This is a genomic window from Herbaspirillum frisingense (assembly GCF_047325095.1).
Taxonomy (GTDB): domain Bacteria; phylum Pseudomonadota; class Gammaproteobacteria; order Burkholderiales; family Burkholderiaceae_D; genus Herbaspirillum; species Herbaspirillum frisingense.
In genome coordinates, this window is the sequence record NZ_CP168558.1 from 3,692,422 (window position 1) to 4,608,910 (window position 916,489).

General features: G+C 63.9%; 800 protein-coding genes, 4 tRNA genes, 1 other RNA gene, 8 pseudogenes and 1 riboswitch (2 of these 814 running past the window's edge). Of the genes and pseudogenes, 332 read left to right on the forward strand and 481 right to left on the reverse strand.

Translation table 11 applies throughout. The features are described 5' to 3' along the window. The 9 genes from ACEOAC_RS17040 to ACEOAC_RS17080 form a co-directional block, all read right to left on the reverse strand. On the reverse strand, positions 1-169 hold the 5' end (the start) of the coding sequence (locus ACEOAC_RS17040; protein WP_413445091.1) for an RBBP9/YdeN family alpha/beta hydrolase. It extends 410 nt beyond the left edge of the window; only the first 169 of its 579 coding nucleotides appear in the window; the start codon lies at positions 167-169; its stop codon lies off the left edge, out of view. Positions 170-209: 40 nt separating this feature from the next. Next, complete coding sequence (locus ACEOAC_RS17045) at positions 210-1,055, reverse strand: EAL domain-containing protein (RefSeq protein WP_006464492.1); 846 nt, start codon at positions 1,053-1,055, stop codon at positions 210-212. 63 nt (positions 1,056-1,118) lie between these two features. Further along, complete coding sequence (locus tag ACEOAC_RS17050; protein ID WP_006464491.1) at positions 1,119-1,334, reverse strand: TOBE domain-containing protein; 216 nt, start codon at positions 1,332-1,334, stop codon at positions 1,119-1,121. Positions 1,335-1,426: 92 nt separating this feature from the next. Next, positions 1,427-2,278, reverse strand: a complete 852-nt coding sequence (locus ACEOAC_RS17055) for an ATP-binding cassette domain-containing protein (RefSeq protein ID WP_413445090.1) — start codon at positions 2,276-2,278, stop codon at positions 1,427-1,429. Between the two features lie 20 nt (positions 2,279-2,298). Further along, positions 2,299-3,162, reverse strand: coding sequence for an aliphatic sulfonate ABC transporter permease SsuC (ssuC, locus tag ACEOAC_RS17060; RefSeq protein ID WP_413628470.1), 864 nt, complete (start codon positions 3,160-3,162; stop codon positions 2,299-2,301). 7 nt (positions 3,163-3,169) lie between these two features. Beyond that, a complete protein-coding gene (ssuD, locus tag ACEOAC_RS17065; protein ID WP_413628471.1) occupies positions 3,170-4,336 on the reverse strand; it encodes an FMNH2-dependent alkanesulfonate monooxygenase in 1,167 nt (388 codons plus the stop codon). 34 nt (positions 4,337-4,370) lie between these two features. Then, positions 4,371-5,354: a sulfonate ABC transporter substrate-binding protein gene (locus ACEOAC_RS17070; RefSeq protein WP_413445152.1), complete on the reverse strand. Its 984-nt coding sequence runs from the start codon at positions 5,352-5,354 to the stop codon at positions 4,371-4,373. Between the two features lie 143 nt (positions 5,355-5,497). Next, positions 5,498-6,094 carry an NADPH-dependent FMN reductase gene (ssuE, locus tag ACEOAC_RS17075; protein ID WP_413445151.1) on the reverse strand — a complete coding sequence of 199 codons (597 nt, stop codon included), beginning with the start codon at positions 6,092-6,094 and terminating at the stop codon, positions 5,498-5,500. 73 nt (positions 6,095-6,167) lie between these two features. Further along, positions 6,168-7,181 carry a sulfate ABC transporter substrate-binding protein gene (locus tag ACEOAC_RS17080; RefSeq protein ID WP_102661492.1) on the reverse strand — a complete coding sequence of 338 codons (1,014 nt, stop codon included), beginning with the start codon at positions 7,179-7,181 and terminating at the stop codon, positions 6,168-6,170. Between the two features lie 344 nt (positions 7,182-7,525). Between ACEOAC_RS17080 and ACEOAC_RS17085 the strand changes: the two genes are divergently transcribed. Further along, positions 7,526-8,311: an IclR family transcriptional regulator gene (locus tag ACEOAC_RS17085; protein ID WP_006464484.1), complete on the forward strand. Its 786-nt coding sequence runs from the start codon at positions 7,526-7,528 to the stop codon at positions 8,309-8,311. 99 nt (positions 8,312-8,410) lie between these two features. On the opposite strand, the gene pbpG is transcribed toward ACEOAC_RS17085, so the two are convergent. Together pbpG and ACEOAC_RS17095 are read right to left on the reverse strand one after the other, a co-directional pair. Further along, a complete protein-coding gene (gene pbpG, locus ACEOAC_RS17090) occupies positions 8,411-9,514 on the reverse strand; it encodes a D-alanyl-D-alanine endopeptidase (protein WP_413445150.1) in 1,104 nt (367 codons plus the stop codon). 426 nt (positions 9,515-9,940) lie between these two features. Then, the gene (locus tag ACEOAC_RS17095) at positions 9,941-10,702 is read right to left on the reverse strand and encodes a class I SAM-dependent methyltransferase (protein ID WP_006465634.1); all 762 of its coding nucleotides are present in this window, start codon (positions 10,700-10,702) and stop codon (positions 9,941-9,943) included. A gap of 156 nt (positions 10,703-10,858) precedes the next feature. On the opposite strand from ACEOAC_RS17095, the gene ACEOAC_RS17100 reads away from it, so the two are divergent. Then, positions 10,859-11,665 carry a helix-turn-helix transcriptional regulator gene (locus tag ACEOAC_RS17100; RefSeq protein WP_413628472.1) on the forward strand — a complete coding sequence of 269 codons (807 nt, stop codon included), beginning with the start codon at positions 10,859-10,861 and terminating at the stop codon, positions 11,663-11,665. A gap of 3 nt (positions 11,666-11,668) precedes the next feature. On the opposite strand, the gene ACEOAC_RS17105 is transcribed toward ACEOAC_RS17100, so the two are convergent. Both ACEOAC_RS17105 and ACEOAC_RS17110 read right to left on the reverse strand, forming a co-directional pair. Beyond that, positions 11,669-12,568: a DMT family transporter gene (locus tag ACEOAC_RS17105; RefSeq protein WP_006465632.1), complete on the reverse strand. Its 900-nt coding sequence runs from the start codon at positions 12,566-12,568 to the stop codon at positions 11,669-11,671. A gap of 59 nt (positions 12,569-12,627) precedes the next feature. Next, positions 12,628-13,476: a histone deacetylase gene (locus ACEOAC_RS17110; RefSeq protein WP_413628915.1), complete on the reverse strand. Its 849-nt coding sequence runs from the start codon at positions 13,474-13,476 to the stop codon at positions 12,628-12,630. Between the two features lie 435 nt (positions 13,477-13,911). Here ACEOAC_RS17110 and ACEOAC_RS17115 point away from each other — a divergent pair, with 435 nt between their 5' ends. Further along, positions 13,912-14,475 carry a phasin family protein gene (locus ACEOAC_RS17115; RefSeq protein ID WP_077235090.1) on the forward strand — a complete coding sequence of 188 codons (564 nt, stop codon included), beginning with the start codon at positions 13,912-13,914 and terminating at the stop codon, positions 14,473-14,475. 88 nt (positions 14,476-14,563) lie between these two features. On the opposite strand, the gene ACEOAC_RS17120 is transcribed toward ACEOAC_RS17115, so the two are convergent. The 5 genes from ACEOAC_RS17120 to ACEOAC_RS17140 all read right to left on the reverse strand — a co-directional run bounded on the left by ACEOAC_RS17120 (position 14,564) and on the right by ACEOAC_RS17140 (position 19,291). Next, positions 14,564-15,370 (reverse strand): competence/damage-inducible protein A, encoded by an 807-nt coding sequence (locus ACEOAC_RS17120; protein ID WP_413444614.1) that lies wholly within the window; start codon positions 15,368-15,370, stop codon positions 14,564-14,566. A 154-nt stretch (positions 15,371-15,524) separates the two neighbouring features. Continuing rightward, positions 15,525-16,370 (reverse strand): EI24 domain-containing protein, encoded by an 846-nt coding sequence (locus ACEOAC_RS17125; RefSeq protein ID WP_102661483.1) that lies wholly within the window; start codon positions 16,368-16,370, stop codon positions 15,525-15,527. Beyond that, positions 16,370-17,356, reverse strand: a complete 987-nt coding sequence (locus tag ACEOAC_RS17130; RefSeq protein WP_039877229.1) for a sterol desaturase family protein — start codon at positions 17,354-17,356, stop codon at positions 16,370-16,372. Before ACEOAC_RS17130 ends, ACEOAC_RS17125 begins: the two co-directional genes overlap by 1 nt. 107 nt (positions 17,357-17,463) lie before the next feature. After that, positions 17,464-18,285: a polysaccharide deacetylase family protein gene (locus ACEOAC_RS17135; RefSeq protein ID WP_413444613.1), complete on the reverse strand. Its 822-nt coding sequence runs from the start codon at positions 18,283-18,285 to the stop codon at positions 17,464-17,466. A gap of 22 nt (positions 18,286-18,307) precedes the next feature. Beyond that, positions 18,308-19,291: a beta-propeller fold lactonase family protein gene (locus tag ACEOAC_RS17140; RefSeq protein ID WP_077235080.1), complete on the reverse strand. Its 984-nt coding sequence runs from the start codon at positions 19,289-19,291 to the stop codon at positions 18,308-18,310. Between the two features lie 312 nt (positions 19,292-19,603). Here ACEOAC_RS17140 and ACEOAC_RS17145 point away from each other — a divergent pair, with 312 nt between their 5' ends. Next, a complete protein-coding gene (locus tag ACEOAC_RS17145; RefSeq protein ID WP_006465622.1) occupies positions 19,604-19,960 on the forward strand; it encodes an FKBP-type peptidyl-prolyl cis-trans isomerase in 357 nt (118 codons plus the stop codon). Positions 19,961-19,980: 20 nt separating this feature from the next. Continuing rightward, entirely contained in the window at positions 19,981-20,238 is a 258-nt protein-coding gene (locus ACEOAC_RS17150) for an acyl-CoA-binding protein (RefSeq protein ID WP_034340818.1), read from the forward strand. Positions 20,239-20,362: 124 nt separating this feature from the next. Here ACEOAC_RS17150 and ACEOAC_RS17155 read toward each other — a convergent pair whose 3' ends face one another. The 4 genes from ACEOAC_RS17155 to ACEOAC_RS17170 all read right to left on the reverse strand — a co-directional run bounded on the left by ACEOAC_RS17155 (position 20,363) and on the right by ACEOAC_RS17170 (position 25,593). Then, positions 20,363-21,343, reverse strand: a complete 981-nt coding sequence (locus ACEOAC_RS17155) for a 2-hydroxyacid dehydrogenase (protein WP_413444612.1) — start codon at positions 21,341-21,343, stop codon at positions 20,363-20,365. 71 nt (positions 21,344-21,414) lie between these two features. Continuing rightward, positions 21,415-22,818, reverse strand: a complete 1,404-nt coding sequence (locus ACEOAC_RS17160; protein ID WP_413444611.1) for a sodium:proton antiporter — start codon at positions 22,816-22,818, stop codon at positions 21,415-21,417. A 160-nt stretch (positions 22,819-22,978) separates the two neighbouring features. Further along, positions 22,979-24,154: a nicotinate phosphoribosyltransferase gene (gene pncB / locus ACEOAC_RS17165; RefSeq protein ID WP_006465388.1), complete on the reverse strand. Its 1,176-nt coding sequence runs from the start codon at positions 24,152-24,154 to the stop codon at positions 22,979-22,981. Positions 24,155-24,339: 185 nt separating this feature from the next. Then, positions 24,340-25,593: an ABC transporter substrate-binding protein gene (locus ACEOAC_RS17170; protein WP_413628473.1), complete on the reverse strand. Its 1,254-nt coding sequence runs from the start codon at positions 25,591-25,593 to the stop codon at positions 24,340-24,342. On the opposite strand from ACEOAC_RS17170, the gene ACEOAC_RS17175 reads away from it, so the two are divergent. The 6 genes from ACEOAC_RS17175 (at position 25,577) to nth (ending at position 30,801) form a co-directional block, all read left to right on the forward strand. Next, positions 25,577-25,960, forward strand: coding sequence for a hypothetical protein (locus tag ACEOAC_RS17175; RefSeq protein ID WP_152486741.1), 384 nt, complete (start codon positions 25,577-25,579; stop codon positions 25,958-25,960). The genes ACEOAC_RS17170 and ACEOAC_RS17175 overlap by 17 nt on opposite strands. A gap of 7 nt (positions 25,961-25,967) precedes the next feature. Beyond that, a complete protein-coding gene (gene fdxA, locus ACEOAC_RS17180) occupies positions 25,968-26,291 on the forward strand; it encodes a ferredoxin FdxA (RefSeq protein ID WP_006465386.1) in 324 nt (107 codons plus the stop codon). Between the two features lie 303 nt (positions 26,292-26,594). Beyond that, a complete protein-coding gene (locus tag ACEOAC_RS17185) occupies positions 26,595-27,668 on the forward strand; it encodes an NAD(P)/FAD-dependent oxidoreductase (protein ID WP_006465385.1) in 1,074 nt (357 codons plus the stop codon). 312 nt (positions 27,669-27,980) lie between these two features. Further along, positions 27,981-29,216, forward strand: a complete 1,236-nt coding sequence (locus ACEOAC_RS17190; RefSeq protein ID WP_413444965.1) for a polyhydroxyalkanoate depolymerase — start codon at positions 27,981-27,983, stop codon at positions 29,214-29,216. 194 nt (positions 29,217-29,410) lie between these two features. Further along, positions 29,411-30,154, forward strand: a complete 744-nt coding sequence (gene rsxB / locus ACEOAC_RS17195; RefSeq protein WP_413444966.1) for an electron transport complex subunit RsxB — start codon at positions 29,411-29,413, stop codon at positions 30,152-30,154. Next, positions 30,151-30,801, forward strand: a complete 651-nt coding sequence (gene nth / locus ACEOAC_RS17200) for an endonuclease III (RefSeq protein ID WP_006465382.1) — start codon at positions 30,151-30,153, stop codon at positions 30,799-30,801. Before rsxB ends, nth begins: the two co-directional genes overlap by 4 nt. Positions 30,802-30,848: 47 nt before the next feature. Here nth and ACEOAC_RS17205 read toward each other — a convergent pair whose 3' ends face one another. Continuing rightward, on the reverse strand, positions 30,849-32,003 hold the full coding sequence (locus ACEOAC_RS17205) for a branched-chain amino acid ABC transporter substrate-binding protein (protein WP_413444967.1): 1,155 nt from the start codon (positions 32,001-32,003) through the stop codon (positions 30,849-30,851). 337 nt (positions 32,004-32,340) lie between these two features. Between ACEOAC_RS17205 and ACEOAC_RS17210 the strand changes: the two genes are divergently transcribed. After that, complete coding sequence (locus ACEOAC_RS17210; protein WP_241812873.1) at positions 32,341-32,772, forward strand: DUF1841 family protein; 432 nt, start codon at positions 32,341-32,343, stop codon at positions 32,770-32,772. Between the two features lie 22 nt (positions 32,773-32,794). On the opposite strand, the gene ACEOAC_RS17215 is transcribed toward ACEOAC_RS17210, so the two are convergent. The 3 genes from ACEOAC_RS17215 to ACEOAC_RS17225 form a co-directional block, all read right to left on the reverse strand. Beyond that, a complete protein-coding gene (locus ACEOAC_RS17215) occupies positions 32,795-33,148 on the reverse strand; it encodes a c-type cytochrome (protein ID WP_006465377.1) in 354 nt (117 codons plus the stop codon). A gap of 14 nt (positions 33,149-33,162) precedes the next feature. Further along, positions 33,163-33,483 (reverse strand): c-type cytochrome, encoded by a 321-nt coding sequence (locus tag ACEOAC_RS17220; RefSeq protein ID WP_039877055.1) that lies wholly within the window; start codon positions 33,481-33,483, stop codon positions 33,163-33,165. A gap of 366 nt (positions 33,484-33,849) precedes the next feature. Further along, positions 33,850-36,087 (reverse strand): preprotein translocase subunit TatB, encoded by a 2,238-nt coding sequence (locus ACEOAC_RS17225; RefSeq protein WP_077235063.1) that lies wholly within the window; start codon positions 36,085-36,087, stop codon positions 33,850-33,852. 237 nt (positions 36,088-36,324) lie between these two features. Between ACEOAC_RS17225 and ACEOAC_RS17230 the strand changes: the two genes are divergently transcribed. Genes ACEOAC_RS17230 through ACEOAC_RS17240 form a run of 3 tightly spaced genes read left to right on the forward strand, consistent with a single transcriptional unit; the run spans position 36,325 to position 39,015 of the window. Further along, a complete protein-coding gene (locus ACEOAC_RS17230; RefSeq protein WP_182994448.1) occupies positions 36,325-37,206 on the forward strand; it encodes an AAA family ATPase in 882 nt (293 codons plus the stop codon). Positions 37,207-37,245: 39 nt separating this feature from the next. Further along, positions 37,246-37,833 (forward strand): GNAT family N-acetyltransferase, encoded by a 588-nt coding sequence (locus ACEOAC_RS17235; protein WP_102661470.1) that lies wholly within the window; start codon positions 37,246-37,248, stop codon positions 37,831-37,833. 12 nt (positions 37,834-37,845) lie between these two features. After that, positions 37,846-39,015 (forward strand): vWA domain-containing protein, encoded by a 1,170-nt coding sequence (locus ACEOAC_RS17240; RefSeq protein WP_413445473.1) that lies wholly within the window; start codon positions 37,846-37,848, stop codon positions 39,013-39,015. 22 nt (positions 39,016-39,037) lie between these two features. Here the strand turns inward: ACEOAC_RS17240 and ACEOAC_RS17245 are convergent, their stop codons facing one another. After that, entirely contained in the window at positions 39,038-39,244 is a 207-nt protein-coding gene (locus tag ACEOAC_RS17245) for a heavy-metal-associated domain-containing protein (RefSeq protein WP_413445472.1), read from the reverse strand. 164 nt (positions 39,245-39,408) lie between these two features. On the opposite strand from ACEOAC_RS17245, the gene ACEOAC_RS17250 reads away from it, so the two are divergent. From ACEOAC_RS17250 to ACEOAC_RS17265, 4 genes are all read left to right on the forward strand, one after another. Beyond that, positions 39,409-41,682 (forward strand): heavy metal translocating P-type ATPase, encoded by a 2,274-nt coding sequence (locus ACEOAC_RS17250; RefSeq protein WP_413628474.1) that lies wholly within the window; start codon positions 39,409-39,411, stop codon positions 41,680-41,682. Next, the gene (gene cueR, locus ACEOAC_RS17255) at positions 41,679-42,101 is read left to right on the forward strand and encodes a Cu(I)-responsive transcriptional regulator (RefSeq protein WP_006465369.1); all 423 of its coding nucleotides are present in this window, start codon (positions 41,679-41,681) and stop codon (positions 42,099-42,101) included. The genes ACEOAC_RS17250 and cueR overlap by 4 nt, the downstream gene beginning before the upstream one ends. Then, on the forward strand, positions 42,098-43,069 hold the full coding sequence (locus tag ACEOAC_RS17260; RefSeq protein ID WP_413628475.1) for a Gfo/Idh/MocA family protein: 972 nt from the start codon (positions 42,098-42,100) through the stop codon (positions 43,067-43,069). The genes cueR and ACEOAC_RS17260 overlap by 4 nt, the downstream gene beginning before the upstream one ends. A 138-nt stretch (positions 43,070-43,207) precedes the next feature. Then, positions 43,208-44,110, forward strand: coding sequence for an alpha/beta fold hydrolase (locus ACEOAC_RS17265; RefSeq protein ID WP_413628476.1), 903 nt, complete (start codon positions 43,208-43,210; stop codon positions 44,108-44,110). Positions 44,111-44,119: 9 nt separating this feature from the next. On the opposite strand, the gene cadR is transcribed toward ACEOAC_RS17265, so the two are convergent. Then, positions 44,120-44,572: a Cd(II)/Pb(II)-responsive transcriptional regulator gene (gene cadR, locus ACEOAC_RS17270; RefSeq protein ID WP_077235054.1), complete on the reverse strand. Its 453-nt coding sequence runs from the start codon at positions 44,570-44,572 to the stop codon at positions 44,120-44,122. An 80-nt stretch (positions 44,573-44,652) separates the two neighbouring features. Here cadR and ACEOAC_RS17275 point away from each other — a divergent pair, with 80 nt between their 5' ends. The 6 genes from ACEOAC_RS17275 to ACEOAC_RS17300 all read left to right on the forward strand — a co-directional run bounded on the left by ACEOAC_RS17275 (position 44,653) and on the right by ACEOAC_RS17300 (position 52,511). After that, positions 44,653-46,995, forward strand: coding sequence for a heavy metal translocating P-type ATPase (locus ACEOAC_RS17275; RefSeq protein ID WP_413628477.1), 2,343 nt, complete (start codon positions 44,653-44,655; stop codon positions 46,993-46,995). Between the two features lie 33 nt (positions 46,996-47,028). Beyond that, a complete protein-coding gene (locus ACEOAC_RS17280; RefSeq protein ID WP_413445884.1) occupies positions 47,029-47,475 on the forward strand; it encodes a hypothetical protein in 447 nt (148 codons plus the stop codon). 102 nt (positions 47,476-47,577) lie between these two features. Further along, positions 47,578-48,972: a TolC family protein gene (locus ACEOAC_RS17285; protein ID WP_413628478.1), complete on the forward strand. Its 1,395-nt coding sequence runs from the start codon at positions 47,578-47,580 to the stop codon at positions 48,970-48,972. Beyond that, on the forward strand, positions 48,969-50,363 hold the full coding sequence (locus ACEOAC_RS17290; protein WP_413628479.1) for a multicopper oxidase family protein: 1,395 nt from the start codon (positions 48,969-48,971) through the stop codon (positions 50,361-50,363). Before ACEOAC_RS17285 ends, ACEOAC_RS17290 begins: the two co-directional genes overlap by 4 nt. A gap of 62 nt (positions 50,364-50,425) precedes the next feature. Next, entirely contained in the window at positions 50,426-50,716 is a 291-nt protein-coding gene (locus ACEOAC_RS17295; protein ID WP_413445195.1) for a copper-binding protein, read from the forward strand. Between the two features lie 151 nt (positions 50,717-50,867). Then, positions 50,868-52,511, forward strand: a complete 1,644-nt coding sequence (locus ACEOAC_RS17300) for a fatty acid--CoA ligase (RefSeq protein WP_413445196.1) — start codon at positions 50,868-50,870, stop codon at positions 52,509-52,511. Positions 52,512-53,003: 492 nt separating this feature from the next. Here ACEOAC_RS17300 and purU read toward each other — a convergent pair whose 3' ends face one another. Next, complete coding sequence (purU, locus tag ACEOAC_RS17305; protein ID WP_077235047.1) at positions 53,004-53,873, reverse strand: formyltetrahydrofolate deformylase; 870 nt, start codon at positions 53,871-53,873, stop codon at positions 53,004-53,006. A gap of 332 nt (positions 53,874-54,205) precedes the next feature. Further along, the gene (locus tag ACEOAC_RS17310; RefSeq protein WP_182994438.1) at positions 54,206-54,739 is read right to left on the reverse strand and encodes a bactofilin family protein; all 534 of its coding nucleotides are present in this window, start codon (positions 54,737-54,739) and stop codon (positions 54,206-54,208) included. A gap of 223 nt (positions 54,740-54,962) precedes the next feature. Here ACEOAC_RS17310 and ACEOAC_RS17315 point away from each other — a divergent pair, with 223 nt between their 5' ends. From ACEOAC_RS17315 to ACEOAC_RS17330, 4 genes are all read left to right on the forward strand, one after another. Further along, on the forward strand, positions 54,963-55,274 hold the full coding sequence (locus tag ACEOAC_RS17315) for a hypothetical protein (protein WP_413445197.1): 312 nt from the start codon (positions 54,963-54,965) through the stop codon (positions 55,272-55,274). A gap of 291 nt (positions 55,275-55,565) precedes the next feature. Continuing rightward, positions 55,566-56,282 (forward strand): Pr6Pr family membrane protein, encoded by a 717-nt coding sequence (locus ACEOAC_RS17320; protein WP_413445198.1) that lies wholly within the window; start codon positions 55,566-55,568, stop codon positions 56,280-56,282. Positions 56,283-56,719: 437 nt separating this feature from the next. Then, positions 56,720-58,438 (forward strand): acid phosphatase, encoded by a 1,719-nt coding sequence (locus tag ACEOAC_RS17325; protein WP_241812893.1) that lies wholly within the window; start codon positions 56,720-56,722, stop codon positions 58,436-58,438. Positions 58,439-58,693: 255 nt separating this feature from the next. After that, a complete protein-coding gene (locus tag ACEOAC_RS17330) occupies positions 58,694-60,409 on the forward strand; it encodes a chloride channel protein (protein WP_413628480.1) in 1,716 nt (571 codons plus the stop codon). A gap of 12 nt (positions 60,410-60,421) precedes the next feature. Here ACEOAC_RS17330 and ACEOAC_RS17335 read toward each other — a convergent pair whose 3' ends face one another. Together ACEOAC_RS17335 and ACEOAC_RS17340 are read right to left on the reverse strand one after the other, a co-directional pair. Continuing rightward, entirely contained in the window at positions 60,422-60,802 is a 381-nt protein-coding gene (locus ACEOAC_RS17335; RefSeq protein ID WP_139347024.1) for a hypothetical protein, read from the reverse strand. Between the two features lie 177 nt (positions 60,803-60,979). Then, positions 60,980-61,480: a spore coat U domain-containing protein gene (locus ACEOAC_RS17340; RefSeq protein WP_006462503.1), complete on the reverse strand. Its 501-nt coding sequence runs from the start codon at positions 61,478-61,480 to the stop codon at positions 60,980-60,982. Positions 61,481-62,007: 527 nt separating this feature from the next. Here ACEOAC_RS17340 and epsC point away from each other — a divergent pair. After that, entirely contained in the window at positions 62,008-62,943 is a 936-nt protein-coding gene (epsC, locus tag ACEOAC_RS17345; protein WP_199181511.1) for a serine O-acetyltransferase EpsC, read from the forward strand. Between the two features lie 19 nt (positions 62,944-62,962). On the opposite strand, the gene ACEOAC_RS17350 is transcribed toward epsC, so the two are convergent. Beyond that, positions 62,963-63,118 (reverse strand): hypothetical protein, encoded by a 156-nt coding sequence (locus tag ACEOAC_RS17350; RefSeq protein WP_241813913.1) that lies wholly within the window; start codon positions 63,116-63,118, stop codon positions 62,963-62,965. A gap of 142 nt (positions 63,119-63,260) precedes the next feature. Continuing rightward, positions 63,261-64,412, reverse strand: coding sequence for an MFS transporter (locus ACEOAC_RS17355; RefSeq protein ID WP_413628481.1), 1,152 nt, complete (start codon positions 64,410-64,412; stop codon positions 63,261-63,263). A gap of 75 nt (positions 64,413-64,487) precedes the next feature. Here ACEOAC_RS17355 and ACEOAC_RS17360 point away from each other — a divergent pair, with 75 nt between their 5' ends. Continuing rightward, positions 64,488-65,384: a LysR substrate-binding domain-containing protein gene (locus tag ACEOAC_RS17360; protein ID WP_413445760.1), complete on the forward strand. Its 897-nt coding sequence runs from the start codon at positions 64,488-64,490 to the stop codon at positions 65,382-65,384. Positions 65,385-66,250: 866 nt separating this feature from the next. On the opposite strand, the gene gcvH is transcribed toward ACEOAC_RS17360, so the two are convergent. From gcvH to ACEOAC_RS17415, 11 genes are all read right to left on the reverse strand, one after another. Next, complete coding sequence (gene gcvH, locus ACEOAC_RS17365) at positions 66,251-66,628, reverse strand: glycine cleavage system protein GcvH (protein WP_413445761.1); 378 nt, start codon at positions 66,626-66,628, stop codon at positions 66,251-66,253. A gap of 28 nt (positions 66,629-66,656) precedes the next feature. Beyond that, positions 66,657-67,259 carry a peroxidase-related enzyme gene (locus tag ACEOAC_RS17370; RefSeq protein WP_077235038.1) on the reverse strand — a complete coding sequence of 201 codons (603 nt, stop codon included), beginning with the start codon at positions 67,257-67,259 and terminating at the stop codon, positions 66,657-66,659. An 11-nt stretch (positions 67,260-67,270) separates the two neighbouring features. After that, a complete protein-coding gene (locus ACEOAC_RS17375) occupies positions 67,271-67,792 on the reverse strand; it encodes a CMD domain protein (protein WP_241811854.1) in 522 nt (173 codons plus the stop codon). Next, the gene (locus ACEOAC_RS17380; protein ID WP_413628482.1) at positions 67,789-69,120 is read right to left on the reverse strand and encodes an acyl-CoA thioester hydrolase/BAAT C-terminal domain-containing protein; all 1,332 of its coding nucleotides are present in this window, start codon (positions 69,118-69,120) and stop codon (positions 67,789-67,791) included. Before ACEOAC_RS17380 ends, ACEOAC_RS17375 begins: the two co-directional genes overlap by 4 nt. 4 nt (positions 69,121-69,124) lie before the next feature. Continuing rightward, positions 69,125-70,711: an ABC transporter substrate-binding protein gene (locus ACEOAC_RS17385; RefSeq protein WP_413445315.1), complete on the reverse strand. Its 1,587-nt coding sequence runs from the start codon at positions 70,709-70,711 to the stop codon at positions 69,125-69,127. A 215-nt stretch (positions 70,712-70,926) separates the two neighbouring features. Further along, a complete protein-coding gene (locus ACEOAC_RS17390; protein ID WP_413445316.1) occupies positions 70,927-71,934 on the reverse strand; it encodes an ABC transporter ATP-binding protein in 1,008 nt (335 codons plus the stop codon). Beyond that, complete coding sequence (locus ACEOAC_RS17395; RefSeq protein ID WP_413445317.1) at positions 71,927-72,919, reverse strand: ABC transporter ATP-binding protein; 993 nt, start codon at positions 72,917-72,919, stop codon at positions 71,927-71,929. The genes ACEOAC_RS17390 and ACEOAC_RS17395 overlap by 8 nt, the downstream gene beginning before the upstream one ends. Continuing rightward, positions 72,916-73,860 (reverse strand): ABC transporter permease, encoded by a 945-nt coding sequence (locus tag ACEOAC_RS17400; protein WP_411910015.1) that lies wholly within the window; start codon positions 73,858-73,860, stop codon positions 72,916-72,918. The genes ACEOAC_RS17395 and ACEOAC_RS17400 overlap by 4 nt, the downstream gene beginning before the upstream one ends. A 17-nt stretch (positions 73,861-73,877) precedes the next feature. Beyond that, positions 73,878-74,852, reverse strand: a complete 975-nt coding sequence (locus tag ACEOAC_RS17405) for an ABC transporter permease (RefSeq protein WP_006462491.1) — start codon at positions 74,850-74,852, stop codon at positions 73,878-73,880. Further along, the gene (locus tag ACEOAC_RS17410; protein WP_413628483.1) at positions 74,849-76,321 is read right to left on the reverse strand and encodes an NAD(P)-binding domain-containing protein; all 1,473 of its coding nucleotides are present in this window, start codon (positions 76,319-76,321) and stop codon (positions 74,849-74,851) included. Before ACEOAC_RS17410 ends, ACEOAC_RS17405 begins: the two co-directional genes overlap by 4 nt. A gap of 163 nt (positions 76,322-76,484) precedes the next feature. Further along, positions 76,485-77,423, reverse strand: a complete 939-nt coding sequence (locus ACEOAC_RS17415; protein WP_077235030.1) for a LysR family transcriptional regulator — start codon at positions 77,421-77,423, stop codon at positions 76,485-76,487. Positions 77,424-77,768: 345 nt separating this feature from the next. On the opposite strand from ACEOAC_RS17415, the gene ACEOAC_RS17420 reads away from it, so the two are divergent. Both ACEOAC_RS17420 and ACEOAC_RS17425 read left to right on the forward strand, forming a co-directional pair. Beyond that, positions 77,769-78,968 (forward strand): aminotransferase class V-fold PLP-dependent enzyme, encoded by a 1,200-nt coding sequence (locus ACEOAC_RS17420; RefSeq protein ID WP_413628484.1) that lies wholly within the window; start codon positions 77,769-77,771, stop codon positions 78,966-78,968. Between the two features lie 285 nt (positions 78,969-79,253). Continuing rightward, positions 79,254-80,333, forward strand: a complete 1,080-nt coding sequence (locus ACEOAC_RS17425; RefSeq protein ID WP_413445295.1) for a YjhT family mutarotase — start codon at positions 79,254-79,256, stop codon at positions 80,331-80,333. 28 nt (positions 80,334-80,361) lie between these two features. Here the strand turns inward: ACEOAC_RS17425 and ACEOAC_RS17430 are convergent, their stop codons facing one another. The 9 genes from ACEOAC_RS17430 to ACEOAC_RS17470 all read right to left on the reverse strand — a co-directional run bounded on the left by ACEOAC_RS17430 (position 80,362) and on the right by ACEOAC_RS17470 (position 88,467). After that, on the reverse strand, positions 80,362-81,000 hold the full coding sequence (locus ACEOAC_RS17430) for an SCO family protein (protein ID WP_241811863.1): 639 nt from the start codon (positions 80,998-81,000) through the stop codon (positions 80,362-80,364). Further along, positions 80,997-81,791, reverse strand: coding sequence for a formylglycine-generating enzyme family protein (locus ACEOAC_RS17435; protein WP_241812065.1), 795 nt, complete (start codon positions 81,789-81,791; stop codon positions 80,997-80,999). Before ACEOAC_RS17435 ends, ACEOAC_RS17430 begins: the two co-directional genes overlap by 4 nt. 32 nt (positions 81,792-81,823) lie before the next feature. Further along, the gene (gene nirK, locus ACEOAC_RS17440; protein WP_413444928.1) at positions 81,824-83,320 is read right to left on the reverse strand and encodes a copper-containing nitrite reductase; all 1,497 of its coding nucleotides are present in this window, start codon (positions 83,318-83,320) and stop codon (positions 81,824-81,826) included. Positions 83,321-83,461: 141 nt separating this feature from the next. Then, positions 83,462-84,604, reverse strand: coding sequence for a hypothetical protein (locus ACEOAC_RS17445; protein ID WP_241811866.1), 1,143 nt, complete (start codon positions 84,602-84,604; stop codon positions 83,462-83,464). Between the two features lies 1 nt (position 84,605). Continuing rightward, a complete protein-coding gene (locus ACEOAC_RS17450) occupies positions 84,606-84,953 on the reverse strand; it encodes a metal-sulfur cluster assembly factor (RefSeq protein WP_006462482.1) in 348 nt (115 codons plus the stop codon). 34 nt (positions 84,954-84,987) lie between these two features. After that, positions 84,988-85,437 (reverse strand): RrF2 family transcriptional regulator, encoded by a 450-nt coding sequence (locus ACEOAC_RS17455; RefSeq protein WP_006462481.1) that lies wholly within the window; start codon positions 85,435-85,437, stop codon positions 84,988-84,990. A gap of 22 nt (positions 85,438-85,459) precedes the next feature. Beyond that, positions 85,460-87,760 carry a nitric-oxide reductase large subunit gene (locus ACEOAC_RS17460; protein ID WP_241811867.1) on the reverse strand — a complete coding sequence of 767 codons (2,301 nt, stop codon included), beginning with the start codon at positions 87,758-87,760 and terminating at the stop codon, positions 85,460-85,462. A 113-nt stretch (positions 87,761-87,873) separates the two neighbouring features. Continuing rightward, the gene (locus tag ACEOAC_RS17465; protein WP_006462479.1) at positions 87,874-88,179 is read right to left on the reverse strand and encodes a HigA family addiction module antitoxin; all 306 of its coding nucleotides are present in this window, start codon (positions 88,177-88,179) and stop codon (positions 87,874-87,876) included. 9 nt (positions 88,180-88,188) lie between these two features. Continuing rightward, on the reverse strand, positions 88,189-88,467 hold the full coding sequence (locus ACEOAC_RS17470; RefSeq protein WP_152486647.1) for a type II toxin-antitoxin system RelE/ParE family toxin: 279 nt from the start codon (positions 88,465-88,467) through the stop codon (positions 88,189-88,191). Positions 88,468-88,864: 397 nt separating this feature from the next. Here ACEOAC_RS17470 and ACEOAC_RS17475 point away from each other — a divergent pair, with 397 nt between their 5' ends. Continuing rightward, on the forward strand, positions 88,865-89,662 hold the full coding sequence (locus ACEOAC_RS17475) for a transporter substrate-binding domain-containing protein (protein ID WP_241811868.1): 798 nt from the start codon (positions 88,865-88,867) through the stop codon (positions 89,660-89,662). 106 nt (positions 89,663-89,768) lie between these two features. Here ACEOAC_RS17475 and ACEOAC_RS17480 read toward each other — a convergent pair whose 3' ends face one another. Beyond that, a complete protein-coding gene (locus tag ACEOAC_RS17480; RefSeq protein WP_413628485.1) occupies positions 89,769-91,430 on the reverse strand; it encodes a methyl-accepting chemotaxis protein in 1,662 nt (553 codons plus the stop codon). 232 nt (positions 91,431-91,662) lie between these two features. Next, positions 91,663-92,460: a transporter substrate-binding domain-containing protein gene (locus tag ACEOAC_RS17485; protein ID WP_241812066.1), complete on the reverse strand. Its 798-nt coding sequence runs from the start codon at positions 92,458-92,460 to the stop codon at positions 91,663-91,665. Positions 92,461-93,112: 652 nt separating this feature from the next. On the opposite strand from ACEOAC_RS17485, the gene ACEOAC_RS17490 reads away from it, so the two are divergent. Then, on the forward strand, positions 93,113-93,331 hold the full coding sequence (locus tag ACEOAC_RS17490) for a hypothetical protein (RefSeq protein WP_006462471.1): 219 nt from the start codon (positions 93,113-93,115) through the stop codon (positions 93,329-93,331). A gap of 232 nt (positions 93,332-93,563) precedes the next feature. Here ACEOAC_RS17490 and ACEOAC_RS17495 read toward each other — a convergent pair whose 3' ends face one another. Beyond that, positions 93,564-95,135, reverse strand: coding sequence for a methyl-accepting chemotaxis protein (locus ACEOAC_RS17495; RefSeq protein ID WP_241811870.1), 1,572 nt, complete (start codon positions 95,133-95,135; stop codon positions 93,564-93,566). Positions 95,136-95,686: 551 nt separating this feature from the next. Between ACEOAC_RS17495 and ACEOAC_RS17500 the strand changes: the two genes are divergently transcribed. The 4 genes from ACEOAC_RS17500 to ACEOAC_RS17515 all read left to right on the forward strand — a co-directional run bounded on the left by ACEOAC_RS17500 (position 95,687) and on the right by ACEOAC_RS17515 (position 98,062). Continuing rightward, entirely contained in the window at positions 95,687-96,088 is a 402-nt protein-coding gene (locus ACEOAC_RS17500; protein ID WP_102661434.1) for a response regulator, read from the forward strand. An 8-nt stretch (positions 96,089-96,096) separates the two neighbouring features. Beyond that, complete coding sequence (locus ACEOAC_RS17505) at positions 96,097-96,327, forward strand: hypothetical protein (protein ID WP_077235017.1); 231 nt, start codon at positions 96,097-96,099, stop codon at positions 96,325-96,327. A gap of 543 nt (positions 96,328-96,870) precedes the next feature. Then, positions 96,871-97,410: a response regulator transcription factor gene (locus ACEOAC_RS17510; RefSeq protein ID WP_006462467.1), complete on the forward strand. Its 540-nt coding sequence runs from the start codon at positions 96,871-96,873 to the stop codon at positions 97,408-97,410. Then, a complete protein-coding gene (locus ACEOAC_RS17515) occupies positions 97,394-98,062 on the forward strand; it encodes a GGDEF domain-containing protein (protein WP_006462466.1) in 669 nt (222 codons plus the stop codon). The genes ACEOAC_RS17510 and ACEOAC_RS17515 overlap by 17 nt, the downstream gene beginning before the upstream one ends. Here ACEOAC_RS17515 and ACEOAC_RS17520 read toward each other — a convergent pair. Next, the gene (locus ACEOAC_RS17520; protein ID WP_413444479.1) at positions 98,047-99,681 is read right to left on the reverse strand and encodes an FAD-dependent oxidoreductase; all 1,635 of its coding nucleotides are present in this window, start codon (positions 99,679-99,681) and stop codon (positions 98,047-98,049) included. The two genes, ACEOAC_RS17515 and ACEOAC_RS17520, sit on opposite strands and share 16 nt — an antisense overlap. A 39-nt stretch (positions 99,682-99,720) precedes the next feature. Next, a complete protein-coding gene (locus tag ACEOAC_RS17525) occupies positions 99,721-100,266 on the reverse strand; it encodes a VOC family protein (protein WP_006462464.1) in 546 nt (181 codons plus the stop codon). Positions 100,267-100,442: 176 nt separating this feature from the next. On the opposite strand from ACEOAC_RS17525, the gene ACEOAC_RS17530 reads away from it, so the two are divergent. Next, positions 100,443-100,883 (forward strand): MarR family winged helix-turn-helix transcriptional regulator, encoded by a 441-nt coding sequence (locus ACEOAC_RS17530; RefSeq protein WP_077235013.1) that lies wholly within the window; start codon positions 100,443-100,445, stop codon positions 100,881-100,883. Between the two features lie 108 nt (positions 100,884-100,991). Further along, positions 100,992-101,237 carry a hypothetical protein gene (locus ACEOAC_RS17535; protein WP_241811874.1) on the forward strand — a complete coding sequence of 82 codons (246 nt, stop codon included), beginning with the start codon at positions 100,992-100,994 and terminating at the stop codon, positions 101,235-101,237. Positions 101,238-101,326: 89 nt separating this feature from the next. Here the strand turns inward: ACEOAC_RS17535 and ACEOAC_RS17540 are convergent, their stop codons facing one another. Beyond that, a complete protein-coding gene (locus tag ACEOAC_RS17540) occupies positions 101,327-101,749 on the reverse strand; it encodes an EamA family transporter (RefSeq protein WP_182994414.1) in 423 nt (140 codons plus the stop codon). Positions 101,750-102,023: 274 nt separating this feature from the next. Here ACEOAC_RS17540 and dinB point away from each other — a divergent pair, with 274 nt between their 5' ends. After that, positions 102,024-103,169, forward strand: coding sequence for a DNA polymerase IV (gene dinB / locus ACEOAC_RS17545; protein WP_413444478.1), 1,146 nt, complete (start codon positions 102,024-102,026; stop codon positions 103,167-103,169). Positions 103,170-103,340: 171 nt separating this feature from the next. Here dinB and ACEOAC_RS17550 read toward each other — a convergent pair whose 3' ends face one another. After that, positions 103,341-103,487, reverse strand: a complete 147-nt coding sequence (locus ACEOAC_RS17550) for a hypothetical protein (RefSeq protein ID WP_158243267.1) — start codon at positions 103,485-103,487, stop codon at positions 103,341-103,343. Between the two features lie 388 nt (positions 103,488-103,875). Continuing rightward, complete coding sequence (locus ACEOAC_RS17555) at positions 103,876-105,435, reverse strand: diguanylate cyclase (protein WP_413443916.1); 1,560 nt, start codon at positions 105,433-105,435, stop codon at positions 103,876-103,878. A gap of 181 nt (positions 105,436-105,616) precedes the next feature. Here ACEOAC_RS17555 and ACEOAC_RS17560 point away from each other — a divergent pair, with 181 nt between their 5' ends. Both ACEOAC_RS17560 and ACEOAC_RS17565 read left to right on the forward strand, forming a co-directional pair. Next, entirely contained in the window at positions 105,617-105,976 is a 360-nt protein-coding gene (locus ACEOAC_RS17560) for a hypothetical protein (protein WP_254426888.1), read from the forward strand. Between the two features lie 87 nt (positions 105,977-106,063). Then, positions 106,064-106,477, forward strand: coding sequence for a response regulator (locus ACEOAC_RS17565; RefSeq protein WP_413443915.1), 414 nt, complete (start codon positions 106,064-106,066; stop codon positions 106,475-106,477). Positions 106,478-106,563: 86 nt separating this feature from the next. Here ACEOAC_RS17565 and ACEOAC_RS17570 read toward each other — a convergent pair whose 3' ends face one another. Together ACEOAC_RS17570 and ACEOAC_RS17575 are read right to left on the reverse strand one after the other, a co-directional pair. Next, on the reverse strand, positions 106,564-107,931 hold the full coding sequence (locus ACEOAC_RS17570) for an NAD(P)H-dependent oxidoreductase (RefSeq protein ID WP_077235009.1): 1,368 nt from the start codon (positions 107,929-107,931) through the stop codon (positions 106,564-106,566). A gap of 31 nt (positions 107,932-107,962) precedes the next feature. Next, positions 107,963-109,321 (reverse strand): gluconate:H+ symporter, encoded by a 1,359-nt coding sequence (locus ACEOAC_RS17575; RefSeq protein WP_413443914.1) that lies wholly within the window; start codon positions 109,319-109,321, stop codon positions 107,963-107,965. A gap of 427 nt (positions 109,322-109,748) precedes the next feature. Between ACEOAC_RS17575 and ACEOAC_RS17580 the strand changes: the two genes are divergently transcribed. After that, on the forward strand, positions 109,749-110,438 hold the full coding sequence (locus tag ACEOAC_RS17580; RefSeq protein WP_413443913.1) for a GntR family transcriptional regulator: 690 nt from the start codon (positions 109,749-109,751) through the stop codon (positions 110,436-110,438). Between the two features lie 102 nt (positions 110,439-110,540). On the opposite strand, the gene ACEOAC_RS17585 is transcribed toward ACEOAC_RS17580, so the two are convergent. Continuing rightward, on the reverse strand, positions 110,541-110,819 hold the full coding sequence (locus ACEOAC_RS17585; RefSeq protein WP_413443912.1) for a hypothetical protein: 279 nt from the start codon (positions 110,817-110,819) through the stop codon (positions 110,541-110,543). Between the two features lie 345 nt (positions 110,820-111,164). Here ACEOAC_RS17585 and ACEOAC_RS17590 point away from each other — a divergent pair, with 345 nt between their 5' ends. From ACEOAC_RS17590 to ACEOAC_RS17605, 4 genes are all read left to right on the forward strand, one after another. After that, complete coding sequence (locus tag ACEOAC_RS17590; RefSeq protein WP_006462456.1) at positions 111,165-111,851, forward strand: GntR family transcriptional regulator; 687 nt, start codon at positions 111,165-111,167, stop codon at positions 111,849-111,851. Positions 111,852-111,933: 82 nt separating this feature from the next. Continuing rightward, on the forward strand, positions 111,934-112,728 hold the full coding sequence (locus tag ACEOAC_RS17595; protein WP_077235004.1) for a phytanoyl-CoA dioxygenase family protein: 795 nt from the start codon (positions 111,934-111,936) through the stop codon (positions 112,726-112,728). Between the two features lie 109 nt (positions 112,729-112,837). After that, the gene (locus ACEOAC_RS17600) at positions 112,838-113,635 is read left to right on the forward strand and encodes an SDR family NAD(P)-dependent oxidoreductase (protein WP_413443911.1); all 798 of its coding nucleotides are present in this window, start codon (positions 112,838-112,840) and stop codon (positions 113,633-113,635) included. A gap of 37 nt (positions 113,636-113,672) precedes the next feature. Continuing rightward, the gene (locus ACEOAC_RS17605; RefSeq protein ID WP_413443910.1) at positions 113,673-114,683 is read left to right on the forward strand and encodes a TRAP transporter substrate-binding protein; all 1,011 of its coding nucleotides are present in this window, start codon (positions 113,673-113,675) and stop codon (positions 114,681-114,683) included. Between the two features lie 145 nt (positions 114,684-114,828). Here ACEOAC_RS17605 and ACEOAC_RS17610 read toward each other — a convergent pair whose 3' ends face one another. Beyond that, positions 114,829-115,539, reverse strand: a complete 711-nt coding sequence (locus tag ACEOAC_RS17610; protein WP_413443909.1) for a GntR family transcriptional regulator — start codon at positions 115,537-115,539, stop codon at positions 114,829-114,831. A gap of 418 nt (positions 115,540-115,957) precedes the next feature. Here ACEOAC_RS17610 and ACEOAC_RS17615 point away from each other — a divergent pair, with 418 nt between their 5' ends. Further along, positions 115,958-116,629: a hypothetical protein gene (locus ACEOAC_RS17615; RefSeq protein ID WP_413443908.1), complete on the forward strand. Its 672-nt coding sequence runs from the start codon at positions 115,958-115,960 to the stop codon at positions 116,627-116,629. Positions 116,630-117,277: 648 nt separating this feature from the next. On the opposite strand, the gene ACEOAC_RS17620 is transcribed toward ACEOAC_RS17615, so the two are convergent. Together ACEOAC_RS17620 and acs are read right to left on the reverse strand one after the other, a co-directional pair. Next, positions 117,278-117,368: transfer RNA gene (locus ACEOAC_RS17620), tRNA-Ser, on the reverse strand. 186 nt (positions 117,369-117,554) lie between these two features. Continuing rightward, a complete protein-coding gene (acs, locus tag ACEOAC_RS17625; RefSeq protein WP_006462450.1) occupies positions 117,555-119,537 on the reverse strand; it encodes an acetate--CoA ligase in 1,983 nt (660 codons plus the stop codon). 445 nt (positions 119,538-119,982) lie between these two features. Here acs and ACEOAC_RS17630 point away from each other — a divergent pair, with 445 nt between their 5' ends. From ACEOAC_RS17630 to ACEOAC_RS17645, 4 genes are all read left to right on the forward strand, one after another. After that, positions 119,983-120,603 carry a YqhA family protein gene (locus ACEOAC_RS17630; RefSeq protein ID WP_006462449.1) on the forward strand — a complete coding sequence of 207 codons (621 nt, stop codon included), beginning with the start codon at positions 119,983-119,985 and terminating at the stop codon, positions 120,601-120,603. Between the two features lie 32 nt (positions 120,604-120,635). Then, positions 120,636-122,177: a fumarate hydratase gene (locus tag ACEOAC_RS17635; RefSeq protein ID WP_077237926.1), complete on the forward strand. Its 1,542-nt coding sequence runs from the start codon at positions 120,636-120,638 to the stop codon at positions 122,175-122,177. Between the two features lie 37 nt (positions 122,178-122,214). Continuing rightward, positions 122,215-123,108, forward strand: coding sequence for a glutamate racemase (murI, locus tag ACEOAC_RS17640; RefSeq protein ID WP_413443907.1), 894 nt, complete (start codon positions 122,215-122,217; stop codon positions 123,106-123,108). A 128-nt stretch (positions 123,109-123,236) separates the two neighbouring features. Then, positions 123,237-123,312: transfer RNA gene (locus ACEOAC_RS17645), tRNA-His, on the forward strand. A gap of 150 nt (positions 123,313-123,462) precedes the next feature. Here the strand turns inward: ACEOAC_RS17645 and ACEOAC_RS17650 are convergent. Together ACEOAC_RS17650 and ACEOAC_RS17655 are read right to left on the reverse strand one after the other, a co-directional pair. After that, the gene (locus ACEOAC_RS17650; RefSeq protein ID WP_006462446.1) at positions 123,463-124,128 is read right to left on the reverse strand and encodes a response regulator transcription factor; all 666 of its coding nucleotides are present in this window, start codon (positions 124,126-124,128) and stop codon (positions 123,463-123,465) included. A 398-nt stretch (positions 124,129-124,526) separates the two neighbouring features. Further along, positions 124,527-125,336 (reverse strand): ferredoxin--NADP reductase, encoded by an 810-nt coding sequence (locus ACEOAC_RS17655; protein WP_413443906.1) that lies wholly within the window; start codon positions 125,334-125,336, stop codon positions 124,527-124,529. A gap of 356 nt (positions 125,337-125,692) precedes the next feature. Between ACEOAC_RS17655 and ACEOAC_RS17660 the strand changes: the two genes are divergently transcribed. The 6 genes from ACEOAC_RS17660 (at position 125,693) to ACEOAC_RS17685 (ending at position 137,570) form a co-directional block, all read left to right on the forward strand. Beyond that, positions 125,693-127,468, forward strand: a complete 1,776-nt coding sequence (locus ACEOAC_RS17660) for an autotransporter assembly complex protein TamA (RefSeq protein ID WP_413628486.1) — start codon at positions 125,693-125,695, stop codon at positions 127,466-127,468. A gap of 54 nt (positions 127,469-127,522) precedes the next feature. Then, positions 127,523-131,578 carry a translocation/assembly module TamB domain-containing protein gene (locus tag ACEOAC_RS17665; protein WP_413628487.1) on the forward strand — a complete coding sequence of 1,352 codons (4,056 nt, stop codon included), beginning with the start codon at positions 127,523-127,525 and terminating at the stop codon, positions 131,576-131,578. A gap of 201 nt (positions 131,579-131,779) precedes the next feature. Beyond that, positions 131,780-133,339: a diguanylate cyclase gene (locus tag ACEOAC_RS17670; protein ID WP_413444852.1), complete on the forward strand. Its 1,560-nt coding sequence runs from the start codon at positions 131,780-131,782 to the stop codon at positions 133,337-133,339. A 3-nt stretch (positions 133,340-133,342) separates the two neighbouring features. Then, complete coding sequence (locus ACEOAC_RS17675) at positions 133,343-133,684, forward strand: hypothetical protein (protein ID WP_077237920.1); 342 nt, start codon at positions 133,343-133,345, stop codon at positions 133,682-133,684. 199 nt (positions 133,685-133,883) lie between these two features. After that, positions 133,884-136,061: a TonB-dependent receptor gene (locus ACEOAC_RS17680; protein ID WP_413628488.1), complete on the forward strand. Its 2,178-nt coding sequence runs from the start codon at positions 133,884-133,886 to the stop codon at positions 136,059-136,061. Positions 136,062-136,064: 3 nt separating this feature from the next. Further along, positions 136,065-137,570: a PepSY domain-containing protein gene (locus ACEOAC_RS17685; RefSeq protein ID WP_413444853.1), complete on the forward strand. Its 1,506-nt coding sequence runs from the start codon at positions 136,065-136,067 to the stop codon at positions 137,568-137,570. A 3-nt stretch (positions 137,571-137,573) separates the two neighbouring features. Here ACEOAC_RS17685 and ACEOAC_RS17690 read toward each other — a convergent pair whose 3' ends face one another. From ACEOAC_RS17690 to ACEOAC_RS17725, 8 genes are all read right to left on the reverse strand, one after another. After that, complete coding sequence (locus tag ACEOAC_RS17690) at positions 137,574-139,031, reverse strand: ABC transporter ATP-binding protein (protein WP_413628489.1); 1,458 nt, start codon at positions 139,029-139,031, stop codon at positions 137,574-137,576. After that, positions 139,028-139,861, reverse strand: a complete 834-nt coding sequence (locus tag ACEOAC_RS17695) for an ABC transporter permease (RefSeq protein WP_241811890.1) — start codon at positions 139,859-139,861, stop codon at positions 139,028-139,030. Before ACEOAC_RS17695 ends, ACEOAC_RS17690 begins: the two co-directional genes overlap by 4 nt. Next, positions 139,858-140,832, reverse strand: a complete 975-nt coding sequence (locus tag ACEOAC_RS17700; protein WP_413628490.1) for an ABC transporter permease — start codon at positions 140,830-140,832, stop codon at positions 139,858-139,860. The genes ACEOAC_RS17695 and ACEOAC_RS17700 overlap by 4 nt, the downstream gene beginning before the upstream one ends. Beyond that, entirely contained in the window at positions 140,823-142,415 is a 1,593-nt protein-coding gene (locus ACEOAC_RS17705) for an ABC transporter substrate-binding protein (RefSeq protein ID WP_413628491.1), read from the reverse strand. The genes ACEOAC_RS17700 and ACEOAC_RS17705 overlap by 10 nt, the downstream gene beginning before the upstream one ends. 10 nt (positions 142,416-142,425) lie before the next feature. Next, the gene (locus ACEOAC_RS17710) at positions 142,426-144,570 is read right to left on the reverse strand and encodes a TonB-dependent siderophore receptor (RefSeq protein WP_413445239.1); all 2,145 of its coding nucleotides are present in this window, start codon (positions 144,568-144,570) and stop codon (positions 142,426-142,428) included. 317 nt (positions 144,571-144,887) lie between these two features. Continuing rightward, a complete protein-coding gene (locus tag ACEOAC_RS17715) occupies positions 144,888-145,874 on the reverse strand; it encodes a magnesium and cobalt transport protein CorA (RefSeq protein WP_006462433.1) in 987 nt (328 codons plus the stop codon). Positions 145,875-145,936: 62 nt separating this feature from the next. Beyond that, entirely contained in the window at positions 145,937-146,839 is a 903-nt protein-coding gene (locus ACEOAC_RS17720; RefSeq protein ID WP_413445238.1) for a DMT family transporter, read from the reverse strand. A 25-nt stretch (positions 146,840-146,864) separates the two neighbouring features. Further along, on the reverse strand, positions 146,865-148,268 hold the full coding sequence (locus ACEOAC_RS17725; protein WP_006462431.1) for a DHA2 family efflux MFS transporter permease subunit: 1,404 nt from the start codon (positions 148,266-148,268) through the stop codon (positions 146,865-146,867). A gap of 128 nt (positions 148,269-148,396) precedes the next feature. On the opposite strand from ACEOAC_RS17725, the gene pabB reads away from it, so the two are divergent. Continuing rightward, a complete protein-coding gene (gene pabB, locus ACEOAC_RS17730) occupies positions 148,397-150,253 on the forward strand; it encodes an aminodeoxychorismate synthase component I (RefSeq protein ID WP_413628492.1) in 1,857 nt (618 codons plus the stop codon). Here the strand turns inward: pabB and ACEOAC_RS17735 are convergent. The 5 genes and pseudogenes from ACEOAC_RS17735 to ACEOAC_RS17755 form a co-directional block, all read right to left on the reverse strand. Beyond that, positions 150,250-151,788 (reverse strand): efflux transporter outer membrane subunit, encoded by a 1,539-nt coding sequence (locus ACEOAC_RS17735; protein ID WP_413628493.1) that lies wholly within the window; start codon positions 151,786-151,788, stop codon positions 150,250-150,252. The genes pabB and ACEOAC_RS17735 overlap by 4 nt on opposite strands. 22 nt (positions 151,789-151,810) lie before the next feature. After that, a complete protein-coding gene (locus tag ACEOAC_RS17740; protein ID WP_413628494.1) occupies positions 151,811-155,047 on the reverse strand; it encodes an efflux RND transporter permease subunit in 3,237 nt (1,078 codons plus the stop codon). A 12-nt stretch (positions 155,048-155,059) separates the two neighbouring features. Further along, a complete protein-coding gene (locus ACEOAC_RS17745) occupies positions 155,060-158,215 on the reverse strand; it encodes an MdtB/MuxB family multidrug efflux RND transporter permease subunit (protein ID WP_241811898.1) in 3,156 nt (1,051 codons plus the stop codon). A 15-nt stretch (positions 158,216-158,230) separates the two neighbouring features. Continuing rightward, a pseudogene (locus ACEOAC_RS17750) lies at positions 158,231-159,841 on the reverse strand (MdtA/MuxA family multidrug efflux RND transporter periplasmic adaptor subunit). A 351-nt stretch (positions 159,842-160,192) separates the two neighbouring features. Further along, positions 160,193-160,729: a Spy/CpxP family protein refolding chaperone gene (locus tag ACEOAC_RS17755; protein WP_413445691.1), complete on the reverse strand. Its 537-nt coding sequence runs from the start codon at positions 160,727-160,729 to the stop codon at positions 160,193-160,195. A gap of 259 nt (positions 160,730-160,988) precedes the next feature. Between ACEOAC_RS17755 and ACEOAC_RS17760 the strand changes: the two genes are divergently transcribed. Then, positions 160,989-161,726 (forward strand): response regulator, encoded by a 738-nt coding sequence (locus ACEOAC_RS17760; RefSeq protein WP_006462419.1) that lies wholly within the window; start codon positions 160,989-160,991, stop codon positions 161,724-161,726. Continuing rightward, entirely contained in the window at positions 161,723-163,099 is a 1,377-nt protein-coding gene (locus tag ACEOAC_RS17765) for an ATP-binding protein (protein ID WP_413628495.1), read from the forward strand. The genes ACEOAC_RS17760 and ACEOAC_RS17765 overlap by 4 nt, the downstream gene beginning before the upstream one ends. Before the next feature lie 84 nt (positions 163,100-163,183). Here ACEOAC_RS17765 and trpS read toward each other — a convergent pair whose 3' ends face one another. The 11 genes from trpS to rpsP all read right to left on the reverse strand — a co-directional run bounded on the left by trpS (position 163,184) and on the right by rpsP (position 172,381). Then, the gene (gene trpS, locus ACEOAC_RS17770) at positions 163,184-164,233 is read right to left on the reverse strand and encodes a tryptophan--tRNA ligase (protein WP_006462417.1); all 1,050 of its coding nucleotides are present in this window, start codon (positions 164,231-164,233) and stop codon (positions 163,184-163,186) included. Between the two features lie 261 nt (positions 164,234-164,494). Continuing rightward, positions 164,495-165,055, reverse strand: a complete 561-nt coding sequence (locus ACEOAC_RS17775; protein WP_006462416.1) for a glycine zipper family protein — start codon at positions 165,053-165,055, stop codon at positions 164,495-164,497. Positions 165,056-165,131: 76 nt separating this feature from the next. Beyond that, positions 165,132-165,458, reverse strand: a complete 327-nt coding sequence (locus tag ACEOAC_RS17780) for a hypothetical protein (protein ID WP_077237976.1) — start codon at positions 165,456-165,458, stop codon at positions 165,132-165,134. A gap of 378 nt (positions 165,459-165,836) precedes the next feature. Further along, positions 165,837-167,225, reverse strand: coding sequence for a class II fumarate hydratase (gene fumC, locus ACEOAC_RS17785; protein WP_413444912.1), 1,389 nt, complete (start codon positions 167,223-167,225; stop codon positions 165,837-165,839). A gap of 194 nt (positions 167,226-167,419) precedes the next feature. Further along, the gene (locus ACEOAC_RS17790) at positions 167,420-167,770 is read right to left on the reverse strand and encodes a DUF3579 domain-containing protein (RefSeq protein WP_006462412.1); all 351 of its coding nucleotides are present in this window, start codon (positions 167,768-167,770) and stop codon (positions 167,420-167,422) included. 333 nt (positions 167,771-168,103) lie between these two features. Then, on the reverse strand, positions 168,104-169,063 hold the full coding sequence (locus ACEOAC_RS17795) for a CobD/CbiB family protein (protein ID WP_413444911.1): 960 nt from the start codon (positions 169,061-169,063) through the stop codon (positions 168,104-168,106). A 180-nt stretch (positions 169,064-169,243) separates the two neighbouring features. Further along, complete coding sequence (locus tag ACEOAC_RS17800; RefSeq protein WP_006462409.1) at positions 169,244-169,915, reverse strand: CoA pyrophosphatase; 672 nt, start codon at positions 169,913-169,915, stop codon at positions 169,244-169,246. A 123-nt stretch (positions 169,916-170,038) separates the two neighbouring features. Further along, a complete protein-coding gene (rplS, locus tag ACEOAC_RS17805; RefSeq protein ID WP_413444910.1) occupies positions 170,039-170,422 on the reverse strand; it encodes a 50S ribosomal protein L19 in 384 nt (127 codons plus the stop codon). Positions 170,423-170,598: 176 nt separating this feature from the next. Next, a complete protein-coding gene (trmD, locus tag ACEOAC_RS17810; RefSeq protein ID WP_102661397.1) occupies positions 170,599-171,354 on the reverse strand; it encodes a tRNA (guanosine(37)-N1)-methyltransferase TrmD in 756 nt (251 codons plus the stop codon). Between the two features lie 84 nt (positions 171,355-171,438). After that, positions 171,439-172,053: a ribosome maturation factor RimM gene (gene rimM, locus ACEOAC_RS17815; RefSeq protein ID WP_413444909.1), complete on the reverse strand. Its 615-nt coding sequence runs from the start codon at positions 172,051-172,053 to the stop codon at positions 171,439-171,441. A 73-nt stretch (positions 172,054-172,126) separates the two neighbouring features. Further along, the gene (gene rpsP, locus ACEOAC_RS17820; protein WP_006462405.1) at positions 172,127-172,381 is read right to left on the reverse strand and encodes a 30S ribosomal protein S16; all 255 of its coding nucleotides are present in this window, start codon (positions 172,379-172,381) and stop codon (positions 172,127-172,129) included. A 313-nt stretch (positions 172,382-172,694) separates the two neighbouring features. On the opposite strand from rpsP, the gene ACEOAC_RS17825 reads away from it, so the two are divergent. Then, positions 172,695-173,117: a TM2 domain-containing protein gene (locus tag ACEOAC_RS17825; protein WP_102661395.1), complete on the forward strand. Its 423-nt coding sequence runs from the start codon at positions 172,695-172,697 to the stop codon at positions 173,115-173,117. An 82-nt stretch (positions 173,118-173,199) separates the two neighbouring features. Here the strand turns inward: ACEOAC_RS17825 and ACEOAC_RS17830 are convergent, their stop codons facing one another. The 11 genes from ACEOAC_RS17830 to ACEOAC_RS17880 form a co-directional block, all read right to left on the reverse strand. Continuing rightward, positions 173,200-174,984 (reverse strand): acyl-CoA dehydrogenase, encoded by a 1,785-nt coding sequence (locus ACEOAC_RS17830; protein ID WP_006462403.1) that lies wholly within the window; start codon positions 174,982-174,984, stop codon positions 173,200-173,202. 94 nt (positions 174,985-175,078) lie between these two features. Beyond that, complete coding sequence (locus tag ACEOAC_RS17835; protein ID WP_413443867.1) at positions 175,079-176,008, reverse strand: electron transfer flavoprotein subunit alpha/FixB family protein; 930 nt, start codon at positions 176,006-176,008, stop codon at positions 175,079-175,081. 2 nt (positions 176,009-176,010) lie between these two features. Then, positions 176,011-176,766, reverse strand: coding sequence for an electron transfer flavoprotein subunit beta/FixA family protein (locus ACEOAC_RS17840; RefSeq protein ID WP_006462401.1), 756 nt, complete (start codon positions 176,764-176,766; stop codon positions 176,011-176,013). Positions 176,767-176,986: 220 nt separating this feature from the next. Further along, positions 176,987-177,946, reverse strand: a complete 960-nt coding sequence (locus ACEOAC_RS17845) for a 2-hydroxyacid dehydrogenase (RefSeq protein WP_413443868.1) — start codon at positions 177,944-177,946, stop codon at positions 176,987-176,989. A 37-nt stretch (positions 177,947-177,983) separates the two neighbouring features. Then, positions 177,984-178,928: a sugar kinase gene (locus tag ACEOAC_RS17850; protein ID WP_274620064.1), complete on the reverse strand. Its 945-nt coding sequence runs from the start codon at positions 178,926-178,928 to the stop codon at positions 177,984-177,986. A gap of 11 nt (positions 178,929-178,939) precedes the next feature. Then, a complete protein-coding gene (locus tag ACEOAC_RS17855) occupies positions 178,940-179,683 on the reverse strand; it encodes a sugar phosphate isomerase/epimerase family protein (protein WP_413443869.1) in 744 nt (247 codons plus the stop codon). Then, positions 179,680-180,414 carry an amino acid ABC transporter ATP-binding protein gene (locus tag ACEOAC_RS17860; RefSeq protein ID WP_006462397.1) on the reverse strand — a complete coding sequence of 245 codons (735 nt, stop codon included), beginning with the start codon at positions 180,412-180,414 and terminating at the stop codon, positions 179,680-179,682. Before ACEOAC_RS17860 ends, ACEOAC_RS17855 begins: the two co-directional genes overlap by 4 nt. Further along, positions 180,401-181,051 (reverse strand): amino acid ABC transporter permease, encoded by a 651-nt coding sequence (locus ACEOAC_RS17865; RefSeq protein WP_006462396.1) that lies wholly within the window; start codon positions 181,049-181,051, stop codon positions 180,401-180,403. Before ACEOAC_RS17865 ends, ACEOAC_RS17860 begins: the two co-directional genes overlap by 14 nt. Next, a complete protein-coding gene (locus ACEOAC_RS17870) occupies positions 181,051-181,746 on the reverse strand; it encodes an amino acid ABC transporter permease (protein ID WP_006462395.1) in 696 nt (231 codons plus the stop codon). The genes ACEOAC_RS17865 and ACEOAC_RS17870 overlap by 1 nt, the downstream gene beginning before the upstream one ends. 150 nt (positions 181,747-181,896) lie before the next feature. Continuing rightward, positions 181,897-182,700, reverse strand: a complete 804-nt coding sequence (locus ACEOAC_RS17875; protein ID WP_006462394.1) for a transporter substrate-binding domain-containing protein — start codon at positions 182,698-182,700, stop codon at positions 181,897-181,899. A 258-nt stretch (positions 182,701-182,958) separates the two neighbouring features. Further along, positions 182,959-184,086, reverse strand: coding sequence for a LacI family DNA-binding transcriptional regulator (locus ACEOAC_RS17880; protein ID WP_241811903.1), 1,128 nt, complete (start codon positions 184,084-184,086; stop codon positions 182,959-182,961). Between the two features lie 374 nt (positions 184,087-184,460). Here ACEOAC_RS17880 and ACEOAC_RS17885 point away from each other — a divergent pair, with 374 nt between their 5' ends. The 8 genes from ACEOAC_RS17885 to ACEOAC_RS17920 all read left to right on the forward strand — a co-directional run bounded on the left by ACEOAC_RS17885 (position 184,461) and on the right by ACEOAC_RS17920 (position 193,131). After that, complete coding sequence (locus tag ACEOAC_RS17885; RefSeq protein WP_413443870.1) at positions 184,461-186,581, forward strand: TonB-dependent siderophore receptor; 2,121 nt, start codon at positions 184,461-184,463, stop codon at positions 186,579-186,581. Between the two features lie 182 nt (positions 186,582-186,763). After that, entirely contained in the window at positions 186,764-187,204 is a 441-nt protein-coding gene (mchS3, locus tag ACEOAC_RS17890; protein ID WP_241811905.1) for an MchS3 family protein, read from the forward strand. Between the two features lie 497 nt (positions 187,205-187,701). After that, the gene (locus ACEOAC_RS17895; protein WP_006462390.1) at positions 187,702-188,889 is read left to right on the forward strand and encodes an acyl-CoA dehydrogenase family protein; all 1,188 of its coding nucleotides are present in this window, start codon (positions 187,702-187,704) and stop codon (positions 188,887-188,889) included. A gap of 133 nt (positions 188,890-189,022) precedes the next feature. Next, positions 189,023-189,982, forward strand: a complete 960-nt coding sequence (locus ACEOAC_RS17900; RefSeq protein WP_006462389.1) for an ABC transporter substrate-binding protein — start codon at positions 189,023-189,025, stop codon at positions 189,980-189,982. A 3-nt stretch (positions 189,983-189,985) separates the two neighbouring features. Continuing rightward, positions 189,986-190,783 (forward strand): ABC transporter ATP-binding protein, encoded by a 798-nt coding sequence (locus ACEOAC_RS17905; RefSeq protein WP_077237888.1) that lies wholly within the window; start codon positions 189,986-189,988, stop codon positions 190,781-190,783. Continuing rightward, positions 190,780-191,598, forward strand: a complete 819-nt coding sequence (locus tag ACEOAC_RS17910; RefSeq protein WP_006462387.1) for an ABC transporter permease — start codon at positions 190,780-190,782, stop codon at positions 191,596-191,598. The genes ACEOAC_RS17905 and ACEOAC_RS17910 overlap by 4 nt, the downstream gene beginning before the upstream one ends. A 115-nt stretch (positions 191,599-191,713) precedes the next feature. Further along, positions 191,714-192,277, forward strand: a complete 564-nt coding sequence (locus ACEOAC_RS17915; protein WP_006462386.1) for a nuclear transport factor 2 family protein — start codon at positions 191,714-191,716, stop codon at positions 192,275-192,277. Positions 192,278-192,318: 41 nt separating this feature from the next. Then, entirely contained in the window at positions 192,319-193,131 is an 813-nt protein-coding gene (locus tag ACEOAC_RS17920) for an alpha/beta fold hydrolase (protein WP_413443871.1), read from the forward strand. A 5-nt stretch (positions 193,132-193,136) separates the two neighbouring features. Here ACEOAC_RS17920 and ACEOAC_RS17925 read toward each other — a convergent pair whose 3' ends face one another. The 3 genes from ACEOAC_RS17925 to ACEOAC_RS17935 all read right to left on the reverse strand — a co-directional run bounded on the left by ACEOAC_RS17925 (position 193,137) and on the right by ACEOAC_RS17935 (position 195,570). After that, complete coding sequence (locus ACEOAC_RS17925) at positions 193,137-193,460, reverse strand: antibiotic biosynthesis monooxygenase family protein (RefSeq protein WP_102661382.1); 324 nt, start codon at positions 193,458-193,460, stop codon at positions 193,137-193,139. Between the two features lie 123 nt (positions 193,461-193,583). Continuing rightward, the gene (locus ACEOAC_RS17930) at positions 193,584-194,513 is read right to left on the reverse strand and encodes an NADP-dependent oxidoreductase (protein ID WP_413443872.1); all 930 of its coding nucleotides are present in this window, start codon (positions 194,511-194,513) and stop codon (positions 193,584-193,586) included. A 130-nt stretch (positions 194,514-194,643) separates the two neighbouring features. Then, on the reverse strand, positions 194,644-195,570 hold the full coding sequence (locus tag ACEOAC_RS17935; protein WP_039874714.1) for a LysR family transcriptional regulator: 927 nt from the start codon (positions 195,568-195,570) through the stop codon (positions 194,644-194,646). A 194-nt stretch (positions 195,571-195,764) separates the two neighbouring features. On the opposite strand from ACEOAC_RS17935, the gene ACEOAC_RS17940 reads away from it, so the two are divergent. Next, entirely contained in the window at positions 195,765-196,274 is a 510-nt protein-coding gene (locus ACEOAC_RS17940; protein ID WP_413443873.1) for a flavin reductase, read from the forward strand. A gap of 100 nt (positions 196,275-196,374) precedes the next feature. On the opposite strand, the gene ACEOAC_RS17945 is transcribed toward ACEOAC_RS17940, so the two are convergent. The 6 genes from ACEOAC_RS17945 to ACEOAC_RS17970 all read right to left on the reverse strand — a co-directional run bounded on the left by ACEOAC_RS17945 (position 196,375) and on the right by ACEOAC_RS17970 (position 204,908). Beyond that, a complete protein-coding gene (locus ACEOAC_RS17945; RefSeq protein WP_102661379.1) occupies positions 196,375-196,602 on the reverse strand; it encodes a formate dehydrogenase subunit delta in 228 nt (75 codons plus the stop codon). A 62-nt stretch (positions 196,603-196,664) separates the two neighbouring features. Continuing rightward, a complete protein-coding gene (gene fdhD / locus ACEOAC_RS17950) occupies positions 196,665-197,516 on the reverse strand; it encodes a formate dehydrogenase accessory sulfurtransferase FdhD (RefSeq protein WP_234295936.1) in 852 nt (283 codons plus the stop codon). Positions 197,517-197,865: 349 nt separating this feature from the next. Beyond that, positions 197,866-200,751: a formate dehydrogenase subunit alpha gene (gene fdhF / locus ACEOAC_RS17955; RefSeq protein WP_413444946.1), complete on the reverse strand. Its 2,886-nt coding sequence runs from the start codon at positions 200,749-200,751 to the stop codon at positions 197,866-197,868. A gap of 30 nt (positions 200,752-200,781) precedes the next feature. Further along, positions 200,782-202,344 (reverse strand): formate dehydrogenase beta subunit, encoded by a 1,563-nt coding sequence (locus tag ACEOAC_RS17960; RefSeq protein WP_413444945.1) that lies wholly within the window; start codon positions 202,342-202,344, stop codon positions 200,782-200,784. Next, positions 202,344-202,820, reverse strand: coding sequence for a formate dehydrogenase subunit gamma (locus ACEOAC_RS17965; protein WP_077237880.1), 477 nt, complete (start codon positions 202,818-202,820; stop codon positions 202,344-202,346). Before ACEOAC_RS17965 ends, ACEOAC_RS17960 begins: the two co-directional genes overlap by 1 nt. Before the next feature lie 441 nt (positions 202,821-203,261). Beyond that, positions 203,262-204,908, reverse strand: coding sequence for an OFA family MFS transporter (locus tag ACEOAC_RS17970; RefSeq protein ID WP_241811909.1), 1,647 nt, complete (start codon positions 204,906-204,908; stop codon positions 203,262-203,264). A 228-nt stretch (positions 204,909-205,136) separates the two neighbouring features. Between ACEOAC_RS17970 and ACEOAC_RS17975 the strand changes: the two genes are divergently transcribed. Next, entirely contained in the window at positions 205,137-206,204 is a 1,068-nt protein-coding gene (locus ACEOAC_RS17975) for a substrate-binding domain-containing protein (RefSeq protein ID WP_102661374.1), read from the forward strand. Positions 206,205-206,310: 106 nt separating this feature from the next. Next, positions 206,311-207,264, forward strand: coding sequence for a LysR family transcriptional regulator (locus ACEOAC_RS17980; RefSeq protein ID WP_077237878.1), 954 nt, complete (start codon positions 206,311-206,313; stop codon positions 207,262-207,264). A 62-nt stretch (positions 207,265-207,326) separates the two neighbouring features. Here the strand turns inward: ACEOAC_RS17980 and ACEOAC_RS17985 are convergent, their stop codons facing one another. Then, positions 207,327-208,241, reverse strand: coding sequence for a LysR family transcriptional regulator (locus tag ACEOAC_RS17985; protein ID WP_234295932.1), 915 nt, complete (start codon positions 208,239-208,241; stop codon positions 207,327-207,329). Between the two features lie 183 nt (positions 208,242-208,424). Between ACEOAC_RS17985 and ACEOAC_RS17990 the strand changes: the two genes are divergently transcribed. From ACEOAC_RS17990 to ACEOAC_RS18020, 7 genes and pseudogenes are all read left to right on the forward strand, one after another. Beyond that, positions 208,425-209,363, forward strand: a complete 939-nt coding sequence (locus ACEOAC_RS17990) for a D-hexose-6-phosphate mutarotase (RefSeq protein WP_182994343.1) — start codon at positions 208,425-208,427, stop codon at positions 209,361-209,363. Between the two features lie 188 nt (positions 209,364-209,551). Further along, complete coding sequence (locus tag ACEOAC_RS17995) at positions 209,552-210,631, forward strand: tartrate dehydrogenase (RefSeq protein WP_077237875.1); 1,080 nt, start codon at positions 209,552-209,554, stop codon at positions 210,629-210,631. 274 nt (positions 210,632-210,905) lie between these two features. Then, positions 210,906-211,358, forward strand: coding sequence for a surface-adhesin E family protein (locus ACEOAC_RS18000; protein WP_413445385.1), 453 nt, complete (start codon positions 210,906-210,908; stop codon positions 211,356-211,358). Positions 211,359-211,436: 78 nt separating this feature from the next. Beyond that, a tRNA-Leu gene (locus ACEOAC_RS18005) sits at positions 211,437-211,521 on the forward strand. 402 nt (positions 211,522-211,923) lie between these two features. Beyond that, entirely contained in the window at positions 211,924-212,319 is a 396-nt protein-coding gene (locus tag ACEOAC_RS18010; RefSeq protein WP_413445386.1) for a hypothetical protein, read from the forward strand. Positions 212,320-212,419: 100 nt separating this feature from the next. Beyond that, positions 212,420-212,557, forward strand: a pseudogene (locus tag ACEOAC_RS18015) (winged helix-turn-helix transcriptional regulator); the annotation flags it as partial. A gap of 54 nt (positions 212,558-212,611) precedes the next feature. Then, on the forward strand, positions 212,612-212,977 hold the full coding sequence (locus ACEOAC_RS18020) for a winged helix-turn-helix transcriptional regulator (RefSeq protein ID WP_413628916.1): 366 nt from the start codon (positions 212,612-212,614) through the stop codon (positions 212,975-212,977). A gap of 556 nt (positions 212,978-213,533) precedes the next feature. Here the strand turns inward: ACEOAC_RS18020 and ACEOAC_RS18025 are convergent. After that, on the reverse strand, positions 213,534-214,460 hold the full coding sequence (locus ACEOAC_RS18025) for a LysR family transcriptional regulator (RefSeq protein WP_413444185.1): 927 nt from the start codon (positions 214,458-214,460) through the stop codon (positions 213,534-213,536). A gap of 107 nt (positions 214,461-214,567) precedes the next feature. Here ACEOAC_RS18025 and ACEOAC_RS18030 point away from each other — a divergent pair, with 107 nt between their 5' ends. Continuing rightward, positions 214,568-215,356, forward strand: a complete 789-nt coding sequence (locus ACEOAC_RS18030) for a substrate-binding domain-containing protein (protein ID WP_413444184.1) — start codon at positions 214,568-214,570, stop codon at positions 215,354-215,356. A 48-nt stretch (positions 215,357-215,404) separates the two neighbouring features. Further along, positions 215,405-216,718, forward strand: coding sequence for an MFS transporter (locus ACEOAC_RS18035; protein WP_413444183.1), 1,314 nt, complete (start codon positions 215,405-215,407; stop codon positions 216,716-216,718). Here the strand turns inward: ACEOAC_RS18035 and ACEOAC_RS18040 are convergent. The 24 genes from ACEOAC_RS18040 to gshA form a co-directional block, all read right to left on the reverse strand. After that, positions 216,616-218,283, reverse strand: coding sequence for a methyl-accepting chemotaxis protein (locus ACEOAC_RS18040; protein ID WP_413444182.1), 1,668 nt, complete (start codon positions 218,281-218,283; stop codon positions 216,616-216,618). The two genes, ACEOAC_RS18035 and ACEOAC_RS18040, sit on opposite strands and share 103 nt — an antisense overlap. Positions 218,284-218,484: 201 nt before the next feature. Beyond that, positions 218,485-219,558 carry a porin gene (locus tag ACEOAC_RS18045; protein WP_006462362.1) on the reverse strand — a complete coding sequence of 358 codons (1,074 nt, stop codon included), beginning with the start codon at positions 219,556-219,558 and terminating at the stop codon, positions 218,485-218,487. 301 nt (positions 219,559-219,859) lie between these two features. Further along, entirely contained in the window at positions 219,860-220,807 is a 948-nt protein-coding gene (locus ACEOAC_RS18050) for a PDR/VanB family oxidoreductase (protein ID WP_241811917.1), read from the reverse strand. 90 nt (positions 220,808-220,897) lie between these two features. Continuing rightward, positions 220,898-221,329 (reverse strand): RidA family protein, encoded by a 432-nt coding sequence (locus ACEOAC_RS18055; protein WP_006462360.1) that lies wholly within the window; start codon positions 221,327-221,329, stop codon positions 220,898-220,900. After that, positions 221,326-222,375, reverse strand: a complete 1,050-nt coding sequence (locus tag ACEOAC_RS18060) for an aromatic ring-hydroxylating oxygenase subunit alpha (protein WP_006462359.1) — start codon at positions 222,373-222,375, stop codon at positions 221,326-221,328. Before ACEOAC_RS18060 ends, ACEOAC_RS18055 begins: the two co-directional genes overlap by 4 nt. A gap of 40 nt (positions 222,376-222,415) precedes the next feature. After that, complete coding sequence (locus ACEOAC_RS18065) at positions 222,416-222,649, reverse strand: recombinase-like helix-turn-helix domain-containing protein (protein WP_006462358.1); 234 nt, start codon at positions 222,647-222,649, stop codon at positions 222,416-222,418. Further along, positions 222,649-222,981: a hypothetical protein gene (locus tag ACEOAC_RS18070; RefSeq protein ID WP_006462357.1), complete on the reverse strand. Its 333-nt coding sequence runs from the start codon at positions 222,979-222,981 to the stop codon at positions 222,649-222,651. The genes ACEOAC_RS18065 and ACEOAC_RS18070 overlap by 1 nt, the downstream gene beginning before the upstream one ends. Before the next feature lie 7 nt (positions 222,982-222,988). After that, positions 222,989-224,149 (reverse strand): FAD-dependent monooxygenase, encoded by a 1,161-nt coding sequence (locus ACEOAC_RS18075; protein ID WP_077237865.1) that lies wholly within the window; start codon positions 224,147-224,149, stop codon positions 222,989-222,991. Between the two features lie 35 nt (positions 224,150-224,184). After that, positions 224,185-225,156, reverse strand: coding sequence for a VOC family protein (locus ACEOAC_RS18080; protein WP_413444181.1), 972 nt, complete (start codon positions 225,154-225,156; stop codon positions 224,185-224,187). A 36-nt stretch (positions 225,157-225,192) separates the two neighbouring features. Next, positions 225,193-226,668, reverse strand: a complete 1,476-nt coding sequence (locus ACEOAC_RS18085) for an aldehyde dehydrogenase (RefSeq protein WP_413444186.1) — start codon at positions 226,666-226,668, stop codon at positions 225,193-225,195. Between the two features lie 49 nt (positions 226,669-226,717). Beyond that, positions 226,718-227,518 carry an aspartate dehydrogenase gene (locus tag ACEOAC_RS18090; protein WP_006462353.1) on the reverse strand — a complete coding sequence of 267 codons (801 nt, stop codon included), beginning with the start codon at positions 227,516-227,518 and terminating at the stop codon, positions 226,718-226,720. Positions 227,519-227,528: 10 nt separating this feature from the next. Beyond that, complete coding sequence (locus ACEOAC_RS18095) at positions 227,529-229,268, reverse strand: thiamine pyrophosphate-binding protein (RefSeq protein WP_413444180.1); 1,740 nt, start codon at positions 229,266-229,268, stop codon at positions 227,529-227,531. Then, positions 229,261-230,085, reverse strand: a complete 825-nt coding sequence (locus ACEOAC_RS18100) for an SDR family oxidoreductase (RefSeq protein ID WP_413444179.1) — start codon at positions 230,083-230,085, stop codon at positions 229,261-229,263. The genes ACEOAC_RS18095 and ACEOAC_RS18100 overlap by 8 nt, the downstream gene beginning before the upstream one ends. Before the next feature lies 1 nt (position 230,086). Next, complete coding sequence (locus tag ACEOAC_RS18105; RefSeq protein WP_006462350.1) at positions 230,087-230,920, reverse strand: IclR family transcriptional regulator; 834 nt, start codon at positions 230,918-230,920, stop codon at positions 230,087-230,089. Positions 230,921-230,934: 14 nt separating this feature from the next. Further along, entirely contained in the window at positions 230,935-231,828 is an 894-nt protein-coding gene (locus ACEOAC_RS18110) for an alpha/beta fold hydrolase (protein ID WP_413628496.1), read from the reverse strand. 17 nt (positions 231,829-231,845) lie between these two features. Beyond that, on the reverse strand, positions 231,846-232,382 hold the full coding sequence (locus tag ACEOAC_RS18115) for a cupin domain-containing protein (protein ID WP_039874638.1): 537 nt from the start codon (positions 232,380-232,382) through the stop codon (positions 231,846-231,848). A gap of 58 nt (positions 232,383-232,440) precedes the next feature. Beyond that, complete coding sequence (locus ACEOAC_RS18120) at positions 232,441-233,211, reverse strand: SDR family oxidoreductase (RefSeq protein WP_413445240.1); 771 nt, start codon at positions 233,209-233,211, stop codon at positions 232,441-232,443. 36 nt (positions 233,212-233,247) lie between these two features. Continuing rightward, on the reverse strand, positions 233,248-234,117 hold the full coding sequence (locus tag ACEOAC_RS18125; protein WP_006462346.1) for an ABC transporter permease: 870 nt from the start codon (positions 234,115-234,117) through the stop codon (positions 233,248-233,250). A gap of 2 nt (positions 234,118-234,119) precedes the next feature. Further along, entirely contained in the window at positions 234,120-235,115 is a 996-nt protein-coding gene (locus ACEOAC_RS18130; RefSeq protein WP_413445241.1) for an ABC transporter substrate-binding protein, read from the reverse strand. Between the two features lie 56 nt (positions 235,116-235,171). Continuing rightward, positions 235,172-235,957 (reverse strand): ABC transporter ATP-binding protein, encoded by a 786-nt coding sequence (locus tag ACEOAC_RS18135; RefSeq protein ID WP_180670733.1) that lies wholly within the window; start codon positions 235,955-235,957, stop codon positions 235,172-235,174. A 508-nt stretch (positions 235,958-236,465) separates the two neighbouring features. After that, positions 236,466-238,262 (reverse strand): dihydrolipoyl dehydrogenase, encoded by a 1,797-nt coding sequence (gene lpdA, locus ACEOAC_RS18140; RefSeq protein WP_413628497.1) that lies wholly within the window; start codon positions 238,260-238,262, stop codon positions 236,466-236,468. A gap of 41 nt (positions 238,263-238,303) precedes the next feature. Beyond that, on the reverse strand, positions 238,304-239,959 hold the full coding sequence (aceF, locus tag ACEOAC_RS18145; RefSeq protein ID WP_413628498.1) for a dihydrolipoyllysine-residue acetyltransferase: 1,656 nt from the start codon (positions 239,957-239,959) through the stop codon (positions 238,304-238,306). A 190-nt stretch (positions 239,960-240,149) separates the two neighbouring features. Further along, on the reverse strand, positions 240,150-242,846 hold the full coding sequence (aceE, locus tag ACEOAC_RS18150; RefSeq protein ID WP_006465305.1) for a pyruvate dehydrogenase (acetyl-transferring), homodimeric type: 2,697 nt from the start codon (positions 242,844-242,846) through the stop codon (positions 240,150-240,152). Between the two features lie 524 nt (positions 242,847-243,370). After that, entirely contained in the window at positions 243,371-244,966 is a 1,596-nt protein-coding gene (gene gshA / locus ACEOAC_RS18155) for a glutamate--cysteine ligase (RefSeq protein WP_102661329.1), read from the reverse strand. 294 nt (positions 244,967-245,260) lie between these two features. Here gshA and folD point away from each other — a divergent pair, with 294 nt between their 5' ends. From folD to ACEOAC_RS18215, 12 genes are all read left to right on the forward strand, one after another. Then, positions 245,261-246,106: a bifunctional methylenetetrahydrofolate dehydrogenase/methenyltetrahydrofolate cyclohydrolase FolD gene (gene folD, locus ACEOAC_RS18160; RefSeq protein WP_077237849.1), complete on the forward strand. Its 846-nt coding sequence runs from the start codon at positions 245,261-245,263 to the stop codon at positions 246,104-246,106. Positions 246,107-246,165: 59 nt separating this feature from the next. Then, positions 246,166-248,241 (forward strand): M3 family metallopeptidase, encoded by a 2,076-nt coding sequence (locus tag ACEOAC_RS18165; RefSeq protein WP_413444090.1) that lies wholly within the window; start codon positions 246,166-246,168, stop codon positions 248,239-248,241. A 121-nt stretch (positions 248,242-248,362) separates the two neighbouring features. Beyond that, positions 248,363-248,782, forward strand: coding sequence for a DNA polymerase III subunit chi (locus ACEOAC_RS18170; protein ID WP_241811930.1), 420 nt, complete (start codon positions 248,363-248,365; stop codon positions 248,780-248,782). Positions 248,783-248,798: 16 nt separating this feature from the next. Continuing rightward, complete coding sequence (locus tag ACEOAC_RS18175) at positions 248,799-249,236, forward strand: hypothetical protein (protein WP_241811931.1); 438 nt, start codon at positions 248,799-248,801, stop codon at positions 249,234-249,236. Positions 249,237-249,427: 191 nt separating this feature from the next. Then, positions 249,428-250,738, forward strand: coding sequence for a D-amino acid dehydrogenase (locus ACEOAC_RS18180; RefSeq protein ID WP_006465311.1), 1,311 nt, complete (start codon positions 249,428-249,430; stop codon positions 250,736-250,738). 346 nt (positions 250,739-251,084) lie between these two features. Next, entirely contained in the window at positions 251,085-251,984 is a 900-nt protein-coding gene (lpxO, locus tag ACEOAC_RS18185) for a lipid A hydroxylase LpxO (RefSeq protein WP_006465312.1), read from the forward strand. Positions 251,985-252,534: 550 nt separating this feature from the next. Next, positions 252,535-253,602: a GGDEF domain-containing protein gene (locus ACEOAC_RS18190; RefSeq protein ID WP_006465313.1), complete on the forward strand. Its 1,068-nt coding sequence runs from the start codon at positions 252,535-252,537 to the stop codon at positions 253,600-253,602. A 275-nt stretch (positions 253,603-253,877) separates the two neighbouring features. Next, positions 253,878-254,948 (forward strand): asparaginase, encoded by a 1,071-nt coding sequence (locus tag ACEOAC_RS18195; RefSeq protein ID WP_077237844.1) that lies wholly within the window; start codon positions 253,878-253,880, stop codon positions 254,946-254,948. Positions 254,949-255,362: 414 nt separating this feature from the next. Continuing rightward, positions 255,363-256,073, forward strand: a complete 711-nt coding sequence (locus ACEOAC_RS18200; protein WP_006465315.1) for an SDR family NAD(P)-dependent oxidoreductase — start codon at positions 255,363-255,365, stop codon at positions 256,071-256,073. A 116-nt stretch (positions 256,074-256,189) separates the two neighbouring features. Next, entirely contained in the window at positions 256,190-256,594 is a 405-nt protein-coding gene (locus ACEOAC_RS18205; RefSeq protein WP_006465316.1) for a nuclear transport factor 2 family protein, read from the forward strand. A gap of 5 nt (positions 256,595-256,599) precedes the next feature. Beyond that, on the forward strand, positions 256,600-257,319 hold the full coding sequence (locus ACEOAC_RS18210) for a carboxymuconolactone decarboxylase family protein (RefSeq protein ID WP_413444089.1): 720 nt from the start codon (positions 256,600-256,602) through the stop codon (positions 257,317-257,319). Positions 257,320-257,380: 61 nt separating this feature from the next. Continuing rightward, positions 257,381-258,088, forward strand: coding sequence for an SDR family NAD(P)-dependent oxidoreductase (locus ACEOAC_RS18215; protein WP_413444088.1), 708 nt, complete (start codon positions 257,381-257,383; stop codon positions 258,086-258,088). Between the two features lie 55 nt (positions 258,089-258,143). On the opposite strand, the gene ACEOAC_RS18220 is transcribed toward ACEOAC_RS18215, so the two are convergent. From ACEOAC_RS18220 to ACEOAC_RS18235, 4 genes are all read right to left on the reverse strand, one after another. Beyond that, positions 258,144-259,079 carry a LysR substrate-binding domain-containing protein gene (locus ACEOAC_RS18220; RefSeq protein ID WP_413444087.1) on the reverse strand — a complete coding sequence of 312 codons (936 nt, stop codon included), beginning with the start codon at positions 259,077-259,079 and terminating at the stop codon, positions 258,144-258,146. Positions 259,080-259,243: 164 nt separating this feature from the next. Next, positions 259,244-259,576 (reverse strand): helix-turn-helix domain-containing protein, encoded by a 333-nt coding sequence (locus ACEOAC_RS18225; RefSeq protein ID WP_241811936.1) that lies wholly within the window; start codon positions 259,574-259,576, stop codon positions 259,244-259,246. Next, on the reverse strand, positions 259,560-259,814 hold the full coding sequence (locus ACEOAC_RS18230) for a type II toxin-antitoxin system RelE family toxin (RefSeq protein WP_413444086.1): 255 nt from the start codon (positions 259,812-259,814) through the stop codon (positions 259,560-259,562). The genes ACEOAC_RS18225 and ACEOAC_RS18230 overlap by 17 nt, the downstream gene beginning before the upstream one ends. Before the next feature lie 155 nt (positions 259,815-259,969). Beyond that, a complete protein-coding gene (locus tag ACEOAC_RS18235; RefSeq protein ID WP_102661321.1) occupies positions 259,970-262,291 on the reverse strand; it encodes an FdhF/YdeP family oxidoreductase in 2,322 nt (773 codons plus the stop codon). A 316-nt stretch (positions 262,292-262,607) separates the two neighbouring features. Between ACEOAC_RS18235 and ACEOAC_RS18240 the strand changes: the two genes are divergently transcribed. The 4 genes from ACEOAC_RS18240 (at position 262,608) to ACEOAC_RS18255 (ending at position 265,808) form a co-directional block, all read left to right on the forward strand. Further along, a complete protein-coding gene (locus tag ACEOAC_RS18240; protein ID WP_413628499.1) occupies positions 262,608-263,669 on the forward strand; it encodes an acyl-CoA dehydrogenase in 1,062 nt (353 codons plus the stop codon). Next, positions 263,657-264,451, forward strand: coding sequence for a PIG-L deacetylase family protein (locus tag ACEOAC_RS18245; RefSeq protein WP_413445660.1), 795 nt, complete (start codon positions 263,657-263,659; stop codon positions 264,449-264,451). Before ACEOAC_RS18240 ends, ACEOAC_RS18245 begins: the two co-directional genes overlap by 13 nt. Then, positions 264,448-265,032, forward strand: coding sequence for a class I SAM-dependent methyltransferase (locus ACEOAC_RS18250; RefSeq protein ID WP_241811940.1), 585 nt, complete (start codon positions 264,448-264,450; stop codon positions 265,030-265,032). Before ACEOAC_RS18245 ends, ACEOAC_RS18250 begins: the two co-directional genes overlap by 4 nt. A 62-nt stretch (positions 265,033-265,094) precedes the next feature. After that, complete coding sequence (locus ACEOAC_RS18255) at positions 265,095-265,808, forward strand: glycosyltransferase (protein ID WP_413445661.1); 714 nt, start codon at positions 265,095-265,097, stop codon at positions 265,806-265,808. Here the strand turns inward: ACEOAC_RS18255 and ACEOAC_RS18260 are convergent. After that, positions 265,772-267,280: a YihY/virulence factor BrkB family protein gene (locus ACEOAC_RS18260; protein WP_413628500.1), complete on the reverse strand. Its 1,509-nt coding sequence runs from the start codon at positions 267,278-267,280 to the stop codon at positions 265,772-265,774. The genes ACEOAC_RS18255 and ACEOAC_RS18260 overlap by 37 nt on opposite strands. Positions 267,281-267,603: 323 nt before the next feature. On the opposite strand from ACEOAC_RS18260, the gene ACEOAC_RS18265 reads away from it, so the two are divergent. Continuing rightward, positions 267,604-269,037, forward strand: coding sequence for an NAD-dependent succinate-semialdehyde dehydrogenase (locus tag ACEOAC_RS18265; RefSeq protein WP_241811943.1), 1,434 nt, complete (start codon positions 267,604-267,606; stop codon positions 269,035-269,037). Between the two features lie 128 nt (positions 269,038-269,165). On the opposite strand, the gene ACEOAC_RS18270 is transcribed toward ACEOAC_RS18265, so the two are convergent. From ACEOAC_RS18270 to ACEOAC_RS18280, 3 genes are all read right to left on the reverse strand, one after another. After that, positions 269,166-272,156: a DNA translocase FtsK gene (locus tag ACEOAC_RS18270; protein ID WP_413628501.1), complete on the reverse strand. Its 2,991-nt coding sequence runs from the start codon at positions 272,154-272,156 to the stop codon at positions 269,166-269,168. A 160-nt stretch (positions 272,157-272,316) separates the two neighbouring features. Next, on the reverse strand, positions 272,317-272,886 hold the full coding sequence (locus ACEOAC_RS18275; protein ID WP_413444918.1) for a DNA-3-methyladenine glycosylase I: 570 nt from the start codon (positions 272,884-272,886) through the stop codon (positions 272,317-272,319). A gap of 42 nt (positions 272,887-272,928) precedes the next feature. Beyond that, on the reverse strand, positions 272,929-273,948 hold the full coding sequence (locus ACEOAC_RS18280; protein ID WP_413444917.1) for a serine/threonine protein kinase: 1,020 nt from the start codon (positions 273,946-273,948) through the stop codon (positions 272,929-272,931). A 135-nt stretch (positions 273,949-274,083) separates the two neighbouring features. On the opposite strand from ACEOAC_RS18280, the gene ACEOAC_RS18285 reads away from it, so the two are divergent. After that, the gene (locus ACEOAC_RS18285; protein ID WP_077237830.1) at positions 274,084-274,791 is read left to right on the forward strand and encodes a UPF0149 family protein; all 708 of its coding nucleotides are present in this window, start codon (positions 274,084-274,086) and stop codon (positions 274,789-274,791) included. Between the two features lie 107 nt (positions 274,792-274,898). Here ACEOAC_RS18285 and orn read toward each other — a convergent pair whose 3' ends face one another. Next, complete coding sequence (orn, locus tag ACEOAC_RS18290) at positions 274,899-275,468, reverse strand: oligoribonuclease (protein ID WP_413444916.1); 570 nt, start codon at positions 275,466-275,468, stop codon at positions 274,899-274,901. Beyond that, positions 275,426-275,707, reverse strand: coding sequence for a hypothetical protein (locus ACEOAC_RS18295; protein WP_413444915.1), 282 nt, complete (start codon positions 275,705-275,707; stop codon positions 275,426-275,428). The genes orn and ACEOAC_RS18295 overlap by 43 nt, the downstream gene beginning before the upstream one ends. Here ACEOAC_RS18295 and ACEOAC_RS18300 point away from each other — a divergent pair. From ACEOAC_RS18300 to rsgA, 3 genes are read left to right on the forward strand one after another with little or no spacing between them, the layout of a single operon-like run. Continuing rightward, entirely contained in the window at positions 275,676-276,965 is a 1,290-nt protein-coding gene (locus tag ACEOAC_RS18300) for a M48 family metallopeptidase (protein WP_039877235.1), read from the forward strand. The genes ACEOAC_RS18295 and ACEOAC_RS18300 overlap by 32 nt on opposite strands. 57 nt (positions 276,966-277,022) lie before the next feature. Further along, complete coding sequence (locus ACEOAC_RS18305) at positions 277,023-277,379, forward strand: 4a-hydroxytetrahydrobiopterin dehydratase (RefSeq protein ID WP_077237828.1); 357 nt, start codon at positions 277,023-277,025, stop codon at positions 277,377-277,379. Further along, positions 277,379-278,320 (forward strand): ribosome small subunit-dependent GTPase A, encoded by a 942-nt coding sequence (gene rsgA, locus ACEOAC_RS18310; protein WP_077237827.1) that lies wholly within the window; start codon positions 277,379-277,381, stop codon positions 278,318-278,320. The genes ACEOAC_RS18305 and rsgA overlap by 1 nt, the downstream gene beginning before the upstream one ends. A gap of 26 nt (positions 278,321-278,346) precedes the next feature. Here the strand turns inward: rsgA and ACEOAC_RS18315 are convergent, their stop codons facing one another. The 4 genes from ACEOAC_RS18315 to ACEOAC_RS18330 all read right to left on the reverse strand — a co-directional run bounded on the left by ACEOAC_RS18315 (position 278,347) and on the right by ACEOAC_RS18330 (position 282,486). Then, positions 278,347-279,093, reverse strand: a complete 747-nt coding sequence (locus ACEOAC_RS18315) for a 3-oxoacyl-ACP reductase family protein (protein WP_006465644.1) — start codon at positions 279,091-279,093, stop codon at positions 278,347-278,349. 40 nt (positions 279,094-279,133) lie between these two features. Continuing rightward, positions 279,134-280,201 carry an alpha/beta fold hydrolase gene (locus ACEOAC_RS18320; protein WP_413444914.1) on the reverse strand — a complete coding sequence of 356 codons (1,068 nt, stop codon included), beginning with the start codon at positions 280,199-280,201 and terminating at the stop codon, positions 279,134-279,136. A gap of 189 nt (positions 280,202-280,390) precedes the next feature. Then, positions 280,391-281,701 (reverse strand): ATP-binding protein, encoded by a 1,311-nt coding sequence (locus tag ACEOAC_RS18325; protein WP_413628502.1) that lies wholly within the window; start codon positions 281,699-281,701, stop codon positions 280,391-280,393. A 44-nt stretch (positions 281,702-281,745) separates the two neighbouring features. Then, on the reverse strand, positions 281,746-282,486 hold the full coding sequence (locus ACEOAC_RS18330) for a response regulator (protein WP_234295891.1): 741 nt from the start codon (positions 282,484-282,486) through the stop codon (positions 281,746-281,748). A 392-nt stretch (positions 282,487-282,878) separates the two neighbouring features. Between ACEOAC_RS18330 and ACEOAC_RS18335 the strand changes: the two genes are divergently transcribed. From ACEOAC_RS18335 to maiA (ACEOAC_RS18345), 3 genes are read left to right on the forward strand one after another with little or no spacing between them, the layout of a single operon-like run. Beyond that, a complete protein-coding gene (locus tag ACEOAC_RS18335; RefSeq protein WP_413628503.1) occupies positions 282,879-284,654 on the forward strand; it encodes a cytochrome c biogenesis protein DipZ in 1,776 nt (591 codons plus the stop codon). 53 nt (positions 284,655-284,707) lie between these two features. Continuing rightward, positions 284,708-284,869: a hypothetical protein gene (locus ACEOAC_RS18340; protein ID WP_413444694.1), complete on the forward strand. Its 162-nt coding sequence runs from the start codon at positions 284,708-284,710 to the stop codon at positions 284,867-284,869. A gap of 51 nt (positions 284,870-284,920) precedes the next feature. Then, positions 284,921-285,556, forward strand: a complete 636-nt coding sequence (gene maiA, locus ACEOAC_RS18345) for a maleylacetoacetate isomerase (protein WP_413444695.1) — start codon at positions 284,921-284,923, stop codon at positions 285,554-285,556. A 36-nt stretch (positions 285,557-285,592) separates the two neighbouring features. Here the strand turns inward: maiA (ACEOAC_RS18345) and ACEOAC_RS18350 are convergent, their stop codons facing one another. Further along, entirely contained in the window at positions 285,593-287,764 is a 2,172-nt protein-coding gene (locus ACEOAC_RS18350) for a TonB-dependent receptor (RefSeq protein ID WP_413444696.1), read from the reverse strand. A 341-nt stretch (positions 287,765-288,105) separates the two neighbouring features. Between ACEOAC_RS18350 and argF the strand changes: the two genes are divergently transcribed. The 3 genes from argF to ACEOAC_RS18365 all read left to right on the forward strand — a co-directional run bounded on the left by argF (position 288,106) and on the right by ACEOAC_RS18365 (position 290,787). Next, positions 288,106-289,023 carry an ornithine carbamoyltransferase gene (gene argF / locus ACEOAC_RS18355; RefSeq protein WP_413444697.1) on the forward strand — a complete coding sequence of 306 codons (918 nt, stop codon included), beginning with the start codon at positions 288,106-288,108 and terminating at the stop codon, positions 289,021-289,023. A gap of 70 nt (positions 289,024-289,093) precedes the next feature. Further along, positions 289,094-290,428, forward strand: a complete 1,335-nt coding sequence (argG, locus tag ACEOAC_RS18360) for an argininosuccinate synthase (RefSeq protein ID WP_241811952.1) — start codon at positions 289,094-289,096, stop codon at positions 290,426-290,428. A gap of 44 nt (positions 290,429-290,472) precedes the next feature. Continuing rightward, positions 290,473-290,787, forward strand: a complete 315-nt coding sequence (locus ACEOAC_RS18365) for a pyrimidine/purine nucleoside phosphorylase (RefSeq protein ID WP_006463128.1) — start codon at positions 290,473-290,475, stop codon at positions 290,785-290,787. 74 nt (positions 290,788-290,861) lie between these two features. Here the strand turns inward: ACEOAC_RS18365 and murB are convergent, their stop codons facing one another. Continuing rightward, positions 290,862-291,893, reverse strand: a complete 1,032-nt coding sequence (gene murB / locus ACEOAC_RS18370) for a UDP-N-acetylmuramate dehydrogenase (RefSeq protein ID WP_413444698.1) — start codon at positions 291,891-291,893, stop codon at positions 290,862-290,864. Positions 291,894-292,029: 136 nt separating this feature from the next. Here murB and ACEOAC_RS18375 point away from each other — a divergent pair, with 136 nt between their 5' ends. Then, complete coding sequence (locus ACEOAC_RS18375) at positions 292,030-292,515, forward strand: YajQ family cyclic di-GMP-binding protein (protein WP_006463130.1); 486 nt, start codon at positions 292,030-292,032, stop codon at positions 292,513-292,515. Positions 292,516-292,608: 93 nt separating this feature from the next. Here ACEOAC_RS18375 and aroG read toward each other — a convergent pair whose 3' ends face one another. The 4 genes from aroG to ACEOAC_RS18395 all read right to left on the reverse strand — a co-directional run bounded on the left by aroG (position 292,609) and on the right by ACEOAC_RS18395 (position 301,018). Next, entirely contained in the window at positions 292,609-293,682 is a 1,074-nt protein-coding gene (gene aroG / locus ACEOAC_RS18380; RefSeq protein WP_102661303.1) for a 3-deoxy-7-phosphoheptulonate synthase AroG, read from the reverse strand. Positions 293,683-294,253: 571 nt separating this feature from the next. After that, entirely contained in the window at positions 294,254-295,714 is a 1,461-nt protein-coding gene (gene tldD, locus ACEOAC_RS18385) for a metalloprotease TldD (protein ID WP_102661302.1), read from the reverse strand. Positions 295,715-295,740: 26 nt separating this feature from the next. Then, positions 295,741-296,547, reverse strand: coding sequence for a carbon-nitrogen hydrolase family protein (locus ACEOAC_RS18390; protein ID WP_241811954.1), 807 nt, complete (start codon positions 296,545-296,547; stop codon positions 295,741-295,743). 130 nt (positions 296,548-296,677) lie between these two features. Then, positions 296,678-301,018, reverse strand: a complete 4,341-nt coding sequence (locus ACEOAC_RS18395; RefSeq protein WP_241811955.1) for a YhdP family protein — start codon at positions 301,016-301,018, stop codon at positions 296,678-296,680. A 296-nt stretch (positions 301,019-301,314) separates the two neighbouring features. On the opposite strand from ACEOAC_RS18395, the gene glnE reads away from it, so the two are divergent. Further along, the gene (gene glnE / locus ACEOAC_RS18400; RefSeq protein WP_413628504.1) at positions 301,315-304,032 is read left to right on the forward strand and encodes a bifunctional [glutamate--ammonia ligase]-adenylyl-L-tyrosine phosphorylase/[glutamate--ammonia-ligase] adenylyltransferase; all 2,718 of its coding nucleotides are present in this window, start codon (positions 301,315-301,317) and stop codon (positions 304,030-304,032) included. Between the two features lie 91 nt (positions 304,033-304,123). On the opposite strand, the gene ACEOAC_RS18405 is transcribed toward glnE, so the two are convergent. The 4 genes from ACEOAC_RS18405 to tkt form a co-directional block, all read right to left on the reverse strand. After that, positions 304,124-304,642 carry a hypothetical protein gene (locus ACEOAC_RS18405; protein ID WP_039875190.1) on the reverse strand — a complete coding sequence of 173 codons (519 nt, stop codon included), beginning with the start codon at positions 304,640-304,642 and terminating at the stop codon, positions 304,124-304,126. A 234-nt stretch (positions 304,643-304,876) separates the two neighbouring features. After that, complete coding sequence (gene gap / locus ACEOAC_RS18410; protein ID WP_077237813.1) at positions 304,877-305,890, reverse strand: type I glyceraldehyde-3-phosphate dehydrogenase; 1,014 nt, start codon at positions 305,888-305,890, stop codon at positions 304,877-304,879. A 149-nt stretch (positions 305,891-306,039) separates the two neighbouring features. Then, the gene (locus tag ACEOAC_RS18415; RefSeq protein ID WP_006463139.1) at positions 306,040-306,567 is read right to left on the reverse strand and encodes a GNAT family N-acetyltransferase; all 528 of its coding nucleotides are present in this window, start codon (positions 306,565-306,567) and stop codon (positions 306,040-306,042) included. 14 nt (positions 306,568-306,581) lie between these two features. Continuing rightward, positions 306,582-308,582, reverse strand: a complete 2,001-nt coding sequence (gene tkt / locus ACEOAC_RS18420; RefSeq protein WP_413445109.1) for a transketolase — start codon at positions 308,580-308,582, stop codon at positions 306,582-306,584. Positions 308,583-308,797: 215 nt separating this feature from the next. Between tkt and ACEOAC_RS18425 the strand changes: the two genes are divergently transcribed. From ACEOAC_RS18425 to coaBC, 17 genes and pseudogenes are all read left to right on the forward strand, one after another. Next, complete coding sequence (locus ACEOAC_RS18425; RefSeq protein WP_006463141.1) at positions 308,798-309,523, forward strand: 16S rRNA (uracil(1498)-N(3))-methyltransferase; 726 nt, start codon at positions 308,798-308,800, stop codon at positions 309,521-309,523. 269 nt (positions 309,524-309,792) lie between these two features. Beyond that, a pseudogene (gene atzF, locus ACEOAC_RS18430) lies at positions 309,793-311,646 on the forward strand (allophanate hydrolase); the annotation flags it as partial. A 42-nt stretch (positions 311,647-311,688) separates the two neighbouring features. After that, on the forward strand, positions 311,689-312,702 hold the full coding sequence (locus tag ACEOAC_RS18435) for an ABC transporter substrate-binding protein (RefSeq protein WP_413628917.1): 1,014 nt from the start codon (positions 311,689-311,691) through the stop codon (positions 312,700-312,702). Positions 312,703-312,709: 7 nt separating this feature from the next. Further along, positions 312,710-313,555, forward strand: coding sequence for an ABC transporter permease (locus ACEOAC_RS18440; protein ID WP_006463144.1), 846 nt, complete (start codon positions 312,710-312,712; stop codon positions 313,553-313,555). Then, positions 313,552-314,409, forward strand: a complete 858-nt coding sequence (locus ACEOAC_RS18445) for an ABC transporter ATP-binding protein (protein WP_413445571.1) — start codon at positions 313,552-313,554, stop codon at positions 314,407-314,409. The genes ACEOAC_RS18440 and ACEOAC_RS18445 overlap by 4 nt, the downstream gene beginning before the upstream one ends. Before the next feature lie 102 nt (positions 314,410-314,511). Further along, positions 314,512-315,609, forward strand: coding sequence for a BMP family ABC transporter substrate-binding protein (locus ACEOAC_RS18450; protein WP_006463146.1), 1,098 nt, complete (start codon positions 314,512-314,514; stop codon positions 315,607-315,609). A gap of 22 nt (positions 315,610-315,631) precedes the next feature. After that, a pseudogene (locus ACEOAC_RS18455) lies at positions 315,632-316,788 on the forward strand (ABC transporter permease). After that, on the forward strand, positions 316,781-317,701 hold the full coding sequence (locus ACEOAC_RS18460; RefSeq protein WP_006463148.1) for an ABC transporter permease: 921 nt from the start codon (positions 316,781-316,783) through the stop codon (positions 317,699-317,701). The pseudogene ACEOAC_RS18455 and the gene ACEOAC_RS18460 overlap by 8 nt, the downstream one beginning before the upstream one ends. A gap of 17 nt (positions 317,702-317,718) precedes the next feature. Next, entirely contained in the window at positions 317,719-318,414 is a 696-nt protein-coding gene (locus ACEOAC_RS18465; RefSeq protein WP_241811961.1) for a cysteine hydrolase family protein, read from the forward strand. Between the two features lie 2 nt (positions 318,415-318,416). Then, positions 318,417-320,012, forward strand: a complete 1,596-nt coding sequence (locus ACEOAC_RS18470) for an ABC transporter ATP-binding protein (protein ID WP_413444618.1) — start codon at positions 318,417-318,419, stop codon at positions 320,010-320,012. Further along, entirely contained in the window at positions 320,009-320,692 is a 684-nt protein-coding gene (locus tag ACEOAC_RS18475; protein WP_241811963.1) for a cysteine hydrolase family protein, read from the forward strand. The genes ACEOAC_RS18470 and ACEOAC_RS18475 overlap by 4 nt, the downstream gene beginning before the upstream one ends. Then, positions 320,689-321,066, forward strand: coding sequence for an oxalurate catabolism protein HpxZ (gene hpxZ / locus ACEOAC_RS18480; RefSeq protein ID WP_006463152.1), 378 nt, complete (start codon positions 320,689-320,691; stop codon positions 321,064-321,066). The genes ACEOAC_RS18475 and hpxZ overlap by 4 nt, the downstream gene beginning before the upstream one ends. Before the next feature lie 34 nt (positions 321,067-321,100). After that, on the forward strand, positions 321,101-321,805 hold the full coding sequence (locus ACEOAC_RS18485) for a GntR family transcriptional regulator (RefSeq protein WP_234295873.1): 705 nt from the start codon (positions 321,101-321,103) through the stop codon (positions 321,803-321,805). A gap of 192 nt (positions 321,806-321,997) precedes the next feature. Next, positions 321,998-322,975: a bifunctional riboflavin kinase/FAD synthetase gene (locus ACEOAC_RS18490; protein ID WP_241811964.1), complete on the forward strand. Its 978-nt coding sequence runs from the start codon at positions 321,998-322,000 to the stop codon at positions 322,973-322,975. 122 nt (positions 322,976-323,097) lie between these two features. Further along, positions 323,098-325,992 (forward strand): isoleucine--tRNA ligase, encoded by a 2,895-nt coding sequence (gene ileS / locus ACEOAC_RS18495; RefSeq protein WP_413444617.1) that lies wholly within the window; start codon positions 323,098-323,100, stop codon positions 325,990-325,992. 97 nt (positions 325,993-326,089) lie between these two features. Further along, positions 326,090-326,605 carry a signal peptidase II gene (gene lspA / locus ACEOAC_RS18500; protein ID WP_006463156.1) on the forward strand — a complete coding sequence of 172 codons (516 nt, stop codon included), beginning with the start codon at positions 326,090-326,092 and terminating at the stop codon, positions 326,603-326,605. Between the two features lie 57 nt (positions 326,606-326,662). Continuing rightward, positions 326,663-327,859 carry a bifunctional phosphopantothenoylcysteine decarboxylase/phosphopantothenate--cysteine ligase CoaBC gene (coaBC, locus tag ACEOAC_RS18505; RefSeq protein WP_413444616.1) on the forward strand — a complete coding sequence of 399 codons (1,197 nt, stop codon included), beginning with the start codon at positions 326,663-326,665 and terminating at the stop codon, positions 327,857-327,859. A 5-nt stretch (positions 327,860-327,864) separates the two neighbouring features. On the opposite strand, the gene ACEOAC_RS18510 is transcribed toward coaBC, so the two are convergent. The 5 genes from ACEOAC_RS18510 to ACEOAC_RS18530 all read right to left on the reverse strand — a co-directional run bounded on the left by ACEOAC_RS18510 (position 327,865) and on the right by ACEOAC_RS18530 (position 332,644). Then, positions 327,865-328,530, reverse strand: a complete 666-nt coding sequence (locus ACEOAC_RS18510; protein WP_006463158.1) for a GntR family transcriptional regulator — start codon at positions 328,528-328,530, stop codon at positions 327,865-327,867. Between the two features lie 123 nt (positions 328,531-328,653). Continuing rightward, a complete protein-coding gene (locus ACEOAC_RS18515) occupies positions 328,654-329,955 on the reverse strand; it encodes an amidase (protein ID WP_413628505.1) in 1,302 nt (433 codons plus the stop codon). A 145-nt stretch (positions 329,956-330,100) separates the two neighbouring features. Continuing rightward, positions 330,101-331,072 (reverse strand): ABC transporter substrate-binding protein, encoded by a 972-nt coding sequence (locus tag ACEOAC_RS18520; RefSeq protein ID WP_233207486.1) that lies wholly within the window; start codon positions 331,070-331,072, stop codon positions 330,101-330,103. Next, positions 331,069-331,833, reverse strand: a complete 765-nt coding sequence (locus ACEOAC_RS18525) for an ABC transporter permease (protein WP_006463161.1) — start codon at positions 331,831-331,833, stop codon at positions 331,069-331,071. The genes ACEOAC_RS18520 and ACEOAC_RS18525 overlap by 4 nt, the downstream gene beginning before the upstream one ends. Before the next feature lie 10 nt (positions 331,834-331,843). After that, the gene (locus ACEOAC_RS18530) at positions 331,844-332,644 is read right to left on the reverse strand and encodes an ABC transporter ATP-binding protein (protein ID WP_006463162.1); all 801 of its coding nucleotides are present in this window, start codon (positions 332,642-332,644) and stop codon (positions 331,844-331,846) included. Between the two features lie 447 nt (positions 332,645-333,091). Between ACEOAC_RS18530 and dut the strand changes: the two genes are divergently transcribed. Together dut and ACEOAC_RS18540 are read left to right on the forward strand one after the other, a co-directional pair. After that, complete coding sequence (gene dut / locus ACEOAC_RS18535; protein WP_006463163.1) at positions 333,092-333,553, forward strand: dUTP diphosphatase; 462 nt, start codon at positions 333,092-333,094, stop codon at positions 333,551-333,553. Between the two features lie 143 nt (positions 333,554-333,696). Further along, positions 333,697-334,788 carry a M48 family metallopeptidase gene (locus ACEOAC_RS18540; RefSeq protein ID WP_006463164.1) on the forward strand — a complete coding sequence of 364 codons (1,092 nt, stop codon included), beginning with the start codon at positions 333,697-333,699 and terminating at the stop codon, positions 334,786-334,788. Positions 334,789-334,974: 186 nt separating this feature from the next. On the opposite strand, the gene clpA is transcribed toward ACEOAC_RS18540, so the two are convergent. Together clpA and clpS are read right to left on the reverse strand one after the other, a co-directional pair. Beyond that, a complete protein-coding gene (gene clpA, locus ACEOAC_RS18545; RefSeq protein ID WP_006463167.1) occupies positions 334,975-337,278 on the reverse strand; it encodes an ATP-dependent Clp protease ATP-binding subunit ClpA in 2,304 nt (767 codons plus the stop codon). Next, the gene (gene clpS / locus ACEOAC_RS18550; RefSeq protein ID WP_006463168.1) at positions 337,275-337,589 is read right to left on the reverse strand and encodes an ATP-dependent Clp protease adapter ClpS; all 315 of its coding nucleotides are present in this window, start codon (positions 337,587-337,589) and stop codon (positions 337,275-337,277) included. The genes clpA and clpS overlap by 4 nt, the downstream gene beginning before the upstream one ends. 339 nt (positions 337,590-337,928) lie before the next feature. Here clpS and ACEOAC_RS18555 point away from each other — a divergent pair, with 339 nt between their 5' ends. After that, complete coding sequence (locus ACEOAC_RS18555; RefSeq protein WP_006463169.1) at positions 337,929-338,135, forward strand: cold-shock protein; 207 nt, start codon at positions 337,929-337,931, stop codon at positions 338,133-338,135. A 187-nt stretch (positions 338,136-338,322) separates the two neighbouring features. On the opposite strand, the gene icd is transcribed toward ACEOAC_RS18555, so the two are convergent. After that, the gene (gene icd / locus ACEOAC_RS18560; RefSeq protein ID WP_006463170.1) at positions 338,323-339,579 is read right to left on the reverse strand and encodes an NADP-dependent isocitrate dehydrogenase; all 1,257 of its coding nucleotides are present in this window, start codon (positions 339,577-339,579) and stop codon (positions 338,323-338,325) included. 249 nt (positions 339,580-339,828) lie between these two features. Between icd and ACEOAC_RS18565 the strand changes: the two genes are divergently transcribed. The 3 genes from ACEOAC_RS18565 to ACEOAC_RS18575 all read left to right on the forward strand — a co-directional run bounded on the left by ACEOAC_RS18565 (position 339,829) and on the right by ACEOAC_RS18575 (position 341,385). Continuing rightward, positions 339,829-340,395 carry a pseudouridine synthase gene (locus tag ACEOAC_RS18565; RefSeq protein ID WP_413444109.1) on the forward strand — a complete coding sequence of 189 codons (567 nt, stop codon included), beginning with the start codon at positions 339,829-339,831 and terminating at the stop codon, positions 340,393-340,395. 192 nt (positions 340,396-340,587) lie between these two features. Then, complete coding sequence (locus tag ACEOAC_RS18570) at positions 340,588-340,758, forward strand: hypothetical protein (protein WP_006463172.1); 171 nt, start codon at positions 340,588-340,590, stop codon at positions 340,756-340,758. A 153-nt stretch (positions 340,759-340,911) separates the two neighbouring features. Further along, complete coding sequence (locus ACEOAC_RS18575) at positions 340,912-341,385, forward strand: DUF192 domain-containing protein (protein ID WP_413444110.1); 474 nt, start codon at positions 340,912-340,914, stop codon at positions 341,383-341,385. Positions 341,386-341,573: 188 nt separating this feature from the next. Here the strand turns inward: ACEOAC_RS18575 and rpsT are convergent, their stop codons facing one another. Continuing rightward, positions 341,574-341,840: a 30S ribosomal protein S20 gene (gene rpsT / locus ACEOAC_RS18580; RefSeq protein ID WP_006463174.1), complete on the reverse strand. Its 267-nt coding sequence runs from the start codon at positions 341,838-341,840 to the stop codon at positions 341,574-341,576. A gap of 341 nt (positions 341,841-342,181) precedes the next feature. Here rpsT and murJ point away from each other — a divergent pair, with 341 nt between their 5' ends. Together murJ and ACEOAC_RS18590 are read left to right on the forward strand one after the other, a co-directional pair. Continuing rightward, positions 342,182-343,735, forward strand: a complete 1,554-nt coding sequence (gene murJ / locus ACEOAC_RS18585) for a murein biosynthesis integral membrane protein MurJ (protein ID WP_241811972.1) — start codon at positions 342,182-342,184, stop codon at positions 343,733-343,735. 119 nt (positions 343,736-343,854) lie between these two features. Continuing rightward, complete coding sequence (locus ACEOAC_RS18590; protein WP_006463177.1) at positions 343,855-344,703, forward strand: SirB1 family protein; 849 nt, start codon at positions 343,855-343,857, stop codon at positions 344,701-344,703. Between the two features lie 24 nt (positions 344,704-344,727). On the opposite strand, the gene ACEOAC_RS18595 is transcribed toward ACEOAC_RS18590, so the two are convergent. Beyond that, complete coding sequence (locus ACEOAC_RS18595) at positions 344,728-346,656, reverse strand: ATP-binding cassette domain-containing protein (protein WP_413444111.1); 1,929 nt, start codon at positions 346,654-346,656, stop codon at positions 344,728-344,730. A gap of 375 nt (positions 346,657-347,031) precedes the next feature. Here ACEOAC_RS18595 and ACEOAC_RS18600 point away from each other — a divergent pair, with 375 nt between their 5' ends. From ACEOAC_RS18600 to ACEOAC_RS18610, 3 genes are all read left to right on the forward strand, one after another. After that, positions 347,032-349,509 carry a penicillin-binding protein 1A gene (locus tag ACEOAC_RS18600; protein ID WP_413628506.1) on the forward strand — a complete coding sequence of 826 codons (2,478 nt, stop codon included), beginning with the start codon at positions 347,032-347,034 and terminating at the stop codon, positions 349,507-349,509. 588 nt (positions 349,510-350,097) lie between these two features. Continuing rightward, complete coding sequence (locus ACEOAC_RS18605; protein ID WP_413628507.1) at positions 350,098-350,793, forward strand: c-type cytochrome; 696 nt, start codon at positions 350,098-350,100, stop codon at positions 350,791-350,793. Continuing rightward, a complete protein-coding gene (locus tag ACEOAC_RS18610) occupies positions 350,790-352,097 on the forward strand; it encodes a c-type cytochrome (RefSeq protein ID WP_413444120.1) in 1,308 nt (435 codons plus the stop codon). Before ACEOAC_RS18605 ends, ACEOAC_RS18610 begins: the two co-directional genes overlap by 4 nt. Positions 352,098-352,193: 96 nt before the next feature. Here the strand turns inward: ACEOAC_RS18610 and ACEOAC_RS18615 are convergent, their stop codons facing one another. The 5 genes from ACEOAC_RS18615 to ACEOAC_RS18635 all read right to left on the reverse strand — a co-directional run bounded on the left by ACEOAC_RS18615 (position 352,194) and on the right by ACEOAC_RS18635 (position 358,391). Further along, positions 352,194-352,886 (reverse strand): winged helix-turn-helix domain-containing protein, encoded by a 693-nt coding sequence (locus ACEOAC_RS18615; RefSeq protein ID WP_077237791.1) that lies wholly within the window; start codon positions 352,884-352,886, stop codon positions 352,194-352,196. Positions 352,887-352,912: 26 nt separating this feature from the next. Further along, positions 352,913-354,247, reverse strand: a complete 1,335-nt coding sequence (gene glmM, locus ACEOAC_RS18620) for a phosphoglucosamine mutase (protein ID WP_006463183.1) — start codon at positions 354,245-354,247, stop codon at positions 352,913-352,915. A gap of 138 nt (positions 354,248-354,385) precedes the next feature. Then, positions 354,386-355,234 carry a dihydropteroate synthase gene (gene folP / locus ACEOAC_RS18625; RefSeq protein ID WP_413444113.1) on the reverse strand — a complete coding sequence of 283 codons (849 nt, stop codon included), beginning with the start codon at positions 355,232-355,234 and terminating at the stop codon, positions 354,386-354,388. A 236-nt stretch (positions 355,235-355,470) separates the two neighbouring features. Further along, complete coding sequence (gene ftsH, locus ACEOAC_RS18630) at positions 355,471-357,360, reverse strand: ATP-dependent zinc metalloprotease FtsH (protein ID WP_039875206.1); 1,890 nt, start codon at positions 357,358-357,360, stop codon at positions 355,471-355,473. 383 nt (positions 357,361-357,743) lie between these two features. Continuing rightward, a complete protein-coding gene (locus ACEOAC_RS18635) occupies positions 357,744-358,391 on the reverse strand; it encodes an RlmE family RNA methyltransferase (protein ID WP_413444114.1) in 648 nt (215 codons plus the stop codon). A gap of 76 nt (positions 358,392-358,467) precedes the next feature. Here ACEOAC_RS18635 and yhbY point away from each other — a divergent pair, with 76 nt between their 5' ends. Beyond that, entirely contained in the window at positions 358,468-358,926 is a 459-nt protein-coding gene (gene yhbY / locus ACEOAC_RS18640; protein WP_413444115.1) for a ribosome assembly RNA-binding protein YhbY, read from the forward strand. Positions 358,927-359,133: 207 nt separating this feature from the next. On the opposite strand, the gene greA is transcribed toward yhbY, so the two are convergent. The 4 genes from greA to ACEOAC_RS18660 form a co-directional block, all read right to left on the reverse strand. Beyond that, positions 359,134-359,610 (reverse strand): transcription elongation factor GreA, encoded by a 477-nt coding sequence (greA, locus tag ACEOAC_RS18645; RefSeq protein ID WP_006463194.1) that lies wholly within the window; start codon positions 359,608-359,610, stop codon positions 359,134-359,136. 399 nt (positions 359,611-360,009) lie between these two features. Then, positions 360,010-363,243 (reverse strand): carbamoyl-phosphate synthase large subunit, encoded by a 3,234-nt coding sequence (carB, locus tag ACEOAC_RS18650; RefSeq protein WP_413444116.1) that lies wholly within the window; start codon positions 363,241-363,243, stop codon positions 360,010-360,012. Further along, positions 363,236-364,399 (reverse strand): glutamine-hydrolyzing carbamoyl-phosphate synthase small subunit, encoded by a 1,164-nt coding sequence (gene carA / locus ACEOAC_RS18655; RefSeq protein ID WP_006463196.1) that lies wholly within the window; start codon positions 364,397-364,399, stop codon positions 363,236-363,238. Before carA ends, carB begins: the two co-directional genes overlap by 8 nt. Before the next feature lie 300 nt (positions 364,400-364,699). Then, on the reverse strand, positions 364,700-365,107 hold the full coding sequence (locus ACEOAC_RS18660) for a GlcG/HbpS family heme-binding protein (protein WP_034338629.1): 408 nt from the start codon (positions 365,105-365,107) through the stop codon (positions 364,700-364,702). Positions 365,108-365,476: 369 nt separating this feature from the next. Between ACEOAC_RS18660 and ACEOAC_RS18665 the strand changes: the two genes are divergently transcribed. Continuing rightward, positions 365,477-366,079, forward strand: a complete 603-nt coding sequence (locus ACEOAC_RS18665; protein WP_039875208.1) for a C40 family peptidase — start codon at positions 365,477-365,479, stop codon at positions 366,077-366,079. Between the two features lie 101 nt (positions 366,080-366,180). On the opposite strand, the gene ACEOAC_RS18670 is transcribed toward ACEOAC_RS18665, so the two are convergent. Then, on the reverse strand, positions 366,181-367,152 hold the full coding sequence (locus ACEOAC_RS18670; RefSeq protein WP_413444117.1) for a patatin-like phospholipase family protein: 972 nt from the start codon (positions 367,150-367,152) through the stop codon (positions 366,181-366,183). Positions 367,153-367,284: 132 nt separating this feature from the next. Here ACEOAC_RS18670 and ACEOAC_RS18675 point away from each other — a divergent pair, with 132 nt between their 5' ends. Then, positions 367,285-368,193, forward strand: a complete 909-nt coding sequence (locus ACEOAC_RS18675; protein WP_413444118.1) for a hypothetical protein — start codon at positions 367,285-367,287, stop codon at positions 368,191-368,193. Between the two features lie 25 nt (positions 368,194-368,218). Beyond that, positions 368,219-368,809, forward strand: a complete 591-nt coding sequence (locus ACEOAC_RS18680; RefSeq protein WP_006463201.1) for an IMPACT family protein — start codon at positions 368,219-368,221, stop codon at positions 368,807-368,809. A 141-nt stretch (positions 368,810-368,950) separates the two neighbouring features. On the opposite strand, the gene ACEOAC_RS18685 is transcribed toward ACEOAC_RS18680, so the two are convergent. Next, the gene (locus ACEOAC_RS18685) at positions 368,951-370,423 is read right to left on the reverse strand and encodes an MFS transporter (RefSeq protein WP_413628508.1); all 1,473 of its coding nucleotides are present in this window, start codon (positions 370,421-370,423) and stop codon (positions 368,951-368,953) included. A 197-nt stretch (positions 370,424-370,620) separates the two neighbouring features. Here ACEOAC_RS18685 and ACEOAC_RS18690 point away from each other — a divergent pair, with 197 nt between their 5' ends. The 4 genes from ACEOAC_RS18690 (at position 370,621) to ACEOAC_RS18705 (ending at position 372,961) form a co-directional block, all read left to right on the forward strand. Beyond that, positions 370,621-371,295 (forward strand): helix-turn-helix transcriptional regulator, encoded by a 675-nt coding sequence (locus tag ACEOAC_RS18690; RefSeq protein WP_039875212.1) that lies wholly within the window; start codon positions 370,621-370,623, stop codon positions 371,293-371,295. Between the two features lie 136 nt (positions 371,296-371,431). After that, entirely contained in the window at positions 371,432-372,289 is an 858-nt protein-coding gene (locus ACEOAC_RS18695) for a hypothetical protein (RefSeq protein WP_413445600.1), read from the forward strand. A 103-nt stretch (positions 372,290-372,392) separates the two neighbouring features. Further along, on the forward strand, positions 372,393-372,647 hold the full coding sequence (locus ACEOAC_RS18700) for an AbrB/MazE/SpoVT family DNA-binding domain-containing protein (RefSeq protein ID WP_413445601.1): 255 nt from the start codon (positions 372,393-372,395) through the stop codon (positions 372,645-372,647). Continuing rightward, positions 372,641-372,961, forward strand: a complete 321-nt coding sequence (locus ACEOAC_RS18705; protein ID WP_234295850.1) for a type II toxin-antitoxin system PemK/MazF family toxin — start codon at positions 372,641-372,643, stop codon at positions 372,959-372,961. The genes ACEOAC_RS18700 and ACEOAC_RS18705 overlap by 7 nt, the downstream gene beginning before the upstream one ends. Before the next feature lie 109 nt (positions 372,962-373,070). On the opposite strand, the gene ACEOAC_RS18710 is transcribed toward ACEOAC_RS18705, so the two are convergent. The 6 genes from ACEOAC_RS18710 to ACEOAC_RS18735 form a co-directional block, all read right to left on the reverse strand. Then, a complete protein-coding gene (locus ACEOAC_RS18710; RefSeq protein ID WP_006463208.1) occupies positions 373,071-373,778 on the reverse strand; it encodes a transcriptional regulator NanR in 708 nt (235 codons plus the stop codon). 111 nt (positions 373,779-373,889) lie between these two features. After that, positions 373,890-375,287: a 3-oxo-isoapionate kinase OiaK gene (gene oiaK / locus ACEOAC_RS18715; RefSeq protein ID WP_413628509.1), complete on the reverse strand. Its 1,398-nt coding sequence runs from the start codon at positions 375,285-375,287 to the stop codon at positions 373,890-373,892. Continuing rightward, positions 375,284-376,528: a ribulose-bisphosphate carboxylase large subunit family protein gene (locus ACEOAC_RS18720; RefSeq protein WP_413444331.1), complete on the reverse strand. Its 1,245-nt coding sequence runs from the start codon at positions 376,526-376,528 to the stop codon at positions 375,284-375,286. Before ACEOAC_RS18720 ends, oiaK begins: the two co-directional genes overlap by 4 nt. A gap of 10 nt (positions 376,529-376,538) precedes the next feature. Beyond that, on the reverse strand, positions 376,539-377,369 hold the full coding sequence (locus ACEOAC_RS18725; RefSeq protein ID WP_413444332.1) for a phosphogluconate dehydrogenase C-terminal domain-containing protein: 831 nt from the start codon (positions 377,367-377,369) through the stop codon (positions 376,539-376,541). A 78-nt stretch (positions 377,370-377,447) separates the two neighbouring features. Next, complete coding sequence (locus ACEOAC_RS18730; RefSeq protein ID WP_413444333.1) at positions 377,448-378,785, reverse strand: MFS transporter; 1,338 nt, start codon at positions 378,783-378,785, stop codon at positions 377,448-377,450. A gap of 412 nt (positions 378,786-379,197) precedes the next feature. Beyond that, positions 379,198-380,145, reverse strand: a complete 948-nt coding sequence (locus ACEOAC_RS18735; protein ID WP_413444334.1) for a LysR family transcriptional regulator — start codon at positions 380,143-380,145, stop codon at positions 379,198-379,200. A gap of 128 nt (positions 380,146-380,273) precedes the next feature. Between ACEOAC_RS18735 and ACEOAC_RS18740 the strand changes: the two genes are divergently transcribed. The 3 genes from ACEOAC_RS18740 to ACEOAC_RS18750 all read left to right on the forward strand — a co-directional run bounded on the left by ACEOAC_RS18740 (position 380,274) and on the right by ACEOAC_RS18750 (position 382,424). Then, on the forward strand, positions 380,274-381,194 hold the full coding sequence (locus tag ACEOAC_RS18740) for a dihydrodipicolinate synthase family protein (protein WP_006463214.1): 921 nt from the start codon (positions 380,274-380,276) through the stop codon (positions 381,192-381,194). A 148-nt stretch (positions 381,195-381,342) separates the two neighbouring features. Further along, entirely contained in the window at positions 381,343-381,927 is a 585-nt protein-coding gene (locus ACEOAC_RS18745; RefSeq protein WP_006463215.1) for a flavin reductase family protein, read from the forward strand. Between the two features lie 182 nt (positions 381,928-382,109). Then, positions 382,110-382,424 carry a cupin domain-containing protein gene (locus ACEOAC_RS18750; protein WP_077237773.1) on the forward strand — a complete coding sequence of 105 codons (315 nt, stop codon included), beginning with the start codon at positions 382,110-382,112 and terminating at the stop codon, positions 382,422-382,424. A gap of 49 nt (positions 382,425-382,473) precedes the next feature. Here the strand turns inward: ACEOAC_RS18750 and ACEOAC_RS18755 are convergent, their stop codons facing one another. Beyond that, a complete protein-coding gene (locus tag ACEOAC_RS18755) occupies positions 382,474-383,157 on the reverse strand; it encodes a response regulator transcription factor (RefSeq protein ID WP_413444335.1) in 684 nt (227 codons plus the stop codon). A gap of 482 nt (positions 383,158-383,639) precedes the next feature. Between ACEOAC_RS18755 and ACEOAC_RS18760 the strand changes: the two genes are divergently transcribed. Further along, the gene (locus tag ACEOAC_RS18760) at positions 383,640-384,479 is read left to right on the forward strand and encodes a DNA-binding response regulator (RefSeq protein ID WP_241811994.1); all 840 of its coding nucleotides are present in this window, start codon (positions 383,640-383,642) and stop codon (positions 384,477-384,479) included. A gap of 11 nt (positions 384,480-384,490) precedes the next feature. Beyond that, the gene (locus tag ACEOAC_RS18765; RefSeq protein ID WP_413444339.1) at positions 384,491-387,277 is read left to right on the forward strand and encodes an ATP-binding protein; all 2,787 of its coding nucleotides are present in this window, start codon (positions 384,491-384,493) and stop codon (positions 387,275-387,277) included. Positions 387,278-387,321: 44 nt separating this feature from the next. Here the strand turns inward: ACEOAC_RS18765 and ACEOAC_RS18770 are convergent, their stop codons facing one another. The 3 genes from ACEOAC_RS18770 to ACEOAC_RS18780 form a co-directional block, all read right to left on the reverse strand. After that, positions 387,322-387,528, reverse strand: a complete 207-nt coding sequence (locus tag ACEOAC_RS18770; RefSeq protein WP_413444336.1) for a hypothetical protein — start codon at positions 387,526-387,528, stop codon at positions 387,322-387,324. A gap of 92 nt (positions 387,529-387,620) precedes the next feature. Continuing rightward, a complete protein-coding gene (locus ACEOAC_RS18775) occupies positions 387,621-389,390 on the reverse strand; it encodes an EAL domain-containing protein (RefSeq protein WP_413444337.1) in 1,770 nt (589 codons plus the stop codon). A 28-nt stretch (positions 389,391-389,418) separates the two neighbouring features. After that, positions 389,419-391,161 (reverse strand): methyl-accepting chemotaxis protein, encoded by a 1,743-nt coding sequence (locus tag ACEOAC_RS18780; RefSeq protein ID WP_413628510.1) that lies wholly within the window; start codon positions 391,159-391,161, stop codon positions 389,419-389,421. A 248-nt stretch (positions 391,162-391,409) separates the two neighbouring features. On the opposite strand from ACEOAC_RS18780, the gene ACEOAC_RS18785 reads away from it, so the two are divergent. Continuing rightward, positions 391,410-392,393 (forward strand): MerR family transcriptional regulator, encoded by a 984-nt coding sequence (locus tag ACEOAC_RS18785; protein ID WP_413444494.1) that lies wholly within the window; start codon positions 391,410-391,412, stop codon positions 392,391-392,393. A 72-nt stretch (positions 392,394-392,465) separates the two neighbouring features. Here the strand turns inward: ACEOAC_RS18785 and ACEOAC_RS18790 are convergent, their stop codons facing one another. Continuing rightward, positions 392,466-394,232, reverse strand: coding sequence for a methyl-accepting chemotaxis protein (locus tag ACEOAC_RS18790; RefSeq protein WP_413444493.1), 1,767 nt, complete (start codon positions 394,230-394,232; stop codon positions 392,466-392,468). A 437-nt stretch (positions 394,233-394,669) separates the two neighbouring features. Between ACEOAC_RS18790 and ACEOAC_RS18795 the strand changes: the two genes are divergently transcribed. After that, on the forward strand, positions 394,670-396,250 hold the full coding sequence (locus ACEOAC_RS18795) for a diguanylate cyclase domain-containing protein (protein WP_413444492.1): 1,581 nt from the start codon (positions 394,670-394,672) through the stop codon (positions 396,248-396,250). Positions 396,251-396,304: 54 nt separating this feature from the next. Here the strand turns inward: ACEOAC_RS18795 and ACEOAC_RS18800 are convergent, their stop codons facing one another. From ACEOAC_RS18800 to ACEOAC_RS18815, 4 genes are all read right to left on the reverse strand, one after another. Further along, a complete protein-coding gene (locus tag ACEOAC_RS18800; protein ID WP_182994202.1) occupies positions 396,305-397,438 on the reverse strand; it encodes an NAD(P)/FAD-dependent oxidoreductase in 1,134 nt (377 codons plus the stop codon). A gap of 21 nt (positions 397,439-397,459) precedes the next feature. Then, the gene (locus ACEOAC_RS18805; protein ID WP_077237767.1) at positions 397,460-397,810 is read right to left on the reverse strand and encodes a RidA family protein; all 351 of its coding nucleotides are present in this window, start codon (positions 397,808-397,810) and stop codon (positions 397,460-397,462) included. Positions 397,811-397,948: 138 nt separating this feature from the next. Next, on the reverse strand, positions 397,949-399,469 hold the full coding sequence (locus tag ACEOAC_RS18810) for an amidase (protein ID WP_413444490.1): 1,521 nt from the start codon (positions 399,467-399,469) through the stop codon (positions 397,949-397,951). Between the two features lie 19 nt (positions 399,470-399,488). Beyond that, positions 399,489-400,703, reverse strand: coding sequence for an MFS transporter (locus ACEOAC_RS18815; protein ID WP_413444489.1), 1,215 nt, complete (start codon positions 400,701-400,703; stop codon positions 399,489-399,491). A 138-nt stretch (positions 400,704-400,841) separates the two neighbouring features. Here ACEOAC_RS18815 and ACEOAC_RS18820 point away from each other — a divergent pair, with 138 nt between their 5' ends. Continuing rightward, entirely contained in the window at positions 400,842-401,780 is a 939-nt protein-coding gene (locus ACEOAC_RS18820) for a LysR family transcriptional regulator (RefSeq protein WP_413444488.1), read from the forward strand. Here the strand turns inward: ACEOAC_RS18820 and ACEOAC_RS18825 are convergent. From ACEOAC_RS18825 to ACEOAC_RS18840, 4 genes and pseudogenes are all read right to left on the reverse strand, one after another. Then, a complete protein-coding gene (locus tag ACEOAC_RS18825) occupies positions 401,777-402,394 on the reverse strand; it encodes a TetR family transcriptional regulator (protein WP_413444487.1) in 618 nt (205 codons plus the stop codon). The two genes, ACEOAC_RS18820 and ACEOAC_RS18825, sit on opposite strands and share 4 nt — an antisense overlap. Beyond that, positions 402,391-403,896: pseudogene (adeC, locus tag ACEOAC_RS18830) on the reverse strand (AdeC/AdeK/OprM family multidrug efflux complex outer membrane factor). The gene ACEOAC_RS18825 and the pseudogene adeC overlap by 4 nt, the downstream one beginning before the upstream one ends. A gap of 1 nt (position 403,897) precedes the next feature. Further along, on the reverse strand, positions 403,898-407,047 hold the full coding sequence (locus tag ACEOAC_RS18835; protein WP_413444811.1) for an efflux RND transporter permease subunit: 3,150 nt from the start codon (positions 407,045-407,047) through the stop codon (positions 403,898-403,900). A gap of 16 nt (positions 407,048-407,063) precedes the next feature. Continuing rightward, positions 407,064-408,233: an efflux RND transporter periplasmic adaptor subunit gene (locus ACEOAC_RS18840; RefSeq protein WP_413444810.1), complete on the reverse strand. Its 1,170-nt coding sequence runs from the start codon at positions 408,231-408,233 to the stop codon at positions 407,064-407,066. A gap of 146 nt (positions 408,234-408,379) precedes the next feature. Here ACEOAC_RS18840 and ACEOAC_RS18845 point away from each other — a divergent pair, with 146 nt between their 5' ends. Continuing rightward, on the forward strand, positions 408,380-408,985 hold the full coding sequence (locus tag ACEOAC_RS18845; RefSeq protein WP_077237762.1) for a TetR/AcrR family transcriptional regulator: 606 nt from the start codon (positions 408,380-408,382) through the stop codon (positions 408,983-408,985). Between the two features lie 19 nt (positions 408,986-409,004). Here ACEOAC_RS18845 and ACEOAC_RS18850 read toward each other — a convergent pair whose 3' ends face one another. The 5 genes from ACEOAC_RS18850 to ACEOAC_RS18870 all read right to left on the reverse strand — a co-directional run bounded on the left by ACEOAC_RS18850 (position 409,005) and on the right by ACEOAC_RS18870 (position 413,825). Beyond that, a complete protein-coding gene (locus ACEOAC_RS18850; RefSeq protein ID WP_077237761.1) occupies positions 409,005-410,126 on the reverse strand; it encodes a porin in 1,122 nt (373 codons plus the stop codon). A gap of 137 nt (positions 410,127-410,263) precedes the next feature. After that, entirely contained in the window at positions 410,264-410,791 is a 528-nt protein-coding gene (locus ACEOAC_RS18855) for a hypothetical protein (protein ID WP_077237760.1), read from the reverse strand. 200 nt (positions 410,792-410,991) lie between these two features. Next, positions 410,992-411,675, reverse strand: a complete 684-nt coding sequence (gene ligK / locus ACEOAC_RS18860) for a 4-carboxy-4-hydroxy-2-oxoadipate aldolase/oxaloacetate decarboxylase (RefSeq protein ID WP_413444814.1) — start codon at positions 411,673-411,675, stop codon at positions 410,992-410,994. A 17-nt stretch (positions 411,676-411,692) separates the two neighbouring features. Continuing rightward, entirely contained in the window at positions 411,693-412,730 is a 1,038-nt protein-coding gene (locus ACEOAC_RS18865; RefSeq protein WP_077237759.1) for an amidohydrolase family protein, read from the reverse strand. Positions 412,731-412,736: 6 nt separating this feature from the next. Continuing rightward, complete coding sequence (locus tag ACEOAC_RS18870) at positions 412,737-413,825, reverse strand: 4-oxalomesaconate tautomerase (RefSeq protein WP_413444813.1); 1,089 nt, start codon at positions 413,823-413,825, stop codon at positions 412,737-412,739. A 178-nt stretch (positions 413,826-414,003) separates the two neighbouring features. On the opposite strand from ACEOAC_RS18870, the gene ACEOAC_RS18875 reads away from it, so the two are divergent. From ACEOAC_RS18875 to ACEOAC_RS18885, 3 genes are all read left to right on the forward strand, one after another. After that, positions 414,004-415,209: a LysR family transcriptional regulator gene (locus ACEOAC_RS18875; protein WP_413628511.1), complete on the forward strand. Its 1,206-nt coding sequence runs from the start codon at positions 414,004-414,006 to the stop codon at positions 415,207-415,209. Positions 415,210-415,398: 189 nt separating this feature from the next. After that, the gene (locus ACEOAC_RS18880) at positions 415,399-416,730 is read left to right on the forward strand and encodes an MFS transporter (protein WP_413445771.1); all 1,332 of its coding nucleotides are present in this window, start codon (positions 415,399-415,401) and stop codon (positions 416,728-416,730) included. Between the two features lie 52 nt (positions 416,731-416,782). Further along, positions 416,783-418,090, forward strand: coding sequence for a gallate dioxygenase (locus tag ACEOAC_RS18885; protein WP_413628512.1), 1,308 nt, complete (start codon positions 416,783-416,785; stop codon positions 418,088-418,090). A gap of 105 nt (positions 418,091-418,195) precedes the next feature. Here ACEOAC_RS18885 and ACEOAC_RS18890 read toward each other — a convergent pair whose 3' ends face one another. The 9 genes from ACEOAC_RS18890 to ACEOAC_RS18930 all read right to left on the reverse strand — a co-directional run bounded on the left by ACEOAC_RS18890 (position 418,196) and on the right by ACEOAC_RS18930 (position 428,002). Continuing rightward, complete coding sequence (locus ACEOAC_RS18890; protein WP_413445628.1) at positions 418,196-418,972, reverse strand: class II aldolase/adducin family protein; 777 nt, start codon at positions 418,970-418,972, stop codon at positions 418,196-418,198. A gap of 358 nt (positions 418,973-419,330) precedes the next feature. Beyond that, positions 419,331-420,395, reverse strand: a complete 1,065-nt coding sequence (locus tag ACEOAC_RS18895) for a ketopantoate reductase family protein (RefSeq protein WP_413628513.1) — start codon at positions 420,393-420,395, stop codon at positions 419,331-419,333. Positions 420,396-420,417: 22 nt separating this feature from the next. Beyond that, entirely contained in the window at positions 420,418-421,167 is a 750-nt protein-coding gene (locus ACEOAC_RS18900) for an ABC transporter ATP-binding protein (protein WP_102661226.1), read from the reverse strand. Then, the gene (locus tag ACEOAC_RS18905; RefSeq protein ID WP_234295829.1) at positions 421,157-423,019 is read right to left on the reverse strand and encodes an ABC transporter permease subunit; all 1,863 of its coding nucleotides are present in this window, start codon (positions 423,017-423,019) and stop codon (positions 421,157-421,159) included. The genes ACEOAC_RS18900 and ACEOAC_RS18905 overlap by 11 nt, the downstream gene beginning before the upstream one ends. Beyond that, positions 423,016-424,050 carry a branched-chain amino acid ABC transporter permease gene (locus ACEOAC_RS18910; RefSeq protein ID WP_006463240.1) on the reverse strand — a complete coding sequence of 345 codons (1,035 nt, stop codon included), beginning with the start codon at positions 424,048-424,050 and terminating at the stop codon, positions 423,016-423,018. The genes ACEOAC_RS18905 and ACEOAC_RS18910 overlap by 4 nt, the downstream gene beginning before the upstream one ends. Positions 424,051-424,392: 342 nt before the next feature. After that, positions 424,393-425,556: an ABC transporter substrate-binding protein gene (locus tag ACEOAC_RS18915; RefSeq protein WP_006463241.1), complete on the reverse strand. Its 1,164-nt coding sequence runs from the start codon at positions 425,554-425,556 to the stop codon at positions 424,393-424,395. Between the two features lie 96 nt (positions 425,557-425,652). Beyond that, a complete protein-coding gene (locus ACEOAC_RS18920; protein ID WP_006463242.1) occupies positions 425,653-426,396 on the reverse strand; it encodes an SDR family NAD(P)-dependent oxidoreductase in 744 nt (247 codons plus the stop codon). Between the two features lie 2 nt (positions 426,397-426,398). Then, the gene (locus ACEOAC_RS18925) at positions 426,399-426,770 is read right to left on the reverse strand and encodes a hypothetical protein (RefSeq protein WP_413445233.1); all 372 of its coding nucleotides are present in this window, start codon (positions 426,768-426,770) and stop codon (positions 426,399-426,401) included. A 71-nt stretch (positions 426,771-426,841) separates the two neighbouring features. Further along, positions 426,842-428,002 carry an acyl-CoA dehydrogenase family protein gene (locus tag ACEOAC_RS18930; RefSeq protein WP_413445232.1) on the reverse strand — a complete coding sequence of 387 codons (1,161 nt, stop codon included), beginning with the start codon at positions 428,000-428,002 and terminating at the stop codon, positions 426,842-426,844. A gap of 154 nt (positions 428,003-428,156) precedes the next feature. Between ACEOAC_RS18930 and ACEOAC_RS18935 the strand changes: the two genes are divergently transcribed. Together ACEOAC_RS18935 and ACEOAC_RS18940 are read left to right on the forward strand one after the other, a co-directional pair. Beyond that, the gene (locus ACEOAC_RS18935) at positions 428,157-429,734 is read left to right on the forward strand and encodes an ATP-binding protein (protein ID WP_413445231.1); all 1,578 of its coding nucleotides are present in this window, start codon (positions 428,157-428,159) and stop codon (positions 429,732-429,734) included. Between the two features lie 299 nt (positions 429,735-430,033). Next, on the forward strand, positions 430,034-431,092 hold the full coding sequence (locus ACEOAC_RS18940) for a porin (protein ID WP_006463246.1): 1,059 nt from the start codon (positions 430,034-430,036) through the stop codon (positions 431,090-431,092). A 131-nt stretch (positions 431,093-431,223) separates the two neighbouring features. Here ACEOAC_RS18940 and ACEOAC_RS18945 read toward each other — a convergent pair whose 3' ends face one another. Beyond that, positions 431,224-432,153: a LysR family transcriptional regulator gene (locus ACEOAC_RS18945; protein WP_006463247.1), complete on the reverse strand. Its 930-nt coding sequence runs from the start codon at positions 432,151-432,153 to the stop codon at positions 431,224-431,226. A gap of 389 nt (positions 432,154-432,542) precedes the next feature. Between ACEOAC_RS18945 and ACEOAC_RS18950 the strand changes: the two genes are divergently transcribed. The 4 genes from ACEOAC_RS18950 (at position 432,543) to ACEOAC_RS18965 (ending at position 436,614) form a co-directional block, all read left to right on the forward strand. Then, positions 432,543-433,706 (forward strand): amidase family protein, encoded by a 1,164-nt coding sequence (locus tag ACEOAC_RS18950; protein WP_182994190.1) that lies wholly within the window; start codon positions 432,543-432,545, stop codon positions 433,704-433,706. A 78-nt stretch (positions 433,707-433,784) separates the two neighbouring features. Next, entirely contained in the window at positions 433,785-435,071 is a 1,287-nt protein-coding gene (locus ACEOAC_RS18955) for an aromatic ring-hydroxylating oxygenase subunit alpha (RefSeq protein WP_234295823.1), read from the forward strand. 5 nt (positions 435,072-435,076) lie between these two features. Further along, on the forward strand, positions 435,077-435,577 hold the full coding sequence (locus ACEOAC_RS18960; protein WP_413444455.1) for an aromatic-ring-hydroxylating dioxygenase subunit beta: 501 nt from the start codon (positions 435,077-435,079) through the stop codon (positions 435,575-435,577). A 68-nt stretch (positions 435,578-435,645) separates the two neighbouring features. Continuing rightward, complete coding sequence (locus tag ACEOAC_RS18965; RefSeq protein WP_413444456.1) at positions 435,646-436,614, forward strand: PDR/VanB family oxidoreductase; 969 nt, start codon at positions 435,646-435,648, stop codon at positions 436,612-436,614. Between the two features lie 203 nt (positions 436,615-436,817). On the opposite strand, the gene hpaC is transcribed toward ACEOAC_RS18965, so the two are convergent. Further along, positions 436,818-437,393 (reverse strand): 4-hydroxyphenylacetate 3-monooxygenase, reductase component, encoded by a 576-nt coding sequence (hpaC, locus tag ACEOAC_RS18970; RefSeq protein ID WP_039877080.1) that lies wholly within the window; start codon positions 437,391-437,393, stop codon positions 436,818-436,820. A 316-nt stretch (positions 437,394-437,709) separates the two neighbouring features. Between hpaC and ACEOAC_RS18975 the strand changes: the two genes are divergently transcribed. Further along, positions 437,710-438,342 carry a response regulator transcription factor gene (locus tag ACEOAC_RS18975; protein ID WP_180670179.1) on the forward strand — a complete coding sequence of 211 codons (633 nt, stop codon included), beginning with the start codon at positions 437,710-437,712 and terminating at the stop codon, positions 438,340-438,342. A 98-nt stretch (positions 438,343-438,440) separates the two neighbouring features. Here ACEOAC_RS18975 and ACEOAC_RS18980 read toward each other — a convergent pair whose 3' ends face one another. After that, entirely contained in the window at positions 438,441-439,988 is a 1,548-nt protein-coding gene (locus tag ACEOAC_RS18980; RefSeq protein ID WP_413444457.1) for a methyl-accepting chemotaxis protein, read from the reverse strand. A 381-nt stretch (positions 439,989-440,369) separates the two neighbouring features. Between ACEOAC_RS18980 and ACEOAC_RS18985 the strand changes: the two genes are divergently transcribed. Next, positions 440,370-440,975: a nucleotidyltransferase family protein gene (locus ACEOAC_RS18985; protein WP_413444458.1), complete on the forward strand. Its 606-nt coding sequence runs from the start codon at positions 440,370-440,372 to the stop codon at positions 440,973-440,975. 40 nt (positions 440,976-441,015) lie between these two features. Here the strand turns inward: ACEOAC_RS18985 and ACEOAC_RS18990 are convergent, their stop codons facing one another. The 10 genes from ACEOAC_RS18990 to ACEOAC_RS19035 form a co-directional block, all read right to left on the reverse strand. Beyond that, positions 441,016-441,312 carry a DNA-binding protein gene (locus ACEOAC_RS18990; protein WP_077237742.1) on the reverse strand — a complete coding sequence of 99 codons (297 nt, stop codon included), beginning with the start codon at positions 441,310-441,312 and terminating at the stop codon, positions 441,016-441,018. Further along, on the reverse strand, positions 441,293-441,643 hold the full coding sequence (locus ACEOAC_RS18995) for a type II toxin-antitoxin system RelE/ParE family toxin (RefSeq protein ID WP_413444459.1): 351 nt from the start codon (positions 441,641-441,643) through the stop codon (positions 441,293-441,295). The genes ACEOAC_RS18990 and ACEOAC_RS18995 overlap by 20 nt, the downstream gene beginning before the upstream one ends. A gap of 328 nt (positions 441,644-441,971) precedes the next feature. Beyond that, complete coding sequence (locus tag ACEOAC_RS19000; protein WP_077237740.1) at positions 441,972-443,288, reverse strand: MFS transporter; 1,317 nt, start codon at positions 443,286-443,288, stop codon at positions 441,972-441,974. Positions 443,289-443,441: 153 nt separating this feature from the next. Next, positions 443,442-444,596 (reverse strand): FAD-dependent monooxygenase, encoded by a 1,155-nt coding sequence (locus tag ACEOAC_RS19005; RefSeq protein WP_006465425.1) that lies wholly within the window; start codon positions 444,594-444,596, stop codon positions 443,442-443,444. 536 nt (positions 444,597-445,132) lie between these two features. Next, the gene (locus ACEOAC_RS19010) at positions 445,133-445,867 is read right to left on the reverse strand and encodes an ABC transporter ATP-binding protein (RefSeq protein WP_413444461.1); all 735 of its coding nucleotides are present in this window, start codon (positions 445,865-445,867) and stop codon (positions 445,133-445,135) included. Beyond that, positions 445,864-446,634 carry an ABC transporter ATP-binding protein gene (locus ACEOAC_RS19015; RefSeq protein ID WP_413444462.1) on the reverse strand — a complete coding sequence of 257 codons (771 nt, stop codon included), beginning with the start codon at positions 446,632-446,634 and terminating at the stop codon, positions 445,864-445,866. The genes ACEOAC_RS19010 and ACEOAC_RS19015 overlap by 4 nt, the downstream gene beginning before the upstream one ends. Beyond that, positions 446,631-448,586 carry an ABC transporter permease gene (locus ACEOAC_RS19020; protein ID WP_413628514.1) on the reverse strand — a complete coding sequence of 652 codons (1,956 nt, stop codon included), beginning with the start codon at positions 448,584-448,586 and terminating at the stop codon, positions 446,631-446,633. The genes ACEOAC_RS19015 and ACEOAC_RS19020 overlap by 4 nt, the downstream gene beginning before the upstream one ends. A gap of 71 nt (positions 448,587-448,657) precedes the next feature. Beyond that, positions 448,658-449,845, reverse strand: coding sequence for an ABC transporter substrate-binding protein (locus ACEOAC_RS19025; RefSeq protein WP_152486746.1), 1,188 nt, complete (start codon positions 449,843-449,845; stop codon positions 448,658-448,660). A 115-nt stretch (positions 449,846-449,960) separates the two neighbouring features. After that, positions 449,961-451,001: a porin gene (locus tag ACEOAC_RS19030; protein WP_102661211.1), complete on the reverse strand. Its 1,041-nt coding sequence runs from the start codon at positions 450,999-451,001 to the stop codon at positions 449,961-449,963. Positions 451,002-451,583: 582 nt separating this feature from the next. After that, a complete protein-coding gene (locus ACEOAC_RS19035) occupies positions 451,584-452,198 on the reverse strand; it encodes a flavin reductase family protein (RefSeq protein ID WP_241812018.1) in 615 nt (204 codons plus the stop codon). 193 nt (positions 452,199-452,391) lie between these two features. On the opposite strand from ACEOAC_RS19035, the gene ACEOAC_RS19040 reads away from it, so the two are divergent. Further along, positions 452,392-452,832: a MarR family winged helix-turn-helix transcriptional regulator gene (locus ACEOAC_RS19040; protein ID WP_006465432.1), complete on the forward strand. Its 441-nt coding sequence runs from the start codon at positions 452,392-452,394 to the stop codon at positions 452,830-452,832. Positions 452,833-452,851: 19 nt separating this feature from the next. Here the strand turns inward: ACEOAC_RS19040 and ACEOAC_RS19045 are convergent, their stop codons facing one another. From ACEOAC_RS19045 to ACEOAC_RS19065, 5 genes are read right to left on the reverse strand one after another with little or no spacing between them, the layout of a single operon-like run. Next, positions 452,852-455,143, reverse strand: a complete 2,292-nt coding sequence (locus ACEOAC_RS19045) for a molybdopterin cofactor-binding domain-containing protein (protein ID WP_413628515.1) — start codon at positions 455,141-455,143, stop codon at positions 452,852-452,854. Between the two features lie 59 nt (positions 455,144-455,202). Further along, a complete protein-coding gene (locus tag ACEOAC_RS19050) occupies positions 455,203-455,826 on the reverse strand; it encodes an isochorismatase family protein (RefSeq protein ID WP_413445477.1) in 624 nt (207 codons plus the stop codon). Between the two features lie 44 nt (positions 455,827-455,870). Beyond that, positions 455,871-456,926 carry a hypothetical protein gene (locus tag ACEOAC_RS19055; protein ID WP_006465435.1) on the reverse strand — a complete coding sequence of 352 codons (1,056 nt, stop codon included), beginning with the start codon at positions 456,924-456,926 and terminating at the stop codon, positions 455,871-455,873. Positions 456,927-456,967: 41 nt separating this feature from the next. Continuing rightward, on the reverse strand, positions 456,968-457,792 hold the full coding sequence (locus ACEOAC_RS19060) for an alpha/beta fold hydrolase (RefSeq protein ID WP_241812020.1): 825 nt from the start codon (positions 457,790-457,792) through the stop codon (positions 456,968-456,970). A gap of 11 nt (positions 457,793-457,803) precedes the next feature. Next, complete coding sequence (locus ACEOAC_RS19065) at positions 457,804-458,559, reverse strand: Asp/Glu racemase (RefSeq protein ID WP_077237730.1); 756 nt, start codon at positions 458,557-458,559, stop codon at positions 457,804-457,806. A gap of 394 nt (positions 458,560-458,953) precedes the next feature. Between ACEOAC_RS19065 and ACEOAC_RS19070 the strand changes: the two genes are divergently transcribed. Continuing rightward, the gene (locus ACEOAC_RS19070; RefSeq protein WP_006465698.1) at positions 458,954-459,442 is read left to right on the forward strand and encodes a (2Fe-2S)-binding protein; all 489 of its coding nucleotides are present in this window, start codon (positions 458,954-458,956) and stop codon (positions 459,440-459,442) included. Continuing rightward, complete coding sequence (locus ACEOAC_RS19075; RefSeq protein WP_413628516.1) at positions 459,439-462,381, forward strand: c-type cytochrome; 2,943 nt, start codon at positions 459,439-459,441, stop codon at positions 462,379-462,381. The genes ACEOAC_RS19070 and ACEOAC_RS19075 overlap by 4 nt, the downstream gene beginning before the upstream one ends. A 58-nt stretch (positions 462,382-462,439) precedes the next feature. Here ACEOAC_RS19075 and phnN read toward each other — a convergent pair whose 3' ends face one another. From phnN to ACEOAC_RS19090, 3 genes are all read right to left on the reverse strand, one after another. Continuing rightward, on the reverse strand, positions 462,440-464,476 hold the full coding sequence (phnN, locus tag ACEOAC_RS19080; RefSeq protein ID WP_413628517.1) for a phosphonate metabolism protein/1,5-bisphosphokinase (PRPP-forming) PhnN: 2,037 nt from the start codon (positions 464,474-464,476) through the stop codon (positions 462,440-462,442). Beyond that, positions 464,473-465,306, reverse strand: a complete 834-nt coding sequence (nadC, locus tag ACEOAC_RS19085; RefSeq protein ID WP_006465058.1) for a carboxylating nicotinate-nucleotide diphosphorylase — start codon at positions 465,304-465,306, stop codon at positions 464,473-464,475. The genes phnN and nadC overlap by 4 nt, the downstream gene beginning before the upstream one ends. 178 nt (positions 465,307-465,484) lie before the next feature. Further along, positions 465,485-466,306: an FRG domain-containing protein gene (locus ACEOAC_RS19090; protein WP_233207481.1), complete on the reverse strand. Its 822-nt coding sequence runs from the start codon at positions 466,304-466,306 to the stop codon at positions 465,485-465,487. A gap of 135 nt (positions 466,307-466,441) precedes the next feature. On the opposite strand from ACEOAC_RS19090, the gene ACEOAC_RS19095 reads away from it, so the two are divergent. From ACEOAC_RS19095 to ACEOAC_RS19115, 5 genes are all read left to right on the forward strand, one after another. Beyond that, the gene (locus ACEOAC_RS19095; protein ID WP_077237726.1) at positions 466,442-467,023 is read left to right on the forward strand and encodes a MarR family winged helix-turn-helix transcriptional regulator; all 582 of its coding nucleotides are present in this window, start codon (positions 466,442-466,444) and stop codon (positions 467,021-467,023) included. Between the two features lie 285 nt (positions 467,024-467,308). Then, positions 467,309-468,313 carry an ABC transporter substrate-binding protein gene (locus tag ACEOAC_RS19100; protein ID WP_006465061.1) on the forward strand — a complete coding sequence of 335 codons (1,005 nt, stop codon included), beginning with the start codon at positions 467,309-467,311 and terminating at the stop codon, positions 468,311-468,313. 11 nt (positions 468,314-468,324) lie between these two features. Further along, positions 468,325-469,179, forward strand: a complete 855-nt coding sequence (locus ACEOAC_RS19105) for an ABC transporter ATP-binding protein (RefSeq protein ID WP_006465062.1) — start codon at positions 468,325-468,327, stop codon at positions 469,177-469,179. After that, positions 469,172-469,975 carry an ABC transporter permease gene (locus tag ACEOAC_RS19110; RefSeq protein ID WP_413445122.1) on the forward strand — a complete coding sequence of 268 codons (804 nt, stop codon included), beginning with the start codon at positions 469,172-469,174 and terminating at the stop codon, positions 469,973-469,975. The genes ACEOAC_RS19105 and ACEOAC_RS19110 overlap by 8 nt, the downstream gene beginning before the upstream one ends. 11 nt (positions 469,976-469,986) lie before the next feature. Beyond that, complete coding sequence (locus ACEOAC_RS19115; protein ID WP_039876815.1) at positions 469,987-470,736, forward strand: ABC transporter permease; 750 nt, start codon at positions 469,987-469,989, stop codon at positions 470,734-470,736. A gap of 98 nt (positions 470,737-470,834) precedes the next feature. Here the strand turns inward: ACEOAC_RS19115 and ACEOAC_RS19120 are convergent, their stop codons facing one another. The 13 genes from ACEOAC_RS19120 to ACEOAC_RS19180 all read right to left on the reverse strand — a co-directional run bounded on the left by ACEOAC_RS19120 (position 470,835) and on the right by ACEOAC_RS19180 (position 484,583). Further along, entirely contained in the window at positions 470,835-471,254 is a 420-nt protein-coding gene (locus tag ACEOAC_RS19120; protein ID WP_241812023.1) for a hypothetical protein, read from the reverse strand. A 146-nt stretch (positions 471,255-471,400) separates the two neighbouring features. Then, positions 471,401-472,348 carry a methyl-accepting chemotaxis protein gene (locus ACEOAC_RS19125; RefSeq protein ID WP_413628518.1) on the reverse strand — a complete coding sequence of 316 codons (948 nt, stop codon included), beginning with the start codon at positions 472,346-472,348 and terminating at the stop codon, positions 471,401-471,403. An 82-nt stretch (positions 472,349-472,430) separates the two neighbouring features. Then, the gene (locus tag ACEOAC_RS19130; RefSeq protein WP_413628519.1) at positions 472,431-474,020 is read right to left on the reverse strand and encodes a dynamin family protein; all 1,590 of its coding nucleotides are present in this window, start codon (positions 474,018-474,020) and stop codon (positions 472,431-472,433) included. Continuing rightward, complete coding sequence (locus tag ACEOAC_RS19135; protein WP_413628520.1) at positions 474,017-475,297, reverse strand: GTPase; 1,281 nt, start codon at positions 475,295-475,297, stop codon at positions 474,017-474,019. Before ACEOAC_RS19135 ends, ACEOAC_RS19130 begins: the two co-directional genes overlap by 4 nt. 17 nt (positions 475,298-475,314) lie before the next feature. Then, positions 475,315-476,484 carry a benzoate/H(+) symporter BenE family transporter gene (locus ACEOAC_RS19140; protein WP_077237719.1) on the reverse strand — a complete coding sequence of 390 codons (1,170 nt, stop codon included), beginning with the start codon at positions 476,482-476,484 and terminating at the stop codon, positions 475,315-475,317. A 155-nt stretch (positions 476,485-476,639) separates the two neighbouring features. Next, positions 476,640-478,013, reverse strand: coding sequence for an MFS transporter (locus ACEOAC_RS19145; protein ID WP_006465070.1), 1,374 nt, complete (start codon positions 478,011-478,013; stop codon positions 476,640-476,642). A gap of 90 nt (positions 478,014-478,103) precedes the next feature. After that, the gene (locus ACEOAC_RS19150; protein ID WP_006465071.1) at positions 478,104-478,517 is read right to left on the reverse strand and encodes a RidA family protein; all 414 of its coding nucleotides are present in this window, start codon (positions 478,515-478,517) and stop codon (positions 478,104-478,106) included. A gap of 50 nt (positions 478,518-478,567) precedes the next feature. Then, on the reverse strand, positions 478,568-479,356 hold the full coding sequence (gene benD, locus ACEOAC_RS19155) for a benzoate diol dehydrogenase BenD (protein ID WP_413628521.1): 789 nt from the start codon (positions 479,354-479,356) through the stop codon (positions 478,568-478,570). Continuing rightward, complete coding sequence (gene benC, locus ACEOAC_RS19160) at positions 479,353-480,384, reverse strand: benzoate 1,2-dioxygenase electron transfer component BenC (RefSeq protein ID WP_413445454.1); 1,032 nt, start codon at positions 480,382-480,384, stop codon at positions 479,353-479,355. Before benC ends, benD begins: the two co-directional genes overlap by 4 nt. Positions 480,385-480,406: 22 nt before the next feature. Then, the gene (benB, locus tag ACEOAC_RS19165; RefSeq protein ID WP_413445455.1) at positions 480,407-480,910 is read right to left on the reverse strand and encodes a benzoate 1,2-dioxygenase small subunit; all 504 of its coding nucleotides are present in this window, start codon (positions 480,908-480,910) and stop codon (positions 480,407-480,409) included. Beyond that, on the reverse strand, positions 480,907-482,295 hold the full coding sequence (locus ACEOAC_RS19170) for a Rieske 2Fe-2S domain-containing protein (RefSeq protein ID WP_413445456.1): 1,389 nt from the start codon (positions 482,293-482,295) through the stop codon (positions 480,907-480,909). The genes benB and ACEOAC_RS19170 overlap by 4 nt, the downstream gene beginning before the upstream one ends. A gap of 97 nt (positions 482,296-482,392) precedes the next feature. After that, entirely contained in the window at positions 482,393-483,328 is a 936-nt protein-coding gene (gene catA / locus ACEOAC_RS19175) for a catechol 1,2-dioxygenase (RefSeq protein WP_006465076.1), read from the reverse strand. Positions 483,329-483,377: 49 nt separating this feature from the next. Further along, positions 483,378-484,583 carry a muconate/chloromuconate family cycloisomerase gene (locus ACEOAC_RS19180; RefSeq protein WP_241812029.1) on the reverse strand — a complete coding sequence of 402 codons (1,206 nt, stop codon included), beginning with the start codon at positions 484,581-484,583 and terminating at the stop codon, positions 483,378-483,380. 144 nt (positions 484,584-484,727) lie between these two features. Between ACEOAC_RS19180 and ACEOAC_RS19185 the strand changes: the two genes are divergently transcribed. From ACEOAC_RS19185 to pcaD, 3 genes are all read left to right on the forward strand, one after another. Continuing rightward, positions 484,728-485,681, forward strand: coding sequence for a LysR family transcriptional regulator (locus ACEOAC_RS19185; protein WP_006465078.1), 954 nt, complete (start codon positions 484,728-484,730; stop codon positions 485,679-485,681). A 211-nt stretch (positions 485,682-485,892) separates the two neighbouring features. After that, on the forward strand, positions 485,893-486,180 hold the full coding sequence (gene catC / locus ACEOAC_RS19190; protein WP_006465079.1) for a muconolactone Delta-isomerase: 288 nt from the start codon (positions 485,893-485,895) through the stop codon (positions 486,178-486,180). A 73-nt stretch (positions 486,181-486,253) separates the two neighbouring features. Then, positions 486,254-487,033: a 3-oxoadipate enol-lactonase gene (gene pcaD, locus ACEOAC_RS19195; RefSeq protein WP_413445382.1), complete on the forward strand. Its 780-nt coding sequence runs from the start codon at positions 486,254-486,256 to the stop codon at positions 487,031-487,033. 37 nt (positions 487,034-487,070) lie between these two features. Here pcaD and ACEOAC_RS19200 read toward each other — a convergent pair whose 3' ends face one another. Genes ACEOAC_RS19200 through ACEOAC_RS19225 form a run of 6 tightly spaced genes read right to left on the reverse strand, consistent with a single transcriptional unit; the run spans position 487,071 to position 493,198 of the window. Beyond that, positions 487,071-488,675 (reverse strand): response regulator, encoded by a 1,605-nt coding sequence (locus ACEOAC_RS19200; RefSeq protein WP_413445381.1) that lies wholly within the window; start codon positions 488,673-488,675, stop codon positions 487,071-487,073. Between the two features lie 22 nt (positions 488,676-488,697). Beyond that, on the reverse strand, positions 488,698-490,497 hold the full coding sequence (locus tag ACEOAC_RS19205) for an ATP-binding protein (RefSeq protein WP_413628522.1): 1,800 nt from the start codon (positions 490,495-490,497) through the stop codon (positions 488,698-488,700). After that, positions 490,494-491,543, reverse strand: coding sequence for an ATP-binding protein (locus ACEOAC_RS19210; RefSeq protein ID WP_413628523.1), 1,050 nt, complete (start codon positions 491,541-491,543; stop codon positions 490,494-490,496). The genes ACEOAC_RS19205 and ACEOAC_RS19210 overlap by 4 nt, the downstream gene beginning before the upstream one ends. Beyond that, positions 491,528-491,938 carry an ATP-binding protein gene (locus tag ACEOAC_RS19215; RefSeq protein ID WP_241812034.1) on the reverse strand — a complete coding sequence of 137 codons (411 nt, stop codon included), beginning with the start codon at positions 491,936-491,938 and terminating at the stop codon, positions 491,528-491,530. The genes ACEOAC_RS19210 and ACEOAC_RS19215 overlap by 16 nt, the downstream gene beginning before the upstream one ends. A 33-nt stretch (positions 491,939-491,971) precedes the next feature. Further along, the gene (locus ACEOAC_RS19220; RefSeq protein ID WP_006465085.1) at positions 491,972-492,328 is read right to left on the reverse strand and encodes an STAS domain-containing protein; all 357 of its coding nucleotides are present in this window, start codon (positions 492,326-492,328) and stop codon (positions 491,972-491,974) included. Between the two features lie 3 nt (positions 492,329-492,331). Continuing rightward, entirely contained in the window at positions 492,332-493,198 is an 867-nt protein-coding gene (locus tag ACEOAC_RS19225) for an STAS domain-containing protein (RefSeq protein ID WP_006465086.1), read from the reverse strand. 362 nt (positions 493,199-493,560) lie between these two features. Here ACEOAC_RS19225 and ACEOAC_RS19230 point away from each other — a divergent pair, with 362 nt between their 5' ends. Then, complete coding sequence (locus ACEOAC_RS19230) at positions 493,561-493,809, forward strand: hypothetical protein (RefSeq protein WP_006465087.1); 249 nt, start codon at positions 493,561-493,563, stop codon at positions 493,807-493,809. A 91-nt stretch (positions 493,810-493,900) separates the two neighbouring features. On the opposite strand, the gene ACEOAC_RS19235 is transcribed toward ACEOAC_RS19230, so the two are convergent. The 15 genes and pseudogenes from ACEOAC_RS19235 to ACEOAC_RS19305 form a co-directional block, all read right to left on the reverse strand. After that, complete coding sequence (locus ACEOAC_RS19235) at positions 493,901-496,714, reverse strand: ATP-binding protein (protein ID WP_413628524.1); 2,814 nt, start codon at positions 496,712-496,714, stop codon at positions 493,901-493,903. Further along, positions 496,714-497,448 carry a hypothetical protein gene (locus ACEOAC_RS19240; protein WP_413628525.1) on the reverse strand — a complete coding sequence of 245 codons (735 nt, stop codon included), beginning with the start codon at positions 497,446-497,448 and terminating at the stop codon, positions 496,714-496,716. The genes ACEOAC_RS19235 and ACEOAC_RS19240 overlap by 1 nt, the downstream gene beginning before the upstream one ends. Next, positions 497,441-498,805: a hypothetical protein gene (locus ACEOAC_RS19245; RefSeq protein ID WP_413628526.1), complete on the reverse strand. Its 1,365-nt coding sequence runs from the start codon at positions 498,803-498,805 to the stop codon at positions 497,441-497,443. Before ACEOAC_RS19245 ends, ACEOAC_RS19240 begins: the two co-directional genes overlap by 8 nt. 136 nt (positions 498,806-498,941) lie before the next feature. Further along, complete coding sequence (locus tag ACEOAC_RS19250; RefSeq protein ID WP_413628527.1) at positions 498,942-500,120, reverse strand: alginate O-acetyltransferase AlgX-related protein; 1,179 nt, start codon at positions 500,118-500,120, stop codon at positions 498,942-498,944. Positions 500,121-500,135: 15 nt separating this feature from the next. Continuing rightward, positions 500,136-501,551, reverse strand: coding sequence for an MBOAT family O-acyltransferase (locus tag ACEOAC_RS19255; protein ID WP_234295795.1), 1,416 nt, complete (start codon positions 501,549-501,551; stop codon positions 500,136-500,138). 25 nt (positions 501,552-501,576) lie between these two features. After that, positions 501,577-502,245, reverse strand: a complete 669-nt coding sequence (locus ACEOAC_RS19260; RefSeq protein ID WP_413445299.1) for an alginate O-acetyltransferase AlgF — start codon at positions 502,243-502,245, stop codon at positions 501,577-501,579. Then, positions 502,242-502,913: an SGNH/GDSL hydrolase family protein gene (locus tag ACEOAC_RS19265; protein ID WP_039876752.1), complete on the reverse strand. Its 672-nt coding sequence runs from the start codon at positions 502,911-502,913 to the stop codon at positions 502,242-502,244. Before ACEOAC_RS19265 ends, ACEOAC_RS19260 begins: the two co-directional genes overlap by 4 nt. A 22-nt stretch (positions 502,914-502,935) precedes the next feature. After that, positions 502,936-507,012, reverse strand: a complete 4,077-nt coding sequence (locus ACEOAC_RS19270; RefSeq protein WP_413628528.1) for a cellulose synthase subunit BcsC-related outer membrane protein — start codon at positions 507,010-507,012, stop codon at positions 502,936-502,938. Then, positions 506,988-508,235, reverse strand: a complete 1,248-nt coding sequence (bcsZ, locus tag ACEOAC_RS19275) for a cellulose synthase complex periplasmic endoglucanase BcsZ (protein ID WP_413445724.1) — start codon at positions 508,233-508,235, stop codon at positions 506,988-506,990. Before bcsZ ends, ACEOAC_RS19270 begins: the two co-directional genes overlap by 25 nt. Continuing rightward, entirely contained in the window at positions 508,228-510,540 is a 2,313-nt protein-coding gene (gene bcsB, locus ACEOAC_RS19280) for a cellulose biosynthesis cyclic di-GMP-binding regulatory protein BcsB (protein WP_413628529.1), read from the reverse strand. The genes bcsZ and bcsB overlap by 8 nt, the downstream gene beginning before the upstream one ends. After that, positions 510,537-512,936 (reverse strand): UDP-forming cellulose synthase catalytic subunit, encoded by a 2,400-nt coding sequence (gene bcsA, locus ACEOAC_RS19285; protein ID WP_413628530.1) that lies wholly within the window; start codon positions 512,934-512,936, stop codon positions 510,537-510,539. The genes bcsB and bcsA overlap by 4 nt, the downstream gene beginning before the upstream one ends. Next, complete coding sequence (gene bcsQ / locus ACEOAC_RS19290) at positions 512,933-514,408, reverse strand: cellulose biosynthesis protein BcsQ (RefSeq protein ID WP_413628531.1); 1,476 nt, start codon at positions 514,406-514,408, stop codon at positions 512,933-512,935. Before bcsQ ends, bcsA begins: the two co-directional genes overlap by 4 nt. Before the next feature lie 759 nt (positions 514,409-515,167). Further along, positions 515,168-517,482: pseudogene (locus tag ACEOAC_RS19295) on the reverse strand (ATP-dependent DNA helicase). 20 nt (positions 517,483-517,502) lie between these two features. After that, the gene (locus ACEOAC_RS19300; RefSeq protein ID WP_413445556.1) at positions 517,503-519,185 is read right to left on the reverse strand and encodes a VRR-NUC domain-containing protein; all 1,683 of its coding nucleotides are present in this window, start codon (positions 519,183-519,185) and stop codon (positions 517,503-517,505) included. Positions 519,186-519,264: 79 nt separating this feature from the next. Then, a complete protein-coding gene (locus tag ACEOAC_RS19305; RefSeq protein ID WP_413628532.1) occupies positions 519,265-520,170 on the reverse strand; it encodes a LysR family transcriptional regulator in 906 nt (301 codons plus the stop codon). A gap of 225 nt (positions 520,171-520,395) precedes the next feature. On the opposite strand from ACEOAC_RS19305, the gene ACEOAC_RS19310 reads away from it, so the two are divergent. Beyond that, complete coding sequence (locus ACEOAC_RS19310; protein ID WP_102661171.1) at positions 520,396-521,166, forward strand: SDR family oxidoreductase; 771 nt, start codon at positions 520,396-520,398, stop codon at positions 521,164-521,166. Positions 521,167-521,337: 171 nt separating this feature from the next. Beyond that, complete coding sequence (locus ACEOAC_RS19315) at positions 521,338-522,882, forward strand: lyase family protein (RefSeq protein ID WP_413444380.1); 1,545 nt, start codon at positions 521,338-521,340, stop codon at positions 522,880-522,882. Positions 522,883-522,919: 37 nt separating this feature from the next. Here the strand turns inward: ACEOAC_RS19315 and ACEOAC_RS19320 are convergent, their stop codons facing one another. From ACEOAC_RS19320 to ACEOAC_RS19335, 4 genes are all read right to left on the reverse strand, one after another. Then, positions 522,920-523,930, reverse strand: a complete 1,011-nt coding sequence (locus ACEOAC_RS19320; protein ID WP_241812051.1) for a succinylglutamate desuccinylase/aspartoacylase family protein — start codon at positions 523,928-523,930, stop codon at positions 522,920-522,922. A gap of 104 nt (positions 523,931-524,034) precedes the next feature. Next, positions 524,035-524,904, reverse strand: coding sequence for a transporter substrate-binding domain-containing protein (locus ACEOAC_RS19325; protein ID WP_413444379.1), 870 nt, complete (start codon positions 524,902-524,904; stop codon positions 524,035-524,037). A 23-nt stretch (positions 524,905-524,927) separates the two neighbouring features. Then, the gene (locus ACEOAC_RS19330) at positions 524,928-525,758 is read right to left on the reverse strand and encodes a transporter substrate-binding domain-containing protein (protein WP_413444378.1); all 831 of its coding nucleotides are present in this window, start codon (positions 525,756-525,758) and stop codon (positions 524,928-524,930) included. 302 nt (positions 525,759-526,060) lie between these two features. Further along, entirely contained in the window at positions 526,061-526,990 is a 930-nt protein-coding gene (locus ACEOAC_RS19335; RefSeq protein WP_077237690.1) for a LysR substrate-binding domain-containing protein, read from the reverse strand. A 100-nt stretch (positions 526,991-527,090) separates the two neighbouring features. Between ACEOAC_RS19335 and metC the strand changes: the two genes are divergently transcribed. The 3 genes from metC to ACEOAC_RS19350 all read left to right on the forward strand — a co-directional run bounded on the left by metC (position 527,091) and on the right by ACEOAC_RS19350 (position 529,740). After that, positions 527,091-528,254 carry a cystathionine beta-lyase gene (metC, locus tag ACEOAC_RS19340; protein ID WP_413444377.1) on the forward strand — a complete coding sequence of 388 codons (1,164 nt, stop codon included), beginning with the start codon at positions 527,091-527,093 and terminating at the stop codon, positions 528,252-528,254. Between the two features lie 68 nt (positions 528,255-528,322). Then, a complete protein-coding gene (locus ACEOAC_RS19345; RefSeq protein WP_077237688.1) occupies positions 528,323-528,973 on the forward strand; it encodes an amino acid ABC transporter permease in 651 nt (216 codons plus the stop codon). After that, positions 528,970-529,740 carry an amino acid ABC transporter ATP-binding protein gene (locus ACEOAC_RS19350; RefSeq protein WP_077237687.1) on the forward strand — a complete coding sequence of 257 codons (771 nt, stop codon included), beginning with the start codon at positions 528,970-528,972 and terminating at the stop codon, positions 529,738-529,740. Before ACEOAC_RS19345 ends, ACEOAC_RS19350 begins: the two co-directional genes overlap by 4 nt. Before the next feature lie 20 nt (positions 529,741-529,760). Here the strand turns inward: ACEOAC_RS19350 and copD are convergent, their stop codons facing one another. The 3 genes from copD to ACEOAC_RS19365 all read right to left on the reverse strand — a co-directional run bounded on the left by copD (position 529,761) and on the right by ACEOAC_RS19365 (position 532,070). Beyond that, on the reverse strand, positions 529,761-530,654 hold the full coding sequence (copD, locus tag ACEOAC_RS19355) for a copper homeostasis membrane protein CopD (protein WP_413444376.1): 894 nt from the start codon (positions 530,652-530,654) through the stop codon (positions 529,761-529,763). After that, complete coding sequence (copC, locus tag ACEOAC_RS19360; protein ID WP_413444375.1) at positions 530,651-531,025, reverse strand: copper homeostasis periplasmic binding protein CopC; 375 nt, start codon at positions 531,023-531,025, stop codon at positions 530,651-530,653. The genes copD and copC overlap by 4 nt, the downstream gene beginning before the upstream one ends. Positions 531,026-531,161: 136 nt before the next feature. Continuing rightward, complete coding sequence (locus tag ACEOAC_RS19365; RefSeq protein WP_241812057.1) at positions 531,162-532,070, reverse strand: LysR family transcriptional regulator; 909 nt, start codon at positions 532,068-532,070, stop codon at positions 531,162-531,164. A gap of 886 nt (positions 532,071-532,956) precedes the next feature. On the opposite strand from ACEOAC_RS19365, the gene ACEOAC_RS19370 reads away from it, so the two are divergent. Continuing rightward, positions 532,957-534,687 (forward strand): methyl-accepting chemotaxis protein, encoded by a 1,731-nt coding sequence (locus tag ACEOAC_RS19370; protein ID WP_413444374.1) that lies wholly within the window; start codon positions 532,957-532,959, stop codon positions 534,685-534,687. A gap of 69 nt (positions 534,688-534,756) precedes the next feature. On the opposite strand, the gene ACEOAC_RS19375 is transcribed toward ACEOAC_RS19370, so the two are convergent. Then, complete coding sequence (locus ACEOAC_RS19375) at positions 534,757-535,650, reverse strand: LysR family transcriptional regulator (RefSeq protein WP_413628533.1); 894 nt, start codon at positions 535,648-535,650, stop codon at positions 534,757-534,759. A gap of 214 nt (positions 535,651-535,864) precedes the next feature. Between ACEOAC_RS19375 and ACEOAC_RS19380 the strand changes: the two genes are divergently transcribed. The 7 genes from ACEOAC_RS19380 (at position 535,865) to ACEOAC_RS19410 (ending at position 544,128) form a co-directional block, all read left to right on the forward strand. After that, positions 535,865-537,193: an amidohydrolase family protein gene (locus ACEOAC_RS19380; protein WP_413443958.1), complete on the forward strand. Its 1,329-nt coding sequence runs from the start codon at positions 535,865-535,867 to the stop codon at positions 537,191-537,193. Between the two features lie 90 nt (positions 537,194-537,283). Continuing rightward, positions 537,284-538,483, forward strand: coding sequence for an arabinose transporter (locus ACEOAC_RS19385; RefSeq protein ID WP_413443957.1), 1,200 nt, complete (start codon positions 537,284-537,286; stop codon positions 538,481-538,483). Between the two features lie 57 nt (positions 538,484-538,540). Then, the gene (locus tag ACEOAC_RS19390) at positions 538,541-539,311 is read left to right on the forward strand and encodes an SDR family NAD(P)-dependent oxidoreductase (protein ID WP_413443956.1); all 771 of its coding nucleotides are present in this window, start codon (positions 538,541-538,543) and stop codon (positions 539,309-539,311) included. A gap of 448 nt (positions 539,312-539,759) precedes the next feature. Continuing rightward, positions 539,760-540,506 (forward strand): glucose 1-dehydrogenase, encoded by a 747-nt coding sequence (locus ACEOAC_RS19395; protein WP_413443955.1) that lies wholly within the window; start codon positions 539,760-539,762, stop codon positions 540,504-540,506. A 350-nt stretch (positions 540,507-540,856) separates the two neighbouring features. Further along, entirely contained in the window at positions 540,857-541,702 is an 846-nt protein-coding gene (locus ACEOAC_RS19400; RefSeq protein ID WP_006464992.1) for an ureidoglycolate lyase, read from the forward strand. Between the two features lie 169 nt (positions 541,703-541,871). Continuing rightward, positions 541,872-542,624 carry an SDR family NAD(P)-dependent oxidoreductase gene (locus tag ACEOAC_RS19405; RefSeq protein WP_006464991.1) on the forward strand — a complete coding sequence of 251 codons (753 nt, stop codon included), beginning with the start codon at positions 541,872-541,874 and terminating at the stop codon, positions 542,622-542,624. Between the two features lie 184 nt (positions 542,625-542,808). Then, the gene (locus ACEOAC_RS19410; protein ID WP_102661150.1) at positions 542,809-544,128 is read left to right on the forward strand and encodes an MFS transporter; all 1,320 of its coding nucleotides are present in this window, start codon (positions 542,809-542,811) and stop codon (positions 544,126-544,128) included. Positions 544,129-544,216: 88 nt separating this feature from the next. On the opposite strand, the gene ACEOAC_RS19415 is transcribed toward ACEOAC_RS19410, so the two are convergent. The 8 genes from ACEOAC_RS19415 to pstS all read right to left on the reverse strand — a co-directional run bounded on the left by ACEOAC_RS19415 (position 544,217) and on the right by pstS (position 553,205). After that, complete coding sequence (locus ACEOAC_RS19415) at positions 544,217-545,842, reverse strand: methyl-accepting chemotaxis protein (RefSeq protein ID WP_102661149.1); 1,626 nt, start codon at positions 545,840-545,842, stop codon at positions 544,217-544,219. A gap of 364 nt (positions 545,843-546,206) precedes the next feature. Next, positions 546,207-547,517, reverse strand: a complete 1,311-nt coding sequence (phoR, locus tag ACEOAC_RS19420; protein WP_077237677.1) for a phosphate regulon sensor histidine kinase PhoR — start codon at positions 547,515-547,517, stop codon at positions 546,207-546,209. 76 nt (positions 547,518-547,593) lie between these two features. Continuing rightward, positions 547,594-548,271, reverse strand: a complete 678-nt coding sequence (locus ACEOAC_RS19425) for a response regulator (protein WP_413443954.1) — start codon at positions 548,269-548,271, stop codon at positions 547,594-547,596. 87 nt (positions 548,272-548,358) lie between these two features. Then, on the reverse strand, positions 548,359-549,069 hold the full coding sequence (gene phoU / locus ACEOAC_RS19430; RefSeq protein WP_006464986.1) for a phosphate signaling complex protein PhoU: 711 nt from the start codon (positions 549,067-549,069) through the stop codon (positions 548,359-548,361). A gap of 171 nt (positions 549,070-549,240) precedes the next feature. Next, positions 549,241-550,041: a phosphate ABC transporter ATP-binding protein PstB gene (gene pstB / locus ACEOAC_RS19435; protein ID WP_006464985.1), complete on the reverse strand. Its 801-nt coding sequence runs from the start codon at positions 550,039-550,041 to the stop codon at positions 549,241-549,243. A 35-nt stretch (positions 550,042-550,076) separates the two neighbouring features. Continuing rightward, positions 550,077-550,973 carry a phosphate ABC transporter permease PstA gene (pstA, locus tag ACEOAC_RS19440; protein ID WP_006464984.1) on the reverse strand — a complete coding sequence of 299 codons (897 nt, stop codon included), beginning with the start codon at positions 550,971-550,973 and terminating at the stop codon, positions 550,077-550,079. After that, the gene (gene pstC, locus ACEOAC_RS19445; protein WP_039876741.1) at positions 550,973-551,983 is read right to left on the reverse strand and encodes a phosphate ABC transporter permease subunit PstC; all 1,011 of its coding nucleotides are present in this window, start codon (positions 551,981-551,983) and stop codon (positions 550,973-550,975) included. The genes pstA and pstC overlap by 1 nt, the downstream gene beginning before the upstream one ends. Before the next feature lie 172 nt (positions 551,984-552,155). Then, positions 552,156-553,205 carry a phosphate ABC transporter substrate-binding protein PstS gene (pstS, locus tag ACEOAC_RS19450; protein WP_234295768.1) on the reverse strand — a complete coding sequence of 350 codons (1,050 nt, stop codon included), beginning with the start codon at positions 553,203-553,205 and terminating at the stop codon, positions 552,156-552,158. A gap of 394 nt (positions 553,206-553,599) precedes the next feature. Between pstS and ppk1 the strand changes: the two genes are divergently transcribed. After that, positions 553,600-555,714, forward strand: a complete 2,115-nt coding sequence (gene ppk1 / locus ACEOAC_RS19455; RefSeq protein WP_006464981.1) for a polyphosphate kinase 1 — start codon at positions 553,600-553,602, stop codon at positions 555,712-555,714. A gap of 54 nt (positions 555,715-555,768) precedes the next feature. Next, complete coding sequence (locus tag ACEOAC_RS19460; protein ID WP_006464980.1) at positions 555,769-556,248, forward strand: SixA phosphatase family protein; 480 nt, start codon at positions 555,769-555,771, stop codon at positions 556,246-556,248. 201 nt (positions 556,249-556,449) lie between these two features. On the opposite strand, the gene ACEOAC_RS19465 is transcribed toward ACEOAC_RS19460, so the two are convergent. The 6 genes from ACEOAC_RS19465 to ACEOAC_RS19490 all read right to left on the reverse strand — a co-directional run bounded on the left by ACEOAC_RS19465 (position 556,450) and on the right by ACEOAC_RS19490 (position 565,751). After that, positions 556,450-558,207 (reverse strand): methyl-accepting chemotaxis protein, encoded by a 1,758-nt coding sequence (locus ACEOAC_RS19465; protein ID WP_413628534.1) that lies wholly within the window; start codon positions 558,205-558,207, stop codon positions 556,450-556,452. 347 nt (positions 558,208-558,554) lie between these two features. Then, a complete protein-coding gene (locus ACEOAC_RS19470; protein ID WP_413628535.1) occupies positions 558,555-560,297 on the reverse strand; it encodes a methyl-accepting chemotaxis protein in 1,743 nt (580 codons plus the stop codon). A 415-nt stretch (positions 560,298-560,712) separates the two neighbouring features. After that, positions 560,713-562,707 carry a methyl-accepting chemotaxis protein gene (locus tag ACEOAC_RS19475; RefSeq protein WP_413445522.1) on the reverse strand — a complete coding sequence of 665 codons (1,995 nt, stop codon included), beginning with the start codon at positions 562,705-562,707 and terminating at the stop codon, positions 560,713-560,715. 295 nt (positions 562,708-563,002) lie between these two features. Then, a complete protein-coding gene (locus ACEOAC_RS19480) occupies positions 563,003-564,052 on the reverse strand; it encodes a glycosyltransferase family 4 protein (protein WP_413445467.1) in 1,050 nt (349 codons plus the stop codon). 44 nt (positions 564,053-564,096) lie between these two features. Beyond that, the gene (locus ACEOAC_RS19485) at positions 564,097-564,987 is read right to left on the reverse strand and encodes a UDP-2,3-diacylglucosamine diphosphatase (protein ID WP_006464768.1); all 891 of its coding nucleotides are present in this window, start codon (positions 564,985-564,987) and stop codon (positions 564,097-564,099) included. Further along, complete coding sequence (locus ACEOAC_RS19490; RefSeq protein WP_006464767.1) at positions 564,984-565,751, reverse strand: GNAT family N-acetyltransferase; 768 nt, start codon at positions 565,749-565,751, stop codon at positions 564,984-564,986. The genes ACEOAC_RS19485 and ACEOAC_RS19490 overlap by 4 nt, the downstream gene beginning before the upstream one ends. Positions 565,752-566,241: 490 nt before the next feature. Between ACEOAC_RS19490 and ACEOAC_RS19495 the strand changes: the two genes are divergently transcribed. Further along, complete coding sequence (locus tag ACEOAC_RS19495) at positions 566,242-567,024, forward strand: 3-hydroxybutyrate dehydrogenase (RefSeq protein ID WP_102661138.1); 783 nt, start codon at positions 566,242-566,244, stop codon at positions 567,022-567,024. A gap of 61 nt (positions 567,025-567,085) precedes the next feature. Then, on the forward strand, positions 567,086-567,811 hold the full coding sequence (locus ACEOAC_RS19500) for an AraC family transcriptional regulator (protein WP_413628536.1): 726 nt from the start codon (positions 567,086-567,088) through the stop codon (positions 567,809-567,811). Here the strand turns inward: ACEOAC_RS19500 and ACEOAC_RS19505 are convergent. Both ACEOAC_RS19505 and katG read right to left on the reverse strand, forming a co-directional pair. Continuing rightward, positions 567,799-568,377, reverse strand: a complete 579-nt coding sequence (locus tag ACEOAC_RS19505; protein WP_413444218.1) for a phosphonate degradation HD-domain oxygenase — start codon at positions 568,375-568,377, stop codon at positions 567,799-567,801. The two genes, ACEOAC_RS19500 and ACEOAC_RS19505, sit on opposite strands and share 13 nt — an antisense overlap. Positions 568,378-568,564: 187 nt before the next feature. Further along, complete coding sequence (gene katG, locus ACEOAC_RS19510; protein ID WP_413444217.1) at positions 568,565-570,814, reverse strand: catalase/peroxidase HPI; 2,250 nt, start codon at positions 570,812-570,814, stop codon at positions 568,565-568,567. A 595-nt stretch (positions 570,815-571,409) separates the two neighbouring features. Between katG and ACEOAC_RS19515 the strand changes: the two genes are divergently transcribed. Further along, positions 571,410-571,970 carry a DUF4337 domain-containing protein gene (locus tag ACEOAC_RS19515; RefSeq protein WP_077237666.1) on the forward strand — a complete coding sequence of 187 codons (561 nt, stop codon included), beginning with the start codon at positions 571,410-571,412 and terminating at the stop codon, positions 571,968-571,970. Between the two features lie 218 nt (positions 571,971-572,188). Next, on the forward strand, positions 572,189-573,139 hold the full coding sequence (locus ACEOAC_RS19520; protein WP_413444216.1) for a DMT family transporter: 951 nt from the start codon (positions 572,189-572,191) through the stop codon (positions 573,137-573,139). An 18-nt stretch (positions 573,140-573,157) separates the two neighbouring features. Here the strand turns inward: ACEOAC_RS19520 and tcdA are convergent, their stop codons facing one another. From tcdA to ACEOAC_RS19545, 5 genes are all read right to left on the reverse strand, one after another. After that, positions 573,158-574,024: a tRNA cyclic N6-threonylcarbamoyladenosine(37) synthase TcdA gene (gene tcdA, locus ACEOAC_RS19525; RefSeq protein WP_413444215.1), complete on the reverse strand. Its 867-nt coding sequence runs from the start codon at positions 574,022-574,024 to the stop codon at positions 573,158-573,160. Between the two features lie 132 nt (positions 574,025-574,156). Continuing rightward, complete coding sequence (gene secF, locus ACEOAC_RS19530; protein WP_006464758.1) at positions 574,157-575,101, reverse strand: protein translocase subunit SecF; 945 nt, start codon at positions 575,099-575,101, stop codon at positions 574,157-574,159. A gap of 84 nt (positions 575,102-575,185) precedes the next feature. After that, complete coding sequence (gene secD / locus ACEOAC_RS19535; RefSeq protein WP_077237664.1) at positions 575,186-577,090, reverse strand: protein translocase subunit SecD; 1,905 nt, start codon at positions 577,088-577,090, stop codon at positions 575,186-575,188. A 155-nt stretch (positions 577,091-577,245) separates the two neighbouring features. Beyond that, complete coding sequence (gene yajC, locus ACEOAC_RS19540) at positions 577,246-577,524, reverse strand: preprotein translocase subunit YajC (protein WP_008326581.1); 279 nt, start codon at positions 577,522-577,524, stop codon at positions 577,246-577,248. Between the two features lie 285 nt (positions 577,525-577,809). After that, positions 577,810-578,115: a hypothetical protein gene (locus tag ACEOAC_RS19545; protein ID WP_241813821.1), complete on the reverse strand. Its 306-nt coding sequence runs from the start codon at positions 578,113-578,115 to the stop codon at positions 577,810-577,812. A 381-nt stretch (positions 578,116-578,496) separates the two neighbouring features. On the opposite strand from ACEOAC_RS19545, the gene ACEOAC_RS19550 reads away from it, so the two are divergent. Genes ACEOAC_RS19550 through ACEOAC_RS19565 form a run of 4 tightly spaced genes read left to right on the forward strand, consistent with a single transcriptional unit; the run spans position 578,497 to position 584,165 of the window. Further along, entirely contained in the window at positions 578,497-580,671 is a 2,175-nt protein-coding gene (locus ACEOAC_RS19550) for an ATP-binding protein (protein ID WP_413444214.1), read from the forward strand. Continuing rightward, positions 580,668-581,705 carry an HD domain-containing phosphohydrolase gene (locus ACEOAC_RS19555; RefSeq protein ID WP_241813823.1) on the forward strand — a complete coding sequence of 346 codons (1,038 nt, stop codon included), beginning with the start codon at positions 580,668-580,670 and terminating at the stop codon, positions 581,703-581,705. Before ACEOAC_RS19550 ends, ACEOAC_RS19555 begins: the two co-directional genes overlap by 4 nt. Then, positions 581,702-582,670, forward strand: coding sequence for an HDOD domain-containing protein (locus ACEOAC_RS19560; protein WP_039876234.1), 969 nt, complete (start codon positions 581,702-581,704; stop codon positions 582,668-582,670). The genes ACEOAC_RS19555 and ACEOAC_RS19560 overlap by 4 nt, the downstream gene beginning before the upstream one ends. After that, complete coding sequence (locus ACEOAC_RS19565; RefSeq protein ID WP_006464751.1) at positions 582,657-584,165, forward strand: PAS domain-containing sensor histidine kinase; 1,509 nt, start codon at positions 582,657-582,659, stop codon at positions 584,163-584,165. The genes ACEOAC_RS19560 and ACEOAC_RS19565 overlap by 14 nt, the downstream gene beginning before the upstream one ends. Positions 584,166-584,272: 107 nt before the next feature. On the opposite strand, the gene tgt is transcribed toward ACEOAC_RS19565, so the two are convergent. Continuing rightward, positions 584,273-585,403: a tRNA guanosine(34) transglycosylase Tgt gene (gene tgt / locus ACEOAC_RS19570; protein WP_006464750.1), complete on the reverse strand. Its 1,131-nt coding sequence runs from the start codon at positions 585,401-585,403 to the stop codon at positions 584,273-584,275. Between the two features lie 25 nt (positions 585,404-585,428). Next, entirely contained in the window at positions 585,429-586,445 is a 1,017-nt protein-coding gene (queA, locus tag ACEOAC_RS19575) for a tRNA preQ1(34) S-adenosylmethionine ribosyltransferase-isomerase QueA (protein ID WP_077237659.1), read from the reverse strand. A gap of 250 nt (positions 586,446-586,695) precedes the next feature. Between queA and recG the strand changes: the two genes are divergently transcribed. The 5 genes from recG (at position 586,696) to ssrS (ending at position 590,939) form a co-directional block, all read left to right on the forward strand. Next, positions 586,696-588,804 carry an ATP-dependent DNA helicase RecG gene (gene recG / locus ACEOAC_RS19580; protein ID WP_413628537.1) on the forward strand — a complete coding sequence of 703 codons (2,109 nt, stop codon included), beginning with the start codon at positions 586,696-586,698 and terminating at the stop codon, positions 588,802-588,804. 281 nt (positions 588,805-589,085) lie between these two features. Beyond that, on the forward strand, positions 589,086-589,772 hold the full coding sequence (locus ACEOAC_RS19585; RefSeq protein WP_413444868.1) for a tRNA-uridine aminocarboxypropyltransferase: 687 nt from the start codon (positions 589,086-589,088) through the stop codon (positions 589,770-589,772). A gap of 239 nt (positions 589,773-590,011) precedes the next feature. After that, entirely contained in the window at positions 590,012-590,257 is a 246-nt protein-coding gene (locus ACEOAC_RS19590; protein ID WP_077237657.1) for a DUF904 domain-containing protein, read from the forward strand. Beyond that, positions 590,254-590,571 carry a cell division protein ZapA gene (locus ACEOAC_RS19595; RefSeq protein ID WP_006464744.1) on the forward strand — a complete coding sequence of 106 codons (318 nt, stop codon included), beginning with the start codon at positions 590,254-590,256 and terminating at the stop codon, positions 590,569-590,571. The genes ACEOAC_RS19590 and ACEOAC_RS19595 overlap by 4 nt, the downstream gene beginning before the upstream one ends. 191 nt (positions 590,572-590,762) lie before the next feature. Then, positions 590,763-590,939: non-coding RNA, 6S RNA (gene ssrS / locus ACEOAC_RS19600), on the forward strand. A gap of 74 nt (positions 590,940-591,013) precedes the next feature. Here ssrS and nrdR read toward each other — a convergent pair. Both nrdR and glyA read right to left on the reverse strand, forming a co-directional pair. Further along, on the reverse strand, positions 591,014-591,493 hold the full coding sequence (gene nrdR, locus ACEOAC_RS19605; protein WP_006464743.1) for a transcriptional regulator NrdR: 480 nt from the start codon (positions 591,491-591,493) through the stop codon (positions 591,014-591,016). 241 nt (positions 591,494-591,734) lie between these two features. Further along, on the reverse strand, positions 591,735-592,979 hold the full coding sequence (gene glyA, locus ACEOAC_RS19610) for a serine hydroxymethyltransferase (protein WP_006464742.1): 1,245 nt from the start codon (positions 592,977-592,979) through the stop codon (positions 591,735-591,737). A 140-nt stretch (positions 592,980-593,119) separates the two neighbouring features. Then, positions 593,120-593,219, reverse strand: a riboswitch (ZMP/ZTP riboswitch). Between the two features lie 236 nt (positions 593,220-593,455). Here glyA and ACEOAC_RS19615 point away from each other — a divergent pair. The 16 genes from ACEOAC_RS19615 to ACEOAC_RS19690 all read left to right on the forward strand — a co-directional run bounded on the left by ACEOAC_RS19615 (position 593,456) and on the right by ACEOAC_RS19690 (position 606,587). Beyond that, complete coding sequence (locus tag ACEOAC_RS19615) at positions 593,456-594,208, forward strand: SDR family oxidoreductase (protein WP_077237956.1); 753 nt, start codon at positions 593,456-593,458, stop codon at positions 594,206-594,208. Positions 594,209-594,418: 210 nt separating this feature from the next. Beyond that, positions 594,419-594,871: a tol-pal system-associated acyl-CoA thioesterase gene (ybgC, locus tag ACEOAC_RS19620; RefSeq protein WP_077237656.1), complete on the forward strand. Its 453-nt coding sequence runs from the start codon at positions 594,419-594,421 to the stop codon at positions 594,869-594,871. A gap of 210 nt (positions 594,872-595,081) precedes the next feature. Next, a complete protein-coding gene (gene tolQ / locus ACEOAC_RS19625; protein ID WP_006464739.1) occupies positions 595,082-595,783 on the forward strand; it encodes a protein TolQ in 702 nt (233 codons plus the stop codon). Further along, positions 595,783-596,217, forward strand: a complete 435-nt coding sequence (locus ACEOAC_RS19630; RefSeq protein ID WP_039876230.1) for a biopolymer transporter ExbD — start codon at positions 595,783-595,785, stop codon at positions 596,215-596,217. Before tolQ ends, ACEOAC_RS19630 begins: the two co-directional genes overlap by 1 nt. 17 nt (positions 596,218-596,234) lie before the next feature. Further along, positions 596,235-597,209: a cell envelope integrity protein TolA gene (gene tolA / locus ACEOAC_RS19635; protein WP_413628538.1), complete on the forward strand. Its 975-nt coding sequence runs from the start codon at positions 596,235-596,237 to the stop codon at positions 597,207-597,209. A gap of 3 nt (positions 597,210-597,212) precedes the next feature. Beyond that, positions 597,213-598,499, forward strand: a complete 1,287-nt coding sequence (gene tolB, locus ACEOAC_RS19640; protein WP_077237655.1) for a Tol-Pal system beta propeller repeat protein TolB — start codon at positions 597,213-597,215, stop codon at positions 598,497-598,499. Between the two features lie 43 nt (positions 598,500-598,542). Further along, the gene (pal, locus tag ACEOAC_RS19645) at positions 598,543-599,061 is read left to right on the forward strand and encodes a peptidoglycan-associated lipoprotein Pal (protein WP_006464735.1); all 519 of its coding nucleotides are present in this window, start codon (positions 598,543-598,545) and stop codon (positions 599,059-599,061) included. A gap of 5 nt (positions 599,062-599,066) precedes the next feature. Beyond that, the gene (gene ybgF / locus ACEOAC_RS19650) at positions 599,067-599,822 is read left to right on the forward strand and encodes a tol-pal system protein YbgF (RefSeq protein ID WP_006464734.1); all 756 of its coding nucleotides are present in this window, start codon (positions 599,067-599,069) and stop codon (positions 599,820-599,822) included. 119 nt (positions 599,823-599,941) lie between these two features. Then, positions 599,942-600,017, forward strand: a tRNA-Lys gene (locus tag ACEOAC_RS19655). Between the two features lie 212 nt (positions 600,018-600,229). Further along, positions 600,230-600,913, forward strand: coding sequence for a GntR family transcriptional regulator (locus ACEOAC_RS19660; RefSeq protein WP_413628539.1), 684 nt, complete (start codon positions 600,230-600,232; stop codon positions 600,911-600,913). Positions 600,914-601,178: 265 nt separating this feature from the next. Then, positions 601,179-602,261, forward strand: coding sequence for a BMP family ABC transporter substrate-binding protein (locus tag ACEOAC_RS19665; RefSeq protein ID WP_241813836.1), 1,083 nt, complete (start codon positions 601,179-601,181; stop codon positions 602,259-602,261). A 93-nt stretch (positions 602,262-602,354) separates the two neighbouring features. After that, positions 602,355-602,981, forward strand: a complete 627-nt coding sequence (locus ACEOAC_RS19670; RefSeq protein WP_413445673.1) for a flavin reductase family protein — start codon at positions 602,355-602,357, stop codon at positions 602,979-602,981. A gap of 8 nt (positions 602,982-602,989) precedes the next feature. After that, the gene (locus tag ACEOAC_RS19675; protein ID WP_413445674.1) at positions 602,990-603,469 is read left to right on the forward strand and encodes a nucleoside deaminase; all 480 of its coding nucleotides are present in this window, start codon (positions 602,990-602,992) and stop codon (positions 603,467-603,469) included. A 258-nt stretch (positions 603,470-603,727) separates the two neighbouring features. Then, positions 603,728-605,674 carry an FUSC family protein gene (locus ACEOAC_RS19680; protein ID WP_413628540.1) on the forward strand — a complete coding sequence of 649 codons (1,947 nt, stop codon included), beginning with the start codon at positions 603,728-603,730 and terminating at the stop codon, positions 605,672-605,674. A 48-nt stretch (positions 605,675-605,722) separates the two neighbouring features. After that, entirely contained in the window at positions 605,723-606,181 is a 459-nt protein-coding gene (locus tag ACEOAC_RS19685; protein WP_006464728.1) for a hypothetical protein, read from the forward strand. Between the two features lie 28 nt (positions 606,182-606,209). Continuing rightward, positions 606,210-606,587 carry a DUF423 domain-containing protein gene (locus tag ACEOAC_RS19690; protein ID WP_006464727.1) on the forward strand — a complete coding sequence of 126 codons (378 nt, stop codon included), beginning with the start codon at positions 606,210-606,212 and terminating at the stop codon, positions 606,585-606,587. Between the two features lie 47 nt (positions 606,588-606,634). On the opposite strand, the gene ACEOAC_RS19695 is transcribed toward ACEOAC_RS19690, so the two are convergent. The 4 genes from ACEOAC_RS19695 to ACEOAC_RS19710 all read right to left on the reverse strand — a co-directional run bounded on the left by ACEOAC_RS19695 (position 606,635) and on the right by ACEOAC_RS19710 (position 610,578). Continuing rightward, positions 606,635-607,324 carry a methyl-accepting chemotaxis protein gene (locus ACEOAC_RS19695; RefSeq protein WP_077237649.1) on the reverse strand — a complete coding sequence of 230 codons (690 nt, stop codon included), beginning with the start codon at positions 607,322-607,324 and terminating at the stop codon, positions 606,635-606,637. 107 nt (positions 607,325-607,431) lie between these two features. Next, positions 607,432-608,244, reverse strand: a complete 813-nt coding sequence (locus ACEOAC_RS19700) for an ABC transporter ATP-binding protein (protein WP_343652414.1) — start codon at positions 608,242-608,244, stop codon at positions 607,432-607,434. Positions 608,245-608,261: 17 nt separating this feature from the next. Beyond that, on the reverse strand, positions 608,262-609,191 hold the full coding sequence (gene ntrB / locus ACEOAC_RS19705) for a nitrate ABC transporter permease (protein ID WP_413445174.1): 930 nt from the start codon (positions 609,189-609,191) through the stop codon (positions 608,262-608,264). A gap of 76 nt (positions 609,192-609,267) precedes the next feature. Continuing rightward, complete coding sequence (locus ACEOAC_RS19710) at positions 609,268-610,578, reverse strand: CmpA/NrtA family ABC transporter substrate-binding protein (protein WP_413445175.1); 1,311 nt, start codon at positions 610,576-610,578, stop codon at positions 609,268-609,270. A 579-nt stretch (positions 610,579-611,157) separates the two neighbouring features. On the opposite strand from ACEOAC_RS19710, the gene ACEOAC_RS19715 reads away from it, so the two are divergent. Beyond that, positions 611,158-611,316 (forward strand): DUF3309 family protein, encoded by a 159-nt coding sequence (locus tag ACEOAC_RS19715; protein WP_006464722.1) that lies wholly within the window; start codon positions 611,158-611,160, stop codon positions 611,314-611,316. A gap of 247 nt (positions 611,317-611,563) precedes the next feature. Then, a complete protein-coding gene (locus ACEOAC_RS19720) occupies positions 611,564-611,899 on the forward strand; it encodes a hypothetical protein (protein ID WP_006464721.1) in 336 nt (111 codons plus the stop codon). A gap of 196 nt (positions 611,900-612,095) precedes the next feature. On the opposite strand, the gene ACEOAC_RS19725 is transcribed toward ACEOAC_RS19720, so the two are convergent. The 13 genes from ACEOAC_RS19725 to ACEOAC_RS19785 all read right to left on the reverse strand — a co-directional run bounded on the left by ACEOAC_RS19725 (position 612,096) and on the right by ACEOAC_RS19785 (position 620,496). Next, the gene (locus tag ACEOAC_RS19725) at positions 612,096-612,311 is read right to left on the reverse strand and encodes a glycine zipper 2TM domain-containing protein (RefSeq protein ID WP_006464720.1); all 216 of its coding nucleotides are present in this window, start codon (positions 612,309-612,311) and stop codon (positions 612,096-612,098) included. A 56-nt stretch (positions 612,312-612,367) separates the two neighbouring features. Further along, on the reverse strand, positions 612,368-612,802 hold the full coding sequence (locus ACEOAC_RS19730; protein ID WP_413444947.1) for a hypothetical protein: 435 nt from the start codon (positions 612,800-612,802) through the stop codon (positions 612,368-612,370). Between the two features lie 164 nt (positions 612,803-612,966). Next, positions 612,967-613,137 (reverse strand): CsbD family protein, encoded by a 171-nt coding sequence (locus ACEOAC_RS19735; protein WP_006464718.1) that lies wholly within the window; start codon positions 613,135-613,137, stop codon positions 612,967-612,969. 299 nt (positions 613,138-613,436) lie between these two features. After that, positions 613,437-615,470, reverse strand: coding sequence for a PAS domain-containing protein (locus ACEOAC_RS19740; protein ID WP_234295734.1), 2,034 nt, complete (start codon positions 615,468-615,470; stop codon positions 613,437-613,439). A 202-nt stretch (positions 615,471-615,672) separates the two neighbouring features. Further along, positions 615,673-616,167 (reverse strand): response regulator, encoded by a 495-nt coding sequence (locus ACEOAC_RS19745; protein WP_208399268.1) that lies wholly within the window; start codon positions 616,165-616,167, stop codon positions 615,673-615,675. A gap of 98 nt (positions 616,168-616,265) precedes the next feature. Beyond that, positions 616,266-616,895, reverse strand: coding sequence for a response regulator transcription factor (locus ACEOAC_RS19750; protein WP_006464715.1), 630 nt, complete (start codon positions 616,893-616,895; stop codon positions 616,266-616,268). Positions 616,896-617,214: 319 nt separating this feature from the next. Next, positions 617,215-617,544, reverse strand: coding sequence for a BON domain-containing protein (locus tag ACEOAC_RS19755; protein WP_008326489.1), 330 nt, complete (start codon positions 617,542-617,544; stop codon positions 617,215-617,217). 135 nt (positions 617,545-617,679) lie between these two features. Continuing rightward, positions 617,680-618,057, reverse strand: coding sequence for a cell envelope biogenesis protein TolA (locus tag ACEOAC_RS19760; protein WP_102664530.1), 378 nt, complete (start codon positions 618,055-618,057; stop codon positions 617,680-617,682). 188 nt (positions 618,058-618,245) lie between these two features. Then, the gene (locus tag ACEOAC_RS19765; RefSeq protein ID WP_006464712.1) at positions 618,246-618,458 is read right to left on the reverse strand and encodes a CsbD family protein; all 213 of its coding nucleotides are present in this window, start codon (positions 618,456-618,458) and stop codon (positions 618,246-618,248) included. A gap of 124 nt (positions 618,459-618,582) precedes the next feature. Continuing rightward, positions 618,583-619,149: a ferritin-like domain-containing protein gene (locus ACEOAC_RS19770; protein WP_006464711.1), complete on the reverse strand. Its 567-nt coding sequence runs from the start codon at positions 619,147-619,149 to the stop codon at positions 618,583-618,585. A gap of 119 nt (positions 619,150-619,268) precedes the next feature. Further along, entirely contained in the window at positions 619,269-619,583 is a 315-nt protein-coding gene (locus tag ACEOAC_RS19775; protein WP_006464710.1) for a DUF883 family protein, read from the reverse strand. Between the two features lie 430 nt (positions 619,584-620,013). Beyond that, entirely contained in the window at positions 620,014-620,247 is a 234-nt protein-coding gene (locus ACEOAC_RS19780; protein ID WP_241813828.1) for a hypothetical protein, read from the reverse strand. Positions 620,248-620,298: 51 nt separating this feature from the next. Beyond that, positions 620,299-620,496 (reverse strand): CsbD family protein, encoded by a 198-nt coding sequence (locus ACEOAC_RS19785; protein ID WP_006464708.1) that lies wholly within the window; start codon positions 620,494-620,496, stop codon positions 620,299-620,301. A gap of 374 nt (positions 620,497-620,870) precedes the next feature. Here ACEOAC_RS19785 and ACEOAC_RS19790 point away from each other — a divergent pair, with 374 nt between their 5' ends. Together ACEOAC_RS19790 and ACEOAC_RS19795 are read left to right on the forward strand one after the other, a co-directional pair. Beyond that, positions 620,871-621,047 (forward strand): hypothetical protein, encoded by a 177-nt coding sequence (locus ACEOAC_RS19790; protein WP_413445823.1) that lies wholly within the window; start codon positions 620,871-620,873, stop codon positions 621,045-621,047. Between the two features lie 83 nt (positions 621,048-621,130). Further along, a complete protein-coding gene (locus ACEOAC_RS19795; protein WP_077237642.1) occupies positions 621,131-621,595 on the forward strand; it encodes a PA2169 family four-helix-bundle protein in 465 nt (154 codons plus the stop codon). A 172-nt stretch (positions 621,596-621,767) separates the two neighbouring features. Here the strand turns inward: ACEOAC_RS19795 and ACEOAC_RS19800 are convergent, their stop codons facing one another. From ACEOAC_RS19800 to ACEOAC_RS19825, 6 genes are all read right to left on the reverse strand, one after another. Continuing rightward, positions 621,768-622,493 carry an ABC transporter ATP-binding protein gene (locus ACEOAC_RS19800; protein ID WP_006464706.1) on the reverse strand — a complete coding sequence of 242 codons (726 nt, stop codon included), beginning with the start codon at positions 622,491-622,493 and terminating at the stop codon, positions 621,768-621,770. 15 nt (positions 622,494-622,508) lie between these two features. Then, on the reverse strand, positions 622,509-623,276 hold the full coding sequence (locus ACEOAC_RS19805) for an ABC transporter ATP-binding protein (RefSeq protein ID WP_284079431.1): 768 nt from the start codon (positions 623,274-623,276) through the stop codon (positions 622,509-622,511). A 15-nt stretch (positions 623,277-623,291) separates the two neighbouring features. After that, positions 623,292-624,506: an ABC transporter permease subunit gene (locus ACEOAC_RS19810; protein ID WP_077235383.1), complete on the reverse strand. Its 1,215-nt coding sequence runs from the start codon at positions 624,504-624,506 to the stop codon at positions 623,292-623,294. Positions 624,507-624,559: 53 nt separating this feature from the next. Next, positions 624,560-625,489: a branched-chain amino acid ABC transporter permease gene (locus ACEOAC_RS19815; RefSeq protein WP_039877283.1), complete on the reverse strand. Its 930-nt coding sequence runs from the start codon at positions 625,487-625,489 to the stop codon at positions 624,560-624,562. A 643-nt stretch (positions 625,490-626,132) separates the two neighbouring features. Beyond that, positions 626,133-627,101 (reverse strand): 4-hydroxy-3-methylbut-2-enyl diphosphate reductase, encoded by a 969-nt coding sequence (gene ispH, locus ACEOAC_RS19820; RefSeq protein ID WP_413628541.1) that lies wholly within the window; start codon positions 627,099-627,101, stop codon positions 626,133-626,135. Positions 627,102-627,160: 59 nt separating this feature from the next. Next, positions 627,161-627,616: an FKBP-type peptidyl-prolyl cis-trans isomerase gene (locus ACEOAC_RS19825; RefSeq protein WP_006463728.1), complete on the reverse strand. Its 456-nt coding sequence runs from the start codon at positions 627,614-627,616 to the stop codon at positions 627,161-627,163. A gap of 181 nt (positions 627,617-627,797) precedes the next feature. On the opposite strand from ACEOAC_RS19825, the gene radC reads away from it, so the two are divergent. The 3 genes from radC (at position 627,798) to rpmG (ending at position 629,106) form a co-directional block, all read left to right on the forward strand. Next, complete coding sequence (gene radC, locus ACEOAC_RS19830) at positions 627,798-628,472, forward strand: RadC family protein (RefSeq protein WP_413444070.1); 675 nt, start codon at positions 627,798-627,800, stop codon at positions 628,470-628,472. A gap of 205 nt (positions 628,473-628,677) precedes the next feature. Next, positions 628,678-628,914 carry a 50S ribosomal protein L28 gene (gene rpmB, locus ACEOAC_RS19835; protein WP_006463730.1) on the forward strand — a complete coding sequence of 79 codons (237 nt, stop codon included), beginning with the start codon at positions 628,678-628,680 and terminating at the stop codon, positions 628,912-628,914. A gap of 24 nt (positions 628,915-628,938) precedes the next feature. Beyond that, entirely contained in the window at positions 628,939-629,106 is a 168-nt protein-coding gene (rpmG, locus tag ACEOAC_RS19840; protein ID WP_006463731.1) for a 50S ribosomal protein L33, read from the forward strand. A 333-nt stretch (positions 629,107-629,439) separates the two neighbouring features. Here the strand turns inward: rpmG and ACEOAC_RS19845 are convergent, their stop codons facing one another. From ACEOAC_RS19845 to ACEOAC_RS19920, 16 genes are all read right to left on the reverse strand, one after another. Then, positions 629,440-630,636, reverse strand: coding sequence for an acyl-CoA desaturase (locus ACEOAC_RS19845; protein WP_006463732.1), 1,197 nt, complete (start codon positions 630,634-630,636; stop codon positions 629,440-629,442). Between the two features lie 81 nt (positions 630,637-630,717). Beyond that, a complete protein-coding gene (locus ACEOAC_RS19850) occupies positions 630,718-632,076 on the reverse strand; it encodes a mechanosensitive ion channel family protein (protein WP_241811522.1) in 1,359 nt (452 codons plus the stop codon). Between the two features lie 46 nt (positions 632,077-632,122). Beyond that, on the reverse strand, positions 632,123-632,698 hold the full coding sequence (locus ACEOAC_RS19855; RefSeq protein WP_241811521.1) for a phospholipase D family protein: 576 nt from the start codon (positions 632,696-632,698) through the stop codon (positions 632,123-632,125). Positions 632,699-632,706: 8 nt separating this feature from the next. Then, positions 632,707-633,966, reverse strand: a complete 1,260-nt coding sequence (locus ACEOAC_RS19860; protein ID WP_077236531.1) for an RsmB/NOP family class I SAM-dependent RNA methyltransferase — start codon at positions 633,964-633,966, stop codon at positions 632,707-632,709. Positions 633,967-634,029: 63 nt separating this feature from the next. Next, positions 634,030-634,641, reverse strand: a complete 612-nt coding sequence (gene purN, locus ACEOAC_RS19865) for a phosphoribosylglycinamide formyltransferase (protein ID WP_006463736.1) — start codon at positions 634,639-634,641, stop codon at positions 634,030-634,032. A gap of 130 nt (positions 634,642-634,771) precedes the next feature. Further along, complete coding sequence (locus ACEOAC_RS19870; protein WP_233207686.1) at positions 634,772-635,239, reverse strand: barstar family protein; 468 nt, start codon at positions 635,237-635,239, stop codon at positions 634,772-634,774. Between the two features lie 47 nt (positions 635,240-635,286). Beyond that, positions 635,287-635,682, reverse strand: a complete 396-nt coding sequence (locus ACEOAC_RS19875) for a ribonuclease domain-containing protein (RefSeq protein ID WP_039875565.1) — start codon at positions 635,680-635,682, stop codon at positions 635,287-635,289. Between the two features lie 125 nt (positions 635,683-635,807). After that, positions 635,808-637,013, reverse strand: a complete 1,206-nt coding sequence (locus ACEOAC_RS19880; protein ID WP_077236532.1) for a patatin-like phospholipase family protein — start codon at positions 637,011-637,013, stop codon at positions 635,808-635,810. A 60-nt stretch (positions 637,014-637,073) separates the two neighbouring features. After that, positions 637,074-637,832, reverse strand: coding sequence for an SDR family NAD(P)-dependent oxidoreductase (locus ACEOAC_RS19885; RefSeq protein WP_006463740.1), 759 nt, complete (start codon positions 637,830-637,832; stop codon positions 637,074-637,076). 212 nt (positions 637,833-638,044) lie between these two features. After that, on the reverse strand, positions 638,045-640,087 hold the full coding sequence (locus ACEOAC_RS19890) for a sodium-translocating pyrophosphatase (RefSeq protein ID WP_413444067.1): 2,043 nt from the start codon (positions 640,085-640,087) through the stop codon (positions 638,045-638,047). A 339-nt stretch (positions 640,088-640,426) separates the two neighbouring features. Continuing rightward, a complete protein-coding gene (adk, locus tag ACEOAC_RS19895; RefSeq protein WP_006463742.1) occupies positions 640,427-641,083 on the reverse strand; it encodes an adenylate kinase in 657 nt (218 codons plus the stop codon). A gap of 287 nt (positions 641,084-641,370) precedes the next feature. Further along, a complete protein-coding gene (gene kdsB / locus ACEOAC_RS19900; RefSeq protein WP_077236535.1) occupies positions 641,371-642,186 on the reverse strand; it encodes a 3-deoxy-manno-octulosonate cytidylyltransferase in 816 nt (271 codons plus the stop codon). A 33-nt stretch (positions 642,187-642,219) separates the two neighbouring features. Further along, positions 642,220-642,435 (reverse strand): Trm112 family protein, encoded by a 216-nt coding sequence (locus ACEOAC_RS19905; RefSeq protein ID WP_413444068.1) that lies wholly within the window; start codon positions 642,433-642,435, stop codon positions 642,220-642,222. Then, positions 642,416-643,450 (reverse strand): tetraacyldisaccharide 4'-kinase, encoded by a 1,035-nt coding sequence (lpxK, locus tag ACEOAC_RS19910; protein ID WP_413628542.1) that lies wholly within the window; start codon positions 643,448-643,450, stop codon positions 642,416-642,418. The genes ACEOAC_RS19905 and lpxK overlap by 20 nt, the downstream gene beginning before the upstream one ends. 83 nt (positions 643,451-643,533) lie before the next feature. Continuing rightward, on the reverse strand, positions 643,534-643,962 hold the full coding sequence (locus tag ACEOAC_RS19915) for an ExbD/TolR family protein (protein WP_006463746.1): 429 nt from the start codon (positions 643,960-643,962) through the stop codon (positions 643,534-643,536). A gap of 16 nt (positions 643,963-643,978) precedes the next feature. Next, positions 643,979-644,584 carry a MotA/TolQ/ExbB proton channel family protein gene (locus ACEOAC_RS19920; protein ID WP_006463747.1) on the reverse strand — a complete coding sequence of 202 codons (606 nt, stop codon included), beginning with the start codon at positions 644,582-644,584 and terminating at the stop codon, positions 643,979-643,981. A gap of 173 nt (positions 644,585-644,757) precedes the next feature. Between ACEOAC_RS19920 and xseA the strand changes: the two genes are divergently transcribed. Both xseA and sodB read left to right on the forward strand, forming a co-directional pair. Further along, positions 644,758-646,164, forward strand: a complete 1,407-nt coding sequence (gene xseA, locus ACEOAC_RS19925; RefSeq protein WP_413628543.1) for an exodeoxyribonuclease VII large subunit — start codon at positions 644,758-644,760, stop codon at positions 646,162-646,164. 336 nt (positions 646,165-646,500) lie between these two features. After that, positions 646,501-647,079 carry a superoxide dismutase [Fe] gene (gene sodB, locus ACEOAC_RS19930; RefSeq protein WP_077236539.1) on the forward strand — a complete coding sequence of 193 codons (579 nt, stop codon included), beginning with the start codon at positions 646,501-646,503 and terminating at the stop codon, positions 647,077-647,079. Between the two features lie 77 nt (positions 647,080-647,156). Here sodB and ACEOAC_RS19935 read toward each other — a convergent pair whose 3' ends face one another. The 4 genes from ACEOAC_RS19935 to ACEOAC_RS19950 all read right to left on the reverse strand — a co-directional run bounded on the left by ACEOAC_RS19935 (position 647,157) and on the right by ACEOAC_RS19950 (position 650,779). Further along, positions 647,157-648,452: an NAD(P)/FAD-dependent oxidoreductase gene (locus ACEOAC_RS19935; RefSeq protein ID WP_413444827.1), complete on the reverse strand. Its 1,296-nt coding sequence runs from the start codon at positions 648,450-648,452 to the stop codon at positions 647,157-647,159. 7 nt (positions 648,453-648,459) lie between these two features. After that, positions 648,460-649,188 (reverse strand): amino acid ABC transporter ATP-binding protein, encoded by a 729-nt coding sequence (locus ACEOAC_RS19940; RefSeq protein ID WP_413628544.1) that lies wholly within the window; start codon positions 649,186-649,188, stop codon positions 648,460-648,462. Then, positions 649,185-649,841, reverse strand: a complete 657-nt coding sequence (locus tag ACEOAC_RS19945) for an amino acid ABC transporter permease (protein WP_006463752.1) — start codon at positions 649,839-649,841, stop codon at positions 649,185-649,187. The genes ACEOAC_RS19940 and ACEOAC_RS19945 overlap by 4 nt, the downstream gene beginning before the upstream one ends. Before the next feature lie 146 nt (positions 649,842-649,987). Continuing rightward, positions 649,988-650,779, reverse strand: a complete 792-nt coding sequence (locus tag ACEOAC_RS19950; protein WP_077236541.1) for an ABC transporter substrate-binding protein — start codon at positions 650,777-650,779, stop codon at positions 649,988-649,990. 376 nt (positions 650,780-651,155) lie between these two features. Here ACEOAC_RS19950 and ACEOAC_RS19955 point away from each other — a divergent pair, with 376 nt between their 5' ends. Further along, positions 651,156-651,947: an IclR family transcriptional regulator gene (locus ACEOAC_RS19955; RefSeq protein ID WP_077236542.1), complete on the forward strand. Its 792-nt coding sequence runs from the start codon at positions 651,156-651,158 to the stop codon at positions 651,945-651,947. Between the two features lie 92 nt (positions 651,948-652,039). Beyond that, positions 652,040-652,426, forward strand: coding sequence for an OsmC family protein (locus tag ACEOAC_RS19960; protein ID WP_006463755.1), 387 nt, complete (start codon positions 652,040-652,042; stop codon positions 652,424-652,426). On the opposite strand, the gene ACEOAC_RS19965 is transcribed toward ACEOAC_RS19960, so the two are convergent. The 7 genes from ACEOAC_RS19965 to ACEOAC_RS19995 all read right to left on the reverse strand — a co-directional run bounded on the left by ACEOAC_RS19965 (position 652,408) and on the right by ACEOAC_RS19995 (position 661,568). Continuing rightward, positions 652,408-653,331 carry a DedA family protein/thiosulfate sulfurtransferase GlpE gene (locus tag ACEOAC_RS19965; protein ID WP_077236544.1) on the reverse strand — a complete coding sequence of 308 codons (924 nt, stop codon included), beginning with the start codon at positions 653,329-653,331 and terminating at the stop codon, positions 652,408-652,410. The genes ACEOAC_RS19960 and ACEOAC_RS19965 overlap by 19 nt on opposite strands. A gap of 222 nt (positions 653,332-653,553) precedes the next feature. After that, positions 653,554-654,915: an MFS transporter gene (locus ACEOAC_RS19970; protein WP_413444826.1), complete on the reverse strand. Its 1,362-nt coding sequence runs from the start codon at positions 654,913-654,915 to the stop codon at positions 653,554-653,556. A 125-nt stretch (positions 654,916-655,040) separates the two neighbouring features. Continuing rightward, positions 655,041-656,429 (reverse strand): glucarate dehydratase, encoded by a 1,389-nt coding sequence (gene gudD, locus ACEOAC_RS19975; RefSeq protein ID WP_413628545.1) that lies wholly within the window; start codon positions 656,427-656,429, stop codon positions 655,041-655,043. A 237-nt stretch (positions 656,430-656,666) separates the two neighbouring features. Continuing rightward, the gene (locus tag ACEOAC_RS19980; RefSeq protein ID WP_182994086.1) at positions 656,667-657,779 is read right to left on the reverse strand and encodes a LacI family DNA-binding transcriptional regulator; all 1,113 of its coding nucleotides are present in this window, start codon (positions 657,777-657,779) and stop codon (positions 656,667-656,669) included. Positions 657,780-657,961: 182 nt separating this feature from the next. Beyond that, positions 657,962-658,933, reverse strand: coding sequence for a glutaminase (locus ACEOAC_RS19985; protein ID WP_413445222.1), 972 nt, complete (start codon positions 658,931-658,933; stop codon positions 657,962-657,964). 41 nt (positions 658,934-658,974) lie between these two features. Further along, a complete protein-coding gene (locus tag ACEOAC_RS19990) occupies positions 658,975-660,180 on the reverse strand; it encodes a M20 aminoacylase family protein (protein WP_413445221.1) in 1,206 nt (401 codons plus the stop codon). Between the two features lie 101 nt (positions 660,181-660,281). Beyond that, positions 660,282-661,568: an MFS transporter gene (locus ACEOAC_RS19995; protein WP_241811507.1), complete on the reverse strand. Its 1,287-nt coding sequence runs from the start codon at positions 661,566-661,568 to the stop codon at positions 660,282-660,284. Between the two features lie 106 nt (positions 661,569-661,674). Between ACEOAC_RS19995 and ACEOAC_RS20000 the strand changes: the two genes are divergently transcribed. Next, entirely contained in the window at positions 661,675-662,604 is a 930-nt protein-coding gene (locus ACEOAC_RS20000) for a LysR family transcriptional regulator (protein ID WP_237022564.1), read from the forward strand. Here ACEOAC_RS20000 and ACEOAC_RS20005 read toward each other — a convergent pair. Together ACEOAC_RS20005 and ACEOAC_RS20010 are read right to left on the reverse strand one after the other, a co-directional pair. After that, the gene (locus ACEOAC_RS20005) at positions 662,601-664,256 is read right to left on the reverse strand and encodes a methyl-accepting chemotaxis protein (RefSeq protein WP_413628546.1); all 1,656 of its coding nucleotides are present in this window, start codon (positions 664,254-664,256) and stop codon (positions 662,601-662,603) included. The two genes, ACEOAC_RS20000 and ACEOAC_RS20005, sit on opposite strands and share 4 nt — an antisense overlap. 127 nt (positions 664,257-664,383) lie before the next feature. Then, positions 664,384-665,181: a transporter substrate-binding domain-containing protein gene (locus ACEOAC_RS20010; protein WP_241811504.1), complete on the reverse strand. Its 798-nt coding sequence runs from the start codon at positions 665,179-665,181 to the stop codon at positions 664,384-664,386. A gap of 385 nt (positions 665,182-665,566) precedes the next feature. Between ACEOAC_RS20010 and dkgB the strand changes: the two genes are divergently transcribed. After that, a complete protein-coding gene (gene dkgB, locus ACEOAC_RS20015; RefSeq protein WP_413445236.1) occupies positions 665,567-666,388 on the forward strand; it encodes a 2,5-didehydrogluconate reductase DkgB in 822 nt (273 codons plus the stop codon). A gap of 51 nt (positions 666,389-666,439) precedes the next feature. Here dkgB and ACEOAC_RS20020 read toward each other — a convergent pair whose 3' ends face one another. Together ACEOAC_RS20020 and ACEOAC_RS20025 are read right to left on the reverse strand one after the other, a co-directional pair. Then, a complete protein-coding gene (locus tag ACEOAC_RS20020) occupies positions 666,440-667,492 on the reverse strand; it encodes a threonine aldolase family protein (RefSeq protein ID WP_077236549.1) in 1,053 nt (350 codons plus the stop codon). A 77-nt stretch (positions 667,493-667,569) separates the two neighbouring features. Beyond that, positions 667,570-668,412: an AraC family transcriptional regulator gene (locus ACEOAC_RS20025; protein WP_158243295.1), complete on the reverse strand. Its 843-nt coding sequence runs from the start codon at positions 668,410-668,412 to the stop codon at positions 667,570-667,572. A 167-nt stretch (positions 668,413-668,579) separates the two neighbouring features. Between ACEOAC_RS20025 and ACEOAC_RS20030 the strand changes: the two genes are divergently transcribed. Together ACEOAC_RS20030 and ACEOAC_RS20035 are read left to right on the forward strand one after the other, a co-directional pair. After that, positions 668,580-669,182 (forward strand): TetR/AcrR family transcriptional regulator, encoded by a 603-nt coding sequence (locus tag ACEOAC_RS20030; protein WP_102663166.1) that lies wholly within the window; start codon positions 668,580-668,582, stop codon positions 669,180-669,182. Positions 669,183-669,328: 146 nt separating this feature from the next. After that, positions 669,329-670,258, forward strand: a complete 930-nt coding sequence (locus ACEOAC_RS20035) for a ketopantoate reductase family protein (protein WP_413444897.1) — start codon at positions 669,329-669,331, stop codon at positions 670,256-670,258. A gap of 11 nt (positions 670,259-670,269) precedes the next feature. Here ACEOAC_RS20035 and ACEOAC_RS20040 read toward each other — a convergent pair whose 3' ends face one another. The 6 genes from ACEOAC_RS20040 to ACEOAC_RS20065 form a co-directional block, all read right to left on the reverse strand. Beyond that, a complete protein-coding gene (locus ACEOAC_RS20040; RefSeq protein WP_413444898.1) occupies positions 670,270-671,682 on the reverse strand; it encodes a S1C family serine protease in 1,413 nt (470 codons plus the stop codon). A 185-nt stretch (positions 671,683-671,867) separates the two neighbouring features. Continuing rightward, positions 671,868-673,160: an MFS transporter gene (locus ACEOAC_RS20045; protein WP_413444899.1), complete on the reverse strand. Its 1,293-nt coding sequence runs from the start codon at positions 673,158-673,160 to the stop codon at positions 671,868-671,870. A gap of 95 nt (positions 673,161-673,255) precedes the next feature. After that, positions 673,256-673,693 carry a MarR family winged helix-turn-helix transcriptional regulator gene (locus tag ACEOAC_RS20050; RefSeq protein ID WP_413444900.1) on the reverse strand — a complete coding sequence of 146 codons (438 nt, stop codon included), beginning with the start codon at positions 673,691-673,693 and terminating at the stop codon, positions 673,256-673,258. A gap of 601 nt (positions 673,694-674,294) precedes the next feature. Next, positions 674,295-674,999: an SDR family oxidoreductase gene (locus ACEOAC_RS20055; RefSeq protein ID WP_413444901.1), complete on the reverse strand. Its 705-nt coding sequence runs from the start codon at positions 674,997-674,999 to the stop codon at positions 674,295-674,297. A gap of 177 nt (positions 675,000-675,176) precedes the next feature. Next, the gene (locus tag ACEOAC_RS20060) at positions 675,177-675,758 is read right to left on the reverse strand and encodes a TetR/AcrR family transcriptional regulator (protein WP_413444902.1); all 582 of its coding nucleotides are present in this window, start codon (positions 675,756-675,758) and stop codon (positions 675,177-675,179) included. Between the two features lie 101 nt (positions 675,759-675,859). Next, positions 675,860-676,828 (reverse strand): GlxA family transcriptional regulator, encoded by a 969-nt coding sequence (locus ACEOAC_RS20065; protein ID WP_413444903.1) that lies wholly within the window; start codon positions 676,826-676,828, stop codon positions 675,860-675,862. 273 nt (positions 676,829-677,101) lie between these two features. Here ACEOAC_RS20065 and ACEOAC_RS20070 point away from each other — a divergent pair, with 273 nt between their 5' ends. Then, positions 677,102-677,800 (forward strand): M24 family metallopeptidase, encoded by a 699-nt coding sequence (locus ACEOAC_RS20070; RefSeq protein ID WP_241811496.1) that lies wholly within the window; start codon positions 677,102-677,104, stop codon positions 677,798-677,800. A 123-nt stretch (positions 677,801-677,923) separates the two neighbouring features. On the opposite strand, the gene ACEOAC_RS20075 is transcribed toward ACEOAC_RS20070, so the two are convergent. Next, positions 677,924-678,682 carry a DUF2076 domain-containing protein gene (locus ACEOAC_RS20075; RefSeq protein ID WP_413628918.1) on the reverse strand — a complete coding sequence of 253 codons (759 nt, stop codon included), beginning with the start codon at positions 678,680-678,682 and terminating at the stop codon, positions 677,924-677,926. Between the two features lie 451 nt (positions 678,683-679,133). On the opposite strand from ACEOAC_RS20075, the gene ACEOAC_RS20080 reads away from it, so the two are divergent. Continuing rightward, positions 679,134-681,410: an NADP-dependent malic enzyme gene (locus tag ACEOAC_RS20080; RefSeq protein WP_413445155.1), complete on the forward strand. Its 2,277-nt coding sequence runs from the start codon at positions 679,134-679,136 to the stop codon at positions 681,408-681,410. A 452-nt stretch (positions 681,411-681,862) separates the two neighbouring features. Further along, positions 681,863-683,410: a methyl-accepting chemotaxis protein gene (locus ACEOAC_RS20085; RefSeq protein WP_413445156.1), complete on the forward strand. Its 1,548-nt coding sequence runs from the start codon at positions 681,863-681,865 to the stop codon at positions 683,408-683,410. Positions 683,411-683,448: 38 nt separating this feature from the next. On the opposite strand, the gene ACEOAC_RS20090 is transcribed toward ACEOAC_RS20085, so the two are convergent. Continuing rightward, positions 683,449-683,649, reverse strand: a complete 201-nt coding sequence (locus tag ACEOAC_RS20090; RefSeq protein ID WP_241811494.1) for a hypothetical protein — start codon at positions 683,647-683,649, stop codon at positions 683,449-683,451. A gap of 90 nt (positions 683,650-683,739) precedes the next feature. Between ACEOAC_RS20090 and ACEOAC_RS20095 the strand changes: the two genes are divergently transcribed. After that, positions 683,740-684,636 carry a LysR family transcriptional regulator gene (locus ACEOAC_RS20095; RefSeq protein WP_413445157.1) on the forward strand — a complete coding sequence of 299 codons (897 nt, stop codon included), beginning with the start codon at positions 683,740-683,742 and terminating at the stop codon, positions 684,634-684,636. 150 nt (positions 684,637-684,786) lie between these two features. Continuing rightward, complete coding sequence (locus ACEOAC_RS20100) at positions 684,787-685,917, forward strand: DSD1 family PLP-dependent enzyme (RefSeq protein WP_413628547.1); 1,131 nt, start codon at positions 684,787-684,789, stop codon at positions 685,915-685,917. On the opposite strand, the gene ACEOAC_RS20105 is transcribed toward ACEOAC_RS20100, so the two are convergent. The 3 genes from ACEOAC_RS20105 to ACEOAC_RS20115 are packed head-to-tail and all read right to left on the reverse strand — an operon-like array spanning position 685,904 to position 689,076. Beyond that, positions 685,904-687,115 (reverse strand): M20 aminoacylase family protein, encoded by a 1,212-nt coding sequence (locus ACEOAC_RS20105; protein ID WP_413445050.1) that lies wholly within the window; start codon positions 687,113-687,115, stop codon positions 685,904-685,906. The genes ACEOAC_RS20100 and ACEOAC_RS20105 overlap by 14 nt on opposite strands. Positions 687,116-687,146: 31 nt before the next feature. Next, positions 687,147-688,622: an aldehyde dehydrogenase family protein gene (locus ACEOAC_RS20110; RefSeq protein ID WP_413445051.1), complete on the reverse strand. Its 1,476-nt coding sequence runs from the start codon at positions 688,620-688,622 to the stop codon at positions 687,147-687,149. Between the two features lie 49 nt (positions 688,623-688,671). Beyond that, positions 688,672-689,076, reverse strand: a complete 405-nt coding sequence (locus ACEOAC_RS20115) for a RidA family protein (RefSeq protein WP_077236571.1) — start codon at positions 689,074-689,076, stop codon at positions 688,672-688,674. A 150-nt stretch (positions 689,077-689,226) separates the two neighbouring features. Here ACEOAC_RS20115 and ACEOAC_RS20120 point away from each other — a divergent pair, with 150 nt between their 5' ends. Continuing rightward, positions 689,227-690,171, forward strand: coding sequence for a LysR family transcriptional regulator (locus tag ACEOAC_RS20120; protein ID WP_413628548.1), 945 nt, complete (start codon positions 689,227-689,229; stop codon positions 690,169-690,171). Positions 690,172-690,192: 21 nt separating this feature from the next. Here ACEOAC_RS20120 and ACEOAC_RS20125 read toward each other — a convergent pair whose 3' ends face one another. From ACEOAC_RS20125 to ACEOAC_RS20155, 7 genes are all read right to left on the reverse strand, one after another. Next, positions 690,193-691,518, reverse strand: a complete 1,326-nt coding sequence (locus ACEOAC_RS20125) for an NAD(P)/FAD-dependent oxidoreductase (RefSeq protein WP_234295681.1) — start codon at positions 691,516-691,518, stop codon at positions 690,193-690,195. A 1-nt stretch (position 691,519) separates the two neighbouring features. Further along, positions 691,520-692,260 carry a cupin domain-containing protein gene (locus ACEOAC_RS20130; protein ID WP_413445053.1) on the reverse strand — a complete coding sequence of 247 codons (741 nt, stop codon included), beginning with the start codon at positions 692,258-692,260 and terminating at the stop codon, positions 691,520-691,522. A 59-nt stretch (positions 692,261-692,319) separates the two neighbouring features. Then, the gene (locus ACEOAC_RS20135; protein ID WP_413628549.1) at positions 692,320-694,242 is read right to left on the reverse strand and encodes an ABC transporter ATP-binding protein; all 1,923 of its coding nucleotides are present in this window, start codon (positions 694,240-694,242) and stop codon (positions 692,320-692,322) included. A 4-nt stretch (positions 694,243-694,246) separates the two neighbouring features. After that, entirely contained in the window at positions 694,247-695,140 is an 894-nt protein-coding gene (locus tag ACEOAC_RS20140) for an ABC transporter permease (protein ID WP_413445207.1), read from the reverse strand. Beyond that, entirely contained in the window at positions 695,137-696,093 is a 957-nt protein-coding gene (locus ACEOAC_RS20145) for an ABC transporter permease (RefSeq protein ID WP_077236575.1), read from the reverse strand. Before ACEOAC_RS20145 ends, ACEOAC_RS20140 begins: the two co-directional genes overlap by 4 nt. 101 nt (positions 696,094-696,194) lie before the next feature. Next, complete coding sequence (locus tag ACEOAC_RS20150; protein ID WP_413445206.1) at positions 696,195-697,826, reverse strand: ABC transporter substrate-binding protein; 1,632 nt, start codon at positions 697,824-697,826, stop codon at positions 696,195-696,197. A 216-nt stretch (positions 697,827-698,042) separates the two neighbouring features. Beyond that, positions 698,043-698,711 carry a haloacid dehalogenase type II gene (locus tag ACEOAC_RS20155; RefSeq protein ID WP_102663140.1) on the reverse strand — a complete coding sequence of 223 codons (669 nt, stop codon included), beginning with the start codon at positions 698,709-698,711 and terminating at the stop codon, positions 698,043-698,045. A 567-nt stretch (positions 698,712-699,278) separates the two neighbouring features. Between ACEOAC_RS20155 and ACEOAC_RS20160 the strand changes: the two genes are divergently transcribed. The 9 genes from ACEOAC_RS20160 to ACEOAC_RS20200 all read left to right on the forward strand — a co-directional run bounded on the left by ACEOAC_RS20160 (position 699,279) and on the right by ACEOAC_RS20200 (position 710,224). Next, complete coding sequence (locus tag ACEOAC_RS20160) at positions 699,279-700,166, forward strand: GNAT family N-acetyltransferase (RefSeq protein ID WP_413628550.1); 888 nt, start codon at positions 699,279-699,281, stop codon at positions 700,164-700,166. 19 nt (positions 700,167-700,185) lie between these two features. Continuing rightward, positions 700,186-701,112, forward strand: a complete 927-nt coding sequence (locus tag ACEOAC_RS20165; protein ID WP_077236578.1) for a 2-hydroxyacid dehydrogenase — start codon at positions 700,186-700,188, stop codon at positions 701,110-701,112. Between the two features lie 185 nt (positions 701,113-701,297). Next, a complete protein-coding gene (locus ACEOAC_RS20170) occupies positions 701,298-702,590 on the forward strand; it encodes an NAD(P)/FAD-dependent oxidoreductase (protein WP_413628919.1) in 1,293 nt (430 codons plus the stop codon). Between the two features lie 41 nt (positions 702,591-702,631). Beyond that, on the forward strand, positions 702,632-704,113 hold the full coding sequence (locus ACEOAC_RS20175) for an NAD-dependent succinate-semialdehyde dehydrogenase (RefSeq protein ID WP_413628551.1): 1,482 nt from the start codon (positions 702,632-702,634) through the stop codon (positions 704,111-704,113). 73 nt (positions 704,114-704,186) lie between these two features. After that, complete coding sequence (locus ACEOAC_RS20180) at positions 704,187-705,089, forward strand: GNAT family N-acetyltransferase (protein ID WP_006463798.1); 903 nt, start codon at positions 704,187-704,189, stop codon at positions 705,087-705,089. A 191-nt stretch (positions 705,090-705,280) separates the two neighbouring features. Beyond that, a complete protein-coding gene (locus ACEOAC_RS20185) occupies positions 705,281-706,657 on the forward strand; it encodes an aspartate aminotransferase family protein (protein ID WP_413445482.1) in 1,377 nt (458 codons plus the stop codon). Between the two features lie 133 nt (positions 706,658-706,790). After that, positions 706,791-707,285 carry an Lrp/AsnC family transcriptional regulator gene (locus tag ACEOAC_RS20190; protein ID WP_081626852.1) on the forward strand — a complete coding sequence of 165 codons (495 nt, stop codon included), beginning with the start codon at positions 706,791-706,793 and terminating at the stop codon, positions 707,283-707,285. A 307-nt stretch (positions 707,286-707,592) separates the two neighbouring features. After that, entirely contained in the window at positions 707,593-709,620 is a 2,028-nt protein-coding gene (gene fliD / locus ACEOAC_RS20195) for a flagellar filament capping protein FliD (RefSeq protein WP_413628552.1), read from the forward strand. 154 nt (positions 709,621-709,774) lie between these two features. Beyond that, entirely contained in the window at positions 709,775-710,224 is a 450-nt protein-coding gene (locus ACEOAC_RS20200) for a MaoC family dehydratase (RefSeq protein ID WP_006463802.1), read from the forward strand. Positions 710,225-710,236: 12 nt separating this feature from the next. Here ACEOAC_RS20200 and maiA (ACEOAC_RS20205) read toward each other — a convergent pair whose 3' ends face one another. The 4 genes and pseudogenes from maiA (ACEOAC_RS20205) to ACEOAC_RS20220 form a co-directional block, all read right to left on the reverse strand. Further along, positions 710,237-710,884, reverse strand: a complete 648-nt coding sequence (maiA, locus tag ACEOAC_RS20205; RefSeq protein WP_077236584.1) for a maleylacetoacetate isomerase — start codon at positions 710,882-710,884, stop codon at positions 710,237-710,239. 36 nt (positions 710,885-710,920) lie between these two features. Continuing rightward, positions 710,921-712,267: pseudogene (gene fahA, locus ACEOAC_RS20210) on the reverse strand (fumarylacetoacetase). Then, complete coding sequence (hmgA, locus tag ACEOAC_RS20215) at positions 712,264-713,601, reverse strand: homogentisate 1,2-dioxygenase (RefSeq protein ID WP_413444047.1); 1,338 nt, start codon at positions 713,599-713,601, stop codon at positions 712,264-712,266. Before hmgA ends, fahA begins: the two are co-directional and overlap by 4 nt. Further along, on the reverse strand, positions 713,598-714,941 hold the full coding sequence (locus tag ACEOAC_RS20220; RefSeq protein ID WP_413444048.1) for an MFS transporter: 1,344 nt from the start codon (positions 714,939-714,941) through the stop codon (positions 713,598-713,600). The genes hmgA and ACEOAC_RS20220 overlap by 4 nt, the downstream gene beginning before the upstream one ends. A 263-nt stretch (positions 714,942-715,204) precedes the next feature. Here ACEOAC_RS20220 and ACEOAC_RS20225 point away from each other — a divergent pair, with 263 nt between their 5' ends. The 5 genes from ACEOAC_RS20225 to ACEOAC_RS20245 all read left to right on the forward strand — a co-directional run bounded on the left by ACEOAC_RS20225 (position 715,205) and on the right by ACEOAC_RS20245 (position 722,342). Further along, positions 715,205-716,119 carry a LysR substrate-binding domain-containing protein gene (locus tag ACEOAC_RS20225; protein ID WP_077236588.1) on the forward strand — a complete coding sequence of 305 codons (915 nt, stop codon included), beginning with the start codon at positions 715,205-715,207 and terminating at the stop codon, positions 716,117-716,119. A gap of 38 nt (positions 716,120-716,157) precedes the next feature. Continuing rightward, complete coding sequence (locus ACEOAC_RS20230; RefSeq protein ID WP_006463808.1) at positions 716,158-716,991, forward strand: alpha/beta hydrolase; 834 nt, start codon at positions 716,158-716,160, stop codon at positions 716,989-716,991. Positions 716,992-717,181: 190 nt separating this feature from the next. Continuing rightward, a complete protein-coding gene (locus ACEOAC_RS20235) occupies positions 717,182-719,731 on the forward strand; it encodes a PepSY domain-containing protein (RefSeq protein WP_413444049.1) in 2,550 nt (849 codons plus the stop codon). Between the two features lie 245 nt (positions 719,732-719,976). Continuing rightward, positions 719,977-721,392, forward strand: a complete 1,416-nt coding sequence (cls, locus tag ACEOAC_RS20240) for a cardiolipin synthase (protein WP_413444050.1) — start codon at positions 719,977-719,979, stop codon at positions 721,390-721,392. A gap of 56 nt (positions 721,393-721,448) precedes the next feature. Continuing rightward, positions 721,449-722,342, forward strand: a complete 894-nt coding sequence (locus tag ACEOAC_RS20245; RefSeq protein WP_413444051.1) for a hypothetical protein — start codon at positions 721,449-721,451, stop codon at positions 722,340-722,342. Between the two features lie 68 nt (positions 722,343-722,410). On the opposite strand, the gene ACEOAC_RS20250 is transcribed toward ACEOAC_RS20245, so the two are convergent. Beyond that, on the reverse strand, positions 722,411-723,298 hold the full coding sequence (locus tag ACEOAC_RS20250) for a LysR substrate-binding domain-containing protein (RefSeq protein ID WP_413444052.1): 888 nt from the start codon (positions 723,296-723,298) through the stop codon (positions 722,411-722,413). Positions 723,299-723,536: 238 nt separating this feature from the next. On the opposite strand from ACEOAC_RS20250, the gene ACEOAC_RS20255 reads away from it, so the two are divergent. The 5 genes from ACEOAC_RS20255 to ACEOAC_RS20275 all read left to right on the forward strand — a co-directional run bounded on the left by ACEOAC_RS20255 (position 723,537) and on the right by ACEOAC_RS20275 (position 729,142). Continuing rightward, positions 723,537-724,286: an SDR family NAD(P)-dependent oxidoreductase gene (locus ACEOAC_RS20255; RefSeq protein ID WP_413444053.1), complete on the forward strand. Its 750-nt coding sequence runs from the start codon at positions 723,537-723,539 to the stop codon at positions 724,284-724,286. A 74-nt stretch (positions 724,287-724,360) separates the two neighbouring features. Next, on the forward strand, positions 724,361-725,407 hold the full coding sequence (locus ACEOAC_RS20260) for a TRAP transporter substrate-binding protein (protein WP_413444054.1): 1,047 nt from the start codon (positions 724,361-724,363) through the stop codon (positions 725,405-725,407). Continuing rightward, positions 725,404-727,260, forward strand: a complete 1,857-nt coding sequence (locus tag ACEOAC_RS20265) for a TRAP transporter large permease subunit (RefSeq protein ID WP_413444055.1) — start codon at positions 725,404-725,406, stop codon at positions 727,258-727,260. The genes ACEOAC_RS20260 and ACEOAC_RS20265 overlap by 4 nt, the downstream gene beginning before the upstream one ends. A 35-nt stretch (positions 727,261-727,295) precedes the next feature. Next, on the forward strand, positions 727,296-728,141 hold the full coding sequence (locus tag ACEOAC_RS20270) for a transketolase (protein ID WP_413444056.1): 846 nt from the start codon (positions 727,296-727,298) through the stop codon (positions 728,139-728,141). Beyond that, complete coding sequence (locus ACEOAC_RS20275; RefSeq protein WP_234295660.1) at positions 728,138-729,142, forward strand: transketolase family protein; 1,005 nt, start codon at positions 728,138-728,140, stop codon at positions 729,140-729,142. The genes ACEOAC_RS20270 and ACEOAC_RS20275 overlap by 4 nt, the downstream gene beginning before the upstream one ends. Positions 729,143-729,207: 65 nt before the next feature. Here the strand turns inward: ACEOAC_RS20275 and ACEOAC_RS20280 are convergent, their stop codons facing one another. Then, positions 729,208-729,522 carry a c-type cytochrome gene (locus tag ACEOAC_RS20280; protein ID WP_077236593.1) on the reverse strand — a complete coding sequence of 105 codons (315 nt, stop codon included), beginning with the start codon at positions 729,520-729,522 and terminating at the stop codon, positions 729,208-729,210. A gap of 233 nt (positions 729,523-729,755) precedes the next feature. Between ACEOAC_RS20280 and ACEOAC_RS20285 the strand changes: the two genes are divergently transcribed. Together ACEOAC_RS20285 and lgt are read left to right on the forward strand one after the other, a co-directional pair. Next, entirely contained in the window at positions 729,756-730,658 is a 903-nt protein-coding gene (locus tag ACEOAC_RS20285) for a LysR family transcriptional regulator (RefSeq protein ID WP_413444057.1), read from the forward strand. A gap of 108 nt (positions 730,659-730,766) precedes the next feature. Further along, the gene (gene lgt / locus ACEOAC_RS20290) at positions 730,767-731,603 is read left to right on the forward strand and encodes a prolipoprotein diacylglyceryl transferase (protein ID WP_241811471.1); all 837 of its coding nucleotides are present in this window, start codon (positions 730,767-730,769) and stop codon (positions 731,601-731,603) included. Positions 731,604-731,680: 77 nt separating this feature from the next. Here lgt and ACEOAC_RS20295 read toward each other — a convergent pair whose 3' ends face one another. Next, positions 731,681-732,310: a bifunctional 4-hydroxy-2-oxoglutarate aldolase/2-dehydro-3-deoxy-phosphogluconate aldolase gene (locus tag ACEOAC_RS20295; RefSeq protein ID WP_241811470.1), complete on the reverse strand. Its 630-nt coding sequence runs from the start codon at positions 732,308-732,310 to the stop codon at positions 731,681-731,683. Further along, positions 732,307-734,178 carry a phosphogluconate dehydratase gene (gene edd / locus ACEOAC_RS20300; protein ID WP_413444101.1) on the reverse strand — a complete coding sequence of 624 codons (1,872 nt, stop codon included), beginning with the start codon at positions 734,176-734,178 and terminating at the stop codon, positions 732,307-732,309. Before edd ends, ACEOAC_RS20295 begins: the two co-directional genes overlap by 4 nt. A 385-nt stretch (positions 734,179-734,563) precedes the next feature. Here edd and pgi point away from each other — a divergent pair, with 385 nt between their 5' ends. The 4 genes from pgi (at position 734,564) to tal (ending at position 739,703) form a co-directional block, all read left to right on the forward strand. Next, positions 734,564-736,237: a glucose-6-phosphate isomerase gene (pgi, locus tag ACEOAC_RS20305; RefSeq protein ID WP_413444100.1), complete on the forward strand. Its 1,674-nt coding sequence runs from the start codon at positions 734,564-734,566 to the stop codon at positions 736,235-736,237. A gap of 50 nt (positions 736,238-736,287) precedes the next feature. Continuing rightward, the gene (gene zwf, locus ACEOAC_RS20310) at positions 736,288-737,754 is read left to right on the forward strand and encodes a glucose-6-phosphate dehydrogenase (RefSeq protein WP_413444099.1); all 1,467 of its coding nucleotides are present in this window, start codon (positions 736,288-736,290) and stop codon (positions 737,752-737,754) included. 38 nt (positions 737,755-737,792) lie between these two features. Further along, on the forward strand, positions 737,793-738,647 hold the full coding sequence (locus tag ACEOAC_RS20315; protein ID WP_034310514.1) for an SIS domain-containing protein: 855 nt from the start codon (positions 737,793-737,795) through the stop codon (positions 738,645-738,647). A 120-nt stretch (positions 738,648-738,767) separates the two neighbouring features. Then, positions 738,768-739,703 (forward strand): transaldolase, encoded by a 936-nt coding sequence (tal, locus tag ACEOAC_RS20320; RefSeq protein WP_413444098.1) that lies wholly within the window; start codon positions 738,768-738,770, stop codon positions 739,701-739,703. Between the two features lie 78 nt (positions 739,704-739,781). Here tal and ACEOAC_RS20325 read toward each other — a convergent pair whose 3' ends face one another. From ACEOAC_RS20325 to ACEOAC_RS20345, 5 genes are all read right to left on the reverse strand, one after another. Next, positions 739,782-741,326 (reverse strand): methyl-accepting chemotaxis protein, encoded by a 1,545-nt coding sequence (locus ACEOAC_RS20325; RefSeq protein WP_413444097.1) that lies wholly within the window; start codon positions 741,324-741,326, stop codon positions 739,782-739,784. A gap of 201 nt (positions 741,327-741,527) precedes the next feature. Further along, positions 741,528-742,565: an L-idonate 5-dehydrogenase gene (locus ACEOAC_RS20330; protein ID WP_413444096.1), complete on the reverse strand. Its 1,038-nt coding sequence runs from the start codon at positions 742,563-742,565 to the stop codon at positions 741,528-741,530. 27 nt (positions 742,566-742,592) lie between these two features. After that, entirely contained in the window at positions 742,593-743,387 is a 795-nt protein-coding gene (locus tag ACEOAC_RS20335; RefSeq protein ID WP_413444095.1) for an SDR family NAD(P)-dependent oxidoreductase, read from the reverse strand. A 71-nt stretch (positions 743,388-743,458) separates the two neighbouring features. Continuing rightward, positions 743,459-745,012, reverse strand: coding sequence for a gluconokinase (gene gntK / locus ACEOAC_RS20340; RefSeq protein WP_413444094.1), 1,554 nt, complete (start codon positions 745,010-745,012; stop codon positions 743,459-743,461). A 73-nt stretch (positions 745,013-745,085) separates the two neighbouring features. Then, positions 745,086-746,438 carry a GntP family permease gene (locus ACEOAC_RS20345; RefSeq protein WP_006463834.1) on the reverse strand — a complete coding sequence of 451 codons (1,353 nt, stop codon included), beginning with the start codon at positions 746,436-746,438 and terminating at the stop codon, positions 745,086-745,088. Positions 746,439-747,077: 639 nt separating this feature from the next. Between ACEOAC_RS20345 and ACEOAC_RS20350 the strand changes: the two genes are divergently transcribed. The 3 genes from ACEOAC_RS20350 to ACEOAC_RS20360 all read left to right on the forward strand — a co-directional run bounded on the left by ACEOAC_RS20350 (position 747,078) and on the right by ACEOAC_RS20360 (position 752,315). After that, on the forward strand, positions 747,078-748,148 hold the full coding sequence (locus ACEOAC_RS20350) for a LacI family DNA-binding transcriptional regulator (RefSeq protein ID WP_413444093.1): 1,071 nt from the start codon (positions 747,078-747,080) through the stop codon (positions 748,146-748,148). 268 nt (positions 748,149-748,416) lie between these two features. Beyond that, a complete protein-coding gene (ggt, locus tag ACEOAC_RS20355) occupies positions 748,417-750,177 on the forward strand; it encodes a gamma-glutamyltransferase (RefSeq protein ID WP_006465275.1) in 1,761 nt (586 codons plus the stop codon). A gap of 749 nt (positions 750,178-750,926) precedes the next feature. Further along, positions 750,927-752,315: a hypothetical protein gene (locus ACEOAC_RS20360; protein WP_413628553.1), complete on the forward strand. Its 1,389-nt coding sequence runs from the start codon at positions 750,927-750,929 to the stop codon at positions 752,313-752,315. A 49-nt stretch (positions 752,316-752,364) separates the two neighbouring features. Here the strand turns inward: ACEOAC_RS20360 and ACEOAC_RS20365 are convergent, their stop codons facing one another. From ACEOAC_RS20365 to ACEOAC_RS20375, 3 genes are all read right to left on the reverse strand, one after another. Further along, a complete protein-coding gene (locus ACEOAC_RS20365; protein WP_006465271.1) occupies positions 752,365-753,687 on the reverse strand; it encodes a hemolysin family protein in 1,323 nt (440 codons plus the stop codon). A 239-nt stretch (positions 753,688-753,926) separates the two neighbouring features. Beyond that, positions 753,927-754,934, reverse strand: a complete 1,008-nt coding sequence (locus tag ACEOAC_RS20370) for a zinc-binding alcohol dehydrogenase family protein (RefSeq protein ID WP_102663097.1) — start codon at positions 754,932-754,934, stop codon at positions 753,927-753,929. A 172-nt stretch (positions 754,935-755,106) separates the two neighbouring features. Continuing rightward, a complete protein-coding gene (locus ACEOAC_RS20375; protein WP_413444877.1) occupies positions 755,107-756,675 on the reverse strand; it encodes a PLP-dependent aminotransferase family protein in 1,569 nt (522 codons plus the stop codon). Positions 756,676-756,801: 126 nt separating this feature from the next. Here ACEOAC_RS20375 and ACEOAC_RS20380 point away from each other — a divergent pair, with 126 nt between their 5' ends. From ACEOAC_RS20380 to gabD, 6 genes are all read left to right on the forward strand, one after another. Further along, a complete protein-coding gene (locus tag ACEOAC_RS20380) occupies positions 756,802-758,082 on the forward strand; it encodes a 4-aminobutyrate--2-oxoglutarate transaminase (protein WP_413444878.1) in 1,281 nt (426 codons plus the stop codon). A gap of 97 nt (positions 758,083-758,179) precedes the next feature. Next, complete coding sequence (locus tag ACEOAC_RS20385; RefSeq protein ID WP_413444879.1) at positions 758,180-759,316, forward strand: ABC transporter ATP-binding protein; 1,137 nt, start codon at positions 758,180-758,182, stop codon at positions 759,314-759,316. Between the two features lie 172 nt (positions 759,317-759,488). Continuing rightward, positions 759,489-760,532 (forward strand): ABC transporter substrate-binding protein, encoded by a 1,044-nt coding sequence (locus tag ACEOAC_RS20390; RefSeq protein WP_413444880.1) that lies wholly within the window; start codon positions 759,489-759,491, stop codon positions 760,530-760,532. A 223-nt stretch (positions 760,533-760,755) separates the two neighbouring features. After that, complete coding sequence (locus ACEOAC_RS20395; RefSeq protein WP_413628920.1) at positions 760,756-762,039, forward strand: ABC transporter permease; 1,284 nt, start codon at positions 760,756-760,758, stop codon at positions 762,037-762,039. A gap of 52 nt (positions 762,040-762,091) precedes the next feature. Next, entirely contained in the window at positions 762,092-762,925 is an 834-nt protein-coding gene (locus ACEOAC_RS20400) for an ABC transporter permease (RefSeq protein WP_102663092.1), read from the forward strand. Between the two features lie 84 nt (positions 762,926-763,009). Continuing rightward, complete coding sequence (gene gabD / locus ACEOAC_RS20405; RefSeq protein ID WP_413628554.1) at positions 763,010-764,467, forward strand: NADP-dependent succinate-semialdehyde dehydrogenase; 1,458 nt, start codon at positions 763,010-763,012, stop codon at positions 764,465-764,467. A 136-nt stretch (positions 764,468-764,603) separates the two neighbouring features. Here gabD and ACEOAC_RS20410 read toward each other — a convergent pair whose 3' ends face one another. Then, entirely contained in the window at positions 764,604-764,825 is a 222-nt protein-coding gene (locus ACEOAC_RS20410) for a type II toxin-antitoxin system Phd/YefM family antitoxin (protein WP_077236614.1), read from the reverse strand. A 230-nt stretch (positions 764,826-765,055) separates the two neighbouring features. On the opposite strand from ACEOAC_RS20410, the gene ACEOAC_RS20415 reads away from it, so the two are divergent. Genes ACEOAC_RS20415 through ACEOAC_RS20425 form a run of 3 tightly spaced genes read left to right on the forward strand, consistent with a single transcriptional unit; the run spans position 765,056 to position 768,424 of the window. Next, positions 765,056-766,384, forward strand: a complete 1,329-nt coding sequence (locus ACEOAC_RS20415; RefSeq protein ID WP_413628555.1) for an MFS transporter — start codon at positions 765,056-765,058, stop codon at positions 766,382-766,384. Beyond that, the gene (locus tag ACEOAC_RS20420; protein WP_077236616.1) at positions 766,384-767,403 is read left to right on the forward strand and encodes a histone deacetylase family protein; all 1,020 of its coding nucleotides are present in this window, start codon (positions 766,384-766,386) and stop codon (positions 767,401-767,403) included. The genes ACEOAC_RS20415 and ACEOAC_RS20420 overlap by 1 nt, the downstream gene beginning before the upstream one ends. A 43-nt stretch (positions 767,404-767,446) precedes the next feature. After that, positions 767,447-768,424 (forward strand): LysR family transcriptional regulator, encoded by a 978-nt coding sequence (locus ACEOAC_RS20425; RefSeq protein WP_413628556.1) that lies wholly within the window; start codon positions 767,447-767,449, stop codon positions 768,422-768,424. On the opposite strand, the gene ACEOAC_RS20430 is transcribed toward ACEOAC_RS20425, so the two are convergent. From ACEOAC_RS20430 to ACEOAC_RS20445, 4 genes and pseudogenes are all read right to left on the reverse strand, one after another. Next, entirely contained in the window at positions 768,421-769,311 is an 891-nt protein-coding gene (locus ACEOAC_RS20430; RefSeq protein ID WP_413628557.1) for a LysR family transcriptional regulator, read from the reverse strand. The genes ACEOAC_RS20425 and ACEOAC_RS20430 overlap by 4 nt on opposite strands. Before the next feature lie 89 nt (positions 769,312-769,400). After that, positions 769,401-771,481, reverse strand: a pseudogene (locus tag ACEOAC_RS20435) (pyridoxamine 5'-phosphate oxidase family protein). A gap of 59 nt (positions 771,482-771,540) precedes the next feature. Beyond that, positions 771,541-772,158 carry a glutathione S-transferase gene (locus ACEOAC_RS20440; protein ID WP_343649456.1) on the reverse strand — a complete coding sequence of 206 codons (618 nt, stop codon included), beginning with the start codon at positions 772,156-772,158 and terminating at the stop codon, positions 771,541-771,543. Between the two features lie 209 nt (positions 772,159-772,367). Further along, a complete protein-coding gene (locus ACEOAC_RS20445) occupies positions 772,368-773,636 on the reverse strand; it encodes an MFS transporter (protein WP_413628558.1) in 1,269 nt (422 codons plus the stop codon). A 79-nt stretch (positions 773,637-773,715) separates the two neighbouring features. On the opposite strand from ACEOAC_RS20445, the gene ACEOAC_RS20450 reads away from it, so the two are divergent. Together ACEOAC_RS20450 and ACEOAC_RS20455 are read left to right on the forward strand one after the other, a co-directional pair. Continuing rightward, the gene (locus ACEOAC_RS20450) at positions 773,716-774,765 is read left to right on the forward strand and encodes an AraC family transcriptional regulator (protein ID WP_413628559.1); all 1,050 of its coding nucleotides are present in this window, start codon (positions 773,716-773,718) and stop codon (positions 774,763-774,765) included. Between the two features lie 197 nt (positions 774,766-774,962). Next, the gene (locus ACEOAC_RS20455) at positions 774,963-776,174 is read left to right on the forward strand and encodes a diguanylate cyclase domain-containing protein (RefSeq protein WP_413628560.1); all 1,212 of its coding nucleotides are present in this window, start codon (positions 774,963-774,965) and stop codon (positions 776,172-776,174) included. Here the strand turns inward: ACEOAC_RS20455 and ACEOAC_RS20460 are convergent. Next, a complete protein-coding gene (locus ACEOAC_RS20460) occupies positions 776,149-777,252 on the reverse strand; it encodes an alpha/beta fold hydrolase (protein WP_413445484.1) in 1,104 nt (367 codons plus the stop codon). The two genes, ACEOAC_RS20455 and ACEOAC_RS20460, sit on opposite strands and share 26 nt — an antisense overlap. A 259-nt stretch (positions 777,253-777,511) precedes the next feature. Between ACEOAC_RS20460 and ACEOAC_RS20465 the strand changes: the two genes are divergently transcribed. Next, positions 777,512-777,727, forward strand: coding sequence for a glycine zipper 2TM domain-containing protein (locus ACEOAC_RS20465; RefSeq protein WP_006465163.1), 216 nt, complete (start codon positions 777,512-777,514; stop codon positions 777,725-777,727). Between the two features lie 170 nt (positions 777,728-777,897). Here ACEOAC_RS20465 and ACEOAC_RS20470 read toward each other — a convergent pair whose 3' ends face one another. After that, positions 777,898-778,599, reverse strand: coding sequence for an SDR family oxidoreductase (locus tag ACEOAC_RS20470; RefSeq protein ID WP_413445485.1), 702 nt, complete (start codon positions 778,597-778,599; stop codon positions 777,898-777,900). Between the two features lie 187 nt (positions 778,600-778,786). Between ACEOAC_RS20470 and ACEOAC_RS20475 the strand changes: the two genes are divergently transcribed. Next, complete coding sequence (locus tag ACEOAC_RS20475; protein WP_102663069.1) at positions 778,787-779,503, forward strand: MgtC/SapB family protein; 717 nt, start codon at positions 778,787-778,789, stop codon at positions 779,501-779,503. A gap of 437 nt (positions 779,504-779,940) precedes the next feature. On the opposite strand, the gene ACEOAC_RS20480 is transcribed toward ACEOAC_RS20475, so the two are convergent. From ACEOAC_RS20480 to ACEOAC_RS20505, 6 genes are read right to left on the reverse strand one after another with little or no spacing between them, the layout of a single operon-like run. Continuing rightward, positions 779,941-780,363: a nuclear transport factor 2 family protein gene (locus tag ACEOAC_RS20480; RefSeq protein WP_413445793.1), complete on the reverse strand. Its 423-nt coding sequence runs from the start codon at positions 780,361-780,363 to the stop codon at positions 779,941-779,943. 33 nt (positions 780,364-780,396) lie between these two features. Then, entirely contained in the window at positions 780,397-781,248 is an 852-nt protein-coding gene (locus tag ACEOAC_RS20485; protein ID WP_413628561.1) for an SDR family NAD(P)-dependent oxidoreductase, read from the reverse strand. Continuing rightward, positions 781,245-781,823, reverse strand: coding sequence for a DUF3833 domain-containing protein (locus ACEOAC_RS20490; RefSeq protein ID WP_413444609.1), 579 nt, complete (start codon positions 781,821-781,823; stop codon positions 781,245-781,247). Before ACEOAC_RS20490 ends, ACEOAC_RS20485 begins: the two co-directional genes overlap by 4 nt. 3 nt (positions 781,824-781,826) lie before the next feature. Then, positions 781,827-783,050, reverse strand: coding sequence for a class I SAM-dependent methyltransferase (locus ACEOAC_RS20495; protein WP_413444608.1), 1,224 nt, complete (start codon positions 783,048-783,050; stop codon positions 781,827-781,829). Next, the gene (locus ACEOAC_RS20500; protein ID WP_413444607.1) at positions 783,047-783,919 is read right to left on the reverse strand and encodes a DUF1365 domain-containing protein; all 873 of its coding nucleotides are present in this window, start codon (positions 783,917-783,919) and stop codon (positions 783,047-783,049) included. The genes ACEOAC_RS20495 and ACEOAC_RS20500 overlap by 4 nt, the downstream gene beginning before the upstream one ends. Then, positions 783,916-785,226 carry an NAD(P)/FAD-dependent oxidoreductase gene (locus ACEOAC_RS20505; RefSeq protein WP_413444606.1) on the reverse strand — a complete coding sequence of 437 codons (1,311 nt, stop codon included), beginning with the start codon at positions 785,224-785,226 and terminating at the stop codon, positions 783,916-783,918. Before ACEOAC_RS20505 ends, ACEOAC_RS20500 begins: the two co-directional genes overlap by 4 nt. A gap of 186 nt (positions 785,227-785,412) precedes the next feature. On the opposite strand from ACEOAC_RS20505, the gene ACEOAC_RS20510 reads away from it, so the two are divergent. Then, positions 785,413-786,024, forward strand: a complete 612-nt coding sequence (locus ACEOAC_RS20510; protein ID WP_077236637.1) for a TetR/AcrR family transcriptional regulator — start codon at positions 785,413-785,415, stop codon at positions 786,022-786,024. 21 nt (positions 786,025-786,045) lie between these two features. Here ACEOAC_RS20510 and ACEOAC_RS20515 read toward each other — a convergent pair whose 3' ends face one another. From ACEOAC_RS20515 to ACEOAC_RS20545, 7 genes are all read right to left on the reverse strand, one after another. Next, positions 786,046-786,915: an amidohydrolase family protein gene (locus tag ACEOAC_RS20515; RefSeq protein WP_182993994.1), complete on the reverse strand. Its 870-nt coding sequence runs from the start codon at positions 786,913-786,915 to the stop codon at positions 786,046-786,048. Positions 786,916-787,057: 142 nt separating this feature from the next. Further along, the gene (locus tag ACEOAC_RS20520) at positions 787,058-787,996 is read right to left on the reverse strand and encodes an ABC transporter substrate-binding protein (protein WP_006465182.1); all 939 of its coding nucleotides are present in this window, start codon (positions 787,994-787,996) and stop codon (positions 787,058-787,060) included. A gap of 109 nt (positions 787,997-788,105) precedes the next feature. Continuing rightward, a complete protein-coding gene (locus tag ACEOAC_RS20525) occupies positions 788,106-789,107 on the reverse strand; it encodes an ABC transporter permease (RefSeq protein WP_370460919.1) in 1,002 nt (333 codons plus the stop codon). 88 nt (positions 789,108-789,195) lie between these two features. Next, complete coding sequence (locus ACEOAC_RS20530) at positions 789,196-790,746, reverse strand: sugar ABC transporter ATP-binding protein (protein ID WP_413444605.1); 1,551 nt, start codon at positions 790,744-790,746, stop codon at positions 789,196-789,198. A 167-nt stretch (positions 790,747-790,913) separates the two neighbouring features. Continuing rightward, complete coding sequence (locus ACEOAC_RS20535; protein WP_006465185.1) at positions 790,914-791,252, reverse strand: L-rhamnose mutarotase; 339 nt, start codon at positions 791,250-791,252, stop codon at positions 790,914-790,916. A gap of 7 nt (positions 791,253-791,259) precedes the next feature. Then, positions 791,260-792,036 carry an SDR family oxidoreductase gene (locus ACEOAC_RS20540; protein WP_413444604.1) on the reverse strand — a complete coding sequence of 259 codons (777 nt, stop codon included), beginning with the start codon at positions 792,034-792,036 and terminating at the stop codon, positions 791,260-791,262. Positions 792,037-792,089: 53 nt separating this feature from the next. Further along, positions 792,090-793,367, reverse strand: coding sequence for an L-fuconate dehydratase (locus ACEOAC_RS20545; RefSeq protein WP_413444603.1), 1,278 nt, complete (start codon positions 793,365-793,367; stop codon positions 792,090-792,092). A 410-nt stretch (positions 793,368-793,777) separates the two neighbouring features. On the opposite strand from ACEOAC_RS20545, the gene ACEOAC_RS20550 reads away from it, so the two are divergent. Next, the gene (locus ACEOAC_RS20550) at positions 793,778-794,668 is read left to right on the forward strand and encodes an IclR family transcriptional regulator (RefSeq protein ID WP_413444072.1); all 891 of its coding nucleotides are present in this window, start codon (positions 793,778-793,780) and stop codon (positions 794,666-794,668) included. Positions 794,669-794,689: 21 nt separating this feature from the next. On the opposite strand, the gene ACEOAC_RS20555 is transcribed toward ACEOAC_RS20550, so the two are convergent. Together ACEOAC_RS20555 and ACEOAC_RS20560 are read right to left on the reverse strand one after the other, a co-directional pair. Beyond that, on the reverse strand, positions 794,690-795,571 hold the full coding sequence (locus ACEOAC_RS20555; protein ID WP_413444073.1) for an SMP-30/gluconolactonase/LRE family protein: 882 nt from the start codon (positions 795,569-795,571) through the stop codon (positions 794,690-794,692). 173 nt (positions 795,572-795,744) lie between these two features. Continuing rightward, positions 795,745-796,884: a porin gene (locus tag ACEOAC_RS20560; protein ID WP_006465190.1), complete on the reverse strand. Its 1,140-nt coding sequence runs from the start codon at positions 796,882-796,884 to the stop codon at positions 795,745-795,747. Positions 796,885-797,203: 319 nt separating this feature from the next. Between ACEOAC_RS20560 and ACEOAC_RS20565 the strand changes: the two genes are divergently transcribed. Next, positions 797,204-798,145: a LysR family transcriptional regulator gene (locus ACEOAC_RS20565; protein ID WP_006465191.1), complete on the forward strand. Its 942-nt coding sequence runs from the start codon at positions 797,204-797,206 to the stop codon at positions 798,143-798,145. Positions 798,146-798,471: 326 nt separating this feature from the next. Here the strand turns inward: ACEOAC_RS20565 and ACEOAC_RS20570 are convergent, their stop codons facing one another. From ACEOAC_RS20570 to ACEOAC_RS20610, 9 genes are all read right to left on the reverse strand, one after another. Continuing rightward, complete coding sequence (locus ACEOAC_RS20570; protein WP_077236644.1) at positions 798,472-799,257, reverse strand: SDR family NAD(P)-dependent oxidoreductase; 786 nt, start codon at positions 799,255-799,257, stop codon at positions 798,472-798,474. A 57-nt stretch (positions 799,258-799,314) separates the two neighbouring features. Further along, on the reverse strand, positions 799,315-801,072 hold the full coding sequence (locus tag ACEOAC_RS20575) for an IlvD/Edd family dehydratase (RefSeq protein WP_077236645.1): 1,758 nt from the start codon (positions 801,070-801,072) through the stop codon (positions 799,315-799,317). Between the two features lie 87 nt (positions 801,073-801,159). Continuing rightward, complete coding sequence (gene mmsB, locus ACEOAC_RS20580) at positions 801,160-802,371, reverse strand: multiple monosaccharide ABC transporter permease (protein ID WP_241811428.1); 1,212 nt, start codon at positions 802,369-802,371, stop codon at positions 801,160-801,162. A 74-nt stretch (positions 802,372-802,445) separates the two neighbouring features. Next, positions 802,446-804,002 carry a multiple monosaccharide ABC transporter ATP-binding protein gene (gene mmsA, locus ACEOAC_RS20585; RefSeq protein WP_102663052.1) on the reverse strand — a complete coding sequence of 519 codons (1,557 nt, stop codon included), beginning with the start codon at positions 804,000-804,002 and terminating at the stop codon, positions 802,446-802,448. A gap of 210 nt (positions 804,003-804,212) precedes the next feature. Next, positions 804,213-805,286, reverse strand: a complete 1,074-nt coding sequence (chvE, locus tag ACEOAC_RS20590) for a multiple monosaccharide ABC transporter substrate-binding protein (RefSeq protein ID WP_077236647.1) — start codon at positions 805,284-805,286, stop codon at positions 804,213-804,215. A gap of 197 nt (positions 805,287-805,483) precedes the next feature. Next, a complete protein-coding gene (gene yjfF / locus ACEOAC_RS20595; protein ID WP_077236648.1) occupies positions 805,484-806,530 on the reverse strand; it encodes a galactofuranose ABC transporter, permease protein YjfF in 1,047 nt (348 codons plus the stop codon). After that, positions 806,527-807,594: an ABC transporter permease gene (locus ACEOAC_RS20600; RefSeq protein ID WP_413444074.1), complete on the reverse strand. Its 1,068-nt coding sequence runs from the start codon at positions 807,592-807,594 to the stop codon at positions 806,527-806,529. The genes yjfF and ACEOAC_RS20600 overlap by 4 nt, the downstream gene beginning before the upstream one ends. An 8-nt stretch (positions 807,595-807,602) precedes the next feature. Then, on the reverse strand, positions 807,603-809,156 hold the full coding sequence (locus ACEOAC_RS20605; RefSeq protein WP_077236650.1) for a sugar ABC transporter ATP-binding protein: 1,554 nt from the start codon (positions 809,154-809,156) through the stop codon (positions 807,603-807,605). A 122-nt stretch (positions 809,157-809,278) separates the two neighbouring features. Then, positions 809,279-810,253: an ABC transporter substrate-binding protein gene (locus ACEOAC_RS20610; protein ID WP_039876531.1), complete on the reverse strand. Its 975-nt coding sequence runs from the start codon at positions 810,251-810,253 to the stop codon at positions 809,279-809,281. Positions 810,254-810,789: 536 nt separating this feature from the next. On the opposite strand from ACEOAC_RS20610, the gene ACEOAC_RS20615 reads away from it, so the two are divergent. From ACEOAC_RS20615 to ACEOAC_RS20640, 6 genes are all read left to right on the forward strand, one after another. Beyond that, positions 810,790-811,764 (forward strand): aldose 1-epimerase, encoded by a 975-nt coding sequence (locus ACEOAC_RS20615; RefSeq protein WP_413444075.1) that lies wholly within the window; start codon positions 810,790-810,792, stop codon positions 811,762-811,764. A 15-nt stretch (positions 811,765-811,779) separates the two neighbouring features. Further along, positions 811,780-812,748: a 2-dehydro-3-deoxygalactonokinase gene (locus ACEOAC_RS20620; protein ID WP_413444076.1), complete on the forward strand. Its 969-nt coding sequence runs from the start codon at positions 811,780-811,782 to the stop codon at positions 812,746-812,748. A gap of 40 nt (positions 812,749-812,788) precedes the next feature. Further along, positions 812,789-813,427: a 2-dehydro-3-deoxy-6-phosphogalactonate aldolase gene (locus tag ACEOAC_RS20625; RefSeq protein WP_234295610.1), complete on the forward strand. Its 639-nt coding sequence runs from the start codon at positions 812,789-812,791 to the stop codon at positions 813,425-813,427. Positions 813,428-813,523: 96 nt separating this feature from the next. Beyond that, on the forward strand, positions 813,524-814,672 hold the full coding sequence (gene dgoD / locus ACEOAC_RS20630; protein ID WP_077236655.1) for a galactonate dehydratase: 1,149 nt from the start codon (positions 813,524-813,526) through the stop codon (positions 814,670-814,672). A gap of 217 nt (positions 814,673-814,889) precedes the next feature. Continuing rightward, positions 814,890-816,068, forward strand: coding sequence for an MFS transporter (locus ACEOAC_RS20635; protein ID WP_241811425.1), 1,179 nt, complete (start codon positions 814,890-814,892; stop codon positions 816,066-816,068). 120 nt (positions 816,069-816,188) lie between these two features. Beyond that, a complete protein-coding gene (locus ACEOAC_RS20640) occupies positions 816,189-816,542 on the forward strand; it encodes a VOC family protein (RefSeq protein ID WP_006713084.1) in 354 nt (117 codons plus the stop codon). Between the two features lie 59 nt (positions 816,543-816,601). On the opposite strand, the gene ACEOAC_RS20645 is transcribed toward ACEOAC_RS20640, so the two are convergent. Further along, a complete protein-coding gene (locus ACEOAC_RS20645) occupies positions 816,602-817,513 on the reverse strand; it encodes a LysR family transcriptional regulator (protein ID WP_006713087.1) in 912 nt (303 codons plus the stop codon). Positions 817,514-817,769: 256 nt separating this feature from the next. On the opposite strand from ACEOAC_RS20645, the gene map reads away from it, so the two are divergent. The 5 genes from map (at position 817,770) to ACEOAC_RS20670 (ending at position 822,416) form a co-directional block, all read left to right on the forward strand. Beyond that, positions 817,770-818,567, forward strand: coding sequence for a type I methionyl aminopeptidase (map, locus tag ACEOAC_RS20650; protein WP_006713089.1), 798 nt, complete (start codon positions 817,770-817,772; stop codon positions 818,565-818,567). 267 nt (positions 818,568-818,834) lie between these two features. Beyond that, complete coding sequence (locus tag ACEOAC_RS20655) at positions 818,835-819,311, forward strand: DUF3455 domain-containing protein (RefSeq protein WP_233207608.1); 477 nt, start codon at positions 818,835-818,837, stop codon at positions 819,309-819,311. An 80-nt stretch (positions 819,312-819,391) separates the two neighbouring features. Next, the gene (locus ACEOAC_RS20660) at positions 819,392-819,937 is read left to right on the forward strand and encodes a sigma-70 family RNA polymerase sigma factor (RefSeq protein WP_413445132.1); all 546 of its coding nucleotides are present in this window, start codon (positions 819,392-819,394) and stop codon (positions 819,935-819,937) included. Beyond that, a complete protein-coding gene (locus tag ACEOAC_RS20665) occupies positions 819,934-820,641 on the forward strand; it encodes an anti-sigma factor domain-containing protein (protein ID WP_077236660.1) in 708 nt (235 codons plus the stop codon). Before ACEOAC_RS20660 ends, ACEOAC_RS20665 begins: the two co-directional genes overlap by 4 nt. Before the next feature lie 218 nt (positions 820,642-820,859). Then, positions 820,860-822,416 (forward strand): EAL domain-containing protein, encoded by a 1,557-nt coding sequence (locus ACEOAC_RS20670; protein WP_413445131.1) that lies wholly within the window; start codon positions 820,860-820,862, stop codon positions 822,414-822,416. Between the two features lie 26 nt (positions 822,417-822,442). On the opposite strand, the gene ACEOAC_RS20675 is transcribed toward ACEOAC_RS20670, so the two are convergent. The 10 genes from ACEOAC_RS20675 to ACEOAC_RS20720 all read right to left on the reverse strand — a co-directional run bounded on the left by ACEOAC_RS20675 (position 822,443) and on the right by ACEOAC_RS20720 (position 831,602). Next, positions 822,443-823,408, reverse strand: coding sequence for an NAD-dependent epimerase/dehydratase family protein (locus tag ACEOAC_RS20675; RefSeq protein WP_413445130.1), 966 nt, complete (start codon positions 823,406-823,408; stop codon positions 822,443-822,445). After that, positions 823,405-824,388 (reverse strand): fumarylacetoacetate hydrolase family protein, encoded by a 984-nt coding sequence (locus ACEOAC_RS20680; RefSeq protein ID WP_413445129.1) that lies wholly within the window; start codon positions 824,386-824,388, stop codon positions 823,405-823,407. The genes ACEOAC_RS20675 and ACEOAC_RS20680 overlap by 4 nt, the downstream gene beginning before the upstream one ends. After that, the gene (locus tag ACEOAC_RS20685; protein ID WP_413445128.1) at positions 824,385-824,972 is read right to left on the reverse strand and encodes a cupin domain-containing protein; all 588 of its coding nucleotides are present in this window, start codon (positions 824,970-824,972) and stop codon (positions 824,385-824,387) included. Before ACEOAC_RS20685 ends, ACEOAC_RS20680 begins: the two co-directional genes overlap by 4 nt. A 10-nt stretch (positions 824,973-824,982) precedes the next feature. Then, complete coding sequence (locus ACEOAC_RS20690) at positions 824,983-825,798, reverse strand: cyclase family protein (RefSeq protein ID WP_006713100.1); 816 nt, start codon at positions 825,796-825,798, stop codon at positions 824,983-824,985. After that, complete coding sequence (locus ACEOAC_RS20695) at positions 825,795-826,949, reverse strand: MFS transporter (protein WP_413628562.1); 1,155 nt, start codon at positions 826,947-826,949, stop codon at positions 825,795-825,797. Before ACEOAC_RS20695 ends, ACEOAC_RS20690 begins: the two co-directional genes overlap by 4 nt. A gap of 71 nt (positions 826,950-827,020) precedes the next feature. After that, positions 827,021-828,151 carry an FAD-dependent oxidoreductase gene (locus tag ACEOAC_RS20700; protein ID WP_413628563.1) on the reverse strand — a complete coding sequence of 377 codons (1,131 nt, stop codon included), beginning with the start codon at positions 828,149-828,151 and terminating at the stop codon, positions 827,021-827,023. Between the two features lie 29 nt (positions 828,152-828,180). Beyond that, on the reverse strand, positions 828,181-828,519 hold the full coding sequence (locus ACEOAC_RS20705; RefSeq protein WP_413444148.1) for a Rieske (2Fe-2S) protein: 339 nt from the start codon (positions 828,517-828,519) through the stop codon (positions 828,181-828,183). A 20-nt stretch (positions 828,520-828,539) separates the two neighbouring features. Next, entirely contained in the window at positions 828,540-829,466 is a 927-nt protein-coding gene (locus ACEOAC_RS20710; protein WP_241811417.1) for a VOC family protein, read from the reverse strand. A gap of 49 nt (positions 829,467-829,515) precedes the next feature. Then, positions 829,516-830,676 (reverse strand): alpha/beta hydrolase family protein, encoded by a 1,161-nt coding sequence (locus ACEOAC_RS20715; protein ID WP_413444149.1) that lies wholly within the window; start codon positions 830,674-830,676, stop codon positions 829,516-829,518. A 53-nt stretch (positions 830,677-830,729) separates the two neighbouring features. Next, complete coding sequence (locus ACEOAC_RS20720; protein WP_006713113.1) at positions 830,730-831,602, reverse strand: transporter; 873 nt, start codon at positions 831,600-831,602, stop codon at positions 830,730-830,732. Between the two features lie 339 nt (positions 831,603-831,941). Between ACEOAC_RS20720 and ACEOAC_RS20725 the strand changes: the two genes are divergently transcribed. Beyond that, positions 831,942-832,871 (forward strand): LysR family transcriptional regulator, encoded by a 930-nt coding sequence (locus ACEOAC_RS20725; protein ID WP_413444150.1) that lies wholly within the window; start codon positions 831,942-831,944, stop codon positions 832,869-832,871. Positions 832,872-833,081: 210 nt separating this feature from the next. Here ACEOAC_RS20725 and ACEOAC_RS20730 read toward each other — a convergent pair whose 3' ends face one another. From ACEOAC_RS20730 to ACEOAC_RS20745, 4 genes are all read right to left on the reverse strand, one after another. Then, positions 833,082-835,460, reverse strand: coding sequence for a TonB-dependent receptor (locus ACEOAC_RS20730; protein WP_241811415.1), 2,379 nt, complete (start codon positions 835,458-835,460; stop codon positions 833,082-833,084). An 82-nt stretch (positions 835,461-835,542) separates the two neighbouring features. Further along, positions 835,543-836,541, reverse strand: a complete 999-nt coding sequence (locus ACEOAC_RS20735; protein ID WP_413444151.1) for a FecR domain-containing protein — start codon at positions 836,539-836,541, stop codon at positions 835,543-835,545. Next, a complete protein-coding gene (locus ACEOAC_RS20740; RefSeq protein WP_241811413.1) occupies positions 836,531-837,049 on the reverse strand; it encodes a sigma-70 family RNA polymerase sigma factor in 519 nt (172 codons plus the stop codon). The genes ACEOAC_RS20735 and ACEOAC_RS20740 overlap by 11 nt, the downstream gene beginning before the upstream one ends. A 216-nt stretch (positions 837,050-837,265) precedes the next feature. Further along, positions 837,266-838,411: a branched-chain amino acid ABC transporter substrate-binding protein gene (locus ACEOAC_RS20745; protein WP_077236675.1), complete on the reverse strand. Its 1,146-nt coding sequence runs from the start codon at positions 838,409-838,411 to the stop codon at positions 837,266-837,268. A 747-nt stretch (positions 838,412-839,158) separates the two neighbouring features. Here ACEOAC_RS20745 and ACEOAC_RS20750 point away from each other — a divergent pair. Both ACEOAC_RS20750 and ACEOAC_RS20755 read left to right on the forward strand, forming a co-directional pair. Beyond that, positions 839,159-839,437: a type II toxin-antitoxin system RelB/DinJ family antitoxin gene (locus ACEOAC_RS20750; RefSeq protein ID WP_241811411.1), complete on the forward strand. Its 279-nt coding sequence runs from the start codon at positions 839,159-839,161 to the stop codon at positions 839,435-839,437. Then, positions 839,409-839,738: a type II toxin-antitoxin system YafQ family toxin gene (locus ACEOAC_RS20755; protein WP_413444152.1), complete on the forward strand. Its 330-nt coding sequence runs from the start codon at positions 839,409-839,411 to the stop codon at positions 839,736-839,738. Before ACEOAC_RS20750 ends, ACEOAC_RS20755 begins: the two co-directional genes overlap by 29 nt. A gap of 389 nt (positions 839,739-840,127) precedes the next feature. On the opposite strand, the gene ACEOAC_RS20760 is transcribed toward ACEOAC_RS20755, so the two are convergent. After that, positions 840,128-840,583, reverse strand: coding sequence for a helix-turn-helix domain-containing protein (locus ACEOAC_RS20760; RefSeq protein ID WP_413444153.1), 456 nt, complete (start codon positions 840,581-840,583; stop codon positions 840,128-840,130). A 384-nt stretch (positions 840,584-840,967) separates the two neighbouring features. Between ACEOAC_RS20760 and groES the strand changes: the two genes are divergently transcribed. Next, positions 840,968-841,258: a co-chaperone GroES gene (groES, locus tag ACEOAC_RS20765; protein ID WP_006713122.1), complete on the forward strand. Its 291-nt coding sequence runs from the start codon at positions 840,968-840,970 to the stop codon at positions 841,256-841,258. 131 nt (positions 841,259-841,389) lie between these two features. After that, the gene (gene groL / locus ACEOAC_RS20770; RefSeq protein ID WP_039876549.1) at positions 841,390-843,039 is read left to right on the forward strand and encodes a chaperonin GroEL; all 1,650 of its coding nucleotides are present in this window, start codon (positions 841,390-841,392) and stop codon (positions 843,037-843,039) included. A 350-nt stretch (positions 843,040-843,389) separates the two neighbouring features. Here the strand turns inward: groL and ACEOAC_RS20775 are convergent, their stop codons facing one another. The 3 genes from ACEOAC_RS20775 to ACEOAC_RS20785 all read right to left on the reverse strand — a co-directional run bounded on the left by ACEOAC_RS20775 (position 843,390) and on the right by ACEOAC_RS20785 (position 845,323). Then, positions 843,390-844,598 (reverse strand): porin, encoded by a 1,209-nt coding sequence (locus tag ACEOAC_RS20775; protein WP_413444154.1) that lies wholly within the window; start codon positions 844,596-844,598, stop codon positions 843,390-843,392. Positions 844,599-844,826: 228 nt separating this feature from the next. Continuing rightward, positions 844,827-845,084: a type II toxin-antitoxin system YoeB family toxin gene (locus ACEOAC_RS20780; protein WP_234295592.1), complete on the reverse strand. Its 258-nt coding sequence runs from the start codon at positions 845,082-845,084 to the stop codon at positions 844,827-844,829. Beyond that, positions 845,081-845,323, reverse strand: a complete 243-nt coding sequence (locus tag ACEOAC_RS20785; RefSeq protein WP_006713127.1) for a type II toxin-antitoxin system Phd/YefM family antitoxin — start codon at positions 845,321-845,323, stop codon at positions 845,081-845,083. The genes ACEOAC_RS20780 and ACEOAC_RS20785 overlap by 4 nt, the downstream gene beginning before the upstream one ends. Positions 845,324-845,749: 426 nt before the next feature. Between ACEOAC_RS20785 and ACEOAC_RS20790 the strand changes: the two genes are divergently transcribed. The 3 genes from ACEOAC_RS20790 to ACEOAC_RS20800 all read left to right on the forward strand — a co-directional run bounded on the left by ACEOAC_RS20790 (position 845,750) and on the right by ACEOAC_RS20800 (position 848,338). Next, entirely contained in the window at positions 845,750-846,787 is a 1,038-nt protein-coding gene (locus ACEOAC_RS20790; RefSeq protein WP_006713128.1) for a methionine ABC transporter ATP-binding protein, read from the forward strand. After that, positions 846,777-847,430, forward strand: coding sequence for a methionine ABC transporter permease (locus tag ACEOAC_RS20795; protein WP_006713129.1), 654 nt, complete (start codon positions 846,777-846,779; stop codon positions 847,428-847,430). The genes ACEOAC_RS20790 and ACEOAC_RS20795 overlap by 11 nt, the downstream gene beginning before the upstream one ends. Positions 847,431-847,540: 110 nt before the next feature. After that, positions 847,541-848,338 carry a MetQ/NlpA family ABC transporter substrate-binding protein gene (locus ACEOAC_RS20800; RefSeq protein WP_077236679.1) on the forward strand — a complete coding sequence of 266 codons (798 nt, stop codon included), beginning with the start codon at positions 847,541-847,543 and terminating at the stop codon, positions 848,336-848,338. 137 nt (positions 848,339-848,475) lie between these two features. Here ACEOAC_RS20800 and ylqF read toward each other — a convergent pair whose 3' ends face one another. Continuing rightward, complete coding sequence (gene ylqF, locus ACEOAC_RS20805; RefSeq protein ID WP_413445223.1) at positions 848,476-849,435, reverse strand: ribosome biogenesis GTPase YlqF; 960 nt, start codon at positions 849,433-849,435, stop codon at positions 848,476-848,478. 139 nt (positions 849,436-849,574) lie between these two features. Then, a complete protein-coding gene (locus tag ACEOAC_RS20810; RefSeq protein WP_413445224.1) occupies positions 849,575-851,002 on the reverse strand; it encodes an MFS transporter in 1,428 nt (475 codons plus the stop codon). Positions 851,003-851,177: 175 nt separating this feature from the next. On the opposite strand from ACEOAC_RS20810, the gene ACEOAC_RS20815 reads away from it, so the two are divergent. Beyond that, positions 851,178-852,059, forward strand: a complete 882-nt coding sequence (locus ACEOAC_RS20815; RefSeq protein ID WP_102663018.1) for a LysR family transcriptional regulator — start codon at positions 851,178-851,180, stop codon at positions 852,057-852,059. Between the two features lie 33 nt (positions 852,060-852,092). On the opposite strand, the gene ACEOAC_RS20820 is transcribed toward ACEOAC_RS20815, so the two are convergent. Continuing rightward, a complete protein-coding gene (locus ACEOAC_RS20820; RefSeq protein ID WP_234295586.1) occupies positions 852,093-853,034 on the reverse strand; it encodes a histone deacetylase family protein in 942 nt (313 codons plus the stop codon). Between the two features lie 396 nt (positions 853,035-853,430). Here ACEOAC_RS20820 and mltB point away from each other — a divergent pair, with 396 nt between their 5' ends. The 3 genes from mltB to ACEOAC_RS20835 all read left to right on the forward strand — a co-directional run bounded on the left by mltB (position 853,431) and on the right by ACEOAC_RS20835 (position 858,083). Then, positions 853,431-854,609, forward strand: a complete 1,179-nt coding sequence (gene mltB, locus ACEOAC_RS20825) for a lytic murein transglycosylase B (protein ID WP_174616851.1) — start codon at positions 853,431-853,433, stop codon at positions 854,607-854,609. Between the two features lie 75 nt (positions 854,610-854,684). Further along, positions 854,685-856,856 (forward strand): TonB-dependent siderophore receptor, encoded by a 2,172-nt coding sequence (locus tag ACEOAC_RS20830; RefSeq protein ID WP_413628564.1) that lies wholly within the window; start codon positions 854,685-854,687, stop codon positions 856,854-856,856. 15 nt (positions 856,857-856,871) lie between these two features. Next, the gene (locus tag ACEOAC_RS20835; protein ID WP_413445147.1) at positions 856,872-858,083 is read left to right on the forward strand and encodes a phosphotransferase enzyme family protein; all 1,212 of its coding nucleotides are present in this window, start codon (positions 856,872-856,874) and stop codon (positions 858,081-858,083) included. A 36-nt stretch (positions 858,084-858,119) separates the two neighbouring features. Here ACEOAC_RS20835 and ACEOAC_RS20840 read toward each other — a convergent pair whose 3' ends face one another. Continuing rightward, the gene (locus ACEOAC_RS20840; protein WP_006713141.1) at positions 858,120-858,662 is read right to left on the reverse strand and encodes a YaeQ family protein; all 543 of its coding nucleotides are present in this window, start codon (positions 858,660-858,662) and stop codon (positions 858,120-858,122) included. Positions 858,663-858,826: 164 nt separating this feature from the next. Between ACEOAC_RS20840 and ACEOAC_RS20845 the strand changes: the two genes are divergently transcribed. Both ACEOAC_RS20845 and ACEOAC_RS20850 read left to right on the forward strand, forming a co-directional pair. Next, positions 858,827-859,423, forward strand: a complete 597-nt coding sequence (locus ACEOAC_RS20845) for a DUF1415 domain-containing protein (RefSeq protein ID WP_413445146.1) — start codon at positions 858,827-858,829, stop codon at positions 859,421-859,423. Between the two features lie 339 nt (positions 859,424-859,762). Continuing rightward, positions 859,763-860,110 carry a hypothetical protein gene (locus tag ACEOAC_RS20850; protein ID WP_006713143.1) on the forward strand — a complete coding sequence of 116 codons (348 nt, stop codon included), beginning with the start codon at positions 859,763-859,765 and terminating at the stop codon, positions 860,108-860,110. A gap of 92 nt (positions 860,111-860,202) precedes the next feature. Here the strand turns inward: ACEOAC_RS20850 and cysM are convergent, their stop codons facing one another. After that, on the reverse strand, positions 860,203-861,105 hold the full coding sequence (cysM, locus tag ACEOAC_RS20855) for a cysteine synthase CysM (protein WP_077236689.1): 903 nt from the start codon (positions 861,103-861,105) through the stop codon (positions 860,203-860,205). 312 nt (positions 861,106-861,417) lie between these two features. Between cysM and ACEOAC_RS20860 the strand changes: the two genes are divergently transcribed. After that, on the forward strand, positions 861,418-863,067 hold the full coding sequence (locus ACEOAC_RS20860) for an isovaleryl-CoA dehydrogenase (RefSeq protein WP_413628565.1): 1,650 nt from the start codon (positions 861,418-861,420) through the stop codon (positions 863,065-863,067). A 28-nt stretch (positions 863,068-863,095) separates the two neighbouring features. On the opposite strand, the gene ACEOAC_RS20865 is transcribed toward ACEOAC_RS20860, so the two are convergent. Continuing rightward, entirely contained in the window at positions 863,096-864,937 is a 1,842-nt protein-coding gene (locus tag ACEOAC_RS20865) for a hypothetical protein (RefSeq protein ID WP_413628566.1), read from the reverse strand. Between the two features lie 197 nt (positions 864,938-865,134). On the opposite strand from ACEOAC_RS20865, the gene ACEOAC_RS20870 reads away from it, so the two are divergent. Continuing rightward, on the forward strand, positions 865,135-865,512 hold the full coding sequence (locus tag ACEOAC_RS20870) for a hypothetical protein (RefSeq protein ID WP_413628567.1): 378 nt from the start codon (positions 865,135-865,137) through the stop codon (positions 865,510-865,512). Here ACEOAC_RS20870 and ACEOAC_RS20875 read toward each other — a convergent pair. After that, positions 865,506-866,348 carry an AraC family transcriptional regulator gene (locus tag ACEOAC_RS20875; protein WP_241811396.1) on the reverse strand — a complete coding sequence of 281 codons (843 nt, stop codon included), beginning with the start codon at positions 866,346-866,348 and terminating at the stop codon, positions 865,506-865,508. The genes ACEOAC_RS20870 and ACEOAC_RS20875 overlap by 7 nt on opposite strands. Before the next feature lie 92 nt (positions 866,349-866,440). Here ACEOAC_RS20875 and ACEOAC_RS20880 point away from each other — a divergent pair, with 92 nt between their 5' ends. After that, complete coding sequence (locus tag ACEOAC_RS20880; protein ID WP_413445739.1) at positions 866,441-867,673, forward strand: MFS transporter; 1,233 nt, start codon at positions 866,441-866,443, stop codon at positions 867,671-867,673. Between the two features lie 112 nt (positions 867,674-867,785). Here ACEOAC_RS20880 and ACEOAC_RS20885 read toward each other — a convergent pair whose 3' ends face one another. After that, complete coding sequence (locus ACEOAC_RS20885) at positions 867,786-868,469, reverse strand: PEP-CTERM sorting domain-containing protein (RefSeq protein ID WP_077236695.1); 684 nt, start codon at positions 868,467-868,469, stop codon at positions 867,786-867,788. Between the two features lie 577 nt (positions 868,470-869,046). Here ACEOAC_RS20885 and ACEOAC_RS20890 point away from each other — a divergent pair. Then, a complete protein-coding gene (locus ACEOAC_RS20890) occupies positions 869,047-870,270 on the forward strand; it encodes an HD-GYP domain-containing protein (RefSeq protein WP_006464941.1) in 1,224 nt (407 codons plus the stop codon). 16 nt (positions 870,271-870,286) lie between these two features. Here the strand turns inward: ACEOAC_RS20890 and ACEOAC_RS20895 are convergent, their stop codons facing one another. From ACEOAC_RS20895 to glpD, 9 genes are all read right to left on the reverse strand, one after another. Beyond that, positions 870,287-870,436, reverse strand: a complete 150-nt coding sequence (locus ACEOAC_RS20895) for a hypothetical protein (protein ID WP_158243320.1) — start codon at positions 870,434-870,436, stop codon at positions 870,287-870,289. A 140-nt stretch (positions 870,437-870,576) separates the two neighbouring features. After that, positions 870,577-872,058, reverse strand: a complete 1,482-nt coding sequence (gene glpK / locus ACEOAC_RS20900; RefSeq protein WP_006464942.1) for a glycerol kinase GlpK — start codon at positions 872,056-872,058, stop codon at positions 870,577-870,579. A gap of 180 nt (positions 872,059-872,238) precedes the next feature. After that, positions 872,239-873,987 (reverse strand): ABC transporter substrate-binding protein, encoded by a 1,749-nt coding sequence (locus ACEOAC_RS20905; protein WP_077236698.1) that lies wholly within the window; start codon positions 873,985-873,987, stop codon positions 872,239-872,241. Positions 873,988-874,229: 242 nt separating this feature from the next. Beyond that, positions 874,230-874,514: a DUF2160 domain-containing protein gene (locus tag ACEOAC_RS20910; RefSeq protein ID WP_039876711.1), complete on the reverse strand. Its 285-nt coding sequence runs from the start codon at positions 874,512-874,514 to the stop codon at positions 874,230-874,232. Between the two features lie 2 nt (positions 874,515-874,516). Continuing rightward, a complete protein-coding gene (locus ACEOAC_RS20915; protein WP_006464945.1) occupies positions 874,517-875,347 on the reverse strand; it encodes a carbohydrate ABC transporter permease in 831 nt (276 codons plus the stop codon). Beyond that, positions 875,340-876,230 carry a carbohydrate ABC transporter permease gene (locus tag ACEOAC_RS20920; protein ID WP_006464946.1) on the reverse strand — a complete coding sequence of 297 codons (891 nt, stop codon included), beginning with the start codon at positions 876,228-876,230 and terminating at the stop codon, positions 875,340-875,342. Before ACEOAC_RS20920 ends, ACEOAC_RS20915 begins: the two co-directional genes overlap by 8 nt. Before the next feature lie 4 nt (positions 876,231-876,234). Continuing rightward, a complete protein-coding gene (locus ACEOAC_RS20925; RefSeq protein ID WP_324874751.1) occupies positions 876,235-877,323 on the reverse strand; it encodes an ABC transporter ATP-binding protein in 1,089 nt (362 codons plus the stop codon). A gap of 1 nt (position 877,324) precedes the next feature. After that, complete coding sequence (locus tag ACEOAC_RS20930; protein ID WP_182993952.1) at positions 877,325-878,425, reverse strand: ABC transporter ATP-binding protein; 1,101 nt, start codon at positions 878,423-878,425, stop codon at positions 877,325-877,327. A 50-nt stretch (positions 878,426-878,475) separates the two neighbouring features. Then, positions 878,476-880,008: a glycerol-3-phosphate dehydrogenase gene (glpD, locus tag ACEOAC_RS20935; protein WP_006464949.1), complete on the reverse strand. Its 1,533-nt coding sequence runs from the start codon at positions 880,006-880,008 to the stop codon at positions 878,476-878,478. Between the two features lie 201 nt (positions 880,009-880,209). Between glpD and ACEOAC_RS20940 the strand changes: the two genes are divergently transcribed. Both ACEOAC_RS20940 and adhP read left to right on the forward strand, forming a co-directional pair. Then, the gene (locus ACEOAC_RS20940; protein WP_241811392.1) at positions 880,210-880,968 is read left to right on the forward strand and encodes a DeoR/GlpR family DNA-binding transcription regulator; all 759 of its coding nucleotides are present in this window, start codon (positions 880,210-880,212) and stop codon (positions 880,966-880,968) included. A gap of 248 nt (positions 880,969-881,216) precedes the next feature. Beyond that, complete coding sequence (gene adhP, locus ACEOAC_RS20945; RefSeq protein WP_180666105.1) at positions 881,217-882,242, forward strand: alcohol dehydrogenase AdhP; 1,026 nt, start codon at positions 881,217-881,219, stop codon at positions 882,240-882,242. 128 nt (positions 882,243-882,370) lie between these two features. Here the strand turns inward: adhP and ACEOAC_RS20950 are convergent, their stop codons facing one another. From ACEOAC_RS20950 to ACEOAC_RS20985, 8 genes are all read right to left on the reverse strand, one after another. Continuing rightward, positions 882,371-883,876 (reverse strand): DASS family sodium-coupled anion symporter, encoded by a 1,506-nt coding sequence (locus ACEOAC_RS20950; protein WP_413444231.1) that lies wholly within the window; start codon positions 883,874-883,876, stop codon positions 882,371-882,373. Positions 883,877-884,004: 128 nt separating this feature from the next. Continuing rightward, positions 884,005-885,225: a PLP-dependent aminotransferase family protein gene (locus ACEOAC_RS20955; RefSeq protein ID WP_413444230.1), complete on the reverse strand. Its 1,221-nt coding sequence runs from the start codon at positions 885,223-885,225 to the stop codon at positions 884,005-884,007. A 199-nt stretch (positions 885,226-885,424) separates the two neighbouring features. Beyond that, on the reverse strand, positions 885,425-886,465 hold the full coding sequence (locus ACEOAC_RS20960) for an ABC transporter substrate-binding protein (RefSeq protein WP_370460917.1): 1,041 nt from the start codon (positions 886,463-886,465) through the stop codon (positions 885,425-885,427). 190 nt (positions 886,466-886,655) lie between these two features. Continuing rightward, positions 886,656-888,170 (reverse strand): aldehyde dehydrogenase family protein, encoded by a 1,515-nt coding sequence (locus tag ACEOAC_RS20965; RefSeq protein WP_413628568.1) that lies wholly within the window; start codon positions 888,168-888,170, stop codon positions 886,656-886,658. A gap of 380 nt (positions 888,171-888,550) precedes the next feature. After that, positions 888,551-889,435 carry a transcriptional regulator GcvA gene (gene gcvA / locus ACEOAC_RS20970; protein WP_039876716.1) on the reverse strand — a complete coding sequence of 295 codons (885 nt, stop codon included), beginning with the start codon at positions 889,433-889,435 and terminating at the stop codon, positions 888,551-888,553. A gap of 127 nt (positions 889,436-889,562) precedes the next feature. Further along, positions 889,563-890,969, reverse strand: a complete 1,407-nt coding sequence (locus tag ACEOAC_RS20975) for an FAD-binding oxidoreductase (protein WP_234295567.1) — start codon at positions 890,967-890,969, stop codon at positions 889,563-889,565. Further along, entirely contained in the window at positions 890,959-892,023 is a 1,065-nt protein-coding gene (locus ACEOAC_RS20980; RefSeq protein WP_413444032.1) for a DUF1338 domain-containing protein, read from the reverse strand. Before ACEOAC_RS20980 ends, ACEOAC_RS20975 begins: the two co-directional genes overlap by 11 nt. Positions 892,024-892,122: 99 nt before the next feature. Then, the gene (locus tag ACEOAC_RS20985; protein WP_161625986.1) at positions 892,123-892,263 is read right to left on the reverse strand and encodes a hypothetical protein; all 141 of its coding nucleotides are present in this window, start codon (positions 892,261-892,263) and stop codon (positions 892,123-892,125) included. A 434-nt stretch (positions 892,264-892,697) separates the two neighbouring features. Here ACEOAC_RS20985 and ACEOAC_RS20990 point away from each other — a divergent pair, with 434 nt between their 5' ends. After that, entirely contained in the window at positions 892,698-893,999 is a 1,302-nt protein-coding gene (locus ACEOAC_RS20990) for an HD-GYP domain-containing protein (RefSeq protein ID WP_413444031.1), read from the forward strand. Here ACEOAC_RS20990 and ACEOAC_RS20995 read toward each other — a convergent pair. From ACEOAC_RS20995 to ACEOAC_RS21050, 12 genes are all read right to left on the reverse strand, one after another. Further along, on the reverse strand, positions 893,948-894,880 hold the full coding sequence (locus ACEOAC_RS20995; protein ID WP_413444030.1) for a LysR family transcriptional regulator: 933 nt from the start codon (positions 894,878-894,880) through the stop codon (positions 893,948-893,950). The two genes, ACEOAC_RS20990 and ACEOAC_RS20995, sit on opposite strands and share 52 nt — an antisense overlap. Positions 894,881-895,087: 207 nt before the next feature. Beyond that, positions 895,088-895,411, reverse strand: a complete 324-nt coding sequence (locus ACEOAC_RS21000; protein WP_241811384.1) for a thioredoxin family protein — start codon at positions 895,409-895,411, stop codon at positions 895,088-895,090. Between the two features lie 118 nt (positions 895,412-895,529). Next, positions 895,530-897,389, reverse strand: coding sequence for a methyl-accepting chemotaxis protein (locus tag ACEOAC_RS21005; protein ID WP_413444029.1), 1,860 nt, complete (start codon positions 897,387-897,389; stop codon positions 895,530-895,532). 87 nt (positions 897,390-897,476) lie between these two features. Beyond that, positions 897,477-897,899, reverse strand: coding sequence for a DUF302 domain-containing protein (locus tag ACEOAC_RS21010; RefSeq protein ID WP_413444028.1), 423 nt, complete (start codon positions 897,897-897,899; stop codon positions 897,477-897,479). A 10-nt stretch (positions 897,900-897,909) separates the two neighbouring features. Beyond that, on the reverse strand, positions 897,910-898,770 hold the full coding sequence (locus tag ACEOAC_RS21015; protein ID WP_413444033.1) for an MBL fold metallo-hydrolase: 861 nt from the start codon (positions 898,768-898,770) through the stop codon (positions 897,910-897,912). Between the two features lie 89 nt (positions 898,771-898,859). Continuing rightward, complete coding sequence (cynS, locus tag ACEOAC_RS21020; protein WP_006464967.1) at positions 898,860-899,309, reverse strand: cyanase; 450 nt, start codon at positions 899,307-899,309, stop codon at positions 898,860-898,862. Positions 899,310-899,354: 45 nt separating this feature from the next. After that, positions 899,355-900,284, reverse strand: coding sequence for an ABC transporter ATP-binding protein (locus tag ACEOAC_RS21025; RefSeq protein WP_413444027.1), 930 nt, complete (start codon positions 900,282-900,284; stop codon positions 899,355-899,357). Then, on the reverse strand, positions 900,274-901,143 hold the full coding sequence (gene ntrB, locus ACEOAC_RS21030) for a nitrate ABC transporter permease (protein WP_413444026.1): 870 nt from the start codon (positions 901,141-901,143) through the stop codon (positions 900,274-900,276). Before ntrB (ACEOAC_RS21030) ends, ACEOAC_RS21025 begins: the two co-directional genes overlap by 11 nt. 18 nt (positions 901,144-901,161) lie before the next feature. Further along, positions 901,162-902,565, reverse strand: coding sequence for a CmpA/NrtA family ABC transporter substrate-binding protein (locus ACEOAC_RS21035; protein ID WP_077237319.1), 1,404 nt, complete (start codon positions 902,563-902,565; stop codon positions 901,162-901,164). A 55-nt stretch (positions 902,566-902,620) separates the two neighbouring features. Then, a complete protein-coding gene (locus ACEOAC_RS21040; RefSeq protein WP_413444025.1) occupies positions 902,621-903,976 on the reverse strand; it encodes an FAD-dependent oxidoreductase in 1,356 nt (451 codons plus the stop codon). Next, positions 903,973-905,115 (reverse strand): acyl-CoA dehydrogenase family protein, encoded by a 1,143-nt coding sequence (locus ACEOAC_RS21045; protein WP_077237321.1) that lies wholly within the window; start codon positions 905,113-905,115, stop codon positions 903,973-903,975. The genes ACEOAC_RS21040 and ACEOAC_RS21045 overlap by 4 nt, the downstream gene beginning before the upstream one ends. A gap of 45 nt (positions 905,116-905,160) precedes the next feature. Next, positions 905,161-905,646 (reverse strand): OsmC family protein, encoded by a 486-nt coding sequence (locus ACEOAC_RS21050; protein ID WP_077237461.1) that lies wholly within the window; start codon positions 905,644-905,646, stop codon positions 905,161-905,163. 319 nt (positions 905,647-905,965) lie between these two features. On the opposite strand from ACEOAC_RS21050, the gene ACEOAC_RS21055 reads away from it, so the two are divergent. The 10 genes from ACEOAC_RS21055 to ACEOAC_RS21100 form a co-directional block, all read left to right on the forward strand. Then, positions 905,966-907,606 carry a sigma 54-interacting transcriptional regulator gene (locus ACEOAC_RS21055; protein WP_413444024.1) on the forward strand — a complete coding sequence of 547 codons (1,641 nt, stop codon included), beginning with the start codon at positions 905,966-905,968 and terminating at the stop codon, positions 907,604-907,606. A gap of 233 nt (positions 907,607-907,839) precedes the next feature. Then, positions 907,840-909,189, forward strand: coding sequence for an MFS transporter (locus ACEOAC_RS21060; RefSeq protein WP_413444023.1), 1,350 nt, complete (start codon positions 907,840-907,842; stop codon positions 909,187-909,189). 28 nt (positions 909,190-909,217) lie between these two features. Next, positions 909,218-910,753, forward strand: a complete 1,536-nt coding sequence (locus ACEOAC_RS21065) for a 3-hydroxyacyl-CoA dehydrogenase (RefSeq protein WP_413444022.1) — start codon at positions 909,218-909,220, stop codon at positions 910,751-910,753. After that, positions 910,750-911,538: an enoyl-CoA hydratase-related protein gene (locus ACEOAC_RS21070; protein ID WP_413444021.1), complete on the forward strand. Its 789-nt coding sequence runs from the start codon at positions 910,750-910,752 to the stop codon at positions 911,536-911,538. Before ACEOAC_RS21065 ends, ACEOAC_RS21070 begins: the two co-directional genes overlap by 4 nt. Before the next feature lie 151 nt (positions 911,539-911,689). Next, the gene (locus ACEOAC_RS21075; protein ID WP_077237326.1) at positions 911,690-912,469 is read left to right on the forward strand and encodes a GntR family transcriptional regulator; all 780 of its coding nucleotides are present in this window, start codon (positions 911,690-911,692) and stop codon (positions 912,467-912,469) included. 47 nt (positions 912,470-912,516) lie between these two features. Then, on the forward strand, positions 912,517-913,137 hold the full coding sequence (locus ACEOAC_RS21080; RefSeq protein WP_413445214.1) for a glutathione S-transferase family protein: 621 nt from the start codon (positions 912,517-912,519) through the stop codon (positions 913,135-913,137). A gap of 49 nt (positions 913,138-913,186) precedes the next feature. After that, the gene (locus ACEOAC_RS21085) at positions 913,187-914,407 is read left to right on the forward strand and encodes a CaiB/BaiF CoA transferase family protein (RefSeq protein WP_413445215.1); all 1,221 of its coding nucleotides are present in this window, start codon (positions 913,187-913,189) and stop codon (positions 914,405-914,407) included. A 34-nt stretch (positions 914,408-914,441) separates the two neighbouring features. Continuing rightward, a complete protein-coding gene (locus ACEOAC_RS21090; RefSeq protein WP_413445216.1) occupies positions 914,442-915,071 on the forward strand; it encodes a carboxymuconolactone decarboxylase family protein in 630 nt (209 codons plus the stop codon). Further along, a complete protein-coding gene (locus ACEOAC_RS21095; RefSeq protein ID WP_413445217.1) occupies positions 915,068-915,976 on the forward strand; it encodes an amidohydrolase family protein in 909 nt (302 codons plus the stop codon). Before ACEOAC_RS21090 ends, ACEOAC_RS21095 begins: the two co-directional genes overlap by 4 nt. A 19-nt stretch (positions 915,977-915,995) precedes the next feature. Continuing rightward, positions 915,996-916,489, forward strand: partial view of an enoyl-CoA hydratase/isomerase family protein gene (locus tag ACEOAC_RS21100; RefSeq protein ID WP_166758372.1) — the 5' portion only. Its footprint extends 283 nt past the window's final position; only the first 494 of its 777 coding nucleotides appear in the window; its start codon is at positions 915,996-915,998; the stop codon falls past the right edge of the window.

The following is a 916,489-nucleotide window of genomic DNA, read 5'->3' on the forward strand; positions in this document are numbered from 1 at the left end:
GGTCGGGGGTTTCCCAGTCGTCTTGCTGCACCCGTTCGAAGGCCGGATAGAGGCGTTGCCAGCGCGATTGCCAGTGCTCGGGGCCGCTATCGGACAGGCCCGGCGCCACCAGTACGCGGAAATCGGACAGCCGCGCCGGGGCCGGGGAAACGTGGGACGACAGACTCATGCAGGCCTCGCTGTTGAGGATAGGGAAGACCGAGTATGCCTCAAGCCGCATCCCGGATGCCCGATATCTGGTCCGGCAGTCTTGCACCAGGGGTGTCCCACAGATAGCCCTGGGCGTGGATGGGCTGGGCCAGGGCCTGGCCGAACTGGCTCAGCTTGTCGAAGACCTCGCGGTTCTCGACGCGCTTGAAGAAGATGCGTACGCCCTGCTCCGCCGCCCGCAGCAAGAGCAAGGCCACGCTGTCGGGATCGGGCAGTTCGCGGGCATCGACCTTGATCAGGTCCGGCTTGATCTTGTCCAGCAGGCCCAGCGCCTCCAGCGGGCTATTGGCCGAGACCCCGAGGCGGAAGCCATTGCGGCGGTAATTGTCCAGCACATAGTTGAGCAGCCAGCGCTGGTTGGGCGTGACCACCGGCAGTTGCAGCACGATGCGCTCGTGCGGCAACTCCAGCGCCGCCAGGATGCGGCGGTAGGCCACGCCATGATTGTTGTTGACGGCGGCCAGCAGGCGCGCATGCACCGACAGATGCAGCTCGGGGGCGTCGGTATCGCCCAGACCGCCCTGCCCGACCTGACGGTAATAGTTGATGGCGTGCAGCATGCGGCACAGGCGGTCCAGCTCGACCGATTCGTCGTCGCTGGCGGCCTGGTCGAGCAGCTTCCAGAGATGGAGTCCGTCATCGACCGCCGAATGACTGCGGGCAAAGGCTTCACATGCGACGATGCTGCCCTGTTCGAAGCTGCGCACCGGCTGGAAGGCCGAGGTCAGCGATGTATTGAAGAAACGCCCTGCGGCACGTCCCTGCTCATCCAGCCAGACCTTGGAGGAGGTCGACTGGGTGGCTTGCAGACGCGCCAGGTAAGCATCCAAAGCCTGATATGCCATCGGGCCTGCTCCTGGAAAAATATGCCGCCCGGGCGAGATTGACCGATGGGCGGCCGGAAAAGATCACAGCTTGGCGATCGACACTTCGGTGGCCTTGACCAGCGCCACGACTTCGCTGCCGATGGTCAGGCCCAGGTCCTTGACCGAACGGGTGGTGATGACGGAAGTGACGATACCGGCCGGGGTCTCGACATCCACCTCGGACACCACCGAACCTTCGATGATGGCCTTGACCTTGCCCTTGAACTGGTTACGTACGTTGATCGCTTGAATGGTCATGCTCTGCTCCTTGATGAAACGGCGTCGGCACCTGCCGCGCCGCATGGGTTGAAATGGTAGGACTCTCTGAAACGGTCAAATCATGTGCGGCCTCAGACCGCCCACTGCACCTGCTGCACGCCGCGTGGGACAAAAGCAGGCTCCAGTTCTGCGGTGGCACCATCGTCGATTGCATTGGCGTCGCTGCCAGGATGACGCAGCACGCGCGCCAGGATGGCTTCTTCCAGCGCGGCAAACTGCGCCTGTCCGCGTGAGCGCGGGCGGGCCAGCGTGATGCGCTGATCCAGCGTCACCCGGCCGTCTTCGATGAGCAGCACGCGGTCGGCCAGGGCGACCGCTTCCTGTACGTCGTGGGTCACCAGCAAGGCGGTGAAGCCGCGCTCGCGCCATAGCGATTCGATCAGGGCCTGCATCTCGATGCGGGTCAGGGCGTCAAGCGCCCCCAACGGCTCGTCCAGCAACAGCAATTGCGGGTCGTGCACCAGCGCCCGGGCCAGGGCCACGCGTTGCCGCTGGCCACCCGAGAGCACCGCCGGCCATTCACCGGCGCGCTGATCCAGGCCGACCTGCTGCAGGGCGTGCAGGGCAAGCGGCGCGTGCTGCCTGGGCAGCCCCAGCGCAACATTGGCCTGCACCCGCTTCCAGGGCAGCAGGCGCGCATCCTGGAACATGATGCGCACTTCGGGTTCGCCGCCGGCATCGTGTTCGTAGACCACCTCACCGCCGCTGGCTGCATCCAGTTGCGCCACCAGGCGCAGCAGCGTGCTCTTGCCGCAACCACTGCGACCGACGATGGCGACGAATTCGCCGGGGGCGATGTCCAGATCGATGTCGTGCAACACGGTGCGACCGCTGAAGGCCTTGGACACGGCGCGCAGCTTCAAGCCCACGCCGCGACCGGCAGCGCGACCCAGTGCCTGGTTTTCCTGTTGGTCGTGACGCATACGGTTCTCCTGATGCGAATTCATTGGTAACCCGGATGCCAGCGCAGCCAGAAGCGCTCCAGCGCACGGGCAGCGGTATCGGCCAGCTTGCCCAGCAAGGCATAGAGCAGGATGCCGACCAGCACCACATCGGTCTGCAGGAATTCGCGGGCATTCATGGTCATGTAGCCGATGCCGGACTGGGCGGAGATGGTCTCGGCCACGATCAGCAGCACCCACACCAGGCCCAGCGCGAAGCGCAGCCCGACCAGGATGGATGGCAAGGCGCCCGGCAGGATCACGTCGCGATACAGCGGCCAGCCCGACAGGCCATAGCTCCTGGCCATCTCGATCAGGCCCTGGTCCACCGAGCGGATGCCGTGGAAGGTATTGAGATAGACCGGGAAGAACACGCCCACCGAGACCAGGAACAGCTTGGCCGTCTCGTCGATGCCGAACCACAGGATGACCAGCGGGATCAAGGCCAGGGCCGGAATATTGCGCACCATCTGCAGGGTGGTATCGAGCAGCAGTTCGGCCGAGCGCAGGCTGCCGGAAAGCAGGCCCAGCACCAGGCCCAGCCCGGCACCGACCGCAAAGCCCGAGGCCGCGCGACCACTGGAGACGGCCAGGTGGCGCCACAGCTCGCCGGAGGCCGACAGTTTCCAGGCCGCCGTCAGGACCGCAAACGGTTCCGGCAGGATGCGGCTGGACAGCCAGCCGGCCTGCGAGGCCAGTTGCCACCACGCCAGCAGCAGCACCGGCAACAGCCAGCCCACCCAGGCGCCACGCGCCTTGCGCGGCGAGCGGCCAGCCGCACGGGCGGCCTTGCCGGCGGGCGCGCTGGTGCTGGTGCTAGCGGCGCCGGTGGTAGCGCTGTTCAGCGGATTGGATGCGCTCGTCATGCCTGCCTCAGCTGGCCGACACGCGCACCGGCGCGGCCTTGGGAAGCTCGGTGTTGCCGACGATCTCGCCGAAGGGGCCGGTCAGGTTGAATCCCGGCAGGGTCTCGCGCTGCGCACGTGGCAACAGCGGGAAGACCAGCTCGGCGAAGCGATACGATTCTTCCAGGTGCGGGTAACCCGAGAGGATGAAGGTGTCGATGCCCAGCGCTGCATATTCCTTGAGACGTTCGGCGACCGTGGGGCCATCGCCCACCAGCGCGGTACCGGCACCGCCGCGCACCAGGCCGACCCCAGCCCACAGGTTGGGGCTCACTTCCAGCTTGTCGCGTCGGCCGCCGTGCAGGGCCGCCATGCGACGCTGCCCTTCCGAATCCATGCGGGCGAAATTGGCCTGGGCCTTGGCGATGGTCTCGTCGTCCAGGCGGCTGATCAGTTCATCGGCGGCGCGCCAGGCGGCTTCATTGGTCTCGCGCACGATCACGTGCAGGCGGATGCCGAAACGCAGGGTGCGACCGGCGCGGGCGGCGCGTTCGCGCACGCGGGCGATCTTCTCGGCCACGGCAGCCGGTGGTTCGCCCCAGGTCAGGTAGACGTCCACCTGCTCGGCGGCCAGGTCGATGGCCTCGTCCGAGGAACCGCCGAAGTACAGCGGCGGATAGGGTTTCTGCAGGGGCGGATAGAGCGCCTTGGCGCCCTTGACGCGCAGGTGCTTGCCCTCGAAATGGGTCTCTTCGCCGGTATGGGTCTTGGCCAGCACCTCGCGCCAGATCTTGAGGAACTCGTCGGAAATCTCGTAACGCTCGGCATGGCTGCCGAAAATGCCATCGCTCTCCTGCTCGACCGGGTCGCCGCCAGTGACGACGTTGATCAGCAGGCGGCCATTGGAGAGACGGTCGAAGGTGGCGGCCATGCGTGCCGACAGCGTCGGCGCGGTCAGGCCGGGGCGCACCGCCACCAGGAATTTCAGGCGGCGGGTGGCGTCGATCAGGCTGGCGGCGGCCACCCAGGCGTCTTCGCAGGAACGGCCGGTGGGCAGCAGCACGCCGTCGTAGCCCAGCGTGTCGGCGGCCACAGCGACCTGCTTCATGTAGTCATGACTGACCGGGCGCGCGCCTTCGGTGGTACCGAGGTAGCGGCTGTCGCCATGGGTGGGGATAAACCAGAAAACGTTCATGTTTGACTCCTGTGCTGCGGCAACCGGGTGGACATCATTTGAGGACGGCATCGCTGACCTTGAGTTGTTTGGGGATCAGCTTCAGTTCATAGAAGGCATCGGCGATCTTCTGCTGCTCGGCCAGCACCTGGGCGTCGACCGGCTTGTAGACGTGGGCGTAGCGCTTCAAGCCGGTTTCGATGATGTCGGCATTCAGGCCCTGGATGGGCGCCAGCTGGGCCGCAGCGTCGCCGGTATGGGTGCGCACCCACGCACCTTCGCGGGTGATCTCTTCCAGCAGGACCTTCTGCACCTGCGGATTCTTCGCCGCGAAAGGACGCGCGCTCAGGAAGAACTGGTGATGGCTGACCGCGCCCACGCCGCTGGCCAGACGCCGCGCACCGACCTGCTTTTCGGCGGCCGCCTGGAACGGGTCCCAGATCGCCCAGGCATCGACGGCACCGCGTTCGAAGGCGGCGCGGGCATCGGCCGGCGCCAGGTAGACCGGCTGGATGTCGCTGTATTGCAGGCCGGCCTTCTTGAGCAGGGCCACCACCAGCCAGTGCACGTCGGACCCCTTGTTGAAGGCGATCTTCTTACCCTTCAGTTCAGCCACGCTCTTGATCGGTGAATTCTTTTGCACCAGCAGGCCTTCGGCATCCGGCGTCGGGATTTCGTAGGCGGTATAGACGAAGTCGGCGCCGGCAGCCTGGGCAAAAACGGGCGGGGCTTCACCGACGTAGCCGAAATCGACCGAGCCGACATTGAGCGCTTCCAGCAATTGCGGACCGGCCGCGAACTCGGCCCATTTCACTTCCACGCCCAGCGGCTGCAGGCGCTTTTCCAGCGTACCGTGGGCCTTGAGCAAGACCAGGGTATTGGCTGCCTTCTGGTAGCCGATGCGCAGGACCTTGGCTTCCTGGGCCTGCACCGCGGCGGCGCCCAGGGCAAGGGTTGCGGTCGCCAGCGCCAGGGCCGACAGGCCGACCAGCGTGCGACGACGGGAGGAATGGACAATCTTGTTCTTGTTGGCGGACACGTTTTTCTCCAGATTTGGGCGTGCAGAGGGCCTTCGGCTGCACCGGCCGATGATTTTTCAGACGTTCAAGGTTCAGACGTTCAAGATAGGCCGGATCACTCCGGCCGGTTTCAATACGGGATGTCAGTCAGCGTCGGCATGCATCAGTAGGAGACGCTGTACTGCAATTGCGAGAACGGTATTTCGCGGAACTCTTCCGGCGCTGCCTTGTGCAGGGCCAACAGGCTGGCCGACAACTGTGCCACGCCTTCATCGACGCGGGTGGCAATGGGCGTATCCAGCACCAGACCCTGCTCTTCGCTCCAGGTCACCTGGGCCTCGGTGGCGTAGATGCTGGGCAGGACATGCTTGGGATTGAGCGAGGACAGCACCGGTCGCAAGGCGTAGTCCAGCGCCAGCATGTGCGACTGACTGCCACCGGTGCCCAGCGGCAGCACCAGCTTGTTGGTCAGGCCGAACTGCGGCAGCAGGTCGAGGAAGGCCTTGAGGATGCCGCTGTAGGCCGCCTTGTAGACCGGGGTGGCGACCACCACGGCCGAAGCTTCCTCCACTGTGGACAGGGCAGCCTTGATCTCCGCATTGTTCCAGTCGGCGCGCAGGATGGCCTGGCCCGGCAGGTCGCGCACCTCCAGACGGGCATGGCGGTGGCCGAGCTGGGCCAGCTTGTCGCCGACGTGGTGCAGCAGACGGGTGGAGCGGGAAGGCGCCGAAGGGCTGCCGGCCAGGAGCAGGATGGTCATGTCTTATGCTTGAGCGTTGAGCGGGAGGAAGCGGCAGGAAGCCGGCGCGGCCGGCGCCCTGCCAGGTTTCAGATCACTTTTTGTTGGGTGCGTAGAGCTGGTCGAAGGTACCGCCATCGGCGAAGTGGGTCTTCTGGGCCTTTTGCCAGCCGCCGAAGTCCTTGTCGATGGTCACCAGGTTCAGCTTGGGGAACTGCGCTGCGTACTTGGCGGCGATCTTGGGATCGATGGGACGGTAGTAGTTCTTGGCGATGATTTCCTGGCCTTCCTCCGAATACAGGTGCTTGAGGTATTCCTCGGCCACCTTGCGGGTACCGCGACGGTCCACCACCTTGTCCACCACGGCCACCGGCGGTTCGGTCAGGATGGAGATCGACGGCGCGACGATGTCGAACTTGTCCGGGCCCCATTCCTTCAGGGAGATCAGGGCCTCGTTTTCCCAGGCCAGCAGGACATCGCCGATGCCGCGTTCGACGAAGGTGATGGTGGCGCCACGGGCACCGGAATCCAGCACCGGCACGTTCTTGAAGAGCTTGGCGATGTAGTCGCGGGCTGCGTCGTCGCTACCGCCCTTCTGCTTGGCATAGGCCCAGGCGGCCAGGTAATTCCAGCGCGCACCGCCCGAGGTCTTGGGGTTGGGAGTGATGACGGACACGCCCGGCTTGATCAGGTCGCCCCAGTCCTTGATGCCCTTGGGATTGCCCTTGCGCACCAGGAACACGATGGTGGAGGTATAGGGCGAGCTGTTGTGCGGCAAGCGCTTTTGCCAGTCGGCCGGCAGCAGCTTGGCCTTTTCCGAGATTTCGTCGATGTCGTAGGCCAGGGCCAGGGTCACCACGTCGGCATCGATGCCGTCGATGACGGAACGGCCCTGCTTGCCGGAGCCACCGTGGGAAGCCTTGATAGTGACGTTGTCACCGGCCTTTTCCTTCCAGTACTTGGAAAAGGCCTTGTTATAGTCGGCGTAGAGTTCTCGCGTCGGGTCGTAAGAGACGTTGAGCAGCGAGAGATCGGCCGCCTGTGCGACGTGGGCGGCTTGCGCCAGCACCAGGGTGGCGACGACCGATTTGATGACGTTCTTCAGCATGTCCGTTCCCGAAAGTGTTAGTTGTTTTGGAGCACACAGGTTAATGAGCCTGCTGCCTGAAAAGAACGAATACTTTCTTCTCTCGATATGCGGAAAACAGATATGCAAGCGCAAGCCGCCGGAATAAGGCGGCCCGTCTTTATAACCAAACGTCAGGGAGAGCCAGGAAAGAGGAAACGGGCGTTCGGCAATCCGCAGGGGCGCCCTGCCCCGCCGCACGGCGCGTCCGGAGGCGGCCGACAACCTTGATATGCCGTTGATGCGGATCAAAAAAGCACGGTCGAACTTTTTGTTCTTTTCACATTGTGGTATAACCCTCATATTGCAACGCACCAGGCTGCGCCATGAAAAAAGAAGCTGCAGGCGAGACAGAACACATTTCCATCCAGGTCATCGAGCGCATGGTGTCGCTGCTCGATGCGCTGGCCGATTACCCGGACCCGGTGAGCCTAAAGGAATTGTCGGCGGCGACCGACCTGCACCCGTCGACCGCGCACCGCATCCTCAACGATCTGGTGGTCAAGCGTTTCGTGGACCGCGTGGAACCGGGCACCTACCGCCTGGGCATGCGCCTGCTGGAGCTGGGCAATATCGTCAAGAGCCGGTTGTCGGTGCGCGAGGCGGCGCTGGACTTCATGCGCGCCCTGCATCGCAAGACCCACCAGACCATCAACCTGTCGGTGCGGCAGGCCGATGAAATCGTCTATATCGACCGTTCCTTTTCCGAACGCTCCGGCATGCAGGTGGTGCGCGCCATCGGCGGCCGTGCGCCGCTGCACCTGACCTCCACCGGCAAGCTCTTTCTCTCGGTGGATGACCCCAAGAACGTGCGCGCCTATGCCACCCGGACCGGGCTGGCGGGGCATAACAAGAACTCCATCACCGATCTGACCAAGCTGGAGCGCGAGCTCTCCATGGTGCGCGCCCTCGGCTATGCCCGCGACAACGAGGAGCTGGAACTGGGCGTGCGCTGCATGGCCGCCGGCATCTGCGACGACAGCGGCAAGCTGGTGGCCGGCCTGTCGATCTCGGCCCCGGCCGACCGGCTGCAGGAGGAATGGGTGGATGACCTGGTCAGCACGGCCAACCAGATTTCGTCGGCGCTGGGATATCGCCGGGACCGGGATTGAAGCGAGGGCTAGGCCTGTTCACCTTCAATCAGATCGACCAACAAAAAAGCGAACCATCCGGTTCGCTTTTTTGTTGCTGCCGCAAGCTTGCTGCGACGATCAACCCTCGTCGGCCCTGACCATCTTCACGCGGGTCAGGTTGTTCGGCTGGTCTTCCACCAGCCACTTGCGCATGCGGGCGGCATCGCCCACGTGCGACAGGCGGCCCTTGGAATCCAGGAACACCATGACGATGGGACGACCTTCGATACGCGTGTACATCACCAGACAATGGCCGGCTTCGTTGATGAAGCCGGTCTTTTGCAGGCCGATGTCCCATTCCTTGTTGGAGGTCAGGCGGTTGGAGCTGTTGTACTGCATGGCGTGGCCGCTGGGTTCGACCATGTACTTGGGGTCGGTGGAGTACTGGCGGATGATGGGGTAGTTATAGGCCGCCACCACCAGCTTGGCCAGGTCGCGGGCGCTGGCCACGTTCTGGCTGGACAGGCCGGTCGAATCGACATAGCGGGTATCGGTCATGCCCAGCGAGCGGGCCTTGGCATTCATGGCCGCCACGAAGGCCGGCAGACCGCCCGGGTAATTGCGGCCCAGCGCCGAGGCGGCACGGTTCTCGGAACTCATCAGGGCGATGTGCAGCATGTCGTCGCGGCTCAGCGTAGCACCCACGCGCAGGCGCGAGCTGCTGTGCTTTTCGCGGTCGACGTCGTCATCGGTGACGGTCAGGGTCTCTTCCATGTTCAGGTGTGCTTCCACCACCACCAGTGCGGTCATCAGCTTGGTGACCGAGGCGATGGGCAGGGCCACCGAGGAATTTTTTTCAAACAGGACCTGCGAGCTGGCCTGGTCGATCACCAGGGCCACATTGGAGCGCAGGGCCAAGGGATCTGGCGTGAGGTTCAGGCCGGCCAGGTCGCCGGCGGTCATGACCGGTGGCACCACCGGCACCGAGGGGGCGGCCGAGACGCGCTGATAGCTGATGTGGCGCTTGCCCTTGACCACGCTGACCTTGCGCACCAGCTTTTCGCGGTTGTTCAGCGAGCCCTTGGCGACCGTGCGACTGACGGCTGTGGCGGGTCGCTTGGCGACCACCTTCTTGGCCGGGGCCTTCTTGGCGGCGTTGTTGACCGTCTGGGCTGCGGCAGGAGCCAAACCAGCGTGGACGAAAAGTAGCGATGTGAAAATGGCCAGCGCTGTTTTGAACATAGGTGGATCTCCCCCCGAATTTACCCTGATAGTACACAAGAGAAACGTTGGCAGTGTAGCAAAAAGCAGGATTTTCGCAAGAGAATTAAGACGTTAGCGCATTTATTTAAACGGCTTTCTATCTTGCGGCCGGCCGAAGCATCCCCTGTTTCGGCCAATTTTTCTGACATTTCCTGACAATCTTGCTCGATTTTATTCGATTTATTTTTGAGCAAGATCCACGCCAACGAAGCGACATGATACCAGTCTAAGCTTTCCGTTCAGTTCCTGAAAACGATAACAGAAGGCAATACCGGCCCCAGATGCTCGTTTTCGCGCTTTTTAATTCACTTTGGCGGCATCTGGAATGAAACACTAACGGGTAGTCGGGGGAGGCCGTTGACGGCGCAATGCGTCTTGCGGCCGGCACGGCAAAAGACCTGCAGCTCAGGGCTTGCGGGCGTCCAGCATGGCGACGTCAATGGAGAAGGAACAGGCCTGGTCCAGCGCGAAATACTGTTTCACCTCTTCCGGTGCGGCCTTCCACAGTGCGCGGATGGCCGTGATGTTGTCTTGCGGGGTGCGCATGCGGGCCACCCAGCTGTCGAATTCCAGGCGCAGCTTCCAGGTCTTGTCACTGTCGATGGCAAAACCGGCGGCCTGCAACAGCTTGCGCCAGGAGTTCAGGCTGATATTGCGGACATGTGAAGTATCGCGCAGCAACTCAATGGCCTGGACGTAGGTATCGGCCAGCACATCGGCCGGTGCGGCGGTATCGATGACGATGAAGCGTCCGCCCGGTTTGAGTACCCGGAACACTTCAGCGAGCGCCTGCGGCAGATTGCGCCAGTGGTGCACCGAAAAGCGGGTACAGACCAGGTCGAAGCTGGCATCGGGAAACTCCAGCCGGTCGGCGCTGCCCTGGCGCACGGCCAGGTTGTCCAGGCCACGCTCGCGGGCGGCGCTGGCGACCACGTCCAGCATTTCGGCAGCGATGTCGTAGGCAATCACTTTTTCCACCACCGGCGCCACGGCAAAGCTGGCGTGTCCGCCGCCGCACCCCAGATCGAGCACGCGGGCGCCGGGAATGGTAGCGGCGATGGCGGCCAGTTCCTGCAGATCAGCCCCCTGGGCGTGCACCGCGCTAGTGAGATAGGCGGCGGCGGTACTGCCGAACTGTTCGGTGACGACTTGCTGATGGCTGCGCATGGCGGGGCTCCTGGGCGAAATAAGTGAACAAGAATACAAAGCAGGCAAAGGCGGGTTGCATTTGCCCGTGGATGAGCAGCCAGTCTAGCGAATCCTTATCCTGTTACAAGTTCAGCATTTATACTATTACCCCGACCACCACCCTCCTCTTTCTGCATGGAACCCGATCTTGCCCGCCGCGCCCTGGGGGCCTTCCTCAAATCCCAGCGCGAACAGACTGCCCCCTCGCAAGCCGGCCTGCCACACCTGGCCCATGGCCGGCGTCGCACGCCGGGCTTGCGCCGAGAAGAGGTGGCGCAGTTGTGCGGCATCAGCGTGACCTGGTACACCTGGATCGAACAGGGGCGCACCGACTCGGTCTCGCCGCAGGCGCTGGCGCGCATCGCAGACGCGCTGCACCTGCCGCGCGCCAAGCGGGCCTACTTGTTCGAACTGGCCGGCAAGAAGGATCCGGCGCTGCCGGAGCAACAGGCGGTGGCGGTGATTGCGCCGGAAATCCTGGACGTGGTCGGCAACTTCCGCGCGCCGGCCTATCTGCTGGACCGCTACTGGAATGCCGTGGCCTGGAACCCGGCGGCGTGCAAGCTCTTCGTGGGGTGGCTGGATCAAGGGGAGGCGGCGCCCAATCTGCTGCGCTTCATGTTCGCCCGCGCGGCGGCGCAGGCCTTGACGATCGACTGGGAGCAGCGCGCGCGCCGGCTGGTGGCGGAGTTCCGGGCCGACAGTGCCAGCCTGCTGGACGATCCGGATCTGCTGGCGCTGGTGGAGGAGTTGTCAGCCGCCAGTCCGCTCTTCAAGCGGGCCTGGCACTTGCAGGATGTGGTGGAGCGCGAAGGCGGCGAGCGCCGCTTCCAGCATCCGCAATCGGGGGAACTGCGCTATCGCCAGGTCAACTTCCGCGTGGCCAACCGGCCGGACCTGAAACTGGTGACGCTGATGCCGGACGCGCCCGCGCCCGGCTGAGCTTCATTTACGGACCACGAAGGCCACGCCGATCACACCCACCAGCATGCCCAGCGCACCGATCAGGCTGAAGGCTTCGCCGAACATCAGCCAGGCCATCACGGCCGTGGTCGGTGGCGTGAGATAGAGCAGGCTGGTGACGCTGGTGGCGGCGCTGCGGCGGATCAGTGCAAACAGCAGAAAGATGGCGCCGATCGACAGGGCCAGCACCGACCACAGCAGCGCCGCGATGAATTGCGGCGTCCAGTGGACGTTGCCCAGATGCCAGTCCAGACCTTCCACGGCCACGGCAAAGGGCAGCACCACCACGATGGAGGCGGCGAACTGGATCACGGTGCCGGTGCGCAGGTCAAAGTGGGCGCAGTAGCGCTTCTGGTACAAGGTACCGATCGTGATGCACAACAAGGCAAACAGGCACAGTCCGATGCTGGCAGTGGACAGGCCGATCAGCGAAATCTTGTTGGCCACCACCAGCCCTACCCCGCACAGGCCCAGCGCCAGTCCCACCCATTGCCGGCCACGCACCGATTCACCCAGCAAGGGCGCGGCGAAGGCGGTCAGGATGGGTTGCAGGCCGACGATCAGGGCCGACAGGCCAGCCGGCATGCCGATCTTGATGGCGCACCAGACGCCGGCCAGGTAGCCGGCCTGCAGCAATACGCCAGCCACGGCCACGTGGCGGATGCGGCCGTGCGGCCAGGGGGCGCGAAACAGCAGCACCAGCGGCAGCAGCACGATCAGCACGCCAGTGAAGCGCAACAGCAGGAAGGTCAGCGGCGGCGCATACGGCAGGCCAAACTTGGCGACGATGAAGCCGGTGCTCCAGATCAATACGAACAACAGGGGCACCAGGCTCATCAGGAGCTGGCGCGACCGGCTGGCGCCGGGGGTGGATTGCATCATTTCTTTTCCGTGGGCGGGCCGCATGCGACATGCTCATGCGCGAAGAGGCCCGGGTCATTTCACCGTGCGCTCCAGCGGGCAGCGTGGAGGCCGGCGAGTCTTATCGTTTGCAGGTGGACGGCGACGGTTTGTTCGATATCTCTGCCGTAGCCGCCCGCCATCGTAACCGCAACCGGAATTTTGTGCTCGCGGGCATAGGCGAACACGGTCTCGTCACGGGCCGCGAGCCCAGCCATGCTCAGTTTCATCTTGCCCAGGCGGTCGCCCTCGTGCGGATCGGCGCCGGCCAGGTAGATCAGCAACTGCGGGGCGAAGCGCTGCTGCAGCGTTGCCAGTGCACCCTGCAGGGTAGCCAGATAGTCGGCGTCACCGATGCCATCGGGCAGGGCGACGTCGAGATCGCTCTGTTCCTTTTCGAAGGGGTAATTGTTCTCTCCGTGCAGGGACAAGGTGAACACCGAATCATCCCGCGCCAGGATGGAAGCGGTGCCGTTACCCTGGTGCACGTCCAGGTCGACGATGGCGACCCGGGCGGCGCGGCGTTCGGCCTGCATCAGGCGCGCGGCGATGGCGGCATCGTTGAAGACGCAGAAACCGGCGCCGTGGTCGGCATAGGCATGGTGGGTGCCGCCGGCCAGGTTGACCGCCACCCCGTCTGCGAAGGCGGCGCGACAGGCGGCGATGGTGGCCCCGGAAGAGCGGCGCGAGCGCTCCACCATCTGCGGTGACCACGGGAAACCGATCTCGCGCTGCTCGGCTGCGTTCAGTTCGCCACGGCTGGCGCGACCGATGTAGTCGGGATGGTGCGCCAGCGCCAGCTCGCCATCGCTGGCGGCTTGAGCTTCCTGGAAATCGATGGCCGGCTGCAGGCTGGCCGCCCCTTCGCGGATCATGCGGTACTTGATCATGGGGAAGCGGTGGCCCGGTGGCAGGGGCAGCACGAAATGGTCGCTGTAAAAGGCCTTCAAGAAAAAATTCCTTCCTGTTGATACGGGTTTCCGCATTGCAATAAGCGTTTTGCGATGCGGCGCAAACGATTGCGCGCAGCGCATTGATAACGTAATTTCATTAGCTCGACAGCAAGGAGAAAAAGAATCGAATTCCTTTTCAAAAATCACGTAAGTCCTTGATTAGACGTGGATCAATTTTGAAACACTTTTCGCAGTTCTCACGCGATGAAACGTTTGACTTTATGCACGATTAAACTAGAATCCGCCTTGTGCAATGCATCATATTCAAATAAGAAATTTCAGCGGAGATCCACCTTTCCCTTCAGATTGGTCCGTAAGCAATCACTGTCGCAGCATTGTTCATCAACCTATCACCGAGAAGGATGTTTCAACATGACGAACTACACCGAGCAATTTTCTGCTGCTGCCAAAGCCAATGCCGAAGCCCAGATCGCGCTCTTCAGCCAGCTGGCGAGCAAGACCTTTGAAGGCATGGAAAAGCTGGTGGACCTGAACCTGAAGGCCGCCAAGTCCTCGCTCGAAGAAAGCCAGGCTGCGGCCCAGAAGCTGTTCGCTGCCAAAGACCCGCAGGAATTCTTCACCCTCTCCAGCGCACATGCCCAGCCGACGCTGGAAAAGTCGGTCGCCTACGGCCGTCACCTGAGCGGCATCTTCTCCAGCACCCAGTCGGAACTGACCAAGGCTGCCGAAGCGCAGATCGCCGAAGTCAACCGCAAGGTGGTGGCCATGATCGACGAAGCGGCCAAGAACGCCCCGGCCGGTTCGGAACAGGCGATCTCGATGTTCAAGTCGGCCATCGGCAACATGAGCGCCGGCTACGAACAGTTCACCAAGAACGCCAAGCAGGCCGCTGAAGTGCTGGAAGCCAATGTCAGCAACGCCGTGGACCAGATGTCCCAGGCTGGCGCCAAGGTGACCCGCGCTGCCAAGAAGTAATCAAAAGTAATCAACAATCCGGCGCTCGCGCCGATTGCTGAAAGGCCCCGGCTGGACCGGGGCCTTTTTGCGTCTGGCGTTGCGCGTTTCAGGCGCTGATCTGGAACTCGGCACGCAGGGCGCGCAGGCCTTCCTGCATCTTCTCGAAGGCCGGTTCCACCTGGGTGGGGTCACCCTTGACGCCCAGGTCGATATGGCGGCGCGTCTGCTGGTCGCCCACGTGCGGCAGGCTGAACACCTTCACCAGCGGGAATTGCGCCTCGATGGCTTCCATCAGCGGGGTCAGGGTCGATTCCATCGCCTCGTACACCAGCATCGAACGTTCGGCCCAGGCATGGCGGTGGAACTGGTCGGCGTAGTGGTTTTCCAGCACCCACTCGAACATCGGCCAGGCCATCACGGGGAAGCCAGGCGCGAAGTAATGGGCGCCTTCGCCGCTGGTATTGGGCAGGGAAAAGCCGGGAATCTTGTTATAGGGATTGGGGATGATGGAGGCGCCCTGCGGGAACTCGCCCATCTTCAGGCGGTGCTGGTTCTCGGGTGCGTCGAAGTCGGGCGTGGCACCAGATTCGCGGGCCATGTCGGCGATGCGCTCCTGGATCTTTTCCTTGGCCTGGGGATGCAGCACCACCGGCACGCCCAGCGCAGCCGCCGCGCACTGGCGGGTGTGGTCGTCCGGGGTAGCGCCGATGCCGCCGGTGCAGAACACCACGTCCTTGGTGGCCAGTGTGCGCTTCAGGGTGGCGGTGATGCGGTCGGGGTCGTCGCCCAGATATTCCGCCCAGGACAACTGCAGGCCGCGCTGGCCGAGCAGTTCCAAGACCTTGGGGAAATGCTTGTCGATACGGCGTCCCGAGAGGATTTCGTCGCCGATGATGATGAGTCCGAATGCCATGCGTCTACCCGCCAGAAAATTGAAGAAAGATGGCGGCGATTATGCCCCATTCGGCAGCGCCGTGGCGGGCCGTGCCCTGCCCCGCCGCCCACCTTGTACCAGCACCCGGCGTCAATCAGGCTTCAACGCGGCTTCAACGCGGCTCAACGAGACTTCAACGCGGTGCCACATCGATGACCGCGCCGTCTACCGGGCCATCCGGTGGCTGGCCGCTGCGGTAGCGCAGCAGCGCTTCCAGGCAATAGAACTGGAACCACAGCGCGGTAAAGACGAACACCAGCACATACAGCCAGATCGCCACCCCGGCCAGCACGGGCAGGAAGACCACCGACAGCACCCCACCCAGCCACAGCAGGGTGGGCGCCGCACCCAGTGCGCCGGCAATGGTACCCACCGCCAGCAGCGGCCAGCGATGCAGGCGCAGCACGGCATGCCGCTCCTCGGTGCTGGCGTAGTCGGCCAGGGTGTCGTAGGCCATGACGCGATAGGTCAGCCAGCCCCACAGCAGCGAATGGATCACGAAGGCCAGCGGCGGGATCAGGAATACCCAGATCGTGGCCAGCCACAGGATGGTGAAGACGGCAAAGCACCACAGCGAGGTCCACAGACTGCCGGCGACGCTGCCGCCATGGCGCTTGGAGAGCATGGGATAGTGGCGCGCACCGATGTGACGGGAAATGGCCGGAATCGTGAACAGGCCGACGAAGACCAGTGCCGTGAGGATCATCAGCGGCAGTAGCGTCCACATCGCCAGGAGCGGCACCAGCACCGTCTTCAGGGTCGCCATGCCGAACCAGGCCAGCATGCTGCCGATTTCCCCGAACATGCTGTTGGTCACGAAATAGGCCTGCAGCCAGTCGATGATGGGTTGCAGGCCCAGCCACAGACAGACCGCCCACAGCGCCAGGGACACCAGGAAAGGCAGCACGGTCAGCCACAGCATGCGGATATGCAGCTGCGCCAGCAGGGCGCGACCGAAGGAGGCCAGGAAAATTCGCATCAGCGTGGCTTCCTGCGGGTGAATTCAACCAGGCGCTTGATGCCCAGCCATTGCTGCATCCAGAAGCCGCGGCCATAGTCGCGACCACGACCGGCCGGTGCCGGCAGCTGGTCGCGCACGCCGGTCATGGCGAAGCCCTGGCTGAAATGGGCGGTACGGAAGATCACATCCCAGATCGGGAACAGCACGGCGAAGTTGTGCCCGCCCAGCGAATTGCGGCCCCGGCTTTCATGGCCCAGGCCGATGGCGTGATGGGTGCGGTGAAAGCGCGGCGAGACCAGCAGGTATTCGCCGATGCGGCCGAAATGGATGCGCACATTGGCGTGCTGCAGGCTTTGCAGCATGCGCGAGAGCGAGACCAGCAGGATGTATTGCGAGGGCTCCACGCCGATCAGCACGGCGATGAGACCGAAGATCATGTCGTGCACCAGGTTGTCGAGCATGTGGTTGCGGTCGTCGCTCCACAGGTTCATGTTCTGCTGGCTATGGTGCAGGCTGTGCAGGGCCCACATCCAGCGCACATTGTGCTGCGCCCAGTGGTAGACGTATTCGCACAGGTCCAGCACCACCATGTAGAGCAGGAAACTGACCAGGGCACGGTCGGTCACGCCGGGCCAGATCTGATCCAGGTTGAAGGTCCCCCAGCCTTCCAGGTGCAAGGCCTCGGACAGGTAGGACAGGGACGGATCGAGCAGCAGGAAGGCGATGATGGGGATGATGCCCAGCCGCTGCAGGACGGTGTAGATGAAATCATTCCAGCGCGCGCGCGGGTCGGTGATGGGATGGACCGGGATGGCGGCCTCCAGCGGGCGCAGGATGAGGAACAGGATCACCAGTTCGCACAGGCCCACCAGGACGAATTCGGTGCCGGTGAAGGCTTCCTCGACGAATTCGCCCATGCCGGTGAAGAACACCAGCGGCTGTATCAGGGTCTCGAAAAGCCAGCCCTGGACGGTGGCAAAGAGGTCGGAAATGGTCTGGATGATCATGGATAGCTTGAATCGGTATGACGGTATGCCGCTGTGAACGGGCTGCGGGCCGACGGTGCGCCGGGCTCCCCTGCCCTCGGCGCCGGTTCGACTGGCAGCGGCGTTCAGTGTTCCTTGCCGGCACCAAACAGGTGGCGGTAGGCCGGATGTTCGCGCAGGGTGGCAAAGCAGTATCCCTTCTGCTCCAGCCCGCTGATCAAGGGTTCCAGCACGGCCGGCGCCCAGGGGTCCTGGCGCGACCAGATGCCCATATGGGCCAGGAAGATATCACCATCCTTGAGGCCATCGAGCGCCTTTTTCAGCAACAACTCGTTGGGGAATTTGTCGCTGGGCAGTTCGTCACCGGAAAAACCGGCCGGCGCCCAGGCCACATGGGCGTAGCCGCAGGCCTGCCCGGCCTTGAGCAGGTTGTGCGTGAGGCGCCCGCCGGGGGCGCGCCACAGCGGGTCGAGCTTGTGCCCGGTCAGTTGCTGGAAGCGCTGGTCCACGCGCTGCATCTCCTGGCAATACTGGGCCGGGGTCCATTGCAGCTTCTTGCCGGCCTGCGCGCCGAATTGCGGCCGCACCTCGACCTTGCCGTCCGGCAGGTCGCGGACCACGTAGACATGGTCGAAGGTATGGGTACCAAAGGCATGGCCCTCGGCCACCAGCCGCTTCCACAGCGGCGCCCAGGCCGGATCCAGGGAGTAGTCTCCGTGGATGGTCTTCTCGTTGGCAAGGAAGAAGGTGGCCTTGATATGGTGGCGCAGCAGGGTCTGTTCGATCAGTTCGGCCTGGGACTGGCTGCCGGTATCGAAGGTGAGGTAGATGTGCCCCTTGCAGGCGGCCGCCTCGGGTGCGGCGGATTGCGCAACGGCCTGGCCGGCCGCCAGGATGGCGAACAGGCACAGGCCGCGCAGGGTCTGGTTCGAGAGGGACAGCGTCATCGTGGAGCGGTCATCGGCAGGATCAGATATCGGGCGCCCGGTTGTACAGGTAGATGCCGTGCGGCGAACGGCCCACCGGGATCACCTTGGTCACCGTGCGGCTGGCCAGGTCGATCACCGCGACCTTCTTGCTCCAGCGCAACGTCGCCCACATGGTCTTGCCGTCGGCGGTAACTTCCATGCAGTCCGGGCCGCCAGGGACCTTGATGGTGCCGACGTTTTCCAGTGTGGTCATGTCGACGATGCTGATGGTATTGGCCACGCGGTTGGAGACATAGATGAAGCGTTTGTCACCCTGGCCACGGAAGTTGTGGGCGCCGACGCCGGTCTTGATCTTCTTGACCATCTTCTGGGTGCGCCAGTCGATCACCTCGACATAGTCCGAACCCATGATGCCCACCAGCAGGTACTTGTTGTCCGGGGTCATGACGATGCCGGCCGGCAGCTTGCCCACCGGCATGGTCCACTTGACCTGCTGGGTAGCCAGGTCGATGGCGCTGATCTGGTCGCTGCCCTGCTGGGTGATGAAGGCGATGGTGCTGTCGTTGTCGAAGGCGATGTGGCTGGGCGTCTTGGCCAGCGGGATGCGCTTGGACAGCTTCAGGTCCTGGCCGTCATAGCTGTAGACATCGACCCGGTCCAGGCGCAGGCCGGTGGCCACAAACCACTTCTGGTCGGGGGTGAAGCCGATCTGGTAGGGGTCGATGATGTCGCGGATCTTGCGCTGCACGGCACCGGTCTTGGGGTCCAGGAACAGCAGCTGGTTGCCGGTGGCGCTGGCTACGATGAGGGACTTGTTGTCCGGGGTGGCCATCAGGTGGTGTGGTTCCTTGCCGACCGAGAAGGTGGAGAGCTCCTTCTCACCGCTCTGGTCCAGCAGCGACACTGAGGCGTCGCCGGAGTTGAGTACCACCACCACATTGGCATGGGCGGACACCGCGAGAACGGCCGACACACATGCTGCGCGGAGGGAAAGGGATAAAAGTTGGCTGAATCGACGCAACATGACGAACTTTACACAAAAATGCCTGATCTCATCGTGCACGGAGCACGTCCTGGGTTCTTAACGCATGCCAGAGGCATCCCGCTGACAGCCCACTGACGCAATATGAAAAAATTTCAATTTTTGGTTTACACTGCCTGCCGTTCCGGTCGCATGCCGCTGCCGGAGCGGCCTGCAAGCCTGTCGCCATGCGGCGACGCGCAGGTGGACATGGACAGTGGGGAAATTGCCTGCGGGCACTATCCATCAGTTCCGCACCACCCAACATGAACAGCCAGGCCGCGCACACCCCATCCCCTCACCGAAAGGAACAAGATGTCCACGATCACCACAGCTTCCGGGCTGCAATATGAAGAAATCACCGTAGGCTCGGGCGACGAAGCCAAGGCCGGCAGCCATGTCACCGTGCATTACACCGGCTGGCTGCAGAATGCAGACGGCAGCGCCGGCAGCAAGTTCGATTCCAGCAAGGACCGCAATGACCCGTTCGCCTTCCCGCTGGGCGCAGGCCATGTGATCAAGGGCTGGGACGAAGGCGTGCAAGGCATGAAGGTCGGTGGCACCCGCAAGCTGATCATCCCGGCCGGCCTGGGTTATGGCGCACGCGGCGCTGGCGGCGTGATTCCGCCCAATGCCACCCTGATCTTCGAAGTCGAACTGCTGGGCGTCTGAGCCCGCTGGAGGAGAGAGACATGAGCACCCTGCAAGAACAGTTCGAAGCGGCCGTGGCCGAATCCAAGAGCCTGCCCGAGCGTCCCGACAACATGACCCTGCTGAAGATGTATGGTCTCTACAAGCAGGGCAGCAACGGCGACGTGCAGGGTGAGCGCCCCGGCATGACCGATTTCGTGGCCCGCGCCAAGTTCGACGCCTGGGCCGCGCTCAAGGGCAAGCCGCAAGCCGAAGCGCAGCAGGAATACATCGATATCTTCAATGAACTGAAGGGTTGATGCGGGTGCGGCAGCCGTTAGCTGTTGCCGCATACCGGAAGCGAAAGCGCAAAAAAATGGGCGCACCCCTGATCGGGTGCGCCCATTTTGTTTTGTCGTTTTGTTTTGCCGCAATGTGGCTGGATCAGCCCTTGACCACGTCCGGGTTGAGCAGATTGGGCGGACGCTGGCCGGACAAGGCGGCAATCAGGTTGCCGGCGGCGCAATTGGCCATGGCCAGGCGCGTGGGGGTGGAGGCGCTGGCGATGTGGGGAGTGAGCACCACATTGCTGAGGTCAAGGAATTCGGGCTTGAAGGCCGGCTCGTTCTCGAACACGTCCACGCCGGCCGCAGCGATGCGGCCTTCGCGCAGGGCCGCGATCAGGGCGGCATCATCGACGATGCCGCCACGGGCGATATTGGTCAGGGTGGCGGTCGGCTTCATCAGCGCCAGCTCGGCGGCGCCGATGGTGTGGTGGGTGTCTTTCGAATAGGGCAGCACCAGCACCACGTGGTCGGCCTGCCGGAGCAGATCTTCCTTGCTGACGTAGCGCGCGTGGTTGGCACGCGCCTCCTGCTCCGGCGCCAGGCGCGAGCGGTTGTGGTACAGCACCTGCATGTCGAAGCCCAGCGAGCGGCGGGCGATGGCCTGGCCGATGCGGCCCATGCCGATGATGCCCAGGGTGGCGCCATGGATGTCGGGGCCGACGAAGCTGTCGTAGCTCCACTTCTTCCACTGGCCGGCACGCAGGAAGTGCTCCGATTCGGTGATGCGACGGGCCGCCGCCATCATCAGCGCCCAGCCGAAGTCGGCGGTGGTCTCGTTGAGCACGTCGGGCGTATTGGTGGCCATCACGCCGGCGCGGGTAGCGGCGGCCACGTCGATGTTGTTGTAGCCCACGGCCATGTTGCAGACCGCCTTGAGCTGGGGATTGGCGGCGAACAGCGCCGCCGTGACCGGTTCGCTGGGGGTGGTGAAGAGGCCGGCCTTGCCCTGGGCCTTGGCCTGCAGTTCATCGGCAGTGTAGATGCGGTCGTCCTGGTTGGACTCGACCTCGAAGTGCTGCTCCAGGCGCGCCAATACTTCAGGGAAGACGGCGCGGGCGACGAAGATCTTTGGTTTCATGGGGTCTCGTAGTGTCTCGAAATGTCTCGTTGGATGCGCTTGGGTGAACAGTAATTCAGGAATTCGGATGATTAGAAGAACAGGAAACTCATGACGATGAACAGCGGCACCAGGATGCCCACTGACCACGCCATGTAGCCGAAGAAACTGGGCATGCGGATGCCGCGCTCCTCGGCGATGGCCTTGACCATCATGTTGGGTGCATTGCCGATATAGCTGTTGGCCCCCATGAAGACGGCACCGGCAGAAATGGCCGCCAGGGTCGAGGCCAGCGGCCCCATCAGTTCCCGGGCATCACCCGATGCGGTGTTGAAGAAGACCAGGTAGGTCGGTGCATTGTCGAGGAAGGAAGACAGCAGGCCGGTCATCCAGAAATACATCACATCGTCAGGCCGGCCGTCGGGGCCGGTCACGGCGCGCACCACGGTGGCAAATGCGCCCTGCTCGCCCGCGCGCAGCATGGCGATGACCGGGGCGATGGTGAGGAAGATGGCGGCGAAGAGCTTGCCCACCTCCAGCATCGGCCCCCAGCCGAACTCATTGCCGGCACGGGCGCTGCCGGGGGTCAGCCACAGCGACAGCAGGATCACCAGCAGCAAGGCGCCATCGCGCAGCAGGTTCTGCCATTCCAGCGGCGCCCCCATCAACTCGGTGGCCACGCCGGGCTTCCACAGGCCGCTCATGAGCACCAGCCCGACCACCACTGCCAGCAGCAGGAAGTTGACACTGCCTTCCAGCTGCAGCGACGAGTCTGGCGTGGGGTCGAGCGGGCGGCGCTCTTCGCGGTTGAGGTAGAAGTGCCGGTCCAGCAGGTAGAAGATCAGCAGCAGCGCGCCGCACAGGAAGGCCATCGGCGCCAGCAGGTGGCGTGCGGTCCAGAAGAAGTCCACCCCCTTCAAAAAGCCCAGGAACAGCGGCGGATCCCCCAGCGGCGTGAGCGAACCACCGGCATTGGCCACCAGGAAGATGAAGAACACCACCACATGCACCGAGTGCTTGCGGTCGTCGTTGGCGCGGATCAGTGGGCGGATCAGCAGCATGGCCGCGCCAGTGGTACCCATGATGCTGGCCAGCAGGGTGCCCAGCGCCAGCAGCCCGGTATTCAAGGCCGGCGTCCCATGCAGGTTGCCGCGCACGCAGATGCCACCGGCCACCGTGAAGAGGGCGGTCAGCAGGATGATGAAGGGAAGATATTCCGCCACCAGCGCATGCACGCTGATGGCCAGCGCTGCGTGCAGGCCCTGCGTGGCAGCCAGCGGCAGCAGCAAAGCCAGCGCCCAGGCGCCGGCGATCTTGCCGAAATGGTGATGCCATAGCGACGGGGCCAGCAGTGGCAGCACGGCGATGGAAAGCAATACGCCGGCAAATGGGAGGGCCCAGACCAGCGACAGGCCGGCGCCGTCAAGATCGGCGGCCTGAGCCGACAGAGGGAGCGTCAAACCCGACAGGGCAAGGAGGATGGCGTTGAGCGGCAAGTGTCGTCCTCAAGATGGCAGTGAAGAAAAACCCGCCACCATGACAGCCGACGACGGGGAGCCACACTATAGCAGCCGGCTTGCCGCCGGCGCGCGAAAACCGGCCAGTGAAAAAACTTTCAGCTATTGATCAAATCCGCTCTGTGCCGCGCAAACCCGGTCAGGCCTTGATCTGGAACACCTGGCGCAGATAGTTCACATAAGCCGGGTCATCGCACATGTTCTTGGACGGGGTGTCGGAGAGCTTCGCCACCGGCTGGCCGTTGCAGCGCACCATCTTCATGACCACCTGCAGGGGCGTATAGCCCAGGTCGTTGGTCAGGTTGGTGCCCACACCGAAGGCGACCTTGGCGCGGTCCTTGAAGCGCAGATACAGGGCGCGCACCTTGTCGAAGTCAAGGCTGTCGGAGAACACCAGCACCTTGCTGGAGGGATCGACGCGATTGTCGCGGTAATGCTGGATCAGGCGCTCGCCCCATTCGAAGGGGTCGCCCGAGTCGTGGCGCGCACCGTCGAAGAGCTTGCAGAAGTACATGTCATAGTCGCGCAGGAAGGCGTCCATGCCATAGACGTCGGAGAGCGTAATACCCAGGTCTCCGCGATATTCACGCGCCCACATCTCAAAAGCGAAGGTCTGTGAATCGCGCAGGCGCGGACCGAGGGCCTGGCAGGCCTGCAGGTATTCGTGGGCCATGGTGCCCAGGGGCGTCAAGTCGTGCTGCATGGCGTACATCACGTTGGAGGTGCCGGCGAAGTGCTCGCCCATGTGCTGCTTCATCTCGTCGATGACTTCGGCATGCCAGCTGCGCGAGAAGCGGCGGCGGGTGCCGTAGTCGGCGATCTTGCAGCCGGCCAGTTCGGCGTCGTCGGTGATGACCGACATCTTCCGGCGCAGGCGCGCCCTGCCCTCTTCCAGGTCGGGTGTGCGCTGGGTGGCGCGGAAATAGACTTCATTGACGATGGCCAGCACCGGCACTTCGAACATGATGGTGTGCAGCCAGGGGCCCTTGACGCTGATCTCGATCTCGCCGTTGCCGGCCGGGTCGGGCTGGACGGTGATGTACTTTTCGTTCAGGTGGAACAGGTCGAGGAAGTCGACGAAGTCACTCTTGATGAAGCGCAGGCCGCGCAGGTAGTTCAGTTCGTCTTCCTTGAAGCGCAAGCGGCACAGGGCGGCGATCTCGGCGCGGATTTCCTCGACGTAGGGGGTCAGATCGATGTGCTCGTTGCGGCATTTGAAGCGATATTCGACTTGGGCGCCGGGGAAGTGATGCAGCACCACCTGCATCATCGTGAATTTGTACAGGTCGGTGTCGAGTAAGGAAGTGATGATCATGAAGTCCGGATGCGGATGCCCCGCATGCTGCCATGTTGATGGTCCACGTGCATGGCGGGTCGCCCCGGAGCGGTCCCGCGCCATGCCTTGGCGGCCCCCTTGGGCGCCGCGTGCGCTATCTTAACCGAGATCGGCGATGGCAAAGCCCCCTGCTCCAAGGGGGCTTTGGGCGTGCCGCCAGGCGATCATCGGGTGGCCGAGCCCGGACGGCGGCTGCGCACGTAGGTAGCTGGCGGCAGATAGGCGCTGCCATCCAGGTAGCGCCACTCGCGCATGGTGCTGCGACCGTCCTTTTGCGACACCAGCCCGATGAAGGCGCCCATGGACGCCTGCTGGTCCAGTGCACGGAAGCTGAGTTCGCCCAGCGGCGAAGACCAGTGCAGGCCGCGCAGGGCCTCTACCAGGGCCTCGCCGTCATTTCCTTCACTTTTCTTCAGGCCGGCGGCGATGGCCATCATCGTGGAATAGCCCAGGACGGACGACAGCTGCGGGCGTTCGCTGAATTTCTTCAGATAGGCTTCCAGGAAGCGCTGATGTTCGGGGGTGTTGATCTGGTCCCAGGGGTAGCCGACGGCCAGCCAGTCGCGGATCGCCTCGCTCTGCGAAGGGTCCAGGCTTTGCGCACCGGCCGAGGCCAGCGACACCACCTGCACGCCATTGAAGAGTTGCAGGCGGTTGCCGGCCTGCACGAACTTCTGCAGGTCGTCGCCGAAGGTGGCGTTGAAGATGCCGTCCGGACGCGACTGGCGGATCGCCCGCGCCACGTCGTCGGCCTTGATCTTGCCCAGCGCCGGCCACTGGTCGCTGACGAATTCCACATCCGGGCGGGCCTGCTTCAACAGCATCTTGAAGCTGGCCACGGCGCTCTGGCCGTATTCATAGTTGGGGGCCACCACCGCCCAGCGCCGTCCGGGCAGGCGCGCGGCCTGTTCGGCCAGCATGGCGGCCTGCATGTAGGTCGAGGGACGCACGCGGAAGGTGAAACGGTTGCCCTTGTCCAGGGTGATAGCGTCCGACAGGGCATCGCCCACCACCAGCACGGTCTTGCCGCGGGCGGCTTCGCGCGCCACCGCCAGGGCCACGTCGGAGAGCATGGTGCCGGTCAGCACCTCGACGCGCTCCTTGCTGACCAGCTCCCTGGCGTTCCGGGCGGCCTGGTCGGCGTCGCCATCGTCGTCCCGCACCACCAGTTGCAACGGCCGGCCGTGGACACCACCGGCTTCATTGATCTGCTCCAGGGCCAGCGCCAGCCCATTGCGGTAGGCTTGCCCGGAGAGTGACTGGCGCCCCTGGCTATTGATCTCGCCGATGCGGATGGCTTCGGCGGCCTTGGCCGGGACGACCGGCGCCAGCGGCAAGGCCAGCGCGGCCAGCAGGCCCAGCACGGCCGGCAGCAGGGAACGACGCAGGGGAGAGGGTCTGGTGTCTTCAGCGTTCACGCCGGGACTTCCTTATCAGTTGATGCGCGGCATCGACCGGCACGCCTGGCGGCCTTGTTCCGTGCGCGGAGGCGGCATCCGGAAGACCTTGGCGGCGGCGGGTCTGGTGGCGAGCTTGTTTATTTACTTATACGTAAACTGTATAAGCCTCATTTGTGGGAAAAATCGAATTACCTTAAAATACAAGGCTTTGCGGCGGGTTGCGCAGCGGCATCCCAAGGGCGCCCACAAGGCGGAGGATGCAGCAGGATGCGCGCAAAATGGACCTCGACAACAGGTTGACCAGCCGCAACATGATTTTAACCGTGCCATATTGCCATCAATTGCGGCGCAGTTAGCCATCGGTTTGAAGAAATTTTACAGATAGGACAGTTATGACCCACGTTGTCACCGATTCCTGCGTCCGTTGCCGCTACACGGATTGCGTGGATGTTTGCCCGGTGGATTGTTTCCGCGAAGGCCCCAATTTCCTCGCGATTGACCCGGACGAATGCATCGACTGCGCCGTGTGCGTGGCCGAATGCCCGGTCAATGCGATCTACGCGGAAGAAGACGTGCCGGCCGACCAGCAGCCATACATCGCCCTGAACGCCGACCTGTCCCGCAGCTGGCCCTCCATCACCAAGACCAAGGCCCCGCTGCCGGACGCCGAGGAATGGAAGGACAAGACCGACAAGCTGCAATACCTGCAGCGCTGATCGCTGCGGCAGATCAAGCCGGTCGGGCCCGAACCCGCCCAGAATTGCGGTTGCGCATCCAGCCTGGCAGCACCATCGTCCCAGCCAGATGCGCAGCCGTTTGTATTTGGCCCTCCGCAAAGCCCCTGCCAGCCTCATGGGTTGGCGTTGCCGAAGCGGTGCAGGCCTGCAGCACCCTCTTTATGCACCGTCTTTACCTGGCCGATCCACCGCCATGCGGCCCACGCCGTTAGCCAGTCGCGCAACGCGCAAGTGCGAAAAGCCTCTCTACTGATCTACTGAAACAGGAATATCAAGAAAATCATGGAAAACAATGTCCAGAGCGCGGCAGTCAACGGCGTCATCGATGCCGATGCCGTCATCATCGGCGCCGGCCCGGTCGGCCTGTTCCAGGTGTTCGAACTCGGCCTCTTGGAAATCAAGGCGCACGTGATCGATTCGCTGCCGGTCGTCGGCGGCCAGTGCGTGGAGCTCTACCCGGACAAGCCCATCTATGACATCCCGGCCGTGCCGGTCTGCACCGGCCAGGAACTGACCGACAACCTGTTGAAGCAGATCGAGCCCTTCTCGCCCACCTTCCACCTGGGCCAGGAAGTGACCCTGGTCAACAAGCGCGAAGATGGTCGTTTCGACGTCGAGACCTCCACCGGCACCCGCTTCATCACCAAGACCATCTTCATCGCCGCTGGCGTGGGTTCGTTCCAGCCGCGTACCCTGAAGGTCGAGGGCATCGAGCAGTTCGAAGGCTCGCAGGTGTTCTACCGCGTCAAGGAACCGGCCCTGTTCGAAGGCAAGAACATCGTCATCTGCGGCGGCGGCGACTCTGCCCTGGACTGGGCGCTGAACTTCGTGGGCAAGGCCGAATCAGTGATCCTGCTGCATCGTCGCGAGGAATTCCGCGCCGCGCCGGCGTCGGTGGCCAAGATGAAGGAACTGTGCGAACAGTACGAAATGCAGCTGGTGATCGGCCAGGTCACCGGCACCGAGATCAAGGACGGCAAGCTGGCCGAGGTCAAGGTCACCGGTGCCGACGGCGTCACCCGCCGCCTGCCGCTGGACATGCTGCTGGTCTTCTTCGGCCTCTCGCCCAAGCTGGGCCCGATCGCCGAGTGGGGCCTGGATATCGAGCGCAAGCAACTGAAGGTGGTCGATACCGAGAAGTTCGAGACCAACATCCCGGGCATCTTCGCCGTGGGTGACATCAACACCTATCCGGGCAAGAAGAAGCTGATCCTGTCTGGCTTCCACGAAGCCGCGCTGGCCGCCTTCGGTGCCGCGCCCTACATCTTCCCGGAAAAGAAGATCCACATGCAGTACACCACCACCTCGCCCAAGCTGCACAAGATCCTGGGCGTGGAAAGCCCGGTCTTCGACTGAGGCTGCATTGCCCGCACCAAGGCAGCCGCGCTGCCACTCAAAGCCCCCGTCCCGCACGGGGGCTTTTTGTTTCCGCAAAGTTTTGCATGAACTTGTGGACTGCAAGCCACTGGTCTGACCAGCAAGCAGGGCGTAAGGCAAAGCGTGCTATGCTACTGCGTCGCAACAAGGAAAAAGTTGACAAATTAATCACAATATGAATTTGTCAGCCGATGATCGTCGCCAAACGTTTGTGGCACATGCTTGCTGCGCACCTGGTCCGGGCTATCCGCCTGGCAGGCAGGCCAGCCAGTGCTTGTATAAAGGTCAGCTATGCTTTATCAACTGCATGAACTCAATCGCGCGTTTCTGAACCCGATGATGCAATGGGCCGAAACCTCGGCCAAACTCTTCTCGGACCCGGTTTCCCCGCTCGCCCACACCCCCTTCTCGCAACGCATCGCCGCCGGCTATGAATTGCTGTATCGCCTTTCCAAGGAATACGAAAAGCCGCAGTTCAACATCGGCGAAGTGCCGGTCGATGGCAAGCCCACCGGCATCGTCGAGGAAGTGGTGGAGGAAAAACCCTTCGCCCGCCTGATCCACTTCAAGAAGGATCTCAACGCGCGCCAGATTGCCGCCCTCAAGCAGCCGACCGTGCTGGTGGTGGCGCCGCTGTCCGGCCACCACTCCACCCTGCTGCGCGAAACCGTGCGCGCCCTGCTGCAGGAACATGACGTTTTCATCACCGACTGGACCGATGCCCGCATGGTGCCGGTCGAACAGGGCGAATTCCACCTGCATGACTACGTCTACTACGTGCAGGACTTCATCCGCACCCTGGGTCCGGACGTGCACGTGATCTCGGTCTGCCAGCCGACGGTGCCGGTGCTGGCCGCCATCGCGCTGATGGCCAGCGCCAACGATCCCAAGCTGCCCAGGAGCATGACCATGATGGGCGGCCCCATCGATGCCCGCAAGTCGCCCACCTCGGTGAACGACCTGGCCACCGAAAAGCCCTTCTCCTGGTTCGAGAACACGGTGATCTACAGCGTCCCGGCCAACTATCCGGGCTTCGGTCGCAAGGTCTACCCGGGCTTCCTGCAGCACGCCGGCTTCGTGGCCATGAACCCGCGCCGCCATGCCCAGAGCCACTGGGATTTCTACATGCACCTGCGCGATGGCGACGATGCCTCGGCCGAGGAACACCGCAGGTTCTACGACGAGTACAACGCCGTGCTGGACATGCCGGCCGAGTTCTACCTGGAAACCATCAAGGTGGTATTCCAGGACTTCAACCTGGCCCGTGGCACCTGGGAAATCGAAGGCAAGCCGGTGCGCCCGCAGGACATCAAGTCGGTCGCCCTCTTCACCATCGAAGGCGAACTGGATGACATCTCCGGCTCCGGCCAGACCCAGGCCGCGCAGGAACTGTGCAGCAGCATCCCCAAGGCCCGCAAGCAGCACTTCACCGTGCCCAAGGCCGGCCACTACGGCATCTTCTCGGGCCGCCGCTGGCGCGAGATCGTCTGTCCCAAGATCGGCGAATTCATCCGCGCCAATGCCTGATCGGCGCTGGCACGACTGATCCGCCACGCCCCCTCGGAACGGCGCCCGTGAAAACGCGGCGCCGTTCTGCTTTGCGCTGGCGGCATGACTTCGGCGCGGTTTGGCCGGATAATAGCGCCCTTATTCTGCAGAACTGCCCGACCGACGTGCCGCCATCCGCCTCCTTCTCGTCCCCTTTGTCCCCTTTGTCTACGTTGGCAACTTCGTCAGCCTCGCTGGCCGACCGTATCGAAGACCTGCTGCCGCAGACCCAGTGCACCAAGTGCGGCTATCCCGCCTGCCGCCCCTATGCCGAAGCCATCGCCGAAGGACGTGCCGAGTACAACCAGTGCCCGCCCGGTGGTGCCGAAGGGGTGGCGCGACTGGCGCAGTTGCTGGGCCGGCCGGTGATTCCGCTCAATCCCGTCCATGGCAGCGAACAACCGCGTCGCCTGGCCGTGATCGATGAACAGGTCTGTATCGGCTGCACCCTGTGCATCCAGGCCTGCCCGGTGGATGCCATTGCCGGCGCGGCCAAGCAGATGCATACCGTGATCGATGCCCTGTGCACCGGTTGTGACCTGTGCGTGGCGCCTTGCCCGGTGGACTGCATCAGCATGGTGGAGGTCACGCCCGGCCGCACCGGCTGGCAGGCCTGGAGCCAGCAGCAGGCCGACGAGGCCCGTGCCCGTCACGACTGGCGCACGGTGCGTCTGCGTCGCGACAAGCTGGAAAACGATGCCCGCCTGGCCGCCAAGGCCGCCGCCAAATTGAAGGAAGTGGAAGCCGCTGCCGCCGGCACGCCCGAAGAGCAGGCCGAACTGGCCCGCAAGAAGGCCATCATCCAGGCCGCCATGGAACGTGCGCGGCAAAAGAAGCTGCAGGCGGCACAAGACAGTCAAGACAGCCAAGACACGCCAGCCCCGCCGACCAACCCGACCGACAGCGAGCCAGCATGAACCCGACCAAACGCCGCGAGATCTTCGAACGCCTGCGCCAGGCCAATCCCACCCCGACCACCGAGCTGGAATACACCACCCCGTTCGAACTGCTGATCGCCGTGCTGCTCTCGGCCCAGGCCACCGACGTCTCGGTCAACAAGGCCACCCGCAAGCTCTATCCGGTGGCCAATACGCCCGAGGCGATCTTCAGGATGGGCGTGGACCAGCTCATGCCCTATATCCAGACCATTGGCCTGTACCGCACCAAGGCCAAGAACGTGATCGAGACCTGCCGCATCCTGATCGAACAGCATGGCGGCGAGGTGCCGGAATCGCGCGAGGCGCTGGAAGCCCTGCCGGGAGTCGGCCGCAAGACCGCCAACGTGGTCCTGAACACGGCCTTCGGCCATCCCACCATTGCGGTGGATACGCATATCTTCCGGGTCTCCAACCGCACCGGCCTCGCCCCGGGCAAGGATGTGGACGAGGTCGAACGCAAGCTCATCAAGTTCGTCGCCCCGGAATTCCGCCAGGATGCGCACCACTGGCTGATCCTGCATGGCCGCTATACCTGCATTGCGCGCAAGCCCCAGTGCTGGAACTGCATCATCGCCGACCTGTGTGAATTCAAGCAGAAGACGCCACTTCCGGCCAAGGGCGTGTGAAGCTCTGAAGCTCCGGACTGGCGACTGGCCGATCCGACGCGGCCGCTTCAGCGCGGCAGTCCGCTGAAGCGCTCCACCGGCACCCAGCGCTGATCCTTCACTTCATACATGGTAAAGGTGGGGTTGAGCAGGTCACCCTCCTCATTGAACGCTACCGTTCCGCTGACACCCTCGAAGCGCAGACGATGCATGGCCCGGGCCACCAGCTCCGGGTCACTGCTGCCGGCCTGGCGGATACCCTGGATGATGGCCTGTGCCGCCTCATAGGCAAACACGGCATAGAGGTCGATATTGGAATCGAAACTCTGGCTATAGCGCTGGCGGAAGCCCTTCCAACCCGGCATCTTGTCCTGCGGCGGACCCGGCTCCAGCACCAGCGCGCCATTGGCATCGGCGCCGGCACGCATCAGGAAGGGCAAGCCAACGGTACCGGCAGAGGCCATCAATCGGGCCTCCAGCTTGAGCCGGCGGATGGATTTGGCCAGGATGCCGGCCTGCCAGTCCAGACCGCCGAAGAAGATCAGGTCGGGCGCCTGCTTGCGCGCCTCCATCAATGGAGCATTGAAGTCCGAGGTCTTGTCGCTGACCGAATAGCGGCCCAGCACCCTCGCCCCCTGCGCTTGCGCCTGGCGGGCAAACTGCTCGGCCAGGCCCTGACCGAAGGGGGTACGGTCGTCGATGGTCACCACGGTTTTGACGCCCAGCCTGGCGATCGCATAATCGGCCGCCAGCCGCCCCACGCCTTCGTTGTTGGGAATGGTGCGGAAGATGCGCGGATAAGACAGGGAAGTCAGCTTGCGGCTCATCGCCGAAGGGGTGACCTGGATCACGCCGGCCGCATGATAGACGGGCGCGGCCACCAGGCTGGTACCGCTGGTCCAGTGACCGACCACGCCGATGACACGCTGCCCCACCAGATAGCGGGCCACGTATTCCGCCGTACCGGGATCGGCCCGATCATCCTGGGAAACCAGCTTGAGCCGGTAGGATTTACCGGCTATGCGCAGGCCGCGCTGGTTGGCTTCGTCTACCGCCAGTTGCGCGCCGTTCTGCATGCTGCGGCCCACGGCCATGGAGGCCCCGCTCAGCGGACCGGCAAAACCGATGGCCAGGGTATCCTCCGCGCTATCGGCCTCATCGGTCGCTGCTGGCACGTCCCGCTTGGCAGGCGCTGCCCAGGCCGGCGTGCTCAATGCAGTCACCGCAGTCACCGCAGTCACAGCCATCGCGACCACGACGACCCATGTCAGCAAGACAGCCGACCCGCGCCGCAGCCAGGACATCCCGTGGCGGGGATGTCCCATCAGGCTTCCAACAAAACGCATGCACTATCCCTTCTCTCTGCCCGGCCTCACGCCCCCTGGCATCGCCACGCGGCGATGCGGCCAGGTTGGTCTTTGGATGGATTATTCAGATGCTTGTTGTGTGGAAAGAATAGTACTTCATCTGCGGCCGCTGCGGGGCCGCTCTGCCGGGGCCGCCTGAAAGCCCCGGCAGACCAGCGTAAAATAGCGCTTTGTCACCGAATTGCGCACCGCCATGTTCACGCCGTCCCAGCACGATGTCCGCCGCTTCTTCTGCGAAGCCTATCGCAAGCACCAGGGCCATGAAATCCTCACGCCGCTGGAAGCCATCGCCCGCGACTGGATCATGCAGCATCCGGAATATCACGACGGCCTGCGCGACGTCGAGGCCGCCATCGCCGCCGATTACTCGGTCGAGCAAGGCCAGAGCAATCCCTTCCTGCACCTGTCAATGCACCTGTCGATCACGGAACAGATCTCCATCGACCAGCCGCCCGGCATCCGCAACGCCTTCCAGTTGCTGGCGCAGCGCCGTGGCTCGGAGCACGAGGCCCATCACGAGATCATGGAAGCCCTGGGCGAGATGATCTGGAACGCCCAGCGCAATGGCCTGCCCCCGGACGGGGCCGCCTATATCGAGAATATCAAGCGACGTGCCCAGGGTTGAGCCCGGGCGATTTCCAGGTCGTCTACTTGCGCAACACCAGCGTCCCCGGCAGGCTGTGCAGGAAGGCCGCGATATCGGCGATATCCCGGTCCGACAGCGGCTTGGCCAGCGGCGACATGATGGCGTTGTTGCGGCCGTTCATGGCGCTGTCGCCGCGCCGGTAGGCGGTCAGGGCGTGCTTGATGTAGTCCTCGTGCTGGCCGGCCAGCTTGGGATAGGCGGGGTCGGTGGGTGAGGTGTAGTCCTTGCCGTGGCAGGAGGCGCAATTGTACTTTTCCATCAGCGCGCGGCCGTTGGCGATATCGGCCGCGGTGGCGGCCTGCGACAGCAGCGTGGCAGCCGCCAGCAGTGCCAGAGCGATCAGCTTGTTGTTCATCTCGTGGCTCCCCTTCACTTCTGCTGCGAATAGTAGGCGGCCAGGTCGGCAATGTCCTGGTCCGACAGGCTGGCCGAAATGCCCATCATGGAGGGATGCTTGCGCTCTCCCTTCTGGTAGGCCCGCAGCGCGTTCTCGATGTACTTGGCAGACTGGCCGCCCAGCATCGGTACCTGATAGACCTCGGGGAAACTGGCTTTGTAGCCGGGGATGCCATGGCAACCGATGCACATGGAGACTTTGTTTTCAGCGGCCTTGGCATTGCCGACGATGTCCGCCGCAGACGCACTGCCGAGCATGCCGGTCAAGGCAAGAAACACGAGGTGTTTTTTCATGTGAGCTGGCTAAGATGATTGGACTTGCCATCCGTCCCGCACGAAACGGCTGCGCAACGGACACCCGACGAAACGCATCTTTTGCTACCAGCGGCAAACTTTATCGTACTTGTTAGATTGTGCTGGTCTTGCAGGTTTGGCTGTTCTGCTATGGCTCAACCGGTGTTTTGGCTCAAGCTTGTCTCTCCACTCCCCCTGCCTTGCGCAAAAAACGCTTTTGATTCTAACCAATAAAACCGGCAGCGTCATCCCTGCCCGCAGCACCGGCCGATCAGGCGCAACAGCCCGCCCGCTGCGGCCTGGCGGGCGGACGGGGTGTTATATGCGCTGCAATATCAGGGATATGGAATGTGGCTGATGTCAGCTTCAGGCGACATGACGACTGGCCTGATGATGCAGATCATCTGATTGAACAAGTGAAGCCTGGTGCCACTTCCCATCGGCTGCACCGGCATCGTCTCCCTCGTCGTCATCGTCATCCTGCTCGTCTTCGGCTTCATCTTGCAGCGCGGCATGTGAACGCTCGGGGAGAATGAAATACCACGGCCGGACGACGAAACGGCGCAACACTGCCCGCATGGCCACGTTGCGCGCACGGCGCGGCAGGTCACGCGAGCGCAGGGCCAGCGCCAGGGCGCAGGCGAAGGCCACCGCCACCGACAGCAGGGCGGTGATGGCCACACCCCCGGCGGCCAGCCAGAAGGCCGGCGTCATCAGGGATTCCCAGCCCAGGCTGAAGGCGGCGGCCGTCAGCGCCCCGGCCGCCAGGCTGACATGGCGAATATCCAGCGGCAGGCTGAAGAAGGCCGCCACCACCGGCGCCATGCCCAGCAGCACGGCCAGCGCCAGGCTGCCGGCGATGGTGGCCACGTTGCGCTCCAGCCAGGCGGCACAGCGCTGTGCGCGCATGGCCCCCAGGCCATGCACCAGGCGACGATGGTTGGACACCACCTCGCGCACCCGGCGCAGGGCGAACCAGTTGTCGGCAAAGCCGGCGGCCAGGCTGGCCAGCCACAGCAGTATCCCGGTCAGGGCGGCATACAGCGGCGTGGGGCCGACCAGTGACAGGCTGGCCAGGGTCTGGCGCGCCGTCTCCACCGGCATCGATTTGCCACCCAGTGCAAACCAGCCCAGGGCGCACAGCGCGGCCGTGACCGGCACCACCGCCAGCAGATTGCCGAAGATGCCGGCCGATTGCGAGCGCAACAGCTGGCCCGACTCCGCGATCAGCTCGCGCATACCCTGCCCGTCCAGCTCCCCCATGCGCGAGGCCAGGGCCGGTGCGGTCACGGCCGGCTGGCGCGTGGCCAGCACGCCGCCCAGGGCGGCGATCAGCAGGAAGCTGGCTGCGTAGTTCAGCGAGGCCAGTGCGCCATCGACGAAGTGCCCCACGCCCAGCGACGACAGGCTCGTCTTGACCAGGGCGGTCCCGGCGATCACGGCACCGCCGATCAGACCGGCCCGCATCACCTTGCGATAGCCGGCACCGTCGCGGGCGATGGCCTGCTCGCGGTGATCGGCATTACGCTCCACCATCTTGCGTGCCAGCAGCGCGAAACTGCGCCGCATCAGGCCGCGTACCGAATCTCGATGGTGGTGCGCGGAAATCAGGTCGCACAGCAGCAACTGCATGCGGCCGGCGCCAGCCTTGGCCGCCAGACCCGGCACAGCCGGACTGATGGCTGGACCGGGTACGCCGGAGCGCACGTCGATCAGGCGCCCGATGCGTTGCAGGTGGGCGCGCATGCGCTCGACCCGGTACACCAGGCTGACCGAGACGCCATATTCATCCAGGTGGGCATAGATGCGGTCGGTCTGGGCGTGGCACACCGCCACCAGCATGCGCACGCTGCGCAGCGCGCCCAGGTCGCCCGGCTGCGCCCGCAGCCAGGTCTCCATCTCGCGCCGCAGCGCCAGGAAGGGCGTAGCGCGCATCGGCATCTTGGGCTCCAGGCGCTGGCGGAAGGCCGGGCTGATGCCATCGGCCACCACCGTCATGGTGAGGTAGGTGATGGCCTCCTCGATCTGTTGCCAGTACATGTGCGAGATGCCGTCGTCGGCCATCAGTTTCCACAGGCGGACCAGCAGTTCATTGTCCAGCTCCACCAGCCAGGCGGCGTCCTCCGGATCGGGGAACATGGCCGTAAACAGCGAGGACAGGTCGGTCGGTGACAGATGGCGCGGCAGCACCAGGCGCGCCAGGCGCTCCGAGAGCTCGCCGAAGAAGCCGGGCTCGTGCGGCAGGCCGGTAGTGGAAAAGAGTTCGGGGCCGGTGGCTTCGCGCAGGGTCTTTTGCAGCGCCTTCTGGACCTCGCGCCGCACGTCGCGGTGCTGGTCCAGCCAGTCCAGCATGATCGCCAGCCGCTGACGCCGCACCTTGTGCCAGCTCTGGCGGTCCAGCAGCGATACCGCCGGGCGATGGCGCAGCCACTCGGCCACGTCGATCATCCAGTTGGCGCGTTCATGCCAGCTCGCAGCGGCATCGATGCGTCGCATCAACACCTCCAGCTGGCGGCCGACATCCTGCCGGTCCATGTAACGCGCCTGCATGCCGTGGCGCATTCGTCTCCACACCACCAGCATCTTGAAGAACAGGAATTTCATGGGCAGTGAGCGCCGTGGGCGCTTCCATTTTGTTGCATGCGTGACCAGCTATATATGAATGATTTCACCAAATTCAAGCCCACTCGGGATGGCATGGGTTTTCCCTTATACTCGGAGAAACACGAAGAAACAGGTGGCGCCGCCTTTGCACTGCCGCTGCACCGCCGCATTTGCCAGACTCACAGACACGCAGACACCATACGCTTTGCCTCCAGCAACCTGACAAGGACCGCATCCATGCCAGATCATTCCGCATCTTCCCCCGCGCCTCAATCCGCGCGCTTCAACGGCAGCGAGCACTACGTCGCCACCGACGACCTCAAGCTGGCCGTCAATGCCGCCCTCACCCTGCAACGGCCCCTGCTGATCAAGGGCGAGCCCGGCACCGGCAAGACCATGCTGGCCGAGGAAGTGGCGGCCGCGCTCGGCCGGCCGCTGCTGCAGTGGCACATCAAATCGACCACGAAAGCCCAGCAGGGCCTGTATGAATATGACGCGGTATCGCGTCTGCGGGATTCGCAACTGGGCGACGAGCGCGTCAAGGATATTCACAACTACATCGTCAAAGGTGTCCTGTGGCAAGCCTTCACCTCGGAAGAGCCGGTGGTGCTGCTGATCGACGAAATCGACAAGGCCGACATCGAATTCCCCAATGACCTGCTGCGCGAAATCGACCGCATGGAGTTCTACGTCTACGAGACGCGTGAGCTGGTGAAGGCGCGGCACCGGCCGCTGGTGGTGATCACCTCCAACAACGAGAAGGAATTGCCGGACGCCTTCCTGCGCCGCTGCTTCTTCCACTACATCAAGTTCCCGGACAAGGCGACCATGCAGAGCATCGTCGATGTGCACTTCCCGCACATCAAACGTGAACTGCTGGCGCAGGCGCTGGAAGCCTTCTACCAGGTGCGGGACGTGCCCGGCATCAAGAAGAAGCCGTCGACCTCGGAGCTGATCGACTGGCTCAAGCTGCTCATGGCCGAGGACATCCCGCCCGAGGCCCTGCACAATCCGGACAACAAGGCCGTAGTGCCGCCGCTGCACGGCGCCCTGCTCAAGAACGAGCAGGATGTGCACCTGTTCGAAAGGCTGGTGTTCATGTCCCGGACCAATCGCTGAACCACTGCTGAGCACGCCCTACCCGCCCCAGGAGCCGTCATGCAATTTCTCTCGCCGATCACCTTGAAGGGCCAGTTCGCCACCGTCGAGCCACTGCATCCCGAGCATCACGATGCACTCATCGCGGCGGTCTCGGACGGCAAGCTGTGGAAGCTCTGGTACACGGCCATCCCCAAGCCGGAGACCATGCGCGCCGAAATCGAAAGACGCCTGCACCTGCAGCAGCAAGGCAGCATGCTGCCCTTCGTGATCCGCCGCAACGACACCGGCGCCCTGTGCGGGATGACCACCTACATGAACGCCGACGTCGCCCACCGGCGTGTGGAGATCGGCTCGACCTGGTATGCCGCCAGTGCCCAGCGCACCGGCATCAATACCGAGTGCAAGCTGATGATGCTGACCCATGCCTTCGAGGACATGCACTGCATCGCCGTCGAGTTCCGCACCCACTGGATGAACCAGCAATCGCGCGCAGCCATTGCCCGCCTGGGCGCCAAGCAGGATGGCATCCTGCGCAATCACCAGCGTATGCCGGACGGGTCCTATCGCGATACGGTGGTGTTTTCCATCATCGAATCGGAATGGCCGACGGTGCGCCGCCATCTGCAGTTCAAGCTGGGGCGCTGAGCCCGCCTGCCCATGCTCATCGATTTCTTCTATACCGTGAAGCAGGCCGGGGTGCCGGCCTCGATCAAGGAATTCCTGACCCTGCTGGAAGCCATGGACCGCCAGGTGATCCATCCTTCCCTGGACGAGTTCTACTATCTGGCGCGGCTGACGCTGGTCAAGGACGAAGCCCACTTCGACAAGTTCGACCGCGCCTTCGGGGCTTACTTCAAGGGCGTGGAAACGATCTTCGAGAAGCGGCCCGACATCCCGCTGGAATGGCTGGTCAAGCAACTGCAGCGCGACCTGACCCCGGAGCAGAAGGCCGCCATCGAAAAGTTCGGCTACGACAAGCTGATGGATCGCCTGAAGCAATTGCTGGAAGAACAGAAGGAACGCCACAAAGGCGGCAGCAAGTGGATCGGCACCGGTGGCGTCTCCCCCTTCGGCCATGGCGGTTTCAACCCGGAAGGCATCCGCATCGGTGGCAAGGGGGGCCAGCGCAGCGCGGTGAAGGTATGGGAAGAACGCCAATACCAGGATTACGACGGCGAGCGCGAACTGGGTACGCGCAATATCAAGGTGGCGCTGCGCCGCCTGCGCCGCTTTGCCCGCGAGGGGCTGGAGGAAGAACTGGCGCTGGACGACACCATCCGCGCCACCGCCAGCAATGCCGGCTATCTCGATATCCGCATGCAGCCCGAGCGCAAGAACAAGATCAAGGTCTTGATGCTGTTCGACGTCGGCGGCTCCATGGACGACCACATCGCCCGCACCGAAGAGCTGTTCTCGGCCGCCCGTACCGAATTCAAGAACATGGAGTTCTTCTACTTCCACAACTGCGTCTATGACTACCTGTGGAAGAACAACCGGCGGCGCCATGCCGAACGTTTCCCGACCTGGGACGTGCTGCGCAAATACACGCCGGACACCAAGCTCATCTTCGTGGGCGATGCCACCATGAGCCCCTACGAGATCGTGCAGCCGGGCGGCGCGGTGGAATACAACAATGCCGAAGCCGGCGCCGACTGGCTGCAGCGTTTCACGGCCGCCTTCCCGCACTTCGTCTGGTTGAATCCCGAGCCGGAAGGCCTATGGCAATATCGCCAGTCGATCGCGCTGATCCGCCAGCTGATGAACGAGCGCATGTTCCCGCTCACCATGGATGGGCTGGAGCGGGCGATGCGGCTGCTCAGCAAATGAAGGCAATGAAGGGAATGAAGGTTCAGGCCGCCACCGGCGTATAACCGGCTTCCTCGATCGCCTCGGCGAAGGACTGCGCCGGCAGGCTGCTGTCGATGACCACGCGCTTGTCGGCCACCGTGATATCGACCCGGGCATCGGCGTCCACGCCCTTGACGGCCTTGGTGATGACACCGGCGCAGTGGTTGCAGGTCATATCGTTGACGGTAAAGGTGACGGGGGTGCTCATGGCATTTCCTTTCATGAAGTGATGGCAATGGGGGAAGCTTAAACCTTCCTACCGTGGCAAGGTCAAGCGCAAGAATTCACCATCCGTGCGAAAATCGGGCTTGACCTTACCATCATGGGAAGGATGAAGATAAAGGTATCCGATTCATCCTCCCGGAGTTCGCCATGAATGATTCCTCCACTGCCACGGCCGAGATCAGCCTCGATATCGAAGGCATGAGCTGCGCCTCGTGCGTGATGCGCGTCGAGAAAGCCCTGAAGAAAATCCCCGGCGTGACCGAGGTCAGCGTCAACCTGGCCACCGAACGCGCCAGCATCGCCACGGCCGACGCGGTCCCGCCTGCCACCCTGATCGCCGCCATCGAAAAGGCCGGCTACCAGGCCCGCGAACATCTGCCCGAACAAGCTAGTACCCCGCCCAGCGGCCGTACCCTGCCCTCCTGGTGGCCGGTGGCGCTGGCGGCCGCGCTCTCGCTGCCGCTGGTGCTGCCCATGCTGCTGGCTCCCCTGGGCAGCAGCTGGAGCCTGCCGCCGCTGTGGCAATGGCTGCTTGCCACGCCCGTGCAGTTCTGGCTGGGCTGGCGCTTCTACCACGCCGGCTGGGGCGCGCTGCGCGCCCGCTCGGGCAATATGGACTTGCTGGTGGCGCTGGGGACCAGCGCCGCCTATGGCCTGTCGCTCTGGCAATGGTTGCGCATGCCGGCCATGGATGGCCATGCCATGGCGATGCCGCATCTCTACTTTGAAAGCTCGGCCGTGGTCATCACCCTGGTGTTGCTGGGCAAATGGCTGGAAGGCCGCGCCAAGCGCCAGACCGCCGACGCCATCGCCGCCCTCAATGCACTACGCCCGGACCGCGCCCGCGTGCGCCGCCACGGGCAGGATGTCGAGGTGCCGCTGGCCCAGGTGAAGCTGGGCGACCTGGTGGTGCTGCGCGCCGGTGAGCGGGTGCCGGTGGACGGCGTGGTGCGCGAGGGTCGCAGCCATCTGGACGAAGCCATGCTCACCGGCGAGAGCCGGCCGCAGGCCAAGGAGGTCGGCGACACCCTGTCGGCCGGTGCCATCAATGCCGAAGGCGTGCTGGTGTTCGAAACCACCGCCGTCGGTGCCGAGACCGTGCTGGCGCGCATCGTGCGCATGGTGGAGCAGGCCCAGGCCGCCAAGGCGCCGATCCAGCGCCTGGTGGACAAGGTCAGCGCGGTCTTCGTGCCTGCCGTGCTGCTGCTGTCCCTGCTGACCTTCCTCGGCTGGGGCCTGGCTGCGGGCGACTGGGAACAGGCCCTGCTCAACGCGGTGGCGGTGATGGTGATCGCCTGTCCCTGCGCCCTGGGCCTGGCCACACCGACCGCCATCATGGCCGGTACCGGCGTGGCGGCGCGCCACGGCATCCTCATCAAGGATGCGCAGGCACTGGAAATCGCACACCGGGTGGATGTGATCGCCTTCGACAAGACCGGCACCCTGACCCTGGGTCGGCCGCGCCTGACCGAACTGGAGGAAGGAGAAGACGCCGGCCCGTCCGGCAAGGCAGGGCTGCTGGCCCTGGCCGCTGCCCTGCAGGCGCGCAGTGAACATCCGCTGGCCCGCGCGGTGCTGGACGCTGCAGCGGCGGAACCTGGCCTGGCGACGCTGCAGGCCAACGATGTGCGCAGTGTTGCCGGACTGGGTATCGAAGGCGAGGTCGAGGGGCGCACGCTGTATCTGGGCAGCAGCCGCTGGATGCAGCAACTGCAGGCCTCGGCCCCGGCCTTGCAGGCGCGTGCGGACCAGTTACAGGCGCAGGGACGCACCTTGTCCTGGCTGGCGCAACGCGACGCGGAAGGCGTGACGGTGCTGGGCCTGCTGGCCTTCGGCGACCAGATCAAGCCCGGCGCCCGGCAGGCAATCGCCACCCTGCACGCGCTGGGCATCCGCACCGCCATGCTCAGCGGCGACAACCGGGGCGCCGCGCAACAGGTGGCCGATGCGCTGGGCATCCAGGATGTGCGCGCCGAAGTGCTGCCGGGTGACAAGGCCGCAGCGGTCACGGCCCTGCGCGAGAATGGCGCGCACGTGGTGGCGATGGTCGGCGACGGCATCAACGATGCGCCGGCGCTGGCGGCCGCCGACGTCGGCATCGCCATGTCCACCGGGACCGACGTGGCCATGCAGGCGGCCGGCGTGACCCTGATGCATGGCGACCCGGGACTCGCAGCGGACGCCATCGACATCTCCCGTCGCACCTACGGCAAGATCCGCCAGAACCTGTTCTGGGCCTTCATCTACAACCTGATCGGCATTCCGCTGGCGGCCTTCGGCCTGCTCAACCCCATGCTGGCGGGCGCGGCGATGGCCTTTTCCAGCGTCAGCGTGGTCAGCAATGCATTGCTGCTGCGTCGCTGGCGGCCGCATCCACAGGATGTGCCACAAAACCTGAGCAAGGAGGGAACCCAGCCATGAATATCGGAGAAGCCGCCAGCGCCTCGGGCGTCTCGGCCAAGATGATCCGCCACTATGAAGAGACCGGCCTGATCCCGCGTGCCGGTCGCACCGATGCCGGTTACCGCGTCTATGGCGAACGCGACGTGCACCTGCTGCGCTTCATCCGGCAGGCACGCCAGCTCGGGTTTTCCATGGCCCAGGTGAGCGACCTGATCGGGCTCTGGCTGGACCAGTCGCGCTCCAGCCGCAAGGTCAAGCAACTGGCACAGACCCACATCGGCGAACTGGACCAGCGCATCCGCGAACTGCAGACCATGAAGGCCACGCTGGAACGCCTGGCCCAGGATTGCCATGGCGACAGCCGTCCCGACTGCCCCATCCTCGATGCCCTGGGCGGCCAGGGAGATTGCTGCGCCCGGCAGGGAACGCCGGCATGAAGGTGCTGCGCTGGGGCATCATCGGCTGCGGCGCCGTGACCGAGCGCAAGAGCGGCCCGGCCTACCAGCGCACGCCCGGCTTCGCGCTGGCCGGCGTGATGCGACGGGATGGCGCGCTGGCGGCCGACTATGCGCACCGCCACGGTGTCGCGCGCTGGTTCGACGACGCCGATGCGCTCATCGGTGACCCCGACATCGACGCCGTCTACATCGCCACCCCGCCCGACAGCCACTGCCATTACGCGCTCAAGGTCGCCGCCGCCGGCAAACCCTGCTGCGTGGAAAAGCCCATGGCCCCCAGCCACGCGCAATGTCTGGAAATGCTGGCCGCCTTCGAACGGGCACAGCAGCCCTTGTTCGTGGCCTATTACCGGCGCTCGCTGCCACGCTTCGAACAAGTGCGCCAATGGCTGGCTGAAGGCCGCATCGGCACTGCGCGCCACATCCATTGGCAACTGGCGCGCCCACCGGGGCCGGACGACCTGCAGCGACGCTACCGCTGGCGCACCGACGCCCGCATCGCCCCGGGGGGCTATTTCGACGACCTCGGCAGTCATGGGCTGAACCTGTTTTCACACTTCTTCGGCGAAGTGGCCGAGGTATCCGGCAGCGGCAGCAACCAGCAAGGCCTGTACAGCGCCTGCGATGCGGTGGCCGCAAGCTGGCGCTATCGCAGCGGCGTGACCGGCAGCGGCAGCTGGCATTTCGGCAGCTTCGAACGCGCCGACCGGGTGGAGATCACGGGCAGCGCCGGCAAGATCGTTTTTTCGGTATTCGAGGAAGTGGCCCTGCAACTGCACACGGCCGATACCACGCTGCACCTGGAGGTCGCCAACCCCGACCCGATCCAGCTGCATCACGTCAGGAACATGCAGCTTCACCTGGACGGCGGTGCGCGCCATCCCTCCTGCGGCGACAGCGCCGCCCATACGGCCTGGATGATGGAAACCATCCTGCGGCCAAAATGACATAATGTCTGCGGCGTCGCCAACGGGGGGACCGACGGTGCCGCTGGCTGCGGGGATGATCGCGCTCGGATGCCACCCATCACTCAGCCATCACTCAGCCATCACTCACCAGAACACAGAAGAGGGAGACTGCTTGCCATGCCCCAGACCAATCATCTGAGTTTCGTCGACACCGACCAGTTGCGCATCGGCTTCGAAGTCAGCGGCCCGCCGGACGCCCCGCCGGTGGTCTTGCTGCATGGCTGGCCGGACGACGTGCGAACCTGGGATGCCCTGCTGCGTCCACTGCGTGCGGCCGGCTACCAGGTGATCCGCCCCTACCTGCGCGGCTACGGACCGACCCGCTTCCACGCCGACAGCACCCCGAGGAGCGGCCAGCTGGCCGCGCTGGGCAGTGACCTGATGGCCTTCGTCGACGCCCTCGGCCTGCAGCGTTACGCGCTCGTCGGCCACGACTGGGGCGCCCGTGCCGCCTATATCGCTGCCTCGCAGACCCCCGAACGCATCAGCCACTGCATCGCGCTGTCGGTGGGCTGGGGGACCAACCGGCCGGACCAGAAACTGACGCTGCAGCAATCGCGTAACTACTGGTACCACTGGTATTTCGCCACCGACCGTGGCGCGGCCGAACTGCGCGAGGACCGTCGGGCCTTCACCCGCTTCATGTGGCATAGCTGGTCACCGTCGTGGAAGTTTGCCGAGAGCGAGTTCAACAATACCGCCGCCTCCTTCGACAATCCGGACTGGGTCGATATCTGCCTGCACTCCTACCGTCATCGCTGGGGCTTCGCCGAGGGTGACCCGACCTATGCCGCCCTGGAAGCCCGGCTGCAGGACACGCCGCGCATCATGGTGCCCACGCTGGTGCTGCATGGCGCCGAAGATGGCGCCAACGCCCCTGCTACCTCCGAGGGTCGGGACAAGTTCTTCGGCAAGGATTATCGGCGCGTGCTGATCCCGGGTGCCGGCCACTTCCCGCAGCGCGAACGACCGGACGAGGTCACCGAGGAAATCATGGCCTGGCTGGCACGCCCGGCCTGATCCACGGCCTCAGTGGCAGCCACCGCCGTGGCTGCCCAGATTGGCGGGCTTCATCTCGTCCGGCAGGCTGGCCAGCCCCTGCAGGATGCCGCAATCCCGCGCCGGCTGTTCCACTTCGCACTGGGCGCGCAACTGGTGCAGTTGCTCCTGCAGGGCCTGCAGTTGCACGATGCGCTGTGCCACGTGGCCGATGTGCTTGTCCAGCAGGGCATTGACCTCGCCGCAGTTCTGCTCGGGCGCATCGCGCAGGCGCAGCAGTTCGCGCACCTCGTCCAGCGTCATGTCCAGCGAACGGCAATGGCGGATGAACTGCAGGCGTTCGACGTGCCGCTCACCGTAGAGCCGGTAGTTCGACGATGAACGCGTCGGCTCGGGCAGCAAGGCCTCTTTCTCGTAATAACGGATGGTTTCCACCGGGCAATCGGCCTGGGCGGCCAGTTCGCCTATCTTGAGCGTATCCATGCGATCCTCGCTTGACCTTGTAGTTACTTCAGGGTTTTTAATATACCCCTGAAACCCGTTGGCTGCACAAGGAGCAAGGCATGACCGGAACGCATCACAAGCACGCGCATGACCATCAGCACGATCATCACGACCACGACCATGACCACCATCATGATCATGGGCAGCACCAGCACGCCCAGCCACAAGCCTGCTGCGGCAGCCACGCCTGCGACAGTGCTGCGGCGGTGGCGGCACCGCGCAAGCTGGACGGCGCGACCGAACAGGCGGTCTTCTTCATTCAGAAGATGGACTGCCCGACTGAAGAAAAACTGATCCGTGAACGCCTCGCCAACATGAAGGGTGTAGGTACCCTGGAATTCAACCTGATCCAGCGCGAACTGACGGTGCAACACCAGTTGCCCTCCATCGCACCGCTGGTCGCGACCCTCAAGGCGCTGGACATGCTGCCGGCCGTGAAGTCCGATTCGCTGGACGCCGACGCCGGGGGCGACGCGCCCGACCAGGCGGCCGCCTACCGCATCCCGGCCCGGCGCTGGGCGCTGCTGGGTCTGGCCGGCGTGGCCGCGCTGGGCGCCGAGGTGCTGGCCTGGACCAGCGGCGACGAACGCTCGCTGCCGGTGATCGCGCTGGCGCTGGCGGCCATCCTGCTGGGCGGGCTGGGCACGCTCAAGAAGGGCTGGATCGCCCTGCGCAATTTCTCGCTGAACATGAATTTCCTGATGTCGCTGGCCGTCATCGGCGCCGCCGTGATCGGCCAGTGGCCGGAAGCGGCGGTGGTGATCGTGCTGTTCACCCTGGCCGAGATGATCGAGGCGCTGTCGCTGGACCGCGCCCGCAACGCCATCGCCGGGCTGATGGCGATGACCCCGGACATGGCCACCGTGCGCAGCGCCGATGGCAGCTGGAACAGCGTGCCGGCCGCCAGCGTGGCCGTGGACGCCATGGTGCGCGTGGCACCGGGCGAGCGCGTACCGCTCGATGGCCTGCTGGTCAGCGGCAGCACCAGCATCAACCAGGCGCCGATCACCGGCGAGAGCCTCCCGGTGGCCAAGCAGGCCGGCGATCCGGTCTTCGCCGGCACCATCAATGAACAGGGCGCCTTCGAGATGCGGGTCAGCGCCGCCCAGGCCGACTCCACCCTCTCGCGCATCGTCAGGAGCGTGCAGCAGGCCCAGGGCCAGCGCGCCCCGACCCAGCGCTTCGTGGACAACTTCGCGCGCTACTACATCCCGGCCGTGGTGGTGATGGCCGTGCTGGTGGCCCTGCTGCCGCCCTTGCTGGCCGGTGCGCCCTTCCAGCCCTGGCTGTACAAGGCGCTGGTGCTGCTGGTCATCGCCTGCCCTTGCGCGCTGGTCATTTCCACGCCGGTGACCATCGTCAGCGGGCTGGCCTCGGCGGCCCGGCACGGCATCCTGATCAAGGGCGGGGTCTACCTGGAACAGGGCCGACGCCTGCGCGCCCTGGCGGTGGACAAGACCGGCACCCTGACCTTCGGCAAGCCGCGCCTGACCGACGTGGTCTCGCTGCAGGCGGGTGCCGACCAGCAGGCCCTGCTGCAACTGGCGGTGTCGCTGGCGGCACGCTCGGACCACCCGGTCTCGCGTGCCATCGCGGTGCAGGAGGAGAGGCAAGAGGATAGGCAGGCACTGGAGGTGCAGGACTTCGCCGCCCTGGCCGGACGCGGCGTGCAAGGCCGCATCGACGGGCAATTGCTACACCTGGGCAACCACCGCCTGGTGCATGAACTGGGTCAGTGCAGCCCGGAACTGGAAGCGCGCCTGCAAGGCTTCGAAAAGCAGGGCAAGACCACCACCCTGCTCTGCCGCGACGGCCGCCCGGAACTGCTGATGGCGGTGGCCGACACGGTGCGCCCCAGCAGCCGCCAGGCGGTGAGTGAACTGCAGGCCATGGGTGTGCAGGTGGTCATGCTGACCGGGGACAACAGCCACACCGCCCAGGCAATTGCCGGGCAGACCGGCATCATCGATGTCCGTGGCGATCAGCTGCCGCAAGACAAGCTGCAGGCCATCGAGCAGCTGCGCCAGCGCCATGGCGAGCGCAGCGTGGGCATGGTCGGTGACGGCATCAACGACGCCCCGGCCCTGGCGCGCGCCGATATCGGCTTTGCCATGGGCGCGGCCGGTACCGACACCGCCCTGGAGACGGCCGATGTCGCGCTGATGGACGACGACCTGCGCAAGATCGCCGACTTCATCGGCCTCTCGCGCCAGGCCCATGCCGTACTGGTGCAGAACATCAGCATCGCCCTGGGCATCAAGGCGGTATTCCTGGTGCTGGCGCTGCTGGGGATGAGCTCGCTGTGGATGGCCGTGTTCGCCGACATGGGCGCCAGCCTGATCGTGGTCTTCAACGGCCTGCGGCTGGTGCGCGGCTTGCGCCAGCGCAAACCGGCCGGTTGATCCACGGCCGGCACAGCGACTATACTGGCGCCCATGATGCTGCGCGCAAAAATCCTCCTGCTCTGGCTGCTGGCGCTGGCGATTCCCCTCCAGGGTTTCGCCGCCGTGCTGCAGGCCTGCGCGCCGGCGATGCAAGCGACACAACATCATGGACAACACCACGCCGGTCAGGCCAGCGCTACTGCCATGACCGCCGAAGCCGCCCCTGCCGACCAGGCTGCACAGCATCACGCCCACCATCACCCGATGGCGCAAACCCTGGCCGATAGCGATCCTGCACCGGCTTCCCCGCATGGCACGCAGCACGCCAACGCCTCCTGCAGCTTCTGCGCCGCCTGCACGGTGGGCGCCATCCTGCCGCTGGCGCTGGCGACCGTTCCCGCGCCCGATCTTCCCTCGCACGACTATCTCGTGCAGCCGGCTTCCGGCTTCGTCGGCTACCTGCCGGAAAACCCCGATCGTCCCCCTGCCCTCGCCTGATCCCGCCCCCCGCACGTCCGCGTGCGCATGAGCTCTGCCCCGTTACGTGTCGCATCCTGCATGCCGCACGACGGATGACGATCATCATCAGACGAGGATTTCATGATCCCCCATGTCTCACGCCCCTTGCGGGCAGCCGCCGTGGCCGCCTGCGCCATGCTGGCCGGCTGCGCGCAGCTCTCGCCCGACGCCGGCTTCGACCGGCTGGCACAGACCAGCACCGAGCGCCTGGGCCAGGCGCCCGCCTGGAACCGCACGCCCGAACAAGGCCAGGCCAGCCAGGACCGTGTCACCCGGCTCTTGCAGGCCAATGGCAGCGCTGGCCCCACGGCCACCCGACTGGCCAGTGCCGATGACGCGGTACAGATCGCCCTGATCAACAACCCCGAACTGCAGGCCGCCTTCGCCGAACTGGGCGTGGCCGAAGCCGATCTGGTCCAGGCCGGGCGCCTGCCCAACCCCGGGTTTTCCTTTGCCCGTACCCATGCCGGCGACGACATCAAGATCGAGCGCAGCCTGTCGCTGGGCCTGATGCGCCTGCTGACCATGCCAGCCACCGCCCGCATCGAACAGCGCCGCTTCGAACAGGTCCGCCTGTCGCTGGCCGCACGCGTGCTGGCGTTGGCCGCACAGACCCGGCAAGCGTATTACCAGGCAGTGGCCGCGCAGCAGGGCCTGACCTACCAGCAGCAGGTCGCCGATGCCGCCGATGCCGCGCATGAACTGGCCGCTCAGATGGCCCGCCTGGGCAACATCAGCAAACTGGACGCCGCCCGCGAACAGTTCTTCTACGGCCAGGCGCAAGCCAGCCTGGAACAGGCCCAGCGCCTGGCCGCGCAGGACAAGGAAACCCTGGCCCGCCTGCTGGGCCTGGCGCCCGACTTCGCCCTGCCGGCGCAACTGCCGGCCCTGCCCGCGCAACTGGATGCCCTGGGCGACGTCGAGCAGCAGGCATTGCAACAGCGCCTGGACGTGCAGGCCGCCCGCACCGAACTGGAAGGCCTGCAAGGCTCGCTGGGCCTGACCCGCGCCACGCGCCTGGTGAACGTGCTGGACCTGGGCGCGCTGCGCACGTCCGAAAGCGGCAAGCCGCCCGAAATCGGCTACGAGATCTCCATCGAGATCCCGCTCTTCGACTGGGGCGAGGCCCGCGTCGCCAAGGCCGAGGCGATCTACCTGCAAGGCGCCCACAAGCTGGCCGGTGCCGTCCTGGACGCCCGCGCCCAGGCGCGCCTGGCCTGGCGCCAACGACAGGATGCCTACGCCCTGGCACGACGCTATCGCGACCAGTTGCTGCCGCTGCGCCAGCGCATCGCCGAAGAAAACCTGCTGCGTTACAACGGCATGCTGCTGAGCGTCTTCGCGCTGCTGGCCGATGCCCGCGAACAGGCCAGCACCGTCAACGCCGCCATCGACGCCCAGCGCGATTTCTGGATCGCCGACGCCGCCCTGCAACTGGCCCTCAACGGCCGCCCCACCCAAGGAACGCAACCATGAACCCGAGCGACAAGGACCGCCGCCACTTCCTGCGCGGCGCCGCCCTGGCCGCCACCGCCGTGACGGCCGGCGCCGTCAGCCGCGTCGGCGCGGCCAACCTGCCCGAAGCCGCGCTGCAGACCAGCGCCGCCACCCAGCCACCACTGCAACCGGCCACTGGCCGCCCCTATCAACCGGTGGTCACGCTCAACGGCTGGACCTTGCCCTGGCGCATGAAGAACGGCGTCAAGGAATTCCACCTGGTGGCCGAACCGGTGGTGCGTGAAATTGCCCCCGGCATGAAAGCCAATCTGTGGGGCTACAACGGCCAGAGCCCCGGCCCCACCATCGAAGTGGTGGAAGGCGACCGGGTACGCATCTTCGTGACCAACAAGTTGCCCGAGGCGACCTCGGTGCACTGGCATGGCCAGCGCCTGCCCAACGGCATGGATGGTGTCTCCGGCCTGACCCAGCCGGCCATCCCGCCGGGCAAGACCTATGTCTATGAATTCACCGCCCGGCGCGCCGGTACCTTCATGTACCACCCGCATGCCGACGAGATGGTGCAGATGGCCATGGGCATGATGGGCTTCTGGGTCACGCATCCCAGGGATCCCGGCCAGATGCGGGTGGACCGCGACTTCGTGTTCCTGATGAATGCCTACGACATCGCACCCGGTGCGGCCGTCCCCAAGGTCAGCACCATGCTGGACTTCAATCTCTGGACCTGGAACAGCCGCGCCTTCCCCGGCATCGACCCGCTGGTGGTGCGGCAGAACGATCGCGTGCGCATCCGCGTGGGCAACCTGACCATGACCAACCATCCCCTGCATCTGCACGGTCACGAATTCAGTGTCACCGGCACCGATGGTGGCTGGGTGCCGCCCGCGGCACGCTGGCCCGAGGTCACCACCGACATCGCCGTGGGCCAGATGCGCGCCATCGAGTTCGACGCCACCGAGGAAGGCGACTGGGCGCTGCACTGTCACAAGGCCCACCACACCATGAACGCCATGGGCCACGACGTCCCGACCATGATCGGAGTGGACCAGTCACGGGTGGTCGAGAAGATCAGCAAGCTCATCCCCGACTACATGGCCATGGGTGACAAGGGTGGCTCCATGGACGGCATGGAGATGCCGTTGCCCGACAACACCTTGCCGATGATGACCGGGACCGGCCCCTACGGCCCCATCGAAATGGGCGGCATGTTCAGCACCGTCAAGGTACGCCGCCACCTGGCCCGCGACGATTACCGCGACCCCGGCTGGTACCGCGCCCCCAGCGGCACGGTCGCCCGCGAATGGCAGGGAGACATGCCCGAGGCCAGGCGCGCGGTCGGCAGCCATACCAAGCCGGCAGCACCGGCCCCGCTGGACGTGGTCAAGCCGGGCGGGCACCACGGCCACTGAGCAAGCTACTGAACCAGCCCACCCAACAACTTCAGCTTTACACCATCAAGAAAGGAAGCATCATGTTACGCACCCTCCTCCTCACCCTGGCTCTCTCGCTGCCCGTGCTGGGCGTCCATGCCCAGGGCACGGCACCCAAGGTCGACGGCGAAATCCGCAAGGTCGATGCCGCTGCCGGCAAGCTCACCATCCGCCACGGCGACATCCCCAACCTGCAGATGTCCGGCATGACCATGGTCTTCAAGGCCGCGCCGGACATCATCGGACGCGCCCATGAAGGCGAGAAGATCAGCTTCACCGCCGACCGCATCGATGGCGCGCTCACCGTCACCTCGCTGGAGAGCCGGAACTGATCGGCACCGACGGGTGCAGGGCGACGAACTGAAGGCGCAATGCCGGATGTAAATTTCGTCGCCCCGAGGGCCATTCCCCTGCGGCGTTGGCGTTATCATCGGTTTTTTTCCATAACAGGCCATCGCGCCGACACAACAGAGGAGACCCGGCATGCCCCAAGTGATCCAGCAAACGCCCTCGGCCTATGGCTATCCACTGCTGATCAAGCAATTGCTGCACAGCGCCCTGTCCACCGCCCCCGACCAGGAAATCATCTACGGCCAGCGCCGCCTCACCTATACCGGCTTCTACCAGCGGGTACAGCGGCTGGCCAATGTGCTCAAGGAAATGGGCGTCCAGGCCGGCAACACCGTGGCCGTGATGGACTGGGACAGCAACCGCTATCTCGAATGCTTCTTCGCCGTACCGATGATGGGATGCGTGCTGCAGACGGTCAACGTGCGCCTGTCGCCGGAGCAGATCGCCTATACCCTCAACCATGCGCAGGCTGACGTGCTGCTGGTCAATTCCGACTTCATGCCGGTGCTCAAGCAGATCCGGGGCGAACTCACCACCCTGACCCGCTGCGTACTGCTCACCGACGACAACACCCCCTGCCCGCGCGGCCCCGGCTTTGCCGGCGAATATGAAGAACTGCTGGCCCAGGCCGAGGCCAGCTACAGCTTCCCCGACTTCAACGAAAACGCCCGCGCCACCACCTTCTACACCACCGGCACCACCGGCCTGCCCAAGGGCGTCTACTTCAGCCACCGGCAACTGGTCCTGCACACCCTGGGCACCACCGCAGGCCTGGCACTGGCCCCGCAGCAAGGCCGCCTGCACCGCGACGACGTCTACATGCCACTGACCCCGATGTTCCACGTCCACGCATGGGGCCTGCCCTATGTCGCGACCATGGCCGGCGTCAAGCAGGTCTACCCTGGCCGCTACGTCCCCGACACCATCTGCCGCCTGATCCGCGAAGAAAAGGTCACCTTCTCGCATTGCGTACCGACCATCCTGCAGATGATCCTGTCATCGGAACAGGCCCGCGAGACCGACCTCACCGGCTGGAAGATGATCATCGGCGGCTCCGCCATGACCGGCGCCCTGGCCAAGGCCGCGCTGGAGCGGGGACTTGACGTCTTCACTGGCTACGGCATGTCCGAGACCTGCCCGGTCCTGACCCTGGCCCAGGTCGCCACTGCCGACCTTGGCAGCGACCGCGAAACCACCCTACGCCTGAAGACCGGCCGCCCGCTGCCCCTGGTGGCCTTACGCACGGTCGATGGAGAGATGAACGACTGCCCGCACGACGGCAAGAGCACGGGAGAAGTCGTCGTCCGCGCCCCCTGGCTGACCCAGGGCTACCTGCACCAGCCCGAAGCCTCGGAAGACCTCTGGCACGGTGGCTGGCTGCACACTCAGGACATTGGCCACATCGACGGCGAAGGCTACCTGCAGGTCACCGACCGCATCAAGGACGTCATCAAGACCGGAGGCGAATGGGTATCGTCACTCCAGATCGAAGACATCATCGCCCGCCACCCCGCCGTCGCCGAAACCGCGGTCATCGGCATCCAGGACGGCAAATGGGGCGAGCGCCCGATCGCCCTGGTGGTATTGAAAAAAGACAGCACAGGCGTGAATGAAGAAGACATCCGCCGCCACGTCATGGCCGCTGCCGAAGCCGGCACCATCTCCCGCTACGGCGTACCTGACCGCGTCCAGTTCGTCACCGAACTGGCCCGCACCAGCGTAGGCAAGCTGAACAAGCGCGTCATGCGCGAGCAGTATCCGGCAACGGGAAAATGAAGAGAAGAAAGCGGGAGCAGTGATTTCACAAAGATGACCAAGAACGCGAGGCCGAAGGCGAGAGTTCAGCGCGAAGCCGAAGGCGAGCAACACACCGCGATGCCGAAGGCGAGCCGGTCACGCTTTCCCCCTTGGGAGCCAGCCGCCGCAGTGAAACAAAAAGTGGATCAGAAAAATAGTGGGAGCGAAGCGACTCTATTTTTCCCACTTTTTGTTTCACTGTGGCGGGAACCCTCCGCAGGAGGGCTGGCTCTTGGGGGCCGTTTTCTTTGCTTACTTTCTTTGGCGGGCCAAAGAAAGTGAGCGGCTGCCGGGCCGCCCCCGGCGCTCCCCTGAGGCCGGAGAGAGAAAAAATTAAGTCAGTGCGCAGAACAGCACACCGTGCAGACTACCCTAGCCCACTCCACAACCCACCTAAAACACAAACCGAAGCACAAAACAAAAACGCCGCCCAGCCCAAGCCAGACGGCGTCCAAGTTCATACAGCAAGAATCAGTTGAAGATCACGGTCTTATGCCCATTGAGCAGAATCCGATGCTCGGTAAACCACTTCACAGCCCGCGCCAACACCACACACTCGATATCGCGCCCGATGGCAGTCAGCGTATCCGGCCCCATCGAATGATCCACCCGCTCCACCCCCTGCTCAATGATCGGACCCTCATCCAGATCACCGGTGACAAAGTGCGCAGTCGCCCCAATCAGCTTCACCCCCCGATCATGGGCCTGATAATAAGGCTTGGCCCCCTTGAAACTCGGCAGGAAGGAATGGTGGATATTGATCGCCCGCCCACGCAAAGCCTCGCACATCTCAGGCGAGAGAATCTGCATATAACGCGCCAGCACCACCAGATCGATCTGGTTCGCATCCACGATCTCCATGATCCGCTGCTCCTGCGCCCGCTTCACCTCAGCCGGCGCACCGGTAGCCAATGGCAGATGATGGAAAGGAATGTTATAGCTCGCCGCCAGCTGATAGAAATCCGTATGGTTCGACACGATCGCCGGAATCTCCACCGGCAGCAGACCACTCTTGTAGCGGAACAGCAGATCGTTCAGACAATGCCCGATCTTGGACACCATCAGCATCACACGCGGCTTCTTGCCCGCATCATGCAACTGCCAGTTCATCTGCAGCGCATCCCCCAGCACGCCGAAATCGGCCCGCAGCGCCGCATCCGACACCGCCGCATCTTCCGAAGAGAAATGCACGCGCATGAAGAAAAGCCGGGATTGCGCATCGCCAAACTGCGCCGAATCGATGATGTTACAGCCGTGATCGGCCAGGAAGCCCGAGACGCGATGCACGATGCCGCGCTGGTCCAGGCAGGACAAGGTAAGGATGTATTCCGGGTGAGCCATGAGAATGTACTGAAAAGCGCCAGCGTCCCCACAGGTAACGCCGGGTTGGCGTCACCACCGGCCTGGCAGGCCGGCTAAAAGGACGAAAGGCGCTATTGTCGCACGGCCGGGCGACGCGGACAAATCCCGCGCCATGGAGAAACGCCGTGCACACGACACGGCGAGCCAATGACACCGAAATCGGCGCAATTGACCGTCAAAGCCCCCAGATGGCGACACAGACAAGCAGGTTTCCAAAAAGAAACCCGGCCACCCCATCGCCCACGCCACTACGCCAGCCCATCCCCGGATGGCGGCCGGTGCGCCGCACCCGCCACCACCCGCAGTGGCTCTCAGGCAGTCTTCTGCAGCAGATCCTTCTGCTCGTGCCCGCCACCGACCTGCAGATCGCCCGCCAACTGGCCACCCTCTTCGATGACCAGCTTGCCGTAGCGGATCTTGCCGGTAACCTTGCCGCTGGAATAGATGACCAGCTTCTGGCGCACCGTCAGGTCGCCGTCGAACTCGCCCCGGATCTCGGCCAGGTCGATCTCGGCCGAGCCCTTGAAGGCGCCACGTTCGGCGATCTGCACCACGCGACAGTTGATGGTGGCCTGCACCTTGCCTTCCACCACCAGGGTGTCGCAGTCCTCGATCTCGCCCTTGACCTTGATATTGGGGCCGACGGTGAGCTTGCTGCCGGTCTCCTCGGTCGCCGCAGGCGCGCTGCCGGTGGTGCTGGACACGGAAGAGGGATACTGATTGGGTTTATTGACGCTGGTCACATTGCCGCCTGTAGAAGAAGAGACGCTATTGCCCGCACTGCTGAACGGGGAGTTGGTCGAGCTGGTTTCGCGTTTGCCGAAGAGGGATTCCGAGCGAAGCATGTGATCTCCTGAAATGGTAGTGCCTGAAGCAAAAAAAATGACACGCGTCATGACGCGCGAAGAAGAGCATGCGCAACAGTGCGCACGCGAACGTAGCGTTGCCCCGGGTGACCGGCTGCAGATATCCGGGGGTTCGGCGGATATCCGGGCAGGTGATCAGCGACAGGACGCCACGCCCACAGGTCGAACCCTCCCGCAGCGATCGTCACGGTCGAGGACCGGGATGCGCCACCTGGAAGCGATGCCGCAGGGCATTGTCCGGGAGGAAACCTGTGCGGTTCGGCAGGATGCCTTTTGCAAAGTTCACGATAATTTTGTAACAGCGAAGAAGCCTTTCTCCGCAAAGAATACAGGGCAAATTATTTATATTTTGAAGCGCCTTGTAACTAAAAAAAATGTAACAGTTGCCTTCAACCCCGCGTCGCCTGCAGGCGACAACCATCCTGCTGCAATCCGCTCTGGACGTGACTCCCAAGGCCATCTACGTTTTTCAAAAAGGGCCTTTCAGAAGAAGCTACGCATCCTAAAAACTTAGTCTTTCGGATGCTCCGCATTCCCTTCCTTTCCCGCTCCACGGGGCCGACACGGACCGTGAAAACCACCCCAATCGCCAGCAGGAAGAGCAAAGAAGAGATCCAGAGACATCCGATACAACACGGAGAAAAAAGCGCCAGGATGTGAGCCGATGTAAGCGATGAAAATGAATGTCATCGCGCCAGCACATCCGGGTCAGCCGATTTATGATGATGTCCTTTGACGATGTGCACGCTGCGCGCCCAGGCATCCGCCTGCCCTGCCGTAGCTGTCCCGCTGCCCTGATCACACCATGAGCCACGAACAGATCCCCTCGCCGGAATCGCTGGATTCCTTTGGCGCCCAACTTTTCCCGGCCCGCCGCGACTCCACCGCAGCACGGGCGGTGGCCACACTGATCGCCGTCATCAGCTGGTTCGCCTTCGTGGCGCAGACCGATATCACCATCGGCCGCCTGCTGGCACGCGGCGGCGGCGTGCTCGATGGGCTGGACCGGCTGACCATGTACCTGACCAACCTCACCATCCTGATGAGCGCGCTGTGCTTTACCTCGCTGGCGTTTTCGCTGAAGACACCCCTGAGCCGCTTCTTCCGGCAGCCTTCGGTGATCTCGGCGGTGGTGGCCTATCTGGCCTTCGTGGGGATTGCGTACAACCTCTTGTTGCGTCATCTATGGACGCCGACGGGTTTTCGTGCGCTGGTCAATGAGAGCCTGCATACGGTGGTGCCGCTGCTGGCCATTGCCTACTGGATCTTCTTCGTGCCGGTGTTCCGGACCTCGCTGCGCAAGTCCCTGCTGTGGCTGGTGTACCCGCTGGGTTACCTGTTGCTCACGCTATGGCGCGGGGCCTTGTCGGGCTTCTATCCCTACCCCTTCATCGACGTCAATGCCCTCGGCTATCCGCGCGTGCTGCTCAACGCCAGCCTGCTGCTGGCCAGCTTCATCGCACTGATGGGCTTGTTCATCGCCGTGAACCGATCCGGCAAACCGGTCCTGCATCGACGATAGTGCAAACCATCACCTACACGATGGGTGCAGTGATGGCCAGCAGCAGCACGAACAACATGGAGACGATGAAGCCGGTGGCAATGAACAGGTATTGAAAAGCTTTGAGCAAAATGATCCCCTCGACGAACTGATCCGCAGCGACCCGGGCGCCACGGCCCATCCCCTGGCCCGTCGCCCTGTCCAGCCCGGTTGCCGGGCCATGCTGCGCGTGGAGCGCAGCCGGATACATCGTGTGATTGTAGAGGCATCCGGTCGTACGCCCGGCATCCTACCCTTTCCTTTACGCAATTTTTCATTGTCTCTTGGTGCAGGTTTCTTCACATTTTTAGCGTGAAACTTGCTCGATCAGGCAAAAGGACACATCCTTGTCATACGGTCGCGCTAAGCTCGCCCCGCAACGCGCCAACCCACAACAATATCCGACAGGAAACTCATCCATGAGCCAGCACGACGACGACATCGCCGGCAGTCAGCCCGCGTCCGAAGATTCCTTAACGACTTCCCCCCATCCCGGCCGCCGCCGCTTCCTGGGCGGCATGGCCGCGCTGGGTGCCGGCAGCGCGCTGGCCGCCTGCGCCACCGAGGGCCAGGGTCCGGGCCCGGTGCCCTACCCCAGCGGCAATCCGGCCGATGCCGCGGCACTGGACCGCGCCCTGCGCGATAACGTCAAGACCGTCGTGGTCATCTACGCCGAAAACCGCAGCTTCAACAATCTCTTCGCCGATTTCCCCGGCCTGGAAAAGCCGCTGTCCTCGGTCAAGGCCTCCGATTACCAGCAACGCGACCGCGACGGCAGCCTGCTCAAGCAATTGCCCCCGGTCTGGAGCGGCGTGGTGATCCAGGAGCAGAGCATCGAAGGCGTGACCTACCCGGCCGGCAAGCAATACCAGAGCGACCTGCCCAATGCGCCCTTCGCGCTCAAGGGACCGCAAGGCGAAGCCCTGCCGCTGGGCCTGGTCACGCGTGACCTGTGGCACGTGTTCTACCAGAACCAGATGCAGATCAACGGCGGCAAGAATGACGGTTTCGTGGCCTGGGCCGACTCCGGTGGCCTGACCATGGGGCATTACGCCGACACCCGCTACAACCTGCGCCTGTGGGACGTGGCACGCGAGTTCGTGCTGTGCGACAACTTCTTCCAGGGCGCCTTCGGCGGCTCCTTCCTGAACCACCAATACCTGATCTGCGCCGCCCCGCCCTACTATCCGGATGTGATGAATTCGGTCTCGCGCACCCAGGTGGCCAAGACCCGCAACAACGATCCGCTCTCGCCGGAACTGGTACCGGCCGAAAACAGCCCCGCCAGCGCCCTGCAAGGGCCGCCCAAGTTCGGCCCCAGCGCGCTCACCCCGGACGGCTACGCGGTCAACACCATGGCCCCGCCCTATTGGCCGACCTGGAGCCGCGACCGCAACAACCCGGCCTATGCCGAACCCAACCAGCCCAGCGTGCTGGTGCCGCAGGTGCACGAACACATCGGCGACAAGCTCAACAAGAAGGGCATCGACTGGGCCTGGTATGCCGGCGCCTGGCAGGCCACGCTGGACGAGTTCAAGGACTCCAAGGGCATTCCCAAGATCCCCAATTTCCAGTACCACCACCAGCCCTTCAACTACTTCAAGAACCTGGGCCCGGACAATCCGGCCGAGCGCAACAAGCGCCTGCGTGATGGTGGCCTGGGCGACGAATCGCGGACCAACCGCTTCCTGGCCGATGTCGAAGCCGGCCGTCTGCCACCGGTGACCTTCTACAAGCCCCAGGGCAACCTCAACCTGCACGCCGGCTATGCCGACATCGCCTCCGGCGACCGTCACATCGCGCACATCATCAAGAGCCTGCAGGCCAGCCCGCAGTGGAAGAACATGGTGGTGGTGATCACCTTCGACGAAAACGGCGGCTGGTGGGATCACGTGGCCCCGCCCAAGGGCGACCGCTGGGGTCCGGGCACCCGCGTACCGGCACTGGTGGTCTCGCCCTTCGCCCGCAAGGGGACGGTGGACCACACCATCTACGACACTGCCTCCATCCTGCGCCTGATCACCCGCACCTTCGGCCTGGAAAAGCTGGACGGTATCAAGCAGCGCGACGACGCCATGATCACGCGCGGCCAGCAGCCCATGGGTGACCTGACCAACGCCCTGCAGTTCAAGGCCTGATCCGCCGCGACTGTTTTTTCGCTGATCGCCGGCAAGTCAACGCCGCCCCAGGGTCCACCTGCGGCGGCGTTGTCGTTCTGGCGGTTCTTGCAGGATTCAGGGGGCTGCCACAACATAAAAAAGAGCCGAGGCAAGCGCCATGCCGAGCTTCGACCATTTATATCATGTTGTGATATATTGCAGGCCTATCCCTTTGCGCTGGCTGGCCTGCACTCGCAGTGAGTCCGGCAGGCAGCGCCCCATCCTGACTCCGGCATGAAACACAAACGCGACTACACCGCCGACCGGCGGCTCCCCTACCTGTGCGCCATCGCACTGCTGATCGGCGCCCTCTCCACCGGCGCTGCCTGGCTGCTGCTGAAGCTCATTGCGCTCTTCACCAACCTGTTCTACTTCCAGCGCCTGTCCTTTGCGGCCAGTTCCCCGGCCTCGCATACGCTGGGCTGGATCGCCGCGCTGCTGCCGGTGGCGGGCGGCCTGATCGTCGGCCTGATGGCCCGTTATGGTAGTGACAAGATCCGCGGCCACGGCATCCCTGAAGCCATCGAGGCCATCCTCTTCGGCAAGAGCCGCATGTCGCCCAGGGTAGCCGTGCTCAAGCCCTTGTCCTCGGGCATCGTCATCGGCAGCGGCGGCCCGTTCGGCGCCGAAGGGCCGATCATCATGACCGGCGGCTCGGTCGGTTCGCTGCTGGGGCAATGGCTGCACCTGACGGCGGCCGAGCGCAAGACCCTGCTGGTGTGCGGCGCCTGCGCGGGCATGACGGCAATCTTCGGCACGCCGCTGGCGGCGGTGTTGCTGGCGGTCGAGCTGCTGCTGTTCGAACTGCGCCCGCGCAGTCTGTTACCGGTGGCGCTGGCCTGCGCGGTGGCCGGCTTCCTGCGGCCCTGGGTACTGGAGGCGGATGTGCTGTTCCCGCTGCAGGTGGCCGCGCCGGCCCCGATGGCCCTGCTCTCCTGCCTGGCCGCCGGCCTGGCCAGTGGCAGCCTGGCGGCGCTGCTGACGCTGGCGCTGTATCGCATCGAGGACGGTTTCCATCGCCTGCCGCTGCACTGGATGTGGTGGCCGGCGCTGGGCGGCATCGCCGTCGGCCTGGGCGGGCTGCTGCAGCCGCGTGCGCTGGGCGTGGGCTATGACGTCATCGCCGACCTGCTGAACCAGCACATCCTGGTCTCGGCGGCAGTAGCGCTGCTGGTGGTCAAGGCGGTGATCTGGTTGCTGGCGCTGGGCTCGGGGACCTCGGGCGGGGTATTGGCGCCGCTGCTGATGATGGGTGCCGGCCTGGGGCTGGTGCTGGCCCCGTGGCTGCCGGGCGGCTCCCCCGGACTGTGGCCGCTGGTGTGCATGGCCGGTGTGCTGGGCAGCGTACTGGGTGCACCGCTTACCGCCATCGTCTTCGCCTTCGGCCTGACCCATGCCAGCAATGCCCTGCTGCCCTTGATCGCCACCACCGCCGTCGCCTATGGGGTCAACGTACTGTGGATGAAACGCTCCATCATGACCGAGAAGATTGCTCGCCGCGGCCTGCACGTGCACCGCGAATACGGCGTCGATCCGCTGGAGCGCGTGCATGTGGAAGACCTGATGTCCGCCCCGCAGACGCTGGATGCGTCCCTGCCGGCCGACGCCGCGCTGGCGCAATGCCGTGCTGGCACCCACGTACATCGCTACTATCCGGTGACCCATGGACGTCAACTGCTGGGCATGCTGGCCCTGCGCACGCTGGAGGCGGCCGACCCGGCCCAGGTCTGCGGCCTGCTGCTGGAACCGGATCGCGGCTATCTGCTGCCGCACCTGAGCGCCCGCACTGCCGCCGGCATGATGGCGCGGCTGGGCGTGGCGCGCCTGCCGGTAGTGGCCGGCCCGGAACGCCGGCAACTGGTGGGGATGCTTTCCCTGTCCGATCTGGCGCGCGCCAGCGCCGCCCATGCGGAGGAAGAATCGGTGCGGGAAAAACTGCTAGGCAACTAGGCTGTATCGGCCTTACAGCACCCCACCGCTGAGCTTGCACATCAGGTTGTCATGCGAGACCAGCACCACGTTGATGCCGGCATTGCCGTTATCCAGGCGGAATTCGCTGTTGCCGTTGGAGAGCGAAATGCTCCGCACTGCCCGCGTCGCCGTTTCGGTGAGCACGGTTTCGCCGGCCATGTTCAGGCAGGTGAGCACGCAACCGGCCCCGGCGGCGCAACTGCGCGTGATGTCACTGGCCACCGGTGTGGGCGCGGCCGTGCCCACGGCTGGCACCGGCACCGGGACGACCGCCGCTGTAGCAGGGGCGGCCTGTGCCTGCGCCGCCACCCAGGGCAAGCTCAGCAAGGAAAACGCCACGAAGGCGCAACAGATGGAGCGGACCATACGCATGGCTTGCCTACCCTTCTCGCAATCAATCAGGCCGCTATTGCATCACAAACAAAAAAAGGGCGCACCTCCTTGCGGAAGCACGCCCAAAAGTCAGCCCCCCTCAGGGCTTCCCGGTAATCCGGTGTGGTGCGACGAAGGCCGCTGCGGTGAACGCAGGCGGCGGTCGTCGTGGCGAAATCAGTAGGTCAAGGTGACGGTGACGGTATCCGAATAGGCACCTGCCAGCGGTGTCTGGGCGGCGGCGATCTGGCCGTACACGGTCAGCGTCTGGGTCAGGCCCGAGCCGGTGCCGGTGGCGGTATCGGTGCCGATGGTCGAGCCCCAGTTGTTGGTGCGGGCTGCATCGCGGTACAGCGCATAGTTCAGGGTACCGCCGCCGGCCGCGCTCATCTTGCGGTTGCTGACGGTGGCGCCGGTGCCGGTACCGGCGTCCAGGCCGACGTTGTAGGCGGTGCCGTTGGTGCAGAGCACGGTGATGGTGCCGGACTGGTTGACCACGCTCTGGGTGTAGGCGCCGAAGGCGATGGCCGAACCGACCACAGTGCAGGCGGCAACCACCGAGGCGCTGATGGTCAGCGTGCCGCTGGCGGTGGCAGCGAAGGAAGCAGGTGCACTGGAAGCCAGCACGACGGCGGCGACGGTGGCGGCAACGAAGCGGTTTTTCTTGGCATTGAACATGTGATCTCTCCCTGATCGCTGCCTGGTCCTCGCCCCTTGCTCGGACTTCGTTGTGCAGCTGGTATGGAGAGAACTTTACGTTTTTGTTGTGGCGCCAAGTATCGGGTGCTTCCTGAGAGCGGCGGGAAAAGGCGTCAGGAATTCCCTGAGTGATGCAGGGAGGTCACAGGGAGGCAAGCGACCCTAAAACTCCGGCATCTGCCCGAAAGGCCCGCCCACACTGCCTTTGCGCCAGATCAAATTGTGCATATAGATATGTTAAATGAGTGTTTGCATCAAAATCTATTAGCCGATAAAGTACGTTCCCAGAGCAGATTCAATTGCGGCGCCACTTTTCAGATAGAACTGGGCGCCGCGAATCGCTCTTCCGCGCTCTTCCGGTTACCCACTCCCTCCCTTCCACTGGTCCCTGCCCGACGGCATGCGGTGCCAGTTCCTTGCAGATACGACAATTTCCTCTCCGTCCGTGCTGGCCGCGCTGAAACAGCCCGCCGACGCGCTGCCTGCATTTTTGATAGCATGCCGGGATGGATACTTCACATACCCCCGAATTGAACGCCCTGGCCGAATCGGCCGGGATGGGCCTGTCTGCCGTGGTGGCCGGGCTGCGTACCTCACGCGAAGTGACCAACAAGATCCGCTATCGCGGCGAAATCCGCGAACTGCCTTCGCGAGAGGCGATGAAGACGCTGCTGGCGCATCTGCAAGCGGCATTGTTCCCCACGCATTACGGCCACACCGACCTGTCGGACGAGACCATCGATTATTTCGTGGGGAGTCAGTTGAATGCAGCCTTGTGCATCCTGAAGGAACAGGTACGCCGCAGCCTCTACTTCAGCAGCGACAGCGAAGAAGACAGCCTGTTGCGCGAGCGCGCTGACGTGATCACGCGTGAGTTCGCGCATCAGTTGCCGGGCATACGCGACGTGCTGGTCAGCGATATCCAGGCGGCCTACCACGGCGACCCGGCTGCCTCCAGCATTTCGGAAATCCTGCTCTGCTATCCCGGCACTACCGCCATCATCTACCACCGGCTGGCGCATGCCCTGCATCAGCTGGGCGCCCCCTTGCTGGCACGCCTGATCGCCGACATCGCGCACTCTGCCACCGGCATCGACATCCACCCGGCAGCGCAGATCGGCCCCAGCTTCTTCATCGACCACGGCACTGGCGTGGTGATCGGCGAGACCACCATCATCGGCCGCAATGTACGTCTGTACCAGGCGGTGACGCTGGGCGCCAAGCGCTTCCCGCAGGAGCCGGATGGCTCACTGGTCAAGGGTATCCCGCGTCACCCCATCGTCGAGGATGACGTGGTGGTCTACGCCGGCGCCACCCTGCTGGGCCGCATTACCATCGGACAAGGCTCGGTTATCGGCGGCAATGTCTGGCTCACCCACAGCGTGCCGCCGGCCAGCAATATCTCGCAGGCGGAAATGCTGAGCGACTGCCACCAGCCCTGACACCGGCCCTGCCGCTCCTTCAGCCGCCCAGCGGCAGGCAGCGCTGCAACAGATACAGGGCTCCCAGCAAGGCCAGGCCGAACGGGAAGACCGTACCGATCAGCTTGCGCTCGGCCGGTTGCAGGGGCTCCAGCGCGAGGCTGCCGAGTTCCTGGTAGATGTGATGGTCTTGCATGCGGACTCCGGGTCGAAGGACAAGGAGCCCATGCTAGCGAAGCACCGGGCGGCTGTGAACGAAGCGATGAGCGCATCGATATCCGCTGGGCGCATAAGCCGGCCCGTCTGGCAATTACCGATTACCTGTTACCGATCACCGACTAGGGACCGGGCGCAGCCGTCGGCTTGTGCAAGGGCGCCGGCTCCCGGCCGCAGGCCAGCGCCGCCACGGCCAGCGCCGAAGCCGCCAGCCCGTACAGCCACAGCGAGGACATCACCGGCAACAGCAGCCCCGCCATCATCGGCCCCATGCCAGCCCCGATATCACGCCAGATGGCCCGCCCCGCCAGCGCATGCACCCGCTGCCCCGGAGGCGTACGAGCCGCCACGATGGGCGCCAGCAGCGGCAGCTGCAAGGCGCGCAGGATCACGATCAAGCCGGCGAACAGCCACAGCAGGCCACCTCCGAATCCCACCAGCGCCACGCAGGTCGCCAGCGACAGCGTGACCAGCACCTTCACCGCACCGAAACGCTCGGCCAGCCATCCGCCCAGGGGACTCAATACGATCTCGCCGGCATAGCGCAGCGCCATCAGCACCCCGGCCACCAGTTCGCCATCGGCCCCAAAGGATTGCTTGCTCATGTAGGCCAGCCCGACGATGAACAGCCCGTCCAGCGTCAGACCTTCCAGGAGAGACCACCAGTCCAGCGCATTGGGTAGCTTCCAGCGGCGTGGCTGAGGGGGTGCGTAGCCATGGGCCGGCAAGCGACGCGCGGCCAGCAGGCCCAGCACGGCGGTGCAGGCCACCAGCAGGAACACCATGCGCGGTCCCACATGCGCAGCCAGCAAGGCCGCCGTGGGCAACCACAGCATCGGGCCGATGGCGATCACCCCGCGCGAGCGCCCGGAACGCCGCGCCGCCCCTTGCGGATTGGACGTCGACATGGCCTGGGTCGACAGGTTGAGCCCGGCAAACGCCATGCCCCACAGCAACCGCAGCGGCAGCAGCGCCCAGAAACCGCTGGCCACCGTATAGCCCAGCGCACACAGGATCGCCGCGCACACCGCCAGGGTGCAGGTGGGTCGATCGCCACGTCTGGCATAGAAGGCCGCCACCCAGCGATAACCGGCAATGCGCACCAGCCGGTTGGCCGCCAGCAGCACCCCGGCCTCGGCCAGGCTCACATGGAACTGGTCGGAGTACATCGGCAGCAGGAGGTAGAGAACGATGTCGCAGGGCAAGGCGGCCGACAGCGACATGGCGGCGTGGCGCGAATCGAGGTCGGCCCGGCGGAGGTCTGGCGTGGTCATGGGCCTGATGTTGCGCCGCGTGGGCGGCGGTGACAAACGATATTAATTCCTGGCATGCGTGATAAAATCTGACGCATGGCCGACCTTTCCCTTCCGCTCAACGCCATCCGGGCCTTCCTGGCGGCGGCCCGCCATCAGAGTTTCACGCTGGCCGCGCACGAGCTCAATGTCACCCATGGCGCCATCAGTCGCCAGATCAAGAATCTCGAAGACTACCTGGGCATGCCGCTCTTCGAGCGCCGCGTGCGTCAGGTGTTGCTGACCGAGCGTGGCCGCCAGTTCTTCGAGGAAGCCAGCCCGGCGCTGGACATCCTGGCCACGGCGGCACGCCGCGTGATGCGCGACGCCCCTACCCGCACGGTGGTGATCAATGTACGGCCGTCCTTTGCGGTGCGCTGGCTGATTCCGCATCTTTCCGATTTCGTGGAGCGTTATCCGGGCATTGCGCCGCAGGTGGTGACCAGCACGGCGGCGGTTGGCCGGGCCGGGTCTTCCTTCGATATCGCGGTGCGGCGGGGGGAGACCAATTGGCCGGAGAGTTTGAAGGTGCAGCGTTTCATGGAGGACGAGCTGGTGCTGGTGGCCTCGCCTGCGTTGTTGAAGTCAATGCCGCTGGAGGACGTGACAGGCATCGGACGGCATACGCTGTTGCTGTCGCGCAGTCGGCGCAATGACTGGGAGGACTGGCGCAGGCTGGCGGGCTTGAAGCGCTCACGGGGGCAGGCGATGCTGTATTTCGATCACGTGCATTTCGTGTTGCAGGCGGTGGTGGATGGGCTGGGGTTGGCGTTGTCGCCGGTGTCGCTGGCGGACAATGATCTGCGTTCGGGGCGGCTGGTATGTCCGTTGCCTGATTTGCGGATGGCCTTGGCGCCTTATTACCTGGGGATTTCTCCGCAGGCGGGGGCGGAGGCTTTGCTGTTTGCCAAGTGGCTGGGGGAGTATCGAGGGATGGCTGGTTTTTATGGCTGAGCTTTTGGGGCTTCGATTTTTTGATTAAACGGCGGGTAGTCTGCACGGAATTTCTTCCTCCGCCCTGGCTTAATTTCTATCTCTCTCCGGTCGGAGGGGAGCGCCGGGGGCGGCCCGGCAGCCGCTCACTTTTCTTGCTTCGCCAAGAAAAGTAAGCAAAAGAAGGCGACCGCTACTGCCCCGCCCACCGTCGGAGGGTCCCCACGTTGGTCCCCATGAGAACGGGAAAAATAGAGTCGCTTCGCTCCCACTATTTTCCTGATCCGTTCTCATGGGGACCAACGCGGCGGGGCAGAAGCGGACAGCCGATCCGGCTCGCCTTCGGCCTCGCAGAGGGCTCGCCTCCGGCTTCGGAATGCCACGGATTTAATGATCTTGGTAGATGCATTAATCAAAACTTAATGCTGGCGGAGTATCCCGATACGACCCTGCTCAGTCGAACAGACGAAAAAAATCAAGAGAGAAAAAGTATCAGCAGCGCCCCACCAAGATGTGCCAAGCCCCCCACGAAGCCGAAGGCGAGCCCCCCGCGAGGCCGAAGGCGAGCCGGACACGCTTTCCCCCTTGGGAGCCAGCCGCCGGAGTGGAGCGGCAAGTGGATCAGAAAAATAGTGGGAGCGAAGCGACTCTATTTTTCCCACTTGCTGCTTCACTCCGGCGGGAACCCTCCGCAGGAGGGCTGGCTCTTGGGGGCCGTTTTCTTTGCTTACTTTCTTTGGCGGGCCAAAGAAAGTGAGCGGCTGCCGGGCCGCCCCCGGCGCTCCCCTCCGACCGGAGAGAGATAGAAATTAAGCCAGGGCGAAGGAAGAAATTCCGTGCAGACTACCCAAGCCCCAGCAACAACCAACCAACAAACAAAAACCAAATCAGGAAACCAGCTTCAAATACCCCTGAGCATCCAAAAACCCCTCAGAAGAAAACGCCACAGCCGGCTGCAGCTTGAAGATCCACTGTTCATAGGGCGCATCATTGACAGCATCAGGCGACTCGACAAGCGCCTCATTGACCGCCAGCACAACCCCATCAACAGGCGCATGCAAATCCGAAGCCGTCTTGTTGGACTCAACAATCCCCGACTCCTCCCCCCGCACCAAAGAACGCCCAACAGCCGGCATCTCCACATAGACCAGCGGCCCCAACTGCTCCTGCCCAAAATCGGTAATACCGATGGTCAGCGAACCGTCCTCCTCCACCCGCACCCACTCATGGGTCTGAGCATAGACAAGATGATCGGGAATCAGCATCACAGCCTCCTAAAAATAAAGATGAACCTCAGGCCTCAGCCTTGGACCCGTCAGCAAACACCGGCTCACCCAGATTGAGCATCAGCCGATTGGCCCAGGCAAAGATCGCCACCGAATGGATCAGATCCAGCACCTCCAGCTCCGACAGACCTACGTCATACAACGCCTTGATCTGCGCCGCACCGATCTCACCCGGCGTCTCCGTCAACTCCGCAGAAAACTTCGCCACCGCCTGCTCACGCGCATCCACGCCCGCGCCATACGGCGAATCGAACACCTGCTTCACCGTATCGTTACGCTTGGCCAACTGCTCAAACCGCTGCGCATGCACGGACGCGCAATACACGCAGCCATTGATGCGCGAAACCACCAGCGACCCCAGCTCACGCTCCGCGCGCGACAAGCCGCCCGGCGCGTACATGATCGCGTTGAAGGCTGCCGACCGCTGGCGCAGGATGTCCGGCTGGTGCGCCAGGAACAGGTAATAGTCCGACGTCTTGGCCTTGGGATGGCTCTCCTCCAGCACCTTCACCTGGTCTTCACTGGCCTGGTCCAGCTGGATCACATCCAGCCACGCATCCCACTCCAGGGTTTCATTGGTAAAGCCGTTGGCCTTGATGATGTCGCTCATGTCGATTCTCCTTACTGAGCCGCCGCAGCACGCATGGCCTTCAGGCCCGCGACCACGCGCAATTGATAGGACACGAAGGCGATCAGCTGCGACAGCGCCACCACCGCAGGGGTGCTGATGCCGGCCGCTGGCAGCTTCTCGATGGCGGCCTTGTCGCCGTCGACCGGGCGCTGCGTCAGCGCACGGGTGAATTCCAGCATGGCGCGCAGGCGCCCCGGGGGCAGCTGCTCAGGCTCACCACTGTCGGCCACGGCCAGTTGCGCGGCCTCGGCCGGTACTGCCTGGGCGCGGCTGCGATAGTGCGCAGCCAGGTCGGTGGCACCGGCCAGGCGGCAGGCGTACAGCGCCACCAGCAGGCGCTCGTCCAGGCCGATGCCTGCCAGCGCAGGATCGAACAGCGTGTCGTAGCTGCCCTGCGAAGCCACCGCCACCTTCTCGCGCTGGTGGCGCAGGCTGTGCAGCGGGCTGCCGGCGTCGAGGCCGGACAGTTGGTCGATGACATCCTTGCTGATGTCGTAGGCGGGGGTACTCATGAAGTCTCCTTGTTGGATGAATGCCTGGTCAGCGCGTCGCGCAGGAAGTGCTGCGCCTGCTGCCAGGAGTCGATATCGGCGCGGGCATTCGCGGACGGCTCGCCACCACCGGTGCTGATGCGACCGGACACCGGATGGGCATAGGTGGTCTGCGTGGTCGGTACGAACGGGAACAGGATGGAATGGCCGGCATTGGCGTAATTGCGCCAGACCACCGGCCAGGGATGCGCCACCTCGGCCAGCTTGTCGCGCACCATGCCGCAGTAGAGGCTGGAGGGCCAGGAGCCATCGTCGGTGGCCGATAGCAGCAGCACCGGCCCGGCGATCTTCTCCACCGGGATGCGGGCGCGGGCCACCGCCTCCTCGTCCTGCAAGGCGGTCAGCATCGCCAGTTCATGGCGATGCGGTGCCGGGCCTTCGTCGAAGGGCACCCAGCTGGCGCTGCGGTTGTCCTGCCACTGGTGTGGCAGCGGCTCGCCACGCAGCAGCCAGGTCGGGCCTTCGCGGCCCACGGCCGGGTCGGCCGCGTTCTGGCCGCTGTGCACCAGCGCGCTGGGCACATAGGCCAGCACGGCCGATACCTTCTGCGGGAAGGTCGCGCCCAGCAACAGCACCAGTTCACCACCCCGCGACTGGCCGCTGATGGCCACGAAGTCATGCAGCGGCTGTACCTCGGCACGCAGCCAGTCCAGGCCACGTTCAAAATATTCCAGCGGCGTGTTGGAGATGTAGTTGGACAGACCCGGCGCCTTGAAGTAAGCCAACGCGAAGGCCGCATAGCCGCGCGAGGCATACAGCGCCGCGCGCGGTTCATTGATGCCGCCACCGGAACCGTTGACGATCATCACCGCCGGGTGTGGCCCGGGCGTGGCCGGCAGGAACAAGCTGCCGACCAGCCCCTCTTCGCGTATCTCGCGCCGGATCACGCCCTCGGCTGCCAGGCGCTGCACCAGCTCCGTGCTGGCCGGAGTGCAGCGGGCCAGGCCAGGCTGGTCCAGCGACGACACGGTCAGCGTCGTCACCAGCGGCGCCATCACATCGGAATGGAAGTTGTCGCGGCGCCCGGCCTGCACCGGTTGCTGCGACCACAGCAGGCCCATCGGATCGATGCCGTAGTAGTCGCCATCGATGGCCGGGTTCATGCTCACATCCACGTTGCCATACGCATCGGCGATATAGCAGGCGCTGCTCTGCCACTGGGCGCCATTGCGCAGGGTTACCGATGAAATCCGCACCGGCTCGCCCGGATGCGCGCCACGCACGATGATGCGGCGTGGCACGTCGATCAGGTCGTCGGCCGGGCTGACCTCGATGGAGAAGTTGGGCATGGGCTTACTTCTTGTCCTGGGTCACCATCATGGCGGTGGTGCGGTCGCTGCTGATGGGGGTGACCTTCAGGCCCTTCTTGGCGGCCCAGATGTTCTGGTAGTGGTACAGCGGGATCACGCCCACTTCTTCCGACACCGTCTTGGCGGCGCCACGCAGGATGGCTTCACGCTTGGCAGGATCGAATTCCGCGGTGGAATCGGCCAGGGCCTTGTCCACGGCCGGGCTGCTGTAGTGGTTCCAGTTGGAGGCGCCGATGCCCTTCTTGGGATCGACCGAACCCAGCACGTTGACCAGGGCATAGCTGGCTTCGCCGGTGCCGTTACCCCAGGCCAGGACCGAGACCGCGAACTCGTTCTTGTTGGCACGCGAGGAATACGACGCCCATGGCAACACCTCGACCTGGGTCTTGATGCCGATGCGGGTCCAGAACTGGGCCACCGCCTGCATGGTTTCCGGCGCTTGCGGATAACGGTCGTTGGGGACGTGGATGGTCAGCTTGAAACCGTCCGGGAAACCGGCCTCGGCCAGCAGCTTCTTGGCCTCGGCGGCGTCGAAGGGGATGTTCTTGATCTCCGGGTTGTAGCCGAAGGTGTCGGCCGGCATCCACTGGTTGGCCTCGGTGGCGGCGCCCTGCAGGATGCGGTCGATCACGGCCTTGCGGTTGATCGCCAGCGACATGGCGCGACGCACGCGTACGTCCAGCAGCGGGTTCTTGTCCAGCTGCTTGCCGTTGTTGTCGGTGATGAAGGGGCTGGGGCCTTCGTGGAAGCTCGGCTGGATCAGCAGCACGCGCAGGCCGTTGTAGGGATAGACCTTGACGTTGGGCGACTGCTTCAGCTTGGCCAGGTCGGACACCGAGACCTTGTCGATCACGTCCACGTCACCGGACAGCAGCGCCGCGGTGCGGGCCGCGCCGTTGTTGATGTAGCGGTAGTTGACCTTTTCCCACAGGGCCTTGCCGTTCCAGTAGTCGTCATTGCGCTGCATGACCACGCGGTCGCCCGGCGTGTAGGAGACGAACTTGTAGGGACCGGTCCCCACCACGGCCGCGCCACTGTTGTAGTTCTCGGTGGTGGACTTCTCGCCCACGTGCTTGCTGACGATGTGCACCGAGGCCAGGTTCAGCGGCAGGTCGGGGTTGGGGATGTTGGTCTTGATGACCAGGGTCAGCGGGTCCTTGGCGGTGACCGATTCCACCGTGCGCAGGTAGCCGGCGAAGGTCGCCACGCTGCCCGGTACGGCGCGGGCGCGCTGGTAGGAGAAGATCACGTCGTCAGCGGTGAAGGGCTTGCCGTCCTGCCACTTGACGTTGGGGCGCAGCTTGAATTCCCAGGTCTTGGGGTCAATGTTCTTCCAGCTCACGGCCAGGCCGGGGACCAGCTTGTTGTAGTCGTTCTGGACCAGCAGATCCCAGAAATGCAGGTCCACCGAGCGGTCGCCGGCGTGGTTGTTCAACTGCGGGTCCAGCGACGACAGCGGGTCGGCAAAGGCGATGTTGAGGTTCTGCGCGTGCGCTGCGTCGGCAGCGGCGGCCAGGGCCACGCCGGTCAGGGCAACGGCCAGCAGGCGGGTCAGGAGGGTCTTCTTCATGGTCGGGTTCCTCTGTGTGGTCATGGTGGAGGCACTACGGGTACATCAGTTCGGGGCTTTCTGGACGGCCCCTTTGCTCCCGTTCGGACTGAGTAGCAGCGCAGCTGCAACATCTACATATTGAAGGCCTGGCTGCAACTGCATCAGCGTCTTCGATACGGCCCCGAGGGGCCTACTCAGTCCGAACGGGAGATGGAACATTTCAACAATCCCTCTCATCGGCCATCGTTGAGATGGCAGGCACTCATATGCCCCGGCGCGATCTCGCGCAGGAGCGGTTGTTCTTCACGGCAGCGCGCCATCGCATGCGGGCAGCGCGGATTGAAATGGCAGCCCGTGGGTGGATTGAGCGGACTGGGAATCTCGCCCTTGATGGCGGTGAACTCCTTCTTGCGTGCTGCCATGCGCGGCACCTCGGCCAGCAGGGCCTGCGTGTAGGGATGGTTGGGCTGGCCGAACAGCTCGCCCACCGGCGCACTCTCCACCACGCGGCCCAGGTACATGATGACCACGCGGTCGGAGACATGCTCCACCACGCCCAGGTCATGGCTGATGAAGAGATAGGTCAGGCCCAGTTCTTCGCGCAGGTCCATGAACAGGTTCAGGATCTGTGCCTGGATCGACACGTCCAGCGCCGCCACGGCCTCGTCACAGACCAGCATCTGCGGCTGCACTGCCAGGGCGCGGGCGATGCCGATGCGCTGGCGCTGGCCGCCGGAGAACTGGTGCGGGTAGCGGTCGCGCAGGGCCGGATCGAGGCCGGCACGCAGCAGCTGGCGGCAGACGTACTCATCCAGGTCACCCTCGACCTTGCCGTTGACTTGCGCGGCCTCGCCCACGATCTGGTCGATGCGCAGGCGCGGGTTCAGGCTGGCGTAGGGGTTCTGGAAGATCATCTGCACCTGCAGGTGGGCTTCGGCTTCTTCCTTGCTGGTGAGCGTGGAACGCTCGCGGCCGTTGATCAGCACCTGTCCGTCCGAAGGATCGAGCAGGCCACAGGCCACGCGGCCCAGCGTGGACTTGCCGCAACCGGATTCGCCAACCAGCCCGACCACTTCGCCGGGCAAGACTTTCAGATCGACCTGATCGAGGGCGTGCGTGACGGCCGGTGGACGGCTCCAGCCGCGTGCCTGCAACTGGCGCTCCAGCCAGCCCTGGCGACGCTCGCCGAAGCGACGGCTGACGGCGCGGGTTTCGATCAGGGGGATGACGGCCTTATCCATGTTGCGCATTGCCCTGTGGGCTGGTAGTGGGGTGATAGCAACGTACGCGGTGGCCCGGCAGCGGTTCGCTGATCCCGGGGGCTTCCAGGCAGTGCTGGCTGACGCGCTCGCAGCGCGCCGCGAAGGCACAGGTGGGGGGCAGGTGCAGCAGATTGGGCGTCATGCCGGGAATCTGGCGCAAGCGCGCACCGCGCCGGTTGTTGCTGGGCAGGCTGCCGATCAGGCCCTGGGTATAGGGGTGCAGCGGCGCATCGAGCACCGCCTCCACACTGCCCTGCTCGACGATGCGCCCGGCATACATCACCGCCACTTCATCGGCCAGGCCCGCCACCACCGACAGGTCGTGGGTGATCCAGATCAGCGCCGTGCCATGCTGGCGCGCCAGTTTCTGCACCTCCGACAGGATCTGCGCCTGGATGGTCACATCCAGCGCGGTGGTCGGCTCGTCGGCAATGATCAGGTCGGGCTTGTGCAGCATGGCGATGGCAATGGCCACGCGCTGGCGCATGCCGCCCGAGAGCTGGTGCGGATAGGCCTGCAGACGCTCCTCGGGGCTGGCGATACCCATCATGCCCAGGGTGTCGCGAGCCAGTTCGCGGGCCTGCTGGCGGCTCACCTTGCTGTGTGCGAGCACGGCATCGACCATCTGCGCCTCGACCTTGAGCACGGGGTTCAGGGTCATCATCGGGTCCTGGAAGATCATGGCGATGCGGTTGCCCTGCAGCTCGCGCAGGGAGGTCTTGTCCATGCGCACCAGGTCGCGTCCCTGGAACAGGATCTCGCCGTCGACGATGCGCCCCGGGGCATCGACCATGCCGAGGATGGAAAAACCGGTCACGCTCTTGCCCGAGCCCGATTCACCCACCAGCCCGAGGATGCGGCCACGACCGACCGACAGCGAGACATCATCGACCGCCGGCAGCACACCATCGGGCGTGAAGAAATGGGTGCGCAGATTGCGCACTTCCAGCGTGAGGGCGCTCATTTCTGCCACCTTGGATTGAGGATGTCGCGCAGGCGGTCGCCCACCAGATTGATGGCGACGATCACGACCAACAGCGTGATGCCGGGATAGAAGCTGATCCAGTATTCGCCCGAGAGCATGTATTGGTAACCGTTGGAGATGAGCAGGCCCAGCGAAGGCTCGGTAATGGGAACACCCAGGCCGAGGAAGGACAGCGTGGCTTCCAGCGTGATGGCACGGGCCACCTGCAGGGTGCCGATGACGATCAGCGGCGGCAGGCAGTTGGGCAGGATGTGACGCACCATGATGCGCCAGGACGACAGGTTCAGTCCGCGTGCCGCCTCCACGTATTCCTTGCGCCGTTCCACCAGCGCCTGGCCCCGGGCGGTGCGGGCATAGTAGGCCCACTCCAGCACCACCAGCGTGGCCATGACGTTGAAGATGCCCTTGCCGACGTAAGCCAGGATCAGCATCGCCACCAGAATCGACGGGAACGACAGCACCAGATCGGCAAAACGCATCAGCACCGTGTCCACCTTGCCCCCGGCGTAGGCGGCCAGCAGGCCGACGAGCGTGCCGATCACGCCGGCGATCAGCGCCGAGCCCACACCGATGCCCACGCTGATGCGCAGACCGTAGAGGATGGCCGAGACCAGGTCGCGGCCCTGGCCGTCGGTTCCCAGCCAGTAGGTATAGGTCCCCAGGCCGTTGATGGTGCCGGGATGCAGGCGCGCATCGAGCACGTCCAGCTGCATCAGGTCATAGGGGTTCTGCGGCGTGATCCAGGGCGCGGCGATGGCACCCACGATCAAGAGCAGCACGATCACCAGGCCCAGCACGGCCGAGCGCGAGGCCACGAAGTGGCGCAGCACGCGGCGCCAGGGCGACTCGCGGCGCGGGGCCTGGAAGGCCGACAGCTCGGCCACGCGGGCGCGCACCTGCTCCTGGGTCATCGGGGTCATTTCGGTTGGCGGCACGCTCATGCCTTGGCCTCCACCCGCACGCGCGGGTCCAGTATCTTGTAGAGCACGTCGACCACCAGGTTGATGGTGACGAACATGCAGACGATCACCATCAGGTAGGCCACGATCACGGGCCGGTCCAGGGCATTGATGCTGTCGAGGATCAGCTTGCCCGCACCGGGCCAGGCGAAGATGCTCTCGGTCACCACTGCGAAGGCGATGGTGGAGCCAAATTCCAGGCCGACCACGGTCACCAGCGGGATCAGGGTATTACGCAGCACATACATCAGCACCACCCGCGCCGGGGACAGCCCCTTGGCACGGGCGAACTTGACGAAGTCCATCGGCAGCACCTCGCGCACGTTGGCGCGGGTCAGGCGGATCACCAGCGAAATCTTGAACAGCGACAGGTTGATGGCCGGCAGGATCATGTGGCGCCAGCCGTCCGCCGTCAGCCACGACCATTGCACCCCGAAGAGTTCGGCGGTCTGGCCGCGCCCGCCCGAAGGCAGCCAGCCCAGCGTGACCGAAAAGGCCATGATGAGCATCAGGCCAATCCAGAAGGTGGGCAGCGAAAAACCGAGAATACTGGTGGTCATCACCAGGCGCGAGAGTGGATGGTCGGGCTTCATGCCTGCGAACAGACCCAGCGGCACCCCCACCAGCAGCGCCAGGAACAGCGCCGCGAAAGCCAGTTCCAGCGTGGCCGGCAGGCGCTGGAAGATCAGCAGGATGGCCGGGGTGTTGTAGACGAAACTGTTGCCCAGGTTGCCGTGCAGGGCGCCATTGAGGAAGGCCAGGTACTGGCGCCAGACCGGCTGGTCCAGCCCCAGCTCCTGGATGATGCGCAGGCGGTCCACCTGGTCGACGTCCTGGCCGATCAGGATATCGACCGGATTGCCGATCATGTGCAGGCCGAAGAAGACGATCACCGTCATCAACAGCACCACCATCAGCGCCTGCAGCACGCTCTTTGCAATGGCGACCGTCATGCGGGCAGCTCCCAGGGGGATTCGGTCCACTCGTCGCCTTCCAGTTCCGGCTCTTCATAGGACTGGATATTGCGGTAGTGGTACTCGACATCTTCGCTGTACATCAGCGCGGCGATGCCCTGCGCCAGGCGATAGGCACCGTCGCTGATGGCCGGGATATCGCCCGACACCGTGCCATGGCTGGCGGCGGCCGGGTAGCAGAAGCAGTGGATGCGCTCCAGCCCCGGCAGGCTGCCCGGGGTCTTCTGCTGGAACTCGAAGACCGGACCCAGGTAGGGGGAATCAGCCAGTTCCTGGTCTTCTTCACCGGCCGGCGGGGTATAGCGGTCGCTCCAGTTGAGGATGTGCGGGGCGATGTCCCTGAATTCGGTGCGCAGGCTCCAGTCGATCTTGAAACCGGTGGAGAAGAACAGGAAATCCAGCTCCAGCGGCCCGCGATTGGTCTGCAGCAGCAGCGTGCCATCCTGCTTGACCTCGACCGCCTCGATGGCCGTCCCCAGCAGGAAACGGGCATTGGCAAAGCGTGAAACGCGACGGGTGCTGCCCGAAGGGGGTGGCACCTGCTGGGCATTGACGTAATGGCGGATGCGCCACTTCCAGGCATCCGGCAGATGCAGGTGGCCGTTGACCAGGCCGGGACTGCCCGACCCCTTGCCCTTGTTGATGCGCGGCAGGTCCTTGCGGCGGATCAGCAGATCGACTCGCGCCGCGCCCTCTTCCAGGGCGGTGGCCGCGCTGTCCATGGCCGAGGCACCGCCACCGATGACACCCACGCGCTTGCCCTTGAGGCTGGCGTAGTCCAACAGGTCGGACGAATGCGCCCAGCGGTCGCGCGGCAATTGCTGCACCAGCGGCGGCAGGTAGGCACCGCCCAGACCATCGCGGCCGGTGGCCACCACCACGCGGCGCGCCAGCACGGTGGACTCGCCCGCAGGCGACTGCAGCTTCAATGCCACGATGCCATCGGCACGCGGCTGCACGGCCAGCACGCGGTGCTCGTTGCGGATATCCAGTTGCATCACGCGGCGGAACCAGCGCAGGTAATCCATCCACTGCAGGCGCGGAATCTTGTCCAGCGCGTCCCAGGCGGCCAGACCGAACTGGGCCTCGAACCAGGCACGGAAGGTCAGCGCCGGAAAGCCCAGCGCCGGACCGGTCAGGGTCTTGGGCGAGCGCAGGGTTTCCATGCGCGCCGTGGTGGCCCAGGGGCCTTCGAAGTCCTTGGGGGACTGATCGTAGATGACATTGGCGATACCCAGGTGCGACAACGCCACCGAGGCGGCCATGCCGGCTTGGCCACCGCCGATGATGGCCACGTCGATCACGGGCTGACCATCGCGTTCCAGGGTCGGAGTCCACGACTTGCCGGGCAGCGCCAGCCATTCCAGGTCCTGGCGCAGACGCGCCTCCAGGGCGGCCAGTCCAACCGGGCTGGGGGCGCTCGATGTTGTCGCTTGGGTGTTGTCCATATCGCCTCGTCAAAAGCATGAAAAGACGTCGCCGGCACGGTAGTTTGCCGTCGATCGTCTCGTTTCGGGTTCTTGTGATGCGGCACCCTTCCCGGTTGACGCCGCTGTTGCTTGCTTCTCGTTGCTACTACTGCCCTGCATCACCGCAAAAACTGCAAATCATTTATAACAATTCATCGTGCAGGCTGGCGTCACGCTTGACGAAGCCCTGCAGGGTGTGGCGTGCGGCCTGCTCCACCGCATCGATCAGGCTCTGGGTCATGCCCTCGACCGGCTTGCCATAGGGCGTGACCACACCAAAGTAAAAAGGGATGTCCACCGCCAGCCGCTTGACCACCATCCCCTCGATGGGCATGCCATAGGCCGTGGCCGGCTCCACCAGCGCCACCCCCAGCCCGGCGCGGGCGGCCATGATGGCGTTGAAGGAAGTGTTGGTATCGATGGCCACGTCCAGCTGGCTGTCTTCGCCCAGGGCGCTCTCCACGCGTTGGCGCAGGCGGTAGCGATTGGACATGGTGATGACGCGCTGCCCGCGCAGGGCGGCGCGGGTCAGCTTGTCGCGCCCGGCCAGGGGATGGTCGGCGCGCACCACCGCCACGCAGGGCGCCTCGCCAATCCAGTGCAGGTCCAGTCCGCGATGGGCCACCGGCAAGGACGTCAGCCCCAGGCTCACGGTACGGTGCAGGACGGCATGCACCACCTGCTCGGCCGACGCGCTGCGTAGATGGACGTGTTCGGGAAAGGCACGCCCCTTGTCGCTGGCCAGCAACTGCAGGGCGGCCGGCGCAATGGTCGAGGCCAGCGCGGGAGTCGCTACCAGGTGCAGGGGATGGACTTCTTCCCGGGCGATTTCCTGGGCACGTTCGCGGATGCTGCGCAGGCCCACCAGCGAGCGCTCCACTTCTTCATAGAGCAGGAAGGCCTTGGCGGTGGGGGTGACCCGCGGGCCGTTGCGGTCGAACAGGGCATAGCCCAGCTCGGCCTCCAGATCACCGACGGCCTTGCTGACGGCCGGCTGCGAACGCCCCAGGCTGCGACCGGCGCCGGTCACACTACCCAGGGTCATTACCGCCGCAAATGCCTCCAGCTGGTTCAGGTCCATCGAAATCGCTTTCCTTGATCAAAGTGCTTGCATATGATTTTCGAATTATAGGTTTGTCTGTATTCTATTTCAGTATAATAATTTTGTATAAGCAAATGCATGCCGGCGTTGCTTGACCTGGAATTCGAGGGAATCAGGGCCGCCGCTGGCGCCATTGCGCTTGCTGCCACGGCATTGCCGCCAGGAAAAACCGTAAAGCGTATATACAAATACCTTCAAAGTCCTTTTCCCGGCGTGGCCAGGCGCGCTAACGTATGACCCATGACGTATGGATACGATGTGCCGGCCGCACGGCTGGATCAACCCCGAGCTTCCGATTATTCCGATTAGTCCGACCACGCCCACATGAACGCCCCTGCCCCCTGTCGCCCGCCGGCCGATCTGCAATTCCCCATCTACCTTGACTATGGCGCGACCACGCCGGTCGATCCGCAGGTGGCGCGGGTGATGTGCGATTTCCTCACCGACAAGTTCGGCAATGCCGCCAGCAGCTCCCATCCCTTCGGCTGGGAGGCGCGGCGCGCCGTGGATCATGCGCGGGCGCAAGTGGCTGCTCTGGTGGGTGCGCAGGCCAATGAAATCATCTGGACCTCCGGTGCCACCGAATCCAACAACCTGGCCCTGAAGGGGTGCGCCCATACCCTGCGCGCACGTGGACGCGGCAAGCACCTGATCACCGTGGCGACCGAGCACAAGGCAGTGCTCGATACCATGCACACCCTGGAGAAGGCCGGCTTCGAGGTCAGCTATCTGCAGCCTGGCGCCGATGGCCTGATCACCCCGGAGCAGTTCCGCGCCGCCCTGCGCGACGACACGCTGCTGGCCTCGGTCATGTACGTCAACAACGAGATCGGCGTGATCCAGCCCATCGCCGAACTGGGTCGCCTCTGCGCCGAACGCGGCGTGGTATTCCACGTCGATGCGGTGCAGGCCGCCGGCAAGATCGCCATCGACCTGGCGCAGCTGCCGGTGGACCTGATGTCCTTCTCCGCGCACAAGGTGTATGGCCCCAAGGGCATAGGCGCGCTCTACGTGCGCACCAATCCGGACCTGAAGCTGGAAGCCCAGATCGATGGCGGTGGTCATGAAAACGGCATGCGTTCCGGCACCCTGGCCACGCACCAGATCGTCGGCATGGGCGAAGCCTTCGCCCTGGCCGGCCAGTTGCTGCAGGAAGAAGGCCGCCGCATCCGCAGCCTGCGCGATCGCCTGTGGGCGGGGCTGGCAGACTTGCCTGGCGTGCAGCTCAATGGCAGCGCCGAGCAGCGCGTACCCCACAACCTGAACGTGAGCTTCCCGCCCACCCGCTATGGCACGCTGGCCAGCCAGTTGCTGGGCATCGCGGTATCGGCCGGTTCGGCCTGCAACTCGGCTGCCTCCGCACCTTCTTTCGTGTTGCTGGCCATCGGCCGTTCGCCGGAAGTGGCACGCAATGCGGTGCGCTTCTCACTGGGACGCGGCACCACCGAAGCGGAGATCGATTACGTCGTCGCCGCCGTGCGCCAGGTGCTGTCCTGCGAGCTTGCCGCGGCGCTGCCGGCCTGACGCGGCCCGGCCTGACGTGGCACTGGCGCGCTTGCCTCCCTCTTCCCCGACCTGCCTCTCGAGTATCGCTCCAGGCCTGAGATCGCTCCCGGCCTGAGCTTTCGCGCTCCATACGGATCACTCACGATCAACGCCATCGCGCCCAGACGGCCAACGACGGGGGCGTTTCCATTTTCACAAGCACGCACACGGATTCGATTTTTAGGACTTTTCTCATTGACCGGGGAGGTGAGCACTTTTACCTTGCATCCGGCATTCCGATGACATGTCCATGAAACAGAATCCATGCCCACCCAGCCCCCTCCTCGTCTCCACCAGATCATCACCACGCACCTGCCGGCCCTGCCGGGCGAGTGCGTGGACGGCGGCGGTGCGCGGGTGGGCCAGACCATCTATGCCGGCCTGGGCAGCGCGGGTCATCGCTGGTATTGCCTGGACCTGTCCCTTCCCGGCCATCACTGGGAACGCTGCGCCGATTTCCCCGGGCCGCCACCGCGCTGCGCAGTCGTCATTGCCGCTGGCGATGCAGTCTACGTGTTCGGCGGCTTCGGCAAGGCATCACCGGCTGCCGTCACTACGCAATTCGACACGGCCTACCGCTACCTGCACGCCAGCGACCGCTGGGAGCAATTGAACACGGTCTTGCCGGTGGGCTTGAGTGGCGCCGCTGCCATCGCAGTCAATGCAAGCACCCTGCTGTTCTTCGGTGGCTACCATCGGGAGCAGTTCGATGCTTTCCACCGCGACCAGGAAACGGCCGAAGAAAGGGATCGCGAGGACATCACCGTGCGCTACATGAGCCGGCCCATCGCCAGATTCAACTGGAACGCCGAGACCTGGGCCTTGAACCTGCTCACCATGACCTGGCACAGCATGGGAACCCAGCCCCACCACGGTCACTGCAAGGCAGCTGTGGTCCGCGATGGCGCCAATTTCTATCTGCTGGGCGGTGAAGTCAAACCCGGCCTGAATGCCAGCACGATCAAGCATGGCCGGCTGGGCCCCGCCGGCGTGCAGTGGCAAGCGTCGCACGCGGTGCCGGTCAACGACGGCTTCGGTGGCTGCTTCGGCGGCCGCGTCGGGAACATGACCGTGGTCGCCGGCGGAACGCACTTTGCCGGCGCCTGGGAACGCTACGCCCGCGGTGACTATTTCGCCCATGAAGGACTGCGCAGGAAATGGCTGGCCAACATCTTCGTCCTCCAGGACCGGCAGTGGAATTATCTGGACAGCCTGCCCTGCCCCCGTGCCAACGGCATCAGCATCGAAGTCGGCGACGGCCTGGTCCTCATCGGCGGCGATGGTGATGAAGGGCGGCCCTGCCTGGATACGCTGTGGCTGCGGGATCGACTCATCATGCGTTGATCGTCCGGTCGATCTGCCACCACTGACACTACTGTGCGCTTAGCTTCACCTTCCTCAAGAATTCCGGGTCGATGCCGCTGAGCTGTTTGGTGCGGGCCGCTACACGCCCCTCTGCATCCAGCAGGATGAGGTCAGTGCTGTGATTGAAATCCCCATTGGGCAGGGCCCGGTACTGCAATCCCAATATCGCCGCCAGTTTGCGCGTGGTGGCGACGTCGCTGCGGGCCAGGGTCCAGCGGGGCGAATCAATCTCGCGCTGGCCGGCGGTACGCTTGAGGACAGCCACCGTGTCGCGCACGGGATCGATGGTGATCAGCAGCACGCTGAGCCTGGCACGCTCCGGCGCCGTGAGTCCTGCCTCCGTATTACGCAGCGCCTCCACCAGCAATGGGCAAACGAATTCACACGAGGTGTAGAACATGCCGACCAGCATCGGCTGGCCGCGCCTTTGCGCCAGGCTGAACGGTCTGCCATCCTGATCGGTAAAGCGGGCATCGAGCTGGTACACCGAATCACCGGGCAAGGCCGCTGCGACTGTCCCCGGCGGACGTGAAGAGGCTGGCGCGGAATGATCCTCCGGGGCTGCGGCCATCACTGTGCCGCCGGTGAGCGCGCCAACAATGAATGCCATGGTCGCCAGTAGTGCTGGCAATGCTGGGATTTTCATGACTTCTCCTTGGATGCAATCGGGCGTACACAGCGAAAGCCCAGGCTACTGGTGCTGTCGGCGGCGCCCAGGGACGACAGCAGTGCGATACGCATCAGCACGGCATAGTTGTCGCGTTGCTGCAGGTTGATGGCGCCGGCGCCGCAAAACTGGAGCTTGTCGGGGTCATCAGCCGAGCGGCTATCAGGGCTGACCAGCAAGGCGTTGAAGTCGTCCACCCATTCCCAGATCAGACCATGCATGTCGCGTACACCATAGAAATTGGCCTCGCCTCCCACGTCGCCAGGCCCGCCGCCGACCGGGCGGGCATACCAGTTGAGGATGCGGGCGCGCCACGCCGGATCGGCGCGGGCATCGTGGCGACTGGCATCGGCGGCGGCCACGTATTCCCATTCCTGCCAGGTCGGCAGGCGCGCGCCCTCGGCTTCGCAATAGGCCTGCGCCGCGAACCAGCTGACGTTGACGACCGGCCGCGCGCTGGCAGCGCCCTCCATCGGGTGCTCCGGCGTGGCCCAGTCCTTCAGGTAGCCACCGTCGACAAACGCTCGGACCGCCTGTCCACGCTGCCACTGCGGGTGCGCGATCACGAAGGCGCGAAACGCGTCTTGGCTTACCGGCAGGATGCGCATGTCGAAGGCGGTCACCGGGACCGGCCCGCGGTCGGCGTCACCGGCCAGTACGCTGACCAGCGTGCCGGCCGACACCCGCACATAATCGTCCCCCTGAGCATGGGCCTGCCCCGGCATGCCGAACTGAGCCAGCAGGGCGGCCGCTACGATGACGCGGATCATCTCGCGCCCCCTCGCACTGATCACGGAATGGCTCAATGGTCGGCCTTGGCAGCCTCGGCGGGCTTGCTGGCACGCAGCTTCCTGACCTCCTCGGTGGAAACGCGCCCACCGGGATTACCCCATTCATTGGCCACGTAGGTCAGGATGTTGGCAATCTCGTCGTCATTGAGCTGGTTCATCGGCGGCATGACCGAATCGTACGCAGTGCCATTGACCACCACCTTGCCGCTGAGCCCGTGCAGCACGGCCTTGATGGCGCGATCATAGCCGCCGGTGAGATAGTCGGACTTGGCCAGCGGTGGGAACACGCCCGGCAAGCCTGCACCATTGCTCTGGTGGCACACCGAGCAGGTACCTGCGAACAGGGCTTTGCCGGCCTGCACCTGATCCTGCAGCGTCAGCTTGCCGCTTGCGGCGTTGGCGGTGGCCGTGGTCACGGCGGCCAGATTGGGCTGGGCACGGTCGCCCAGGTAGACCGAGTCCAGTTCCTTGCCGGAATAGATGGCCTTGTTCTCCGCGCCATTGACCTTGAGGATGGCCAAGGCGCCCTTGTTGAAGGCCCGGAAGATGGAGTGATCGACCAGCACGTAGCTGCCCGGCACCTTGGTACGGAACTCGACGATGGCGGCGCCGCCGGCCGGAATCAGCGTGGTCTGCACATTCTTCTGCGCCAGCGAGCCGCCTTCGAACTGCACCTTGTCGAAGATGGCACCGATCACATGGAAACTGGATACCAGGTTGGGACCACCGTTGCCGACGAACAGACGCACGGTTTCATTGATCTTGGCGGTGATGGCCTTGTCGCCGGTGAGCGCACCTTCGGCACCGTTGAAGAGCACGTAGGTCGGACGTTCGTCGATCGCCTTTTCCATGTCGAACGGCTGCACGCCCTTCTCGCGATACTTGCCGGTAGTGTAAAAGTCGCCCTGCATGACGTAATACTCGCGGTCGACCTTGCTCAAGCCCTGCGGAGGCTCGACCAGGATCAGACCGTACATGCCATTGGCTACGTGCATGCCCACCGGCGCGGTGGCGCAGTGATAGACATAGAGGCCTTCGTTGAGGGCCTTGAAACTGAACTGCGACGCGTGACCCGGCGCGGTGAAGCTGGAGGCGGCACCCCCACCGGGTCCGGTCACGCCGTGCAGGTCGATGTTGTGCGGCATCTTGCTGTCGGGATGGTTCTTGAGATGGAACTCCACCGTATCGCCCTGGCGCACGCGGATGAAGCTGCCGGGCACGGTGCCGCCGAAGGTCCAGAAGGTATAGGAGACGCCTTCGGAAATCTGCATTTCCTTCTCCACCACTTCCAGATCGACGATCACCTTGGCCGGGTAATTACGGTTGGTGGGTGGCGGCACTTCCGGTGGGCTGGTGAGCACAGCACGGATGGGTGCACCCTGCGGCGGCCCGAAGTCGCCGGTCTTGCCAGACTTGCCGACCTGGACCGGCTTGGCCGCAACCGGAGTCGCTGGGGTCGCTGGGGTCGCGGTCGTAGCCGGCAGCGTGACGGCGAGGCCCAGTACCAATAATGCGGGGATGAGCGCTTTCCTGATATTCAATCTCACGACGTTCTCCTTGGTGAGGCGTCGAGGGTCGGCGCCTATAAACATTCATTAGGAATGAATCTTTATGTTAAGAACGCGCAACCGAGATTGGATTGAGGCAGGTCAAACGGTATCAGCAGTGACCCCATGGTGCCGGTAGCGCCAGGCCCATGCTGAGGCCAGCATCGTCAGTGCAAACGAGGTAATGGCAATTGCGTTGAGCGAAGCGCCCGAGGCAAGCAGATCGGCGTGCCACCATCCGCCGCCACAACGCAACAGCAAGGAGGCATGCATGACCATCAGCGGCCCATAGAACCACGGGCCATACAACACCTTCACGCGGGCAACCGCCGGCAGGATGACCGGTGCATGCGCCATCACCATGCTCCAGATGAAACCCAGTCCGAGTGCATGCAACGCGACATCGCGTAGCGGCAGGCCCGCGTCGGGATGCACACCCCACTCCAGCCCGAGGCCGATCCACCCAAGACCCGACACCATCAGCCAGCCATAGCCGCTCAACAGACACACGGCCATGTAACGACTCAGGCCCCGCGACCGCACAGTCCGTCGGGCGACATCGAAGCAGCAGAGCCACCCTGCCAACGTCAGCAGCGCGATGCCGAAAAGCAGCAGTCCGATACGCAGATCGACCAGTGCCGTGACCAGCGCCGCCAGCAGGTACAGCAGGGCCGACAGCAAGAGCGGGCGCGATACCGGGTGCCTGGGCAAAAGGCGCGACATCTCCAGACGTTCCGCCGTGATGGTCAGCACCACGAAGGCGAACCACCAAAGCAGTGCGACGTTGACGTCGCGTTGCGATGCCTGCACCACGTTCCCGCCAAGCCATGCCAGGGCAGCCATCAACATCAGCATCGTATGCGTGGCCGGCTGGCGCGCCAGCAACAGCGCGCTGACCGCCACGAAGCACAGCGACGCCGCGCCGCCCAGAGCAGTTATCCAGGGGAAGGCCTGCTGGCCCTCGGTCGCCAGGAGCAGCAGGCCCTGCGCCACGCAACACAACGGAGCGAGATATGCCCACCGAAGACGTACCGCCACCGCACGCTCGATGGCGATGACGCTCCCCAGAAAGACCGGCAGCATCAGTACGGCATGCAAGCCGGCGCTTTGCCCGATCAGCTGACTGCCGTAAGGCAAAGGGGGCAGCGAACCGGCCCGCAACAGCCCGCCCAATACCGCGCACACCAGCATGCCGACCAGGGCGATGGCAACGCTGAAGCGCGCAATCACGACCGCGGAGGGCATCTCACCACCCCATGAGATGACGTGCCTTGGCGCTCATCCGGGCCGGCTCCCAGGGCGGCTCCCAGACCAGCTGGATATCCAGCCCATGGCCGGCGGGGAGTACCTTGCGCATCTCTGTGCGGGCATCATCGAGCACGACCTCCGACAAAGGACAGGCCGGGCTGGTCATCGTCAGCTCGACATGCGCCACACCATCGGCCACGCGCACACTGTAGATCAGTCCGACATCGACGATGGACAGCGCCAGCTCGGGGTCTATCACGCGTGTCAGGGCCTGCTGTATCGGGCCTTGCAGTGCGTGCGGACCGTCGTAAGGGAATGGAGCGGAAACATCGGTGATGGCAGCCATGGCAAGCGAAAAAGGTGACGCCGGACAGCGGCCCTCAGGCCGCACGCACCGGCGGGAGTTGAAGGAGCTGGAGCAATACGTTGCGGTTGCGTGTGATGTCGGCCAGGGTGTATTCATCCAGCACGGCATAGAAGGCCTGGGCCGCCTTCTGCAGCGCCGCCTTGAGCCGGCAGGCATCGACGATCACGCAATGATCCGGATGCGGACCGAAGCACTCTGCCGGAACGGCCGGCCCTTCGGTGGCACGTACGACCTGGCCGATCACGATCCCGGCCGGCGGCACCGCCAGGCTCATTCCACCGCCCTTGCCCCTGATGGTGGCCAGCCAGCCCTGCTGCGCGAGGAAATGCACGACCTTGGTCAAATGGCTTTCGGAAATGGCGAAGGTGGTGGCAATCTCGGCGATGGTGGCGCGCCGCTCCGGTTGCGTGGCCAGGTACATCAGCACGCGCAGGCTGTAGTCGGTGAACTGGGTCAGTTTCATGGGCAATGCTCCTGATGATGTCTCAAGCTTTTTTCAAGGGGACCGCCGCAGCGCTCCTGGCAGCATGACGGCCGGGCCGACGCAGCAGGCCGATGGCGTAGCATGCCAGCATCAGCCCACCTGCGGCAAAGACGATGTCACCTGGCACACGCAGCCAGACCAGTGTTTCCATGACTCTGGAATGCAGCACCTCGGGTGAGCGTGCAAACCACATGCCGCGGTCGATGCTGGCCCAGGCCTGGTAGATGCCGGCCGGCAGCAAGGACATGAAGACCATCATTGCCAGGCCGATGTTCAGGCACAGATAGGCGGGCTTGAGCCACCCATCGGCATGCCGCTCCCGTGCATACAGGCCACGCAGGCAGAACAGCATGAGCCCGATGCCCAGCATGCCGTAGACACCGAACAGGGCGGCGTGGCCATGTGCCGGGGTCATGTTCAGGCCTTGCACGTAGTACAGCGAGGCTGGCGGATTGATGGCGAAACCGAGCACGCCGGCGCCTACGGTATTCCAGAAACCGACCGCCACGAAACACAGGATGGGCCACTTGTAGGCGCGCATCCAGGCGGCCCCCTGGGCGCGCCGATAGGTCTGTACCGCCTCCAGGCCAATCATGGCCAGCGGCACGACCTCAAGTGCGGAAAACACCGCGCCCACGGCGATCACCGAGGTCGGCGTACCGGTGAAGTACAGGTGATGCAGGGTCCCCAGGATGCCGCCGAACAGGAAGACAATGGTCTCGGCAACGATGGCGCGGTTGGCGCTGGCGGTCTGCACCAGGCCCAGACGGGTGAAGATCAGGGCGACCACCGCGGTAGCGAATACCTCGAAGAAACCCTCCACCCAGAGGTGGACCAGCCACCAGCGCCAGTATTCGATCATCGAGTAATGGGTATGCTGGCCCCACATCAGGGAACTGGCGTAGAAACCGCCGATGCAGGTAGCCGACAGGAACACCATGGCGATCAGGCCGCGGCTTTCGGAGGGCGTCTTCAAGGCCGGCCACAGCGCGCGTCCCAGCAGCAGGAGCCAGAACAGCAGACCGACGAACAACAGGATCTGCCAGACCCGGCCCATGCTGGTGTACTCCAGGCCCTGGTTGCCGATCCAGAAGCTGAAGTCGACCCCGGCGTGCTGCAGGCTGCCGATCCAGCCGGTAGCGGTCGAGCCGACCACGATGGCGATCAGCGCCCAGAACAGCACATCGACACCAAGTTTCTGGAATCGCGGCTCCCGCCCCGACAGCAAGGGCGCGATATACAGGCCCGTGGCCAGCCAGGCCGTGGCGATCCAGAAGATGCCGACCTGTGTGTGGACCGTGCGACTGACAACATAAGGCAGCAGTTGCGCCAGCGGGATGCCGAAGAAGGCTTCGCCTTCCACCGCATAGTGGGCCGTGATGGCGCCCATGCCGATCTGCAGCAGGAGCAGGCCGATGACGGCAAAGAAATATTTGCGCGTGGCCTTCATGGACGGCGTGGCCACCACATCGAGGAAGGGATCGACCTTGGGCAACACGCTCTGCTCTGCGTGCTTCTGGCCACCATGGAACCACACCATGGCAGCAATCCCGGCAATGAGCAGTACGATGCTGGCCATGGACCACATGGCGGCGGACACACTCATCTTGTTGCCCACCAGCGGTTCATGCGGCCAGTTGCTGGTATAGGAAAGACCGGTTTGACCAGGCCGGTCGGTCGCAGCAGCCCAGGAAGACAAGAAAAAGAACGCGCCCAGCGCCCGGCGATCGTTGGCCTCGGGCAGACTGCCAGCCACCATGGCGTATTGTTCGCGCAGCGGCTGCAGCGCCGGGTCGCTGCCGAACAGGCCCTCGTAATGCGCCGCCGTGGCCTGGATGGCCTGTGCCCGCTGGCGGGAGACGGTCAGTACCTGGGTGGCCGCATCGTAGCCGTTATGGCGCATTTCATCGCGCACTGCTGCATCAAGGGCAGCTGTGGATGAAGACGTCGGAGATGATGTAGAAGCTGCCTGCGTGCCGACAAGCCCTGCGCCGCGCTGCTCAAGCAATATTTCCCGCAGCGCCAGCGCTTCACGATGCAGCCAGTCAGCCGACCAGTCCGGCGCGACGTAGGCACCATGGCCCCAGACGGTACCGATCTGCTGGCCACCGGCCGACAGCCAGGCCTGTTGCCCGGCCTGGATTTGCTCGCCCGTGTAGAGCAGCTCGCCCTCGGACGACATCACGGTCTTGGGAATGGGCGGCGCCTGCAGATGGATCTGGTAGCCGAGAAAACCCAGTATCCCGAACGACAGGACAAAGATAAGCCCCAGCCAACGCCAGAGCCTGTGGACTGATTTCATGCGCCTCCTCCATAAGGTTCATTTCAAATGAATCTATGGTAGGAGCCGCCCCGCCCGTCAACCTTGCGGCATATCAAACAAATCCGCTCGCAGCGGGCAGCGATGTGTTCGGCTCACGCACCGGACACCATCATGGGACGGATACGAGTCTTGATGATCGGCAGCAGTTCACGTTGAGCGATCCGCAAATCGTATTCGGCCTGCAGGTTGAGCCAGAATTTGGGATCCATCCTGAAGTAGACGCCCAGGCGTACCGCCGTATCAACAGTGACAGGCCGCTTGCCACGTACGATTTCACTGATACGCGACACCGGCACGTCGATATCGGCCGCCACGCGCGCCGCCGTCATCCCCATGGGCTTGATGAATTCTTCCAGCAGGATTTCACCTGGATGAATTTCGTCCAGTTTCTTCGTCATCGTGCACTCCTAGTGGTAATCGACGATTTCAACGTCGTGTACGCCTTCAGCGGTCCAACGAAAACAAATTCGCCACTGGCCGCTGATGCGAATGCTGTATTGCCCCTTCCGGTTTCCGCGCAATGATTCAAGATGATTACCTGGAGGCACCTGTAGCACCGACAATGCAGAAGCAGCGTGAATCATCAGAAGTTTGCGGCGCGCCACGCGTTCGATATTCCTGAATCGCTTGACCGGCAAGCTATGGAACAGAGATTCAGTATCTGCGCAAGAAAATGAAAGGATCATTTTTGGGATGATTTTATACCGCCAAACAGTTTCCGTTAAACAGAAACTTCGCGAAAGAACAGGCGCCATCCTAGTCGAACAGGCAAGGCAGCTGGCAAAAGCGGGGCATTTTCATCCGGCATTCGGAATTTTTTGGATTTCCGCCCCTGGGCGGTCGCTTATCTGTCGATTATCAATCAATGAGACAAGCCCGAACTTGGTGAACCCCCGCCCCAAGTTCGTCCCTTCCATGCCCCATGAACACCCGCCCAGGAAGGGCATCCTGGCGTATCATCCCCGATCAGCCGCTTCCGGGTCGATTACCGATTCAATTCCGGCCGATTACCTGTCCATAGCGTCTGGCACGCTCATTGCAATTGGGAAAGCTCCAGACGCATCTATTTTTCAAGGGGTTTCCATGAAGTTTGCAAAACCGGCCCTGGCCGTTTCCCTGGCCCTGCTGTCACTGGCCGTCAATACCGCCCACGCCGACGCACTGGCCGATATCCAGAAGTCGGGCACCGTGCGCATCGCCGTGCCGCAGGATTTCGCTCCCTTCGGCTCGGTCAACGCCGACCTGCAATTGCAAGGGCTGGACATCGACGTGGCCAAACTGATCGCGCAGAAAATGGGCGTGAAGGTGCAGCTGGTTCCGGTGGCCAGCGCCAATCGCATCGCCTACCTGCAGACGCACAAGGCCGATCTGGTCATCTCGACGCTGGGCAAGAATGCCGAGCGTGAAAAGGTCATCGATTTCTCGCAAGCCTATGCGCCGTACAACAACAGCGTCTTCGGCGTGGCCGCAGTGAAGGTCAGCGGCCCGGCCGACCTGGCCGGCAAGACCGTGGGCGTGGCCCGTGGCACCTTCCAGGATCTGCAGCTGACCGACACCGCCCCCAAGAGCGCCACCATCAAGCGCTACGAAGACAACAACGCCATGATCTCGGCCTATGTCTCGGGCCAGGTGCAACTGGTGGGAACCGGTGACTTCGTGGCCTATGCACTGGCCGAGAAAGCGCCGGACAACAAGCCCGTGCTCAAGTACATCATCAACGAGTCCAGCTGCAGCGTGGGCCTCAACAAGGGCGAAGCCGCCCTGCTGGCCAAGGTCAATGACGTGCTGACCGCCGCCAAGAAGAGCGGCGAACTCAATGGCATCGTGCAGAAGTGGCTCAATGTGCCGCTGCCGACCAAGATGGCAACGACCTTCCAGTAAGAGCAAGCCGCCACGGCAGGCGACGGGACGACCATGAGGGCGTCCCGTCAGGCCCTGCGATGTTCTACCTCCCTTGCATCATCGACATTACCCTCGCTAGCATCTCTCACGCCGTCAGCAGCGGCCGACGACGGGAGAACAAGGCAAGCCGGCGACCTCCGGCAGAAGCGCCAGGCTCGTCGGACTCATCAGCCCCACCCGCTGGCGTGATCACCGCCTGCCCCTCTACCCGGAACACGCTGACCAGTTCCGTCAATTCCCCTGCCTGACCCCGCATGGAAGCCGCGGCAGCTGCTGCCTGTTCCACCAGTGCGGCGTTCTGCTGGGTCATGTCGTCCAGTTGCGCGACGGCGTCATTGACCAGCTGGATACCTTCGCTCTGCTCGGTACTGGCCACGCTGATCTCGTTGACGATGGCATTGACCTGCTCCACGCTCTGGACCACGCGCGACATGGTGGCACCGGCCTGTTCCACCAGCGTGCTGCCGGCACTGACCTTGTCCACCGAATCGTCGATGAGTGACTTGATCTCCTTGGCCGCTGCCGCCGAACGTTGCGCCAGGCTGCGCACTTCTGAGGCGACCACCGCAAAGCCACGCCCCTGCTCGCCGGCGCGCGCCGCTTCCACGGCAGCATTCAAGGCCAGGATATTGGTCTGGAAGGCAATGCTGTCGATCACGCTGATGATGTCCACGATCTTGCGCGACGCGCCGTTGATCGCGTCCATCGTATCGACCACACGCCCCACCACCACCCCGCCCTCGCCGGCAATGCCGGCAGCCGAGGCCGCCAGGCGGCTGGCCTGCTGGGCATTGTCGGCATTGGAGCGGACGGTGGAAATCAGTTCTTCCATGGCCGAGGCGGTCTGCTCCAGCGCGCCGGCCTGCTGCTCGGTGCGGGCCGACAGGTCCTGGTTGCCCTCGGCGATTTCACCTGATGCCGTGGCAATGGCGTCGGTGCCATGCCGCACCCGCGCGACCAGGTCGCGCAGGCGCGTGTTCATGTCCTGCAGCGAGGCCAGCAACTGGCCGACCTCATCGCGTGAGGTGACGCTGATCTGTGCCGTCAGGTCACCTGCGGCCACCCGCTGCGAGAGGCCCACGGCCTGCTTGAGCGGGCGCACGATGCTGCGCGTGAGCAGCCAGGCGCACAGCACGCCAAAGACCAGCGCAGCCGCCTCCAGCACCATCAAGAGGATGCGACTGCGCGCGGCCAGCGCGACGATGTTGGTGGCCGCGTCATCGATCTCGGCCTGCTCGGCCTGCTGCAGCTTGCGCATGGCGACCTGGTATTTCTTGGACAGCGGCATGAACTCCTGGATCAGCACGCTGTTGGCAGCGTCCTGTTCGCCGGTGGACTTGAGGTCCATCATCTTCAGGGTGATCGCCTTGTAATCTTTCTGCATGCCCTCGATCTCGGCGTAGAGTGCCTTTTCATTGGCGGTGTCGAACATCGGCACCAGTTCCTTCTGCAAATCGGCACTCTCCTTGACCGAAGCCAGTTCCTCGTTGAGGAAATAATTGTTGAGCGTGAGGTCGGTGCTGCGCGACATGGCGATGGTGCGCAGGATGGCTGCGCGCAGGTTGCCATACCAGCCCGAGATCAGGCGCTCCTTGCGCACCGACTGGCTGACCATGTCCTGCGTGACATTGCTGACCACCTGCAGGCGCCAGACGCCAATGCCCATGATCAGGATGGACAACGCCAATACCAGCGCGAAACCGCCAGCCAGACGGCTGCCGATACGCAGGTTCCCAAAGACCTTCATGATGATTCCCCAGTAATGGTGCATGCGGCCGCCCCCGAGGTTGCCGCTTGTCATTTTTCCAGCAAGAAACGTACCTGCCTGCGACAGCAGTGGCCGGGAACGCAGCCTGGGCGGGGCGGAAGGCAGGAACGTGGAGAGCGGGGAGTGGGGAGTGGGGAGCGCAGCGCCGCAGGACGCGGCGCGCAGTGCAGAGGACCAGTACCGGCCCGCGATGCGGACCGGATCATGCTTCTTACTGGTAGGTGGTGGCGATCTTTTCCGGCAGCGGCACGTTGAGCCACTTCTTGACGATGCCATTGAGCTCGCCACTCTTCTTGGAGGCGGTCAGGGCCTCGTTGACCTTGGCCATGAGTGCGGGCTCGCCCTTGTTCATGCCGACATAACAGGTCGAGACATTGATGATGTACTTGAGCAGCGGCTTGTTGTTGGGTGTCTTCTCGGCCAGCGCATAGGCCACGAAGTCGCCGGTGCCGACGATCTGGACCTGGCCCGAGACGTAGGCCGAGATCAGGCCGTTGTTGTCTTCATAGCGCTTGATGACGGTGCTCTTGGGGACGCTGTCGGTGAGCATCAGGTCTTCGAAGGTGGAGCGCGCCACGCCCACGGTCTGGTTGGCCAGGTCAGCCGGACCGGCCACCTTGATGGCGGCCACGCCAAAGACGCTGTTGTTGTAGGGCGCATAGCCCTGCGAGAAATCGATCACCTTTTCGCGCTCGGCATTCTTGCCCAGGGTCGAGATGATCAGGTCGATCTTGTGCGTCTGCAGGAAGGCCATGCGGCTGGAGATGGGGACCGGCACCAGCTCGGCCTTGACACCCATGCCCTTGGCCACCAGCTTGGCCACTTCAATGTCCAGCCCCTGCAGCTGCAAGTCGGAATTGACCGAGCCATAGGGCGCGAAGTCCTGTGGCACGCCGATCTTCACCACCCCGGCCTTCTGGATGTCGGCCAGGTTGTCGGCATGGGCCGATCCGGCCAAACCGGCCATCAGGCCCAGGGATGCAGCGATTGCGGTCTTGACGAACTTCATGGTGGTTCCCTTGTTGTCGTTGAATTGATGATCCATGCTGACGGGCAAACAGGGGGCGCCTGTTTTGGTATCACTCGTGGCGATGCAGGCGATGTCTAACTTAGAAAATACCCCGATGTCCCGTCCCCTGCGATGCGCATCCACCCCTATCGGGCAGCGCACAGGACGCCTCCGTACTGATGCAATTACCATGCCCGCTCTTGCCTGCGATCCGGATTCGCCCCACCCTTCTCGTGAAGTCCGGGCCAGGCAAAAAACAGCTGCAGGTCAGGAAAAAAATATTAGGTTTCCGCAATTTCAGCAAGCGCCCATCCTTTCCTGACAAAAGCTGCCCGGTACAGCCGATTCCAACTAGGAATAGTCCAACACGGGCGGGCAGCTGATCATACGAAAACTAAAGTTTCAAACTGGCCGGACCGCTGCCACGGTAATGAAAATCATCTTCATGACGCAGTTGCAGCAAGCCTGGTCTTTTCTGTTTCCTGCGATGTTGCGGTGGCGCTATAGATCAGCTTCGCATTCTCGCCAATTAGGAGAAGACGAGGAAAAAACGTAAAATCGAAAAAATAAGTTCTAATATTTTTCAGTTCGCAGTTATATTGCCGCAGGCACTCCGCTGCCGTCATCCAGACCAATCAAAAGGGAGAGATCCATGCCCAGACGTTCCAAGACACCTGAAACCGTTACCGCGACGCCGCCTCGCTTTCTGGTCGAGCCCGACGGCTTCCTCAACGTTCCGGTGAGCCGCAAGACCCGGGATGACATCCACCATCTCAAGAAAAGCATGCGCGTGAGCAGCCAGGCAGAAGTGATCGAAAAAGCCGTGGCCATCGTGCGCGCCATCGATCTGGCCGCACGCGGCGAAGAGTAAGGCCGGGCGGAGACGCCCCGACCTGGTCGCGACCGGTTCCGGTCGCGCCAGTCTTCACATCCCTCTGCGCCCCTCCAAGCGCCCCACCCCGGGTGCATGGCGACATTCTCGTCATTCCTCACGAGCGCGCAAAAAAAACGGCTGCCCGTCTTCATTCAGGCAGCCGTTTTTTATTGGTCCAGATCCCTCCCGCGATCAACACGGGAGACATCGACCAAGACCAATCAACGCATCAACGCATCGGCGCAGCGCCCTGTACCGGCAGTCGGAAGATGCTGACCTGCTCGGCCAGCTCACCGGCCTGCCCCTGCATGGCGCGCGAAGCAGCGGCGGCCTGTTCGACCAGCGCCGCATTCTGTTGCGTGACTTCGTCCATGGCCGTCACCGCTTGATGGACCTGCTCGATACCGGCGCGCTGTTCTTCTCCCGCGGCGCTGATCTGTCCGATGATGGTATTGACCTGGGCCACGCTCTGCACGATTTCCTGCATGGTCTGTCCAGCCTGCTTGACCAGCTGCGCGCCAGAATCGACCTTCTCCACCGAATTGCCGATGAGTACCTTGATCTCCTTGGCAGCCGCAGCCGATCGCTGTGCCAGGCTGCGCACCTCGGTAGCCACCACGGCAAAGCCGCGCCCCTGCTCGCCAGCGCGAGCAGCTTCTACTGCCGCATTCAAGGCCAGGATATTGGTCTGGAAAGCGATGCCATCGATCACGCCGATGATGTCGACGATCTTGCGCGCGGAGGCGTCGATGTCGTCCATCGTCGCCACCACTTGCCCGACGATCTCGCCGCCCTGGCCGGCGATGTTTGACGCGGCCTGCGCCATCTCGGCGGCCTGGCGGGCATTGGCGCTGTTCTGCTGCACGGTGGAGGTCAGTTCCTCCATGGACGAGGCGGTCTCTTCCAGCGAACTGGCCTGGTGTTCGGTACGCGAGGAAAGATCCTGGTTGCCCGCCGCGATCTCCTGTGAAGCGGTGGCGATGGTGTCGGCACCGGTGCGCACGCTGGCGACGATATCGACCAATGAATGATTCATCTCGCGCAGGGCGCCGAGCAGTTCACCGGTTTCATCGGGAGCACGATCATCGATGTGCTTGGTCAGGTCGCCGTTGGCCACCTTGCGCGCAGCGTCCAGGGCATCGGCCATCGGCACGGTGATGGAACGACTGATCATGAAGGCGGCGATCAGGCCGATCAGGATCGCAATGACCGCCGAGATGATCAGGATGGCCGCCGAATTCACATAGGTGGCGTGCGCGGCGGTGGTCGCCTCGCGCATCTGATCTTCGTACCGCGTCACCAGCTGGCGCAAGGCTTCCAGCAACTCACCCTGGGTCTTGTAGCGCGGACCGAACAGCAGACGTTGCCCTTCTTCTCCCTGGTTCTTCAGGCCCAGCGCCACGACATCACTGGTGAAGGCAAAGTAGTTCTTGCTGGCTTCGTCGACCGCGTTGATCAGACGCTTGCCTTCTTCGGTGGCCACATTGCTGCGCAGATAGTCCAGCGCCTTCTGGAATTCCACCAGATCCTTGTCGATGGATTGCTTGTTGCTCGCCATCTGGGCCTGGTCGTTCAGGATGATGATGTTGCGCGCCGAACGGGCGATGTTCATCATCAGGTACTGCATCTTCTGGGCAGCATTGACCTTGGGATAGATGCGACTGCTCAATTCGCTGGCGGTGTTGTCCAGCGATGACATGCGGACGACACCGACCAGGGTGATGATGACGAGCAACGCGAGAAGAACGGCAAAGCCGGCACCCAGGCGCGTACCCAGGCGGAGACGACGGAGAGGATTCATGTGAGTCTTGGTGTGGATTGGAATGGGGCCAGTGGGGTCACGTCGGCGCGCAGGCGATGATACGTCGGACGCCGACCGCCCCCTATCCCGAACAGAGGGGTAGAGTCCGGCCTTATCGGCTCATGGGCCTGGCGCTCGGTCGACCCCATCGATGCAGGGCAAGCACTGAGCCGGAGGGATTCACGTTTGCACAACTGCCGGATTTGACTGCCGGCTTGCATTACACACCGTCTTTCATGATAGACACCTCCCAGCGCATGGAGCGACGGTTTGCATTGCACGCCGATGCGAGCGGATTGGTAAAGGGGAAAAAGCGGGCACTTTCCCGCTTACGCACAGGTTTGGTGGCCAATTGACTTCTGATATAACAAAGGCTTCGTCGTCCCTCCCCCCTCTGGCCCACCGGCCATGGCGACGGCTGCACTTGCTGGCACGACCGTGACCGCCCATCCGAATCGTCGAGATGACGCGGGTGTCTGGCCGGCTGCACCTGCCGGCATGCATCTTGCTGACCTGAGGGGAGATACCTCACCGCTCAAGGCACAAGTCACATGGCAGATACAGATCAGCATTTTCTCGTCGTCGACGATTTTTCGACCATGCGCCGCATTGTCAGCGGTCTACTCAAGGAACTGGAATACACCCGGATCGTGGAAGCCGACGATGGCTCCACGGCGCTGAAGATCCTGGAGTCTGGCGCCTCCAATATCACCTTCGTGCTCACCGACTGGAACATGCCTGTCATGGACGGTCTGACGCTACTCAAGAAGATTCGCTCCTCACCCGCGCTGGCTCACCTGCCGGTGCTGATGATCACCGCCGAGGCCAAGAAGGAGAACATCGTCATGGCTGCCCAGGAAGGGGCCGACGGCTACATCGTCAAACCATTCAACGCCGCCACGCTGAAGGAGAAGATCGAGAAGATCCTGTCCCGGCGCGCGCAGATGAAATAGGACGCGCCATGGACATTCCCGCCAACGACGACCGGCAGGAGCCGGAAATCGGCGCCGTCATCCGGCATGTCTCGATGACCACCCGCATCCACCAGACCGTCTACACGCTGGAAAATCGCACGATCCAGCTGGGAGCCGGCGAGGTCCGTTCCGAGTATCGCGTGCTGCTGGAGCGCGACGTCATCAAGGATTGGACCGAGGGCGACGTGGCCCAGTATTTCGGTCGGGACATCGAATGAATGCATGACCGCAGCCGGTGCTCCGCAAGGCCATCGCGCTGCACCAGCCGCACCCGCTCTCCCCTCTTCCCTGCGCGCATGTCCGCTCTCCTGCGGGCATGACGTCATGCCCCGGGCGTCCGGCTCACCGGCGCATCCCCATCCCCCTCCCCTCCCACCCACACGCCGTCTTGAGCTTCGTCAGGCCTGCAAGCCATTGCATCGGGCATGATCATGAGAAGGCAATTTATTGCAAAATAGCAATTTTCAAGAGATTTTCTGTGAATCTCCCCGCTTACAAAAGCGGGTATAACGTAACCAATAATCAGACTCATCCGTTGAGAGCGCTATAACAGATCAGGGCTGTTTCATTTTGGGGATGTGAGTCGACGTGGCAGTGTTAATCGTAGAGCATCCAGACACGGGACCGGGGAGCGTGCTGAAGGTCCTTGAAGCGAGTGGACTTCCGGTCAGGGCGGTAGCGGCACTGTCGCAGCTGGAGGGCGAGGTTCAAAAAAAAAACCGGCCATCCTCATTCTCGAGACGCACCGGATCACCAGCGGCTTGCGTCCACTGGTGGCGGACCTGCGCCAGAAATTCCCGCTGCTGGGCATCGTCGTCATTGCCGACAACGGCAGTGAAGCGGCGCATGAAAACGCATTGCATGACGGCGCCGACTACTTCCTGCACAAGCCGGTCAGGGATTCCGTATTGCTGGCGACGATACGTTCTTTCATGCGACGCCTGCATATCCGGCATGCGCCCACCAGTGGCCCTCCCGAAGCCTGGAGCCTGTACCGCCGCCAGGGGACCCTGGTCAGCCCGCATAACGAACGGCTGGCGCTGAGCGACAAGGAATGCGCGATCCTGACCACACTGTTTCTCAGTCCGCACTTTCCGGTCAGTTCGGAACAGTTGCTGCATGCGCTCAACATCACGGCGGAGATTTTCGATCCTCATCGCATCGATACCATCATCTATCGCATCCGGAAGAAGCTGGCGCAACTCGTCCACACCCGGTTCGAGATCAGGAACATCTATGGCCGGGGATTCATGTGCGTCGCAATGAAGGAAGGTGCGGTCTTCTATGTTTGGGATGGATAACAGCGAACTGGCCCTGATCGGGCAACTGGCCGTCAGCGGCGCCTGCCTGGGTGCCATGGGCATCTTCGGTGGCCTGCTGCGGCATGCGCGTCGTCGCTGCCGGCATCTCAGCGAACAGTTGGGACAGGCCTGCGCGCTCAATGAAAGCCTGCGCCGGCAAGCGCTCTACGATGGCCTCACCGGCCTGCCCAACCGTCTGCTGCTGGAAGAGCGGATCAGCTCCGCCCTCACCCGCGCCGAGCGCGAACAGGGTGCGTTCGCCCTGCTGTTCCTGGACCTGGACGGGTTCAAGACGGTCAATGACCGCTACGGTCATGCGGCGGGCGACCTGCTGTTGATGCAGATCGCCAGCCGCCTGTCAGACAGTCTGCGCCACGCCGATACCATTGCGCGTATCGGCGGCGATGAATTCGTGGTGCTCACTGAGATCGTATCCGCCGGCGACATCGGCATCATCCGTGACAAGCTGCATCAGGCGCTGTCGCAGCCCTTCCAGATTGGCGCCGATGCGCTTTGCATCAGCGCCAGCCTGGGCCACGCCCGCTACCCGGATGATGGCAGCAGCATCGACGCACTGCTGGCGCGCGCCGACCAGGGCATGTACCACCTCAAGCGCCAGCGCCAGAGCGCCGCCATCTACGCCACACAATGACAGACGCAGCGCGCCACGGCCGCCGTGATCGCGGCAGCATCGGCCTGGTGCCAGCGGGCCGCCACGTGCTGGTCCGGACGGATCAGGTAGGTGCTGCCGGCACGGGCTGCATACCGACGGGCGGCCAGGCCTTCGAGGTCGATCAGGTCGGCGCCTGAGCCGGATGCGGCAATGGTCTTGATCCTGACCTCGACACCGGGAACGTCAATGACCAGATCCGGCGCCTCGGCCGCGAACACCAGGATGGTAAAGCCCTCTCCCAGTTCTTCCAGCAGCCACCCGGGGCGACCATCGCGCAGGATGGGGGCGTCGGCGCAGGGAGTGCCGGGGGCCATGTGTGCGCTGAAGAAAGCGCTGTCAGGGGTGTTGAGGGACGAGTCGCGGTAGGGGGTGGGCGTGGACAGGCGGCCGCTGTTGACCAGGGTGCGCGCAAACGCCTCGGTCTCGGCCAGACTCAGGACGGCGTCACGCAGAAGCTTGCTCACCGGGCTCTTGGGGGTGATGAAGTCAGTCGAGCGGGTCGATTGCCGCAGGTTGTCATCGGCCGCCCAGGCGCGCTCCTCGTGGTAGCTGTCGATGAAGCTGACCGGGGCATGGCCATCGATGACCAGCTTGAGTTTCCAGACCAGGTTGTCGATATCCTGTACTCCGGTATTGGCGCCACGGGCGCCGAAGGGCGAGACCTGATGCGCGGCGTCACCGGCAAAGAGCACGCGCTGGTAGCGCATGTTGTCGATGCGACGGCAGGCGAACTGGTACACGGAGACCCATTCCAGTTCAAACTCCGCGTCCTTGCCCAGCATGGCCTGGATGCGAGGAATCACCTTTTCGGGCTTCTTCTCTTCTTCCGGATCGGCATCCCAGCCCAACTGGAAATCGATGCGCCAGACGTTGTCGCACTGCTTGTGCAAGAGCACGCTCTGGCCGCGATGGAAAGGCGGGTCGAACCAGAACCAGCGTTCGGCGGGGAAGCCGGCCTTCATGATGACGTCGGCAATCAGGAAGCGGTCCTGGAAGAACTGCCCGCTGAATTCTGCGCCGACCATCCTGCGGGTATCGCTGTTGGCACCGTCGCAGGCGATGATCCATTCCGCCTGGGTGTGGTAGAAGCCGTCCGGTGTCTCCAGCGACAGCGTGGCACAGAGATCGTCCTGCTTCAGGTTGAGTACCTTGTGCTTCCAGCGCAGCTCAATCAAGGGATGGGCCTGGCAGGCTTCGACCATGTATTGCTCCAGATAGTATTGCTGGAGATTGATCATGGCCGGCATCTTGTGCCCCGCCTCGGGCTGCAGGTCGAAGCGATAGACCTGGCGGTCCTCGAAGAACACCTTGCCCACCTGCCAGCTCACGCCCTTGTCCACCATGCGCCTGGCCACGCCCAGCCGGTCCCATATCTCCAGCGGGCGCTGCGCATAGCAGACCGCGCGTGAACCGATGCTGACGGTGTCATTGTCATCCAGCACCACCACCGGCAGGCCGCGCGCGGCGCATTCCAGAGCAGCGGTCAGGCCGATCGGCCCGGCGCCGATGATGACCACGGGATGAAGCTGCGACTTGCCGTCGCGTTGCTCGTCGGATTGCCGATAGGTAAAGCGTGGGTAGGTATAGGTGCTCTGCACAGAAGTCTCCTTGGAATATTGTTGTCACGACCGCTTGCTTCAGCGGGCCTGCTCACTGAATTCATCCGCATGCATCCATGCGGCATGGCGGGGCGCGCGACGGGTGCGCGACCACTCTTCCAGCATGTCCCACTTCACCGCGTCCAGCCGCTGCAACTGTTCCGGCGTCGCGCAGTCGGCGGCCAGTTCGACCCGATGACCATTGGGATCGAAGAAATAGATGGACTTGAAGATGGTGTGATCGGTGATACCGACCACCTCGATGCCATCGGCCTGCAGCCGCTGCATGACCTCACGCAGCGTGACTTCGCTGTCGACCTTGAAGGCGATGTGCTGGACCCAGGCGGGTGTATTGACATCGCGCCCCATGGGCGGCGAGGCGGGAATCTCGAAGAAGGCCAGCACATTGCCCTGACCGGCATCCAGGAACACATGCATGTAGGGATCGGGCGCCTTGGTCGAGGGCACCTGGTCTTCGGCAATGGCCAGGATGAAATTCATGTTCAGGTATTTTCCATACCACTCCACGGTCTGCCTGGCGTCCTTGCAGCGGTAGGCGACGTGGTGGATACGATCGATATGCATGGTGGATCTCCTCGGACGGGCGCAGCCCTTATTAGTAACGGTTGTTACTATATGGATGCATGAGGAGTGCGGTCAACGCGCAGGCGCTACCGATGGACAAGCTTCGCAGCGGGAATTGATCTGCATCAAGCCCTGCCCGGCTTTGGCGGTTTGGTAACGTCTGTTACCATGTTGGAATGAAACTGCAAGCATTCTTTCCCTACCAGCTGGCGCAACTGGCCGAGGCCGTCAGTCGCTCGGTCGCATCGGTCTACGCCGACCGCTTCGGCCTGAGCCGCGACGAGTGGCGCATCCTGGCCGCATTGGCCGAACAGGGCCAGATGCAGGCCAGTGATCTGGTGCCCCATACCTCACTGGACAAGATGCAGGTCAGCCGTGCCTTGGGCCGGATGGAAACGGCAGGCCTGATCCTGCGCGAACCCAGCCCGGAGGATGCCCGTGCTCGCATCGTCAAGCCGACCGCCCAGGCGCGCAGGCTCTACCGCAAGATCGTGCCGATGGTCGAAGAACGCGAGGCCTATCTGCTGCAGGCGCTGAGCGCCAGTGAGCGCGAGCTCCTGCTGCGTGCCATGCAAACGATACGCACACGAGCCATGGAACAAGACGCTGCCCCATGATGAGCCTTGTCAGGCCTTGGCTGACGCGGGATTGCGAGCCTGCCTGATGCACGCGGTGGGTCGCTGGCGCTATCGTGAATGCTCTGGACTATCTTGAGGAGAACAGCGATGAACCAGCTTGAAAATCGGCCAGAAAATCAACGTGATCCCGCCAAGGCGGGCACAGACCAACCAGTGCGCCCCGGTGAGGCGCCGACGGTAACGCAGTTCGAGAAGGAAGAAAAAGGCCATGAAGGTACGCTGGGCGGGCAACCGCCCCTGCATGCCCCGGCCGGGATCCAGCGTAGCGGTCGGGGTGGCGTTCTGGTCGAGGAAGGCGCCCTGACAGGCAAGCCTGAAACGCCCAAGCCTTGACGCCAGGACGGGCGGAGCATTCGGAGTGGATGGGCAGCCGCGCTCTCCGCCCACGATCCGGCTTCTTCGAGTATTTCCCCCTTCACGTATTACCCCCGCGATATCACTACCAAGCCCAGCGCGATCAAACCCGCCCCTGCCAGCTTGGCCGGGGTGATCGCCTCGTGCAGGATCCACCACGCCAGCAGGACGGCCACGATCACGCTGCCCTTGTCGATCAGCGCGACCGTCGAGACGTCGCCCATCTTGATCGCCTTGTAGTAGAAAATCCAGGAGCCGGCGGTCGTCACCCCGGAGAGACCGAGCCAGAAGAAATTCTTCCATGTCAGCGCTTCCAGCTGCGAAGCCGGTACGACGACGCCTGCGAACAGCAGTACGAACAGGAACACGAAGCAGGTCCGTATCGCCAACCCCAGGTCGCCCGAGATGCCGGTCAATCCAAGCTTTGCAATGACTGAAGTAAAACCGGCGAAGGCCATCGAAATGAATGCATAAGCGACCCAGCGCTCCATCTTGTTATCCCTCACGGCAGATTGATTGATCCCGGACGGCGGGCATTCGAACTGAGCCGACAAGCCGGGTTGAACCGCCAAATTACCATGAGCTGCCTGCTTTCTGCTGCAAGGGGCGCGCTGTATTCTTCGCCCCCCTCCTGCCCGGACACGATCATCCGCACGAGTGGGACGGGATACGCCGGCTTTCGCAGGAAATAGCGGATTCTGGATACAATCACCGCTTTTCTGGCTTTCCCCATCACGAACCCTGGCAGTTCGGTCCCTGAAGAACATGTCCCCTGCGCGGCGCATAGCTCATATCGACATGGATGCATTCTTTGCGTCTTGCGAACTTTCGCGTTATCCACAACTGCGCGGCCTGCCCATGGTCGTCGGCGGGCGACAGACGCACGCGCCCAAGGCGCTGGAGGATGGCACGCTGGAATTCGCCAGGCTCAAGGATTATGTCGGCCGGGGGGTGCTGACCACGGCGACCTACGAGGCCCGTGCGCTGGGCGTACATTCCGGCATGCCCACCATGCGTGCGGCGCGTCTGGCGCCGGAGGCCATCCTGTTGCCGGTCAATTTCGAGCTGTATCGCCAGTATTCCCGCCGTTTCAAGGACGCCATCAGGGCCATCAGCCCCATCATCCAGGATGTCGGCATCGATGAAATCTATACCGACATCTCCTCGCTGGAGGCAACATCGGAAGACATCGTCGCGATGTTCAAGCGCTCGGTCTTCGAGGCCACCCAACTGACCTGTTCGGTCGGCATTGCCCCCAACAAGCTGCTGGCCAAACTGTGCTCCGATATCCAGAAGCCGGACGGCTTCACCATCGTGACGATGGAGGACATCCCGGATCGCATCTGGCCCATGCCGGTGAGCAAGATCAACGGCATCGGCCCCAAGTCGGCCAGGAAGCTCGATACGCTGGCTATCCGTACCATCGGCGAACTGGCCGCCTGCCGGGAAGACTGGCTGGTGGAGAATTTCGGCCGCAGCTATGGCGCCTGGCTGTATCGCGTCTCCCATGGCATCGATGATCGACCGGTGGTCACCGAGTCCGAACCGGTGTCCATGAGCCGCGAGACCACCTTCGAACGTGATCTCGATGCCGTCCGCGACCGCAATGAACTGGGGGCGATCTTCACGCGCTTGTGCGAGCAGGTGGCGGCCGATCTGGACCGCAAAGGCTACCTCTGCCGCAAGGTCGGGATCAAGCTGCGCTTCAAGGATTTCTCGACCGTGACCCGCGATGCCACGCTGACGGTGGCGACGGCCGATGCACGGGAGATCAGGAAGGTCGCCGGCAATTGCCTCAAGCGCATCGTTTTCGACCAATCTATCCGCCTACTGGGAGTCAAGGCAAGCGGCCTGCTCAAGCCGGGTGCGGCCGAACAGGCGCAACCGGTGCAGTTCCAGCTGGACATCTGATACGCGCATCCGGTCGCCCCGGGAGGGAAGGCTGCCCCCTCCCCACTTGCATCGAATCCCGTTCAAAACGTATGCGCGACCATCTCCTGGAGGGCGGGTGCGAACCGGGTGTAGATCTCGCTGGCGATGTGGAGCAGTGCTGCGGCCATGATGTTCTCCTTGTCTGATCAGTTAGAACGAGAAACCGCCGAGGGCGCCCATGACCTGGAAGAACCACCATTCATCCGGGCTGTGATATTGGCCGGCAGTCGCCGCTTCGGCCACGGTGCTGGCCATCAGGCTGACGACGGCGACGAAGTAGAAGAGGTAGAAGCGCATGGTGTTCTCCGATGACTGGGGTTTCGATAGGTAGAACTCATTTCATAAATAGTCGTGAGATGCGTTCTGCCCAGAAAGGGCGCTGGCAAGGCGCGCGACGCGTCGTGTGGCGGTGCCACACGCAAGGAGCGCAACGCGGCCAGCGCCCTTTCTGGACAGAACCCGGAGGGAGCGGCCCCGTTTGGGCGAATTGCTGCGTTACGAATTTGGGTCAAGACGCCCAGTCTTGACCCAAATTCGCGCCTTGCACTTCATCCCAAACGGGACTCGCTCGCACTCGCGCCTATTTATGAAATGAGTTCTAGTCATCTTGGCCTGCGCTGGTTACGGCACGGTTGCATCGGGCCGCAGAAAAGTTACAGGTGAAACACGCGGGATCGGGCCATCTCTAGGCCGACCAGACCAGCACTGGCGGGCGGTAGGTGAACTCCCTGTAGACCGCTCTTCCACGCCCGTTTTCCTTGGCGACATAGAGCGCCTTGTCTGCGACCTCCACGATTTCCCGGGGCTGGAATGTGAAGCCCTTGTCCGACTCGATCGAGCTGATGCCGACGCTGACGCCAACCACGCCGTCTTCACTGGAGGGGTGGGTAATGGCCAGTGCCCTGACGGCGGCGCAAATTCTTTCGGCGACAACGGTTGCGCCCGCCCGGCCGCATGCCGGCAGCAGGACGGCGAATTCTTCACCACCGTAGCGGGCCACCACATCGACTTCGCGCCTGGCCGCCTCGGCGATGGCAGCGGCCACTTTCTGCAGACACTGGTCCCCTGCAACGTGCCCATAGCTGTCGTTGTATTTCTTGAAGTGATCGACATCGATCATGAGCAACGAGAGCGCTCCACCTGAACGGCCGAAGCGCGCCACTTCCAGCTCCAGCAACTCGTCGAAATAGCGCCGGTTGATGGCGCCGGTCAGCCCATCCCGGCGCGACTGCACCTGCAGCAGCTGGAACATCTTTTCCAGATTCTCCTGGGCTGTGACGGCCTCGGCCTGTGCGCGCTCACGCAGGGCAACCTGGGTCACCATCTTGCTGCCGCCATAGCAGACGGCCAGGAGCAGGAAGCTGATACCGACGGCCTTTTCGATGGCGTGACGCGTCCAGTTATGGAGCACTTCGTCCTTCGACACCGCCACGATCATGAAAAGCGGGTAATTGGTCAGGTGCTTGAAACTGTTGATCCGCACCACGCCATCCTGGGTCGAGCGAATCTCGACCGCACCGGAATCGGCCAGCTTGACGTGCTGCTGGAACAAGGGCGAGTTGGTCAATACCTTGCCCATCGAATCGGCCAGCAGCGGACGCCGATAGAGGACGGTGGCCGCATTGGTGCCGAACAGGATGGCCCCCTTCTTCCCGATATCGAACTGGTGATAAAAACGCTCGAAGAAGTTGATGTCCAGCGTCGCCAGTACGACACCCCCAAAGCTTCCATCGGGCTTGTCGATGCGCCTGCTCATCGTCAGCACCCAATGGCCGGTCGACTTGCTGCGCACGGGCTTGCCGATGAAGGCGGTATTCAAGCGCTGCTCCTTGTGGTGAATGAAATAGTCGCGGTCGCTGTTATTGAACCGGGTTTCGAGGACCGGTTGCGACGATGCGACCCAGGCGCCCTTCTCGTCATAGATGAACAGCCCCGCCAGTTGCGGGACATCGCTGACGTTCTGGACCAGGAAGTTGTGCAGCCGCGACCTCTCGGCAGCTGATTTGCCGGTACTGATCGACTGCTCCAGCGCGGCCTTGAGCACGATATCGACTTCGTCCAGCGCCTGGTCCGCATGCTGCGAAAGCGCCACGGCCATGTTGGCCGTCGACCGGAACGAGTCCTCGATCACCGTTCGGCGCTCGTGCCAGCTGGACCAGCCTTCCAGACCGACGATGATGAGACACACGACAATGACGAACCGCTTGGCCGATCTCGACGCCACCTTGATAGCACAAACGTCCATAACTACCCCCCTTCCACGGTGACGTCCAATGGGAACATTATTTACTGTCCGTTAAGGATCACGTATCAGAAATTACCTGAGCTGCAACACCCAGAGGGGGCGAAGGGGCAGGATCGATGTTGTGCAGGCGCTAAGGATTATCCTGATGGCATGAATTCTCCAGGGGCGTATAACGACGCCCATGGAAGAAAAAATGCTAAATAGTCATGCGCAAGACATCGCCAGCCGGTACATGTTGATCGTGACCAGACTGGCGGAGATGGCTGGCGCCAACCTGATCGTAGGAGATCTGGTCCGGGCGGCTACCAGGAATTGCCTCATCGCGATGCATGCTGCGGGAGCGGAGTGCGCCGAAATCCGGCGCTGGGTCGGCGGCCTGATCGGCGAACACATCAGCTCATCGGCAATTCCGAATGCGCGGGCAATGGATACCTGGGTCAATGCCAGAAATCACATGGAATTCCTGCTCTTCATCGAGGAGCATGATGAGCTGGCGGGACGCGCCGGCTTCAATGCGCACAGAGCGACGACTTTCCATTGATTCGCGCCATCGTGCAGGAGGTGCATGGGCAAGCCATGCCTCGGTCCGCGCAGATATGTCTTATTCAATTTCGCTCGTAGGCTTGTCATGAACCCGAAGTCGGCTGCCGCTACCATCCTGGTGATCGAAGACAATGTGTATGTCAGGTCCCTGCTCGCCGATGTGTTCGAGATGGAGGGCTATAACGTGCTCCAGGCCGGACAAGGCGCTGAAGCATTGGCGGTCATGGAGGACCAGCGGGTCGACGTCATCCTGACGGACCTGCGCATGCCGGTCATGGATGGGCTGACGTTCGCCACGGCGCTCAGGGCGGATGGCCGTTATCGGCACATCCCTATCGTCTTGCTGAGCGCCACGCCACTGACGGACTCCCGGGCTACGCTGAAGTTGTTTTCAGCGTTCCTGTGGAAGCCCAGCCCGCTGGAGGAAATCATTCACACGGTACGCCAGGTACAGCTTGATGCGAGTGGAAATCCGGATATCGGCAAGCCGGCAGCCTAGACCAGCGGGGTCTGTCAAAAAAACTGCTGCTGCCAGGGGCAAGCAGCCCACACCGCCGAAGCGGCCTACGCTGCTTGCCACCTTGTTCAGTCCAGTGCCTGCCATGCCGAATACAGCGTGCTCTGGCCGAACTCCAGCATATCCAGACTGACGATGTCGCCTGCGGCCAGGTCGACCTTCAACCGGCGGTTGGCCGCCAGGTAGAACGGCGCATGCACGCGGTGCGCCTGTGCAGCCGGCAGCAGCAAGGGCTTCATGCCCTCGATGTTGTGGTGGTGACCGCCCATCTTCAGCACTTCTCCGGCCTTGAAGGCGCGTTGCGCCTGGGCCGCCATCACCGCATGCACCTGTTGCGTCGGGCTGCCCGAGGCACGCCCCTGCAGCACGGCAGAGAACAGACTGATCGGTGTTTCCAGGCCCATCAGGTGATACGGCAGGTAGATCGCGGCGTACTTGCCGTTGCGGCCGACCACGTGGCCCTTCTGGCGGAGGGTTTCCCACACTTCGGCATCGGTGCAGCGCACCACCACGAACACGCCGCCCCCAAAGCTGGCTTCGTCCGGCAAGCGCAGGCAGTTGAAGACATCGACCACGCCCTCGCGATCAAGGATGCCGCCATCCGCGCGCGGAATGAAGACGTCAGCCAGTTCGGCAATGCGGCACAGCGGATAGCTCATGGCATCGCAGGCCGGCGTCAGGCCGGTTGAGTTGGACACCACGTTCATCTCGCAATAGTCGGGCGTAGCGCTCTGCGGCAAGGCGCTGATGGCATCGCGTCGCTGTTGCAGGCGGCCGGGCACATCCTCGCCCAGGGTCAGGAGCGAACTCAAGGCGGCTATCGCATGCGGTGTCTCCATGTACTCCAGCTGGCCGGAGACCGGATCGAAGACGTAGTCGTATTCGCTGGACTTGCCGGCAGCCACCACCTCGAAGCCCAGTACGCGAGCCCAGGTGACCAGGCCGATCAGGTTGCTTGGCTGGTCGCCGTCCGCAGTCGTATAGACCACTTTGCGCTCGCAGGCCAGTCGGTTCAGGTAGGGCCCCACCACGGCGTCGGTCTCCTTGCTGACCATGGCAACATGCACACCGCGGTGGATGGCGTTGATGGCGATCTGGGCGCTGATATCGGGGTTGCCGGTGGCTTCCACCACGATGTCCAGCGTGGCGTCGTCGAGCAGGCGATAGTCGCTGATCAGCGCGATCTTGCCGGCGGCATTGGCGGCGCGCACCTGCGCGGCATCGGCGCAGACAGCCAGCGCGTCGGCCGCATAACCCAGGCCCAGCAGCATGTCACGGGTGCCGTCGAGGTCGAGGTCGCACAAGGCAGCCACGCGGATGCTCTTGATGTGGCGGCACTGCACCAGCAACGAACGGCCGAAGCCGCCCTTGGCCCCGGTCAGCGCGATGCTGATGGTACGGCCCTGAAGTTCCTGGAAGAGGGTTTCGTAGTTCATGTCTTTCCTTCTGTTGCGATTGAACGGTGGATCAATGGATCAAGGCGTTGAGAATCAGCACGCCGGCCAGGCCGATCAGCGATTGCAGCGATACCAGCAGGGTCCAGCTCTTGAGCGTTTCCGAGACGCTCAGCTTGAAGTACTCCTTGAACAGCCAGAAGCCGGAGTCATTCAGGTGCGACAGCATCAGGCCGCCGGAGCTGGTGGCCAACACCAGCAGTTCAAGGCTGACGTTGGGATCGGCTGCGGCCAGTGGCGCCACGATGCCGGCAGCGGTGACGGTGGCCACGGTGGCTGACCCGATCGCCACGCGGATCAGGGCGGCGATGGCCCAGCCGAGAATCAGCGGGTTGATCTGCCAGGTCACCGCCCAGTGCGCGATCAGGTCGCTGACGTGGGTGGCCACCAGCATTTCCTTGAGGCCGCCGCCGGCACCGAGGATGAGGATCACGCCGGCCGCCGGGCCCAGGCTCTTGCCCAGCAGTTTCTGGATCTGGGTCAGCGAGAACCCGCTACGGATACCCAGCGCGTAGATCGCGAACAGCACGGCGATGAGCAGCGACACAATCGGGTCGCCGACGAATTCCAGCCAGGTGTGAAGTGGGCTGTGCTTGTCGAACAGGTCGCGACCGAAGGTACGCAGCATCATCAGGCCTGGCGGCAGCAGCACGGCGACCAGCACCAGCGGCAGCGCAGGCAGGCGACGGCCATCCGACTCGGTCACCGGATTGGCAGCCGGCGCGGCATCCTCGCCAAAGCCGCCCGAGGCCGGGAACCAGCGCATGATGAAGGAAGTGAACAAGGGGCCGGAGATGATCGCCATCGGCACCGCGATCAGGAAACCGTAGAAGATGGTCTTGCCAGCATCGGCGTGATAGGCGGCCATGGCCAGCGTGGGTGACGGGTGCGGGGGCAGCAGGCCGTGCGAAACATACAGGCCGGCCGCCAGCGGCACGCCGATGCGAAGAATGTAGTTATTGGTGCGACGGGCGATGACGAAGGCCAGCGGCACCAGCATGACAAAACTGACGTCGAACAGGTGGGGCAGTCCGATCAGCAGTGCAGCGGCGCAGATGGTAGTGGGAATCCAGCGTCTGGAGCCCATGCCGACGAAGGCGTTGGCGATCTTGTCGGCGCCGCCAGACTCCAGCAGCAGGCCGCCCAGCATGCTGCCCAGGCCGACCACCAGGCCGACCGAACTCAGGATGCCCCCAAATCCCTTCTGGAAGCTCTTGACGGTATCCACCGGCGACACGCCGCTGACGATGCCGAGGAAGCCGGCCGACAGGATCAGTGCCAGAAAAGGATGAAACCGCAGGCGCGTAATGAGCAGAATCAGTAATAAAATCGCCAGCACCGGGCTGACCAGTTGATAGACATCGGGATGCATGGGTTGCTTTCTTTTCGTGGGTTCAGGAATCGTTGCGTTGCGCTTGTGCGCGCATGGCGCCGGCCTCAGCTGTGGTCGGCGCAGGACGGAAACGGACCGGCATGAAGGACGTGGCTGCCGCTGGCGCGGGAGGACACTGACGAAAAGATGCGGTGATGGCTTGGCCGCAGCGTGGCGGCATCGGTGATAGGCATTGTCTGTCTCCCGCTTGGAGTATGTTTTTTCAGTGAAAAGTGCGGTGACCGGGGCTAAACCGGCCATCAAATGGTATACCAAAATTCAAAAAGAACGACTTATTTTTTATTATTAAATTTAAGTTGTTGATTTATATGACTATATTTTTATATAAAATGGAATACCAAAATCAACAACATGCTCGACGCAGCTCTCGCTCATCGAGCAGCAATACACGCATGCAAGGAAAGAAATGACGCGGGAAGCAAGACTGGAACCGGCACCATCCGAAGAACCTGCGCTGGACGGCGCGCAGGAGCTGCTCTCCGAACAGCTGGCCGAGCGTCTGCGCACCCTGATCGTCACCGACGAACTGCGCCCCGGCACGCCTCTGCGCGAACGTACGCTGGCCGAGCAGTTGCAGGTTTCGCGCACACCCCTGCGGGATGCACTCAAGATCCTCGCCAGCGACGGCCTGGTACGACTGCTACCCAACCGCGGCGCGGTTGTGGCCGAGCTGACGCCGGAACAGATCGAGGAAAAGCTGGACGTGCTGGGCGTGATCGAGGAGTTCGCTGCGATCCGTGCCTGCAAGCTGGCCACCAATGCGGAGATCGGCGAGATACGCGCACTGCATCATGAAATGCTGGCAGCCTACGAGCGACGCGACCGGATGGCCTACTTCCAGCTGAACCAGCGCATCCACCGCGGCATCGTTACGGCGGCCCGCAATCAGACGCTCAGCGATGTGCACGGCCAACTCAACCGGCAGCTGTATCGCTACCGCTACCAGGGCAGCGTGACCTCGGACATCTGGCATACGGCAGTCGACGAACATGAGGTGATCGTCGAACTGCTGAGCGGGCGCGATGCAGAAAAACTCGGCAGCTATCTGCGCCGCCACGTACATCGCACCTGGGAACAGCTGGTGGTCGCGCCCTGAGGGGGGCGAGCCGAGACAAGGACTGCAACTACGCCAAGAGCAGCTGGACAAGGTGGACCATGCCCCCCCATCGGGATAGGCGGTGGGGGATGGGCCTTGGCCTCAGCGATTAAGGTGTGCCGGCAAGATTTGTGTCGCCTGATGTGCCCGCATCAGCATTTCCGCGATCTCCGGTTCGGCAACTGCCAACAAGTTCGCCTTGGCCCGCAGCGACGCTCCGAGCATCGCGCTTGTTCGGTTTTCATTGTCTGCACATCCATCACCTGCCCGCAGGGCGTCATCAATCAGCCTCTGAATCAGCGCTGTTTCCGCATCAATCGCCAGCTGCATGACCGTGGCGACGCAATGTTCCACGACCCTCCTTTGTTCTTCGCTCTCCATCCTCAATCTCCTCCTTGTCAAAAATTAAGCCGTTTCGCATATCCACCTTTGAAAGGTGCCAGCCGAATCCAGGCACTACGCCGAGTAACTCCGCTAAATTCAGAATTCCATTTTGGCGACTCAATTGCACTAATTGAAGTATTTGACTCGAAACAGCCAAGTAATATTTATTAGAATAACAATAAAACTGGCGTCTGATGAAGTTTTTGCATCCGAGTCGTGCAATACAATTCAAGATCCATCCGCCATTTACCCCGTAATTACCGCGTTTTTCGCGCCAACAATCGTTGACAGTCCAAAAACCGCTGCCTATTATTTGAGTTCGGAATACGGAATTCAATAATCATGACTATCGAAGACACCTCCCCGTTCATTGATCAGGTATTCGAGCAGTTGCTGACCTCGATCGCCCTCGGAACGCTGAAGCCCGGGCAACGAATTCGGCAAGCCGAGTTGGCGGCGGAACTGAGCGTGTCCCGGCAACCGATAAGTCACGCACTACAGCTCCTTAAACACGAAGGCCTGGTGCAGGATTCGGGACGGCAAGGACTGGTCGTGTCCCCTATCGATCCGGATTACATGAAACAGATGTATCAGGCCAGGAAGGCGCTGGAAGTCACTGTTGCCGGGCTTGCCGCACAACGCGTGGCCGACAGGATCGCCACGCCCGAACAGGTCATGGCGCTCAAGGCTGCGCTCATGGAAGGGAAAAGAGCTTATGCAAGCGGCGAGCCACTGGCGAACCTGGTGAGAGCAGATCTGGAATTCCATCGCGCCATCTATCGCCTCTCCGGAAATCACGTCATCGAGCAAATGATGAATACGCGCTGGGCGCACCTGATGCGATCCATGCTCATCGTATTGGATGAGCCGGAAACCCCGGGCAGAGCGTGGGAAGAGCATGAGGAACTGACCGAATACCTCCTGTCGGGAAACGTCCTCGAAGGAAGCGATTTGGCCGCGCGTCACATGCAGAGGGCGAGTAACGACATGTACCGACGACTTACGAAGTTTACGGAATCCGCCGATTAGTTTCGGTATTCACAGCAACGACTGACTGGCTCGATTGCATCGGGTCACGGGGTCGCTTTTTCTTAAAAAATGGAGACACGACATGCAACTGACCAAACAACAACTCGCCGAGTTTGACGAACTGGGCTACATCTTTTTACCGGAGTGCTTCCCCGTGGAGCAAGTGGAAGCGCTTCGCGCGGCGGCCAGCGATGTCTTTGCTCAACATCGCGCCGAAGTCTGGCGCGAAAAGGACGGCGCACCCCGGATGGCCTTCGCCTGCCAGCAATACAGCGAAGCGTGCAAGCTGCTTGCATCAGACGAGCGCCTGGTCACCCCCGTCGAGCAATTGTTCGGCGAGCGCTGCTATCTCCATCAATTCAAGATCAATGCGAAAGCCGCATTCACGGGCGACGTATGGCAATGGCACCAGGATTTCCCCACATGGCATAAGGACGATGGAATGCCGGAACCTCGCGCGATGAACATCGCCGTGTTTCTGGATGATGTCATGCCGATCAATGGTCCCCTGATGGTCGTTCCACGAAGCCACAAGGCGGGAGCACTGGAGTCGTCTCACGACGTCAAGACCACGTCCTATCCGCTCTGGACCCTGGACAACAAGACGGTTACCGATCTGGTTGAACGAAACGGCATCGTGACCCCGACCGGCAAGAAGGGCGGAGTGCTGATGTTCCACGCCAACATTGTGCATGGCTCCGCTGGAAATATCACGCCCTACCCTCGCCGCATCGCCTATCTGACCCTGTCTGCACTCTCCAACGCGATCGTCAAGCCGACTCGCCCGGACTTCATTGCTCACCGCGATTTCACGCCTGTCCAAAAAACATCTCCCAAGGACTTCGAGGAGTTTCTCGCCAGGGAAGTGACGGCCTGAGGCCGGAAGACCCGATTGGGCTGGCAGAGAGAGCCCCGAGATATCGGCGAAGCGGCATGCAGGAGGTCGCCTCGCCGTCTTACGAAACCGCAAGAGCCAAAGGATTTGTATGTCGTCAAGAATGAAGGGCAAGGTGGTCATTGTCACTGGAGCCGGCTCGTCCGGGCCAGGCTGGGGAAATGGAAAAGCCGCTGCTGTGCTGTACGCCCGGCACGGGGCGTCGGTGCTCGCCGTAGACAATCGAATGGAAGCCGCACAGGAGACGGCCGAGCTGATTTCTGCCGAAGGGGGGAAGTGCGTCGCCGCCCGGGCTAACGTCGCCAGTTCCGAAGACGTCAAGGAAATGGCAGAGCGATGCGTCAGGCAATTCGGCCGCGTCGATGTCTTGCATAACAACGTGGGCATCGTCGAAGTCGGTGGTCCGATCGAGACTGAAGAGGAGTCCTGGAATCGGGTGATCGCAATCAACCAGTCGAGTGTCTTTCTAACCTGCAAGCACGTCATCCCGCACTTGCTTGAGGCAGGCGGCGGTTCGATTGTGAACATTGCCTCAATTGCTGCAATTCGCTGGATCGGCTTTCCCTACCTGGCATACAGCGCCGCCAAGGCAGCAATGATTGCGATGACCCAGAACATGGCCGTGCAGTACGCCCCACAAGGGATACGGGCAAATTGCATCCTGCCGGGATTCATGAATACGCCACTGATCCAGGAACCGCTTAAAGAAACCTACGGCGGCAATGTCGACGAGATGATCGACAAAAGAGATAAGCAAGTCCCAATGGGAAAGATGGGCGATGGATGGGATACGGCTTATGCAGCACTATTCCTCGCCTCTGATGAATCCAAATACATCACGGGAACGAGTCTCGTGGTCGACGGCGGACTGACAGCACGCTGCGCTTAAAAAAATGGCAACCAGCTAAAATAATACGGAGACAATCATGGATCAAAAACGTCGCACCATCATCGCCGCGGGCGCCGCGCTTGGGCTTTCCGGCATCGCCGCAGCACCTGTATATGCCGCCGGCCCCACCTACTCTTTCAAGGTCGGGACAAACGTACCGGTCAGCCATCCAATCTACCTACGCCTGATGGAGGCGGCCGAGCGGGTGAAATCGGACACCGGCGGGAAGGTGGAAATGCGCATTTTCCCCAATGGCCAGCTCGGCGGTGATACCGAAATGCTCAGCCAGGTGCGCAGTGGCGGAATGGATTTCCTTACGTTGCCCGGCGTGATTCTGGCGACGATGGTTCCGATGGCATCGCTGAACAGCGTAGGCTTCGCGTTCTCCGATTATCCCTCTGTCTGGAAGGCCATGGATGGCGGTGTCGGCGATCTGATCCGGGACAAAATCAAGGCGACCGGACTGGTGGTCATGGACAAGGTCTGGGACAACGGTTTCCGCGAGATCACCTCTCAATTCCCGATCAGCAGCCCCACCGATCTGCAGAAAGCACGCATTCGCGTGCCGGTCAGCCCGCTGCTGGTATCACTCTTCAAGTCGCTGGGAGCCGCGCCTACGCCGATCAACTTCAGCGAGTTGTATTCCGCACTTCAAACCAGAATCGTGGAAGCCCAGGAGAACCCCCTCCCTATCGTCGCGACAGCCAAGCTATATGAGGTGCAAAAATTCTGCTCGCAGACTTCCCATGTCTGGGATGGCTATTGGTTACTGGCAAACGGTCGCGCCTGGCAGGGGCTTCCGCAAGATCTCCGCGAAGTCGTCGCGAAGAACATGAATGCTGCTGCAATCGCACAGCGTGCCGACAGCGAGAAGCTGGCCATCACGCTCATGAAAGAGCTCGAACAAAAGGGACTCAAATTCAATAAACCCGATCCAGCACCTTTCAGGAAAAAACTCGCGGAGGCTGGCTTTTACACCGAGTGGAAGAAGAAGTTCGGCGCGGAAGCATGGGCGGTCCTGGAGACCTATTCCGGCAAGCTCGGCTAACTCGACCAGGCGCGGATGAAGATCGCGGATCCAGAGGACAGCCAATAGCGTCCCAATCCATCAGGAAGCGGCGAGATTTGTGTTCGTGGTTCCGCGATCTTCAGGGATCAGGACAATCATCCTGAGGCGACCAATACCAAGACTTTCAGAGATGAGAGGGCTGTGCAAGAACCTCTTCAAGGTGCTTGCACAGCGCAATGCCACCCCGCTGCACGTGCCTGGATACCAGTTCCGAAGCCTCCAGAACGGAACCACGCAAAACACAATCTGCGATGGCAGCATGCTCTTCCCACGCAACCAGGATATCCGCCCTGGCATGGATGGTGATCAAGGCCCGCATGATGTGAGCCCAACGACCATTCATCATCTGCTCGATCACCGTATTTCCGGACAGCCTGTAAAGCGCGACATGAAACTGGAACTCCGCCATGGCAATCTCCGGCGCCGGCGCATGTGCGCTCACCTTATCCTGGCCGGCGACAAGCATCCGCCGCAGGAATTCGCACTCATCGTCACTCGCACGATGATCTGCAACACGTTGGGCCGCCAGCGCCGCGGCGCTTGCCTCCAGCGGTCTGCGCGCCTGAAATAGCAAGCGCATGTACTCCGGTTCAATCGGTGTGACCTGAAGCCCTTGACGACCAGAGTCCTGCAGCAAGCCCTCATGTTTGAGTAGCTGCAAGGCATGACTGATGGGTTGGCGAGAAACCTTGAGCTGACTCGCCAATACCGACTGACGAATTCTCTCGCCCGGCTCAAGCTTGCAGAAAGCAATGTCGAAGAGAAGCACATCGAAGACTTGCTCGATAAACGGCGGGCTATCCTCCACTGCTTCGAGGCTTGTATTTGATTCCATGCTTGTTGATTATCGGTGCTGAGTGAGCTATCCCGCGGAAGATCCCCGAGGATGCGCGATTACCACTTGTTGGATCGAATCCTGATTTGCAAACCGTTTTTGATGAGTCTCAGGATTGCAGCGGTATTGTAACAAGCGATCTCGCGTCGATGACCAAGCTTACAGGCATCACGCAAAGCCATCCGAGGCGATCCTCTCAAAAGGACTACACGCAACGAAGGGACATGGGACGTGGGAATGCGAGGCCCAATGAGGCGAAAACCCACCCAAAAATTCTCAATTTGCGAGAATTTACCGAATTGCGAGTGAAATGCGTTTTTATTTACAAGTTCAAGCACACGATTTCTTTTCATACTGCCGGTGGTACATGTAACGCACTGCACCGCGAACTGACCCAACCTATCAAGGAGTCACTGCAATGATGATTACGGCTGCCCAGGCCTCGGCACTTGTAGCATCCAAACCAAATTCCTTTGCGCCTCAAACCCCATCAAAGCCGGACAACAACCCAGTAGAAGAGTCAGCCAAGGTTGCCATTTCTTCCGAGGCTGTGCAGAAAGCCGCCGAGAGTGAAGCCCAGAGTAATGAAGTTGAAAGTGCATATCGGCTGACTGGCCCTGCTACCCTATTAAGCTCCATAGCCCCTGTCGCTTACCAGATGCCGGAAGCCCTGATAAACGAAATGAAGGTCCGGGCTAGCGAGGAGGCTACCCGCAACGCGATTAACTCGCAGTATGCCAACGCACATCAATACCAGACCGTGGGACAGGTCCTGGTGAATGGCAAATTATTTGCAGAAGTGAATGATGCGGGCGGTTATGGGTCGATACAGAACTCTATTCCTGGGCTGAGTGACGCGCCGCTTAATCCGCAGGACCGACTCAAGGAGATAGCTCAAGCCGTGAAGGAAAAGGGAAATGTTGAAATCAGATATTCCGATTTTGTCCCGGGTCTAGGGGGCCAGGGAGGTTCTGCAGCGCCGGAATCCATGCTCCCGGCGTTCACGGCGCGAAACATTCATGAGATCTTCGCAGAGGCTATTGGAGAGGCCAAGCGACTGCGTTCCGCGTCGCTGCCGCAGTCAGAGTAAGGCCACTGCCCTCTGCATAATGGCCAGACCCGACCTCGGATCGCTTTCGGTACACGCAGCTTTAGCCTGATGGGATAAGCTTTAGAGGACCCCGACGCTGCGTCCGAAATATTCGAGCATACCGTGTGCACTACCGGCGAGATGGATGAAAGGATGAGCCATATCGCTGAGCATATTGTTAATCACCTGGTTCATCATGGTGTTCTTCTGTTGGGTGCCACCGCGGTATTGCGGCTGGGCATGTAGACATCATGCCGAGAGAAGCCTTCCAACTCGTTTCAAATCCCGCTGCCTGTATTTCATTTGAAATGCTGGGAATCAAAACGCTAGAGCGTAGCCGCGAAAAAAGCCCCCAGCCTCCATTCGAAGCTCGGGGTTCAATGTTTGCGCCGTCCGGGAGCGGCCAAATGCAATTAAGCGCTCTGGATTGGGGGAGGCATACCTGCAGCAGGTTTTCGGCCACTGAGCCAAGCTGTTGAAACGGACGATATGAGCAGCAGAGCGAGGGGAAATAAAATTTGCGAGCAAAACATGTCGCAGAGGAACGGCGCAGCCCGTTCAACGAAGGAACGTCCAATTCGTATGTGAGCTCTTTTATGCGGGATCAAAAGCAAAAACGGGCCGCGAAGGCCCGTTTTGCTTGATTCCTGGCGGAGAGGGGGGGATTCGAACCCCCGATAGGCTATGAACCTATACACGCTTTCCAGGCGTGCGACTTAAACCACTCATCCACCTCTCCTGGATTTGTGTTCGCGTTCAGCGAAGCCATGCATTATAGCAAGCTTCCGAAAGAAGCCAAGTCTTTTCTAAACATTTTTCCAAAAAGACCATAAAAAAGCCGGCAGGCATGGGCCCGAATCCATCTCGCCCTGCCCTGCCGGCTTGCAGGCGGCCGTTTGCGACCGCCCTTCCGTGCCGTTGTCGCTTACTGCGCTTCCTTCAACTGATCCAGGATGGCCGGGTTTTCCAGCGTGGAGACGTCCTGCGTGATCGCTTCGCCCTTGGCCAGCACGCGCAGCAGACGGCGCATGATCTTGCCGGAGCGGGTCTTGGGGAGGTTGTCGCCGAAACGGATTTCCTTGGGCTTGGCGATCGGACCGATTTCCTTGGCGACCCAGTCACGCAGCTCCTTGGCGATCTGCTTGGCTTCCTCACCGGTGGGACGCGGACGTTTCAGGACCACGAAGGCGCAGATCGATTCGCCGGTGGTTTCGTCCGGCTTGCCCACCACGGCGGCCTCGGCCACGATGCTGTTGGCCACCAGCGCCGATTCGATTTCCATGGTGCCCATGCGGTGACCGGAGACGTTCAGCACGTCGTCGATGCGGCCGGTGATGGTGAAGTAGCCGGTCTCCTTGTTGCGCACCGCGCCGTCGCCGGCGAGGTAGATGTTGCCACCCAGCTCCTCGGGGAAATAGCTCTTCTTGAAGCGCTCGGGGTCGTTCCAGATGGTGCGGATCATCGAGGGCCATGGGCGCTTGACGACCAGGATGCCGCCATTGCCATTGGGGATGTCATTGCCGGTCTCGTCGACGATGGCTGCCGTGATACCCGGCAGCGGCAGTGTGCACGAACCCGGGACCTGCGGGGTCGCACCCGGCAGGGGCGAGATCATGTGACCACCGGTCTCGGTCTGCCAGAAGGTATCGACGATGGGGCATTTCTCCTGGCCGACGTTCTTGTAGTACCACATCCAGGCTTCCGGGTTGATGGGCTCACCCACCGAGCCCAGGATGCGCAGGGACGACAGGTCATATTGCTTGGGATGGACCTTCTCGTCGGCATCGGCGGCCTTGATCAGCGAGCGGATGGCGGTGGGTGCGGTGTAGAAGATGGTGGCCTTGTGGCGCGCCACCATGTCCCAGAAGCGTCCGGCGTTGGGATAGGTCGGCACGCCCTCGAAGACGATCTGGGTCGCGCCCACCGCCAGCGGGCCATAGGCGATATAGGTGTGGCCGGTGATCCAGCCGATGTCGGCGGTACACCAGTAGACATCGTCGGGCTTGATGTCGAAGGTCCACTTCATGGTCAGCACGGCCCACAGCAGGTAGCCGGCCGAAGCGTGCTGCACGCCCTTGGGCTTGCCGGTGGAACCGGAGGTGTAGAGGATGAACAGGGGGTGCTCGGCATCCACCCATTCCGGCTCGCAGACGTCGGACTGGTTGGCCAGCACGTCGGAGAGCCAGAGGTCACGGCCTTCAACCCAGTTGATCTCGGCGCCGGCGCGCTTGTAGACGACCACGTGCTTGAGCGTATCGCAGCCACCCATGGCCAGGGCTTCATCGACGATGGACTTGAGGGCCAGCTGCTTGCCGCCGCGGACCTGGTAGTCGGCAGTCAGCACGGCCACGGCGCCAGCATCGATCACGCGTTCGTGCAGGGACTTGGCGGAGAAGCCGCCGAACACCACCGAGTGGGTGGCACCGATGCGGGCGCAGGCCTGCATGGCGGCCACGCCTTCCACCGACATCGGCATGTAGATGACCACACGGTCACCCTTCTTGATGCCCAGCGATTTCAGGCCATTGGCGAACTGGCAGACCTTCTGGTGCAGCTCGCGGTAGGACACGCGGGTGACCTTGCCATCGTCGGACTCGAAGATGACGGCGGTCTTGTCGGCGTTGCCGTTCTCCAGGTTCACGTCCAGGCAGTTGTAGGAGACGTTGACCTGGCCATCGGCGAACCATTTGTAGAACGGTGCGTTCGATTCATCCAGGGTCTGGGTGAAGGGCTTGTGCCACTTGAGGTTGTCCTTGGCCAGTCTGGCCCAGGTGCCTTCGTAATCCTTGGCGAATTCGGCGTTCAGGGCCTGGTAGGCCTCCATGCCGGAAATGGCGGCGTGCTTGACCAGCTCGGCCGGCGGTGCGAATACGCGGTTTTCTTGCTTGAAAGTTTCGATGTCTGCCACGGTAGTCTCCACTAGGTTTGTTTTTGCTTTCCGCAAAACATAGGCCGTTTCACTTACTCAGTCCTTACACATGCAGCGCCGTCATGGCGCGCAAACCCGCCTGCATCAACGTCTTGCGGGCCGCGCAGGCGCTTGCGCGGGCACTTGGCCGGGTAACGGCGCGTGCCGGCGAGGCATGTCGGTCCTGGCCTCCAATGACGAAGACCTTCATATTGCCCTTATGTTCAGAACAACATTTGTGCATTTTGGCACAGGCCGGTGTTTCCCGCAGGCACCTGTCTGCTCACATTTGATCCAGGCCGGGATGAAGCTGTCGCGACGGATTCTGCCCAAGGGCGTGTAGAATACGGCCCCAAATCCGAGACCGAGCGGGTAGCGTTCGCCCGGCGACATAATCGGATACCGCACTCACTCGCCAGAATTCATCCAGCGTACTCCTGACACCATGACCAGCCCGTCGCCCAAGACACCCCGCAAGATCGGCATCCTGCCCAACCTGATTTTCATGAGCCGCTGGCTGCAGCTGCCGCTGTACCTGGGCCTGATCCTGGCGCAATGCGTCTACGTCTATCACTTCTGGGTCGAACTGTCGGACCTGATCGGCGCGGCCATGGGCAGTGCCAGCTCGCTGGACCATATCCTGGATGCGGTGGCCATCCCCGGCGCCACCCGCCCCGACAAGCTCAACGAGCAGACCATCATGCTGGTGGTACTGGCCCTGATTGACGTGGTGATGATTTCCAACCTGCTGATCATGGTGATCGTGGGCGGCTACGAGACCTTCGTCTCGCGCATGAACCTGGAAGGCCATCCCGACCAGCCGGAATGGCTGTCGCACGTCAATGCCTCGGTGCTCAAGGTCAAGCTGGCCACGGCCATCATCGGTATTTCCTCGATCCACCTGTTGAAGACCTTCATCAACGCCAACCTGTATGACGCCAAGACGCTCATCGCGCAGACCGGCATCCATATCGCCTTCCTGCTCTCGGCCATGGCCATTGCCTATTGCGACCGCCTGATGGTGCATCCCGGCGCACATGGCGATGATCCATCCCAGAAGCACTGAACCCGTATCACCCAAACCTGAGAGAACCAGCCATGACCATCATCAAGCAAGACGATCTCATCGAATCCGTAGCCGCCGCGCTGCAGTACATCAGCTACTACCATCCGGCCGACTACATCGCCCACCTGGCCCGCGCCTATGAGTCCGAGCAGAGCCCGGCAGCCAAGGATGCGATCGCGCAGATCCTGACCAACTCGCGCATGTGCGCCGAGGGCAAGCGTCCGATCTGCCAGGACACCGGCATCGTCAACGTGTTCCTGAAGATCGGCATGGGCGTGCGCTTCGAGGGCTTCTCGGGCTCGATCGCCGACGCCGTCAACGAAGGCGTGCGTCGCGGCTACTCGCACCCGGACAACGTGCTGCGCGCCTCGATCGTGGCCGACCCACAGTTCGAGCGCAAGAACACCAAGGACAACACCCCGGCCGTGATCCACATGGAACTGGTACCGGGCAACACCGTGGACGTGCAGATCGCCGCCAAGGGCGGTGGCTCCGAAAACAAGACCAAGTTCGTCATGCTGAACCCTTCCGACAACCTGGTGGACTGGGTCCTGAAGACCGTGCCGACCATGGGTGCCGGCTGGTGCCCGCCGGGCATGCTGGGCATCGGCATCGGCGGTACCGCCGAGAAGGCCATGCTGATGGCCAAGGAAGTGCTGATGGAAGACATCGACATGTACGAGCTCTTGAAGCGCGGCCCGCAGAACAAGACCGAAGAGCTGCGTATCGAGCTCTATGAGAAGGTCAACGCCCTGGGCATCGGCGCACAGGGCCTGGGCGGCCTGACCACGGTGCTGGATGTGAAGATCATGATGCACCCGACCCACGCGGCTTCCAAGCCGGTGGCGATGATCCCCAACTGTGCGGCGACCCGTCACGGTCACTTCGTGCTGGACGGCTCCGGCCCGGCCTACATGGAACCGCCGTCGCTGTCGGACTGGCCCGAAGTGCACTGGGTGGCCGACACCGAGAAGTCCAAGCGCGTCAACCTGGATACCCTGACCAAGGAAGAAGTCGCCTCCTGGAAGCCGGGCCAGACCCTGCTGTTGAACGGCAAGATGCTGACCGGCCGCGATGCTGCCCACAAGCGCATCCAGGACATGCTGGCCAAGGGCGAGAAGCTGCCGGTGGACTTCACCAACCGCGTGATCTACTACGTCGGCCCGGTCGATCCGGTGCGCGACGAAGTGGTCGGCCCGGCGGGTCCGACCACCGCTACCCGCATGGACAAGTTCACCGACATGATGCTGGAACAGACCGGGCTGATCTCCATGATCGGCAAGTCCGAGCGCGGCCCGGCCGCCATCGAGGCGATCAAGAAGCACAAGTCGGCCTACCTGATGGCCGTGGGTGGTTCGGCCTACCTGGTGTCCAAGGCGATCAAGTCGGCCAAGGTGCTGGGCTTTGCCGACCTGGGCATGGAAGCGATCTACGAATTCGACGTCAAGGACATGCCGGTGACCGTGGCCGTCGACGCCAACGGTATCTCGGTGCACAACACCGGGCCGGCCGAGTGGAAGGAAAAGATCGCCCAGAGCGTCTCCCTGTCCAAGATCCCCGTCACCACCGCCTGAGCCACGCCAGACGATCCGCAGGAGCGCGCGCAGCACCATGAATGAAGCAGCCAAGCAAGCCGCCGCGCCTTCTGCAGGACAATCTGCCAGCCCGACCCCGATGCCGACCGCAGCCGATGCCGCGGTCGGCATTTTCGATTCGGGCGTCGGCGGCTTGTCGGTGCTGCGTCACATCCAGGCCGCCCTGCCCCGCGAAAAGCTGCTCTACTTCGCCGACTCCGGCTACGCCCCCTACGGCGACAAGAGCGAAGCCGAGATCGTGGAGCGGTCGCTGGCCATTGCCTCGTTCTTTGTCGGCCAGCAGGTCAAGGCGCTGGTGGTGGCCTGCAATACCGCCACCGCCGCGGCCATCCAGGCCATTCGCGCGCAATGGCCGCGGCTGGTGGTGGTCGGCATCGAACCCGGTCTGAAACCGGCCGCCCAAGAGACCCGCAGCGGCACCGTGGGCGTATTGGCGACCCGCAGCACGCTGGCCAGCAAGCGCTTTGCCTTGCTGCAGCAGCAGATGGAGGAGCAGTACCGGGTGCGCTTCCTGCCGCAGGCCTGCGTCGGCCTGGTGGACCTGATCGAAAAAGGCGAACTGTACTCGCCGGCCACGGTGCAATTGCTGGAGCGCTACCTGCAGCCGCTGCTGGACCAGGGCGCCGATAACCTGGTACTGGGCTGCACCCACTACCCCTTCGTGCGGCCGGCCATCGAGAGCGTATGCAGGCGACTGGCGGGCGAAGTGCCGGACATCATCGATACCGGCCAGGCCGTCACCCGGCAACTGGCACGCCTGCTGGAAACACAAGGATTGCTGGCGCAGGCCGCCACCGGCTCGCTGGCCGGCTTCACCACGGCCAGCCAGTCCACGCTGGCAAACGCCTTCCGCAGCCTGCTGCAGCTGGCGCCACCGGTACAGGCCCTGCAGCCGCAAGACGGCGCCTGAAGCGGGCAAAAAGGAAATGTTCGGCGAACTTTCCTTTTTGCATCGAAATTATGTTGCCATTCCTCGCAAGTGTTTGTATAATATTTTGCTTACTTGATGACGGACGCAAGTCTGTCTGACAGTCGACGGTGGCTGTAGCTCAGTTGGTAGAGTCCAGGATTGTGATTCCTGTCGTCGTGGGTTCGAGTCCCATCAGCCACCCCAAGTATTCAAGCAAAAAGCCCGGTCCTGGTGACCGGGCTTTTTGTTTTTCATCGCGCCTGCATCGGGCGCACCGCATTCCTCCTGCCCTCAAGTTCGCCACCGGATGTCCGTCCACCTCTTTGGGGGGAAGTAACATCCGGCCGCACCCGCCTAGTTGATCATCCCGGTCGAATACGCATACTTGATCAAGTCGGCATCGGTACTCAGGCCCAGCTTGCGCATCGCATTGTTCTTGTGAGTGCTGATGGTACTGGGCGTGCGTGACAGACGTTCACATATCTCGCCCAGCGACTGACCTTCCACAAACAGCCGGACGACCTCCAGCTCGCTCTGGGTCAATTCGCGCACCAGTCCGAAGCCCTCCCCCTGAGCCCAGCTCATCTCCAGCTCGCCGCGCAGCGACACCGGGAAGTACAGTTGCTTGCTGCTCTGCGTGGCCAGGCAGGCGTTGATCAGTTCATCCGTCTTTTCTCGCTTGTTGATGACGGCGAATACGCCCATCCGGTACAGGCGCCGGATCACGGCGCCATTGTTCATCGCCGTGTAGACGATCAGCTTGGTCGAGGGATGTTCGTTCTTGATTCGCTTGACCAGCGCAAAGCCGTCGGAATCGTCGCTGTCGTCGGCCGGCATGGCGAAATCGGTGATGACGATCTCGCATGGCGCGCGCTTGAGCGCCGCGAGCAGCGCCTCCCCCGTATCCACCTCCAGATCGATGCGTATTTCCGGCAGGCGCGCCAGCTCGCTCCTGAGCGCGCCGAGCACGATAGGATGGTCGTCGGCAATGGCTACGTGCAGGATCTTCTTCAAATTCATGCTACCCCCAAATGGTTCAATTAACTGACAGGTGGCGACTTCGCAGACCTTCGCCCGAAATCGCTCTCCCATGAAGTGCCGTGGCTTGATGCCCTCGATTTCCTTTCATCGATGTCGGCTCCCCTCGTCTGTCGACACCATGGCGGCATCGAAAAACTTCCATCAGTAGGAGATAGACAAATTCTGGGGAAAATAGAAAGGAAATCGCGATATTGCGGCTGAAAATCGAATTTATACGAGGTGTCAATAGCAGGAGAATGCGGCAACTTCACTTTCCATGGCGATTTCAACAACAATCGGCCCTTATCGTCGACGGATGTCGAGATTGCGCAGAATTGAGAGGGTGGGACGATGATGGCCGACCGGCGTGGCGCCGTCGGCCGGCCTGAAATCAACAGTCACCAATAGTCTTCGGTCACGAACTGGCCACCACCAGTGCGACGCAATGGCCCCATGCCACGCTCGCGCAGCAGTTCGCGCACCTCGGTGACCATCTCGGGATTGCCGCAGGCCATGACGCGCGTCTGTTCCACGCTCAGCGGCAGGCCGGCGGCCTGCTCCAGCTGCCCCTCCTTCAACAGCGTGGTGATGCGACCAGCCAGCCAGCCCGGGGCATCAGGCAGGGCATCATCACGCGTTACGCAACGCAGCAGCTGCAATCGCGCTGGCCAGCCCTGCTGGCGGGCGTGCTGACGCAGCTGTTCGAATTTGTCGGCATAGGCCAGCTCCTCGCGCTGACGAACGCCATGCACGATGACCAGTTCATCGAAGCGCTGCCAGACATCGGGCTGCTGCAGGATGGAGACATACGGCCCCAGCCCGGTGCCGGTGGCCAGCATCCACAAGTGGCGGCCATCGACGAAGCGGTCGGCGGTCATGAAGCCATAGCTGAGCTTTTCCACCCAGACCGGGTCCCCTGGCTGCAAGGCTGCGAGGCGCGTGGTGAACTGGCCGCCAGGGACCACGATGGCGTAATACTCCAGCTGGTCCTCCTGCTCGGCCGAGGTGATGGAATAGGCGCGCGAGACGATCTGGCCATCGATCTCCAACCCCAGACGGGCAAACTGGCCGGCCGTGAAACGGTAACCGGCCGGACGCGTGGTGCGAAAGCTCAGCAACTTGTCGGTCCAGCGATGAACCGACAACAAGCGCTCGCAACTGGCCTTCTCCGAATACACATCAATATTCACACTGCTGACACTACTCACACGACTCTCCTTCGATTGACCGCACTCGCCTGTCCACGAGGGAAGCGATGTGCAGCTTTGGTCCGCAATACCTGCCCGGGCGACGCTGCAGGCACATTACAATAGCGGGAAGAACAAGGCGGTGGATCGCCCTGCCCATGTCGCCAGGATCTGTCATCGCCACAGGAACCCGCGACGCCGCAGTGAGACATGGCCCGGGAATGAAGCGCCTGCACCGGTGCCGGCCAGGAACTATCCGCGCCGCACGCAGGTCAGGCCTTGGTGGCATGAACCGCCAAGCCCTCCATCCTACCCGACTTGCCCCAAGGGGCGGCAGGCCGGCCGCCTCAACCGATAAATGAAGATGCAGTGAATCAATGACCTGGACCCGCCACCTGGCCATCGCCTTTCTCTGGTGTGCCGCCGATACCGCCTATGCCGCCTACAAGGTGGAGATCGAAGCGCCCAAGCCGGTGCAGTCGCTGCTCAAGGATTTCCTGGACCTCTCGCGCTATCAGGACCGCGACGACATCAGCGACGAGCAGCTCAAGTTCATGATGGATACCGTCGGCGACCAGGTGCGCGAACTGACCTCGACCGAGGGCTATTTCGCGCCCGTCACCAAGGTCAGCGTGCAGACCGAGCCCGCCGCGGCCGATCAGCAGCCGCTGCGCCGCATCAAGCTCAGCGTCGACCCCGGCCCGCGCACCGCGATCAGCAGCGCCGACATCGCCGTCACCGGCGTGGCCGCCCGTGAAGACGCGGCCCGGGTGGCTGCCCTGCGCGAGAACTGGACATTGCCGCCGGGCCAACCGTTCCGCCAGGAAGACTGGGACAAGGCCAAGAATGCCGGCCTGGACCAGCTGCAGCAAAAGAAATACGCGGCTGCCCGTATCGCCTCCTCCCAGGCGCGGGTCGATCCGGACGAACACCAGGCCGACCTGTCGGTGCGCTATGACAGCGGCCCGGCCTTCACCCTGGGGCCCTTGCAGATCACCGGCACGCGCCGCTATCCCGAGACCATCATCCGCAACGTCAATCCGCTCAACATCGGTGAAGCCTATGACGTCGACCGCCTGCTGGCGCTGCAGCGGCAGATCCAGAACACGCCCTACTTCTCCAACGCCATCGTGGCCATCGACGATGACCCCGAACACCCGGACCTGACACCGGTGAAGGTGCAGGTCACCGAGTTTCCGACCCAGCGCATCCGCACCGGCGTGGGCTATAGCACCGACACCGGCGCCCAGGTCGAAGGTCGCTATTCGCATTACAACGTGTTTGACAAGGCCTATGTCTTCGACAGCCAGGCACGGCTGGAGCAGAAACGCCAGTACGGCATGATGTCCCTGGCCATGCCGCCGGACGACAAGGCCTTCGTCAACAGCCTCAATACCTCCTACGACCGCACCAAGCTGGAAGGCATCGACCTGCGCAGCCAGCAGATCGGGCTCAAGCGCGCCCGCAACAGCGAGAACTACGACACCACCTATTCGCTGACCTATTACCGGGATGAGCTGAGCCAGGAGGACGGCAGCACCCTGCCCGCCAATACCATCGTCACCCCCGGCAAGCACCGGGCGCTGGTGCCGGGCTTCGCCTGGTCACGCCGCAATGTGGACAACCCGATCTTTCCGCGCCGGGGCAACCTGCTGACGCTGGAAGCCGGCTTCGCACTCAAGGGCTTGCTGACCGACCAGAGTTTCAGTCGCCTGTATGGCCGCTTCAAGCAGTTCGTGCCGGTGGGCAAGCGCGACATCTTGGTCTTGCGCGCAGAACTGGGCGGCGTCTTCACAGCCGGCAGTGCCGGGGCGGTGCCGCCCTCGCTGCTGTTCCGCACCGGCGGCAACGATTCGGTGCGCGGCTATAGCTACCAGAGCATCGGCAACGAGCAGAACGGTACCGTCTATCCGACCAAGTACCTGGCCGTGGGCAGCTCCGAATACCAGCGCTGGTTCAGCGAGAAATGGGGGGCGGCGGTGTTCTACGACATCGGCGCAGCCGCCGACAACTGGAACAACAAGACCTTCTATCACGGCGTGGGCACCGGTGCACGCTGGCGCAGTCCGGTGGGGACGCTGAACCTGGACCTGGCCTATGGCATCCAGAAGCGCCAGATCCGTCCGCACATCTCGCTGGGCATCGCGTTCTGACGCAGGCGCCAGAACCGCCCAAACGATTTATATGATTTCGAACGACAGGCACGCATGAGCGACCAGCCACAAGCATCGCAGGATTCTTCCCCTACACCGGAGCCGCCGGGTCCACGGCGCTCGCGCAAGCGCGCTGGCAACACGCGCCGAATGGGCCGCACGGGCCGCATCCTGGCCTGGAGCGGCGGCACGCTCGCCCTTCTGCTGCTGGCCACCGCCGGTACAAGCCTGTACGCCTTGAAGACCGAAAGCGGCACCCGCCTGCTGTGGAACGGCGCGGTCAAGGCGCTGGACGGCAAGCTCTCCGGCCAGTTGCTGGGCGGCACGGTGGCCGATGGTCTGCGCCTGCGCGCCTTACACTACCAGGATGGGCAGCGCATCCTCGATATCGACAGCATCGACGCCCGCTGGCATCTGGCAGTGCTGCAGCGCAAGTTCAGCATCGACTACCTGCGCGTGGGCACGGTGCAGCTGAAACAGCAGCCCTCGCCGTCCGAGCCGACCACCCTGCCGACCTCGCTGGACATTCCCCTGGCCGTGGAGATCGGCGAGATCAGCCTGGGCCACCTGAGCCTGACCCAGGGGACGTCCACCACCGAACTGTCGGACCTGAAACTGCACGGCAGCTCCGACGGCGTGCAACACACGCTGGTGCTGGACCGCGTCATGACCCCCTACGGCCAGGCCACGGCCCTGCTGCATCTGAACGGCAAGCGCCCCTTCGCCATCGGCGGCGGGCTGGAACTGACCGGCGCCTATCAGCAGGGCGAGTTCAAGGAGCAATACCAGTTGGCCGCCCAGTTGTCGGGCTCGCTGGAGGAACTGGGCATCGCCCTCACCGCCGGGGGCGACAAGCTCAAGGGCAACGCCGACATCGTCGCCACACCCTTTGCCGCGGTCCCGCTCAAGCGCGCCCGGGTCGATCTGCAGCATCTCAATCCGCAGGCCTTCAACGCCGCCGCGCCGGCAGCCGACCTCAACCTGCGCGCCGACCTGGCTCCGCCGGCCGGACTCGCCGCCAATGCCCCGCTGCAGGTGGCCGGCCGGGTAGACATCACCAATGCCCGCCCTGGCAGCCTGGACCAGCAACTGCTGCCCCTGCTCTCGGCCAGCGCCGATCTGCAACTGGACCTGCAACAGCAGACCCTGTCGCGACTGGATATCCGCCTGCCCCGCAACGCCCGCATCGAAGGCGGTGGCCAGTTCCGCCCTGGCAGCACGGAGCCCGGCAAGGAGTCCCCCATGGCCGGCCAGTTCAAGCTACGCGTCAACGAACTCGATCTCAGCCAGATTCATCGGCAGGTACGTCCCACCCGGCTGTCCGGGCCGGTCGATGTGACGCTGGCGCCAAACGCCCAGCAACTGCTGCTGACCCTGCAGGACAGCGCCCTGAAGCTTCACGTGGATACCGTCATCGGCGCCGATCGGGTACAGGTGCGCGAGGCTTCCCTGACCGCCGGCAAATCGCGCCTGGAAACCGCCGGGTCCCTGCAGACCGTGGGCGCGATGGATTACGCCTTCAAGGGCAGGCTGTTGGACTTCGACCCCACGGCCGTCCTGCAGGCCGTCACCCCGCCACCGGTCACCAAGGGGCGTCGCACCCGCAGCGCCGCGTCTTCGCAACCGGTGCGCGCGCGCATCAACATGGACTTCGACGCAGCCGGCGCCCTCTCGCCGGAGCTGAAGGTCAAGCTCGGTTTCCGCATCCACGACAGCAGCTATGGCGATCTGCCCATGAGCGGCCGGGGTGACCTGCAGCTGGCCGGCATGCGTCTTCTGCCTTCCAGGGCCAATCTGCAGGTTGCCGGCAATACGCTGGACCTGGACGGCAGCTTCGGCAAGGCCGGGGACAAGTTGCGGCTCAAGGTCGATGCGCCACAACTGGCGCGTCTGGGTTACGGCCTATCCGGCCTGCTGCGCCTGGACGGCACCGTCAGCGGCACACGCCAGCGCCCCGATGTGGTGGCCAGTTTCCAGGCGGAGCAATTGCAGTTCGGCGCGCACAAGCTGCACCACCTGGCCGGCCAGAGCGAACTGCACAGCAACCTGGCCGCCGGTGTGGCCTCGCCCGACAACCGCCTGGCGCTCACACTGGAGGGTGACGGCTACAGCGGCCCGCAGGCCGAACTGTCACACCTGGCGATCAAGCTGGACGGCACCTACGCCCGGCACACACTGGCCCTGCAGGCCAAGGGCAAGCTGCAGGATCAGACCCTGGACCTGGCCGTCGGCGCCCACGGCCAGGTCACCGAAAAGACCAAGGGCCAGTATGGCTGGGCCGGCAGCATCGACCAGTTCAGCAACCAGGGCTTCCCACGCATCGCCCTGGGCAGCCCGCTGACACTGGATGCCTCGGCCGACGGCATCGAGGCTGGCAGCACCCGCATCGAGATCGACCGTACTGCCATCGAACTCAAACGCCTGTCCTATCAGCAGGGCCGACTGGCATCGGCCGGACAGGTTCGGGCGCTGGATCTGGGACGGGTGCTGGAACTGGTGCAGCAATTCAGCGGCACACCCGCCCCGGTCAAGACCGACCTGGTGCTCGATAGCGACTGGGACTTCAGCCTGGCCGAACGCGCCAGCGGCTACCTGCAGATCGCCCGCAGATCGGGCGATGTCAGGGTCACCACCAGCACCGGTGAAGCCACGCTGGGCCTGTCCGAGCTCAAGTTGCGCAGCGATTTCCAGGGCGAACAGATGCGCGTGAGCGGTCGCGTCGATGCCGCGCGCATCGGCAGCCTGGACCTGGGCGGCGAGGTCGGCCTGCGTCGCATCGACCAGTTGCTGGCACTGGACGCGGCATCCCCGCTGAACCTCCGGGCCCGCCTGGATGTCCCGCAGCTCAAGCGGGTGGGCGATCTGATCGGCCCGCAACTGAGCCTCAACGGCAAGCTGTCGGCCGACCTCAATGCCGCCGGCACGCTGGGCCAGCCCCGCCTGTCGGGGGCCATCAACGGCGACAACCTGGCCCTGACCGAATTCGACCAGGGTATCCAGTTGAAGGACGGCATCGTACGCATCGTCATGGACAGCAATGTCATCGAACTGCGCCAGATCGAGTTCCATGGCGGGCGCGGCACCCTGCGCGCCGGTGGCAAGATCCAGCTGGGTGCCGACAATCCCGACCTCAACGCCACCCTCACCGCCGATCACCTGGAGCTCTTCGCCAGTCCCGACCGGCAATTGATGCTCTCCGGCGAAGGCAAGATCAGCAACGTCAACGAACAATTGCGCGTGGACGGCAAGTTCATCGTCGACCGTGGGCTGTTCGACCTGCCCAAGAGCAGCGCACCCAAGCTGGGGGACGACGTGGTCATCGTCAGTCGCAGCGGCAAGAACCGCGTCGGTGCGGCCGCCTCCTCGCAGCAGAAGCTGGAAGCCGCGACCGAAAAGCCGGCCAGCAGGTTCGCACCCGTCATCAACCTGGCGGTCGACCTGGGCAATGACTTCCGCTTCCGGGGCAGTGGCGCCGACCTGCTCCTGCGCGGCGACATGATGGTGCGCAGCGAACCGCTCTCCCCCCTGCGCGCCACCGGCACCATCAACGTGGCCGAGGGCAGCTATGAAGCCTTTGGCACCAAGCTCAATATCGAGCGGGGCATCATCAACTTCCAGGGCCCGATCGCCAATCCCAACATCAACATCCTGGCCATGCGCCGCAACCAGGACGTCGAGGCCGGCGTCTCGGTGACCGGCAATGCCAACCAGCCGCGCGTGCAACTGGTGTCCGAACCCAACGTCCCGGACGATGAAAAACTGTCCTGGATGATGTTCGGTCATGGCACCGACAGCTCCAACATCGGCCAGCGCAACGCCAGCAGCCAGGCCCTGGCGCTGGTGGGCAACATGGGCGGCAAGCGCATTGCCAAGGACATCGGGCTGGACCAGTTCAGCATCGGCTCCAGCGAATCGGGGCTGACCGACGAGCAGGTGGTCAACCTGGGCAAGGCCATCACCCAGAAGATCACCCTGGGCTACGAACAAAGCCTGCAGGGTGCGGCCAGCGTGGCCAAGGCGACCTGGCAGATTTCGCGCCGCTGGTCGGTGGTGGCCCGCGCCGGCACCATCAACGGCCTGAACATCCTGTTCAGCCGTCGCTACGACTAGCGATCAGCGACAAGGGGCGCAGCGACTCGGGTGGAAAAGCCACGGACAGCGCCCCGATGGCGCTTTCCGGCAGGCAAGGCTTGCCCCCGGAGAGGGGGAATCTGTTAATCTCGTCGCAAGTTCAGGTAATCCCCGATGGACGGACCAGCAGGAATTCATAACAATGGCGCCCGGGGAAAGGCCGTTTCCGGGGAAAGCGACATGCCAGAACACAGAATCCAGCGCGCATCAAGAACAGCCAAGCTGTTCGTGGTCGTGGTCTGCCTGATCATCCTGCTGCTGGAGGCATGGTCGGCCTGGCGCGCCTATGAGATGGCGCTGGACGAGGCCAACCGGGACGGCGCCAATATGACCCTGGCGCTGACCCAGCAGGCCGACCAGTCCTTCAAGGAAGTCGACGTGGTATTGCTCGGGGTGCAAGAGCACCTCGACTATGACGGCACCAATGCAGCCGGAAGCCAGCGTACGCACGATTTCATGGTCACCTCGGTGGCGGCGGTGCCGCAACTGGCCATGCTGATGGTCTACGACGAAACGGGGCTGGCCATCGGCACCTCGCAGGCCACCCTTGAACACCGCTATATCCAGGACGACTACTTCCTGCATCACCAGCGCCTGCGCACCAACCAGGCCTATCTCGGCAAACCCATGCGCAGTCGTGTCAGTGGTCAGTGGGTCGTCACCATGAGCCGCCGCATCAATCATCCCGACGGCAGCTTCGCCGGGGTGGTGGTGGCCGACATCGACCTCTCGCACTTCCAGCGCTACTACGAGCAATTCACCATCGGCCGCAATGGCGCCATCCTGTTCGGCCTGAACGAAGGCACGGTGATCTACCGCCAGCCGTTATTGAGCTATTCCATCGGGCTGGACATCTCCAAGTCGATGCTGCTGCAGCAATACCTGAGCAAGGCCGACCAGGGTTCCTTCGAGATGCGCTCGCCGCGCGATGACATCGTGCGCCTGACCAGCTTCAAGCACTGCAACCTGTATCCGCTGTTCGTAGCGGTGGCACAGGCCAAGGACGACATCCTGGAAGACTGGACGCGCCGGGTCTGGATACGCGGCATCGCCGTGATGTTGCTGTTGATCGTCATCGGCTACGGCGGCAACCGGCTGGTGGCGCAGGTGGCTGGCCGCGAAACGGCGGAGATGGAAGCCATCACCGCCCGCACCGAACTGGAGCGTCTCTACCGCACCCTGGAAGCACAGTCGCAGAAGGATGGCCTGACCGATGTCTTCAACCGCCGCTACTTCGATGCCGCGCTCACGGCCGAACTGGCACGCCTGAACCGTTCCGGCGAATCGCTCTCGCTGATCATGGTGGATGTGGACCATTTCAAGCGCTACAACGATACCTACGGCCATGCCGCCGGCGACATCTGCCTCAAGCAGGTGGCCGCCGCCCTCAATGGGGTGGCGCGCCGCCAGGGCGACATCGTGGCGCGCTATGGCGGCGAGGAATTCGCCCTGATCCTGCCCAACTGCAATGCTGCCAGTGCCGCTGCCATTTCCGGCAGGCTGGTGCAGGCGGTGCGGGCATTGCGCATTCCCCACGAGGGCAGCCCGGTCGGCCAGGTCACCATCAGCGTGGGTGCAGCCAGCCTGGCCAGCGGCAAGGGCGCGCAGGTGGATGCCCGCGACCTGATCGACAGTGCCGACGCCGCCCTCTATCTGGCCAAGGAACAGGGCCGTGACCGTGCCATCCAGCATGAGTATCCGCGCCTGACCCTGCTGCCGGACATTCCCGGAGTGAGGTGACCCATGCGCTGCCTGATCCGCTATCAACTGCGCGAGGAAGAACTCCCTTCTCACCACGAGTTCAACGCCGAGGCCCCCGATACCGAGCTGGTGATCCAGCATCTCACCGAATTCCTGCATCCTGAAGTGATGTTCGAATTCCTTCCCGTGCAGCCAGGCGCGAAGGACGGCATCACCCAGTTGCGCGACCGCATGGCCCATGCGCGCGACTACCTGGAACAGTATTGCGGACTGAAAAGCCTCTCCTACATGATCCTGCCCGAAGGCGCCTCCTCCGCCCAGGGAAGATGGACGACCCTGCTGCTGGGCGGGGGCGAGCCTGGGCCCATCAGCCGCCTGGATTAGCCGCTGCAGGGCTGCGGCTAATTGTCGCACCCGGCACCTCCCATCGCCCTCCCAAATCAGCCGCAAAACCTTTGCTGGAGCGGCTTTCCCCTCTGCGACAGAGCATTTTCACCCGATTCAAGCTGCCCCCAGTCCGACCCTCTGCGTTGTTAGAATCGGCCGCGATCCGATTTCTTTACTTCCTGCAGGCATGCATGGCATGCCCACTCAGACTGCGACCATGACCAAGACCACACGACAGCACCGGGGCAGCCCCGGCCAGCAGCAACGTTCCTCCTTCCATCTGGCACTGCCCCTGCTGTGCCTCGCCGCCAGTGCCCAGGCGCAGCAGAACGACGCCACCCTGCCCACCATCTCTGTGAGCGCCAGCAGCACCGCGCCCTTGCAGAACCCGGTGAGTACCGGTTCCAACCTCGACCTCACGCCCCTGCAGATTCCTGCCAGCGTCAGCGTGATCGACCGTCGTCAGCTGGAAGAACGCGGCGACGCCAGCATCGTCGATGCCATCACCCGCGCCCCCGGCTACAGCAGCCTGGCACACCCGGGCAACAGCGGCAGCTCGCTGTCGGCACGCGGCTTTACCGATACCACCTCGGTCATGCGCCTGTACGACGGCGTGCGCCAGTACGGCGGCGTCGGCGTGAGCTTCCCCTTCGACACCTGGAGCGTGGAACGCATCGAAGTGCTGCGCGGACCGGCCTCGGTGATCTATGGCGATGGCGCCATCGGCGGCGTGGTCAACGTGGTGCCGAAGAAACCTTCACGCGGCAAGATCGAAAATGAAGTCGAGGCCAGCATCGGCAGCCACAATACGCAGCGCCTGGGCCTGGGCAGTGGTGGCGCCATCAACGACATGCTGTCCTACCGCGTGGACATCAGCGGTGACCGCTCCGATGGCTGGGTGGATCGCGGCTATTCCAACAACCTCAGTTTCTCGGGCGCGCTGCGGCTGGACGTCAATCCCGACCTGTTCGTGCAGCTGAGCTACGCCCAGGGCCACCAGCGTCCCATGGCCTATTTCGGCACGCCGCTGATCAATGGCCAGCAAGTCGATGCGCTGCGCGAAAAGAACTTCAACGTCGGTGACGGCAACATCGACTACAAGGACCGCTGGGCGCAACTGGAAGCGCAATGGACACCCAATGCCGACACCACCGTGCGCACCCGCTTCTACCAGATCAACAGCGACCGCAACTGGCGCAACGCCGAATCCTACGTCTACAACGCGGCCTCCGGGCTGGTCGACCGCAGCGGCGCGACCCAGATCCGGCATGACCAGTCGCAGACCGGCAACACCACCGACGCCACCTTCAAGGGCCACCTGCTGGGCCTGAGCAACCAGGTCTCGGTCGGCTTCGACATCAACTCCAGCAGCTTCACCCACACCAACAACACCTATGTGGGCAACTTCAGCAGCGTCAATCCCTACGACTTCGACCCCGGCGTCTACGCCAGCGGCACTGGCATCCCGGCCTTCCGGCCGCGCTATCGCAACAGTGCCTCGCAGTATTCGGTCTTCTCCGAGGACAAGCTGGACCTGACCGAACGCCTGAGCGTGCTGGCCGGCTTGCGCTTCGACCATGCCGACGTCTCCCGCAGCGACCTGATCAACAGCGCCAACGACTTCAGCCAGAGCTACTCCAATCTCGGCTGGCGCCTGGGCTCGGTGTATGCCATCACGCCGGACCTGTCCGTCTATGGCCAGTACACCAAGGCCGCCGCACCGGTGTCGGGCCTGCTCATGCTGACCCAGTCCAACAGCCGCTTTGCCCTGTCCACCGGTCGCCAGGTGGAAGTGGGCGTCAAGCAGGTGTTCTGGAACAAGCGTGGCCAATGGACCCTGGCCCTCTATGACATCCGCAAGAACAACCTGGTCACCCGCGATCCGGCCAACGCCAGCCAGAGCATCCAGGTCGGCCAGCAATCCTCGCGGGGCGTCGAAGCCAGCCTGTCGCTGGCCCTGGCCGATACCGTGAAGCTGGACGCCAACGCCACCGTGCTGCGGGCGCGCTTCGACGACTTCGCTGAAGCGGTGGCCGGCGTGGCTGTTTCGCGCAGCGGCAATGTCCCCACCAATGTGCCGGAACGACTGGCCAACCTGTGGCTGAGCTGGGACTTCCTGCCCGCCTGGACTGCCAGCGGCGGCCTGCAGTACGTAGGCGCGCGCTATGCCGACAACGCCAACACCCTCAAGCTGCCGGCCTACACCACTACCGACCTGGCCCTGCGCTGGAAGGCCACGCAAGCCACCACCCTGACCCTGCGTGCCAACAACGTGTTCGACAAGCACTACTTCACCACCGCCTACTACACCAATACCCAATGGCTGTACGGACCGGGACGCGAGTTGCAGTTGAGCGTGAACCACCGCTTCTGATCGATGGCGGCGACTTCCTGGCCGGCACGCCTGCGCCGCTGGACCTACCTGACCCACCGCTGGTGCGGCGTGGCAGGCTGCCTGCTGATGGCCCTGTGGTTCGCCAGCGGCGTGGTGATGCTGTTCGTCGGCTATCCCAAGCTCACGCCCTGGGACAGGCTGGCGGCCCTCCCTGCGCTGGAAGCCGGCAGCCAGCTGCAGGCACCACCGCCGCAGGCGCGTGCCGGCGCACTGGTGCTCAACGCCGCCAGTGGCCAGCCGCGCTATCTGCTGCGCCAGAAGGATGGCAGCCTGCTTTCGCTGGATGCGGCTTCCGGCACAGCCCAAGCGCAATTCGACCGCGATGCCGCGCTGCGCTCGGCACGCCTGTTCCGTCCGGGCGCCGAGGCCCATTACCTGGGTCAGTTGCACGAAGACCGCTGGACCCATGCCCGGTCGCTGGACGCGCATCGGCCACTGCACCAGATCATGCTGAACGATGCCGCCCACACCCTGGTCTATGTCTCCTCGCATACCGGCGAAGTGGTGATGCAGGCAACCCGCCTGCAACGCGGCTGGAACTATGTCGGCGCCTGGCTGCACTGGCTCTACGTCTTCAAGAACCAGCCGGTCGATCCGGTCTGGACCTGGACAGTGATCGCGCTCTCGGCCGGCTGCGTGCTGGTGGCCTGCAGCGGCATCGTGGTGGGACTGTGGCGCTGGCGCTTCGGCCGGCCCTACAAGTCCGGCTCGCACTCACCCTTCGCGCCCGGCTGGATGCGCTGGCATCACCTGCTCGGCCTGGGCTTCGCGGCCATCACCCTGACCTGGATCTTCAGCGGCCTGATGTCGATGAACCCGCTGGGCATCTTCTCCGCCGCGCAACGCCCCGACCTGGCGCGCTATGCAGCGGTGCCGGCCCAAGGCGGCCTGCTGGCCGCCCCTACCGGAGCGATCCTGCAAAGCCTGGCCGATAGCGGGTTTCGTCCGGTGGAACTGGAATGGCTGACGCTGGCCGGCCAGCCCTTCGTGCTGGCCCGCGACGCACATGATGGAACGCGCCTGGTACTGGCCGCCGATGCGAAGGGGCAGCGCCTGCTGGTGGCGCAGCATTGGTCTCGCGCCACGCTGGAACGTGCCGGAGCCCGGCTGATGGACACGCCCCTGGTGAAGGTGGAGCGCATGGAGCAGTACGATGCCTATTACTACCGCCGCGACAGCGAGGCCATGATGGGAGGCGCGCAACGACAGTTGCCCGTGCTCAGACTGAGGTTTGCCGATGCCGGTGATACCCTGGTCTACCTCAACCTGCAGAGCGGCCAGGTGGAATTGAGTGCCGACCGCGCCCAGCGCATCGGGCGCTGGCTGTTCAGCCTGCTGCATAGCTGGGACCTGGGGCCGATGCTGGCCGCCGGCTGGTTGCGCGAGGCGGTATTGATCCTGCTGAGCATCGGCGGGCTGGCCTTGTCGGGCAGCGGCGTGGTGATCGGCTGGCGGCGGCTGCGCCGCAAGTTCGGCGCCCGCGCCTGAGGGTCAGCTACCCAGGCGTATCTGCCGGTCCGCCACGCAGCGCACGATATCGGTGTCGTGCGTCACCAGCAGCACCGCACAACCCGCTGCCCTGGCCTCTTCCACCAGGAGGCCGATCACTTCCTGCTGGGTCAGCGGGTCCAGCCGCGAGGTGGGCTCGTCGGCAAAGATCAGCGTCGGTTTCATCAACAACACCCGTGCCAATGCAATGCGCTGCAGTTCGCCACCCGATACCTGGCGCGGCAGGCGATCCAGCAGCCCGGTATCGACCCGCATGCGCGCCAACAGCACCTCCAGCCGGTTCCAGTCCAGCTGGTGCAGGCGCACCACGTCCCGCAGGGACTGGCGCAGGCTGACGGTGGGCGCAAAGGCCGCCGCCGGGTCCTGATAGATCTTCTGGAATGCCGTGCGCGCCAGGCCGGCGGCGCGGGTGACGGTTCCCGTATCGGGCTTGAGCAGGCCCAGCAGGAGATTGCCGAAGCTGGTCTTGCCGGCACCACTGGGCCCGCTGATGGCCAGAATTTCGCCGGCGTGGATGCGGGCACTGACATCACTGAACAACACACGCTCGCCGAAGGCCTTGCTGACGCCGCTGATCTCGGCAATGACCCGGCCAACGTCGCCGGCTGCGGCCTGCACTGGCGCAGGCAGCGGCCAGCACGCCGGATCGGCCGCCAGCAGGCGCCGGGTATAGGTGTGCTGCTGCGCGGCCAGTACCGCCTCGGCCTCGCCCCGCTCCACCATGCGCCCCTCCAGCATCACCGCCAGTTGCCCGCCCAGCGCTCGCGCCAGCCAGACGTCGTGGGTGATGCACAGAAGGCTCATACCCTCCTTGCGGGCTGCCTGCAGCAGGGCCAGCACTTCGCCACGGCGGTCGGCATCCAGTCCCTTGGTGGGTTCGTCGATGATCAGCAACGGTGCACCGGCCGCATGCGTGGCCAGGAACGCCACCCGCTGCGCCATGCCACCGGAGATCATGAAAGGATATTTGTCCGCCGCATCCCGCAGGCCCAGGCTGGCCAGCGCATCCAGGGCCGACGTCCGGGCGTTGCTGCGGGCAGTCCGCAGGCTGTCGTTCTGGGTATCGACGGCGGGCCGGCTGACCAGCTCATAGGTCTCGGCCACCTGCTGCGCCACGGTCATGGTCGGGTCCAGTGCCAGCCAGGGTTCCTGGGGCAGCAGCGCGATACGCCGGCCCCACCCTGCCTGGCGCGGGGCGACATCGGCAGCCTCCCCCGCTTCGCCATCGATGCTGATGCGCCCGGTACAGCGCAGGTTGGCCGGCAGATGACCCATGATGGCCTGGGCCAGCAAGGACTTGCCGGAGCCACTCTCGCCCAGCAACGTCAGCACGCCACCGGCCGGGATGGAAAAGCTGGTCGCATCGACCAGCACATCCTCCCCGTGCAGCACCGCGAGGTCTTGCACGCACAGCGCCGGCACCGGCGCCTGCGCGTTCATGCGGCCTCCTTCTGCGGCGACAGCAGCAGCAAACCCAGCAGGGTCATGAACAGCACCAGCACCGGCGCACCGACCAGCCAGGGCGCCTCACGGTAATAAGGCAACAGTTCGATCATCATGACGCCCAGTTCCGGCGTCGGCGGCTGCAGACCCACGCCCACGAAGCCCAATGCCGACATCGCCAGCACCGCGCCGGCCAGGCCGAAGCGCATCAGTGTCAGCAGACGCGGCAGCAAGGCCGGCAATACGTGACGGCGGATGATGTAAGCAGGCCCAAAGCCCAGCAGCCGCGAGGCCTCCACCTGCGGGCTGGCCAGCAGGACGCGGCATGCGGCACGCACCACGCGGAAATATTCCACCCACAGCGCCAGCGAAATGCCCACGTACAAGGGCCAGAAGCCACCCGGCGCCAAGGCCGCCAGCAGCAGCACCAGCAACAAGCCTGGCAGGGCCAGCACGGCATCGGCCAGCGCCGCCAGCACGCGCTCGGTCCAGCCGCCGCACCAGGCCGCCAGCAGACCGATGAGGAAGCCAGGAACGGCCGCCGACAGCACGCTTACCAGTGCCAGCGACAAGGACAGCCGGGCGCCATGCGCCAGCCTGGCCAGCATGCTGCGCCCAAGCTGGTCGTAACCCAGCGGCTGCGCCAGGCTGGGCGCTTCAAGGAAGCGCGCCAGATGCTGGCGCGCAGGGTCGATGTCGATGGCGATCGGCCCGACCAGCGCCAGCAGCGCCACCGCCAGCAACAGCAGCAGCCCGGCAGACTGGCCGCAGGTCCAGCGGGTGGCCCCGCACTCGACAAGGACATCGGAAGCAGAAAGGCGGCTCATGCTCGGCCTCGCGGATCAAGGAAGGCGCAGGCGGCATCCACCAGCGCATTGAAGAGGACGAACATCAGGCCCAGCACCAGGGCAGTGCCCTGGATCATCGGCACGTCGCGGCCGAAGATGGCATGCACCAGCGCGTGGCCGATGCCGGGCCAGGCAAAGATGGTTTCCACCAGCACCACGCCCTCGACCAGCATCACCAGTTGCACGCCCAGGTAAGCCACCACCGGTACGGCCACATTGCGCAGGCCATGGCGCGCCAGCGCCTGGGATAAGGTCAAACCTTTGGTCAGCGCAAAACTGAAGTATTCGGAACGTCGGACCTGCACCATGGCATCACGCGCCACGCGGCAGGACACCGCCGCCAGCCCCAGCGCCAGCGTCAGGGCCGGCAGCAGGATACCGCCATGGTCACCATGACCGGCTGCCGGCAAGGCGCCCAGCTGCACCGAAAACAGCAGCACCAGCAACAGCCCCAGCAGGAAGGACGGCAAGGCCCGCAGGACCACCGACACGGCCAGCGTGGCACGGTCCAGCCAGCCGCCCGGGTGCAGCCCGGCCAGCACACCTGCAGTGGGGCCGATGGCCAGCGACAGCGCCATCGCCAGCAGCGCCAGGCGCAGCGTCGGGCCCAGTTGATGACCGATTTCCACCAGCACCGGCAAGGCAGTGACCTGGGACATTCCCAGGTCCAGATGCAACAGGCGGCCCCACCATTCGCTCAGGGCCATGAACCAGGGCCGATCCAGACCCAGTTCCGCACGCACGGCCAGCGCGGCCTCGGTGGTGACCATGTCATAGCCGTAGCGTCCGGCAGCAATGCGGTAGGCCATGTCGCCGGGCAGCATGCGCGTCATGAAGAAACACAGCGTGCCCACCAGCAGCGCCACCAGAGCGGCCTGCAGCAGGCGCTGCCCCAGCGCGAGCAGCAAGCGGCGCCGGGTGGCCGCGCTCAATAATCGATTCAGGTCCATTGCAGGGAAGAGATCCGGTAACTGCGTTCAAAGGGGTCGATTCTGGCGCCACGCAGGCGCCGGCTGACGGCGCAGGTCTGGCGATACCAGACCACCGGGATCACCGGCAACTGCTCCTGCAGCACGGCGGTGATGCGCTGGCGCAGGCTGCGGTCACGGTCGGCAGGCACGGCCGGCGCGGCCGCCAGTTGCGCCAGCAGCGCCGGCACCTCGGTATTGCGCCAGCCCATGGCGCCCCAGTCGCCGCCCTCGGGACCGAAATCCTGCAGCAGGCTGGCCACCGGTTCGGGGAGATTGCCGTAGTTGCGCGCCGCTAGCGCCATCTGCAGCAAGCCGCTGCGATGACCGGCCGGGATATCGCTGGAATTGCCGATCACCACCCGCACGGCAATGCCGATCTGGCGCATCTCTTCCTGCAAGGCAGTGGCGATCAGCGGCAGTTCGGGACGATCCACGAAGGTCGTCAGATTCAAGGCCAGCCGCTGGCCCTCACGCCACCGCACGCCGTCCGCACCGAGACGCCAGCCGGCCTCCTCCAGCAGGCGGCGGGCCTGTTTCAGGTCAGTCTGCAAGGGCGGCAGGCTGGCGTCGTGCCAGCGCGCCCGCGCTGGGGGAAACAGTTGCGTAGCACCGAGGTCGGGGTCGCGCAGCAGGGCGCGGGCGATGCCCTCGCGTTCGATGCATAGCGCGATGGCGCGTCGCACGCGCACATCCGCCAGGAAGGGATGACCGGCGTTGAGCTTGAGGATGGTGGTACGCGGCAGCATGGTCGACAGCAGGGCCGCGCGTGGATGGTCTTGCAGCGCCCGGATGCTGGGCGGGTCCAACGAAAAGGCGAGATCGGCCTGGCCGCTCTGGACCAGCAGGGTGCGCGTCTCCGCACGCGAGACGCTGATGTAGCGCGCCCGCTGGATCGGCCTGCCCTGCCCGGACTCGATCAAGGCCACGCGTTCGACATCGAATTGCTGGGGCAGGCTCAGGGAACGAATGCGATATGGCCCGCTCCCGATGATGGCCTGCACATTGCCCTTGGCGTCGAAGGAAGCCGGTGCCAGGATCTGCGTCGTGTAGTGCGTCAGCAGATAGGGGAAAGGGCCGAAGGGCTGGCGCAAGGTGATGACCAGGTCGCTGCCCTCCAGCTGCATCGCCGCGATCGCCGCCAGCTGCAATACGCCCGGCCGCTGGGCGGCGCGCTGCAGGCAGGCCAGCACACTGGCCGGCGTGAGCGCGCTACCGTCGTGGTAGCGCCGCCCGCTGCGCAGTGCGAAGCGCCATTGCAGACCGTCATCGCTGACCTGCCAGGTAGTGGCCAGGGCCGCACGCAAGTGGCCGCTGTCGTCCACCTCCAGCAGCGTCTCCACCACCTCCATGCGGGCGAACATGTAGCCGGAGCGCGAGGGATCGAGGCCGGTCATTTCCCAGGGGCCAACCACGGTCAGCACGCCGGCATCCGCCCGGGTGACGGCATGCGAATGCGGCGCATCGTCGCCGTGCGCCAATGCGCTGCGCCAGGGCTGGACAGCGGCCAGGGCGGCGGCCACCAGCAAGGCCCGGCGGCGCGCTGCGTTCAGGTCATGGGACACAGGGCCGCCCTCAGAACCGGACGTTCAACGCCAGCATGGCATTGCGCTCGTCACCCGGCATGATCCACAGGTTGTTGTAGGAGCTGGTGTAGTAACGCTTGTTGAAAAGATTATTGACGTCCAGCGAGAGCTTCATGCGTGGCGTGAACTGCCAGTAGGCCAGTGCCCGCGCCGTGGCATAGGCGGGCAACCGGAAGCTGCCGGCCTGGTCGCCGGTACGCGCCCCGACATAGCTGGCGCCGCCGCCCACGCCAAAGGGTGCGCCGTGCGCATCGACATCCTCGAACACTGCCAGCAGGCTGCCCGACACGCGCGGCACGTTGACCAGCCGCGCACCGACGGTGAGAGTGTTGTCCTTGGCGACATAGGCGTCGGTATAGGCCAGGTTGCCGGTCAGGCGCCAGTGACGTCCGAGCTTGGCATTGGCATCCAGTTCCACGCCCTTGCTGCGCACTTCGCCAGCCGCCACCGAGAACGAGGGATTGGACGGATCGGTGGTCAGCACATTCTGCTTGGTGATGTCGAACACGGCCAGGGTGGCGCCGCTGCGCTGGTCGTCGCTCTGGAACTTCAGACCCGCTTCGGCTGCGCGGGCGGTCTCGGGACTGAAGGCATTGCCCTGCACGTCGCTGCCGCTGTTGGGGCGGAAGGACTTGCTGGCGCTGGCATAGACCGACCAGGCGGGCGTGATCAGGTAGGTCAGGCCCAGGCGTGGCGAAACGGCGCTCTTGTCCTGGCGCGTGGTCGCACCGCTGCGCCCGTTGTTCAGGGTGGAGTTCAGGGTGGAGCGGAAGGAATCGGCGCGTACGCCGGCCAGCAATTTCCAGCGATCCGACAGGCTCACCTGATCCTGCAGATAGAGCGCGGTGCTGATCTGGCGCTCGCTGGTATCGGTGTTGGGCAGGGGCGTGGGTTGCGCCTGGCCGTAGACCGGGGTGTAGATGTTGACCGCATAGGGCGCCGCGGCGCTGGGGTTGATGCGCAGCATGCGCTGGTCCAGCGTCAGCCAGTCGATCTCGGTGCCGACCAGCACCTCATGGCCGATGCCGCCGGTCTGCAGCTTGCCGCCCAGTTCGGCCTGCAGTGACGTGTCGTGCCAGCTGTAGTCGCGATAGCGGCGCTGGCGACGCAGGGTGGCGTTGTCGGCCTGCAGGGCGGAAGCCTCGGTGGAGAAGCCATCCAGACTGCCATCCTTGTGGAACACGCCGGTGCGCACATGCCAGTTCTCATCCAGGCGATGTTCCAGCGTCAGCAGGTGGTTGCGGTTTTCCATCTTGATGTCGCCATCGCGTGGCTCGCCCAGGAAGCGCGAGACCGGCAACACGCCCGGATTACCGTTGACGGCGACGATGCCGCGATCCAGCGGCGCCTTCTGGCGCAGGAATTCACCTTCGTAGTTCAGGACCGTACGGTCCGACAACACCCAGGTGAAGGCCGGCGCCAGGAATTCGCGCTGGCTGGTGACGTCGTCGCGCATGCTGCCCTTGTGCTCCATGGCAGCGTTGATGCGGTAGGCCACTTCGCTGTTGAGGGCACCGGTGGAATCGACGGCACTGCGGTAGGTGTTGTTGGTGCCGATGGACAGATCCAGCGCATTGGCCGACTTGAACTGCGGCTTCTTGCTGACCACGTTGATGGTGCCGCCCGGCTCGCTATTGCCGTACAGGGCCGCCGCCGGTCCCTTGAGGAAGTCCACGCTCTCGACGTTGGCCATGTCGCGCGGCGGCGCATAGCCACGGTTGGAGGCGAAGCCGTTCCAGAGGATGTTCATGCCGCCGTTTTCGCTGCCGGAAAAACCGCGGATGGAATAGTTGTCCCACAGACCGCCGAAATTGTTCTGCCTGGCCACCCCGCTCACGTAAAGCAGCACGTCATCCAGCCGCGTGGCGGCCAGGTCGTCGATCAGCTGGCGCGACACCACCTGGACCGATTGCGGCAATTCCTGCAAGGGGGTCTCGCTGCGGGTGGCGCTGGAGGTCGCGTTCTGGCGGTATTGCTGGCGCTCGCCGGTGCCGGTCACCACGACCTGCCCCAGTCCGCTGTCGGCGCTGGCGGAGGTGGCGGCGGTGTTGGTGGTGGTATCGGCGCCCCAGGCCAGGCTGTGGGCCTGGCTCATGGCGAGCGCGCCCAGCACGGCCGCCCGCAGTGCGGTCATTTTCATCTTTTCCCTTGTGTTTTTTGTGTGTTGCGGCTGGGTGCTGAGCTGCCTTGCCGCGAGCGTGGTGACCGGCTCACGCGGTCAGGCCGGCATTTTATGCAACCGTGTTGCATTTAGCAAGAAGAAAGACAGGCATCGGAAACACGAGCCAGCCGAATCAGGTCCGGCCATGCGTGTCTGACGCTGCCTCTTCGCGCCGCCGATCAAGGCAGGCGGGAGTATAAAAGCGCAGGCGAGCCAGTGGCTGCGACCAATTGTCGCACCCACCTCGCTATGATCTGAAAGAAAAAGACCGGTTGGACTGGAGCGGCAGCCTAGAGCCATCCTGCCTTGCGCAGACGCCGCCACAGCAGCGTGCAGGCGGTGATGATGCCCCCCAGAACCAGCGGGAAACTCCACTGCCAGGACAAGCCGGGCATGTGCGCGAAGTTCATGCCGTAGAGGCTGAAGATCATGGTCGGGATGGCCAGGATGGCACCCCAGCCAGCCAGGGTCTGCACGATCTCGTTCTGGTGGATGGTGACCTGGGCCAGGTTGATCTGCACCGCCGACTCCACCATTTCGCGCAGGCGGTCGCCGGTGTCGATGAAGCGCACCACGTGGTCATAGATGTCGCGGAAGTAGGCCTTGCCGTCCTTGGTGATCAGCCCTTCATGGAAACGCAGCAGCTGGGTGCAGACATCCAGCAGCGGCGAGGCCGCCGAGCGCAGGCGGATCAGCTGGCGCTTCAACTGGTAGAGCTCCTGCAGGTAGGCCTTGCCGCTGATGGCACCGGGGTTGAAGAGCTGTTCCTCGTACTGGCTAAACTTGGCTTCCAGGTCATCCATGATGGGTCGGTAGTTGTCGACCACGAAGTCCATGATGGAATAGAGCACGAAGCTGGGGCCGCGCACCAGGCGCTCGGGCAGCATCTCGCAATGCTCGCGCACCTTGGCATAGCTGCGCGAGGCACCGTGCCGCACCGTGACCACGAAGCGCGGACCGGTGAGGATGTGGGTCTCGCCGAACTGCACCTCGCCGCCGGCCAGTTGGGCCGTGTGCAGGACCACGAAGAGGGTATCGCCATATTCCTCGATCTTGGGCCGCTGGTGGGCGGCGTAGGCGTCTTCCACCGCCAGTTCGTGCAGGCAGAACTCTTCCTTGATCTTGTTCATCAGCTCGACATTGGGTTCGAGCAGGCCCAGCCAGACGAAGGTCCCCTCCTCTTCCAGCACGTCGCTGATTTCATCGAGGGTGATGTCCCGCAGCTTCTTGCCCTTCTTGTAGACCGTGCAATTGACGATCATGGTGGGATCGATCATGTCTCTTTCCTGTTCTCAACCTGTTCTTGTCGGATCAACCGGGTTCTGTCGGCGACAGTGCCTCAGCCGGTACGCCAGCGCAGGCGCTGCTTGAACACCTGCGCCATGATCACCCCGGCCAGCGTGATCAGGCCGCCCACGGCGTGGTAGCCATGCAATTGCTCACCCAGCGCCGCTACCGCAATGATGACAGTGAACACCGGCATCAGGTTCACGAAAATGGAACAGCGGCTGGCGCCCAGGTAGGCCACGCCGCGCATCCACAGGAACTGCGAGAGGATGGAAGCGGCAATGCCCGCATACAGCAGGATGGGCAGGTTGTCGCGGGTGATGGGCGAATGATGGCCCAGCACGAAGCCCGGGAACAGCAGCACCACCGCCATGAGCACCTGCATGTACAGCAATTGCCAGGTGCGCAGGGGCAGCGCCCAGCGCCGCAGCATCACGCCATACAGGCCATAGGCGATGGTGGCCAGCAGCATCAGCAGATCGCCGGTAACCACGCCCTGCTCGAACAGGTTCTGCGGGTGACCGCGCCCGATCAGCACCGCCAGGCCGAACAGCGACAGCACCCCGCCGGCCAGGGTGCCGATGGTGGGCGGTTCGGACAGCAGCTTGATGCTCAGCACCAGCGTCAGCAAGGGCATCAGCGAGGCAATGATGCCCATGCTGGTAGCCGAAGCGGTGGCCGCGGCGAAGTAGGCCAGGCTCTGGAACAGCACCATGCCCAGCAGCGCCAGCACCAGGATCTTGCTCAGGTGGGGGCGGATCTGCGCGCGTGCGGCCCAGGTCGAGCGCGCCAGGAAGGGCGACATCAGCGCCGCCGCCAGTACCCAGCGGTAAAAGGAAATATCCTCCGGCGCGATGACGCTGGCCGACATCTTGCTGATGACCGTGTTGCCGGCCCAGATCAGGACGGCCCCCAGCGGGAACCACAGGGCTTTGTAGGGCTGATCGCTACGCATTGCGCTCCTCGTCGTGGCGGCCGCATCAGGCCGACTTGTTCTCTTGCTGCCCGGCCATCTCGGCGCCGGCATCATGCGGCAACTGGCGCAGCATCAGCAGCGCCAGCGCCGCTACCGCGCCCACCACCAGGAAGGCCGGCCAGAAATCCTGTGCCACCAGGGTGGCGTGACCCTGGAGGTCGTTCGACATCTGCAGGGCAAAGCCGGCGAGCACCACGCCCATGCCGATGGACAACTGCTGCGCCACGCTGGCCATGCTGGTGGCCTGGCTCAGCCGCTGCTTGTCGACATCGGCGTAGGAAATCGCATTGAGGCTGGTGAACTGCAGCGAACGGAAGCAGCCACCGATGAGCAGGACCAGCACCATCAGCAGATACGGCGTCTGCGGCGTGAAGCCGGCGATGGCCCACAAGCCCAGCACGCCCAGCGCGCCATTGACCAGCAGCACCCGGCGGAACCCATAGCGACGCAGGAAGCGGGCGGCGATGGTCTTCATGAACATGGCCCCGGCCGCCGAGGCGCAGGTCAACAGCCCCGAATGGAAAGGCGTATAGCCAAAGCCCAGTTGCAGCATCAGCGGCAGCAGGAAGGGGATGGCGCCGATCCCCACGCGATAGAGCGAGCCGCCGAAGACACCGGCGCGCAGGGTGGGAATCTTCAACAGCGCCAGGTCAATCAGCGGCGCCGTGGCACGACGCGCATGCCACACGTAAGCCGCCAGAAACAGCACGCCCGCCACCACGCAGGCCAGCGAGACATCGCCCGACACCAGGTGCCGGCCGGAGGTCGCCAGCCCCATCATCAGCAGCGAGCAACCCAGCGCCGAGAGCACGAAGCCCTTGAAATCGAGCGGCGCCACCTGCTCGGCCTTGAGGTCGGGAATGAAGCGCGTAGCCAGGTAGAGGCCGAGAATGCTGATCGGGATATTGATGAAGAAGATCCAGCGCCAGTGGAAGTAGGTCGTGATGAAGCCGCCCAGCGGCGGCCCCAGCACGGGCCCGAACAGCGCAGGAATGGTCAGGTAGGACAGTGCCTTGACGAGATTGACCTTTTCCACGCTGCGCAGGATCACCAGGCGCCCCACCGGCACCATCATGGCGCCGCCGATGCCCTGCAGGAAACGCGCTGCCACGAACTGCGGCAGGGTGGAGGAAGCCCCGCACAGGATGGAGCCCAGCATGAAGACACAGATGGCGGTGCGGAAGATGGTGAGCGAGCCGAAGCGGTCGGCCATCCAGCCCGAGATGGGAATGAAGACGGCCAGGCTGACCAGGTAGGAGGTCAGCGCCAGCTTGAGCGAAATCGGATCGACATTCATGTCCAGCGCCAGCGCCGGCAGGGACGTCGAGATGACGGTGGAATCCATCTGTTCCATGAACAGCGCACAGGCGACGATCAGGGGAATGATGAAGGTGCGTGGAATGGGCATCGGACTAGGTAGTGAAGGGACAGCGCCCTGGCAGCGTGGCAAGCCTTCAAGTATACCTTTTACGCTATCATGCTGCCGGCGGTGCTGCGCTGCCCTGCCTGCCCTTGCCGTCCTTGCCCCCCTGTTCCATGACCGACTGCTTCGCCCTCCTCGACGACCATCTTGCCACGCCGGCCGAACCGCGCTCGCGCCTCTATACCGGCCACCTGCGCACGCTGGCCTGCACCGACGCCGCCGGCTTTCCGGCGCTGCTGGCGCAGATGCAGGCAGCGCTGGCCGCTGGCCAGCATGCGGTCGCCTTGTGGAGCTATGAACTGGGCGCAGCACTGCAGGGTCTGCCGCATCGGCCGCTGACGGCCCCGCTGGCGCGCGTCCTGCTGTTCCAGCGCTGCCAGCGCCTGAGTGCGAGCGAGGTCGATGCCTGGCTGGCCGGCCAATGCGCTGACGATGCCGCCGGCATCGTCAACCTGCGCAGCAGCGTCGATGAGGCCGCCTTCAGCGCCGCCATCGGACGCATCCGCGACTACATCGCCGCCGGCGATACCTACCAGGTCAATTACACCTATCGCCTGCACTTCCAGGTCCACGGTGACGCCATCACGCTCTACCGCCGCCTGCGGGCACGCCAACCGGTGCCTTACGGTGCGCTAGTGCGCGATGCGCAGGGTGGCATGGTGTTGTCCTGCTCGCCGGAACTGTTCGTCTCGCACCAGGATGGCATGTTGAAGGCCAAGCCGATGAAAGGCACCGCACGGGCCATGGACGCCCAGGCTGACGCTGCCGACACGATCAATGCCCAGCGCGCCCTGGACCTGGCCAACGATGAAAAGAACCGGGCCGAGAATCTGATGATCGTGGACCTGCTGCGCAACGACCTGGGCCGCGTGGCCCGCTCTGGTTCAGTCCAGGTGCCGCACCTGTTCGACGTGCGCCGCTATGGGCAGGTGCTGCAGATGACCTCCACCATCCGCGCCCGCCTGCGCGAGGACGCCACGCTAGCCACCGTCATCGCCGCCCTCTACCCCTGCGGCTCCATCACCGGCGCACCCAAGCGGCGCACCATGGAAATCATCAACGAACTGGAAACCGAGACCCGCGGCCTGTACACCGGCGCCATCGGATGGTTCGACGCGCCACGCGAAGGCGGCGGCACCATCGGCGACTTCTGCCTGTCGGTACCGATCCGCACGCTGGAACTGCAAGCGCCTGAGCATGGCCTGCGACAGGGCGTGATGGGCGTGGGCGCCGGCATCGTCTACGACAGTGACGCCGCCTCCGAATTTGCCGAATGCCGCCTGAAATCGGCTTTCCTCACCGGGCTGGAACAGGAATTCAGCCTCTTCGAGACCATGCACGCCAGCCACGCCGGCTGCCGCCATCTGGACTTGCACCTGCAGCGCCTGCAGGCCTCGGCGGCGGTGTTCGGTTTTCCCTGCTACGAGAAGGCGATGCGTCAGCAGATTGATGCGCTCTGCGCCGGCCTGCCCAAGGACGTCGTCCTGCGCCTGCGACTGGCACTGGATGCAGGCGGCAACATCAGCCTGCAGCATGCACCGTTGCTACCGCTGACGGGACCGGTGACAGTCTTCCTGGCCGAGCATCGTTGCGCCAGCGACGACCTTTTCCTGCGTCACAAGAGCACGCGGCGTGCACATTACGACGCGGCCTGGAAAGAAGCCGAACGACGTGGCGGCTTCGACATGCTGTTCTTCAATGAGCGCGACGAATTGACCGAGGGGGGGCGCAGCAATGTCTTCGTCAAACTTGACGGGCAGTGGTGCACCCCGCCCCTGTCCGCCGGTGTGCTGCCGGGCGTGATGCGCCGCGTCCTGCTGGCCGATCCAAACTGGCAGGCCAGCGAAGCCGTGATCACCCGCGCCGACCTGATGCGCGCGCAGGAGGTGGTGGTGTGCAATGCGTTGCGGGGCGTGCTGCAGGCCCGACTGGCAACGCAAGAGCCCGTCAGCGACACTCTCGCCTGCTAACGCAGAGCCGCATTCTCCTTCAAGCCCCTGGCCCGCTCTGCACTCTGCTGCTCCAGCGGTCCCAGGTCATCCAGGCTATGTCCGTCCCAGCCACCGCCCAGGGCCTTGGCCAGCAACACGCTGGCGGCCATGCGGCGGTTGAGGATGTTCAATGAATTCAGTTCGGCCGACAGGGCCGTGGCCTGGGCGGTGATGACGTTGACGTAGCTGACCGTGCCGGCCTTGTACTGGTTGGTCACCAGGGTGACGGCCTGGCGCGCCGCTTGCAGCGCTTCGCCCTGCACCGCGGCTTCCTGCTCCAGGATGCGCAATGCGGCCAGGTTGTCTTCGACCTCCTGGAAGGCGGTCAGCACCGTCTGCTTGTAGGTGGCCACCGTGCCGTCGTAGCTGGCGATGGCCTGATCGGTGGCGGCCTGGCGCGCGCCGCCGTCGAAGATGGTCTGTGCCAGCTGTGGCCCCAGCGACCACACCCGACCCGGCAGTGTGAACCAGTCGGCAAAGGTGGAACTCTGGTAACCGCCCGAGGCCGACAGCGTCAGGCTGGGAAAATAGGCGGCCTTGGCTACGCCGATCTTGGCATTGGCGGAGGCCACGCGGCGCTCGGCGGCGGCCACGTCAGGACGGCGCTCCAGCAGCATCGACGGTACACCCTGCGGGACCGGCGGCGCCACGGCGGTCAGCGGCGACCGGGGTAGTGAGAAGCTGGCAGGCGTCTTGCCCACCAGCAGGGCGATGGCGTGTTCGATCTGGGCGCGGGTGACGCCGTTGTCCAGGGCCGAGGCCTGGGCCGATTTCAGCTGGGTCTGCGCCTGGATCACGTCGGACTTGGCGACCATGCCTGCGTTGTACTGGTTCTGCGCCACCTCCAGCGAGCGCTGGTAGGCCTGCACGGTGTCATCCAGCAACTGTTGCTGGGCGTCCAGCACGCGTAGCTGCAGGTAGTTCTGCGCCACTTGTGCCTGCGCCGACAAGCGGGCGCCGGCCAGGTCCGCCGCGCTGGCCTGGGCGCTGGCCTGGCTGGATTCGACGTCGCGCCGGACCTTGCCCCAGATGTCGGCCTCCCAGGCGGCGGTGAGCGAGAAGGTATAGGAATTGCGCACGCTGCCGGACGATCCGGACGACGACGAGGTACCGGACGAGGTCGATGAACCGGCCGAACCGGAGCGGCCTCGCGAGGCGCCGGCCGAAGCCGACAAGGTGGGCGAATAGGCCGAGCGCGAACTCTGCACCAGCGCCACGGCGCTACGGAAGTTGGCTTCGGCCAGCGCCAGGTTCTGGTTGGAGACGTCCACCTGCGCCACCAGCACATTCAATTGGGCATCGTTGAACATCTCCCACCACTTGCCGTCGGCCATCAGATCACGCGGCTGGGCGGGCTTCCAGTTCTGGCCTTCCTTGAAGACGGCCGGGGCCATGGTGGCCTCGTCCATCTGCGGTCGGACGTAATCGGGGCCGACCGCGCAGGCCGTCAGCGCCAGGCTGACCGCCAGCGCCATCAGCACGGGCTTGAGTTTGAGCAGGTCTTGTTGCGTCATGCGTTTCTCCATGGCGGCAGCCTCAGGCCGCCGAGGTTTCTGTCTGGTTCTTGCGACCGAAGCGGCGCTGGCCCCAGGCGCGCAGGCGTTCCATGTACAGGTACACCACCGGGGTCGTATAGAGGGTGAGCAGCTGGCTCACGACCAGTCCGCCGACGATGGAAATGCCCAGCGGCTGGCGCAGCTCGGCGCCGTCGCCGTGGCCCATGGCCAGCGGGATCGCGCCCAGCAAGGCGGCCATGGTGGTCATCATGATGGGGCGGAAGCGTAGCCGGCAGGCTTCGAAGATGGCGTCACGCGGGGACAGGCCACGATTGCGTTCGGCATCGATGGCGAAGTCCACCATCATGATGGCGTTCTTCTTGACGATGCCGATCAGCAGGATCACACCGATCAGCGCGATCAGGCTGAAGTCGGTGCCGGTCACCATCAGTGCCAGCAAGGCACCCACGCCGGCCGAGGGCAAGGTGGAGATGATGGTGATGGGATGGATCAGGCTCTCGTAGAGAATGCCCAGCACGATGTACACGGCCAGTAATGCCGTCAGGATCAGGAGGGGCTGGCTGGAGGTGGAGGACTGGAATGCATTGGCGGTACCGGCAAAGGTGCCCAGCACATTGGTGGGTACGCCCAGTTGCGCCATGGCGCGGTCGATGGCTTCTGTGGCCTGCGACAGCGACACGCCCTCGGCCAGGTTGAAGGACAGCGTGGAGGCCACGAACTGGCCCTCGTGGCTGACCGACAGCGCGGTCGTGGTCGGCTCGAAGCGCGAGAACGCGGCCAGTGGAATCTGGCGCGAGGGCGCGGTGGAAATGGTCTGCGCCAGGCCGGTGTTGGCATTGAGCTTGCCGGCCGCCGACAGGGCCGGTGGCGTGGACAGGCTGGAGGTGGTCGGCGACAGGTTGGACGAGCCGGCCAGGCTGACATAGGTATCGCGCAGGGTTTCCGGGCTCTGCCAGTATTGCGGCGCGGCTTCCATCACCACGTGGTACTGGTTCATGCCGCTGTAGATGGTCGAGATCTGGCGCTGGCCGAACAGGTCGGACAGCGTGGAATCGATCAGCTGTGGCGTCACGCCGGCCCGCATGGCGGTCTCGCGGTCGATGGTCAGGGTGGTCTGCAGGCCGTTGTCCTGCTGGTCGGTGCTGATGTCTTCCAGTTCCTTGAGGTTGGACAGGGCCAGGCGGATCTTGGGTTCCCAGATGCGCAGCAGGCCGACGTCGTCGGACTTGAGCGAGTATTCATACTGCGAGTCGCTCTGGCGGGCACCGATGCGGATGTCCTGCACCGGTACCAGGAACACCCGGGCGCCAGCCACCTTGGCGGTCTTCATGCGCAGCCGCGCCACTACCTTGTCGGCGCTGTCCTTGCGTTCGGTGAGCGGCTTCAGGGTCACGTACATGAAGCCGCCATTGCGCCGCTGCCCACCGGTAAAGGCCACCACATCGGACACGGCGGGGTCGGCCTTGACGATGTCGATGAAGTCGTTGAGCTTGGTGCGCATGGCCTGGAAGGAAATGGCCTGGTCGCCGCGGATGCCGCCGATCAGGCGCCCCGTATCCTGCTGCGGGAAGAAGCCCTTGGGGATGGCCTTGTAGAGATACACGTTCAGGGCAATCGTGGCCAGCAGGATCAGCATCATCAAGGGGGCCGCCCGCAGGGCCCAGGCCAGGGTGCGTTCGTAGGCCAGCAGCATGTCGTCGAAGATGGCGGCGGTCTGGTCGGAAATCTTCTGCAGCCAGGGATGGCGCCGCTGGCGACGCGCTGCGTCGGCCTCCGGGTCATGGCGCAGCAACTGCGCGCACATCATCGGCGTGGTGGTCAGGGACACCACCAGCGAGACCAGGATGGCCACCGATAGGGTGATGGCGAATTCGCGGAACAGGCGGCCGACGATGCCTTCCATCAGCAGGATGGGGATGAACACGGCGATGAGCGAAATGCTCATCGACAGCACGGTGAAGCCGACCTCGCGCGCACCAAGCAGGGCCGCCTTGTAGGGCTTCATGCCGGACTCGATATGGCGCGAGATGTTCTCCAGCACCACGATGGCGTCGTCCACCACGAAGCCGGTGGCAATGGTCAGCGCCATCAGCGACAGGTTGTCGAGGCTGAAGCCGGCCAGGTACATCACGCCGAAGGTGCCGATCAGGGACACCGGCACCGCCACTGCGGGGATCAGTGTGGCACGGGCGTTACGCAGGAACAGGAACACCACCATGATCACTAGCGCCACCGAGAGGATCAGGGTGAATTCGGTTTCCTTCAACGACGCGCGGATGGTGGGGGTGCGGTCCAGCACGACCTTCATGTCGATGGCGGACGGAATCGAGGCCTGCAACTGCGGCAGCAGTTCACGCACGTTATCGACGGTGTCGATGATGTTGGCGCCGGGCTGGCGGTTGATGATGATCAGCACCGAGGGCTTGCCGTTGGAGGAACCGGCGTTGCGCACATCGGCCACCGAGTCGCGCACCTCGGCCACGTCCTGCACCCGCACCGGCGTCCCGTTGCGGTAGGACACGATCAGTGGCGCGTATTCGGCGGCGGTCTTGGCCTGGTCGTTGGCGTAGATCTGCCAGTTACGGCCATCGTCTTCCAGCAAACCCTTGGGGCGATTGGCATTGGTGGCAGCCACCGCGGTGCGCACGTCGGCGCTGCCGATGCCGTACTTGTTGAGGGCGGTCGGGTTCAGTTCGATGCGCACGGCCGGCTGTGAACTGCCGCCCACGCTGACCTGCCCTACCCCGCGCACCTGCGACAGTTTCTGCGCCACGATGCTGTCGGCGGCGTCGTACATCTGCCCCTGGGTCATGGTGTCGGAGGTCATGGCCAGGATCAGGATGGGGGCGTCGGCCGGGTTGACCTTGCGATAGGTCGGGTTGCTCGGCATGCCGGTGGGCAGCAGGCTGCGCGCGGCATTGAGCGCGGCCTGCACGTCGCGGGCGGCACCATCGATGTCGCGGCTCAGGTCGAACTGCAGGGTGATGCGGGTGGAGTTCTGGGAGCTGGTGGAGGTCATCTCGGTGACCCCGGCGATGGCGCCCATGGCGCGTTCCAGCGGCGTGGCCCCGGTCGCGGCCATGGTCTCGGGGCTGGCGCCTGGCAGCGAGGCAGAGATCGAGATGGTCGGGTAATCCACCTGCGGCAACGGCGAGACCGGCAGCAGGCGGAAGGCCACCATGCCCGCCAGCGCGATGCCGATGGTCAAGAGCGTGGTGGCGATGGGCCGCTTGATGAAGGGAAGCGAGATATTCATGCGCGCATCCGCCTACACCGCCGGCGGCAGCGTGGCCGGCTTGCCGTCTTCACCATCATCATCCTCGCCGCCATGCCCAGGCGCGCGCTGCCCGAAGCGTGCGCGCAGCCGACGGCCCAGGCTGTCGAAGCCGAGATAGATCACCGGCGTGGTAAAGAGCGTGAGCACCTGCGACACCAGCAGGCCGCCCACCATGGTGATGCCCAGCGGCTGGCGCAGTTCGGAGCCCACGCCGGTGCCCAGCATCAGCGGCAAGGCGCCCAGCAGCGCTGCCATGGTGGTCATCAGGATCGGCCGGAAACGCAACAGGCAAGCCTGATAGATCGCCTCGCGCGGGCTCTTGCCCTCGTGCCGTTCGGCCTCCAGGGCGAAGTCGATCATCATGATGGCGTTCTTCTTGACGATACCGATCAGCAGGATGATGCCGATGATGCCGATGATGCCCAGGTCGGTACCGGAGATCATCAGCGACAGCAGCGCGCCGACACCGGCCGAGGGCAGCGTGGAGAGGATGGTGATGGGATGGATGTAGCTCTCGTAGAGCACGCCCAGCACGATGTACATGGTGATGATGGCCGCCAGGATCAGCCAAAGCGTATTGGACAGCGAGGCCTGGAAGGCCAGCGCGGCCCCCTGGAAGTTGGTCACGGTGGAGGCCGGCATGCCGATCTCGGCCTCGGCCGCCTTGATGGCCTCGACCGCCTTGCCCAGCGAGGCGCCCTTGGCCAGGTTGAAGGACACGGTGGCCGCCGGGAACTGGCCGATGTGGTTCACCACCAGCGGCGCGGTGCGTTCGCTGACGGTGGCGATCGACGACAGCGGTACCTTGCCGCCGCCCGAGGTGACCAGGTAGATGCTGTCCAGCGCTTCGGGGCCGCGCTGGAATTCCGGCTTGACCTCCATCACCACGCGATACAGGTTCGATTGCGTATAGATGGTGGAAATGAGGCGCTGGCCGAAGGCGTTGTAGAGCGCGTTGTCGATGGCGGCGGTGGTGATACCCAGGCGCGATGCGGCATTGCGGTCGATCTGGATATAGGCCTGCAGCCCCTGATCCTGCAGGTTGGTGGCCACGTCAGCCAGTTCCGGCACCTGTTGCAGGCGCGCGATCAGCTTCGGCACCCAGGTACTGAGCAGGGCCGGATCGGCGTCTTCCAGGGTGAACTGGTATTGCGTGCGGGAGACGCTATCCTCGATGGTCAGGTCCTGCACTGGCTGCATGTAGAGGGTGACGCCCGGCACTTCACGCGCCAGCGTGGGTTGCAGGCGACGGATCACGTCGGCGGCGGAAACGTCGCGTTCTTCGTGCGGCTTCAGGTTGATCAGCATGCGCCCGCTGTTCAGGGTGGCATTGGTGCCATCGACGCCGATGAAGGAGGACAGGCTCTCCACGGCCGGGTCCTGCAGCACCACCTTGGCCAGTTGCTGCTGTTTTTCTCCCATGGCACTGAAGGAAATGGACTGCGTGGCTTCCGAGATACCCTGGATAACCCCGGTGTCCTGCAGCGGGAAGAAGCCCTTGGGCACGAACACGTACAGCAGCACGGTCAGGCCCAGCGTGGCCACGGCCACCAGCAGGGTCAGCTTTTGGCGCTCCAGCACCCATTCCAGCATGACGCCGTAGCGGGCAATGATGCGATCGAAGAAGACCTGGCTCTTGTGGTAGAACCAGCCCTGCTGTTCTTCCGGCTGATGGCGCAGCAGGCGCGCGCACATCATGGGGGTCAGCGTGAGCGAGACCACGGCCGAGATCAGGATGGAGACCGCCAGGGTCACCGCGAATTCGTGGAACAGGCGCCCCACCACGTCACCCATGAACAGCAGCGGGATCAGCACCGCAATCAGCGAGAAGGTCAGCGAGATGATGGTGAAGCCGATCTGCTCGGCGCCTTTCAGGGCCGCCTGCATGGGCTTCATGCCTTCTTCGATGTAGCGCGAGATGTTCTCGATCATGACGATGGCGTCGTCGACCACGAAACCGGTGGCAATCGTCAGGGCCATCAGGGTCAGGTTGTTGATCGAGAAACCGGCCAGATACATGATGGCGAAGGTGCCCACCAGCGACAGTGGTACCGCCACGCTGGGGATGATGGTGGCCGGCACGTTGCGCAGGAAGACGAAGATCACCATCACCACCAGCGCCACCGACAGCAGCAGTTCGAACTTCACATCGGCCACCGAGGCGCGGATGGTGGTGGTGCGGTCGGTCAGGATGTGGACGTCGATGGAGCCCGGCAGGCTGGCCTGCAGCTGCGGCAGGATCTTCTTGATGCTGTCGACCACGGCGATCACGTTGGCACCCGGCTGGCGCTGGATGTTCACAATCACCGCAGGCTGCTGGTTGGCCCAGGCGCCCAGGCGGACGTTTTCTGCACCATCGATCACATCGGCCACATCGGAGACCCGGATCGGCGCGCCATTCTTGTAGGCGATGATCAGGTTGCGATACTCGTCGGCCGAGCGCAGCTGGTCGTTGGCATCGATGGTGGAAGCGCGGGTGGGGCCATCGAAGCTGCCCTTGGCCTGGTTGACGTTGGCGTTGCCGATGGCGGTACGCACGTCATCCAGATTCAGGCCCAGTGCGGCCACGGCGCGCGGGTTCAACTGCATGCGCACGGCCGGGCGCTGGCCGCCCGACAGGCTCACCAGACCCACGCCCGACAATTGCGAAATCTTCTGCGCCAGGCGGGTGTCGATCAGGTCCTGGACCTTGGGCAGGGGCATGGTCCTGGAGGTGACCGCCAGCGTGATGATGGGGGTATCGGCCGGGTTGACCTTGCTGTAGACCGGCGGCATCGGCAGGTCCGAGGGCAGCAGGTTGCTGCCGGCGTTGATGGCGGCCTGCACCTCCTGCTCGGCCACGTCCAGGCTCAGGTCGAGGTTGAACTGCAGCGTGATCACCGAGGCTCCGCCGGAACTGGTGGAAGACATCTGCTTCAAGCCCGGCATCTGGCCGAACTGGCGCTCCAGCGGCGCGGTGACCGAGGAAGTCATCACATCCGGGCTGGCCCCGGGATAGAGGGTGACCACCTGGATGGTCGGGTAATCGACTTCGGGCAGGGCCGACAGCGGCAGGAGCCGGTAGGCGACGATGCCCACCAGCAGGATCGCCAGCATCAGCAAGGATGTAGCGACCGGCCGCAGGATGAACTGGCGCGAGGGATTCATGCGTGAGCCTTGTGCTTACTTGGCGCCGTTGGCGTTGCCTGCGTTGCTGGCACCACCGGCGCCGCCATTGGCATTGCCCGCCTCGCGCTGGCGCCGCAGTTCCATCATCTTCTGGCGACGCTGGTCTTCAGGCAGCTTCTTGATCTCTTCGCCGAATTCGCCAGCATCGATGCGCTTGTTGAGCTCGGCCCAGCGCTTCTGGCGCTCTTCCGGGCTCATGCCGGCCTGGCCGCCCTGACCTCCTTCCACGCCCTGCCCTGCGGCCTGTCCCGGCCCTTGTCCTTGACCCTGACCACGCTTGCCATGGCGGCGTGCGTCCGGGTTCTCGGTGGTGAGCTTGTTGGCCGGGTCGTCGGCACCACCGCGTGCCACGGCCTCGACCTTGGCGCCTTCGCGCAGCCGGTCGATGCCGTCGATGACCACGGTCTCGCCGGCGGCCACGCCGTCGGTGATGACAGTCAGGTCATCCTGTACCGGGCCGGTCTTGACCGGGCGCACGGTGACGGTGTTGTCTTCCTTGACCACATAGACGAACAGACCCTTGGCCCCGCGCTGGATGGCGGCCGTCGGGATGACGGTGGCACCTTGTTCGGTATTGAGCTGCAGGCGGATATTGACGAACTGGCTGGGGAACAGCGCGTAGTCCGTATTGGGGAACTGGGCCTTGAGCTTGACCGTGCCGGTGGTGGAATCGACCACGTTGTCGATGGTCAGCAGCACGCCGTCGGCCAGTTTCTTCTTCTGCTCCCGGTCCCAGGCCTGGGCCGGCAGCTTGCGACCGCTCTGCAGCTGCTGCAAGACCTTGGGGATATTGTCTTCGGGAATGCTGAAGATGGCGGTGATCGGCTGCAGCTGGGTGATGATGACCAGGCCGTTGGTGTCGCTGGTGGTGACGTTGTTGCCGACGTCGGCCTGGCGCAGGCCCAGGCGGCCACTGATGGGGGCGATCACGCGGGTGAACGACAACTGCAGGCGGGCGCTGGCGACGCTGCCCTCATCGGCCTTGACCGTTCCCTCATATTGCTTGACCAGCGCGGCCTGGGTGTCGACCTGCTGGCTGGCGATGGAGTCCTGCGACAGCAGGGTCTGGTAGCGCTTCAGGTCAAGCCGGGCCGAGCTCAGCAGTGCGCGGTCGCGCGCCAGCTGGCCTTCGGCCTGGGTCAGCGCGGCCTGCAGCGAGCGCGGGTCGATCTCGGCCAGCAGCTCACCGGCCTTGACCACCTGGCCTTCCTTGTAATGCAGCTTCATCAACTGGCCATCGACCCGGGCGCGCACGGTGGCGGTGGCCGTGGGGGTGACTGCCCCCAGTCAGTTCAGGAAGACAACCAAAACCTGCACCCGGGCCTTGGCCACGCACACCGGCATCGTCTGGCCTGCGAAGGCGCCGGCACCCGGGCGGCGGGCGCCCGGACCGCCAGCACCTGGACGGCCACCGGGGCCACCGGGGCCACCCATGGCACTCATCTGCTCCTGCTCGGCCTTCTTCTTGGACCAGTATTTGTACCCGCCACCGGCGGCCAGTGCGGCCACCAGTACCCAGAACCACCAGCGGCGCAGGATGCTGCCACGGGAACGCGAAGGAGATGGGGAGGGAGATGGCTGGCCGGGATTGGGAGTATTTGTCATGTCAGGGAAACCAGTAAACCGATCACGTATGCAGACCGCCAACAGGCGGCCTTGTCTCATGGGAAGTCGATGCAGCGCTCTGCCATCGCGTCGGCGTGCCGTTATCCGGTCACGCAAAGGCAAGAGCATAAGGGAAGGCGGCCCATCCTGTTGGATCGGGCCGCCTACCGCTATTCTCTCCTGGGCGGCTTGCAACTCTGCAACCACGCATGCCACCTGCATCGGCTGGCACGCAGTGTACCCAGCTATTGCCGGCCGCGCCAATGAGAACAGCCTTGCGGGTCAAGCGCAAGGCTGTCGGGGTGGAAAACGCCCGCACTTGCAACGCACGGGCGAATGCCGCCGTGTGCCTTACTTGGCCGGTGCGTCGGGAGCGGGCTTGCCGTCACGCGGCGGGCCCTTGTGTTCGCCACGCTGGCCGTGATGCATCTGTTCCCAGCGATGGTGCTGCATCTTGGCGAACTCGGCGTCGAAGGTCTTCTGCTGCTCCGGCGACAGGGTGGCGTAGAACTCCTTGGTGGCGGCGATGCGCTGTTCGGCGAAGGATTCGCGCTTGCGCATCATGTCCAGCTGCTTGTCCAGGCGTTCCGGGGTGGACAGCTTGGCCCATTCTTCCTTGTTGGGACGGGCGGCACGGTCAAACGGGGCCGGCTTGGTCTTGTCCAGGAACAGCTTCCAGCCGGCTTCCTGGGCGGCGGTGATCTTGAGCTTGTCGTGCAGCTGGGCCTGGTGCTTGGCGCGCATCTGCTCGAACTTGGCGATCTGTTCCGGGCTCGGGGCGTGGCCTTTCGGGCCGTCCGGGGGCATCTGGGCGAAGGCCGACAGGGTCACGGCGCTGATGCTTACGGCGGCGATGCCGGCCAGGATACGGTTCTTGAATGTCAACATGTGTTGCTCCTTTCAGTGGGTCTTGCGCTTGGTACTGTGCTTGTACTGCGCTTGTACTGTCATACAGCGAAGTGCTGTCTTGGCACGGTTCCCATTAAACCGGCGGCGTGTATCGGCGATTTTTCCGCTGTGCCGTCATTTGTATCGTTTTGTATATCCGCAGGCCTCGCAGGTATCGTTTTATTTCCATCCCCCTCCTTGTAAAGACCCGATACAAATCCATCCTGCACGTACGGACAAGTTCGGCATAATGCGTCCCATGGATACAAATACTCACATCCTCGTCGTCGATGACGACCGCGACATCCGCACCCTGCTGGCCGAATACCTGGACAGCAACGGCCTGCGCACCCTGACCGCCACCAATGGCAGCGAGATGCGTCGGGTGCTGGAAGAGTCGCGGGTGGACCTGATCGTGCTGGACCTGACCCTGCCCGGGGAAGACGGCCTGACGCTGTGTCGCAACCTGCGCGCCACCTCATCGGTGCCGGTGATCATGCTGACCGCGCGCGGCGAGCCGCTGGACCGCATCCTGGGCCTGGAAATGGGCGCCGACGACTACCTGGCCAAACCCTTCGAGCCCCGCGAGCTGTTCGCCCGCATCCGCAGCGTGCTGCGCCGTACCCAGGCGCTGCCGCCCAACATGGCCCAGCCGGACGTGGCCACCATGCGCTTTGCCGGCTGGACGCTGGACCTGACGGCGCGCCACCTGGTGAACCGCGATGGCGTGGTGGTAGCCCTGTCGGGGGCGGAGTTCCGGCTGCTGAAGGTGTTCCTGGACCATCCCAACCGGGTGCTCAACCGCGACCAGTTACTGGAGCTGACCCAGGGCCGCGAATCCGATCCCTTCGACCGCTCGGTGGATATCCAGATCAGCCGCCTGCGCCAGAAGCTGGGTGACGATGCGCGCACGCCCACCATCATCAAGACCGTGCGCAACGAGGGTTATGTGCTGGCCACCACGGTCAGCGCGGAAGGTGCAGGCCGGCCGGCATGAAGGATTTCCTGGGCTCCATCGGCAACCGCATCTTCTTCCTGCTGCTGGCGGGCATCGTGGTGGCGGTCATGGCCACCACCTGGTTGTCTGGCAACGAGCGCCGCAGCACCTTGCGCGAACTGCGCTTCCAGCATCTGGCCGACCGCGTGGAACAGATCGTCCAGGCGGTGGACGACATCCCGCCGCCGCAACGTCCCATCGTGCTGCAGGCCGCCACCAACTTCGGTTTCGAGGCGCGCATGGTGGACGACATGAATGACGCCATCGGTCCCAACGCCAGCACCAGCCCGCTCATCGAGATGCTGCAGTCGCGTCTGGGGGAGGACCGCAAGATCGCCGTCCAGCGCGAAAGCGAATGCCCGCCCTTGCGGGCCGATGATGCCCACGCCCCGCGCCGCGACACCTGCCGCGTGATCTACGTGAGCCTGCACGACCAGGCCCTGATGCGCCTGCGCCTGCACCAGCCGGGCGAGCCCCCTACCCTGCGCGGACGCGGTGGACCGGGTGGCCCGTTCGGCCTGCAGTACATCATGCTGTTCCTGGCGCTGATCGCAATGCTGGCCTGGCTGGTGGCGCGCATGGCGACCCGCCCGATCCGCCAGCTGGCGCAGGCCGCATCGCGCCTGGGCAGCGACATCGACCATGCGCCGCTGGCCGAGACCGGCCCCACCGAAATCCGCCAGGCGGCGCATGCCTTCAATGCCATGCAGGGCCGCATCCGGCGCCAGATACAGCATCGCACCCACATGCTGGCGGCCATCACCCACGATTTGCAGACGCCGCTGACACGCATGCGCCTGCGCCTGGAAAAGGTCACCGACGCCGAACTGCAGCAAAAGCTGATCGACGATCTGGGCGTGATGCACGGCATGGTGCGCGAGGGGCTGGACCTGGCGCGCAGCATGGATTCCTCGGAGAAGATACAAGCCCTGGATATCGACTCCCTGCTCGACAGCGTCTGTGCCGATGCTGCCGACGCCGGCCAGGACGTGAGCCTGCAAGGCAGCACCCGCGCCTTCGTGATGGCCCAGCCGGGGGCGCTGCGGCGCTGCCTGACCAACCTGATCGACAATGCCTGCAAGTACGGCCGCCAGGCACGGGTCAGCATCGCCCTGGAGCAACAGAAGATCGCCATCCGTATCCGCGACCAGGGGCCGGGCATCCCCGATGCCGAGCTGGAGGCAGTCTTCGAACCCTTCTATCGGCTGGAAACCTCGCGTTCACGCGATACCGGTGGCACCGGGCTGGGCCTGACCATCGCGCTCAATATCGCCGAGAACCATCATGGCCAGCTGCGCCTGCGCAATCTGGCTGAAGGTGGGCTGGAAGTCTTGCTGGAACTGCCGCAGATGACGCCGACCAAGGCACGCTGAACTCCTCCGCAGGCATGAAAAAACCGCCGCTCCCCTTGCCGGGAAGCGGCGGTCTCGTTTTCTGCAGGCGGTCGCCTGGGCGCCTTAGCCGAAGTAGTTCAGGCCCAGCGCGGCATTGACTTCCGACATGGTCTGCGCGGCCACGGCACTGGCACGCTCGGTGCCGCGCTTGAGGATGGCCAGCACTTCGCCACGGTCCTTGGCGAACTCTTCGCGACGGGTGCGGATGGGTTCCAGCAATTCCTGCAGGATGCCTTCCAGGCGACGCTTGACCACGCTGTCGCCCAGGCCACCCCGGGTATAGTGGGCCTTCAACTCGGCCACGGCATCGCGGTCGGGGTCGAAGGCATCCAGGAAGGTGAACACCACATTGCCCTCGACCTGGCCCGGATCGTCCACGCGCAGGTGATTGGGGTCGGTGTACATGCGGTGCACGGCCTGCTTGATCTCGGCCGGCGTCGCGCCCAGGGCGATGGAATTGCCCAGCGACTTGCTCATCTTGGCCTTGCCGTCGATGCCGGGCAGGCGGCCGGTTTCGGAGAGCACTTCCTTGCATTCCACCAGCACTTCACGATCGACGGTGGCGTTGAATTTGCGGACCAGTTCGTTGGTCTGCTCGATCATCGGCAACTGGTCGCTGCCCACCGGCACCAGTTGCCCCTTGAAGGCGGTGATGTCCGCCGCCTGGCTGACCGGATAGGTCAGGAAACCGGCCGGGATATCGCGCTCGAAGCCGCGCAGGCGGATCTCTTCCTTGATGGTGGGATTGCGCTCCAGGCGCGACACCGTCACCAGGTTCAGCAACACCATCGACAGTTCGTAGAGCTCGCGCACCTGGGACTGGATGAAGATGGTCGATTTCTCGGGATCGATGCCCACGGCCAGGTAGTCCAGCGCCACCTCCAGCACGTTGTCGGTGACTTTCTGGTGGCGACCGACGTTGTCGGTCATGGCCTGCGTGTCGGCCAGCAGCAGGAACTGGCGCGAAGTCTCCTGCAGCGCTACGCGCGATTTGAGGGAACCGATGTAGTGCCCCAGGTGCAGCGGACCGGTGGGACGGTCGCCGGTGAGGACCACGGGCAAGGTGGAAGCGGAGGTCGTGCTGGAAGCGGAACTAGTGGCGTTCGAAGACATGGTCATTCCTGATCGTTAATCTGTCTGGAATGCCGCCGGTCCGAAGCTGAAAAAAACATGCCGCCGGAACCGGCGGCATCACATGGTCAAGCTGTGTGAAAACGGGCCGCCTGGGTCAGGCGCGCCACCAATGCTGGGTTTTCGCAAGTTGGGTTCGGAAAAGCATGGCGGCGAGTATAGCACTGGCGGGCCGCCATGTTGCGTTGCATAAGAAAAAACCGCATCGGGGGATGCGGTTTGTTTTCTTCACCATCTGCGTTCTCAATATGCACCCGGCGGCGGGCCGTAATACGTCGGCGGCGGACCATAGTAGCCCGGAGGCGGCGGCGGCGCGTAGTAGTAGCGCGGGTGGTAGGTATAGACGGTGGTGGTCTGGACCGGCTGCTGCACCTGGTTTCCCTTGCTGTACATGCACTGGGTATAGGTCATGTCATAGCGCTGCTGCATGGAATAATTGCCGCCCGCAGCCGCATTGCTGCCGGCTGCGCTGCCCACCAGCAGGCCACCACCGGCACCGATGGCCGCCCCGGCACCGGCATTGCCGGAAGCCGCGCCGATCAGTGCGCCGGCCACCGCACCTACGGCGGTACCGACCGCGGCGCTGTTGGCCGCATTGTTCTGGGTCTGCGCCGCCTGCCCGCCGATGGCGTCCTGGGCGTACTGCTGGCATTGCTGCTGGTCGGCACGGAATTGCTCGTAACTCTTGTCCTTGCCCGGCATCGCCATCACTGACGGTCCAGTCGGCACGCTGACGCAACCACCGAGCGCCAGCATGGCGCCGACGGCGGTGACGGTAGCGGCGGTCTTGTAGATGGGTTTCACGTTGATTCCTTTATCTGTGAAGGTATTGCTTTAGCGCAGAGCGTCTGAGAACGGCCTGCGCGACCCGGTCGCCAGACTATTGCGGCGGGGGACCGCCGGGAACGGCGGGGGTATTGGGAACCACCTTCATCCAGGGACTGGGGCAGTTCTGGACATAGGGGTAATACGCCTTGGATTCCGCGCAGTAGTACCAGTAATCCTGGCGCGGCGGCTCCACGTAGACCGGTGCCGGCACCCGTTCCACATAGACCGGAGGCGGATAGTAGACCGGCGGCGGCACCCAGATCGGCCCGCCGATCACCACGCCGCCATAGAAGCGCCCATGCGCATACACCGACGCGCTAGCCACCAGGCCGGCCACCGCCAGCACGCCGCAGACGCCGATTGCCGCTATTTTCTTCATGTTATTGCCTTTGGGAGTGTCTCTGAATGTCTGGAATTTATCGCCGATGACATCGCTGCCGCTTTCCCCGATCGCCCGAAACTCCTTGTCGGGCGCGGCTTGCAGACGCATCTGGCGCATGAAAGCAATATACGCCGGGGCTGGTCTTAAATCTTGAGATGTTTCAATTCGTAACCCTAATCAATATTGATATACATGGGGTTGAAAAGGCTTTGCAAATCACCGTGCTTTGCAGCAATGTGCAGCGTGCTACTTCAGCCGGGCAAGGCCTTGCCGTCAAGGTCTGCAAAAACAAAAACGGCCTTTTGCAAGGCCGTCAATGCTTATCACGCCAGGGCAACTCAGGAATGCCAGTGCCCCGGCAACACTGAACCTGGCTCAACCCGGCCGCGTCATCTGCTCCGGCTTGATCCACTCCACGAACTGCTCTTCAGTGACATAGCCCAAGGCCAGAGCGGCCTGCTTCAGGGTCGTGCCGTCGTGATGCGCCTGCTTGGCGATCTTGGCGGCCTTGTCGTAGCCGATGTGCGGTGCCAGGGCGGTCACCAGCATGAGCGACTTTTCCATCAGTTCGCCGATGCGGCTGCGGTTGGCCTCGATGCCGCGGGCGCAGTGCTCCTCGAAACTGGCCATGCCGTCGGCCAGCAGGCGCACGCTCTGCAGGAAGTTATGGATGATCACCGGCTTGAAGACGTTGAGCTCGAAGTTACCGCTGGCGCCACCGATGTTCAAGGCAACATCGTTGCCGAAGACCTGGGCGCAGAGCATGGTCATGGCCTCGCACTGGGTCGGATTGACCTTGCCCGGCATGATGGAACTGCCCGGTTCATTCTCGGGGATGGTGATCTCGCCCAGGCCCGAGCGCGGGCCGGATGCCAGCCAGCGCACGTCGTTGGCAATCTTCATCATCGCCGCGGCCAGCGTCTTCAGGCCGCCATGCGACGCCACCAGGGCATCATGGCCGGCCAGTGCGGCGAACTTGTTGGGCGCGGTCTTGAAGGGGAAACCGAAGAACTTGGCCAGCTCGGCAGCCACGCGCTCGCCGAATTCGGGGTGGGCATTCAGGCCCGTGCCGACCGCCGTGCCGCCGGCGGCCAGTTCGGAGATGGCATTGAGGGTGGCGATGACGGCCGACTCCGCATGTTCCAGCTGGGCCACGTAGCCGGAGAACTCCTGGCCCAGGGTCAGCGGAGTGGCGTCCTGCAGGTGGGTGCGGCCGATCTTGACGATGTCGGCGAACTGGGTGGATTTCTCCGCCAGGGTGCCGCGCAGCTCGTGCAGCGAGGGAATCAGGTGGGTCGCCACGGCCATGCAGGCGGCCACGTGCATGGCGGTCGGGAAGATGTCGTTGGAGGACTGGCCGCGATTGACGTCGTCATTGGGGTGGATCAGGCGATCTTCGCCACGTACGCCACCCAACAGCTCGGAGGCACGGTTGGCCAGCACCTCGTTCATGTTCATGTTGCTCTGGGTGCCGGAGCCGGTCTGCCAGACCGACAGCGGGAATTCCAGCGGATGCTTGCCGGCGATCACTTCATCAGCGGCAGCGATGATGGCCTCGGCCTTCTTGCCCTCCAGCTTGCCCAGGTCGCGATTGACGCTGGCACAGGCACGCTTGACGGCAGCCAGTGCCACGATCAGCTCGGCTGGCATGCGCTCGGTGGAAATGTGGAAGTGGTGCAGCGAACGTTCGGTCTGCGCGCCCCACAGGCGGTCGGCCGGGACTTCGATCAGGCCAAAGGTGTCGCGCTCCATGCGGTGGTTCATGATGCTTCTTCTCCGTGATTAGGCGGCCGCGTACGGCCAGGTGATCCCGCTGGCTCTGGCTGATGTGTCCGGCTGAGCGCGGGAAGTGAAGACGGGTAGTAGTGTAACTGCTGGCGGGACCGCCTGCAGGGGCGGCATGAAGCTGGCGGGGTATTGCCCGGGCGATACAAACCGCCCGGCGGGGATGACAAGGCTCAGGGTGCCTTGTTTTCCTTGGGAGGGTCAGGCAGGACACAGGCTTCGATCACCTGCAGGTCGTTGTCCTTGGCGAAGTTGACCACGAAGTGATACGCCAGCGGTTCCAGCTCGCGCAGGGCTTCGTTGACCACCACCGAGCGCACGCCATCGATGTGGGTCGGCAGGACGTAGGGAGAATACTTCAGGTGTGCGTTGCGCCCGCCACTGCCCTCCGGACGGAAACACGACATCACGCCGCACAGGCGCTCCGCCCAGTCGCTGGGGCGGAACTGCCGGCCATCCGAGGTCTTGCCCAGGATGATGAATTCTTTGGCCGGTGCGTTTGCGGGTTTGATGGGATCAGCCATACGTGCAGTTCTTCTATAGCGCTTGCAACCGAATGCCCCGGTCCTGGTGAGACCTGAGCCCTGGATTCCGCGGTGCCTGCGCGACTTGTCGCGGGGGTGCCTGCGGTGTTGAGTATTATATCTTATAGAAGACTTGGCTTCTACCGGTCTCCTCGCCTCCAGCCATTCTGCCTTGCCTGGCCCTGCGCGTCGCTCGTTCCTGGTCCGGGCTGAGCTGCTGCCGGGCGGGATGCGATCTTGGTGATGTGAATCCAGAAGTATACCGGGTTGGCGGGAATCGCGTTCCCCAAAAAACGAAGCGGGCCACCGCCCGCTCGTCTTAATTCGAAAGAACTAGCCCATCCAGACCGCGACTGACAGCAGCAGCAACAGGAACATCCACAGCAACAAGGCACGCCAGACCAGGCCCACGGTGCTCTGCAGGGTGCGCGGGGATGGTGTGTCGCCGGGCAGGCCGTCGGTCTCCTCGGGCATGGAATCGACCGTGGCCGCATCAACCGGCAGGATGATGCCGGCAGCGGCCTGATTCTCGGTGCCGAAGCGCACGCCCATGGCGCCACCACCGGCGGCCAGGATGATACCGGCGGCCTCGTCCTCCCAGCGGTTGGCGAAGTTGCGCCAGGCGTAGATGGCATCCTCGAAGTTACCCACCACGGCAAAGGCGGAGGCGGTCAGGCGTGCCGGAATCCAGTCGATCCAGTAGAAGGCCTGGGCAGCGAAGCGGCCGAAGGCCTCGAGCTTCATGTGATCGGGCTCGTTCCAGGCGCGTGAGAGGTATTCGGCGACGCGATACATCACCGCCAGTGCCGGGCCGACAGGCATCAGGAACCAGAAGAACACGCCAAACACATGGCGATGCGTGGTGATCAGGGCGCGCTCGGAGGCGATGCGCGAAATCTCGCTGACGTCCATGCCGGCGGTATCCAGCTTGGTCCATTCAGCCAGCAGGGTGCGGGCAGCCATCTCGTCGCCCGTGTTCAGGGCCAGCTGGATGGAAGTGAAGTAATGACTGTAATGACGGAAGCCCAGCGTCATGTAGACCACCAGCACGTTCCAGGCGAACGCCGCCACCAGGCTCACATGCAGCAGCAACCAGTACACCAGCGCCACCGGCACGGTCAGTGCACCGACCATCACCACCCAGCCCAGTCGGCCGTGATGAACGTGGCCGGCGTTGAACCAGCCCTCTATCGTGGCCGCGAAAGACTTGATGGATGCATAAACCGGATTGTCCGCACGCAGTGGTTTGAGTTGTTCGATTAACAGCGCAAAGAGAATGGATAGAAATGTCATCAAGCAGCCTTAGGTGTCTCTGTAGCCCGTACGATAGCGCAGTGCAAGATGGGAATCAAACAATTGATTTATTGACGAGAATCAAGCTCGCAATGTCATCAATATTTACGTGTTTGAACATCAACAACGACTTTGCGTATCTTATTCGATACAGAGTGACAACCAAAGGCAGTGGACAGTTCAGCTACGCAGGAAGTGGAAGAGATTACGCAGCATGCCTGCCGTCGCGCCCCAGATGAAATAACGGTCGTAGGGCATCGTATAGAAGCTGCGGCGCCCGACCGGCGCGGGCAGTTCCACCGAACGGCGCTGATGGTTCACGCCATCCATGAGGAAGGCCAGCGGCACCTCGAAGATTTCCGCCACTTCACGGGGATCGCCGACTGCCTCGAACGGTGGCTGGATCAGCCCGGCCACGGGGGTGACGCGATAGCCGGTGCCGGTGAAGTAATCCGGCAGGGAGCCGATGACTTCGACGTACTGGCGGGCCAGGCCGATTTCTTCCTCGGTCTCGCGCAAGGCGGTCTCGATGGCCGAGCCGTCATAGTCTTCGCGACGACCACCGGGAAAGCTGATCTGGCCTGCATGATCCTTCAGGTCAGCTGTGCGGCGCGTGAAGAGTACCGTCATCCCCTCTTCCCGCAGCACGATCGGAATCAACACCGAAGCCAGCCGGAAGCGGCCCTTGGTCTCGGCCATGCGTGCCAACTGGTCGCCGCTGTGCTCGGGTTCCCAGCGCGGCGGTGTGGCAAAGCGCTGGCGCAGCCAGTCGGCGTTCAGGCGCGCCGCTTCCAGGGCGCTTTCGCCGGCGACGGCATCCACCGGCAGGTTGACGGGATCGAAACTGGCCACGATGTGCTCGCTTGATCTGAGATCTGTTAATCGGAATTCAACGAGGAATGCAATGCAACTGACGGAAACGAAAAAGGGGTGTCGCGAGACACCCCTTTTCCTGACGCATCAACATGCAACCGATTACTCGGCAGCAGCAGCCTTTGCAGCGCGGCTGGGCAGCTTTTCCTTGATACGTGCCGACTTGCCCGAACGTTCGCGGAGGTAGTACAGCTTGGCGCGACGCACGTCGCCACGACGCTTGACTTCGATCGAAGCGATCAGCGGCGAGTACAGCTGGAAGGTACGCTCAACGCCTTCACCGGACGAAATCTTGCGCACGATGAAGTTGGAATTCAGACCACGGTTGCGGCGGGCGATGACCACGCCTTCGTAGGCCTGGGCACGCTTGCGGGTGCCTTCAACCACGTTGACGCTGACAATCACGGTGTCGCCGGGGGCGAAGTCGGGAATGTTCTTGGCGAGACGCGCGATCTCTTCTTGCTCGATTTGCTGGATCAGATCCATTTTTTGCTCCTGTAACCATCTTGCCGGCGCCGTTGCCCGAAGGCTGATTGTGTAGCCCGGTAGAGGATGGGGTTTCAAACGCAGCGGCCAGGCCGCTGCACGGTGCGGGTCCATCGCTGGACCTGCGGTACTGCTGGTACGACTTCGATTTGGCGACCTGCATGCCGCGATACTGACTACGGCTGTGGCAGGCTGCTCAGAAACTTTTCATCGGTCTTGCTCAACAGGCCCTGTTCCCTGGCCCTGACGATCAGATCGGGGCGCTTGGTCAAGGTGGCTTCCAGCGCACGCTGCCGACGCCATTTCTGGATCTCGGCATGGTGACCACCCAACAGGATGGCGGGCACCGGCTCACCTTCATAGACTTCCGGACGCGTGTAATGCGGCGAATCCAGCAGCCCGTTGACGAAGCTGTCCTCCACCGCCGAGGCGCTATCGTTAAGCGCACCCGGCAATAGCCGGATCACTGCATCCATCAGCGCCATGGCGGGCAGTTCGCCGCCGGAAAGCACGAAATCACCGATGCTGATTTCCTCGTCCACGCACTTGTCGAGCAGGCGCTGGTCGATGGCTTCATAGCGGCCGCACAGCAGCACGGCCCCACTGTCCTGCGACAGCCGCACCACCCGTTCATGGGTCAGCGGCGCGCCTTGCGGCGACAGGTAGATCACCCGTGGCTTGTCCAGGCCCAGCGTCTGCTGGCGTGCCTGGGCAGCCTCGATGGCCGCCTGCAGGGGCTTGGCCAGCATCACCATGCCGGGACCACCCCCATAGGGACGGTCATCCACGGTGCGATGGTTGTCGGTGGTGAATTCACGCGGATTCCACAGCGACAAGCCCCAGCGCTTCTGCTCCAGCGCCCGGCGGGTAATGCCGGATTGCGTCAGCGCCGCAAACATTTCGGGAAACAGAGTGACGACATCAAACTGCATCACGCCTCCATTTCCAGGTAACTCTCGACATCAAGCGGGGCGGAAAAGAAAAACTGACCTGGGCGGTCAGTAGTTCTCCAACATTCAGTAGTCCTTGCCCCAGTCGACGACAATCTTCTTGTCCTTCGGCAGTACCGTCTTGACGAACTGGTCGACGAAGGGGATCAGCATCTCAGGCGCAGCCACGGATTTTTCCCTGGCGCCCTTCCTGGGCTTTGCTTCGACAGCGTCTTCGGGCTCGACCGCAGTTTCCTGTGTCGGAGCCGTCACCTTCAGGATGGGATGAGCGCCGTTGTCCATCATGTCGGACACCACGCCCAGCTGTTCACCCTGGAGATTTTCCACCGCCGAGCCGATCAGGTCGACCCAGTAGAATTCATTGTCATCCAGTGCCGGGAAGTGCTTGCGGGAGATGGAGACCACCGTTCCCTTCATCGCTTCGGCCGCATTGCGGTCGGCTACCCCGGTCAAGCGCGCGACGATATCGCCGCTATGCCCCTTGGACTGCATGACATCGACGTCCTGCTTGGGCTGGCCGGTTTTCTCCAGCCACCAGGTCTTGGCATTCAACAAGGCATCCGCTTCCGAAGAATACGGACGCACGCGAATCCAGCCCTGGATTCCGTAGGCTCCTGTCACATGGCCGACGACCACGAGATCGTCGGGTGCGGAGAAACCCGCCTGGGCTGGATAAGTCATGAGTACGCCAGACCTGTTCTTCACACTTGCGCCACGACAGGTCGCAGCGCCGGATCAGACAGGAAAAACTTGATCAGGCAGCAGCCTTGGTACCAGCTTGGGCAACCAGGCGAGCAACGGTCGGCGACAGTTGTGCGCCAACGCCTTGCCAGTGAGCCAGGCGGTCAGCAGCGATACGCACTGCTTCTTCCTTGCCCGAAGCGACCGGGTTGTAGAAGCCGATGCGCTCGATGAAACGGCCATCGCGACGATTGCGCGAGTCGGTTGCAACGATGTTGTAGAAGGGGCGCTTCTTGGCGCCGCCACGAGCTAAACGAATAACGACCATAATGGTTCCAGTAAGAATACGGACACGGAAAAGCCGCAGATTATAACGGACTTCCCCACCCTCGGGCAAGCTGCTTGGTGCTTTTGTGCAGTTGACCAACGCAGAAACACCCAGAAACGCCCCAAAAAGCAGCAGATCTGATGCCAAATGACATCAGATCTGCTGCCACATCGGACACGGCAGGCCTTCTGGGCTATCCCGCAGGCAAGCCCCCTGCACCAGCGCCTCGGCTATACTGCGCCGACAGCTTGACAACAACATTGCCGGGAGCGTCATGCGCCACGGCAACAACCAGAACAAAGAGACAACCGGCATGCCTTCAGCACCCCGCCACAAGAACAAGACCCTGACGACCTTCCTGGCCACCGTGACCGGCAGCATCGGCCTGCATCGTTTCTATCTGTATGGCGGACGCGACCGCTTCGGCTGGCTGCACATCCTGGCCATCCCGCTGTCGCTGGCCCTGATGGCGGCGCAACCGGAAGCTCCCCGACTGTTCACCGCCCTGCCCTTGGTGCTCTCCGCGCTGATCGCCTGCCTGGAAGCGCTGGTGATCGGTCTCACGCCTGACGAGAAATGGGATGCCCGGCACAATGCCGGCAGTGGCAAGACCTCGGAATCGCACTGGATACTGGCGGTGATCCTGGTACTCACCGTCGGCCTGGGTGCCATGGGCGTGATCGCCCTGCTGGCGCGCAGCTTTGACCTGCTCTTCACCGGCGGCGCCTTCGGCTGAAGGCCCACGCAAACTCCCCAGAAAGACACAAGCCCGGAAAACCGCCAGAGCGGCCTTCCGGGCTGACAGGTTCAAGACCGGGTCAGAACTGGTCTTCGTCCAGCGCCATCACCGCCTGACCACCCTCGACGATGGCCGTGCGATAGGCCAGCGCCTGCGGCAGGATCTGCTCGGCATAGAAACGCGCCGTGGCCAGCTTGGCCTCGTAGAACTTGCTGTCACCCTCCCCGGACTTGAGCCTGGAGGCCGATACCGCTGCCGCGCGCGCCATCTGCCAGCCGCCCAGCACCACGCCGGCCATCTTCAGGTAAGGCACGCTGCCGGCGAAGACCGCCTTGATGTCGCCCTTGACGTTGCCCACCACATAATCGACCACCTGTTCCAGCGCATCGGCAGCCTCGGCCAGGCGCGTGGCGATGGGCTGCAATTGCGCATCACCCTGCAACTCGGAGACGGTCTGACGCACCTGACCCAGGATGCCCTTGGCCACTGCGCCACCATCGCGGGTGGTCTTGCGGCCGACCAGGTCATTGGCCTGGATGGCCGTGGTGCCTTCGTAGATGGGCAGGATGCGGGCATCGCGGTAATACTGCGCAGCGCCGGTCTCTTCGATGAAGCCCATGCCGCCATGCACCTGCACACCGGTGGAAGTGACATCGATGGACAGCTCGGTGATCCAGCCCTTGACGATGGGCACCAGGTATTCATAGAAAGCCTGATTGGCCTTGCGGGTGGCCTCGTCGTCGCTGAAGTGCGCCGCATCCGAGGTGGCCGCGGCCACGTAGGCCAGCGCACGCGCCGCCTCGATCTGGGCGCGCATGGACATGAGCATGCGGCGCACGTCCGGCTGGCGGATGATGGCCACCGGCCCAGGCGAGCCTGCCAGGTCGCGTGACTGCACGCGGTCGCGGGCATAGGCCACGGCCTGTTGATAGGCACGCTCCGACACCGACAGACCCTGGATGCCCACGGCGAAGCGCGCCGCGTTCATCATGATGAACATGTATTCCAGGCCGCGATTCTCTTCACCCACCAGCGTGCCGATGGCGCCACCATGGTCGCCGAACTGCAGCACGGCCGTCGGGCTGGCCTTGATGCCCAGCTTGTGTTCGATGGACACGCAATGCACGTCGTTGCGCTCACCCAGCGAACCATCGGCATTGACCAGGAACTTGGGCACGATGAACAGCGAAATGCCCTTCACGCCTTCAGGCGCATTGGGGGTACGGGCCAGCACCAGATGGACGATGTTCTCGGCCATGTCGTGCTCACCGTAGGTGATGAAGATCTTGGTGCCGAAGAGCTTGTAGGTGCCATCCCCCTCCGGCACGGCACGGGTACGCACCAGCGCCAGGTCGGAGCCGGCCTGCGGCTCGGTCAGGTTCATGGTGCCGGTCCACTTGCCGGAGATGAAGTTGGCGATGAAGGTTTCCTTCTGCTGCTGGGTGCCGGCCGTCATCAGCGCCTCGATGGTGCCGTCGGTCAACAGCGGGCACAGCGCAAAGGACAGGTTGGCCGAATTCAGCATCTCGATGCAGGGGGTAGCCAGCAGCTTGGGCAGGCCTTGCCCGCCGAACTCCACCGGGTGCTGCACGCCTTGCCAGCCGGCCTCGCCGAACTGACGGAAGGCTTCCTTGAAGCCAGGGCTGGTGGTCACCTTGCCATCGGCCCAGGAACTGGGTTGCTTGTCGGCAGAATGATTCAGCGGCGCGACCACCTCGCTGCAGAACCTGGCGTTTTCTTCCAGGATGGCCTCGGCCGTTTCCGGCGTGGCATCTTCGCAGCCAGGCAGCGCATTGACGGCAGCCAGGCCGGCCAGTTCGTTCATGACGAACAACATATCCTTCACGGGCGCGGTGTAACTCATCTCCAACCTCCAATAGGGAACGCTCTGGCGGCATTCCTTGCTTGCATGAAAACACCCCGGCGAAAGCCGGGGCGAAAACTACGGTACGTTGTGATCAACCGAGCTGCTTGACCAGCTCCGGCACGACCTCGAAGAGGTCACCCACCAGGCCGTAATCAGCCACCGAGAAGATCGGCGCTTCCTCGTCCTTGTTGATGGCGACGATGACCTTGGAATCCTTCATCCCGGCCAGATGCTGGATCGCGCCGGAGATACCGACGGCGATGTACAGCTGCGGCGCCACGATCTTGCCGGTCTGACCAACCTGCCAGTCGTTGGGCACGTAACCCGCATCGACGGCGGCGCGGGAGGCGCCCATGGCGGCGTTCAACTTGTCGGCCAGCGGCTCCAGGATCTTGAAGCTTTCCGATGAGCCCATGCCACGACCACCGGAGACGATGATCTTGGCGGCCGTCAGTTCCGGACGATCCGACTTGGCGACCTCACGGCCGACAAAGCTGGACTTGCCCGAATCGGGCACCGCCGCAATGCTCTCCACGGCGGCCGAGCCACCCTGTGCAGCCGGATCGAAACCAGTGGTACGCACGGTGATGACCTTGATCGGGTCGATCGACTGCACGGTCGCGATGGCGTTGCCGGCGTAGATGGGACGCTCGAAGGTATCGGCCGACTCCACCTTGGTGATGTCGGAAATCTGGCCCACGTCCAGGCGGGCGGCCACGCGCGGCAGGATGTTCTTGCCGTAGGCGGTGGCGGGCGCCAGGATGTGGCTGTAGTCCTTGGCAATGGCCAGGACCTGTTCGGCCACGTTCTCGGCCAGGCCATCGGCGAATTGCGCGCCATCGGCCAACAGGACCTTGGCCACACCGGCGACTTGCGCAGCGGCATCGGCCACGGCCTTGGCATTGGAACCGGCCACCAGCACGTGGACGTCACCACCGGCCTGCACGGCGGCAGTGATGGTATTGAGGGTGCTGCCCTTGAGGCTGGCGTTGTCGTGTTCAGCAATAACGAGTGCGGTCATGATCAGATCACCTTGGCTTCATTTTTCAGTTTGGCGACCAGGGTCGCGACATCCGGCACCTTCACGCCGGCGCTGCGCTTGGCCGGCTCGGTGACCTTGAGCGTCTTCACGCGCGGGGTGACGTCCACGCCCAGTTCCTCGGGCTTGACGGTATCCAGCTGCTTCTTCTTGGCCTTCATGATGTTGGGCAGCGTCACATAACGCGGCTCGTTCAGGCGCAGGTCGGTAGTGATGATGGCCGGCAGGGTCAGGGCCAGGGTCTCCAGGCCGCCGTCCACTTCGCGGGTCACGCTGACCTTGCCGTCTTCCAGCACGACCTTGGAGGCGAAGGTGGCTTGCGGCCAGCCCAGCAGGGCCGCCAGCATCTGACCGGTCTGGTTGCAGTCATCGTCGATGGCCTGCTTGCCCAGGATGATCAGCTGCGGCTGTTCCTTCTCGGCCAGCGCCTTGAGGATCTTGGCCACGGCCAGCGGTTGCAGTTCCACATCGGCACCGACTTCAGCCAGGATGCCGCGATCGGCGCCAATGGCCATGGCGGTGCGCAGGGTTTCCTGGCACTGGGTCACGCCGGCCGAGACGGCGATCACCTCGGTGACCTTGCCGCCTTCTTTCAGGCGGACGGCTTCTTCCACCGCGATTTCGTCAAACGGGTTCATCGACATCTTGACGTTGGCGATATCGACGCCGCTGCCGTCGCTCTTGACGCGCACCTTGACGTTGTAATCCACGACGCGCTTGACTGGTACTAATACTTTCATCGCATGGCCCTTGCAAAAAGGAATTGACGTAAACGTAAACTTCCGCAGGATTATAAAAGCAAAACGAACTGCCTACCGTTTTTTAGCACGATCGTTCTTTTTAATGTTCGCAGCATACACCAAAGATTCACGTGAACGGAAGAGGAAATGCTTCGCAAGTGAAAAAAACTTCATGCAGCGGAATCGCCCGGGCTGTGCCTGCGGGCAATATCCGTGGGGATCAGACTGCCAGGTGGGGAACCGGTTCGCCGCGCAGGCCGGCAATCAGGTTAGTGACGGCCAGTTCGGCCATGGCCAGGCGCGTTTCGTGGGTGGCCGAACCGATGTGAGGCAAGGCCACCACGTTCGACAATGTCAGCAGGGGCGACTCGACCGGCAGTGGCTCGACCTCGAACACATCCAGGCCGGCGCCGTAGATGGTCTTGTCCTGCAGCGCCCGGATCAGCGCGGCCTCATCGACGATACGGCCTCGCGAGGCATTGATGAAGATGGCACTGCGCTTCATTATCCCGAATTCGCGCGCGCCGATCATGCGCTCGGTGGCGGGCATCAACGGCAGCATCAGGCAGACGAAGTCGGCCTGCGCCAGCAGCTCTTCCTTGCTGACATAGCGCGCATCAAGTTCGCGCTCGGCCTCGGGATTGGGGCGGGTATTGTGATACAGGATGGGCATGCCGAAACCATGATGCGCCCGGCGCGCCACCGCGCTGCCGATGCGTCCCATGCCGATCAGGCCGAGGGTCTTGCCGTGCACGTTCACGCCGAACTGGGCCTCGCCGATACTGCCCTTCCACTGACCGGCCTTGACGTACCCGGCCAGCTCCACCACCCGGCGGGCGGTGGACAGGATCAGGGCAAAGATGGTGTCGGCGGTCGCCTCGGTCAGCACGCCCGGCGTATGCGCCAGCATCAGGCCGCGCTGGCGGAAATACTCCAGGTCGAAATTGTCCACCCCGACCGAGATGGTGGAGGCGATCTTCAACTCCGGCGCCCCCTCCAGCATGGCATTGGTGATCGGCAGGCTGGCCCCGATCATGCCGTGCGCGGTCTTGAGCGCGGCGATGAAGTCGGCGCGATTGGCCTCGGTGACGCGGTCGAACCAGCTCACGTCGAACTCCGACTGCAGGCGCTGCGCCAACGCTTCGGGCAATTTTTTGTAGACCACTACACGCTGCTTCATCGTATTTCCTGTTTGTTGAATCCTGGCCCGGGGGAAACTAGGCCGAAGCCGCCTCCAGCTCGGCCCGTGTCGGCAGGCCTTCCATATCGCCCACCACCTGGATGGCGAAGGCACCGATGCGGTTGCCCCGCATCACTGCCTGCTCCACCGGCAAGCCTTCCAGCATGCCGCTGATCACGCCCACGGCAAAGCCGTCACCGGCGCCCACGGTATCGACCACTTCCTTGACCGCGACGCCGGCCACCCTGCCCTCGCCCTGCGCATTGCGCCAGTAGGCGCCTTCCGCACCGAGCTTGATGACCACCATCTGCACGCCACGTTCCAGATAGAAGGCGGCGATATCGCGCGCCTCGCTGTGGCCGGTCAGAATCCGGCCCTCGGCCAGGCCCGGCAACACCCAGTCAGCCTTGAAGGCCAGCGCATTCAACTGCTGGGCCATCACTTCCTGCGAAGACCACAGCATGGGCCGCAGGTTGGGGTCGAAGGAAATCGTCTTGCCCTGGCTGCGCATGAAATCCATCGCATGATGGGCAAACGCCATGGTCGTGGCCGACAGGGCCGGTGCAATGCCGGTGGCATGCAAGTGCCGCGCCGCGCCGAAGTAGTCGGCATCGAAATCGGCCAGCGACAGATGACTGGCCGCCGAGCCCTTGCGGTAATACTCGATGGCCGGATCGGCCCCATCCACGGCCTTGGCCTTCAACTGGATGGCGGTACGGAATTCACTGTCGGTCAGCACACGGCTGACATCCACGCCCTCCTGCGCCACCCGCTGGCGGATGAAGCGCCCGAAGGCATCATTGCCCACCCGGCTGGCCCAGCCCACCTTCAGGCCCAGGCGCGCCAGCCCGATGGCTACATTGGTCTCGGCCCCGGCCAGGCGGCGCGTGTATTTTTCCACTTCCTCGAAGGGGCCGACCTCATCGGCCACCAGCAGTGCCAGGGCTTCACCCCAGGTCACCACATCCAGTTGCATCGTCATTGTTGTTGTCCTCAGACTGCCGCCAGCATGGCGACATGGCGGCGCGTGGTCTCTTCCAGATCGCTGCCCACCAGGGGGAATTCGATGGCCCGCAGGATGCCCGTGGGGAAATGCGCCAGCATGGCCTGCCAGTGGCTGTCCTGTGCCTGCAGCGGCACCGCCTTGAGCTTGCCGCGATCCTCCTGCACGCCCTTGCAATGCACGTAACGCACGTGCGGCGCCAGCGAGCGCGCGGCGGTCTCGGGATCGACACCCTGCCAGCGCCAGTTACCCATGTCGAACGTCATGCCAAAGGCATAGCCATTGCCGGTGCACAGCGCCAGGAAGCTGACGATAGGCTCCAGCCGGCCACCTTGCGGGGTCTGGTCGTTTTCCAGCAGGACTTCGATGGGGGCATGCGAGAGGAAGCGCAACAGCGACTGCAGATCGCTGCCCGCCGAGAAATGCCCCAGCGACACCTTCAGGAAACGCGCCCCCACCTCTTCGGCCTCGGCCATCGCCTGGGTCATCTGTTCGTGCTCAAAACGGCCATCGGCGCCGAACAGCTCCAGCGGCACCGAATACACCGCGAACAGCTTGTGCTGCGCCAGCAGCTCACGCAGCACTGTCAGGTCCTGCGGACCATCGAAGAGCTCGCGTCGTATCTCCAGGCCTGCCGCCCCGGCCGCCGCCACCATCGGCACCAGATCGGCATGGCCGACCCGTCGTACCAGGTCGGCGCCATAGGCCGAAGCAGCGACCAGGACCGGGCTCACTTGATGGCTCCCGCGCCGATGAACTGCTTGGCCTCCGGCGTCTGCGGATCGGCGAAGAACTCCTTGGAAGGGCGCGCCTCCCACACCTTGCCCTGGTGCATGAAGACCGTCAGGTCCGCCACCCGGCGCGCAAACTCCATCTCGTGGGTCACCAGCAGCATGGTCATGCCGCCACGGGCCAGCTCTTCCATCACCTTCAGCACTTCGGCCGTCAGTTCCGGGTCCAGCGCCGAGGTCACCTCGTCGAACAGCATCACCTGCGGCTCCATGGCCAGCGAGCGGGCAATCGCCACGCGTTGCTGCTGACCACCCGAAAGCTGCTCCGGATAGGCATCGCGCTTGTGGTCCAGGCCGACCTGCTTCAAGACCTTGATGGCAGTCTCGCGGGCAGTCTCGGTGGCGGTCTTCTTCACGATGCGGGGTGACAACATGATGTTCTCCTCCACGGTCAGGTGCGGGAAGAGATTGTAATGCTGGAACACCATACCCACATCCTTGCGCAGCTCGATCAGGTGTTCGTGCTTGTTGGTCAGCTTGTGGCCGGCCACGGTGATGCTGCCGCCGTCGATGGTCTCCAGGCCGTTGATGCAACGCAGCATGGTGCTCTTGCCGGACCCGGAACGGCCGATGATGGCCACCACCTGGCCGCGCTCGACCGACAGCGAAATGCCGTTCAACACCTGGTTGCTGCCGAAGCGCTTGGTGATGTTGTCAATTTCAACGATGGGCATGTAATTTCCTCTCTAAGGCAAAGCTGAAGCGCGACAGCGGATAGCAGAAAACGAAGTAGATACCGGCCACGATGGGGAAGACCAGGAAGGGCTGGAAGGTCGCATTGCTGACCAGCTTGCCGGCCTGGGCCAGTTCCACCAGACCGATGATGGAAGCGATCGAAGTGTTCTTGACGATCTGCACCAGGAAGCCCACGGTGGGCGGCAGCGAAATGCGCACCGCCTGCGGCAGGATCACGTAGCGCAACTGCTGCCAGCGGGTCATCGCCAGCGCGGTCGAGGCTTCCCACTGCTGCACCGGCACGGCCTCGATACAACCACGCCAGATCTCACCCAGGTAGGCGCTGGAGTAGATCGTCATGGCGATGGTGGCCGCCACCATCGGCGGCAGCTTGTAACCGAAGATCGCCAGCCCGTAGAAGGACAGGAACAGGATGATCAGCACCGGCGTGCCCTGGATGATCTGGATATAGACGGTCGAAAGCACGCGCAGCGCGCCGATATGGGAAGTGCGCATCAGCGCCACGATGAAGCCGGCGATGCCACCGCCCACGAAGGCCAGCACCGACAGCAACAGCGTCCACTGCGCCGCTTCCAGCAGGAAGATGAAGTTATCAAGGGAAAATTCGGCGAGCATTACATTCTCCTCGGACGCGCCACGCCCAGACGGCGACGGCGTTTGAAGACCACCAGGCCGATCAGCCAGAAGGCCAGTCGGAACAGCAACGCCAGCAGGATGTAGAGCACCATCACCACCAGGTAGATCTCGAAGCTGCGGAAGGTCTCGGCATCCAGCAGGTTGGCCGTGGCCGTGAGTTCTTCCGCCGAAATCGCCGAGACGATACTGGAGGCCAGCATCATCAGCGTGAACTGGCTGGCCAGGGCCGGATAGACCTTTTCCAGCGCGGGCGTGAGCACCACGTGGCGGATCACCTGCCCGCGTGTCATGGCCAGCGCCTGCGCCGCCTCGATCTGCGAGGGATGGATGGCCATCATGCCGGCCCGTACGATCTCGGTCGAATAGGCCCCGAGGTTGACCGTCATCGCCACCAGCGCGGCAATGTTGGCATCGACCTGCACCCCGATCGAAGGCAGGCCGAAGAAGATGATGAACAGCTGCACCAGGAAAGGCGTGCTGCGGATCAGTTCCACATAGGACGTGACCGCAAAGCGCGCCGGCGCGCTGCCGTGGATGGAAATGATGGCGCCGAAGATACCCACCGCCAAACCGCAGATCATCGACAGCGCGCTCAAGCGTATGGTGAGCAGCGCGCCAACCAGCAACTGATCAAGATGCTGGAAGATGAACGCGAACTGAAAATCGTAATGCATCGTGTGCTCCTCCCACAAACCCGCGCCGGCCGTTCCTTCCCGACCGGCGCGTGATCTGTTCTACCCAGGCTGCACCGCAGGGCCAGGCCTTGCGTGCAGCCGCTTCTGCCAGACCGGTTCCGTCAGATGCGACGCAACCGGTACCAGCCATCAGAACACTGGCAGGTTCGGCAGCGGGCCGGACCACTTGCGCGAGATCGCATCCAGTTCGCCATTGAGCTTGACGTAGTAGATGAAGTTGTTGAGCCACTGCTGCAGCTCGTAGGAACCCTTGCGCACGGTCATCGAGTTCGGTTGCACCGAGTACGGGAACTTGACTTCGATCTTGCCCTGGCCACGCGACTTCACGATTTCATTGGCCATGGTGTTGGGAATCGAGATCGCATCGACCTGGTTCGACAGCAGGGCCTGGGTCACGGTGGAGTCATCCTCGAAACGCACCAGCACGGTACCCGGAGGCGCCAGGCGGGTCAGCGCGGTGTCGTTGGTCGACCCACGCGAGACACCCACCTTCTTCTTCACCAGGTCGTCCAGCTTCTTGTAGTTGGAACCGACCGGGCCAACGATGGACAGCTCGAAACCGCTGTAGGGGATCGTGAACAGCACCGACTTGGCACGCTCAGGCGTGGGCGCCAGGGTCGCGGCCAGCATGTCGACCTTGCCAGACTCCAGCGCCGGGATACGGGCCGGTGGCACCAGCGGCACGATTTCCACCGGCAGACCCAGGTACTTGCCGATCAGGTTGGCCACGTCCACGTCGTAGCCGATGGGTACGCCTTTGGCATCGACCGAACCGAACGGCGGCGTGCCGCTCACCACACCGATGGTGATCTTGCCCTTCTTGGTCAGCTCGGCGATGCTCTGCGCGCTGGCGCTGGCGGCACCGGCGACCGCGCAGGCGGCTGCCAGCGTCAGTGCGACGAATTTGGCGTTGAAAATCTTCTTGATGCTCATGTAGGTCTCCTCGATAGTTGCCGTGGTGACGGCAGTCCGTTTGGCTCGGAACCCCTCCCGCTGGTCGCCGGATGAATTCTTGTGCCCCTCTTTATTGCCTGTGCCTGCTTTGATCCCGCGATCAGGTCTATAACCCGGCCAGGCCGGGCTTGCTGCTGTTGACGAACACCGACGGCATCTGATCCTCCGTCCTGTTTTAAGGTCTTACCAGTAGCCTGTATTTCCTCGACTGCCGGTGGTACCGGTTCCAGACGCACGCTAGGCTGTGGCGTACTGGAGGGTGTTCGTCGTGTGGATTTTTTCGCTGATGCCTGCCACCTGGGCGCGCTCTGGATGCTCGGCCACGCTGGCCGACGACCCACGGTGGATCAGTCGCCCATCCAGCAGGAGTTCCATGCGCACCGAACGCTCGCCCTGAATGCGTACCAGCAGGCGCTCGATGGCGGTAAAGCCGATTTCGTAAGTCGGTTGTTCGATGGTACTGATGCCGCTGCCGACCAACGGCGACCAGGCCAGTTCATCGAAGCACAACAGCCCCAGATCATCGGGGAAGCGCAGCTTCATGCTCTGCAAGGCCAGCGCGATCTGCAGCGACACCATGCCGTTGCCGGCCAGGATCGCCACCCGCCCCTGGCTGCCGGCCGCCGCACGCCGCAGGAAGAATTCGCGCAGCACCGTGGCCACATGACCGGGCTGGTCCACATCCACTTCCAGCGTCTCACCGTGGCAATCGGGCCGCTCCGACATCGCCTGCAGGAAGCCGGCCTGCCGTCCCTGGCGCGAACTGACGCCATACAGCGGCTGCACCACCAGCGCGATATCGGTATAGCCCTGCGCCAGCAGGTGGCGCGTGCCAAGTTGCGCGGCCTTCACGTTGTCCAGGCCCACCAGGTCGAAGTCACACCCTTCCACATGGCGATCCAGCAGCACCACCGGAAAAGCCGCCTGCCCCAGCTCCCGCAGCGGCGTCACATTGCGCCCCTGGGTATTGAACAGCAGGCCTTCCACGCTGTAGGAATGCAGCGCCGCCAGCGATTGCTTCTCGCGTGCCTCGTCATTACCGGTATTGCACAGCATGAGCGTGTAACCGTGCTTCTGACAGGCCGCCTCGGCACCATGCAGCACCGCCACCGAATAGGGATTGAGGATATCGGCCACCAGCATGCCGATGAGCCGCGTCCGTCCGCCTTTGAGACCACGCGCCATCTGGCTGGGCTGATAGCCCAGGCGCGCAATGGTCTTGCCGATCTGGTCGCGCAGGCGCACCGATAGCGCGTCGAACTCGCCGCCCAGGTAACGCGATACGCTGGTCTTGGACACCCCGGCCTCCCGCGCAACCTGTGCGATGGTGACCCGGTCGGTGCCGGTCTTGATGCTTTGTCTCACTGTTGCCCGCCAAATCGTTGTACTGCGTGGGTTGATTTGTGCTTCCGGTTCCGGGCTGCTCATTTATTTGAATCTTTTGGAACCGGTTCCAAGATAGCAGTCACGATTGTTCTGGTCAAACCAATTTCACATGAAAAATTTGACAGGCCGAGATGAAGTTCGCCGCGTATTTCCTGTCGGCAAGCCCGCGCTGCAAAATTGCAACGTCAGGCAGGCCCCTTCCTACCCTTGCAAACCCTTGCCCATGCTGCACTGCATTGCCTGCGCCCTGCCAGGGTCTGCATGGCCCACTTGTGCCAGACCGGAAAAGTCTATTGCTTCGCACACAGATGAGATATCATGAATAATAATTATTCTCATTATTATCAGAAAACATGCCCTTGCTTTCACCTGGCGCCCTCGCCGTCCTGCTCGCATTCTCATCTGCTGGTGCTTACGCCCAGACTGTCGCCCCGGTCACGGCACCGAATGACGCCACCACTACCGCAACGTCTCAACTGCCCACGGTGGATGTGGTTGCCGATGGCATGAACGATACCCAGTTCAAGGCCACCCGCACCCAGGTCAACAAATCCGATACCCCGCTGTCGCAGACCCCACAGTCGGTCTCCGTGGTCACCCGCGCCATGCTGGACAGCCAGCAAGCCGTATCCCTGGCCGATGCTCTGGAAAACGTCCCCGGTGTGGTGGCGCAGCAATATGGCCGACGCGGCTGGGACGATCTGATCATCCGCGGCCAGGTCGCCTCCGATTCGCTCTACCTCGATGGCTTGCGCACCACCGCCAGCTCGCGCGTGGCCGAGCAGCTGTTCGGGCTGCAGCAGGTGGAAGTGCTCAAGGGACCGGGCTCCCTGCTCTATGGCCTGGTGCTGCCGGGCGGGCTGGTCAACATGGTCAGCAAGCGCCCGCAGGGGACGGACTTCGCCAACGTCGACGTCACCGCAGGCAGCCACAACTTCTACCAGACCACGGTGGATCTCAACAAATCGCTGTCGGAGAACGGCAAGCAGGCCTTCCGCATCAATGGCCTGATTTCCAATTCGGACGACGCCACCGACCACGTCTGGTTCAAGAACCGCTACATCGCGCCCTCACTGTCGCTGGACCTGGGTGCGCGCACCGACTTCACCATCCTGACCAGCTACCAGGAACGCAGCTACGTGCGCCAGCAAGGCCTGCCGCTGTCCGGTTCGATCAACCCCAACGTCAACGGCGCCCTGCCGCGCAGCCTCTTCATCGGCGAACCGGGCGCACGCCCCTATGCCGCCAACGAGACCCGCATCGGCTATGCCCTGACGCATCGCTTCGACGATGGCTGGACGCTCAACAACAATGTGCGCTACCAGCAGTTCGAGATGAGCGGACAGGTCATCACCAACAACGCGCTCGCCAGCACCAGCCGCAACCTCACCCGCCAGGCCACTGACCAGACCTTCGAAGGCCAGACCTTCACGATGGACACCAACGTCCAGCGCAGCTTCAACACCGCCCTGGGCAAGCACGAGATCACCCTCGGCACGGACTACCTGAATTCCCGCGAAGACAACCTGTCCTACACCTGCAGCATTGCCGCCCTCAATGTGTATAACCCGGTCTATGGCGCGCGCATGACCTGCCCCACCGCGGCCACCACCAACACCTCCACCACGGTGCGCGACACCGGCCTGTATGCACGCGACAAGATCAGCTTCGGCCAGCGCTGGCAATTGCTGACCGGACTGCGCTACGACAACGCCTCCACCTATTCCACCAACCAGCGCACCGGCACCCACACCGACAACCCGTCCAGCGCCACCACCGGCTCGGCGGCGCTGATGGTCGAGGTACTGCAGGGCGTGCGCCCCTACATCAGCTATGCCACCTCGTTCTATCCCAACAGCGGTACCGATGTCAGCGGCGGCACCTTCAAGCCCGAGACCGGCAAGCAATGGGAAGCAGGCGTGAAGTTCGATCTCGACGAAGGCCGCACCAGCCTCAACGTCGCCGTCTTCGACCTGCGCCGCCGCAACGTGCTGGTGAGCGATCCGCTCAACACCGGCTTCAACATCGCGGTGGGCGAACAACGTTCGCAAGGCGGCGAGATCAGCATCACCTCCGACCTGCGCAACGGCCTGAGCCTGAATGCCGGCTATTCCTACACCGCCGCCATCGTCACCGATGACGGCGGACAACGCAGCACTACGGTCGGCCAGTGGCTGGACAACGTCCCGCGTCACAACTTCACCGCCAGCGCCCGCTACCGCCTCAAGGGCGAACTCAGTGGTTGGGAATTGAATGGCGGCGTGCATGGCCAGAGCATGATGCGCACCAACGGCTACACCCTCCCCGGCTACGTCCTCACCGATGCCGGCGTGGCCTACAACGCCGAACGCTGGCGCGCCGCGCTGAACGTGAAGAACATCTTCAACACCCACTACTATGCCGGTGGCCTGGCACGGGCAGTGGCGCTGGGGGATGATCGGACTGTGATGCTGACGCTGGGGTATCGGTACTAAGACCGTTGTCCATTCCTGCGCATTGAAGACGGCCGCTTGATAAAAGCGGCCGTTTTTTTTCGTTCTACATATTGTTCGAAGAAACTGTAGCTTTTTAACGTGATGCCTGGGGTAGATCGATTGATGCGCAAGGTCGCGTCATCATGCACACCCGCCCCAGACAATCAAGGAAAAGAAGACCAATGAGACCGCACCTGCTTCTGTCATTGTCCCTATCGTTTGTCAGCATCGCCATGACGGCTCCCGCATGGCCCACTACTGCGCTGGAAGACGATATCCATGCTTTGAAACAGACCTCGGTCTTCGCCTTAGGCCAGGTCGGCTTCATCGGCCACATCAGCGAAAGCGAACAACGTTATCGCCGTGTCCTGCAAAACCCCACCGCGTTGGAAGATTTCCGGCGCATGCTCGATGACGACGGCGCCACCGACGAAGCCAGGCTCTACGCCGCCTGCGGCATCCGTGCGCTGGCTGCGAACGAGTTCGATACTCTCACCAGGACCTTGCGTCTTTCCGGCAGGTCAGTGTCCATATTGCGTACCGATATCCTCAAGCGCGAGCCGCTGCAATATCAGTTGCGCATGATTGGGGAATCCGGCTGCAACGACGCCTACTGGCGATGAGCGTGGGAAGGGAAATCGAAGAAGAGCAAACAGGAAGTCATTCCACCCGCATTCTCAGCGGCAGGAAAAATGGGAAGCATCAAGAAAGAGGAACAGGAAAGAAAACAGGCGAACTCCTCGCGAAGTCCGCCTGAAAAGAAGGCCAGAAGGAGCCTATGACGAAACTGAACGACGTTCATTTCAATCTCGGCATTGATGGTAGTCAGCCTCTCCCACCCAACGCAAATCCGCACCACGGATTAGCTCCATAAATAACGTAAATGATTTGCCCCGCACGTCGCCAGCGCTCTCGCGTTTGGTGCATGACCAGCGGAAACTCCTTGACCACAGCGGCTTTGCGCCAGATTGCCGTGCACCGGCCAGGGGCGCCGTGCGCGATTACGGAGCGCTCTACTCATTATTACTAATATTCATTGGGACAATTCCTAAATAGAATTTGACCCTGCTTTGACCGAGGATGACACTCAGCTACCTTCTTTCAACCAAAGTGGTGTGCCATGAATTCGATTACGCTCGATGTTTATCCCGTCCAGAAGAAAGTCGTCACCGCCGCGCCGCCGCATGCGGACTCCCCCGAAATGGATGTCCTCATCGAGGAAGTGACCGCCCGTCGGGATGAATTCGACCAGCTCGGCCACGTGCCGCGCGACATCGTCGCGACGATGAAGAAGGCCGGCATCTTCCGTAGCGGCACGCCGCGCAAGTTCGGCGGTGAAGCGCTGGCGCCAGCGGCCTTCCTGGCCATGGTCGAGCGTATCTCCAAGGCCGACGGCTCGGCCGGCTGGGTCGCCGCCTTCGGGTCGGCCAACACCTATCTGGCCGCCCTGCCGATTGAAACACAACGCAAGATCTACGCCGATGGCCCCGACCAGGTCTATGCCGGCGGCCTCTATCCCCTGCAGGAAGCCAAGGCCGTCCCCGGCGGCTGGGAAATCACCGGACGCTGGCACTTCGCCAGCGGCTGCAAGGGCGCCGACTGGATCGGCGTGGGCATCAAGGACAACACCGGTGCCGATGATGGCACGCAGAAACCGGCGCTCATGGCCGTCATGCCGGCACAGGAAGTGGAGATCATCGACAACTGGAACGTGGTCGGCATGCAAGGCACCGGCAGCCACGATACCCGCCTCAAGGACAAGTTCGTCGCCCACGAATGGACCTGCGCACGCGGTGCCGCCGGCCTGATCGATGAACCCCTATATCGCTACCCGGCGCTGGCCTATCAGGCCGAGGTGCATGCCGCCGTCAACATCGGCCTGGCCCGCGCCGCGCTGGACATCGTCACCGACATGGCCGGCGGCGCCAAGATCATGCCCGGCGCACTGCGACTGGCCGATCGCGCCTATTACAAGATCAAGCTGGGCCTGTCCGAAGCCAAGTGGCGCAGCGCCCGCATGTTCTTCTACGACGCCTGCGAACAGGCCTGGGAACAGATCGTGGCCGGCAATCCCGTCACCGAAGAGATCGACATGATGCTCAAGCTCTCCGCCACCTATGCCGCCCGGGTCTCGATGGAAGTGGTCAACGACGCCTACCAGGCAGCCGGCATGGCGGCCATCCAGCGCACCCACCGCATGCAACGCATCGTGCGCGATGCGATGGTGGTCACCCAGCACGCCGCACTGTCGGAACTGAACTACGAAAGCGCTGGCGCGCTTTTTGCAAAGCTGGGGATCAAGCGCTAAGGCGCATTCCCTTCCCAAGTCTTGCCTGCGCCTCGGCCGCAGCCGCAAGCATCCGTGACGTTTTTGCCTTTGTTACTGCTGTGCCTGCCAACTCCACTGGCGTTTCACCAACCTTACAAAGAGGACCAAGCTCGTGACCCACTCCACCGTCTCGCCACAACGCCGCAAGCTTCTGCTCGGCGCCGCTTCGATGCTCGCCGCAGGTGCCGCCCCTGCCCTGCCAGCCCTGGCACAGGGAGCCCCCGTCACCATCGGCGTCGGTGCCGATCCCGTGTTCACAGCCTTCTTCGTGGCGGCCAACGAGAAGCTCTTCGCCAAGCACGGCGCCCCCAATGTCACGGTGCAGTCCTATACCGATGGCGGCGAGGCGCTCAACGCGCTGGTGGCCAACCAGGTCAACCTGGGCTGTGCCGGCGAACCCACGCACATCGTGCGCCTGTCGCGCGCCGAGCTGCGTCCGCTGGCCGTGACCTACCAGTCCAAGACCTACCTCAAGCTGGTGGCCCGCAAGGAAATCACCTCGGCCGACAAGATCAGGAAGTTCGGCATCGTCGCCGGCTCGGTCTCGGAATACGTCACCGGCCTGACCATCAAGCAACTCAAGCTCGACGCCAGCAAGATCGAGATGGTGCGCTCCGGCCCGCCGGAGCTGCCGGCCCTGCTGGCGCGCGGCGACATCGACGCCTACTTCGTCTGGGAACCGTGGCCTACGCTGGGCGTACAACAGGGCGGCCATGTGCTCATGACCTGTGGTGACGTCGGCTATACCAGCACGCTGTGGCTCTCGGCCACCGCCGGCTGGCTGGCCGCCAACAAGGAAGTGGCCGGCAATATCCTCAAGGCCCTGGCCGAAGCGGCCGAGATCACCCGCAAGGACCCGCCACGCGCTGCGCAATCGGTACAGGCCGTCACCCGCATCCCGGTGCCGCAGACGCTGAACTCGCTCAAGGACATGGAACCGGTGGTGCGCGACTTCACCGATACCGATCTCAAGACCGCCAACGCCATCGGCGACTTCCTGCTCTCCAAGCAGGCCATCAAGGCGCCGGTGGACATGAGCAAGGTACTGCAGCGCGGCTTCTACAAGGGGTAAGTCATGGCACATGGATCCTCTGTTTCCATCAAGCGGGTGGGACTAACCATCGGCAACAATGAAATCATGGCCGGCATCGACCTCGATATCCGCGCCGGTGAATTCGTCTGTCTGCTGGGTCCGTCGGGCTGCGGCAAGTCCACCCTGCTCAATGCGATTGCCGGCTTCCAGGACGTGGCCGGCGAGATCAGTATCGACGGCAAACGCGTCAAGGGACCGGGGCTGGATCGCGGCGTGGTGTTCCAGTCCTCGGAGGCACTGTTTCCCTGGCTGAGCGTGCGTGAGAACGTTGAATACGGCCTCAAGCTGCGCGGCGTGCCGGCGGCGGAACGACGGTCGGCTGCCGAGCGCTATGTCTCGCTGGTGGGCCTGAAGCATGCCATCGACAAGTTTCCCGCCGAACTGTCGGGGGGTATGCGCCAGCGTGCCCAGATCGCCCGGGTACTGGTCAACGAGCCTTCGGTGGTGCTGATGGATGAACCCTTCGGCGCCCTCGATGCGCAGACCCGCGAAGTGCTGCAAAGCGAACTGGACCGCATCTGGAAGAGTACCGGCTGCACCATCGTCTTCGTCACCCACGACATCTGGGAAGCCATCCTCCTGGCCGATCGTGTGGTGACCATGACCGCCGGTCCCCGCGCCCATATCAAGACCATCGAAACCATCGACCTGCCGCATCCGCGCGATCCGGCCGACCCGGCCTGCATGGCACTGTACGCCCGCATCCGCGACGATATCGGCGCCGAAGTCACGCGTGTATTGCGCGCCCAAGGATTGATCGAAGAGGAATTAGTGAAATGACGCAGCTCTCGCAGACAGCCACCCCGACGGCACAAGAGTCGGCCATGCCATCCAACCTGGGGCGTCGTATGAAAGCAGCCCGTCCTTTCCTGATTTCGGTGATCGCCATCGTCGGTGGCCTGGTCCTGTGGCAACTGGTCTCGATGACCACCTCGCCACTGTTCCTGCCCTCGGTCTCGATGACCTGGGCCGCCGCGCTGGAACTGATCAGCGACGGCACCCTGCAACAGTCGGTGCTGGCCTCCTCCGGCCGCATCCTGGCCGGCTGGGGTGCGGGCGTGGTGATCGGGGTGCCGCTGGGCATCTTCATGGGCCGCTTCGAAACGGTACGCCAGTTGCTCGATCCCTATATCGAGTTCTTCCGTTTCATCCCGCCGATCGCCTTCGTCACCCTGGCCGTGATCTGGCTTGGCCCGGGCGAGTTGTCGAAAATCGCACTGATCTTCTATACCACCGTCTTCATCGTCACCCTGAACACCATTGCCGGGGTCCAGGCGGTGAACCCGCTGCGCCTGCGCGCTGCGGCCTCGCTCGGTGCCGGACAGTGGAAGATCCTGACCACCGTGATCCTGCCCTCGACCGTACCCTTCATGGTCACCGGCGCCCGCATCGCCATGGGCAATTCCTTCCTGACCGTGGTCTCGGCGGAAATCGTCTCGGCCCGCGAAGGCCTGGGCGCGCTGATCTGGACGGCACGCAACTTCAGCCGTACCGAATGGGTGTTCGTGGGCATCATCGCCCTGGGGCTGCTGGGCTACCTGTTCGACCGCGTCCTGCGCGTGGCCACCCGCAAGCTGCTGGCGCGCTACCTGTAAGGCGCAAGCCGCCTGCCAGTTCCGCCGACGATGCAGCGCTGCGCTCATCGTCGGCAACCACCGTACGTGTATGCGTGTACGGTGGCTTTTCAATAACAACCAGAGACCTCCCACCATGACCGATATCAGCCAGGAAATCCTGCAACTCAAACGCCGTCTCGACGTGCTCGAAGCCGAAGCCGACATCCGTCGCATCCAGGCACGCTACATGTTCCTGTGCGACACTCCCTGCCCTGAACCGGTAGCCGACGACGCCGAGCGCATCGAGAAGATCCTCGAACTCTACGCCGAGGATGCCATCTGGGAAGGCGTAGGCGCCTACTACGAAGGCCAGTTCGGCCAGGCCGTCGGCAAGGACGCCATCCGCAAGCACTTCCAGGCCTTCTGGGGCCAGAAGAAAGACCCTGAACTGCTCTTGAACGTGCACTACCTCACCTCGGAACAGATCCACGTCAACGCCGAATGCACCCATGCCGATGGCCAGTGGGTTCATTGCCAGCCCTGGATTTTCGGCGATGGTTCCTCGCTGCTGCGCTCCAGCCGGCTCAACAACCTGTTCAAGAAGGTCGATGGCGTCTGGAAGATCGCCCGCACCCGTACCGAGAATGTGTTCGTGGCGCCGCTGACCACCGGCTGGGCCAACAACGTGCCAAGCTATTCGGTGCTAATGAAGGAATAATCTTTTATATCGTTTAGTTCATTTCCTGAAAGACGCGCCTAATGCAGTCCACCACCTCTCCCATTCGCCGCCAGTTCATCCACACCAGCGCCGGCCCGCTTCACGTTGCCAGCGCGGGGGCCGGTTTTCCGGTGCTGTTGCTGCACCAGACTCCGCGTTCCTGGGATGAATTCAGGGAGGTGCTGCCGCTGCTGGGGCAGGGCTTTCATGCCATCGCCATCGATACCATCGGCTTCGGCGATTCATGCAAGCTGCCGCTGGACCAGCACAGCATTGAACGCTGGGCGCAACTGGCGCTGGAAGTGATGGATGGAATGGGATTGCAGAAGGCCGCCGTCGTGGGCCACCACACCGGCGCCGTCACCGCCATGGAAATGGCGGTCGCGGCGCCGCAGCGGGTAGAAGCGCTGGTGCTGTCCTCCTGCCCTTTCAACGATGCAGCGCGCCGCACCACGCATGCGGGCAAGCGCACCATCGACGACGTGGAAGTCCGCGCCGACGGCAGCCACCTGCAGGAACTGTGGCAGCGCCGACAGCCCTTCTATCCCGAGGGCGATACCGAGCTGCTCACGCGTTTCATCGGCGACGCCATCAAGGCCGGCGCCATGGCCTCGCACGGTCACATCGTGGTGCGCAACTACCGCATGGAAGAGCGCATCGGCCAGGTACGCGCACCCACGCTGGTGCTGCGCGCCGGTCGCGATCCGCATGCCGCGCCCTATGCTGACCACATCGCCGCTGCCATCCATGGCAGCCGCCTGCAGACGCTGGAAGAAGGCATGGTCCCGATGCCGGACCAGATTCCCGCCCGCTTTGCGCAGGCGGTGATGGAATTCCTGCAGCAGCATTGGTGAGCAGCTCAATCCCGCACAAACCCGTAGTCGCGCTCGACCTTGCAGATGCGGGTGCGATAGGCCTGGTACCACTGCTCCCGTCCCAGGCGCTGGGCCATCAGGTGATCGAGATCGCGTTTCCAGGCGGCGATAGCCTCCAGGCTCTGCCAATAGGAGACCGTGATGCCGACCTCTTCCCGCGCCGACTCCACACCCAGGAAGCCCGGCTGGCGCGATGCCGCCTCGACCATGGTCTCGGCCATGCGGCCATAGCCATGGTCGCCCGGTGTACGCAAGGAAGTGAAGATGACGGCGTAATAGGGAACATCGCCGGTGACCGCGATCGACATGAGTCTCTCCTGAAGGGGGGATGGATCAACGGCGGGGAACGGGAACGTCAACCGCCGGACCGCGCCATTGTGCCTGCATTGCGGCGATGCTGCCGACCGGCCCAGGGAGAAGCCCGCGCAGGGTCAATTGATCTCCAGCACCAGCCGCCCGCGCGTCACCGCGCCCTCTTCCAGCATCTGGTGCGCCCGGGCGATCTCCGCCATGGGCAGCACCGCACTGATGGCCGGACGCCACACGCCTTGCGCCGCCAGGTCCACCACCTGCTGCAGGACCTGCTGGTCTTCCTCGATCAGGGAGCGGGTGACGGTCACGCCGAACTCGCTGCCCCTGTCGCGGATGGGTGCCGCCACCAGCCACACCAGATGACCGCCACGCCGCAGCAGCGAGTAGGAACGATCATGGGTGGCGCCGCCGACCAGGTCGATCACCACATCCTGTTCACGCACGGCAGAAAAGTCGTCACGGTCATAGGCGATCACCTGCCTGGCACCCAGGCCCGCCACGTAATCGACATTGCTGCTGCGACAGGTCGCCGTCACATCGGCGCCCAGATGCGCCGCCAACTGCACCATCAAGCTACCCACCGCACCGGAACCGGCGTGGATCAGCACCCGCATGCCAGGCTGGATGCGTGCCGTGTGCAGCAGCGGAATCCAGGCACTCGCCCCCGGCTGCAGCAAGGCCGCACCTTCCTGCATCGACAGGCTGGCCGGCTTGCGTACCACCTGCTGCTGCGGCAGCACGGCGCACGCCAGGGTGGTGCCACGCCCCAGCATGCCGGGCATGACGCAGACCTCGTCACCCACCTGCAAGCCCTGCACATCGGTACCGATGGCCGTGATCACTCCGGCCCCGTCGCGACCGGGAACCTTGGGCAGGCTCAGCGGCAGCAGATGCTGCAGCAGGCCGGCACGCAGCTTGGTATCGACCGGCGCCACGCCGGCCGCATGCATGGCCACCTGCACATGGTCGGGCGCCACGGGAAGTTCATCGAGATCGCTCGGTTCGAGCACGGACGGCGGTCCGTAACGGTGATAGGCAATGGCACGCACGGGCTGGCAGGGGCAGAAAAATGAACAGCCTGCAGTGTCGTTGCAGGCAGGCTGCATGGTCAAATCCGCGCCGCTGATGGCCTGTATTTGCGGCAGTCATCCGCAGCCATGGGCAGGGCTCAGCGAAGCATCACGGCGCGATCTCTTCGCGCCCGAACATTTCGATCAACAGGCTGCGCAGCCACTGGATACCGGAGTCGGCCGAGAAACGGGTGTGGGTATAGAGACTCACCGGAATGCGCGGCATCTCCAGCGGCAGGTCCAGCAGCACGAAGGCGCCGTCCAGATTGTGGCGCTCGGCGATGCTGCGTGGCAGGAACAGTGCCAGGTCGGTATGGCGCACGATTTCCGGTGCCACCGTGAAATGCGGCATGCGCAGCGCGAAGTCGCGCTTCACACCGGCATTGCGCAACACATCCTCGGCCAGCTGGTGGCCGGTGGTATTGGTGTTGGTGTAGACGTAGCGCAGCTGCAGCAGGTTTTCCATGGTCAGGGCCTGCCCCACCATCGGATGCTCCTTGCGCAGCATGCAGATGTAGTCGTCATTGAGCACCAGCTGGCTCTGGCAATCCTCCGGCAAGCCCGGCAGGTAGCCGAAGGCCAGGTCGATGTCGCCATTGCGCATGGCCGCGCCCAGGTTTTCCATGGCCATCTGCTGCACCTCGATGGAGACATGCGGTGCCGCATGGGCCAGCTCTTCCATGAGCAGCGGCAGCACGTGGCTACAGGACATGTCCGACATCACCAGATGAAAGCTGCGCGTGGCTGTGGCCGGATCAAAACTGGAATGGGTATGCAGGGCTTCGTGGATGATGCCCAGGGCGCGGGCAATCGGCTCGTGCAGGCGGATGGCCGTCTCGGTGGGCACCATGGAAGTGGTGCTGCGCACGAACAAGGGATCGTCGAACATCTCGCGCAGGCGGCGCAGCGCATGGCTCACTGCCGGTTGCGTCAGGTGCAGGCGCTCGGCGGCGGCGGTGAGGCTGCGCAACTCCCAGATGACGATGAAGGTCTTGAGCAGGTTCAGGTCCACCGCCCCGATATTCATTTGCTTCATGCGCGACATTCCAGACAATCATTTGACCCTTGATTTGCTCAGGGTCTATTGTTCATCCCAGGACGCAGGCTTTGCCAAGCGATGCGTTCTCCCTCTCACCTGCTGATCGACATCCGCCCGACCCTTGCCGCAGATTGCGCAAAGGATAACGAAGCCTTGTGCCGGATGTCATCTCTTTTTTGGATGGACATACCATGAAGAAAGACTTTCGCGATGCCATGGCGCGCCTGTCGGCGGCCGTCAACATCATCACCACCGACGGCCCCGCCGGACGCGCGGCGATGACCGTGAGCGCGGTCAGCTCGGTCTCGGACGATCCGGCTACCGTGCTGGTGTGCATCAACGTCAAGAGTGCCGCGCACGCGACCCTGGTCGGCAACGGTCGCCTGTGCATCAACATCCTGGCCGCGCACCAGGAAGAACTGGCGCGCATGATCGCCGGCATGACCGGCGTGGCACCCGAAGAACGGATGAGCCAGGTGCAGTGGATCACCGGCGACTACGGCCAGCCGATCCTGCCCGATGCCCTGGCGGTGCTGGAGGGGGATATCGTGCTGCAGCAGCAGGCCGGTACCCACAGCGTGCTGTTCGTGGAGGTGCGACACATCCGCCTGGCCCCGACCGCAGAAGATGGCCTGGCCTATTTCGGGCGCAGGTTCCACCGGATTGCAGCGGAGGTGGCGGAAGCGGCGCTGGCGGCGTGAACGGGACATGAAAACGCCGTCCGACGCAGGGGCGGACGGCGCTTATCGGAGCACTGGCACCGATGCCATGCAGACATCGGCACCATGGCCTCAACGGGAATCAGGCAGCCAACTGCTGCAGATGCCGATTCACCGCCTCCAGCACGATGGCATCCACACCCTCCCCTTGCGTCTTGTCGATATGTTCCAGGAAAGCCTTGCGCATGCGCGGTTCCCAGAAGCGCTTGAGATGGGTGGCGAGGTCGGCCATGGCCTGGTCGCGGTCCGGCATGGTGGAAAAGAAACTGCCAATCTGGTTGGCCATCTTGACCAGGTGTTCGGTATTCATGAGTCTCCTCCTGCAATATTGTTCAATCGGTTCACGCGGGCATGCGGCCCGGCGCGGATGGTTCAACGCAGACGATGCGGGCGCGCATACACCACGTGGCCCTGCTTGCGCACAAAGCCCAGCAGCGTGACATCGGTTTCCTCGGCCAGGCGGATGGCCAGGGCGGTCGGGGCCGAGACGGCGGCAATGAAGCCGATGCCGACCGTGGCCGCCTTCTGCACCATCTCGTAGCTGGCGCGGCTGGTGATGATGGCCGCACCTTGCGAGAAATCGGTCTTCTCTTCGGCCAGTGCGCCGATCAGCTTGTCCAGCGCATTGTGGCGGCCGACATCCTCCCGTACCAGCACGATACGACCCGCTGCATCCATCCACGCCGCCGCATGGGTGGCACCGGTGGCTTGCTGCAGCTGCTGGCCGGCCTGCATCTGCTCGAAGGCGGCATGCACCTGCGCCACCGTAAAGCCGGCGCCACCCTGTACGGCCTGCGGATGGCGTACCGCCTGCTCCAGCGTCTCGGCGCCGCACAGGCCGCAACCGGTGCGGCCCGTCAGGTTGCGTCGCTTTTCCTTCAACGCCACGAAGCGCTCCGTGGCGATGCGCATCTGTACCTGCACGCCTTCACAACCGGGGACGATGTCGCATTCGTACAATTCGCCCGGGCTGGCAAGGATGCCTTCGGTGAGCGAAAAACCCAATGCGAAATCTTCGAGGTCGGCGGGCGTGGCCATCATCACCGCGTGCGAAATGCCGTTGTACTCCAGCGCGATGGGGACCTCTTCGGCCACCACGTCCTCCACCGTCTCGCGCTGCCCATCCCGCCAGCGATCCACCTGGACGCGGGCAAAGGTGGCGTACTCGCCGGTGGTTTCATCGATACTGGGGCTGCTGGGGTTGCTGCTGTTGCGTGTGTTCATGCTGTCCTGCGCGGGTTGGATTAGGGCCTGTTCACACTCAATCTGTGAGTGCGAGAGGTTGTCAAGCGTTGACTGCCTAGGCGCAGCGACGCGCCGTAGTGGTGCTACGGCAAGGAGCTGCAACAACGGCAGGCGACGCTTGCCGGCCTCTCCCGGAGGGTTGCGCCCAGAAGGCGCGCTGGCGGCGTTGCACGGCAAGGCTGGTGGCACCACCACCAGCCTTGCCGCACGCCTTGCCACCACGACTTCTGGGCGCAACGCATCTCGCAGATTGAGTGTGAACAGGCCCTAGGCTCGTCTGCACATCTGAAACAATCATTGCAGCGCGAGCCCGCCATCGCTGCACTGCTTACTTGGTCACCAGTGGTTCGGCCTGCGGGGCGCCCTGCCTGTCACCCTTGAGCAAATCCAGCTGCTCGCGGTTGAAGCGCTCGTAGTGCTGCTGCCACTCGGAAGGCTGCGTCACCGGCATCACCTGCACCGCCGTCACCTTGTACTCGGGGCAGTTGGTGGCCCAGTCGGAGTTGTCGGTGGTGATCACATTGGCGCCGGACTCCGGGAAGTGGAAGGTGGTGTAGACCACACCCGGCTGCACGTTCTCGGTCACCGTGGCGCGCAACACCGTCTGGCCGGCACGCGACTCCACGCCGACCCAGTCACCTTCGCGGATGCCGCGATCCTCGGCATCGTGCGGGTGGATTTCCAGCCGGTCTTCGCTATGCCATTGCGAGTTCTCGGTGCGGCGCGTCTGCGCGCCCACGTTGTACTGCGACAGGATACGGCCGGTGGTCAGGATCAGCGGATAACGCTGGGTCACCTTCTCGTCGGTGGCGAAGTATTGCGTGTTGATGAACTTGCCCTTGCCACGGATGAAGCTGCCGACGTGCATGATGGGCGTGCCTTCCGGTGCCGCTTCGTTGCAGGGCCACTGGATGCTGCCCAGCTTTTCCAGCTTGTCGTAGCTCACGCCATGGAAGCTGGGGGTCAGGGCGGCGATCTCGTCCATGATTTCAGAGGGGTGATTGTACGGCATCGGGTAACCCAGCGCTTCGGCCAGGGCCACCGTGACTTCCCAGTCGGACTTGCCGGCCTTGGCCGGCATCACCTTGCGCACGCGCGAGATGCGGCGTTCGGCGTTGGTGAAGGTGCCGTCCTTTTCCAGGAAGGACGAACCAGGCAGGAACACGTGCGCGTACTTGGCCGTTTCGTTCAGGAACAGGTCCTGCACCACGATACATTCCATCGCCTGCAGGGCCGCGGCCACGTGCTGGGTATTGGGGTCGGACTGGACGATGTCCTCGCCTTCGCAGTACAGGCCCTTAAAGCTGCCATCCAGCGCCGCATCGAACATGTTGGGAATGCGCAGGCCCGGTTCCGGGTTCAGCGTCACGCCCCAGGCCTGTTCGAACTGGCTGCGCACGGTGGAGTCCGAGATATGCCGATAGCCCGGCAGCTCATGCGGGAAGGAGCCCATGTCGCAGGAACCCTGGACATTGTTCTGGCCACGCAGCGGGTTCACGCCCACGCCTTCGCGGCCGACGTTGCCGGTGCACATGGCCAGGTTGGCGATGCCCATCACCGTGGTCGAACCCTGTGCATGCTCGGTCACGCCCAGGCCGTAGTAGATCGCCGCATTGCCGCCGGTGGCGTACAGCCGGGCCGCGCCACGCAGGGTCTCGGCCGGCACGCCGGTGATGGCGGCCATGGCTTCGGGGGAATTGTCCTCGCGCAGCACGAACTCCTTCCAGTCCTTGTAAGACTGGAGGTCGCAGCGTTCCTGGATGTAGGTCTCGTCCTGCAGGCCCTCGGACAGGATCACGTGGGCCAGCGCGGTGATGACGGCGGTGTTGGTGCCGGGCCGCAGCTTCAAGTGATAGTCAGCCTGCACGTGCGGCGACTTGACCATCTCGGTGGTACGCGGGTCGATCACGATCAGCTTGGCGCCCTGGCGCACGCGACGCTTGATCTGCGAGGCAAACACCGGGTGGCCGGAGGCCGGGTTGGCACCCATGATGAGGATGACATCGGACTTCATCACCGATTCGAAGGTCTGGGTGCCGGCTGATTCGCCCAGGGTCTGCTTCAAGCCATAGCCGGTGGGCGAGTGGCACACGCGGGCGCAAGTGTCGACGTTGTTGTTGCCGAAGGCGGCGCGTACCAGCTTCTGGACCAGGTAGGTTTCTTCGTTGGTGCAGCGCGAGGAAGTGATGCCGCCGATGGAATCCTTGCCATGCTTGGCCTGGATGCGGCGGAATTCGCTGGCCGCATAGGACAGCGCCTCTTCCCACGAGACTTCGCGCCAGGGATCGTTGATGCTCTTGCGGATCATGGGGTTGAGGATGCGGTCCTTGTGGGTCGCATAGCCCCAGGCGAAGCGGCCCTTGACGCAGGAGTGGCCCTGGTTGGCCTTACCGTCCTTGTACGGCACCATGCGCACCACTTCATTGCCCTTCATCTCGGCCTTGAAGGAGCAGCCCACGCCGCAATAGGCGCAGGTGGTGACGGCGCTGTGCTCGGCCTGGCCCAGCATGATCACGGTCTTCTCGGTCAGGGTCGCGGTCGGGCAGGCTTCCACGCAGGCGCCGCAGGAGACGCATTCGGATTCCATGAAGCTTTCCATCTGCCCGGCCGAGACGCGCGATTCGAAGCCGCGACCGTTGATGGTCAGGGCAAAGGTACCCTGGGTTTCTTCGCAGGCCCGTACGCAGCGGTTGCAGACGATGCACTTGGAGGCGTCATAGGTGAAGTAGGGATTGGATTCATCCTTCTTCAGCTTGAGATGGTTCTCCCCCTCGTAGCCGTAGCGCACTTCGCGCAGGCCGACCACGCCGGCCATGTCCTGCAGTTCGCAGTTGCCGTTGGTGGGACAGGTCAGACAATCGAGCGGGTGGTCGGAGATATAGAGCTCCATCACGCCACGGCGGATCTCGGCCAGCTTGGGGGTCTGGGTCTGTACCTTCATGCCTGGTTCGCAGGGCGTGGTGCAGGAGGCCGGATAGCCCTTCATCTTGCGGCCATCCTTTTCGATTTCCACCAGGCACAGGCGGCAGGAACCGAAGGGTTCCAGGCTGTCGGTAGCGCACAGCTTGGGTACGTTGATGCCGGCCTCCACCGAAGCGCGCATCACCGAGGTGCCGGCCGGGACCGTCACGGCCACGCCGTCGATCTCCAGCGTGACCATGTTTTCCGAGACACGCGCCGGCGTGCCGTAATCCGTTTCATTGAGCTGGTTCATGTTGCAACTCCTCTGCATTCGGTGATGGGATCAGGCTGCCTGTTCGCTGGGCGCGCCGAAGTCTTCCGGGAAATGGTTCAGCGCCGACAGCACCGGGAACGGCGTCATGCCGCCCATGGCGCACAGCGAGCCATTGACCATGGTGTCGCACAGGCTCTTCAACAGATGGATCTGTTGGGGCCGCTCATCGTTGGCGATGATCTTGTCGATCACCTCCACGCCCCGGGTCGAGCCGATGCGGCAAGGCGTGCACTTGCCGCAGGACTCCACGGCACAGAACTGCATGGCGTAACGGGCCTGGCGGGCCATGTCCACCGTATCGTCGAAGGCCACCAGGCCGCCGTGACCGATCATGGCGCCGATGGCGGCGAAGGCTTCATAGTCGAGCGGGGTATCGAACTGCGACTGCGGCATGTAGGCGCCCAGCGGGCCGCCCATCTGCACTGCGCGGATAGCCCGACCGCTGGCGCTGCCGCCACCGAAGTCGTCCAGCAACTGGCGCAGCGTGAGACCGAAGGCCTTTTCCACCAGTCCGCCCTGGCGGATGTTGCCGGCCAACTGGAATGGCAAAGTGCCATGCGAACGACCCACGCCAAAGTTCTTGTAGAAGTCCGCGCCCCGCGCCAGGATCACCGGCACCGAGGCCAGCGAAATCAGGTTGTTGATCACCGTCGGCTTGCCGAACAAGCCTTCGATGGCCGGCAGCGGCGGCTTGGCGCGCACCACGCCTCGCTTGCCTTCCAGGCTTTCGAGCATGGCGGTCTCTTCGCCGCAGATGTAGGCGCCCGCCCCCTTGCGCACTTCCAGGCGGAAGGACTTGCCCGAGCCCAGGATGTTCTCGCCCAGATAACCACGCGCCGTGGCGATGGCAATGGCCTCGTTCAGCGTGGCAATCGAATGCGGATATTCGGAGCGCACATAGACATAGCCCTCGGTCGCGCCCACGGCCAGGGCGGCGATGGTCATGCCCTCGATCAGGGTGAAGGGGTCGTCTTCCATGATCATGCGATCAGAGAAGGTGCCGGAATCGCCCTCGTCGGCATTGCAGACCACATACTTCTGCGCGGCAGGTGCGCGCAGCACGGTCTGCCACTTGATGCCGGTGGGGAAAGCCGCACCACCCCGGCCGCGCAGGCCGGAGGCGATCATTTCCTCGACGATGGCTTCGGGGGTCTTGGCCAGGGCATTCTTCAGGCCGACATAACCTTCATGGGCCAGGTAGTCGTCCAGCGAGAGCGGATCGATGATGCCGACGCGGGCGAAGGTCAGGCGTTCCTGGTTCTTCAGGAAGGGGATGTCCTCGGTCAGACCCAGATGCAGCGCATGATTCCCGCCGGACAGCAGGCCGGCATCGAACAGGCCCGCCACATCCTCCGGCGCGACCGGTCCATAGGCGACGCGACCGGCGGCGGTGGCGACCTCTACCAGCGGCTCCAGCCAGAACATGCCGCGCGAACCATTGCGCACCAGCCTGATGGACTGGCCACGCCTGTCGGCCTCGGCGGCGATGGCGGCGGCCACCTCATTGGCGCCCAGGGCCAGTGCGGTGGAGTCGCGGGGAACGTAGATGGTGACGATATCGTTGGCGCTCATCATGCCTCCCGCTTGGCCTGGATCAGGCGCTTGAACTTGTCGGCATCGACGCGGGCGTGCAGCTCGTCATTGATGGTCAGGTTGGGGCCGATGGCGCACTGGCCCAGGCAATACACCGGTTCCAGGGTGAACTTGCCGTCGGCGCTGGTCTCATGGAAGCCGCAGCCCAGCACGTTCTGCGCATGTTCGGCCAGGGCCTCGCTGCCGCGTGCCTGGCAGGCCTCGGCACGGCAGACCTGCACCACGTGCTGGCCGGCCGGCTCCTGGCGGAAGAAGTGATAGAAGGAGATCACCCCGTGTACTTCGGCGCGCGAGACATTGAGCTCGCCGGCGATCATGGGCACCGCATCGGCAGGGATGTACCCCACCTTTTCCTGGATGCCGTGCAGGATGGGGAGCATGGCACCGGCCATGTCCTTGCGATCGGCGATGATGCTGCGCACCGCCGCCACGTCGAAAACTTGTTGCCGCTTCATTGTTGCCTCCTGTGTTGCCTTGATGCGGACCTCGTCCTTCTCCCGGAGGATCTTCTATGGACCGCGCAAATGACGAATGAAAGGGGTGGGACCGCGCCTACGGAGGGGCGGCCTGCTGGAAACAGATCAGGCGAAGGGAAGCGGCATGCAGCAGCGCAGCGCAGGCCCGGGGATGGGCGCGCACGGTCGTGCTTGGTGGAACAGCTGGTCTCCGTTGTTGCATGTTCGCCCTGCCTTCGGGGTTGGTGTGAACACTGAGGATGCGGGCCTGCCCTCTACCGGGTGGACGGACTGCGCTCCTGATTTTTTGATAGTCGCTGACACAAGCTGCCGCTGCTCACGTTGCAGGGCAGCTTGTGTCAGCGGCTTTCGCCGCTGGGGTCTCTCGTGCAGGCCGGGTGGAGCCGGCCTGCAGTCGAGGTTGAAACAGGGACTACGCGATCAGCGGAACAGCACGGCCGACTTCTGCAACACCAGGGTGATACCCCAGACCAGCGGAATGCCGACGGCCGCCCAGGCCAGACCGATCACCACCGGGTTGCCGCCGGAACCGATCTGCGACATGTCGCCGGAACCAGCGGTGGCAGCCGCATCGGCAGCCGACTTTTCGTGGGCCAGCTGCTTTTCGCGGGCCAGTTCTTCCGGCGTCATGAAGTGCTTGGCAGCGACCGGGCGGATCAGCAGGTTGCAGATCAGACCCAGCACCAGCATGCCGGCCAGGATGTACATGGTGGTGTTGTAGACCTGGCTCTTGGGCATGCCCAGGGAGAGCTGGTATTCACGCATGTAGTTCACCACCACCGGGCCCAGGATGCCGGCGGTCGCCCACGCGGTCAGCAAGCGGCCGTGGATGGCGCCCACCATCTGGGTGCCGAACAGGTCGGCCAGGTAAGCCGGCACGGTCGCGAAACCGCCGCCGTACATCGACAGGATGATGCAGACCGCACCCACGAACAGCGGGATGTTGCCGGCCTTGGCCGACCACGGCAGGCTCACGTACAGCACGAAGCCCAGCACGAAGAAGATGGCGTAGGTCATCTTGCGGCCGAAGAAGTCCGAGCACGAAGCCCAGGCGAAACGACCACCGATGTTGAACAGCGAGATCAGACCGGTGAAGCCGGCGGCCAGCGCCGCGATGGCGGTCTTCTGATCGACCGACAGGTCATTGAAGCCGATGTCCACGCCCAGCAGCTTGCCGCCGAACACTTCCTGCAGCATCGGCGAGGCGATGCCGATGACACCGATACCGGCCGACACGTTCAGGCAGAGCACCAGCCACACCAGCCAGAACTGGGGAATGCCCCAGACCTTGGAGACGTGCACGTGGTTCTGGGTGATCATCGTGGCCGAGGACTTGGCCACCGGCGGGGTCCAGCCGGCCGGCTTCCAGCCCGAAGGCGGCACGCGGTAGCCGAAGGCGCCAGCCATCATGAAGACGAAGTAGATCACGGCCATGACCACGAAGGTTTCCCACACGCCCACGGAAGTGGGGGTGGCGAACTTCTTCATCAGCGCATCGGCCAGCGGGGTGCCGACCAGCGCACCACCACCGAAGCCCATGATGGCCATGCCGGTGGCCATGCCGCGACGGTCAGGGAACCACTTGATCAGCGTGGACACGGGCGAGATATAGCCCAGGCCCAGACCAACGCCGCCGATCACGCCCGAGCCCAGCCACATCAGCCAGATCTGGTGCGTCTTCACGCCCAGGGCCGAGATCAGCAGGCCGCCGCACCAGCAAAGCGCAGCAACCACGCCGGCCTTGCGGGGACCGGCGTGTTCCAGCCAGCCACCCCACAGCGCGGCGGAGATGCCCAGCAGGACGAAGAACATGGTGTACATCCAGCCCAGCATGGAGATCTTCCAGTCACAGGAGGACGAGAAGACCTGGGCGAAGAAGCCGACATCGGCGCCGCAGGCGATGGGCGCGGTCACGCCCAGGGCCTTGGACAGCGGCAGCCAGAACACGGAAAAACCGTAGGCCATGCCGATGCAAAGGTGGATTGCGAGTGCTGCTGGCGGTACCAGCCAGCGATTGAAGCCAGGCTTGGCGACTGTATGTTCCTTGTTCAGGAAATCGAAAGCCATTATTCCTCCGAATATTTTTGAGTGTGTGTGGTGGGTAAATCGAAGGAAGGACTGCATCGCAAAGCCGGTAGGGCCGGATCGTGAAACCGACCCATCTTTGCGGCGCTAACCTTCTCTTTTAATTTATTTATATATGTACAACGCCGCATATATTTTTTATCATTTATGCGGAGTGACGCGAAATTATCACCGATAAACTGCCGTTTCAATATGCTTTATTTTGCCTAAATGTTCAAAGTCCACATCAAACCGCACTGGGAAATCGCCTATGACAATGAGGTGGCTCTGGACACGGCCAACCTGCTGCAACTGCTCACGGCGATCCAGCAAAGCGGCTCCATTGCGCGTGCCGCGCAATTGACGCGCTATTCCTACCGGCACGCCTGGGGACTATTGCGCGATGCGGAAAGGATGTTTGGCAACGCACTGATAGAAAGCGGCCGTGGCCGTGGCACCACACTCACCGATTTCGCCAGCAAGCTGTTATGGGCTGACCGCCTGGTGACGGCGCGCCTGTCGCCGACCCTGGACAGCCTGGCCTCGGAGCTGGAAGTGGAACTGGGCAAGACGGTCGAAGGCCAGTCCGAGAAGGTGCGGCTCAATGCCAGCCACGGCTTTGCGGTCGCAGCGCTGCTGGGCAAGATCAACGAGGCTCGCCTGCCGGTGGAGGTGCGCTACCGCCACAGCACCGATGCCGTGGCCGCGCTGTCGCGCCAGGAGTGCGACCTGGCCGGCTTCCACGTCCCGCTGGGCGAATTCGAAAAACCGGCCATCGCCACCTATGCCAAGTGGCTCAACAAGCGCAGCGATTGCCTGATCCACCTGGCCATCCGTAACCAGGGCCTGTTCGTCGAACCGGACAACCCCAAGGGCCTGCGCGGACTGCCCGACCTCATTCGCAGCGACCTGCGCTTCGTCAACCGCGAAGCCGGCTCCGGCACGCGCATGCTGCTGGAGCTGATGCTGGCCGGCGCCGGCATCGCCCACAAGAAGATCAACGGCTTCGAAAATACCGAGTTCACCCACTCGGCGGTGGCCGCCTTCATCGCCAGCGGCATGGCCGATGTCGGCTTCGGCGTGCAGACGGCGGCCCACCGCTTCGGCCTGGGCTTCATCCCGCTGGTGCGCGAACGCTACTTCTTCGCCCTGCCCGCGGCCTCGCTGCAAGACCCGCTGATCCGCGCCGTGATCGACATCCTGCAATCGGATGGTTTCCGCAAGGTGGTCAACAACCTGGCCGGCTACGACGCCACCGACATGGGCAAGATACAGACCATCAAGGAAGCCTTCGGCTGAGCGCGCTCCGCAGACGCTTGTAGCCCTGCAGCGATCAGGCTACACTCCCGCCCCTGGCCCGTTGCCGTCCTGGCGGCGGGCCATTCTCTTTTGGCCCGATCGCGTCATGAATTCCGCTGCTCTCACCTCTTCACCTGCCCTGCTGGCGCTGGCCACCATGGATCAACGTCTGCTGCGCCTGCTCGACGCCATCCTCGATGAAGTCCACCTGGCACGTGCCGCCGCCCGCGTGGGCTGGCCCTTGCCGGCTGCCGCCAATGCGCTGGAACGCTGCCGTCAGTTGCTGCGCGATCCCCTGCTGGAAGATGGCGGCCAGCAGATGCGCCTGAGCAGCCTTGCGCAAAGCCTGCGCGAGCCGCTGCGCCAGGCGCTGGGCGGCGATGGCGCCGCGTCCCCGGCGCACGAGCAGGACCTGGCCACGCTGGCGCGCCGGGTGCGCATCCTCATGCCCGACTATCCCGCCCAGGTGGTGGCCCAGCCGCTGTATCAGGAACTGAGCGCCAGCGCGCCCCTGCTGGATCTGGAATTCCAGACCTGGCAAGGCGACGCCGATGCCGCCGCCCGCCTGGAGCGCGGGGAGACCGACCTGGTCCTGGGCGCGGCCACGCCGACCAACACCCTGCGCGGCCGCGAAGTGCTGCAGGAACGCTGCGTGGTGGTGATGCGGCGCGACCACCCGGCGGCGCAACAGCTGACCATGGCGCGCTGGCTGGAGTATCCCCATCTGCAGATCGCCTGCCATGACACGCTCAATCGCCGCATCGACGAACAGCTCGCCACCCAGGGCCTGCGCCGCCGCATCGGCATGGTGATCCCCAACTTCCTGATGGCACCGGCCCTGCTGCAGGGCTCAGAGTTGATCGCGGTGATGCCCATGTATTGCGTGCCGGCTGCCACCGCTGCCCATCCGGTGGTGCTGGCCTGCCTGCGCCCGCCCCTGCCACTGGAAGCGCCGCCGCTGCGCCTGCTGCATCATCGCCGCCACGCCGACGACCGCGCCGTGGCCCACGTGGCGCAAGGCCTGGAGCGCATCGTGCGGCAACGCTTTGATGTGCGCTGAACATCAGGTAGTCAGCCCGAAACCTGCAGGCCGGGTCGCCGGATCGCAGGACCGCCGCACCATCACACCGTCATCGCCGGCGCCGTGACATCCAGGTGCTTTTGCAGGAAGCGCACGCACTCGCGCACCTTCGCTGAATTCTTCAGCTGCACGGGATAGACCGCGCACAGGTCGGCCTCCTGGAAATACTGCGGCAACACCCGCACCAGCCGCCCCCGCTTGAGGCTATCGGCCACGTCCCAGATCGAACGCAGGATGATGCCGTGACCATCCACCGCCCACTGGTGGATGATCTCGCCATGGTTGGATGCCAGTCCCCCCGAGACCTTGACCGTCTCCTGCCCCTTGGGCCCCATCATGCGCCAGATGCCGAAGGACTGGTTGCGCTCGCGGATCACCAGGCACTGGTGCTGGCGCAGCGCCGCCAGGTCGGCCGGCGCTCCATGCTTCTTCAGATAGGCCGGACTGGCGCACAGCACCCGCTGGCTGGGCAGGATGCGCTTGGAGAACAGATGCGGCTCATGCCCCGCCCCCACGCGGATATCCAGATCGATGCCTTCATTGACCAGGTCGATCTGCCGGTCCACCAGCTCCAGCTGGATCTTCAGTTCCGGATGCTCGCTGGCAAAGCGCGACAGCAGGGGCGAGACCACCTTGCGCCCCAGCCCGAAGCTGGTACTGATCTTGAGCAGGCCGCGCGGCACCCGTTTGGCGCTGCTGACGGTTTCCATCATCTGCTCGACGTCATCCAGAATCTTGCGCGCCCATTCATGGACATTGCCGCCATCCTCGGTCATGACCACGCTGCGCGTGGTGCGATGGAACAAGCGTACGCCCAGCGCCTGCTCCAGCAGCGCAATGCGCTTGCTGATATAAGCCGGCGAAGCGCCGACCTCGCGCGCCGATTCGGCGAAGTTGCTGTGGCGCGCCACCACGCAGAACAGACGCAGGTCTTCCAGCAGGGGAGAATTGTTCACGATCTGTAGCCATTGGAATCCACGATCCGTGGATTATAGTCGGGTCGCCGTCCTCCCGGAAAAGCGCGGCAGGCAAGGCGGCCCAGTCGATACGGCGCGCCTCGCCCAGTGCGCCAAACCACCCGCAAGCGCCCGAATTGTGGCAGTCTTGCGCTATCGCAACGAATTCTTGGAGTCACCGGCATGAGCATCATCGAGGAGCAGGAGGTCCCGCCCGACCTTCCCCACATCCAGCGTATCGAAGTCAACCAGCTGCAATGCCTGCGCGTGCAGACCGCCCGCGCCGAAGTGCTGATCGCCGAACAGGGCGCCCAGGTCCTGCGTTACCAGGTCCACGGCCAGGAACCGATCATCTGGATGAGCGAGGAAGCCGCCTTCGAAGCCGGCAACTCGGTACGCGGCGGCATCCCCGTCTGCTGGCCCTGGTTCGGCGACCTGATGCGCAATCCACCGCAGGTGCAGGCCCTGCACGCCGGTGGCCGCCTGCCGGCGCACGGCCTGGTACGCGGCATCCCCTGGCTGCTGATGGAAAACGCCATCGAAGGCGACACCGTGCGCCTGGTGATGGCCATCCCTCCCACCACCGATTCGCCGGCCCTGCGCCACCTGCCACCGGGCCTGGAACTGCGCCTGGAAATCCTCCTCGACGACCGCCTGCACCTCAAGCTCACCACCCGCAACGGCAGCGAGCAGCACATTGCCCTCACCCAGGCACTGCACAGCTACTTCGCCGTCAGCAGCATCCACGACGTCACCGTGGAAGGCCTGGAAGGCCAGCGCTACATCGAAACCCTGGAAGGCTGGGCCGAGCGCGAACAGAAGCGCCCGCTGGTAGTCAGCAGCGAAACCGACCGCATCTACCTGGACCTGCCGGCGCATCTGGCGATCCGCGACGAAGGCTGGAACCGCCGCATCCACATCGAAGCCAGCGGCTCGACCTCGGCCGTCGTGTGGAACCCCTGGGTCAGCAAGGCGCGCCGCCTGTCGCAGTTCGCCGACGACGCCTGGCAGCGCATGCTCTGCATCGAGACCGCCAATGTGATGGACGACCTGGTGGAACTCGAACCGGGTGCCGAGCACAGCATGGGCGTCAGCCTGTGGGGCGAAGCACTGGGCGGCTGAACCGCTCTCAAGGCATCACCAAGGCACTGCCGCAGTCCGGGCAGTGCCTTTTTCATGGGCTGAGGTTTTGCGCATCATTCACGGATCGTGTTTTATAAGATCACCAGATCGTGGATAATCCCTCGCCCGAAGCGTTCTATGATGGACACCGTTTACACCGCCCAGAACAGACCACAGGAGCACAGCAGATGAGCAAGACCCACAGGATCGCCGTCATCGCCGGTGACGGCATCGGCCAGGAAGTGATGCCCGAAGGCCTGCGCGCCGTCGAGGCTGCCAGCAAGAAATTCGGCATCGACATCGAGTTCACCCATTTCGACTGGGCGCACTGCAACTACTACGCCCAGCACGGCCAGATGATGCCGGACGACTGGTTCGAGCAACTGAAGGGCTTCGAAGCTATCTTCTTCGGCGCCGTCGGCTGGCCCGCCACGGTGCCGGACCACGTCTCGCTGTGGGGTTCGCTGCTCAAGTTCCGCCGCGACTTCGACCTCTACGTCAACCTGCGCCCGGTGCGCCTGATGCCCGGCGTGCCCTGCCCCCTGGCCAACCGCAAGCCCGGCGACATCGATTTCTACGTGGTCCGCGAGAACACTGAAGGCGAATACTCCTCCATCGGCGGCCGCATGTATGAAGGCACCGACCGCGAAACCGTAATCCAGGAATCGGTCTTCAGCCGCAAGGGCACCGACCGCATCCTCAAGTTCGCCTTCGACCTGGCGCAAAGCCGTCCCAAGAAGCACCTGACCTCGGCCACCAAGTCCAACGGCATCGCCATCACCATGCCCTACTGGGATGAGCGCGTCGAAGCCATGGGCGCCAAGTACCCCGACGTGCGCCGCGACAAGTACCACATCGACATCCTGACCGCGCACTTCGTGCTGAACCCGGACCGCTTCGACGTGGTGGTGGCCTCCAACCTGTTCGGCGACATCCTCTCCGACCTTGGACCGGCCTGCGCCGGCACCATCGGCATCGCGCCCTCGGCCAACATCAACCCGACCCGTGAACTGCCCTCGCTGTTCGAACCGGTGCACGGCTCGGCCCCGGACATCTTCGGCAAGAACATCGCCAACCCAGTCGCCATGATCTGGTCCGGCGCCATGATGCTGGACTTCCTGGGCAACGGCGAAGGCAAGTATCGCCAGGCCCACGACGCCATGCTGGCGGCCATCGAGGAAGTGCTGGTCAACGGACCGACCACCCCCGACCTGGGCGGCAAGAGCAACACCACCGAAGTCGGCAAGGCGGTGGCTGCGGCAATCTGAGCGCCCCTGACTGCCCTTCACTGCAAGAGAAGATGGCTCGCCGCGTGCGGGCCATTTTCCTATGGCGGCCCCATGATGATTTGCAAAGGGCATGTTAGGATTGCCGCTCTTTCAATTTTCGTGATCGAAGAGTTGGACATGGCTGCAAGCCTGCGCATGACGGGACACCGCGTACTGGCCGAACTGCTCTTCTGGAGCATCCCGCTGATACTGCTGCTGGAAGACGATGTCGCCATGCTGGCCATGATGCTGACCTGACGCGAAGCCCTGCGATATGGATAGACCGTCCCCTCACCGCCTGCGCGCTCCCCGCCCCACCCTGCTGGTGGCGGCACCGCTGGCCTTGCTCCTGGCCGCGACCTGCCTGCCCGCGCGCGCCGAATGGTCGCCCCTGGGCGAGAACACCATCGGCAGCTTCTTCATCGACAAGAGCAGCATCGTCGTCACCCGCAGCGTGCGCCAGGCGCAGATCCTGCTGAACTGGAGCCGTCCGCAACTGTTGATGGGCCAGGGCAGCAAGACCTATTACCTGTCGGAGGTCTCGACCGCCTATTTCGACTGCACCAGCCGCCAGCTCGGCTTTGGCAGCCGCAAGATGTACGCGCAGGCTGACGGCCGTGGGCAGATGCTGCTGGCCCCGCAACTGGCCTACTCGGACGTGAAGCTGCAGGACCCCATCCCCGGCTCCACCGGCGAGCGCGCCATCGAAGCGGTATGTGGAAAATAATTTTCATCGTTCTTTGATGAGGCCGCTTCAGGGGCTTGCCCCAGGAAGCGAAATCGGCAATAATCTCGGGCTTGCGTTGCCGGGATGGCGGAATAGGTAGACGCACGGGACTCAAAATCCCGCGCCGCAAGGCGTGCCGGTTCGATTCCGGCTCCCGGCACCAGAAGTCCTTTTTAAGAATGCACCTCTCGGGGTGCATTTTTGTTTTCTGGAGTACAAATCCTGACAGTTCATTACTGCTGAAAATGCAGCCGCACTCTGCCTTGCCAGGGTATAGCGTTTAGCATATTATCCAAATGCGTAAGCGTCTCGCTTATTTGCCGCATTCGACAATTAAAAGTAATTGGATAAGTCTGGTAACAGACGTCGATCAAAATAAAGATCGGCTTAAAGGGAGAAGCCGCCACCGTGCGTCTCTTCCTCGAAGAGAGTTAGTCGCAGGATTTGGCCATGAGGGGCATGGTAGCTTCCAATGACTTGTCGATGAAGGCAACATGTCCCTCTTCCTCATATTGCATTGAGTGGCCATTTCCCTTTGATCATTTTGATATTGGGGGGAGAGGTAGTGCCGCAGGATGTTAGATATCATCCAGTAAAAATTGCAGATGGTGCTATATCGACTCTGCCTTCACTATGTGCAGCGCTAGATATCTCCCAAGCGGAACTGATGGAAGCCTTGTCTCTTTCTATTGACGATAGATACAAAAAACAAGAGATAGAAAAGAAAGACGGCTCTCCGCGGTTTGTGTATAACCCACATTTCTTGATACGTAAAATTCAGCGGCGAATTAACAAAAGAATTTTTTCCAATCCAAAGATTATTGCGTGGCCAAGTCATGTCTTTGGTTCGATTCCAAATGATTTCATCGAAGATTCTCCAACGGCAAATAAAGACTATATAAATTGCGTTAGGCAGCATTGTGGCGCTAAAAGCGTACTAACAGTTGATATTAAGTGTTGATTTGCATTGAAAACTGACCCACTTTCCCAGGAAATTTGCATCCAAAGTTGACCCATGTTTAGACCACAATCCTGCTCATGACAGCGAGCGGGAGAACGGAGTGATAGACGTGGCCCTACTTGGAATTATTCGACGCTGGTACATCAGAGACCGCATCTCAATTCGGGAAATCGCTCGCAGGCTCGACATTTCCCGCAACACAGTTCGCCGCTACATCCGATCCGATGTCATTGACCCATGTTTAGACCACAATCCTGCTCATGACAGCGAGCGGGAGAACGGAGTGATAGACGTGGCCCTACTTGGAATTATTCGACGCTGGTACATCAGAGACCGCATCTCAATTCGGGAAATCGCTCGCAGGCTCGACATTTCCCGCAACACAGTTCGCCGCTACATCCGATCCGATGTCAGCGAACCCGCTTATCCAGCAAGGCGTTCGCCAAGCTCGCTCGATGAATTCACCGCCAGGCTCTCTGCTTGGCTCAGCGCAGAGGCGGTCAAATCTCGGAAGCAAAGAAGGACCCTGAAACAGATGTTCCTGGACTTAAGAGAACTGGGATACGAGGGGTCGTATGACCGGGTGGCTGCCTTCAGCAGGCAATGGAAGGTGGGTCAAATGGAGAGGGTCAAATCTGCGAGCAAATCAACACAATAATAGAAACTCGTACGGGTCAGGATTCGATGCAAATCCTGGGTCAGTATTTAGTGCAATAACACACCTGATCTCTGCTGGTGGAATTTATTACGCAAAAACCCATTGGATTTGGTAATTGTGCTCTTCAGTTTTCGATCATCGCAGCCCAGGTGGCCTCCGGAACTCGCTAAGTAGCAAAATATCTTGGAGTCAAAATCCTCCTCCCACACCGCCCGCCAACGAACCAATCTTTTTTCTGCCAAGAGCAGTTTCATTTTTTTGTCAGAGCCTATATAATCGCCCCCTCTTCGGAATTCGGCAGCCCTGCCAGGCAGGAAAACCTGCCTCCGGACCAGACAAGAACACCCCAAAAAGGCCCTCCCCAGCGAGGGCCTTTTTTATGGGCAGCGATTTTGCAAACAATTTACGCAACCCCGCGAGAAGCCCCGCCATTACAGGAAACTTATCCACGATTTATGTGCATAAATTTGTGGATAACCCATTTCTCCGATGCGCAAGCGGCGTCCCCGCCTGCCCTTCCAATAAACCGCACAAAAAATAGGCAGTCCGGCAAGGGTCAGCCTTCCCGCGCTGCCGATCTCTTGCCCTTGGTCATGATCGCATCGCGCAACGCCTGGGCCAGCGTTGCGGCGGCCGGGTTGAGTACCCGTCCCTTCAGGCTGATCAAACCCATGGCGCGGCTCAGGACCGGGCTGGTCACCGGGCGCGCCACAATGCCCTTGTAGGGGGCGTTGCGCAGTGCCAGCTCCGGCAGCAGGGCTACGCCCAGGCCGGCGGCGACCAGGCTGATGGCGCCGGCCACGTGATTGGTCTCGTACTGAATCACCGGGCGCTGCGGTACGCGAGCGAAGGCATTGTCGATCAGGCTGCGGTTACCGCTGCTGGACGAGACCGAGACCAGCTTTTCCCCGGCCAGCGATTTCCAGTTCAGGGTGACATGCGCGGCCAAAGGATGATGGGCCGGCATGACCGCCAGGTAGCGCTCGCGGGTCAGTTCCTCGAAATCGATCTCGGCTTCCTGTGCGCCGATGAAGTTCACGCCGAAGTCCGCCTCGCCCTTGCGCACGCTTTCCAGTACGTCGGCCGCGCTCTCGTCGATGATGCGCACCCGCACATTGGGATGGCTGCGCGCATAGGGCTTCAATACCAGCGGCAGCAGGTTGTTGGCCACCGAAGGCACGCAGGCCACCGTCACATGCTGGCGGCGCTGCGCCATGCCCTGCTCCACGCTCTTGACGGCCAGTTCCAGTTCTTCCATCACCGCCTGGGCATGCACCAGGAACAGCTCGCCGGCCGGGGTCAGGGAAACACGCCGGGTGGTGCGGTCGAACAGGCGTTCCTGGAGCGCCTGTTCCAGGTTCTCGATGCGCCGGCTCAGCGCCGGCTGGGTGATGAACAGGCCCTCGGCCGCCGCCCGGAAGCTGGATTGGCGCGCCACGGCGATGAAAGCCTGCAATTCGGAGGTCTCGATATTGATGCGCATTTTTTATCAATCCCAAGATTAAATGCAATTAACTTTTCAAAGGATACTCCGCAAACTGCCGGGTCTCATCCCCTAGTTCAAACTAAAAACGCCAATCCGGAGATCCCATGAAAAACATCCTCACCCATTCCGTCCTCCAGCGCAGCGTGCTGGCCCTGGTCATCGGTGCCGCCAGCAGCCTGGCCGCCGCAGCCGATCTCCACGTGGTCAGCTCGGGCGGTTTTGCCGCCGCCTACAAGGCACTGGCTCCGGACTTCGAAAAGAAGACCGGCCACAAGCTCATCTCCGGCTGGGGCCCGTCCATGGGCGAAACCCCGCAGGCCATTCCCAACCGTCTCAAGCGCGGTGAACCTATCGACGTGGTGATCATGGTCGGTGACTCTCTGGACAAGCTGGTGGCCGATGGCAAGGTGTCGCGCTCCGAGCACAAGCTGCTGGCGCTCTCGCGCATCGGTCTGGCGGTCAAGGCCGGCGCACCCCGGCCAGATATCTCCACGCTGGACGCCTTCAAGCGCACGCTGCTGACGGCGCATTCGGTGGTCTATTCGGATAGCGCCAGCGGCGTGTTCCTTTCCACCAAGCTGTTCAAGCGCCTGGGCATCGACCAGCAGATGGCCTACAAGGGCCGCATGATCCCGGCCGAGCCGGTGGGTGAAGTGGTGGCGCGTGGCGAGGCAGAAGTCGGTCTGCAGCAGATCTCCGAGCTCAAGCCGATCAAGGGCATCGACATCATCGGCCCCATCCCCGAAAGCGCGCAGCAGCTTACTCCGTTCTCCGTAGGCGTCGTGGTCGGCACCAAGGAGCCGCAGGCTGCCAGGGAACTGCTGCAATACCTGGCCTCGCCGGAAGCCGAGGCGGCCATCAAGGCCTCCGGCCTGGATCCGGCGCCGCGCTGATCGACGGCTGATCCAGCGCCTGAATCAAGAGAGAAGAGAGAGACCGACATGACCACAAGCACAACAAGCACAAAAAGCATCCAACACTCCAAGCTGTCCACCGTCCTGCGGGTGACCAGCGGCAATTTCCTGGAGATGTTCGACTTCTTCCTGTATGGCTTCTATGCCAGCTATATTTCGAAGACCTTCTTCCCGTCGGACAACGAGTTCGTCTCGCTGATCCTGACCTTCGGCACCTTCGGTGCGGGCTTCCTGATGCGTCCCCTGGGCGCCGTCATCCTGGGCAGCTACATCGACCGCGTCGGCCGCCGCCAGGGCCTGATCGTGACGCTGGCCATCATGGCCATCGGCACACTGCTGATCGCCTTCGTGCCGGGCTACGCCACCATCGGCGTGGCCGCGCCCATCCTGGTGCTGACCGGACGGCTGCTGCAAGGTTTCTCGGCGGGGGTGGAACTGGGTGGCGTGTCGGTCTATCTGGCAGAAATGGCCACGCCCGGCAACAAGGGCTTTTACGTCAGCTGGCAGTCCGCCAGCCAGCAGGCGGCCATCATGGCCTCGGCCCTGATCGGCTATCTGGTCAGCCAGTCGCTGGCACCGGCGCAGATCAGCGACTGGGGCTGGCGCATTCCCTTCTTCATCGGCTGCCTGATCGTACCGGCCATCTTCATCATCCGCCGTTCGCTGCAGGAGACCGAGGAATTCCTGGCCCGCAAGCACCATCCGCGTTTTGGCGAAATCATGGCCTCCATCGCACAGAACTGGAAGATCGTGGTGGCCGGCATGATGATGGTGGTGATGACGACCGTGTCCTTCTATCTCATCACGGTCTACACCCCCACCTTCGGCAAGAACGTGCTCAAGCTGTCGGCCTCGGATAGCCTCATCGTCACCTTCTGCGTGGGCCTGTCCAACTTCTGCTGGCTGCCCATCATGGGCGCGCTGTCGGACCGCGTGGGGCGCCGCCCGGTGCTGGTGGCTTTCACGGTGCTGACCCTGCTGACCGCCTACCCGATCATGTCGTGGCTGGTCTCGGACATCAGCTTCAAGAACCTGCTCATCACCGAACTGTGGCTGTCCTTCCTCTACGCCAGCTATAACGGCGCAGCCGTGGTGGCGCTCACCGAGGTAATGCCGGCGCATGTGCGCACGGTCGGTTTCTCGCTGGCCTACAGCCTGGCTACTGCCATCTTCGGCGGCTTCACGCCACTGGTCTCGACCTGGCTGATCGAGACCTCGGGTGACAAGGCGGCACCGGGTTACTGGATGAGCTTTGCCGCCATCTGCGGGCTGATCGCTACACTGGTGCTGTATCGCGGCAAGGCGGCGACAGTCTCCTCATCGTCCACCTCGGCGGCCTGAAGCATCGTCCGCTCCGGTCGCACGTCCTGCAGCCGGAACACACCCACCAGCTCACGCAGCCGCTGCGACTGGTCCTGCAAGGACTGGGCCGCGGCGGCGGCCTGTTCAACCAGCGCCGCGTTCTGCTGGGTGGTTTCATCCATATGGGTGATGGCGTGATTGACCTGCTCGATACCGGCACGCTGTTCCTGCGTGGCCATGCTGATCTCACCGACGATGTGCGACACCCGTCGCACGCTGTCCACCACCTCACCCATCGTGGTGCCGGCCTGTACCACCAGCCGTCCACCGGCATCCACCTGCGCTACCGAATCGTCGATCAGCGCCTTGATCTCCTTGGCCGCCGTGGCCGAGCGCTGGGCCAGCGAGCGCACTTCCGATGCCACCACGGCAAAGCCCCTGCCCTGCTCGCCGGCGCGGGCCGCTTCCACCGCCGCATTGAGCGCCAGGATATTGGTCTGGAATGCGATGCCGTCAATCACGCCGATGATGTCGACGATGCGGCGCGAGGCCTCGCTGATGCCCTGCATGGTGCTCACCACCTGCTGTACCACTTCCCCGCTGCGCGCCGCCACGCCGGAGGCATCCGAGGCCAGCTGGTTGGCCTGCTGCGCGTTCTCGGCATTCTGGCGCACGGTGGAAGTCAGTTCCTCCATCGCCGCCGCCGTTTCTTCCAGTGAGCCGGCCTGCTGCTCGGTGCGCGCCGAAAGGTCCAGGTTACCACCGGCGATCTCGGCCGAGGCGGTGGCGATGGTCTCGGCCCCTCCGCGCACATCGGCCACGATGCGGGTGAGACTGCCATTCATCTGGCGCAAGGCCTCCAGCAACTGGCCGATCTCGTCCCGCGCGCCGGCCCGGATCTCGCTGCACAGGTTGCCGTCGGCCACCTGCTGCGCCACCTCCACTGCATGGCGTACCGGGCGCGTGATGGAACGCGTGGTCCACCAGGCAAAGCCGCCACCCAGTAATACCGCCAGCGCAGCGATGGCCAGCATGATCAGGGTCTTGCCGTGGTACTGGTCGGCGGCTTCCTGGCCGCTGCGTTCCATCATCATGGTACCCACCGAAATATAGCTTTTGAGGCGGGCGATGTACTTGTCCTGGTCCTGGCGCAGGCTGGTCATCAACAACTCGGTGGCGTCCATGGTGGCGCCGGTGGAGGCCAATTGCAGGAAACGCTGCTGGCCCTGCCGGTAGCTGGCGCGCAAGGCCAGTATCTCGGCGAAGGACTTGCGGCCCTGCTCACTGGACAGGCGCGCCTGCAGTTTGCCGAGGTCTTCGCCGATGGCGGCTTCACCCTTGTCGATGCGGGCGATTTCCTCGATCAGTTTCTGGTGGTCGTCCAGCAGCAGCAGGTTGCGCATGGCGCTGGCATTCTCGCTGATGCGCAAGAGCACGTCATTGGCCAGCAAGACCTGCGGGTAGCGGTCTTCGACGATCTGGCGCGTGCCCTGGTGCAGCGTGGACAGGCTGGCGATGGCCAGTCCCGTGATCCCGGCCAGCAGCGCCAGTACCAGTCCGAAGCCCAGTCCAAGACGGGCGCCCAGTTTGAGATTTGCAATCATGAGGCTTTCTCCGCAACGCAAGAATGCCGGGGGGACGATGCCATGATGCCCACCGGCAATGAATTCGGTTTGGATAAAAAAATGGCGGAGAAAGAGGACTTCCTCCGCCCAAGGCACTACGAAGCAACTCCCCGCTCCAGGGGAGCTGCACGCAAGACAAGACTATTCACAGAAGGTAATGCCAGCCATCCAAAGATGGCCTTAGAACGAGTGGTGCATGCCGATGGTGGTGACCAGTTGGCCCTGGCCGCCGGAGACACCGGTGGAACCGCTGGCACCGGTACCGTTCATGACGGCAAAGCGCGCATCGCCGCCGGCACGCTGGTAGGCGGCCTGCACGTACCACTGGGTGCGCTTGGAGAACTCATGCACGTGCGACAGGCTGAAGGTGTTCCAGCGCGCGCCTTCCAGCTTGGACAGGCCATAACCGAAGTTGATGGTGTCCAGTGTGGCATAGCGCCAGGCCGCGCCCAGGTCCAGGTTCTTCTGCTTGGGCGTGGCGCCGCTGGGCATGGACAGCTTGACCTGGGTGTAGGCGGTGTTCAGGCGCACGCTGCCGATGGTGTAACCCAGGCCGCCGGCGGTGGTGGTCAGGCTGTTGAAGACCGTCGCTGCATTGCCCAGGCCGACGCTGCTGAGGAAGGTGCCGGCGTAACCAGCGGCACGGTTGTTCAGCTTGGAATACGCCAGGGCCGCGCGGAACGGGCCATTGGTGTAGGTCGCACCGGCGCTGACGTTGCGACCAGCGCTGCTGTCGCCGGCCACTTCGCCGAAGCCGTACATCAGGCTGCCCTGGAAGCCGCCTGCGGTGGGCGAGGTATAGCGCACTGCATTGTCGAACTGGTAGGTGTTGGCCAGGCTGTCCAGGTTACCCGGGTGGAACAGGTACCAGTTGGTCAGCTGGAAGCCGTTGGACAGCTTGCCCACGTAGTCGAACACTACGTCCGGCATGTGGCCCAGGGTCACCGCACCGAAGTCGCCGGACAGGCCGATGGTGCTGTAGCGGTTGAACAGCTTGGAGGAATTGGGCGTGCCGCCGGTATCGGTGTAGAAGCCGGCTTCCAGCTGGAAGATCGCCTTCAGATTGCCGCCCAGGTCCTCGATGCCACGAAAGCCGATACGATCCGGCTGCATCGTGCCCTGATCCAGGCGCGACACCGATCCGCCATTGAGGTTGTTGATATAGGCTACGCCAGCATCGAGGCTGCCGTAGATGGTGACGCTGCTCTGCGCAAAGGCGCCCGCCGACAGGCAGGATGCCGCTGCGGCAATCATTAACTTCTTCATCAAACTCCCCTTCAACGAATAAAGTCCAAACACGCGGCCAGGCCGCATTCACTCACTGCTCCCCGGCGCCCCGTGCGCAGGAGAGGTGACTTCTGCCGGCAAGCGAGGCGCCCTGTCCCGCATGGTCGGCGGGCGCCGCTTGCCAGGTGGTGCGTGATCCGGTGTTATTTGTTTCACCTATGGATCGACGTTCCACAAAATTCATCAGGCTCAAAAAAATGCCCTGTGCCTGAGCACGGGCATGGGGCCGGGCGAACGCTGCCCGGGCCTTGTTGCCTTACCGGTCCTGCTACAGGTCCAGCACCAGGCGTTGTCCCTTGCAGCCGGACACGCACACCATCATGGTCTTGCCGGAAGCGCGCTCGGCCTTGCTGAGCACGCCATCGCGATGTTCCAGTTCACCCTCCAACACCTTGGTCTCGCAGGCGCCGCAAACCCCTTCGCGGCAGCTGTGATCGACCGCAATGCCGGCATCCAGCAAGGCGTCCAGCAGCGACTTGCCAGCCGGGACGGTGACGCTGGACTTGCTGCGCGCCAGTTCGGCCACGTAGCTGCCGGTCTGGACCGCCTCTACCTTTTCGGCGGCAAAGCGTTCGATGTGGACGTTGGGCAGGCCCAGTTCTTCGCACAGGTTTTCGAAGGCATTGAGCATGGGCGTCGGCCCGCAGCAATAGAAATGCGCGTCCTTCGGATGCGCGGCGAGGAAAGCCCGCAAGTCAGGCGGCGCGCCGGCCTCGTCATCGAAGTGGCTGGACACACCCGGCTCGCCCAGCAGCTCGGCGGTGAAGGCCGCTTCCTTGCGCGAGCGGGCGCAGTAGTGCAACACCGCTTCCCGACCCTGGGCGCGCAGGTGGTGATACATGCAGGAAATCGGCGTGATACCGATGCCACCGGCGATCAGCACCGACAACGGCGCGGATTCTTCCAGCGGGAAATTGTTGCGCGGTGCCGAGATGGTGAGGCTGGCACCGACCCGCAGTTGTTCATGCACGTAGCGCGAACCGCCGCGACTGCCCCGGTCGTTGAGCACACCGACCACATAGCGATGCCGCTCGGTCGGCGAGTTCGACAGCGAATAGCTGCGCACCAGGCCATTGCCCAGGTGCAGGTCGATATGCGCACCGGCCTCGAAGGCCGGCAGCTCGCCGCCCTCGGGCAGGCGCAGTTCGACGCTGACTACGCCTTGCGCTTCAAAGCGCATGGCCTGCACGCGCACGGAAATAAGAGGACTGCTCATGAATGCACCACCATCACATCAGATTGTTCAAACCGCCTCGTGTCACTTGCTGCCACTTGCTGCCACTTGCTGCCACTGCAGCCACTTGCATCAACCGCCCACTGCCTGCCGCAGGTCGACACCCAGGCGCGCAAAGGCATCGATCTCGACCGTCAGTTCCGGAAACACCAGCGCGCTCACCGCCACCAGCGTCGAGCACGGATAAGGCGTGCCGAAGAAGTCGCGCCGGGCGCGTCCCACCTCGTCCTTGTGCGCGATGTCGGTGACATAGATCACCAGCTTGGTGATGCTGCCGACGCTGCCGCCGGCGGCCTCCACCAGATCGCGGATCTTGCCCAGCACCACCAGCGTCTGCTGGTAGGTGTCCAGCGTCTGCTGGCGCGAGGCCGGATGTGCGGTCATGCCGGACATCACGATCTCGTCGCCCACCACCAGGCAGTTGGACCAGGTGGCCGTGGCCAGCTCGGGGACCTTGTCGGTCTTCACATGGCGCACGGCGACCGGGCTTGCTGCGTGGTTCATGCTGCCTTCACCGGCGCCTTGGCCGCGGCCAGTTCTTCTTCCCGCGCCAGCTGGGCCTTGGCCAGACCGCGTAGGTGACGACGCAGGCGCACGATGCCCATGTCGTGCTGGTACAGCATCTCGCGCTGGTTGGCGTCGGGCTCCATCAGCTCCAGCACCACGCGGTCCTGTTCCAGCACGTTCCAGTGGCGCGCTTCCAGACGGTTGCGGTAGAGGAAGCGCCAGGTGTCGCGCTGCCAGCCGGACAGCTTGCGGCAGCGCCAGTGGAACACCGCCGCGATGTTGTCCACGATGGGCGTGTAGCTGCCGATGATGACGAAGCTGCCGCCCGGGCCGCCGGTCTTGGGATAGGGAATGGCCAGGCGCATCCAGTGCAGGTCGGTATCGCCCCATTCGGTCCAGTCGAAGTTGACGTCGCGCTGGCCTTCCTTTTCGAAGACGAAGCCGATGTCGGTCTCGCGGATGCCGAAGCTGGCGGTGTTGTCGCCTTCGGCCATGGAGTGCGACTGCTTGTGCAGGAAGGTGCCGTGCATGGGGTCCATCACGTTGTCCAGCACGTAGCGGTAATCACCCTTCCATTCGGTGTAGCACAGGAAGTTGGAATACTCGGGGCTGGTCAGTTCTTCTGGCAGGCGCAGCGGCGGCGGGGTGTCGACGTCTTCCATGCTGTTGTAGAGGAAGATGGCGCCGGCCGCTTCGGTGACGTGGAAGCGACGCGTGGCCTTGGCCCCTTCCAGCTTGCAGCCGGGGCTGCCGGGTACGCTGGTGACCACGCCGTCGAAGCGCACCTGCACGCCGTGGTAGCCACAGGCGATGCGGTCACCCATGGGGATGCCCATGGAGAGCGGTGCGCCACGGTGCGGGCAGTGGTCTTCCAGGGCATGCAGCTTGCCCGAGGGCTCGCGCCAGAACACGAACTTCTTGCCCAGGCGACGCAGCGAGACCGGCTTCTCGGCCACGAACTCGGACGGGCAGATCGGGTACCACAGGTCTTTCAGGCCGACGGCGAGGACGGCGTCGACGGGATCATTGGCGGTGGTTCTCATTTGGATACTCTCCTGTAGGCTGGCTTGGCGTCTGGACGGATCAGGCGGCCAGGCGGGCAATCTCTTCCTGGAAGTTGGCGGCGGTCCATACGCCCTGGTTGTAGGGGCAGCTCGGACCGGTACGGTTCAGGTGTGCCACCAGCGCATCCAGCTCGTGGATGCCAGCGGCATAGGCGCGCTCGATGGAGTCACCCAGCAGGTCTTCGAACTGGGTCGGCGCGCGGCGACGTGCCTGGTGCGGATTGAGATAGACATCGGTAACAGTTGCAACCATCATTGGCCTCCATTTCTGACGCGCTCGCGGATACGCTCGCGCACGGGAACAAAATCGTAAGTGGGGTAGCACTCGGTACGGAACACACCCCAGGCCGAGCGCTCCAGCTCGACATTGACTTGCGGCAGCAGCGCCGGCGGCAGCTCCAGGGTGACGATCTGGCCCAGGCCCATGGCCACGGTCCAGGACACCACGCGACAGCCTTCCACCGGGAAGCGCTCCCACCAGTCCATCTGCTTCATGTGCGCCTGGATCTGCTCCAGGTTCTTCGACTGGTCATGCCTGAGCAAGATGGTCAGGAGCATGCGGTCGGAGTGGGTCTCTGCACTCATCGCTGGCTCACGCAGGGACGGCGGTGGATTCAGGCTGCGCATCCAGCGGCGTGGTCCAGGCGTCATAGCCATAGACCCAGTCGGCGTTACCGCCCTCGCGCAGCCAGTTGTTGCCACGTGAACCGATCTGGATCTTGGAGGCGCGTTCCATGCGCAACTGCGCATAGGCATGCAAGGATCCTGCCACCTGCTCCAGCGTGGTGACCTTGGCCAGGCAGCGCGCCAGCACCACCGCATCCTCGATGGCCATGCCGGCGCCCTGCGCCATGAACGGCATCATCGGGTGACAGGCATCACCCAGCAGCGCCATGTTGCCGCGCGCCCAGGCCGGCAGCGGATCGCGTTCATACAGCGCGGTCTTGAGCACTTCGTCGCAGGCGTCCAGCAAGGCCGTGGCGTCGGGGTGGAAACCGGCGTAGCTATCGCGCAGTTCTTGCACGTTGCCCGGGGTGGTCCAGGATTCCAGGTGCCAGCTTTCTTGCGCGGTGGTAGCGAAGATGAAGATGTCTTCACCGCGATTGAGCGGGAAAGTCACGATCTGACTTTCCGGGTTCGGCCCCCACCACTTGGTGAAGGCCTGCAGGTTCGGCACGCCGGCCACGCGGGAGGCCGGCACCACGGCGCGGAAGGCCACCACGCCGGTGAAGCGCGGGCTCTCGGCACCGAACATGGCCGTGCGCACGGCGGAGTGGATGCCATCGCCACCGATGAGCACGTCCACGCGGTCCGTGCTGCCATCGGTGAAGTGCAGATGGATGCCATCGCCCTCTTCGCTGATCTTCTCGGCGCGCTTGGCAAAGCGCACCTGCTCCAGCGGGAATACCTCGGCCAGCGCCGCCAGCAGGTCGGCACGGTGGATGGTCAGTTGCGGTGCGCCGTATTTCTGCTCGGCGGTGTCGCCCATGGCCAGGCGCGAGGTTTCCTCGCCGCTGTCCCAGGTACGGCTGATGCGGTGGGTGGGACGGGCGGCGGTACGGCGCACGGCCTCGCCGATGCCCAGTCCATCGAGTGCACGCACTGCGTTGGGGGTGAGGTTGATATCCGCGCCCACGCGCAGGAATTGCTTGGACTGTTCATACACCACCACCTCATGGCCCGCGCGCTGCAGGGCGATGGCGGCGGTCAGGCCGCCGATGCCGGCGCCCAGGATTCCGATCTTGAAGGACATCTGGATTTCCTTTCTACAAATGACGGATTGCCGTCTTACTTGCCGGCCGGCGCGCGGTCGGTCAGGAACTTGCCGCTGGGGCCTTGCGCATTCTTCTGGCGGCGGGTGTTGCCGTCGATGCCGCCATCGATGGCCCATTCGGCGAACACGGTCGGGCCGGGTTCGAAGTCACGCGGCTCCCAGTGGGCATCGAGCTGGTCTTCATCGGCGTAGTATTCGATCAGGCCACCGGCCGGATTCTTGAAGTACCAGAAGTAGGCCGAGGAAATCGGATGACGGCCCGGACCCAGCTGGGTATCCCAGCCCTTGCGCGACATGTGCATGCCACCGCCGAAGACTTCATGGATGTCGCGCACGGTGAAGGCGACGTGGTTCAAGCCCGACCTTGCCTCCGGCGGTTGCAGCAGGAAGATGTCGTGATGCCCGCCGACATCGGCGCAGCGCAGGAAGGCGCCGCGCTCCGGGTAGCGGTCCGAGGGCACGAAGCCGAAGTTCTCGCAATAGAAGCGCTCGCAGGCCTTGACGTCCTTGACGAAGAACACCACGTGTCCCACCTCGATGGGCGTGGCACGTTCGTAGATGGGGCTGCGCTGGTTGATGCGGTTCTTTTCGTTCCAGGTGTTCATGCGTGCGCATTCGACCTCGACATCGCGCTTGACCGAGACCTGGAAGCGCACCGCCAGGCCGTTCGGATCGGTGCAACCGACGCGCTTGCCGTCATTGACGTAGCCCGGCAGAGCAGCGATGCGGTCGGCGAACTTGTCCAGCACGGCGGCCGAGGACACGCCCCACACCACCTCGCGCAGGGTCGGTCCGGCTTCGATGGCCGGTGGCAGGCCGGGGTCGGCGCTGTCGCGCACGATGACGCGGCAGCCGTTCTGCGATTCGAAGACCAGTTCCGCTGCGCTTTCCTGCGCCAGCAGCATGCCCCAGTCGAGGAAGAACTGGCGGCAGGTCGGCAGGTCGTCCGCGCCGTAGATGATTTCGTCGATACCCAATACGTCCATGTGTGTCTCCAATACGTGTTCAGGGAGGCGGCGCTCTCAGCCGGCCCAGGGCAAGGGCTGTTCGTTCATGCCCCAGTACATGGCCTTCTGCTCCATGTACTGCAGGATGCCCAGCCTGCCCTTCTCGCGACCCAGGCCGCTGTCGCGCCAGCCGCCGAAGGGGGTCGAGATCGAGAATTGCTTGTAGGTGTTGATCCAGACATTGCCGGCCTGCACTGCGCGGCCGATGCGCCAGGCGCGCTTGTAGTCGCGTGTCCAGATACCGGCAGCGAGCGCATAGACGCTGTCGTTGGCTTGCCGGATCAGGTCGTCTTCGTGGTCGAAGGGCATGGCCACCAGCACCGGTCCGAAGATTTCTTCCTGGCAGATGCGCTGTTCATTGCTGACGCCTTCGATGATGGTCGGCGTGTAGTAGTAACCGCGTTCGAACTGCGCACCCTGCGGACGCACGCCACCGGTGCGGATGCGGCCGCCATCGGTGACGCCGATGTCGACATAGCGCTCGATGCCTTCGCGATGGCGGGCGGTGATCAGCGGCCCCATCTGGGTGCGCTCGTCGGCCGGATCGCCCACGCGCAATGCGGCGGCACCGGCGGCCAGGCGCTCCATGAAACCGTCGTACAGCGAGCGCGCCACGAACAGGCGCGAGCCGGCGATGCAGGATTCGCCGGAACTGCTGAAGATGCCATACAGCACACCGGCCACGGCATGGTCGAGATCGGCATCCTCGAACACCATGGTGGGCGACTTGCCGCCCAGTTCCAGCGAGACCGGCATCATCTTGTCGGCGGCGATGTGGGCGATGTGCTTGCCGGTGGTGGTGCCACCGGTGAAGGAGACGCGCTTGACCAGCGGATGCAGGGTGATGGCGTCGCCGATCACCGAGCCCTTGCCCGGCAGCACGCTGATCATGCCGGCCGGCACGCCGGCTTCGATGCAGATGCGCGCCAGTTCCAGCGCGGCCAGCGGGGTCACCTCAGCCGGCTTGACCACCACCGCATTGCCGGCAGCCAGGGCCGGCGCCATCTTCTGGGCCTCGCTGGCGATCGGCGAATTCCACGGCGTGATGGCGGCCACCACGCCCATGGGTTCATACACGCTCATGGTGAGGTTGTCGCCACGCATGGGCGTGAGGGTTTCTTCCAGGGTTTCACAGGCGGCCGCGAAGAACTGGAAGGTGCCGGCCGCGCTGGCCACCAGATTGCGCGTCTCGCTGATGGGCTTGCCGTTGTCCAGGCGCTGCATCTGCGCCAGGGCTTCGCCGCGTTCGCGGATCAGCTGCGCCACGCGGTACAGGACGGCGGCACGTTCATGCGGCTTCTTCTGCGCCCAGCCGCTGGTGCGGAAGGCGTGGTCGGCACCGGCGATGGCCTCTTCCACATCGGCCACACTGGCCGCATTGAGGTAGGCCACCGGCTCACCCGTGGCCGGGTAGAGCGTGGCATAACGGTCGCCGCCACCCAATCGCCATTGACCGGCGATGCAGATCGGCAGCGTTTCGTTCAGATTCATCATGGTCGACATGTCCTTGCGAAGCTCAGATATTCAGATACTCAACTGCTCAGATCGACAGCGCATGGGCACGATTGCCCAGGGCGCGCACGACGCTGTAGACGGTCAGCGCCGAGGTCTTGGGATTAGCCGCCAGCGGCTTGCCGCGCATGGTCAGCTCGAAGCCGCCGAAGGCGCCCCGCGCTTCCACGTAGTGCACGTTCTCGCTCACGCCCGGATCGGCATACAGGCGCACCCGGGTCTGGTCCAGGCCCAGGCCGGCCAGCGACAGCGTGGCGGCGACGTTGGCATTCTTGGGATACAGGCGCGCCGCTTCGCGGGCGCTGCCTTCGAAGATGACGGTCGGCTCCTTGAGCGCATCCAGATCGAAGGCAGCCTCGGCCGGCGTATCCTTCCAGGCCTGCGGCGGCTTGCGGCCGGTATAGACCACCGATTCCAGCCCACCGACCTTGGCCGCGGCCAGGGCGTCGATGGCGCCGATGGCGCCGGAAAGCAACTGCACCTGGGTCTTGCCGGCGCGGGCGGCGGCTTCCAGCTTGTCGACCAGGCCGGGTTCGGACAAGGCGCCGATGGACACCACCATGCAGGGGATGCCACGCTCCAGCGCCGGGATGATGTGTTCGGCGATGGCCTGATGACCGGCGCATTCGATCAGCAGGTCAGGACGCTCGTCCCCCAGCCGCGACACCACCCGGGCCGTCGGCGCCAGTGTGGAGACGGTGCTGCGGGCGCGCTCCATGTGCGCCTCCGGCACCACCACCATGTCGAAGGCGACCTCGGGATCACTCTTCAAGATCTCCATCACGCCCACGCCGATGGCGCCGCATCCGATCATCGATACGTGCAGCATGCTCGGCTCCTCAGGCGGTGGCCGCGGTGGCGGCAGCGGCGACCACGGCTGCTGCTGCGGCGGCGGCCTTTTCCGCGCTTTCCGCGTTTTCCGTCTGATTGACCGGAGGGCCGGCGAAGGCAGTCTTGAAGCTGCCGATGGTCAGCATGTCGATCTCCAGCAGGAAGGGGCCCTTCTGCGACAGCGCCTCGTCCAGCGCTCCGGCCACCTCGGCCAGGTTGCCCACGCGCTGGTGACGCAGCTTCAGCGCCGAGGACAGTTCGGCATAATCGGGCGTGTGCAGGTCCACGTAGTGGCGACGACCGCCGTATTGCGCATCCTGGATGTTCTTGATGACGCCGTAGCCCTTGTCGTTCATCAGCACGATCACCATGTCAGCCTGTTCCTGAACGGCCGTGGCCAGCTCACCCAGGTTGAGGATGAAGCCGCCATCACCGGCCAGGGTGAAGGTCTTCTTGCCGGACTGCGTGACCGCCGCACCGATGGCCGCGCCGATACCCATGGCCAGGCCCTGGCCGATGCCGCCGCCCAGCGCATGCACGCCGGCACGCGGATCGAAGATGCGCAGGTAGCGGTTGCCCCAGGTGCTGTTGGAGACGGTGACGTCGCGTACCCAGTTGAACTCGCGGCCGGCCGCCTGCTGCAACTGTTCCACCAGGGCGCTATAGGGGCCGAGGCCATCGACCAGACCATGCACGGCGGTATCGCGTGCCTTCTGCAGGTCGGCCATGAAGCCCGGATCGACCTTCAGCGCGGCCAGGCGGTCGGCCAGGCCGGACAGTACCAGCGCCGAATCACCGCAGACGAAATAGTCGCTGGTGTAGCAGCGGCCTTCGGCAGCCGGATCGGCATCCACGCGATACAGCGGGCGCGGCAGCTTCAGTTCGTACTTCAGGGTTTCGTTACCGCGCAGGCGCGAGCCGACCACCAGCATGGCGTCGCAGCTCTGATAGAAATTCTCGACCGGCTTGTGCAGGTTGAAGGCGCCCAGCGAGCGCGGATCATCCTCGGCCACGATGCCGCGACCCTGGGTGCTGGTGACCACGCCGAAGCCCAGGTCCATCAGGCGCTTTACCTGCGCGCCAGCATGCCGCGCCCCGCCGCCCAGCCACAGCAGCGGACGCTTGGCCTTCATCAGGCGCTCGGCCAGTTCATCCAGTGCGCGCGCCGACGGCACGATTTGCGGGATGGCCAGCGGTTGCAGGTTGCTGGGCATGGGGATCAGGGCAGCCTGGATGTCGATGGGGATTTCCACCGAGACCGGGCCCATCGGCGGGGTCAGTGCGGTCTGCACGGCCAGCTTGATGGTGCTGATGGCGGTCTCGACGCTACGGATGCGGAAGGCCGCCTTGGAGATGGCCTTGAGCATGCTCAACTGGTCCGGCGCTTCGTGGATGTAGGCCAGGCTCTGGTCCAGGTAAGGCGTCTCGATCTGACCGGTCAGGTGCAGCAGCGGCGTACCGGCGGTCAAGGCTTCCACCATGGCGCCGGCGGCATTGCCGGCGGCGGTGCCGGTGGAGGTCAGGCATACACCCAGGCCACCGGTGGTGCGGGCATAGGCGTCGGCCATGTTGGCGCCGCCAGCTTCGCCGCGGGCCGGGATGAAGCGGATCTTGCCGCGCTCGCCGAAGGCGTCGAGGATGGGCATGTTGTGGATCGAGATCACGCCGAAGGCAGCCTTCACGCCGCACTGTTCGAGGAAAGCCGCGATGGCGCAGCCGACGGTCACTTGCTGGTTGGTATTAGACATGGCGGGAAAGTCCTCCTGAAACATCGATATGGCTGCCTGTGGTGTACGAGGAAAGCGGCGTGGCGAGGAATACGATCGCCTGCGCGGCTTCCCGGGGAAGGCCGAGACGGCCGAGTTGAATCTGTTTCTTTGCGGCCAGCGCGGCGGTCCATTGGGCCCAGCTCTGGTCCTGCAGTTCGGGGCCGCGCGCGGCATAGCGGCGGCGCCATTGGCCCGACTCCACCAGGCCGATCAGGATGCCGTTCACCCGCACGCGGGCGGCGTCGCCATTGGCCAGTTCGGTGGCCAGCGAGCGCACCAGGTTGTGCACGCCGGCGCGGGCGGCGGAAGTCGCTACCATGTGCGGCTCGGGTTGCGTGGCCAGCAGCGAGTTGACGCAGACGATGGCGGCATCCCCGTGCTGCGCGCTCATGGCCTGCAGTTGCGGCAGGAAGGCGCGGGTCGGGTAGATCACGGAAAAGAATTTGAGGCGCAGCTCTTCGCTCCAGGCCTCGTCGGTGGTATCGGCGAAGGTCGAGACGCGGCCCTGGCCGGCGTTGTTGACCAGCATGGACACCGCGCCCAGGGTGTTTTCCACCGAGGCGGCGAAGGCCTGCACCTGCTCCTGCGACAGCACGTCGCAAGGGGCGCTGTACAGGCGGGCCTGCGGGTAGCGCTCGCGCAGCGCGGCTTCGGCGTCCTTCAGCCGGGCGCCATCACGGCCGCAGAAGGCCACGGCCGCGCCCGCTTCCAGCAGCAACTCCACGGTCGCCAGACCAATGCCGGAAGAGCCACCGGTGACCACGGCCACCTTGCCCTGGAGAGAAGTCATCGCCATCTCAGCCCCGCCACATGTTGACTACCTTGGCACCGCCCTGCGGGGCGTGGTCCAGCAGGCGGGACAGTTCGGCCGCCGTATCGCGCACGCGGGCCACGATGATGTCGAGCTGGCTGGCGTCGATGTGCGGCGAAGGGATCGTGGCGCCCATGGCGGCCACCACATTGCCGGAGTGATCGCGCACCGGTGCGGCGACGGTGGAGATGCTGGTTTCGAAGAAACCTTCCTGCAGCACGAAGCCACGTTCCTTGTCGGCCTGCACCATGTCGAACAGTTCGACCACGGTCTTGGGGGTGTTGCTGGAAAAGACTTCCAGGTGTTCTTCCGGATACAGGGCGCGCAGTTGCGGCAGGCTCAGGTCTTCCAGCAGCACCCGGCCCAGCACGGTGGCATGCGCCGGCAGGCGGGTACCGACGTTGACGTGGCTGGTGAAGGCGGTCTGGGTGACCGACTTGGCGACATAGACGATGGAGCGGCCATCGCGCACCACCAGGTTGCAGGAGTAGCCGATCTCGTCGCGCAGGCGGTCCAGCAGCGGGCGGCCGATCTCGGTCAGTTCCAGCGAGGCCAGGTATTCGAAGCCCAGGCGCAACACCGACATGCCCAGGCGATAATCACGCCCGCCGTCGGCACGCTCGACGAAGCCCATGCGTTCCAGCGTGGCCAGCAGGCGGAACACGGTAGAGCGCGGGATGTCCAGGCGACGCGCCAGTTCGGGCGCGGACAGGGTCTTGTCCTGGCGGCTGAATTCGCACAGCAGGCGCAGGCCGCGTTCCAGGCCGGGGACGGAATACTTGTCTTGCGACTCTTCTTCTGGCATCACTGGTTTGTTCATGATGATTTTCTGTTCTAGTTGGTTGAGGTGAGTTGCGCGCTGATCAGCGCAGCAAATTGCGACGGCTGCTCGATATAGCAGGCATGACCGGCCGCGTCCACCAGCTTGAAGGGAAGTTCGAACTGCCTGGCCAGCCCTTCACTGGCCTGTGGGGTGGTGACGATGTCCTCGGCTCCGCATGCCACCGACAACCCCCGTCGTGGTGCAGCCTGCAGGTAAGGCGCGATATCGTCACCGCACAACAATTGCACGGCCTGGGTGTAGCCCGAGGCGTCCAGCCACTGCATGTTCCAGCGCACCCAGGCGTGGTCCTGCGCGCTGGCGTGGGCCGACAGCAGGCGCGTCGGCTTCTGCGCCATGCCGGCGATGCCCAGGGTGCGCAAGGCGCCCAGGCGCTCTTCCCGCACCTGGTGCGCGCGCTCTTGCTTGCTGGCGGCGCCGTAGCCCAGCGCCGGATCGGCCAGCAGCGTGCGGCGTGCGCGGCCATCGCCATGGGCCAGGTAGGCCGCGGCCATCAACGCGCCCAGCGAATGGCCGACCAGCACGCACTGCTCGACTTCCAGCGCCTGCAGCATGTCCTGCAGACGCCTTGCATAATCGACCGCCTTGGGCTGGCTCATCGTCAGCGGTGTGGAACGGCCGTAACCGGGCGCGTTCCAGGCGATCACGCGGGCCTGCGACTCCAGCTTGAGCGCGCACTGCAACCACGAGGCCGCGCCCGAGCTGATGCCATGCAACAGCACCACCACCGGACCGCTGCCGCAGCTGCGGTAGCTGACACGGCCGCCCGGCACCTCGACGCTGCCCTCGGCGAAGCGGCCTTCCAGCAGGGCCAGCGGTTCGCGCAGGGCGTCGTCGCAGCTGACTGCGGTGGCGGAGGCGGAGGCGGAGGCGGTGTGAGGATGCATGGTGTGGTGCTCTGCAATCAGCGCTTGACCGAGGTCAGCGGATGATCCGGCGGATAGGTCGGGGTGATGGGCTTCTTGGCGCCCAGCATCACGCACATCAGGGCGTCTTCGTCACCGATGTTGATCTCTTCGCGATACACGCCCGGCGGCACCGAGACCACGTCACGGTCGGTGAGGATGGTCTCGAAGCGCTCGCCATCCTTTTCCAGCACCAGCTTGAGCTTGCCGCGCAGGACGAAGAACACTTCTTCCACGTCCACGTGCAGGTGCGACGGGCCTTCGTGGCCGGCCGGGATGATCATGGTCGAGAAGGTGAAATGCTCGGAGGGAATGACGTTGGCGTCATGCGCCACACCCGTGCCACCGGTGCCGATGTAGCGCATCTGGGCGCGACGGTACTTGGGGTCGTAGTCGGCCTGGAACTTCAGTGCGTTCCAGTCGTACTTGCGGGTGGACAGGCGCGCCACGCGCGACTCCATCCAGTCGGCGAAGCTGGCGCCGGCAGGGCGATCCCAGCTGCGGCCCATGTTTTCCTGTTCGGACATATCGGTCATGCTTTTCTCCTTGAAGGGGTCCGGAGTGATCCGGGTTGATCTGGCAAGAAATACGTTTTCAATGCATCACGAAGCCACCGTTGACCGCCATCACCTGACCGGTGAAGAAGCGCGCCATCTCCGACAGCGCGAACACCACCGCGCCGCAGACATCCTCGGGCAACTGGTCGCGCCGGATGGCACGGCCGTCAAGGTAGTGCTGGTGCCGCGCCTGCGGTACGTACTGGGTGGCTTCCACCAGCGTCAGGCCCGGTGCCACCGCATTGACGGTGATGTTGTCGGCGCCCAGCTCGCGTGCCAGCGAACGGGTCATGCCGATCACCGCACTCTTGCTGGCCACGTAGGCCAGCAGATTGGGAGCGCCCCACAACGGGGTATCGGACGACAGGTTCACCACCGCGCCGCGCCCCGAGGCACGCAGCGCCGGCAGGCAGGCATTGGTCATGAGCCAGGTGCCGCGCACGTTGACATCCATGACGCGGTCCCACATGTCCACTTCCAGCTGCTCGCTGCTCTTGCCGCCGGAGTTGGTGATGGCGGCGTTGTTGACCAGGCCATCGAGTCCGCCCAGCCATTGCGTGGCGGCCACCGCGCAGGCCTTCACCGAGGCCGGATCGGCCAGGTCCAGTGCAAAGCCCTCAACCTGCAGGCCACGTTGTTTCAGGGCGGTCACCGAGGCCGCCAGTTCTTCCTGCAGGATGTCGGCCATGGCCACCGTGGCCCCGGCGGCGGCGATGGCGTCCACGAACGCCAGGCCGAGGCCGCGTGCGGCGCCAGTGACCAGAATGCGTCGTCCCGCCAAAAGTGTCGCCGTGCTTGCTGCTGACATGTGCTTGCTCCTGTTGCGCTGGTTGAGTCTCTGGATTCAGACGGTGCTGGTATTGGCCTTGGGCAGGTAGTGCAGGACCTTGCGTTCGGCCCAGACCACCACGCCGTAGGTGACCACGCCGATCAGGGTCAGTGCGACGATGGAGACGAAGACGGCGGCCGTATTGCCCTGCCCTTCGCCATCGACCAGCAGATAACCCAGGCCCTGGTTGCCACCCACCAGTTCACCCACGGTCACGCCGATCACCGACAGCGTGGAGGCGATGCGCAGGCCCGAGAACAGCGCCGGCAGCGCCGAACGGAACTCGACCAGGTGGAAGATCTGCCAGCGGCCGGCATTGAGCGTGCGCACCAGGTTGACCATGTCGGGATCGACGGTACGGATGGCCGAGAGCACGTTGATCATGATCGGGAAGAACACGATCAGCACCGCCACGATGATCTTGGGATAGATGGTGTAGCCCAGCCACATCACGAACAGGGGTGCAAAGGCCACCTTGGGCGCGATCTGCAGCGCCAGGATGTAAGGCGAGAGCATGGCCTCGGCCCGTGGCGAGAGGCCCAGCGCGACACCGACGGCCAGGCCCAGCAAGGCGCCGAAGAGGAAGCCGAACACCACTTCCATGGCGGTGATGCCGAAGTGCTGCAACAGTTGCGCGTTGTTCCACATCACCACCGCTTCACGCACCACCTGCATGAAGTTGGGCAGGATGTATTCGGGCATGCCCAGCATGCCCGGGCCCCACTGCCAGGCGGCGATGAACACCACCAGCAGCGCCAGGCTGCCGCATACCGTGCGGGCCTTGTCGTTCAACAGCGGACGGCGCGCCGTCGGCTTGACCGGATTGGGCGAGGACGTTGGCTCGGGACTGGACATGGTCAGGTCTTTGGCTGTGGTGGTATTCATGATTACTTGGCGACTCCGACGAACTGGTTGGTGAAGAGCTCGTTGACCGGCGTGGCCTTGGTGACGATGCCTTCGCTGACGTAGAACTTCTGCACCGCTTCCATGCGCGCCTGGTCGATCTGGCCCAGGGTCTTCTGGTTGGCGTAGACGTACTTGTTGTACATCTCGAAGGTACTCTGGATGCTGGCTTCCTTGCCCTTGTAGGTGGGCAGTGCAGCGACGTAGTCATCGGCGGCGGCCTTGGGGTCCTTCATGATGTCCTGCATGCCGCGCAGGGTGGCGCGCACCAGGCGCTTGAGCAGCTCCGGGTTCTTCTTGATGGTGTCGTCGGAGGCCAGGATGGCCTGGGCCATGCTCTTGAAGCCGCCGTTGTCCAGCAGTTCGACCTTGGCACCGGCATCGGTGGCATTGACCACCCAGTCCGGCACGCCGGCGAAGGCCTGCGACTTGCCCGAGGTGTACAGCTGCCAGACGCCCGAGGGGCCGGCGGCCTGGATCTGCACGTCGGTCTTGGACAGGCCGGCGGTCTTCAGGCTGCCCAGGAAGGCGTAATAGGTGGTGTCGGTATAGGACATCACGGTGACGGTCTTGCCCTTGAGGTCTTTCAGGCCCTTGATGCCGTCGGCCGGATTGGCCGCCACCATGGTCACCGAACCGGCGCCCAGCACGGCGATGGCCTTGACCGGGATGCCGTTGGCGCGCACCACGATGGGGGTGTCGCCGATGGCGCCACCGATGACGGCATTGCCGGCGCCGATCTGCTTGGCCACGTCCACGCCGCCCTTGGCGACGATGAAGCTGACCTTCAGGTTTTCATCGGCGTAATAGCCCTTGTGCTGGGCCAGCACCCAGGGGGCGAAGGCCGGCGAATTGGGTGGTGCCGGCAGCAGGTAGGTCACTTCTTCCGGCGCGGCGTGCGCGGCCATGGGCAGGACGGCGGCGCCCGTGGCGGCGACCAGGGCAAGTGCACTACAGGCGGATGCGAACAGGTTCTTCATGGTTTCTGGCTCTCCCTTGGGGTCTCTCTGTTGACGGGTGAAGATGCAGCGTGAAATCAGTGCAGCTCGGCGGTCTCTTTGCCCACCTTGAGCAGTTCCATCAGGCGCCCTTGCAAGGGGCCGATCTCGGGCAGCTTGCGACGCTCCAGCGGGTTGTCGCGGAACGGCAGGTCCACCACGATTTCCTCGACGATGGTGCCGGGACGCTCGCTCATGACCAGCAGGCGGTCCGACAGGGCGATGGCTTCCACCAGATCGTGGGTGATGAAGAGCGCGGTCTTCTTCTTTTCGTAGAGCATCTTGGCCAGGTCCTGCTGCAGCACCATCTTGGTCTGCGCATCCAGGGCCGAGAAGGGTTCGTCCAGCAGCAGCACCTGCGGGTCCACCGCCAGCGTGCGGGCCAACGCAGCGCGCTGGCGCATGCCGCCGGAGAGCTGGTACGGGTAATGCTCTTCAAAGCCCTTGAGGTGGCACTTGGCCAGCAGCTCGTCGGCGATGCGTCGGCGCTCGGCCTCGCGCATGCCGTCGATTTCCAGGCCCAGGGTGACGTTGGCGCGGATATTGCGCCAGGGCATAAGCAGGTCCTTCTGCAGCATGAAGGCCACCTTGCGGACCGGCTTGGTCACGCGCTCGCCGCTGACGAAGACTTCGCCTTCGGTGGGCAGGTAGAGACCGGCGCCCATGTTGAGCAGGGTGCTCTTGCCACAGCCGGAGGGGCCGATGATGGAGACCACCTCGCCGCTCTTGATGGACAGGTTGACGTTGGTGACAGCGGCGCGCGCTTGCGCCGTCTGGCGATCGACAAAGCTTTTGCCGACCTTGCGGAATTCGATTTCGATCATGTTGCCTCTGCTGATTGTCATAGCGCGCTGTTGCGCCCCAGCTATTCTTCCCGGCTGCCGTCTCTGCGGACGGGTGCCTCCTGCCGGGCACCGAAACGTTCCATATATGAAACAGCAATTTATATATGGGAGATATTCGCAGTCAATATAGCAGATATCTCAAAACAAAATGACTTATTTTGTTCCATATATGAACTGATGGTTTATATAAAAACCGTTTTGCTCGTTTTACGCAAACAGCGTGCCAGGCTGGAAAGCCTGATTTCTGCGCTTTCCGCGGCTGGGAACTCACCAAAGACAGGCATGCAGCGCCGCACCGGTGCGCCTTTTGCACCGTGGCGGCCGCTGTCGCGATGACGAGACACTGTTGGCATGGTGGAAATGAAGACGCCGACCTATCAGGTCGGCGAGATGGAGAGAGATCGACAGTGAGAAAGGCAGCAGATAGCCCCAAAAAAAATCGGCGGACCATCTGGTCCGCCGATTTGGCTGTTGCTGCTCGCTACACTTATTTCTTCCGCTGCGGCGGCAAGTCCGTGCAATGACCTTCGGCCACTTCCGCGGCCATGCCCAGGGACTCGCCCAGGGTCGGGTGCGGGTGGATGGTCTTGCCGATATCCACGGCGTCCGCGCCCATCTCGATGGCCAGGGCCACTTCGCCGATCATGTCGCCGGCATGGGTGCCGACGATGCCGCCGCCGATCACGCGATGCGTTTCGGCGTCGAAGAGCAGCTTGGTGAAGCCTTCCGAACGGCCATTGGCCACGGCGCGACCGGAGGCGGCCCACGGGAAATGGCCCTTCTCGATCTTGATGCCCTTTGCCTTGGCTTCGTCTTCGGTCACGCCGACCCAGGCCACTTCCGGATCGGTGTAGGCCACCGAGGGGATGACGCTGGCGTCGAAGAAGCTCTTCTCGCCGGCAATCGCTTCAGCAGCGACGTGGCCTTCATGCACGGCCTTGTGCGCCAGCATGGGCTGGCCCACCAGGTCGCCGATGGCGAAGATGTGCGGGACGTTGGTGCGCATCTGCTTGTCCACCGGGATGAAGCCGCGATCACCCACGATCACGCCGGCCTTGTCGGCCGAGACCTTCTTGCCGTTGGGGCTGCGGCCCACGGCCACCAGCACCAGGTCGTACAGTTGCGGCTCGGGGGCGGTGGCGCCGGCTTCGGCGGCTTCGAACGTCACCTTGATGCCTTCGGCCAGGGCTTCCACGGCCACCGTCTTGGTCTTGACCATGACGTTGTCGAAGCGCTTTTCGTTGAACTTCTGCCAGACCTTGACCATGTCGCGATCAGCGCCCTGCATCAGGCCGTCCATCATCTCGACCACGTCGATGCGCGCGCCCAGGGTGGAATAGACGGTGGCCATTTCCAGGCCGATGATGCCGCCGCCGATGACCAGCATGCGCTTGGGCACCTGGCGCAGTTCCAGCGCGCCGGTGGAGTCGACGATGCGCGGATCCTGCGGCACAAAGGGCAGGTTCACCACCGAGGAACCGGCGGCGATGATGGCGTGCTTGAACTGCACCACCTTCTTGCTGCCGTCAGCGGCGGTCACTTCGATGTGGTTGGGGCCGGCGAACTGGCCGTCACCATTGACCACCGCCACCTTGCGCGCCTTGGCCATGCCGGCCAGGCCGCCGGTCATGGTGCCGATGACCTTGTCCTTGTAGCCGCGCAGCTTGTCGATGTCGATCTCGGGCTTGCCGAAGGTGACACCGTGCGAGGCCATGGCGGCGGTCTCGTCGATCACGGCGGCCACGTGCAGCAGGGCCTTGGAGGGGATGCAACCGACGTTCAGGCAGACGCCACCCAGGGTGGCTTCGCGCTCGACGATGACCGTGTTCAGGCCCAGGTCGGCGGCGCGGAAGGCGGCCGAGTAGCCACCGGGGCCACCACCGAGCACCATGACGTCGCACTGCATGTCGGCGCGGCCGCCTAAGCTGGCAGCGGCCGGGGCGGCTGCGGGGGCAGCGGGTGCAGCAGAAGCGGCTGGAGCGGCAGCAGGCGCTGCGGCGGACGGTGCAGGCGCGGCGGCAGGCGCCGGCGCTGCGGCAGCTTCGCCGCTGGCTTCCACCAGCAGCAGCAGCGAACCTTCGGCGACCTTGTCACCGACCTTGACCTTGACTTCCTTGACCACGCCGGCCGAGGAAGACGGGATTTCCATGCTGGCCTTGTCGGATTCGACGGTGATCAGGGACTGATCGACCTTGATGGTGTCGCCCACCTTGACCATCACCTCGATGACTTCGACTTCCTTGAAATCCCCGATATCGGGGACCTTGACTTCAGAGAGACTCATTGTCCTGGCTCCGTAATGTTCTGTGGTTCGCTAGTGGCGGCTTACAGCAGCGACTTGCGCAGGTCACCCAGCACCTCGGCCAGGTAGGCCGAGAAGCGAGCGCCCATGGCGCCGTCGATGACGCGGTGGTCATAGGACAGCGAGGTCGGCAGCATCAGGCGCGGGGCGAACTGCTTGCCGTCCCATACCGGCTTGATGATGGACTTGGACAGGCCCAGGATCGCCACTTCCGGCGCATTGATGATGGGCGTGAAGGCGGTGCCGCCAATGCCACCCAGCGAGGAGATGGTGAAGGTCGCGCCTTGCATGTCGGCCGGCTTCAACTTGCCGTCACGGGCTTGCGCGGACAGTTCGCCCATCTCGATGGCGATCTGGCCGATGCTCTTCTGGTCGGCGTTCTTGATGACCGGAACCACCAGGCCGTTCGGGGTATCGGCGGCGAAACCGATGTTGTAGAACTTCTTGAGGATCAGGTTCTCGCCCTTGGCATCCAGCGAGGAATTGAAGGCCGGGAATTTCTTCAGCGCCGAGACGCTGGCCTTGATCACGAAGGCCAGCATGGTCAGCTTGACCGGCGACTTGGACTTGGCGAAGGCATCGTTGGATGTCTTGCGGAATTCTTCCAGCTCGGTGACGTCGGCTTCGTCGAACTGCGTCACGTGCGGGATCATCACCCAGTTGCGATGCAGGTTGGGGCCGCTGATCTTCTTGATGCGCGACAGGGCCAGCAGTTCGGTCTCGCCGAACTTGCTGAAGTCCAGCGACGGCCACGGCAACAGGTTCATGCCGGCACCGCTGCCATTGGTGGCAGGGGCGGCGGCGACCGAGGTCGAACCGGCCATGACGCCCTTGACAAAGTTCTGCACGTCGATCTGCAGGATGCGGCCCTTGGGGCCGGTAGCCGGCACACGCGACAGGTCCACGCCCAGTTCGCGGGCGAACTTGCGCACGGACGGCGAGGCGTGGGCCTTGCCGCCGGTGCTGGTAGCCGAGGCGGTGGCGATGACCGGTGCGGCGGCAGCCGGGGCCGACGCTGCGGGCGCGGCAGGGGCAGCTGCGGCGGCAGCCGGGGCAGGTGCAGCAGCGGCAGCAGGTGCGCCACCGACGGCTTCGATGGTGGCGATGATGCTGCCCTTGGCGACCTTGTCACCCAGCTTGACCTTCAGTTCCTTGATCACGCCGGCGTGGCTGGAGGGAATCTCCATGCTGGCCTTGTCGGATTCCACGGTCAGCAGGGACTGCTCGGCCTTGACGGTATCGCCGACCTTGACCATGACTTCGATGACTTCCACTTCCTTGAAGTCGCCGATGTCGGGGACTTCAATCTCGACCGTACCACCGGCGCCAGCAGCCGCAGGAGCTGCAGCGGCTGGCGCGGGTGCGGGGGCAGAGGCCTGGGCGGCAGCCGGCGCAGCGGCGGCGGCTTGCGGGGCGGCGGCTTGCGGTGCTGCCGCAGCGCCCTCGCCTTCGACGATCAGCAGCAACGAACCTTCGGCGACCTTGTCGCCGACCTTGACCTTGATTTCCTTGACCACGCCCGCCTGGGTGGAGGGGATTTCCATGCTGGCCTTGTCGGATTCGACGGTGATCAGGGACTGATCGACCTTGATGGTATCGCCGACCTTGACCATCACCTCAATGACTTCGACTTCCTTGAAATCGCCGATGTCCGGGACTTTTACTTCGACTTGACTCATCTGATGCGCTCCGTTGTTCTGTTCCCAGGCCCAGGGCCGGGAGGGATATTCGCAGTAGGGAAGGTGCTGCCGCAAAGCCATTGCATCTTAAGCGATCTGGCTGCGGCCCTTCCCGTTTTTGTGGCAGTGCCGGACACGACACATCCCCGCGATCAGCAGGCTGAGGCGGGGATGGTCGGTCGGGCGGTCCTTACACGGTCACCGGATTGGGCTTGTTGGGATCGATGCCGTACTTGGCGATGGCCTGGGCCACCACTTCGGGCTTGATCTTGCCTTCATCGGCCAGCGACTTCAGGGCAGCCACGGTGACGAAGTGGCGGTTCACCTCGAAGAACTCGCGCAGCTTGGCGCGGGTATCCGAGCGGCCGTAGCCGTCGGTGCCCAGCACCTTGTAGGAGCGGCCCTTGGGCACGAAGGCGCGGACCTGCTCGGCGTAGGTGCGCATGTAGTCGGTGGAGACCACGATCGGACCTTCGGTACCTTCCAGCGATTGCTCGAAGTAGCTCTTCTTGGCGGTGTCGGCCGGGTGCAGCATGTTCCAGCGTTCCACGTCCTGGCCTTCGCGGGCCAAGAGGGTGAAGGAAGGTGCGGACCAGACGTCGGCGTCGACCTTCCAGTCGTCGCGCAGCAGTTCGGCGGCGGCGATGACTTCGCGCAGGATGGTGCCGGAGCCCAGCAGTTGCACGCGCAGCTTGTTTTCCTTGCCGCCTTCGTTCAACAGGTACAGGCCCTTCAAGATGCCCTCTTCCTGGCCTGCCTTGATACCAGGGTGGGCGTAGTTCTCGTTCATCACGGTGATGTAGTAGAACACGTCTTCCTGGTTGGCCACCATGCGGCGCAGGCCGTCATGGATGATCACGGCGACTTCGTGGGCGAAGGTTGGGTCGTAGGGGATGCAGTTCGGGATGGCCGAAGCGAACACGTGGCTGTGGCCGTCTTCGTGCTGCAGACCTTCACCGTTCAAGGTGGTACGACCGGCGGTGCCGCCGATCAGGAAGCCACGGGCGCGCATGTCACCGGCTGCCCATGCCAGGTCGCCGATACGCTGCAGACCGAACATCGAGTAGTAGGTGTAGAACGGGATCATCACGCGGTTGTTGGTCGAGTACGAGGTCGCCGCAGCGATCCACGAGCTCATGCCACCGGCTTCGTTGATGCCTTCCTGCAGGATCTGGCCGGCCTTGTCTTCGCGGTAGTACATCACCTGGTCCTTGTCGACCGGTTCGTACAGCTGGCCGACCTGGCTGAAGATGCCGATCTGGCGGAACAGGCCTTCCATACCGAAGGTACGGGACTCGTCGACCATGATGGGCACCACGCGCGGGCCCAGGTTGGGGTCGCGCAGCAGCGCGGTCAGCACGCGGGAGTAGGCAGCGGTGGTGGAGATTTCACGACCTTCGGCGGTCGGCTCCAGCATGGCCTGGAAGGCCGACAGTTCCGGCACCGGCAGCTTTTCGTCAGCGTGCGGGCGACGTTGCGGCAGGTAGCCGCCCAGGGCCTTGCGGCGCTCGTGCAGGTACTGCATTTCCGGGGTGTCGTCGGCCGGCTTGAAGAACGGGATACTGGGCAGCTCGGCGTCCGAGATCGGCAGCTGGAAGCGGTCGCGCATGGCGCGGATGGCTTCGTCGTCCAGCTTCTTGGTGTTGTGCGCGGTGTTGCGCGCTTCGCCGGCCTTGCCGAAGCCATAGCCCTTGATGGACTTGGCCAGGATCACGGTGGGCTGGTCCTTGGAGTCCTGCGCGACCTTGAAGGCAGCGTAGATCTTGTGCGGGTCGTGACCGCCACGGGTCAGGCGCCAGATATCGTCGTCCGACATCTTGGAGACCATTTCCAGCAGCTTGGGATGCTTGCCGAAGAAGTGCTTGCGCACGAAGGCGCCGTCCTTGGCCTTGTAGTTCTGGTACTCGCCGTCGACGGTTTCCATCATCACCTTCTGCAGGATGCCGTCCTTGTCCTTGGCCAGCAGCTCGTCCCAGCCGCTGCCCCAGATGACCTTGACCACGTTCCAGCCGGCGCCACGGAAGTCGGACTCCAGTTCCTGGATGATCTTGCCGTTGCCGCGCACCGGGCCGTCCAGGCGCTGCAGGTTGCAGTTGACCACGATGACCAGGTTGTTCAGTTTTTCACGACCGGCCATGCCGATGGCGCCCATCGATTCCGGTTCGTCCATCTCGCCGTCGCCACAGAAGGCCCAGACCTTGCGGTTGTCGGTCTTGGCGATGCCACGGGCGTGCAGGTACTTCAGGAAGCGTGCCTGGTAGATCGCCATCAAGGGGCCCAGGCCCATGGAGACGGTCGGGAACTGCCAGAATTCCGGCATCAGCTTGGGGTGCGGGTAGGACGACAGACCGTGACCATCGGCTTCGCGGCGGAAGTGGATCAACTGGTCTTCGGACAGGCGGCCTTCCAGGAAGGCGCGTGCATAGATGCCGGGCGAGGAGTGACCCTGGATGTAGAGCAGGTCGCCGCCGTGATCTTCAGTCGGGGCGTGCCAGAAGTGATTGAAACCGATGCCCAGCATGTTGGCCAGCGAGGCGAAGGAAGACAGGTGACCACCCAGGTCGCCGTCCACGCGGTTGGCCTTGACCACCATGGCCATGGCGTTCCAGCGCATCCACGAGCGCAGGCGCTCTTCGTATTCCAGGTTGCCCGGGCAGTGCTCGCCCTGGTCGGCCGGAATGGTGTTGACGTAGGCGGTATTGCTGGAGAAGGGAATATGGGCACCACGGCGGCGGGCCAGATCGACCATGCGTTCCATCAGGTAGTGGGCGCGATCCGGGCCTTCCTTTTCGATCACTGCTTCGAGGGCGTCGAGCCACTCCTGGGTTTCCATCACATCGGGATCGTTGGCGGCCTGCGCCAGAACTTGATCGATTTGGGCTGACATGTCATGTCTCCTGGTTGTTGAGAGATCCGTCCGGTCGGATAGACCTGGCGGGTCGGTCGGTTCATTCGGTACGCTGCCGCCGGCAAGTGATGCAGGAAGACCATTCCGTTGCCTGTGCTACAACCCTTCCCGGCCCGTGGGGCAAGGCTTTGGAGGCGGAACAAGCTTAAATGTACGGTCTTCCAGCCGTGTGGACGACGAATTTTATCAGGGAATTTTCGATTTTCAAATTACGATAATCGATTTCATAATGCGAAAATATGCTGCAAAGCGGCATGAATAGGCGCTTTGCGGGCCTCGTATTTTTACTGTATCGCCTTGGGAGAGGGGTTTTCTTGCCCTGTTTGCAATGCGGCAAAGTGGCCTGAACTACCTGAAAAATCAGGGTTGGCCGTGTTGACGTGAAGCAAATGGATTCACCTGCTGAGCTTGCCAGCGGCAATCACATTCCGCCACGACCAGCCCGATCGCCGGCCGTAGCGGAATTACGCTACAGAACTTGCTCTATATAAATGAAGCGATGTTCAGATCGCGATATTGCCCAGTGTGCTGGCGCGATAGGCGGCGACGAAGGTATCGAAGTCGCCGATCTGGGTACGCTCGATGTCGCGCTGCGCATCCAGCGAGGCCTGGGCGATGGCCACGAAGTCAGCCGTCTTGGCGGCCGACAGAGGCCGGGCGCGCAGCTGCTCGGCCTGGCGGCGGCTGTTGGCCAGGGTGAAACCGGGGAAGGAGTTGCCGGCGGCGCGGATTTCACGCAGCACCTGGGCCGACGGGGTGGCATCGGGATCGGCCAGCTTGCCGCGCTGCACGGCCAGGCTGTCGCGATGCTGGCTGCCGCCCAGTTGGCGATCCAGCAGTTCGGCTACCGGTGCCATGCGGTCCAGCAGTTGCTCGCCCCAGTCCTTGAGCAGGATGGATTCGCCCTTGAACTGCAGGTGCAGGCCGGGACGACGGCCTTCCTTGACGGTGGCGAGGAAGTTGGCGCGGTTTTCCACGCCCTCCTCGTCCGAAGTCAGGCAGCTCGATTCCAGCGCCAGGAAATGCAGGAACACATCCAGGAAACGCGCTGCCTCCAGGCCGATGCCCAGCGGGTTGAAGGGATCGATGTCCATGCAGCGCACTTCCACATACTGCACACCGCGCGCCGACAAGGCCTGCACCGGGCGTTCGCCGCTGTTGATGACGCGCTTGGGACGGATCGAAGAGTAGAACTCGTTTTCGATCTGCAGGATGTTGGTATTGATCTGCACCCACTCGCCATCGCGCTTGGTGCCGATGGCTTCATAGGGCGGATACGGTTCACTGACCGCATGCGAGAGGCTACGGATGTAGGCCGGCAGGTTGTTGTAGTGCGGCGTGATGTTGGCCTGGGCGTGGTTCTGGTAACCCAGGTCGCTCATGCGCAGGCTGGTGCCGTAGGGCAGGAAGAGCGTGTCCTCGGACAGCGTCTCCAGCTGGTGCGCACGACCGCGCAGGAAGTTGGTGGCCACCGCCGGCGAGGCACCGAACAGATACATCAGCAGCCAGCTGTAGCGACGGAAGTTGCGGATCAGGGCGATATAGCGCTCGGACTGGTAATCCCGGCGCGACAGCGTGGGGTCGACGGTGTCGTCCTCGTCGCGCAGCACTTCCCACAGGTCTTCACTCACCGAGAAATTGTAGTGAATACCGGCGATGCATTGCATGGTGCGGCCATAGCGCAGCGCCAGGCCGCGCCGGTAGACATGCTTCAACATGCCGATGTGGGAACTGCCATACCAGCCGATGGGAATCTCGTCTTCCGGCGGCAGCACGCAGGGCATGGAGGCATTCCACAGCAGTTCACCGTCCAGCTTGGTATAGGCGAAGCGATGGATTTCATCCAGGCGCTGCAGCGCATCGGCGATGTCGGGCATGGCCGGGGTGATGAACTCCAGCAGCGATTCCGAATAGTCGGTGGTGATCAGATCATTGGTGAGGGCCGAACCCAGTGCCGGCGGATGGGGCGTGCGGGCCAGATTGCCCTGCTCATCCACCCGCAGCGTCTCCCGCTCCACACCGCGCAAGCCCTGACTCAGCAACGCAAGATGTTGCGGCTGGGAAAGCTGTTGCAGGCGGCGGGTGAGGAGATCGGTCATGCGCAAATCCTTGTAACTAGAGGGGAACTGTGAGGCTGCTGCGGTGAGGCTGCTGCGTTTGGTTGCGGGAGCATAACCGAAATTGAACATTCCCGTCGTACGCTGCCCCAAAAGCGATTGTCGTCCAAAACCATCTGCTTTTATTTCAAAACAAACAACATGTGACCAGCAGCGCGCATGTCACTCCGTCCCCGGCCTGGCTTTATAATCACGGGTTCCGGCGCACCGCGCCCCAGTCGCCCCGGCTCGCCCGGGAGCTTTCTTCCTAGCCCTGCCTTTTTTGCCTTCATTGCCATGTCTGCCCAACTGATCGACGGAAACCTGCTCTCCCAACAACTGCGCGCCGATGTCGCCAAGCGCGCCGCCGCCCTCACCGCCCAAGGCAAGCAACCCGGCCTGGCCGTGATCCTGGTGGGCGACAGCCCGGCTTCCCAGGTCTACGTGCGCAACAAGGTCAAGGCCTGCCAGGACAATGGTCTTCACTCCGTGCTGGAAAAATATGAAGCCACGATGACGGAAGCCGAACTCCTGGCCCGCATCGACGCCCTCAACCAGGACCCCAAGATCAACGGCATCCTGGTGCAACTGCCGCTGCCGGCCCATATCGATTCGCACAAGGTGATCGAAGCCATCGCGCCGGAAAAGGACGTGGACGGTTTCCACGTCAGCAATGCCGGCCTCCTGATGACGGGCCAGCCGCTGTTCCGCCCCTGCACCCCTTATGGCGTGATGAAGATGCTGGAATCCATCGACTACCCGGTCCGCGGCGCCAATGCCGTGGTGGTGGGCGCCTCCAACATCGTCGGCAAGCCGCAGGCCATGTTGCTCTTGCAAGCCGGCGCCACCGTCACTATCTGTAATTCCAAGACCCGTGACCTCGGCCACCACACCCGCCAGGCCGACATCCTGGTGGTCGCCACCGGCAAGCGCAACATCGTCACCGCCGACATGGTCAAGCCCGGCGCCGTCGTCATCGACGTCGGCATGAACCGTGATGACAACGGCAAGCTGTGCGGCGACGTCGATTTCGCCAATGCCCGCGAAGTCGCCGGCTGGATCACCCCGGTGCCGGGTGGCGTGGGTCCGATGACCATCACCATGTTGCTGGTCAACACCATCGAAGCTGCAGAACGTACCTAAAACCGCATCACCTCCCGAGGGCGCCACGCCGGCGGGAGGCTTCAGAGAAACGAGAATCCATGACCACCACCGACATCGCCGCCAATCCCCTGCTCGACTTCTCGGGCTACGCCCAGTTCGACGCCATCGCCGCCGAGCACGTCACCCCGGCCCTGGACAAGCTGCTGGCCGATGCCAGCCGCCTGGTCACCGAACTGGAAGCGCCGATGGCCGAGGTCACCTGGGACAATTTCGTCGAACCGCTGGAGTCCGCCACCGAAAAACTGGGCCGCGCCTGGAGCGTGGTGGGCCACCTGAACTCGGTCATGGATACTCCGGCCCTGCGCGCCACCTACAACGAGAACCAGCCGCGCCTGGTGGAATTCTGGACCTCGCTGGGCCAGAACCTGGCGCTGTTCGAGAAGTACAAGGCGCTGCAGGCCAGCCCGGCCTTCGCCTCCCTGTCGGCCGCACGCCGCAAGGTGGTGGACAATGCGGTGCGCGATTTCCGCCTCTCCGGCGCCGAGCTGCCGGAAGAGAAGAAGGAACGCTTCGCCGAGATCCAGGAAAAGCAGGCCATGCTGACCACCCGCTTCTCGGAAAACGTGCTGGACGCCACCAATGACTTCGGCCTCTTCGTCGAGGACGAAGCCGAACTCTCCGGCCTGCCGGCCGACGTGAAGCAGGCCGCCGGCGCCGCGGCCGAGAAGGATGGCAAGCCCGGCTACAAGTTCACGCTGCACTTCCCGTCCTATTTCCCGGTGCTGCAATACGCCGACAACCGCGCCCTGCGCGAGAAGATCTACCGCGCCAACGCCACCAAGGCCTCCGAGCTGGGCGCCAAGCCGGAATGGGACAACAGCGGCAACATCGACCAGATCCTGCAGCTGCGCAAGGAAGAAGCGCAATTGCTGGGTTACGCCAACTTCGCCGAGGTGTCGCTGGTGGCCAAGATGGCCAAGTCGCCCTCGGAAGTGATCGCCTTCCTGGAAGACCTGGGCCAGCGCGCTCGCCCCTTCGGCCAGAAGGATTACGAAGAACTGAAGACCTTCGCCCGCGAAAAACTGGGCCTGGAGGAGCTGAAGGCCTGGGACAGCACCTATGCCTCGGAAAAGCTGCGCGAACAGCGCTACGCTTTCTCGGAGCAGGAAGTGAAGCAATATTTCCCCGAGCCCAAGGTGGTGGGCGGCCTGTTCCAGGTCGCACAGCAACTGTTCGGCGTGCAGATCAAGCCCGATACGGCCCCGGTCTGGCACAAGGACGTGAAGTTCTTCCGCATCGAACGCGACGGCCAGTTGGTCGGCCAGTTCTATCTCGACCTGTATGCCCGCTCCGGCAAGCGTGGCGGCGCCTGGATGGATGACGCCCGCGCCCGCCGCCTCACCGCGCAAGGCGTGCAGACCCCGATCGCCTATCTGGTCTGCAACTTCACCGAACCGGCGGTGGTCGATGGCGTGGCCAAGCCGGCCCTGTTCACCCATGACGAAGTGATCACCCTGTTCCACGAGTTCGGCCACGGCCTGCATCACATGCTCACGCAAGTCGATGAAGTGGGTGTCTCCGGCATCTCCGGCGTGGAATGGGACGCGGTGGAACTGCCCTCGCAGTTCATGGAAAACTTCTGCTGGGAATGGGACGTGCTGCAGCAGCTGACATCCCACGCCGAGACCGGCGAACCGCTGCCCCGTGCGCTGTACGACAAGATGATCGCCGCCAAGAACTTCCAGTCCGGCCTGCAGATGCTGCGCCAGGTGGAGTTCTCCCTGTTCGACATGCTGATCCACCATGAATATGAAGTCGGTGGCAGCCAGACTGTGCAGCAACTGCTCGACAGCGTGCGCGACCGCATCGCCGTGATCCGCCCGCCCGAGTTCAACCGCTTCCAGCATTCCTTCTCGCACATCTTTGCGGGCGGCTATGCAGCCGGTTACTACAGCTACAAGTGGGCCGAGGTGCTGTCTGCCGACGCCTACAGCGCCTTTGAAGAAGCCGCGGTGACCGGCGGCAACGTGATCTCGCTGGAAACCGGACGTCGCTTCCAGCAGGAAATCCTGGCTGTCGGTGGCTCCCGTCCGGCCATCGAGTCCTTCAAGGCCTTCCGTGGCCGCGAGCCCAGCATCGATGCCTTGCTGCGGCATAGTGGCATGGCGGCCTGAGTCGCTGACGAACGGCTTCGCAAGACGGCCAGCACGGCCCGCCCCGATGGCGGGCCGTTTTTCTTTGGCCTGGCCGCCGCCGCGGATGGCATGCTGCAGCGCGAGCCACTATACTGGCGGGATGACCCGAATCGATTTCCATAGCAACGTCCCGCAAAAGATCGCCTACGTCTGCCGACTGGTGCGCAAGGCGCGTGCGTCCGGCGCCATGCTGGTGCTGCGCAGTCCCGACCGCGCCGAACTGCAACAACTGGACCAGGCGCTCTGGAGCTTTTCCGAGCAGGATTTCCTGCCTCACGTGATGGCCGGCGATCCGCTGGCATCACAGACGCCCATCATCCTCACCGGCGACGACGCCGCCGAATTGCCGCATCACCAGATACTGATCAACCTCGGCACCGATACGCCGGCCCATTTCGCCCGTTTCGAACGCTTGCTGGAAATCATTTCCGCCGACGACGCCGACAAGGCCGCCGGCCGCGACCGCTACCGTTTCTACAAGGAACGCGGCTATCCGCTGTCGCACCATGTGGCGGCCTGAGGCCCACGCTCCAGACATGAACCACGACGACAACAGCATCCCCCTCCTCACCGAGATCATCCCGCTGGCGCCGGCTGCCCCGGCCGCGCAGGATTACGCCGCGCCGATGCAACCGGGTGCCTTTCACACGCAACCTGCGGCCACCCACTATCAGGCGCCCGCGGCTGCAACGCCCGTAATGTCGCCCATGGCCCCGCCCCCTCAGGTCACGCCGGCCGCCGAGCAGTACCGCCAGTGGGAACAGGAAATCCGCGAAAACGTCCTGCAAAGCCTGCTGGAGCGCGTCGATACCGTGCTGCACCAGCATCTGCAGGACCAGATGGCGCTGGCGCTGGACCATCTTTCCGATATCGTGATGCAGCGCGTCAGAGAAGGCCTGCGCGACGCCCTGGCAGAAACGGTGGAGCGCGCCGTAGCCGAAGAGATGGCGCGCTTCTCGTCTTCAAAAAAGTAAATCCTGATGGATTTTTCTTTTCATTTTGAATAAACCATCTGCATTCGGCTTTTGATTCACAAAAATTCTGCCCAGTATTGATTACATCGGCAATCACGCTTTTCTTACAATGCTTGCATTGTTCGCATCGTCCAATGGCGGTGTGAAGTCCGAAAAACACCAGCAAGTTCATGCAAAACCGGGAGAGTGGGATGAAAGTGATCGTATTGGGCGCAGGCATTATCGGAACCGCTTCCGCCTGGTTCCTGAAGAAGCAGGGTTACGACGTCACCGTCATCGAACGCCAGCCCGGCGCGGCGCAGGAAACCAGCTTTGCCAACGGTTGCCAGATTTCGGTGTCGCACGCCGAACCCTGGGCCAACCCGGCCGCCCCGATGAAGGTGCTCAAGTGGCTGGGCAAGGAAGACGCCCCCCTGCTCTATCGCTTCCGCCCCGAATGGCTGCAATGGAAATGGGCCGTGGCGTTCCTGCGCGAATGCACCGCCGCCCGTACCGACGAGAACATCCGCAACATCGTCGCCCTGTGCGAGTACAGCCGCCAGACCCTGCAGGCGGTGCGCGCCGAAACCGGTATCCAGTACGATCACCTGACCCGCGGCATCCTTCACTTCTACACTGAAGAAAAGGAATTCCAGGACTCCCTGCCGGCCGCCAAGCTGATGCGCGACCTGGGCTGCCCGCGCGAGTCCATCGGCGCCGACGAAGTGATCCGCATCGAGCCGGCACTGGCCTCGATCCGCAACAAGATCGTCGGCGGCGACTTCACCGCCACCGATGAATCGGGCGACGTCTTCAAGCTCACCACGGGCCTGGCCAAGAAGAGCGAGGAAGCCGGCGTCGAGTTCCGTTATTCCACCACCATCACCCGCCTGATCACCGAAGGGGCCGGCGCCGCCGCCCGCGTGACCGGCGTGGAGATCATCAACCCGGATGGCCGCCATGAAGTCCTGACGGCCGATACCTTCGTGGTCGCCATGGGCAGCTTCTCGCAGCAACTGGTCAAGCCACTGGGCATCGACCTGCTGCTCTACCCAGGCAAGGGCTATTCGGCCACCTACAAGGTCATCAACCCGGATGCTGCGCCCAGCGTCTCGCTCACCGACGACGGCTACAAGCTGGTGGTTTCGCGTCTGGGCGACCGCCTGCGCGTGGCCGGTACCTGCGAACTCAACGGCTATGGCCGCGAGCTCAACACTACCCGCTGCGAGGCCATCACCCGCCGCACCCGTGAACTGTTCCCCGACGGCTGCGACTACGAGAACCCGACCTACTGGACCGGCCTGCGTCCGCTGACCCCGTCCAACGTGCCTTACGTGGGCAAGACCAGGTTCGCCAACCTGTACCTGAACACCGGTCACGGCACCCTGGGCTGGACCATGGGTTGCGGCTCCGGCCGCGCCATCGCCGAGATCGTCGCCGGCCGCGTGCCGGAGATCGATTTCGCCTTCACCGGCCTGCCGCGCTGGAACCGCGCACGCCAGGTGGTAACCCAGGCCGCCTGATCACAAAGCTTCAGCTTCCCGCAAAAGGACCGGAATTTCCGGTCCTTTTTTCATGCGCGTTTGATCTGGCGCATCGCCACCCCGGCATGAAGAAACATTCATATATAGCCGCGCGGGGCGCTTACAAATATGAACTTCCCCTTGGTGTAGAATCCCCGCTTGCTCTGCGTCGCTGCGGCTTGGCCGCAGTTTGTGCAGCCTCGGGGATTTCAGCTCATCAGCACGCATCTAGCGCCTTTCGGCTGCCTTTGCCGTTGATCCTTCCCGAATCGACCCCATCTGGACGAACATCCGTCACTGCATTTTCCTTCACTTGGAAAGGCAGGCAACATCAAAGGACCCTGCAATGAAGTGGGCAATAGTCTTCATCTATATTTTTTCCATCCTGTTCATCCACTTCCGTGGACGCGTGCGCCTGCCCTTCCTGCGCCAGTTCTTCGACCACTCGTCGATCATGTCGCCGATCAATCTCTTCATGTACGCCTTTTCGCGCGTGCCGGCGGTGCCGTACCCCGCGGTGAAGGAGTTCCAGGACCTGGCCCTCATCGACCAGAACTGGGAAGTGATCCGCGACGAGGCCGTGGCCCTGCGTGAAATGGCCAAGATCAAGGCCGCCGAAAAGAATGACGATGCCGGCTTCAACTCCTTCTTCAAGGCCGGCTGGAAGCGTTTCTACCTGAAGTGGTACAACGCCAGCCATCCGTCGGCCGAAAAGTTCTGCCCCAAGACGGTGGAAATCCTCAAGCGCATTCCCAGCGTGAAGGCTGCCATGTTTGCCGAACTGGCCCCGGGCGGCACGCTCAATCCGCACCGTGACCCGTTTGCCGGTTCGCTGCGCTATCACCTGGGCCTGGTCACGCCCAACGACGACCGCTGCTTCATCGAGGTCGACGGCCAGCGCTACAGCTGGCGCGACGGCCAGAGCGTGGTGTTCGACGAGACCTTCATCCACTGGGCACAGAACGGCTCCGAGACGAACCGTATCATCCTCTTCTGCGACGTCGAGCGTCCGCTGCGCTATCGCTGGGCAGAAGCCATCAACGGCTTCCTCGGTCGCACCATGATGACCGCTGCGGCCTCTCCCAACGAAACCGGCGACCAGACCGGACGCGTGAACAAGCTGTTCCGTTTCGTCTGGCTGGCCGGGCAATATCGCCGCCGCTTCAAGAACTGGAACAAGACCGTCTACAAGATCACCAAGTTCGGTCTCATCATCGCAGTGGCGCTGCTGATCATCTATGCCTGAGGCACAGAACGACGGCAGGACAGGCCTGCCAATGCGCAAATGATATAAACGAAATCGCCGGCCATTTGACCGGCGATTTTTTTATCGTGGATTCGCAAAATGTCGACTGCGATTGTCACTTGATGAGAGCTGAGCCGACTAATGCCGAGCTTTGCATCATCCGTCGCAAGCCCGCCTCCCGTATGGCTCCGCAGTGCAGCATGGAGACCTGGTCGAAAAGGAAAAATCAAAAGTCACGCAAACGCCTACGTAAGTAAAAATCAAATACAGCATAAAATTTCCATGCGGAAATGAAACGGTATTTTTCGATGATGAATTGTAGAAACTGCTTCATCCGAGCGCATACCAGCGTGTAAAATCTTTCTGCTTCCGTGCTAGCTTCATGGCGTAATTCTTGCATCCTGGCTGGGCCGCATTCCTCGGGGAGAGGTATTGCGACCGGCTGCTGCCAACACTCGCCTCGTACTCATTGATCGCATGTAAGCGTCCGCTGCCGACCTCGCGGACCAAGCGCAAGCCGAGTACCGACCATACATAGAACAATGGGCTCATGCAGGACATCGACGACGAGATGAAAAAACCGCTGCTCAAGCATCTGGTAGAGATCACGGCCCATCGGGAGCATTCCCGCCTGGCCATCTCGGTCATCTCCGCGCTGTACCAGCTCACCGGCGTGCAAAGCATCCGCATGCTGGAAATCTTCACCATGCGCGACGAGCACTACGTGCAAGAGAAGATGGTCATCCGCGACGGCATCGTCCATACCATTGCGGAGCACACCAACGACGATCCCAAGGAAGCCCTGTCCTCCTATCCGGCCATGATGGCCTGCATCCGCAATCATCTGAACGAATACCAGGAAACCACGTCCGACGGCACGCATGTGCTGTGGCTGCCGGTGTGGCTGCACGGGAAGATGAACTCCTGCCTGGAACTGCGCAGCGAGCACGTGCTGGCACCGGCGACGATGGAAGTGATCCACGGCGTCTTCCACATCTACTGCAATTACCAGAGCCTGCTGGACTACAGCGAGCGCGATGCGCTCACGGGCCTGTTCAACCGCAAGACCTTCGACGAACAATTCACCCGCTACGCCTTCGCCATCGCCCCGCACGAGGCACACTCGATGGAGAAGGACGAGCGTCGCCACGACAGCAACGACGAGCCCAAGGGCCATTGGCTGGCTGTGGTGGACATCGATCACTTCAAGCAGGTCAATGACCGCTACGGCCACCTCTACGGCGACGAAGTGCTGATCCTGGTGGCCAACATCCTGCGCGCCTCGTTCCGCGCGCACGACCGCATCTTCCGCTTCGGCGGCGAGGAATTCGTGATCCTGCTACGCGCCACCACGCTTTCGGACGCCCGCAAGATCTTCGATCGCTTCCGCCAGAACGTGCAGGAATACGATTTCCCGCAGGTGGGCAAGGTCACCGTCAGCCTGGGCTTCGTCAACATCGCCCGCGAGACGCCGGTGGTGATCCTGGGTCATGCCGACCAGGCCCTGTATCACGCCAAGAAAAGTGGCCGCAACCGCATCTGCTATTACCAGGAACTGGTCAATTCGGGCGTGCTGCGTTCCGGCATCACCACCAACGATACGGTGGAATTCTTCTAGGGCCTCACTCGACAACGCCCTTGTCAGCCGGCCGCACAAGCGGCCTTTTTTTCGCCTCGCACCGGCGGCACAGGCAGTCGAAAAGTTCATGCATAGTGCGCATCCGCTCATGTTTTAAAAGCATGAGACAGCACGGCAGCGCTTTCGTATGATCGCCAACGTTCGATGCTCACCGTACGAACTCATCCCGCGATCCGCTTGCAGACAAGCATCAGAAACGAAACAGAAGCGTGATCGCCCGTCGCTACCCCACGCGTACCAGGAGACCTATAAAAATGCAGCAGACACACTTCAAGAAAACCGGCGCCGTCCTGATCCTCTCGCTGGCCTGCGCCTTCGCGGCACAGGCCCAGGACAAGAAGCCCAACGTGGTCGTCATCGGCACCGGCGGCACCATTGCCGGCGCGGGCGCCTCCAGCGTCAACACTGCAGCCTATCAATCGGCCGTGGTGCCGGTGGACAAGATCATTGCAGCCGTCCCGGAGATTTCCAAGATCGCCAATGTGCGCGGCGAGCAGATCTTCCAGATCGGCAGCGAGAGCTTCAATGACGAGCGCCTGATCAAGCTGGGCAAGCGCGTCTCCGAACTGCTGAAGCAGGGCGACGTGGATGGCATCGTCATCACCCACGGCACCGATACCATCGAAGAGACCGCCTACTTCCTGAACCTGGTCCTCAAGAGCGAAAAACCGGTGGTGGTGGTCGGCTCCATGCGTCCGGGCACAGCGCTGGGCGCAGACGGTGCGCTGAACCTGTATGACGCCGTGCTGGTGGCCGGCAGCAAGGAAGCCGCCGGCAAGGGCACGCTGGTGGTGATGAACGATGAAATCCACTCCGGCCGCGACGTCACCAAGAGCAACACCTTCAAGGTCGAGACCTTCCGCTCGCCCTACGGCCCGCTGGGTTACGTGGTGGAAAACAAGCTGAGCTTCTACCGCCTGCCGGCCCGCCCGCACACCACGCAGACCGAGTTCGACATCGACAAGATCAGCAGCCTGCCGCGCGTGGACATCGTCTACAACTACGGCAACGTGAGCCGCACCGCCTATGACGCCTTCGTCGCGGCCGGCGCCAAGGCCATCATTCACGATGGCACCGGCAACGGCAGCGTGGCCGAACAGATCGTGCCGGTCTTGCAGGAAGTGCGCAGCAAGGGCGTCCAGGTGATCCGCGCCTCGCGCACCGGCAGTGGCGTGGTGATCCGTAACGGCGAGCAGCCCGACGACAAGTTCGACTGGGTAGTGACCGACGACCAGAACGCCCAGAAGGCACGCATCCTGGCCGAACTGGCACTGACCAGGACCAACGATCCCAAGGAACTGCAGAAGATCATGTGGAAGTATTGATCTACGGATCTGAAAAGAGTTTGAAGCAGACGTATTGCACTGCCCCGATATTTGAAAACGATATAAATCATTTTTCGATTCAGGATATCAACTGCTTCTGTTGCTCCGGGCCCCGCTTAGGCGGGGCCTTTTTTTCTGGCGCAGTGAAACGAGAATCCGGTCGTCTGTTCCTTGTCGTGGCGATAGAACGGCTTTTTCCGTTCGCACGAATACGTTGGACAAGACTTGTGCAGACGCTCTTTCGTCAGCTTGCGCTCTCTGGGCGCACCTCTCCCGGCATGGCCGGAGGTGCTTCGAATGCTGTTTTCGCAAAAATGAATTGCCGCGCTGGCGGATTGTTGTCGGGCAGGGGCGCTCCTATCATTCCCCCTGTCGAGTTCGTATCGATCACAACATTTCCTGAAGAGGTAAATCATGAGTGCAGCAAAAAAAGTAGCCATCGTCACCGGCGCATCGCAAGGTATCGGCGCGGAAATCGTCAAGGCGTATCGCAAGCTCGGTTATCGCGTGCTTGCAAGCTCGCGTACGATCAAGCCATCGGATGATGCCGATATCATCACCGTCGCCGGCGATATCGGCGACCGATCGACCGCGCAACGCATCGTATCGGAAGCGGTTGCACGCTTCGGCCGCGTCGATACGCTGGTCAACAACGCCGGCATCTACATCGGCAAGCCATTTACCGAAAACACTGTCGAAGACTACAACGCCATCATGAACGTGAACATGGCGGGCTTTTTCCACATCACCCAGCTGGCCCTGACCGAAATCGAAAAGCAGGAAGGTGGTCACGTCGTCACCGTTACCGGCAGCATCGACAATGGCATGAGCGGCGGCGTGTACACCGGATTGGCCGGCCTGACGAAGGGTGGCCTGAACGCGGCAACGCGGGCGCTCGCCATCGAGTATGCGGAAAAGCGCATCCGCTTCAATGCCGTTGCACCAGGCGTCATCAAGACGCCGATGCACGCGGAAGAAAATCTCAAGTTCTTCGGTAAATATCATCCGCTGGGGCGCATTGGCGAAGCCGGTGAAGTCGCAAGCGCTATCACCTTCCTCGAGACCGCCGAGTTCATCACCGGGGAAATCATCCACGTGGACGGCGGCCAGCACGCCGGCCGGTAAGCGGCCATCCGGATGAAGGGCCCGCGCCATGCGCGAGGCTCGATGCCACTCCGCTGGACAGCCAGATATTTCTCATGGTGGATGGCAATCCCCATGTTCTACAAGGAATCTATCAAATGCACACCACACACGTAGCCGACTACTTCAAGGCTCTGGCCAACAAGGATACGAATGGAATCATTCCGCACTTGTCAGAAGACATCGTCTTGCATGGACCGATCTTCCCCGACCCTACGGTCGGAAAAGAGGCTGTAGTCCAGATCCTGGGCGGGTTTCTGGCGACCATCGACTCGCTTGAAGTTAATCTGAGCTTCGCCTCGGATCGTGATGTCGCCGTATTTTTCAGCTTTACGTGTAATGACATTACCGTGAAGGGAAATGAACATCTCCACCTTGATGAGAACGGCCTTATCGATCATATCGAGGTAGCATGGCGCCCCCTTCCCGATGCCGTGCTGATTCAGGAGATCTTCGCCAGCAAGCTGGGCTTCCAGGCCATGCGTCTCGTTCCGGCAATCTGAACATCATGGTCAACGCAAGCCTGCTGTCAAACGACGCCCCATTAAGCAGTGCAGAGGATGTTTCGCCTTCGTTCGAACGTTATACGAAAGAGGTCTTGCTGGGCGATCTATGGCAACGTTCTCCGTTGTCGGTGCGTGACCGCAGCATCATCACCCTGTCGGTATTAATTGCGCGCAACCAGAGCGCTCAAATGCCGCACTACCTGAATGTTGCGCTTGATCACGGCGTGACCCCAGCCGAAGTCTCTGGAATGGTGGCACATCTTGCGTTTTATTCCGGCTGGGCAAATGCAGTGGCTGCGATCGACGTGGTGCGCGCTGTTTTCGATCTACGCGGGCTGGATGCCGCCCAGCTTCGGCCGATCAATGCCAGACCACATCCCATCGATGATATGGTCGAAGAGCGGCGCCATGCCGTGGTCATGCGCAAGTTTGGCCAGGTCGCCCCAGGCCTGGTGCAGCTCACCAGAGACATCCTGTTTCAAGACGTATGGCGCAGCCCTGAGCTATCGCTGCGGGACCGTTGCCTGATCACCATTTGCTCGGTCATTGCAACCGCGCAGACAGCGCAACTCGCCTTTTATGTCAATCGAGCGATGGATCAGGGAGTGACGCGGGCTGAGCTGTCGGAGCTCTTGACGCATGTTGCTTTCTATTCGGGTTGGTCGAGTGCATACACAGCGCTTGCCGTAGTAAAGGATGTCTTTGAGAGCCGGCCGGATTGACGGCGCTCATCAAGCCCAATTGCATTGGTTAATCGCTTTCCACTCACTCGAGGTACAGATCATGAAGTCAACACAAAAGGTAGCCATCGTTACCGGCGCATCCCAAGGCATCGGCGCCGAAATCGTCAAGGCGTATCGCAAGCTCGGTTATCGCGTGCTTGCAAGCTCGCGCACCATCAAGCCGTCAGACGACGCCGACATCGTCACCGTCGCCGGCGATATCGGTGACCGCTCAACGGCAGAGCGCGTCGTATCAGAAGCGCTTGCTCGCTTCGGTCGCATCGATACGCTGGTCAACAATGCCGGTATCTACATCGGCAAGCCATTCACGGAGAACACGGTGGAAGACTACAACGCCATCATGAACGTGAACATGGCGGGCTTTTTCCACATCACGCAGCTGTCGTTGGGCGAGATCGAAAAGCAGGAAGGCGGTCACGTCGTCACCGTTACCGGCAGTATCGACAACGGCATCAAAGGGGCCTACTCCGGATTGGCGGCACTGACCAAAGGCGGTCTCAACGCGGCAACACGGGCGTTGGCGATCGAGTATGCGGAAAAGCGCATTCGCTTCAATGCGGTTGCACCCGGCGCCACCAGAACGCCGATGCAAGCAGGGAAAGATCACGCCATGCTAGGCAAGTTTCATCCGCTGGGCCGCATCGGCGAAGCCGGCGAAGTTGCCGATGCGATTACGTTTCTGGAGTTGGCGACTTTCGTCACCGGCGAAGTTCTGCATGTAGATGGTGGTCGACACGCAGGTCGTTGAGCCGCTGGAGGGCGTGGTCGCGCATCGACCGCAAGATCTGCAATCGCTGCAATGCCTAGCCGAAGGGGAAAACGCGGTCCCAATAAGGCGGCGACCCGATTGCTTCAACGAGGAAGGCCGATACCTCGCGTACCTTTTGCGATCGTAATCGGTTTTCCGGCGAGAGAATCTGGATGTAGTGGGGGTCGGCATAGGCCGATATCTCCCAATCTGGAAGCAAAACCACCAGTCGTCCTTCCGTGAAACTGGCCGGCGAATAAAGCCATGTCGGCATCAGCACGATTCCGCGTCCCGCGAGTGCGGCATTGATCAGCACCTCGGAATTGTTGCTTCGTAACGGACCACCCACGACCAATGGCTCGAATGCTTCGCTGGATGAGCGCCTGAAGTGCCATCGCTGCGGTTCCCGCAGGCCTTTGTATAGCAGGCAATTGTGCTGCAGAAGGTCTTCCGGAGTTTCGGGGATACCGCGCGCCTCCAGATACTCCGGGCTTGCGGCGAGCACGTAGCGCAGGGCGCACACGCTCTTTCCGATCAAACCGGAATCGACAAGTCGTCCAACACGGATGGTGACGTCCGCGCCTTCCAGCACCGGATCGATGAAGGTATTGGTCAGAGTCAGTTCGACCAACAAATCCGGATACGTGGTTTGCAACTGGTTGACTAGGTGACAGACATGAAGTCTGCCCAGCGAATCGGGCGCATTGATCTTCAGCAGCCCGCGGATACCTTTATTCTTGTCCTCGAACTGGTCGGACGCGGAATCAAGAAGTTCTACGGCCTGTCGAACGTTCGAATAGTACCGTTGCCCCTGCTCGGTTAGGCGCACCGCGCGCGTGCTACGGTAAAAAAGCTGCTGCCCGAGTTCTGTTTCCAGTGATGAGATCGCACGAGATACCGACGATGCTGGCACCTCAAAATGACGTGCCGTTGCCAGGAAACTGCCGGTCGTGGCGACCATCATGAAATATCGTAGTGTCTGGACGTGCATACCTGACCTTGTGGCTAATTCCCGGATTTTACCCTTCCCTGGCAGGCATATGAGCGCCGGCCTCGCAGGACCACCATGGGTGCCCGGCACCGGCCAGCTCGAACAACGGAGGGACGGAATTTAACGCACTCTCGCAAGCTTTCGATTGCTGGACGAACCCGACATCAGAAGTCCAGCTGCTCGACGCTGACACCCAATGCCACGGCAATCTTTTCCAGAGAACTCGGACGTAGCCTGATGCTGCTCTCCTGCTGCGCATAGGCCGACTGTGAAATACCCAGACGGTCAGCCACTTCGTGCTGCGTCAGCTTCAGATGTTCGCGCCAGCTGCGGATGGGCGTCCATTGATGCTCCACCATCATCGCCACCACTTCATGTGGAACATACTGCTCATCCTGGGACGGATGCTCCTTGAGGTAGTCGGCATAAGGAATGACGACGAAGGCCGGCTTTCCGTCCTGCCCGTGGATGATCTGGATGTTAGTAGGTGCGTTCATCGCGCTTGCTCACTTCCTCAATGGAAACAATACGGACATTTCCGTCAAAGTTGAAGAAAATCCGATAGTGGCCAACCCGGAGTCGATATTGCGAACGGTGTTTAGTCAGCGCCTTCACCTGCTGGCAATAAGGCATCAGTGCCAACCCTGCGGCGGCATCCTTGATCCTCACCTGATCGGGTCGGTTGATTTTCAGGAGCTGCTTGATCGCCCGTGGATGCCACTGAATCGAGTTCATGCGCTTTTATTATAAGTCCAATTATTAGTAATTTCGGAATTTATTAGACTTGGACTTATTTCCAGAGCCGAAGGCGCAGCTTGCCTGCTTCTCTCGCTCCCCGCCAGCACATCCCTCGATCAACCGGACTGGTCTCGAATAATGTCGCGGGGCAGCTAGGACAACACCGGCTCACTCACCTCCGCAATCAAGCGCACCGGAATCGACTTGGCCGCCGGCACCTTGCTGCCGCGCGCATGGTGGAACAGCGGAATGAGGCGGTTCAGTTCGGGGAAGTAACCCATCACGCAGCCGACGGGGATATCGAAAGGCTCCACCCGCAGGTGATCCACGCGACGCTCCACGCCGTCGTCGGAGACCGTCTCGGCCGTGACGAAATCACCCGGCACCAGGCCCTGGGCCTGCATGTCGCGCAGGTTCAGCAGCAGCACGCGGCGGGTCCCCCAGACACCACGGAAGCGATCATCCAGCGAATAGACGGTGGTGTTGAACTGGCTGTCGCCACGGGTGGTCATCAGGCGCAGCACGCCAGGGGCATCGGCGGGCATGTCGGGGTCGGGCTCGAAGCTGTCGAAGGTCTTGAAGTTAGCGCGGCCGTTGGGCGTCTTCCATTGCCGTTCACGCGCTGCCAGCGGGCGCGGGAAGCCGCCTGGGGTCCACATGCGGCCGTTGAAGTCGCGGAAGATGTCGGGATAGGTGGCTTCGATGGCGTCGCGGATGCGCGCATAGTCGCCCACCCAGCCATCCCAGTCCACCTGCGGGTTGAAGGGCAATAGCCGCTTGGCCAGCTCGGCGATGATGGCCGGTTCCGAAAGCAGATGCGGCGAGGCCGGTTCGACGCGCCCGCGTGAACCGTGCATGCAGCCGGTGCTGTCTTCCACCGCCACGGCCTGCTCACCGCCGCGCTGGCGGTCGATCTCGATGCGGCCCAGGCAGGGGAGCAGGTAGGCCGTCTTGCCGTGGATCACGCAGGAGCGGTTGAAGTGCGTCACCACTTGTACGGTCAGGGGGAGGTTGCGCCAGGCCGGCTCCATGACGCCATGGTCGGGGATGGCGCGCACGAAATTACCACCCAGCATGAAGAAGGCCGACAGCTCGCCATCGCGGATCTTCTCGCAGGCTTCGACCGTGTTGAGTCCCTTCTCCATCGGTGGCTCAAAGTGATACAGCGCGCGCAATTTGTCATTGGGGACCATCTCCGGTTTTTCCGTGATGCCGACGGTGCGCTGCCCCTGTACGTTGGAGTGGCCACGGATCGGGCAGATGCCGGCGCCGGGCTTGCCGATGTTGCCGCGCATGAGCAAGAGATTGGTCAGCATGTGGATGGTGCGCACCGCTTCCCGGTGCTGGGTCACGCCCATGCCATACATGAGCATGGCCCGCCCGGCGCCGGCATAGGTGTCGGCGGCCAGTTCCAGTTCGGCGCGCGACACACCGGCATGCCGCTCGATCTCGCTCCACGAGGCAGCCCGGGCGGCAGCTGCGAATTCGTCGAAACCACTGGTGTGCTCATCGATGAATGCCTGGTCCAGGAGGCGCGGCAAACCTTCGGCCTGGGCCCGGTCATCGCGCTCCAGGATGCGCTTGGCCATGCCCACCACGGCCGCCGTATCACCACCTATGCGGATCTGCACGTATTGCGAACTGATGTCGGTATGCGCAGGCGTGATCATTTCCTTGGGCGATTGCGGATTGACGAAGCGCTCCAGACCGCGCTCGCGCAAGGGGTTGAAAGTGATCACGGGGACCCCGCGCTTGCGCACCTCTTCCAGCGGATGCAGCATGCGCGGGGCGTTGGTGCCGGTGTTGTGGCCAAAGAAGAGGATGCAGTCGGTGTGCTCGAAGTCTTCCAGCCTGACGGTGCCGACCGGCACGCCGATGGTCTGCGGCAAGGCCACGGAAGTGGATTCGTGGCACATGTTGGAGCTGTCGGGCAGGTTGTTGCAGCCATACATGCGGGCCATCAACTGGTACAGGTAGGAAGTCTCCAGCGACGCCCGGCCGGAGGCATAGAACACCACCTTCTTCGGATCCATCGCGCGCAGCCGGGCGGCGATGTCGTCGAATGCCTCTGACCAGGTGACGGGCAGATAGCGGTCGCTGGCCGGGTCGTATTTCATGGGCTCGGTGACGCGGCCGGTGGATTCGAGTTCGAGGTCGTTCCAGCTTTCCATCTCGCTCACCGTGTGACTTGCGAAGAACGCCGGGGTGGCGCGCTTGCCGGTGATTTCCCAGGCGGTCGCCTTGGCGCCGTTCTCGCAGAACTCGAACAGGTGCGGGTCGGCCGGCTTGGCCCAGGAACAGCTGACGCAGGCGAAGCCGTCGGGCTTGTTCTGCTTCATCAGGATGCGGGTGCCGGTGGCGATCACATGTTCCTGCTGCAGGATGGCGCCCAGTGCCTTGACCGAGCCCCAGCCACCGGCGGCATTGTTGTATTCATCGAATCTGGCGTCTTCGGGAATGTCCTTGGTTTTCATATCGCCTCTCTGAGCGTTGCGTGCGACAGCGGTCTTCGCACGGGTGTTGGCACGGGTGTCTGTTGCGCTGGCTTGCATGGGTGCTGCGTGGATAGCAGCAATGATGGAATTTGCCGGCCGGTTTGGCTGTAGGTGATGCACGGATTTACAGCGCGCACGATTCCTACAGAAACGGTCCGGTCCTGGCCGGGCCTAATGAAGTCCTACGACAAACACAGCAGCACGCCGACATCGGCCCTCCGCAGCGCCGCGCATACTCGCTATCGTTGCGGCCCGTCCCGGGCTGCCTGAATCCCCTGAACCTGACCCGGTCATCATGAATCGCCCTGCCCTCGCTGATCTGCCCGATTGCCCTTCCCTGCCGGCGCAGCTGGAACAATTCATCGCACCCGCCCTGGCTGCTTGTGCGCACGAACAAGTGGCCGCGCTGGATGCGCGGCTACTGCGCCAGCTGGTGACGGCGGGGCTGGATCGCCTCCCCCTGCCCGGCCACGGTGAAACGCTGGCGCGCTGGCAGGCATTGGCAGCGGTGGCCGCGCATGATCTGTCGCTGGCCAAGCTCTACGAAGCCCATACCGATGCGCTGGCCATCCTGGCTGAAGCCGGACACGCGCGCCCGGCTCGTTCCATCTGGGGCGTCTGGTGCGCGCAGGGCCGTCCCGGCAGCCTTGGCATGCGCACACCGGCAGCGGAAGAGCATGTCCTGCTGGAAGGAGAAAAGCCCTGGTGCTCAGGCGCGGCCTCGGTCACGCACGCGCTACTGAGCCATCGCGACGAAGCCGGTCAGACCTGGCTGCTGGCGCTGGAACTGGGGCAGCGCGGGGTCGAGATCATCGAGGACGACTGGGCGGCCGTGGGCATGTCCGCCACGCGCACCGCTCGCCTGCGTCTGCACAATGCCAGCGCCCAACGGGTGGGCGGGCCCGGTTTCTATCTGGACCGCCCCGGCTTCTGGCAGGGGGGCATCGGCATTGCGGCCTGCTGGCATGGTGCGGCGGCGGCGTTGGTGGCGCTGCTGCGCGAGCAACTGGCGCAACGTGCCGACCCACATGCCCTGGCACGCCTGGGCAGTGCCGAATGCGCGCTGTCCACCTCGGCAGCCACGCTGCGCGAAAGCGCGGCGCGCATCGATGCCTTCCCGGGCGAGAACGCCATGCGTCATGCCTTGCGGTCCCGCCTCATCGTCGAACGCGCCTGCACGCAGATCATCAGCGACCTGGGCGCTGCGCTGGGCCCCCATCCTTATTGTGGTCAGCGGCGCAGTGCGCGCCTGCTGGCCGACCTGCCGGTGTGGCTGCGCCAGAGCCATGCCGAACGCGACCTGGCCGCCCTGGCCACATCCTGCCTGCAAGAGGAGTCCGCCCCATGCTTATTGTGAATACCCCCGCGCCCGTAAGGCGCGGCGCCGCCGCACACCACGCACGCCATATCGATGTCGTCCACGGCACTGCCGAAGAGGTCTGGCAATCCTGCCAGCGTCTGCATGCACTGCCCGAGATCGAACTGTGCAAGCTGGTGCCACCCCGCTCAAGGGCGGTGATCCTGGCGCCGCATCCGGATGATGAAACGCTGGGCTGCGGCGGTCTGATCGCGCAGCTGGCGGGCATGATGCGGGAAATCGCGGTGGTGGCCGTCAGCGATGGTGAGCGCAGCCATCCCGATTCATCCCCCCTGGCGCAGCGGCTGCCGCTGCTGCGGCCGGCCGAGAGCATGGCCGCGCTGGAATGTCTGGGCGCGGGGCAGGCCCAGATCCTGCGCGCCCGCATCCCGGACGGCCAGATCCGCCAGCACCGGCTGGAATTGAAAGCCTGGCTGATCGCGCAGCTGCGCCACACGGATATCGTCTTTGCCCCGTGGCGCCTGGACGGCCATCCCGACCATGAAACGGTGGGCGAGATCGCCGGTGAGCTGGAACATGAACTGGGCTGCAAGCTGGTCGAAGTCCCGATCTGGGGCTGGCACTGGGCGCAGCCGCTGACGGGCAACTTCCCCTGGGGCCGGGCACACAAGCTGGGCTTTGATGCCGACACCGCCCTGCGCAAGCGCCGCGCCCTGCGTTGCTACCACAGCCAGATCGGTCGCGATGGCGAGCGCGATCCGGTGCTGCCGGCCGGCGTGCTGGCGCACTTCGTGCGTCCCTACGAGGTGTTCTTCCTATGAGGAGCGGCGACAGCGGACACTTCGACCAGTTGTATGCGGCCAGTACCGATCCCTGGAACACCAGGACCAGCTGGTACGAGCAACGCAAGCGCGCCATCGTCGCAGCGATGCTGCCGCGCCAGCACTGCACGGCCATCTTCGAGCCAGGTTGCGGCAGTGGCGAACTGACCTTGCAGTTGGCCGAACGTTGCGGGCATCTGGTGGCGTCCGACTTCTGTGAAGATGCGGTGCGCATCACCCGCGACAAGACCGCGCATCTGCCGCATGTCCACGTGCGTCGGCAGGCCTTGCCCGAGCAATGGCCGGCACCGGCGCAGGACATGCCGGAGTTCGAGCTGATCCTGTTTTCCGAGCTCTGCTATTACTTCGATGCGCCGCAGATGGCCGAGATTTCCACGCTCGCCGCAGGCAGCCTGGCACCCGGCGGCCATCTGCTGGCCTGCCACTGGAAGAAGGATTTCGATGATCGTCTGCTCGCCACCCGTCCCATGCACCAGTTGATCGACGCCCATGCGCGGCTCAAACGCCAGGCCTGCTATGAAGACGAGGACATCCTGGTCGACCTGTGGCGCAAGACCTGAATCCGTCCGACGCATTGATCTCATTGATCGGACGGTAAAAACAACGAGGAGAGGAGCACGTCATGATAGGCATCGTCATTCCCGCCCACGATGAAGAAGCCCTGCTGGAGCGCTGCCTGCAAGCGGTGCGCGAGGCCGCCGCGCATGACGATCTGCGGGGCGAGGAAGTGCGCATCGTGGTGGTGCTGGATGCCTGCAGCGATGGCTCCGAGAGCATTGCCCGCCGCCATCCGGTGAGCGTGCTGCCGATACAGGCGCGCAAGGTCGGCGTGGCACGCGCACTGGGCGCCGATCAACTGCTGGCCCAGGGAGCACGCTGGCTGGCCTTTACCGATGCGGACACGCAAGTTGCCCCGGACTGGCTGGTGGCGCAGCTGAGGCTACAGGCCGATGCCGTCTGCGGCACCGTGATGCCCGACGACTGGCATGGCCATCCGCCGGAGGTGCGGCACCGCTTCGCCCGTGACTACCTGGATCGCGATGACCATCGCCACATCCACGGTGCCAACTTCGGCGTCTGTGCGCGGGCCTATCGGCAGGCGGGCGGCTTCCCGCCTTTGTCCTGCCATGAAGATGTGGCGCTGGTCCAGGCACTGCAGGCCATGGGCGCCCATATCGCCTGGAGTGCCCATCCCCGTGTGAGCACCAGCACCCGGCCGCAGAGCAAGGCCCGCGGCGGTTTCGGCGATACCCTGCGCCAGTGGGCCGTGGAGGAATGCCCGGCACTGGCGCTGTCTCCTCAGCGCGGCTTGTCGTTGCCGCGCACCACCTGCTGAGCCTGTTCCAGGCTCACATGATGATCTTCGATGGTACTGACCAGCTTTTGCCGGCGCGCACGTGAGCCGAAATTGTTGGCGTAGATCCAGGTGAACTCGGCGCCCAGCAGGAAGATCTGCGCCGAGTAGTAGATCCACAGCAGCAGCAGCGCAAACGAACCGGCCGCACCAAAGCCGGAGGTCATGCCGGTGCTACCCAGGTACAGGCCGATCAGGTATTTGCCGATGATGAAGAGCACCGTGGTGGCGACCGCGCCGATCCAGACATCGCGCCAGGACAGGGTCACCCGCGGCATGAACTTGTAGATCATCGAAAAGAGCGTGGAGAACACCACGAAGGACAGCACGAAGTTCAGCAATTGCAGCATCAGCTGCCAGCCCTCGAACCAGCCGCCCCACCAGCGCCCCAGTGCCGCCAGCGCAGCACTGACCACCAGCGAGATGATCAGCAGGAAGCCCAGCCCCAGGATCAGCCCGAACGACAGCAGACGGGTGCGGGCCAATTGCCATACCCCGCTCTTGCGCTTGACGGCCGGGATGCGCCAGATACGGTCCAGCGCACTCTGCAGTTCGGAAAACACCGCCGTGGCACCGATGACCAGGGTCACCACCGAAATGCCGGCAGCGATCATGCCCTCCCTGGGCTGGCTGACCGACTTGAGCAAGCCCTGGATGGCAAAGGCCCCTTCGGTGCCGACGATATCGCGGATCTGGTTGACGATCTCGCCTTGCGCCGCATCGTGACCGAACAGCATGCCGGCCACGGCGATGGCGATCACCAGCATGGGGGCGATGGAAAAGATGGTGTAGTAGGCGATCGCCGCCCCCATGCTGGGGGCGAAGTCATCCAGCCACGCATTGATGGCGGCCACCGTCATCTGCCAGGCCTGCTGGCGCCGCGTGCCGCCCTTGATCATCTTGACCTCGGCGGCCGGGTCCAGATAGTCCGACGGCGCCGGTTCCAGACGTGCCTTGACGATGTCCATGCGGGCAGGCGCATCCGGCGGCAAGGCATCGACCGCCTTGGCCTTGGCTTGAGCCCTGGCCGCGCTGGCGCGCGCCGATCCCTTGCGCCAGGCGGCGATCAATGGCGTAGCCAGGGTCACCAGGCGCAAAGCCTGCTCCAGGCCTTGCGGAATGGAGTCATGAGCAGCGTGCGCGCCAGTGGCACGCCGCGTGGTCGCGGCCGGCTGCGGGCGGGGCGTTGCATGCGTTGGCGTTGGTGTCACCGACGTGCGGCGCTGGCGCCGCTTGCGGCCCAGCCAGATACCCAGGCCGGCACTCAGCAACGCACCGGCGATGACGCCGCCGGTGGCGCCGGCCGCTGGGCTCTGCCTGCCAGAACCAACGGCGCGCGTTGCCCCATCGGCGTGCTGGCTGGCATCGCTGGAGGGCATCGCATCAGGGGAATCGTCAGCGGGAGCGGCGGCAGCATGGCGGGCCGGATGCAATGGGGCGGGAGAGCTGCTCATGGGGACCTCGGCTGGGCATATTGTTATGCCATTGTGACCGATGCGCGTGAAGTAATGTTCCTTCGCCTTGTCGGCCCGTCCGGCCTTGTAGGAAGCCGCTGTCGGCGTGCCGGCAGGCGACGCGAAAACAGGGCGCATGGTATAAAGACAGTCTTTCGTGCAGCGGCCACTGCCCTCGTCGGCAACATCGCGCATGAACCAGATCGGCAGCATCCGGTCTGTCTGAATTCCCCCTGGCCGCAGCGCGTGCCACCGGTTCCGGCCCGCTGGGCTGAACCGGGCAGCGCCGGCCCTTCCCCCAACCTGACGAACGAGGATTGCCCATGTATAAGGACGTACAGCTTTTCATCAACGGCGAATGGACCGCCAGCGCTTCCGGTCGCACCATCGATGTCGTCAACCCGGCCACCGAGGAAGTGATCGGCAAGATCGCCCACGCTGACCGCGCCGACCTGGACCGCGCCCTGGAGGCCGCCAAAAAGGGTTTCGAGATCTGGCGCAACATGTCCGCCTTCGATCGCTCCAAGATCATGCGCAAGGCAGCCGACCTGCTGCGTGAGCGCGTCGACGAGATCGCCCGCCTGATGACCCAGGAACAAGGCAAGCCGCTGGCCGAAGCCAAGATGGAAACCCTGGGCGCCGCCGACACCATCGACTGGTTCGCCGAAGAAGCCCGCCGCACCTACGGTCGCCTGGTACCGGCCCGCACCCCGGGCGCCTACCAGATGGTGATCAAGGAACCGGTCGGCCCGGTGGCTGCCTTCACGCCCTGGAACTTCCCGATCAACCAGGTGGTACGCAAGATGTCGGCCGCGCTGGCGGCAGGCTGTTCCATCATCGTCAAGGCCCCCGAGGAAACTCCGGCTTCGCCGGCTGAACTGATCCGTGCCTACGCCGATGCAGGCGTGCCGGCCGGCGTCATCAACCTGGTCTATGGCGTGCCGGCGGAGATTTCGGAATACCTGATCCCGCATCCGGTGATCCGCAAGATTTCCTTCACCGGTTCCACTCCGGTGGGCAAGCAACTGGCGGCGCTGGCCGGCCAGCACATGAAGCGCGCCACGATGGAACTGGGCGGCCACGCGCCGGCCATGGTGTTCGATGACGTGGATGTGGACCTGGCCGCCAAGACCCTGGCGACGTCCAAGTTCCGCAATGCCGGTCAGGTATGCGTGTCGCCGACCCGCTTCCTGGTGCAGAAGGGCGTGTTCAACGCCTTCGTCGACAAGTTCGTCACCTATGCCGAACAACTGAAGGTCGGCAATGGCCTGGAAGCTGGCGTGAACATGGGTCCGGTGGCCAACAAGCGCCGCATCCCCGCACTGGAAGCGCTGATCGACGATGCTGTCTCCAACGGCGCGCAACTGCGCACCGGTGGCAAGCGCATCGGTGACAAGGGTTACTTCTTCCAGCCCACCGTGTTGACCAACGTGCCGCTGAGCGCACGCGTGATGAATGAAGAGCCCTTCGGTCCGCTGGCACTGATCAACTCCTTCGAGACCCTCGATGAAGTCATCGCCGAAGCCAATCGCCTGCCCTTCGGCCTGGCGGCCTATGCCTTCGCCAAGTCGGCACAGACCAAGCACGCACTGGCCGCACGTGTGGAAAGCGGCATGCTGACCATCAACCACCTGGGCCTGGCCTTCCCGGAACTGCCCTTCGGCGGCGTCAAGGACAGCGGCTATGGTTCCGAAGGTGGTACCGAAGCCATCGAGGCCTACATCAATACCAAGCTGGTGACCCAGCTGGATATCTGAGGGCTGGCGCTCTGATGGTCTGATCGCCTGAGACGGCGTTCAAGCAAAACGGCGAACCTGCAAGGGTTCGCCGTTTTGTCTTGTGCAGCCGGATATTCGCGTTGGCGCTGGCACCGATGCCGTTGTCTCTATTCCTCGCCGCCCGAGGGCGGCACCAGGATGTCGCGGCTGCCGTTGCGCGACATGGCCGAGAGCACGCCGGCTGTCTCCATCTGTTCTACGAGCCGCGCCGCACGGTTGTAGCCGATGCGCAATTGCCGCTGCACCGACGAGATCGAGGCGCGCCGTGTCTTGAGCACGAAGGCCACGGCCTCGTCGTAGAGCGGATCGGACTCCGGATCGCCCCCCTCGCCACCGGCGAACATGTCGGCCTGGGCCGTGTCCTCGGACATCGGCGGGGCCAGGATTTCCTCGATATAACGCGGCTCGCCAAAGGACTTCAGGTATTCCACCACGCGATGCACCTCTTCGTCGGACACGAAGGCGCCGTGCACGCGCTGCGGGTAGCCCGAGCCTGGCGGCAGGAACAGCATGTCGCCATGGCCCAGCAGGGATTCCGCACCCATCTGGTCCAGCACGGTGCGCGAGTCGATCTTGGAAGACACCTGGAAGGCCACGCGGGTCGGGATGTTGGCCTTGATCAGACCGGTGATCACGTCCACCGAAGGACGCTGGGTGGCCAGGATCAGGTGGATGCCGGCTGCCCGCGCCTTCTGCGCCAGGCGGGCGATCAGCTCTTCGACCTTCTTGCCGACCACCATCATCAGGTCGGCCAGTTCGTCGATCACGATCACGATGGTGGGCAGCTTTTCCAGCGGTTCCGGAGCGTCCGGCGTGAGGCTGAAGGGGTTGGGGATCTTCTCGCCACGGGCGGCGGCTTCGTCCAGCTTCTGGTTGTAGCCGGCCAGGTTGCGCACGCCCAGCTTGGACATCTTCTTGTAGCGGCGCTCCATCTCGTCCACCGCCCAGTTCAGGGCATGGGCGGCCTCGCGCATGTCAGTCACCACCGGTGCCAGGAGGTGCGGGATACCCTCATAGATGGACAGCTCCAGCATCTTGGGGTCGATCATGATCATGCGCACTTCCTCGGGCGTGGCCTTGTAGAGCAGCGAGAGGATCATGGCATTGATGGCCACCGACTTGCCCGAGCCGGTGGTACCGGCCACCAGCATGTGCGGTGCCCGCGCCAGGTCGGTCACCACGGGCGTGCCGGTGATGTCCTTGCCCATGGCAATGGTGAGGTGGGACGACGACTTGCGGTAGGCCTGGGAATGGACGATCTCGGAGAGCTTGATCATCTGCCGGCGCGCATTGGGCAGTTCCAGGCCCATGCAGGTCTTGCCGGGGATGGTCTCGACCACCCGGATGGAGGTCAGCCCCAGCGCCCGCGACAGGTCCTTCATCAGGTTCACCACCTGGGCGCCGCGCACGCCTTGCGCCGGTTCCACTTCGAAGCGCGTGATCACCGGGCCGGCTTCGGCGCCCAGCACGGTCACGGGGACCTTGAATTCCTTGAGACGCTGTTCGATCAGGCGGCCGGTTTCCTGCAGCTGCTCGGGATCGATCTCGATGCGCGACTCGGGGACTTCGTCCAGCAGGTCCAGCGAGGGCAGCGGGATATCCACCCGGGGCTCGTCCTCGTGCTCGGGATAGACGCTGGCCACCGGCGCGGCCACGGCCGGCTGCGGTTCTGGCATGCGCACGGTGAAGGCCGGCTGCTGGGACGCCGGCGATGCTGGCGCTGCCGGATCGGGCAGCATGTCGAACCAGGGCGCATTGAAGGTGCCGAGGTCGATCGGTTCGTCTTCTGCGGGCAGAAGTGCTTCCGGCTCCGAGAGGGGCAGGACGGGCGCTTGCGCGGGTTCGGCCGGCGCCCAGCTTGCCCCCGCCAGTGGCAGCTCGGGCGCGGTCGGCAGGTCGGGGATGAGCTGATCCTGCGGCGAGCTGGGCATCGGGGCCATCGGCACCACCGGCACGATGGGTGCGGCCGGTGGCGTCGGCCCCTGCAGACCATCGGCCTCGTGCAGGGAGCGCATCAGGCGGGTCGGGATCACATCGGCACGCGGTGTCGGCCCGGTCGGTGCTGCTGCCTGCGGCGCGGCGCGGCCTACGCTGCTGATGCGGATGCTGCGGGTCGGATTGAGCGGGGACGGCGCTGCCTGCTGATCACTGGCGGAACGGGCAATCGAGGACGGAATGGGGCGGATCGGTAACGCCGGGCTGGCCGCCCGCGAAAGGCTGGCGTCGGCGGCGGCACTGGCGGCCGAGATGGCGCGGCTGGCGGCGGCGCGGGCCAGCATGGCTTCGGTCGGGCGCAGGGTTTCGAAAGCGGCCCACTCGGATTCCGGGCGCGCCTTGGCGGCGGGGCCGGACGGACGGGGATTGAGCGAAGGCCATTTGCCCCCTTGCCCGCCTTGGCCGCCCTGCCCTGCCTGGGCATGGCGCGACTGGCCGCCGGTCAGGGCCGACAGCGGTACCTTCCAGTCGTCACGGGCAGCACCCTCGTGCGGGCGCTCATTGGCGGGGGTCGGCGTGAGGCGGGCCGGACGCGGGCGCGGCTCGAAGGGCGAACCCACCGGCGAGCGGTTCGCGGCATGGCCAGATGCATGGGCCGCTGCGCGAGGCGGCACGGGCGGGCGCACCGCTGGCGTGCGACGCTCGGCGCCCGCCGGGAAACTGCTGCGCTGACTACTCAGGCGTACGCGTTCGCTCTCGATGCTGCCGCGTCGGGGTGGTCCCAGGTCCAGCTCCGGGTGATCGTCGCGGCTCTGCGCATCGTTACGACCAAAGATGGCACCGAGCAACCACTTCAAGCCCAGCGCCAGCAACGCCAGCAAGACCACGGCAGCGATGCCCTTGCTGATCTTGCCGCCGAGGGCTTCCATCAGGGCCGCGCCGACCAGGTCGCCGCTGGGGCCATCATCACTGTTGCTCAGTTGTGCGCGCACCAGCGCTTCCAGCGCGCCGCTGGCGGCCAGCAGCAACAGGCTGCCACACCAAAGGCGGATGGCGCCGCGGCCGCCGAAGATGGACTTGCGGCCGAGCGCGCGCGCCACCGTGCGCAGCAGCAGCGGCAGCAGCCAGAGGACCGACCAGCCAAACCATTTGACGAAAATCATGCTACTCCCATACTTCACCGGCCTGGCATGGCGCCAGCCGGCCTCGTGAATCTATCCCGGCAGTCCTGATGCACCGCCGCAGGCTGCGAGTGTAAACCAAACCCGACCACGGCCGCCCGTCCTCATTCCGTCTTCATGCCACCCTTTGGTACAGGTCAGCTCAGCGACCGTGGCAATGGCAATCGCGCACATGGTCATTGATCACGCCCACGCCCTGCAGATAGGCGTAGATGATGGTGGACCCGACGAACTTGAAGCCGCGCTTGGCGAGGTCCTTGGAAATGGCGTCCGACAGCGGGGTCTTGGCCGGGCAGTCCGCCAGGGAGGCCCAGCGGTTGACGATGGGCTGGCCATCGACCTGGCCCCACAGGTAGGGATCGAGCCCGCCCACTTCCTCGCGCAGCTTGAGGTAGGCGCGGGCATTGCCGATGGTGGCGGCCACCTTCAGGCGATTGCGCACGATACCGGGATCGGCCAGCAATTGCGCCACCTTGCGCTCGTCGTAGCGGGCGATCTTCTCGGCATCCCATTGGTCGAAGGCAGCGCGGTAGGTCTCGCGCTTGTTGAGCACGGTCTCCCAGGACAGCCCGGCCTGGGCGCCTTCCAGGTTGAGCATTTCGAAGAGTCGGGTTTCATCGTGGCAGGGAACACCCCACTCGTGGTCGTGGTACTCGACGTAGCGGGGGTTGGCAAGGTTGACCCAGCCGCAGCGGGTAAGGGATTGGCTCATGGAAGATGGGGGAAACAGGTCAGGCGGTTCATCGGTGCCGGTTCACACCGGCCACAGGGGCGGCTCATCCATCAGCGCGATCTGCTCGCGCAATTCCAGGATGCGGTCTTGCCAGTAGCGCTGGGTGTTGAACCAGGGGAAGGCGGCCGGAAACGCCGGGTCGTCCCAGCGGCGCGCTAGCCAGGCGGAATAATGAATCAGCCGCAGCGTACGCAGCGCTTCGATCAGGTACAGTTCTCGCGGTTCGAATTCGCAGAAACTTTCATACCCGGCCAGCAGGTCGGCCAGTTGCCCGACCATCTCGCGTCGCTCGCCGGAAAGCAGCATCCACAGATCTTGCACGGCAGGGCCACTGCGGCTGTCGTCGAAATCGACAAAGTGCGGGCCGGCATCGGTCCACAGGACATTGCCGACATGGCAATCCCCGTGCAGGCGCAGGCTGCGGATGTCGCCCGCGCGGTCGTAGCAGCGTTGCACGCCCTGCAGGGCCTGTTCGACCGTGGTGCGCCAGGCGGTGGCCACATCCATGGGGATGAAGTCATGCGCCAGCAGCCAGTCGCGCGGCTCATGGCCGAAGCTGGCCAGGTCCAGCGCGGGGCGCTCGACGAAGGGACGACGCATACCCACCGCATGGATGCGGCCGATGAAGCGGCCCAGGCGTTCCAGGGTGTCGGCATCGTCCAGCTCAGGGGCGCGGCCGCCATGGCGCTGGAACACGGCAAAGCGGAACCCGGCATGGCGATGCAGGGTGGCGCCGGTGTCCAGGCGCATGGCCGGCACTACGGGAACCTCTTCGTCGGCCAACTCCTGTGAAAATGCGTGTTCTTCGAGGATTTGCGCATCCGACCAGCGCAGAGGCCGGTAGAACTTGGCCACCAGCGGCGGGCCGTCTTCCATGCCGACCTGGTAGACCCGGTTTTCATAGCTGTTCAATGCCAGCAGGCGACCGTCGCCATACAGGCCCAGGGCGTCGAGGGCATCGAGCACGGTATCGGGCGAGAGCGTGGCGAAGGAGGTGGCGTCGGGGACGTCAGGGATGTCAGCAGTGGCGGCTTGATTCATCCGGCTATTGTACTGTCCACGGCGCCCGCGCCGCAGCAGATTGCGGCGGCCAACGCCGACAATGCTCGCGCCCCTGGCTGAATGCCTTTACACTCCTGCCTTTGGTAACAGCAATCTTCAGCAACCGGACCCATCATGCAACTCGACCAGCCCCTTTCCGACGCCGAATTCGACGAACTCGACGATTTTCTCCTCTCCGATCGCTGCGCCGACGATGTGATGACCATGGACACCCTGCACGGCTACCTGACGGCCCTGGCCATCGGTCCGCAGGAAGTGCTGATGGCCGAATGGCTGCCGCGGGTCTGGGGCAGCCGTCCGGAAGACACGCCCAAGTTCAAGAACGGCAAGGAAGCCGAGCGCATCACCAGCCTGATCGCGCGCAGCATGAACGAAATCGCCATCACTTTCGAAGTGGCGCCCAAGGAGTACGAGCCCCTGTTCTGCGAACGTGAACATGAAGGCAAGCCGCTGCTGGACGCCGAGGCCTGGGCCTGGGGCTTCTGGGAAGGGATTCAGTTGCGCGCCGAGCAATGGGACGAAATCTTCCATTCCAACCTGGCCCCGCTGATGCGCCCGATCTACCTGCTCGGCTCGGAAGAGCTGGAAGAGGAAGAGACCAAGCTCATCGATGACCCGGTCAAGACCCACAAGCTGGCCATCGAGATCGAGGCTGCCATTCCTCACATCCACCGCTACTGGGCGCCCAAACGCAAGTCGGCCGTGGAACAGGTGCAGCGCGAAGCGCCCAAGACCGGCCGCAACGATCCCTGCCCCTGCGGCAGTGGCAAGAAGTACAAGAAATGCTGTGGCGCGGACAGCAGCGCTGACGGCACCGAATAAGCCAGAAGGTCACAGGGGCAAGCATTTCCGGCCTATAACGAAAAAGGCGCACCGGGAAGCCGGCGCGCCTTTTTATTGCACTGCGGGCAACATGGCTGCCCTGCGCATCATTCCTTGATGAAGTGCTCGCGGTAGTACTTGAGCTCTTCGATCGACTCCAGGATATCGGCCAGGGCCGTATGCATCTGGCGCTTCTTGAAACCGGTGGCGATTTCCGGCTTCCAGCGCTTGCACAGTTCCTTCAGGGTCGACACATCCAGGTTGCGATAGTGGAAGAATTCTTCCAGCTTGGGCATGCCGCGCACCATGAAGCGACGGTCCTGGCAGATCGAATTGCCGCACATGGGCGACTTGCCGGCCGGGACGTATTGCTTCAGGAAGGCGATGATCTGCTGCTCGGCATCGGCTTCGGTGACGATGGAAGCCTTGACGCGGTCGATCAGGCCCGAGCGGCCGTGGGTTCCCTTGTTCCAGGCATCCATGCCGTCCAGCAGCTCGTCGGACTGATGGACGGCCAGCACCGGGCCTTCGCCCAGGATGTTCAGTTCCGCATCGGTAACCACCACGGCCACTTCGATGATGCGATCCTTGTCCGGGTCCAGTCCGGTCATTTCCATATCGACCCAGATCAGGTTCATTTCATTGGGCCGGACGGGCGCGGCGGGGGCTTGTGACATAATTCTTCCTTATTGACGGGATGGGGATCTGGCCCCATCTGCTGCATGGTTCCATTGCCTGGTTCGCTCGCCCGGCACACGCCGGGCGTCATGACTCGATGTCTTGCCAACAGTGCGGCGGCGGGCATTCGGGTCGGGCTACGAACTTCGATACGAACTTCTTGACGAATTTCGATACGAATCTTCATATTTTCGCACAGGGTACGCATGTCTTCACTTTCGTTTTCCGTTTTGTTCATCGTGTTCCTGGGGATCAGCCTGGGGGTGCGGTTCTGGCTGGCGTCGCGCCACATCCGCCATGTGATCGCGCATCGCGCCGCCGTGCCGCCCGAGTTCGCCGAGAAGATTCCCCTGTCTGCCCACCAGAAGGCGGCCGACTACACCGTCGCGCGCACCAAGTTCGGTCTGGTGACCTTGCTGGTCAATGCGGCGGTACTGATTGGCTTCACCCTGCTGGGCGGGCTGCAGTGGCTCTCCAGCCTGCTGCTGGGCTGGACCGGCGGCCCCGGGATGCTCTACCAGATCGCCCTGGTGGCCGGCTTCGGCATCATCTCCGGCCTGGTCGACCTGCCCTTCGACTATTACCGCCAGTTCCGTCTGGAGGCCGGTTTCGGCTTCAACAAGATGAGCCGCGCCCTGTTCTTCAGCGACATGATCAAGCAGAGCCTGGTGGGCGCGGTGATCGGCCTGCCGCTGCTGTGGGTGGTGTTGACGCTGATGGACAAGGCCGGCGCGCTGTGGTGGTTCTACACCTGGGTGGTGCTGTGCGCCTTCCAGCTGCTGATGCTGGTGATCTATCCCAGCTTCATCGCCCCGCTGTTCAACAAGTTCACGGCGCTGGAAGACGACAGCCTGCGCAGCCGCATCGAGGGTCTGATGCAGCGCGTGGGCTTCGCTTCCAAGGGCTTGTTCGTGATGGACGGTTCCAAGCGCAGCGCACATGGCAATGCGTATTTCTCGGGCTTCGGCTCGGGCAAGCGCATCGTCTTCTTCGATACCCTGCTGGCGCGCCTGGCCCCGCACGAGATCGAGGCCGTGCTGGCCCACGAACTGGGCCACTTCAAGCTCAAGCACATCGTTAAGCGGGTGGTGGTGATGTTTGCCATGTCGCTGGCGCTGCTGGCCCTGCTGGGCTACCTGAAGGGCCAGGCCTGGTTCTATACCGGGCTGGGCGTGGACCCGCTGCTGCTGGGCAGCAACGACGCGATGGCGCTGATCCTGTTCATGCTGGTGCTGCCGATCTTCACCTTCCTGCTCTCGCCACTGTCGTCGCTGTCCTCGCGCAAGCACGAGTTCGAGGCCGATGCCTTTGCCGCCCAGCATACCCATGCCCAGGACCTGGTCTCGGCGCTGGTCAAGCTGTATGAGGACAACGCCTCCACGCTCACGCCCGACCCGCTGCACTCGGCCTTCTACGATTCGCATCCGCCGGCTTCGCTGCGCATCCGGCACCTGCATGGCGCCATGGCAGCACCTGCGCCGGCTGGCAATCACTGATTTCTTTCATTGCATACAGGTCAGGGGCATGCAGCTTCCTGACCGTTGGAGAACCCCATGAGCATTACCGCAAGCACCCTCGCCGCTTCCCGTTGCGTCCAGCCCATCGAGGCCCTGGATGACGCCGCCCTCGCCAGCCACCTGGCCGCCCTGCCCGAATGGAAGATCGAAGGCGGCAAGCTGGCGCGCAGCTTCGCCTTCGCCAACTATTACGAGACCCTGGCCTTCGTCAATGCGATTGCCTGGGTGATCCATGCCGAAGACCATCACCCCGACCTGGGCGTGAGCTACAACCGCTGCAGCGTGCGTTTCGATACCCATAGCGTCAACGACGGCCGTGGCGGTCTCTCGGCCAACGACTTCGTCTGCGCGGCCAAGGTCGACGCCATCTTCGCCCAGCGCGCCAACGCCTGATGGCTGGCCGCAAGCAAGCCGCAGCACGCGGCGCCGGACCGGCCGCCAAGGCCGACCTGGAATCCGGTCTGGTGATCGCCGCCCACGGGCGGCATTATCTTGTGCAGGCAGGGGAACAGAAACTGCATTGCGTCACCCGTGGCAAGAAGAGCGACGTCTCCGTGGGTGACCACATCCGCCTGGCGCGCACTTCGCCGGACCAGGGCGTGATCGAGGCCATCGACGAGCGCAAGACCCTGCTGTACCGCTCCGACCAGTACAAGTCCAAGCTGCTGGCGGCCAATGTGGATCAGCTGTTCATCGTGGTGGCGACCGAGCCCAGCTTTACCGACGACCTGGTCTCGCGCGCGCTGGTGGCGGCCGAATCGGCGGGCGTGTCAGCCCACCTGATCCTGAACAAGACCGACATCACCGAGGCCCTGCCGAAGACCCGCGAACGCCTGCAGGTCTATGCGCGCCTGGGTTATCCGGTACACGAGGTTTCGGCCAAGGCCCACCCGGACGAGACCCGCGCCGCCTTCATGCCGCTGCTGGCCGGCAAGAGCACCATCCTGATCGGCCAGTCCGGCATGGGCAAGTCCTCCATCATCAACCTGATCGTGCCGGACGCCGACATCGCCACCCGCGAAATCTCGGCCGCGCTCGACACCGGCAAGCACACCACCACCTTCACCCGCCTGTACCAGATGGAGGGCGGGGCCAGCATCATCGACTCCCCGGGCTTCCAGGAATTCGGCCTGTACCAGCTCTCCGAAGGCATGCTGGAACGCGCCTTCCGTGACTTCACACCCTACCTGGGCAAGTGCCGCTTCTACAACTGCCATCACCTCAACGAACCCGGCTGCGCCGTGCTGGAAGCGGTTCAGGCCGGCGAGATCGCCGGCCTGCGCCATCAGCTGTATGCACAGCTGGTGCATGAGTCTTCACAGACGCTGTATTGAAAGCGAGGTTTCGGAGGGGATCAGGTTCAGGCCAGGAAACCGCCGTCAATAGTGAGACTGGCGCCGGTGATGAGGCGCCCCTCCTCCGATACCAGGAAGGCTACAAAATCGGCGATTTCCTCCGGCTGTCCAAGGCGACCAATGGGCATCATCGGTGTCAGCAAGGCGGCCATCTCCGGTTCGCCGCCCCGACTCATATCTGTCACGGTCGGCCCCGGCTGCACATTGCTCACCGTAATACCACGAGGCCCCAGGTCGCGCGCCAGTCCGCGAGTCAGTGATGCCAGCGCTCCCTTGGTCATCGCATACACCGCACTGCCAGGGAAGCCGGCGCGTTCGGCCACCACGCTGCCTATCAACACGATGGCCGAACCAGCGGCCATGTGCGGCAAGGTGGCCTGAACCGCGACAAATGCTGCGCGCACATTGACTTCGAACATGCGGTTGAAATCTTCCAGCGCGAAGTCTTCCACTTCCCCACGCAGCAACAGCCCGGCGCTATTGACCAGAATGTCGATGCGTCCGAACTCGGAGGCGACCTGCGCAATGGCGGCCTGCAGCGCCGCCGGGTCACCACTGTCGGCCTGGATCGCCAGCGCCCGGCCGCCTGCGGCATGAATCTCGGCAACCAATGCACTGGCCTTGTCATGACTACCCGCAAAGGTCAATGCGACCACCGCGCCCTGGCGCGCCAACTTGCGAACAACGGCCGCGCCGATGCCGCGCGAACCTCCGGTAACGAAGGCTATTTTTTTGTTGAGACTACGTTGCATGATGTTTCCTTTTATCTGGATGTTGGGATGAGGCCAGCGATCAGGCCGACAAGCGATCGGCCTCGACGACGGCCAGCGCAAACTCGCGCGGAGCTTCCTGCGGCAGGTTGTGGCCGATGCCGCCGGTCAAGGTGTGGTGCGCATACGGCCCGGCGAAGCGCTTGCGATAGAGCGCCGGGTCGAGGTGCGGGGCGCCGTTGGCGTCCCCTTCCAGGGTGATGGTGGGCACCGTGATCACGGGGAAGCTGCCCAGGCGCTGCTCCAGCGCGTCGTACTGCGTCTGGCCCGGTGCCAGGCCCAGACGCCAGCGGTAGTTGTGCACCACGATGGCGACATGGTCCGGATTGTCGAACGCGGCGGCGCTGCGGGCATAGGTAGCGTCGTCGAAATGCCAGCGCGGCGAGGCCGTCTGCCAGATCAGTCGGTTGAAATCCTTGCGGTACTTTTCATAGCCGGCCACGCCGCGATCGGTGGCCAGGTAGAACTGGTACCACCAGTCCAGCTCGGCTTGCGGCGGCAGCGGTTGGCGGCCGGCATCGACATTGGTCATCAGGTAGCCGCTTACCGAGACCAGCGCCTTGACGCGCTGCGGCCACTGGGCGGCGATGATGCAGGCGGTGCGTGCACCCCAGTCGAAGGCGCCGAAGATGGCGCGATCAATGTTGAGTGCATCCATGAACGCAATGATGTCCAGTGCCACGACCGCCTGCTGGCCATTGCGCACGGTCGACGCCGACAGGAAGCGGGTACTGCCGTAGCCACGCAGGTAAGGGACCAATACGCGATAACCAGCCGCCGCCAGGGCCGGGGCCACGTCGACGAAACTATGGATGTCGTAGGGCCAGCCATGCAGCAGGATCACGACAGGGCCATCGGCTGGACCGACATCGGCGTAGCCGACATCGAGCAGGCCGGCCTGCACCTGCCTGATCTGGCCGAAGGAAGTGTGCACGCCCGGCATCACCTTGCCGAGGGCGCCCTCATCGAGGCCGGGCGACTGCGCCCACGCCGTGGCCGACAGGCCCAGTTGCGCGACCATGGCAGTGCTGGCGGTGGCCGCGGCGGCACCGAACAGGCGGCGGCGTTGAAGATTGATTTCCTGTGTCATCGGGTTCTCCGTTCATGTGGATGGGACATGAAGGAGAATGCCGCGCCGATGTATCGCCCTTGTGTACGGCCAAGCCTGGTTTTGCAAGCCGGTGTAGCGGCGGCCATGCCGGATACATTGGGATACGCAATCCTGCGCCAGCAACCAGCAACCAACAACCAACAGCCACCGGCCCAGGTCCTCACCGATTCAGGACAGGGAACTGATCACCAGTTCCGCCTCCAGCCCCTGCGGCACATCCGACCGGTTGCGTAGCACCAGACTACCCTGCAGGGCCAGCGCCAGCTGGCGGGCGATGGCCAGACCCAGGCCGGTGCCGCCGGTGCTGCGGTTGCGCGAGCCTTCCAGACGGACGAAGGGCTGGAATACCGCCTCCAGCTGGTCCTCGGGGATACCCGGGCCATGGTCGCGCACCGCGATGCGCAACTGCCCGGCGGGCAGGATACTGGCTTGCACCTCGGCGGCCCCACCGAACTTGAGCGCATTGTCGATCAGGTTGGTGAGGATGCGACGCAGCGCATGGCTGCGGGTGATCAGGGCCAACGTGGGCAGGGTGCCAGCCAGCGTCACCGATTGGCCGCTGTCCTGATAATCGAAGACCATGCTCTCCAGGAACGAGGCCAGGTCGATGCGCACGGCCGCCTCGTCGTTGCCGTGGGCGCTGCGCGCATAGGCGATGCCCTCCTGCACCAGACGCTGGATTTCGGCCAGGTCGTTGAGCAGCTTGTCGCGCTCGCTGCCGGGATCGGCCATCTCGGCACGCAGCCGCATGCGCGTCAGCGGCGTCTGCAGGTCGTGCGAGACCGCCGCCAGGATCTGCATGCGTTCCTGCAGGTGATCGGCGATGCGCTCGCGCATGGCGTTGAAGGCCGTCGCAGCGTGGGCGACTTCGGCCGGACCGTCCTCCTGCAGGGGCGGGCCCGGACGGCCCAGGTCGAGGCGGTCGGCAGCGGCGGCGAGGTCGGCCAGCGGACGCAAGGCCAGTCGCACCGCGAACCAGCTGCACAACACCAGCAGCAGCAATTGCGCCACCAGCACGTAGGGTAGCCAGTGGGTGAGCGGCTTCATGGCCGGATGCAGATCCACCGTCAGTGCGCTGCCATCGGACAGGCGCAGATGCGCCTGCAGATGTTCACGCGGACCGGGAACGGTCTGCATCGTGAAGGGATAGCGGCCACCCAGTGCGGCCCGGATGCGCGCAGCGATCTGCTGCGCCCGGGGCGACAGTTCGGGGACCCCGGCGCGACCTTCGCCGATGACATAGCCATAGGTATCGCGCTGCAGCGGTGCCAGCCACTGAGGCCGTTCGGCGGCGGGCAGGCGATCGAGAATGGCGACCGAGGTGGCCACGTCGTTTTCCAGCGTATCGAGCATGACCGCGCGCGCTGCGGTATAGCGCTCCAGAAACAGCACGGCGAAGGACAGGATATGGGCCAGCGCCAACGCCGCCAGGAAGATCAGGAACAGGCGTGCCCCCAGGGTGCGGGGCGGGCGGGGCATGCGCAGCACACGCCTGGGCGCGCCGGCATCAGCTGAACGCGTGGTCACGGGCGGGCTTCCTCGATCTCGACCGGCATCGAGAACACATAGCCCTCGCTGCGGATGGTCTTGATGTAGCGCGGTTCGCGCGCGTCATCGTCCAGCCGCTGGCGCAGCCGGCTGACCAGGAGGTCGATGGAACGGTCGAAGATCTCGGCTTCGCGCCCCTGGGTCAGGCTCAGCAGCTGGTCGCGATTGAGCACCCGCTGCGGGTGATCGACGAACACCCGCAGCAGGCGGTATTCGGCGCCGCTGAGGGTGACCACCATGCCATCGGGCGCCAGCAGGTGGCGCTCCGAGGTATCCAGCCGCCAGGGACCGAAGCGCAGCAGCCGGCCGGCTTCACTGACCTGCAGATTGGGCGGCAGCATGCGGGTCCGGCGCAGCACCGACTTGATGCGCGCCAGCAGTTCGCGCGCGGCGAACGGCTTGGCCAGGTAATCGTCAGCGCCCATTTCCAGGCCGACCACGCGATCGGTCTCCTCCGAACGGGCGGTGAGCATGATGATGGGGGTGGCCTTGTGCTTGCCGGCGCGCAGCTCGCGACACAGGACCAGGCCATCGTCGCCGGGCATCATGATGTCCAGCACGATCAGGTCCACGGCGTTACTGGCGACGAAGGCACGCATCTGGCGACCATCGCCGGCCACGTCCACGCGCAAACCGTTCTTTTTCAGGTAGTCGGCCACCAGTTCGCGGATGTCGCGGTCGTCGTCGACGATGAGGATGTGATCGATGTGTTCCACCTGCCTGCCCTTCCCTTGTTGTGTTCAGTGTTGTCGCTTTCAGCTTTAAGCTTGCAGCCGGCCGGAGGCGGAACTAGCTCGAGTGAAAGTGCGCGACCCTGTCTTTTACGTCTTGCAAGCCTCCCCTGCAAGGGCTGCCGGCGGGAGATTTGTACCTCAATGTATCCGGCCGTATGCCGGACACAGACGACGACAAAACCACCCGCCAACCGGATTGAGAGGCCGCGAGCCTACCAGCCTGCCGCTGTTGGCGAGAATTGTAAGCCCGTGTAGCCGCGCCGTCGGCGGACACGCAGGGATACACAAGCCGGCCCTGGCCTACACATGACAGATACACCGGCGCGGTCTCATGCACGGGTCGCCCATCACACCGCCCTTGCCGGCCTTACATCATGACCCTCTATCTTGCCGCCTTCCTCGGCGGAGCGCTCACCTTGCTGAGCCCCTGCATCCTGCCGGTCCTGCCCTTCCTGCTGGCCCGCGCCGACCAGCCATGGCGGCTACGCCTGGCGCTGCTGGCGGGCATGGCGCTGGTGTTTTCTGCCGTGGCCACGCTGGCTGCGGTGGCTGCCCACTGGGCCGTCCATGTCAATGAAGCGGGTCGCGTCGCTGCCATGCTGGTGCTGGCCCTGTTCGGTCTGACGCTGATGTCGCCCACGCTGGCCACACTACTGGCGCGCCCGGGCGTACTGCTGGGCAATGTGCTGGCCAAGCGCGGTGGGACGCCACGGGGCGGGCGCGAGAGCGTAGCCGCAGCCGTGCTGCTGGGCGCGGCCACCGGCCTGCTATGGACACCCTGCGCCGGCCCCATCCTGGGCCTGGTGCTGTCGGCCGCCGCCTGGGCCGGCCCGACGCCGCACACTGCCACCCTGCTGCTGGCCTACGCCAGCGGGGCGGCCTGCATGCTGGCCGTGGTTCTGTCCGCTGGGGCCGGTGTGATGGCTGTTCTGCGCCGTCGGCTGGGGATGGGTGAGTGGCTGCGCCGGCTGCTGGGCGCAGCCGTGCTGGCCGCGGTCGCCAGCATTGCCGTGGGCGCGAGCCTGCCGCTGGCGGCGAAGGCCAGCGCTACCGAAGGTCTTGAGACCCGCCTGCTCGAGTTGCTGGCACCGCCACGCGGGCCAGTTGCCGCAGCCATGGCTGGCGGCGCAATCGATCATCCGGCGGAGACGGCCAGGCGCCCCTACCGCAGCAACCTGCCGGTCGAAGGCGCATTGCCGGCCCTGGACGGTGCCGTGCAGTGGCTGAACTCGGCCCCGCTATCGGCGCAACAGTTGCGCGGCAAGGTGGTGCTGGTGGATTTCTGGACCTACTCCTGCATCAATTGCATCCGCACCCTGCCCTACATCCGGGCCTGGGCCGAGAAATACCGTGATCAGGGCCTGGTGGTGATCGGGGTGCATACCCCCGAGTTCGCCTTCGAGCGCAAAGTGGACAACGTGCGCCAGGCCGTGAACGAATTCAAGCTCGACTTCCCGGTCGCGGTCGACAGCGAATTCCGCCTGTGGCGCGCCTTCGACAACAACTACTGGCCGGCGATCTACCTGGCCGATGCCCAGGGCAAGCTGCGCTACCACCAGTTCGGCGAAGGGCGCTACGAGAGCACCGAAGAGGCCATCCGGGCCCTGCTCAAGGAGGCCGGCCAGAGTGCGAAAGGCAATGACGGAGATGCTGCGGTGAAGCCCAACGCCACCGACATCCAGGCCGCGCCGGACCTGGCCCGGCTGGCTTCACAGGAAAGCTATCTGGGCTATCGCCAGGCCACCGGCATGGTCTCGCCAGAACGGCTGCGGCCCGATGTGGCGATGCACTACAGCGCCGCGCCACTGCAACTGAATCAATGGAGTCTGAGCGGCACCTGGAAGGTCGGTGCCGAAGCGGCGAGCCTGCAGCAGGCCGACGGCAGCATCGCCTACCGTTTTTCGGCACGCGACCTGCACCTGGTGCTCGGCCCCGGGGAAGACGGCCGGCCGGTGCGCTTCGTGGTCAGCGTGGATGGCCAGGCGCCGGGGGAACTGCATGGTGCCGACATCGATGCCGCCGGCAATGGCACGGTCAGCCGCACCCGGCTGTTCCAACTGGTGCGCCAGCGTGGCGGGGTCAAGCCGCGTCGTTTCGAGGTGCGCTTCCTCGACCCCGGTGCCACTGCCTATGCCTTCACCTTCGGCTGAGTTGCCGAGCTGGCCTGAACCCTCACATCGTTTTCAAGAGAAAGGAAGACACCATGCGCACCATGATCGGCTGGATCACCGCATTGGCCATCTCGGCCAGTCCCTGTGCCTGGGATACCCACGCACCGGAGCAGGCGCAGGCCGCAGCCGCCCTGGCGGCATTGTCCACCGCTGCCGGGAAGACCGCGCCATCGGCAGCGTTACCTGCCCCCTGATTTTTCATCGCTTCATCACTTCATCACTTCATCACTTCAAAAGGACCAGACATGAAACTGTATCTCAACGACATCTCCTCGGCCGCCTCGCGCGTGCGCATTGCCCTGGCCATCAAGCAGATCGAGGTCGACGTGCTGCCGGTCTCCATCCTCGGCGACGATCCGGAAAACCGCCGCGAGGACTACCTGCGCATCAATCCGCAAGGTCTGGTGCCGGCCCTGGTGACGGATCAGGGCCGGCTGATCACGCAATCCATCGCCATCATCGAATACCTGGACGAGCTGCATCCGGAGCCGCCGCTGCTGCCCAAGGGACTGGAACAGCGCGCGCTGTCGCGCTCGGTCGCCATCGCCATCGCCGCCGAAATCCATGCGCTGGTCCCGCCCCGGGTGGCGCGCCGGCTGTCGACCCTGCCCGGGGTGACGGCTGCGGAGATCGCCGACTGGAACCGGCACTGGGTGATGGAAGGTCTGCAGGCCATCGACCGCCTGCTGCAGAGCCACCAGGCCGGGCCGTTCGTCGCTGGTCAGCAAGCTTCGCTGGGCGACATCCTGCTGTTCCCGCAGACGGTCAATGCCGAACGCATGGGCATCGACCTGTCGCAATGGCCGACGCTGGCAGGCATCCATGCGCGGCTGGCGGATATGCCTGCCTTTGCGGAAAATGCCCCGGCCCCGCGCACATGACAGCGGGTACGCTCCGGAGCATGGGCGACCTCGGGTTCAGAACCTGTAGGTCGCCGTGAACGACACGGCCCGCGGCGCCCCCGGGATGATCTGGGAGGCGCCGGTGGCGCTGGCGTAGTAGCGGCGGCCGGCCAGATTGGTCGCGGCCAGGGTGAAATCGGCACGCTGCAGGCGATAACCCACCATGGCATCCCAGCGGGTATAGGCGGGCAACTCGACCAGGTTGTCCCGGTCGGCGAAACGCGCGCCCTCGACGATCAGGCCGGTCTCGCCGAACCAGCCCAGCGGTGGCGCGTAGGAGACGAACAGGCTGCCATTACGGGCCGACACGCCGCTGGCGCGCTTGCCGGTGAATTGCGGCTCTGCCTGCAGCACCTTGGCGTTCTGCTGCGTCCAGCCGGCACGCAGGAACCAGTGGCGCAGCACTTCACCGGCCACGCTGAACTCGACGCCGCGATTGCGCTCCAGCCCGGTCTGGTAGAAGGTGCCCGGCTTGAGGGGATCGGCCACGGTGCGGTTGTAGAGCTCCAGCTGGAACCAGGCCAGGGTGGTACTGATCCTGCGATCGAACCAGTCGCTCTTGAGGCCGGTTTCGACCTGGCGGCTGTACTGCGGGCCGAGGTCGTTGGCGTTGCCCTCGGCGCCGGGCGTGATGCCGATCACGTCCCCTCCGACCGGGGCGTAGTTCTTGCTCCAGGACAGGTAGAGGTGCTGGTCGGGGATGGCCTCCCACACTGCCCCCACGCGCGGGCTCAGGGCATGGCTGGAGCGCTCGCTGCGCAGATTCCTCAACTGGTTGCGCGAATCGATGTCGAAGTCGTCCCAGCGCAGGCCGAACAGGCCTTTCAGGCGGCCGCCCAGATCGATCTGGTCCTGTGCATAGATACCCAGGTTGCTGGCCTTGTGATAGTTCATCTGCCACGGCTGGGGAACCACGCCTTTGTTGTCGCGATTGTCGGGATTGCGGAGGGAGACCGGGGTGGCCGACCCCATCCACAGCCGGGGGTCGCGCTTCTGCCACGCATATTCGACGCCGGCCAGCAACTCGTGCTGCAACGGCCCACTGACGAGCTTGCCCAGCACCTCCAGGTTGGTCTGCAGGTTGCGCTGGTGCAGGTCCTGCTGGAAGCGGCTACGCTGGACCTGCTGCAGGTTGCGGCTGGTGCTGACGAAGGATTGCGAGACGAAGCTGTTGTCGAAGTCGCTATCGAGTTCGAACAGGCTCACGCCGTGACGGATGCTCCAGTCCGGCGCCACGGCGCGCGTGAGGGTGGAGCGCAGGGCCAGCGTGGTATCGCGCAGCACGTCGCGCCCGGCAGCACCGAAGAACTTGCCATCGTCAGCCACCGGCAAGGCATAGGCGGTGGCCGTATTGCGCGGGGAGAGCGCGGTCACACGCGCCGGCACGCCGCGGTCGGGGGTGCGCAGGAACTCCTGGTATTCGGCCTGCAGCAGCCAGCTGTCACGGCCGGATTCCCATTTCAGCGACGGCGCGAAATACTGGCGGGTGCCGCGCACCTCATGGCGGAAATTGCCCTCGTGCTCGCGGCCGAGGTTCAGGCGCATGGCCCATTGCGCATCGAGCGGACGGTTCCAGTCCAGCGCCACGCCCTGCTGGCCGTAGCTGCCGAGGGTAGCCGAGGCCTGACCGAAAGCTTCCTGACCCGGCTGCTTGCTGATGCGATTGATCACGCCGCCACCACTGCCCCGCCCATACAGGACGGCGGCCGGTCCCTTGAGGATGTCGATGCGCTCGATGGTGCCAAGGCTGCGCACGTATTGGGCGTCGTCACGCACGCCGTCCAGCAGCATGTCGCCAGCATTGGAAAAGCCACGGATGCGGAAGGCGTCGAAACGGGTATCGGAGACATTGGAAATGCCCGGTACCCCCGTCAATGCGGCCGCCATGTCGCGCCCGCCGTAGGCCATCACCCGTTCGATGGCGACGCTTTGCACGGTCTGCGGTATGTCGGTGAGCTCGGTGGCGGTGCGGGTGGCGCTACTGAGCTTGCCGGGACGCTGATCACCCTGGCTGCGCCGGTCGCGGACCTCGACGGCGGGCAGGCGGGAGGTGACGGTTTCTTCCTGGTCGTCAGCAGTGGGGGCAGCCAGCAAAGGCAGGGCTGGCATGGAAAGCACGGCAGCAGCCAGCGCCGAAGGCAAGGCTCGCAGACGGAAACCGGATGGGACAACAGGCGAATCGGACATGGCCGCTTTTACTCCAAGGGAATAGAAAGGCGCCGATTCTAATTGCACAGATGCTAATGATTCTTATTTATATCGTGACATTTGCTGACCGATTCGTAGTAGAAGGATTTTCTCGTCAGATATCGATAGCTGATTCAAATAAGTTCTGCCTGCGGCTCGAATAGTGTCGAGAAATTTGTTTCTGCCGCCCGAGCCAGCTTCATTGCCCGCCCCCACAAGGGGATTCGCCGACTGTTTCCGCAAGGCAAGTACAGCGGGTATCTTTTTAAGCCGAATCCCTTATAATCTAAGGAGTTAACGACTATCGGCGGCAGGCGCCACACTGGCCGCCGTTTTTATTTATGGCAATCAAACACTACCTTCAGTTTTCCGACTTTACGCTTGATGAATACGAGTACGTGATCGAACGTTCCCGTGTGATCAAACGTAAGTTCAAGAATTACGAGCCCCACCACACGCTGGCCGACCGCACGCTGGTGATGGTGTTCGAGAAGAACTCGACCCGCACCCGCCTCTCCTTCGAGGCCGGCATGCACCAGATGGGCGGTGCCGCGATCTACCTGAACACCCGCGACAGCCAGCTCGGCCGCGGCGAACCGGTCGAAGATGCGGCCCAGGTGATGTCGCGCATGTGCGACGTCATCATGATCCGTACCTACGGCCAGGAGATCATCGAGCGCTTTGCCAAGCATTCGCGCGTGCCGGTGATCAACGGCCTGACCAACGAGCAGCATCCCTGCCAGGTGCTGGCCGATGTCTTCACCTTCATCGAGCAGCGCGGCAGCATCCAGGGCAAGATCGTGGCCTGGGTGGGCGATGCCAACAACATGCTGTATTCGTGGCTGCAGGCGGCCGAGGTGTTCGGCTTCCACGTCAATGTCTCCACCCCCAAGGGCTATGACATCGACCCGGCCCAGGTCTCGCCCGGGAACACGCACTACACCTTCTTCGCCAATCCGGCCGATGCCTGCCAGGATGCCGACCTGGTCACCACCGACGTATGGACCAGCATGGGCTTCGAGGCGGAGAACAACGCCCGCCTGAAGGCCTTCGACGGCTGGATCGTGGACCAGGCCAAGATGTCGCGCGCCAAGAAGGATGCACTCTTCATGCACTGCCTGCCGGCCCACCGTGGCGAGGAAGTGGCCGCCGAGGTGATCGACGGCCCGCAGTCGGTGGTCTGGGAAGAGGCGGAAAATCGCCTGCACGTCCAGAAGGCCCTGCTCGAGTATCTGGTGCACGGCAAGTACGACCAATGAAATTCCGGGCTGCGCATGACGCCCAGCCCGCCAGTCCTAGTCAATTCATCCTCATCGCAACGTCAAGATCATGTCCAACATCCTGCAATCCGTCCCGGTCAATCAAAAAGTCGGCATCGCCTTCTCCGGCGGCCTCGATACCAGCGCCGCGCTGACCTGGATGCGCCAGAAAGGCGCCGTCCCCTACGCCTATACCGCCAATCTGGGCCAGCCGGATGAGCCGGACTACGACGCCATCCCCAAGAAGGCCCTGCAATACGGTGCCGAGCTGGCGCGCCTGATCGACTGCCGCGAACAGCTGGCCAACGAAGGTATTGCCGCCCTGCAGAGCGGTGCCTTCCACATCTCCACCGCAGGCATCACCTACTTCAACACCACCCCGCTGGGCCGCGCCGTGACCGGCACCATGCTGGTGGCCGCGATGCGCGAGGACAACGTCGATATCTGGGGCGACGGCAGCACCTTCAAGGGCAACGACATCGAGCGTTTCTATCGCTATGGCCTGCTGGTGAACCCCAACCTGAAGATCTACAAGCCCTGGCTGGACAGCACCTTCATCAACGAACTGGGTGGCCGCAAGGAAATGTCCGAGTTCATGATCAAGTCCGGCTTCGACTACAAGATGTCGGTGGAAAAGGCCTACTCGACCGACTCCAACATGCTGGGCGCGACCCACGAAGCCAAGGACCTGGAGTTCCTGAACAGCGGCATCAAGATCGTGCAGCCCATCATGGGTGTGGCGTTCTGGCGCGATGACGTCGAAGTCAAGGCCGAGACGGTCACCGTGCGCTTCGAAGAAGGCCGTCCGGTGGCCCTGAACGGCAAGACCTTCGACAGCATGACCGACCTGATCCTGGAAGCCAACCGCATCGGTGGCCGTCATGGCCTGGGCATGAGCGACCAGATCGAGAACCGTATCATCGAAGCCAAGAGCCGCGGCATCTACGAAGCCCCGGGCCTGGCCCTGCTGTTCATCGCTTACGAGCGTCTGGTCACCGGCATCCACAACGAAGACACCATCGAACAGTACCGCGACAACGGCCGCAAGCTGGGTCGCCTGCTGTACCAGGGCCGCTGGTTCGATTCGCAGGCCATCATGCTGCGCGAAACCGCCCAGCGCTGGGTGGCGCGCGCCATCACCGGCGAAGTGACGGTGGAACTGCGTCGCGGCAATGACTACTCGATCCTCAACACCGAGTCGCCCAACCTGACCTACCACCCGGAACGCCTGACCATGGAAAAGGGCGAAGGCAGCTTCTCCGCCATCGACCGTATCGGCCAGCTGACCATGCGCAACCTGGACATCGCCGACACCCGCCAGAAGCTGGCGATCTACCAGGGCACCGGCCTGCTGGATTCCAGCACCGCCGTGTCGCTGCCGCTGCTGGGCAAGGATGAGAATTAATTCCTGCAGGATTCCCCCTTACACCGTTTAATGGAAGCGATTCGATGAGCACCCAATTCGACAACGTCACCGTCCTCAAGAAGGGCAATGTCTATTTCGACGGCAAGTGCGTCTCGCACACCGTGCTGCTGGCCGATGGCAGCAAGAAGACCCTGGGCGTGATCCTGCCGTCTTCGCTGAACTTCAGCACCGGCGCGCCGGAAATCATGGAAATCAACGGCGGTAGCTGCCGCGTGCGTTTGAAGGGCGAAGAAGCCTGGAATACCTATGCTGCGGGTACCACCTTCAGCGTGCCGGGCAACTCCAGCTTCGACATCGAAGTGACCGAGACCCTGGACTACGTCTGCCACTTCGGCTGATCGCCAGCAAAGCAGAATGAAAAAGCCGTCGGTAGCGATACCGACGGCTTTTTTACGTGCAGGAAAACGCGTACTCAGATGAAGACCGGCTCCGGCTCCAGCTGCACCCCGAACTTCTCCAGCACGTCATCCTGGATGGCCTTGGCCAGCCTGGCGATTTCGGCACCGCTGGCGCCGCCGCGATTGACCAGCACCAGTGCCTGCTGTTCGTAGACACCCGCCCGTCCCATGGACTTGCCCTTCCAGCCGCAGCGGTCGATCAGCCAGCCGGCGGCCAGCTTGTAGTGATCGTCATCGACCCGATAGCTGACCAGGTTGGCGTATTGCGCCAGCAGGCGATCGCGCAGGCGGGCCGGCACGATGGGGTTCTTGAAGAAGCTGCCGGCATTGCCGATGCGCGCCGGATCGGGCAGCTTGCGGGTGCGGATGGCGATGACGGCCTCGGCGATGTCACGCGGTCCGGGCGCGGTAATGCCCTGCTCTTCCAGCGCCTGCGACACATCGGCATAGTTGGCATTGGCGATCCAGCGCCTGGGCAGGGCGAAGCTGACGTCGAGCACGATGGCGCGGTCACGCAGTGCGTGCTTGAAGACGCTGTCGCGATAGCCGAAGCGGCAGGCCTCGCGGTCCAGCGTCAAGATCTCGCCGCGCTCCAGATCGAAGGCGCGCAGGCTGTGGAAACGATCCTTCAGTTCGATGCCATAGGCGCCGATGTTCTGGATGGGCGCGGCGCCCACGCTACCGGGAATGAGCGAGAGGTTCTCCAGTCCGCCCAGCCCCTGCGCCAGCGTCCACTGGACGAAGCCGTGCCAGCTTTCGCCGGCGGCGGCGCGCACGTAGGTAAAGTCCTCGTCCTGGCCGGTGATTGCCATGCCGCGGCCTTGCATATGCAGCACCAGTCCACCGAAATCCTGCGTCAACAGCAGGTTGCTGCCGCCTCCGAGCACCAGCCGGGGCAAGCTCATCAGGGAGGCATCGGCGCGTAGTGCCTGCAGGGTTTCCACAGCTTCGACGGGCAGGTAGGCGTGGGCCTGGGCGTCGATGCCGAAGGTATTGAGGGCGCGCAGGGAAACGGCGTGCTGGACGGGAAGCGAAGACATGGTCATAGGGCAGCGATTATAGCGCTCCGGAGGCCGGAGATTGGCTGTCGGCGGGACGACGATGGCGGCGGCGGCCCCACTCCGCTAGAATCACGGGTCAGACGCCGGCCTCCGCCGGCTGCAAGAACATAAGGATAAAGCCATGCCCTCATTCGATACCGTCTGCGAAGCCAATCTGGTCGAAGTCAAGAATGCCGTAGAACAAGCCAACAAGGAAATCTCCACCCGCTTCGACTTCAAGGGTACCGACGCCCGCGTCGAACAGAAGGAACGCGAACTGACCGCCTTCGCCGATTCCGATTTCCAGCTGAGCCAGGTGCGCGACGTGCTCACCAACAAGATGACCAAGCGCAACGTCGACGTGCGCTTCCTGGACGAAGGCAAGATCGAGAAGATCGGCGGTGACAAGGTCAAGCAGGTGATCAAGGTCAAGAACGGCATCGAAAGCGACGATGCCAAGAAGATCGTGCGCGTCATCAAGGACAGCAAGATGAAGGTGCAAGCCAGCATCCAGGGCGATGCCGTGCGCATCACCGGCGCCAAGCGCGATGACCTGCAGGCCGCCATGGCGCTGCTGCGCAAGGAGATCAAGGACATTCCGCTGGAGTTCAACAACTTCCGTGATTGATCCCCGGGCCTGATCAGGCCTTGCAATGAAAAACGCCGGCAATTGCCGGCGTTTTGCTTGTGCGCTGCTTGAAGCGGATCAGGTCAGACCCGATCAGGCGGCATCGCGCTCGTCGCCCACCAGACGGCGCTGCTTGACGGAGTCGGCCAGGCCTTGCAGCACTTGCAGGCTTTCTTCCCAGTTGATGCAGCCATCGGTCACAGACTGGCCGTAGGTCAGCTCCTTGCCCGGCACCAGGTCCTGGCGACCGGCCACCAGATGCGATTCCACCATCACGCCGACGATGCGGGTGTCGCCACCGGCGATCTGGCGGCCGATGTCGGCGCAGACGGGGATCTGGTTTTCCGGCTTCTTGGAACTGTTGGCGTGCGAGGCGTCGATCATCAGGCGCGCTGCTAGGCCGCTCTTGGCGATGTCCTGGCAGGCTGCTTCCACGCTGGGCGCATCATAGTTGGGCTGCTTGCCCCCGCGCAGGATGATGTGGCAATCCTCGTTGCCGGCGGTAGAGACGATGGCCGAGTGGCCGCCCTTGGTCACCGACAGGAAGTGGTGCGGCTGGGACGCGGCCTTGATGGCATCCACGGCGATCTTGACGTTGCCGTCGGTGCCGTTCTTGAAGCCCACCGGGCAGGACAGGCCAGAGGCCAGTTCGCGGTGCACCTGGGATTCGGTGGTGCGGGCGCCGATGGCGCCCCAGCTGATCAGGTCGGCGATGTATTGCGGGCTGATCACGTCCAGGAATTCGGTACCGGCCGGCAGGCCCAGGTCGTTGATGTTGAGCAGCAGTTCACGGGCAGCGCGCAGGCCATCGTTGATGCGGAAGCTGTTGTCCATGTACGGGTCGTTGATCAGGCCCTTCCAGCCGACGGTGGTGCGCGGTTTCTCGAAGTAGACGCGCATGACGATTTCCAGCTCGTTCTTGTGACGCTCGCGCTCCACCACCAGGCGGCGCGCATATTCCATGGCGGCCTTGGTGTCGTGGATGGAGCAGGGGCCGATGACGACCATCAGGCGGTCGTCCTGACCGTGCAGGATGCGATGCAACGCGGTGCGGGCTTCGGCGGTGGTGCGCTCAACCTTTTCGGTGCAGCCGAATTCGCGGATGAGATGCGAGGGGGGGACCAGTTCTTTCATTTCTCGGATGCGAAGATCGTCAGTGCGCGGCATTTTTTTCTCCTGGAGTGCTGCAAATATTCAGCTGGAAATTTGACCAAAAAAAAACCGCCATCACTGGCGGTTTTTTAGGAAATTCGGTTTTGTCTTTTTACGAACGCTTACCGCTTTTCACCGCCGTGGGGCTGGAATAGCTAAAGTAAAAATAAAAGTAAGCGCGGGCGAAAGACATGTCTGGCGTCATGGATTAATTGAAGCAGATATTCATAGTGCTACAAATCCGGGGCTTTGGCAAGGGAGATGCGAAAAATGGATTGATGCAGTGCTCATGCACATTTTTCTCAAAAATCATGGAATATTTGTACGACCATTGCCTTAAATGCACCATATCAGCCTCCAAAAGCAATAAAAAATCACGCCCCATGCAAGCCCTGCCCGTCTCCTGTGCCACTTTTCGCTGTGGTTATCCTGCAAAAAAAGCGGTAATTTGATCTGGCGACGTCTCATTCAGCGCCTTCACCGCAGCTTTTTCCATCCCCAGCCGACGAAAAAAAACCGCCGGCAAGCTCTCCGGCGGTCTTCATTGCAGTGTTGAACCTGCTTCTGCTGAACCTGGCCAGCTGGTTCAGGCGGTGCCACCCACGGTCACGCCATCCAGGCGCAGGGTTGGCTGGCCCACGCCGACCGGCACGCTCTGGCCTTCCTTGCCGCACACGCCCACGCCGGAATCCAGGCGCATGTCGTTGCCGATCATCGAAACCCGGTTCAGCACATCGGGACCATTGCCGATCAGCGTGGCACCCTTGACCGGATAGGTGATCTTGCCATCCTCGATCATGTAGGCCTCGCTGGCGGAGAAGACGAACTTGCCATTGGTGATATCTACCTGGCCGCCGCCGAAGTTGACCGCATACAGGCCGTTCTTGACCGAGGCCAGGATTTCGCCCGGGTCCTTGTCGCCGCCCAGCATGTAGGTATTGGTCATGCGCGGCATGGGCAGGTGCGCGAAGGATTCGCGGCGGGCGTTGCCGGTGACGTCCATCTTCATCAGGCGCGCGTTCATGGTGTCCTGGATATAACCCTTCAGGATGCCGTCCTCGATGAGCGTGGTGCACTGGGTCGGGTTGCCTTCGTCGTCGATGTTGAGCGAACCGCGACGGTCGGCGATCGTGCCGTCATCGACCACGGTCACGCCCTTGGCCGCCACGCGCTCGCCGATGCGGCCGGAGAAGGTGGACGAGCCCTTGCGGTTGAAGTCGCCTTCCAGGCCGTGGCCGATGGCTTCGTGCAGCAGGATGCCGGGCCAGCCGGGGCCGAGCACCACGGTCATCGGGCCGGCCGGGGCCGGGCGCGCGTCCAGGTTGACCAGGGCGGTGGCAACTGCCTCGGAGGCGTACTTTTCCAGCAGCACGTCGGAGAAGTAGCCATAGTCATAACGACCACCGCCGCCACTGCTGCCCATCTCGCGACGGCCATTCTGTTCGGCGATCACCGTCACCGAAACCCGCACCAGCGGGCGGATATCGGCCGCCAGCACGCCATCGGCACGCGCCACCAGCACCACGTCATATTCGCCGGAAAGGCTGGCCATGACCTGCTTGACGCGCGGGTCCTTGGCGCGGGCGATGCGCTCCACGCGCTCCAGCAATTGCACCTTGGCGGTGGCGTCCAGCGAGGTCAGCGGATCGTGCGGCAGGTAGAGCGCGCGACCGCCGGCGGGGATCATGGACCCGGCCACCTTGACCTTGCCGCTGCCCTGGCGGGCAATGGTGCGGGTGGCGGCGGCGGCGTCCATCAGAGCCGCTTCGGAAATCTCGTCGGAATAGGAAAACGCAGTCTTGTCACCCGACACGGCGCGCACGCCCACGCCCTGGTCGATGGAAAAGCTGCCGGTCTTGACGATGCCCTCTTCCAGGCTCCAGCCCTCGCTCTTGGTGAACTGGAAGTAGAGATCGGCGTAGTCGACCTTGTGCGTGAACATGTTGCCCAGGGCCTTGAGCAGCTTGGATTCGTCCAGGCCGAAGGGAGTCAGCAGCACGTCGCGCGCCACTTGCAGGGCGCCCATGTTGGGTTCAAATAATTTCATAGCGTCTTGTCGGAAGGCAAAAAAGGTCAAAGCTTACGATGGCGAAGCGCCGGCAAGCTTTCTCGAACGTATTGTAGACGATGGGGGTCGATGTCGCCGATCACAAGGCCTTCGCCTTCCGGCAGGACCGACACGATCTCGCCCCAGGGGTCCACCAGCATGCTGTGGCCCCAGGTCCGGCGGCCATTGACGTGCTCGCCGCCCTGGGCCGAGGCCAGCACGTAGCACTGGTTCTCGACGGCGCGGGCGCGCAGCAGCAGCTCCCAGTGGGCGCGGCCGGTGGTATAGGTGAAGGCGGCCGGCATCACGATCAGCGCGCACTCGCCCATGGCCCGGTAGAGCTCGGGGAAGCGCAGGTCATAGCAGACCGACAGCCCGACCCGGCCGAACGGCGCCTCGAAGCTGCGTACCTCGCCGCCATGTTCGATGGTGCGGGCCTCGTCATAGCTTTCCTGCCCGCGCACGAAGTTGAACAGGTGGATCTTGTCATAGCGGGCGACGCGCTGGCCTTGCGGGTCATAGACCAGCGAGGTATTGAGGACCTTGTCAGGGTCGGCCGACTGCAGCGGCAAGGTGCCGCCGACCAGCCATATCTGATGCTGGCGGGCCAGCGTCTGCATGAAGGCCTGGATCGGGCCGGTGCCATCATCCTCGGCATGGGCCAGCTTGTCGCGTTCGTGACGGCCCAGCAGGGGCCAGTATTCGGGCAGCAGCACCAGCTGCGCGCCCTGCTCCGCCGCCTGCGCCACCAGGCGCGCCGCACTGGCGAAGTTCTCTTGTACCTCGGGGGTGGAGACCATCTGGATGGCCGCCACCTTGAATGTCTGGCTCATGTCTGCCTCTTGTCTGCCATTTGCCTGGCACTTGCCTGACGCATCCGGCTATGGCGGGACGCGTGAATGATATGAAGGATGCTTCAGTATGGCCCATCCCGCGACTATCTGCAGGCGTCACCGATCGGGTTCAGGCACCTGAATTGATGGCCGGGCCGGGCGCAGGCTGACGACGCGGGGAGGCAGGGGCCACCGCCGGTGCCGGGGGCAGGTTATTGGCCGGTGGGGACTGCTCTTTGTCGTCCCGGCCCTTCTGCAGCACTTCCTTGGCGCGCTCGGCGTCCACCGGCGACACCTGCCCCTGCTTGACCACGATGGGGTCGCTCCACGGCCCGGTCACCTTGTATTCGAAACTGAGCGACTTCATCACCGGATTGCGCAGGAACAGCTGTGCCAGCAAGGTACTCACGCCCACCACCGGGTTGACCGCCATGGCCACCACCGAGGCCGTGCCCAGGTTGATCTCGGGGATCACCACCACATGCAGGTCCTGGGTTTCGCGGGCGATGTCGGCCGAGCCGCTCATCAGCACCGAGGCCGTCACGCCGGCCATCTTGAGATTGTCAGTGGTGGCGATGCCGCGAGCGATGCTGGCGGTGCCGGCCACCGTATCGAAGGCAAAGCCTTCCGAGAAGACGTCGCGGAAGTCCAGCGTCAGCCGGCGCGGCAGCGCCTGCAGGTTGAGCACGCCCAGCAGCTTGGCCGCGCCCGGATCGACCTTCAGGAACTGGCCCGAATGCACATCCATGTGGACCTGGCCGCCCAGGCTGGCCATGTCCATGGCATAGGGCGGCGCCTTCCAGCTCAGGTCGCCATCCAGCTTGCCGCGACCGCCGCGGATGGTACCGGGATACCCGAAGCGTTCCAGCAGCTTGCCGGCGTCCTCGACATCCAGTGCATAGGTGAAGTTGGAGGTATGGTTGCTGCCGAAGCTGAGCCAGTTGCCGGCGGCGCGGAACTGCGCATCGGGATTGGCCAGCAGCAGCCGGCTGATGCGCCATTCGCGCCCCACCGAGGTGACGATGTTGCTGGCATCGAGCTCCAGTCGGCCCAGCTTCTTGTCTCCCAGCTCGAACTGGTCGGCGCGGATGTCCAGGGCCGGCATCTGCACATTGTCGTCACTGCTGTCGGGCTGGGGCTGGGCCGCTTGGGGCACTTGTGCTGCCTGTACCGCTTGTGCTGCTTGCGCCGCCTCGGCAGACGGGCTGGACTTGGGAATGACCAGCGACGACAGGCGCGCCGTCACCTTGCCCGCGCCCTTGCCGCCGGTGGGTTCGTCCCAGGTGACCGTGCCGGCCGCCTGTTGCGACTCCAGGTTCATCTGCCAGGCATTGCGGCGATGCGTCGCCTCCAGGATCAGCTTGTTGAGTTTCTTGCCCATCAGCCTGAGCTCGCCCACCCGGGCCGAGACATTGTCCGGCTGCAGGTACTGCGTCACATCATCGCTGGCCAGGCGCCCCGCCGAGCTGGCTGCCGGGCTGCTGCTGCCCTTGCCGACCAGGTCGTTCTTCAGGGCCAGCCAGGCATCCAGGTCCAGGCTGTCGGTCGCCAGAGCCAGCTTGAGTCCGGACGGCGGCGTCGGCGCCGGCTGGTTCCAGCCGATGCCGCCACTGGCAACGCGCCAATTGCCACCACTGGCCACCACCCGTTCGCGCACATGGCGCGTGCTGATGTTCTGCCCGAGCGAGACGCGCAATTCCTCGCGCTCGATCAGCGGATCGGGCGAGGCCAGGGGCAGCAGGTCCACCCGCAACGGCAGAACGTCCTGTGCGCCCTTGCGCAAGGGTGCCGGCAGGTCCAGCCCCAGCCCGGCCAGGTTGGATTCGATGCTGACCTCGGGCTGGCGCTGCCGCACCTGCACCGTGGCGGTATAGCGGGCGCTCCCCGACAGGCGTGCCAGCAGGCGCTGCAGCGAGGGCTCGGTGTATTGCCTGCGCAGCGCCTCGACATTGACCGCGCCCTCCAGCCGCACCTGGCTGCTGCCATCCTTCTGGGTGCCGCCGCTGATGGCCAGGCTGTCGCCCAGGAACTGGCCACGCACGCCGTTGAGGGTGAAACCGCGTTCGTTGAATTCCACCTTGCCGATGGTCCGATACAGCACCGGCAGGTCCGGCAGCAAATCGACGTCGTTGTTGGCGAAGTGGAAGGCACCCTGGGCGCGGGTGTCGATGGCGTGGTTCAGCGGCATCTGGAATTTGAGATCCAGCCGCGCCTCGCCGGACGCACTGCTGTGCTCCATGACATTGCCGGTCCAGCGCGCCACCGGGCTCTGGTTCACGTACTGCAGGAAGGCCGGCATCGGACCATTGGCCACGCCATCGATTTCCAGCGTGGCTTCGTGCGAATCGACATCGGCCACCCGCGCCGTCACCGGCCCCAGCCGCGCGCCCAGGCTGCGGGCGCTCTCGGCCTTGATCTCCAGGCGCGTGCGGTCGATGCTCAGGCGCCCACGCCCCTCTTCCAGCAAGGGCCACTCGGGTTCCTTGCCGTCACGCCCGAGATGGCCCGGGGTGTAATTCAGCTTGAGCCCCTCGAAGTCGCCACTCAGCTGGAACTGGCCCTTGGGCTGCTCGCCAGGCTTGGCAGTATGGAACGGGAAATCAGCCAGCGCGCCCTTGAGCTTGAACTGCACATCATGCAGGTTGCCCGCCATCAGCCCCTCGGTCAGCCAGCGTCGCAGGGGTTCGCTCATGTGCTGCGGCAGATAGCGCCGGATCGCCTTGATGTCGAAGCTGCTGATCTCGCCGGCCACGTCCAGGGTACCCGCCGACTTGCCCTGCAAGGGCAGCAGATGGCGACCGGACAGGCTGCCGGCCACGCCGGGCTGGCTGAACTGCATCTGATCCAGATCCACCTGCAGTGTCTGATCCTTCAGATATTGCCAGTGCGCCTGAAGCTTCAGGGTATCGAAGGGCATGCTGGGCTCGGCAAACATGTCGGCGGGCAGATCGACCACCAGCTGCTGCGTATCCACCTTGACCGAGCCGCCCTTTTCGGTGGCATCGATCTCGCCGCTCAGGTTGCTGAAGCCCGGGAAGCCCGCCCACTGCGCGCGCGCCTGCTGGGCCGGATTCTTGCGCGGCTCCACATGGGCCGCCAGGCCCTTCATGCCCAGGCCCTTGAAACGTCCCTGTACCCGGTAGGAACTCAGTTCCGGATAACTGCCCTGCCACTGCACGGTGAAATCGTTCAGTTCTCCGCGTGGCGCCAGGTCGTCCAGCAACTTGCGCTGCGAGGGTGCCAGCGGCAGCCGGGTCGCCAGTTGCGACAGCGTCTGCAGGTTCAGGTAGGTGGCCTTGACACTGGTGCGCTCGGCCTTGAGCGGGGTGGCCGGCTCGTAGCTCTCGGTGATCGAGGTCGGCGGCAGGACGAAGCCGTCCGGGGTTTCTATCGAGAAATCGGTGAGGGTCACCTGGTGGCCGTTGGTGCCGAAGGTGGGTACACCGTCCTGCTGGCCGGCGCCCAGGGTTTCGCTGGCCGAGATGCGGCCATTGACGCGCTTGAGCGAGAGGGGCTCCAGCTGGCGCGACAACTGGGCGTTGAAATCGGCCAGGCTCAGGTCAGCGGTGAAATTGGCGACCTTGGCATGGTCCAGCGTGAGCCAGGCCCGCACCGAACCGCGACCGCTGTTGATGGCGATCGGGTAGTCCACCCAGGCGCGCCAGACCGCCAGGTCGGTATTGCGCAGGTCGGCATACAGCACACCCTTCCAGCGCGTGATCTCGGAACTGCGGGCAAAGGCCGGATGACTGAAATCGGCCCTGACATCGAGCGGCGCCGAGGTGTCCTGTGGCGGATTGGCACGCAAGGACAGGCGGTGGCGCAGCCAGCGGTTGTGCAGGATCAGGTTGACGTCTTCCAGCACCAGCTCGGGCGCCTTGCGCATTTCGTCATCCCAGCGCAGCTTGCTGTGACGGATCACAATCTCACGCTGCGACAGCAGCCAATCCAGCGTACTGCCGTCACCGCCCGTGGGCACCGGGATGCCGGCCACGAAGAGCTTGCCGGCGGCATCGCGGCGGATCGCCAGGTCGGCGCCCTCGATGCTCAGGTTTTCCACCCGCAGCGCCGCCACCAGCACGCTGCTCCAGGACAAGGTAGTCGATACCCGCGGCAAGGTCAGCGCGGCCTCGCCCTGCTGGTCATGCACGGTGATATTGGACAGGGAAAGCTGCGGGCGCAGCCCGCTCCAGGAAGCGTCGATGGCCTCGATGCTGACCGCGCGCCCGATCTGGGCCGACACCAGATGTTCGATGCGCGGCTTGTAGTGGCCGATCTCGGGCAGCACCGCATAGCGCAGCACCAGGAACAGCGCGCAAAAGACGAAGTAGGCCGCCAGCAGCAGCTTGAGGGTGAAACCCAGCACATGGTGGCTGGCCCGGTTCAGGTGAATGTAGCTGCCCCGTGCAAATCGCCAGCACAGCGCCCAACGGCCAGGCCTGGATGCGGCGTTATGTTTTTCGTGGGACATCAGGATGCAAAGGCAGCTCGGTATGGGAGAAAATCGGGCAGGCGACATGATCGCATGGAAAACCAGGCCATGCCATCCGTGCCAAGGACGTATGAGGGGCAAAATGTCCGATAAGTTTAAAAAGGAAGGCTAGAATCCCCGTTATCGTGCAAAACCGTCAGCCCGCTGTCAGTCCTGCCTACACTATCGGTCAACAGGGCGGCCTGCTGAAGTGCCATTGAAGTGCCTTAACGACGGTTTGCCCTCCTTTACACCATCGTGTTTTCACATCCTGTCGTGGAGCTTTGCGGTCCCCTATGCCTGTTCATCAACGATCCCTGGTCGACGCCACCACCTCCCGCTACTACACCCGCTGGACCCAGGCCGACGCCGCCCGCCCGGCCCTGGTCCTGGCCGCCGCCGCCCAGCCCATGGACCGTGCCGGCATGCAGCAGCGCCTGCAGGCCGACCTCGACGCCGGCCTGGCGCTGCCGGCGGCCATGCGGCGCCTGCGCAACCTGATCATCTGCGCCCTGATCACGCGCGACCTTGATGGCCGCGCCGACCTGGCCGAAGTGGTGGCGACCATGACCGGCTTTGCCGACTTTGCCGTGCAGACCCATCTGGCCGCGCTGATGCAGGAACAGACCGCCCTCTACGGCCAGCCCATCGGCGAGGAGTCCGGCCGCCCGCAGGAAATGATCGTGCTGGGCATGGGCAAGCTGGGCGGGGGCGAACTCAACGTGTCCTCCGACATCGACCTCATCTTCGTCTATCCGGAGGATGGCGACACCCGGGCCGAGGCCGGCCAGAAGTCGCTGTCCAACCATGAATTCTTCGTGCGCCTGGGCAAGAAACTCATCGGCGCCCTGGCCGAGATCACCGAAGACGGCTTCACCTTCCGGGTCGACATGGCGCTGCGCCCCAACGGCAACTCCGGCCCGCTGGTGGCCAGCTTCAACATGGTCGAGGAATACCTGGTGCGCCAGGGCCGCGAATGGGAGCGCTATGCCTGGACCAAGGCCCGCGCCCTGACCGGCACACCGGAGGATATCGCCACCCTGGAGGCGATCAGCCGCCCCTTCATCTTCCGCCGCTACCTGGACTTCGGCTCCATCGACGCCCTGCGCTCCATGCACGGCCAGATCCGCGCCGAGGTCAAGCGCCAGGAAGCCCTGCACCCGGACCGCAGCAACAACGTCAAGCTGGGTCGGGGCGGCATCCGCGAGATCGAGTTCACCAGCCAGGTGTTCCAGCTGATCCGGGGCGGGCGCGACGTGGAACTGCGCGACCGCTCCACCCGCATCACCCTGCGCACCCTGGCCGCCAAGGAACTGCTGGCGCCCGAGGTGGTGCAGCAACTGCTGGACGCCTACAGCTTCCTGCGTGACCTCGAACACCGCCTGCAATACCTGGAAGACGCCCAGACCCACACCCTGCCCGTCAATCCCGACGACCTGCTGCTGGTGGCCCAGATGATGGGCTACCCGGACAGCGCGGCCCTGCTGCGTGAGCTGGAAGGCCAGCGCGCCATCGTCGCCGCCCAGTTCGACGCCATCTTCGCCGACAAGCAGTCCGGCGAAAGCGAAGCCGATGGCCCGGCCGTGAGCGTGAGCGAGAACGACAACCTGGAAGGCCTGGCCGACGCCCTGCGCCTGGTCGGCTTCCCGGAAGACGACGTCGAGGACGGCGCCCGGCGCCTGCACCTGACCTGGCAATCGCCGCGCATGCAGAGCCTGCCCGAGGCCAGCCGCAACCGGCTCAATACGGTCATCAACAACTGCCTGCCGCTGCTGGCGGCACTGCACTACGACGAATTGCCGGCCCTGGGACGGCTGCTGGATTTCCTCGAAGCCATTGCCCGCCGCGCCGCCTATCTGGCACTCCTGACCGAATATCCCTACGCCCTGCAGCGCCTGGTGCGCATGATCGGCGCCAGCGGCTGGGCCGCCACCTACCTGACGCGTCACCCCCTGCTGCTGGACGAACTGCTGGACGACCGCAACCTCAAGGCCGGCTCCGACTGGGCCGCCTTCTCCGACAACTGCCGACGCCAGCTGGCCACGGCCGAAGGCGACACCGAACGCCAGCTCGACATCCTGCGCGAACTGCACCATGCCGAACAGTTCCGCCTGCTGGCGCAGGACCTGGAAGGCGACCTGTCGGTGGAAAAGCTGGCCGATGAACTCTCCGCCCTGGCTGACGTGCTGGTGCAGGTGACCATCGAAGCGGTCTGGGGCACTATCACCCAGCGCCACCGCGAGGTCCCGCAGTTCGCCGTGATCGCCTACGGCAAGCTGGGTGGCAAGGAACTGGGCTATGCCTCCGACCTGGACGTGGTCTTCCTCTACGATGATGACGACCAGGAAGCCCCGGCCCTCTACGCCAAGCTGGCGCAGCGCTTCATCACCTGGATGACCAGCCACACCCCGGCCGGCACCCTGTTCGACATCGACATCGCCCTGCGTCCGGACGGCGCCAGCGGCCTGCTGGTGTCGCCGCTGTCGGCGTTCGAGAAATACCAGCTCAATGCCGCCTGGATCTGGGAACACCAGGCTCTCACCCGCGCCCGTTTCTGTGCCGGCGACAGCGCCATCGGTGAACGTTTCGAGGCGCTGCGCGAGCGCGTGCTGCGCCAGCCGCGCGACGCCGACAAGCTGGAAGAGGAAGTGCTTTCCATGCGGCGCCGCATGCGCGACGCCCATCCCAACCGCAGCATGATGTTCGACCTCAAGCACGACGAGGGCGGCATGATCGACATCGAATTCATGGTGCAGTACCTGGTCCTGCGCCATGCCTGCGACCACCCCCAGCTGACCGGCGACATCGGCAACATCGCGCTGTTGAAGCTGGCGGCGCAGCTGGGGCTGATCGATGCCCTCATGGCCGACGAGGCGGCCAACGCCTATCGTCTCTTCCGCAAGCTGCAGCACCAGATCCGGCTACAGGGCTCGGACCGGGCGCATATCGACGCCATCCGCGTGGAGCATGAACGGGCCTGCGTGATCCGGCTGTGGCAGCAGGTGTTCGGTTGAAATGGCCATGTCGGCGCAAAAGTGAAAAAAAAGGGATGCACCGGCCGGTGCATCCCTCTTTCCTGAAGGCGAACTGATCGCCAGGTGAAGATCAGTACTTGGGTGGCTGTTTGTCTTCGCGGCTGGCGCGACGATCGCTCGTGCTGCTGTCGCGGGAGGACGAGGAGCTTTCGCGGTCACGCGAGCGGGCGTTGTCGCGATTGGCATCACGTTCGCGGGCACGGCTGCTGCGATCGCTGTCCTTGGCATCCTTGTCCTTCCCATCTTTTCCCTTGGCGTCATCCTTGGCCGCATCGGCCGCGGGTGCCGGCGCCGGCGGCGTCACGGTCTGGATGCCCTTGGCCGCCATGTATTCGTGCATGTCCTTCCAGCCGGTGAAGATGCCGGCCTTCAGGGCATCGGGATTGCGCTGGTAGCAGTCTTCCAGGCTCTGGCCGGCCTGGCGGCAGCCGGCGCCCAGCGCGATACCCTCGGCCTTGGCCTCTTCCGGGGTCTGCTTGGGCTTGGTGAAGCTGCTGACATAGTCGCACGCGGACAGCGACAGGCTGACGGCGGATATCAAGGCCAGGTTGGCCAACAGGCGACGGGCCTGGGATGAGCTTGCTGACATGCGTTCCCTCGTTGGGTCGGTTGCTCTTGTTGTTGACGGGCCTGCGGCCCTTGGCGGCAAACGGACAAAAGGCCATTGCAAGCCACGCTCGCAACAGCCTTCTGATCCTTTTGCAGGCTGATCCGTCTATTTTCACCTCGGCAAGCAGGCTTGCATACGAGGAAAAGAAGCCGAAACAGCCCTGAAATTGACGCTCCCGGCCAGGGAACCCCGGCCGGTGCGTCTTGACACGTCTTACTTGGCGGTCGCCAGGGCGACGGTGGTGTCCAGCATGCGGTTGGAGAAGCCCCACTCGTTGTCGTACCAGGACGACACCTTCACCAGACGGCCGGAGACCTTGGTCAGGGTGGCGTCGAAGTTGGACGATGCCGGGTTGTGGTTGAAGTCCACCGACACCAGCGGCTCGGTGTTGTAGGTCAGGATGCCCTTGAGCGGACCGGCTTCGGCAGCGGCCTTCAGGACGGCATTGACTTCATCCACGGTGGTGTCGCGCGAGGCCACGAAGGACAGGTCCACCAGCGAGACGTTGATGGTCGGCACGCGGATGGCGAAACCGTCCAGCTTGCCGTTCAGTTCCGGCAGCACCAGGCCGACCGCGGCAGCTGCGCCGGTCTTGGTCGGGATCATGGACTGGGTGGCCGAACGGGCGCGACGCAGGTCTTCGTGATACACGTCGGTCAGCACCTGGTCGTTGGTGTAGGCGTGGATGGTGGTCATCAGGCCGGTTTCCAGGCCGATCTTTTCGTGCAGCGGCTGCACCAGCGGTGCCAGGCAGTTGGTGGTGCAAGAGGCGTTGGAGATGACGGTGTCGGATGCCTTCAGCACCTGGTGGTTCACGCCGAAGACGACGGTGGCGTCCACGTCCTTGCCGCCCGGAGCGGAGATGATCACCTTCTTGGCGCCGCCCTTGATGTGGGCGCTGGCCTTTTCCTTGGTGGTGAAGAAGCCGGTGCATTCCAGCACCACGTCCACACCCAGCTCGCCCCAGGGCAGCTCGGCCGGATTGCGCTGGGCCAGCACCTTGATGCGGTCGCCGTTGACGACGATGGAATCGCCATCGACGGTCACGGTGCCGGGGAACTTGCCGTGGGCGGTGTCGTACTGGGTCAGGTGGGCATTGGTCTTCGGATCGCCCAGGTCGTTGATGGCGACGATTTCGATATCGTGCTTCTTGCCGCCTTCGTAGTGGGCGCGCAGGATATTGCGGCCGATACGGCCATAACCGTTGATTGCTACGCGAATGGTCATGCTGTTCTCCTCAAGTAGTAAAAATCGATGCAAACCGATAGCCGGTAAAGCGACCTGCCCGTCAGCCTACGCCCTTGCGGCGCACTGGCCCGGTCATGATTCCGCCTTTTCCGGCCTTCCTGCCGTTCTTGTTCTTACCGCATCCACGCTCAGGACTTCAGCTGGCGCCAGACGAAACCGATCTCGTCCAGTTCACTGCCATCATCCCAGGTGAAGGTTTGTTCATAAAGCCTTTCGGCCCCCAGCGACTCGAAAAATTCCCCGGCGCCTTCGTTCTTGCTCAATACCCACGCCATCAGGCCGGTCGCGCCGGCGCTGATGAGGGTGGCCGCGACATTGGCCAGCAGGCGCTTGCCCAGGCCACGGCGCTGTTCATCGGGCAGCACGCAGATCGCGGTCAGCTCGGCATCGCAGCCGAAGCGGGCTTCGGCCAGCGTCATACCGGAGGCAAAACCGATGATCTCGCCACCGCTCTCGGCCACGAAGGTACAGGCCGCATCCGAGGAGGCTTCCAGCACCTGTTCCCACAGCTTGACGCTTTCCTCGGGCTTCAAATGGTCGAGGTAGCTGTCCGGCACCAGGCCGCGATAGCTGGCACGCCAGGCGTCGATGCGCACACCGGCGATGGACGCCGCATCACCCTTGCGGGCAAGGCGGATCAGGACCTGCTCGCTCATGGCTGGCGTAGCGCTCAAGCCAGCACTGCCTTGGCCTTGGCCACCACGTTTTCGACGGTGAAGCCGAAGTGCTTGAACAGCACGCCGGCCGGTGCCGATTCGCCGAAGGTGTCGATACCGACCACGGAGCCTTCCAGGCCCACGTACTTGTACCAGAAGGCGGTCACGCCGGCCTCGATGGCCACGCGCGGGATGCCACGCGGCAGCACCGATGCCTTGTAGGCCGAATCCTGGCGGTCGAACACGTCGGTCGAGGGCATCGAGACGATACGCACGGCGATGCCTTCGGCGCTCAGCGCATCGGCGGCCTTGGTGGCCAGCTCGATTTCGGAGCCGGTGGCGATCAGCACCACCTTGGCATTGGGCGCATCACGCAGCACATAGCCACCACGGGCGATGTCCTTGACCTGGGCGTCGGTACGCTCCTGGAAGGGCAGGTTCTGGCGCGAGAAGATCAGGGTGCTGGGACCATCGTTGCGCTTGATCGACTCGGCCCAGGCCACCGCGGTCTCGGTGGTGTCGCACGGACGCCAGTTGTCCAGGTTGGGGATCAGGCGCAGGCTGGAGACGTGTTCCACCGACTGGTGGGTGGGGCCGTCTTCGCCCAGGCCGATGGAGTCGTGGGTGAACACGAACAGCGAACGGATCTTCATCAGCGCGGCCATGCGCAGGGCATTGCGGCTGTAGTCGGAGAAGGTCAGGAAGGTCGCGCCGAAGGGCAGGTAGCCGCCATGCAGGGCGATACCGTTCATCATGGCGCTCATGCCGAACTCGCGCACACCGTAGTTGATGTGGTTGCCGCGCTGGTCGGCGCGCACGGCCACCGATTCCTTCCAGTTGGTCAGGTTCGAGCCGGTCAGGTCGGCCGAGCCGCCCAGGAATTCCGGCAGTGCCTGCGCATAGGCCTGGATGGCGTTCTGGCTGGCCTTGCGGGTGGCGATGGTTTCCTTCTTTTCCAGCGTGGAATTGATGTAGGCGGTCACCGTCGATTCGAACGCGGCCGGCAGTTCGCCCTTCAGGCGGCGCAGCAGTTCGGCGGCTTCGGCCGGGAACTGGGCGGCGTAGGTATCGAAGGTCTGCTTCCAGCTGGATTCGAAATCGGCACCGGTGGCCTTGGCATCCCAGGCGGCGTAGACGTCGGCCGGGATCTCGAAGGGGGCGGCGGACCAGCCCAGCGCTTCGCGCACGGCGGCGATTTCCTTGTCGCCCAGGGCGGCACCGTGGACCTTGTCGGTGCCGGCCAGGTTGGGCGAACCCTTGCCGATGACGGTGCGGCAGCAGATCAGGGTCGGCTTGTCGGCCAGCTTGGCCTGGTGGATGGCGGCGCTGACCGCCTCGACATTGTGGCCGTCCACAGCCGGGATGACGTTCCAGCCGTAGGCTTCGAAGCGCTTCGGGGTATCGTCCTTGAACCAGCCTTCGACGTGACCGTCGATGGAGATGCCGTTGTCGTCATACAGCACGATCAGCTTGGACAGGTTCAGCACGCCCGCCAGCGAGCAGGCCTCGTGCGAGATGCCTTCCATCAGGCAACCATCGCCGACGAAGGCGTAGGTGTAATGATCGACCACGGACAGGCCGGGCTTGTTGAATTCGGCCGCCAGCAGCTTTTCGGCCAGCGCCATGCCCACGGCATTGGTGATGCCCTGGCCCAGCGGGCCGGTGGTGGTTTCCACGCCCGGGGTGATGTGCACTTCGGGGTGGCCGGCAGTCTTGGAATGCAGCTGGCGGAAATTCTTGATGTCGTCCATCGACAGGTCGTAGCCGGTCAGGTGCAGCAGCGCGTACTGCAGCATGGAGCCGTGGCCGTTGGAGAGCACGAAACGGTCGCGGTTGGCCCACTGCGGATTGGCCGGATTGTGGCGATAGTGCTTGGCCCACAGGGCGACTGCGATTTCGGCCATCCCCATCGGCATGCCCGGGTGACCGGAATTGGCTTTCTGAACTGCGTCCATCGCCAGCGCGCGGATCGCGTTGGCCATCTTGTCGGTGGGGAGAGTGGAAATCATGTCGATGTCTGTGTGTGCTGTGCTGGAGGCGCCGACTGGCGCATGAATCGGGTTCTGAAGCCAAAGCGCCCGCCCGGAATACCCAGGACAAGCGCGGGGCCGTATTTTACCAGAGTGCGTCGGGGGGATTAAAATTCGGGGTCGGCCTATGAATCGTCTGACAAGATTTTTCGATGTTTCTTGCATTTTCTTGATCTCCCTCGCCCCCAGGACCCTGCCCCATGCCCCGTTTCTATTTCCCGCACCCCCTGGCGATCGGTTCGGCCGTGGTCCTGCCCGAGCAGATCGCCCACCACGTGCAGGTGCTGCGCCTGCAGCCGGGCGACACCATCACCCTCTTCAATGGCGAAGGGGGTGAATACACCGCCAGCCTGACCGCCATCGAAAAGAAGCGCGCCCACGCCGAACCCAAGACCTTTTCCCCGCGCGAAGCCGAGCTGCCCTACGGCCTGACCCTGGCCCAGGCCCTGCCCGAAGGGTCGAAGATGGACTGGATCATCGAAAAAGCCGTGGAACTGGGCGCCACCGCCCTCCAGCCGCTGGCCGCGCAACGTTGCGTGGTACGGCTCTCGGGCGAACGCGCCGAGAAGAAGCAGGCCCACTGGCAAGGCATCATCCACGCCGCCGCCGAACAATGTGGCCGCAACCGCCTGCCGCATCTGGCCGAAGTGACCGACTTCAAGCGCTGGATCGCCCAGAGCGACCTGCACCGGCGCATCCTGCTCTCGCCCCGCGGCGAGCAGCCGCTCTCCGGTTGGGCCCGCCATCACCCGCCGCAGGCAGTGACGCTGGTGGTCGGCCCGGAAGGCGGCTTCAGCGAGGAAGAAGAAAACCTGGCCTGCGCCCAGGGCGCGCTGATGCTGTCCATGGGCAGCCGCGTGCTGCGCACCGAGACCGCCGGGCTGGCCGCTCTGGCCGCCCTGAATGCGGTATGGGGCGAACTGTAATCTCCGGCTGACCCGACTTGCCGATCTGCCGACCTGCCGCCTAAACGTGCAGACCCGCCGCACTTGAGGTGCAAAAACGGCGCAGGCCTCACCAATTTGTCTCATCGACAAGCTGCGCCGTTGCTCCCATGACATCCTGCCGCGCGGCAATTTCCGCCGCAAAGCCGCTTCCCGCCTGACTTTCCCCTCCCACCGCAGCGCCTGACGATGGCCTGGCACGGCTTCTGCTTAAAGATATTCAATCTTGTATTCAAGTTTGAATATCCAAAATGAACGCCACCCAGACCCCGCAACAAGCTGCCTTCCAAGCCGCCGATATCCACGCCAGCGCCGGTACGGACATCCCCACCATCGCCGCCACCCTGGCCGCCTACCGCGAGGGGCGCAGCACCCCCGGCAAGATCGTGGCCGATCTGCTGGCGCGCATCGACAGCGCCGGTCGCAATGAAGTCTGGATCAGCCGGGTGCCGCCCAAGCAGCTCAAGCAACAGGCCGCGGCGCTGGACTTGATGCTGCAGATCAAGGGCGAGGCAGTGTTCGAGACCATGCCGCTGTTCGGCATCCCCTTCGCGGTCAAGGACAACATCGACGTGGCCGACATGTCCACCACCGGCGCCTGCCCCGAATTCGGCCGTCTGGCCAGCGAGAGCGCCACCGTGGTGCAGCGCCTGCAGGCCGCCGGCGCCCTGCTGGTGGGCAAGACCAACCTCGACCAGTTCGCCACCGGGCTGGTGGGCGTGCGCTCACCCTACGGCGCGGTGCGCAATGCGCTCAAGCCGCAGTATGTCTCGGGCGGCTCCAGTTCCGGTTCGGCCGTGGCCGTGGCGCTGGGACAGGTGATGTTTTCGCTGGGCACCGATACCGCCGGCTCGGGCCGCGTGCCGGCCGCCTTCAACCATCTGGTGGGCCTCAAGCCGACCAAGGGACTCATCAGCGCACGTGGCCTGGTGCCGGCCTGCCGCACGCTGGACTGCATTTCCATCTTCGCCCACGACGTGGCCGACGCCTGGCGCGTGCTGCACAGCGCCGCCGGCTACGACGCCGAGGACGGCTATTCGCGCCGCCCGGCGATGCTGGGCGTGAAGCGCCGTGGCTACCGCATCGCCATTCCTGATGTCTGCGAGTTCTACGGCGACACGGTCGCCCAGGAAGCCTGGGAGCGCAGCCTGGCGCAGATCGCGGCACTGCCCGGCGTGACGCTGGCGCGCATTCCCTTCGCTGCCTTCAGCGATGCCGCGCAGCTGTTGTACCAGGGCCCCTGGGTGGCCGAACGCCGCGCCGCGCTGGGCGACTTCTTCCTGGAAAACCCGCAGGCCATCGACCCGGTGGTGCATCAGATCACCGCCCAGTCGGACAATTACGACGCGGTGGACGCCTTCAATGCCCAGTACCGCCTGGCCGACCTGCGACGCGAGGCCGAAGACCTGCTCGAAGGCAGCGACCTGATGCTGGTGCCGACCACCACCACCTTCCCCACCATCGCCGAGGTCCAGGCCGATCCGGTGGTGCGCAATTCGCAACTGGGCTACTACACCAACTTCGTCAACCTGATGGACATGGCGGCCCTGGCCATCCCTGGCGTGTGGCGGCGCGATGGCCTGCCGGCCGGCGTGACCCTGATCGGCCCGGCCGGGTCCGACCACCTGCTGGCCGAGGCCGGCGCGCGCCTGCAGCAGCAACTGGGCGGTGCCGCCCAGGCCGATGCGATTGCCGCCGCGCCGCTGCCCTTCAATGAAAGCACCATCAAGGTCTGCGTGGTCGGCGCCCACCTCTCCGGCCAGCCGCTGAACTGGCAATTGCTGGAAGCCGGCGCACGCCGCGTAGCCGTCACCCGCACCGCCGCCCAGTACCGCCTGTATGCCCTGGCTGGCACCACACCGCCCAAACCCGGCCTGGCCCGCACCGAAGGCGATGGTGCGGCCATCGCAGTGGAAGTGTGGGAAATGCCGCTGCGCCAGTTCGGCGGCTTCGTGGCCGCCATTCCGGCGCCGCTGGGCATCGGCACGGTGGAGCTGGCCGACGGCAGCAGCGTCAAGGGCTTCATCTGCGAGCCGGCCGGCATTGCCGGCGCCATCGACATCACCCACCACGGCGGCTGGGTCCACTACCTCGATTCGCTTAACTCACACGACCGATACGACCGACACCTCACCACGGAGCTGCTCATGAAAAAGAACATCCTCTCCCCCCTGCAGGACACCACCCGCCGCCGCTTCATCGCCAGGGCCGGTCTGGTGGCGGCCACCACCGCCATCGCTGGCGCCCCGGCCATCCTGCGCGCGCAGACGCCGCCGATCCGCATCGGCTACTGGCCGGTGGCCGCCGGCCTGCCCTTCTACGCCGCCGTGGAAGCGGGCTATTTCAAGGAAGCCGGGCTGGACGTGCAGGCCATCAAGTTCGCCGGTGCCCAGCAAGTGATGGAGGCCATGCTGGCCGGCCGTGCCGATGGCTCGGCCAATGGCACCGGCGCCGGCAACCTGGCCATCGGCGAGATCGCGCAGCCGGGCCTGTTCAAGATCTTCGCCACCAATCCCAGCAATGCCAAGTACGTGCTCGATGAATTCCTGGTGCCCAAGGACAGCCCGGTCAAATCGATTGCCGAATTGAAGGGCAAGAAGGTCGCCTCCGGCCCCGGCATCCAGAACGTCACGCTGGCCAAGACCGTGCTGGAACGGGCCGGCGCCACCGGTGCCACCGTGGTGGAACTGCCCATCGGCCAGCACGTGGCCTCGCTGGCGGCCGGCCAGGTCGATGCCGCCTATACGCTGGAACCCACCGGCACCGTGGGCCGCATGAACAACACCACCCGCGTGCTGGAAGCGGGCGTGATCGCCAGGTACATCCTGGGCGACCCGATGGCGCCCTGGCATGGCGGCGCGGCGGCGCTGACCACGGAATTCATCAAGAAACATCCCGAAGTGGCCCGCAAATACATCGCCGCCTATGCGCGTGGCATCGAACTGGTGCGCAGCAAGCCCGACCAGGCACGCACCTACCTCAAGGGCTATACCGCCATCGAGGGTTCGCTCACCAATGAAGTGCCGCTGGCGGCCTACATGCTCTACAACGAGTTCAAGCCCAGCGATATCGCCTACTTCCAGAAGTTCTACGACCTGTTCGTCGAGAAGGGTGTGTTCTCGCAGCGCATCGTGGTCGATAACCTGATCTACAAGGGCTGAGGCCATCATGAACGAGACCGTCGCTCCTTCCGTGACCGTGGCCGCCAGCAAGCCCACGGCGACCTCGCCCCCACCCCCGCCAACCGTCGTGCGCAAGCGTCCGGCGCTGGGCCGGCTCTTGCCCATCGTCGGCCCCATCGCACTGTTCGTGGTGTGGGACCTGGTGGTGCGCGCCGGCTGGATCAAGGCGATCCTGCTGCCGCCGCCCGAAGCCACGCTCATGGCCATGCTCAAGGGCCTGGCCGGCGGACCGCTGCTGATGGACTTCAGCGTCACGGTGGTGCGCACGCTGGAGGCCTTCGTCATTGCCATGGTGCTGGGGGTGCCCATCGGGGTGCTGTTGGGCAGCAATGAACGCGCCTACCGCAGCGTGGAATTCCTGATCGACTTCTTCCGTTCCACACCGTCGTCGGCGCTGATCCCGCTGTTCCTGCTGATCTTCGGTGTCTCCGACATCAACAAGGTTGCCATCGCTGCCTTCGGCGCTTTCCTGATCGTGCTCTTCAACAGCGCCTATGGCGTGCTCAACGCGCGCAAGCAGCGCGTCATGGCAGCCAAGGTGATGGGGGCGTCACGCTGGCGCATCTTCTGCGACGTGCTGCTGTGGGAAAGCCTGCAGGCCACCTTCGTAGGTCTGCGCAGCGCGGTCTCGATGGCGCTGGTGATCGTGATCGTGGCGGAGATGTTCATCGGCTCCGAAAACGGCCTGGGTCACCGCATCATCGACACCCAGCAGGTCCTCAACGTACGCGAGATGTATGCCGCCATCCTCTCGGCCGGCGCCCTCGGTTACGTGCTGAACGTGGTCTTCATCATCATCGAAAAACGTATCGTCCACTGGAGCGGAAGATGAGCGTCGTCATCAGTCCCAAGATCGACCTGCCCCCGGAAACCCCGTTCGTTCCCGGGCCGCCAGGCACCCATATCACCATTCGCGGCCTGACCAAGCATTTCGCCGGCTGGCCCCTGTACGAGAATTTCGACCTGGACATCCCCAAGCACCAGATCGTCTCGGTCTTCGGCCCCAATGGCTGCGGCAAGTCCACGCTGATCAACATGATCGCCGGGCTGATCCCCATCGACGCCGGCCAGATCCTGTTCGACGGCAAGTCGCTGGCCCAGACCAAGATCGGCTACGTGTTCCAGAACTACCGCGACGCCATGTTCCCCTGGCTGCGCACCATCGACAACATCGCCTATCCATTGAAGCTGGAGGGCAAGTCCAAGGCCGAGATCAAGCACCGGGTTGACGAACTGGTGGCGTCCTTCGACGTCAAGTTCGACCTCATGCGCTACCCCTACGAGCTGTCCGGCGGCCAACAGCAGACTGCCTCCATCATGCGCGCCCTGGCGCCGGGGCCGGAAGTGCTGTTCCTGGACGAACCCTTCTCGGCACTGGATTTCGAGATGACGCTGTTCATCCGCGAAAAGCTGCAGCAGGTCTTCATGCAGACCGGCACCACCATGGTCCTGGTCTCGCACGACCTGGAAGAAGCGGTCTACCTGGCCGACCAGATCCTGCTGCTGACCAAGCGCCCGACGGCGGTGGCAGACATCTTGCATTACCAGGATGCGCGACCGCGCACGGTGGAGACGCTGTCGCAGGCGGGCTTCATCGCGGCCAAGAAGCTGTCCATGGAAATCTTCCAGCGCGAAGTGCGCAAACCGGCGCGGATGCAGGCGCCGGGGACACTGAGCCTGTCCTGACCCTGAGTGACGTAGCCCCTGGCCGCCATCCGCAGCCAACAGACCGACCCGAGCATTCAACCACCCGACCACCCACCCACGCCTAGACTGGAGCGCAACAACATGAAAAACCGCCGCGATTTTCTGAAACTGTCCGGAGCCGCCGCCCTGGGCGCCGCCTTCCCGCTTGACCTGCTGGCTGCAGGTCCCCTGACAGTGGGCTTCATCTATGTCGGCGCGCGCGATGACTTCGGCTACAACCAGTCGCATGCGCAAGCCGCCGCCATCATCAAGAAGATGCCGGGCGTGAAGGTGATCGAAGAAGAAAAGGTCCCCGAGACCGTGGCCGTGCAAAAGACCATGGAAGCCATGATCCAGCAGGATGGCGCCACCCTGCTGTTCCCGACCTCCTTCGGCTACTTCGACCCGCATGTCCTGAAGATCGCCGAGAAATATCCCAAGGTGCGCATCGCCCACTGTGGCGGCCTGTGGACCGCCGGCAAGCACCCGATGAACGTGGGCAGCTTCTTCGGCTACATCGAGGAGTGCGAATACCTCTCCGGCGTAGTGGCCGGCCACATGAGCAAGAGCAAGAAGCTGGCCTTCATCGCCGCCAAGCCCATTCCGCAGGTGCTGCGCAACATCAACGCCTTCACCCTGGGCGCGCAGTCGGTCGATCCTTCCATCACCTGCCACGTCATCTTCACCGGTGACTGGTCGCTGCCGGTGAAGGAAGCCGAAGCCGCCAACAGCCTCATCGACCAGGGTTGCGACGTCATCACCTGCCACGTCGATGGCCCCAAGGTGATCGTCGAGACCGCCGAGAAGCGCGGCATCATGACCACCGGCTATCACGCCAGCCAGGCTTCGCTGGCGCCCAAGGGCTATCTCACCGGCGCCGAGTGGAACTGGGCCACCCCCTATACCGAGATCGTCAAGGCCACGCTGGAAGGCAAGCCCATGATCAACTTCCTGCGCGGCGGCCTGAAGGACAACTTCGTGAAGATGTCGCCCTATGGCGCAGCCGTGAGCGCCCCGGCCAAGAAGAAGGCCGATGAGATCAAGGCCCAGATGCTGGCCGGCAAGTTCCAGATCTTCAAGGGACCGATCAAGGACAACAAGGGCAATACCGTGATCCCGGCCGGCACCACCCAGGTCCAGACCGATGTGGCGCTGGAGAAGATGAATTACCTGGTGGCCGGCGTGGTCGGCCAGGTCTGACGCAACCACGCAGGACGGCACCATGACTACCCTCCCCGCTCCCGGCGTGGCTGCGCCGACCGGACCGACGGCCTCGCCCTGGCGCAGGCTGCGGTCGGCCCTGCTCAATGGCGTGGCGCCGGCCCTGCCGACCTTGTGCGCCCTGGCCGGCACGCTGCTGTTGTTCGTGCTGTTCCTGCTGGTGCAAGGCAAGCCGGCAGGCGATGCCTGCCTGCTGATCTACCAGGGCGCCTTCGGTACCCTGTTCGCCTGGCAGAACACCTTGCAACGTGCCGCGCCCCTGCTGCTGACTGCCCTGTGCGTGGCCTTGCCGGCGCGGGTGGGCCTGATCGTCATCGGTGGCGAGGGCGCGCTGGCGCTGGGCGGGCTGGCGGCTGCGGTGATGCCGCAACTGCTGCCGGGCCTGCCGGCGCTGGTGATGCTGGTGCTCATGGCCGTGGCCGCCATGCTGGCCGGTGGCCTGTGGATCGCCCTGTGCGGTGGGCTGCGCCAGTGGCGCGGTGTCAACGAGACGATCTCCAGCCTGTTGCTGTCCTATCTCGCCGTGGCGGTGTTCAAGCATCTGGTGGAAGGCCCGCTGCGCGACCCGGCCAGCCTGAACAAGCCCTCCACCCTACCCTTGCCGGATCCCTACCTGGTGGGTTCGCTGCCGGGGCTGGAAGTGCATTGGGGCCTGGCCTGGGGCGCCATCGCCTGTATCGCGGCCTGGGTGTTCCTGCGCCATAGCGTGTCCGGCTTTGCCATGGGCGTGGTGGGCGGCAATGTGCGCACGGCGCGGCTGGTGGGGCTGTCGGTCAATCGCCTGGTGCTCACGGCCTGCGCGCTGGGGGCGCGGCGGCCGGACTGGCGGGCATGTTCGAGGTCAGCGCGGTGCAAGGCAGCGCCACCAGTGCGCTACTGGCCGGCTATGGTTTCTCGGGCATCCTGGTGGCCTTCGCGGCGCGCCAGAATCCGCTGGCCATCATTGTCTGCGCAATCGTCATCGGTGGCGTGGAAGCCAGCGGCAGCCTGCTGCAACGCCGACTGGACCTGCCCGACGCCACCACGCTGGTGCTGCAGGGCCTGCTGTTCTGCAACCTGCTGGCCTGGGAATCCATCACCGGCCGCCTGGCCGCCCTGAAGCTGCGCTGGCAGCAGGCGGCGCCAACCCTCCCGAGCAAGGAGTCCCGCCATGCATGACTTCGACTATGCGACCCTGCTGCTGGCGCTGTTCGCCGGGGCGATCCGGGTCGGCACGCCCTTCCTCTTCGTCAGCCTGGGCGAATGCCTCACCGAAAAAGGCGGACGCGTGAACCTGGGGCTGGAAGGCATCCTGGTCTGCGGCGCCATGACCGGCTATGCGGCCTCCTTCTACACCGGCTCGGCCTGGCTGGGGGTGCTGGCGGCGGGCTGCTCGGGCTTGCTGCTGGGGGTGCTGCACGGGGTGGTGTGCTCGCTGCCACGGGTCAACGACATCGCCTTCGGCATTGCCTTGATGCTGCTGGGCACCGGCCTGGCCTTCTTCCTGGGCAAGCCCTTCATCCAGCCGCAGGCGCCGATGCTGCCTTCCATCGACCTGGGCGCCTGGAGCAGCAATGAGCGCTTGCACCACGCCCTGCAGATCAATGCGCTGTTCTTCGTCGGCGTGGCGCTGGCCCTGCTGCTGCAATGGGGCCTGTCGGCCACGCGCTGGGGGCTGGCGCTGCGGCTGGTGGGCGACCATGCCGAAACCGCCCGCGCACTGGGTTATCGCCTGACCGGCACGCGTATTGCTGCCACCGCCGCAGGCGGCTTCCTGGCAGCGGTGGGCGGCGCCTATCTCTCGCTGTACTACCCCGGCAGCTGGAACGAAGGTCTCTCCAGCGGCCAGGGCCTGATGGCGGTAGCGCTGGTGATCTTCGCGCGCTGGCAACCCTGGCGCTGCCTGCTGGCGGCGCTGCTGTTCGGCGCGGCCGGCGCGCTGGGCCCGGCGCTGCAGGCAGTGGGCGTGACCTCCGGTTACTACCTCTTCAATGCGGCGCCCTATGCGCTGACGCTCTTGATCATGATCCTCACCTGCCGTCCCGACCGCACGCTGTCCAGCGCCCCGGGCGAACTGAGCCTGACCCGATAATCAACCTAGGAGCCACCATGTCCAAACTCTTCATCAAGGCCGAACCCTATGCCTGGCCCTACGATGGCGCCCTGACCCCGGCCAATACCGCGCTCATCGTCATCGACATGCAGACCGATTTCTGCGGCATCGGCGGTTACGTCGACAAGATGGGCTATGACCTCTCGCTCACGCGCGCGCCGATCGAGCCGATCAAGCGCGTGCTGGCCGCCATGCGCGCCGGTGGCTACACCATCATCCACACCCGCGAAGGCCACCGCCCCGACCTCTCCGACCTGCCCGCCAACAAGCGCTGGCGCTCGCGCCAGATCGGTACCAATGGCGTGGGCATCGGCGACGCCGGTCCCTGCGGCCGCATCCTGGTGCGCGGCGAGCCGGGCTGGGAAATCATCCCGGAGCTGGCGCCCATCGCCGGCGAGATCATCATTGACAAACCCGGCAAAGGCTCCTTCTGCGCCACCGACCTGGAAATGATCCTGCACACCCGGGGCATCCGCAACATCGTGCTGACCGGCATCACTACCGATGTCTGCGTGCACACCACCATGCGCGAGGCCAATGACCGCGGCTTCGAATGCGTGATGCTCTCCGACTGCTGTGGCGCCACCGACCACAACAACCACCTGGCAGCGCTGTCGATGATCAAGATGCAGGGTGGCGTCTTCGGCGCGGTCTCGGATTCGGCCGCGCTGATCGATGTGATCGGGGCCTGATCATGCACGCGCTTGAGCTGGAAATCCTCGGCGCCGGCAAGTCCTTCGGCAGCTTCCGGGCGCTGGACGAGGTGTCGCTGAAGATTCGTGCCGGCACCATCCACGCCCTGCTGGGGGAGAACGGCGCCGGCAAGAGCACGCTGGTCAAGGGTCTGGTGGGGTATAGCCCGCTCGACCAGGGCAGCGTCATGGCCGACCGGCGCGAGGTGGACATCCGTGGTGCGCGCACGCCCAGCCAGTTGGGCATCGGCATGGTCTATCAGCACTTCACGCTGGCGCCCAGCCTGAACGTGGCTGAAAACCTGCTGCTGGCACGGGGCGACCTGCCCTGGCGCATCCGCTGGGGCAGCGAACGCGCGGCGCTGGAAGAATTCATGGCGCGCATGCCCTTCCGGCTGGCGCTGGACCGGGCGGTGAGCAGCCTCTCGGCCGGCGAAAAACAGAAGCTGGAAATCCTCAAGCAACTCTACCTGCGGCGTCGCTTCCTGATCCTGGATGAGCCGACCTCGGTGCTCACGCCCCAGGAGGCCGACGAAGTGCTGGGCCTGATGCACGCCCTGACCCGCCAGCAGGAGCTGACGGTGCTGATGATCACCCACAAGTTCCATGAAGTGAGCGCCTATGCCGACGATGTCACCGTGCTGCGCAAGGGCCGGCTGGTGGGCAGCGCCCGCGTGGCCGATACCAGTCCGGACGAGCTGGCGCACTGGATGATGGGCCATGCCCGCCAGGAAAAGGCGCAGGTGGCGCGCCCTGCGGTGCCGGCGCAGGCGTCGGTGGGACTGGAGGTGCGCGATCTCACGGTCAACAATGATCGTGGCGTGGCGGCGGTGCGGGCCTTGTCGTTGCAGGTCAGGCAGGGCGAGATCGTGGGGCTGGCCGGCATCTCCGGCAATGGCCAGAAGGAACTGGTGGAAGCCCTGCTGGGCCAGCGCCGTCACCTGCAGGGCGAGATCCACGTAGCCGGCGCACCCTACGCCGCCACCCGCGCCGAGATGCGCCGCCTGCGCGTGTTCGCGTTGCCGGAAGAACCGCTGCGCAATGCCTGCATCCCGGGCATGAGCGTGGCCGAGAACATGGCGCTGCGCAACTTCGACGTCGCTCCCTTCAAACGCGGTGGCTGGCGCATCGACCGGGCCGCCATGAAGCGCCAGGCGCAATCGCTCATCAGCGCCTTCAACGTCAAGCCGCCGTTGCCGGAACGCGCCATCGGCACGCTCTCCGGTGGCAACGTGCAGCGCGCCGTGCTGGCCCGCGAACTGGGCGAGCATGCGACCGCTGGCGATGCCAATCATGGCGACAGCGCCGCTGCCCCCAACGTACTGATCGTGACCAACCCGGTGTTCGGCCTGGACTTCGCCTCGGTGGCCGACATCCACGCCCGCCTGCTGCAGGCCCGCGCACGTGGAGCTGCGGTGTTGCTGGTGAGCGAAGACCTGGACGAATTGCTGGAGCTGTCCGACCGCATCCTGGTGATGACCGAAGGCCGCATCGTGCATGTGGCGCAGGATGTCGCCACCCGGGGCGCCGACCGCGCCGCGCTGGGCCGCTGGATGGCGGGCCACTCCGAACAACCCACTCACGCCGAGGCCGCATGATCCGTATCGACGCCACGCCCTACCCTTACCAGTTCCACCCGCGCAGCACGGCGCTGGTGGTGATCGACATGCAGCGCGACTTCATCGAGGAAGGCGGCTTCGGCAGTGCGCTCGGCAATGACGTGCGGCCGCTGGCGGCCATCGTGCCGACCGTGGCGGCGCTGCTGCAGCTGGCACGCGAGGCCGGCATGCTGGTGGTGCATACCCGCGAATCGCACCTGCCAGACCTGTCGGACTGCCCGCGCTCCAAGCGCCTGCGCGGCAACCCGACGCTGGGCATCGGCGATGTCGGACCGATGGGCCGCATCCTGGTGCAAGGCGAGCCGGGCAATCAGATCCTGCCTCAACTGGCGCCGGTGGAGGGCGAACTGGTCATCGACAAACCCGGCAAGGGCGCCTTTTACGCCACCGACCTGCATGCACAACTGCAGGAGCGTCGCATCACCCACCTGCTGGTGGCCGGCGTGACCACCGAGGTTTGCGTGCAGACCTCGATGCGCGAGGCCAATGACCGTGGCTATGAATGCCTGGTGATCGAGGATGCCTGCGCCAGCTACTTCCCCGACTTCCATCGCACCACGCTGGAGATGCTGACGGCCCAGGGCGGCATCGTCGGCTGGCGTGCCCCGCTGGCACAACTGCAGGCCGGCGTGGCTGCCTACACAGGAGACAATCCATGATGCAAGTGAACCTGCCCCATGTGGTGGCCGAGGTCGAACAGGCCTTCACCGATTACGAATACGCCTTGCTGGTCAATGACATCCCCACCCTGGACCGCTGGTTCTGGTATGCGCCGCAGACGGTGCGCTATGGCGTGGGCGAGGTACTGCTGGGTGGTGAGGCGATCCGCCAGTACCGCAAGACCTGCACCCCGGTACCGGCCTCGCGCAAGCTGCAGCGTACCGTTGTCACTACCTTCGGCACCGACTATGCTACCGTCTCCACCGAATTCACGGACCACACGTCCGACCGGATCGGCCGTCAGATGCAGACCTGGGTCCGCATGGAAGAAGGCTGGCGCATCGTCGCCGCCCACGTCAGCCTGATGGCATGAGACCGCCTCCCGAGAACACCAGAATGCCCGCGCCATGACCGTCACCGTTGCCAATCCGCTCGCCGAACAGGTCTATCACCGGATCAAGGACGACATCTTCAGCTTCCGCCTGCTGCCCGGCGACAATTTCACCGAGACCGAGATGGCGCAGCGCCAGGGCGTCTCGCGCACGCCGCTGCGGGATGCGCTGTTCCGGCTACAGCGCGAGGGCTATCTGGAGGTGGGCTTCCGGCGCGGCTGGAAGGTCTGCCCCATCGATTTCGACCGGCTCGACAATCTCTACGACCTGCGCATCGTGCTGGAGATGGCGGCGCTGGAAAAGCTGTGCAGCCAGGAAGAGCCCGGCGCCGGCCTGGAGCAGCTGAACGCGATCTGGCTGGTACAGCCGGAAGATCGGCTCGCCGACGCGGTGCAGGTGGCCGAACTGGACGAAGCCTTCCATACCAACCTGGTGGCCGCCGCCGGCAACCAGGAGATGACCCGGGTCCATACCGAGGTCACCGAAAAGATCCGCATCGTGCGCCGCCTGGACTTCCTCAAGAAGAAGCGCGTCGACGCCACCTACGAGGAACACGGAAAGATCCTGCAGCTGGTGGCCAAGCGCCGCGCCACCGAGGCGCAGATCCTGCTGCGCGCCCACATCACCCAGAGCAAGCTGGAGGTGCGCAAGATCACCATCTGGATGCTGGCCGAGGCGCGCCAGTTGCAGGAGCCGGAAGCGGTGCCGGCCCTGCGCTGAACTTGGCCAAGCCGAGATAAGACTGCCAGGCATGCACGAAAAGCAATATTTCTATTGGGAAATGTGAAAAAAGCTTCCTGAGATGCGCAAGCAGGCGCTTGATCCCCCCGATCCCGCCACCAAATCAGGGAAAGCGTCCGAAACCATTTATAATGGAAGGCTTTTGTAACAGCGCATCTCTCCAGCGGCTCAATGAAGGTATTTCGCGGACTTCCCACAGCCGAATCGCGCGCCCCGTGCGCGCTGACCATCGGCAATTTCGACGGCGTGCATCTGGGCCACCAGGCCCTGCTGGCACGCGTGCGCGAGGCCGCCGGCAAACTGGGCCTGGACGCGGCGGTGATGACCTTCGAACCGCATCCGCGTGAATTCTTCGCCCAACTGGCCGGCACCCCCGAACGCGCCCCGGCGCGCATCGCCAACCTGCGCGACAAGCTGCAATCGCTGGCCGACTCCGGCATCGACCGCGTGGTCGTGGAGCATTTCGGCAGCCACTTCGCCGCGCTCTCCCCGCAGGACTTCATCGAGAAGATCCTGGTACAGGGCCTGCATGTGCGCTGGCTGATGGTGGGCGACGACTTCTGCTTCGGCGCGCGCCGCGCCGGTACCCTGGACACCCTGATCGAGGCCGGCCGCCAGCATGGCTTCGAGGTCCATGCCCTGCCGACGGTGACCAATGCCGGTGTGCGTATCTCTTCTTCCGCCGTGCGGGCGGCACTGGCCGAGGGCGACTTCGACCTGTCGCGCCAGTTGCTGGGCCACCCCTACGCCATCAGCGGGCGCGTGGTCCATGGCAAGAAACTGGGCCGCACCATCGGCTTCCCCACCCTGAACATGCGCGTGGGCCACAAGCGTCCGGCCCTGTCGGGCATCTTCGTGGTGCAGGTGCATGGCCTGGCGGACCGGCCGTTGCCGGCCGTGGCCAGCCTGGGCGTGCGTCCGACCGTGGATGACAGCGGGCGGGTCCTGCTGGAAACCCACCTGCTGGACTTCCAGGGCGATTGCTACGGCAAGCTGGTGCGGGTCGAGTTCCTGCAGAAGCTGCGCGACGAGGAAAAGTACGTGGACCTGCCCACACTGACCACCGCCATCGCCCGCGACGTCGACCATGCCCGCGCCTGGTTCCGCGAGAACGCCGGCTTCGCCGTCTCGGCCACCGACCGAATTTGAACGCTGGGCGATGGCCGGAGCAGCGCTTCCGCCGTCGTCCAGCCGCCCCATCCGCATTTCGCCAGCGCGCATGTCAGCACGCCCGGCGCCAGAATCAAACTGCATCCAAGGAAAGCTTTCTCATGTCCAGCAACGACAACTCCGCCAAGCCCGGCAAACCGGAAAAAGCCGGCAAGGCGCCCTCCAAATACCCGGTCAACATGACCGAGACCGCCTTCCCCATGCGCGGCGACCTGGCCAAGCGCGAGCCGCAATGGGTCAAGCAGTGGCAGGAGAAGAAGGTCTACGAACGTATCCGCAAGGCGTCGGCCGGCCGTCCCAAGTTCATCCTGCATGACGGTCCTCCGTATGCCAACGGCGACATCCACATCGGCCACGCCGTCAACAAGATCTTGAAGGACATGATCGTCAAGGCCCGCAACATGGCCGGCTTCGACGCGCAATACGTGCCGGGCTGGGATTGCCACGGCATGCCCATCGAAATCCAGATCGAGAAGCAGTTCGGCAAGAACCTGCCGGTGGCCGAAGTGCAGGCCAAGGCGCGTGCCTACGCCGGCGAGCAGATCGAGCGCCAGAAGGCCGACTTCATCCGCCTGGGCGTGCTGGGTGAATGGGACAACCCTTACAAGACCATGAACTTCTCCAACGAAGCCGATGAGCTGCGCGCGCTCGGCACGATCCTGGAGAAGGGCTATGTCTATCGTGGCTTGAAGCCCGTGAACTGGTGCTTCGATTGCGGCTCGGCCCTGGCCGAGGCGGAAGTGGAATACCAGGACAAGCGCGACCCGGCCATCGATGTCGGCTTCCCCTTCGCTGAACACGACAAGCTGGCCACCGCCTTCGGTCTGGCAGACCTGCCGACCCGCCACGGCTATATCGTCATCTGGACCACCACGCCCTGGACCATCCCGTCCAACCAGGCGCTCAACGTTCACCCGGAATTCGAATACGCGCTGGTCGAGACCAGCCGCAACGGCGAAGCCACGCTGCTGATCCTGGCCAAGGACCTGGTCGAATCCTGCCTGCAGCGCTTCGGCCTGGAAGGCAAGATCATCGCCACCACCACCGGCGAGAAGCTCTCGCTGATCCGCTTCCACCATCCGCTGGCCAAGGCCGATGCCGGCTACGACCGCCTCTCGCCGGTCTACCTGGGTGAATACGTGACCGCCGACAGCGGTACCGGCATCGTGCACTCGGCGCCGGCCTACGGTATCGAAGACTTCATCTCCTGCAAGGCGCACGGGATGAAGGATGACGACATCCTCAACCCGGTCATGGGCGATGGCCGTTATGCGTCCTGGCTGCCGCTGTTCGCCGGCCTGACCATCTGGGAAGCCTCCAAGCCGATCTGCGCCAAGCTGGAAGAAGTGGGTTCGCTGTTCAAGCTGGTCATGTTCGACCACAGCTACATGCATTGCTGGCGCCACAAGACCCCCATCGTCTACCGCGCCACCTCACAGTGGTTCGCCAGCATGGACAACACGCCCAAGGATGGCGGCCCCAGCCTGCGCCAGACCGCGCTGCAAGGCATCGAGGACACCGCCTTCTTCCCCGGCTGGGGCAAGGCACGCCTGCACGGCATGATCGCCAACCGTCCGGACTGGACCCTGTCGCGCCAGCGCCAGTGGGGCGTGCCGATGGCCTTCTTCGTGCACAAGGAAACGGGCGAGCTGCATCCGCGTACGCCGGAGCTGATCGAACAGGTGGCCCAGCGCATCGAGAAGAGCGGCATCGAAGCCTGGCAGGCGCTGGACCCCAAGGAACTGCTGGGCGAGGATGCCGAGCACTACGTCAAGAACCGCGACACGCTGGATGTCTGGTTCGACTCCGGCACCACCCACCAGACCGTGCTGCGTGGTTCGCACCGCCAGCAGTCGCAGTTCCCGGCCGACCTGTACCTGGAAGGCTCGGACCAGCATCGTGGCTGGTTCCACTCGTCGCTCCTGACCTCGTCCATGTTGAATGGCCGCGCGCCCTACAAGGCCCTGCTCACGCACGGCTTCGTGGTCGATGGCGAGGGCAAGAAGATGTCCAAGTCCAAGGGCAACGTGGTGGCCCCGCAGAAGGTCTCGGACTCGCTGGGCGCGGAAATCCTGCGCCTGTGGGTGGCCTCGACCGACTACTCGGGCGAACTGTCGATCTCGGACGAGATCCTGAAGCGCGTGGTGGAAGCCTATCGCCGCATTCGCAATACCCTGCGCTTCCTGCTGGCCAACACGGCCGACTTCGACCCGGCGCAGCACGCCGTGCCGGTGGCCGAGCTGCTGGAGATCGACCGCTACGCCATCGCCAACATGGCGCGCCTGCAAGCTGATGTCCTGGCGCACTTCGAGACCTACGAATTCCACCCGGTGGTGGCCAAGCTGCAGATGTATTGCTCGGAAGACCTGGGCGGCTTCTACCTGGACATCCTCAAGGATCGCCTCTACACCAGCGGCGTGGATTCGGCGGCGCGTCGTTCGGCCCAGACCGCGGTGTGGCACATCACCCAGTCGCTGCTGCGCCTGATGGCACCGATCCTGTCCTTCACCGCCGAAGAAGCCTGGAGCTTCTTTGCCGGCAAGGAAGCCTTCGAGGCCAGTGGCGAGACCATCTTCTCGCAGACCTACTACGCGCTGCCGGAAGTGGGCGATGCCAAGACCTTGCTGGCCAAGTTCGCAGTGCTGCACGAAGTGCGCGCCGCCGTCACCAAGCAGCTGGAAGAAGTGCGTATCGCCGGCAGCATCGGTTCTTCCCTGCAGGCCGAGGTGGAACTGAAGGTGTCGGGCGAGAAGGCCGATCTGCTGGAGAGCCTGGGTGAAGACCTCAAGTTCGTGCTCATCACCTCCGCAGCCAGCGTGACCCGCGTGGCCAGCGCCGAGGAAGAAGGCGTGGTGGTCACGCCCTCGACCCAGCAGAAATGTGAACGTTGCTGGCACTATCGCGCCGATGTCGGGTCTCATCCCGAGCATCCCGGCCTGTGCGGCCGCTGCGTGAGCAACCTGTTCGGCCAGGGCGAGAAGCGTCGCTTCGCCTGATGACCTGATCGCCTGATCACCCGATCCAAGCAGGACGGCCTTGCAAGCTGCCCGCTGCACTCTGCGCAGCGGGCAGCTCACTCAAACAAGAACATCCATGGCAACCAAAAAGCGCTCCTCCTCTTCCGCCTCGTCCTCTTCCACCCAGGGCCTGCTGCCCTGGCTGGGCATCGCCACCATCGTGCTGCTGCTGGACCAGCTCTCCAAGATCACCATCCTGAAACTGTTCCACTACGGCGAATCGCTGCCGGTGACCGGTTTCTTCAACCTGGTGCTGGTCTACAACAAGGGCGCGGCCTTCAGCTTCCTGGCCGCCAGCGGTGGCTGGCAGCGTTACCTCTTCACCGCCATCGGCATCGGCGCGGCGGTGTTCATCATCCACCTGCTGCGCAAGCATCCCGGCCAGCGCATGTTCTGCTGGGCGCTGGCGCTGATCCTGGGCGGCGCCATCGGCAACGTGATCGACCGCGTGGTCTATGGCCACGTGATCGACTTCCTCGACGTCTATGTCGGCAACTGGCACTGGCCGGCCTTCAACATCGCCGATAGTGCGATCTGCGTGGGTGCGGTATTGTTCGTGGTGGATGAACTGCGCCGGGTCTCCCGGAAGTAAGAACGACAAGAACGGCAACCCACCTGCGGCGCGCCACCTGGCGCAAGGGAGCAAGCAATGGAACTGGCTGGCAAGAAAATCGTACTGGGCCTGACCGGCGGCGTGGCCTGCTACAAGGCCGCGATGCTGGCGCGCGAACTTGGCCGCGCCGGGGCGTCGGTGCATGTGGTGATGACCGAGGCGGCCACCCATTTCATGACCGCCGTCACCTTGCAGGCGCTGACCGGCAACCCGGTCTATACCGATCAGTGGGATGCGCGCATGGACAACAACATGCCGCACATCAACCTCACCCGCGATGCCGATGCGGTGGTGATCGTGCCCTGCTCCACCGACTTCATCTCCAAGCTGGCCCATGGCGCCTGTGACGACCTGCTCTCGACACTGTGCGTGGCGCGTCCGGCACGGCTGCCCCTGATGGTGGCACCGGCCATGAACGTGGAGATGTGGCAGAACCCGGCGACCCAGCGCAATGTGCGCCAGATCAGGGAAGACGGCATCCTGCTGCTCGGCCCCGATGCCGGCGCACAGGCCTGTGGCGAAGTCGGTGAAGGGCGCATGCTGGAACCGATGCAACTGCTGGAAGAGATCGTCGCCGCCTTCCAGCCCAAGCTGCTGGCAGGCCGCCGCGTGCTGTTGACGGCCGGGCCGACCTTCGAACCCATCGACCCGGTACGCGGCATCACCAATCTGTCCTCGGGCAAGATGGGCTATGCGATCGCCCGGGCGGCACGTGAAGCGGGCGCGGAAGTGACGCTGGTATCCGGCCCGACGGCATTGGAGACACCCTATGGCGTGCGTCGCGTGGACGTGCAGACGGCACAGCAGATGCACGATGCGGTGATGGGCAATGTGACCGGGCAAGACCTGTTCGTGGCGGTAGCGGCGGTGGCCGACTGGCGCGTGGCCAATGCCAGCACGCAGAAGCTGAAGAAACAGAACGAGCAGGACACGCCAGCACTGCAATTCGTGCAGAACCCCGACATCCTCGCCACCGTCGCCGCCCTGCCCCAACGCCCCTATTGCGTGGGCTTTGCGGCCGAATCGGAGAACCTGGAACAATACGGCACGGCCAAGCGGATCAAGAAGAACATCCCGCTGCTGGTCGGCAATATCGGCCACCAGACCTTCGGCCGTGACGACAACTCCCTGCTGCTGTTCGACGACCAGGGCCACAGCGCCCTGCCGCGCGCCGACAAGCAGACCCTGGCACGCCAGCTGATCCGCGAGATTGCGCGCCGCATGGCGCAATAGTCAGTTTAGCGAAACGCGCTGCCCAGGGTCTCTTCGTTGACCGAATCCTGGATCGCCTCCAGCGTCTGCTGCAGATGCTGGCGCACGATCTGCTCGACCAGGGCCGCATCGCGCTGCCGGTAGCCTTGCAGAATCTGCGCGTGTTCTTCATTGTCGGTCAGCTGGATCTGCGGCAGCAGGTAGATCGACAGCGAGACATAGGGTGCGGCCACCAGCAACAGGTTACGGACCATCTCGTACAGGCGTGATCCCTGTTCACTGCGCATGAGGTGATCATGGAAATCGCAGTTCAGCGCCGCCCAGGCATGGGGGTCGTCGGCCCGGCACATCTGCTCGTGCAGCGCGGTGGCTGCCTCCAGGGCATCGGGCCGGATCGAGGCGACCGACTTGCGTGCCAGCAGCGGCTCCAGCACGATGCGCAGTTCATAGATCTCGGCCACGTCCTGCACCGAGAGTCCCTTGACCACCACGCCCTTGTTGGCATCGATGGTCACCAGCCCCTCCGAACGCAAGCCCCGGAAGGCCTCGCGCACGGGCGTGGTGCTGACTTCGAAGCGGCGCGCGACATCGTCCTGGCGCAACTTGTCACCGGGGCGATAGTTGCCGCGCAGGATATCGTTGCGCAGCTGGCTTAGGACCTGCTGCTCTATGGTTTTGAAGGCTTTTGACATGAGCACGTTGAGCTGGACGGCACGCCCCCTGCAGCGGGCTGCAGGATGGGGGGAGCCTCATTGTGGCCTGCCCCGCAGGCCGGTGCAAGCGCGCCCTTGCGCCGGCTCCGCCCGCCGGTCGGCTCAGTTCTCCATCCGCTGCGCCGGCCGGATCGTGGGCAGGATCGTGCTGATCCATTGGGCGTGCTGCAGCAAGGCCAGGTCCTGGTCGCCAGGGCCGATCAGTTGCACGCCGAAGGGCAGGAAGTCGGACGAATACCCCGACGGCAAGGTCACCGCCGGTAAGCCCAGCAAGGTCGCCGGGGTGCAGAAGATCGCATCGCCGGTCTTGTCCAGACCTGGCAAGGCGGTGGTCGGCGAAGGCAGGGTCAGGACCGCATCGAGCCCGTCGAAGACGCGATCACGCTCGGCCCTGAGGCTGGCCAGCCGCGCGCACAGCTCTTCGTAGCGCGCATCGCTGATGGCGGCACCGGCCTCGATAAGCGCGCGGATATTGGGACCGGCCAGGTCCTCCTTGCCGCGGATATCGTCCCGCAGGGCGGCCCGCGCTTCATAGGCCAGGATCTCGTTGATCAAGGCATGCATCTCGACCAGGTCGACGGGCAATTCCACCGGCACGCAGGCAACGCCTTGCCTTTCCAGGCGCCGGATGACGCCGTCGACATTCTGCTGGACGTCACCCTGTACCTGCGCCCAGCGCGAACTGCGATAGATCCCGACACGGGCCGGTTTGACGCCGGCATGGAAGGCGCTCGCCGAGACGGGCGGTGCAATGGCGCCGTCACGCACGATCACGGCATGCATGACCGCCGACCAGTAGAGACTGGAGGTGATGAAACCCAGGTGATCCAGTGAGGGGGCGAGCTTGTGCGTGCCCTCGGTGGGAATGCGGCCAAAGGTCGGCTTGTAGCCATAGGCGCCGCAATAGGCGGCCGGGCGGATGACGGAGCCGACCGTCTGTGTACCCAGGGCGATGTCGACGATGCCCGCGCCCACTGCCGCCGCCGAGCCACTGGAGGAACCTCCGGGGGTGTAGCCCGGATGCCAGGGGTTGACGGTGGCGCCGGGATCACGCCAGGCGAATTCGGTGGTCACGGTCTTGCCAAAGATGATGGCACCGGCCTGGCGCAGCCGGGCCACGATCCAGGCATCGGCGGCGGGTTGATGGCCGGCGAAGATCGCCGAACCATAGGCGGTGGGCATGTCGGCAGTATCGATGAGGTCCTTGACTGCCACCGGGATGCCTGCCAGCGGCCCGCTGGTGTTCTGGGTTGCGGGATAGCTCTCCGGGCGCCAGACGAAGGCCCGGAGCCGCTCGTCGAGATGGTCGGCAGCCGCCACGGCGGTGGCCAGGGGGCTGGGGTCGCGGGCAAATGCGGTTGCGGTTGCGGATGCGGGTGCGGTCTGCGTCGCTTCTGTGGTCATGATCGTCTTCCTCTGCTGCTGGGTGGCGGTGCCGTGCTGCCAATCCACTGCGCAATCAACTACGGTCAACTGCAATTGCGCGACCGGCTGGCTGCCGTGCATCCGAGGCCCGGGGGCAGGATGCACGGTGCGGCACATGGAGATCTTAAGGCTTGGTGGTCTTTTCGGCGAAGCTGTTGTCGACCGCGCTCTCGTAGGTGACCTGCCCGGGCTTGACGTTGCCGATGGCAATCTGCAGATCCAGTCCGGCCTGGAAGGCTTCACGCGAGATGACGGGGGTGGCCGGGTAGACCTTCTGCTCCAGCAGGCGTTTGACGGCAGCGCGTACCACCGTCGGGTCCAGTTGCGGGAACTCGGCGATGGCGACCTTGTAGGCCACCTCCGGATTGGACTGCATCAGCTTTTCCGCATCGGCGATACCGGCAACGAAGCTTTGCACCATTTGCGGCTTTTTCTCCACCGTGGACTTGAGGGTATCAATCGTGGAAAAGGCGTAGACACCGTTGTACTGCTTGGCGAAGTCATGCACGATCTTGTAGCCGTTGGCCAGCGCCTGCTCCACCTGCGGCTGGTAGAGCGTCGCCGCATCGGCTCGGCCGGCGGCTACCGGCGAAATCTCGGTACCGATGGCCACCGTATTGAGCTTGACCGAACTGAGGCCCTTTTCCTTGAGCAGGTTCTGCAGCAGGTAGGTCGAGGTCGACGGCGGGATGGCGGTGGAAATGGTCCGGTCCTTGAAGTCGGCCAGGGAGTTGATCGGTGAATTGGCCGGCGCGACCGTCCACACCGGCACGCCCGCCACTACCATGGCCACATTGGTCAAGGACGCGCCCTTGAGATTGGCCAGCACAGCCGTCATCGGGTCTTGCAGCGAGAAATCGGCATGACCGCCAATGACCGCCGCCACACCCTGGGCGCCCCCGCCGGCGGTCACCTTCTGCACTTCCAGACCGCGCTTGGCGAACAGTCCTTCGCCCATGGCGACATACAGGGGGAGATACTGGATGGACTGGAAGGCCTGGTAGATCACCGCCTTCTCGGCGGCCATCGCGACGCTGCTCCCGAAACAGCCGATGCACAGCAGTGCGGCTGCGCTTGCCTTGCGGATGGACTTCATTGTTCGCCTTTCCATGAAATTACCCTTTCTTCAGTCAGTTTTACCAGCCAGGTGAGTAAGGCCGCCATGAGCGTGAGGATGATCACGCCCAGCCAGACGGTATTGAGGTCAAACAGCGAGCCGGCCACGAAGACCGCATGCCCGAGTCCGCTTTCGGAGGCGATGAATTCGCCCACGACCGCCCCGATCAGGGCGAAGCCGATGTTGATGCGCAGGATGGAAAAGATCCACGGCACCGACGCCGGCAGGATCAGCTTCTTGAACACCTTGGCGCGCTGGGCCTTGAAGGACTTGAACAGGTTCAGGAGATCCTTGTCGACCTCCTGGGCGGCGGCGCAGGAAGAGATGATGGCCACCGCAAAGGTGGAGATCCCCGCCAGCCAGATCTTGGAGACCATGCCCGAGCCGAACCAGATGATGATCAAGGGCCCCAGCGCGATCTTGGGAATGCTGTTGAGCAGGATGGAGAACTGCTCGACGATGGCCGAAGTACGCGGATAGAACCACAGCGCCAGCCCCAGTGCGATGCCCAGGCCGCTGCCCAGCAACAGGCCCAGCAGGGTCTCCACCAGCGTGACCCAGGTGTCGTAGAGCAGTTGTCCCTGGCTCAGGCCGATCACGGCGGACTTGTAGATGCCCGCCGGTGAGCCCAGCAGCTGACCGTTGATCAGATTGGACTGGGCCGCCATCTGCCACACGATGACGGCCACCACCAGCAAGGTGGCGACGATGGCGGTGGCGCTGCCGTCTTTGGATTTCATCACTCTCTCCTCAGGTGCTGGCGTGGGCGACGTCACTGGCACGCAGGGCGTTCCAGATCTCTTTGTGGTAGTGCGGGAATTCCGGCGCGCCCCGGGCGCTGACGGCGTCGCGCAGGCCATCGCTGCCCTCCACCGTGAGCACGATGTGCTGCTCGCGCATGATCTGCGCCGGACGTCCACCGAGCACCACCACCCGCTGGCTCATGGCGATGGCTTCGTCGATGTCGTGGGTCACCAGGATGACGCTGGTGCCTTCGCTGCGCGTGAGGCTGATGACATCGTTTTCCAGCATCAGGCGGGTCTCGTAGTCGAGCGCGGAGAAGGGTTCGTCCAGCAGCACCACGGTGGGATCGGCCAGCAGCGTGCGACATAACGCCACGCGCTGCTTCATTCCGCCGGAGAGCGCATGCGGATAGGACTGCGCCACGGTGTCCAGGCCGTAGCGCTTGAGCATGGCGCGGGCGCGCTCACGGTCGGCCTCGGTGACATCGCGCTGCAACTCGATGCCCAGCACGGCGTTGTCGAGGATGGTGCGCCAGGGCAGCAGCAAGTCCTTCTGCAACATGTAGGCAATGCTGCCGGCGCGGCCATCCTCGCGCGGCTGCAGCACGATGCGACCGGCGGTCGGCTTGAGCAGGCCCGAGATGAGGTTGAAGAGCGTACTCTTGCCGGCGCCACTGCGACCGACGATGGCGACGATCTCACCTTTGCCGACATTGAAGTGAAGGTTCTGGAATATCCGGATTTCTTCGCCGTTGGCCTTGATGAAGGCGTGGCTCAGATTGTCGACTTCTAGACGGTGGTCCGACATGGGCTCCTGCTCCTGAAGACTGCTTGAATGGCATGGATGGCACGGAAGATGACCCGCATGCCGCGTCGATGCGGCGTGGCGACATTGATTATGCATAATGCATAATCTTGCCTGAGGTCATGAGCAGAAACTGTGCCAGAGGTGGCAACAGGACGCCGAAAGCCGCATGGGCCATGCGCTTGCAGCCGATCAGGGATATTCTTCCCGCCCTGCCACGGCGCTGGCGGCCATGGCATCAGGCCCGACATTGGCGCGATTGCACCTCGATCGGACATTGCAGTGCACCAAGGCTGTCCGAACCAACGGACTCGCGCGGCAATCCCCGCTTCTCGCCAGGGCGGCAAGAAACATCCATTCCAAGATGGAAGTTGCTAGAATTGCGGCCTTAGGTGATGCACGCCGCCAGCCTGGCGCGCATTCTTGTCATTCCATCACCCGTGAAGAAATATGCATCGTCGAATCGAAGCCCGTATCGTCAACCCCCTTCTCGGCGAACAGATCCCTGTTCCCAGCTATGCCACCGATGGCTCCGCCGCACTGGACCTGCGGGCCTGCATCGAAGCCCCGATCACCCTGCGCGCCGGTAGCCGCGAACTGATCAAGACCGGCCTGGCCATCAACATGATGGACCCCTCGCTGGTGGCCATCGTGGCCTCGCGCTCGGGCCTTTCGCTCAAGCACGGGCTGCATGTGGCACAAGGCATCGGCGTCATCGATGCCGATTACCACGGTGAAATCGCCGTGATCCTGGCCAATTCGGGCCAGGAAGACTACGTCGTGCAGCCGGGCGACCGGATTGCCCAGTTGATGTTCCAGCCGGTGGTACAGGTGGCCTTGAGCATGGTGGACAAGTTCTCTACCGAAACCGAGCGCGGCGAAGGCGGCTTCGGCAGCACCGGCAAGTCCTGAATCGTCCCTGCCGCTGGCTGCGGCGCCAGCGGCCGTCCTACGCCACAGTACAAAGCGACAAGGAACCGTGACAAGGATGAGCCTGTCCTATGGCCTGTCCGGGACACCCCGGACCCAGCAGGCCCCTATTGATGGAGAACCGCATGCTCGTACCCCCCCTGCCCGCGTGGCAGAAGATAAGAACCCTCGCCACCCTGGCGCCGCTGGCCATCCTGGCCGCCTGCGCCACCCAGGAACCCGGCACCGCGCCGGCCAGCGCCCCCGCCAAGCCGACGGTAGTGACCCAGGCACCCAAGCCGGTCGCCGACAATCCCCAACAAGCGCAACTGCGTGAACTGATCGCCCAGCAGGATCGCCTCTATCGCGTGGCCGCCCCGCTGCTGACCAGCAACGCGCAACTATGCCGCGGCAACGCCCGCAACCTGCTGGGATTTACCGCCAAGAACAAGTATTCCTTCCCGATCGAATACGCTGAAACCGCCCGCAGCCTGGGCTATGACGACCGCCTGCAGGTTACCGGCGTGCTGCCCGGCAGTGGAGCGGAAAAGGCGGGCATCCAGCGTGGTGACTTCCTGATGTCGGTGGCAGGCAAGCCGATGCCGCAGGGCACCGATGCCGAACGCCAGGCCGCCGTGCTGCTGAGCCCGCTGGTGGTCAAGCAGGCGCCGATCGCGCTGGGCGTGCAACGCAACGGCCAGAACAGCACGCTCAACGTGCCGCTGACCTACGCCTGCGCCTTCAGCATCGAGCTGGGCAATGCCGACAACGTCAACACCTATGCCGATGGTCGCCGCGTGCTGATCACCCGGGGCATGCTCAAGTTCACCCGTTCAGATGATGAACTGGCCTATCTGATCGCCAAGGACATGGCGCACAACATCCTCGGCCATGCGATCCGCCAACGCATGGTGTCGACCATCGCGGAGGTGATCGACAACCTGCTGCTGCCGCATCCGGACCCGACCACCACCGCCGGCACGGCCGGCATCCGCGTCTATCCGCAGGATCTGGATGCAGCGGCCGATACCCTGTCGCTGTACCTGCTGGCACGCGCCGGCTACAACATCGACAATGTGCCGGCCTTCTGGAAGCGCCTGGCCGAGCAGTATCCGGCCAGCGTGCCGAATGGCTATACGGCATTGCATCCGGCGACCACTTATCGTCTGTCGATGATCGACAAGGTCACGCAGATCGTGAAGGCCAAGCAGGAAGCGGGCAAGCCACTGGTACCCTGAGTCTTCTGATCACGCCTCTTTGGCCTGAGGTTTGCCCTGAGACGGCGCGGTGAAGACCGCGCCGTTTTTTGTTGTGCGTATCTTGTTGTGTGGACGCGGGTATCGCAAGCGCCCTGCCCCAAAAACAAAAGGCCACTCCGGTTTCCCGGAGTGGCCTTGATGGCTTGCTGATTTACTGGCTGAGGCTTATTCGACTTCGAGCTTTTCCTGCGGCTCTTCCGGCGGGGACGAATCGTCGCCCTCGGGGAATTCCAGCTTGATCTGCTCCTTGTCGTCCATCTCCACCGTCACGCGACCGCCGCTGACCAGCTTGCCGAACAGCAGCTCGTCGGCCAGCGCCTTGCGGATCAGGTCCTGGATCAGGCGCGACATCGGGCGTGCACCCATCAGCGGATCGAAGCCCTTCTTGCCCAGGAACTTGCGCAGGCTGTCGGAGAAGACGGCTTCCACCTTCTTCTCGTGCAGTTGCTCTTCCAGTTGCATGAGGAACTTGTCGACCACACGCAGGATGATTTCCTCGTCCAGCGGGCGGAAGCTGATGATGGCATCCAGACGGTTGCGGAACTCAGGCGTGAACATGCGCTTGATGTCCGCCATCTCGTCGCCGGCTTCCTTCTTCTCGGTGAAGCCGATGGTGCGCTTCTGCAGGCTCTCGGCCCCCGCGTTGGTAGTCATGATGATGATCACGTTGCGGAAGTCGGTCTTGCGACCGTTGTTGTCGGTCAGCGTGCCATGGTCCATCACCTGCAACAGGATGTTGAAGATGTCGGGGTGCGCCTTTTCGATTTCGTCCAGCAGCAGCACGGCATGCGGCTTCTTGTTGACGGCCTCGGTCAGCAGGCCGCCCTGGTCAAAGCCGACATAACCCGGGGGGGCGCCGATCAGGCGGCTCACGGCATGACGCTCCATGTATTCGGACATGTCGAAACGCACCAGCTCGATACCGAGGATGAAGGCCAGTTGCTTGGCCACTTCGGTCTTGCCCACGCCGGTCGGACCGGAGAACAGGAAGGAGCCGATCGGCTTGTCGGTCTTGCCCAGGCCGGCACGGGCCATCTTGATGGCCGACGACAGCGCTTCGATGGCCGGATCCTGACCGAAGACGACGTTCTTCAGGTCGCGATCAATGGTCTGCAGCTTGGCGCGATCATCCTGGTTCACGGACTGCGGCGGGATGCGGGCGATCTTGGAAATGATTTCCTCGATCTCCGGCTTGCCGATGGTCTTCTTCTGCTTGGACTTGGGCAGGATGCGCTGTGCCGCACCGGCTTCGTCGATGACGTCGATGGCCTTGTCGGGCAGGTGACGGTCGTTGATGAAGCGGGCTGCCAGCTCGGCTGCCGAAGTCAGCGCCGAAGCGGAATACTTCACGCCGTGGTGTTCCTCGAACTTGGACTTCAGGCCACGCAGGATCTGCACGGTCTGTTCCACGGTCGGTTCGTTCACGTCGATCTTCTGGAAGCGACGCGACAGCGCGTGATCCTTCTCGAAGACGCCACGGAACTCGGTATAGGTGGTCGCACCGATGCACTTCAACTGACCGCTGGAGAGCGCCGGCTTCAACAGGTTGGACGCGTCCAGCGTGCCACCCGAGGCCGAACCGGCACCGATGATAGTGTGGATTTCGTCGATGAAGAGGATGCCGTTGGGGCTGTCCTTCAACTGCTTCAACACTGCCTTCAGACGTTGTTCGAAGTCACCGCGATACTTGGTGCCGGCCAGCAGCGCGCCCATGTCCAGCGAGTAGACGACGGCGTTCTTCAAGATCTCCGGCACATCGCCCTGGGTCACGCGCCAGGCCAGGCCTTCGGCGATGGCGGTCTTGCCCACGCCGGCTTCGCCCACCAGCAGCGGGTTGTTCTTGCGGCGACGGCACAGGGTCTGGATCACGCGCTCGACCTCGGAATCGCGGCCGATCAGCGGATCGATCTTGCCTTCGGCGGCGGCCTTGTTCAGGTTCTGGGTGAACTGGTCGAGCGGGCTTTCCTTCTGCTGGCCTTCGGCCTGCACGTCCTCGGCACCTTCCGGAGCCTTCTGCGGATCGGCCTGCTGGTCCTTGCGCACACCGTGCGAGATGAAATTGACCACGTCCAGGCGGGTCACTCCCTGCTGGTGCAGGTAGTACACCGCGTGCGAATCCTTCTCGCCGAAGATGGCCACCAGCACGTTGGCGCCGGTGACTTCCTTCTTGCCATTGGACGCCGACTGCACGTGCATGATGGCGCGCTGGATCACGCGCTGGAAGCCCAGCGTGGGCTGGGTGTCCACTTCGTTGGTACCGGGTACCGTGGGGGTATTGTCGGTGATGAAATTGGTCAGCGTCTTGCGCAGATCGTCAATGTTCACCGAGCAGGCGCGCAACACTTCGGCGGCCGACGGGTTGTCCAGCAACGCCAGCAGCAAGTGCTCCACGGTAATGAATTCATGACGCGATTGTCTGGCTTCGACAAAGGCCATATGCAAACTGACTTCGAGTTCCTGCGCAATCATGCTTCCTCCATCACGCATTGCAGGGGGTGCCCTGCCTTTCGAGCGTGGGTTAAAACGAGTTCCACTTTAGTGGATGCGATATCTTTGGGATACACACCACACATTCCCTTCCCATCGCGGTGAACCTTGAGCATGATCTGCGTCGCGGTTTCACGGTCCTTGTTGAAATACTGCTGGATGACTGCGACGACGAATTCCATCGGCGTATAGTCATCGTTCAACAAAAAAACCTGGTACATCGCGGGCGGCTTGAGTTTGGCCTCCTGCCGTTCCAGGACTGTACCGCCATCATTTACGTGCTTGGTTGCCATGCGTTTATTGGACCATCAAAAGCTGTGCAACGCACAATGATCTCGTAACCTCTAGATGAGATAGATATTACTTGTTTTCCGGACCTTGCGCAGATGACGATGATTTATCCTAAATCAAGGGGATCCTGCGCTATCTCCCAAACAAGCCCATAAACTTTGAGATGAAAACTGCTTGACTTTTGGATTTCGACCGAGAACAATGCAAATTCATTGATTAGTAGTTACCAAATGTAACAACTGATCGATGCGAAGGGGGCACGGTTTAAGGGGGGCTGCGTGACGCGCGATGCTTCTTGCTTTGACGGCTCGTGTGATAGTTAATATTTGAAAGATGCTTTTATGGCAACAGGTACTGTCAAGTGGTTCAATGATTCCAAAGGCTTTGGCTTTATCACTCCGGATGACGGCGGCGAAGATCTGTTCGCTCACTTCTCCGCAATCCAGATGAACGGCTTCAAGACCCTGAAAGAAGGTCAAAAAGTCCAGTTTGACGTTACGCAAGGCCCCAAAGGCAAGCAAGCATCGAACATCCAGAACGCCGCTTAAACCCCGGTATGCTCTTAAAAGCCCTGCATTGCAGGGCTTTTTTCATTGGGCGCGCTGGTGGTGCAATGCGCATCGCGGCCTTATCGCCCTTCCCCTTCTTCCCAAAAACAAACAGCCGGACATTGCCGGCTGTTGTTTTTTCGTCATCTTCGCAACCCGAATCTCTACCGGAAGCAGTCTGACGGCCTTACATGTTTTCGATCATGGCTTCGCCGAAGCCGGAGCACGAAACCTGGGTCGCGCCTTCCAGCAGACGGGCGAAATCATAGGTCACGCGCTTGGCAGAGACCGACTTCTGCATCGCGGTCACGATCAGTTCGGCCGCTTCGATCCAGCCCATGTGGCGCAGCATCATTTCTGCCGAGAGAATGCTGGAGCCGGGGTTCACATAGTCCTTGCCGGCGTACTTGGGCGCGGTCCCGTGAGTGGCTTCAAACACGGCCACGGAGTCGGACATGTTGGCACCCGGCGCGATGCCGATGCCGCCGACCTGGGCCGCCACGGCGTCGGAGATGTAGTCGCCGTTCAGGTTCATGGTGGCAATGACGCTGTATTCCGCCGGGCGCATCAGCACCTGCTGGAAGAAGGCATCGGTGATCGCATCCTTGATCACGATCTGGCGACCGGTCTTGGGATTCTTCAGGCGCATCCACGGGCCATCGTCGATCAGCTCGGCACCGAATTCGCGGCCCGCCAGGGCATAACCCCAGTCACGGAAGGCCCCTTCGGTGTACTTCATGATATTGCCCTTGTGGACGAGGGTGACCGAGGGCTTGTCGTGATCGATGGCGTACTGGATCGCCTTGCGCACCAGGCGCTCGGTACCTTCGCGCGAGACCGGCTTGATGCCCAGCGCAGAGGTCTCCGGGAAGCGCAGCTTCTTGACGCCCATCTCGCGGGTCAGCAGTTCGATCAGTTTCTTCACTTCCGGCGTGCCAGCCTGCCATTCGATGCCGGCGTAGATATCCTCGGAGTTCTCGCGGAAGATCACCATGTCGGTCTTCTCCGGCTCGCGCAGCGGTGAAGGCACGCCCTTGAAGTAACGCACCGGCCGCAGGCAGACATACAGGTCCAGCTGCTGGCGCATGGTCACGTTGAGCGAGCGGATACCGCCGCCGACCGGCGTGGACAGGGGCCCCTTGATCGAGACCAGGTATTCCTTGAGCACGTCCAGGGTTTCATCCGGCAGCCAGACATCGGGACCATACAGCCGGGTCGACTTTTCGCCGGCGTAGATTTCCATCCAGTGGATCTTGCGCGCGCCACCGTAGGCCTTTTCCACGGCGGCATCGACCACCTTGAGCATCACCGGCGTCACATCCACGCCCACGCCATCGCCCATGATGAAGGGGATGATGGGGTTATTGGGGACATTGAGGGTGTCATCGGCGTTGGCGGTGATCTTGCGCCCTTCAGCAGGCACTTGGATATGTTGGTACGACATCGTGGTCTCCGACGGTTGAGGCGGTGGCGATAGAAGGGATAGAAGGCATCAGCGGCAATCCGGACCAGGCGACCAGCAGGTCGCCATTACCTGGATTGTCATACAAGCGGGGAATTTTAAGAGATTTCCACGGTTTGAGTCGGGGAAATTCCGGAATGCACGCGCAAAGTCTTATATAAGATACAGGACATCCGCGATCGATTATGCATCAGGATTTTACGGAATGCCATGTTTTTGCGACACTAGCGCATGCCTCTGATCTTATTCAACAAACCTTTCCAGGTGATGAGCCAGTTCTCGGCCCACCCCGAACGCCAGACCCTGGCTAACTACATCGATATTCCCAATGTCTATCCCGCCGGCCGGCTGGACGCCGACAGCGAGGGCCTGCTCCTGCTCACCGACGACGGCAAGCTGCAGCATGCCATTGCCCATCCCCGGCGCAAGCAGCCCAAGACCTATCTGGCCCAGGTGGAAGGCCAGGCCAGCCCGGAGGCGCTGCAACGCTTGAGCAACCCGCTGGACCTGGGCGATTTCGTGACCCAGCAAAGCCAGGCCCGACTGATCCAGGAACCGCCCTGGCTGTGGCCCCGCTCACCACCGATCCGCCAGCGCCAGAACCAGCCGACCAGCTGGATCGCACTGACCATCAGCGAAGGCAAGAACCGCCAGGTGCGCCGGATGACGGCTGCCGTAGGCCTGCCGACGCTGCGCCTGGTGCGCATCGCGATCGGGCCGTTCTCGCTGGCAAGCCATCCTCTGATGCCCGGCGAATGGCGCGAGGTCGATCCGGCAGCACTGGACGCCCCATCCTGAACAGGCCAGGCCCCAAAATACTAGTCACTCCAACAACATTTTATTGTGGCAGAGTGCATGATTCTTCATCAATCCCCGCAAAAAAGATCAAAATCAATGTCAACCTTCATCCGCGCCCGCCGTTATTGGCATTGATTCGCACGAATCATCGTTTGCCTCACATCCCTAACATGTTGAATTGAAGGACGCAAAATGAAAAAATTGATCGCCGCTCTGATCGCTGGTCTGTTCGCCACTGCTGCTTTCGCACAAGCTCCGGCCGCTCCGGAAGCGCCGAAGGCTGAAGCCGCTGCTCCGAAGGCTAAGAAGGCCAAGAAGGCCAAAAAGGCCAAGAAGGCAAAGAAGGCAGCTGAAGCTAAGTAATTAGCGTCCGCATCAAGAAAAGGCAGGCTGGTCCTGCCTTTTTTCATGCCCGCACGCTTTTGCCGGCTGGCTGCTCATCCACTGTCGCACCCGGCCCGGCACCTGCTATGCTGCCTGCTCTTCGTCCGACCTGATCCACGATAGATATTGAACATGCGCCAATCTTCACTTTTCCGCCCCGCCCTCTTGCGCCTCGCCGCCGCTGCCGCGCTGGCCATCGGCTGCCTCGCCAGCACCACTGCCAGCGCCCAGACGCCGGTCCGCAAGTTCCCCACCACCCAGCTCAACATCGGCATCCACCTGATCAAGGCCGAAGTGGCGCAGTCCGAAGCCGAGCGCGAGCAAGGCCTGATGTTCCGCGACAAGATGGGGGACAACGAAGGCATGCTGTTCCTGTTCGGTCAGCCGGCAGGAGTCTGCATGTGGATGAAAAATACGCTGATTCCCCTGTCGGTGGCCTTCATGGATGAAAAAGGTGTCATCATCAACATCGAGGAAATGAAGGAACAGACCCTGGATTCGCATTGTGCGAAACGCGCAGCGGTCTATGCGCTGGAGATGAACAAGGGCTGGTTCAAGCAAAAGAACATCAAGCCCGGCACCAAGATCGAAGGCCTGCCCCAGTAAGCAAGGTGGTCAGCAGGAGCGGCAGGCGGGTGGCCTGCCGTGCCGGCCACCACAAACCGGCAGGAACAAGTCGCGACAAACGGGTAAAACACGGGCGACAAACGCAAAAAACCGCTTGCAAGCAAGCGGTTTTCTTGTACTGCAGTCTGAAGCGGGTGAACCGCGCTTCAGCTCAAGCCATGCAGCAATTAAGCAGCCAGGGCCTTCAGGGCAGCAGCCAGACGGCTCTTGTGGCGAGCAGCCTTGTTCTTGTGGATGATCTTCTTGTCGGCGATGCTGTCGATGGTCGACACGGAAGATTGGAACACGGAGGTTGCTGCAGCCTTGTCGCCGGCGGCGATGGCCTTGCGAACTGCCTTGATTGCGGTGCGCAGGGTCGAGCGCTGGCTCGAGTTGTGAGCGTTTTGCTTGACTGCTTGACGAGCACGCTTACGTGCCTGTGCGGTATTTGCCATGAAAATTATCCTAAATCGAGAGTCGTTTGCGCCGCAAACCCCGAGGACTCGCGATGCCAAATTCTGTAAAGCATCGGATTATAACCAGATTCACCCGACAAGGCAATCAACTTGTCCTCTTCTGTCGCTGAACTGCCGTAAACAGCCCTGCATCGGCCGGCATGCAGGTTCAGCGACGGCTGGATTGTCGCAAAGAAATTGTCATCCAGCATCGAACCTGCCATCCACCCGGCGACTCTACCTCCACCCGCTGCGCATCGCCGGTCCAGGCCTGCAGGCGCACCGGAACCAGGGCCGCGATTGCGGCCGCCGCCGCAAGGCCCCCGCTATAATGCCGCTCCATGAACTTGCATAAAACGCTAGCCGCCATTTCCGGCATGACGATGCTCTCGCGCATCACCGGACTGGTCCGGGAAATCCTGTTTGCCCGCGCCTTCGGCGCCTCCGCCTACACCGACGCCTTCAACATCGCCTTCCGTATTCCCAACCTGCTGCGCCGCCTGTTCGCCGAAGGCGCGTTCTCGCAGGCCTTCGTGCCCATCCTGGCCGAATACAAGAACCGCCGCGGTATCGAAGAGACCAGGCAGCTGATCGACCATGTCGCCACCGCCCTGATGTGGGTGATGCTCATCACCTGCGTGGCCGGCATCGTGGCCACCCCCTTCGTGGTCTATTTCATCGCCACCGGCCTGCAATACAACCCGGACGCCTTCCACGCCTCGGTGCTGATGACCCGCATCATGTTTCCCTACATCGGCTTCATGGCCTTCGTGGCGCTGGCCGGGGGCATCCTCAATACCTGGAAGGAATTCAAGATCCCGGCCGTGACCTCGGTGCTGCTCAACGTGGCCTTCATCGTGGCCTCGCTGTTCGTGGCGCCCTTCATGGAGCAGCCCATCTACGCCATGGCCTTCGCCGTGCTGGTGGGCGGCGTGCTGCAGGTGGCCATCCAGGTGCCGGCACTGGTGAAGATCGGCATGCTGCCGCGCCTGTACTGGAATCCCATGCTCGGGTTGCGCGACGAGGGCGTCAAACGGGTGTTGAAGAAGATGGGGCCGGCCGTCTTTGCCGTCTCGGCCGCGCAGATCAGCCTGATGATCAATACCAACATCGCCTCGCGCCTGGAGCACGGCAGCGTCTCCTGGCTGACCTATGCCGACCGCCTGATGGAATTCCCCACCGCCCTGCTGGGCGTCGCCCTGGGGACCATCCTGCTGCCCAGCCTGTCCAACGCCCACGCCGCGCAGGACATGGAGGAGTACTCGGCCCTGCTGGACTGGGGCCTGCGGCTGACCTTCATGCTGGCCATGCCGGCCGCGGTAGGACTGGCCACGCTCTCCGAACCGCTGACCGCCACCCTGTTCCACTACGGACGTTTCGACGCGCTTTCCGTCACCATGGTCGGCCACGCACTGGTGGCCTATGGCGTGGGCCTGATCGGACTGATCCTGGTCAAGATCCTGGCGCCCGGTTTCTATGCCAAGCAGGATATCCGCACCCCGGTGATCATCGCCGTGGGCGTGCTCATCGCCACCCAGGCCATGAACAGCCTGTTCGTGCCGATCTTCGCTCATGCCGGCCTGGCGCTGTCGATCGGGCTGGGCGCCTGCCTCAATGCGCTGTGCCTGTTCATCGGCCTGCGCCGGCGCCAGATCTACGTGCCGCGACCGGGCTGGGGCCTGTTCCTGGTGCGTCTATGCGGCGCCTTGCTGGTGATGGCCGGAGTGGCCTTGTGGATCGCCGGCCACTTCGACTGGGTCGCCCTGCGCGCCCATCCGCTGCTGCGCATCGGCGCGTTGATGCTGGTACTGGGGGTCTGTGCAGCTGCCTACTTCGGCCCCCTGTTTGCGATGGGTTTCCGGCTGCGCGAATTCAAGCGGATCGCGCGCCGCTGAGCCGCTGAACCAGCCTTCCAGTCGCTTCAGCAAAAGAAAACGGTGGAGTGAAACAACAAATTTCACTCCCCTCCAGGCAGACCTGACGCAGCGCGCAATATTTTGATAGCATGGGTGTCATGACGCTCACCTCCCTCGACTATTTTGCTTCGCTGGTGCGCCAGGACGATTCGATTCCCTTGTTCGAATCCGCCCTGACGTTGGGACAGGATTTCTATCCCGAAATGGATTTCGCTGAAGAGGAAATGGCGCTCGACACCCTGGCGCTCAAGCTCAGGCAGCGACTCCCTCCGGATGCGTCGCAAATCCAGAAGTTGCGCATGCTGAACCAGTTCTTCTTCCAGGAAATGGCCTTCGCCGGCAACGTCAACAATTACTACGACCCCGACAACAGCTACATCCACCGGGTGATCTCGACCCGGCGCGGCATCCCTATCTCGCTGGCGGTAGTCTATATCGAACTGGCCCAGCAGATCGGGCTGGACATGAAGGGGGTTTCATTCCCTGGCCACTTCCTGATGAAGTTATCGGTACAGTCGGGTGAAATCGTGCTGGACCCCATGAACGGTTCCAGCCTGTCGCGGGAAGAACTGGAAGAGCGTCTGGAGCCCTTCCTGGCCCATCAGCCGGAAGAAGAGTTCGGCGACGAGCTGCCCCTGGCGGCCTATCTGCGGGCGGCTCATCCACGCGAAATCCTGGCGCGCATGTTGCGCAACCTGAAAGCGATCTTCATGGAAAGCCAGCGCTGGCAACAGGTGCTGGACGTGCAGGAACGCCTGGTGATCCTGCTGCCCGAAGAAGTCACCGAAAAGCGCGACCGCGGACTGGCCTTCGCCAATCTGGGCATGGCCCAGGCCGCGCTGGAAGATCTGGAAGCCTACCTGGCCCTGCGCCCCTATGCCGAGGACGCGCCCAATCTGCGCGAGATGCTGCCCGACCTGCGCGAAGCCTTGCGCAAGCCGAACTGAGCGGCCTGCGCAGGCTGAGGGCGCTTACTTCCTGCCTTCGATCTCTTCCCAGCGCTCCAGGCTGACCAGCAGTTCTTCGTCGATCTCGGCGAAACGCTGGTTCAGCTTGACGGCGTCATCGGCACTCTTCTTGTAGAGGTCGGGGTCGGCCAGCTTCTCGGAAATCTGCTTCTGCTCCGCTTCCAGTGCGGCGATGCGCTTGGGCAGTTCTTCCAGCTCACGCTGTTCCTTGTAGCTCAGCTTCTTCTTGGCCGCGGGCGCAGCCACCGGTGCCGCCATGGTCGATTCGGCCTTGACCTCGCCACTGTCGGTGGCCTTGTCGGCCGCCTTGCCGCCAGCCTTGGAGGCCGCCTGCGTGGTCGGACGCTGGCGCTCCCAGTCGGAATAACCACCCACGTATTCACGCCAGACGCCATTGCCCTCGGCGGCGATCACCTGGGTCACGACGTTGTCCAGGAACATGCGGTCGTGGCTGACCAGGAATACCGTCCCCGGATATTCTTCCAGCAGTTCTTCCAGCAGTTCCAGGGTATCGATGTCGAGGTCGTTGGTCGGTTCGTCCAGCACCAGCACGTTGGCCGGCTTGGCGAACAGGCGCGCCAGCAGCAGGCGGTTGCGTTCACCACCGGAGAGCGTACGCACCGGCGAGCGGGCGCGTTCCGGCGCGAACAGGAAGTCCGACAGGTAGGTCATCACGTGCTTGCGCTGGCCGTTGACCTCGACCCAGTCGCTGCCCGGGGCAATCGTGTCAGCCAGCGTGGTTTCTTCATTCAGTTGCGCGCGCATCTGATCGAAATAGGCGACCTGCATCTTGGTCCCCTGCTTGACGGTGCCGCTATCCGGCGCTTCCTCGCCCAGGATCAACTTGAGCAGCGTGGTCTTGCCGGCGCCGTTCTGGCCGATCAGGCCGACCTTGTCGCCGCGCATGAGGATGGTGCTGAAATCGCGCACGATGGTCTTCGGGCCGTAGGCCTTGTTGACGTTTTCCAGTTCCGCCACGATCTTGCCGGAACGTTCGCCGGTGCCCACTTCCAGCTTGACCTGACCTTGCCGGTCGCGGCGCTCGCTGCGCTGCACGCGCAGCGCTTCCAGGCGTCGCACACGGCCTTCGTCGCGGGTACGGCGGGCCTGCACGCCCTTGCGGATCCAGACCTCCTCCTGGGCCAGGAACTTGTCGAACTTGGCATTTTCCACTTCCTCGTTGGCCAGCAGCTCGGCCTTGCGGGCCTGGTAGGTGCTGAAGTTGCCAGGGAAGGACAGGATCTTGCCGCGATCCAGTTCGATGATGCGGGTCGAGACGTTGTCCAGGAAACTACGGTCGTGGGTGATGAAGAGGATGCTGCCCTTGAAGTCGCGCAACAGGCCTTCCAGCCACAGGATGGAGCCAAAGTCCAGGTGGTTGGTCGGCTCGTCCAGCAGCAGCACGTCGGGATTGCCCACCAGGCCGCAGGCCAGGGCCACGCGTTTCTTCATGCCGCCGGAGAGTTCGCCGATGCGTGCCTCGCGGTTCAGGTTCAGCTTGTCCAGCGTGGTCTCGACCTTGTTGCCGATGGACCAGGCGTCAGCCGCATCCAGCACGGTCTGGATCTGGTGCATGCGCTCCAGCAGGGCATCGTCGTTGTCGCCGCCGAACTGGCCGGTGATGGCTTCATATTCGGCCAGCAGGGCCGGCAGCTCGCCAAGGCCCGAAGCCACGGCATCGAACACCGTCATCTCTTCCGGAAAATGCGGCTCCTGGTCGACATAGGCGATCTTCAGGTTCTGCTGCATCACCAGCAGGCCATCGTCCAGCTTCGAGCGACCGGCAATGATCTTCAGGAGCGAAGACTTGCCGGTGCCGTTGCGGCCGATCAGGCCGATGCGTTCGCCGGTCTCCAGCGAGAATTCGGCGTGATCGAGGAGCGCGACGTGGCCGAAGGCCAGTTGTGCGTCGGAGAGGGAAATGACTGCCATAGCGTGAGTAGCGTGATCTGCGTGAATGCGACGGCCTGGGCCGCGCAGGATGGATGCGAAGTCGCCTGAAAAAGAGAACCAAGGAGAACCAACGGCGAAAGAGCGGCATTGTACCGACTGCGCCGGCGAAATGCTGATTTAAGCGCGCTGACGCTGTCTTGATGTACAAAAGACGCCACCAAATGCCAGCGGCCCTCGGGTAGTCGGCCCCGATTGTCACTACGGCAACGGTATTTCTGAAAAATAACAAAATTCTCTCGAATTACAACGACGAAAACGGTCGATGTTACAACTGGTAAAGCATTGCCGGCGGCCGGTCCGCCGGGCTGGTGGCCCGATGCTGTAAGATAGCGCATCCCGATTCACACTCATCCCATGCCTTTTCCAACTTTGCCGGACCCGCTGCGCCGCCAGCGCGGCTTCCTCAATCCCAATATCGCCAAGTTCATCGGTCTGTCCATCTTAGGTCTCGGCATCGCCGGCGCGCTGCTGGTGGTCTACGCCCTGATCTTCATCAACCCGCGCCTGCCCTCGCTGGACCTGATCACCGATTACCGGCCCAAGGTCCCGCTGCGCATCTGGTCCGAAGACAAGGTCTTGCTGGGCGAATTCGGTGAAGAAAAGCGCAGCCTGGTCAAGCTGGACGACATCCCGGCCGACATGAAGAACGCCGTGCTGGCCATCGAGGACTATCGCTTCTACGAACATGGCGGCATCGACTGGATCGGCATCGCCCGCGCCCTGGTGACCGACGTGCTGCGCGGCAGCGCCTCGCAGGGGGCCAGCACCATCACCATGCAGGTGGCGCGCAATGTCTTCCTGACCAAGGAAAAGACCTTCTCCCGCAAGCTCTATGAAGTGCTGCTGGCCAACAAGATCGAACATGCCCTGACCAAGGACCAGATCCTGGAGGTCTACATGAACCAGATCTACCTGGGCCAGCGCGCCTTCGGCTTTGCCGCTGCCGCCCGCACCTATTTCGGCAAGGACCTCAAGGACGTCAGCCTGGCCGAAGCCGCCATGCTGGCCGGCCTGCCCAAGGCACCATCAGCCTACAACCCCATCGTCAACCCCAAGCGCGCCCACATCCGCCAGCAGTACATCCTGCAGCGCATGCTGGACGTGGGCTTTATCACCCAGGCGCAGTACGACAAGGCTTCCAAGGAAGAACTGAAGGTGCGCGCGCCGGGCAGCCAGTACACTGTACACGCCGAATATGTGAATGAAATGGTGCGCCAGATGGTGTACGCCCAGTACAAGGAAGACACCTATACCCAGGGCTTCAACGTCTATACCACCGTCAACGCCGCCGACCAGCAGGCCGCCTACCTGGCCGTGCGCAAGGGCGTGATGGACTATGACCGTCGGCATGGCTACCGTGGTCCGGAAGAGACCATCGAGCTGCCCTCGAACGCGGAGGATCGTGCCTCCGCCATCGACGACGTGATGGACGACCACCCGGACAACGATGACATCCTGGCCGCCGTGGTGGTGGCTGCCAGCCCCAAGCAGATCGACGCGGTGCTGCGCAACGGCGACAAGATCAGCGTCAAGGGTGAGGCGCTGCGTTTCGTGGCATCGGCGCTGTCGGAAAAGGCCAAGAAGGACGTGCGCATCGGCCCCGGCGCATTGATCCGCGTGATGCAGGATGCCAAGCAGAACTGGCAGGTGGTGCAGTTGCCGCAGGTGGAAGCGGCACTGGTGTCGGTGGTGCCGCAGGACGGTGCCATCCGCGCGCTGGTGGGCGGTTTCGACTTCACCCAGAACAACTTCAACCACGTGACGCAAGCCTGGCGCCAGCCCGGCTCCACGTTCAAGCCCTTCATCTATTCGGCGGCGCTGGAGAAGGGTTTTGCACCCGCCTCCATCGTCAATGATGCTCCGGTGTCCTACCCTGCCGGCCCCGGCCAGCCGAACTGGGAACCCAAGGATGACGAAACCCCGGCCGGCCCGATCACGGTGCGCACGGCCCTGCAGAAGTCGGTCAACCTGGTGGCCATCCGCACGCTGGACTACATCGGCGTGCCTTACGCCAAGGACTTCATCACCGGCACCTACGGTTTCGACGCCGACAAGGTCCCGCCCTATCTGCCTATGGCACTGGGTGCGGGCCAGACCAATCCGCTGCAGTTGTCAGCGGCCTATTCGGTGTTCGCCAATGGCGGCTACAAGATCCAGCCCTACCTGATCTCGCAGATCACCGATGCCCGTGGCAAGGTGCTGTCCAAGGCGGAACCGCTGATCGTCGGCAACGGCGCACCGCGGGTGGTAGCCGAGCGCAACAGCTACATGATGACCAACCTGCTCAAGTCCGTGGCCCAGCGCGGCACCGGCGCACGCAGCAACAGCATCGGCCGTACCGACCTGGCCGGCAAGACCGGTACCACCAACGACGCCGTGGATGGCTGGTTTGCCGGCTACCAGCGCACGCTGGCCACCGTGGTGTGGATGGGGTATGACCAGCCCAAGAGCCTGGGTGGCATGGAATTCGGCGCCCAGCTGGCGCTGCCGATCTGGGTGGATTACATGGCCAAGGCCTTGAAGGGCGTGCCGCAGTTCGACCAGCCGGCCCCCGATGGCATCCGCTTCATCGATGGCGAGCCCTACTATGACAACTTCACACCCAACAACGGTCTGGTGACCAATGTGGGCGTGACGGTGGTGGATGCGATCTCGAACTTCTTCGGCTGGACCCCGAGCCAGACCCCGGCCGCCCCAGGCACGGCCCAGCCGGCGCCGAACGTGCCAGGCAGCGCCCCCGGCAGCCCGGGGGCTGCGCCCTCGCCTTCGGGAACGCGCCCGCAGAGCGACAATGCGCGCCGCTTCCTGGACAGTACCAACCAGGGCCATTGACGACAGAGAAGGATGACAAATGCAAGGCTGCCCCACACTGAGATGAAGCGGATGGGGCAGAAAACGAAAAAGCGCAGAAGATGACTTCTGCGCTTTTTTTATGCTGGTGCCCCCGACACGGATCGAACGTGTGACCTATCCCTTCATACCACTATGGCTTTCGCCACCAGAGTCTGTTTGTGGTCTGGACTATACCTTGATCGTGGGCAGTGCCATTGATGCACTGGCCTTTAGACCGGAGCCGTCTAGTCTCTACACCTTCCGGCATCCTCGCGGAAACCGGCTTGGCTCGGTATTGCCAGCAGCCGCGCGGTCGTCACGACCAGGCGCTGTCAGGGTTCACCGAATTTGACTCCATTCACGCGGCGCCTTTCGGCAGCCGCTGCCCAATTGTCTTTAGGAGGGGATCGCTCTATCCACTGAGCTACGGGGGCAGCAAGGCCGCTATTGTATCCGCTGCGCCCGGGCTTGCAAAGCCGCAAGCACTGCGGCGGCTTGCACTACAATAGGTCGATGCGCCCGCTCATAACAAATATGAAGAAAACTGCTGCCATCGCACTGGGGACCTGGATTGCATGTGGACCGGCCATGGCCCAATCACCCGCTACCGCGCCTGACGCCAGGGCGATTCCAGGCATGGCCGAACGCATGGCGGCCTGCACCGTCTGCCATGGCAAGGAGGGGCGCGCCACCGCCGACGGCTATTACCCCCGCATCGCCGGCAAGCCGGAAGGCTATCTGCTGCATCAATTGCAGAGTTTCCGGGATGGCCAGCGCCGTTACCCGATGATGAATTACCTGCTGGCCAATCTCTCGGACGACTATCTCCAGCAGATTGCGATCTTCTTCGCCGCCCAGCACCCGCCCTACCCGCCGCCAGTCACCACCGAGGCCAGCGCAACGGTGCTGGAGCGCGGCCGCCAGCTGGTCACCACCGGCCAGCCCGCGCAGCGCATGCCCGCCTGCGCCGCATGCCATGGTGATGGCCTGGGCGGGGTGGCACCGGGCATTCCCGGTCTGCTGGGACTGCCCAAGGATTACATCAACGCGCAGCTGGGCGCCTGGCGCAACGGCGAGCGCAAGGCCAAGGCGCCGGACTGCATGGGCGAGATCGCCCGCGCCCTGAGCCCGGAAGACATCAATGCCGCCAGCAGCTGGCTGGCGGCGCAGCCGGTTCCACCGGATTACCGCCCGGCCGCTGCCCCGGCCAAGCCATTGCCCACACAGTGCGGCAGCATGGGGCCGGCGGTGTCGAAGCCTGGCACGATGGGAGCAATACCATGAGGCGGCCCTGGACAACCGGCCTGAAGTGGCTGCTGCTGGGCACCGCCGGCACGCTGGTGGGCCTGGCTGGCGTGGTGGCCTGGCAGAGCCTGGGCAGCGAGGACCCGGGCGTGGCCTCTGCGGTCAGTGATCCGCAGGCGCAGCGGCTCAAGGGCCAATACCTGGCGCAGGCCGGCAATTGCATGGCCTGCCACACCGTGCGCGGCGGAGCGGGATATGCCGGTGGACGCGCCATCGCCAGCCCCTTCGGCACGCTCTACACCAGCAACATCACGCCGGACAAAGCCACCGGCATCGGCAATTGGAGCCGCGACGATTTCTGGCGCGCGCTGCATCACGGGCGGGGCCGCGATGGCCGCTTCCTCTATCCGGCCTTCCCCTATACCAGCTACACCCGGATGAGCCGCGACGACAGCGATGCCCTCTTCGCCTATCTGCAGAGCCTGCCGCCGGTCAATCAGCCCAATCGCGATCATGCACTGCGCTTCCCCTACAACCAGCGCATGCTGCTGGCGCTGTGGCGTGCCTTGTATTTCAAACCGGGCAGCTTCACGCCCGACCCGGCACGCGATGCGCAATGGAACCGTGGCGCCTACCTGGTCCAGGGCGCCGGCCATTGCAGCGCCTGCCATAGCGCACGCAACGCTCTGGGCGCGAGCCTGGCGCCGCTGGCCCTGGAGGGCGGCGTGATACCGGCGCTGGCATGGTATGCGCCGCCACTGCATGGCGGTGAAAAGGGATTGGGAAGCTGGAGCGAGGCCGATATTGCCGCCCTGCTCAAGACCGGGGTATCGCCTCGCGGTACGGCGCTGGGCCCCATGTCGGAGATCGTCGGCCGCAGCCTGCAATATCTGACCGATAGCGACATCTCGGCCATCAGCGTCTACCTCAAGACGCTGCCGGCACCCTCATCGGAAAGTTCGGCCGCCTCCGGCACACCGCGCCCGGAGCCGGCGGAGGCCGAACGCATCCTCAAGCAGGGCCAGAAGCTCTACGGATCACTGTGCGTGGACTGTCATGGCGGCAAGGGCCAGGGTAGCGCGCCCGATTATCCGCCGCTGGCGGGCAACCATGCCATCGCCGGGCCACAACCGCTCAATGCGATTCGCACCGTGCTCAATGGCGGCTTTCCGCCATCCACGACCGGCAATCCCTATCCCTTCGGCATGCCGCCCTTCGGGCCGCAACTAAGCGATTCTGAGGTGGCGGCGGTACTGTCCTATGTGCTCAACAGCTGGGGTAATCAGGGCGGATGGGTGTCGGCCTCGGAGGTCAACCGCTATCGCAGCGTGCCGCTGGACTGAGCCTGGCGAGAGGGAGCCGCCATGAAAAAAGCGATCCTCGGATCGCTTCTTTCATGATGCGGCTTCAGCGGCGCACGCCGACTACCTGAGAGGCGATCATTGCTCGCCGCTGAGCTTGTAGCCCATGCCACGCACCGTCTGCACGTAATGCGCGAGATCGCCCAGCGATTTGCGCAGACGCATGATATGCACGTCCACCGTGCGTTCTTCGATGAAGGTATGGTCACCCCACACCTTGTCCAGCAACTGGGCGCGCGAAAAGATGCGTTCCGGGTGGGCCACCAGATAGCGCAGCAGCTTGAATTCGGCCTGGTCCAGCGTCACCGGCCGGCCACCGACCGAGACTTCGCGCCGCTCGACGTCGATGCCAATGTCGCGATACCGCAGCACCTGGCTGCCGATCTCGGGGGTCTTGCGGCGTAACAGCGCCTGCACCCGCGCCACCAGCTCCTTGGGTGAGAAGGGCTTGGTCACGTAGTCATCGGCGCCCTCGTTCAAGCCCTTGACCTTGTCTTCTTCCATGCCCTTTGCGGTCAGCATGATGACCGGCAGCGCGGCGGTGCGCGGATCGCGGCGCAATTCGCTGAGCAACACCAGGCCCGAGCTGTCCGGCAACATCCAGTCCAGCAGGATCACGTGGGGCAGCGCCTCGGCAATGAACTTGCGGGCCTGGGCCACATCGGTGGCAATGGTGGTGGCGAAACCAGCCCCCTGCATCGTGAAGCGCAATAGCTCCGCGATGCTGGGTTCGTCTTCCACCATGAGGATTTGGGCTAGCTCTTTTGACATCGTCCGCAGTCCGAAACAGGAAGAACTCAGAGCACCTTGGCGGCGATACGCTGCGCCATGCTGCGCGCCAGCTCGGCCTCCTGGGCTTCCACCATCACGCGGATCAGGGGCTCGGTACCGGAGGGGCGCAGCAGTACGCGTCCACGCTCGCCGAGCTGCTCTTCCACGGCCGCCTTTTCCGCCTGCAGGGCGGTATTGGATTTCCAGTCGTAGCCGGCAGGGATCTTCACGTTGATCAGCGACTGCGGATACATGCTGATGTCCGCCGTCATCTGCGCCAGGGTCTGGCCTGCGCGCTTGAGGGCCGACAGCACCTGCAGCGCCGAGACGATGCCGTCGCCGGTGGTGTGCTTGTCCAGCGCCAGCAGGTGACCGGAACCCTCGCCACCCAGCAGCCAGCCCTTTTCCTGCAGCACTTCCAGCACATAGCGGTCGCCCACCTTGGCACGCGCGAAGGGCACGCCCATTTTCTTGAAGGCGACCTCCAGGGCCATGTTGGTCATGAGCGTGCCGACCGCGCCATCGATCGCGCCGGTGGCCAGCCTGTCCTTGACCATCAGGTACAGCAGTTCGTCGCCGTTGTAGATGCGGCCGCTGTCGTCGACCATGATCAGGCGGTCGGCATCGCCGTCGAGCGCGATGCCCAGGTCGGCACGGTATTCGCGCACCGACGCCACCAGGGTCTTGGGCGCGGTGGCACCGCAGTCCTCGTTGATGTTCAGGCCATCGGGCTGGTTACCGATGGTGATGACCTCGGCACCCAGTTCATGGAACACGTGAGGGGCGATGTTGTAGGCCGCGCCATGGGCGCAATCGACCACCAGGCGCATGCCGCGCAGGTCCATGGCACCGGGGAAGGTGCTCTTGCAGAATTCGATGTAGCGACCGGCGGCATCGTTGAGACGACGTGCCTTGCCCAGCTTCTCGGAGGGCACGCATTCCATGGGCTGCTCCAGTGCCGCCTCGATATCGGCTTCGACGGCGTCCGGCAGCTTGTTGCCGCTGGCGGAGAAGAACTTGATGCCATTGTCATGATACGGATTATGCGAAGCGGATATCACCACACCGGCCGAGAGCCGCAAGGCGCGGGTCAAATAGGCCACAGCCGGGGTGGGGATCGGTCCGGCCAGCCAGACATCCACGCCCGCTGCGGCAAAACCGGCTTCCAGGGCGGCTTCCAGCATGTAGCCGGAAATCCGGGTGTCCTTGCCGATGAGGACCGTGCGGCGGGCCGCGCCTTCCTTGGCCTTGGTCAGTACCTTGCCTGCGGCATAGCCCAGACGCATGACGAAGTCCGGGGTGATGGGGGCCACGCCGACGCGACCACGCACGCCGTCGGTGCCGAAATATTTTGCTGCCATGTTGTTTCCTCTAACTCTTTCCTGCAGGCGGCCGAACGGCCGACCTGTCTCCCTTGATGCCTTGAATAGGGCAACTTCCGATTTCTGCCTGAAACTGCCGCAGCTGCCTGTCGCAGGCGGCCATGCGGCGCCGGTGCATCAATTGTCCGGGCGCCCGGCCTGCCACATGGTGAGCGCGTCGACGGTTTCGGCCACGTCATGCACGCGGATGATCATTGCGCCCTGCTGGGCCGCTGCCAGCGCCGCGCCGATACTGCCGGCCATGCGCCGTTCCAGCGGCTTGCCGACGACCGCGCCGACCATGGATTTACGCGACATGCCCGCCAAGAGCGGCAGATCAATTTGATCGATCAGGCTGCGGGTATTTTTGAGCAAAGCAAGATTATGCTCCACTGTCTTGCCAAATCCAAAACCGGGGTCGATGCAGATGCGTTCGCGCGCGATGCCGGCCGCCCGCATCAGGTCCACCTGTCCTTGCAAAAAGTGGGCAACTTCCGCCACCACGTCATCGTAGACCGGGGCTTGCTGCATGGTCTGCGGCTGGCCCTGCATGTGCATCACGCACAGGCCGGCCTCGCTGTCCTTGACGGCCTCGATGGCGCCTTCGGCGCGAAAACCGTTGATGTCGTTGATCATGTCCACTTCCGCCAGCAGGGCTTCGCGCATGACGACGGGCTTGTAGGTATCCAGCGAGAGCGGCTTGCCACAATCGCGCAACGCGTAGATCACTGGCATGACGCGTTCGAGCTCCTGCTCCAGTGACAGAGGAGCGATACCGGGACGGGTGGACTCTCCTCCGATATCGATGATGTCCACACCGTCGGCAATCATCTGTTCGGCATGGGTCAGGGCCATTTCCAGCGACTGGTGGCGTCCGCCGTCGGAGAAGGAATCCGGCGTCACGTTGAGGATGCCCATGACCAGTGGCCGGCGACCTTGCTGTACCGGCAGGCGGAACCTGCCGCATTTGAGGAATGCTTGCGTCATCTTGCTTCTATCAGGGTGGAACAGGTGTTCAGTTTTCGCCGCAGACGGCGCAACACTGCGTGGCGCAGCATGATACACCGCCGCATGCCGGCTGCCTGCTTCTTTCGCCCGCACCTGCCAGGACTTGGCGGCCTCCAGGCGACGCGTCGGGGAGGCCAAAATGAAAAAAGGCGAGGATCGCTCCTCACCTTTTTCTCTTACCGCAGACTGCCTGGCTGCGTCGATATCACCACGCTTCAGGCAGGTGCCGTGGCGTTGGGGGTGACGTCGCCGGGGCGGTTGTTGTCCGAGGACGACTTCTTGGCCGGCACACCGTTGCGTGGCGGACGCGGTTCGTCACCGTTCATGATGTCGTTGACCTGATCGGCATCCAGGGTTTCCCATTCCAGCAGGGCCTTGGCCATGACGTCGACCTTGTCGCGATGCTCTTCCAGCAGGCGGCGGGCCAGCGCATATTGCTCGTCGAGGATGCTGCGGATTTCCGCATCCACCTTTTGCTGGGTGGCTTCGGACACGGTCTTGGAAGACATGCGGCCGAAGTAGGCGTCCTGCTCCGAATCTTCATACACCATGGTACCCAGGGTGACGGACATGCCGTAGCGGGTCACCATCGCACGGGCCAGCTTGGTGGCACGCTCGAAGTCGTTGGAAGCGCCGGTGGACATCTGGTGCATGAAGATTTCTTCAGCAATACGACCACCGAACAGGATCGAGATCTCTTCCAGCATCTTGTCCTTGTACATGTTCACGCGGTCATGTTCTGGCAGCTGCCAGGTCAGGCCCAGTGCGTAACCACGCGGCATGATGGTGACCTTGTGCACCGGATCGGCCTTGGGCAGCAGCTTGGCGACCACGGCGTGGCCGGACTCGTGGTAGGCGGTGTTGCGACGTTCTTCTTCGCGCATCACAGCCGACTTGCGTTCCGGGCCCATGACGATCTTGTCCTTGGCATCTTCGAAGTCCTGCATCTCGACCAGGCGCTTGTTGCGACGGGCCGCAAACAGGGCCGCTTCGTTGACCAGGTTGGCCAGGTCGGCGCCGGAGAAGCCCGGGGTACCGCGGGCCAGGATGTCGGCCTTGACGTCCGGAGCGATGGGCACCTTGCGCATGTGGACGTACAGGATCTGTTCGCGACCACGGATATCGGGCAGGCCGACCATCACCTGGCGGTCGAAGCGACCCGGACGCAGCAGCGCCTTGTCCAGCACGTCGGCACGGTTGGTGGCGGCGATCACGATGACGCCGGAATTAGCTTCAAAGCCATCCATCTCCACCAGCATCTGGTTCAGGGTCTGTTCACGTTCGTCGTTACCGCCGCCCATGCCGGCACCGCGATGGCGACCGACGGCGTCGATTTCATCGATGAAGATGATGCAGGGAGCATGCTTCTTGGCGTTTTCGAACATGTCGCGCACGCGGGACGCACCCACGCCGACGAACATTTCAACGAAGTCGGAACCCGAGATGGTGAAGAACGGCACCTTGGCTTCACCCGCGATGGCACGTGCCAGCAGGGTCTTACCGGTACCCGGGGGGCCGACCATCAGCACGCCGTGGGGAATGCGGCCGCCCAGCTTCTGGAACTTGGTCGGATCACGCAGGAACTCGACCAGCTCCTGCACTTCTTCCTTGGCCTCGTCGCAACCGGCGACGTCGGCGAAGGTGACGGAGTTGCTGTTCTCATCCAGCATGCGGGCCTTGGACTTGCCGAAGGAGAAGGCGCCGCCCTTGCCACCGCCCTGCATCTGGCGCATGAAGAAGATCCAGACGCCGATCAGCAGCAGCATCGGGAACCACGAAATGAAGATCTGCGACAGGAAAGACTGCTCTTCCGGCTGGCGCACGTCGAACTTCACGCCATTGTTGAGCAGGTCACCGACCAGGCCGCGGTCCAGCACGGTGGTCGCGGTCTTGACCTTGGTGCCATCCTGGGTGGTGGCGATGATATTGCGATCCTCGATGGTCGCATCCTTGATGTGACCCGCCTTGACCTCGGAGATGAAGTCCGAATACGCGATAGGCTTGGCGTTGGTTGCCATGCTGCGGCTGTCGAACTGTTTGAATACCATAAACAGCACGAGCGCGATGACCACCCATATGGCAGCCTTGGAAAACATATTGTTCACTGGAACTCCTCCGACGCCTGGGCGCCACGTTGCCTTTGTATTGTCCGATTTTACCCGGATTCAACCACCGTTACATAGAAAACCGCCGTCCGCCCCGCCCTGCCGTGCCGTCGCGCAACGCACAATTGCCGTGCAGACGCGCCACTACAGTCGCTTCGTTACCATCCAGCCAACACATTTTCCGCCATCCTGAACTGGCGAAACCTGCAGGCTGCTCGCCCGGGAAGGGACAAGCGGATGTTTTCCAAATGTCGATATAGGGTTGAAAGCAGGCAAAACAAGGCAGAAAACTTCAGTATTTGCGCCGAAATCCTGTCCATTGTGCACTCAACACCTGAACGAGCGAACGCATCGGAATCAAGTTTGAGCGATGTTATCGGAATTCAAACGCGGGGATTCTTCAATGACTTGCCCAGCAGGAAGATTTCCGACGACTTGTCGCGGCTGGCCTTGGGCTTCTTGGACATCACCGTCTTGAACTCGGCCCGGAACTTGTGCACCAGTTCGTTATAGCCGGTCCCGTTGAAACACTTGACCAGCAAGGAGCCGCCAGGTTTCATGTGCAACTGGGCAAATTCGATGGCCAGGTCGATCAGGTACTCCACCCGCGCTGCGTCAGCAATGGCCACGCCCGACAGGTTGGGCGCCATGTCCGAAAGCACGAGGTCGACCTTGCGGCCGTCCAGCAGCGCTCCCAGCTGGCGCACCGGTTCATCTTCGCGGAAGTCCCCCTGGATATAGTGGACGTCGGCAATCGGATCCATCGGCAGGATGTCCAGGCCGATGATGGTGCCATGGATGCCACCACCTTCGGCGCCGGCCAGCTTGTTGCGCACGTACTGGCACCAGCTGCCGGGGGTACATCCGAGGTCGACGATGACCTGACCGGGCTTGATCAGGCGCTCTTCCTCATCGATTTCCTTGAGCTTGTAGGCGGCGCGCGCACGATAACCTTCCTTTTGCGCAAGCTTCACATAAGGATCGTTGATATGGTCGTGCAACCAGTTTTTGTTCAGTTTGTTCTTTGCCATTCGCGTAGAATACTGGTTTTATCTCATTGAGGGACAACTTGGCGCCGCCGAGACCTCGTCCCGAACCTGCATTCCCATGTTGACATTGACTCCCGCCGAGCGCAGCGAACTGCGCGCCCAGGCCCATGCCTTGAACCCCGTCGTGATGGTGGGCGAAAGCGGCCTGTCCGAATCCGTGATGAAGGAAATCGACAAGAGCCTGAACGCCCACGGCCTCATCAAGGTCCGCGTCTTCGGCGACGACCGCGAAGCCCGCATCGCGATCTACGAAACCATCTGCGCCGAGCTCAAGGCCGCGCCGGTACAGCACATCGGCAAGCTGCTGGTCCTGTATCGCCCGCAGAAGGACGATGTCAAGAAAACCGCCTCCGGCGCCAAGGGTGGCCTGCGCGAAGTGACCATCGTCAAGTCGCACGCCACCAAGCGTCCTTCGGTGAACAAGGTCATGCTCAAGGGCAATGAACGCGTCACCGCCGGTGGCCTGGTCAAGAAGGCCAAGCCGCGTCAGCGCAGCACCAAGAAGTCGCTGGGCTGATCCCGCCCGACCGGCCATCTCCGGATGGCCCGCAAAACAGAATGCCCGCTGATGCGGGCATTTTCATTTCCGGCTCGTCGGACTTGCAGGCAGCTCAGGTAGACAGCTCACGCAGACAGCTCAGGCAGACAGCTCACGCAGACGGATCAAGCCGATTACTACAGCACCCGCCCTGCACTATCACGGAGCCGGTGCCGTCACACCACGTCAGACGTAGCGCACTTCCAGGATTTCATATTCCTTCAGACCCGACGGGGCTTCCACGGCCACCACGTCACCGGCGCTCTTGCCGATCAGGGCACGGGCGATGGGCGAAGTCACGGAAACCTTGGATTCCTTGATGTCGGCTTCATCCAGACCCACGATCTGGTAGGTCACCTTCTCGCCGCTATCCAGGTTTTCCAGATCCACGGTGGAGGCGAAGACCACGCGGCCTTCAGCGTTCAGATCAGCCGGGTCGACAATCTGGGCCGCGCCCAGCTTGCCTTCCAGGTCGGCGATGCGACCTTCGATAAAGGCCTGACGCTCCTTGGCCGATTCATATTCGGCGTTTTCGGACAAGTCGCCCTGCGCGCGCGCTTCCGCGATCGCATTGATGACTTCAGGGCGGTCTTTGGTTTTCAAACGGTGCAATTCTTCCTTCAGAAGTTCGGCGCCACGCTTGGTAAGGGGAACTGTGCTCATAAGTCTCTTGCTCAAGGTTAGGGTTACACGGAAGACGCATCCAAGGTCCGCCGGCCGATGAACACGCAAAAGCACACCATTGCCGCCAACTTGGCGGACAAGCATCGTCTTTACGGGAACAGTCTGGCTGGTGAACGGACCGTTGCTGCAGGATTCCGTCAGCTCTTCAACACGCGCTCTGACCCAGAGCCGCTAAGGACATGACGCCACGCGCAAGTCCACGATCACGTGGCACGGCGGCGTCATGTCCTTAGCGTCCCCTGGACGGATCTGCCCTGCAACATTGAACATGTTGTGGCCGCAGGGTGTCGTCCAAAAGTCAGAGAGGGCATCGATTGCTCAGATGCCCTCTTAGCTTGTCGGCGTCAACTGCTGCCGACAAAGTAACGTGTTGTGGGTTTAGTGTATAGCTTTATGCAGGCCTTGTAAATCGTAGACGTCCAGCGATTCCAGATGGCGCATGCCTTCCACTGCCGCCTCTGCACCGGCGATGGTGGTGAAGGTCGTCACGCGGGCTGCCAGGGCCGAGGTACGGATCGCTCCGGAATCGGCGATGGCGTTGCGCTTTTCTTCAACGGTGTTCACCACCAGGGCGATCTCGTTGTTCTTGACCATGTCCACGATGTGCGGACGACCTTCGACCACCTTGTTGACGGTGGCAACAGGGATACCGGCAGCACTGATGGCAGCCGCCGTGCCCTTGGTGGCGACGATGGAGAAGCCCAGTGCGACCAGGTCACGCGCCACTTGCACGGCACGCGGCTTGTCGCTGTTCTTCACCGACAGGAAGACCTTGCCCGAAGTCGGCAGCTTCACGCCGGCGCCCATCTGCGACTTCACGAAGGCTTCGCCGAAGGTCTTGCCCACGCCCATGACTTCACCGGTGGACTTCATCTCGGGGCCGAGGATGGTGTCCACGCCGGGGAACTTCACGAACGGGAAGACGGCTTCCTTCACGCTGTAGTACGGCGGCACCACTTCGCTCTTGATGCCCTGGCTGTCCAGCGACTGGCCGACCATGCAGCGCGCCGCGATCTTGGCCAGTTGCAGGCCGGTGGCCTTGGAGACGAAGGGCACGGTACGCGATGCACGCGGGTTCACTTCCAGCACGAAGACGGTATCGACGGTCTTGCCATCGACTTCACTTTGCTGGATGGCGAACTGCACGTTCATCAGACCCACCACGTTCAGGCCCTTGGCCATCAGCGCGGTCTGGCGCTTCAGTTCTTCGATGGTGTCCTTGGACAGCGAATACGGCGGCAGCGAGCAGGCCGAGTCGCCCGAGTGCACGCCGGCCTGTTCGATGTGTTCCATCACGCCGCCGATGAAGGTGCGTTCACCGTCGGAGAGGCAGTCCACATCGACTTCGATGGCGTCGTTCAGGAAGCGGTCCAGCAGCACCGGCGAGTCATGCGAGACCTTGACGGCTTCGCGCATGTAGCGCTCCAGGTCACGCTGCTCGTGGACGATTTCCATGGCGCGGCCACCCAGCACGTAGGACGGGCGGACCACCAGCGGATAGCCGATTTCCTGCGCCAGTTGCAGCGCGTCGGCTTCGGTACGGGCGGTACGGTTGGGCGGCTGACGCAGGCCCAGGTCCTGCAGCAGCTTCTGGAAACGCTCGCGGTCTTCGGCGGCGTCGATCATGTCCGGCGAGGTGCCGACGATGGGCACGCCATTGGCTTCCAGATCCAGCGCCAGCTTCAGCGGGGTCTGGCCGCCGTACTGGACGATCACGCCGACCGGCTTTTCCTTGTCGACGATTTCCAGCACGTCTTCCAGCGTCACCGGCTCGAAGTACAGGCGATCGGAGGTGTCGTAGTCGGTCGAGACGGTTTCAGGGTTGCAGTTGACCATGATGGTTTCGTAACCATCGTCACGCATGGCCAGCGCCGCATGCACGCAGCAGTAGTCGAACTCGATACCCTGGCCGATACGGTTCGGGCCACCGCCCAGCACCATGATCTTCTTCTTGTCGGTCGGGTTGGATTCGCACTCTTCGTCGTAGGTCGAATACATGTAGGCGGTATCGGTGGCGAACTCGCCGGCGCAGGTATCGACGCGCTTGAAGACCGGACGCACGTTCAGCTTCTTGCGCTGTTCGCGCACGGCGGTGTCGGTGGTCTTCAACAGCTTGGCCAGGCGGCGATCCGAGAAGCCCTTCTGCTTCAGCTGGAACAGGGTGGCCTTGTCCAGCGACTCCAGGGAAGCTTCCTTTTCCAGCCACAGTTCGATGTCGACGATCTCCTTGATCTGCGACAGGAACCACGGGTCGATATGGGTCAGGCCATGTACTTCTTCCAGCGAGAAGCCTTGTGCGAAGGCGTCGCCCACGTACCAGATGCGGTCCGGACCGGGTTCGCCCAGTTCCTTCTCGATCAGTTCGCGGTCGGTGGTCTTCTCGTTCATGCCGTCCACGCCGACTTCCAGGCCGCGCAGGGCCTTCTGGAAGGATTCCTGGAAGGTGCGGCCGATGGCCATCACTTCGCCCACCGACTTCATCTGGGTAGTCAGGTGCTTGTCGGCCTGCGGGAATTTCTCGAAGGTGAAGCGCGGGATCTTGGTCACGACATAGTCGATGGACGGCTCGAAGGACGCCGGGGTGGCGCCGCCGGTGATCTCGTTGCGCAGTTCGTCCAGGGTAAAGCCCACGGCCAGCTTGGCGGCGATCTTGGCGATCGGGAAGCCGGTGGCCTTGGAGGCCAGCGCCGACGAACGCGACACGCGCGGGTTCATCTCGATGACGATCATGCGGCCGTCGGCCGGGTTGACCGAGAACTGCACGTTGGAGCCACCGGTATCCACACCGATCTCACGCAGCACCGCCAGCGAGGCGTTACGCATGATCTGGTATTCCTTGTCGGTCAGCGTCTGCGCCGGTGCCACGGTGATGGAGTCACCGGTGTGCACGCCCATGGGGTCCAGGTTTTCAATCGAGCAGACGATGATGCAGTTGTCCGCCTTGTCGCGGACCACTTCCATTTCGTATTCCTTCCAGCCGATCAGGGATTCCTCGATCAGCAGTTCGGAGGTCGGCGAAGCTTCCAGGCCGCGCTTGCAGATGGTCTCGAATTCTTCGGCGTTGTAGGCGATGCCGCCGCCGGTGCCGCCCATGGTGAAGGACGGGCGGATGATGACCGGGAAGCCGATGGTCTTCTGCACTGCCCACGATTCTTCCATCGTGTGCGACACGCCCGAACGGGCCGAACCCAGGCCGATCTTGGTCATGGCCTGCTTGAACTTGGAGCGGTCCTCGGCCTTGTCGATGGCTTCCGGGGTGGCGCCGATCAGTTCGACCTTGTACTTGTCCAGCACGCCATGACGATGCAGGTCCAGCGCACAGTTCAGCGCGGTCTGGCCGCCCATGGTCGGCAGGATGGCGTCCGGCTTTTCCTTGGCGATGATGCGTTCCACCGCTTGCCAGGTGATCGGCTCGATGTAGGTGGCGTCCGCCATTTCCGGGTCGGTCATGATGGTGGCCGGATTGCTGTTGACCAGGATGACCTTGAAACCTTCTTCGCGCAGGGCCTTGCAGGCCTGGGCGCCGGAATAGTCGAATTCGCAGGCCTGGCCGATGATGATCGGGCCAGCGCCAATGATCAGGATGCTTTTGATGTCAGTACGCTTAGGCATTTTGTTTCTTCTCCATCATCGCCACGAACTTGTCGAACAGGGGAGCGATGTCATGCGGTCCAGGGGATGCTTCGGGGTGGCCCTGGAAGCAGAAAGCAGGCTTGTCGGTGCGCTCGAAACCTTGCAGCGAACCGTCGAACAGCGAGATGTGGGTGACACGGCAGTTGGCCGGCAGGGTCGCCTGATCCACGGCGAAACCGTGGTTCTGCGAGGTGATCATCACCTGCTTGGAATCCAGGTCCTGCACCGGGTGGTTGGCGCCGTGGTGGCCGAACTTCATCTTCAGGGTCTTGGCGCCCGAGGCCAGGGCCATGATCTGGTGACCCAGGCAGATGCCGAAGGTCGGGATGCCGCGTTCGATCAGCTCCTTGGAAGCGGCGATGGCGTAATCACAGGGTTCCGGATCGCCAGGACCGTTGGAGAGGAAGATGCCGTCCGGGTTCAGGGCCAGCGCCTCGGCGGCGGTGGCTTGCGCAGGCAGCACGGTGACCTTGCAGCCGCGCTCGGCCAGCATGCGCAGGATGTTGAACTTGACGCCGTAGTCGAAGGCGACCACGTGGAATTTCGGGGTGATCTGCTGACCATAGCCGCGGCCCAGGCGCCATTCGGTCTCGGTCCAGTTGTAGGCCTTCTGGGTGGAGACCACCTTGGCCAGGTCCATGCCGGCCAGGCCCGGGAAGGCACGTGCCAGTTCCAGCGCCTTGGCGGTAGCGACCTCGATGTCCGCTTCACCCGCCACGATGGCGCCGTTCTGGGCACCCTTCTCGCGCAGGATGCGGGTCAGCTTGCGGGTATCGATGCCGGCGATGGAAACGATGTTGCTTTCCTTCAGGTAGTCCGACAGGGATTGCTGGCTGCGGAAGTTCGACAGCAGGCGCGGCAGGTCCTTGATGATCAGGCCGGCAGCGTGGATCTGCGAGGCCTCCACGTCTTCACGGTTCACGCCCGTGTTGCCGATGTGCGGATAGGTAAGGGTGACGATCTGGCGGCTGTAGCTGGGGTCGGTCAGGATTTCCTGGTAGCCGGTCATCGCGGTATTGAACACCACCTCACCGGTGGTGTTGCCTGCGGCGCCGATGGAAAAACCTTGGAAGACAGACCCGTCTGCGAGCGCGAGGATGGCCGGAATCGCGGGACCGGAAAGAAGAGGCAGCAAGGGTAACTCCTGAGATTGTTACCGCCGCGGCTGGATGACCGGAAGACCTTTGCGCGCCAAAACCGACCGGCGCGAACACCCCGACTCATTCGGTACGGGAGCGTGGCTGGGCCTGTTAGGAACGAGGAAGAGGAATGGCTATGCGCTACGGCGGATAAAATTGGCTAAACCGCTCAATTATAGCGCAAGAGGCTCCCTCCGGCAAATCACGGATGGCCGAACTTGCTTCAGGAAGCACCGAAATGGGGTGCCGGAAGGAGGGAACGCCGGCAGACAGCGCTGCCGGCGCAACGCGGCGTATTACAGGCCCAGGGCTGCGATACCGGCCTTGGCGATCTGCACGTCTTCGGAAGACTTCACGCCGGAAACGCCGACGGCGCCCACGTAGTGACCCTCGACCACGACCGGCACGCCGCCTTCGAGCAGGCCGTCCAGGCCGGGGGCGCTCAGGAAGGAGACGCGACCGTTGTTGATCATGTCTTCATAGATCTTGCTTTCGCGGCGACCCAGGGCGGCGGTGCGCGCCTTGGCCGGGGCGATCTGCGAGGAAATCGGGGCGGCGCCGTCCATGCGCTGCAGCCACAGCAGGTGGCCGCCATCATCGACCACGGAGATGGCCACGTTCCAGTTGTTGGCGCGGGCTTCGGCTTCAGCACCGGCGGCGATCTTCTTCACGTCGTCCAGCGACAGAAACGGTTTGGTTTGCATGTTTGCTCCGATAGGCATAAAAAATCGAACGCTGATTGTAAGGCCATAAAGTCGTTTTGACATCCCATGCCGGCAAACTCATCCATGCGACATGCATGAATCATTTTCAGCACTTCGCCATCCCGCCCGCCCCTCTTGAAAATTCCCGCAAACCGAGAATGCAAGAACTGCATTCCGACTCATCAGTAAATCATTTACAGAAAAATTTTCCTAGGGTCGTGTAGGAAGAATACTTACTGGGAGATGACGCTAAATACCCCCTTTTTGCCCCGCAAATCATTCCATTTTGCCAAGCTGGCACGAATCCAGCTTTTGACAAGCCGTAAGATTTACCTTACAGTCCCGCAATCCTATTTTGAGAGGATCCCGATGACCCTACGCCGATCTGACCGAATCCGACGACAAACCGCTCGTGCGTGCGCGCTCGCAGCCGGCCTTTGGATCAGTGCATCGGCCTATTCCGCTGACCTTTCCCTGGCAGCGCAGGATCTTCCTCCTCCTCAAGCAACTTCCCCGCAAGCCCAGCAGTTGATCAGCAAGACCAATCTTGCGATCGCCCGCCTGCAAGACATCACCAATCGCGCATCCGAACTGGCCACCCAGGCCCTGGCCATGCTGGGCATCAATTACCGCTACGGCGGCAATTCGCCCGATACCGGCCTGGACTGCAGCGGCCTGGTGCGCTACGTCTTCAAGGAAGCATGGGGCACCGACCTGCCGCGCACCTCGCTGGAAATCAGCCGCGTAGGCGAAAAGATCGGCCGCGACAATCTGCAGCCCGGCGACCTGGTGTTCTACAACACCCTGCGCCGCGGCTTCTCCCACGTGGGCATCTACCTGGGCGACGGCAAGTTCATCCACTCCCCCTCGGCCGGTGGCCAGGTGCGCATCGAGAGCATGGACGAGTCCTACTGGAAGAAGCGCTTCAATGGTGCAAGACGCATCATGGCGGGCGAAGAAGAGCAGAAATAGGCACCGCAACGGTGCGAGCGCAAACGCTATAAACGATACAAACAAAATGGCCACTGGAAAATCCAGTGGCCATTTTTGTTTTCCTCAGGGAAACCTGAAAATCAGTTCCCCGTCGCCATCAACCTGAGCTTGCGCTTGATCTCCGGTATGGCCGCCGTAGCCGCTTGCTCGCCCGCCAGGATGGCCACGTTGCGGCTGGCGAAGTCGCTGCCCTTCATCGCCCCCAGACTCGGCTGCAGCACGATATCAGCATTCTTCAGCTCATACTGGTTGATGGTCTGCCCCATGATCGCAAAGGTCTGCAGCAGCACATCGATGGAGCTGCTGGAAGCCGCCTGTGCCTCCGGATTGGCCGAGATATTGACCGCGATCACGAAGTCCGCCCCCATCTGCCGCGCATAGCGCACCGGCACCGGCGACACCAGCCCGCCATCGACATAGGTATGGTCGCCGATCTTCACCGACTGGAACACCCCCGGCACCGCCGACGAAGCCCGCACCGCGACGCCCGCATTGCCGCGCTGGAACAGGATGGGCTGGCCGCTGCGCAGGTCGGTGGCGACCGCGCCGAAGGGAATCTTGAATTTTTCGATGGGAACGTTGTGCACCGCCTTGTTCACGTAGTTCTGCACGCCCTCCCCCTTGATCACCCCGCTGACCTTGGCGAACAAGGGCACCGACCAGTCAGAGATGGAGGCTTCATCCATGGACATCGCCAGCTTCTGCAAGGCAAAGCCATCGTTGCCGGCGGCATAGAGCGCCCCCACCAGGCTGCCCGCGCTGGTACCGGCCACCACGTCTACCGTGATGCCCTGCGCCTCCAGCGCCTTGATCACGCCAATGTGCGCAAACCCGCGCGCAGCGCCGCCGCCCAGGGCCAGGCCGATCCTGATCTTGCGTGGCGCCACCGGCACCGGGGTGACGGTCGTGACAGCGGGGGTTGCAGGGCTACCGGCGGTAGATTCGACAGACGCTGGCGACGCGTTGCCCGGCACCCAGGAAGGGGTACCACAGGCCGACAGCAAGAAAGTGGAAGCGACGGCAACAGCCGTCAGGCGGAAGGAGAAGCGCATGACACCACGGAGCAATATCGAAGCCCGTCATTGTACTGCAAGCCCCCGACCCGACCGCAGGCGGCCGGCCGCCAGGGGCGGTGGTGTAGAATGCGGCCCCGGCTCACGATCTGTTAGGCAAGGCTTCGCCCCATGAATATCGTCATTAACGAAGAACTCCAGAAGTACATCGATCCCCTCACCCCCAACGAATACGCCGCTCTGGAACGCAGCCTGCTGGCCGAAGGCTGCCGCGATGCGCTGGTGCTGTGGGGCGAGGTGCTCATCGATGGTCACAACCGTTACGAAATCTGCCGCAAGTACGACCTGCCCTTCAAGACGGTCCACAATGACAGCTTCAAGTCGCTGGAAGACGTGCTGCTGTGGATGATCGATAACCAGCTCGGCCGCCGCAGCGTCTCGGACTTCCAGCGCGGCATGCTAGCCCTGCGCAAGCGCGACATCATCGCCGCCCGCACCAAGGCCGAAGCCACACCGGCCAAATCGGCCGCCAGCGACGACAGCAGCACCGCCGAGCCCGCCATGAACAACGAAGACGCCCCGGCCGGCGATGCCCCCTGGCACGCCGACGACGACACCGGTCGCATCAAGACGCGCGAAGACATCGCCCGCGCTGCCGGCATCAGCAGCGCCACCATCGGCCAGATCGACCGAATCCGCAAGACCGCCGCCCCGGAGCTGGTAGAGGCCGTGCGCACCGGCACCATCTCCATCAATGCCGCCGCTGCCGTGGCGACCCTGCCCAGCGAGGCGCAGGTCAGCGCCGTGGCCGGAGGCAAGAAGGAACTGCGCGAAGCCGCCAAGAAAGTGCGCGAACAGAAAGCCGCCACCCGCACCCCGCGTGCCCTCGCCAGCGACGACGGCGCCACCGGCAGCAGCAGCGCCATCCCCTTGGTGGAAGGCCAGGAAAACGAACTCACCGCCGCCCTGCGCCGCGAGATCGCCGCACTGCAGACCCGGGTCTCGCGCCTGTCCGAAGAGAACCAGGGCCTGCGCGCCGAGCTGGCCCTGCTCAAGGCCGGCAGCGACCAGCAGGCCTGAGGCCCAGGCGCACAGGCAAGTCACCATGGCCACCTTCACCATCGCCCAGCGGGCCGAGATCGAACTGGAAATCCGCAAGAGCCGCTTCATCGGCATCGTCCAGCCGGTCGCGGGGCGCGAGGCCGCCATGCAGGAAATCGCCCGCATGCGCGAGGCCCATCGCAGTGCCACCCACGTCTGCTGGGCGCTGATGGCCGGCGGCCAGTCCGGCATGTCCGACGACGGCGAACCCTCCGGCACCGCCGGCCGCCCCATGCTGGAGGTCTTGCGTCACCACGAACTGGATGGCGTACTGGCCATGGTGGTGCGCTACTACGGTGGCGTCAAACTGGGCGCAGGTGGGCTGGTGCGTGCCTATACCGACGCCATCGCCACTGCCCTCAAGACCAGCGAACGCACCGAACGCGTGGCCCAGGCGGAAATCGAGATCGGCGTGGTCTATTCGGCCGAACCGCAACTGCGGCACTGGCTGGCGCAGCAAAAGTACCAACTGCTGGACAGCCGCCACGACACCCTGGCCCACCTCCACCTGCGCCTGCCAGAAGCCGCGCTGGCTCAGGCCGAAGAAGCGATCCGCCGACTCTCCTCGAACGCCGAGATCAAGCGCATCATCTGATCCATCCGCTCGCGCAGACCCACGTCCGGACGGCGCGACCACAGCATGTCGAACTCCGCCACCAGCAGGTGGTAGTCGATCTCGCTGATGGGCGCGGGCGTGAACCCGAGCGTGGCAGCCTCCGCAGGCACAGGCATCTCATCACTCCCCATGCGCCACCAACCTCCGCGTCAACACGGTCGCCATCGCCGGTGCCAGCGCAAACGCCGCAAACAGCACCCAGGCGGCCTGACGTGCGCCCTCCTCTTCCTGCCCGCCCGACAGGCCCAGCCCGGCCTGGTTGGCAATCAGACCGGCCAGCGCCGCACCAATGGCCATCGCATACAACTGCACAGTGGTGATGGCCGCCGAGGTCAGGTTTTCCTCGCCCGGTCGCGCCGCCTGCATAGCCCGCGCCACCAGGTGCGGCCAGCCTATGCCTATGCCCAGGCCGGTCACCGCCAGCGCCAGCACCATCAGCACATCCACCAGCGCAGCACTGGCCAGCAGCCGCATGGGCAACAGACTCGGCAACAGCAATGCCAGCGCCACCAGCCCCAGCAGCATCAGCCACGGTCCCAGGCGGATCATGCGGGCCGCCGCCGATGCACTGCGCCCGGAACCGGCCAGTGAACCCACGCTCCAGCCACCGGCCATGGCAGCCGTCGCATAGCCCGCCCCCAGCGGCGCAAAGCCATGCAGGGTCTGGAGGAAATATGGCACGAAGATTTCTACGCAGCTGGCCAGCACCAGCAGCGAGATGCAGGCGAAGGCGCAGCCCATCGCTCTAGAAAGCCGGTAACCATCACGCGGCAGCAGGCTGATGCGTGAACGCAGATCGATGCGCGCCACCCACAGTCCCAGCACGGCCCCACCCAGCACGCAGGCCGCCGCCGCCCAGGTCTGCTCAGTTTGCGCCGCCAGCGCCACCAGCAAGACCGACAGCGCCAACAGCAGGATGCGCCCCAACGGCATGGTCTGATGTACATCGGACTGGGCACGCACCCGGCGCGGCCCCAGTTGCCCCACCACCAGTGCAGCCTGCAGCAGCAACAAGGGCAGCAAGGCGAAGAAGGCCAGTCGCCAGTGGCCGCCGGCTGCGAACAGCCCACCCACCGCCGGCCCCAGCAGCGTCGAAATACCCCACATGCCCGAGACCAGTGCGATGGCCCGCGACCATAACCGCTGCTCGAACACCAACGGAATCAGCGCATACCCCAGCGAAGCCAGCAGCCCGCCGCCGATCCCCTGCACCGCCCGCCCAGCCAGCATCCAGCCCATGCTGGTGGCGCCCGCGCACAACATCGCGCCCGCCCCGAATACCGCCAATGAGAGCAGGTAGGCGCTACGCGCGCCCAGTCGCGAGAGCAGCTTGCCAGTCAGGGTCGAGCCAATGATGGAGGTGACCACGAACAGGGTCACGTTCCAGGCGTAATAATCGAGGCCGCCAATATCGCCCACCACCGAAGGCAGGATGGTGGTGACGATGTGCACATTGATCGCATGCAGCGCCACGCCTCCGGTCAGCGCCACTGCGCACCAGCCGTGGCGACGCCCCAGCAGGTCGCCCCAGCTGGCCACGCTGGCGGGCTCGGACGCAGTCGCGGTGGAAGGTGCGGAAGAGGAAGTTGTCATGGCATATCCTTCATGAAGGGCGGCGAGCGGAGGCAGGTCAGCAACAAGTGGCAACAAGTAGCAACACGTAGCAACATGCCACACCAATGACTGATCGACTTTCACCCTGCGCCGGTTTATTATCCAAGAACCTTCTTGCTTAATTAAGCGTATCGTAAAACGAAGTCCACAATTTAACAAGCTAACACTTGGAAAATATGCAGCCGCTCACCTCGAACCAGTCCCCTCCTCAGGCAGGCCCCAGCACCGCCGAACGCATCCTCCTACGCCTGAAGACCCGCGGTCCCGCCGCCGCCAGCGAACTGGCCGGGGAGCTGGAGATGACCGCCGAAGCGGCACGCCAACAGATCCAGAAGCTGGCCGCCGAAGGCCTGATCGCCAGCCGCCAGGCCGCAGCCGTGGCGCGCGCCGGACGGCCGCGCCAGGAATGGGAGCTGACCGCAAGCGGCCATGCCCGCTTCCCCGACACGCATGCGCAACTGACGGTGCAACTGCTGGGGTCGATCCGCCAGCTGTTCGGCGAACCCGGACTGGACAAGCTGATCGGCCAGCGCGAAACCGAGATGCGGTCGCAATACCTGCGCCTCTGCGCCGACCTGCCGACCCTCCCGAAGAAGCTGGAAAAACTGGCCGACATCCGCAGTGCCGAAGGCTACATGGCCAGGGTGGAGAAGGAGGGCAAGGACTGGCTGCTGATCGAAGACCACTGCCCCATCTGCGCCGCCGCAATGACCTGCCAGGGCTTCTGCCGTTCGGAGCTCCAGCTCTTTGGCGAAGTGCTCGGGGGCGAGGCCGAGATCACCCGCGAAGAGCACCTGCCGGCCGGAGCACGACGCTGCGTCTATCGCATCCGTCGCATCGCCGCCGGCTGAGTCCGGCGGAAGTCCCCCGGCGCCGACAAACTGCGCTGAACGCCCCCGATCTGTGCGAACATCCCCGGCGCCGCGCCGCATCGGGGGATGCCGGCCGGCGACCTGCCACCGCCACGCTTATTCAAAAGGGGAAGCCATGCCACCAGATCAAAGTGATTTCGACCCGGTCCTGTTCATCGCCGACGGTCCCTCGCAAGTCCTGCTCGACCCGAACCAGTACCCCTACATGTGCAACCAGAACGGCCATGGCCTGCAGAGCCAGACCGTGGTCGGCGAACTCATCACCCTGGCCCAGGAAGCACCGGAACTGGAACGCGGCGCCACCTACCGCGATATCGCCCACTGGCCGCGCAAGATCACGCCCAAGGACTGGCCGGCCTACGAGATCACCGAGTTCGACTTCCGCGTTCCCGAGGTCCGCTACGAACCCCTGCCCGCCACCCCGGAGAATGCCCAGGCCTTCGGCGCCACGCTGCTGCGCAACGGCCAGTGCCTGAGCTTCACCTATCAGGGATTGGTGATGGCCCAGTACACCTACGGCAAATGGGCCGGCTATGAATCACCCTATCTCGGCGACGGCCGCAGCCGCGAACTGTTGACCTGGAATGCCACCGACCTGGAGTACCACGACTTCGCCCACATCTTTTTCTCGCAGGGTCCCGAACCGCTGGTGATCACGGTGGCGCGCTGGCGCCCCTACGTCAATGAAATCAGCCTGGCCGACCTGTGGGTGGAACCGGGCGATGCCCTGGTGATCCCGCCCAAGCGCATGGCGCCGCCACCCACCCCGGGCATGAGCGAGGCCCAGAAACGCCTGCTGGTGGTGGACATGCACAACAACCGCAATTCGGCCCAGGCCTGCCGCCGCTACGACGGCCCGCCCGGCCTGGCCACGGTGACCGTGCTGGCGGATCAACAGGTGATGTCGGCGCCGCTGACCCGGCCTTATTACCATGAGGAAAAGCAGCCTACCTGGCATGGCATGTTGCGTTGAACCACGATCTTGGCCAGCGATAGGCATTTCAGGAAAATTGTAATAACATTGTTTTTACACGAGAATTCTGATGTAACAACATTGTATTTACCAGGTGAGAAAAATGAAGACATCCATCCGCAAAATGGGCAACTCGCAAGGCGTACTGATTCCGAAGCCATTTCTGGCCAAGATGGGGATGCTCGTCGATGAAGATATCGACATCGACATCGAAGACGACAAGATCGTGATTCGCAAACTGGAAAAACGGCCCCGTGAAGGATGGGTCGAAGCCAGCCAGAAAATTGCGGCCGCACAGGATGACGGCCTGGTCTGGCCCGAATTTGGAAACGATGGTGACAAGGAATTGACATGGTGATGCGCGGCGAAATCTGGTTAGCCGCGCTCGACCCCACTGTGGGTAGCGAAATCAATAAATCCCGTCCATGCGTCGTCGTTTCGCCGGCAGAGATGCACGATTATCTGCGCACCGTGATTGTGGCTCCGATGACAACCGGCAGTAAGCCCGCCCCGTATCGCGTGCCGATCACCTTCGACAAGAAAAAAGGATTGATTGTCCTGGATCAGATGCGCACGCTGGACAAGGAGCGTTTGATCAGGAAACTCGGGCGCGTCACGGACAAGACGCTCACGGCAACATTGGAAGCGTTGCAAGAAGTCTTCGCCGAATAGCGAAGCAGGAAAAACACGGGGCCGCACCGAGCTATTTTTGTCACCCTGGGGAAGACCGGTTGCAATCATCCAGAGCATCCACGGCTGTGCTCCCCGCGTGCAGGCATATCTACTGCTGCCCCAACTCCCGATACAACTCATTGGCGCGCATCAGGTGCGCGCGCATGGCTTCGGCGGCGGCTTCGCCATCGTGGGCGGCAATGGCATCGACGATGCGCTGGTGTTCCAGCAGCGTCAGTTCTTCCGCTCCGGGGGCGCGTACCAGGGTGGTGTAGAACTCGCTGGCCCAGCGGAACATCGACTCGACGATCGAGGGGAAAATCGGGTTGCCGCTGATGTCGGCGATCTCGCGATGGAAGGCCATGTCGCGTTCGATGAACTCTTCCAGGTTGACCATCGAGGCGCGATGCTCGGCGATGGCCTGGCGTAGCCGCGCTACCTGCTCCTCGCTGGCGCGCTCGGCGGCCATGCGGGCGGTACTGGTTTCCAGGAAGACGCGGGCTTCCTTCATGTGCTTCAACATGTCCGGCTTGGTACGCAGGAGATGCTGCGCACCGGCCGCGATCTGGGCGATCAGCCGGTCGGCCGTGGGGTCGACCACGCGGGCGCGCTCGCCATGGGCGATCTCCACGAAACCGGAACGCTCCATCGCCTGCATCGCCTCGCGTACCGCCGGGCGGCCCACACCGTATTGCTCCATCAGGTCGCGTTCGGAAGGCAATTGTGACCCGGGCGGGAATTCACCCTGATGGATGCGATCCATCAGGCGCTCCAGCACTTCCTGGTATAACTTGCGTCGCTGTATCGGTTCCGGCATGGCTGCGCTGTCTCAAAGTATAGGTTTCGTTGGACGCGCACTCTACCATATCTACCGCAATCGCAGACCCGGCCTGCGATTGCGCCATGCCATGGGCGCACGAAGCAGACCCTAGTTTACAGCCCCCTCCCGCACATCCCCGAAGAAGCTGCGCGCGCCCACCTGTCCCCCTTTGAGCACCAGTTCCAGACCGTCGCGGCGGCTATTGTCCGACCATGCCCGGCACAGCGGCGCGCCCGGGGCCAGTCCGGCGCAGACCGACAGGGCTGTGATGTCCAGGGCACTGGCGACCTCGCCCGAGCTGTCGCCGCCGGCAATGGCAATGCGCTGCAACGACTGCCCGGAATCTCCATCGAGGATGGCACGCAGGGTCTCGGCCAGGGCAATGCCGACCTGGCGCGCCGCCTCGCCCCGCGCCAGCCCGGCTTGGGCGGCAATGTCATCGAAACCGGCGACGGCAGGATCGTCCGGCCCCTCGGCCGAAAACACCAACGGACTGCGCCCGCCGGCGATGGCCGCATCGGCCGCCGCCACCAGGCGCCCCAGTTCGGCAGTACGCCGCTCGGGCCGCAGCACGGCCGGCAAATCCATGCGCAGGCAGGCAAACCCGTGCTCGCGCGCCCAGGCGATCTGCCCGGCCGTGACCGGCGAACAGCTGCCGCTGACCGCCGCAATCACCGGCACCGGGCCGGCCTTGGGCAGGGATGGCTGCGCCGCGATCCAGCCGCGTTCACGCCAGTAGGCCGTGAGCGCGTATTGCAAACCCGAGGACGATGCGCTGAAGACACCCGCTCCCCTACCCTCCCACACCAGCCGCCCGGCCTGGCGCTGGGTCTCGTCGTCGAGCACGTCGATCAGCACCACCGGGGCATCGCCACCGCGCAATGATTCAAGGCGCGCCTGCGCCTGCACGGCCCCGTCGCGCAGCTGCAGCATGTCCACCAGTTCCAGGCGGCGCGCGGTCTGCCGGCGCAGATGCCGGCGCAGGTCGGCCTCGTCCATGGGCGTGACCGGATGGCGCGACATGGTCGGATGCCGGTCCAGCCGGTAGCCCTGCCCGTCCACTGCGGCAAACAGGTTGCCGAATAGCTGGTAGCGCTTCAGCCGGGGCGCGCCCACCACCATGGGCGACCAGTCGCCGCGCAGATGGCGCGTGCCGATGTCGATGGCGCGTCCGATGGAACCGGTCTCGGGCGAGGAATCGAAGGTCGAGCACACCTTGTACTGCATCACCGGCGCCCCCAGCGCCGCCAGCGCGGTAAAGGCCTGCGGCAAATGTTCCTCCATCCATTGCGGGGAACGTCCGCGCGAGGACCCGGCGATGCCGATGCAGCGCACCTCGGGAAAGCGCGCCAGCATCGCCGCATCGGGCGTACGCAGGAACAGCACGGTCGGCAGGCCGGCGGCGCTCATCACCTCCATGGCATCGGTGGAGCCGGTAAAGTCGTCGCCGTAATAGGACAGCAGCAGCCCCTGCGGCAGCTGCGCACTCTCAGGCAGCAGACTCATTTCCAGAACCCCAGCGCCGCCTGCAGCGCCTTGTTGTTGCGCGCATGCTGGGCCAGGGGGACGCCTTCGATGGCGGCCACCCAGGCCTCACGCAGCGCTTCCACGCCTGCCGCCACGCCCTGCGGATGGCCGAAGATGCCACCACCTGCGGTGTGGATCAGGTCGGCGCAGCCGATGGCGGCATAGGTATCGGCTGCCTGCAAGCCGGTCTGCCCGGAGCTGAAGACCGGCAACGTGCTGACCATGTCGGCGCCAGCCACCACCGGCTGCAGGACCGAACGCGCCGCCGTGATGACGCTGTCATCCGGCTCGCTGAACTTGTTGCCCAAGCCATTGACGTGCATATGGTCAGCCCCCGCCAGACGCCACAGCTGCTGCCAGGGCGCATAGTCCCAGCCCAGTTGCGGGCTGCGCGTGAGATAGCCCCAGCCGGCGCGATGCGCATGGATCGGCAGTTGCGCATGACGACGCAACTCCTGCAGACCGACCAGACCGATGGAATTGAGGACCGCCATGACACAGCTTCCACCCTCGGCCAGCACCAGGTCATGACGACGTCGCATCTGGTCCAGGTCGCCGGTGAGGTTGAAGGCCACCATGACCTTCTTGCCGGTGCGATCGGCGTGGTCGTTGACCACCCGCATCACCGCCCGCACCCGCTCGTCGAAGGGACAACGGCCGCCATCAGCCTGCAGTTCGTCGTCCTTGATGAAGTCGATGCCACCAGCCACCAGTTCACGCACCTGCTGCACCGTCTCCTCCACCGACAGGCCGATGCTGGGCTTGATGATGGTGCCGATCAGCGGACCATGCCTCACCCCGCTCAGGCGGCGCGTGCCTTCGATGCCGAAGGCCGGCCCCGGATAGGCGTCCACGAAGGCCTTGGGCAGTTGCAGCCCGGTCAGGCGCAGACCCGACACCTGGCGCAGCTCGAACAGGTTGCCCGCCACCGTGGACATCAGGTTGGGCAGCGAAGCACCGGTGTTCTCCAGCGGCCAGGACAGCTCCAGCCGGCATTGCGTATAGCGCTGCGACGTCATGCCGCCGGGCAGGCTGGGCGTGTTGCTGTGGCCGAGGATCTCCAGCTTTTCGACACGGGCGCCGGAGCGCGCCTTCAGTTCCGGCGTCTCGGTGGCCAGGGCCACGAAGGTCCCGCTGGATTGCTCCCCGGCGATGACCTCGGCCGCGCGCGCCGGGTCATCCCCGGTTTCCAGCCAGTAGCTGGCGTAGATGCGTTCCATGCCCACTCCCTCAGGTGATGCGGCGGATGCTCTCCGCGATCTCGTCATGCTCGAAGACCTTCAGCCAGTCGTCGCGCAGCAGGCGCGGCAGGCCGTTCTGGATGGCCTTGTTGCAGGCATCCGAGAAGGCCCCGGGAATTTCCTTGAAGATCACCGCGCCCAGGATGTTCATATGCCCCAGCAGGAAATCGCGGGCCGCCTCTTCCGGCACGCCGCGACGCACGGTCTCGTCCATGGCCTGCTTCATCGCATAGAGCAGCGTGGCACAGACGGTCTCGGACAGGCCCGGCTCCAGGATTGCCATCTGTTCCACCGTCAGGCGATAGCTGCGCAGGATGGGCTGGTAGATCACCTTGGCCACATCCTCGCCCAGGTCGAAGGCCGACTCCGGACCCTGCATCAGGGCGCTGGTGATGGATTGCTTGGCGGCGCCGCCACCGAAGAAATCGCGACGGCCTTCCGGCGTGGTCTCGTCGTTGAAGATGGGCGGGTGGCAAGGGTGGGCCACGAAATAGACCAGGTCCGGCCGCTCCGGCAGATGGCCGGCGAAGGGCGCGGCCGCGTCCAGCGTCATCACCATCACGCCGGCGCGCAGCTTGGGCGAGATCTCGGCGGCTATCTTGCCGATCAGGGTATCGGGCACGGCCAGGATGACCACATCGACGTTGTCCAGCGCCGCGTCGATGCTCACGCAGTCCACGCCGACCTCGTACCGCAGGCGCTGCTGACCCACTTCGCTGACTTCCACATGAGAAACCTGGTAATCCGATTTCTTCAGATTCTTCGCCAGGCGCACGCCCATCTTGCCGCCTGCGCCGAAGAGTGCGATCTTTTCCTTCATATTTCTTCTCCTGTCGTCATTTGAGTTCTGCAAAGTTCCGGTCGGCCGGGCCAACTGGCCGCTGGCCGACCGGAGGATTCATTCGGCGATCACGCGGCCCTGCAACTCGGCCGCCTCTTCCCGCGATCCCGCGCCGATGGCGAAGATCACCAGTGCCGACACCGCCATCAATGCCCCCACCACGAACATCGGTGCCTGGTAGGAACCGGTGGCGTCCTTGATCGCACCGGTGATGAAGGGCGCCATGAAGCCCGCCGCATTGCCCACCGTATTGATGAGAGCGATACCCGCAGCGGCCGCCGCACCGGAGAGGAAGCGCGCCGGGATCGACCAGAAGGTCGGCAGCGCCGAGAAGATGGCGCACGCCGTGACCGTGATGGCCATCACGGTGGCTGCCGGGCTCTGCATGTACAGCGCGGCCGGGATGCTGATGGCGCCCAGCAGCGCCGGCAGGCCCACATGCCAGCTGCGCACGCCGCGCCGGGTGGCGTCACGGCTCCACAGGAACAGCGCGATGGCCGCCGGCAGGTAGGGAATGGCGGTGATCAGGCCCTTCTGGAAGACATTGAATTTGGCGCCGAACTGGGTCTCGAAGCCGCCGATGATGGTCGGCAGGAAGAAGGCCAGCGCGTAAAGCCCGTAGATCAGTCCGAAATAGACCAGCGAGAGCATCCACACCCGCGGATTCTTCAGCGCCGCACCGGCGTGGGCCACATGCTCCACGCGCTTGCCGTTCTGCTCGGCCTGCAATGCGCCGGTGAGCCACTTGCGTTCGGCCTCGTTGAGCCATTTGGCTTCACCCGGCTTGTCGGCCAGGTAGAACCAGGCGATCACCCCGACCACGATGGCCGGCAGCGCCACCCCGGCGAACATGATGCGCCAGCCTTCCAGGCCGAACAGGCCATGCGCCTCGATCAGCAGGGCCGCCACCGGCGCGCCGATGACGATGGTCAGCGGCTGGGCCAGGTAGAACAGCGCCAGGATGTGGCTGCGATGCCGGGCCGGCACCCACAGGCTCAGGTAGAGGATGGCACCGGGGAAGAAACCGGCCTCGGCCACGCCCAGCAGGAAGCGCAACACATACAACCCCTCCACGCTGCTGACCCAGGTAAAGAGCAGCGCCACGATGCCCCAGGTCACCATGATGCGCGCTAGCCAGCGGCGCGCGCCGTACTTGTGCAGGGCCAGGTTGCTGGGGATTTCCAGCAGCACGTAGCCGATGAAAAAGACCCCGGCAGCAAAGCCGAACTGGGCCGCAGTGAGCGCCAGGTCACGGCTCATGCCATTGGGGCCGGCAAACGAGATCGCCGTGCGATCCAGAAAGTTGATGAAAAACATCAGGCCTACGAAAGGCACCAGCCTCATCGCGACCTTGCGGATGGCCGATCTTTCGACGGCACTCTGGGTGGTCTCCATTTTTGTCTTGTCTCCTGTCGGGTTGAGAGGCTGCGCCTGTTCAACGACAACCTCTCTGGGTTTCGCCAGGGACTGCGGGGGCTGTGCGCCTTGCGGTCGCCTGGCTGCCTTTGCTTGTTTTGTTTCTTTGATGTTTTCTTGATATCGCCAGCGGCGACGGCAGACGAAAAAGACGGACATCGCCAACTGGTATAATCACTATACCATTACACCAGTTGTAAGGATGCTCAAATTTTTTGCATGGATCAGGTGAATGTCTCGCATGCGAGCGTAGGAAGGGCTGCATGGGCTGCATGGGCGACAAGGCGCCTCCCGCGCTTCATGCCGGAAATAATGCAAGCGGGAAAGATCAGGCGGGAGGAGCCCCACCTGGAAGAAGAGCCCCTGCCATGGCGAGCAGGGTCGATGGACGTCAGAGCGCCGAGCGCTCCCTCAACAGCCGCACCAGCGCCTCCCCCGCCCCCGACAACTGCCCCCCTTTGCGGGTGACGATGCCGATGGTCTGCGACATCGAGCGCAGCTTCACCGGCAGGATGCGCAGCATCCCGCGCCGGACGAACATCTCCGCCACCGCCGTGGGCAGGATGGACACCATGTCCGTCCCCTGCTGCAGCAGCGCCACTGTCACGAAGGTCGATGCCGTGGAAATGGCATTGCCCGGCATGGTCACTCCGGCCAGGTCCATCTCGCGCTCCAGCACCGCGTGCAGCGGCATGTGGCTGGGATAGGTCACCCAGCGATAGCCGGCCAGCGCCGCCAGTTGCAGCTGCCGACTACGCGGGCGCGGGTGCTCGGCCGACACCACCACCGACAGCGGCTCCTCCGACAGGGCCTGGTAGTGATACTTGCCAGGATGGTCCGACACGCTGGCGCGCGCCACCAGCAGGTCGAGATGCCCCTCGTCCAGCAAGCCCAGCAACTGCACGCTGGTATCTTCCACGATCTCGATGCTGAGCTCGGGATGGTGCCGTTGCAGCGCATCCACCGCCGGCACCACCATCTCCGGTACCGCCCCCATCACCGCCCCGATGGCCAGCCGGCCACCGCGCCCGGAGCGCAGTTGCGCCATTTCCTCGCACAAGGACCCCAGGTCGGTAGCCATCAGGCGCGCATAGCGGATCACGCAATGGCCGAACTGGTTGGGGATCAGCCCGGACTTGGTGCGTTCGAACAATTGCGCATCCAGCATCGATTCCAGCTCGGCCAGCGACTTGCTGGCCGCTGACTGCGTCATGGCCAGGGCACTGGCGGCCTTGTGCAGGGATTTGTGTTCATCCAGGGCGATCAGCAGCTGCAGCTGCTTCATGCGCAGACGGGACAGCAGACTCTGGAGGCTTTGCAAGCTGGGTGTGGGTTTCATGGGTGATTCCAAAAAGCGATCACATGATGGAAAGTCTTCACTATACAGCCCCGGTGGGCGCACGTATATTGATCGCCATTGCAAGCCGCCATCCACCGATGGCCCACGACAACCATGACGGAGACTCCATGAGCACCCCCATCTACCGCGGCGTATTCCCGGTCGCCCCCACCATCTTCGACGAACACGGCCAGCTCGACCTGGAAGGCCAGAAGCGCGCCATCGACTTCATGATCGATGCCGGCTCCAACGGCCTGTGCATCCTGGCCAACTTCTCGGAACAGTTCGTGCTCTCCGACGAAGAGCGCGTGCAGGTGCAGAACACCGTGCTGGAACACGTCGCCGGACGCGTGCCGGTGATCGTCACCACCACCCACTTCGGCAGCCAGATCTGCGCCGAGCGCAGCCGCGCCGCGCAGGATGCGGGCGCCGCCATGGTGATGGTGATGCCGCCCTACCACGGCGCCACCTTCCGTGTGTCCGAAAAGCAGATCTACGAGTTCTATGCACGCGTGTCCGAAGCCATCGACATCCCCATCATGATCCAGGATGCACCGGTGGCCGGCACCCCGCTGTCGGCGCCCTTCCTGGCACGCATGGCCAAGGAAATCGAAAACGTCTCCTATTTCAAGATCGAAACCGCCGGCGCCGCCTCCAAGCTGCGCGATCTGATCGAACTGGGCGGTGACGCCGTGGTCGGCCCGTGGGACGGCGAAGAAGCCATCACCCTGATCCCCGACCTCGACGCCGGTGCCACCGGCGCCATGACCGGCGGCGGCTACCCGGATGGTATCCGCAAGATCGTCGACGCCTACATGGCCGGCGACACCGAAAAGGCCGCCGAGCTCTACATGCACTGGCTGCCGCTGATCAACTATGAAAACCGCCAGTGCGGCCTGGCCGCCTGCAAGGCACTGATGCTCGAAGGCGGCGTGATCAAGTCCGACATGCTGCGCCATCCGCAGGCACCGATGCACCCCAAGGTGCGCGAAGGCCTGCTGCGCGTGGCCCGTCGCCTGGACCCGGTGGTGCTGAACTGGGGCAAGTGAGCGACAAGCTCGCCTGCAGGACATGACTGAAACGGGGGCTAAGGCTCCCGTTTTTGCATCAGCGCTCAGGCCAGCCGCGCAGGCCACCTGCCCACGCATTCTGTGTCATCCTTGCCGCCTGTCTTCCCCATTGCCCAAGGAGTTGATCTTGTCCCATCCCAGTCATTTCCGCCCCGTCGCCCTGGAACACGCCAGCCGCCTGGTCAACCACGGCCCCACGGTACTCATTACCGCCGCCCATGGCGGGCAGCGCAACATCATGGCCGCCGCCTGGTCCATGCCGGTGGAGTTCACGCCGCCGCGCATCGCGGTGGTGATCGACAAGAGCACCCATACCCGCGAGCTGATCATGCAATCGGGCAGCTTCGGCATCATCGTCCCCGGTGCCGCGCAGATGGACCTGACCTATGCCGTGGGCAGCGAAAGCGGTCGCGATATCGACAAATTCAAACGCCACCATATCGAGGCTGGCACCGGCCCGGTCCTGGGCATGCCAGTGCTGGAACAAGGCTGCGCTGCGTGGCTGGAGTGTCGCTGGATCAAGGAGAGCCATACCGAGCAGGCCTATGACACCTTCTTTGGCGAAGTGGTCGCTGCGGCGGCCGATGCCCGCATCTTCGAGAACGGTCATTGGTCCTTCACTGACGCCAATGCCGATCTGCATACCCTGCATCACCTCGGCGCCGGCAAGTTCGTGGTGGCCGGCAACCAGCGCCAGGCCAAACTGGACTGAGTGCAGCGGCGGGCCTGGGTGACGTCTTTCATGAGGCGTCCCGGTCGTCATCCTGACGAATCTCTGACGGGTTTCTGACGGATGACTGACACCCGGGCCACGTCCAGCAAGGCTTTCCGGGCAGCGCTATAGTGTGACGACACGCCGTTCCTTCAACCGTCGCCAGCCCTCCGGAAACCACCATGAACCAGCCAGCCGCCACCCTTGACACCCCCATCCTTGACATCACACTCGACCAGTTTCGCGACACCATGCTGGCACGAGGCTATGACGAAGTCGTGGAACGACATTGGGACGGAGGCACCGTCCTCGAAACCCACACCCACCCCTTCGAAGCCAACGCCCTGGTCGTCCAAGGCGAGATGTTTCTGACGCTTGATGGCGCAGCAGAGCGCCGCCTGGTCGCGGGCGACCGCTTCCAGGTGCTGCCCGGCACGCCTCATAGCGAACGTTACGGCGATGCCGGCGCGACCTACTGGGTCGCGCGCAAGAACTGAACCGACCGCAGTCACAGCGGCCGCGCCAGAAGCCCGGCCAACTGTCCTCTCAATGCACCTGTAGCGCTTCGGTGAAGCAATAACCCACGCCATGCAGAGTGCGCAGGGGCAAGTCGCCCAGGGTTCTCTCACGCCATTTGCGGCGAAGCCGGCTGACGGTCTTTTCCAATACGCGCTCGTCAAAGCCGATCCAGTCGGCACCAAAGGCGTGTGCGATGGTCGAGCGGTTCGCGGCATTGCGTGCGCTATCGGCCAGCGCGCGCAGCAATGCGACCTCGCGCACGTTGATCTCCACCGCATCATGTCGGGGTGCCCGCAAGGTGCGTGCCTTGGTATCGAGCCGCCAGACTTCTGGCGCGACCCGACGCAGCAGCACATCGACATAGGCATTGAGCAGATCTGCTTCCTCCGGCCTGGCTTCGCAGAAGTCGGCACCACGTTGCAGCCCGGCGACCCGCTGGGCTGCGGTCTCTTCCTGTCCCGCCAGCAGCAGGATACCCATGCCACCATGCGTGGCGCGAAGTTGTTCGGTCACCGTGTAGCCGGTCCCGCTGGCTTTTCCAACGTCAACGATGGCGATGTCGCAATCCTGCGTCGGCATGAGCAGCTTATCGCCATCCGCCATCACGCTCAGCACCTTGTGTCCCTGTTGCTCCATCAGCTTGCGCACGGCGTGACTGCCTTGGCGCTGCCCGGACGTCAGAATTTCTTCGATCAATAAAATATTGGCCATTGCGGCTTCTCCTTCTTACTCAAACGCATCCTTGAACGACCCGATCGGAAATAAAACCAAGGAAATCCGAGCGGGTCGGATCTGCCAACGCTCCCTTGCCCCTTCAGATCAAGGCGACGGATTTGGCGTTTAAGGAATTTATCGAAGGAAACCTGGAATTTCACGCATCCACTTTTGCGATCTGCACGGATGTTTGTTCACGAAGGAAAAATATTTTCTACTGACCTTTTTCCAACGATTCTAGCGGGCCGATCATGGAAGTTATTGGCGCAATATGCTAAGGCGCCATCGCACCCTGCAACGTGACCGCGGCACCGGCCGACCGAAAAAAATCCGGACTGAGATCGTCACATTTTTGCCAGCCGATCCCATTGTTTTGATGGCGGGAAAAATATGTTCCCAAACGGCATTTTTGCGTCGCTTCGCCTCCATTTCGGGGTAACTTCCCGCCGTAACTTCCGAACTTTCGTCACGAGGTGAACATGAGCCACAGAACCAATCTGAACACACGTACCACACATACCGCACACACCGGCCTGTTGGCCGGACAGCGCATCCTGCTTGTCGATGACGCCGAGGAGGACCGCATGCTGCTCTCCGGTTTCCTGCTGCGCTACGGGGCGCGACTGTATGTCGCACGGGACGGGCAGGACGGCTACCACAAGGCGCAGACTGTGCGGCCTGACCTGATCCTGATGGACATTCGCATGCCGGTCTATGATGGGCTCACGAGCTGCCGCCTGCTCAAGGCCAATGCGGTCACTCGCAATATCCCGCTGATCTTCCTTTCGGCAGCCGATGCCAGTGAAGAAAAGATCTCGGGTCTACGGGCAGGTGCGGTGGATTACGTGACCAAACCATTCGATTTCGAGGAAGTGCGACTGCGTCTGTGCGTACATCTGCGCTCACCGGTGCACGAGGAGCTGGCGCCCCTGCCAAACATGGCCGGCAGCAGCGCCGCAGACGTCTCGCCGGCAACGGTGGGGACTTCCGTCAACAACAGCACTTTCGACGTCGTGCTGTTCGAGGCGGCGCGCCGATTGATACTGGAAAAACTCGACCAGCCGATGGGTCTGCATGCCCTGGCCGCCGCTGTGGGGAGCAATGCGCGTCGCCTCTCCGTCGCCTTCAAGCATTGCTGCGGCGTGACGGTCTTCGACTACCTGCGCGAAGAGCGTATGAAGGAGGCCAGGCGACTGCTCTCCGAAAGTACGCTGGACATCGGTGCCATTGCGCTGGCAATCGGCTACAGCAACACTGCCAACTTCTCCACGGCATTCCGGGATCGCTTCGGCATGCCACCCAGTCAGTTCCGCCGCTAGCCACTGCGATGATGTGGGCGTCACGCTGGTGCTTGTTGCCTGTCCTGTGGGTTGCATTGGTGTGGCCCACAGCGGCCCGCTCGGCACAGGCCATCGATCTGTCCCGGTGGCAGTACGGGGAGTCCGTCACCCAGTATTTGCAATTGCTGCGGGATGAAGGGGCCACGGAGCAGTTGTCCTCCGCCATGCAAAGTCCGGAGTGGGAGAACATCAACGTCTCTGTCCTGCAGGAGGGCTATCGCGAAGGGGCCTTCTGGTTGCGTGGGCAACTGCGCAACGACAGTCCCGTCCCCGTCACGCGCTGGCTGGCCATGGGATCGGCGCGCCTGCAGGATGTGCAACTGCATCTCTCGGAACCGCTCACGGCGGGCGTCCCCGGGGCCGGACTACGCTGGCAGCCGCCACAGGTCGCCGGCACGAAGTACGCCTCTGCGCAACGCGAGGTGCAGGGCCGCACGGCCCTGTTTGCGCTGACGCTGGCACCGGGCGAGCAACGCACGATGGTGCTGCGGGTGGCCGGCAGCTCGGTGATCGAACTGGGTGTGGTGCTGTGGGATCCCGCCGTGTTCCGGGAGGAAGAAGGTCGCGAGCTGGCCTTCCAGGCCTTCGTCATCGGCATCGCCCTGGTGCTGGTGACGTACGCGTTGATCCAGGGCGTGGAATGGCGCGATCGCGGTTCCGTGCTGATGGCGGTGTGGATCTGCTCGGCGCTGCTCTTCATCCTCAGCTTCCAGGGCTATCTCTACCTCTACCTGCTCCCCAGGGGTGGCATGTGGCTGGTACGCGTCCCCATCACGCTGGGCTGCCTGACCACCCTGCTGCATCTCAGGATGAGCTATCTGCTGGTCAGTCTGGATCAGCTGCCGCGCTGGGAACGGCGCTGGAAGCGGATCTACGACGTCATGAGCGCGGCGCTCATCGTGGTGACCATATGGATCGCAGCAGGCGACTTCCGCGCCACAGCTCCAGTGGCCAATGCCATCGCCGCCACCTGCTATCTGATGTGGGCCGCATCGATGCTGCATGGCTGGCGCCACGGGCTGGACAATGCGCGCTTGCTGGCCATCTCCTTTGGCCTGGCCTGGTCGGCGATGTGGCTGAAGATGCTGGAGCTCAACGGCCTGATTGCACACGGCATCCTGCCGGACTGGCAGTTCTCCACCCTGTTCCAGCTTGGCCTGCTCGGCGTGGCCTCTACGATGGTGGTCGGGCGTGCGCTGCAACTGCATCACAAGTTCGAGCAGATGCAGTGGTCGGTGCTCTCCCTGCGCATGCGCGAACAGTTCAAGCTGGAGCAGGCGGTCAACCATCGCACCAGTGAATTGCGCGCGGCCCTGGAGGTCGCCGATCATGCCCGTCATTCCAAGAATGGCTTTTTCACCAGCATCAGCCATGATCTGCGCACCCCGCTGACTTCCATCCTCGGCTTTGCCGACATGCTGCAGGCCGTCGGCGGCGAACAAGGGCGGTATGGACGCATCATCGTGCGCAGCGCCCGCCACATGCTGTCCATGATCAATGACCTCATCGACTACGCCCACGGCGACCGCATGGACCTGTCGCAACCCAGGCCCCTGTATGTGCATGGGTTGCTGCAGACCATCGGCCAGGAAGGCGCGGCCCTGGCCCGACGGCAGCACAATGCTTTCAGCCTTGACGTCTCACCGGCGCTGCCACCGGTGCTCAGGATCGACGCCCCCCGGCTGCGCCGCCTCCTGGGCAACCTGCTCGACAATGCTGCCAAGTACACCCGCGAGGGCAGTATCAGGCTGGAAGTCGGCTGGCAGGCGGCGGCCGTGCGCTCCGGAACGGGCGTGATGGAAATGCGGGTCAGCGATACAGGGAGCGGCATTCCCTTACACTACCAGGCAAGCGTGTTCGAGCCTTTCGAACGGGCCGGGGCCGACCGCTCGCAACCCGGCCTCGGCATGGGGCTGGCCCTGGTACGTCAATGGATACAGCAGATGGACGGGCAGATCGCCCTGCAAAGCCAGCCCGGTCAAGGCACTGTCCTGACCTTGCAGTTGCCGGTCGCCCTGGCGGACGAACAGGACATTGCCCGTGACGACTGCCGCGAAGACAGCAACACGCATCCCCTCATCGATGGAACTGGTCGCCGGCTGCTGGTGGTGGAGGACAGTCCCGACATCGCCGACCTGCTGGTAGAGCAACTGGAAATGCTGGCCTTCGAGGTGGAACTGTATGCAGACGGCGAAAGCGCCGTCGCACGCATCATGCAGACCGACAAACCCGCCCCGGCGCTGGTGCTGACCGACTACCTGCTACCCGCTGCAAAAGGAGGCGAGGTCCTGCGGGCCACCCGCCAGCATCTGCCGGGCGTGCCGGTGCTGTTGCTGTCGGCAACCCTGCGGCCGCCAACAGACCGCCCCGATGACCTGGCATTCGATGCCTGCCTGCTCAAGCCGGTCAACTTCATGGAATTGCAGGAAACCCTGGCACGCCTGCTGGGCCTGCCGCTGCCGCAGCTGGGCTCGGCGCTGGCAGGAACGGTTGCAGCGGTCGGCACCGTCGCAGCCGTTGCAGCAACCAGCGAGACGACCGGGGACACTGCCGGACAGGACCCACTGCCGCCGCAGGAAAGCCTGCAGCAGGCACGTGTGTTGATCGACAGTGGTGCGGTCTCGGATTTGCTGGACTGGGGCGATGCGCTACTGCAGCAGCATCCACAGTGTGCCGGGTTCCAGTCCAGGGTGGATCAATTGCTGCGTGAGGGTGACCTGTTCGCCGTGGAAGCCCTGGTCAATACAGCGCTCGAAGCAGTGCGGGCCGGGAAATGAGGATGTGTCTTGAGTCCTCGCCGGATGCGCTTACGCAGGGCCGCTCATTCGCCGCCACCCGCGCTGCCGACCTCCACCGGCATGGCAGGCCGGTCGCCGCTACGCGCCAGTTCGGCATTGCGCACATTGATCTGATACTGCAGCTCGGCGTGTTCATAGGCCAGTTGCTCCTTGGGCGAGCGGCTGCAGGCCCCCAGCGTCAATACCGAGGCACTCAGGAGAAGTAGCAGGAGGGAGGCAGGACGGGGCATGTGGATGGTCTCCATCGCTATATTTCTGCCCGGCAATATACTCCTCACCAATCCTCATCGCAAGCGCGGCCGTAAGAGACCAGCTGTTTGCTTCAACCCCGGGCCGCGATCCAGTCCCAGGTATCGGCGGCCGCCATGGGACGGGCGATACCGTACCCCTGCCCATATTCGCAGCCCAGGTGCTGCAGGATGCGCCGGCATTTCTCGGTCTCCAGGCCCTCGGCCACGACCGCAAATCCCAGCTTCTGGCCCAGATGGATCATCGACGGCACGATCTGCTGGTCGGAGTAATTGCTCTCCATGGTGCGGATGAAGGACTGGTCGATCTTGAGATAGTCGGCGGGGATGTTCTTGAGATAGCTCAGGTTGCTGAAGCCGGCGCCGAAATCGTCGATGGCCACCTTCACCCCCAGCCGCTTGATTTCCTGGATCTTGCCGTAGAGCTTTTCCGGGTTCTTGCTCATCGCGCTCTCCGTGAACTCGATCTCGATCAGGCCGGCAGGAAGACGATGCCGCTGCAGTTGTGCAGCCAGGGCATGCACCAGATCGTCGTTGTCGAAGTCGCGTGCCGACACGTTGATGGCCACTGCAATGGCACGGCCCTGGCGCATCCAGGCAGCAGCCTGCTCGATGCCGTGCTGCAGGACCCACAGGGTGACCTGGCGGATCAGGGCTGTCTTTTCCGCCAGCGGGATGAACAGAGCCGGCGAGATCAGCCCATGCACCGGATGGCGCCAGCGCAGCAGCGCCTCCACCCCGGCGCACTGGCCTGACATCAGCGCCACCTTGGGCTGGAACTCCAGCCACAGTTCATCGGTGGCCAGCAGTGCCCCCGGGATGGCCGACAGCAGTTCGAAGGAATGCTTCTGCATGCGCCCCAGCGGCTGTTCGTAGTGACACTGCAGGCTGCCGCATTCCCGCGCCACGTCAATGGCGGTCAGCAGCGCCGGTACCAATTCATTGTCGTCCGCGCACTGCGACATCGGCACGATCCCCACCGAGATGTCCAGATGATGCGGAATCCCCTGATGCGCCACGGTCGCAGCGAAGGCCTCCTCGATCTGCTCGGCCTGGGCCTGCCAGACGTCACGCCGCTCCAGATAGGCAAAGCTGGTGGTACCGATGCGATAGAGCGCGATGCCCCCCAGCGCCTGGCGCAGGCGTTCCTTGGCTTCGATCAGGAAGCCTTCCACGTAATCCCAGCCGAGCGCCTTGATCATGTCGGCCAGATAGACGTGCTCGCACACCTCCACCGCCACCGCCGTGAGCTTGTCGAGCGGGCCGTCGACGCTGCGCAAGGTCTGCAGGTCGCCTACCAGGCGGCTGCGATTGGGCAGCGATGTCAGGCTGTCGACATAGCTGGCGTCGCGCAGGATTTCCAGCCGCGCCATCACGATGGCCGCCAGCCGCTGCAGGGTGGCCGCTTCCTCGTCGCTGAACTGCTGGCGCGGCGACTTGCCGATCACGCACAGCGTGCCCAGGTACAGGCCTTCCCTGGTCCGCAGCGAAGCCCCTGCATAGAAGCGGATGCCCGGCTCGCCGGTGACCAGCGGATTGTCTGCAAAGCGTGGGTCATGGCAGGCATCCAGTACCACCATCACCTGGTCCTGCTCGATGACGTGGCTGCAGAAGGATTGCGAACGCGGCGTGGACTGCGCCTGCAGCCCGTGCCGGGACTTGAACCATTGACGGTTCTCCGCCACCAGCGAGACCAGTGCGATCTCGGTCTGGAACAGCCTGGCGGCCAGGTCGGTGACCAGGTCGCACAGCGCATCGGGCTGACTGTCGAGCAGGCAGTAGCTGTCCAGCACGGCCAGGCGTCGCTGTTCTTTTTCGGACGGCACGCACAGTGCGCTGTCCATTCTCAGGATGTCGGCATGCATGGCAGGCTTAGAAGGTGACCCATTCATCGGTGCCACCAGCCAGCTGACGGGCGGGCAGCGGTGTGCTCAGGCGCGGTTCACGCGCGGTGCGCGGCACAGTGTGGCTGGCAGTGCGCCCTGCAGTGCTGCCCACGCTGCGCGGGGCCGCCATCGTATCCTTGGCCAGCAACGGCGCTGCCTCTTCCTGCACCTGGGCGGCATCGATACGGAACACACTCACCGCCTGGGCCAGTTCCTGGGCCTGCTGTTGCAGCGATTGCGAGGCTGCCGCCGCTTCTTCCACCAGCGCAGCATTCTGCTGCGTCACCTGGTCCATCTGGCCCACCGCCTGGCTGACCTGCTCGATGCCGGAGCGTTGCTCCTCACCGGCGGCACTGATCTCGCTGATCATGTTGCTCACCCGCTGGACGCTCTGGACGATCTCGCGCATGGTGTCACCGGCCTCGTTGACCAGTACGCTGCCGGATTCGACCTTGGCTACCGAATCACTGATGAGGGCCTTGATCTCCTTGGCCGCTGCGGCCGAACGCTGCGCCAGGCTGCGCACCTCAGTGGCCACCACGGCAAAGCCGCGCCCCTGCTCGCCGGCGCGCGCCGCTTCCACGGCCGCGTTGAGCGCCAGGATATTGGTCTGGAAGGCGATACCATCGATCACGCTGATGATGTCGACGATCTTGCGCGAGGAGGCATTGATGTCTTCCATCGTCTCCACCACCCGGTTGACCACGCCACCGCCGCTGCTGGCGATATCCGAGGCGGCCTGCGCCATGCGGTTGGCCTCGCGGGCATTGGCCGTGTTCTGCTGCACCGTGGAGGTCAGCTCTTCCATCGAGGAAGCGGTCTCCTCCAGCGAGCTGGCCTGCTGCTCGGTGCGCGAGGACAGGTCCAGGTTGCCGCTGGCGATCTGCGAGGATGCAGTGGCGATCATGTCGGTCCCCCGGCGCACACCGGAGACGATGCCCACCAGACTGGCGTTCATCTCCTTGAGGGCGGCCAGCAGTTCGCCGGTTTCATCCCGCGAGTTCACCTGGATGCGCGCCGTCAGGTCACCACCGGCCACCTGACGTGCCAGGCGCACGGCCGTGGCCAGCGGGCGGGTGATGTTGTTGGACAACCACCAGGCCAACAGCATCGCCAGCACCACCGAAATGACACCGCCACCGATGAGGGTGTTGCCGGTCACCGCCTTCAGGCTGGCGGCTTCCTCAGCGCGGGTACTCAGCAGGGACGATTCGGCGCGGTCCATCTCGCCCAGCAGGGTGCGCATGCGATCCATCTCGGTCTTGCCTTTGCCGGCCTGCTCAAAGTTCACCACGGCGGCCATCTGTTCACGGCCGTCACGCACCGCGCGCCTCAGTGCGATGGCCGGGTCGATGGCCGACGCCAGCCAGCGCCCTTCGGCCTCACTGATCTGCTGCAGGCGCTGCTGCTGGGCCGCATTGTCGGCGGTCAGTTCACGGGCCTTGGCCAGATACTGCTTGAAACTGGCGTTGCCGAGCTGGTAGGGCTCCAGCGAAGCGTCGTTACCGGTCAGGGAAAAGCCACGCTGGCCGGTCTCGATGTTGATCAGGCTTTCCATCATGCCTTGTACCTGGTCGCGCACATCGTAGGTATGCACGTTCCATTCATTGGCCGTCCCCAGGCGGGCGAAGTTGGCGTAGGCCACACTGACCAGGATCACCAGGATGGCGGCCACCATGCCAAAACCGATATACAGGCGCGTGCCGATTTTCAGGTCAGAGAGTTTCATGTTCATTTTTCCGTTGAGACAGACAAGGTTCCTGAAGAGACGGCGCCCTGCAGAAGGCCGGCGCCGCTTGCTTTTTTATTTTTCACGTTCACAATCCTGCAAATGCGTGACATACTGATAAAAATCACCAAAACAAACACGCATCTTTCGGTGCATTTGCACATAAATTCAAAATGCAACGGATTTGAACGGATAACCCGGAAAAATATCCCTGTTTCTTCAAATTATTTTTGATTGCCAAAAACACAATGGATCATGTCACCCCTCAACCCGACGACCTGACCGATCTCCCCCTGCTACGGCCCGGTGCCGTGGCGCGGCAACTGGGCATGTCAGTGGAGACCCTGCGCGCCTGGGAGCATCGCTACGGCATTACTTCCTCACAGCACAGCGGCGGTGGTCAGCGCCTCTATTCGCAGGACGACCTGCAACGACTGGGCTGGATCAAGCGGCTGGTCGACGCCGGGCACCGGATCGGCAAGCTGGCCGCCCTGTCACCACAGGAGCTGGAGTCGCTGACCCAGAGCTTGCCGGGCAGGGAGACACCCGCCAGCGATCTGGGCGCAGCAATGCCGGCATCGAAGCGACTGGCCGTGGTCGGTCCCTGGATTTCCACCAAGGCTGGCAGAGAGGCACTGGTGCGACAGCATTTCACGATCACCGCAGCCGTCGAGTCGCTGGATCAACTGGACCTGCGCGGCGTGGAGAGCGACATGCTGGTGCTGGAGAGCGCGGTGCTGGAGAGCGACCTGGACCTGCGACTGAACGATCTGCGGCACGCCCTGGCCCAGGTACCGGTACTGATCCTGTACCGTTTCGGCTCGGCGGAGGTGGTGGCGCGCCTGGAACAGGCCGGTCATCGACTGCTGCGCAAACCCATGGATGGCCTTGACGCCGACTGGCTGGGCAACCATATCCAGCGCATCGAACTGCCGGCCACGGCCACCTCACCCGAGGATGAAGCCAGCGTACCGCCACCGCGTTTCAGCGAGAGCGACCTGGCCCATATCTCCGAGGCATCCGACCGCATGCAGTGCGAATGCCCGCGCCACCTGGCCGAGCTGTTGACCGCCCTGGCCGGCTTCGAGCGCTACAGCCGCCAGTGCGAAGATGAATCGGACGAAGAAGCAGCGCTGCACCGGTCTCTCTGCATTGCGGCCGGACGCGCCCGTCTGCCACTGGAAGAAGCCCTGCAGCGTCTGACCCAGGTGAAGGGCATCACCCTGCCGTAGTACCTGGGGATGAAAAAAAAGCGCGCCCGACGGGCGCGCTGTTGGAACTGCAAGGTGCCAAGCGCTCGGAAATCAGAACTGCTCCCAATCCCCTTCGGCTGCAGCAACCGCCGCCCCCTTTGCCGGTGCCGGTGCCGGTGCCGGTGCCGGCGTCGCCGGCAAGGCCTTGGCCACGGCCGGATTGCTCCTGGCCTGCGGTTTGCGCGGCAAGGCCGGCGCACGCGGCGAGATATCCACGCTGCGCGCCGGCGCCATATTGACCGCACCAGCGGCTGGACTGCGTGCCACTTCACCGCTGCTCAACCGGAAGATGCTGACGGTCTCGCACAGACGACCGGACTGCTCCTGCAGCGATTGCGCGGCCGCAGCCGCCTGCTCCACCAGGGCCGCGTTCTGCTGGGTCGTTTCATCCATCTGGACGATGGCCTGGTTGATCTGTTCGATGCCATCGCTCTGCTCACCACTGGCGGCGGTGATTTCGGCCACCACGTCGGTCACCCGCTTGACGCTGGCCACCACCTCGCTCATGGTCGAACCGGCCTGCTCCACAAGGCGACTGCCGCTCTCAACGCGCTCCACCGATGCGTCGATGAGGCCCTTGATCTCCTTGGCCGCCGCCGCGCTGCGCTGAGCCAGCGTGCGCACCTCCGAAGCCACCACCGCAAACCCGCGCCCCTGCTCACCGGCCCGTGCCGCTTCCACCGCCGCATTCAAGGCCAGGATATTGGTCTGGAATGCAATGCCATCGATCACGCTGATGATGTCCACGATCTTGCGCGAGGCATCGTTGATCTCGCCCATGGTCTGCACCACCTCCCCCACCACACTGCCACCCTGGATCGCCACGGCCGACGCGCTCTCCGCCAGCGTATTGGCCTGGCGCGCATTGTCGGCGTTCTGCCTGACGGTGGAAGTCAGTTCCTCCATGGCCGAGGCCGTCTCCTCCAGTGCGCCGGCCTGCTGCTCGGTGCGCGACGACAGATCGAAGTTGCCAGTGGCGATCTCGGCCGAAGCGGTATTGATGGTGTCGCTACCCTGGCGCACTTCGGTGACGATGCGATGCAGGTTGTCATTCATGGCCTTCAGCGACGCCAGCAACGCCCCGGTCTCATCGCGGGAGGTGGCATGGATCTGCACGGTCAGGTCGCCTGCCGCCACTGCGGTGGCCACTTCCACAGCCTGATTGAGCGGCCGCGTGATGGAACGCGTGATCAGCACCGCACACAGCACCGACAGGATGACGGCGGCCACCGACAGCAACAGCATGATGTTGACCGCCATGGCGGAGGCGGCATTGGCACGCTCCACGCTCCGATCCATGAGCTCGGCCTGGAAAGTGGTCATGGCCTTGAGCGCAGCGAAATACTTGTCCTGCACCGGGATGGTCTGATCGAACAGCTGGGTGGTCGCCTCATCCCTCTTCTGTTGCAGGATCAGCTCGACGACCTTCTTGCGCTCGCGCGTGTAATCGTCGCGCGACTGCTTGAGCGCATCGATCAATTCACGCCCACGCGGCGTGTTGATCAGCTTGTCCATCTGCGCCATGTGCTGGCCGACTTCAGCCGTATTGAGCTCGACCCGGTCGAGGTATTTCCTGGCCTCCTCCGGGTTGCGCGCCAGGATGGCATTGCGCAGGCTGCGTGCGGCGGTATTGATCTTGTCGCTCATCTGGGCGCCGATGGCGACCTTGACGTAGCGGTCGTTGACGATCTCCGCCGTGGCGGCACTCACCGTCCACAGGTTCTTGATGCCCACCCCGGCGATGACACACATCACCACGATCAGCGCCGCAAAGCAGGCGCCGAGCCGAACGCTGATCCTGATATCCGTGATTTTCATGTTGACTCCCCCTTGTATGAATACTTCAGCTCCCAAACCACCCTGAATCTGCTTATCCGGGCTCCCTCTCGCATCCGGAATTCCCCAACTATAAACGATTTATTTATTAAATTCGATAAATACAGCAAGAGCGTTGGATTTTGATCTCGCGCGACTCTCACGTCATGAAAAGATGACATCGATGCTGCGAGGAACGATGATCTTTTCCCGCCGAAATACGCCACAACAAGCCGTAAACCCGCTATCTAAGCGATAAGCATTCGCGCCCGCAAAACAACAGCGCATTTAATGCACATCAAATACACCCTCCTTTTTCGTGCACAAGGCATTGCAAAAAAGGAAATAAAAGCACGAATGCGCTAAAATACAATTGGTTAATTTGATTAATTTGATTTCAAGTTGACATGATTGACCCGTTGTCACCGCGGAGAAACGCCATGCCCCTCAAACGTCTCAACAACAAGGTCAGGATCACGTCCATCGTGCTGGCCATCCTGGGCAGTGCCATGTTCGGCTATGCCTTGCTCAACGGCAGCCTGGCCGGACGCCAGGCGGCGCTCAAGTCGGGGCAGACGGCCACCATGAATATCGCCACCGGTCTTGCCACCCAGGTCAATCTCAGTGTTCGCGCCGCCGACCTGCTGCTGCAGGAAATCGCCGCACTGGACAACAACAATCCGCTGGATCGGCGTGACATGCGCAAGCTGGTGGAGGAATTGCTCAATCGACAGAGCCGCCTCTTTCCCGAGATGGACACCCTGCTGGTCATCGACGAGCAAGGTCGCGTCCTGCAACGCTGGCCGGCTGGCGACAATATGTCCGCCACAGCCCTCTCAGCCAGTCCCGACGGGCCGGCATCGATCTCGGAAGGCGGATTGAAGATCGGCGCGCCGATGATCAGCCGCGTCACCGGTCACTGGGTGATCCCGCTGGCCCGCACGCGCATGCGTCAGGGCAAGCCTGCCGGAGAATTCCGGCTGGGCGTCAGTCTGGAGCATTTCCAGCGTCTCTTCGACGAGGTGAATATCGGGGCACAAGGCTCGCTGCTACTGGGTAGCCGCGACGGCGTGATGCTGCTGCGCCGTCCCTATGGCGAACAGTTCCTCGGCAAGAACATGGTGGAGTTGCCGCTCTACCGGGATCACGTACGCCAACGCTCCTCCGGCTGGGCCGACATCAATTCGATGCAGGACGGCATACGACGGCTGCATTACGTCACGGGGGTGCCGGACTATCCGCTCTTCGTCAGCGCCGCCCTGGCCCACGACGAGATGCTGGCCGACTGGCACGCCGCCCAGGCTTCACAACTGCTGGTGATCGTCGCCGCGGCCCTGATCATCGGTCTGCTGACCGCCTACCTGCTGCGCGTGGTCCGCATGCGCGATCGCGCCGAGGATGAAATCGAAAAGAAGAACCTGTCCCTCAAGCTGCTCACCGAGAACCTGCGCGCCCAGGCCATGCTGGATGGCATGACCGGCATTCCCAACCGGCGCTACCTGGATGAACAGCTGCAACTGGTGATGCGCAATGCCAGCCGCAGCAAGAGCGCGCTGTCACTGGTGATGCTGGATGTGGATTACTTCAAGAAGTACAACGACCTCTATGGCCACATCCAGGGCGACTACTGCCTGCAGGACATCGCCCGCACACTGCAGACTGCGCAGCGCCGGCAAGGCGACCTGGCGGCCCGTTATGGGGGAGAGGAATTTGCCATCCTGCTGCCCGATACCGACCTTGCCGGAGCGCACAGGATTGCGCAGAAGGTGGTGGACGCTGTCAGGGCGCTGGCGATCCCGCATGAAGGCAACGCCCATGGCGTGGTCACCATCAGTGCGGGTGTGTACACCTGCGTGCCGCGTCCGGAGACCCGCATCGAGGACATCTTCTCCGGCGCCGACCGGGCGCTGTACCGGGCCAAGGACGATGGACGCGACCGCGTTGCGGATTACCAGGCGCCTCACACGGTGGTCAGTGGCAAGGCCGGGCAGGATGGGCGGTCCGGGGATGCCTCGGCCTGACGCCTGACGTCGATGGCAAGGCGACCGGCACAGGCATCAGCAAAGGCCGCGGCCTCAGCCGATCCGGGCCGGACTCAGGGCGTCGGCCTGCACGCCGAAGCGGGCGATATGCTCCGGTATCGACTGGCCGCGCACCAGTGCCGCATAGGCTTCGCCGGCCGCGGGGGCGGACTGGATGCCATAGCCGCCCTGCCCGGCCGCCCAGAAGAAGCCCGGCAGTTGTGCATCGTAGCCACCGACGAAGCTGCCATCGGCCACAAAGGAACGCAGACCGGCCCAGACATGCGCAGGCCGGCGGATTTCCAGGGTGGTGCCGTTCTGGATATGGTCGATGGCAATGGCGATATCCAGTTCCTCGGCCTGCACATCCTGCGGCGGCACCGGATCGGCATTGGCCGGGGACCCCAGCAGCAGGCCGGCGTCGGGCTTGATGTAGAACGCCTGGTCCACCGGCATGAACATCGGCCAGTGGGCGCTGTCAGGCGGCGCCGCAAAGGTAAAGGCAGAACGACGGCAGGGTTGCAGACCGATGCTGGCGGCTCCGGCCAGACTGCCGATCTGATCGGCCCAGGCACCGGCGGCATTGATGACCACCCCGGCACGCAACGGCCCCTGGGAGGTGCCGACCTGCCACTCCTGTGCAGCCTCGTCTCGCACAATGGCCTGCACCTCGGCATGGCACAGCAGCCGGGCACCGGCCGCGCGCGCACCACGCAGGAAACCCTGGTGCAGGGCATGCACGTCGATGTCGCTGGCATCTTCCTCATAGACCGCGCCGATCAGGTCTTCCCCGCGCAGCACTGGCACCATCGCCAGGGTCTGCTCGCGATCCAGACGCTGTACCTTGTCCGATACCGAGCGCACCAGCGCTTCGTGCTCATCCAGCTCGGCCTGCAGGGCCGCACCGGCATAGAACAGCGCACCACGCGGCGTGAGCAAGGGGTGTTCGGCAAAGCCCTCGGGCGGGTGGTCGAAAAAGGCACGACTGGCGCAGGTCAGCGCCCGCACCTGCGGCGGCCCGTAGCTTTCCATGTAGAGCGCGGCCGAGCGGCCGGTGCTGTGATAGCCCGGCTGCGACTCGCGCTCCAGCAGCAGCACGCTGCCATGCGGCGCCAGCCAGTAGGCGATGGAAGCGCCGGCAATGCCGGCACCGATGATGAGGTAGTCCACCCGCTCTGCTGCGCTCATGCTCATGCTCCCGGCGATTGATCAGAGCGCGGCCACGACGGCCACTTCCACATCCAGCCCCGGCAGCATCAGCAGCGCCTGCACGCAGGCCCGCGTGGGTGCATGGCCGGCCGGCACCCAGGCTTCCCACACCGCATTGAAGGCGGCGAAATGATCCGGGCTGGACAGCCACACATTGGCCGAGACGATCTGCTCGCGAGAGATGCCCTGCGCCTGCAACTGCGCATCGATCTTGGCCAGCACTTCGCTGGCCTGCTGCGGGATGGGTGCGCCGGCGTTGTCCGGCACCTGGCCGGAGACGAAGGCGAAGCCGTTGGCGATGACCAGCTGGCTCATGCGGGCATTGGTATTGAAACGTTGGATAGGGTTCATGTTTGCGCTAATCGTATAAAAAATAAGGTTTCACCAAGATCAGAAAGACGCTCACCGTTCGTGCTGGGTAGCGCCTTCGATACGGCCCTGACTGGCCTACTCGGTCCGAACGGTTTCAGATTGATTGGTCACTGCAGCTCAGACGGCAGGGCCACCCGCCGCACCGGCTGCCTGCCCCTCGAAGATAGGCGGATGCGTGACGATGGACTTCAGCGGCGCCTGCACCGTCTTCAGTTGGGCGATATCGGGACGTGGCCGGCGCAGCGCGACGTCGCCGTCGAAGGCCTGCTCCAGCGCCGCCGCACAGCCCAGCAGGCGCGCATCGCCCCGGAACGGGCCGGTGACCTGCAAGCCGAAGGGCATGCCGCGATGGTCGCGTCCACACGGCAGCGAGATCGAGGGATTGGTCGCCAGCGTGACCACGTAGGTCAGGGCCAGCCAGCGGTAATAGTTTTCCAGCGCCACGCCATTGACCTCCTTCAGGTACAGCTCGCTCCACGGGAAGGGCGAGACCGGCGTGGTCGGCGAAACGATCAGGTCGTAGCGCTCGTAGAGCTGCTGGAAGCGCCGGAAGATACGGGTCTGCTCGCCCTGCGCCCAGGCGCAATCGGACAGGCTCATCGCCGCGCCCATCTCGTAGTTGGCGCGGGTGTTGGGGCCCAGCGAGGACGGGTCGCGCCGGTAGGCGGCCTCGAAGCCGGCCACGAAGGCCTCGGCCCGGATCACGTCGAAGGCGCGGTGCGCTTCGCCCATGTCCACCTGCACCGGCTCGCACACCTTCACCAGACCGGTGATGGCGGCGATCTTGTCGCGGAATACCTGGCGGATGCCGTCATCGACCTCGCACACGCCAAAGTCCTCGGTATAGCCGATCCGCAATTGCGCCAGGTCGATCTCCGGCAAGGCCGCAAACTCGCTGTCGCTGACCGCATAGCCCAGCGGATCGCTGGCATGCAGACCGATGGTGGCGCGCAGTTGCAGCACCGTATCGGCAACATCACGGCCCATGGGACCGACCACCGAGATCGGCGTCCATCCCAGGATCTTGCGCTCGCTCGGCACCAGTCCCGGCGAAGGACGGAAGCCCACCACGCCACACTTGGCCGCAGGGATGCGCAGCGAGCCGCCGGTATCCGAACCCGAACACAGCGGCAGCAGATCGGTCGCCAGCGCCGCAGCCGAACCGCCTGAGGAACCACCGGCATTCAACAGCGGATTGAACGGGTTGCCGGTGGCGCCCCACACCGTATTGCGACTGTTGGCACCGGCCCCCATCTCCGGCACGTTGGTCTTGCCGGCGACGATCGCCCCGGCTGCACGCAGGCGTGCCACCAGTGCGTTATCGCGCTCCGGCACATTGCCGCGATAGAGTGGCGAGCCGTAGGTGGTCAACAGGCCTGCGGTTTCTTCCAGGTCCTTGATGCCGATCGGCAGACCGTGCAGCAGGCCCAGCGGCAGGCCGTCCATGACGGCCTGCTCGGCGGCGCGTGCTTCGACCCGGGCGCGCTCGAAGCAGGTGGCGGTGACGGCATTGATGTGCGGATTGATGGTCTCGATGCGGGCGATGCAGGCTTCCAGCAATTCAACCGGGGACAATTGCCGGCTGCCGATCAGCCGGCGCAGTTCGACCGCGCTTTTTTCGACGATGTTCTCTTGCATGCTTTTCCCTTGGTTTGGTTCAGGCCGGCTGCATCTGGCCGGCGGTCTTGGTGGTGCGGATGAACAGGCTCACCAGCACCGAGAACAGGGCCGCCGCGATCAGGAAGCCGAAGGCGTAGTCATAGTTGGCGAAGGCGCTGACCAGGAAGCCGATCACCAGCGGCGAGATGAAGCCGGCCATCTGACCACCCAGGTTGACCATGCCCACGCCGCTGCCCACCAGTTGCGCCTGCAGCATCTTGGTCGGCAGCGCGATGCAGGTGGCCAGCACGAAGGACTTGAAGAAGTAGGCCAGGCATTGCCAGGCGATCACACCCTCGACCGTGGCGGCGGTGTACATGCAATAGACGAACACCGCCGTCAGCAGAGAACTGGCGATCAGCAGGATCTTCTCGCGGCCGTCGAAGAAGCGCACCATCACCCAGCCGCCGATGGCGGTAGACAGGCCGGCCATGATGTAGGGCAAGGGCAGCAAGAGGCCGACCGCCTTCAGGTTCAGGCCGCGCACGGTCATCAGGTAGGTCGGCATCCAGCTGTCCAGGCCCTTGTTGATGATGGACAGGCCAAACCACACCGCCACGATCTGCCACATCAGCGGCATCTGCAGCAGCGCCTTGAAGGCGGCCTTGTTGATGGCCTTGCTGCCCGCCGCGCCATGGCGTACCGGACGCACGCAGAACCAGTACACCAGCGCAAACACCAGACCGGCGATACCGATGGTATGGAACACGGCCCGCCAGCCGAAATGCAGGATCAGCGGCGCAATCAGCAGCGGCGCCAGCATGCTGCCCACATAGTTGGACGACATCAGCAGCGAAGACATCTTGGGCCGTTCCTCGCGGGTGAAATGCTCGGCCACACCCTTCACGCTGGCCGCCGGGAAGGCGCCCTCGCCCATGCCGAACACGAAGCGGATCACCACCAGGCTGGTGATGGACCAGGCCATGCCGGTCACGCCCGTGAAGAGCGACCACAGCAGGATGGCGATGACAATCACCGGGCGCGAACCAAAGCGGTCGGCCAGCCAGCCGCCCGGCAGTTGCAGCAATGAATAACCGAGGAAGAAACTCGACAGCAGCACGCCCAGTTCGGCCGGCTTCAGCTGGAACTCGCCAGCGATCTGCGTGGCCGCGAAGGTGATCGCCGCGCGATCGATGTAGGAGACGCACCAGCCCAGATACAGCAAGACCAGCACCAGGTATTTGTACTTGCCCTTCGTTACTGCAGCATCCATGAAGCATTCCCTTCCGGCATGACGACGGTCGCACGCCGTCGATTCGTGGATTCATCCTAAGCCGGCCCATGGTTTGCCACAAGTACAAGTTTTCGAATAACTGATTGCCGAATCGGCAAACCGATCTACAATCGTGGCATGTCCATCATCCATACCCGCGTGCTGCAGGAGACTGCGGTGCGCTACTTCCTCGAAGTCGTGCGGCGCGGCTCCATCACCGAGGCCGCCAACACGCTCAATGTCGCCTCCTCGGCCATCAGCCGCCAGATTGCACGGCTGGAGGCGGAGCTGGACACGCCTCTGTTCGAGCGCGTTTCACGCGGCATGCGCCCCAATGCCGCCGGCGAATTGCTGGCCGCGCATGCCTTGCGCATGCAGCTGGAGGCCGACCGCATCGGCAATGAACTGGCGGCCCTGAAGGGATTGCGGCGCGGTGAGGTCAAACTGGCCACCACCGAGGGTTTTGCGCTGGAGTTCGTGCCGGCCGCCATCGAACATTTCTGCCGCCAGCACAAGGGCATACGCTTCCAGCTGACGGTGGGCAATGCGGTGCATGTGGCGCAGCAGATCCGCGAAGGCGCGGTCGATCTGGGCCTGACCTTCACCATGGCACCGGACCCCGACATCAAGGTCGAGTTTGCCCAGCGCGCGCCGATCATGGCGGTGATGCGACCGGACCACGAACTGGCCCATCGGCGCCAGGTCACGCTCTCGGAACTGGCGCCCTACCCGCTGGCCATGCCGCAGAAGAACATCACCATGCGCCGCCTGATCGACGCCTGCTGCAGCCGTCGCAACGTGCTGCTGGAACCGACCATGGCGGCCGATTCCATCAGCGCCCTGCTGTGCTTCGTGATGTCGGGCAATGGCATCGGCTTCTCGGCGGCGCTGCCCATCCGCAGGCTGGTGCGCGAGGGGCAACTGGTGGCACTGCCGATCCGCGACAAGGACATGAACACCCTGCAACTGGAAATCCAGTCCCTGGCCGGGCGTACCCTGCCCGATGCGGCCCGGGCCTTTCTGAACACCCTCATTGCGCGTGCCAGCACTCCGCATGCCGGCTCCTGGCCGGCCTAGGCTTCTTCCGGCTCCAGAGCACTGGCACCTTGCAGCACCAGTAGCGGCGCCAGGTGGAAGGAGCGCTCCAGGCGTGCCTGCGGATCTTCCATGTGCTCGGCGACGACGCCCATGCAGGCCGCCACCAGGCAATGCGCCACATCGATGGGCGTCAATCCGCGCCGCAGCTCGCCCCTCTCGTAGGCGATATTGAGCACTGCCGTGAGGTGATCCAGCGCCCGCAGGCTCAGGATTTCCAGACGGTCACCCAGTTCCTCGGGCAATTCGGGCGTGCCGCGATAACGCAACACGACTTCCATGCGCCGCCGCTGGCGGACATCACGCAGGCAATCCAGCATCTTCAGCCACAGCACCTCGCGCAGCAGGAGCAGCGGCTGGTCGCTCTGGCGATAGACCGCCAGCTCGCCACCGATGTCGAAAGGCCAGACCATGTCTTCGAAGACCGCCTTGACCAGTGCCGTCTTGTCGGGAAAGTGCCAGTACACCGCCCCGCGGGTGAAGGCTGCGCTGGCGGCTACGTGTTCCAGCGTGGTGGCCCGTACGCCGCGCCGGGCGAACGCCGCCAGCGCGGCGTCGAGCAGGATGGCGCGGGTCCGGTCGGCACGCGAGGTCATGGTGCAGCGGTGGCAAGGTCGCTGGCCACCGGCGTTCCTGTGCGCTCTACCCAGCCTCCACCCAGGGTCTTGTAGAAGGTCACCAGGTTGGTCCAGCGCGATAGCTGCGTGCCGATCAGGGTCTTCTGCGCTGAATACAGCGTGCGCTGTGAATCCAGCAGGGTCAGGTAGCTATCCACCCCGCTGTTGAAGCGCGCCTGCGAGAGCCGGTACGCCTCCCCGCTGGCCTCGACCAGTGCTTCCTGGGCCTGCAGCTGGCGGCCCAGGGTATTGCGCTGGGCCAGGGCGTCGGAGACTTCCTGGAACGCGGTCTGGATGGCTTTCTCGTATTGCGCCACGCTGATATCGCGGCTGACGGTGGCGATGTCGAGGTTGGCCCGGTTGGCGCCCCCATCGAAGATCGGCAACGAAATCTGCGGCACGAAACTCCAGGAACCCGAACCGCCCTTGAACAGCCCTGCCAGGCGCGCGCTGGCGGTGCCGGCGTCGGCAGTCAGGCTGATGCTGGGATAGAAGGCCGCGCGCGCAGCGCCGATATTGGCATTGGCCGCACGCAGGTTGCGCTCGGCTTCGACGATGTCGGCCCGCCGCTGCAACAGTTCGGAGGGCAACCCCGGCGGGATGGTCGCCAGCGGACTGGCGGCGGCCAGTGCCGTATCCGGCAAGCCGTTGGGCAGCAGGCGTTGCGGCAGGTCCTTGCCGACCAGCAGCACCAGGGCATTACGGTCCTGATCGACCTGGGCGGTGTAGCTTTCCGCGTCCACCCGCGCACTCTCCACGCTGGTCTGCGCCTGGCGCAAGGTCAGCGCCGAGGCCGAGCCCAGTTCGGCACTACGCTGCGTGAGCGCATAGCTGCTGCTCTGGCTGGCCAGCGTGTCCTTGGCCAGGCGCAGCCGGTCCTGGTCGGACGCCAGCGTCAGCCAGGCCGTGGCGACTTCAGCGATCAGACTGATCTGGGTACTGCGTCGCGCCTCGGCGGTGGACAGGAAAGATTGCAGCGCCTGCTCCTTGAGGCTGCGTACGCGTCCGAACAGGTCCAGCTCATAGGCACTGAAACCCAGCGTGGCGGTATAGCTGCGCGCCGTCAGCGCGCGGCCGGTAGCAGAAAGATCGGCTGGCGTGCGGCTGGCCGATTCGCTGGTGGCGGCATTGATGGTCGGGAACAACGCCGCCCGCTCCACACCATATTGCGCACGGGCCTTTTCGATATTAAGTACCGCCACGCGCAGGTCGCGGTTGTTGGCCAGGGCCAGTGCGATCACCTCTTGCAACGCGGGATCGGTGAAGACGTCACGCCAGCCGATATCGGCCACGGCGGTGGTGGCGGTGGTGGCGGTGGTGGTGGGCGCGCCGGTTTAACCCGAGAAGTGCGCGGCCACCGGTGCTGCCGGCCGCTGGTAGTCCGGCATCAGGGTGCAGCCGCCCAGCAGCATGGCCACCAGCAAAGGCGTCATCAGTACACGGAAAGGGCGTGCGGTGTGCGGGGTCAGGGAAGGTGTCATGTCAGTGCTCCGGAGAGATCGCGGCCTGGGCCTGCGATACGGGGGAAGGCTTGCGGGCGAACAGCTTCATGATGATCACGAAGAACAGCGGCACGAAGAAGATCGCCAGTACCGTGCCGGAGAGCATGCCCCCGATCACGGCCGTACCCAGCGCATGCTGTGCGCCGGCACCGGCGCCACTGCCCAGCACCAGCGGCAGCACGCCCAGGATGAAGGCCATCGAGGTCATCAGGATCGGCCGCAGGCGCATACGTACCGCTTCCAGGGTGGCCTCGACCAGGTCCTTGCCGCTCTCGTACAGGTCCTTGGCAAACTCCACGATCAGGATGGCGTTCTTGCAGGCCAGGCCGATGGTGGTCAACAGGCCGACCTGGAAATAGACATCGTTCATCTTCCAGGTCAGGATGGCACCCAGCAGCGCGCCGAACACCCCCAGCGGCACCACCAGGATCACCGAGAACGGCACCGCCCAGCTCTCGTAGAGCGCCGCCAGCGCCAGGAACACGATCAGGATCGAGATCGCATAGAGGATGCCGGTCTTGCCACTGGAGGCCTTCTCTTGCAGCGACAGGCCGGTCCACTCGTAGCCGATGCCGGGCGGCATCTTGGCCAGTGCCGCCTCGACGATGGCCATGGCCTGGCCGCTGGAGGCTGCCCCCGGCAGCGCCATACCCAGTATCTCCATGGATGGCACACCGTTGTAGCGTTCCAGACGCGGCGAACCGGACGTCCAGCTGGCCGTGGAGAAGGCGCTGAACGGGACCATGGTGCCGGCGCTGTTGCGGACATACCAGCGGTCGATATCCGAGGGCAGCATGCGGTATTGCGCATCGCCCTGCAGCATCACCTTCTTGACCCGGCCCTTGTCGATGAAGTCGTTGACATAGCTGCTGCCCCAGGCCGTGGCGATGGTGTCATTGATGTCCGACATCGCCACGCCCAGCGCACCGGCCTTGTCGGTATCGACCTGCAGGCGGAACTCGGGCGTATCCTCCAGCCCGTTGGGACGCACCGCGACCAGTCGCTTGTCCTGCGCCAAGGTGGCCAGCAGCTGGTTGCGTGCCTGCATCAGCGCCGCATGGCCGAGGTTGGCCTCGTCCTTCAACATCAGGTCGAAACCGGTCGCATTACCCAGTTCGGACACCGCCGGCGGCGCGAAGGCGAACACCTTGGCGTCGCGCATGCCGGCAAACGCGGCGCCGGCCTTGGCGGCCACATCGGTCACGGACAGCCCTGGTCCCTTGCGCTCATCCCACGGCTTGAGCTTGATGAAGGCAAAGCCCATGTTCTGGCCACTGCCCGCGAAGCTGAAACCGGAGACCGCAAAGACACCCGAGACCGCATCCTTCTGGTCCACCAGGAAATGCTGCTCGACCTGACGGATGACTTCGTCGGTGCGCGCCTTGGTCGCACCGGAGGGCAATTGCAGGATGGCGAACAGCGTTCCCTGATCCTCATCAGGCAGGAAGCCCACCGGCAGCTTCATGAAGCCCGTCACGACCAGCGCCAGCAGCACGGCGTAACCAGCCATGTAACGCCAGCCGCGCGCCAGCATGTGTCGCACGATGCCCTGGTAACGATGGTTGCCGCGATCAAACTGGCGGTTGAACCAGCCGAAGAAGCCGCTGGTGGCCAGCGCATGGCCTTTGGCGGCCGGCTTGAGCAAGGTCGCACACAGGGCCGGAGTAAGCACGATGGCCACCAGCACGGACAGTGTCATGGCCGAGACGATGGTGATGGAGAACTGCCGATAGATCACGCCGGTCGAGCCACTGAAGAAGGCCATCGGCACAAACACCGCGGCCAGCACCAGGGCCACGCCCACCAGCGCACCGGTGATCTGGCCCATCGACTTGCGGGTCGCCTCCTTGGGCGGCAAGCCCTCCTCGGACATCACCCGCTCGACGTTTTCCACCACCACGATGGCATCGTCGACCAACAGACCGATGGCCAGCACCATCGCAAACATGGTCAGGGTGTTGATGGTGAAACCGAACGCAGCCAGCACACCGAAGGTCCCCAGCAGCACTACCGGCACGGCGATGGTAGGGATCAGCGTGGCACGCAAATTCTGCAGGAACAGGTACATCACCAGGAACACCAGCACCACGGCTTCGATCAGGGTGCGCAGCACTTCCTCGATGGAGATACGCACGAAGGGTGTGGTGTCATAGGGCTTCTGCACCTTCATCCCGGCAGGGAAGAACTTTTCCAGCTGGGCCACCCGGGCGTCGATGGCCTTGACCGTATCGAGCGCATTGGCGCCGGTGGCCAGCTTGATGGCCAGGCCGGCCGCCGGCTTGCCGTTGTAACGCCCCACCGAGGTATAGCTCTCGCTCCCGAGTTCGATGCGGGCTACGTCACGCAATTTGACCCGGGCGCCGTCGGTGAGGGTGCGCAGCACGATGTTCTGGAACTGCTCGGCCGTACGCAGGCGGGTCTGGGCGGTGATGGTGGCGTTGATCTGCTGGTTCTCGGCGGCCGGCAGACCGCCCAGCTGACCAGAGGACACCTGCACGTTCTGCGCCTGGATGGCATTCTTCACATCCAGCGGGGTAAGCCCGTAGCTGTTGAGCTTGTTGGGATCGAGCCAGATCCGCATCGCATACTGTGAGCCGAACAAGGTGGTGTCCCCCACGCCGTCGACCCGGCTGAGGGCATCCTGGATGTTGGCCGCCACGTAGTCCGACAGGTCCGAGCCGCTCATGCTGCCGTCTTCGGAGGTGAAGGCCAGCACATTGAGGAAGTTGGTAGCGGACTTGGTCACCGTGATGCCCTGCTGCTGCACTTCGGAGGGCAGCAAGGGCGTGGCCAGCGACAGCTTGTTCTGTACCTGCACCTGGGCGGTGTCCGGGTTGGTACCGTTCTCGAAGGTCAGCGTGATGGTCACGGTGCCGGAGGACTCGCTGGTGGAAGCCATGTAGCTCAGACGATCCAGACCCTTCATCTTCTGTTCGATGATCTGGGTCACGGTGTCTTCCAGCGTCTTGGCCGAGGCACCGGGATAGTTGGCCGTAATGGCGATGGCAGGAGGCGCGATGGCCGGGTACTGCGCAATCGGCAAGGTCAGCACCGAGACGGCGCCGGCCAGCATGACGATGATGGCGAGTACCCAGGCGAAGATGGGGCGGTCAATGAAGAAGCGAGCCATGATGTGTCCTCGCTTCTCAGTTGGAGGCGGTGGTGCTGGCCACGGCGGTCTTGGGTGACCACGGCACCACCTTCACCTTGGCACCGGGGGTGGCCCGCTGCACGCCATCGACCACCAGTTGATCGCCTTCCTTGAGGCCGCTGCTGACCAGCCATTGGTCCCCGATGGCGCGGTCGGTCACCAGTGCTCGCAGCTCCACCACGCCCTGGCCATTGACCACCAGCGCCTGCGGCTTGCCGGCACCGTCGCGACTGACCGCCTGCTGCGGCACCAGCAGACCCTGCTGGCGTACGCCTTCCTGCAACACCGCACGCACATACATGCCTGGCAGCAGGATCGTGCCCGGATTGGGGAACACCGCGCGCAAGGTGATGGCGCCAGTGTCCTGGTTGACGGTCACATCCGAGAATTGCAGCGTCCCTTCCTGGGCGTAGGTACGGCCGTTTTCCAGAATCAGCCGCACCTTTGCACCGTTTCCGGATTTCTGCAGCTCGCCGTTGGTCAGGGCTTCCTTCAGATTCAACCAGGCGGTACTGGACTGGGTGACATCGACATAGATGGGATCAAGCTGCTGGATGGTGGTCAGCGCCGTGGTCTGGCTGGCCGTCACCAGCGCCCCCGCCGTCACGCTGGACTTGCCGATGCGGCCCGAGATCGGCGCATCGACCTTGGCATAGTCCAGATTGATGCGGCTGGTCTGCACGTTGGCGCGCGCCGAACCGACATCGGCCTCGGCTTCGCCCAGCGAAGCCACCGCGTCATCGTAATCCTGCTGACTGACCGCCTTGATGGCCACCAGCTCCTTGTAGCGACTGGCCTTCAGGCGCGCCGTGCGGACCGAGGCCTCGGCCTTGGCCAGCGCGGCCACGCTGCTGTCATAGGCGGCCTGGTAGCTGGCCGGATTGATCTGGTACAAGACCTGGCCTGACTTGACGTCGCTGCCCTCCCGGAAATTGCGCGCCTTGATGATGCCGTTGACCTGCGGCCGCACGTCGGCGATCTGGTAGGGCGAGGTACGCCCCGGCAGCTCGGTCTGCAACTCCACCGGCTGGGCATGTACAGTCATCACCCCCAGCACCGGCGTGCCGGCGGCTGGCGGTGCACCGCCTGGCGGCTTGCCGCAGGCACTGAGCACACTGATGATCGCCAGCACGGTGAAGGATTTTACGATGGGGGAAGTGCGCATGAGGAACTCTCCGAAAGGGAAGAATGATTTATAACCATACCGAACTGTACGGTATTATTGGTTGACACCATTCGGCGAGTCAAGCAATACTGAACACATCTGTACGAAAAAGAGATGTCACCGAAATTACAACGGGGAATTTGCAAATGCGGGTAAAGACGGAGGAAAAGCGCGACGCCATCCTGGCGGCGGCGGCTGACGTATTCAAGGAATCGGGCTTTGAAGGCGCCTCGATGGCCGAGATCTCGGCGCGCATCGGCGGCTCCAAGGGCACCCTGTATGCCTATTTCAAATCGAAGGAAGATCTCTTCGTGGCGGTGACGCACGCCGTCGCGAAGAAGCAGATAGAACCGGCGCTGGAGACGCTGGACCAGGAAACGGAAGACCTGGAGGCCACTTTGCGCGTGTTTGGAGAAAAGGCGGTCAGTTTCCTGTGCCAGGAGAGCACCTTGCAGACGCAGCGCATGATCCTGGCCGAAGCCGGTCGCAGCGACATTGGTCGGCGCTTCCATGAAGACGGCCCGAAGCTGGGCATGCAGCGCATTGCGGCCTTCATGCAGAAACAGATGGCGGCCGGCCGCCTGAAGCAGGCCGACCCCATGCTGGCGACGCTGCAGCTATGCGCCCTGCTGGATTGCGAGACGGTCAGGCCGATGATGCTGGGGCTGGAGACCTCCATCTCGAAGCCCCGCATCAAACGCATGGTCGGGCGGGCGGTAGAGACCTTCCTGGCCGCCTACGCCCCCCACTGAAGCAGGCGACAGGACCCCGTCAGAAGGTGTGGCGGATGCCCAGCTGCACGCCAGTCTCGCTGGCACCGGCATCCGGCACCAGGGCCTGGCCGGCGGTATAACTGGCGCCGGTCATCTTGTAGGCCGCCGTGTTCTGGTTGATCAGGCGCGAGGCCACGGCATACAGGCGGGTGCGCTTGGAGAGGTCATAATTCACGATCAGGCTGAACTGGCGCGCGTTGTTGTTGTAGCTGGAACTGTCCTTGACATAACCGCCACCGGCGCCGATGGTCGTCCGGGCGTTGAGTCGGTAGTCGGCCGAGAGGCTATAGGTGTTGTGATAGTTGCCCGGTGTATTGCCGACCACGTTGCCGCTCGGGTCGTACTTGCCGGCCGGATTGGTAAAGACATTGCCGGTGGTGGCCGAGATCACTTCATTGGTGCGGAAGAAGGCCAGATAGACCTTGCCACTACCGTAGTCGTAGTTGCCCCCCAACATGAACTGCTTGACGCTATTGGTATTGGTGCCGTTGTTGGCGTTCAGGAAGGCACTGCCCACATAGAGCGGTCCCTGCTGGGTCTGCGCGCCGATCTGGTAGACCGCATTGGAGGGCGTGCTGCCGGCACGTTCTCCTACCGAGTAATGCAGTTCCAGGTTGGAGTTGGCAAATTTCGGCGAGATGTAGCTGATGTCGTTATCCACCCGCGCCAGCCAGTTGGCGAAGTTGTTGTAGGCCGAGCCGTAGGTGGCGGCGCCGAAGGCATCCATGTTGCCCGAGTAGAGGAACATGACACTGTTCTGCCGGCCCACGCGCACCTCGCCGAAGCCGCCGCCCAGGCCCACCCAGGACTGGCGGTCAAACAGGCGATAGCTGTTCTGCAGCGCGCCGGTGCTGGAATCGAAACCGGTCTCCAGGTTGAAGGTGGCGCGATACCCGCCACCCAGGTCTTCGCTGCCCTTGAAGCCTATGCGGCTGGTCATCTCGCCATTGTTGCCCATGGCCCAGAGCGAGGTATCCTTGCCGCCCACGGTACTCTTCTGGTAGGCCGTATAGACGTCCATCACGCCATAGATGGTCACCGAGCTCTGGGCCAGGACAACGGGGCTGGCTGCCAGCAGCAAGGCTGCCGGCAGCAATCGGGTGGGGTTCTTGAACTGCATGGGGGGTTCTCCTCCTGTGGGTAAATCGGTGTTGTTGGTGTTGTGGATGCGGCCAAGGCAGCCCGCATGGGCGCGCACGGCTCCCTGCCGCCCACGCAAGAGCGGGCGGCAGGCGTCGCAGAGGCGGACAGGAAAACTCAGGCCTGTCGTTCGAAGTGCTTCTTGACGATCAGGGCCAGCGGCACGGTAAAGAACAGGTGCGACATGAAGCCGCCGATGATCACGGCCGGGTCGTAGTAGTTGGGATGGTTGTCGGAGGCGATCATGATGGCCACGTGCATCAGGATCCACGCCACCACCGCATAGAACAGCGCCACGAAGGTTGCCTCGTAGCCGCGACGGCGGAAATGCGGCCAGAGCGCCGCGAACAGGATGCCCCATACCAGGGTGAAGAAGAAGTGGATGCCGGTCCCCACGAAGTAGGCCAGCAGCCCCAGCGACTCCTGGACCTCGCGGCCGAACACCAGGCCGGTGGCATTGCGCGGGATGCCGGCCAGCGGCATCATGTGCTGCGCGCCGACCCAGACCAGCGCTTCATAGATCCAGATGATGATGCCGCCGGTGAGGCCGCCGATGATGCCGGCCTTGACCAGCGTGGCGCGGTCTTTCCAGCCTGACGAGGGAGTGGCCGTTGCGAGCGTGGCCGGGTGGGATGCGGTTTGCATGGTGTCTTCCTTCTCCTTGGATTGGCGATGGGGCTGGCTTGATGTGCCGGCTCCGCTGTGTGTTACGAGTTACGACTCGGTGCTACGGCTCTTCGGCCGCTTGCGCGCGTTCTTGCTCTTGTTTTTGTCTTGCCTGACTGTCCGATCGATGGCAGTCGGTTTTCTGTCTGTTGTGGTCTCCTCCTCTGGCCGGTTCTGCCTTAGTCGATATACCTGAGCCCGGCCGCCTCCAGCGGATCGCGCATCTTGTACATGTCCAGTCCCAGCACGCCGGCAGCGAGCTGGGCACGCTTCTGCCCTTCCAGGTCTTCGCGCTGCTGGGCCACCTGCGCGACGCGCACGGCATCGGCGGCCGGCACGGCGACCACGCCATCGTCATCGGCCACGATCACGTCACCGGGGTTGACCAGCGCACCGGCACAGATCACCGGAATATTGACCGAGCCCAGCGTGGCCTTGATGGTGCCCTTGGCACTGATCGCGCGGCTCCAGACGGGGAAGCCCATTTCCTTCAGGACCTTCACGTCACGCACGCCTGCGTCGATGATCAGGGCCTTCGCCCCGCGCGCCATGAAACTGGTCGCCAGCAGGTCGCCGAAATAGCCGTCCGTGCAGTCGGCGGTCACCCCCGCCACCACGATGTCACCGGGCTGGATCTGCTCGGCAACCACATGCATCATCCAGTTGTCGCCCGGGTGCAGCAGTACCGTCACGGCAGTACCCGAGACCGATGCCCCCGCATAGATCGGGCGCATGTAAGGCTTGAGCAGCCCGGAGCGGCCCTGGGCCTCATGCACGGTGGCCACACCGTAGCGACCCAGTTGCTCTGCCGCACCAGCATCGGCGCGCACGATATGGCGCTTGACCACGCCCAGTTGATTCATCATCGGTGTACTCATGCTTACAGTCCTTTCTGTGTCAGGGCGGCATCCAGGCGCGGGAAGACGCGGCGGGCATTGCCTTCGTAGATCTGATGGCGCTCTGCAGCGCTCAGGTCGGCCGCCTCGATGTAGCGTTTGGTGTCGTCGTAGTAATGGCCGGTCTCTGGGTCGATGCCGCGTACCGCACCGATCATCTCCGAGGCGAACAGCACGTTCTCCACCGGAATCACCCGGGTCAGCAGGTCGATGCCGGGCTGGTGATAGACGCAGGTATCGAAGAAGATGTTGTTCAGCAGATGGTCCTTGAGCAATGGCTTCTTCATCTCCTGCGCCAGCCCACGGAAGCGGCCCCAGTGATACGGCACCGCGCCGCCGCCGTGCGGGATCAGGAACTTCAACGTCGGGAAATCCGTGAACAGGTCAGAAGTCAGGCACTGCATGAAGGCCGTGGTATCGGCATTGAGGTAATGCGCGCCGGTGGTGTGGAAGCAGGCATTGCAGCTGGTGCTCACATGGATCATGGCTGGCACGTCCAGCTCCACCATCTTTTCGTAGAGGGGATACCAGCTGCGGTCCGACAGCGGCGGCGAGGTCCAGTGACCACCCGAGGGATCGGGATTGAGGTTGATGCCGACAAAGCCATACTCCTTCACGCACTTTTCCATCTCCGCGATGGACGTACGGATATCGGCGCCTGGCGACTGCGGCAGCATGGCCGCGCCGATGAAGTGGTCGGGGAACAGTTGCGAGACGCGGTAGCACAGCTCGTTGCAGATCGCCGCCCAGGTCTGGCTGGTGTTGAGGTCGCCGATGTGATGCGCCATGAAGGATGCACGCGGCGAAAAGATGGTCAGGTCCGCGCCGCGCTCCTTCATCAGCCGCAACTGATTGGTCTCGATGGAGTCGCGCAGTTCGTCGTCGCTGATCTTCAGTTCTGCCACCTTGGGGCCGAGCTCAGGCGTCTTCAGGTTGGCGATCTGCCGCTTGCGCCAGTCTTCCAGTGCCTTGGGGGCGGTGGTGTAGTGGCCGTGGCAATCGATGATGAGGCTCTCTCGCATGGTGACTCAGTCCGTTTCGTTGAAGAGGTGGGCGGGGATCATGACGTCCCCGCGCATGATGGGACGCGCCGTGCGCAGCAGCGCGGCGCGCAGTATCTGTTGCGGGTCGCGGGCATCGAGCTCCAGGGCCACGCTGAATTCACCGCTGGGATGCTCCACCGATACGGTAGGGTGCAAGCCGCCTGCGGTACGGGCCAGGCCCTGCGCCGCCGAGCCCTCCAGCACGCAGGCGGTCGCCACGGTAACGGCTGCCAGCACGCCGATAGCGTCGTGGCAGACATGCGGGATGAAGCAGCGGGTGGCAATGCTGCCGCCCTCCCGGGGCGCGGAGAGCAGGCACATCTTGGGGTAGTTCCTGGTGGCCACATCGCCCAGCCCCATCAGCGGGCCGCAGGCCAGACGCAGAGCCTCCAGCTTCTCCTTCAACATGCCGTCGGCGTTGAGGGTGGCCACGCTCTCATCGCCGCGCAGGCCAAGGTCGTGGGCGCGCACCAACACCATTGGCATGCCGTTGTCGATCAGGGTGGCGGCAATCTCATGGGCCACGCCATCGCCGCCATTGAAGCGCACGCGGTCCAGCACGCGGCCGCTGGGCAAGAGTTCCGGACAGACCGAGCCCGCCGTTTCGAGGAAGCTGATGCTGACCGGCGCGGCACTGCCTGGCACGCCATCGATGCGGGTGTCGCCGTTATAACGCAGGCGCCCGCCCGGGGTCTGCACGGTGATATCGCATTGCATGCCGGTGTTGAGCGTGAGTACGCGGGCGGTGGTGGTCTGTTCACCGGCCGTCACCAGCCCGCGCTCGATGGCGAAGGGCAGCACGGCGGCCAGCATGTTGCCGCAATTGGGCGTGGTATCGACCCGGTCGGAGTCCGGCTGCAGCTGGGCAAAAAGGAAATCCAGATCCACCCCCGGCACACTGCTGCGGCTGACGATGCCAGCCTTGCTGGTCAGCGGATGGGCGCCGCCCAGGCCATCGATCTGGCGCCGGTCGGGCGAGCCCAGAGCCGCCAGCAGCACGCGGTCGCGTGCGGCCACATCGGCCGGCAGGTCGCTGGCCACGAAGAAGGGACCGCGCGAGGTGCCACCCCGCATCAGGGTGCAGGCAAGGGGCAGGAAATCCGGGCTGTCGGTGGTCGGCACGCTCTTTACCTCTGAAAATGATGGCGCCGAGTATGCGTGAGCGAGGGCCGGCCTTGGTTGCGTTGTGGGCCTTCCTCTGTTCTAATTTTCTAATCGGGTTCAGAAACCGGCAAACCGCCGGTCCACCACCATGTCCTTGCTCAACTTGCGCCACCTGCATGTCTTCAACGTCGTCGCCACCACTGGCGGCGTGCGCCGTTCTTCCGATACGCTGCTGCGCGCTTCATCGGCGGTGGCGCGTTCGGTGGCCGCGCTGGAGCAGAGCCTGGAGACCCAACTGTTCGAGCGGCGTGGTCGCGGCATGCTGCTCACCGCCGCCGGCGAGGCCGTGCGGCTGCGGGTGGAGCGCATCGAGGCGGAGCTGCGCGAGGTGCGCGACGACGCCCTGCGCCTGCGCGAACGTACCGGCAGCCAGGTGGCCAGCCTGGATGCACTCTTCAATGAACGACGCCTGCAGGCCGCTGCCCTGCTGGCCGAGACCCACCACATGCCCAGCGTGGCGCGCCTGATGGACGTCTCGCCTTCGGCGGTGAGCCAGTCGCTGGCACTGCTGGAGGGCATCCTGGGACAACCGCTGTTCTTCCGCACCGCCCATGGCATGCTGCCCACCGACGCCGGACGCCGCTGGACTGAGCGCTTCGGCCGGGCCCTGGCCGAGCTGCGCCACATCCCCGCAGATATCGCCGCCCTGGACGGTATCGTGCAAGGCACGGTAACCATCGGCGCGCTGCCGCTGGCGCGCTCGCAACTCTTGCCCACCGCGCTCACGCGGGTGCTGGCGCGCCATCCGCGCCTGCAGATCCGCTCGCTGGAGAGCCCCTATGAAGAGCTGGCGGCCGGCCTCATGAGCGGGCGCATCGACTTCATCGTCGGCGCCCTGCGCGCCTTCTCCACCGATACCTTCGACATGCGCCCACTGGTGGACGACAGCGCCGCCCTGATCGCCCGCGCCGGCCATCCGCTGGCGCAGCGCCGGAAACTGGCCCTGCCCGACCTGGACGGCTATCCCTGGGTGTTGTCGCGGGCTGGCACGCCGCTGCGCGATTCCATCGAGCAATTCTTCCGCGACAGCCACTGGCCGGCCCCGCGCCCGGCCGTGGAAACCGGCGACCTGGCGCTGCTGCGCGGCCTGCTGGTGGGCAGCGACATGCTCACCGTGATCTCGGCCAAGCAGCTGCACCATGAAATCGCCACCGGCCAGCTGACCACCCTCCCCCTGACCATGCAAGGCATGCAGCGCCAGATCGGACTGATGCAACGCCGTGGCGCCCACCTCTCTCCCGGCGCACGCGCTCTGCAACAGGAGATCGAGGCAGTGGCGGCAGCCTGGCGCTGATTCCGTGGCAATCCACCGCGATTAGCAAATGGCAACGCTCAGGTAGCCGAAAGCAATACTCGTCCAAACGCCCCGCCGTACACTGCTTGCCATGTCGAAGCAGGTTTGTTGCGCTTCGACCTGCCTCTTTCCAGCCGCGTAACCATAAACCGGCGCTTTCCAATAATTCGACATCACGACGGAGACTTAATGAATACAGCACAATCGCTGGACGTGCGTTCGCACATCAATGCACGCAAGATGTCCGGCTACCAATGGCTCTTGCTGGTGCTTTGCTTCCTGATCGTGGCCACCGACGGCATGGACGTGGCCATCATGGGCTTCCTGGCCCCGGGCATCACCAAGGAATGGGGCATCTCGCGAGCCGCCTTCGGTGTGGTCATGAGTGCCGCGCCCATTGGCCTGGCCATCGGCGCGCTGCTGGTGGGTCCGCTGTCGGACCGCTACGGCCGCAAGAAGCTGTTGATGACGGCGGTAGCCTGGTTCGGCGTGTGCAGCCTGGCCTGTGCCGCCGCGCAGGATGTGGTGACGCTGTCGGCGCTGCGCTTCCTGACCGGACTGGGTCTGGGTGCGGCCATGCCCAATGCCACCACCCTGCTCTCGGAATACGTCCCGGAGCGCTCGCGCAGCACCTTGCTGGCGATCATGTTCACCGGCTTCAACCTGGGTTCGGCCCTGGTCGGCTTCCTGGCCGCAGCCTTGCTGCCCGACCATGGCTGGCGCACCGTACTCATGGTGGGCGGCGCCATCCCGCTGGTGTGCCTGCCCTTCTACCTGTGGCTGGTGCCGGAGTCGGCGCGCTTCATGGTGGTCCGCAACTACCCCGCTGATCGCATCGCCCGCACCCTGGCGCGTGTCTGTGGCGGTGAGTTCGCCGCCGGCCAGAGCTTCTGCGTGAGCGAACCGCAGGTCAAGAGCACCCAGCCGGGCAAGGTGCTGCTCTCGGATCATTATCGCAAGACCACGCTGTCGCTGTGGGGTACCTACTTCATGGGCCTGCTGGTGATCTACCTGCTGTCCGGCTGGCTGCCCACCCTGATCAAGGACGCCGGCCTGCCCATCGAGAAGGCCGCCAGCATCACCGCCCTGTTCCAGCTCGGCGGCACCGTCGGGGCGCTGGTGGTAGGCTACCTCATGGACCGCTGGTCGCCCAGTCGTGCCATTGCCGCGGCCTACATCTCGGGTGCGGTGTTCATCCTGCTGCTGGCCTCGGGCAGCGTGCAGTCGGGCATGTTCGCGGCCTATGTGTTGCTGGCGGGCTTTTGCATGAGCGGGGCGCAGACCGGCCTGAACGCCTTCGCCCCTTCCTGCTACCCGACCGCGGTGCGGGCCACCGGGGTGTCGTGGATGCTGGGCGTTGGTCGCTTCGGCAGCATCCTGGGCTCGTTTGCCGGCGGCGTGCTGCTGTCCATGGGCTGGGGTTTCGGGGCGGTCATCGCCATCCTGGCGGTACCCGCCACACTGGCCGCACTCATCATCGTATTCATCCAGCTGGGCCAACGGCCGGCCGCCGCAGTTTGATCAGTCAGCGGAACAAGACATACCGGATTCATCTGAAACAGGAATAGATTTCATGGCCAACATCGTCGGCGCCATCGCCACCTCACATACCCCCACCATCGGCTTCGCGCTCGATGCCAACAAGCAGCACGACCAGGTCTGGGCGCCCATCTTCAAGGCCTACGAACCGGTACAGCAGTGGCTCAAGGAAAAGCAGCCGGATGTGTTGCTGGTGGTCTACAACGACCATGTGACCTCCTTCTTCTTCGACCACTACTCGGCCTTTGCGCTGGGCGTGGACGACCAGTACCAGGTCGCCGACGAAGGCGGCGGCGCCCGCAAGCTGCCGCCGGTGGGCGGCCATGCGGCACTGGCGCGCCACATCGGCAGCTCGCTCATGGCCGATGAATTCGACATGTCCTTCTTCCAGCAAAAGCCGCTGGACCATGGCTGCTTCTCGCCGCTGTCGATGCTGTGGGAACACCAGGACGGCTGGCCCGGCCAGATCATCCCGCTACAGGTGGGCGTGCTGCAGTTCCCGGTACCGACCGCGCGTCGCTGCTACAAGCTGGGCCAGGGCCTGCGTCGCGCCATCGAAAGCTATCCGGAAGACCTGGACGTGGTCATCGTTGCCACCGGTGGCCTGTCGCACCAGGTGCATGGCGAGCGTGCCGGCTTCAACAACACGCCCTGGGACCACCAGTTCCTGGACCTGCTGCAGCACGATCCCGAGGCACTGACCCGCCTGACCCACGCCGAACTGGCCACCCTGGGCGGACTGGAAAGCGCCGAAGTCATCATGTGGCTCATCATGCGCGGCGCCATGCCGGCCGGTGTGAACTGCCTGCACCGCGAGTACTACCTGCCCTCGATGACCGGCATCGCCGTCGCAGTCTATGAGCCCGCCGTGACGGCTGAGGCCGCCCTGCAAGCTGCCGAGATGGAGCGCCACCGCAGTCATATCGCCACCCAGCTGGACGGCATCGAGAAACTGGCCGGCACCTATCCCTTCACCCTGGAGACCAGCAACCGGCGCTACCGCATCAACCGCTATCTGCACCAGTTGATCCAGCCGGCCTTCCGTGAACGCTTCCTGGCCGATCCCGAGGCCACCTTCGAAGAGGCCGGCCTGTCGGTCGAGGAACGGGACATGATCGGCCGCCGCGACTGGCAGGCCATGATCCGCTATGGCGTGATCTTCTTCCTGCTGGAGAAGATGGGTGCGGTGGTGGGCGTGTCCAACCTGCACATCTATGCGGCCATGCGCGGCCAGTCGCTGGAAGACTTCCAGAAGACCCGCAATGCGCCGGGGGCGCTGTATTCGGTAGCGGGTGCCGCCACCGACCGTGCCGCCAACTGGGACAAGACCGGCACGCGTTGATTGCTGCGCCACTGTCAAAAAAAAGTCGCGCCGTCCTCCCGGACCGGCGCGATTTTTTTCATTGATCCATTGCAGTGGTGAATGCTCGTAATGCTCAGCCTGCCATCACTTCACCGCGTAGACCGCCTTCAACATCTTGCGCACGATAGCCTCGAAGAAGATCACCGCAAAGCCGTCATTGCGGATCAGTTGCTGGGTCAGGTCGGCGCACTTCTGGCGCACGCCGTCCGGCAACTGCTGGTCTTCGCCGCTCATGGCACGGCCCGCCACCTGGATTTCGGCGGCGCGCTGTACCGTCCACAGCAGGAAGAAGGCGCGTTCGATATCACTCTCGCACACTGCCACGCCGTGGTTGCGCAGGACCAGGATGTGCTTCTGGCCCAGGCTTTGCAGCATGCGCTCCTTTTCTTCCGCGAAGAGCGTGATGCCTTCGAACTCGTGATAACCGATGCGGCCGAACAATTGCGCGCCGTAGAAGTCGTTATGCTCGAAACCGCTCTTCTTCATGGTCACCGCCGAGATCGGCGTGGTGTGTGTGTGGATCACGCAGCGCAGGTCGTCACGCGCCCCGTGGATGGCGCTGTGCAGGGCGAAGCCGGCCGGGTTGGCCTTGTAGTCGGATGGCTCTGCCAGTTGCCCGTCCAGACCGACTTTCAACAGGTTGGCCGGGGTGACTTCGTTGTAGTTCAGGGCAAAGGGATTGACCAGGTAGTGATGCTCCGGCCCCGGTACCCGCACCGAGATGTGGTTGAAGATCATCTCGGTCCAGCCCAGGTAATCGACCAGGCGATAACAGTGGGCCAACTGGATGCGCAGCGCCCATTCCTGGTCGCTGCAGTGGGCCGGCTTATCTGCGCCGTAGCTGTATTGCATGATATTCATTGATGGAACTCCTTGATCGAAAACGACGTTCTCTGAAAATAGCGAGGACCGTTCGGACTGAGTAGGTCCGCAGGACCGTATCGAAGGCGCGGCCATCGTCAATGCGTCAGTGCGTCTTCGATACGCCGCTGCGCGGCTACTCAGTCCGAACGGTAGCCGGGGAATTCGCGCTCACGCTGAAGCATCTTCGATACGCCGCTGCGTGGCTACTCAGTCCGGACGGTAGCCGGGGAATTTCCGCTCACGCTGAAGCATCTTCGATACACCGCTGCGCGGCTACTCAGTCCGAACGGTAGCGAGGGACTCCCGTTCACGCTGAAGCGTCTACTCGGCCCGGACGGTAGCCGGGGATTCCCGCTCACGCTGCCTTGGCGGCAGGCAGCGGGTTGTTGTCTTGCTGCGCCCTCTGCTGCCGCGCCGCCTCGCCCCGGAACCGCGCCAGCGACACGATGGCGCTGGTGATCGGCATGGGGATGGCAAAACGCTCGGCCATCTCCAGCACCGCATCGCCGATGGCCGCCAGTTCCAGCGGTCGGCCGCGTTCCAGGTCCTGCAGCATGGAAGTGCGGAAGGCGCCCATGGCTTCGCCCAGTTGCAGGAAGGTGAGCGGATCGATATCCACCCGCGCTCCGTAACTGGAGGCCACCAGCAGCGTCTCGCGCATGATCTGGCTGACCACCTCGCGTAGCTCCGGCAGGCCATACAACTGCTCCAGCGTGCCTTGTGTGATGACCGACAGCGGATTGGTACTGATGTTGGCGATGATCTTGGTCCACAGCTTGTCGCGGATGCGGTCGGTGGCGCGGGCCTCGATGCCGGCTGCCTCGACGGCCGCCCTTACCCGCAGCAGGCGCTCGCTCATCTCGCCGGAGGGCTCGCCCAATACCATCAGGTGGGGGTTCACCGAACGGATCACGCCCGGGCTCTCCACCTCGGCCGTGATGAAGAGCACGCTGCCGATCAGTTGCGCCAGCGGCACGGCGCGGAACAGCGCCCCATCCGGATCGACCGCCTTGACGGTCTCGCCATCGAAGCGCCCGCCCTCGCGGTGGAAATACCACCAGGGCACGCCATTGTTGGTAGGGATCACCACCGTCTCGCTGCCCACCAGGGGCGCGATCTGCGGCAACAGGGCTGACATGTCCTGACTCTTGGCGCACAAAAAGATCACGTCCTGGATACCGAAGGACGGCTGATCGTCGGCCGCCGGACGGGCGTGCGCGGTGCCGTGCAGGTCGTGCAAGGTCAGGCCGCCCTCGCGGATGGCCTGCAGCGTCTGGCCACGCGCCAGCACGCTGACCTGGTGGCCAGCCGCCGACAGGCGCACCGCCAGGGTGCCGCCGATGGCGCCGGCGCCGGCGATGCAGATACGCAGCGGTACCGGGGAAGTGGAAACGGTCGTGTCTGCAGGGTCGTTACTCATGGCATGGGCTCAACAAGAATTTTCAACCGGCCAGCTTGTCCTGGTGCTTGCCGGACAAGCCCAGGTAAGCCTCGATCACGCGGCGGTCATGGGCCAGCTGGCTGGCCGGGCCGTGCATGCGGATTTCGCCGTTTTCCAGCACGTAGCCATAGTCGGCCACCTGCAAGGCGGCGCGGGCGTTCTGCTCCACCAGCAGGATGGAAACGCCGCGCCGGCGCAGTTCGGCGATGATGCGGAAGATCTCGCGCACGATCAGTGGCGCCAGTCCCAGGCTGGGTTCATCCAGCATCAGCAGGCGCGGCTTGGCCATCAGAGCGCGGCCCACCGCCAGCATCTGGCGTTCGCCACCGGAGAGCGTGCCGGCGTGCTGGGTGCGCCGTTCACGCAGGCGCGGGAAGAGCGTGTAGACCTCTTCCAGCGTGGCCGCGTGGTCGCGCTGCCCCGTGCGGTAGCGCTGGAAGGCGCCCAGCATGAGGTTGTCCTCGATGTTCATCTCGGCGAAGAGTTCGCGTTTCTCCGGTACCAGGGTCATGCCGGCGGCGACCATGTCTTCCACTTCCGGGGAATGGCGGATCACGCCATCGAAGGCCATCGCCCCGCGCGAGGGCAGCACGCCCATGATGGCCGAGAGCAGCGTGGTCTTGCCGGCGCCATTGGGGCCGATGACGGTGACGATCTTGCCCTGCTCCACCGACAGGTCGATGCCGGAGAGGACCTGCACCCGCCCGTAGGCGGCCGACAGGTCGCGGACTTCCAATACCTTATTGCCCATGGTGTGCTCCTGCCGCCAGCGCGGTGTCGGGAATCGCCTCTTCATCGGCCGCGCCCAGATAGGCTTCCAGCACGGCGGGGTTGTTCTGGATCTCTTCGGGCAGGCCTTCGGCAATCTTCTGGCCGAAGTCCATCACCACGATGCGGTCCACCAGTTCCATGACGAAGTCCATGTCGTGTTCCACCAGCAGGATGGCCATGCCCTCGCTGCGCAGCTTGCGCAACAGGTCACCCAGGGCCTGCTTCTCGCCCAGACGCAGGCCGGCAGCCGGTTCGTCCAGCAGCAACAGGCAAGGGTCGGCCGCCAGGGCACGGGCGATTTCGAGGATGCGTTGCTGGCCCAGCGAGAGCGAGCCGGCCTGCTCGTACATCTGTGCCTTCAGGCCGACGCGTTCGATCTGGCGAGCGGCTTCGGCCAGGATGCGCGCTTCTTCCTGGCGGTCCAGGCGTAGCATCGAGGCCAGCACGCCGCGCTGGCCGCGCAGGTAGGCACCGATGGCCACGTTCTCCAGCACCGTCATGCGCGACATCAGTCGTACGTGCTGGAAGCTGCGGCTCATGCCCAGCCCGGCGATGTGGCGCGAGCCACGGCCGGTCACTTCATGGCCGCGGAACTGCACGCTGCCCGAGGTCGGCGTATCCACGCCGGAAATCTGGTTGAACAGGGTCGACTTGCCGGCGCCATTGGGGCCGATCAGGGCCAGCACTTCACCGGCCATGACCTTCAGGCTCATGTCGTTGTTGGCCACCAGTCCGCCGAACTTGCGGGTGACGTTGCGCACGTCCAGCACCACCTCGTGAGCAGCCGGCATGGCGCGACGCGGCAGCGCCTCGGCCTGGGGATCGATCTGCAGGCGGCGCGTACGCACCGGTACCAGGCGCGCCAGGTAAGGCCAGACGCCATCACGCGAGCGCTGCAGCAGCACCACGATCAGGAGGCCGAAGACGATGGTCTCGAAGTTGCCCGAGCGACCCAGCAGCACCGGCAGGATGCCCTGCAACCATTCCTTGAGGACCACGATCAGGGCCGAGCCCAGCACTGCACCCCACACATGGCTGGCACCACCGAGCACGGCCATGAACAGGTAGTCGATGCCGAAGCCCAGGCCGAACGGCGACGGGTTCACGAAGCGCTGCATGTGCACGTACAGCCAGCCCGAGAGTGCTGCCAGCACCGCCGCAATGACGAACACCACGATGCGCATGCGGGCTGTATTGATGCCCATGGCTTCGGCCATGACGATGCCGCCCTTGAGGGCACGGATGGCGCGACCTTCACGCGAATCCAGCAGATTGTTCAGGGCCGCCACGCCCAGCAGCACGGCCACCCAGATCAGGCCGAACATGGCGCGGTCCGAGGCCAGCGGTACACCGAACAGGGCGATGGAGGGGATGCCGGACATGCCGGTCTGCCCCCCCATGCTCTCCAGCGTGCCGAAGATGAAATACAGGCTGATACCCCAGGCGATGGTACCCAGCGGCAAGTAGTGGCCGGACAGCTTGAGCGTGACGCTGCCCACCGCCAGCGCCAGCAGCGCCGTCAGGACCAGGGCCACCACCAGCGCCACCCAGGGCGATTGCATCCACAGCAGCGCATCGGGCAGCGGCAGCACCTTGGCCGACAACGCAGCCGAAATATAGGCACCCAGGCCGACAAAGGCGGCCTGGCCGAAACTGGTCAGGCCGGCCACGCCGGTCAGCAGCACCAGTCCCAGCACCACCAGCGAGGCCAGGCCGATGTTGTTGAGCAGGGTCATGTAGAACGGTGGCAGTACGAACGGCGCCACTGCCATCAGGACCACGAAGATCGCCAGTGCGGCCCTGGAAGAGAGGCGGGAGGAAGTCGCTTTCATTCTTCTTCCTCCACATGACGGGTGGAGAGGGAACGCCATAACAGGATGGGGATGATCAGCACGAAGACGATGATTTCCTTGTAGGCGCTGGCCCAGAAGGTGGAGAAGGATTCGATCAGGCCGATGGCCAGCGCGCCCACCGCGGCGACCGGATAGCTGACCAGTCCGCCGATGATGGAACCGACGAAGCCCTTGAGGCTGATCAGGAAACCGGAGTCATAGTAGATCGTGGTGATAGGCGCGATCAGCACGCCCGACATCACCCCGATCAAGGAGGCCAGCAGGAACATGGCCTTGCCGGCAAAGACCGGCGAGATGCCCATGAGCCGCGCACCCATGCGATTGAGGGCGGCGGCGCGCAGGGCCTTGCCATACAGGGTGCGTTCGAACATCAGGAACAGGCCCACGATCAGCAGCAGCGACACGCAGATCACCCACAGCGCCTGGCTGGAGAAACGGAAGCTGCCGACCTCCAGCGCGGCCTCGGTGAAGGGTGCGGTACGCGCGCCCTCGGGGCCGAACACCAGCAGCGCCACGCCCACCAGCGCCACGTGCACGGCGATGGAGACGATCAGCAACACCAGCGGCGAGGCGCTGGCGATGGGCTGGAAGGCCATGCGGTACATCAGCGGCCCCATCGGTACCAGCAGCAGCAGGGTCATCAGGACCTGTACCAGCATGGGCATGGTGGTGAAGTTGACCGACAGCGCCACGCCGGCCACCACGGCCGCATAGACCAGCTTGGCCGGCAGCCACAGGCTGGGGCGGCGACGGCTGCTGCGCCACATGTCGTAGAGATCGAAGACACAGGCGCCCAGGCACATGGCCACCAGCAGCCAGGCCACCGTCAGCGGTTGGCCGTTTTGCATCATGCCCATGGTGAGCGCACCAAAGGAGACGAATTCGCCCTGCGGTATCAGCAGGATGCGGGTGACGGTGAAGACCAGGACGATGGACAGCGCCAGCAGCGCATAGATGGCGCCGTTGGTGATGCCGTCCTGTCCCAGGAGCGCCACGATTTGGAGATTCATTGCGACTTCCTTGTGGAGCCGGCGCGCTGCGATCCAGCCAGCAACGACGCGCCAGGTTCGGGATACGTGTGGAGGTGGAGAACTCCGCCAGTCGCACTGACAAAGCTCAGTGCACCTGGCGAAATGAGTACATCTTTTTTTTTAAACCATCTGCTGATCCATCTCACCACCGTTCGGACTGAGTAGGCCCTTTGAGGGCCGTATCGAAGGCGTGCCGACGGCGATGCCGACAGTCCCTGCCCCTGTCCCCTGCCCCCCCGGCAGGCGGGCCTTCGATACGCGGCGTTGCCGCTACTCAGGACGAATGGTCAGGTGATGCGCAAACACCTTCAGGGCCGTCTCCTATTTCAACAGGGTCCAGTTGCCGCCCTTGACGGTGATCAGCTCGCGGCCGCGTTCGTCGAAGCCGCTATGGTCGGCCGGGCTCATGTTGTAGACGCCCTGGGTGCCCACCACTTCCTTGGTGTTTTCCAGTGCATCACGCAGGGCGGCGCGGAATTCCTTGCTGCCCGGCTTGGCCTTCTTGGCGGCGACGGGGATGGCTTTTTCCAGCAGCAGGCCGGCGTCATAGACGTTGGCACCGAAGGTGGCGGGCACCGTGTTGTACATCTTCTTGTAGGCCTCGATGTACTCGGTGGCGACCTTCTTGGACGGGTTGCTGTCGGCGATCTCCGGCAGCACCAGCATTAGGCTGGCGGCGAGGATGGTGCCTTCCACCTTGTTCTTGCCCAGTTGCAGAAAGGCCGGCAGCGCCGCGCCGTGGGTCTGGTACAGCTTGCCCTTGTAGCCCTGGTCGAACAGCGTGGTCTGCGGCAGCACGGTGGCCGCACCCGGGGCGGCCACCAGCACGGCATCCGGATTAGCGGCGATGATCTTCAAGGTCTGCGCGGTGACCGAGGTGTCGGTGCGCTGGTAGCGCTCGTTGGCGACGATCTTGATGCCATTCTTGCCGGCCAGTTCGGTGAAGACCTTGGCCCAGTTCTCGCCGAAGGGATCATTGACGGCGATGAAGCCGGCGGTCTTGACCTTGGTCTTGACCATCTGGTCCACCAGGGCCTTGGCGATCAGGTCATCGTTCTGGGTGGTCTTGAAGACCCACTTCTTCGGTTCGGTCATCGGCAGCACCACGGCGGCCGTGCCGACCGGCGCCAGCATCGGTACCCCGGCTTCGGCGACAAACGAGATCACGCCCATGGCATTGGGCGAACCGCTGGGGCCGATGATGGCATCGACGTTGTATTCGGAAATGAGCTTCTTGATTTCGGTGACCGACTTGGTCGGATCACTGGCATCGTCCAGCGAGATGTACTCGACCTTGAGGTCGCCGATCTTGGTGGGCAGCAGCGGCACCGTGTTCTTCTGCGGAATACCCACCAGCGAGACCGGCCCGGTGGAGGAGGTCACGACCCCGATCTTGACCTGTGCGAAAGCGGGATTGCCGGCGAGGCTGGCGATGGTACCGAAGGCGGCCAGCGCGGCCGTGGCAATCAAGCGTTTGTGCAGCATGTGTTTCTCCCTTGGTGGTTGAGATGATGGCGGGCTTCCCCACTCCGCCATCGATCTGAGGACAGCAATGTGACATCAAAGCAGGGACGACGTCTGTCAACGCATGTACAGACCGCCGTTGATATCGAGGCAGGCACCGGTGGCCGATCCTGCTTCGGGCGAGGCCAGCAGCAGCACCGCATCGGCTATGAAATCCGGTTCGCCCAGGCTCTTGACCGGGATGGTGGCGATGGTCGCAGCCAGTTTGTCGGCCGGGACGATTTCACGCACGATGGGCAGGTCCAGCGGACCGGGCGAGATGGCGTTCACCGTCACGCCGGCCCCGGCCAGCTCGCGTGCAAACACCTTGGTCAGCGTGAGCACGGCGCCCTTGGCGGCCGCATAGTGCGCGCCGGTGGCGGTGCCGCCGTTCTGCCCGGCCAGCGAGGCGATGTTGATGATGCGACCGTAGCCACGCTCTGCGAAGCGCTTGCCGAACACCTGGCATGCAAGAAATGTGCCCTTCATGTTGATGGCGGTGACCTCGTCCCACTCCTCGGGAGTGATCTCCATCAGTGCCGCCACGCGCGAGCGGCCGGCATTGTTGACCAGCACCGCCGCGCCGCCCCAGCGCAATTCGATGGCGTCGCAGGCAGCGATGAAGTCGGGCTTGCGCCGCACGTCCAGCGCCAGCGGCATGGCCGTGGCGCCGCTGGCGTCCAGGCTGGCAGCCACGGCCGAGACGTGCTCCAGGTCGATATCCGACAGCGCCACCTTGTAGCCGGCAGCGTGCATCTTGCGGGCGATGCTTTCACCGAGGCCGCGCGCGGCACCGGTGACCAGGGCAATCTTCTTGTCCATGCTCAGGCGCCCTGGATGATCAGTGCACGGCCGACGCGGGCTTCGATCTTGCCGTACTTCCAGAGGCGATGTTCACCCACCATGGTGGTGCGGAACAGGTTGCAGGCGGCCACCACCGTATCCAGATCGACCACGTCGGCCATGATGTAGAAGGTCCAGGGCGCGTCGTCGGACTTGCCGACCATGAGGCGGTCGTCATCCATGGTGCCCAATACCTTGATGCCCTCCATGGTGGCCAGCGCGGTCATCATCTGGCCATAGGCTTGCCAGACCGGACCGGTATCTGTGGCGGGCAGGTCGAAGAAGTTCTGCGTCACGCCGACGCAGAAGAGAACGCGCAGTGGTTCTTTATCATTGCTTGGGATTTGGCTCATGGAGGCTCCGGGCTGAAAACTTGGCGATCAAAAAATGGCGTATGCGTATGCAACAGGGGCAAGGGTGGGCTTCACAGGAAACCCGGCATCGGCGGCACGCCCAGCGTGACCGCACCGGCACCGTCATAGATGCCCTCGCCCAGGAAGGCGTGCTGCTTGACCACGGCAGCGTCGCGCAGGTAACGCTGCAAGGGATGGTTGCTGTAGATGGCGGTGGTCCCTGCCAGACCGAACATGGCTTGCACCACCTCGTTGCCAACCTTGGCGATCTCTACTGCGGTCAGGCGCAGCAGGCTCACCTGTTCGGGCGTGACGGGATTGCCGGCGAGGATGGATTCCCATACCTCGCTGGTGGCGTCATACAGGAAGGCGCGCGCCGAACGCAGCCTGGCTTCGGCCTTGGCCACCTCGATGCGCACATACGAACGGTCGGCCAGCTTGGGCGCGCCGGTGATGGCCACGCGGCCACCGGACATCTGGTTGATCTCGTCGATGGCGGCACGACCCACGCCGAGGTTGACCACCGCCAGCACCTGCGCGGCATAGGCGATGGTGGGATAACGGTACAACGGCTCATCGATGGTAGGAACGCCGCCACGGATGAAGGTCCACTCTTCCGGCACGAATTGCTGGCTGACCTTGAGGTCGTGGCTGCCGGTGCCGAGCAGGCCCATGACGTCCCAGTTGTCGACGATCTCGACCTGGTCCGGCGGCAGCACCGCAGTGCGCGGCTTGGAGCCGGCCTGGCCGGGGACGGCCGCGCCGATACCCACGCCCAGCATGTCGGCACCCTTGCTGCCGCTGGCGAACTTCCAGGTGCCGTTGACCATCCAGCCGCCCTCGACCTGGGTCGCCGGCTGGATCGGGAACAGGCCGCCTGCAAAGGTCAGGTCGGGGCTGTTGGCGTAGAGCTTGGCCTGGGTGTCCTTGGGCAGGGCCGCCAGGTAGACCGAGGCCGAGCCGAAGCTGGCGACCCAGCCGACCGAGCCATCGGCTTCGGAAATACGTTCCACCAGCTGCAGGAAGGCCATCGGCGTCATGCCGCTGCCACCGAAGCATTGCGGGGTGGCGGCGCGATAGACACCGACCTTCTTCAACTGCGCGATGAAATCCTTGGGCACGAAACGCTGGGCCGCGAACTCCTCGCGGCGTGCGCGGATCTCCGCCAGCAGCGGCGTGAGCGCGTCTTCTTCACGGGCCGCCAGCGCGGCCGGGTTTTCCATCACGGACATTGCATTCTCCAGGTGGCTTGCATCAGAATGAAGTCGAGTGTAGGGAGCGGCGTTTCCCGGTTCAATCGGGACCGCTGCAGCTTTTTTAGGGGATGAGGAGAAGGCCACTAAAGAAAACCCCTAGAGATCACCCCCGATGACCAGCGAGAGACCGATGCCAGACCACCCTGCTCCCATGCCACAGGACGGCGCACAAGACGGCGCACAGAACGCCGCACAGGACGACGCCATCCGCTTCGGCCTGGATGACTTCCGTCGCATGATGGATGCGCTGCCCATGTGCATCATCCTGCATGACGCCCAGACCAAGTCCATCCTCTGGGCCAATCCCTCGGCCTGCAAGGTGCTCGGTTTCACCCTGGAAGAGCTGCTGCCGCTGAAGGCGCCCGACATGAGCCGCCAGTCGCACGAATACCGCCGCGAGATCGGCCGCAAGTGGCTGCATGACGCCGTGCTCCACGGCAGCAACATGGTCGAGTGGTGCTATCGCGCCAAGAACGGTGACGAGATCATGTCGGAGGCCATCGCCACCCTGGTGCCGCTGAACGAGCGTGACGTGATCATGGTGCAGTTCCGCGATATCGCCCGCGAGGAACAGATACGGCGCGAGATGAAGAAGCTGGAGAGCCGTCTCAAGGAATTCATGCAGGATTCCGACGAGGGCGTGGCGGTACTGCGCGCCGATGGCGGCATCGAATACCTGAGCGATGCCGGGCGCAAGCTGCTGGGGGTGCGACCGGGCCAGAACCCGCCCAAGAATTTTGTCGAGCAGTGCCTGCCGGAATCGCGCGATGAACTGCTGGAACTGCTGACCCTGGCGCTGCCGGACGCGATCAGCTTCCCGTTGCGCTACCAAGTGGCGCGCAAGGATGGGCTGGTGCGCTGGCACCATGCGGTCTGCCGCTATATCGAGATCGAGAACGACCTCAAGGGCCATCTGCTGCACTTCCGCGACATCACCGAGCAGGTCGAGGCCGAGGAGGCCCGGCGGCGCGACCAGGCCGCGCTGGAATACCTGGCCCGCCACAATGCCATGGGCGAGATGGCCACCGCGATTGCCCACGAACTGTCGCAGCCGCTGGCGGCGATCCGCAACTTCCTCGAAGGTTCGGTACTGCGCCTGCAGCAGAACGAGGCCCTGCGCCCGCATGCCGGGCAGATCGTCTGGGGCCTGGAGAGCGCCGGCCGCCAGGTCGATCATGCCGCCACCATCATCAAGAGCGTGCGCGAATACGTGGTGCGGCTGGAACAAAGCGAAGCCCTGATCGACCTCAACGCGGTGCTGGAGGAAGTACGCTGGTTCATCGAGATGAAGGCCGCCGAGGGCAAGGTGCATCTACAATTCGCGCCCTGCGAGGAGCCACTGATGGTCAGCTGCGAAAAGGTCCTGATCGGCCAGGTGGTCCTGAACCTGGCCTTCAATGCCATCGAAGAAATGGTCGAGTTCCCCGAAGGTGCCAGGCACGTGCGCATCAGTACCCGGCGCAGCGCCGGCAATGCGCTGCTGACGGTGGCCGACGAAGGACGCGGCATCGATGCCGGCCATCGGGAGCGACTGTTCGACGGCTTCTTTTCCTCCAAGGTCAGCGGCAATGGCATCGGCCTGGCGCTGTGCAAGAACATCATTGCCCGCCATCGCGGTGATATCTGGGCGCAACCCGGGGAAGTCGATGGAGAAGTGCGCGGGACGCGCTTCTGTTTCACGCTTCCGTTGGCCGAACACCACAACTAAAGATTCCTTTATGCCCTTCCTCCGACGCGCCGCATTGGTGATCGGGCGCACTCGCATGGGGAGGTCATGCATGAATCGGCCATGAAAGCGGTGTTTCATGCACCGGATTCGAGAGTACACCGCTTATCGGAGCCATGCATGAATCGGGCTTATTCCATCTATCCGGCGCATCAATTTGATCTCGCGCAAAAGCGCTTCCTATGATGGGGGCACATGACGAAATGTCATGCACTCCACCGGTCCTCGTTCAGGGACGAGACCGCGACATCACACAGCAACACCACAGGGAGCCTTGTCACATGAAGAAGAAACTACTGGTCGCCGCCATGCTCGCGGCCGGCACGGGGATGGCGCATGCGCAGAGCAGCGTCTCCATCTACGGCCTGATCGATCTGGGTCTGACCTATTACTCCAACGCGGTCAAGACCGGCGGCGGTGGCGCTTCGCTGCTGCGCATGGATAGCGGCATCGCCCAGGGCAGCCGCATCGGCTTCAAGGGGACCGAAGACCTGGGTGGTGGCCTCAACGCCTTCTTCACCCTGGAAACCGGCTTCGGCGCCGATGACGGCAGCCTGGGCCAGGGCGGCCTGCTGTTCGGTCGCCAGTCCTTCGTCGGCCTGGGCAGCAAGGACTGGGGCTCGGTCAGCGTGGGTCGCCAATACGACTTCATGGCCAACCTCGGTGGCCAGTACGCCATGGGCGCACTGTCGCCGGCCGGTTCCTTCGGCTGGGGCCTGCACGCCGATGCGGCGCACGGCACGGCATTGAACAACCACATCTATGCCGGTGACCGTACCAACAACTCGATCAAGTACAACAGCGCCAAGTTCAGCGGCTTCAGCTTCGGTGCCATGTACGGCTTCGGCGAAGTGGCTGGCGACAACACCGCCAACCGCACCCTGAGCGCCACCGGCCAGTACGACAACGGCCCCTTCAGCAGCGCCCTGGCCTACACCGACATCAAGAACGCCACCGGCACCGCCTCGACCCGCATGTACGGTCTCGGCGCGCGCTACCAGATCGGCGCCTTCACGCCCTTCGGCGTGATCACCCAGGTCAAGAACACCGGCACCAATGCCAAGGCCACCACCTATGAACTGGGTACGGTCTATGCATTGACGGCGCTGTGGGACCTGGCGGCCGCCTACCAGTTCCAGAGCCGCAACCAGGGCGTGGGCAATGCCCAGGCGCTGGTGGCCACGGTCGACTACAAGATCTCCAAGCGTACCGACCTGTACCTGGGCGCCGTGTATGACCGCGACAAGGGCTACAACGCCTATCCGGTCTTCGGCGGCGGCATCCAGTCCTCGACCGGCAACCAGACCGGCGTGCGACTGGGCATGCGTCATCGCTTCTGAGTCACGCCACGCTATTGATGGCTTGAGGAAGGGAGGGCCGCTGTCGACATCCGGCGGTCCTCCCGCACGCAGGAGAGAACGGCCCGTCGCTCTGGCGGGCCTTCTGCATTACGGCCGAGGTATCGGCAGCTTCAGCTGCTGCGGCCGTAGCTCTGCAGCATGTCGATGACGATCTGGCGCAGCCAGCCGTTGCCGGCATCGGCATCGAAGGCCTGGTGCCAGTGCAGGGTGATGTCCACGGTGGGCAGCTTCACCGGCAGTTCGTAGGAGAGGAAGACGTCCGGATGTTCGCTATGGAACAGCTTGGCGATGCGCGCCGGCACGGTGGCCACCAGATCGGATTTGCCGAGGATGCGCGGCAGCACCGTGAAGTGCGGAATGGACAGGTTGATCTTGCGCTGCACGCCCAGCGTGCGGAAGGAATTCTCGACCTGATGGTGGCTGCTTTCGGCCGACTCCACCAGCACGTGCGAGAGCGCCAGGAATTCGTCCAGCTCCAGATGATCGCGTGCGGGCAGCCCTTCACGACGACGCATCATGCAGACATAGGTTTCGCGGAACAGCAATTCATGGCAGGTCACCGCCTTCAGGGCCGGCAGGTTGCCGAAGGCGAAGTCGAGCTGGCCGGTACGCAGTGCCTCTTCCAGATGGGCCGGGGGCACCTGCTCCACCTGCAGCCGGGTATGCGGTGCCTGGGCCGTCAACAGTTCGCACAGTTGCGGCAGGAACATCATCTCGGCGACGTCGGTCATGGAGGCGCGAAACACCCGGGTGCTGGCTGCGGGATCGAAGCGCTCGGTATAACGCAGCGCATCCTGCACCGCCTGCAGGGCGCGATTGATGGGCTTGGACAGTTCCACCGCAGCCGGGGTGGGTTGCATGCCCTCCTTGGTGCGGATGAACAGCGGGTCATCGAAGATCTGCCGCAGCCGCCCCAGCGCATAGCTCACGGCCGGCTGCGACAGGTGCAGGCGATTGCCGGCCAGGGTCAGGCTGCGCTCATCGGCGATCGCCTGGAAGACCCGCAGCAGGTTCAGGTCCATGTTGTTGAAGGTGGCCATGGCAGTCTCCGGTGTAGCCCGTGAGGGCAGAAAAACGCGAATGAACGTGCAGTGGCAGGCGACCGACAAATATCCATGCCACTTATGTGAAAAATATTTTACATCAATTTGATCTATTTTAAGGCGACTTTTAAAATGCATCGCATCAGCCAAGGAAACCGCCTGCATCCAGCGCCCGACGACCATCGTCAGCCTGCACGGCACCATTTGAATGGATGCACCATGACACCTCAGCCAGCCGCTTCTCAGCCCGTTTCTCAGCCCGTTTCTCAGCCCGCATGCCTGCCCGCTTTCCAGCCCGCATGCCAGCCCCTGCGCAAGCGCACCGGCAATGCCGCCCTGGCGGTCCTGCAGCAGCAGGCCGCCATTGCCTGCCTGGGAGCGGCGGGATGAGCGAGCGCACCGTACCCGGCACCGGCCACGCCCTGCTCTCGCGCTTTCATCTGGGCGGCAGCGGCCCCACGGTCGCCATCAAGGATTGCATCGACATCGCCGGCCAGCCCACCTGTGGCGGCAGTGCCGCCTTGGCCGACGCACCGCCGGCGGCGCGCCACGCCGAGGTCGTGCAGCGACTGCTGGACGACGGCTGGCAGATCACCGCCCGCGCCAACATGCACGAACTGGCCTATGGCATGACCGGCATCAATGACTGGAACGGCACAGCGGTCAATCCGCAGGATGCGACCCGCATGACCGGTGGTTCTTCCAGCGGTTCGGCCTCGGCGGTCGGCGCCGGCCTGGTGGACCTGTCCATCGGCAGCGACACCGGTGGCTCGATCCGCCTGCCAGCTGCCTGCTGCGGCGTGACCGGTTTCAAACCCAGCTTCGGCCGCGTCAGCCGCGCCGGTGCCTATCCCGCCCACAGCACCCTGGATTGCGTGGGACCATTTGCCCGCAGCATGGATCTGATCATCAGCGCCATGGCCAGCATCGCCCCCGACTTCGACCGCAACGCAGCACAGGCACCGGCCGCCGATGCCCGCGTGAGACTGGTGACGGTACAGGCCGATGCCGACATCGCCGCCGCCGTGCAGGCGGCCTTCGCCGCCAGCGGCTGGCGCGGCACGCCCTGGACCTCGCAGCATATGCAGGCCGCCTTCGAGGCCGGCATGACCCTCATCAACCGCGAGACCCATGCCGCCTTCGGCCACCTGCTGGGCCGCGGCAAACTGGGGGCCGATATCGAGAAACGCCTGTCGGCCGCCGCCACCACCAGCGATGCCGCAGTGGTCCATGCCGAAGAAGTGCGCGCCGCCTTCAGCGCCGAAGTCGACGCCGCCCTGGCCGATGCCGACGCCCTGCTGCTGCCCACCCTGCCGGCCCTGCCACCGACGCTGGAGGCCATTGCGCAAGGCGCCTCGGTGCTGACGCTGTCCTCGCTGGTGCGCCCCTTCAACCTGTCCGGCCATCCGGCACTGACGATTCCCGTCCCGATTGCCGGCAGCCCGCTCAAGGCTGGCCTGCAACTGGTCGGCCGCAAGGGCGAGGACGAACGCATCTGCGCCCTCGGCCTGCACCTGGAACAGGTACTGCGACGACACGTCACCCCATGAACACACCATGAGCAGCATGACCCGCGCCCGCGACGATCAACACCGACAACGACTGCAAGCAAGCCACTGGAGAACGCAATGAACGCACCACTACGCTTCCACCCGCGCAAGACCGAGTCATCCCATGCCGATCTGGTACAGGATGCGATGGTCGATCCGGCGCTCTATACCGACCCTGCCATCTTCGAAGCCGAGATGGACAAGATCTTCTACAAGACCTGGATCTGGGTCGGCCATGAAAGCGAGATCAAGAACCCGGGCGACTTCAAGACCGCACAGATCGGCCGCCAGCCGGTGATCGTGGTGCGCGACAAGACCGGCAAGATCAACGTGCTGGAGAACCGCTGCCGTCATCGCGGCGCCACCGTCTGCGAAAAGCACAAGGGCAATGCCACCGGCTTCACCTGCCCCTATCACAGCTGGTCCTATGCCCTGGACGGCAAGCTGCGCGGCCTGCCCTATCCGGAAGGCTATGAAGACGTCATCGAAAAGGCCGACCTGCCGCTGCAGAGCCTGCGCGTGGACAGCTATAACGGCATGATCTTCGCCTCCTTCAACCAGGAAGTGGAACCGCTGTCGGACTTCCTGGGCCACGCCAAGAAGTGGATCGACCTGTTCATGAAGCAGGGCGCCGGCTTCCCCATCAAGGTGCAGGGCGAGCACAAGTTCAGCTTCAAGGGCAACTGGAAGATCCAGCTGGAAAACACCACCGACGGCTATCACTTCCCGGTGGTGCACAAGACCTTCCTGTCCTCGGTGGATGAAGAAACTTCCGAGATGCTCTCCTTCATGACCGACGACCAGTCCATCACCCGCTCGCTGGGCAATGGCCACAGCGTCATGATCATGGTGCCGGAACACGTGGACCTGGATGTCGACGATGGCAGCGAACAGCTGCAGGAGCGCTTCGCCCATGTCGTCGAGGAACTGTCCAAGACCATGCCGCCGGAACAGGTGCGCCGCATCGTGCGTTCGCTGCACGGCGCCGGCTTCAACCTGAACCTGTTCCCCAATGTGGCGATGTCGATGTCCTTCTTCCGCGTGCTGCATCCGGTGTCCGTGGGCGAGACCCAGATCCGTCACGTGGCCCTGGGCATGGATGGCGGCCCCGAGATTGCCAACCGCGAACGCCTGCGCATCCACGAACACTTCCAGGGCCCGTTCGGCTTCGGCAGTCCCGACGATGCCGAAGCCTGGGAGCGCGTGCAAAGCGGCTCGTACGCGGGTCGCAATGCACCGATCCTGGTCAACCGCGGCCTGAACCGCGAATGGGTGGACGACAACGGCGACAAGGTGTCGCACTCGACCGATGAAACCGGCATGCGCGAAGCCTATGCCATGTGGAAAAAGATGATGGAGAAGTGATCAACATGAGCCAACAAGACAACCTTCAAGGCATCCCCGCGCAAATGGCCCGGGCCATCGCCTTCATCTGGAAAGAGGCCGAACTGCTGGACCGCAAGGACTACGCCACCTGGGAGACCCTGTGGACCGACGACGGCTACTACGTGGTGCCGATCGACCAGGAGACCACCGATTTCGCGGCCACGCTGAACTACGCCTACGACAATGCCCACATGCGCAAGATCCGTATCGAGCGCCTGACCTCGGGCCACGCGATGTCGGCGGTGGATGCGGCCGCCACCGTGCGCACGGTGTCGCGCTTCGTGCCGGTGCACCTGTCGGACGAGCTGGTGGAAATCACCTCGGCGCAGGTGCTGGTGGGCTACAAGCGCCAGCAACACACCCTGTTCGTGGCCAATGTCACGCACCGGCTGCGCTTCACGCCCCAGGGACCGAAGATCGAGCAGAAGGTAATCCGCCTGATCAACTCGATGGACAGCCTCAACGCCCTGGGCTTCCTGCTGTAAGTCCGGGTAGGCATCGCATATCGCATATTGCACATCGTCTCCAGGTAACCGAGTATTGGCACTGAAACATGAAACTGATCGTTGACCGTCTCACCGATGAAACCGGTGATATCCGTTCCTTCCGCCTGGTGCGTGCCGATGGCGCCCCGCTGCCGTCCTACGAGCCGGGGGCCCACATCGACATCACCGGGCCGACCGGGATCATGCGCCAATACTCGCTGTGCGGCCCCCTGGAAGACCAGTGCGGCTACACCATCGCCGTCAAGCGCGAGCCGGCATCACGGGGTGGTTCGGCCGCCCTGCACGATGCCGTGCAAGTGGGCATGGAACTGGAAGTGGGTACGCCGCGCAACCTCTTCGCGCTGGACGCCGGCGCCCCCGAACACCTGCTCTTCGGCGCCGGCATCGGCGTCACCCCCCTGCTGGCGATGGCCTATCGCCTGTGGGCAGAACAAAAGCCCTTCACCCTGCACTACTTCGTGCGCGCCCGCGAGCATGCGGCCTTCGCCGATCTGCTGGAGACCGCACCCTTTGCGGCACGCGTGCGCTTCCACTACGCGGTCATGCCGGCGCAGATGGAGCACTACCTCAAGGCCTGCCTGGACGCCGGCAGCCCGCAAGCCCACGTCTACACCTGCGGCCCGGCACCCTTCATGGACGCGGTGGTCAAGTGCGCCGCCGCCAACCGCAGCGACGACGCGATCCACCTGGAGCACTTCCAGGCGGTAGCGGCGCCTGCATCCGGCACCGCTTCGGCTGGCGGTGGCGATGGCGCCTTCGAGGTGAAGCTGGCCAGCTCGGGCAAGGTGGTGCAGATTCCGGTGGGCATCCCCATCGTCGACATCCTGGCGCGCGAAGGTATCAGCATCGATACCTCCTGCCGCGAAGGCATCTGCGGAACCTGCGTGGTGCCGCTGCTGGAGGGAGAACCGGATCACCGTGACAATTGCCTCTCCAAGAAGGAGAAGGCGGCTAATGACCAGATCTGCACCTGCGTCTCACGCGCCAAATCGGGAATGCTGGTGCTCGACCTTTGAGACGGGACTAACACCACCTACATCCGTTCGGACTGAGTAGCGGCAGCGCCGCGTATCGAAGACGCAGAGGTAGTCGTGCCTTCGATACGCCGCTGTGCGGCTACTCAGTCCGAACGGTTTTTTTCATGGTCCCCGAAAAGACAAATGCCGTCCGGTGCAAACACGGACGGCATCATTTCGTGGGCCGGGACAAAGAGACGGACCTACAAGGCCGTACGCTTGACCTTGTGGAACAGCCGGTTGAAATAGATCAGGCTGTCCTTCTTTTCATTGACCTTGACCTCGGCCAGCTCGACGAACATCACCGAGTGGGTGCCAACCTCCTTGAACTCGCGGATGCGGCCCTGCAGCTTCACCAGCGCATCGGCCAGCACCGGCTGGCCCAGTTCACCCTGTTCTTCCCAGATGTCCCAGGCGAAGCGCTCCTCCATCGGTACCTTGGTGGCGCCCGAGAAATGCATGGCCAGTTGTTCCAGCTCATCCGAGAGCACGTTCACGCACAGCCGGCCGTTCTTCCTGAACACCTCATGCATGGCACTGCCGCGGTTGATGCAGACCAGGATGGTCGGTGGCGTGTCGGTGACCGAGCAGACCGCGCTGGCAGTGATGCCGCAACGGCCGCCCTCGCCATCGGTGGTGATGATGGACACCGCTGCCGGCAGATGCGCCATGGCGTTACGGAATTCCAGTTGCTCCGGCGCAAGCGCGGGACGGGTCGCGGCCGTCGGTGCGGACGTGGGTGGGGTCGAATGTTCTTGTTGGACAGCATTGGCGCTCATGGAAACTCCCTGGTTTGCACGCCGATGATGCACGGCGCTCTATGACAGCAGGTTAAGACATGCCCCGGCTGCACACAATTCGTGCCACATGCCCGCGCCACAGGGGATTGCGGCTAAGCATCTAGGTAAAAATACCTAGATCGCCACCCTGGAGGGGGTGTTAAAGTGTCGCTGATCCCAAGAATTTCAGGCCTGTTTTTTGCATAAGTCAAAGCGTGCTGTTTTGATTTATGCCGACCAGCCCAGCAAGAAATCGAGAGGGTCGGAAATAGCGCCGGTGCAAGCCGGCACCATTTTGACGAGACGAGGAGTAATGATGGAAACCAACCCGCCGGTGGTCTACATCGTTGATGATGACGAAGCCGTTCGCACGTCGCTGGCCTGGCTGCTGAGCTCGGTCAATATCCGCACCGAATGCTTCGATGGCCCGGAAGCCTTTCTCAAGGCCTACGACGCCAACAGCCTGTCCTGCCTGATCTTGGATGTGCGCATGCCGGAGATCAGCGGCTTCCAGCTGCAGGATCGCCTGAAGGAAATCGGTGCCGACATTCCCGTGATCTTCGTATCCGGACATGGCGACATTCCCATGTCGGTACGCGCCCTGCACAATGGCGCGGTCGATTTCCTGGAAAAGCCCTATAACTCCCAGCAGATGCTCGAACGCATCCAGGTCACCCTGAAGAACGTGGCCGGCAACATGCAGGCCCGTGGTCGCCGCCAGCAACTGAAGGCGCGCCTGAAGACGCTGACCGTGCGTGAGCGCGAGATTCTGGAGAAGGTCATCATGGGCCAGTCCAGCAAGCTCATCGCGCGCGACCTCAACATCAGCGTCAAGACGGTGGACGTGCATCGCGCCAGCGTCAAGGACAAGCTGGGCTGCCAGAGTACCGCCACGCTGGTGCGCGACGTGCTGATGGATTTCGGGCCGGAATTTCTCAAGGCGGCCTGAGCCTCCCTGAATGATCTTAACTTGATCTGAACTTGATCTGAGCTACCGCGTAAAAGGATCATCGCTGGCGTGAACCCGCCAGCGATGACCATCTTTTGTCAGGCCGCCTGCAGGGCGAAGAAGGCCACTGCGCGTTTCAATTGCGCCGCCTGGTCTTCCAGCGACTTGGCGGCGGCCGCGGCCTGTTCCACCAGCGCCGCATTCTGCTGGGTCACGCCATCCATCTGGCCCACCGCCTGGTTGACCTGGTGGATGCCTTCGGCCTGTTCGCGGCTGGCGGTGCTGATCTCGCCCACCAGCGCGTGCGTACCGCGCACGCTGTCCACCACTTCCTGCATGGTCTTGCCGGCTTTCTCCACCAGCTGGCTACCGGCGCCGACCTTCTCCACCGAATCATCGATCAACTGCTTGATTTCCTTGGCCGCCGAGGCCGAGCGTTGCGCCAGGGCGCGCACTTCCGAGGCCACCACCGCGAAACCGCGTCCCTGCTCGCCGGCGCGAGCCGCTTCCACGGCGGCATTCAAGGCCAGGATATTGGTCTGGAAGGCGATGCCATCGATCACACCGATGATGTCCACGATCTTGCGCGAGGATTCGTTGATGTTGCCCATGGTGGCGATCAGTTCGTCCATCACCACCCCGCCCTGACCGGCGATCGATGCTGCCGAACGCACCAGATTGTCGGCCTGGCCGGCGTTCTCGGAATTGGTACGCACGCTGGAGGTGAGCTGTTCGATGGAGGCCGCGGTCTCTTCCAGCGCGCCGGCCTGTTCCTCGGTACGGGCCGAGAGGTCGAGGTTGCCGTTGGCGATTTCACCGGAGGCGATCGCAATGCTGTCGGCGCCATGGCGCACCGTGGACACCACACCGTGCAGGCGCTCGCTCATGCCCTGCAGCGAGGTCACCAGTTGCCCCAGTTCGTCTTGCCCCACGCTCACGGCGCGCGAAGTCAGGTCACCGGCCGCCACGCGCTGCGAGATCGCCAGCGCCGCGTGTACAGGTCGGGTGATGCTGCGCGTGAGCAGCACCGCGAAAGCCACGCCGCACAGCAGGATCACCCCTTCCAGCACGGCGATCTGCCATTGGCTGCTGGCCGCATCCTGCTGGATCTGCGCGGAAATGTCGTCGATGCGGGCGCGTTCGAAGTCGAGCAAGGCCCGCATGGCGTTCTGGGTTCCGGTGGCAATGCCCATGTACTGCTGCTGATAGAGCTGCTCCACCTTGACGGCATCGCCCTGCCTCTTGGCCGCGTAGATTTCATCGCGCACCGTCAGGAACTGCTTGCGGGCGACATTGATGGCGGCGAACAGCTTCTTTTCATCGTCACTGGTCAGGAGTGCTTCGACGTCCTTCAGGGTCTGCGCCGATTCCTTGCTGGACGCGGCCGCTTCCTTGGCGAGGAAGGCCTCGAGTTCAGGATCGCGGCTCTTGACCACCGTGGTGGTGCGCTGGATGGCGATCAGCAGCAAGGTATTCCATTGCGACACCAGGCGTTCGGTGCGCAGCGGCACGTCCATCATCTGTTGGGTCTGCTGGGCCACGGTCTTCAGTCGCCAGATGCCCACCGCCGCCACCAGCATCGAAAATACCAGCACCACGGCAAAGCCTGCACCCAGGCGTGAGCCGATACGTTTGTTCTTGATCATTCTTGTTTCCATCCCTGCGCGTTGTTCTCGGCGCCCCGGATGATGGACCCTCGCTGCGCCCCATCCCAGCCGGCTTGCCCCCTGATGCCGACTTCGCAACACCGTCCCTCTACGGTGCCTGCGTTACTGACATGCAATCGATTCTAGGAGCGCACTGCGTTGCCGACCATATCAAAATTAAGAATCCTGCCATGCCGATACGGCAACGATCTGACGCAAAGTGGCGGCCAGCATGAAAGGCATCGGACTGGCCCGTGGCAAGCTTGTCATTCGGATCACGTAAATTCCCCCTCACCCGGCAGCTTCTGCATCACTGCAGCAACGACAGGACAAACCTGGGCACAATAGCGGCTCCATCCGATTTCCCAAGGCCCTACCGGCATGATTCCATCAAGCTCCCCCATCGCCGTACTGCTGGCCGCCGGCCGTGGCAGCCGTTTCAACGACCGCGAGGAAAAGCTGCTGCAGCCCTTCGTCCATCACGACGGCCGCCCCGGCATGGTGGCCACCGCCAGCGCGGCGGCGCTGCTGGAAGTCATGCCGGTGGTCGCCGTGGTACAGGGGCCGGGCGTGTTGGCCGATGCCCTGCGCGAGATGGGCTGCACGGTCTGCATGCTGCCCCCGGGCGATCCACGTGAAATGAGCGCATCGCTGCGCCGCGGGCTGCAGCACAGCACGCAGGCATCAGGCTGGCTGATAGCGCTGGCCGACATGCCCCGGGTACGGCCCGCCACCGTGGCGCGGCTGCGCGACGCCTTGGTCGCCGGTGCGTCCATCGTGGCACCCGTGTCGCAAGGTCGGCGCGGCAACCCGGTGGGCTTCAGTTCAGCGCATCTGCCGGCGCTACTGGCCCTGCAGGGCGACCGCGGTGCACGGGGGCTGCTGGACGCGCATCCGGTAACGGAGATCGAGGTGATGGACGAGGGGATCTTTGCCGATATCGATACGCGGGAAGACCTGGAGCGCATGCGCGACCGGCGGGAATGAAGAAGGGACGTCGTAGCGTCCCTAACGTGGTGATGACTTCTCAGACTGCCAGCGGCTGCACCGCCAGTCGCAGACCCATGGCCTTCAGAATTGCGGTCAGACTGCTCAGCGCAGGATTGCCTTTCGGCGACAAGGTGCGATATAGCTGGGTCGGATTCAAATTCGCCTGCTCGGCCACCACCTGCATGCCTCCCACAGCTAGAGCCAACTGACGAAGCACACTCATCAATTCGGCCTGATCGCCATCGGTCAGAATGCTGTTGATGATCTCCAGCGCAAGCGCGGGATCGCTGCGATACAGCTCGGCCATCGCTTCATCATGGGGTCTGCTTCTCATCTGTCCCTCTCCTCTTCCAGTCCTGCCAACAATCCACCGCTCGCGCGATATCCATTTGCTGAGTCCGTTTATCTCCACAGCACAACAACAGGACAAGCTTGCGGCCAGCGCGTCCGTAGTACACCCAGTAACCCGGACCGATATCCACACGCAATTCCCATACGCCGTCTCTACAGAACCGGTGGTCGCCAAAATTGCCCTGCTCCAGACTACCGATTCGCCGCATGATCGCAATCCGTGCCTGCGCATCACGCAGGCGAACCAGCCAGCCGAGGTAGAGGTCATCCTGAGCGGGAGTCGTGAGGTAGTGCTCAACGTCGTAGAGCGCCATATTCGTTTATAAACGAATACAAGTCAACTGATTGCGCATCAGCCTTTTGCAACCAGACTTCTCTCGCAGTGCGATCGTGCCCACGAAAAGAAGCGACAGCCGCGTACTGTACTCGGTGATCTCTCGAAACATGATCTGCCCCTCTACTTTCGGAAAAGCGCAAAGCGTAGCCGGCAAATCCCCCGAGATCACAACCGTTACTGAATACCCATGCCTTCTTCCAAAAATATCGACGAGCCATCCCATGACGGCGAAGCAGGACGAAAAAAAAGCCACCGCACGCAGCGGTGGCTCCCTCGAAGCAACTGGCTCCGGCGGTACTAGAAACTCATTCCAGCGCCCGATTGCGCGACTCCACATCCACGCACAGGATCGCGACGGCACCGGCGACCAGGAAGGCCGACAGCATCACCAGCGACAGCGTGAAGTGGCTGGCCATGACCGGGGCGATGATGGCCGGGGCGAACAGGCCGCCGAAGCGGGCCACGGCACCTGCCGTGCCCATGCCGCTGGCGCGCAGGTCGGTCGGGTAGACCTCGGGCGTGAAGGCATACAACGCGGCCCAGGTGCCCAGCAGGGAGAAGCTCAGCAACAGCGTGGAACCGACCACCAGCTTGGGATCGTTGCCCAGGCTGTAGAGCATGCAGCCCACCGCCGACAACAACAGGAAACCGACCAGAGTGGGCTTGCGGCCCCAGCGTTCGACCCCGTAGGCCGACAGCGCATAGCCAGGCAACTGCACCAGCGCCAGGAAGATCAGGAAGATCTGGCCACGCATGAAACCGAAGCCCTCCGAACCCAGTTTGACCGGCAGGTAGACAAACACGCCATAGTAGGCAATCGAGATCAGCCCCCAGGCCAGGTACAGCGACAGGCTGCGGCGACGCAGGGCGGCCGAGAACAGCGCGCTCATGGGCTTGCGCTCCACCACTTCAGGCTGCAGTGGCGGAATCGGGGTGCTGCTGCCGTTGACCTTGGCGACCCGCTCCAGTACCTTGCGGGCGGCGTCGGACTTGCCGCTGCGGTTGAGGTACATGGGCGACTCCGGCACGTAGAAGCGCAGCACCACGCCCACCAGCGCCGGCAGGCCGGTGACGAAGAAGATCACGCGCCAGGCATCGTTGCCCCAACTCACCGCCACCAGTGCCAGCACCGCCAGGCAGATGGTGCCGATGGCCCAGAACGATTCCAGCATCACCAGCCAGCGACCGCGACGGGCGCTGGGCAGGAATTCGGCCATCATGGTGTAGTCCACCGGCAGCGTGCCACCCACGCCGATACCGGTCAGCAGGCGCAGTGCCAGCAACCAGGTGAAGTCGGGAGCGAAGGCCGAGGCCACGCCGAAACAGGCATCGATCACCACCGCGCACATGAGCACCGGACGACGGCCGATGCGGTCGGCCAGGCGACCGAAGACGAAGGCGCCCAGCAGCATGCCCACGAAGAACATGGTGCCACTCTGCAGTGCCTGCGGCACCGTCAGGCCGAAGGTCTTGGCGATGGTCGGCGCCGAAAAACCGATGGACAACACCTGCATCGCATCGGCCAGCCAGACCAGGCCGAAGATGACGAACAAGCGGTACTGGAACTTACCGACCCCGGCGGCCTGTAGCCCCTTTTCCACTGTCGCGGGTAGCGTGGACATGCAACTCTCCTCAAATGATCGAACCGGCAACCGGTCTTGCCGGCTGCCTGGCTTCGCCACCGGCGCTGTTCACCGGTGACATGAATGATGCAAGAGCCGGGCCATCTTCGCTTTCCCACGAAGCCGGCCCGGCGGTGATTCAGGCGAAACTGCTCAGGCCGCGGCCTTGCTCGGTGAGACCAGCGGCTCGGTGAAGACATCGTAGCCGAAGCACCACGACGGGTCTTCGTTGGTGCGCAGCCAGGTGTTCTCGTGCGAGATGCGCTGGACCTTGCTGGCACGGGTGGCACGGTTGGCTTCGTAGAGAGCGAAGGCGTCGGCGTAGTTGCTCACGCCCACTTCCTTGAAGCAGCGTGCCAGCATGGCGCCATCCTCGATGGCCATGGCCGCGCCCTGCGCCATGTGCGGCTTCATCGGGTGGCAGGCATCGCCCAGCAGCACCAGGCGGCCACGGCTCCACAGCGGCAGCGGGTCGCGCTCCAGCAGCGACCACTTGGTCACTTCCACGGTAGCGTCCACCAGCGCCTGCACGGTCGGGTGCCAGCCACGGAAGGTCTCGCGCATCTCTTCCTTGCTGGAAGGCAGCCAGCGGTCGTTCAGGTCCCACTTCTCGACCGGCACACCGGTCACGTAGTAGAGCTCGTCAGCCTTGCTGGTGACGAAGTAGGTCATCATGTGACGGTCATCGCTCCACCACTTCACGCAGGCATCGAAGGGCAGCATGCCGGCCTTGACCTCGGGGGTGGGGAACACGGCGCGGTGCGCCAGGTAACCGGCGTACTTGGGCGGTTCCACGCCCAGCAGTTCTTCGCGGATGCGGGAGTTGACGCCATCGGCGCCGATGACGATGTCGGCCTCTTCGGTGGTGCCGTCGGCAAAGCTGAGGATGACCACGTTGCCGCGATCCTCGACCTTGGTCAGGCACTTGTCGAAGCTCACGCGATCGCTGGGCAAGGCCTTGATCAGCAGTTCATGGAAATCGCCACGATGCACCGTCAGGTAGGAAGCGCCATAGTGCTTGACGGCGTAGTCGCCCAGCGGAATCTGCGCCAGCACGTCGCCGGTCTCCCAGTGACGGCTGTACCAGAAGTCGGGACGCGAACCCTGGCGGTTCATCTCATCCTCGATGCCGATGCGACGCAGCACCTTCATCACATTGGGGCCGACGTGGATGCCAGCTCCCAGGCGGGAGAAACCGGGCGCCTGCTCATAGACGCGCACATTGAAACCTTCCTGCAGCAGCAGCGCCGCCGTAGCGGCACCGCCCAGGCCTGCGCCAACGACGGCGATACGTGGGGAATTGGACACTCTGATCTCCTTGCGAAATAGGTAGGAAGCTGGGTTGAAGCCGGGATAAAAGCGACGACGGAAACGATCCTGATACGTCGAATGAAATACAGTGTACACACTCTATTTTTAAAAGAATAGAGGTTTGATGAAGAGATTTTTCGTGCTGCATTGCAGTGCGAAACATGACCAATAACAGGGCGATAAATGCCAGTTTGGTGCGGAATTCCGGGGAATGGAAGAGAATTGAAGCCGATCTGCCGGGTCGCTTGATTTAAAGCGTACACATCATTTATTGCACAAGCAGGCAGGGCTTTTTCCGCCCCCAGGCAGGCCGCAGGCGGCAGGCAGCGTCCACACCCGGCCGCGTCGGCCGGCAGCTCCACCCTGCCGTTCTGGCGGGGCGGCGCTGCCGCCATGGGCCGGCTTGTTGATCGGGAGCACCCCAACCGGAGAAGCACGCCACCCTTATGCAGCGCAACAAACCAGGCAAGAGAGGAAATGACGATCAAGCTACGGCGATCCCGCCGCCACCTCCACCCACGCCAGCTGCCCTGCTACACCGACAGGTAAGCCCGTCGCACCTCTTCGTCTGCCGCCAGTTGCGCCATGCTGCCCTGGTAACGGATATGACCGTTCTCCAGCACGTAGGCACGGTCGCTGACCAGTTCGGCGAAGTGCAGGTTCTGCTCCGACAACAGGATGGCCATGCCTTCGCGCTTCAGGGTCATGATCATGTTGGCCATCTGTTCGACGATGACCGGTGCCACCCCTTCCGAGGGCTCGTCCAGCAGCACCAGGTAGGGGTTGCCCATGAGCGTGCGCGAGACGGTCAGCATCTGCTGCTCGCCACCACTCATCTGGCCGCCCGGGCGGTCCGGCATTTCACCCAGGTTGGGGAAGAGCTGGAACAGCTTTTCCGGCGTCCACTGGACCGCCCCTTCCCGCGCCGGCTGGCGGCCCACCTCCAGGTTTTCCATCACCGACAGGTCGGAAAAGACGCGCCGGTCTTCGGGTACGAAGCCCATGCCGTCGCGGGCGATCTCATAGGGACGGGCGCGGCTGATGTCCTTGCCGCGAAAACTGACTTCGCCCTCGGCCCGGTCCAGCAGGCCCATCACCGCCTTCATGGTGGTGGACTTGCCGGCGCCGTTGCGCCCCATCAGGGCGACCACTTCGCCGCGCCCCACCTCCAGGGCGACGTCGAACAGGATGTGGGCGCGCCCATAGAAGGCGTTCAGTGCGCTGACCTTGAGCAGCGGATCGGTCTTGGGGGATATGGTGACGCTCACGATGGGCTTCCTTCCTTCTCGAATGTCTTGCCGCTGCCGAAATAGACTTCCTGCACCTTGGGATGATTGCGGATGGTCTCGCCATCGCCCTCGGCGATCAGTTGCCCGCGCGCCAGCACGATCATTCGGTCGGCAAAAGCAAACACCACATCCATGCTGTGCTCGGTGAAGAGCACCGACATGTTCTTTTCCAGCACCAGGCGCTTGGTGAGGGCCATCAGTTCATTGCGCTCCTTGGGCGCCATGCCGGCCGTGGGCTCGTCCATCAGCAACAGGCGCGGCCGGTTGGCCAGGGCGATGGCCAGCTCCACCCGCTTGACGTCGCCATAGGCCAGCACGCCGCAGGGGCGCCGCGCCTGGGCGGCCATGCCGACCTGCTCTAGCAGGGCCATGGCCTCATCGGCAAAGTAGGAGCCCGCCGGACGCCACAGACCGAACAGCTTGCGCTGGCGCGACATCAGCGCCATCTGCACGTTTTCCAGCACGGTCATGGAACTGAAGGTGGCCGAGATCTGGAAGGTGCGCCCGACACCGAGCCGCCAGATGTCACGCGGCTTCATGCCGGCGATATCGTGGCCGTCGAAGCGGATGCTGCCGGTCTCGGGCCGGTACTGGCCGTTGAGGATATTGAAGCAGGTCGACTTGCCGGCGCCATTCGGCCCCAGCAGTGCCAGCAACTGGCCCGGCGGCAGCTCGAAAGAGACGCCATTGACGGCCTTGTTGCCACCGAAGGATTTACTGATGTTGTCTACTGTCAGCAGGCTCATGCCGCCTCCTTGCCGATACCGGCTTTCAGTTCCGGGGCCCCACCGTTCCCCTTGCTCCCCTTGCTCCCCTGGCGCGCCGGGCCACCGAGGAAGCGCTGGAAATAGCCGGCGATGCCCGCCGGGAACAGCAGCACCAGCGCCAGGATCACCAGCCCGAGAATGGCACGCCAGTAATCGGTCTCGCGTGCGATCACATCCTGCAGCCAGGTGAAGACCGATGCGCCCACCACCGGCCCCAGCAGGGTCTGCAGGCCGCCCAGCATGACCATCACCAGACCATCGACCGACCGGCTCACACTGATGGCTTCCGGCGAGATGCTGCCCTTGGAGAAGGCGAACAACACCCCGGCCGCGCCACAGAATACGCCGGCCAGCGCAAAGGCCAGCCATTGCATGCGCTTGACGTCGATGCCGATGGCGTCCGAACGCAGCACCGAATCACGGGCGGCGCGCATGGCATAGCCGAAAGGCGCGAACAGCACGCGGCGCAACAGCAGCAGGCCGGCCACCGCGCACGCCAGCGCCAGGTAGTAATAGGCCAGCGGCGACGCCAGCCAGGCTGCCGGCCAGACGCCGACCAGCCCGTTGCTGCCGCCGGTGACCTCATCCCATTGATAGATGATGGCCCAGACGATCTGTGCGAAGGCCAGGGTCAGCATGGCCAGGTACACGCCCGACAGGCGCACGCTGAACCAGCCGAACAGCAGCGCGCCCAGCCCGGCCACCAGCGGACCGACCACCAGCGCCAGTTCCATCGGCCAGTGCAGCTTGACCACCAGCATCGCCGCCGCATAGGCACCCAGCCCGAAATAGGCCGCGTGACCGAAGGAATGCATGCCGCCCGGCCCCATGATGAAGTGCAGGCTGGCCGCAAACAGCACGGCGATGAAGATCTCCACCAGCAGCACCGTCAGGTAGGGGAAGCTGTGCGACAGCAAGGGTGCTGCCAGCAACAGCGCCACGGCGGCCCAGGCCAGCTTGCGCACGCCGGCGCCGGCCGGGGCCAGCGGCGCTTCCGGCTGGCCGGTACTGCGAGCGGCAGCCTGGGGCTTGCCCATCAGACCCCAGGGACGGACCACCAGGATCACCGCCATGACCAGGAATTCCACCACCAGCGTCAGCTTGGACAGCGAGATCACCACCCCGAACACCGACACCTGGCCGATGGCCACGCACAGGGCCTTGATCTCGGCAATCAGCAGGGCCGCCAGGAAGGCACCGGGGATCGACCCCATGCCGCCGACCACCACCACCACGAAGGCGTTGCCGATGGTCTCCAGGTCCAGCGCCAGGTTGGCGGGGATGCGCGGCCCCTGCAGGGCGCCGCCCAGGCCAGCCAGGAAGCAGCCCAGCGCGAACACGCCGGTAAACAGCCAGGACTGGTTGATGCCCAGGGCGCCGACCATTTCGCGGTCCTGGGTGGCGGCGCGGATCAGAGTCCCCCAGCGGGTGCGGTTCAGGACCAGCCACAGCACGCCCAACACCAGCGGGCCGATGGCGATGAGCACCAGGTCGTATTGCGGAATGCGCCGGCCCAGCAGTTGCACCGCGCCACCCAGGCCGGGCGCGCGTGGGCCGAACAGGTCTTCCGGCCCCCACAGGTAGAGCGCGGCATCCTTGAACACCAGCACCAGCGCAAAGGTCGCCAGCAGCTGGAACAGTTCCGGGGCGCGGTAGATGCGGCGCAGGATGAGGATTTCCACCAGCGCGCCCAGCACCGCCACGGCCATCGCCGAGAGCAGTACCGCGCTCCAGAAACCGAGGCCGCTGGCGCCGATCAAGGACACCAGCGTGTACACCACATAGATGCCCACCATGTAGAACGAGCCGTGGGCGAAGTTGACGATGCGCGTGACACCGAAGATCAGCGACAGGCCGGCCGCCACCAGGAACATGGTGGAAGCGTCGGCCAGCCCGTTGATCATCTGCACGATCAGGCTAGAGAGAGTCATGCTTTATCCCCTGTGACCACGGTCCCGCGCAGCACGGGGCTGCGCAGGACCGCTGCAAGGCGTGTACCAGCTCAGTTGGCCGCACGCAGTTTCTTGACTTCGGCATCCGGCAATTGCACCGAAGCGCCATCGACGTAGCTGAAGTTGACCATGATGCCGCGACCATCCTTGAGTGCCGTACGTCCCACGTGGGCGCCCAGGGTGGACTGGTGGTCCTGGCTGCGATAGACGATGGGGCCGGACGGGGTCGCGACCTTCAGGCCCGAGAAGGCGGCCGCCAGCTTGTCGCTCTCCACCGAGCCAGCCGCCTTGATGCCGGTGGCGATCGACATCAGCGCCACATAGCCGACCAGGGACCCGTTGCGCGGGTAGTCATTGAATTTCTTGCGATAGGCGTCGACGAATTTCTTGTGCTCGGGCGTATCGATGGCATACCAGGGGTAGCCGGTGACGATCCAGTTGACGGGTGCCTCGTTCTTCAGCGGATCGAGATATTCCGGCTCGCCGGTCAGCAGCGACACCACTTCGCGTCCCTCGAACAGGCCACGGGTATTGCCCTCGCGCACGAACTTGCCGAGATCGGCACCGAAGAGCGCATTGAAGATCGCATCCGGCTTGGCATCGGCCAGCGCCTGGGTAACCGAACCGGCATCGATCTTGCCCAGGGGCGGCGCCTGTTCGGCGACGAATTCGATATCCGGCTGGCGCTCCTGCATCAGCTTCTTGAAGGTGGCGATGGCGGACTGGCCGTATTCGTAGTTGGGATAGACCAGCGCCCAGCGCTTCTTCTTCAGCTTGGCCGCTTCGTTGACCAGCGAGGCCACCAGCATGTAGGTGGAGGGACGCAGGCGATAGGTGTACTGGTTGCCGTTCTGCCAGACGATCTTGTCGGTCAGCGGTTCAGCCGCCAGGAAGAAGATCTTGCGCTGCTTGGCATAGTCGGTCAGTGCCAGGCCGGTGTTGGAGAGGAAGCCGCCGAACAGCAGCGACACCTGTTCGCGGGTCACCAGTTCCTCGGCCACCCGCACCGAGTCACCGGGATTGCCGTTGTCATCGCGGGAGATGATTTCCACCTTCTTGCCCAGCAGGCCGCCGGCGGCATTGATTTCTTCCTGGGCCAGTTCCCAGCCACGGCGGTACGGTTCGAGGAAGGCCGGTTGGGCCTTGTAGCTGTTGACTTCGCCAATCTTGATGGTGGATTGGGCCAGTGCGCCGGCAGCGGCCGTCAGGCCCAGTGCAGCGACAACGAGATGCTTCAGATGCTTGAGATGGAGGGAGACGTTCACGATCTTTCCTTTCTGCACCCGCAGGTGCAAGCAACAGCAGGGGAAGGAAGGCGCGCCGGGTGGAGCCCGCGCACCTTCCGGCAGCGCATCAGAACAGGTGACGGATACCGAACTGTATGCCGTTCACCGTGCCGCCACTGGCGGGCACGTTCTTGGTGATCGGTGCGGCACCGGCCAGCGAGAAGGTGGCGCCGTTGCTGTTGGTCAGGTGGGCATAGGTGGTGTAGAGCATGGTGCGCTTGGACAGGTCATAGGTGCCGATCAGGCTGATCTGGCGGGCATCACGGCCGGCGCCGGTGCTGTCCTTGGCCCAGCCGTAGCCGGCCCCGATGGTGGCCTGCGCGCTCAGGCGATAGTTGGCCGAGATCGAGTACGCGCCGTAGTAGCTGCCGCGCACATTGGTGGTGGCAGCCGCACCGAGGTTGTTGCCACGGTAGTAGCCCAGGAAGATCTTGCCGTTGCCGTAGTCATAGGCACCCCCGGCGAAGGTGGAGCGGATGGCGATGTTGTCGTTGGCGCTGTTCTGGGTGGAATGGCTCAGGCCCAGGTAGAACGGACCGCTTTCGTACTCGCCGGCCAGCATATAGGTGGACAGGCCGTTCTTGGGCGTGGTCTGCTCGCCCAGGCCGTAGTAGGCCTGCAGCTTGAAGCCGCGCATCACCGGCGAGATATAGCCGATCACGTTGTCGTAGCGTGGCGTGTAGGCCGAGACATTGTTCAGGAAGGAGGCATAGGTCGCACCGGCAAAGGCATCCAGGCGCGCAATCATCAGGAAGCCCGGCGAGTTCTGCCGACCCAGGCGCAGCTCACCCAGGTTATTGGCCAGGCCGACCCAGGACTGGCGGTTGAACAGGCGGGTGCTGTCGTGCATGCCACCGGTGTCGGAGGCGAAGCCGTTTTCCATCTGGAAGTTGGCGCGCAGGCCGCCACCCAGGTCTTCGGTCCCCTTGAAGCCCAGGCGGCTGGCCTGGTAGCCGCCGCTGTCCAGCGACACCACCGAACCGCGACCGCTCGCATTGGTGTAGCCCAGGTAGGTATCGACCACGCCATAGATGGTGACGTTGGATTGCGCCATCGCGCCGCTCGCGCAGAACAGACTGCCGGCCGCGAGTGCCCATGCTTTTTTCATGTTGTTTTCCCTTTTGTTGAAGTGTTGGAGGTGTTGCTGGTGATGCAGTTACTGCAGGTGCTGCTTTCCTGCCTGGCCCGGTGATCCGGGCTTCTGTCTGAAACTGTCTTCGGCGCTTGTCTGGTGTTGTCCTGCACGCTGTGGCTGCGGCATTGGCGAGGCCGTACAACGGCACTGGAAAGCCTCGCCGATCACTTCTTTTTTATGACGTATGCGCTCTATATTTTGAGTGTTAGCAAAATACAGGCCAGCCTTGACCCAGCTCAAGAAGCTCAGGTATTCACTGCTTTACTATTGGATTAACGCGCTACATACGGGGTTCTACAGCTTGTCTCCACGGCGCCCCGAAAACCGTCTTTGCATTTCTTATTTATAATGTGTACACCATATTAATGCGAAACCGGAAAACTGCACAAGCAGAGTGCGTTGTGCACCACGACATCGCGTCGACGGCAACGCAAATGGCGACATCGAAAATGGAAGAAGCGCGGTCGGCAGACCGGCGAAGCAGGAAGGTGACATCGCCAGCGGCGGGTGCAGCGGTGGCCGCACCGCCCTGGTCGAGGAGGGGGAAGTGGGGAATCAGCGTGGACGCGGCAAGGTGAAGTTGGATTCGGTACGGCTGCGGCCATACCATTCGCCGCCCATGCGGAAGAGCAGATCGACCTGGCCCGGATCTAGCTTGCCATCGGCATCCAGCAACTGGTCATCCACGTGTGCGGCCAGCACCTGACCGAAGATCAGGTGGCAGGACGGCTCATGGCGCGGATAGGGCTCCATCATCGCCAGCTTGCACTCGAAGCTGGCCACCGCACCCTCGACGCGGGGCGGCTGTACCAGTTGGCTGGGCGCGGCCTGCAGACCGCAGGCCTCGAATTCGCTGACGCCGGCCTCGAAGGGAAAGGACGTCGCATTCAAGGCCTGGGCCTGCGCCGGTGCGGCCAGGTTGACCACGAACTCGCCGCTGGCACTGATGTTGTTGACGGTGTCCTTGAGCTTGCCACCCCGCTGCAGCAGCGGGCTGATCAGCAGGGTCGGCGGCTTGCCGGTGATCATCTGGAAGAAGCTGAACGGCGCCAGGTTGGCCCGCCCCTGCCCGTCCAGCGTGGAAACCCAGGCGATAGGACGGGGCACGATCAGCGCCGACATCCATTCATAAGCTTCGACGGGCTTGAGCCCTGCGAAATCGATCAACATTGTTCAACTCTCTCCGATGACAAGCACGACAACTCTCAAATCGGCGCCCCGCAAGCGCGCCAAGGCATCCGTGGCAGGCAAGGCCGCAGCGACGCTTGCCTATACAGCCGGCAGGCAGGACATTAGAATCAGCAGCTGCCCCCTGCTCGCCGCCGGCGAACAAGGCATGCCAAGCCACCCATCCCTTGCGCCAATGACCAAGAAGCCCGCCACCGCCGACTATCATTTCTCCGACCAGATCGGGCACCTGCTGCGCCGCGCCTACCAGCGCCACGCCGCCATTTTCCAGCAACATATCCCGGATTCGCAACTGACGGCGGCGCAGTTCGTGACGCTGTGCGCCATCCGCGACCTGCAGACCTGCTCGCTCTCTGACATCGTCAAGGTGACCGCCATCGACCAGGCCACCATCCGCGGCATCGTCGAACGCCTGAAGGCACGCGACCTGATTGAGCTGTCCCATGACGAGGCCGACCGCCGCAAGGTCCTGGTGTCGCTCAGCAAGAACGCCACCGCGCTGGTGGCCGATACCGTCCCCTTCGCCGCCCAGATCACCGAGGCCACCTATGGCAACCTCAATCCGGCCGAGCGGGTGGCACTGGTGTTCCTGCTGCGCAAGATGATCGACGAATAAGGCCGGGCCGCCGAATCGTTCACACCGCCGGCAAGGGCTCGCGCAGCCCCGCCAGGATGCATTCCGCATTGAAGGGCGGCTGGCGGAAGCGACGCCCGGTGGCATCGAAGAGCGCATTGGACAGCGCCGCCGCGCTCGGCACCGAGGCCGATTCGCCCGCCCCCATGGGGGGCTGGTCCTGGCGCTGCATCAGCACGATCTCGATGGGCGGCACTTCCGTGAAATGCAGGATGGGATAGGCGCCCCACTCCAGGCTGGTGGTCCCTTGCGGGCCGAAACTGACCCGCTCCTTCAAGACCCGGCTCAGCGATTGCAGGATGTTGCCGTGCATCTGGTGGCGCACGCCATCGGGATTGACCATCATGCCGGTATCCTGCCCCACCACCAGCGATGTCACCTTCAGCGCGCCATCGGCGGGATCGACTTCGATATCGATGACCCAGGCCGACCAGGCCGCACCAAACCCGGGGAACTTGCTGTGGACATAGCGCGCATAGGCGATGCCGCGCCCGCGCAGCTTGCCGTCGGACTCCGGCCTGCCACGCGAACCGCTGGCACCGGCCACCCAGCCAGCCTTCTCCGCCACCGCCTGCAGCAGCGCGCTGGCGCGCTCGTCGGGCAGGTGCGCCAGGCGATAGGCCAGGCGATCCTCCCGGGCCAGCTCGGCCAGTTCATCGATGAAGACCTCATGGGCAAAGGAGTTCGGCATGGCCGAGACTCCGCGCAACCAGCCGGCACGCACGATGGGCGCGACGTCGTCGCAATCGATCTGCAGGTGTGGGTAGGCATAGGGCGGCACGGCGGTGCGGTCGCCCATCTCCAGCACGCGGGGCTCGGGGGCGATCCTGCCGGTGAGCAGCAGCGCCAGCACCGGCGCATCGTTGGAGGGATAACGGGTCTGGAAGCCATAGGCCGACAGCCGGCCCGCTTCATCGATGGCACCACGCACCTGCATCAATTGCGCCGCGCCCTTGGGTTCCCAGGCATGCTCCTGCTCGCGGGTGAGCTGCACCCGCACCGGGCGTCCCACCGCGCGTGACAACAGGGCGGCATCGGCCACCACGTCATCGGCACAGTTGCGGCCATAGCAACCGGCGGCTTCCAGCCGGATCACTTCGATCTTTCCTTCATCGAGCTCGCACAGGCGCGAGAGGTCGATGCGCATGACATGCGGATTCTGCGTGCCGGACCAGACGGTCAGGCCATCCTCGCGATAATCGGCCACCGCGCAGGAAGGGCCGATGGAGGCATGCATCTGGTAAGGCCAGACATAGGTGCGCTCGATGCGCTGGGCAGCGCTGCCCATGGCGGCATCCAGATCGCCCTGGCGCACCAGTTCGCGGCGCTTGGCCGGCAGCTCGCGCAGGCGGGTCTCCAGATCGTCCATGGCGGGTAGCGGCGGGATGTCCTTCCAGCGCAGCTTCAATTCGCGCATGGCACGCTGCGCCTGTTCCTCGCGCTCGGCCACCACGCCGACGAAATCGCCCTGCACCACCACCGCCACCAGCCCGGGGATGTGAGCCACGGAATCCTGGTCCACCGACAGCAGGCTGTTGCCGATGAAGTCACCACCATCGCGCCCCGGATGCGGCGGCCGCACCACGCGGCCATGCAGCATGCCCGGCACACGCACGTCGTGCACATAGACCGGCTCGGCACGCACCTTGGCGGGAATATCGACGCGCTGCGAACTGCGGCCTACCAGGGTGTACTGGCTGGCCGGCTTCAACGGTACGTCGCCGGGGTCGAGGGTGAGGACGATCTTCTGCCCGGCCAGCAGGGTGAAATAGCTGGTACTGCGCTCCGGTTGGTCGGCATCCGTAATGCGCCCCGCTTCGATGCGCAGGCGCGCGACAGGAATACCCCACTGCGCGGCCGCCATGGCCAGCAGGTGCTCGCGCGCCTGGGCTGCGGCCTTGCGCAGCGGCACGGCGGAAATCTGGATGGTGGCACTGGCAATGGTGGGGCCCTGGTTGGGGGCTTCCTCGGTGTGACCGAGGATCATGGTGACGCAGTCCATGTCCACGCTCAATTCCTCGGCCACGATTTGCGCCAGTGAAGTGCGGATGCCGGTGCCGAGATCGACGTGACCGTTGAAGGCCAGCACCCGGCCCTCTGCCAGCAGGGCCACGAACACGTCCGGCAGCGGCTGCACATAGGACGAAGCCGCGCCGGGCTGGCGGGGCGCGGGCTTGGCACCGGGTTGCGGGGCGCGGGTCACCAGCAGCGCGTCGCCACGCTCCAGCAGTTGACGGCGCGCCTCGCGGGGCGTCTGACCGGATGGTTGGCCGGGAGGATTGGTTGCTTGCATCTCAAACCATGGTGCACATCAGATTCATCACGACCCAGACCGTCACCGCCGTCCGGGCATCAAGGCTGGGCGACCACCTTCAGGGCTTCGTCCAGCGGCATCACGGCCGCGTACTTCTGCGCCATGTCGAACAGGTTGGCCTCATGCGGGCCGATGGCGCGGTCACCCACGCAATCGGACACCACCAGCGGGCGGAAACCCCAGGACATGGCATCGACCACACTGGCGCGCACGCAACCACTGGTCACGGCACCGGCCACCAGCAGGGTCTGCACGCCGTGCTGGGTCAGCCACGGTGCCAGCGAGGTACCGAAGAAGGCCGACGGCACGGTCTTGCGCACCACCAGCTCACCGGCGACCGGGGTCAGTTCCGGCACGATGGCGCTGCCCGGCAGGTCTTCCTTCAGGGTCACCATGCCCGGCACCTTCATGCCGAAGATGTTGCGGTCGGCATCATCGTCGGCGAACACGATGCGGCTGTGCGCCACCGGCCAGCCATGCTGGCGCGCATGGGCCAGCAGGCTGCGCGTGCGTTCGATGGCCGGGCCGATGTTGCCGCCGCCGAACTGGGCCGGGTCGGCGAAGCTGTTGACGAAATCGACGATCAGCAGACCGAACGGCGGTTTCATTTCCAGCGTCTGGCCGAAGCCCTGGCGCTGGTAGGTTTCCACTTCCTTGTGCATCGTATCTTCCTTTTGAAGAGGCTGCCGGGTGCACCCGGCTGGCCTCATTGCGAATTGCCGTAGACGAAGCCGTCCAGCACCTTGCCGTCCTTGACCACCGGCGTGCCATCCAGCGCCACCGTGCAACGGCGCAGGGGGATGTCGATGTGGCAGGCGGTGGTGCGGCTGCCGCCGGCTTCGTTGTTGGGGCCGAAGGAGAACAGGAAATTGCCTTCGTAGGCGCGGGCATCCATGCCGATGGTGGCTTCGCGGTCGTACATGGCCAGCGTGGACCATTGCGCGCGCGGTTGCAGCCCCCAGCCGATGTGCGACATGGCATAGGCTTCCGGGTCCTTGAAGGAGGCCATGTAGTCGCTCAGCAGCTCGGCATCCAGGCCGCCCTCGATGTCGGTGACGAAACCGTCCTTGACGGTGACCACGATGGCTTCCTGGGCATAGCATTTCATGGGCAGCAGGATATCGCCGCGATCAATCACCAGGGTGCCGTTGGTCTGACGCTCATTGGGCCAGGTCAGCACGAAGCCGCTGGGCCAGTGGTCCCAGCGTCCCGGCTGATCGACGAAGCCGTATTCCTGGATCACCGGGAATTCGCCCAGCGGGCAGCGCAGGTCGGTCCCGGCGTCCGAGGTGATGTGCATCTCGCGCTTGCCCTCCAGCAGACGCGCCGCCTGCGATACGCGGCGCCGGTCGTCTGCGCTGGGGACCATGCGCACCAACACCTCGGGCGGCTCCACGGCCAGCAGGATCTTGGTGCCGGTGGAAAGGATGTCGTGCTGCTCGGGCGAGAACAGCAGGGTCATCAGGTCCAGCACCAGGTCGCTTTCCTTGAGGGCGGCGATGGCGGCGCGGTTGCCGGTCAGGGGCGTGGTGCCGAGATAGGCCAGGGAGTCGCGGCTCAGGGCTTTCTCGGCATTGACCGGCGGCAGGTCCAGCCGATTGACGGTGGCGCCCATGAGCGCGGCGGCGGTCATGGCAGTGGACAGGGTCTGCGGATGGGTGCTGCTGCTGGTGAGCACGGTGACGATCTGTCCCGGCTCCAGCTTCGACAGGGTCAGCACCTCTTTCCAGGCGCTGATCAGGTCATGGTCGCTGACGGCCATGGTGTTCTCCTTTGCAATCGGTCTTGCGATGAACGCGGCCCTTACAGCGGCGCGCCGAGGAAGTCGCCAAAGGCGGCGTAGAAGCCGGCCTCGTTGTCCCAGGGGATCATGTGGCCGGCGTCTTCCACCCGGCTCACCACCAGCTGCGGCAAGAGGCCCTGCAGTTCCTGCACATCCTCGGGCAGGATGACGTCGCCGCGCGAGGCCTGCATCAACATCACCGGCAGCTTCAGGGCCGGCAGGTCGGCATGGAAATCATCGGTATGGAAGCCCTCGAAGCTGGCGATCACGGCCCGCTCGTCGCAGGTGTGCAGCCACTCGGCACGCAGTTGCAGTTGCTGTTCGGTCCAGGTCGGGCAGAAGGCGCGCATCTGCTCGGCCGAGCAACCCTCGCGCGCCAGGCGCATGGAATCCACGTACCAGGGCAGCTTGGAGGGATAGGCGCGACGACCCGGGCCGGAGACCGGCGGATCGACCATCACCAGCCGCGTCAGGCCGCGCGGCTGCTGGCTGGCGGCGCGGGCGCCGATGCGTCCGCCCATGGAGTGCCCGACCACTGCATAGCGCTCCAGGCCGAGCGCTTCAGCCAGGGCGATGACATCAGCCGCCTGCGCATCCAGGCTGTAGTCCAGCGTCTCCGAGGCCGAGGACAGGCCACGGCCGCGCACATCCAGCACATAGGTATCGAACTGCTGGCCGAACCGTTCGCCGACGAAGCCCCAGGTCACTGCCGGGCTGGTGATGCCGGGGACGATGATGACGGCGTCGCGGCCGGCACGTGCGCCATCCTTGCCGCCGAAGCGCAGGTAATGCTGGCGGATGCCGTTGGCCAGGATGTTGGCGCCGTAGAGGAAGCTGCTCTGCATGGCGACCCCTCTCAGTAGGCGCCGGAGAGCAGCGCGCCGGCGCCCGGCACGATGCGGTCCAGCTCCAGGCGCTTGAGCATGGCGTAGGTGGTGGCCACGGCGGCGGTGATGACGGGCTTGCCGGTCATCGCCTCGACCTGCGCGATCACCGGCAGCGAGGGCATCTGCACGCAGGCCGACAGCACGATGGCGTCGGCCTGGCTGGTATCCATCTGGGCCACGATGGCCGGCAGCTTGGCCGGGTCATGACGAGCCACGTCGAGATTGTCGGGGATTTCCAGGGCACGGTAGTCCAGCACCTCATAGCCTTCGTGGCGGATGTAGTCCACCACCAGCTCGGTGAGCGGCTTCATGTAGGGCGCGACCACCACGATCTTCTTGGCACCGATGACCTTGAGCGCATCGATGAGCGCGCCGGCACTGGTGACCACCGGAGCATCGGCGCCATTGGCGGCGGTGTGGGCGGTCAGGCGTTGCTCGGACTGGCGGTGGTAACCACGGCCCATGGCCATGATGGCCACCAGGCAGGCATAGCCCAGCACATCGACGCGGGCATCGGACAGCTCGACGGCGCAGCGGTCGGATTCACCATCCATGGCCGCCAGTTCTTCCTTGACCACCTTCTTCATGCGCATGCGGCTGGAGTGGAAGGTAAAGCGCTCGGGGCGGATCGCCTGGCGTGCCGTCAGCATGGCCGGGATCTCGGTCTCCATGGTGGTGTTGGAACTGGGGACGATTTGCCCGATACGGTAAAGACGCTGCTGCATGTGAGGTTCTCCTTGATCTGCCATGGTCATGCGAAGTTCGCTAATTTGTAATGCATACACTATATTTAATCATTTCCACGATCTTTGCAACCGGGATTTTCCGGCGCACCAGCAGCGCCAGCCAAATCCCCTTTTATGTGCGATGCAGCACCAAATACGGGAGTTTTAGACGCCCGGCCGCACCAGTTCGAGACCGCGCAATGCAGCATGGAAATTCGTGATTTACTTGGCATTATTGAGTGTGTACACTGTTTTTCGACAAGGCCGGGCGAGGCTGCGGGACAGCCTGTCCGCAGGCGGGCATACTGGCCGCTGCAAGCGCATTGGCATGAAGGATGCTTCATGCGCTGACGATAGAGATCCAAGGCGCCAGGGCGCCGCGACACCAGAGACCATGCACAAGCAAGAACCCATCACCTTCCACGTCAACGGCCATGCGGCCACGCTGGACATTGCCGCCGACGCGCCGCTGCTGAACGTGTTGCGCAACGACCTTTGCCTGAACGGCCCCAAATTCGGCTGCGGCCTGGGCGAGTGCGGTGCCTGTACCGTGCTGGTCGATGGCGTGGCGGCGCGCTCCTGCGTGATCCCGCTGGCCGGCGTGGCCGGACGCCATGTGACCACGCTGGATGGCCTGGCCCAGGAGGGACGGCTGGACCCGGTACAGCAGGCCTTCATCGATGAGCAGGGCGCACAATGCGGCTACTGCATGAACGGCATGATCATGACCATCAAGGCCCTGCTGCTGCGCTCGCCCAGCCCGACCGAGGACGAAATCCGCAGCGAACTGGACTTCAACCTCTGCCGCTGCGGCACCCATGTGGAAATCATGCGCGCCGCCCTGCGCGCGGTCGAACTGCAGCGCCAGGGTGCAGCGCAATGAGTGCGCCCCTGCCCCGGCAGATGGCCGGCCCGCTGACCACCGGCGCAGCGTCCCTGCGTCATGCCCGCCTGGCCCTGCCGCCGCGACTGGACTGGCAACAGTCCCTCTACACCGGCGCCCGCCTGCAGGGCCTCGACAGCGAGGCCGCGCTGCGTTGCCCGGGCGCGCCACAGGTGGTGCAGCGCCGGCATCTGGTGGCTGTCGTGGCCGACAGCGATGAACAGGCCCGCCACGCATGCAGCCAGTTGCGCCTGCGCTGGAGCGAGGCAGCACCGCAGGACAGCACCCCGCGCGTACGCGCCGCGCAGACACTGCATGCCCGCGGCCAGGATTCCAGCGGCTTGCACGACATCACCATGGACGCCCACTACCAGTGGCGCGATGGGGAATCTGTATCCTCTGCCCTGTCAGCGTCCCCTTTCCCCGCTACCGGCATCGTCGCCATGGCCAGCCCGATGGGCGCGAGCCTGCGACTGGACCTGCCCTTCGGAAATCCCGCGCTGATCGCCATGGAAGTGGCGGCCCTGCTGTCCCTGCCCGTGGCCCAGGTGGAGGTGCGCAGCCACCGCCCGCCGGCCAGCGCGCAGGAGCGCAGCGCCGCCAGCGACGTGGCCGGCGTGGTGGCGCTACTAGCCCTGCAATGCGGGCAGGCCGTCTCGCTGGTGCTGGAGCCGACCAACTTCGCCAGCAGCCCGACCTCGCTACAGCTGCATGGCGAACTGGACCAGGATGGCCGCCTCGGCAGCTACCACCTGCATATCGAGCAGGACGCCCCGCCGCCGCCGCTGGCCTGGCTGCTGACGGAAACCGCCTATGCGCTGCAGGATGCCAGCGACCCGCGCGACGGCGCCGCCCTGGCCTCGCCCTACGACTGGCAGGCGCTGGAGATCATCGGGCCGCAAGGCGCTGCAATCCCGTTGGCGGCGAGCACCTTCGCGCAGGAAATCTTTTTCGACGAACTGGCCCAGCGCATCGGCGAGGACGCCGTGCAATACCGTCTGCAACACCTGCCCGATGCGCATGGCGCGGCGCTGGTGCGCTCGGTCGCCGAGGGGGCGGGCTGGAACGGTCCGGCCCGGCAGGTGCAGGGCGGCATCCTGCGCGGACGCGGCTTTGCCTATGCCAGCACGCTGGAACAGGAACAGGGCCAACCGGTACAGAGCTGGTCGGCCTGGGTGGCCGATGTGGAATACGACCGCGCCTCCGGCGAACTGAGCGTGACCCGGGTCACTGCCGGCCACGACCAGCGCGCGGGGACGACAGCGGCCGCCGCCCATGCCGCTGACGATCTGCTCGATGAAAAACAACGCGCCCTGCTGGGCAAACAGGCCAGACTGGCGATGGCGCAGACGCTGGCGCCCGACCAGGGCTTCGATGCCTGGTCACGCGAACTGCGCCCCCTGCCGGGCCAGGCCAGCGCCAGCCTGCCCCAGGTCGACCTCATCGATGGCGGCACCACGCCGGCGCTGCGCGACATCCAGCTCAAGGTGGGCGGCGCCTTCACGCTGCCGGCGGCGGCGGCGATTTCCAATGCCATCCATGCCGCCACCGGCGTGCGTCTGCGCGAGGCGCCGTTTTCGGGTGAGCAGATCAGGCTGGCACTGGAACATCAAGAGGGAGCGGAGCAGCGGCCGGGCGGCTGGCGCCGCCTGCGCAAGTACGGCTGGCTGGGGGGTGCTGCGGCGGCACTGGGCGCCACGCTGACCCTGGCAATGCCCTGGCGCGCCGAGATCGCACCGGTGGCGCGACCTGCGGCCAACCTGTATTCGGCCGCTACCATCGAACGCGGGCGCCGGGTGGCGCTGGCCGGCGATTGCGCGGTCTGCCACACGGCCCCGGGCGGGGTCGCCAATGCTGGCGGCCATGCCCTGCAGACGCCGTTCGGCACCGTCTACAGCACCAACATCACGCCCGATGAAAAGACCGGCATCGGCAACTGGTCCTATGCCGCCTTCGAACGCGCCATGCGCGAAGGCATCCATCGCGACGGACGACATCTCTACCCGGCCTTCCCCTACACCGCCTTCGCCAAGATCAGCGAAGCCGACATGCAATCGCTGTACGCCTACCTGATGGCCCAGCCGGCGGTCTCCAGCACACCACCGGAAAACGATCTGCGCTTCCCCTTCAACATGCGTCCGCTGCTGGCCGGCTGGAACCTGCTGTTCCACAAGAACGAAGTGTTCCAGCCTGACCCCGAGCGCTCGGCCCTGTGGAATCGCGGAGCCTATCTGGTGGAAGGCGCCGGTCACTGCACCGCCTGCCATTCACCGCGCAATGCCCTGGGCGCGGAACAGGGCGGACGCCAGTACCTGGGCGGCGGCACGGTCGACGGCTGGGAAGCCCCGGCATTGACGGCGCTGTCGAAGTCGCCCACGCCCTGGACCGAGGATGAACTGTTCAGCTACCTGCGCAGCGGCTTCTCGGACCGCCACGGCATTGCCGCCGGACCGATGGCGCCGGTGGTGGCCGAACTGGCGCAACTGCCGGCCGGCGACGTGCGCGCCATCGCGCATTACCTGGCCTCGTTCCAGGCGCCGGCCACCAGCACCACAACACCGGCCCCCATCACCACGACCAGCCTCAGCGAGAGCCAGAAGCTGTCGCAGGCCAATGGCAAGCGGCTGTTCCAGGGTGCCTGCGCGGCCTGTCACATCGAAGGAACGGGACCGACACTGTTCGGCGTACGGCCCTCGTTGCGGGTCAATACCAACCTGCACAGCGACACACCGGACAATCTGATCCACGTCATCCTGCACGGCATCCGCGAACCGGCCAATCCGGCGCTGGGCTACATGCCGGGCTTTGCCAACAGCTTCAGCGATGCCCAGGTGGGTGATCTGCTGGCCTATCTGCGCAGCGAGTTCGCTGCCGGCAAGCCGGCCTGGGAAGGCGTACCCGAGAGCATCGCCCGCTCACGCGCACAAGCCGGACATTGAGCGTGACATTGCAGCGGCGCCCCGCGTACGGGGCGCCGCTGCCATTTCCGTCCAGCCTTCAATGGCCGACCAACACCACCGGACTGGCCAGAGCCTGCAGTTCGGCACCGACCAGCTCCAGGTGCGCAGCGCTGGCGGCATGGACCCGGAACAGCGCCTGACCAGCCTGCACCCGCTCACCCACCCGGCACAGCAAGTCCAGCCCCGCCCCCGGATACGCCGGGGCGCCGGCGGTACGCGCCAGTCCCGCGATGGCCCAGCCATCGACCTGGCTGATCACGCTGGACTCGTTGGCGTGCCAGGTCAAGACCTCGGCGCAGGGCGCGGCCTCCACCTGGGGTGGTCCCTGGGCGGCGATGATGCGCGCCAGCGCGGCCTGGGCGGCGCCGCTGTCGAGCAGTTCGGTGGCCTTTTGCAAGGCGACGTCGACCTCCCCCAGGCGCGGATCGAAGGACAGCAGATGCGCCGCGAACACCAGTGCCTTGGCACGCAAATCCTGCGGCGCCTGTGGATCGCCCGCCAGGACCTGGCGGATATCGCGCACCTCCAGTGCCGGGCCGATGCCGCGCCCGATGGGCTGGCCGCCATCGGTGGCCAGCGCCCGCACTTGCATGCCCAGCCCCTGCCCCACCTGTTCGAACAGTCGGCATAGCTGCTGCGCCTGTTCCAGCGTCTGCTGCTTGGCATAGGGACCGTACGGCACATCCACCACCAGATGGGTGACGCCGGCGATCGCCTTCTTGGACAGGATCGAGGCCACTGACCAGTGCGCCGTCTCCAGCCCGTAGGGCCGGGTGATGCGGTTCATCACTTCATCGATGATGGAATGACTGATACGGCCATTCCAGGCGATGCAGGCCCGGGCCTGGCGCACGCAGCGGCGCACGGTCTCGCCATCCAGATCGACATTGGCCAGCAGGGCCATGGTGTCGGCGGTGCCGGCGGCCGAGGTGATGGCGCGCGAGGACGCCTTGGGCATGGCCAGCCCCCAGGCCGCCACGATCGGTACCACGATGGGCGTGATGCGGCTGCCGGGGACACCGCCCAGGGAGTGCTTGTCGACCACCATGGGCTCGTCCCAGCTGATGCGCCGGGCCATGCGGCTGCGCGCCTGGGCCAGCGCCAGGGTTTCTTCGGCATCCAGGCCACCGGTGATGGAGACCAGCAAGGTGGTCAGCTCGGTGGTGCTGTAGCGGCCATCGACGGCATCCTGCAGGATGGCCTGGTACTGATGTGCCGGCAGGCGTTCACCGCGCAGCTTGCGGCTCCACAAGGGACGGCTAGCCGGGGCCAGCAGGCGCAAGGCCTGCACCGTCTGAGCCGATCCAAGGCGCTGGCGCAAGCCTGCGGGCAGCGCCAGCCAGGGGCTAGCGTCGTGGCCGCCGTCGGGCCAATGATGGATGCGCACGTCGACCATGGCACCGGCCGCAGCGCGCAGGCGCAGGCGCGTGCCGGCCGCCCAGTGGCGCGGATGGGCATAGGCCACCGCCTCCTCCCCGGTCTCCACCGGCGCGGCGCGCACCACGCAATGTTGCAAGGGGGCGCGCAATACCGCCAGCAGGCGGGCAATACCTGTGGCGGTATCACTGTCGTTGGCCACTGCCTGGCGCAGGATGCCGGGCGGCGCGGGGTCGACCTGGCGCTGCAGGCGCGCGAGGATCTGCGCATGATCCTCGCGCCCGCGCCCGGCAATGCGCTGCGCCAGCACCTCGGGCGGGGCCGAGATTTCCACCACCACCAGGCTGGGCAGGCGCTGCGCCAGCGCTTCCACGGTGGCGCGCGAGCCATTGGCCACGACGTGGCGACCGGCCGCCAGCTCGGCCAGCAACTGGCCCGGCAGGCCATAGGACAGGCCATGCGCCTGCCAGGTCAGCAGGAACTCGCCGGCCGCCGCTCGGGCGGCGAAGCCGGCTTCGGTCTCGGCGTCATGGTCTTCACCGGGGGCTCCGGCCGGCCGCGTGATCACGCGGCGGGCAAAGACATAGGGCGCATCGGCCAGCGCCTCGCGGGCGCCGCTCATCAGGGTGTCCTTGCCGGCCCCGCTGGGGCCGACCACCAGGAAGAAGGTGCCGGGCGCCGTGCTGGCCGGGCTCATGCTTCGTCCAGGCCGATGTCCACGGCCGGCGCCGATTGCGTGATCTTGCTGGTGGAGATGTAATCCACCCCGGTCTCGGCCACCGGGCGGATGGTGGTCAGGCGGATGCCGCCGGAGGCCTCGACCTTGACGCGACCATCGACGATGCCGACCGCTTCGCGCATGTCGGGCAGGGACATGTTGTCCAGCATGATCACGTCCACCCCGGCGGCCAGCGCCTCGCGCACCTGTTCCACGCGGTCGCATTCCACTTCCAGCTTGGTCAGCACCGGCAGCTTGCGACGCACCCGGGCCACGGCTTCCTTGATGCTGCCGCAGACGGCGATGTGGTTGTCCTTGATCATGACGCCGTTGTCCAGCGCCAGACGGTGGTTCAGGCCGCCACCGCAGAGCACGGCATGCTTTTCCAGCATGCGCAGGCCGGGGGTGGTCTTGCGGCTGTCGATGAGCTGCGCCCGGGTACCGGCGATCTCGGCCACGTAGCGGGCGGTCTCGTTGGCGATGCCCGACAGGCGTTGCACCAGGTTCAGTGCGGTGCGCTCGGCAGTCAGGACGCTGCGCGCATTGCCCTTGACGGTCAGCAGGATGGCACCGGCCTCGACCCGGCTGCCGTCGGCGTGATGCACCTGCACTGCCAGCGTGGCGTCGTATTTGCGGAAGACCCGGGCGGCTACCTCGATGCCGGAGACGATCAGGGATTCACGGGCATTCATGACGAAATGGCCCTGCTCGTCCGGCTCGATCATGGTCTGGGCGGTCAGGTCGCAGGCGCCGATGTCTTCGGAGAGCCACAGGTCGATCAGTTTTTCGGTGGCGTAATGGTCGTACATGGTGAATCCTTTCGTTGGCGTGGTGAGGGGCTAGCTGGCCCCGAAATGAATGACAACTGGAATGGCGACTACAATTAAGTTAGATATCGAACTATTTAAGAACGGACTTCGGTGCGGCGGATGTGATGCAAGGTGTTCAGGACTCCTGGAAAAAAGGGACGCGGTGGCGACGTGGGGTTCAGCTCTTGCCCAGCCTGGACTGGTAATCGACGATCAGTTGCTCCCACACCATCTCCAGCTCGTAGTCGATGGAGCGGGCCAGGCCATCCAGGCCGGGGAAGAGCGTGGCGGCGGTGATGTTCATCCGGTACAGCGCCCGCAGCGCCGGCTCGCGCAGCGCCGCCGGCAGGATGAACTTGCGGATCAGCGGTTCGCTGGCCTCGTAGCCGGCCAGCAGGCGCTCCAGCGGCGCCTCCAGCGTACCCGGCACGACCAGGATGCCGGACTGCGCCACCAGCCGCGCATCCATCTGGTTGGGTTCACCGAACCACACCAGCGGCAAGGCATTGCCGGCGAAATAACGCTGGTAGCTGTCGGGCTTGCGCAGGTCGATGGCTTCGCGGTTGAGCGTCGGATCGAAGCGCGGCGCCGCCTTCCACAGGGCCGGGGTATTGAGCGCATAGACGGCGGCATCGCCATGCAGTTGCTGCATGGCAAAGAAGGCCGCCACGAAGGGGGACTTGGTGAAATCGATCAGCCGCGTCGGCGCGCCATGGTGTTGCATCAGTGCCAGGCAGCGCAGGTCATCGTCCAGCACCGCCGCGTCATGCAGGAAGACATGGGCCTTGCGCCGGAACACCCGGATCGCCCGCTCCTCGCGCAGGGGCCATAGCGAGGGATCGGGGCAATAGCGTGCCAGGTGCCGGGTCAGCGAACTGACCAGCGGCCAGCGATGATCGGCCTGACCACGGAATACCCAGCCCTCCAGCTGGTCGCTGGCGGCAGCGAACTCATCCCAGCTGGACAGTACGACCTGATCGATGGCAGTGGCGAGAGACATCATGACCCCGAAAATATTCTTCGATATCTACGATTATGCAAGATGCAGGCCAGCCTGTCATGGTGACTTACCCTGCCCTCCCTGATCGGGCTGCAAATGGGTATGATTGCGTTATCTTAGATTTCTGATGAAATGATGAAAGCCACACGATCCCGGCCTCTGGCCGCCGCCCCGGTCGAACAAGATGAACCGGATGAACTGGAACAGGCACTGGAAGCCCTGGCCGCCGAACGCGTCGCCCACCTGGTCAAGGATGCGGCGCGTGCCTTCATCCGCAGCCTGCAGATCCGCCTGGCGCCGCATGCGGTCAGCTACGGCCACTGGACCATCCTGCGCGTGCTGTGGGAACACGACGGCCTGTCCCAGCGCGACCTGGCCGAGCGGGCCGGCGTGAGCGAAGCCACCACCGCCACCGCCCTCAAGTCGCTGGAAGCCATCGGCTACGTCGAGCGCACCCATCTCCCGGGTGACAAGAAGAAGGTCCACGTCTTCCTCAGCAAGCAGGGCCGCGCCCTGAAGAAGAAGCTGGTGCCGCTGGCCGAGGACGTCAATGACCTGAGCCTGGAAGGTATCAGCGAGGAAGAGCTGGAGACCACCCGCAAGGTGCTCATCGCCATGGCCCTGAACCTGGCGCGGGACGAGCGCCAGGCGGTGGAATCCGGCAAGCGCATGCCCTCCACCCAGGAGGTCGGACGCCTGGCTTCCGGGCTGGGCTGAACCTCCCCGGCGCTGCCCCATCCCTGTGCAGACGCACCAGCAAGTGACGGGCGGGCAGCATAATTGCACCATCGGAGAAAGCGCCGTGGCTTGTCGGCCATGCATCTCCTTCGACACATGTTCTAAGATATCTAACTATATTTTGCAGACTGCAAAAGGACTTTCAGACGATTTTTTGATCGATATCTAAGCTTGGCACGTCGTTTGCATTGACAGCATCAAGTGCTTGCAGGTACGCCCCTTGCGAGTATCCGATTGCAGTGTCCATCACGTGTCGAGGAAATCATGAAAAGCTTTTGCAAGAACCTGCAAGCTGTAGTGTCTCTCAGTGCTGCCCTGGTTGCAGTGGCTGTACCAGTCGCCCTCCCCGGTCTGGCCCGCGCCGAAGAAATCTCGGTCACGCAATGGGGCACCAGCCTCTACGGCCTGCCCTATGCGATTGCCATCGAGCAAGGCTATTTCAAGAAGGCCGGGGTGGATATCACCGGCATCCTCACCTCCGGCGGTGGCGGCACCACGGTGCGCAACATCCTGGCCAGCAAGCTGCCGTATGGCGAAGTGGCGGTCTCGGCAGCGCTGGCCGCACAGCGCCAGGGGCTGGACGTGGTCATCGTCAATACCGGTACCCGCAGCGTGGCTGAAGCGTCGGCCGTGACCATGCCCAACTCCCCCGTAAAGAGCATCGCCGACCTGGCCGGCAAGAAGGTCGCCATCACCTCGCCCAAGGGCGTGTCCGAAATGCTGCTGCTGATGGCACTCAAGGCCAAGGGTGTGGATGCGGCCCAGGTGCAGCGCGTGGCCTCGGGCGGTTACATCAACGGCCTGACCATGCTGGAGCAGGGTTCGGTGGCTGCGGCGGTACTGATCGAACCACTGTCCATCGTGCGCAAGGATAAGTACCGCACCGTCTACAGTGCCGGCGAGGTGCTGCAACCGATGACCACCTCGGTGGGCATCACCACCCGCGCCTATGCCAAGGCCCATCCGGAGACCATCCGCGCCATCATCGAAGGTCGCCAGCAAGGCGTGCGGGCGGTGTACCGCGATCCGGCCGCCGCCGCCAAGCTGCTGGAGAGCAGCTTCAAGCTCAGCCCGGAGGTGGCGCGCGAAGCGGTGGACAACATGGTGCGCGCGCGCATGTGGAGCGAGGGCGACTTCGACCAGGCCGAACTGGACCGCATGACCGACGGCCTCAAGCTGATCGGCGAGATCAAGGACAACGTGGAATGGGACAAGCTCATCGACAGCAGCATGCTGCCGCCGTCCATCAAGATCAAGAGCAAGCTGTGAGGGAGTCTGCCATGAAGAGTGAACACACCGTCTTGGCCGCCGAGGCCCTCCTGCAGGACAGCCCGGCCACCACGCCCCGCGTGCCGCACGCCGTGCTGCAGGGTGTCACCCGCAAGTTCGGCAAGGCCGGCAGCGTCTTCCACGCGCTCGGCCCGATCGATCTGACGCTCTACCAGGGCGAGTTCTTTTCGGTGGTCGGCCCTTCCGGCTGCGGCAAGTCCACCTTGCTCGATACCCTGTCGGGCCTGGCCTCGCCCTCCGACGGCACGGTGCAGTTCGAGAACCGCGAGGTCAAGGGCGTGCCCGATGGCGTGGGGGTGGTGTTCCAGGAAGACGCCTCCTTCCCCTGGCTGAACGTGCGCGACAACATCTCCTTCACGCTGCGCATGCGTGGCATGGAGGGCGCCGAGATCAAGCGCCGGGTCGACTACGCGCTGGCCTTCATGGGCTTGAAGGATTTCGCCACGGCCTACCCGGCGCAACTGTCGGGCGGCATGCGCCAGCGCGTGTGCATCGCCCGCACGCTGGTGCAGCAGCCGCGCCTGATCCTGCTGGATGAACCCTTTGGCGCGCTGGACCAGCAGACCCGCCTGCTGATGGGCGACGAACTTCTGCGCCTGTGGCGCGAGACCGGCGCCACGGTGCTGCTGATCACCCACGCGCTGGACGAGGCGGCCATGCTGTCGGACCGGGTCGGCGTGATGTCCTCGCGGCCGGGCCTGTTCATCGACATCGTCGAGACCGGCTGGCCGCGTGACCGCGATAGCCGGGTGGTCTCCACACCACGTTTCGGCGAGGTCAATGCCCGCCTGTGGGAACGCCTGCGGGTGGAGTCGTTGAAGGTAATGGGAGCCAGCCATGGCTGAAGCAAGCTCTGCTCATACCACCGCCAGCCCGGCGCGCAGGTCGGCACATCAGCTCGATGGCCTGGTCCGCATTGCGGTGGTGATCGTACTGATCGGGCTGGTGGAACTGCTGTGCCGCAGCGGCCTCATCCAGCCCACCACCATGATCGCGCCCTCGGCCATGGCCCGCCACGCCTGGGAAATCCTGCGCGAGGGCAAGTTCGACAAGGACATCGCCATCAGCCTGGCTAACATCGGCGCTGCCACGGTACTGGCGGTGATCCTCGGCTTCATCTGCGGCCTGCTGCTGCATGCGCTGCCGGGCCTGCGCAGCGCCATCGAACCCCTGCTGGCCAGCTATTACGCGGTGCCGACCTTCATCTTCTATCCGGTCTTCATCGTGCTCTTCGGCGTGGGCTCGGCACCCATCATCGCCATCGCCGTGCTGCTGGCCATCGTCACCATGATCACCGCCACCCTCAACGGGCTGGACCGCATCCCGCGCGCCCTGCACAAGACCGCCCGGGTACTGCGGCTCACACCCTGGCAGTCGGCGGTGCGCGTGAAGCTGCCGGCGGCACTGCCCTACCTCTTTACCGGGGTGAAGCTGGTGGTGGCCTATGCCTTCATCGGCGTGATCGCCTCCGAGTTCATCCTCTCGGGCTCGGGAATAGGCTATGCGATCGGCTATGCCTACAACAACTTCGAGAACAACGACATGTATGCGCTGATGTTCCTGGTGCTGGCCAGCGTAACCCTCGTCAACCTCCTGCTGAACGCGCTGGACCGTCGCCTGCAGGCGCGCCTGCGTCGCTGAAAGGACATGCCATGAAACCGATGCGCGAGATGCAAACCCCGCTGCTCTACGCCCTGCTGGCGGCCGGCCTGGCCGTATCCTGGCAGGGCCTGTACTGGATCAATGGCGGCAGTGCGCTGGCTTCGCCGGGGCAGGCCGTGCTGACCCTGGGCAGCATGATGCAGACCAGCGAGTTCTGGCTGCATGCGCTGGAAACCGGCAAGGCCTTGCTCTACGCCCTGCTGATCGGGCTGGTGGGTGGCCTGGCGGCAGGCCTGCTGCTGGGCGTGAACCGGATGGCGCGCGATGTCTCCGAACCCATCCTCCTGAACATGTACGCCATCCCCAAGGTCACGCTCTATCCGCTGGTGCTGCTGGTGTTCGGGCTGGGCCTGTCGGCCAAGGTGGCCTTCGGGGTGATGCACGGCATCATCCCCATCATGGTCTTCACGATGAATGCGATCCGCCAGATGCGCCCGGTGCTGTTGCGCGCCGGCCAGTCGATGCGGCTGACGCGCCGCCAGTCGCTGCTGCACATCGTGCTGCCAGCCATCCTGCCGGAAATCACGGCCGGCCTGCGCCTGGCGTTTTCGCTGACGCTGCTGGGGGTGCTGATCGGGGAGATGTTCGCCTCGCAGCGCGGACTGGGTTTCCTGCTGACCAATGCCATGAACCTGGGCGACATCCGCACCATCATGGCGGTGGCATTGCTGCTGTCAGTCTTCGCCCTGGCCTGCAACGGCGGCCTGATGTGGCTGGGACGACGCCTGTCGCCGCGCTGAAGCGCGGCCGGGTCCAGACGGTTCCCTTGTGTCTGTGTTGGACACATTGATCCTGTGTGGAAACACACAGGATCTTTTTTGCGTCAGCAAGGACCTGTTCAGTTGTCCTGATGCGCCCAGTTGAAGCTCAGCGAAGTCGGCTTCTGGCCCACCTCCACCTTGCTGGTCTTGGTGACGCCGTTGTAGTCCGCCTTCACCTCGTAGTGACCGGCCGGCAACTTGAGATTGGTCATCGGGCCGGCGCCGGGCAGGCTGAAGACGGTCTTGCCCTGGCTGTCATTGACGCTGAGCTTGACGTTGCTGACATAGGCGCCATCCTTGGCTTCGGAAAACAGCAGCCGCAGGTTGTAGTCCTTGGCCGCCTCGCGCAGTTTGGTCTGTTCGCCCGCGCCGATGCCGCCGTTCATGTAGGCCACGCTACCCTGGGTATCCTGGGTCTGGGCCTGTGCGAAGGGTGCCGCCATGCCGGCCAGACCGAAGACGATGGCGCTGATGGCGGTGATCTTGTTGATATCCATGATGGCTCTCCTTGTACGTAGATGAAGACTTGAAGGATCAAGAGACGAATCACGACGCCACTGTCGAGCTGGCGCCGTCAGATTCACTCTAGTGACATAGACTTAACTGATCCTTAACCCCGCAAAAGATTCCACCCGCACGCCGCTCAATCGATGCGCAACACCCGCGCCGTTCCCTGCTGCAACAGGAGCTGCACCTGCTGCGACAGACCCGCCGCCACCTGCGACTGCCGTGCCAGGGCGTCGTTGATGCCGCCGACGATGGCCACGCGCTTGCGGGCGCCATCGATGACATCGGCCATCGCCACATGGGCCTGATCGGCGCTGTTGCGACCGAGCGCCGCTTGCGAGGCCGCCGCCTCGGCCTCGCGCAGGGCACTGCCGGAAGACTGGCTCAGCGAGGTGGCGATCTTGCCGATCTCCTTGCTGGATTGCCCGACCCGGCCGGCCAGCCGCTTGACCTCGGCCGCCACCACCGCGAAGCCGCGCCCGCTCTCGCCGGCACGGGCGGCCTCGATGGCCGCGTTCAATGCCAGCAGATTGGTCTGGCTGGCGATTTCATGGATGGTCTCGACGATCTTGCCGATGGTCGCAGCCTGCTCCACCAGGGTACGGTAGGTCTGCAGCGAACCATCGATATAGCGGCTGATGGTGGCCACCGCCGTCACCGTCTGCTGCACGGCGGCCACCGCGCTGTCGACACTGCCACCGGATTGCCGCGCCACCACGCCGGCGCGTGCCATGTCGGCGATGGTCTGCTCCAGCAGGGCCACCAGATCCTGCACGCGCGCATGCAGATCCTGCATGCCGGTTTCGGCAACCATGTAGCCCTGGCTGACCTGCTCTACCGGTAGCGGCGGCACCAGCTCGGTGGCCGGCGGCAGCATCTGCGCCACCGCCAGCTCCGTTCCCCGTCCGCGCAGGCCAGTAGCGCCTATCAGCAGACCGGCCGCGGCCAGCGGCAACAGCAAGGCCAGCGCCTGCGCACCCACGTCATGGGCGGCATTGAACAGGCGCCAGCCGGCGCCGACGATCAAGACGACCGATATGATCGATACGGCCAGGCATAGCCGTTTGAGATTGTTCTTCCACATGCTGCTTTCCTCCCTGATGCTGCGTTTATCGTTTTTTATAGGGGTGTTGCCATGGTCCTGCCATACATGCGCTCAAGCGTGGTCACACCTCCTGCGCCGGTTCACGCAATTGGTTCGCGCCTGCGTGCAGGCCACGCAGAAGGGACGCGATCTGGCCCAGGCGGCGCTGGCCGTCCAGGATGATCTTCTGCTTGTGCTGCAGCGCCTGATCCAGGGCTTGCAGGCGGGCCGCGCAGCGCTCGGCCAGGTCACCGGCCATGCGCTGCAGGCTGTCCTGCACGGCCGCGCCCAGGGTCTCGTACAGCTTTTCATATGCGGCTGGCAAGCCATCGGTCGGCGCACTGTCGTAGCCAAGATCGGCAGGCAGGTCCAGCGCGCTCTCCAGGGTGGGCAAGATGTGACTGTCCAGGCAGGCCTGGGCGTGTTGCGTGGCAGCCTGTTGCAGGGCCGCGCGCAATGTGGCTGCCACCGCTGCCACGTTGGCTACCTCGGCCACCCCGGCATGCGCTTCCAGCAGGTCGGCCAGCTGCGGCATCACCTCGCGCCAGGCTTGTTGTACCAGACGCGCCTGCCGGGCCGGCAGGCTGTCCAGTTCTTCTTGCACCTGCTGGCGCAGGGCAGTCAGGGCCGGCATGGTCTGGTTCACCAAGGGGGCTTCCACCTCCTCCTGCAAATGATGCAGCAGGACTTCGGCCGGCTTGCGGGCGCGATAGGCCAGCGCGGGGGCCAGCAGTTCCAGCAGGGCCGCATAGAGACGCTCGAAACCGGCGCCGGCCATGACCTCTGCATCGGCGCCCGTGCTGCGCGCCACGTAGGCCGAGACCGACACCGCCGGCTTCAGCTGGGCCGCCGCCACGCCCAGCGCCTGCAGCTTGTCGGCGGCGCGGTGGCCGACATCGGCTTCCTGGTCGGCGCGGTTGGCGTCGGACTTGTTGCGCAGGCACTTGACGATCTGGCCATCGACTTCGTCTTCGTCGATCACATCGCTGCGCGTCACCACCGGCAGCAGTGGCTTGCCTCGGCGCAGTTCGCGGGCCAATTCGTCGAGTTCCTGCACCTGTCCCGGCGAGGTCGAACTGGTCAGCCACAGCACCGCATCGGCACTGTCCAGGAAGCGCTGGGTCAGGGCCGCATTGTCATCGGTGGCCGAATGCAGGCCGGGGGTATCCAGCAAGACCAGTCCATCGCCCAGACACACCCCTTGCAGGCGCGCCGTGGTCTCGGTGGCGCCCTCGTGGAAGGCCTCGTCCGAGGCCAGCAGCTGGCCGCCCTGCAGATGGAAATACTGCACCGCCTGCCCATGCTGCCGGAAGCGTTCGGCCAGGAAGTTGCACAGCGAACTCTTGCCGGCATTGAACTTGCCGAACACCAGCACCATCAGCTTGCCCTCGAAGCGCTGCGCCAGGGCGCGTGCCGGTGCCAGTGCCAGCCATTGGGCTTCGCGCTGCTGGTGCTGCTGTGCCAGTGCCTGATGCAGGGCAGCGATGCGCTGCGCCAGCGCGCTGCCGGGTTGCAGGCCACCGGCCTCGATCCGGCCGGCCGTGAGCGCCGCATCCAGCGCGGCCAGCCAGTCACGCAACGCGGCAAGGAGGGTTGCCACATCCGCTTCGGCACCGCCGGAGCTGCCGGAGCTGCCGATGATGTCGATGAAACGCTGTTCCGACGTCTTCATGCCAGCTCCACCGCGCGCAACTGCTCCAGCGCGTCGGCCGCGCGGGTGATGGCATGCAGCGCGGTGTCGGCGCGCGCCACCGCCTGCACCAGGGCCTGGCGGTCTTCCGACAGTTCGTAGTAGTGCAGGAAGGACTGCGTCATCTGCCCGCGTCCGGCCGGCTCGCAGAAACGGCGGCGCAGGTCGGCGCGGTATTTGATGGAAATGCCCATGACGGCCACCATCACCGTATCCAGGCTGGTGACCGAGGTCCGCTGGTCGGCCGGCAAACCCTCTACCCCGTGCTTGATGAGATGGGCGCGAATGGCGATGCAGGCCCGCGAATAGGCGACGTGGATGCGCGCCCGCTCGCGCTTGCCGGCGGTGAGCTTGAATTCGTCGGCGGCCGTGTCCGGCACCAGGGCCGGGTCGTCGCCTTCCACCTCCAGCACCGGCAGCAGGTCCTGATGCACCTTGTCCAGCACCGCCTCCAGACCTTGTTCGAAATCTTGGCGCTGCTGGTGCTGCTGTTGCCGCAGTGCCTGCAACTGTGTTTGCGCGCTGCGTCGCTGGTGCTGCAGTTGCTGGTCGATCTCGTCCAGCAGCAGCGCGCGCTCATGGCGCCGCGCCGCCGGGACCTGTGCCGTGACATCGCGCAGCCAGGCCTGCAGGGCGGGGATGCCGCTCTTTTCCAGCAACAGCTTCTTGCCGCCTTCGATGCCGCTGCGGTGGCGTGTGGACGACACCGGATGGAGCGTCAAGCCCGGCGCCTGCGCGGCGATGGCGCCGCTCACCCGCTCCAGTTGCGCCTCGTCGGCCATCTGGTCGACCTGGGTCAGTACGAACAGGGTCTGGCGGCGCGTGCGCTGCTGGTCGTCGCGCAGGGCCTGCAACAGCGCGCGCTCGACCGCATCCAGTTCGCCCTCCTTGGCGGCATGCACGAACAGACGGATATCGGCCTGCAACCAGGTTGCCTCCTGGGCATGGCTGTCATCCTGCTCGGCCACGTCGGCGTCCAGCCCGGGGGCATCCAGCCAGCGCACATCGGCATGCCGGTGTTCGGACAGGCGCACCGTCTCGCGACGGTCGGCGACGGCAAAGACCTCGCTGCCCATCAGCTCGTTCAACAGGCGGCTCTTGCCGTGGTTGTACTTGCCCACCACGGTCACCGTGGCGGGCGCGGCCCGTTGCGCCAGCACCCGCAGTCGCGCCAGGTCATGCGCGCGACCGGGCGCCACGGCCAATATCTCGCTGGCCAGGGGGGCGAAGGGGTCGGTGGATCCGGTATCTTTTTGCATTGCAGTCTCCATGCAGCTCAAGCTGGTTTTCTGGGGCGTCCGATCAGCCAGTAGGCGGCCATGCCGAACACCACGCCCCAAAAGGCCGCGCCCAATCCGAACAGGCTCATGCCCGAGGCCGTGGCCAGGAAGGTGATGACAGAGGGTTCGACATAGCCGCCCTCCTCGCTCATCAGGCGGATGTTGGAAACGATGGCGCCGATCAGGGCCAGACCGGCCAGTGCGGCGATCAATTCCTTGGGGAAGGCGGTGAATAACTTCACGATGGAAGCCGCGAAGGTCCCGCCGATGAGATAGAACACGCCATTGGCGATGCCGGCCAGGTAGCGCTTGCCGGGCTCGGGATGCGCATCCTTGCCGGTACAGAGGGCCGCCGTGATGGCCGCCAGGACGATGGTGATGCCGCCGAAGCAGGCGGTCACCAGCGAGGCCAGGCCGGTACCGGTGACCACCGCGCGGGTGGGCGGATGGTAGCCGGCCAGCTGCAGTACCGCCATGCCTGGCAGGAACTGCCCGGTCAGGCTCACCAGCACGAGCGGGATGGTAAAGCTGAAGAACACACCCAGGCTGAACTGCGGTGCGATGAAGACCGGCTGCGCCAGTTCCAGCCCCAGCTCGCCGAGATGGGTGCGACCACTGGCAAAGGCCACCGCGAAACCCACCAGCGCCACCACCACGATGCCGTAGCGCGGCCACCAGCGGCGCCCGGCCAGGTAGGCGGCCAGCATGACCAGCACCAGCAGGGGTGCCTCCGCGCTGGAGCGGAAGGCCTGCACCCCGAACTGGAACAGGATGCCGGCCATCATGCCGGCGGCGATACCCTTGGGGATGAAGGCCAGGATCTTCTCGAAGTAACCGGTCACGCCGATGAGGATCAGCAGCAGCGCCGCCATCACATAGGCACCCACCACCTCGGGCATGCTGATGCCGGGGAACAGGCTCAGCAGCAGCGCCGTCCCGGGCGCCGACCAGGCGGTGATGATGGGCAGCCGGAACCACCAGCTCAACAGCAGGCCGCTCACCCCCGCCCCCATGGAAATGCCCCAGACCCAGGACACCAGTTGAGAAGTCGGAACCTGACCGGCGTGTGCAGCCTGCACGAAGATCACCAGCGGCCCCGCATAGGAAATCAGTACTGCCAGGAAACCGGCCACCCACGCCGTGAGCGAGCCTTGTCGATGGACCATGAATCGTTCCTTGCTACATGCTGCCTACCCTCAAGCTACAGGCAACGACACGGGAGGGAGCCGGCTGTGCCCTGCCCCCCCTGATGTTCAAAAGGCCAGGCGCATGCGATGCCCGAACCATCGCAGCGCCGAGCCGCCGTCCTGAAGTTGCGATCTTAAACGCTGCGCGACACCGATGCTGGCGACACGCCGCTCGCGCCGACACTGTTGGCACTGGCGCCCTGGCCGGCATGCCGGTAGCGCAGCATGAAGATGCCGATCGCCAGCGCCGCCACCAGACCAGGGATGGCGAAGACCAGGAAGTTCATCTTCAGCGGCAGGGCTGCCGCCATCAGCGCACCGCCCAGCAAGGGGCCGACGATGGCGCCCGAGCGGCCCACGCCGGAGGCCCAGCCCAGACCGGTGGAACGGATCGCCAGCGGGTAGAACTGTGCGGTGTTGGCATACAGCAGGATCTGCGTGCCGATGGTGGTGGCGCCCGCCACGATGATGAGCAGGTACAGCACCGGCGTGGGGCTGTTGAAGCCCAGCAGCGCAATGGCCACGGTCCCCACGGCGAAGAAGCTGATCACCACCTTGGGCAGGGTGAAGCGGTCGCCCAGCCAGCCGCCACCGATGGCACCAACCACGCCGCCGAAGTTCAGGGCCAGCAGGAAGGACAGCGAGGAACCCAGGCTATAACCGGCGCTGGCCATCAGCTTGGGCAGCCAGGAACCGAGTGCATACACCATCAGCAGGCAGCAGAAGAAGGACACCCAGATCATCAGCGTACCGACGCTGCGGTCCTGCTTGAACAGGTCCAGCATGGGTGCACCGGCACCCTTGGCCTCGGCCTGCACCAGTTGCGTATCGGCAGCGATGCCGGCCAGCGGGGCGACTTGCGCCAGCATGGCGCGCGCCTGCTCATGCTTGCCCTGGCGCAGCAGGAAGCCCACCGATTCCGGCAGCTTCCACAGGATCAGCGGCAGCAGCACCAGCGGCACGGCGGCGGCGAAGAACATCGACTGCCAGCCGAAGTTGGGCAGCATCCAGATGCCCAGGCCGGCACACAGCACGCCACCCAGCGAATAACCACTGAACATGATGGCCACCAGGGTGCTGCGCAAGCGCTTGGGCGCGTACTCGTTCATCAGCGCCACGGCATTGGGCATCAGGCCGCCGCAGCCCAGACCGGCCAGGAAGCGATACACGCCGAACTCGGTGGGCGAGGTCGAGAAGCCGCTCAGGAAGGTGGAGACGCTAAAGAGCACGAAGCTGATCGCCACGCCCTTCTTGCGACCGATGCGATCGGCCAGCGGGCCGAAGATGAAGGCACCGAACATCATACCGAACAGGGCATAACTGCCCAGTGCGCCGGCCTGCACTGGCGACAGGCTCCACTCCTTCATCAGTACCGGCAGCACGGCGCCGTAGATGAACAGGTCATAGCCGTCGAACACCAGCAGCAATGCGCACAGGCACATCACCATCCAGTGGAATTTGGTAAAGCGCGCGCCGTCGATGATCTGGCTCACTTCCAGGGTCTTCATGGGGTTCTCCTCCGTTGTTTCGGTTGTAGTCCGTTGTTGTACGTTGTTGTGCGTTGTTGTTATGTCTGATGGATCGGGTGCTGCGCTTACCTAGTGCCTGGTCTCCTCGTGTCGCAGATGTGCCACCGCCTTGATCTCGACGATGTAGCCGGGTGCGCCGCCCAGCATGTGGGCGCCGATGGCGGTCCAGGCCGGCAGCGGATAGCGCGTCAGGTAACGGTTGCGAACCTTGATGAACAGCGGCAGGTCGCGCATGTCGGTGTGGAAGCTGGTGAGGTCGACGATATCGTCCAGCGTGCCGCCGGCGGTCTCCAGCACCTGCTTGAGGTTCTCGAAGGCCTGCACGATCTGGGCTTCGCGTGGCTCGACCAGTTGCATGGCGTGGTTGCGGCCGATCTGGCCGGACACATACAGGATGCTGCCCACCAGCACGCCGGGGGCATAACCGATCTTTTCGTAGACGTCTTCCATTCCCTTGGGAATGATGGCCTGGCGCTCTGGCATGGCTTGGCTCCGTGATCTGTGGATGGTGTGGATGATGTGAATCAGGTGGATCAGCCGTTGTCGCCGCCGGCCACCGGCAGGACGGCACCGGTGATGTAGCTGGCGTCATCGGAGGCGAGGAAGAGGATCGGAGCGATCTGCTCTTCCAGCGTGGCGTAGCGTTTGAAGAAGGTGGAGCCGATGACCTGCTGTATCGCCTCCTGCATCCAGCTCAGCTCGCGGGCGTTGTCGCCCTCGGCATTGCGCGGCACGCGACGCGGCGGGGCCTGGGTGCCGCCAGGAGCGGTCGCCACCACACGGATGCCGCGCTCGCCGTATTCCATGGCCAGCGCGGTGGTCACGGCATTGATGCCTCCCTTGGCGGCCGAATACGGCACCCGCCGTATGCCGCGCGTGGCATTGGAGGACACATTGACGATCGTCCCCGCGCCCTGCCGCAGCATATGCGGCAGCACCGCATGCGAGCTATACAGGGTGGGCATGAGGGAACGGCGGATTTCGTCATCGATCTGGGACGGTTCGAATTCAGCGAAGGGTCGCATGCGGATGGCGCCGCCCACGCCGTTGATCAGCACGTCGATGCGGCCGAAGCGGGTGATGGCCTCACTCACGGCGGCCTGGGCGCCTTGATAGGTTTCCAGGTCGGCGACGAAGCCGATGCCGCGCCCGTCCTGCGCCTCGGCCGCCACCTCATGGACGAACTCGGCGCGGTCCACCAGCATCACCCGTCCGCCCTCGGCGGCGATGGCCAGCGCCACGCCGCGCAGGATGCCCTGGGCGGCGCCGGTGACGATCACCACCTTGCCCTGGAAGCGGGCCTTCATGGCGGCCCCGCTCATGCCGCCACCGCCACCGGGGCCGGCTGGCTGGTGACGAACTTCTCGTAGTAGAAGCTGGCCGGGCTGATGCCCTGGGCCTGGAAGTGCTTCTGCACCGCCTCCACCATCGGTGGCGGACCGCACAGGTAGACATCCACCGCGCCATCGTGCAGCACCTCGGCCGGCATGTGCTGGGTCACGTAACCCTGGCGCGGGTGCGCGGTGGCGGCATCGGCCACGCAGGTGGTGAAGCTGAAGCCGGGCAGGCGGCGGGCATAGTCTTCCAGGCGCTCCACCAGCACCAGGTCCTGGTCGCGGGTGACGCCGTAGATCATGTGCACCGGCTGGTCGATGCCCTGGCGCAGCATCTCTTCCAGCATCGACAGGAAAGGCGCCAGCCCGGTACCGCCGGCCAGCATCAGCACCGGCCGGGTCACCGGTCGCAGGTAGAAGCTGCCCAGCGGCCCGGTCAGGTCGAGTGCATCACCCGGCCGGGCGGTGGCCAGCCAGCTGCTCATCAGGCCGCCCGGCACGTTCTTGATCAGGAAGCTCATGCGCGCAGCGCCCGAGGCCGAACTGAAGGAGTAGGCGCGATGCTGGTCGCTGCCCGGCACGCCGACGTTGACGTACTGCCCCGGCAGGAAACCGGGCGCATCGGCTGCCACCTCCAGCACCAGTTCGAAGGCGGCACCGGCAAACCCGGTCACCTGGGCCACCTTGCCGCCAAAGCGGGCGGTGCCGGTCTTGCAGGCGGTGGAGGCGACCGGTACGGCCACCACGCAATCCGACTGCGGCACCATCTGACAGGTCAGCACCAGACCGGATTGCGCCTCGTCGCTGCTCAGGGCATCGTCGATGTAGTCATCGCCCAGGTCGTAACGACCGCTCTCGGCGCGGCACTTGCAGGTGCCGCATACGCCATCGGAGCAATCCATGGGCAGGTTGATGCGCTGGCGGAAGGCGGCGTCCAGGACTTTTTCCTTGGGGCCGCAATCGATGACGCGGGTGACGCCGTCTTCGAAGTTGAGGGCGATGCGGTAGCTGCTCATTTGCTGTCTCCTGCCGCCGGTCTCAGACGTGATAGACGTCGATGACCTGGCGGATATAGTCGTTCTTCAGTGCGATCTTCTTGCGGGCGATGACGAAACCACCCGGGGCGCCCGCGCTCTTCCTGAGCGTGGCCAGCACCGTCCCGAAGAACTGGTCGGTGATCTTGTAGCGGTGCGACAGGGTGTGGAAGTTGTAGCGCACGTCCACGGCGTCCTCCCGCTCGGCCAGGATTTCCACGTTGGCGATCATGTGGCTGGTGCGCGGCTCCGGCATGGAGGCGCTGGAACGCTCGGTCTTGATGCGGAACACGCGATCTTCCAGGCCTTCCCGGTTGGCGTAGTACATCAGCGAGATTTCGCGCTGCGGGTCCTGGGTCAGCTGGTCGTCGTCGTCCCAGGCCGGCATCCAGTACTCGACATCGGGGGCGTACAGTTCCAGCCAGGGTTCCCATTCGCGCTCGTCCAGGTGGCGTGCCTCGCGATAGAGGAAGGCGCATACCGCGCCCAGTTCGACGGTGCTGCTCATGCTTGTGCTCCTTCCCGGGCTGCCTGGTCTGCGGCGGCGCGCTCCTTGCCGACCGCCTTGCGCATCTGCTCGGTCCAGTAGTGGTGCTGGCAGACGAACAGGCCTTCATCCTCGCTACGCTCGCCGCTCAGCTTGGGGTTCATGCCCATCTTGCGGGCGTTCTCGTCGGGGCCTTGCTTCCACAGCGGGGCGCCACGGCTCATGTCGTTCCAGCGCACGGTCGAACCGGCGTAACCGGCCTGGCAGGCGCGGAATTCTTCCAGGTCATCGGCGGTACCCATGCCGGAGACATTGAAGAAATCTTCATACTGGCGAATGCGCAGCCGACGGTCTTCATCACTCTCGCCCTTGGGGCCGAAGCAGAAGATGCTGATCTCGGTCTTGTCCACGCTGATCGGACGGGCCACGCGGATCTGCGTGCCGAACTGGTCCATCAGGAACACGTTGGGATACAGGCACAGGTTGCGGGTCTGGGCCACGATGGTGTCGGCGCGGGCCTGGCCGACGCGGGCGGCCAGTTCTTCGCGCTGGTTCCAGATCGGGCGCACTTCCGGGTTGAGGGTATTGGTCCACAACAGGATGTGGCCATTCTCGAAGCCATAGACGCCGGCCACCGCCTTGCTCCAGTTGTTGGCGTCGGTGGCCTTGGTGCCGCCTTCCTTGCGGCGGCCCATGGTGGCCGCGTAGTTCCAGTGCACGGTGCTGACGTGATAACCGTCGCAGCCGTTTTCCATCTGCATCTTCCAGTTGCCGTCGTAGATGTAGCTGGAGTTGCCGCGCAGGACTTCCAGTCCGTTGGGCGCCTGGTCGACGATCTGGTCGATGATCACGCGGGTCTCGCCCAGGTACTCTTCCAGCGGCAGCACGTCCTCCGACAGGCTGCCGAAGAGGAAGCCCCGATAGCTCTGGAAGCGCGCCACCCGGGTCAGGTCATGCGAGCCGTCCTTGTTGAAGGAGACCGGGTATTCGGTGGTCTTCTCGTCCTTCACCTTGAGCAGCTTGCCGCTGTTGCTGAAGGTCCAGCCGTGGAAGGGGCAGGTGAAGCTGCTCTTGTTGCCGTGCTTGCGACGGCACAGCATGGCGCCCTTGTGGGCGCAGGCATTGATGACGGCGTTCAACTGGCCGGTCTTGTCGCGGGTGATGACCACCGGCTGACGACCGATCCAGGTGGTGTAGTAGTCGTTGACCTCGGGAATCTGGCTCTCGTGGGCCAGGTAGACCCAGTTCGATTCGAACAGGTGCTTCATCTCCAGCTCGAACAGCTCGGGGTTGGTGAAGATGTCACGACGGCAGCGGAAGATGCCATTGGCAGGGTCTTCCTGCAGGGCGCTGTCGAGCAGGCTGTCGACGGCTTGGTACTTGTCAGCGGCGGCGAGGGTGTTCATGGTGCGGTTTCTCCAGGGTGCAAGCCGCCCCCCGCGATGGTGGCCATCGCGGCTTCACTGCGGCGGGGGGTGGACGAAGTGGCGCCGAAGGGGCGCGTCAGGCCGCCAGACGCGGGCGATCGACGATCTGGTTGTCGGCGCCGTTGACCAGGGCAGTCAGCGAGATGTCGAAGACGATCTCGGCGAACGGCCCCTCCAGGCCCTCGGCCTTGATGCTGGCGGCATCGGTACGCTCGACCAGCGGCGGCACCAGGCCTTCGCGGGTGGCGTAGGCGAAGTCGTCATAGATCAGCGGATCGCCTTCGATGTTGATCTGCGTGGTCAGCTTGCGATGACCTTCGGCGGTGACGAAGAAGTGGATGTGCGCCGGACGGTTGCCGTGACGACCCAGTTCATTGAGCAGGCCCTGGGTGGGACCGGCCGGCGGGCAGCCGTAGGCGGCCGGCATGATGCTGCGGAATTTGTAGCGCCCCTGGGCGTCGGTGATGATGGTGCGACGCATGTTGAACGGCTTTTGCTCGCCGGTCGGATCGAAGTGCGAATAGAAGCCCTTGGTATTGGCATGCCAGACTTCGACCTGCACGCCCGGCAGCGGCTTGCCGTCGGCACCGTAGACGGTACCGTGCATGATGATGGTCTGGCCGGCCTGGTCACTGCCGTCATCCAGGCGGGCAAAGCCCTGCTCCACCGGTGCACCGGCGACGTAGAGCGGACCTTCGATGGTGCGCGGGGTACCGCCGGTGATGCCCAGGGCAGCATCTTCGGCATCCATGCGCATGTCCAGGAAGCGGTCCAGACCCAGGCCCGGCGACAGCAGGCCGGCCTCGCTGGAGGCGCCCAGGCGGTTGATGTAGGCCACGCCGGCCCAGTATTCGTCGGACGTGATTTCCAGGTCTTCGATAGTCTTGAACAGGTCCGAGAGAATGCGATGCACGATCTGCTTGGTGCGCGGGCTACCGCCTTCGGTGTCCAGGCCGCTGGCCAGACGCAGGAAATCTTGTACTTCGGGGGTGCTGAAAATCTTGGCTGCCATGGTTGAGTCTCCTATTGGATTTATCGATCGGGGAAAGTGATTTTTTGTTTTATCCGACCAGTGCGGTCGGCCTCGCTGCTGTCACTGTGGTCACGGTAGCGCCTTGCCTGCGGTCGCGACGGAAGTATTGCACACGCTCTTCATCGAGCACGATGCCAAGGCCGGGGCCTTGCGGAATGGCGAGATGGAAGTCCTGGTACTGCAGGGGCGTGGCCAGGATTTCCTCGGTCAGCAGCAGCGGCCCGAACAGTTCGGTCCCCCACTGCAGTTCGCGGAAGGTGGCGAAGGCGTGCGCCGAGGCGATGGTGCCGATGGCGCCCTCCAGCATGGTGCCGCCGTACAGTTCGATGCCGGCGGCGTCGCCGATGGCAGCCACCTGCTGGGCCGCGCGCAGGCCACCGGATTGTTCGATCTTGATGGCAAAGACGTCGGCGCCGCCGATGCGCGCCAGGGCGAAGGCCGAGGCCGGGCCGGTCAGCGATTCATCGGCCATCACCGCGATGGCATGCTTGCCCTTCAGGCGTGCCAGCGCCTGGGGCGAGGCCACCGGCTGCTCCACCAGTTCGCAGCCGGCATCGACCAGGCCGGCCAGGCCGCGCTGGGCTTCCAGTTCGCTCCAGGCCATGTTCACATCCACCCGCACCGTACCGCGGTCGCCCAGGGCCTTCTTGATGGCGGCCACGTGGGCAACGTCGGCGTCGACCTCGCGTCGGCCGATCTTGAGCTTGAAGATATTGTGGCGACGCTGGGCCAGCATGCGCTCGGCTTCGTCGATGTCCTTGGCGGTATCACCCGAGGCCAGGGTCCAGGCCACCGGCAGGCTGTCACGGGCCGGTCCGCCCAGCAGTTGCGAGACCGGCAGGCCGGTGCGCTGGCCCAGGGCATCGAACAGCGCGGTCTCGATGGCGCACTTGGCGAAGCGGTTGTCCTGGATGGCCTTGTTCAGGCGTGCCATCAGGGCTGGAATGGCACTGGCGTTGGCCCCCAGCAGCAGGGGTGCGAAATAGGTATCGATGGCCAGCTTCATGCCCTCGGGCGACTCCGCGCCGTAGGCCAGGCCGCCGATGGTGGTGCCCTCGCCCACGCCGACACTGCCGTCGGAACAATATAGGCGTACCAGCATCAGGGTCTGCCCGTTCATGGTCGCCATCGACAATTGATGGGGGCGGATGGTGGGCAGATCGACCAGGAAGGTCTCGACCCGCTCGATGCTCGCCGGGGCTGCCGCAGTGTGAAGGTGTTGTTGGGTATCCATGGCTTGCATTGAACACCCGAAAGCCCTGCCATTGCCAACACCAAATACATCTAGTTTCATACCTTTTTTATATAGTTTTGCAGTGCACCCAAAGAAATCAAAGAATTAGACATCTTTTGTTCCCGTGCGATATGATTTTTGGCCATGGACATCAGACAACTGAAATACTTCGTCGCCGTCGCCAATACGCGCAACTTCACGCGGGCCTCGGAGCAGCTGCACATTGCGCAGCCCCCCTTGAGCCGCCAGATCCAGCTGCTGGAAGAAGAGCTGGGCGTGCAGCTGCTCCTGCGCAACAGCCGCCCGCTGCGCCTGACCGAGGCCGGCCGGGTGTTCTACGAGCAGGCGCTGCAGATCCTCAACCGCCTGGAGCAGCTGAAGAACGCCACCCAGCAGATCGGCCTGAACCAGCGCCAGACACTCTCCATCGGCTTCGTCGCCTCGACCCTCTACGGTGGCCTGCCGGTGCTGGTACGCAAGCTGCGCCAGCACTACCCGGAGGTGGATATCCAGTTGCTGGAACTGACCTCGATGCAGCAGTTCGCGGCCCTCAAGTCGGGGCGCATCGATATCGGCTTCGGCCGCATCCGCAGCAACGACGCCACGGTGGCGCGCATCGTCCTGCGCGAGGAAAAGCTGGTACTGGCGATCCCGCCCTCCTTCCCGCTGGCGGCCAGCCACCAGCGCGTGAGCCTGAAGGAAGTGCATGGCCAGAAGCTGATCGTCTATCCCAAGGAGCCGCGCCCCAGCTTTGCCGACCACATCCTGAGCCTGCTCAACGACCAGGACATCCATCCCGCCGAAGTGCACGAGGTGCGCGAAATCCAGACCGCCCTGGGCCTGGTGGCGGCGGAGTCGGGCCTGTGCCTGATCCCGGCCTCGGCGCGCCTGCGCAATGACCTGCATTACCGGCTGATCGACGACCCGCGTGCCACCTCGCCCATCATCCTGACCCACCGCATCAACGACAACGCCTGGTACATCGAGGCCGTCAAGCAACTGGTGGCGGACATGTACGCCGAGCGCCCGGCCTGGCTGGACATCGAGACCAGTTCCTTCCCGGCCACCGGCTTCCCGAATCCCGAGCGGCGCGATTGAGCGCCGTGGTGGTGCTGCTGTGGTGCTGTAGTACAGCTGTATGCGGGCTTCATTGATGCACTGCGCTGTCGTCCCAGGTTGACATCCTCACCGGCACACGCCTACACTCGGCTGTGCGAATAAAGGATTAATGTTCGTTAATCGAACATATCATCTGAAGCTTCAGCCCTCGCCCCCACCATAATCACAACGCGATAACGGAGAAAACATCATGCTGTTCATGGTCCAAATGCAAGTCAACATCCCCGCCACCCTGGACAAGGCGGTCGCCGACCAGTTGAAGAAGGACGAGAAGGAGATGGCGCAGAAGCTGCAGCGCGAAGGCAAGTGGCGCGACCTGTGGCGCGTGGTGGGTCAGTATGCGAATGTGAGCATCTTCAATGTCTCGGGCAATGACGAGCTGCACAACATCCTCTCGGCGCTGCCGCTGTACCCCTTCATGAGCATCTCTGTCACCCCGCTGACCCAGCACCCCTCGGCCATCGCACAGATCGGCTGAGCTTCCCCCGTCCCTGCTGACCACCATCGCGCGCCCCCGGTCTGATGCCGGCCGGCGCGACAAGGATCGATCCATGCCATTCGCAACACTGAACGGAATCAAGCTGCACTATCAACTCGACGGCGATGCCTCGCTGCCGGTGCTGGTGTTTTCCAATTCGCTGGGGACTTCGCTGGCGATGTGGGAGCCGCAGATGGCCGAACTGAGCCAGCACTTCCGCGTGCTGCGCTACGACACCCGCGGCCACGGCCAGTCGGAGGTCACGCCCGGCCCCTATACCATCGCCCAGCTGGGGGGTGACGTCATCGCCCTGCTGGACCATCTGCAGATCACCCAGGCGCATTTCTGCGGCCTTTCCATGGGTGGCAGTACCTTCATGTGGCTGGCGGTGCATCATCCGGAGCGGGTCAACAAGCTCATCCTCTGCAATACCGGGGCCAAGATCGGCACCCCCGAGGCATGGAACAGCCGCATCGAGACAGTGCAGCGTGACGGCCTGTCCGCCATTGCGGCGGCAGTGGTGTCACGCTGGCTGACGCCGGAATATGCGGCCCAGCATCCGCAGCAGGTGCAAGCCCTGACCACGATGCTGTTGGCGACCCCGGCCGAAGGCTATGCCGGCGCCTGCGCGGCGGTGCGAGACAACGACCTGCGCGCGGCCATCGCCGGCATCACTGCCCCGACCCTGGTGATTGCCGGCAGCGGCGATGTGCCCACACCACCGGCCGATGGACAATTCATGCGCGCCACCATCCCGGGCGCGCTGTATGTGGAATTCGATGCCGCCCACATCTCCAACCAGCAGCAGCCCAAGGCCTTCACCCAGGCCGTGCTGCAGTTCCTGACGCAATAAGCCGCCGCGCCGTCCCCGGCCCCACGCCCAGCCTGCTTCAGGCGCGGGCACGCGGCGGCGGACGGCGCAACTCCAGTTGCGCCAGGGTATCGAGGTCGACCGGCTTGACCAGGTAGTCGTCGACACCGGCGTCGTAGGCTTCGCGCTTGTCTTCATCGCTGCTGAAGCCCGAGCAGGCCAGCAGGTAGACGTTGCGGGTGGCCGGCTCGGCCCGCAGGGCGCGGATCAGGTCGTGACCGGTCATGTCCTTGAGCCCGATGTCCAGCAACACCGCATCGGGAACCCATTCCTTGGCACGGGCGATGGCACGCGTGCCGCTATAGACCGCCTGCACATCGTGGCCCAGCAACTCCATCAATTCCTTCATGGTGTCGGCGATGTCGATGTTGTCGTCCACCACCAGCACGCGCATCCCGGCACGCGGCGTGCCGTCGGTTGATGCTGCTGCGTTTGTGGTGCTTGTGCCATTCGCGGCATTCGTGGCAGTCGTGGCAGTCGTCTCGGTCGTCGCATTTGCCGGATCGGAACCGCTGGCGGTCTTGTCCGGCATGGACCGCGGCAGTTCGATGCGGAACACGCTGCCCTGGCCGATGCCGGCACTCTGCACGGTCAATTCGCCCCCATGCAGCTGGACCAGGCTGCGTGCCAGCGACAGGCCGATTCCCAGCCCATCCTGACGATCATGACCCAGCGCATTGGCCTGGGCGAACATGCCGAAGATATCGTCCAGTCGCTCGGCGGCGATGCCGATGCCTTCATCCCGGACTGTCAAGACCACCTTGTCGGCCTCAGCCTGCGCTGCCAGGTAGATATGACCGCCCTCCGGGCTGAACTTGACGGCATTGTGCAGCAGGTTGATCAGCACCTGGGCCAGCCGGACCTCGTCACCCTCCACCGCCAGGCTGGCATCGGCCATGTCCAGGTGCAGCTGTTGACGCTTGCGCTCCATCAGCTGCTGGGCCGATTCCAGAGCATTGTGGATGACCTCGGCCACCAGCGTGCGACGCAGCTGCAGCGCCAGCTTGTTGTGTGACAGGCGCGACACGTCCAGCAGGTCGTCCACCAGCCGCACCATGTGGTCGAGGTGATTGGAAATGGTGTTGCGGGCGCGCAGCTCCCACTCCGGCGCATCCGGCGCCCGGGTGTTGAGAATACCGATGGCATTGCGCATGGGCACCAGCGGATTGCGCAGCTCGTGCGCCAGGATGGCCAGGAACTCGTCCTTGCGGCGGTCGATCTCGCGTAGCTCGTTCTCCACCTTGGCCAGGCGCAGCAGCGCATGCACGTTGGCCACCAGCTCGGCCGGTTCGATCGGTTCGAACAGGTAGTTGTCGGCGCCGCCTTCGAGGGCGCGGATCTTGTCGGCCAGTCCGATGTAGGAGGCCGAGGTCTGCAGCACCAGGCAGGAGGCGGTGGCCGGATCGGCCTTGAGGCGGGAGCAGACTTCCATGCCGTGGATGTCGGGCAGCTTCACGTCCAGCAGGATCAGCGCCGGCTTCAGTTCGCGTGCCAGCGCCAGTGCCTCGGTGCCGCTGGCAGCCTCCACCACGCGCAGCCCGGCCTTGGTCAGGATACGGGTGCGCGCATAACGGGCGGCGTCGGTATCGTCGACGTTGAGGATCAGTTGTTGAGGATGGCTCATGGCAGGCATGGGTAACATGGGTTTAGGCATTGACCTTGCCGAGGGCGATTTCGTTTCGATGCGGCGGCAATTCCACCAGCGAACGCAGGGCCGCCAGCAGTTCATCGCGTCCCACCGGCTTGAGGAAATAGGCGTCCGCGCCCAGTCCCATGGCCTTGCTCTTGTCGTCCACGTCGGAGGCGATGATGACCGGCACATCGCAACGCGAGGGGTCGTTCTTGAGCTGCACCAGCCAGTGCCAGGAATCCTTGCCGTCCAGCAGGATATCCAGCACCACGGCGCAGGGCTCGCCGTTGCGCCACAGGGCTTCGGCCTCGGCCACCGACGAGGCCGGCACCACGCGGAACTCCGACTGGTGCAGGTAGCGCTGGTACAGCAGGCGCAGTTCAGGCCGGTCTTCCACTACCAGCACCGGCAAGCTGGCGGCCGAGGGCTCCGGCCGCTCGTGCAAGGCCAGCGGCGGCCCATCGGGCAGGGCCCCGGTGCCGGCATGGATCACCGGGATCACCGCGCTGAAGGTCGAACCCTGGCCCTGCTGACTGGCCACCGCCACTTCACCGCCCAGCAGCATGGCCAGCTGGCGACAGAGCGGCAGGCCCAGGCCGGTGCCCTTGACGTGGCGTTGCAGGTGGTTTTCCACCTGCGAGAATTCTTCGAAGATAATGCCCAGATGCTGGGGCGGGATGCCGATGCCGGTATCGGTGACCGAGAAGCGCACCGTGCCGTCGTGCAACGGCTCGGCGGTCACCGTGATGCTGCCCTGCTCGGTGAACTTGATGGCATTGGAGATGAAGTTGCGCAGGATCTGCGAAAGCTTGCCCTCATCGGTGAACATCTCGCATTCGTCAGGAGCGACAAAACTCAGGCGTAGCCGGTCCGACACCAGCAAAGGGCGCAGCATGCCGCGCAGGGCGCTGAAGAGTTCGGCTACCTGGAAGCGGCTGGGCTGGATCTCGACCTTGCCGGCCTCGATCTTGGCCAGGTCCAGCAGGTCATTGACCAGTTCCGACAAGGCCCCGGCGCTGTCCAGGATGTAGCGCACCTGGCGTTCCTGCTCGGTACCGAGTTCGCCATCCACCCGATCCAGCAACAACTTGGCCAGCGCCCGGATGGAGGACAGCGGGGTGCGGAATTCATGGCTCATGTTGGAGAGGAAGCGCGACTTGGCCTCGTCGGCGCGGCGCAGGTGGTCGGCCTTTTCATCCAGCTCCGCATACAGCGCCACCACGCCGCGGTTGGTGTCTTCCAGTTCGCGGGTCAGTTGCAGCAACTCTTCCTGACGGCCCTTGAGCTCGGCCAGGGTGGCCAGCAATTCCTGGTTCTGCTGCTGGGTTTCGAACAGGGCCAGCCCGGCCGGTGCGGCCGCCAGCGCGCTGCCGATCTCACCGGCCACGCGCGGCGTGATCAACCGTGCCGCCGGCGGCAGCAGCTTGCGCATCAGCACCGTGGTGCCCTTGCCCGGGGCGGTCTCGATATCGAAGGCATCCATCAGCTTGCGCGCACCCGTCAGCCCCAGGCCCATGCCGGTATGGGACTGATAGCGCCCGGACAGCACCAGCTCCAGGTCGGCAATGCCCGGCCCCTGGTCGCGCACGCACATGAGCAAGGTCTGCGGGGCGGTACTGCCTTCGATGGCGAACTCCACCTGACCGCGCCCGGCATAGCGGAAGGCATTGCGCGCCAGTTCCGAGATGCTGGTGGCGATGCGCACCTGGTCCTGCTGCGCAAAGCCACACAATTCGGCGATCTGGCGCGCGCGCTGGCGAGCTCCGACCACATCGATTTCATTGCCGATGGCCACGGTGAGCAAACGCAAGGTCATCCCGCCTCTCCCTGACGCAGGACCATGACGCTGACGTCGTCACGGCCACGATAGAAATCACGATACAGCAGGGCCGCAATCACGGCCGCGTGCGCCTGTTCCACGCCCGGATAGCCATCCAGCGACCAGCGGCTGGTCAACCCATCCGAATGGAGGATCAGCAGCATGCCATCCTGCCAGGGCGTCTCGAACTGCTGCACCTTGCGCAGGTTGTGGCCGACGATGCCATTGACCGAGACCAGATGACGGCGTTGACCGTCCAGGCTGGTACAGCAGGCGATATTGCCGACCCCGGCAAAGCGCACCTTGCCGCCCTGCACATCAATGCTTGCGACGGCCACCGCCGCGCCCCGCGTCTTCTGCAAGGCGGCGTGCATGGGCGGCACCAGTTCCGCAGGCGGTCGCACACGGCTGACTGCCGCCATGTCGGCCAGCACCTGTACGGCGCCCTCGGCGGCATCGGCGGCGGCGTCGCCATGGCACAGGCCGTCGACCACCATCGACAAGAGCCCGTCATCCACGGTCGCCGCCCAGCCCGCATCACCGCAGCGCTGCTCGCCCGCCAGCGGCAGGCAGACCAGGCCGCACTGCCACGGCTGGCGCGCCCCCGGTGCCTCCCACAGCACGGCGCGCAGGATCGTGCCGCGCTCGGGCCAGGAATAGACGTCAAATTCGTCGGACTGGCGCCGGATGGCGCCCAGCCCCACACCATAGGTACCGGTCGTCGAATTGCCATCGGCCATGGCGGCCTGGGCATCGCGCATGCCGGGGCCACTGTCGATGGCCAGCATCTCGATGCCACGCACCGCTGCACCCGCTGCGGTATTGCCCATGACGGAGCGCAACAGGATTTCTCCATGCCCGGCATGCTTGAGCATATTGGTGGCCGCTTCGGTCAGCACCAGCGCCAGCCGGGCCGCCGGTTCCTGGGCAAAACCCAGTCGTCGCGCCAGGTCGGCCGCCGCCCGTCGCGCTGCTGCGATATCGACGGTTTCATTGACGGCGACGCATTCCTCGCTGCGCGAGGCCGTCAGAACAGTTTCCATTTGATGATGCTTACCTGGGTTCCCGCGCCCGGCGCGGTATCGATCTCGAATTCATCGGCCAGCCGCTTGGCGCCGGACAGTCCCAGCCCGAGGCCGCCGCCGGTGGTGTAGCCATCGGTGAGCGCCAGCCCGATATCGGCGATGCCCGGTCCCTGGTCGGCAAATACCAGTCGCAGGCCACGTCGGGTGCCGCTATTGAGCTCATCCACGCGGGCTTCGCCGCCACCGCCGTAGCGCAGGGTATTGCGCGCCAGTTCGCTGGCCGCCGTCACCATCTTGGTCTGCTCCACCAGCGAAAAGCCCAGTCGCACCAGATGGTCGCGCACCAGCTTGCGCAGGCGCACCACGTCTTCGTCGGTCTGCAGGGTCTGGGTCAGGAGTTGCTGTTCATCCACCGTGTACCTCGCACGGCATGTGGGGCGCGCCCATCAGTCGCTCTCCGACTCAAGCAGCTTGACGCCGCGTTCCACATTGAGGGCGGTACGCACGCCATCCAGTGTCAGTCCCAGCTCGACCAGGGTGATGGCCACGGCCGGCTGCATGCCTACCACCACGGTGCGGGCGTCCAGCACCCGCGCCATGGAGGCGGTATTGCTGATCATGCGACCGATGAAGGAATCCACCACGTCCAGCGCGGAGATGTCGATGAGCACGCCGCGCGCGCGGTCCTTGACGATGCGCTCGGTCAGGTCGTCCTGCAGCGCCATGGCCAGGCGATCGTGCATGTCGACCTGGATGGTCACCAGCAACAAGCGCCCCATGCGCAGGATAGGGATGCGTTCCATGGATTACTGCTCCGTATTCTGGACAGTAACCCGCGAGCCGGTCTTCTTGAGCGCGATCATGAAGGCATCGGCCAGAGTGGCCTTGGTGGTCACGTCTTCCAGGTTCACGCCCAGATGCACGATGGTCTGGGCGATCTGCGGACGGATGCCGCTGATGATGCAGTCCGCGCCCATCAGGCGGGCGGCAGCGATGGTCTTGAGCAGATGCTGGGCCACCAGCGTATCGACGGTGGGCACGCCGGTGATGTCGATGATGGCGATCATGGCGCCGGTCTCGACGATCTTCTGCAGCAGGCTTTCCATCACCACCTGGGTGCGCGCACTGTCGAGCGTGCCGATCAGCGGCAGCGCCAGCACGTTCTGCCACAGCTGCACCACCGGCGTGGACAGCTCAAGCAGTTCCTGCTGCTGACGCAGGATGACCTGCTCGCGCGCCTTCTGGTGCACTTCAATGGTGTACAGGCCCAGCTTGTCGAACAGCGAACTGGTGGCCGCGATCTCCTGCGCCAGCTGGGCCGGCTGCTCGCCCAGGATGCTGCGCAGATGGTCGAACAGCGGTTCCTTCAGGGCAAACACGAAGCTGGCGGTATCCAGCGAGGAAAAGCCCTGCAGCGCACGCGTACGCGACACTTCGCCCAGCAGGTGGCGCACATCGGCCCAGTCGTTGCCATCGGTGTCGCTGCCGGCCCCGCTTTCCAGGGTACGGGCCAGCAGGCTCAGGAACTGTTCGGCCTGGCGGCGGATTTCGAATTCACCGCTTTTTTCCTTGCGGCCCAGTTTGGACGTCAAGGTCGTGAGCCAGTTTTCCAGCAGGCTTTGCTGGTGCTGGTTGAGAATCACGGTCAGTTGCTGGGTGTGAGCGGAAGTCATGTTCTTTTTGTGTCCTGGACGGTCATACCTTCCGCTTCGCGTGGCTGGCGGAAGGCGCATTGGGAAAGGTACCGGGCGCCTGCAGTCCCCCTGGACGCACGGTCTGACCATTCTAGGTGACGCGGCTTTGAAGCTATGCAAGACAACACCTACAAGACTTGTAGGAATCCATTACCTCCTTGCTCTTTTCCTGCTGATTTTCTTGAGGGCTGGAAATGCTGGCGCTTGCGCTAACGCCCGGGCCTTTGGCAAGCTTGCCCGACGCTGTTTATAATGCCGCCCAAACCATAGGAGGAAAGCAGTTGGGTCAACGTGCAAACACGATGTCTTGTTACGAAGTGACGGGACATTCTTCGCCGTTCATGTTCAGGGTCTGGTGCGCCAACCGCGCCGACAGCTGGTTCGTCAGCGGCGTGGAAATCCGCCACCGCTCCATTGGGCAGCTCTTCCCCAAGCGCTCCCTGCCGGGCCTGTACGACTCCAAGCCCCTGGCGCTGGCCCGCGGTATCCACTGGTGCGAATGCGTAGCCCATCAATTGCTGGAGGCCGAGGTACCGGAAGTGCCGTCGGGCCTGTTGCCTCCCGGACGGATAGTGCGCGAGCTGCGCTAGGGCCTGTTCACACTCGCAGATTCAGTGTCAACAGGCCCTAAAAAAAGGCGCTGACCAGCGTCAGCGCCCTCTTCCTTCCCTCTTAGCCGCTTCAGGCATCCAGCCGCAGCCGCCGCTGCAACACCCCGATGGGCGGCGCCCAGCGGGCTTCACGCGGTTTCTTCGAGGTCACCAGCGTGATATCGGCCGGCTCGAACACTTCCACGTTATGCGTGATCGGGGTGGTCAGCACGTACTGGGCGCGAGTCGACTTGAGGAAGTTGCCGACCAGCTGGATGTTGCGCACATCCAGGTGGGCAAAGGGTTCGTCGATGAAGACGAAGCCACCCGGCATGTCGTCGTCCTTCAACAAGCCCACCAGCAGGATCAGCGACTTGATGACCTGCTGCCCGCCCGAGGCTTCGCCGTCGTTCAGGCCGATCTCGCCCTTGCCGTCGAAGTTGAAGCTGACCTTCAGCTCGGCCTGGCGCAGCACGGTATCGTCGTTGTCCAGGTGCGGCAGGTCGGCGCTGACGATCACGCCGGCCAGCGCACCGAGATCGACGATGTTCTTGCGATAGCGCCGCACGGTGGCGCGCAACACATCGATGTAGCGTTCGCGGGCATTGCCTACCGCTTCCTCGGCCTGGGCATTGCTGATCTTGCGCGAGTCCAGTTCGTTGCGCTGGTTGCCCACCGTGCCTTGCATGATGAGGTGCTTGTCTTCGACGGTGCCGTCCTTTTCCCACTGGCCGCTGTCGAGCTCGGTTTCCACCGCCGCCATGCGCAGTTCGGCCTGCTTGGCGTTGCTGTATTTCTCGTACAGCGCCTGCACGGCGTCGGCGCCGATCCAGCGTTGCGGGAAGCGCCCCTTCTGCGCCCGCGAGGCCAGCGCGCGGGCGCGCTGCTCGTCGTGGCGGGTGCGCCAGTCGCGCTCCTGGCCGGCCAGGTCGCCTTCGGTGTCGCGCAGGCGGCGCTGCAGGCCCTGGTATTTGCCGTCGATGATGGTGCGTTGCTCGATGGCGTCGGCATGCTGTGCATCCAGTTGCGTCCAGCGTTCGCTGGCGGCCACCCGGGCTGCGCGCAACGAGGGCAGCTGACGTCTGGCCTGCTCGAATTCTTCACTACGGCGCGCCAGTTCCTCGGCGGCCAGGTGGCCTTCAGTGGCTTTCTTGGCGGCCTCCAGCTGGCGCTTGACCTCGCTCTGCTTGAGCACGACATCAGTGAGCTGATCGTCCAGCGTGGCCAGACGTTTCTGGATCGAGGCCTGGCGCGAGGCCATGGCGGCGGCGCCGAACTGATAGTCACCCGGGTCGCGCCAGACGCTGCGTCCGCCCCGACCGTCGCGCCAGTAGGCTTGCGGCGTGATCCATTCGCCGCCCAGGCGGGCACCCTCGACGGTATCGTCCACGCGGCGGATCTGCGCCAGCTGGCGCAGCAGCCAGGACGGCGCCTTGGCGGAGAAACGCAGCACCGCCAGCAGGCTGTCCGCCGCCGGCTGGGCCGGTGCGTTGGCGGCGTCCGACACCACGTAGTGGCGATAGCGCTCGCGCTCGGCCAGGGCCATGGCGGCGGCTTCATCCTTGGGGTCGTCCAGCACCACCACCCAGCAGGAAGCGCGCAGCACCCCTTCGGCGGCGGCGCGCCAGTGGTCGTCGCCGATCTCGATGACATCGGCCAGGATGTGGTGCGCAATACCGGCCTGGCGCAGGCTGCGGCTGAACTGCTGCACGTCGCCCGGCTTGGGCGCCTGGCGCTGTCCGCTCAGGCGTTCCAGGGCGCCCTGGGCTTCCTTGCGCTGCTGCTCCAGGTCGCGCCAGCGGTCGTTCAATGCGCCCTTCTGCTGCTCCAGTTCTTCCACCCGTGACAGCAGTTGCGCGGCATCGCCTTCCACTGCCGACAGGGCCAGCAGTTCATCGGCCTGCTTGACCAGTTCCTCGACCGGCTTTTCGGCATCGCGGGCCTTTTGCTGGGCCTGCTGGGCCTCGGCCTTGTCGCGCTCCAGCGTGCTGACCTTTTCGCGGGCGGCCTGCTGTTGTGTCAGCAGTGCCGACAGCTGCAGCGCATCGCTGCTGCGCTGGCGACGCTGCTCGTTGTGATGCAGGCGCTGGCGATGCAATTCGCGCAGGCGGCCGGCCGTGGTCTGGCGCTCTTCATGCCAGCGCAGCACGGGGATCACTTCGGCGGCCAGGATTTCACGCTCGCGCAGCTTGCCCTGGTATTGCCGATACAGGGTCACGCGGCTGTCGAGCTGCGCCAGTTGCGCCTCGCTATAGGCCAGTTCCTGCTCGGCCAGCGTCACTTCTGCAGCGAGGTCGCGCTGGTGGCGACGGGCTTCTTCGTAGCGGTCCAGCACTTCCTGGTCACCGAAGACCTCGAACACCAGCCGCAGCAATTCCTTGGGCGAGAATTCGCACAGACGGTCGGTCTGGCCCTGCTCCAGCGCCAGCACGCGGGCAATCGCGCGCGACAGCCCGGCACCTTCCAGACGCTTGCGCCAGTGGTCCAGGCCCAGCCAATCCTTCTCCGGCAGTTGCGCCAGGGTTTCGATGGCGACATCGCCATCACTCATGCAGTAGCGTCGTTGCCAGTCACCTCCGTTGCGCTCGATGCGGCAGGCCAGCGTGACCTGATCGGCATAGAGCAGGTTGCGGGCGAACGGACGGGTGGAGGTCTGGCGGCCATGCGGACGGTTGTCCACCGTGGCGCGCAGCCAGGTGGTGTCGGCATTGGCGTGCCGGGCATAAGTCTTGTAGCTGCGCCCGCCCGAGCACTCCAGCCCGAGCAGGGTACGCATGGCGTCCAGCAGCGTGGTCTTGCCGGACCCATTGGGGCCAGCGATGGTGATGATGGAACCGTCCAGGGGCAGCGTCAGGCGCTGGCAATAGTCCCACTGCAGCAGTTCCAGCGATTGCAGGTGGAACATCAGAATTCTCCTTCTTCGTCTGCCGACTGCGCGGGCGTGGGTGCGGGCGTGGGTGCGGGCGTGGCCTGGTCAGCCGCTGCCGCTTCTTCACGGGCAGTGGCGCGGGCCAGCACTTCACCCAGGGCCCCATCGAGGATGCGCGGCGCCAGGGCGTCGTAGTCCAGCAGCAGGTCCAGCAAGGGGCCTTCGGCGATGTCGTCACCGCGTCGCACGATAAAGCCGTGGGCTTCCAGGCGACGCAGGTTGCCGTCCATGCGCATCTTCTTGCCCAGCTGCGTGCCGAAGTCGGCCAGCAGCGATCGATAGGACACCACCGGGCTGACCTCGGCGGCGCTGGGCATGGGCTTGTCGGTGTGGAACATCTCTTCCTGCTGCTCGCCGGCGTCACCGGCGGCGCGCGCCGACTGGCGCTCGCGCTTGGGCAGCACGATCAGCGACCACAGCACCACCAGCAGCGAGATCGCATCGCGTGGCAGGTCGATGTTGTTGTTGGCATTCATGCCGGCTTCGCCGAAGACGGCGTACTCGGCCGGGCGCACCAGCGCCACGCTGATATGGTCGGCGTGGATATTGTCCACCAGCCGCAGGCCCACCTGCGCCAGCCGGTCCTGCAGCGCCTGCCACAGGTCGGCATCGATCAGGGCGCGGCGCACGCGCGGATGCTTGCGCGGCAGCCAGCGGCGGGCCAGCAGTTCGGCGGCCAGCAGGCCGGCCTCGTCTAGGGTCTCACTCATTCGGTCTTTCCGGGGATGGATCTGGGTGGATGGCGCCGCCACTGATGGCGGCGACATCCGGGTCATCGATTTTCTCGACCAGCGGCAGGAAGCCGGCCTGCCATGGCAGGCGCGCCAGGTCGCCGGTCTGGCCCTGCAGGGTCTGCGCCTGGCGGTCGCCCAATAGCGGCAGCAACTGCAGGCGATAGGCGGCCTTGCCGAAGCTGCCGCCCAGTACCACGGTCGACAGCGGCTGCGGCTGCGGTGGTTCCGCGCCACTCTCTTGCGGCATGGCGCCCAGCCGGCCCAGCTGGGCGATCAGGTCACCCAGTTCGACCGGCATGCGCAGCGCTTCGATCTTGCCCTCCACCGCCTGGGCCGGGGGCGGCAGGCCTTGCGAGCGCTGCGCGTCGGGGCGGTCGCGTTCGAACTCGCCCTCGGCCACATCCAGCAATTCGTGGCCGCTGACGAAGACCGGCTTGACGCCCATGGAGAGCGCCTCCCCCATCAGCGACGACAGGTCGGAATGGCTCTGCAACCAGCGCCGCACGTCCGAACTGGTCACGCCGGTGCTGCCGAGCGTGACGCGCTGGCGGTCAGCCTGTTGCAGGGCGCGAGTGAACTGGCTGGCCATGGTCAGCAGACGGGCCTGGCCATTGCCCAGGGCGCGGGCTTCGCGCTCCAGGCGGGCGTCGGCATGTTCACTGCGGATCAGGGCGGTCAGGGCTTCGCCGGCGCGGTTGACCAGCTTCAGGGCACGTTCGAAACGCGGCTGGGCTTCGCGCAGCAGGGCTTCGGAGCCACTTTCGATGGCATCGGCGAACTGGTCGTGCAGGCGCGCCAGCTGGGCATGCAGGTGGCGGATCTGGCTGGCGTCGGACAGGCCCAGGGCCTGGGCCCCGGCCACCTGCGAGAGCAGCGCGGCCATCTCGTCGTCCTCGCCGACGGCGCGCGTGAGCGGTGCCAGCAGGGCTTGCACCTGCTGGGCGATGGGAGAGAGCTGGTAATCCTGGTCGGTGGCATCCCAGACCAGCAGGCCCAGGTCGCGCAGGCGCTTGAGCGCGGCGTCCATGGCCTCGGGTTTCAGGGCGTAGAACAGCTGGTTCAGGTCCTCGCGCTGCAGCCGCCCTTGCGGCTGGGCCGCCAGTTCCAGGAACACCCAGATGCGCAGGCGTGCCGCCGCCTGGCCACCGGAGACCAGGCCGCGCAGGGCGTCCAGCACATCCAGCCGCTGGCCCAGGCCCCAGGCCAGGGGCGCTTCGGCGGCCTGGGTGGGATCGCGGAAATAGCTCTCGAAGGAGCCTGATTCATGCTCGTCCGCAAGGGGAGCGGGGTCGAATTCTTCTGTCAATTTGTCGTGGAGGTTGGCCAGGACCATGCCTGGAGCCCGCCCTGCACAGTGGGCGGATCGGCAAGTTTAGCAGGCCCGGGGGTTGGCCTCCAGCAAAGCGGGTGGGAGAGCGGTGGAAGCGAGGAACAGATTATTGCTTACGAACAACAAACCACCTTGTCATTCATCGCCCCAGCCTGATCGCCTCATACGGCGTCTGCAGATCGCGCTCGGGGATTTCCCATACCACCAGCTTGGGCGGTGTCTGGGTGAAGGCAGGGTTGGAGAAATACTCGTTGGCGCTGCCGGAGAATTTGCCGCCATCCTTGGCGAAGCTGCCGATCTTCGCACCCAGCGCCTGCTGCAGGAAGCCCACGAAATTGGAATTGCGCGAGAACGAGGTGCCGATCAAGGCCACATTGGGCAGCTGCTGGTCGCCCAGCAAGTCGTCCAGGTCGTCGCCTCCCTTGGCGGCTTCTGCCGGTGCAGTCGGTGCAGGCCCCGCTGCTGCCACTTCCTTGAATTCGGTGGCCGCGACCTCTTCCGGCTGGGGTTGCCAGCGCAGTGGCAGCCAGTCCAGGCCGGCCAGGTGGACCAGGTCGCCGGGGCGGCGCGCCAGCGGGCCGGGCTGGGCCTGATAGGCCTGCGCCGGCGTGGGCTGCAGGCCGGCGGCACGCACCTGCGCGGCAATCACAGCAGCCGCGGCCTGCGCGCCGGTTTCGTTCCAGTGGGTATCGGTGCGCAGCCAGGCCGAGGCACCGAGCGGGGCCAGCGTGGGGGCCAGGTCGATGGTGCGCACACCGGCCTGTTGCAGGCCGGCGACCCACTGGGCGGCACGTGCTTCCAGCTGGGCCGGGCGCGACAGGCCGCACAACTGCGCGGCGGCGATGCGGCTCTTGTCGGGCACCACCGCCACCAGCAGGGCGATATCGCGCTGCGCCAGCTTCTGGCGCAGCGCGATGACGGCCTGCAGCTTGGCCTGTGCATTGGCCTGAGCATCGCGATGGACCTGCAATTCCTCGGTCAGGAACAGCCAGCCAGGGCAACCGCTGCGCACCCGGGGGCCGGTGTCATGCAGCAGCAGCCAGCTGCCGGCGCGTTCCAGCCGGGCGGCCTGTTCCGGCAGCCAGGCATTGGACAGCTGCTTGGCGATGCGATGGGTCAGTTCACCATGCAGGGCGTCGTCACGGGTCCAGCTGGCGGGCAGCCATTCGATCTTGCTGGCATAGACCAGCCAGCCACAGCCCAGCAGGCCGGCTGCCAGCACCACGGCCAGGACCAGGCCAGCCCAGCGGCTGGCGCGCCGGGCCAGGGCGCTGGGGGCAGCCGGCGTGGCGGGAGCGGAGACGGGAGGCGTGCTCATGGCGGACTCGCGGGATCAGAACTGGAAGTAAAGGAAAGGCACCGTCTCGCGGCTGGCAATCAGCGCGAAGGACAGCAGGAAGCCGGCCACCGGCCACAACCGGAGGAACCAGAGATACACCACGCTATCGGCCCAGCGCACCTGGCTGGCCTCCTGCCACAGGGGCGCGACGATCCAGAACAGGCCCAGCAGCACGGCCAGTGCCTGCACCGGGCGCAAGACCACGGCCAGTGCGTCGCTCAAACCCATGCCGTGCAGCCCGAACTGGCCGGCATACATGGTGGCGGCGGTGGCGAAGTCGGGCGAACGGAACAGGGTCCAGGCCAGGCAGACGAACAGCAGCGTGAGCACATGCGCCAGCCAGCCCGGAATGGCGGGCAAGGAGGAGCGCGACCAGGCGCGATCCAGGCACAGGGCCAGCCCGTGGGCCGAGCCCCAGAGCAGGTAGTTCCAGCTGTCGCCGCCATGCCAGAGACCGGCGATGGCCATGGTCAGGAACAGGTTGCGGTAGGTCTTCCACACCCCATGGCGGTTGCCGCCCAGGCCGATGTAGAGATAGTCGCGCAGCCAGCTGGAGAGCGAGATGTGCCAGCGCCGCCAGAAATCCTGGATGCTGCCGGCCAGATAGGGATGGTTGAAGTTTTCCGGGAAGTGGAAACCCAGCATCAGCCCCAGGCCGATGGCCATGGCGCTGTAGCCGGAAAAGTCGAAGAACAGCTGCAGCGAATAGGCCAGGCAGCCGATCCAGGCGTCCACGAAGCTGGGCTGCTGCAGGTGGAAGGCGGCATCCACCACCGGCGAGAGGGTGTCGGCCACCAGCACCTTCATGGCCATGCCGACCATGAAGCGGCGCGCGCCCAGGGAAAAATTCTCCCAGTTGAACCAGCGCTGGGTCAGTTCGCGCTGCACCCAGTCGTAACGGATGATGGGGCCGGCAATCGAATGGCCGAACATGGAAATATAGGTGGCGTAGTTGATGAAGCTGCGCTCCACCGCCACCGTGCGCCGATGCACGTCCACCAGATAGGAGATCGCCTGCAGCACGATGAAGGACAGGCCGGCCGGCAGCGCTACCTTCTGCCAGGCCAGCGGCATGGCGCCGTACTGGACCATCAGGTCGCTGATGGTGGCAGCGACGATGTTGGCGTACTTGTACCAGACCAGCACCGCCGTATTGAAGACCACCAGCGCCGTGAGCAGGCGCACGCGCCCTCGCCCGTCCTCGCGCGAGCGGTCCACCAGCAGGCCACCGACCCAGGCCACGATGGTCAGCACCACGTGCAGCGACAGGAACAGCGGGCTCAGCCAGCCGTAGAACAGCCAGCTGCCCAGCAGCAGCACGAGGTTGCGCCCGCGCTGCGGCACCACCGCATAGACCAGCAGGAACAGCGGCAGGAACAGCGTCAGGAATTCAAGCGAGGCAAAGACCATGGCGGCAGCGCAGTCGGGCGATGGATCAGTTGGCCAGCTTGTCGGTCGCCGCCAGCAGGCGCGGTCCCTTGTCCGACGGCAGCAGCAGCACGCTGTAGCGTTCGCCCGCCTTCAGTTCACCCAGGTCCAGCGCCGGGCCGGTGTTGGCACCGCCGCACACCAGTTGCACCGAGAGCTTGACCGGGTTGATCGAGCGCCGTTGCAGGCTGCCCTGCTTGACGTCCTTGAACAGGTCGGCGTTACGCCCGGCCGGGCGCAGTGCCGCCCCGGCGCAGGAAGCATCCAGGTTGAAGAAAGCCAGCGAGGCCTTCAGGCCATTGAAGTCGTCCGGGTTGTCCTGCACCGTCACCTGGCTGATGCCCTTGGCACCGGGCACCACCACCACCGTGGCGAATTCGCCGGGCTTGGCCTGCACGCCCAGCTCCAGGCTCCTGGCACCGACCGTGAGGGTACCCTTGATGGTCGACTTGGCCGTCACCGGGAAGAAGGACGAGACCGGCTTGGCCGCTTCCAGCTTCAGCGGCGGCTGGCCCTTCTGGGCCAGCACCTGCAAGGGCTCGGCAGTGCCGTTGACGAAGCGGATGAAGGCTGCATCCTCGGCCGGGCCGGTGGGATAGAGCGGGATGTCGGCAGCCAGCGCGCTGGCGCCGCACAGCAGGGCCGCAGCGGCGGCCAGTGCCTGCATCACCTTCATTTCTTGGCTCCCTTGCTGCTCACGGCGTCGGCCGGCAGCTTGGCCAGCGCGTCGCCGATGGCATTGCCCCAGGACTTGTAGCCGGCCACGGTGAAGTGCTGGCCATCGGTGGTGACCCACTGGCCGGGCTTGGACATGGTCAGCGAATCGATATAGGTGCAGGGCGCCACGTTGGAAGCCAGGAAGCGCGACATCAGCTGGGTGCGCGCGTCGTTCTTGCCGTACATGCCGCCGGCCTTGCCCCAGGCCGGGCCGACCCACGCACACTTGGTGCCGGTGGCGGCAATCGCCTTGGTCAGGCCGGTCACGCTCTGCCAGGCCCAGGCCTTGGGGAAGTCCGGCTTGTCGTAGGAGGCCATGGTGTCGCCGATGACCAGCACCACCAGATCCGGCTTGTCCTTGGCGATGAGCTGGCCGATCGGGGTGGTGGTGGCTTCGCGACCCTTGATCTGGATCTTGCCGTTGTCGACCTGATCAGCGCCGCAATCGACCTTCTTGGTGGTCAGCCAGTCGCCGGCGCTGGCGCCGCAGGCGCCAATGGAATGGACCTTGGCGCCCAGCTGGGTCAGCTTGGCGTTGAGGGGTTCGGTGAGGTGGTCGGCCAGACTCATGTGGCTCTCGCCAAGCACCAGGATAGTCAGACCTGCCAGAACGGATGCAGTAGCCATAGCGATATGTCGATAAAAAGGATCAGTTGGAATAAGGAGAACGGTACGGACTGACCGGCAGGGTCAGGAAGCTGCCCTGCATGTCCTCCAGCGTGTAACGCAGATACATGGCGACGTTGAGTTCGCGGAAGTCGCTCGAATTGTTCAGACGCAGCGCGCCACCGACGAACAGGCGGGGCGCAAAGCGGTATTCGCCGTTGCCTTCCAGGCTGTAGCCCAGGCCGGTCTTGGTCTGCTGCGCGTACTGACGACCACTGGCGGCCTGCAGTGCGGCATCGGTGGGGAAGTAGTCAGCCCCATCCTGGCGGAAATACTGCATCCCCACCGAGCCCTTGAGCTGGAAGGTGAACTTGTCGGAACGCTTGGCCCAGGTGACCGGCACGCCCAGACCCAGGTAGGCCTGCGGACTGAAGTAACCGCCATGCCCGTAGGTATAGAAGTTCTGGTTGTTGGCGTAGCTGATGACGGTGGCCGACACGCCGGCGGTCATCTTCTCGTCCTCGGCATTGGTGAGGTACTGGTAGGCACCGCCACCCAGTTCCACCCGGGTGTTGGATTCCACGTTGCGGCCGCGCAGGCTGTGCAGCGCGCCATAGGCGTAGACCCCGGTCTGGGCATCGTCCGAACTCATCTCGGCACGACCACCGTTGGCGGTCACGCCGCCCCAGGACAGACCGGCGCGGGGATCGGTGCTGCCGGCAAACGAGGTAATGCTGTCGTTGACCGCGCGGCGCGACACGTTCACCGCGAAGCGGTTGGTGCTGCTGCCGGGGAAGGACTGCTCCACGCTCACCCCGCCAACGATGTTGGGGTACTTGAAGCCACGTGGCGTGGTGCCGAGGTCGGCCTTGACGCCATCCTCGGGACGCTCGTAGGCCACTGCCACCCCGACGCCACTGGCGCTCTGCTTGCCCAGGCCGGTGGCGCTGCTGCCGCCACCGCCAAAGCGGCTGGCCGGTTCGTCGGTGAGGGTGCCGCCATCCAGCGAGACCGGCGTGATGCGTACGGCCACGCGGTCGTTACCGACGGGCATGTTCACTTCCAGCGGGGCCTCGATGTCGTTCATGCGGCTCAGGCCCGACTCGCTGGCATTGCCGCGCACCACCACGCCTTGCGTGACATAGGCGCTGCGCGATTGCAGGATGTCGTTCAGGGCGCGCTGGGCCGGGCTCAGGTTGTCCACGGCGGCGCCATTGGCGGACGGTCCCTGCATGGCCAGCAGGGCGCGCTGGGTGGCCGTGGCCGCGCCGGGCAGTGCGGTGGTGGGGGCGTTGGCGACGTTGGTATTTCTGGCACGCACGCCCGGCTGGGCCTGGGCATATGCCCCACCCTGCACCGGCGCTGCGGCCACCGGTGCGGCCGAACTGAACACCGGGCCCAGTGCGGTGCCATAGGCCGGCGCCTCTTGGGCTTGTTGTGCTTGCAGGGCCTGCTGCGCCTGCAACTGGCGCTGCGCCATGGCCGGATTGGCCGGCATGGGCAGTGTATCGACCACGGCCGGCGCGGCCATGGCCACCGGGCGCAGCATGGTCTCGGCCGGCGGCGGAATGGCGGCCATGTCGTCGCTGCCCGGCAGGCGACGTTGGGTGCGGAAGGGATTGATGGCCGGATCGAAGCCATTGCCTAGCGCCGCCAGCGTGCGCTGGCGCGCACCGTTCTCAATCGCCACGGCCTTGCGCAGCAGTGCGGTGGCCTCGCCGGTCTTGCCCAGGGCGCGATAGATGCGTGCTGCCTCGGTCAAGGTGGTGGGGTCGCTGCTGTCGAGCTTGCCGAACTGGTCCAGCAGCTTCAGGGCATAGGCATTCTCGCGGGCCTGTACGGCGGTGTCGGCCGCCCCCAGCAAGACGTTGGCGTCACGCGGATTGCGCTGCACCAGCGGCTGGTACAGAGCCAGTGCGCGCAGGTTGTCGCCGGCCGCATTGAACATGCGGGCCAGGGCGGCGATGGCGTCGTTGTCGGTGGGGCGCTGTGCCAGTGCCGGAGCCAGGGTGTCGTAGGCGGCGGCCAGGTCGCCTCCCTGGCGCAGGCGTTCGGCCTGGCGCACGCGGTAGAGGAAACGCAGGTCGTCGTATTGCTTGCGGGTGGCCGCATTCATGCTCTGGTTCTGCAAGGCGGTGAGCATGTTGTAGACCTGCGCATCTTCGCCCGCGCGCAGCAGGATGGAGGCGTATTGCAGGCGCGTATTGACCGAGGGCGTGGCCGGTGGATTGACCAGCGGCTGCATCATCGCCATGGCGCGCGGGGCGTCGCCGGCATCGACATAGGCCGATGCCAGGGTACCGGTGCGCTCCGGATTGCCGGCCGCCTGCGGCTGCACGCGATCCAGCAGGACCAGGGCTTCCTGGCGTTGACCGGTCTTGACCAGTTCAGTGGCGTGATTGACCTGGATGGTCAGTGTCACCTGGCTGGCCAGCTCGTTCATGGCGGCGGTACGGCGCTGGTCGGGGATGCGGCGCAGCGTGTCCAGGGCGTCCTGCCACTGCTCCATTTCCACCGACAGCAAGGCGCTGGCATACAGGGCTTCGACGTTGTCGCGGTGTTCGCGGGTGAAGTCGTCGATGGTGGTGCGCGCCTGCTTGGCCTGCCCGGCCTTGACGTACAGGCGGGCCAGGTCGAAGGTGGTCCAGACGTTGTCGGGGTCGTTCTTGACGGCCTCGCGCATGGCCGCCAGGGCGCCGTCGATGTCGTTGCGCTGCTCGGCCAGGGTGGCCTGCTGGCGCGCGCGCAGGGCACGCAGGCGCCCCTGGTCGCCGAATTCGTTCTGCTGCGCCGGGGTCAGCTGGTCCAGCAGGCGCAGGGCTTCATCAGCGTGGCCGGTCTGCGCCAGCACGTTGACCAGGCCACGGATGGCCGGCACCTGCTTGGGCTGCGCCGCCAGCACCTGGCGGTAATTGGCGGTGGCGGCTTCGTACTGGCCGGCACTGGCCTGGATGTCGGCAATGGCCACGCGACCGTCGAGGCTCTTGGGGTCCAGACGCATGGCCTGGGCCAGGGCGTCCTGCGACTGCGCGGTCTGGCCGCGTGCCTGCAGGTCACGGCCACGCTGGATCAGCAGCCAGTAGCGCACGCTGTCCAGGGCTTTCTTCCAGGACGTGCCGCCCCTGGCGACCGAGCGGGCCAGCAAGGGCTCGGCCTCGGCCAGGCGGTTCTGCTGCTGGCGGATGACGCCCATGCCACCCAGGGCATCGACGTCGTCGGGATGCGAGGACAGGCGCTCCTGGAAGGCCTTCTCGGCTTCCTGCAGGTCGCCCTTTTCCAGGGCCTGCAGGCCGCGTCCGACCACGGTCGGCTGCTGGGCGCCGGCCACCTGCTGGCGGCCCTTGGCCAGCAAATCGCGGATCTGCTGGTCGTCGGGATGGCTCTTGATGAATTCTTCGAACAGCGAATACTGCGCCGGCGACGGCGGCCCCAGCCAGGTCAGCGCCAGGCGCCAGCTTTCGTCGGCGTCGCCGCCGATGTCGGTCTTCTTCGACAGGCGTGCCAGCTGGCGGATGCCTTCCACGCGGCTATCTTCATGACGTGCCAGCTGCTTGGCGTAGAACAGCGCCAGGATGCTGTCGTCCGGGGTTTCGCGCAGCAGGCGTTCCATGCCCTTGCGCGCTTCGGGCCAGGCGGCATCGTTGAAGGCCAGGTTGTTGTAGTACTCCCGTCCTATCGTGCCTTGCGGCGTGAGTCCGTTGAACATCTTGCGGAAGGTGTCGGTGGCGCGATCACGTTCGCCGGCGTCGACCAGGCGGCGGGCTTCGGCCAGCAGGGCCTTGTTTTCCGGCTTGGCCAGGGCGATGTCCTGCGCCAGCTGGTTGGCCTGCCAGGGTTGTGGCGACAGCGCCTGCAGGCGGTCCAGGTACTGCTTGGCCTGCTGCGGCTTGTTCTGCCTCACTCCGACCAGGCCCATGCCGTAGAGGGCGTTGACCTGGTTGGCATCCAGTTGCAAGACCTTCTGCCACACCTCGGCGGCACGCTGCGAGTTGTCGCGTGCCTGCCAGTACTGGCCCTGTTCGATCAGTTGAGCCGCCAGCTCCGGCTCGGCCGCATGAGCGGCCACACCCAGCAGCGCGCTCAGGACTCCGATGGCTAGCGTTGAACGGCGCGCGCGCATGACTTCTCCCAGGACAAATTAAGCGTTCCGTCATCGCGGAACTGATAGCGTTTCTCGACCCATCCCAATCCGAACAGGCCCAGCATGACGTTGTAATACAGGATTTCGGGGCGCGGGTCAGGCTGCGCCAGTCCGTTCTCCAGTTGTTGCGTGACGGCACGTTGCAGTTGCGCCGCCATGGCGGTTTCACCCTTGGCGACCAGATAGGGTAACAGCGCGGCGCTAAAGCCGAACGGTGCCTGTCCTTCGGTCGCGCCCGTGGTCACCTGGACCTTTTCGGGCGGCACGCCGGTCGCGGCCAGGCTTTGGCGCATACCGTCCAGTGCCGCCAGCAGCGGCGCGGCCGCCGGATCGCGCGGCGAGGTCATGCCGGCCCACAGATACACGCGGATGGCGTCATAGCTGCCCAGGTCGCCCTTGGCCGGATCGACCTGGAACTGCCCGGATTGCACCGTCAGCATACGGTAGGCCACCCAGTCGGCCACGTAGCCGCGAGGCGCCGAGCCCTGGATCATGCGCAGCGTATTGTCGGCCAGCTGTTGCCAGGGACCGTTGGGCCGTTCCTTTTGCAGACGGCGCAGCAGCGGCAGCGGCAGATAGCTGGGATTGAGCGTCCACAGCGCATTGCGCTGGTTGAAGCCCTGCGGCCCTGGCAGCAGCATCTTGCCCAGACCGGGCAGGTCCACCACCAGCTTGGCTTCGATATTGTCCAGCAGGTCCAGCGCCTGCTTGCGGTATTGCGGCCGCTGCCACAGGCGCGCCGCTTCCAGCAGGGTATAGACGATCCAGAGATCGGCGTCGGAGGCCGAATTGGCGTCCTGCATCTGCCATTTGCCGTCACTGCCCTGCCCCCACAGCCAGCCCGGCAGGATCTTGCCGGGGTCGTTGCCGAGCATGTTGTGCAGGGTCCAGTTCCAGACCTTGGCAAAGCGCGTGGCATCGTTGGCGATGAGCGCCAGCAGCATGTGGTAGGACTGGCCTTCGGAGGTGGTGTGATTGGGCAGCAGGCTGGAGTGCAGCACCCGGCCATCGTCCTGTACATGTGCTGCAGTCCAGGATTGCCATGCGGGCCAATCCTGGACTGTGCAGTTCTGCTGGGTCGCGGCCAGGGCCGGCAGCCACGGTGTGGCGGCCAGCCCCCCCAGCGCGCCCAGCAGGCCAACCACCCGGCGCCGGCGCGGGGAGGCGGCCCTGTTCACTACCGAATGCCCGGCCTTACGCATTGAGGCGCTTTCTCGCCTTGGCGCGCAGGGTCAGGTATGCCAGGCCCCCCAGCAACAGGATGCCCAGGGCCACCATCAGGAACATGCTCACCACGTGCTGCGACAGCCACCAGCGCAGCATGCGCAGCGGCGACATGCTACCCACGAAATACTGTTGCTCGGCCAGCAGCGGTTCGATGCTCTCGCCGCGCACCGCCACCAGGCTACCCTGGACGGCGCCGGATTCGGCTTCCTTGCTGGCCAGGGCCGACATGATCTGCGACAGGCCCAGCTTGTCGCCACCGGCCAGCACCACCACGCTGCGGCTGCCGTCCAGCGGCGACTCGAAGCCGGTCAGGTAGGAGGTCGGGTCACCGCCCGAGAAGGCCATCTGCAGACGGGTGCGGCGCTGCGCCGCCTTCGGGTCCAGGCCCAGCCAGCCCCCCACGCGCAGTGCCAGGTCCGACAGGTCGAAGCGCTGCTTGTCGCCGGTCACCAGGGTGGGCAGGCGGTCGGCCCATTGCTTGAGCAGGGGCTGGTTCTGGCCCGAGGCCATCACCAGCAGATCCTTGTCGGCAAACTTGGCGATCTGCGCGGCCTGGGTCACGGCCACACCCGTGGCCGGGTAGCCGGTGGCGCTGCCGAAGCGGCCCAGCACGGTCAGGTAGGCGCCGAGGTCAGCATCGCTGGCGTTGTCCGGCAGGACCACGGCAGTCTCGGACAGATCGGCCATGCGTGTGAAGGGGAAGCCAGCATCCTTGAACACGCCCAGGTTGGGCATGGCCATGAAGTGGTCGTAACCGCGCAGGTCGATGGTGGACTCAGGATCGATGCTGCCGCGCACGTTGTCGATGATGATGTCGGCACACTCGCCCTGCTTCACGTAGTCATACATGTAGCGCAGTTGCAGGCGCGATTGCAGGGCCGCGGTATCCAGCGGCAGGCGCACGCTCATCTCGCGCTCCAGGGCATCGCTCTTGATGGCGGCCAGCAGGCCCTGGTCCAGCTTGTCGCGGGGCAGCAGCACGTCGGACTTGATCAGGCCGTCGTTGAAGCTGACGATCAGCGAGGAATTGCTCGAACGCGGCTGTGGTGTATAGCGATAGTGCAGGTCCAGCTTGGCACCGTCCTGGCGCCAGCTCGACAGCGCCGGCGGGAAGTTCAGCGGAATGGTGATGTCGCCCGGATTGTAGCCGGACACATTGAGACGCTTGGCATCGATCAGCTCAGCCAGCTTCACCGGGCGGTCGGTGGGCAACCAGTTGGGCGCATCGTAAGGCTTGCGCGGCGCCACCGGTTGCAGCTTGTCGATCACCACCGAATTGCCGGCCACCGCCTTGTTGCCCAGGGCGGCAGCAGCAGCGGCACGCTTGACCTCTTCGGCATTGCGGCCGGTCACCAGCAGCAGCTTGCCGTTGGGATCGTTGGGGTTGGTCACCATGGTCAGGGTCGGGCCCTTGGGGGCAGCGATTTCCAGTGCGCCGATCTGGCTGGCGCCTTCGCTGCTGACCAGCACCACGCCATTGCCCTTGGCCGGCAAGGCGTTGATCTGCGCCGGGAAGCGCGAACCACGATAGCTGGCCAGCGCACCGAACCAGGACGACAGCGTGCCGGCGGCTTCCAGGGTGCCATTGTCAGGTGCGGCGGCGAACACGAAGGGCAGGTTCAGCATGCGCATGTCGCGGCGGTCGAAGAACGGCAGCGGCATCATTGACAGGTCGTCCTTCATCGGCAGCGGCGTGGTCTGCAGGGCCAGTACCGACTCGTTGCTCACGCGCGCCCACAGGCTGGAATGCAGCGGGTTTTCGCAACCCATGGTGTAGTGACCGATGAACTGCAGGCTCAGGCGATTGAATTCGGTGATCAGCTTGCTCGGGATCTCGACCTTGCTGGTCTGCAGGGTACCGGCATTTTCCTTGGGCAGCGGGATGCTGCCGGCCACCACGTCGTTGACCATCACGTTGATCTGCGACAGATCCGGCAGCAGCGCCGGCGAATAGGTGTATTGCAGGGTCACGTTGGCGCCGGTCACCACCTGGTTGGCCGGGACGTCGAAACCGACGCTGTCGGTGGCATCGACGCCGTGCAGCGTGATCGGATAGCCACGGCCCAGTTGCGTGAGGCTGAAGTTGTAGGGATCACCGGCCATCGGCGAGGTGGCCGCACCAGTAGCACCACCGGCAGCAGAGGGAGCTGCAGGGGCCGCCGCGGCAGCCGCGAGGGCCTGGATCGGCAGGCTGCCCGAGGCCACTACGCCGGCCATGATCAGACAGATGGAGCGCCGACGGAAAGTCGGGTTCTTTCCTGGAGACTGCTTGTTTTTCATTGTTTTTCCATTGATTTGTCGAATGCCTGAACCACTACATCGGCCGGGACCGCGCCTGCCGCTGCTGCTACCGGAGCGCCTGCAGCCGTAGCAGCAGCTAGCGGTGCTGCCGGTGCCGCTTCCACCACCGGATCCTGCTTGACGGCAGCCGCCGCCGGCGGGCGCCGGGTATCACGCCACAGGCGCAGCTGGATCAGGGTGGCGCGGATGAGTTCCTTGATACCGTTCACACCGATCAGCGAGACTTCACGCAAGGCCTTCAACGGCGTATCGCGGCGGCTCTTGCCCCAGTTGTTGGCCCAGATGTCGGCGCGCGAGAAGGTCAGGCGGACCAGTTCACTGTTCTGGCGCAGGGTCAGCTCATGGAACTGGGCGCCGACCATTTCGCCACGGCTGAACACCACCACGGCCGGGAATTCCTTCTCCTGCTGGTTGCGGAACAGCGTCACATTGATGTGCTGGCCACGGGCGATCGTCACGCCCTTGGGCAGGCGCAGGCCAATGCCCTTCTGCGAAAAGTCCAGCGTGGTACCGCTGACCTCATTGCCATCGGCCAGCTTGATGCGCACCGGCAGCTCGGCGGCCACGCGCGGCTCGCTGCGCACCTGGCGGGTTTCGGAAGCCACCGCCATGGCGGCGCTGCTGATGATGACGTTGTACAGCGTCCAGGCCATGTTGATGAGGATGGTGGTCATCGCATTGGGGTCGCCCATCACCAGCTGCCAGACGCCGAAGACCATGCCCAGCAGGTTCAGCAGCAGCAGCACGATGTAGGGGCGCGCCAGCTTCCAGTCGAAGTGCTTGTCGAGGATGATGCCGCCCTTGTCGGTGACGTTGAAGCCACCCAGCTTGGGGTTCACCAGCGCCAGCAGCACCGGGCCGAGGATGTACCAGGCCAGCACGGTCTCGTAGACCTCGTTCCAGAACGAATGGCGGAAACGGCCCTGGATGCGCGAGTTGGTCAGGCTGGCGTGCAGCACGTGCGGCAGCACATAGGCCGTGATCATCAGCGCCGAGGCGTGGAAGATGTGGGCGCCGAAGAACAGATAGGTCAGCGGCGCGGTCAGGAAGATCAGGCGCGGCAGGCCATAGAAGAAGTGCAGCATGGCATTGAGGTAGCAGAACCGCTGCCCCAGCTTCAGGCCCTTGCCGCGCAAGGGGTTGTCGACCCGGAAAATCTGCGCCATGCCACGCGCCCAGCGCACCCGCTGGCGGATGTGACGCGCCAGGTTCTCGGTAGCCAGACCGGCCGCCTGGGGGATGGCCAGATAGGCGGTGTTGTAGCCGGCACGGTTCATCTTCAGCGCCGTGTGGGCATCCTCGGTCAGGGTCTCGACGGCGATGCCGCCGATCTCCATCAATGCGGTACGGCGCATGACGGCGCAGGAGCCGCAGAAGAAGGCGGCGTTCCAGAGGTCGTTGCCATCCTGTACCAGCCCGTAGAACAGTTCACCTTCATTGGGTACGGAACGGAAGGTATTGAGGTTCTTCTCGAAGGGATCGGGCGAGAAGAAGAAGTGCGGCGTCTGCAGCATTGCCAGCTTGGGGTCCTTGTAGAACCAGCCCATGCAGATCTGCAGGAAGGAGCGGGTCGGCACGTGGTCGGCATCGAAGATGGCCACGAATTCGCCATCGGTGACCTTGAGCGCTTCGTTGAGGTTGCCGGCCTTGGCGTGCTTGTTGTCCGAGCGCACCAGATAGTTCACGCCGATGTTGTTGCAGAACTCGCGGAAGTCTTCGCGACGGCCGTCGTCCAGCACGTGCACACGCAGCTTCTCCTGCGGCCAGTCGATGGCCTGGGCGGCGAAGATGGTCAGCGAAACGATGTCCAGCGACTCGTTGTAGGACGGGATGAAGACGTCCACCGTCGGCCATTCCGAAGGCGGCATGGTCAGCATCTGCGGCTTGCGACGCAAGGGCCAGGCGGTCTGCAGGTAACCCAGCGTGAGCACGATGAGCGAATAGATTTCGGCGGCCAGCAGGCCATAGCCGAAGATGATGTCGAGCCAGTCTTCGAAGGCCAGGGTGGAGGTGATGCGCCAGTACATATAGCGCATCGAGACGATCAGCGACAGCGTGATCAGCACCAGCACCGGGAAGCGGCCGGACTGCTTGCGCAGTATCAGCGCCGCCACGAAGCAGCCGATCGCGAAGATGCACTGGGTATAGAACTCCAGCGGCACCGACACCAGCAGCAGCGCCAGCAGCACCGCGACCAGCAGCAGGCCCAGCTGCAGCCAGCGACGCGGCCGCCGGGGCCGCGCTTCGAGGCGCAAGCCCCAGGTCTGGATCCAGGTCTGCAGGCGGTTGGAGGTGGGTGCGGCCGGGTCGGCGGCAGTGGCCGCCTGGCTGGCCTTGGAGGAACGGGATTGCGACTGCGCTTGCGGTTGACTCATGATGCGCGTCCACCTGCGAGGGCGGATTTGACGACCTCGGCGTGCAATTGCTCGCTGATGGTCCGGAGCTGGTCATAAGCCGGCGAATGCCCGGCCTTGATCAGCGGATTGAAGCCGTAGGCCAGGCCTTCGCTGATGGCGTGGTCCAGTGCGATCACGCCGGCCAGGCGCGACCCCATCCAGCGCTTGAGGACTTCCAGCATGTCCTGGCTGAAGGTACGGGCGGCGTTGTACTTGTTGACGATGTAGCGGCAGTTGTTGCGGCCATGCAGGGCCTGGCGCATATGTTCCAGCGCCAGGAAGGAACCGGCATCGGGGGTCACCACCGCCACTACCTGGTCGGCCGCTTGCAGGGCCTGGTCGAAGTAGGCGCTCTGCCCGGCCGGCAGGTCCAGCATGACCACGTCGCCCGGCTGCAGGTCCATGGCCTGCAGCTGACGCGTCAGCCATTGCGGATCGAGTGCCATCTGCCGGGCAATCCCGGCCTCGCCCTGGTGCGCCACCACGTCATGGGTGACCACCTTGGTGCCGGCGCTGCCGTCGCGCCAGGTGGCGCGCCAGTCGGGCGCCTCGGCGTGGATCGCAGCGGGCGCCGGACCGGCGCTGCCGGGTTCGGGCAATACACTCACGCCCAGGTGGTACTGCAGGGCATTCTGCGGATCGAGATCGATGGCGATCACCCGGCCGTGCCGCGCCAGCGCGCAGGCCAAGGCCGAGCCCAGGGTGGTCTTGCCCACCCCGCCCTTGGGCGAGACGATGGCAATGACCTGGGCCGGCGTGGAGGGCGTCAGGCTGGCCAGCGCATGGTTGGCGCCGGCCGCTTGTTTGGACTGACGCTGCTGGGCGACTTCACCCAGCAGCGAACGCAGCATGGAAGGCACGGCGGCATCCGCCACCACCGTGGGCATCACCGCCGGAGCGGTCGCTGTCACCAGCGCAGCCGCCAGGGGTGCCGGCGCGGGCGCGGGCGCGATGGCCTCACGCGTGACCAGGGCGGCGTCGGCCGGCTGGGGCTCGGGCGAATCCGATCGGGCTTGAACTTTGGGTTCAGCTTGAACTTGTGGCTGCGCCGGGACTTCCGCAGGCAAGGGGCTGGACGCTGGCGCCAGGGTCGACGAGACCAGCGCCGCCATGGGAGCGGGATGCGGTGCCGAAACAGGGGCCTCGACCTTGGCCGCCGCCACATCCACATCCACCACCGGTTCCATCACGGGTTCGATACGCTGCCGGGGCGCCACCGACTTGGCCACCACGATGGGCGGCACGCTCTTGACCACGGCCGGGGCAGCCTGTGCCACCTGCTCGGCCACCCGTTCAGCCTGCTGCTGGACTGCGGGCGCAGCCTCGACCACCACCTTGGGCGCAGCGGGCTTGCGCACCGGCTCCTTGTAGTCGATCGCGGCCTCGATTTCGAGATAGCCATCCACCGTTGCCCCGAACTTGCTCAGCAAGTTGGAGATATCGTTTCCCATTTCGTTACTCCCTGCTCAGGATCACGGGTGCCGGCTTTTGACCAGAGGCATCGGACCTGCCCTAAACCTTGTTAAAAATCGCCAAAACTTCTCAATTTTCGCCATTGGTTGGCTATATGCATCGTTCCGCTCTGTCGGCGGTCACTTTCCTTCGCGTGCTGCGAAGAAGTCCCCATGGGCCAGGATGAAGAAATGTTATAAAAACGACCACATTTCAGAGTTGTCATTAAAACAAACAAATCCTGATATCGCAACCTTCAATTGACCAAAAGTTGAAAAATTTCGTTAAAAAGCTGTTCAGTTCCCGGTAGGAAATGCTGAAGGACGAGGTCAGCATCTTATCTTTCTCGCAATGCTCTTGTCGCCTATTAGTGACACTTTGCAATTAAATCCGTCGCAGATTTGGCACATCTACCTGCACACCGCTCACAAATTTCCGACTGCAGATGAACAACATTTCATTGAGCGCCTGCTCTGGCGCCGGGCGACCGATGTGCTGGCGGCTCGTCGTCACCGGCGGCGGAAAACGCAACGCTATCGTATGCGATCCCAAAAACTTGTCACTCGGGAAAACCCTGATAGAGGCTGATCAAGCACAACCCGAATTGTCGGGGCGACATGCTGCGCTGTCGTGACTTAATCCAATTGCGTGACAATCAAGCAACATCACGTCCATCAAGCAACAAGTGGACCACGGAGGGGACGGGAGGTGGAGCGGAAGAGGAAGCAGAACAGAAAGTGGACGGGGAAGCAGCTGCGCTACCCCTGCCCCACCTGCCACCAGCCTGGCAACAGGGCCCGGACTTCCGGGCGGGCGAAGCGCTGGTCGATCAGCCAGACCGTGCCCTGATCGGTTTCGGTGCGGATGACGCGCCCTGCCGCCTGCACCACTTTCTGCAGTCCGGGATAGAGATAGGTGTAGTCATAGCCAGCGCCGAACAGGGCCTGCATGCGTTCGCGCAGTTGTTCATTGACCGGATTGAACTGCGGCAGGCCGAGCGTGGCGACGAAGGCGCCGATGAGACGCTCGCCCGGCAGGTCCACGCCCTCGCCGAAGGAACCACCCAGCACGGCAAAGCCGATGCCCCGCCCGCCGCAGGCAAAACGCGCCAGGAAGGCATCACGCTCGGCTTCGGCCATGCGCGGAGACTGTTGCCAGGTGGGAATGTCGGGATGCAGGCGGTTCAGCGCATCGCGGGCCTGCTGCAGATAGTCGAAGCTGGAAAAGAAGGCCAGGTAGTTGCCCGGCTGCTGCCGGTACTGGTGCGCCATCAGGGCGCAGATGGGATCGATGGACGCGGCGCGACGCTGCCAGGTGGTCGAGATCTCGCGCGCCACCCGTACCTGCAACTGGCTGGCGTGGAATGGCGAATCGACATCGATCCAGGCGGTCGACGGCGGCATGCCCAGCAGGTCGGCGAAATAATGCCAGGGTGCCAGCGTGGCCGAAAACAGCGTGGTCGACTGCGCAAAGGCAAAGCGCGGCCCCAGGAAAGGCGCCGGCACCACATTGCGGATGCACAGCAGGTTGTCACGCTGGTCGTGGCGCGTCAGGTCGAACAGCGAATGCGGGCCGAAGGACTCGGCCAGCCGGACGAAGGCCATGGCATCGAAATGAAAATCGCGCAGGGCCGGCTCCAGCGGCACCGCCACCTGGGCCAGGTAGTCGTTGAGGGTGGCGATGCAATTGCTCAGGGCATCGACCAGGCGCGCCGGCGGCGCCTCCAGCACCTGATACGGCAGATCCGCGCCCTTGGTCGCCGTGGTCCAGGCACGCGCCAGCTGCTGCAGCGGCCGTGCCACGGCGGGGGTGCCACCGCCCGTGCCGCGCGCAGGCCGGCGCGGCTCAACTGGGCGCTGTACATGCTGCGGGCGCGGGCCACCAGGTTATGCGCCTCATCGGCCAGCACGCTGACGCGCCATTCATGGGCCTGTGCCATCGCGTGCAGCATGGCACCGCCGTCGAACCAGTAGTTATAGTCGCCGACGATCAGATCGCTCCAGCGCGTCATCTCGCTGCCCAGGTAGTAGGGGCAGACCTGGTGCGCCAGGGCGATCTCCTGCAGCCGCTGGCGGTCCAGCAGCGCAGCCTCCAGGCAGGCCGAGCGCGCTGCCGGCAGACGGTCATAGAAGCCCTGCGCCAGTGGGCAGGAGTCGCCCCGGCACAGGCGGTCCGGATACTGGCAGGCCTTGTCACGGGCGCACAGCTCCAGCACCCGCAGCGGCAGGCCTTGGCCATCCCTGCCCGTGAGGATGGCGGCGGCGTCCAGCGCCAGTTGCCGGCCGGGTGTCTTGGCGGCGAGGAAGAGGATCTTGTCCAGTCGCTGCTCCGGTGCCGCCTTGAGCGCCGGGAACAGGGTGCCCAGGGTCTTGCCGATACCGGTCGGCGCTTGCGCCAGCAGGCAGCGGCGGCTGCGATGGGCGCGAAACACGGCCTCCGCCAGTTGCCGTTGACCGGGCCGGAAATCTCCATGCGGAAACGCCAGGGTCTGCAGGGCAGTATCGCGGGCGGCGCGATGCGCCAGTTCCTGCGCGGCCCAGCGTGCAAAGCGCTCGCACTGGCTGGCGAAGAGGCTGGCCAGTTCTTCGCGGGGCCGGGTCTCCTCGAAGCGGGTTTCCTGCTGGCTGCCGATCTCGAAGTACACCAGCGCCAGCCTGATCTGCGGCAGGTCCAGCTTCTCGCACATGAGGTGACCATAGACGCGCAACTGCGCCCAATGCAACTGCCGATGGTTCTCGGGCTGGCTGGAGAGCTGGCCGCGATAGGTCTTGACCTCTTCCAGCAGTTGCTGTTGCGGGTCGTATCCGTCGGCGCGACCGCGCACGTGCAAGGAGCCATGCTCGGCCGCCAGCGCCACCTCGCTCTGGTAGTGCTCACCGCGCCGGGCGGCGACGATGGCATGGCCGGCGATGCCCTCCTGCGCGGTGGGGGTGGGCGTGAAGCGCAGGTCCAGATCGCCGACCTTGGCGGTGAATTCGCACAGGGCCCGCACGGAGACGCGGTAGCGCGGCGCCTCGTCCGTGGCAGGCGCCACCGTGGATGCGTTGGTGGATGCGGCGGATGCGGGAGGCATGGAGAGTGCGGCAACAAAGCTCATGCAGCCAGTGCCTCCCACTGCAGGTAGCACACCGAGACCGGCATGCCGTGGCGGGCGCAATAGTCCAGCCAGCGCAACTGGTTGTCCTGCAGCTTGTCGCCGGGGCCTTTGACTTCGATCATGCGGTAGCTGCGCTGCTGCGGCCAGAACTGGATCAGATCGGGGAAGCCGCTGCGGTTCTCGCGCACGTCCTCCAGGATGCGCAGGCACCACAAGCGCAGGTGCGAGGGCGGGATGCAGTCCAGCGCCAGTTCCAGCAGCTCACGGGTGAGCCCACCCCAGGCCACGAAGGGCGATTGCACGCCGGCCTTGGCATCATGGGTGGCCAGGATGGCGGCGCGATGGCTGCCATCCTCCAGCCGTGCCAGGCAACGCTCGAACTGCGCACGCCGGCGCCCATGGAAGTCGGCGCTGAAGAGGTCAGCCGGCTCGCGCTGGAAGGGGTGAAAGAAGGCGCCAGGAATGGCAGCGAAGATGGCCTCCCAGCACAGCAGGCCGAACAGGGCATTGGCCAGCACATTCTCGATGTAGAACACCGCTGCCTCTGGCTGCTGCCGTTGCAGGTAATCGCCCACCGCCAGTTCGACCCGTGCAGCGCCCTGGCGGGGCAGGTTCAGGTCCAGGCGATCGACAATAGCGGCGCGGCGCCGCCCCGGTGCCGGCTGCCCCAGCTGACGCGCCAGTCGCGGTGCGATGCGTGCCAGATGCTGGCGCTCCGCTTCGCTTTCCGGCGACTGTTGCGCAGTGCGCAGCAAGCTGTGCGCGGCGCCGAAGCGGCCCAGTTTTTCCAGCACGCGGATGGCACGCGCGCGGGCCCCCGGATAGGCGCAGCCTGCATAGACGGCGTGCGCCTGGGACAGGTCCTGCTCCTTCTCGAACAACTGGCCGATGCGGAACATCAATCGCTGGCGCCGACTGTCCAGCCAGGGATTGTCGAACGCGCCGTGGGGCAGCATGGGCAACAGGCTGCCCGCGGCGGTGCCGGCCTCGTAGGCCTGGCGACAGGCGTGCAGCTGCAGATAGAGATCGATGTCGGCACGGCTGCGAAAACCCCTGGCCTCCGGCCCCAGCGTGACCCGCTCATAACGCAGGGTGCCGATATCGGCCAGCACGAATTCGCTCCAGTCCTGGCGCAGGTTACCGAAGAACATCAGCCGCAGGCGTTCGCACAGCGGCCGGTTCAGCAAGCGCACGGCCTGGTCGCTGCCCTTGTGCTGCCATTGCGAAAAAGGCCGCGGATGACCGTGGGCGGCATCCTCAGCCAGCAGCGACAACAAGGCGTCCTTGCGCAGGGCCTTGCACGCAGGCGAGCGCAAGGCCGGCGAATCGAACTGCACCAGCAGCTCGACCCGGGTCGATAGCTGGGCGAACTGCTGCAGGCTCAGCACAGGGTCATGTTCGACCCAGGCCCCTGGCAGGCCACGTAAAGCCTGCAATGAACAATCGATCTCCGGATAGGCCAGTTTACTGACGCGAAAGAGTTCACCTTTACGCATCATCATGCGCACGAACAGTGCGCGCGAAGCCAGCGGCAAGCGGGGGAAGGCCGTGATGAAGTCGCGTTCTTCCGCGTTCAGCAGATCGCCATAGCGCTGCGCCAGCCAGTCCAGAACCTGCTGGAAGTTGCCGAGGTAGTAAAAACGGTGGGTGGGGTCCAAAACGGCGGCCATGGGATGCATCTGGGGCGTTTAACTGTATATAAGCACAGTATAACGCGTCTCCCCTTCCGACTGCCCGCAAGGACCATCGCAAGGGCGATTACAGGCGCGGAGCCAGCGCCTCGGCGAAGAAATCCGTCACCGCCCGCACCCGGGCCGGGATGAAGCGGCGGCGCGGCCAGACCAGGCAGATGTCGCGGGTGTCGTCGATGAAGTCATCGAGGACGGTGATGATCTCCGCGTCCTGCTGCGTTCCCCTGCCCCGCCCTTGCTCCGGCTCCACCAGCGAGGCGCGATTGAACATGCCGATGCCCAGGCCCGCCTGCACCGCGCTGAGGATGGTCTCCACGGTATTGGACGAGAGGTTGCCGCTGACCGGCACGCTGAACCGCCCCTGGGGACCGGTGAAGTGCCATTCACGCATGTCCTTGTAGATGAGGCAGTTGTGATGCGCCAGCGCCTGCGGCGTGGCCGGCACCCCGTGCTGCGCGAAATAGTGGCGCGAACCGGCGCACACCAGCGGGCTGCTGGTGATGCGCTTGACCACCGCATCCGGATGGCGCTCCGGACTGACCCGGATGGCCAGGTCGATGCCCTCGGCCAGCAGGTCGTTGACGCCATCGGCCAGTTGCAGGTCCAGCCGCACCCCGGGGTAGCGCCCCAGCAGCGCCGGCAGCAGCGGCAGGACGTGCAGCCGGCCGAAGGTCGCCGCCGCCGCGACCCGCACCGGGCCGGAGATCTCCAGCGTAGTGCGCATGATCTCGCCATCGGCCTGGGCCATCTCTTCCAGCAGCGGCTGGGTGCGCTCGTAGTATTGGCGCCCGTGCTCGGTCAGCCGCACGCTGCGCGTGCTCCGCTGCAATAACTGCACGCCCAGACGCTTTTCCAGCGCGTTGACCGACTTGCTGATGGCCGACTGCGAATCGCCCAGCCGCCGCGCCGCCGCCGAGAAGCCACCGGCCTCGACCACGGCGACAAAGGCGTTCAGTTCATGAAATCTGTCCATCTTCCGTCTTCCTCGGTGTTGCCCTGCCTTGCCTTCGTCCTGTCATCAGGATGGCGAACAGGGATTTATTCCATATTGGAATAAGAGTAATCGAATCCCACCTGATTATCATCAACATCGACAGGAATTACGATTTCCTCACGTTGACCGGGCAGCCTTTGGCTTCCCGACCGGCACCGGCGCTATAGCGGCGCCTCCTGAACATTCCTTTGAGGAGAATTGAACATGAGCACATCTACACATCAGCCCCTCGCTGCAGCCCCCTCCCTGAACCTCGCCGGCAAGAAGGTGGTGGTGGTCGGCGGCAAGAGCGGCATCGGCCTGGGCATTGCGCAGGCAGCGCAGGCGGCGGGGGCCCAGGTCGTAGTTGCCAGCCGGAGGGTGGCGACCATTCAGGAACGCGCAGACCTGGGCAACTTCGAACAGGTCAGCCTGGACATGCGCGACGAAGCCTCGGTACGCCAGGCCTTCGCGGGCATCGGTGCCTTCGATCACCTGGTCGTGACCGCCGCACCCGACATCGGCAGCTGGGGCGGTTTCATGGACGCCGACATGCAAGGCGCGCGCAGCTACATGGAAGGCAAGTACCTCGGCAGCTGGGCCTGTGCCCGCCATGCCGCGCCGCTGCTGCGTGCCGGGGGCTCGATCACCTTCCTCAGCGGTGGCCTGGCGGTACGTCCCAAGCCCGGCTTCGCGGCCGTCACACCTGCCTTTGCAGCCGTGGAAGCCCTGTCGGCCGCGCTGGCCATTGAACTGGCACCGACCCGCGTGAACACCCTGCGCCCCGGCTTCACCGATACCGACATGTGGGGCTTCCTGCCGGCCGAGGTGCGCGCCGGCCTGAAGGAGAAAGTGGCCGCAGCATTCCCGGCCCGCCGCGTCGGCCGCGCCGAGGACATCGGCCATGCCGCCCTGTTCCTGATGACCAATCCCTACGTCACCGGCACCGTGGTGGAAGTCTCCGGCGGCGAAACCCTGGTCGACAGCGTGTCCTGAGGCGCCTTGCCCGGCAGGTGCAAGGGGCGGCCATCGTGGCAGCACCCTGCGCCTGGATGGTCAGCCGAGGCGGGACAAAACAGAATCGCAATTGCCGGATAAGATTGGCACCCGGCAAACCCGGTTTGCCCTCTCAACAACGATCATCGCCAAATACCCACGGAGACCCAGGTGTACAAACTTTCCACGATTGCCCTTGCCAGCGCCCTGCTGGCCCTGACGGCCCCGCTGCATGCCCAGCAACCGCAGCAGCAGCCACCACAGCCACAACAGCAGCAGCAACGCCACGACGAATTCTTCTGGCTAGGCGAGATCAACAAGGCCACTGCCGTCATCAATACCGACGAAGGCCTGCTGGACAAATCGATGACCCCGCTCGTCGTCAAGGGCATCCGCAAGGTATTGGCCGATGCCGAACAGCCGGGCGCCAAGCGCCCTACCCTGGTCATCACCTTCGAGCCGCTGCTGATCCAGGCGGCCGGCCCGCAGATCACCTTGCTGCATGCCGGCCGCTCCAGCCAGGACATGCTGGCCACCATGCGTTCGGCCATCCTGCGCGAAGACATGCTGGCCCTGGCGACCCAGCTCAATGCCACCACCGCGGCCATGGTGAAGCTGGCAGCGCGCCAGCGCGACACCATCGTGCCCAACTACACCAACGGCGTAGCGGCCCAGCCCAACAGCTATGGCCACTACCTGCTGGGATTTGCCGCCGCACTGGACCGCGATGCCCAGCGCATCCGCGAGGCCTATGTCCGCATCGACCGTTCCTCGATGGGAACCACCGTGCTCAACGGCACCAGCTGGCCGCTGAACCGCCAGCGCATGGCGGACTATCTGGGCTTCGGTGCCATCGTCGACAACGCCTACGATGCCTCGCAACTGTCGGCGGTGGATGAGCCGGTGGAAGCCGGCGCGGTGGTCTCGTCCATCGCCCTGCATGCCGGCACCTTCATTCAGGACGTGATGACGCAGTATGCCCAGCCCCGTCCCTGGATACTGCTGCAGGAAGGGGGCGAGAACACCTACGTCTCCTCAGCCATGCCACAGAAGCGCAATCCGGGCCTGCTCAACAGCACCCGTCGCGATGCCACCACGGTACTCACCGAAGGCATGGGCGCGGCCCTGCAGGCACACAACATCCCGCCCGGCATGAGCGACCCCAAGGATGTGAAGGCCAACAAGGCCATGGTCCTCAATGCGGCCAAGGTCCTGAAGAACTGGGAGAGCATCCTCAATGCGCTGATCATCAATCCCCAGCGCGCGCTGGAAGAACTCAACAGCGACTGGACCGCCTCCCAGGAACTGGCCGACGTGCTGATGCGCAAGTACAAGCTGCCGTTCCGGGTGGGCCATCATTTTGCGTCGGAGGTGGTGGAATATGCCAAGGCCAACGACATCCGTCCGCTGGACTTCCCCTACGCCCAGGCGCAGCGCATCTACACGCAGGCGGTACTCAATTCCGAATTCCCGCAAGTACTGCCGATGTCGGAGCAGGAGTTCCGCAGCACCCTGGACCCGGTTGCCATCGTGCGCAATCGCGCCACCGTGGGCGGCCCGCAACCGGCCGAGATGGACCGCATGCTGCGCGAGGCCAATGAACGGGTGAGCCGCCAGGACGCCTGGATCAAGGCGCGCCAGCAGCATATCCGGACCTCGCTGGAGAAGCTGGATGCGGACTTCGATCGGCTGGGAGCGGCGGCCGGGGTCAGGTGATCTCGTCCGGCCCAGTCAGCGAGCGCATGGTAGCGCCTCAGAGTGAGGACTTGCGCTCGCTGGCCAGCTGGAAGATGCAATCGCCGCGTCTGACCTGGGCGATGGCGCGCTTGCAGACGATCTCACCATCGGCGGCAAAACTCACCGTCTCGGGCGGGCGCACCGGATTGTCGGGGAAGTGGATCAGGGCCGCCGCCTGCCCTTGCCTGACCACTTCGCCCAGCTCGGCCAGCGGTTCATAGACGCCGTGGTCCATGGCATAGACATAATGCCGGTTGCGGTCGATGGCCATCAGCCGCGCATCGGCGGGTGGTCGCGGCGGCACCAGCTTGCCCTGCAACAGCCCGATATAGCCCAGCAGATGCAGCACACCCTGCATGCCCTGCCGCACCAGAGCGGCATCGACACCACCACCGCCACCCAGTTCGGTCAGGAAACAGATCGCCCCCTGGCGGCGCGCCGCGGCGGTGACATTGACCGGGTTAGGCTGGTACAGGAAGGCCTTGGGAAGACCGAAGGCCTTGAGCAGGCCCGTGACCTTCTGTTCCTCTTCCGCATCGCGTGGCTCCAGGCCCATCATGTTGGCGCCGTCGTACATCAGTGAACTGCCGCCGGAATGCAGGTCCAGCATGTAATCGGCACGGGCCAGCAACACATGTTCGATGTAGTGGGCGATCACCTGCGAGGGAGTGCCGGCAGGATCGCCTGGATAGAGCCGGTTGAGATTGCCGTCATCCAGCGGCGAGGTCCGCAGACCGGCCTCGGCGGCCGGGGCATTGGCCATGGGCAGGAGGATCAATTGCCCGCTGACCATCTCGGTCTGGATCTCGCGGATCATCCGCGAGACGATGATCTGTCCTTCATATTCATCGCCGTGGGTACCCGCGCTGACGATGACCACCGGTCCCTCGCCGCGCTTGATCGAAGCCACCGGAATGGGCAGCCAGCCGTAGGCAGACCGGTGGACGGAGTGCGGAAGCCGCAGAAAACCGATCTGCTTGCCGTCGGCATCGAAATCGACGTCGCTCTTGATGGGATTGCTTGCCATGTGATGTTCTGATGTATTGGATGTATTGGATATATCGGGTGTATCGGATGTAACCGGCGTATCGGATGCTTCAGGTATTGAGGAACACGCCAGATGTGCGCGGATCAGTGATCGATCGCCTTCTTCATGTTGCCGACCATGTCGTACTCCGGGCTGACATAGCGCTGCGCGATCTTCTGCAACGTGCCATCCGCGATCATGTCGGTGATCGCCTTGTCCATGGCGGCCTTGAGTGCGTCGGCGTGCTTGGGCAATACGGCCGCACCGAGCGAATAGACCAGCGGCGCACCGACCGTTTTTACCGGGAGGTTGTTGATGGTCTTCATCTTGTAGCCGTTGAAATAGGAGTCGATCACCGAATCCAGACGGCCGCTCACCAGATCGTTGTAGAGGAAGCCGCCCCCTTCGTAGGCGCGTACCTGCGAGTCCGGGAGGTTCTTGTGCGCCCACATTTCATTGGCGGTGCCGGCACTGGCGCCAACGCTCTTGCCCTTCAGGCTGGCGCGGTCACGGATATCGGTATTGCTGGCGTTGACCCAGATACGGAAGTCCTGCACCGTGTAGGGCAAGGTGAAATCCACCACCTTTTCCCGCTCCGGCGTGCGCGCCATGCTGTTGACGACGACGTCGTATTTGCGCGCATTGATGCCTTCGACGAAGTTCTTGAACTTGTCAGCGATGAACTCGATCCTGGCCACGCCGATGCGGCGGAAGATTTCGCGGGCCACCGCTACGTCATAACCATCAGGCTGGTTCTTGTCGTCCAGGTAGCTCCAGGGCGGGCTGGTCTGGGTATTGGCGATCCTGACCACCCCGGCCTGCTGCAGGCGGCTCAGGGAATCGTCGGCCGCTGCCTGCGCCGACAGCATCGGCAGCATCAGTACCGTGCCCGCCGCCAGGCCCAGTGTCAGTGTCAATGTCAGTGTGGGCAGCCTCAGCAGCCGCTGCAACGACCTGCGCAAGGTATTCTCCATGGATGGCTCCTTTTCCCAGGGTTTCACTGCTGTCTGAGAGCGCGCTGGATGTCGCCCACCATGTCGAACTCGGGTCCGACCCAGCGTCGTGCCAGCCGGTCCAGTGTGCCATCGCGGGTCATGTCGGCAATTGCCTTGCTGACCGCGTCCTTCAGTGCCGGCTGCCCCTTGACCATGGCCGGCGCGGAAAGCTGGTAGATCAGGACCGGCCCGACTTCCTTGATCGGCAGCTTGTTGACGTTGGCGTATTTCATGCCGCCGAAATGGGAGCTGATGACCGCATCGATACGCCCGTTGCCCAGGTCATTGAACACGAAACCGCCATTGTCATAGGTGCGGATATCGGACTCCTTCAGATGTGCGCGAGCCCAGGTCTCGTTGCTGGTGCCGGTGGTGACGCCGACCTTCCTGCCCTTGAGATCGGGCTGATCCTTGATGGTGGAATTGCTGGACAGGACGAAGATGCGGAAGTCCTCCACGCCATAGGGCGCCGCGAAATCGACCTGCTTCTCGCGTTCCGGCGTTGGCGTCAGGTCATTCATGACCAGGTCATACTTGCCGGCCTTGAGTCCCTCGACGAAATTCTTGAAGCTGTCGGCCACGAACACTACCTTGGCCACGCCGATGCGCCGTGCCACTTCCTTGGCGACCTCCACGTCATAGCCTGCCGGCTGCAGCTTGTCGTCGATCAGGCTCCAGGGCGGGCTGCTCTGGGTGTTGGCAATGCGGATCACGCCGGCCGCACGTGCACTGGCCAGGATATCGGCCGGGATGTTCTGTGCCACCGTCGTGCCGGCGGCCAACCCCAATAGCGCCGACCCGCATAGTTTCAACATGACATGACGCATTTGCATGGTGCTGCTCCCCTCGATGATTGATGAATGTCGAGGCCCATTTTGCGGCGCTACCGGCGCCCCGGCAATGAGAGCGGGTTTCTAACCTGATAAGCAGAACTTATAGACTATGCACCGAACAGGCCAGGGATTTTGCAATGCCGCACCAGCACCGGGCAGCCGTGATGGAGAACGCGGCTGGCCTCAACCCCTTACGCCACGTGAGGAGAACGTGGCATGCAGTGCCAGCCTGCTTCCCTACAGGCTGCCGATTTGCCCAGAGGATGTGCGCGACGCACCATTACGGACAGGCCAGGACCTGTTCAGAACGCACCCGGCTTCTGATACAGCACCTGACGCAGCGCATTCATGTCCGACTCCATCTGGATGCGCATGACACGCAGCAATTCCTTGGCATTTTCGGACATGGGAACGCCAGGGCGAAATACCAGCAAGGCGGTGAAGTGAGCCGCCACTTCCATCGGTTTCAGGCGCAGGCCCCGGGTGACGTAGTCCAGTGCCAGGATGGGATGGACCATGCCCATGCCGACCCCGCGCAGGGCGAACTCGCAGACCGAATTGGAATAGGGTGTCTCCAGGATGGGGCGCAGCACCTTGCCCTGCTGGATCAGTTCCTGCTCCAGCCGACGGCGACTGGCATCCTCGGGATTGAGGGCGATGAAGGGATGCTCCAGCAGGTCATCGGCCGTGATGAGCGGCTTGCCGGCCAGCGGATGGCGATCGTTCATCACGATCACCCCCGGCACGCTCATGAACTGCGAATGCTCCAGCCCGGACACCGCCAGCTCATCAGCCATCAGGCCGAAGTCCAGCTGCCCGGCGCTGACCTGCTGGTAGACCTCGCGCGAACTCATGATCTGGAACGACATCTGCACGCGCCGCTCGGCCAGGCCGAAGGCGGCGATGGCGCGTGGCATGAAGCCTATCCCCAGTGCGGGAAAGGACGCGATGGCCAGGCGCCCGAGGCCGAACGAGCGCAAGCTGCGGATGCGGTGCTCGATCATCTCGAAGCCGGCGAAGCAGCGGTCGACCTCCACGATCAGCGCCAGTGCCTCCTGCGTAGGTACCAGCCGGCCGCGCGTGCGCTCGAACAGACGCAGTTCGGAAGAAGCCTCCAGCTTGCGGATCGACTGGCTGATGGCCGGTTGCGATACGTTCAGTAAAGCCGCTGCCTTGCTGGTCGTACCGGCCCGCATGACGGCCCGGAAGACCTGGATGTCTCGCATGTCCATGTATAAGTATCGCTTATAGAGTTAGTGACGCCTGCTGTTGCTGGTCCCGTCCGGCTTGCGGATACTGAGACCGTCTTTTTTACATTAACAAAATAATCGCATGAGCACGAACACTCCGACCTCCCAGCAAGAAGCCTTCGCCAGCCTGTCTCCCGCGGTGATGCGCGCCTCCACCGTGGTCTTCGACAACTTCGAGGATTTCGTCCAGCGCAAGCAGCGCCAACCCGACGGTTTCAGCTATGGCGTGACCGGGACTCCCACCGCCCGCCTGCTGGAACAGAAAGTGGCGCAACTGGAGAATGGCCGCCACTGCGTCATCGCACCCTCCGGAGCAGCGGCATTGATGACGACCGTCATGGGCTTCGTACGGGGCGGTGACCACCTGCTGGTCTCGGCGGCCTGCTACGGCGCGCTCAAGAGCTTCGCCGAGAAATGGCTGGCGCGGATGGGCGTGGAGGTCGAGCTGTATCGTCCCGACATGGGCGCCGACATCGAAGCGCTGATCAAGGACAATACCCGCATGATCTGCATGGAGGCCCCCGGCACCGTGACCATGGAAATGCAGGACATCCCGGCCATCACTGCGGTGGCCCGTCAACGCGGCGTGCTGACCATGCTCGACAATACCTGGGCCAGTCCTCTTGGCTTTGCCGGTCTCGACCATGGGGTGGACTTCAGCATCCAGGCGGCCACCAAGTTCCTTGGCGGACATTCCGATGTGCTCATGGGCTGCATCAGCATGAATGATCATGCCCACTACGACATCCTGCGCGAGACCCAGAGCATCCTGGGCCAGCAGGTCAGCCCGGAAGATTGCTTCCTGGTACTGCGTGGGCTGGAAACCCTGAAGCTGCGGGTGACCGCGCAAGGCAGTGCCACCCTGCAGGTGGCGCGCCATCTGGCACAGCATCCGATGGTAGAGCGCATGATGTATCCGCCGCTGGAGTCCGACCCGGGCCACGCACTCTGGAAACGCGACTACCGGACCCATGGCTGCCTGTTCTCGATGATCCTCAAACCGGGGCCCGAACAGGCCTTCCACAGCTTCTTCGACAGCTTGCAGCACTTCGTCATCGGCGCCAGCTGGGGCGGCGTGCATAGCCTGGCGGCCTACTATCCGGCCGCACTGCAGGCCAATCGCGCCTTCCCGGCAACCGATCAGCCGGTGGTACGGCTGTCGATCGGACTGGAAGACAGCACATTGCTGATCGCCGATCTGGACCGGGCGCTAGCCGCATATGCACAAGCACAGACAGCGGGCTGATCGATTCATGACTGACAAAAACGAGGGCGACATCGGAGGCGATGTCCGCCATCGCAGGGAGGAGGAGTATGGTTGATTTGTTCCTGAGGGCGCTGCCGCTGCTGGAAAAGGCAGTGCTGGTCACGCTGGGCCTGGGGCTCGGTTCATTCCTGCTGGGCTCGGCATTGGGCATGCTGATCGCCCTGGCCCGCATTTCCGACTGGCGGCCGCTGCGCTGGCTGGCCTTTGCCTATGTCTCGATATTTCGCGGCACGCCGCTGCTGATCCAGATTCTGCTGATCTACTTCGGCCTGCCCAACTACGGCATCACCATCGACCCGATCCCGGCCGCCTTGTTGGCGCTCACGCTCTTCTCGGCCGCCTATCTGAGCGAGAACTTCCGCTCGGGCATCAATGCGGTGGACCGTGGCCAGTGGGAAGCCGCCTGGTCCATGGGCATGGGGTACTGGAAGACCTTGCTGCGGGTGATCCTGCCGCAGGGCTTGCGCATCGCCATCCCGCCGCTGGGAAGCCGCCTGATCGCGCTGATGAAGGACACCTCGCTGGCCTCCACCGTCACGGTGGTGGAACTGACCCGCGTAGCCGACCAGCTGGGTGCAACCACCTTCCGCTACATGGACATGTTCATCATCGTCGGGACCATCTACTGGATCATCAATCAACTGCTCACCCTGCTGCAAACCTGGCTGGAAGAGACACTGTCGAGGCGCTATCAATGAACCAAGCCGCACAATGTACCGTCCGCGTGCGCGGACTGGCCAAGGCCTTCGGCACCAATCAGGTGCTGCGCAACGTCAATCTGGAAGTCGCGCGCGGCGAGGTGGTGGTCATCATGGGGCCGTCCGGGTCCGGCAAGACCACCTTCATCCGTTCGCTGAACCTGCTGGAACTGCCTGATCGCGGCAGTATCGAGATCTGCGGCGTGGAGCTGGCCGAACCGGCGGCACTGCCGCCACGCGAGCGCCGTCGCAAGACCCTGCAGATCCGCCAGCAGACGGCGATGGTCTTCCAGTCCTTCAACCTGTTTCCTCACATGACGGCCTTGCAGAACGTGATCGAGGGACTGATCTCGGTCAAGGGCGTGGCCCGCGAAGAGGCGAGGCGACGCGGCCTGGCGCTGCTGGGCAAGGTGGGACTGGCGGAGAAGGCCGATGCCTATCCCGGCAAGCTCTCCGGAGGCCAGAAACAGCGCGTGGCGATCGCACGCGCCCTGGCCATGGAGCCTGAAGTGATCCTGTTCGACGAACCGACCTCGGCACTGGACCCTGAGTTGCGCGACGATGTGCTCAACGTCATGCGTGAACTGGCCAAGGAAGGCATGACCATGCTGGTGGTCACGCATGAAACCCGCTTTGCCCGGGACGTGGCTGATCGCATCGTCTTCATGGAGGGCGGGCATGTGCTGGAAGATACGACACCGGAACACTTCTTCGGCGCCCAGGCCAGCGAACGCTGTCGCCAGTTCCTGGGACGCCTGCACGATTGAGACCGGCTCAGGCTGCAGCCTCAGTCCGGCTGCAGCATCCCCAGCCAGGCCAGCAGTGCCATGACCAGCAGCGACAGCAGGATCTCCAGCCAGGTCAGGCGTGCCAGCAGCGCCAAGGCGCGCGGTTGGCGGCGTAGTGCCGGCACCAGTCCATAGCGATTGAACAGCGCCACCAGCACCATCACGCCCACCAGCACGCACTTCAGTGCCAGCAGGCGCTGATAGGTAAACGACCAGTCCAGCGGCAAGCCGCCGAGGATGAAACAGGTGTTGACCAGGCCGGTCAACCACACCAGCGCAACCACGCCATGCCCAGCCGTGGAAAAGCGGCGCAGGATGGTCACCGCCTGTGCTGTCTCTGGCGCTTGCGCGCTGCGCTGCAGGCGCGGCAATACCAGCAGCACCACCGGCAAGGCACCGACCCAGGCGCCCACGGCCCAGACATGCAGCACGTCGTTGGCCTGGTGAAGCAAGCCGGGCCAGCCCTGGTGCATGGCTGCGTGGCCGGTCAGGGAGAGTCCCGCCAGGAGAATGGCACTGGCCAGCAGGCTGGCGCGCTGGGCCAGGGTGACCCGGAACAGGCCGGCCGCCAGCAGCAGGACCAGCGCACTCAGCTGGCACCACCATGCCGTACCGATCGAGGTGCCATTGGCGACCGCCGTCAGCATCTGCATTCGCAGTGCGTCTGGCCAGCCCTCACCGAGGATCGCCGCCTGCAGCGGCAAGGTGCCGACCACGGCCAGCAGGATCAGGGTGCAGAGGACACGGCGGCACAGCGCCAGACGCTGCCACAATGCATCGCGCAAGGGCTGCGGCACCAGCACCAGCAGCATCAGTGTCATTCCCCACAGCAACAGCGCGGCGCCGTCCAGCAGCAGGCGGCACAGCCCTAGCAGCGCTACCGCGCCACTCAAGGGGCGACGGTGAAGTGGTAGCTTCCCTCGGTCTTGTGACCGTCAACCGAGAGCACATGCCATTGCACGGTGTACTTGCCTGCGCCCAGATGCGACGGCACCGGGACCATCAGTGACTTGCCCTGGTCCATCAGCATGGCCTGGCCCAGCTTGATTTCCTGTTGCTCAGGGCCCAGCAGCTTGAGGCCGCTGAAGTTCAGGTTCAGGCCTTCGGTAAACACCAACGTCAGATCGGCAGGAGCAGCCGCAGCGGCTACCACCGCCTGGTCGGCGGGTGCTGCAGACTTGAGATGGGCATGCGCCCAGGCCGATGAGGTGAAGGCGAGGCTGGCCAGCAGGGCCAGGGGGAGGAGATGGCGGAGTTTTTTCATGTTGTGGGTCTGGCTGGAGATGACTGGAAGACTGAATGACTGAACGAAAGAAGCAATGCCTGTGGATGAGGCAGGGTCAATAGCTTACTCCGCTGGCGCAAGCACGCCCGCGACAAATTGTCGCAGCCATACAGGCTCAGCCAGAAGCCGCAGCACAGACGGGCATGGCGTGCAGCGGGAGGATCGATGCAAAGTAATGCTCGATATGATCCAGGCACTGCCGCACCTTGGCCGGCATGTTGTCGCGATGACGCACGGTCACGAAGATGTCGAAACCGCCCAGCGACCATTGCGGGAGCACCTGGCGCAGTCGTCCGCTCTGGAGATCCTCGTCGATCTTGTTCTGCAGCAGGCGCGCAATGCCGTGACCATCGAGCGCCAGAAAGCGCAGGGAGCGGGCATGATTGGCGCTGATGCGCGGTTGCAGGCGCACGCGCACGGTGCCTGAGGCCTCGTTGGAAAATTCCAGGAAACAAGGTTCGCCATGGGGATTGAAGAGCAGGAAATCATGCTGCAACAGATCCACCGGCGAGTGGATGGGTGGCCGGCTCTCGAGGTATTCCGGCGAGGCGCACAGGACGTCGGCGAAGCGTCCGAGGAAGATGTCGCCCGGCTGGCGATTGCGACCTGCACGCAATGCCAGATCGATGCGGTGATCGATCAGGTCGATGTTGTGATCGGCCACTTCGAAGCGCAACTTGATCTTGGGATTGTGCTTGATGAAATCATGCAGCGCCGGAATCAGGTATCGGGTGGACATGAAACTCGATACGGCGATGCGCAACTCTCCCACCATCTCGTTGTTCAGTACCGCAACACTTTGCTCGGCTTCGCTGGCGGCCGTGACGATGTGCGCGCAGTGCTTGTAGAACAGCGTACCCGCTTCGGTCAGACTGAGCTTGCGGGTGGAGCGATTGAGCAGCGTCGCCTGCAATGACAACTCAAGCATCCTGACATGCTGGCTGACCGAAGAGGTGGTCAGGCCCAGGGCTTTGGCGGCGCGCGAAAAAGCACCCAGTTCCACCACGCGCGCAAACGTGGCCATTCGCGCGAGATCGTCTATTCCAAGTTTTCTCATTGATTGACTATGCTGATGCGACCGCGCCCGAATCCGGTGGCGGTGCAATGCGAGTTTTTTCTATCGCAACATGATATGGATGAACTTATTCCTTTAAATGACGGATTGTACGGAATAGCAATTCTTCTCTAGATGTGAGTCGGCCATATTGCCGGTGGAAAAGGCAGGCCGTACAAGGACCAGGACATCGCCTGGGCCGGCTCGGGTGACAAGGCGGCATCAAGGCCGACAGGATTGCGTCGGCAGCCCGCGACCCGGATGGCGGATCGACCAGCTCGGCAGCAAAGCTGCATCAACTGCGGAATGTAATACAGGAGGGAGGGATTGATTAGGGCGCAAAAATTAAATAAATAGTTAATTTAACTTGATAGTTTCCACACGGATACGGCGGCGTGCCATAGCGCTACGAAGTCACGGCAAACCTTGCTCCCGGCCGCTTCGGCCGGTCGAGTGCGGGGAGGCGAGCCACATTGCACCAACCCGGCAGGTGCGCCGGAATGCATTCGCGGACCAGCTGAACCGGGCCTCACGGCCCTGTATCCCCCCGTTTTTACAAACAGTCTTTCAGGCTGCAGGGGACTAAACGCGGATGCTCATCTGTAATACAGTCCGCTGGCCAGACACGAGAAGAACCAAGGATCGCACGTCGACGGTGAATCTCGGATCACGCCTGGCCTGGAAATTCCCGCTCATCACCCGCAGTACCTCCCTACCCCCTCTGGCCGAGGCAAGTCCGATCTCCTGTCTTCAACAGCGATTGGCAGGTTCCCACGCACCTACGCAACCTGGCCCAGACCACATGCACGCGAGCGACTGCGATGCCATGCAACTCAATTTGAAATAACGGGCAGCAATGAACTGGTTCACCAATCTGAAAGTCAGCCACAAACTCCTCGGCGGTTTCTTGGCCGTGGCCACGATCGGCGCCATCATCGGTACCATCGGCATCCTCAAGGCCGGGCAGATCAATGACCTGGCCACCGAGATGTACGAGAAGCAGGTGGTTGGCTTGCGCCATTCGGCCCAGGCCACGCTGGACCTGAGCTCGTCCAATCGCGCCATCCGCAGTGCCATGCTGGCCGAGACTGCCGAAGAACGTGCGAGCAGCCTGGATGAACTCGCCAAGCGCCTGGACAATACCGACAAGGCATTGAGCGCAGCCGAACAGCGCTTCAGCACGCCCGAAGGCCTGGCCCTTGTAGGCAAGGCCAGGCAGGCCTTCGAGGCCTATCGGGGTGCCATCACCGCCACGGCCGAGGTGCTGCGCAAGGAATCCCTGGCCGATGGCCGCCAGTCCACCAGCCAGTTGTTCTCCACCGTGCGTCCGCTGGCCAACGAGGCCGAGAAGATGATGCTGCAGATGATGGAGGTCAAGAAGGACAATGCCGACAAGCTCAACGACGAGACCGACCTCATCTATGCCCACATCCGCAGCCTGCTGATCGTGCTGACCTGCGGCGGCGTGCTGTTCGGCGTGGCGCTGGGCCTGTTCATCTCGCGCAACCTGACGCGCCAGCTCGGCGGTGAACCACGCGATGTGGCCGCCGCCGCCGACGCCATCGCCTCGGGCGACCTGAGCACCCATATCGATACCAGCCATGCGGCCCAGGGCAGCGTGGTCAATGCCATGCACATGATGCAGGCGTCCTTGCGCAAGGTGGTGCAGACGGTGCGCACCAGCAGCGAAAGCATCGCCACCGGCTCGCGCCAGATCGCCACCGGCAACCTGGACCTGTCGGCGCGTACCGAGCAGCAGGCCAGCGCCCTGGAGGAAACGGCGTCCTCGATGGAGGAACTGACTTCAACCGTCAAGCACAACGCCAACAATGCCCAGGACGCCAAGCAGATGGCCTCCACTGCCTCCACCGTCGCCCTGGAAGGCGGCGAAGTCGTAGCCAAGGTGGTCGATACCATGAGCGCCATCAATGAATCCTCGCGCAAGGTGGTGGACATCATCAGCGTGATCGACGGCATCGCCTTCCAGACCAACATCCTGGCTCTTAACGCCGCCGTTGAAGCGGCACGGGCCGGCGAACAGGGACGCGGATTCGCGGTGGTCGCCAGCGAAGTGCGCAATCTGGCGCAGCGTTCGGCCGCAGCCGCCAAGGAGATCAAGGCGCTCATCGAAGACTCGGTGGAAAAGGTAACCGTCGGCGCGCGCCTGGCCGACCAGGCCGGCACTACCATGAGCGGCATCGTGGAGAATTCACGCAAGGTGACATCCATCATCGGCGAAATCTCGGCGGCAAGCGTGGAACAGACCGCCGGCATCGAGCAGATCAACCAGGCCATCATGCAGATGGACGATGTGACCCAGCAGAATGCCTCGCTGGTGGAAGAAGCCGCTGCCGCCTCGCGCGCCTTGCAGGACCAGGCCGATGCCCTGGCCCAGATCGTGAGCATCTTCAACCTGGGACAGAACGCCATTAGCTACCAGGATGCGCCGCGCTCGGCTGCGCCGCCGGCCATTACAGCCATCAAGACCTCCACGGCCAGCCAGGCGGTGGGCCACGCCGCGCCCCGGCGCCTGAACCATCAGAGTGCCGCGCAGGCGGCGAAAGAGGAGGATTGGGCGACCTTCTGAGCGGGGCATGGGCGCAGCGAACGGGCGCGCAGTCTTGCCGACGGCGCACCCCCTGCCCTGGCGGGCGACTCAATGGCCGGGGCGCTTGCGCCCTGGCCTGGATATCTCCACGCAAAAGTCGATGAAGGCCTGGACCGCCGCCGGTGGCAAGCGGCGCGAGGGCCGGATCAGATACAGCGGGAAGGTCTCGCCCGGCCAATCGGGAAAGAGTTCAAGCAGCGCCCCACTCTCCAACAAAGGCGCCATCCCCAGCGCCAGTACCTGTGCAATGCCGGCACCGGCGATGCAGGCGCCGACCATTGTATTGGGATCGGTCAATGTGAGCCGGCCCTGGGTCTGGATCTGCCTTACCTCCTTGCCACGATGAAACTCCCAGTTGAACGGTCTGCCGCGTCGGGGATCGATGAACTGCATGCAATCGTGTTTCACCAGTTCATCAGGATGGCGTGGTGTGCCGTGCTTGTTCAGGTAGCCGGGAGCGGCCACGGTCAGGACCCGGGTCTCCATCAGCTTCAGCGACGTCATGGCCGATGAGGGTTGCGGACCAAATCGCACCGCCACATCAATTCCCTCGCTCACCAGATCGGCGTTATCGGGAAAAGCCACGCTGACCAGTTCAATCTCGGGATAGCGCTCGGTGAATTCAGCAATGCGTGGTGCCAGCACGTGACCGGAAAACAGCGGATTCAAACCCACCCGCAGAATGCCGCGGGCACTGGTGGCCGAACGGGACACGGCATTGGCTGCCTCTTCGATACCCGACAGATGGGGCGCGGCCAACTGATACAGGCGCCCGCCATCGTCGGTCAGATGCAGGGCGCGCGTGCTGCGATCCAGAAGCCGGATACCGATGCGCTCCTCCAGGCGGGTGACGGCACGGCTGACACCGGAGGCGGACAGCCCCAGTACCTCGGCGGCCCGGGTAAAGCTCCCGGTTTCCACCACTGCCGCCAATACTGTCATTCCCGACAATAGTCGCCCATCGAAACCCATACCTGCTCCTTTGACTTTTAGCAAAGATGATTTGCCTTTCCCCATCTTAATCAAAGATGGCTCGCCGCGTAAAGTGCCTCCAACGACGCGCCAGGCAGGATCTGGCCGCCGCACCGGAGAAGCGAGGGGCTTTTGACGCCCTTGCGATTCCGGTCGATCTCAATCCAACCCCGTGGAGCACATCATGAGCCATTCGCAACGTATCCTCTTCAAAGGCGGCACCGTCGTCACCATGGACCCCAAGGTCCCCAATCTTGTCACCGGCGATGTTCTGGTAGAGGGTGGGCGCATCGTCGCCGTCGGCCCGCAGTTGGCTGTCGATGATGCCGAAGTGATCGACGCCAGCGACCATATCGTCATGCCGGGCCTGATTGATGCTCACCATCATGCCTGGCTGGGCGTGATGCGCCGTCTGCTGCCGGACGTCGATGACCTGTTCGCCTACATCGATGTGGTCGCCGAAAAACTGGGAGCCCACTATCGTCCGCTGGACATGTTCCTGAGCACGAGGCTGACCGCCGTGGCATCGTTGGACGCCGGGATCACCACCCTCATCGATGCCTGCCACAGCTCCCGCAGCCCCGAACACACCGACGCTGCGCTGGATGCGCTGGAAGGCAGCGGCATTCGCGCCCTGCATATGGTCGGTCCAGCCATGGACAAGCAGGCCAGCTCGGCCCACCTGCCGGAAGACCTGCAGCGCCTGGCCAGCAACTGGAACCATGCCGGCAATCTGGTCAAGGTCGGCCTGTTCGGCCAGCTCAATCTGGACTGGTGGCGCGTGGCGCGCGAACTGGACATGCGCATCCTGACCGAGTTCATCGGCGATCTGGCCAAGCTGGGGCCGGAGTTCGCGCAAGCCGGAGTGCTGGGTAGCGACAATATCTTCAACCACTGCACCCGCGTACCGCCGGAAACCTGGAAGCTGCTGGCCGATGCCGGGGTCAACATCACCGTCAATCCCCGTTCGGATGCCCTGTTCGGCTTCGACGATGACAGCTTCGCCTACCAGATCGCCATCGATCATGGTCTCACCCCGGCCCTGGGCATCGATCTGGATACTGCATTCGGCAGCGACATGTTCGGCGAAATGCATGCCCTGTTCGGCCAGCAACGCTCGGCCATGCGCTATCGCCGTTTCCGTGGCGAAGCAGATGCACCGGCGCCGATCTCGGTGGAAGCGGTCCTGCAGGCGGCCACCGTCAATGGCGCCCGCGCCGCCGGGCTGGAAGGCCAGGTCGGAACACTGACCCCCGGCAAGCAGGCCGACATCATCATGGTGCGTACCACCGGCGTGGCAGTATGGCCTGTCACCCATGCCATCGGCACCATCGTCCAGGCGGTGGAACGCGCCGATGTCGATACCGTCATGGTAGCGGGCACCCTGCGCAAGCGTGGCGGCCGCCTGATCGATGTCGACCAGGCCAAGCTCAATGCCGAGATCACCGCCTCGCGCGACTTCCTGATCCAGGCCAGCGGCTATCGCACCGATCTGTTCAAGACCCGGGCCTGATCGCCGGCGTTGACGCGGCGCGCTGCGGCGATCCGCGTCGCCCTGCGCACCGGGTCCCCATTCATCACCGTATTCCTTCAAGGGGCAATCATGCGAACCCTCGTTTCCAAACCCGTGCCGGAGGCCGCTCTGGCCCCGGCTCATCGGCCCCGCCCGGCACCGGGCGTCATTGCCGCGCTGTTCTGCGGCTATCTGGCAGTCGGCCTGCCGCTACCGGTCATCCCACTGTTCGTACACCAGCGACTGGGCTTCGGCGATCTGCTGGTCGGTCTGGTGATCGGCATCCAGTTCCTGGCGACGGTGCTCACGCGCGGCTACGCCGGGCGCCTGACCGACCAGCTTGGCGGCAAACGCTCGGCCTTGCAAGGTGCCGTGGTGTCGGCCGTCGCAGGCCTGCTCTATCTGGTGGCGGCCTGGCCCGGCATGTCCAGCAGTGCCAGCCTGATCATCATCATCGCAGGTCGCCTGGCGGCCGGTCTTGGCGAAAGCCAGTTCGTCACCGGTTGCGTGTCCTGGTCAATCGCCTCGGTCGGCCCCCAGCGTGCCGGCATGTCCATGTCCTGGACCGGGATCGCCATGTTTGCCGCCCTGTCCATCGGCGCTCCGATCGGTATGGCGCTTTATCTGCACTATGGATTGGCGGCTGCCATGATGGCCTGCATCCTGGCACCGGTCCTGGCCGCGCTGATCGTCCTGGGATCGACCTCCTACCTGTCGGCCGGTGGCGATCGCCTGCCTTTCCATCTGGTACTGGGCCGCATCTGGCGCGAGGGTCTGGGACTGATGCTGCAGGGAGTGGGCTTGTCGGGATTGACGGCATTCGCTTCGCTCTATTTCGCTGCACGTCACTGGGATAACGCGGGCCTGGTCATGACCGCCTTCGGCATCGGCTTTATCCTCGTACGACTGGCGCTGGGCCATCTCCCGGACCAGTTGGGCGGTTACCGCGTGGCGCTCTGCTCCTTGCTGATCGAAGCCGTGGGCCAACTCCTGCTGTGGGCGGCCCCCACCGCCTGGCTGGCATTGGCCGGCGCGCTGGTGACCGGCCTGGGATGCGCCCTGATCTTTCCGGCGCTGGGCGTGGAAGCGCTCAAGCGGGTGCCGCCGGCCAATCGCGGCAGCGCCATGGCTGCCTTCGTCGCCTTCCTGGACATCGCCTATGGCATCGCGGGACCGGTCGCAGGCGTCATCGCAACGCATTTCGGCTACGCTGCGGTCTATCTCTTCGGAACGGCCTGCGCGCTTGCGGGGGCCATTCTGATCGCTGGGCCCGTTCGTTCCCGGTCCTAAGTATCGTCATTCCGGGCCCGCCGTTGGCGGGTCCCCTCATTCATCCAGGAGCAATTCATGTCACGCATCTTCATCTCCGGTTCTTCCACTGGCTTGGGCCTGATGGCGGGCCAGCTGTTGATCCAGCAAGGGCACAGCGTAGTTCTGCATGCACGCAACGCCGCTCGCGCTGCCGAAACCCGACGTGCCAGTCCCAAGGCCGAGGCCATTGTCACGGGCGACGTGGAAACCATCGCTGGCAGCATCGCGCTGGCCGCCCAGGTCAATGACCTGGGGCAGTTCGATGCCGTCATCCACAATGCCGCCGTGGGCTACCGTGAAGCGCATCGGCTGACCGTCGACGGACTGCCCCATGTGTTTGCGATCAATACCTTGTCGGCCTATGTGCTCACCGCCCTGATCCAGCGCCCTTCCCGCCTGGTCTATCTGAGCTCGGGGATGCATCATCACGTGCGCCCCCACCTGGAGGACCTGCTGTGGGAGCAACGTCGATGGAATGGCTCGGACGCCTATGCAGAGAGCAAACTGCACGATGCCATGCTGGCCATGGCGATCGCCCGACGCTGGCCGATGGTGAAATCCAATGCTCTGGAGCCAGGGTGGGTCCCCACCAAGATGGGCGGACCTGGTGCGCCGGACGACATGCAACAGGCCCATCTCACGCAAGCCTGGCTGGCCGCCTCCGGTGACGCGAAGGCACAGGTGACGGGCAAGTATTTCTATCACCTCAAAAAGATGGACCCGAATCCTGTCGCTCTCGATGTGATTCAGCAGGATCGCCTGATCGACCTCTGCGCGAAACTCTCCGGGATCGATATTCCCGGGTGATTCGGAGGGAGGTGCGTTACCGGCGGCGCAATTTGGCGCAATTTGGCGCAATTTGGCGCGATTCTGGCGCGATTCTGGCGCGATTTTCATGCACCTGAGCATGAACAAGCCCAGATGCAGCGCTGACCATCGACGAACTCAAGCGCTGGCATGAAGGCATGCTGGCGCGCTATGGCTTGCGGGCAGGGTGTTGGCTGACTGCTGACCCAATGAGGGGACTTGGTCGGAGGAGGATCGTGTTCGGTGATAGTCGTCCTGATCACCGAGGCATTGTGGAAATTCAATTGTTGCATTTATTTATGACAAAAATAATTAATTGAATGAATTGTATTTATTTTGCGAACAGTGAAGTCGAAAAAGGCGGCTTTATCCACCGAAATATGCTGCTTATAGTGCGACCAAGATGTCGTCCCCGACATTCTTCCTCCACCAACAGAAAGGAAGCATCATGAGCAAACTTCAAAGCAAGGTCGCCGTCGTCACGGGCGCATCGAAAGGAATCGGCGCTGCCATCGCCAAGGCGCTGGCAGCCAGCGGTGCCGCCGTTGTCGTCAACTACGCGACCAGCCGCGTCGGCGCCGACAAGGTCGTGGGCGAGATCGTCGCCGCAGGTGGCCGTGCAGTGGCCGTGGGCGGCGACGTGTCCAATGCAGCGCATGCGGCAGGCATCATCGACGCCGCCATCAAGGAATATGGTCGCCTCGACATTCTGGTCAACAATTCGGGCGTATACGACATGGTGCCGCTGGAAGCCATCACCGAAGAGCATTTCCATAAACAGTTCAACGTCAACGTGCTGGGCCTGCTGCTGGTAACCCAGGCCGCCGCCAAGCATCTGCAGGAAGGTGCCAGCGTCATCAACATCGGCTCTGTCGTCAGCAGCATCACGCCGCCCAGCAGCGCCGTCTACACTGCCACCAAGGGTGCCGTCGACGCCATCACCGGCGTGCTGGCGAAGGAACTGGGACCGCGCAAGATCCGCGTCAACAGCGTCAATCCTGGCATGGTCGAGACTGAAGGTACCCACAGTGCCGGCTTTATCGGTTCGGATTTGGAGACCTGGGCCGTGAGCACCACGCCGCTGGGCCGCATTGGCCAGCCCAATGATATTGCCGACGTGGTCACATTCCTGGCGTCGGATGATGCACGCTGGTTGACTGGCGAGAAGATTCTGGCCGGCGGCGGCAGCCGTTAAGAAACCATTCCACAGGAGTGGCGGCCTGGAAATAAAAAAAGGGATCAGATAGTCGACCCGAGGTTTTATTTCAAGAAAAGATGAAAAGGGGTGAGGCGCTTTTGCCTCACCCCTTTTCGCCTTTTTCACCCTCGTTTTGCCAGAAGATGCTCCTGGTGTCGATTTGCGTTCAAAACTGACACACGCAGGTCGATTTGCCCTTCCCTCACAAAATTGGCCTATTGGTCTTACCAATAAACTGGTAATATCCAACTTCCAAAACGACAGGTGATCCCATTCGCTTGCGCGCCAATGCGCCGCCAGCGGGCGACGACGCCGATCCGAGACAATTCTTTCTTCAAGGAAACCAGATGAAATTACTGCGTTACGGCCCGGTTGGGCAGGAAAAGCCCGGCATCCTCGATCAGTCCGGCAAGATCCGCGACCTGTCGGCCCATATCAAGGACGTCAACGGCGCCGCCCTGGACGATGCTTCGCTGGACAAGATCCGCAAGCTCGACATCGCCAGCCTGCCGGTGGTCGAAGGCTCGCCGCGCATCGGCGCCTGCGTGGGCAATATCGGCAAGTTCATCTGCATCGGCCTGAACTATGCGGACCATGCGGCCGAATCCAACCTGCCCATCCCGGCCGAGCCGGTGGTGTTCAACAAGTGGACCTCGGCCGTGGTCGGCCCCAATGACGACGTCAAGATCCCCCGCGGCTCCAAGAAGACCGACTGGGAAGTGGAACTGGGCGTGGTCATCGGCAAGGGCGGTACCTATATCGACGAGAAGGACGCCATGTCCCACGTGGCCGGCTATTGCGTGGTCAACGACGTCTCCGAGCGCGAATACCAGATCGAGCGCGGCGGCACCTGGGACAAGGGCAAGGGCTGCGATACCTTCGGCCCCATCGGCCCCTGGCTGGTAACCCGTGACGAAGTGGCCGATCCGCAGAAGCTGGGCATGTGGCTGGAAGTGGATGGCAAGCGCTACCAGAACGGCAACACCAGCACCATGATCTTCGGCGTGGCGCACATCGTGTCCTACCTGTCGCGCTTCATGAGCCTGCAGGCGGGCGACGTCATCTCCACCGGCACGCCGCCGGGCGTGGGCATGGGCGTCAAGCCGGAAGCGGTGTTCCTGCGCGCCGGCCAGACCATGCGTCTGGGCATCGACGGCCTGGGCGAGCAACAGCAGAAGACCATCGACGCCTGATCGCTGCATCATCGCTGCATCATCGCTGCATCATCGCGGCCTCAGCGCCGCGTCAGTGCTGCGCCGCCATCCGGTGGCGCAGCCAAATCCAATTCAATAACAAGAAAAAATGTTGCGCAGGCTCGTGCGGCCTGCGTTACCCAATGACCGAATCAGGGAAGGAGAAACAATGAATCACTACGATTTCCAGGGCCGCAGCGCCATCATCACCGGCGGTGCGCAGGGCTTCGGCTATGCCGTGGCTGAACGTCTGTTGCAGGGCAAGGCCAAGGTCGTGCTGTGGGACATGGATGAAAAGGCACTGGCCGACGCGCGCAGCAAGCTGGAAGCGCTGGGCAATGTGGAGACCGTGAAGGTCGACATCTCCAGCGAAGCCGACGTCAAGAAGGCCATCGAAGCCACCGAGAAGCTGACCCAGTCCATCGACATCCTGGTGCACAGCGCCGGTATCGCCGGCCAGAACAATCCGGTGGCGGACTATTCGCCGGAAGAATGGCGTCGCGTCATCGACATCGACCTCAACGGTGCCTTCTACGTCAACCAGGTGGTGGTCCAGCGCATGATCGCGCAGAACTACGGCCGCATCGTCAACATCGCTTCCATCGCCGGCAAGGAAGGCAATCCCACCGCCTCGGCCTACAGCGCCGCCAAGGCCGGCATGATCGCCCTGACCAAGAGCCTGGGCAAGGAAACCGCGACCAAGAACATCGCCGTCAATGCCATCACCCCGGCGGCGGCGCAGACCCGCATCCTGGAGCAATGCACGCCGGCGCACATCGAGTACATGCTCTCGAAGATCCCGCGTGCACGCTTCGTGAAGGTGGAAGAACTGGCGGCCATGGTGGCCTGGCTGGTGTCGGAAGAGAATTCCTTCACCACCGCCTCCGTGTTCGACCTGTCGGGCGGCCGCGCGACCTACTGATGCTGCGGCGCCGGCTGCCGCCGGCGTGGATCGCGTGAACGGCCATGGCGCACGGAGTCCTTCCGTGCGCCACCCCTCGCACTACAACAAGACAACAACACGATAAGACGACCTCCCGCACTGCGCGGAGGCGATGGACTTTTTGCGCCTTCATTTTTTGAAAAAGCTAGAGGAGAGACCCCGCATGACTACCACCACCATTCCGGCCAGCGCGTCGGAGCACATGGAAACCCAGCTCTATCGCCGCATCACCTGGCGCTTCGTGCCGTTGCTGATGATCTGCTTCGTGTTCGCCTACCTGGACCGCGTCAACATCAGCTTCGCCAAGCTGCAGATGCAAAGCGACCTGGGCTTCTCGGATGCCGTCTATGGCCTGGGCGCCAGTATCTTCTTCGTCGGTTACTTCCTCTTCGAAGTGCCCAGCAACATGATCCTGCACAAGGTCGGGCCGAAGCGCTGGATCGCCCGCATCATGGTCACCTGGGGCATCGCCTCGGCGGCGATGATGTTCGTTACCAGCGAGACCAGCTTCTATGTGCTGCGCTTTCTGATCGGCAGCCTGGAAGCGGGCTTCGTACCGGGTGCGCTGTACTTCTTCACCAACTGGTTCCCGTCGGCGCGCCGGGGTCGCATCAATTCGCTGTTCATGGCGGCCATTGCGGTATGCGGCATCATCGGCGGCCCGATCTCGGGCGGCATCATGAAGTTCACCCACGGCGTGAGCGCGCTGCATGGCTGGCAATGGCTGTTCCTGCTGGAAGGTATTCCTTCGATCCTGCTGGGCGTGGTGTGCTATCTGGTCATCGATGACCGCATCGAAGATGCAGGCTGGTTGAAGCCGGAAGAAAAGCGCCTGCTGATCGAGCGCATCGCGGCCGAACCCAAGAGCGAGGCGGCCCACTCCTTCGGTGAAGCGATCCGGCAGCCGGCCACCATCGTCATGTCGCTGATCTACCTGATGCTGGCTTCGGGCATCTATGGCCTGGTGTTCTGGATGCCCCAGCTGATCAAGTCGGCCGGCACCGACGACACCTTCATCATCGGCCTGATCTCGATGGTGCCTTACCTGTGCGCCGGCCTGGGCATGATCCTGATCGGCCGCAACTCCGACCGTACCGGCGAGCGTCGCTGGCACCTGGCTGCCTGCGCGCTGATGGGTGCCATCGGCTACGCCGCCAGCGCCTGGTTCGGCAGCAATACCCTGATCCTGGTGGTGGCGCTGTCGGCAGCGGCCACTGGCATCATCGCCGGCATCGGCCTGTTCTGGATCCTGCCACCGCGCGTGCTCAGTGGTGCCGCAGCCGCGGCCGGCATCGCGCTGATCAACTCGGTGGGCCAGCTGGGCGGGATCATCACGCCCTACATGGTCGGCAAGATCCGCGACATCACCGGCAGCGCCGCACTGGGCCTGTACGTGGTGGCGCTGGAATGCCTGGTGGGTGCGGCACTGCTGCTGTGGGCCTTGCCGCGTCGGGTGTATTTCAAGGAGCCGGCACAGCAATGAGCGAGTATACGGAAATGATATAAACGATTTCCGAACCCTTGCAGAACCCGCCACCATGGCGGGTTCTTTTTTTTTGGAGGAGCCGATCTCAGCGCAGGGCCGGCCTGGGCGGTGTGATATCGACGCTGCCGGCGTGGGCGTAAGCCACCTGATCCTGGGCCAGCAAGCGGAACTGGCTGACCACCTCCGACAGGCGCGCCGCCTGTTCCTGCATCGCTTCGGCGGCGGCTGCGGCCTGCTCGACCAGGGCCGCATTCTGCTGGGTGGTCTGGTCCATGTCGTTGATCGCCAGGTTGACCTGGCTGATGCCGTCGCTCTGCTCGCTGCTGGCGGCGGTGATCTCGGCCACGATCTGGGCCACCTGGTGCACGCTGGAGACCACCTCGTCCATGGTGCTGCCGGCTCGGACCACCAGTTCGCTGCCGGAGCCAACCTTGCTCACGGAGTCATCGATGAGGGTCTTGATTTCCTTGGCGGCGGAGGCGGAGCGTTGGGCCAGCGAGCGCACCTCGGAGGCCACCACGGCAAAGCCGCGTCCCTGCTCGCCGGCTCGGGCTGCTTCGACGGCGGCATTCAGGGCCAGGATATTGGTCTGGAAGGCGATGCCATCGATGACGCTGATGATGTCGACGATCTTGCGTGAGGATTCGTTGATGGAGCCCATGGTCGAGATCACCTGCGACACCACCTCCCCGCCCTGCTGCGCCACCGACGATGCCGAGGCCGCCAGCTGGTTGGCCTGGCGTGCATTGTCGGCGTTCTGCGAGACGGTGGAGGTCAGTTCTTCCATGGCCGAGGCGGTCTCTTCCAGGGCGCCGGCCTGGCGCTCGGTGCGTGCCGACAGATCGAGGTTGCCGGTGGCGATCTCGCGCGAGGCGGTGGCGATGGCATCGGTGCCGCTGCGCACCTGGCCGACGATGCGCGCCAGGTTGCCCGTCATGGCATGCAGGGCGTGCATGAGCTTGCCGGTCTCGTCGCGCCGCGCTGCCAGGGTTTCATCGACGCGCATGGTGAGGTCGCCTGCGGCCACCGCTTCGGCCACGTCCACCGCCTGCTCCAGCGGGCGGGTAATGCCCAGTGCCAGGCTGCGTGCGAACAACCAGCCCAGCACCACCTGCAGCACGGCCAGCGCCAGCATCAGGTTGCGGCTCTGGAGATAGGTGTCATGGATGTGGACGGCCACCTGGTCGATGTTGGCACGCTGCACATTGAGCAATTGCTGCAGCAGATCCAGGTAACCCTTGGCGGCCACGTCATAGGGCCCCGCCAGTATCCTGGCGGCCTCGTCGGTCTGGCCATCGGCCTTGGCCTTGGAGATGGCGTCGCGATATTTGATGTAATCCTTGCGCACGGCCGAGAGCTTGGCGAAGACCTCTTTCTCCTGATCGCTATCGAGCAGCGCTTCGATGGCCTTCTGTTGCTCGGTGGACATGCGGGTGGCGGCGGCGGCGTCATCGGCAAAGAAGGCTGCCAGGCTGGGGTCGGCGCTCTTGGCGATGGCTGTCGTGCGGCGCACGCTGGTATGGATGGTGCGATACCAGTCCGAGACTAGTCGCTCCTTGGTCAGGGGTTCATGCATCATCTCGTCGGTTGCGGCGGCAATGCCATGCAGACGCCAGATCGACAATGCCACCACCACGCTGGCAGCCGCCAGGATGACAGCAAAACCCAGGGCCAGGCGGCGGCCTATCTTCATGTGGGAAAAATAGCTCATCTGTCTCTCTTCTTGCGCAAGGGTGGAGGGTCGGCCGGCGCCAAGGACGGCGCACGGGCCGATGATGCAAGCAAACACGGACAGGCGCGATCAGGGTTTTCCTGAGCGCCGGACCATGACAAGCGTACGAGCCGCGCAGGCTGATGGCCGCGCCGGTGCCGCGATTGCCTCGATTGCCGCGAGTGGCGCTATTGTTGCCAACAAGTCTTGCCGGCAGGCATTCGTATTTGTACGTAGAGATGGAACGCTCATGCTGAGCTATTGCGCACATGGTACGCCCGCCCCCGGGAATTCAAACATCAAAAAAGGATGCCGAAGCATCCTTTCCAATTGCCTTTCACGGGTGTTTCCTGCTCGCATCTGCTCAATGCTGTACGGCGTAGTCCTCGATGGTCTGGGACGCCGGAAAATGCACGGTGAAGGTGCTGCCGTGATCCGGCACCGAGGCGATGTCCAGTGTCGCGTGGTGGCGCAGCAGGACATGGCGCACGATGGCCAGCCCCAGGCCGGTGCCCTGGGTCTCGCGGGAACGGCTCTTGTCGACGCGGTAGAAGCGCTCGGTGAGGCGCGAGATATGTTCGGGGCTGATGCCGATGCCGGTGTCCTGCACCGCGAAATGCGCGCCCTGCTCATCGCTCTGCCAGCGCAGGGTGATGGTGCCGCCTTCCGGGGTATAGCGCACGGCATTGGTGACCAGGTTGGTGAAGGCACTGCGCAACTCGTCGGCATTGCCCTTGAGATCGGGGCCTTCGACCACGAGGCGGATGTCATGCTTGCCTGCCGACAACGCCCGCCCCTCTTCGGCGATGCGTTCCAGCAGGGGGCGCACCCGCAGCACTTCCGAGCGCAGCGGATAGTCGATCGATTCCAGCCGCGTCAGGGTGAGCATGTCGTCGATCAGGTTCTGCATGCGCTGCCCCTGCTCGGTCATCAGCTTCAGATGGGCGGTACGGATCGTTTCGTCCAGGTTGGGCTGGGCCAGGGCGATTTCCAGGAAACCGTTGATGACCGTCAAGGGCGTGCGCAGCTCGTGCGAGGCATTGGCCACGAAATCGCGGCGCATCATGTCGATACGCTGCGACTCAGTGACATCGTGGGTGACCAGGATCTGGCGCCGGTTTTCGAAGGGAATGATCTGGATGATCAGCTTGCGCTCATGCAGGGCCAGCGTAAGCGGCTGCTCGTAGCGGCCCAGGATGATGTAGTCGATGAAGGCCGGGTTGCGGATCAGGTTGGTCACGCGCATGCCTTTGTCGCGGTCCAGCTTGAGCCCCAGGTGCTGCTGCGCGGCCGGATTGCACCATTCCAGGAACAGCACGTCATCCATGATCACCACGCCATCGGGCAGCAGGCTCATGGCCTGGCGGAAACGCGCCAGCCACTCGGCCAGTTCGGCCTGGTTCTTTTCGTCATCGCGGCGCATGCGGTACAGGCGCGCATAGACATCGGTCCAGGCGCCCCAGCCGTCGGGCAGGCGCGACTGGCCGGAATCATCCAGCCAGGTCGACAGCCGCAGCAGGTAATGCAGGTGGGCGATCATCATCGCGCCGACCGCCAGCACCGCCGTGACCAGCCCGATGATCGGGCCAAAGAAGAAACCGACGACTCCCGCTCCGGCCAGGCACAACACCAGGCGCAATACAGCAGGAATCCAGAACAGAAGTTGTGGACTCATTGATTTGGCAGATAGATCTTGGAGGCGCCCGCGCGCCCGGATTTGTTATTGTCGCCTGAATAGGGCGGCGGCGGGCTTATTTGGTGGAGAGCATGTAGCCGACGCTGCGTACCGTCTTGATCAGGTACTCGGCATCGCGCAGGGCCTTGCGCAGGCGCAGCACGTGGACATCCACGGTGCGCTCTTCGATCACCACGTGGTCCCCCCAGACCCGGTCCAGTAACTGGCTGCGCGAAAACACGCGATCGGGATGGGCCAGGAAGAACTTCAGCAGCTTGTATTCGGCATGGCCGATATCGATGCGCGCACCCGACAGGCTCACCGAGCAACTGGCCGGATCGAGCGTAATCGGACCGGCCGACATCACTTCCTGCGCGTGCTCCGGGCTCTTGCGACGCAGCAGCGCCTTGATGCGGGCGGTCAGCTCGCGCGGCGAGAAGGGCTTGGTGATGTAGTCATCGGCACCGTTGTCGAGGCCGGCGATCTTGTCTTCTTCCATGCTCTTGGCGGTGAGCATGATTACCGACAGCTGCTGCAGCTGGCGATCGGCGCGGATGCGCGAGAGCAGGTGCAAGCCGCTACGGTCCGGCAGCATCCAGTCCAGCAGCACCAGTTGCGGGGCGCGATGCTGGACGAAGTCCCAGGCCGCCGCCGCGTTGGAGACGACGAAACTGGACCAGCCCGCCTCCTTGAGAGTGAAGGAAATCAGTTCGGCAATGGAGGGTTCGTCTTCGACGATGAGGATAGTAGTCATGGTATCGGTTGAGCAGTATCGCGGGTCTCCCCTCCGCAACCCGGTGATGGACGGCTCTTCCCGACCGCCAGCACCGGCGCCGTGCTATCAGTCTTCTTCGTCTTCGATCGACTTGGCCGAACCGAAGTCGGTATGGCGGATATCCTTGCCACCGACCACGTAGACGACATACTCGGCGATGTTCTTGGCATGGTCGCCGATACGTTCGATGGCCTTGGCCACCCACAGGGTATCGATGGAACCGGAGATGGTGCGCGGGTCTTCCATCATGAAGGTGATCAGGCTGCGGGTGATGGAGCGGAAGCCGTGGTCGATGCGTTCATCCTGCTTGATCAGTTCGGCGGCCTGCTTGTCATCCAGGCGGGCGAATGCGTCCAGGGCGCTACGCAGCTGGTCCATGGCCTGCTCGGCGATCAGGCTCACGGTCTCGTAATGCGACACCAGACCGATCCCCCGCTTGTGCAGGTGGATGGCGGTCCGGGCGATCTTGGTCGCCTCGTCGCCCACGCGTTCCAGGTCGGTGATGATCTTGATGGTCGCCATGACGGTACGCAGGTCATTGGCGGTCGGCTGGCGACGCACGATGAGGTGGCTGCAGGCATCATCGAGTTCGACTTCCAGCCGATTGACGGCCTCGTCGTCCTTCATCACGCGATGCGCCACGTCCAGGTTACCGTTACGGAAAGCCGCAATCGCATCCTGGAACTGATGCTCCACCATGCCGCCCATGGCAAGCACCTTGGAGCGGATCTGCTCCAGATCCTGGTCATACTGTTTGGAGGAATGATCGCCGGTCATGTGACGTCCCTAAAAGAAAATTCTATAAAAAATATGTGCCCTGACTACTCTGTGGAATCGTCGTATCGGCGTAGCGAGCGCTTCGAGTTCGCGTCGAGAAGCGCAGCCGTACTGGAGTACGGCGAGCATCGCAGACGCGAAATCGGAGCGCGCAGTAGCCGAGACGACGGTTCAGCCGAACCGGCCGGTGATGTAGTCTTGGGTTTCCTTGCGCACCGGATTCATGAAGATCTGGTCCGTCTCGCCAAACTCCACCAGCTCGCCCAGGTACATGTAGGCGGTGTAATCCGAGCAGCGTGCCGCCTGCTGCATGTTGTGGGTCACGATGGCGATGGTGTAGTCGTTCTTCAGCTCGCCGATCAGCTCTTCCACCTTGGCCGTGGAGATGGGGTCCAGCGCCGAGGTCGGCTCGTCCAGCAGCAGCACTTCCGGCTTGACCGCGACACCGCGGGCGATGCACAGACGCTGTTGCTGACCACCGGAGAGCGACAGACCGCTCTTGTGCAGCTTGTCCTTGACTTCACCCCACAATGCCGCCTTGTTGAGCGCCCATTCGACGCGCTCGTCCATCTCGCCCTTGGGCAGGTTTTCGTACAGGCGGATGCCGAAGGCGATGTTGTCGTAGACCGACATCGGGAACGGGGTCGGCTTCTGGAACACCATGCCGACCTTGGCGCGCAGCATGTTCAGGTCTTGCCCCGGCTCCAGGATGTTGTTGCCGGCGTAGATGATCTTGCCCTCGGCACGCTGGCCGGGGTACAGGTCGTACATGCGGTTGAAGGTACGCAGCAGGGTCGACTTGCCGCAGCCCGAGGGACCGATGAAGGCGGTGACCTTGCCTTCCCAGATATTGAGGTTAATGTTCTTGAGGCCCTGGAATCCGCCGTAGTAGAAATTCAGTTGCGAAACTTCGAGCGTGGCCTTCTTGTCCGCAGCAGCGTTGGCGGATGCGGTAGTAGCGTGGCTTGCCATTTGATGAGCAGTAGTCATGTCGGTCACTTGGAGAATTAGCCGGGGATTTGTTGCTTGAACAGGGTGCGCGAGAGCACGTTGAGCAGCAGCACGCTGAAGGTGATCAGCAAGGCGCCGCCCCATGCCAGCGAGACCCAGTTGTCATACGGGCTCATGGCGAACTGGTTGATCACCACCGGCAGGTTGGCGATCGGACGGTTCATGTTGGTGCTGAAGAACTGGTTGTTCAGGGCGGTGAACAGCAGCGGCGCGGTCTCGCCCGAGATACGGGCCACCGCCAGCAGCACGCCGGTCACCACGCCGGCCTTGACGGCACGCAGGCGCACGATGATGGCCACCTTCCAGCGCGGCGCACCAAGTGCGAAGGCGGCTTCACGCAGACCACTGGGGACCAGCTTCAGCATGTTGTCGGTGGTACGCACCACCACCGGAATGGCGATCAGCGAGATGGCGAAGGTACCGGCCCAGCCCGAGAAGTGGTTCACGTTGGCCACGTAGATGGCGTAGATGAACAGGCCGATCACGATGGACGGTGCCGACAGCATGATGTCGGTGACGAAGCGGGTCACCTGGGCCAGCTTGCTCTCCTCGCCATACTCGGCCAGGTAGACGCCGGCCAGGATGCCGATGGGGGTACTGATCAGGGTGCTGATGCCGACCATCATCAGCGAGCCGACGATGGGGTTCAACAGGCCGCCGCCGGCATCGCCCGGTCCGGGGGTGTTTTCGGTCAGCAGGCCCAGATTGAGCGCGGCCACGCCCTTGAAGACCAGGGTCAGCAGGATCCAGGCCAGCACGAACAGGCCCAGGCCCATGGCCAGGAAGGAGAACAGCATGCCCATGCGATGCTGCAGCAGGCGCTTGCGGTAGACGGGATTGATGGCTTGCGGCGCGTTGGCGGCGGCGCTGCCGGTTGGTACGGTCTGGCTCATTATTTGGCTCCTTCCTTGCGGGTCATGCCCATCAACATGATCTTGGCGGCGGACAGGACGATGAAGGTGATGACGAACAGGATCAGGCCCAGCGCGAACAGCGAGGACACGTGCAGCTTGCTGGAGGCTTCGGCGATTTCATTGGCCAGGGTCGAGGCGATCGAGTTGCCGGCCGAGAACAGCGACCAGGACAGGCGGTGCGAGTTGCCAATCACGAAGGTGACCGCCATGGTCTCGCCCAGAGCGCGGCCCAGGCCCAGCATCACGCCACCGACCACGCCGGTCTTGGTGTAGGGCAGCACCACCTTGCGCACCACTTCCCAGCGGGTACACCCGAGGCCGTAGGCCGATTCCTTCAGCACGGCCGGGACCACTTCGAAGACGTCGCGCATCACCGAGGAGATGAAGGGGATGATCATCACCGACAGGATCAGGCCGGCGGTGAGGATGCCGATGCCCATGGTGGGGCCGGAGAACAGCACACCGATGCCGGGAATCTGGCCCAGCGTGGCCTTCAGGAAGGGCTGGCCGTATTCCGAGAACAGCGGGGCGAACACGAACAGGCCCCACATGCCGTAGATGATGGAAGGCACGCCGGCCAGCAGCTCCACGCAGGTACCCAGCGGGCGGCGCAGCTTGGCGGGGCAGATTTCGGTGAGGAACAGGGCGATGCCGAAGCTGACCGGGAAGGCGATCAGCAAAGCGATGATCGAGGTCGACAACGTACCCACGATGGCGATCATGGCGCCGAATTCGTTATTGGTCGGGTCCCATTCGACGCGGGTGATGAAGCCGGGGCCGAAGGCCTGGAACGCGGGTGCAGCACCGATGATGAGGGACACGATGATCCCGCCCAGCATCAGCAGCACCGACAGGGCGAAGATCAGGGTGATCTTGTGGAAGAAGAAGTCCTGCAGTCGCTGGCGGCGCATGACGGCCATCAACTTCTCGCGCGCGACCTGCGCACTATCAGTCTCTGTCGGGGATTTTTTGACTTCGGTATTCGACATTGCCGTGGTGGAATAATTAGCGCTCATTTGAATTCACCATTAAAACGGGCCATCGCCGCGAATGCTCTGTGCTCCAGAGTTGCTCGTTCTCGCTGCGATGGCCCGAATACTCCGTAGGGGAGAGGCTTGCTTGGCCGGACTTGTTCAGAGCCCGGCCGGACTTGACGGTGGCTTACCAGATCGCCTTGCCGCTGCTGTCCTTGACGTTGCTCTTCCAGGAATCTTCCACCAGCTTGGTGACCGAATCCGGCAGCGGCACGTAGTCCAGGTCGGCGGCGACCTTGCCACCATTCTTGTAGGCCCAGTCGAAGAACTTCAGGACTTCCTTGCCCTTGGCGCCATCGCCAGCCTGTTCCTTGTGCAGCAGGATGAAGGTGGCGCTGGAGATCGGCCACGATTCCTTGCCGGCGGCGTCGGTGAAGTCAACTGCGAAGCCCGGGGTCTTGGCCCAGTCGCCGTGGGCGGTGGCAGCCTTGAAGGAGGAGTCATCCGGGGAGACGAAGTTGCCGTCCTTGTTCTTGAGCTGGGTGTAGTTCAGCTTGTTCTTCTTGACGTAGGCGTACTCGACGTAGCCGATGGAGCCCTTGACCTTCTGCACGTTGGCGGCAACGCCTTCGTTACCCTTGCCACCCACGCCGGTGGGCCACTTGACGGCGGTACCGGCACCGATCTTGGCCTTGAAGTCGGCATTGGCCTTGGACAGGTAGGAGGTGAACACGTAGGAAGTGCCCGAAGCGTCCGAACGGTAGACGACGGTGATGTCGTCGGCCGGCAGCTTCACGCCCGGGTTCAGGGCGGTGATTTCAGGCGCGTTCCACTTGGTGATCTTGCCAGCGTAGATGTCGCCCAGAACCTGGCCCGACAGCTTGATCTGGCCCGGGGTCACGCCATCCAGGTTGACCACCGGGACCACGCCACCGACCACGGCGGGGAATTGGGTCAGGCCGGCTTCGGCCAGTTCGCTCTGCGGCAGCGGGGCGTCGGAGGCGCCGAAGTCGACGGTCTTGGCCTTGATCTGCTTGATACCACCGCCGGAACCGATGGACTGGTAGTTCAGGCTGTTGCCGGTGGCAGTCTTGTACAGTTCAGCCCACTTGGCGTAGACCGGGTACGGGAAGGAGGCGCCGGCGCCGGTGATTTCTGCTGCATGAGCGGCACCGCTGAAGGCGAAAGCGCCGGCCACTGCGACTGCAACAGATTTGATCAGATGGTTAAACCCCATTTCAACTACTCCTATGATTTTGAGAGAGGAACGTCAGAAAGAAACATCACGATGGGAGGGATGACTTCCGAGACAGGGCGAACTTTAACCAGCTAATGTGACGAGTTTATGACCCGAACTTGTCATCCAGGCCAGCCCCGGCGGCCCTTCGCCGGGCGCCGGGGCAGATCCTGGTACCGGGCTGCAAAACCAGGCGCCAGGCTGCACGCGGGTTTCCTGACAATTCCGTGTCATGCCGACAAACCCGCATTGCATATGAGCAAATATGTTTTTGTCATCACATGGGCTTGCTCTTATACTGAAGCAATGTGACAAAGCGACATGAGTGTTGTCATAAACTCGTCATACCTCCTAAATACACTGCCCGCTCAAAGTGGATGGACAGGGAACATTGATGATCAGAAAAGCAAAACCGGAAAGCAGCACACCTCCTGAACTTCCCGCCAATACGATTTACCTCAATCGCGAACTGTCGCAGCTGGCCTTCAACCGACGCGTGCTGGCCCAGGCCGAAGACGACAGCGTGCCGCTGCTGGAACGCCTGCGTTACCTCTGCATCTGCAGCAGCAACCTGGATGAATTCTTCGAAGTGCGCATCGCCAGCCTGCTGGCCAATCGCATCGAGGGCGAGAATATCGATCCGCCCGAACTGCGCGCCGCGCTGGAACGCACCAGCGCCGAATGCCACCGCATCGTGACGCGCCAGTACGAACTGCTCAACGACGAAATCCTGCCGCAACTGGCGGCCAACGGTATCCACCTGCTGCGCCACGATGACCGCAACGAGGCGCAGCGCGCCTGGGTCAAGCAGTATTTCGAGCAGCATGTGCGCCCGCTGCTGACGCCCATCGGCCTGGACCCGGCCCACCCCTTCCCGCAGGTGCACAACAAGAGCCTCAATTTCATCATCGAGCTCTCCGGCAAGGATGCCTTCGGGCGCGGCACGGCCATCGTCATCGTCAAGGCACCACGGGTGCTGCCACGCGTGATCAAGCTGCCGGACCATCTCTCGGCCAAGGGCCAGTCCTCGTTCTGCCTGCTGTCCTCGGTGATCCACGCACACATCGCCGACCTGTTCCCGGGGCGCGACATCACCGCCTATTCGCAATTCCGCGTGACCCGCAACAGCGACCTGTGGGTCGATGAAGAAGAGGTCAAGAACCTGCGCCAGGCCCTGGAAACCGAATTGCAGAGCCGCCAGTTCGGCGTGGCGGTGCGCCTGGAAGTGGCGGCCAATTGTCCCGAACACCTGGCGCAATTCCTGCTGAACCAGTTCAACATCGAACGCAACCGCCTGTACGCGGTACAGGGTCCGGTGAACATGGTGCGCCTGGGCGAGATCGTGAACCTGGTCAACCAGCCGGAGTTGCGCTTCCCGCCGTTCTCCCCCACCCTGCCGCCGCAACTGGCCAGCGAGAACATTTTTGCCGCCCTGGACAAGAAGGACGTGCTGCTGCATCACCCGTTCCAGTCCTTCCAGCCGGTGGTGGATTTCATCCGCACCGCCGCCCACGACCCGCGCGTGCTGGCCATCAAGCAGACCATCTACCGTACCGGCATGAACTCGGACCTGATGGAGGCGCTGATCTACGCCGCCCAGCACGGCAAGGAAGTGACGGTGATCGTGGAACTGATGGCGCGCTTCGATGAAGAAGCCAACATCAACTGGGCGGTCAAGCTGGAGCAGGCCGGAGCGCAGGTGGTCTATGGGGTGGTCGGCCTGAAGACACACGCCAAGCTGGCACTGGTGATCCGCCGCGACGACGACCAGGGCCTGCGCTTCTACGCCCACCTCGGCACCGGCAACTATCACCCCAATACCACCAAGTTCTATACCGACTTCGGCCTCCTGACCTCGAACCAGGAGCTCACGGCCGAAGTCAATGAGGTCTTCATCCATCTCACCAGCCTGACCAAGCCGCGTAACCTCACGCACCTGTGGCTGGCGCCGTTCTCGCTGCAGAAGGAAATCATCCGTGCCATCCGCAACGAAGGCCAGATCGCCCGCGAAGGCCGGCCGGCGCGCATCATCGCCAAGATGAATGCGCTGCTGGACGAGTCGGTGATCCGCGCCCTCTACGCGGCCTCGGCCGATGGCGTCAAGATCGACCTGATCGTGCGCGGTGCCTGCGCGCTGCGCCCGGGCGTGCGGGGACTGTCGGAAAACATCAAGGTGCGATCCATCATCGGCCGCTATCTGGAGCACTCGCGCATCTATTACTTCCGCAACGACCTGGCCCACGACGTCTACCTGGCCAGTGCGGACTGGATGAACCGCAACCTGTTCCGCCGTATCGAGGTGGCCTTCCCGGTGCTGGACAAGACGCTGAAGAAGCGGGTGATTTCGGAAGGTCTGAACCCCTACCTGAAGGACAACACCAATTCCTGGCAGCTCGACGTCAATGGCGTCTATACGCTCAAGAAACCGCGCACCAAGCAGCAGTGCTTCAACGCCCAGCAACACCTGATGACCACGCTGGGCATTCCGGCCACGCCACCGGAAGAGTGAGGCCAACACCGAAGCACTCCCGACGCCACCTGCCGATTTATCCGAGGAGCTGAGATGGACCTGATTCTATGGCGACATGCCGAGGCCGAGCTGGGCGAACCCGACGAGGGCCGTGCCCTGACCCCGAAGGGTCACAAGCAGGCTGCCAAGATGGCCGAATGGCTGGATCGCAACCTGCCGGAAAGCTGCCGTATCCTGGTCAGTCCCGCGACACGCACCTTGCAGACGGTGGAGGCCCTCAAGCGCCGGCACAAGGTGGTGGCCGACCTGGCCCCCAACATGACTGCGGCCGACCTGCTGCGGGCGGCCAACTGGCCGGACAGCCGCGAGCCGGTGCTCATCGTCGGTCACCAGCCGACGCTGGGCCAGGTGGCTGCGCAACTGATCTGCGGCCAGCCGCAGGAGTGGTCGCTGCGCAAGGCCAACATCTGGTGGATCAGCCAGCGCGAACGCGGCGACGTCACCACCAACTACCTCAAGGCGGTGGTGGCACCGGAATTGCTGGCGACCTCGGGCAAGCATCACCCGCGCTGACAGCCGGTCTGGCAAGGCAGTTATAAAAAAACGCTGCGACCGGCACAGGCTGGTCGCAGCGTTTTTGCTTTTTAGCTTTTTAGCTTTTTAGCTTTTTAGCTTTTTAGCTTTTTAGCTTTTTGTCTTTTTGTCTTTTTTCGTCTATGCGTTCCTGGTTGAACGCATACCCTGCCGCCAAACACGCCGGCGGGGCGCATCACTTCAGAAGGTCTCCCAATCACCATCGTCGCCGGCAGCCGGCACGCGCGGGGCCGGGCGCGACGGTGCTGCTGCAGCGCTGGCCGCCGGCAGGGCCGGACGCTTCAGGACCGGGGCTGCCTTGGGAGCGGCTTGCGGTGCAGCCATCCTGGGTGCGGATTTGGTCGCAGGCTGGGCCGCGCGGACCGGTGGAGCGGCCACGGCGGGCGCCATGGCCGCTCCACCGACGCGGAAGATCGCCACTTCCTGCATCAACGACTGGGCCTGCTGCTCCAGCGACTTGGCAGCGGCGCTGGCCTGTTCCACCAGGGCGGCATTCTGCTGGGTCGCCTCGTCCATCTGCGTCACCGCACGCGAGACCTGGTCGATGCCGGCGCTCTGTTCGTTGGAGGCGGCCGAGATTTCGCTCATGATGTCGGTCACGCGCTGCACCGCCTGGATCACGTCGTTCATGGTCTCGCCGGCCTGGCCCACCAGCTGCGAGCCGGCCTGCACGCGCTCTTCCGAATGCATGATCAGTTCCTTGATCTCCTTGGCTGCGCTGGAGGAACGTTGCGCCAGTGCGCGCACCTCGGTGGCGACCACCGCGAAGCCCCGTCCCTGCTCGCCGGCACGGGCTGCTTCGACCGCTGCATTGAGCGCCAGGATATTGGTCTGGAAGGCGATGCCATCGATGATGCTGACGATGTCAGTGATGCGCGAGGAGCTCTCGCGGATCTCTTCCATGGTCTGCACCACCCGGCTCACCACCGCATTGCCGTCGGCCGCGATGGTGGAGGCATTGACCGCCAGCGTGGTGGCCTGGCGGGCATTGTCGGCGTTGTGCTTCACGGTGCTGGTCAGCTCTTCCATGCTGGAGGCAGTCTCTTCCAGCGAAGCCGCCTGTTGTTCGGTACGGGAGGACAGATCGAGGTTGCCGGAAGCGATTTCACGGGTCGCGGTGGCGATGGCATCGCTGCCGCCACGCACGGCGCGCACGGTGCGGGTGAGACTCTCCTGCATGCGCGAGAGACCATTGAGCAACTGGCCCATTTCGTTCTTCGAATGCACGTGCACCGGCTGGGTCAGGTCACCCGAGGCGATGGCGTCGAAGTGGCGCAGGGCGCGCTGCATCGGCTCGCCGATGGCACGGCGCAGCGACCACCAGCTGTAGAAGGCCAGCAGCAGGCCGGCGATGATGGCGACGATGGAAAACATGCGCGAGGCTTCGTAGCGTGCCATGGAGGTTTCGGCACTACGGGTGGCCAGCTCGGTCTCATACTTGCTCAGGGCCTGGCCGTCCAGTTGCATGGCGGTGTAGATGGTGCCGACCTTGCGCGCCTGGTCGCCGATGGCCTGGCGGTCACCGCCCTTGATCACCTCGGCAAAGCGGGTCAGCTCCTGCTCGGTCTTCTCGATGCCATCCGAAACCTTCTTCACCAGGACCTTGCCGTCTTCGGTCTGCGGTAGCGCCGTGTACTTGGCCCACCACTGCAGGGCTTCCTTGCGCGCATTGGCGTCCATGCCGACCATGCGTTCGGCCCAGGCAGGGTCACTGGTGAGTGCGGCCTGGTCCAGCGAGGTACGCTGACGACCGATCCAGATCAGCGTATTGTCGGCAGCGACGGTCTTGGGCATGCGCTCTTCGGAGAGCTGGCGATTGACACTGACGGCGGCCGACATGCCCAGCAGGCCCGACGCGCCGATGGCCAGCAGCAGGATGGACAGCACAAGGACGGCAATGGCGAGTTGCGCCTTGATGGAAAGGTTCTTGATGGACATTGGTGTGGTTCCGGTGGATGAAGTGAAAGTGCCGCTATTGCTACACCGGGTCCGCGTGACTCCGCGATATGGCCGCTGTCGTCGATTTTCCCCATGCAGGCAGGCCTCGACGCCGTGCTCTTCCCCCGGCCGCGCAGGCGACCGTCCTCCCCATTTCCGGACCGGTCAATCTGCTGCGATTGTTATAGCTTTACGGCAACTTGAGAATTATCTTAAATTCTCATGATCTCTGCCCGTCTCAGGCAAAAATAAAGCGCCGCGACCCGGAAGGTGGCGGCGCTTACGCAACAGCTTGATTTTTTGTTACTGCAATGACGCTTCCTCAAGCCTGGACGTCATGACAACGTTCAGAACTCTTCGAACTCGTCATCCCGTGCCGTGGCAGCCGGTTTGCCGCTGGCGGGCGCTGCGGGTGGCAGGCCGGCGACCGGGCGCTTGGCGGGGCTCGCGGCGGTCAGCGCCGGCTGCGGGTTGATCGTGCGCGCGGGCGTCAGCGGCCGCGCCACCGGGATGGAGGCTGCCGCAGCGTGCGCCGCGCCCGCCTGCGCGGCCCTGAGACGGAACACTGCCACCGCCCGCGCCAGCACGTCGGACTGTTCCTGCAGGCTTTCGGCGGCGGCGGCAGCCTGTTCCACCAGGGCGGCGTTCTGCTGGGTGATTTCGTCGATCTGCGAAATGGCGTTGTTGACCTCGGCGATGCCGGCGCTCTGCTCCTGGCTGGCGGCAGTGATCTCGCCCATGATGTCGGCCACGTGCTTGACCGAAGACACGATCTCGCTCATGGTGGCGCCGGCTTCATCGACCAGCTTGCCGCCGGTGTCGACCTTGTCCACGGAATCGCTGATGAGCTGCTTGATTTCCTTGGCGGCGGCGGCGCTGCGCTGGGCCAGCGCCCGCACTTCGGAGGCCACCACCGCGAAGCCACGACCCTGCTCGCCGGCGCGGGCTGCTTCCACGGCCGCATTCAGGGCCAGGATGTTGGTCTGGAAGGCAATGCCGTCGATCACGCCGATGATGTCCACGATCTTGCTGGAGCTTTCCTTGATGGAGCCCATGGTGGCCACCACGTCGCCGACCACGCGGCCACCCTTGGTGGCATAGTCCGAGGCCGACAGCACCAGCTGGTTGGCCTGGCGTGCGTTCTCCGCGTTCTGCTGTACGGTGGAGGTGAGCTGCTCCATGGAGCTGGCGGTTTCTTCCAGGCTGGAGGCCTGGGACTCGGTGCGATTGGACAGGTCCACGTTGCCGCGTGCGATCTCGTGCGAGGCCACGGCGATGACGGCGGCGCTTTCCTTGACTTCGTTGAGCGTGGTGGCCAGGTTGGTCTGCATGGCGTCCAGGGCGTTGACCAGGTGGGCGGCTTCATCGCGGCCATCATCGTGGAAGTCCTGGGTCAGGTCGCCGCTGGAGATGGTCTCGGCAATGCTGCCGGCGCGCTTGAGCGGATTGACGATGGAGCGGGTGATGACAAAGGTGAAGAAGAAGCCCAGGCCCAGCGTCAGCACGCCCATCAGCAACATGCCGATCTGCGCCTTGCGGTAGCTGTCCTTGGCGTCGGCATGCGCTTCTTTCATGTCGTCCTGCTGGAACGAGGCCAGCGCACCCACGCTGCTCATCCACTTTTCGTGGGCCGGCAGGAAATCGCTTTTCAGCAACTGCGCCGCATCAAAGTAATTGTTGCTGAGTACCTGCTGGCGGATCTGTTCGACGATGGGGAACAGCTTCTTGCTCTCGCCGCTGGCGGCCGCCAGCAATTCTTTGCCACGGCCACTGGAGGTCAGTTCGGTGATCTGCTTCTCGAAGCCGGCATAGGCCTGCAGGATGCGGCCCAGGTGTTCATCCTCTGCCTTGCCTTCGGCTGCATCGGTAGGGGTGACCACCTTGCGCAAGGCCAGGGCCATCTCGCTGCCGGCTTCGCGCATGTGCATGGCGGTGGTCATGGCGGTGACCTTCTTTTCGATCACGTATTCACTGCTGGCTTCCATCTCGGCCATGCGCCACAGGCCGATCAGGAGGATCGCCGTGGCCAGCAGCAGGATGAGGCAGAAACCGAACGCCAGGCGGCTGCCGATCTTGAGACGTTGAATCATGGATGATGTCTTTCTTGTAACGCTAACGTAGACGGTGATGCAAATGGGGGCGGCCACCGGTGAGCAGCCCGCCCTGCGCAGATTTACAGCATGATTCATGCCTGCCGCGTGCCCTGCCCTGTACTGCAGCAGCAACGCGACCGTGTTGATGTTTTGTTATGGTGAAATCGCGCCGCAGCCACCCCGGCGTGCGGCGACGCGAGCTTCAGCGCCAGACGCAAGGGATGTACAGAATGAACGCCATGGACGAAATGCGCGTGGCGCATATTAGAAGAGGCCGATGCGGGCGAGCCAATGCTTTGTCGGCATGCCCGCATGTTTCTTTTGCATAGTTAAAAAAGCGACCATCCCCCCTCAACCACCGCTCGTCGCGGCCTCCTGGCGGGCGTGGTGTCAGGCGCTCAGCGCCAGGTGCTCATGCTGCCGATAGCGCCACCTGCCGCGTCGCCAAGGGCGCCCTCTGTACCGGTGCACTGTCGTGGTCGGTACGAAAGACCGCGACCGCCTCGCGCAACAGTGACGCCTGTTGCTGCAGGCTTTCCGAGGCTGCCGCCGCCTGCTCCACCAATGCCGCATTCTGCTGGGTGATGGCTTCCATCTGGGTGATGGCGTCGTTGACCTGGCTGATGCCGGTACTCTGCTCCTGGCTGGCCTGGGTGATGTCGCTCATGATGCCGGCCACCTGGCGTACTGCCCCGACTACCTCGCTCATGGTCACGCCGGCTTCGTCCACCAGCCTGCCACCGGTGTCGACCTTGTCCACCGAATCGCCGATCAACTGCTTGATTTCCTTGGCGGCGCTGGCGCTGCGTTGCGCCAGTGAGCGCACTTCCGAGGCTACCACGGCAAAGCCGCGCCCCTGCTCGCCGGCGCGTGCCGCCTCCACGGCGGCATTGAGGGCAAGGATATTGGTCTGGAAGGCGATCCCATCGATGACGCTGATGATGTCGACGATGCGCCGCGAACTCTCCCTGATCTGGGCCATGGTCTGCACCACGTCGCCCACCACCTGCCCGCCGCGCTCGGCCAGACGGGCGGCGGAGCCAGCCAGCTGGTCGGCCTGGCGGGCATTGTCGGCATTGTTCTGGACGGTGGAGGTCAGCTCCTCCATGGCGCTGGCGGTCTCCTCCAGGCTGGAGGCCTGTGACTCGGTACGGCGCGACAGGTCGGCATTGCCGGTGGCGATCTCGCCGCTGGCATGCTGCATCAGGTCGATGCTGCTGCGCACCTGGGTCACGATGCCGCCGAGGCTACCGGTCATGCTGTTGAGGGAGCCCAGCAGTTGCGCCGTCTCGTCACGGCCGCGCACGACACTGTGCACGGTCAGGTCATAGGCCGCCACGCGCCTGGCCATCTCCACCGAAGCCAGCACCGGCTGTGTGACCGAGCATGTGATCATCACGCCCAGCCAGGCGGCCAGCACCGCCAGCAACAGGATGGCCGCCAGCACCGACATCTGTTGCTGGCGCAGGGCGGCATTCTGGGCATCGAGTTGCGTGGACAGCACTGCGGTGGCCTCGCCGATGGCCTTGAACTGCTCATCGATGGCCTGGGTGAATTGCTTGAAATAGGCGTCCGATGCGTAGCTCACCTCCTGCGGCAGCAGGACCTGTTCGCGGGCCAGCTTGATGGCGTCCAGCCCCAGCCGGTTGGCACTGTCGAATACCGTCGCCAGGCGGGCACCGATATCGGCATTGGCTGCCACCCCCTTGGCAAAGGACCGGCGAGCCACCAGCAGTCGCTCTTGCGCCCGCTCCAGCATGGCCACCAGTTCCAGCCGGTCTTCGCGCTTGATGTCCTTCTTGAGCAGCAGGCTGGCACCACGGGCGCGCGCCCGGCCGAGGTCTTCGGTGAGCATCGGCATGGCGATGAAGGCGGCGTTGATCAGCTGGGTGCTATCGAAGTCGGGATCGATGGTGTAGTGGAAATGATCGAGCATGCGTTCGTTGAGGTCGAACAAGGCGCCGATCACGGCGCTATGGGCAGCAAAGCTTTCCGGCGCGGCCAGCTGACGGGCTCCGACTGCGTCCCTCACCTTGGTCCAGGCCTGGACCTGGGCCTGCAGCAGCGCGCCGGCCTGGGCATCGCTCTTCTGCATGCCCTGCATGGCCTGCGCCAGCGCCTGCAGGGCCTGGTCCACTTCCGTCGCCTTGGCCTGGCGAGGTGCCACCATGTCGGCGGCGCCGTTGAGCATCACGGCCGACATGCCGCGATGCTGCTGCATCAGTTGCACGCTGCGCAGTAAGCGCCTGACCGGCTCGACGCCCTCGATTTCCTCCTTCTTGAAGCGGATCACGCGTTCGGTGCTGAGAACGTACAGGGTGGTCGGCACGCCGAACAACACCAGTCCCAGCAGACCCAGCAATGCGAATTTCTGCCACAGTTGCAGATTAGCAAGCACAGTCTTCATCTCTCGCCCCTCCTGTTGTTGGTTTTCCTATCCCTTCTGCCATCTCGCGGCGGCGGATGCTGAAGCCCTCACCAACCACTGCGGACGTAACTGTAAATCCAGCTGCAGTCTGGACTTTTGAGATTTAGCAAATTCCATTCCAACAGCGCAGGAATGTCTGCGCTGCCGCAGAGCTTGCGCTGTTGAGCGGACGCTGAAAAAGATCGCTCGCTTGGAAACCGGGAGCAGGAAGGAAGAAAAGAACGAAAAGGAAGGGAAGGAAGCTGCCGCGCCGCCTTGCCGGCGCGGCGCCGGATCAGGGCGTCTCGCCGAGTGCCTTGATCGCTGCAGGCTTGCCCGGCGCCGCGCGGTGCGCCAGGTGCAGATGCTGCAGGAACTGCTGGGTGGCCGATTCCCACGAGCGGCTGGCGGCATGGGCGCGTACCGCCTCATGGTCCAGCCGCAGGGCTTGCAGGCAGGCCTGCTTGAGGTCATGACGCAGGATGCCGGAGACACCATTGTCGACCACGTCGATCGGCCCCTCGACCGGATAGGCGGCCACGGGGATGCCGCAGGCCATGGCTTCCAGCAATACCAGGCCGAAGGTATCGGTCTTGCTGGGGAAGACGAAGACATCGGCGCAGTTGTAGTAGGCCGGCAGCTCGTCATGTCCCTTGGCGCCCAGGAAACGCACCTGGGGATAGCGGGCGCTCAGTTCTTCCAGTTGCGGGCCATCGCCCACCACCCACTTGGTGCCGGGCAGGTCGAGCTTGAGGAAGGCTTCGATATTCTTTTCCACCGCGACCCGGCCCACGTAGAGGAACAGCGGACGCTCGATGCAGGCGTGGTCTTCCACCGCCGGGCGGAAGTGCCGGGTATCCACGCCGCGGCCCCACAACACCACGTTGCGGAAGCCCTGCTCCTGCAGCGCGGTCTTCATCGCCGGGGTCGGTACCATGATGGCTTCGGAGCGGCCATGGAACCAGCGCAACAGACGGTAGGTGATGGCCTTGGGCAAGAGCTTGCGGGCGGCCAGGTATTCGGGGAAGCGGGTGTGATAGGCAGTGGTGAAACTGAGCTTGTGACGCAGGCAGTAGCGGCGCGCGGCCAGCCCCATCGGCCCTTCGGTGGCGATGTGGATGCAGTCCGGCTGGAAGTCTTCCAGGGCGGCCGCGATGCGGGCGTAGGGCTGGTAGGCCAGGCGGATTTCGGGATAGGTCGGGCAGGCGAAGGTACGGAAGTCGCGCGGCGACAGCAGCAGCACTTCATGGCCGAAGCTGCGCAGGCAGCGCACGGTGGAGCGCAGGGTATTGACGACCCCGTTGACCTGGGGTTCGCCAGCGTCGCTGATGATGGCAATGCGCATAAATCGTTTCAATAATGTAAAACTTCAGGAGCAGGTTCGATGCTTCAGGCCGTCGCCAGCTCGCGTGCGGCCATGCGGGCTTCCTTGCCGGCCCGCTTGAGCTGCATGATTTCCTGCCAGGTCACCAGGCGCAAGGCGCCGTCGGGGTCTTCCACCAGTGCCGACAGGCTCTCGACCCAGTCGCCGTCGTTGCAGTAGACGACACCGCCGATGTCGCGGATCTCGGGCTTGTGGATGTGGCCGCAGATGACCCCGTCCAGGCCCTTCTTCTTGGCTTCGTCGGCCAGGGCATCCTCGAAGGAGGTGATGTAGTTCACCGCGTTCTTGACCTTGGACTTGAGGTATTGCGACAGCGACCAGTAAGGCAGGCCGGCGCGGGCACGCCAGCTGTTGAACCACTGGTTGAACTTGAGGATCATGGTGTAGAGCGAATCGCCCACGTAGGCCAGCCACTTGGCGCAGGCGATGACGCCATCGAAGCGGTCACCGTGCAGCACCAGCATGCGTTTGCCTTCGGCGGTGACGTGCACCAGTTCGTCACGGATCTTGATACCGCCGAAATCGAGGTCGATGAACTGGCGGATCACTTCGTCGTGGTTGCCCGGCACGAAGATGACGTTGGTACCTTTCTTGGCCTTCTTGAGCACCGTCTGCACCACGTTGTTGTGGCTCTGGTCCCAGTACCAGCGACGCTTCAACTGCCAGCCGTCGATGATGTCGCCCACCAGGTAGAGGGTATCGGACTCGGTGGCACGCAGGAATTCCAGCAGGCGCTCGGCCTGGCAACCGGTGGTACCCAGGTGGATGTCGGAAATCCAGATGGTGCGAAAGCGCAGCGGATCGCGTCGCGCTTCGTCGTCACCGGCATCGTGCTCAGGCCCCAGGTCGGCGAACAGCCCCTGGGCTTTTTCCATGAACTGTTCGCGTGGCTTCATGCGGCCCTCGAGTCTTTCAGATAGTGGCGGGCGTAGCGGCTGTCGAGCTTGGACAAGGGCAGCAGCAGGAAGAAGTCCGCCGAGTGGAAATCAGGGTCCCAGGCCGGTTCGCCGCAGACCCAGGCGCCGCTGCGCAGGTAGCCGCGCAACAGCGGCGGAATCTGCGGTTCGATGCCGGCTTCGCGGTCTTCCAGCGGGAAGGGCAGCAACGGCGCGACGCGGTAGTCGGGCGGCGCCAGGTTCTTTTCGCGGAAGGCGTGGTACAGCGCCGCGGCATTGTGGCCGCCATCGGCCAGACTGACGCTGGCGCAGCCCATCAGGTATTCGCAGCGTTCCTTGCGCATGTAGGCGGCCAGGCCGGCCCACAGCATCATGATCACGCCGCCGCTGCGGTAGTCCGGGTGGATGCAGGCGCGGCCGGCTTCGGCGATGACGCCGCGGATGTTGTCCAGGCGCGAGAGATCGAATTCCTGTTCCGAGTAGAACTTGCCCATGCGGCGCGCGCCGTGCGGGCTCAGGACGCGATAGGTGCCGACCACGGAGAGGGTCTTGCTGTCGCGTACGATCAGGTGGTCGCAGTAGTCGTCGAACTCATCCTTGTCCAGGCCTTCGGGGTTGGCCAGGGCCGACAGGTTCATCGCTTCGATGAAGACCTTGTAGCGCAGGCGCTGTACTTCGCGCACTTCTTCCGGGGTGCTGGCCAGGCTCAGATTGAGCTTGGCAAAACTCGGATTGGCATCGGCAGGAATGGTAAGCAGTCTCATGCATTGTCCTTTATGGTGATGGGTGAGGAGGAAGTCAGGTGATCGGAAGCAAGCGGTGAAAATAAGTGCTTGTTTCAGTGGACCTGACGCTACCCCCCCAAAAGTGCGGCTGCTCCAGAATGAAATCGAAACATCTATTGTCGATTTTCGAGATTCAGCCGATATCCCCGGGATAACGCTGCACAGACTAACCAGCGATTGTTTCACCCACATGACCTCTGCAGCGGTTTTGGCGGTGCAGCAACAAGAGCCGCGCCAGCGTTACAATGGAGTGACAAAGCGTCGCCGGGAGACCTCCGCAATCGGGGCAAGGCGAACGCGCGAGGGTAAGGAAACGGGGCAACACCCCAAGGAATCTTTCGATGACCCGTTCATCGAAACCATGGACCGATGACTGGCACCGTTGATCGGGCGCAACAGGGTAACCAGCGCCGATGGCGATGACGGTCAGGCTTTGCAAACTCCGTCAACTCGAAACATAAGGAAGATCATGCTACTCAAGGATAAAGTCGCTCTCATCACCGGTTCGGCCAGCGGCATCGGCAAGGAAATCGCGGTCGAATACGCCAAGCAGGGCGCCAAGGTGGTCATCGCCGACCTGGCCCTGGAAGCGGCCAAGGCGACGGCCGAAGAAATCGTCAAGAACGGCGGTACCGCCATGGCCGTGGCCATGAACGTGACCGACGAGACCCAGGTCGACAAGGGTGTGGCCGATGCGGTCAATACCTACGGTGGTCTGGACATCATGATCAGCAACGCCGGCATCCAGATCATCAGCCCGGTGACCGAGCTGTCGCTGGAGAACTGGCGCAAGATGCTGGCGATCCACCTGGATGGCGCCTTCCTGACCACGCGCGCGGCGATGAAGGCGATGATCAAGCAGGGTCGCGGCGGCTCCATCATCTACATGGGTTCGGTGCACTCGCACCTGGCCTCGGCGCTGAAGGCACCCTACGTGACGGCCAAGCATGGCCTGCTGGGCCTGGCCAAGACGGTGGCCAAGGAAGGCGCCAAGGACAAGATCCGCACCAATGTCATCTGTCCCGGCTTCGTGCGCACGCCGCTGGTGGAAAAGCAGATTCCCGAGCAAGCCAAGGAATTCGGGATCAGCGAAGACGATGTGATCAAGAAGATCATGTTGAAGGACACCGTCGATGGTGAATTCACCACCACCCAGGACGTGGCCCAGACCGCGGTCTTCCTGGCAGCCTTCCCGACCAATGCGCTGACGGGTCAATCGGTGGTGGTCAGCCACGGCTGGCACATGCAATAAGCCTGGCACGCGGTGTCACCCGACGGTGGCACCGCCTGGCAGCGACCCGCTCTCCCCCATCTTGGACACCCAACTCCACCTGCGCAGCTACCGCGACGAGTCGCCGGCGCATCGCCATGATTTCCCGCAACTGGTGCTGCCGCTAGCCGGCCGGCTGGAACTGGACATTGGCGGTCACCAAGGCTGCGCCGACAGTATCACGGCAGCCTTCGTGGAACCCGGGGCGGCGCACGCGACCAGCGCCGGCGGCGCCAATCGGGCGCTGGTGCTGGACCTGGCGCCCAGCATCATGAGCGACCTGCAACTGGAGAGCCTGGCGCGCACTCCCTTCGTGACGCTGACGGCGGCGGCCGGCAAGCTGGTGGAGTTCATGGCGCTGTCGCTGGACCAGAGCCCCTCCGGCGCGAGCCTGCAGCACTGGGTTCCGCTGCTGCTGGACACGCTGGCGCGACATCCGCCACAGGCCAGGTCGCGCCTGCACCGGATGCTGGCCCAGGTCGAGGCACAGCTGGCCCATCCCTGGACGGTCGCCGACATGGCCGCGCTGGCGGCCATCAGCCCCAGCCGCCTGCATGAATGGTTCCAGCGGGAATTGGCGACTTCCCCCCGTGCCTGGCTGGCCGAGGTACGCATGGCGCAGGCCTGCCGCCTGCTGAGCACCAGCGCCCTGCCGCTGGCATTCATCGCCCAGCGTTGCGGCTATGGCGACCAGAGCGCGCTGACGCATGCCATGCGCAAGCTGCGCGGCACCACACCCTCGGCCTATCGCAAGAGTTACCTGGCCTGAATCACGCGCCCGGCACCGGGCGCGACCAGACATGGATCGAAGTAGCGCGCAAAGTGCGCGAAATCGGGCGTGGCCATCCCGGCGGTCTTGGCGCGGTCATCCCAACGCCGCAGCCGCACCGCATCCACGGCATGCGGACGGTCGATGAAGGCCGCCGCCTGTTCCACATCGAAGACCCCGCCCTGCAGCTGCAGACTGCGCACGGAATCGGCCGACAGCGTCGAGAAATAATCCGCATCAGTGGCGCACAGGTAGCGCTTGGCATCCACATGCAGCGCGATCGGTGCCAGCACGGCGTCGCTGAACACGCCTCGCAGGAAGGGCAGGATGCGGTACTGGTGCAGGTCGTCGATGCCAGCCAGGGTCGGAGTCTGGCCCAGGTCTTCCAGCAGGTGGCCGAGGTCGTGCAGCAGGCTGGCCACGATGAGACTGGGCGCGGCCCCCTCCTGCTCGGCCAGCAGCGCCGATTGCAGCGCATGCTCCAGTTGCGTGACCGGCTCACCGGTGTATTGGGTGTGCCCATGCCGTGCGAACAGCAGGGCGATGTCATCCAGGCTCAGGGCCATCGTACGCCTCGTTGATGAAGAAAAATTCAGTCCGCCACTATAGTCCTCGCAGATGGCGACTCCATGACATCGGCATGACATCGACCGTGTCGTGGCGGTGGCCAAGCAAAAAAAAACGGCGAGCCCTGAGGCCCGCCGATTCCTGCTGTCCTGCATCCGCAGCTGCCGGCAAAGGCAGCCACCGGTCTTACTTCTTCAGGTCGTAGCGATCCAGCTCCATCACCTTGACCCAGGCCGCCACGAAGTCCTTGACGAACTTTTCCTTGGCATCGGCACTGGCATAGACTTCGGCCAGGGCGCGCAGCACGGCGTTGGAGCCGAACACCAGGTCGACGCGGCTACCGGTCCACTTGACGGCGCCACTGGCGCGGTCGCGGCCTTCGAACTCTTCCTGCGCTGGCGAGGTGGACTTCCATTCGGTGCCCATGTCCAGCAGGTTGACGAAGAAGTCGTTGGAGAGCACACCCACACGGCTGGTGAACACGCCCTTGGTGCTGCCGCCGACATTGTTGCCCAGCACGCGCAGGCCGCCGACCAGGACCGTCATTTCCGGCGCGGTCAGGGTGAGCTGTTGTGCCTTGTCGATCAGCATGTCTTCGCCACGCACGGCATAACGCTGCTTCTGGAAGTTGCGGAAGCCATCGATAACCGGCTCCAGCGGCTCGAAGGAAGCGACGTCGGTCTGCTCCTGCGAGGCATCCACGCGACCGCCATGGAAAGGCACGCTCACGGACACGCCGGCATCCTGGGCGGCCTTCTCGACGGCGGCGCTACCGGCCAGCACGATCAGGTCGGCTAGCGAGACCTTCTTGCCACCCTGGTTGAAGGCGGACCGGATGCCTTCCAGCGTGGACAGCACCTTGGCCAGCTGGGCCGGCTGGTTGGCCGCCCAATCCTTCTGCGGGGCCAGGCGGATGCGGGCACCGTTGGCGCCACCGCGCTTGTCGCCGCCACGGAAGGTGGACGCCGACGCCCAGGCGGTCGAGACCAGTTCGGACACCGTCAGTCCCGAGGCCAGCACCTGGGCCTTGAGCGCGCTGATGTCAGCGGCCTGCAGCGCCGGTGCATCGGCCTTGGGCAGCGGGTCCTGCCAGATCAGCTCTTCGGTCGGCACTTCGGGGCCGAGATAGCGCGAACGCGGTCCCAGGTCGCGGTGGGTCAGCTTGAACCAGGCGCGGGCGAAGACCTCGGCGAACTGGTCGGGGTTTTCCAGGAAGCGGCGCGAAATCTTTTCGTAGGCCGGATCGACGCGCAGCGACAGGTCGGTGGTCAGCATGGTGGGACGCATCGGCGCGCCACCATGGGCATGCGGAATCACCGCGTCGGCACCCTTGGCCACCCACTGGTGGGCACCGGCCGGGCTCTTGGTCAGTTCCCATTCGTAGTTGAACAGGTTCTCGAAGAAATAATTGCTCCACTGCGCCGGGGTCTGGGTCCAGGTCACTTCCAGGCCGGAGCTGATGGTGTCGCCTGCGGCACCGCTGCCGAAGCTGCTCTTCCAGCCCAGGCCCTGGCTTTCCAGGTCGCCGCCTTCGGGTTCGCGGCCGACATGCTTGGCGTCACCGGCACCGTGGGTCTTGCCGAAGGTATGACCGCCAGCGATCAGGGCCACGGTTTCTTCGTCGTCCATGGCCATGCGGGCGAAGGTTTCGCGGATGTCCTGGGCAGCGGCCAGCGGGTCGGGATTGCCTTCCGGGCCTTCCGGGTTGACGTAGATCAGGCCCATCTGCACGGCGGCCAGCGGGTTTTCCAGATTGCGGCCGGCCGGCGCGGTACGCGCCTGTTCCTGGCCGTGACGGTCGGCGTCGGCGGTGATTTCGCCGTGGGCGGCGCCGGCCTTGCCCTTGCCGTAGCGGTCATCGCCACCCAGCCAGGTGGTTTCGGTACCCCAGTAGACGTCCAGGTCCGGCTCCCATACGTCTTCACGGCCACCGGCGTAGCCGAAGGTCTTGAAGCCCATGGTTTCCAGCGCCACGTTGCCGGTCAGGATCAGCAGGTCGGCCCAGGAGATCTTGTTGCCGTACTTTTGCTTGACCGGCCACAGCAGGCGGCGGGCCTTGTCCAGGTTGACGTTGTCGGGCCAGCTGTTGAGGGGGGCAAAACGTTGCTGGCCGCGACCGGCGCCACCACGGCCATCGCCGATGCGGTAGGTGCCGGCACTGTGCCAGGCCATGCGGATGAACAGCGGGCCATAGTGACCGAAGTCGGCCGGCCACCAGGGCTGGGAATCGGTCATGACCTTGGCCAGATCGGCCTTGACCGCCGCCAGGTCCAGGCTCTTGAAGGCTTCTGCGTAGTTGAAATCCTCACCCATGGGGTTGGATTTGGAAGAATGCTGGGCCAGCAGGTCCAGACGGAGCTGCTTGGGCCACCAGTCGCGGTTGCTGGTGCCGCCGCCGGCGGTGTGGTTAAAGGGGCACTTGGCTTCATTCGACATTGCGTTCTCTCCTGTTGATCGACCCGATGGTCACGACGCCCGGACCGGAAAACGGGCATCTCTGTGGCCTCACCCGGCGCGGCTGGGGTGAGGCGGCTTGATACTGCGGCAATAGGCTGACTGCGTTCTGCTACCACGCCATGACACCATCCGGTCATGACGCCGTGCTGCGGGGCCAGCCTTGCCTTGTCCCGGTCATGCTTGCGAAGAACCATTAATGTAATTCATCAAAAACAATTCGTTGATTGTCTTTTTGTATAACACCAGTCAATAAATCCAATCCCATCCATTCAGAATTTGTGGCTCATCAGTGTAGCCAAAGGCTGCTCTTCCTGCAGCGCTTGCTCGGTCTTTCAATATGAGTCGGGATACCCAGCGCCGCACAGTCGCCGCTGCTGCAGCCGTGAGGAAATGCGAATTTTGTACTGACAGACTGTACTTTCGGGCAGATGGGGCTGGCATGCAGGGCCACCCCATGCCGCAGGAAAATACGAGTATTGCAATGATTCAGGTCAACCGTTCCTGATGTGAATCGTTCTTGGAACGCCGCCCTCTCTTGGGTGGCCCTCATTTCCTCCACATTACAAGAACCATCATGACGGAAGCCACCGAAAACCTGGAACACGCCGAGCACGCCCATGCGTCCGGCAACAAGAAGCTGGCCTTGCTCATCGCCATCCTGGCGCTGGTGCTGGCCATTACCGAAACCATGTCCAAGTCCTACCAGACCGAGGTCATCCTGAAGCACCAGGAGGCGGCCAACCTGTGGTCCTTCTTCCAGGCCAAGTCGGTGCGTGGCAATGCGGCGCAACTGGCCAAGCAGCAGCTCACGCTGCTGGGCAACCCCAAGGATGAGCGGGTCAGTTCGGCCATCGCCAAGCTGGATGACGCCATCGCCCACTACGACAGCGACGAGAAGAGCGGCGAAGGCAAGAAGGAACTGGCGCACAAGGCGCGCGAAGCCGAGCATGAGGCGCATGCCTACATGGCAAAGTACGAGAAGATGGAAATGGCAGCCGGCATGCTGCAGGTGGCCATCGTGCTGGCCTCGGCCACCATCATCACCGGCGTGGCGGTGCTGGCCTACCTGTCCATGGGCATCGGCGCGGTAGCACTGGCCTTTGTGGGCGCGGGCTTGTTCGGCACGGTGATCTGACCCCCCGCCCCCGTCATCACCGACAACGCCGGCCCAGTGCCGGCGTTGTTGTTTGTGTTTGTATTTCCGCCTGCCGGTTCTTCCGGCGGTGGTGCAATGTGAATGGTCAGGTTCGCAGGCCTGCACAATAAAACCGTAGTCCACGACAATTCAGGCGGGCCCGGCTGCGGCATACTCCCAGCCTTTGCACACCTGTCGTGGCACGACCACCCCGATTCATGCGTTCCAACACCATCCTGCAAGGCATCTTCTACGGCGCGCTGGCCGGCGCCGCCTGGGGCCTGGTCTTCCTGGCGCCGGAACTGACCCGCGCCTTCTCGCCCTGGCAATTGACGGCCGGGCGCTACCTGGCCTATGGCCTGTTCGCCGCCGTGCTGATCGCGCCGCGCCTGCGCAAGCTGCTGCCGCACCTGGGCCGCGCCGAATGGCGGGCGCTGGTGTGGCTGAGCCTCTTGGGCAATGTGGTGTATTACGTGTTCCTGGCCAGTGCCGTGCAATTGGGCGGCATGGCGATGACCTCGCTGGTGATCGGCTTCCTGCCGGTGGCGGTGACCATCATCGGCAGCCGTGGCCACGGTGCACTGCCCTTGCGCAAGCTGGCGCCTTCCCTGGCGCTGGGCCTGGCGGGCATCGCCTGCGTGGCGTGGCAGTCGCTGGGGAGTGGCGCGGTGGGTACCAGCACTGGTGGCTTCGGGGATGGCGTGATCGGGTTCTTCTGCGCGCTGGCCGCGCTGGTGTCGTGGACCGCCTACGCGGTCGGCAACAGCCGCTGGTTGGGACGCCTGCAGGCGATCTCGGCGCATGACTGGAACCTGCTGATCGGCGTGATCACCGGGCTGTTGTCACTGTTCGTGGCTATGCCGGCCTTCACGATCATGCTGCAACCGCATCCACAAAGTGAATGGTGGCACTTCATCGGCGTATCGGCGGGGGTGGCGATCTTTGCCTCGCTGTTCGGCAATGCCTGCTGGAACAAGGCCAGCCGGCTGCTGCCGCTGACCATGATCGGCCAGATGATCCTGTTCGAGACCTTGTTCGCGCTGCTCTATGGCTTCCTGTGGGAACAGCGCTGGCCGAGCCTGCTGGAAATCGCGGCCATGGTACTGGTCACGGCCAGCGTCCTGCTGTGCGTGTCCGCGCACCGGGTCGATGAGGGCGGCGGACACTGAGGGCTGACGGCCTGCAGTTCACCCGGCTGCGGCAGCGATATCGGCCTGTGCGGCCAGCTTCTTCAACACATGGGCGGCCGCCACCAGGCCGAAGGTAGCGGTCACCACCATGGCCGAGCCAAAGCCGGCGCAATTGAGGCCAGTAACACCGGCTTGCGTGCTGTCGGCGGCATCCTCGCCGACATCCATGTCTTCGGCGGGAGCGACCTCGCAAACCTCACCCTCGGCCAACTCCGGGAAGCGCAGGGGTTCGGTGGAGAACACGGCATCGATGTGGAACTTGTTCTTGGTCCCGCGTGGGAAGCCGTGCTGCGAGCGAAGGCGCTTGCGCACCTTGGCCAGCAGCGGTTCCTGCTCGGTGCGGCAGAGGTCGCGGATTTCAATCCGCGTGGGATCGATCTGGCCGCCGGCACTGCCGATGGTGACCATGGGCATGCCGTTCTTGCGGCACCAGGCGATCATGGCGACCTTGGCCGGGACGTTGTCGATGGCATCGATGACGTAGTCGAACCGTCCGCCACCCAGCATCTGCTCCACATTCTCGGGATCGACGAAATCCTCCATCTCGGTCACCACGCAGGTCGGATTGATCTGCCGGATACGCTCATGCAGGGCCGTGACCTTGGCCTGGCCCAGGGTCTCGGTGAGGGCGTGGATCTGGCGGTTGACGTTGGATTCGGCCAGGTTGTCGAGGTCGATCAGGGTGAGATGGCCGATGGCGCTGCGCGCCAGTGCCTCGACGATCCACGATCCCACGCCCCCCACCCCGACCACGCACACCCGCGCCCGGCCAAAGCGTTGCAGGGCGGCGGCGCCATACAGGCGGGCCACGCCGCCGAAGCGGCGTTCATAGTCGATATCGTGCAGGTCGGTGGATGTGCTCATGATCAAAAAAACGTCATTCGGTGATGCAATGGGGTGAAGTAAAGCATTATCCCGGCTTTGCGTCCTTGCGGGATTCTCATGAAAAAGGGCCGCAGCGCGAACGCTGCGGCCCTCATTGGCGGTGGCGCGGGATCAGACCACGGCACCGCCGTTCTCGTCCTTGACCTTGACCGGCTTGATCAGGTCTTCGCGCTTGACGCCCAGCCACATGGCCAGGGCGGCGGCGACGAACACCGACGAATAGATACCGAACAGGATGCCGATGGTCAGCGCCAGCGCGAAGTAGTGCAGCGTCGGGCCACCGAAGAAGAACATCGCCAGCACCATCATTTCGGTGCTGCCGTGGGTGATGACGGTACGCGACATGGTGCTGGTGATGGCGTGGTTCAGCACTTCCGGCGCGGACAGCTTGCCGAAGCGGCGGTCACGGAAGGCTTCACGCACCCGGTCGAAGACCACCACCGATTCGTTGACCGAATACCCCAGCACGGCCAGGATGGCGGCCAGCACGGTGAGCGAGAATTCCCACTGGAAGAAGGCGAAGAAGCCCAGGATGATGATGATGTCGTGCAGGTTGGCGATCACCGCCGCCACCGCGAACTTCCACTCGAAGCGGAAGGCCAGGTAGATCACGATGCCCAGCACCACCATGCCCAGCGCCAGCAGGCCGTCATGGGCCAGCTCGTCACCCACCTGCGGGCCGACGAATTCTACCCGTTGCAGGCGCACGTCCGGGTCGTCCGCCTTCAGTGCGGCATTGACCTTCTCGCTCTGCTGGCTGGCGTTCACACCGGCCTGCGCGGGCAGGCGGATCATCACGTCCTGGGCGGTGCCGAAGCTTTGCACCAGGGTGTCGCGATAACCCAGTCCTTCGATGGACTTGCGGATCTTTTCCAGGTCGGCCGGCTTGTTGTAGGCCACTTCCATGACCGTGCCGCCGGTGAATTCGATGGAGAAGTGCAATCCCTTGGAGAACAGGAAGAACACCGCGGCCACGAAGGTCAGGGCCGAGATCGCATTGAAGATCAGGGCATGACGCATGAAGGGAATGTCTTTTTTGATGCGGAAAAATTCCATCACTATCCTTTCGGTGCCGGTCGCGCCACAAGAGGGGCGACCGGCTCAAATCTGGCTGTGCTGCTGTTTCGGGTGAGCCGTCGCTTACTTGACGTTGCGCTTGGCGGAAGCCTTGCCGGAGGTGGACAGCACCTCGCTCTCGGGCTTCCAGATCTGGCCGATGGCCAGGCCCGTCAGGCGCTTCTTGCGGCCATACCAGAGGTTGACCACGCCGCGCGAGAAGAACACGGCCGAGAACATCGAGGTCAGGATGCCCAGGCAGTGCACCACGGCAAAGCCACGAATGGCGCCGGAACCGAAGATCAGCAGCGCCAGGCCGGCGATCAGGGTGGTCACGTTGGAGTCCAGGATGGTCGCCCAGGCGCGGTCGAAACCGGCCGCGATGGCAGCCTGCGGCGAATTGCCGGCGCGCAGTTCTTCACGGATGCGTTCGTTGATCAGCACATTGGAGTCGATCGCCATACCCAGTGCCAGCGCGATAGCGGCAATGCCCGGCAGAGTCAGCGTCACCTGCAGCGTGGACAGCAGGGCCACCAGCAGCAGCACGTTCACCGACAGCGCCAGGGCGCTGAAGAAACCGAACAGCTGGTAGTAGATCACCATGAAGACAGCCATCGCCAGGAAGCCGTAGAGCACCGAATCGAAGCCCTTCTTGATGTTGTCGGCACCCAGTTGCGGGCCGATGGTGCGTTCCTCGATGATGTCCATCGGAGCAGCCAGGGAACCGGCGCGCAGCAGCAGGGCCAGGTCGCTGGCGGCTTCGGGCGAACCCATGCCGGTGATCTGGAAACGCGAACCCAGTTCGGAACGGATGGTGGCCACGGTCAGGACTTCGCCCTTGCCCTTTTCGAACAGGACGATGGCCATGGCCTTGCCGACCTTGTCGCGGGTGGCTTCGCGCATCTTGCGGCCGCCGTCGCCATTCAGGTCGATGCTGACTGCCGGCTGGTGGTTTTCATCGAAGCTGGCCGAGGCGTTGGAGATGTAGTCGCCGGTCAGTACCGGTTCCTTGTTCAGGACCACCGGGGCACCCTTGCCGACCTTGAACAGCTCGGAGCCGAAGGGGATGGCCGAGGTCTCTTCGGTGCCACGCACCACGCTCTCGTCGACCATGCGCACTTCCAGGGTGGCGGTACGGCCGATGATGTCCTTGGCACGCGAGACGTCCTGCACGCCCGGCAATTCGACCACGATGCGCTCGGCGCCCTGGCGCTGGATCAGCGGCTCGGCCACGCCCAGCTCGTTGACGCGCTTGGACAGGGTGCTGATGTTCTGCTTGACGCCGTCTTCCTGGGTCTGCTTGATGGCTTCCGGACGCAGGGTGCCGACCAGCTTGAGGTCATCGCCCGAACCGGCGTCGGTGAGCAGCATTTCCTGCAGCTCGCCCAGGGCGGCGCGGGCCTTGTTACGGGTATCGGCATCGCGGAAGGAAATCTCGATGCTGTCGCCACTGCGGTTGATGCCGCTGTGGCGGATGTTCTTGTCACGCAGCAGGCCGCGCACGCTGGCCTGCAGGCCTTGCAGACGCTTATTGACGATGGCCTTGACGTCGACCTGCATCAGGAAGTGCACACCACCGCGCAAGTCCAGGCCCAGATACATCGGGAAGGCGTGCAGGCTCTGCAGCCACTGCGGCGTGTTGGGCAGCAGGTTGAAGGCGACGATATAGGTCGGGTCGCTGGGGTCGGTATTGAGTTCCTTTTCCAGCAGGGCCTTGGCCTTGAACTGGATGTCGGTGGTGGCGAAACGCGCGCGCACCGAGGGCTGCGAACCGGTGTTGTCGAACGCCACACTCTCTGCGCCGAGATTGCCTTGTTTCAGGATCTGATCCACCCGGCCGGCCACGGCGGGTTCGACCTTCAGGGTCGACTTGGCGCTGCTGATCTGCACCGCGGGGGACTCGCCGAAGAAGTTCGGGACGGTATAGATCACGCCGAACAGCAGGGCCAGGACGATCAGTGCGTATTTCCAGAGAGAGTAACGATTCATGGTCTTGTGCTTCGTGCTTGCGGGAGAGGACGGCAGGGACCTGCCGCCCTGTTCAGAACCCGGGTGGAAAAACCGCAGGGTTCTAACAAGATGGGCGCATCAGCGATGCGCCCATGGGTTCGCCGGCACGCGGGCCGACCGAACCGGTCAGGCCATTACAGGCCCTTGATGGTGCCCTTGGGCAGCAGGGTGGTGACAGCGCCCTTTTGCACGACGACTTCGGTGCCTTCAGCCACTTCGATGGTGATGTAGCCATCGGCCACCTTGGTGATGCGACCCAGCAGGCCACCGGAGGTGACGACTTCGTCGCCCTTGCCCAGTGCGTCCATCATGGCTTTCTGTTCTTTCTGACGCTTCATCTGCGGGCGGATCATCAGGAAGTACAACACCACGAACATCAGGATGATCGGCAGGAAGCTGGCCAGGTTGCCCATCGCGCCACCAGGGGCTGCTGCGGCCGTTTGCGCGTATGCGTCGGAAATAAACACGTAAGGCTCCAAAGGTTGATTAAAAAATAGCCCTGCATTCTAGCACTGCACCAGCGCTATGACGCCAAATCGGGACGTCTTGCCGCAGATCAAGGGAGAAATGGCTATTTTCACGGCCGCCGCCCTGGAGGAGCGCGCGGCAGGAGCCGCCGTGGCAGGCGGGGTCAGGACCGGTCGGGGATCAGGTGAGAAATCAGGGCGGGGAATGAGGTCGGGGAAAGAGATCGGCAATCAGTACACCACCAGCACCGAGCGTTCGCGCTGGTCCACCAGCAACAATGCCCGTCCATCCGGGCTGCCGGCCATCACCCCGCCGCAGGTATTGGAGACGGCAGCGCTGCCGTTGACGATCTGCACCACCACATTGCAGCGCGTGGGCACCACGGCCGAAACGGCCAGCCGCGCCGTGGTGGCGGCCTGCAACTGCTGGCGCGACCAGCCGCACAGCACCAGTGCCAGGATCAGCAGCGTGGCGCTCCAGCGCAGCAGATGCGGACGGGACAGTACCTTCGAGGGGGGATTGTTCAGATTGTTCATAGCGCAGGCTCCTTGTCATCAGTTGGGCCACTGCATTCTTCGACTATGAATCCATTTTAGTTAAATTTATCGATTAAATCAATTAAATTAATTTGACAGAATAAATTAACACAGTTGATTTTTTCACCATCAATACTGACTCCATCGGTCGATGAGCGGCTTCAACAAAGACTTTTTGACTTATCTACAACAAACCCATCGGGTTTTTCCTGCCTTTTCCTGATCCCATTTCGTGGCTAGAATGCGAACGAATAAAGCAATTTTCACAATTTATAAAACCAATTCGTTATAATTGATTTGAATGTACTGGACCTTGGGGAGGTGATCCCGCGCCGCCCTGCCAGCCACCATCGGAGTTCAAAGAAGCATGGAGATCATTTTGTGAGACCAGAGGCAGTCCCTCCATCAGCGCGGCGCGACGGGCGCGCGCTGTTGCTGCTATCGGAAGCCTGTTTTGCGGCGCTGGCGGTGTTCGCGCTGTGGCAGACCGATCTGCCGGCCTGGCTCACGCTGGGCCTGCTGGCGCTGTGGGCGGTGCGGGCACTGATCCTGTTGCGCTTCATGTGCGAGAACCAGCGTGCTGCGCGCAGCCTGGTACTGGCCAAGGAGGCGGCCGATCACGCCATGCTGACCCGCGGTGCCTTCCTCTCGACCATGAGCCATGAAATCCGCACGCCCATGAATGCCGTGCTGGGCATGGCCGGCCTGCTGCGCACCACACGCCTGGACAGCCAGCAGACCGAATTCGCCAAGGCCATCGAGGATTCGGCCAATGCCCTGCTGGGCATCGTCAATGACGTGCTCGACTTCTCCAAGATCGATGTGGGCAAGATGGACATTGCCGTGGTCGAGTTCGATCTGCTGGAAGTGGTGGAAGCCAGCGCCGAGGCGCTCTCCTTCAAGGCCCGCGAAAAACAGGTGCGCCTAATGACCCATGTGGATGCGCGCCTGCCACCCAGGATGCTGGGCGACCCCGGTCGCATCCGACAGATCCTGCTGAACCTGCTGGGCAATGCGCTCAAGTTCACCCACCGCGGCGAGGTGCTCTTGCGAGTGCAGGCGCTGCATGTGGCGGGTGATCATTGCCGGCTGCGCTTCGAGGTGCGCGACAGCGGCATCGGCATGGATGAGGAAACCATGCGGCGCCTGTTCTCGCCGTTTTCGCAGGCCGACAGTTCGGTCACCCGGCAATACGGTGGCACCGGCCTGGGCCTGTCGATCTGCAAGCGCCTGGTCGAACTGATGGGCGGCCATATCGGCGTCGACAGCAGCCCCGGTGCGGGCTCCTGTTTCTGGTTCGAACTAGGGATTCCGGTGGCGCCATCGGCGGCGTTGCCGCCCAGAAGCTTTGCAGCCAAAAAGCGACAAGTTGCGCTCATCGAAACCCACGACGCCAGTGCCGCCATGCTGCATGAAACCCTGCGCGCGGCCGGCGTGGAGACAGTGCGCTACGGCAGTGCCAATGACGCCCTGGCCGCGCTGACCGGCCCCCTGGCCACGACCACGGGCATCGATGCCGTCATCGTCAGTTCGGAGGTACGCGATATGCCGGCCCCAGCGGTACTGGCGCAGCTGCAGTCGGCCCGCCCCGGCATGACGTGCGTCTTGCTTGACCACGGCGTACACGGCCTTAATATAGACGGATCACCAACACCCACCCCAGCCACCGTGCTGCAGTTGCCGCTGCGCAAGCAGCAGCTGTTGCGCGCGGTGATGGGGGAGATGAATGGAACGGGCAAGGGGGAGCAGCAGGTCGATGCAGCGCCAGCGGTCCTGGCGCGCTCGCCAGGGCTGCAGGGGTCGCAGGAGGCGCATAGCCTGCTGCTGGTGGAAGACAACGTAATGAACCAGAAGGTGGCGGTGTACCAGCTCAATGCCATGGGCTACGCAGTCGATATCGCCTCCAATGGTGCGGAGGCACTGGAAAAGCTGGCGCAGCGCGACTATGCGCTGATCCTGATGGATTGCCAGATGCCGGTCCTGGATGGCTACGAAACCACGCGCCGCATCCGGCGCATGCAGGGCGAGCTGATGCATACCCCCATCGTCGCGATGACCGCCAATGCCATGGCCGGTGATCGCGAACAATGCCTGGAGGCGGGTATGGACGATTATCTGACCAAGCCCTTGCTGCGCTCGCAACTGGCGGCGATGCTGACGCATTACCTGCCGCCCGCAGCGCCGCAGCAGGCGGCCGAGCAGGCCTTGCCGATCATCGACGAAGCCCGCCTGGAGGAACTCTTTGGCGAGGACACCGGGCTGGCCAGCGACATGCTGGACATGTTCATCGAACATACCGGGCCCGTGATGGAGGACCTGGCGCGCCAGGTCCAGGCCAGCGAACCCCTGCTGGGCGAGATCCAGGCCCTGGGCCATCGCCTGGCCGGCAGTTGCCTGAACCTGGGGATACAGGCACTGGGTCAGCTGGGACGTCAGATGGAAATCGCTGCCCGCCAGGGGGAACTGGCGCAGGTACGCACGCTGGCCGGGGAATGTGCCACCGCCTTCGCCGCGCTGCGTGATCACATACAACAGAGGGGCCGGGGGAGCACATGAAAATACTGATCGTCGACGACGACAAGACCAATCTTTCACTTTTCACGCACATGCTGGCGCAGTTGCCGGACACCAGCATCAGCACCTGCCCTGATGCCTATGAGGCGCTGGACTGGTGTGGCACCCACGAGCCCGACCTGATCCTGCTGGACTACATGATGCCGGGCATGGACGGCCTGGGTTTCCTGTCGCGCTTTCGCGCCATGCCGGGCCAGGAAATGACGCCGGTCATCATGATCACCGCCGACATGGGGCTACAGGTACGCCACCAGGCGCTGCAGATGACGGCCAACGATTTCCTCTCCAAGCCGGTGAACCGGGTGGAGCTGCTGGCGCGGGTCAAGAACATGCTGGCCATGCGCAAGTCGCAGCTGGCCATGAGCCAGAAGATCGAACACCTGGCCGAAGAAGTGGAACAGAAGTCGCACCAGAGCAATACCCTGGCGCTGAACTCCATGGACCTGCTGGTGCGCGCGGCCGGCTATCGCGACCCCGAGACCGGCGAGCATCTGCTGCGCATGTCCAACTACACCCGCATCATCGCCGCCCACCTGGGCCTGCCTCAGGAAGAACAGGACCTGCTGTTCAATGCCGCGCCGATGCACGACATCGGCAAGATGGGCATCCCCGACCATATCCTGCTCAAACCCGGGCGACTGGATGAGGAAGAACTCAAGGTCATGCGCCTGCACGCCCAGATCGGCGCCGACATCCTGCGCGACAGCCCTTCCCCGCTGCTGCAGACGGCTTCGCAGATCGCCCGCACCCACCACGAGAAGTGGGACGGCAGCGGCTATCCGAACGGCCTCAAGGGCGAAGACATCCCGCTCTATGGCCGCATCGTGGCCGTGGCCGATGTGTTCGATGCGCTGACCTCGACGCGCCCCTACAAAAAAGGCTGGAGCCTGGAAGACGCCTCGCGCTATCTGCGCGACAATGCCGGCAGTCACTTCGACCCGCGCTGCGTGGAGGCCTTCTTCGCCGGCTGGGACGACGTGCTCGACATCCACAACCGCTACCAGGAAAGCAAATGATGCTGACCTTCATTGAACCGACCCTGTTCGAGAAGCTCAGGAGCGCCCAGGCCCTGCCCTCGCCGGGCGGGGTGCGCCTGACCATCATGCGCCTGTGCGCGCAGGACGACCCCGACATGGCCGAACTGATCCATCTGGTGCAGGCCGACCCGGCCCTGTCCGGACGCATCATCCGCATCGTCAACGTGCTCAATGCGCACCGGGTGCGACCGATCGCCTCGGTCAGCATGGACAGCATGCTGCTGGTGGGCCTGCAGGCGGTGCGCCAGCTGGCCCTGGCGCTGTCGCTTGCCGAGACCACGGCGCCGGCCTCCTGCACCAACTTCAAACTGCCGGCATTCTGGGCCCACAGCTTTGCCATGGCCTGCAGCGCCCAGGCCATCAGCGGCCATACCCGGGTGGCGCCACTGGGCGAGATGTTTACCACGGGGCTCCTGGCCAACATCGGCAAGCTGACCCTGGCCTCGGCCCATCCGACCGGCTATTCCTCGCTGCTCACGCGGGTGCTGGAGCCTTCGGCCCAGCTGGCCATGGAGCAGTCGCTGTTCGGCTTCAACCACCTCAACATCGCCGCGGCGCTGATGCAGGACTGGAAGATTCCTGAACTCTTCTGCGACGCGGTCCTGCATTACGAGTCGCCCAGCCTGCCGGACGCCCTGCCCGCGCCACGTCCGCTGGAAATCATCTGGACCCTGTACCTGTCCTCGGCCATGGCCGAGCTGGGCTGCGGTGCGCCGCAACTGGCCGAGGCGGCGCTACAGAAGGTCGCCACGGCGCTGCCACAACTGCAGCTGGCACCGCACGATTTCCCCGAGCTGTACCAGCAGGCCGGCGAAGACTGGCAGGACTGGACGCAGACCATGCATATCGCCGGCAAGTCGCTCTGGCAGGGCCTGCCGGCCCAGGTCCACGACCGGCTCCTGCGCCTGCAACAAACCGGCAGCGACGACGATGCTGCAACTTGAACAACTGCTGCTCAGTGAAGCGCCGGACGCCTATGTCCTGATGGACATGCAAGGCCAGGTGATCTACTGGAACCGCTGTGCTGAACAGATCTTCGGTTATGCCGCCCAGGAAGTGTTGGGCCAGCATCTCTCGGATTTCATCGTGCCGCCCGAACGGCGTATGGAGGAAGACCGCGTCTTCGCCGATACCATCAGCCTGGGGCGTGCCGAGTGCCAATCCATCCGGCGTCGCAAGGATGGCTCCCTGCTGCACCTGTCGGTGTCCAACAAGCTGCTGCGCGACGAGCAGGGCCATCCGCAATACGTCCTGTCCTGCAAGCGCGATATCAGCCAGGCCACCGTGCTGCGCGACATCAGCCTGATCGCCGCCAGCGTACACGGCCTCTATGATTCGCTGCCGGACGGCATCATCGTGGTCAACGCGCTGGACCGCATCGTGCTGGCCAACCGCCGGGCCGGCGAATTGTTCGACTGGGAGGTAGCCGAACTGACCGGCTGCGCCATCGATGTCCTCATTCCGCAGCGCTTTCTGGCCATGCACGCGCAGAACCTGACGACCTATTTGAACCATGCCGCACCGCTGGCCAGCAACCCGACGCCCGACCTGTGCGGATTGAAGCGCAACGGCAGCGAGTTCCCGGTCGACGTCAGCCTCAGCCCGCTGGTGGTGGAAGGCGAGACCTTCCTGCTGATCGCGGTGCGCGACATCAGTGACCGCAAGCGCATCGAAGAAGACCTGGCCGAAAAGAACCGCGCCCTGCAGGAAGCCATGGAGTCGCGCAACCGCTTCCTGGCCAATACCTCGCATGAACTGCGCACCCCGCTCAATGCCATCCTGGGCTTCACCGACATCCTGCTCACCCGCATGGGTGGTCCGTTGACGGCGGAACAGGAACAGCAGTTGCAGACGGTTCACGACAGCGCCGAGCACCTGCTCGGGCTGATCACCAGCCTGCTGGATGTGTCGCGCATGGAGACCGAGGACGCCGACCTGATTCCCGAGGCCCTGCTCTGTTCGCAGCTGATCGATGAAACCGTGAGCACGCTGCGGCCGGCCGCCGAGAAGAAGGGCTTGCTGCTGGAGGTGGAAGCCGGAGCGGGAGCAGAAGCGGGGACAAGGGAAACCGTGATCCATACCAACCGTCGGGCGCTGGGGCAGATCCTGCTGAACCTGGTGGGCAATGCCATCAAGTTCAGCGAGCACGGGCAGGTGCGGGTGCGATGGCGCCAGCAGCCGCATGGTGACAGCACCACCACCTTCATCGAGGTGCAGGATAGCGGCTGCGGCATCAGCGAGCAGGATCAGCAGAAGCTGTTTCGCGCCTTTACCCAGCTCGACGCCTCGGCCTCACGCAAGCATGAGGGCATGGGCCAGGGCCTGTACCTGAGCCAGAAGCTGGCGCACCTGATGGGCGGTGCCATCAGCGTGCAGAGCCAGGTAGGCCAGGGTAGTTGCTTTACGCTGTGCCTGGAGCAGAAAACGGCCGGAAACTGAGATCCGGCGGGGATGGCATGGTCGACGACCGGCACGGGATATGAACAATTCTTCCCAAACCTTGCACGATTGCGCCAGGCCTGTTCACCGGCCCGCGCCGGCTTGGCTCAGTCCACGCCGCGGGCGCGGTCTTCCTTGAATTTCTTGACGAAGTCCTGGAAGGTACCGGCGTCGATGGCGTCGCGCATCTCCTGCATCAGCTGCAGGTAGTAATGCAGGTTGTGCACGGTATTCATGCGTGCCCCGAGGATTTCGCCGGCGCGGTGCAGGTGGTGCAGGTAGGCGCGCGAGAAGTTCTTGCAGGCGTAGCAGTCGCAGGTCTCGTCGAAGGGACGGTCGTCGTTCTTGTACTTGGCGTTCTTGATCTTGACGTCGCCGTAGCGGGTGAAGATCCAGCCATTGCGCGCATTGCGGGTGGGCATGACGCAGTCGAACATGTCCACGCCATTGGCTACGCCTTCGACCAGATCCTCGGGCGTGCCCACGCCCATCAGGTAGTGCGGCTTGTCGGCTGGCAGGCGCGGGCCGACGTGTTCCAGCACGCGCATCATGTCTTCCTTGGGCTCGCCCACCGACAGGCCGCCGATGGCGAAGCCGTCGAAACCGAGCTCCTCCAGCCCGGCCAGCGACTCGTCGCGCAAACCCTCGAACATGCCGCCCTGGACGATGCCGAAGAGCGCATTGGGATTCTCGCCGCGGTCGAATTCATCCTTGGAACGCTTGGCCCAGCGCAGCGACATGCGCATGGACTTGCCGGCCTCTTCGCGCGTGGCCGGGCGGCCATCGATCTCGTAGGGCGTGCATTCGTCGAACTGCATGACGATGTCCGAATTGAGCACGCGCTGGATCTGCATCGAGATCTCCGGCGAGAGGAACAGGCGGTCGCCGTTGATGGGCGAGGCGAAGTGCACGCCCTCTTCGGTGATCTTGCGCATCTCTCCCAGCGAAAACACCTGGAAGCCGCCGGAGTCGGTCAGGATGGGCTTGTCCCAGCCGATGAACTTGTGCAGCCCGCCGAACTTGCTGACCACTTCCAGCCCCGGGCGCAGCCACAGGTGGAAGGTATTGCCGAGGATGATCTGGGCGTTGATTTCCTTCAGTTCCAGCGGCGACATGGCCTTGACCGAACCATAGGTACCGACCGGCATGAAGATGGGAGTCTCGACGGTGCCGTGGTTCAGTTTGACGCGGCCACGACGGGCGCGGCCGTCGGTCTTCAGGAGGGTGAATTCCAGCATGGGGTTCTCTGTTTCTCTCGATGTTTCAGGTACGGGTCAGCAACATGGCGTCGCCATAGCTGAAGAAGCGGTATTGCTGCGCGATCGCATGGGCGTAGGCGGCGCGGATGTGCGCATAGCCGGCGAAGGCCGAGACCAGCATCAGCAGGGTCGACTTGGGCAGGTGGAAATTGGTCACCAGCAGGTCGACGGTCTTGAAGGTGTAGCCGGGCGTGATGAAGAGCTGGGTGTCGTCGCTGCCGGCCTGGAGCTGGCCGCTTTGCGAACCGGACTCCAGCGCCCGCATGCTGGTGGTGCCCACGGCGACGACGCGCCCGCCGGCGGCCTGGGTGGCACGCACGGCCTCCACCGTCTCCGGCGAGATGGTGTACCACTCGCTGTGCATCTTGTGCTGCGACAGGTCTTCCACCCGCACCGGCTGGAAGGTGCCGGCGCCCACGTGCAGGGTGACGAAGGCCTGCTTGACGCCGCGCGCGGCCAGTTGTTCCAGCAGCGCCTGGTCGAAGTGCAGGCCGGCGGTGGGCGCGGCGACCGCGCCGGGCTCCTTGGCGTAGACGGTCTGATAGCGGGTTTCGTCGTAGGCGTCGGCTTCGTGATCGATGTAGGGCGGCAAGGGCAGGCTGCCGTATTGCTCCAGCAGTTCGAAGGCGTCCGCCGGGAAGTGCAGCGTATAGAACTCGCCGAAACGTTCACCCACCGTGACATCGAAAGCATCGGCCAGGCGGATGCGGCTGCCCGGCGGCGGCGACTTGGAGGCGCGCACCTGGGCGTGCACGGTACGCGCATCGAGGATGCGTTCGACCAGGGCCTCGATCTTGCCGCCGGTTTCCTTCACGCCGAACAGGCGCGCCTTGATCACGCGGGTATCGTTGAAGACCAGCAGGTCGCCGGGCTGCAGCAGGTCGACGATGTCGGAAAAACGGCGGTCGGTCAGCTGCGCGCCCTGCACCTGCAACAGGCGCGAGGCACTGCGCTCGGCCAGCGGGGTCTGGGCGATCAGCTCGGGGGGGAGATCGAAATCGAAGTCGGAAAGAGAGTACATGCTTGCAAAATAATGATGGAGGCGGCGTCGACAGCGACCAGTGCTCAAACGCGATCGAGAGAAAACGAAAGCGGGAACGCGGTCGGGTCCGGCAGCCTTCCCCGGCAAGAAGTGTTGCCGGCGGGATTGATACTGTAAATATTCACAGTAAAATAGCGTAACCCGCTATTTTACGCTGTCTGCGCGTTTTTCCCATCTTCCCGTGCGACTAGTGTACCTATGGCAATCCGACTATCCGACCGCTGACCGCATGCCCGCTACCGCGAAGAAAACCAGCTCGCCGGCTTCGAAGAAAAAAGCCGCGCCCACCGCCAAGCCTGCCGCCAAGCCCGAAAACAAGCTGGCCAAGCTGGGCCTGCACAATGACATGGACCTGGTGCTGCACCTGCCGCTGCGCTACGAGGACGAGACCAGCCTCATGAGCATCGCCGAGGCCTCCCTGCGCGGCCTGCAGACGGTGCAGGTGGAAGGCGTGGTGACGGCCTGCGAAGTGCAGTTCCGCCCACGCCGGCAACTGATCGTGACGGTGGGCGACGACAGCGGCCAGTTGACGCTGCGTTTCATCAACTTCTACGGCAGCCAGACCAAGCAGCTGGCCGAAGGTACCCGGGTGCGGGTGCGCGGCGAGCTGCGACATGGTTTCTTCGGGGCCGAGATGGTCCATCCTTCCTACAAGGTGGTCAACGAAGGGGCGCCGCTGCCGGACGTGCTTACGCCGGTCTACCCTGCCGGCGAAGGCCTGTCGCAGGCCTACCTGCGCAAGGCCATTGCCAATGCCATGAGCCGGCTGGACTGGAGCGATACGCTGCCGCCCTCGATGTTGCAGACCCTGGACCTGGCCGCCTTCGAGCCATCAGTGCGACTGCTGCACAACCCGCCGCCGGACGTGGATGAATACGCCCTGACGGAAAAGTCACATCCGGCCTGGATCCGCATGAAGTTCGATGAACTGCTGGCGCAGCAGCTTTCGCTCAAGCGTGCCCAGGCGGCGCGGCGCGCCAAGACCGCGCGGGCCTTGCCGGTGACCGGGCGCCTCACCGAGGAATTGACCAAGGTCCTGCCCTTCCAGCTGACCGGCGCGCAGCAACGCGTGCTGGAGGAAATCCGCGCCGACCTGCGCCAGTCCTTCCCCATGCAGCGACTGCTGCAGGGCGATGTGGGCAGCGGCAAGACGGTGGTGGCGGCACTGGCGGCAGCCCAGGCCATCGACAGTGGCTGCCAGGCCGTGCTGATGGCGCCCACCGAAATCCTGGCCGAGCAGCACTTCCGCAAGATCGCGGCCTGGCTGGAGCCGCTGGATGTGGGCGTGGCCTGGCTTTCCGGCAGCCAGAAGAAAAAGGAAAAGACCGAGGCCCTGGCCCATATCGAGTCCGGTGCGGCGCGCCTGGTCATCGGCACCCATGCGCTGATCCAGGACACGGTGCAGTTCGAGAACCTGGGGCTGGTGATCGTGGACGAGCAGCATCGCTTCGGCGTCGGCCAGCGGCTGGCGCTGCGCAACAAGAGCTTCAATCCGGAGGACCGTGACGCCGCCGCTGTGCCGCATCAGTTGATGATGTCGGCCACGCCCATTCCGCGCACGCTGGCCATGACCTATTACGCCGACCTGGAAGTGTCGGTGATCGATGAACTGCCGCCGGGACGCTCGCCCATCGTGACCCGCGTGATCGATCAGAACCGTCGGGACGAAGTGATCGAACGGGTACATGCGGCGGCGCTGGAAGGCAAGCAGATCTACTGGGTCTGTCCCTTGATCGAGGAATCGGAGGCGCTGCAACTGCAGACCGCCACCGATACCCATGCGGCCCTGTCGGCGGCCTTGCCGGACCTCACCATCGGACTGGTCCACGGGCGCATGAAGCCGGTGGAAAAACAGATCGTCATGGAGGGTTTCACGCGCGGCGCCATTCATCTGCTGGTGGCGACCACCGTCATCGAGGTGGGCGTGGATGTGCCCAATGCCTCGCTGATGGTGATCGAGCATGCGGAGCGTTTCGGCCTGTCGCAATTGCACCAGTTGCGCGGACGGGTCGGACGCGGATCGGCCGCTAGCGTGTGCCTGCTGCTGTACCAGGGCCCCTTGGGCGGCACCGCCAAGCAACGCCTGGCCACCATGCGTGAAACGACGGATGGCTTCGAGATCGCCCGGCGCGACCTGGATATCCGCGGCCCCGGCGAATTCCTGGGGGCACGGCAGTCGGGCGAAGCCATGCTGCGCTTTGCCGATCTCGGCACCGACCAGTGGCTGGTGGAAAAGGCCCGTGATACCGCCCAGGCACTGCTGCAACATGCGCCCGACATCGTGGACCGACACCTGGCACGCTGGCTGGGCGGACGCGAGGACTACCTCAAGGTGTAAAGACAGAACAGGTCGAAATACAGGCTGCGCAGCCAAAACCCTTTATGGAACAGGGAAGAACGTGGCCGGTAAACGGGAATCTGCAAAATGCCAATTCAATTTCCGTAAAAATCGAGAATATCTTCGCTTTATGTCGATTGACGCCTAACAACACTCAGTCCAATCTACGCCCCACAAACAACGGGTCCATCCAAACGTCTGGCAACCGGGCATCTGCCCCTTGCCAACGTCTGCACTGCTGTACGAGATGACCATTGCGCAACTAGAGAAGGCTGATAATTTTGGTTTCCAACCACGATCCACACACCTCCCGCAGACTGATTTGCCCGATCTGCCAGCGTGCCCTTTCGGCATGCATCTGCCATTGGACCTCTCCCATCGATCACGCCATCGATGTCCTGATCCTGCAACACCCGCTGGAAGTCAACAATGCCAAGAACAGCGTGCGGCTGCTGCATCTGAGCCTGCCGTACAGCAAGCTCGTCGTCGGTTCGGCGTTCGATCCCGACGAACTGCAGCAGATGCTGCATGCACCGTCGCGGGTGCGCAACGTGCCCGATAGCGAGCCGGTGCACCCGATCCTGCTTTACACCGATGACGCCGCCACGCCCGAGACCACCCATTTCGACGCCCGCACGATGACGGTGGACAAGCGCCAGACGCTGCAGCGCATCCGCCTGGTCATCATTGATGGCACCTGGCGCAAGAGTCGCAAGATGCTCTTCGAAAATCCCATCCTGCAAACCCTGCCGCGCATGGTGTTGATCGATACCCCCATCTCGCGTTACACCATCCGCAAGTCGCACAAGCCGGAGCAGCTTTCCACGCTGGAAGCCGCCGGCTATGCCCTGATGCAACTGGAGCGCAACAGCGAGAAATACCACCCGCTGCTGACCGCCTTCGACAACTTCGTGCTGCAACAGGGCTACATGCGCATGCACGGCCAGCCCGCCCGCCGCAGCGAGTGAGCGTTTTCTTCCAGGCATCACCCACGATTGTCGTCAATGCAATGCACGTAACTGCCGCCTATGGGGAACCATTCGCCAATGCCACGTACCAAGTTCTTCCGGCTGCTCCGTGCAGCCGTTCTTGTTCAGGGTGTGTCGCAAAGCGCTTATAATCATGCAGGTCGACGCAACGAAACTTGAACATTCCTGACACGTACTGGCGCCCGCCAGCGCAATCCCATCCTGCGAACAATCACCACATGAGTTCAGAATTCCTGCAACTGGCTGAAAAAGTCACTCAGCTCGCCAAGCTGGCACAAGGCCTGCGCGAAGAAAATGCCGAGCTGCGCCGGAAAGTCAAACTGCTCTCCGAAGAAAACACCACCCTCTCCGGCCGGGTGGATGATGCCTACCGGCGCGTGAGCACCGTCCTGGCGCAGCTGCCGGTGGCAGAGGTCGCCGAGGTTCCCGAAGCCGCGCTGTCGGCCGATGAGGAGACCGCATGAGCACCATCCAGATCCAGGCCATGATCATGGGCCAGTCCTACACCCTGGCATGCCAGGAAGGCGAACAGGCCGCGCTGCATCACGCCGTGGCCTATCTCGACCAGAAGATGCGCGCCATCCGCGATGCCGGTCGCATCAAGGGCACCGACCGCATCGCCGTGATGGCCGGATTGGGCATCGCTGCCGAGTTGCTGACCATGCAACGTGCCGAAGGCCCCTTCGCCGGTCTCACCATTGCCCAGTGGCAGCAACAGATCACCGCCATCACCGAGGTGGTGGACCAGGCATTGGCGCCACAGGAAAAACTGTTCTGAACTGTTCGGATATCCGGACCAATCTGCACAGCGCAAGAAAAATGGCTGCCTTCGGGCAGCCATTTTCATTTCATGCGTCGCTGGTAGTTCGTGACGGCGCGGCGAATCAGCCTGTCGAAACACTGGTTACAAAATCGCCCAGAAATTTTTCGTTCAGGTCTTGGAGAGCGGCGGTGAATGGGTTAGACTTCGTACTCCTGCCGTGTTCGCGATTGCCATATATTCCTTGAACCATTTACGAGCATAGGCTGTGGGATCGTTTGATGGGCGTGAGCGTCGCTAGACCGATGAACCCGAAATTGAACTACTGCAGCCAACTTGAACCGTCAGGTTCAGGATGCCGGCACAGCGGCACAGGCGGGACTTGATTCAAGGAAAACGGCTGCATCTGCAGCCGTTTTTTATGCCCGTCCGGTTTGCACCGGACGCGGTGCAACGCAGCTCAGCTCTCGCGCTTTCTCGCGCCCTTGCGCTCCTGCCCCACCTCATCGATGGCATCCTGGAATTCAGTCACATCCTCGAAGCTCTTGTACACCGAGGCGAAGCGGATATAGGCAATCTTGTCCAGCCGCTTGAGTTCGCGCATGACCAGCTCGCCCACCTGCCCCGACATCACTTCCCGTTCGCCGCTCTGCAGCAGCTTGTCCTGGATGCTCTGGATCGCCATGTCCACCGCCTCGGCCGACACCGGTCGCTTGCGCAAGGCCAGCATCAGGCTGCCGCGCAGCTTGCTGGGGTCGAACTCGGTACGACTGCCATTCTTCTTGACGATCACCGGCAGGGTCAGCTCGATGCGCTCGTAGGTCGTGAAGCGCTTGTCGCAATTGCCGCAGCGGCGACGACGGCGGATCGAATGACCGTCCTCGGACAGACGGGTGTCCAGCACCGGGGTATCTTCGTGATTGCAGAATGGGCACTTCATGGCAGCAGGGGTTTGGTTGGACTGGACAAGGAGGGACCACCCTCCTGACTTCGTACTGCAGCGCGACTTCGCGACCCGGCGCAGAGGGCGCAGTATTGCACCCGCTCACCGTGACAGCCATCGTATCGTAGTGCAGATAAACGACGGCGCCCGCAAAAACGGGCGCCGTCGGGCAAGACATCGATCCGGCAGACCGACGATGCCGGCCCGCATCGGACCGGCGTCGTCACGTCAGAGACAATCAGCCGTAGACCGGGAAGGCGTCGGTCAGCTTCTTGACCTCGACCTTGACGCGCTCGATGGTGGCCGCGTCATGCGGGTTGTCCAGCACGTCGGCGATCAGGTTGCCGACCTTCTCGGCCTCGGCTTCCTTGAAACCACGGGTGGTCATGGCCGGGCTGCCCAGGCGGATGCCCGAGGTCACGAACGGCTTTTCCGGGTCGTTGGGGATGCCGTTCTTGTTGCAGGTCATGTGGGCCGAACCCAGGATGGCTTCGGCTTCCTTGCCGGTCAGGCCCTTGGGACGCAGGTCCACCAGCATCACGTGCGACTCGGTACCGCCGGAGACGATGCGCAGACCACGCTTGATCAGGGTCTTGGCCAGCACATCGGCATTCTTGACCACCTGCTGCTGGTAGGCCTTGAATTCCGGCGATGCGGCTTCCTTGAAGGCCACGGCCTTGGCGGCGATGACGTGCATCAGCGGACCGCCCTGGATACCAGGGAAGATGGCCGAGTTGATGGCCTTTTCATGCTCGGCCTTCATCAGGATCACGCCACCGCGCGGACCGCGCAGGGACTTGTGGGTGGTCGAGGTGACGAAGTCGGCGAAGGGCACCGGGTTGGGGTACACACCGGCGGCGATCAGGCCGGCATAGTGGGCCATGTCGACCATGAAGTAGGCGCCGACTTCCTTGGCGATCTTGGAGAAGCGCTCGAAGTCGATGCGCAGCGAGTAGGCCGAGGCGCCAGCGATGATCAGCTTGGGCTTCTTCTCGCGAGCCAGGGCTTCCATGGCTTCGTAGTCGATCTCTTCCTTGTCGTTCAGGCCATAGGAGACCACGTTGAACCACTTGCCCGACATGTTCAGTGCCATGCCGTGGGTCAGGTGGCCGCCTTCTGCCAGCGACATGCCCATGATGGTGTCGCCCGGCTTCAACATGGCGAAGAACACGCCCTGGTTGGCCTGGGAACCGGAGTTGGGTTGTACGTTGGCGGCTTCGGCGCCGAACAGGGCCTTCAGGCGGTCGATGGCCAGCTGCTCGGCCACGTCCACGTATTCGCAGCCACCGTAGTAGCGCTTGCCCGGATAGCCTTCGGCGTACTTGTTGGTCAGTTGCGAACCTTGCGCTTCCATGACGGCCGGCGAGGTGTAGTTTTCAGAAGCGATCAGCTCGATGTGATCCTGCTGGCGTGCGTTTTCCTTCTGGATGGCAGACCACAGGTCGGGATCGACTTTCGCGAGAGTCTGGTTCTTGTCAAACATGGTGTTTCTCCAAATTGATGAGGTGCGGCCGAAGATCGGGTCACCGGCTGCGCGAAGGCATGCCTGATGCTCGACTTCCAAAATCGAATGAGGGCCAGAAAATACGGGGGGATTGCGGGCAGCCTCAGTCGTACTGTCCATTCGGCTGCCCAGGCGCACGGCTGTTGAAATCTCACGCTTCCCGATGGATCCCCATCTTGGTCGGTTTTACCCGACGTTTCGCCAGTCACGTGAGACGAAATGGTGAGCGCATTGTAGTGAAATGGGGCGATTTCGGCAAGAACCATGGCGCAGGCGCAACATGCCTCAACCGGCCCCGCAACCGCGCCAAAAGCGAGCCGCACTTCGTAAAAACCGGCTTTGGGCTACAATTTCGTTTTCTTCCGGGATCGCCGGGGTGAAGCGCAGGGACGCCGTTCCGCCTGCGACCTGAGCACCGGCACCGGTTCTTACGCCACACACAGGAGAATCAAGAGATGGTCGTGTTGATTACGGGAGCTACCGCAGGCTTCGGCGCCGCCATGGCGCGCAAATTCGCCGGCAATGGTCACAAGGTGATCGCCGCCGGTCGCCGCAAGGAGCGCCTGGATGACCTGGTCAAGGAACTGGGTGCCGACAAGGTACTGCCGCTGGTACTGGACGTGACCAGCAAGTCCTCCATCGACGCCGGCCTGGCCAGCCTGACCGGTGACTGGAAGCAGGTCGACGTCCTGATCAACAACGCCGGTCTGGCCCTGGGCCTGGGCCCGGCCCACGAAGTCGCGCTGTCGGACTGGGAAACCATGATCGACACCAACGTCAAGGGGCTGGTCACCATCACCCACGCCCTGCTGCCCGAGATGGTCAAGCGCGGCAGCGGCACCATCATCAACCTGGGCTCGGTGGCCGGTGCCTACCCCTACCCGGGCGGCAACGTCTACGGCGCCACCAAGGCCTTCGTCGACCAGTTCACGCTGAACCTGCGCGCCGATCTGGTGGGCACTGGCGTGCGCGCCACCAACCTGGCCCCTGGCCTGTGCGGCGGCACCGAGTTCTCCAATGTGCGCTTCAAGGGCGATGACGGCGCGGCCGCCAAGGTCTATGAAGGCACTACCCCGCTGACGGCCGAAGATATCGCCGAAGCCGCCTTCTGGGTCGCCACCATGCCGGCACACGTCAACATCAACTACATGGAACTGATGCCGACCTGCCAGGGCTTCAGCCCCTTCAACATCAAGCGCAAACAGTAAGGGATGGGGTAAAATGGCGTTTTTGCCGGGAACGCTCCGGCGCCGCAGAAACGCCATTTGCAAGCCCCTTTGCGATCAGTTCCACAGTGCAAGATGCGTGGCCTCCACAAATCCTTGCATTTGAGGCAACACCCTGTTCGCATTGATTGCTTTCCGCTTCCTTGATTTCTTTTCAGCTGCCACAGCAGATTTCCCAATAACAAGAAGCATATGAGTGCCGCCAGTAGTCCATTCGACTGGAACATCCGGGTCTACTATGAAGATACCGACACCGGAGGCGTGGTCTTCTACGCCAATTACCTGAAGTTCTTCGAGCGCGCCCGCACGGAATGGCTGCGCTCCTTCGGTTTCCAGCAGCAACACCTGGCCGAGACCACCGGCGCCATCTTCGTGGTCAGGAACACCAACGTCGACTATCTCTCGCCAGCGCGCCTGGACGATGAACTCCGCTTGACCGTCGTGGTCGAAAAACTTCGAAATGCCTCCATGGAATTTTCCCAGGAGGCCTGGCGCCTGCCGTCGGGGGATGGCAATGCCGCCAGCGATCAGGACGCGACGTTGCTGGCACGGGGCAGCATCACTGTGGTCTGCGTGGACGCAGCCACGTTCCGCCCGCGCCCTATTCCCGAAGAATTGCTCGCCTGCATCAAGAAAGTCGCATGATGTCAACGGAAAAGCTCATCCGGACCTTTATGGCAGGTAGCACAACTGTCCCAACAGGCAATCTTGCCGCTTGGGACGATATCCGTGCCGGAAACCTTCTACCTACAATGACCGTCTTTTATTTCATGTAACTGAATCTACAACTGAACAAAAGATACAAACCGCCGACTTACCAATCCATTCACCGCTGCCACGCCGCCACATTTCCCCATGAACGTCACACAAGACCTGTCCTTCATTTCACTGATCGCAAACGCGTCCGTTTTGGTGCAACTGGTGATGCTGCTGCTGCTGTCGGCATCGATCATCAGCTGGACCTACATCTTCCGCAAGATGTTCACCATCCGCGCCGCGCGCGTGCAGACCGAGGAATTCGAACGCGTCTTCTGGTCCGGCGGCAACCTGTCGGCGCTGTACCAGGAAGCCCTGTCCAATCGCCGCAAGGCCGGTAGCGGTGGCGCGATGGAACGCATCTTCCAGGCCGGCATGGGTGAATTCACCAAGGCCAAGGCCTCGGTCACGGCCCGTGGCGGCGCGGTCGAACCCGGCCTGCTGCTGGACGGCGCCCGCCGCGCCATGCGCGCCGCCTACCAGCGCGAAATGGACGCCCTCGAATCGCACCTGGCCTTCCTGGCATCGGTTGGTTCGGTGTCCCCGTATGTGGGCCTGTTCGGCACCGTCTGGGGCATCATGAACGCCTTCCGCGGCCTGGCCAACGTGCAGCAGGCTACCCTGGCGGCCGTCGCCCCCGGCATCGCCGAGGCCCTGATCGCCACCGCCATCGGCCTGTTCGCCGCGATCCCGGCCGTGGTCGCCTACAACCGCTACTCGCACGACATCGATCGCCTGGCGATCCGCTTCGAAAGCTTCATCGAAGAGTTCTCCAACATCTTGCAACGTCAGGCACGCTAATGGCTGGGTCATCGATGCGCGGGGGCCGTCCCCGCAAGTTCAAGTCGGAAATCAACGTCGTCCCCTACATCGACGTGATGCTGGTGCTGCTGATCATCTTCATGGTGGCCACGCCCATCACCAACCCCAGCGTGATCAACCTGCCCACGGCCGGCAAGTCCACCCAGCCGCCGTCGGATTACATCGAGATCGCCCTGAAGCCCAATACCCAGGCCACGATCCGCATCAACGGCCCCAAGAGCGGCGGCAAGAAGGCCGAGACCGTGACCGGCAAGACCGACCTGTCGGAGCGCCTGCGCAAACTGCATGAAGACAATCCCGAGCTGGCCGTGATGATTTCGGCGGACAAGGAAATCAAGTATGACGAAGTGGTCCAGGTGATCTCGGAAGCGAAGAAACAGGGCATCGCGCGGGTCGGCCTGGCCACCAAGTAAGCGCACGCCCCAGCGATATGAGCGATAACGCACACTACAACATCCCCAAGGCACCGGGCCGCTGGCGCGCCATCACGCTGGCGCTGGTGATGCACGTGGCCTTGTTCCTGTTCTTCTGGATCGGGATCCGCTGGCAGAGCGAGACCCCGCTCACGGTGGAAGCCGAGATCTGGGACCCGCAATACAAGGAAGCCGCCCCCCTGCCCACCCCGCCCCAGCCCGAACCGGACCCGGTGGTGGAACCGCCCAAGCCGCAACCGCAGCCCCTGCCTGAACCCAAGCCAGTCCCGCCCAAGGTGATCGACGAACCCAAGGTCGAGAAGCCCGATATCGCCCTGGAAAAGGAAAAGAAGCGCAAGGAAGAGCAGGAGAAGCAAGAGAAACAGGAAAAGGCTGACAAGCTCAAGGCCGAGAAGGAAAAGGCCGAGCGCGAGAAGAAGGAGCAGGCCGAAAAGGACAAGGCTGACCGCGAAAAGAAGGAAAAGCTGGAAGCCGAAAAGCAGAAGAAGCTGAAGGAAGAGAAACAGAAGGAAGAAGAGGCCAAGAAGAAGGCTGATGCCGAGAAGCAGGCTGCCGACAAGAAGAAGCAGCAGCAGGCCGCCGCCGACGCCAAGGCCGCCGAACAGCGCCGCCAGGAAGACCTGAAGCGCATGATGGGCCAGGCCACCAGCGCCACCGGTGGTACCGGCACGGCCGAGAAGTCGCAGGGTCCCAAGGGCAGCCCCGATTACGCCAACAAGCTGCGTGCCAAGATCCGCAGCAACACTGTGTTCGATAACAGCGGCGTGAGCGGAAACCCGGCCGGGGAGTACACTGTCGAATTGTTCCCGGATGGTAGCGTGCGCACGGTTCGTGTGAACAAACCTTCAGGCGTGCCGGGCTTCGACGAAGCCGTGCGTACGGCCATCATGAAGTCGCAGCCCTTCCCGGCCGACAAGGATGGCAAGGTACCGTCCAGCTTCACTTTCACCCATTATCCGAAAGATCAGTAAACGATGATTAAAGCCCGTTACCTGACCAGCATCGCCGCCGCCACCGCCGTGGTGGCCGGCCTGTCCTTCGCCCCGGCCTCGCAGGCGCAGATCCGCTTCGAGATCACCGGCGTGGGTGCTTCGCAGATCCCGATCGCCATCACCGCCTTCCCCGGCGAGGAATCGGCGCCGCAACAGATCACCTCGGTGGTCAAGGCCGACCTGGCCCGCAGCGGCATCTTCAAGCTCATCGACAATGGCGATGCCCTCTCCGATTCCTCCGCCATCAACTATGGCGACTGGCAGAAGCGCGGCGCCAATGCGCTGGCCGTAGGTAGCGTCACGCGCCTGGCCGATGGCCGCTTCGACGTGCGCTACCGCCTCTTCGACACCGTGCAGTCGAGCCAGCTGTCGGCGCTCTCCATCGGCGCCCAGCCGCAGCTGCTGCGCCTGACCGCCCACAAGATCGCCGATGACATCTATCAGAAGCTGACCGGCATCCCCGGCATCTTCTCCACCCGCATTTCCTACGTGACCAAGTCCGGCAGCGAATATCGCCTGGAAGTGGCAGACGCCGATGGCGAAGGCACCCAGGTGGCGCTGCGCTCCAATGAGCCCATCATCTCGCCGTCCTGGTCGCCCGATGGCACCAAGGTCGCGTATGTCTCCTTCGAAATGAAGAAGCCGGTGGTCTACATCCAGAACCTGGTGACCCGCCAGCGCTCCATCGTGGCCAACTTCAAGGGCAGCAACTCGGCCCCGGCCTGGTCGCCGGACGGTTCGCGCCTGGCCGTGGCCCTGACCCGCGACGGCCTGACCCAGGTCTACGTGATCAATGCCGACGGCTCCGGCCTGCGTCGCCTGACCAACAGCGCCGGTATCGATACCGAACCGCAGTTCTCGCCCGATGGCGGCAGCATCTATTTCACCAGCGACCGCAGCGGCGGCCCGCAGGTGTACAAGGTCGGCCTGGATGGCGGCTCGCCGCAGCGCGTCACCTTCAACGGCAGCTACAACATCAGCCCGCGCATTTCGCCTGACGGCAAGACGCTGGCCTTCATCTCGCGTCGCGACGGCCTGTTCCAGCTCTATGCGCTGGACCTGACCAATGGCCAGGAGACCCGCCTCTCCGACGGCAGCCGTGACCAATCGCCCAGCTTTGCGCCCAACGGCAAATACATCATGTACGCGACGGAATCTGGTCGTCGCGGATCCCTGGCCGTCGTCTCCGTCGACGGCCGAATCAAACAGCGTCTCACGACGCAGGCCGGTGATATCAGGGAACCGACCTGGGGTCCGTTCATGAAATAAAGAAATCCAATATTGCTTTCATCACGACAAGGAGAAATCCAAAATGCGCACTATCAGTACCTTCGCCCTCATCGTCTCCAGTGCAGTCCTGCTGGCCGCCTGCTCGTCCACCAAGCTGGACGACAAGGCTAACGCTCCCGTGCAGAACGGCGCCAGCAACGGCGCTGACACCCGCTCGGTGGGCACCGTCAACGCCGGTTCCGTCGATCCGCTGAACGACCCGCAAGGCGTGTTGGCCAAGCGTAGCGTGTACTTCGACTACGACAGCTACACCGTCAAGCCGGAATACCGTACCGTCATCGAGAACCACGCCAAGTACCTGGTGGCGCACAAGGATCGCAAGGTCATCATCCAGGGCAACACCGATGATCGCGGTGGCGCCGAGTACAACCTGGCCCTGGGTCAGAAGCGTGCTGAAGCCGTCCGCAAGGCCCTGGTCCTGCTGGGCGTGTCGGATGCACAAGTGGAAGCGGTTTCCTTCGGCAAGGAAAAGCCCAAGGCACTGGGCCAGGATGAATCGTCCTACGCCGAGAACCGTCGCGCTGACATCGCTTATCAATAATCGACATGCATACCGCTTTCAAACTGAAATCGGTGACCGTGGCGGCCTTGCTGGCCGCCACGGCTTTCCTACCGCTTACCGCCCGTGCCGGCATGTTTGACGATGACGAAGCACGCAAGGCCATCCTGGACATCCGCTCCAAGATCGAAGCCCTGCAGCGCGACGTCGCCAACAAGGCCGACAAGAACAGTGTCCTGACCCTCTCGGACCGCAACGACAACCTGCAGTCGCAGATTGCCGCGCTGCGCGGCCAGATCGAGGTCTTGACCAACGAGATTACCAACGCCCAGCAACGTCAGAAGGACTTCTACGTCGATCTGGATGCGCGCCTGCGCAAGCTGGAGCCACAGCAGGTCAGCGTGGACGGCCAGACCGTGGCTGTGGGCGTGTCCGAACAGCAGGCCTATGATGCGGCGCTGTCGCAATTCAAGGGTGGCGACTACAAGGGAGCAGGCAATGCCTTCGCCGACTTCCTGAAGCGTTATCCGCAATCCGGCTATGCCCCCTCGGCGCAATACTGGCAAGGCAACTCCCTGTACGCCCAGCGCGACTACAAGGGCGCCATCGCCGCGCAGCAAGTGGTGGTGAAGAATTATCCGGACAACCCCAAGGCCGCTGACGCCCTGCTCAACATCGCCAGCTCGCAAGCCGAGTTGAAGGACAAGGCAGCCGCCAAGAAGACGCTGGAGCAATTGATCGCCAAGTATCCGAACACCCCGGCCGCGCAAACCGGCAAGGAACGGATGGCTTCATTGAAGTGATCGCCAGTCAGCGCCGGCACCGGGTCGGCGCGTGACGGGCTGCAGGATGATCGGAAATCAGCACGTGGCGCCAGAGTGTTGACAGTGCCGATAGAGTTTGCCTATAATAGCGGTCTTTCGGGTCGTTAGCTCAGTTGGTAGAGCAGCGGACTTTTAATCCGTTGGTCGCAGGTTCGAGTCCCGCACGGCCTACCAGAAATTCAGCAGTAGTCTCAAGAAAAAAGCCCACGTTGACGTGGGCTTTTTTCTTTTCATCTCCGTCCCTCAGCCGCTTCCCCGCCCCCGCCGTCGGGCGCACCCCTTGCTTATTCAGATGCGCCAGCCCGGCCGAGCCCGTGGCGCGTTATGATACCGCCGGCCTGTGTATGCTCCTGCACGGCCAGCCACCCCGCAACCCACTCTGCCCAATGAAATCGCAACGCGCCGCCGACACGCCGGAAACCCTCGACCAGACCGTCTACGAGGCCATCTTCAATGCCGCCATGCACGGCCGCCTGAAGCCCGGAACGCGCCTGCAGGAGGCCAGCCTGTGCGAGCAGTTCGGCGTCAGCCGCACGGTGGTGCGGCAGGCGCTGCGGCGGCTGTCGGAGCTGCGCATTGTCGACGTGGTGCCCAACAAGGGCGCCGCGGTGGCGACACCGGGACCAAAGGAGACACGCGACGTCTTCGCTGCCCGACGGGCGATCGAAGGCGCCATCGTGCGCGAAGTGGCGCGCCAGATCGACCACGGTGACGTCGCCAAACTGCGGCAGCGCCTGCAGGCCGAGCACGCCGCGCTGCATGACGGCGACCACCCGCGCTGGGTCGCCCTGGCCGGTGGCTTTCACCTGGCGCTGGCGGAGCTGTCCGGCAACCAGGTACTGCAACGCATGCTGACCGAACTGATGACCCGTTGCTCCCTCATCGTCGCGCTCTACGAAGCCCCCGGCGAGGCCAGTTGCGAGCATGACGAGCACAGCCGCCTGGTGGACCTGCTGGCACTGCGCGATGGCAATGGCGCCAGCGCCGAGATGGAACGCCACCTGCTGGCGCTGGAAGGCCGCCTGCGCCTGCCGGAAGAAAAGCCCGACGCATTGCGCCGCGCCTTCTGAGCTTCCTCCGCGTCCATTCTCCCCACATCCCCACCGCCGATCACCGGCGCCGGACTGCCCACGTCTGGTGCACGACCAGCACCCTGGGTGAGCAAAAGGTCCGCTTTGGCTCATTACCAAAATTGTATACAATACATATAATTACAATATTCCCTTTAAAATCATATAGATAATATAATTAAAAGGCTGGCATCCAAATTGCATGTATACGATCACAGTAAATTTTCGCCACTGATCCATCCATCCAACAAGGAGCCCCGCCGTGATGAACCGCCGTCAATTTCTGCTTGCATCCAGCGCCGCCGCCGTAGCTGCGTCCTCGCAACCGTTCGCCGCCCTGGCCGCTGCACCGAAGCTGAAGATCGGCTTCATCTATCCGGGGCCGGTGGCCGACATCGGCTGGTCTTTCCAGCATGATCTCGGACGGCGCATGCTGGAAAAGGAATTCGGCGCCCGCATCGAGACGGTATTCGTCGAGCGCGTGCCGGAAACACCGGAGGCCGAGCGTGTCATGCGCCAGCTGATCGATGATGGCTGCAAGATGATCTTCGCCACCTCGTTCGGCTTCATGAACCCGGTGCTGCGCGTGGCCAAGGAAAACCCGGACGTGATCTTCGAACACTGCTCCGGCTACACGATGGCGCGCAATGTCGGCCTGTACCAGACCCGTTTCTACGAAGGCGCCTATGTGCTGGGTACCATCGCCGGACGCATGACCAAGACCAATACGCTGGGCTATGTGGCGCCGATCCCAATCCCCGAGGTGATCCGCAACCTGGACGCCTTCGTATTGGGTGCTCGCAGTGTGAACCCCAAGGTCAACGCCAAGGTGGTGTGGATCAACGCCTGGTACGACCCCAGCCTGGAGCGCGATGCCGCGCAGACGCTGGCCGCGCAAGGCGCCGACGTGTTCTACCAGAACACCGACTCGCCGGCACCGGTGCAGGTGGCGGAGAGCAAGGGCCTGTACGCCTTCGGCCAGGACTCCGACATGAGCCGCTTCGGTCCCAGGGCGCATCTGACCGGCAACACGCTGAACTGGGGCGTGTACTACGTCCACAAGGTGCGGCAGGTGCTGGAAGGCCAATGGAAGGCGGAGGACACCAAGTGGGGCATGAAGGAAGGTATCGTCCAGCTCGCCCCCTACAACGCCGGGCTGCCCAAGGAGGTGGTAGCGCAGGCGGAAGAGCGCCGCAAGGCCATCGTCGCCGGCACCTTGCAGCCCTTCGCCGGCCCCATCAACAACCAGGGCGGACAGTTGCAGGTCGCCGCCGGCCGCACCGTACCCGAGTCCGAGCTCTGGACCATGAAGTGGTATGTGGAAGGCATCCAGGGCAAGCAACCCTGACCCTGGCTACCGATACCGGCTTGCCTTGTTCGGGATAGCAAACGGGGCAAGCCGAAAGCTCACAATCGCTTCAAGGAATATGAAGAAAACGCCATGACAGAAATCGACTTCGCCGAACTCAGCGTCTACCAGCGCTACAAGCTGATGGCCAGCCTGATCGTGCCGCGCCCGATCGCGCTCATCACCACGCTGGGCGAAGACGGCACGGTCAACGCCGCGCCGTTCTCCATGTTCAACATGCTCGGCGAAGATCCGCCTATCGTGATGGTCAGCATCAACCGCCTGCAGGACGGCGCACTCAAGGACACCGCAGCCAACATCCTGCGCACCGGCGAGTTTGTCGTGCACCTGACCGACGAGGCCATGTGCGCGCAAATGGACGCCTGCGCTGCCACCCTGCCGCCACACCAGAGCGAGCTGGAACACGCCGGCCTGCACGCGGTACCGGCGCAGACGATCCGGCCGCCGCGCATCGCCGAGGCGCCGGTCGCCTTTGAATGCGTGCTGCATGAAAAACTGGAAACGGCCAGCCGCTACATCTTCATCGGCCGCGTGCAATGGCTGGCCGCGCGCGATGGCCTGGTCGATACCGAACAATGGCGCGTGCGCCTGCAGGACTATCATCCGGTAGGCCGCTTCGGCGCCAGCTTCTACCTCAACGCCAGCGGCCGCTTCACGCTCGACAAAGCACAAGCCACCACCCCGATCGACGAAATGTGAGGCCGACCATGCGTATCCCCGTCCCCTTCAACGAACAAGACCACGCCGCCATGCGCCTGGCCATCGATGCCTCCGAACAAGCGCTCAAGCGCGGCGATATGCCCTTCGGCGCCACCCTGGTCGCGCCCGACGGCAAGGTGCTGATGACGGCGATGAACAACCAGAACACCGCCGCCGACTGCACCGGCCACGCCGAAATGGTGCTGGTGCGCCGTGCGCAGAAAGAGCTGGGGCTGGAAGCCATGCGTGGCGCCACCGTCTACGCCAGTGGCGAACCCTGCGCAATGTGCTGCGGCGCGATGTTCTGGGGCGGCATCGGCCGCGTGATCTATGCCGCCTCCACCGCGCAGATTGGCGACGCGCTGGGCGGGCCGCAACTTCCCCTGCGCGCAGCTGACGTGGTGCAAGATTCTGCACCTGCGGTCAGCGTGGAAGGCCCCTTGCTGGGCGCCGAGGCTGTGGTGGTATTGCAGCGCTTCGCTGCCTGAAGGCGCAGTCCCGCCAGTCCCGCCCCCCGTGCAGGCACTTCCCCGCCTGCCGGCTCCCCCTCACCGCAACCCATCTCCGCCAAACCCGACCGGCATGGAAAGTGCTTGGCACGGGAGGTAGCGAAGAGATCGACCGCCCCCGACCTCCCAGACCTACTACCTCCAGGCCCTGCGCATTGATGCAGGTCGCCTGTAGTATTCGTGAAAGAAACTCCTCATATCCTTTCAAAGTGGTCCCACCACGTTGATGCAGTCCCGATGAAAACCGCCCGTACGCCCTTCACCTTCCTTCACCGCCCGTCCCTGCTGCACCGCCATGGCCGGCTTGCCAGCCGGATGGCCGCATTCACCCGGCGTGCCGCACGACGGCTGGAGTTGCGCTCCTTCCCCTTGCTGCAGGAACAGTTCAGCGCCGAGGAAGGCTGGCGCGCCTGCCTGGCCATCGCGCTGCCGCTGGCGGCGGCCATGATCAGTGGCCAGCACTGGCTGGCCTGGGCCGTGTTCGCGGCCTTCTGGACCTGCCTGTGCGATGCCCCGGGGCCGCATACCCAGCGGCGGCGCCTGCTGGCCGGCTTTGCGGTGGCAGGCACGGCGGTGGCATTCATCGGCTCCTGGAGCGCCTCCTGGAGCAGTCATGCGGCCCTGCTCGCCGCACCGGTGATGGTGCTGCTCAGCGTCACGCTGACCGGTGCGATCCAGTCCGCAGCGCTGCTGGGGACGCTGCTGGCGGTGGTGGCGGTGGTGGCGGCGGGCTTCCCGCATGCGCCGGCGCTGGCGGCGCTGCAGGCCGCATCTTTCCTGATCGGCGCGCTCTGGGCCTGGCTGCTGATCAATCTTTTCTGGCGTATCGACGAACACACTGCCCTGCGCCAGGCCGCGCAGGCAGCGCTGCTGCGCATGCTCGACATGAGCCGCGACCTGCTCACCGCACGCGACGGCCAGCATCGGGAACAGCAATGGCACAGCGAACACGGTGAACATCGCCGCGCCGTGCGATTGGCCCTGGAACGGCTGCGCACCATGCTGCAGCCTCACGAGCGCTCCGCCAGCGACAGTGCCCAATCCTATCGCCGCCTGCTGGAGGCCTGCGAAATGATCTTCAGCGCCTTGATCGCGCTGGAACACGCCGCCATCCAGCAACTGGGCTCGCCCGCCGAGCGGCGCATCGTGGCACGGGCGGCGCGCATCGTGGTGCTGCGCGCCTACCAGAGGCTGACGCTGTCTCCACAGATCCCGCTGCCATCGAACCCGTCCCGCCCCATCGACATAAGGCGCGCCAGCCAGCTGGCCGACCCGTTGATGACTGGCTGCCTGTCGGCCTTGATGCAGGCCCACACGCTGCTGCTGTCCGATCCCGCCTGGGCGCAATACCGGGCCGAGCACGGCAGCGATGAACCCGATGCGTCGCCCGCCGCCGCCGTGCCACCCACACTGCCACCCGCCTGGCGCACCGGGCTGGGCCGGGGCCTGCAACAGGGCGCCCGCCAGGCCGCTGGTGTGGCGGCGGTGTTCTATGCGGCCCAGGTGTTCCAGCTTGGCTATCCCTACTGGGCCACCATGGCCGTGGTGGTAGTACTGCAAGGTGCGGCACGCCAGACCTGGACGCGCTGCCTGGAACGCATCCTGGGCAGCCTGCTGGGCGGTGCATTGGCACTGAGCCTGCTCCATGTGGCTTCCGGCATGAGCTGGGTGCTGCCGCTGGTGGCGGTGATGCTGGCCGGCCTGGCCATCGCCCTGCGGCTGGTGAACTACACGGTGTTCGTGGTGTTCCTGACCATGTTGTTCATCTGCGTGACCGAAATGCTGCAACCTGGTGTCGGCATCGCCTCGGCCCGGGCCTTGGACAACCTGATCGGCAGCGCCGTCGCCCTGCTGGCCGCCCTGGCGCTATGGCCCGAACTGGGAGCATCGCCGCGCGAACGCATCGCGCTCGGTCTCAAGGCCAATCGTGACTATCTGGAGGCGGTAGTCGCCCACCAGCCGCCAGCGACCTTGCGTCGCCTGCAGCGCCAGGCCGGGCTGGCCAGCATCGACGCCGAGACCGCCCTGCACGACCTGGGTGGCTTGCGCCGCCACAGCGAACGCCTGTCCCACAGCGAGATGGCCCGCCTGCGCGAAGTGCGCGAACTGGCCGGGCAGGCATCGGTGGCCTGGCATCTTGATCGAGGCACCCGGCAGGACCCGGCCACGGCGCGGGAGAGCTGATCCGGTATACTTCCGGTTTTACCGAGTCTGCCTGCCCTGCCCACCGACATGTCCGACCAAGCCCCCGAACCGATCTTCCCGGATGACGCCGTTGCCGGTGCCGATTCCATCCCCGCGCCGCGGCGCTGGATCGTCCTGCAGAACGTCCACGAAGTGGAAACCTGGATCGATACCTACAACCGCGAACTGCAGGCAGTGGTGTTCCGCCACAAGATGAACACCGTCAACGCCGGCCAGGGCATCTGCTTCACGCTGGAACTGGGCGGCGAGATCTATCTGCACACCACACCGGAAGGCCAGATCCTGCTGGATGTCAGCGAGGAAGCTGCCTGGGCGGCCCCGGTCATCAGCGCAGCCGCCAATGTCCCCGCCCCTGCCGGCTCGGTCTGGGTACTGCCGCCCGATACGCTCACGCAACTGATCCTGGGGCTATCCGGTCTGATTGCCACCTCACAGTTCGTGCTGCGTCATGAATATCGCCTGGGCAGGTCGCAGCGCCCATACTGAGCCGCCCCGGATACGAAGAAAGCCACCGATGAAAGAACGCACCCTGATCGCCGCCGGCGCCATCAACATGTTCATCGCCGTAGGCTGTGGCGCCTTTGGCGCGCACGGCCTGAAGCGGATGATTTCGGAAGAGATGCTGGCGATCTGGCATACCGCCGTGACCTACCAGGTCATGCACGCACTGGGCATGATCGCCATCGCCCTGCTCATGCCGCGCATGGCCGGTGCTGCGATGCGCTGGGCCGGCAATCTGATGCTGGCCGGCATCGTCGTTTTCAGCGGCAGCCTCTACCTGCTGGCGCTGACAGGAACACGCATCCTGGGCGCCATCACGCCCCTGGGTGGGGCGGCCTTCCTGGCCGCCTGGTTGCTGGTGGCCTGGGCTGCCTGCAGGCGCGAAGTGTGATATCCACTGAAACCCGCTGAAAATCGCTGAATTCCCCTGAGACCCACTCAGGCCGCTGCGCCGCTCAGGGCTTCCTTGACCAGCTCATCGATCTCGCCGGTGATGTTGGAGAGCACGCCGGCCACCACCGAGAATTCCTTGCCCGCCTGCCCCGAACGGGCCGCCACGATGCGCGCATTGAAGGCCACCATCTTGGCTTCACGGGCGATGACCTCGATGTCGGTCATGATCCCGCGCAACTGCTCGCGCATGAGCCGCGCATGCTTCCTGGACTGCGCCTCGTAGACCGCCGTGATCTCGTTGAGCACGCCCAGCAGCGGCGTGGTCTCCTGCACCAGTTGTGCCAGCAGCTCGGGCCCGCTCTTGAGACGGTCTTCGATGGCGTTGAGGGTGCGCTGCGCCAGCGCGGCAAATGCGGTGATGCGGGCGTCACCGGCTGGCCGCCCGTAATAGACCTCTTCCAGCTCGGGGCAGAACACCCCGGGCAAATCACCCGACCGCTTGAGCAGGGCCGCATGGGCATTGCTGAACAGGGCCAGCGCCTCGCGGGCGGTAGCACAGGCTCCCTGCTGCCCCTGCGAGGCCAGCACTGCGTAGAGCACCAGGCGCTGTGAGGTGAAACGGCGGCGCCCGGAAAGATTGATCATGGCGCCGAAGACTTCTCCCGACAACGGCACGGTGGATGCATCCTCGGCCGCGCGGTCGGGTGCGGTATCGATCAAGGCCAGGGTGGACATGGCAGGCTTCCTTCCAACGATGCAACGAAAAGCGGACAGGCGCGCAACACACTGAGCATCTGCGCGCCTGCGCGAGGGCCGGGGCCCAGACTACAGGCCAGGGCGACTCAGGCCGCCTCGCGTGCCGGATGGGCCTGCTTGCGATACAGGAATTCCAGCACCGCGGTGCGGTACAGGCCATACTGCGCGTCCTGCGCCAGCGTCACCCGGTCACGCGGCCGGGCCAGCTTCACTTCCAGCACTTCGCCGATGGTGGCGGCCGGGCCGTTGGTCATCATGACGATGCGATCCGACAGCAGTACCGCCTCGTCCACGTCATGGGTCACCATGACCACGGTCGATTCGGTCTTGGCCACGATCTTGAGCAGTTCATCCTGCAGGTGCGCGCGGGTCAGTGCATCGAGGGCGCCGAAAGGCTCGTCCATCAGCAGGACCTTGGGCTCCATTGCCAGGGCGCGGGCAATGCCTACGCGCTGCTTCATGCCGCCGGAGATTTCATTGGGACGCTTGGTCTCGGCCGCGCCCAGACCCACCAGCGCCAGCGCGGCGCGGGTGCGGTCGCGCAGTTGCGTGCGGTTTTCGCTGGCACCGAAGACGCGTTCCACGCCCAGGTAGATGTTTTCATAGCAGGTCAGCCAGGGCAGCAGCGAATGGTTCTGGAACACCACCGCCCGCTCCGGGGCCGGGCCACCGATCTCGCGATTGGCGCACAGGAGCACGCCGTCGCTGGGCTTGAGCAGGCCGGCGATGAGATTGAGCAGGGTCGACTTGCCGCAGCCGGAGTGGCCGATCAGGGTAATGAACTCGCCCTTGGCCACCGTCAGGTTGATCTCGCGCAGCGCGTGGAAGTCACCCTTCCTGGTATGGAACACCATCTCCACGCCGTGGATGTCGATGAATTTGCCGTTGATGTTATCCATGATGTGCTCCCGCCTGTTCAGTTGTTGACCTGTTCATAGGTAAAGGCCTTGGCCAGCGCCACCAGCAATTGTTCCAGCACCAGCCCCACCACCCCGATGACGACGATGGCGATGATGATGTGCGGCACGTTCAGGTTGTTCCATTCGTCCCACACCCAGAAGCCGATGCCCACGCCACCGGTCAGCATCTCGGCGGCCACGATGACCAGCCAGGCGGTGCCGATGGACAGGCGCACGCCAGTCAGCATGTAAGGCAATACCGAGGGAAACAGGATCTTGGTCAGCACCTTCCACTCCGACAGGTTCAGCACGCGCGCCACGTTCATGTAATCCTGCGGCACCCGCTGCACGCCCACGGCGGTGTTGATGATCATCGGCCAGATCGAGCAGATGAAGATCGACCAGATCGCCGCCGGATTGGCCGACTTGAACACCAGCAGCCCGATGGGCAACCAGGCCAGTGGCGAAACCGGGCGCAACAGGCTGATGATGGGGCCGAACATGCGCGAGAGGAACTCCACCCGGCCGATGGCAAACCCCAGCGGGATGCCCACCAGCGCCGCCAGGCCGAAGCCCATGCCGACCCGCTGCAAGGAGGCCAGCACGTTCCAGCCTATGCCCTGGTCATTGGGGCTGTTGCGATAGAAGGGATCGGAAAACATCACGCCGGCCTCCTTCAGGGTGACCCATGGCGTGGGGAAACTTGCGGTCTTCATGGCAATGATCTGCCACACCAGTACCAAGAGCGCCACGCCCAGGACCGGGGGCACCACCCGCATGAACAGTCCGCCTGCGGCCAGGCGCTTCCTGGCGCTGCTCACCCTGGTCGTGGTGGCAGGTGCTACCGATGCCGGCTGCGCCTGGCTGGCCGCAGCCACTGCTGCAACCTGGCTGTTGCCGGCGGGCTTGGCGTTATCGCCCATGATGTTTTCCATGACTGCACTCATCGCTTTCCCCTTGCTGATGACACTTCACTGTGACGGCCAGCGCTTTGGCTGCACTGCCTGCGCTGGCCGCCGAGGCTTACACCTTGATCTTGAAGGACTGCGCATAGGCAGCCGGATTCTTGCCGTCCCATACCACGCCATCGACCAGCTTGGAGCTGCGCATGACTTCCTTGGGCAGGGGCGTCTTGGTCATGGCGGCGGCCTCCTTGTAGAGATCGATCTGGTTCACCGACTTGGCCACGGCGAGGTAGTCCGGATCGCTCTTGAGCAGGCCCCAGCGGCGATGCTGGGTCATGAACCACATGCCGTCCGACAGGAAGGGGAAGTTGACCTGGCCTTCGTCGTAGAACTTCATGTAGTTGGGGTCGTCCCAGGTCTTGCCCAGCCCGTTCTGGTAGCGGCCCAGGATGCGCTGGTCGATCACGTCCTTGCTGGTGTTGACATAGGACTTGTCGGCGATGACCTCGGCCATCTTGTTCTTGTTGGCCAGCGAGGCGTCGATCCATTTGCTGGCGTCCAGGATGGCGGCCATCATGGCGCGGCAGGTATTGGGGTATTTCTGGACGAACTCCAGTGAGGTACCCAGCACCTTTTCCGGGTGGTCCTTCCAGATGTCCTGGGTGGTGATGGCGGTGATGCCCACGCCGTCGACGATGGCGCGATGGCCCCAGGGCTCGCCCACGCAGAAGCCGTCCATGTTGCCCACCCGCATATTGGCCACCATCTGCGGCGGCGGCACGGTGATCACCTTGGCATCCTTCATCGGATGGATGCCGTTGGCGGCCAGCCAGTAATACAGCCACATGGCGTGGGTGCCGGTGGGGAAGGTCTGGGCAAAGGTGTATTCGCGCTTGTCGGTCTGCATCAGCTTGGCCAGCGAAGCGCCATCGACGGCGCCCTTGTCGGCCAGCTTCTTGGATAGCGTGATGGCCTGGCCGTTGTGGTTCAGGCCCATGAGCACGGCCATGTCCTTCTTCTGCCCGCCGATGCCCATCTGCACGCCGTAGATCAGGCCATAGAGCACGTGCGCCGCATCCAGCTCGCCATTGGTCAGCTTGTCGCGCACGCCGGCCCAGGAGGCTTCCTTGCTGGGGACGATCTTGATGCCGTACTTCTTGTCGAAGCCCAGCACCGAGGCCATCACCACCGAAGCGCAGTCGGTCAGGGGAATGAAGCCGATCTTGACCTCTTCCTTTTCCGGTTTGTCCGAACCGGCGGCCCAGGCGCCGCCGCTGGTCAGTCCCAGCATGCCGGTCCCGGCCGCCAGGCCTGCACCCTGTATCAGCTTGCGGCGCTTGCCGTCCACCATGTCGACCGTCCCTGCCGGCGTGGCTGGTTCGATATCTGCGAGCTTGCCTGCCTGGTCCGCCTGAGCGTTGAATTCCATAGCACCCTTCCCCTTGCGTTGCGAATTGACATTGACGAAAGCCATCAACAAAAAAAAGGCGTGTCCCGTCATGGATGACCATGTCGGAAGACGCCTTTGTCCGGGACGATGCGACCGCCGTTGGTCACACCTTCACATCTGTTGCGCACTCTCTGCGCTATGTCGTCAATTCAGCAAAGACTGTGCCAGCGCATGATAATCGCCCGCAAAGCCGCACCCGGCCTGCACTGACGGCGCCATGACCAAGACTCACGACAGGTCCGGCGAGGGGGGCTCGCACCGTCAACATGAGCTCGGGCCGCACTTCATTTGTGCTTTGCACCAAGTTGGCGGCAAGGCGGAGTGATCAGCGGCCCATTGCGGGCCACCGGTGGGGACGGCCCGAGGCGCCCGCCTACCCGGCATTGCCGGGTTTTCCTACAGCATATTGCGACGGGCGCTGATCGCGGGGACAGCGGGACGGGGCCTATGATGGCTCAGCATCAACGAGCATCATCAAGCAATAACGAGCAACAACGAACGACCCGGCGCTTGCACCCTGGCGGGCAAGAACGAATTCAATAACAAAGGAGAAACTCCATGACCCTCGGCACCATCCTGCTCATCGTCCTGATCCTGATCCTGCTCGGCGTGATCCCGGCCTGGCCGCACAGCCGCGGTTGGGGCTATGGTCCCAGCGGTATCGCCGGCACCATCGTCATCATCCTGCTGATCCTGTTGCTGCTCGGGAAGATATAAGACGGGGCGGTAGCAAGGCGGTTGACTCCGCCCTGCTGCCAGCGCCCCTGACGCTTTCCCCGCGACCCTCCCCTCCCGGATGCAAGCCTGATACCATCGGCCTGCGGAAGGGAACACGGCGCGGTCGGTGCCCTGTCACCGACCGCGCCGTTTGCCTTGTGTCCAGCTGGCTTGTTATACGCTGCGGGCACGGCAGATGGCCCATCCCCATGAAGTTTTCGCGTTTGCGTGATGAGGCCTATAACAGATGAAGAACAAATTCCTCGCATCCTCCCTGCCCGTTTGCCTGGCCGCGTTGTCCATGCTGACGGCCGCATCCAGCCACGCCGGCGAGGACAAGCTGGCCAATGGCGATCCAGCCCGCTGGTATCAGAACGCCGACACTCCCAAGGAACGGCTGCGCAATCTCAACCAGGAGACCGCCGCTGCCTACGCCGAGGCATTGGCCGACTGCAAGGCACAGCGTGGCAAGCAGGCCAGCACCTGCCGCAAGGAAGCCGCCGCAGCCCGCAAGGACGATGCGGCGCGCGCCCGGCGCATCTATGACGACTACAAGGCGACCGGCGCCAAGCCCGCCTCCTGAGCCAATGCCGGGTTAGCCTGTAGCCCGGCTGCCTGGCTGCAGGCGTTGCCCCTGCGCCGGCCCCAAGTGCAAGCCACAAATGGAAAACGCCGCAACGATGGACATCGTTGCGGCGTTTGACGCATTCCGTGCGTGCAGGCCTCGATAGCCCGCACGGTGTGGCTGGCAGCGCTGCCAGCCTGGTGTAAGGCCTGGCTTACTTGCCCACCTGGTTACCGATCACGCCACCCACGGCGGCGCCGCCGACGGTACCGATGGCGCTACCACCGGTGAGCACTGCACCGCCCACCGCACCAGCACCTGCACCGATGGCTGTGTTCTTGTCGCGCGCGGACATGTTGCTGCAGCCGGTCATCGCGGAAAAGGCAAAGATGGCTACCGAAGTCACTGCCAGTTTTTGAATTGTTTTCATGACTACTCCTTCCTCATTGTCGAATAGAGTCCAACGAACGGATTGCCGGACCGGCATCAGGTCATCGGACGCATGATCACGCGCGCAGCCGGAGCTTGCGGCGCAGCCTTGGCGGCTTCGCGGGCGACGTCCGGGGTGCATGCACCAGCCTCTTGCCCATAGAGCAGGACAGCTTCGCGCATGAACCGGGAACGACGGCCTTCGGCCATGTCCATGTACCGGAACTTCTTTTGACCTGCCTTCTGCATGCGGGTCGCATCGACCGGCATGTGACGATCCATCGTGGAGGCCGACCAGCGCGCTGCGCTGTCATCAGCCTGACGGGGTGCTGCATAAGCGGAGGAGGCAAGTGCCGAGACGGCTACCAGCATGCAAATACCGACTGTTTTTTTCATGGTCTGCCCTTTCAGGGGTCCCTTCTTGGCGGTGAGCAAAAATTTCATGCGGCAACCCGAGAACTCTTTTGCATTTCCCGGCTCTACCAGCACCATGACGACATGGTCGCGGAAATTGCTGCAACACAAAATCAGCCGTTTCCGATTCTGGCGTAGGAAGATTCCTACATTGCCATCCCGCCGGCCACCGCAAATGCCTTGGGCTCCTCAGAATCCTCAGAACCCGGGCGGCATTCACGGCGACGGCGCGCCCACTTCACTTAGTTCTTTGCAGCTTCCTTGGCATCGCCATAGGACTTCTGGACGTTGCCTTCCACCTGCTTGGCAGCGCCCTTGACCTGCTGGCTGGTATTGCCGGTCAGCTCACCGGTCTTCTCTTGCACCTTGCCTGCCACTTCCTTCAAGCTACCCTTGACTTGATCCTTGTTCATGATGGCTCCTTTGTGGTTGATTGCCTGATAGGTCCCGGCTGCAACGTCAGGACATTCCTGCCTGCTTGCCGGCACCGCCGCCTGGTCCGCCCTTCGGGTCAGACTGCGACGATGAGTCCATGGTATCGATGAGCCTGTGGCAGGCCCATAAGAGAGTCGCCCTTTCGCGCGTAGGAAAAAACGAAAAACCATGCAGGAAAAGCGGTGCCGAAAAATCCTCACAAAAACGCAGAAAGCCGCCCTGGAGGCGGCTTTCGGAAGGGTGATGGATGTGCGGGAAAGGACTCGGTTTGCGCCGCTCAGGCCTCGCTGGGCGCCAGCTCCGGACGGATCGGCAGGCTGATGCTGATCAAGGCCCCCTTGCCTGGCGTAGAGCGGATATCGACCTCGCCACCGAAGAAGGTGGCCCGCTCGCGCAGGCCGCGCAGGCCGTAGGTCTTGTGGTTGTCGCGCCGCTCTTCGGGGATGCCCACGCCATCGTCGCGCACGGTCAGGGCCACGTGGTCTTCGTCGATATCGAGGATCACATCCACCTTGCTGGCCTTGGCATGCTTGGTGACGTTGTTGAGCATCTCCTGCAGCATGCGGTAGATGGCAATCTCCATCTCGTGGCCCACATCCACGTCTTCATCGGGCAGGCTGGCATGGCAGGCGATGCCGGTGCGCTCGTGCAGCTCGTCGAGCTGTTCCGAGATCGCCGCCTTCAGACCGAACAGGTCCAGGGTATTGGGCCGCAGTTCAGTCTGGATGCGTCGGGTGGTGGCCACCAGTGACTTCATCAGGCCCTGCATGCGGGTCTTGCGGTCGGCCCATTTTTCATCCGGCGGCAGGATCTGGTAGACCCCTTCCAGGTGCATCGACAGGGCCGTCAGGGAGGCGCCCATGTTGTCGTGCAGCTCGCGGGCGATAGCGCGCTTCTCTTCTTCGCGTACGGTTTCCAGGTGATTGGTCAGTTCGCGCAGCAGGGCGGTACGCTGGATCACGGTCTTTTCCAGCTGGCTCTCGCGCTGGCGCAGTTCATCCTCGGCCTGCTTGCGTTCGGTAATGTCGGTGCTGATGCCGATGACGCCCTGCACGCTGCCATCCTTGCCGAACCAGGGCACCTTGGCGGTCTGGAAGGTGACCACGCCCTCCGGCAGGTGGAGGGTCTGTTCCAGCTTCTCGGGCTTGCCCGAAGCCATGACACGACGGTCATCGCGGTCCACCGTATCGGCCTCTTCCTGCACCAGGAAAAGCTCGCGGCTGGAACGGTACATGGTCTCTTCCCAGGTCTTGCCGAGCTTATGCAGGGTGGCTGGGTTGGCGAAGATCATCAGGCCCTGGCGATTCTTCACGAAGATCGGGTCGCTGGTGCTTTCGCTCACGGCGTTCAACAAGGCGCTGGTCTCGGCCAGTTTCTGGGCATTGCGGGTACGCTCGCCGTATTCGCTATCCAGCCGACTGGCCGAGCCCCAGAAGATGAAGAGCACGATCGCGCCATTGATCAGGGTCAGCGTCGGCAAGACCAGCTCCGGCACGATCCAGCCGTGCGTCATGCCCCAGTTCAGCAACAGGCTGAAGGCCAGCAGCAGGAACAGCGTCTGCGGCAACAGATGGCGCAACATCTGGCCGCCCGGCGCGATGCGCATGATCACCGCCATCAGGGCATGCGCCGGGCGTGCCATGAGCAAGGCCGCCCCCAGCAGTGCGAACACCAGCGCCGAGAGCAACGACACCGGCAGCGGGAAATCGAGATAGATGAACTGGCTGACGTCGTACAGATAACCGACCAGCGGAATGGCGGACAGCGCAATCAGGGCAAAGGCCAGGTATTCGGCCGGATAGTAGCCGCCGAGCAAGCGCCAGTCATGCAGCAGCAAGGCGGTCGCCATGAGCACAAAGCCCAGCGACAGCAAGGGCGGGATCGCCAGAGGCGAAATCGTGTCAGCGCCCTCCAGCGGCAGCCAGCCCAGCGCGTACATGACACCGTGCGCCAGAGACGCCAGCCCGCCGACCAGCAGCAGCACCGCCAGCCCGACGGCGATGCGCCGCAGCAGGGGCCGGCGTACCGCAGAATTCATGCAATTGAGGTAGAGCGCCAGGGCGCCCACGATGAAACCACCGGCCGTGAGTTCACGCACGGCCAGCAGGCCTGACAGCAGTCGCCGGTACTCCTCACCCAGGAAACCGGTCAGCAGCACCACGATGCCCAGCAGGATCACGGCCATGGACAGGCCCATGGCCAGTGTCACCATGCCGCTGTAATTGGCGTGCGATGCCGCGAAATACTCGACCGATGCGCTGTTCTGGATGTCGGCGGAGGACGGACGAAGTCCGTCTTGGTTCTTCTGCATCGTCGGGAATCCCTCGTTCTTGTGCGATCCGTGCTGTCCGCGCTGTCCGTACGTTTCGGACATCAAGCCTGCGTCAGGGTCTTTCGGACTCCGGGCAGGCTGCGTGCCATGATCGGTTCTCGTTGTCTGGTGCACCGCGGTCGCGCCGAACAGCCCTGGCGCCGCGATCGTTGGCTGCACAAATTATGCAGCAAAATCCTGCCTATACCCCACCGGCCTGGGCCGGCCCTTGCGGCGAATTGTTGCTCGACGAGGTCCGCCCGGACTTGCCCCCCTTCTGCTTGGCCAATTCCTGCAACAGGTCACACAGCAGCGGCAGTTCGGAGGACTTGTCGAAGAAGTGCTGTACGCCGCATTGCACGCCCACGCGCCGATAGGTCGGGCTGACGTGATTGCTGAAGACCACCTTCACCTCGCTCTGGCGGCGCGTATTGGAGCGCGCCAGCGACTGCAAGAGGCTCATGCCGTTGCCCTGCTTCAACTGGATGTCCAGGATGAGCACGTCATAGCTGTTCTGCTGCAGATGACGCAGGGCTTCCAGCTCGGTCTCGGCGTAGCCCACCAGGCGCACGCCGGCAATTTCGGCCAGACTCTCGACGATCAGGTCCCGCACGTCCTCCGAATCTTCCACCAGGAAGAGCCGCAGGATCGTCCCGTCGCCGTCGCGCTGGGGCCTGATGTTGAGAATGTCGTCCATGATGCGATGTACCACTCTTCCTTGCCTGCGCCCCCGTCTGGTTCATGCAGCCTCTGCAGCCTGTGCTGCCTGGCCGGAACCGCCCGGGTCGCCGGATCTCAGTCGATCAGGTTGTTCTTGATCGCGTAATAAATGATGTCCGCGTTATTGGTCATGCTCATCTTCTGCAGCACGCGCGAACGATAGGTACTGACCGTCTTTACCGACAGGCACAGCTCGTCGGCGATCTGGGTCACGCCCTGCCCTTGACCCAGCTTGTAGAAAATCTCGTATTCCCGCTGCGAAAGCGTCTCGTGCAGCGGCTTTTCGGAATCCACCGGCTCGCTGGTGAGCAGCTCGGCCACGCCGTAGCTGATGTACTTGTGACCACGCAGGATGGTATTGATGGCGTTGACCAGCTCGGTGGCCAGCGCCTCCTTCTGCACGTAGCCGGATGCACCGCTGCGCAGCACCTGCACCGCATAGCGGCTCTCTGGGTGCATGGACAGCATGAGCACCGGCAACTCCGGCTTTTCCCGCTTGATCTGCTTCAAGACTTCAACGCCACTCTTGTCGGGCATTGCGATGTCGAGCAGGACGATGTCCCAGTCCTGGGTACGCACCAGACGGATGGCTTCTTCCGCCGTACTGGCCTCGCCGCCGATTTCCATCGACGGTATTTCCGAAATGAAATGATGTACACCTGCCCGTACGACCGCGTGGTCATCGACTACAAGTATTTTTGTCATGGCAATTTTGAGCAGTGAATTGAAACGCCAGCGCCGTGGGCGCTGCTTGGTACGATTTGTAGTTGTACTCTGGTTTTACGCCGTTTTACGCGGTAATCAAGTCCACGGGATCTACCCGCTTTCCCGCCGCGCCGCCCTTCCCTGGCCGGCTTCGCGCATGCCCGGCAGCAACGGATTCCAACTATACCCGACTGCACCTGACCTGTCTTCTTGCGGAACGCACCGGATCGGTCCGAGACGCTCTGCAAGCAGCAAGTCCTCAAGCGGGACAAGCGCGGACCGGTCAACAGACCGGTCACGCGCTCACAAGTTCCCGACCTTACTGCTTCAGACGCAGGTCGTTACGCACCGAGACCACACCCTTGACGCCACGGGCCAGTTCGGTAGCACGGGCAGCCGAGGTGGAGCTGGAAACGAAACCGGACAGCTGGACCACGCCCTTGTAGGTTTCGACATTGATTTCAGCGGACTTCAGGTTCGGCTCGTTGAAGATGGCGGCCTTCACCTTGGTGGTGATGACGGCGTCATCGACGTATTCGCCGGTGCCTTCCTTGCCCGGGCTGGATGCGCAGCCCACCAGGGAAACCATGAACAGGGCCAGGAAGAAACCGAGGAAACGCTTGGTCAGGGACATTTTGGTCAGCGACATGATGAAACTCCTATGTTGTTGGGGGATAAGCCTGGTCTGGCGGCCGCGCCACGGACTATCTGCCGGGCGCAAACCGCATGATCGTCAATCGATGGTCAATCGATGGTTTATCGGCCTACGGCCGAAGAACCCGGATTACTTGCCGTACTTGGCCTTGGCGTTGGCCACGCACTTGTCCTTGGCATCGCCGCTCAGGGCGTCGCACTTTTCCTTGGCGACGTCATAGTTGGCATCGTTCTTGTCCTTGCGCGCATCCTTGTCGGCTTCGCTACCCTTACGCTTGGCCTTGGCATCAGCGATTGCCGATTCGTGGGCGGCCTTGGCTTCCTTCTCGCACACGTCCTGGTCGTTACCCTTCAAAGGACCGCATTTCTTCTTGGCTGCCTTATAGTCGGCATCGGCGCGCGACTTGTCGGCCTTGTATTGTGCGGCAGCCGGATCAGCTGCGAAGGCTGCGCCGTGCATGCCGATGGCGGCAGCGCCGAAGATCATGGTTGCGATGATTTTTTTCATTGTGTTGTCCTTCCTCATGGTTTGCTTTGACAGCCTGGGTTGCGGCCTGGGGCCGTATTCTTATGCAGGCCGGGTGAGCGGCCTGCGTACTACGATGTTGCGGTCCTGCGATTTCACTTGCGCTTGCTGCTCACGGTCTCACTCACACTCACTCCAACTCCGGTGCGGGCTTGCTCGCGGCAGGCGGCTTACTGACGCCAGTCCTTGTTGCGATCCTCGAAATCACGGATCTGCTTCTCGGCTTCGTCCTTGCTCACGCCATAGGCCTCCTGCACGCGGCCGGCCAGTTGGTCACGCTTGCCGGCGATGACGTCGAGGTCGTCGTCGGTCAGCTTGCCCCACTGTTCCTTGGCCTTGCCCTTGAATTGCTTCCAGTTTCCTTCCACGATGTCCCAGTTCATGGTGATCTCCTCGTTGTGGGTTGGGGTTCAGATCGAGGGGGATGGCCCCTCGTTACGTTCTCGTTACGTTCTCGTTACCTTCTCGCTTGCGCTCTCGCGCCCAAGCTTGCAACGGTTGCCGGATTTACAGACCCAGCAGATCGCTCATGTCATCAGCGTGTTCTTCTTCCTGCGCCATGATCTGGATCAGCATATGCTTGGTGGTCGGATCGTCGTCACCGATGCGCTCGATCATCTGGCGGTAGGCCTCGATGGCCACACGCTCTTCCACCAGGTTGGCGCGGATCATGTCCTTGATATCGGAGGACTCGTCATACTGCGCATGGCTGCGCTCGGCGATGGTCTTCGGGTTGAAATCCGGCTCGCCATTGAGCTGCACGATGCGCTCGGCAATCTGGTCAGCGTGACTCTGCTCTTCCTGAGCGTGCTGCAGGAACTCACCCTTGATGGCCTCGATTTCCAGGCCCTTGGCGGTGTAGTAGTGACGCTTGTAGCGCATCACGCACAGCAGCTCGGTAGCCAGCGCATCGTTGAGCATGGCGACGACTTCCTCGCGGTTGCCGCGATAGCCTTCGGTCACGGCACCGTCATCGATCTTCTTGGCGGCGGCGCGAATGGCTTCCTTGTCCAGGTGGAAATCGGCTTTTTTCTTGACGTCGGTCTTCGGGGGATTCTTGGTCATGGTGGTCATTCCTTTTCTCCGGTTTCTTGACTAATGCACTTCGCTACGGGGGTGTTGTCCTGTATCCCGCATGCGGAGCGCCTGGCTGCAGCCGTGATGCCGCGCAGGCATCGCAACGGCATGGGAAATCAGTCGTGGTCAGCGCAGCGACCGACGGCCAGACCGACCAGGAGGCCGATACCGGTGCCGATGGCAATGGCACGCCACGGATTGGACTGGACGTAATCATCGGTGCTGGTGACGATCTGACGACCGGTTTCCACCACGGCGGCCTGTGCATCCTGGGCGGTGCTCAGGGCCTGCTCCAGCAGATCCTGGGCGGTGGCACGCAGGTCATCGGCCTTCTTGCCGGTGGTGTTGGCCGCTTCGGCGAACAGGTCCTGGGCTTGTTGCAGCAGCGATTGCACATCGCTTCGGACGGTCTTGAATTTGTTGGCTTGCATACTTGCCCTCCATGTATTCGTTTCGGGTTCAATGGCACGCGCTGATAGCGTCGATAGCGTCGTTCGCGCCTTCAGAATCTGCTCACATCAGGTACTGCAGAACGATCAGCATCAGCACCGGCACACCCAGAAGCCATCCGAGCACGAGCTTGTCCATGATCTCCTCCTCCGTTGTTCTTCATCGTGCCGGCGACTTTCCTGGTGATTGCGATAGTGCGACGCAGTCTCCGGCGCCTTCGTTGCTTGTGAGTTCTTGTGAGTCTTCACTTACGGTTTTCTTACCGTTTTCAATGCATCAGCATTGCTTGCTTTCGTTACGTCCTTCATCACGTCAGCGAGTAGGTTCAAGATACTGAGCCCCTGTTGCGCTCGCTATCGGCGCCAGCCCGATTGCCTTGTAGGACAAAGAGCCAGCCGCCAGGGTGCTGCACTACCGCACGGCGCGGCTACCGCGGCTGCCGCGGCTGCCGCCGTTATCGGCGCCACGGCGGCCACGTTGGGCCACGGTGCGGGCGCTGCCGCCTTCGTCTTCCCAGCGCTGCAGTGCCAGGCTCTGCTGGCGCTGGTCACGACGCGCTGCATCACGGGCCAGTACACGCAGGGTGGCGCAGACGGCGACCCCGGCCATGCCGGCAGCCCACAACAATTTTCTGGCAATACTCATCTCGTCTCCCGCAGGTAATAGCTGATGGCTGATGCCTGATTTACACCGGCCTCACACCGAACCCGCGCGCTGGCGCAGGGAACGCTTGATCAGATCCTGCGCCTCGCCGACCGCGTGCATGATGCGACCATCCATCTGGCGGCGCTGGGCGGCACGTTGCAGCTGCACATTGCCCAGCACGCTACCGACGCCTTCCTGGACTTTGCCCAGGGCAAACTGGAATTGGCCGGTGATGGTCTTCTTGTTCATGGTGCGTCTCCTCGTGGTCAGGGTGGTCGGGGATCACATCTTTGATCCGGCCCCGGCTCATCCGGGACTGCGGATCATCGGCCGGGCCAGGCCATCAGGCCTTGCACCGTTGCGCCGTGAAACCTGTGCAGCATGGGAAAAATGATAGCGAGGCCCTACTGTCGGGCTCTATAGGACGCCTGCCGATTGTCTTGTAGGACAAAGCGCAAAGTCTTGTCGGCATTGGGATTGCGGCATTCCGGCATATTCCGGATAGAGGCTTGCGAGCGGATTTTTTCCAGGATGCTTGCGGAAGGGAAAGCAGGGCTGTTTCCTACATGCGCTTGCGCCGCCGTCCGATGGAAATCACGGGAGTGGACTCATAGGATGACAGCATGCAATCGAAAAGCAGCGCCGACTCCCAGGCTCGCAGGCATCCTGCATCGGGAGCGGCGTCCACCCAACTGAATCCGATAAACAAGAAGGAGAACATCATGGGCAAGTATTTCCTGGCATGGCTGTGTGGCGTTCCGGCTTTCCTGCTGGTGCTGATCTATCTGTTCGTCCACTGATCCGCCCCGTACCGCCGGCCGCGCCGCCAGCAGGCCGCCGGCCGGTGTCAAACGGCGTAAAACAAGCGAGAAAGGAGAGCAACATGACCAACGATCACCTGATTTCCACGCTCAACGACCTGATCCAGATTTCCATCGACGGCGAAAAGGGTTTCCGCGCCTGTGCCGACGACGCACAGGAGCGCTACATCCCCTACAAGGACACCTTCATGGTGCGCGCCACCGAATGTGCGCAGACGGCGCTGGACCTGCAGGATCTGGTACGCCGGCTGGGTGGTGAACCGGCTAGCCACAGCACGCTGGGCGGCACCCTGCATCGCCAGTGGGTCAACCTGAAGAGCGCCATCACCGGGCGTGATGACGAGAGCATCCTGGACGAATGCGAACGCGGCGAAGATGCCGCCGTCAACGCCTACCGCAAGGCCTTGAGTGAAGACCTGCCCACCGATATCCGCCTGATCGTGGAGCGCCAGTATCAAGGTGTGCTGGCCAATCACGACAAGGTACGCAGCCTGCGCAATCAGGTGAAGGCACGCAAGGCGGCCTGATACCCCACACCGTCGCGTGCTAGGCGCACCCGGCATACCGAGGTGACGGCGAAGTGACGGACAAAAAAATAGCGCAGCCTGGCTGCGCTATTTTTTCGCCTGCATGATCTGCATCTCATGCATCATGAAAGATGCAGTCAATGCACTATCGCATCGTCACGAATGCCAATGATCAACCCTCACCCAGGTAAGCCGCCTTGACCCGTGGATCATCCAGCATCTGCTTGGCCTCGCCTTCCATGGTGATCAGGCCGGACTCCATCACGTAACCGCGATGCGCCGCCTCCAGCGCCAGCTTGGCGTTCTGTTCCACCAGCAGGATGGTGATGCCCTGGGCCGACACATTGCGGATCACTTCAAAGATCTTCTCCACCATGATCGGCGACAGACCCATCGAGGGCTCGTCCAGCAACAGCAGCTTGGGGTGGCTCATCAGCGCACGCGCCATGGCCAGCATCTGCTGTTCGCCACCCGACAAGGTACCGGCCATCTGCGCGGCACGTTCCTTCAGGCGCGGGAAGACCTCGAACCAGCGGTCGATGTCGGCCTGGATCTGGCCCTTGTCATTGCTGGTGTAGGCACCCATCAGCAGGTTTTCCTGGATGCTCATGCGGGTGAAGACGCCCCGCCCTTCCGGCACCATCGCCAGCTTGTCCTTGACCAGCTCGAAGGACTTCTTGCCCTTGAGCGGATTGCCCATGTAATACACGTGGCCATCTACCTTGCTGCTGGGCAGCGTGCCGGTGATGGCTTTCAGGGTGGTGGTCTTGCCGGCACCGTTGGCACCGATCAGGGTCACCAGTTCGCCTTCGTTGACTTCCAGCGCAATACCCTTGACGGCCTGGATGCCGCCATAGGCCACGCTCAGTTGTTCGACTTTGAGGATGTTCGTTGTCATGTTCTGTGGTCTCGCTTAATGGCCTGCGCCCAGGTAGGCTTCGATCACCGCCGGGTTCTTCTGTACGTCGGCCGGTACGCCCTCGGCAATCGGCTTGCCGTAGTCCAGAACCGTGATGCGGTTGCACAGGCCCATCATCAGCTTCACATCGTGTTCGATCAGCAGGATGGTCTTGCCTTCGGCCTGGATCTTCACCAGCAGCTCGCGCAGGCCCAGTTTCTCGGTGGCGTTCATGCCGGCTGCCGGTTCGTCCAGGGCCAGCAGTTGCGGGTCGGTGGCCAGGGCACGGGCGATTTCCAGGCGACGCTGGTCGCCATACGACAGGTGACGCGCGGTGCGCTTGGCGAACTGGCCGATGCCCACGAAGTCCAGCAGTTGCTGCGACTTGGCGCGGATCGCCGCTTCTTCGTCACGGGCTGCCTTGTGGCGGAAGACCGCGCCAAACACGTTCTGCTTGGTGCGCACGTGGCAGCCGACCATCACGTTTTCCAGCACGGTCATCTCGCCGAACAGGCGGATGTTCTGGAAGGTACGGGCGATGCCGGCCTTCGCCACTTCGTGCGGGGCGCTGGGGCTATAGGGCTTGCCGTCCAGCTCGAAGCTGCCGGTGTCCGGTTGATACAGGCCCGTGATGACGTTGAAGAAGGTGGTCTTGCCGGCACCGTTGGGGCCGATCAGGCCATAGATCTGGCCGCGCTCGATGGTGATGCCCACGCCGTTCAGGGCTTGCAGGCCGCCGAAACGCTTGCTGACGTCGCGGATCTTGAGCAGTGTCTGTGTCATGTTCTGTGCTCCAGCTTAGGCTTTGACTTCGCCGGTCGTACCGACTTTGGTATGGTCCACTTCGGGACGGTCTTCATGGCGCGGCGAGGGCCACAGGCCAGCCGGGCGGGTCAGCATGATGACCACCATGGCCAGGCCGTAGAGCAGCTGGCGCAGCACTTCGGCATCGATCCAGACACGGCCGAAGATGGCCATCTGCAGCGGCTCCACCACGTGGCGCAGCACTTCCGGCAATGCGGCCAGGATCACGCCACCCAGCACCACGCCGGGGATGTGGCCGATGCCGCCCAGCACCACCATGGCCAGCACGGCGATGGATTCGGTGAGCGAGAACGATTCCGGCGACACAAAACCCTGGAAGGCGCCGAACATGGCACCGGCCACGCCACCGAAGGAGGCGCCCATGGCGAAGGCCAGCAGCTTGACGTTGCGGGTGTTGATGCCCATCGCCTTGGCGGCGATCTCGTCTTCGCGGATGGCCACCCAGGCACGGCCCAGGCGCGAGTCCTGCAGACGCACCGAGAAGAAGATCACGAAGATGCACAGCACCAGGAACAGGTAGTAGTAGGCATTGACCGAGGGCAGGCTCATGCCGAAGACCTTCACCATCGAACCCGAACCGGGCTCGCCGGCCAGCGAGACGCCAAAGACGCGGATCGGGTCGATCAGGTTGATCCCCTGCGGGCCGTTGGTGATGTTGACCGGGGCGTTCAGGTTGTTCATGAAGATGCGGATGATCTCGCCGAAGCCCAGGGTCACGATGGCCAGGTAGTCACCGCGCAGCTTCAGGGTCGGTGCCCCCAGCAGCGCGCCGAAGATGGCGGCCAGCACGCCCGAGATCGGCACGATCAGCCACAGCGAGAGGTGGATGCCGTTCTGCACGATCTGCGGACCATACAGCCAGACCAGGAAGTTGCCGACGTCGGGATAGGTATTGACGAAGGACTCGATCACCGCCGCGAACTGCGGCGAGGCCAGCAGGCCGGCGGTATAGGCGCCGATGGCGTAGAAGGCGATGTAGCCCAGGTCCAGGAGGCCGGCGAAGCCCACCACCACGTTCAGGCCCAGGGCCAGCATGATGTAGAGCAGTGCCATATCCATGATGCGCACCCACGAATTGCCGAAATGCTGGGCAATCATGGGGAAGATGATCATCAGCGCCAACAGCGCCAGCAGGCTGATGCGCGCCTGCTGCGGGTTGCGCTTCATGTCGAAGGTCATGAGAGCCATAGTGTTCTCTTCCGATTCTCTAAGTTCTGTTTTTAACTTTTAAGTCTTGAGTCTTAAGCTCGATCCGCCACGCGCTCGCCCATGATCCCGGAGGGGCGCAGGGTCAGCACGATGATCAGCACGATGAAGGCGAAGATGTCCTGGTAGTTGCTGCCCAGGAAGTTGCCGGTCAGGTCGCCGATGTAACCAGCCCCCAGGCTTTCGATCAGGCCCAGCAGGATGCCGCCCAGCATGGCGCCGTAGATGTTGCCGATGCCGCCCAGCACCGCCGCCGAGAAGGCCTTCAGGCCGGGCACGAAGCCCATGGCGAACTGTGCGGTGGAATAGTTGGCCGCCCACATCACACCGGCGATGGCCGCTAAGGCCGCGCCGATGGCGAAGGTGACGATGATGACGCGGTTGGCGTCCACGCCCATCAAGCCGGCGATGCGCGGGTTCTCGGCGGTGGCGCGCATGGCGCGGCCCATCTTGGTCTTTTCCACGATCAGCACCAGGCCGATCATGGCGGCCAGCGCCAGGATCAGCAGCATGATCTGGGTCGGCGAGATCAGGGCACCGGCGATGTGCACCGGGTCGGACGGCATGACCTGCGGGAATGGCAAGGGGCTGCGGCCCCAGATCATCATGGCGAAGGTCTGCAGCAGGATCGACACGCCGATGGCGGTGATCAGCGGCGCCAGGCGCGGCGCATTGCGCAGCGGGCGGTAGGCGATGCGTTCGATCAGGAGACTGACCACGATACACACCGGGATCGCACCGACGATGGCGATGATCAGCTTGACGATGCCCGGCAGGTCCGGTGCCACATGCTGCACCAGTTTGAGCAGCGACAGGCCCACCATGGCCCCCACCATCAGGATGTCGCCGTGGGCAAAGTTGATCAGGTTCAGCACCCCGTACACCATGGTGTAGCCCAGGGCGATCAGTGCGTACATGCTGCCTAGCACCAATCCGTTGATGATCTGCTGGATGAAAATGTCCATGAATAACTCTTCGATCTAAATTGAAACAATAAAAACACGCAGGTCTGCACCAAAGCGGACACCGCGCGAAAGCATGTCGATTAGCAAAATCCGTTCCCGGCGTTCGGGATAGCGTTATCACCCTTCCTATAAAAGGCGATAGCGCACCGTCGAAACAGTCGTCGAATTCGGGAGGAAATGAAGTGGGGATCAGCTGCTGTCGCCGCCAGGGCGGCGGGGGCTGGACCAGGAAGCGCCACCGGAGCGGCAACTGGGCGGCCGGGACCGGATGCACCGGCGCGCGCCGGTAGGCAGATGGACTTGCATGGTGGTGTCTCCCTGTCTCTGGTTGCGCCGCATTTGCGGCGCTCCGCCCTCTTTGGAGAGGGCTTGCGCGGGAGCCGCCTTTTGGGCGGCGTGTCGATAATGGTGCGGAATTATACGCAGAAGCGGCCAACAATCGCGCACAAACAATCGGCTGTTACACAAGAAATCGCGGTAAGACCATTGAACCATGGGGCAAATCTGCAACAGGCTCCGGCAAGGCGAATTCCCAATAAAAAAGGCTTGCGTCAGCAAGCCTGGGGGGCGGTTGGGGCGGTTGGGGCGGTTGGGGCGGTTGTGGCGGCCGCAACAGTCGATACGGCCGCCAGCTCGCAGGTACTCAGTGGGTCTCGGCAGCCGTGCCGCGCGCGCCCAGGCCCTTGGGCAGGGGGAAGGTGACGTTTTCCTCGATCCCCTCCAGCACACGGACGCTGCGGGCACCGATTTCCTTGATGCGATCGATCACGGCCTGCACCAGCACTTCCGGCGCAGACGCGCCGGCAGTGACGCCGATACGCTGGCGGCCGCTGATCCATTGCGGATCGATCAGGGCAGCGTTGTCGACCATGAAGGCCGGTACGCCCTTCTTTTCGGCCAGTTCACGCAGGCGGTTGGAGTTGGAGCTGTTGGGACTGCCCACCACGATCACCACATCCACTTGCGGCGCCATGAACTTCACGGCTTCCTGGCGGTTGGTGGTGGCGTAGCAGATATCGCCCTTCTTGGGTTCGGAGATGGCCGGGAAGCGCTCGCGCAGGGCGGCGATGATCTCGGCTGTGTCGTCCACCGACAGCGTGGTCTGGGAGACATAGGCCAGCAGCGCCGGGTCGGCCACCTGCAGGCGCGCGACGTCATCCACCGTTTCCACCAGATGCATGCCGCCTTCGGTCTGGCCCATGGTGCCTTCGACTTCGGGGTGGCCGGCGTGGCCGATCATGATGATCTCGCGCCCTTCACGGCGCATCTTGGCCACTTCCATGTGCACCTTGGTGACCAGGGGACAGGTGGCGTCGAACACGGTCAGGCCGCGTTCGGCCGCCTCGGCCTGGATCGCCTTGGACACGCCGTGTGCCGAGAAGATGACAGTGCTGCCGGCCGGCACGTCGGCCAGTTCCTCGATGAACACTGCGCCCTTGGCGCGCAGGTCATTGACCACATAGGCGTTGTGCACGATCTCATGGCGTACATAGATGGGGGCGCCGAACTGCGCCAGGGCGCGTTCGACGATCTCGATGGCGCGGTCCACGCCCGCGCAGAAACCACGGGGCTGGGCCAGCAGGATTTCGGATTCGGCTTTAGCCATGGTCATGGTAATTCCCTTGATTCTTCAAAACATCGCGAGCGCAGTATCGCCAATTATCGAGGCGCTTACAGGATTCCTATGATTTTCACCTCGAACTTCAGCGTCTGCCCGGCCAGCGGGTGATTGAAGTCGAAAATTGCGCCATCATCATCCATTGCACGCAGGATGCCGGCGAAGCGGCCGCCACCGGGGGCGGCGAAGTCCACCAGGTCTCCGATGCGGTATTGCTCGTCCATGGACGAGTTCTCGTCCAGCGTGGCACGCGAGATGCGCTGGACCAGTTCATCGCTGCGCTCGCCGAAGGCCTGGGCCGGCGCCAGTTCGAAGGTCTGGTGCGCCCCTTCCGGCAGGCCCAGCAGGCAGGCTTCCAGGAAAGGGGCCAACTGGCCCTGGCCGAATTGCAGCGTGGCCGGGTTTTCGTTGAAGGTGCTGACGATATCTTCCCCCTCCAGCGAAGCCAGGCGGTAATGCAGTGTGAGGTAGGCGTTTTCGGTGACGACGGGGACGGATGGGCTGGACATGACAGGTATTCGAAGGTGCACAGGAACCCGCTATTGTAAGCCACGTTGGACCGGCGCGCCGCTGGAGGCTTCACGGCGCTGAGGTTCCACATGCAGTTCCCTGCCCTGTCCTTGCGCCTGCGCAAATCCACCCCCTCGTGATCTTCATTCCATCTTCTTAGAGGAGCACAACGACATGAGCATGACCCTGACAGCCTGGCCCAAGGAACAACGGCCACGCGAACGCCTGATCCAGCATGGGCCGGCAGCCCTGTCGGACGCCGAACTTCTGGCAATCTTCCTGCGGGTGGGCATCCCCGGCAAGAACGTGATGGACCTGTCCCATGGACTGTTGCAGCGTTTCGGCACCCTTGATCAACTCTTCGATGCCGCCCACAAGAACAGCGACCTGGGCGACGGCCTGGGTCCGGCCAAATGCAGCCAGTTGCGGGCGGCGCTGGAACTGTCGCGGCGCGTGATCCACGAACAGTTGAAGAAACGATCGGTCATGAACTCCAGCTGCGCCGTGGGCGACTATCTGAAGCTGATGTTCAAGGGCAAGGAACGTGAAAGTTTCGTCGCCCTCTTCCTCAATGTGCGCGGTCACCTGATCGGTACCGAGGAATTGTTTCGCGGCACGCTCAATCATTCCGCGGTCTACCCGCGCGAAGTGGTCAAGGCGGCGCTGCGACACAATGCCGCCTCGGTGATCGTGGCCCATAACCACCCTTCGGGCGACCCTGAGCCCAGCAAGGCCGACCTGGAACTCACCAAGGCGCTGGACGAGGCATTGGGGATGATCAACGTGGATCTGCTGGACCATTTCGTGGTGGCCGAGACACTCGTGTACTCCTTCGCCGACCATGGCCGGCTGTGAAGCAGGCAGGCCTGGCCAGCCGCAAACCCGCATGGAACAAGGCTGAGAGCCCGATGAACCAGGTCTTGACAGCAATGCTTCTGCTAATTGTTAAATCAAACAGGAATGGCAAGACACAATTGTTTTATGCAAGTCATTGAAAAAGCTGAGTTTTTTCCATATACTCTCGTTTTTCCCAAATTCGGAAATTTTTAAGGAGTCTCACATGGCACGTGTCTGCCAAGTCACCGGGAAGGGGCCGATGGTCGGCAACAACGTTTCCCATGCAAACAACAAGACCAAGCGTCGTTTCCTGCCCAACCTGCAGAATCGCCGCATTTTCGTCGAATCCGAGAACCGTTGGGTTTCGCTGCGTTTGTCCAACGCCGGCCTGCGCGTGATCGACAAGATCGGCATCGATGCCGTTCTGGCCGATCTGCGTGCTCGTGGCGAAAAAGTCTAATTAGCAGAGTAAAGGAAATCTATCATGGCGAAATCCGGCCGCGACAAAATCAAACTGGAGTCGACCGCAGGTACTGGTCACTTCTACACCACCACCAAGAACAAGCGTACTACGCCCGAAAAGATCAGCATCATGAAGTTCGATCCCAAGGCGCGCAAGCACGTCGAATACAAGGAAACCAAGATCAAGTAATTGATCCCGGTCTCTGGGTATTCCAGTAAAAAACCCGCAGAGCGATCTGCGGGTTTTTTATTGCCCGGCGCCGGTCGGCGACCACCACCTGGAAGGCAGCACTGCTTTTCCTGCGCGGCAGTGGGCACAAGGCTGCGGGATCAGCCGGCCATTCGTCATTGGACGCTACGTCCACGTCCCACCTTGGCGGGGTAAGCGACGCGACGACCGCTGCAGCCCCTGACCCGGCGCGGACGATTGTTCATATCCCTGAGCGGCGCCCAATGAAAAAATCCCCGCAGATCGCTCTGCGGGGATTTTTCATTCACATCCCGGCCTGACCGGGCTGGAAAATCATGCGTAGCTGCGCAGGCGCAGGGCGAAGTCGCGCAGGGCCTTCACGCCCGAGGCTTCGGCACGTGCACACCAGTCCTGCAGTTGCTGCAGCAGCTGTTCGCGGGTCGAATGCGAACGCTCCCAGATGGCGCTCAGTTCGATGCGCATTTCATGCATGGTCTGCAGCGCCTTGCTGTGGGCGAAGAGCTCGGACAATTGCTGCTTCTGACCATCTTCCAGGCGGCCCGGCTCACGCTGCAGCAGCTTCTTGGAGGACTTCAGGAAGCGCGATTCCAGCTTGGCCTTCTCGATCAGGTGATCCAGCTCGTCCTGCCAGGCGGTCTTCAGCGAACGGGCATACTTGGCCGTCACGTCGTAACGGTTGGAAATGACCGATTGCAGCGTATCCAGGTCGATCACCGACTTCTGGCGATCGAACTTGGGCACCGGAGCCACCTTCTTGACCTTGGCCAGGCCGAAGGTTTCGAGGATGCGGATGTACATCCAGCCGATGTCGAACTCGTACCACTTGGCCGAGAACTTGGCCGAGGTGCCGAAGGTGTGGTGATTGTTGTGCATTTCCTCGCCGCCGATGATGATGCCGATCGGGAACAGGTTGGTGGCTGCATCATTGCAATCGTAGTTGCGGTAGCCCCAGAAGTGACCCAGGCCATTGACCACACCGGCTGCCCAGAAGGGAATCCAGGCCATCTGCACGGCCCAGACCGTTAGGCCGATGGCGCCGAACAGCAGCACGTCGATGATCAGCATGATGCCCACACCCTGCCAGCCGTACTTGCTGTAGATGTTGTGTTCAATCCAGTCGTCCGGGGTACCGTGACCGAACTTTTCCATGGTCTCGGCATTCTTGGACTCATTGCGGTAGAGCTCGGCGCCCTGCCACATCACCTTGTTGATGCCGCGGGTCTGCGGGCTGTGCGGGTCCTCTTCGGTCTCGCACTTGGCGTGGTGCTTGCGGTGGATGGCAGCCCATTCCTTGGTCACCATGCCGGTGGTCATCCACAGCCACAGACGGAAGAAGTGGCTGGGGATCGCGTGCAGTTCGAGCGCGCGGTGCGCCTGGCAACGATGCAGGTAGAGAGTCACGCCCACGATGGTGATGTGGGTCATCACCAGTGTGTAGATGACAATCTGCCAACCGGATGCATGCAGCAGGCCGTTGGCAACAAAGTCGAGGATCGCATCAAGGGTCATCAGTACAACTCCAAATAGAAAACAACTATCGGACTACAAATCGGGATATTACTTGTTCCGTGAAAATGGTTTTATTTTCTTTTAAGTGCCGGGTATTGTACGCGAATTCTTCGGCTCCGGACCATCAGGATTTTCCTGGGGCGTACTTTGGCGGAAGCTCCGCTCATCCATGATGCGAATGTCGCGCTTGGCATGGGCCACCTGGATGCCATGTTGCTTGAAGGCTTTCCAGATCGCACGATTGACGTCGGAAAGGACATTGAGGCGCCCGTTTTCAGGATCGGTGATCCAGAACCCCAGCTCCAGATCCAGCCCATCGACGCCGATCTTGATCAGCAGCGCATGCGGCGCGGTCTGCTGGGAGACTCTCTCTACACCAAGTGCGGCCTGCTCCATGATGGACAAGACCGTTTCCACATCATCCTGGTACAGAATTGTAACTTGTGTAGACAAACGTACAATGCGATGCGTCAAGGAATAGTTCTGTACCGGATTGGAGACAAAGAGCTCATTGGGCAACACCGTCTCGATACCGTCCAGCCCTTCCAGGATGGTGTAGCGGGAATTGATCTGGGTGACCCTGCCAAAATATTTCTCCACCGCAACCATATCGCCGATGACCATGCTGCGTTCCAGCAGGATCACGAAACCGGAGACATAACTGCTGGCGATCTTCTGCAGGCCCAGACCGATACCCACGCCGAGCGCACCGCCGAAGACCGACAGCACGGTCAGGTCGATCCCCACCAGCGACAGGCTGACCAGGAAGGCGATCAGGATCAGCAGCGCACGCGCCATGCGGGCCACCACCGTACGCAGCGAGGAGTGCATGCCGCTGAACTTCATCAGCCGGTTCTCCACCACCGTGCCTATCCAGAGGGCGATGATCAGCGTCACCAGTACCGAGGCCGCGCCCTGCAGCATGGTCAGCAGCGACACCTTGTGGCGCGCCAGCGGCAGCGTGGTGGTATCGAGATAATCGACGAAGTCCGGCCACAGGCCGGTGATCCACAGCACCACGCACAGCCAGACCAGCAGCGCGATCAGCTTTTCCGACAGGTGCAGCAGCGCGCCCACGGTGGCGTCCTTGACGAAGATCCCTCGCAACACATAGAACACGAAGCGCATTGCCACCTGCGCGACGGCCAGCGGGAACATGATTTCCCACAGCGAGACAGCATGGCCGCCGCGCTTGAGGATGAAGTACGCGGCCGTCAGCAGGCCTAGCGCCAGCAACGGTGAGAGCACGCGGGCAAAGCTCTTGACGCCGATCTGCATCACCAGGGACTGCTCTTCCTGGTCGGAGGGCAGCACGAAGCGCGCGCGCAGCCAGCGCGACAGGCCGACACCACCCAGCAGCGAGAGGACGATCACCACCAGCTGGCGCAACAGGTCAACCGGGCTGGGATCAGTGAAAAGGGAGAAGAAATGGTCGGTCATGGGGTCATGAAAGGCCGCTGTCGACGGTCAGCTCAGGCTCGACGCTTCAAGGCGCCGCTTCGGCATCCTGCCGGTGGCGTTGCCAGTTGGCGGCGTAGCGCGCGGCCAGGGGCGGATTCTTGCCCAGGACCAGGATGTTCTCGGCGTTCTTGTGCTGGGCCGACCAGGTGAAGTTATAGCTACCGGTGATCACCGTGGCCGAGGCCAGGCTGGCATCGATGACGATCACCTTGTTGTGGGCATTGCGGTAGGCGGTCTCCAGCCAGACCGGGATGCCGGCACCGCGCAGCTGGCGCAGGCGGTCGTTGGCGTTCTTGTCCAGCTGCCCGCCATCCATGAGCACGCGCACATCGATGCCGCGCTTGCGGGCGGCCACCAGGGCGTCGGTGATGGGCCGGCTGGTCAGCAGATAGGCTTGCACCAGGATCTGGCGCCGGGCGCTGTCGAGCTGGCTGACGATCAGGGCTTCGATGTCGTCCCAGGGAGCGAAGGCCGACTGGATCGTGCCCTGCGCGGCCACCACGGGCGGTGGCGGCAGGGATTCCCTGGCCTGGGCGCCGGGGATGGCGGCCAGGCCAAGCAGCAGCCCGGCCGTCAGGACAGGCACAGAAGCCAGGCGCATCGTGTGCTTCATGCCGCGCGGCGCTCCAGCACGGCCGCAAAGAAGCCGTCGGTCTGATGCAGGTGCGGCAGCAACTTCAGGTAGTCGCCCATGTCCAGCGCAATCTTCTGCTCGGCCAGGACCTCGCTCATCGGACGCAGGATGAAATCCGGGTGCGACTGCAGGAAGTCGGCGATGACTTCGTCGTTCTCTTCTTCCAGGATGCTGCAGGTGCCATACACCAGGCGACCGCCCGGGCGCACCAGGCGGGCGGCGCTGGCCAGGATGGAGCCCTGCTTGGCGCGCATCTCGCCCAGGGTTTCCACGGACTGGCGCCATTTCATGTCGGGGTTGCGACGCAGGGTGCCCAGGCCGCTGCAGGGGGCGTCGACCAGCACGCGATCGAGCTTGCCGGCCAGGCGCTTGACCTTGGCGTCGTTCTCGTGGGCGATCACCACCGGGTGCACGTTGGACAGGCCGCTGCGCGCCAGGCGCGGCTTGAGCTTGGCCAGGCGCTTTTCGGACACGTCGAAGGCATACAGGCGACCGGTATTGCGCATCAGCGCACCCAGGGCCAGGGTCTTGCCACCGGCGCCGGCACAGAAATCGACCACCATCTCACCGCGCTTGGCGCCGACGATCTGGGCCAGCAACTGGCTGCCTTCATCCTGTACTTCGATGGCGCCTTCCTTGAACACCGGGATGTTCTGCAGCGCCGGTTTCTTGAACACGCGCAAGCCCAGCGGCGAATACGGGGTCGGCTCACAGGCCACCGGGGCCTTGGCCAGTTCGGCGATGACGGTGTCGCGGTCCGACTTGATGGTGTTCACGCGCAGGTCCAGCGGGGCCGGGCGGTTCATGGCGTCGGCCAGTTCCAGGGTGGCCGCCTCGCCCATGCGGGCCACCAGCTTGTCCCACAGCCAGGGCGGCAGGTTGCTGCGCATCTGCGGCGCCAGCTGGGTACGATCGATCTGGGCCACACGCTCCAGCCATTCGGCCTCGCCTTCCTGCAGGCCGGCGATGGATTCGGCACCGACAGCATCGGCCAGGCCCAGCAGGGCCAGGCGGCGCATCATCGGACCGATGCCGGACTCGGCGAAGTTGGTCAGCACCGTCTTGTTGCGCAGCAGGCCATAGACGGCCTCGGCGATGACGCCGCGTTCGCGGCTGCCCAGACGCGGGTTGTCGCGGAAATAACGCGACAGCGTCACGTCGGCGGGGCCGGTGAAGCGCAGCACTTCGCGCAGCAGTTCTTCGGTATGGGGAATGATCGCGGGAGGCAATCTCATGCTAGGTCCTTCAGTTTCAATTCAAGATAAGTGATGCGCAGGCCGGCCCGGCCGGCAGGCAATTCAGGCCGCGCCCGTCAGGCGCACGCGGGCGCCTTCCAGTGTCAGGCGGCCGTCGATGAACCAGCGCACGGCGCGCGGGTAGATCGCATGTTCCTGTTCCAGCACGCGCTGGGCCAGCGTTTCCTCGCTGTCCTCTTCCAGCACCGGCACGGCCGCCTGGGCCACGATGGGGCCGTGGTCGAGATCGGGCGTGACGAAATGCACCGTGGCGCCATGCAGCTTCACGCCGGCGGCCAGGGCCTGCCGGTGCGTCGCCAGGCCCGGAAAACTGGGCAGCAGGGACGGATGGATGTTGAGCATGCGGCCCTGGTAATGGTCCACGAAAGGCGCCGTCAAGATGCGCATGAAGCCGGCCAGGACCACCAGGTCAGGGGCAAACGCATCGATGCGATCGCGCAGTGCGGCGTCGAACAGATCACGCGTGGGATAGTCGCGATTGGCGATGACGGCGGTGGCGATACCGTGCCGGGCGGCGAATTCCAGGCCGCTGGCATCAGCGCGGTTGCTGATGACGGCGGCGATTCTGGCAGGCCACCGCTCGGCCTGTGCGGCACGGACGATGGCTTCCATATTGCTGCCCCGTCCGGAAATCAGGATGACGATGCTTCTCATGGGGTCGCATTGTACCTGCTGCCGGCCCGGCTGCCGCCGTTTTTCACAATGCGAAAGGCAGGGCGTGGCGTAAATGCTTTATCCGGATGTACCCCGAATGTGCCGGAATGTGCCCGGATTGCTGCGCAATTTACTGGAAGGAATAGAAAACCCGGAACGGCACCTTCTTTTCGGCCCAGTAATCGGCGGCGTCGCGGAACACGTCCAGCAGGGTCTCCCGGGCTTCCTTGTCGAACTTCTGGGTATTGGGCAGTTGCTCCAGCACCACGACGAAGCCGATCTGCTTGCCGGCCTTGTGGGTCAGGTCGGTCAGGCAATCATGCAGGGCGTCGAAATTCTTGCCGAAATGCCGGGGGAAATGGAAGGCGCTGGCGATGGTGCTCAATACCTGCTGCTTGGTGACGGCCTCGGCACAATAGGCATAGAGAAAATGCTGCTCCAGATGCGCGGCCTCCTGCTGCAGCTCGTTCACGCGGAAGGCGCGAATGGACTGCACGATATTGGGCGGCACCGTTTTAAACAAACTCATTCTCCCTTCAGTATCCATAGGCGGGGCTGTGTGGCTGTCGTGGTTGATCTGGCTGACCTGGGCTGACACGCGTGCTGCGACAGGGCCCGGTGCCCTGCCCTGCTGCCTGACCGCGATCAATCGCGGATCCGGCGGAAGCTCTTGTAGTGATCGCTCGTGTAATAGTATTCGCCGGAAGACTTGGGATCCCCGCCACTGATGATGCGTCGGGCGCCCCGGTTGCGGGCGCGCGGCGTCTTGACAGTGTATTCGCGATAATACCCGCGCTTCTGCCTGGGTAAAACCCCTTCATAATTGCCGAAGACGGCACCGTCCTTTTCATACGGGAAAGGCCCGCCCTCGCGGATCAGGGCCATGGTCTGCTGGGCCTCGCGCGGCAACTGGTCGAGGTTCACTTCGGGCAGACCGCCCGGCTCCGGGCCACGTGCATGCACGGGCGCGGCCAGCATCAGGGCGGTGAGCAGCACCAGCCAATACTTCATGAATATCGAGGAGATGAATCGAGCTCGCATCTGCGTGGTCCGTGGTTATTCTCTAAATTGCAATTTTGTCAATTAAAAACAACAGCACCCGGTAGATTAACTTGTTGCTTTCAGCTAGGCAACCACGGCAGGGCCAGGGCTTGACCGGCAGCAAATCAGGCAGAGGCTTGGAGCAATTGCGCCGTGTCCGGTTCAAAAAAGGCCAGCACTTCCTCGCGCTTGGCGTAGGTGTCGCTCTCGCCCAGGGCGATCAACTCGTTGGTGAAGCTCTGTTCGAACAACAGGTAGGACGCCAATGCCGAACCACGGGCCTCGGTCGCGCCGATGCCGCCCAGCATGGTGCGGATCGGGCGCGGCAGGCTGCTCACGTGACGGCTGGCGATGCTGTCGATGCGGTGCGAGGGCGAGATCACCAGGGTACGGATGGGTTTCAAGGGCGTGTGGCGACGCTGCTCCTCGTTCAACACCGAGAGGGTCTGGTTGACCCGGTTGATGCGTTCGATGTCGGCCGACAGGCCATCCAGGAAGATGCCCGACATCGCATGCCCTGCCACCTGCGCCAGGCTGGGATAGTGCGGCGTGTTGGTGGGCGCCTGCTCGCCTTTCTCGCCCATGCGGCCGGCGCCGATGATGAGCACCTTGGTCGCGCCCAGGTGGATGGCCGGCGAGATCGGTGCGATCTGGCGCATGGAGCCATCGCCGCAGTATTCGCAGCGCCCGTCGATATACACGGGAATGGCCGGAAAGATGAAGGGAATCGCCGACGAGGCCAGCAGATGGTCGATGCCGATCTGGTCGCGGATGGCCAGACGCTGCGTGCGCCGCCAGGGTTCGATTTCCTCGGCGCATTGATAGAAGGTGATGTGCTGGCCGCTGGTATAGGACGAGGCGGTCACCGCCAGCGCGTGCAGCTGTCCTTCCGCCAGCGCGGCATCCAGACGCGGCAAGTCCAGCAGGCGATGCAGCATGCTCACCAGGGGCGTGTTGTCCAGCAGGGAATTGGGCGGGTTGGCGCGCCACTTGCGCAGCAGCCAGCCGAACGAGAACAGCGACAGCCAGCGCGCCCCGGAGCGGATCACGCCCAGTGAATCGGCGCGGTAGACCTGCTCCACCTGGAAGTTGCTCCATACCGCCATCAGCTCGCGCACGGCCTCGCCGAAATCATCGGCGCGGCAGGCCAGCGCGGTGCCGTTGATGGCACCGGCCGACGTGCCGCAGATGATGGGGAAGGGATTGCTGTGTACCGGCCAGCCGGCTTCGAGCAGGATCATCGAGAGCGCATTGAGCACGCCCACCTGATAGGCCGCCCGTGCGCCGCCGCCGGTCAGGATCAAGCCTGTTTTATGTTCCATTGTCTCCATGCGGGCAGCTTATCAGCAGCGCCCGCGCTGTGGACAAGAGAATTGGCAGGGAAATGCGGCCTATTTGGGGGGCATGCGGATGGCCCCATCCAGACGGATGGTCTCGCCGTTCAACATCACGTTCTCGATGATGCTCCTGGCCAGTTGCGCGTATTCGGTGGCGCGCCCCAGGCGCGGCGGGAAGGGCACGGCCTGGCCCAGCGAGTCCAGCACTTCCTGCGGCATGGCCAGCATCATGGGCGTTTCGAAGATGCCGGGGGCAATGGTCATGACCCGGATACCGCTGCGCGACAGATCTCGCGCCATCGGCAAGGTCATCGCCACGATGGCGCCCTTGGAGGCCGAATAGGCGGTCTGCCCGATCTGGCCGTCATACGCCGCCACCGAGGCGGTGTGGATGATGATGCCGCGCTCGCCCTCCGCCAGCGCCTCGCCCTTGGCCATGGCATCGGCCGCGAAGCGCGCCATGTTGAAGCTGCCGACCAGGTTGATGTTGAGCGTCTTCATGAACAGCGCCATGGTATGCGGGCCGTTCTTGCCGATCAGCTTTTCGGCCGGGGCGATACCGGCACAATTGATCAGGCCGCGCAGGCTGCCCAGCGCTTGCGCGGCCTGCACCACCGCCTGCGCATCGTCCTCGGAACTGACATCGCAGCGCACGAAGATGCCGCCCAGTTCCTGCGCCAGCGCGCTGCCGGTTTCCTGGTTCAGGTCGGCCAGCACCGGCTTGCCGCCGGCGGCCGCGATCATGCGCGCAGTAGCCGCGCCCAGACCGGATGCTGCGCCGGTGACGATGAAAACATTTCCTTCGATACGCATGGAGTCTCCTGTTTTTTATCTCGCTGGCCCGGATGGATGGCCCGGGTCGCCGTGGCCTGATGATGAGGTGATGCCTCAGGCAGCATTATTTGACGGATCGGCCGGCCTGGCAATGTCTGCCCGGCGTGGCGATTCCGTGCTGGCGGAGATTATGCGCAGGCCGCCGCGCCCCGACTATCCGCGCGGCGACAATTGCACGACTGCAGACCGGTTCAGTTCGGCATGTTCGGCAACAGCGGCACCAGCAGCAGCGCCACGATGTTGATGATCTTGATCAGCGGATTGACCGCCGGTCCGGCCGTGTCCTTGTAGGGGTCACCCACGGTGTCACCGGTGACTGCCGCCTTGTGGGCATCGGAACCCTTGCCGCCGTGATGACCGTCTTCGATGTATTTCTTGGCGTTGTCCCAGGCGCCGCCACCAGTGGTCATCGAGATCGCCACGAACAGGCCGGTGACGATGGTCCCCATCAACAGCCCACCCAACGCCGAGGCACCCAGCAGCAGCCCCACCAGGATCGGCACGATCACCGGCAGGAGCGACGGCAGGATCATCTCGCGGATGGCAGACGAGGTCAGCATGTCGACCGCTTTGTCGTATTCCGGCCGTCCGCTGCCATCCATGATGCCCTTGATCTCGCTGAACTGGCGCCGTACCTCGACCACCACCGCGCCAGCCGCCCGCCCCACCGCTTCCATCGCCATCGCGCCGAACAGGTAGGGAATCAGCCCCCCGATGAACAACCCGATGATCACCGCCGGACTGGAGAGGTCGAAGCTGGCGGTCTTGCCCACCGATTCCAGCGCATGCGTGTAATCAGCGAACAGCACCAGCGCCGCCAGCCCGGCCGAACCGATGGCATAACCCTTGGTGACGGCCTTGGTGGTATTGCCCACCGCATCCAGCGGATCGGTGATGGCCCGCACCGAGTCAGGCAGGCCGGACATCTCGGCGATGCCGCCGGCATTGTCGGTGATGGGGCCATAGGCATCGAGCGCCACCACGATGCCAGCCATGGACAGCATGGCGGTTGCCGCGATGGCAATGCCATACAGGCCCGCCAGCCAGTACGACACCAGGATCGCCGCGCACACCGCCAGCACCGGATAGGCGGTCGACTTCATCGACACCCCCAGGCCAGCGATGATGTTGGTGCCATGGCCGGTGGTGGAGGCCTCGGCGATATGCCGCACTGGCTTGAAGTCGGTGCCGGTGTAGTACTCGGTGATATAGACCATCAGGCCGGTCAGCACGATGCCCACCACCGCCGCGCCCATCAGCGGCACGCGCAATTCGGGCGGCAGCAGCAGCCAGGTGACCAGCGCAAAGCCCACCAGGGACAGCCCGGCCGACCACCACAAGCCGGTATAGAGCGCCGACATGATCTTCTTGCCCGGCTGCGCCTTGACCATCGCGCAGCCGACGATGGAGGCCAGGATCGACACCCCGCCCAGCGCCAGCGGATACAGCACGGCCAGCGTCTCCATGCCCTGCAGCACCAGGGTACCCAGCAGCATGGTGGCGATCAGCGTGACCACGTAGGTCTCGAAGAGGTCGGCCGCCATGCCGGCGCAATCACCCACGTTGTCGCCGACGTTATCGGCGATCACGGCCGGATTGCGCGGATCGTCCTCGGGAATGCCGGCCTCGACCTTGCCCACCAGGTCGGCGCCCACATCGGCGCCCTTGGTGAAGATCCCCCCGCCCAGCCGGGCAAAGATGGAAATGAGCGAGGCCCCGAAAGCCAGCCCGATCAGCGGCTGGATGGCGTCGTGCAGACTGGCCGCGCGCCCCTGTCCATAGACATACAGGACCCAGAAGAACAGCGACACTCCCAGCAGCCCCAGGCCCACCACCAGCATCCCGGTGATCGCCCCGCCACGAAATGCCACGGCGAGCGCCTCGTTCATGCCCCGCGTGGCCGCCTGGGCGGTGCGCACATTGGCCCGCACCGAGACATTCATGCCGATGAAACCGCAGGCGCCCGACAGCACCGCCCCCAGCAGGAAGCCGACGGCGGTCAGCCAGCCCAGTCCGGGGATGAGGGCAATGACGATCAGCAGCACCACGCCCACCATGGCGATGGTGCGGTACTGCCGCGCCAGGTAGGCCGCAGCGCCCTGCTGGATGGCCAGTGCGATTTCCTGCATGCGGGGGTTGCCGGGGTCCTGCTTGAGAATCCAGCTACGCGAGACGAGGCCATAGATCACCGCGACAATGCCGCAGGCAATGGCAAACCACAGGGCAAGTGCCATCTTTATCTCCTTTTGTTATCACGACTCATCAACAATCACGAACATCCGCCGTGGCACCCGGGCGGGCATCGCTGCCCTGTTACCCACGCATCACCGCCGATACTGCGCCTGCAAATTACGTCGCCCTTCTTATTGGAGTTGTTGTGCTTGCCCGGGCTGCAACCGCCACACCCTCGGGCGGGTGCGGACGGCGACCAATTCCGATCGACCTCGCCGATTGACCTCGCCGATGGACCGCGATCTGCCGCGATCTATCGATTTGTTAGTTTTCGAGCTCTTCCGCTCTTTGTGTCAGCCTTCAAAAGGCTAAAAAAAAAGCGGACCGTAGTCCGCTTTACTTTACTCCGCCAGGGCGGCAAATGCACGATCCCTGATTTCTTCCACCGGACCCACGCCGGCGATCTTGCGATACTTCGGCGCACCCGGCTGGCCCGATTCGGCCCACTTGCCGTAGTAGCCCAGCAGTACTTCGGTCTGGTCATGGTAGACCGACAGGCGCTTCTTGACGGTTTCTTCCTTGTCGTCGTCGCGCTGGACCAGCGCTTCGCCGGTGATGTCATCCTTGCCCTCGACCTTGGGCGGGTTGAACTTGACGTGGTAGCTGCGACCCGAACCCGGGTGCACGCGACGGCCGCTCATGCGCTCGACGATGGCGCTGTCGGGGACGTCGATTTCCAGCACGTAGTCGATGGCCACGCCGGCTTCCTTCATGGCGTCAGCCTGACGGGTGGTGCGCGGGAAGCCGTCGAACAGATAGCCATTGGCGCAATCCGGCTGTTGCAGACGGTCCTTGACCAGGCCGATGATGATGTCGTCGGAAACCAGACCGCCCGCATCCATCACCTTCTTTGCGGCGATACCCAGCTCGGTACCCGCCGCCACCGCAGCACGCAGCATGTCGCCGGTGGAGATCTGCGGAATGTTGAATTTTTCCTTGATAAAAGTGGCTTGCGTGCCTTTACCGGCACCAGGCGCTCCTAAAAGGATGAGGCGCATAGGGTTTCCTAAATTGAGGTTTTTGAAAATTTGAATGCTTGAATTCTTTTGCGACGGGATGACAGAGGATGCCTGCCATCTACACGGTTATGCAGCTTGTTTGCGCGCCGTTTGCGTCAGCTCCGGGACGAAACTTACCACAAAATCTTACCGAACCATGACAAACGCCTGATTTTTAAGCAGTCTCCTGCCCTGATTGTGTCGTGCCAGCTTGACAGGGAACTTACAGCAAGCGGCACCGGCCGGCCTTGCGCCGGATCATGCCAGGATGGCTGCCTATCTGCCTATCAGAGTGCGGAGATGCTTTGCACCAGGGCGCTGTCGGGCGGGGCCTCGAAATGCTTGCGCACGCGCAACAGGTCCTCGGGCGTATCGACGCCGGCTTCCGGCACCAGCGAAGTGACATGCACGGCAATCGCATGGCCGTGCCACAGCACGCGCAGCTGTTCCAGCGCCTCGATGCGTTCCAGCGGGGCCGGCGTGAGCGTGGGATAGAGCTGCAGGAAACGGTTGCTGTAGGCATACAGCCCGATATGGCGCAGCGGTACGTATTCGTTGGCGTGATCGGGGCCGCTGGCGTCCGGCAACACCTCGCGCGATTGGGCGAAGGCATCGCGATGCCAGGGAATGGTGGCCCGCGAAAAATACATGGCGCAGCCTTCCTTGTTCAGCACCACCTTGACCACATTGGGATTGAAGGCATCGGCCGCGCTCTCGATGGCATGCGCAGCCGTGGCCATGGGCACGCCGGACTTGATGTGGGCGGCGGTGGCGGCGATCAGGCCAGGATCGATCAGCGGCTCGTCACCCTGCACGTTGACCACCACGGCATCCTCGGCCAGATCCATGGCGGCGGCCACCTCGGCGATGCGGTCGGTGCCGGAGGGATGGTCGGCGCGGGTCATGGCCACCTCCACGCCATGCGCCTGGCAGGCGGCATGGATGTCGTGGTGATCGGTGGCCACGATGATGCGTGCGGCACCGGACAGGGCCGCACGCTCGGCCACCCGCACGATCATCGGCTTGCCGCCGAGGTCGGCCAGGGGCTTGTTGGGCAGGCGCGTGGAAGCCAGGCGCGCCGGGATGATGACGGTGAAGGTCATGGGATCAGCCGCAGCAGGATGGGAAAATCGGGGTCAGGCTGTCGGAGCCGGCGGCACGGAAGTACCTGAAGCAGCCGCAGGCGCAGCGCCCAGTTCACGGGCTTCATCGGCCCACATGATGGGGATGCCGTCACGGATGGGGTAGGCCAGCTTGTCTGCCTTGCAGATCAGTTCCTGGGCTTTCTTGTCGTAGTCCAGCGGACCTTTGCAGATGGGGCAAACCAGGATATCAAGCAGTCGGGCGTTCACGGAGTTTCTCCACTATATGTTCAGCCAGCGCGCCGTCGATGCGCGCTGTTACGGGCACGACCCAGATACGCGGGTCGTTTCGGATGGCCTCGATAGCCCTGCATTTTACTGCATCCTTTTCCGTGATCAGGATGACATCGGCGGCAAGGCCTGCAAAGGGATCGATGGCGAAGTCGTAATGGTCGGGCAAGGGGTGGCGGGCAAAGCTCAGGCCGGCCCCTTCCAGCGTGGCGAAAAAGCGCTCGGGATGGCCGATGCCGGCCACCGCCGCCAGGCGCACCGCGCCCTCGCCCATCTGGGTCAATGGCTTGCGCGCCTGCGGTGGCGCCAGTTGCACGGCCTCGTCAGCCTGCAGGCACATGGCATGCACGCCGGCCGGAGCCTTGCCCTGCAAGCCAACATTGAGCACCGAGAAATCACGCCGGCGCGAAGCCGGCTCGCGCAAGGGACCGGCCGGCAACAGCCAGCCATTGCCCACGCCCCGTGCATCGGAGAGGACGATCTCGATATCGCGCCCCAATGCGTAATGCTGCAGCCCGTCGTCGGAGATGATCACATCCACCTCCGGGTGCGCCGCCAGCAGGCTGCGCGCCGCCGCAACCCGGCGCCGCCCCACCACCAGCGGCACGCCGGTACGCTGGGCGATCAGCAGCGGCTCATCACCGACCTGCGACGCCGCAGCCTCGGGGCTGACCTCCAGGGTCTGCCCGGCACCGATGCCTGCTCCATAGCCACGCGAAATCACGCCCGGATGCAAACCGGCCGCCCGCAGCGCCTCGATCAGCCAGATCGCAAAAGGCGTCTTGCCGGTCCCGCCGACGAAGACATTACCCACCACGATCACCGGTACCGGCAGGCGCTCGGCGCGCTTGATGCCCAGCGCAAAGAGCAGCCGGCGCAGCGCCGCCAGGCCGCCGAACAGCAGCGACAGCGGCCACAGCGCGCAGGCCAGCACGCCACGGGATTGCCAGGCGCGGCTCAGGATGGCTTCGGCAGTGGGCCTGGAATCGGCCATGGTTTCAATCCGTCATCAAGAAAAGCGTGGCGCCAAGGCCAAGGCCCTGGCGCCACGTCGAAAAACAAAAGCCTGTGGATAAATCACTTGCTGCTGGACTGCGCCGCAAAGGTCAGCTTCGGATACCCCGCCAGGCGCGCCGCCTCCATCACGTTGACCACGGTCTGGTGCGTGGCCAGTGCGTCGGCATTGATGATGATGACCGGGTCGCGCTGGCTGCCGCTGGCCTGCACGGCGGCCTGCATTTCCTCGGCGAGCCCCTGCGCATCACGCGCAGGGATGCGCTTGTTGTTGATCGCATAGCGCCCGCTGGCGTCGATGGCGATGTTGATCTCGAAGGGCTGCTCCAGCGCCTTCTGGGCATCGGCCGTGGGCAGCGTGACCTGCAACGCGGTGAACTTGCTGTAGGTGGTGGTCACCATCAGGAAGATCACGATCACCAGCAGCACATCGATGAAGGGGATCAGGTTGATCTCCAGGTCTTCGCGGGGACGGCCCTTGCGGAAGTTCATGGTCGGCTCCGCGCAATCAACGGCGCACGTCGTGCACGATGTCCACGAACTTCACGGCCTGCTGCTCCATGTCCACCACGAAGCCATCCACCTGGGCGCGGAAGTGGCGGTAGAACACCAGCGCCGGCATGGCGATGGCCAGGCCAAACCCGGTGTTGTAGAGCGCAATCGAGATACCGTGCGCCAGCTGCGCCGGGTTGGTGCCGACCGCATTCTGCGAGGCGAAGATCTCGATCATGCCCACCACGGTACCGAACAGGCCCATCAGCGGCGCCAGCGAGGCGATGGTACCCAGCGTGGTCAGGAAGCGCTCCAGCCGGTGCGCGGCGGCCTGGCCGGCTTCTTCGATGGCTTCCTTCATGACTTCGCGCGGGGCGTCGACATTGCGCAGACCGGCAGCCAGCACCTGGCCCAGCGGCGAATTCTGTTCCAGCTTGTCGATCACGTCGTCGTTGACGCGACCGCTCTGATAGACCCGTACCACCTCCCCCAGCAGGTCCGGTGGCAGGATGCGCGGGCGGCGCAGATAGACCAGTCTTTCGATGACCAGCGCCAGGCCGATGATGGAAGCGATCAGCAAAGGCCAGATCGGCCAGCCGGCGGCGAGGATGATGGCGAGCAAAACGTACTCCTGTTGAAATGCGGTGAAGATCTGATTCTGTGGCAAAGAGACGACCCGCCGGGCGCGCCTTCTTCTGCGGTGCAGAATGTAGCCGGTTGCGTGCGCCTCGGCAAGCGCCGTCGGCTTGGCCTTACAATGCGGCATTGTATCGCCCCTGGATCACCTGCGCCCTCATGCCCACCGACAAGTTCCCGCCCTTCCCCACCGCTCGCCCCCGTGCCGAAGCCCTGCCCGCAGGCGCCGCCAGCGAGGGCGGACCGCCCATGCTGACGGTCTCCGCGCTGAACCAGGCGGTGGCCCGCATGCTGGAGCGCAATTTCCCGCTGATCTGGGTCAAGGGCGAAATCTCCAACTTCACCCGCGCCGCCTCCGGCCATTGGTATTTCAATCTCAAGGATAACGGCGCCCAGGTCCGCGCGGTCATGTTCAAGGGACGCGCCCAGTACGCCGGCTTCATGCCGCGCGAGGGCGACAAGGTCGAGGTACGCACCCTGGTCACCCTCTACGCGCCACGGGGTGACTATCAATTGAACGTGGAAGCCATCCGCCGCTCCGGTGTAGGCGACCTCTACGCTGCCTTCGTGCAGCTGAAGGAAAGACTGGAACGCGAAGGTCTGTTCGCCCGCGAACGCAAGCGGCCCCTGCCGGGCTTTGCGCGCCGCATCGGCATCGTCACCAGCCCCCAGGCCGCCGCCCTGCGCGATGTGCTGGCCACCCTGCGCCGCCGGGCGCCGCACGTGGAGGTGGTGCTCTATCCCACTCCGGTGCAGGGCGAAGGGGCGGCCCAGCGCATCGCCACTGCCATCCAGACCGCCTCGGCCCGCGCCGAGTGCGACGTGCTGCTGGTCTGCCGGGGCGGTGGCAGCATCGAAGACCTGTGGTCCTTCAATGAAGAGGTGGTGGCCCGCGCCATCGTCGCCGCGCCCATGCCGGTCATTTCCGGCGTCGGCCACGAGACCGATTTCACCATTGCCGACTTCGCCGCCGACCTGCGCGCCCCTACGCCGACCGCCGCCGCGGAGCTGGCCGCCACGGCGCGCGAAGACTGGCTGGCCGAACTGCGCGGCCATGCCGGCGAGCTCACCCGTGCCCTGCGCCGCACCCTCGCCGACCGCGCCCAGAACATGGACTGGCTGGCACGCCGCCTGGTCAATCCGGGTGCCACCATCGCCCATGAGCGGGTCAAGCTGGCGGCCCTGCAAACCCGCCTCTCGCATGCCAACCGCGTGCCATTGACGCGCATGCGCCATCGCCTGCAGCAGGCCGCCACCCACCTGGCGCACCAGATGCCCGATACCACCCACGCCCGGCGTGATCTGGCCGAGCTGGCGCGCCGCCTGCAGGATGCCCAGGCGAGCCGCCAGGCCCAGCAGCGCCAGGCGCTGGCCAGCCTGAATGCGCAGCTGGAACTGCTGAACCCGCAACGCACGCTGGAACGCGGCTATGCCATCGTCAGCGACCGTCAAGGGCGGGTGCTGCACGCACCGGCCGAGCTGGCCGCCCGCAGCGAGATCACCATCCGCCTGGCCCAGGGCAGCGCCGAGGTCGGCATTGCCAGCGTGCAGCCACGGCTGGATTGAAGGGTGAACGCGCTACGCTTGACAGCTGTGGCAGACTTTTTTCTCATCAGCTTATAACGCCGGCCGGGGACGGTTCCCGGCCCGTTCGGCTTGGCACGTCCGCCACGCAGGTGAAGGATGAGCTGGAACGTCTTTCCACCACTGGCATCTACGGTTTTCCTTGCCTCGCGGACAGGCGCCACGCCAGCAAGAACCATTCGCATTACCCAACCGGGATGTGAAAGAAGCCGACCGGCAGGGCATTTGATCGAGTGCAAAGAATTGTCTTCCGCTTTAGAATCTCAGGTTCGGAAAAGACCCCTTCGTAGCAAACCAACAAGACTGAAAGGATTCATCATGGCACATACCCTTCCGGCACTGCCTTACGATCTGGACGCGCTGGCGCCCACGATTTCCAAGGAAACCCTGGAATATCACTATGGCAAGCACCATCAGACCTATGTGACCAACCTGAACAACCTGATCCCGGGTACCGAATTCGAAAACCTGTCCCTGGAAGAAATCATCAAGAAGTCTTCCGGTGGCATCTTCAACAACGCCGCCCAGGTGTGGAACCACACCTTCTACTGGAACGGCCTGACCCCGAAGGGTCAAGGCGCTCCGAGCGGCGCGCTGGCTGACGCCATCAACGCCAAGTGGGGCGGCTTCGACGCCTTCAAGGCCGAGTTCACCAAGCAGGGCCTGGCCAACTTCGGTTCCGGCTGGACCTGGCTGGTCAAGAAGGCTGACGGCACCCTGGACATCGTCAACACCACCGGCGCCGGCACCCCGCTGACCACCGACAGCAAGCCGCTGCTGACGGTCGACGTGTGGGAACACGCCTACTACATCGACTACCGCAACGCACGCGCCAAGTATGTCGAGAACTACTGGGGCATCATCAACTGGGACTTCGTGGCAAAGAACTTCGCCTGATCCCGGCTGCTGCCTTCCCGGCAAGAAAAAACCACGCGCAAGCGTGGTTTTTTTTCGTCCCTGCCCGGCATACAGCGTCAGGAAAAGCGATCCAGCACACTGTACCAGGCCACCCCGGCGGCGATGTAGAAGCGCTGCAGGCCGTGCAGCGGAATCGGCTGGATGGTACTGACCGGGAACGGGAACACCGCCCCCGCCTGCCCCGTGATGCGCTGCGCCAGGCAGCGTCCCATGGTACTGGCCATGGCAATGCCGCGCCCGTTGTAGCCCACTGCGATGGATAGCCCGGTCGCCGGCTCATGCACATGCGGCAGGAAATCACGCGTGATGGCGACCCGCCCCGACCAGCGGTATTCATAGCCGATCCCCGCCAACTGCGGGAACAGCAGTTCCACCGACCGTTCCAGGTGCGCGAAATCGCCCGCCCCGCGCGGCTCGCCGAAGGGACCCCGACCGCCCATGAGCAGGCGCCCCTGGGCATCGCGCCGGTAATACAGCAGCAGCCGCCGCGAATCGGAGGTGACCTCGCCACCCGGCAGGATGCTGGCCCCCTGCTCCGGCGACAGGGGTTGCGTCGCCACGATGAAGCTGTTGGCAGCGATCACCGACTGCCGCAGATGCGGCCACAGCCCGTCGGTATAGCCATTGGTGGCGATGACCACGCGCTCGGCATCCACATGCGGCCCCTGGGCGGTATGCAGGCGCCAGCCCGGCGGGCGTCGCTCCAGTCGTACCACCTGCGTGCCACCGTGGATCACCACGCCCAGCCGCTGCGCCGCACGCGCCAGTCCCTGGCAATACTTCAGCGGATGCAGGCTGCCGGCACGCTCATCCTTCCAGCCGCCGACGTAGGCATCGGTGCCGATATGGCGCGCCACCTCGGCCGCATCCATCAGCCGCGCCGGCGCGCCTTCGGCCATCCACTGCCGGGCACGGGCTTCCAGCGCATGCATCACCTTGGACGAATGGGTGGGCTGAATCCAGCCGCGTCGCAGCGCATCGCAGGCGATGCCGTGGCGTTCGATCAGGTCAAAGACGGTATCGGCGGCCGAACCGATGGCCGCGATCAGCGGATCGGCCACGGCGCTGCCGAACATCACCCGCAACTGGTCCGGGTCGTACTTGAGCCCCGGAATCACCTGCCCGCCATTGCGCCCGGAAGCGCCCCAGCCGGGGGCATGGGTATCCAGCACGCACACCGATACCCCGGCCTCGGCCAGGTGCAGTGCGGTCGAGAGCCCGGTATAACCGGCACCGACGATGACCACGTCATAGCGCGCGCTGGTGGCCAGCGGTGGCACCTCCGGGGCGGCGTCGGCGGCCGCCGTGGCAGCCCACAGGGAGGGCGGAAAATCCTGCAGCAAGCTGGTCATGCGCGCCTCACTTGACAATCACGCGCCGCAGGAAATCCTGGGTACGTGCATGTTGTGGTTCGCTCAGCACCTGTGCCGCCGGGCCGGATTCGACGATGCTGCCACTGTGCAGGAAGCAGACGCGGTCGGCCACCTCGCGGGCGAATCCCATCTCGTGCGTCACCACGATCATGGTCATGCCGTCCGCGGCCAGGGTGCGCATCACCGCCAGCACCTCGCCCACCAGTTCCGGGTCCAGGGCCGAGGTCGGCTCATCGAAGAGGATGGCTTCCGGCTGCATCGCCAGCGAGCGGGCAATGGCCACACGCTGCTGCTGGCCGCCCGACAATTGCGCCGGATAGGCATCGCAGCGCTGCGCCAGGCCGACCTTGTCCAGCAGGGCGATGGCCTGCGCCCGCGCCTGTTCACGCGGCACCCGGTTGACGAAGATCGGTCCCTCGGTGACGTTCTCCAGCACCGTGCGATGCGGGAACAGGTTGAAGCGCTGGAACACCATACCCACCCGCGTGCGCAGGCGGTGGATGTCGGCGCCGTTGCGATCCACGCGCTGGCCGTCGATCAGGATGTCGCCGCGCTCATAGGATTCCAGTCCGTTGATGCAACGCAGGACCGTGGACTTGCCCGAGCCCGAGGGCCCGATCAGGCAGACCACCTCACCCTCGGCCACCGACAGCGAGACATCCTTGAGCACCTCGTGCTGGCCGAAGCACTTCGAAATACGTTTGACCTCAATCATCGCGCCCTCCCCTTGCTACCACGGATTTCCAGGCGACGGATCAGGAACACCAGCGGCAGCGACAACAGCAGGTACAGCACTGCCACCATGGTATAGACCGTCATGTTCTGGAAGGTGCTGGAGGCGATCATCTGGCCGGCGCGGGTCATCTCCAGCACGGTGATGGTCGAGACCAGCGACGAATCCTTCAACATCATCACCAGCGTATTGCCATAGGGCGGCAGCGCGATACGAAAGGCCTGCGGCAGGATCACGCGGCGCATGATCAGCGGCCCGCGCATGCCGATCGATTGAGCCGCCTCGATCTGGCCCACGTCCACCGCCTCGATGCCGGCGCGGAAGTTCTCCGCCTGGTAGGCCGAGTAGGCGATCCCCAGCCCGATCACCCCGGCCTGGAAGGCGGAGAGCTGGATGCCGATCTCGGGCAGCACGAAATAGATGTAGAACAGCTGCACGATGATCGGCAGCCCGCGGATGATGTTGACGATGGTGGCGCCCAGCAGCGAAACCGGTTTCAGGCGCGATACCTTCATCAGCGCCAGCACCAGCCCCAGCAGCGAACTGAGCAGGAAGGAATAGATCGTGACTTCGATGGTGACCAGCGCTCCCTTGAGGAGGATAGGCAGGAAGTCCAGCACGGTTTGGGAAAGCATGGGCGTGGAAGGTAGGTGGAAATGAGCGTGGAAAGCTGCGCAGGAGAACCGCCCCGCCACCCTGCGGCGACGGGAACTTGCGCGGCCACCGGTGGAGCGGTGGCCTGCGGTTACAGTGACGTCGCGCCGACGTCAGCCCGGTTCACTCAGTTCAGCTTCCACTGATCGACGATGCGCGTGAGCGTGCCATCGGCCTTGAGTTCGGCAATCGCCTTGTTCAGGCGCTCCATGAGCTTGGGGTCTCCCTTGCGGATCACCAGGCAGACGTCCCCCATCAGGGTGGACTGGTATTCCTTGACCAGCCGCACCTGGGGATTGGCGCCCTGCGAGAGCTGGTAGGCCACGATCGGGCGATCACCGAAACCGGCCTTGATGCGGCCCAGGCCGACGTCGCGCATCATGTCGGCTACCGAATCGTAGGTCTTCACTTCCTTGAAGCCTCCCTTCTTGTTCAGGGCATCGACGAACACCGTCCCCACCTGGGCGCCGACGATCTCACCCTTGAGGTCGTCCAGCGTCTTGTAGACCTTCTGGTCCTGGGCGTTGACGAACAGACCCTCGCCATAGGAATAGACCGGATCACTGAAGTCCACGATCTGGGCGCGGGCCTCGGTCTTCAACATGGCTGCGGCGATGATGTCGATCTTGTTGCCGGTCAGCGAGGGGATCAGCGCGGAGAACGGCGTCTGCTGGATGTTCACCGAAAAACCGGCCTTGTTGCCTACCGCCGTGACGGTGTCGACCATCATGCCCTGCAGCTTGTTGGTCTTGATATCGAGGAAGGTGAAAGGCACCCCGGTGGAGGTGGCGCCCACGTTGTAGCTGGACTGGGCCATGGCGGGCGCGGCGGCCAGCACCGACATCAGGGCCGCAGCCCCCAGCAGTGGCGACAGCAGACGATGCAACAGGCGACTGGACGGCAGATTGAACGACTTCATACGACTCCCCCTTTGGCACAAGATCACGACGGATCGGAACGAACGGCTGGAAGTCCGCACGCCGGCAGGTGCCGACGGCGGTGTGGACTGCAACGCCCCCGGGCGGGGACGCGGTTTCCGGTCTTCCTCCCCGGCCCGGCCTGGCATCGGACTACCCGGTATGGCGCGATGCGACTTAAACCACTGAAGCGGCTGGAAGGGCTGAGGCTGGAAGAACGGCAGACGACAAACAAAGATGCATGAATATCAATATACGGCCTTGGATTAAGTATATTTGGTTTACTCGAATCGTCAATAGATATTTATGTATCGATATTCGATACAGTAGATGCGAATTCCCGTAGAATTCTGTCTTTCCTATCTGCGAGGAGTAGGCATGAGCGAGACCGAAGCAAGCCCCACCGACCTGCTGTTCAATCAATCACTGGAAAAAGGCCTGGCCGTGCTGCGCGCCTTCAATGCGCAGCGCCGCACCATGACCCTGGGCGACGTGGCCAGCGCCACGTCCATTTCCAAGAGTTCGGCGCAACGCATGGTGCATACGCTGGAAACGCTGGGCTACATCTGCAAGCATCCCAGGACCCGCCGCTACCAGCTCACGCCCAAGGTGTTAGAGGTGGGCTACAACTACCTGGCGGCCGACATCCTGGTGGACGTGGCCAATCCCTTCCTGTCCGAACTGGCCAACATGACCGGCGAGACCGTCAATCTCACCGAGCCCTACGAGCGCGAGATGGTCTATGTGGCCCGCTTCGTGGCCAGCAAGTTCATTCCCATCCACATGCCCATCGGCAGCCGCATCCCCATGTATTGCACCGCCTCCGGGCGAGCCTACCTGAGCGGGCTGGACGAGGGCGAGGCGCAGACGCTGCTGCTCTCCAGCGAGCGCACGGTCCACACGCCGCATACGCGCACCGGGGTGGAAGAGATCATGGACATGGTCAGGATGGCCCGCGAACGCGGCTTTGCCAGCAACCGGGAAGAACTGTTCCTGGGCGACATGACGGTGGCCGCGCCCATCTTCAACAGCGAGCGCAGGCCGGTGGCTTCCGTGCACGTGGTGGCGCCGACCAGCCGCTGGACCGCCGAGGATGCCGAACGCAAGCTGGGGCCGCTGGTATTGGAGTGCGCACGCTCGATCTCCAATTCGGTGCGCACGCTGGTGTAAGGTTGCAGCAGGAAAGTACAAGATCGCCCGCCGCGTGTGTGTCACAATCGCCGCTCCCCCTTAAGCCACACAGACTACCGATCGGAGAAACCATGGCCCACGTCACCCTGCACAACGCCGCCGGCTACGCCCAGGACATCAAGGCGCGCATCCACCAGCTCAAATCGGATGAACCGGAAAGCAATGGCGGCAAGGACACCGGTCCCGCGCCCTATGAACTGCTGCTGGCCGCACTGGCATCCTGCACTTCGCTGACCTTGCGCATGTACGCCGACCGCAAGGGCTGGGACCTGGGCAGCATCGCAGTGGACGCCCACTTCGGCCGCGACGACAGCGGCCTGGAAACCATCACCCGCAAGATCAGCTTCGGCAATGCCCTGAGCCAGGAACAACTGACCCGCCTGGCCGAAATCTGCGAAAAGACCCCGGTCACCAAGACCATCCGCCAGGGCACGGCGATTCAGACGTCGATCGCGTAACCGGCTGCGCGCCAGGCATCGATGCCGCCGGTCAGCGGCCGCACCCGGGTGTAGCCGCGCCGCATCAGCTGGCGCGCCACCACGGCCGCCGAGGCCTCGTTGGGACAGGCGCAATAGACCACCACTTCCCCTTCCACCGGACCATCGAAGACGAAGGTCTGGATTTCCTGGTTGGAGATGGTCACCGCTCCCGGAATACGGCCATCCTGCTGCGACAGCGGCGAGCGCACATCGATGATGGTGGGCGCATTGCCCTGTTCGAGCATGGTGTTGAGTTCATCCACGGTGATGCGCGCCATCTCCAGCGACTTGCGGAAGCGCCGGCGCTGCCACCATTTGTTGGCCACGAACGCCGCCAGCGCCACGGCGATCATCAGCATGCCGTAATGCCCCAGCTGGGCCAGCACGTTCAGCAGGTCATCCACGGCCGAACTGAACAGCGAACCCAGGAAAATCCCCAGCCCCGCCCATAAAGCGCTGCCCGCCGCGTCCCACAGGATGAAGCTGACGCGGCGCGTTCCCATGGTGCCGGAGAGCGCGCTGGCAATCGAGGCAAAGCCGGGGATGAACTTGGCCAGCAGCAAGGACCGCGCGCCCCAGCGCAGGTAGATCGATTCGGTCTGGCGCACACAGGAATCCGGCGAGAGCGAAATGCGGCACAGGCGCGACATGATCTTGCGCCCGTAGCGGCGACCGGCGAGATACCAGACGTAATCGGCCATCAGTGCCGCACAGACCGCCAGGACGAGCAACAGCAGCGGCGAGTAGCGCCCGGTGGCCGACAAGGCACCGGTGATGATCAGCGTCGGATAGGCCGGCACCGGCGCGCCAAGTTGCTCCACCAGCACGTTGACGAAAACGAGGATCAGACCGTATTGCTCGATGAGGTGGTAGAGGGTTTCCATGGCCAGGCCGCCTTGATGTCTTGCCGCGTGAGAAGCGGCGACTGTCCCGCCGTGATGACGGATTGCAGGGTGCCATTATAGGCATGCCGGCCCCGCCCCTGCTTGGCCTGAAACGGGTAAAACGGGACGGACCACAAAAAGCGCCCTGCTCACCCGCTGCAACGCGGGCGCGCAGGGCGCGAACGAGGAAGACCTCGGAGAAATCGATACTGCCGGACTGCCTCAGGCAGCGTGCTTGATGACGGCCTCGCTCTTGCCGCTGGCGGTACCACCGCCATCCTGTGCTGCCGGCCGGGTGCGAGCCAGGAACACCAGCACCGCCGCCAGCAACGAGGCACCGGACAGGGCATACAGCCCGCCCTGGATGGAACCGGTCTTCTGCTCCAGGTAGCCGAAAGTGGCCGGCGCGAAGAAGCCGCCCAGGTTGCCCAGCGAATTGACCAGTGCCAGCACCGCTGCCGCAATGCGTGCATCCAGGTAGGCTTGCGGGATCGGCCAGAACAGCGAGGAAGCCGCCTTGAAGCCGATGCCGGCGAAGCACACCGCGACAAACCCGATCACCGGCCCGGACGAGGCCGACACCGCCATGCCCGTCGCCGAGATCACCAGCGCAGCGGCGACCCAGAACTGCTGCCGCTTGAAGCGCGCCGCCAGCACCGCAAACATGTACATGGCGGCAATGGCGATGATCCACGGAATGGTATTGAAGAGGCCGACCTGGAAGTCATTGAAATGGCCCATCTTCTTGATGATGGTCGGCAGCCAGAAGGTCGCACCGTAGATGGTCAGCTGGATGGCGAAGTAGATCAGACAGAACAAGACTATCTGCGGGTCGCGCAACAAGGTCAGCGCGGAAACGTGCGCCGGCCGGTTGGCGGCGCGCAGCTCCTGTTCGGCGGCGATCACCGCGGTCAGCGCTTCGCGCTGTTCCGGCGAAAGCCACCTGGCATCGGCCGGGGTGGAGTCCAGCACATTCCAGACCACCACGCAGAACAGCATCGAGACGCCGCCTTCGATCAGGAACATCCATTGCCAGCCATGCAGGCCGCCGCCCTCGATGAGCAACAGCGCGCCGGTAATCGGACCGGAGAGGATGGAAGCAATCGCCGAGCCCGACAGGAAGACCGCCATGGCGCGCCCACGTTCATGATTGGGCAACCACTGCGTGAAGTAATACACCACGCCGGGGAAGAAGCCCGCCTCGGTCACGCCCAGCAGGAAACGCATGAAATAGAAGCTGGTCTCGCTCTGCACGAAGGCCATGCAGGCCGCCACCAGGCCCCAGGTGAACATGATGCGGGTCAGCCAGGCGCGCGCGCCGTAACGTTGCAGCAGCATGTTGGACGGCACCTCGAAGATCGCGTAACCGACGAAGAACAGCCCGGCGCCCAGGCCGAAGGCCGCCGCGCCGATGCCCAGGTCGGTAGAGAGGTGACTGCGCACGAAACCGATGTTGACGCGGTCGATGTAGTTGATGATGAACATGGCCACGAACAGCGGCAGGATGCGCCACTTGATCTTGCTCACCGCGCTGGTGAGGACCAGGGTTGCTGCGCCTGATGAGGCGGATGGGGAAGGATTCACGGGTTGTCTCCTCTGTTGAGCCCGTACTACCGATGGATGAAAGAAAAGCTGAACGAAAATTCGGACCGGCGGCGCGTTCATCGCGCTCTTGTCACGGCCCCGCTAGCAGATGTGCAGCCCTGTGCTCAACGCACCAGGCAGGGTTTCTTGGGATCGAATTTCCAGCCCGGGATCAGGTACTGCATGGCCACCGCATCGTCCCGCGCACCCAGTCCCATGTTGCGATAGGTCTGGTGGGCCGCTTCCACCTGTTCCATGTCCAGTTCCACGCCCAGGCCCGGCTTGGCCGGCACTTGCACCTTGCCGCCCACGATCTGCAGCGGTTCACGGGTCAGGCGCTGGCCGTCCTGCCAGATCCAGTGGGTATCGATGGCGGTGATCTTGCCCGGCGCGGCTGCGGCCACATGGGTGAACATCGCCAGCGAAACGTCGAAGTGGTTGTTGGAATGTGAACCCCAGGTCAGGCCCCACTCATGGCACATCTGCGCCACCCGCACCGAACCCTGCATGGTCCAGAAATGCGGATCGGCCAGCGGGATATCCACCGACTGCAGCGAAATGGCATGGCCCATCTGGCGCCAGTCGGTGGCCACCATGTTGGTGGCGGTCTGCAGGCCGGTGGCGCGGCGGAACTCGGCCATCACCTCGCGTCCGGAATAGCCTTCCTCGGCGCCGCACGGATCTTCCGCATAGGCCAGCACGTCATGCTGGTCGCGGCACAGGCGGATGGCATCCTTGAGCAGCCAGCCGCCGTTGGGATCAAGGGTGATGCGAGCCTTGGGGAAGCGTTCGGCCAACGCCGTGACGGCGGCGATCTCTTCCTCGCCACGCATGACACCGCCCTTGAGCTTGAAGTCGTTGAAGCCATACCGCGCATAGGCCGCCTCGGCGAGGCGGACCACCGCCTCGGGCGTGAGCGCGGCTTCATGGCGCAGGCGCAGCCAGTCGTCGGCCTGCTCCGCTTCGGCGTGATACGGCAAGTCGGTCTGCCTGCGGTCACCCACGTAGAACAGGTAACCCAGCATTTCCACCTCATCACGCTGCTGCCCCTCGCCCAGCAGCGCCGCCACCGGCACCTCCAGGAACTTGCCCAGCAGATCCAGCAGGGCCGCTTCCAGCGCGGTGACGACGTGCACTGCAATACGCAGGTCGAAGGTCTGCAGGCCCCGACCGCCGACATCGCGGTCGGCGAAGGCGGTGCGTGCCCGGTTCAGGATGCCCTGGACATTGCCGATGGACTGCCCCACCACCAGCGAGCGCGCATCTTCCAGGGTCTGGCGGATGCCCTCCCCGCCCGGGACCTCGCCCACCCCGGTATGGCCGGCGCTGTCGGTGAGGATCACCAGGTTGCGCGTGAAATACGGACCGTGGGCGCCGGACAGGTTCAGCAGCATGCTGTCGTGGCCGGCCACCGGAATGACGCGCATGTCGGAGACGCGGGGCGCCCCCTTGGCCAGGGCAGCGGAAGACGAGGTGGCAGACGTCGAGGAGGCAGGAGTGGCAAGGGCAGTCATGGCAGCACTTTCTCTTTCAATGAAGAAAAACCGGCACCCACCGGGAATGACCTGGCAGCGGATCCGGCAACAATTTGGTAGCGGTACCAAATCAGGATGAATGCATGGTAGCGGTACCAAATCAGCATGTCAACAGGGGGATGTGAAGCGCCAGATCAACTTGCCTGGCAGCATCAAAACGGATGGGGCAGTAAAGGTGGGAAAGACAGGAGGGGCAGGAAGTGCGGAATCGCCGCGTCAGGCGCTTTCGCGCTGGATGATGGAAAAGCCGACATCGACAATGCGCTCGGCCACCTCGATGCCCGCCGCCCGGTCAATGATGAAACGCGCCGCGCGCTGGCCGATGCCGGTGCCGTCGATGCGCACGGTGGTCAGGCGGGGTTGCAGGTCACGCGAGAATTCCAGGTCGCCGAAGCCGACCACCGCCAGTTGCCCGGGAATGGCGATGCCACGGCTCTGGGCCTCGATCATCACGCCCAGCGCCAGCAGGTCGGAACTGCAGAAGATGGCATCGGTGTCGGGCTGTTGCTGCAACAGATCGGCCAGACCCCGCCGTCCCTGCCCCAGGGTGGTCGGGGCGATGACGTGGTACATCGGCAGGGCTGCCGCCCCCTGCCCGTCGTTCATGCCCAGCGCCACCGCTTCCTGCGCAAAGGACTGCATGCGGCGCTGGCTGCGCTCGTCGCGCCCGCCCACCACCGCGACCTTCTTGCGACCGCGCTGGTGCAGGTAGCGCGCCACTTCGCGGCCGATGGCCTCGTGCGAAAAACCGACCAGCATGTCGATCGGCGTGGGCGTCAGGTCCCAGGTCTCGACCACCGGGATACCGCTGGCCAGCAGCCGCTTCCTGGCCTCGGCCGAGCGCATGATGCCGGTCAGCACCACGCCATCGGGACGGCGGCCGATGATGGCTTCCAGCAGTGCATCCTCACGCGAATTCTCATAGCCACTCTGGCCCAGCATGACCTGATAGCCGGCGGCGGCCAGGGTTTCGGTCAGGGTATGGACGATTTCCTGGAACACCGGCCCGATCACGGTGGGCACCACCACCGCCACCAGCCGGCTCTTGTTGGAGGCCAGCCCGCCGGCCAGCAGGTTGGGGACGTAGCCAGTCTTTTCCACCGCCTCGCGCACTTTCTGCAAGACCTTGGGTGAGACCGCCGAGGGTGTGTTCAAGGCCCGCGACGCCGTGATCGGCGCCACCCCGGCCAGCTGCGCCACGTCGCGCAGCGTGATGCCACCGGCGCTCTTGCGCGGGCCGCGACGACGCGGTTCGGGACCATCGTCGTCGGTTCCGCGCGTGGCAAGGCTGAGGGGGGCGTCAGGGGAGGTGGTTCTGTTTTCGGACATGCGGGCATTCTAGCATCGGCCCTGGTAGCGTTACCAAGTCTGGCGGCCGTGCCATCAACCGTGGGTCGGCAACCTGCGCCCGCTTGCCGCCCGAAAAAAAAGGTGGCGAACGCCCTATGCAATCCGCCACCAAGCCAGGAGAAACCAAACGCATCGCCCCCCGGGGCAGCGCGACGCCGACCTCAGGCGAACACCGACAAGCCGGCAGCGTTGGAGACCAGTTCCAGCGCCATCATGGCCCGTACCGAATTGCCACGTGCATCCAGACGCGGCGACCAGGCGCAGATGCTGCCGCGGCCCGGCAACACGGCCAGTACGCCGCCGCCCACGCCACTCTTGGCCGGCAGGCCGATGGCAAAGGCGGTCTTGCCGGAATGCTCGTAGGTGCCGGTGGTGAGCATGAGCGCGCAGATGCGCTGGGTCTGCTGCGCCGTCAGCAACTGCCGCCCACCTTCGATGCCGTTGCCGCCATTGGCCAGGAACAGCGCGGCACGTGCCAGTTCCACGCAAGAAGCCTCGATGGCGCAACTGGCGCAATAGGCCGTGACCACGTCGTCCACTGCATTGACCATGTTGCCGTGGCTCTGCATCAGGTGGGCCGCTGCGAAGTGGCGCGAGGCGCAGCGCAGCTCGCTGTGAAAGACCTCCGAGTCGTAATTGAGATCACCGCTGCCGGTCAGCTCCCGCAGCAGCGCCACCATCGCCGATTCCAGATGCGTATGCCGGCTCAGCAAGGCGTCCGTCACCACCAGCGCGCCCGGATTCAGAAACGGATTGCGCGGGATGCCGCGCTCCAGCTCCAGCTCGATCAGCGAATTGAACGGATTGGTGCTGGGACTCTGCCCGACCCGCTCCCACAGGCATTCGCCATGGCTGCGGTAGGCCAGTGCCAGCAGGAACAGCTTGCTGATGCTCTGGATGGAAAAGCGCGTCGCACTGTGCCCTACCGCATGGACTGCGCCGTCGAGGGTGGCGACAGCCATGCCGAACTGATCCGGGTCGACCTGCGCCAGGGCCGGGATGTAGCTAGCCAGTTCCCCCTCCTGGCGACAAGCCTCGGAGAGATGCGCGGCGCGCCTGAGGATCTCGGGCCAAGGCTGCGCGGCAAAGTCACCGGCACGGGCCGACCGCGCCCGACCGGCAACATCGCCCATCACGGCCGACTGCCACTGCAGGGGATCAAGCTCCGGCGATTTCACGCAGACACACCCAGATAGCGCTGCACCAGTGCGACCCAGTAGGCGACACCGGCATCGATGATGTCGTCGTTGAAATCGTAGAAAGGGCTATGCAATTCCCGCGAAGCGGCCTGCCCGGTACCCTCGCCAGTGGCGATCAGGCCGTTGCCGAGAAAGGCGTAGCAGCCCGGCTTGTGGTGCAGGTAGAACGCGAAGTCCTCGGAAGCGAAGGCCGGCTCGGTCTCGCCATCGACCTGCTCCGTGCCGACGGCCGCCATCATGGCCTGCATGGCCTCGCTGGTTTCTTCAGGATGATTGACCAGCGCCGGGTACAGGCGCTCGAAGCTGAACGACACCCGCAGGTCGAACATCTTGCCGATGGACTTGGCGATGGATTCCATGCGGCGCTCGATGAGCTCAAGCGTATCGTCATCGAAGGCGCGTACCGTCCCGGCCAGGGTGGCCTGCTCGGGGATCACGTTGTCGGCGCTGCCCGTGTGGATCTGGGTGACCGAGAGCACCGCTGGGTGATTGGGGTTGACGTTGCGCGTGAGGATGCTCTGCCAGGCCAGCGTGAGCTGCGCCGCCGCCACCACGGGATCGATGCCGCGATGGGGCTGGGCAGCGTGGGCACCACGTCCGTACAGGGTAGCGCTGAAGGTATTGCTGGAGGCCATCAGCGGGCCGGGGCGCACGCCGAAACTGCCCGCCGGCAATCCCGGCCAGTTATGCAGGCCGAAGATGGCGTCGGTGGGAAAACGCTTGAACAGGCCATCCTCGATCATCGACCGCGCACCTGCCCCGCCCTCCTCGGCCGGCTGGAACACGAGGTGCACGGTGCCATCGAAATCGACCGCGTGGCTCAATCTGGCCGCTGCGCCCAGCAGCATGGCGGTGTGGCCGTCATGGCCGCAGGCGTGCATCTTGCCGGCGCAGGTGGAGGCATGGGCAAAGGTGTTTTCCTCCTTCATCGGCAAGGCATCCATATCCGCACGCAGCGTGATGGCGCGCGACGAACTGCCCTTGCGCAACGTGCCCACCACGCCGTAGCCACCGATATTCTCCTCGACCTGGAGACCGTATCCGCGCAGCAGACGGGCCACGTAGCCGGCGGTGCGCTTTTCTTCGAAGCGCAGTTCGGGGTGGGCGTGCAGATGACGCCGTATGGACACCAGATCCATTTCTTCGGGCCCTTCCATGCGCCCATGCTTGTTCATCTCCATGTGGAGTCCTCTACAGGTTGGTGGGGGGCAAACCTCATGCACGGCGCCAGGGCGAGAGCCAGGAGGTCACGAGGCGGGCCAAAAAATCAGGGCCAGCGACCTCAGGCCAGCGCCTGCTTGCGCTGCATGCGTACCAGAGCGCCGATCAGGGCCAGGCTCAGCAGTGCGGCCACGGTCAGGTACAGGCCGATGATGAGCTTGTCGCCGCTGACCTGGATCAGTGTGGTCACGATCATGGGCGTGAGCCCGCCGAAGATCATCACACCCAGGGCGTAAGATGTGCCCACGCCGGTGGCACGATAGCGGGTCGGGAAGATATCGGACATGACCAGCGGCGCACAGGCGGCATACAGGCCCAGCGTGACGGAGATGGCGATCTGTACCATCAGCAGCATCGGCAGGGTCGGGGTGGCCACCAGCAATTTGAACAAGGGATAGGCCAGCACGCCCGCCAGTCCGGCACCCCAGGCCATGGGCTTGTAGGGGCCGATACGGTCGGCCAGCATGCCCACCAGCGGGCAGATCAGGAGCAGGGTCAGACCGGAAGCGATCTGGCCCAGATAGGTCGACGCTACCGGCATCTTCAGCTCACGCACTGCATAGGTGGTGAAGTAGTTGGAGACCTGGGTTGCCACGGTCCAGAAGATCATGATGGCGATGCCGATCAGGATGCGACCGAAGTTGGCCTTCACGCCCGCGAGGAAGGAATCGGCCGGGCCTTGCTCGATGCTGCGCTCGAACTCCGGCGTCTCCGGCAGTGCGCGGCGGATGTACCAGCCCACCGGACCGATCAGCAGCCCCACCAGGAAGGCCACGCGCCAGTAATCCTGCAGCATGCGCTCCTGGCCATAGACCACGGCGATGGTGAAGCCGACCACGCCGCCCAGCAGCACCCCGCCGCCCTGCGCCATCTGCTGGAAGGAGCTGAAGAGGGCACGATTGCGACCGGACGCATTTTCCACCAGCATGGCCACGTTGCTGCCGATCTCGCCACCGGCCGAAAATCCCTGCAGCAGACGGCCGAATACCAGAATAGCGGTCGCGGCGATCCCGATCGAATCGTAGGACGGACAGAGCGCCGGAATGATGGTACCCAGCGCCATCAGCAGCAACGTGAAGCTCAGTGCCTTCTTGCGACCGACCTTGTCGGCATACTGCCCCAGTACCAGTGCGCCGATGGGCCGCACCACGAAGCCGGCGGCGAAGGTCATGAAGGTGAACATCAGCGCCGCATAATCGTCGCCACTGGGAAAGAAGGTCTTGGAAATGGCCACGGCGAAGATGCCGAAGATGATGAAATCGTAGATCTCGAGAACGTTACCGATGGTGGCCGCGATCACCGCGCGGCGTTGCGTTTTCGCGTCCAACCCGTTGGCTTGGCTGTGCATAAGGTCTCCACTTGTTATGTTTGGTGGCCGAAGTGTAGGTCTTATGCCCTATACTGAAAACTTCCGTTTAAATATAAGAACCATACTCTCAAGGTATAGATCCGCCATGATCGAATTTCGTCATCTGCGCTATTTTCTCGGCGTGGTCGAACACGGCAGCGTGGCCGAAGCAGCGCGCCGACTGCACATCGCGCAACCGGCCCTGAGCCGGCAGATCAAGGATCTGGAAGAGGAAATGGGGGCGCTCCTGTTCGACCGCAGCGTCCGTGGCGCAACCCTGACCGCCGCCGGACAGCAACTGGCCATTGATGCCCGCCGCATGCTGGGGGAGCTGCAAGAAACGCGTCAGCGCGTCGCGCGCGTAGCCGAGGGCGTGGAAGGCAATCTGCGCATGGGCATCACGCCCAATTTCGGCTGGCATCCCCGCATCCTGGGTTCGCTGCGCAGCTTTCACCAGGCCGAGCCACGGATTGCCATGTCACTGGAACCGGGCCTGTCGGCCCGGCAACTGGAACGGATCAGGGAAGGCGAACTGGATGCCGGTTTCCTGGCCTGGCGCTATCCGCCCAACGACCAGTTCCTGGCGGGTGAATTCAACGAGATCGAAGTCTTCGAGTGTCGACTCAAACTGGCGCTACCCCGCGACAGCCGGCTGGCCCGCCAGGTGCCGGTCCATCTGTCGGCACTGCGCGAGGAGCCGGCGATCTGGTTCCCGACCGAGGTGGCACCGGGTTACGACCAGTTCCTGGACTACCAGTGCCAGACGGCCGGACTGGTGCCGCGCAAGGCGCAACTGGCCAGCGACGTACTGAGCATTCTCGGCCTGGTGGCTGCTGGCGTGGGCTATGCCATCGTCTCTGACGTGAGTGCCTATACCTGCCCGGAAGGGGTGGTGCTGGTCGACCATCCGGAACTGACCATGCGCCACCCCGTCTCCTTCGTCTATCGCGCCGATAACGGCAACCCCACGCTGGGCCGCTATATCGCCCATCTGGAAGGAGCCCAGCCGCTGCCCATGACGGACACCACCGGCTAACGCGGCTGGGGCACGAGCAGGCGCGGCTGCGGCGGCGCGCCGACAGCCACCACCGGCGACGACGCCAACGTGTGCCGGGAGGCAGACGACGCTTCTCCGGCGTGCGTCCCGATCGCGAAAATACTGACCACCTGCGTCAGCTCGCCCGCCTGCGCACGCATCGAAGCGGCAGCGGCGGCGGCCTGTTCGGCCAGGGCAGCATTCTGCTGGGTCAGGTCGTCAAGCTGGGCCACGGCATCGTTGACCTGCTGGATGCCCTCGCTCTGCTGGGCAGTGGCCACGCTGATGTCATCGACGATGGCATGGACGTGCTCAACGCTTTGCACCACACGTTGCATGGTGGCGCCCGCCACTTCCACCAGCGCGCTGCCGGCCACCACCTTCTGCACCGAATCATCGATGAGCGACTTGATCTCCCGGGCGGCGGCCGCCGAACGCTGCGCCAGGGAGCGCACCTCCGACGCCACCACCGCGAAACCGCGCCCCTGCTCCCCGGCGCGAGCGGCTTCCACGGCCGCATTCAGTGCCAGGATATTGGTCTGGAAGGCGATGCCGTCGATCACGCCGATGATGTCCACGATCTTGTCGGAAGAGGCGTGGATCTTTTGCATGGTACCAACCACCTTGCCCACCACCGACGCGCCCTCGCCCGCCACCGATGATGCCGAGGCCGCCATCTGGCTGGCCTGGCGGGCGTTGTCCGCATTGGTCCCCACGGTAGCGATGAGTTCTTCCATGGCCGACGCGGTCTCTTCCAGCGCCCCTGCCTGCTGCTCGGTGCGCGAGGAGAGGTCGAGATTGCCCTCCGCCATTTCAGCGGAGGCCAGCGTGATGGAATCGGTGCCGTGCCGCACCCGGCTGACGATATCGCGCAGGCGCTGACTCATGTCCTGCAGGGCCGTCATCAGTTGCCCGATCTCGTCGCGCGAGGCCGGGCTGACGGTGGCCGTCAGATCACCCCGAGCCACCCGCTCCGACAATCCCACTGCCTGCCGCAGCGGACGCACGATGCTGCGCGTGAGCAGCCAGGCACAGGCCACGCCGAAGAACAAGGCTGCTGCCTCCAGCACCAGCAGCAGGATGCGGCTGTCACGCGAGAGCCGCTCGATGTTCTGCGAAGCGGCATCGATTTCAGTCTGCTGCGCCTGCTGCAGCGTCCGTACGGCCGCCAGATACTGCTTGGCCAGCGGCATGAATTCCTGGATCAGGGTACTGCTGGCCAGCTCCTGTTCACCGGTGGATTTGAGATCCATGATCTTGAGGAATATCTCCTTGTAGCGGCGCTGGTATTGGCCTATTTCCGCCAGCAGGGCCTGCTCTTTCCCTGCCACCAGCAGCGGCGTCAACTGCGCCTGCAGGTCTGCGATTTCCTTGTTGGCGGCGATTTCCTCGTTGAGAAAGTAACTGCCCAGCGTCGAATCGACACTGCGCGACATCGCCACCGAACGCATCACGCCAGCGCGCAGGCTGCCGACCCAGGCAGAGATGAGGCGCTCCTTCAAGGCCGAATGATGGACCATCTCATGGGTGACATCGGAGACGATCTGCAGGCGCCAGATACCCAGCGCCATGACGAGGATGGACAAGGCCAGCACGATGGCGAAACCGACCGCCAGGCGGGTCCCGATACGGATACCAGAGAGACATTTCATTGCCGTTCCTTGCGAGAGCGGATGCAGATGCGGATGTGGATAAGGATGGGGAGGTGAAGCACGGCCGACGACTGTTCCATCCGCAGAATGCGGCGCGCGAGGGTCGCGCGCCGCCAACTGGTGGGTCTTACTGATAGGTGGTGGCGATCTTCTCGGGCAGCGGTACGTTGAGCCACTTCTTGACCAGACCATTGAGTTCGCCACTCTTCTTGGAGGCGGTCAGCACGTCGTTGATCTTTGCCACCAGCGCAGTCTCGCCCTTGTTGACGCCGACGAAACAGGTCGACACATTGATGACGTACTTCAGCACCGGCTTGTTGGAGGGCGTCTTCTCGGCCAGCGAATAGGCGACGAAGTCACCCGTGCCGACGATCTGTACCTGCCCGGCGACATAGGCCGACACCAGTCCGTTGTTGTCTTCGTAGCGCTTCAGGACGGTGGTCTTGGGTACCGTGTCGGTGAGCATCAGGTCTTCGAAGGTGCTGCGGGTGACGCCCACGGTCTTGCCCGCCAGATCGGCCGGGCCACTGATCTTCAGCGCGGCGATACCAAAGACGCTGTTGTTGTACGGCGCGTAACCCTGCGAGAAATCCATCACCTTCTCGCGCTCGGCGTTCTTGCCGAGGGTGGAGATGATCATGTCGATCTTGTGGCTCTGCAGGAAGGCCACCCGGCTGGAGGTGGGGACCGGGATCAGCTCGGCCTTCACGCCCATGCCCTTGGCCACCAGCCGTGCCACATCGATATCCAGCCCCTGCAGCTGCAGGTCGCCATTGACCGCGCCGTAGGGCGCGAAGTCCTGCGGCACGCCGATCTTGACGACCCCGGCCTTCTGGACCGAGGCCAGCGTGTCGGCCATGGCCGCGCCACCCGCAGCAGCAGACAAGGTGATGGATGCGGCAATGGCGAGCTTGATGACGTGCATGGTGTTCCCCCTGAGATGATTTCCGGACGCGCCGGAAGGTCTGATGTAAGGCCATCCAGCGATGGCTGGCGCCAGTGTAATCAGCCCCTATCAGGCTTGGAAATTACCGAGTTGCGATAGGGCATATACCCTGAAGGTATATGACCAGCCAGGCAGGACGCGGCTCCCGGCCGGCGGGAGGAAATCATTTAAACAATATGCAAAATGATCGCCCCGCGGGAACACCACGCCTGCACCGCCAAACATTATTGAGTTGTGATCAACAATGATTTGTCGACGAAGCACTTCAAGCAACAAAGGATTTGTCCGATACTCGATCGCACTGATGCCGCCGCCCAGGCAATTCCCGTCCGGCGGCCCTCATCCTCAACGCAAAGGACAAGACATGCACAACACCCCCACCACTTCCCCCCTCCCCGCGCTGGGCCTGGGCACCTTCCGCCTCAAGGACCAGCAGGTCATCGACTCGGTACGCACCGGCCTGGAGCTGGGCTATCGCCATATCGATACCGCGCAGATCTACGGCAACGAAGCCGAAGTCGGCCAGGCGCTGGCCGAGAGCGGCGTGGCCCGTGATGCGCTGTTCGTCACCACCAAGATCTGGACCGAAAACCTGTCGCGCGACAAGCTCATCCCCAGCCTCAAGGAAAGCCTGCAGAAGCTGCGCCTGGAACAGGTCGACCTGACGCTGATCCACTGGCCATCGCCGCAGGACGCGCTGCCGGTGGTCGACTACCTGCAGACGCTGGCCGAAGCCAAGGCACAAGGCCTGACGCGCCTGATCGGCATCTCCAATTTCACCATCACCCACATGGAGCAGGCCATTGCCGCCGTCGGTGCCGACCAGATCGCCACCAACCAGGTCGAGATCCATCCCTTCCTGCAGAACCGCAAGCTGATCGAGTACGCCCGCACCCAGGGCGTCCACCTGACCGCCTACATGCCCCTGGCCTACGGCCGGGTGATGCAGGATGCGACGCTGCTGGAGATCGCTGCCAGGCACGGTGTATCGGCCGCGCAGGTGGCGCTGGCCTGGTCGCTGCAACAGGGCTTTACAGTGATCCCCTCGTCCACCCGGCGCGAGAACCTGGCCAGCAACCTGGCCGCGGGCAAGATCAGCTTGTCGGACGCCGAGATGAGTGCCATCGCAGCACTGGATCGCGGCGAGCGCCTGGCCAATCCGGACTTTGCTCCGGCGTGGGATTGATGCCGCCTCGCAGCATGGCCCCGTCTCGATCCGGCCCTGCCGGTGACGAACTCAGTTGAGCGCCTGCACCTCCCTGGCAACTGCCGCGATGATGCCGACGGCCTCATCGATCTGCGACGGCGAGATGTTCAAATAGGGAATGGCACGCACGCCCCGCTCCCCGGATGGCAGAACATGCAGCCCACGGGCGTGCAGCCTGTCGACGAAATCGCCGGCCGTGGTCGAAGTGACTTCGAAGCGGACGATATTGGTTTCGACCGTGGCCACATCGATGGCGATGCCGGGTATCCCGGCGATGCCTCTTGCGAGAATTCTTGCGTGGAGGTGATCGTCGCCGAGTCGCTCGCGATGGTGACGCAGCGCATACAGGGCGCCGGCAGCAATGATGCCCGCCTGACGGAAACCGCCACCGATCTGCTGCTTGAAGCGACGGGCGCGCGCGATGAATTCCCGCGAGCCTGCCAGTGCGGAACCGACTGGCGCTCCCAGCCCCTTGGAAAAGCAGACACTGACGGAATCAACGTGCCGCGCATATTCGCGCTCCGTGATGCCGGAGGCGGCCGTGGCATGCCACAATCTGGCACCGTCAAGATGCAGGGCGATGCCGCGCTGCCGCGCCAGTTCGCACACCGCGGCCATCTGCTCGATGGGCCAGACCTTTCCGCCTCCCAGGTTGTGGGTATTTTCCAGGCACAGGAGTTTCACCGGTGCCGGAATCGTGCTGGGGAAGAAGCGGTGCGACAGGCCCAGGGCGCCACTCACATCGGCGGCCGAGAACACACCGCGCGCGCCCGGTAGCAAGCGCGGCAGCACGCCCGCGAAAGCCGCCGGCGCCCCGCCTTCCAGGATGTACACATGGGCGTTCTGATCGAACAGTACCGCATCGCCCGGTTCGGTATGGGCGCGGATGGCGACCTGGTTGGTCATGGTGCCGGTCACCATGAACACTGCATCCTCCTTGCCGAGCAGCGCGGCAACCTCGCGCTCCAGTTCTTTGACGGTCGGGTCGTCGCCATAAACGTCGTCACCGACCACTGCATCCCGGATGGCGTCGCGCATGGCCTCGGTAGGCCGACTGCAGGTATCACTTCGAAGATCAATCACGGCACACCTCGCTTCAATGATGGAGCAAGCAATATGCGCGCGGCGCGGTCTCGGGATTTGGATAATCTTGCTATTTTCTAGCGACCGATCCGGCTCGGCGCTACACCGTAGAAGGTCTTGAACTCACGACTGAGATGCGCCTGATCGCAATAGCCCAGCTCGATGGCGACCCGCCTGGGCTGGCGGCCGGCCAGCAGCATCGTCTTGGCCATGGCAACCCGCCGCTGGATCAGGTAGCGATGGGGCGCCATGCCGTGAATGGCCTTGAACTGGCGCAGCAGGTGGTAGGGGCTGACCCCGGCCACCGACGCCAACTCCTCCAGCGAAGGACTGGCGACCAGATGGGCATCGATGAATTCCCGCGCATGACGGACTGCCCGCGGCGCAGCCGCCTGCTCCAGCCTGCGCTGACGGAACTGCGCATGCCGGGCGAACAGCTGGATCACTGCCGCAGTCAAGAGCGAGCTCACCTCCAGTCGGCTCGCATGGGGCGACGCCGAACTGCAGTGCGCCGCCCGCAACATGACAATGGTCTGGTCATCGAAGATCACGTTCCGGGCAAACCAGGGCAAGCCAGCCGGATGGCCGGCTTCCCGCTCGAAGAGACGGCAGACGAAGTCGGGCGACAGATAGACCATCCGGTAATCCCATCCCTGACCGTCGGCGGGGCGTCCTTCGTGTACGTCGCCCGGATTGATGACGCCGATCGATCCTTGCGGCATGGTCAGCCGCTTGCCACGGTCGTGCTGGAAGGCCTGAGCACCTCGTTCGATGATGCCGAAAGCATATTCATCATGCGCATGCGGTGGGAAATGGTGGTTGTGATAGCTGGCGGCAAGCAGTTCGGCACCGCCGAAGTCCGCCTCGCGCCAGAGGCGCACCAGATTGGATCGTTCGGAAGCAGGTGGCGATTTATTCATGGACGCAGACGAGGAATTCGATACCGTGGATGAACAAGGATAAATGACAAGCATCATGCATGCCCACCAGCCACGACCAGGGACCGCGCAGGCCAGGCCGGGACCAGGTACCGGTGGCAGGCTTGATCGCTTATGATGAAGCCTTTTCTCCATCCCCAGGAACCACCATGCCCCGCGTTACCCTTGAGCAAGCAGAACTGAATCGTGACCGCATCGAACACGTCTCGGCGCAACTGTTTCGCGAAATGGGCATCGACCGGGTCAGCGTGATCGACCTGATGAAGGCCGCCGGCCTCACGCACGGCGGTTTCTACGGCCACTTCAAATCCAAGGACGAGCTCGCCGCCATCGCCTGCACCCGCGCCTTCGATCTGTCGCGCAACAAATGGCACGCCCAGGCCGCCCAGAGCCGATCACCGACGGACGCCATCGAGGCCATCATCGGCCGCTACCTCAGCGAGGAGAACCGCGACGCGCCCGGCAAGGCCTGCCCGGCCGCCATGCTGGCCAGCGACGTGGCACGCGTGGACGAGGACAAGCCGGTGCGGGCCGCCTATCGCGCCGGCCTGGATGACCTGCTCGACAGCCTGACCGCACTTCAGCCACAAAGTGGACCCAAGACCCGCAGACGACGCGCCATCGCCCAGCTCTCCACCATGGTGGGCGCACTGCTGCTGGCGCGGGCCAGCGGCGCGACCGCTCTGTCCGGCGAGATCCTCGACGCCACCCGGAAGGAATTGCTCTCGGACCTGAAGGAAAAGCGGCCCTAGAAATCCCGCCATGTCCTGCGCCTAACGGCCCCGGACGGGTCTCCTGCACGCCCATCGAACCAGCTACCGCCTCCCGAGTAGGGTGCGGTGCATATTTTCTCCGATTTATATATTATGATCATAATTTATTTAACGGATCAATGAACATGAAGATACTGGTTCTCGGCGCTGGCGCCATGGGAGGATATTACGGTGCACGTCTGATTGAAGCGGGCCAGGACGTCAGTTTCCTGGTGCGTGAGCGGCGTGCCCGGCAATTGCAACAGGAGGGACTGGTCATCGACAGCGCGCTGGGCAACTTCGCCGGCCCGGTCAAGACGCTGGTCTCCGGTACCGCCATCGCGGAGGAGTTCGACCTCATTCTGCTGGCCTGCAAAAGCTACGACCTGGACGGTGCCATCGAGACCTTGAAGCCACTGACGGGGCAGAACACGGTCATCCTGCCCATTCTCAATGGCCTGTCCCCCTACGACAGCCTGGATGCCACGTTCGGTCGGGATCGCATCCTCGGTGGGGTGTCCTATATCGCGACCACGCTGGACAAGAACGGCCATATCCAGCACCAGGGCAGCAACGACAGCCTGAGCGTAGGCGCCCGCGCCAGCAGCAGCGAGAGCATCGCCAGGGCGTTCCACGCCGCCATCGCACGCACGCCAGGTCTGCGACAGTTCTCCGACAACATCGATCAGGCGCTGTGGAACAAGTGGGCCATGATCGCGGCCGGCGCCGCCGTGAGCTGCCTGATGCGCGGCAACATCGGCCAGATCCTGGCGACGGCCGGGGGTGAGTCACTGGTGCGCCAGGCCATCGCGGAGACCACCTCGGTGGCCGCCGGCAGCGGCTATGCCCTGTCGCAGGTAGCGCTGGACCAGATGCACAAGCTGCTGCTGTCACCCGCTTCCACCTGGGAAGCCTCGATGGCGCGCGACATCGCCGCCGGCATGGCGCGGCTGGAAGCCGACGCCATCATTGGCGACTTGCTGACCCGGGCCAAGCGGCTCGGCATCGACCTGCCCTTGATGCGGGCGGCCTATTGTCACCTGCAGGTCTATGAACAGCGGCAAGCCACCAATTGAGCTGCAGTCCGCTAGGGGCTGCTACGGGAGGGGGAAGATTGGGGCGCCTGGGAGGATGGCCGGTCCAGCAACTGCAGGTTGAGCCGCTGCAGCGCACTGCCCACGGGAATGAAGAAATTCATTCCCGCCAACCCCTTGGCGCCCAGGCCGGCCACGGTGATGCCGATGACCTGGCCCGATTTGTCCAGCAAGGGACCGCCGCTGCTGCCGGGCAGGATGGCCACGTCACTCTGCAGGAATTCCAGATCGCGCACCGTGCGCACCCCACTGAGAATGCCGCGCGTCAACGTGGTATTGAAGGCATCGCCCAGCGGCGAGCCCAGGGCATAGACATCCTCGCCGATGCCCGGCTCGCTCATGCGCAGCGGCAGCGGGCGCACGCCGGGTGGTGCGGTCTTGAGCAGGGCCACATCCCGCGCCACGTCGGAGCGCACCACCTCGGCCATCAGCTCGCGTCCGGCGGGCAGGCGCACGCGCACCACCCGCGCATCGCCGATGACGTGATGGTTGGTCAGCAGCCAGCCGGAACTGCCGATATAGAAACCGGTACCCGAGCTGCGCTCGCTGAAGACCGTGACCACCGCCGTGCGCAATTCGCCGATGACCTTGGACATCTCCGCCCCCTGGCGGTCGGGTGAGCGGTTGTCGATCTCCACAGCCCTGGCCGGCGGCTGATGCTCGGTTCTGGGCGGTGGCAACGCAGCGGCAGCGCGCTCGTAGGGTGTCTGCACTGCCAGTGCGAAGGCCGGGTCGGCCAGCAGATTGCGCAGCGCCACGGCGAAGGCTTCCACCGGAATCTGGGGCGATGCGCCCTCAAAGCCGGTGCTGCCGGAGCGAAACACCCCTTCGCTGCTGCCGCGATAGATCACCTTGCGCTGCTCCGGCGCGAACAGTTGCCAGTCAAGCCTGACGTAGGCCTCGCCGGTCCAGGCGCTGCCGCTCTTCATGCAGAGATTGGTCCGCAACTGGGTGACCACTACGCCGACCTGCAGATTGGCTTCGCCGCTCCGGTTGGGATCGGCTTGCGCAATGTCTTCCGGCCGCTCGGGAAACAGGATTTCCGGCCGCGCCGCCGGCACCGGGTAACCCTGGGCCTGCAGCTCCTGGCGAAAGCGTGCAGACAGGGCATTGGTCGGCAGCAGCACATCGGCGCTTTTGGGGTTCCAGACGATGTCGTTCTTGCGCGAGCAGAACAGCCCCTGCTGCAGCTCGCCGATGACCTGCGGGCCCTGCTCGAAATGGCGCAACGCGCGGGCCAGGAAGGCCGGCCGGGCCTGGGCTTCGGGCGGCATGCGCAGCGGTGTCTTGTCCGCTATCGATGGCAGGGTCGCCGGACCGGCGTAGGCCGGCAGGTTCAGACCGAGCATGACCGCCAGCGCGGTCAACATCCTTGGCAGGGAGAGGTTGCGATTCTTGTTCATCATCGGGCAGGTGATTGGACCGGCGCAAGCGATGCCGGAGATCGGCACGCCCGGTCAGGACGGCGCCGCGGGCGTGCGGCATTCTCGCACGCCATATGCCCTTGCACGATTGCCACAAATACCTAAGAAGCAAGAAAAGTCATCCTTCCAGAAGAAGGATGACTTTTCGCACAAACCCGGGGGGAGAATCAGGCCGGAACCGGCGTCGGCTGACTCTGCTTGCCCTTGATACGCAGTACCAGCACCGCGCCGATCAGACAGGCCACACCCATCATGATGGACGACAGGGTGTAGTTGCCCAGCGTGGCCCGCATATAACCGGCGACCGTGGTGGCGGTGGCGGCACCCAGCTGGTGGCCGGCGACGATCCAGCCGAAGACGATGGGTGCAGCCAGGCGACCGAAGACGTCATTGGCCAGGCGCACGGTGGGCGGCACGGTGGCGATCCAGTCCAGGCCATAGAAGATGGCGAAGATGGTCAGGCCGTAATACTGCAGGCCGAAGGCATAGGGCAGGAAGATCAGCGCCAGGCCGCGCAGTCCGTAGTACCAGAACAGCAGCACGCGTGGATTGTAGCGGTCCGACAGCCAGCCCGAGAGCGTGGTGCCGACCAGGTCCAGCATGCCCATGGCGGCCAGGATGGAGGCGCCGCTGACTTCGTTGATGCCGTAGTCATTGCACATGGCGATGAACTGCGTACCGATATAGCCATTGGTGGACAGGCCGCAGACGAAGAAGCTCATAAACAGCAGCCAGAAGTCCGGCATGCGTACCGAGGTGCGCAGGGCGTCCAGGGCGATGGTCAGAGGATTGCGACGGGACAGGCCTTCGTCCTTGATGTCCTCGACCTGGCCGAGCATCTTCTGGCCGATGGCCGCCGGGCTCTCCGGCAGCAGCAACCACACCAGCGGGATGGCCAGCAGCGCCACCGCCGACACCAGGAAGGCCACCGAACGCCAGCCATAGCTGCCGACCATCGATGCCATCAAGGGCAGGAACACCATCTGTCCGGTCGCTGCACTGGCGGTCAGCAGACCCATGGCCAGCCCGCGCCGGGTCTCGAACCAGCGGCTGACGATGGTGGCACCCAGGGTATTGGCGGCCACGCCGGTACCGGCGCCCACCAGCAGGCCCCAGGACAGCAGCATGTGCCAGGGCATGTGCATCAGGGTCGACAGTGCCGTGCCGGTGGCCAGCAGCACCAGGGCAGCCAGCACCACCCGGCGGATGCCGAAACGCTGCATGGCGGCGGCCGAGAAGGGACCGATCAGGCCGTAGAGTGCGATGTTGACCGAGATCACCACCGAGATGGTGGAGCGGTTCCAGCCGAACTCCTGCTCCAGCGGCAGGATCATCACCGAAGGCGTGGCACGGATACCGGCCGAGCATAGCAGGACCAGGAAGATCACGCCCACCACCACCCAGGCGTAGTGAAAGCGTGGCGTGACGGCGTTGGCGAGTGATTGTGTGAGCTTGTTCATTGCGGTCCTGTGGAGAAAGAGACGCGTAAGGGTTGAGGTTGTGATTGTGGTTGTGGTTGTGGTTGCAGCAAAGGCAAAAACGAAGCCGAACGCGCTCAGGCGTCCTGCAGGCGTATATAGGCGTCTTCGATGAGGTCGTTGAATTCACGTGCCAGCTTGGGGCCGAGGCGACGGTCGATCTCGTCCTGGGCGCGCCGCCAGCGGGGGCGCGCTTCTTCCAGCTTGGCCTGGCCGGTGCGGCTCAGTTGCAGTGCAAAGGAACGCTTGTCCAGCAAGGCTTCCTCCGGCAGGTCCACGGTCTCGACCCAGCCGGCCGCCATCAGCGGCTTGAGGGCGCGACTGAGGGTGCTGCGGTCCATGCCCATGTCCTGCGCCAGGGTGATATTGGCGATCGGGCCCTTGCGGCCGATGCGGCTGATCAGCGAATACTGGGTGATGCTCAGGTCGCTGTCCTGCAGGTGGTGGTCATAGATGATGGTGATCCTGCGCGTGAGGCGGCGCAGGGGCGCGCAGGTACAAATATCCTTGCTCATGGGCATCCCGGTCGTCAGTAGGCACAAACCCGACAACCGGGATGGCCGGCCGTCTGATCGCTACAACTATGCATATGCATCGATGTATGCGCATCATATGGACGGCGCGACGCCAAGTCAAGCAGGAGGACACTGAGGAAAAAATCAATCAACACCTCCAGTAGCCTGCCAGTTGGACTGCCCTTGAGTCGGAGGAGCCAGATTTATGATGTGATGCAAAGGAAGAGGCCAAGCAGAATCGGGCTTGGCGCTTGACCGAATAGTGCACAGCAAAGGCAATAGGTCACCCACGACGAAGCGGCGCAACAGACGTCGGTTTTATCGGGACTTTCATGTGGTGATCATGGGGCAACGAAGAAAATGGACGTCAGAAGCTTGTGCTTTGGTATCGACCGGATTCCGATATCGCCCACCTCAGGCGCACCAAGCGCTGAAGGAATTTCCCTCGCATGGGCATTGCTGGCGAGGTATGTGCAAGGGAGTGATTGACCCAGCACCACCCTTTATCAGTCATGAATGTAGGCGCAGCAATGTGATCAGGCCCGCGCGCTCCTCCCACTCAATCACTATCCCTCGCGTGCCACCTGGCGCCTCAACCGGCTCAACCGGCCAGCGCGTCCTGCAGGTAAACCGAGGACGACAGGGCCTGATGCACCTGGCGGCTGACCTCATCGACGAAGACCTCCAGCGCACCGGCTTCCAGCGCATCCAGGGTCTGGCGCACCACATCTTCGGGACGCGACTTGGGGGCGTCGAAGCCGCGGGTCAGGTCGGTATCGATAAAACCGGCGTGCACGCCCATCACCTGCGTCCCCTGCTCACGCAGTTCCTGGCGCAGGCCATTGGTCAGCGACCAGGCCGCTGCCTTGGAAACCCCGTAGGCCGCCAGCATGGGCGAATTGACCATGCTGATCACCGACAGCACGTTGACCAGCGCGCCGCCACCCTGGCGGGCCAGCACGGGGGCGAAGGCCTGGCTCAGGTTGAGCATGCCGAACAGGTTGGTGTTCAAGTGATCCTGCAGTTGTTCCTGCGCACCGGCGTGCAGCAGGCCGCCTACGCGGGCGATGCCGGCGTTGTTGATCAGCACGCTCAGGTCGCCGATGCGCTCCACGGCGGCCTTGACCTGCTCGGGCCTGGTCACGTCGAGCTCGATCGGCTCCACGCCGGCCAGCTTGACCGAGGCGATATCACGCGCACCGGCATAGACGCGACGGGCGCCGCGCTCCAGGGCTTGTTTGGCGAATTCCAGGCCCAGGCCGCGGTTGGCACCGGTCACCAGGACGACAGCGTTTTCGAGTTTCATGATCTTTCCTTTCAATGGAGTTCTGTGGGGTCAGTGAGGCCGGTCTGTCCGGCCTCGATCCGGGTTGGCAATCAAGCGTCTTGTGATCGGGTCATATCAAAATATGATGATCATCATATTAATGGGTAAAAAAACAGGGCGCCCCCCGATCCCGGGCGCCCTGGCTCAGTCTCCTGTTCAGTCTGCGTAGCGCGCCAGCAATTCGGCCCGGGTGGATGCCAGCAAGGCGCGTCCCTGCGGGGTGTTGCCCATCACGCGTGCCATCTGCAGCGCGCCGCTGAGGGTCGCGGCCACCACCCAGCTCGCCTGCTCGCCATGATGGGCTGACAAGACCTCGCGCACCAGTTGCTGCAGGCTGTGAATGGCCTCGCGCGAGGACGCCATCACCTCCGGCGCCTGGCCGCGCATCTCGCTGCACAGCGCCGCCACCGGGCAACCGTTTTCGCAGGCCTCGATCTGGGTGTCGGACAGATAGGCGTTGACGTAGGCCCGGAAGCGCTCGCCGCCGGCATCCGCCTGCTTGCCGACGTGGTTCATGATCAGCGTCGCGCTATCGCGGCTGGCATGGCTGACCGCTTCGGCCAGCAAGGCATCCCGCGAGGCGAAGTGGGCGTAGAAGCCACCATGGGTCAGCCCGGCCTCCTTCATGACCTCGGCCACGCTGACGCCCTTGAAGCCGCTGCGACGCATCGCCCGCGCGGCGGCGGCCACGATGCGCTGGTGGGATTGCTCCTTCTTGCTGGGTGCGGTGGAATTCATGGAAGCACAATAGCACAAATATGATTTTCATCATATTTTTTGCCGATTCCCGGTTTGCGTTGTACCTCCCGCGCCACACCGCAGACTTGAGCCCGGCCGTATCAGGTGCCCAGGTCCTGGCCAAAGGACTCCCGATAACGCTGCGGACTCACCCCCAGCACCCGCACGAAGGCATTGCGCATGCGGCCGGCGTCGCCAAAGCCGCAGGCGTAGGCAATCGCCTTGATCGGCGCGGTGCCATGCTCCAGCTGGGCGCGTGCTGCATCGATGCGGGCGCGCTGCACGAACTCGGCCGGCGCCATGCCGGCCTCGCGTGAAAAACTGCGGGAGAAACTGCGCAGGCTCATGCGCGCCACGGCCGCCAGTTCGGCCACCGACAACGGCTGCCTGAGATTGGCCAGCACATGGCGCTGCACCTCGGCGATGGGAGAATCGGGCGGCGCCAGATGATCGAGATACGGGCTGAACTGCGACTGGCCGCCGCTGCGCTGCATCACCACCACCAGCCGCTTGGCCACGTTCAGGGCCAGTTCGGCGCCATGATCCTGACGCAGCAGGTAGAGCGCCAGGTCGATGCCGGCGGTAACGCCGGCCGAGGTGTACAGGTCCTCGTCCTGTACATAGATACGGTCGGCCTCGACCCGCGCCAGCGGACACAGCGTGGCCAACGCGGCGGCATCATTCCAGTGGGTGGTCACGGTGCGGTGATCCAGCAGCCCTGCCCGCCCCAGCATGAACGCGCCATTGCAGATCGAGCCGAACTTGCCGGCACGGGCGCAGGCCTGGCGCAACCACGCATGGATGGCGGGATCGAAGCGACGCTCCACCAGCGTCGGACCACCGGCGACCAGCAAGAGGTCATCCTCGCCGTCGGCGTCGCGCCAGGTAAGGCCGGCGTTCAAGCCCAGGCCGTTGGAACAAGTCACTGCCGCGCCATCCACGCTGACGGTCTGCAGGCGATAGCGGTCACCCGGCAGCAAAAACCGGTTGGCCTCGGAGAACACGTCCAGCGGGCCGGACACATCCAGCGATTGCACGCCATCGAAAATCACGACTGTCACTGTCTTCATGGGAGGGATCGCACCAGGGGTCGGAAGAACGGCATGCAGACCTGACCGCATGCCGTCGGCAGAGCGCAATTGTGGCACGCGCATGGGCCGGCCGCTGCGGCAGCGCCATTGAGCCTCGGCCAGACGACAGCCGAATCCGGCCAGCCCCGGTGCTGGCCGGATTCACCTCCAGACTGGCCGAAAGCCCAGGTCGAATGCGCATCCCGGCTTGCGGTGGCGCCGCGATAATCCTCGCTCCCGCCGCACCGCCGGCATGACCACCAGGAGTTCTGCATGTCATCCCCTACCCCCTCCGTTTCCCTGCCGGCCGAACGCGTCGGCCCCGCCTTCTCCGTGGACGGCATGCTGCTGGCGCGGCGCAAGACCCGTGAAGCCATCGCCCGCATCGCCGAGCGCGTCGTGCCTGGCATGGTGGAAGAAGACGCAGTGGCCATGGCCAAACAGGAGATGGCCGGGATGGGCCTGGCCCTGAGCTGGCACCCCACCCGCGTGCGTTTCGGGCGCAATACCATCAAGCCCATGAAACTGGCCTCCGAGCCCGGCGTGGTGCTGGGGGAGAACGATATCTTCTTCCTCGACATCGCCCCCCGCGTGGATGCCTGGGAAGGCGATGGCGGCAAGACCTTCACGGTCGGCCAACATGCCGACTATGCACGTTGCGCCCGCGATGCCGAGGAACTCTTCCACCAGGCACGCCAGGCCTGGGACCGGCAGCAACTGAGCGGGCGCCAGCTCTACGACTTCGCGGACAAGACGGCGCGCGCCATGGGCTGGGAACTCAATTTCGACCTGCCGGGCCACCGCGTGTCCGATTTCCCGCATGCGGCCATCCACACCGGTGCGCTGGCCGAGTTCGAGCAGGCGCCGGCGACCCTGCGCTGGATCCTGGAAATCCACCTGCGCGATCCGCAGCATCGCTTCGGCGCCTTCTTCGAAGACATGCTGCTGGAAGATGAACACTACCCGCTTTGAGCCATCACAGCCTGAGCGAAAACAAGAAAGCCAGCTCCGCGGAGCTGGCTTTTCTTCTTCCATCAATCAATCAAGCAATCGGGCGCTCAGGCAATCACGCCAAATGCTCATGACCTCATGCGCTCATACCAGCGAATCGTCGTAACCGCCGCTGTCGTCCAGATCGAAGTTGCTCAGGTCTGCCAGATCGCTGCTGGAGCCGAAGTCACTGCTGTCATTACCGCTGGCATTGCTGGCCAGGTCTGATTTGCGCTCGCCATCGCTGCCGTAGTAATTGTTGACCGTGGTGTTCTCGATGTTTTCCACAGGAGCGCTCAAGCCGTTCTGGCGCGCCAGGCCGGCCCCGCTATTGCCATTGAACATGTGCTCGATGCCCTGGTACAGGAAAGCACCACCGGCCACGCCGGCCGCCGTGGCGGCGACACTGCCCAGCACGCTGCCCATGCCGCCCCCGAAGAAGCCTGAAGACGGCGCCGGTGTCGGCGCTGCCTGATAGGCCGGCGCTGGCGCAGGTGACGCATAGGCCGGTGCGGGCGCAGGCGCAGTTGCATAAGCCGGAGGATAGGCCGACGCCGGTGCCGCCTGCGGGCGGGCGCCAGACGGCGCATGCCCCCAGGCATTGCCATCCAGAAAACCCGGTTCCCGGGCGCCACCGGCCTGCAGCGCCTGTACCTGGGCCTGCAGCGCACTGACCTGGGCCTTGCTGGCATTGAGCGCCTGCTCCATCAGCAGCGCCCGCTGCACCAGCAGATAGGCCGCGTCCGGCTGCTGCGCGACCGCCTGGGCGATCATCGCATCGGCCTGGGCATCCTTGGTGATGCCCCGTACCTGGGTCAATTGTTGGAGAAAATCCTGAAGGGCTTGGGTTTCTTGCGGATTCATCATGGCGGGCTCCTGCCGTTACGGTAATGACGACAAATGTAGACACAGCGACCCACATTCAACCCATGGACGAACGGGATCGCCGACAAATGGATTATGCGCGCCTTCATCTCGAAGAGATGTGTCGACAATCAACGAGATGGAAACAGCTTGTAACAGACAGCCGACAAGACTTCGCTCAAAGCCGACGTACGCACAAAAAACCCGAATGTTGAAATTTTAGGTAATATCCCCCTCCCCGTACCCGTTCCGGCGGCCACAAGCCCGGAGCGGGCGGAGGCAGGCGCGTGGAGCCGGTCACCGGTTCCCGCACCCATTATCCGAGCCGACGAGAACGCAGCACCCTGCGCGATCGGCCCGCCGCATTCAGACCAGGAAACCAGAACAGCGAACGCGAGCCGCCTGCATCCGGCCCTCGCTTCCTCAAGACCGTTAATCCCTCATCAAGATCATGACCCAACAAATTTCCGCCGCCGAGCAACTCCTGCGTGACGCCGCCCGCGAATACCATCGCACCCCGTCGCGCGGCAAGATCGAAGTCCGCCCCACCAAGCCGCTGTCCAACCAGCGCGACCTGTCGCTGGCCTATTCGCCGGGCGTGGCCTATCCCTGCCTGGATATCGAAGCCGATCCGCTGAAAGCCTTCGACTACACCTCGCGCGGCAACCTGGTGGCCGTGGTCTCCAACGGCACCGCCGTGCTGGGCCTGGGCAACATCGGTCCGCTGGCGTCCAAGCCGGTGATGGAAGGCAAGGGTTGCCTGTTCAAGAAGTTTGCCGGCGTGGACGTGTTCGACATCGAACTGGCCGAGACCGACCCGGACAAGCTGGTCGAGATCATCGCCTCGCTGGAGCCCACCCTGGGCGGCATCAACCTGGAAGACATCAAGGCCCCCGAGTGCTTCTACATCGAGCAGAAGCTGTCGGCGCGCATGAACATCCCGGTCTTCCACGATGACCAGCACGGCACCGCCATCATCTCCTCGGCGGCCCTGCTGAACGGCCTGGAACTGGTGGGCAAGGACATCGGTAGCGTCAAGATCGCCGTCTCCGGCGCCGGTGCAGCTGCGATTGCCTGCGTGGAAGTGATGATCGGCCTGGGTGTGAAGCGCGAGAACGTCTTCATGGTCGACAGCAAGGGCGTCATCTATGAAGGTCGCCCCGGTGGCCTGGACGCTTCCAAGCAACGCTACGCCATCAAGACCGAAGCGCGCACCCTGGCCGACGTGGTCAATGGCGCCGACGTCTTCCTGGGCTGCTCGGCCCCGGGCGTGCTGACCGCCGACATGGTCAAGACCATGGCCGACAAGCCCATCATCCTGGCCCTGGCCAACCCGGAACCGGAAATCCGCCCCGAACTGGCCAAGTCGGTGCGCCCGGACTGCATCATCGCCACCGGTCGTTCGGACTATCCGAACCAGGTCAACAACGTGCTGTGCTTCCCCTACATCTTCCGTGGCGCGCTGGACTGCGGCGCCACCAAGATCACCGAAGCCATGAAGCTGGCCTGCGTGCGCGAGATCGCCGACCTGGCCAAGGCCGAGACCAGCGCTGAAGTCAGCGCCGCCTATCCCGGCAAGGAGCTGGTGTTCGGTGCCGACTACCTGATCCCGACCCCCTTCGATTCGCGCCTGATCCTCAAGATCGCCCCGGCCGTGGCCAAGGCTGCCGCCGAGTCCGGAGTGGCGACCCGTCCCATCAAGGACTACGCCGCCTACCGCGAAGAGTTGACCCGCTTCATCTACCAGACCGGCATGTTCATGCAGCCCGTCTTCAACACCGCCAAGGTGGCCGCGCAGCGCGTGGTCTATGCCGACGGTGAAGACGAGCGCGTCCTGCGCGCGGTGCAGTTCGTGGCCGATGAAGGCCTGGCCGCGCCCATCCTGGTCGGTCGCCCGGACGCCATCGAAGCCGGCATCAAGAAGGCTGGCCTGCGCCTGAAGATCGGCCAGAACGTGCAAGTCATCAACCCCGCCAGCGATGCCCGCGTGGCCGCCTACGCCGCGCAATACCAGGGCGGCAGCGAAGCCGACGTGCGTGCCAGCGGCAGCCTGCTGGCCGCGCTGATGGTCAAGGCCGGCGACGCCGATGCCATGCTGTGCGGCCTGGACGGCAACTACGACGGCCACCTGGCGCATGTGGAAAAGGTCATCGGCCTGAAGGACGGCGCCCAGGAATTCGCGGCATTGAACGCCGTGCTGCTGCCGGACCAGACCCTCTTCATCACCGACACCTACGTCAACGACACCCCGGACGCCGAGCAACTGGCGCGCATCGCCAAGGCCGCCGCCGAAGAAGTGGCGCGTTTCGGCGTGCCGCCCAAGGTAGCCTTCCTGTCGCACTCCAACCATGGCAGTTCCTCGCGCCCGTCGGCCCGCAAGATGGCGCAGGCGCATGAAGCCTTCAGGAAGCTGGCCCCGGAAGTGGAATCGGCCGGTGAACTGCACGGCGACGCCGCCCTGTCGGAAAAGATCCGCAACAACGTCGGCCTGGCCGACAGCGGTCTCACCGGCGCGGCCAACGTGCTGGTCTGCCCCAACCTGGATGCGGCCAACATCCTCTTCAACGTGTTGAAGACCAGCAGCGGCCAGGGCACCACCATCGGCCCCATCCTGCTGGGTGCGGCCGCCCCGGTGCATGTGCTGACCCCGTCGAGCACGGTGCGTCGCGTCATCAACATGACCGCGCTGGCAGCGGCCAAGGCACAGGACGGCAAGTCCAAGGCCTGAGCCAGGCCCTAAGCAAGCAGCCAGAAAAGACCGGGTTCGCCCGGTCTTTTTTTTCGTCCGTCGCCAGCCTATGCCGCGGCCGACGGGAACGGGCTGCACATCGATATCAAATCGCGCATTGCCCGAAAGAATAATTTCATTGGATGGAAGTCTTGCCGCTGATTACTATCGTTGGCGATTCAGCCATGCGACCATCGAACAAGCAAACGCCGGCAGCACAGGGAGGCCGGCGGCAAGAAGAGAGACAGGATGGGCAGGAAGCAGACGCTTCGTGACGGCATGACAGCATGACATCACCAGCACTTCATTGCTCGCCGCGACCGCCCAGCCGGGCCGGCCGCCGCTCCTGACTTCTCGCGCCCGCACGCCCGCACGCCAGACGGGCGGCTCCGCTTCGATCGCATCGCCTGGGTCCGATACCAACAACGATAGCAATCGAATGCGAGGAAGACATGATCTGGTTCTACAACCTCAACATCGCCAGGAAGCTGGCCCTGTCCTTTGCCGTGGTGATCGCACTGACCCTGCTGCAGGGCCTGTTCGCCATCAAGGAGCTCAAGCAGGTCAACAACGCTTCCGGCGAGATCGTCACCAAATGGATGCCGACCATGGATGCTGCGCGCGAGCTGCAGGGTTCGCTGCCGCCGCTGCGCCTGACCGAACTGGAACTGGTCACCGCCGTCACCCCGCAGGAGCGCGCCGCCGCCAACCAGGCCATCAAGACGCGCCTGGAGGCGCTGGCCAAGCAACGCGCCGTCTTCGAACAACGCATGTCCGAGCCGCAGGAAAAGGAGCAGTACGCCCAGTTCGGCAAGAACCTGGCCGCCTACATCAAGGTCGATGAGCAACTGGCGGAGATGGCGGCCAATCAGCAATACGACGAGACCCGCGTGCTCTTCAAGGGCGAATCGGCGCGGCTGTATGGCGCCATGGTCGGTAATCTGGACGCCATCGTGAAGATCAACGCCAGCGGCAGCGCCCGGGCCGACGAAGAAGCCACTGGTGTATTCCGTGGCGCCCAGCGCTGGATCGGCGGGCTGTTGCTGGCGACCATGGCGATCGGTTCGCTGCTGGCCTTCGTGGTGGCCGCCAATGTGGCGCGCCCGCTCAAGGAAGCGGTGGAGATCGCCCAGCGCGTGGCGCGCGGTGACCTGACGCTGCGCATCCGCCCGGCCGGGCGCGATGAAACCGGTCGCCTGATGGAAGCCCTGCGCGCCATGAATGAAAGCCTGCGCGACATCGTCAACGAGGTGCGCCAAGGTACCGACACCATCGCCACCGCCTCCAACGAAATCGCCCGCGGCAACCTGGACCTGTCCAACCGCACCGAGCAGCAGGCGGGTTCCCTGGAGGAGACCGCCTCGGCCATGGAGCAGCTCACCTCCACCGTGACCCAGAACGCTGACAACGCCCGCCAGGCCAACCAGCTGGCCGCCACTGCCTCGGACATCGCCAGCCAGGGCGGCGAGGTGGTGGGCCAGGTGGTGCAGACCATGGAAGGCATCACCGAAAGCTCGCGCCGCATCGCCGACATCATCAGCGTGATCGACGGCATCGCCTTCCAGACCAACATCCTGGCCCTGAACGCAGCGGTGGAAGCAGCCCGTGCCGGCGAACAAGGCCGTGGCTTCGCGGTGGTGGCCTCGGAGGTGCGCTCGCTGGCCCAGCGTTCGGCCGGAGCAGCCAAGGAGATCAAGGAACTGATCGACGATTCGGTGCAGAAGGTCAGCGCCGGCAGCGCCCTGGTGGAACGCGCCGGCAGCACCATGAACGAGGTGGTCGCCAGCGTGCGGCGCGTGACCGATGTGGTGGCCGAGATCAGCGCCGCCACTCAGGAACAGAGCGGCGGCATCAATGAAGTGAACCTGGCCATCACGCAGATGGACGAGACCACCCAGCAGAACGCCGCCCTGGTGGAACAAGCGGCAGCCGCCGCCGATTCACTCAAGGTCCAGGCCGGCAACCTCGCTGCGGTGGTGGGCAAGTTCAAGCTGGACTAGGGCCTGTTTAGTGTGAACAGGCCCTAAGACCCTCATCCCTACGGCAGATGGACGGGAAGCAGGCGGGAGCCAGCCTCCTGGCGGCCATCCCTGAGCACGTAATCGACTTCGCTGGCGCCGATGCCCAGGTCATTGAGTTCGCGGGCCTCCATGCCCCTGATCTCAACGACTGCGGCGCCGCGTGATCTGCTGTAGTCCCCGAGTACGCGGGCAAGGACCTGGCTGACGATAGGCCACATGGACTTCTCCTTGGTTGAATGCGCACATGATCAGGCAATCCAGGCTATTGGTAAAATTGAGTTTGATGACATCTATTATCAGGAAACCTGATGCGAGAACTCAGCCTGGACCAGTTGCGCACACTGGTCAACATCGTCGACCTGGGGACCTTTTCGGCCGCCGCCAATGCGCTGCACCTGGCCCAGCCAACCATCAGCCTGCATGTCAGCGATCTTGAGGCGCGCCTGGGCGGTGCCCTGCTCATGCGTGGCAGTCGCCGGGTACAGGCCACGGCCCTGGGCGCACTGGTGATCGAACGGGCCAGGCGACTGTTACGCGACGCCGACGATCTGCTGGAGGTGGCCAGAAAACACGTGGAAGGCAAGGTGGGACGGGTGCGACTGGGGACTTCGACGGGGGTGGTTGTGAACCTGCTGCCGCGCGTATTGCGCAAGCTGGAAAGCAGCTTTCCCGGCATCGATGTGGAGGTCAACATCCTGGGCTCGAACGAGACCATGGCGCGCCTGCAGGAAGGCACGCTCGACATCGGCCTGGTGGCCACCCCGATCCAGTCTTCCAAGGACATCCTGATCACGCATTGGCGCAGTGACCGCATGATGGCCTTCCTGCCGGCCACGTGGAAATCACCGGCGGCGATCAAGCCGGGCTGGCTGGTGGACAAGCCAATGATCTTCAACGATGCGACCACGCAGATGTATCGCCTGACCATGGCCTGGTTCGCCGAGGCCGGGGAAAACCCGCGCGCGCGTATCGAACTCAACTACAACGAAGCCATGAAGAGCCTGGTCTCGGCCGGCTACGGCGCCGCCGTCCTGCCGCTGGAACAGCCCCTGGCCGCCGAGCTGGAGCGCCACAAGGATATCCGCATCGTTCCCCTCTCCCCGGTGCTCAAGCGCCACATCGGCGTGGCGCATCGTGCCCTGCCTGGCCTGGACAAGGCGACGGCCAACGTGCTGGAGACGATACGGCAGTTCGAGCAGGCCTGAACCGGGGTCTCCCCTGCCAGCCCGTCTTTCGGAGGCACGCGCAGGCTCATTAACGACCGTTTAATGCTGGATTCAATGAGCATTAAGCACAGCCCCGGGTGCATCTCCTATAGTCAGCACTCCTTCACGTGCAATCTTCAGGAGTTCCCCATGAGCCTGGCATCCCTGCCCACGCCCGCCGCCTTGATCGACATCACCCGCATGGAGCGCAACATCGCCCGCATGCAGCAGCGCATGGATGCGCTGGGCGTGCGCTTCCGCCCCCACGTCAAGACCACCAAGTGCCAGCAGGTCGTGCAGGCGCAATTGCAGGCCGGGGCGAGCGGCATCACCGTCTCCACCCTGAAGGAGGCCGAGCAGTTCTTTGCTGCCGGCATCCGCGACATCGTCTATGCGGTAGGCATGGCGCCCACCAAGCTGGAGCAGGCGCTGGCCCTGCGTCGCCAGGGCTGCGATCTCAAGATCGTGGCCGACAGCGTGGTCTGTGCCGAGGCCATCGTGGCCTTCGGACAGGAGCACGATGCGTCGTTTGAAGTCTGGATCGAAATCGACGTCGATGGCCATCGCTCCGGCATCGCCCCGGACGATGCCGTCCTGCTGACCGTGGGATCGATACTGCACGCAGGCGGCATGCGCCTGGGCGGGGTGTTGGCCCACGCCGGCTCCAGCTACGACCATGACAATGATGCCGCCCTCATCGCCGTGGCCGAACAGGAACGCGCCGGCTGCGTGCGCGCCGCCGAACGTCTGCGCGCCGCCGGCCTGCCGTGCGAGGTGGTCAGCATCGGCTCCACCCCGACCGCCCTGCGCGCCGAACAGTTGCGTGGTGTCACCGAGGTGCGGGCCGGGGTCTATGCCATGTTCGATCTGGTGATGTACAACGTAGGCGTCAATACGCTCGATGACATCGCGCTGAGCGTGCTGACCACCGTGATCGGCCACCAGCCCGAGAAAGGCTGGGCCATTGTCGATGCCGGATGGATGGCCATGAGCCGCGACCGGGGTACCCAAGGGCGCCGCCAGGATTTCGGCTATGGCCAGGTCTGCACCGAGGATGGCCAGGTACTGCAAGGCTACCTGATGAGCGGCGCCAACCAGGAGCACGGCATCCTCTCGCGCCAGGGCAGCCCGGATAGCCAGATCGCACAGCTTCTGCCGATCGGGACGCGCCTGCGCATCCTGCCCAACCACGCCTGCGCCACCGGCGCGCAGTACCCGCACTATCAGGCCATCGCCGCCGACGGCAGCGTGACGACCTGGCCGCGCTTCAACGGCTGGTAGGCGCCGCGCCGTTCAGGCCGCTGCCGAAATAGGATTGCGCCAGCGCCACCCAGTAGCGCACGCCCTCTTCGATGATGTCATCGTTGAAGTCGTAGTGCGGGTGGTGCAGCGAATGGGAGCTGCGGTCCTGCGGCGCATTGCCGATCAGGACATAGGTCCCCGGCCGCTCCTCCAGCATGAAGCCGAAATCCTCGGAGGTCATGTTGGCGGGGATGCCGGTGCGGATTCGCGCATCACCGAAGGTCGTGCGGATCACCCGTTCACAGAACTCGGTCTCGGCCGGTGTATTGATGGTCGCCGGGTAGTACTGGAAGAATTCCACCTCCACCTGCGCGCCATAGGCGTCGGCCAGCGCATGACACATGCGGCGGATGTCTTCCTGCAACTTCTGCTGCAGGGTCGATGAGAGCGTGCGGATGGTGCCGCGCAGCTCGGCGCGGTCGGGAATCACGTTGTCGGTATCACCCGCATGGAACATGCACACCGAGATCACGGCCGGATCGACCGGGTCCTTGTGACGGGCGGCGATGGTCTGGCACTGCAAGACCATGGAGCAGGCCAGCGGAATCGGGTCCAGCCCGAGATGCGGCTGGGCCGCGTGCGCGCCCTTGCCGGTGATGGTGATCTTCAGGCGCGAGCCGGCGGCCATGATGGGACCGGTGCGCAGGCCGAACTGTCCGGCCGGCAGGCCCGGCCAGTTGTGCATGCCGAACACGGCCTCGGTCGGGAACTGTTCGAAGAGGCCATCCTCGATCATCTTGCGCGCCCCCGCCCCGCCCTCCTCCCCCGGCTGGAACACGAAGTGCACGCTGCCCGCCAGCGTCGGCATCTGCCTCAGCACCCGGGCCGCACCCAGCAGCATGACGGTGTGACCATCGTGGCCGCAGGCATGCATGACGCCGTGCGAGCAGGAAGCATGGGCGAAGTCATTGGCCTCGGTGATGGGCAGGGCGTCCAGGTCGGCGCGTAGCACGATGCCGCGCTGCGGGTCGCTGCCCGGCAGGCTGGCCACCACGCCGGTGCCACCCAGGCCACGGGTGACGGCATAGCCCAGTGACTCCAGTTCCCGCACGACAACGTCGGCGGTGCGATGTTCCTCGAAGCGCAGTTCGGGATGCGCATGCAGGTCGCGGCGCAGGCCGGCCCAGTGGGCCAGATGCGGCTGCAGGCTGTCGTGCTGATGGGGGGTGTGTTCCATGATGCGGCTCTGTCTCCGGTTCGGCAGGCAATCAGGCGTAATAGCCCAGGATCGATTTCACTTCCATGTACTCTTCCATGCCCTCGACGCCGTACTCGCGGCCGTTGCCGGACTGCTTGTAGCCGCCGAAGGGCGCCTGCGGGTCCCAGGCCGGGTAGTTCAGGTGGACCTGGCCGGACTGGATGCGGGCCGCCACGGCGCGTACCTGGTCCTTGTCGGTCCCCTGCACATGGGCACCCAGGCCATAGACGCTGTCGTTGGCGATGGCGATGGCTTCTTCCACGCTGTCGTAGGGCAGGATGGCCAGGACCGGGCCGAAGATTTCCTCCTGCGCGATCACCATGTCGGTATGCACGTCCGAAAAGATCGTGGGCCGCGCATAGAAGCCCTGCTCCAGCCCCTGCGGGCGTCCAGGACCGCCGGCCAGCAGCCGGGCGCCATCCTGCAGGCCGGCCTCGATCATCTGCTGCACGCGCAGGAACTGGGCGCGATTGGCCAGCGGGCCATGGGTGGTGGACTCCTGCCACGGATCGCCCACCTGCATCTGCGCCAGCGCTGCCAGCGCCAGGGCATGCACACGATCCAGCGCCACGCGGGGCACGATCAGCCGCGTGGGCGCGCTGCAGGACTGGCCCATGTTGCGCAGGGCGGCCGCCACCCCGGGCGGGATGGCGCGCTCCAGGTCGGCATCCGGCAGCACCAGGTTGGGCGATTTTCCACCCAGTTCCTGCGCCACGCGCTTGACGGTGGTTGCCGCCGCCTGCGCCACCAGCACGCCGGCACGGGTGGAGCCGGTGATGGAAATCATGTCCACCTGGGGATGCACGGACAGGGCTGCGCCGACCTCGGCGCCGGTGCCATTGACCAGGTTGAAGACCCCGGCCGGGACGCCGGCCTCGTGCACGATCTCGGCGAACAGCAGCGCCGACAGCGGCGACAGTTCGCTGGGCTTAAGCACTACCGTGCAGCCGGCCGCCAGGGCCGGGCCGACCTTGGCGGTGATCTGGTAGATCGGCCAGTTCCAGGGCGTAATCAGGGCGCATACGCCGATGGGCTCGCGCACGATGGCGGTGGTGCCGCGTGGGCGGATGAAGGGGTAGTCGGCCAGGTTGTCGCGGGCCACGCGCAGGTGCTCGGCCGCCAGCGGCACGTGGGCGTTGCGGGCGTAGCTGATGGGCGCGCCCATTTCCAGCGTGAGCGCCTGGGCGAACAGTTCGCTGCGCTCCAGCAGCAAGGCATGCACGCGGCCCAGCAAGGCGGCGCGCTCAACCGGCGAAGTCGCGGCCCAGGCCGGGAAGGCCCGTCGTGCGGCCTGCACCGCATGGTCCACATCGGCAGCATTGCCCAACGCGATCTCGCCGACCGCCGCTTCGGTGGCCGGGGCGATGACGCTGGCGCATTCGCTGCCCTGCGGGCGCACCCAGGCACCATCGATATAGAAATGCGCCAGCCGGGCGGTGCGGCCCAGGTGGTCCAGCGGAAGTGAGGCAGAGGCGTGGAGGGTCATGTCGGGATGTCCTTGGGTTGGGGGCGGTCCTGGTCGCAAAGCCAGGTGTTCACAGCAACGCGGTCGCCTCGACCTCGATCTGCAGACCGAAATGCAGAGCCGGTACCGGTACGACCGCGCGTGCCGGACGGGCAGCGCCGGCCCAGGCCGCATAGATCTGGTTGAACAGGGGCCAGTGCGCCACGTCGGTGAGGTAGATGCGCACCTGCAGAAGCTTGCCGATCTCGCTGCCGCCACCGGTGAGGGCGGTCTCGACATTGGCCAGCACCTGCCGTGCCTGGACTTCGAAGGACGCCTCGGTGAGCTTGTGGCCGCTGGCATCGATGGGCAGTTGGCCGGAGATGAACAACATGCCGTTGCCGCTGGCGACATGGCTGTAGTGGCCGCCGGGCGTGGCCAGGCCGACCGGGTTGAGGGTGACCGGGTAGCGGTGGGGATCGGTGTCGTGATTCATGAGGTCCATTGATCGAAGTGAAAAGTCAGAAAACAGATAAGAAACCGGAAAGCAAAACGCTATGCGACCGCAGTTTCCCTGGATGGACTGTAGCCAGATGGCGCTCATCCATGTTTAATATCCGTTCAATTCACCATTAAGAGGTCTTTAATGCTACAACTCGATGACATGCAACTGCTGCGCGCCCTTGGCGCGTCGTCTTCGCTGGCCGCCACCGCTCGCCTGCTGGATCTGACGCCGCCTGCCGTCACGGTGCGCCTGCAGCGCATCGAGGACCGCATCGGCGTGCGCGTGGCACACCGCGCTGCGCGAGGCATCGCTCTGACCGACGAAGGCCAGCGCCTGGTGCAGGAGTCCATGGACATCCTGGAGCGCATCGAATCGCTCACCGCCAGCATCTCGCGCGAGGCCGACCGCGGCGGGTCCATTGGCGAGACCCAGATCAGCGGATCGCTGCGGGTGGTGGCCCCGTTCGGCTTCGGTCGCCGCCATGTGGCACCGCTGGTGCGCGTTCTGCAGCGCAGCCACCCGCAGCTGGCGATTTCCCTGCTGCTGGCCGAGAGTCCCCTGTCGGCCGCCACCGGTGCCGATGCCGTGATCTCCATCGGGCGCGTCAAGGACTCTTCATGGGTCGGGCATTTCCTGGCGCCCAACGAACGCTTCCTGTGCGCAGCGCCGACGCTGGCGCGACGCATGCAGCGCCTGAAACATCCGTCCGAACTGGCCGAGTATCCCTATGTCTGCCTGCGCGAGAACGACGACGACGTCAGCCGCCTGCGCTTCACTCCCGTGGACCGTGCCGGAGGGCGTACCGGCAAGGCCCTGACGGTCAAGCTCAAGGGCATGCTCTCGTCCAATGACGGCACCATCACCCGCGACTGGGCGCTCGACGGCGAAGGCTTCGTGGCGCGTTCCGAATGGGATTGCGCCCATCTGGTGGCCGAGGGCCGCCTTGCCCGCATCCTGCCCGGCTGGCAGCTGGAGCCGGCCCCCGTCATGGCGCTGCTGCCGGGTCGCGAGGGCTTGACCACGCGCCAGCGGGTCTTCCTGGAAGCGGCCCGGCGCGCCTTCGATCCGGTTCCCTGGCGTCGCTGACAAGAGCGGCCGGAGGCCACGTCAGAAGTCCGCCACCTTGCCCCAGGACGAATCGTTGAAGCGATTCGGGTGATAGGGGCGCGGATCGACGATGGGCGTAACGCCACTGGCCAGGTCCGCGATCAGGTGCCCGGCGCCCGGTCCGATGCCGAAACCGTGGCCGGAGAAGCCGGCCGCCAGGATCAGCCCCGGGGTCTGCGGCAATTCGCCGATGCCTGGCACGCCGTCGGGCGTGCTATCCACATAGCCGGCCCAGGTATGGGTGACGCGGGCCTCTGCCAGCTCGGGCAGCAGTTCGATGGCGCGGCGATGGGTGGCACGGATGGACACCGGATCGGCCGGCGCATCCAGGATGCGCATGTGTTCCATCGGCGTGGGCGCATCCAGGCGCCAGCGCGACAGGCTCTCGTGACCACTGCGCCAGGCCTGCAGGCCACCCGGCGACAGATTGCGCCAGCGCTTGGCGAACATCGGCAGGAATTGCGGCGAAAAGCGCAGGAACTGCAAGGTCGGATCGACCCGCGCCCGACCGCTGATGGCTAGCGCATAAGAGCCGTCGCTGCGCCGCGTGACCGCCACACCCGAGGTGTACAGCGCGCCCGGCAAGGGCTCGCTGGTCGGCGCCACACTCATGATGGACTGCCGCACCGAGGCCTGCGGAAAACGGATGCCCAGCTGGTGGCAGAACGATGACGCCCAGGCGCCGCCGGCCAGGATGGCGGTGCGGGTCTTGATGACGCCGGCTTCGGTGATCACGCCGGAGACGCGTCCACCTTCGGTTTCGATACCACGCGCCGCGCATTGCTGGATCACGTGGCCGCCCAGCTTCATCACCGCGCGCGCCACCGCCGGTGCCGCCTTGCCCGGATCGGCAGTGCCGTCGGTGGGCGAGAACACCCCGCCCTTCCAGGGACGTCGGGTGGCGTGGCCACGTTCGGCGGCCTGTTTGCTGTCGAGCATATAGGTGGTCACGCCGGCGCTCTTGGCGAACTTGCCCCAGGTGGCCCAGCGATTGATTTCCTCGTCATCGTTGGACAGGTAGAGCAGGCCGCAGCGGGTGAAACCGGTGTCCTCGCCGCTCTCGGCGGAGAACTGCTCCCACAGGTCGATACTCTTGGTCGCCATGGGCAGCTCGCGGGCATCGCGGTTCTGCTGGCGGCACCAGCCCCAGTTGCGGCTGGACTGCTCGGCACCGATGCGCCCCTTTTCGACCACGGCCACCGAGATGCCGCGCCTGGCCAGGTAGTAGGCGGTGAAGATGCCGATGATGCCGCCACCGATGATGACCACGTCGGCCGCAGCAGGCGGCGTGGTCGGGCTCTGGACTTGGACGAGTGGGGGCGACATCTTACTTGCCCTCCCCGGCCGGCACGCTCTGGACCACATAGAACTTGGCCACGCGCTCGCTGCTCTCCCAGCCGATGGACGCACCCTGCGGCACGAACACGGCATCGCCCCGCTCCACCGCCACCACGCCGCCATCGGGCTCGGCGAAGCGCACCCCGCCATCGAGGATGTGCATGAATTCATTGACCGGATGGGGGCGCACGATACGGTGGTAAGGGGTGGAATCCCAGGTGCCGATCTTGGCGTGGATGGAGGTTTCATCGACCACGTTGTCGCTGCGGCATTGCGGGACCGGCCCCAGCAGGATTTCCTTGGGCAGGGAATTGGCCGAGGGCTTGAAGTCGGCCTCGGCCACCAGCGGGAACACGCCCGGCTGCACCGGTTGCGGGCAATCGGCGGCGCAGAACACCACCAGCGTCGGCACCGGGGCCGATACCCGCAGCGCGGCACCGGTGGTGAGCACCACACCGCTGTCGGGCTTGAGCACCAGCGGCGCGGCGCCCTCGGTCTCGACATGCAGTTCACCCTGCACCACCACCAGGGTTTCCTGGTGCGGGAAACGGGCGATATCGATTGCCAACGCGCCATCCAGGCGCAGCCGTCCGGCGCTCATGCCGCCGTTGCCCTGCCAGGCGATTTCACGCGAAGCGGCAAAGGGGTCGGCCTGACCCAGCGCGGCCGGGCGGAACGGGGTGGACAAGGGGGCGCCAGAGGCACGGTACAACACCAACGCTGCAGACATTTCTTCTCCTATGGGATGGCCAATGGACTTGGCCTTGAATTCGAATACCGGTGCCGGGATCAGACCGTCACGCCTTCCACCGGCAGCAGCGGCGCCTGCGCCTGCTGCAGGTCGGCGTCGGAGCGATGGCACAGGATCTCGCCGCCATGTTCCATGTTGCGGCGACGCGGCGGCACCACGTTACAGACACCATCCACCCGCAGCGAACAGCGCGGCAGGAAGGCACAGATCTCAGGCGACGGGTCGGCCGCGCCGATGGGCGGCAGCTTGTGCTGGCCGGCCCCGGCCACCTGTTCCAGCCAGCCCTGCTGCATGGCCGGGACCGACGACAGCAGGAGGTGCGAATACGGGTGGTAAGGCGGCGCCATCATCGCCTCGCGCGGGCGGTTGGCCACCATGCGACCGGCATAGAGCACCACGATGTCGTCACAGATGGCGCGCACCGTGCTGATGTCGTGGCTGATGAACATGTAGGACACCTGCAGCTCGCGCCGCAGCTCGGCCAGCAATTCCAGGATGGCGGCAGCCACCACCGTATCCAGGGCCGAGGTCACCTCGTCGCACAGGATCAGGTCGGGCTTGGCGGCCAGGGCGCGGGCCAGGTTCACGCGCTGCTTCTGGCCGCCGGAGAGTTCGGCCGGCAGACGGTAGATCACGCTGGAGGGCAGTTTGACCAGGTCCAGCAGTTCGGCCGTGCGACGCCGCATGGCATCGCCCTTGAGGCCGTGATAGAAGGCCAGCGGACGGTTCAGGATGCGGCCGATGCTGTGGGCCGGGTTGAGCGCGGTGTCGGCGTTCTGGAACACGATCTGCACCCGCCGGAACTGTTCGCGGGTGCGCCCCTCCAGGGTCGGCGAGAGGTTCTGGCCATCGAGCTGGATGCTGCCGCGCGCCGGGGCGATCATGCCGGCCACCGCGCGTGCCAGGGTGGTCTTGCCGGAGCCGGATTCGCCGATGATGCCCACCGTGCTGCCGCGCTGGATGGTGAGGTTGATGTCGTCCAGGATGCGCACGCCAGGCAGGCCCAGCCGGTCCGGAGCGCCGTAGCCGGCCACCAGGCCGCTGATGCGCAAGAGCGGCGCCCTGGCGTCGGCCGGCATGCTGGTCGGCAGCACTTCACGTAGCTGCGCCACCCGCGTGGCCGGGGAGACGGCGGCGATCAGGCTCTGGGTATAGCTGTCGGCGGGTTCATGCAGCACCTGTCCGGTACTGCCCATTTCGCGTACGGCGCCATCGCGCAGCACGATGATGCGGTCGGCCATCTGCGCCACCACGGCCAGGTCGTGCGAGACATAGACGGCGGTGGTACCAAGTTCCTTGACCACCTTCTTGAAGGCGCGCAGCACCTCGATCTGGGTGGTCACGTCCAGGGCCGTGGTGGGTTCGTCCAGGATCACCAGTTCCGGGTCGGTGATCAGGGCCATGGCCGCCATCACGCGCTGCAGCTGGCCGCCCGAGACCTGGTGCGGATAACGGTCGCCGATGCTCTCGGGTTTCGGCAATGCCAGTGCGCGGAACAGCTCGACCGCCTTGGCGCGGGCGCTGGCCTTGTCCATCACGCCATGTTGCAGGGCACTCTCGATGACCTGATCCATCAAGGTACGCGCCGGGTTGAAGGCCGCCGCCGCACTCTGGGCGATATAGGCCACATGATGGCCACGCATGGCCAGCAGCGCCTTTTCATCCATCTGGTCGATCTGGCGCTGGCCGATGCGGATCCGGCCGCCGGCGATCTGGCAACCGCTACGGGCATAGCCCAGCAGCGACAGGGCGATGGTGGTCTTGCCGGAGCCGGACTCGCCGATCAGTGCCAGCACTTCGCCACGCGCCACGGTGAAATCGACGTTCTTGACGATTTCCACCGAGCTGCCATCGTCCTTGCGGGCGGTGACCCGCAGGCCCTGCACGTCGACCAGGGGCTGACCGGTCGGGGAGGCAGCGGTGCTGCCCTTCTTGCCGAGGAAAGTATCGAACTGCTTCACGGGCTTACTCCTTGGCAGCGCGCTTGCCGCGCAGGTTGTCGATCAGCAGGTTCACGCCGATGGTGAGCGAGGCAATGGCCAGCGCCGGCATGATCACCGCCAGGGCGCCCTCGCCCAGGCCGGAAATGTTTTCCCGCACCAGCGAGCCCCAGTCGGCATCCGGCGGCTGCACGCCCAGCGAGAGGAAGCTCAGGCCCGACAGCAGCAGCACCACGTAGACGAAGCGCAGACCGAAGTCGGCCAGCACCGGGCGGATCATGTTGGGCAGCATTTCGGTGGTCATGATGTACCACACGCCCTCGCCACGGGCACGCGCAGCCTGTACGTATTCCATGGCCTGCACATTGACCGCCAGCGAACGGGCGATGCGGTAGGCGCCGGGCATGTAGGTGATGGCGGCGGTGACCACCAGCAGCAGCATGGAAGAGCCGAAGGTGGCCACCATCATCAGCGCGAACATCTTGCTGGGGATCGAGATCAGGGCATCCAGGGCGCGACTGATGACGGCATCGCGCCAGCCACCGGAGAAGGCCGCAAACAGCGCCACGGCCGTGCCGGTGGCGCTGGCCAGTACGGTCGCCGCCAGCGCCAGGCCGATGGTGGCGCGGGTGCCGAAGAGGATGCGGCTCAACATGTCACGGCCCAGGTAGTCGCTGCCCAGCAGGAACTTGTGGCTCATGCCGGAAAACACGTCAGTATCGACGATGGCCGTGGCGTCATAGGGCGAGATGCTGGGGCCGAGGATGGCCATGAGCACCCAGAAGCCGACGATGGCCATGCCGATCCAGGCCATGGTCGAGTGGCGGCGCACGCGCTTCACGGGAGCGGGGGCAGAAGCGGGCACAGGCGCGGCCGGGGCGGCAGCTTCCCCGCCGGTGGAATCGTGGAGGGCTTTCATCGGGTCTTCAACCTTGGATTGGAAACAATGGCCAGCACATCGGCCGCCAGTACCAGCAGCAGGTAGCCGGCACAGAAGATCATCGAGCAGGCCTGCACCAGCGGCATGTCACGGGTGGTCACGGCATCGATCATCAGGGTGGCGATGCCGGGATAGTTGAAGATGCTTTCGACGATGATGACCCCGCCCAGCAGGTAGGACAGGCTCAGCGCGACCGCGTTGGCGATCGGGCCGATGGCATTGGGCAGCGCATGGCGCAGCACGATGCGGGTGCGCTTGACGCCTTTCAACAAGGCCATCTCGGCATAGGAAGAACGCAGCTGGTCGATCACGGCGGCGCGGGTCATGCGCGTCATCTGGGCCACGATCACGCAGCACAGGGTCAGCACCGGCATGGCATAGGCCTTGATGAAGGCCCCCAGGGTGGCGGCCTCGCCCGCATGCGACAGCGCCGACAGCCAGCGCAGCTTGACGGCGAAGATCATCACCGCCACCGTGGCGACCAGGAATTCCGGCACCGAGACCATCGACACCGCGCTGACGTTGACGGCGCGGTCGAAGAAGGAGCCCCGGTACATGGCCGAGAAGATGCCCAGGAACAGCGCCAGCGGCACCGATACCAGGGCGGTGACGGCGGCCAGCATCAGCGAGGCCGGCAGGCGCCCGCCTATCATCTGCGCCACCGGCACGTTGTTGACCAGCGACATGCCCGGATTGCCCGAGACCAGGTTGCCCAGCCAGTGGGCATAACGCAGCGGGGCTGGCAGATCCAGGCCGTACTGCAGGCGCAGCGCGGCCACCGTCTCGGGCGTGGCAGCCTGACCCAGCGCGGTCTGGGCGGCATCGCCCGGCAACAGGTTGGTGATGAAGAACACGCCGGCCGACACCAGCAACAGCGTCAGCACCGCCTGCAGCAGGCGGCGCACGATCAGACGCAGGACCATTCCATTCATAGCTATCCTCGGTAACCAGTGCCGGGACCGACCGACTGTGCCGACCGGTCCCATGCGACTTGCACTGCCTTCATTGCGTCAGGCGCGAGACTTTCCCGTTCTCACGCATCCAGCCAGACATACTCGGCACAGGTGTAGTTCATGAAGGCTCCCAGCGGCACCGGATCGATGCCCTTGACCTTGGTGCTCATGCCTTCCAGGTTGATGATGAAGACCGGAATACCGATGCCGCACTTCTCGTGGATCATGGTCTGCAGGTCGGCATACATGGACTTGCGCTTGGTGAAGTCGGTCTCGCCGCGTGCGGCCACCACCAGCTGGTCGAACTGGGCATTCTTCCAGCCCGATTCGTTCCACTGGGCATCGGACTTGAAGAACTGGGTCAGCAGGATGTCGGCGCTGGGGCGCGGATTGATGTTGCCGAAGCCGACCGGCACCTTCATCCACTGGTTGGACCAGTAGCCATCGGCCGGGACCCGCTTGACATCAAGCTTCAGACCGATCTTGGCAGCGCTCTGCTGCATCAGCACGGCCATGTCCACCGAGCCGGTGGCGGCTACCGAGGCCACGACCGGAATGGTGCTGCCCATGACGCCCGCCTTCTCCAGATGGAACTTGGCCTTGTCGGGATCGAAGGCGCGCTGCGGCAGGCCGGCGAAATAGAAGCGGTTGGTGGGGTCGATCGGCTGGTCGTTGGCGGTGACGGCGTAACCGCGGAAGGCGGCCATCTTGATCTGTTCGCGGTCCAGCAGATACTTCATGCCCAGGGTGAAATCCATGCTGCTGCCGGGTGCCACGTCCTGGCGCATGATCAGGTCGGTGTACTGGCCCGACTTGGTTTCCATGACGGTATAGCCGGCGGTACCCTTGACGCGGCCGGTGGAGCGGGCGTTGACGTCGTTGATCCAGTGCACGTCGCCGGAGAGCAGCGCATTGACGCGGGCCGCCTCGTCGGGGATGCCGAACAGTTCGACCTCGTCCAGGTAGGGCAGGCCGCTCTTCCAGTAGTTTTCGTTGCGTACGCCGATGGTGCGCACGCCGGGGGTGAATTCCTTGAGCTTGAAGGCACCGGTGCCGTTGGCGCTGCTGAAGTTGGTGGTGCCGTCGCGCACGATCAGGAACTGCGCGGTCGCCAGGATCACCGGCAGGTCGGCATTGGCGCTGGTGAGCTTGATCTGCACTTCATTGGGGCCGGTGGCCTTGACCGATTCAATCTGGTCGGCCAGCACCTTGACCTTGGAGGCGGTGGCCGGGTCCTTGTGGCGCATGAGCGAGAACACCACGTCGGCCGGGGTGAGGGGCTTGCCGTCGTGGAAGGTCACGCCCTTCTTCAGCTTGACGGTCCAGGTGATGGCGTCGTTGGTGAGCATTTCCTCGGCCAGCACCATCTGCGGCGCCAGCTTGCCGTCCAGCTTGGTCAGACCGTTGTAGAACATGTGCGCCCGGGTGTAGTCGGTGGAGTGCGCGGTCTTGGCCGGGTCCAGGGTGTCGGCGGTGGAACTGGTCTGGGTGGCGATGCGCATCTTGCCACCGCGCTTGCCGGTCTGTGCCGCCTGCGCCATTGCGCTGCCGCTGGCCGTGAGCAGGCCGCTGCCGCCCACCGTCATGAGACTACCGGCCAGCAGGGTGCGCATCATGTCGCGGCGGGTGAAACCGCCCTGCGCATGTTCCAGCGATAGGTCGGTGATGATGGAGCCCTCTGCGGGGAGTCGTCCGTTTTCCTGCTTGCTCATGAAAAGCCTCACGATAAAAGTTCAACCACGAAGACCACCGGCCTACCCTGGCGTCTGCTGTCGCAGATCCCTCCGCACAGGGCGTGCCACCTGATGGGGCCGGTCGCATGGATCGCAAGCCTGATGCCAGGCCGGCGGCGACCGGAACACTGCTGTTACCGGGAGTGCCTGCGCACGTGCTGCGCGTGGGCGGCTCCCTTCCTGCTCCTGCCCGGCTTACAGCCCGAGCACGCCCGGCAGGCCGGAGATGTCCTTGATCTCGGTATAGCCGTAGTACGGCGTCGAGGGCTCATGGCCGCGATTGACGAAGACCTTGTTCTTGATCCCCATGTCGGACGCCGGCATGAGGTCGTAGCGCAGGCTGGAAGAGACGTGCAACACGTCTTCCGGATTGCAGTTGAGGTTGTCGAGCATGTATTCGAAGGCGCGCAGGCGCGGCTTGTAGGCTTGCGCCTGCTGGGCGGTGAAGACCTTGTGGAAGGGCGCACCCAGTTGTTCGACGTTATGCATGATCTGGCTGTCGTCGGCGTTGGAGAAGATCACCAGCGGGAATTCCTTGGCCACCTTGGACAGGCCGGCCGGCACGTCTGCATGCGGGCCCCAGGTCGGCACGGCCTTGTAGAAGGCGCCGGTTTCCTCGTCGGTGGTCTTGATGCCCCAGCGCGCGCAGGTACGGGTGATGGCGTTCTTGCAGACCTGTTCGTAGGGCTTCCACTGATCCAGCACTTCATCGAGGCGATAGGCGGCGAACTGGCGCAGGAAGAAAGGCATGTCCTCGGCCGATACACGGTCGGCGTAGATCTTCTGCGCGGTTTCCGACATCTGGAAACGGGTCAGCGTGCCGTAGCAGTCGAAGGTGATGAATTTGGGCTTGAAAGTGCTCATGGAAAATCGTCCTGTCAAAAAAATGATCCTGCAAAGGGATGCGGCGAATTCTCTTGCCTGAGGTTCAATGCATGAGAAGGATTACAACATGGCGACACTTGCGGTTTATTCCTTTTTGACGGGGCCGCGAAACAGAAATATGTGTTTTCGACGGCCCAATCAGCATAGCTTGCCGAGCAGTGCAGCAATGCGAGCCGGGCGCGCTGCTTTGGGGCATTTTCACCAAACTGGTGCGGTTTCCGCCGGCAGGCTGGCGATCCGGAGGCAGGCAGGGTGTTGGCGCAGATGACCCCTGCCCGGGCAATCGCTTGCACCACACATGCGTAAATCATTTAGCAGTGAGGCATGCGGGGCAGCACCATGCTAATGCCGATGCCGCCCAATTTTGTGCCGAGATAGGGGTGCAGATCGCCATAAGATTGCGAATTCGCGGCACCGAAACCCTCCGCCGCATGCCGCCGATGGCGCATCATCGCTGAGGTGTGCCGATTGCCCGGCAGCTCCGCAGGCAGCACTCATATAGAACGCGATCACATGGATCGACACGTATTGATAAGGACAAGCTTCATGCACACTGAAAGCACGCTCGACACCACCCAGGCCGACCGCACCACGCTGCGCCCCATGCGCGCCACGGATCTGCCGGCCTGCCATGCCATGAGCCTCCATCTGCACTGGCCGCACCGCCTGGCGGACTGGCAGTTCCACCATCAGGTCAGCAGCAGCTGGGCGGTCGAACAGGAACAGCCTGATGGCACCCTCAATGTGGCCGGCAGCGGCATGCTGTGCCGGCTGGACGATGACTATGCGTCGCTGGGTCTGGTGATCATCGCTGATGCCCTGCAGGGACGCGGCCTGGGGCGCGCCATGATGCAGCGCCTGCTGGCCGATGCCGGCTCCCGCAACGTCATCCTCAATGCCACCGAGGCCGGACGCCCGCTGTATGAAAAACTGGGGTTCGTGGTCACCGATACCCTGAGCCAGCACCAGAGCACCACGGCCAGCGCACCTGCCACGCTGCCGGCGGGCACGCACATCCGCCCGCTGCGCCCGGATGAAGTGCCGGCCCTGCTGGCACTGGATCGCCAGGCCAGCGGCATCGACCGCAGCGCCCTGCTGCAGGCCTTGTTGAAACTGGCCGAGGTGGTCGTGCTGGAGCGGCAGGGACAGGTGGCGGGCATGGCCTTCCAGCGCGAATTCGGCCGCGGCCGCGTGATCGGGCCGGTCATCGCCAGCAACGTGGAAGACGCCAAGGCGCTGATCGCCTATTGGGTCAACGCCTACCCGGGCGCCTACCTGCGCATCGACGTGCCCGGCCGTACCGGCCTCAAACCCTGGCTGCAGGAGATCGGCCTGACCTGCGTGGACGACGTGGTCAGCATGTGCCGGGGCACGCCGCCCAAGGCGGATCCGACCTGGCGCACCTATTCCATGATCAACCAGGCGCTGGGCTGAACGGCCGGCGCGACTCACCATGACCTTTCTCTACAAAGCCGACCCCGTGCGGGGCGCCGAATGGGCCGAGCTGTTTGCGCAAAAGGCACCGGAGCAGCCCTTCCAGATCTGGCCACACCAGGGCGATGACGCCAGCGTGCGCTACCTGGCGGCCTGGACGCCGCCGGACGATATCGCACGGCGCTTCCCCAACCTGGAAATCCTGTTTTCGGTCGGTGCCGGCATCGACCAGTTCGACATGTCCACCCTGCCGCCTGGGCTACCGGTGGTGCGCATGACCGAACCCGGGATTGCCGCCGGCATGGTGCAATACGTGACCCACGCGGTGCTGGGCCTGCATCGCGACAGCCGCCTCTATGCCCGCCAGCAGCGCGAACAGGTGTGGCGGGCGCATCGTGTACGGCCGGCCACGGCCTGCCGGGTCGGGGTGCTGGGCCTGGGCATGCTGGGCCAGGCGGTGCTGCAGCAGTTGCATGGACTGGGTTTCCCCTGCGCCGGCTGGAGCCGTTCGGCGCACCAGCTGGAGGGCATCGATTGCTATAGCGGCAGCGCGGGCCTGAGGGATTTCCTTGCACGCACCGATGTGCTGGTATGCCTGGTACCGCTGACCGACGATACGCGCGGCATCCTGTGTCGCGCACTGTTTGAGCAACTGCCGCGCGGGGCGGCGCTGGTCAATGTCGGCCGTGGCGGCCACCTGGTCGAGGACGACCTGCTGGCCGCCCTGGCTGATGGCCAGCTCAGTGCGGCGGTACTGGATGTGTGCGAGGTCGAACCCTTGCCGCCGGGCCACCCGTTCTGGTCGCATCCCGACATCGTGCTCACGCCCCACATCGCCAGCATGACCCAGCCCGACGGTGCCGTGGAAGCGGTGCTGGAAAACCTGCGCCGTCATCGTGCCGGCCTGCCGCTGCTGGGTCTGATCGACCGCCAGCGCGGTTACTGAGTCGGGAGGCGATGCCGCATGGCAAACAAAATGCCGATTGCCCACGCCAGAACGGCATGCCATGCCGCCAGCGCGCTGCAGTTCGCGCCACATCGCTTGCCGGCACGCCCTATCCTTGATGACATGGCGTGCTGCGTCAGCAGACGCGCCGCCCTGCCCCTATCCACCTGCCCGACATCCCGACCATGAAGCTGGAATCCTACTGGACCGATTCTGCCCCGCTGTATATCTCCCCCTCGCGAGAACTGCCAGCCCAGGTCGACGTGGCCATCGTCGGCGGCGGCTTTACCGGCCTGTCGGCGGCACTGGCGCTGGCCAGGCGCGGCGCCTCGGTGGTCGTGCTGGAAGCCGGTCCGCACGTGGCGGCCGAAGCCTCGGGCCGCAATGGCGGTCACGTCAACAACGGCCTGGCGATGGATTATGCGGAGGTCGCCGCCCGGGTCGGGATCGAACGCGCCCGCGCCTGGTACCACGCCTATGACGATGCGGTCGATACGGTGGCACGGCTGGTACAGGAGGAAGACATCGCCTGCGACTTCCTGCGCCACGGCAAGCTCAAGATGGCCACCCGGCCGCAACAGATGGAGGCCCTGCGACGCAGCGCCGAGCGCCTCTACGCCGACGGCGTGGACCGCGACATCGAGATCCTGGACGCCGCCCGCGTACGTGCCGAGGTGCAGAGCGAGCGCTTCCATGGCGGCATGCTCTACAAGCGCAGCGCGCAGATGCACATGGGCCGCTTCGCCTATGGCCTGGCGCTGGCGGCCGAACGCCACGGCGCGGCCATCCACACCGGCACCGAGGTACGACGGCTGGAACGCATCGGCGAGAGCTACGGACATCGGGTCCATACGCCCCGCGGCAGCATACTGGCGCGGCAGGTCCTGCTGGCCACCGGTGCCAGCCGTCACGGCGCCTACCGCAGCTTCGGCTGGCTGCGCCGGCGCATCGTGCCGGTAGGCAGCTTCATCGTGGTGACCGAGCCGCTGGGTGCCGAACGCGCGGCCAGCCTGCTGAGCCAACAGCGCACCTACACCACGGTGGCCAATATCCACCACTATTTCCGCATGACGCCCGATACCCGCCTGGTCTTCGGCGGACGGGCGCGTTTTGCGATTTCCAGCCCACAATCCGATGCCGCCAGCGGCGAAATCCTGCGCCAGGGCCTGCAGCAGACCTTCCCGCAGTTGGGACCGGTGCGCCTGGACTACTGCTGGGGCGGGCTGGTCGACATGACCCGCGACCGCCTGCCGCAGGCGGGAGAACGCGATGGCCTGTTCTATTCCATGGGCTACAGCGGCCACGGCACGCAGATGTCGGTGCACATGGGCCAGTGCATGGCGCAGGTGATGGCCGGCGATGCGCTGGCCAATCCCTGGCGTGACCGCGAATGGCCGGCCATCCCCGGTCATTTCGGGCCACCCTGGTTCCTGCCGGTGGTGGGCATGTACTACCGGCTCAAGGATAAGCTGGCGTGAATGCCCTTTCGAATCCTCTTCACTTTGACTGAATACCTGCCATGACTACACTCGAACTGCACCGCCAGGACCTGCTGCCCGGTGCCCACCTGATCGGCGCCGAATGGCGCGCAGCGGCCGACGGTCGCGAACTTGCAGTCAGTGATCCGGCCACCGGCGAGGTGTTTGCCAGCGTCCCCGACGGCAATGCCGCCGATGCCCGCGCCGCGGTGGATGCCGCTGCTGCTGCATTCCCGGCCTGGCGTGCCACGCCGGCCAAGCAGCGCGCCGCCATCCTCAAGCGCTGGAACGACTTGCTGCTGGCGCACCAGGAAGACCTGGGTCGCCTGATCTCGCGCGAGCAGGGCAAGCCGCTGGCCGAGGGGCGCGGTGAAGTGGCCTATGCGGCCAGCTATGTGGAATGGTTCGGCGAAGAAGCCACCCGCGCCAATGGCGACATCATCCCGGCCCCGGTCACCGGCCGCCGCATGCTGGCGCTAAAGGAACCGGTGGGCGTGGTCGCCACCATCACGCCCTGGAACTTCCCGGCCGCGATGATCGCCCGCAAGATCGCACCGGCCCTGGCCGCCGGTTGCACCGTGGTGTGCAAGCCGGCCGAGGATACGCCGCTGACCTCGCTGGCACTGGTGCGCCTGGCGCAGGAAGCGGGCGTGCCGGCCGGGGTGATCAACATCGTCACGGCTTCGCGCGAGCGCACGCCGGAAGTGGTCGACGTGTGGCTGGCCGACAGCCGGGTGCGCAAGATCAGCTTTACCGGCTCCACCGCCGTGGGCAAGCACCTGGCGCGTCATTCGGCCGATACCCTCAAGAAGCTCTCCCTGGAACTGGGCGGCAATGCGCCCTTCATCGTCTTCGACGATGCCGATCTGGATGCCGCCATCGACGGCGTGATGGCGGCCAAGTTCCGCAATGGCGGCCAGACCTGCGTGAGCCCCAACCGCATCTACGTACAAGAGCAGGTCTATGACGCCTTCGTGGCCAGGCTGGGCGCCCGGGTGGCGGCGCTGAAGGTCGGCCCGGCCACCGATCCGGCCTCGCAGATCGGCCCGATGATCAATGCCCGTGCCATCGCCAAGATCGACCAGCACGTGCGCGATGCCGTCGCCCGCGGTGCCCACGTGATCACCGGCGGCCAGCGCCTGCAGGGGCCCGGCTACGAAAGCGACAACTACTACGCGCCTACCGTGCTGGCCAACGTGACCGATGCCATGCAATGCAGCTGCGAAGAGACCTTCGGCCCGGTGGCGCCGGTGACGCGCTTCACCAGCGAGGAAGAAGTGATCGCGGCGGCCAATGGCACGCCCTTCGGGCTGGCCGCGTATTTCTATTCGACCGATGTACGGCGCATCCATCGTGTCACCGATGCACTGGAGAGCGGCATCGTCGGTGTCAACGAGGGCGCACTGGCGGCCGAGGCTGCCCCCTTCGGCGGCGTCAAGGAATCCGGTTATGGTCGTGAAGGCTCGGTGCACGGGCTGGATGATTACCTGCATACCAAGTACGTGTGCCAGGGCCAGCTGTGAGATCGCCGCTGTGAAATTGCAGCCCTGAAATCTCTGTACTACGTTACCTTCAACGAACCGACCAGGAGCCCCCATGCCAGCGCCGACCACCCCCGTCCCGAGCAGCGGCCAGGAAGCCTTGCCCGACCTGCGCCTGCGTGCCATCGCCGCCGATGACCTGGGCAACTGCCACCGGCTGTCGCTGCGCTTCAAGTGGCCACACCGGCTGGAGGACTGGAAATTCCTGTTGCAGATGGGCCAGGGCTATCTGCTGGAACACACCGCCGACGGTGCCGCGCTGCCGGTAGTGGGTTCGGTAGTGTGCACCTGCTACGGCGAGCAGCACGCGGTCATCGGCATGCTGCTGGTGCAGGCCGAGCTGCAGCGCCGCGGCCTGGGGCGGCGGCTGATGCAGCACACCGCCAGCCAGGTCAATGGCCGCAGCCTGGTGGTCAATGCCACCGCGGCGGGCATGCCGCTGTATCGGCAACTGGGCTTTATTCAGCAGGATGTGTTGCACCAGTTCCAGGGCTCGTCGGCGCAGCCGGTACTGGTCTCGCTGCCGCCCGGCGAGCGCGTGCGGCCGATGGGCAAGAACGATGTGCAGCGGCTGCTGGCGCTGGATGCGCGCGCCACCGGCATGGAACGCAGCAAGCTGCTGCTGGCCCTCCTGGAGATGTCGGAAGGCGTGGCGCTGGACCGCGATGGCGAGATGCTGGGCTTTGCGCTGGTGCGTCGCTTCGGCCATGGCCGTGTGATCGGGCCGGTGGTGGCGCCCGATGCCGAACGGGCCAAGGGTCTGATCGCGCACTGGATCAATACCTATTCGGATTCCTTCATCCGCATCGACGTGTTCGAATCGAGCGGTCTGCCGGCCTGGCTGGACACGCTGGGCCTGACCAATGTCGACCATGTCACCCGCATGTGCAAGGGCACGCCCCCGGCGCGCGATGCAGGCATGCAGTTGTTTTCCATCGTCAACCAGGCGCTGGGCTGAGGCCGCAGCCGGTCGCACGGGGCACGCCGCAGAAAATGCCAAAGCCGCCCGCAAAACCCATGAAGATGCTTTTTGGACCCCGCATCTTGCGCATCCGCTGCGACCGGGCAGGCATAGCATAGAACGCATCCCGGTTGTGTTGCCCGCCTGGCACGACCTTGTTCAACGCCATCGTCAGCGAGTCCTCCTTCATGCAAACATCGACCCTGGCTGCCCTCGACCGCAGCCACCTGATCCATCCCGTGACCAGCTTTCGCGAACACGAAGAGCTGGGTCCCATCATCCTCAAGTCCGGCCGTGGCGCCTACCTGACCGACCATCAGGACAAGGAACTGCTGGATGCCTTCTCAGGCCTGTGGTGCGTCAACACCGGCTATGGCCAGGAGAGCGTGATCCGCGCCGCCACCGAGCAGATGCAGCGCCTGCCGTATGCCACGGGCTACTTCCACTTCGCCTCGGAACCGGCGATCCTGCTGGCCAAGAAGCTGGTGGACATCAGCCCGGCCTCGCTCCGGCATGTCTACTTCACCCTGGGCGGATCGGACGCGGTGGATGCCGCCGTCCGCTACATCACGCACTACCACAACGCCATCGGCAAGCCGGCCAAGAAGCATTTCATCTCGCTGCAGCGTGGCTACCATGGTTCCTCTTCGGTGGGGGCGGGACTGACGGCGCTGCCCAATTTCCACTTCAACTTCGATCTGCCGCTGCCGACCCAGCACTACCTGCCCTCGCCCTATCCCTACCGCAGCGAACTGGCCGACGACGCAGCCATCATCGCCGCCTCGGTACAGGCGCTGCGCAGCAAGGTGGCCGAACTGGGCGCGGACCAGGTGGCGGCCTTCTTCTGCGAACCGATCCAGGGTTCGGGCGGTGTGGTGGTGCCGCCCAAGGGCTGGTTGAAGGCCATGCAGCTGGCTTGCAACGAGCTGGGCATCCTGTTCGTGGTGGACGAGGTGATCACCGGCTTCGGCCGCACCGGCCCCATGTTTGCCTGCCTGGACGAAGACGTGCAGCCGGACCTGATGACCATGGCCAAGGGCCTGACCGCGGGCTACGCGCCGATGGGCGCGGTGATGATGTCGGACCGGGTCTACCAGGGCATTGCCGATGGCGCGCCCATGAGCACCGTGGTCGGCCACGGCCAGACCTATTCGGCTCATCCGGTCAGTGCGGCGGTGGCGCTGGAGGTGCTGCGCCTGTACGAGGAAGGTGGTCTGCTGGAAAACGGTCGTCGGGTCGAACCCCATTTCACAGCTGGCCTGCGCGCCCTGCTGGATCATCCGCTGGTGGGGGATGCCCGCAGCCGGGGGCTGCTGGGTGCGCTGGAGCTGGTGGCCGACAAGCACACCAAGGCGCGCTTCGCGCCCGAACTGAAGCTGCATGAACGCATCTTCAAGGTGGCCTACCAGCAGGGCCTGGTGTTCCGCGCCTTCGGCGACAACATCCTCGGCTTTGCGCCGGCGCTGTGCTATACACCGGCCGATTTCGAACTGATGTTCCAGCGGCTGAAGGCCATCCTCGATGAAGTGCTGGCCCAGCCCGAGGTGCGCCAGGCGCTCAAATAAGCCGCCCAATGCGAGTAAAGCTCCCGGTCACATGCCAAAAACAGGGACCGGAGGAGTTAAAATGCCCTGACATCCGGCCTGCCTTCCCCGCCCAGGGACAGCAGGCCGGTTGAGTCGAATAACCCGAGGCAACATGATGACTAACGGCGCGTTGAAACTGGACCGGATCGATCTGAGGATTTTGTGTCACCTGCAGGAAAATAGCCGCATTACCAATGTGATCCTGGCCGACGCCGTCGGCCTGTCCCCCAGCCCCTGCCTGATCCGCGTCAAGCGCCTGGAAAAAGCCGGCTACATCAGCGGCTACGGCGCCTACATCCGCCTGGAAAAACTGGCCGACGTGCAGATCGTGTTCACCGAGGTGACCCTGTCGGACCACCGCCGCGAAGACTTCGCCAAGTTCGAGTCCTATATCCGCAATGTCGACGAGATCATCGAATGCCACCTGGTCAGCGGGGGTTACGACTACCTGCTCAAGTTCATGACCCGCAGCGTGGTGCATTACCAGAGCGTGATCGAGTCGCTGCTGGAGCAGAACCTGCGCATTGAAAAGTATTTCAGCTACATCGTCATCAAGTCACCCTTCATCAAGCATCACTACCCGCTGGAAAAGTTCATCCAGACCTGATCCGGACTGAAGCCAGGGCGGGGATGAGGCATGGGCCGGAGGGTCCGTGCCTCTCCTTGTCGCTCCTTGCCGCCCTCTGCAGCCTTCCTTCTGTCTTCCCGCCGCCCTCCCCCGTCCGCTGCCCGCCCTGTTTAGCTGCGCGGGCCGCGTCTCCATCAAATCTCCACAAAAATCCCGAACAAATTCCAGTTTTGGTCAGCAAACTGACCTTTACTTTTGTAAAGAGCTGCCGTTAATGTGGCGAACACTGACGATTTGTCAGTGTTTCCAGATTACAAGAAGAATTCGATATTGTTCAGGGGTCAACATGGCAACTTCCACCGGGTCCATCTCCACGTCGGCCGGTCCGCTCGATGTGGCGACCTTGGTCAACCAGCTCATTTCGGTTGAAAGCAAGTCGCGGCTCACGCCGCTGAAAAACAAGGAAACCGGCTTCAACACGCTCATTTCGGCCTACGGGACGCTGAAGAACGCGCTGTCGACCTATCAGAGCGCCCTCAAGGGGATGACCTCGGCCACCTTCAGCGCCCAGAAGACCACCCTGACCAACGCCGGCACCGGCACGGGCCTCACCACCGATCCGCTCACGGCCGAGACCAACACCGATGAATCGACCAAGGTACTGGCGCAGAAGCTGAAGTCGGGCGGCTATGCCAGCGGCACCACCTTCAATGCCGGCGATTCGGTCGCCATCAAGGTGGGCAGCAACCAGCCCACCTTCATCACGCTCAAGGCCAATGCCACGCTGGCCGGGGTGCGCGATGCGATCAATGCCTCCAAGGCCGGGGTTACGGCGTCGATCACCGCCGACGGCAGCGGCGACCACCTGGTGCTGGAATCCAATACCGGCGGCACCGCCAATACCATCAAGATCACCGCCAACAACACCCTCTCGGGGCTGAGCTACGATCCGGCCTCCAGCACGCCGGGCAGCGTGACCCAGGTGCAGGCGCCGCGCGACGCGGCCAAGGCGGCGTCGGGCTCGTACAGCCTGGCGGTGAACCAGCTGGCGCAAGCGGTCAAGGTCAGCTCGGCCGGCATCGCCCCGGGCAGCACCTTCGACAATGGCGTGCTGGCCATCAAGACCGGCAACGGCTCGACCGTGCTGATCCAGCCCAAGACCAATACCCTGGCCGGTGTGCGTGATGCCATCAACGCCAGCGAAGCGGGCGTGAGCGCCTCCATCGTCAGCGATGGCACCAATGACCACCTGGTGCTGACCGCCAAGGATAGCGGCGCGGCCAACACCCTGCGGGTCAGCGGTACCGGCTCGTTTGCGCCGTTCGCCTTCGATCCCAGCGGCACCGTCACCACCCCGGGCGTGACGGCTGGCCAGACCTTCACCACTGGCACGCTGGCACTGCAGGTGGGCAACAAGTCTTTCAACATCACCCCGACCGATCTGGACGCCAGCGGCGACATCCGTCTCAATGACGTGATGAAGGCCATCAACGACGCCAACACCGGCGTGACAGCCAGCATCACCACCAGCGGCGGCAAGGAGCAGCTGGTGCTCACCCCGACCGGCAGCGACGCGGTCAAGCTGACCGGCAGCAATGATTACGCCGGCCTCACCGGCAGCAGCATGGGCCAGCTGGCCAAGGCCCAGGATGCGCGGATGACCATCGACGGCGTGGTCGTGACCAGCACCAGCAACAAGGTCACCAACGTGATCTCGGGGGTGACGCTGAACCTGAGCAAGGTTACCAATGCCACCGACAATTTCACACTGGCCATTTCCAATGACACCAGCGGCCTGACCACCGCCGCCAATACCTTCGTCAACGCCTACAACACGCTGGCCAAGGCGGTGACCAACCTGACCAAGCAAACCCCGTCCACCACCAAGGGCGAGGCCAATACCGGCTCGCCGCTGGCCTCGGAATCATCGGTGCTGAACATGATGGCGCAGATCCGCAGCACCATGCTGGGGGCGCTGGGCGAAGGCGGGGGGATGAACCTGTCGCAGGTCGGCATCTCCTTCCAGAAGGACGGCACGCTGGCGCTGGATTCGACCAAGCTGACCACGGCTGCCAACAAGGACTTCGAGGGCATCAGCAAGCTCTTCACCGCCACCGGCGGCGTGGTCACCAAGCTGCAGACGGTGATGGATGGCATCCTGAAGGAAGGTGGCACGCTGGCCACCAAGACCAAGGGCCTGCAGGCCAGCCTGAAGATCGTCACGGACCAGCAGACGGCGGCCAATTCGCGCCTGCAGGACCTGAAGGATAACTACACCAACCAGTTCAATCGTCTGAACGTCACGCTGGCGACGATGCAGGCAAGGCAAAGCTATCTGACCCAGCAGTTGACCAAGCTGTCGAAGTCGTCCTGAGCCCGAAGCTCGGGTCGATCGCCAGTGACAACACCACAGGCCGCAGCGCGCCCTCCGCTGCGGCCTGGCTTTTTGCGGAAGTCGCTATACTGGGGGCCTTTCCGGTTTCCTGAAGACCGGGACATCACAGCGATAACAACGATCAGGAGACATCGTGGATACCCCCAAGTATTTGGAAGATTTCCAGCCCGGCCAGGTTTTCCGTTCACCCGCCACGTTGACCGTGGATGCCGAGGCCATCAAGCAGTTCGCCACCCAGTTCGATCCCCAGCCCTTCCACCTGGATGACGCTGCCGCCCAGCAGACCTTCTTTCGCGGACTGGCGGCCAGCGGCTGGCATACCGCCGCGCTGACCATGCGCCTGCTGGTCGATACGCTCCACATCCAGGGTGGCATCATCGGCGCCGGCTTCGACGAATTCCGCTGGCCACGGCCCACCCGCCCCGGCGACGTGCTGCGGCTGGAGGCCGAAGTGCTGGGTATCAAGACCTCGCAATCGCGCCCCCTGCAGGGTTTTCTCAACCATCGCGTGACCACCTACAACCAGCACGACGAAGCCGTGCTGATCATGACCGGCAACCTGCTGGTGCCGCGCCGCAGCTAAGCCTGGCCCAGTTCAGGCGGCGTCCGGCTGGCGTGCCGGATGCGCCTGTTCGAAGGCTGGCAGGACATTGCAGGCAGCCTCGATGGCGCATAGCGTCGGATAGGGTGCCATGTCGACCTCGAAGCGGCGCGCATTGAAGATCTGCGGCACCAGGAAGCAATCGGCCATGGTCGGCGCATCGCCCACGCAGAAGTGACCGCGCGTGGTGTCGGCGGCCAGTTGCTGCTCCAGCGCGGCAAAGCCGAGCTTGATCCAGTGCTGGATCCAGGCGGTCTTCTGGGTTTCGTCGACGTTGAGCTGGTGCTTGAGGTAACGCAGCACGCGCAGGTTGTTCAGGGGATGGATTTCACAGGCGATGGCCAGCGACAGTTCACGGATGCGGGCGCGCGCGAAGGCATCGCCGGGCAGCAGCGAAGGCGTGGGATAGCGCTCTTCCAGATACTCCAGGATCGCCATCGACTGCCTCAGCAGTTGCCCCTGGTCGGCCAGCACCGGCACCAGCGCATGCGGGTTCAATTGCGTGAAGGCCGGCAGCAACTGCTCGCCGCCCTGGTTGAGCAGGTGCACCGCCGCCGTCTCGTAGGTCACGCCCTTGAGATTGAGGGCAATGCGCACGCGGTAGGAGGCCGAGCTGCGGAAATAGCTGTACAGGGTAGTCATCCTCTTCCTTTTATCCTTCCTGGGAAACCAGGCGCATCAGGTCAGGCTGCGCGCCGGGAGCACGGTGCCGGCGGCTTCGCCGAAACCGATCGTGGGCAGGCCGTCGCGACGGGCGGCAGCACGCAGGATGATGGTGTCGCCATCTTCCAGGAACACGCGACGTTCACCGTTGGCCAAGGTAATGGGTGCCTTGCCGCCGGCGCTCAGTTCCAGCAGCGAGCCGGCTTCGTCAGCCTGCGCACCGGACAAGGTGCCGGTACCCAGGAAATCACCGGGCCGCAGGTTGCAGCCGTTGACCGTGTGGTGCGCCACCAGTTGCGCCACGGTCCAGTAGGCGTCGCGGTAGTTGGACAGCGACAGGCGCTGCGGGGCGGTGCCGGACTCACGCATGGCGGCGGTCTGGATCAGCACTTCCAGCTGCAGGTCGAAGGCGCCGCTCTCGCGCAGGGTGGGGGCATCCAGGTAGGGCAGCGGCTGCGGATCGTCGGCCGGACGGGTCCAGGCGCAACGATACGGGGCCAGTGCTTCCAGCGTGACAATCCAGGGCGAGATGGTGGAGGCGAAGCTCTTCGACAGGAAGGGGCCGAGCGGCTGGTATTCCCAGGCCTGCACGTCGCGTGCCGACCAGTCATTGAGGAGGCACAGGCCGAACACCTTGTCTTCGGCCTGGCTCATCGGCACCGGTTCGCCCAGGGCATTGCCACCGCCGATGAAGATGCCCATTTCCAGTTCGTAGTCCAGGCGCTTGCAGGGTCCGAAGCTGGGCGTTTCAGCATCCGGCGCCTTGGTCTGGCCGACCGGGCGGCGGAATTGCTGGCCCGAGACCGCAATCGACGAAGCACGACCGTGGTAGCCGATCGGCACCCACTTGTAGTTGGGCAACAGCGGGTTGTCCGGACGGAAGAGCTTGCCCACCGAGGTGGCGTGGTGGATGGAGGTATAGAAGTCGGTGTAGTCGCCGATGGCGGCCGGCACGTCGTAGCGGGCCTGGGCCTGCGGCACCAGGCAGGCCGCCAGTTCGGTCTGGTGCGGCGAACCGCTGCGCAGCAGGCGCGACAGCGCCAGGCGAAACGCCTACCAGGCTGCCGGGGTCAAGGCCATCAGGGCATTGAGCGTGCTACCGCTGCAGGCCGCATGGGCGGCCTGGCGCGTGGCTTCGTCAAAGCCGGAGAAGGCACCGGCCGCCTGCGCCGCCGGCAGGTCCAGGATCTGGTCACCGATGGCCACGCCTGCACGGAAGCTTTCTTCACTTGCGGCGCGACGGAACACACCATAAGGCAGGTTCTGGATCGGGAATGGGCAGCCGTCGGTATTGGCGCTCTCGACCCAGCTGCGCAGCTCGGTGTCGTGGGTTTCGTTCAGTTTCAGGCTAGGCAGGCTCATGCGCGCTCCGGGTTGAAGTTCTTCTGGATCCCCAGCCAGCAATCCTGGTAGTCGCGCTGCAGGGTCGGCGACGCCAGGGCATGGCGGGTGGGGCAAAGGATGTTGCGGGTCTCGAACATGAAGGCCATGGTGTGATCGACCTTGTTCGGCTGGCTGGTATCGATGCGGCTGGCCTTCTCGAAGGTGGCCGCGTCCGGTCCGTGGCCGCTCATGCAATTATGCAGGCTGCCGCCGCCGGGGACAAAGCCGCCGCCTTCCTTGGCGTCGTACTGGCCGGTGATCAGGCCCATGTATTCGCTGGCCACGTTGCGGTGGAACCAGGGCGGGCGGAAGGTATTCTCGGCGGCCAGCCAGCGCGGCGGGAAGATCACGAAGTCGATGGTATCCACGCCCGGGGTATCGCTCTGCGACTGCAGCACCAGGAAGATCGAGGGATCGGGATGGTCGTAGCTGATCGAGCCGATGGTGTTGAAGTGGCGCAGGTCGTACTTGTAGGGCGCGTAGTTGCCGTGCCAGGCCACCACGTCCAGCGGCGAATGGCCGATCTTCGCCTGCCACAGGTTGCCGCCAAACTTGGCGATCAACTGGAAATCCCCCTCGCGATCTTCGTACCAGGCATGGGGCGTAGCGAAATCACGTGGATTGGCCAGGCCGTTGGACCCCAGCGGCCCCAGATCCGGCAGGCGCAGCAATGCGCCAAAGTTCTCGCAGACGTAACCGCGTGCCTCACCGTCCGGCAGCCGCACCTGGAAGCGCAGGCCACGCGGGATGACGGCGATTTCCTGCGGTTCGATATCGATCACGCCCAGTTCGGTACGCAACTGCAGGCGGCCCTGTTGCGGCACGATCAGCCATTCGCCATCGGCCGAATAGAAGAAGCGATCGGTCATCGAGCAATTGGCCGCATACAGGTGGATGGCGCAACCGTTCTGCGCCTGCGGCGAGCCGTTGCCGGCCATGGTGACCAGGCCCTCGACGAAATCGGTGGGGACCGTGGGCATGGGCTGCGGGTCCCAGCGCAACTGGTTCGGCGGCGCTGCCACGTCATCGAAGTGGCTTACCAGCAGGCCGCGCTCCATCGGGGCAAAGGGCTCATGTACCGCCGCCGGGCGGATACGGTACAGCCAGGAGCGGCGATTGTGACCACGGGGGGCGGTGAAGGCGGTGCCTGAAATCTGTTCGGCATAGAGACCATAGGCCACCTTCTGCGGCGAATTGCGGTGCGCCGGCAAGGCGCCGGGCAAGGCCTCGGTCTCGAACTCATTGCCGAAGCCGGACTGGTAGCCACGAGTATGGACGTGGTGACTGACGGCGGAATCGGTGACGGTAGTCATGCGGAAACTCCTCGGGAAGTACGATGCAGGCGCGCAATGGTCAGCGCCGAAATCAGGGCCGGCACGGCGGCGGCGATGAAGAGCGAACCATTGCTCCATTGCAGGGCGATCAACTGGCCGCCAATCACCGGGCCCACCACCGAGCCGATGCGACCGATACCGAGCGCCCAGCCGATGCCGGTGGAACGCAAGGTGGTGGGATAGTAGGTTCCGGCCAGGGCATTGACCGCCGGCTGGCCGCCGACGATGCAGAAACCGGCCACGATCACTGCCACGAGCAGCAGTGCCGGCAGGGCCGCCACCTTGCCGATCATGGCAATCGAGACGCAGGCCAGCAGGAAGCAGACACCCAGCACCCGGGTAAATCCATAGCGATTGATGAAGCGGCCCAGGGTCAGGGTGCCGATCACGCCGCCCACCTGTAGCGAGGTGCCGATCAGTACGGCCATGCTGGTGGAATAGCCGGCGTCATGGATTAGTGTGGGCAGCCAGTTGGAGAGGAAATAGAGGTTGATCAGGTTCATGAAGCTGATCAGCCACAGCAACACGGTCACTCCGGCGCGACCATCACGGAACAGCGCCGCCACCGGCATGCCCTCGGCCTTGGCTTCCTTGACCACCACCTCGGTGCGCTCATCGATGACGATGGATGCATCGAGCTTGCGCAGCCAGCGTGCCACCTGCGCCCGCGGACGACGATGCAGTACCAGGAACTGGATCGATTCCGGCAGCCAGACCAGCATGACCAGGCCCAGCACCAGCGGCACCGCACCACCGACCCAGAACACCGCATGCCAGCCGTGCGCCGGGATCAATGCGGCGCTGACGAAGCCGCCAGCAGCGGCGCCCACCGTGAAGCCGCAGGAGACCAGCATCATGCGCGTGACCCGGGACGAGGAAGGACTGAATTCCCCCACCAGCGCCATGGCATTGGGCATGATGCTACCCAGGCCGAAACCGGTGATGAAGCGCACGATCAACAGTTGATCGAGGGTCGTCACCAGGGGCGTGGCCAGCATGCAGGCGGCGAAAAAGAGCGTGGAGACGATCAGTACCGGACGGCGGCCATAGCGGTCACCGACCGGCGTCAGGACCAGCGAACCCAGCAGCATGCCGAACAGGCCGGCACCGAACACCGGCCCCAGGCTGGCCTTGCTCACGCCCCAGTCGGCGATGATGGCCGGAGCCACATAGCCCATGGCCTGGACGTCGAAACCATCGATGATCAGGCACAGGCCGCACAGCAGCAGCAGGCCGAACTGGAAAGTGCCGAAACGGCCCTGCTCCACCACCTGGTCCACATGGACCGTGGGGAGAGCGCCACTCGCGTGGATACTCATGTCTTGACTCCTCGTCTGTCTTTACGTTGTTTTAATTGTGTTGCCGGTCTGGCGCGCCGATGACGGCCGACAATGTCGCTCTGGATGGCGCTCTGCGCACGTCCTGCGACGTGGCCCCGATGGCTGGGGCGGCGACGTCACTGTAGTGCAATCGCCCTTCTTTTACGATATAAATACGAAAATACGATCCATTCATTTCGTGAATATTGCAGTGCACTGCAGGACTTCCTGCGGTGTGCACGTTCCAGGCTCCAAGCTCATCCATGGCCCTCATCGAACCCCGCGACATCGATCTCAACCTGCTGGTGGTATTCCAGGAGGTCTTCCAGGAACGCCAGATTTCCTCGGTAGCGCGCCGCCTGGGCCTGTCGCAGCCGGCCGTCAGCAATGCGCTGGCGCGGCTGCGGCGCAGCTTCGGTGATGAACTCTTCGTGCGCACCGCGCAGGGCATGCAACCCACGCCGTTCGCAGACCAGCTGGCCGAGCCGGTCGCTGCGGCACTGCAACAGGTGGCGCGGGCTCTCAACCTGCAGGAAGGTTTCTCCCCGCAAAGTAGCGAGCGCCGCTTTACCATCGCCATGACCGATGTCGGCGAGGTCTATTTCATGCCCCGGCTGATCGAGGCCTGCGCCGCGCTAGCGCCGGGGGTGAGCGTGAGCACGGTGCGCGCCGGCGCAGTCGATCTCAAGAGCGAGATGGAAGCCGGCCGGGTGGACCTGGCCATCGGCGCCTTCGACAACCTGTCCGAGGCACTGTACCAGCGGCGCCTGTTCCGCCAGGACTACGTCAGCATGTTCCGCATCGGCCATGCGCTGGACCGGCGCGGCGAGGTCAGCCTCAAGGAATTCCTGGCGGCCGAACACCTGATGGTGTCGTCGCTGGAGAGCCCCTATGACCGTATCAACCAGAATCTGGAAAAGGCCGGTATCCTGCAAAGCCTGCGCTTTCGCGTGCCGCATTTCACCGCCGTGCCCTACATCGTCAGCACCACCGATCTGGTCGTGACCGTGCCGCGCAAGCTGGCCGAGAGCGCGGCCATGCCGTTCGGACTGCGCTACATCAAACCGCCGCTGCGACTGCCGGCGCTGCAGACCAACATGTTCTGGCATCGCCGCTACAATCAGGACGAGGGCAATGTCTGGCTGCGCAATCTGATTTCAGAGCAGTTCGCCGAATAACAGGAAACAGGGCCGCAAGAGGCCAGGGGAGGAAGACCATGCACATCTATCGCGACTACGACCGCGAAGCGCTGGACCTGCAGTATTACGTGCGCCTGCACATTCCGGATTTCCAGGACTACTTCGACCGTTTCGCCCGTGAAGGGCTGGCCGCGCGTGAGGCCCACCCCCACCTGGCCGATGTGCCCTACGGCGAGGATGCGCTGCAGACCCTGGATTTCTTCCCCGGACGCAGCAATGGCCGCCCCCTGCTGGTGTTCATCCACGGCGGCTACTGGCGCTCTCTGGACAAGCACCAGTTCAGCCAGCTGGCCCTGCCCTACCTGGCGCAGGACATCAATGTGGCGATGATCAATTACCGCTTGGCACCGCAGGTACGCATGGGTGACATCGCCGCCGACTGTGGTCGGGCGCTGCGCATGCTGCACGCCAAGGCCGGCGCACTGCGCTTCGATCCGGAGGCGATCTGGCTCATGGGCCACTCGGCCGGCGCCCACCTGGCCGCGCTGATCGCCTCGCTGGGCGCAGCACCGGTACGCGGCGTCTGCGGTCTTTCCGGCATCTACGACCTGGAGCCGGTGCGCCTGTCCTACGTCAACGAATCCCTGCACCTGTCCCCGTCCGACGCCCTGCAGGCCAGCCCGCTGCAACTGGACCTACCGCAAGGTGCGCAGGCAGTGCTGAGCGTGGGTGGACAGGAGACGGAAGAATTCCTGCGCCAGAATGCCACCTATGCCGCCAAGCTGCGCCAGTCGGGTCATGCGGTGGAAACCGTGGCACTGCCGCAGATACATCACCTGAGCATCGTGGACGTGGCGGCCGATGCCGGGAGTGTGTTGACGCGGACGATGATCAAAATGATGCTGGAGTGAGCCGACGCAAGCTTGCCGCCGGCAAGTCTTTCATCCCCAGATATCAATAAGAATCATTTTCATCTGATCTATAATAGCGGGCTGATCCGCCCAGCCCGTCCGGGCGGTCACTGACGCGCCGGCCGTTTCACTGGCCTGGCAGACAAGATCAACAAGGCGCTCCCCGCGCCTGTCGCCGCCCTACTGATACATGTTCAAGAAGATCTGGTTCCAGCTCCACTGGTTCATCGGCATCACCGCCGGCACCCTGTTGATGACCATCGGCGTGACCGGTGCGCTGCTGGCTTTCCGCGAAGAAATCATGGAGGCCTTGAGCCCCGGCGTGATGCACGTGCAAGTGCGCCAGCAGGCCACGCTGACACCGCAGCAGATGCTGGAGCGGCTGCGCGATGCCGAACCGCAGCGCCGGGTCACCACCCTGACCCTGTCGGCCGAGCCGGGCGCTTCGGTGCGTGTGGTCTTCGCACCGCCGCCGGGCGAACGACGCGGGCAGGCGCGCTATGCCGATCCCTATACCGGAGCACTGTTGCCACCGGTGACTGGCGCGGAGTTCTTCGAGATCATCGAGCGCTTCCACCGCTGGCTGCTGCTGCCCACCGAGATCGGCAAGATCGTCCTGGGGACGCTGGCACTGTCGCTGCTGACCCTGGCACTGTCCGGGCTGTACCTGCGCTGGCCGCGCCGGCCCTTGTCGCTGCGGGCCTGGCTGCGGCTGGATTTCCAGCTGCAGGGACGCTCCTTCCTGTGGAACCTGCACTCGGTCATCGGTACCTGGTCGCTGGTGATGTACGTGATGTTCGCCACCACCGGCGCCTACTGGGCGCTGGACTGGTTCAAGGACGGCGTCAACACGCTGGCCGGCGAGAGCCGCCGTGCGCCCATGCAGCGCGGCGAAGGCAAGAAGAAGGAAGCGGCTGCAGCCCCCGTGCCGCTGGATCTGACCCTGGCCTGGAACAGCTTCCTGACCCAGGCCCCCGATTACCAGAATGCCCAGTTGCGCCTGCCCGAGCAGGGTACGCAGCCTGTGCAGATCTTCTTCCTCAGTCACGACGCGCCGCATGAGCGTGCGCGCAGCCGCATGGTGGTGGCACCGCAGACCGGCGAAGTGCGGCAACTGGAGCGCTACCAAGACAAGAGCCGCGGCGGGCGCTTCGTCGCCGCCATCTATCCGCTGCACATGGGGACCTACTTCGGCCTGCCGGGTCGCATCATCATGGCGGTTGCCAGCCTGATGATGCCGTTGTTCGGCATTTCCGGCTGGATGCTCTACCTGGATCGGCGCCGCAAGAAGGCCGCGCTGCGTGCCGAGCGGGCCAGCATCGACAGTGGCGAGGCGGCCAGCGTCACCGGCGGCGAACCGGTGCTGGTGGCCCATGCCTCGCAGACCGGCCAGGCCGAGCGCATCGCCCTGCATACCGCTGCCGGACTGCGCAAGAGCGGCGTGCCGGCGACCCTGCTGCCGCTGGCGCAGGTCACCCCGGAAATCCTGCGTCACCATCGTCGCCTCCTCGTCATCGCCAGCACCTTCGGCGAAGGCGACGCCCCCCACAGCGCACGCGGCGTCGAGAAGCGCCTGCGCCAGGCCGCCGGGCAATCGCTGTCGCATGTGCAGTACGCGGTCCTGGCCCTGGGAGACCGCCATTACACCCAGTTCTGCGGCTTCGGTCACACGCTTGATCACGGCCTGCGTCAGTGCGGTGCCAAGCCGATGTTCCCGCTGGTGGAAGTGGATCGCATGGATGGTGAGGCGCTACGCAAATGGGAGAGCGAACTGGCCGCACATGGTCTGCAAGCCGCGGTCAGCGATATCCTGCCGACCCATGCACCGGCCTGGCAGACCTGGACGCTCACGCGCCGTGTACTGATGAATCCGGGCAGCCAGGGCGCACCCCTGTATCACCTGGAACTGCAGCCGCAGGACGGCACCCTGCCCGCCTGGCAAGCCGGCGCGCTGGTGGAAATCCTGCCGCGTCATGCGCCGGACCGCATCGCCCTGCTCTTGCAACGCCTGCAACTGGACGGCGCCACTCCGGTGCGTCACCAGGGCCAATCCTGCACGCTGGCGCTAGCGCTGTCATGCAGCGTGCTGCCGCAGCATGCCGTGGCCGACGCTCAGGGCCTGGTCGATACGCTGCAGCCCCTGACGCCCCGCTCCTATTCGGCAGCCTCGGTGACCGAGGATGGCGCCCTGCACCTGCTGGTGCGCCAGGTGCAGCATGAGGACGGCCTGGGCCTGGCTTCCGGCTGGCTGACCGAATTCGCGCAGCTGCAGTCTGCATTGCAGCTGCGCCTGGTGCACAACGCCGGCTTCGCGCCGCCACCGCCGCAGGCGCCGGCGATCTTCATCGGCAACGGCTCCGGCATGGCCGGTCTGCGCGGCCACCTGCTGGCGCGCATCCACGCCGGGCAGACACGCAACTGGCTGCTCTTCGGCGAACGCAACGAGGCGCACGATTTCCTCTACCGCGAACAACTGCAGCAGTGGCTGGCACAAGGTCAGCTCACGCGCCTGGACCTGGCCTTCTCGCGTGACCAGCCCGAGCGCATCTATGTTCAGGACCGCCTGCGCGAGGCGGCTGCCGAACTGCGCCACTGGCTGGATCAGGGTGCGGTGCTGTACGTCTGCGGTAGCCTGGAAGGCATGGCTGCCGGGGTCGATGCGGTGCTCACCGCCGTCCTGGGCGAGGCCGGCCTGCAGGACCTGATCGAACAGAACCGCTACCGCCGCGACGTCTACTGATCCCCTTCAGGATGGGCCGACCGGCCCATCCTTGCCCTCTCCCTGCGCAGATACGATGCAATAGCGCGGTCATCCCCGGCCTGCCCTGTAGGCAGCCCCCGCTTTCCGCTGTAGGACAGTTCCGATTCGCGCTTCCCGCTGCGCCATCGCGCTGTTGTCGGGCATATACTCGACCGCACAGCGTTGCCCTCCCCGGCATCCGAGACAGCCTCAGGTCGATGGCAGCGCCCAACCGGGAACCTTCCATGACCAACAAGAAAACAAATTCCAAGTGGCCCGCTGCCTGGCTCTTGCTGCTGTTGTTCTCCCTGATGCTGGCGGCCTGCAGCTCGTTGCCCACCATCGTGCCCGATATGGATTCGCAGTCGGCGCGCAACATCCGGATGAAGGGGGGGCGCGGCGTCCTCAGTGAAGCGCAGGCCAAGGCCGTGCTGGACAAGCTGCGCAGCCAGAACGCCGACAATACCCTGCTGGACCGCCACGTCGCCATCGAAGGCGCCATCACCGGCTCGCCCCTGGTGACCGGCAACAAGGTGACGCTGCTCATCGATGGTCCCGCGACCTATGCCTCCATGCAGCAGGCCATCCAGGCGGCGCGCTACCACGTCAACATGGAAAGCTACATCATGGAAGACGACGAGGTCGGCCGCCAGTTCGCCGACCTGCTGATCTCCATGCAGAAGAAGGGCGTGCAGGTCAACCTGATGTATGACAGCGTGGGCTCCATCAACACCCCGCGCGCCTTCTTCCAGCCGATGATCGATGCCGGCATTCACGTGCTGGAATACAACCCCATCAATCCCACCCAGGTGCGCAAGGACTGGGAGGTCAACCAGCGCGACCATCGCAAGCTGCTGGTGGTTGATGGCAAGACCGCCTTCGTGGGCGGCATCAATATCAGCAGCGTCTATTCCAGCGGATCCTTCAGCACCCGCAAGAAAAAACCGCGCGTCAACAAGGACGGCGAACAGATTCCCTGGCGCGATACGCAGGTACGCATCGATGGCCCGGTGGCCCTGGAATTCCAGAAGCTCTTCGTCGAAACCTGGCACAAGCAGCGTGGCCCCGATCTGGGCGAACACCGTTACTTCCCGCCGGTGGCTCCGGCCGGCAACGAAATCGTGCGCGCCATCGGCAGCTCGCCCGACGATCCTTACAGCATCATCTATGCCACCTTCATCTCCGCCATCCAGCACGCCGAAAGCTCGATCTACCTGACCAACGCCTACTTCGTGCCTGATCCGCAGCTACGCGACTCGCTCAAGGATGCCGCCCGGCGCGGCGTGGACGTGCGCCTGATCCTGCCCTCGCACAGCGATTCCTCGCTGGTGCTGTATGCTTCCCGCTCCTTCTATGCGGAACTGCTGGAAGCCGGCGTACGCATCTTCGAACGCCAGGACGCCCTGCTGCATTCCAAGACCGCCATCATCGACGGTGTCTGGTCGACCATCGGCTCGACCAATCTGGACTGGCGCAGCTTCGTCTACAACCAGGAAATCAATGCGGTGATCCTGAGCCCGCAGTTCGGCGTCCAGATGAAGAGCATGTTCGACCGCGATCTCGGCGCCTCCAAGGAAATTACCAAGGAACAATGGGATCAGCGACCGATCAGTGAACGAATGAAGGAATTCGGCGCCAGCGTCTGGTCCCGCCTGCTGTAGCCAGCATCGAATACTGAAACCACTGCACCATTGAAGAGGAGTCCGGTTTGCGATCCATGTTGTCCCGTCTGACCCTGCATCTGATCTTCCCGGCCACGCTGGCCCTGGCCGCCTGCGGCTGGGCGCACGCCCAGACCCAGACGGGCGCGGCCGCCATGAAAAGCCGTTACACGGAGCTGCAAGGCGAGCTCAACAACAATGCCTACCATCGCCCGCTCTATCTCAATTCGCGCGAGGACGGCGGCAACGTCAAGGGCGATATCTACGCGGTGCTGGACTATCCCTTCACCCAGGTGCGCGAAGCCCTGGGCAGCCCCGACCGCTGGTGTGACATCCTGATCCTGCACCTGAACACCAAGTATTGCCGGCTCCTCCACGATGGCGCGAAGACCACCCTGCGCATGCAGGTCGGCAAGAAGACCGAGGAGTCCCTCGACAGCACCTACCGGGTCGACCTGCGCTATCGCGGCGGCACCAGCGGCGCCGATTATTTCTCGTCCTCGATGCTGGCCGAGAAGGGACCGCTGGATACCTCCGACTATCGTATCGAGATCGAATCCATCCCCCTGGATGAAAAGCGCTCCTTCCTCCACTTCAGCTATGCCTATTCGTATGGCTTGGCCAGCAAGCTGGCCTTGCGCGCCTACCTGATGACGGCCGGGCGTGACAAGGTCGGCTTCAGCGTGGTCAAGCGCGACGCGCAGGGGCAGCCGCAATACATCGAAGGCACCCGCGCCACCGTGGAGCGCAACACGATGCGCTACTACCTGGCCATCGACGCCTATCTTTCCGGACTGACGGCGCCCGCCGAACAACGACTGGAAAAGCGCCTGGCCAACTGGTATGACGCGACCGAACAATATCCGCGCCAACTGCATGAAGTCAGCCGGGACGAATACCTCGGCATGAAGCGCAACGAAGTGGCGCGGCAGCAGAAGGCGGGCAGCTAGGGCCAGCACGCGCAGGCTCACATCCCCGCTGTTTTCTTCACCCGGTGTCACAAGGCATTCACCACCGCCTACGCCTGGCTGCCCGCCTGCTCGCGCAACCATTCCAGGAAGGCGGCGACCGCCGGTCGCCGTGCATGGTGCGCAGGATAGACCGCGAAGTGGGCCTTGACCCGCACCGCCTTGTCCAGCCCGAAGATGGGCTTGAGTTTCTTTTCCTCGATATGACGCGCGGCCACCGTGGCGCTTTCCAGTGCCACGCCCAGGCCCTGGGTGGCCGCGTCCAGTGACATCTGGGCGCGATCGAAGCGCACCGCAAACTGCTCCGGCGGACGCACATCGGCAAACTCCCCGAACCAGTCGGCCCACTGCACCACGCTCACATTGCTGCGAATGAGCTTCACCCCCAGCAGGTCGGCAGGCTGGCGGATGCGGGCGGCGCGAATGAAGGCGGGACTGGCCAGCGGCACAATGCGCTCTTCGAACAAGGGCTCCACCACCAGCCCTGGCCAATTGGGGATGCCGTAACGGATGTCCACATCCACCTCCCCCAGTTCGAAATTGCTCTGCGAGTGCGCGGCGGAGAGATTGAAGGTGATCTCCGGATAGCTGCGTGCGAAATCATTGAGGCGCGCCATCAGCCACAGGCTGGCAATGCTGGGCGCGGAGTGGATGTAGAGCGTATTGCTGACGCCCTGGCGCACATCCATGGACGCCGCCGTGATGGCGGAGATCGCGCCCTGGATACGGGCCAGGTAACTCTCTCCGGCGGTGGTGATACGGACCCCGTGGGCGCTGCGCTCGAAGAGGCGGATGCCGAGATAGGACTCCAGCCGCGCCACCTGGTGACTCACCGCCGACGCCGTCAAATGCAGTTCGGCCGCGGCCAGCGCAAAACTCTTGCGCCGGGCCACCGCTTCGAAGGCCTGGAGGTTGGGCAGGGGCGGGAGAACGGCCATGGACGGGCTCCGTAGCTAAGATGACGATCCGTCACTTTAACATGACGAGACTTCGCTTGTCGTCAGGCGAGGAAAGTCCGACCATGCGCTCAGAACAAAAACGGAGACAGGGTGGTACAGCGGCGGGCCCGCTGCACGCCCGCTGCACGCCCGCATCTACGCACCCTCTGCGCACCGTCTGCGCCGGCTCTGTCTCCGCACTTGCTCACTCGAACGCAAATCATCTGGAGAACACGACATGCTGCTCAAGGACAAGGTTGCCGTCATTACCGGCGGTGCAGGTATCAATGGTCTGGGCTACGCCACGGCGCGCCTGATGGCCGGACAAGGCGCCCGCGTGGTGGTGCTGGACCTGGCCCAGGCCAATCCGTCCGGCGCTGCCGCTGGCCTGGGCGATCATCACCTGGGCCTGGTGGCCGACGTTACCGACAAGGCCTCCTGCGAGGCTGCTGCGGCCGCCGTAATCAAGCAGTTCGGGCGCATCGACATCCTGGTCAACAATGCCGGCATCACCCAGCCGGTCAAGACGCTGGAGATCACCGGGGCCGACTACGACCGCATCCTGGACGTGAGCCTGCGTGGCACGCTCTACATGTCGCAGGCGGTGCTACCGGCCATGCGCGCCCAGCAAAGCGGCTCCATCATCTGCATCTCCTCGGTCTCGGCCCAACGCGGCGGCGGCATCCTCGGAGGCCCGCACTACTCTGCCGCCAAGGCTGGCGTACTCGGCCTGGCACGGGCCATGGCACGCGAGTTCGGCCCGGAAGGCATCCGCGTCAACTGCATCACGCCAGGCCTGATCGGCACCGACATCATCAAGGGCAAGCTCACCGAAGAAAAGAAGGCCGAGATCGCCGAGACCATTCCATTGGCACGCCTGGGCCGGGCCGACGACATCGGCGGCGCCTGCGTCTTCCTCGGTAGCGACCTGTCGCAGTACTGCACCGGCATCACGCTAGATGTGAACGGCGGCATGCTGATCCATTAAACGCAGCTTAATGCTCGTGCACGCCGGCCTGGCCGGCATCTTTCCGACCACCAGAACACAACAGGAGACCTGACATGACCCATGACAACAACAGCAACGGCAAAGCCACCCTGAGCCGTCGCCAACTGCTTAAGGCCGGCGCTGTCGGCGCGGCATTGCCGCTGTTTTCCATCATGAGCCGCCCGGCCAACGCAGCCGAGTTCAACTACAAGTTCGCCACCGGCCAGGACCCGTCGCACCCGGTCAACAAGCGTGCGCAGCAAGCCATCGACCGCATCCGCGAGGCGACCAATGGACGCCTGGAGATCAAGCTGTTCCCGGCCAACCAGCTGGGCTCGGACACCGACCTGATGTCGCAGATTCGCAATGGCGGCGTGGAATTCTTCAACCAGGCCAGCGTGGTGCTGTCCACGCTGGTGCCGGCAGCCGGCATCGTCAATACTGGCTTCGCCTTCCACGACTACAAGGAAGTCTGGCAGGCCATGGACGGTCCGCTGGGCGCCTATGTGCGGGCGCAGATCGAGAAGGTCGGCCTGCTGACCATGTCCAAGCCCTGGGACAACGGCTTCCGCCAGATCACCACCTCCACCAAGCCGATCAAGACGGCTGGCGATCTCAAGGGTCTGAAACTGCGGGTGCCGGCCGCGCCCATGCTGACCTCGCTGTTTACCGCACTGGGCGCCAGCCCGACGCCGATCAACTTCAATGAAGTCTATTCGTCGCTGCAGACCCGACTGGTCGAGGGCCAGGAAAACCCGCTGGCCATCATCAGCACCGCCCGCCTCTACGAAGTGCAGAAGTTCTGCACCATCTCCAACCATGTCTGGGATGCCTACTGGATCCTGGGCAACCGCCGTGCCTTCGAGAAGCTGCCCAAGGACATCCAGGAAATCGTGCGACGCGAACTGGACAAGGCCGCCACCGACGAACGCGCCGACATTGCCTCGCTGGCCGGCTTCGCTCGCAACGACCTGCAGGGCAAGGGGGTGCAGATCATCGAGGCCGACAAGGAGTCCTTCAAGCAGGCACTGGCCCAGGCCAACTTCTACAAGGACATGCGCGCCAAGTTCGGCGATGAGGCCTGGAAGCTGCTGCAAAACAGCGTCGGGGGCATGGGATGAGCGCCCTCTCGCTGCAGCAGCCAGTGACCGACGAGCGCTCGCTGGCCGCACGGCTGGAGAACTGGCTGGGCGTAGCCATCGAAATCCCGGCGGCCGCCCTGGTCGTCGGCGAAGTCGCGGTGTTGCTGGCCGGCGTGGTGATGCGCTTCATCTTCAACAGCCCCATCCCCTGGGCCGATGAACTGGCGTCCATCCTCTTCCTGTGGCTGGCCAATCTGGGAGCCGTGGTCGCCCTGCGGCGCGGTACCCACATGCGTACCACGGTGCTGGTGGGCTACCTGAGCGAACGCGGCAAGGCCTGGGCCGAGGCCCTGGCCATCATAGCGCCCTGCGTGATGCTGCTCCTGCTCATGCACCCGATGTGGGAATACGCAGAGGATGAAATGTTCGTGCAGACCCCAGCCCTGGGTTGGCCCAACACGGTGCGCGCAGCCGCCGTGGCGGTGGGCGCGGCGCTCATGATCGCCATCTGCCTGTTGCGCATCTCGCGCCAGAAACTGGCAGACCTGGCCGGCGTGCTGGTCGTGCTGGCGATGGTGGCCGGTGCCATGTACCTGGGCGCGGGCTGGCTGCAGGCCATCGGCAACTGGAACCTGGTGGTGTTTTTCGGTCTGGTGCTGGGGGTATCGGTGCTGCTGGGCATTCCCATCGCCTTCTGCTTCGGTCTGGCCACGGTGGCTTTCATGCTGACCGTGACCACCAGCCCGCTGGCGGTGGTGGCGGGACGCTTCGACGAAGGCATGTCCTCGCTGATCCTGCTGGCGGTGCCGCTGTTCATCCTGCTCGGCCACCTGGTGGAGATGACCGGCATGGCCAAGGCCATGGTGGACTTCCTGGCTTCGCTGCTGGGGCATGTGCGCGGCGGACTGAACTATGTGTTGCTGGGCGCAATGCTGCTGGTGTCGGGCATTTCCGGCGCCAAGACCGCCGACATGGCGGCCGTCGCACCGGTGCTGCTGCCGGAGATGAAGCGGCGCGGCAATCATGAGGGCGAGCTCATCTCGCTGCTGGCGGCCTCCGGCGCCATGGCCGAGACCATCCCGCCCTCGCTGGTGCTGATCACCATCGGTTCGGTGGCCGGCGTCTCGATTGCGGCGCTGTTCACCGGCGGCATCATGCCGGGCATCGTACTGGCGGTGTTGCTGGCGATACTGGCGCGCTGGCGCAGTGCCGAGATCATGGAAGGCATCCAGCGCGCGCCCGGCAAGGTGGTGCTGCGTACGCTGATCATCGCCCTGCCCGCGCTGTTGCTGCCGATCCTGATCCGCACGGCCGTGGTCGAAGGCGTGGCCACGGCCACCGAAGTCTCTACCATCGGCATCGCCTATTCGGTAGTGGCGGGCCTGCTGGTGTATCGCAAGTTCGACTGGAAGCGCCTCTATCCCATGCTGGTGGATACGGCCGCCCTGTCGGGGGCCATCCTGTTCATCATCGGCACGGCCACCGGCATGTCTTGGGCACTGACGCAATCGGGCTTCTCGCATGCACTGGCCGAGGCCATGACCAGCGTGCCGGGCGGCAAGTACGGCTTCCTGCTGGTATCGATTGCGGCCTTCATCGTGCTGGGCAGCGTGCTGGAGGGTATCCCGGCGATGGTGTTGTTCGCACCGCTGCTGTTCCCGGTGGCCAAGGCCATCGGCGTGCACGAGGTGCACTACGCCATGGTGATCATCCTGTCCATGGGCGTGGGTCTGTTCGCGCCTCCCTTCGGCCTGGGTTACTACGCCGCCTGCACCATCGGCCGCGTGCATCCGGATGTGGCGGTCAAGCGCATCTGGCCCTATCTGGGGGCGCTGGTGGTGGGCCTGCTGATCGTGGCCTTCGTACCTTGGTTCTCCATCGGCTTCCTGTGATTTTTACGCATTCATCCATCAAGCAAGGACTCGCAATGTCTGACAATTTGGCAAACCTGCGCGCCAGCGCATACCGCATCCGCCGCAATGCCGTGCGCATGGGCGAAGTCCAGGGCCAGGGCTATATCGGCCAGGCGCTGGGCTGGGCCGACGTACTGGCAGTGGCCTACAAGCACGCCATGAACCTGCGCCCGGACGACCCTGAATGGAGCGGTCGCGACCGCTTCCTGCTCTCGCACGGCCATTACGCCATCGCGCTTTACGCCGCGCTGATCGAGGCCGGCATCGTCCCCGACGAGGAACTGGAGAGCTACGGCAGCGATGACAGCCGCCTGCCCATGTCCGGCATGGCAACCTATACGCCGGGCATGGAAATCTCCGGCGGTTCGCTGGGCCAGGGCCTGGCCATCGCCGTGGGAATGGCGCTGGGCCTGCGCTACAACGGCAACCCGGCGTTCATCTACAACTCCATGTCGGATGGTGAACTGGATGAAGGCGCGACCTGGGAAGCCGCCATGGGCGCAGCTCACCACCAGTTGGGCAATCTCATCTGCCTGGTCGACATCAACAACCAGCAGGCCGATGGCCCCTCCAGCAAGATCATGGGCTTCGAGCCGCTGGCCGACAAATGGGCCTCCTTCGGCTGGCATGTGCAACGGGTGGACGGCAATGACCTGGCCGCCGTGGTACAGGCCTTCGACACTGCACGCAATCTGAAAGACGCCAAGCCACGCGTGATCCTGTTCGACACCCTGATGGGCCGTGGTGTGCCCTTCCTGGAGCAACGCGAGAAGAACCACTTCATCCGCGTCGATCCGCCCGAATGGCAGCAGGCGCTGTCCATCCTCGACCAGTCTTATCAACAAGGAAGCCAAGCATGAACACCGCCGCAGAAAAGAAGCCTCGCCTGACCACCTCGGCCATGATCGCCTCCATCGCTGCCGAAGGTCAGCGGGTACAGGCGGCCCCGTTCGGCAAGGCGCTGGTGGACTACGCCGCCGACCGCCCGGAGATCGTGGGCCTGACCGCTGACCTGGCCAAGTACACCGACCTGCATCTATTCCAGAAAGCCTATCCGGAGCGCTTCTTCCAGATGGGCATGGCCGAGCAGTTGCTGATGGCCGCCGCCGGCGGCATGGCCAAGGAAGGCCTGGTGCCGTTCGCCACCACCTATGCGGTCTTTGCCACGCGTCGCGCCTACGACTTCATCCATCAGGTGATCGCCGAGGAAAACCTGAATGTGAAGATCTGTTGCGCCCTGCCCGGCCTGACCACCGGCTACGGCCCCAGCCACCAGGCCACCGAAGACCTGGCGATGATGCGCGCCATTCCCGGCCTGACCATCGTCGATCCCTGCGACGCCCTGGACCTGGAACAGGCCGTGCCGCAGATCGCCGCCCACCAGGGGCCGGTCTACATGCGCCTGGCGCGCGGCAACGTGCCGCTGGTGCTGGATGAATATGACTACCGCTTCGAACTGGGCCGTGCCAAGGAAATCCGCGACGGCAACGATGTGCTGATCATCTCCAGCGGTTTCATGACCATGCGCGCGCTGGAAGTGGCCAAGGCGCTGGAGGCGGACAAGGTCAGCGTAGCCGTGCTGCACTGCCCGACCATCAAACCCTTCGACGAAGCCACCGTACTGGCCCAGGTCAAGAAGAAGCACCGCCTGGTGGTGGTCGCCGAAAACCATTCGGTCATCGGCGGCCTGGGCGAGATCGTCGCCAGCACGCTGATGCGCAATGGCGTGCAGCCAGCCGGATTCCAGATGGCGGGCCTGCCGGACGCCTTCCTCGATGCAGGTGCGCTGCCGACCTTGCATGATCGTTACGGAATCAGCTGCGAGGTGTTGAGCGAACGCATCAAGGGGTGGTTGAAATAGACTCGCCTCCGGGCTGGAAATAAAAAAGGAGACCGCAGTCTCCTTTTTTTTGCTTACAAGCAGATTTACTTCAGGCTCAACACCCACTTCACCAGCTCACGCGCCTCGGCTTCGCTCACCTGGCCCTTGTTGGCTGGCATGGCCACCGCGCCCCAGGCGCCGCTGCCACCGTTGAGGACCTTCTGGGTCAGCTTGGCTTCGGCGTCCTTCTGGCCGGCGTATTTCTTGGCGACGTCCTTGAAGGCGGGACCGACGATCTTGGCATCCACCGAGTGGCAGGCCATGCAATTCTTGGACTTGGCCAGTTGCGCATTGGCCAGCGCTTCGGCCGAAATGGCCGATCCGGCCACCAGGGTGGCAATCAACAACAGGTATTTCATGGGAGCTCCTCAGCAAGCGGTGAACGACGGTGACGCCTGCTGCGGCATTCTCCAGGCGCTTCGCAGGCGGGGCTATTCTAACCGGCTTCGGTACGCCGCCTCTATCTGCCCTGGCGTATATCTGTCATAGATCAAATTCCATGACGGAAATATCAGGCAAGGTCGCTGGCTTGCCGCTACCGATGGCCAGGGATATCATGAACGCCCAACTCATTCGGAACCGATATCAGTCCATGTCCGATCATCCCCGCCTGGAACTGCGCCAGCTACGCTACTTCGCCGCCGTGGCCGAGGAAAAGCACTTCGGGCGCGCCGCCGCCCGCCTGCACATGACCCAGCCGCCCTTGTCACAAACCATCGCGGCGCTGGAAGAGCAACTGGGTACGCCGCTGTTCCAACGCACCAAGCGCAGTGTGGCGCTGACCCCGGCGGGGGAAGCCCTGCTGCCGGAAGTCCAGCGCATCCTGCAGCAGGCGGCCGCTTTGCCGGACCTGGCGCGACGCGCCGCCAGCGGGGCCTCCGGGCTGCTGTCGCTGTCCTTCATTTCCAGCGCCGACTACAGCATCCTGCCACCGCTGCTGCAGCGCTTTCGCGCCCGCTATCCGCAGGTGCAGATCGAATTGCGCGAAGCCACCACCGACATCCAGCTGGAAGACCTGATGCAGGGCAAGATCGACGCCGGCTTGCTGCTGCCGCCGCTGCCCGAGAAAGCCGCGGCGCTTTTGGATGTGCGGCCGGTGCTGTCCGAACCGCTGATCGCGGCGATCCCCGAGGGTGCCGTCAGGAAGCGCGGCCCGGTGTCCCTCAAGAGCTTGCGCGAGCTGCCGCTGATCATCTTCCCGCGCCGCATCTCTCCAGCCTTCCATGACACCATCCTGTCCTGCTTTCGCGATGCCGGGGTGACCCCGCACATCGGCCAGGAAGCCATCCAGATGCAGACCATCGTCGGCCTGGTCTCGGCTGGCATGGGAATGGCGCTTGTGCCACAATCCGTGTCGAACCTGAAACGCTCGGGTGTCGACTACCGCCGGCTCTCCGACCCGGCCCCGGAGATCCAGACCGGCCTGGCCTGGCGGCGCGACAATCCATCCAGCGTCCTGCGGGCCCTGCTGGACCTGCTGGACGCGCCGACCTGATCGCATTGGACCGCGTCATTTCCCACCTGACGGGAACAGCATCGGCGAACTTGCATCGCCCGTCGCGTTCCAATTGCGGTTCCGCCCAACAACAGAAAGATCAAACTCATGCTCGTCCACCCCATGCCCGACCCGATTGCCATCCACATCGGGCCGCTGGCCGTCCACTGGTATGGCCTGATGTACCTGCTGGCCTTCGCCCAATTCATCGCGCTGGGACGCCTGCGCATCAAACAGCCGCACATCGCCGCCGTCGGCTGGAAAAAGGAAGACCTGGACGACATGCTCTTCTACGGCGTGCTCGGGGTGGTACTCGGCGGGCGACTGGGTGAAATCCTGTTCTACAACCCTGCCTACTATTTTGCGAATCCGGCCGACATGATTGCGGTCTGGAAGGGCGGCATGTCCTTCCACGGCGGCTTCCTGGGGGTAATGCTGGCCATGTACCTGTGGGGCCGCAAGCGTGGTCGCAACCTGATGGACATCATGGACTTCATCGCGCCCATGGTCCCGCTGGGCTATGCCGCCGGCCGCCTGGGCAATTTCATCAATGCCGAACTGCCGGGCCGCCCGGCCGACCCCTCGCTGCCCTGGGCCATGATCTGGCCCAATGTGGACAACATCCCGCGCCATCCCTCGCCGATCTACCAGATGCTGGTCGATGGCATCCTGCTGTTCATCATCCTCTGGATCTTTGCGCGCCACTCCCGCCCGCGCATGGCGGTGGCCGGCATGTTCTCGTTGCTGTACGGTTGCGCGCGCTTCTTCACGGAATATTTCCGCGTGCCGGATTACGAAGTCCACTTCGGCGGCATCACCATCTCGGCCGGGCAGATGCTGTCGGTGCCGATGATCGTGCTGGGCATCATCCTGCTGGTGCTGGCCTACAGGCTGAAGCAGCAGGCACAGGCGCCTTCTGAAGCTGCACTGGTCGGCAAGAAGTAATCCTCTCCTGCTCACGAAAAAGGGCGGTACCGATTCGACCTCGGTACCGCCCTTCGTTTTGCTGGCCTGTGGAAAACTCAGGCCTTCTTCAATGCACTGGCCGCCTTGGCGATCTCGGTGATCTTGTCCCAGTCACCCGCCTCGATGGCGGCCTTGGGGGTCAGCCAGGAGCCGCCCACGCAGACCACGTTCTTGCAGGCCAGGAACTGCGGTGCCGTCTCTTGCGTGATGCCGCCGGTGGGGCAGAAGGACACGTCCGACAAGGGGCCGGCGATGCCGTTGAGCATGCCGATGCCGCCTGCCGGCACGGCCGGGAACAGCTTCAGCTGGCGGAAGCCCGCCTCGCGCGCCGCCATCACTTCGGACGGGGTCATCACGCCCGGCAGCAGCGGCAGGCCACTGTGCTTGGCGGCTTCGATCAGCGCCGGGGTCAGGCCGGGCGAAACACCGAAGACGGCACCTGCATCACGCGAGGCGGCGAATTCTTCCGGCGCAGTCAAGGTGCCGACGCCGACGATGGCGTCGGGCACCGACTCGGCGATGGCGCGGATGGCCGGCAGGCCGTGCTCGGTGCGCAGCGTGATTTCCAGCACGCGGATGCCGCCTGCCACCAAAGCGCGTGCCAGCGGCACGGCGTGTTCGAACTTGTCGATGGCGATCACCGGGATGACCGGCGAGGCGCGCATGATTTCCAGTGTGGTCTTCATACCGTGGCTTTCTCTTTCTCAAAAATCGGCGGCAGGCCGAAGGTGGCGCCGCCCTCTTCTGCGGTTCCCACCGCGTTGCGGAACAGGCTGAACAATTCGCGGCCCATGCCGTGCTGATTGCCGGAGAGGTCGCTGGTGTCGAGGCTGCGTGCTTCCCACTCGGCGGCATCGACCTTGGCTTCCAGGGTGCCGGTCTCGGCATCCAGGCGGATGATGTCGCCGTCGCGCACGCGACCCAGCGGACCACCGCCCATCACTTCGGGCGTCACGTGGATCGCGGCCGGTACTTTACCCGATGCGCCGGACATGCGGCCATCGGTGACCAGGGCGACGTGACGGCCCTTGTCCTGCAGGATACCCAGTGCCGGGGTCAGCGCGTGCAGTTCGGGCATGCCGTTGGCGCGCGGTCCCTGGAAGGTGATCACGGCCACGAAGTCGCGATCCAGCTGGCCAGCCTTGAAGGCGGCCATGAAGGCTTCCTGCGAATGGAAGACCACTGCCGGCGCCTCCACCACGCGGTGTTCGGGCTTGACCGCCGAAATCTTGATGACGGCACGACCCAGGTTGCCCTGCAGCAGCTTGAGGCCACCATCGGCCGCAAACGGCTGGGCCACGGTGCCCAGCACACCGGCGTCGGCGCTCTGGGCCGGTGCATCCTGCCAGGTCACGGTGCCGGGACGACCATTCTCGCCTTCGGTGGCCAGCATCGGCTCCTTGCAGTGCTGGCGCAGTCCCTGGCCGAGGATGGTGGTGACGTCGTCGTGCATTAGGCCGGCATCGATCAGCTCGCGCAGCACGAAGCCGGTGCCGCCAGCGGCATGGAAATGGTTCACGTCGGCGGTGCCGTTGGGGTAGATCTTGGTGATCAGCGGAACCACGGCGGAGAGCTTGTCGAAGTCGTCCCAGTCGATCACGATGCCGGCCGCCTTGGCGATGGCCACCAGGTGCAGCGTGTGATTGGTGGAGCCGCCGGTGGCGTGCAGTGCGACGATGGCGTTGACGATGGCCTTCTCGTCGATCATGCGGCCCACCGGAGTGTATTGGGTGCCGAGGTCGGTGATCCTGGCGGCCTGCTTGGCGGCGGCCGCAGTCAGCGCGTCGCGCAGCGGGGTGTTGGGGGTGATGAAGGCCGCGCCCGGCAGGTGCAGGCCCATCGCTTCCATCAGCATCTGGTTGCTGTTGGCGGTGCCGTAGAAGGTGCAGGTACCGGCGCCGTGGTAGGACTTGGATTCCGCTTCCAGCAGTTCGGCGCGACCGATCTTGCCGGCCGTGTAGAGCTGGCGGATCTTGACCTTGTCGCTATTGCTCATGCCGCTGGTCATGGGACCGGCGGGCACGAACACCGCCGGCAGGTGGCCGAAGTGCAGCGCGCCGATCAGCAGCCCCGGCACGATCTTGTCGCACACGCCCAGATACAGCGCGGCGTCGAACATGTTGTGGGACAGCGCGATGGCGGTGGCCATGGCGATGGCGTCGCGCGAGAACAGCGACATCTCCATGCCGGTCTGGCCTTGCGTGACGCCGTCGCACATGGCGGGGGTGCCGCCGGCGAACTGCGCCACGGCGCCGGCTTCACGGGCTGCGTCCTTGATGATCTGGGGGAAACGCTCGAAGGGCTGGTGCGCCGAGAGCATATCGTTGTAGGCCGAAACAATCGCCAGCGAGGGCGCCTTGTCTTCCTTCAGCTTCAGTTTGTCATTGGCGGGGAAGGCGGCGAAGCCGTGGGCCAGGTTGGTGCAGGCCAGTGCGCCGCGCTGCGCGCCCTTGCGGCGGGCCGCTTCCAGGCGTTCGAGATAAGCGGTCCGGTAAGGACGGCTACGTTCGGCGATGCGTTGGGTGACGCTGGCTAAGGTAGCGTTGAGAGGCATTGTCGGTTTCCTGTTAGCGTTAACACTGTAATTTTACTACATAAATTTGCGCGAATGAAATCATACACTTAGAGCACTGCAGCATGGCCAAACCGCGCATCTTTTCATTGGTGAACATCAATCCGCTTCAAAAGCCTTATCAGTCTTCGCTTCCCGGCTAGCGGCAGGGATGCCGGCAGGCAATGTAACAGGGCCGTCATAAACTGTAGTGAAACTACCACTTCGGCGGCATTTGATGTATAGTCACCCGCATTGTCCCAAGAACATGAACACGGCCTGCCCGGCTCTTTTCCTGCAATGCGCATGACGACATGGCGCATGGACCGCAGGGATGGATGCCGCAGCCAGACATGACAGGCCACGACAGCCAACCCATCTCCGACTCATGCATACACCCGCCCTGATCGACACGGCCGCCTTCAAGGCATTGCAAGAACACCACGCCACGGCTGTCCAGTGGCACATGCGCGATCTGTTCGCCCGCCAGCCCGACCGTTTCGAGCGCATGCATGTGCGCGCCGCCGGGCTCCTGCTGGACTACTCCAAGAACCGCATCGACACCGACACCCTCGCGCTGCTGATGAGCCTGGCCCGCGAGCGCGGCGTGGAAGCCCTGCGGGATGCCATGTTCAATGGCGAGAAGATCAACTTTACCGAACATCGCGCCGTCCTGCACACCGCGCTGCGCGCACCCGAAAATGTGGCCGGGGCCGTAGTGGACGGACAACCCGTTGCGTCAGAGGTTCATGCGGTGCTCAAGCACATCCGTGCATTCAGCGAGCGCGTGCGCAGCGGTACCTGGCGCGGCTACAGCGGACGCGAGATCACCGACATCGTCAATATCGGTATCGGCGGCTCCTTCCTGGGCCCGCAAATGGTGTGCACCGCCCTGCGCGCCTACGCGCACCCACGCCTGCGCGCCCACTTCGTTTCCAATGTCGATGGCCATGACCTGGAAGAGGTGCTTTCCCGCGTCGATCCCGAGACTACGCTCTTCATCGTCGCCTCCAAGACCTTCACCACCCAGGAAACCATGCTCAACGCCCGTTCGGCGCGCGCCTGGTTCTTGCAGCACGGCAAGCCCGCAGACCTGGCCCGACATTTCGTGGCTGTCTCCACCAATGCGGCCGAGGTGGTCGCCTTCGGCATCGATACCGAGAACATGTTCCCCTTCTGGGACTGGGTGGGTGGCCGTTATTCGGTCTGGTCGGCCATCGGCCTGCCGGTGGCGCTGCTGGTCGGCTACGACAATTTCGCTGCCTTCCTGGCCGGCGCGCACGATATGGACCGCCATTTCCGTGAAGCCCCGCTGGAATCGAACATGCCGGTAATCCAGGCGCTGGTGGGCATCTGGAACCGCAACTTCCTCGGTAGCGCCTCGCTGAGCATCGCCCCCTATCACCAATGGTTGCGCTTCTTCCCGTCCTACCTGCAGCAACTGGACATGGAGAGCAACGGCAAACGCATCACCCGTGACGGCACGCCGGTCACGACCCTCACCTGTCCGGCCATCTGGGGCGACGTCGGCACCAACGGCCAGCACGCCTATTTCCAGTTGCTGCACCAGGGTACCGACATCACGCCCATCGACTTCATCGCCGTCCTCAAGCCCTCGCACGGTATTGCCGGTCACCAGGAAGCGCTGCTGGCCAACTGCTTCGCGCAGTCCGAAGCCTTCATGCGCGGCAAGGATGCCGACGAGGTGCGCGCCGACCTGCAGGCACAAGGTCTGCCCGAAGCGGAACTCGCGGCCCTGATCCCACACAAAACCTTCGAGGGCAACCGCCCCAGCAATACCCTGCTGCTGCCGGAACTGAGCCCGCATGCCCTGGGCGCGATGATTGCGCTGTACGAGCACAAGACCTTCGTGCAGGGCGCGATCTGGGGCATCAACAGCTTCGACCAGTGGGGCGTGGAACTGGGCAAGGTGCTGGCCAAGACCATCCTGGGCGAACTGCAGGCCGAGGATGCTCCGCAGGCCGCACGCCACGATGCCTCCACCAGCGCCCTGATCGCCCTGGCCCGCCAGACCGCCCAGACCAGCCGGCAGGGCAACTAAACACGTAGCGCTCCATCCGCTACTTCACGTACAAAGAGACGACACACACCATGGCTACTTCTGATTTCGATCTGGTTTTATTCGGCGGCACCGGCGACCTCTCGATGCGCAAGCTGCTGCCCGCGCTGTATGCCCGAGACCGCGCCCGCGACCTGCCGCCCGATGCACGCATCATCTGCCTGGGCCGCGACGAGAAATCCCGTGAAGACTTCCTCAAGCTGGTGGAGAAGGATTCCAAACCCCACGTGCCGGCCGCCAACCTGGATGCCAGCGTCTGGGAACGCTTCACCGGCCGCCTGCAATACGCCTCGGTCAACGCCAAGGAAGCCGACAGCTTCAGCCACCTGAAGGATGCCCTGCGCGACATCGCCGGCCTGGCGCGGGTGTTCTACCTGGCCACCCCACCCAGCCTGTTCGCCTCCATCTGCGAAAACCTGTCCAAGGCCGGACTGGTCACGTCGACCTCCCGCGTGGTGCTGGAAAAGCCGCTGGGCCGCGACCTCAAGAGCGCCCGTGACATCAACGCCCAGGTCGGCCGCTTCTTCCAGGAATCGCAGATCTTCCGTATCGACCACTACCTCGGCAAGGAAGCGGTGCAGAACCTGCTGGCGCTGCGCTTCGGCAACGTGCTGTTCGAACCCCTGTGGCGGCGCGAATGGATTTCCGACGTGCAGATCACCATCGCCGAAGAACTCGGCGTGGGCGGCCGCTTCGACTACTACGACACCTCCGGCGCCCTGCGCGACATGCTGCAGAACCACCTGCTGCAACTGCTCTGTATCGTCGCCATGGAACCGCCGGTATCGAACTCGGCCGACGCCGTGCGCGACGAAAAGCTCAAGGTGCTGCGCTCGCTCAAGCGCTTTACCCCCACCACGCTGGCCATGAACGTAGTGCGCGGCCAGTACCGCGCCGGCCATGTCGATGGCGTGGCCGTGCCGGGCTACCGCAAGGAAGCCGATGCCAACCCCGACTCGCGCACCGAGACCTATGTCGCAGTCAAGGCCGAGATCGACACCTGGCGCTGGGCCGGCGTGCCGTTCTACCTGCGTACCGGCAAGCGCATGGCCGACTCCCTGGCCGAGATCGTGGTGCGTTTCAAGAGCGTGCCGCATTCCATCTTCGCGCACCAGAACGACACCCCGAACTGCCTGGTGATCCGCCTGCAGCCTGACGAAGGCCTGCACATGAACCTGATGGCCAAGCAGCCTGGCGACGGCATGCGCCTGCGTCCGGTGGAGCTGGAGCTGGACTTCCGCGAGAAGTTCAAGACCCCGCGCATGGACGCCTACGAACGCCTGCTGCTGGACGTGTTGCGCGGTCATCTCACGCTCTTCATGCGCAGCGACGAACTGGAAGCCGCCTGGGAATGGGTGGAGCCCATCATCGATTACTGGGACCAGCAGGAGGCCGACCCGGTCCCCTACAACGCCGGTACCTGGGGGCCTGCTGCGGCGAGCGCCCTGATCGGTCGCGATGGACTGCAGTGGCGCGAAGAAGCCCTGCCCGAGGTCTGAGCAGCGCCCGCTAGCGTCACCAGGTCACCGTCATGTCCATGCTGCTCGACTCCATCCGCACCCACATCAACTCCCTCTCCAAGTCGGAGAAGAAGGTGGCTGCGACCATCCTGGCCAACCCGCAACTGGCCTTGGCCGAGAACCTGACGGCGCTGGCCAAGAATGCGGAAGTGTCGGAACCGACCGTGATCCGTTTCTGCCGCGCCATCGGTTACGAGGGCTGGCATGACTTCAAGCTCAAGCTCGCCCAGAGCCTGGCGCTGGCCTTGCCGGGCGCGGATGAAACGCTGGCCCAGGACGACCTGGCCGCCGATCTGGTCAACAAGATCTGCAGCCGTTCCATCAATACCCTGCTGGACCTGCGCAACCACCTCAACCCGGATGCCATCCAGCTGGCGCTGGACGTACTGGCACGGGCCAACAAGATCGAGTTCTACGGCCAGGGGACCTCCGGCATCGTGGCCAACGACGCACAGCACAAGTTCTTCCGCTCGGGCGTGCCCACAGTGGCGTATTCCGACCCGCACATCCACAGCATCGCGGCCTCGCTCCTGAAGGCCGGCGACTGCGTGGTGGCGATCTCGCAGCGCGGCGGCAATGCGGCCCTGCTGCGCTCGATCCAGCTGGCGCGCAAGGGCGGTGCCGACATCATCGTGCTCGGCCCTTCCGGCACCCCGCTGGCCGAACTGGCCACGGTACTGGTGCCGATCGACCTGTCCTTCAACATCGACCCCTATACCCCCATCTCGGCGCGCCTGGCGCACCTGGTGGTGATCGACATCCTGGCGGTCGGACTGGCGCTGCGACGCGGCCCGGAATTCCGCAAGAAGATGCAGAACGCGCAGAAGTCGCTGCAGAAATTCGACATGCAATTCGACTCCTTCTTCCGCTAAGCGTGCCAAGTGCAGCGGCAGATCAAGGATCAATGATTTAGCGACATTCACCGACAGACAGGAAACGGCCATTGCGTACAATGCCTATCCTTATTCTTCACCCTAGCAACAGGACTTTCCATGAGCCAGCTTGAACAGTTGAAGCAGTACACCACCATCGTGGCCGATACCGGCGACTTCCAGGCCATGAAGGCCTTTGCGCCCCAGGATGCCACCACCAACCCCTCGCTGATCCTGAAGGCGGTGCAGAAGGCCGAGTACAAGCCGCTGCTGGAGTCGGTGGTCAAGGCCCACGCCGGCAAGAGTACCGATGCCATCATCGACCGCCTGCTGATCGCCTTCGGTCTGGAGATCCTGAAGCTGATCCCGGGCCGCGTCTCCACCGAGACCGATGCCCGCCTGTCCTTCGATACCGAAGGCACCGTCGCCAAGGGCCGCGAGCTGATCCGCCTGTACGAAGAAGCCGGCATCGCCCGCGAGCGCGTGCTCATCAAGATCGCCTCCACCTGGGAAGGCATCCGTGCCGCCGAGATCCTGGAAAAGGACGGCATCCGCTGCAACCTGACCCTGCTGTTCTCGCTGCCCCAGGCCATTGCCTGCGCGGAAGCCCGCGTGCAACTGATCTCCCCCTTCGTTGGCCGCATCTACGACTGGTACAAGAAGTCCACCGGCCAGGAATATACCGGCAGCGACGATCCCGGCGTGCAATCGGTCAAGGCGGTCTACAACTACTACCGCAAGTTCGGCTACGCCACCGAAGTGATGGGCGCGAGCTTCCGCAATACTTCACAGATCGTCGAACTGGCTGGCTGCGACCTGCTCACCATCAGCCCGGACCTGCTGCAGAAGCTGGCCGACAGCGATGCTCCGGTGGAACGCAAGTTGAGCAAGGAAGCCGCCGATGCGGCCGAAATCGAGCGTATCTCCCTGGATGAAAAAGCCTTCCGCCTGGCCCTCAACGCCGACGCCATGGCCACCGAAAAGCTGGCCGAAGGCATCCGCCAGTTCGCCGCTGACGCCGTCAAACTGGAGCAGATCGTGGACGCCTTGCGCTAAATCCCGCGTTCAGATCAACAAGTACAAAGGCCGCATCGTGCAGACGATGCGGCCTTTGTCGTTCATGGCGGATCGCGCCTAGGGCAATGCGCGCGCCCCACCCATCCGGCACTGGAAAAAGCCCATGGTGGTCTGCAGCACCATGGCGCGTCGGTTCAGCTCCTCCGAAGTCACGGCAAGCTCTTCGGAGCTTAGCGAGTTCTGCTGGATCACCTGGGCCAGCTGGCTGGCGGCGACACTGATCTGGCTGACTGCGGTGGATTGCTTTTCTGAGGCCTGGACGATTTCCTGTACCAGTTCCGAGGTACGTCCGATCGCCGGCAGCATGTGCTGCAGCTGCTCTTCGGCGGCGCCCGCCAGGATCACGTTGGCGCGGGCGACTTCATCGATTTCCTGCGCGGCGGCCTGGCTGCGTTCGGCCAGCCGCCGGACCTCGGCCGCCACCACGGCGAAGCCGGTGCCGTGCTCACCTGCATGGGCCGCCTCGATGGTGGCATTGAGCGCCAGGAGGTTGGTCTGATAGGCGATGTCGTCGATGACCGCGATCTTGCCGGCGATCTGCTGGATCGCCTCCACCATCTGCCTGAGGGTCTGCGCGCACTGCCCTGCCTGGCTGGCAGCACCGGCGGCGATCTGCTCGGTCTGGCGCGCATTCTCGGAGGTACTGAGGATGGACCCGTGGATCTGCTCCAGTGCCATGCTGGTCTGCTCCACACCAGTAGCCTGCTCGGTCGAGGCACGGGAGAGCGACTGCGCCGTGGCGCTGACCTCCTCGGCGGTGCTGACCATGGCTTCGGCACTGGCGGTGACTTCGGCCACCACCTGGCACAGGCGTTCGATCATGGTCTTGATGGAATTCATCATGCTCCGGCCATGGCGCGGCTTCAGAGCGATCTGCTGCACGAGGTCGCCATCGGAGAGGCGTTGCATGACCGTGACCACGTCGCCCGGTTCAGCGCCCAACTGGCGTGTGAGAGTGTGGGTGATGCCCCAGCCGGCACCCAGCATGATCAGCAGGACCCCGCCGGCCATCAAGAGCACGGTCTGCAGCGCATGTTCGATGATCTCGCGCGCCGACAGGGCGCTGGCTTCGCCCAGGGCGATGTTGTAGGAACGATGGCGCGCAAAGGCGGCCTGCACGGCTTCGATAGCCCCGCGAAACTCCAGCCCCACCACGATCTTGCCCTGCTCGTCCAGGCCCTGGTCCACCAGCGCCAGCAGGCGTCGCACCACGCCCTCGAAAGCGGTCAGGCGCTGGAGGTCGTCTTCCAGCATGGCCAGGTCCGTTTCATCGGTGACATAGGCCGCGCGGTAGACTTTCATCTGCTTGTCCAGGCGCTGGCGGTAGATCTCGATTTCCTGCAGGAGACGGCGCCGATCGCTGGGGTCCTGGTTGGCCTGGTAGTGATAGACCCGGCCCTGGATGGCATTGAAGGCGCCTTGCGCATCATCCAGCGATGTAACGCTGGGGACGGTATTGACTTGTGCGTAGTTGGCAGCGTGGTAGACGTTCTCGATCTGGCGCAGGCTGACGGCGGCGGTGGCAGCCAGGCCCAGCATGGCCAGCACGATCAACAGAAACAGGCGCTGTCCCACCGTCAGCGCATAAGGTCTGGCCATCATGTCCTCCCCCCAGAGGTTTACCGTGCTTGTCAGGCGGGACGGGCATTCATCCCTGCCATCCCATGGGGGCAAAACTTATAGCGTACACAAGATATTGTCAATCTGGCATAGATGATCGGACCAGAAAGCAAGGCAGGACTGCCTTTCGGATGCGGGGCGATCACCACACTGCAGAACAGCGTGGACATCGCCCCGGGCGGATCAGTCGAAACTGATCTGCACCTTCATCATCTTCGAACGGTCGCCGGCGATCTCGAAGGCCTCCACCGCCTGTGCGATGGGATAGGTGGCCGAGATCAACGGCTTGACGTCCACCAGGCGGCGGTTCATCAGCTCGACGGCCATGGCGAACTCTTCATGGAAGCGGAAGGCACCGCGCCAGTCCAGCTCCTTGCCCACCAGCAGGTTGGCCGGGAACTGGATGTCCCCGCCCAGGCCCACCTGCACGATCACGGCCTGCGGACGCAGCGCCTCCAGCGCACCCACCAGCGCGCGCTCGTTGCCGCTGGCTTCGAAGAGCACGTCAAAGGTCCCCTTGTCGGCGGCGTAGCCCTTCAGGGCGTCGGGGGTCTCGGCCATGTTGATGGCGCGGTCGGCGCCGACCTTCAGTGCTGCTTCCAGCGGCATCTTCGCCACATCGGTGACCACCACTTCCAGCGCGCCGGCGCGACGGGCGGCAATCACCACCAGGGCACCGATGGGGCCGCAGCCCGTCACCAGCACGCGCTTGCCCACCAGCGGACCGGCGCGACGCACGGCATGCAATGCCACCGACAGCGGTTCGGCCATGGCAGCCTCGCCATCGCTGACGTGGTCGGCCACGACGTGGGCCTGTGAACGCTCGATGACGATTTCCTGGCGGAACGCGCCCTGTACGTGCGGGGTGCGCATGGCACTGCCGTAGAAACGCATGTCCAGGCAATGGTTCTGCTTGCCTTCCTGGCAGTATTTGCACTGACCACAGGGGCGGCTGGGCGAGATGGCGATGCGGGTACCGGGCGCGATGTCGGTGACGGCGCTGCCGACTTCCGCGATCTGGCCCGATACTTCGTGGCCCAGCACCATCGGTTCCTTGATGCGCACCACGCCGAAACCGCCGTGGTGGTAGTAGTGCAGGTCGGAACCGCAGATACCGCCGGCCTTGACCTTGACCTTCAGTTGTTGCGGCTGCAGTTCGCCGCTGTCGAGTTGCTGGATGCGCAGGTCGTGCGGCGCATGGATGACGAGGCCTTGTTGCATGATCTTCTCCTGAATGGCATCAATGATTTACAGGGTCGCGGTGACACCGCCATCCACGTAGAGGATGTGGCCGTTCACGAAACGCGAGGCATCGCTGGCCAGGAACACGGCCGCGCCCACCAGGTCTTCGACATCGCCCCAGCGACGCGAGGGCGTGCGGCCGACCAGCCAGTCGGTGAACTTGGCATCGTTGACCAGGGCCATGTTCATCTCGGTCTTGAAATAACCCGGGCCCAGGCCATTGACCTGGATGCCGTACTTGCCCCAGTCGATCGCCATGCCCTTGGTGAACATCTTCACCGCGCCCTTGGTGGCGGTATAGGGGGCGATGCCGGGACGACCCAGTTCGCTCTGCACCGAGCAGATGTTGATGATCTTGCCGGCGCCACGCGGGATCATGTGGCGCGCCACTGCCTGGGCGGCATAGAAGACGCTGTTGAGGTTGGTGTTGATGAGGTCGTGCCAGTCCGATTCCTTGAACTCCTCCAGCGGATTGCGACGCTGGATGCCGGCGTTGTTGACCAGGATGTCGATGGCGCCGATCTCGCCTTCGATCTTCTGCACGGCGGCCTTGACCTCCTCGGAAGAGGTGGCATCGAAGCTGGATTCATGGATGACGTGGCCTTCGGCACGCAATTGCGCCGCCACGCCGGCCAGCTTGCCGGCATCGCGACCGTTGAGCACGATGGCCGCGCCCGCTTGCGCCATGCCGCGCGCCAGTGCCAGGCCGATGCCGCCGGACGAACCGGTGATCAGGGCCAGCCGGCCTTCGAGGGAAAAACCCTGCAGGCCTGCCGGCAGGGAGGTGGTCTTGGTGGTCATGTGGTCTCTTTCTTCTTGTTGGGGAGGTGGCAGATCGAAACTGCTCAGGCCGGCCTGCGCCGGAGCAGCGTTCAGTGCGCCTTTCCGGTCTCGCGCTGGAAGGCGGCGATGGCGTGGTACTCCGCTTCCAGCTTGGCCGGAATGGCCGCAAAGATGGGTTGCAGGCGGCTGTAGACCGCCACCGCGTCGGCATGCGGCGCGTGATGGTTGGTGGACCCGACCATGCCGGAAATCACCGACAGCGACGGCACCAGCCCCAAGGCCCAGGCGCCCAGCACGGCCGCGCCCAGGCAGGACGATTCCACGCTTTCCGGCACCATCACCTCGCGATTGAAGATGTCGGCCATCATCTGGCGCCACAGGGCCGAACGGGCAAAGCCGCCGGTGGCCATCATGCGCTTGGTCGGGCCGACCAGTTCTTCCAGCGCCGGCAGGATGCTGTAGAGATTGAAGATCACCCCTTCCAGCGCGGCGCGGATCATGTGGTGCTTGCCATGGTGCAGGGCCAGGCCGAAGAAGGAGCCGCGCAGGTCGGCATTCCACAGCGGTGCACGCTCGCCGGCCATGAAGGGATGGAACAGCAGCCCTTCGGCGCCGGGGCGCACCTTCTCGGCGATACGGGTCAGGGCCTCATAGGGATCGACGCCTTCATCACGGGCCGCGGCCGCCTCGGCGGTCGCCAGTTCATCGCGCACCCAACGGAAGATGTTGCCGCCGTTGTTGACCGGGCCGCCGACCACCCAGTGCTTCTCGGTCAGGGCGTAGCAGAACAGGCGGCCATGCGGGTCTGTCAGGGGCTCATCGATCACCGTGCGCATCGCGCCGGAAGTGCCGATGGTCACCGCGACGTGGCCGATCTCGATGGCGTTCACGCCCAGGTTGGAGAGCACGCCGTCATTGGCGCCGATGATGAAGGGGGTGTCCACCGACAGCCCCAGGCGCTGGGCCATCCCGGGTGACAGCGGCGGCAGGCGGTGGGTGGTCGGCACCGGCGTGGGCAACTGCTCGGGCGTGACGCCCAGCAGTTCCAGCGCACCGCGATCCCAGGCCAGCTCGCGCAGGTTGAACATGCCGGTGGCCGAGGCGATGGAGTGGTCCACCACCCACTGGCCGAACAACTGGTACAGCAGGTACTCCTTGATGCCGACAAAGCGCGCCGCCTTGCTGAAGACTTCCTGCTTTTCATGGCGCATCCACATCAGCTTGCACAGCGGCGACATCGGGTGGATGGGCGTACCGGTGCGGCGGTAGATGGCGTTGCCGTCGTGTTCGTGCTTGATGCGCTCGGCCCAGACCGAGGCGCGGATATCGCCCCAGGTGATGCTGTTGGACAGCAGGCGGCTCTCGGCATCCAGCGCAATGACGCTGTGCATGGCGGCGCTGAAGGACAGCAGGGCGATCTCCTGCGGGGCTGCGGCGGCAGCTTTGACAGCGCCGGCAATCGAGGCCAGCGCAGCCTCGACGATCTGTTGCGGGTCCTGCTCCGCCATGCCCGGCTCGGTACAGATCACCGGGTATTCCTGCGCATGCTGTGCGACCACCTTGCCATCGAGCGTGAAGACGACGGACTTGGTGCTGGTGGTGCCGATATCGACACCGAGCATGTAGCGGGCGGAGTGGGACATGAACATTCCTTATCTGACAAATGGCAAGACGCCCGGACCAGCCGGGCGTTGCATCGTGAGTATTAAATGACGATTAAACGACGAGGTTGAGCAACATGATGAAGATGATAGCAACAACCGAGATCAGTGTTTCCATCACCGTCCAGGTCTTGAAGGTTTCACCCACGCTCATGTTGAAGTATTCCTTGACCAGCCAGAACCCGGCATCGTTGACGTGCGACAGGATCAGCGAACCGGCGCCGGTGGCCAGCACCAGCAGTTCCTTGTTGGTACCGGGGATCAGTGCCACCAGCGGGGCCACGATGCCGGCACCGGTGATGGTGGCCACCGTGGCTGAACCGGTCGCCACGCGGATCACGCCGGCCACGAACCAGGCCAGCAGCAGCGGCGAAATCTGTGCATGCACGGCCAGTTGGCCGATGGCAGTCCCCACGCCGGAATTGACCAGCATCTGCTTGAAGCCACCACCGGCACCGATGATCAGCACGATGGCCGCGGTCGGCGCCAGGCTCTGGTCGACGAACTTCAGCACCTGTTGACGGGTGAAGCCACGGGCCAGGCCGAAGGTCCAGATCGCCAGCAGCAGCGCGGCCAGCAGGGCCACGATGGGGTTGCCGATGAAATCCATCAGGTCGCGCACGGCGTGGCCTTCAGGCAGGGTAACGTCGACGAAGGTCTTCAGCAGCATCAGGAACACCGGCGAAAGCACCGTCACCAGGGTGGTGGTGAAGCCCGGCAGGTTGCTGGTCTGCGGCTCGCGCGCCAGTTGCGCCATCAGTTCTTCCGAAGGCTTGATGTCGACGTAGCGCGAGATGAAGGAACCGAACATGGGGCCGGCGATGATGACCGTCGGCAGGCCCACCAGCAGGCCGTAGAAGATGGTCTTGCCGATGTCGGCACCGAAGATGCCGATGGCCAGCAGCGGCCCCGGATGCGGCGGTACCAGGCCGTGCATCACCGACAGGCTGGCCAGCATGGGCATGCCGATCTTGAACAGCGGCACGCCGGAGCGACGCGCCACGATGAACACCAGCGGGATCAGCAAGACGAAGCCGATTTCGAAGAACAGGGGAATACCGACCAGGAAGGCCCCCATCATCATGGCCCAGTGCACGCGCTCGCGGCCGAAGGCACGCACCAGCGTCTGCGAGATCTGGTCGGCACCGCCGGACTCGGCCATCAGCTTGCCCAGCATGGTACCCAGGCCCAGCACGATGCCGACGAAGCCCAGCACGCCGCCGAAGCCGTCCTGGAAGGACTTGACGATCTTGGGCAGCGGCATGCCCGAGATCAGACCGAGGAAGCCCGAGGTGATCGTCAGGGCGATGAAAGGATGGATGCGCAAGCGCGTGATCATCAGGATCAGCGCGAGGATCGCAATGACTGCATTGAACAGCAAGGTGGCGTCGTGGCTCATTCCCAGCATGGGATCTCCGATTGCCGATAGCCGATGCCGTGCGGCCCGCAAAGAGCCGCAGCAGCCTGGCCCCGGCGCGAGCCTGAGGACGGACGTCTCCTGCGGCCTGCCCTGGCGGGAGGCGCGAACATCTGCACTATCTGCGTAGTGTTATCTGATTGACCTGAGTGTGGTATGCCGCCGCTGACCCCGCCGCCGTGTGCCCGGAGGTTCGTATGTTAGCGTTAACATGGGGCGCGATGATAACGCTAACATTTTGCGCGGGTCAAACACTTGTTGTGCTGCAGTGCGGTAGAAGGAGGGGCGAACGGAGGGCCGGGCGTGCCGTACGGAAATCATTTTCTTTCGGGTGTGCTCCGGACTCATCCTGCCGGGGGAGGATGGCGGTGCTCTGTCGGCGTGTCTTCGATACGCCGCTGCGCGGCTACTCAGTCCGAACGGGAGGGGGTGATGGCCTGTGAGCGGTGGGCGGTGGGCACAGGACGAAGAGCGGAAGCGTTGATCATCGGAAACCGTTCGGACTGAGTAGCGGCATGGCCGCGTATCGAAGGCGCAGCGTCTCCTCGCATCCCACAGGAATCACGCCCTCCCGCCCCGCAAGCAGGTATCATGTGGCCACCCTGAATTGACCGCACTCTCCCGCTCTCCATGACCCAGCGCGCAGCACCCAAATCCACGCCCAGGCCCAAGCCGAAGTCTTCCGCCCCCGCACGCGGCAGCCGCGCCACCGGTCGCGTCACCATCATTGATGTGGCAGCCGAGGCCGGGGTCAGTCCGATGACGGTATCGCGTGCACTGAAGACGCCGGCCCTGGTGCAGGAACAGTCCCGCCAGCGCATCCTGGAGGCCATTGCCCGGCTCGGCTATGTCCCCAACCAGGCCGCCTCGACGCTGGCCTCGGCACGTTCGCAGGTAATAGCGGTACTGGTGCCTTCTCTCACCAATGCGGTCTTCATCGAAACCCTCTCGGGTATCCGTGACTACCTGGCCGGTGCCGGTTACCAGTTCCTCATCGGCGAGACCGGTTACGTGCGGGACAAGGAAGAACAACTCATCGCCACCTACCTGGCCCATGCGCCGGCCGGCTTCCTGCTCTCCAGCAGCGAACAGCACGACATCCTGCAGGCCCGCCCCGGCAGCCGCGACATCCCGGCCGTACGCATGTTCGACCTGGGACGCAGCCAGCACGACCTGTCGGTCGGTTTCTCGCAGACCCGCGCCGGGCAGGCGGTGGCACGTCATCTGGTAGAACGCGGCTATCGCCGACCGGCCTTCCTGGCGGCGCAGCTGGACCCGCGCATGATGAAGCGCCGAGAGGGTTTCCGCAAAGGCCTGATCGAGGCCGGCATCCAGCCGGATATCGAGGTGCTGCTGCCGGAACCGACCACCGTCAACATGGGTGCGCAATTGCTGCGCCGCGTGCTGGAGCAGCATCCGGACTGCGATTCGGTCTTCTGCTGCAACGATGACCTGGCCCTCGGTGCGCTCTTTGAATGTCAGCGCCAGGGCATCAGCGTGCCGGGGCAGATGGCCATCGCCGGCTTCAACGACCTCTCCTGGGCCGCTTGTGCCACGCCGTCCATCACCACGGTGGTGACGCCGCGCTATGACATCGGCTACAAGTCGGCCGAGATGCTGGTGCGCCAGCTCAAGGGTGAGGATATCGCCAAGGGTCGCCTGGACCTGGGCTTCGAACTGGCGGTGCGTGAGAGCACCTGAACCGGCGAAGGACTTCGTCGGCACCTGCTGCGCATTGGCGCTACCGCCCTCCTCCCGGCGAACCACCTCATCGGTCCGCCGCATCCCGTCCATCCATGGACGAATCACCATCAATAATCCATCCATCGCTGGCCGCTGGCTCTGGACAGATGCGGTCCATTCTCTACAATCTTCCGGTGTCGTCCAGGCTGCTGCCGCATCGCATCGGGACGGCATTCCTATAAATAATATGCACATTCTCAAGTCCAGATCATCAGGAGCATCCCTCATGCAGACATTCACCGGTCTTTGCAAACCCGCCGCCATGGCCCTGCTGCCCTTGTGCGGCGCACTGGCCTTCCTGCCGGCCAGCGCCCAGACGGCGCCGCCGGCGGCCCCCGTGGTCAAGTACGACCTGACCTACGACATCATCAGCCCGGTCCATAGCCAGCACGGCATGGTCGCCACCGAACAGGAACTGGCCACCAAGGTCGGCGTGGACATCCTCAAGAAGGGCGGCAACGCCGTCGATGCGGGCGTGGCGGTCGGCTTCGCGCTGGCGGTGGTGCTGCCCAATGCGGGCAACATCGGCGGTGGCGGTTTCATGATGATCCACGATGCCAAGACCGGCAAGAACGTGGCCCTGGACTTCCGCGAGATGGCGCCGCAGCGCGCCACCCGCAACATGTACCTGGACGACAAGGGCAACGTGGTCCCCGGCCGTTCGCTCTACACCCACCTGGCCGTGGGCGTACCGGGCACGGTGGCGGGCCTGTCGCATGCACTCGCCAAATACGGCACGATGAAGCTGTCGCAGGTCATCCAGCCGGCGGTCGAACTGGCCGAAAAAGGCTACCCGGTCAGCCGCAGCCTGGCGCTGATCCTGGCCGCCGAGCGTGAGCACCTGGGCCAGTGGGATTCGTCCAAGGCGATCTTCTTCAAGGAAGGTCGTCCCCTCAAGGAAGGCGAAATGCTGGTCCAGAAGGATCTGGCCAAGTCCCTGCGCCTGATCGCCAAGGAAGGCCCCAAGGCCTTCTATGACGGTGCCATCGCCAGGAAGATCGTGGCCGAGATGGACAAGCACGGCGGTCTCATCAGCGCCGACGACCTGCGCAACTACAAGGTGGTCGAACGCGTGCCGGTGTCGGGCAACTATCGTGGCTACCAGGTGATGTCCATGCCGCCGCCAAGCTCCGGTGGCGTACACATCATCCAGATGATGAACATCCTGGAACGTTATCCGCTCAAGCAATACGGCGCCGACAGCGCCCAGACCATCCACCTGATGGCCGAAGCCATGAAGCTGGCCTACGCCGACCGTTCGGAATACCTGGGCGATCCGGATTTCACCAAGGTCCCCGTCAAGGGCCTGACCTCGCGCGCCTACGCCGACGAACTGGCCAAGAAGATCAACCCGGATCGCGCCACGCCTTCCACCGAGATCAAGCCGGGCCAGCCGCAGCCGTATGAAAGCGACCAGACCACCCACTACTCCGTGGCCGACAAGGACGGCAACCTGGTGGCCACCACCTACACCCTGAACCTGAACTTCGGCAGCGGCATCGTCGCCACCGGCACCGGCATCACCTTGAACAACGAGATGGATGACTTCGCCGCCAAGCCGGGCGTACCCAATGCCTTCGGTCTGATCGGTGGCGACGCCAATGCAGTGGGACCGTACAAGCGACCGCTGTCGTCGATGTCGCCCACCTTCGTGCTCAAGGACGGCAAGCCCTTCCTGGTCACCGGCAGCCCGGGTGGCAGCCGCATCATCACGACCACGATGCAGACCATCCTCAACGTGATCGACCACGACATGAACGTGGCCGAAGCCACCATCACTCCGCGTATCCATCATCAGTGGGCGCCGGACCAGCTGCGCGTGGAAAAGGGGCTCTCCGCCGATACCCTGAAGATCCTGCAGGACAAGGGCCAGAAGATCAGCGTGCAACCCTCCATGGGACGCACGCAGACCATCCAGATCCGGGAAGACGGCTTTGACGGCTTCTCCGATCCGCGCAATCCGGATGGACGCACGCTGGGGTTCTGATCTGACTGTTGTGACATGAAGTATTGCATCACCCTGCCCCGTCACTGATTGACGGGGCAGGCAGTGAAGAGAGAAACCGGTTCCTGATTTTCAGGGACCGGTTTTTTTTCGACCGTGTGCGATGTGGGCGGCGACGTATTTCTCATCATTTGTTGCGACATCAAAGGTGAAATCCCGTGACGACCGATGGATGCTGGCGCAATCGCCCGTTCATCTGCATTGCTACGCGTCTGAACGTATGCAAAGGAAGAATAAAGTTAGTTTTCTGCCCGGACTGCGCATAGCCCAGAAGTTTCGAAAACTTTCTTACAACGACACTACGCCAGCTTCATTCATCCCTGCCAAATGTTCAAAATCCGCTATGACAAAGGCTTTTCGGGAGATGGGGATAGGCGTAGCTGCCCATACCAAAACTTCTTCTAGAAAATAGTCGCAATTAATTTGATATAAAAATCGAAATCGGAGTAGGTGTATTTAGTTAATCTTTTGAATTCCCGCGCTTTTTATAAATCCCCCCTTATCAGGATCAGGCAAGGCCATCACTATGGCTGCCGTTTGTCGCTGAATTCTGATTCCATCCAGGTTGAATACTGATCCGGTTCGGACTCATGCAGCGCCTTCGCGTCTACGCGAGCACGCTGTCTCCACCGGATCCGACTCCTCCCAGAGACCTGCCTGCACTGCCAGACGCCAAGTACCCGCCTGTCCGGCCATTCCTCTTCGATTCATTCATTTTAGGGAGCATCACCATGACCACTACCGTCATCAAGCATCATTCCGACGCCAATGACTACCTCAAGAAAATCTCCATCAGAAGCATCAAGGATGTGCGTGCACTCGACGTTGACCTGATGCTGGTCCTGGTCAATGGTGATCGCATCATCATCAACAATGGCGCACTCGATGCCATGGGTTCGCCGGACATGGCGCTGCAGTTCGCAGACGGACAGCTGCCGCTGGCCAGGGTATTCCAGCAGATCGACCAGATCGACGTCTCGCCCGAAGCCAACCTGACCGTCAGTTCCAAGGAGATCACGCGCTACAACAAGAACAACACCCGCACCAACAGGGCCCGCGAGGAAGAGGAAGAAGAAGGCGACAAGCCGGTAGTCGCCGATACCGGTGACCGGGACCCCAGTGCCGCTGCCGACACCCGCGGCAGCGAGGGCAACACCGAACGCCCCAATTATTCATCCATCAAGGCCCCCGACCATCAGAAGCAGATCACCGATGCCGAAATCAACTCGCAGCATGAAAAGAACTGGGGCGTGCAATGGCCCATCGCAGCCGGCGCATTGGCCCTGCTGGCTGCCGCAGCCGGCGGTGGCGGTGGCGGCGGTGGTGCGGCGGGCGGTGCCGCGGCTGCTGGCGCAGGTGGTGCTGGCAGCAGCGGCGGCGGCAGTAGCAGTTCTAACAGTGGCAGCGGCGGTGCAGGTGCTGGAAACGGCACTGCAGCCGCGGGCTCCGTCGATCCAGCCCCGGCCGTCATCAAAGGCGGCGTCGCGCTGGGTTCCATCTCGAACGCGAACATTACGGCCTATGACGAACAGGGCAAGCCCGAAGTGACTCCCCAGCCCGACGCGGCCATTAAACCCGACACCGCCGCCAAGCCTGAAGTCACAGCCCCCAAGGCCGCCCCCACCGCCGCCGATCTGCAGCTACTGGGCGTGGACATCTCCGGCAAGACAGCCGCGCAGCAGGAAGCCATCCTCGCTGCCATCGGCACCAGCGGCGCCGATGGCAAGGCCTTGAATTCCGTACCTGCGCTCGAGACCCTGGTCGCCAAGGCGGTTGCCGCCCTGGACAAGATCACCAACTATGCGAAGACCAATATGGCCGACGCGGCGCTGGGCGCCCCCACTGTCGCCGACTACCGCGCCATGGGCGTCGCCAAGGTGACTGACACCAACCTTGCCGCCGTCAACGCCGCCCTGGCCAGCAAGCTGGTCACGGACACGCAGGCCGATATCTTCGGCACCATCAACCCCACCGTGCTGGAAAAAGATGAAGAGGTCATCATCAACACCCCTAATGGACTGACAGCGGCGGACTTCCTCAGTCGCCTAAAAGCAGCAGCAGCGCTATCGAAGCCCCCTCCCCGCCCCCGAAACAAAAAATGCCGTCCAGCACGACGCTGAACGGCATTCCTGGTGCAAGGACCGGCGTGGTCCTCAGTCAGGCACAGACCTACTCCCGCATCTCCACCATCTTCGGATAGACCTTCACCAGCACGATCTTCGGCCCAGACATGCGCTTGATGACCACGTCGAAGGCGGGAAACTCGATCTTCTGGCCTTCCTTGGGGAGGTCGCCCAATTTCTCCATCACCAGGCCACCGACGGAGTCGATGCTGTCGTCGTACTCGATGTCGATGCCCAGCATGTTCTCCAGCGTGACGATGGGCAGGCTGCCCTTGCCCAGCAGGGTACCGTCGTCCTGGCGGGTCCACTCGCCGGTGTTGTGGCGGAATTCGTCGCGGATCTCGCCCACCAGCAGGCTGAGCATATTGTCCAGGGTGATGAAGCCCTGCGGCGGCTGGCCCTTCTTGCCGATGACGGCGAAGTGCGGCGTGCCGGTGCGGAAGCGGCGCAGCAGGTCCAGCGCCGGCAAGGCGGGCGAGATGAACTGCACCGGGCGCAGATAATCCTTCAGGTTGCCGATGGCGCGACCATCCTGCTGCGCCAGGAACACGTCCTTCAGGTGGACCAGGCCCAGCACCTGCTGGCGCTCGGCGTCGAAGTAGGGATAACGCGAATAGCGGTTGCGGTAGATGATGTCCAGGTTTTCTTCCTGGGTCTTGTCATCGCCCAGGGCCACGATTTCACTGGCGGGGCGCATGATGTCGGCCACGTCCAGTTCGGCGAAGTTCAGGCTCTGCGCGAGCATGTTCCATTCGTCGCGGGTGAACTTGCCACTCTTGCCGCTCTTGCCACCGGCGCGCAGGATCAGCTTGAGTTCATCCGAGGAATAGTGCGCGTCATGCCCATGGCCGGCGCCCAGTCCGGCCACGCGCAGCAGCCAGTTGGAGCTGGCGTTGAGCACCCAGATCAGCGGATACATGCCCCAGTAGAAGCCATACAGCGGCACGGCGCACCACAGGCCCAGCTTTTCCGGGCTGCGGATGGCCATGGACTTGGGGGCCAGTTCACCGGCCACGATGTGCAGGAAGGAAATGACGAAGAAGGCAAAGACGAACGAGATGCCGTGGATCAGTTCCTGGTTGGTCACGCCCACCAGCGAGAAGAGCGGTTCCAGCAGCCGGGCGAATGCCGGTTCACCGATCCAGCCCAGGCCCAGCGAGGCCAGGGTGATACCGAGTTGGCAGGCGGAGAGATAGGCGTCCAGTTGATTGTGGACCACGGCCAGGATGCGGCCGCGCAAGCCTTGTGTTTTTGCGATGGCCCGGATGCGCGTTTGACGCAACTTGACCAGACTGAATTCTGCAGCAACGAAAAAACCGTTCAACGCAACCAGGAAGAAGGCTGCGACGATCAGTAATATGTTTTCCAACGAGGGTTCCTATCGGGGTTGTCAAAGGGCCCGGACGCAATGAACCGGTCCGGACCCGGTAATTTACCATGGGTCGGCGGGCGAACCGGTTTTGCTATCAAAATAACAATATTTTGCGCCGACGTTCAACACCGCGGGTCATCCAATGGATGACCCGCGGCCGGCGCTCGAATAAGCGTCGGGCCGCGAGACGGCTGAGCTCAGGGTTGATTGCCTCTCCTGGCCTGGCACCCGAGGGCTCAGAAGCCTTCCAGCACCACCTTGCCCCGCGCCCGATTGGTCTCGATCAGGGCATGCGCGCGGCGCAGATTCTCGGCATTGATGCTGCCGAAATGCTCACCCGTGGTGGTGCGCAGCACACCCTCGTCGATCAGTTGCGCCACGCGTTGCAGGAGCTCGTGCTGGCGGATCATGTCGGCGGTCTGGAACATGGAGCGCGTAAACATCAGCTCCCAGTGCAGTGAAATGCTCTTGCGCTTGAGCGGCACCACATCCAGCGTGGCCGGGTCGTCGATCAGGGCCAGTTGGCCCTGCGGCGCCAGCACCTCGACGATTTGCGCAAAGTGCTGGTCGGTGTGGGTCAGGCTGATGACGATATCGACCTCGGGGATGCCGATCTTCTCCAGTTGCGGCTTGAGCGGCTGGCTATGGTCGATCACGTGGTGCGCGCCCAGCTCCTGCACCCATTGCACGGTCTCCGGGCGCGAGGCGGTGCCGATGACGGTCAGTTGCGTCAGGCGGCGGGCCAGCTGGGTCAGCATGGAGCCAACGCCCCCGGCAGCACCGATGATGAGCAGGCTGCGTCCCTGGCCACCACCTTCCGGCACGGCCACGCGGTCGAACAGCAGTTCCCAGGCCGTGATGGCCGTCAGCGGGATGGCCGCTGCATCGGCGTGGCCCAGGCTGGCGGGCTTGCGGCCGACGATGCGCTCGTCCACCACGTGCAGTTCGCTGTTGGAGCCGGGTCGGGTGATGGAGCCGGCATAGAACACTTCATCACCAGGCTGAAACAGCGTTACCGCCGATCCCACGGCGCGTACCACGCCCGAGGCGTCCCAGCCCAGTACGCGCGGCTCCTTGACGGGCGAGCCGGCGCGCACCTTGGTATCGACCGGATTGACCGAGATCGCCTTGACCTCGACCAGCAGGTCGCGCTCGCCCGGTGTGGGCTCAGGCAGGGTGGTATCGATCAGGGACTCGGGGTTGCTGATGGGCAGGCCGTGCTGCCGGTAGACAATGGCTTTCATGGGAAATCCTTTTCTGTGGAACGTGAGGGTTGCATCAGGCAGGAGGCTTGTATCTGCCTGCCTTGCATGGACACCATCTTAGGTCCGCAAGCTCGCGCCCGCCAGAACCTGCCCCGATAAAGACTTTCATCGCAGAAGCGAAAATCGCCCGCAATCCCTTGCCGCTGGCGGCTCACGCCAGATGCGGCTTGATCACCGCAGCCAGCTTGTCGAAGGCCCGGGCGATCTCGTCATTGGGCACGCTCGCATAGCCCAGCAGCAGCCCACGCCGCGCACCACGGGCATGCATGTAGTAGCGCGACAGCGGTCGCACCACGATACCGGCGGCCAGCGCCTGCTCGCAGATGAGCACGTCGTCGCACTCCTGCGGCAGACCCAGCACCAGGTGCAGGCCGGCCTCGCCGCCGGTGATGGTCATCTTTTCGCCGAAGTGGCGATTGATGGCCTGTTGCAGCAACTGCAGCCGTTCCGCGTAGAGCACCCGCATCTTGCGGATGTGCGACGCAAAATGCCCCTCGGCCATGAAGTCGGCCAGCGTCGCCTGCAGGAACACCTGACCATTGCGATACAACTCGGCGATGCCCGTGGCGAAGGCGCGCGCCAGCGATTCCGGCACCACCAGGAAACCGATGCGCAAGCCCGGGAACATGATCTTGCTGAAGGTCCCCATGTAGAGCACCCGGTCCTGGGTATCCATGCCCTGCAGCGAGGCCAGCGGCCGTCCGCCGTAGCGGAATTCGCTGTCGTAGTCATCCTCGATGATCCACACCTTGTGAGTCGCGGCGTATTCCAGCAGCATGCGCCGCCGCGACAGGCTCATCACCATGCCCAGCGGATACTGGTGCGAAGGCGTGGTGCAGATGAAGCGCGGCGGCCGGCGCAGGTTGGCCAGGCGCATGCGCATGCCTTCCTGGTCCACCGCGATGGGGACCGACTGGATGCCCAGCGAATTGAGCACGCTGCGCGTGCCCCAGTAGCAGGGATCTTCGACCCAGGCGGTATCGCCATGCTCGCCCAGCAGCTTGACCACGATGTCGATCGATTGGTGGATGCCGGTGGTGATCAACACCTGCGAGGCCGTGCAATTGACCGAGCGTGCCACGCGCAGGTATTCGGCGATCTGCTCGCGCAGCCCCGCATAACCGGCGCCGGGGCCATAGGTCAGCAGGTCCGAATTGGAACGACGCCAGTGCTTGTTCTGCAGCCTTCCCCAGATCTTGTAAGGCACGCAGGTGACATCCGGCACACCCGGCATGAAGGCGCCCCACTGGCGCTCGCCGACACCGGCCTGCCGCGTCAGCAACGCACCCCGCGCCGACAGTTCGGACTTGCCGGAGGGGTCCGTCAGCGGCTCCTTGCGCTCCACTGCTTCGGGCATCTGGTCCGGCGCCGTGTCGGCCACGAAGGTGCCGGCGCCGGTGCGGCTTTCCAGATACCCCTCGGCCAGCAACTGCTCATAGGCATAGGTCACGGTATTGCGCGAGGTCCCCAGCTCAGTGGCGAGGTCGCGCGAGGACGGCAATTGCATGCCGGCCGGCAAGGTGTGGGCCAGAATGGCTTCGCGGATCAACTGGTAGATCTGCCGATTCACCGGAACGGCAGCCGCGGTCTTGCCTGTTCGGGGGCCTTTCGTTGCGGTGCTTTCCCGGCCGGCAGCGGCACGGCCCTTGCCCGGACCGGCCTTGGAGGAAGGACGGTTGATGCGCAGCAGCAGATAGTCGGACAAGGAGGCGAGTTTCAAGTGGCACCATCAGATATTTGAAATTGGCTCTATATTACAGTGCCACTTGGGTTTTATATTGTTTCCCGACTCAGCAATTTCCGCGCCGTGCCGGCGCCACTCAACGCAGCAAGAACGGAGCAAGCAATGACCACCCAGGTGACCAACCAGGAACTGCAACAACGAAAGAACGCCGCCACCCCGCGCGGCGTGGGCGTGATGTGCGACTTCTACGCCGAGCGTGCCGTCAACGCCGAGTTGTGGGATGTCGAGGGCCGCCGCTTCATCGACTTCGCCGCCGGCATCGCCGTGCTCAACACCGGCCACCGTCATCCGAAGCTGCTCGACGCCATGCGCGCCCAGATGGAGAAGTTCACCCACACCGCCTACCAGATCGTGCCCTATGCCAGCTACGTGGAACTGGCCGAGCGCATCAACGCCGTGACCCCGGGCGACTACCCCAAGAAGACCGCCTTCTTTTCCACCGGCGCCGAGGCGGTGGAAAACGCCATCAAGATCGCCCGCGCCCATACCGGCCGTCCTGGCGTGATCGCCTTTGCCGGCGGCTTCCACGGCCGGACCATGATGGGCATGGCGCTGACCGGCAAGGTCGCTCCCTACAAGCTGGGCTTCGGGCCCTTCCCGGGCGACGTCTACCACGCCCCCTACCCCAGCACGCTGCATGGCATCAGCACCGACGATGCGCTGGAAGCCGTCAAGGGCCTCTTCAAGAGCGACATCGAAGCGCGCCGCGTGGCCGCCATCATCCTGGAGCCGGTGCAGGGCGAAGGCGGCTTCTACGCCGCCCCGGCCGACTTCATGCGCGGCCTGCGCGCCATCTGCGACGAGCACGGCATCCTGCTGATCGCCGACGAAGTGCAGTCCGGCTATGGCCGTACCGGCAAACTGTTTGCGATGGAACATTACGACGTGCTGCCCGATTTGATGACCATGGCCAAGAGCCTGGCCGGTGGTATGCCGCTGTCGGCCGTCAATGGTCGTGCCGAGATCATGGATGCGCCCGCCCCCGGTGGCCTGGGCGGCACCTATGCCGGCAATCCCCTGGCGGTGGCCTCGGCGCTGGCGGTGCTGGACGTGATGCAGGAAGAAAAGCTGGTAGCTCGTGGCGCACGCCTGGGCGACAAGCTGCAGGAGCATCTCAAGGAGCTGCGTTCGGCCGTGCCGCAGATTGCCGAAGTACGCGGCGTGGGTGCCATGGTCGCCGTGGAGTTCGCCGACCCGGCCACCGGCAAGCCGGATGCGGACTACACGAAGAAGGTGCAACAGCACGCCCTGGATCACGGCCTGCTGCTGCTGACCTGCGGCAGCTACGGCAACGTGATCCGCTTCCTGTTCCCGCTGACGATTCCCGATGCCGTCATGGACGAAGCGCTGGGCATCCTGGCCGCAGCCATCAAGCTGGCCTGAGATTTGCATTGCAGGGCAGCTGCAGACAGTAGCAGATCAGTAACAGGGTAGACGGGCCGGGCGACGAATCCGGCCCCGCGTAGAGAGAGGATCGATGATGGCAGCTTATGCAATGAAGCAGGCACCCCAGCAACAAGCGACGGCCGACAGCAACAGCGACGTGCTGGTGCAGTTCTGTGGCGTGAAGAAGACCTATGACGGCGAGAACCTGATCGTCAAGAGCCTGGACCTGGAGATTCGCCGTGGCGAATTCCTGACCCTGCTCGGCCCCTCGGGTTCGGGCAAGACCACCTGCCTGATGATGCTGGCGGGGTTCGAGTTTCCCACCGGCGGCGAGATCCGTCTCGATGGCCAGTTGCTCAACCGCGTGCCGCCCCACAAGCGCAACATCGGCATGGTGTTCCAGAACTATGCGCTGTTCCCGCACATGACCATCGCCCAGAACGTGGCCTATCCGCTGTCGGTGCGCAAGATGGATCGCGCCACCCGCGAAGCCAAGGTCAAGCAGGCGCTGGACATGGTGCAGATGGGGAAATTCGGCGACCGTTATCCGACCCAGCTCTCGGGCGGCCAGCAGCAGCGCGTGGCGCTGGCGCGCACACTGGTCTTCGATCCGCAACTGGTGTTGATGGACGAACCGCTGGGCGCGCTCGACAAGCAGCTGCGCGAACACATGCAGCTGGAACTGAAGGCCCTGCACAAGCGCCTGGGCGTGACCTTCGTCTATGTCACCCACGACCAGAGCGAAGCCCTCACCATGTCCGACCGCGTGGCCGTCTTCGACCAGGGCGTGATCCAGCAGCTGGCCCCAGTGACCGAACTCTACGAATATCCCGACAACCAGTTCGTGGCCAACTTCATCGGCGACAACAACCGTTTCAAGGGCAGCGTGGAATCGGTACAGGGCGAGCACTGTACCGTGCGCCTGGCCGATGGCACCGTGCTGACCGGTCTCAATGTCCACCGCGCGCACGCCGGCCAGACCATCACCGCCTGCGTGCGCCCCGAACGCATCCGCCTGGCCGCAGGTGGCAGCAGCGAACCCAACAGCCTGCGCGCCACCATCGGCGGCCTGATCTATTTCGGCGACCATGTGCGTGTGCGTTGCACCGTCACAGGGCAGGAAGATTGCTTCGTCAAGCTCTCGCTCTCCGACCCGGCGCTGGCCGGCCTGGCCGAGGGCAGCAGCGTGGTGCTGCATATCGCGCAGGATCGCCTGCGCTGCTTCCTCTGAGCGCCCGGCTCATTCCCGTTTACTTAGTTTTTCTTAGCTTTTTTGTTTCGCCGTACCTTGATGTTGCAGTTCCATTTGTTAGTTTTCCAGGCAACGCAGATTGCCCATGAAGTCCGATCCAGCGCAACAACGTCACACAGTCAACAAGCACGATAACCAACGAGGAACAACAATGAAACGCCTGACACCCGCCCTGCTGTCCCCGCTCGCCCTGGGCCTGCTGCTTTCCGGCGCGGCCTCTGCCGCTGAACTGACCCTGGTCAACTTCGGCGGCGCCAATGGCAACGCGCAGAAGGTCGCCTACGTCGAACCCTTCCAGAAGAGCACCGGCACCAAGGTCGTGACTGCCGAATTCAACGGTGAACTGGCCAAGGTCAAGGCCATGGTCGAAACCAGGAAGGTCAGCTGGGACGTGGTGGAAATCGATGGCGGCGACCTCAACCGCGCCTGTGACGACGGCCTGATCGAAAAGCTGGACCTGGCCAAGACCATCAAGAAGGACGACTACATCCCCGAAGCCACCGTCAGCGAATGCGGCATGGGCGCCTTCGTCTGGTCCACCGTGCTGGCCTACAACGCCGACAAGCTCAAGAGCGCACCGACCGGCTGGGCCGATTTCTGGGACACCAAGAAATACCCCGGCAAGCGCGGCATGAAGAAGAGCGCCCAGTACAACCTGGAGTTCGCCCTGATGGCCGACGGCGTGCCGACCAAGGACGTCTACAAGGTGCTGGCCACCAAGGAAGGCGTGGACCGCGCCTTCAAGAAACTGGACCAGCTGAAACCCAACATCCAGTGGTGGGATGCGGGCGCCCTGCCGGCCCAGTTCCTGGCCTCGGGTGACGTGGTCATGGCCAACGCCTACAACGGCCGCATCGATGCCGCCCAGCGCGAAGGCAAGAACCTCAAGGTGGTCTGGACCGGCAGCGTCTACACCCTGGATTACTGGGTGATCCCCAAGGGTTCGCCGAACAAGGCCCTGGCCGAGAAGTTCATCAGCTTCGCCAGCCAGCCCGAGAACCAGAAGGTCTATGCCAACAACATCGCTTACGGCCCCGTCAACAAGGGCGCCCTGAAGCTGCTGGATGCCAAGACCCTGGGCAACCTGCCGACCTCGCCGGCCAATGCCAAGGACGCCGTGCAACTGAGCCTGCAGTTCTGGACCGACCACGGCGAAGAGCTGGAGCAACGCTTCGCCGCCTGGATCGCGAAGTAAGAGGCCCCATGCAGCTGCGCGCTCCCACTCCCGTTCGTCCTGAGTAGCGGCGTAGCCGCGTATCGAAGGCGCCCACCTCTGTGCACCTTCGATACGGCCCTCGCAGGGCCTACTCAGTCCGAATGGGAGCGGGTATTGCAGCAGCAGTTGCATGCGTCCCGCAACGGCGCGCTGATTTCCAGGAACCGTTGTGTTGAAACTGCTGCCACCGGATTACCGAGACATGACCACCATCGCCACCCGCACCGCCGCCGCCATGCCCCTGGCCGAACCCGACCCGCAGCAACTCAAGCGTGAACTGCACGCCGCCCAGACCCGCAAGCGACTGGGTGCGCTGGCACTGATCGCCCCCCTGGCGATCTTCCTGCTGCTGACCTTCGTGGCCCCCATCGTGGCGCTGCTGCAGCGCGCCGTGGAAAATCCCGAAGTCGCCTCTACCCTGCCGCAGACGGTGGCCGTACTGTCGCGCTGGGACCGCAAGGCCGCCCTGCCCGACCAGGCTTACGCCGCCCTGGCCGAAGACCTGGCCCGCGCCAAGGAAGAGACCACCGCCGGCAACCTGGCGCGCCGTCTCAATATCGAAATCGCCGGCTCGCGCTCGCTGGTGATGGGCACCACCCGTGCCATGCCACTGCGCGACGCCGCCGGCAAGCCGCTGGCGCCGGCCGCCGCGCGCGAGGCAATCAGCGCCCGCAATACGCTCTGGGGCCAACCGGACATCTGGCGCGTGATCGCCCAGAACGGCTCGGTCTATTCACCCTATTACCTGCTGGCCTCGCTGGACCTGCGCCAGAACGTCTTTGGCGACATCGAAGCCGCCGCGCCCGAATCGGCCATCTACCGCACCATCTTCGGCCGTACCTTGTGGATGAGCGCGGTGGTCACCCTGATCACGCTGCTGCTGGCCTATCCGCTGGCCTACTGGCTGTCCACCATGTCGGAGCGCCGCGCCAACCTGCTGATGATCCTGGTGCTGATCCCCTTCTGGACCTCGATCCTGGTGCGCGTGGCGGCCTGGATCGTGCTGCTGCAATCGGAAGGCCTGGTCAACAAGGCCCTGATGCTGGCCGGCCTGACGCAGTCGCCGCTGGAACTGGTATTCAACCGGGTAGGCGTGTATATCTCGATGACCCACATCCTCCTGCCCTTCATGATCCTGCCGCTCTACAGCGTCATGAAGTCGGTGCCGCCGACCTACCTGAAGGCGGCCGTGTCGCTGGGTAGTCACCCGTTCGCCGCATTCTGGCGCGTCTATGTGCCGCAGACCTATCCAGGCGTGGGCGCGGGCGTGCTGCTGGTGTTCATCATGGCCGGTGGCTACTACATCACCCCGGCCCTGCTGGGCGGCCCCAACGAACAGATGGTGAGCTACTTCATCGCCTACTTCATCAATACCACCATCAACTGGGGCATGGCCTGCGCGCTGGGCGCCCTGCTGCTGGCCGCGACCCTGGTGCTGTACAGCGTCTACCGCCGCTTCGCCAAGGTCGACGTCGGCATCGGATGAGCTTGCACCGACCGACTGCCGCGCTGCCATCGATGAATCCAGGAAACCCGCCATGAACAAACCGCCTCTCTTCCCGCCCTATACCTCGCTCGTCGAACGGGTCTGGTACTTTGCCTCGCGCAGCTTCAACCTGCTGGTGTTGCTGTTCCTGGTGCTGCCCATTCTGGTAATGATCCCGCTGTCGTTTTCCGACAGCAGCTTCCTGATGTATCCCATCAAGGGGTTCTCGCTACGCTGGTATGAGAACCTGTTCACCTCGGACGACTGGATCCGCGCCGCCAGGAACAGCTTCATCGTCGCCCCGGCCGCCACCGTCATCGCCACCGTGCTGGGTACGCTGGCTGCGGTCGGCCTGAACAAGGCCGATTTCCGGGGCAAAGGCATCCTGATGGCGGTGCTGATCTCGCCCATGATCGTGCCGGTGGTGGTGGTGGGCGTGGGGGTGTACCTCTTCTTTGCCCGCATCGGCCTGGCCGACAGCTATCTCGGCCTGATCCTGGCGCACGCCGCACTGGGTGCGCCCTTCGTGGTGACCACCGTGCTGGCGACCCTGCAGGGCTTCAACCACAACCTGGTGCGTGCCAGCCTGAGCCTGGGCGCCAGCCCCTTGCGCACCTTCTTCCGCATCACCCTGCCGGTGATCGCCCCGGGCCTGATCTCGGGCGCCCTGTTCGCCTTTGCAACTTCCTTCGATGAAGTCGTTCTTACCCTGTTCGTAGCCGGCCCCGAGCAGGCCACCTTGCCGCGCCAGATGTTTGCCGGCATCAAGGACAACATCAGCCCGACCATCGCCGCGCTGGCGACGATCCTGATCCTGTTTTCGACCTGCCTGCTGCTGGCCCTGGAATGGCTGCGCGGGCGCAACAAGGCGGCGGCCCGCTTCTGACGCTGCGCCCTTCTGGATACCCACATGGAACCCATTTCATGAATCGTCGTGAGATGCGTTCCAGAAACCCAACGGAGACCCGACATGCTGCAACAACTCAAAGACCCTTCCCTGCTGCGCCAGCAAGCCTATGTCAACGGCGCCTGGTGCGACGCCGACAGCGGCGCCACCCATGAAGTCCACAACCCCGCCAACGGCACCCTGCTGGGCCATGTGCCGATGATGGGCGCAACCGAGACGCGCCGCGCCATCGACGCCGCCAACGCTGCCTGGCCGGCCTGGAAGAAGAAGACTGCCAAGGAACGCAGCGTCATCCTGCGCCGCTGGTATGAACTGATGATGGCCAACGCCGACGACCTGGCCCTGATCATGACCGCCGAGCAAGGCAAGCCGCTGGCCGAGGCACGCGGCGAAATCGGCTATGCCGCCTCCTTCATCGAGTGGTTTGCCGAAGAAGGCAAGCGCACCTACGGCGACACCATCCCCTCGCCCTCCCCGAACAGCCGCATCGTCGTGGTCAAGGAAGCCATCGGCGTATGCGCGGCGATCACGCCGTGGAACTTCCCGGCGGCAATGATCACCCGCAAGGCCGGCCCGGCACTGGCCGCCGGCTGCCCGATGGTCTTGAAACCGGCCGAAGCCACCCCCTTCTCGGCCCTGGCGCTGGCGGTCCTGGCCGAGCGCGCCGGCGTGCCGGCGGGCGTGTTCAGCGTCGTCACCGGCGCGGCCAAGGAAATCGGCGGAGAAATGACCTCCAACCCTATCGTGCGCAAGATCAGCTTCACCGGCTCCACCGGCGTGGGCAAGCTGCTGATGCAGCAGAGCGCATCGAGCATCAAGAAGCTCTCGCTGGAACTGGGCGGCAATGCGCCCTTCATCGTCTTCGACGATGCCGACCTGGATGCCGCCGTCGAAGGCGCCATCGCCTCCAAGTACCGCAATGCCGGCCAGACCTGCGTGTGCGCCAACCGCATCTACGTGCAAGACGGCGTCTACGACGCCTTCGCCGCCAAGCTGGTGGAAGCGGTGAAGAAACTCAAGGTCGGCGACGGCATGGAGAACGGCGTGAACCAGGGCCCGCTGATCAACGAACAGGCCGTCAAGAAGGTCGAACAGCACGTCGCCGACGCCGTCGCCAAGGGCGCCCGCGTGCTGCTGGGCGGCAAGCGCCACGCGCTGGGCCATGGCTTCTTCGAACCCACCGTGCTGGCCGACGTCACCCCGGCCATGCAGGTCGCCCGCGAAGAGACCTTCGGCCCCATGGCCCCGCTGTTCCGCTTCAAGACTGACGACGAAGCCGTGGCCCTCGCCAACGATACCGAATTCGGCCTGGCCAGCTATTTCTATTCACGCGACATCGGCCGCATCTGGCGTGTAGCCGAAGGTCTGGAATCGGGCATGGTGGGCATCAATACCGGGCTCATCTCCAATGAGGTCGCCCCCTTCGGCGGCGTCAAGCAATCCGGCCTGGGCCGCGAAGGGTCGCACTATGGGATCGATGATTATCTGGTGGTGAAGTATCTGTGCATGGGGGGCATCTGATCTGCACGATACTGAACTGATCTGACATGATCTGCCGACCGCTGCGGCGGTCGGCTTACTGGGTTACAGAGGGTCTTGACGGGGAAGTAGGCGCGGGTCTCTTGCGCCTGCCCCCATCATTTGAATTACCGTTCCCTCACCACTCAACATCCACTTGGCGTGTTGGGTCCTCATAGCGCAGCACCGAGCCTGCCAGAATGTCCAGCGGCTTGCGCCCCGCGCCGCGAAAAGGCAGTACCTCAAGCGTCGGCTTACCGTTATCGGTAATGACGATACTCCCGCCCAAAGTTTCTACCTGTCGGAAATACTCTACCGCCTTGGCCTTGAACTCCATCTTGGAGACTTGCGTGGCTCGCATGCGCGACCTCCGGTTAAATGGGTGTGGCCGTCATCATGAAACAAAACGATGGGTCCCACGAACTATTTTTAATCAGAAGCTATTGCCTGCGGCGAAGAAGGTTCACACGCCTAGCACATAGATAAGAAAACTGAATGTGAAAGATTCAAAAAGCTAATTTTTCTTATGAACGCGGCAATCGTATAACTCCAGTTCCCCTTACCTCAACACCCACCACGGGAGACTGGACCATGCACACCGCCCCACCCCGGCACCAGCCGGTTCGCGCCTCATTGGCCGCCTTCGTCGGCACCATGATCGAATGGTATGACTTCTACATCTACGCCATGGCCTCGGCCCTGGTGTTCGGCAAGCTGTTCTTCCCGACCACCAATGGCTTCTACGGCACGCTGGCCTCCTTTGGCACCTTCGCCGTCGGCTTCCTGGCGCGACCGCTGGGCGGAGCGATATTCGGCTACGTCGGCGACCGCGTCGGCCGCAAGAAATCGCTGGTGATCACGCTGCTGATGATGGGCTCGGTGACGATCCTGATCGGGCTGCTGCCGACCTATGCCAGCATCGGCATCTGGGCGCCGGTGGCACTGGTGCTGCTGCGCCTGATCCAGGGCATCGCCGTCGGCGGCGAATGGGGCGGGGCCGTGCTGATGGCGGCCGAACATTCGCCGGATCGCAGCCGGCGCACCTTCCTCGCCTCGTTCGCGCAACTGGGCAGCCCGGCCGGGCTGATCCTGGCCACGCTCATGTTCAAGCTGGTCAGCAACCAGGACAATGCGGTCTTCCTCGACTGGGGCTGGCGCGTTCCCTTCCTGGTGAGCGCCTTGCTGCTGGCGGTGGGATTTGCGATCCGGCTGTCGGTACAGGAGTCGCCCGACTTCCTGGCCGAACAGCAGCGCCGTGCCAGGGCACCGGCCGCGCGCGCCGAGCGCGCACCGCTGACCGAGGTACTGCGGGGCGCGCCCGGCCTGCTGGCGCTGGCAATCGGTGCCAATGTGCTGGGCATCGCCGGCTTCTACTTCACCAATACCTTCATGCTGGTGTACACCACGCAATACCTGCACCTGCAGCGGGCGCTGGTGTTGAATGGCTTGCTGGTGGTGTCGGTGATGCAGTTCTTCATCACGCCGCTGGCGGCGCACCTGGCACGCGGTATCGGCAATCATCGTTTCCTGGTGGCGATGTCGGCGCTGTCGGTGATCTCGCCCTATGCCATGTTCTCGCTGGTGGACCAGGGTTCGCTGGCCAGCGTGACACTGGGCGTGGCAATCGCGGTGCTCTTCATCGGCGCCTACTATGCGGTCATCGCCGGCTTCGTCAGCGAGGCCTTCCCGACCCGCATCCGCTATACCGGCATTTCCATGGCCTATCAGGTTTCGGGCGCCATCTTCGGCGGGCTGACACCCTTGCTGGGCACCGTCCTCGCGGAAAAATTCCAGGGCCAGTGGTGGCCGCTGGCCCTGCTGTTCTCCGGTATCTCGCTGCTGTCGCTGCTGTGCGTGCAGCGCCTGGGCCATGTACACCATGCCGCCCCGGAACGCGGTCTGCAGGCGCAGGAGAGCTGATGAAGACCTTCTACCACCCCGACCAGAAACTGCATCACCCCCAGAGCTATTACTCGCGCGGCAAGATGCGCGTGCCGCAGGAGGTACCGCAACGGCTGGACGAACTGGCCGCGCTGGCCACCCGCCTGGGCTTTGCAGTACAGGCACCACCGGATGCCGGGGCGGCCGCCATCGGTGCGGTGCATGCGCTGGATTATCTGCAATTCCTGCAGGAGGCCCATGCGCAATGGATGGCCTTGCCCGACGACTGGGGCGATGAAGTAGTCTCCAACATCTTCGTGCGCGAACCCAATCCCCTGCGCGGCGTGCTGGCCAAGGCGGCGCGTTACCTGGCCGACGGCAGCTGCCCGGTGGGGCCGCAGACCTGGCATGCGGCCTACTGGTCGGCGCAATGCGCCATCGCCGGCGCGCAGGCGCTGCTGGCCGGCGAGCGGCGCGCCTATGCGCTGTGCCGCCCACCGGGCCACCACGCGCGGCGCGATGCGGCCGGTGGCTTCTGCTATCTCAACAATGCCGCCATCGCCGCGCAGATGCTGAGCGAACGTCATCGGCGGGTGCTTGTGCTGGATACCGACATGCACCACGGCCAGGGCATCCAGGAAATCTTCTATGCCCGGCGTGACGTGATGTATGTCTCCATCCACGGTGATCCGGTGAATTTCTATCCGGTGGTGGCCGGCTTCGAGGAAGAGCGCGGCCAGGGCGAAGGCCTGGGTTACAACCTCAACCTGCCCATGCCGCATGGCTCGCCGGAGGCGGTCTTCTTCGACCGCCTGCAGCAGGCCTGCCGCGCCATCACCCTGTATCAGCCGGAGGTGCTGGTGCTGAGCCTGGGCTTCGACATCTTCGAGAAAGACCCGCAGGCCGTGGTCGGCGTGAGCGCGGCCGGCTTCGAACGGCTGGGGCGCGCGGTGGGCGCGCTGGGACTGCCCACGCTGGTAGTGCAGGAAGGCGGTTACCATATTGCCGGATTGCAGGACAATGCCGCGCGATTCTTCGCCGGACTGGAGCATCCCTGAATCGCCATTGCCTCGCCCCCAGCCCCCAACGCCAGAGCCCCCCATGCGCCACGCCCCCGCCAGCCCTCGCCCGCTCCTGCCGCCGCTGTCCTCGGAACGCATGGACTGGAACCTCTTGCGCACCTTCATGTTCGTGGTCCAGGAGCGGGGCGTGGGGCGCGCCGCTGAGACCCTGTGCCTGAGCCAGCCTGCGGTAAGCCAGGCCCTGCGGCGGCTGGAAGAGACGCTGGGCGGCGTGCTGCTGCATCGCCGCCATGGCGAATTCCGCCTGACGCCGCTGGGCGAGGAAATTTATGCGGTGGCGCGGGAGATGTATGGCATGGTGGCGCGCATCGATGGCGCCGCCGGGCATGCCGGCGAGGACGTGGCGGGCAATCTGCGGCTGTTGCTGATGAGCCGGGTGCAGAGCGCGGCGTATGACGATTTCCTGGCGCGCTTCCATCGCCGCTATCCGCGTGTGGAGTTCCGTATCGATGTCATGCAGAGTGCCGCCATTCTCGACACTCTGGCCAAGGGCAGCAGCGGCCTGGGCCTCTGCCTGTGCCGCAAGCCGGTGGAAAAACTGGAGCGGCGCCTCTTCCTGCGGCATCGTTACGTACTGGTGTGCGGGCGCCATCATCCCCTGTTCGCCCAGCGCAGCGTCAGCATGGCCGAACTGCTGGTGCAGAATTTCGTCTGCTTCGCCAGCGACCAGTTGGGCGACACGCTCTCCCCGCTGACCGTCTTCCGCGACCAGCAGGGCTTCACCGGCCACATTGCCGGCGCCTCGTCGCATGTGGAGGAAATCCGCCGCATGGTGGTGGCCGGCGTGGGCCTGAGTTTCCTGCCCGAGCACCTGATCGGCCAGGACGTGGCCGAGGGCCAGTTGAAGGTGCTCCCGCTGGACGGGCCGGTGGCCGAGATCGATGTCTTCCTGACCTGGCATGGGCAGCGCAAGCTGTCGGCGCCGGAGCAGGCTTTCCTGGCCTCGTTTGAAAGGTTCCTGCAGCGGGTGCCGCTAGAGGCCAGGACGGCAAGCTAGCTGAACAGCGGATTGCCCCGCAAGCGCGCCACCGCTAGGTCGATGAAAGCCCGCACCTTGGCCGGTGAGTGCCGCCCTTCCGGGTAGAGCACGTGGATCGGCAGGGGTGGCTCTTCGAATTCGCGCAGCACGCGCTGCAAGCGGCCTTCCTTCAGATCGGCCGCGACCTGGTAGGCCAGCACCCGGGTCAGTGCCCAGCCCTTGCGGGCGGTGCTGATGGCGGCTTCGTTGGTGTTGGTCTGCAGGACGGCGTCGATCAGCACGCGCTGGCCGTCGGCGAAGCGCCATTCCGGCGAGGCCCAGGCGCTGGTGGAGGTGACGATGCGATGCTGCTTGAGATCGGTGGGCGAAGCAGGCGTGCCGTGCTGGCGCAGGTAATCCGGCGCGGCGCAGATCACCTGGCTGACCGACCCCACCTGGATGGCCGTAAAGCCCGAATCGGGCAGATGGCCGATGCGTATGGCCACGTCCATGCCTTCATCGACGATGTTGACGGGGCGGTCGATGAAGAAGGTGCGCGCCCGCATCTCGGGATAGAGATCCAGGTATTCGGTGACGATGGGCAGCACATGCATCTGCCCGAACATGAAGGACGCGGTCACCGCCAGCGTGCCGGCGGGCCTGGCATGGTGGCCGGCGGCGGCGGCCTCGGCTTCGGCGATCTCGCCCAGGATGCGGCGGCAGTCTTCCAGGTAGCGCGCGCCGGCTTCGGTGGTCTTCACCGAACGGGTGGTGCGGATCAGCAGGCGCCCGCCGACCAGTTCTTCCAGCGCCGCCACAGTACGGGTCACCACCGGGGCGCTCAATTGCATCTGTCGCGCGGCCTTGGCGAAACTGGCCGTTTCCGCGACGTGTACGAAGATGCGCATCGCCAGCCAACGGTCCATGTGCTTCCCTTCCCTGGGTATCGAAGAAGCTCGCATTATGCCTGCTTCCGCCGGGCCAGAGGCAACCCGCATGGCGCGCATGATCCCGCCTACAGCGCCAGTTCGATGCGGCCACTCCCCGAGTCGGCCGGCTGCGCGGGAACGGCGCAGCACAGCAGCACATCACCCACGCCGACCTTGGCCTGGGCGGCGTCGGGTAGGTGACGGCGCCGGCCAGCAGGCGGGTGCGGCAGGTACCGCAGTGGCCTTCGCGGCAGCTGAATTCCGGCTCCAGGCCGCGGGCCTCGGCCAGTTCCAGCAGGCTGCCGGTGCCGGGTGTCCAGCGCGCTTCCTTGAGGCTGTCCATGAAGAGCACCGGCACCGCTTCGGTGGCAACCGGTACCGGGGCGGGTGCGGCTTGAGCTGGCTGTGCCGTCTCGGTGGCAGCGCCGGTGCGGGTGAGCGATGCCGGGCCGAAGGCTTCGGCATGGATGCGTTCATCGCCGATGCCATAGCCGCGCAGGCCGTCGTAGAGCGATTGCATGAACGGTGACGGCCCGCACAGATAGAACTCGTAATCACCGAAGGACAGCGAGCGTGCCAGCAAGGTCATGTCGATGCGGCCGGCGGCATCGAAGTCGCGGCCTTCGATGGCATCGGTGGTGTCGCCCAGCACGCGCACCACCTTGATGGCCCCCTTGCCGGCGGCCACCAGTTGCGCCAGTTCGGCGTCGAATGCGCGGTCATTTTTGCTGCGTGCAGCGTAGAACAGTGTGGCCGGACGCATGCGCTGCGTGCGCAAACCTTCATACACCATGTGACGCAGCATCGCGACCATGGGCGTGATGCCCACGCCACCGGCCAACAGGACCACCGGCCGGGAGGATGTTTCATCCAGCATGAAATCGCCGGCCGGCGCCCGCACTTCAATATGGCCACCTTCCTGCAATTGCGCATGAAGATGCTGGGATACCTGGCCATCACGCTTGACGCTGATGCGGTAATGCGCATCCGACGGTGCCGAGGACAAGGTATAGGTGCGGATCAGCGGCTTGTCGCTGCCGGCGGTCTGCACGCGGATCGGCAGGTGCTGGCCGGGCAGCGCCGGCAGCAGGCCGGCACCGTCATCAGGCTGCAGGTGGAAGGAGCGGATGGAATCGCTCTCCTGCACCACGCGGGCGACCTTGAGCCTGCGCCAGCGGCTGCCCTGCTCCTGGGCCAGCAGGCGTTGGCCGGTCTGCTGCCAGTCGCCCGTCATGAGCGAGTTCGGCGACCAGGCGTCTTGCTGGAAACGCCAGCGCAGGGCCAGCGCGCCGGGGCGACGCACGATCTTGCGCGGACGGAAGGTCCACAGCCGTTCGGCGCCCTGGAAGGCGGCGATCTCGGGCGAGTCCAGGATCAGCTCGGCCTCGCCGGTCATCTGCAGGACATCGCCCTTGTCGAAATCGACGAACATCAGGCCGGCCCGGCCATTGAGGACGATGTTGCCAAGTGTGGAAAAGAACAGGTTGCCGTCGAAGTCCGGCACGGTCAGCGAGCCGTCCTGGTTCACCCGTACGAAACCGGCCTTGCCGCCGCGATGCGAGACATCGACCTGGCGGGCTTCTTCCAGATCGACATAGGAGGCCACGAAGAAGGTGTCGGCCTGGCTGATCAGCGTGCGGGCTGTAGCGTCGAGGCTGGTCATCGGCTCGACCTGGTCGACATGGGCCGCTTGCGGTTCGCGCTCGAAGGAAAAATCACGCAGCTGGATGTAGCGCGGGCAGTTGCCGAAACTCTGGTCCACCTCCACCCGCCAGCCATCGGCCAGCGGCGTGAGCACGCCATTCATGCGGTTGCGGCGACGGGTATGCAGTTCCATCCCCAGCAAACCCACTGGCGCACCGGCGATCATGCCGGCCGCTGCCGGGTCCTGGGCCGAGGGGCGGGCCCGGATGTCCAGCACCGTGGGCGAAGGCGAGGCCATGAAGCCGGGCCGGCCTTCCAGGAAGGTGGCCCAGGCATCGCCCTCGGCGTCCACGCTACCCAGCACGATGAAGGGCAACTGGGCGTAGAAGGCGCGATGCTGGTCGGGCATGAAGTCGCGCACCACGCGACGCCCCACCGCTTCCATCTTGTCGGCCACGCCCAGCTTTTGCTGGAGCAGCTTTTCGCCGGCATGCCAGGTCGGTGCGTTGGAAGGAGTCTTCATGTCTGGCCTCGCTGAATCTGATGGGTGGTGGGTGGTCGGCTGACCGGTGGACTGGACGTTCAGGCCTTGGCGGTCAGGCCGGCCGGGGTCTGGATGAACGGCACGAAACCAGGCAAGGCTTCGATGCGCGCCAGGAAAGCGGTCACTGCCGGGTAGCCGCTCAGGTCGACATTGCCTTCCGGGGCGCGGGCCAGGTAGCTGTAGACGGCCACGTCGGCGATGGTGGGATGCTCGGCTGCCAGCCAGGTGCGCTGGCCCAGGTGCTGCTCCATGCGGTTGAGCAGGACATGGGCGCGCTTGATCACTTCCTCGGCATTGAAGGTGGCCCCGAATACCGTCACCAGTCGCGCCGCCGCCGGGCCGTAGGCCAGTTCGCCGGCCGCCACCGACAACCAGCGCTGCACAGCCGCTGCGCCCTGCGCGTCTTCCGGCAGCCAGTCGCTGCGACCGGCTTTCTTGGCCAGGTAGACCAGGATGGCGTTGGAGTCGGCGATGACCACACCTTCATCTTCCAGCACCGGAACCTGACCGAAAGGGTTGAGCGCGAGGAAGGCCGGCTGGCGGTGGGCGCCGGCCATCAGGTCGACTTCGATCAGTTCGGCATCCAGGCCGAGCAGGGAGGCGAACAGGACGGCGCGGTGGGCGTGGCCGGACATGGGGTGGTGATGGATCTTCATGGGGTGGCTCCTGGTGGGTTAAGTCGGTCAGGACTTGTTCCTGAACCGTGAAGCCAGTGTGGGGCCAAGCGCGGACGAAGAGAATCCGTGCCGCGAGCACTTCTTTATTGCATGGGGAGGAATAATGCCGGGAGGGGTGCCGCTTCCGGTGCCAGAGGCCACCGGAAGCGGGAGGACTGCATCAGGACGGACAGTCAGTCAGGGCGGTCTCAGAAGTGGGCGTTGCCGGCCACCGCCGCGCCGCCGCCACGCGGGCCGTAGCGCAGGGTCAGCAGCGTACCCAGGGTAATGGTGACCACCGCGAAGATCGGCCCACCCAGGGCACCGACGTGATCCACCAGCACACCGCCACCGATGGCGCCGCTGGCGATGGCGACCTGGAAGGCTGCTACCAGCAGGCCACCAGCACCTTCGGCATGGTCCGGGGCGGCCCGCACGATCCAGGTCTGGAAGCCGACCGGGAAGGCGCCAAAGGCAAAGCCCCACAGCGTGATGGCGATGGCTGCCACCACCGGCAAGCTGCCGGCCACCCACAGGGACGCCGCCAGCAGCGCGATCAGGGTACCGCCGGCCACGATGGCATAGCGCTCGCTGCGCTCGGCGATGAAGCCGCCGGCGAAGTTACCGAAGAAGCCGCCCACGCCATAGCCCAGCAACACCGCCGAGATGGTGGCCACCGACATGTGGGTGATCTGCTCCATCAGCGGGCGGATATAGGTGAAGCCGGCAAAATGCCCCGACACCACCAGCAGTACCGCCAGCAAGGCCACCCGCACATCGGTGCGGCCCAGCAGTTCGGACAAGACCTTGAGGCTGGGGTGATCCTTGGGCGGCAGCCGGGGAATGGCGATCCACTGGATGGCGATGGCCACCAGGCTGACCACGCCAGCGGCCACGAAGGCGCTGCGCCAGCCCCACAGATTGCCCATGTAGGCGCCGATGGGGGCGGCGCAGACGGTCGCCACCGAGACCCCGGTCAAGATCAGCGACATGGCACGGGCGAAGAGGCGTTCCGGCACCAGGCGCATGGCCAGGGCCGCCGCCATCGACCAGAAGCCGCCCAGCGCTACCCCCAGCAGGACCCGCGCCACCAGCAGCACCGGCAGGCTGGGTGCAGTCACGGCCAGGATGTTGGAGATCAGCAGCAGGAGCGAGAGCATCAGCACCACGCGCTTGCGGTCGATATTGCGGGTCAGCAGCGGGATGCTGGGTGCGGCCACGGCGCCGACGATGGCAGTGGCGGTGACGGCCTGGCCAGCGGCGCCGTCGGAGACGTGCAGGTCGGTGGCGATGGCTGTCAGCAGGCTGGCCGGCAGGAATTCGGCAGTGACCAGGCTGAAGACGCCGAGCGCCAGGCTGGCAATGCCGGCCCAGTTGGCGGGGGCCTCCTGCCCTGCTTCGTGGGCAGGAGGGGAAGCTGGGCGTGCCGGGGCCGACGTCTGGGTCAGCGGGGCCTCGAGGGTGCCGGGGTTGGACATGGAAATACCTTTCTTATCACAGGGAAGCGAAGTTTATGGTTAAATACCTGGACTTTCCATGCCGATATTTCGCAATAAGATGACTATTCGTCCAAACTTGTCCGATATCCCTGAGCCCCCTGCCGGGTTCCGTCCCGCGCCTGCCGTGCGCCAGCCCCATCAGGCTGATCCAGGCGATGCGCTGACCGAAATCCTGCTGGGCCTGCGGCTGGATGGCGTGGAATATGCGCGCTATGTGCTGCATGAACCGTGGGCCGTGGCCCTTCCGGCGCGACGTGAGGCGACTTTCCATTTCGTCGCCCAGGGCAGTTGCTGGATGCAGGTCGGCCAGGATGACTGGCTGCAGCTCAATGCCGGTGATGCGGTATTGCTGCCACGGGGTTCGCTGCATGCCCTGGCCAGTTCGCCGGGGTTGCCGACGGTGGAGATCGGCAAGCTGGCGCGCAAGGCGCTGGCGGAGAACCTGTTTCTGGTGGACGACCGCGCGCCAGGCCTGGCGGAGGTAGACCGGGCCAGTGCCGAAGCCGTCACGGCGGCGCCCTCGCATGTGCTGTTTTCCGGCACGCTGCGCTTCAATCTCGATCCGCTGCACCCGCTGTTGATGATGATGCCGGAGGCGATGCGCGCCTGCGACCTGGCCCAGCGCGACCCGGCGGTGCTGGCGCTGCTCGATGCGATGGAGCGCGAGGTGGTGCTCAACCGCATCGGCGCCTGCGGCATCCTGGCGCGCCTGGCCGATGTGCTGGCGGCCAGCATCATCCGCGGCTGGGTGGAATGCGCCTGCACCGATGCCAGCGGCTGGATCGCGGCGGTGCGCTGCCCGCAGATCGGGCGCGTACTGGCGGCGGTGCACCAGCACCCGGAGCGTGACTGGTCGGTGGCCGAACTGGCGTCGCTGATGGGGGCCTCGCGATCGAGCTTCATCGAGAAGTTTTCCAGCGCGGTGGGCGAGACCCCGGCCAAGTACGTGGCCCGGGTGAAGATGTTCCAGGCACGCCACTGGATCGCCCGCGACGGGCTGCGCGTGGCGGTGGTGGCCGAGCGCCTCGGCTACGATTCGGAAGCCTCCTTCAGCCGCGCCTTCAAGCGCATCATCGGTCATCCGCCCAGCCAGGCCCGGCTGGGCTGAAGCTCCCCGCCGGCGCCGGCTGCGGCGCGTACTCAAGCGTTTTTCTCCGGGACAATATTGCCCGGCGGGATGCTGCCGGCCAATCGTGTCCGCCCCCTTGTACGCCTCCATCCCCCTTGGCTATGATGGCTGCCGGGGGAGCAGCTACTGCTCGACGATGGCTGGACGAAGCAAAGAGCCAAGCGCAAGGGGGCGCCATGCAACATGAGATCGTGCACGCGTTCGGGGCCGGGGTGTATTGCGTCTTCATCGCCCTGTTCCTGCTGGCATCAAGGATTCCACGCACCAATCCCGGCGCTCGCTGGTGGGCCGCAGCCATCGGCTGTGCGCTGGTGGCGCGCCTGAGTTTCCTGTTCCTGGCCCCGCTGAAAGATCCCGCCCTGTCCAATGTGGTCTATGGCAGTTTCACGATCCTGGAAAAGAGTTTCATGGCGGTGGGCTTTGCACGCTTCTTCAAGATCGGCATCCATCCCTGGCTGGTGGCGCTGGTCAGCGGTACGACCATGCTGTGGTTGCTGACCTCCTGGAGCGGGCTGCCGGTGCCGCTGATCCGCAGCCCCGTCTATGCCGCCTTCAACGTCTTCATCCTGGGCTATGTGCTGTGGTTCATCGTCAGAACCGAGCTGGATTGCCTGCCCCTGATCCGCCGTGTCATGGCCGCCGCCTTCGGCGCCCTGCTGCTGCACTGGGCATGTGGCGGGCCGATCGGCGCGCTCTATCCAAGCTGGCTGGACCATGGCTTCGTGCTGGGGACGGCATTGGCGGCATTGCAGTACATGAGCCTGCTGGCAGCCATCCTCTCACTGTTCCAGCGGCGGCTACTGAGCGCCGAGGCCAAGGCCCTGACGATGGCCTTCAAGGACCCGTTGACCGGGCTCTACAACAAGCATTTCATGAACAACCTGTTCGATCAGGCGCTGTTACTGGCCACCCGCCCCCACCATCTGGTGGCGGTGTACTACATCGATCTGGACAACTTCAAGCCGGTCAACGACAAGGCTGGGCACGCCGTGGGGGACAAGGTGCTCGTGTGTGTGGCCCAGCGCCTGAAGGAAGCAGTGCGCAGTACCGACATCTGTGCCCGCCTGGGGGGCGATGAATTTACCGTCATCGCCACCCAGCTGGAGCATCAGGAACAGGCCCCCGAAATCGCCCGCAAACTGCTGGCCAGGCTGGCCGCGCCCATCGAGGTGGGCGATCAGCAGTTCGTACTGGGGGCCAGTATCGGCATCAGTCTTTATCCCAGCCACGGCAGCGACCTGTCGCTGCTGCTGGAGCAGGCCGATGCCGCCATGTATCACGTCAAGAGCAGCGGCAAGAGCGGCTTCCAGTTGCATGGTGCCAGCTGGAAGCCGTCCGCCGAATACAAGGCAGAGGCGGCCGTCAACGCTGCGGCAAGGCCTGGATGAACTGTTCCAGTTCACGCGCGTAGAACTTCGCCATCCCGGTGGTGCCATGACCACGGGTCTCGGCGCTGGCCGGGATCAGCAGCAACTGCGCGCTCGGCACTTCCTTCAGAGCCGCCTGCATGATGCCGGTCTCGGGCGGGTTGCGCTCGTCGTCGGCGGAGTTGATGACCAGCACCGGCACCTTGATCTTGGACAGGCCGGGCGCGGCATTGTAGTCGGCCGAGGAACCCCACTGGTAGATGAAGTCGTTGGCATCGGCCGTCACCGGCGCGGCCAGGCGTTCGTCGACCAGCTTGTCGGCTTGTGCATGGGTGCCGGCCATGGCCTGGTAGGCCAGCGTGCCGCCATTGGTGGCAAAGACGAACATGTTGTTGGCCAGGCGCAGCGAGGGGGGCTGGGTGGTGTAGTTGCCATTGTTCCAGGCCGGGTCCTGCTTGATGGATTCCACCAGCATGCGCCGCATCATCCAGTTACGGCTGGCCATCTCGGTGGGCTGCGAGGCCATCGGCACCAGGCCGTCAGCAAAGCCGGGGTAGTTGCCGCCCCACATCCAGGTCTGCATGCCGCCCATGGAATTGCCGATGATCAGGCGCAGGTGCTGCACGCCCATGCCTTCGGTCAGCATGCGGTATTGCGCCAATACCATGTCGGCATAGTTGTATTGCGGGAAGGCAGCGCGCAGACCGTCAGACGGCTTGGTGGATTTGCCCACGCCGATGCCATCGGGAATGATGATGAAGTACTTGCTGGCATCCAGCGGCTGGCCGGGGCCGAACAGCTGGCCGCCGAAATCCCTGGAGAGCATGGCCCCGGCGCTCTGGTAGGTCCCGTGCAGCACCAGCACCGCCGGCTTGCTGCGATCGCCCAGGGTGACGTAGTGCAGGCGCAGGTTTTCCAGCGTCTGGCCAGTGTGGAACTGGAAGCTCGGGGCGACCCAGCTGCCCTCCACCGGCTTGGGCGGCTCGGACGCGTGGCTGGGTGCGGCGCCCAGCAGCAGGCTGGCCGAGGTGAGGGTGATGGTCAGCGTGTGAGTGAAAAGCAGGCCGGCGGCGCGGCGCAAACGGGAGGTCAATCGCATGAGGTCTCTCTCTGGTCGGTGTGGTTTTGGATGTTTTTTGATTTTCTATTTTGATAACTTTTTTGCCCGCCCGCACAATTGTCGCCATGTCGAGCAGGCCCGAGTATGTAACAACTGTAAGAGAAGTTGTGAAAGCTCGAATTTTTTCTAGCCCAAGCTGGTCTATTGCAGTACCGGCGACGCGGGCGAAGCAATAGTTGATGCGCGAGCCGGTCCCCCCCAAAACAAGGAACCAACCTTCACGATCAGGAAAAAAATCATGAAAACTCTACACAAGATCGCAGCCATTTCCGTTACTGCCATTGCGCTGACCGCCATGACCGGCTGCAGCAACATGAGCACCCGAGACAAGAACACCGCCATCGGCGCCACCGTCGGTGCCGTGGGCGGCGCCATCCTGACCGGTGGCAGCGGCATCGGCACTGCCGGTGGCGCAGCCGTCGGCGGCGTGATCGGCCACCAGATCGGTCGCTGATCTCACATCAGACGGGCAGCGTTGCTGACGCTGCCGGCTGAAAGCACAAAGAGCACAAAACGCACAAAGGGGCGACCGGTTGGTCGCCCCTTTTGCATGCGCCAGACAGATCTGGAAAATATCCCTCTCAACCAGCCCTTCTCAACCAGGCAGGTCGATCGGCAGCCGCCTCAGACCGAACGCATCAGCCCGCCATCGACCCTGAGGTTCTGGCCGGTGATGTAGCCCGCGCCGGGCGAGGCCAGGAAGGCGATGGTGGCCGCCACTTCGTCGCTGGTGCCGTAGCGCTGCATGGGCACGCCGGCGCGGCGCTCTTCGCGTTGCGGCAGGCTGTCGATCCAGCCTGGCAGGACGTTGTTGATGCGGATGTTGTCAGGGGCGTACTTGTCGGCGAAGAGTTTGGTGAAGGCGGCCAGGCCAGCGCGGAACACCGCCGAGGTCGGGAACATGTCGGACGGCTCGAAGGCCCAGGCCGAGGAAATGTTGATGATGGCGCCACCGCCGGCCTGCTGCATCAGCGGCGTGACCAGGCGCGTGGGGCGGATCACGTTGAGCAGGTAGGTATCCATGCCGCGATGCCAGTCCTCGTCGGTGATGTCGAGAATGGGCGCGCGCGGGCCGTGGCCGGCGCTGTTGACCAGCACATCGACGCGGCCCCAGCGCTGCACGGCCACGTCCACCAGGCGTTGCAGGTCGTCCACTGACTGGTTGGAACCGGTCACGCCGATGCCGCCCAGTTCGGCGGCCAGCGCCTCGCCCTTGCCGGACGAGGAAAGAATGCCAACCTGGAAACCGTCGGCCGCCAGGCGACGCGCCGCGGCGGCGCCCATGCCGCTGCCGGCGGCGGTGATCAGGGCTACTTTGCTGCTCATGGAAACTCCTTGTGGATAAGTCATCTTGCTGCCCGAGAAGGCGGAACCCCGGATTGTAGGCCTTGCCGGCCACGCTTGCAGCGTATCCGGCTGGTCCGCTTGTCACGCGCCTGTTGCATTTGTCCGGCATCATCGCGCACCATTGCGCAGCCGCCCTGCCCTTCCACATTGTCCAGACCTGATCTCCATGCAAATTCTCGCCAACATCAATCTCGCTTCCCTGCTCGATACCCTCATCAGCCTGACCGCGGCCTTCATCCTGGGCGGTCTGATCGGGCTGGAACGCCAGTACCGGCAACGCACTGCCGGTCTGCGCACCAATGTCCTGGTGGCACTGGGCGCGGCGGTCTTCGTGGACATGGCCAATCGCATGGGCGGCCATGAGGGCGCGGTGCATGTGGTGGCCTATGTGGTGTCGGGGGTGGGTTTCCTGGGCGCGGGCGTGATCATGCGCGAAGAAGGCAATGTGCGCGGCATCAATACCGCCGCGACCTTGTGGGGCTCGGCGGCGGTGGGGGCGGCGGCGGGCGCCGACCTGCTCCTGGAGGCGATCCTGGCGACCGTCTTCGTGCTGGCGGCCAATACGCTGTTGCGCCCGGTGGTCAATACCATCAACCGCAAGCCGCTGGATGTGCCGTCGGTGGAAGTGACCAACACCCTGCACCTGATCGTGGAGAGCGAGCACCAGAAGCGCGTGCTGGCCGCCGTGACCGACATGCTGGAGCAGAGCCGCTATCCCCTGCACGACCTGGAGGTGCGGCCCTTTGCCGAGGACGAGGTGGAAATCGAGGCGACGCTGGCGGCTACCTCGGTCAATGGCGACGAACTGGACGCGCTGATCGAGCGCCTGCTGGCCCTGCCGGCGGTGAAGCAGGCATTCTGGAGCCCCAGCACCACCGACTGACCTGCGCTACCGGGCTGGCGGGCGGAACTGTTTCAATTGAAATCCGGGGGTGGTTTCCTGCAATCGACCTGTAACGGCTCGACGGCATGATGACTACATGGCCAGACGCAAACCGCTGACGGCATCAACCCAAGGAGAACAACATGCCCATCCTGCCCATGCTTGCCGAAGGCGCCCTGTACATCGCCGGTCTGATCTCTGCAGCCTCGCCGTTCTGGCAATAAACCGAAGGAGAATCACATGCCCATCCTGCCCATGCTCGCCGAAGGCGCCCTGTACCTCGCTGGCCTGTTTTCCGCCACCTCGCCACTCTGGCAATGAACTGAAGGAGAATCACATGCCCATCCTGCCCATGCTTGCCGAAGGCGCCCTGTACATCGCCGGTCTGATCTCTGCGGCCTCGCCGTTCTGGCAATGACATCCAACAGGGCGGCCGCTCAATGCCCGGTCGCCCTGAACCGCCCCCGCAACCACTTGACCGGCCCGCCGATGACGGGCAGTTTCTGCCACAGCTCCTCAGCCGCATCCCAGTAATCGCGATGTTCGCTGACCCGTCCCGCCTCATCGAAGCGGAAATGCGTCGCCCCCAGCACAGTATAGAAACGTCCCTTGAGCCGGAACTCGAAACGCCAGGTGGCGAAGCCCTGCTCGCCCTGCCCCATGCGCTCCAGGATCACGAAACGCGGGTCCTCGGTGGTGGCGAACATGTGCGCGAAGATGGCGCGGATCGAGCGCACGCCCTTGACGTCGTTGAAGGGGTCCTTGAACAGGGCCTGTGGCGCATAGAACTCGTCGATGCGCTCCAGGCTGGCGCGATCCAGCGCGGCATACCATTGCAGTAATCGGTCCAGGTTCTGCATCGTCAATTCCGTCGACTCAGTCATTCATTCAATTCAGTTCAGCAGGAAGCGCTGGAACAGCATGAAGCGCAGGCGGAACGGCAAGAGCCGCAGTATCTTCAGCCAGGCGGTGAAGCGCAGCGGGAAATGAATCTCGAAGCGACCCTCGGCAATGCCGCGCCAGATGGCGCTGGCGGCTTGCTGCGGGGTCTGGATGGCCGGCATGGGGAAGTCGTTCTTGTCGGTCAGGTCGGTCTTCACGAAACCCGGATTGACCAGATAGACGTTCAAGCCCTTGGGCCGCAGGTCGCTGTAGAGGATTTCCGCCAGGTTGATCAGGGCCGCCTTGCCCGGGCCATACACGCTCGCGCCGGGCAGGCCGACATAACCGGCCACGCTCGCCACCAGGGCAATGCCGCCGCTGCCGCGGGCCAGCATGTCCGGCAGTGCCGCACCGAGCGCCGAATAGACGCTGGCGAGGTTGGTGCGGATGGTGTGCTCGGCTTCGTCTTCCTGTACTTCCCAGCTGCGTTCGGGCCGGTATTTGGCGACACAGAAGACCAGCAGGTCGATACCGCCGAAGGCTTCCAGGATGCGTGCATGCTGGTCGCGCCAGGCATCGTGGCAGAGTACATCCAGCGGGGCGATGAAGGCATTCTTGTGACCTGCGGCCACTTCCTGCAATACGTCGCCCCGGCGTGCCGACAGCGCCACGCGCGCACCGGCCTGCAGGGCCTGGCGCGCCAGTTCGGCGCCGATGCCGCTGGAGGCGCCGACCAGCCAGATGCGCAGGCCGCGCAGGTCACTGACCGGCTGGTTCATGGGACCGAACAGGACCGCCGGTCGCGAGATCGGGGCACGCTCGGATGCGGCCTGCTTGGGCAGCGGACTGGTGTGGATGCTCATACCCCCTCCTTGCGGAAGAACAGCGTGACCTGGCCGACTTCAACCCCGAACTTGCGCATGCTGGTGCGGTTGATGAGGGTGCGCTCGTCCATCTGGTACATCCAGTCATCCATCTGGACTTCGTATTGCTTGTCGTCCACCGGCAGCAGCAACGTGTAGTTCCAGTGCAGGGCGTTGCCGGCGGTGTGGCCGATGGCCTCGCCGATGACGTCACCGGCGCTTCCGCGCCAGCTGTTGTCGGGCTGACGCACCAGGGTCCAGACGCGGGTCTGGGTCTGGCCGTCGTCATAGCGGAAGCGCTCGTCCAGGGTCAGGGTGTTGCCCTCGACGCTGCCGGTGACCACGACATGGAAGCGCCGCGCCACCTCGCCACCGCGCTTCTGGAACATGCCCCAGGCTTCGGTGCGGCCCTTGAAGAACACCGCCGGATCGAACATCGGCGTCTTGCCGGCATAGTGGGACAACTGCTGCGAGGCGCATCCGCCCAGCGCCAGTGCCAGTACGGCAAGCATGATCAAGGCCAGCCAGCTGCCCCGACGCGCCCGGGCGTCCTTGCGCATTGCGATGGCATCCATGACTCACTCCTTCTGCAAGAGGAACTGCACCACATCGGTCTGGCCTTCGTCGAAGCCGACTTCACAGAACACGTAATAGAGCTGCCACAGGCGGCGGAAGCGTTCATCGAAGCCCTGGGCGGCGATGGTCTCGCGCCGGGCCTGGAAGGTCTCGTTCCAGCGGCGCAGGGTTTCGGCATAGTCGCGTCCGAAATGGAAGCGGTCGCGGGTGGCCAGGCCGGCACGCTGGGCGCCAAGCGAGAAGCGCTCGTGGCTGGGCAGCATGCCGCCGGGGAAGATGAATTCGCGGATGAAGTCGGCGCTGTCGCGGTAGCGTTCGAAGACGGCTTCATCAATGGTGATCGACTGGATCAGGGCGCGGCCGCCGGCCTTCAGGCGCGCGGCGACGGTGTCGAAGTAGGTCTGCCAGAAACGCTCGCCGACGGCTTCGAACATCTCGATGGAGACGATGGCGTCGTATTGGCCGTCCAGGTCGCGGTAGTCGCACAGTTCCAGATGCGCCAGGTGATCCAGCTGCTGATGGCGCAGGCGATCCTGAGCGAAGGCCAGTTGCGCCGGCGAGATGGTCACGCCGTGCACGCGGATGCCCAGGCGCGCCGCATGTTCGGCAAAGCCACCCCAGCCGCAACCGATTTCCAGCACACGGTCACCGCTGCGCAGGCCGAGCTGGTCGATGATGCGCTGGTACTTGGCGGCCTGTGCCGAGGCCAGGCTCTGGCCGGGCTGGCTGAAGATGGCGCTGGAGTAGGTCATGCTGGGGTCCAGCCACAGCTGGTAGAAATCATTGCCCAGGTCGTAATGCGCGTGGATGTTGCGACGGCTTCCGGTGCGGGTGTTGGAGCGCAGCAGGTGGCGCAGGCGATACCACCACGAGGCCAGGCGCCCGCCTTCGACTGCGCCGGAGAGCGCCTTGCGGTTGCGCATGGCCAGGCGCAGCAGCGCAGCCAGGTCCGGGGTATCCACCCAGCCGTTGCCGTAGGCTTCGCCGAAGCCGATGTCGCCGGCGCGCAGGATGGCACCGCAGGCACGCCAGTCGAGGATGCGTAGCTGTGCGCTGGGCGGCTGGCGCAGGTCGCCGAAGGTCAGGGTGGTGCCGTGCGGCGTGATCAGTTCCAGGTGACCGTGGTTCAGCCGTTCCAGCATCCCCAGGAACAGGCGGGTCGAAATGGAGCCAAGGCGTGCGCCGATGCGCCGGCCGGAGGTCTGCAATACGGGGCTATGGTTCACGATAGGGTTTCCTTTCCGGAGGGTGTTCCTGTGGCGCTGTTGCGTTCGGGCTTGCTGAACCAGGGCACGCGCTTGCGCCACAGCAGCAAGGCTTGCCAGTGAATGCGGGCGACCACACCCAGGGTAAGCAGCGGCTGCGCGCACAGTGCGGCGAAGGCCGAGGCGGCGGTCAGGGGCTGCAGACGGCCGCCGATGGAGGTGCGCATCAGCGGCTGCAGGCCGGTGCCCACCTCAGCAGGCTGGCCGAGGTCGTAGTAATCGATGCCGACGAAGGCGGTCGCGTCCTGGCCACCCTGCTCACCCTGCCCCCTCTCGCGGGCAGCATGGTCGCGAAAGCGGAAGCGATAGAAGCCACGGACCTCGCAGAAGGGCGAGACATGCATCAGCTTGTTGCAGTGCAGGCGGGTGTGCTCGTCGATGACGCCCTGCTGCGGGGCCGACAGCAGGTAGTGCTGGGTTTCGCCAAAGGTGCTGTTGACCTCGGCCAAAACGGCACGCAAGGCGCCGTCGCGGTCATGACAGAGGAAGAAGCTGACCGGGTTGAAGACAAAGCCGAACAGGCGCGGGAAGGTCTGCAGCCAGATCGTGCCATCGTGCGGCAGGCCGGCCTGTTGCAGATGGCCGCGCACCCAGGTACCGAGGTCGCTGCCATCACGCAGGCCGTAGTCGCGGGTACGCACGCACATCAGGCGCCGACGATCCACGCCGAACCAGGCATTGCCCGCCTCGGCCATGCGTGCCAGGTCCAGGCGCACGCAAAAGACCGGATAGACGAAGCGGTGCCGTACCGGGCGCAGGCGCTGGTGCATCACCTGTCCGCTCAGCAGCAGCGCGGCGGCATCGGCATGCGAAGCGCGCGAGTCGTTCATAGGACCGCCCAGTGCGGCAGCACGCCGAAATGCTGGCTCACCCGCAGCGCCGACTTCAGGCCGTCTTCATGGAAGCCATAGCCGGTCCAGGCGCCGGCGAACCAGGCCCGGTGACGGCCCTGGATCTGGGGCAGCCGCTGCTGGGCGTCGATGGCGGGCTGGTCGAAGACCGGATGTTCGTAGTCGAAGCGACCCATCACGGTGGCCGGATTCGGAGCCTGCGGCGGGTTCAGGGTGAGGATGACATCGCTCTTGCAAGGCAGGTCCTGCAGACGGTTCAGCCAGTAGCTCACGCAGACGGCGCGACTGCCATCGTCGTGGCGTGAACCCAGGTAATTCCAGGCCGACCAGACCTTGGGCAGCTGCGGCATGAGGGTCGTGTCGCCATGCAGCCAGGCGGTATTGGCCTGGTAACGCACGGCCGAGAGCACCTGACGTTCCTCGATGGTGGCGTCCTGCAACAGGGCCAGGGTCTGCGGGGCATGGGTGGCAAAGACCACGGCGTCGAACTGTTCCTCGCGTGGTTCGGCGCCACCGCTGCGTACCAGCACGCCGCGCTCATTGCGGGTGACGCTCTCCAGGCGGCTGCCCAGGCGCACATCTTCCAGGGTGGCGGCGATGCGACGTACATACTGGCGCGAACCGCCGCGCACGGTGCGCCAGCGGGGGCGATTGTTCACCTGCAGCAGGCCGTGATTGATGCAAAAGCGCAGGAAAGTGGCGGCCGGGAAGTCCAGGATGTCCGAGGGCGAACTGGACCAGATGGCGGCCGCCATGGGGATCAGGTAGGCATCGCTGAACAGGGCAGCGTAGCGGCCGTCCTTGAGCAACTGGCGCAGGCTCACGGGATGCCCGTCGCAGGCCGCCAGGTTGGCGTGGGCGGCACGGTTGAAGCGCAGGATGTCGCGCAGCATGCCCAGGAAGGAGGGCTGCAGCAGGCGCTTGCGCTGGGCGAAGACGGTGTCCAGATTGGTGCCGGCCCATTCGAAGCGGCCCTCATCCATCGAGACGCCGAAGGACATGTCGGTGTCGTAGGTCTCGACCTTCAATTCATCGAACAGCGCGATCAGGTTGGGATAGGTCCAGTCATTGAAGACCAGGAAGCCCGTATCGACCGGGAACGGCACGCCCTGCGGCGCGATGTCCACGGTATTGGCATGCCCACCCAGGGTGGGCGCGGACTCGAACAGCACCACCTGGTGCCGGCGCGCCAGCAGATAGGCGCTGGCCAGGCCGGAAATGCCGGCGCCGATGACGGCGATGCGCTGTCCTGATGCCTGCTCGATGGCTGCTGTACCCGGATTCATGAAATCTTGTCCACCTGTGTCTTTGTTATTGGGGTGTTGCCCTCGGCCGGGCGGCGCCTGCCGCCGGGACTCTTTTTGTCTGCTGGCCTGCTTTGGCGTCTCAGTATTTCTACCCTGCCGCGATTTAGGTGCTAAGATTACTACCAAAGAAAAATAAAATCTACTAATTAGTAACTTAAACTACCAATGAGTATTTTCGGCAAACTGAGCTTCAAGGATCAAGCCTTCAAATTACGGGAAAACGCCATCCTGGATGCGGCCACGTCGGTACTGGGCAGCAAGGGCTATGACCTGATGACGATGGACGACGTCGCCGGTGCGGTGGGTATCTCCAAACCCAGCCTGTACAAGCATTTCAAGTCCAAGGAAGAATTGATCGGCGAGACCATGATCCGTCTCATCGACGGCGCCATCGACCAGCTGGCGCAGCTGGAGGGCATTCCCAGCCCGCGTGGCAAGCTGGAGGCGATGCTGGAATGGGCGCTGCGGGTGCGGCTGGAGGGCGGCCTGCCCTTCCTGCCTTCCACCAGTACACCGGTGCGCGACATGCTCATGCGCAACGTCAAGTATGTGATGCGGGTGCTCAAGCTCAACGGCCAGCTGGAAAAGCTGGTCAAGGAAGCACAGAAAAGCGGCGAACTCGACGCCGCGCTGCCCAGCGATGTGATCCTGTACAGCTACTACGCCCGCACCTGTGATCCGGCGGTGGACTACCTGCAGAAGTTCAGCAAGATGAGTACCGAAGACATCGTGAAGTACATGCTGCACGTGGCCTTCAACGGTTTCACGCGGGATTAGGGCCTAGCCCAGGCCATAGGCCTAGCCCAGACCGTAGCAGCGCGCGGCCGTCTGCCCCCACAGCTGCTCCTGTTCGGACGCCGACAGCCGGGTCGCGGCCCATTCCCGCACCACGGCGGCTACCTTGGCATAGGAGGCGGCCAGCAGGCAGACCGGCCAGTCCGAGCCGAACATCAGGCGCTGCGGGCCGAAGGCGTCCAGCGCCGCATCCAGGCAGAGGACGATATTGTCGTAATCCTTCTGACGCAGACCGCGCTGCCAGTCGGCCTCCGTGACCAGTCCCGATAGCTTGCAGGCCACATGCGGCAAGGCTGCCAGGGCGCGCAGGTGGCGCTTCCAGTCGGCGAAGACCGCCTCGCTCTTGCCGAAATCGGCCAAGGCCGGCTTGCCCAGGTGATCCAGCACCAGCCAGTGGCGATCATGGCGGGCGCAGAAGGCTTGCACTTCAGGCATCTGGCGCGCATAGATCAGCACGTCATAGACCAGGCCGCGCCGTTGCAGCCAGCCGATGCCGGTATTGAAGGCCGGTGCTTCGACGAAGGTACTTACGTCGGCCTCATCCTGCAGCTGGTGGCGAAAGCCCACCAGCTTGTCACTTCCCCATCGCTCCACATTGGCCGCCAGGTGCGGCGAAGCGAGGTCTTCCCAGCCGACTACCCCGGCGATGCGCCGGTTACCGCGCGCCAGGTCCAGCAGGAATTCGGTTTCGTCGCGACCGGCGCGCGCCTGCACGGCAATGGACTGCTCCAGCCCTTCGGCGACCAGCACGGGCTGCAATTGGCCGGGCGTGCGGTCGCAGGCCAGCAGTTCCATGCCGCGGCCGATCCAGGGGTAGGCGTCGGGCTGGTAGAACCAGAAATGCTGATGGGCGTCGATGCGATGCGGCTTCATGATGGTCTCTTCGAGGGGCAGGACGGCGCAGGATTGCCGGTCTGCATTGCGCACAACCGGCAGGGGAATACAAAAACACCAGAAACAGGAAAACGGCAAGGCGCCGCCGCTGGCGACGCCCTCCCGTCACGTCATGTCAAGATCAGTCGTACAGCACAGCCGCGATCTTGGCGTCGTCGATGTTGCTCTTGTCGTACCAGTAGAAGCCGGTATCGATGACCTTGGGCAGCTTCTCGCCCTTGATCGCCTTGACCGCTGCTTCCACGGTCTTGTAGCCGATACCCACCGGGTTCTGGGTGATGGCGCCGGCCATCACGCCTTCGCGGATCGCATCCTTCTGCTGCTTGCCGGAGTCATAGCCGATGATGACGATCTTGCGCTTCATTTCCTTGACGCCATTGACCACCCCGATGGCCGAACCTTCGTTGGTACCGAAGATGCCCTTGATCTTGGGATAGGCCTGCAGGATGGACTTGGTGACCTCGGTGGACTTCAACTGGTCGCCGGCGCCATATTGCACGCTGACCACCTTGATCTTGGGATAGTTGGCCTTGATGCGTTCCAGGAAGCCGTCGCGGCGGTCGATGCCGGTGCGGCTGGTCTGGTCGTGGGCGACCACGGCCACTTCGCCTTCCTTGCCGACCAGCTCGGCCATCTTGTCGGCCGCCAGCGCGGCGGCGGCGCGGTTGTCGGTGGTGGCGGTGGTGACCGGGATGTCGCTATCCACGCCCGAGTCGAAGGCCACCACCGGGATCTTGGCGGCCTGCGCCTTCTTCAGCAGCGGGATGGCGGCCTTGCTGTCCAGCGCGGCAAAACCGATGGCCTGCGGCTTCTTGGCCAGCGCGGCGGAGAGCATGTCGATCTGCTTGTCGACCATGGCTTCGGTCTCGGGACCTTCGAAGGTGACCTTCACCTTCAGGTCCTTGCCGGCCTGGTCCGCGCCGGCCTTCACGGCCTGCCAGAACTGGTGCTGGAAGCCTTTGGAAATGAGCGGCACATACACTTCCTGCGCCTGTGCGGCCGAACCGCCGACAGCGAAGGCCAGGCCCAGGGCAGCGCCCAGTAGTTGTTTCTTGAACACGGTAAGTCTCCTTTTGTTATCGATGATGGAGTGCCGGACATTGGCGTTGCCCGGCGGGGCTTGCATTGCTACTGCGAATACTGCTGCTGTGGCTGATGTGGATACCGGTTCAGGCGCGACGACGACGGCGCAGGATGTCGAGGTAGACCGCCAGGATGATGATCACCCCGGTCACCACCGTCTGCCACTCCTGCGCCACCGACATGATGCGCAGGCCATTGACCAGCACGCTCATGATGAAGGCGCCGATGATGGTGCCCATGATGGTGCCGGTGCCACCGGAGAGCGAGGTGCCGCCGATCACCACGGCGGCAATCGCGTCCAGCTCGTAACCCTGGCCCAGCGCTGGCTGCGCCGAGTTCAGGCGGGACGCGATGATCAGGCCGGCGATGCCGCAGATGGCGCCGGAGAAGGTGTAGACCGCGACCTTCCAGAAATCCACCTTCACGCCCGACAGGCGCAGCGCTTCCTCGTTGCTGCCCAGGGCGAAGGTATAGCGACCGAACACCGTCTTGTTGAGGATGATGGAGGCGCCGATGGCCACCAGGAACAGGATCAGCACCGCATTGGGAATCGGCAGCGCCGGGATCAGGTCGCCGATCAGCGAATCCTGGGCGATGGCCGAGAAACCCTCGGTATCGTTGAAATAGATCGGCCGGGTACCGGAAATCACCAGCGACAGCCCCTTGAGCAACATCATCATGCCCAGCGTGGCGATGAAGGGTGGCACCTTCAGCTTGGCGATCACCATGCCGGAGACCCAGCCCGACAGCGCACCGAAGAAGATGGCGGCGGCGATGCCCAGCGGCAGCGGCATGCCCCAGTTGGTCAGCACCACCCCGGCCATGACGGCGCAGAAAGTCATCATGGTGCCCACCGACAGGTCGATGCCGGAAGTGATGATGACGTAGGTGCAGGCAATGGCCAGCACGCCGTTGACGGCAGTCGATTGCAGGATGCTGACCAGGTTGTCCACCTCCATGAAATTGGGCGAGGCGACGCTGAAGAACACGATCAGCAAGAGCAGGCTGGCGAAGGCCAGCAGCTTCTGGCGCGCGGCCGGGTTGAACAGGCGGGCGCGCAGGCCCGAGGAGGAAGCGGTATTGGCCATGGTGGATGCGGACGCTGCGGAATGGATGTTGTTTGCCATGATGGTTCTGGTCTCTGATAGGGGTTGGATCGCAGTGCGGCCCGACCGGCTAGTGCGCCACCGCCGGTTCGCGCTGCGTGGCCAGTTGCATGATGTTTTCCTGGGTCGCCTCGGCGCGGGTGAGCTCGCCGGTGATGCGACCTTCGCACATCACCAGTACGCGATGGCTCATGCGCAAGACCTCCGGCAGTTCGGAAGAGATCATCACGATCGCCTTGCCCTGCTCGGCCAGGGCGTCGAGGAGCTTGTAGATTTCGCTCTTGGCGCCGATGTCGATGCCGCGCGTGGGTTCATCGAAGAACAGGATGTCGCAGTCCCGCAGCAGCCACTTGGCAATCACGATCTTTTGCTGGTTGCCGCCCGAGAGCAGGCGCGCCTGCTGTTCCACCGACGGCGTCTTGATCGCCAGTTGCCGCACATAGCCCTGCGCCACTTCGCGGATGGCACGCTGGTTCATGAAACCGGCGCGGGTGAAGCGGCCCATGCTGGAGAGCGCGATGTTGGCCTGCACATCCATGCCCACCGCCAGCCCGAAGTGCTTGCGGTCTTCCGAGAGGTAGCCAATGCCATGCGCCACGGCGTCGGCCGGCTGGCGGATCTCGGCCTTGCCACCGTGGATGATGATCTCGCCGGACTCCAGCGGGTCGGCACCGAAGATGGCGCGCGCCACCTCGGTGCGGCCGGCGCCCATGAGACCGGCAAAGCCGAGGATCTCGCCCTTGCGCAACTGGAAGCTGACATCGCGGATGGCGCGGCCGCGGTTGAGCCCGCGCACTTCCAGTACCACCTCGTTGGCGGAGGTATCCGGCGGGGTACGTTGCTCGCCTTCCAGCGAACGGCCGACCATCATGGAAATGATGCTGTCCATCGAAGTCCCCTGCATCGGCACGGTGGCGATGTAGCGGCCATCGCGCATGACGCTGACGCGGTCGGCGATCTGGCGCAGCTCGTCCATCTTGTGCGAGATATAGACGATGCCCACGCCTTGCGCCTGCAGGTCGCGGATGATGCGGAAGAGCTCGGCGATCTCGGCGTTGTTCAGGGCCGCCGTCGGTTCGTCCATGATGAGCACGCGTGAATCGAAGGAAAGGGCCTTGGCGATTTCCACCATCTGCTGGCGCGCCACGGTCAGTTCGCCCACCGGCGTGCGCGGGTCCATCTCAAGGCGCATGCGGGCAAAGATGGCAGCGGTCTGGCGATTCAACTGGTCTTCATCAATGATCAGGCCGAACGCCTTGCGCGGCTCGCGACCGATAAAGATGTTCTGCGCCGCCGACAGGTGGTTCATCAGGTTGAGTTCCTGATGGATGATGCCGATGCCCAACGCCTGCGCCTGGCGCGGCTCACCGATCTGCACCGCTTTGCCGTCGAGGAGGATCTCGCCGCTGTCGCACTGGTAGACGCCGGAAAGGATTTTCATCAGCGTCGACTTGCCGGCGCCGTTCTCGCCCATCAGGGCGTGTACCTCGCCGGCGACCAGGTCGAACTGGCAATTGTCCAGCGCCAGTACGCCAGGAAAGCGCTTGCTGACGTTACGCAGCGCAATCAGCGGGGGCGCCGCTGCGGGGGATGGTCTGGGTGTCTCGTTATCTTGTTGCATGCTCACCTCGGATGCGGATGCATTGCCGGCCCTTGCTGCCGGGGCCATCGTTGACGCGACTCTGCGGTCGCTGCCTGCTACGTGCTACTTGTCACTTGCACTACGTCTTTTACAACCTGCCACTGCAGGCAGGACATGGTCCGCACCTTCCGGTACGGGTCGTGGTCCTATTGCTCGGACAGATCGAAGATGCGTGTCATCGGCACCCATTTCTGTCCGGCCGGCGTCCAGGGTGTGGGCGCCTGGAAACGCCACATCAGTTCTTCCCAGGCACGCACCCGGGGATCGGTGTCAGTCGCCGCTGCCATTGCTGCTGCGTCGAAGACGGCGTCATCGGTTTCCATCACCATCATCATGCGGGTACCGAGACGGTAGATTTCCATGCCGGTCACCCCCTGCTGCTTCAGGTGCTGCGCGATCTCGGGCCAGATGCGCCGGTGATGCTGTTCATACTCGGCGATGAGCGCCGGGTCGTCCTTCAGGTCCAGTGCCAGCACGGTACGCATACGGGCCTCAGCTCAGGGCACGGTCGAGATGGGTGTAACCCCCATCGACGAAAATCCACTGCCCGGTGGTATGCGACGAGCGCCCCGAGAGCAGGAAGACGGCCATGTCCGCCATTTCCTCGGAGGTGGTGAAGCGCTTGCCCAGCGGGATCTTGCTGGTGATGGCGGCGAGCTTTTCCTCCGGATGCTCGAAGGTGGCGATCCAGCGTTCATAGAGGGGCGTCATCACCTCGGCCGGGATCAGCGCATTCACACGCACTCCGTCGGCCAGCAATGCCGAAGCCCATTCCCGGGTGAGTGACAGCTGCGCGCCCTTGGAGGCGCAATAGCCGCTGGTATTGCCCTGGCCGGTGAGCGCGGTCTTGGAAGAGACATTGACGATGGCGCCGCGCGTAGCCTTCAGGTGCGGTACGCAGTAATGGGCCATCACGTAGTAATGGATCAGATTGCGTTCCAGCGAAGCGACGAACTGGTCGCGGCCAGCTTCCAGGCCGACGCTGTCGTTGACGCCGGCATTGTTGACCAGACCGTCCAGACGACCGAAGCGCTGCACCGTCTCGGCCACGGCCTGGCCACAGCGGGCTTCATCCTGCAATTCCAGCTGGAACAGGGTGGCGTGCGGCTGCAGCGCGGTCAGCCGGGTCCAGAATTGCGGCTCCGGTTCGCTACGCGCAAAGACCACCGGAATGGCGCCTTCGGCGGCCAGTTGCATGCTGATCGCCGCACCAATGCCGGAGGCACCGCCGGTCACGATGACAACCTTGTCTTGCAGGTTCAGATCCACTTCAGTCTCCGTAATGTTTTATATCATTTCCTGACGCCGCCACTTGCCGGGGGCTAGCCGCGAAAGCGGTACTGCTCCAGCGATTCCGGCTTCATCTCGATCGAGAAGCCAGCCAGACTGGGCGGCATGTAGGCCGCGTTGCGGATCACACAGGGGTCGACGAAATGCTCATGCAGGTGATCCACGTATTCGGTCACGCGTCCCTCCTTGGAACCGGAGATGCACAGATAGTCGATCATCGACAGGTGCTGCACGTATTCACACAGCCCCACGCCGCCGGCATGCGGACAGACCACCTTGCCGTACTTGGCGGCCATCAGCATGACCGCCAGGATTTCGTTGACGCCACCCAGACGGCAGGAGTCGATCTGCACCACGTCGATGGCGTCGCGCATGATGAACTGCTTGAACAGCACACGGTTCTGGCACATCTCGCCGGTGGCGACCTTGACTGCGCCGATGCCTGCACGGATCTTGCGGTGACCTTCCACGTCATCGGGGCTGGTCGGTTCCTCGATGAACCAGGGCTTGGCAAACGCCAGCTGGTTGACCCAGTCGATGGCCTGATCCACTTCCCAGACCTGATTGGCGTCGATCATCAGATGACGCTGCGGGCCCAGTACTTCACGGGCGATGGTGACGCGACGCTTGTCGTCGGCCAGGTCGCGCCCGACCTTGAGCTTGACATGGTTGAAGCCCTGGTCGATGGCTTCCTGGCACAGGCGGCGCAGCTTGGCATCGTCATAGCCCAGCCAGCCGGCCGAGGTGGTGTAGCAGGGATAGCCTTCCTGCTGCAGGATGCGCAGGCGCTCGGCCTTGCCTCCTTCCTTCTCGCGCAGCAGGGCCAGGGCCTCGTCGGGGGTGATGCAATCGGTGATGTAGCGGAAGTCGATGGTGCGTACCAGCTCCTCGGGCGTCATGTCGGCCACCAGCTTCCATACCGGCTTGCCTTCGGCCTTGGCCCACAGGTCCCAGGCGGCATTGACCACCGCGCCGGTGGCCAGGTGGATGGCGCCCTTGTCCGGTCCGATCCACCGCAGCTGGCTGTCGGAGGTGACATGACGCCAGAAGCGACCCATGTCGGCGGAGATCCATTCCAGGTCCAGGCCGACCACGAGGTGTTCCATGGCGCGGATGGCGGCGCAGCAGATTTCATTGCCGCGACCGATGGTGAAGGTCAGGCCGTGGCCTTTCAGTTGCGGGTGGTCGGTGTCGAGGATGACGTAGGCGGCGGAATAGTCCGGGTCCGGATTCATCGCATCCGAACCGTCCAGTGATTGCGAAGTGGGAAAGCGCACGTCCAGCACGCGCATGGCGGTAATCTTGGTCATCGGTCTCTAGCATGATGCCGCTGCGGGACGGGTGGCGCCTCGGGCTCGGGCGCTGCCTCTGCTTGCCGCTGGTCGGCGGGCTGGCCGCTGGGGGGCGGCCGCCGGTTGTCGTCGTCTCCGGGGACAGGCCCCATGTTGGGTTTTCTCAAAAATAAAATTTGTTTTTATCTGTGTGCGACACAGCATAACCTCGATTATCCTCTTATTGCCGGGCCAGCCTGATGAAGTTTCGGTATCGATCGATATCGATTTAGGGATGTCTGCACCTCAGCATCTGAGCGATCTATAAAAAATAATTTTACAAATAAAACACGTCGCCCATCAAAAATCCCCTACAATCCGGCCCCAGAAACCGGCGGATTCACCCTTCTGTTTCCGCCCTCCTGCCCGCTAACGATACCCAGGCTGCCATGCCCAGAACAAGGAAAATCAATCCTTCCGACGCCCCTGCGCCGCAGACCGCAGCGGCCGCCGCCGCGATCAACGACGACAATGAGATGGGTAGCGACAGTAGCCATGACGGCAACAGCGGCAAGACGCGCTATGCCGCGCCAGCGCTGGACAAGGGACTGGATATCCTGGAACTGTTGAGCCGCTCGGAGCAGATGCTGACGCTGAACCAGATCTCGCGCCAGCTGGGTCGCAGCGTCAACGAGATCTTCCGCATGGTGGTGACGCTGGAGCAGCGTGGTTACCTGATCGCCGACAACGACCACTACCGGCTGTCACTGAAGTTGTTCGAGCTGGCACACCATCACCAGCCGATCCGCTCGCTGGTCAGCACCGCCCTGCCCCACATGCGCGAACTGGCCAACCGCTCCATGCAATCGACACATCTGACAGTCTATGAGGCCGGACGGGTGATCGTGGTGGCGCAGGTGGACAGCCCCGAACGCTGGGCCTTCGGGCTCAAGGTGGGGGCGCTGGTGAGCCTGACGGATACGGCTTCCGGCCATGTACTGCTGGCCTTCCGCGACCAGGCCGAACAGGCCAGCATGCTGGCCGCGCACGTCCGCATGGATGGTGAACAGGAGATCGAGACGGCGCAGCTGATGCGGCAGATCGAGGACACCCGCAAGCGCGGGCATTCGCGCATGGAGAGCCGGCAGATCCGGGGCGTGATCAACCTGTCCTATCCGGTGATGGGGGCCAACAACCGCATGCTGGCAGCACTCAACGTGCCCTATATCGAACGCATCGACAAGAAGGTCAACCCCAGCCTGGACGAGGTGCAAGGCATCGTCCAGGAGATTTCGGCGCGGCTGTCGCGGCTGATGGGGGATTCGAGCTTCGGCGCCTGAGGCCGGCGCCAGCTGCCGGTGCTAGCCGGCGAAACGCACTTCCGGCAGGCCACGCACGCCGGTCTCCGGCACGGCGAAAAGCGCACCGGCCAATGCATCCTGCTCGCGCTGCCGGGCGCTCATGCCTTCATGCGCCGAGGTGACGAACAGCGTATCGAGCGCCGCGCCACCGAAGGCCACACAGGAAGGCTGGGCGGTCGGCATGTCGACGATGCGATCGATGCGGCCATCGGGCGTAAAGCGCACTACCCGCGCCCCACCCCACTGCGCGTTCCAGACATGGCCGTCGGCGTCCACGGTGGAACCATCGGGGCCGCCCGGCTGTTGCGCCAGATCGGCGAACACGCGCTGGTGGGCGATGGCGCCGGAAGCCGGATCATAGTCGCAGACCATGATCTTGCCTTCCATGGAATCGCAGTGATACATGCGCGTGCCATCGGGACTGAAGCAGATGCTGTTGGAAATGGCGATGCCCGGCAGCGGCAGGCGCTCCAGGCTCAGGTCGGCATTGAGGCGATAGAAGCTGGCAATGGGCGCGCGGCCGACGTCCTCGTTGAGGGTGCCGAAGACGAAGCGGCCCTGGCGGTCGCAACGACCGTCGTTCAGGCGCGTGGTCGGCAGGTCATCCTCGATGCGGCAGATCGGCGTGATGGCGCCGGTACCGAGATTGAAGAAAGCCAGGCGCGATGCCAGGCCGATCAGCAGCCGCTCGGGATCGGCGGTAAAGGCGAAGCAGCACAGCCGCTCAGGCATGGGCCAGCTGCGCGTGGCGCCGCTTTGCGGATCGTGGTTCCACAGGCGCGAAGCGTGGATATCGGTCCAGAAGACCGTTTGCGAGCGTTCGCACCAGAGGACGCCTTCGCCCAGTTCATGATGTCCGTCGACCAGCAATTGCGCATTCATCGGGTTTCCGCCTGCAAATTAAGATAAATGAAATAAACGATATAAAACAAAATCAGTGTCCCGGCCACGCCCTTGTGCGCCGGCCACAAGACAAAAAAGGGTGGGCTTGCGCCCACCCTCAACTACATCAAGACCACCTCAGGAAGGATTACAGATACTACTAGATCGTTACATCAGAACGAGTGGGCGATACCGAAGTAGCCGCCGTTCTGCTTCAGGCCCGAAGGACCGACGTTGCCGCCGTTTTCCAGTGCGTGGGTGGCACCGGTGCCGTTACGAACGGTACCGACGTCAACATACAGCAGGGTGCGCTTGGACAGGAAGTAGTTGATACCGGCCATGTACATGTTGGCAGTACCACCGCCGTTGCCGTTGCCCGCAGCGTCAACACGTGCGTTGTTGGCGTTGACGTGGAACCAGCCACCGACCAGCTGGAATTGCGGGGTCACGTCATAGTTGGCGCCGATCCAGTAGTGGTTCGCGCGGTCCGGAGCACCGGCGGCTGCAGCGTTGGCACGCAGGTTTTCCCAGCCTGCGAACATCTTCAGCTTGTCGAACTTGTAGGTACCGCCGACGATCAGCTCCTTGGAATGGCTCCAGATGTCGCTGTAGTTGCCGTTGGCGTCGCGCACGGTGTCATAGATCACGCGCAGTTCCAGGCCGTTCTTCTGGTAGGCCAGCGAGATACCGTCCTTGCGGCCGTCGCTGCTACCCGCGTTGGGGACGCCGCCGCTGAACGAACCCGGCTTTTCGCCCAGGCTGGTCTGCAGGTTGACGGTGAAGCCAGCCATATCCGGGCTGTTGTACTCGATGATGTTGCTGGCGCCGGGCCAATTGCGGCCGTTGACCAGGCTGGCGGTGCCGATGGCCTGCTGGCCGGTCGGGTCGAGGAACCAGACATCATTGTTGATGAACAGGTTCTTACCGAACTTGACGGAACCGGCGGTGGCCGAGGACAAGCCGACATAGGAACGACGATTGAACAGTGCCGAACCGTTGCTGGTGTCGGAACCGTTGAAACCGCCCTTGGTCGAGTTGAAACCGGACTCCAGCAGGAAGAAGGCATTGGTACCGCCGCCCAGGTCTTCCGTGCCCTTGAAGCCGATCATGCTGGTGCCCCATTGGTTGTTTGCAGCGCTCCAGCGCGTACCTTGGCCGTTGGTGCCAGCATTGGTCAGGAAGTCGACGCCGGCCACGACGCGACCGTAGATGGTGACACTGCTTTGCGCCTGCGCCTGTGCCGAGAACGCTCCCATCAGCGCGAGCGCGCACAGGGTCTTTGCTCCAATAAAGGATGGCTTCACTTGCTTCATGAATAGTCTCCGTGGATATTGCCGTTTAAATTTTTGTCGTCGGTGGGCTTGGTCGTGCAGCTTTGCACTTCAGACCCCTTGAATCCTGACGGACTCCTGACGGTCTCCCAACTTTTTGTTTTGATGCTGCCCGACCTTCTCGTCTTTCATTCCGGCCCTTTGGTCGTTGTCCTGTACAGTCCGGAATGTGGCTAGATACTAAGTATTCGGTTCATGTCTTTCCAATGAAATCTTTAGCAATTCCGATATGCGATTTGATATCATGAATTTCTAATAAAAAAATCATTGAAAAAATTTAGAACACCGTCCCCGGAGACTTATGAAAAACAGTGACCCGAACTGGTTTCTGCGGGCGCGATTGAAGACACGCCAACTCCTTCTGCTCATCGCCCTCGACGACACCCGCAACATCCATCGCGCCGCCAGCGAACTCAATATGACGCAGCCGGCCGCCTCCAAGCAGTTGAAGGACCTCGAAGACATGCTGGGCGTGTCCCTCTTCGAGCGCCTGCCCCGTGGCATGCGACCCACCATCTATGGCGAGGCCATGATCCGCCATGCGCGCATGGCCCTGACCAGCCTGTCCAAGGCGCATGAAGACATCGTGGCACTCAAGTCCGGCCTGTCCGGCCAGGTCGATGTGGGCGTGATTCTTTCGCCCGGCATGGCATTGTTGCCGCCAGCCATCGCCCGCGTGAAGGAACAGGCGCCGATGTTGCGTATCGGCGTCGAAGTGGAAAGCAGCAACATCCTGCTGTCGCGTCTGCTGCATGGCGAACTGGACTTCATCATCGGCCGCATCCTCGACGAGGAAGCCCGCAGCGGCCTGCTCTATGAAGAGCTGGCCGACGAGCCGGTATGCGCCGTGGCCCGGGTGGGACATCCCTTCCACACCCGCAACGACCTGAGCCTGGCCGACCTCGCCGGCGAAGCCTGGATCATGGCGCCCAAGGGCAGCATCCTGCGTGCGCGCTGCGACCAGATGTTCCGCGAACAAGGCCTGGCGCCGCCCTCCAACGTAGTCGACACCACGGCCATCCTGTTCATCACCAGCCTGTTGCAGCAGACCGATTTCATCTACGCCATGCCCACTGAAGTGGCGCGTTATTACACCCAGGCGCGCCTGATGGACATCCTGCCCATCGAGCTGCCCTGCCGCATGGCCGGCTTCGGCATCATCACCCGCCAGGACAACCTGCTCTCGCCGGGTGCCAATCTGGTGCTGCAGGCCATCCGCGAAGTGGCCAAGATGATCTACTGATTCACCTCCTCGCCAACCCGCGCATTATGCGATCACGGGGTGGCGGAACTGCGCCGAGTTTTATTAAGAAATGTAAGGAAGAGTAAGCCGATCTGAAAATTCAAAAATAGGGCTGCTCGAAACAATTCCAGGCGCACCAATTCATTAAAAAATCGCAGCAAAAAAACAACACTACAAACCGGATAAAAACTAAGTTTTTTCCGAGTTGTATGACAGCTCTGCATCACCCACACGAGAATGTGGCTGCATCACAAAAAAAAGAGTCGCCAAATGGCGACTCTTTTTCAAGATCCGCGCCGACGGGATATCGGGCGGTCATTGCTGCCTCACACCCAGCCAGCATCGACGATGAATTCCTGCGCAGTACACATCGCACTGTCGTCAGCGGCCAGGAACAGGACCATGCGCGCCAGGTGCCAGGGCAGCAGGTCCTCCTGCAGGCACTGGTTGCGGGCAATGGCCTTCTTGCCTTCTTCATCCAGCCACAACTTGATCTGGCGTTCGGTCATGACCCAACCCGGCGTGACCGTGTTGACGCGGATCTTGTGCGGACCAAGGTCGCGCGCCAGTCCGCGGGTCAGGCCCAGGGTCGAGGCCTTGGCCGTGGTGTACACCGGGAATCCGCCGCTGGACTGATGCCAGCTGATGGAACTGAAGTTGATGATGGAGCCACCGCCACGACGCTTCATGCCGTCCACCACCGCTTGCACGGCGAAGAAGGACGGACGCTGGTTGATGGCGATGCGGTCGTTCCAGTAATCGAGGGTCACGTCTTCCAGCTTGTGACGTTCGTCATTGGCGGCATTGTTGACCAGCACATCGAAGTCGCCAAGCTCGCCCTGCAGCTCGGCAATGGTCTTCTGGAATGCCGGGATGTCGCGCAGGTCGCAATGGCGGAACAGCGGCTTGGGATAGCCGGCGCTGGCCAGCTCATTGCACAGTGTCTCGCTGGCTTCGCGGGCGATATCGACGAAGGCCACGTGCGCGCCCTGCTGCGCAAATGCTTCGACAATGGCTGCACCGATGCCGGTGCCACCGCCGGTAATGAAGACACGCTTGCCCTTCAGGCTGGGAAAAGTCGCCAGCTGCACGTTCTGGGGAGTGTTGCTCATGAGGTTTCCTTGCTGGCCGGTGTCATGCCGACACCGGCGCTGTCTTGTCGTGATGGATCAGTGCGAGTGCTTGGGAACGGCCGCGCCACGGCAACCGACCAGGAAGTCGAAGTCGCAGCCTTCGTCGGCCTGCAGCACGCGGTCCACGTACAGGGACTGGTAGCCGCCGACCATTTCCGGCTTGCGTTCGGCCAGCACCTTGGCGCGTTCGGCCAGGCGACGCTGCATTTCCTCGTCGCTGATGTCGAGCTGCAACTTGCCGGCGTAGGCATCCAGTTCGATGAAGTCACCATCCTGGACGATGCCCAGCGGCCCACCGGCAGCCGCTTCCGGCGCCACGTGCAGGATCACGGTGCCATAGGCGGTACCGCTCATGCGGGCGTCCGAGATACGCACCATGTCCTTCACACCCGTGGCCAGCACCTTGGGCGGCAAGCCCATGTTGCCCACTTCGGCCATGCCGGGGTAACCCTTGGGGCCGACGTTCTTCATCACCAGCACGCAGGAGGCATCGACATCCAGGTCGGGATCGTTGATGCGTTCCTTGTAGTGGTTGAAGTCTTCGAACACCACGGCACGGCCGCGATGCTTCATCAGTTCAGGCGTGGCGGCCGAAGGCTTGAGGACCGCGCCGCGTGGCGCCAGGTTGCCGCGCAGGATGCAGATGCCGCCATCCTCGATCAGCGGCTTGGCCAGCGGCCGCACCACTTCATCGTTGTAGATCGGCGCATCCTTGACGTTGTCCCACATGGTCTGGCCGTTGACGGTCAGCGCGTCCTTGTGCGGCAACAGGTCGGCTTCGCCCATGCGGCGCAGCACGGCAGGCAGACCACCGGCGTAGTAGAACTCTTCCATCAGGTAGCGGCCCGAGGGCTGCAGGTCGACAATGGTCGGAGTGCCACGGCCGATGCGGGTCCAGTCTTCCAGTTCCAGGTCCACGCCGATGCGGCCGGCGATGGCCTTCAAGTGGATCACGGCATTGGTGGAGCCACCGATGGCGGCATTGGTGCGGATGGCGTTCTCGAAGGCCTTGCGGGTCAGGATCTTGGACAGGGTCAGGCCTTCCCAGACCATGTCGACAATGCGCATGCCGGACAGGTGCGCGAGCACGTAGCGGCGCGCATCAACGGCCGGAATGGCCGCATTGTGCGGCAGCGACACGCCCAGCGACTCGGCCATGCAGGCCATGGTGGAAGCGGTGCCCATGGTGTTGCAGGTACCGGCCGAGCGCGACATGCCGGCTTCGGCGGCCATGAAGTCGTGGATGGTGATCTCACCGGCCTTGACCTGCTCCGACAGTTGCCACACCACCGTGCCGGAACCGATGTCACGGCCCTGGTGCTTGCCGTTCAACATCGGGCCACCGGTCACGACGATGGCCGGCACGTCGCAGCTGGCCGCGCCCATCAGCAGGGCCGGAGTGGTCTTGTCGCAGCCGGTCAACAGCACCACGCCGTCGATGGGATTGCCGCGGATCGATTCTTCCACATCCATGCTGGCCAGGTTGCGGGTCAGCATGGCGGTCGGGCGCAGGTTGGATTCGCCATTGGAGAACACCGGGAACTCTACCGGGAAGCCACCGGCTTCGATGATGCCACGACGCACGTGTTCGGCGATCTTGCGGAAGTGCGCATTGCAGGGCGTCAGTTCCGACCAGGTGTTGCAGATGCCGATGACCGGCTTGCCCTGGAATTCGTGATCGGGGATGCCCTGGTTCTTCATCCAGCTGCGGTACATGAAGCCGTTCTTGTCGGCAGTGCCGAACCAGCCGGCCGAGCGCAGGGTGCGGCTCTTGTCTTTTTTATCGCTACTCATTGTTGAATTCCTGACTGAAGGAAACGAAAGGATCTGGTGGTCCCGAATGCAAAAGGCGGGCAACCCTGCCCGCCTTGCTCATCCGGATTACTTGTTCTTGTTGTAGACGTCGAAGCACACGGCCATCAGCAGCACGAAGCCCTTGATCATCTGCTGGTAGTCGATGCCGATGCCCATGATGGACATGCCGTTGTTCATCACGCCCATCACGAAGGCGCCGATGACCGCGCCCATCACCTTGCCCACGCCGCCCGAGGCCGATGCGCCACCGATGAAGCAGGCCGCGATCACGTCCAGCTCGAAGCCCAGACCGGCCTTGGGAGTGGCGGTGTTCAGGCGGGCCGCGAAGATCAGGCCGGCCAGCGCGGCCAGCACGCCCATGTTGACGAAGGTGAAGAAGGACACGCGTTCGGTCTTGATGCCGGACAGCTTGGCCGCCTTCTCGTTGCCGCCCACCGCATAGACACGTCGGCCCAGGGTGGTGCGGCTGGTGATGAAGGTGTAGAGCACCATCAGCGCGAACATGATGATCAACACGTTGGGCATGCCGCGATAGGTCGACAGCAGGTAGCTGAAGGCGATGATGGCCACGGCGAAGATACCGTTCTTGAGCAGGAAGAACAGGACCGGTTCATCTTCCATGCCATGCTTGGTCTGCTTGCGACGGCCATGCAGCTTGACCAGCACCAGCACCACGGCGGCCAGGATGCCGACGACCAGCGAGGTGGTACGGAAACCCGTGCTGTCGGTCAGCTCAGGGATGAAACCCGAGGACAGCATCTGGAAGGTCGGCGGGAAGGGGCCGAGCGACTGACCCTGTAGCAGCGCCAGCGCCATGCCCTTGAAGACCAGCATCCCGGCCAGGGTGACGATGAAGGAGGGAATCTTGAAGTAGGCGATCCAGTAGCCCTGCGCCGCACCGATCAGGCCACCGGCGATCAGACAGACGATGGAAGCTGGCACGAAGCCCCAGCCATAGTCCACCATCAGTACCGCCGCCAGCGCGCCGATCAGGCCCACCACCGAACCCACCGACAGGTCGATGTGACCGGCCACGATCACCATCAGCATGCCCAGCGCCATGATGACGATGTAGCTGTTCTGCAGCACCAGGTTGGTCAGGTTCAGCGGACGCATCAGCGTGCCGTCGGTCATGATCTGGAAGAAGGCCATGATGGCCACCAACGACATCAGCATGCCGTATTCACGCATGTTGTTCTTCAGGAAGCTGCCGTAGTCCTTCTTTTCGGCGGCGCCACCGGCGACGGCCGGCTTCTTGCTCACGTCAATGCTTTCCATTGTCTTGCTCCTCTGGTGCTCTCTGGTCTTTATGATAGTTGCCGCCGGTTTGGCTCCGGCTTGGTGTCAGGGTTTCAGGCGGCCTGGGACAGGCCGGAATCGTCGATGCGCTTGTTGCGCATGATGGCGCGCATGATGTTTTCCTGGCTGGCCTCAGCCTTGGGCAGATGACCCACGAACTGGCCTTCGTTCATGACGTAGATGCGGTCGCACATGCCCAGCAGTTCCGGCATCTCCGAGGAGATCATGATGATGCACTTGCCCTCGGCGGCCAGCTTGCTGATGATGTTGTAGATCTCGAACTTGGCACCCACATCGATGCCGCGCGTGGGTTCGTCCAGGATCAGCACTTCGGGTTGCGAGAACAGCCACTTCGACAGCACCACCTTCTGCTGGTTGCCGCCGGAGAGGTTGACCACCTTCTGCAGCACGCTGGAACAGCGGATGCGCATCTGCGCCTTGAAGTCGGCGGCAATCTTGTACTCGCGCGCCTCGTCGATGACAGTACGCTCGGAAACGCCACCCAGGTTGGCCAGCGAGATGTTCTTCTTGATGTCTTCTTCCAGCACCAGGCCGTCGCCCTTGCGGTCTTCCGTGACGTAGGCGATGCCCTTGTCGATGGCCTTCTGGATGGTGGACAGGTCTGCTTCCTTGCCATGCAGGAAGACCTTGCCACTGATCTTCTTGCCGTAGGCACGGCCGAAGATGCTCTTGGCCAGTTCGGTACGGCCGGCGCCCATCAGGCCGGCGATGCCGACGATCTCGCCGGCGCGTACCGTCATGTTGACGTCCTTGATGGCCAGGCGGTCGCTGTGCAGCGGATGGTGCACGCGCCAGTCGCGCACTTCGAAGATCACGTCGCCGATCTGCGGATCACGCTGGGGATAGCGGTCGGCCATCTCGCGGCCAACCATGTGCTGGATGATACGGTCTTCGCTGATGGGTTCAGCGCGGCAGTCGAAGGTATCGACCGTGGTGCCGTCGCGCAGCACGGTGATGGAGTCGGCCACCTTGGAAATTTCGTTGAGCTTGTGCGAGATCAGGATCGAGGCAATGCCCTGGCGCTTCAGTTCCAGCAGCAATTCCAGCAAGGCATCCGAGTCGCTTTCGTTGAGGCTGGCGGTCGGTTCATCAAGGATCAGCAGCTTGACTTCCTTGGAGAGCGCCTTGGCGATCTCGATCAGCTGCTGCTTGCCCACGCCCAGGTCACCGACCTGCGTCTGGGGCGATTCCTTCAGGCCGACCTTGGCCAGCAGTGCCTTGGCGCGCACATAGGACTGCTCCCAGTCGATCACGCCGCCACTGGCCTGCTCGTTGCCGAGGAACAGGTTTTCCATCACCGACAGCAGCGGCACCAGTGCCAGCTCCTGGTGGATGATGATGATGCCCAGGTGTTCGCTGTCGCGGATATCCTTGAAGGCACGCACCTCACCCTTGTAGACGATGTCGCCCGAGTAGCTACCGTGCGGGTACACGCCCGAGAGCACCTTCATCAACGTGGACTTGCCGGCGCCGTTCTCGCCGACGATGGCATGGATCTCGCCTTCGCGCACCGCCAGGTTGACGTTGTTCAACGCCTTCACACCCGGGAAGCTCTTCTCGATGCCGCGCATTTCCAGAATGTTGCTCATGATGCTGACCTCTCTTCTGCCGGTCTTGCGAAGCCCTGCCAAGCCGGAGTTTTTATCTCGTGTGCATTGCTTTGGTGCAAGCACATCTTCCTGAAAGTATTAGTCCCGCACAGGGCGGGACTATGCTGATCTTGTGTGTATGCGTGCTGCGAAAGATTCAGCGGGCGGCTCGGCTCAGAGCAGATGCCATCGACGCCGCCCGGGTAGTGCTTACTTCAGCTGGGCTTCGGTGTAGTAACCGCTGCCGACCAGGATTTCCTTCCAGTTCGACTTGTCGACCACGACCGGCTTCAACAGGTAGGACGGAACGACCTTCACACCGTTGTTGTAGGTCTTGGTGTCGTTGATCTGGGGCTGCTTGCCACCCAGGACGGCATCAACCATGCCGACCGTGACCTTGGCCAGTTCGCGGGTGTCCTTGAAGATGGTGGAGTACTGCTCGCCACGGATAATGGACTTGACCGAAGGCACTTCCGCATCCTGACCCGAAACGTACGGGAACGGTTGTTGCGGCGAACCGTAACCCACGCCGCGCAGCGAGGACAGGATGCCGATGGACAGGCCGTCATACGGCGACAGCACGGCATTGACCTTGGCGTTGGTGTAGAAGGCCGACAGCAGGTTATCCATACGGGCCTGGGCGGTAGCCGGATCCCAGCGCAGGGTCGCGACCTTGTCCATGCCCATCTGCTTGGAGCGCACCACCAGCTTGCCGCTGTCGATGTAGGGCTTCAGGACCGACATGGCGCCGTTATAGAAGAAGAAGGCGTTGTTGTCGTCCGAGGAACCGCCGAACAGTTCGATGTTGAACGGACCCTTGCCTTCCTTCAGGCCCAGGGCCTTTTCCAGCGACTGTGCCTGCAGCACGCCCACCTGGAAGTTGTCGAAGGTGGCGTAGTAGTCAACGTTCTTGGAACCACGGATCAGGCGGTCATAGGCGATGACCTTGACACCCTTGTCGGCCGCCTTCTGCAGCACGTCGGTCAGGGTGGTGCCGTCGATGGCGGCAATCACCAGCACCTTGGCGCCCTTGGTCAGCATGTTCTCGATCTGGGACAGCTGGTTGGGGATGTCGTCTTCCGCGTATTGCAGGTCGGTCTGGTAGCCCTTTTCCTTCAGGACCTTGACCATGTTGTTGCCGTCGGCGATCCAGCGTGCCGAGGACTTGGTGGGCATGGCCACGCCGACCAGGGCCTTGCTCTGTGCGCTCACCTGTGCGCTGATGGACATCAGGGTCACGCCCAGGCCGAGTGCGATCCCGGTCAATACCGATTTGATTTTCATGCTTCGAGTCTCCAGTCTCTATTTATGGAATGGCGTGTTGTAGTTATTTCTAAAACAGCGCCGCGATTTCTGATGAATGTCATGCAGAGCAACTGTTTTGCGGGCTCTACATTAATTGCTTTACCAATACATTTCTAATGATTTTTTGAGCGTAATGGATATGTTTTTCGGTATAACTCCCTCTATGTAAAGTTATCTTAACTAAGCTTAGAAAATCCCGCCGAAGCCCCGACTGGCGCGGCTTTCGCCGATCCGGCCGGTTTGCCGCGCAGGGCACCCAGGGAAATGATGCGTTGAGCCACGCAAAAGACGAAAAGCAGTGCGCCGATGAAGATCTTGGTCCACCAGGAACTGAGGCTGCCATCGAAGGCAATGAGGGTCTGGATCACGCCAAGGATGAGCACGCCAGTGAGCGTGCCGGCCACGTAACCGTAGCCGCCGGTGAGCAGGGTGCCGCCGATGACCACGGCCGCAATCGCGTCCAGTTCCACACCCTGCGCATGCAGGCCATAGCCCGACAGCATGTAGAACGAAAACAGCAGACCACCCACCGATGCGCAGAAACCGCTGAAGGCATACACCAAGACCTTGGTGCGCGCCACCGGCAAGCCCATCAGCATGGCCGAGCTTTCGCTGCCACCAATGGCATAGACGGCGCGGCCGAAGCGCGTGCCGTGCGCCATCCAGATGGCTACGGCCAGCACGATCAGTGCGATCACCACGCTGGGCGAGATGAACAGGCCGGCGAACTCGATGCGCGTCTGTGACATGGCCGTGAAGAAGGGATCGTCGATGGTGATGGAATCGATACTGATGAGGTAGCACAGGCCCCGCGCCAGGAACATGCCGGCCAGCGTCACGATGAAAGCCTGCAGCTTGAAGTAGTGGATCATCGCGCCCATGGCCGCGCCGAAGCCTGCGCCCATCAGCAGCACCGTGACCATCACCAGCAGCGGGGGCCAGTGCCAGTGCTGCAGCAGGAAGGCCGCCACCATGGTGGTCAGCGCCAGCACCGAACCGACCGACAGGTCGATGCCGCCGGAGAGGATGACAAAGCTCATGCCGATGGCCACCACCAGCAGGAAGGCATTGTCGATGAGCAGGTTCAGCATCACCTGCGGCGACAGGAAACCGTCATACCCTGCTGCCCCTGCAAGCAGCATGATCACCAGCAACACCACGGTCACCATGGAGGTAAACCACGGCGCATGGGAAGCGCGCCGCAAGGAAGAAACGAGCATCATGATTTGGACATCCTCAACATGCGACGGAATTGCGGCGACTGCGACAGGCAGACCAGGAACACCACGATGGACTTGACCACCATGTTGACCTCGGGCGGCACCCCCAGCGAATAGATCGTATAGGTCAGGGTCTGGATGATGAGCGCACCGATGACGCTGCCCACCAGGCTGAACTTGCCCCCGGCCAACGAGGTACCACCCAGGGTGACGGCCAGGATCGCATCGAGCTCCAGCAGCAGACCGGCATTGTTGGCGTCGGCGCTCTTGATGTTGGACGCGATCATCAGGCCCGCCAGCCCGGCGCAGGCACTGCAGAACATATAGACGAAGAAGATCAGCGCCGCCGTGCGGATACCGGCCAGGCGCGAAGCCACCGGATTGATGCCGACCGATTCGATGAACAGGCCCAGGGCGGTCTTCTTCATCAGCAGCGCCAGCAGCAGGAACATGCCGACGGCGATGTAGAGCGAGAATGGCAGGCCGAACAGGTAACCACCGCCGAGGAAGAAGAAGGGCTTGTAGTAGACCGTCACGATCTGGCCATCGGTGAGCAACTGCGCCAATCCGCGCCCGGCCACCATCAGGATCAGCGTGGCGATGATGGGCTGCAGTCCCAGCCCGGCCACCAGCACGCCGTTCCAGGCGCCGCACAGCAATGCCGCGCCCATGGCTGCGGCCAGGGCCCACACCATCGGTACGTTGCTCACATACTCCGGCACACCATTGACCACCACCATCTTGCCGCCGATCAGGATCGCTGCGACCGCGCCTGAAATGGCCACCACCGCGCCCACCGAGATATCCACGCCACGCGTGGCGATGACCAGGGTCATGCCCAGTGCCGCCAGCATCAGCGGCGCGGCACGGTTGACGATATCGATCAGCGCGCCATACAGGTGGCCATCCTTGATCTCCAGCCTGAAGAAGCCCGGCACCAGCAGGAAATCGATCAGCAGCAACAATGCCAGTGCCGCCAGCGGACGTACCAGCGGGTGGCGCAAGAGCGCCGTCCAGCCCGCCCCGCCAGCGTGGGTGGCGGCATCGGGAATCAGTTTGGAATCCATGGAAGCACTCATGCGGCCTCTCCCGCGATGACCTGCAGGACCGTCTGCTCGTCGAGTTCACCACGACGGTATTCTCCACAGGCACGACGGTCGCGCAGCACCAGCATACGGTCGCTGCAGCGCAGGACCTCGGGAATCTCCGAGGAAATGAAAAGAATGGCCATGCCCTTGCGGCACATGGCGATGACGAAATCCATGATCTCCTGCTTGGCCCGCACATCGATGCCGCGCGTGGGTTCATCCAGGATCAGCATGCCCGGGTCGGTCGCCAGCCAGCGCGCCAGCAAGGCCTTCTGCTGGTTGCCGCCGGACAGCAGGCCGATCGGGGTTTCCAGGTCGGCGGTCTTGATGCCCAGCCACTTGACGTAGTCGCTGGCGATCTGGTTCTGGCGCTTGCGCGGCAGCACGCGAAACAGGCCCTGCCTTGCCTGCAGCGCCAGGATGATGTTTTCGCGCACCGACAATTCCAGGATCGCGCCTTCCTTCTTGCGGTCCTCGGAACAGAAGCCGATGCCGGCCGCAATCGCATCACGCGGCACATTGAGTTTGACGGCGCGCCCTTCGATGCGCAGTTGGCCGCTATCGGCGCGGTCAGCGCCAAACAGCAGACGCGCCATCTCGGTCCGTCCCGAGCCCAGCAGGCCGCACAGGCCATATACTTCGCCGCGCCGCAATTCCAGGTCCTGCGGCGCCAATACGCCACGCCGACCAAACCCGTCGGCCTGCAGGAAAACTTCGCCCTGCTCTGCCGCATCGGCCGACAGACCCGAGGCCAGGGCCTCGGCACCGGCTTCGACCTTGCGATGATCGACTGCGGTCACGCCCACCATCTTGTTGACCAGCTCCAGACGCGACAGGTCGGCGACCAGGTATTCGCCTTCGCGTACCCCATTGCGCAGTACCGTGATGCGGTCCGAAATCTCGTAGGTCTGGTCCAGGAAATGGGTCACGAAGAGAATCGCCATGCCCTGCTCGCGCAGGCGCCGCAGCACCTTGAACAGTTGCTGGACCTCGGCCTCGTCCAGGCTGGAGGTGGGCTCATCCAGGATCAGCACCTTGGCCGATACCGACAGGGCACGCGAGATCGCCACCATCTGCTGGATCGCCAGCGGATAGGACGACAACTGGGCAGCCACATCGATATCGATCTGCAATTGCTGCTGCAGCAGCAGCCTGGCTTGTGCGTGGACGCTTTTCCAGTCGATCCGACCGAAGCGCTTGGGATAGCGGCCGATGAAGATATTCTCGGCCACCGACAGATTGGGACACAGATTGACTTCCTGGTAGACCGTGCTGATGCCAAGCGCCTGGGCCTCCAGCGTGGAGGCCGGTGCAATGGCGCGGCCATCCAGTTCGATCTTGCCCTGATCGGGCTCATGCACACCCGTCAACACCTTGATCAGCGTGGACTTGCCTGCGCCGTTCTGTCCCATCAGGGTATGCACTTCCCCCGGGAACAGCCGCAAGCCGACATCGGTGAGCGCCTTCACGCCCGCGAATGCCTTGTGTACACCACTCAATTCAAGCATGGGACGCGCCTGCGCCCCGACAGACATCGTCATCGCAACTCCATCAAAACCATCGCAACACCTCATGCGCCAGCATGCGCACCAGGTCCGACCAGCCCGACCAGCAACACACCCGCCCTGAAGCCCAGGGCGGGTGTGTTGCCTTCATGCCGATCTCAATACTTGCGGTTCGGGAATTCCTTGGCCGCCACTTCGGCCGGGAAGACGCTTTCCTCGGTGGTGATGCGCTTGGGCACTTCCTTGCCGGCCTTGATGTCCTTGGCGATCTGCATCAGTTGCGGACCCAGCAGCGGGCTGCATTCCACGGTCACATTGAGCTTGCCGGCCATCATGGCTTCGAAGGCACCCTTCACGCCGTCGATGGAGATGATGATGATGTCCTTGCCCGGCTTCATGCCGGCCTCTTCGATGGCCTGGATGGCGCCGATGGCCATGTCGTCGTTGTGGGCGTAGAGCACGTTGATCTTCTTGCCCTCGGCCTTGAGGAAGGCTTCCATCACTTCCTTGCCCTTGGCGCGGGTGAAGTCGCCGGTCTGCGAGCGGATGATCTTCAGGCGCGGTTCGCCCTTGATGACTTCCTCGAAGCCGGTCTTGCGATCGATCGCCGGGGCCGAGCCGACGGTGCCCTGCAGTTCGACAATATTGATGTCACCTGCCGGCATGGACTTGGCCTTTTCCAGCAGCCAGCGACCGGCGCGGCGGCCTTCTTCGACAAAGTCCGAACCGATGAAGGTCACATACAGCGACTTGTCGGTGACGTTGACGGCACGGTCGGTCAGGATGACCGGGATCTTGGCGGCCTTGGCTTCACGCAGCACGGTTTCCCAGCCCGATTCCACCACTGGCGAGAAGGCGATCACGTCCACCTTTTGCGCGATGAAGGAGCGGATCGCCTTGACCTGGTTTTCCTGCTTCTGCTGGGCGTCCGCGAATTTGAGATTGACGCCGGCCTGCTTGGCAGCATCCTTGATGGATACGGTATTGGCAGTGCGCCATTCACTCTCGGCGCCCACCTGGGAAAAGCCCATGGTCAGCGGTTTGTCGGCAGCGAAAGCCGGAAGGCTCATGGCGCTGCTACCCAGGCTCATGCAAATGGCTGCGCCCAGAAGCGCTCTTCTTTTCGAGTTCATTGTCAGTCTCCGTTGGCAGGGAATTGTGGACTTCCCTTTGTTGTATGCGTGGGTTGCGCTGCGCCGGAATGCGTTTGATTTATAAGTATGAAGTCGGGAAGCGGCGCGGTGCGGCTGAAATCCTGGACGACCCTGCACTCCCGGAAGGCCGTGAAGTCCCTGATTCGCGCTCCATATTAGGCAAGCGACCAATAGGTATCCAATGAATTTTTAATGTTTTTCGATACCGTTTCGCACATCGTTGGGGAAAATCGGCTTACCGCTGCACCGCGCCGGCGCATGCCCGCAGGTGCTGCAGCGGGCAGCAGGCGCCGCCCAATTTTGATATCGTTTGCGATGTTTTTTTCATTATTCCCTATCGGAGGGCGGTGATAGGATCAGCCAGATTTTTTTAGAAGCGCAAGCCTGAAGACCGAGCGCGAATCCACGTGAGCCCACTCCTTCTTCCTGCCGACGACTTCGCTGTCCCCACGACGGGACGCCGCACCACCGCAACGCTGATGCGCGCCGCACTCCATAACAAGATACGAGACACCATGCCATCCCGAGCAACCGATGCCAACCGCGCAGGCTCCAAGGGGCTGCCGGAAATCCATACCCTGCAATCAGGGCGTCAGCGTCTGCACGTGCTCCCCGCGCTGGGCGGGGCATTGGCCGGGTGGGAATGGCAGCGCGAGCGCAAGTGGCTGCCACTGCTGCGCCCCTGGAGCGCCGATCCGGCTGCGCTCTACGCGACGGCCTGCTTCCCGCTGCTGCCCTGGTCCAACCGCATCACCGGCGGCGGTTTCGATTTCAATGGCAAGCATTACCCGCTGCAGCCCAACCGCGCTGGCGAACCGTTTCCCATCCATGGCGACAGCTGGCGCCAGGCCTGGAGCATCGTGGCCCAGAGCGAAGACCGCATGACCCTGGAGCTGGACTCGGCGCGCTGCGACGGCAATCCCTATGTCTATCATGCGCGCCAGGTGCTGACGCTGCGCGAGAATGCACTGGAAATCGAACTGCGGGTGACCAATACCGGCGAAGAGACCCTGCCCTATGGCCTGGGCCTGCATCCCTACTTCCTGCACGACGCTCATACCCGTCTGCAGTTCCGCGCACGCGGCGTATGGCTGTCCGGACCTGATCGCATCCCCACCGGTTTCAGCCGCCAGTTGCCGGCCGGCTGGGACTACAACCGCCCGGCGCTGTTGCAGGGCGGCCTGATCGATAACTGCTTCGAGGGCTGGGACGGCCTGGCCATGATCGAAGACCCCACCCGCGGCCTGCGCCTGCAGATGCACACCACTGACCGCAGCGGTTACGTGCTGATGTTCCGGCCCAATGGCCTGCCGTACTTCTGCCTGGAGCCGGTGACCCATCCCATCGATGCCTTCCACCAGCCCAACCAGCCCGGCCTGATCGCGCTGGCCCCGGGCGAAGACATGGTGCTGCTGACCCGCTTCACGGTCTGCGACATCGCCCAGGAACAGGCACGCAGCGAAACGAACCATACCAGCCTGGCGCGCTGACGCCCGGCACCGAACATGACGACCCACCAAGATATCCAAACAGACTGCGCCCTGATCGCCCTCGACTGGGGTACTTCCTCGCTGCGCTGCTACCGCTTCGACCACAACGGCCAGGTGATCGAGCGCCGCGCCCATCCCTGGGGCATCATGAACCTGCCCGCCGTGGAGCATGGCGAGGACGCGCACGCGCCCTACCGCGTCGCGCTGCAAGCCGCCTGCGGCGACTGGCTGGAGGCTGCACCGCAGGCTCCGCTGATTGCCGCCGGCATGGTCGGCAGCAAGCAGGGCTGGCGCGAAGCCGCCTACCTGAACGTGCCGCTCTCGCCCGACCTGATCGGCAGCAAGCTGACCGAGGTCGCTACCGGCCTGGGCCGTCCGCTGTGGATCGTGCCGGGCCTGCTGCAGGCCTCGACCCTGCCCAACGTGATGCGCGGCGAGGAAACCCAGGTCATCGGCGCCCTGCAGACACGCCATGAGCGCGAGTTGCTGATCGGCCTGCCTGGCACCCATTCGAAGTGGGTGCGCGTGGTCGATGGCCGCATCGAGCATTTCGATACCTTCATGACCGGCGAGGTCTACGGCGCCCTGTGCGCCCACACCATCCTCGGTCGCACCATGCACAAGCCCGATGCCGCCGATGATGCCGCCTTCCTGCGTGGGGCGCGCGTGGCGCTGGGGCCGGAAGGCAAGAGCGGTGTGCTCTCCAACATCTTCAGCAGCCGCACCCTCGGGCTGACCGGCGAACTGGCAGCCGAGGCGCAGCCAGACTACCTGTCGGGCCTGTTGATCGGCCATGAACTGGCCGCCCTGAAAACCCTGTACCCGGCCCAGGTGCCGGCCATCGTCCTGATCGGCGACGCCGGTCTGTGCCGCCGCTACCAGCTCGCGCTGGACCTGTTCGGTCTGGGACCGGTCAGCCAGGCCGACGCCGCTACCGAAGTCGGGCTGTGGGTGCTGGCACGCCACGCCGGACTGGTCGCCTGAGGCCAAGGTCGTCACCATCAACCGCATCACGGAAGAAAACATGCAACTCCAGACCCAACGATTCAACGACGCCCTGCGCAACACCGGCATGATCGCCATCCTGCGCGGCGTGCGTAATGCCGAGGCCGAAGCCATCGGCGCGGCCCTCTATGACAGCGGCTTTCGCATCATCGAAGTACCGCTCAATTCGCCCGACCCGCTGGTGAGCATCAGCGCCCTGCGCAAGAGCCTGCCGGCCGACTGCATCGTCGGCGCCGGCACGGTCCTCAAGCCCGCGCAGGTACAGCAGGTCAAGGATGCCGGTGGCGAACTGATCGTCATGCCCCACAGCGATGGCGCCGTCATCCGCGCAGCCCGCGATGCCGGCCTCTACAGCGCACCGGGTGTGGCCACCGTGACCGAGGCCTTTGCCGCCCTGGACAATGGCGCCGACGTCCTCAAGATGTTCCCGGCCGAACAGCTCGGCCCCCAGGTGGTCAAGGCCTGGCGTGCCGTCATCTCGCGCGACATCGCGCTGCTGCCGGTGGGCGGCATCACGCCCGAGGGCATGGCGGTGTTCCGCGCAGCCGGCGCATCGGGCTTCGGCCTGGGCTCGGCCTTGTACACCCCCGGCCTGTCGGCCGAGGAAGTGCGCCAGCGCGCCGTCGCCTTCGTCACCGCTTGGAAGGCGCTGGGCTGAGCGCCCGCCTGCCGGCCCTGGACATTCATCGTTGCAACCGATCGCACGCCGATCATTTTTCACCTGAACAGATTAAACGCATAACCGGACAGAACAATGAAAATCACCAAGATCACCACCTTCATCGTGCCGCCGCGCTGGTGCTTCCTCAAGATCGAGACTGACGAAGGCATCGTCGGCTGGGGCGAGCCCATCGTCGAAGGTCGCGCCCATAGCGTCTCGGCCGCCGTGGACGAACTGGCCGACTACCTGATCGGCAAGGACCCGCGCAATATCGAAGACCACTGGACGGTGCTCTATCGCGGTGGTTTCTACCGTGGCGGCGCCATCCACATGAGCGCCCTGGCCGGCATCGACCAGGCCCTGTGGGATATCAAGGGCAAGGCCCTGGGTGTACCGGTACACCAGTTGCTGGGTGGTGCAGTGCGTGACTCCATCCGCGTGTATTCCTGGATCGGCGGCGACCGGCCGGCCGATACGGCTGCGGCGGCCAAGAATGCGGTGGCACGCGGCTTCACCGCCGTGAAGATGAACGGTACCGAAGAACTGCAATTCATCGACAGCCACGACAAGATCGAACTGACCCTGGCCAACGTCCAGGCCGTGCGCGAAGCGGTCGGCCCCAACGTGGGCATCGGCGTGGACTTCCACGGCCGCGTACACAAGCCCATGGCCAAGGTATTGATCAAGGAACTGGAGCCGTACAAGCTGATGTTCATCGAAGAACCTGTGCTGTCGGAGAACTACGAGGCCCTGAAGGAAATCGCCCACCTGACCTCGACCCCGATCGCCCTGGGTGAACGCCTGTATTCGCGCTGGGACTTCAAGCGCATCCTCTCCGAGGGTTACGTGGACATCATCCAGCCCGATGTCTCGCACGCCGGCGGCATCACCGAGACCCGCAAGATCGCCATGATGGCCGAGGCCTACGACGTGGCGCTGGCGCTGCACTGCCCGCTGGGCCCGATCGCCCTGGCCTCCTGCCTGCAGGTGGACGCCGGCAGCTACAACGCCTTCATCCAGGAACAGAGCCTGGGCATCCACTACAACGAAAGCAATGACCTGCTGGACTACATCCGCGACAAGAACGTGTTCGCCTATGAAGACGGCTACGTCAAGATCCCGCAAGGCCCGGGCCTGGGCATCGAGATCAACGAAGAATATGTCCGTCAGCGCGCCGAAGTCGGCCACCGCTGGCGCAACCCGATCTGGCGCCACAAGGACGGCAGCTTTGCCGAGTGGTAATAAGCCAAAACCTCCTCCTCGGTAGTCCCTCAGCCCGGTCCCAGCGCAAGCTGGCCGGGCTTTTTTTCGGTCGTCCACCTGCCGACCGGATGACATCGGCTGGCATGGGTGGGCTGATTCATCTGTCTGATCGATGGAGTTGATCTGAATATTCCATTTAACAGATGAATCAAATACTGGCAAAGTCACGCTTTTTGATTTTTCCTGCAGGTTCTTCATGACGCCCGGCACCTCTCCCCGCTCCACTTCCCCTGCCGAATCCGTCCGCATCCGTAACGCCACCCGCGCCACGATGGCGCAGTTCTTCGTCAACGGCGCCACCTTCGCCACCTGGGGCGTGCTGATTCCCTCGGTGAAGGAGCGTTTCGCGCTGTCTGACGCGGTGCTGTCGCTGGCCATGCTGGCCGTGGCCGGGGGCGCGCTGCTGACCATGGGCCAGTCCGGCAAGTGGATCGCGCGCGTCGGTAGCGCCCGTGCCCTGCGCCAGGTCGGCATCCTGTATGCGGCCACGCTGTTGCTGATCCCGCTGGCACCCCAGTTCTGGATGCTGGTGGCGCTGCTGCTGGTGTTCGGCAGCGCCATGGCCGCCTTCGATGTGGCCATGTCGGTACAGGCCGCACTGGTGGAGGGCCAGCGCACGCGACCCATCATGTCCACCCTGCACGCCATGTTCAGCATCGGCGGCATCGCCGGCTCGGCGCTGGGTGCCCTGCCCGGGCTGTCGCCGCTGGCCCATGCGGCGCTGGTCGGGGCCGGCACGCTGGCGGTGGCCTTGTCCATCGGCCCCTTCGCCCTGCCCGACGCCACGCATGACGAGGCCGGCGGCGCAAGCGGAACCGATGGCCGGGCGCGCCGCATGGTACTGGTGCTGGGTGGCATCGCCTTCCTGGCGCTGGTATGCGAAGGAGGCATGTATGACTGGGCGGCGGTGTACATGCGCGACGTGGCGCAGTCGCCGGCAGCCTGGGTCAGCTACAGCTATGCGGCATTTTCCACCGGCATGGCGGCCGGACGGCTGACCGGCGACCGCATCCGTGCCCGCATCGGCGGCCTGCGCACCCTGGCCTGGAGCGGTGCGGCCGGTGCCGCCGGCATCGCCCTGGCGGCGGCCTGGCCGGTACCCCTGGCCACCATGGCCGGGCTGCTGCTGGCGGGCCTGGGCATTGCCAACCTGATGCCGATCTTCTTCCTGGCTGCGGCCCGGGTACCGGGCATGGCGGCCGCCGAGAGCATTGCCGCCGTGGCGCGCTTCGCCTATGTGGGTATGCTGCTGGGGCCGGTCTTCATCGGTGGCGTGGCCGAACATCTGGGCTTGCGGGTCAGCTTCGTGGGCGTATCGCTGGTGATGGTGGTGGTCGCACTGTTCGGCGGCAAGGCGGTACGGCGTTTCATCTGAGGGGCTGCCCGGCCGGCATGCTAAGGTGGCGGTCCCTGCCGGCGGGCGCGGGGCACCATCGCGATGTGCTGCCCGCCTTACCGGCCTACCCATTGCCACTGAATCAGGATGACGCAAACCATGAGCCCCGCCCCTGCTGCATTAAGGATCGACAACATCGAATTCAACGTCACCGACATCGCCCGCAGCAAGACTTTCTACGGCAGCGTATTCGGCTGGACCTTCACCGACTACGGCCCGACCTACACCGAATTCAGCGACGGCCGCCTCAAGGGTGGCTTCACCACCGGCGAAGCGGTGCGCCCGGGCGGCCCGCTGGTGATCCTCTACGGTGACGACCTGGATGCCATCCAGGACCGCTTGCTGGCGGCCGGTGCCACCATCACCCGCCCCACCTTCTCCTTCCCGGGCGGCAGGCGCTTCCATTTCAGCGACCTGGATGGTTATGAGCTGGCGGTCTGGTGCGCCGGATAAATTCCCTGCAGCGGTAGCGTTCAGGTACCACGAAGTGCGGGCAGGAAAGGTCGGTCAAGTCACGCCCGCCCCTGCTCCCGCGCCTGTTCCATCAGTAATTCGAGAAACGCCGCCGGTGCTGCGTCGAGCACCGGTGCGCCATTGCGGGCGGCACCCTTGTGGGTGACCACCAGCTCCCAGCACAGCTCCACGCCGCGCAGGTTGACCGTGGCCAGCTTGCCCCGGCGCGAGCGCACCACGTCGCGCGGCAACAGGGCCACGCCCAGTCCGTGTACGACCAGGTCCAGCAAGGTCACCAGATCGCTGACCTCGAAGGCCAGGCGGCGCCGCAGGCCGGCTTCGGCAAAGCCGCGATCCACCAGGGCCCGCGTACCCAGGCCGGTCTCGAAATCGACGAAATCCTCGCCGGCCAGTTGTTCCAGTGTCACCGAGCGCGCCTTGGCCAGGCGATGGGTCGGGGTGCAGGCCAGCACCAGGTCTTCGCAGGCGATGATATGGCTCTGCAGGCCTTCGCCGCTTTCTTCGATGGGCAGGACGGCCAGGTCCAGCTGGCGCGAAGCCACCTTCTCGTTCAACTCGCCCGCCGCGCCCTGGCACAGCCGGACCTCCACGGCAGGATGACGACGATGGAAGCGTGCCAGAACGGCCGGCAGGTCGACGAAGGAAGGCAGGCTCTGCACCGTGCCGATGGACAGGCGGCCGCGTCGCATGGCATTGACATCGGCCACATCGGTGGCGCCCTGCTCCAGCGCACCCAATGCGCGCCGGGCGCTGTCGAGGAAGGCTTCGCCGGCCGCAGTCAGTTCGACCCGGCGCGTGGTGCGCACGAACAGCGGTGCGGCCAGTTCCTCTTCCAGCAGGCGGATGGAAGACGACAGCGCCGATTGCACGATATGGCAGCGCGAAGCGGCCCGGGTAAAACTCTTTTCTTCCGCCAGCGCCACGAATTGGCGCAGTTGCCTCAGTTCCATATGGCCTCTGGTGAAAATCCTGTTGAGAAAATCTGCTGTTGAGAGAATCTGGTTTATCTGTGAAATGGATGGATCAAGTACAAACTATCGATTTTACCCATAAGTGCATGAGGCCAGGCCGGGGGTCGAAAATACCCATTACTTGTCGAAAAATCCCGACGATCGTGCAAACCCGAGGCGTGCGGCGCACGGGACGGATAAAATACACGGCCGAACGACCGCCACGCAGCGCGTGGCACACCGAGATCAGACAAGCATGAGAAAAGTGAAGCTGCGCAGCGCCGCAGAAATCGCCCAGGCCCGCGTGGCCGGGCAACTGGCGGCCGAAGTGCTGCACATCGTGGCCGAGCACGTCCGGGCCGGGGTGAGTACCGACGAACTGGACCGCATCTGCCACGACCATATCGTCAACGTGCAAAAGGCCACGCCGGCCAATGTGGGCTATCACGGTTTCCCCAAGACCATCTGCAGTTCCGTCAACGAAGTGATCTGCCACGGCATTCCCGGTGGCCAGGTGCTGAAGGATGGCGACATCATCAACATCGACGTGGCCGTGATCAAGGACGGCTGGTATGGCGACTGCAGCCGCATGTATTTCGTGGGTTCGCCCAATGCCACGGCGCGCAAGCTGGTCAACACCACCTATGAGGCGATGTGCGCGGGCATCCGCGCGGTGCGCCCGGGCGCCACGTTGGGCGATGTCGGCCATGCCATCCAGACGGTGGCGCAGCGGGATGGTTTTTCCGTGGTACGGGAATATTGCGGCCATGGCATCGGCACCGTCTATCACGACGAACCGCAAGTGCTGCACTACGGCCAGCGCAATGCCGGCCTGCCACTCAAGGAAGGCATGATCTTCACCATCGAACCGATGTTGAATGCCGGCAAGCGCCATACACAGCAACTGGACGACGGCTGGACCGTGGTGACCGCCGACGGTTCGCTGTCGGCGCAGTGGGAACACATGGTGGTGGTCACGGCCAAGGGATATGAAATCCTCACGCCCTGGCCGGAGGGCAGCGGGGGCTACCCGGCCATTGCCACCCGCAGCTGAGATCCATCCAGGACGGCTTGCAGCCGCCCGAAAAATAAATTTTCGCGGGACTGCATCCGTTCGGGCGCCTGGTGGGTAGTACTCATGTCAGCAGGAAAAGCTGATCGTGGTACGACCCATTTCAAGAACTTACAGGAGCCCATCATGCAACATTCCATCCCGTCCATGCCCTTCTCGCGTCACCTGTCCGCCCTGCGCCCCGTCCTGGGCCGGACCGCCACCGTCGCTGCCGCCGCGGCCAGCCTCACGCTGGCGGCCTGCGCACCGATGTCGACCATGTATTCGCAGGACAGCCTGCCCGACGCCGTCAAGGTACCGGCCGGCAACAAGGTGGTGCTGCAGACGGTGGGCGCGGGCGAAATCCTCTATGAATGCCGCCCCAAGAAGGACATGCCCGGCCAGTTCGAATGGACCTTCGTCGGCCCGGATGCGGTGTTGAAGGACCGTAGTGGCATGCAGGTCGGTCGCTACTATGGACCGCCGGCCACCTGGGAGAGCAGCGACGGCTCCAAGGTGACCGCGACCCAGGTGGCGGTGGCGCCGGCCGGCACCGGCAATATCCCGTACCAGCTGGTGAAGGCCAATCCGGCCACCGGCATGGGTGCGATGACCCAGACCACCTATATCCAGCGGGTCGCCACCCGGGGTGGCGTGGCGCCGGCCGAGGCCTGCGACATGAGCAAGGCCGGTGCCAAGCAGAAGGTGGGCTACCAGGCCGATTATATTTTCTGGAAAGCCAACTAAGTCAGGCGCTGGCGTCGCTATAATCGACGCCATCCCGGCCGGATGTTCCGGCCGGGCAACAAGCGCCCGGACCCTTTCGCGTGACAGACGCCCCTGCCTTCGACCATGAAGCCGCCCTCCTCGCCTGCGCCGCTGGCGAGCGCGGGGCATTGCAGAGGCTGTACCAGCAGGAGGGGCGCTATCTGCTGGGCGTGGCGCTGCGTATCGTACGCGACCGGGCGCTGGCCGAGGACGTGCTGCACGACGCCTTCCTCAATATCTGGACCCGCGCCGCCAGCTTCGACCCCTCGCGGGGTGCAGCGCGCGGCTGGATCTTCACGGTGGTGCGCCATACGGCGTTGAACCGCCTGCGCGCCCTGCAGCACGAGGTCAATGCCGGCGACGATCTGGAAGAACTGGCCGACCACCATGAGCCCGCCGTCCAGGCGCCCGAGTGGCAGGCCGATCTCGGCCGGCTGGAAGACTGCCTGGGGCAGTTGAGTGATGCCAAGCGCGCCAGCATCGTCTACGCCTATGTCGATGGCTGCACCCACACCGAAATCGCCGAACGCCTCAAGGCGCCACTGGGATCGGTCAAGGCATGGATCAAGCGGGGCCTGGCCGCGCTGCGGGAGTGCATCGGATGAACGAATCACACGACGAACTGCAATGGCTGGCTGGCCAGTATGTGCTGGGCACGCTGGACCTGGCACAGCGCCAGGCGGTGGAACGACGCCTGCCGCAAGAGCCTGCCCTGCGCGCCGCGGTCGATGCATGGGAAGCCAGACTGCATCCACTGACCGCACTGGCGCCGCCTGAACAACCTTCGCCGGGCCTGTGGCAGCGGATCGAACGCAGCCTGCCGATGCCGGCGCCGGTGCGCCGCCAGGGCGGCTGGCGACAATGGTGGGAGAGCGTCAATTTCTGGCGCTGGAGCACCGCTGGGGCGCTGACCTGCTCGGTCTTGCTGGCGCTGCTGGTACTGCGTGCCGAGCCGCCGGGTCCTGCACCATCCTTCATGGTGGTACTGGTCGCGCCCCAGGACAAGGCTCCGGGCTGGGTAGTCCAGACCGGCGGCAGTGGGCGCCTGAATCTGATCCCTCTGGGCGTGGCTACCATCCCGCAGGAAAAGGCCCTGCAGTTCTGGACCAAAGGCGCCAACTGGAGCGCACCGGTATCGCTGGGACTGGTCCAGCCCGGCAGGACGCAGCAGGTGGCACTGGAGAAACTGCCCCCGCTGCAGGCCGATCAACTTTTCGAAATCACCCTGGAACCCGGCACCGGCTCGCCCACCGGACGACCGACCGGCCCCATCCTCTATATCGGACGCGCCGTGAAGGTCACGTCCTGAACCAGCCCACGGACGTCACAAAAAGGGGGGGAATGACGGGGAAATGGGGAGGAATGGCGAGAATTGAGTCCGATACGCATCAGCAGGGGGTCGGATTCCTATCGCCGGCCGGGAAATCGAAGTGAAATCCGATTCAAAACAACAGCCTGCGAAAAAAACCAAATAAGTCATAACGGATTTAAATTAAGCTTGCGCCAGGAATAGTTATTTTTTAATCAATGAATCGCAAAGTCTTCCGTCGCGTGTCGGCATGGAAAATCCTGCTATGGGCCTGTCTTGGCATGCTCATCGGGCTGGCCCTGGCACAGCTTGCGCTGACCGTTTCGGAGCTGCGCCACATCGACGCCTCGTCGATGCAGGCCCTGCAGCGCGCCGAGGATGCGGCACGCGCCACGGGGGATGCGCTGCGTCGGGCCGAGGCCAGCCCGTTCCAGCATTGCTCGGACGACGACCTGGCGGTACTGCGCAATATCGCCTACGCCAACAGCTATGTGGCCGATCTCGGACGCATCGACCAGGGTATGGTGCGCTGTACCGCGCTATGGGGCCAGCTGGCTGAGCCGTTTGTGCTGCCGGAGCCGCTTTACCAGGCCGGCCGCGGCTTCAAGATCTGGCTGGGGCAGGCCATCGTGCACACTCACGCCCCCAGCAACGTGGTCGGCCTGCAGCGCAGCCTGGCCCTTACCGCACCGACCACCTTCGATCTCAATCGCTTCTATCAGGATGTCTCGCTGCGCATCACCAACGCAGACGGCACGCACGTGCTGGTTGAGCGCGAAGGCATGCGCTACAACCCGGACGGTGCCATCGGGCTGCTGCCGGGGATCGACGTGACCCACTGCAATGCCGATCTGGCGCTGTGCGCACAGGCATCGGCGCGCCTGCACTGGTACCCGGTACTCTATCCGCGAGGACTCATTGCGCTGCTGGCCGGCAGCTTCGTCGCCGGCGCCCTGGCCTGCCTGCTCCACCTGCGCAGCCGGCGCCACCAGGGGGTGCTGGACCGGCTGCGGCATGGCATTGCCAACGATGAAATCGTGCTGTTGTACCAGCCCATCGTCTGCATCAACGATCTGAGCCTGAAGGGCTATGAAGCGCTTGCCCGCTGGCGCCCGGCCGATGAGCCAGAAATCGGCCCCGATATCTTCGTGCCGCTGGCGGTGCAGAATCGGCTCTGCACGGCCCTGGCCAAGGTCGTCCTCGCGCGCGCATTGCGCGAGATGCAGGAGCTGCTGCTGGCCAATCCCGATCTCATCCTGGCGATCAATACCGAAGTTGCCGACATCGAAGACGCCAACTTCATCCGCTTCGCACTGGACCTCACCGCCAACCAAGCGGCCCTGCGCCGGCAATTGCACCTGGAGGTGACCGAGCGCGCCGATATCCGCTCCGATGCCTTCACCCACAATATCGAATTGCTGAGGCGGGCCGGCTTTGCGATCTGGATCGACGACTTCGGCACGGGCAGCGCCAATCTCTCGCACCTTTCCTACGCCCGCTTCGACGGCATCAAGATCGACCGGCTGTTCACCAGTGCGCTGAGTACCGGTTCGCCGCTGCGTTCGGTGGTGCCCAACCTGCTGCGCCTGGCCGGCGAACTGGATCTGCAGGTGGTCATCGAAGGCATCGAGACCGACGAGCAACTGCAGCTCATTCGCGGCATCGCCCCCGACATCCACGCCCAGGGCTGGTTGTTCAGCAAGGCGCTGGAACTGGATGAAGTGCTGCAGCAGCGCCCGCCGGAAGCCGCCAACGAACTGGGACTGGCGGCCTGACCGCCCGCGGCGCTCACCACGGCCGGCTATAGGGCATAGGGCGCCAGAGCCCGCCTGACCAGTGTTCTGGCGTCGCCATCATCCTTCAATCCCAGTTGCCGTGCGCGACAGTCATCGAGCACGGGATATCTGCCGAAGATCGCTTCCACCCCTTCCTGCGGTGCATAGCGCACCAGCGCATGGCCGTCCACGCCATACAGCGTCGACAGCGTGTCCACCAGTTCGCCCATGGAGAGCCGCAGCACCGGCAAGGCCCAGCAGCGTTCGCGATGACCTTCGGTATCCAGCGTCGGATCCATGGTGGCGGCATGCAGCAGATTCCCGGCGCAACACTGCGCCGACATCCACCAGGCGGTAGCCTGCGGGCCGACCGGCAGCGTCACCGGGGCGCCGGCAGCCAGTGCATGCAGCAGTTCGCTCATGAAGGCCGAGACCAGTCCGGAGGCGGCGCGGGGGCGTGCCACGATACCCGGCAGCCGCAAGGAACGACCATCGAGCTGGCCGCGACGCGTGGCATCGGCCAGCAGGATTTCGCAGGCGCGCTTGTGGGCGCCATAGACCAGTGCCGGCTGCGCGGGCGTGGACGGGGTGACCGGGTCGGGCAAGGGTGTGCCATAGACGGCGATGGTGCTGGCATACACCACCACCGGCGCAGCGCCCGCTGCCGGCCTGGCCGCCAGCACCTCGAACAGGTCGAGGGTGGCATCCAGGTTGACGCGACGGCTCAATGCGGGATCCGCCTCGGCCGCCCCGCCGGGCACAGCGGCCAGGTGAAAGCAGAGATCGGCGCCGAAGCGGGCGATGCGCTCCAGCACCGCAGCATCCTGCAGCTCGCCTTCGATGCGCACGATATCAGGCGACGAGGGCGGCAAGTGCCGATCCATGGCGGCCAGCTGCGTGATGCGCTGCGCCCCGATCTGCCCCACCTGCTGCAGCAGTTGCATCAGGGTCGCGCCGATGAAACCGCCGGCACCGGTCACCAATACCTTCATGGCGCCTGCACCAGGCGCTGCTGCAGGATGCCGAAGGGACCTTCACGGCCGTCGGCGTAGCGGGCCTGCATGCGTACCTCGTCACCGAAGCGCATGAAACCGGTGCGGATCTCGCCCAGGTCGATCTTTTCGATCACGCGGCGCTCGGCGATGCAGGCGGAGCCAGCGGCGCGCGCCACATTGGAGACAGTACCCGAACCGATGATGCAGCCAGCGGTGAGGCGACGACTGTGCGCGGCATGCGCGATCAGCTCGCCGAAGGAGAAATTCATCTCGCCGCCATGTGGCTGGCCGAAGTCCACGCCGTTCCATTGCACCTGCAGGCGCATCTGCACCCTGCCGTCGCGCCATGCCTCGCCCAGTTCGTCGGGAGTGACCGCAATGGGTGCGAAGGCGGTGGAAGGCTTGGCCTGCAGGAAGCCGAAGCCGGTCTTCATCTCATGCGGGCCGAGCGCGCGCAGGCTCCAGTCGTTGAGCTGCAGTACCAGGCGCACGGCCTGCTGCGCCTGTTGCGGGCTGGCGCCCATGGCCACCGGACCGACCACCACACCGAACTCGCCTTCGAAATCGATGCCTTCGGATTCCGAACACAGGGGCACATCCTGATGCGGGCCAAGGAAGTCATCACTGGCGCCCTGGTACATCACCGGCACCGTATCGAAATGCGGGATCGGGGGCGTCTTGAAGGCTTCTTCCATCAGCCTGCCGTGGTTGAGGAAAGCCGAGGCATCCAGCCATTGCGGCGCGCGCGGCAGTGGCGCCATGCACTGCCGGGGGTCGAAGGCGATGGCTCCCTCCACCTGAGCTCCGTTGAGGGCCCTGTAGCACGCTTCCAGGGGCGCACGCACGTCCTCCCAGCGCGCCATGGCATCGATCAGGGTGGCAGCGATCTGCGGCACCGGCAGGGCTCTGCGCCCATCCCGCGCCACCAGGACCAGGGTGCCATCGGCGCTGCCGTCATGCAGGGTGGCAAACTTCATGGCTTATCCCCCCGACCGAGTTGCGCGGCGATGGCCGGGTCATACCGGCCATCCACCAGAATGAAGAGCATGCGGCAAGGCTTGCCCGAGCGATTGGCCCAGGCATGGTTGGTGCCACGCTGTACGACCACGCTGCCGGGCTTGAGGTCGACTTCGCCACGCTCCAGCACCAGAGTCATCTCTCCTTCGATGACGATGCCATAGTCCACCGATTCGGTCCGGTGCATCAGCGGATGGGGCGAGTCGGCCTGCACGGTGGAGGCAGCGGCTTCGCCGATCTGGCTGAAGGCGTCGTGCATCCTGCTGCTGGCACTGGCCAGGAATTCTTCGGTGTCGGGCGGAATATCGACGAAGCGCATGCGCGTGCCATGCGCCGGGGGCGAGAGCACCAGAGCGCCCAGGGTGGGATCAGGGCCGTTGTCCACGGGCACGGGCGTGGCGCCGGTGCTCCAGACTTCATGGAACAGCGTGCCGGGAATGGCGGCCACTTCCACCACCGTCGGTAGCGGACCCTCAGTGCTGACGATGGAATGGCCTTGCGCATCGTGGCCGGTGACCACGCGGTAGATGGGAGGAAAATTCATCCGGGTTCCTTCAGGAAGCGTCAAAGATCGCCACCGCCCGCGTCCAGCCGGCGCTGGCGCCCCGGATCTTGTGCGGGAAGCAGCTGATGGTGAAACCGTGTGGCGGCAGGGCTTCCAGGTTGTGCAACTTTTCCAGATGGCAGTAGCCGATGTCGCGACCGGCCTTGTGGCCTTCCCAGATCAGGGACTTATCGCCGGTCTCGGCCACCCGCTGGGCGGTATAGGAAAACGGTGCATCCCAGCTCCAGGCATCGGTGCCGGTCAGGCGCACGCCACGTTCGAGCAGGTACATGGTGGCTTCATAGCCCATGCCGCAACCGGCGCCGAGATAGTCGCGATGACCGTAGCGCGATCCGGCGCGAGTGTTGACCACCACGATATCCAGCGGCTGCAGCACATGACCGATGCGCTTGAGTTCGGCTTCCACATCGGCGGCGCTGGCGACGTAGCCATCCGGGAAGTGGCGAAAGTCCAGCTTCACACCCGGCTGGAAACACCATTCCAGCGGCACTTCATCGATGGTGATCGAAGGACGTGCACCGCCATTCTTGGCATCCTGGGTGGAATGGAAATGCCAGGGCGCATCCAGGTGGGTGCCGTTGTGGGTGGTCAGGGTGACCCATTCGGCCGCTGCCGCCTCGCCATCGGGATAGTCCTCGGGCCGGGTGCCGGGCAGCATGGCCATGAATTCGGGCAAGGTGTCGGCATGCTTCTGGTAGGTGATCTTGGGCGCCAGCGGCGGCGGATCGGAGAGCACGTCGTTTTCGAGATAGATGGACAGGTCGACGAAACGATGTCGGCGACGCGCCTGCAGGGATGCGGTCATGCCAGGGCCTCCTGGGGTTGGATGGCGGCTGCACGCGGCAGCCGCGAGAAACAGAACGATGCAGCCACGCCCAGCACCACGGCCACCGGGCCCAGGCTGGCGTAGCTCCAGCCCTGCACCAGCGTGCCGCCGAGGATGGGGCCGATGGCCGCGCCCGTCATCAGCATGGCGGGGGTGGCAGCCATGGCGCGGCCACTGCGGTCCAGCCGGGCCATGAGGCCGAAGGCGAAGGTGTGGGTAAAGATCATCACGGCGGCAAATACCGAGGCGGCAGCGGCATAGGGCAGGAAGTGCGCCGACGACATGATCACCACCACCAGCAGCGCCTGGACCAGCGGACCGGCCATCAGCACGCTGCGGGCGGGCAGGTGTTTTTCCAGCAGGGCCGCCAGCGGTGCCGGCAAGAGATTGACGAAGCCCAGCGCGATGAGTACGCCGGTCACCGCCTGCAGGCCGAAGCCGCGATCACTGCCGACACGTTCCAGGAAACTGAAGGTCATGGATTGCACCAGACCCATGCAGGCGATGCCGGCGATACCAAACCAGACCTGGCGTGGCACCGGCTGCCGGGGAGCGGCGACGCGCGCCGTGCTGTCCGTCTCGGCACGCGGAAAAGCCAGGGCACAGGCCAGCGCGCCCACGGCCATCACGCCGGCGAAGAGATAGAACAGCGCAGGGCCACCCAGGCTGGCGATGATCGGCGGCGCACTGCCCAGGAACACGATGGCGAACACGCCCAGCGCGATACCCACCAGCGCAAAGCCGCGATGCGGGTTGCTGCCCCGCGCGAGGGTGCCATGCGTGACACTCAGGGATAGCCCGGTCGTGACGCCGCACACCGCATGCAGCAAGGCCAGCAGCAGGTAGTGCTGGGTCTGAGCAGCCACGGTGAACAGCAGCGCCGAGAGCGCGAAGCCGATGGCCGCCTTCCAGCGCGCGGTATCCGGATCGAAGCGCGGTGCCAGCCAGGCGCTGGCCAACACGGCGCCACCCAGGAACAACGAGGCCAGCAGGCCGGCCTGGCGGGGATCGAAGTGGTAGTGCGCCACCAGCGTGCCGACCCAGACCGGCAGCGCAACCAGGTCGATCATGCCGGCGCAGTGCGCCAGCATCAGCGCAGCCAGGGCGCGCTTGGAATAGGTCGTGATCATCTTGTCTCCTCGCGTCGTACGCGGATTGCAAAGCCGTTCATGGTTTCTATTTTTTATGGTGATGGTGGCAGTCAGATGGGTTGCACCAGTGCCGCGTGTGATTCGCGCATGATGCGGGAGTGCTCGTCCTTGTCGCCGCCCTCCACCTCGATCTCGCCCAGCCGTGCCGAGTTCTCCACCACCATGCGGCAGCGTTCCCAGCGACGCTCTTCGAAGGCCGACAAGGCCAGCGGCACGCTATCGTTGCGTGCCAGCTCGTCGGCCAGCACCAGGGCATCCTCGATGCCGATGCAGGCGCCCGAGGCCAGGTGCGGCGTGGTGGCATGTACGGCATCGCCGATCAGCACCACGCGGCCCTGATACCAGGGACGCGGCAGCAGCAGGCCTTCCAGCGGACGGAAGATGATGCGGGCGCTGTCATCGAGCTGGTCGCGGATGGTCTTGAGCGCCGGGGCGCTGAAGTCTTCCAGCAAGCCGCGCAGGCGCGCCACGAAGGTGGATGGATCGATGTGGTCGTTGACCGGACGTGGCTCGGTCACGAAGAGGTACATCTCGTCCCGGGAGACCGGATTGACGCCCGGCTTGATACGCGGGCCCATCCACATGGTGCAGGTATCGATCTCGGCCGGGCGCGGCAGGATGGCGCGCCACACGGCCTGGCCGCTGTAGCGCGGCTTGGGCGCGTCGGGAAAGAGCCGGGCGCGCAGTTTGGAGTACAGGCCATCGGCGCCGATCACCAGGTCGTAGCGGCGGGTCTGGCCATCGGTGAATTCCACCTCGACCTGGTCGCCCTGCTCACGCAGGGCGGTGAAGGTGCAACCCAGGCGGACATCGGCACCCGCCGCGCGGGTGGCATCGGCCAGGATGCGCGCCAGTACCGGGCGCAGGATGGCACCGCCACCCGGCACATCGGGTGCTGCCAGGCGCGGCGTGGGCAGCTCGGCGATCTGCGGGCCGTGCGGCAGGCACAGGCGCACGCCGTCACCGGCCGCGCCGTCGCGCAGGAAGGCCTCCAGTACGCCCAGTTGCTTGAGTGCACGCAGGGTGGCCGGGCCCAGACTGATGCCGGCGCCATAGTTGCGCCACTGGGCATCGAGTTCCACCAGATCGACCTGGGCGCCACGGCGGCACAGATCGATGGCGGCGGACATGCCGGAAAAGCCGCCGCCGATGATGAGGATGCGTTGGGCTGCGAGTGTCATGGTGTCTCCTGAATCTTTTTCTTGATGAGTTAAACGTGATCGCCGCTGACCAGGTGCAGGCCACCGTCGTCATCGATGCGCAGCGCGACCGGTGTGAGCGTGTCGCCCAGGCAGGGACCGAGCGTGCACAGTCCGGTGAGTGGATCGAACAGGGCGCCATGGGCGGCACAGACCACGTGCTGCCCGCTGGCGTCGAGATAGGCATCGCGCCGCCACGGCAGCGGTGTGCCGAGATGCGGACAGCGGTCGCGCCAGGCGCGCACCTGCTCGCCCCGGCGCAGCAGGAAGATGGTGGCCTGCCCCGCCCCGTCGGTATCGAAACCGCGGGCGCCGTCCTCGGGCAATTGCGTGACGTGACACAGGTACATGGCCGTCTCTCCCGGTGGGGTCAGTGTGCGGCGCCCGGCGGCGGCGGACCGCTGGGTGCCCATTTCTCGCGATACTGGAACAGGAACAGTTGCGAGGCATCCGCGCCCATTGGCACTTCGCGGGCGGCCCAGGCCTCATCATGCAGGTCCATGTCGGCGTCGTATTCGACGTGGCAGCCCAGCGGCGAATTGAAGTACCAGAACCAGTTGCTGCCGAAACGATGGCGGCCAGGCCCCCAGAAGCTCTGGTAACCCTTTTCGACAAAGCGGGTGCCTGCCAGCAGCACTTCGGTCGGGCCGCCCATGTGGAAGGTGAAGTGTTCGCAGCCTTTCATGAAGGGCGGGGTCTGGATCATGAAGAGGGTATGGTGGTCCTGCGTGCCGGCCGGGCGCAGGAAGGGTCCCACGCCGGTGAAGCGGTCGGTGCAGACGAAGCCCAGCCGCTGGTAGAAGGCCTCGGCCCGGGCCGCATCAGGGACGAAATACACCACGTGCGAGAGCGTACGCGGCAGGGCCGGCAGTTCCGGCGGCAGGCCCAGCTGATTGGGCGGGCGCTGCGGGTCGCCGGGCCCGTTGACGCGTTCGGCCGGCATGACCAGGGAGCGGCGTACGGTCAGCTGGAAGGCCAGCGCAAAGCCCATGTCGTCCACGCTGCGCACCACGCCGTCACGACGACTGACTTCGCGGTCGCGGCGCAATTCGGTTTCGATGGCGTCCAGGGAGGCGGCATCGGCCACCCCGTAGACGGTTTCGCGCAACAGGCTGGCGGTGCCCATGGCCGGTGGGAGGGTAGCGTCGTCGCGGGCACGCAGCACGATGGCGGTGCCATCCAGGGCTTCGAAACGGTCACCGCCGGCGTCGCTCAGGCCATAGTCGAGCAGGTACTGGCGGCAGGCGGGCAGATCGTCCACGCCAAAGACCAGGGCATCGGGTCCAATGATGTTCATGCGGATTTCCTTGTGATTCAGTCTGTTTGTCATCGGTGATCGTTCTGCCTCAGCCCCGGGTGCGACCACCCAGGGTCTCGGCCACCCAGTCGGCAATGACATGGCCGGCATTGATGGAGTTATCGAAACTGGCGTGCTGCACCCCGCCTTCGCGGTCGGTGAAGATCTTCAATTCGCGCTTGGGGCTGTTGACCAGTTGTTCGTAGGTGCGATGCGCCCACTTGAGCGGAATCTGGCTGTCCTTTTCGCCGTGGGTGACCAGGAAGGGCACGCGGATCTTTTCGACCACGCCATCCAGGTGCACGTCTTCGGCGATACGCATGAAGTCGTCGACGTCCTTGGCGCCCCACACCCAGCACACGTGCTGCCAGTAATGCGGCACGGGGAAATCGCCTTCCTTTTCCAGGCGACGCTTCTGCACGTCGCGCCAGTCATGATTGGCGCCCCACACCACGCCGCAGGCAAAGCGCGGCTCCATGGCCACCACGCGCGGGCAGTAGTAGCCGCCCAGCGAAACGCCTTCGCAACCGATGCGTTTGGGGTCCACGTCATCGCGCTGCTCCAGCCAGTCCACCACGTGAGCTGCCCAGTGCTCGGCATCGAAGCGCGCGGTCATGCCGTGCAGGCGCAGGGCTTCGCCGGTGCCGGGCTGGTCGATCACCAACGAGGACACGCCGCGCTCGGCCAGCCAGCCGGGCAGGCCGACCAGGTATTTCATTTCCTTGGTCGAATCCAGGCCGTTGAGCTGGACCAGCACCGGTGCCGGTCCCTGCACACCGAGGGCAGGGGTATAGAGGCCCGAGATCACCTGGCCTTCATAGGGGATCTCGACGCGCTGGCAGTTGTCGCCGGCCAGGGCGATGCCGCGCTGGAACACTTCGAGGAAACGCCAGTACAGTGCCAACCGGCCCGGCGCACCGTGGCCCTGCAGGCGTTCGCAGGTCAGGAGATAGCTGGCGGCGCGCTTGTACTTGGCGCCGGCCGAGAGCAGCCGGCCGCGCACTTCGTCCTCGGCGGCCAGGCTGCACAGCTTTTCTGCCATGTCCGCCCAGGTGGCGCGGAAGGCGGCCGTGCCTTCGGCGTCAGGCTGCTTGGCCGCCTCCTGCAGAGGTGCGCACATGGCTTCGATCTCGCCGATGCGCGCCCCCATCTCGATGGCAAGGTCGACGGAAAGATTCCAGACATAATTCGTCGGGAAGTAACGGAACATGGTGAAACTCCTTTGATGATGAGTGATGCTTGGGGTGGGCCGGACCCAGGTCCTCAGTGCGGGCCGCCCAGCCACAACGGCATGGCGAAGTTGATCCAGATGGCATCGCTCTTGGCCGTGTTGGCGGCGTACAGACCGCGCTGGACATTCATGTTGATGCTGAAGGGACCGGCGTTATAGGCGACGGTCGGGCCCATGGCGAAGCTGCGCATGCGATTGCCAGGGATGTCGCTGCCGTTCTGGCGGTCGTCGGTGAACTGGTTCAGGTAGGAACCGGTCACGCCGACCTTCCACTTCCCGAAGTTCCAGCCGCCGATGAAATCGGCCACGTAGGCGGTGCCGGAGCGGTAATTGGTATCGCTGTTCTTGTCATTGAAGAGCAGGCGGTTGGAGATGCCCAGGTCCAGTCCATCGGGATCGTTGTGGCGTATCGCCAGCACCGGCTGGTACGAGGTATAGCCCACTGCCACGCTGGGGCGGGCGGGATTGTAGGAGCCGGTCTTGAGTGCGAAGTCGAACCCGAACGTGACATTGGTGTGGGCCGCCACATCCCAGCGCAGCAGCAGCGGCGTGACGGTGACGTTGGACAGGCCATTGTGGTTTTCGCCGTGGCCGGCCACTTCGGTATGCAGCGACACCACCGGCAGCACCAGTTGCGAATACACCTTGGCGCCGAACCATTCCACGCCATAGGAGGCCAGCAGACGCGTGGTGGCCGAGAAGGCTTGGGACTTGAAGGGGATGGGCAGCTTGTTGCCCTTGTTGTCGTACAGACCGTCGGCACTGCTGTAATTGAATTGCTCCACCGCAAACAGGCCCGGGATGGGTGGCAGCGCGGCGATGTATTCACTGGTGGACCCGGTGGGGAATGGCGAGATGCCACCTTCAAACGCTTGTGCGGACTGCATGGCCGCCGTGCCCAGCATGCCCAGGACGGCGCATGTGGCCAGCCGCTGGACTGGTACGTATCCTCTCTTCACTTCTGTCTCCTTGTCTCCTACCCTGCCTGGCTTGTTGTCTCGCCATCGCGGCGTCTTTTCGGGGCCAGGCCAAAAGCGGCGCGCAGAGGGCGCCGCCGGCTTGCCGTGCCGGCCCTTTCTTCGATCTGCGGGGGGCCGTGCAGCGGATGAGGGAAGCTTAAGTTCGAGCTTGATATTGATCAAATGGATTGTTTTGATTCATGATATGGGCGGCATCAATACATGACCGCGCCCGCACACCCCGTGTACAGAAGGCCGGCACGCCAGAACAACGGAGACACGCCCATGCGCTTCAACAAGCTCGACCTCAACCTGCTGGTCGCCCTGGATGCCTTGCTGACCGAACTGAGCATCAGCCGCGCCGCCGAGAAGATTCACCTGAGCCAGTCGGCCATGAGCAATGCGCTGGCACGCCTGCGCGAATATTTCGACGATGAATTGCTGATCCAGGTCGGGCGCCGCATGGAGGCCACGCCACGGGCCGAAGTGCTGCGCGACGCGGTCAATGATGTCCTGCGGCGCATCGAGGGTTCGATCGCCGCCAAGCCGGCTTTCGTGCCGGCGCAATCACAACGGGAATTCCGCATCTCGGTCTCGGACTTCAGCCTGAGTGTGCTGGTGCCGCGGGTGATGGCGCGTGCCTACGCCGAGGGGCCGGGCATCCGCTTTGCGCTAATGCCGCAGGTGCAAGACCCGCCCCGCTCTCTGGACCGTGCCGAGGTCGATCTGCTGATCCTGCCGCAGGAATTCTGCACGCCCGACCACCCCGCCGAAGAAGTCTTTCGCGAACGCCACGTGTGCGTGGTCTGGCGCGACAGCCCGCTGGCCGACGGCGAACTGACGCTGGAACGCTACATGAACGCGGGCCACGTGGTGATGGTGCCGCCGGGCGCCAATGCCTCGTCGGTGGAAGCGTGGATGACCAACAAGCTGGGCTTTGCCAGGCGCGTGGAAGTCACCAGTTTCAGCTTTGCCTCTGCGGTGGCGCTGGTGCAGGGTACGGACCGGATTGCCACCGTGCACGGCCGCCTGGCGCGCAAGCTGGCGCCGCAATGGCCGGTGGTGATCAAGGAGAGTCCGTTGCCGCTGGCGGAGATGCATCAGATGATGCAGTGGCACCGCTATCGCACCAATGATCCGGGCATCGAGTGGCTGCGGCGGATATTCCTGGAAAGCGCGCGGGAGATGGATGCTGTACCGACCTTAGCGACCTGAGCGACCTGAGCGGCCTGAGCGGCCTGACTCGCTGCAGTGTCAAGCGGCCCTGATCCTGCAGAAGAGGTCGGCGATATAAATCGTATAAAAAATATTCGCCATCGGACCAGAACAGGGTCAACAGGCTCAAGAAAAAAGCCCTGCCGCCCGGGGGCGACAGAGCTTTTGTGCAGGCTTGGGCGCTGCGCCTGACGGCGCAAGCGGGTGAGGTCAGAAATCGACCTGCGCCGACAGCACCAGCGTGCGGCCGGACGAGGTACCCACATAGCCGTTCTGCATCAGCCAGTAGTTCTTGTCGAACAGGTTTTCGATATTGGCGCGGTAGGTCACGACCTGCCCTGCCGCCTTGGTGATGTAGCGGGCACCGATATCAACGCGGGTCCAGCCCGGCACCTTGAGCGTGTTTTCATTGCTGTACCACATCGAACCGGTGCGGGTCACGCGGGTATTGAGCGCCAGGCCTTGCAGCCAGGGCGCGTCCCAGTCCAGCCCGAGGTTGAAGTTGCTGCTGGGGATGGCGCCGACATCCTTGCCGTCGTTGGTGCCATTGTCGGTGTGGTATTGCTTGGCGTCGAAGAAGGTGCCGCTGGCATTGAAGCGCAGGCCGCGCTGCAGTTCGCCATAGGCCGCCAGTTCCAGGCCGCGCACGCGGTTGCGACCATCCTGGGTGGTGGTGTTGATGCCATTGACGAGGGTGGTGCTGGAATTGGCCTGCTCGATCTGGAACACCGCGGCAGTGGTGGTCACACGGCCCCAGTCGATCTTGGCACCGGTCTCGATCTGCTTGGATTTGTACGGCGGGAACAGCTGGTTGGGGTTGCCGTCGGTGGCTGAGGTGAAGCCGCCGGCGCTGAGGGCTGCCGTGTAGTTGGCGTAGAGGGAGACACTCTCCATCGGCTTGACCACCACGCCCAGCACCGGGGAAATGGCGGTCTTGTTGGAGGTCTGGGTATCGTCAACCAGGCTGTGCGAATAGACCTGCTGGCGCCGCAGTCCGCCGATCAGGCGCAGGCGGTCATCGGCCAGCGACAGGGTATCGGTCAGGGCCACGCTGGTCAGGCGCACCTGGCTTTGCGGCGTGGGCTGGCCGCGGCTGCCGGTGACGGTGGGCAGGGCCACCGGGTGATACAGGTTGGAGGTGACGCTGCTGGGTTCGGAGAGGTAGAAATAATCGGTCTGCTGGTTCAGCATGTTCACGCCCAGCATCAGGGTGTGCTTGATGCCGCCGGTATTGAAGCGCGCCCGCATGCCGACATCGGCAGAGGTGGAGGTCACCTGCTGGTCGTAATAGCCGTTGTACAGGGTAGCCGTGTCGCCGCGTGCATTGAGGATGGTGGCGCCGGGCCAGCTCTGGGCGGAACTGGCGACGTGGTAGCCGACTGCGCCATAGGCGGTCAGCTGGTCGTTGATGTCGTATTCCAGACGGGTGGTGGCGGCCTTGTCGTCCGATTGCAGCGTGGTGCCGGGATACAGATTGGTCTTGCCCGAGGGCGCGTCCGGCATGACCAGGCTGCTGATGCTGAATTGCGGGCGGAAGTTGCGGGCATCTTCATGCTGGGTATAGGCGTCCAGGCTCCAGCGCACACGACCGCCGTTGTAGTCCAGTCCGACCGACCCCATGCTCTGCTGTTGATTGCTGCCGGACAGGCCGGTATTGCCGTCGGCATAGAGTGCATTGACGCGCACGCCCCACTCCTGGTTTTCACCGAAGCGGCGGCCGAGGTCGGCCTTGAGACCGAACTGCGAATTGGACAGATAGGTGGCCGTCACGCTGGAAATGGGGTCTTCATGGGCGCGCTTGGGAATCAGGTTGACCGCGCCGCCGACGCCACCGGCTGGCCCCATGCCATACATCAGGGTGCCCGGACCTTTGAGTACTTCGATGCGCTCGACCATGGAGATGGGCATGCGGGTCAGGGGCACCATGCCATACAGGCCATTGAAGGCAACATCGTTGGCCGACATGGTGAAGCCACGGATCTGGTAGCTGTCGCCGAAACCACCGTTGCCATTGGTGTTGCGCACCGAGGCGTCGTTGGCGATGACGTCGCCGATGGCGCGCGCCTGCACGTCTTCGATGCCTTGCGAGGTGTAGTTGGTGGTGCTGAACGGCGTATCCATGACGCTGGCAGTGCCGAGCACGCCCAGGCTGCCACCCCGCGCCACCAGGCCGCCGGCATAGGGGGCGGTGGGGTCGGCGCTTTCGGTGATGGTCACGGTGGGCAGGACGGCATTGGCGTTGCTGCCCACGGTGGGTGCCAGCAGCGTGTAGCCACCATCGGCATTCTTGACGGCCTGCAGGCTGGAGCCGCTCAACAGGGCGGCGAAGCCCTCGTCCACGGTGTAGCGCCCGGACAGGCCGGCACTCTGGCGTTCGCGGGTCACGGCGGGGTCGAACGAGAGCAGCACGCCGGCACGGCGCGCAAAGCTGTTCAAGACCTGGTTCAGCGGGCCGGCAGGCAGATCATAGGCCTGGCGCTGGGCGTCACTGGCCTGGGCCTGGACGGTGGCCATGGGCGTTGCCAGGGCAGCCAGTACGGCCAGCCTGGAGAGGGTCGGACGGGAGGGGAAACGGATCGTTGTTTTCATGTCGGTCTACGGTGATGGGCGAGCTTGCTATCAGGTAAACCGAACGAGCCGCAAAAAACTGCAGAGGGTGGCCAAGAAATCTTTACGTTGTGCTGCGTGGGGCTGCTGCCCGTGGACGCAGGGTGATCCAGTAGGAAGTCCAGGTATCGATCTGCACCGGCAAGGTACGCGCGATGGCGGCCAGGATGCGCGCCGGCTGGTCCAGCGGGAACACGCCCGAGATGGGCAGCGACGCAACAGCCGGATCGCAGCGCAGCCTGCCGGGCAGGTAACGGTCCAGTTCGGCCACCAGTTCGCCCAGCGGCATGCGGTCGGCGACGATGAAGCCGTCGGTCCAGGCCAGCGCCTGTTCATTGGCGGGCGCCAGATTGCCGACCAGGCCATGCCGGTCGAACATGCCCTGCTGCCCGGCATCGATGCGCACGCTGTCGACGCCATCCCTGGCGGTGAAGGCCACCGCACCGGCATAGACGGCCAGTCGCATGCCGGCCTCGCTGTCACGCAACTGGAAGCGGGTACCCAGCGCACGCGCCTGCCCCAGGCGGGTGTGGACCATGAACGGACGATAGGGGTGGCCCTCTTCGCGGGCGGTGGTGATGAGCACTTCACCGCGATGCAGCTTGATCAGGCGCTGCTGGTCGTCGTAGGCGGTGTCGATGGCCGTGGCACTGTTGAGTTCGAGCACGGTACCGTCGGCCAGCAGCACACGCCGCCGCTCGCCCACCCGGGTGGAATATTCGGCCATCAGCGCCGGCCAGGAGGTGGCCATGCCGGCGCCGGTGGCTACCAGCCCTACCCCGGCAACCAGGCACAGGGCCTTGACGGCGAAGCGGCGGTTATGACGACTGCGGGCGTCACCATCGCCGATGCTGCCATGCGCCAGTGTGCGCGGTAGCGTAGCAACCCGCTCGCTCAACGACTGCAGCCGCTGCCAGGCCAGTTCGTGCTGCGGCTGCTCGGCGCGCCAGCGGCGGCAGGCTTCGTGTTCCTGGGCGGTGGCGGTGCCCGATTGCAGCCGCACCATCCAGTCGATGGCGGTCCTGACGATGTCGTCGGTGGGAGCGGTGATCTCAGCGGCCATATTGGACGCTGTAACAGGCGGTGAAGGCACGCTTCATGTATTGCTGTACCGAACTGAGCGAAACCTGCAGGCGCTCGGCGATCTCGGCATAGCCCAGGCCATCCAGTTGTGACAGCAGGAAGGCGCTGCGCACCTTGGCCGGCAATGCGGCCAGCATGGCATCGATTTCGTTGAGGGTTTCCAGCACCAGCAATTGCGCCTCGGGTGAAGGCAGGTGCTCGGGCGGCAGTTGCGCCAGCATTTCCAGGAAGCTGGCTTCCAGCGCGCAGCGACGGAAATGATCGATCACCAGACCGCGTGCGATGGTCGCCAGCAAGGCCCGCACTTCTTCCAGATAGAAGCTACGGCGCGACACCATGACCCGCACGAAGGTGTCCTGGGCCAGGTCGGCCGCCAGTTCCGCATCATGGGTGCGACGACGCAGCCAGCCCAGCAGCCATTGGTGATGACCGGTGTAGAGGCCAGCGATGTCTGGGTGACGCGGAGCGGGATGGACGACGTCGGTCATGACGGCGAAAAATAATGAGAACTGTTCTCATTATAATCCGTAAAGGACGGTGCGCCAACAAACCTTCATTTACGGATGAAGCCTTGTGAATTAATCGACGGGAAAAACGACAAAGCCCCGGCACGAGGCCGGGGCTTTGTCCAGGTTTGTACGGCCCTGGCTTGCTGCCGCCCACCGTAACAGTGGCCGGCAGGAGCAGAACTGCAGCTTCCCTCTTTACTTGACCACGCTCAGCAGCGAGCGCTTGCCACCCTTGTAGGTGTACAGGGTCAGGGTACCGTTCAGGATGTCACCCTTGGCGTCGAAGGCGATTTCGCCGGTCACGCCCTTGTGGTGGATCTTGGCCAGTTCTGGCAGGTAGACCTTGGGATCAGAAGAACCGGCCTTCTGCATGGCATCGGCCAGGGTCATCAGCGCATCGTAGGTGTACGGAGCGTAGATCACGACGTCCTGGTTGAACTTCTTCTTGTAGGCAGCCTTGAAGTCGTCCAGCGCCTTCTTGCCGGCTTCGGTCACGCCACCGGCTTCGGCACAGACCACTTCGCTGTCCTTCAGACCAGGGCCGGCCAGGTTGGGCAGTTCGGTGGTGCAGATGCCGTCACCGCCCATGAACTTGGCAGCCACGCCCAACTGATCCATCTGGCGCAGCATCGGACCGGCCACGGCGTCCATACCGCCAAAGAAGACCAGGTCAGGCTTCTTGGACTTGACCGAGGTCAGGATGGCGTTGAAGTCGGTGGCCTTGTCGGTGGTGTACTGGGTCGCCACCACGGTAGCACCGGCAGCCAGCGCGCTCTTGCGGAATTCCTCAGCCACGCCTTGACCGTAGGCAGTACGGTCGTCGATGACGGCGACGTTCTTGCCCTTGAGTTCATTGACGGCGTAGCGACCCAGCACGCCACCCAGCTGGCCATCGTTGGCCACCACGCGGAAGGCGGTGTTGAAGCCTTGTTGGGTGTACTTGGGGTTGGTGGCCGACGGCGAGATTTGCGGGATGCCGGCATCGAAGTAGATCTTGGAAGCGGGGATGGTGGTGCCCGAGTTCATGTGGCCGACCACGCCCTTGACCTTGGCATCGACCAGGGCCTGGGCCACGGTGGTGGCTTGCTTCGGATCGGAAGCGTCATCCTGGGGAACCAGCTGGAAAGTCACTTTCTTGCCGCCGATCATGAAGCCCTTGGCATTGAGCTCGTCCACGGCCATGCGGGCGCCGTTTTCGTTGTCCTTGCCGATGTGGGCGTTGGGACCGGTCAGGGGAGCGACGTGACCGATCTTGATGACCTCTTGTGCCTGCGCAGCCCCTGCGAATGCGAACGCTGCCACGATGGCGGTGGCGACAGGAATCCCTTTAATTTTTTGCATGAAATGCTCCTATTACTTCCGATAGAGTGATTGAAAACGCAGTTCGTTGTGCCATTTGTTATATGCGCTGACCAATCCTGACATCCGCGAACGAAGGCCCGGACGATCAACACCGCAGCACCCCCAGTTGCTGACTGGATGTTGCTTGCGGACTCTGCTACTGCAAAAAACGAGCCATGCCCCATGGCATCACGACTCGGGAGCCCTCCCCGTGGTGTTTCCCGCTTAAAAAGGGACGGAGCCACCTCAGGTAAGCGGCCCGGACGAAACGCCAGGCCAGGCGGGGCAGTTCCTACGACGCGATCCACCCCGCTGGGCAGAATACACCGTAATGGTGCGGCTGGGAGCGGCGCACGGAGACCAGTACAGTTCTTCAGACAGATCGCACGTTTTATGCACTTTTTTAATACGCGGCATTGGGTTTCGCACCAAATGGGAACGTGAAACCGAAAAAAACTGCACGCCCGCACAAGTGGTCGCAGGGGGAGCGCATTTCTCACCAAAGCATCCATCCCGCTAGATGAGAAAATCAGTTTCCCGCAGCCTTCCTGCTCCCTCGCTGTGTCGTGTTTCGAGGTGTAAGCACGACTTGCGCCAGTCAATTTGCCGGCATTCGAAGTAATGACATTGCTGAAATATCGCCTTGCCATTTCGGCTATCCCGGCAGACCTCGCGTTAAGTGCAGTTTTACGAAAATCGGCAGGGTGCGATACAATGTATCTCAATCAATCGCAACAGGAGGCTGTCATGGCTACCACCACTATGGTTCACGTTCGGGTGGACGAGGATCTCAAGGCGCAGGCAGCAGAAACGCTGGCCTCCATGGGCCTGACCGTCTCCGACGCTATCCGGGTGTTTCTCACCCGGGTCGTCGCCGACAAGGAACTGCCGTTCGCGCTCAAGGCTCCGAACGCCGCCAGTCAGTTGGCCATCGCCGAGGCAAACGAGATCATCAAGAACCGTCGCGCTCGCTTCGCAACCGCTGACGCTCTGCTGAATGACCTCGAAGAAGCCAGCCGCAATTAAGCGGGCAAAGCTGCCTCGCGCGTCGGACTACACCAGGGACTTCCTCAATGACTGGCAGCGCCTGTCTCATTCCGGCCGATACGATATGAACCGGCTGAAAGAGGCCATGACGCTGCTGATCGCCAACGACGGGCCGCTGCCGCCCGAATGGCTCGATCATTCGCTGGCCGGCGACTGGACAGGTCATCGCGAATGTCACATCGGCGGCGACTTCCTGCTGATCTATACACTGGACGACTCGGGCAAGAGCGGCCTGGTCGTATTCGTGCGCAGTGGGACGCACTCAGACCTGTTCTCGTAGGCTTGCATCCGACCAAGCTTCAACTGACCAGCAACATGCGGCTGGCCACTGCTACGCGCGACGCCTCGGGGCCCTCGATGGGCCAGAGTTGTTGATTTCTTTCAGAATTATCCCCCTCAGCCCATCAATTTTCACTGCAACTAGACGACAAGTCTTTGATTTCAAAGCGGAATATCGGCGTCATCCTTATTGATCACCAAGAGATCAATTAAGTGTCGGAATTCATTTAAGTCTGAACTCGAAAGCCCGACGGGCAGTGATTCATAGGAAAGCGCGTCAGCTAAGTCTGAACTGATATTTCACTTAACTCTGAACTTTCCCGTTATTTGTTCATTTATCTCTGAACTTTCCAGTTAAGTGTTCATTTAACTTTGAACTTTCCCCTAACGTCATAGTTTTTTGCGTCCTACATTGATGGTTTGTGGCACCGCAATGCCGCCAGTGGATTGTTGGCCGGCAGTACCGTGGAATGTGGCCGCAGGAGCTGCATTGGTTACCGCTTGCTGTTCATCAAGGCCACCCGCTCCTTCGACCACACCTAGCACCCGTGCCTTATTTTTGAGATCGAGCTTTCTGAAGCCGTTGAGAAGCAATGCCTCATCGTCTGTAAGGGCCTGGGCACTGGGCGTCCCGGTGACTACATATTGAACATCTACGCCGAGACGAGATACAGCTAACAAGTAGCCAGCATCTGGGCGGCGCTCATCCTGCTCATAGAAGACTTGAGCTCGCCGCTGTACGCCGCCGACGCCTGCAAATTCTGTCTGATTGAAGCCTAAGCGCGCGCGTTCGGCCTTCAGACGTTCCCCAATTGTGTTCATAAAGACGCAAAGAAAATTTAACATGAGTCTTTTTCGGACTCTATATCCAATTTAGTACTAAGTGACGTACGCAAATACTAAACCAGGCTCGCCACATGGTCCGCTTGGACGCCTACGAACAAGCCCTCGCCGAGGCCTTGACCAACTACCAGGGCGAGCTGGGCAAGTTCAAAGTTAAATGACCAGAGTTCAGACTTAAATGAATTCCGACATTAAGATCGCGAACGCAATTGACGCCTTGAAAAATCCAAAGCCCATCCCTATACTTAGCACTCGTCACGGCAGAGTGCTAACAGCCCGCCGGGCGCAATCCCCTTTTTCTTGCGGTGAGGTTTGCTGCATTTGGAAGAAAACCGTTGCAGGCTTCGCCGCAATCAATGCTAACTTATTGAAAATTAAGGAGTTCTCATGAATCTTCGCCCTTTGCACGATCGCGTCATCGTCAAGCGCCTCGACCAGGAAACCAAGACCGCTTCCGGTATCGTTCTGCCTGATGCAGCGACCGAAAAGCCGGACCAGGGCGAAATCCTGGCCGTCGGCAATGGCAAGATCCTGGAAGATGGCAAGGTCCGCCAACTGGCCGTGAAGGTCGGCGACCGCGTCCTGTTCGGCAAGTATTCCGGCCAGGCCGTGAAGGTCGATGGCCAGGAACTGCTGGTCATGCGCGAAGAAGACCTGTTCGCCGTCGTCGAGAAGTAATTCGGCATCCGGCCCGTCTGTATCTTCATATATAGAGGGCCCTCGGCAACAAGACAGCAGCCGGCGCTTGCCTCAGCTTTCAGCACCAAGCCCGGCGACATGAACTGAACCGAATTTCTGGAGAATCCAACATGGCAGCAAAGCAAGTTATTTTCGGCGATGAAGCACGCGCCAAGATCGTCAACGGCGTCAACATCCTGGCCAACGCAGTCAAGGTCACCCTGGGCCCCAAGGGTCGTAACGTCGTGCTGGAGCGCAGCTTCGGCGCCCCGACCGTGACCAAGGACGGCGTTTCCGTCGCCAAGGAAATCGAACTGAAGGACAAGCTGGAAAACATGGGTGCCCAGCTGGTCAAGGAAGTCGCTTCCAAGACCTCCGACAACGCCGGTGACGGTACCACCACCGCCACCGTGCTGGCCCAGGCCATCGTGCGCGAAGGCTTCAAGTACGTCGCCGCCGGTTTCAACCCGACCGACCTGAAGCGCGGTATCGACAAGGCCGTCACCGCCATCGTCGGTGAAGTGAAGAACCTGTCCAAGCCCACCACCACCTCCAAGGAAATCGCTCAAGTCGGCTCGATCTCGGCCAACTCCGACGCGGACATCGGCGACATCATCGCCAAGGCCATGGAAAAGGTCGGCAAGGAAGGCGTGATCACCGTCGAAGACGGCAAGTCGCTGGAAAACGAACTGGACATCGTCGAAGGTATGCAATTCGACCGCGGCTACCTGTCGCCGTACTTCATCAACAACCAAGAGAAGCAGATCGTCGCCCTGGACAATCCCTTCATCCTGCTGTTCGACAAGAAGATCTCCAACATCCGTGATCTGCTGCCGGTGCTGGAACAAGTCGCCAAGGCTGGCCGTCCGCTGCTGATCGTGGCTGAAGACGTCGAAGGCGAAGCCCTGGCTACCCTGGTGGTCAACAACATCCGTGGCATCCTGAAGACCGCTGCCGTCAAGGCCCCTGGCTTCGGCGACCGCCGCAAGGCCATGCTGGAAGACATCGCCATCCTGACCGGTGGTCAAGTGATCGCCGAAGAAGTCGGCCTGACCCTGGAAAAGGCCACCCTGGCTGAACTGGGCCAAGCCAAGCGCGTCGAGATCGGCAAGGAAAACACCACCATCATCGACGGCGCTGGCGAAGCTGCCGGCATCGAAGCACGCGTGACCATGATCCGCACCCAGATCGGCGAAGCAACTTCCGACTACGATCGTGAAAAGCTGCAAGAGCGCGTGGCCAAGCTGGCCGGCGGTGTTGCACTGATCAAGGTTGGCGCTGCCACCGAAGTCGAAATGAAGGAAAAGAAGGCCCGCGTCGAAGATGCACTGCACGCTACCCGCGCTGCCGTTGAAGAAGGCGTCGTGCCTGGCGGTGGCGTGGCCCTGCTGCGCGCTCGCGCCAATGTCAAGGACCTGAAGGGCGACAACCCCGACCAGGAAGCCGGTATCAAGATCGTGCTGCGTGCCATCGAAGAGCCGCTGCGCCAGATCGTCTTCAACGCCGGCGACGAGCCGTCGGTGGTGGTGAACAAGGTGCTGGAAGGTTCGGGCAACTTCGGCTACAACGCCTCCAACGGCACCTACGGTGACCTGGTGGAACTGGGCGTGCTGGATCCGGCCAAGGTGACCCGTTCGGCTCTGCAGAACGCTGCCTCCGTGGCCAGCCTGATCCTGACCACCGACGCCCTGGTGGCCGAAGTGGCTGACGACAAGCCGGCCGGCATGCCTGGCGGCATGGGTGGTATGGGCGGCATGGGCGGTATGGACGGCATGATGTAATTGCCCTCCTGCTGCGGGCCATGGATGACATGGCCTGTGCTGCAAGAAGAAAACCCGCATCGGTGACGATGCGGGTTTTTTATTGTGCTGGTGCCACTGGATGGTGGCCGATTCCGCTCTGCGCGGCAGTTCCGCTCCGCGCTACCTTTCGATCGGCATTTGCCGCTGGTCGTGCCGGATTTGCGATCAACTCTGAGTCGCCCGCCCTCTGTCTCTGGAGCGGTCGTGCCAGCCGACCATATTCCAGGACGGAAGCTTGATGCAGGAATTCACACAATGAAAAAGACCCGTATCCTTGTGGGATGCGGGTCTTCGAACAGTGCGCCCTCGCAGGCGCGGCGTCCAACGTCTTAGAAGCTGTGGATCATCCCGGCATTCAGACCGGTCTGGCTGCGGTTGGCGCCCGGGATGCGGTCGCTGGCCGTGCCGACGTTGTACATGTCGTTCGAACGCAGGTTGCGCAGGACAGCATACGTCGTGGTGCGCTTGGACAGGTCATACTTGGCGCCCAGGTTCAACTGCACCAGGCGACCGTTGGAGCCCTTGACGAACTTGGCGCTGGTCAGTTGCACGCTGCTGATCAGCGACAGGGCCGGCAGCAGCTTGTAGTTCACGCCCAGGTCCACAGTCTGGCTGGACTCGTTGTTGGGTCCGCCGATGGCAAAGTCAGCCTTGTCTGCAGGCTTGTAGGCTGCGCCCCGCTTCGGATCGACCAGCATCGCGAAGTTGTAGTCCTTCGGGTTGTAGTCTGGACGTGCTTCGGTCAGCGGCAGTTTCACGCGCGAGTACGAACCGTAGACCTTGGCCGGGCCGAACTGGTAAGAAGCCGCCAGGGTCCAGGTCTTCAGGCAGGTATCGCCATTCTTGCCGGGGCCGTTGCAGGCTGCCGCACCATTGACGTCACTGGCGTTCTTGGAATCGCCCATCTTGCTCTGGAAATAACCCAGGCCGACGTTCAGCGGGCCGTTGGCGTACATGCCGCCCAGACCGAAGGATTGACCGGAACCGGTGCGGCCGGCCTCCTCGCCGAAGCCATAGATCAGGCTGCCGGTGAAGCCGTTGAAGTCAGGGGAGTTATAGCGGATGGAGTTGTTGACGCGCTCACCGTTGGTGCGGTCCAGGTTCAGCGAGTGGATGCGGCTGACACCGCCGCCGAAGTCACCCGGAGAGGTGATACCGCCGATATCATCCAGGACGTCCTTCTGACGACCGGCCAGGATGGTACCGAAGTTGCCCGACATGCCGACGAAAGCCTGGCGGCCCCACAGCAAGCCGCCCTGACCCGCCGCGCCGGTATCGACGTTGAAGCCGTTCTCGATGTTGAACACGGCCTTCAGGCCGCCGCCCAGGTCTTCGCTACCCTTGATGCCCAGGCGCGAGCCCTTCATCAGGCCGGAATCGAGTGCCACCTGACCGCCGGTTTCCTTGCCGGAAGTGATGATCTTGTTGGTGTAGGACAGGCTGGCATCGACCGAACCATAGACGGTGACAGTGCTTTGTGCATGCGCCGCGCCGGCGAAGGCAGCCAGCACGGCCAGGGCCAGGATGGACTTTTTCATAGAGAGTACTCCGTAGTGGTTTGATTGCTGTTGATTGGCGGGTGCCGGTCGCGATCTCGCGTGGCCACCCCCACACTTCCCGGAAGATGACTTCAAGAAGTTAAGGCAAATCTAAACGGTATTTATTTTCTCAATCGATTCATAATTTGAATTATGTCGATTTATGAGAATATTCTGTATCTTTATTGCAACTAATGCCAACAAAAAGGGACGTCCCTTTTTACTGCTTCAGTAATGAAATCGACACTGATGCACGATGACGATCCCCGGCATCCGCTCGATCACGATGCGGTGTTCGCCGCACAGCCGGATGGCCCACAGGCCCGGCAGGCGCAGCGGCAACCGGGTCATGCGCGCGGCAGGCAGCGGGGTGTCGTCCTGCAACCGTCGCAGCAGGCCCAACAGCTCGCGGGCCGTGACACGGTCGTGGCGGCGCCACCAGGCCAGGTCCTGCCGGGCCATCGGCGAAAGCCAGAGCCTGTTCACGAAGGGGATGGTCCGGATAGCAACGTGGCCCGCAGCTGCTGAAGGCTGCACAGGAGCCGCTCGGCATTGAGGTCGTTACCCAGCAGGAGCAGGGCCTCCTGGACTCCGCGCCAGACCGATTCCCGCACCAGCACCAGGTTTTCGGCGTTGTCGCGGGTGAGGATGACTTCATCGATATCGGCCAGCTCCAGCAATTCATCGAGCCGACCATTGAGCGCCTGGACGGGGTATGCGTACATGGGAATAGGTGTAGTCGAGGCAGCAGGCGGTACGTAGCGCACCGGCCACCACCGGGCTGAAAGAACGCAAAAAGATACGCTTCCCCGGACGCCCGGCGACGATCCCGGCAAAAATTGCTGCACCTACTAGAATTTATTCGAAGACTTTGTCGTGCCAGGCCGGCAACCAGCGCCTGGAAAAGTGCCGATGCCACCCTGGAAGCCAGTCTCCAGGCGGCTTCCCGTCGCATGCTAAGACGCGGAGGTTATATGCATAAGCGAAAAATTGTTTTCCCTATATAACCTTGCCGCCTTAAAATAGCGGCTTCTTATAAAAAATATCGATGGCAGTGGAGACCTGTGATCCGGCGACCGCCCGCGCGTCTCCCTGAGGGGCTGTGCCGGGATGCCGGCACCCGGGGGCCCGCTGCCATTTCCGTTCCCATCATGATCGAAATACAAGCTGTCACCCAGCGATTCGGCAATGTCGAAGCGGTGCGCAACGTCGAACTGTCGATCCGCAAAGGCGAGGTCTTCGGCATCATCGGCCGCAGCGGCGCCGGCAAGAGCACGCTGGTACGCACCCTGAACCTGCTGAACCGCCCCACCTCCGGACGTATCATCCTGGACGGCCAGGACCTGACCACCCTGTCCTCGTCCCAGCTGCGCGAGGCCCGCCGTGGCATCGGCATGATCTTCCAGCATTTCAACCTGCTGTCCTCGCGCAGCGTCTACGACAACATCGCCCTGCCGCTGGAACTGGCCGGCAAGAGCAAGTCCGAGATCGCCGCCAAGGTGGAGCCGCTGCTGGAACTGGTGGGCCTGACCGCCCTGCGCGACCGTTACCCGGCGCAGATTTCGGGCGGTCAGAAACAGCGCGTGGGCATCGCCCGCGCACTGGCCAACGATCCCAAGGTCCTGCTCTCCGACGAGGCCACCTCCGCACTGGACCCGGAAACCACCCGCTCCATCCTGGAACTGCTGCACAAGATCAACAAGGAACTGGGCCTGACCATCGTCCTGATCACCCACCAGATGGAAGTCATCAAGGACATCTGCGACCGCGTGGCCGTGATGGAAGCCGGCCAGGTGATCGAACAGGGCGAGGTGCTGGAGGTATTCCGCCAGCCGCGCCATGAAGTCACCCGTGCCCTGATCGGCGACGTCATCGCCCACGAACTGCCCAAGGGTGTGCTGGCGCGCCTGCGCGAGCGCCTGGCCCGCGCCGATGCCGGCCAGGGCACCGACCACCTGTTCCGCTTCGCCTTCACCGGCAACGATGTGGACCAGCCGCACCTGTCGGAAGCGGTGCGCCGCTTCAACCTGAATTTCAACATCCTGCACGGCCAGATCGACGAGATCCAGGGCCAGGCCTTCGGCTCGCTGGCGATCCTCGCCAACGGCTCGCAGGAAAACATCAACCAAGCCATGCAATACCTGCGCGAGCAGGGCGTCGTCGTCGAGGAGCTCAACCATGTCATCTGAACTGATCGATCTGTTCGTCAGCTCCTTCGGTGAGACGCTGATGATGGTGGTGATTTCCGGCCTGGTCGGTTCGCTGCTGGGCATCCCGCTGGGCATCGCCCTGCACATCACCGAAGACAAGGGCGTACTGCCCAATGCGGTCTTCAACCGTGTCGCCGGCCTGCTGGTCAACGCGGTGCGCTCCACCCCCTTCATCATCCTGCTGGTGGCGGTGATCCCGATGACGCGTTTCTTCGTCGGCACCTCCATCGGTACGGCTGCCGCCATCGTGCCGCTGACCATCGCCGCCGCGCCCTTCATCGCCCGCCTGGTCGAGACCGCCTTGCGCGAAGTGGACCACGGCCTGGTCGAAGCCGCACAGGCCATGGGTGCGAACACCTGGCAGATCATCTACAAGGTCTTGGTACCAGAAGCATTTGCTGGTATCGTCGCCGGTCTCACGATCACCTTCGTCAGCCTGGTCGGCTATTCGGCCATGGCAGGCGCCATCGGTGGCGGTGGCCTGGGTGACCTGGGCATCCGCTACGGCTACCAGCGCTTCCTGCCGGAAGTGATGCTGGCGGTGGTGCTGATCCTGATCGTGTTCGTGCAGTTGGTGCAATCCCTGGGAGACCTGCTGGTGCGCAAGCTCAGTCATCGCTGAGTGGCCGCAAGAGCGTGCCAAGAGCGTGCCAAGAGCGCCACGCGCAACCGGCATCGATAACACCGCGCAGCTATCCGCTGCGCATTTCAAAAAAGCTTGAAAGGAAAGTCATGAAGCGTCGTCAGTTGATTCAATTCATCGCGGGCCTGGGCCTGGCCGCCGGCCTGGTGTCGGCCCCCGCATTCGCGGAGGACCAGATCAAGATGGGCGTGACCGCAGGTCCGCACGCCGAGATCATGGAACAGGTCAAGAAGCTGCTGGAAAAAGACGGCGTGCAGATGAAGGTCATCGAATTCACCGACTACATCCAGCCCAACGCCGCCCTGGCTGCCGGCGACCTGGACGCCAACTCCTACCAGCACCAGCCCTACCTGGATGCGCAGATCAAGGATCGCGGCTACAAGTTCATCAGCGTCGGCACCACCATCACCTTCCCGATGGGCGTGTACTCCAAGAAGGTCAAGTCGCTCAACGACCTCAAGCAAGGCGCCCGTGTCGGCGTGCCCAACGACCCCACCAACGGCGGTCGCGCACTGCTGGTGCTGCAGGCCAAGGGCGTGATCAAGCTCAAGGCCGATGCCGGTCTGAAGGCCACCCCGCTGGACATCGTCGAGAACCCCAAGAAGGTCAAGATCATCGAACTGGATGCCGCCCAGCTGCCGCGTTCGCTGGATGACTTCGACGCTGCCGTCATCAACGGCAACTACGCCGAATCGGCCGGCCTGTCGCCGACCAAGGACGCCATCGCCGTGGAAGCGTCGACCGGCCCCTACGCCAACGTGCTGGCCATCCGCGCTGCCGACAAGGACAAGCCCTGGGTCGCCAAGCTGGTCAAGGCCTACCACAGCCCGGAAGTGAAGAAGTTCGTGCTGGAAAAGTACAAGGGTTCCGTGATCACCTCCTGGTAATCCGCCTCCCCTGCAGCATCCTTGCAGCAAACGAAAAGGCCAGCTTCGCGCTGGCCTTTTTGCTTTTCCGGAAGGGCAAATCATTTATATGATTTGAGCACGCCAGAAGGAAAGCCGACCGAGCGGCACAGGCGCACTCAGTCCTTGCGCTCCCGGTGATCCGGCGCATTGCGCCAGTCGTCCTCTTCCTCGTCTTCCTCATCCTCGGCCGGCAGGGCATCGGGGTTGTCGGTGGAACGGTAGGTCGCCAGCAACTCGGCACGCGACGCCGGGGTCTCCAGCGAGATGCGCCCCAGCGCACCACTGCGGTAATCCTGCAGGAAGGTATGCGCGGCCTTTTCGAAATCGTAGTCGCCACCCTTGAGACGGAAGCCCCGCTTGGCCGCCACGCCCTCCACCACGGCCACGCCATCCATGCCCTCGGGATTGAAGCCGTAGCGCGCCTTGAGCAATTGCGGATATCGCTGCAGCAGCAGGTCGGCCAGGAAGGTAGCCACCTCTTCCTCAATCAGCGCATTGCTGCCCACTGCATGGCTGGCAGCCAGCATCAGGCCATCGCTGGGGTGCTCGATCTTGGGCCACAGCATGCCCGGGGTATCGGTCAGGACCATGTTGTTGCCCAGATAGAGCCGCTGCTGGGTCTTGGTCACGGCCGGCTCGTCGCCGACTGCTGCCACGCGCTTTTTCAGCAAGGCATTCATCAGTGTGGACTTGCCCACGTTGGGGATGCCCATGATCATCATGCGCAAGGGCTTCAGGGCCGTGCCGCGATGCGGGGCCACCTGCATGGCCAGCTTGGGCACCCGTGCCACATCCGAGGGCTTCTTGCATGACAGCGCCACGGCGGTCACGCCCTTCTGGCTGTTGTAGTAGTCGATCCAGGCTTGCGTGGCCACCGGGTCGGCCATGTCGGTCTTGTTGAGGATCTTCAGGCAGGGACGCTGACGCGCATTGCGCAACTGCTCGATCATCGGATTGCAGCTGGCCTGCGGCAGGCGGGCATCGACCACTTCGATGACCATATCGACTTTTTCCATGCTTTCCGCTGCCTTGCGGCGGGCGGAGTTCATGTGACCGGGGAACCATTGGATGGACATGCGGGATTTCTTTCTGGTGCGTATTTCGTTGAAGGCGCTATTTTACGGCCCTGCCCCGCCAATCCCTAACAAATCCCCAATAAAACAGCCTGCCGCGCACAAGTCGGGGCAGGCTGTTGGACGGGGAACAACACCGCGCTCAGGCGCGCCGGACCACCCATTGCTCCTTGACAACACCCACGAAACGCCACACCAGCCCCAGCGCCAGCCCATAAGCGACGGCCATCACGCCAAAGGCCAGGCCATTGCGCAGCCCCCAGCCGTCCACGCTATGCAGGATGGCGCCCATCAGGGCCACGCCGACCAGGGCACCGATCTGGCGATTGGCGTTCAGGGCCGCCGCCGCGCTGTTGGCGTGGGCCTTGCCGGCCACCTGCATCACCACCGTGGTCATGGCGGGGATGGCCGTGCTGATGCCCAGGTTGGCTGCGGCGCAGACCACGGCCAGCACCCAGTAGGGCGTATCCGGGCGGAAGCTCATCGCCACCGCAGTAAACACCGTACCCACCGACAAACCCAGCAACAGCGGCACGCGCGGCCCCCAGTGCGCGGCCATGCGGCCCGACATCAGGTTGCCGAAGAACACCACGGCCATCATCGGCACCAGTTGCAGGCCGGTATGCAGGGCATCGGCACCGCGCCCCTGCTGCAGGAACAGCGCCAGGTAGAACAGGTTGCCGTAGATCCCGAAGTTGATCATGAAGCCGATGCCATTGGCGGCCGCAAACTGCGGTGTGGCGAACAGGGCCTTGGGCAGCAGCGGCGCCACGCCACGCAGTTCGTGTCGCACCAGGGCCACGGCGGCCAGCACTGCCACCGCCAGCCCGGCCAGGATGCGCGGCGAGGTCCAGCCATAGACCGGCCCCTGGATCAGCACAAAGGACAGCCCGGCCAGCATCACCACCCCGGCCAGGTGGCTATACAGATGCAGGGCACGGGCCTGCCCGGCCACCTGCGGGATGAGCTTCCTGGCCATCAACAGGCCCACCAGCCCGACCGGCACGTTGATGAGGAAGATACTGCGCCAGCCCAGCCAGTGGATCAGCACGCCCCCCACCAGCGGACCGATGGCGGCGGCCAGGCCGACCGTGGCCGACCACACGCCCAGCATGCGGGCGCGCACGCGGTCATCCTCGTAGACGTGACTGAGCAGGCTCAGCGAACTGGGCATGAAGAAAGCCGCACCCAGCCCCTGCAGAAGGCGCGCCGCCACCAGGAAAGGACCATTGGGCGCCGCCCCGCACAGCAACGAGGCCAGTACGAACAGGAAAAGTCCGGCCAGGTACAGCTTGCGCGCGCCGAAGCGGTCGGCCAGCGCACCGCCCACCAGCAGCATGGCGGCAAAGGTCAGGGTATAGCCATCCACGATCCAGACCAGGGTGGACAGCGGTGCATCGAGGCTAGTGGCGATATTGGAGAGACCGACGTTGACCACCGTCACGTCCAGCATGGCCATGACGAAACCGATGGCCAGCGCCACCAGCGGCAGCATGCCGGTGCGATGTGCGGTCGCGCAAGCTGGTGGGACGGCCGATGCCGTCAACTGTGGGCAGGGGGCGGAAGACATGATGAAGGTTCTTTCTGCATGAAGGACGCGAGTGAGAGCGGCGGACCCGCTGCCGGAAACGCCGGGGCGGGTGACGATGGGAGAATTCTAGGCCGCGACCGCGATGCAATAAAGAGGTATAAAATCGGCAGCCCGATGCAAATCTGCATCACAAAACCGACCTGGAAAATGCATCATGGATTGGGACAACGCCCGCATCTTTCTCGCCATCTACCGCGTAGGTACCCTGCGCGGTGCAGCCGAGCACCTGGAGATCGACCAGGCCACGGTCGGCCGGCGCCTGGCCGCGCTGGAAAAATCGCTGGGCGCGCGCCTGTTCCTGCGCACCCCGGGTGGCTACGTCCCCACGCCGGCCGGCGAACTGGCCGCCACCGCCGCCAGCCAAATGGAGCAAGGCGCCGAGCAACTGCAGCGGCAGATGCAGGGAATCGACGAGCGCCTCTGCGGCGTGGTGCGGCTGGCCGCCACCGACATCACGGCGCGCCATTTCCTGTTGCCGGCCCTGAAGCGACTGCGGGAATCCCATCCCACCATCAAGGTGGTGCTCACCACCTCCACCCAGTTGAGCAACCTGACCAAGCGCGAAGCCGACATCGCCGTGCGCACGGTGCGCCCGGACGCGCCGGACCTCATCACGCGCCATCTCAAGCGGCTGCACAAAGGCATGTATGCGTCCAAAGCCTATGTGAAAAAGCGGGGGCGGCCCGAATCCGGCAGCGGTTTGAAGGGGCATGACGTCGTGATCTACCCGTACAGCATCTCGCCGAACAAGTCCGAACAGATCTGTGGCGAATCCATCGTCCATGCCAACGTGGCCATGGAAGTCAGTACCGGGCTGGTGATGTACGACTGCCTGCAGGCGGGATTCGGGATCGGCGAACTGCCCATCCATGTGGGCGACGCTGCCAGCGGGCTGGTGCGCATCTGGCCGGAGCGGGCCACGCCCTACGACATGTGGCTGGTCCTGCACAGCGACCTGAACCGTACCGCCCGGGTGCGGGCGGTGGCCGATGCGATCATCGCGGCCTATGAGGCCTACGAGCCCCACCCGGCCTAGCGCGCCAGCGAATCCTCGCAGCGCGCGCGTGGCTCACTCCAGGTCGGCCAACACCTTCAGGTGGGCCACCACGCTGCGCCCCAGCGCCGAGGGGCTATAACCTCCCTCCAGGCAGCTGACGATGCGGCCCTGAGCGTACTGGTCGGCGATCTTCATGATCTGCCGCGTGATCCAGGCGTAATCGGCCTCGACCAGCCCCATCTGGCCCATGTCGTCTTCACGATGGGCATCGAAACCGGCCGAGATGAAGATCATCTGCGGCTGATGCGCATGCAACGCCGGCAGCCATTTCTCGGTGACCACCTGACGCACCGCACTCCCATCGGAGTAGGCCGGCACCGGTACGTTGACGATGTGCGACTCGGTCGGACCATCGCCGGAAAAGGGATAGAAAGGATGCTGGAAGAAACTCACCATCAGCACCCGCGGATCATGGGCAAAGATGTCTTCGGTGCCATTGCCGTGATGCACGTCGAAATCGATCACCGCCACCCGCTGCAGCCCGTGCACGTCGATGGCATGCCGAGCCGCCACCGCCACGTTGTTGAACAGGCAAAATCCCATGGCCTTGTCGTGCGTGGCGTGATGCCCGGGCGGACGCACGGCGCAGAAGGCGTTGTCCAGCTCGCCGGCCAGCACCGCATCAGTCGCCGCCACGGCCGCGCCGGCCGCGCGCAAAGCGGCATTCCAGCTGTGCCGGTTGATCAGGGTCTCGCCGTCGATGGAGTAATAGCGCTCGCCCGACAGGCTCAGCGCATGACTGTGCTCGCGCACGTAATCCACGGCCGCAGCCGTGTGCACCCGCTCCAGCTCGGCCGGATCGGCCAGCGGCGCTTCCCGGCGGTCGAGGAATTGATCGATCCGGCTCAGGATCAACTGATCTTCGATGGCCTCCAGACGGGCGGGGGCCTCGGGGTGCCAGTCGCCCATTTCGTGGCGCTGGCAGTCGGCGTGCGTATAGATGGCGGTGGTCATTATTGCTCTTGTTACTAACAGGCAAGCCGTGGCCGGCCGGGTTGTCTCATCGGGCTAGGGCCTGTTCACATTCAATCTACGAGTGCGAGAGGTCGCCAAGCGTTGACTGCCTAGGCGCAGCGACGCGCCGTAGTGGTGCTACGGCAAGGAGCTGCAACAACGGCAGGCGACGCTTGGCGGCCTCTCCCGAAGGGTTGGCGCCAGAAGGCGCGCTGGCACCAACGCATCTCGCAGATTGAATGTGAACAGGCCCCAGTGTACATCCGCTGTCGCGTATCGTGTACGGGACGCAGCACCCAGCATGCACCAGCACGGGGCAAGGGGGCCGATGCGGTATACTTGCAGGCTTGTCCCGCCCCTGCTCCGCTGACCAGATCGCTTCACCGCTTGCCGCTCATGCCCATCTCCCTGCCTCGCCTGACTTCGTCCCTCTCCACCCTGTTGCTCGCCGGCCTGTGCGCCCTGGCACCGGCAGCGCATGCGCAGGACGGCAAGCCTGTGGAAAAGAAAACCCAGAAAAAGCCGGCAGACAAAAAAGCCGGCAGCGACAAAGCCAAGCCCAAGGCCAAGCCGCCAGCAAAGTCGGCAGCGAAGAAGAAAGTCGTGGCAGACGATCAGGGCGAGTTCGTCAACTTCAATGACTGGAAGGACGTCGGCCGTTTCATCGACGAGATGGTCGAGCGCAACCAGTTCCAGCGGGGCGACCTCAACGATCTCTTCGCCAAGACCCGTTATGTGGACAGCGCCATCCAGCTGATCAAGCCGGCCCCCAGCACCAAGCCCAAGAACTGGAGCGCCTATCGCGCCCGCTTCGTGGAACCGGTGCGCATCAATGCCGGCGTCGAGTTCTGGAACACCTATGGCGTGGCCCTGGCGCGGGCCGAAGCGCAATACGGGGTGCCGATGGAAATCATCGTCGGCATCATCGGCGTGGAAACTGTCTACGGCCGCAACACCGGCAACTTCCGCGTCATGGATGCGCTCACCACGCTGGCCTTCGATTATCCCAACACGCCCAATCGCGAGGCCCGCATGGCCTTCTTCCGCGGCGAGCTGGAAAACACCCTGCTGCTGGCTCGCGAGGCCGGTATCGATCCGCTGTCGCTGCGCGGCTCCTATGCCGGCGCCATCGGCTGGCCGCAATTCATGCCCGGCAGCATCCGCGAATACGCGGTCGACTTCGATGGCGACGGCAAGATCGACCTGCGCAACTCGCCGGTGGATGCCATCGGCAGCGTGGCCCACTATCTGTCCGTGCATGGCTGGCAGCGCGGCGAACCGGTGGCCTTCCCGGTCACCGTCTCGGCCGACAACCTGCAATGGCAAGCCATGCTCAACCAGGGGCTGGAAGCCAAGTACAGCGAAGACCAGTTGCACGCGGCCGGCATCTCCACCCCGCCGCTGCCGGCCGGTCAGCGCTTCGGCCTGGTCGACCTGCAGAACGGCACCGGCCCGACCGAGTACTGGATCGCCACCAATAACTTCTACGCCATCACACAGTACAATCGCAGCTACTTCTATGCGATGTCGGTGGCCGACCTCGGCCGCGCCGTGGCCGTCGCCCGCAATCGCTGAGCCGGCGACCACGCTGGCCGATACGACGGAGCGCCCGGCGCTCCGGCTCTCCTACCCTCCACGATCAGAACCACCATGAAACGCATTGCACCCCTGGCCTCCACGCTGATGCTGACGCTGGCCGGCACCTCGCTCGGCCTGTCGGCCACTGCCCGCGCCGCCGATGGCGGCGACGACAAGGGCGAAGCGCTGCCCACGGTCAACGTCACCGCCAGCGGGACGACCAGGGATGGCGCGCGCCCTCGATCAGCCGCCGTGGCCGGTTTCGACGATGCGCCGCTGCTGGACACCCCGGCCTCGGTGGCTGTGGTCACGGCCGCGCAGATGCGCGACCAGCAATCGCGCCTGCTCTCGGACGTGGTCAAGAACGATGCCGCCATCAACGAGAATTACGCTCCGGTGGGCTATTACGAGAACTTCAGCATCCGTGGCGTGACGCTCGACCCGGCCAGCGCCTATCGCATCGATGGCCTGACGGTGACCGGCGAACAGAACATCGCGCTGGAAAACAAGGAACGCGTCGAATTCCTCAAGGGCGTGGCCGGCCTGCAGGCCGGTGTCAGCAGCGCCGGCGGCATCGTCAATTACGTGACCAAGCGCCCGGCCGATGTACGCTCGATCACCCTGGGTACCGATTCCTACGGCTCGCGCTACCTAGCCACCGACCTGGGCGTACTCTTCGGCGAACAGAAACAGTTCGGCCTGCGCATCAACGCCGCGCATGAAGACATCCACTCCTACGTCGACCATGGCGATGGCTGGCGCGACTTTGCCTCGCTGTCGGCGACCTGGGCGCTGTCCTCCAAGACGCTGGTGCAGTTCGATGCCGAATACCAGCAGAAGGCGCAGCACTCGGTAGCCGGCTACCAGCTGCTGGGCGGCACCACCCTGCCCTCGGGCGTCTCGCCCAAGACCATGCTGACGCCACAATCGTGGGCGCAACCGGTGCGCGACAGTGCGCTGAACTACCGCCTGCGCGTGGATACCGAATTCAATGCCGACTGGCGCGGCTACGTGCAGGCCGGTCGCAGCCGGGCGGTGATCGATGATTACCTGGCTTTCCCGTATGGCAGCGGCAGCTTCGCTTCCACCACCTTCGGTGCCAATGGCGACTTCGATGTCTATGACTATCGCGTCCCCAATGACGAACGTCGCAATGACGAAGCGCAGGCGGTCATGATCGGCAAGTTCGCCACCGGCTGGCTGCAGCACGAGTTGACGCTGGGCCTGGCGATGTCGCGCCGGACCGTGGACAAGCCCGATGGCATCAGCGTGTTGGTGGGCGAGGGCAATATCTATACTGGCACACCGGAACTGGCACCGGCCACCGATGTTCCCGGCCCGGCCTATCGCAACCTGGACAGCCGCCAGAAGGCGCTCTTCTTCAGCGACCGCCTGCAATTCTCCGAGCGCTGGCAAGCCATCGCCGGCGGCCGTCAGGTGTGGTTGAACGAGCAGGCCTTCGGTGCCGATGGCAGCGCCACGCGCACCACCTCGCGCAACCTGTTCCTGCCGCAACTGGCGCTGATCTTCAAGCCGCTGCAGAACCTCTCGGTCTATGGCAGCTACGCAGAGACACTGACCCTCGGGACCTCCGCGCCGTTCTGGGTCAGCAACTTCCCGACCACCTTGCCGCCCTCGGTGGCACGCCAGCTGGAAACCGGCGTGAAATGGGATGTCTCGCCTGACCTGGCACTGACGGCCGCCCTGTTCCGCATCCGCAAGGCCTACGAATACCAGCAGCCGGACTCCAGCGCCAGCGGCTTTACCTACGTCCAGCAAGGCCGCCAGACCAACACCGGCATCGAGCTGGGCGCCAGCGGCAAGCTCAGCCCGCGCCTGGCCGTTGGTGCCAGCGTGGCCGCCACCCGCGCACGCGCCAGCGATACCGGCACCGCCGCCTACGATGGCCAGCAGGTGGTCAACGTGCCGCGCCTGCGCAGCAGCGTCTATGCCGATTACGCGCTGCCCGGCGTGGAAGGCCTGAACCTGATGGGCAACTGGCTCTACAGCAGCAGCAAGCCGGCCACCCGCGATGGCAGCGTCAACCTGCCGGCGGTACATGTCTTCAATGCCGGCCTGCGCTACCGCATGCGCATGGGCGGCCATACCGCCACCCTGCGCGCCAACATCGACAACCTCTTCGACAAGCGCTACTGGAAGGATGCCGGCCAGTACCTGGGCGACGGCTATGTGCACCTGGGTGCGCCGCGCACGGCGCGCCTGTCGCTGCAATACGATTTCTGACCGGTTGCCGCGATCATGCAAGCCGCCTCGCACCATCTCACCCGCGTCATCAGCCATGGCATGGGCGCCGAGCCGGTCATCTCCGACTGGCCGGCGCTGACCTCCGCCGAGGTGGCCCGGGTGCTGCATCACTATCCCGAGGTCGGCCAGCCGCTGCGGCTGGAGTGGCATAGCCCACGCCCGTTCTCGGCGGCCTGCGTGATGCAGACCGCCAGCGGGCCCGTCATCGTCAAGCGCCATCATGCCCGGGTACGCGATGTCGTCGCACTGGCCGAGGAACATCGCTTCGTGGCGCACCTGCAGGCGAACGGATTGCCGGTCAGCCCGGCGCTGGCCACCGCCGAGGGCGCCACCGCGCTGGCCGACGAATACTGGACCTATGAAGTATTTCCGCTGGCGCCGGGGGTCGACCTGTACCGTGAGGCGATGTCGTGGACGCCCTTCAGCAGCGGCCAGCATGCGCATTCCGCAGGCCACATGCTGGCACGACTGCACCAGGCATCGGCCGGCTACGACGCGCCGGCGCGGCCGGCGCGGCCGCTGGTGTCGAGCTTCACCATCTTCTCGCAGGAAGACCCGGTGCGGCCCCTGCAGGCTTACATCGAACAGCGTCCGGCCATCGCCGATTACCTGGAAAACCGCCCCTGGCGGGGCGAGGTGGCACAGCACCTGCTGCCCTGGCACGCCGGATTGAAACCCTATCTGGATGAATTTTCGCCGCTGTGGACCCACAACGACTGGCATGCCTCCAACCTGCTGTGGAGCGATGCCACCGAACAGGCGCAGGTGCAGACGGTACTGGACTTCGGCCTGTGCGACCGCACCTGCGCGCTGCACGACCTGGCGACCGCCATCGAGCGCAACATCGTCGAATGGCTGGCCATCCCGCAACGCCAGGTGCAGCTGGTGCACCTGGATCTGCTGGATGCGATGCTGGACGGATATGCCTCGGTGCTACCACTGAACGCGCGCCAGACACGCGCATTGGCGGCGCTGCTGCCGCTGGTGCATGCCGAGTTCGCGTTGGCCGAGCTGGATTACTTCCACGGCGTGACGCAGTCACCGCAGAATGCCTCGCTGGCCTATGACACCTATTTCCTGGGCCACGCTGCGTGGTTCCACACCAGCGAAGGACAGCGCCTGCTGACGCATCTGCAGGATCGCGCCGATGCGCTGGAGCACAAGCCGGATAGCGCTTCTGCAGCGGTCAATCAGGCCGCCCGCTGAGGCACAGGCGCCACGTGGCGCAAACCTGGTGGAGAATCAGGCAAAATCCTTGATCGTTTCCGGTTCGATCAACACCATCTCTTCATTGGCGCCGAGCCAGACCTGACCATCCTGGATCGTGCATTGCAATTGCATGGTGCGCTGCGCCAGGGCCGCCAGTGCCTGGCTGGCCTCGGCCGGGATATTGACCACCTTCAGATTCTTGGCGCGCTCCACGCGGCTGCCGGTCTGGTTCCACCAGATATTGGAGACGCTGCTGTAGCTATACACCAGCACCCGGTCGGCGCGGCCACAGGCCTTGAGGATGGCGCGGTCATCGGGCTGGCCGACTTCGACCCAGAGTTCGATGGCGCCGGTCAGGTCCTTCTGCCACAGGTCTGGCTCGTCGGTATCGGAGAGTCCCTTGCCGAAGGCCAGTGACTCGCTGGCGTTGAGGGCGAAGGCCAGCACCCGGATCATCATGCGCTCGTCGGTCTCGGACGGATGGCGGGCAATGGTCAGTGCGTGTTGCTGGTAGTAATGCCGATCCATGTCGGAGATCTGCAGGTCAGCCTTGAAGATGGTGGATTTGAGCGCCATGGAATGTGTACTTGTACTTGCTAAGGAAATGCGGGGCCGCCGGTACGGGGCCGCCGCCAAAGGTTGGCAAGCATAGCCGATCTGGCCGGTGCGTGGGCATTTGTGGCGGCTTGGGCTGGCCGGCGGCTGCCCGTGTCCGCCTGCCCATGCGACAATGCCGCCCCATGAACGCCACCTCCGCCTCCCCTGCCGCCGAGCCCCCCTTCAGCGACGACGACGTCATCGCCCTCACCCGCGCCTGGCTGGAACAGGCCGTCATCGGTCTGAATCTTTGTCCCTTTGCCAAGTCGGTCCATGTGAAGGACCAGGTCCGCTACCACGTCAGCCACGGCCAAGACTGGGACAGCCTGGCGGCCGATCTGGAACAGCAATTGGCCTTTCTGGCAAAGACCGACCCGGAACAGGTGGACACCACCCTCTTCATCATTCCGCTCGCATTAGCCGACTTCCACGAATACAACGACTTCCTGGATTGGGCCGATCGCATCCTAGAACGACTCGAGCTCGACGGCGTGCTGCAGATCGCCAGCTTCCACCCGGACTACCAGTTTGCCGACACGCAACCCGACGATATCGAGAACTACAGCAATCGCTCGCCTTTTCCCATCCTCCATCTGTTGCGAGAAAACAGCATCGACAGGGCCGTGGAAGCCTACCCCGATGCCTCCGCCATCTTCGATAAAAACATGGTTACCTTGAGGAAATTGGGGCTAACTGGCTGGAACATGCTGCCATTTGTCGTATCAAAACGGCAACGCTAGCAATTTTTCGAGGAATGCTGTTAATATCTGTTACAAATTCGGGCATGAGTTTCTGCAACTATTGTGGAATAGAATTTTCTGACTGCATGAAAAATGTGCAATTATTTCTATATAGACATAGAATTATTGTTGTGCTGCCTCAAGCGCACTTGGTCAGAGAACAGAGAACTTGATAAGCGTTGTTTTGAAGTCGTTCTTTGATAGGGCTTTCGTTATCCTGCAGAAAAAGGCATCGCCTTGGCTCTCAGATACCGTCAGTCGCGTTTTGCAGTTTTACAAACAATTAATGCATAGGCGCAAAGCCTTCCACAAACATCTGCATAATGGAACGTCCCGATCATGACTACCAACGATACTGCTGAAACCAACTCCATTTCCGATCATGTCAACTACGATCCGAACCATCTGCTGGATGCGTTGATCGAGAAGCTGCACCTGAAGAATGACGCAGCCCTGTCACGCGCGCTGGAAGTGGCACCGCCGGTGATCAGCAAGATTCGTCACCGCCGTCTGCCGGTGGGTGCATCGCTCTTGATCCGCATGCATGAAGTCAGCGAGCTGTCCATTCGCGAACTGCGCGAACTGATGGGTGATCGCCGCGAGAAGTTCCGTATCAGCGACAAGCAGTTCAAGCCGAAGCCAGGTGCTGCTCCTGGCGCTGCGCCGACCGCCGGTTCGCCGGAGTAGGCAACGGCCCGGGACCTGGTCCCGACTGTGCGACAAAAACAAAACGGAGCCATTGGCTCCGTTTTGCATTGTGCGTCATGCGTCGGCCGGCGTCAGGCCGGGAACACCCCGGTAGAGAGATAGCGGTCGCCGCGATCGCAGACGATGAAGACGATGGTCGCGTTCTCCAGCTGGTGCGACAGCCGCACTGCCACCTCACAGGCGCCAGCGGCCGAGATGCCGCAGAACAGCCCCTCGGTCACGGCCAGCTTGCGGGCCATGTTCTCGGCATCGGCCTGGCTGACCGATTCGGTCTGGTCCACGCGGGAACGGTCGAAAATCCTGGGCAGGTAGGCCTCGGGCCACTTGCGGATGCCCGGAATGGACGAGCCCTCTTCCGGCTGGGCACCGACGATCTGCACCTGCGGGTTCTTTTCCTTCAGATATTGCGACACACCCATGATGGTTCCGGTCGTGCCCATGGCACTGACGAAGTGGGTGATGCTGCCCTTGGTATCGCGCCAGATTTCGGGACCGGTGGTCTCGTAGTGGGCCAGCGGATTATCCGGGTTGGCGAACTGGTCCAGGATCAGGCCTTCGCCGTTCTTCTGCATCTGCTCAGCCAGGTCGCGGGCGTATTCCATGCCGCCGCTCTTGGGCGTGAGCACGATACGCGCGCCATAGGCCGCCATGCTCTGGCGGCGCTCCTCGGAGAGGTTCTCCGGCATCAGCAGCACCATCTTGTAGCCACGCATGGCCGCCACCATCGCCAGCGCGATACCGGTATTGCCGCTGGTGGCTTCGATCAGGGTGTCGCCGGGCTTGATCTGGCCACGCGCCTCGGCGCGGGTGATCATGGAATAGGCGGCACGGTCCTTGACCGATCCGGCCGGGTTGTTGCCTTCGAGCTTGCCGAGGATGATGTTGTTGCGGCGCCGGGCTTCATCGCCGCCGATGCGCGGCAACTGGATCAGCGGGGTATTGCCGATGGTGGATTCGATGGTCGGATAAGACATCTGCTGGGCTTCCTTGCGCAGCCGTGCACACGCACGGGGGCGATCTTTGGTCGAAACAAGCATTCTAATATGACTGCAACGCATGTGCCGGCGACGCCACCTAACAAGATGCTTATATGGATATAGCCAAAACATCGTAGGGATGGCCAAGCAGGATCCGGGCGTGGCAGTCGCCGCAAGGAGCAAGGAAGGCAAAAGCCTGCAACGGTTCCCAAGTCCAGCAAATACGCGCACACTGCTACCTATCAAAGTGCACAAAAAAGCGGGCGAAGCGGCCCCATCAAAACAGCTGTGCGCGTTTTCGGAGACGCCATGCACACCCACGAGATCAGCAACCAGGTCCCGGACCTGCACGACTACAACCTCTACCGCAGCGACGCCGCCCTGGTCGAGGCCGTCCGGCGCGAAGGCGCCCACTGGCACGACTGCACCCTGGTCAGCCAGGGCGAAGCGCTCGGCAGCGCCGAGATGATGCAGCTGGCCGAACTGGCCAATCGGCACACCCCCGTACTGCAAACCCACGACCGCACCGGCCATCGCATCGACGTGGTCGAGTTCCACCCGGCCTGGCACACCCTGCTGGAACAGCTGCGCCGCGCGGGCCTGCACGCCCTGCCCTGGATGCAGCCGGGCGATGGCGCCCACGCCGCCCGCGCTGCCGGCTACTTCCTGCATGCGCAGATCGAGGCCGGTTCGCTCTGCCCGACCACCATGACCTTCGCCGCGATCCCGGTGCTGCAGCAGGAACCGGCCCTGTTCGAACAGTTGCGCACGCGCCTGTTCTCGCGCGAGCACGACGCCCGCGACCTGCCGATCACGCACAAGCGCTCCATCCTGATCGGCATGGGCATGACCGAGAAACAGGGCGGCTCCGACGTGCGCAGCAATACCGCCATCGCCATGCCGGCCGATCCGCTCAACGACGGCCGCGGCACGGCCTATCTGCTGTCGGGGCACAAGTGGTTCTTCTCGGCGCCGATGTGCGATGCCCACCTGATGCTGGCGCGCACCGAGAACGGCCTGTCCTGTTTCTTCGTGCCGCGCTGGCTGCCCGATGGCACGCGCAACCCCATCCTCATCCAGCGGCTCAAGGACAAGCTCGGCAATCGCTCCAACAGCAGCAGCGAGGTCGAATTCGAGGAAGCCATGGGCATCATGGTCGGTGCCGACGGGCGCGGCATCACCACCATCATCGAGATGGCCAACCATACCCGCCTGGATTGCGTCATCGGCAGCGCCGCGCTGATGCGCCAGGCCCTGGTGCAGGCAATCCACCACGCCCGCCATCGCAGCGCCTTCGGCCGCCTGCTGGCCGAACAGTCGCTCATGCGCAACGTCCTGTGCGACCTGGCCCTGGAAAGCGAAGCCGCCACCATGCTCATGCTGCGCCTGGCGCATGCCTTCGATGCCCCGGACGACCCGCTGCAGCGGGCCTGGAAACGCATCGTCACGCCCGCCGCCAAGTTCTGGATCTGCAAGCGTGCCCTGGAATTCACCGGCGAATGCATGGAAGTCTGGGGCGGCAACGGCTACGTGGAAACCGGGCCGATGGCGCGCCTGTACCGGGAGGCCCCGGTCAATTCGATCTGGGAGGGTTCGGGCAATGTGATGTGCCTGGACGTGCTGCGCGCCATTGGCCGTGAAACGCAAGGTTTCCAGCTACTACTGCAGGAACTGGAGGACGCGGCCGGCGCGCATGTTTCGCTGGCGCAACGCGTGAGCGCCCTCAAGCAGATGCTGAAGGCACCCGAGGAAGAACGCGAGGCCTGCGCCCGACGGCTGGTACAGCAACTGGTGCTGGCCCTGCAGGGCATGCTGATGCTGCGCCACGCCCCTGCCGGCTCGGCCGAGGCCTTCCTTGCCAGCCGTGGCGAAGGCGATGGCGGCCGGGTCTACGGCACGCTGGCAGGCCACAGTCTGCCGGCCCAGCAAGCCATCCTGCAGCGCGCCTGGCCGGGCTGATCCCGGCCCCCACCCGGTTCAACCTCGTTCAGCCCGGCAGGGATGGCAGCGATGGCATCAGGGGGCTGCGTTCGCCCCAGGCCACGAAGAGCTTGCCACGGCGCGTGCGCAGGCGGCGCTGCTTCATGGCCGAATAGACCAGCTCGGACAGGGTACGCTGCTCGGCCGCACTCATCGTCAGCGACATGCGGTACATGCGCAGCAGCATCAGGGCATTGTTCATGAAGGCGTTGTCGGCCGCGTCACTGCGCGCCAGCGCCGCCATCTGCGCCGCCAGGGTCAGGTTGCGCGCGCCCTCGGCTGCCGCCGCTGGCAGTGGCTGCCTCATGGGGGGCGCGTCCTGCAGCGCGATGCGTTCCAGCACCATCCGATAAGTGGCTTCCAGTTCGCTGCTCTCTCCCGCACTCTCGCCCAACGGTACTCCGGCCAGGCCGGCCAGCAGTTTTTCCAGGGCACTGAAGCTGCTCACATGACCACTCAGGTCGCCGTCACGCCAGCCGCCGCCGGCCGGGTCGAGCAGCCACGCCAGGAAACCATGGTCCAGCCGGGTCATGCTGGCGGCGCGGCTGGTCAGCAGGCGCTGCGCGATGGCGGCCTCTTCAATGCTCATGCGGCCTGCCTGCGCCAGCGATACCGTACCCGCCTGCCCGCTGGAAGCGCCGCCATAGGAAGCCGGGCCGCCGGCGCGTGCCTGCCGATAGGTGGCCAGATCCCGCGCCAATGCATCCACCTCGTCCAGCGCCATCCCGTTGGCCTGGGCGTAGGCATAGGCTTCGGCCAGCAGGCGCCGGTCGCCATAGGCCAGGAAATCGCGGCTGGCCACACCGGCCACGGTACGTCGCACCGGCGTAGGTTCATCCTCGCGCCGCAGCACCCCGAAGACCCGTTGCAGCAGGACCAGATAGGCGCTGTCCTGCACGCTGTGGGCGGCATTGTTGACCTGGATCAGGTCGGCCAGGCGCGGAGCGGCGGCGATCAGTTCGGCCAATGACGGCCCCAGGCGGGGCAGCATCAGACCCCGGATGACACCGCCGGCCAGCGCCAGCGGTCCCATTGGCAGCACCAGCGTTTCCAGCATGCGCGCCAGATCGATCTGCTGTTGCGGCGGCAACGGCGCCTGCGGCTGCAACTGGTAGAGATCCAGATATTGCTGCAGCAACTGGGCGTAGTTGTCGGGATAGGCGGTCTGCTCCAGGGCCGACAGGCTGGCGTAGAACACCAGCGCTGCGGTGATGACCGGCTTCCAGTCGCCGCTGTCGAGGGCGCGCTGGAACACCGGCGCCCAGAATTTCTGGTCCAGCTCGGTACGCTGGTTGGCGGCGGCGTAGCGCTCATTGATGGTGTAGGCGCCGCTCTCGTCATAGACGATGGCCGACAGCTCGGCCCGCGACCAGCCGGCAAACGGATTGGGCGCGCGACCATACAGTGCCTCGGTGGCCTGGCGTGCCTGGCTCAGGCGACGCGGATCGGACGAGGGCGGCACCTCGGCATCGGCCGCCGCAATCGCGTCGGCCCCGCGTCGTGCCGCGACCAGTCTTGCCTCGATGGCGAAGAGCGTATTGCGGGTGATCGGCAGCGTGGCGTCCAGCATCGCCTTCACCGCCGCCGGTGCACTGGCAGTGGCACCCTGCGCCGCTTCGGTGGAATCCACCGCCGCCGTGGTGACATGGTCGACCGCCGTGGCCAGGGCCGCCATGAGCTTGCCCTGCGCCGACAGTGTCAGCGTCACGCCCTCATCGGGCGGCACTGGCAGCGCCGTGGCACTGGCGGCCGTGCTCGCCGGTGGCGTATCGCCCCGGGGGTGTTGCTGCGTGGTCAGTTGCGCGACGGCTTCGCGCGCCATGATGGCCAGATCGGTTTCCATCGCCATGTCCGCTCTCCTGGGTCGGAGTTCTCATGACTTGGTTACGGTAGAAAATCGACAATCTTTACACTTGCAAAGCGGCATCATCCAGGCGGGACGCGGCGTCTCGGGCGATCACGGTCTCTGCAGGACGTGGCAGTTCAGGATTTCTCCGATGCGCGGATGACGGGCCAAGCGCTACAGTGAAGGCACAGGAGAACGCCATGAACAAAGCCTACCCCGTCATCGCCATGATGACGCTCATGCTGGTGCTGCAAGCCCAGCGCAGCGAAACAGCCACAGCGGCCAACCTCGCCTCACTCGATATCTCGGTGGTGGTGGCGGAGAAATGTCGCATCGATTTCTCCGAAGGCAGCGCCGACTTCTTCCAGGTCTGCTCGGTGGGCGGGGATGCCGCCAATGAGCGGGCCCAGCAGGTCACCGGCGCGGTCAGCGCACTGGCACCGCAAGATGATCCTTACTTCCTGGAACGCGACCCCGACCAGCCACAACGGCAAGCCAGCGCATCGGCCGGCCCGCCGGTGGCCAGCACGGCGGCGCCGGGCCGACGCAGCCCGCGGGTGGTGGTCATTCCCTACTGAAGCGCACTGCGATCCTGCTCCGGCAGGGTGATGCGTCGCCTTTCGTGGCGCGGCTGGTAATGATTGGGTGAACTGCGCAGGGCCTTGCGGAACATGTTGGAAAAGGCGCTCTGGCTGCGATACCCGAGGGCCTGCGCTACCACGCCCACCGCATCGCCACGCGCCAGGCGCACCAGCGCTTCGCTCAGATGCACCTGCTGCACCCAGTGCCGGAACTGCAGGCCGGTTTCACGCGGAAACAGGCGAATCACCGTACGCACGCTGGCCCCACCCACCCCGGCCCAGTCGGCCAGCGCAAACTGCCGCCCGGGCTCGGCCAGGATGGCTTCGCAGATGGCCTGCAGGCGGCGGTCCTGCGGCCAGGGGATGGCCACCGGAATGGACGGTGCCCGCGCCAGCTCCGACATGATCAGGGCCGCCACATGACCGGCGCGGCTCTCCGGTTCATATTCCCTGGGCTCGGCCAGCGAGGCCAGAATCAGTTCGCGCAGCAAGACCGAGACTTCCAGCAAGCGGCACTGTTCACCGATCGCGCGCCCCTCGGCCTGAGCGATGTAGAGGGTGCGCATGCTGACCTTGCTCAGCATGCGGATTTCGTGCTCCACCATGGGTGGCACCCACAGGGCGCGTTGCGGCGGCACCAGCCACACCCCTTGCGGCGTGCGCACCTGCATCACGCCTTCCACTGCGTAGAGCAACTGGCCACGCGCATGCGAGTGCGCCGTCAGCAGGTCGCGATAGGCCAGTTCCCGGGCAAAGGCCACCACCACACTGCGTGCCTGCTGGAAGGCATTGACCTCGGCACTGGGACAGACAGGCTTGAGCTGGGCAACCATGGCATTTAATCGCTAACAATTGGCATCATCATCAATAGATGCCAATGATACGCTTCGCTCCTCCCTTTTTGTTCACTCGAACTGCTCATGTCATGACTAGTGCCACCGACCCCAATACATCTGCAGCCTCCGCCGCAGCCACCCAGCCTGCCGTCAGCGTCGCCCCGCCGCTGGTGATGAGCATCATCCTGGCCTGCGGCGGCGCCCACCTGATCAACGACATGATCCAGGCCCTGCTGCCTTCGATCTACCCCATGCTCAAGACGGGCTATGGGCTCAGCTTCACCCAGGTCGGGCTGATCACCCTGACCTTCCAGGTCACCGCTTCGCTGCTGCAGCCCTGGATCGGCATGTACACCGACCGCCACCCGCAGCCCTGGCTGCTGCCCACCGGTGCCGTCGCCACCCTGGTCGGCATCGTGCTGCTGGCGCTGGCCGGCAGCTTCAGCGCCTTCCTGGTAGCGGCAGCGCTGATCGGCATCGGTTCCTCCACCTTCCACCCGGAAGCCTCACGCATCGCCCGCATGGCCTCGGGTGGCCGCTTCGGCCTCGCGCAATCGACCTTCCAGGTCGGCGGCAATGCCGGCTCGGCCTTCGGCCCCCTGCTGGCCGCCGCCATCGTGGTGCCTTACGGGCAAACCCATGTGGCCTGGTTCCTGGTGCTCTCGGCGCTGGCCATCCTGGTGCTGTCGCGGGTGTCGTCCTGGTACCGCAGCCACCTGGCCGCCGGCAAGGGCAAGGGCAAGGTGCTGGCCCGTCATCAGCTGCCGGCCTCGACCGTGCGCCGCGCTCTGGTAGTCCTGGCCCTGCTGGTGTTCTCCAAGTATTTCTACATGGCCAGCTTCACCAGCTATTTCACGTTCTACCTGATCGACCGCTTCCAGATGTCGGTGGCGTCCTCGCAGCTCTACCTGTTCCTGTTCCTGGGTGCGGTGGCCGTGGGCACCTTCGTGGGCGGCCCCATCGGCGACCGCATCGGACGCAAGCTGGTGATCTGGATCTCCATCCTTGGCGCGGCGCCGTTCGCCCTGATGCTGCCGCATGCCAACCTCTTCTGGACGGCAGTGCTGTCGGTGGTGATCGGCCTGATCATTTCCTCGGCCTTCTCGGCCATCGTGGTGTACGCCCAGGAGCTGGTGCCGGGCAAGGTGGGCATGATCGCCGGGGTGTTCTTCGGCCTCATGTTCGGCTTCGGTGGCATCGGTGCGGCGCTGCTGGGCCACCTGGCCGATCTCTACGGCATCGCCTGGGTCTACGGTCTGTGCGCCTTCCTGCCGCTGGCCGGGCTGCTGACGGTGTTGCTGCCGGACGTGCGGGAGCACTGACGGCGGTGAAAAACCCTGACCCAAAACAAAAGCGCGCTGGCTTTCCGGCCCGCCCGCTTTTTTTGGACCGCTGCGGTCGGACGGTCGTGACGCTTCAGTCAGTGCCGCCAGATCAAGCCGCGCTCAGGGAAGCGGCGGAGACAGCACGTGCATCGCCCCGGCGACGACGGCGCCAGGCCATTCCACCTACCAACGCCAAGCCTACCAGCAGCATGGCGTAGGTCGACGGTTCCGGTACCGGGGCCACAGTGCGCAGGGCAGCGTTGGAATAGAACATGGTCAGGTTGGAGTATCCCGGCACCTTGCCGCCATTGTTGGTCCAGTTGATGGCGAAGCTGCCACTCTGGGTCTGGCCAGCGGTCAGCACCAGGTTGTCGAACAGGAAGGAACCGGTGGCATTGCCCGCGTGGATACCCAGTACCAGGTCCATCTGCAGGCTCTTGCTGGAGGTGATGGTCCAGGTCCCGCTCTTGCTGTCGCTGCCCAGGGTGAAGCTGACGCTGATGTTGGAACCCAGCACCGAGCCCGGGCTGCCGACGAGCGCGCCGGTCGAGTCGATCTTGTTGAGCAGGTTCCAGGTCCCGCCGCCGAAGGCGCTGCTGAAGAGCGAGCTCGTTCCGGAGGGGCCTGCCTGCGCATTGCCTACGGCAAAGGTAAAGTTGTCGGCCTTGTGAGCACTCAGGGTCACATCGTCGCGGCTGGCATTGGCCACGCTGGGGGCGCTCGGGGCGGCGCTGGCGCCCGAGCTGGCGATTGAACTGGCTACCATAAGGATGGCTGCAATCAGGGTTTTCATGGGCTTCTCTTTGTTGTCAATTCGACATTAATCCGGAAAGGATTTTAATCAAAAGACAACAAAAAGTTTAGCTAAATTTACAATCTTGTTTGCTACTTGCCACAAATGATTGCCTCGCTGCAGCTTTTTGCCTGCAGCCACTCACAGGCCGGGAATGTCGGCATCATCGGCACCGGTGGAGCCACTCACCGACCTGCGCGGCGATGGCATTTCTTCCTGCTCTCAATTTTTCGGCGATTTAAGTCTCGCTTAATTTTCAACGCCTACAGTGGGCACATCGGGATCTCCTCTTTCCCCTTGTCCGCTGCGACGACATCCAGCGGATCTTTCAGGCCCGTCCATCCCCCGGACGGGCCTTTTTTTCGCCCGTTACCCGTGCTTCAGGGTGTGGCGTCTTTGTCGGATTGCCGGCTGCAAGGGATTTGCAGGCAGCTCAACCGTTCACTTATGGTCTTTCGTATGAGATCATTAACGACTGGCAATCCTGACCAGGACTCAATGGCAACCTGCCGCCAGCCCGGGTCAGGGCGGGCCAAGCTAACCTGTTCCCCCGGCGCGCCGGAGAGAAGTACGAGAAATGTTAAAGAAAATCAAAACGGAGGATCTGGTCCTCGGCATGTACTTCTGCGGCTTCGAGGCCGCATGGCTGGACCATCCGTTCTGGAAGAACAAGTTCCTGCTCAAGAACGAGAACGAGCTCAAGCAGGCCCATGCCAGTGGCATCGCCTATTGCTGGATCGATATTTCACGCGGCCTGGACGTGGCCGAACAGGCGCCCACGGACGCCCCCGAGGTGGACGCAGAACAAGCCGAACCCGCCCCGCTGCCCCCCGAACCAGCCCCGGTCCCGGCCATCGACACCACGCTGATGGATGCCATGGCCCTGCGCGAGACGGCCAAGAAAGCCACCAAGGCCATGTTCAGCGAAGCCCGCATGGGCAAGGTGCTGGACATGGAGCGTTGCGTCTCGGTGGTGGAAGAAATCGCCAGTTCGGTCGTCAAGAGCCCCAGCGGCATGCTCAGCGTCTTGCGCCTGAAGCTGGCCGATGAATATACCTATCTGCACTCGGTGGCGGTGTGCGCCCTGATGGTGGCGCTGGGTCGCACCCTGGGCCTGGACGAGGCAGCCTGTCGCGAAGCGGGCCTGGGTGGCTTCCTGCACGACGTGGGCAAGGCCTTCATCCCGCATGAACTGCTCAACAAGCCCGGCAAGCTCACCGACGAAGAATTCACCCAGATCAAGAAGCATCCCGAACTGGGCTACAAATACCTGAGCCAGGACCCCAACGTTCCCGACTACGCGCGTGACGTCTGCCTGCACCACCACGAAAAGATGGACGGCAACGGTTACCCGGAAGCCCTGCGCAGCGGTTCCATCAGCCTGTATTCGCGTATGGCGGCGATCTGCGACGTCTACGACGCCCTCACCTCGGACCGCCCCTACAAGCGCGCCTGGGACCCGGCCGAAGCGATCTCCACCATGGCCACCTGGACCGGCCACTTCGACCGCGCCATGTTCCTGGCCTTCGTCAAGACCCTGGGCATCTACCCGGTGGGTTCCATCGTCAAGCTGGAATCGGGCCGTTCCGGCTTCGTGATCCGGCAGAACGCCCAGGACCTGACCCGTCCGGTCTTGAAGGTGTTCCGCTACAACGACAGCATGGAAATGAGCGATACCGAAATCCTCGACCTGATGGCCACGCCCGAAGCCGATACCATCGTCGCCCGCGGCGGCGAGGAATGGGCGCGCCTGAGCCATCTGGATTCCATGCAATTGCTCAGCACCGGCACACCGGGCTAAGCCTGTCCCGATCCGCTCAGGCCATGCCCAGTGCCGTCATGAAGTGGCGGCCATGGGCCTCGTGGGAGGCATCGGGTACACCGATGTCGCAGGCCATCACGAAGGTGGAAGCGGCGTCGAAGAAACCCGTGGCGAGTTGCATGCAATCCAGCAGGAAGCTTTCCATGATCGTTCTCCTTGAAAGGCCCGCCGCCTGATTGCTGCGGGCTTGAGAACATCATGCGGTCGTGCCGTGTCAATCCGATGTCAGGCGGTGCGGGCTGGATGTCAGTTGAAACATTGCACCACCCACCGCCTGACCACCAGTCAGGCCGCGCTGACCTGGCGGATCGCCGCTTCCCAGGCGTGGATTCTTTCCTGTGCCTGTTCCCGCGTGAAGCGTGGTTCGAAGGTGCGTTCCATGCGCCACTGCGCGGACAATTCCGACAGATCCCGATAGACCCCCGTGGCCACGCCGGCCAGGTAGGCCGCGCCCAGTGCGGTAGTCTCGGTGACCTGCGGGCGGATCACGGGAATGCCCAGCAGGTCGGCCTGGAACTGCAGCAGCAGGTTGTTGGCGGCCGCTCCGCCATCGACCCGCAATTCGGTGATGGGCGAGACCGCGTCCCGCACCATGGCATTGAGCAGGGCCGTGCTCTGGAAGGCGATCGATTCCAGCGCCGCGCGGGCGATGTGCGCCACCGTACTGCCCCGGCTCAGGCCCACGATGGCGCCCTTGGCCGACGGGTTCCAGTAGGGCGCACCCAGGCCGGTGAAGGACGGCACGAACACCACCCCGCCCGAATCCTCCACCGTGCAGGCCAGACCTTCGACGTCAGTAGAGGTCTTGATGGCTTTCAAGCCATCACGCAACCATTGCACCACTGCGCCTCCGATGAAGACGCTGCCTTCCAGCGCATATTGCTTGCGTTCGTCGACCTGGCAGGCGGCGGTGCTGATCAGGCCGTTGTGCGAGGTGGCGCACTGGTCGCCGGTATGCAGCAGCATGAAACAACCGGTGCCATAGGTATTCTTAGCCATGCCGGGGCGCACACAGGCCTGGCCGAACAGCGCCGACTGCTGGTCGCCGGCGATACCGCCGATCTTGACCGCTGCGCCCAGGTGCTGCGCATCGATCTCGCCATAGAGATGGGCCGAGGCATGCACCTGCGGCAGCATCGATGCCGGAATGCCCAGCCACTGCAGCAGTTCCTCGTCCCAGGCACCGGTGTGGATATTCCACAGCATGGTGCGCGAGGCGTTGGAAACATCGCTCACATGCAGACGGCCGCCAGTGAGCTTCCACACCAGCCAGGAGTCGACCGTGCCGAACAGCAGTTCGCCGCGCTCGGCACGCTCGCGCAGGCCGGCCACGTTATCGAGAATCCAGCGCAACTTGGTGCCGGAGAAATAGGGGTCGAGCACCAGCCCGGTCTTCTTCTGGATGGCCTCGCCCAGGCCGCGTTCGCGCAGCGCCGCGCACACCACCTCGGCGCGTCGGTCCTGCCACACCACGGCGTTGTAGACCGGCTTGCCGGTGGCGCGCTCCCAGACCACGGTGGTCTCGCGCTGGTTGGTGATGCCCAGCGCGGTCAGCTCACTGGCCTGGATGCCACTTTGCGCCAACACCTTCTGCGCGGTCTGCAACTGGCTTTGCCACAGGTCCATGGGGTCGTGTTCGACCCAGCCCGGCTGGGGGAAGATCTGCGGGAACTCCTGCTGGGCGGTGGCCACGATGGCCCCGCTCTGGTCGAAGATGATGCTGCGCGAGCTGGAGGTTCCCTGGTCGAGGGCGAGCAGATAGGCCATGCTGGTTCCTTGCTGACGTACTGAAAACGGCGGGTTGAAAATGAAGCCTTGAAAACGGAAAAACTGAATCAGACCGGCTACAAGACCGGTACACCAGAAACACGAAGACGCCATCCCGACACAAGCCGGGATGGCGTCATCCTACGCGTGATGCGGATCAGATTGCACGATCAGACTGCATCAGCGTACGCGGCCATCCTTCCAGGCCTGCAGCAGCTTGTCGTAGGGGATGGTCTCGCCCTTGGGCTTTTCGTTGGCCAGCTTGGCCCACGGCGCACCCTTGTCGGACAGCCAGGAGGCCGGGTCCTTCTTCGGGTTCAGCTTGGGCGCGCACTGCTTCATGCCGGCGCGCTGCAGGCGGGCCATGATACCGTCCATCTCGTCGGCCAGGTTGTCCATCGCACCTTGCGGGGTCTTCTCGCCGGAGATGGCCGAGGAGATGTTCTTCCACCAGATCTGCGCCATCTTCGGATAGTCGGGCACGTTGGTACCGGTCGGGGTCCACGCCACCCGTGCCGGGCTACGATAGAACTCGATCAGGCCGCCGTACTTGGCCGCATTCTTGGTGAAGTAGTCGGAGCGGATGTCGGAGTCACGGATGAAGGTCACGCCGACGATGGACTTCTTCAGCGAGACGGTCTTGGCCGTGGTGAACTGCGCATACAGCCAGGCCGCAGCCATCTGGTCCGGCGGGGTGCTCTTGAGGAAGGTCCACGAGCCTACGTCCTGGTAACCGTTCTGCATGCCATCCTTCCAGTACGGGCCGTGCGGGCCGGGAGCCATGCGCCACTTGGGCGAGCCATCGGTGTTGACCACCGGCAGGCCCTGCTTGGTCATGCTGGCGGTGAAGGCGCTGTACCAGAAGATCTGCTGCGCGATGTGACCTTGCGCCGGCACCGGACCGGCTTCGGAGAAGGTCATGCCCAGCGCCTCGGGCGGAGCATACTTCTTCATCCAGTCCAGGTACTTGGTCAGGGCATAGACCGCTGCCGGCGAGTTGGTCGCACCGCCGCGTGCCACCGATGCGCCCACTGGGGTGCACTTGTCGTCGGCTACGCGGATGCCCCACTCATCCACCGGCAAGCCGTTGGGCAAACCCTTGTCGGCGGCGCCAGCCATCGACAGCCAGGCATCGGTGAAGCGCCAGCCCAGCGAGGGGTCCTTCTTGCCGTAGTCCATGTGACCGTAGATCTTCTTGCCGTCGAGTTCCTTCACGTCGTTGGTGAAGAAGGCCGCGATGTCTTCATAGGCCGACCAGTTCTGCGGCACGCCCAGTTCATAGCCGTACTTGGCCTTGAACTTGTCCTGCAGGTCCTTGCGTGCGAACCAGTCGGCACGGAACCAGTACAGGTTGGCGAACTGCTGGTCGGGCAGCTGGTAGAGCTTGCCGTCGGGTGCGGTGGTGAAGCTGGTGCCGATGAAATCCTTCAGGTCCAGGCCGGGGTTGGTGTATTCCTTGCCGGGGCCGGCCATGTAGTCGGTCAGCACCACGGTCTGGCCGTTGCGGTAGTGGGTACCGATCAGGTCCGAGTCATTGACCCAGCCGTCGTAGATGGACTTGCCGGATTGCAGCGAGGTCTGCATCTTCTCGACCACGTCGCCTTCCTGGATCACGTCGTGGATGACCTTGATGCCGGTGATTTCCTCGAAGGCCTTGGCCAGGGTCTTGGATTCATAGGCGTGGGTATCCAGGGTCTCGGAGACCACGTGGATTTCCTTGACGCCCTTGGCCTTGAGCTTGGCGGCAGCGTCGATGAACCATTGCATCTCGCTGACCTGCTGCTGGCGCGACAGCGTGCTGGGCTGGAATTCCGAATCCACCCACTTCTCGGCCGCCTTGATGTCGGCCCAGGCATTGCCGGCGACACCGGCCATCGCCATGGCAGCCACCAGCACGGTTAATTTGATTTTCCGCATGTTCTGCATCATGTCTCCTCGTCACCTTCCCCTGAATTGGCGTGCCGGGTAGGGAAGGAGTATCCCCGGACGTCCGTTCTGATTGGCACTACAGATCTATTGCCTGCTGCTATAAAAAATCGTTGTCCAGCTCACCACGAACCGTTCGGACCGAGCAGGCCCGCCAGGGCCGTATCGAAGACGCTCAGCCTCATGCGAACCTTCGATACGCGGCTGCGCCGCTACTCAGGACGAACGGGAGTCATCAGCTCCGATCAGCCCTTGCGCATGATCAGCACCAGGGCGAGCAAACCCAACACCGCTGCGTACCACTGGTCCAGGTCGGTCAGGCCGACCCAGGCCAGGTTGATATAGGCCGCTGCCAGCAGTCCGATGAAGAGGCGATCGCCGCGGGTGGTGCGCATGGGCAGGAAGCCCTTGCGCTCGATCGTGGGAGAACGCACCTCCCACACCGTCATGCCCACCAGCATCAGTGCCACACAGGCGAAGAAGATCGCCACCGGTGGCGTCCACGACATCCACGAAAATGCATTTGCCATGATCACACTCTCCCCATTGCGAAGCCCTTGGCGATATGGTTGCGCACGAACCAGATCACCAGGGCACCAGGAACAATCGTCAACACGCCGGCCGCGGCCAGGATGCCCCAGTCCATGCCCGCCGCCGAGGCGGTGCGAGTCATGATGGCGCTGATCGGCTTGGCGTTGACCGAGGTCAGGGTCCGCGCCAGCAGCAGCTCCACCCAGCTGAACATGAAGCAGAAGAAGGCCGTCACGCCCACGCCGGACTTGATCAGCGGCAGGAAGATACGCAGGAAGAAGCGCGGGAAGGAGAAGCCGTCGATATAGGCGGTCTCGTCGATCTCACGCGGCACGCCGGACATGAAGCCCTCCAGGATCCACACCGCCAGCGGCACGTTGAAGAGCATGTGCGCCAGCGCCACCGCGATGTGGGTGTCGGACAGGCCGATGGTGGAATACAGCTGGAAGAACGGCAGCAGGAACACCGCCGGCGGCGTCATGCGGTTGGTCAGCAGCCAGAAGAACATGTGCTTGTCGCCCAGGAAGCGATAGCGCGAGAAGGCATAGGCTGCCGGCAAGGCCACCAGCAGCGACATGACCGTGTTCATGGCCACGTAGATGATGGAGTTGATGTAACCCGAATACCACGAAGGATCGGTGAAGATCACCTTGTAGTTGTCCAGCGTGGGCGCATTGGGCCAGAGGGTGAACACCGACAGGGTTTCCTCGTTGGTCTTCAACGACGTGTTCAGCAGCCAGTACAGCGGGACCAGCGTGAAGGCGATGTAGACCAGCATCACCAGCACGCGGGTGAGGGTCTTGTCCTGGTTTTTTCCCTGGATTTTATTCATGTTGGCCACCCGAAGCATTGGCGTTGTTGCCGGCGCTCTGCATCCAGTTGTAGAGCACGAAGGACAACAGCAGGATGATGAGGAAGTAGATCAGCGAGAAGGCGGCGGCCGGACCGAGGTCGAACTGGCCCACGGCTTTCTGCGTGAGGTACTGGCTCAGGAACGTGGTGGAATTGCCGGGGCCACCACCGGTGAGCACGAAGGGCTCGGTATAGATCATGAAACTGTCCATGAAGCGCAGCAGCACCGCGATCACCAGCACGCCGCGCATCTTGGGCAGCTGGATGAAACGGAACACTGCCCAGCGGCTGGCGCCATCGATCTGCGCGGCCTGGTAGTAGGCATCCGGGATCGAGCGCAGACCGGCGAAGGCCAGCAGCGCCACCAGCGGTGTCCAGTGCCACACGTCCATCACCAGCACGGTCAGCCAGGCATCCAGCGGATTGGAGGCGTAGTTGTAGCCGATGCCCAGCAGGTTGAGCACGTAGCCACCCAGGCCGATGTCGGCGCGGCCGAAGATCTGCCAGATGGTACCGACCACGTTCCATGGGATGAGCAGCGGCATGGCCAGGATCACCAGCGTGGCCGAGGATTTCCAGCCCTTGTGCGGCATCGCCAGCGCCAGGCCGATGCCCAGCGGAATCTGCACCAGCAGCACGCAGAAGGAAAAGATCAGCTGGCGCAGCAGGGCCGCATGCAGCTCGCTGTCGCGCATGACGTCCTTGAACCATTCCAGGCCGACGAAGACCTTCTGCTCGGGGCTGATGATGTCCTGCACCGAGTAGTTGACCACCGTCATCAGCGGAATGATGGCCGAGAAGGCCACCGTCAGGAAGACCGGGAGGATGAAGAACCAGGCCTTGTTGTTGTAGGGCTTGTTCATGAGCTTAGCGTCCTATTCTCTGGTCGTTGCTGAAGTAGATCGTCTCGGGCTTGGCCAGTCGCAGCCATTGCGGCCCGGTAGCGATCTTCATCTCCGGCGCCACGCGCGCCTTCACGCTCATGCCCTCGAACTGCGCCGTCACCAGCTGGCTGGTCCCCAGATGCTGGACCTGCGTGACCTCGGCGCTGATGGCACCGGCCGTGCCGGGCGCGGCCAATTCGACGAATTCGGGGCGGATGCCCAGCTTCAGTTCGCCACTGCTGTTCTTCAACGCCTGCAACTGCGCCGCGTCCACCTGAACTTGCTGCCGGCCCAGCAGCACGGCATCGCCTTCGATGCTGAGCGGGCAGAAGTTCATGCCGGGGCTGCCGATGAAGTAGCCCACGAAGGTGTGGTCCGGCCGCAGGAACAGTGCCTCTGGCTTGCCCTGCTGCACCACCTTGCCTTCAGTCATGACCACCACTTCGTCGGCGAAGGTCAATGCCTCGACCTGATCGTGCGTAACGTAGATGAGGGTCAGCTTCAGCTGGTGGTGGATTTCCTTCAGTTTCTGGCGCAGTTCCCACTTCATGTGGGGGTCGATCACCGTCAGCGGTTCGTCGAACAGGATGGCGGCCACGTCCTTGCGCACCAGGCCGCGCCCCAGCGAAATCTTTTGCTTGGCATCGGCCGACAGGCCGGCGGCGCGCTGCTTGAGGTCGCGGGTGAGATCGAGCATCTCGGCGATCTCGCGCACACGCGCCTGCACTTCGCGCTCGGGCATCTTGCGGTTGCGCAGCGGGAAGGCCAGGTTGTCGAACACGCTCATGGTGTCGTACAGCACCGGGAACTGGAACACCTGGGCGATGTTGCGATCGCGGGTTGCCATGCGGGTCATGTCGACACCGTCGAACAGCACCTGCCCCTCGGAAGGCTGCAACAGCCCCGAGATGATGTTCAACAGCGTGGACTTGCCGCAGCCGGAGGGGCCCAGCAAGGCATAGGCGCCGCCGTCTTCCCACACCATGTTCATGGGTTGCAGGGCGTAGTCCTTGAGGCTGGCCGGATTGCCGCTGTAGGCATGGCCCAGGTTCTTGAATTCGATGCGGGCCATGTCAGTGCGTCTCCAACGGGGCGCTCAACAGGCGACCCTCTGTGTCGAACAGGAAAGCCTTGGCGGCGGCGATGCTGACCTGCACCGTGCTGCCGATGGCCACTTCATGCACGCCCGATAGCTGCGCCACCAGCGGTACCTCGCCATGGCGCAGGTGCAGGTAGGTCTCGGAGCCGGACAGCTCGGCCAGGGCCACGCTGCATCCCAGGCTCACGCCCGGTGCGTCCAGCGCCTGCAGGCGTACGTCGTTGCAGCGGATGCCCAGCTTGCAGCGCTGGCCTTCGGCCAGTGTCAGCGCGCGGCCGGCAATCTCCAGCACGCTGCCATCGTTCATGCGGACGGCGGCCACGCCATTGGCCGAGGACACGGCCGTGGCATCCAGCAGGTTCATCGGCGGATCATTGAAGATCGCCGCTACCTGGGTGGAGGCCGGCGAATTGAACAGTTCCAGGGTCGGTGCGAACTGCAGCAGCCGGCCTTCGTGCATCACCGCGGTATGGCCGCCCAGCAGCAGGGCTTCCTGCGGCTCGGTGGTGGCATAGACCACGGTGGTGTCGCCGGTGGCGAAGAGCGAAATCAGTTCGCTGCGCAATTCCTCGCGCAGCTTGTAGTCCAGGTTTACCAGCGGCTCGTCCAGCAGCACCAGCGGGGCGCGCTTGATCAGCGCGCGCGCCAGCGCAGTGCGCTGCTGCTGGCCGCCGGAGAGTTCGCCCGGCAGGCGTTGCAGCAGATGGGCGATGTGCAGCTTGTCGGCGATCTCGTTGACGCGCCGGGTGATTTCCTGCTCGCCCTGCTTTTGCAGGCGCAAGGGTGCTGCGATGTTCTCGAACACCGTCAGGCCGGGATAGTTGATGAATTGCTGGTAGACCATCGCCAGGTTGCGCTCGCGCACCCCCACGCCAGTGACATCCTGGCCATCGACCAGCACGCGGCCGGCGGTGGGCTTGTCGAGCCCGGCGATGATGCGCATCAGCGAGGTCTTGCCGGCCTGGGTCGGGCCTAGCAGGACGTTGATGCCACCTTTGGCGAGATTCAGGTCAAGCGGGTAGAGGTGCGTTTCGGCACCGACCGTCTTGGCCACTTGTTTCAGTTCCAGGGTCACGCTGTCTCCTCACTGCATTTTTTTGATTGATGGTGGGCGTCGACCTGGGATCAGCTGGCGGCGTGATCGGGCAGACTCGCCAACCACGCCTCCAGCCGTCCTCTGTGCTGGGGTCCGCAATGCAGGCCCAGCTTGCTGCGGCGCCAGAGGATATCGTCGGCGCCGCGCGCCCATTCGTGTTGCACCAGGTAACGCGCCTCGGCTTCATACAGGCCCGGGGTCAGCTCCTCGCCCAGCGCGGCCAGGCTATCGGCCTGACCGATGATCTGGGTCACGCGCGAACCATAGCTGCGCGCATAGCGATGCGCAAGCGCGGCCGGCAGCCAGGGATGACGTGCCTGGAACTGGCGCAGGAAGGCATCGAAGTCGTAGCGCGCCACGGTCTTGCCGGGCTGCTCCAGGTCGCCGCCGGGCAGGGGCGCCGCGGCCGTCCACGGCTGACTGGAGGCGCCCAGATGCGGCGCCAGCATGGCCAGCGCCTCTTCGGCCAGCTTGCGATAGGTGGTGATCTTGCCGCCCCAGACATTCAACATGGGCGCACCGGCGTCGTCGCATTCGAGCAGGTAGTCGCGGGTGATGGCCGAGGCATTCTCGGCGCTGTCGTCCAGCAACGGGCGCACACCGGAATAGGTCCAGACCACGTCTTCACGGCCGATCTGGCGCTTGAAGTAGCGGTTGGCCATCTCGCAGAGGTAATCGATCTCCTCGGCATCGATCTCGACCTTGCCGGCATCGCCGTGGTATTCAAGGTCGGTGGTACCGATGAGGGTGAATTCTTCCTGGTAGGGAATGGCGAAGATGATGCGCTTGTCGGGGTTCTGGAAGATGTAGGCGTAGGGATGGTCGAACAGGCGCTTGACCACGATGTGGCTGCCCTTGATCAGGCGCAGGCTGCGCCCGGTCCTGGCCTGCGGCACCGCCTGCGCGAAGCGTGCGGCCCACGGGCCTGCAGCGTTGACGATGGCGCGGGCGCGCACTTCTTCCTGTTGCACGCCATTGGCATGCTGATGTTCCAGCACGGCATGCCAGGCATCGCCCTCGCGGCGGGCGCTGATGCACTTGGTACGGGTGAGGATACGGGCGCCGCGTTCCTGCGCGTCCATCGCATTCAGGACCACCAGGCGCGCATCGTCGACCCAGCCATCGGAATAGACGAAGCCACGACGATAGTCGCCCTTCAGGGGTTGGCCGGCGACGTGGCGGGTCAGGTTGGCACCCTCGGAAGCCGGCAATATCTCGCGCTTGGCCAGGTAGTCATACATAAACAGGCCGGCGCGGATCATCCAGGCCGGACGCTGGTTGGCATCGTGCGGCATGACGAAACGCAGGGGCCAGATGATGTGCGGCGCCGAGCGCAGCAGCACTTCGCGCTCCTGGAGCGCCTTGCGCACGAGCTTGAATTCGTAGTATTCGAGATAACGCAGGCCGCCATGGATGAGCTTGGTGCTGGCCGAAGAGGTGTGCTGGGCCAGGTCATGCTGTTCGCACAGCAGCACCCGCAGCCCGCGGCCGGCCGCATCACGTGCAATGCCTGCACCGTTGATGCCACCGCCTACCACCAAGAGATCGTATTCGAGCGCCATTGGCCTGTTCTCCACTTTCCGCTTGTTCGCTTTTTGCTTCGTTCGCCGCACCCAACCCACCCATTTCCCGCGAGTTGGCAATGCCCAGTAAGATAAGCGACATCCCGAACGTAAATCAACAATTATTTGTTGTTTTAAGTTCGTTTATGTTTTTTAATGTTCATCTCTGATCGCAACCGTTCATCCTTTTTCAAGCAAACCATGCTCAATCCCAGGCAACAGACGCTGCTGGAATGCGTGCGCAAGCACGGCACGATCTCGGTCGAAGAGTTGGCTCAACAGCTGGGCGTGACCACCCAGACCGTGCGCCGCGACGTCAAGGCGATGGTCGATGCCAGCCTGCTGGCGCGCTACCACGGCGGCGTCGGCCTGCTGTCCTCGACCGAGAACATCGCCTATCCGGAGCGCCAGGTCCTGCATGCCGAAGCCAAGCGCCGCATCGGTCGTACCGTGGCTGCCCGCGTGCCCGACGGCTGCTCCCTGATCCTGAACCTGGGCACCACCACGGAAGAGGTTGCGCGCGCCCTGCAACAGCATCGTAACCTGCACGTGGTGACCAACAACCTGAACGTGGCCAATTCACTGGCCAGCAATCCCGAACTGGAAGTGATCATCGCAGGCGGCGTGGTGCGCGCCCGTGACCGTGGCATCGTCGGCGAGGCGACCATCGATTTCATCCGCCAGTTCAAGGTGGACATCGGCATCATCGGCATTTCCAGTATCGAGATGGACGGCGTGCTGCGCGACTTCGACGCCCGCGAGGTCAAGGTGGCCCAGACCATCATCGAACAGTCACGCCAGGTCTGGCTGGTGGCCGACGCCAGCAAGTTCGGCCGGCAGGCGCTGGTGAAGATGGCGCACCTGTCGCAGATCGATGTGCTCTTCACCGATGCCTCTCCACCGCCGGAACTGGCCAAGTTGCTGGCCGAGACCGATGTGGAAGTGGTGATCGCGAAATAGCAAACACCCTGCCCTGGGGAGGGTCATGGGAGCAGGGCCTGCGCACCGCCCGTCCTGCGTATTTCTTGAATGAATGTCCAAGTTTTTCAACGATGAGCGACATGGATCAACCCATGTCCAATCATTGATTGTCGTCCCTGTGCGCGCGGAGGATAGTGGGCTATGCAGGCAGGCACAACAGTTGGCCAACGCAGCAAAACGGTCATCACCCTGCCCTCGCATCCCGTTGATCCCCCCGAGGAGTGCATATGACGCAAATGATGAAAGCGGCCGTCGTCCGCGAATTCGGCAAGCCCCTGTCCATCGAGGAAGTCCCCGTTCCCACACCCGGCCCAGGCCAGATCCTGGTCAAGTTCGAGGCCAGCGGCGTCTGCCACACCGACCTGCACGCCGCCCATGGCGACTGGCCCGTCAAGCCCACCCCACCCTTCATCCCCGGCCACGAAGGTACCGGCTATGTCGCCGCGCTGGGCGCGGGCGTCAAGCGCGTCAAGGAAGGTGACCGCGTCGGCGTGCCCTGGCTACACACGGCCTGCGGCTGCTGCTCACCCTGCCGCACCGGCTGGGAAACCCTGTGCGCCGAACAGCAGAACACCGGCTACTCCGTCAATGGCAGCTTCGCGCAATATGGCCTGGCCGATCCCGATTTCGTCGGCCACCTGCCGGCCGGCCTGGAGTTTGGCCCGGCCGCTCCGGTGCTGTGCGCGGGCGTGACCGTCTACAAGGGCTTGAAGGAAACCGAGGTGCGCCCCGGTGAATGGGTGGTGATCTCCGGCATCGGCGGCCTGGGCCACATGGCGGTGCAATACGCCAAGGCCATGGGCATGCACGTGGTTGCCGCCGATATCCACGAAGACAAGCTGGCGCTGGCCAAGAAGCTGGGCGCGGACCTCACCGTCGATGGCCGCGATATCAATGCCGTGGCCGACGTCCAGCGCATCATCGGCGGCGCCCATGGTGCGCTGGTGACGGCGGTCTCGCCCAAGGCGATGGAACAGGCCTTCGGCTTCCTGCGCGCACGCGGCACCATGGCCCTGGTCGGCCTGCCACCGGGCGACATCAGCCTGCCGGTGTTCAATACGGTGTTAAAGCGCATCACCGTGCGGGGCTCCATCGTCGGCACGCGCCAGGATCTGGAAGAGTCACTGGTCTTCGCCGCCGAAGGCAAGGTCGCGGCGCACTTCACCTGGGACAAGCTGGATAACATCAATGCCATCTTCGCCCGCATGGAAGAAGGCAAGATCGATGGTCGCATCGTGCTGGACCTGAAGTAGCCACATACGTGGCAGACAGGAAAATGGCGACACACATCAGTGCGTCGCCATTTTCATGGGCCCTCTCCAGATTCAGGCGGAGGGTTCTTCCCAGGGCTGCCACTGCCAAATGCCGGCATGCCGCTATCCTACCAATACCCCAACACCTTCCACCACGCCGTCCCGACGGTCGCGAACACCAGTAGTTCCACCACCGCCATCACCAGCCCCACGCCCCACCACTTGCCCATGGAGACGTAGCCGCTACCGAAGATGATGGGCGAGGTGCCGGTGGCGTAGTGGGTCAGCGTCATCATGATGGCCGAGCCGGCGGTCATCATCAGCATGAAGGGCAGCACGTACTCCTGCGGCAGCAGTTGCGCTCCCACCATCAGGAAGGCCAGCAGCATGGCGCTGATGTGGGCGGTGGTACTGGCAAAGAAATAGTGCGACAGCACGAACACCAGCAGCAACACCGCCGCGACCGCGAACCAGCCCATGCCGCTGGCGACGATGGCCGCCTTCATGCCCTCCGAGAACCAGGCCACCACGCCGGTCTTGTTCAACTGCTCGGCCAGCATCACCAGCGCACCGAACCAGACCAGGGTGTCCCAGGCGCTCTTTTCGGAAAGCACATCATCCCAGTCGATGGTGCCGGTGATGATCAGCACGAACAGGCCGACAAAGGCCACCACCGTCGGGTCCAGCGTGAAGGCCGCACCCAGCAGCATGGCCGGCACATTGGCCCACAGCAGCAGCAACAGGGCGAAGGTCCCCAGCATGACCTTTTCACTGGCGCCCAGGCGGCCCATCTTGTCCAGTTCGCCGCGGGCGTAGTCCACCGCATTGGGCGTGGACTTCAACTCCGGCGGCGAGACCAGGTAGATCACCATGGGCATGATCAGCAGGCACACCAGACCGGGCAGCAGCATGCACAGCGCCCAGGTGGTCCAGGACAGTTGCAGCGCCTGGCCGGTCGCCTTGGCGACGTAGTTGACCACCAGCGGATTGGGCGCGGTGGCGGTAAGGAACATGGCCGAGGTGATCGGATTGGCGTGATAGTTGACCAGGGCCAGGTAGCTGCCGACCTTGTTCTGCGTGCCCTTGGCCGGGTCGGAGTCAAAGGCATTGGCGATCGACTTCATGATGGGGTGGACGATGCCGCCGCCACGCGCAGTATTGCTGGGGGTGAAGGGCGCCAGCACCAGTTCGCAGATGGCCAGCCCGTAGCCGATGCCAATCGTGCGCCGGCCCAGCAGGGCGATGAACATCAGGCCCACGCGCCGTCCCAGCCCGGTCTTCTTCAGGCCACGCGAGATCAGGATCGCCACCACGATGAGCCAGATCAGCGGATTGGAAAAGCTGGCCAACGCATCCGCAATGGCACCCTTGGAAGAGGTCGAGGTGACCTGCGAGAGCGAGACGATGACGATGGCCATCATCGCCATCACGCCGATGGGCATGACCTTGAGAATGATGGCCACGATGGTGGTGAGGAAGATCGCCACCAGCGCCCAGGCCTTGGGCGCAAGACCCTGCGGACAAGGCAGCAGCAACAGCAGGATCAGCACGGCCGTGGTGATCAGGGCGGGGACCAGCCGGAACGGCACGGCCTCGTTGAAGTAGTTGAAAGTAGCTTTGATTCTGGCAAACATCGCGTCATCCCTGGAGTGGAAAAGCAGGATGGCCGCGCGGCATCACCGTGGCGACCATCGTGGCGCCAGTATAGTCACGCGACCGCCCGGGCTGGTCCGCTCATTGCCGATGAATTGATCTGTGCCAGCTAAGCAGCGGATTTCGCCGCCTTCCATTCCTGCTGCGCCTTCTTCAGTCGCGCTACGCCCTCCACGATGTCCTCGGGCTGGGCATTGGCGAACGACAAGCGCCAGTGTCCGGCGTCCGCCGCGCTGGCGTAGAAGGCCGAGCCCGGTACATACATCACGTTGTGCCTGACCGCCTGCTGCAGCAGGGCCGTGGCATCGGTGCCATCCTTCCAGCTGGCCCAGATGAACATGCCGCCTTCCGGCGCGATCAGGTGCAGGCTGTCACCGAACGCCTCCTTCAGCGAGGCCAGCATGATCCGGCAACGTTCGCGATAGGTGGCGATGATGGTGGGCAGATGCGCCTGCAGGCAACCGGCCTGCAGGTAACGGGCCGCGACCATCTGCATCCACGGCGCGGTGCACAGGTCGCCGGTCTGCTTGGCGATGACGGCGCGGCGCAGGATTTCCGCCGGGCCGCACATCCAGCCAATGCGCAGACCCGGTGCCACCGTCTTGGACAGGCTGGACAGATAGACCAGCCAGTCGCTGGCGCCGTCGATCTCCTGCGCCACCTGCAGCAGCGGCGGTTCTGCCTGGCCGGAGAAACGGAGTTCTCCGTAGGGATCGTCTTCCACCACGATGAACTGGTAGCGCACCGCCAGTGACAGCAGATGCCGCCGGCGCGCCAGCGGCAAGGTGGCACCGGTGGGATTGGCGAAGGTCGGCACCAGATACAGCATCTTCGGCCGGGCGCCGGCCTGCAGCGCGGCTTCCAGGGCATCGGTGTCCATCCCCTGGGCGTCGCCAGGAATTTCCAGCAGGTCGGCATGCGCCAGTCGCAAGGCCTGGATCGCGGCCGGATAGCAGGGACGTTCGATGGCCACGCAGTCACCTGCCTGCAGCAGGATGCGCAGCAGCAGTTCGAAACCCTGCTGGGAGCCGGTGGTCACGATCAGCTCGCCCGGATCGGCGCCGCCGATGCGCTCGCTGGTGAGCTGCTTCAGCGTCTGCGTCAACACCGCCGTGCCTTCGGTAGCACCATATTGCAGGCAGGCCGCAGCGGCACTATCGAGCAAGGTGGCAGCACTGCGCGCAAGTCCGGCGGCATCGAACAGGGACGGTGCCGGATAGCCACCGGCAAAGGAAATCATGCCGGGCTGCTGGGTGTACTTGAACAACTCGCGGATAGGCGAACCCTGCGGCGTCTCGAAGGCGGGATTGAAGCGGTAGGCGGCTGTCATGATGTGCGCAGCAAAATGTGAAGAAAAAAGGACGAGCGCGGCCAGCGCGGGATGTGCGGGATGCGCGGCGCCGCGTGGTTCTTCAGGAATATGAATAAAGCTTCTACGGTGGCTGTAGCTGCAGCCCAAAGAGAAAAGAGCAGCAAAGAAGAGAACAGGCCAGCGGGGGCTCCAGGCGGAGCCCCGTCGCGTCAGCCGATCACTGCTCGATCATGCGGTTCCAGCGGTTGTTCCATTCGGAACGCTTTTCGTTGACCACATCCCAATCGACGGTATTGAGGTTCTTGGTCAGCACCTCGCTCTTGCCCAGCTTGGCTTGAGCAGCTTCCGACAGCGGCACGTTGCGGTTGACCGGAATGGAATTGGCCAGCGCCATGCTCTTGGCCTGCACGGCCGGGGTCAGCAGGTATTCCAGCAGCTTCTGCGCCAGTTCCGGCTCGCTGTTGCCCTTGATGGGGCAGGCGCCGGTCATCAGCAGCACGCCACCTTCCTTGGGTGTGGCGAATTCGGCGGGGATGCCCTTGTCCTTCAGGTTGGCAATGCCGGTCACGGTCAGCGGGAAGATCGCTGCTTCGTTGGTCTGCACCATCTCGGAAATCTTGGCCGAGCTGGACAGGTATTCGACCACGTTCGGGCCGACCGTGCTGCCCCACTTCTTGAAGCCGGGGTCGACGTTCTTGTCGGTGCCGCCCACCAGACGGTTGAACATCATGAAGCCATACAGGCCGAAGGTGCTGGCAGAGATGGACTGGAACACCACCTTCTGCTTGTACTTGGGATCGGCGAAGTCCATCCACGAGGTCGGTGCCGGCCAGCCCTTTTCGGCGAACAGCTTCTTGTTGTAGCCGATGCCCAGCACGCCCATCTCGATGGCCACGGCCTGGTCATTGGCCAGGCGTGCGAAGGGGTAGACATCCTTGAGCACGGCGGCGTCCTTGACCTTTTCGCACAGGCTCATGTTGATGGCACGGTACATGATGCCGTCGTCCAGGAAGGCCACGTGCATCTGCGGCTTGTCGCGCTGTGCCTGCATCTTGGCGATGATGTCCGAGGAAGTGCCGGGCACCACCACCACCTTGACGTTGTTGGCCTTCTCGAAGTCCGGGAAGATCGAGGCGGTGTAGTTCTTTTCCATCGTGCCGCCGTTCATGCCGACGTAAATGGTCTTGCTTTGCGCCTGCGCGCCGGAGGCGGCCATCAGGGTCGCGCCGATTGCACAGGTCACTGCCAGGGTCTTCATCTTCATTACTGCACTCCTTGCCGGTTTGCCGATGTGGGTCCCGCTTGCGCGGGTGTGGGTACGTGGGATGCCGCGCCGGTCCCTTTCCGGGCCGGCGTGGTTGCTGCTGTCGCTGTTACTACTGTTGCTGATATTGCTGCTATCGCTACAGGCCCTGCGCGGGCCGCCGTGGAGGGCGGCCGCCGGTGACTCAGTCGATATCGAACTTCACGCCCTGCGCCAGCGGCAGGGTCTTGCTGTAGTTGATGGTATTGGTGGCACGACGCATGTAGTTCTTCCAGGCGTCCGAGCCCGATTCGCGGCCGCCGCCGGTTTCCTTCTCGCCACCGAAGGCGCCACCGATCTCGGCACCGCTGGTGCCGATGTTGACGTTGGCCAGGCCGCAGTCGCTACCGACTGCGGAGACGAACAGTTCGGCCTCGCGCATGTCGTTGGTGAAGATGGCCGAGGACAGGCCCTGCGGCACGGCGTTGTTGAGCGCGATGGCGTCGGCCAGCTCTTCGTACTTGACGATGTAGAGGATGGGCGCGAAGGTCTCGTGATGCATGATGGCGGTCTGGCCGGGCATGGCCACCACGGCCGGACGCACGTACCAGGATTGCTCGCCCATCACCGTCACACGTTCGCCGCCGGTGACTTCGCCACCCTGGGCGCGCGCCTGCTGCAACGCAGCCTGCATGGCATCGAAGGCGCCCTTGTCGATCAGCGGGCCGACCAGGGTGTCACCCTGCAGCGGGTCGCCGACCTTGACGCTGGCGTAGATACGCTTGATCTGCGCCACCACCTGGTCATGGATGCTGCTGTGGACAAACAGGCGGCGCAGGCTGGTGCAACGCTGTCCGGCCGTGCCCACGGCGGAGAAAGTGATGGCGCGCAGCGCCAGGTTGAGGTCGGCCGAGGGCGCGACGATCATGGCATTGTTGCCGCCCAGTTCCAGCAGGCTGCGACCCAGGCGCTCGGCCACCACGGTGGCGACCTTGCGGCCCATGCGCACGCTGCCGGTGGCGCTCACCAGCGGCACCAGCGCCGAACGCGACAGGCTCTCGCCCAGGTCGGCGCCGCCGATCAGCAAGGGGCACAGGCCGGCCGGAACCAGGTTGGGACGCTGCGCCGAAAAGCGCGCGACCGCCTTCTCGAAGATGGCCTGTACCGCCAGCGCGGTGACGGGCGTCTTTTCCGACGGCTTCCACACCACGGCATTGCCGGCGACCAGGGCCAGCGCGGCATTCCAGGCCCACACCGCGACCGGGAAGTTGAAGGCGGTGATCACGCCCACCACCCCCAGCGGATGCCAGGTTTCCATCATGCGGTGACCGGGACGCTCGGAGGCGATGGTCAGGCCATGCAGCTGGCGCGACAGGCCCACGGCGAAGTCGCAGATATCGATCATTTCCTGCACCTCGCCCAGTCCTTCGGAGAGGATCTTGCCCGCCTCCTGGGTCACCAGTGCGCCCAGTTCCTCGCGGTGCTCGCGCAGCACTTCACCCAGCACGCGCACCAGTTCGCCACGCACCGGGGCCGGTATTTCGCGCCAGGCCAGGAAGGCCTTGTGCGCGCCGGCGATGGCGGCCTCGGCGTCGGCTGGCGTCTGCGCCTTGAGTTGCGCGATGACCTCGCCGTCACGCGGCGAACGGATCACCAGATCGTTGCCGGCATAGGCCGCGAGGTCAGCACCCAGAGTGGAGAAGATGCGTGGAGAAGACATGGAATTCCCTTGAAAAGTGGAGTGGGATGGGTCTGGAACGGTGGAGTATAAGGACAGCGAGGACAATTCTTAAAACCAAAAAATTTCACGACATCATGAGTTTTTGGAATGCACCGTCGTGGCACACGAGAATCCACGAGGATGCGCGAGGATGGTGCGGCGCATCACGGGCATTTACGCCGAGAGCCTTTCTGATAGAGGGATAGCGCCCTGCCGACCAGAACCCGGCCAGCCCTGCCCGGACGCCCTGCGCAACCTGGGCGTCCTCTCTCCCGGCTCAGGCCTTGCGACCGTCGGCCATGAGTTTTAGTCAGCCTGGAGATCAAATGGCCCGCAGCCATGCGCACCGAAGCAATGCAGGGCCGTACCGGCCTCAGGACTCAACCGCCCTGGGCTTCGCCCAGCAGCCATTCGCGGAATTTCAGGATGGCGGCCTTGCCGGCGTTCTTCTCGGGATAGACGAGGTAATAGGATTGCGGACTCTTGACCGCGAAGGGGAACGGCACATGCAACTGGCCCAGGCTGATCTCGGTCTCGACCATGAACTTGGGCATCAAGGCCACGCCCATGCCGGCGACAGCCGCCTGGATGACCATCGCCAGTTGCTCGAAGCGCGGCCCCGACAAGGCATTGGGGCAGTCCACGCCAACATGGCGGAACCAGTCCTGCCAGGCCTGCGGGCGGGTGGTGTGCTGCAGCAGGGTGACGTTGGCCAGGTCTTCGACCGCATGGATGCGCTCGCTCAAGGCCTTGCTGCACACCGGCACCACCTCTTCGCCCATCAGGCGCACCATCACCGTATCGGGCCAGTCGGGTTCGCCGAAGTGGATGGCGGCATCCACCTGGCGGGTACTGAAATCGAAGGGCAAGACCTCGGTACTGAGGTTGAGCAGCACATCGGGATGGGCGGCGGAAAACTTGGCCAGGCGCGGGATCAGCCACTTCACGCCGAAGGTCGGCAGGATGGCCAGGTTCAGCACGCTGGCCAGGCTGTTGTAGGTCATCACCTGGAAGGTCGCCATCTCGATCTGCTTGAGGATGGTGGAGACCTGGGCCGCGTAGTCGCGCCCGGCCTCGGTGAGGATGAGTCGGCGATTGATGCGCTCGAAGAGCTTGACGTTGAGGTAGTCCTCCAGGATCGCCACCTGCCGGCTCACCGCCCCCTGCGTCATGTGCAACTCGTTGGCCGCCTTGGTAAACGACATGTGCCGCGCCGAGGTATCAAAGGCGATCAGGCATGACGTTGACGGGATGAAACGGCGCATGGGACGGGTTCCGCTGGGTAAATGACCCCGCACTATAGCAAAAGCCGCCCCCTCCCCTCCAGCGTGACCGGCCCCGCTCATGCCAGTGGCAGCAGCGCTGGCTGCAGCGCCGCCGGGCGGGACGGTCTCATGCAAAACGCGTATTGCCCAGCAGGCAGTCCGGATCGAACACCGGCTGCACCCGCGCCGCCAGCGCGCGTTGTGCGGGCTGAGTGTAGCGCTGGTAGTAGTGCTGGTTGAATGGCCCGATGCCATGCTCCGCACTGAAGCTGCCCTGGTAGCGCTGCACCACCAGGTCATACAGGGCGGTGCGCAGGGCCTCGATACGTTCAGCCGGGAATTGCGGCTGTGCGGCGGGGGCGATGGCCAGGTTGAAGTGCACGCCACCGTCACCCCAGTGACCGAAGTCATACACGTCGGCACCCGCGAAATCCCGCTCCACCAGCGCCAGCGCCTCGGCACGGAAGGCCGGCAGGCGCGAGCGCGAGACCGAGATATCGAAGGCCACGATCTTGCCCTCCTGCTTGACGCTGTCGCTGATGGCGTGGCGCAGGCGCCAGAGGGTATCGGGCTTGTCGACCACGGCATCGACGATGGCGTCGTCGAAATGGCGCTCCAGCCAGGCCATGAAGAGCTTGTCCAGATCGAAGTGCTCGCCTGCTTCAGCCGATGAACTGACTTCGACCAGCAAGGCATAGTCCGGCAACGGATCGAAAGGTGCGGCGACCTGTGGCAGATGGCGCAGCACCGAGGCCAGCGCATTGCGGGAAATGCCTTCGAAGGCAGTCAGGAAATCGGCGAACTGCGCCTGGGCATCCTGCAGCAGGCGCAGACCGGCCTCCAGCGACGCAGGCACCACCAGTGCCGTGGCACGCTGGCGCGGCAGCGGATGGGCGCGCAACACCGCCTGGGTGACGATGCCATAGCTGCCGGCGGTACCGATGAAGAGTTGCTTCCAGTCGGGGCCGGTATTGTTCTTGTGCAGGCGATTGCCCATTTCCAGCAGTTCACCGGGGGGCTGCATCAGCAGGGCCTGCAGGCCCAGCGTGTTGTGGCGCACATCGCCGTAGCGGATCAGGCGTGCGCCACCGGTATTGGCGGCCAGCATGCCGCCCACCGACGGGTCCGCGCCGAGATCGATGGGAAAGCACAGCCCATGCGGCGCCAGCGCCTGGTTCAGGTCCGACAGCCGGGTACCGGCCCAGGCCTGGATCACGCCATCGACGGGATCGATATCGATCACGCCGCGGATGCGCTCCATGCTGAGGATCACCTGCAGGCCGGAATCATCCGGGGAAGCCGCGCCGACCAGCCCGGTATTGGCACCCTGCGGTATCAACCGCACACCCTCGGCGGCACACAGGCGCATCAGTTCGGCGGCCTGGGCCACATCGGCGGGACGCGCCACGCACAGGGCCTGGCCGGCGCCATAGCGCGGGCCATGTTCATAGGGCGTACGTTCGGCGGCGGCAGTGATCAGGCCGCTGCTGCCCAGCAGCGACTGCAGCTGCTGCAGCGCCCGCTCAGCAGACACTGCCTGCCTCGTCGCCGGCCGGTACCGCTGCGGTCATCTTGAAGATGCCCTGGGCGTTGCCGCTGTCGAAGCTCAGGTCCAGCTTGCGCTGGCCGGCCTCGTCCAGGTAGTGGTCGCGCGAGATGAATTCGTAGAAGGAACCGGGCACCGTCATGGCAACCGGCTGACCATCGTCGCCTTGCATCTGGTAATCGACCTTGACGGCGCGGAAGGCGGTCTGGCGCACGCGGCCATTGCGCGAGACCTCGACCTGATCCTTGATCGGCCGACCCAGCTGGCGCTGGCGCTCGGCCGTGGCGACCACGTCGCCCACGCGGTCGGTGGCGTGGTTGAAGGCATTGCCTTCGGTGGAGATCCAGGCCATCTCGGCGGACTCGGCCTTGAGGGTTTCGTATTGCGCCACGGTGGGCAGGTCATGGTGACGGGCGAAGCAGGCCAGCATGGCGGGAAGCAGGCGCTTGGCCTGGTCCAGGGCCAGCTTGCCCTGCGCTTCCAGCTGCGCCAGCAGCGCCAGCACCTCATCGGAGAGCGGGTTGCGCGAGCTGGCCAGCACTGCCTCTACGGTCTGCTGGAACTGCGGCGAGAACTGCTCGGGATGCAGTTCGCTGACAAAGAACTGGGCGATGTTCTCGGCGTCATCGACGTGGGTATAGACACGGCCGGTCATCTTGATGCGGGCCAGCGGATAGGTTCCGCTCTGCTGGTAACCCAGCGGCAGCAAGACCTTGGTGAACAGGGTTTCGCCATCGGGGAAGCCGCTGTCGCGACCACGCCGTACGGTGCGCACGGCACCGTGGTCGAAACAGATCTTCACACCGTCGCGCTCGGCGTCGTCCACATAGTCGCGGCCGCTCGCGACCTGCTGCAGCAATTGTTCGAAGAGCAGCATGTTCAGTGCCTGCGCCAGCTCCAGGCGCGACACCTCCTGCCCGGCTGGCTTCAGGGTGGATACCGGGACCTCCAGCCGCACGAACTGGCGCTCGACAATGGCTTGATCACCGTAATGGGAAAGCAGGAGTTGGTAGAGGTTGCTGTCTTGCGCGGAAGTCGTCATTTGCTTGCCTTTGACCATGGGACAATGAGATAGCCTCATGGTAACGGCAGCGCAGGGAAGGAATAAAACGATAATTTCTGAGGTATGCCCGCTTTTTTCTCATGCAAACGGCGTATTGCAGCCGGGCAGCGATGAAAAAAACATGCCAATGTCGATCACGATGCCGAGCAGATGCCTGACCTGTCCATTGACGACCGTCCCGCAAGTCAAAGTCACGGTGCATCCTGCGATTGTCGGCATCGTTCCTTTCCTTTGACCTGTTCTACGTGCAGCCGGAAAACCCCTCCATGACTGCACGGCGCCGGCGCGGGCTTGCGCCCGCCGTGCCCCCCGACACGGCACCGACGGGAAACGGCAGGCCTAATGTATTACAAGCGAGGCGATTTGATTAGCCGTCGTTTTACGAAGGAACTCATTAACACAGCTTAACAATTGCGGCGCAGTGCGGCTCTGGCAGCGGTCCGCAGGGATTGGGCCAAATCATTGAGCACACTCTTTAGTGATGGACCTCTAATCAATTTTCCCGGGATGTAATACATTGGCGCCTCGCACGGCTCACTTGCCGGCCCGCAAGTAATCGTCCGGTCGCTGCCTGCAGAGGTTCCGGCAGCCCGGCTTACCCGGCCTGCCGGCCCCTCACCGCCCCACCGCTTTTCATCACCCGCAGCCAATCGATGACCCACCTGAAGAAAATCCATGTCAAGCAGCTCAGCCCCGGAATGTATTTCTCAGGTTTTGACGGTGCATGGATCACCTCCCCCTTCTGGCGCGCCAGTTTCCTGATCCGCACTGCTGGCGAAGTGCATCTGGCGCAGCAGACCGGGCAGGAGTATTGCTGGATCGACACCGAGAAAGGCTGCCAACCGCCGCCCGAACCTACCTCACAGGAGCCCTGCGCGCAGACACCCGCCAGCGCAGCCCCGCCCGAGGAAGCCGGTATCGATCCGGACCTGGCCGATGCCTTGCAGCTCTACGAAAAGGCAAGGCAGATCACGCAGGAGGTCTTCAACCAGGCGCGCCTGGGCAAGTCACTCGACGTGCAGAAATGCAAGGAACTGGTGGAACAGATCGCCGTCTCGGTGGCCCACCACGGCGATGCCTTGCTGGGCATCATCCGTCTGAAACGCGCTGACGAGTACACCTACCTGCACTCGATCGCGGTCTGCACCATGATGGTGGCCCTGGCACGCACGCTGGGCCTGGACGACACGGCCTGCCGCCAGGCCGGCCTGGCGGGCTACCTGCACGACATCGGCAAGGCCTTCATTCCGCTCGAGCTGCTCAACAAACCCGATCGCCTGACCGACCAGGAATACAAGACCATCCAGCGTCACCCGGCGCTGGGCCACGCCTACCTGAGCGGTCTGGTGGGCATACCGGATGACGTGCTCGATGTCTGCCTGCATCACCACGAGAAGATCGATGGCTCCGGCTATCCCGATCGTCGGCAGGGCCCGCGGATCAGCCTGTATGCGCGCATGGCCGCAGTCTGCGATGTGTATGACGCGGTGACCTCGCATCGTCCCTACAAGAGCGCCTGGGACCCGGCCGAATCGCTCTCGCGCATGGCCTCGTGGCAGGGACATTTCGACCGCACCATTTTCCTGGCCTTCGTCAAGACGCTGGGTATCTACCCGCTGGGCTCCATCGTCACCCTGCAATCGGGGCGCACGGGACTGGTGATCCGCCAGAATCGCCGAGACCTGACACGCCCGGTGGTCAAGGCCTTCAGCACCACCAGCACGATGGAAGTGCTGGAACACGAGATCATCGATCTGTCTGCCGCTGGCCAGACCGACACCATCGTCGAACGCAGCGGCCAGGACTGGCTCAGGAGCCACGGCCTGGCCATCGGTTCACTCCAGGCCATGCTGGCGGTATCGGACGCCGCGGCGTCTACACAGGCGACCAATGACGCGGCAGGTCAGCCAGGGCCGGACTTGCCGGCATCGGCCGGATGGCGCCGCCTGAAATAGGCGCGGATCTGCTCGATGCAGGCGAGGATCTTCTGCGGGACAGGCGCCCGGTGCTTGGTGGTGAGGAAGGCACTGTAACTTTCCAGTGACCAATCCGGCAGCACCACCACCAGCCGCCCGGCATCGAGATCCTCCTGCACCTTGCTGCGCAGCAGGCGCGCCACGCCATGGCCTTGCAAGGCCAGACGTCGCAGCGAGCGCGCATGATTGGCCGTAATGTGCGGTGTCAGGCGCATCTGCATGCACTGCCCGCCGCGATCGCGCAGGGCGACTTCCACGCTGGTGCCGTGCGGCGTGAAGAAGAGGAATTGCTGGTGCATCAGGTCTTCGGGCGTCCTGATCGGTGCGCGCGCCTGGAGATAGGAAGGTGCGGCGCACAGGACCGCCTCCAGCTGCGTGAGGTAGACATCCTCGGCGCCGGGCGCCTTGCCTACGCGCAACGCCAGATCCACGCTCTTGTCCATGAGATCGACGTTATGGTCATTGACGTCGATGTGGATGCGCAGCCGGGGATGCTCGTGGATGAAACTCTCCAGGGCCGGCACCAGGTACTCGGAAGCCATGAAGCTGGAAGCAGCGATACGCAACTCCCCGACCAGTTCATTGTGCAGGCTCTCGGTATTGAGCCTGGCCTCGTCCGCCAGGGCCACGATGCGCGCGCAATTGGCGTAGAAGGCTTGCCCCGCCTCGGTCAGGCTGAGCTTGCGAGTGGTCCGATGCAGCAGGGTGGTACCGAGGATGGCCTCCAGCGCACTGATGTGCTGGCTCACCGAAGACGAGGTCAGCCCCAGCTCGCGGGCCGCCTTGGAAAAGGCGCCCAGCTCCACCACCCGGGAAAAGATCACCATGCGCGGCAGGTAGTCCATCGCGTTGTTTTTCATCTTGCGCTGTCGTTGTCGTATGTCGGTTCCGGGTCCGGGCACTACTGGCCGATGACCTATTGTCGGGACCGACTATAGCCGCTCCCGGAAGTCATACAACTTGGAAGCTGGGCGCAAGAAATGGTTTAATTTCCAGTTTGGCAAGACAGGTATTTTCAGGTAATGGACGCCCGCCTGAAGTGGCAGCGTCAACCTGGGCGCAGCGTCCTACCAGAGCCAGGACGCCAGTTGTACCTCCAGCGAGCGTTTTGACATGGCGCCGCCGAAGGACTTGACCACGTTGCCTTCGACGAACACCTTCAACTCAGGAATCGCCGTGACGCCATAACGTTGTGCGAGAGCAGGGCATTGATCGACGTCGACCTTGTAGACCACCAGTTTTTCCTGATGCTCCCCCGCAATGGCGTCCAGATTCGGCGCAATGCTGCGACATGGCGCACACCACGGCGCCCAGAAGCCGACCAGGACCGGTCTGCCGCTATGCAGTACATCCCGCTCGAAGTGTTCTACCGACGTATGCCTGGCGCTCATGGAATGACTCCTACGCTGTGATGGCACTAAGGGCCGATACAGATGAAAAAGAGGAAAGTAGATTGCCATGATGGCAATCCACCTTCCTGAAAGGGACTACCCACGTCCCCTTACCTGGCTATCCGATCAATGGCAAACTCCGCAGCTCGGCGTTGGCCTCCAGCACGAAACCCGCCACCGCGCCGGCCAGCTGCTGCGACTGTTGCTTGAGGGAGATGGATGTGGCTGAGGACTCTTCCACCAGGGCCACGTTCTGCTGGGTCGAGTGATCGATCTCCTGGACCGCCTGGCTGATATCGGCAATGGCCATGTCCTGCTCGCGCGAGGAACGCAGGATTTCTTCTGTGATCTCGCTCACGCGCCGTACCTCGGCCACGATCTCGGTCATGGTCGATCCGGCGTTCTGCGCCAGCCGGGCGCCGTTTTCGATCATGTCGACCGAATTGACGATGAGTACCTTGATCTCCTTGGCAGCATCGGCGGAACGACGTGCCAGCGAACGCACTTCGGATGCCACCACTGCAAACCCGCGCCCCTGCTCACCGGCCCGCGCGGCCTCCACTGCGGCGTTGAGTGCGAGGATATTGGTCTGGAAAGCAATACCGTCAATGAGTCCAATGATCTCTGCGATCTGCTTGGAACTCTGATTGATGGCGTCCATGGTATGAACCACTTCCCCCACCACGGTACCGCCTTGCTGCGCCACGCCACTGGCAGCGGACACCAGCGAGTGCGCCCGCGATGCAGCCTGGGTACTTTGACTCACGGCGACGGTCACCTGCTCCATGGCTGCGGCAGTCTGTTGCAGCCGCTCGGCGGTGAGCTCAGTACGACGCGACAGTTCGTCATTGCCATTGGCAATCTCTTGCGAAACATGGTCAATGTCGTTGGCCATGCCACGCAACCGCTGCACGATGGTCGCCAGTTGGCTCCGCATGGCAAACAGCGAGAACAGAACGCTTCCGTTGGTAATCTTCCCGACCTGCCCTGCCTGGCTCAGGTCACCATTGGCGACGGCTTCTGCGATTGCCGCCAAGGCCTCGGGTTCGGCCCCCAGGAAGCGTTGCACCAACCGCCCCATGACGATACGGGTGACGGCAAATGCCAGTACGACGATGACCACGGTGCTGCAGATCAGCCATAGTAGCAACTCGTTCAAGGCCTGCGAAGGAGGCGGATGCGGCAGATCCGACACCAGCCACCATCCCTTGCCGGCGGGTCCTGTGTGATCAAAACGGCTGGCGGCCTGGAAGCGCCCCAGATCGGCGCCCACATGCAGATAGGAAGCGGCACCACCGGCAGGATGCTGCACGTTTGCGGTAGTGACGCCCATGCGCGCCACTGCGGCACCTGCGCCATCATAGAGCGCTGCGCTCACATCCGTGGTGGGGCGCAGGATCACCGACGACTTCATACTCAGCACCAACGTACCCAGATGCTTGCCGTCTCTGATGACCGGTACTGCCGCATCGACCTGTCCGTCTTGTAGTCGACCATAGAAGCGCACGTCATCGGCACTGAGGAACTGTTGTCGTATCGCCGGTGCCGGGGGAGCAGCCACCTTGGTCCCGGCATCACGGGCGGCGGCGAAAAGCACGCGTCCGTCGGAAGCCATGAAGATGGCGCTGTCGTAAGCCGGGCGCACCCGCATCAACCCACGCAGATTGGTCTCACCGCGCGCCGCCCACTGGGCCTGGGTGCTCTGATCGGCGGGATCGATACCCTCGTTGGCCAATGCCCTGAGTGCGCCCTGGAAAGGCGGGGTCATCACCACAAAGCGGGCATCAGAGGCAATCTGCGCCATCGCGCTGCGCGCCGCTTCCACCAGCATTTCCTGTTGCTGGCCCGCCCCTTGCAATGCCTTGCCACTCTCGGCCGAGTCGACCTGGAAAGCTGCAACTGCTCCGATTACAAGGGTGGAGGCCAGCGCCACCGAAAGCACCACCAGCATCAATTGGGTCTGGAATCTTAATCTCATCTCTACCTTTGCGTGAAAGGGCGGGACCGTCGCATGTGGTCATCGATCGGCCAGCTGCCCGGTCTGTGTGATCGCCCCGGTTAGCTCTTACTGGATATCGGAGAATGCGCACAGCAGCTTGCGCACCGCCATCAGAGGCGCCAGCAGGGCATCGCTGATTTCGTAGTCGGCTCGCAATGCCTCACTGGGATCGGCATAATCAAGGTAGGTGCGACCATCGGCGGTTTCCCAGATCACCGCTTTCAATGGCAATTCCAGTGCAGCACGCGGGTTACTGAGCATGATGGGTGTTCCCAGCGCTGGATTGCCGAACAACAGTACGCGGGTGGGACGCAAGGACAGGCCCTTGTGCGCAGCAGCGGCTTGCTGGTCGATATCAGCAAAGAGCGTGAGGCCGCGATCACGCAGCAATGAGATCAGCAGGCCATGGGTTTTCTTGAAATCCAGCCGGCTGCGGATCGACAATACGTTGGCCGGGGCGTAGCACACCCCCTCGAATCGGGCATTCATAAGTAGCAGTTCAGAAAGTGTTAAGCGGAATCTTCAGGTAACGGATGCCGTTGTCGCCTGCAGCCGGTAGCTCGCCGGCATGCATATTGACCTGCAGCGCGGGGATGATCAATTGCGGGAGGGACAACGTGGCATCGCGCCGGGTTCGCATGCGCACAAAGTCGGCCAGTTCGACACCATCACGCAGGTGGATATTGCGTTCGCGCTGCTCCTGCACGGTGGTATGCCAGACCGGCGCACGTCCATCAGGCGGATAGTCATGGCACATGTAAAGCACAGTCTGCGGTGGCAGTGCCAGCAGCTTGCGTACCGAGCGATACAGTAGCTGCGCGTCTCCTCCAGGGAAATCACACCGCGCCGAACCGATGTCGGGCATAAACAGGGTATCGCCCACGAAAACGGCCTGCTCGCCAATGCGGTAGGCCAGGTCGGCTGGCGTATGACCTGGCACAGATATGACCTCGGCGTTCAGCCGTCCGATCAGAAAACGCTCCCCATCCTCGAAGAGGTGATCAAAGTCCGTCGCCTGCAAGGATGCCGGCGCCAGATCGAAAGCGTGCGAAAACGTCTGCCTGACATCGGCGATGCGAGCACTCATGGCAATCTTCCCGCCCAGGGACTGCCGCAGGTAGGCGGCAGCAGAGAGGTGATCGGCATGCACATGGGTCTCCAGATGCCATTGCACCTGCAAGCCGCCTTGCCTGACGTAGTCAGCGATCTGATCGGCGCCGGCAGCAGAGATGCGGCCGGAGCGTTGATCGTAGCCGAGCACTGAATCGATGATGGCGCATGCTACGCCACCCTCTTCGTGGATGACATAGCTGAAGGTCCCGGTGGTGGCATCGAAGAAAGGTTCTATCCGTGGTGTCATCTCATTGGCCCTGAACGCCAGGTCCTCAAGCAAATACACGCCGCGTCGTCAGCGCGGTCATGTCCTTTACCGGCCCCGGCCCTTCAATTTCAATAGGTCTTGTACGGCAAGTACTTCCCGGAAAGCAGTACATTGACGCGATCGCCATTCGGATCGGCCTGGCGCTGGATATCCATCTTGAAATCGATGGCACTCATGATGCCGTCGCCAAACTCCTCGTGGATCAGCTCCTTGATGGTGGTGCCATAGACATTGACCATCTCGTACCAGCGATAGATGAGCGGATCGGTCGGCACGGCCGTAGGCAGGGAGCCCTTGTACGGAACGATCTGCAACCACGCGACGGCTTCGTCACTCAGGTCGAAGAGCCGGCCGACGGCTTCCGCCTGGCTCTTGTCGAGGGTCATCTGGCCCAGGCAGGCCGCCGTGCTCCATTCCTTGGAAAGGCCGGTAGCCGCGGTGACCTGACTCCACTTGATGCCCTTCATTACCTTGGCAGAAAGGATCATCTTGGTTACTTCTTCACGACTGGAAATCATTTGATAGCTCCGAATTGACGGGTTGAAAAAAAGCGGTGCGCGGACTCACGCCGAAGCGCGTATATCCAGCACAGAGGAGATGTCAGGCACGGCGTCGGACTCCAGGCCGGGCCGTACGATGCGCGTGACGGCCAGCTCGGCCACTTCGCCCGACATCTGGAATGTCCTGGATCGGTGCACCAGGAAATCGACGAGGTGGTTGCGTATCCGGTAGAACTGGGGATCACGATGAATGGTGGCCCGGGTGCGCTGCGGCGAGAGTGTGTTGATCACGATCTCGGCGATACGCGCCCTGGGGCCGTTACTCATCAGGAAGATGCGATCGGCCAGCAGGATGGCTTCGTCCACGTCGTGGGTGATCATGAAGACGGTCTGTTGCGTCGCCTCGCAGATGTTGAGCAACTCGTCCTGGATGACGCCGCGCGTGAGGGCGTCAAGCGCGCCGAAGGGCTCATCCATGAGCAGCATCTTGGGCTCGATGGCGAAGGCACGGGCAATGCCGACGCGCTGCTTCATGCCGCCGGAAAGCTCGGCAGGCTTCTTTTTGGCTGCGGCCGACAGGCCGACCATCTCGATGAAACGCGCAGCGTGGGCCGCCACCTTGTCGCGGCTCCAGTCGGCGTAGCGCGAACGCACTGCGAAGGCGATGTTCTCTTCCACGCTCAGCCAGGGCAACAGGGCGTGGCTCTGGAACACGACACCCCTATCCAGGCCAGGTCCGGCCACCTCGCGGTTGTCCATGATGACGGTGCCGGTGGTGGCCGCCTCCAGCCCGGCCAACACATTCAGGATGGTGCTCTTGCCGCATCCGGAGTGGCCGATGATGCAGATGAACTCGCCACGCTCGATGCCGAACTGTACCTGATTGAATACCGGCGGCAGGTCGGACCGGTACTGCTTGGACAGGCCGTCGACCTGGACGAAGGGTCGGCCGGAGGGGGACCGGGAAGTATCCCGGGTGCGATCATTCAGCATAGGTCACCTTCTTTTGCAGGGCGGCGAAGAGGATGTCGAGCAGCATGCCGACGACGCCAATGACGAGGACGGCAAAGATCACGTTCGACAGCGAGAGGTTGTTCCATTCGTTCCACAGGAAATAGCCGACCCCGTTGCCGCCGATGAGCATCTCGGCGGCAACGATGACCAGCCAGGCGATCCCCATGGAGATGCGCATGCCGGTGATGATGGTGGGAGCGGCAGCCGGCAGGATCACCAAAAAGGCCTTGCGTAGCGGTGAGACTTCCAGGGTACGTGCCACGTTGAGCCAGTCACGGCGTACACCGGCTACGCCGAAGGCGGTATTGATGAGCATCGGCCATACCGAGCAGATGAAGATGACGAAGATGCCCGAGACCGAAGAATCCTTGATGGTGTAGAGCGCAATGGGCATCCAGGCCAGCGGCGAGATGGGCTTTAGCACCTGGATGAAAGGGTCGATGGCTCGATACAGAAGTGGGGACATGCCGATGGCAAAGCCCAGCGGAATAGCGACCAGCATGGCCAGCAGATACCCGAGTGCCACGCGCAGCAGGGAATGCGCCAACTGGATGCCGATGCCCTTGTCGTTGGGGCCATGATCGTAGAAAGGATCGCTCAGGTGCCGTGCCGCGATATGCAGGAACTGCCCGGGCGTAGGAAAGCCGTCGACCTTCGCCGACGTATCTCCGGCGGCAGACGGGGCCTGCCCCATGAGGGCTGCGTATTCGGCATCCTTGGCGCTGATCGCGGTGGGGGCCGAGGCACGCGGCATCGTTGCCAGTTGCCAGATACCCAGCAGAAGCAACAGCAGCAACACCGACAACAAGGCCGCACGCAGTTTGAGTTGATGGTTCATGTTCTTTCCTCGCTGCGATCAGGTTCGCTTGATGGCGAAGCTGTTCAGGTAGCCCTGCGGATTGGTCGGATCAAATGTCTTGCCCATGATGCTGAACGAACGGTAGCCATTGCTGGCCGCCGCCGGCACCTGCATGCCCAGTGCTGTCATCTGGCGACGCGCGTCAGTGAGCAGGAACACCTTTTCCGCCAGCGCCTGGTAGTTCATATCCCCCTTGATGTAGCCCCATCGTTTCATCTGGGTCAGCATCCAGGTCGCCATCGAGTACCAGGGCATGGCATCGAAATCCGCGCGATCCGGTTCGTTGCGCACATTACCCAGCCCGTCGGCATAACGACCGCTGAGGGCTTGCAGTACCACTGTCTCGGGCTGATTCAGATAGCCCGGGGTGCAAATGGCCCGCGCGATGGCCGCCCGGTTCTCGGCCTTGTGCGCCATGGCGCTGGCGTTGAGAATGGCCCGGTAGAGCGCCGCGAAGGTATTGGGGTTGCGGTCGATGAAGGCCTGCGTGGTGCCAAAGGCACAGCAGGGATGGCCGTTCCAGATATCCTTGGTCAGCAGATGGATGAAACCGATCTGGTCGTATACCGCACGCTGGTTGAAGGGATCCGGACCGAGAAAGCCGTCGATATTGCCGGCGCGCAGGTTGGCGATCATTTCCGCCGGTGGCGTCACCCGCAGTTGCACATCGCGGTCGGGATCGATGCCATGCTCGGCCAGGTAATAGCGCAACAGGAAGTTGTGCATCGAATACTCGAAGGGAATGGCGAACTTGAATCCCTTCCAACGACGCGGATCACGGTTGTCCTTGTGCCGCAGTGCCAGCGTGATGGCCTGACCATTGATGTTCTGGATCATGGCTACCCGCATCGGTTGCGCGGCCGCGCCAAGGCCGGCGGAGATTGCCAGCGGCATGGGCGCCAGGAAATGCGAGGCATCCAGTTCGCCATTAATCATCTGGTCGCGTACCAGCGCCCAGCCTGCGGTCTTGCTGAGGGTCACATCCAGGCCCTGCTCCCGGTACATGCCCATCGGGTCGGCCATGATCAGTGGCGTCGCGCAATTGATGGGAATGAAGCCGATCCTGAGGCTCTTCTTTTCCAGACTGCCCTGTTTTTCCAGCGCTTGCGCCTGCAGGCTGCCCAACGGCAGCACTGACGCCACTGCAGCCATCAGTGCATGGGAACCGATCGCCTTGATCAGGTTGCGGCGCGTGGCATCGTGAGGAAACAGCGCACGCACGGCGGCCGCTTCGACGAAGTCGCATGACAGCGCCTCGACGTCTCCAGCGCGGGCCAATCGGGTCGCGCTGGCCGCTGCGGCCTGGTTCGCATGCTCCTCCTCGGAGGCATGCTGGCCGCATGAACAGGCCGCCAACGAGGTGTCGAGGGAATACGGACGATAGAGATTTTTATCGGTCATGCAAGGCCCCTGGTTGGGAGTGGATGGGTGAAATATCAACAGAGATGCGGCGATATCAGGCGGCCAGGCGTTGTCGCGGGACACTCATGTCCAGCGCGGCAACGATCTTGTCCTGGTAGAGCTGATGCATTCGGAGGACCTCCGGGCTGTCCTCCAGAACCAGCCATTGGCCATTGGCGCAGGGCTGGCCATGCAGTACCACCGAAAGCGATTTGGTCTTGAGGCGGATGACCGGCGGCCGGTGCTCGTATTGCGGCCCGGCCAGGCCGAGCAACTGGGCGGCGATCACTGCTGCCTGACGCGCCAATGGTTCGATGAAGCGACAGGGTGTGCCGGCGATGCTGATGCAATCGCCCAGCGCATAGATGTGCTCGGCGCTGGTGCGCAAGGTAGCCGCATCGACCGTAATACCTCGATCGAACGCCAGCCCCGCACCGCGGGCCAGGCGGCTCTCGGTATGCAGGCCGGTGGCGACCACGATCTGGTCGCAACTGAGGCTAAGGCCGTCGGCACCGCGGATTTCCTTGATGCCTTGCGCGCTGCCAGCGATGTGGCTGATCCGGGTCTGCCCGTAGAAGGCAATGCCCTGGGACTGGAAACTGGCACGCATGCGCTCAGCGGCTTGCGGCGGCAGCAGTTGCGCCAGTGGCAGCGCTGCTACGTCAAGCAAGCTGACCTGATGCCCTGCGCGCGCAAAATCCTCGGCCAGCTCGCACCCCACCATGCCGGCGCCGATGATGGCCACGCGCCTTGCAGCCCCTGCAAGACCTGCTTGCAGGCCACTCCAACCTGCCAGATCGTTGACGCGCCAGCACAACGCAGGCGGCACCTCGTCCGGCAGGTAGGGCTTGGCTCCCTGGGCCAGCACGAGGTCGGTATAACGCAGGGTGCCGCGCGTGGTACGCAGTTGTCGCAGGCCAGGAGCAATGCCGATGGCATAGGTCCCGCTGAGCAGACGCACCCGAAGACGTCGGGACGATTCGGCTGCCGATTCGCGTACCAGGGCAGCGGGGTCGAGCTTGCGGCTGAGTGCGATCGACAACTCCGGTTTGTGATACCGGTCCCCGGCGCAGGCAGTCACCAGGGTGATGGGAACATCGGCATCCAGCTTGCGAAGCGCCTCGACCACCGACCAGCCAGCGATGCCGGCACCGACGACGATGACCCCGCGGCGGTGCGTCGAAGCCTGCATCGTTGCGCCCGACGGCGGCGGCGGCGCCTCCGACTGCGGTGCATAGGGCTCGAAGTCCGCCTTGACCACACCGCACAGGGGGCAAACCCAATCGTCGGGTATGTCTTCAAAGCGTGTTCCCGGCGGCAGGCCGCTATCGGGATCGCCTTCCTGTTCGTCGTAGATCAGGCCGCAGGCGCGGCACAGGTATTGGCGCCACTTCACGACAGCGAGGCTCATGCCGGCACCTCTTCGCGGGACAGGCGCGCCATTTCCGAGCGCAGATGCTTGATGGCGGGTGTGACGATGGCTGCGAAATGCGCCTCGCGTACGCGCCGTTGCGGGGCCGAGTTGATCAGGTAGCCGCGCGCGCCCTGATGCAACAATGCCGACTGGGTCGCTCGCAGCGCCAGCTCGGCCCCCTGGGCGCGGGCGTCGAGCACGTCCAGCATATAATCCTTGCTGCCGTCGAAGGGCGAGCCGACAAGCCTGGCGACGCGGCCAGCCAGTTCGAGATATTCGGCTTCCAGTTCATCCGGGCGGTCGTCCAGGAACTGGTTCACATGCCCCAGCAGCGGTTCCACGTCGCGCATGGAATCGAGCGCTCCCTGGATCAGCCCGGTGGCCATTCCTATCTGCAGCAGGATGAAGGCAGCGCGGATCTTTTCGATAAAAGGCCGGGCCGGATCGGCGATCATATTGTCTTCGCCGACGAAGTAATCCTCCAGACGCACACCCCAGGTACTGGTGCCTTCCATCCCGGAAAACTCCGGACATTGACGCAGCACCACCTGTTGGTCACAGCGAACCAGAAAGATGATGTCATGCGAATGCGACTGGTCATCGCGATAGACCGAGGCAATCGCGCCGAAGTACTGACCCGGCCCGATATGGCTGACCCAGGGCAAGGCACCGCTGACCCGGTAACCGCCCGCTACCCGGCGCGCGCGCAGCAACATTCGTTCGATCCCGGCGAAGGCCTTCATGGGATTGGACAGGCCGGTGCCTCCGAAGCTGCGCCCTGCCACATGGTCGTCCAGCAACTGGCCGTCGAGGGCGGGGTTGCCGGATTGTTCAAGGTACAGCGCGCAGACGTCATGCGCCCAGGTCAGGAAACCGGTCGAGCCACACTGCCTGCTGATTTCATGCATGGCGCCCAGCGCCAGCCCATAACGCTCGCCGTTGCGCCGCAAATGGCCGGCAAAGGCCCCCGCGCGCGCCAGCGACGCCATGACCTCCAGCGGATAGTGGCCCTCATGGTCGATCCTGGTCGCCAGCGGCGCCAACTGGTCGACCGCAACACCGGCCACGGCGGCCACCACGGCGGCATCGCCAAGGGCCGGATCGAGTTGTGCACTACGGATATCTATGGTGGTCATGACGTTCTCCTCAACAAGCTGATGGCGGGGACTGGCGCGACGAAATCAGTCGGCCAGGCCGATGCTGAAGGGGATGGGGTTACGCATGGTGTTGGCCACTGGCGAGTAGAAGTTGGCCTGTTTGACGATCTCGTCAAGTTCTTCGCGACTGGCATCGCCTTCCACCAGCACCTTGACGCGGATTGCCTGGAAACCCATCTCGGAAGGCTGCATCTGCGCGCCACCGGCACCCCAGGCAGCGGGGTTGCCGATATCGCCCTCCACGAACAATTCCAGACGCGACAGCTTGACCTGCTTCCAGGTCGCCACGGCGGTGATGCCCACCGCCAGGCAGCCGCCCAGCGCAGACAGCACGATCTCGCCCGGGGCTGGCGCGGTGTCTTCTCCGAACAGATGTAGCGGCTCATCCACCACCACGGCGGCGTGGTCACCGACATAGCTGAGAGTGCGGTACTGACCCTCGACAACGGTATGGACCTTGTTCGTGCCGCGACGCGCGGGGTTGTCACGGCCCTGTTCGGCGAATTTCATCAGTCCGTCGCGATCAATCGGACGCAGATAGGTCTGGACGGTCTGGGGGGTGACGGTAGTCACGGAACGCTCCTTGGGAAATAACGGCTTTTGGCGCCGTGCCAGCCAGAAGATCTTTCTCCGGCCCTTCCCTAATGGCAAAAGCTGTGCCAAGACGATTTGTCACGGTAAGTCATTGATTTAAATCACAAAACCCATTTTCAGCGACAATTTCGCCCACTCATCAAATGTCCGACAATGTTTACAATTTGTAGACATTGTTAATCTTCATGGCGATAATTGACCGATCCATTCTTTTGCCTCACCACCACCGGCCTCCATGACCCCTGACCCCGAAATCGACATCGATTCCGATAGCTCGCCGTCGTTTTGGCGCCAACAGGAAATGCTGTTGTTTGAACAGGTGATGTCCCTGGTCGGCAAGAGCCTTTCTCCCGAAGTGGTCCTGCGCGAGATGCTGCATCTGCTCTCCGAACTACTGGGACTGAACCGGGGCCGCGTGGTCCTGCGCGATGAGGGTAGCGAGACGGCGCGCATCCATTACGCATATGGCATGACGCGCCAGGAGATGGCACGCGGGGTGTACCAGCCTGGCGATGGCGTGACCGGGCGCGTGCTGGCGACCGGGCAGTTGACCATCGTCCAGGATATTGACCAGGAACCGCGCTTCCTGCTGCGTACGGTGCGGCGGGAGGACCTTCCCTCCGGCCCGGTTTCCTTCATCGCCATGCCGATCAAGATCGACCGCCAGACCGTGGGCGTGATGGCCTGTCACCGCATCCGCAGCCGGATGCGCACGCTCAGTGACGACCTCACGGTGCTGCGCATCCTCAGTACGCTGGCGGGCCAGTTGCTGCAACTGCAACAGAGTCTTCTGGCCAAGACCAAGGTGCTGGAACAGCGCAATGAAATCCTGACCAAGGCGTTGCAAGCCGAGGCCACCCGCTATGGGATCGTCGGTACCGCCCCTTCGCTGCTGAAGGCAATTTCTGAGCTTGAGCGGGTTTCCGACGCTACAGCCAGTGTCCTGCTGATGGGCGAATCCGGGACCGGCAAGGAACTCTTCGCACGCGCACTGCACCTGGCCAGCCCGCGGCGCGACAAGCCCTTCATCAAGATCAATTGCGCTGCCATCCCCGACACGCTGTTCGAATCGGAACTGTTCGGGCATGAGCGCGGCGCCTTTACCGGCGCAGCTACTGCACGTGCTGGATGGTTCGAGCAGGCCAATGCAGGCAGCATCTTTCTCGATGAGATCGGTGAGATGCCGCTGGCAATGCAAACCAAGCTGCTGCGTACCTTGCAGGAAGGCACCATTACGCGCCTGGGGGGCAAAAAGGAAATTGCCATCGATGTGCGGCTGGTCGCCGCCACCAACAGGGACCTGGCGCATGAGGTCGAGGTCGGCGCATTCCGGCAGGATCTGTACTACCGGCTCAATGTGATCCCCATCCATCTTCCCTCGCTGGCCGAACGGCGCGAGGATATTCCAGCGCTGGTCCTGCATTTCCTCAATCACATCAACCAGGCGCACCAGCGCAATGTCAATCTCTCCCAGGATGCGCTGGACCTGCTCCAGCAGCAGGAGTGGCCTGGCAATATCCGCGAGCTCTCCAATCTCATCGAGCGCGCGATCCTGCTGGCTGAGCGCCCTATCCTCGATGCCCGCGACATTGCGCGCTTCCTGCCGGACAAGCGCAAAAGCTCTGGCATGGCGCAGCCATTGCCGCCACAGCATCAGGAGGCGGCGATGCGGCCGATGGACAGTGCCTCCTGGGGCCAGGACGTGGCATCGACTGCTGTTGCGGTCAGGCCGTATGCCCCAGTGGCCTCGCACTCCGCAGCGCAACTGACGGCGGCGCTGACGCAAAGCGCAGGCAACAAGTCGCGCGCCGCGCAACTACTGGGCCTCACGCCACGACAGTTTTCCTACCGCTGGGAGAAGCTGGGGCTGGAATAAGCTGCTCGACCGAGCGCATCGCGGTCCGGGCATGCAAGGCCGCCGCACCGGACCACCTCCCCATCCCGGATTTGACAGCAAGGCATCGGCACGGTATTCTCGCCAAAAGGTCATAAGTATGACCTAATGATTTTAATGATCCGCTCCCTCTTCCCTTCCCCTTACATGAGACACGAGGCAGGAGGCCGGCGCATCCAACAGCATCGATAAAGAACAATGAACGAGGAGACCCGATGAGCAACGCTGATTCCCCATCCCTGGGGCAGGCCGGCAAGCAGTCCATGGCACCGGACCGTGCCACGCTGGCTGATGCCACCTACCGCAAGATCCTGTGGCGCATCATGCCCTTCCTGATGCTGGTGTACGTGGTCTCCTTCATCGACCGCTCCAACGTCGGCTTTGCCAAGCTGCACTTCCTGGCCGATCTCAATTTCACCGATGCCATCTATGGCATCGGCGCCGGTATCTTCTATGTGGGCTACATCCTCTTCGAAGTCCCCAGCAACCTGTGGCTGCAAAAGATCGGTGCGCGCAAGACCCTGCTGCGCATCATGGTGCTGTGGGGGTTGTTCTGTGCCGCCCTGGCGTTCATGCAGACCGCCACGCATTTCTACCTGATGCGCCTGCTGCTGGGCGCGGCCGAGGCAGGACTGTTTCCGGGCATGCTGCTCTATCTCACCTATTGGGTTCCGCTGTCGCGCCGTGCACGCTTCACGGCCCTGTTCACCGCCTCCATCCCGCTGGCCGGACTGATCGGCGGCCCGCTCTCGGGCTGGCTGATGCACGCCTTCGAGGGCGTGGCGGGCATGCGCGGCTGGCAATGGCTGTTCATCATCGAAGGCCTGCCAGCCTGCGTGCTGGGCGTGGTGGCCTATTTCTACCTGAATGACAAGCCGGATCATTGCCGTTGGCTCACTCCCGAAGAACGCGCCCTGGTGACGGCCGACTTGCAGGCCGACCAGGCCGCCAAACCCAAGGGCGGCGGACATTCCTTCAGCGACGCGTTGCGCAATCCTCAACTGTACTGGCTGGCCGGCATGGGCGTGGCCGTGCTGGTCGGCACCGGTGGGGTGTTCTTCTGGCTGCCCACCATCATCCGCAAGGCGGGCGTGCATGACATCGCCACGGTGGGCCTGCTCTCGGCCATTCCCTTTGCTGCAGCCATCGTCATCCAGTATCTCAATGCCCGTCACTCCGATCGCACCGGCGAGCGCCGCTGGCACGTGGCCATCCCGGCCATCATCGCCGGCATCGGCTGGATCGCTCTGCCTTCGGTGCAGAACAGCATTCCCCTGTCGCTGGCGATGCTGACCCTGGTGACCGCGGGCACCTTCAGCCTGACCGGACCGTTCTGGATCCTGCCGGCGCAATTCCTTTCCGGCACCGCACTGGCGGCCGGCATCGCCCTGCTCAGCACCCTGGCCGGTATCGGCAGCGTGTTCAGCCCGATGCTGGTGGGCTGGCTCTCCAGCACCACCGGCAGCCTCGCCACCGGCCAGTATTACTTCGGCGCATGGATGCTGGTGGGTGCGTTCACCCTTCTGCTGGGCGTCAAGCCCAAGCCCCGCACCGCCGCAACCTGACCACGCCATGACCTCTTTGCATACCCACATGAACGCCTTGAAACCAGACACCCTCATCGGCATCATCGGCGCCGGCGCCATGGGCAGCGGCATCGCCCAGGTGGCTCTCGACGCCGGTCACCCGGTGGTCTTGCACGATGCCGCAGCGGGCGCACTGGAACGTGGCCTCGATGGCATCCGCACCCGCTATGCCCGGCTACTGGCCAAGGGCAAGATAGACCAGGCCCATCACGACGCCTGCCTGGCCCGCCTGCGCGGCGGCAGCCTGCAGGAGCTGGCCGGCGCCGCACTGGTGATCGAGGCCATCGTCGAACGACTGGACGTGAAGATCGCCGTGCTGTCGCAACTGGAGCAACTGCTGCGCCCGGACGCCATCATCGCCAGCAATACGTCCTCCCTGTCGATCACCGCCATCGCCGCCGGACTGGCACGGCCACAGCAGGTGGTGGGCATGCACTTCTTCAACCCGGCACCGCTGCTGCCGCTGGTCGAGGTGGTCAGCGGCAAGGCCAGTGCCGAGGCAGTGGTGCAGACCATCTTCGAGACCGCCCTGGCCTGGAAAAAAGTCCCGGTGCATTGCCGCTCCACGCCGGGCTTCATCGTCAATCGCATCGCCCGCCCCTACTATGGCGAGGCGCTGCGCCTGCTGGCCGAGGGTGCTGCCGATGCCGCCACCCTGGATCGGGTGCTGCGCGAGACGGGCGGCTTCCGCATGGGCGCCTTCGAACTGATGGACATGATCGGCCACGACGTCAATTACGCCGTCACCCAATCGGTCTACGACGCGCTCTACCAGGACCCACGCTACAAACCCTCGTTGCTGCAGAAGGAGCTGGTCGATGCCGGCTGGCTGGGGCGCAAGAGCGGGCGCGGCTTCTACCGTTATGACGTGGAGGCGCAGACAGGCGACGCGAGCACCTCCGCCGTCGACACTCCTGCCGGCTACACCATAGGCAGTGTCATCGCCGAAGGCGAACTGGGCCCCGCCGCCGCACTCATCGACCTGGCGCACGAACACGGCCTGCCAGTGCGCGTGACCGACGGCGCGGGTGTGCTGCATATCGATGGCGTGACGCTGGCCCTGAGCGACGGCCGCAGTGCCAGCGAGCGCTTTGCCCGGGATGGCGTTCAAGTAGTCTTCGACCTGGCCCTGGACTATCGTCAGGCGCGCAGCATTGCGCTGGCGCCGGCCGACCAGACGGATCGCCATGCACTCACGGTCGCCCAGGCCTTCTTCGCCGGTATCGGCAAGTCGGTCGTCGTGCTGGATGACTGCCCGGGGCTGGTGGTCATGCGCACTGTGGCGATGCTGGCCAACGAAGGCGCGGACGCCGTGCAGCAGGCGATTGCCACGGCCGCCGATGTGGATCTGGCGATGCTCAACGGCGTGAACTATCCGCGTGGGCCGCTGGCCTGGGCCGACCGCATCGGCATTGCCCATGTGGCGCGCGTGATCCGCCATCTGTCACTGAGCTATGGCGAGGACCGCTACCGTCTCTCGCCGCTGCTGGCGCGCATGGCATTGACGAATCGCGCCTTCTTTTCCGAGAGGGCCAGCGCATGAGCCCGGCTGCAGACAGGACAGCGCCCGTCCGCTGCGAAATCTCCGGCGCGGTGGCCGTCATCACCATCGACCGGCCGGAACGCCGCAATGCCCTCAATCTGGAGGTCAAGCAGGCCCTGGCCGAGCTGATCGACGCGGCGGCGGCGGACCCGGCGGTACGCGTGATCATCCTCACCGGCTCGGACCGCTATTTCGTCGCCGGGACCGATATCGGCGAAATGGCGACGATGACACCCACCTCGCATACCCTGCAAGCCACCGACCGTGTCTTCAATGTGCTGCGTCGCGTAGACAAGGTGCTGATCGCGGCAGTGGAAGGCTATGCACTGGGCGGCGGCTGCGAGCTGGCGCTGTGCTGCGACCTCATCGTCGCCGGCGAGACTGCCAGGCTGGGCCAGCCGGAAATCCGCGTGGGCATCATGCCAGGTGCCGGCGGCACGCAACGGCTGGTGCGCACCATCGGCAAGTACCAGGCCATGAAGCTGGTATTGACCGGCGAAGCGGTCAGCGCACGCGATGCCCTGACCATGGGCATGGTCTCGGAAGTCTGCGACGACGGCCAGGCGCTGGCGCGCTCGCGCGAACTGGCAAGCACCATTGCGGCCATGCCGCCGCTGGCGGTGCGGGCGATCCGGGAGGTCATGCAGCAGGGTCAGGATATGGCGCTGGACAGTGCGCTGGCGCTGGAACGGCGTGCCTTCCAGATGCTATTCGACACGCAGGACCAGAAGGAGGGCATGCAGGCCTTCCTGGAAAAGAGAGCAGCGCGCTATCAGGGGCGCTGAGCCGCCAGGCAGCGGGCAAAGGCAGTATGGACGGGTATCAGTCAAAAGTTTGAGCTAACGGATAATTCGGGGATAATTCGTCAATGAACGGCCGAATTATCGCCCAGTGCACCGCCCCTCCCGGCGGCCGCCAAGCTCCCGAAAGCTTTTGATGAAAAACCCGCCCTCCCGCCCCTCCCTCCCTGACCTGGCCGACCCGCGCAAGCTGGCCATCGATTTCAGCCGTAGCGCCGTACCGCGCTACGTCCAACTGGCCAGTCTGTTCCGCAATCGGGTGGAATCGGGTGATTGGGCAGTCGGCACGCAGATTCCCACGGTCGATGAACTGGCCGAGGAATGCCAGGTGGCCCGCGCCACGGTACGCCAGGCGCTGGACATGCTGGAAGAGGAAAAGCTGATCGCGCGCTACCGTGCCAAGGGCACGTTCGTGATCGGCAAACCGCAGGAGCAGTTCTGGTGCGAGGTGGCCACCGACTGGTCAGGCCAGTTGCTGGCACCGGAAGGTGCCACCATCGAAGTGCTGACCGAGCGCGAGCGACTGGCGCCTGCACCGGTGGAGCCGTCGCTGGGCCAGATGGCCGAGGCCTACGAGCACTGGCGGCGCCGCCACTGGCGCAATGGCAAGCCGTATTACCTCGGCGATGTGTATATCGATGCGCGCGTCTGCGCCCGCATCCCGAAGAAGTCCTTCGAGACCAAGACCTCGATGCGCATCTTGCGCGATCTGCCGGGGCTGGAGATCAAGGAGGCACACCAGACGCTGACGCTGGGCTCGGCCGATCCGCTCATTGCGGAACTGCTGCAGATCCCGCTCAATGCGCCGATCGCGTATGTGACGCGCTCGGCGGTAGACCAGGCCGGCCGCGTCGTGTTCGTGGGCCGGGGCATTTACCGGGGCGATGTGATTCGCCTCGACATACGACTGAAGTAACGGTGCACCGATTGCCGTTGCCAGTCATCGACAGATGAGGAAACGGCATGAAACTCCATTGGTCGCCACGCTCGCCCTTCGTGCGCAAGGTGGTCATCCTGCTCAAGGAAACGGGTCTCGAATCGCGCGTGCAGCTGGTGCGTTCGGTGGCCGCCATCGCCACGCCCAATCCGGCCATCATGGCCGACAATCCCCTCTCGCAGATTCCTGCGCTGGTGCTGCCCGGCGGTGAGCCGCTGTACGACTCGCCGGTGATCTGCGAATACCTCGACAGCCTGCACGACGGCCCACGATTCTTCCCTGCGGCCGGCCCGGCACGCTGGACTGCGCTGCGCCGCCAGGCACTGGGCGACGGCATGCTGTCGGTATTGCTGATCTGGCGCCAGGAACGCATGAAGACGCCCGCCCAGCAACTGGATAGCTGGCTGCAGGCATTTGCGCTCAAGATCAGCACTGCCCTGGACCGTCTCGAAGACGAGGCCCCGGCCCTGGCCGCCAGTGGCTTCGACATCGGTCACCTCACCCTCGGCTGCACCCTGTCCTATCTCGATTACCGCTTCGCCGATCTCGACTGGCGTGCCGGCCGCCCGCAACTGGCGAGCTGGCACGCGGGATTCTGCCTGCGTCCCTCGGCACAGGCGACGGTGCCGGACGACGCTGCGGCCTGAACACGGCTGCCCTTCTTTTTCTGCTTTTTGGTTTGATATCGGAGTTCTCATGGCAGGTCCGCTTTCCCACATCAAGGTGCTCGATCTTTCGCGCATCCTCGCTGGTCCCTGGTCGGGCCAGATCCTGGCCGATCTCGGCGCCGACGTCATCAAGGTGGAGCGCCCGCGCGTGGGCGATGACACCCGCAGCTGGGGCCCGCCCTTCCTGCGTGACGCAGAGGGCAACGAAACCCGCGAAGCCGGCTACTACCTGGCCTGCAACCGCGGCAAGCGGTCCATCACGGTGGATCTGAACACGGCCGAGGGCCAGCGCATCATCCGCGATCTGGCGGCGCGCTCGGATATCCTCCTGGAAAACTACAAGGTCGGCACCCTGGCCAAGTTCGGCCTGGACTACGCCAGCCTCAAGCAGATCAACCCCGGCCTGATCTATTGCTCGGTGACCGGCTTCGGCCAGACCGGCCCCAAGGCCGACAACGCCGCCTATGACTTCATGATCCAGGCCATGGGCGGCCTCATGAGCGTCACCGGCGAACGGGACGACCTGCCTGGCGGCGGCCCGCAGAAGGTGGGCGTGCCCATCGTCGACCTGATGACCGGCATGTACACCTCGGTGTCGGTACTGGCTGCGCTGGCGCGACGGGCAGAGACCGGCCTGGGCGACTACATCGATATCGGCATGCTCGACGTCATGGTGGGTTCGGTCGCCAATCAGGGGATGAACTACCTGATCTCCGGCAAGACCCCGCAACGCGCCGGCAACAAGCATCCCAACATCCAGCCCCAGGACGTGTTCGCCTGCGCCGATGGTTACATCGTCCTGGTGGTCGGCAACGATGGCCAGTTCGTCAAGTTCTGCCAGGTGATCGGCCAGGCCGGATGGCCGGCCGACGAGCGCTTCGCCACCAACGGCAATCGGGTGCGCAACAAGGATGTGCTGCTGCCCATGATCACTGAGGTATTGAAGACCCGTGGCATGCAGGAATGGGCCGCGCTGCTGGATGCCGCCGGGGTCCCGTGCAGCCCGATCAACACCATCCCGCAGGTGTTCGAGGACGAACAGGTGAAGCACCGCGAAATGCTGATTCAGATCCCCCACCCCACTGCCGGGTCGGTGCCGCAGATCCGCAGCCCGATGCGCTTTGCCGACGCTGCCTTGCGCTTCGACAAGGCACCTCCCCTGCTGGGCCAGCATACCGATGAGGTGCTGACCGAACTCGGCTTTGATGCCGCCCAGATCGCCGCGTGGAATGACGCTGGCGTGATCTGAAATCGAACCACGACAAGAACCTGACCGAAACGCCATGCCAAGAATTTCCTTCCCCTCCCCGGAGACCATGAACGCCGAACAGCGTGCGGTCTACGACGACATCGTCAGCGGCCCGCGCGCGCGCCTGGTCGGCCCCCTGAAAGCCGCCCTGCACAACCCGGCACTGGCTGACCGCTGGCAGAAGATGGGCGCCCTGCTGCGCTTCGGCACCAGCATTCCGCCACGTCATAGCGAACTGGTGATCCTGGTAGCAGCGCGGCGCTGGAACAGCCAGCTCGAATGGGCCATCCATGCGCAGGCAGCACAGGCCGCCGGCCTGCCGCAAATGGTGATCGATGCGCTGTGCGCATGCCAGCCCCCCTTGTTTGCCGACGCCGCCGATGCCCACGTCTACGAATATGCCCGGCAACTGCAGCAGCATGGCAACGTCGATGAGGAGGTGTATCAACGCGTGCTGGGTCTCTACGGCGAGGCCGGCATCGTCGAACTGGGTGCCATCCTGGGCTATTACACGATGGTGGCCATGACGCTCAACGTGCACCAGATTCCGGTGCCGGAGGAATATGCAGAACCGCGCCTGCAGGTCGCCACGCAACAGGGCCGGCCGCAGTTGGCCGACTTGCCGCCCGGCCAACTGAGCCCGGTCAAGGAGGCGCTATCGTGACGACCTCCAGCTTCATCCCCACCGAGACTGAGACACCGCGCATGCCCACGGCGCCGCGTGCCTCCCTGCCGACCCAAGCTTGCGACAGCCACGCCCATGTCTTCGGTCCGTATGCGGCATTTCCGTTATCCACGGCGTCGAACTATCCGCCGCCGCTGGCCCCTGCCGAACTCCATGCGCAGATGCTGGCCACGGTAGGTGCACCTCGCGGCGTGCTGGTGCAACCCGCTCCTTACGGTAGCGATCCGGCCTGCATGCTGGCAGCCATCGCCGTCAGTGCCGGACAGGTACGCGGCATCGCCGTGGCCAGCGCCGACACGCCGCTGGCCACTCTGCAGGCCTGGCATGCCGGCGGCATCCGTGGTCTGCGTTTCGTGGAAATGCTCACCCCTGCCGGTGACAGGTTTGCCGGCAGCGTGGGCGTGGACGATCTGCTGCAGCTGGCACCGGCCATGCGCGAAGCGGGCCTGCACGCGCAACTGTGGGCGCCCTGCGAGGCCTATGCGCAGCTGTTGCCGCAGCTGCGTGCGACCGGGCTGACACTGGTGCTGGACCACATGGCTTGCCTGAAGGTCGAGCGCGGCGTCGATGATCCTGCCTTCCAGACGGTGCTGGCCGCGCTTCGGGACGGTGACGTATGGATCAAGCTGTCGGTCTGCCGGGTCTCCGGTGCGGCCCCCGCCTATGCCGATCTCAAACCCTTCCACGACGCCCTGGTGGCGGCCAATCCGGCGCGCCTGCTGTGGGGCTCGGACTGGCCCCATGTCCGCATGGGGGAGAAGGCACCGGATGTGGGCGCACTCATCGACCTGTTCCACCAGTGGGTACCGGACGCCGCAGTGCGGCAGCAGATTCTGGTGGACAACCCGCAGACACTGTATGGCTTTGACCAGGCCGGCCGTTAAATTCATGACGAGGGATTCCATGTTCGACTTTACCCAGCTCAATGTCAGACTCGATGGCCATGTCGCCACGCTGACCCTGAATGCGCCGCCAGTCAATGCGCTGACCCGCACGCTCAACGATGAACTGACGATGGCACTAGACGCCATCTCCGAGACCGATGACATTCGCGCCGTCGTGCTGACGGGTGCCGGCAAGGTGTTCTGCGCCGGCGCCGACCTCAAGGGCCGTGCCGAGAACATCCGCCAGCCGGGCGACTTCATGGCGCACTCGCGGCGCACCCGGGAATGCTTCCATGCCGTGCGTGAATGCGCCAAGCCTGTGGTGGCCGCCATCAACGGCGCCGCACTGGGCTCGGGGCTGGCACTGGTGGCCTCCTCGGACATCCTGGTGGCGTCCGAGCAGGCCAGCCTGGGCCTGCCGGAGGTCGATGTCGGCCTGCTCGGTGGTTGCCGTCATGCCATGCGCCTGTTCCCGCATTCGCGCCTGCGCCGCATGGCCCTCACCGGCTACCG

Bases quoted from the DNA above. Each gene is read 5' to 3' on its own strand.
- ACEOAC_RS19270 (WP_413628528.1), bottom strand. From the start codon at position 507,012: ATGCGCGCGCGCCGTTCAACGCTAGCCATCGGAGTCCTGAGCGCGCTG.
- ACEOAC_RS17660 (WP_413628486.1), top strand. From the start codon at position 125,693: ATGACCTGGACCCGCCACCTGGCCATCGCCTTTCTCTGGTGTGCCGCC.
- ACEOAC_RS17680 (WP_413628488.1), top strand. From the start codon at position 133,884: ATGCCCACTCAGACTGCGACCATGACCAAGACCACACGACAGCACCGG.
- ACEOAC_RS17145 (WP_006465622.1), top strand. From the start codon at position 19,604: ATGTCCACGATCACCACAGCTTCCGGGCTGCAATATGAAGAAATCACC.
- aroG (WP_102661303.1), bottom strand. From the start codon at position 293,682: ATGCCGCGCACTGACGATCTTCGCATCCGAGAAATGAAAGAACTGGTC.
- ACEOAC_RS17275 (WP_413628477.1), top strand. From the start codon at position 44,653: ATGACCGGAACGCATCACAAGCACGCGCATGACCATCAGCACGATCAT.
- ACEOAC_RS20685 (WP_413445128.1), bottom strand. From the start codon at position 824,972: ATGAATTTTCCTCCCATCTACCGCGTGGTCACCGGCCACGATGCGCAA.
- tal (WP_413444098.1), top strand. From the start codon at position 738,768: ATGAGCCAGCTTGAACAGTTGAAGCAGTACACCACCATCGTGGCCGAT.
- ACEOAC_RS19460 (WP_006464980.1), top strand. From the start codon at position 555,769: ATGGACCTGATTCTATGGCGACATGCCGAGGCCGAGCTGGGCGAACCC.
- ACEOAC_RS18915 (WP_006463241.1), bottom strand. From the start codon at position 425,556: ATGCTGCACAAACGCTTGATTGCCACGGCCGCGCTGGCCGCCTTCGGT.
- ACEOAC_RS17355 (WP_413628481.1), bottom strand. From the start codon at position 64,412: ATGACCACGCCAGACCTCCGCCGGGCCGACCTCGATTCGCGCCACGCC.
- mmsB (WP_241811428.1), bottom strand. From the start codon at position 802,371: ATGGAAAGCATTGACGTGAGCAAGAAGCCGGCCGTCGCCGGTGGCGCC.
- ACEOAC_RS18490 (WP_241811964.1), top strand. From the start codon at position 321,998: ATGAAGGTATTTCGCGGACTTCCCACAGCCGAATCGCGCGCCCCGTGC.
- ACEOAC_RS17740 (WP_413628494.1), bottom strand. From the start codon at position 155,047: ATGAATATCTCGCTTCCCTTCATCAAGCGGCCCATCGCCACCACGCTC.
- ACEOAC_RS17665 (WP_413628487.1), top strand. From the start codon at position 127,523: ATGAGCGACCAGCCACAAGCATCGCAGGATTCTTCCCCTACACCGGAG.
- ACEOAC_RS18815 (WP_413444489.1), bottom strand. From the start codon at position 400,703: ATGGATGCTGCAGTAACGAAGGGCAAGTACAAATACCTGGTGCTGGTC.
- ACEOAC_RS17250 (WP_413628474.1), top strand. From the start codon at position 39,409: ATGAATGATTCCTCCACTGCCACGGCCGAGATCAGCCTCGATATCGAA.
- ACEOAC_RS17475 (WP_241811868.1), top strand. From the start codon at position 88,865: ATGAAGTTTGCAAAACCGGCCCTGGCCGTTTCCCTGGCCCTGCTGTCA.
- ACEOAC_RS17450 (WP_006462482.1), bottom strand. From the start codon at position 84,953: ATGGCTGCCATCACCGATGTTTCCGCTCCATTCCCTTACGACGGTCCG.
- ACEOAC_RS19365 (WP_241812057.1), bottom strand. From the start codon at position 532,070: ATGGCCACGTTTGCGCGCGTGGTGGAACTGGGTGCTTTTTCGCGCGCC.
- pcaD (WP_413445382.1), top strand. From the start codon at position 486,254: ATGCCATTCGCAACACTGAACGGAATCAAGCTGCACTATCAACTCGAC.
- ACEOAC_RS20950 (WP_413444231.1), bottom strand. From the start codon at position 883,876: ATGTTTGCCAGAATCAAAGCTACTTTCAACTACTTCAACGAGGCCGTG.
- ACEOAC_RS17965 (WP_077237880.1), bottom strand. From the start codon at position 202,820: ATGAAGCGGCAACAAGTTTTCGACGTGGCGGCGGTGCGCAGCATCATC.
- lpdA (WP_413628497.1), bottom strand. From the start codon at position 238,262: ATGAGTCTCTCTGAAGTCAAGGTCCCCGATATCGGGGATTTCAAGGAA.
- ACEOAC_RS20925 (WP_324874751.1), bottom strand. From the start codon at position 877,323: ATGGCCCGCATCGAATTCAAGAACCTGGGCCATGCCTACAGCGGCAAT.
- ACEOAC_RS17850 (WP_274620064.1), bottom strand. From the start codon at position 178,928: ATGACGATGCAACTGGATGTGGTGACCTGGGGTGAAGCCCTGGCACTG.
- ACEOAC_RS19410 (WP_102661150.1), top strand. From the start codon at position 542,809: ATGACTACCACCACCATTCCGGCCAGCGCGTCGGAGCACATGGAAACC.
- ACEOAC_RS20465 (WP_006465163.1), top strand. From the start codon at position 777,512: ATGAAAACTCTACACAAGATCGCAGCCATTTCCGTTACTGCCATTGCG.
- ACEOAC_RS17715 (WP_006462433.1), bottom strand. From the start codon at position 145,874: ATGATCGATCCCACCATGATCGTCAATTGCACGGTCTACAAGAAGGGC.
- ACEOAC_RS20475 (WP_102663069.1), top strand. From the start codon at position 778,787: ATGCAAATTCTCGCCAACATCAATCTCGCTTCCCTGCTCGATACCCTC.
- ACEOAC_RS17290 (WP_413628479.1), top strand. From the start codon at position 48,969: ATGAACCCGAGCGACAAGGACCGCCGCCACTTCCTGCGCGGCGCCGCC.
- ybgC (WP_077237656.1), top strand. From the start codon at position 594,419: ATGAGTGCCGCCAGTAGTCCATTCGACTGGAACATCCGGGTCTACTAT.
- copC (WP_413444375.1), bottom strand. From the start codon at position 531,025: ATGAAAAAACTCCGCCATCTCCTCCCCCTGGCCCTGCTGGCCAGCCTC.
- ACEOAC_RS17635 (WP_077237926.1), top strand. From the start codon at position 120,636: ATGACCATCATCAAGCAAGACGATCTCATCGAATCCGTAGCCGCCGCG.
- ACEOAC_RS18855 (WP_077237760.1), bottom strand. From the start codon at position 410,791: ATGCAAACCGCATCCCACCCGGCCACGCTCGCAACGGCCACTCCCTCG.
- tldD (WP_102661302.1), bottom strand. From the start codon at position 295,714: ATGAAATTATTTGAACCCAACATGGGCGCCCTGCAAGTGGCGCGCGAC.
- ACEOAC_RS20980 (WP_413444032.1), bottom strand. From the start codon at position 892,023: ATGACGACTTCCGCGCAAGACAGCAACCTCTACCAACTCCTGCTTTCC.
- ACEOAC_RS19915 (WP_006463746.1), bottom strand. From the start codon at position 643,962: ATGAACTTCCGCAAGGGCCGTCCCCGCGAAGACCTGGAGATCAACCTG.
- ACEOAC_RS20625 (WP_234295610.1), top strand. From the start codon at position 812,789: ATGCAACTCCAGACCCAACGATTCAACGACGCCCTGCGCAACACCGGC.
- ACEOAC_RS20420 (WP_077236616.1), top strand. From the start codon at position 766,384: ATGAAGACCTTCTACCACCCCGACCAGAAACTGCATCACCCCCAGAGC.
- ACEOAC_RS18595 (WP_413444111.1), bottom strand. From the start codon at position 346,656: ATGGCAGTCATTTCCCTCTCCGACGCACAACTGGCCTTCGGCCACGTC.
- ACEOAC_RS19480 (WP_413445467.1), bottom strand. From the start codon at position 564,052: ATGCGCATTGCCATCATCAGCGACGCTGGCGAACCCCAGGTCAACGGG.
- ACEOAC_RS18405 (WP_039875190.1), bottom strand. From the start codon at position 304,642: ATGTCAGCAAGCTCATCCCAGGCCCGTCGCCTGTTGGCCAACCTGGCC.
- ssuE (WP_413445151.1), bottom strand. From the start codon at position 6,094: ATGACCATCCTGCTCCTGGCCGGCAGCCCTTCGGCGCCTTCCCGCTCC.
- ACEOAC_RS18225 (WP_241811936.1), bottom strand. From the start codon at position 259,576: ATGAACGCACCTACTAACATCCAGATCATCCACGGGCAGGACGGAAAG.
- adhP (WP_180666105.1), top strand. From the start codon at position 881,217: ATGACGCAAATGATGAAAGCGGCCGTCGTCCGCGAATTCGGCAAGCCC.
- ACEOAC_RS17220 (WP_039877055.1), bottom strand. From the start codon at position 33,483: ATGAAAAAACACCTCGTGTTTCTTGCCTTGACCGGCATGCTCGGCAGT.
- ACEOAC_RS19770 (WP_006464711.1), bottom strand. From the start codon at position 619,149: ATGACCACCATGACCAAGAATCCCCCGAAGACCGACGTCAAGAAAAAA.
- ACEOAC_RS18990 (WP_077237742.1), bottom strand. From the start codon at position 441,312: ATGAGAAGCAGACCCCATGATGAAGCGATGGCCGAGCTGTATCGCAGC.
- ACEOAC_RS19380 (WP_413443958.1), top strand. From the start codon at position 535,865: ATGAGCCATTCGCAACGTATCCTCTTCAAAGGCGGCACCGTCGTCACC.
- ACEOAC_RS20960 (WP_370460917.1), bottom strand. From the start codon at position 886,465: ATGAAGACCCTGGCAGTGACCTGTGCAATCGGCGCGACCCTGATGGCC.
- ACEOAC_RS19665 (WP_241813836.1), top strand. From the start codon at position 601,179: ATGAACCGCCGTCAATTTCTGCTTGCATCCAGCGCCGCCGCCGTAGCT.
- ACEOAC_RS21000 (WP_241811384.1), bottom strand. From the start codon at position 895,411: ATGAGCGCCAGGCATACGTCGGTAGAACACTTCGAGCGGGATGTACTG.
- ACEOAC_RS19715 (WP_006464722.1), top strand. From the start codon at position 611,158: ATGACCCTCGGCACCATCCTGCTCATCGTCCTGATCCTGATCCTGCTC.
- ispH (WP_413628541.1), bottom strand. From the start codon at position 627,101: ATGACCATGGCTAAAGCCGAATCCGAAATCCTGCTGGCCCAGCCCCGT.
- ACEOAC_RS20160 (WP_413628550.1), top strand. From the start codon at position 699,279: ATGCACACTGAAAGCACGCTCGACACCACCCAGGCCGACCGCACCACG.
- ACEOAC_RS17885 (WP_413443870.1), top strand. From the start codon at position 184,461: ATGCCCTTGCTTTCACCTGGCGCCCTCGCCGTCCTGCTCGCATTCTCA.
- rpsP (WP_006462405.1), bottom strand. From the start codon at position 172,381: ATGGTCGTTATTCGTTTAGCTCGTGGCGGCGCCAAGAAGCGCCCCTTC.
- ACEOAC_RS18350 (WP_413444696.1), bottom strand. From the start codon at position 287,764: ATGTCCGATTCGCCTGTTGTCCCATCCGGTTTCCGTCTGCGAGCCTTG.
- ACEOAC_RS18770 (WP_413444336.1), bottom strand. From the start codon at position 387,528: ATGCCCCGTCCTGCCTCCCTCCTGCTACTTCTCCTGAGTGCCTCGGTA.
- ACEOAC_RS19690 (WP_006464727.1), top strand. From the start codon at position 606,210: ATGAAAGAACGCACCCTGATCGCCGCCGGCGCCATCAACATGTTCATC.
- ACEOAC_RS20275 (WP_234295660.1), top strand. From the start codon at position 728,138: ATGAACACCGCCGCAGAAAAGAAGCCTCGCCTGACCACCTCGGCCATG.
- ACEOAC_RS18045 (WP_006462362.1), bottom strand. From the start codon at position 219,558: ATGATTGCCGCAGCGGCATCCTGCCTGTCGGCGGGCGCCTTTGCGCAG.
- ACEOAC_RS20090 (WP_241811494.1), bottom strand. From the start codon at position 683,649: ATGTGGCCTATCGTCAGCCAGGTCCTTGCCCGCGTACTCGGGGACTAC.
- ACEOAC_RS18445 (WP_413445571.1), top strand. From the start codon at position 313,552: ATGAGCGTCGTCATCAGTCCCAAGATCGACCTGCCCCCGGAAACCCCG.
- ACEOAC_RS18755 (WP_413444335.1), bottom strand. From the start codon at position 383,157: ATGGCCAATATTTTATTGATCGAAGAAATTCTGACGTCCGGGCAGCGC.
- ACEOAC_RS20055 (WP_413444901.1), bottom strand. From the start codon at position 674,999: ATGAAACTCGAAAACGCTGTCGTCCTGGTGACCGGTGCCAACCGCGGC.
- ACEOAC_RS21075 (WP_077237326.1), top strand. From the start codon at position 911,690: ATGAAAAACCCGCCCTCCCGCCCCTCCCTCCCTGACCTGGCCGACCCG.
- ACEOAC_RS21090 (WP_413445216.1), top strand. From the start codon at position 914,442: ATGCCAAGAATTTCCTTCCCCTCCCCGGAGACCATGAACGCCGAACAG.
- ACEOAC_RS17080 (WP_102661492.1), bottom strand. From the start codon at position 7,181: ATGCTGAAGAACGTCATCAAATCGGTCGTCGCCACCCTGGTGCTGGCG.
- ACEOAC_RS20895 (WP_158243320.1), bottom strand. From the start codon at position 870,436: ATGGAAAGCTTCCTGCTGGATTGCATGCAACTCGCCACGGGTTTCTTC.
- ACEOAC_RS17735 (WP_413628493.1), bottom strand. From the start codon at position 151,788: ATGACGCAACAAGACCTGCTCAAACTCAAGCCCGTGCTGATGGCGCTG.
- ACEOAC_RS18675 (WP_413444118.1), top strand. From the start codon at position 367,285: ATGAATATCGTCATTAACGAAGAACTCCAGAAGTACATCGATCCCCTC.
- ACEOAC_RS19375 (WP_413628533.1), bottom strand. From the start codon at position 535,650: ATGACAGTATTGGCGGCAGTGGTGGAAACCGGGAGCTTTACCCGGGCC.
- ACEOAC_RS17780 (WP_077237976.1), bottom strand. From the start codon at position 165,458: ATGAAGAAAATAGCGGCAATCGGCGTCTGCGGCGTGCTGGCGGTGGCC.
- ACEOAC_RS19310 (WP_102661171.1), top strand. From the start codon at position 520,396: ATGAGCACATCTACACATCAGCCCCTCGCTGCAGCCCCCTCCCTGAAC.
- ACEOAC_RS17425 (WP_413445295.1), top strand. From the start codon at position 79,254: ATGCCCACCCAGCCCCCTCCTCGTCTCCACCAGATCATCACCACGCAC.
- ACEOAC_RS19565 (WP_006464751.1), top strand. From the start codon at position 582,657: ATGCTGCAACTTGAACAACTGCTGCTCAGTGAAGCGCCGGACGCCTAT.
- ACEOAC_RS18075 (WP_077237865.1), bottom strand. From the start codon at position 224,149: ATGTCCTTCAAGATCGGAATCCTGGGCGCCGGCATCGGCGGCCTGACC.
- ACEOAC_RS18065 (WP_006462358.1), bottom strand. From the start codon at position 222,649: ATGGTTGCAACTGTTACCGATGTCTATCTCAATCCGCACCAGGCACGT.
- ACEOAC_RS19965 (WP_077236544.1), bottom strand. From the start codon at position 653,331: ATGGAAACCCTCTACCACCTCATCGAGCAATACGGTCTGATCCTCGTT.
- clpA (WP_006463167.1), bottom strand. From the start codon at position 337,278: ATGATTGCGCAGGAACTCGAAGTCAGTTTGCATATGGCCTTTGTCGAA.
- kdsB (WP_077236535.1), bottom strand. From the start codon at position 642,186: ATGACCTTCACCGTCATCATCCCGGCGCGCCTGGCTTCCACGCGCCTG.
- hmgA (WP_413444047.1), bottom strand. From the start codon at position 713,601: ATGACTACCGTCACCGATTCCGCCGTCAGTCACCACGTCCATACTCGT.
- ACEOAC_RS20390 (WP_413444880.1), top strand. From the start codon at position 759,489: ATGAAACGCCTGACACCCGCCCTGCTGTCCCCGCTCGCCCTGGGCCTG.
- ACEOAC_RS19255 (WP_234295795.1), bottom strand. From the start codon at position 501,551: ATGGTCTTTGCCTCGCTTGAATTCCTGACGCTGTTCCTGCCGCTGTTC.
- ACEOAC_RS20025 (WP_158243295.1), bottom strand. From the start codon at position 668,412: ATGAATAAATCGCCACCTGCTTCCGAACGATCCAATCTGGTGCGCCTC.
- ACEOAC_RS19980 (WP_182994086.1), bottom strand. From the start codon at position 657,779: ATGTCCGAAAACAGAACCACCTCCCCTGACGCCCCCCTCAGCCTTGCC.
- argF (WP_413444697.1), top strand. From the start codon at position 288,106: ATGGCAATCAAACACTACCTTCAGTTTTCCGACTTTACGCTTGATGAA.
- ACEOAC_RS17155 (WP_413444612.1), bottom strand. From the start codon at position 21,343: ATGAAACCAAAGATCTTCGTCGCCCGCGCCGTCTTCCCTGAAGTATTG.
- ACEOAC_RS20470 (WP_413445485.1), bottom strand. From the start codon at position 778,599: ATGAGCAGCAAAGTAGCCCTGATCACCGCCGCCGGCAGCGGCATGGGC.
- ACEOAC_RS19000 (WP_077237740.1), bottom strand. From the start codon at position 443,288: ATGTCCACGCTACCCGCGACAGTGGAAAAGGGGCTACAGGCCGCCGGG.
- murB (WP_413444698.1), bottom strand. From the start codon at position 291,893: ATGACCATGTCTTCGCTTCCCGTCCAGCACGCCGTTTCCCTGCGCGCC.
- ACEOAC_RS18050 (WP_241811917.1), bottom strand. From the start codon at position 220,807: ATGAGCAGTCCTCTTATTTCCGTGCGCGTGCAGGCCATGCGCTTTGAA.
- ACEOAC_RS18080 (WP_413444181.1), bottom strand. From the start codon at position 225,156: ATGGACGTATTGGGTATCGACGAAATCATCTACGGCGCGGACGACCTG.
- ACEOAC_RS18190 (WP_006465313.1), top strand. From the start codon at position 252,535: ATGCAGGACATCGACGACGAGATGAAAAAACCGCTGCTCAAGCATCTG.
- ACEOAC_RS17300 (WP_413445196.1), top strand. From the start codon at position 50,868: ATGCCCCAAGTGATCCAGCAAACGCCCTCGGCCTATGGCTATCCACTG.
- ACEOAC_RS18240 (WP_413628499.1), top strand. From the start codon at position 262,608: ATGAATCGCCCTGCCCTCGCTGATCTGCCCGATTGCCCTTCCCTGCCG.
- ACEOAC_RS19490 (WP_006464767.1), bottom strand. From the start codon at position 565,751: ATGAGACTGCTTACCATTCCTGCCGATGCCAATCCGAGTTTTGCCAAG.
- ACEOAC_RS19725 (WP_006464720.1), bottom strand. From the start codon at position 612,311: ATGAAAACAATTCAAAAACTGGCAGTGACTTCGGTAGCCATCTTTGCC.
- ACEOAC_RS17865 (WP_006462396.1), bottom strand. From the start codon at position 181,051: ATGCTCGCCGAATTTTCCCTTGATAACTTCATCTTCCTGCTGGAAGCG.
- ACEOAC_RS17055 (WP_413445090.1), bottom strand. From the start codon at position 2,278: ATGCGTCACGACCAACAGGAAAACCAGGCACTGGGTCGCGCTGCCGGT.
- ACEOAC_RS18170 (WP_241811930.1), top strand. From the start codon at position 248,363: ATGACCCGAATCGATTTCCATAGCAACGTCCCGCAAAAGATCGCCTAC.
- ACEOAC_RS19400 (WP_006464992.1), top strand. From the start codon at position 540,857: ATGAAATTACTGCGTTACGGCCCGGTTGGGCAGGAAAAGCCCGGCATC.
- ACEOAC_RS17610 (WP_413443909.1), bottom strand. From the start codon at position 115,539: ATGGAATCAAATACAAGCCTCGAAGCAGTGGAGGATAGCCCGCCGTTT.
- ACEOAC_RS18885 (WP_413628512.1), top strand. From the start codon at position 416,783: ATGGCCAACATCGTCGGCGCCATCGCCACCTCACATACCCCCACCATC.
- ACEOAC_RS19855 (WP_241811521.1), bottom strand. From the start codon at position 632,698: ATGCGCCTGGCTTCTGTGCCTGTCCTGACGGCCGGGCTGCTGCTTGGC.
- ACEOAC_RS17795 (WP_413444911.1), bottom strand. From the start codon at position 169,063: ATGACATTTCTATCCATTCTCTTTGCGCTGTTAATCGAACAACTCAAA.
- ACEOAC_RS20875 (WP_241811396.1), bottom strand. From the start codon at position 866,348: ATGGTTGCCCAGCTCAAGCCTGTCTGTCCCAGTGCCGAGGTCAATGCC.
- ACEOAC_RS17380 (WP_413628482.1), bottom strand. From the start codon at position 69,120: ATGCCCAACTTCTCCATCGAGGTCAGCCCGGCCGACGACCTGATCGAC.
- ACEOAC_RS20845 (WP_413445146.1), top strand. From the start codon at position 858,827: ATGAACGCCACCTCCGCCTCCCCTGCCGCCGAGCCCCCCTTCAGCGAC.
- ACEOAC_RS18325 (WP_413628502.1), bottom strand. From the start codon at position 281,701: ATGCCCCGCCCGCCCCGCACCCTGGGGGCACGCCTGTTCCTGATCTTC.
- ACEOAC_RS18780 (WP_413628510.1), bottom strand. From the start codon at position 391,161: ATGAAACTCTCTGACCTGAAAATCGGCACGCGCCTGTATATCGGTTTT.
- ACEOAC_RS20370 (WP_102663097.1), bottom strand. From the start codon at position 754,934: ATGAAAGCCATTGTCTACCGGCAGCACGGCCTGCCCATCAGCAACCCC.
- ACEOAC_RS17295 (WP_413445195.1), top strand. From the start codon at position 50,426: ATGTTACGCACCCTCCTCCTCACCCTGGCTCTCTCGCTGCCCGTGCTG.
- rpsT (WP_006463174.1), bottom strand. From the start codon at position 341,840: ATGGCAAATACCGCACAGGCACGTAAGCGTGCTCGTCAAGCAGTCAAG.
- ACEOAC_RS20325 (WP_413444097.1), bottom strand. From the start codon at position 741,326: ATGATGGCCAGACCTTATGCGCTGACGGTGGGACAGCGCCTGTTTCTG.
- glpK (WP_006464942.1), bottom strand. From the start codon at position 872,058: ATGGCCTATCTGCTCGCCCTCGACCAGGGAACCTCCAGCTCGCGCAGC.
- ACEOAC_RS19245 (WP_413628526.1), bottom strand. From the start codon at position 498,805: ATGGTCCTGGCCAACCTCCACGACAAATTGACAGAAGAATTCGACCCC.
- ACEOAC_RS20955 (WP_413444230.1), bottom strand. From the start codon at position 885,225: ATGACAGCCGCCTACCGCTTCAATCCCGCCTTCGAGACGCCGCAGGGT.
- cynS (WP_006464967.1), bottom strand. From the start codon at position 899,309: ATGATTTCCAGTCGTGAAGAAGTAACCAAGATGATCCTTTCTGCCAAG.
- ACEOAC_RS18875 (WP_413628511.1), top strand. From the start codon at position 414,004: ATGTCCTTGCTCAACTTGCGCCACCTGCATGTCTTCAACGTCGTCGCC.
- ACEOAC_RS18690 (WP_039875212.1), top strand. From the start codon at position 370,621: ATGCAGCCGCTCACCTCGAACCAGTCCCCTCCTCAGGCAGGCCCCAGC.
- ACEOAC_RS20165 (WP_077236578.1), top strand. From the start codon at position 700,186: ATGACCTTTCTCTACAAAGCCGACCCCGTGCGGGGCGCCGAATGGGCC.
- ACEOAC_RS17465 (WP_006462479.1), bottom strand. From the start codon at position 88,179: ATGACGAAGAAACTGGACGAAATTCATCCAGGTGAAATCCTGCTGGAA.
- ACEOAC_RS17235 (WP_102661470.1), top strand. From the start codon at position 37,246: ATGCAATTTCTCTCGCCGATCACCTTGAAGGGCCAGTTCGCCACCGTC.
- ACEOAC_RS17490 (WP_006462471.1), top strand. From the start codon at position 93,113: ATGCCCAGACGTTCCAAGACACCTGAAACCGTTACCGCGACGCCGCCT.
- ACEOAC_RS20425 (WP_413628556.1), top strand. From the start codon at position 767,447: ATGCGCCACGCCCCCGCCAGCCCTCGCCCGCTCCTGCCGCCGCTGTCC.
- gabD (WP_413628554.1), top strand. From the start codon at position 763,010: ATGCTGCAACAACTCAAAGACCCTTCCCTGCTGCGCCAGCAAGCCTAT.
- ACEOAC_RS18935 (WP_413445231.1), top strand. From the start codon at position 428,157: ATGCCAGACCACCCTGCTCCCATGCCACAGGACGGCGCACAAGACGGC.
- ACEOAC_RS20410 (WP_077236614.1), bottom strand. From the start codon at position 764,825: ATGCGAGCCACGCAAGTCTCCAAGATGGAGTTCAAGGCCAAGGCGGTA.
- ACEOAC_RS20225 (WP_077236588.1), top strand. From the start codon at position 715,205: ATGGCCCTCATCGAACCCCGCGACATCGATCTCAACCTGCTGGTGGTA.
- ACEOAC_RS20880 (WP_413445739.1), top strand. From the start codon at position 866,441: ATGACTAGTGCCACCGACCCCAATACATCTGCAGCCTCCGCCGCAGCC.
- ACEOAC_RS19850 (WP_241811522.1), bottom strand. From the start codon at position 632,076: ATGACCGACCATTTCTTCTCCCTTTTCACTGATCCCAGCCCGGTTGAC.
- ACEOAC_RS18590 (WP_006463177.1), top strand. From the start codon at position 343,855: ATGACGCTCACCTCCCTCGACTATTTTGCTTCGCTGGTGCGCCAGGAC.
- ACEOAC_RS20455 (WP_413628560.1), top strand. From the start codon at position 774,963: ATGCAACATGAGATCGTGCACGCGTTCGGGGCCGGGGTGTATTGCGTC.
- ssuD (WP_413628471.1), bottom strand. From the start codon at position 4,336: ATGAACGTTTTCTGGTTTATCCCCACCCATGGCGACAGCCGCTACCTC.
- ACEOAC_RS19220 (WP_006465085.1), bottom strand. From the start codon at position 492,328: ATGGAACGCATCCCTATCCTGCGCATGGGGCGCTTGTTGCTGGTGACC.
- ACEOAC_RS20890 (WP_006464941.1), top strand. From the start codon at position 869,047: ATGTTAAAGAAAATCAAAACGGAGGATCTGGTCCTCGGCATGTACTTC.
- fdxA (WP_006465386.1), top strand. From the start codon at position 25,968: ATGACCCACGTTGTCACCGATTCCTGCGTCCGTTGCCGCTACACGGAT.
- ACEOAC_RS18090 (WP_006462353.1), bottom strand. From the start codon at position 227,518: ATGCTGCACGTATCGATGATCGGATGCGGCGCCATCGGCGTGGGCGTG.
- ACEOAC_RS18880 (WP_413445771.1), top strand. From the start codon at position 415,399: ATGAATACAGCACAATCGCTGGACGTGCGTTCGCACATCAATGCACGC.
- pbpG (WP_413445150.1), bottom strand. From the start codon at position 9,514: ATGTTCAAAACAGCGCTGGCCATTTTCACATCGCTACTTTTCGTCCAC.
- ACEOAC_RS17445 (WP_241811866.1), bottom strand. From the start codon at position 84,604: ATGCCCTCCGCGGTCGTGATTGCGCGCTTCAGCGTTGCCATCGCCCTG.
- ACEOAC_RS18600 (WP_413628506.1), top strand. From the start codon at position 347,032: ATGCCTTTTCCAACTTTGCCGGACCCGCTGCGCCGCCAGCGCGGCTTC.
- ACEOAC_RS17095 (WP_006465634.1), bottom strand. From the start codon at position 10,702: ATGCGCAGCCATCAGCAAGTCGTCACCGAACAGTTCGGCAGTACCGCC.
- ACEOAC_RS17285 (WP_413628478.1), top strand. From the start codon at position 47,578: ATGATCCCCCATGTCTCACGCCCCTTGCGGGCAGCCGCCGTGGCCGCC.
- ACEOAC_RS17670 (WP_413444852.1), top strand. From the start codon at position 131,780: ATGCCAGAACACAGAATCCAGCGCGCATCAAGAACAGCCAAGCTGTTC.
- ACEOAC_RS19740 (WP_234295734.1), bottom strand. From the start codon at position 615,470: ATGCAGAAGAACCAAGACGGACTTCGTCCGTCCTCCGCCGACATCCAG.
- ACEOAC_RS18680 (WP_006463201.1), top strand. From the start codon at position 368,219: ATGGCCACCTTCACCATCGCCCAGCGGGCCGAGATCGAACTGGAAATC.
- ACEOAC_RS17825 (WP_102661395.1), top strand. From the start codon at position 172,695: ATGCCTTCAGCACCCCGCCACAAGAACAAGACCCTGACGACCTTCCTG.
- ACEOAC_RS20575 (WP_077236645.1), bottom strand. From the start codon at position 801,072: ATGAGTAGCGATAAAAAAGACAAGAGCCGCACCCTGCGCTCGGCCGGC.
- ACEOAC_RS18450 (WP_006463146.1), top strand. From the start codon at position 314,512: ATGAAAAACCGCCGCGATTTTCTGAAACTGTCCGGAGCCGCCGCCCTG.
- ACEOAC_RS18810 (WP_413444490.1), bottom strand. From the start codon at position 399,469: ATGCAAGAGAACATCGTCGAAAAAAGCGCGGTCGAACTGCGCCGGCTG.
- ACEOAC_RS18510 (WP_006463158.1), bottom strand. From the start codon at position 328,530: ATGTCAAAAGCCTTCAAAACCATAGAGCAGCAGGTCCTAAGCCAGCTG.
- ACEOAC_RS19695 (WP_077237649.1), bottom strand. From the start codon at position 607,324: ATGTCCACCCTGGCCTTGATCGATACCGCACCCGACCGCGCGGCCGAG.
- tgt (WP_006464750.1), bottom strand. From the start codon at position 585,403: ATGCTGGAATTCACCCTCCTGAAGACCGACGGCCGCGCCCGTCGTGGC.
- ACEOAC_RS19415 (WP_102661149.1), bottom strand. From the start codon at position 545,842: ATGAGCTATTTTTCCCACATGAAGATAGGCCGCCGCCTGGCCCTGGGT.
- tcdA (WP_413444215.1), bottom strand. From the start codon at position 574,024: ATGAGCACATCCACCGACCTGCACGATATCGACTATGAACGCCGCTTC.
- bcsQ (WP_413628531.1), bottom strand. From the start codon at position 514,408: ATGGGAAACGATATCTCCAACTTGCTGAGCAAGTTCGGGGCAACGGTG.
- ACEOAC_RS17990 (WP_182994343.1), top strand. From the start codon at position 208,425: ATGAGCATCATCGAGGAGCAGGAGGTCCCGCCCGACCTTCCCCACATC.
- ACEOAC_RS19260 (WP_413445299.1), bottom strand. From the start codon at position 502,245: ATGAAGGTGATGCAGGCACTGGCCGCCGCTGCGGCCCTGCTGTGCGGC.
- secD (WP_077237664.1), bottom strand. From the start codon at position 577,090: ATGAATCGTTACTCTCTCTGGAAATACGCACTGATCGTCCTGGCCCTG.
- ACEOAC_RS19230 (WP_006465087.1), top strand. From the start codon at position 493,561: ATGTTCAGGGTCTGGTGCGCCAACCGCGCCGACAGCTGGTTCGTCAGC.
- ACEOAC_RS19700 (WP_343652414.1), bottom strand. From the start codon at position 608,244: ATGGATAACATCAACGGCAAATTCATCGACATCCACGGCGTGGAGATG.
- ACEOAC_RS17190 (WP_413444965.1), top strand. From the start codon at position 27,981: ATGCTTTATCAACTGCATGAACTCAATCGCGCGTTTCTGAACCCGATG.
- ACEOAC_RS20635 (WP_241811425.1), top strand. From the start codon at position 814,890: ATGACGCCCGGCACCTCTCCCCGCTCCACTTCCCCTGCCGAATCCGTC.
- ACEOAC_RS20740 (WP_241811413.1), bottom strand. From the start codon at position 837,049: ATGACCGACGTCGTCCATCCCGCTCCGCGTCACCCAGACATCGCTGGC.
- ACEOAC_RS18340 (WP_413444694.1), top strand. From the start codon at position 284,708: ATGCGCACCATGATCGGCTGGATCACCGCATTGGCCATCTCGGCCAGT.
- ACEOAC_RS18900 (WP_102661226.1), bottom strand. From the start codon at position 421,167: ATGGGCAATAAGGTATTGGAAGTCCGCGACCTGTCGGCCGCCTACGGG.
- ACEOAC_RS19675 (WP_413445674.1), top strand. From the start codon at position 602,990: ATGCGTATCCCCGTCCCCTTCAACGAACAAGACCACGCCGCCATGCGC.
- ACEOAC_RS17100 (WP_413628472.1), top strand. From the start codon at position 10,859: ATGGAACCCGATCTTGCCCGCCGCGCCCTGGGGGCCTTCCTCAAATCC.
- cysM (WP_077236689.1), bottom strand. From the start codon at position 861,105: ATGTCTTATCCGACCATCGAATCCACCATCGGCAATACCCCGCTGATC.
- ACEOAC_RS17315 (WP_413445197.1), top strand. From the start codon at position 54,963: ATGCGCCACCTGGAAGCGATGCCGCAGGGCATTGTCCGGGAGGAAACC.
- ACEOAC_RS18540 (WP_006463164.1), top strand. From the start codon at position 333,697: ATGCTCGTACCCCCCCTGCCCGCGTGGCAGAAGATAAGAACCCTCGCC.
- ACEOAC_RS18740 (WP_006463214.1), top strand. From the start codon at position 380,274: ATGAGCACCCCCATCTACCGCGGCGTATTCCCGGTCGCCCCCACCATC.
- ACEOAC_RS19505 (WP_413444218.1), bottom strand. From the start codon at position 568,377: ATGGCCCTGAGCCTGGATGACATCGCCCTGCTGTTCGCACGGCATGGG.
- ACEOAC_RS20760 (WP_413444153.1), bottom strand. From the start codon at position 840,583: ATGTTAAATTTTCTTTGCGTCTTTATGAACACAATTGGGGAACGTCTG.
- ACEOAC_RS19940 (WP_413628544.1), bottom strand. From the start codon at position 649,188: ATGATTGAGGTCAAACGTATTTCGAAGTGCTTCGGCCAGCACGAGGTG.
- glpD (WP_006464949.1), bottom strand. From the start codon at position 880,008: ATGGCGCTCGAATACGATCTCTTGGTGGTAGGCGGTGGCATCAACGGT.
- ACEOAC_RS19345 (WP_077237688.1), top strand. From the start codon at position 528,323: ATGGTTGATTTGTTCCTGAGGGCGCTGCCGCTGCTGGAAAAGGCAGTG.
- ACEOAC_RS20270 (WP_413444056.1), top strand. From the start codon at position 727,296: ATGTCTGACAATTTGGCAAACCTGCGCGCCAGCGCATACCGCATCCGC.
- purN (WP_006463736.1), bottom strand. From the start codon at position 634,641: ATGAGAAGCATCGTCATCCTGATTTCCGGACGGGGCAGCAATATGGAA.
- ACEOAC_RS19040 (WP_006465432.1), top strand. From the start codon at position 452,392: ATGACCAAGAAGCCCGCCACCGCCGACTATCATTTCTCCGACCAGATC.
- ACEOAC_RS21010 (WP_413444028.1), bottom strand. From the start codon at position 897,899: ATGAATGCCCGATTCGAGGGGGTGTGCTACGCCCCGGCCAACGTATTG.
- dkgB (WP_413445236.1), top strand. From the start codon at position 665,567: ATGCACAACACCCCCACCACTTCCCCCCTCCCCGCGCTGGGCCTGGGC.
- gntK (WP_413444094.1), bottom strand. From the start codon at position 745,012: ATGTCCCACTCCGCCCGCTACATGCTCGGTGTCGATATCGGCACCACC.
- ACEOAC_RS18235 (WP_102661321.1), bottom strand. From the start codon at position 262,291: ATGAAAACCAAGGACATTCCCGAAGACGCCAGATTCGATGAATACAAC.
- ACEOAC_RS17910 (WP_006462387.1), top strand. From the start codon at position 190,780: ATGACGCAGCTCTCGCAGACAGCCACCCCGACGGCACAAGAGTCGGCC.
- ACEOAC_RS18110 (WP_413628496.1), bottom strand. From the start codon at position 231,828: ATGCATCCTCACACCGCCTCCGCCTCCGCCTCCGCCACCGCAGTCAGC.
- ACEOAC_RS17560 (WP_254426888.1), top strand. From the start codon at position 105,617: ATGGAAGAAAAAATGCTAAATAGTCATGCGCAAGACATCGCCAGCCGG.
- ACEOAC_RS17210 (WP_241812873.1), top strand. From the start codon at position 32,341: ATGTTCACGCCGTCCCAGCACGATGTCCGCCGCTTCTTCTGCGAAGCC.
- ACEOAC_RS17120 (WP_413444614.1), bottom strand. From the start codon at position 15,370: ATGGCATTCGGACTCATCATCATCGGCGACGAAATCCTCTCGGGACGC.
- icd (WP_006463170.1), bottom strand. From the start codon at position 339,579: ATGTCGTACCAACATATCCAAGTGCCTGCTGAAGGGCGCAAGATCACC.
- ACEOAC_RS20720 (WP_006713113.1), bottom strand. From the start codon at position 831,602: ATGCTGGGCACGGCGGCCATGCAGTCCGCACAAGCGTTTGAAGGTGGC.
- ACEOAC_RS19235 (WP_413628524.1), bottom strand. From the start codon at position 496,714: ATGTTCCACCTGCAATCGCTGGAACTGCTGCAGTGGGACTATTGCCAG.
- ACEOAC_RS17265 (WP_413628476.1), top strand. From the start codon at position 43,208: ATGCCCCAGACCAATCATCTGAGTTTCGTCGACACCGACCAGTTGCGC.
- ACEOAC_RS20645 (WP_006713087.1), bottom strand. From the start codon at position 817,513: ATGGAACTGAGGCAACTGCGCCAATTCGTGGCGCTGGCGGAAGAAAAG.
- ACEOAC_RS19030 (WP_102661211.1), bottom strand. From the start codon at position 451,001: ATGAAAAAAGCATGGGCACTCGCGGCCGGCAGTCTGTTCTGCGCGAGC.
- ACEOAC_RS19075 (WP_413628516.1), top strand. From the start codon at position 459,439: ATGAGTGCGCCCCTGCCCCGGCAGATGGCCGGCCCGCTGACCACCGGC.
- ACEOAC_RS18210 (WP_413444089.1), top strand. From the start codon at position 256,600: ATGGTCAACGCAAGCCTGCTGTCAAACGACGCCCCATTAAGCAGTGCA.
- ACEOAC_RS19305 (WP_413628532.1), bottom strand. From the start codon at position 520,170: ATGGACAGATTTCATGAACTGAACGCCTTTGTCGCCGTGGTCGAGGCC.
- ACEOAC_RS18285 (WP_077237830.1), top strand. From the start codon at position 274,084: ATGCAACTCGACCAGCCCCTTTCCGACGCCGAATTCGACGAACTCGAC.
- ACEOAC_RS20175 (WP_413628551.1), top strand. From the start codon at position 702,632: ATGACTACACTCGAACTGCACCGCCAGGACCTGCTGCCCGGTGCCCAC.
- ACEOAC_RS18300 (WP_039877235.1), top strand. From the start codon at position 275,676: ATGTCTTCACTTTCGTTTTCCGTTTTGTTCATCGTGTTCCTGGGGATC.
- ACEOAC_RS19100 (WP_006465061.1), top strand. From the start codon at position 467,309: ATGAAAAGCTTTTGCAAGAACCTGCAAGCTGTAGTGTCTCTCAGTGCT.
- ACEOAC_RS20800 (WP_077236679.1), top strand. From the start codon at position 847,541: ATGAAGCGTCGTCAGTTGATTCAATTCATCGCGGGCCTGGGCCTGGCC.
- ACEOAC_RS18105 (WP_006462350.1), bottom strand. From the start codon at position 230,920: ATGAACAAACCAGTGATGCCAGAAGAAGAGTCGCAAGACAAGTATTCC.
- ACEOAC_RS17755 (WP_413445691.1), bottom strand. From the start codon at position 160,729: ATGTTGACATTCAAGAACCGTATCCTGGCCGGCATCGCCGCCGTAAGC.
- ACEOAC_RS19115 (WP_039876815.1), top strand. From the start codon at position 469,987: ATGAAACCGATGCGCGAGATGCAAACCCCGCTGCTCTACGCCCTGCTG.
- ACEOAC_RS20245 (WP_413444051.1), top strand. From the start codon at position 721,449: ATGTTGTCCCGTCTGACCCTGCATCTGATCTTCCCGGCCACGCTGGCC.
- recG (WP_413628537.1), top strand. From the start codon at position 586,696: ATGCCCGCTACCGCGAAGAAAACCAGCTCGCCGGCTTCGAAGAAAAAA.
- ACEOAC_RS19125 (WP_413628518.1), bottom strand. From the start codon at position 472,348: ATGTGGAAGAACAATCTCAAACGGCTATGCCTGGCCGTATCGATCATA.
- ACEOAC_RS20865 (WP_413628566.1), bottom strand. From the start codon at position 864,937: ATGGCGATGGAAACCGATCTGGCCATCATGGCGCGCGAAGCCGTCGCG.
- fdhD (WP_234295936.1), bottom strand. From the start codon at position 197,516: ATGAACACACGCAACAGCAGCAACCCCAGCAGCCCCAGTATCGATGAA.
- carB (WP_413444116.1), bottom strand. From the start codon at position 363,243: ATGCCTAAGCGTACTGACATCAAAAGCATCCTGATCATTGGCGCTGGC.
- gshA (WP_102661329.1), bottom strand. From the start codon at position 244,966: ATGACCGATCTCCTCACCCGCCGCCTGCAACAGCTTTCCCAGCCGCAA.
- lspA (WP_006463156.1), top strand. From the start codon at position 326,090: ATGGCAACCAAAAAGCGCTCCTCCTCTTCCGCCTCGTCCTCTTCCACC.
- ACEOAC_RS18670 (WP_413444117.1), bottom strand. From the start codon at position 367,152: ATGCGCTTCTCCTTCCGCCTGACGGCTGTTGCCGTCGCTTCCACTTTC.
- ACEOAC_RS17550 (WP_158243267.1), bottom strand. From the start codon at position 103,487: ATGCGCTTCTACCTCTTCTACTTCGTCGCCGTCGTCAGCCTGATGGCC.
- xseA (WP_413628543.1), top strand. From the start codon at position 644,758: ATGCCCACCGACAAGTTCCCGCCCTTCCCCACCGCTCGCCCCCGTGCC.
- ACEOAC_RS18895 (WP_413628513.1), bottom strand. From the start codon at position 420,395: ATGAGTAACGACCCTGCAGACACGACCGTTTCCACTTCCCCGGTACCG.
- ACEOAC_RS19150 (WP_006465071.1), bottom strand. From the start codon at position 478,517: ATGCCAGAGCGCCAGGCCATCATTCCCAAGGGAATGGAAGACGTCTAC.
- rpmB (WP_006463730.1), top strand. From the start codon at position 628,678: ATGGCACGTGTCTGCCAAGTCACCGGGAAGGGGCCGATGGTCGGCAAC.
- ACEOAC_RS18785 (WP_413444494.1), top strand. From the start codon at position 391,410: ATGGATCATGTCACCCCTCAACCCGACGACCTGACCGATCTCCCCCTG.
- ACEOAC_RS18610 (WP_413444120.1), top strand. From the start codon at position 350,790: ATGAGGCGGCCCTGGACAACCGGCCTGAAGTGGCTGCTGCTGGGCACC.
- ACEOAC_RS17975 (WP_102661374.1), top strand. From the start codon at position 205,137: ATGTTCAAAGTCCACATCAAACCGCACTGGGAAATCGCCTATGACAAT.
- mltB (WP_174616851.1), top strand. From the start codon at position 853,431: ATGCCCATCTCCCTGCCTCGCCTGACTTCGTCCCTCTCCACCCTGTTG.
- ACEOAC_RS20535 (WP_006465185.1), bottom strand. From the start codon at position 791,252: ATGCGTACCGTGCTGGCACTGGACCTGAAGGACGACCCGGCGCTCATC.
- ACEOAC_RS20640 (WP_006713084.1), top strand. From the start codon at position 816,189: ATGAGCCCCGCCCCTGCTGCATTAAGGATCGACAACATCGAATTCAAC.
- ACEOAC_RS19785 (WP_006464708.1), bottom strand. From the start codon at position 620,496: ATGAACAAGAAGACCATCACCGGCCAATTCCAGTTTGCCCTGGGCAAA.
- ACEOAC_RS21050 (WP_077237461.1), bottom strand. From the start codon at position 905,646: ATGAAATTCGCCGAACAGGGCCGTGACAACCCCGCGCGTCGCGGCACG.
- ACEOAC_RS17970 (WP_241811909.1), bottom strand. From the start codon at position 204,908: ATGGCTTTCGATTTCCTGAACAAGGAACATACAGTCGCCAAGCCTGGC.
- ACEOAC_RS21065 (WP_413444022.1), top strand. From the start codon at position 909,218: ATGAACGCCTTGAAACCAGACACCCTCATCGGCATCATCGGCGCCGGC.
- ACEOAC_RS19250 (WP_413628527.1), bottom strand. From the start codon at position 500,120: ATGAGCACGCCTCCCGTCTCCGCTCCCGCCACGCCGGCTGCCCCCAGC.
- ACEOAC_RS19515 (WP_077237666.1), top strand. From the start codon at position 571,410: ATGACGGAAGCCACCGAAAACCTGGAACACGCCGAGCACGCCCATGCG.
- ACEOAC_RS17565 (WP_413443915.1), top strand. From the start codon at position 106,064: ATGAACCCGAAGTCGGCTGCCGCTACCATCCTGGTGATCGAAGACAAT.
- queA (WP_077237659.1), bottom strand. From the start codon at position 586,445: ATGTACTCTCTTTCCGACTTCGATTTCGATCTCCCCCCCGAGCTGATC.
- ACEOAC_RS17845 (WP_413443868.1), bottom strand. From the start codon at position 177,946: ATGAAGCAGCGTGTAGTGGTCTACAAAAAATTGCCCGAAGCGTTGGCG.
- ACEOAC_RS20030 (WP_102663166.1), top strand. From the start codon at position 668,580: ATGCCCCGCGTTACCCTTGAGCAAGCAGAACTGAATCGTGACCGCATC.
- ACEOAC_RS20180 (WP_006463798.1), top strand. From the start codon at position 704,187: ATGCCAGCGCCGACCACCCCCGTCCCGAGCAGCGGCCAGGAAGCCTTG.
- hpaC (WP_039877080.1), bottom strand. From the start codon at position 437,393: ATGAGCGCCAATGCTGTCCAACAAGAACATTCGACCCCACCCACGTCC.
- ACEOAC_RS20735 (WP_413444151.1), bottom strand. From the start codon at position 836,541: ATGGCCGCTGAGATCACCGCTCCCACCGACGACATCGTCAGGACCGCC.
- ACEOAC_RS18035 (WP_413444183.1), top strand. From the start codon at position 215,405: ATGACCACAAGCACAACAAGCACAAAAAGCATCCAACACTCCAAGCTG.
- ACEOAC_RS18635 (WP_413444114.1), bottom strand. From the start codon at position 358,391: ATGGCAAAGAACAAACTGAACAAAAACTGGTTGCACGACCATATCAAC.
- ACEOAC_RS17945 (WP_102661379.1), bottom strand. From the start codon at position 196,602: ATGAATACCGAACACCTGGTCAAGATGGCCAACCAGATTGGCAGTTTC.
- ACEOAC_RS18520 (WP_233207486.1), bottom strand. From the start codon at position 331,072: ATGAAGTCCATCCGCAAGGCAAGCGCAGCCGCACTGCTGTGCATCGGC.
- ACEOAC_RS17360 (WP_413445760.1), top strand. From the start codon at position 64,488: ATGGCCGACCTTTCCCTTCCGCTCAACGCCATCCGGGCCTTCCTGGCG.
- ACEOAC_RS19890 (WP_413444067.1), bottom strand. From the start codon at position 640,087: ATGGCACTTGCCCTGTGGTTTGCCATTGCCTGCGGCATTGTCGCGGTG.
- ACEOAC_RS20430 (WP_413628557.1), bottom strand. From the start codon at position 769,311: ATGGACCGTTGGCTGGCGATGCGCATCTTCGTACACGTCGCGGAAACG.
- ACEOAC_RS19555 (WP_241813823.1), top strand. From the start codon at position 580,668: ATGAAAATACTGATCGTCGACGACGACAAGACCAATCTTTCACTTTTC.
- lpxK (WP_413628542.1), bottom strand. From the start codon at position 643,450: ATGGCCGATTCCAGGCCCACTGCCGAAGCCATCCTGAGCCGCGCCTGG.
- ssuC (WP_413628470.1), bottom strand. From the start codon at position 3,162: ATGACGAGCGCATCCAATCCGCTGAACAGCGCTACCACCGGCGCCGCT.
- ACEOAC_RS18965 (WP_413444456.1), top strand. From the start codon at position 435,646: ATGAAACTGATCGTTGACCGTCTCACCGATGAAACCGGTGATATCCGT.
- ACEOAC_RS20885 (WP_077236695.1), bottom strand. From the start codon at position 868,469: ATGAAAACCCTGATTGCAGCCATCCTTATGGTAGCCAGTTCAATCGCC.
- ACEOAC_RS17395 (WP_413445317.1), bottom strand. From the start codon at position 72,919: ATGAGCGCCCTCACGCTGGAAGTGCGCAATCTGCGCACCCATTTCTTC.
- ACEOAC_RS17760 (WP_006462419.1), top strand. From the start codon at position 160,989: ATGGATACAAATACTCACATCCTCGTCGTCGATGACGACCGCGACATC.
- ACEOAC_RS19860 (WP_077236531.1), bottom strand. From the start codon at position 633,966: ATGAGATTGCCTCCCGCGATCATTCCCCATACCGAAGAACTGCTGCGC.
- ACEOAC_RS18115 (WP_039874638.1), bottom strand. From the start codon at position 232,382: ATGACCGATATGTCCGAACAGGAAAACATGGGCCGCAGCTGGGATCGC.
- gap (WP_077237813.1), bottom strand. From the start codon at position 305,890: ATGACCATTCGCGTAGCAATCAACGGTTATGGCCGTATCGGCCGCAAT.
- cueR (WP_006465369.1), top strand. From the start codon at position 41,679: ATGAATATCGGAGAAGCCGCCAGCGCCTCGGGCGTCTCGGCCAAGATG.
- ACEOAC_RS19370 (WP_413444374.1), top strand. From the start codon at position 532,957: ATGAACTGGTTCACCAATCTGAAAGTCAGCCACAAACTCCTCGGCGGT.
- ACEOAC_RS17320 (WP_413445198.1), top strand. From the start codon at position 55,566: ATGAGCCACGAACAGATCCCCTCGCCGGAATCGCTGGATTCCTTTGGC.
- ACEOAC_RS17590 (WP_006462456.1), top strand. From the start codon at position 111,165: ATGACTATCGAAGACACCTCCCCGTTCATTGATCAGGTATTCGAGCAG.
- ACEOAC_RS18025 (WP_413444185.1), bottom strand. From the start codon at position 214,460: ATGCGCATCAATATCGAGACCTCCGAATTGCAGGCTTTCATCGCCGTG.
- ACEOAC_RS17050 (WP_006464491.1), bottom strand. From the start codon at position 1,334: ATGACCATTCAAGCGATCAACGTACGTAACCAGTTCAAGGGCAAGGTC.
- ACEOAC_RS20335 (WP_413444095.1), bottom strand. From the start codon at position 743,387: ATGACCACCAAGACCACCTCCCTGCCGGCAGGCCTGCAGGGTTTTTCC.
- glmM (WP_006463183.1), bottom strand. From the start codon at position 354,247: ATGGCAGCAAAATATTTCGGCACCGACGGCGTGCGTGGTCGCGTCGGC.
- murJ (WP_241811972.1), top strand. From the start codon at position 342,182: ATGAACTTGCATAAAACGCTAGCCGCCATTTCCGGCATGACGATGCTC.
- ACEOAC_RS20005 (WP_413628546.1), bottom strand. From the start codon at position 664,256: ATGAAATGTCTCTCTGGTATCCGTATCGGGACCCGCCTGGCGGTCGGT.
- phoR (WP_077237677.1), bottom strand. From the start codon at position 547,517: ATGAGTCCACAACTTCTGTTCTGGATTCCTGCTGTATTGCGCCTGGTG.
- ACEOAC_RS20070 (WP_241811496.1), top strand. From the start codon at position 677,102: ATGTCATCCCCTACCCCCTCCGTTTCCCTGCCGGCCGAACGCGTCGGC.
- ACEOAC_RS17480 (WP_413628485.1), bottom strand. From the start codon at position 91,430: ATGAAGGTCTTTGGGAACCTGCGTATCGGCAGCCGTCTGGCTGGCGGT.
- ACEOAC_RS18725 (WP_413444332.1), bottom strand. From the start codon at position 377,369: ATGAAGGAAAAGATCGCACTCTTCGGCGCAGGCGGCAAGATGGGCGTG.
- ACEOAC_RS17525 (WP_006462464.1), bottom strand. From the start codon at position 100,266: ATGCATATCGATCGTATCCACCACGTCGCCTACCGCTGCAAGGACGCC.
- rsgA (WP_077237827.1), top strand. From the start codon at position 277,379: ATGGCTGGCCGCAAGCAAGCCGCAGCACGCGGCGCCGGACCGGCCGCC.
- ACEOAC_RS19170 (WP_413445456.1), bottom strand. From the start codon at position 482,295: ATGAACACCCTCGCCGCCGCTGACAAGTACCAAGCCGTCGACAGCCTG.
- ACEOAC_RS18055 (WP_006462360.1), bottom strand. From the start codon at position 221,329: ATGAACCACGCAGCAAGCCCGGTCGCCGTGCGCCATGTGAAGACCGAC.
- ACEOAC_RS19090 (WP_233207481.1), bottom strand. From the start codon at position 466,306: ATGTCTCTCGCCACTGCCATCGATCAGGTCGTACTGTCCAGCTGGGAT.
- ACEOAC_RS20045 (WP_413444899.1), bottom strand. From the start codon at position 673,160: ATGAACAAGCTCACACAATCACTCGCCAACGCCGTCACGCCACGCTTT.
- ACEOAC_RS20905 (WP_077236698.1), bottom strand. From the start codon at position 873,987: ATGATGCAGAACATGCGGAAAATCAAATTAACCGTGCTGGTGGCTGCC.
- ACEOAC_RS18375 (WP_006463130.1), top strand. From the start codon at position 292,030: ATGCCCTCATTCGATACCGTCTGCGAAGCCAATCTGGTCGAAGTCAAG.
- ACEOAC_RS17150 (WP_034340818.1), top strand. From the start codon at position 19,981: ATGAGCACCCTGCAAGAACAGTTCGAAGCGGCCGTGGCCGAATCCAAG.
- ACEOAC_RS20995 (WP_413444030.1), bottom strand. From the start codon at position 894,880: ATGAAAAACAACGCGATGGACTACCTGCCGCGCATGGTGATCTTTTCC.
- ACEOAC_RS17460 (WP_241811867.1), bottom strand. From the start codon at position 87,760: ATGAAATCAGTCCACAGGCTCTGGCGTTGGCTGGGGCTTATCTTTGTC.
- coaBC (WP_413444616.1), top strand. From the start codon at position 326,663: ATGGAACTGGCTGGCAAGAAAATCGTACTGGGCCTGACCGGCGGCGTG.
- ACEOAC_RS20570 (WP_077236644.1), bottom strand. From the start codon at position 799,257: ATGAGCAACACTCCCCAGAACGTGCAGCTGGCGACTTTTCCCAGCCTG.
- ACEOAC_RS19790 (WP_413445823.1), top strand. From the start codon at position 620,871: ATGCAATCGAAAAGCAGCGCCGACTCCCAGGCTCGCAGGCATCCTGCA.
- ACEOAC_RS19350 (WP_077237687.1), top strand. From the start codon at position 528,970: ATGAACCAAGCCGCACAATGTACCGTCCGCGTGCGCGGACTGGCCAAG.
- ACEOAC_RS18570 (WP_006463172.1), top strand. From the start codon at position 340,588: ATGAAAAAATTGATCGCCGCTCTGATCGCTGGTCTGTTCGCCACTGCT.
- ACEOAC_RS20170 (WP_413628919.1), top strand. From the start codon at position 701,298: ATGAAGCTGGAATCCTACTGGACCGATTCTGCCCCGCTGTATATCTCC.
- cadR (WP_077235054.1), bottom strand. From the start codon at position 44,572: ATGGATACGCTCAAGATAGGCGAACTGGCCGCCCAGGCCGATTGCCCG.
- benB (WP_413445455.1), bottom strand. From the start codon at position 480,910: ATGAGCAGCACCGTCGAACTGGGCGCGGTATGCGCCTTCCTCTATCGC.
- ACEOAC_RS19475 (WP_413445522.1), bottom strand. From the start codon at position 562,707: ATGAAGACTGTGCTTGCTAATCTGCAACTGTGGCAGAAATTCGCATTG.
- ACEOAC_RS17340 (WP_006462503.1), bottom strand. From the start codon at position 61,480: ATGTTCAATGCCAAGAAAAACCGCTTCGTTGCCGCCACCGTCGCCGCC.
- ACEOAC_RS19720 (WP_006464721.1), top strand. From the start codon at position 611,564: ATGAAGAACAAATTCCTCGCATCCTCCCTGCCCGTTTGCCTGGCCGCG.
- pstC (WP_039876741.1), bottom strand. From the start codon at position 551,983: ATGTCGAATACCGAAGTCAAAAAATCCCCGACAGAGACTGATAGTGCG.
- ACEOAC_RS18470 (WP_413444618.1), top strand. From the start codon at position 318,417: ATGCACGCGCTTGAGCTGGAAATCCTCGGCGCCGGCAAGTCCTTCGGC.
- ACEOAC_RS20820 (WP_234295586.1), bottom strand. From the start codon at position 853,034: ATGACCACCGCCATCTATACGCACGCCGACTGCCAGCGCCACGAAATG.
- ACEOAC_RS17375 (WP_241811854.1), bottom strand. From the start codon at position 67,792: ATGAGTACCCCCGCCTACGACATCAGCAAGGATGTCATCGACCAACTG.
- ACEOAC_RS18060 (WP_006462359.1), bottom strand. From the start codon at position 222,375: ATGAGAACCACCGCCAATGATCCCGTCGACGCCGTCCTCGCCGTCGGC.
- ACEOAC_RS17830 (WP_006462403.1), bottom strand. From the start codon at position 174,984: ATGAGTTACACCGCGCCCGTGAAGGATATGTTGTTCGTCATGAACGAA.
- ACEOAC_RS20105 (WP_413445050.1), bottom strand. From the start codon at position 687,115: ATGGAACACACCCCCCATCAGCACGACAGCCTGCAGCCGCATCTGGCC.
- ACEOAC_RS20190 (WP_081626852.1), top strand. From the start codon at position 706,791: ATGATGACTAACGGCGCGTTGAAACTGGACCGGATCGATCTGAGGATT.
- ACEOAC_RS18940 (WP_006463246.1), top strand. From the start codon at position 430,034: ATGAAGAAGAAACTACTGGTCGCCGCCATGCTCGCGGCCGGCACGGGG.
- benC (WP_413445454.1), bottom strand. From the start codon at position 480,384: ATGAGCAGCTACCGCATCGCCCTCAACTTCGAAGACGGCGTCACCCGC.
- ACEOAC_RS17725 (WP_006462431.1), bottom strand. From the start codon at position 148,268: ATGCCCATTCCACGCACCTTCATCATTCCCCTGATCGTCGCCTGTGCG.
- ACEOAC_RS20985 (WP_161625986.1), bottom strand. From the start codon at position 892,263: ATGCCGACAATCGCAGGATGCACCGTGACTTTGACTTGCGGGACGGTC.
- ACEOAC_RS18730 (WP_413444333.1), bottom strand. From the start codon at position 378,785: ATGGAGACCACCCAGAGTGCCGTCGAAAGATCGGCCATCCGCAAGGTC.
- chvE (WP_077236647.1), bottom strand. From the start codon at position 805,286: ATGAAAATCAAATCGGTATTGACCGGGATCGCACTCGGCCTGGGCGTG.
- ACEOAC_RS17350 (WP_241813913.1), bottom strand. From the start codon at position 63,118: ATGCAAGACCATCACATCTACCAGGAACTCGGCAGCCTCGCGCTGGAG.
- ACEOAC_RS20260 (WP_413444054.1), top strand. From the start codon at position 724,361: ATGACCCATGACAACAACAGCAACGGCAAAGCCACCCTGAGCCGTCGC.
- bcsA (WP_413628530.1), bottom strand. From the start codon at position 512,936: ATGAGTCAACCGCAAGCGCAGTCGCAATCCCGTTCCTCCAAGGCCAGC.
- gcvA (WP_039876716.1), bottom strand. From the start codon at position 889,435: ATGCGCCGTTTCATCCCGTCAACGTCATGCCTGATCGCCTTTGATACC.
- ACEOAC_RS17415 (WP_077235030.1), bottom strand. From the start codon at position 77,423: ATGGACCTGAACCAGCTGGAGGCATTTGCGGCGGTAATGACCCTGGGT.
- ACEOAC_RS20710 (WP_241811417.1), bottom strand. From the start codon at position 829,466: ATGAACATCATTGGACCCGATGCCCTGGTCTTTGGCGTGGACGATCTG.
- ACEOAC_RS17385 (WP_413445315.1), bottom strand. From the start codon at position 70,711: ATGAAGAAGACCCTCCTGACCCGCCTGCTGGCCGTTGCCCTGACCGGC.
- ACEOAC_RS20265 (WP_413444055.1), top strand. From the start codon at position 725,404: ATGAGCGCCCTCTCGCTGCAGCAGCCAGTGACCGACGAGCGCTCGCTG.
- ACEOAC_RS19330 (WP_413444378.1), bottom strand. From the start codon at position 525,758: ATGCAAATGCGTCATGTCATGTTGAAACTATGCGGGTCGGCGCTATTG.
- ACEOAC_RS17765 (WP_413628495.1), top strand. From the start codon at position 161,723: ATGAAGGATTTCCTGGGCTCCATCGGCAACCGCATCTTCTTCCTGCTG.
- ACEOAC_RS18840 (WP_413444810.1), bottom strand. From the start codon at position 408,233: ATGCGCACTTCCCCCATCGTAAAATCCTTCACCGTGCTGGCGATCATC.
- benD (WP_413628521.1), bottom strand. From the start codon at position 479,356: ATGAGCGGGGCCGCCATGAAGGCCCGCTTCCAGGGCAAGGTGGTGATC.
- ACEOAC_RS18395 (WP_241811955.1), bottom strand. From the start codon at position 301,018: ATGTCCCACGAAAAACATAACGCCGCATCCAGGCCTGGCCGTTGGGCG.
- ACEOAC_RS17685 (WP_413444853.1), top strand. From the start codon at position 136,065: ATGGCGGCGACTTCCTGGCCGGCACGCCTGCGCCGCTGGACCTACCTG.
- ACEOAC_RS17505 (WP_077235017.1), top strand. From the start codon at position 96,097: ATGGACATTCCCGCCAACGACGACCGGCAGGAGCCGGAAATCGGCGCC.
- ACEOAC_RS21055 (WP_413444024.1), top strand. From the start codon at position 905,966: ATGACCCCTGACCCCGAAATCGACATCGATTCCGATAGCTCGCCGTCG.
- mmsA (WP_102663052.1), bottom strand. From the start codon at position 804,002: ATGAGCAACATTCTGGAAATGCGCGGCATCGAGAAGAGCTTCCCGGGT.
- ACEOAC_RS18040 (WP_413444182.1), bottom strand. From the start codon at position 218,283: ATGATTGCAAATCTCAAACTGGGCGCCCGTCTTGGACTGGGCTTCGGA.
- fdhF (WP_413444946.1), bottom strand. From the start codon at position 200,751: ATGAACCAGCTCAATGAAACGGATTACGGCACGCCGGCGCGTGTCTCG.
- ACEOAC_RS20785 (WP_006713127.1), bottom strand. From the start codon at position 845,323: ATGTACGCATACCCCGTCCAGGCGCTCAATGGTCGGCTCGATGAATTG.
- ACEOAC_RS20835 (WP_413445147.1), top strand. From the start codon at position 856,872: ATGCAAGCCGCCTCGCACCATCTCACCCGCGTCATCAGCCATGGCATG.
- ACEOAC_RS17260 (WP_413628475.1), top strand. From the start codon at position 42,098: ATGAAGGTGCTGCGCTGGGGCATCATCGGCTGCGGCGCCGTGACCGAG.
- ACEOAC_RS18165 (WP_413444090.1), top strand. From the start codon at position 246,166: ATGACCACCACCGACATCGCCGCCAATCCCCTGCTCGACTTCTCGGGC.
- ACEOAC_RS17630 (WP_006462449.1), top strand. From the start codon at position 119,983: ATGACCAGCCCGTCGCCCAAGACACCCCGCAAGATCGGCATCCTGCCC.
- ACEOAC_RS18665 (WP_039875208.1), top strand. From the start codon at position 365,477: ATGACCCTACGCCGATCTGACCGAATCCGACGACAAACCGCTCGTGCG.
- tolA (WP_413628538.1), top strand. From the start codon at position 596,235: ATGAGCGATAACGCACACTACAACATCCCCAAGGCACCGGGCCGCTGG.
- ACEOAC_RS20500 (WP_413444607.1), bottom strand. From the start codon at position 783,919: ATGAACGACTCGCGCGCTTCGCATGCCGATGCCGCCGCGCTGCTGCTG.
- ACEOAC_RS20100 (WP_413628547.1), top strand. From the start codon at position 684,787: ATGAGCCTGGCATCCCTGCCCACGCCCGCCGCCTTGATCGACATCACC.
- orn (WP_413444916.1), bottom strand. From the start codon at position 275,468: ATGTCACAAGCCCCCGCCGCGCCCGTCCGGCCCAATGAAATGAACCTG.
- ACEOAC_RS18485 (WP_234295873.1), top strand. From the start codon at position 321,101: ATGACCGTCACCGTTGCCAATCCGCTCGCCGAACAGGTCTATCACCGG.
- nadC (WP_006465058.1), bottom strand. From the start codon at position 465,306: ATGTACGACCATTACGCCACCGAAAAACTGATCGACCTGTGGCTCTCC.
- rpmG (WP_006463731.1), top strand. From the start codon at position 628,939: ATGGCGAAATCCGGCCGCGACAAAATCAAACTGGAGTCGACCGCAGGT.
- ACEOAC_RS18995 (WP_413444459.1), bottom strand. From the start codon at position 441,643: ATGGCGCTCTACGACGTTGAGCACTACCTCACGACTCCCGCTCAGGAT.
- ACEOAC_RS20860 (WP_413628565.1), top strand. From the start codon at position 861,418: ATGCACACCCACGAGATCAGCAACCAGGTCCCGGACCTGCACGACTAC.
- ACEOAC_RS19405 (WP_006464991.1), top strand. From the start codon at position 541,872: ATGAATCACTACGATTTCCAGGGCCGCAGCGCCATCATCACCGGCGGT.
- epsC (WP_199181511.1), top strand. From the start codon at position 62,008: ATGGATACTTCACATACCCCCGAATTGAACGCCCTGGCCGAATCGGCC.
- ACEOAC_RS19595 (WP_006464744.1), top strand. From the start codon at position 590,254: ATGAGCACCATCCAGATCCAGGCCATGATCATGGGCCAGTCCTACACC.
- ACEOAC_RS19765 (WP_006464712.1), bottom strand. From the start codon at position 618,458: ATGAACTGGGACATCGTGGAAGGAAACTGGAAGCAATTCAAGGGCAAG.
- ACEOAC_RS20790 (WP_006713128.1), top strand. From the start codon at position 845,750: ATGATCGAAATACAAGCTGTCACCCAGCGATTCGGCAATGTCGAAGCG.
- ACEOAC_RS18315 (WP_006465644.1), bottom strand. From the start codon at position 279,093: ATGCAACGTAGTCTCAACAAAAAAATAGCCTTCGTTACCGGAGGTTCG.
- ACEOAC_RS19685 (WP_006464728.1), top strand. From the start codon at position 605,723: ATGTCCGACCAAGCCCCCGAACCGATCTTCCCGGATGACGCCGTTGCC.
- ACEOAC_RS20840 (WP_006713141.1), bottom strand. From the start codon at position 858,662: ATGGCGCTCAAATCCACCATCTTCAAGGCTGACCTGCAGATCTCCGAC.
- ACEOAC_RS20485 (WP_413628561.1), bottom strand. From the start codon at position 781,248: ATGAGCATCCACACCAGTCCGCTGCCCAAGCAGGCCGCATCCGAGCGT.
- ACEOAC_RS18930 (WP_413445232.1), bottom strand. From the start codon at position 428,002: ATGTCCGTGATGGAAAACCCGGCCGCGCTGGCGGCCCGTGAAGAAGAC.
- ACEOAC_RS18270 (WP_413628501.1), bottom strand. From the start codon at position 272,156: ATGATTTTCGTCAAATGGTTTGGCTGGTCGGTCCTCTGGCTGCTGCCG.
- yhbY (WP_413444115.1), top strand. From the start codon at position 358,468: ATGTTGACATTGACTCCCGCCGAGCGCAGCGAACTGCGCGCCCAGGCC.
- ACEOAC_RS17575 (WP_413443914.1), bottom strand. From the start codon at position 109,321: ATGCATCCCGATGTCTATCAACTGGTCAGCCCGGTGCTGGCGATTTTA.
- ACEOAC_RS18800 (WP_182994202.1), bottom strand. From the start codon at position 397,438: ATGAGCGCAGCAGAGCGGGTGGACTACCTCATCATCGGTGCCGGCATT.
- ACEOAC_RS21015 (WP_413444033.1), bottom strand. From the start codon at position 898,770: ATGACACCACGGATAGAACCTTTCTTCGATGCCACCACCGGGACCTTC.
- ACEOAC_RS20255 (WP_413444053.1), top strand. From the start codon at position 723,537: ATGCTGCTCAAGGACAAGGTTGCCGTCATTACCGGCGGTGCAGGTATC.
- ACEOAC_RS20550 (WP_413444072.1), top strand. From the start codon at position 793,778: ATGCCCAGAACAAGGAAAATCAATCCTTCCGACGCCCCTGCGCCGCAG.
- ACEOAC_RS18475 (WP_241811963.1), top strand. From the start codon at position 320,009: ATGATCCGTATCGACGCCACGCCCTACCCTTACCAGTTCCACCCGCGC.
- ACEOAC_RS19590 (WP_077237657.1), top strand. From the start codon at position 590,012: ATGAGTTCAGAATTCCTGCAACTGGCTGAAAAAGTCACTCAGCTCGCC.
- ACEOAC_RS17280 (WP_413445884.1), top strand. From the start codon at position 47,029: ATGATGCTGCGCGCAAAAATCCTCCTGCTCTGGCTGCTGGCGCTGGCG.
- ACEOAC_RS20145 (WP_077236575.1), bottom strand. From the start codon at position 696,093: ATGAATGGAATGGTCCTGCGTCTGATCGTGCGCCGCCTGCTGCAGGCG.
- ACEOAC_RS21040 (WP_413444025.1), bottom strand. From the start codon at position 903,976: ATGAGCCTCGCTGTCGTGAAGTGGCGCCAATACCTGTGCCGCGCCTGC.
- ACEOAC_RS18825 (WP_413444487.1), bottom strand. From the start codon at position 402,394: ATGACCTCGCGTGCCGACCGGACCCGCGCCATCCTGCTCGACGCCGCG.
- ACEOAC_RS19060 (WP_241812020.1), bottom strand. From the start codon at position 457,792: ATGCAGAGCAGCTTCCTCTACGGCGCCAACATCCTGGCCAACGGCATC.
- ACEOAC_RS19105 (WP_006465062.1), top strand. From the start codon at position 468,325: ATGAAGAGTGAACACACCGTCTTGGCCGCCGAGGCCCTCCTGCAGGAC.
- ACEOAC_RS17240 (WP_413445473.1), top strand. From the start codon at position 37,846: ATGCTCATCGATTTCTTCTATACCGTGAAGCAGGCCGGGGTGCCGGCC.
- ACEOAC_RS18100 (WP_413444179.1), bottom strand. From the start codon at position 230,085: ATGGCGATGACTTCTCTCCAGGGCAAGGTGGCCGTGGTCACCGGTGGC.
- ACEOAC_RS17675 (WP_077237920.1), top strand. From the start codon at position 133,343: ATGCGCTGCCTGATCCGCTATCAACTGCGCGAGGAAGAACTCCCTTCT.
- ACEOAC_RS20110 (WP_413445051.1), bottom strand. From the start codon at position 688,622: ATGACCCTCCACGCCTCTGCCTCACTTCCGCTGGACCACCTGGGCCGC.
- ACEOAC_RS19470 (WP_413628535.1), bottom strand. From the start codon at position 560,297: ATGATTCAACGTCTCAAGATCGGCAGCCGCCTGGCGTTCGGTTTCTGC.
- ACEOAC_RS20120 (WP_413628548.1), top strand. From the start codon at position 689,227: ATGCTACAACTCGATGACATGCAACTGCTGCGCGCCCTTGGCGCGTCG.
- dinB (WP_413444478.1), top strand. From the start codon at position 102,024: ATGTCCCCTGCGCGGCGCATAGCTCATATCGACATGGATGCATTCTTT.
- ACEOAC_RS20775 (WP_413444154.1), bottom strand. From the start codon at position 844,598: ATGAAAAAGTCCATCCTGGCCCTGGCCGTGCTGGCTGCCTTCGCCGGC.
- ACEOAC_RS20400 (WP_102663092.1), top strand. From the start codon at position 762,092: ATGAACAAACCGCCTCTCTTCCCGCCCTATACCTCGCTCGTCGAACGG.
- greA (WP_006463194.1), bottom strand. From the start codon at position 359,610: ATGAGCACAGTTCCCCTTACCAAGCGTGGCGCCGAACTTCTGAAGGAA.
- ACEOAC_RS17515 (WP_006462466.1), top strand. From the start codon at position 97,394: ATGTTTGGGATGGATAACAGCGAACTGGCCCTGATCGGGCAACTGGCC.
- ACEOAC_RS19200 (WP_413445381.1), bottom strand. From the start codon at position 488,675: ATGAGCCATCCTCAACAACTGATCCTCAACGTCGACGATACCGACGCC.
- ACEOAC_RS19755 (WP_008326489.1), bottom strand. From the start codon at position 617,544: ATGTCGCTGACCAAAATGTCCCTGACCAAGCGTTTCCTCGGTTTCTTC.
- ACEOAC_RS18960 (WP_413444455.1), top strand. From the start codon at position 435,077: ATGAGCCAACAAGACAACCTTCAAGGCATCCCCGCGCAAATGGCCCGG.
- ACEOAC_RS18605 (WP_413628507.1), top strand. From the start codon at position 350,098: ATGGCCCAATCACCCGCTACCGCGCCTGACGCCAGGGCGATTCCAGGC.
- ACEOAC_RS19045 (WP_413628515.1), bottom strand. From the start codon at position 455,143: ATGCAAGCAACCAATCCTCCCGGCCAACCATCCGGTCAGACGCCCCGC.
- ACEOAC_RS17310 (WP_182994438.1), bottom strand. From the start codon at position 54,739: ATGCTTCGCTCGGAATCCCTCTTCGGCAAACGCGAAACCAGCTCGACC.
- lpxO (WP_006465312.1), top strand. From the start codon at position 251,085: ATGAAGTGGGCAATAGTCTTCATCTATATTTTTTCCATCCTGTTCATC.
- ACEOAC_RS18000 (WP_413445385.1), top strand. From the start codon at position 210,906: ATGGATAGACCGTCCCCTCACCGCCTGCGCGCTCCCCGCCCCACCCTG.
- ACEOAC_RS17495 (WP_241811870.1), bottom strand. From the start codon at position 95,135: ATGAATCCTCTCCGTCGTCTCCGCCTGGGTACGCGCCTGGGTGCCGGC.
- ACEOAC_RS19055 (WP_006465435.1), bottom strand. From the start codon at position 456,926: ATGGCCGTCAGCGACCATGACCTGATCAGCGCCTGGAAAGAGGTGCTG.
- ACEOAC_RS18685 (WP_413628508.1), bottom strand. From the start codon at position 370,423: ATGACAACTTCCTCTTCCGCACCTTCCACCGCGACTGCGTCCGAGCCC.
- ACEOAC_RS18720 (WP_413444331.1), bottom strand. From the start codon at position 376,528: ATGGAACGCATCTACGCCAGCTACTGGCTGGAAACCGGGGATGACCCG.
- ACEOAC_RS20605 (WP_077236650.1), bottom strand. From the start codon at position 809,156: ATGACGATGTCTGTCGGGGCGCAGGCGCGTCCCATGCTTGAATTGAGT.
- ACEOAC_RS18845 (WP_077237762.1), top strand. From the start codon at position 408,380: ATGCGGGTAAAGACGGAGGAAAAGCGCGACGCCATCCTGGCGGCGGCG.
- maiA (WP_077236584.1), bottom strand. From the start codon at position 710,884: ATGACTACCCTGTACAGCTATTTCCGCAGCTCGGCCTCCTACCGCGTG.
- ACEOAC_RS20085 (WP_413445156.1), top strand. From the start codon at position 681,863: ATGATCTGGTTCTACAACCTCAACATCGCCAGGAAGCTGGCCCTGTCC.
- ACEOAC_RS20235 (WP_413444049.1), top strand. From the start codon at position 717,182: ATGTTCAAGAAGATCTGGTTCCAGCTCCACTGGTTCATCGGCATCACC.
- ACEOAC_RS18280 (WP_413444917.1), bottom strand. From the start codon at position 273,948: ATGAATCAAGCCGCCACTGCTGACATCCCTGACGTCCCCGACGCCACC.
- ACEOAC_RS18260 (WP_413628500.1), bottom strand. From the start codon at position 267,280: ATGAGCAGCTCTCCCGCCCCATTGCATCCGGCCCGCCATGCTGCCGCC.
- ACEOAC_RS20560 (WP_006465190.1), bottom strand. From the start codon at position 796,884: ATGAAGCAAGTGAAGCCATCCTTTATTGGAGCAAAGACCCTGTGCGCG.
- ACEOAC_RS18710 (WP_006463208.1), bottom strand. From the start codon at position 373,778: ATGCCGGAACCGATACAGCGACGCAAGTTATACCAGGAAGTGCTGGAG.
- ACEOAC_RS17555 (WP_413443916.1), bottom strand. From the start codon at position 105,435: ATGGACGTTTGTGCTATCAAGGTGGCGTCGAGATCGGCCAAGCGGTTC.
- ACEOAC_RS20445 (WP_413628558.1), bottom strand. From the start codon at position 773,636: ATGTCCAACCCCGGCACCCTCGAGGCCCCGCTGACCCAGACGTCGGCC.
- ACEOAC_RS17430 (WP_241811863.1), bottom strand. From the start codon at position 81,000: ATGAAAATCCCAGCATTGCCAGCACTACTGGCGACCATGGCATTCATT.
- ACEOAC_RS18200 (WP_006465315.1), top strand. From the start codon at position 255,363: ATGAGTGCAGCAAAAAAAGTAGCCATCGTCACCGGCGCATCGCAAGGT.
- glnE (WP_413628504.1), top strand. From the start codon at position 301,315: ATGCCTGTTCATCAACGATCCCTGGTCGACGCCACCACCTCCCGCTAC.
- purU (WP_077235047.1), bottom strand. From the start codon at position 53,873: ATGGCTCACCCGGAATACATCCTTACCTTGTCCTGCCTGGACCAGCGC.
- ACEOAC_RS20750 (WP_241811411.1), top strand. From the start codon at position 839,159: ATGGCTACCACCACTATGGTTCACGTTCGGGTGGACGAGGATCTCAAG.
- ACEOAC_RS18195 (WP_077237844.1), top strand. From the start codon at position 253,878: ATGCAGCAGACACACTTCAAGAAAACCGGCGCCGTCCTGATCCTCTCG.
- ACEOAC_RS17245 (WP_413445472.1), bottom strand. From the start codon at position 39,244: ATGAGCACCCCCGTCACCTTTACCGTCAACGATATGACCTGCAACCAC.
- ACEOAC_RS19780 (WP_241813828.1), bottom strand. From the start codon at position 620,247: ATGAGTATTGCCAGAAAATTGTTGTGGGCTGCCGGCATGGCCGGGGTC.
- ACEOAC_RS17540 (WP_182994414.1), bottom strand. From the start codon at position 101,749: ATGGAGCGCTGGGTCGCTTATGCATTCATTTCGATGGCCTTCGCCGGT.
- ACEOAC_RS17045 (WP_006464492.1), bottom strand. From the start codon at position 1,055: ATGGCATATCAGGCTTTGGATGCTTACCTGGCGCGTCTGCAAGCCACC.
- ACEOAC_RS17605 (WP_413443910.1), top strand. From the start codon at position 113,673: ATGGATCAAAAACGTCGCACCATCATCGCCGCGGGCGCCGCGCTTGGG.
- ACEOAC_RS20330 (WP_413444096.1), bottom strand. From the start codon at position 742,565: ATGCAACAAGGCCTCGTCATCCATGCGCCGCACGACCTGCGCATCCAG.
- ACEOAC_RS18220 (WP_413444087.1), bottom strand. From the start codon at position 259,079: ATGCACGTCCAGACACTACGATATTTCATGATGGTCGCCACGACCGGC.
- ACEOAC_RS20680 (WP_413445129.1), bottom strand. From the start codon at position 824,388: ATGAAGTTTGCCACCCTGCATGACGGCAGCGCCGATGGCACCCTGGTC.
- ACEOAC_RS19730 (WP_413444947.1), bottom strand. From the start codon at position 612,802: ATGGTGCTGGTAGAGCCGGGAAATGCAAAAGAGTTCTCGGGTTGCCGC.
- ACEOAC_RS20185 (WP_413445482.1), top strand. From the start codon at position 705,281: ATGCAAACATCGACCCTGGCTGCCCTCGACCGCAGCCACCTGATCCAT.
- ACEOAC_RS17570 (WP_077235009.1), bottom strand. From the start codon at position 107,931: ATGAACTACGAAACCCTCTTCCAGGAACTTCAGGGCCGTACCATCAGC.
- ACEOAC_RS20480 (WP_413445793.1), bottom strand. From the start codon at position 780,363: ATGCAGAACCTGGACCGATTACTGCAATGGTATGCCGCGCTGGATCGC.
- ACEOAC_RS20515 (WP_182993994.1), bottom strand. From the start codon at position 786,915: ATGAAGCCGCATCGCATCGACGCCCATCAGCATTTCTGGTTCTACCAG.
- ACEOAC_RS18910 (WP_006463240.1), bottom strand. From the start codon at position 424,050: ATGAATCTCCAAATCGTGGCGCTCCTGGGACAGGACGGCATCACCAAC.
- ACEOAC_RS20600 (WP_413444074.1), bottom strand. From the start codon at position 807,594: ATGGATTCCAAACTGATTCCCGATGCCGCCACCCACGCTGGCGGGGCG.
- ACEOAC_RS19660 (WP_413628539.1), top strand. From the start codon at position 600,230: ATGAAATCGCAACGCGCCGCCGACACGCCGGAAACCCTCGACCAGACC.
- ACEOAC_RS19960 (WP_006463755.1), top strand. From the start codon at position 652,040: ATGGCCCACGTCACCCTGCACAACGCCGCCGGCTACGCCCAGGACATC.
- gudD (WP_413628545.1), bottom strand. From the start codon at position 656,429: ATGACTGCCCTTGCCACTCCTGCCTCCTCGACGTCTGCCACCTCGTCT.
- murI (WP_413443907.1), top strand. From the start codon at position 122,215: ATGAATGAAGCAGCCAAGCAAGCCGCCGCGCCTTCTGCAGGACAATCT.
- ACEOAC_RS19050 (WP_413445477.1), bottom strand. From the start codon at position 455,826: ATGCACAAGGAAGTGGAAACCTACCAGCGCCAGGGCTTCGGCCAGACG.
- zwf (WP_413444099.1), top strand. From the start codon at position 736,288: ATGGCTACTTCTGATTTCGATCTGGTTTTATTCGGCGGCACCGGCGAC.
- ACEOAC_RS20350 (WP_413444093.1), top strand. From the start codon at position 747,078: ATGACCCAGCGCGCAGCACCCAAATCCACGCCCAGGCCCAAGCCGAAG.
- ACEOAC_RS19775 (WP_006464710.1), bottom strand. From the start codon at position 619,583: ATGCAAGCCAACAAATTCAAGACCGTCCGAAGCGATGTGCAATCGCTG.
- ACEOAC_RS19425 (WP_413443954.1), bottom strand. From the start codon at position 548,271: ATGACTACTATCCTCATCGTCGAAGACGAACCCTCCATTGCCGAACTG.
- ntrB (WP_413445174.1), bottom strand. From the start codon at position 609,191: ATGAGTGCAGTCATGGAAAACATCATGGGCGATAACGCCAAGCCCGCC.
- ACEOAC_RS19110 (WP_413445122.1), top strand. From the start codon at position 469,172: ATGGCTGAAGCAAGCTCTGCTCATACCACCGCCAGCCCGGCGCGCAGG.
- ACEOAC_RS17595 (WP_077235004.1), top strand. From the start codon at position 111,934: ATGCAACTGACCAAACAACAACTCGCCGAGTTTGACGAACTGGGCTAC.
- ACEOAC_RS20730 (WP_241811415.1), bottom strand. From the start codon at position 835,460: ATGAAAACAACGATCCGTTTCCCCTCCCGTCCGACCCTCTCCAGGCTG.
- pncB (WP_006465388.1), bottom strand. From the start codon at position 24,154: ATGATCATCACTTCCTTACTCGACACCGACCTGTACAAATTCACGATG.
- ACEOAC_RS19935 (WP_413444827.1), bottom strand. From the start codon at position 648,452: ATGACCAGCTTGCTGCAGGATTTTCCGCCCTCCCTGTGGGCTGCCACG.
- ACEOAC_RS19465 (WP_413628534.1), bottom strand. From the start codon at position 558,207: ATGTCCATCAAGAACCTTTCCATCAAGGCGCAACTCGCCATTGCCGTC.
- ACEOAC_RS17700 (WP_413628490.1), bottom strand. From the start codon at position 140,832: ATGGACCTGAATCGATTATTGAGCGCGGCCACCCGGCGCCGCTTGCTG.
- ACEOAC_RS18205 (WP_006465316.1), top strand. From the start codon at position 256,190: ATGCACACCACACACGTAGCCGACTACTTCAAGGCTCTGGCCAACAAG.
- ACEOAC_RS20490 (WP_413444609.1), bottom strand. From the start codon at position 781,823: ATGGATGCCATCGCAATGCGCAAGGACGCCCGGGCGCGTCGGGGCAGC.
- maiA (WP_413444695.1), top strand. From the start codon at position 284,921: ATGAAACTGTATCTCAACGACATCTCCTCGGCCGCCTCGCGCGTGCGC.
- ACEOAC_RS20505 (WP_413444606.1), bottom strand. From the start codon at position 785,226: ATGAATCCGGGTACAGCAGCCATCGAGCAGGCATCAGGACAGCGCATC.
- ACEOAC_RS21060 (WP_413444023.1), top strand. From the start codon at position 907,840: ATGAGCAACGCTGATTCCCCATCCCTGGGGCAGGCCGGCAAGCAGTCC.
- ACEOAC_RS19225 (WP_006465086.1), bottom strand. From the start codon at position 493,198: ATGACTTCCGCTCACACCCAGCAACTGACCGTGATTCTCAACCAGCAC.
- ACEOAC_RS20725 (WP_413444150.1), top strand. From the start codon at position 831,942: ATGCGCTTCAACAAGCTCGACCTCAACCTGCTGGTCGCCCTGGATGCC.
- ACEOAC_RS18955 (WP_234295823.1), top strand. From the start codon at position 433,785: ATGAACGCACCACTACGCTTCCACCCGCGCAAGACCGAGTCATCCCAT.
- ACEOAC_RS17580 (WP_413443913.1), top strand. From the start codon at position 109,749: ATGACGCGGGAAGCAAGACTGGAACCGGCACCATCCGAAGAACCTGCG.
- ACEOAC_RS19485 (WP_006464768.1), bottom strand. From the start codon at position 564,987: ATGAAGCCACGCGAACAGTTCATGGAAAAAGCCCAGGGGCTGTTCGCC.
- ACEOAC_RS18275 (WP_413444918.1), bottom strand. From the start codon at position 272,886: ATGAGCCAATCCCTTACCCGCTGCGGCTGGGTCAACCTTGCCAACCCC.
- ACEOAC_RS17745 (WP_241811898.1), bottom strand. From the start codon at position 158,215: ATGAATCCCTCGCGCCAGTTCATCCTGCGGCCGGTCGCTACATCCTTG.
- ACEOAC_RS20075 (WP_413628918.1), bottom strand. From the start codon at position 678,682: ATGAATCCGCAAGAAACCCAAGCCCTTCAGGATTTTCTCCAACAATTG.
- ACEOAC_RS18085 (WP_413444186.1), bottom strand. From the start codon at position 226,668: ATGAATCTGAACGAAACGCTGCCGATCTGCATCGCCGGTCAATGGCGA.
- ACEOAC_RS17115 (WP_077235090.1), top strand. From the start codon at position 13,912: ATGACGAACTACACCGAGCAATTTTCTGCTGCTGCCAAAGCCAATGCC.
- bcsB (WP_413628529.1), bottom strand. From the start codon at position 510,540: ATGAAAAACAAGCAGTCTCCAGGAAAGAACCCGACTTTCCGTCGGCGC.
- ACEOAC_RS18180 (WP_006465311.1), top strand. From the start codon at position 249,428: ATGAAAGTGATCGTATTGGGCGCAGGCATTATCGGAACCGCTTCCGCC.
- ACEOAC_RS17455 (WP_006462481.1), bottom strand. From the start codon at position 85,437: ATGAAACTGACCCAGTTCACCGACTACAGCCTGCGCGTGCTGATGTAC.
- ACEOAC_RS18390 (WP_241811954.1), bottom strand. From the start codon at position 296,547: ATGAGCCAGACATTCAAGGTGGCGGCCATCCAGATGGTCTCCACCCCC.
- ACEOAC_RS20690 (WP_006713100.1), bottom strand. From the start codon at position 825,798: ATGACCGCATCCCTGCAGGCGCGTCGCCGACATCGTTTCGTCGACCTG.
- ACEOAC_RS21035 (WP_077237319.1), bottom strand. From the start codon at position 902,565: ATGACCGATAAAAATCTCTATCGTCCGTATTCCCTCGACACCTCGTTG.
- ACEOAC_RS18255 (WP_413445661.1), top strand. From the start codon at position 265,095: ATGATAGGCATCGTCATTCCCGCCCACGATGAAGAAGCCCTGCTGGAG.
- ACEOAC_RS21080 (WP_413445214.1), top strand. From the start codon at position 912,517: ATGAAACTCCATTGGTCGCCACGCTCGCCCTTCGTGCGCAAGGTGGTC.
- ACEOAC_RS18890 (WP_413445628.1), bottom strand. From the start codon at position 418,972: ATGAATATCATGCAATACAGCTACGGCGCAGATAAGCCGGCCCACTGC.
- ACEOAC_RS18465 (WP_241811961.1), top strand. From the start codon at position 317,719: ATGTCCAAACTCTTCATCAAGGCCGAACCCTATGCCTGGCCCTACGAT.
- ACEOAC_RS17690 (WP_413628489.1), bottom strand. From the start codon at position 139,031: ATGAACGCGCAGGCGCCGGTGCCGGCGCTGTGCGTGCAAGACCTCGCG.
- ACEOAC_RS18835 (WP_413444811.1), bottom strand. From the start codon at position 407,047: ATGGCTCGCTTCTTCATTGACCGCCCCATCTTCGCCTGGGTACTCGCC.
- ACEOAC_RS20060 (WP_413444902.1), bottom strand. From the start codon at position 675,758: ATGAATTCCACCGCACCCAGCAAGAAGGAGCAATCCCACCAGCGCATC.
- ACEOAC_RS20415 (WP_413628555.1), top strand. From the start codon at position 765,056: ATGCACACCGCCCCACCCCGGCACCAGCCGGTTCGCGCCTCATTGGCC.
- ACEOAC_RS17135 (WP_413444613.1), bottom strand. From the start codon at position 18,285: ATGACGCTGTCCCTCTCGAACCAGACCCTGCGCGGCCTGTGCCTGTTC.
- cls (WP_413444050.1), top strand. From the start codon at position 719,977: ATGACCAACAAGAAAACAAATTCCAAGTGGCCCGCTGCCTGGCTCTTG.
- ACEOAC_RS17225 (WP_077235063.1), bottom strand. From the start codon at position 36,087: ATGAAATTCCTGTTCTTCAAGATGCTGGTGGTGTGGAGACGAATGCGC.
- ACEOAC_RS17895 (WP_006462390.1), top strand. From the start codon at position 187,702: ATGAATTCGATTACGCTCGATGTTTATCCCGTCCAGAAGAAAGTCGTC.
- ACEOAC_RS20450 (WP_413628559.1), top strand. From the start codon at position 773,716: ATGACTATTCGTCCAAACTTGTCCGATATCCCTGAGCCCCCTGCCGGG.
- ACEOAC_RS19035 (WP_241812018.1), bottom strand. From the start codon at position 452,198: ATGTTGATCGATTTCGCAGGGCTCAAGCCCGTCGAAGCTTATGAATGG.
- ACEOAC_RS20655 (WP_233207608.1), top strand. From the start codon at position 818,835: ATGTCGACCATGTATTCGCAGGACAGCCTGCCCGACGCCGTCAAGGTA.
- ACEOAC_RS20360 (WP_413628553.1), top strand. From the start codon at position 750,927: ATGACCACTACCGTCATCAAGCATCATTCCGACGCCAATGACTACCTC.
- ACEOAC_RS20990 (WP_413444031.1), top strand. From the start codon at position 892,698: ATGACCCACCTGAAGAAAATCCATGTCAAGCAGCTCAGCCCCGGAATG.
- ACEOAC_RS17840 (WP_006462401.1), bottom strand. From the start codon at position 176,766: ATGAAAGTATTAGTACCAGTCAAGCGCGTCGTGGATTACAACGTCAAG.
- pabB (WP_413628492.1), top strand. From the start codon at position 148,397: ATGACCGACTGCTTCGCCCTCCTCGACGACCATCTTGCCACGCCGGCC.
- ACEOAC_RS17960 (WP_413444945.1), bottom strand. From the start codon at position 202,344: ATGAGCGCCAACGATATCGTCACCATCTACGTTCCCCGCGACTCCACC.
- ACEOAC_RS19015 (WP_413444462.1), bottom strand. From the start codon at position 446,634: ATGAGCCTGCTGACAGTAGACAACATCAGTAAATCCTTCGGTGGCAAC.
- ACEOAC_RS20130 (WP_413445053.1), bottom strand. From the start codon at position 692,260: ATGTCTGCAGCGTTGGTGTTGTACCGTGCCTCTGGCGCCCCCTTGTCC.
- catA (WP_006465076.1), bottom strand. From the start codon at position 483,328: ATGGCAGCCAAGATTTTCAGCACCCCCGAAGTACAAGATTTCCTGCGT.
- ACEOAC_RS18250 (WP_241811940.1), top strand. From the start codon at position 264,448: ATGAGGAGCGGCGACAGCGGACACTTCGACCAGTTGTATGCGGCCAGT.
- ACEOAC_RS20870 (WP_413628567.1), top strand. From the start codon at position 865,135: ATGAACAAAGCCTACCCCGTCATCGCCATGATGACGCTCATGCTGGTG.
- ACEOAC_RS18555 (WP_006463169.1), top strand. From the start codon at position 337,929: ATGGCAACAGGTACTGTCAAGTGGTTCAATGATTCCAAAGGCTTTGGC.
- ACEOAC_RS19795 (WP_077237642.1), top strand. From the start codon at position 621,131: ATGACCAACGATCACCTGATTTCCACGCTCAACGACCTGATCCAGATT.
- ACEOAC_RS19735 (WP_006464718.1), bottom strand. From the start codon at position 613,137: ATGAACAAGGATCAAGTCAAGGGTAGCTTGAAGGAAGTGGCAGGCAAG.
- ACEOAC_RS18870 (WP_413444813.1), bottom strand. From the start codon at position 413,825: ATGCGGGGTGGCACCTCGCGCGGTCCCTTCTTCGTGGCCAGCGACCTG.
- adk (WP_006463742.1), bottom strand. From the start codon at position 641,083: ATGCGCCTCATCCTTTTAGGAGCGCCTGGTGCCGGTAAAGGCACGCAA.
- ACEOAC_RS20250 (WP_413444052.1), bottom strand. From the start codon at position 723,298: ATGGCCGTTCTCCCGCCCCTGCCCAACCTCCAGGCCTTCGAAGCGGTG.
- nth (WP_006465382.1), top strand. From the start codon at position 30,151: ATGAACCCGACCAAACGCCGCGAGATCTTCGAACGCCTGCGCCAGGCC.
- ACEOAC_RS19120 (WP_241812023.1), bottom strand. From the start codon at position 471,254: ATGGATATCAACAAGATCACCGCCATCAGCGCCATCGTCTTCGGTCTG.
- ACEOAC_RS17390 (WP_413445316.1), bottom strand. From the start codon at position 71,934: ATGGATAAGGCCGTCATCCCCCTGATCGAAACCCGCGCCGTCAGCCGT.
- ACEOAC_RS18415 (WP_006463139.1), bottom strand. From the start codon at position 306,567: ATGAGCGAGCAGGTCCTGATCCGCCTTGCCCGCAAGGGTGATGCGGCG.
- ACEOAC_RS19560 (WP_039876234.1), top strand. From the start codon at position 581,702: ATGATGCTGACCTTCATTGAACCGACCCTGTTCGAGAAGCTCAGGAGC.
- ACEOAC_RS20965 (WP_413628568.1), bottom strand. From the start codon at position 888,170: ATGTCTTCTCCACGCATCTTCTCCACTCTGGGTGCTGACCTCGCGGCC.
- folP (WP_413444113.1), bottom strand. From the start codon at position 355,234: ATGACGCAAGCATTCCTCAAATGCGGCAGGTTCCGCCTGCCGGTACAG.
- ggt (WP_006465275.1), top strand. From the start codon at position 748,417: ATGCAGACATTCACCGGTCTTTGCAAACCCGCCGCCATGGCCCTGCTG.
- ACEOAC_RS18425 (WP_006463141.1), top strand. From the start codon at position 308,798: ATGCCCCGTTTCTATTTCCCGCACCCCCTGGCGATCGGTTCGGCCGTG.
- ACEOAC_RS17940 (WP_413443873.1), top strand. From the start codon at position 195,765: ATGAAGAAAGACTTTCGCGATGCCATGGCGCGCCTGTCGGCGGCCGTC.
- ACEOAC_RS20615 (WP_413444075.1), top strand. From the start codon at position 810,790: ATGCCATCCCGAGCAACCGATGCCAACCGCGCAGGCTCCAAGGGGCTG.
- ACEOAC_RS17335 (WP_139347024.1), bottom strand. From the start codon at position 60,802: ATGCGTATGGTCCGCTCCATCTGTTGCGCCTTCGTGGCGTTTTCCTTG.
- ACEOAC_RS19300 (WP_413445556.1), bottom strand. From the start codon at position 519,185: ATGCATCCCATGGCCGCCGTTTTGGACCCCACCCACCGTTTTTACTAC.
- dgoD (WP_077236655.1), top strand. From the start codon at position 813,524: ATGAAAATCACCAAGATCACCACCTTCATCGTGCCGCCGCGCTGGTGC.
- clpS (WP_006463168.1), bottom strand. From the start codon at position 337,589: ATGGCAACCAAGCACGTAAATGATGGCGGTACAGTCCTGGAACGGCAG.
- ACEOAC_RS17915 (WP_006462386.1), top strand. From the start codon at position 191,714: ATGACCGATATCAGCCAGGAAATCCTGCAACTCAAACGCCGTCTCGAC.
- ACEOAC_RS18805 (WP_077237767.1), bottom strand. From the start codon at position 397,810: ATGAACCCTATCCAACGTTTCAATACCAATGCCCGCATGAGCCAGCTG.
- ACEOAC_RS20080 (WP_413445155.1), top strand. From the start codon at position 679,134: ATGACCCAACAAATTTCCGCCGCCGAGCAACTCCTGCGTGACGCCGCC.
- ACEOAC_RS19710 (WP_413445175.1), bottom strand. From the start codon at position 610,578: ATGGAATTCAACGCTCAGGCGGACCAGGCAGGCAAGCTCGCAGATATC.
- ACEOAC_RS18565 (WP_413444109.1), top strand. From the start codon at position 339,829: ATGCCTCTGATCTTATTCAACAAACCTTTCCAGGTGATGAGCCAGTTC.
- fumC (WP_413444912.1), bottom strand. From the start codon at position 167,225: ATGAACCACCGCATGGAGCGCGACACCTTTGGCCTGATCGAAGTCCCG.
- ACEOAC_RS20940 (WP_241811392.1), top strand. From the start codon at position 880,210: ATGCTCAATCCCAGGCAACAGACGCTGCTGGAATGCGTGCGCAAGCAC.
- ACEOAC_RS17420 (WP_413628484.1), top strand. From the start codon at position 77,769: ATGAACGCCCCTGCCCCCTGTCGCCCGCCGGCCGATCTGCAATTCCCC.
- ACEOAC_RS19395 (WP_413443955.1), top strand. From the start codon at position 539,760: ATGAGCAAACTTCAAAGCAAGGTCGCCGTCGTCACGGGCGCATCGAAA.
- ACEOAC_RS18135 (WP_180670733.1), bottom strand. From the start codon at position 235,957: ATGATCGAAATCGAATTCCGCAAGGTCGGCAAAAGCTTTGTCGATCGC.
- ACEOAC_RS17110 (WP_413628915.1), bottom strand. From the start codon at position 13,476: ATGATCAAGTACCGCATGATCCGCGAAGGGGCGGCCAGCCTGCAGCCG.
- ACEOAC_RS17230 (WP_182994448.1), top strand. From the start codon at position 36,325: ATGCCAGATCATTCCGCATCTTCCCCCGCGCCTCAATCCGCGCGCTTC.
- ileS (WP_413444617.1), top strand. From the start codon at position 323,098: ATGTCCAGCAACGACAACTCCGCCAAGCCCGGCAAACCGGAAAAAGCC.
- ACEOAC_RS19070 (WP_006465698.1), top strand. From the start codon at position 458,954: ATGCACAAGCAAGAACCCATCACCTTCCACGTCAACGGCCATGCGGCC.
- ACEOAC_RS18525 (WP_006463161.1), bottom strand. From the start codon at position 331,833: ATGAAATCCAAAGACGGCAGCGCCACCGCCATCGTCGCCACCTTGCTG.
- ACEOAC_RS21025 (WP_413444027.1), bottom strand. From the start codon at position 900,284: ATGCTGAATGATCGCACCCGGGATACTTCCCGGTCCCCCTCCGGCCGA.
- ACEOAC_RS18295 (WP_413444915.1), bottom strand. From the start codon at position 275,707: ATGAACAAAACGGAAAACGAAAGTGAAGACATGCGTACCCTGTGCGAA.
- ACEOAC_RS20095 (WP_413445157.1), top strand. From the start codon at position 683,740: ATGCGAGAACTCAGCCTGGACCAGTTGCGCACACTGGTCAACATCGTC.
- ACEOAC_RS19390 (WP_413443956.1), top strand. From the start codon at position 538,541: ATGTCACGCATCTTCATCTCCGGTTCTTCCACTGGCTTGGGCCTGATG.
- ACEOAC_RS18750 (WP_077237773.1), top strand. From the start codon at position 382,110: ATGAACCAGCCAGCCGCCACCCTTGACACCCCCATCCTTGACATCACA.
- ACEOAC_RS20715 (WP_413444149.1), bottom strand. From the start codon at position 830,676: ATGTTCCGTTACTTCCCGACGAATTATGTCTGGAATCTTTCCGTCGAC.
- ACEOAC_RS18615 (WP_077237791.1), bottom strand. From the start codon at position 352,886: ATGTCAAAAGAGCTAGCCCAAATCCTCATGGTGGAAGACGAACCCAGC.
- ACEOAC_RS19875 (WP_039875565.1), bottom strand. From the start codon at position 635,682: ATGCGAGCTCGATTCATCTCCTCGATATTCATGAAGTATTGGCTGGTG.
- ACEOAC_RS18130 (WP_413445241.1), bottom strand. From the start codon at position 235,115: ATGAAGAACCTGTTCGCATCCGCCTGTAGTGCACTTGCCCTGGTCGCC.
- ACEOAC_RS20620 (WP_413444076.1), top strand. From the start codon at position 811,780: ATGACGACCCACCAAGATATCCAAACAGACTGCGCCCTGATCGCCCTC.
- groES (WP_006713122.1), top strand. From the start codon at position 840,968: ATGAATCTTCGCCCTTTGCACGATCGCGTCATCGTCAAGCGCCTCGAC.
- lgt (WP_241811471.1), top strand. From the start codon at position 730,767: ATGCTCGTCCACCCCATGCCCGACCCGATTGCCATCCACATCGGGCCG.
- ACEOAC_RS19990 (WP_413445221.1), bottom strand. From the start codon at position 660,180: ATGGAGATGAACAAGCATGGGCGCATGGAAGGGCCCGAAGAAATGGAT.
- ACEOAC_RS21085 (WP_413445215.1), top strand. From the start codon at position 913,187: ATGGCAGGTCCGCTTTCCCACATCAAGGTGCTCGATCTTTCGCGCATC.
- ACEOAC_RS18850 (WP_077237761.1), bottom strand. From the start codon at position 410,126: ATGCAGTTCAAGAACCCCACCCGATTGCTGCCGGCAGCCTTGCTGCTG.
- ACEOAC_RS20670 (WP_413445131.1), top strand. From the start codon at position 820,860: ATGAATCGCAAAGTCTTCCGTCGCGTGTCGGCATGGAAAATCCTGCTA.
- mchS3 (WP_241811905.1), top strand. From the start codon at position 186,764: ATGAGACCGCACCTGCTTCTGTCATTGTCCCTATCGTTTGTCAGCATC.
- ACEOAC_RS17535 (WP_241811874.1), top strand. From the start codon at position 100,992: ATGAACCAGCTTGAAAATCGGCCAGAAAATCAACGTGATCCCGCCAAG.
- ACEOAC_RS17860 (WP_006462397.1), bottom strand. From the start codon at position 180,414: ATGCCCATCGTTGAAATTGACAACATCACCAAGCGCTTCGGCAGCAAC.
- ACEOAC_RS19180 (WP_241812029.1), bottom strand. From the start codon at position 484,583: ATGGATACCCAACAACACCTTCACACTGCGGCAGCCCCGGCGAGCATC.
- ACEOAC_RS19135 (WP_413628520.1), bottom strand. From the start codon at position 475,297: ATGCAAAAAGATACCGGATCCACCGACCCCTTCGCCCCCCTGGCCAGC.
- ACEOAC_RS18945 (WP_006463247.1), bottom strand. From the start codon at position 432,153: ATGGCCACCTTCAACAACATGGACCTGAACCTGCTGCGGGTCTTCCAG.
- ACEOAC_RS18175 (WP_241811931.1), top strand. From the start codon at position 248,799: ATGAACCACGACGACAACAGCATCCCCCTCCTCACCGAGATCATCCCG.
- ACEOAC_RS20675 (WP_413445130.1), bottom strand. From the start codon at position 823,408: ATGAAGGTATTGGTGACCGGTGCCGGCGGTTTCATCGGCGCGACCCTG.
- ACEOAC_RS18950 (WP_182994190.1), top strand. From the start codon at position 432,543: ATGAGCGAGCGCACCGTACCCGGCACCGGCCACGCCCTGCTCTCGCGC.
- ACEOAC_RS18700 (WP_413445601.1), top strand. From the start codon at position 372,393: ATGAAGACATCCATCCGCAAAATGGGCAACTCGCAAGGCGTACTGATT.
- oiaK (WP_413628509.1), bottom strand. From the start codon at position 375,287: ATGAGTCTGCTGCCTGAGAGTGCGCAGCTGCCGCAGGGGCTGCTGCTG.
- ybgF (WP_006464734.1), top strand. From the start codon at position 599,067: ATGCATACCGCTTTCAAACTGAAATCGGTGACCGTGGCGGCCTTGCTG.
- ACEOAC_RS19630 (WP_039876230.1), top strand. From the start codon at position 595,783: ATGGCTGGGTCATCGATGCGCGGGGGCCGTCCCCGCAAGTTCAAGTCG.
- ACEOAC_RS18735 (WP_413444334.1), bottom strand. From the start codon at position 380,145: ATGAAACCCACACCCAGCTTGCAAAGCCTCCAGAGTCTGCTGTCCCGT.
- ligK (WP_413444814.1), bottom strand. From the start codon at position 411,675: ATGAATCAACTGGGCGTGGTCAAGCGCCATATCGTGCGCGCCGATGCT.
- ACEOAC_RS17485 (WP_241812066.1), bottom strand. From the start codon at position 92,460: ATGAAGTTCGTCAAGACCGCAATCGCTGCATCCCTGGGCCTGATGGCC.
- ACEOAC_RS18435 (WP_413628917.1), top strand. From the start codon at position 311,689: ATGAAAAAGAACATCCTCTCCCCCCTGCAGGACACCACCCGCCGCCGC.
- ACEOAC_RS17330 (WP_413628480.1), top strand. From the start codon at position 58,694: ATGAAACACAAACGCGACTACACCGCCGACCGGCGGCTCCCCTACCTG.
- ACEOAC_RS21070 (WP_413444021.1), top strand. From the start codon at position 910,750: ATGAGCCCGGCTGCAGACAGGACAGCGCCCGTCCGCTGCGAAATCTCC.
- ACEOAC_RS20665 (WP_077236660.1), top strand. From the start codon at position 819,934: ATGAACGAATCACACGACGAACTGCAATGGCTGGCTGGCCAGTATGTG.
- pstS (WP_234295768.1), bottom strand. From the start codon at position 553,205: ATGGGGTTTAACCATCTGATCAAATCTGTTGCAGTCGCAGTGGCCGGC.
- ACEOAC_RS17995 (WP_077237875.1), top strand. From the start codon at position 209,552: ATGAGCAAGACCCACAGGATCGCCGTCATCGCCGGTGACGGCATCGGC.
- ACEOAC_RS17920 (WP_413443871.1), top strand. From the start codon at position 192,319: ATGCAGTCCACCACCTCTCCCATTCGCCGCCAGTTCATCCACACCAGC.
- ACEOAC_RS21045 (WP_077237321.1), bottom strand. From the start codon at position 905,115: ATGACCACCATAGATATCCGTAGTGCACAACTCGATCCGGCCCTTGGC.
- tolQ (WP_006464739.1), top strand. From the start codon at position 595,082: ATGAACGTCACACAAGACCTGTCCTTCATTTCACTGATCGCAAACGCG.
- ACEOAC_RS19145 (WP_006465070.1), bottom strand. From the start codon at position 478,013: ATGAAGACCCTGGAAGTGAGCCAGATCATCGACGGCGCGCGCTTTACC.
- ACEOAC_RS19945 (WP_006463752.1), bottom strand. From the start codon at position 649,841: ATGCTTTCCCAAACCGTGCTGGACTTCCTGCCTATCCTCCTCAAGGGA.
- ACEOAC_RS20810 (WP_413445224.1), bottom strand. From the start codon at position 851,002: ATGTCTTCCGCCCCCTGCCCACAGTTGACGGCATCGGCCGTCCCACCA.
- catC (WP_006465079.1), top strand. From the start codon at position 485,893: ATGCTGTTCATGGTCCAAATGCAAGTCAACATCCCCGCCACCCTGGAC.
- ACEOAC_RS18230 (WP_413444086.1), bottom strand. From the start codon at position 259,814: ATGAACTCGATTCAGTGGCATCCACGGGCGATCAAGCAGCTCCTGAAA.
- ACEOAC_RS20010 (WP_241811504.1), bottom strand. From the start codon at position 665,181: ATGCACGTCATCAAGCTCGCCATTGCCGCATCCATCACCTTGTCTGCT.
- ACEOAC_RS19615 (WP_077237956.1), top strand. From the start codon at position 593,456: ATGGTCGTGTTGATTACGGGAGCTACCGCAGGCTTCGGCGCCGCCATG.
- ACEOAC_RS18215 (WP_413444088.1), top strand. From the start codon at position 257,381: ATGAAGTCAACACAAAAGGTAGCCATCGTTACCGGCGCATCCCAAGGC.
- ACEOAC_RS18975 (WP_180670179.1), top strand. From the start codon at position 437,710: ATGGAAACCAACCCGCCGGTGGTCTACATCGTTGATGATGACGAAGCC.
- ACEOAC_RS20700 (WP_413628563.1), bottom strand. From the start codon at position 828,151: ATGACACTCGCAGCCCAACGCATCCTCATCATCGGCGGCGGCTTTTCC.
- ACEOAC_RS20395 (WP_413628920.1), top strand. From the start codon at position 760,756: ATGACCACCATCGCCACCCGCACCGCCGCCGCCATGCCCCTGGCCGAA.
- ACEOAC_RS19095 (WP_077237726.1), top strand. From the start codon at position 466,442: ATGAAAGCCACACGATCCCGGCCTCTGGCCGCCGCCCCGGTCGAACAA.
- ACEOAC_RS20115 (WP_077236571.1), bottom strand. From the start codon at position 689,076: ATGAATCACGACACCGATCCCCACCGCTACCCGGTCACCCTCAACCCG.
- ACEOAC_RS17400 (WP_411910015.1), bottom strand. From the start codon at position 73,860: ATGACCCCGATGACCCAGGAGCAGGTGCGCGCCCGCGTGGCCGAGCTG.
- ACEOAC_RS20285 (WP_413444057.1), top strand. From the start codon at position 729,756: ATGTCCGATCATCCCCGCCTGGAACTGCGCCAGCTACGCTACTTCGCC.
- argG (WP_241811952.1), top strand. From the start codon at position 289,094: ATGTCCAACATCCTGCAATCCGTCCCGGTCAATCAAAAAGTCGGCATC.
- ACEOAC_RS20745 (WP_077236675.1), bottom strand. From the start codon at position 838,411: ATGCAAAAAATTAAAGGGATTCCTGTCGCCACCGCCATCGTGGCAGCG.
- ACEOAC_RS17325 (WP_241812893.1), top strand. From the start codon at position 56,720: ATGAGCCAGCACGACGACGACATCGCCGGCAGTCAGCCCGCGTCCGAA.
- ACEOAC_RS20545 (WP_413444603.1), bottom strand. From the start codon at position 793,367: ATGACCAAGATTACCGCCATGCGCGTGCTGGACGTGCGCTTTCCCACT.
- ACEOAC_RS19140 (WP_077237719.1), bottom strand. From the start codon at position 476,484: ATGGTCCATCGACAAGGCTCGCTCACGGCGTGGGTGGCCGGTTTCCTG.
- ACEOAC_RS20755 (WP_413444152.1), top strand. From the start codon at position 839,409: ATGACCTCGAAGAAGCCAGCCGCAATTAAGCGGGCAAAGCTGCCTCGC.
- ACEOAC_RS18095 (WP_413444180.1), bottom strand. From the start codon at position 229,268: ATGTCTAATACCAACCAGCAAGTGACCGTCGGCTGCGCCATCGCGGCT.
- ACEOAC_RS18925 (WP_413445233.1), bottom strand. From the start codon at position 426,770: ATGAGCCAAATCCCAAGCAATGATAAAGAACCACTGCGCGTTCTCTTC.
- ACEOAC_RS20530 (WP_413444605.1), bottom strand. From the start codon at position 790,746: ATGCAACAAGATAACGAGACACCCAGACCATCCCCCGCAGCGGCGCCC.
- ACEOAC_RS17585 (WP_413443912.1), bottom strand. From the start codon at position 110,819: ATGGAGAGCGAAGAACAAAGGAGGGTCGTGGAACATTGCGTCGCCACG.
- aceE (WP_006465305.1), bottom strand. From the start codon at position 242,846: ATGTCAGCCCAAATCGATCAAGTTCTGGCGCAGGCCGCCAACGATCCC.
- ACEOAC_RS19265 (WP_039876752.1), bottom strand. From the start codon at position 502,913: ATGGCTACTGCATCCGTTCTGGCAGGTCTGACTATCCTGGTGCTTGGC.
- pstA (WP_006464984.1), bottom strand. From the start codon at position 550,973: ATGAGCCAGACCGTACCAACCGGCAGCGCCGCCGCCAACGCGCCGCAA.
- ACEOAC_RS17650 (WP_006462446.1), bottom strand. From the start codon at position 124,128: ATGAATTTGAAGAAGATCCTGCACGTAGCCATTGCCGACGACCATCCT.
- ACEOAC_RS20125 (WP_234295681.1), bottom strand. From the start codon at position 691,518: ATGTCGCCCCCACTCGTCCAAGTCCAGAGCCCGACCACGCCGCCTGCT.
- pstB (WP_006464985.1), bottom strand. From the start codon at position 550,041: ATGGCAAGCCACGCTACTACCGCATCCGCCAACGCTGCTGCGGACAAG.
- ACEOAC_RS17905 (WP_077237888.1), top strand. From the start codon at position 189,986: ATGGCACATGGATCCTCTGTTTCCATCAAGCGGGTGGGACTAACCATC.
- ACEOAC_RS20695 (WP_413628562.1), bottom strand. From the start codon at position 826,949: ATGATCACGACCTATTCCAAGCGCGCCCTGGCTGCGCTGATGCTGGCG.
- ACEOAC_RS18460 (WP_006463148.1), top strand. From the start codon at position 316,781: ATGCATGACTTCGACTATGCGACCCTGCTGCTGGCGCTGTTCGCCGGG.
- ACEOAC_RS19495 (WP_102661138.1), top strand. From the start codon at position 566,242: ATGCTACTCAAGGATAAAGTCGCTCTCATCACCGGTTCGGCCAGCGGC.
- ACEOAC_RS20150 (WP_413445206.1), bottom strand. From the start codon at position 697,826: ATGAGCAAGCAGGAAAACGGACGACTCCCCGCAGAGGGCTCCATCATC.
- ACEOAC_RS19670 (WP_413445673.1), top strand. From the start codon at position 602,355: ATGACAGAAATCGACTTCGCCGAACTCAGCGTCTACCAGCGCTACAAG.
- ACEOAC_RS18120 (WP_413445240.1), bottom strand. From the start codon at position 233,211: ATGTCAGCAGCAAGCACGGCGACACTTTTGGCGGGACGACGCATTCTG.
- ACEOAC_RS19805 (WP_284079431.1), bottom strand. From the start codon at position 623,276: ATGACACAGACACTGCTCAAGATCCGCGACGTCAGCAAGCGTTTCGGC.
- gcvH (WP_413445761.1), bottom strand. From the start codon at position 66,628: ATGCTGATTCCCGATCATCTTGTCTATGCTCAGACCCATGAGTGGGTG.
- ACEOAC_RS17615 (WP_413443908.1), top strand. From the start codon at position 115,958: ATGATGATTACGGCTGCCCAGGCCTCGGCACTTGTAGCATCCAAACCA.
- ACEOAC_RS18070 (WP_006462357.1), bottom strand. From the start codon at position 222,981: ATGAGTGCAGAGACCCACTCCGACCGCATGCTCCTGACCATCTTGCTC.
- tolB (WP_077237655.1), top strand. From the start codon at position 597,213: ATGATTAAAGCCCGTTACCTGACCAGCATCGCCGCCGCCACCGCCGTG.
- phnN (WP_413628517.1), bottom strand. From the start codon at position 464,476: ATGAGCCCGGCCAGCACGGCGCCCGGCACCTTCTTCCTGGTGGTCGGC.
- pal (WP_006464735.1), top strand. From the start codon at position 598,543: ATGCGCACTATCAGTACCTTCGCCCTCATCGTCTCCAGTGCAGTCCTG.
- ACEOAC_RS18660 (WP_034338629.1), bottom strand. From the start codon at position 365,107: ATGCAAACCAAACCGTTTCTGTCGCTGGACGACGTGAAGAAGATCGCC.
- groL (WP_039876549.1), top strand. From the start codon at position 841,390: ATGGCAGCAAAGCAAGTTATTTTCGGCGATGAAGCACGCGCCAAGATC.
- ACEOAC_RS20380 (WP_413444878.1), top strand. From the start codon at position 756,802: ATGACCACCCAGGTGACCAACCAGGAACTGCAACAACGAAAGAACGCC.
- bcsZ (WP_413445724.1), bottom strand. From the start codon at position 508,235: ATGCGTAAGGCCGGGCATTCGGTAGTGAACAGGGCCGCCTCCCCGCGC.
- ACEOAC_RS19810 (WP_077235383.1), bottom strand. From the start codon at position 624,506: ATGGCTCTCATGACCTTCGACATGAAGCGCAACCCGCAGCAGGCGCGC.
- katG (WP_413444217.1), bottom strand. From the start codon at position 570,814: ATGTCGAATGAAGCCAAGTGCCCCTTTAACCACACCGCCGGCGGCGGC.
- ACEOAC_RS20050 (WP_413444900.1), bottom strand. From the start codon at position 673,693: ATGAGCAAGGATATTTGTACCTGCGCGCCCCTGCGCCGCCTCACGCGC.
- ACEOAC_RS19325 (WP_413444379.1), bottom strand. From the start codon at position 524,904: ATGGAGAATACCTTGCGCAGGTCGTTGCAGCGGCTGCTGAGGCTGCCC.
- ACEOAC_RS17105 (WP_006465632.1), bottom strand. From the start codon at position 12,568: ATGATGCAATCCACCCCCGGCGCCAGCCGGTCGCGCCAGCTCCTGATG.
- ppk1 (WP_006464981.1), top strand. From the start codon at position 553,600: ATGATCAGAAAAGCAAAACCGGAAAGCAGCACACCTCCTGAACTTCCC.
- ACEOAC_RS20815 (WP_102663018.1), top strand. From the start codon at position 851,178: ATGGATTGGGACAACGCCCGCATCTTTCTCGCCATCTACCGCGTAGGT.
- ACEOAC_RS18775 (WP_413444337.1), bottom strand. From the start codon at position 389,390: ATGGACAGCGCACTGTGCGTGCCGTCCGAAAAAGAACAGCGACGCCTG.
- edd (WP_413444101.1), bottom strand. From the start codon at position 734,178: ATGCCTCTCAACGCTACCTTAGCCAGCGTCACCCAACGCATCGCCGAA.
- aceF (WP_413628498.1), bottom strand. From the start codon at position 239,959: ATGAGTCAAGTCGAAGTAAAAGTCCCGGACATCGGCGATTTCAAGGAA.
- ACEOAC_RS17140 (WP_077235080.1), bottom strand. From the start codon at position 19,291: ATGTTGCGTCGATTCAGCCAACTTTTATCCCTTTCCCTCCGCGCAGCA.
- sodB (WP_077236539.1), top strand. From the start codon at position 646,501: ATGGCACATACCCTTCCGGCACTGCCTTACGATCTGGACGCGCTGGCG.
- glyA (WP_006464742.1), bottom strand. From the start codon at position 592,979: ATGTTTGACAAGAACCAGACTCTCGCGAAAGTCGATCCCGACCTGTGG.
- ACEOAC_RS19745 (WP_208399268.1), bottom strand. From the start codon at position 616,167: ATGGACGACATTCTCAACATCAGGCCCCAGCGCGACGGCGACGGGACG.
- ACEOAC_RS18125 (WP_006462346.1), bottom strand. From the start codon at position 234,117: ATGAATACCACCACAGCCAAAGACCTGACCATGTCCAGTCCCGAGCCA.
- rplS (WP_413444910.1), bottom strand. From the start codon at position 170,422: ATGGATCTGATCCAGCAAATCGAGCAAGAAGAGATCGCGCGTCTCGCC.
- ACEOAC_RS17790 (WP_006462412.1), bottom strand. From the start codon at position 167,770: ATGGCTGATCCCATCAAACCCGCAAACGCACCGGCCAAAGAATTCATC.
- ACEOAC_RS20385 (WP_413444879.1), top strand. From the start codon at position 758,180: ATGGCAGCTTATGCAATGAAGCAGGCACCCCAGCAACAAGCGACGGCC.
- ACEOAC_RS17875 (WP_006462394.1), bottom strand. From the start codon at position 182,700: ATGAGCATCAAGAAGATTTTCAACGCCAAATTCGTCGCACTGACGCTG.
- ACEOAC_RS19320 (WP_241812051.1), bottom strand. From the start codon at position 523,930: ATGGCAAGCAATCCCATCAAGAGCGACGTCGATTTCGATGCCGACGGC.
- hpxZ (WP_006463152.1), top strand. From the start codon at position 320,689: ATGATGCAAGTGAACCTGCCCCATGTGGTGGCCGAGGTCGAACAGGCC.
- ACEOAC_RS19995 (WP_241811507.1), bottom strand. From the start codon at position 661,568: ATGCACAGCCAAGCCAACGGGTTGGACGCGAAAACGCAACGCCGCGCG.
- ACEOAC_RS18575 (WP_413444110.1), top strand. From the start codon at position 340,912: ATGCGCCAATCTTCACTTTTCCGCCCCGCCCTCTTGCGCCTCGCCGCC.
- ACEOAC_RS19205 (WP_413628522.1), bottom strand. From the start codon at position 490,497: ATGACCTTGCGTTTGCTCACCGTGGCCATCGGCAATGAAATCGATGTG.
- ACEOAC_RS18695 (WP_413445600.1), top strand. From the start codon at position 371,432: ATGCCACCAGATCAAAGTGATTTCGACCCGGTCCTGTTCATCGCCGAC.
- ACEOAC_RS19335 (WP_077237690.1), bottom strand. From the start codon at position 526,990: ATGGACATGCGAGACATCCAGGTCTTCCGGGCCGTCATGCGGGCCGGT.
- ACEOAC_RS17125 (WP_102661483.1), bottom strand. From the start codon at position 16,370: ATGCGAATTTTCCTGGCCTCCTTCGGTCGCGCCCTGCTGGCGCAGCTG.
- ACEOAC_RS19240 (WP_413628525.1), bottom strand. From the start codon at position 497,448: ATGAGTGAGACCCTAGACGAGGCCGGCCTGCTGGCCGCCGAACTGCTG.
- ACEOAC_RS18305 (WP_077237828.1), top strand. From the start codon at position 277,023: ATGAGCATTACCGCAAGCACCCTCGCCGCTTCCCGTTGCGTCCAGCCC.
- ACEOAC_RS19880 (WP_077236532.1), bottom strand. From the start codon at position 637,013: ATGGAGACAATGGAACATAAAACAGGCTTGATCCTGACCGGCGGCGGC.
- ACEOAC_RS17470 (WP_152486647.1), bottom strand. From the start codon at position 88,467: ATGATCCTTTCATTTTCTTGCGCAGATACTGAATCTCTGTTCCATAGC.
- rimM (WP_413444909.1), bottom strand. From the start codon at position 172,053: ATGACTTATCCAGCCCAGGCGGGTTTCTCCGCACCCGACGATCTCGTG.
- ACEOAC_RS19065 (WP_077237730.1), bottom strand. From the start codon at position 458,559: ATGCAGCAGCGTCTTTACCGTATCGGGCAAATCGTCCCCAGTTCCAAC.
- ACEOAC_RS17835 (WP_413443867.1), bottom strand. From the start codon at position 176,008: ATGACCGCACTCGTTATTGCTGAACACGACAACGCCAGCCTCAAGGGC.
- nrdR (WP_006464743.1), bottom strand. From the start codon at position 591,493: ATGAAGTGCCCATTCTGCAATCACGAAGATACCCCGGTGCTGGACACC.
- ACEOAC_RS17695 (WP_241811890.1), bottom strand. From the start codon at position 139,861: ATGAGCCGCCTTTCTGCTTCCGATGTCCTTGTCGAGTGCGGGGCCACC.
- ACEOAC_RS19885 (WP_006463740.1), bottom strand. From the start codon at position 637,832: ATGCGTATCGAAGGAAATGTTTTCATCGTCACCGGCGCAGCATCCGGT.
- ACEOAC_RS20315 (WP_034310514.1), top strand. From the start codon at position 737,793: ATGCTGCTCGACTCCATCCGCACCCACATCAACTCCCTCTCCAAGTCG.
- ACEOAC_RS19020 (WP_413628514.1), bottom strand. From the start codon at position 448,586: ATGACTCTCTCTAGCCTGATCGTGCAGATGATCAACGGGCTGGCCGAC.
- ACEOAC_RS19985 (WP_413445222.1), bottom strand. From the start codon at position 658,933: ATGGGCGATGTTGCCGGTCGGGCGCGGTCGGCCCGTGCCGGTGACTTT.
- ACEOAC_RS20610 (WP_039876531.1), bottom strand. From the start codon at position 810,253: ATGAACTCGAAAAGAAGAGCGCTTCTGGGCGCAGCCATTTGCATGAGC.
- ACEOAC_RS18920 (WP_006463242.1), bottom strand. From the start codon at position 426,396: ATGGACAAGAAGATTGCCCTGGTCACCGGTGCCGCGCGCGGCCTCGGT.
- ACEOAC_RS20565 (WP_006465191.1), top strand. From the start codon at position 797,204: ATGAAAAACAGTGACCCGAACTGGTTTCTGCGGGCGCGATTGAAGACA.
- ACEOAC_RS20000 (WP_237022564.1), top strand. From the start codon at position 661,675: ATGATCGAATTTCGTCATCTGCGCTATTTTCTCGGCGTGGTCGAACAC.
- ACEOAC_RS20915 (WP_006464945.1), bottom strand. From the start codon at position 875,347: ATGAATAAAATCCAGGGAAAAAACCAGGACAAGACCCTCACCCGCGTG.
- ACEOAC_RS20555 (WP_413444073.1), bottom strand. From the start codon at position 795,571: ATGAATGCGCAATTGCTGGTCGACGGACATCATGAACTGGGCGAAGGC.
- ACEOAC_RS20510 (WP_077236637.1), top strand. From the start codon at position 785,413: ATGAGTATTTTCGGCAAACTGAGCTTCAAGGATCAAGCCTTCAAATTA.
- yajC (WP_008326581.1), bottom strand. From the start codon at position 577,524: ATGGGCAACCTGGCCAGCTTCCTGCCGATCATCCTGATGTTCGTGGTG.
- trmD (WP_102661397.1), bottom strand. From the start codon at position 171,354: ATGCAGTTTGATGTCGTCACTCTGTTTCCCGAAATGTTTGCGGCGCTG.
- ACEOAC_RS18980 (WP_413444457.1), bottom strand. From the start codon at position 439,988: ATGATCAAGAACAAACGTATCGGCTCACGCCTGGGTGCAGGCTTTGCC.
- ACEOAC_RS20230 (WP_006463808.1), top strand. From the start codon at position 716,158: ATGCACATCTATCGCGACTACGACCGCGAAGCGCTGGACCTGCAGTAT.
- ACEOAC_RS20140 (WP_413445207.1), bottom strand. From the start codon at position 695,140: ATGAAAGCCCTCCACGATTCCACCGGCGGGGAAGCTGCCGCCCCGGCC.
- ACEOAC_RS17185 (WP_006465385.1), top strand. From the start codon at position 26,595: ATGGAAAACAATGTCCAGAGCGCGGCAGTCAACGGCGTCATCGATGCC.
- ACEOAC_RS17500 (WP_102661434.1), top strand. From the start codon at position 95,687: ATGGCAGATACAGATCAGCATTTTCTCGTCGTCGACGATTTTTCGACC.
- ntrB (WP_413444026.1), bottom strand. From the start codon at position 901,143: ATGAACCATCAACTCAAACTGCGTGCGGCCTTGTTGTCGGTGTTGCTG.
- ACEOAC_RS18530 (WP_006463162.1), bottom strand. From the start codon at position 332,644: ATGTCGGACCACCGTCTAGAAGTCGACAATCTGAGCCACGCCTTCATC.
- ACEOAC_RS19815 (WP_039877283.1), bottom strand. From the start codon at position 625,489: ATGGACATTTTCATCCAGCAGATCATCAACGGATTGGTGCTAGGCAGC.
- ACEOAC_RS19545 (WP_241813821.1), bottom strand. From the start codon at position 578,115: ATGAACAATCTGAACAATCCCCCCTCGAAGGTACTGTCCCGTCCGCAT.
- metC (WP_413444377.1), top strand. From the start codon at position 527,091: ATGAGCACGAACACTCCGACCTCCCAGCAAGAAGCCTTCGCCAGCCTG.
- ACEOAC_RS20920 (WP_006464946.1), bottom strand. From the start codon at position 876,230: ATGAACAAGCCCTACAACAACAAGGCCTGGTTCTTCATCCTCCCGGTC.
- ACEOAC_RS19955 (WP_077236542.1), top strand. From the start codon at position 651,156: ATGAGCGAGACCGAAGCAAGCCCCACCGACCTGCTGTTCAATCAATCA.
- ACEOAC_RS18365 (WP_006463128.1), top strand. From the start codon at position 290,473: ATGAGCACCCAATTCGACAACGTCACCGTCCTCAAGAAGGGCAATGTC.
- ACEOAC_RS19825 (WP_006463728.1), bottom strand. From the start codon at position 627,616: ATGTCCAGCCCATCCGTCCCCGTCGTCACCGAAAACGCCTACCTCACA.
- ACEOAC_RS20440 (WP_343649456.1), bottom strand. From the start codon at position 772,158: ATGAAGATCCATCACCACCCCATGTCCGGCCACGCCCACCGCGCCGTC.
- ACEOAC_RS19210 (WP_413628523.1), bottom strand. From the start codon at position 491,543: ATGGAAACTGTTCTGACGGCCTCGCGCAGCGAGGAATGCGTCGCCGTC.
- ACEOAC_RS17085 (WP_006464484.1), top strand. From the start codon at position 7,526: ATGAAAAAAGAAGCTGCAGGCGAGACAGAACACATTTCCATCCAGGTC.
- ACEOAC_RS20850 (WP_006713143.1), top strand. From the start codon at position 859,763: ATGACTACCAACGATACTGCTGAAACCAACTCCATTTCCGATCATGTC.
- ACEOAC_RS20155 (WP_102663140.1), bottom strand. From the start codon at position 698,711: ATGAGCACTTTCAAGCCCAAATTCATCACCTTCGACTGCTACGGCACG.
- folD (WP_077237849.1), top strand. From the start codon at position 245,261: ATGTCTGCCCAACTGATCGACGGAAACCTGCTCTCCCAACAACTGCGC.
- ACEOAC_RS18985 (WP_413444458.1), top strand. From the start codon at position 440,370: ATGATTCCATCAAGCTCCCCCATCGCCGTACTGCTGGCCGCCGGCCGT.
- ACEOAC_RS20065 (WP_413444903.1), bottom strand. From the start codon at position 676,828: ATGAAGACAGTGACAGTCGTGATTTTCGATGGCGTGCAATCGCTGGAT.
- ACEOAC_RS18245 (WP_413445660.1), top strand. From the start codon at position 263,657: ATGCTTATTGTGAATACCCCCGCGCCCGTAAGGCGCGGCGCCGCCGCA.
- ylqF (WP_413445223.1), bottom strand. From the start codon at position 849,435: ATGTCCATCCAATGGTTCCCCGGTCACATGAACTCCGCCCGCCGCAAG.
- ACEOAC_RS17530 (WP_077235013.1), top strand. From the start codon at position 100,443: ATGAAACTGCAAGCATTCTTTCCCTACCAGCTGGCGCAACTGGCCGAG.
- ACEOAC_RS19185 (WP_006465078.1), top strand. From the start codon at position 484,728: ATGGACATCAGACAACTGAAATACTTCGTCGCCGTCGCCAATACGCGC.
- ACEOAC_RS18865 (WP_077237759.1), bottom strand. From the start codon at position 412,730: ATGCGAGAGAGCCTCATCATCGATTGCCACGGCCACTACACCACCGCC.
- ACEOAC_RS17925 (WP_102661382.1), bottom strand. From the start codon at position 193,460: ATGTCGATCGCGGTCACCGGCGATGTTCCCTATTACGCCGTCATCTTC.
- ACEOAC_RS18760 (WP_241811994.1), top strand. From the start codon at position 383,640: ATGAGCCACAGAACCAATCTGAACACACGTACCACACATACCGCACAC.
- secF (WP_006464758.1), bottom strand. From the start codon at position 575,101: ATGGAATTTTTCCGCATCAAAAAAGACATTCCCTTCATGCGTCATGCC.
- ACEOAC_RS18265 (WP_241811943.1), top strand. From the start codon at position 267,604: ATGTATAAGGACGTACAGCTTTTCATCAACGGCGAATGGACCGCCAGC.
- ACEOAC_RS17870 (WP_006462395.1), bottom strand. From the start codon at position 181,746: ATGCATTACGATTTTCAGTTCGCGTTCATCTTCCAGCATCTTGATCAG.
- ACEOAC_RS18335 (WP_413628503.1), top strand. From the start codon at position 282,879: ATGACCCTCTATCTTGCCGCCTTCCTCGGCGGAGCGCTCACCTTGCTG.
- ACEOAC_RS20040 (WP_413444898.1), bottom strand. From the start codon at position 671,682: ATGATGAACAAGAATCGCAACCTCTCCCTGCCAAGGATGTTGACCGCG.
- ACEOAC_RS17600 (WP_413443911.1), top strand. From the start codon at position 112,838: ATGTCGTCAAGAATGAAGGGCAAGGTGGTCATTGTCACTGGAGCCGGC.
- ACEOAC_RS18705 (WP_234295850.1), top strand. From the start codon at position 372,641: ATGGTGATGCGCGGCGAAATCTGGTTAGCCGCGCTCGACCCCACTGTG.
- ACEOAC_RS17215 (WP_006465377.1), bottom strand. From the start codon at position 33,148: ATGAACAACAAGCTGATCGCTCTGGCACTGCTGGCGGCTGCCACGCTG.
- ACEOAC_RS19750 (WP_006464715.1), bottom strand. From the start codon at position 616,895: ATGACAAAAATACTTGTAGTCGATGACCACGCGGTCGTACGGGCAGGT.
- ACEOAC_RS20035 (WP_413444897.1), top strand. From the start codon at position 669,329: ATGAAGATACTGGTTCTCGGCGCTGGCGCCATGGGAGGATATTACGGT.
- ACEOAC_RS19680 (WP_413628540.1), top strand. From the start codon at position 603,728: ATGAAAACCGCCCGTACGCCCTTCACCTTCCTTCACCGCCCGTCCCTG.
- yjfF (WP_077236648.1), bottom strand. From the start codon at position 806,530: ATGATGCTCGTTTCTTCCTTGCGGCGCGCTTCCCATGCGCCGTGGTTT.
- ACEOAC_RS20795 (WP_006713129.1), top strand. From the start codon at position 846,777: ATGTCATCTGAACTGATCGATCTGTTCGTCAGCTCCTTCGGTGAGACG.
- ACEOAC_RS20280 (WP_077236593.1), bottom strand. From the start codon at position 729,522: ATGAAATACCTGTTGTTGATTGCCACCCTGGTGGCCGGATCGGCCATT.
- ACEOAC_RS19520 (WP_413444216.1), top strand. From the start codon at position 572,189: ATGCGTTCCAACACCATCCTGCAAGGCATCTTCTACGGCGCGCTGGCC.
- ACEOAC_RS17435 (WP_241812065.1), bottom strand. From the start codon at position 81,791: ATGATCCGCGTCATCGTAGCGGCCGCCCTGCTGGCTCAGTTCGGCATG.
- ACEOAC_RS19760 (WP_102664530.1), bottom strand. From the start codon at position 618,057: ATGAAAAAAATCATCGCAACCATGATCTTCGGCGCTGCCGCCATCGGC.
- ACEOAC_RS18320 (WP_413444914.1), bottom strand. From the start codon at position 280,201: ATGACACAGGAAATCAATCTTCAACGCCGCCGCCTGTTCGGTGCCGCC.
- dut (WP_006463163.1), top strand. From the start codon at position 333,092: ATGCATCGTCGAATCGAAGCCCGTATCGTCAACCCCCTTCTCGGCGAA.
- ACEOAC_RS17410 (WP_413628483.1), bottom strand. From the start codon at position 76,321: ATGGACAACACCCAAGCGACAACATCGAGCGCCCCCAGCCCGGTTGGA.
- ACEOAC_RS20705 (WP_413444148.1), bottom strand. From the start codon at position 828,519: ATGTACCTGTGTCACGTCACGCAATTGCCCGAGGACGGCGCCCGCGGT.
- ACEOAC_RS19950 (WP_077236541.1), bottom strand. From the start codon at position 650,779: ATGAAGTCGTTCAATCTGCCGTCCAGTCGCCTGTTGCATCGTCTGCTG.
- trpS (WP_006462417.1), bottom strand. From the start codon at position 164,233: ATGTCTTCGAACGCCACTAGTTCCGCTTCCAGCACGACCTCCGCTTCC.
- pgi (WP_413444100.1), top strand. From the start codon at position 734,564: ATGCATACACCCGCCCTGATCGACACGGCCGCCTTCAAGGCATTGCAA.
- ACEOAC_RS20220 (WP_413444048.1), bottom strand. From the start codon at position 714,941: ATGAGTATCCACGCGAGTGGCGCTCTCCCCACGGTCCATGTGGACCAG.
- ACEOAC_RS17370 (WP_077235038.1), bottom strand. From the start codon at position 67,259: ATGAGCGACATCATCAAGGCCAACGGCTTTACCAATGAAACCCTGGAG.
- ACEOAC_RS19130 (WP_413628519.1), bottom strand. From the start codon at position 474,020: ATGAAGACGTCGGAACAGCGTTTCATCGACATCATCGGCAGCTCCGGC.
- ACEOAC_RS18765 (WP_413444339.1), top strand. From the start codon at position 384,491: ATGTGGGCGTCACGCTGGTGCTTGTTGCCTGTCCTGTGGGTTGCATTG.
- ACEOAC_RS18515 (WP_413628505.1), bottom strand. From the start codon at position 329,955: ATGACCACAGAAGCGACGCAGACCGCACCCGCATCCGCAACCGCAACC.
- ACEOAC_RS17405 (WP_006462491.1), bottom strand. From the start codon at position 74,852: ATGACGGTCGCCATTGCAAAGAGCGTGCTGCAGGCGCTGATGGTGGTG.
- ACEOAC_RS20345 (WP_006463834.1), bottom strand. From the start codon at position 746,438: ATGCTGGGAATGAGCCACGACGCCACCTTGCTGTTCAATGCAGTCATT.
- ACEOAC_RS17720 (WP_413445238.1), bottom strand. From the start codon at position 146,839: ATGCGTAGCGATCAGCCCTACAAAGCCCTGTGGTTCCCGCTGGGGGCC.
- ACEOAC_RS19845 (WP_006463732.1), bottom strand. From the start codon at position 630,636: ATGACCCTTGATGCGATCCTCGACTTTGTTGCCAACGGCCTGCTGCAT.
- fliD (WP_413628552.1), top strand. From the start codon at position 707,593: ATGGCAACTTCCACCGGGTCCATCTCCACGTCGGCCGGTCCGCTCGAT.
- radC (WP_413444070.1), top strand. From the start codon at position 627,798: ATGACCCTGACAGCCTGGCCCAAGGAACAACGGCCACGCGAACGCCTG.
- ACEOAC_RS17980 (WP_077237878.1), top strand. From the start codon at position 206,311: ATGAATTCCGCTGCTCTCACCTCTTCACCTGCCCTGCTGGCGCTGGCC.
- map (WP_006713089.1), top strand. From the start codon at position 817,770: ATGAGAAAAGTGAAGCTGCGCAGCGCCGCAGAAATCGCCCAGGCCCGC.
- ACEOAC_RS17935 (WP_039874714.1), bottom strand. From the start codon at position 195,570: ATGAAGCAAATGAATATCGGGGCGGTGGACCTGAACCTGCTCAAGACC.
- ACEOAC_RS19800 (WP_006464706.1), bottom strand. From the start codon at position 622,493: ATGACAACGAACATCCTCAAAGTCGAACAACTGAGCGTGGCCTATGGC.
- ACEOAC_RS19385 (WP_413443957.1), top strand. From the start codon at position 537,284: ATGCGAACCCTCGTTTCCAAACCCGTGCCGGAGGCCGCTCTGGCCCCG.
- phoU (WP_006464986.1), bottom strand. From the start codon at position 549,069: ATGACCGGCGATCATTCCTCCAAACAGTATGACCAGGATCTGGAGCAG.
- ACEOAC_RS20910 (WP_039876711.1), bottom strand. From the start codon at position 874,514: ATGGCAAATGCATTTTCGTGGATGTCGTGGACGCCACCGGTGGCGATC.
- ACEOAC_RS20460 (WP_413445484.1), bottom strand. From the start codon at position 777,252: ATGCGATTGACCTCCCGTTTGCGCCGCGCCGCCGGCCTGCTTTTCACT.
- ACEOAC_RS18030 (WP_413444184.1), top strand. From the start codon at position 214,568: ATGAAAAACATCCTCACCCATTCCGTCCTCCAGCGCAGCGTGCTGGCC.
- ACEOAC_RS21005 (WP_413444029.1), bottom strand. From the start codon at position 897,389: ATGAGATTAAGATTCCAGACCCAATTGATGCTGGTGGTGCTTTCGGTG.
- ACEOAC_RS18790 (WP_413444493.1), bottom strand. From the start codon at position 394,232: ATGAAAATCACGGATATCAGGATCAGCGTTCGGCTCGGCGCCTGCTTT.
- ACEOAC_RS18795 (WP_413444492.1), top strand. From the start codon at position 394,670: ATGCCCCTCAAACGTCTCAACAACAAGGTCAGGATCACGTCCATCGTG.
- ACEOAC_RS20295 (WP_241811470.1), bottom strand. From the start codon at position 732,310: ATGAAGACCACACTGGAAATCATGCGCGCCTCGCCGGTCATCCCGGTG.
- ACEOAC_RS20830 (WP_413628564.1), top strand. From the start codon at position 854,685: ATGAAACGCATTGCACCCCTGGCCTCCACGCTGATGCTGACGCTGGCC.
- ACEOAC_RS20525 (WP_370460919.1), bottom strand. From the start codon at position 789,107: ATGGCCAATACCGCTTCCTCCTCGGGCCTGCGCGCCCGCCTGTTCAAC.
- ACEOAC_RS17710 (WP_413445239.1), bottom strand. From the start codon at position 144,570: ATGACCGCACTGCGGGCGGCCGTGCTGGGCGCGCTCGCCATGAGCCAG.
- ACEOAC_RS18440 (WP_006463144.1), top strand. From the start codon at position 312,710: ATGAACGAGACCGTCGCTCCTTCCGTGACCGTGGCCGCCAGCAAGCCC.
- ACEOAC_RS18905 (WP_234295829.1), bottom strand. From the start codon at position 423,019: ATGAAAGCGACTTCCTCCCGCCTCTCTTCCAGGGCCGCACTGGCGATC.
- ACEOAC_RS18820 (WP_413444488.1), top strand. From the start codon at position 400,842: ATGTCCATCATCCATACCCGCGTGCTGCAGGAGACTGCGGTGCGCTAC.